Here is a 922,746-nt window from a genome sequence, read left to right on the forward strand (position 1 = left end):
GAATTCAACACTTGGGCACCTAAAGCAAATAAAGTTCAACTCGAGTTATGTCAATCCGGTCAACTGATCGAAATGCAGCCACAGCAACGAGGATACTGGTCGGCAACCATAGAAAATACAAAACCTGGAACAAGGTATAAATACCGTTTAAATGATAGCCAAAGCTACCCGGATCCAGCTTCATTGTCGCAACCAGATGGCGTGCACGAAGCTTCGGAAGTCGTTAATCTCAAGAACTTTGAGTGGACTGATGACGACTGGAAAAATATTCCACTTAAAGAAATGATTCAATATGAATTACATACCGGAACTTTTTCCTCTACGGGCAATTTCGACGAAATCCGACAGAAATTAAAATACTTCAAAGAACTGGGAATAAACACAATTGAGATTTTACCGGTAGCTCAGTTTAGTGGTCACCGAAACTGGGGTTATGATGGCGTTTACCCCTTTGCGGTCCAGAATTCTTACGGTGGAGCGCACGAATTAATGACCCTGGTAAACGAATGTCATAAAAATGGAATTGCTGTAATTTTAGATGTAGTCTACAATCATTTTGGCCCCGAAGGAAACTATGTGGGGAATTTTGGCCACTACTTTTCGGGAAAATATTCCACACCATGGGGCAAACCTATAAACTTTGATGAAGCTTATTCCGACGGTGTACGCAATTATATTATACAGAATGTATTAATGTGGTGCCGTGATTTTCATATAGATGGCTTAAGACTGGATGCCGTTCACTCTATTTTTGATTTTGGAGCAAAGCATATTATGCAGGAATTGGCAGAAAAATTGGATGTATTAAGCCATGAAACCGGCTGGGAACATTATTTAATTGCTGAGTCGCACCTCAATGATGTTAAATACATTTCGCCAGTTTCATCAGGAGGGTATGGATTGGATGCCCAGTGGTCCGATGATTTTCATCACGCCATTCATACGCTTACAACAAACGAAAGAAATAGTTATTACATGGATTTCGGGGAAACACAACAACTTTCAAAATCGATTAAAGATGTATTTGTTTTTGATGGCCAATATTCAGAATTCAGAAAAAAAACGTATGGGAATTCCACGGCAAATAATCCCGGAGAGCAGTTTGTGATATTTAATCAAAACCACGACCAGGTGGGAAATCGGATGAACGGTGACCGACTGATCTCTCTTACCGATTTTGAAACAGCTAAAACCATTGCAGCAACCATGTTTGTAACGCCTAATGTTCCAATGCTTTTTATGGGAGAGGAATATGGCGAACGAAATCCGTTCTATTATTTTGTTAGTCACCAGGATCCTGAATTGAACCGCTTGGTGCGCGAAGGGAGAAAAGAAGAGTTTAAAGATTTTTATGACAATACAAACAACGCAGTTGATCCAGATTCCACGGAAGCGTTTGAGAACTCAAAACTATCGTGGAACATTGAGGACAATGCAGAAAAGAAAGCCATGTTTGGTTGCTACCAGACACTTATTCGATTGCGAAAAGAACACCCAGTGCTTCAGCTTACAGATAAAAACAATTTAAAGATTTCGGAGCAGGGTAAATTAATTGTTCTGGAAAGATGGCAAGAAGAAAGAAGATTGTTTGCAGTTATCAATTTTGAAGACAAAGAAAAATCACTGAAAGTTCAGCCAAATACCAATAAGCCTTTAACGAGGATATTTGGTTCGTCGGAAAAGAGTTGGAACGGACCAGGTGAAATAACACCTAAGTCGATAGTGGCGGGAGATGAAATTTCAGTTAATAAGAAGTCAATCGTAATTTATTCAAATTAAGAAATATGAACGGACAACAAAGAGTTTTTATTGAAAATATAAAGCCACAGGTTAACGGTGGCCAATTTCCGGTTAAAAGAGTAATTGGCGATAACTTTACAGTTACTGCCGATATTTATTGCGACAGCCACGATATACTTAGCGCCGAGGTTTTATACAAATACCGCGACAATGATGATTGGCAACGAGTTGAAATGGAATATGTTATCAATGATAAATGGAAAGGCGAATTTCGTTTGCCCGGCTTGGGTTCTTGTTTATATACAGTAAATGCCTGGGTAGACCATTTTAAAACGTGGCACCGCGATATTTTGAAAAAAATTGATGCTTCGATTGACATTGATGTTGATTTGCAAATAGGTGCAGTTATTATTCAGCAAACACTGGATGCTTACTCCACAATTGCAGAAAAAGATAAAAACTACCTAAAAACGGTTATTGGAGAATTTACCTCGGGCAAGCTTATCCCGGAAAACAAAATAGAATCGATATTAAGCAACAAACTTTATCAGTCGATGATTCAATATCCCCTAAAAAAGTTTGTTACCCGTTTCGACAAGAATTTTGAAATAAGTGTAGAGCGTAAAAAAGCCAATTTTAGTACCTGGTACGAAGTATTTCCTCGCTCATTACATTCAGAAAAAGGGAAACACGGAACCTTTAAAGATTGTTTAAACATTCTTCCATACGTTGAAGAAATGGGTTTTGATGTGCTGTACCTCCCTCCTATTCATCCGATTGGTGAAACAAAGCGGAAAGGGAAAAACAACAGTGTTAAAGCAAAACCAGGAGAGCCCGGTTCGCCCTGGGCCATTGGAAGTAAAAATGGTGGGCATAAAGCCGTTCATCCCGAATTAGGTACACTTGAAGATTTCCAGCAGTTGATTCATAAAGCAAATGACCACGGAATTGAAATTGCCATGGACATTGCGTTTCAATGTTCACCCGACCACCCTTATGTGCAGGAACATCCGCGGTGGTTTAAGCACCGACCCGATGGTTCGCTTCAATATGCCGAAAATCCTCCGAAAAAATACGAGGACATTTACCCGATTAATTTTGAAACCGAAGATTGGGAAAATTTATGGGAAGAATTAAGAAGTGTATTCCTCTTTTGGATTGATAAAGGTGTGAAAATTTTCAGGGTAGATAATCCGCACACCAAAGCATTTAACTTTTGGGGTTGGGCTATTCAAAGCATTAAAAAAGAACATCCTGATGTTATTTTTCTGGCGGAGGCATTTACACGGCCAAAAGTAATGTACAATTTGGCCAAGCAGGGATTCACCCAATCGTACACCTATTTTACCTGGCGAAACACAAAATATGAATTAGAAACGTATTGCAACGAATTGGTAAATACCGATGCGCGTGAGTTTTTCAGGCCTAATTTCTGGCCCAATACTCCGGATATTTTGCCTGAATTTCTGCAGGTGACCAACCGTGCCGGATTTATACAACGAATTGCACTTGCTGCCACCCTGAGTTCTAATTATGGTATTTACGGACCTGCCTTTGAACTAATGGATAACACACCTATTCAACCGGGAAAAGAGGAATACCTGAATTCGGAAAAATTTGAAATAAAAGACTGGGATTTTGAAAGTTCCAAAAGCCTGAAAAAAATTATAGGTCGTATAAACACCATACGAAAAGAAAATAAGGCCTTACAAAACACACATTCACTTAAATTTCATGATATTGATAATGAAGCGCTGGTGTGCTTCAGCAAAACATCCGACGATTTAAGTAATATTATTTTGGTAGTAGTTAGTCTCGATCCGCATCATACACATTCCGGATGGTTGAGGCTTCCCCTCGATGATTTCAAAATGGACGACAATGTGCCGTATCAGGTTCACGATTTGATAAGCGGCTCCTACTTTCTTTGGAGCGGTGAGCACAATTTTGTGGAAATAAATCCGGGAGTAATGCCTGTACACATTTTCAAGGTGCGAAAGAAAGTCCGTTCCGAAAGAGATTTTGATTATTTCATGTAAAAAAATTTAAACTATGCATAAAAACGATTCAAAAAGATGGTATAAAGATGCGGTCATTTATCAGGCGCATGTGCGTTCTTTTAACGACAGCAATGGAGATGGAATAGGCGATTTTAAAGGGTTGATTGAAAAATTGGATTACCTGAAATCGCTGGGAGTAACTGCAATTTGGATTTTGCCGTTTTATAAATCACCTCTAAAAGACGGAGGGTATGATATTTCTGACTTTACCGCCATCAACACAGACTATGGTACCATGGCCGATTTTAAACGCTTTGTTCGCGAAGCTCATAAACGTGAATTGCGGGTAATTACCGAGTTAGTTCTCAATCATACATCCATCGAACACAAGTGGTTTGAACGCGCCCGACGGGCAAAACCCGGCTCTACATACCGCGATTTTTATGTATGGAATGAAACAACTGATAAATATACAGATGCACGAATAATATTTCAGGATTTTGAGATTTCCAATTGGACCTGGGATCCGGTGGCCAAAGCGTATTACTGGCACCGGTTTTATTCGCATCAGCCCGATTTAAATTTTGATAATCCAAGTGTGCATAAAGCGGTAACTAAAGTCCTCGACTTTTGGTTTAATATCGGTGTAGATGGTTTGCGCCTGGATGCGGTTCCGTATTTGTACGAACGCGAAGGTACCAACTGCGAAAACCTGCCCGAAACACATCAGTTTCTGAAAAATCTTCGCAAACACATTGACGAGCATTACGAAGATAAAATGTTACTGGCCGAAGCCAACCAGTGGCCCGATGATGCATCGGAATATTTTGGCGATGGCGATGAGTGTCATATGAATTTTAATTTCCCACTTATGCCGCGCCTTTACATGTCAATGCGAATGGAAGACCGCTTCCCGCTAATTGATATTATTGAGCAAACACCGCAAATTCCCGATAATTGCCAGTGGGCAATTTTCCTGCGAAACCACGATGAGTTAACGCTTGAAATGGTTTCGGATGAAGAGCGAGATTACATGTATAAATCATTCGCACAAAATGCGAAACAACGTATTAATCTGGGAATTCGACGAAGGCTGGCACCACTTCTTAACAACGATCGCAAAAATATCGAGTTAATGAACATCCTGCTGTTTTCATTGCCAGGCACTCCTATTGTATATTATGGCGATGAAATAGGAATGGGCGATAATGTTTATCTGGGTGACCGCGACGGGGTGAGAACGCCAATGCAGTGGTCGGCAGATAAAAATGCAGGCTTTTCGTCGGCAGAACCACAACAATTATTTCTTCCGGTAATTTTCAATCACGATTATCATTACGAGAGTATAAATGTGGATAACCAGGATAGAAATACAACTTCATTACTTTGGTGGATGCGCCGAATTATTGCAAAAAGAAAACAATACAAAGCATTTAGCCGTGGCGATATTGAATTTATTGATGCCAATAACTCTAAAATTCTTGCATTCACAAGAACTTGTGAGGAACAAAAAATACTGGTAATAATAAACCTTTCAAGGTATTCGCAACAGGCAGAACTCGATCTGTCAGATTATGCGGGCTACGTACCAAATGAAGTTTTCAGTCAAAACAAATTTAAGGTAATTGGCAAAAATCCTTACATATTCCCGATGCAGTTTAAAAATTATTTTTGGTTTGAACTGGTTAAACAGGAAGAAGAAGAATTAACAGGAATTTCCTCAACCGACTCTCAGTTAACATTATCCGCAAAGGACTGGAATCTGATGCGAGAGTCTACCCAAACTGAGATTCAAAAATTATTGCTGAATTACATGCACAAAAGTAGATGGTTCAGAGGAAAAGCTAAAAAAATAAGTGGCATCGAAATCAAAAATGCAATACCGCTTGCAATAGGAGAACTAAATTCTTACGTCCTCATTATCGAATGCTTTTATATCGAAGGTAAAAGTGAACAATATGTCATACCGCTTTCCATAACAACAGGCGACAAGATTTCTGAGATCAAATTAAATAATAAGGAAGCACAGGTGGCTTTTGTAAACATTGATGGTCACGACGGATTATTGTACGATGGTTCTTACGATAAAAAAGTGAGGGATTTATTCTTTCAACTGATTCACCAAAAAGGAAAAGTTAAAAATAAGAGTGGAGCCATTGTTGGTGTGCCGGGTAAAAAAATAAATACGAAAGTAAAGAAAAGTGAACTTCCTATTCCGTCCAAAGTTCTTCTTGCCGATCAGTCAAATACATCTGTATTATACGACAATCGCTTTTTCTTTAAATTATACCGAAGTCCGGAGGAGGGAAGTAATCCTGAGTTGGAAATTATAAAAACACTGACGGAAAATACGACCTTCCGAAATTTCCCAACATTTACCGGTGCATTGGAATACCATAAAAACGATGCTGAAAGTTCAGCATTGGGTATTTTAGTCGATTTTGTTCCTAACGAGGGAAATGCCTGGGAATTAACCCAATCGGCCATCGATCGTTATTTCGACCATATAATTGGTGAAAGGAGTTCATTAATGACGGAGATAAAGGATGAGAATGTAAATGTTGTTGAGCGTTTTGGCGAAGAAAAAATGAAAGAACTGCTTGGGCCGTTTTTTGTTGAAATGGTACAACTGCTGGGGCAGCGAACAGCAGAAATGCATCTTGCACTGGATTCGGTAAAAAACAAGAAAGAGTTTACTCCTGAACCGTTTTCAATTCTATATCAAAAGTCACTATATCAATCGTTTAGAACACTTATTAAACGAACGATAAATCAAATGAAATCATCAAAAAATAAATTGAATGATGAAGGAAAAAGTTTGGTAGATGATATCATAAAAAATGAGAGCCTGCTTCTATCGACAATGAAATATACCCTTGAAAAGAAAAAAATACATACTTCAAAAACAAGGGTTCATGGCGATTACCACCTGGGACAAGTGCTTTTTACCGGAAAAGATTTTATGATTATTGATTTTGAAGGCGAACCAACACGCTCTCTTACGGCCCGGAATATAAAACATTGCCCGTTTAAAGATGTGGCCGGAATGTTACGATCATTCCACTATGCCATTTACATGGGCCAATTGGAAAATAAGTCGAAAATACAAGAGAGGGACGATTATATGAAGCCCTGGTTGGAAGCATGGTATGCAACCGTTGAAAAAGAATTTATTGCCAGCTATTTAAAAACTGCCGGTAATGCATCGTTTATCCCTGAAGAGGAACGACAAATTAACGATTTGCTTTCGGTTTACACTATTGAAAAAGCCATTTATGAAGCCGATTATGAATTTAATAACCGCCCCGACTGGCTTCATATTCCACTTAACGGATTAAAGAAGATTTTAGACAATTTGGTTGAGCAGGAATAGTAAACGCTGAAAATAAATAAAAATTGAATTATGAGTGAAAAGCAAAATAAATCATCAAAGACAAAAAGAAAAAGTGTAAAAACAAAGAAAAAAACTGTTGTTGCTAAAAATAAAGAGGCCAACAAAGCAAATGTTGTTGATGATATTAAAAACATTATAACCGAATACGATATTTACCTGTTCCGTGAAGGGAAACATTTTTCATTGTATGAAAAACTTGGAGCCCATGTAATTGAACACAACAATACCCGCGGAACTTTTTTCGCGGTCTGGGCGCCAAACGCCGAGTCGGTATCCGTAATCGGTAATTTTAACGGCTGGCAAAAAGAAGCCAACATCCTCAGCCGACGGGAAGACGACTCGGGTTTATGGGAAGGTTTTATTCCCAATGTGGAAAAAGGTGAAGCGTACAAATACTTTATCCGTTCAATGTTTGATGGATTTGAGGTTGAAAAAGCTGACCCTGTTGGTTTTTACAGCGAACAACCGCCCAAAACTGCATCGGTTGTATGGGAATATAACTACAACTGGAACGATGCGGCCTGGATGAAAAAAAGGGGAAAAAACAATGCACTCGACAGTCCGTATTCTGTGTACGAAGTTCATCTGGAATCGTGGCGCCGTAAACCAGAGGAAGATATGAAACCTCTGAGTTATGCTGAACTGGCAGAGCAACTTACTGCTTATGTAAAAGATATGGGATATACCCATGTGGAATTAATGCCCGTGACTGAATTTCCGTTTTCGGGTTCCTGGGGCTACCAGGTAACGGGCTTTTTCGCCCCTACCAGTCGTTTCGGCACACCCGATGATTTTATGTATTTTGTAGATTACCTGCACCAAAACGATATTGGTGTAATCATGGATTGGGTACCTTCGCATTTTCCGGGCGACCAACACGGATTGCACTTTTTTGATGGAACATATTTGTACGAACATGAAGATCCCCGAAAAGGGTACCATCCAGACTGGAGCAGCTATATCTTTAATTACGGCAGAAACGAAATACGTAACTTTTTAATTAGCAGTGCACACAGTTGGATGGAACGTTTTCACATCGACGGAATCAGGGTAGATGCTGTGGCTTCGATGTTGTATCTCGATTATTCACGTAAAGAAGGAGAATGGATTCCGAATGAACACGGTGGGCGTGAAAACCTGGATGCCATTAAATTTTTGCGCGACCTCAATGAATCGATTTACACGAAATTCCCTGATGTGCAAACCATTGCCGAGGAATCAACTGCCTGGCCAATGGTTACCCGACCTGTTTATACCGGTGGTCTTGGATTTGGAATGAAATGGAATATGGGCTGGATGCACGATACGCTGGGGTACTTCCAGAATGAAACCGTTCACCGAAGTTATCACCACAATCAGATGACATTCAGTATTATGTATGCGTTTAATGAGAATTTTATGCTTTCACTTTCACACGATGAAGTGGTGCATGGAAAAGGGAGCCTGATAAATAAAATGCCTGGCGACGACTGGCAGAAGTTTGCCAATTTGCGCGCCATGTTTGGTTTTATGTTTGCTCACCCGGGGAAGAAGCTTCATTTTATGGGTATGGAATTCGGACAGTGGAAAGAATGGAACCATGAGAGCAGCCTCGACTGGCATTTGTTGGAACACGACACACACAAAGGCCTTCAGTTTTTTATAAAGGATTTAAACAGTGTTTATAAACGTTTTCCGGCCCTTTATGAAAATGACTTTAGTGGCGAAGGATTTAAATGGATTGATGCGAACGATTCCCAAAACTCGGTTTTCAGTTTTGTCCGCTACGACAAACAGAAAAAACACCCCGTTCTTATCGTTGCGAATTTGACACCGGTTCCAAGGTATAATTATCGTGTTGGAGTTCCTGATGATGCCAAATGGCAAGAAATTCTGAACAGCGATGCCAAACAATATGGAGGTAGTGGAATGGGAAACTTTGGCGGTGTGGATTCAAATCCGGTACCGTATCACGATGAAGAACAATCCATTAATATTATGATTCCCCCATTGGGAATTGTAATGTTTGCAAAAGAATAAAAATATATGTCGATGCCAATATACAATCCCGTTTCTACCTATCGTCTGCAATTCAATAAAGACTTTACGCTTAAAGATGCAGAACAGATTATTCCGTATTTACACAAACTGGGCATAAAAACGATTTATGCTTCTCCGGTTTTTCAAGCTGTGCGGGGAAGTTCGCATGGTTACGATGTCACCGATCCGTTGCAGCTAAATCCCGAAATAGGAACAGTAAGTGACTTGAGTTCACTAATTAAAAAAGTTGGTAAATACAATATGGGTTGGTTGCAGGATATTGTGCCTAATCACATGGCTTTTTCAGTTGAAAATCCATGGATTTACGATGTGCTGGAGAAGGGCAAAAATTCGGAGTTCTATCCTTTTTTTGATATCCTTGAAAACCATCCAGAACAGGAGCTGAAGAACCGGTTAATGCTGCCCTTTTTCGGAAAACCTTTGGAAAAACTAATTGAAGATAAGGAGTTAACTGTTAGTATTGCTAAAAATGGATTTAAACTGAATTATTTCGACAACCAGTACCCAGTTTCTGTTTCGGCCTACCCTACCATACTTGAGTCTGCACCGCAGCAAATTATTCCCGAGTCGGTTTCAGCCTGTTTAGTTGCGTTGGCACAAAACAAAGATTTTGATAAGGTGCGCCATAATCTTTTAAACGATTATCATCTGGCAAAAGAAACTGAAAATTACATCAACGAGTGCTTGTCGGCAGTAAATAACAACCCCGAAAAAATGAAGGAATTGGTAAGCCAATTGTATTATCAGCCTGCCTTTTGGAAGGATACCGAATATAAAATTAATTACCGTCGCTTTTTTACCATTAATGGGCTTATTTGTGTCAATGTTCAGCATAAAGAAGTTTTTAGCACCACACATAAACTTATTGAAAGCTGGTTAACAAACAAGGTTATTCAGGGTGTCCGGGTAGATCATATCGACGGACTTTTTAATCCGACAGAATATTTAGAGCGACTGCGGAATCTGGCGGGAGAAGAACCTTATATTGTTGTGGAAAAAATACTGGAAGAAGATGAAACGATTCCCGATAATTGGCCGGTGGAAGGAACAAGTGGATATGATTTTTTAGGAATGGTGAACAACCTCCTTACCAATCCGGATAAGGGAAAGGATTTTTATTCCTATTATAAAAACTGGATTGATGATAACGACGATTTCAGTGATGTTTTTTACCGAAAAAGCCGTTTTATCCTTTACAATCGCTTAAAAGGAGAGTTGGAAAGTCTTACTCGTGAGTGTTCTAAAATTAACGCAATTTCATCCTTAAATTTAGATGGACTGAAAGTACAAACAACCATTGGTGAATTTCTTGTTTTCTGTCCGGTTTATAAACTATTTCAGGCGCCTTCATCTTTTTCAGAAAAAGAAAAGCAGCTTGTCTCCACAATCTTTACTGAAGTAAAAAAGAAAAGCAGTGCCAGCGAAAATGTGGTAAATGTATTGGAAGATTTGTTTTTGTTGCGCTTACCGGGAAGTGAAAATGAAATACCCGCAATTGATACATTTTTCAGGCATTGTATGCAATTTACCGGCCCTTTGATGGCCAAGGGAATTGAAGACACTGCATTTTATTCGTACAACCCGTTTATCTGCCATAACGAAGTAGGTGATTCACCGGGCTACTTTGGCATTTGTACTGAAACCTTTCACAATTATATGAAGGAAAGGCTTGAAAAGCTTCCCCTAACGATGAACGCCATCTCAACTCACGACACCAAAAGAGGAGAAGATGCCCGTGCCCGTTTAAATGTGTTAAGCGATATGCCCGAAAAATGGATGGGGGTGACGCAAAAATGGAGGGAAGTAAACCGGGAGTTTAAGCAATTCGATGGTGATAACGAAATCCCTTCACCCAACGACGAATATTTAATTTACCAGGTTGTATGTGCGCATTTACCCATGAATGCCAAAATTGACGACACATTTGTGAACCGGATGGAAGAGTATCTGCTGAAAGCAATGAGGGAAGCAAAAGTAAATTCATCATGGAGCGATCCCAATGAATATTACGAAAATAATACTGTAGCCTTTGCCCGAAAAATACTGTCGCCCGAATCAAAATTTACAGCGATTTTGTTCGCATTTATGGAAGCGTTGATTCCTCATGGTATAACAAATTCAATTACACAGCTTATTTTGAAAAATACAGTTCCGGGGGCACCCGATACTTTTCAGGGCACGGAATACTGGAACTTAAGTTTTGTTGATCCCGATAATCGTCGTCCCGTTGATTTTGCCAGGCTTTCTGATCAACTGCAACAAATTATTGCTGCTCACAATACCGATGCAAAAAAATTGGCTGAAAAATTATGGAAAGAGGGTAGCAATGGAAAGGTAAAACAATGGATTACCTGGTTAACATTGCAGGAAAGAATGAATCATGAGAACCTTTTTCTGAAAGGCAGTTATATTCCGTTAAAGGTTACAGGGGAATTCGAAAAGAACATTATTGCATTTTACAGGAATTTTCATGATGAACATTTAATTGTAATGCTTCCATTAAACACTGCTGCCCTACCGGATGGGTTTTCGTGGAATAACACACAAATTGAACTTCCGGCATCAGCACCATCAAAATGGATTAACCGCATTACAAAAGAGTTGGTAATTACTGATCAGGAATTAAAAGCAGATGAAATATTTGGAGTAGTTCCATTTGGGATTTTAAGGAGTAGCGTTTAGGACACTTTATTTAAAAAATAATTCTGAAATAGAACAAAATAACCACAATCTGCGATTGGTGGTGAGTGAAAAATTCCACACTCTTGCCAAATCATCAAACCACAAACTAAGAACTTAGAGGACTAATAATCAATTACATAATACGAATTATTGGATGTACTATAAATGTGGCATAATCTTTTATGGTACAACTCGGAATAGTATAAAGCTAGAATTGAATAATATCACTTAATTAATTACTATGGAAAAGATTTTTAACCAGGATTTTTGGACCACATTTGCAAAAAGTTTAAGCGAATGGATAATAAACGAGTTACCAGCCATTGTTCTTTTAAGCGTTCTTTTGTTGATATCGCTTCGCGTTGGTTCTTTTTTAGTAAAAAAACTAAAAACAATATTGGCTAAAAGAACAGCTCACCGTACAGATGAACCAAATACCGAGGTGGAGAAAAGGTTAAACACCTTAATGGGAATTGTAAAAAAAGGAGTTGCTATAATCATTTGGTCAATGTTTATTATGATTTTTCTGAAAAAGATAAACATCGATATTGCACCAATTCTTGCCGGCGCCGGTATCATTGGGCTGGCAGTGGGTTTTGGAGCTCAGGAACTGGTGCGTGATTTTATTACCGGCTTTTTTATTTTGCTTGAAAACCAAATCAGAACCGGCGATGTGGCTATTATTAACGGAACGGGTGGGCTTGTTGAAAAAATTGAGCTTCGAACCATCACTCTTCGTGATTTATCAGGCGTTGTACACATATTTCAAAACGGAAAAATAAATTCGGTTTCAAACATGACCAAAGATTGGTCGGCCATGGTTTTTGATATTGGCGTGGCCTACAAAGAAGACCTCAACAAGGTGATGAAATTAATGAAGCAGGTTGCCGATGGAATGATGGAGGATAAAGAGTTCAAAAATAATATTATTGAACCTATGGAAATTTTTGGGCTCGACAGTTTTGGCGATAGTGCACTTGTTATAAAAGGCCGGATTAAAACCAAACCCATCCAGCAATGGACCATTGGCCGCGAGTACCGCAAACGGTTAAAAGAAGTTTTTGATGAACACAAAATTGAAATCCCATTCCCACATCAAACAATTTATTGGGGTGAGGAAATTGAGCCCTTGAAACTAACAATGGAAAAAGCGGAAGAGCAGGTAAATAAGACAAAATAATAGCTGGAATTTTCTACTAAAAGTGCTAAATATCTTCGCTTTTCACGTATTAAAACTGTGGAATTCAGAAGAAAGATGTAGAATTATTTCACAAAAGGTTATTGTCATCTTTTGCTCTTTCATAAACGAATATGACTTCTTGCGGGACTTTAGACATTGCAGCTTTGTTCTATAAATTTTGGTATAATTTTTTCATCAAGCTTAATAACAATAATCACTTAAAAAATATTATTTATGCCTTATTCAAAACAAGACTACCCCGCTTCGATGAAAAATCTTTTACCTGATATACGTGAAAAAGCGATTGAAATTTTAAATGCACTTATAGATGAAAAAGAGATGAATTTAGAAATTGCAATACCTACAGCTATTAGTAGGGCAAAAGACTGGCTTGCTAACCGAAACAGAACGGTACCTGATACACCTACTGATTCAAAAAAGCATGGTCAGGATATTTATGTAACGCCACATGCCGAAGGCTGGGCAATAAAAAAGGAGAAAAATAAGCGGGTTAGTTTTATTTTCAAAAAGAAAATTGAGGCCGTTTCAAAAGCCAGAAGTTTGGCCAGAAGAAACCATGGAAGCCTGATTATTCAGCGAAAAAATGGAACAATTCGATCAAAATTATCATATAATCAATCCTAATAAGGCCAAAATATTTAATGCACGAAAATAACAGGGATGAAATGCTCTGTTTTTCGTGCTATTTTTTTTTATGGAAGTTCAATCTCAATAGCAAGAAGATCTGGTTCTAAGAAATGTTTACCTTTTGCTCGTTTAACATTCCATATGAATAACCCGATTGTATAACCCGAACCAAAGGCCTCCTTGCCAATTCATTCCTGTAACAATCAAGCCCCGTTCCATTACCTTATTTACAATCCTGAGTTTGATTTTAAAATCGTTTCACAGAAAGTCATAAATGCTTCATTTTTTAGTTTCAATTCTACTCATTTGTCGCAATTTTTCCACACTTCTGAGAAACTTAAAAAACAGGTCATCTTCCGAATTCCTTTTGCACAGTTGGTTAGCAAGAGCAAACCCAACATTGCAAAATACTGGCATGGTTTTTCTCCTACATCCTTTAAAAGATTATTACCGAATTTAGTTTAAAACGAAATAACCTTATCAAACTAAAAACAGAGATTATGAAGAAAGATAATATTGAAACCCGATCGATTAACACGATAAGAACTTTAGCGATGGATGCTGTACAGAAAGCTGGCTCAGGTCATCCGGGAACAGCCATGTCGCTGGCACCGGCAGCCTATGTTTTGTGGAACAATATCATGAAGTACAATCCTAAAAACCCCCATTGGTTTAACCGCGATCGGTTTGTGTTATCGAGTGGTCACGCGTCCATTATTCAATATGCTATGTTGCATCTAACCGGCTATCCGTTATCGCTGAATGATCTGAAAGATCTTCGACAGTGGGGCAGCAAAACCCCCGGTCACCCCGAATATGGACTCACCGAAGGTATTGAAACAACGACGGGACCACTGGGACAAGGATTTATGACTGCTGTGGGAATGGCCATGGCAGAAGCACACCTTGCTTCACGATTTAATAAACCAGACGCCCCGATAATTGATCATCACGTTTATGGCTTTTGCAGCGACGGAGACCTGATGGAGGGAGCTTCAAGTGAAGCCGCTTCACTGGCTGGTCATTTTGGATTGGGAAAACTTATTTTTCTTTACGACGACAACCACATCAGCATTGACGGGGACACCGAAGTAACCTACAGCGACGATGTAAAAAAACGATTCGAAGGATACCACTGGCACGTGCAGGATTTAGGTGAAAGTGCCAACGATACCGAAAAAATTACCAAGGCTTATGAGGCCGCTCAACAGGAAAAAGATAAACCCTCGCTGATAATCTTACGCACCCACATTGCTTATGGCGCACCCAACGCACAGGATACGGCAGCAGCACACGGTTCGGCGCTGGGTGAAGACGAAGTAAAAGCAACCAAAAAAGCCTATGGTTGGCCCGAGGACAAATCCTTTTATGTTCCGGAGGAAGTGGAAACTCACATGCAGAAAGCCATTGACAGAGGCGAGGAGCTCGAAAAAAAATGGCAGACGATGTACGACCAATACCAGCAAAAACACCCGGACTTGCATGCGTTGCTGGAACAAGGGAGAGCACTTGAGCTCGATAAAGACTGGGATAAGGATATTCCCGAATTCAAGCCCGATGACGGCCCTGTGGCAACGCGTAAAGCATCGGCAAAAATTATTAATTCATTTGCTGAGCACGTTCCTTACCTCTTGGGTGGAAGTGCTGACCTGGCAGCTTCAACAAAAACATTGATGGAAGAATCAGGCTATTTTACCAAAGGAAACTACCAGAACCGAAATATCGCCTGGGGAGTCAGAGAACACGGAATGGCAGCGGCCACTTCAGGAATGACACTTCATGGAGGACTTCGGGCTTTTGCGTCTACATTTTTCATCTTTTCCGATTATGCCCGCCCGGCGATCCGGCTGGCAGCATTGATGGAACTGCCAGCCATTTATGTGCTCACCCACGATTCCATTGGTCTGGGAGGCGATGGCCCCACTCACCAACCCGTGGAGCACCTGGCTTCGTTTAGAGCCATGCCCAACATTTTTGTTTTTCGTCCGGCCGACGCCAACGAAGTAGCTTACACCTGGCGAGCCGTATTAAAGCGAAAAGAAGGTCCCTCGATGATGGTATTGACACGGCAAAATGTTCCGATTGTAAACCGGAGCAAATATGCCTCGGCTCAAGGTGTAATGAAAGGTGCTTACATCCTTTCGAACGAAAAAGGCGATACGCCTGATGCAGTCCTTATGGCGACTGGTTCCGAAGTTTCGCTGGCACTGGAAGCACAGGAAAAACTGCGCGACATGAATATTGACTCGCGGGTAGTGAGCATGCCTTGCTGGGAACTATTTAAGGAGCAGGACGAAGCCTACCGTAATGAAGTATTTCCGCCCAAGGTGAAAGCAAGAACAGCAGTAGAAGCAGGTGCTTCACTCGGCTGGAAAGAATGGGTTGGCGACAGTGGCACCGTGGTATCGGTGGAACGTTTTGGCTCAAGTGCTCCTTATCAGGAAAACTTCAAACATTATGGCTTTACGGTTGACAATGTGATTGATCATGTAAAACGATCAATAGAACAAAGTAAATCATGAACGTAAGGCTTGCCGTGCAGAAGAAAGAAAACAATTCAATCAGAAAAAGTAAAATAAAATATAGCTATGGAAAAGTTTGATAAACTATTGGAATATGGACAAAGCTACTGGCTTGACAACTTATCGAGAGAAATAATTACAAACGGAGAACTGGAAAACAGAATCAAAAATGAAGGTTTGAGAGGAATTACCTCTAATCCGAGTATTTTTAATAAAGCGATTTCCAGCGGTCATTTGTATGACGACCAGATAAAAGCGCTGGCCGGAAAAGGAAAAAAACCAGAAGAAATTTACGAAGCACTGGCCATTCAGGATATTCAGAAAGCCTGTGACCTGTTGCGCCCCGTGTTCGATGCATCAAACGGCGAAGATGGTTTCGTAAGTTTAGAAGTTTCGCCTTATTTGGCAAGGGAAACAGAAAAAACCAAGGCCGAAGCCCGACGACTGTATAAATCGGTTGACCGCCCAAACTGTATGATTAAGATACCCGGAACCCCGGAAGGAATTCCGGCCATTGAAGAAATGTTGTATGAAGGAATTAACATCAACATCACGCTGCTTTTTTCCATTGAAAGCTATGAAGCCGTTGCCGAAGCTTATTTGAAAGCTCTGGAACGTCGGGCTGAAGAAGGCAAACCCATTGATAAAATAGCATCAGTAGCCAGTTTCTTCTTAAGCCGGATTGATGTGCTTACCGATAAAATACTGTCGGATGATATTATTCCCAATTCACACGGCGATAAAAAAATATTAGCAGAAAATCTGCTGGGTGAAACGGCTATTTCAAGCGCCAAAATTGCATACCAAAGTTTTTTGAATGCATTCAGCGGCGACCGCTGGGAGAAACTGGCCTCGAAAGGCGCTCGGGTGCAACGGCCACTTTGGGCGAGTACCAGCAATAAAACCGAGGGATATAGTGACACCCGATATGTAGAGCCACTTATTGGTCCGTTTACTGTAAACACAATGCCCGCCGAAACCATCGAAGCATTTAAACATCATGGTAAAGTTCTTCCCAATACCGTCAACGAGGATGTTAAAAAGGCTTTAAGCGTTTTTAGTGATCTTGAAAAAATTGAACTCAATTTAGACCACATCACAGATCAACTGGTGAAAGAAGGTATCGAAAAATTCACCGACCCGTTTGACAGCTTACTCAAAAGCATTGAAAAAGAAGCAAATTAGGACTTCGCGTAAGTGAAATTTTACTTGACTTACCCGGAGAATATATTCAACATAACGGTTTAATACAGCTATGGAAAAATATGATTTTGGACTGATCGGACTTGGTGTAATGGGAAGGAATTTTATTCTGAACATTGCAGAAAACGGCCACTCGGCAATTGGTTACGATTTAGATAAAGCAAAAGTAGATGCCTTGAATACAGAGGCCAACGAATTTAAAGTGAAAGGCGTTACAGCCTTAAAAGATTTTATTTCGGGGCTTGCTAAACCGCGAAAAATAATGCTGCTTGTTCCGGCAAATGTGGTCGATAAAGCGTTAGACGATCTCCTCCCCTTTCTCGAAAAAGATGATTTGCTTATTGACGGTGGGAATTCGCATCCGAACGATACTGAACGCCGGGAAAAAGAAATTGTTGGCAAAGGATTCAGGTACCTTGGAGTTGGCATCTCCGGCGGTTCGGAAGGAGCCCGCCACGGACCGAGTTTGATGCCGGGAGGCAACGAGAAGTCGTACAAGCTGGTACGCCCTATTTTTACTGATGCAGCGGCCAAAGTAAAAGGCGATGCCTGTGTAACCTGGTTGGGAAAAGGGTCAGCCGGACATTTCGTAAAAATGGTTCACAACGGCATTGAATACGGAATCATGCAGTTGATTTCAGAAATTTACGATGTGATGAAAAATGGCCTGTCCATGGAAAATTCAGAAATGAGCGCCATTTTCAAAAAGTGGAACAAGGGCTTGGTGGCTTCCTACCTGGTAGAAATCACAGCAGATATATTGGAGAAAAAAGACAAGCAGCAAGGCGGTTATCTGATCGATCATATTCTGGACAGTGCCAAACAAAAAGGAACCGGAAAATGGACATCGCAATTTGCCATGGATTTCCAGGCTCCGATGCCAACTATAGACACGGCTGTATCCATGCGACATCTTTCCACGTTCAAAACCAAAAGATTAAAAGCAGACGCTACATTAAAAGGCCCCGTTGCCCGAATTGAAGAAGACAAAGCAACATTTATTGAAAAAATGGAACATGCGCTGTTTTTTGGAATGCTGATGACTTATGCGCAGGGCTTCGAACTCTTGCGCATTGCGTCCAACGAAAAAGATTTCGGACTAAATCTGGGTGAAGTAGCGCGTATCTGGAGAGGTGGGTGCATTATCCGCTCGGCCATGCTCGACGATTTTATGAAAGCTTACGAACGTGTTCCCCAGTTACCCAATCTGTTATTCGATACGAAACTTTCTTCTGCAGTGAATAAAAAGCAGGAAGCCGTGCGCGATGTTACGATCCAAGTAGCAAAAGCCGGTCTTCCAATCCCGGGATTAATGGCATCTGTTGGCTATTTTGATGCCTACCGAAGTGGAAATCTTGCCTCAAATATGATTCAGGCGCAGCGCGATTATTTTGGTTCGCACTCCTACCAACGAATTGGAGAAGAGGGTGCCTTTCATACCGAATGGTAGAATTTTATTATATCAAAAATGAAACACTTTCCGGCATAATCCGGTAACATTTCCTGGTTGCAGAAAGTGGTATTATTCAACATATTAAATTGTTATGAAATGAAAAATATATCTGAACTCGAACCTACCATAGTAACAATTTTCGGTGGCGATGGCGACCTTACCTGGCGCAAACTGATGCCGGCTTTGTTCAATTTGCACATCGACGGTTTTCTTCCTGAGAAATTCAAAATACTGAGTGTAGATATGAAAGATATTGCTCAGGAGGAGTACAATAAAAGACATTTGGAGGGGGTGAATAAATTTTCGCGCAGAGGAAAAGCCACCAAGAAAAAATGGAAAGAATTTGAGAAATGTATCACCTATGTGCAGGCTGACATTACAAACGACAAGTCTTACAACAATCTTAAAAACATTTTTAACGAAACGGATAAAGAATGGGATGTAGAAGCATCGCGTATTTTTTATATGGCGGTTTCCCCTTATCTGATTAAAGAAATTGCCGGCCATTTAGATAATACCGGAATTGCCGAAAACAGTCAGAAACACCGGATTGTAGTTGAAAAACCTTTTGGTCACGATTTAGAAAGTGCCAGAGAACTGAATAAAGTTTTGCAGGGAATTTTTAGCGAATGCCAGATTTACCGCATCGACCATTACCTTGGCAAGGAAACGGTGCAAAACATTATGGCATTTCGTTTTGCTAACGCACTTTTCGAGCCGCTTTGGAATCGTAATTTTATTGAACAAATTCAAATAAATGTTTCGGAACAAGTAGGTGTTGAAAACAGGGCTTCTTATTATGAACAGGCTGGTGCTGTGCGTGATATGATTCAAAACCACATTCTTCAGCTTATTTGCCTGGTGGGTATGGAACCTCCAGTAGATCTGAATGCCAACAGTGTTCGCGATAAAAAACTGGAAGTATTAAATGCCATTCGTCGATTCTCAGAAAACGATGTATATGTAAATGCGGTGCGCGGACAATATGATAAAGGCTGGATTGAAGGGCAAGAGGTAAAAGCTTACCGCGATGAAGATAATGTTGATAATGAATCGCTAAGCGAAACATTTGCTGCAGTTCGTTTTTATATAGACAACTGGCGGTGGCAGGGAGTGCCCATTTATGTGCGAACCGGTAAACGGCTTCAGGAAAAAACATCATATATTACCATCCAGTTCAAGGAAGTTCCGCATAAAATTTTCCCATCTGGTGTAAGGGAATTGGTAGATCAAAACTTAATGGTAATAAGCATTCAACCACAAATGGGAATTCGAATACATTTTGAGGCCAAAAAAACCGGATTAGACATGAGGTTAAAACCAGTGGATATGATTTTCAATTACAGTGATTCTTATAAGAATGATCCGCCAGATGCTTATGAAACCTTGTTAAACGATGTAATACTTGGAGAGGCAACTCTTTTTATGCGTTCAGATCAGATAGAAGAGGCGTGGAGTATTATTATGCCCATTCTTGATGTTTGGGCGAGCAATCCACCACAAAAATTTCCCAACTACCAATCCGGAAGCTGGGGACCGCCGGAAGCTGAAGCCTTGATAGCACATGATGGTTTTTACTGGCATACTTTTACCGAACCATTGGATAATTCTTCAAGATTAACAACAAAATAAAAAAATGTATTGATATTTTATAAGTATTGGCAAAACTATAATCGAACCTGTTGCTGTAGTTAAAATATAAAATAAGCCCAAAAAACAATAGAAATCCGGAGATGAAAAAGCATCGAAAAACTTAAATTTTGTTTGTTAAACGATTTGAGTTAGTGTGTCTGCTGCTTTATTTTCTGGCATTTTATCTTGTTTTTAACACAACAATAAATTCCGGCTTAAACATTTTTGTCTGGTCATTAATGCCAGGTTGTTGTAATTTGCTTAAAGATCCTTTTTACTCCTTTCTGTATATTTACTGCACTTTCACCCTTCACCTCTGCATCTTCCGCCTTTGCAATTCGGGCAGCCTTTTGTAAATCTTTTCTCATTTAAATTATTTCTCATTCTTTCATGATGAATTTGGAGTTGCCAGTTTTTTCAAAATAAGAGGGGTAATTAGTGTGGTTACTATCGCCATGATGACCACTGCAGAAAAAAGGTTAGCCACCAGTTCTGAATCGCCAGGTTGTTCAAATAATCCGGCACGGAGCGCAATATCGGCAATAATCAATTCTACTGCGCCACGGGCATTCATTGCATTTCCCACAATTAAAGAATCATTGGTTGAAAGTCCGGTGAGTTTTGCAGGCATGCCCGCTCCCATAATTTTTCCTATCGAAGCAATAAGAATGAGGCCTACAACAAATAGTGGAATATTTACAAGTGCTGAAATATTGAGACTTAGTCCGATAGAAGCAAAAAATATTGGCGCCAAAAAACCAGAGGTTATAGCTTGAACTTTCTTTTTTACGTCCTCGTAAACGTCTTCTTTAACCTCACGTTTTGCAAAAAATAAACCGGCAATAAACGCACCGAGTATAAAATGCATTCCAAGTACTTCGGCAAGCACTGAAAAACCCAGCGCCACCACCAGTAAAAAACTCATTTCTGATTCGGCAACACCCATCTTATGCAACCAGTTTTTTGCAACATAAGGCAAAATATAAAGCCCAATGGCCATAGTTATAGCAAAAAATAACGCAATTTTTGCCGATAAAATTCCCAAACCTTTTAAGGTAGGTAGCTCACCCGTTCGCATGAAAGAGGTAAGTAATGCCAAGAGTAATAAACTAATTATATCATCGATGACAGCCGCTGAAACGATAGTTTGACCGGATTTTGACTGAAGTTTGTTCAAATCCAGCAGAACCTTGATAGCAACAGGTACAGCCGTAATTGCAAGAGCAACTCCCAGGAAAAAAACTTGTGCTGATTTTAACTCGGAATCAGGCAAAGAAAACCATCCTAAGCCCATGCCAAGTCCAAGTGGAATAATCATTCCTCCAACTGCCACCCAAAGTGCATTTCCTGATGCTTTTTTCAGCGATTTGTAATGCAGCTCAATTCCGGCAAAAAGCATTAGAAAAAACATTCCAAGCTCGGTAATAGCTTGAAATACTTCGTTCTCATGAATTTGGGCCAGATCTGGAAAAGTTCCCGAAAAGTTGGTAAGAACTAATCCTATCACAATTCCGGCAGTCATTTCGCCGGCAAGCGATGGAATTTTTATCCGTCGTGCAAGTTCACTAAATAATCGTGCCGTTACCAAAAGAATCAATAAAATGTACCAAATGTCTAAATGCATATTAATGTCTGTATATAATTACCAATTATTAGGGGTGAATACTGTGAAATGATTTTTCTGTGTCATAATTAAATGGAAGAAGAAATAATAAATATCGAAGTAATCAGAAATCACACCACAATGAATGCATGATAGTTTTGATTGTATTGAATATGCTGAATATGGATAATATTATTCAGGTTGTAATTGGTTTTGAAGCATTTGAGAAAGCGTTAATATAATTACACTTAATGAATTAAGCTATTTTCTCAGAAATAGAATATTGGGGAAAAATCAACATAACGTGTACAAGAATCTACAGGTATTTGTGGAATCAATCTTCAACTCGAATAGATAATTACAGTTTCAAGAGTTATTTTGCATTAGGCACTAAAAGCTTTCAAACCATTGATGAGAGACATTATAACAAGCTTCTTCCAGTATCAATTGTTCTTAAATTCCGAACGCCATAAAACACAGGATTGGTAAAAACAGGAAAAAATAAAATACCTCACTTTTGTATCATTGTTTTATGTTTTTCTTGCAAACAACAGCCACTGTCTCTTTTCTCAGCACATATCCTAAAATTCATGAATGAGTCAGCATATAAAAACTCATCGCTGTAACTACAATAGAGGAAGATGTGTAAAGGCAATTTTTATTGTGTATTATTTTCCACAAATGGAGAACCCTAACCACAAAAAGTCATATCAAATTTATTTTCTCTTAAGCCAAATTATTACTTAAAACTTAACCCTAATACTATGTGCAGAAGAAATAGTTGAGCTTGTTTGATAAACAATCGAGTATGGCATATTAATGGATTGGTATAAAACACAATGGGTAGACAATTATATAAACCATAAATATATTATCATGAAAACAAACCATTCAATAAAGATAATTGGACAGAAAGTAAACTCCGGTTAAAAAAAAAGGCCCCTTCAATTAACAGAAGCCGGTTTAAAATATATTGATGGAAAAAAATGAATTCTACCACCATTAAGAATTAAAATTAGGACGAACCGGGAACAGCCCGTAACAATGCGAAACAATCTGAAATTGGTAAAAAGCACCTAAATAACTTACAAAAAAGTCATGCAACGAGATATGATAATAAAGTAAAAGCAATTCTAATACAGAAAAAAATCAATAATTAAATTTTAATACTATGCAAAATTATCACGAACCACCAACCGAACTATCGTCAGAAACACGAGATTACATCCGTGCATTAGTTACACTTAAAGAAGAAGTTGAAGCCATTGATTGGTACCAGCAACGATTAACTGTTACATCCGACCAACATTTAAAGAAAATACTAAAGCACAACCAGTTGGAAGAAATAGAACATGCCTGTATGGCCTTGGAATGGCTGCGCAGAAACATGGATGGATGGAACGAAAAAATGAAACAATATCTGTTTACCGAAAAAGATATTGTAAAAATTGAAGAACACGAATAATAAAATTTAAAAGTCATGAATATTTTAAGAAAATCACTTGCCCCAGTAAGCGAAAAAGCCTGGAGCGAAATAACAACACAAGCAAAACAAATATTAGGAAACTATTCGACAGCACGAAAATTTGCAGATATAAATGGCCCTAATGGTTTGGAAATGGGAGGAATATCAACGGGAAGACTTGATTTTCCTAAAAATCAACCCAAGGAAGGAGTGAATTACGGAGTACGAGAATTTCTGCCTTTAACTGAAGTGCGAAAACCATTTGAACTTGACCTTTGGGAACTTGATAATATTGAACGTGGTGCAATAGACATTGATTTGTCGCCACTTGAAAAAGCAGCCCGCGAGTTGGCTGTTTTCGAAGAAAAAGCCATTTACGAAGGTTTTCAACCCGCAAAAATAATCGGCTTGGAAAAAGCAGCAGAAGGAAATCCGGTATCCCTTCCGGCTGACGCAAATGCATTTTTAAAAGAGATTGGAAACCAGATTATTCATCTCGACAAAAAAGCAGTTCAGGGGCCATATACTTTAGTTATTAATGAAATGGAATGGCTTGAGTTGATAAAATTATCCGAAGGCTATCCAATTCAGAAACAATTGAAGGATGTTCTTGGTGGCAATGTATTGATTAATCATTTTAACAAAAATTCTTTTTTACTCTCCGAAAGAGGGGGTGATTATGAATTAGTAATTGGCCAGGATTACACACTTGGCTACGATAGTCATACCACATCGAAAGTTAAATTATTCCTTACAGGTTCATTTACTTTCAGAGTGCTAAGTCCGGAAGCGATTGTTGTTCTTACACGTTCTGCTTCGTGAAAGATGCGACCAAGAGAACCGATTTAGGATTAAAGAGTGGAAGTAGAGCATAAGAAAATATATGTTCTCAGACGGTACTCGCGCAATTGAGTTCTTAGCATGCAATTACTGCATCGCTTTTACAAAACGAATAAAATAACACCATAAAAATATAATACGATGAAAAAAAGAAAAGCCCAAGCTAAATGGAATGGAAATTTGAAAAAGGGAAACGGGTTGATTAAATTACCAACTTCAAACCAGGAATTTCCTTTCAATTTTTCTTCGCGATTTGAAGATGGTAAGGGGAGCAACCCGGAAGAATTAATTGCAGCAGCGCACGCTGGTTGTTTTTCAATGGCATTTTCCGGGCTTTTAACAGAGAAAGGGTACAATCCTGAATTAATAGAAACCAAGGCTGAAGTTACTATAGAAAAGGTGGGAGATGGTTTTAAAATAACCAAAAGTGCATTGGATACCGAAGGAAAAATTCCGGAAATTAAAGAAGACGAATTTTTAAAGTTGGCACAAACAGCTAAAGAAAATTGCCCTGTTTCGCAGGCTCTGGATTCTTTAGAAATAACCCTAAATGCCAAACTAGTATAGAAATAAAAAAATAACTAAAAATCAGTAGCCATGTTTAAAGTGCTTGATATTACAAAAAATGATGTTGTGGCCATTGCAGTTGATGGCAAGTTGTCAAAATCCGACTACGATAAAATTACGCCATTAATTGAAAAAACGGTAAGAGATTATGGAAAAATAAGACTCTATATTCAGTTAGATTATGTGGATGGAATTGAGCCTAAAGCATTCAGAGCAGATATTAAAACCTACCTGAAATTTTTTAACAACATGAAAAAAATTGCGGTTGTTGGGAAAACTCATTGGGAAAAAATGTGGTCAGGTTTGGCTGGACCCTTTGTTTCAGGAGATATTAAATATTTTGATTATCATGAAATTGACGAGGCAAGGAAATGGATTAAATAATAACAGGAATTGCAATTCCCAACAGCTCAACACCAATGAGCACAAAATGAATGGGATTTAAAATTTCATCTATTAATTCCCGGAAACCGCTCTCGTAATTCCATCTCTTGAAGTTGACGACACAATTTGGAGGATTTACGTGCATTTTCTGAGTTCCCTCCGGAAAATCAAAAAAAAATAATCTATACAACCAACCTGGGTGAGAATCTGAGTTGAAAAAATAAGAAAGTACATCAAAAACGTACGTCGTTAGCTTCGAACCAGGCTATAATGAAATCCGTATAATTAGAAACAAGAGAAGCCACTAAAAAATGGGGACTGTCCATTCTATATTGGGGAATCTTCATGAATCAGTTCTTTATAAGAACTGAAAAAAGGATCAAGTTATAATTACTCGATTTTTTATGTTACATACTTTCTGAAACAATACCTTTAAATTTAAATGCCTGTATATCAAAGGATTTGCAGGCATTTTTTTATTAGGTCAAAAACCACCTCAAAAAAACATTGGTTACGAAATCTATCGCGTGACCTCTTAAGAATGCTTGATTTAAAATGAAAACAAAAGGTAGGAATATTCCTACCTTTTGCTAGGAGTTCACCTGTAGTAATTGCTTTTTTATGAACGTAATTTTGGATGAAACAAAACATTTGTGGAAATGAGTGCAAGATTAAATAATCAACCGTCAATATTAATACTGGCAGATTTTTCGGATGGAAGTTGGCACGCTACTTCTTTTGCTATGAGATTTCTATATCATGAAAAGTCTCCTGTTACAATTTTACAAACCTATCAGAATCCGGGCTGGGGACACTTAATGATGCGTAAACTTAGCCATCACTTAAAAAAAATAACAAAGAACGAATTAAGAGCTTTAAAAAACAGATTATTAGAGCATTTCAAAGTTGAAAAGCAAAAGATAAATACCCTGTCCATTGAAGGAGAACTTAACTCAGTTCTTAATTACAAACCAATAATTAACGGGCACCACAACATCGTTTTATCTACCTACAGCTCTTTTAAGGATTCGTGCAAAAGACAAAACGGATGTTTGGAAAAAATAATTGACACTGCTGAAAACCCCTTATTTATTTTACCCGAAACTTTTGAAGGAGACACTTCCAAAAAAATATTGTTTGTAGGCCCACCCGAGAAAAAACCTTCGGAACAACTCTGTAATCAGCTTGTTGATATATGTAAAAAGACACAATCAAAGCTTGAAGTACTATTTGTTGTAAAAACACAGAATAAAAAAGTGTCTGAAGATATACAATCGTACTACCACGAATACTGTGAAGGCATTGATATTACATTCAGTACTATTCAGAATAAAACAAAATGTAAGGGAATTAAAAATTACATGAATGATACAAACAGAGATTTAATAGTAATTGAAAACGATTAGCCCGTTTTATAAAGTAACCAGACTAAAACAATTACAATGGGACAAACAAAATATAGCATTTTGGCACTTATTTCGCCAAACAAAGAAGGAGAGACAGTTTTAAAAGAAGCTTTGTATTTACAAAGCACTCTGGAGGTAAAGCTTGTTATATTAAATGTAATAAAAGAGCCTGGTTTTTTTGAACGGAATTTTCAATCGGAAGAACCAGAAATAGCATTAAAAAATGCCAAAGAAGAAATTACAAGCTTTGTTCAAAAAGTTGTTGGCAGTGAACTACCTAACAATATTGTTATTTCGGCGCGGGCCGGAAATCCGGTAAATGTTTTACTGGAAAAATCAAAGACTGATGGTCTTGAATTTCTGTTGATAGATAAAAGCAAAACTACTTATCCGGGCGCTTTAGATAAACATGAAATTAACGAATTGGTAAGTCGCTCCAAATGTCCGGTCTTAGCTGTAGATAAAGATTTTGGCGTACCCAAAATAAAAAACATTGCAATTCCAATCGATATTACCCAGTCGACAAAGAAAAGACTCCTATGGGCAACTTTTTTAGCAAAAAAACATAAGGCAAAAGTTACTATCCTATCGGCACTTAAAGCCAATATTAACGTAGACAAAAGTCTTGCTTTAAAAAACGCACAAAAAATTCAACAACTACTTTGGGAAAATGATATTGAATGTGACATTAAAATGCTTAAAGTGTACAACCAGGAGTCGCATCAGGTTATTTTAGAATACGTAAAAGAAGAAAAGCCTGAGTTACTAATAATTCGTACTCACGAGGAATCGATTTTCTCAAATACTAACATTGGAAAATTTGTTTCTGAAATAGTTCATGGTAGTAAATTGCCTGTATTTACGGTAAACTATACCCCAAATCCTATCGACTCACTTTTTCTTTAAAAATTATAAAATTATATTAGCAGAAAAGTTAATTTCATGCTAACTAAATTTAAAGCTTCAACGATTACAAAGAGGAACCGTTCTATTTCATTTATCAATAGAAGCACAGGCATTCCTATTGTTATTTTATAGCATATTTTTCGAGATAAAAACGATACAAAGCAAACAAAGTGTCAACACGACAAGAACCAATAACAAGTTAAGTTTTGTTAAAATATAATGCAAAAGAACATGAATAATCACTCCATAGTTAAGAATCAATTTATATTAAGAGTTTTTAGACATTCTATATAAGATAACATGAATAATAATAAAACGAGAACAGCCAAACTCATATCCATTCAGGATTCGTTGGTAAAAGCACGATTCTACGGAAATGTGATAATGGGTGAAACGGCCAATGTTATAGTAGATGGAAAATCCTTGCAAGCCGAGGTGTTACAAATTATTCCCGATCCGAAAAATGCGGATGCCGGGATTGTTGAAATGCAGGTTTTTGAAGATTTAACCGGAGCTCAAATTGGCGATCAGGTTGAATTTACCGGAAAGTCGCTATCTGTACTTCTAGGCCCAGGACTTTTAACCAGCATTTGGGACGGACTTCAGAATCCCTTATACAAATTAGGTGAGCAAAATGCTTATTTGGTTCCCGGTATGAAGGCTCCGGCACTCGATGAAGAAAAATTATGGGACTTTACTCCTTCGGTATCCGTTGGAAACAAAGTAAGTGGTGGCGACACCATTGGCACGGTTCCGGAAGGAAGATTAACGCATAGTATTTTAGTACCCTACAATTTTGGCAAATGCAAAATTGAAAGCATTATCGAAAAAAGTGCGGTAAATATTACCGAAACCGTTGCCGTTATTCGAGACAATCAAAACGTTAAACACGAGTTGAAACTGGCATTCCGCTGGGCAGTTAAGTCTCCAATTCCATTTAAAGAACGTGCTATTCCAAGTAAAACAATTTCAACCGGAGTGCGTGTTATTGACCTGTTGGCCCCTGTTGGTTATGGTGGTACTGTTGGAAATCCCGGCCCTTTTGGTGCAGGAAAAACGGTATTACAACACTCGTTGTGTAAATATGCTTTAGCCGATATTATTATAATGGCAGCTTGTGGCGAACGCGCCGGAGAGGCCGTGGAAGTATTTAAAGACTTTGCAGAATTAGACGACCCATCAACCGGAGAATCCTTGATGAACCGGATGTGTATTTTTGGTAATACCAGTTCGATGCCTGTTGCAGCACGCGAAGCCAGTGTATTTATTGCACTTACAGTTGGCGAATATTACCGTTATCAAGGATATAATGTGGTGCTTTTAGCCGATTCCACGTCGCGTTGGGCACAAGCACTTCGCGAGCGTAGTGGTCGTCAGGGAGATATTCCCGGGCCTGAGGCTTTCCCAATGGATATTCCCGATCAGATTAAAGGGATGTATCAACGAGCCGGTGCCGACCAGGGCACAGGTGGTTCATTAACATTTATCGGCACCGTGTCGCCTGCGGGAGGTAACTTCCAGGAACCGGTAACCCAGGCAACCATGGATGCAACCGGTGGGTTCTGGGGCTTGTCTCAAGATCGTGCCGATGCAAAAAAATATCCGGCAATTGATCCGCTGGCTTATACATCTTCTGTATACGACAGTTTTATATCGTGGGATGATCGTAACAAAATGCTACAAACACTTCACGAAGCAAATGGTATTGATCAAACTATCAGTACTATTGGTTTGAAAAAAGTTCCGGTTGAGAAATACATTTTGTATCAAAAAGGACTAACTATTGATTTCTGTGTAATGCAGCAAAATGCTTTCCACGATCTGGATGCATGTACCAGACCTGAACGCCTGATTGTTATTAATGAGGCAGTTCAAAAACTAATTGATAGTTCCATCAATTTTGCTCAGGATGAAATGGAAGATGAAGAGGTGAAAGAGACGGTAAAATCAAAATTTGACGAGCTACGGCAGTGGTGGAAAGAATGGAACACTTCAGCTCAAAGTCTGGATGAGATGGCTGTTCTTCCGAAAAAAGTTGAACAATTTATTTTACAAGAAGAGTACACACTATGATACGAAAAGAGATAAATAGAATAAGTGAGGTTGGAAAAGCACTGATTTCCGTTGAGGGAAATCCCGGTGTTGCACTAAACCACGTGGTTGAACTGCTGGAAGCAAAAACCAACCAAAGCCTCTCGTTTGCCAAAGCGATTAACATTACCGAAGACTTTACGCGTTTTCAGGTTTTTAACGGAACTCAGGGCTTAAGCACACAAACCAAAATACGCATGCATGAGGTTCCGCTCTCAGCAGGCTTCTCGTACAACATGCTTGGTCGTAGTGTCGATGGAATTGGAGATGTAGCTGACGGAGGACCTGAAATTATTTATGAGAAAAAAATATCAACTCGTTTAGACACCTTAAATCCAACAGTTCGTTTGGTTCCCAAGCAACCACTGTGGACAGGTATTCCAATGATTGATGTATTTAATACGCTGGTAAAATCGCAAAAAATTCCAATTTTTGCCGGTCCAACCGAGCCATATAACCGTTTGTTATCACAAATTGCACAGGGTGCACAGGCCGATGTAATTATTTTTGCCGGTATTGGTTTGAAATTCGATGAGTACCATTACTTTAAAGAGCAGTTGTCACAATCGGGTAATATCGACAAGACAATTATGTTTACACACCTTGCCGGCGACTCGCAGATTAAAGGTTTAATGCTCCCCGATGTGGCACTAAGTGTTTCGCGCGAATTTGCTGACCAGGGGAAAGACGTATTGGTGTTATTAACCGATATGACCAACTGGTCGAATATATTGCGAAACGTTGCTAACTACCAGGATCAGATACCATCGTTGCAAGGTTATCCCGGATCGCTGTATTCAGAGTTAGCGAGGCGTTACGAAGTTGCTGCCGACATTGAAGGAGCAGGTTCGATAACCATTATTGGGGCAACCACGCTTGAATCGCTTGAAGATCCGGTACCCGATAATACAGGTTACATTACCGAGGGACAGTTCTTCCTTGAAAATGGAAAACTGAAACTGGCTCGTTCGCTTTCGCGTTTAAAACAACAAGTGAATGGCGATACTCGAAGCGACCACCGCCCTATTATGACGGTAATGGCGTCGTTACTTGCCGATGCAGAAAAAGCATACGAAGCAGCCGAAGTTGGGGCAGCAAACGATACATTCTCGCAAAAGCTTCTTCGTTACCGCGAAGATTTTATAGCGAACATGGAGGAACCATTTGGAGAACCTATAGATCTGGAAGCTGCATTAGACAAATGCTGGGATATTTTAAAACGACATTTCGAACCAACTGAAACAGGGTTGAGTAAAAAACTGATCGAACAATATTGGAATTAACCACTAATCAAATCAGAAAAAGAGATGACACAAAATAGAGAAAATCTTGAAGGAATTGTTTCCAAACTTAAGGAACAGGGAATAAACGCCGGAGAAGCAGAAAAGCAACAAATAATTGAACGGGCTAAAAAACAGGCTGAAGAATTGATCGCTGAGGCAAAAGCCACCAGCAAAACAATTATTGAAGAAGCCGAAACAAAAGCTTCGCAAACCGAAAAAAATGCACAGAAAGCAATTGCACAGGCTTCACGCGACATGATTGAAGCCACTAAAATTGCGCTGTTAAACCACCTGCAAATGGTGTTTGGGAAAGAATGTAAAACCTTATTCGAACAGGAAAAATACCTGAAAGAACTGCTTAAAGTGGTTATCGATTCTATTTCAGGAAAGAAATCGATAAAAGTACCGCCCGAGTTGCTAAAAGAAATGGAAGCATTTTTAATAAAAGAAGCGCTTCAGGAAGAGGTAACTTTAAAACCATTGTCGGCGAGCAAGGCTCAAATAGAAGTAAAATCGACAGATAAAGAAGGAATTAGCTTTGTTGTTAGCTCAAAAGAAATTGAGACCGGATTATTTTCTTTGCTAAATAAAGAATTGGTAGATCGTATCACTAAAAGTCAGGAGGATTAAATATGTCAAACATGGTTTATCTTATGACCAGTTTGCCAGCGTTGTCCTTCGGACAGGTACCACCTATTACAATTGATGAATTTAACAAGGACGCAAAAAAACAGTTGTCTGCCAAACATTTTAAGGCACTGCAATCGGTTGATATTCAGAAATTGAATTCTAAAGTTCGAGTGCAACAAATTTCCTCGCTTATTAAAACGATAAAGGAAGATCTTTCAGAAATTAGAGAGGCCAAAGCTAAAAACCGTCAGGCAAAAACAGAACGTTTGCCCAAAAAAGCACTGAAAGGAAATCCGCTGGAGCGTGAGATGAATATTATGCACTGGCAGTGGGAAGAACTACAAGATATTGAGGCCGGGAAAACATTTACCTTAACGGAAGTTTTGGTTTACAAACTTAAACTTCAGCTTGTAGAAAGAATGTATTCCTTTGACAAAAAGAAAGGTGCCAAAGTACTTGCATCGGTGGTAGATCCGGGAAAAAACAAGGAGGACAAATAATGGCAGGTATAAAAATTAAATATACAAAAACCGAACGTGCCCGTCAGAAGAAAATCCTGAAGGTTTCAGAAAGAATGCTACCATTGTTTGAAGCAATGGAAAAGTCTTTAATGGCAACCATAAATACCATCTCTGAACGGATTGAGCAAATTCGCGAAGAGATTGAAAAGAACCGAAAAGCCGCAGAACCATGGACCGCAGTAATGAGCGACTCGTGGGTAAATATCAGTGAATATATTTCGGTGAATAAAATCGTTACCAAAACCATTGATGTGGCAGGCGTTCGTGTTCAACAATATGTAAAAGTTGATTTTAATGTAATGCCAATTAAAGACGATACCCCTTTGTGGGTAGACGATGCCATTGAACTGATGCAAGAACAATTGCAATTGCTTGCCGAAATCGAATGTTTGAAAGAACAAATCGATCTTCTGGAAGAAGAATTGTTAGATGTGCGGGCACGGGTAAAACTGTTTGAAAACCGCCGGATTCCAAATGCAAAATTGGCAATTCGCAAGATTGGGCAAAAGTTGCAAGACGACGAACGCCTAACAATTGCAACAGCAAAAGTGGTAAAAACAAGCAAACAAAAGGAGGGCAAGATATGATAGCTGAAATGAAAAAACTGATGCTTTTTATGCCCGACTCTGCGGATGATATTGATGCCGAGCTGACAGCTTTAGGACAACTTGGAGTAATACATATTTCACCATTGCAACCAGCTAAAGACGAATCGATTGAGCGGGTTGAAGCACGCATAAAACAACTGCATAAAGCCATTGCGGTTCTTAACCGTTACGATGAGGAGCAAAAATCCGTTGCTGAAGACGATGAAATTACCGATTACTCAAAACTGGAAAGAGGAGCGGTTTTTCTCATGGAAAAAGTGTTGGATGCTGAAAACCATAGGCAGGAGTTGGAAAATATTAAACGCAATTTAGCCATCGATATCGAATGGGCTGAGAATTGGGGAAATATTACGCTAAAGGATATCAATGAGCTCAACGAAAAGGGGATTTGGATAAAACTTTACCTGCTTGAAGACAAGGAGCTAAAGAAAGTTTCCGACAGAAATGATATCCAGGTAGTTGGCAAATTAAATGACTTAAACCAGGTCATTTTATTGACTAAAGATGCCGATGAAAAACTACTTGAACTGGAGGAACTTCCTTTTCCTCAGTCTGAACTTGCAAATGCAAAGGAAATATTAAACGCAACGAATAAAGACCTGGAAAGGAACAGGCAGTTGTTACTACAGTTGCATGCACAAAAAGCCGTACTTCAGAACGGGTTAAACGAAAGATTGCGCCGTTTTGATGTTCGTAATGTGCAGTTTGGCGGCCTGACGGTGAATAAACACGTGCGTTTCTGGAAAGGTTTTATTCCAGTTGAACACATAGATAAATTCATTGAGACAGCAGATGAACATCATTGGGGATATGTAATTGAAGACCCCTTACCCGAAGAGATGGAAGAAGTTCCGACCTTGGTTCGTACCCCAAAATGGGCACAGCGTGTTCAACCGGTAATGGATTTTATGGGACTTGTTCCCGGCTACAAGGAAATGGATGTATCCAGAGTATTCATGGTATTCTTTACTTTTTTTACCGGAATTCTTGTGGGAGATGCAGGCTACGGACTTGTGTTTTTGTTGATTACTTTTTGGGTTCACCGAAAGAAAAAATTTGCCAAGCAAATTGAGTTTGGTTTAATATACACACTTTCTGCATCTATTATGTTTTGGGGCGTATTAACCGGAACCTATTTTGGATCGGAGGCAATTGCTGAATTTCCAATATTACGTAGCCTAAAGGTTGAATCGCTGGCCAGCTTTGGTGGCGACAACCTTATTGTGCAAAAAATTATGTTTTTGATTGGTGCAGTGCACCTTACCGTTGGACACCTGCAGGTAGCATGGAAATTCAATTATAGCGTAAGAGCCATTGCTCAGCTCGGATGGGTTGCAATCATCTGGGGCTTGTACCTAATTGTAAACCAAATGGTTTTAGGAATTGAAGCACCGGCAATAATGCTTTGGCTATTTGTTGGAGGAGCATTGCTTGTAGCTTTGTTTTCAAAACCGGGAACAAGCTTCTTTAAAGGCATGCTTACGTCAATTGGTAATTTGCCGCTGAGTATAATTAATGGTTTTTCCGACATTATTTCGTACATCCGACTTTATGCAGTTGGTTTATCAACCGTATTAATGGCTGCAAGTTTTAATCAAATGGCTATTGGTGATGGCATAACAACAGTAGTTTCCGGAATTGGAGCGGTACTTGTTTTAATTCTTGGACACGGACTAAATATGATTCTGGCTGCAATGGCCGTGCTGGTTCATGGCGTGCGTTTAAATATGCTTGAGTATGCCGGCCATGCTGAAGTTGAGTTTTCAGGAAATGAATATAAACCCTTCAATTTGAAGGACAACAAACAATAGAAATTTTTAAAATAGTATAAAAATGACTTTAACAACAATTTTAGCAACAACAGTTGCAGGCTTTGGCGGACACGCCATTGCTCTGGGAATAGCAGGTGTAGGTTCGGCAATAGGAACAGGTATTGCAGGTATGGGAGCTGTAGGGCTTTGGAAACAATCGATCAGAGACAAGAAAAAACTTCCTTCGCTGGCTTTAGCAATGGTAGGTATGCCTTTAAGTCAGGTAATTTACGGGATGATTTTTATGAACTCGATGATTGGAGCAAATCTGAGTCCCGACAGTTACACCAACCAAATGATTTGGGCGTTCTTTATTGGTATCGCCATTGCAGCATCGGCAATTATGCAAGGAAGAGTGGGTGCAGCCGCTTGTGCAAATCTCGCTGTAGATGATAAACAAGGTTCCGGTATGTACATCGCCGCCATGGGTATCATCGAAACTGTTGCACTTCTTGCCATGGTATTTGGTATGGGAGGAATTCCCGGCGCTTAATGAGATCAAGAAATATTCCCCCGCAGTTTTTCAGCGGGGGATTTAAACCAAAATGTAAATACAATTGAATATCTTTAACCAAGCATAATTGAATTTACAGAATGGGTTTAAAAATAATTTTCCGGGGGAAAGTCTTATTAGCAATCATTATCTTCACCACAATTTCCTGTACCGGAATTATTTATACCTCAATAAAAAATTTACAGCCCGACAACAAACACCTTTTATTACTGGAGCTCTCGAAAAACATTGATCTTGAGATATCGCACAGTAGAATATTTTTAGATGACTATTTTTTGTTTAATGACACCCTAAAAAGAACGGCTATTTTAAGTTCTTTTACAAACACCCAAAAATACATCACTTCGCTCGACTCCCTTGTGGAGGCAAAATACAAAGACAACCGCGAACTCGAACTCCGGAAATCACTTGAATCCGTTACGAATCAGGTTGAAGAATTACAGCATAAGACAGCAGTAGCACTGCAAAAAAATGCGCAAACTTTTGATCCGGCTATCCTAACTAATTATCGCAGTTTCCAGATTGCCTATCAAGATTTACAACAAACAATTGATGATTATATTCTAAATGAAAATTTTAGGTTCAATCAAAAAGTATTTACACTCGTTCTTCTTACTTTTTTTCTGTTATTAGTATCTATCTTTTTAATTTACAGGATAATCAGTTCATACAATGCTATTGAAAAACAACAAGCAATCAGATCTCTTGAAGTAGAACTTAAAGAACGTAAAAGAATAGCGGCAGACTTACATGATGGATTAGGCTCAATTCTATCAAGTATTGCGCTTTATATTAAATTAATTGAAAAAGATTGCACAAATAAAACTGAAAATAAAAATCTGATTCAGATAAAGGAACTATCGGGAATAGCTTTAGAAAACCTGGAAGCCACAATAAACAATCTAAATCCATCAATTTTAAACAAATACGGACTAATAAAATCGCTGGAAATAATATGCGATAGAATAAATGATGTTGGGGAAGTTACATGCACCGTTAACTCAACCAATTTGGAAATGAAATTAGACCCAAATATGGAACTAAACATGTATCGTATTTGTAATGAGCTAATAAATAACACACTCAAGCACGCTGGCGCATCAAAACTATACATCGACATTCAACAAGTTAAAAAGACAGTAATTATTTTGTATCGTGATAATGGGAAAGGATTTAATCCTGAGCTTATTTATACATCTGACGAAGAGAAAATGGGATTACGAAATATAATCAACAGAATGAAGTCGTTTGGTGGTAAATATGAGATTAATAGCGCAACGGGAAAGGGAGTGGAAATTATGCTGAGGTTCAATTTATAACGCACTATCATGGAAAAAACAACTATTACTATTGTTGACGACCATAAAATTTTCAGAGATGGGTTGATACTACTATTACGCAATTTCGACTTCGTATCAGTTGTAGGACAGGCAGCAAATGGTCAGGAATTTTTGGGACTTATTGAAAATGAAGCACCAGACATAGTTTTTATGGATATTAATATGCCAAAAATGAACGGTATTGAAGCAACCAAACAAGCACTGCAAAAGTATCCTGATATAAAAGTAATTGCATTGACTTCTTTTGCCGATGATGAATACATTGAGCAAATGATATCAGCCGGAGTAGAAGGTTACATGCTAAAACGCTCGAACATTGAAGATTTTGAAAAAGCCATAAAAAAAGTTGCTGATGGAGGAAGCTATTTCTCCTCGGAAATCATAAAAGTAATCTCTCGCAATTTATACAAAGACAAAGAACGAAAGTTGGGCGAACAGCTATTATCCAATCTCACTTCGCGCGAAAAAGAAATCTTAAATCTAATTTGCAAAGGACTTAACAATGAGCAAATTGCAGAATTAATAAATTTGAGCCCTAAAACAGTAGAGAAACATAAAAGTAACCTCTTCCAAAAAACAGCGACTTTCAACACGGTTAACCTGGTTATTTATGCTTTCAAAAACCAACTTATTTCGCTCTAATTAAAAGACACGAGCCCAATAAAAAATCACACATAACACGCTGATCGAAAGAGCTCCAATTTTTCAACACTTCTATCAAATCTTACCGCCCAATCAAATGTGGCAATCTCAGTTTATCACACTTATGGAGCGCCTTTTTATGGGGAGAATCTTCCTCATCTGTCGCTTGTTTTCCCCAGCAAAACAATCACAAATCAGGCGGTTAAAAACATATTATCTGCAGTAAGCCGTGTTTACAGCTTAATGCAATGGTATTAAACCTTGTGCGCATATTATGGAATGGCTGTTGCGATTAATTGTGTAGCATAAAAATTGGCTTATGACTACAAAAAATACGAACAAAATAAGAGCATTTGAAAATCAGGAATGGCTCGATTCATTAGAATACCTTATCAAAAATGATGATGATGAACGCGTTACAGAGATTCTTGATATTCTACGAAAGCATGCTTTGGAAAAAGGAATTACAAAAGCACTAAAACTAACAACACCGTATATTAACTCAATCCCGAAATCAGAAGAAACTGACTACCCTGGAGATAGAGATCTGGAGCGAAAAATAAAAAGCATCATTCGCTGGAATGCCATGGCTATGGTGGTTCAGGCCAATAAAAAAAACGATGGAATTGGCGGTCATATATCAACTTACGCATCGGCAGCCACCCTTTACGAAGTAGCATTTAATCATTTTTTCAGAGGTGGCGATAACGGAGATCCTGCCGACCTTATTTATTTTCAGGGACATGCCTCGCCGGGAATTTATGCGCGTTCATTTCTTGAAGGGCGTTTTTCGGAAAAAATGCTCGAAAACTTTAGAAAAGAACTAAAACCCGATGGCGGTTTGTCATCCTATCCGCACCCGCGATTGATGAAAGATTACTGGCAATTCCCAACCGTTTCGATGGGTCTTGGGCCTATTATGGCGATTTATCAGGCTCGTTTTAATAAATATCTACAAGATAAAGGATTGCTGGACAATGAAGGACAAAAAGTTTGGGCATTTCTTGGCGATGGAGAAATGGATGAACCCGAATCGCTTGGTGCACTAACGCTAGCTTCGCGTGAAGAATTGGACAATTTAATTTTTGTTGTTAATTGCAATTTGCAACGGCTTGATGGTCCCGTTCGTGGAAATAGTTCAGTGATTGAAGAACTTGAAGGGGCATTTAGCGGTGCCGGCTGGAACGTTATAAAGGTAACACAGGGTTCGAAATGGGATGCACTGCTTCAAAAAGATAAAACAGGAATATTAAAAAAACGTTTGGGAGAACTTGTCGACGGTGAACGGCAGAAGTATTCGATTTCCAAAGGCGATTACATCCGGGAAGAATTCTTTGGGAAATACGACGAACTTCGGGAAATGGTAAAGGAAATGAGCGACAAGGAACTTGAAAAACTCAACCGTGGAGGCCATGATCCTCAAAAAGTTTACAATGCCTTTAAAAGAGCCCAGGAGACCCAAAATGCTCCAACAGTAATTCTCGCCTCCACCATAAAAGGTTACGGACTTGGCGAAGCCGGCGAAGGACGCAATATCACACACCAGCAGAAGAAATTAAACGAAGAAGAATTGATGCTTTTCCGCGATCGTTTTAATATCCCAATTTCTGACGACGAAGTTGCTAAAGCACCGTTTTACAAACCTGATGACGAAAGTCCCGAGATGAAATATTTGCTTCAACAGCGAAAGCAACTAGGTGGCTTTCTCCCCAAAAGAAGGACTGAAACGCCAGACATTTCACTGCCGGAGAATAAAGTTTTTGACGAATTTTTCAAAGGCTCGGGCAAACGAGAAGTGGCTACAACCATGGTTGCTGTGCAATTAATCAGCAAAATGTTAAAAGATAAAAATCTTGAAAAGCTAGTAGTACCAATTGTCCCCGACGAATCGCGTACTTTTGGAATGGATTCATTATTTCGGCAGGTGGGAATTTATGCCCATAAAGGACAACTTTACGAACCGGTTGACCGGGATAACTTTTTATATTACAAAGAAGCAAAAGATGGTGCTATTCTCGAAGAAGGAATTACTGAAGCCGGTGCCATTTCGTCGTTTATTGCCGCGGGAACTGCTTATTCTACACATCAAATAAACTGCATTCCTTTCTATATTTTTTATTCGATGTTTGGATTTCAGCGAGTTGGCGATTTTATTTGGGCTGCTGCCGATGCCCGCGCCAAAGGTTTCTTGCTAGGAGGTACAGCGGGTCGTACAACATTGGCTGGTGAAGGATTGCAACACCAGGACGGTCAAAGTCATATTCAGGCACTTTCTATTCCCGGACTTCGTGCATACGATCCGGCTTTCGCCTACGAAATAGCCGTAATCATCCGCGATGGTATTAATAGAATGTACAAAAAGGGAGAAGAAATATTCTACTACCTAACCATCATGAATGAGAAGTACAAAATGCCTGCTATGCCTGCAGGAAAAGACGTTGAAAAAGGAATAATAAACGGTTTATATAAATACCGCCGAAGTACAAAAAACAAACATAATTTGCATTTGCTCGGAAGCGGATCTATTCTTAACGAAGCTTTAAAAGCCCGCGATTTGCTAAAAAAAGACTTCGATATATACCCCGAAGTATGGAGTGTAACAAGCTACAAACAATTGTACGACGATGCTACCGAAACACAGCGTAACAATCGAATTTCGGGAGAGAATAAAAAATCGTGGATACAAGAAAGCGTGGGTACAAAACCCGGGATATTTGTTGCTGCAAGCGACTATTTAAAGGCGCTTCCGTTATCGGTATCGAAATGGTTTCCGGGTAGTTTTACAGCACTTGGCACCGATGGTTTTGGATTAAGCGAGAACCGTGAAGAGTTACGAAATCACTTCGAAACCGATGCTAAGCATATTGCCTGGGCTGCATTGGTTAGCTTGCACGACGCCGGTAAATTTTCTGACAAAAAATTACAGGCTGCCCGTAAGAAATTGGAAATACTAAGCGATAAATCCTCGGCAAAAACTCACGGGCAATAAAATTAGGAAAACTCAAAGTCTGAATTCAAAACAGTTGTAACATGAAAAAAGAAATAAAAATACCGGAAATTGCAGAGAATATTGAAACAGCGGTTGTGGCAGGAATATTGGTTTCTGAAGGCGACGAGGTAAACGAAGATCAGTCGTTGGTGGAATTGGAAACTGATAAAGCAACAACCGATCTGCCCGCTCCCGTTGCAGGCATAATCGATGAAATAAAGGTAAAAGAAGGCGACGAAGTGAAAGTGGATCAGGTTATCATGATCATTGAAACAAAGTCCGACAAAAAAGAGAAAGACAAAGAAGAAGAAGAGGAAACAAAAGATAAGAAAGAAACAAAAGAGACAGAAAGCGATACTTCCGAAACCAACGAAGACGTGGACGAAGAGCAAGAAAGTGAATCTGAAGAAGAATCAGATGACAATAAAAAAGATTTAAGCGATATACCTGCATCACCCTCGGTTCGCCGGCTTGCACGTGAGCTCGATCTGGATCTTACAAAAATAACCGGAACAGGGCCGGGAAAACGGATTACAGCTGAGGATGTAAAATCAGCTAACGAAACGGAAGGCAAAACAGAAAAGAAACAGACTGTTGAATTACCCGATTTTTCAAAGTGGGGAAACACAAGTAATGAGGACATGACTACGATCCGGAAAATCACAGCAAAAAATGTGAGCCAATCGTGGAGCACCGTCCCACATGTTACACAATTCGATGAAGCTGATATTACCGATATCGAGATGTTCAGAAAAGAAAATTCTTCGAAATTTGAAAAACAGGGGAAAAAGCTAACACTAACAGCTATTTTACTAAAAATAGCTGGCTTTGCCTTGCAAAAATTTCCGAGATTTAATGCCAGCCTCGATACGGAAAACGACAAAATTATATACAAGCATTATTTTAACATTGGTATTGCAGCGGACACACCACAGGGATTGCTCGTCCCGGTTGTTCAGGATGTGAACCAAAAATCGCTGTTGCAACTTGCAGGCGAAATTGGCGAACTGGCCGAAAAAGCACGCGAGAAAAAACTGGGACCCGAGGAAATGCAGGGAGGAAATTTTACCATTTCGAATTTGGGAGGTATTGGCGGCACTAACTTTACTCCTATTGTACTACCTCCACAAGTGGCTATTCTTGGTGTTTCAAGCGCCTCATTCAAACCTGTTTATTTTGATGAACATCAGCCAAAAAAACGATTAATCCTGCCTCTTTCACTGTCTTATGACCATCGGGTTATTGATGGAGCGGATGGCGCACGCTTCTTGCGATGGATATGCGAAGTGCTGGAAAATCCGTATAACATTTTACAATAAAGCAGAAAAAACATGAGCAAAACAGAAAAACATCAATTGGTAATTATCGGAGCCGGGCCGGGTGGATATCGTGCGGCGTTTATGGCTGCCGACCTCGGGCTTAAAGTTACACTTATCGATCCCGAAATTAATCCTGGCGGAGTGTGCCTGTATCGCGGATGTATACCTACAAAGGCATTGTTACATCTTGCCAAAATAAAGGCAGATGCTGAAAGTGCCGGAGATATGGGAATTCATTTTGATAAAGTACATATAAAGATTGACAAAATAAGAGAATGGAAAAACGAAGTGGTAAAAAAACTCACCTCAGGATTGGGACAATTGGTAAAAGCACGAAAAATTAACTACATCCGCGGGAAAGCAAAATTTCTGGACGATAATCGTATTGAAATTACAGACGATGATTCAAATAAAAAACAGATTATTTTCGAAAATGCCATTATTTCAACGGGGGCAAGTCCGGTAACTTTACCCAACATCAACACCAGTGATTCACGCATTATGCATTCAGCAGAATCTCTAAATCTGGAAGATATGCCCAACAAGCTCCTGGTAATCGGTGGGAGTTATATCGGCCTCGAAATGTCGAGTATTTACCATGCCTTGGGCTCGCAGGTTACTTTGGTTGAGCTTACCAAGGATTTGATGCCGGGAACAGACAGCGACCTGGTTAAAGAATACAAAAAAGCCAGCAAGCATACATTTCAGCAATTACTGCTCCAAACCAAAGTAAAAAATATCAAGGCAAAAAAGGATAGTCTTGAAGTTGAAATGGAAAATGAGCAGGGAGAGAACGACAAAAAGACTTTTGATAAAATACTTGTTGCCATAGGCCAGAAGCCAAATACGACAGAAATTGGTCTTGAAAACACCGGAATAAAAACAAACGAAAAGGGGTTTATTCAGGTAAACGAAAAACAACAAACTGCACAAAAAAATATTTATGCGATAGGCGATGTAACAGGGCCTCCTCTGCTGGCACATAAAGCGAGCTACGAAGGAAAAGTAGCTGCTGAAGTAATTTCCGGCAAAAAAGCTGTAAATGACGCCAAGGCTCTACCCTCTGTAATCTATACAGAGCCGGAAATAGCCACCTGCGGACTTACCGAAAAGGAAGCAAAAGATAAAGGGATCTCCTTTAAAGTGGAGAAATTCAACTGGTCAGCCTCAGGGCGGGCAGTTGCTATGAATGCTGAAAAAGGATTTACAAAATTGCTGATTGATTCCAACAACGGGCGCATTTTAGGTGCGGGAATTGTTGGTAAAAACGCCGGCGATTTAATTGCCGAGCTTGTATTGGCTATCGAGATGGGGGCAACAGCCGAAGATTTAGCGCTTACAATTCATCCGCATCCAACGCTTTCAGAAACCATTATGGAAGCCGCCGAAATGTTCTACGGAACTCCGGCTCATACATTTGTAAAATCAAAACAACAAAAATAAGATACAATGAAAAAAGCATAATAAAAGTCTTTCTAATAAGCCAGACCAGCATTATGCAATTTACATCAGTAACCATTGAAAATAAAAAAATACAAACGAATGAAAACAATTATTTTAAGCGACATTAATAATTCTGCAAAATCAATCATCCCATACGGCCTGCGGGTGGCCAGGGAACTAGAGTCGGAGGTAGATGTTCTTCATGTTATCGATCCGCGAAGCCACCCGGGAGCATACAGTTCATTATCCGACTCACAAAGCATCAGTCCCGGAGAAACACTGAGTCATGCAGAAACTATAAAACACGCGAAAAATCGGGCAAGTATTAAATTAGATAAGTTGTTGAGTGCAGAAGGATCGCGGTTAAATTATCCGCTAAAGATCAACCGGGTTATTGTGGAAAATAGCGTTGAGGACGAACTCGAACAACGTTTAGCGCAAAACCCAGACTGTCTGCTCATAGTTAATGCTGAAATGGATCAGGACATGCTTGATACCACTGAAGAGGCTGTGCGCTTAATTAAAAAAACGGGCGTACCATCTTTCATCGTTCCACCGGGTGAAACCTTTAAGTCAGACATCAGTGCTTTGATGCCTCTGAACCTCGATCAGAATAATTTCACTTCTCTTACAGATCTTAAGTTTTTCTTTGACAAGTTTAAACTTAATATCGATGCTGTTGGAGTGGTATTAAATGGCGATTATACCACTATGGAACTAAAATCACTTGCCTGGAAAGATACTGTTTCCGACTTTTTCCTATCGGAAACAAAACTGAATACCAACGTTTTAGAAGGCAAAGATTTTATCGATACCATCAGTAATTATTTTAAACGAAACAACCGACATCTGCTCCTATTGATCAACGATAGCGAAAACATAAATTTTTCGGTTGCGCATACCGTTGAATTACTGGATTCAGTTAAAAGCCCGGCTTTGGTTTATTTTCCTAAGTAAAAATCATTATTCAAACTTGCACTTGCATTAAAAACGAAAACATATGAAAATATTGATTACCGGAACCAGTTCTGGATTGGGCTTTGGATTGGCCAAATATTATTTAATACAAAATCATACCGTTTATGGCATCAGCCGGCGTTCGAATACCGAATTGAATAGTTTCGATAACTTCGCCTTCCTGTCACAAGACATTTCTGATTTTGATGATTTAAGAAATAACCTTGCTGAGTTTTTAAGGGAGACAGATAAGTTTGATCTTGTGATCTTAAATGCAGGAATGCTGAATGACATTAAAGACATGAAAGAAACCAGCCTGGAAGAAATTAAAAAAGTGATGGATGTAAATGTCTGGTCGAATAAGATCATTATTGACACCCTTTTTACTGAATTGGAAGATATCAGCCGGATAGTCGCCATTTCGTCCGGGGCATCGGTAAGCGGTGCACGGGGATGGAATGCCTATTCCCTTTCGAAAGCCACTTTAAATATGCTGATAAGTTTGTACGCGAATGAACAACCACAAACGCATTTTTGTGCACTGGCTCCCGGTCTTATCGACACAGGCATGCAGGAATACCTTTCGGGCTTGCACGATACAATGGATTTTCCAACAGTAGAACGCCTGAAAAAAGCGCGTTCGTCGGGCGAAATGCCTACAATTGAGGAAGCCGCAAAAACCAATGCGGAAGCCATTGAAAAATTAAAAAGTTACGATACTGGTTCTTTTGTTGATGTTAGAAAAATTTGAGCATTTTCTCTTTTTGATAAATTGATAAAAACTACTGTCGCAATCCTTAACAATTAAGCTATCAATTGCTGTAAACGACAAAATATTCTGGAATATAAAAGCAATGTATCTGTATTAAAAACAAAAAAAGCTGCTCTTTAAAAAAGAACAGCTTTTCGATGATTGGTATTACTTTTTACTAATTTCCATTCATTTCAAGAATCTTAAATTCAGTTCTACGGTTTTTACGATGTTCAGCTTTTGAACACGGAACGCCATCGTCGCATTTATTAACCAACTGAGTTTCGCCATATCCCATGGCCGTAATTCTATCCGCATCTATTCCTTTGCTAACAATATAACTTACAGCAGAATCTGAACGTTTCTGACTAAGTGTTTTGTTGTAAGCATCGTTACCACGACTGTCGGTGTGCGAACCAAGCTCCACTTTCCAATCGGGATTATCTTTCATTACTTTTACCAGTTTATCCAATTCAACTTCTGATGCCGGCAAAATATCCCATTTATCAAAGTCATAATAAATATTCTCCATTACAAATTTCTGGCCTACCTCTACTTTTTCAATCCACAACGTATCGCGAATAACACCGAACGGTTTTCCCACAGTTGAAATAGTTTTCGAATCGTTCATGTAACCATCAATATTGGTTGCCACTAAATATGTTTTATCTTTCTCCAGTTCTTTCTTAAATACGACTCCTGCAATCATTTGAGCAACTCCACCAAAAGTGATTTTTGCATCATCTACTGCTTCCATCGTTTTCTTATTCATAACAACCAGTTCAAGATCGTATGAACCTTGTTTTTCAAGCAATACTTTATAAATATCGTCGCTACCCATTCCTCCGTCTTTGTTCGAGCAATAGTAACCAACTTCCTCATCGGGATGAATAACAAAACCAAAATCATCTCCTTCAGAGTTCAGTTCACTTAGCTCTGCAACACCGGTAATGTTATCGCCAAACAATCCAACATTATAAAGGTCAAGATCATCGCCCGAACCTCTTCCATTCGATGCAAAAATTAAAAATTTGCCTTTATAAATAAATGGGAACATTTCGTTTTGTTCAGTATTTACAGCTTCACCCAGGTTCTGCATTTCGCCCCAGGTTCCGTTTGTACGAACCGACATATAAATATCAGTTCCGCCCAGGCCTTTGTCTGGTATGTTTGAAACAAAATACAAAGTATCTCCCGAAGCAGTTATACTTGGATGACCAACAGAATAGGTTGGATCGTTAAATGGCAATTCTCCTGTTTTTTGCCACTCGCCATTCACTTTTTTAGCGATGATAATTTTTAAGCGAATATTCGCTTTTTGATAAACTTTATTGCGCACCTCCGGATTTTCGAAATTACTTAAGGTGACAAAAAGCTCTCCGGTTGCTTCGCAGTACGATACCGGTCCGGCATGATAACCTTCGCTAGCAGAAGCAAGCTGAACGTTTTTGCCTGTTTTTACATTTCCTTTTGAATCAATTGGAGTGGAATACAAATTATAATAGATTTCCTTTTCAGAACCACTATTTAATTTTTCAATCTCTTCATCGGTATAGGCGGAATACCAAAGTTCATTTCCGACGAAGCCAGGACCAAAATCACTTTGCGTGGTATTGAGGTTGGTCTTTTCCGTTTCGAGTTTGACCATTTTTTTAAAATAAACACATTCCTTTTGAGCAAAGATTAACATAGGAACAAATGCAAAAAGAAAAAGTAATACTCTTTTCATAATTATTTGAATTTCGGATTTTCAGTAAACTTGTTTAACATTATACATATAATGATATTAAGAAAGCATCCACCTTCTTAATATGACCCTTATTTTTGCAACTTTTAATTGCATTTCGTTTTACCAAGTTAGGCTATTTTATGAAATTAATCAAGCCTTTTACTGAGCAGTACCACATTTTCGACATGATGTGTATGGGGAAACATATCAACGGGCTGAATTTTCTCAATTTGGTACAACGAATCGAACATTGCAAGGTCGCGTGCCTGAGTAGCAGGATTACAACTTACGTAAACAATTTTTTGCGGCTCCATCTTTAAAATGGTCTCCACAACATCGGCATGCATTCCTGCCCGTGGCGGATCTGTAATTACCACCTCCGGGCTACCATGTTCGTTTATAAAAGTTTCGTTAAGTACATCTTTCATATCTCCGGCAAAAAAAGATGTGTTCCCAATATTATTCAATTCCGAATTTAGTTTAGCATCCTCAATCGCTTCAGGCACATATTCAATACCCACTACCTTTTTAGCGTTTTTTGCCACAAAGTTTGCAATAGTTCCGGTTCCGGTATAAAGGTCGTAAACAGTTTCATTCCCTGTAAGCTCAGCGAAATTTCGGGTTACTTGATACAATTCATACGCTTGATCAGAATTGGTTTGATAAAAGCTTTTAGGCCCTATTTTAAACTTTAAGCCCTCCATTTCTTCTAGTATATAATCACGTCCTGCAAATACTTTAATTTCCTGATCAGTAATGGTATCGTTTCCTTTCGAGTTAATTACATATAGCAACGAAGTGATATCGGGGAATTCATTTTTAACGGCTTCCAAAAGCTGTTCGCGTGCCGGTTGGTCTTCGTAAAAGAAACTTACAATAACCATTAATTCCCCTGTTGAGGTTGTTCTGATAATCAATGTTCTCAAGAAACCACTCTGTTCACGAATATCGAAAAAAGGAAGTTTTGCACTCAGCGCATAGTTATAAATAAAGTTACGAATTTGGTTCGACGGATCGTCTTGCAACCAGCATTTTTGAATATTTACGATTTTGTCAAACAATCCGGGAACATGAAAACCAAGCGCGTTCGGGTCCTTTATTTCCTCATCGCGTTCTATCTCCTCAAAACTTAACCAGCGTTTGTTAGAGAAAGTGAACTCCATTTTATTCCGGTAAAAAGTATTCTTTTCAGAACCACGAATTGGCAATATTTCCGGCATATCCATCTTCCCAATCCTTGAAAGTTGATCCTGCACTTGCTTTTGCTTGTAATACAATTGCTTTTCGTATGGCAGAATTTGCCACTTGCATCCACCGCATACTCCAAAATGCTTACAGAAAGCTTCGGCTCTATCTTCGCTGTAAGTTTTAAACTCTTTTACTAAGGCTTCCTGGTAACGCTTTCTTTTCTTTGTTACCTGCAAGTCAACCACGTCTCCTGGAACGGCCAGTTTGGTAAAAACCACTACATCGCCAACACGTGCAACAGCTTTTCCTTCAGACCCAATATCTTCAATCGTTACATTCTCGTAAAATGGCTTATTTCTTTTTCTTCTTCCCACGTCTAACTAATTTTGCACAAATATAATTCAATATTCATTATTGCATTATTATTGTTTAAATAGTCATTTCCCAAAAAAAAATAGACTTTCCCATTATGGGAAAAGAAGTCTGCTTTGTATACTTAAAAGTGATTTTATGTTTGACAAACCTTTTCTTCTTTAATCATTTCCTTATATTTGCTATTGATTTAATGGTTGGTTTTATTTTCAATAAGTAAAACTTTAAAAGGGGAAAGCGACTTCTGTATTTATGATTGGTTTTGTGTTTAGGGGTTTGTAAATTATCAATCATCTTCAAAAAGCGTCCATAGAGCTTTCCCCTTCCTTTTTACCCGAGAGGGTATTTTTTATAGCCTTTTTTTGAGAAATCGTCATTAACAATTTACTTTATACATTCTAAATCGGAACCTTTAATCAATAAAATCAGTTGATTATAATTACGAATTAGCTGGTGCAATATTATGAAGTACAAATGATGATTAATATTGTTTGTTCAGGCCAGCTTGATATGTTGCAGAATATAAGCTCAACAAATTTCAATGCAAATCGTTAGATCCCTATCCCGTTGGTGGAAGTGATGGAAACAAAAAAAGCTCCGAATTTCTTCGAAGCTTTTCTGTGGTGTGACTCAGCTGGGGGCAGAACCTCCTCCATACTGAGCTGATTACCAGTATTTTAAAAACGCCAAAATCTTTAGGTCTCCTATGGGTCTCTCTCCAAATATTCGTTACTATCTCGTTTTATATTTCACACTAATATTTAAATTAAATTACTGCCGCTCTTCCTGAGCTCAAATATTCCCTAATGGAAGATATATGCAGTAATTTTTGCTTCTTATCATCAGCCAACTTGATTTCTTTATTCCCGCTCATTAAAGATTCCAAAGGAATACCAAGGTATCTATTCAATAAGGTTATCATCTTCAGCGTTAAATTTCGTTTTCCATTTAATACTTCAGAGACTCTTGTTTTCCCTCCAAAAAGTGGAGCTACATCAGCCTGTTTCAAGTTCATTTGTTCCATTCTGAACTTAATAGCTTCTATTGGCGATGGAGCGTCCATCTGATGATTTTCCAGCTCGTATTTCTCAACCAACAATGAAAGCAACTCCATTTCTTCACCTTCGGGACTGTTGGGTTCAACTGCATTCTCAGAAGCATTTATAAGTGAATATATTCTTTCACATGCTTTGTTATATTCTTCTTCTGTTTTTAAAATTTTAGTCTTCATAACTTACTGTTTTTGCATCAATTTTATCGTATTCCTTATGAGAGCCAAACCACACAATAAAAACAATCTTGAGTTTATATTCAATATCCACAATCAACCTATAATCATTTCCTTTTATATTAAACACAACCCGCTTTGAACTTATAATGCTGGCGTTCCTATATTTCGCCTTTAGCTCACTTGCATTATCCCAAACAGAAAATTTAACCTCGTAAATCCATGCCTTCAAAGATTCTTCCGCATTTTTGTATTTACTTGATTTGCAATAATCCGTCAGAGTTTTTTCTTTGATAATTCTCATTATTGCAAAGATACAAAAAAGTTACCCCATATGGTAACTTCTGATTGTTTCTTTTTCTAACATCCTATTTTGATTTTTTTAATAAACGTACCATGATTAGTTTTTTCTGTTGTGCTAATATTAGTAAAACCTGCAAGATGACAATCTAACACACTCTATTACTTGCACATATAAGCATAAAAAATTGGAGGGTAACATTAGCTTATAATCAGAATTTCATGGACAGAGAAGCTGATTTACTTTTCTTCTTTTTAGGCTCAGGAAGAACCGGTTTCGGATTCGAATCCTGATGATCCAGAATATAATCAACAGCTTTTTGGGCTAAACCGGAAGCGATAACAATAAACTTCTTATCACTTTTTAGCTTCTTTAACCAACCTTGAATGTAAGCTGCACTATTATCGATTGTCGCATTTTCTATGCCGCAAATGCCGCAAAGGTACGCAGCTCCCATCTCGGCCACCATCTCTTCTTGCGAATATCCAGAGTCCGCGAAGTTCAGACTAGAAAACCTTTCGTGACGATTTAAACGCTTGCGAGCTCCTGTTGCATGCACACATTCATGGAATATCGTGGAATAATACTCTTCATCCTGAAAAAAGGTTCTTGCTCCAGGCATATGGATTTCATCTAACGATGGAATATAACAGGCTTTTTTCTGATCCAGTTTTATTACCGGAGAATCGGACCAGAATTGGATAAGCTGCTCACACGATGCAATCGGATCGAAATCGTGATCATGAGCTGTGTTCTCCGGGATCTTGTCAGGATCGATACCTTCAATGTCATCAATATGAAATACCCGATAATAACGAAGCATTGGAATTTCTTTGGTTTCATCATCTTTTTCGTATTCCACCATTTTCCAGAATACAATCATAAATGATGAAGATCCCTTTTTGATCTTTCCATCAAGATCCTGAACTTGTTTAAAGGAAAGGAAATAAGGCCTTTCGAAACCGAAGCTAAGCAAGTACCAGAAATTAAATCCCCGGTAAGGCTTTTTAGAAACCAAGTTACGAGGAATGGCACTGGCAGTTTTCCAAGGCATATGCCATGGTATTACACCTGCTTCAAGACGTTGTACAATCAAATTAGTAACAGTCTCATAAATATCAAATTTACTCATTGAATCCACCCATGCCCTTGGGATTTTTTGCAGCTTCTGGCACGCCATTAAATTTTGGCGCATGCCATTTAGCCGGATGGATTCTTGTCAATGGTGCATGTCTGTTTTTTGTGGAGTTAGCGGAACAAAAAACTGAACGCACCCGAAGGGCGGCTGACTTAAAATGGGCAATTTCAGCCGCCATTGACTTTTCCGGACGGCGAAGTAACTTTGACCGGATTTAAGGGATGACTTATCAACGAACTAACATTAATATTTGCAAAAGGTAATATATCAAATAATCGTAGTTTAAAAGACGACTTTCATTCTCCAACAAACAAACAGATCCCATTTAAAACATCCTAAATAAGTTTTTTTTGGGAAACCGAATATCTCATCTATTAATAAATTAATTAAAAACTCTTTTAAAATGATTCCATTTGAGAACTTAAATTATATATATTTATCTCATTAGATTTTACTATTGTTCTTAATCCAGACCAACAGAGATTCATATTTAAATTGTAGAAATTATTGTGAGCAATAAAAGAATAGATAAATTAATTGATGAACTTGTAGACCAATATACATACAGAGATACAAGCAAAAGACCTTGGATAATAGGTTTCAGTGGAGGGAAGGACTCAACAGTATTATTAACTTTAGTTTGGAGAGCTCTAGAAAAAGTAAGAGAAGAATTACCATATCCTTTTCAATTACAGAGGCCCGTTTATGTTGTCTGTAATGATACAATGGTAGAAAATCCGGTAATTACAGAATATGTTGACGATGTTTTATCTAAAATTGAAAAAGAAGCCAGAAATCAGGATTTACCGATTATCGTTCAAAAAACCATCCCAAAAATTGAATCCACTTTTTGGGTAAATGTTTTGGGTAAGGGGTATCCAGTTCCAAACAACTCCTTTAGATGGTGTACCGATAAATTAAAAATAAGACCAACATCATCATTTATTGAAGAACAGGTAAATGAAAAAGGAGAGGCTATTATTCTAATTGGTGCAAGAAGTTCAGAAAGTGCAACACGGGCTCGTTCCATAAAGAAACATGAAATAAAAGGAAAACGATTAACCAAACATCCGAACCATCATAATACCTTGGTTTATTCTCCAATAAAAGATTTGATGTTGGAGGAAATTTGGTACATTATAAATGCTTTGCCATCACCATGGAACTATGACAACTCAAAGCTTTTCCAAATTTATGCCAACGCTAGTGCAGATGATTACGAATGTCCGACCGTCGTTACTAATAAAAGTCACACTTCCTGTGGACAATCGAGGTTTGGATGTTGGACTTGTACGGTTGTAAAAGAAGATAAATCAATGTCTGCCTTAATTGATAACGGAGAGGAATGGATGAATCCACTACTGGATTATCGAAACAGGCTTGAAGAAGAGAGAAATATTTCTGACAACAGACTTGCTACAAGGAGAAATGGTCAGCTTGCGGTTACTGAGGACGGCCATAAGCAAGGGAATTATTCGCCAGAATACCGGGCACGTAAACTTAGAGAACTTCTTGAATTGCAAATTGAGATTCAGAGAACAAAACCTGGGATGGAATTAATAACAAACCAGGAGCTTATTGCAATTCAAGTATATTGGTATCGTGATGGTATCTTTGACCATAAGGTAGGTGAGATTTTTGCCAAAATTTATGGTCGAGATATCGAAACCGAAAATGCTAATATTGAAAATTCAATTGAAAAAAGGTTGTTAAAAAAGGTTTGTGGACAATATGAGAATGATTACGAGTTAATTAATAACCTATTGACATTACAGCACAGTAAAACATTACTTTTGACTAATTACGGGCTTCAAAACGACATTGAAAAAAGAATTGAGGATTTTATAAAAGAGGAGGCAGAATATGAGAATTAGTCGTATATCCTTAAATAATTTCCGAATTTACAAAGGAGAGAACTCTCTTTCGTTTTCTTCTAATTCCAATAATAAAAATATATCGATAATTGCTGGTCAGAATGGATTTGGGAAAACTACATTACTAACTGCTCTGGTGTGGGGTTTTTATGGCAAATTAATTGGTGAAGTTGACGAGAAATATAAAAGAGAAATATATGAATTAGGTGGATATAAAAAGTATGCCAACTCAATCCTTAATAGAGAGACAAAATCAAAAAGTGATGCATGGCATGAGTTTAGCGTACAAATAGAAATTGAGGACGTATATATTCCATCTGTACCTTGTAGAAAAATTGTAATTAATCGAAGATACAATACCGATTCAGAACATGAATCTGTCAGTGTATTGATCGATGGATTTGAAAATGAACTGACAAAGGAAGTTGGTTCAGATATTTTTATAAACGATTTTCTCTTACCTCGAGAAATTGCTAAGTTTTTTTTATTCGATGCAGAAAAAATAGTATCACTGGCAGAAATTAAGACAATTTCAGAAAAACGTAACTTAAGTTTAGCTTATTCCGAGGTTTTGGGAATTAGTAAATATGTAAACCTAAAGAGAACATTAGAAAACTTAAGAGTAAAACTACGTAAAAAATCGGCAAGTATAACCGACAGAAATAGACTTGTCAAACTTCAGGAAGAATCTCAACAACTTGAAAAATTAGTTGCTCATAACGAATCGAAGATTATTTCGATCGCTGATGACATTGAAAAGGCTAGAAACGAATCAGAACAATATCAGGAGAAATTGATTCGTGAAGGAAATAGCATGACCGTTGAAGACTTGGTCAATCAAAAGAAACTAAGGGATACACTTCGTCAAAATAATATCGAAATAAAGGCAAAGCTGAAAGAGCTCATTGAGTTAGTTCCTTTTGCAATTGCTGGACAGAAGCTAAAACAACTCAACAATCAAGTTAAACTAGAGTCCCAATTTAAACAAAACAAAGTTGACGGTGGATTCATTGAATCGAAGTTGAGGAATATTCAAAAGCATATTGAAAAACAAATAAAAAAGAAGAAACTACCTGATTCATTGCATAATAATATTACGTCAATCATAAATGATGCTTTTGAAGCTAACTGGGAAGAACAAGGCAATACAGTAGAACAAGTATTACTAGATCTTTCACCACAACAATCCAATGAATTTTCAGCGCTTTACAATAATCTTACACAGTCATTTAATATCCTTTTCAAACAAATAGTTAAAGAAGAAAGAAACAATCGGATTTTTCTTGCAAAAACATTAAAGAAGATATCAAATGCTGAATCAAAAGATTCAGACATCCTAGCAAAGAAGTATAAATCCGAAAAAGCGAAAGTTGATAAACGTATTCAAGACCTAAATAAAGAAAAGAATAGGTTACACGAGGAATTAGGTGCTTTTCAGCAAGAATTAGCAACCAAAACTAAAATCGTTTCGGAATTAGCAAAGACCGTTAGCCTAGATGAAATTGATGAAAAGAAGGACAAAGCTACAAGCCGACTAATCTCTGAACTTGACGAATTTATCTTACAATTCAAATCAGAAAAGAAATATTCCTTGCAGAATCGCATAAAAATTGAGTTGCAAAAGCTAATGCACAAGGAATATTTTATTGACAATGTAACTGTTGAAATTGTTGATGATATTATTGATATAAATCTCCATGATAATAATGGAAATATAATTGATAAAGATTCTCTCTCTAAAGGTGAGCAACAACTTTACGCGACCGCATTGTTAAAATCACTGGTTGAAGAATCAGGAATTCAATTTCCAATTTTTATTGATAGTCCATTACAAAAGTTTGATAAGCGTCATTCCAAAAACATTATAACTAAATTCTATCCATCAATATCCAAACAGGTAATTATCTTCCCACTGCTTGAAAAAGAACTTACAGAGAATGAGTACAATCTACTATCTCCCTATATCTCACAAACCTTTATTATTGAAAATCACAAGGAAAAATCCTCAATAGTAGAATGTGATTCAACACAGTTATTTAACCTAATGGAAAAAAACAACAATGTTCACTCACATTAAGACTTCAAAAGAAAATAGAGAACTGGTTTCTTGGTTAACTAGAAAACTAAATTTAGGGACTGAAAATATTATAGCACGAATTGCTTTTGCTTATTCATTGTCGAAAGATAAAAAGATGGATATTTCCTCAATAAAAGATTCACAAGGTAAAGAGTATAGTAAAGCAGTTTTGTTTGGCGACAATCTCCCATATTATGTTTCCTTGGTTTGCGTTCACTACAATATTTATAAGACTGATAAGGATATTCCCAAATATATTAAAATGCACATTGACGATGGTTTAGAGATTATTCATAAAGAGTTACAAGAGAATCCTAATTTAGACGGATTTGAATATATCATCGACAAAATCGAATATGGGTTAAATGAAATAGTTTAAAATATGCTAAAAGATGCCCCATTTCATATTGTTTATTCAACTGGCGAAAACGAACCAATCGAGTTCTTCTTTGATGCTTTGTTGGAGAGTACAAATTTTGATTTGGGATTGGGCTTTTTTAGTTCGACCGGCATTAACGTATTAAGTGCTGGATTTGCATACTTTATCCATCGTGGAGGTAAAGTTCGAATCATCATTAATGATATCTTATCAAAAAAGGATAAGGAAGCGATTGAAAATGGCATTAATACTACAAACAGTTATTTTGAGGATAACATCCTTAACAATATTAAAACTCTAGCAAAAACCTTATCTAAACAAGATGAGCATTTTTTCAAATGTCTGTCATTTCTAATTTCGAAGAATAGAATTGAATTTCTTGCTACAATACCAGCAAATAATAAGGGAGGAATTGCACATAATAAATATGGCATTTTTACAGATAATTTTGGAAACAAAGTGGTCTTCAATGGTTCTGCCAATTTTTCACAAACAGCCCTTCTTAATAACATAGAATCAATAAGCTGTTACAAATCCTGGTCAGAAAGTGAGAGCGAGATAAAACGATTAAACTATTTTGAAGATATTTTTAATAAAACCTGGAATGGAGAATCAGAGAATATAAAAATAATCCCTATTCAAAAGGTTGAGAATTATATCCATGAAACGTTTGGTACTTCAAATATTGAAGAATTAGTTGAAGAAGAAAAAAGGCTAATAAAGAGTTATGGCTCCGACCGAATCAAAGAAAAGATTGAGAAACTCTATTCTTATGATTCTACAAATTTTCCAAGCCAAAAGGCGAATGAGGAAAGCTTAAGCTATAATAGTGAACCAAGGTTTCCGTTTCCTGACGGCCCTCGTCAATATCAAAAGGAAGCCTATCAAAATTGGCAAGAAAATGATTTTTATGGCATTTTTGCCATGGCAACTGGGACGGGTAAAACAATTACATCCTTAAACTGCGTTTTAAATGAGTATCAGAAGACCGGAAAATACAACGTCTTAATATTAGTTCCAACACTTGCATTGGTTGAACAGTGGAAGACAGAGATTATCAAATTTAATTTTAAAAAATACATTCTAGTTTCAGGTTCAACAAATTGGCACGATGAGCTAAGTATCTATAAAGCTAATTACCGCTGGAGGAAAATCGAAGAAAATCTTATTATAATCTCAACTTATCCATCATTCTCAAATCCAAAATTTTTAAACCTTTTTAAATCATTTCAAAAGAATTTTGCAATTATTGCTGATGAGGCTCATAATATTGGTGCACCTTCAATAAAGGCTGCATTCAAACAATTGACATGCAAAAAAAGAATTGCGCTATCTGCTACTCCGAAACGAATCTATGACCCGGAAGGGACCAGAGAACTTGAAATGTTCTTTAAAGATGAAGAACCATATTGTTATTCATACTCCTTAGAAAAAGCTATCGATAAAAAATTCTTAACGCCATATTTCTATTATCCTCTAATAGTACCTTTAGAAGATTATGAAATGGAAGAATACATCAAAATCTCCAAACGGTTATTGCGGTTCTTTAACGCTGAAACAGGAACCTTTTTAAAATCGCAAGACGCTGAAAAGTTATTACTCCGAAGAAAACGCATCATTCACAAAGCCATAAATAAACTGGATGCTTATTCTAGGATTGTTAAAGAACTTAATGATAATAATAAGCTAAAATATTGCTTCACTTTTGCCCCGGAAGGTGATTTTTATGGAGACAATTCGTTTGAGGATTTTAATAATATAATTGATCGATTTATTATTGAGGTAATAAATACATGCCCTGAGGCAAATGTTAATTCTTACACAAGCAAAGATTCTCCATCGGAAAGAACAGATAAACTACGCGGTTTTGCAGAAGGAAAAATTGATATCCTTTTTACAATGAAAGCTATAGATGAAGGAGTAGATATTCCGAGAGCTGAAGTCGGGATTTTCACTTCTAGTACTGGTAATCCACGCCAGTTTATTCAACGCCGGGGAAGACTATTAAGAAAACATCCAGAAAAGAAATATGCAACTATTTATGATATGATTGTAATTCCGAACTCCTCCGGTACTGAAGGTCGAAAGTACTTCAAAATGGAATCAAGCTTGGTGGCTACCGAGTTGAGAAGAGTGGGATATTTTGCAAGCCTTTCGGAGAATTTCTATGACTCAAAGCACACACTCGACGATATAATGAAAAAATATAACCTAAATTTAGACACAATAATAAAAGAACTTCAACTATGACCAACACCGAATTAATCTCTGAAATATTATCTGATCCTCAAATTAAAGAGAAATATAATATATCTGAAACAGATATACAAGCTATTAATGGTGATACCCGATACCAAAAAGAAATCATTCAGATTATCAAAGAAATTGTAAGTGATAACGATAACCATATCACAGCAACAAAATCTTACAATAAGTTAAAAAATATCCTAAACATTGTGTAATGGCAACAATAATCAATAAAATTTCTTTACAAAATTTCTTTAACTATTACGGCACTTATGATGAAAACACGTACGACTTTAAAGAAGGAGTTAATATTATTGTTGCCGATAATGGAGCAGGGAAATCGAAACTATTCAATGCACTTCTTTGGATATTCTATGATGAAATGCTTGACTCAGACATAAAAGGAAGAAGAAGCATTGAATCGATGGCCGTTAAAACAATATCGGACATGGCCAAAAACGAATCCTCAGTTGGTGATTTGATTGAGTGCGGTGTTAGAGTTGAATTTCAAGATACTCGCTTTACATACCAAGTTGAGAAGAAATTTTCGGCACTACGAATATCTGATAAAGGAAATATTACCGATGATTGTTGTTGGGAGATTACTCATCAAGACTCAGAAGTAAGTAAAAAGGATATTTTGAGGTTTAAACCGGTATTCAATGAATCCGAGAAAACAGAAATAATAAATAAACTAATTAGAAAAGATTTAAGGCAGTATTCATTCTTCCAGGGAGAAGAGGTAGAAGATATTATTGATTTCTCCAAAAAACAGAGCATAAAAGAAGCGGTTCGAAAAATAACAAACATAAGTAAAATTGAAGCCTTAGAGGAGTTAGCTAACTCTTTAAAAGAGAAAGCAGAAAATGACTACAATAGAAAAAGTAAAGAAAACGCAAAAAATGCACATGAGTTAGAACAAAAGCTAGCATCAAAAGAAAGATATAAATATCAACTCGAAGAAGAAACTCAAAAGTTAGAAGTTTATAAAACAAATCATGCTGAGGCCAAGCAAGAAAGTTATGACTTGGAAGACAAAATTCAGAATTCTGAAAAAAACTTGAACTCAAGGAAAAAAGGAAGAGTTTGCTTCGACAACTTAAGATTGCAAAAAGTGATTATGATCAATTTCTAGATGGTTTAAATTCTCGTTTTTTTGATGGTAATTTTGCATGGATGGCAATGGGGTTAGAACATGTTCCTCAGATGTTTTCTCTGTCAAAATATGCCTACCTTGATATTATTTCAGAGAAGAAAACACTTAATAAACTTCGAAATAATCCTGGAGAATTAAATTCTATCTTACCTCTTGATATGCCAGACACCATGACATTGGATAAGATGCTACATGATGGACATTGTCATGTTTGTAATAGATCTGCTGAAGAAGGAAGCGAAGCTTGGAACTATATTTTTAAATTAAAGAATCGTCCATCCTCAAAACAGAATGAGGCACCTTTATTCAAAAACGACTTTAAAAGTTTTTTTGAGGATATTCAATTGCTATCACAGCCATTTACCGGAAAAATTGGATATGTTGAGGATTCTATTGCAAGTTCAATTCAAAAACAGGATGAACTTAAATCTCGTATTTCAAGAATTGATGGTAAACTAAAAACAAATCAGATTGAATTAAAAGAATTGCTTAAGTCTGATGACATAGATGAAAATGCTGATAAAGAAAAAAACATTCTTAACGCTTACGAAGGAGCAATAAAACGAGCAACACAAGCTGAAGAAAGAATAAACAGAACAACCCAAAGAATAAAGGAGATTAATAAAACGATTAGAGGAATTGAAGAGGAGCTAGAAAAATTACGAGGTGTTGATGTACCTGTCGAATACAAAAATGCTTATGAGTTATTAAATGACATTGCTATTTCTGTATCTAATACGCGCGAACGCACATTTATAAATATGCTTAAAAGGCTTGAAGAGTATTCAAACAAGCATTTTGGCAACCTGATAAAGTACAATGAAATATCAGGAGGTATTCTAAGGTTTAAACAAACCTTGTCGGACACTATTGAACTTGATGTAGTCGACAAAGATGAGAATATTGTTTCTGGTAGCTCTGAAGGATTTCAGCGCATGAAAAAACTTGCTGTTGTAATGTCAATAATTTCGGCAAAAGGCACTGGGTTTAATTATCCGATGTTTGCAGATGCGCCTTTATCAACATTCGGGAAAGGATTTATAAAATCATTTTTTGAAGAAGTGCCCAATGTTTTTCCTCAAAGCATAATTCTTATCAATAATATTTACGATGCAGATGCTCCAAATAAATTAGATGATATTGGAAATGACCTTCTAAAGAATAATGGGCATGTCTCTACAATGTATTTAAATGAGGTTAATTCAAAAGTACAACAGGTTGATAGGAAAACTCTAATCACTAAACTAAAAGGATAATCAAATGGATAGTCAAGAATTTAAAAATAGAATTTTTTCTAAAAGACCTCGGTATGCAAATATTTACAAAGATTTGATTGCAACGCTTGCGAATAAAGGAAATCAAAAAACTGAATTCATTCAATTCGGTCCGATATACCAGATTTACATTTATGCTTTTTACATTGGTGTTCACCGAAATGAAAGGACTCCGTTACCTAGTAGGGAATCAACTACAGACTTTCTGGAAATTGGAAAATGGAAACCTGACTCGCTGGCTCATTTTATATTAATGTCAATGTTTGCAAAATTGGAAGATCTAAACTTAACGACTTGGAATGAACTTGAAGATATGGAAGAAAATGACATCGATTCTTTTGTGAGGACTCTTATTAAAACAATTGAGGAATATGCAAATGCCGGTTTTTCTTATCTACAATTCCAGTTTGATGAAGATAGAAACCGATTTAATGAAACCTATATCTTTGCAGATATTCTAAAAGATTTGACCGAAGAAAACATAAATATTTATCTATGAAAAAAAGATGGTTTTTATTTTTAAATGCAGAACAAGAAAATTACTTAGTTTCCTTACGAAGAGAAAATAAGGTTTCGTTTATTACATGGATTTTGTTTTCAATAATCTTACCATTAGCTCCATACATTATTTCCGTACTAATCAACTTTCTACTAACCGGATTTTGCAATTGGGGAAAGATAATAAACAATGGATCACTACCAATTATCTCTTATGGATTCATTACTGCCGGGATAGTTTATATAATGGAAAAGATTAAGAATGATAATCTCATAATTTTTCAATTAAGAGAACGCATTATGCCTGTCGCAGTACTTTTGTTGTTTCTTAATTCAAGTATTTTTATTCTTGAAACTTCAGTAAAAGATACCTTAAACACAATACAACATGCAATTGTGTTGGTAGTATCCTTATTCATTTTTTATTATTCACTTAGAGTAAGTCAGAATATGTTCTTTTTACAAAGAAAAATCTCGGATAAGCAATTTGATACTATTTATAGAGAAGAAACTAATAGTACACATGGTTTAAATTGGGAATAATGGTTGAACTAGATAAAAATACAATTGAAGGAATTCCTGTTACTCAAAACAAACAGGATTTTATTATTAGTGTTTTTTCAATAAAGCAAATACTTGAATTTACAAGATATACAGAAAGAATTATTGTTGGTTTTGATGAAAAAGAAAATCCAATATATAATAATCACATTCAAAGATTTGTCGAAAAATCAAGAGTTGAAAAAATAGCAGACTTCCTTATTGAAGACCCAGATGCTACTTTCCCCACTAATATAGTATTGCATGTTCCATTAAGCATAATTGAGCAACAAGTAAGGGAAAAACGTTTTGTAAAAATAAGGCTAAAGAATAAAGTTTATGATGAAATTGCGAAAAAGGATGGAGACGTTTTCATAACAATAATTGATGGCCAACATCGAATTCACGGAATTGAGGTGGCCATTGAGAGATTGACTGAAATAATAGATTCTGCCATAAGAACAAATAGAATTTCGTACAGTAATGAAATTGATAAAAAACTAAAATTTTATACCCAAAGACTTGAAGATTTAAAAAATATCAATCTGGTCGTTTCTTTTTTCATTGATAAATCCCTTGAGTATCAAGCAATGATTTTTTCAACCATAAATAGGACACAGAAAAGAGTATCTCCTGATTTAGTTTATAGTTTATTTGGATTGGATACTTCCGATACTCCTCAGAAAACAGCTTTACAAGTGGTTTTAAGTCTAAATGGCCATCTATCATCTCCGTTTTATAAACGAATTAAATTTTATGGAGGTGATTACTCAGACCAAGTAAGTCCTCCTTTATCACAGGCTACTATGGTAAAATCCATTGTTTCATTAATCTCCGAAAACCTGAGAGAAGCTGAGAATGATAGATATAAAAATCGAAAAGAATTATTAAAACGAAGTGCAAGCTCTGGAAGGAGTTTACCGTTTAGAAGATATTATGCTGCGAACAAGGACAATTTTATTTCTGATATTTTATATTACTTTTTTAGTGCAGTCAAAGATACATTCTTAAATAATGAAGGAAAATCTTATTGGAGTTATAATAATCAGAAAAAACCTGATAACATTCTCCAAACGTCTGTTGGATATGAGGCTCTTCTTAAAATATTAGTTGATATTTTAGACAGTCCCGAATTTAACGATGATAGCATAAACAAGGCATTTTTTATTGGATTCCTAAAAAAAGCTTCAGACCTGGATTTTTCAAATCAACAATTATTCCCATTCTCTACTAAAGGTAAGAACATTCTATATTTATCAATGAGCTTAGCAATTTGGAAAAATATTGAAACGGGTAAAAAAGATGATAGGAAAAATAAATTGGATGAATTGCTCCAGTAAAAATTGATAAATCCTTTTTTAATACTTGTACTATAGTGTTGACATAATTTTATCAGTAGAACATATGAAAAACCGCACAATAAATGAGGCCATTTTAGAAGTTTTTAAAAGAGAAGGAAAACCTCTTCCAATAAAGGAAATTTATAATAAAATCATTGAATACGATTTGTATCGATTTAGAGCGCAGAGGCCGGAGGATATTGTTCGAATTCAGTTAAGAAGACATTGTGCAGAACTGGACTTTCCTACAGCCAGTTCAAAAAAATTATTCACCATAAATAAAGATGGTGCCTTTTTTAAGCTACAAAAAAAATCGAAACAACTTAATCGTGAGAAAAAAGATAATATATCAACTTTCGATGATTTAAAAGAACTTCACAAGAAGTATGTTCATAATTTTAAAAAAGATTTACTGACTCAGCTAAAAGAATTATCACCTACAGCATTTGAAGAGTTTGGAAAAAAGTTAATGACCGCATATGGTTTTAAAAAAATGGAGGTTACAAAAAAAACACGGGATGGTGGTATCGACGGATTCGGGGAATTAAAAATTGGCTTGGCCTCAATGAAGGTGGCTTTTGAATGTAAACGATGGACACGAAATACAGTAGGTAGACCTCTGGTTAGTCAGTTCCGTGGAGATATTCAAGGAAAATACCAACAAGGAATATACTTTACAACTTCTACTTTTTCAAAAGAAGCTAAAGAATCATCTTTTCAAACTGGTGCAGTACCAATTATTTTGCTTGACGGATATTCAATCGTAGATTTAATGATTGAAAAGCGCTTTGGTGTTGATGTGGAAGAAATCCCAGTTTATAGTAATGCGATGGATTTAGTTTTAGCGGACCAATAAGACAAGTTCCTATCGTGATTATATAGGAAAGTGTTAACTAGATCAAACTAAAATTGCGAATCTCGTTACTAATGTTAAAAAGATTCTAACAATCGAAAATATCAGCGACTCAGCCCTCTATCCCTGTTTTTCACCTTATACTTCATAGTTGGTTCCTTTTTACGCCGATTACTTCGCTCTATCAGCCGATTCACATCCCTCGCCCATTGTGCTAGCTGAAACTCGTCGATCATTGGAGAAGCAACTTGCTGCTCCTGTCCAACACTTTGAGAGTGATGAAATCGAGGCCTTTCTTCAAATTCAGAAAGCCGGATGGGATAGCGAACCGGGCTTCCGTTTTCATCCGTAATAAAAACAACATGCCCTCTACCTGATTTCCGGACTTCCACATTAAACAGCTCCAGTGATTTGTTGTAAAGTTGTTTATTACTAACCGATTCGATCTGATTCAGCTGGTAAAACAAACTCTCCAGGTTTTGTTTCAGGTTTCTGCCTCCTGCCGAAAATTTCAGATTGGATTGAACCTGGCTCTGTTCTTTGGTCAGGTCATATCTTTGCTCCAGGGATTTAATAAACCGCTGCGTCTTTTGTTTCTCATAATCATCCCTGATCTTCTTAAACGTTGTTTTATCAATGCGTGTGGAAACAATATGAAAGTGTGTCCGGTCCAGGTCGGTGTGTTTGAAGACAAAGTAAGGTTGATTGCCGTATCCCAGGTGATCCATCAGGTTTCCGATCTCTGTACGCATCCCTTTATCTCCCAGTTTTACCAGGTCAGTCACCGTCGGATTCACAGAAATATGTAGTCCTTTCTTTTTTACACGGGTATTCATATCTTCAATCTTTTTAAGGGTATTCAAGCGGTCCTGTTTGGTTCCGGCAAAAGGATTGATGGTTGGTGTATTGGCACTTTTATAAAATACAGCTTTCTTTTGTTCCACTTTCTTCTCATTGTAAAACAATGCGTTTTGCGTGCTGGTGGACTGATGGATGACAATAACCATGGCAGGGATTAGTTAAGTTGCTCTTGTAAAAAAGCAAGGCATTTCATCATCATCTGAAAGGCTTGTTTTAACAATTTCCGGTCGTTATGGCCAACGTTATAGGCCGAAAATGAATTCATTTTTTTGGAAAGCTGATTCAGGTTAACACCGATTTTATTGAGTTCAAAATCCAATTTCTGTAGTTGCTGACTGGTATTTTCATCCAGAGAAATAACTTTCTTGTCCAATCGTCTGAAGATCTGGGAACGTACATAATCGCTCATACAGGGATAGCCTTCGGATCGGGTCAAGGCCTTTATCCGAAGCTTCTCATCCCTGCTTACCCTTACGAGCAGCATCTGGTCCCTTTTGTCATTTTTAGTGGATTTTGTTGGCATTCTAAGCTATAATCTTCGTTTTAGGGGGAGGGGAATCCTTGTCGGTTTTGGAAAAACCGTCCGGCCCCTGCCGGGCAAGATGACAAGGCATTTGTATATACAAATGCACATCTTGCATTCCCCTCCCCCGTAGTTTTTTATTACTGTCTTTTCAAGGTCTTCTCAGGTCGTGGAATTTCTACCTTTCCATCTGAACTCCCTTGCTTTTTGCCATTTTCTTATCCTGTGCTTTTTCCTGTTTAAATTCAGAAAAATTAATGGTTCGATTCGCGGCATCTACTTGCAAGGAAGCTCCAAATTGTTTTCCATTTCTTCCGGTCATTTTATCCAGGTAAACTTTTTCGCCACGAGCCAGTTTTTGCTTTTGTTCGGCCGATAAAGTTGCCCCTTTAATCTTATCCGGCACTTTGATATTTTTTGTCCGGAGCGGTATTAGTTCATTGGTTTTCGGATCAAGTGCCAGGTAATAGCTGTCTTTTTTGCCATCCTTACCGGTGAGCTCGATGGTTTTTCCCAGGTTGCGTTCTGCCACCAGTTTGTTCCGCTCTTCCTGACTGAAGGTGTGCCCCATGTACTTTTCAGGAATACTTAAACGCTGAATGGGATGTACTTTTACAGTTATAGATCCATCCTGTTCCTTTTTCAGACGTAGTTTTGCCGGAATTCGTTTTTGCTCGTCGTTAATTGTGGCGTTGATAGTGTAGAGTTTCTGACTACGAAATCCATTTAGAAAATCCTTTAGTTCATTCTGATCCATGCGACTAACAAATTCCTTGTCCACGCCCACTTTTTCCAGTTTTTCAAAAGGAATCTCTTCTTTTTTAATACGGGTACTTTGTTCCATAATTAAATTTTTAAATGATTAATAAATATGCTGTCTCTGGTGTTTATGCTTCATTTCGGAGTATGCCCACAATGTCGTTACAGATCTTATTGCGGTTATTTTCGAGTACTTTGTCAATGTGGTCGAAGTGATAGATGTCTGGTATGGTTTTAAATTGCTCTTCCTCTTTTTCAATGGCTGCAGTGTCCACATCTATCAGACAGTTAAAATTGCGCTGACTTACCTGCTGACCAAAATTATCAGCTACCTGACCCACCATATAACCTTGTGGCAGTGTGGCAATTTTCCCTTCAGGTACCAGAAAATCCATTTGGGTAGAAATTGTCGATGACTGCGTATTCCGGTTGATATTAATGGACTGTCGTTCCTGCAGGATTTTTCCCATCCGCCCCTGGATAAACTTGGCGGTTTCGCCGATGGATTGTCCGGCGAATACATTTCCAATGTTGGTTAACATGGCATTGGCCTGCTCTTTTCCATAGTCCCGGATTAGCTGATCGATGGTTTGCAGTCCTGCCAGCGTTGATATTTTGTTACTTCTGGCTGTTGCAATCAGCGTATCCAGTCCCCGAAAGTAGATCGTTGGAAGCTCATCAAATATTAACGACGATTTATGCTTCCCTCTCTGATTGATCACTTTCATCATCCGGGTGAGAAACAAGGACAGTACAGCTCCGTACATTTCTATTCGAAGCGGATTATTGGCCAGACAGACTACCTTGGGATTTTTTGGATTGTTAATGTCCAGTGAAAAATCATTGCCCGAACAAATCCAATAGATCTCTTTACTTATGATTTTGGCGATTGCGATTTTCAGACCTCCCAACTGGCCTTCCAGTTGTTTACTGGCTCCGCGTCTGTGTGCGTTTACAAAGGGATTGATGATGTTCTCTACATCCTTTTCTCTGGCAAGGATTGGAAACAGATCGTCGTAATCCAGCTGCAACAACTCGATGGCATGGGGTAAAGTGCAATATTCGCCTTTCTTGTATTTCTTCAGGAACCAGATTACGGCAGCGAAAAAGGAAACGGCGGATTCTGCAAAAAACTCTCCCTGTTTACGGATCCACTCCCGATTAAGGTTATAGAGTACAGTTCTTGACGATTCAAAGGCATCGATGGGGCTTTCCATCAGTTCCGGTGCCAATGGATTACAACGATAAGATTTACGGATATCATCAAAGTTGATCACATAAAATCCGGTGCTTTCCGGTAAGGCCTTTTCTTTTTTGGCTTTCAGAAAATAGTTGTAGGTTACTTTTGACAGATCGGGGTATTTAAAGTCATACACGCACATGGCAAAACCTTTCTCCAGGTGTTGTTTGATAAACGGCATCACTACTGAATAGGATTTTCCTGATCCGGGGGTACCGATTACAATGGTTCCCCGAAAGGGATTGACCACATTAATCCAGCCTTCATATTGTTTGTTTTTATACTGGTATAATGTTTCCAGATTGATGGAATACTCATTCTCCTCATAGCTCTGCTCCTGTGGGAAACTTTCATTTTCGAGGTTAAACCGGTCCTTCATCAGGTTCACATTGATCAGTTTGGAGATATTGTCAAAACCAATATTCAGCAAGACAAAACCAAAGAAAGAAAGCAGTATATACACCAAAGAAATTTTAAAAACCAATAAACTTCCCCAATACATTGCCAGCCCAATCAGTACCTGAATCACGATATTGGATACTTTCAGGTCACGGTCTTTCTTCGCTTTAGTGCCGATACAGGTAATAATCAAAAATCCCAGGCATATTGTTTTAGCCAATGCAGTGTTTTTCAGGTATGTCATGGCAACCAGCTTGTCTGTTACGGCTGAAAATTCCGGGATGTACAGTCCTTTCTCCATAAAATAATGGAGCTGACTGATATAAAGCACCACAAAAAGCAGCAGGTAAGAAAAGAACCTGAAACCTTCGTGCAGACGTTGTAATTCCCTGGATTCGTTGATCATTACTGGAAGTTTAGAATATTAGAAGGTCAGAATCTTAAAATGAGTTGGCCTTCAGGATGGCTTTGTTTTTCACTTCCAGCGTTAGTTTTCTACCGGTATTTCCCAGGGCTTTTTCCAACAGTTCTATTTTCAGGATACGTTTGTCGGGAATAATAAACTTGGGTATTACGATGATTTCGCGTAAGGTTGTTTTGGCCGGTATAAACTCCCATTTGTAATGACGATAGAGTTCTTCAACCTGATATTCCTGGACATTGGTGGCTTTTACCTGCTTCCTGTCATCGATCCACCAGTGAATGGCTTCCATATCCAGAACCATATTGGTGGTATTGGTGATCTCCAATTCAAAAAACAGCAAATCCTGTTTTAGATAAAGGTTTCTCAAACGAAAAATAATACCGTCTTTCTTGTTTTTTGTCTGAATCGATTTTTGCTTACAATCATTGAGAATCTGGCCACACAATTCTTTTAGCAGATATTCCGGTACCGGTCCTATATTTATATTTCCGGCAATCTGTCCGATAAAATCTTCCAGTTGATAAGAAATGTTATTCGTATCAGAATACTTTACAAACAAGGAATACGAGCGATTGGCACTTACAACGGTCAATGAGGATTCTCCTTCAAAATCATCTACAGCTTTTACCCGGATCATATTCGGTTGTTCGGGAACGACTTCCGCAATTAGTTTATCAGTATCTCCCACCTGTACATAGGTGATCTTCTCCTTTGCAATCAGGTGAGTGGTTTTATTTTGGCAGATTTCTATTTGGTTCTGGGCATTTATTGCCAGTGAAAAGAAAAAATATACGATGATTAATAGTGACTGTTTCATGACGATTATTTTTGATTGATGATATAAACCAGTGTGTTTTTCTTGACGGTTACTTTTTTCAGACGTACCCGTTTGAGCATAGTTTGGGCAGCCCGGTCAGCTGCACGGATTCCGGTATAGGTCAGCGGATTGTTTGTAACGCCCATCAGCGAAGAGGTATTGGTAGAAGCACTCACCTCCTGGTAAACTTTACGAGCTGCATTATCAGGAACATAAAGTCCTTCCAGTCCATCCAGGTCGTAGATCGCAAGTTTTACCGGAACAAAGTTTTCCTGAACAGGCATTTGGGTGATCTCTATAAGTAGCCGTTCATTTTTGATCTTGCAGATCCCATAGATAAATGTGTTGCGTGGCATTTTCAGAGCATTGATCCGGGTGTCTTCCAGCAGGCGCAGTTTTACGCGGTTACCATTCAACACCGTTGCGGTTTCATAAATCTCTGCTTTGATCAGGTCATGTTCTGTCTTCTCTTCTCTGTTAAATCCTGACGATCTTTTTTTCTCCAGGGTAAAGGACCGGTTTTGTATGGCCTCGATCTGTTGCAACCGTCCCTGAGCTTGTTGAAGCGTATATTTTAGAGAATCATTTTTACGGTTAAGCACCATGTTCTGATCGATGATTTCATCCAGTTCTTCGATGCCGGTTGTTGGTGTTGTTGATCCTATTGACTTGGTTGTTTTGACCTGATTTTTAACAATTGGCTCTTTAAGCTTATTTTGGTGTTGTATAGAAGTTGTTTTTACATTTTTTCTCACTTCCGGTTCACCTTGTAGTTCCTGCTGTAGTTGCTTTTCTTTATTTCGGATATGAGCAAGGATTTCTTTCTGATCTGCATTTTCATCCAACAAAGTGTTGTCCTGCTCTATTGTATCCAGAAGACTCACCTCTTTGGGCTGGGTGGTATCATTTACATTCACCTCTGGTACTTCTGCCACCTGCTGATCATCCTTCTGATAAGCTTCCATTTTATCATAGATTTCAATGGAATTATCGGCATCCGGCAGGTCATAGTTTATTCCTTTATTCGGAGACTGTGCAAGCTTCTCCTTTTCCTCTTTAGCTCCTCCACCACCCAATACCCAGAAGATCAAAATCAGAAAGGGTAATAATACCAGTGGAAGAATAAAGAGGGCTTTATTTTTTATCAAAATTTTCTTCATTGATGTATGATTTTAATTGGTTTTCAAATGAATCCACCGGTAACTCAAAAGCGGAGCTACCGCTGTTTGTTGGTGCATTGATTATTGGTTCGGCCAATGGTGCTTCCACCTGATGTGGCTTTACCTTTCCGGTCGGGAACCAGATAAACGAGATGGCAAACAGGGCAAACAGAAAAGCAGTGATCAAAATCCATTTGCTTTTTCGTTTCAAAGGATCAAGGTTTTTGTCTTTATCGTCCAGTTCGTTTACCCAGCGGGTAAAGCGACTGACATCTTTGGGGTGTTGAATGTTGCTTTTATTATTCATGGTATTAGCAGTTAGAATGATTTTCTGCGGATGCTTTCCAGGTCTTTGTTCTCATCGATCCGCCAGTTTTCCATCAGAAAACCGTGTGGATTATTATCCGTTCGTGATATGTTCCGCAGATAACCGGAGGTCTTCAGGCTGCGGATCGTGATATTGGATTTACGAACGATCTTCTGCTTCCCTATAAAAGTGAAGCGATAGGGATAAGCTGAAAAATCCAGCTTTATAGAATCAGTCTGCAGGGTCATGCTGATATCTGAAGCGATGACCTGGTTATACAGGTTATTCTCCTTAAAGGCCTGGTACTGCTCCATGGCACTCCGGTCAGCCAGATACAAGGCTTCCCTGACATTGTTTTCAATGTAGGTTTTATCGGGTTCCAGGGTAAAAAACAGTTCATGGAAGCGTTTTACATGATCCCGGGCTTCCGCGTCCCTGTTCTCACTGATATCTTCCCTGAGAGCTACCAGCAGGGATTTACCGTTATCAAGCACATAGATCTTCTCTTTGGAAAGCTCCACCAGTTGCACCGACTCATAATAGATGTAACTACTTACCCCCATCAGCGAAAGGCTGATCAAAACCAGCACGTAAACGATAAAGCGGAACTTACGTTGTATATCAAATTGTTTATGCATTTCTTTTTAAATAATGAATTCGTAAATGATAGAATTGACCGTTACTTCATACGATTAAGATTAATTGATTTCTATGGTATCGTATGTAATTCCTCCCGACTCTCGTCGGGACTCATTTCATGGCTCCTTTGGTAATAGCCATCACCGCTGCTGTACGCACCAGTCTTCCTCCTCCGGAGTTGGTTCCTGAAGCATGGATGATCCAGGATGAGATTTTGGGTACCATTGCCATTCCTATGATTCCACAAACCGGAACAATCAGGTTGGAAACAAAAAACAGTTTGGGCTCATAGATTAGCATGGCATTGATTTGGGCAATTTCCATTTCCAGGACAAAAATCAGTATCTCCTGCACGATGGAAAGGATCAGCAAAGCAATGGGCAGATACAGGTTGACATTGATAAACCGGGCGATCCATTGCAGGTAGTTGTCCTGAAAACCATCAAAAATGGACAGGGCAAATACCAGCGGTCCGAAGATCACCAGTAACACGCAAAACACCGTTCGAAGAAAAGCAATCAGGTAAACCAGCACTTCAAAAAAGGATTCCAACAACTGACGCGTGGCATCCATTATATAAAAGTTGATCTGGTTTTGAATGGCCCTTCCACTAAATATATTGTAAGTGGTCAGGATCAGGTTTACTCCCTTGTCCCAGAGATCAGCTTCCTTTTCTTCGTTTTCATAAAACAGTGGAAGATCGGTGGTAAGAATGGCTTGTTGTTTGTCTTCCAGTCGCTCTTTTACGATGTGCTTTTTATCGGCATACACGGCTTCCGACAAATGGGTCAGTCCTTTTGTGGGTGCCAGCAACAGATTTACAAAAGGTCCCCAAAAGGTGATCACCAGCACCAGTGCAAAAGGTCTTAACAATGGCAGAATAGATACCGGATTATCTGCGATCAGCTGCTCATAAATCCGTTTAGCGATGTAAAAGAAGGCAGCAATCCCGCCAATGGCTCTTGCCATATCCACCAGTATGCGGGCATGGTTAACACCGGAGTCCACCAGCATATCGGTAAATGCGAAAAAATCATTTGTTGTCAGTACTTGTAGCAACATACTTCTTTCTGTTAATCGGTTAAATGTTTATTTGCTTAAAAATGCATAGCTCAGCGTCTGGCTGCTGTAGCTGTTAAAAAAGAGCAGCTTGCCGTGGGTATAATCCAGCTCACCCAGCAGCTTCCATAGCTCCTGACTTATTTTTGTGAATGCATCCAGTTTGCTTCCGTGATCGGTCTGAAACAAGTTCACCATTAAAAACCGCATTAATAGCTGATCGGCTTCCTTCTCATAGATCGAATGGATTTTGGCTGAGTTGTTATGGCTTCCCAGTTTATTCACTTTCTGATAGAGTTTGATAAACTGTGCTGCCAGCTTGTAGATATCTCCCAGCTCATCAGAACGGGCATCAAATAATTTATCACTTATCTGTTGGGTAAAGTCCGTATTGACTTTTATTCCTTCTGTTTCTTCCTGTCTGCCTTTCATCTGGCTACGTTCGATGGCTTTGGCGACCAATCGTAAAAGACCGGTTTTTAGTTCTCCGGCAATTTCTCCTGCATCGGTAACCGGCAGTGCCCCCACTTCCACATAATAATGCGTTGGCCAAGTGCGTACAAAAACATGAGGTATGGGTATCAGCCAGCCGCTAAAGGCAATAAAAGTCAGCGGATAGGCTCCTTCCATTTCAGGGTAGTAACCGTGCCAGGGTTTGATCTCAATGATTTGTGCTTTTGTCTCTTTTGTTAGCGTGAGAATCAGCAGAATCGTCATTAACAGTATCGTTATTCGTTTCATTATTTTCAATTGATTTAGTGATAAAGACTGTAATACATGGCAAATCCTTCCAGGTCACCGCTGTCATAGCTTTTCAGATAGGAAGCATACATCAATTTGTTGTGCAGGTAGCAGATGGTGCCGTAGTGTTGTTTTACACTGAGATAAATTCCGTTAATGGCATCGTAACGCTGTTTATCATCCATCATAAACAGGTTGTCTTTAACGATGATATTCAGAATGGACGTAACCAATGCCTTACTGTCATCCAGAATCAGGTCAAAACTCTGAACAATAGCAGCCGCCTGCTGGGTGGTAAAATTTCCATCCTGTACCAATAGTGGGACTTTGTCAGTATAGATGGCGATGATCTGTTGCAGGATGTCTTTGGTTTCCTTTATACGCATATAATCTTTGATCAACAAGGAAACTTTCTCCAGGCTTTCCAGCATTTTTTGATCGATGCCCAATATCTCTCCGGTCAGTCCTTTGATATCACCATTCAGGGCTTTGATCAGCACATTGTACAGGTTGATTTTTGAAAGGATTCCTTCTTCCTGCGTCCAGAGGGCTTCACGTTGTATTCCGGCTCCCACATCCGTTACCGGTGTCTGCGCCTGACTTGTACTTGCAACTGCTGCAAGAAGGACAATTAAAATGACTACGATTAGATTTTTCATGCTCGTTCTGTTTTTATGGTTTTACATATGTTTTAAGATCTCAAGGATGGATTGGTCTTTGATCAGCTGTTCCAGCACTTGTTCCTTTTCGGTTTGTTCGGTGGTGTAACAATAGTATTCGGCCCGACTTACTTCCAGGGCAAAGACTCTGGAATATTCTCCCAGGGAAATAAATACTTCCTTAAATTTTCGGTTGGATGGCAGATTTTTATTGATCGACAGGATTTGTTCTTTTTGAAAAGCATTCAATCCCAGGAATCGGCTAATCTCATCGAACTTGTTTTTAAATTTGCCCATATCGAGCAAAATGCGGGTATCGGCATTGTTGATAATCGCATCACGGATAATGGGTGATGAAATCACATCATCCACTTCCTGTGTGACCACCATGGCTTCGCCAAAAAACTTGCGAATAGTTTTGAAAAAATACTTAAGATAATCGGCCATTTGCGGTGTGGCAATAGCTTTCCAGGCTTCTTCCAGACAGATCACTTTTCGGGTGCGTTTCAGCTTCCGCATCTTCTGCAGGAAAATATCCATGATGATCAGTGTGGCCACCGGAAAAATTACCGGGTGGTCTTTTATCGCATCCAGCTCAAATACTAAAAAGGGACAAGAGAAAAACTCATCGGTTTGCATGGGTTTATTCAGCAGGTAATCGTATTCTCCTCCCTTGTAATATTTGCTAAGTATAAAGAAAAATTCGTTGCTGTTAAACTCAATGGATTCTTCTTCGGCAAGCCGTGGAATAATGTCTTTACAAAACTCGAAGTAGTCGTTAAACGAGCGTTTCTTTTTCCGTTTTGTTTCAAAATACCGATTCACCGAAAAGGCAATTACATCCTTTTCCATTTCAGTAAGATGTTCTTTGTAAATGGTATAAATAACGGATAGAATAGTTTGCCGGCGTTCCAGGTCAGGTGAACCATCCACCACAAAAGGATTAAAGGAAATGGGATTCGTTTCTGAAAACTCAATCATTTTAGCCCCGCCTTTATCCTTCAACCGTTCATCGAGGTAACGGGTCAGGATCTCATAGCTGCGTCCCACATCCAGTAAAACAACATGGCAGTTTTTACTTTCGGCATATTGCCGCAGCAGGTGATTGGTAAAAAAGGATTTTCCGGATCCCGATCCGCCGATAATAATTTTGTTGCGGTTATGGATCAGGTGCTTTTTCATGGGCTCATCCGACAGATCGACCTTTACCGGGCAACCTTCCATCCGGTCCGACAGGTGAATAGTAAATGTTGAATCTGAGTTTTTGACCGCGCCCTCAAAGTTTGTCAGGCAGCAGGCTTGTGGTACCTGGGTCAAAAACAGTTCTGTTTCCGGCAGCTGGGTGCTAAAAGGCAATCCTGCAAAAAACAAAAACGGCAGATCAAAGGTGTGCTGGTAAGGGAAACAGTTCATCAGTGAAAAAGCTGTGGCCGCTTCACTTTTGATTTTCTTCAAATTTGAGATCGAAGTATCCAGCAGTGTCACATTAAAATGGGTTTTAACGATCTTCTCCCCCGAGGTTTGCACGGTGTCCAGAAAATTTTCAATCAGCCCGGCATTGATCTTGTTCTCTGAGGAAAATTTTGACAGGCTGTAGATCTTTTTATAATCACTTTCCAGTCCTGCTTTTACTTCCTGTTGACCCGGTACATAGATAAACTGGTTGGTAATATGTGAATACGGCAGGTGCCAGCTCAACGGATAAACCATCGAAACGGGCAGCCCGGTGCGGGGATGGCCGCTTGTGGGTCGTACTTCTGATGGCAAGTGCGAATGGTCACTCAAACTCAGAATTTCCACAAAGCGATCCATCACCCGTAAACGGTCTCTAAAATCGATTCCTCCCAACAGAGGCTGTCCCTCCCTGAAGTTCAATGTCAGATAGCGTTCAATCAGGCCAATTTCCGAGGCTGTCCCCATGGCTTGTTCTCTGGTTATCGGTATACTTTCTATTCCTGTCTGACGGAAGATCGAGGCCAGGTTGGTCTGTAGTTCACGGATCTTTTCCTGTAATCGGGCTTCTTCCAGCCGTGCTTTGCGTGAAAAGATCAGCGAAGAGCCCAGGTAGTTTTTTAAAACCCCGGTATTCAACAAGCTCACATATAGGTAGCATTCATGTTTTAAATACCTCCTCCCCTGAAAATGCTCCAAATAGTTTCCTGTTAAACCTGGCCCTTTCTTCAGTGCTCTATCGCTATTTGTAGAAAATTCTTCGGGGAAAAAGAAGTCCTGTTTATGTAGCAGGGTATTTTCCGGAAGGATGTTTACTACCCGCTGCAAGGTATCGTGTAGCAGATACAACTTCTCTGCACTACAGGACAACAGCTCCGGTAAAAATAGCCGTAGTCCTATTCCCATATCCAGGTTATTGGAGATCAGAATATCTCCGTCAAATCCCAGTACAGGCAGACTGATTTGTATTGGTTTAACTCTCATGTTACTACTGATAAATGCGTTGTTTAATCGTGATAAAAACAGGGAGTTGGCGGGCAATCCGCTTCTTATGCCAGCCCCGGTGCCCGTAGTCTCTCTGAATCCGGTTTAGCCGGTAGAGCCAGGCAAAAAAGGCAGGCACACAAACCGCTACAGACACAAAAGTTCCAACAGCGATATAGAGGATTACAAAGAGTATGAGCGCGGCAAGAATTCCGTAAAGTGACAGGTAAACCAGCTGCCCGGAAAATCCTTTGATATACAGATTTGTATCTATCTTTTGGATGGTGTATGATTTCATTTTTTTAATAGAATAAGATGTTTGAGAAAAAGTGAGGAACGAAGCACTGTCGTTCCTCATTTAACATCGCGGTCAACTTGTCCGGCTTTTGACGGATGGACCGTTAAGCAAAGAATGAGCGGATGACTACGCCAACCAGAATCAGGAACAGGCAGGCTCCAAACCATCCCATTATTGCCTTCTGGGTATCCTGGTCCCCACTCTGCCACTTGATATATACCCGGACACCACCGATCAGGCCCACTACTGCTCCGATTGCTATGATCAGATTGGCTACCGGATCCACATATGAATTTACTTCCGTGGTGGCCTGGTCGATTCCGGCTGAACTTTGCGCCATTGTGTTATACACTCCCAAAACCAGCATAGCTACAGCTGCCATGCCCCTGCGATAAATCGCCTGCATTTGCTTTCTCATAATTTTAAATTTTAATGGATTATTGTTGATGTTGAAAATCATCGATCTTAGCCGCCAGAACGGGATGGTTCTTTTGCGTAAAATGATCCAGCTCCATGCCTTCATCCATGCCAGTTTCTTCATACATGCATGCGCCAATAGGTTCGTTTTCTACCGGATTTACCGGTAAAATCTTTGATGGAAAATCATTGGAATAAACGGCAATGGGCTGAAATCCCTCACAAGAAGTATTTTCGGAAGCACCTGTCTCAAAGTGCTGCTCTTTTGCTTTTTGTTTTGACTTTGACCAGCAATAAGCCAGTAACAAAAAATACCATGCTCCCAGGCACAGAGAGATAAACAATAAAAATGTTGACCAGGTGATTTTGTCGATTCCAAACATTTGCGTTACGTTTTAAGTTTATGTTTACCCGGAATGCCATTACTGGTAGATTTCCGGTCATGCAAATGTGGAAGACTTCAATTGAAGTTTCACCCCAGTAAGACCCCACTGGGGTGTTGTATATGGTTAAATAAATTTCTTCTATAACATAGGATTTATTTGGGTTTGGAGTAAAAAGAAGCTGATTTGAAAAAGCTATTAACAATTGGATTTTAAACGCTTTTGTTTGCTTTTAAATAGTAAAATAACTTTTCCCCAAAAGAAAAGAAAAAAGGGAAAAAAAGAAAAGAAACCAGGCTTACTGGCGGCCGTGGATAAAATGCAGGATTGCCACGTTACCTGTTAACCTATAAAAACAACCTGATAAGTTTTTATACGGGGCATTCATCTTGATCTTGCATTTTCCCGGGCGAAGGCTTTGTGGGGAGGCCGGCGTTCTTGGGTTTCTTTTTGGTTTTTCCACCTGTTAAGTTATTAAAACCAGTTAAGCCGTCATTAGTGCGCGGGCTACGGGAAAGTGCCGGACTGGAGAGAAACGGAAGGATGGCTCTTTCCGTGCGGTGCCTGAAGGCTTTTTTCACTGTAAGGGCGAGACCAGCGACCGTTTCCCGTGAGTGGGCGAACGGGTTTAGGGAGTGTCGAAGCCCGTCAGAGGAAATGGCCGGGGCACGGGAGAAATACCTCAATACCTGTCAGAATTGTTAAGCGGGTTGGCAAAAGGCAAGTGCAGGAATGCAGGGAAGTATTGCGAAAAGGGCTGGTCTGACTGGAACCTGACTCCGGATTTTCGCTTTGGGATGGATGGTGGGGGACCGAAAATCCGAGTCGGGTGAAAGGAAAGGCCGGGGAAGGATTGAGCAAAGCAGACCGGAGTTCGGGCTCTTGCCGTGGGGTGCAATGAGGCTGATCATTCCGGGATATCACAGGGAGAGCGAAATACGGCGAATCATGAGCAGAGCTGGTTCAGCATGCCGGAATGATGTGCCGATGCACGGGAAGATCAAAAATCTGTTTCAGGTTTTAAGGATTAGCTCAGTGTTACTAAATTTGTTCCGTTTTTACAGAAAATGATACATCATTGCATTGAGGAATAACATACCAAATCATGAAAACCCACGATATAAAAATCAGAGAAGTAAAATCAGATGACATTCATTTAGTGCAGGAAATTGGGAAAAGGACTTTTAAAGAGACCTTTGAAGCCAGTAACAGTGCAGAAAATATGCAAGAATATTTAGATAACTCTTTCTCCATATCAAAATTAGAAAATGAATTGTCCGATCAAAATTCATTATTTTATTTTGCACTATTCAATGAAAAAGTCGTTGGCTACCTTAAAGTTAATTGGAGAGAATCTCAGACGGAAAATTCAAATAAGAATGCGCTTGAAATTGAGCGTATTTATGTATTAAAAGAATTTCATGGAATGAAAGTCGGACAAGTTTTGTACGAAAAAGCAATTGAAATTTCTGTACAAAAAGACGTAGAATTCATTTGGCTTGGGGTATGGGAGGAGAATCCCCGGGCCATCCGGTTTTATAAAAAAAATGGGTTTACTGAATTTGACAAACATGTTTTCCAGTTAGGCGATGACAAGCAGACAGACATAATGATGAAACGGCCAGCCAACTGAACAGCAAAACAGTAACCAATATCAATCATATTCGTTTATCTTTTGCATTTTTATCAAAGGCAATCAGGTTAAACATTTCGCGCATACGGCTGCGAACACGGTTGCCATACTTTTCTTCTATTTCACTAGCAGAGAGATTTGTTGTCAGGTAGGTTGGGATGCCTTTGGAAACAAAAAGATCGTACCTGCTAAGCAGGATCTCTCCCATCACATTACATTCATTCCCAAAATACTTTTGAACCTGCTCAACGCCCAAATCATCAAAACAATAAATACTTGGAATGGGGTTGGAATAACTCAGATCCACCGGATTTTTGCTGTAACGGTTAATTACCTTGTAACCTTCTTTTTCAAATTCAAAACTGATATCACGTGTAGAGACTACCCTGTATTGCTTTCCTTGTTGAAAGAAGTATTTTACCAAGCTCATCAATGAGGTTTTCCCGCAACCAATCGGCCCGGATAGCAAAATACCTTTTTCAGGTCTAGGTTTCTTTTTTCGGCTACTTCTTTGTCTTCAATGGCATAAACAATTAAACGGTAAAGCAACTCTGAATCCTCAGGATACAACTGGAATTGTTGCCCATAAGTCTTTTTCCCCAGGTCTTCCAACCATTTTAGGCAGGCGTTAAACCCGAACTGGTGTTTCCCGTTTTCAAAACCGGCGATTTCTTTATAGGGGTTCGGAGTAATCTTTGTCGGTTTCGACATGGAGGGGGTTGGATTTTCCGTTTTGTTTTTTTCTTCCATTTTTTTTCAAATTTTGGGAGGATTCTTCTTTACTGTTTCTCTTGTTCATATAGTTTATAAAAGGCGACCCACTTGCGGTACCACTAGTAGTCCCGGTAGCAGTTCCGCTTGCAGTCCCGGTAGCAGTACCACTAGCGGTCCCGAATCTGGTACAGCTAACTTTGCTTACCTGGTAGCGATTGGCTCCGGGAGAATATCGGATATATCCCCAATCGTTCAGCTCTTTCATACACTTCGAGTAGGTGCTTTTGGAACCAATCCGGGCCATGGCCATCACATCCAGCCGGTTTATTTCAAATTGTTCCCGGAAACGATTCAGGTTCCAAAGGTTAAATAGAGCCATGTACAGGCTGATATGCTGTGATGTCATGTTGGCATCTTCTTCCAGGTGTTCAAAAAAACCGCGCAGTTGCCGGATATAATTCATTTTCTCCGGCCAAATTCAAAACGGTTGTTCACCCGGTTTTCAGCCATCATTTTCTGAATTTCTTCACTGTCATAGAAGATAACACCGCCAATTTTAGTAAAGGCCAGTGTGCCGTTAACACGCATGTTCTGAAGTGTACCCGGTGAGATATTAAGCAGCTTTCTTACCTCGTAGGATTTTAACCATTTTTTGGTTGGTTGCCCGTGATGGGCGGCGAAGAGTTGTTTGATTTCTTTGAGTAATTCAAGTTTGAATTCCCGAAGATCGTCGGTGGTTACAATTTCTGTTGGCATAACGTTTTGTTTTAAATGTTACAAATTGAGTTTTGCCAAAATTGTAGAGTCCAATTGGATTTTATTCCCCATGAACACCCTACTGGGGTATTACGCACTATAAACAATAAGCTATTAAGACCCTGAATAACACGACAATAAAAAAGCCAAAAAATATTATATTTTTTGACTTTTATAAAACTCTGCTGATATTTTCCGTGCCTGTTTAATTTTTTTTGCCAGACACTTACGATGAAATTCACGAAGTTCATCCAGTTTTTCTTCAGGAAGTTCTTCAACCAGGTTCATTTGTTTTATCTCGTCGTCGATTTGCCAGTATTCCACAAAGGGACAATCCGGCACAGCTTCGCCTAGCGGGCATTTTATTATGGGCACAAGTAAATCTGCATACTTTATGCTTCGTTCCGAAAAAGTCATGTGTTAATATTTTGGTTACTGTCCTGTCCCTAAAACAGTAAATTTAAAAAGTAGCGTGGGACAGATACATTATCTGCAAGAGGGGCATCGCCAAACGCCCACACAACACACAAGTACGCCCCACGCAAATCGTGGGCGTCATACTCATATTCCTGTTGTGTAAAAAAATTGGCGATTTTCTCTTGCAAGAATAAAAGCTAACGCTCTAATATTTTTATATCACTCACCATTTCCCTTTTGGTGAGAAGATCTTCTATTTTCTACTACAAAGTTAATTCAATTTAAACTCATTTCCTGTTTCATTTTAATGTTTCTATCTAAATATTCATTCACACTTATTCATCCATATCATCCATTCGCTTTTGTAAGACTTCGATTAAGTGTTTCAGAAAACTAACCTGCTCGCTTCTTCCACGCATTTCTTTAAAGGTGCCATAAATATCCCTAAACTTGATATTGAACATTTTTTCGAAGACGCGGGCAATTTCAATTCGGCTGGCTTTCCCATTATTAATAGCCTTAGCCAGGAAAAGTGAATACACTATTTCCAAAGCATCAATATTCGGATTAGTCCAGTATAAATTACTGACAAACTCTGTATTCCCTTTCAGTTTTCTGATTTCATTTCCGATGTATTTTTTGAGTTGATCGTTAGCCATTATTCTGGCTAGGGTTTTATCGTATCCTGTACAGAAATTTGGATCAATGTGACATGAAATATTATCCTCATGAATCCGTGAATCCAGGTTTCCCCTTAAAAAATAAATATGATCTAAATCTGTTTTATTTCTCTTATAATATTGGTAAAGTTCTCTATTATTTCTTTGATAAGTACAGATCTTTTGAATTTCGTTCTGGAAATACTTTAGTTGAATCTTTTTTCCTCCCTCCGGTCTGTGTGACTCTATATTAAATACTTCAGTATAAAAAATAAATTTACTATCTACTTTCGGCTTCACATGCTTAAAAAAATAGATTTCTTCCTCCTTCTTACTGAATCCGTCGTTTTGTACAGACACTCTTAATTTTGACATTACATTATAACACAGACCGATGGCTTTTTCGGTTAACTCCACAAAATCCTGGGTTTGTACTTTTAACCGGGATAAGGTTTCTTCCAGAACTCTAATTGTTTCTTGATACGATTGATGATTCATGGCTTTATGCATTTCTCTGAACAGTTCTTTGAAGCTTTGTCTATACAACTGAACAGAACGGGGTGAAACGAGTTATATCTTCATATTTCGATTTTCAGAATTAAACTATTTGAAATTCTGGGAACACTATGTGCCCCCAGAAAACAAATTACAATACTGTAACCTGAACATTAATACCAATTCAAATCAACTATGTGCTGTATATTTAATATTGAGAATTTAGTATTTTCATATTTATTATTATTGGATCTAAATATTTTAACAATACTCCAGACAACTGTTTAAAATATCCCGGGAGCGAATAAACTCCCGGGATTTCTCCTTCAAAATGAAAGAGAGACCTAACTAAACAAACTAAACTATGTGATAAAAACTACCATCACAATTACCTTTTCTTCGTTAGTAAATTTCAGTCATTAAATATTCTCATAATGATATAAACTTAAAGCTCACTCCCATTCACACATCACAGAATCTGTCATTATGCATTTTCGTCTAATCATCTTTCTGGCAAACAGTCTTTTGTACATAGCACATGATAATTTAAGATAGCTCCTATTTTGTCTTCATTGAGTTTATTAATCCATATTATTTTTTCTTCGAATGATAAATGATCAATTTCAAATAAGGGACAATTTTTGTTTCTATTTCTTTTGGGGCATTCATATGCAATACCATACAAGTAGGCCTTTATCACTTTTATCTATAGTTTCCTATCGGTGTAATTTTAAATTTAAACTCATAATCTTGATAAGGTACCAAGTATTCATCAAGCGGTTTGGCCCCCCAACTATTAACACAGCCTAATCCCATTTGCAACTTGTCGATGCATATGTTGGTGTAGTCTGATTTACGAACTTCCTGCGAATGGCGTTGATCTTTCTCATCACCATCATCCAACGATTCAATTGTATAATTTAATGCGGATGCAGAAAATGGCTCAACAGATTCAAATAAGAACCCTTTCCCCGCACGATCAAATTGTTTCCACCAACGGATATCAGTTTTGGTCCCTGTTTCTTGTGGACGGATATACGGATAAAACTGGTCTTCCACATTTTGATTATATATCCCCAAAAATTGAGAACTTTTCCGATCACGGTAGTTTTCGACAGGCCCCCTACCATAAAACTCAATTTGGTCAAAAGATTCCGGCATAACCAATTGCATCCCGAAGCGGAATAAATCCGGCACTTTTGCTTCTGAATCCGCCATCAGTTTTTGATTGACTGTGACGCTACCATCACTACTGATCAAATAGGTAAGATTTAACTTTGCAGATACGTCCTTGATTTCATATTCTGCTTGAACCTCTGTTAAATCATTTTTTACTTGAGATTGGAGGCTTTTCAAGGTTAAATTAGGATCTCGCCATACTTTACTTCGAACCTGAAACCAGGCTCCCATATCATTATCCGTTGGAGCACGCCAGAAGTTCGGTTTTAAAGCTGTTCCAGGAGCCAGCAATTCGTTGCCTCCAAATGAATATCTTTCGAGAAATCCAGTAGACTTGTTAAAATCTATTTGAAAGTCTTCATCTTTTATGATCATCCAATATTGATTCGTATCATGGACTTTGGGATATTTTATTGTCTTTTCGCTCTCATCTATCGCTAATTGACTTTCAATATGAGGTCTTATAACCAATTGATTAGATGCAACTTTATGACCGGCAGGTAATAATTGTTCACTCTTTTTAAGTTTGAAGAAAACGTTAAGCAATAACTCTTTTTCATCATTGACTTTTTCAATAGAGTAATTAAGCTTAACTGTTACCTTCTCCTGAGCCAGTACATTGAGTTCATTTACAATCCCATTTTCAATAACTTCACCATCTGCTAGCAATTGCCATTCGAGGTAATAATTTTCAAGATTTCGGAAAAAATTCTCATTATAAACGGATAATGTTCCACTCAACAAATCAATCGGATTCACCCAGATTGATTGATAAAAGTAAGCAATCTCATAAGCATGAGGATTGTAAGTTCGATTGGGTGATATTAAACCGTTATTACAGAAATTCTGATCGCTGCGACTATCATATCTATTGAAATCACCTGCATACGCTGAAATCTCAACGCCTTCATGTGTTTTGAAGTTTGGCGACTGATCTACAAAATCCCAAATAAAGCCTCCCTGATATTCCGGATATTCCCGGATCATATCCCAATATTCTTTAAAGCCTCCTCCTGAATTTCCCATGATATGAGCATACTCGCACTGAATAAGTGGCTTTTCTGGATTGTTAAGCAAATATTTTTCACATCCATCGTAGTCTAAATACATTGGACAAAAAATATCTGTAGAGTTCCCATTTACTGCTCTTTCGTACTGGATTGGTCGGCTTGGATCCTCTTTCTTAATCCAATTGTAACAAGAGTCAAAATTAGGTCCCATTCCAGCTTCATTACCTAAAGACCAGATTATAACAGATGGATGATTTCTGTTTCTTTGCACATTTCTTTTGTTACGTTCCAAATGTGCCAAAGCAAAATCAGGATTCTTTGCTAAAGTGTTTCTCCCATAGCCCATTCCATGAGACTCCAGATTTGCTTCAGCAACAACATATAAACCATATTCATCGCAGAGCTCATACCAATACCTATCTGCAGGATAATGGCTTGTACGAACAGCATTGATATTTAATTCCTTCATGATTCTTATATCCTGAATCATGCGCTGACGAGAAACTACATAACCGGAATTAGGATCAATTTCGTGTCTATTCACCCCTTTTATTAATACAGGTTTTCCATTTACCAGTAATTGTGAATCTTTAATTTCAACTCTACGGAATCCCACTTTTTGTGGAACTACCTCAATTACTTTTCCTGACTTATCCTTTAACGTTGCATAAAGAGTATAAAGCTTAGGCAATTCTGCACTCCATTTTACCGGGTTTTCAACGTTAAGAATTGTTTGTCCCGATCCCTTTTGATTGCCAGTTGCTACTAATGTTTCTCCATTAAACAGTTCGAATGACAAAGATAAAGCCGATGCTGATTTAGTCAGAGTAGTTTTAATCTCAAGTATTCCATCTTTATAATCATTTACTAGATCCGGAGTAACATGAATGTCTTCGATTCGTTGAGTATTGCGGGCATACAAATAACAATCACGTTCAACTCCTGAATACCTGAAAAGATCCTGGTCTTCCAAATAAGTACCGTCGCACCACCGAAATACCTGAAATGCTATCAAGTTTTTTCCCTTCACCAGATATTTTGTAATATCGAATTCAGCTTCTAATTTGCTATCTTCACTATAGCCAGCAAATTTTCCATTTACCCACAAGTATATGTTTGAAGTAACAGAGCCAAAATGAGCAAAAACATCTTTCCCAGTCCAATCCTCGGGTATTTCGATCACCCGACGATATGAACCAACATAATTATTTTTAACAGGTATATTGGGTGGACTGACAGAAGCTTGACCCTTCCATGGATAACCGTAATTTACATATATTGGATCTCCAAAACCGTTAAGCTCCCATATTGCTGGTACATTTAACGTACTCCATCCTGCATCGTTGAAATCTTTCAGATAAAAATCAGATGGTCTTTTATCTGCATCTTTTACCCAAAGGAATTTCCACTTACCATTCAGGTTTAAATAGTATTCTGACTTTTGTGGCTGTCCTTTTTTTGCAAGTTCCTTACTTTCATATGCAAAGTTAAATGCATGAATTGTTTTACGATTCAGCTGGTTCTTTTCAGGATTTTGCCATTCATCGCTCTGGGCAAAAGCTGATAAATTAAATATTGCAAACAAAAGGATTGATAATATTTGTCTCATACTTTCATTGTTTTAATCAAGAACAACTACTACGAAAAATAAATATTGATTTAATCAAAATCATTCTCTCATATTAGTTGATTATTTAAAGAATTAATCAACCAGTTTAAACTTTATTTTCTGGTTATTTACTATCAAATAATAATCTCCGGTTTCTAGATGTTTGACACCATCGGTATCAGGGAAACTCAAATCTCTCATCGGATCAATCTCGAAACGAAACAATTTTTTATCTCCCTTCCTTATTTCTTTCTTATCAAAGTATTTTAGCTCTTTCATAGGACGAGTAATGGAGGCTACCGGGTCAGCGATGTACCAAAAAACCGTTTCTTTACCATCTATTTCTCCTGTATTTGTAACTTCTACTTCAGCAATAATTTTTTCATCCTTGCGAATTTCGTCCGACGATAATTTAACCTCTCCATAAGAAAAAGTAGTATAACTCAATCCATAGCCAAACCAATACAGCGGTTCAGTAGGAATATCCTGATATTTCCCCTGGTCTGGTCGAGCACTCTGACGCATATTATAATAAACTGGGATTTGACCAGATGTTAATGGGAAAGTAATAGCCAATCTACCCGATGGATTTATCCTTCCCGATAATATTCCTGCTAGTGCCGATCCTCCAGCAACTCCTGGTTGCCACATTTCAATCATTGCATCAGCTAAAGGCTCGATGTTAACCAATTCGAGAGGACGACCGCTTGAAAGAATTAAGACGATAGGTTTTTCTGCCTTTTTTAACTCCTTCACTAATTTTTGCTGAATTGCAGGTAAAGCGATTGTGGATCTTGACGCATTTTCTCCTGACCAGGTTTTTCTTTCACCTAAACAGACTAAAATAAGATCCGATTTTTGGGCTAAAGCCAAAGCTTCTTCAAAGTCAGATTCATCCTCACGATCAAAATTACACCCCTCAGCGTAATTAAATTTTATCGAACCTTGAAATTCCTTTTCCAGTCCTTCAAAGATTGACTCCACGTCACTTGTTTTACTAAGGGTTGCCCAGGAACCTATTAGGTTTGATTTATTTTTTGACATGGGACCAATAACCGCGACACTTTCAATTGCTTTATTAATTGGTAGTATATTTTCACTATTTTTTAATAAAACCATTGATTCTTCGGCAAGCTTATTCGCAATTTCAATACTTTCAGGTTGAAGAAATCTAACCGAGTCATCAATAATCTCAACATAGGGATGTTCAAACAAGCCCAATTTAAATTTTATACTTAATATTCGTCCAACTGCATCATCAATTGCATCCATCGAGATTTTGTGTTCTGCAACTAATTCCGCCAAATAGTCTGAGTATATTCCATCCTTCATATCCATTTCCAATCCCGCTGAAAATGCCTTATACCCTGCATCTTTCCTGTCAGCAGCAAAGCCTTGGTCGATCAACTGTTCGACTGCATTCCAATCGGATACAACAAATCCCTCATGGCCCATCTTTTCTTGAGAACTTCTGTTAATAAATAATAATTAGCAGTTGCAGGTATTCCACTAATATCATTGAATGCACTCATCACAGTAGCTGCGCCAGCTTTTATACAGGCTTCATACGGAACTAAATACGTCTCCCATAAAGACTGCATAGAAATATCGGAGTAGTGATAATCACGACCACCTTCAGATTCACCGTAGCCTACATAATGTTTAAGACAAGCAGCAATCGAATATTGGTCTCCTAAATTCGTCCCTTGATATCCCTTTACTGAAGCCACTCCGAAAACAGCATTAGCATATGGATCTTCTCCGTATCCTTCAGAAACTCTCCCCCATCGTCCATCTCGAGCAACATCTATCATTGGTGAGAATGTCCAATCAATACCAGATAGTTTTGACTCTTTGGCAGCAACACCACACGCTTCACTTACCAAATCGGGATTCCAGGAACATGCTTGCGCCAGTGAAATTGGATAAACGGTACGAAGACCATGAATTACATCAAATCCGAAAAGAATAGGAATTCCCAACCGAGACTTTTCGATTGAATTTTTCTGGATCCTATTCCGTATCTCGGCATCTGTATTTTGATAGATAATTGAGCCAACTCCTACTGGTATTTCATCATCTATTCGCCCAATATTATTTATGTTTACATTTCTTCCAGCGACGACCTGATTTAACTGAAGAATTTTTTCATTTAACGTCATTCTTGATAATAAATCGACTACCCGCTCATCGATTGTTGCTGTTGAGTCTTTGTAAATGACTTTTTGGGCGTGAGCAGAAATCATGGTAAGGATATAGATAAATGAGGTTAATATCAATTTTTTATTTTTCATGGTACACTATTGAGTAAAATTAGATTAGCACTAAACGCACAATAAACTTAAAAATGCTTTTTATAAACTGATACAGGTCCTATTAGTCCTTCAGACATCAGATTATTTTCCTTTCCCATAAACTGTCGATATTTTTTATCTCCAGAATTTGCATTTCCAATAAAGCCATTTAAAAGAGTAGGCAATACTTTTACTAAGACTTCATTTTCTCCTTTTTTCAAATAATTACTTACATCAAAGACGTAGGGTAAATTTATTCGAGTCCCAATTAATTGTCCGTTCACGTATAACTCTGCGGTATATTTAACCTCTCCAAAATCAATAAGATACTTGGACTTTTTATCAAACCTTTTTAATTTGAATTTGGAGTGATACTGTCCGATCGAGGACTCATACTTCCATTTCTCCTTTGTTTTCCAATCAAATAGAGTAGTATCATCAATACTTTTATTATCTGTCCTAATATTCCATTTCGTGAGGGAAAGTATTTTCTTGGCTCTTACGGGACTTAGACATACTTTATCCAAATCGTTTGCAACACTCAATATCTCAGTACTTGCAAACAGGATTCTTGTGCAATATGGTGGCAGAATAATAGATGCCGATTCGCTTGACTTATTTTTTTGAATTGTACCATCTTCTGCATCCAACCAATAACAATGCGAGAAATTATCATTAATAGAAAGTGAGATTTCTTGCCATTCATCACTTGTATTCCAAATGAAATGCAATCGGCTACCATCAGCTAATTCTCTTTGTGACTGACGAATAAACGGATATGGATTATCAAATTGTATCGGGCAGTTTGCTTGAATAAAGGAAATCCAATCTGAACTTACGATATTATTTTTTTCATACTTGGAAAAAGCCCCTTCTAGTGACGAGGTTAAGTAATCATTTGTTTTTTTATCATTCTCCACCCAATTTCGAAAAGATGGTTGTTTATCAGGAATATTTCCAATGAACAACAAGTTTAATCCTATACTTGCAAGATTGTTAATACGTTCTGCCGTTTGAATTTGGATGTATGGTGCATTGGCAATGATAAGCCCTTTGTAAATATTCCCACGAATATTGAGTTTGTTATTATCTGTTACTTCGGCCAATTGAAGAGATTTGTCATTTACCCAGTTCCACGTAATTCCATTCTTTTCTAATTCATTTATTATCGGCCATACTTTTACACACCATTCATGAACAGCAATGGCTTGTGGATCCATAAATTGTTCATCTGTTATATTGCTTTTATCAATGGTACCTCTCGTAAAAATTTCATTTGGATTATCAGTCAACCCAGTAAAATTCAAGAAAGGATAATAAATCAAAACATCCGATATTGGATTCCCAACTTGCATCGCATGTTGCGTCCTACTGACATACTCGTTTATTTTCTTCTGAAATTTCCAGTAAGGATTGCTTTCACCTAAATTAGATGAGAAGTTTATAGATGGAATAAAGGGAGTTGAAAATGGATACCATCCTTCTTTTGGTAACCTATCATTTTGGTAACGATAAGGTACTCCATGATAAACAATTTGGTTAACACCTGCAGCAAACAGTTTATCAATAGATAATCGAATCATTTGAGGAGTAGTTGCATAAGCTCTGTTCCCATATACAACTGATTCTGCGGAAATTAAAGGACGGTTGTATAAGTTTGCTCCCGAAGTTGTTAGTTTTAATCTTCCCTCTGATCCGTTCATGCTTTCAGTTTCAGGGATAGATGCCATTCCGGCCATTGCCATCATATCCATGTTTAAACCATAAGGTTGTGTGCGGTAAAGCAATCCCTTTCGTTCCAAATAATTTTTACTGGTTTCCAAAAAATGTTCTTCAAGCAACTCACTAATGGTTAAATCGTAATCATAACGCAGACGCCAGTCTTCATCTGAAAACATAAAATCTGGATCGGCATGCGGGTTCATAAATTCAACCATGTTATATCCCTTTTGCATATTTGCGGGAAGCCAAGGAGTTATATCATATCCGCGATGATTTTTAAACCAATCTATAAAGTCGAATGAATAGTGCCTATCAGCTTTAAATTCGTAACTATCAGTGAATACGGCTCGTAATGGATCTCCAAAATACGGTTTCAAACCGGTCCGAGTTCCCAATAAATGGCTGTAGTTTTTTAATACTTTTGTTGAGTCTAAATGATTAACCACAGGTCCCTGTTTGGGCATTGCTACAGTCATTGTCCTTTCACCACTTAGGACTGCCCAAAAAGCAATTATTTTCCATTTACCCTCTGGGGCATTCCATCTTAGAGTATCAGTTTTAACTTTTTCTGTTAAAACTTGTACTGAGGAAGAATCAAGCAAGACAGTCTCAGTACCTTCTTTCATCTTTGACAGTAGCACTTTTGATGCAACAACGGCTTGTAGTTTCGAAAAGCCTTTAACAGAAGACTCTGCCTTAGGCAATTTGGCAAAAACTAATTGACCACCTGAAATTACAGTATCTGCATGATTTAAAGACAGAAAGCCATCCTCCACATCCAGATAGGAACCTCCGGGAGGCCAACCACTGCCATTTGTCAAATCAACTTTTAATCCTTCCCTCTTAGCTGCATTAAAGACTGTAATCAGGTTGGAATAATAATCGGGAGTATCCCAACCAAGTATCTCTGATATTTTTTCTCTAGGCATAGGAATGCCAATATTTAGTGGTTGAATTTCCACTCCTCCAAATCCATTGGCTGCAAACATCTGGATTTCTCGTTCTAGCTCATCTTTTGAAACATCATTCCCGGGCCACCACCAACGAGTATATGGTGCATACTTCTTTGAAGGCGAAACAAAAGTTTTGAAATCAAAACTCTGTTCCGGTTCTAAACTTTTAGATACAACTTTTTGCTGTCCCCAGACATTACATACAAAAAGAACAAATAAACATGATATAATTAGTCTTATTTTGCACATGGCTAGTTATGTATTATATTACTGACAAATAGATTCTTACAATTTGAATGTGAAAATTTTTTGTCTTATTTATGAACAAGTTGATTATTTTTCTGGGATTAAAGCCTTAAGAACTGGTTCATTCCACTTACCTGCCTCTTCATCAAATACACGGAATATTTCACGAAAACCCCAAATGTGAAAGCTAAAATCATATTTCTCAGCCGTCTCCCTGATAAACCGAATATATCGGGCGCGAGAAGCGGGATCGGCATATTCTACTACCCCAAATTCTCCCAAATTTATTGGCCTTGAATGTGTTTTGCTCCATTTTGCACAATAAGCCAGGTCGCTTTCAATAGGTTTCTTTTCTTCTGGATTTCCTTCCCACATTACTCCTTCACTTTCAGCTGCGCTTGCATAAGCTAAGCCTTGATGAGTAAATAAATGAGGTAGGTAATAGTGAATTTGCACAATTAAATTCCAATCATCTTCTGGTAAGTCTAATAAGCCAATTGTCCACGATTGACCGAGATTCGGAGTACCAATAATTAATGTCCTATCTGGATTAGTCCCCCTAATTAATTGAATTGTTTTTGCAATTAATTCATTGTATCGTTGCACACCAACTTCCATATTGGGTTCATTTAATAAGTCAAAATACACTTCTGGCGGATAATCTTTATAGTGTTCGGCTATTTGCTCCCATAGAGAATAAAAACGGTCAATATTCTCATCGAAACTTAAGTCATCATCTCCATGGTGCATATTAATGTATGGATAATAATGAATATCGATAGATACCGCCAAACCATTCTCCAAACACTGATTTACAATATTATCAACCTTTTCGAAAAAAGCAGATTCGATAGTGTAAGGTGGGATTTTAGAAGCATGAACAGACCAGGTAACAGGAATACGGACACTGTTAAATCCCGCTTCAGCAATCATTTTAAAATATTCAGGCTTGATCGGTTGGTCGGGTATGGGGTACAAATGCAGATCCCCCGAATTATTGTCAAGAAGCCCATTTAAATTCAACCCTCTTCCAAGACGTTTGTTGCGTTCGAAAGCCAATTCCGCTTCTTTTGGAGGAGTTACCTCGTTAGTTTTTTGCTCAATAACTTTTTTATCACGGTTCAATTTCAAATATATGGCATCCGGTCTCTGAAGATCTTTCTCAATCTTTGCAGGCCGTTGGGTTTGCCCAGGCGCACCGAAGAAACCATAAAATTCCATTTCTTTTGCATCTGAGAAACTAATAATTGCAGCACAGACCATTCCACTTGGAAGTGTAAGGTCTATTGCAATCGGTTCAACATCAAAGTTAATTTTATACTGACCTGCAAAAGAAAGTCCGGAAAAAGCCTCTGCATGTATAGACATTGTTTGGTCGTCATTAAATTTTACAGTTACCGGACTTCCGTCTTTCAATCCATACCACTCTCCAACAATTGATTCATCTGGATGCGTCACACAACTTAAGTATACAACACTTAAAAGAGCTAATAGTATAAATTTCATTGTTTTCATATTTTTAAAGATTAATTGTTTATCACTTTTAATTGAACACTATCAAATGTCTGGGAAGAAGGGCCAACCATAATTTCAAAGTCGCCTGGTTCAATAACTTCTTTCATGTTGATGTTATAAAACGAAAGTTTGTCCGGTGTGACTGTGAAACTTACAGTTTTTGTTTCACCAGCTTTCAATGAGATTCGTTTAAAATCCTTTAGTTCCTTAACTGGCCGGGTTATTGAACTTACTTCATCTCTGATGTAAAGCTGAACAATTTCATCTCCTGGCAGTTTCCCAATATTCTTCACATCTATGGAAACTGTCGTTTTTTCATTTGTAGCAATAGCCGGTTTAGAAATTTGAAGATTACTGTATTCGTATTCTGTGTAGCTGAGCCCGAAACCAAAAGGATATAAGGGCGAAATATCATCCAGATTATAACCTCTTGCTCGTGCGGTTGGTTTTGCATAATAATAAACCGGTAAATGTCCTGAAGAACGAGGAATAGAAACGGTGAGCTTCCCCGATGGATTATTTTCTCCAAAAAGTGTTTCAGCCACTGCATAACCGGTTTCCTGCCCGAGATACCAACATTGTACAATCGATGAAACATTCTTTTTTAAATTAACAAACGAGATAGGCGGTCCGCTAAACACAAAAGCAGCCATCGGTTTATTGAGCGTCTTGAGCGAATCTATCAAATCATTTTGATCACCTAGTAGTTCAAGATCTACTAAATCACCAGGGGTGAATTTAGATGTAGCTTCTTTTGATATTAAATCGTTACCGCCTACCATCAATACAATCACATCTGCATCTCTGGCGGCAGTAACAGCCTCTTTTATCCTAATGAGGTTTGAGGAGTGAGAAGCTAATCTGGTTGGCCCCGCGCTTGATTTTCCAGCATTTAATTTACATCCTTCAGCATAAATGAACTCAGCATCTTTATATTTTTCCTTTAACGCTTCCAACGGGCTAACCTTTGTTCGTGGAGAATGAGAATATCCACCCAAAATACATTCATTTGCATGAGGGCCAATAATCGCTATTTTCTTATACTTATTCTTGTCTAAGGGAAGTAGTTGATCATTGTTTTTTAACAATACCATTGATTGTCTGGCTGCTTTTAGAGATAAGTCGCGGTATTCTTGTGAACCGATAAGTGCTGTTTTATCCTCTTCGATGTATGGATTCTCAAATATTCCCAGTCTAAATTTAAGGTCAAGTACATGTAGCACTGCCTTATCTACTGCATCCATCGTAGTAAGATTTTTGCTTAATACCTCAGAAATATTGGAGTAAGTTGGTTTATCTGACAATTCCATATCAACTCCAGCATTCAAAGCCAATGCTGCTGCCTCTGCATAATCAGCGGCAATATGGTGGTAATGATTTAGTTCTTCGGTCGCAGTATAATCAGATACTACAACTCCTTTGAAATCCCATTCATCTCTCAAAACATCGGTAAGTAACCATTTATCAGCATGAGACGGGATACCACTTATCTCGTTATAGTTTGGCATTACACCCAATGCATTTGCTTTAGTGATCGCAGCACTGAATGGTTTAAAATTCACTTCTCTCAACCACCTTTCGGATACAAATGCTGGACCGGTATTACTCCCCGCTTCTGGTTGCCCATGAGCTCCTAAATGTTTTAGAGTTGAGGCTAAATTACGATCATCTGCATTCTCGGTATTACCTTGTAAAGCTTTTACAATGGCCACTCCCAACCTTGATACTAAATAAGGATCTTCTCCCATCGTTTCTTCTGTTCGCCCCCAACGCGGATCAAGAGCCAAGTCAAGTACGGGTCCCAAAATATTATGGGTTCCAATTGCCCTCGCTTCTTGTGCAACAACGCCATAAACCTCAGTCAACAAGTCTTCATTCCAAGACGATGACATTCCAAGGGTTGATGGAAACATCGTTCCATTCTTAACGACTAAACCATGAAGCCCTTCCTCCAAAAATAAAACTGGAATACCTAATCGTGTATCGTTGATAAAAAAACGCTGAGTCTCGTTGGCCAGAACTATAATATCTTTAGGGTTGGGCGTTTTTTCAAGTGGTGTGGACCACAATATAGCACCTTCGCTGATGCGGTGAATTTCTCCTAAACCATCTGGATACATTTCAGAGGCGACATCAGGATTAAACTTATTACCTTTATATATCTTTTGTTTTTCTGCATACGGAACTCTAAGTTGAGCAAGTTTTTCCTGAAGCGTCATTTTCGAAAGCAAATCAGTTGTACGCTGTTCTTTTGATTTGCGATAGTCTTCATAAATATCAAGTTTCCCATTTCTGTTGAAATCACGGAACCGTAGATTACCAACGGAAATAAATTTTTCTGTTGTATCCAGCTGGGCAAATGCCGTTGAAAGAATAGTGACAGAAATAATGATGTAGAATAAAATAGATTTTAGCAGCATAATATTGTTTTAAATAAAATAATTTTTTGACCCATTTACCGTCTGAATAAAACAGGTGCTATTAATCCTCTATTACATGAGTTAATCATCTTTTGCCTTTAAAATGACTGTATTTTGCATCTCCATTGTTTGCTTTCCCTATAGAAGCGTTTAATTGTCCGGGTGGAATATAAATTGCAATTTCGTTGGTCATTTTCTTAGGAAAAGAAGTAACGTCAAGTAAATAGGTTACGAATACTTAATATTTTATACCCACGATTTTTTTCCCTTTTGTAATGCCATTTTCATTGAAAGCATCAATGGTAAAATAATAAGCTTGCTGACTATTCAGACTGTGAATAGTAACAGAATCTGTATTTAACACTTGATAGTTTAAATACAATTTATCTGGCTGTATTCCATAGCGAATATTATAACCAATCGCATCCTTCTTTTTCTTCCATGAAAGTGTTACGTTTCGACCATCAGTGATGTCCCTAATTACACTGAAGGATGAAACTACTTGGGGAAGTTTTCCACTTCCTATGCCAAATACTCGGAGATCAGATATCGAAAAATTGCCGCCGGGGACATGTTCGTTGGTTAACTTTATGTAACGTGCAGAAACTGGGGTATCAAATTCAATGTAATCGTGAGGAACATCTGTTCTGTTTGTCCGCTTATCCGTTAAGGTGTTCCAAGTCTTTTTATCGACTGAGTATTCTAACATATAAGCATAGTAAACACTATCATGCCGACCTTTAATTTTTGAGTCGACATCAGCAAAGTTGATTTGTATGGCACCAATTTTATGCTGATGTTCCAAATCAACCGTTATCCATTCCCCCTTGGCTCCTGTTTCTGCGCTCCACCAGGTACGCACATTTTCGTCTGTTGCCTTTTCTTTCCCATAATCTTTGAAGGTGGAAGAGACTTCTACCGGCTTGTTAAATGAAAACAACATCCAGGAGGGTTGATAGTCTTCAGGACCTTGGATAGGGCGTTGTGGAATGATGTGCGGGAAATCACCAAATGCCGTATAGGTGTAAAAGGTTCCCTCATTGTCAAAAAAAGCAGGGAATAATCCCAAGCGTCTTTCAAATGGACGATTTATTGAGATACTCATGGTAGCTATATGCCAAAAATTTCCATACTTATCTTGAAAAGTGCTGCCGTGGCCTGCACCTGCAATAAAACCTTCCGGTTTATAGGAAAATGGGTTCAAATCCGCAACTTTATAGGGACCCAACGGGGAATCGGCTATATATAAACCATCAGAGTAACTTCTATATTCAGTGCCCGGTGCTGCATACTGCAGGTAATATTTACCTTTATACTTGTTCATCCAGGGGCCTTCCATCCATGGTCGCTCAGTTGAAGTATTATAATCTCCATTACGCTCCCATCCATGCACATCCATATTACTATTAAAGCAGTCAACTGTTTTGCCAATAGGGTTGAGGGTTTGCACATCTAACTCCACGGCATAAATTGGCTCTTTATTCGAGCATCCATAAAATAAATATAACCGTCCGTCATCATCAAGGAATAAATCAGGATCTGTCATTTTAATAGGAAAATCGGGATTTGCGACAGTCCATTTGCCTAAATCGGGATTAGCTGTTTTATAAATACATCTTTTCTGGCTTATTGCTGTAGATGCTAGGAAATAGAGCGTATCTTTTATGACAACTGCTGTAGGTGCGTAATCTTCCCACGGCAGGTCGGTTGACGTAATGAATGACCAATTAGTAAGGTCAACGGATGACCAATAGCCTCCAGATTTCGAGGCAAATAAATAGTATTTGTTCTTGAAAAGAACTATAGTTGGATCCGCTCCTTCACGGGCTGGACGTCCAAACAAAGCAAAGCGATAATTTAGATTTAGTGGATTACAAATCGCAGTTTGTTTTCGAGAACTAAATTGTTGAGCATGCCCCTCTAGAAAAAAGCAATGCAAAACAATAATTATGAGATAAAGTGAAATACTAGTCTTCTTCATATGAATTTACATTTAAATGATTAAATATTTTTCTAATCGGATATATCATGGGGTTGTCTCCTCACATACGAACAAATGAGATCCGATAGATTATTATATAGTCACAAGTTCAATGACACTTAATTAGTATTTGTGCCATTATTAATCCTTCTGAGGTGGCCGTTAACTTTATGACACCTGCATTTCCTTTTGGCCGAACAATAGCCAAACACCTACCATTAAAAGTTTTTCTTTCCATTGTGTGAAAACTTGCCATATCTGTAGGATCAGCATTTCCCACTGCGGCTATTTCTCCAACTCCTTCAATTGAAAACTGAACTGGAATTTCAAAATTGGGAACCAATTGATTATTTTCATCTACAATTTCTACGGTGATGTAAGACAAATCATTTCTATCAGCATTTATGTTGGTGCGGTCAGCGATTAATCTTAAACCATGAGGAATTCCAGCTGTTTTGAGTTCAATAACAGCGGTTTCTTTTCCATTTTCAACATTGACCGCTTTTAGAGTACCGGGTTGATAAGGCACGTCAAATACCGCAGTAATACTGGTATCTGCAATTGCTTGCTCACCAATTGTTCTCCCATTTAACAGAAGACGCACCATGGGAGCACGAGAAAAGACCCTCACTTGTAAGGACTTTCCTTCAGAACCAGACCAGGTCCAACTCTGCCATTCTTGCGGCCACCCCCACCGGCTAATATTTTCTACCATTCCATCAGGAATGGGTTCGTGCACTGCCATGGCAATCGGACGATTACGCCATACTACATCCCGATAATAGGACTGTGGCTTTTTTTGTCCAATCAAATCAATATCACCGCACCATGCGTTGTACCATGGCCAACCCATAGTAGGCCTATTTCTCTCCTTTTTATCGTAATAGGCTCGCCCTACAGAAGCCTCCCCCAGGTAATCCATTGCGGTCCATACAAAATCACCGATTACATACGGGTGATTTTCTGCCATATTCCAGTTCTCCAAAGCTTCATTAGGCAAAGTCTCAGTCCCTAAAATAATTCGATCTGGAAACTGTTGATGGTCTTGTTCATATAATTGCCATAAATAATTATAACCAGCAACGTCCAATAATTCAAATGCTGGTTCGGTCTCACTCCACTTTTTATCTTTATTAGCCGGTTCCCAATATTCACATAAAGCAGCAGTAACAGGTCGTGTAGGGTCTAAACGACGTACTTCCTTTGCCAACTGTTTTGTTATTCGTAAACCAGAAGTATCAACTCTTTCTCTTATTTCATTCCCAATACTCCACATAATAACTGAAGGATGATTTCTATCCCTTAGAACCATTGCTTGCAAATCACGCTGCCACCTGTCTCTGAAATTTAGATGATAATCATCTGGAATCTTTGGCTCTTCCCACATGTCGAATGCTTCGTCAATAACCAACATGCCTATACGGTCACAGGCATTAAGCAAATGAGATGATGGAGGATTATGACTTGACCGAATAGCATTAAATCCGTTGGCCTTCAACAATTCAATTTTCCGTTCTTCAGCTCGGTCGATAGCGGCGGCTCCTAACAAGCCGTTATCGTGATGAATGCAGCCCCCCCTTAATAAAATATTATTACCATTTATCCTCAATCCATTTTTAGCATCAACTTGAATTGTTCGTATTCCAAATTGTGTATTTATCTTATCGAGTACAGTATCCCCTTTCTTTATTTCAGTGACTGCATTGTAAAGGTGAGGTGTCTCAACTGACCACAATAAGGGGGTCGTGACTTTAATATTCTGCTCAACAATCTTGGCTTCATTTATATCCAATGCTAATTCTTGTTTCGATTCACCAACTACCTGTCCTTTTGACGAAAGGATTGTTGTTACCAGAATCATATTAGTTAGCAATGGTTGTTTGGATTCGACAGTGGTTTGGATGTTTACAGTTGCCTTCTTGTCCGAAACCTCTGAAGTAGTTATGTAAATCCCCCAAGGAACCACATGGATGTTTTCAGTAATGGTTAACCAAACATGCCGATAAATCCCAGAACCGCTATACCAGCGAGAATTTCGACCTTCATTTTTCACCCGAACCGCCAAAACATTTTCTTGTCCAACTGGGTTTAAATAAGGTGTCAAATCATAATGAAAAGGGGTGTACCCGTGAGGGTGATTACCCAAATGATAACCATTTAACCAAACATCGGAATTCATATACACCCCATCAAAATTGATGGTAACCTGTTTATTATTCAGTCCATCTCCTGTTTTAAACGTCTTTCTGTACCAACCAGTGCCCCCCATGGTAAAACCTGTTTGGGTAAAACCAAGACTCCTTTTATTAAATGGACCAATAATATGCTCGTCGTTTTGATTAGGTAAATCATTAATACTCCAGTCATGTGGCAACTCGATTTCTTGCCACTTACTATCATCATATACAGGCTGCTGAGCATTTCCAACGCTATCTTTTGCAAACAACCATCCTTGATCAAAAGGTTGGCTGCGATCCGCAAAATATTCCTGTTTCTCAGTTTGGAATTGACAACTCGTCAACATGGCTAAAACGAAAATAATTAATCTTGTTTTCATGGCTTATATTTTATGGTTTCGAGTTAGTTTGAACTACTTCTGCCAGACAAATTCTGCACGTTGCACTGATTGCGAATCACCACCGATATAAATAATGAACCTACCTGGTTCCCAATTATATTCAAGACTAGCATTGTAAAATTTTAAATCGTCCGTAGTTATTTCAAAGTTGACATTTTTGCTTTCTCTCGGTGCCAAAAAGACCTTATGAAATTTTTTCAGTTCCTTTACGGGTCTGGTAATTGATGCGACCGGATCTGCCAGATATAATTGAACAGTTTCTTCTCCAGCAACGTCCCCGGTATTTGTAACTTTAATGTTCACTTTTAATATTGAACTTTCAGTTGTCATTAAGCTGTCAGAAAGAACAATATCATCATAAGAAAATGTTGTATAGCTCAATCCATAACCAAATGGGAATAATGGGCTATTACGTTCATCCAGATAATTAGAAAGGTAATTTTCCTCTCCCCCTTCGACATAAGGCCTACCCGTATTCTTGTGATTATAATAAATAGGAATTTGCCCTACTGACCGAGGGAAAGTCATTGTCAGCTTTCCTGAAGGATTGTAGTCACCAAATAAAACGTTCGCGACAGCATTTCCGGCTTCTGTACCCGGTCGCCATATTGCCAGAGTTGCATCGGTATATTGAAGAACATTTTCAATCGTTAAAGGCCGACCGCTCATCATAAGAAGCACCACCGGTTTTCCGGTAACTTTTAAAGCCTTCAATAATTCCACCTGACATTCCGGGATCGAAATATCGGTTCTGCTCTTTGCCTCTCCTGACATTTCTTTTGATTCCCCTAAGACTGCCACAATAACATCGGATTCATTTGCTATATGTAAGGCTTCATTTACTAATTTTTTTTGCATTGCAATATCGAATTCCCCTTTTCTCTTTTTGTTGAAAAGGGTGTCGTTATTCACCTGTGTACCTTGAGCGTATATGACATTGGGATTGCGTTTTTTTAATCCTTCAAGTATCGAAATAATATTTTCTACATCTCCCAATGGAGACCATGAGCTTAACATCTCTGCACGGTTGTCAGCAAATGGACCTACCAGGGCAATTTTACTATTTTCGTTCAAGGGCAATACCTGTCTGTCATTCTTTAGCAATACAAATGATTTTTGAGCAGCTAATTTGGCAACGTTCTTATTTTCAGGAGTCAAAGTAACTCTATCAGCTCGCTGAGGATCAAAATCTTTATACGGGTCTTTAAACAGTCCAAGTTTGTACTTTGCTTCCAAGACTCTTCGAACCGCCGTATCAATTTGTTCTTTTGTAATTTTACCCTGATCTAACGATTGCTTTAAATAGGCTACAAAACCTTCGCTAACCATATCCATGTCTACCCCGGCAGCAAGTGCCAATTCTGCTGCTTCTTTATAGTCAGCAGCGACACCGTGCTCGATTAGTTCCTGAATCGCATTATAATCAGTAACAACAAATCCTTCAAACCCCCACTGATCTCTTAATAAATCAGTCAACAACCAATGGTTTGCAGTAGCCGGAACCCCGTTTATTTCATTAAATGAAACCATAACACTTCCTGCTCCTGCGTCAATAGCAGCTTTATAGGGTGGCAAATAATTTTGATACATGGTTAAAAGGCTCATATCGGCAACGTTATAGTCTCTTCCGGCCTCAGCTGCTCCGTAAAGAGCAAAGTGCTTAACACAGGCCATTATCGCGTCGGGTCTGGTTAAATCATTTTCCTGATATCCCCGCACCATGGCCTTGGCAATTTTTGAGCCCAAATAAGGATCTTCACCTGATCCTTCCATAACTCTTCCCCAACGAGGATCTCGCGATATATCGACCATAGGAGAAAAGGTCCAGTTATAACCCCTGGCGGAGCCTTCTACTGCAGCAACCCTTGCCGTTTTCTCAATTAGTGTTGTGTCCCATGTGCACGACATACCTAGAGGAACAGGGAAAACTGTTTTGAAACCATGAATTATATCCAAACCAGAAAGGAACGGAATATCCAAACGAGTGTCTTCCGCTAATTCCAATTTGGATTGAATGGAAGACGAGTTTCCCATAAGATTAAAGACGTTACCTGCAGAACCGTCTTTCATTTTTTCGGCTCCCCGTTTATTTGCAAATGGTCCGGTGCGAACAAAAGTGGAAATAAGATTAAGCTGTCCTAATTTCTCTTCAATTGACATTTCAATCATAAGCGAGTCGATAAAAGAATCGGAACTATGATTGATTTTTTTTGATTGACACTTAGACAGATATGGAACAAATAATAAAATATGAGCCAAGATGAGGGCAAGAATAGTTTGTTTATTCATAACAATTATAAAAAAATTGGAACAAGTTTGTATTGTTTTCATTCTCAACATTGATTTCAATGACTTATTCCTCCCTTTTAGAGGATAGAGTATTGAATGAATTTCAATTTCACGTCTACGGAGAATGTTTTAGATCAATTGACAAAGTATTTTCGACTGTTACACAATCTTAACGCAACATATATCCACTGAATATTAAACTCGACGAATAATATGCAAAAGACAAAGGCAAACCTTGATGAGCAAATAAAAGGATTAAAATTACCCCTGAAAATTAGTTACCTATTTCTCAGGGGTATCCTTGGATTACTCTTTCACCTTTTCTCCTTCCATATCAAACATATCCATCATTGTCCCTTTTACTTTGTTACCGTCCTCCTTTTCTAAAATAAAGTAAACATCATAACCCTGAGTGGTATAATAAGCGGTAATTGAATTTTCTTCCAACTCAACCTTTGTGAAAGCCATTGCCTCGGCATTTTCTTCACCAGTACTTATTTTCCCACCCAGTTTACCATCCTTCTTTTCAAAGGTTACTAACAATTCTGCATCACCTTGTGGAAGGCCATAGGACATAATTTTCCACTTTCCCAAGAAAAATTGTTCGGAATTTTGATCTTGCGCGTTTGATTCGATAGCTATAAAAACCAATGCCATAACTACCATCACAATAGTGTTAATTTTCTTTTTCATAATTTTTTTCAATAAAATATTAATAAATACTAAAAGGTTATCCCATTACAGTGCCACATCTCAGCGGATCTAATCAACTGAAACAGAACTATTTAAAATTTAAACTACACTGGAATTAAACCAGTGTAGTTTCTCTTACTTAATAAGAATACCCTTCTCTTTTTAATAGCCAAACTAGACTAACTCCAGGACCAGATGAACGTAGATGTAGTTCATTCTCCGTTAATTTAACAATATCGAAAGTAACCGGATCGGCTGGTGTACCCGCTTGACCGGCCATAGCACCAGCAACAGTTTTAAGTATTATAGGTGCACCAACAAGTGTAACTTGAGAGGGATTAGAATTGTAATCTGCAAAAGAAGGATCCTTCAATTTCAACACAAATGAGCCATTCTTAACAACAGGATTTTCTGGATCAGACATATCAGTGTAGGTATAATTTGCTGCTCCATTTAAATCAAACTTCATCTTCCCCACTGCATCCCCGGACACCATAAAATACTGTGGAACAACATATTGAATAGAAGTAGTCCCTAAAGCAAAAAGTGCTCCATCAGGTAGCGTGGCCGTTGAACCACCCCCCAGTCCCCATACCGCAGGCTCAGGAAATCCAAGAATCGATGTTGTTGCATACGGATTATCTCCTGCCCACACCCAGGTCTTCCCCTCAACATCACTTCCAGCTAAAAGATTCCATTGTTCATCAAGAGGATAATCGATAGATGTAATATCAACACTAATTGGTACATCCACCATTCCTCCGTCAGTGAATGCATGAGCAATTATATCTTGGTTACCTAAGAAAGGAAGATCGATGGTATCAGTTTGTTTGGTACTTTTATCAATAATGTAATCCCAAACAATATTGTATTGCAATGTGTTGTTTTTTAGGATTATTCTATTACTTCCAGTAGTGATTCCACTGGCTTCAACCTGAATTGAACTTATAGGGGCAATTTCTCCCATTAACTCTCTTTCCTCAATGGGTTCGCAGGAAAGTAATATTAAAAATATTCCCAATATGTATAGTAATTTAGATTTTTTCATCTTGCATAATTTTAAGCATTGTAATTAGATTACTTCTCCCATCCGGAGTTTTGGTTTAATACCCCATTGGATAGGGATATTTGTGACCAAGGAATTTGTAAAAATCCTCTGGTCTCAGAACGATAAGTTTTTGAAACCGTAGCAGGTACTCCATTATTTTTAACTGGAATATCCTTAACCTGTGCGACTGCTGATTCCAGATCTCCCCAACGCATAAGATCAAATAATCTTAATCCTTCAAAAGCCAGTTCATGACGTCTTTCCATTTTAATATTCTCAAGTGTGACCGGAATAGATGGTAATCCAGCCCTGTGTCGAATCGCATCAAGATATTCCTGAGCATGAGAACTTCCCAGTTCTGCTCCCATTAACAAAACATCAGCATAGCGGATAATAACCATATCCTGAACATTTTCCAAATACTGTCCTTTGTGTTCTCCATATATCGACTCTGTCATGTGAAGGACAGCTCCATTATTTGCACTTACATTCACTGGCATATATTTCTTCGACCAAAAACCGGTTTCGTCCTTTTGTTGATCTGTTGCTTCTGTGCTATAGCCAATAATCCCTTCGGCTGGATCGTCTATTCTAAGTATAGAGCCTTTTTTGCGAATATCAGTTTCTTCCCATTCATCATAGAGATTGGGATTCACAGGTCCATAGCCAAATCCTTGTCCAAAGGGCAAACTCGTATATGGAGACTTAAGCCTCCATCCAGACATAGTCATAGCTCCATTAGACCAAGTTTCACTCACTCCTCCTCCGTATTGCCACCAGTTTGCCAATGTTGAATATTTAATTGCAAAAATGGTCTCATTATTCTCCCCATCTACTCCGATCCATTGCAAGTTGTTGTCGGTTGCATATTTATACCCTTTTCCACTTCCATAAGCATAGGGCCATAAATTTCTGAAATCCGGGATCAGTGCATGCCCACTAACACTAGAATTTGCACACTCATCAATCCATACTATAACTTCATTTTTGGTAATATTCCCATTGTCAGGTAATGGAAGAGTTTCTTGATTATACAATCCTGTGTAAAAAAGAAAAACCCTCGCCATTAAAGCCTCAGCAGCCCACCTGGTAACATGTCCAATATTATCAGTGTTCGAACTTGAAAAAGGAATCGCCGGTAGTAATTCTATTGCTTGTTTTAAATCAGATGCAATTTGCGCATAAGTCTCCTCGGGTGCAGCCTGAGGAGGATTAACAGGACTCGTCTCCAAAAGTAAAGGAATATTTTCGAAGAACTTGGCAAGCTCGAAGTAGAAATACGCTCGGAGAAATTTAGTTTCCCCTTCATATTTGTCCCGTTGTTCATCATTCTCCCAGTTAATGTAATCAAGATTTTCCAGTAAAATATTACATCTGTAAATCCCCTTATAATTCCCACTCCAGATAGGCCGCCAAGTATCAGATCCTTGGGTTTCAAAATTTGCTTGTTTTGTTATTTCTACATCACCAATAGCGCTGCCAGCCAAACGATCATCGCACCTGAGTTCTGATGCGAAGAAAGCTCCCCCCATCCAATAAGCATCAAAAGTTCCATAAAGAGAACTATAAGCAGCAGCCAGTGCTTGTTCTGCATCCTCAGTAGTTTGATAAAAGTTCTCGACGACTTTTGTCGTTTTAGGTTCAGTGTCCAGAATATCGGAACATCCGGAAAAGAATAACAAAGCAATTATATATATAAATACTTTTTTCATAATAATTAAAATTTAATATTAGCACCAATTAAAAATGTTCTCGGGCTGGGGTAAAATCCCAAATCGATACCAGACGTCCATGATGGAGAAGATCCTTCTGAATCTTGATCATTTCCAAAACCTACTTCTGGATCCATTCCTGAATATTTTGTAAACGTGTAGAGGTTTTGCACCGAGCAATAGATTCTCAATTGACTAAAAGGGATTTTTCTGAATCCTTTTTTTATGTCATAACCTAAAGTTATATTGCTAATCCTTAAGTAGCCAGCGTCTCTCACAAAATAATCGGAAAAAAAGGTAAAGTTGGTAGCATCTTGCGCAACCCTGGGAACAGTGTTTGAAGATCCTTCTCCGTGCCAACGATTGAGTATTTCTGTTGTATAGTTTGATTTATATACCCGAAATGTGGTATTCGAACTCATATGATATAGCATTGCATTCTGGTTACCAGTAACACCATTGGCTGTTATCGAAAGATCTACTCCTTTGAATTCTGCATTAGCGGAAAGTCCAAAAGTGTAGTCAGGACTGGATTTACCAATATTGGTTCTATCATTATCATTAATAATCCCATCTTCATTTATATCCACGTAACGAAAATCACCAGGTTCAGCGTCAGGTTGAATTAGACTACCATCTTCATTTATATATGCCTGAATATCTGACTGATTCTGGAATACCCCATCTGTTTTCCTGCCCCAAAAAACACTGAATGGTAACCCTACCATTGCTCTTTGCAATGCACCAAAACCACGAGAATCTGATTCAATAAAGCCTTCTTCATTTGCAACTTTTGTAACCTTGTTTTGATTATATGAGATATTTCCATTGAATCCATAACGGAATTCTCCAATATTATCGTTCCATGACAAAGCTAACTCTACCCCCTGATTGCGTACATCGCCACCATTAATAGTAGGTGCACCGGTTCCATAACTGTCTAACACAGGCGCATCAACCAACCAATCCTTTGTAGTTTTTCGGTACACATCAATATTAAGACCCATTCTGCTATTAAAAAGTTTAGCATCAAATCCAAAATTGGTTTGTTCAGATGTTTCCCATATTAAGTCGGGATTAGCGATTTTTTCTGGATAAGCTCCCAATGTACGATTCCCTTTATCCGTGCCGTAAAAATAGGAAGCACCAACACCATCAAAAATAATATTGGACGAATATGCAAAAGCACCAATATTTTGATTCCCATTTTGTCCCCAGCTCGCTCTTAACTTAAAGTAGTCTAACCATGACTTTGATTTATTCATAAACTCCTCATTGGTCATTATCCAACCAGTTGAAAACGAAGGAAAGTACCCCCATCGGTTATTTGATGCAAAATTCGACGAACCATCAGCTCGCATGACAGCAGTAAACAGGTAGGTCTCTTTGAAATTATAATTCAAACGCCCAAAAAATGAAAGAATTACATTCTCCACTTCAGGATCCCCGTAAAGAGACGTATAAGTTGCATTAATGACAGGTGTGTTACTTAAATAAGCATGTTCCAAATCATTAAAAGTTGAATAGCCATTCTGTCCTCCAATACTTTCTCCTAATCCTGTATGTTGTAAAGAAGTTCCAGTTAAAACATCAAAATTATGTTCTTCCTTTAATCTAAAATCATATGATATGGTACTTTCATAAATCCACCCAATACTTGACTCCATAGTTTGGAAAATTTTCGAATAAAGATTCTGACCATCAATAGCAGGAGATAAATAATATTCAGGGACAAAACGCCTATTTCTTGAAAGTCCATTATCAATTCCAATACTATTCCTCCAAATTAAATTATCAATGGGTTGCAATTCAGCATACAAATTGCCAAGCAATGTTTGATTTTTGGAAATATTCTGCCCTAACTCATAATCCGTATATCCCACAGGATTAACATGGGCACCAGAAGTACTCCAGGGGATAGCATCTTTGTAACTTCCTTCTTCGTCATATGCCGAAGAAAAAGGGTGCATAATTGTAAATCGCGTCAGGAAATTATAATAAGCGCTTCCAGTAGGCAAACTATTATTTTTCGACATACTAAAATTCAGGTTCTCTCCCACTTTTAAGATAGTCAATTCATTCTTTTCAATTAATTTATGATCTGAATTGATTCGAATTGTTACTCTCTCATAGTTTGATTCAACCGGTTTCCCCAAAATGCCTTTTTGCTGATTATAAGAAATCCCTATTGAATAAACTGACTTATCAGTCCCACCCGTAATATTCAAAGAATGGTTTTGTGTCGGAGCATTTTTCACCCTAATTTCTTCAAGCCAATCTGTTCCCATCCATATTCCATTTTGAATCTTATCCCAGTTCGGTACAGTCTGTGCAAATCCATCTGGATTTAATGGGTCATATAAAGAATTATTGCCGGCTGAAACCCAAGATTCATTCATTATCATAGCATATTCTTGTGCATTTAACAAGTCAAGCTTTTTATAGAGGTTTTGCCAACCATAATATGAATCAAGTGTAATTGTTGTTTTTCCAGCTTTCCCCTGTTTTGTGGTTACCAAAACAACTCCGTTAGCTGCTCTTGCGCCATAAATCGCAGCAGAAGCAGCATCTTTTAAAACATCCAACGACTCGATATCAGATGGACTTAAAAAGCTTATACTGGAAGTTGGAATTCCATCTACGACATACAATGGAGTAGCATCACCATTCGTTCCCAAACCCCGTATATTTATCTTGAAATCGGAACCTGGCTGTCCTGAATTTTTAGAAATTTGTATTCCAGACGCCTGTCCCTGTAATGCAGAAAGTGTTTCAGTCGTGTTTTGTTTAAATAACACATCTCCTGTTACCTGTGCATTTGCACCAGTAGTTAGTTTCTTTTTTTGCACGCCATAACCGATAGCAACAACTTCTTCTAAGCCAATTGTTTCTTCTTCGAGAGTAACACTAATTTGAGTTTGACCTGCAATTATCACATCCTGTGTTTTCATTCCAACAAAAGAGAAGGATAGAATTTCGGCATCAACAGGTACTTCCAGCGCATAATTTCCATCAAAGTCAGTAGTTATACCAATTGTGGTTCCTTTAACAACTACTGTTACTCCGGGAAGAGGTTCCCCATTTGTATCGGTTACCTTTCCAGAAATACTTTTCTTTTGTTCTTGCTCTTTGTCTTTAACTTCAGGAATGGTTTTATTTAAAGGAGTAGTCTCAACCTTCTTTTCTAAAATGGAAATTTGCCTATCATTAATCTCGTAATAGTTTTGGGTACCTTCAAACAACTGATCTAGAATATCGGAGACAGTTTTATTTGTAACCGACACTGTAACCTCTCTAGTTAAATCAACAGATTGTTCACTGTAAAGAAAGATAAATTCACTATTGTCTTCAACCTTTTGAAACACTTGTTCAACAGTAATATTCTCGAAATTCATTGTGAATTTTGTCTGTTGAGAATAAGTTGTAGAAGCGATCGAAGCAACCGACAAGCACAACAAAAAGGTGAGTAATTTCATTTTAAGTAAAAGTTTAGTTCTAATTGGGCCAGCATAATAAAGTAGCCCGATCCATTTTTTTTTCATAGATTTGATACGTTTTTTGTTAATACAAGTTATTAATACAAACATCGAAAACCGGTGAGGCTCAAATTCTCCGGTTTTCTCTTTTTATTAGTTTAGTCATGTCATAAGCTAAAGAATATTTAGTTAATAATTACATTCTGTCCTTCGATCTTATATTCAATCTGCGCCACTTTTGAAAGTGTAAGCATTACTTCTTCAAATGAATCTTGCAAGTCCAATTTTCCAGAAATTGGTAAAGCACTTTTAATTTTATCACTATCGTAGAAAAATGACATATTATAGTATCTGCCAATTTTTGTAAGTACCTGTTCAAGGTTTTCATTTTTAAACTTATACAAGCCCTCTACCCAAGCAATATAATTTTGCGCATCGGGTTCGGCCACAACCTTTATTTCTTTTTCTAAGGTATTGAAAGTGGCTTTTTGATTTGGCATCATCTGCACTTTATCCTTCAAAAACTTATTGTCGTTCCATACATTTACACTTCCCTCAAGTAGAACCGTTTCACATAAGTCATCCGAACTGTACGAACTCATATTAAACTTAGTACCCAGTACTTCAACATTCATATTTCTTGAAGAAACGATAAACGGCTTTTTTGCATTTTTGGCAACTTCAAAATAACCTTCACCATCTAAAAACACCTTTCGCTTTTTTCCGATAAATTCCTGAGGGAAAGCAAACCGGGTACCTGCATTCAGCCACACTTTGGTACCATCGCTTAATACAAGTTCTGCCTTTTTACCAAAAGGAATAACCAGCTCATTTAGTGGTAATTCTTTATTTGAAGAAGATGCAACAGACTCATAATCGTGTAGAGTTTCATCTATAACAACGCCCTCATTTTTCAAAACAGTAATATTCGATTGCTCTTTTTTAACTTCGATTTTTTGACCATTCGCAAGTGTTAGCATCGTATTTTCAGTATTCCCTTTGATATTTGCTTCCGAAAAGATGTACTCGTCACCCTGGTTAAAAAAACTCAAATAGAGTATACTACTCAATGAAATAATTATCAATACAGAGGCTGCATATCTAGCAATAAGTTTAAGTTGAATCGATTTACTTTCCTTTTTAAGCGTTTTATTAAATTCCCTTATAGTTAACCATAGATTATGCTTAACATCAGCGTTGAGTTGCTCTTTTTTTATCCAAAACAATGAGATAAACTTTTTTGCCTTTCGGATATTATCTTTGGAATCATTATGAACTTCTAAAAATTCCCGCCATTCTCTTTCAGTTGAAATATTCTGAATTGTTTCAACAAATTCCTGGTCGTGAATTAGTTCCTCAAATGTATAATCAATGTATTTCCTTTTAGCCATTTTTCGCCTTTCTATAAACAAAAAGGGATTAGGTTGGCATTTGTGACAAAAAAAGATGTGAAATCTATTTCTTTTTACGCCCAAATAAAATTACAAAGATAAAACCTCTGGAAATCAAATACTTTTTTAAGCTCTGAATAGAGCGAGAAACCATTTGCCTGGCAGTATCGTAAGAAATCGACATGATTTCGCATATTTGCTGATAATCAAAGCCACATGTGAATCGGTAATAAAGAACTTCACGCTGTTTGGCATTGAGTTTTTCCATACCACGTTTTAATTCCAACTCCTTTTCCGATTCCTCTTCGTCAAAAATTATCTTTTCCTCGACCGAAAAGACAATTCGAGGCTCAATTGAATATTCTTTTATCTGCTCAAGTTCTTTCTTCTTTTTCTTTAAATTCTCAAAAAGCCTCCTTCGAAATGATTTAAGTAGATATATTCTTATATTATCTGTTTCGCCGAGGTTTTCTCGTTTACTAATTAAATAAAAAAATAAATCCTGAATAACATCAACAATCAAACTTTCGTCTGTAGTAAACTTTTTACCATAAAAAAACAGAAAATCAACATTTTGATGATAAATAAATGATAGAGCATCTTCTCGCTCATTTATAAATTCTCTCCATATTATCTTATCTGTTTTATTATTCACTAGTTTTGGTTTAATTAAAAGAAAGCAATGAATAATATACTTTCTACAAATATCAGTTAGACTACAATATTAGTAAATTATATAAATCTGATTATTTTAATTCATTATGCCTCATTGTCAATTTGATAGTTCCGTGGTGTGCATCCTACTTCCTCGCGAAAATACCTTCCAAAAAAAGATGGAGAAGTAAAGTTCAATATTTCACTTATTTGCTGGACAGTGTATTTTTGACTACGAAGTAATGCTTTTGCCTCAAGTATAACTAACTCCCGAATCCATTCAGATGGTAATTTATTGCTTACATCTTTTACCACCTTAGAAAGGTGCTTGGGAGACAGGAAAAGCTTTTCTGCGTAAAATGTGACACCACGCTCTATTCTAAAATGCTGAATTATTTCGTTAATGAAAGCATCAAAAATGACCTTCTGTCTGCATAGATTATTTTTAGGCATATTTCTTATAACCTGATCTTTAATATCCTCCGTATAAATCTTAATCACCTTTAGATAGGCATCTACGAGTTCCAGTTTATATTTGAATTGATCATCAGATAATTTATGAAATAACGCTTTATATATGCCAATAAACTCATTCATCTTTACTAGTCCAATCTCTATCACAGGATTACTGAAACCAAAAAGTTGAGATTTTATGATATCCTGAATATTTAATGAAGTTATATATGTATTGTCTGAAAAGAAGAAGCTTGCAGATCTAAAATTCTGTGAGATATAATAAAGCCTGCCTATAGCCCTGGCATAACACTACAAATACAGTTCTTTCTTATGGTTATATCTTTCAAATTTAGTTGCAATCGCATTTCTCCCTCTAAACAAAATAAGATCATTGCAAAATTGGTCTTTAATGGGGTATCTTGTTGAATCATCTCTTTCCGAAGATTTAGGTCATTGGTATTTCCGGATATAAATCTTTCATTCAAATTATCCATCAGTAACAATTTATCTCCAACCTTGACTGTATTTGCTGATTTTGAGACAATAAAAAATTCGAATTCATTAATTTCTTCAACCTTGCTCATTACGACATTTACTACATTATTCAACGCCAAATATAACCAATTACTACTAATTATTCTCTAAAATACGAATATAAGTACAGATTTACCACAAAATAATACACTGAAATTTTGTTTGCTTAGCTCATCTTTGCAACAAAATAATTTTAAGCAATAACATATGAAGAGGTTTATTATTTTGATAGCAGTAAGCTACTTACTTTTTGCTTGCTCAGGGAGTGGACAAAAAAAAGAGGCTTTTACAAAGAACGTAAAAGTTACTACAGCTAAAAAAGTTGAGAATATCTCAACCTTGAGTTTTTCCGGTGTGGTAAAGGGAGCACATGAAATTAGTGTTGGGTTTAAAACGGCTGGGCAAATCCAGAAAATTTACGCCAGGCAAGGAGATTACGTAAAAAATGGCCAGGTCTTAGCGCAACTTGATTCTTCAGATTACAAACTAGGACTAGATGCATATAAAATACAATATGCTCATTTAAAAAAGGAAGTTGCTCGCCTTAAAGCCATGTTCGATGCCAAAACAATCTCGGAGAATGATTATGAAAAAGCAAAAGCAGGATTGGAGCAACTAGAAATTCAGGTAAGAACCTACCAGAACAAGGTAAATTATACTACGTTATCTGCTCCTACCTCCGGCTATATACAATCAGTTAATAATGATCCTTCTGAAATGATTGATGCCGGTTCTCCACTTTTTAGTCTACTGGATAATTCGAAATACGAAGTTGTTGTGGACATCCCGGCTAAACAGTATGTTGAAAAAGAGTTATTCAAAGGCTATTTTATAACCTCAAAATTTATTGGGGACCAAAAGTTGCCTCTTAATTTGATTTCAATTAGCCCCAAAGCCGATGTAAATCAGTTGTACCAAATGCGTTTTATTATTGAGGATATCAATAGTAAAATTACTGCAGGAATGAATGTCGAATTACATATTGAAAAAGAGAACGTCACAAATGTAGGTAAGTACACCATCACTCCGCACGCCGTTTTATCGAAAGCTGAAAAAACTTATGTCTGGATCTATTCTAACGGAAAAGTTACCAGTAAGGAGGTTGCTGTTTATGGGATTGATGAGAATGGAGATCTATCCATTTCAGGAATTAGTACTGATGATAAGATTGTGCGAGCCGGAGTTAATTCCTTGCATGAAAATGAGGCTGTAGTCTTACTGAATGATGCCAATAAAACTAATATTGGAGGACTTCTATAATGAAGAATACAGATTTTTTTCTTAAACGTCCTATGCTTTTCTGGTCGTTTTTAGCAATATTTCTGGTCGCCGGAGTACTTGCATTTAAAGCGATGCCAAAGCTGGAAGATCCAGCTGTTGCTGTAAAGCAAGCAATGGTTATGGTTCCGTATCCAGGCGCAAATGCACACGAGGTGGAGCTTAAAGTAGTGCAGGTTGTTGAAGACAAACTCCGAACTTTGCCAAACGTTTATAAGATACGTTCAGAATGTCAGGCTGGAATGGCTATGATTTCTGTTGAATTTGATATGACTGTTCCGATTGTCAAAATTGAACAGTATTTCGATTTGCTTCGTCGTAAAGTCAATGACGTTAAAGTATATCTTCCCCAAGACTGTGGTGACCCGATAGTTATTGACGATATGATGGATGTATATGGTATCTTTTACTCACTTTCGGGTGATGGATACGATTACTACGAACTAAACAAGTATGCAAAGCTTATTCAACGCGAACTATTAACTGTAAAAGGAGTAAAGCGCATCAATCTATTCGGAAACCGTAGTGAGGTTATCAATATCACACTATCAAAAGAAAAAATAGCCAGAAATGGAATGATTCCTAACCAGATCATGATGTCCTTACAATCAGCCACTTCAACTGTTGGAGGTGGTAAATACCAAACCGGAGCTGATGATTTACAGGTACGGGTAAACGCTGAAGTAAAAACTGTTGAAGATTTAAAAAACCATCTGATAAAAACCACAGATGGAAAGCAAATAAAATTGGGAGATATTGCTGATATAGAGCGTGCTTATGCCGAACCACAAACAAGAGGATTCTTTGTTAACGGAAAACCTTCCATTGCTATAATGGTAGCCATGGAAGATGACGTTGTGGTGCCCGATGTAGGTAAAATAGTTGATGCAAAACTTGCTAAAGTAATTCAAACACTTCCTGCAGGAATTGCTACCGACAAAGTATTTTTTCAACCGGACAAGGTAAGTGATGCCATCAGCTCATTCATGTGGAACCTGGTTATATCGGTTGTTATTGTAATTATCGTTCTGATATTTGCAATGGGATTTCGGAGTGGCATGATAATCGGCTCTGGATTGATTCTTACGATTGCCGCATCATTTCCAATTCTGTTAACCCTGGGAACTACTATACAACGTATTTCTCTGGGTGCCTTTATCATTGCCATGGGAATGCTTGTTGATAATGCGATTGTAATTATGGATGGTATTATTGTGGACAGGAAGAAAGGTTTTAGTCCCAAAACATATTTACATAATATTGGTAAAAATAATGCTCTTCCGCTTTTAGGTGCAACAATCATTGCCGTGTCAACATTTATCAGTGTTTTTCTGGCCGATGGCTCTGCTGCAGAATATGCCAGTGACTTATTCCTTGTTTTATGTGTAAGCCTACTTATAAGTTGGGTGTTAGCGCTGGTGCAAGTTCCGTTTTTTGCTAAGGTATGGTATTCTCCACGGTTAACAGAGAAAGAAAAGGGCAAAATAAACAACGGTGATGTTATGAATGGAAAAGTGCATCGTTTAGTGCACAAGCTGATGACATTCTTTATACGCTATCGCAAAACAACGATTGCTTTTGCCTTTGTTGTATTACTGCTTAGTTTGTACGGGATGACATTCGTAAAGAATCTTTTCTTCCCCGACTTTGATTATAAGCAATTTATTGTCGAATATCATATGCCTTCCCAAACTACCCCGGATAAAGTACGTGATGACTTAATTGAAATATCGAACTTGCTTTTACAGAATCCGGCTATTGAGAGAGTAACCGCCAGCCAAAGCGGGGCTCCAGGCATGTACTGTCTGGTCCGCCCTATGACTAATGGAGGAGAGAGTTATGGCGAATTAATTGTGGATTGCCCAGATTATAAGACTGTTTGTGAACAAATTCCAATTGTACGTAAACAACTGAGGGAACAATATCCAGATGCATACATTCGTATCCGTAAATATAATTTCTCGATAACCACTTCGCACACTGTCGAAGTTGAATTTGCAGGACCCGATCCGGCAGTACTTCGCGATCTGAGTCGCCAGGCAGAAGATATTATGCGCGAATGTCCATTCGTTGATCCCTATTCGGTATCGAACAACTGGAAACCTCAGGAAAAAACGCTTTTAGCTCAATATAATCAGCAGGATGCTTTACGGGCAGGAATTAACAGAGGCGATGTTGGGAATGCACTTCAGGCAGCAAATAATGGGATGACGATTGGTGTTATCAATGACGCAGACAATATGGTACTGGTAAACCTAAGAGTGCGCAATGAAGATGGCTCGCCTATTGAAAATATTCGTGATGTTCCAGTGTGGACAATGATGAACGTTAGCATTTCAGAGGAAGATCTGACAGGAATTATGACAAGAGGAAAATCGATGTCTGAGTTACAGGATGGTATGTTTAAGTCAATTCCACTAAGTAATGTAACAGATGATATTGCCCTAAGGTGGGATGACAACCTTGTTCGTCGGGTAAATGGCCAGCGGGTTATTGAAGCAGAATGCGATCCTAATTATGACTTGTGGGATGCTACGCCTGCAAAAGTTCTTGCAGATATTCAGGGCGAAATAAATGCTATTGACCTCCCGCAAGGTTATTCTGTGCACTGGACAGGAGAAATTGAGATGCAGAAAGATGCGACAGCCAGTACTTTGAAATGGATGCCATTAACACTTGCCATCATTCTGATTGTATTGCTCTTACTGTTTAACAGCTGGCGACAGGTAATATTAATTCTTATTATTATTCCATTTGTTTTTATTGGCATAACTCCAACCTTATTGCTAACTAAATCGCCCTTTACATTTATGGCTATCATTGGAATGATGGGTCTTATGGGTATGATGGTAAAGAATGCAATTGTGCTTGTAAATGAAATAAACCGTTTGCAGGAGGAAGACAAAGCACATCCATATAATGCCGTAATAAAGGCGACAATATCGCGTGTCACGCCGGTATTAATGGCATCACTAACAACCATTGTGGGGATGGTTCCGTTACTTGGTGATCCGATGTATAGTTCAATGGCTCTAACGATTATGGGAGGACTTGCCGTTGGAACCGTAATAACCTTGTTGCTCTTGCCTCTATTATACACAGCATTTTATAGAATCAGAAAACCAAATAATTAGAAAACCATGAAAAACACCATAATCTCAATCCTGTTGGCAGTAGCATCCTTTGGGTGCTACGCCCAGGAAACAATTACTCTTTCTGTTGAACAATGCAAGGAAATGGCATTGCAACAAAGTGAAGATATGAAGATTGCGGGTAATGCAACAGCACAAGCACAATACGATAAGGAAATTGCATTTGCAAATTACTTGCCAAATTTAGAAGGGTCGGCTATGGGCATTTACCTGGCACCGGATATCGATTTCGCAGGCTCATCTTTGGTTATCAAAAGTATGTATACCGCAGGACTTGCAATACAACAACCTATATATGCCGGAGGTAAAATCAGAACTGCAAACAAACTTGCAGAGATTGGTATTGAAAGCAATGCCGAACAGGAACGAATGACAAAAGCTGAGGTAATAGCTAACGCCCAAAACAATTACTGGAGTTATATTGCTGTGCAGAATAAAATCAAACTCATTCAGGCATATGAATCTCAACTTGATACATTGCAACTACAAATGCAAGTTTCACATGAGGCGGGCATGACTACGGAAAATGATTACCTGCAAGTAGTAGCCAAGCTTGGTGAGATAAAATATCAGATGTTGAAGGTAAAAAACGGAGCCAATCTTTTAAGGCTATCCTTGTGTTATGTTACCGGTCTGTCTCCCAATACTCAGATTATTCCAACTGATACAATTATAGAAACAGGCAGAGTTCAAAGTAAAGGGCTTGACTTATCAAAACGCCCTGAAATAAAGTTATTAGACATTGCTGTACAAGCTAGTGAGCATCAAATAACTATGGCTAAAGCGGACAACCTGCCACAGATGGGAATAGCTGCCGGTTACACATGGTATGGAAACTTAAAAACAGAAGGAGTGACAGAGTACGAAGGAGAGCAAATACCATATTCAAAAACCATAAATGGAGGTATGCTTAACGCTATCGCTTCATTATCAATACCTATATTTCACTGGGGCGAAGGGCAAAAACATGTGAAAAAAGCAAAACTGGATTTGGAAAATGCGCAATACGAAAAGGAGAAAAATTCTCGTTTAATGACTTTGGAAGCGAGCAATGCATTAAACAATCTTCATGAGAGCCTCGCAATGATTGATGCGGCTGAGTTTGCAATGAAACAAGCAAATGAAAATCTGCGTGTTATGAAAAGCAAGTATAGTGTAAAACTGGCTCCCTTATCAGAACTTCTTGCAGCGCAAGCTCAATGGCAAGAGTCAAATAGTAATCTTATTGAAGCAAAAACACAATACAAAATATACGAGATAGAGTACCTAAAGTCTGTAGGTAGATTAGATTGATGCTTGAATTCTAATATTTGTCTCTATTCTAAAAAAGGCATATCTAACGTGACAGAATCAATGATTTTACGACTGATCATTTTTTTCACCTATGTATTTTTTCGATTCACAATTTGAATCATAGAGGAAATATTAAGAATGAAAATTCGTGCAGTTAAGTCTGATTTTAGTTCGTAGCTGATTTTCTGAATTCGGAAAAGTTGGATTTATTCTCCAAGGAGTATAGAATACATGATCCTATATTCGATTTCCTTTATTTAGCTAATGAAATTAACTGAACCGGATGGTTAAACCAAACCGATAACAATTAACAATAAATAAAAAAACAAGATATTATGGAAAGAAAGATAAAACTAATGATGATTGCAATTTTTATGAGCTCATTCGTTTATGCAGAAAATGAACCAAATAATTTTTTCATTGGGAAGTGGGATATAATGGCTTACGGAACCATATCTGGAGATCAACAAATGATTATTGAATTAAAACGTGTTGACGGAAAACTAAAAGGTGCAATTATCGGTCCAACTGATGATATAAAGTCCTTTTATAAAATTGAAGAGAAATCAGATACGGTAAAGCTACATTTTAAACATTTACTTTTCAAAGTTAATCTACAGCTTCATAAAGTTGACGAAGATCATGTTGCTGGTAAGTTACAGAATCGTTATACTGCTAAAGGTGCCAGAATGAATATTAAGACAAAATATCCCTAAAGAATGTACATTCTATACAAGAAACCTTATTGAGAATCTTAATAGGAAAATCAGAAAGTACTCTAAACAAAATTTATTTTCCTTCAGAACAGGCTGTAATGAAATCCGTTTGTTTAAGTAATATAATAAACTACAAATTTCTAATTTCTTTCAAATATTCAGAAGGGCTTTTGTGATAGTACTTCTTAAAACTTTTGGAAAAATACGATGGCGCAGAAAATCCTACCTGGTAAGCTATTTGAGCCAGATTTGTATCCGTCACTTTCATTAAATGAGCAGCCTTTTTCAAGCGAAATAATGTAATAAATTCTACCGGGGAATAGTTCGTTAATGCCTTAACTTTGCGATATAACTGAATTCGTGACATGCCTAATTCGTTACTCAAAAAGTCAACACTTAATTCGGAATTTTCGATGTGTTTTTCGATTTGCCCTTCAAGTTTATCAATAAATGATTTTTCGGGTTTGATACTATCGGCTATTTTTTCATTATTGTCTTCAACGGAGCCAAATACTGCCTTTAATTTCTTTCTCCCTTCAATTAAGTTGCGAATACGAACGATAAGCATTTCAAAATTAACTGGTTTGGAAATGTAATCGTCTGCCCCACTCTCGAATCCTAATATTCTCTTCTCATCTTGAGCGTTTGCAGTCAGCAGAATAATCGGAATATGACTGGTTGACAATTCTTTTTTTAGATGACTACACATTTCAACGCCATCAATACCGGGCATCATTACATCGCTTATAATCAGGTCGGGAACATAGCGTATCGCTTTTCTAATCCCTTCTATTCCATCGCGGGCTTCGAGAACGGCATAATTCTCTTTCAACAGCGATTTCAGGTACGAACGAATTCCAGGATGATCATCAACCAGCAAAACAGTGGTTTTTCCCTCATCATATTCATCATCAAAAGTAAATGAATCTTCACTCCCGATTATTTGAGTAATAATGTCCAGTGCCTCATTTTCTGTTGCAGGTTTTATTGCTTCAGAAGATTTATTTAATTCTTTACTTACAATACTTTCCTCTTGATTTACTGGTATGGAAAAAGTGAAACAAATAAAACCACTGGGATTGGTAACTTTAATCTTTCCGCCATGCAAATCGATGTACCCTTTTACGAGCGCCAATCCTATTCCTGAACCACCGGCTTTAGAACCAACCTGGTAAAAACGGTCGAAAATGTCTTTGATTTTATTTCCGGGAATAGGTTTTCCCGAATTTATTACCTGCACTTTTACAAAAGCCTTTTCATCAATAATTTCCCGTTCAATAAGTACTTTTATTGTACCTTTCTCAGGTGTAAATTTGAATGCATTAGATAATAAGTTAGTATAAATCCGTTCCATCTTCTCTACATCAAAATCGATAATAAAATCGTCTTCTGACACAGCCTCCATCCTGAAATCTATTTGTTTATTTTTTGCCACCTCGGCAAAAAGTCCGTTCCAGTCTTCAAAGTGTTTTTTTAAATCAGCCGAAACAGGCAAAAAATCGTGTTTGCCTAGCTCATATTTTCTAAAATCGATTATGTGCTCAATAAGTTTTAAAAGAATGGAAATGTTTTTTTGCGCTACTTGAAGTAATTCTTTTTGCTCTCCTGTCAGGTTTTTAGTTTTCGATAAATTATCGATAGGGCCGGAGATTAATGTTAACGGAGTTCGAAACTCATGCGATATATTGGTGTAAAACCGCAGACGCTCCTGGGTAACTTTTTCGAGTTCGTCTGATAAACGCTTTAGTTCTATATTTTGTGCAGAAATTGCTTCTTTCTGCTCTTCAAGATTATGGTTCGATATCTTCAACCGTTTGAACGACCACAAATACATCGCAAGAAAAATAGCTACAAGAGTTAGCAACACAAGGCTTACAAATAACAAAATTTGCTGCTCCCGATACCTTCCATTAAGCCTCTCCAGCATGTTCTTCGATTTTGTTATGTCTTCCTGCAAAGCATTTATGTTCTGGAATTGCATCCTGGTAATATCTACATTTGAATGGTCGATAAGAGTGGTTGGCAATAAATTATTTTTCTTAAAATTCTTATTATGCAATATTTTTGCGGCTGTTTGTATAGCCTCTTTTCCGCCTGTAGGATAAATTAAAGTAGCGGAAATAATCCCCTGCTTTACAAGTTCTATCCCCCCTCCTTCATTAGGCAAGCCATCTACCCCGACAATAAGGATATCCCTGTCTGAAAAATTCTCCCGAACAACCGTTGAGGCTGCTTCTGCCATAAAATCGGTGTGCGAGAAAATTGCTTTTACTGAAGGATATTTTTTAAATATAATACTCAAACTATCGGTAACCAGTTCATTATTCCACTTTGCACGAATTTTATAAACGTTATCAATGTTTGGGAATTTATCAATTGCATTACTAAAGCCATTCATCCGTTCAAGTGCAGGTGACGAACTTAGAATTCCCAATAATTCCATTACCTGTCCCTCATTGTTCAGTTTATTAGCGATATAAACACCAGCTGTATTACCAATATCAAAGTTATTACCTCCGATGTAGGCTGTATATTTGGGCGAATTTATTTTTCTATCAATAAGAATTACAGGGATTCCTGAATCATAAACCTTTTCTACAACAGGAAGAAGTGCGTCAATTTCATTAGGAGCTATTATTATTAGGTCAATACCTTTTTTAACCAACTCATCAATTTGTTGAATTTGCAAAAGAGTACTGTCTTCAGCCTGCAGTTTGATGATCTCCATGTCATCATGAAACATGAGCTCCCGTTCCATTTCTGCTTCCATATTCTCTCGCCAGTCACCGGCAGAACATTGAGAAAAACCGATTAGGAATTTTTCTTCTGCCTGAATGCAGATAGGAGACAGACAAATTAATATTATTAATAAAAAATGACGCATTCCTTAAAAGATATAAACATTTAAAATTAATAAATTGAAACAAGAAAATGACAAAAAGGCCGGATGGAAACCACCAAGCCTTTTAATACTAAAACTAAACTACGGATCTGACATATATGGTAATCACCAAATTGACGACAAATTGCTGATGGTCCCACTTAATAATTCAACGTCGCCCTTTTCTGAGTATAAACTTATGGATGTAAATTTTTCTGAAGGGAACAACTGTTCTGTCATGCTAACTAAACCGCCAATGGCAAATAATTCAACTGAGGATTCATCTATGATGAGCTTTAAATCCAGCGATGGGGAACTCACGACATAAGGTGCATAATGAATACCTGCAAATTCCTGGTTCGGACTGTCCCATCCACAGTTACTCCGGTCAATAAAAAAGAGTTTATTCAAGTTATCGTAGCCAATTTTTAGCGATTCATTTTTTTCATTTGATAAAATAATCCCGAAACGCTCACCAAAATTCATTGCTGTATTGTTTTCAGTATTAAAGTTCAAGTTTATTTCCATCGGGAACTGTGGTTTCATATTAATCTCCTGCATTCCTGAAACTGTAGAACCGGAGATCTTTTTTGAACCTGATTTTAGTTTTTCAAATTCTTTTACCGGCGACGAAACAAGTAGATAGTCGTTATAGATTTCTGTCAATTCCAGGGTTCTCGGGAGGGTAAATGCCCCCCTCCAGCCCGATGTCGGAATCTCATTTGCATATTGCCAGTTATTCATCCATCCAAGCAAAATTCTTCTTCCATCTTCATCCGGGATATCCGACCATGTTACACCTGCATAATTATCCTTACCATAGTCCAACCATTTAGTCCTTTCTCCGTGTGGTTCAAATACATGCCCGTCAAATTCGCCTACAAAATATTGTGTAGCCGAACCTCCATTTGGCCCTCCCGGATTGATACTTACCAGTAATACCCACTTAATTTCGTCTGTTCCTTCCACTTGCAAAGGAAACAAATCAGGGCATTCCCAAACGCCGCCATGTGCTCCAATTCCTTCTCCGAATTCGCTTTCCAGGGTCCAGTCGATCAAATTGGGCGAAGAATAGAAATTAATATGGTCAAGCACAGCAAGGGTCATTATCCATTTTTCACTTTCCGGGTGCCAACTCACTTTTGGATCGCGAAAATCACGGATTCCTGGATTGGGTAAAACAGGGTTGTGTTCATATTTTATCCAGTTACGTCCTTTGTCGATACTGTATGCTAATCCCTGATACTGAAAGGTATCACAGCCGGTAACTTCCAATTGACGATTATGGTATGTATATATGGCAACTAATGGTGGATTCATTTGGGTTCCCAATCCAGAGGTGTTATTGACATCAACGACGGCACTTCCTGAAAAAATTGCTCCGTGTTTATCCGGAGCGATAGCGGGTGGCAATCTTTTCCAGTGTATCAGATCTGTACTCACTGCATGTCCCCAGTGCATTTTTGGGAAATCAGGTGTAACAGCGTGAGGTGTATGTTGATAGAACAGGTGATACTCACCATCGTAATAAACCATTCCATTTGGATCATTAGCCCACATTTTTTCCGGTGAAAAATGTACTTGAGGTCGGTATTGTTCATTGTATTTTTCTTGATGTTTATCTGCAGATGGCTTGCAGGCACTAAAAATAAAAACTATCAGCAAGAGCTTATAGAATGTCTTCATAATTATTAATTTACTTTTATAAATTGTTGTGTTGATATTTTGTTGTCATTCAAAACAGAGAGAATGTAGTGTCCTGTTTTTAAATCGCTTATATCGAGTACGGATGGAGAATATCCGGTAAATATTATTTTTTCTTTCAGGGTTTGCCCCAGCAGGTTTATAATTTTCGCAGTGGCGTCTTTATTGGTTCCTGAGTCATGTGTAATATATAATTTATCGTTGGCCGGGTTCGGATATATGAAAATTGAGCTTTTTTCTTCTCTTCGGTCAAATATCCCGGTGCCCAGCTCCTCTTCCCAAATTGAGTTGAGCTCCCAACCATTAAATGATTGAAGTGCTGATGACTCATTTATCGAGAATAATTCGATGCCTTTTTGAAAATAAGGATTAGGAAACATCAATGAAGTTAATACAACATCTCCATCATTCACAAAAACTTCAAGCGACAGTTGGTCAACAAAAACATGAAAACTGATTTTGTTTTCTTTTAACTGCATAGGAGCATTTATAACCCGCGGAAATTTGCTGTTAAAGCTTACATATCCGCTTTGTGTACGGTCGATAAAAACATTCGAGGTTTTAGCGTCGTAACCCAATACCATTTTATTGGCATCCGACACACAAAGATAAAAGCCGACTTTCTGATCGCTTCCCGGGTTTACTTCGTAAACTGCTTCAAACTCATAAGTGTTTTTCAGAGGTTTAAACTCTGTTAATACAGTTGTTCCTTCTACTGTTTTGTTCGTTAGTACTACTTCTTCCTTTCTTAACTTCTTCAATTCCTCAATTGGCTTTTGAATGATTTTATAACCTTGCGAAGTACTTACCAGCTCTATTTCGCGGGGAAGCGACTCTGCGGTACTTCCTCCCCAGGAGGTCGGAATGCTGTTGGCATAATCCCAATTATTCATCCAACCGAGCCAAATAGTGCGGTCGTCATTTGCATCGTAATTCCTATAAGTTCTGACTGCATAAAAATCGGGGCCGTAATCAATCCAGTAGGCATGTTCGTATCGATGGTCGGTAAGAATATCCGAGAACATAATGTGGTCGATATTAATATGTCCCCAACCACCTGAGAAATTGTCGATAATTTGTAATACAGCAGTTTGTCCGATGTATTCACTTACATCCCAGCCAAACCATTTTAGCTGTTCCGAATTGTCGCCGGTAGCCGTTCTTACAACTTCTCCGTTTACAAGCATGTTAAAACAGGTTAAATTATTGTGGTTTCCGCCAGATATTAAAAAGTTGATAAAATTCTTGGAAACCGTAAACTCCGGAGATGTTAGTTTCCCGGTTGCGGCATCGCCACCATTAAAGGAATTCACCAGGTAGTCACTCAAATAACCCGAAACATCCATTTGGCCGGACAGGGATCCATTTGCCGGGCCCGTGCCAAAAGCAGTTCCTTCTGTAGTCCATGTTCCGTAATCAGAAGCTTCAAAATCAGTAAATAGTTCACCGTTGATACCAGTGCCATTTTTCAAATAAGCCAGGGTTGTACCGTCAGGAGTGAAAGTATTTCCATCAAAATCGCCTACCCAGTATTGCCCCCGATTAGGACCCATCCCACAAATCATAACCCACTTCTTATTTTCAGGATTACCATCTAATGGGAGTTGAAAAAGGTCGGGGACTTCCCAGGCGCCTGTTCGTGCACCAAGTGGCCCGAAAGACGATTGTTTAGTCCAGTTTTTCAAATCAGGAGAGCTATAAATTTCAATACGATGTTCACCCGGACGTGTAATAGCCATAGCCCAACGGTTGAGTAGCGTATCCCAAAATACAGAGGGGTCCCTGAAATCGGTTGAAGTGGAAGGAATTACCGGGTTATCGTTGTAATAATTGAAGTATTTAAAATCGGGCGAAGTACTCGATGAGATTCCCTGCGTTTCAATATTTGTTGTTCTATTGTGCATGGTATAAATCGCCACGGCAACCGTGTCATCTCCGGTTCCAAACCCGGCAGTGTTTGCAGTATCTACAACTACCGAACCTGTGTAGTAATCGAAAGATGAACTACCACCCTGCATAGGCCAGGGGTACTCTGTCCAGTACACCAAATCCTCGGAAACGGCGTGTCCCCACCAAAAAAGATGGTACAGACTGTCGAATTTTATAGTTCCGTCCGGATCGCCAATCCAACCACTTTTAGGAGAAAAATGGAATTGCGGACGGTATTGCTCGCTGTAATCCTGAGCTTTTGTGTCAAAGCCCGTTCCTAGTAGGATTAATCCGAGTAAAGTAGCAAATACTAATTTCATCGTTTTTTGTGTTATCGGATCAATGACTTCTTGAGTGCATTTATCGTAAATGACTTGATAAATTTATTCTGCGTGTAGCCATCAAGTCTAAAAAACTTGTAATTATACCTTGGAAAAAACAAAGCAGTCATAACCTTTTCTCCCTGGTTGATAAACAATTCAACTGAATTCTGATCTATCAGCAATGTAAGTGGTAGTGTCTCCCCTGTAGCTTGGTAGTCGCAACTAATTTCGTGCATAAATAAATTATTGAAGGTAACATGTCCCGAATTACTACGGTCAATCGTGAATTCGCCACTTGTTTTGCTGTACCTGATCGTGAGATCTTCCAATTCATTTCCGAGAGAAATGGTAAACTGATCTGTCTCTGAAGGAATGATTTCCATTTCGACCTGATAGCTGCCCCCGGCGATAATTTCATGGTAATCCACATGAATTTGATTGGCCGGGGTTTCGGGTGCAATCGTCTTTTGCGGATCAACTAGTGTATTCAGCTCGTCCACCGGGGAGAAATGAAGAACGTAGCTATTGTCTTGCCTTTTCTTCAATTTGATTTCTCGCGGGACAGTCATTCCGCTGCGCCAGCCGGATTCAGGTACAACATTGGCATACGCCCAGTTGCTCATCCAACCAATAAACAGGCGTCGTCCGTCTATTTCGGGAATATTGCTCCAGGTGACACCTGCATAGTTATCGATACCATAATCGGCCCACAGGATTTCTTCATTTTCTGAAACAAAGGAACTCCCGTCGAACTCACCAATAAAATATTGGGTGGCGCTACCGCCGTTTGGTTCGCTGTTCTCGTTTCCTCCCAAACTAACCAGCATTACCCACTTTACGGTTCCTTGTTCATCCTTCAATGGAAATAAGTCAGGACATTCCCATACGCCCCCATGGTATCCCACATTTTTTCCAAACTCGCTTTCCAATTCCCAAGCTTTCAGGTTCGGCGATGAATAGATGCGAATGTGATCAAAAACGGCCAGCACCATGATCCATTTTTGGGAGGCTTCGTGCCAAATTACTTTTGGATCGCGAAAATCGGCAATGCCCGGATTGTCCAGTACCGGGTTGTTTTCATACTTGGTCCAAGTATCCCTTTATCGTTGCTGTAAGCGAGGCTTTGAACCTGCCTGCCGGTGATATTTTGATGATGGGTAAAAATGGCCACCAATGGCGTTTCGTTCCCGGTTTTAAATCCTGCCGTGTTGTTTAGATCGGCTACTGCGCTCCCTGAGAAGATATAACCCAACTCATCGGGATATAGCTTGATCCCCTGGTCTTCCCAATGAAACAAATCAGTACTGACGGTATGCGCCCAATGCATAGGCCCCCAGGTGGTTCCATACGGATAATACTGGTAAAAAAGGTGATATTTTCCGTCGTAATAGACCATCCCGTTAGGGTCGTTCATCCAGTTTGCCTGTGGTGTGTAATGATAGTAAGGCCTGAAATTGTGGTGATACATCACATCTGCACTGCTGTCCGTTTCTTCGTTATCGCCGCAGGCTCCCAACAGCAACATAAACATAAAAAATATAATTTTGGTCAATTTCATCTATTTCTGTTTTCCGTTTGTAAAAGTATACCTGTTCACTAAGGAAGAGGCAGGCTAAAAGCTGTTCCGCCAGACTGATTGTCCTACCAGACAACGGGTGCAACTTTTAGACCTCCCCAACTTTCGGTGATTATTTTTTTTGAGACAAATAGTTCAGTGAATTCTTTGTAATCAGGTTAATATTGGATTGATATGGATTAACTCCATCTGGGTTAAGTTCACCAGCAGCGTTTTGATTAAATTCAAAACCACCAATACCCTGATAAATTGCCTTCCCCTGATACTCATCGGTTGGAAGCAGTTCCATAACGCCAGCCATAAAATAGTCGCGGATTCCGCCCCAAACACCAAGCCATCGAACCTTGTTTGCTGAAGTAAAAGCTGCATAGGCGTTTTCGTCTCCATTTCCGTAACCATGATACCCGGCTGCTTCAACAATCACATAATTATGGTCCTCGCGGTAGCCCGGTCCAATGATCGGTACCCACTGATAGCCATCACCATCCTGATTAAAAGTTATCCCATTATAAATTGGATGAGAAGTCATATCGTGTGCTCCAATGGTTGCACCAATTGCCCAAGTATCGCCGTTTTCAAAACCGGCACCATCGCCAATAACCATATTGTAGGTATTAGTTAGTCGGCCCAATGTCCAAAAATATCCACACGCGTATCCATTAAATAAAAGATTTCCACCGTTTTGATAATATTCATTCATTTTATTTAAAACGGTTGCATCATGTGCAATTGCGGGTAAATCGCGTTCTGAATCATTATACCACCAAAGAACCCTGAAATCATTCAAATCAACTTCACCGTTCTTTATGGCATCGAAGCTGATATATTTACCATTATCATAATTAGCAAAGAACCATTCTGCAGCAGCTTGTTGATCGTCTTCCGTGATTCCGGAAACATTAGTTGCAGTTCCAAGGAAGCCAATAAAAAATTGTTCTGTAACAGAAATTGTGTAGACACTGTAAACATCCCCGTTCACGATGGTAAAATCGATTGGATTAGAAAAATCCATATTAGATGTGATTTCGGGAGTAATAACAGCTCCTTCAGGAAGCACAACCTCCGGGCTTATATTGCTAAGATCAATATTGCTCCCGCTTTCGATGGTTACCGTAATGGTTTTATTTTTTTCATTAATTTCTCCTTCAGTCCCCTCAACCGAGAAACTCTGTATTTTAACATCGGCATCCAGATTCAGCGTACTTGTGTATTCCTCTTCGCAAGAATAAAATAATCCGGCTGAAAAAGTTACCAGTATTATATATATCAAATATTTTTTCATTTCAATTTCATTTAAATGTTTACACTGTTACCAACCATGATTTTGCTTGTACAAACCTTTACTAAAATCAATTTGATTCTGAGGAATGGCAAAATACTCATGCTTCCCTTCTGTAAACTGCCCATCTTTCAGGTATTCCCTTTTGGTTTTTTCTTCAGCAAAATAGTTGTTGATATAATCTCCGGCTATTCCCCATCTTACCAAGTCAAAGAAACGAATTCCCTCCATGGCAAACTCAAGCCTTCTTTCCCAACGCAAAGCCTGACGCGCAAATTCCTGAGTCCAGTCACAATTGTCTCCAGGTTTGTAGATATCCATTCTGTAGTTTGAATTTGGCGTGCCATCGTTCATTTTCAACATGCCTGTGCTATTGTTTGCACGTTGCCGAATCTCATTGATAATTGGCAGTGCTTCATCCTGGCGTCCTAATTCAATTAATGCTTCAGCTTTCCATAATAATACATCGGCAAAACGGATAATGTCGGTGTTTTTCGAGCTTGCCATAAAAGGTGGCACTTTTTGAAAGCAAGCACAGTTAGGTGACTGATTTTCTTTAAGAGAAGAGAAATGTCCGTAAATTTGGGTTGCCCGGGCCCAATCTTTCTGATAGATAAAATTGGGATCGTATTTCCAGGGATGCCCAGGAATAGCAACGGTATGATCTAATCGCACATCAAAAGAATTGTTGTAGAAATCAGCGCCTTCAAGTACATCCGAGTCGTTAAAAGTATCGAACTGAGGCAATCCTTTTTCGTCGGTTTTAAATGAATTTACAAGGTTCTGTGTCGGAATATGAAACCAGCAACAGCCGTACTCAGGATTCATTGGATAGTTCAGCATGTTTCCCCAATCCAGACGCCCCTTTGGCGTACCGTCGTCAACCGATCGTTGAATAGAAAAAACAGATTCGGTACTACCATCGTCGTGGCTCCAAAGAAAGTTATAGCCAAAATCCGTAAACAACGAGTATTGAGCTGAAACTTCATCAACAAGGCTAACAACCTCCTGCAATTTTGATGAATTGATCCCCGTAACCGAGTTGTCATCACCCTGTTCGTAAGCCTGGTAAAGTTTTGTTTTTGCCAAATATGCTTTGGCTGCATAGGTATTTGGCCTCCCCTTGTCGCTTTGTGTTTCAGGAAGATTACTGGCCGCAAACGCAAATTCGGCAGCAATTTTATCCCACAGTTCCTGGTCAGTAAATTCACGATTCGATACTTCGCCATAAGCTTCGCCAACCACTGTTTCATCAATCCACGGAATGTATTTAAACATAGTTTTCAAAATGAAATAATGATGCGCCCTGAGAAAACGCATTTCTGCCTCACGTTCTGTTTTCTCCGGATATTCTTCAACAGAAAGCTGGTTGATAACTTTAAGTGCTTCGTTCGCACGTCCAACACCCACGTATAATCTGTACCATTTCTGGTCAACAAGAGGATTATCGGTAGTGTTGAAAGCAAAAAGTTCCATAAAATTGAATTCCCAGATATCGCCGGTACCTCCACCGCCTTTGTAAGAATCTCCACTGGTATTGTCGGCATAAGGCCAAAGCGAGTTTGGTGCGGTGTAATGGTCATTACCAAGCTCAGCATAAGTTGCTATAACCATCCCTTCCGCATTTTCGGGGGTTAAAAGCTGGTCGTTACTGATGATGCTCTTTGGAGTCATCTCCAGAAAGGAATCTGAACAGGAAATTAAAAATCCTGTTGCAATGATTGCTATTAGAATTATTGTTTTATTCTTCATAATTGTCCGTTTTTAAAAAGTTAGATTAACACCAATGGTATAACTTGCCGGGATTGGGTAGGCAAATCCGGGTGATTCAGGATCTACACCTGTAAACTGGTCGCTACCTTTTGAATCCTTTATCGTGAAAAGGTTTTGTCCTTGCAGGTAAATCCGTGCTGATGACAGTTTGGCTTTATTAACCAGATTTTTGGGGAGATTATAACCCAACTGCAAATTTCTCAATTTCAGGTACGAACCGTTTTCGATGAAATAGGTTGACCCCCGGTTTTCGTTGTTAGTATCGGTCAGAGTCAACATTGGAATAGTAGAACCAGTATTGTTTGGAGTCCAGGCATCCAGAGTTCTTGATCCAAAGTTTGTTCCCTGCCAGATAGATGTGAAATCGGTGAGGTGTTTAAATTCGTTGTAGACATCGGCACCATAAATTCCCTGAAAGAATATATTTAAATCGAAATTTTTATAGGAAAAACTGGCGTTCAATCCGTATTCAAAATCAGGATTGGGATCTCCAATCCATGTCCTGTCCAATGCATCAACAACACCATCCGGTTGATAAACGAAATTACCGTCTGCATCCAATCCTCCAATATCTTTATAACGAATCCGACCAACTCCTTTGCCGGTTTGTTCAGCATGGTCATCCACTTCTCCCTGGTTCTGGAATATTCCATCCGAGATATAACCAAAATGAACCAAATCAGAATGTCCTATTACGGTTTTGTCCGTTCCTGGGTCCCCAGGGTATCCGGTAAGAACTTCATCGGGCAGATAGGTTACTTCTCGTTTATACGACGATACATTTGCAGATAAATCCATACTAAGTCCACTTGCAAAATCTTTTCTGTAACCTAATACTACTTCCCATCCTTTGTTTTCAAGTGTTGCTCCGTTTACCCATTGGTTTCCACCTTCACCTTTAACTGCGAGATAGGGAGGTTCAATTAAAATATCCTTTGTTTCCTTAAAGAAATAATCGATACTTCCGTAAATGGCCTGATCGAAGAAACCAAAATCGATACCAAGGTTAGTTTGATTGGCTTCTTCCCATTTGAGCAGTGGATTACCCTCACGGATTTTTCTGAATCCGGAAGGTAGCGTACCAGTATCCATTCCCTTAATATCATAAGCTGATCCAGAATCAAAAACCCATGTAGGATCAACGCCATAATCCGTACGATAAATTGAATAAATGGCTTCGTTACTAATTTGCTGGTTACCGGTAATACCCCAGCCGGCTCTTAGTTTCAGATTAGAAACAGATGAAACAGACTCCATAAAGTTTTCTTCACTGATTCTCCATCCTAAAGAAAAGGCCGGGAAGATTCCGTACAAATTATCTTTACCAAAACGTGATGAACCATCGCGGCGTAGTGTTGCTGAAAACAAATATTTTGAATCATATACATAGTTAGCTTTCGCGAAAACAGAAAATAGTGAGTTACCTGAACCACCTCCTCCGTTTAATACTTTTTCCGTTCCGGCATCGAGGTACATATAATCAGGGTCTTCAAGAACGAAACCTTCGCGGCTTGCCCAGAACCATTCATCTTCGTATTTAATGGCTTCAGTACCTGCAACCACATCGAGGTTGTGTTTTTCTTTTTCGAACTTGTAGTTTAAAGTATTGGTCCAGGTCCACGATAAGTTGTGCGACTGTGAAGTGGTTGTACGGTTAATGTCGCTAATCAAAAATCCCGACTCATAACTATAATCCATTCTACGCCTGTAAGTTTGGGTGTAATCCACACCATAACTGGTTCTAAAATGCAGACCTTTTATTAGTTCGAGTTCGGCATAAATATTTCCGAAAACTCGCGATGATTTTCCTTTGTTTTGTGTGTTCTGCTCGATTAAACGAACCGGATTGTGCCGGTCTGTCATACCCGGTGCGGGGCCACCCCAGCCACCATCAACAGAATGTACCGGAACTACGGGCTGTTGCACCAGCGCCAGGTACATTACATCGCCGGTAGGGATTTCAGCATTGTATATTTTTGAAACATTCAGGTTTTCACCCACTTTTAGTTTACCATCCCAAAAGTTATAATCGGAATTTATACGTGCGGTAATTTTATTCGAGTTAGTTTCTTTGATAATTCCATCGTGGTTGTAATAATTCAAAGAAATAAGTGAACTTCCTCTTTCATTTCCGTTAGAGATTGTAAGGTTATACGATTGAATGAGTGAAGCCTGAGAAATCTCGTCGTACCAGCGTGTGTCAGCCGGACGCATGGTTTGCGCAGGATCGATATATTCAGGTAATAAAATCCTGTCGAGCACTGCATTGTCGCCATCCATATGCCAGTCGTATTTATAAATACTTGAAGTTGGTGTCAATCCGTCGTTGATTGCAGCCTGCCAATTTACATATCCCCGGTCATAGGTATTTAGTACATCGAGTTCTGAATTATATTGCTGAATAGTGGCATAAGAGCTGAACTCAACCTTGGTAACTCCTTCTTTACCTTTTTTAGTTGTTATAAGAATTACACCGTTGTTTGCCCGCGCACCATAAATGCTGGCAGCCGATGCATCTTTTAATACCTGCATCGATTCAATGTCGTTGGGATTGAGTTGTTCAATACCTCCTGTTGTCGGTACACCATCAATAATATACAAAGGATCGTTACTTCCTCCGCCCATGGTACTCCCACCCCGGATTCGAACAGTAGCGAATGACCCCGGATTTCCGTCGGTAGTTACATAAAGCCCGGCAACACGGCCCTGCAATGCTTTAATTGCATTTCCTGTTGGCGTTTCCTTTACTTCATCCATTTCAACTACGCTGATAGCACCTGTTAAATCGGCTTTTTTCTGCGTTTGATAACCGGTTACAACAATCTGTTCTAAGCCAATAGCTTCTTCATTCAACTGTACATTAATTGTTGTTTGGTTGCCTACAGCAATTTCCTGTTTAAGCATACCCACAAAACTGAATACGAGTGTTGCATCTGCTGATACTGAGATGGTATAATCCCCGTCAATACCAGTAATTGTTCCATTCGTTGTTCCTTTTTCAACAATAGTTACGCCGGGCAAACTTTCTCCTTTAGAGTCGGTCACTTTCCCGGTTACAGTGGTCTGTTGTGCAAACGACACTGTAGCAAACAAACTGAAAAGAATTATTAAAATTCCTTTAGCCGTTTTTTCAAATTTGATTCGTTTCCTCATAATTAGTTAAGATTATTTTTATTGTCTAAAAATTGTTACTTGTTTAAACTGAAATACCTGATAATATTGAATTGATTTCATTCATATCGTAGCTTGGAGTAGCTCCTGATTTTGATGCCACAAAGGCTCCTGTAGCACATGCATAAGCCAATGCATCTTCTAACGATTTATTGTTAATTAATGATGCAACCAAACCTGCTAAAAATGCATCTCCGGCACCAACAGTATCAACAGCATTTACTTTGAAACCTCGATGCTCATAAAACTCACCATCCGCATATAGCATGGCTCCATTTTCTCCTTTTGTAATACAGACCATTTGTAGATTATATTGGTTGGCAAACCATTTTACCAAGCTCTTTTCGTCGTATTTGTGTTTATTGTACCAGTTGGCAAAAACAACCAGTTCATCATCGTTGAGTTTTGCAATATTTGATTTCTTCAATAACTCTTCAATCACAAATTGCGAATCATATGGTTTTCTAAAATTGACATCAACAAGCTTTATCCCATCATAATCAATCAAATACATAATAGATTCACGAGAAATCGGATTTCGGGAAGCCAGTGTACCATAAATTAGCAGCCCGGCACTTTTTGCCCTATCCATTAGATCATCCGTTAGTCGAATACTGTCCCATGCCACTGGTTCACATATTTCGTAGGTTGCATTATTATTTTCATCAAGGTGAACAAGAACTTCACTTGTTGGTAGATATCCATCTTCCTGGATTAACGAAGTTCCAAGCCCAGATTCATTCAAAAAAGCTTTCAATTCCTTTCCTTCATTATCATTCCCTATACTGCTTGCAATGGCAACATCCATTCCGATAGCATTCAGGTGAAGTGCGACGTTCATTGGAGCCCCGCCGGGTTTTGCTCCTGAAGGCAACTTGTCCCAAAGCACTTCACCAATACACAATATTTCTTTGTTTTTAATTTTCATGATTAGTTTCTTTTGAAATTAAATTATGGGTATTATTTTCTTTTCATTTTCATTTCAAGCTGAATTTCCTCCAGTGATTTCCCCTTGGTTTCGGGAAGAACTTTCCATGCAAAAAAGAAATGAAATACCATCATGATCGCGAAAAAACCAAAGGAGACTCCTCCGCCTACGGCATTGTTTAAAACTGGAAATCCCCAGATAAGCGCTGCTGCAAAAATCCAGTGGGTAAAACTTCCGAGAGCCTGTCCCTGCGAACGTACTTTGTTGGGAAATATTTCTGAAATAACTACCCAAAGAACAGCTCCTTGCGAGAACGCAAAAAACGCGATAAAGCCCATCAGGTAAATCATTACCCCGTAGCCACCAAGGTCAGAGTAATTTTCGGTAAAGAAGGATTTTGAAAGCATTCCGAGAAAAAATACCATCCCAACTGATCCAACCATTAATAAGGTACGGCGTCCGTACCTGTCAATAAGAAACAGAGCAATAAAAGTAAAAAGTAGGTTAGTAGCGCCTACCGAAATAGATTGAAGTAAAGATATATCGTTTTCGAACCCTGCCATTTCGAAAACACGCGGAGCATAAATCATTATAGCATTAATGCCAGCTAATTGGTTGAAAGCTGCAATGAGAATCGCAATCATCACCGGAAAACGATTTTCTTTTACAAACAGTCTACCATGACCAACAGCTTCTTCCTGCTCAACTGAATTTTTTACAATCCGTACTTCCTCTTCCGGGTATTCTGCTTTAATACGTTGAAAAACCGCAACAGCGTCTTCGTTACGTCCCTGATTAACCAGCCATCTCGGGCTTTCCGGAACCAGGTTTAGTAATAGAAAGAAAGAAAGAGCAGGTATTGCTTCCACACCGATCATCCAGCGCCAGGAATCAACGACAATTGTTCTGGCTAAAAAGTAATTGACTGCGAACGCCAGGAAAATAGCTGTTACTACAAAAAACTGATTAAGTAATACCAAACGACCACGTTTTTTTGCTGGTGATATTTCCGCTATGAACATAGGAGTGACGACCGAAATACAACCTAGCATTATACCGGTAATCAACCTAAAAAATAGCAGCATCCCCCAGCCTATTGAAAAAGCACTTCCCAAAGCTGAAATAAAAAATATCCCGGATAACAGGATTAGTGATTTCTTTCTTCCAAATTTTTCGGCAGGTTTACCTATTATTAATGTACCGATTATGGTACCAACAATTGCGATGGCAATTGTAAATCCCAACCAAAAGCTATTTAAGTTATATAACTCTTCAAGTTGAGTAGTCGTTCCCGACATCATGGCAATGTCGTAGCCAAAAAGAAATCCGCCTAAGGCAATTATTATCGCAACTGTTAATACGTTCTGCTGTTTCATTTCGATTCAGAATTATTGGTTTAAAACTCTGAATCAAAAGTAATAGGGCTTCTATTTGAAAACTTTAATGAATGTTACAAATGCAGGTACCAATGTTTCAATCCTCAAAACGCCATGCTCCTAATTAGAATTGCTGAAACATTTTTACAAAATTGCGAAACAAATGCACAAGTGGGTTCATGCTTCGTTCAAGTATAACAATAATATTAGCCTAATTAACATTCAGAATAAGGAAACGTTTTTCAATTCTTCTTTCAGATACATTTTTTACATTTCTGCAACAATCCTATTTTTGATGTAATAAAAAGAACCTAGTCTTGAAACATAACTACTACAGGTATTCAGCATCAATATTGAAAAATAATAACTTACTCTTTATTTTTGACTAAAAGAATCAACGAACATCCAAATACAATTTGGAACTTTTTTGTGTTTTTCTATATTTGCATAAATATTAAAGATTATGAATAGAATTGGCTGTCTTCCCCCTCCCAGGGCTTAATATTTCTTCAAAATTTCTGAGGAACATGAGAACCGGCAATGAGTCGGATGTAATTCTACGCCTCAAATTTTAATTAAATATTAGTTTAATCTCTTGTCTCGTGGCAAGAAAAGAAGTCAATTATTCATGAAAAAATCATATTTGTTATTACACTCTGCTGTAATATTTCTTGGATTTTCCGGAGTCTTCGGGAAGCTCATTTCACTGAATGAAGGTTTAATAACTTGGTACAGAGTATTTTTCTCAGCCATCATTCTTTACATCGTTTTAAAACTGTTAAAAATAAGAAATACAATTTGTTTCAGAGAAAAAGTGAATATTGCTAAAGTCGGAATTCTTATTACATTGTCTTGGGTGTTGTTTTTTGCGAGCATTAAATATTCCAACATCTCGATAGGAGTAATTTGTTATTGTATGGCAAGTTTCTTCACCGCAATCTTCGAACCATTGATCAACAAACGGAGATTCAGACCATCAGAATTTGTTTTAAGTGTAATCACTTTGTTAGGTATTAGTTTAATCTTTCGTTTTGATAGTTCTTATCGCTTAGGCATTGTTCTAGGTGTAATTGCTCCGGCATTTGCATCACTATACACCGTCTACAATGAACGTTTGGTCAAAACCTACGATAGCAAACTAATTAATTACTACCAGATGCTTGGTGGAACATTTGGGCTGGGTATTTTTCTGCCTTTGTATTTACATTATTTCCCAACAGAAACCATTATTCCTGGAATTCGTGATATATTTTACCTTCTATTATTAGCACTTTTCTGTACGGTGGGGGTTTATGTCTCATTAACCTCAATACTAAAAAGACTCTCTGCTTTTACTGTAAATCTAAGCCTGAATCTAGAGCCAGTCTACGCAATCCTTATTGCGTTTCTGTTTTTTGGAGAATATAAGCAAATTAACTTTTCTTTTTATATCGGATTGTTTTTTGTTGTACTCTCTGTTGGATTACAAATACTAATTTCGCTACGTCAATCACGAAGAGTTGACATAATTTAAAAGGAATGGTACAAGCTCACTCTTGTACCATTCCTATTTTAACGAAACAACATTTTTACTCCGTGTGATAATTTATGTTTCAACTGTTATTCAAGCACATACAGTCTTTCGCACCACATTTTAGGATGTAATGATGGATTCAAATTATTTATATTTCAAAGGAAGGAACCCAAACTGGAAAGAATAATCAGCTCCCCTACTACCATGCCCTTGCGATTAACCGTATAGATTTGTGTTTTTGACTGGATAAGTTTACTTCCAGTTTATTAATGATTGTATTGTATGTTTAGCTTTCAGCGCAAATTTCGTTTCCCAAAGGAAAAGAGGCGGGTAAATAATCTGAATTCATTTCATTGCTACTCACAAATAGTTAAAACTATAATTAGAACAAGTATAACATCAAACAAGGGAAACTATAATTCAATAATTATTCGTTTTTTGTATCTTTGATACGTAAATTAGTATTGTTGAAACTCAAGAGAGACTTTACCGAGAACTAAATTTTTCTATTTCTTTAACAAACTGATTTTAAGCACATAAGAAAACACAAAATCGTCTTATTCTGGGCATCTTTCAATAGTCAAAAAAAATACTTTCCGAACTATATTTCATGCAAACCATTAGTAATTCTCAACACTATATAACAATTCAAAATATTTAAACTCAAATTAAAAGAGACGATACCGAGAACAATAAACTAGGATTCACTATTCATAGAATTGCTTTCAGCTTCTTCATATCATCCGAAATCTTTTTATCAACTATTCTTGCGTAAACCTGTGTTGTTCTTAAAGAATTATGCCCTAACATTTTTGATACAGTTTCTATCGGTATTCCATTTGAAAGTGTAACAGAGGTCGCAAAAGAATGCCTGGCAACGTGCATTGATAAGTTTTTTTTAATTCCACATATTGTTGCCAACTCTTTAAGGTAAGCATTCATTTTTTGGTTCGAACGAACTGGCAATAATAATCCTTGTGATTCATTCCAAGCATAATCTTTATATTTCCTCAGAATCTTTAAAGCATTGGGGACTAAAGGAATACGACACCTGTTTTTTGTTTTGTTGCGATCGATAATAATCCAATCTTCACCGTCATCACCTTTATGAATGTGATGGTAGCTCAGTTTTGCAATGTCAGAATACGACAAACCGGTATAACATGCAAACACAAAAACATCCCGCACAATGGCAAGCCTATCAATCTGAATACGTTTCTTCTCAATTTTTTTAATTTCTTTTAGAGTAAGAAAATCCCGATTTGCATCACCTCTTTTTACTTTGAAGTTTTCATAAGGATTCCGAACAATTAAACCCTTGAAACCGCATCATTTAAAACCTTCTTTACGTGCCTATGATATCCCCATACCGTGTTTGTACCAATATTGTGTTTAGATTTTAGGTAAATATCAAAAGCATTTAGAAAAGTATAATCAACTTTTTTGATCTCAATATCTTTCCGAAAATAAAATTCCTTTACAAAATCCTTTAATCGCGTTAACGAAGTACGATAGTGTTTTAAAGTTCCTTTGGAATAGCCTTTCCCTAACTTTTTTTCAATTGATTCGATAACTGACTCAAATAGCTCAATAAAATAATCTTTCGAACTGGTACCTGTGATTTTTTCTTTGATGGTATAAACATCAAAATCATCATGACTTGCTTCCAATTGATTGTAGATATCATAAATTCCAGATACGAATTTTAACAAACGATTATTAAGGATTCTAATTTCCTGCGAATTCCCAGCAATTTCCTGCCTTGATTTATCCCAACTATCTACATCCACTAAGATTGACGTTGACAGCTCAATTCTTCGTCCATCCATCACGCAACGCGCATAAACAGGGCATTTTCCGCTGTTTTTACTTTTTGATTTCTTTAACAAAAGACTAATTCTGATTCTCATAACTCCTAAATTTTTAAGTTTTAGGGTCTCTTTAGGTCTCTTTTGGGGTAAAATTACCCCAAAAAGTGCCGTTTCACAACAGCAAAAGAGACCAATTCAGACCAAATTAAATTATGAATATCAGAGAGTTACAAAAAAGAGACCTATTTTTGAGCCAAAAATCGATGGGTCTCGATTTAGTCCCCTTTTTTTGGTATTTTTTGACTCACTTTGAATTACTACAAAAGAAAAAAGCGCTATAAATCAACGATTTAAGCGCTTTTAATTCGGAATGATTTCCGACTTGGTGACTCAGCTGGGTCTCGAACCCAGGACCCCATCCTTAAAAGGGATGTGCTCTACCAACTGAGCTACTGAGTCATCCTTGAGTGCCTTTGTTTCTCAAAGGCGGGTGCAAAAGTAATTATTATTTTTTTTCACACAAATCATCAGACATTTTTTTTCAAAAAAATCTATTTTTTTCAATTTCAATTTAACATCCTATTTCGACTAAATCCTTTAAGCAGTCATTCTAAAAACGCTCATCTGCCACAAAAAGAACAATTTACAAACTCGCTTTGATTTGAACAATTTTATTTCGGAAAAATTATTTGAAGAGAAAAGATTTTAATACTAGCTTTGATTCGTTCAAGCAGGTTTTGCTAGAATAGAAGGACAACATAATACCACATCACGTTGATAAGTACCGAAGGATATATTGTACTCGCCATTGTATTATTAACCATCATAGCGCTGGCGAAAGAGTTAATGCGTCCGGGGCTTATCTTTTTCTCTTCGGCAATTATCCTTATGGCTACCGGCACTATTACCGATAAAGAAATGCTGGCCGGTTTTTCCAATAAAGGAATGATAACAATTGCCATTTTGTTTATTGTTAGCGAAGGCATACGGCAATCAGGAATCTTAAACCGCCTGGCACAAACCTACCTACCACGAAAAAGAAGAAAAATGGTTTCGCTGATTCCGCAAATTATGCTGCCGGTTTCGGTACTTTCTGCTTTTTTGAATAACACGCCGGTAGTAATTATTTTTGCCCCGATCATAAAAAAATGGTCGGAGAACCTCAACCTGTCATCTAAGAAATTCCTGATACCACTTTCATACGCCACAATTTTTGGAGGAATGTGTACGCTTATCGGAACTTCTACCAACCTTGTTGTACACGGTTTAATATTAGAAAATGGTTACGAAGGATTTAGCATGTTCGAACTGGCAAAGATTGGTGGTTTTATTGCCATTGCCGGAACTATTTATATGACAGTGTTTAGTAACAAACTGCTACCCGGCGAGAAAATATTTTTTAATTCAAAAAGCTCTACCGCATACAAAGATTACCACTACGACATCATAATTACAGCAAACAGTAACCTTATCGGTCTTGAAATAAAGAATGGCCGTATGAAAGAACTTAAAGGTTTGATTATACAAACGATTAATCGCAATGGTAATATTATTGAGACCAAAAAAGGTTCGTTTAAACTAATGGCCAAAGATAAATTACTGGTTGGTGGAAAATCTGACCGGTTAAATTACATCCTGGCTAATTCGAATGTTAAACTTAGTGGTATTGACTTAATAAAAAATGTACCAAAAGAAAAGCTGAAACAATACGAAGCTGTATTATCACCTCGGTTCCCAGCAATTGGTAAGACCATTCATGAGTTTAACTTTTACGATCACTACCAGGCAGTAGTTCTTGCAGTACACAGAAATGGTGAACGCATTACAAGCAACAAGGACAAGTTACACCTAAAAACCGGCGACAACCTTGTTTTGCTAACTACCGAAAAATTTATCGAAAACTGGGGCGATTCAAAGATCTTCCTATTAACTTCATACATTCGCGACTACAGAAGCACAGGAACATTCTGGAAAAAATGGCTTGCTTTTATCATTTTGCTGGGTATGATTGTTGGTACAACCATCGGCAAATTCCTTTCTTCTCCCGATGGCGTGTCGTTAGATATGTTCTTTTTTGCATCCATTGCTGCCATGCTTTTGATTTGGCTAAAGATTATGCCTCATCAAAAATACACGAAAGCTATAAGCTGGGATGTGCTCATTACCATTGCCTGTGCTTTTGCCATTAGTAAAGCCATGCAGAATTCGGGTGCAGCAGAGGTTTTAGCCCGAACAACCATTAACTTCTCTAAAGGTTTTGGGCCAATTGGAGTGATGGCAGCCTTGTACATACTAACGGCTATTTTCACCGAAATAATTACTAATAATGCCGCAGCAGCACTTGTTTTTCCAATTGCACTTGCGGCGTCGCAACAACTAAATATTGATCCGAAGCCCTATTTTGTAACGATTGCCATTGCCGCTTCGGCAAGCTTTTCAACACCAATAGGTTACCAAACAAACTTAATTATTCAGGCTATCGGAAATTATAAATTCCGCGATTACTTAAAAATTGGTCTCCCATTAAATATAATCGCTTTTATTCTGTCCATGCTACTCATTCCATACTTCTGGGGTTTTTAGTTATTTAAAATCATTCTTAAATAAAAATCCCCGAAACGTACAAAAGCATCTAATCCTTAAGTCGGCCAGAATAAAATTCTATATTTGCAATCTTTTGTGAAACAACAAAAAGAGAGCAGAATTTATTCAGCTACAACATTATTACCGGTCTAAACCGGGAGAATAATTGCATATAGCTACAGACAAAAAGCAACAAAATGGCACATTACTTTTTATCAAACTCAAAAACAGTTGATTAAAATGTGTGTTACATATAGGATCGAAGAAAACAAACAACTCTAATTATATGGATAACTATTCATTAACTAATTTACGCGAGCTCGAAGCAGAAGCCATTCACATTATCCGCGAAGTGGCTGCCGAGTTTGAAAACCCGGTAATGCTTTATTCTATCGGGAAAGACTCATCGGTGATGGTTCGCCTGGCCGAAAAAGCTTTTTACCCTGGCAAAGTTCCGTTTCCATTGATGCACATCGACTCGAAATGGAAATTCGAGGAAATGATCGATTTCCGCGATACTTATGCCAAAGAAAAAGGCTGGGACCTTATTGTTCATCACAATAAACAAGGTTTTGAAGAAGGTGTTGGACCATTTACGCACGGGAGTAAAGTGCATACCGATATTATGAAAACGCAAGCCCTGCTTGGTGGTCTTAATAAATATAAATTCGACGCTGCCTTTGGTGGTGCCCGTCGTGATGAAGAAAAATCGCGTGCAAAAGAGCGTATCTTTTCTTTCCGCGATAATTTCCATCAGTGGGATCCAAAAAATCAGCGTCCTGAGCTTTGGAATATTTACAACAGCCGCGTTCAGAAGGGCGAATCCATTCGTGTATTCCCTATCTCGAACTGGACTGAGCTGGATATCTGGCAGTACATTCGTTTGGAGAATATCCCTATCGTTCCGCTGTATTATGCCAAAGAGCGTCCGGTGGTTGACATGGACGGCAGCCTGATTATGGTAGACGACAAACGTATGCCAAAAGAATTGCGCGACAAAGCAGAAATGCGCAAAGTACGTTTCCGTACGCTGGGTTGTTACCCGCTTACTGGTGCAATTGAATCGGAAGCTGATACCATCGAAAAGATTGTGGAAGAAATGATGACCGTTACCGTTTCGGAACGTACTACACGTGTTATCGATTTCGACCAGGATGCAAGTATGGAACAGAAAAAACGCGAAGGGTATTTTTAAGATGAATCGTGCGAGGGCATGAGACCGCTTCGTCATTACATTCCTCGCGGAGTCGTACCACGAACAAACTTTCTTGCACGACTTTCCGAGGGAGGAACGACCGAAGGAAACTCATCCTACAACAACAAAAGCAACTTTGAAGATGACAACAAAAAAACTTAATATAAAGGAATTTCTGGACCAGGACCAAAAGAAAGTGTTCAGTCTCAGCATACAGTTAACAGCGTTCTTTTATAACTGATTAAAACAAATAACAAGATTCCTTATGTGCGGGCGTGTCAAAAATCCGTCAGTCGGGCTAAACCGATACTTTGAAAAAACGCAAAGGTTATTTTTGACTTGATTCTTTTTGTTTCGTTTTTCTCATCTAAGGAGAAAAATGAAAGCCCGTCCGGCAGGACAAAGCAACTTTGAAAATGAAAAGTAAAAAATTAAATATAAAAGAGTTCTTAGATCAAGACCAGAAAAAAGATCTCTTGAGATTGCTAACCGCTGGTAGCGTTGACGATGGCAAATCAACACTAATCGGCCGTTTAATGGCCGACAGTAAAATGCTGTACGAAGATCAGCTTGAAGCCTTGCATCGCGACAGTAAACGTGTGGGACATGCCGGTGAAGACATCGATTATGCCTTGTTACTCGATGGTTTGAAAGCTGAACGCGAACAGGGCATTACCATCGATGTGGCTTACCGCTATTTCTCTACGGCAAAACGTAAATTTATTATTGCCGATACGCCGGGACACGAACAGTACACGCGTAACATGATTACCGGTGGATCGACAGCTAACCTGGCAATTATTTTAATTGATGCTCGCTATGGGGTAATTACCCAGACCAAACGACATACCTATTTGGCCAATCTCCTGGGTATTAAACACGTGGTGGTAGCCATTAATAAAATGGATTTGGTGGATTACGGTCAGGAGCGTTATGAGGAAATCAAATCGGATTACCAAGCGTTTGTTACCCAGCTTGATGTGCCCGATGTAAATTTCATCCCACTATCGGCATTAAAAGGCGACAACGTTGTTGAAAAGGGCGAGAATATGAACTGGTATCATGGTCCTTGTTTACTTGAATTTCTGGAAAACGTACACGTAAGTTCCGATCGTAACTTCGACGACCTGCGTTATCCGGTTCAGTATGTATTGCGTCCGGACATTAAATTCCGTGGCTTCTCAACATCAGTAGCTTCCGGAATCATTAAAAAAGGCGATGAGGTAATGGTGCTGCCTTCCATGAAAAAATCGAAAGTAGAGAAAATCGTTACCTACGACAAAGAGTTGGATTATGCTTTTCCACCGCAATCGGTAACAGTTACTCTCGAAGATGAAATTGACATTTCGCGTGGCGACATGTTGGTGCACCCGGATAATTTGCCTCGTATGGATCGTCAGTTTGAGGCAATGCTGGTTTGGATGGATGAAAACAACATGAACCTCTCTACTCAATTCTACATTAAACAAGCCAATAATACCACTAAAGCGCGCATCGACGAAATTAAATACAAGGTGGATGTAAACACACTTGATAAATCGAAGATTGACAAATTAAACCTGAACGAAATTGGCCGTGCAGTAATAACCACTACCAAGCCGCTTTTCTTCGATCCGTATAAAAAGAACAAACAAACCGGTGCATTTATTTTAATCGATCCGGTTACGCATAATACCTGCGCGGTGGGTATGATTATTGATCGTTTGGAAAGCAAGAATCTACCGTCGCGTATTACCGATGTTGATAAGGCAAAGATTGCCAAAGGCGAGGCACTGATTCAACCGGAAGAATACCTTCAGAAATACAACCAAAAAGGAGAAACTATTTGGATTACAGGCTTACACGGCTCGGGTAAAAACGAACTGGCTTTTAGCCTGGAGAAAAAATTGTTCGACAATGGAGCAACAGCCGTATTGATAGATGGTAGTTCGGTACGTTCAGGAATAAGTCGCGAGCTGGATTACTCTCCTGCCGACAGGGCTGAAAACCTGCGCCGTGTAGCTCACATTTGTAAGCTGCTGAACGATCAGGGAATTATTGCCATTGCATCGTTTATATCGCGTAACGAAAGTTTACGCAGCCAGGTCGCTGAAATTATTGGCGAAGAGCGTTTCCATATGTTTTATATGGATGCAGATTTGGAGTATTGTAAAAACAATAAACCGGAATTGTACGAATTGCTCGAACAAGGTAAAACAAGCAATCTTCCGGGTATTGATCTGGAATATGAAGCGCCAACAAATGCAAAACTGGTATTCAATCCGGAGAGTAATGAAGAGAACCTGGATGCTATTTTAGATTATTTAGCGCAAAACAAAGTATATCCTAATCACTAAGGAAAAATACAAATGAAAATTCTTGTTACAGGAACAGCCGGTTTTATCGGCTTTCATTTGGCGAACAAATTGGTGGAGGCCGGAGTAGAAGTTGTAGGCATAGATAATATTAACGATTACTATTCCACTGATCTGAAATATGCCCGTCTGGAGGAATCCGGTATTTCAAAGGAAGCTATAAACTGGCATCAAAAGGTGGTGAGCAAAAAAACTCCGGCTTATTCGTTTGTTCGGATGAATCTGGAAGACCGCGAGCAGATCGACCAACTTTTTGAAACCGAAAAGTTCGATATGGTATGTAATCTTGCGGCTCAGGCCGGGGTGCGTTACAGCATTGAAAATCCGCGTGCATACATCGATAGTAATATTGTAGGTTTTATTAATATACTTGAAGCCTGCCGCCACAATAACGTTAAGCACCTGGTTTATGCCAGCTCATCAAGTGTGTATGGGAACAGTGCCAAAATGCCACTATCGGTAGATGATACTGTAGATAACCCGGTTAGTTTATACGCAGCCACTAAAAAAAGTAACGAATTAATGGCGCATACTTACAGCCACTTGTTTGGTATCCCAACAACCGGATTGCGCTTTTTTACTGTTTATGGCCCATGGGGCCGACCGGATATGGCGTATTTTTCGTTTACCAAAAACATACTTTCAGGAGAAGCGATTAGAGTATTCAACCATGGCGACATGTATCGTGATTTTACCTATATCGACGATATTGTAAAGGGAATTGTTAAAATACTGAACGAGCCGCCTACATCTATTCCTCCCTATAAAGTTCACAACATTGGCAACTCCAGTCCGGTGAAACTGATGGATTTTATCGAAACTATTGAAAAAGCACTGGGACAAGCAGCTGTTAAAGAGTTTCACGAAATGCAACCCGGCGATGTGTATAAAACCTACGCCGATGTGAGCGTATTGAAAAGAGATTTTGGCTACTCGCCCGACACGCCATTGGCAAAAGGAATTGGCGAATTTGTAAAGTGGTACACAACGTTTTACAAGTAAAAACAATTCAGCGGGTGACTAGTTGTCTTAACTTTTAGTCACCCGTTGAATATTGATATCCCGACAAACTTCTTTATCGGGATTAATTCAACCAACAGAATTTTGCTCTCCATCTAACGCTGGATTCCAAATCCTGAGTTTTATTAAAAAGGCAAGCCTGTAAGCCGGGTCCTGTCAATCCTGACATTTATCGTCAGGAAAGCTTTATCATTTATCTTGCCCAGATATCACTACCTGAGTCCTGCAGCCTACCCCTCCAAAGTCCTTTGTGCGTTAGGAGCAAAACGGGCCGTTTCGCTGTACCGCAACAGCGGCAAACACTTTGGATATACATGGCTTTGCAACCCGCGAGACATACGGCTGACGATGTTGCCACCGCCACCGGTGCGCTTTTACCACACCTTTTCACCCGTTCCCCGCTATGGACGAGCCATAACAAGGTGGTTATTTTCTGTTACGTTACTATCCCCTTTCAAAGATCTTCCCGCTAAGAAGCACGGTGCCCTGCGTTGCCCGGACTTTCCTGACTGACATTAATAGTCAGCCCGATAAAGCGGCTTGCCGGTGCAAAAATAATAAAAGGATTAAGGTTAATGGATAAAGGATGAATTAAAAATAATAAAGGATGAATTGTTACTTCCACGATTATCTCTCCATTTAATCATTCTTTATTCATCCTTTCCTCAGTATCACCATTGTAGCACCGTAACCATATTCTTTAAACGAGGCATCCTGGAAGTAATATTTTTTGAATTTGCGTTTTAGCAGGTCACTCACTTGCTGTTTTAAAACACCCTGCCCCACACCATGAATGAACACTATTCGTTTGGTATGATTTTTTATCGCCAGGTTCATTTCCGATTCTACAGTTTCCATCTGTATGTCCAGCATTTCGCGGTTACTCAAACCTTCCGAATCGTCTAGTAATTCAGTTATGTGAAGATCAATCACCACTTCTTCCGAAGTTCGTTTTCGTTTTTTTCTTTTTGGTGCTTCAACAACTTCCTTCGCCTTTACCACTTTTTTGAAATCATCCTGGGTCAACTTATCCAGCTCGGTTTGAAAAGCATCAGAAGTAATTTTAAGCACTAAGGCATTCTTTTTGAAATACGAGTTCTCGCGAAAAGTCGATTCTTTGTAGAACTTCACCGGATTCACCCTGAATTTCTTCACCATTGGTGTATTCCACTCACTTTCTGTTTCGCGAAAATAAATCAACTGAAAGCCAAAATCAGGCAAATCACTTAATTCCTCCTGAACTAAGGCATCAATTTTCTCTTTTGAATTGGAACGAACCGTGCCTTGTTTTACGGCCTCAACACCATCAGTTTTGATGTACGAATAATTAAAGAGCACTGTAAAATTACTGTCGTTTACCAGGTATAATTCTATTTCGCCCGAAAGTGGATTTTTCGGATCTTCAGGAACAAAACAAAAATAAAATTCAGCTGTATTTTTTCCGTTAATAATCTCTCCTTTCGGCTCAATGTATTCAGGTTCTGATTCCACTTCAACAGGTGCTTCGTGCTGAGCCGGTTCATTACTTCTTACATTCATTTCCGGAGCACTCACATTCACCAACTCTTTTATCGGATAAGGCACCTCAAAACCATCATCACCTTCTACATTTACCGTATTCTTGTTTACAAATCCGGTTACTATCCCCCACCAATATCGTTTAAGAACTTTACCTTATCTCCTACTTTAACCATGACTTTTTTACTTTTGTGCAAAAGTACAATTTTATAATAGAACATTGGTAGCCTCTTGGTCTTTACTGATAGCCTTACTTTGAGTGAGGCTATCAGTAAAGAATTAGAAAAAAGATTACTTTTGCCTCACAAAAGAAGAACGGTTTGAGCACATACAAAAACATAAAGATCAGCGATTACTCGTACGATCTCCCCGATGAGCGGATTGCCAAATACCCTTTGAATGAGCGCGATAAATCTAAGTTGTTAATCAGTCAAAACGGAACAATTCAGCAAGATATTTTTGAAAACTGTACCAATTACCTGCCTGAAGAGGCGCAGCTGGTTTTTAACAATACCCGCGTTATCCATGCCCGTTTATTCTTTTACAAGGAAACCGGTGCAAAAATCGAGATCTTTTGCCTGGAACCTGTAGAACCGGCCGATTACCAGGTGGCTTTTCAGGAAACCGAGGAGGTAACCTGGAAATGCATGGTGGGCAATTCAAAAAAATGGAAGGAAGGTTTTCTGAACCAGACATTTAAAATTGATGAAGAAACGATTGAGCTGACCGCCGCAAAAATAGCACAGGAGGGTAATTCTTTTCACATTCGTTTTGTGTGGAACGGTGGTGTTCATTTTTCAGAAATTATCGAGCATATTGGCCAGTTGCCAATTCCGCCATACCTTAACCGTGACACTGAAGAAAGTGACGAAGAAACTTACCAGACGGTTTATGCCAAAATCGATGGTTCGGTGGCAGCACCAACAGCCGGATTACATTTCACCAACCCCGTAATTGAGCAACTTACAGCTAAAAACATTACAACAAGCGAAATAACATTACATGTTGGAGCCGGCACTTTTCAGCCGGTAAAATCGGCTACTATTGAGGGACATACCATGCACCACGAACAAGTGATTATCCCGATTGATATTTTGCGTTCTTTTCTGGAAAATCCGAACAATATAATTGCAGTAGGAACCACTTCTGTGCGCTCGCTGGAAAGTTTGTATTGGATTGGATTGCAACTGGAAGAAAAACGTTTCGATCCTTTTCACCCTGAAATAAAACAGTGGGAACCGTATGAGAACGAAGCCAAAATATCCATTGAAAAAGCCGTGCAAAACATCATTTATTTTTTGGCCGAGAACGAAGAGAACGCGATTCGTTTCTCAACGCAAATTATCATTTTGCCGGGTTACGATTTTAAACTCATCAATGGCATGTTTACTAACTTTCATCAGCCGCAAAGTACATTGTTGCTGTTAATCAGCGCGTTTTTGGGCACCGACTGGCAGAAAGTTTACCATTATGCACTAGCCAACAACTTCCGGTTTTTGAGTTATGGCGACAGCAACCTTTATTTAAAATAAAATGAAAAATAAAATCAATCTACTCCTCACAGTTTTACTGCTTTGGTCATTCACCGCTTTTTCGCAGCAAAATGAAGTTAAATGGTGGAACCCGGCAGAAAACAGTGCCGACGTTATCGACGGACAAGGCTGGAAAGACGGATTGGCAACTCCCTACGACCGACTTCCTGAAAAAGCAGAAAACACCGTTCGTGATGCGGTTTGGAACCTATCGAAACATACAGCAGGATTAAAAATACGTTTTCGTACAAATGCTTCAGAAATAAAAGTACGTTATCAGGTTGGTGGAAATATTAACATGCCTCACATGCCATCAACCGGTGTTAGTGGAATCGATTTATATGCAAAAGACAGTGATGGAAAATGGATGTGGTGTCGCGGACATTATTCGTTTGGCGATACCATTACCTATGAGTTTCGCAATATCACACCCAACGACAATTACCACAAAATGGGGCGCGAATATCACTTGTATCTGCCACTTTACAACTCGGTTAAATGGATGGAAATTGGGGTAGCCAGTGATGTGCTTTTTAAGCCTATTCCCTTACGAAAGGAAAAGCCGATAGTCGTTTACGGAACTTCCATTGCTCAAGGTGGTTGTGCCTCGCGGCCGGGCATGGCCTGGACATCCATCATCGAACGAAAAATGGATAATCCGCTGATTAACCTGGCCTTCTCAGGAAATGGAAGAATGGAAAATGAAGTTACTGAATTGCTCAGCGAAATTGATGCGAAAGTTTATATTTTAGATTGTTTGCCAAATCTTACGCTAGGTGATAAATATTCAGAAGAGAATATTTATCAGAAAGTGTTGAATACCGTAAAAATAGTACGATCGAAATCTTCGGCGCCAATATTGCTTGTTGAGCATGCAGGTTATGGTCATGGAAGCAGCAACAAAGCGCTAAAAGCAAGTACCGATCGATTAAATGCAGCACAGGCCAAAGCTTTTGCCGATCTGATGACAGAAGGCTACACCAATCTGACAGTATTAACTCAAAAAGAACTGAATCTCGATTTCGACAGTTATGTCGACGGCGTGCATCCTACCGACAAAGGAATGGAACAATATGCAGAAGCGTACGAAGCGAAACTTCGCGATTTTTTGAATCGGCCAAAAGGAACCTTTTCTACTACAATACCAATTTCTCAATCGCGCGAACCAGGTAGCTACAACTGGGAAGCCCGACATAACAAACTACTGGAAATGAATAGAACCAATCCTCCAAAAATCTGCTTTATCGGAAATTCTATTACGCATTACTGGGGTGGCAAACCCGCTGATCCAAGAAAAGCCGGACCGGAATCGTGGAATAAATACCTGGGCGATCTTTCAGTTCAGAACTATGGATTTGGCTGGGACCGCGTTGAAAACGTATTGTGGCGCATTTACCATGAAGAGCTGGACGGATTTCAGGCAGAACAGGTTGTTTTTATGCTTGGAACCAATAACCTTCACTTAAATACCGAGGAAGAGATTGTTTGCGGATTACAGTTGGTTTACCAGGCGGTGAAAACCCGGCAACCACATGCCCGGGTGCTGATTCTTGGAATTTACCCGCGAAGAAACGAAGAAAAACGCGTAGCATCGCTGAACTTAAAAATTGCTCAGCTTGCCGGAGAAATGGGACTTGACTATGCCGATGTTGGAATTGTTCTACTCAAAGAAAATGGAAAAATTGATGAATCGCTCTTTTCTGACGGACTTCATCCCAACGCTGCCGGCTACAATAAACTGGCACCTAAAATCAGACAACTACTAACTCAACATTCAAATTAAGTTGATGTTATAGCTATTGTAAATAACATTTTTTAATACTAAATATTTGCACAAAAGCGAACTTTAACCATATTTACAGCTATTATGCAGAGAGATAAAATCAACAGCTTTTCCGCCTTTATTTCTGAATCAGTTAAAAATTATGCCAACAATAAGGCACTTGGATTTATTAATGAGGAATACCTTACCTACAGCGAAATGGGGCAAAAAATCTCCGCTGTTCAGGCATTTTTAGAAAAGCTTGGCATTGGCGAGGGCGACAAAGTAATTATCTATAGCCAGAATATGCCAACCTGGGGAGTTGTTTATTTTGCACTGCAGTGCTCGGGAATTGTGGCAGTTCCGGTTCTTCCCGATTTTAGTCCGGTCGAATTGGAAAATGTAATAAAACATTCCGAGTCTAAAGCCCTATTTATTTCTGAAAATCTTCAGTATAAACTAAAAGACACTGACGCTTCTTCACTGGATATTATTGTAACGATTGATGATCTGTCGCTTTTAAAAGCGGAAGACACATCAGTAGTTTTCGACGAAAACGCAACCAGCAAAAAAGCTTATACACCAAAAGAAAATGAGTTGGCCGTGCTGATTTACACCTCCGGAACAACCGGAAACTCAAAAGGTGTTATGCTTTCGCAGAAAAATATTATTGCCAATGTGGTTCAGTCGGGAGCTGTTCAGAAAATCACTGAAGATTTCCGTTTCTTATCGGTACTGCCTTTGTCTCACACCTACGAAAACACCATCGGTTTTTTACTGGCAATATATAGCGGAGCAAGTGTTACCTATTTACGCAAGCCGCCAACAGCAAGTGTTTTGCTGCCTGCGTTAAAATCATTGCGCCCCACTATAATACTTACGGTACCAATGATTATCGAGAAAATCTATAAAAACAGTATTTTACCCGGCATTAACAAAAAGGCTTTTACCCGTGTGTTGCATCGTTTTCGTCCTACACGCAAGTTGGTTCACCGTTTGGCAGGAAAGAAACTAATGGAAACTTTTGGTGGCCGCATCCAGTTTTTTGGCATTGGCGGTGCAAAACTCGACGGCAAAGTGGAACGTTTTCTGCGCGATGCAAAATTCCCGTACGCCATTGGTTATGGCTTAACTGAAACCTCACCTCTTATTGCTGGCTCAAATCCTACCACAACACGTTTCAGAGCAATTGGCCCAAAAGTTATTAATTGTGAACTAAAAATTCATGATCCGAATCCGGCAACCGGAGAAGGCGAAATCTGGGCAAAAGGGCCAAACGTAATGTTGGGCTACTACAAAAATCCGGAAGAAACAAAACGTGTTTTAACCGACGACGGCTGGTTTAAAACCGGCGACCTCGGCGTTTTTGATAAAGATGGATGGCTAAGCCACAAAGGCCGGTTGAAAAATATGATAGTAGGTGCCAATGGAGAAAATATATATCCTGAAGAAATAGAGTCCATCATCAACAATTTTAGGCATGTTGTAGAGTCGGTAGTAATCGAAAAAAAAGGACAACTGGTAGCACTGGTTCATTTTAACAGGGAGGAACTGGAGCAAAAAGTGAGAGAAATGCGTTCTGAATTGGGAGATAGAATGGATGAAATATCTCAGCATGTAGATGAAAAAATTGACGAGTTAAGTGTTGAGCTTAAAGATTACATTAATTCACGCGTTAATAAATTCTCAAAAGTCCAGCAATTTATTTCTCATCCTACTCCTTTTATTAAAACCGCTACTCAAAAAATTAAGCGTTACCTTTATCATTAAGTCCCTAAAAAATCAGGATTATCCCTTATTTAGAATCAAAACAAAAGGATAAAATTTTACATTCGTGGGTTCAATTTGAAAAAAATAAAAAACCTATGACTGATTATTTCAAGCAGTACCCCAATAAAGAGGGATTTTACAAGGAATATGGTGGCTCGTTTATCCCACCCGATTTGCAAAAAGAAATGGATAAAATTACCAATGCTTACCACAGCATTAGCAAATCGCATAATTTTATTTCTGAACTTCGCAGTATTCGCAAGCATTTCCAGGGTAGGCCAACTCCAGTGTATTACTGCCAGAATTTGTCGGCAAAATACGGTGGCCGCATTTACCTGAAACGTGAAGATTTGAACCACTCCGGAGCGCATAAACTTAACCATTGTATGGGTGAGGCACTGTTGGCCAAACACCTGGGAAAAAAGAAGCTGATTGCTGAAACCGGAGCCGGCCAACACGGTGTGGCACTGGCTACTGCAGCAGCGTATTTTGGTTTAGAATGCGAAATTCATATGGGTGAAGTTGATATTGCAAAAGAGCATCCCAACGTGGTTCGCATGAAAATTCTGGGAGCCGAAGTAGTACCTGTTTCTCACGGATTAAAAACCTTAAAAGAAGCTGTTGATTCGGCATTTGAATCCTACCTAAAAGATCCGATAAGCACCATTTATTGCATTGGTTCTGTTGTTGGTCCACATCCGTTTCCGATGATGGTGCGCGATTTTCAGCGCGTTGTTGGTATTGAAGCACAGGAGCAATTTCACGAAATGACCGGTGAAAATCCTGATCACGTAGTTGCATGTGTAGGTGGCGGAAGTAATGCCATGGGAATGTTCTCGGGCTTCCTCGATATTGAAGAAACAGAACTACACGGTGTTGAGCCGGGTGGAATAGGAACAAAACTTGGCGAACACGCCAGCACCATTACTTACGGAACTCCAGGAGTAATACATGGTTTTAAATGCTATACTTTACAGGATGAAAAAGGCGAACCTGCACCGGTTTATTCGGTGGCCAGTGGACTTGATTACCCTGGAGTTGGACCGGAACACAGTATGCTAAAAGATATGGGCAAAGTAACCTATGGTGTTGCCAACGACGCAGAAACGATTGATGCATTTTACGAATTAAGTCGTTTGGAAGGTATTATTCCGGCTTTGGAAAGTGCACATGCTGTGGCTTACAGTTTAAAACTGGCCAAAGAAAAACAGCAACAATCAATCCTCATCAACTTAAGTGGTCGTGGCGACAAAGACATCGATTTTGTGGTTGACAAATATGGTTTACCTGAATAAGAATTATTTCTCAAAAAATATTGAAAGTCCGGTTTTGCCGGACTTTTTTTTATACCCCCATTCCCAAAACATCAGCCAGCACGTTAATTTAAGACTAACTACACCATTACTTGTTATTGCTTTAACACCCAGTATCAAATAATTGCCTAGTTTTGCACTCCCTTTAAAAAAGGGGTAAAAATTGAAAACAGAATTATAGAATGATTACAGTATCGAATTTAAGAATACAGTTTGGAAAACGCATACTATTTCAGGATGTGAACATGAAGTTTACCGCCGGAAATTGTTACGGGGTGATAGGCGCCAACGGTGCAGGCAAATCAACTTTTTTAAAAGCAATTTCGAAGCAGATTGATCCAACAACAGGAAGTATTACTTTAGGCTCGGGCGAGCGACTTTCAGTGTTAAATCAGGACCACTTTGCTTTTGATGAATTCTCCGTTTTGGATACTGTAATGAAGGGTCACTCAGAGCTTTGGAACTTGATGAAAGAGAAAGACGCCCTGTATATGAAACCCGATTTTTCGGAAGCTGACGGTATTAAAGCCGGCGAGCTGGAAGAGAAATTTGGCGATATGGGAGGCTGGAATGCCGAAAGCGATGCCGCTACTTTATTAAGCAACCTCGGTATAAAAGAGCAGTTTCATTATACATTAATGAAAGACATGAGCGGGAACCAGAAAGTTCGTGTTTTGCTGGCGCAGGCTTTGTTTGGTAACCCCGACAACCTACTGCTTGATGAGCCAACCAACGACCTCGACCTGGAAACTGTTGTTTGGCTGGAGAATTACCTGGCCAACTACGAAAATACTGTTTTGGTGGTTTCACACGACCGTCACTTCCTCGATGCTATTTCTACCCATACCATCGATATCGATTATAACGATATAAAAATGTTTGCCGGTAACTATAGTTTCTGGTACGAAAGTAGCCAACTGGCTCTTCGCCAGCAATCGGCACAGAATAAAAAAGCTGAGGAGAAAAAGAAAGAATTGCAGGAATTTATTTCTCGATTTAGTGCCAACGTAGCCAAATCGAAACAAACGACCAGTCGTAAAAAAATGTTGGAGAAATTGAATGTTGAGGACATTCAACCATCAACACGGAAATATCCGGGGATTATCTTCACACCCGAACGCGAAGCCGGCGACCGTATTCTGGATGTGGAGAACCTGAGCGCCAGCATTGATGGCACTACGCTTTTTAGAGACGTGGAATTCTCGACACAAAAAGGAGAAAAAATTGTTTTTCTCTCGCGCGATCACCGTGCAATGACCGCCTTTTTTGAAATTATAAACGGAAACCGTGAAGCCGATTCGGGAACTTACCAATGGGGACAAACCATTACATCGGCATATTTACCGTTGGACAACTCGGAGTTTTTTGATAGCGAAATGACTTTATTCGATTGGTTGTGCCAGTTTACTACCGACACTACCGAAATATATATTCGCGGTTACCTGGGAAGAATGTTGTTTGCCGGCGACGAAATCTACAAAAAGGTAAATGTTCTTTCAGGAGGAGAGAAAATGCGCTGTATGATTGCCAAAATGCAATTGCTCGATGCCAACGCACTTATTTTGGATACGCCAACCAACCACCTCGATCTGGAATCGATTCAGGCATTTAACAACAACCTGATAAAATACCCGGGCAACGTGTTTATGTCGTCGCACGACCACGAGTTTATTTCGTCGGTTTGCAATCGAATTATTGAATTAACACCAAATGGCATAATCGACAAACTAATGCCTTACGATGAATATATTGAGGATGAAAAGATTCATGCCTTGCGCGAGAAACTTTATACTGTTTAAATTGTTTTTTAATTAATCAGGCCTGCTAAAACGTCACAATAAGTTTAATCGAAAAAGATAGACAGATGATTAATCAACAAAGAAAAAATATTAAAGTAGGCTCGAATGTGGCCGTTGTAAAAAAAGAACACCAACGATCAGGCGAATTAACCTGCGGCATCGTTCAACGAATACTGACCAATTCGGCCATTCACCCACACGGAATAAAAGTAATGCTCGAAAGCGGAGAAGTTGGCCGCGTGCAAAAGATTATGCAGGAAAATTAAAGAAAATAGTAAAACTGCTAAATTGAAGAATTGTAGTTTTTATCATTGCATATTCTTCTGTGTTAAACTCGGTGTCTTCTCCGTGTAACCCTGTAGTAAATTTATTTGTTAAACTCCTCACTATTAACACTATATACAAATACCTCCTCGCACCTTGCCAAGATGACAGAAACTGGCCTTTTTGCCTTTATACTTTTACTTTTAGCCCTGTCTTTCCTCTTCCCGACAGGCCATAAAAGCAGTTGAGAATGGAGCCGTCGTTGGTTTCTTTTGATAACGATTCGATGGTGTTTTTAGTAATCGTATAAACATTAAACACAGCCATAGAGGCAGTTATTAAATTTTGGATTAACGTTAAATCCTGTTTTATTTTTGCTGTTAAATTCAAATAATCTCTTACGAAGAGAAAAGAATTTTTGAATGAACATTTTTACCCAAGCTTTAATACATGCTTATTTTATCGTTGCTCGTTTTCGCTAAAACCACCAATTTCTCAACTAACAATTATTTTTTAATCATATTTGAGCTTTATTTGTTATAAGGGAACAAATTAGATAAATGACAGAAAACAAACTACATATTACAGACTGGCTCCCCACCTCGAAAAAGGAGGTGAAACAAATGGGCTGGGAAGAACTGGATGTAATTTTATTCACCGGCGACGCTTATATTGATCATCCATCGTTTGGGGCAGCTGTTATTGGACGGGTACTGGAAGCCGAAGGATTGCGCATTGCAATTGTTCCGCAACCCAATTGGACCGACGACCTGCGCGACTTTAAAAAGCTGGGGAAACCCAACCTGTTTTTTGCTGTAACTGCAGGAAATATGGACTCGATGGTAAACCACTACACGGCAGGAAAACGAAAACGGTCGAACGATGCCTACACGCCCGGAGGACAGATTGGAAAACGCCCGGATTATGCCACTATTACTTACTCGAAAATATTAAAAGATTTATATCCTGACGTGCCGATCGTAATTGGTGGAATTGAGGCCTCGTTGCGCCGCTTAACACATTACGACTATTGGTCGGATCGTTTAATGTCCTCGATTTTAGCCGATACACAAGCAGATCTGCTTTTTTATGGTATGGGCGAAAAATCGATTGTAGACTTTGCCCGCCTCGTAAAACGTGGTATTCCTATTGATACTCTTACAACCATTCCGCAAACGGTGTTTATGACCGATGCTGATGAAGACTATGCTACCAAGAAAAACTGGGATGAGCTGGAATTGGCATCGCACGATACATGCCTGGAAGACAAAAAAGAGTTTGCTCGAAACTTCATGCATATTGAAGAGGAATCGAATAAAATGGAGGCCAAAAAGCTGGTGCAACGCATTGGCGATAAAAAAGTGGTCGTAAATCCGCCGTGGCCAACTTTTAAGGAGAAGGAGATCGACCGTATTTACGATTTGCCATACACACGTTTGCCACATCCGCGCTACAATAATAAAGGCGCTATTCCGGCTTACGATATGATCCGGCATTCCATTAACATTCATCGTGGATGTTTTGGCGGTTGTACCTTTTGTACTATTTCGGCCCACCAGGGAAAATTTATTGCCAGCCGTTCCGAGAAATCGGTTTTAAAAGAGGTGGAGAAAGTAACCGAAATGCCCGATTTTAAAGGATACATTTCCGATTTAGGAGGCCCGTCGGCCAACATGTACAAAATGAAAGGTATTCACGAGGAGATCTGCAGAAAATGTAAACGGCCATCGTGCATCTTCCCGTCGGTTTGTAAAAACCTCGATATCAACCACAAACCAATGCTCGATCTTTACGAAAAAGTACGTCATAATCCGAAAGTAAAAAAAGCTTTTATCGGCAGCGGCATTCGTTACGACATGATTTTGGAAGATACCAAAGACAAAGAAGTAAACCAAAACAACCGAAAATACCTGCGCGAGGTCATCAAGCACCACGTTTCCGGACGATTAAAAGTGGCACCGGAACACTCGTCGGACGATGTACTGAAGTTTATGCGAAAACCTTCGTTTAAATTGTTTGAAGAATTAAACCAGGAGTTCATAAAAATAAATAAGGAAGAAAAGCTCAATCAACAACTGATTCCGTATTTCATTTCGAGCCATCCGGGTAGTAAATCGGAAGATATGGCGAATCTTGCTATTCAAACCAAAGACATGGATTTCAAACTGGAACAGGTGCAGGACTTTACTCCCACACCTATGACATTGGCAACTGTAGTTTATTATTCGGGCTACCACCCCTATACAATGGAGAATATCTACACCGCACGAAACAAGGATGCCAAAGAACAACAACGTCAGTTCTTTTTCTGGTACCGAAAAGAAAATCGGAATAAAATTATTCGCGACCTAAAAGCAAAAGGCCGTGAAGACCTCGTTAAAAAGCTCTTCAGTAAAAAACCAAATAAAGACGCTAAATGAAAATTATTAGATCATTTACACTAGCCGTAACCATTTTGTTATCAGGCTGTGCCGAAGTTATGCAAATTGCCCAGCAAACGCTTGAAGGAGAAACTCCGTTAACCCGGACAGAAATAGTTGCCGGACTAAAACAAGCATTAATAACAGGAACCAATAACTCAGTAAGTATTTTAGGAGCACAAAACGGTTATTACAAAGATGATCTGGTAAAGATTATGTTACCACCAGAAGCTGATATTATTGTTGAGAATGCAGGGAAAGTGCCGGGTGGCGAAAAGCTACTCGAAGATGTACTTCTGCACATTAACCGCGCTGCCGAAGACGCTGCAAAAGAGGCCGCCCCTATTTTTGTGAACAGCATTAAAAATATGACCATAAACGATGCAGTGGGTATTTTAAAAGGCAATGACAACGCTGCAACGTCGTATTTACATAAAACAACTTACGATCAGCTATTTGCATTGTACCAGCCAAAAATTAAAGCATCGGTTGAAAAAAAATTGGTAGGAAACGTATCGACCAAAGAAAGCTGGGATACACTGGTTGGGAAATGGAACCTGGTTGCCGGCTCATTTATCGGGCAAACGGCAGGTTTGGAAGAAGTTGACACACAGCTGGAAGACTACCTGACGGCCAAAGCTCTTGATGGTGTATTTATTAAGATTGCCGCAGAAGAAAAACTAATCAGGGAAGATCCGGCCGCTCGCGTAACCAGTCTGCTGAAAAAAGTATTTGGCTCAGTCGACAGTTAAACTGCTAGCCACAATTTTTAGCTTGTAAAACATATTTGATTGAATTATTGCTTAATAATTCATAATTTCATTATACCCGAATCAGCAAGAGAGAACTGAATGAGTAGGGGAATTATACTAACCTGTTAAATTTAAGTGCCATGAGATTAGAATTCAAAAGAGTTGAAGAGGCCAACGACCTGGTTAACCAATTGATTGAGCATCATCCACAAGCCATTTTCCTAACCGATCACGATTTTAAAGTAAAGTACTATAATCACTCCTTCCAAAAGTTATCGAAGAGCGATAAGGGAGATATAATTGGACATGAGTTTTGCGAAATTATGGGATGCACGCAGCGCGACAGACTTACGGCAAAAGATGATGGTTTTTGTAAGCGTTGCCAGCTGCGCGACTTACTTTCCGGATCAAACCTTTCGGAATTGGTACTTATTCGCGATTTTGTGATTAACAATAAGGTAAAAACAAAACACCTTCATATTGATACTCACCGTTTAGTGATGGACGGCACAAAATACAGGCTTGTAGTTATCGAAGACCGAACAGGGCATACTATCAAATCAAAATAATATAAGCTCCGATCATTTTTGTTCGGGGCTTTATTTTTTATAAAGCCCCTTCCCCTGCCAAGTATCTCGCTCCTTCAAGCGCTTTTCCACTTTGGCTACAAACTCAAAATTCTTTAATCCCCATTTTGGTGCAATCAGCATTTCTGGTGGTGCCTGGCTGATAAAACGTTCAACAATGATTGCGGGATTTAAAAGCTCCAGGTAATCAACTACAAGATCGATATATTCATCGGCGGTGTAAAGGCTAAAATTTTCGGGATGTTGCTGAAACTGCTTCTCCAACAAAGTTCCTTTATGAATCTGCAATTGATGCAACTTTAGGTTTTTTACCGGTAGTTTCGATATCGCTTTTGCCTGGTCAAGTAGTTCTTCGCGTGTTTCGCCCGGCAAACCAAGAATCATATGTGCACAGTTGTTAATGCCACGTTTCGCCGTTTCTTCAATGGCCCAAACAGCTTTGGCAAACGAATGTCCGCGGTTAATACTTTTCAGCGTTTTGTCGAGGTGGGATTCCAGTCCCAATTCAATCATCACATAAACTTTTTACTGAGTTCGCCCAGGTAATCCAACAACTCAGGATACAAACAATCAGGGCGCGTTGAAATAACTAGTCCAACCACCATCGGATGTTCCAGCGCTTCCTCATATAAACGTTTTAAATCTTCAAGTGGCGCATAAGTATTTGTATAGGCCTGAAAATAAGCCAGAAATCGCATCGACTTGTATTTCTTAGAAAAAAAAGCAACACCTTGCTCCACCTGGCTGGTTACACTATTCTCCAGATTACAATAGGTGGGTTTAAAAGTAGTGTTGTTGCAATAGGCACAACCGCCAAAGCCTTTTGTCCCGTCGCGGTTGGGACAGGAAAAGCCGGCATCTATCGAAACCTTTTGCACCCGCTCCGAAAAAAGTTGTCTGAAATAGCTTGGAAAATCGTTATATCGCTTGTTGTGTCCCCAGCTGTATGTTCCGTTTTGCATTGTCCTTATTTGAGATTGCAAAAGTACTCAAATTTTGAAATCCGTATTCTCGGTAGACACTTTTAGAAAACTTATCAACAACTCTTGAAAACTTTCCGCGAATATCAACGGTTTTGCTTTTTTAATACAGCTTCAAATCTATACATTTAAAGGAAAATTCAGACAGATATGTTCTCAGAAAAAGATAAGCAGCAAATTCAGGAGCGCGGAAGCCAATTGGAAACTGTGCAAATTCAGATAGAAAATTTTAAAAAAGGCTTTCCCTATTTACATATTGAAGATGCCGCCTCGGTGGGAAAAGGTATTATCCGTTTAAATCCCGAAGACTTGAAAAAAAGAGGCGAACGTTACGATTCAAAAATAGCATCGGGGACAAAAGCCTTAAAATTTGTACCGGCATCGGGTGCTGCAAGCCGTATGTTTAAAGCGCTGTTTCAGGCACTGAAAGATTTCCAGAATGAGCCAAATGAAGAAGTTCTTGCAGCTAACCGAGATGCTGCACATTATGTTACCGACCTCGACAAATTTGCTTTTGCCGAAGAGCTAAAGAAAGCTGTATCAGATGCTGGCGAGCCACTTTCGGCCGCAAACAAACTCGATTATCTGTTAACAGAAAAAGGGTTGAATTACGGAGCCAAACCAAAAGGGCTGCTAAAATTCCATTCGTACAAAGAAGGAGCCAGAACACCTTTTGAAGAGCACTTGGTTGAAGGGGCAAAATATGCAGCCGGCAAAGACAATAAAGCAAGCCTGCATTTTACCGTTTCGCCGGAGCACCAGCCGGGTTTTGAAGCCTTGTTTGCTGAAATAAAAAATAAATACGAAGAGCAGCTGGAAATTGAGTTTGATGTAACATTCAGTCAGCAAAAACCATCAACCGATACAATTGCTGTCGATCTGAAAAACGAACCATTCCGAAACACCGATGGCAGTTTACTTTTCCGCCCGGGTGGACACGGTGCTTTAATCGAAAACCTGAACGATCTGGATGCCGATATTATTTTTATTAAAAATATCGACAATGTCGTTCCTGATCGATTGAAACAAACCACCATCGATTATAAAAAAGGGCTGGCCGGAGTGTTGTTAAAACACCAGGAAAAATTGTTCTACTATCAGCACGAATTGAACGAAAAGCATTATACCGCGCTTAATAGTCGTTTTTTGGCCGAAGCAGCCAACTTCCTGGAAAATACCTTGAATACCAAACCAGCCAAAAACCATTATTACACTGAACGCGAAGAACTTTATCAATACCTGAAGGAGAAATATAACCGACCATTTCGTGTGTGTGGAATGGTGAAAAACGAAGGCGAACCCGGCGGCGGACCATTTTGGGCAATTAATGCCGACGGCACGGTGTCGTTGCAGGTAGTTGAAAGCTCACAAATCGATCCGGATAGTGTTCAACAACAAAACATTGTTCAGCACGCCACACACTTTAATCCGGTTGACCTGGTTTGTGCAATAAAAAATTACAAAGGAGAAAAATACGATCTCACCCAATTTACCGACCCGGCAACCGGCTTTATTTCCCAAAAATCGAAAGACGGAAAAGAGCTGAAAGCACAAGAGCTACCGGGTTTATGGAACGGAGCAATGAGCAACTGGAACACCCTTTTTGTTGAGGTTCCGATTGAAACATTTAATCCTGTAAAAACGGTGAACGATTTGTTACGCGATCAACACCTGTAAGATTGTTTTTGAGTTTCAAAGCGAATTGTTAATTTCGCGAACCTATTTTTGCCAATGAACGAGGAAAGAGATAATTTCAGGGAAGAAGATATTAGCGAAGCACTTAAGCGTTTTAAGGGTTCATTGCTCTCGGGCCGCTTAAAGTATTTTGATGTGTCGGAATTTGAAGGAATTGTAGAACAGCTGATGGAAGAAGGCGATTTGCGGTCTTCTGAAATTGCGGCTAAACAAGGCATTCAGATCCATCCCAACGCGGTTGCTCTTCACTTAAAATATGCACAAATTCTGCTGAGCAAAGGGAAATACGACCAGGCTCAGAAATACCTCGATTTTGCTGAAAGAGTTGAAAACACCAATCCCGATGTCCACTTGTTAAGAGGTTCGGCATCGTTGATTATGGGCAACGAAGATCTTGCAAAAGCATCATTCAAAAAAGCAATCAAAGTCGGAAACGGAGAAACCGACGATATTTTATACCACGTTGGTTCGGCGTTTATTCAAATTGGCGAAATAAGAGAGGCCATCTCCTATTTCAAAAAAGCGCTAAAACTGAATCCGAAACACGAACTGGCACTTTACGATCTTGCATTTTTTACCGACCAGATTGGCGATTACAAAAACAGCATTAAGTATTACAATCGTTTTATTGATTACGATGTATACAATTACTCCGCATGGTTTAACCTGGGTATAGTGTACAACAAAGCCGACATGCACGATGAGGCAATTGAAGCTTATGAATACACGCTGGCCATCAACGAGAATTTCCATATGGCCCTGTTCAATATCGGTAATGCGCTGGCAAACTCAGGACGTTTTAAAGAGGCCATTGAAAAATACAGGGAATTCCTTGAATTTGATGCCGATAACGACGATGCTTACTGTTACATTGGCGAGTGTTACCTGAATCTGGACAACCAGCTGCAATCGGAACACAATTACCAGAAAGCAATTTCCATGAATCCGGAGAATGATACGGCTCATTTTGGTGTAGGGCTGATTATGTGGATCGCTAAAAAGTACGACAGAAGTATTGACTACATCAACAAGGCCATAAAGATCGACAAGCAAAATTCGGAATACTGGCTGACTTTGGGAAAAGTTAGCAGCGACGCCGAATACCTGGATGATGCAATAAAAGCATTTAAAAAAGGTGCACGTGTTGATTCTGAAAATACCGAAATCTGGCTCACCTGGACCGAAACATTAATGAAGCACGGTGATACAAACGGTGCCATCCGAATACTGAAAAAGGCGATCGACAATAACGACGACTCGATGCTAAAATACCGCCTGGTGGCCATATTGCTCGGGAACCGGAAACGCAAGGAAGCATATGAATGGTTGCGTTCGGCAATGCTGCAGGATTTTGAAAACATCAACTACCTCTTTGATATTTACCCGAGAGCTTTAAAAAGTAAGCAGCTTAAAAAGGTTGTCGACGATTTCCGCCGGGGAGATAAATAACCAATTACAGATTATTCTTTATTCAAATTATTAAATCCCCGGGCAAAATCAGTATCAGGGAGTCAACCTTCTTCTTCTAATCCCTGTTTTACAATTTGTTTTTGTATTTTGGCATCCCAAAATAAAAATTTACACCGTTACAAATTCAGACCATAAATGAACAGATCCGCAAAAGATTACCTTACACTGGTATTAAAAGGAATGGGAATGGGTGCTGCCGATGTGGTACCTGGCGTTTCAGGAGGAACAATTGCCTTTATTACCGGTATTTACGAAGAATTGATTAACTCGATAAAGTCAATCAATTTAACCGCTATTAAACTCTTATTCAGTTTTAAACTTGCTGAGTTTTGGAACGCCATTAACGGAACATTTCTTATCAGTGTATTTATCGGCGTAGGCATCAGTGTTTTCTCACTGGCCAAAGGGTTGGAATATTTGCTACACCACTATCCTATTTTAGTGTGGTCGTTCTTTTTCGGATTGATCGTTGCATCAGCTATTTATGTGGCACGCTCCATAAAACGATGGAAAGCCGACACCATAATTGGCGGCATAGCAGGAATTATAATTGCCTACCTGATTACAGTTATCACACCTGCCGAAGCAAACACCAGCTACTGGTTTATTTTTCTGTCGGGAGCCATTGCAATTTGCGCCATGATCCTGCCAGGTATCTCAGGTAGTTTTATTTTGGTACTGCTGGGCATGTACAAATTCATCCTTTCGGCAGTTGGCGATGTGAACATCGCGGTGATCCTTACTTTCCTTGTTGGAGCTGCAGTTGGCATCATTGCTTTTTCAAATGTGCTGTCGTGGTTATTGAAAAAATACCACAACACCACCATTGCTGTGTTAGCCGGTTTTATGGTAGGATCGCTAAACAAAGTATGGCCCTGGAAAGAAGTTACACAAACAATAATCGACCGGCATGGTGAACTAAAACCCATCGCCGAACGTAATATTTTACCCGGAACATACGAGCAAATTACAGGACACGAAGCCTGGTTGCCTGGTGCAATTCTACTGGCAATTGCCGGATTTGCACTTATTTTTGTAGTTGAAGGAATTGGAAAGAAATTGAAGAAGTAAACTGGATTCTGGATACTTGATACTTGATACTCACGACTCAATACTTATAAGATGAAAAGATACGGATTATTAGGCTACCCACTCACCCACTCATTCTCGAAGCGTTATTTTACCGAACGTTTTGAAACAGAAAAGATAGATTCAACTTATGACAATTTCGAAATCGATTCGATAACTAAATTCCCGGAGGTGGTAAAAGACAACCCGGAAGTGATTGGTTTTAACGTTACCATTCCGTACAAAGAGCAGGTGATTCCCTATTTGGATGAGCTAAATGATTCGGCAAAAGAGATTGGTGCTGTTAATACCATTCGTGTTACACGAACTGAAAATGGTGTGCATTTAAAGGGATTTAATACCGATACTTTTGGTTTTGAGTCATCGCTGAAACCGCTTTTAAAAGATCATCATAAAAAAGCACTGATTCTTGGAACAGGTGGTGCTTCAAAAGCATTAAAATATGTCCTCAGAAAATTGGGAATCGAATATATTTCAGCATCGATTGAAGAGTTAAAGGAAAATGAGATCCGTTACGAAGATATTGATGAGCAAGTAATCACCGGGCGTTTGCTGATCATTAATGCCACTCCACTGGGAACCTATCCAAAAGTTGAGACTTTCCCGAATATCCCTTACGAATTTATAACTGACAAGCATTTGCTTTTTGATCTGGTTTACAATCCTGAAGTAACGCAGTTTATGGCCAAAGGACAAGCCAACGGAGCCACTGTTAAAAACGGCTACGAGATGTTGCTGAACCAGGCTAAAAAGTCTTATGAGATTTGGAACTCGGAAGAGTAAGTATTCAGTGATCAGTCACAGTTTTCAGTAAGATTGCAACTTGTAATCTGAAACTGGAAACATCATCCCCCTTAATCCCCCTTTGAAGGGGGAAAACGACGAAGGAGTTGGGGGATGAAACCCAAAAATGTAACAGTCTTGAACCATGGATAAAACAAAAGTACTTTTCGTATGTCTCGGAAATATTTGCCGTTCGCCAAGTGCAGAGGCGGTGTTTAACGGTGTTGTAAAAAAAGCCGGTTTAAGCAAACAGTTTGAGGTGGATTCTGCTGGAACATCGGGCTGGCATGCCGGCGAACCTGCCGACAAAAGAATGCAATCGCACGCTATACGCCGCGATTACAATTTAACATCGCTTTCCAGGAAGTTCGATCCACATTCCGATTTCGATTATTTCGATTACATTATCGGGATGGACGACAGCAATATGCAGAACTTAAAAAGTATGGCCCGCAATGGTAACGACCTGCAAAAGCTGCACAAAATGACAGATTTTTGCAGCGATGGCCAATACGATGAAGTACCTGATCCGTATTACGGTGGAGCCGAAGGTTTTGAGCTGGTACTCGATCTGTTGGAAGATGCATGCGAGGGGCTGCTCCGGAAAATAAGTTAAAGCTTGGTTTTGCAGAAATATACTTTCATCCCCCTATCCCATTTCGACTTGAGAAGCGATGAAGGAGAGGGGGATGAAAAAACTTTATAAGTAGTTCTGTTTTATTCGAAGTGGTAAAGGAAATTTACCAAACAATCGTAGGCCGGTTTCCGCTCACCTTCGATATCAACCACAATTTTCACCTGAATTTTAGCAATCCCACGCAGGTTCTTAATGTCGTTTAATGATACTGTTGCCCTGATTTTGTCGTTCACTTTTACCGGCTGCTGGAAACGTAAACTCTCGATACCGTAATTTACGATCATCTTTACATTTCTTACATCAACAACATTGTACCACAGATAAGTCAGCATCGACAACGATAAATAGCCGTGTGCGATGGTGGTTTTAAACGGTGATTCTTTGGCTGCACGCTCCGGGTCAGTGTGTATCCACTGGTAATCGAGCGTGGCATCTGCAAATTTATCTATCTGCTCCTGAGTTATCTGAACATAATCTGAAACTCCAATAACCTGCCCCAAAAGGGCCTCAAACTCTTCGTAGTTGTTGATAATTCGTTTTTCCATTGAAAAATAATTCTGGTAAATGATGTGCCAAGTTAATCCTTTTTCCGCAAGTATAGCAGTTTTCAGTGTTGCGAATGCCCGGATTTTATAAAGCTTTTACAAAGAAAAACTGAATTTTTATACTTTATGTTCCATTTTTAAAACGACTTTGAAGTTATATTGAAAAATTCAGACCTACACATCCGGTTTTTATCAGAAAATGGTCACCTTTGCATTTCAATTTATCGTATGAGCAATCTTTTCCGAACAACAACATTCCTGGCAATTGTTGCCTGCCTTTTGTGGTCGACCGCTTTTGCGGGAGTAAAAATCGGGCTGGAATATCATAGTCCGTTCCAGTTTGCAGGCATCCGTTTTACCATTTCCGGCCTGCTGATGTTTTTGTATTTCGGAAAACCAAAACGCTATTTTTCAGAATTAAAACACAACCTGAAATTTATCCTGTTGCTCTCAGTGGTGCAAATATTTGCACAATATGCGCTGTTTTACAGTGGTATAAATTTACTTCCCGGTTCCTTATCTGCTATGATCGTGGGATCGCAACCGCTTTTTATAGCATTGGTGGCGCACTTCTCGTTTAGCAACGATAAAATGACTCCACTAAAAACATTTAGCATATTAATTGGCGTAGTTGGAATTGCAATAATCACACTCGGCCGCACTAAAGTTGAGATGACCGGCTACCTGGAATATCTTGGTATTGCCATATTACTGGTTAATAATATTGTATCGGGTTATTCCAATGTAATGGTAGCGAAACACTCAGGCACAATATCACCGGTTGTTTTAAGCTCCACTTCGCTCATTATTGGTGGTTTGATGCTATCCATTGTTTCTATTCCTGTTGAAGGCATTCACCTGGGGCCATTTCCGCCAAAATACTGGTACGCTTTGGCATGGCTGAGCTTTTTATCGGCGGCCGCCATTACCATTTGGTATTCATTACTGAAACGACCGGGGGTAAAGGTTTCATTACTAAATGTGTGGAAATTTCTGATTCCCGTTTCAGGCGCAGCACTCAGCTGGATTTTGTTGAGCAACGAAAAAGCAGATCTCGCTTCAATTATTGGAATGATGATAATTGCCGTGTCGCTGCTTAGCCTGAACTATGCCAACCGCAGGGAACAAAAAATGATCAGAAAAAAAGAGCAGAAGTAGTTATTCTTCTAAAATCAACAATTCTATTTTCCTGAAATCGGTACCATGACTTTCAGCCTGAATGGATATCGTTCCACCACTGATTATTTCATTGCCATCAGCCGGTAATAATTTTTCGAAATACTGATCACGCGGATCCAGTTGTGGCTTTTCGTAGCTAAGTACTTCTTCTCCGTTTACAAAATGACGGATAACTTCTCCGCCGTGCACTTCCACCTCAACACTTACCCACTCATCATCAAACTGCGTTTTCGATTTTGAATCGGTGCAATGCTGCTCCCATAATTCGCCGTTTAATATCACATTGGTTCCGGGAGTACAAAGGTTCATAGTTGAACGTTCACCTTGTCCGGTTACGCCACCCAACAACTGCACTTCAATTGATGATGGAAAATCCTGATCCAACTCCATCGACTCGGCACTTTGCCCGTGAATCATCAATCCGTTGTTTCTGAATGCCCAGCCGGGTCCGTTTTTTGCCTGTTCACCAATAAACCGGTACTCAACCCGCAAACGGTAGTGCGAAAATTCATCTTTGTAGAATAGGTGGCCAAATTTACCATTCCACTCTTCCCAATTCTCATACGACACGCGAAGCAAACCATCCTCTACCCGGAAAGTGTTCTTATAATTTTCGCCCAGCACCTCTCCTTTAAATTTTACCTGCCAGTCGTTTATATCTTTTCCGTTGAACAGTTGAATCCACTCCTCACCTGATTTTTCAGCTGATTGTTGTGTTTTTGGTTTTGAGTTGCAAGCCGACAGAATTACAGAACATGCCACCAAAGCCACCAGGATAAATTTATACGTAGTTGTCATCATCAATATTTTTTTAATTGGTTTAGTAATGAATAGTAAAGATAAACTATTATCCAAAAAACAAAAATTAACCATCTGGTTAAATTACATGGTTATTTTCTTGGATAATTGAATTCATCCACTTACTTTTGACCAATTGGTTAAACTATTTAGTTAATTTCAAATCATGACAAACATAAAAAAAGACAATACCGAGGAAAAGATCCTAAGTGCCGCACAGAATGTCTTTGTTCGGAAAGGAATGGATGGAGCGCGTATGCAGGAAATTGCAGACGAGGCAGGTATAAATAAAGCATTGCTTCATTATTATTTTCGTTCGAAACAACAGTTATTCGAGGCCATTTTCAAAAGTGTTTTCGGAAAAATTATGCCCAACATTATGCTGATGGCAACATCCGAAAAATCAATCGAGGAAAAGCTTGGCGCCTTTATCGAAAACTACATCGATATTTTAATGAAAAATCCCTTTCTGCCGACCTTCATTTTGAAAGAAATACATCGCGATCCAGAGTTTCTGGCAGGAATGATAAAAGAAAGCGGATTACAGCCCGAACTTATTATTTCCATGTTTAAGCAAGAAATGGACAATGGCAACATTCGGAAGATGGATCCACGAGATTTGATCATTAATATATTAAGCCTCAGCATATTTCCTATTGCCGCCAAGCCACTCATGTCGGTAGTATTCTTCGACACAGATCAGAAGAGTTACAACAAATTTATCGAGAAAAGAAAAGTAACCGTAAAGGAATTTGTCCTTCACTCAATCCTGATAAAATGAGAAAGATCCTGATTCTATTGCTATTTCCGTTTCAGTTGGCAGTTGCCCAAAACAACGTTCAATTAGACAGTTGTTATGTGTGGGCACGGCAAAATTACCCCAACCTGAAACAGTCGGAACTGTGGAAAGAAATCAACTCGCTTTCCATACAAAACCACGAAACCAATTACCTGCCGCAGGTAACCTTGAATGGCCAGATCAGTTATCAATCCGCAGTAACCGAGGTTCCTGTTTCAATGCCCGGAATATCAATCCCAACTGTATCGAAAGATCGTTACAACGCTTACGCCGAGTTGCAACAAACTATTTATGACGGTGGGCTTACCAAAACAAACAAAACCCTCGAAACAGCGATTTTAAAAAGCAACCTCAGTCAACTTGAAGTTGAACTCTACAAACTGAATGAGCAGGTTGCACAGGCGTTTTTTACAGCCCTGATTGTCGATCAGCAAAAAGAGGTGATCCTCGCACAAATAAAAACCATTGACGAACAACTGAGCCGCGTGGAATCGGGTATTCGTAACGGAGTAACCGAACCTTCGGCAGCTATGGTTTTAAAGGCAGAACGAATAAACCTCGAACAAAATATAGTTGAGCTGGATGCGGCTAAAAGTGCATCGCACCAAATGCTTGAATTGTTAACCGGAAAGCAGTTTGATAAAAACGGAACATTCACCTATCAAACCAACTTTTCATTCAATTCTGAATTGCTGCGTCCGGAATTACAATTACTGGGTAATCAACGCGAACAGTTGGTGGTTCAAAGCGATCTGCTTTCCAAAACCAGAAACCCGAAACTTTTCGGATTTGGCCAGTTAGGTTATGGCAAACCGGGATTGAACATGTTACTCGACGAATTTAAAGGTTACTACCTTTTGGGCGTGGGCATTTCGTGGAATGCCTTCGACTGGAAACAAACTTCTCGACAGCAACAGGTCCTGAAATTACGGCAAGAAATGCTTCAAAGCCAGGAAGCCACATTTATACAAAATCTTAACCTTTTACTCATCCAACAAAAAGAACAAATCGGGAAACTGGAACAATTAATTACCAACGATGAGAGCTTAGTTGAACTGCGTTCCGGAATTACCAAAGCAGCCGCCTCAAAATTGGAGAACGAGACAATTACTACGTCCGACTATGTGCAGGAATTACAAGCCGAAACCATAGCAAAACTAAAACGCGAGCTGCACAAAATCCAACTCAATGAAGCCCGAGAGAAATATGTCCTCATCAAAGGAAAAACCTTGCCGGGCACAACAACACATAACTAAAAAAATACCAGCAAAAACATTCGTACCATGAAAAAGATATTTTACATTATTTCTCTGCCATTTCTTTTCCTCACCTGCCAGTCGAATAATGACACGGCCGACGCTTATGGCAATTTCGAGGCGGAAACAGTTATTGTTTCGGCGGAAACTCCGGGAAAGATCCTTGAACTAAATGTTGACAAAGGTGATAAAATTGAGGCGGGCTATTCTGCTGCGCTTATTGATACGGTGCAGCTACATTTACAATTGTTACAACTTGATGCACAACAAACTGCAGTTGTGGCTAAGCGCCAGTCGATTCAGTCGCAAATTGCTGTATTCGAAGAGCAAAAAGCAAACCTGAAAATCAACGAACAACGTATTCATAAAATGCTAAAAGACGGTGCTGCCACTCAAAAGCAATTCGACGATATTCAGGGGCAAATAAGTGTGATCGACAAACAGATTGCCAATACAAAAACACAATTTACGCTCATTAGTAAAGAGCAGGAAGTTTTGGAGGCACAAAAAGCTTCAGTAGCCGATCAGTTAAGCCGTTGCAACATAAAGTCTCCGGTTTCAGGAACCATTTTGGAAACTTACGCAGAACAAGGAGAATTGACCGCTGCAGGAAAAGCGCTTTTTAAAATTGCAGATATCAGCGAACTGGAACTTAAAGTTTATGTAAGCGGGGCACAGCTTCCGCATGTAAAACTTGGTCAGCAGATTGATGTATTAGTCGATAAGAATGCTAATGAAAACCAATATTTCACCGGAACGATTACCTGGATTTCGTCAGAAGCAGAATTTACACCAAAGATCATTCAAACTAAAGAGGAACGTGTAAAACTGGTTTATGCTGTAAAAGTAACGGTAAAGAATGACGGAACGTTGAAAATTGGAATGCCCGGAGAAGTTCGGTGGCAGTAAACAGTCTCAGTGAGCAGTCACATTATTCAGTCACATTAAGTAATCAAATGCGCTAAGCGCCCAGGAATAAAAAATGATCGAAATTAGCAACATAACAAAGTCCTACAAAGAAACCATGGCGCTTTCGGGCATTAATCTGCACGTGGATAAAGGAGAACTTTTTGGATTGATTGGTCCTGACGGCGCCGGAAAAACTACCTTGATAAGAATTTTGATGACACTGCTTTTGCCGGATTCCGGCGAGGCGGAATTAGACGGTCTGGATGTAGTAAAAAACTACAAGAAGATCCGGAAAATGGTTGGTTATATGCCGGGGCGTTTTTCGCTGTATCAAGACCTCAGTGTAGAAGAAAACCTAAACTTTTTTGCCACCGTTTTTGGCACAACAGTAGAAGAAAATTACGACCTGATCCGCGACATTTATTTCCAGATTGAACCGTTTAAAACCCGCCGTGCCGGAAAACTATCGGGTGGAATGAAACAAAAACTGGCGCTTTCGTGTGCTTTAATTCATAAACCCAAAATACTGGTACTCGACGAACCAACAACGGGTGTCGATGCTGTTTCGCGAAAAGAGTTTTGGGAGATGCTCAAAAACCTGCAAAAAAAGGGAATCACAATTCTCGTTTCAACACCTTACATGGACGAAGCAGATCTTTGCGACCGGGTGGCACTGATACAAAACGGACAGATACTCGATGTAGATTCTCCAAAACGCATAACCGAAAAATTTTCTCGAAAAATTATTCAGGTGGGTGCCAAAAATATGTACAAACTCATCAGCGATTTACGGGCCTACGAAAAGGCTGAAGCCGTTTATGCTTTTGGTCAGTATGCCCATTTTACAGCGATGAATGATGAAGTGGAAACCAACGAACTGGATAATTATCTGCAAAACCTTGGTCATGAGAATATATTGGCAGAAGAAATCCCGGCCGGCATTGAAGATGTATTTATGAGTTTAATGGAGAGAAGTCACAGTTGACAGTCACAGTTTTCAGTAAAACAAAAATAAATGGCATGGATTTTAAAGAATTAATCGTATACCAAAAAGCGTTCAAATTGGCGATGGACATTTTTGAGGTTTCCAAAACTTTTCCCAAAGAAGAGCAGTATTCGCTTACCGATCAAGTACGACGATCTTCCCGTTCAACATGCACCAACATTGCAGAAGCTTATCGTAAACGACGATACCCAAAACACTTTTTAAGCAAACTTACCGATTCCGATGGCGAAAACAGCGAAACTGCAACCTGGCTTGATTTTGCATTCGCCTGTGAATACCTGAACAATGACATTCATAAGAAACTATATAACGAATGTGTGGAAATTGGTAAACTGTTAAATTATATGATGAACCATCCTGAGAAATTCGGAAGTGCCCCGGTTCTTTAACTGTAAACTGGGACTGAATACTGAGACTGCAAACGACTATCATGGAAAAAGAAACAATCATTTCAGCAAGAAACCTGATCAAGACATTTGGTCATTTTACCGCAAACGACAACCTGACTTTTGAAGTAAAAAAAGGGGAGATTTTTGGATTTCTGGGAGCCAACGGAGCTGGAAAAACAACAGCCATTCGTATACTTTGTGGCCTTTCATCGCCAACATCTGGAGAGGTTGAAGTGGCAGGCTTTGATATTTATCGTGAAACCGAAAAGATAAAAAAGAACATCGGTTACATGAGTCAGAAATTCTCGTTGTATGAAGACCTTACCATTTCGGAGAACATTAAATTATATGCAGGGATTTACGGAATTAGCCGCAAACAGCGTAAAGTAAAAGAAGCTGAGCTGTTACAGAAGCTTGAGCTGGAGAATGTAAAAAACAAACTTATAGGCGATTTACCGTTGGGATGGAAGCAAAAGCTGGCTTTTTCGGTGGCTATTTTTCACGATCCTAAAATTGTATTTCTCGACGAACCAACCGGAGGCGTTGACCCGGTTACCCGACGTAAATTCTGGGACCTGATTTACGAAGCAGCTCATAATGGCATTACTGTTTTTGTAACTACACATTACATGGATGAAGCCGAATATTGCGACCGTGTTTCGATTATGAATGCCGGGAAAATTGAAGCACTCGACACGCCGGCCAAACTAAAAGAAAAATACAACGCAACAAACATGGACGAAGTGTTTTTGAAGATAGCACGATAGCCACAAAACCGTGTCATTTCGACGAGCATGCGAGGAGAAATCTGTTTCAATGAATTAGATTTCTCAGTCATTCTTCCTTCGAAATGACATCTGAAACCTAAGAAGTAAAAATGAAACAACTAAGATCATTCATAAAAAAGAATTCTTCCACATTTTTCGCGATCCGCGAACAGTGCTGATACTTTTTGGAATTCCGGTAATTCAACTCCTGGTTTTTGGCACAGCAATAAAAAGTGAAATTAAAGATGTTCACATTGCCATTTACGACCAATCGAAGGATGAAACTACACAGGAAATAACCAATAAGCTGCTTTCTTCGGGCTATTTTTTACTAGATGAAAACCTCGATAACCTTGACGATATTGATGCTATTTTCAGAAAAGGGAAAGTGCGCGAGGTGATTGTTTTCGGTAATAACTTTGGGGAAACGCTCGGAAAAGAAGGCCTTGCCAAAATGCAACTGATCGCCGATGCATCAGATCCGAACCTTGCAAAGCTGGCCATTTCATACACAACTGCCATCGTTAACGACTACATCCGCAAATTGTATCCCGAGATGCAACTACCCATGCAAATTACACCCGAAGTACGCATGTATTTTAACGAAGAAATGAAAAGTGCTTACATGTTTGTCCCGGGAGTGATGGCGCTGATTTTAATGCTCATTTCGGCCATGATGACGTCCATTTCAATTACTCGCGAAAAGGAGTTGGGAACGATGGAAATCTTACTTGTTTCGCCGCTACGCCCCGTTCAGATCATTGTTGGGAAAGTACTCCCCTACCTTTTACTGTCGATCGCCAATGCATTTATCATTGTACTGATCGGGCATTTTGTTTTTGGCGTACCGGTAAATGGCAGCTTTATTTTACTCATGCTCGAAACCATCCTTTTTATTATGATGGCGCTGTGTCTGGGAATCTTTATCTCAACGGCAGCAAAAAACCAAATGGCAGCCATGTTTATTTCGATGATCGGATTGATGCTGCCAACGATATTACTTTCAGGGTTTATTTTTCCCATCGAAAATATGCCAGTCCCCTTGCAATATTTCAGTCATATTATGCCTGCCCGGTACTTTATTACCATTGTAAGAACCATAATGCTGAAAGGAACCGGTATACTTTTCATTTGGAAAGAAACAGCAGTATTAATTGCTATGACTGTGTTTTTTATTGCAGTTAGTGTTAGAAAGTTTAAGATTAGACTTGAATAGTGGCCTTGCAATTCTCTGTCATTTCGACGAGTATGCGAGGAGAAATCTGTAACAAATAGAAAAATGAAAGATCATAACTATTTCGTTTATATCATGACCAACAAGAATAAAACGGTTCTTTACATTGGTGTGACCGGAGATATACTACATAGAGTATTTGAACACGAAAATGGCGAAATCCCGGGATTTACAGAAAAATACAATTGCCATTATTTGGTATATTATGAACACTTCCAAAATATAAATGAAGCGATTGACAGAGAGAAACAACTAAAAAGATGGAGACGAGAAAAAAGGAACAACTCATTAGTGCATTTAATAATGATTGGAGATTCCTTAATGCGCAAATAAGAGATACACTCTAAGTCATCGGTAAAAGAACAGACAACAAAGGTAAGGAACAGATTTCTCAGTCGTTCCTCCTTCGAAATGACAATTTTATTGTAACGAACAAAAATGAAAACAATACTCTACCTATTACAAAAAGAATTCCGCCAAATATTTCGGAACAAGACCATTCTACCAATGATCTTTGTTGTGCCGATCATGCAAATGCTGATTCTGGTATTTGCGGCGACCTACGACATGAAACGTATTGATTTGGTAGTGGTTGACCACGACATGTCGGAAAACTCAAGGCAACTGATCGCAAAATTCGATGGTATTCCGTTTTTTAATGTGCATCATTTAGAACAATCTGAGAAACTGGCAGAGGATAAATTATTAAATGACGAAGCAGATGCTATTCTTGTTTTTCCGGTTGATTTTGAGCGCAACCTTATTCGCGATGACGAGTCGAAGGCGCAACTTTTAATAAATGCTATCGAGAGCAATTCAGCACAGCTGATTTATGCTTATTCGGCAAACATCATCAGCGATTTTAACAAGGACATTATTGCTGAGTGGAAAGGAATCCCGGAATTTACACCACCCACAAAAGTTGAAATAACCGAAAACTACTGGTACAATCCCGAGCTGGATTACAAATGGTTTATGGCGCCGGGAATTTTGGCAATTCTTGTTACCATCATAGGTATGTTCATGTCGGGGATGAACCTGGTACGCGAAAAAGAAATCGGTACTATCGAGCAATTAAACGTAACGCCGTTAAAAAAATACCAGTTTATTCTTGGCAAACTTATTCCTTTCTGGATAATTGGTCTGTTCGATCTGGCTTTTGGGTTAATCATTGCCTGGCTGGTTTTCGACTTGCCAATAGCTGGCAGTCTGTTCACCTTGTTTTTTATGGCCGGCATTTACCTCATCGGGGTACTGGGTCTCGGACTGTTTATTTCTACGCTTGCCGACACCCAGCAACAGGTTATGTTTGTTAGTTTTTTCTTTTTGATGATTTTTGTTCTAATGGGCGGCATCTTCACTCCGGTTGAAAGTATGCCCGACTGGGCACAAACCATCGACCGGCTGAACCCAATCTACTATTTTATGCGGGTAATGCGCATGGTAGTATTGAAAGGCTCAAACATTTCCGACCTTTTACAAGAACTCGTTTCCCTGTCGATTTTAGGAATTACATTTTTAAGTCTGGCCATTTGGCGTTACCGAAAAACAGCATAACTTTTAGCAGCTAACCTTTTTCCATTGTTATCGTTTATCTTTAAGCGAGATGGAAACACGAATCCCAACTTTTCAAAGGGTAAACAATGAGCGAAGAATTTAGTCTGGAAATAAAAGAACGTGAATATTTTGAAGAAGGCATATTTCGTGTTCTTGACAAACTACATTCCGATTCGGCCAGGTTTATTACCCAAACTAAACGACAGCATTTTTACATTCACGAAGTCAGAACCAATATCAAGAAAATAAGAGGTTTACTACGCTTGCTACGGCACGAAATTGGCGACGATAATTTCCGTGAGATGAACAAGTACTACCGAGAACTAGCAATGGAAGTTGCTCCTTTGCGCGACGATACTTCGCAAATAGAATTGCTTCAGGAAATAAAATCAAAACTACACAATCCTGCTGTTACAAAAGCGCTCGACAAAATTATTTCCCAACATCGCCGAAACCGAAAAAACGCATTCGAAAATTTTAAACAATCAGGACATGCTGAAGATATAAAGCAGATGATGCTCAGCCTGCAGCAAATGATGCATAGCCTGAATTTTGCAGGCGATCCGGAATCATTCATTCTGAAAAGCCTGCAACACATTTATATGCAAGCGCGGGGTGCGTTTGAAACCACTGAGTTTTTGAATAACGACGAGATTTACCACTACTGGCGAAAACAGGTAAAATACCTGACGTATCATTTAATGCTGCTGAATAAAGCCTGGCCAAATTCAATACGTGCCTACATTAGCGATTTGAGCATATTGGGAAGTACACTTGGAAAACTGCACGACTTGAATTTGTTTCATGAAGCCATCAAAAACAAAAGCATTTTAATTCCAGAGAAACAATCGCGCGAGAAATTGATGCGCTATTTATATAATCGTCGATTGGGTTTAAGGAAACGCGTTCAGGCTCTTGGTGAACAATGTTTTGCAGAAAGCAGCGAGGCATTTGTCCTACGTATTTTCAAAAACTGGGAAAATTCGATAATGCAAAAAAAAACATCTAAAGCATTTTAACGGCCGCAAGTCAAAGAATGATTTTCAATGTGAGTGTGATGACAATTAAGCTTCAACTTCCTTCGCCATTTCCAACAACTTTAAGGTAGTTTTCCAATTACGGGTAGTTGCACTCACTTTTAATTGGATCTCGAAAAAGTTATTGTTGATTTTGGTTTTGCCATACCCGTGCGGACAATACAAATAAACAACGCCTTCAGAAATCGCAAACTCCTCTCCGGATTTTATATAGCCATTGATTCTTTCTTCATCCACATTTGCCGGATTTTCTTTAAAAAAAGTAACATGCAGGAACTGAGGTTCTCGATTTTCATCACCTGCAAACGGATTGTTTTTAACGATATTCGCCAATTCCTTTTCATTTAACACCAAAACCGGCACCTCAAATCCAAAGTCTTTTAGAAGTTGTTTATTGATCAATTCTTCCAAATTACCGGAACTTGTCTCCTGATAACGAAAAACAACATTCCCGCTTTGAATGTAGGTTTGTATCTGCTCAAAGCCAAGGGTGCTGAATGAGGATTTCAGAGCATCCATCTTAATTTTGTTTTTCCCGCTAACATTTATTCCGCGTAAAATAGCCACATAAGTTTTCATACATTTATTAACAGAATTTACTTATGATGGTTTCTATCGAATACATTATATGCCTAATTTATTTTCATCGGCGAGAAAACAAATTAAGTAACTTAAGGGTTTTTAAACTGTAGACAGGAGAACCGAAAAACGATCATCTACAATTAAAAATTCAGAAATATGAAAATAGCAGTAACAGGAGCAACAGGACAATTAGGGCAGTTGGTAGTTCAACAATTAAAACAAAAAACAGCAGCAGAAAACATTGTAGCATTGGTGCGTACACCTGAAAAAGCTGCCGGACTTGGTGTTGAAGCACGTGCCTTTGACTATGAAAAACCGGAAGAACTCGCCGGAGTATTAGCTGGTATCGATCGATTACTGCTGATTTCCAGCAGTGAGATTGGTAAACGCGAACAACAACACAAAAACGTAATTGAAGCTGCGAAAAAAGCCGGCATTCGCTGGGTCGTTTACACCAGTTTATTACATGCCGATACCTCTTCGCTAAGTTTGGCCGGCGAACACCTGGCAACTGAAGCGGCGTTGAAAAACTCGGGCGTTGAACACACCATTTTGCGTAACGGCTGGTACACCGAAAACTACACCGGATCGATTGAAGGAGCATTGGGTGCAGGAGCATTTGTGGGAAGTGCAGGTGATGGAAAAATATCGTCAGCAACACGTGCCGACTTTGCTGAAGCTGCTGCAGTAGTTTTGACAAACGAAGAATACAAAGGCAAAGAATTTGAGTTGGCCGGCGACGAGAGTTATACACTAACCGACCTTGCAGCAGAGATCTCGAAACAAACAGGAAAAAATATTCCATACAATAACCTTCCTGAAGATGAGTACGCTAAAATTCTGAAAAGCATTGGTCTGCCCGAACTATTTGCCGAGGGTATTGCAAGTTGGGATACCAGCGCTTCAAAAGGCGACTTGTTTGATGATTCGAAACAGCTGTCAAAATTAATTGGAAGGCCAACAACTCCACTGGCTGATGCTGTAAAAGCCGTATTGTAATTCAATCAAAAATCGCATTTAATAAAATTCTGCCTGCATTTTCACATATTGAAAGTTGCATGCAGAATTCTTTCCTCCCATTACAATGCTAACCCTCTCAGGCAGTTACCTAACTACTCAAACCTGTTGTAAAGGAATCTACAATGTCAGCAGGCAACATCTTTTTAAAACTAGTAACAAATTCCTCTTTTATTTTTTTTTATAATCCCTATTTTCGTCCTGTAAAATAAACCAAGAATGAATTATTCCTTACTTGATTTCCTGACCTTGATCGGGGCATTGGGACTTTTCCTTTATGGGATGAAATTGATGAGTGAAGCGCTGCAAAAAGTGGCTGGTGGCAAACTACGCAACTTTTTAGCTGCCATGACTTCCAACCGGTTCATGGGTGTAATAACAGGGCTCTCAATCACTGCCATTATTCAATCGTCGAGCGCAACTACGGTAATGATCGTAAGTTTTGTAAATGCCGGACTTTTAACGCTTACCGAATCAGCCGGGGTTATAATGGGCGCAAACATCGGAACAACCGTTACCGCCTGGATCATCTCTATTCTTGGTTTTAAGGTAAAAATGAGCATATTGGCCTTCCCGATCATTGGTATTGGTTTTCCTCTTGTTTTTTCCAAAAAAACCAGAAACAAATCATGGGGCGAAGTGCTGGTTGGTTTTGCATTGCTTTTTATTGGTTTGGAAAGTCTAAAGGCAAGTGTACCTAATATTGGCGAGAACCCCGAAATCCTTGAATTTCTGAAACACTTTACCGGAATGGGCCTGGGATCGAACCTGATCTTTCTACTTATCGGCACCCTACTTACCGTTGTTATTCAATCGTCGAGTGCAACAATGGCACTAACACTGGTAATGTGCAATAATGGCTGGATAGAATTCGACCACGCAGCGGCCATGGTGCTTGGCGAAAATATTGGGACGACTATAACCGCTAATATTGCCGCTATGGTAGCCAACTCATCGGCAAAACGCGCTGCCCGGATTCACTTTCTTTTTAATGTAGTGGGTGTTATCTGGGTGCTTTCCGTTTTTCCGGTTTTCCTGCGCGGAGTAGATTCCATTACTCAATCAGTAACCGGAAACTCGGCATTTAACAATCCCGGGGCTATTCCGATAGCACTATCGTTCTTCCATACTTCGTTTAATATTTTGAATGTTCTATTTCAGATATGGTTTATTCGATTCCTTGTAAGACTGGTTCAGAAGTTAGTTCCGGAAAAAGAAGATGAAGAAGAATTCAAGCTCCGGTTCATCAAATTCGGAATGCTGAATACCAGCGAATTATCGCTACTCCAGGCAAAAAAAGAGATTATTGTTTATGCCCAGCAAACAAAAAAGTTATTTGGCAGAATAAATAACATGCTCGAGGAAAAAAACGAGCGCAAACTGGTTAAACAATTCAATAAAATTGAACTTGGCGAAGACAAAAGTGACCAAATGGAAGTTTCTATTGCCAGTTACCTCACCAAAGTTTCGGAAGGCGTTTTGAGTAAACAATCGTCGAAAAGTATTAGTTCGATGCTTCGTATTGTTGACGAGATTGAAAGCATTGGAGATAGCTGCCTCAATATTGCACGAGCATTATTACGTATCAGCGATAAAAAAGAAAAGCTGACTCCGAAAATGAAAGAAAAAGTGTCGGAAATGATTAAAATGGTTGATAAGTCGATGAACATTATGATCGAGAACCTGAACAAGGACAATAATGAAGTGGCTATAACAGAGGCCGATGCCATTGAAAAACAGATTAACAGGTTTAGAGATAAATTACGAAAAGACCATGTTGCCAAAATAGAAAACGAGAAATACTCGTACCAAATAGGAACATTATACAAAGATATTTTCTCAGGACTGGAAAGAGTAGGCGATCACGTTTACGATGTAACTATTTCGATTATCGATTACGCCGATTAAGAATATTTCAGGCTAGTTAAAACGGCTTTGACCAATTATTAGAACTCGACATTCAAAAACAAAGCTGGAGTAAACGAAATTGCATCGGAATAAACACCAATAAGACTAACTTCGTCGATGGTGCTAATCCTGATATTCGAGTATTTAATGTTTTCGGTATTAAAAATATTCAGTACTGAAATTCCGGCTTCAGCTTTCACCTTTCCCGGCTTGAACTTATAAACCAAAGCTGCATCTAACCGGCTGTAAGCTTTATTGAAATTCAGATCGTTATCAACGTCAATATCATAGCGCTCGAAACCTGAACCGTAAACATAATTTGCCGACAGATAAAACGACTTATAATTGTAAACCCCCGCAAATTTCAGCTCGTGCTTTTGCTGATGTGGTGCCGGGCGCCATGCGTTTATCCGAAAATAAGGAAACTGCTCTTCCGTGTTACTCAAGGTGTACGAAACCCAGGCCATGTTCCGTTTGTATTCTTTTTTTAGAAAAAGATCGAGCCCTTTACTTCGTGCCTTTCCTTCATAAAATCCCTGACTAACAAACATATTACCATTTACGTAACGGCTCAATCCATCAGTGGTTTTATAAAAAGCCTCGGCACTAGCCGTAAATCCGTATTTTTGATAGGACAACCCGGCCACAAAATGTTCGGCACTTAAAACCGGAATTTGATCATCGTTTGAATTCGTCCAAAATTCGGTGTAATTATTTGTACTGTCGAGTACCGTTGTTTTTGATATGAACTGGTTGTACAGCCCCCATGAAGCATTTATTTTCATGTCATCAAAAACAGAAAACGATGCCGAAATCCTCGGCTCAACATACCATTTACTGGGTTTGGTATTATAAATCAACCGTACACCCGTTTTTAATTCCAGCAACTCTCCAAGCGGATATTCATCCTGCAAATAGGAATAAATGCGCGGTGACTCGTTGTTAATGTCAATCTGTTGTTCGTCCAGCGAGAAGCGTGATAATTCAACCTTATTATTTATTGCGCCGGCACCTATTAGTAAACGATGTCCCTGATGAAAGTTTAATGTATGCTCGGCATTAAAACTTATTTCATCCACGGTATTTTTGGAGTCCAAATGATTCAATATATTGATATTCCCGTTTTGATAATTTTCTGTTTGGGCTTTCTGATACACCTGACGCTCAAACGCCGAATAGGCAAAAGTTAAGTTCGTTGCATCCCCGTTATTCCATGGGTAATTCAATTGTGCCGATCCGCCTAACTGGTTGTTTTGTTCCTGCTCTTCACGTGTCCATAAAACCCTTGCTAAACGGGCATCCATATCGTAACTAAAATCATCACCTCCACCATATAAGCTAAGTGAAAAGCGACTTCCGTCATCCCCCTTAAACGTATATTTCAGGTTGGCATCGCGAAAAACAAAATCGGGTTTTACTTCACTAATACGACTGGTTGCAGAACCGTTTCCGCGAGGACTTCCTGGTCCGGCACCGGATCCCGATCCTGAGATTTCTTCACGCGCAACAATATTTATACGCGTGGGATCGTACAACTGATGGTAGGTTTGGCGGTAGGCAGCCAGCAGTGATGACTTTTTTGAAAGCGGCAGTTGCACCATCGAATTTATTGTAATAGAATTGATATTGAATGTAAGAGTTGGTTTTAATAAGGTTCCGTCTTTGCCCTGAATATCAACAATTCCTCCAACACGATCGCCGTAACGGACTTCGTAACAGCCTTTCATTACTTCAATATTTTTTACCACCAAAGGATTTACAACAGCAATGTTATCGTTAAAATTCTTCAGTCCGAAAACGGTAAATCCATCAAACTGAATTTTACTATGACTTTCGTAAGCGCCCCAAATAAGCAAGTCGTTCGACTGCTCACCCGATGCCATAATTCCGGGCATTAAGCGCAAAAGGTTAAATACTGAATTATCGCCATAACCGGGCAGGATGGGTGCAATCTGGTGGTTAATTTTCATTCTTCCGGCATTATTTCCAATAAGCGTCGATTTTTCGATGGGATTGCTATAAATCTGCACCTCTTTAATTCGCTCGATTTGCGGATAAAGCAGAAAACTGCGACTGAGACTTTGGGTAACAACCGTATCGTAAACAAAATAACCGAGGTGCGAAATCTGAAGATTATAGGAAGTGTCGGCCGAGGCAATAAAATTAAAATGCCCCTGCAAATCGGAGCGCACCGGACGACGATTAATAAGAATATATGAATAAGGAAGCGGTTCAAAAGTGTTCGCTTCCAGCACTTGTCCTGAAATTTGTGTTAGCTCCGGCTTGTTGTCCCGTTTTGGGATAATGAGCAAAACATCGCCCGAACGTTCAATTTCAAGTGGAAAATCTTTAATGAGAAAACGCAGTGCTTCTTCATCGCTGTTGAAAGTTTTTTTGTTGGCACTGACTAAAAAACCGGAGAGTAAATCGCTGTCGTAGGCAAACTGAAAGCCATACTTTTCCTTTAAATCGATTAAAACCTGATTTAAAGGGATTTTGCGTGTGTTGATTTCTATTTTCGTTTGGTTTTGTGCTGCCAGTTGCATTACGGCCAGCAGCATTATTAAAACCATGACGGTTAACTTCCTCATTAACTTTCGTCTGTCACGTTGTAAACATTATTCGCTTGTTTTTCGAACTTCAGATTCATTGGTTTGCAAACAAAATCCAACACATCTTCAACGCTGTGTTGTTTTGAAAAATTACTTCCGAAGTTACGATTATTTAATTGCGGATCGAGTTTTATTGTTACGGCATACTGGCGCTCAATTTCGTCGATTACTTCTTTTAACGGACGCCCGGTGAAGTAGAAATAATTTTGTTTCCAGCTTATCGCCTTTTCGGGTTCAAACATTTTGGTAACAACCAGTTTCCCTTCTTCCAGTTCAACATGATTTTGAGGTAGAAGAACTACTTTTTCGTCGCTTGGCGAAGTAACCTGAACTTTTCCCGTGAGACAGGTTACGCGGTAATTTTCTGCGCGGGCATAAATATTAAAGGAAGTTCCGAGAACCTGCGTAGTTCCATTATTGGACACAATAGTGAAAGTCGATCCTTTTTCAACATTAAAGAAACCTTCACCTTCAAATTTCAGTTTACGTTCCCATTTCCATTTTAGCGGATAATAAACCAGTTTTGATCCAGCATTTAAATCCACACTCGATCCATCGGGTAATTCGGCTACCAGGTGTTCACCGGGCATGCATTCTATGGTTTTCTGCCAGGATGAAATGACTGCTCCGAATCCCAAGATCAACATGACTGCGGCCGCCGCTGCCCACTGAATCCAATTGTTTCGGAACGAGACCACTTTCGCCGTTTTTTTGTCCATCTTGCTTTGCAGCTCATTCCAAACATCAGCCTCCGATTTCTCCCAGTTGATCTTTCCTTTTCCGAAAAGATTTTTTTCGAAATCGATTAACGGATCGTTATGTTTATTTTTATCATTCATTTGTTTTTAAACTAGTTCGCAAAAAGTGAAGCGCGAGCCTCATTCTCTTTTCTACGGCTTTTACACTTACCCCAACCATTTCGGCAATTTCGTTGTAAGTGAGTTGATCAACGCGGCTCATCAGGAAAACGGCTCGCTGCTTTTCGGGCATTCTTTGCAACGCGTAACTATAATTTTCCTTCAGTTGCTTGAAGACCAGGTCTTCTTCCGGGTTGCGCGTATTTTCATCCGGTTCATAATGCTTAAAAAATTCAAAAGAACGTTTTTCTTTTCGGTAGTATGACACAAACAGGTTGTTGGCAATTTTAAAAAGCAGACCTTTCACCCTGGCGTCATCAATTTTATTTTGCTTCTCCCAAATCTTCAGAAATGTTTCCTGCGCAATATCTGTAGCCAATTCGGTATTTCCCGAACGATAGAACATATAGTTACGAACCTGGTTGAAATGTTCATCAAAAAGCTTTTTAAATTCTTCTTTTGTCAAAACGCGGAAACAATGATTAGAATGTTAAAGTTACATCTATTTGCGGGATTGAGAAATACCGGGAGATCCTAAAAATACATCCCGGTATTATCTACCCACTACTCACTATCCGTTGCCGTTATGATTTTGATTGCCATTTTGATTTTGGCTGCCGTTTTGATTGCCATTTTGATTTCCGTTTTGATTTCCGTTTTGATTTCCGTTTTCACCGGTGTACTGATGTTGGTTCCTATTCTGATTTTGTTTTGCCAACCCGTTATAATTTTTTACCGAAAGATCAATCACCTCATCTCCGGCATCGGTTGTCAACAGTGCATAATGGTCGCATTCCTCTCCACTTTCGTTATAACCATAATCCAGTACCGAAACCAGCTCTCCTCCAACATGAACTTCAACCACTCCTTCAACCATGTACCTGCACATTGTCAGTCGTTTCAGCGGAGTAGTAATTACTTTACTATAGGTTTCTTCGGTTCCATCGGGCCAAACAATTGTTCCGGTAACTTCGCCGGTAATAATCACGATATCATCACTTTGCATTTCGGGCGTATCAAGTCCGGCCAGCCACTGCCAAACACGTTCGGCACTGCGCGTAACGGTTGTTCCGTTGGGATACATAAAGGTCATTTCCGACTCGAATTTACGGAATGTACTGTCTACTTTATCAACTACAACTTCTGAGGTACCGGATATCAGCATCGAATCAACAGTAAAATCATTAAAGTTTACCAATCGTGAATAATCCTGGCTATTTCGTGGCGCTGAAATTACCATTACAATTTCTCCGCTAAGCACCTTCCCATTATTCAGCACTGTGCTATCGCCATAATTCAACGTAATCGTAAGCGGATATCCGGTACTATCGCCTTCCTCTATGGTTACATCCGGACATTGATTTTCGAAATAGCGCAAGTTGCTGTTCCATCCAAAAAATTTGCCCATTTGCCACCAACGTGTAAGAATCGGTTCGGCATTGGCAAAAAATTCCACTTCGTAATTACATTCGGTAATGGCAGCTTCGGCCTGCACTTCGGCCACTGCAATTTCGGCCGATTTTAAGGTTTGTTCGTCACTCATCCCGGGAATATCAATACCGTCGTCGGTAGTTGTATTACACGAGAACATAAACATTGCTAAGGCAACAACTGAAAATCCAATAATTTTTTTCATGACATTATATTTTAATGATTATTTCTACTTGTTATCCGCACAAGACTCGCCATACCCTACTCTTTTGCGTGTTTTTTTTCTGAGTTATTTTTAATCATTAGCTCAAACTTCTGACAAACAATATTTTGTATCGGCTATTTTTTTTTGGCTTTGCAAAATTCCTTTGTTGAAAGCATTCAAAATGTTTACTTTTGGCTGCTCAAATCAGTATAGAATATGAAGGCAGGCGTAGTTATAGTTTTAGGTTTTATTCTTTTATTTCTTGGTGGCCAAACACAGGCACAAAACAATGAACCGATTAATAGCGGGAAACCCAAAGTGGTAATTGGTATTGTTATTGAAAACATGCGCCCCGATTACATTCAGCGCTTCTGGGATAAATTTCAGTCTAGCGGTTTTAAAAAGATCTACACGCAAGGGGCAGTTTGCCAAAACGTAAAACTTGCACTGCACGAACAAAATTACGCCAGTGGAACGGCCACTCTTTTTACCGGCGTTCATCCATCCATTCACGGAATCGTTTCAAATAAGTGGTACGACCGTTTGAAGAAAAAAGAAATTGACAGCACCGAAGATGACTACTACTTTACAGTTGGTGCCGATACCGAGGCCGGCGATGCTTCACCAAAGAACCTGCTTTCCAACACCCTTACTGATAATCTTAAAATATTAAGCGGCGGTAAAGCCAAAGTTTTTAGTGCTGCGTTAAACCGCGAATCCGCTATTTTTACTGCAGGTCACGCGGCTGACGGAGCCTATTGGTTCGATCCCAAATCGGGAAGAATGATATCGAGTTCGTTTTATGTGAGTACTTTCCCCGATTGGGTGCGTATTTTTAACAGCGAAAATTATGCCGATGTATACAGTCATCGAACCTGGACTACACTGCTCCCGGAAGCAAGCTACACCGAATGCCTGCGCGACGACTATCTGCTGGAGCGCGGTTATTTCGGCGAGTTTAATACTTTCCCGCATTCTATAAATAAATACATTAAACGTACCAACGATTTCAGACCGTTTAAAACAACGCCGTCGGCCAATATGATGATCAAAGATTTCACCCTGCGTTTATTGGAGAACGAAGAAATTGGAGCGGATAACGTAACCGATTTTGTTACGGCTGTTTTTTCGAGCATGGATTATGAAAATGGTTCTTTTGGACCGGCATCGCTTGAAATGATGGACACTTATTTGTACCTCGACCAGTACATTGGAGAATTAGTTGATGCTGCCGAAAAGAAATTCGGACAAGACAACGTTTTGTTTTTCCTGACGGCCAACACATCAGCTTCCTATCCGATTGAGTACCTGAAAGAAGAATTTCACCTGACTGTTGATTATTTTAATATTGAAAGTGCTATTGCGCTGCTAACCTCTTACCTGAACATTACTTATGGCGAGAAAAAATGGATTGAACATTATTCTGATCTTCAGCTGTATTTCGATCATGATATCATTAGTAAAAGCGACAATGTAACCCTGAATGAGCTGCGCGAGGTGTCATCAAATTTTATCAACCAGTTTACCGGAGTGCAGGTATCCATGCCAGCTTTTCAGTTAGAGCAGGGAAGCTCGGCAAACGGATTGTTTGAGCCCTTATACAATACGTATCACAAAAACCGCTCGGGCGATTTTATCTATACATTAAAAGAAGGCTGGCAACCGAGTTATAAATATAAACGTGCTAATTACACCGATCAATCGCGCATTCCGCTAGTGGTTTGGGGAAATGGTATAAAAGCACAAAAGATAAGCACAATGCACAATGCTGTTGATCTGGTACCAACACTGGCAGAACTTATCTCCGTGCCGCTACCAGATAAATGCCAGGGGAAAATTATTAAAGAAATACTGGAAATGAAATAAGATAAAGTGTTTGCGACTTTTCGCGCTAAAACACTTTAAATCCTTTTCTGTCGTTCTTCTTCTCCGTTTTTAGCTCTGCATGAACCAGATCGTTCTTTTTCTGTCGGGTTTTGCCACTAAGCAGTGGTTGAAGGTTTACGAACAGCGTAGTATCAGAAACAACTTTTACATGATGTAAAACCGGTTTAAACCCTCCGTTTGATACCGACAAATCTACATCTCCTTTATCAAGAATAAGTTTATAAAATCCATTCTGATTGGTAATTGTTCCAATTCCGGAATTTTTATCGAAGATACTAACGTTTTCCATGGCTTTTCCGCTCGCCCCATTGTTAACATAACCTGTTATGGTAACGATCTGCGCCCAACTCATGCCAGGAATTACTAATAATAGCAAAGCGAAATGGGTGATTAATACTGTTTTCATTTTTTAAACTTGTTTTAATTGTTATATGGCTCTATAAAGTTAGACAAAAAAGAGGAGAGAAAGGTTGCTTCATCCTTTAATTTTCTTTAAAAACATTGTTAACGTTTAGTAAATTTCACCAGCAACTAACAATCTTTATTTAGACTACATAGCATTATATCCCACACAAAACCTTTTCGGCAACACAAGTACACATGACAAAAGTTAGGCTATTGCAACTATTTAAAATGAGATTTAATTACAATACACGTTTCCTGCTGAATAACATCATGTTATGAAACAAATACACTATTTTTTTCTATGATAACTGCTTACATTTGTTTATAATTAAATAAAGAATTTTTTCTTTATTCTAAAACCAAATTTGTAACAGACCTTGCCTTAACCGGCGCACTGCTTAACAATAACAACTAATAACCAATTTTAAATACAAAAAACTTGTCTCATGGATCCAATCCAAACCTTAGTTAAAAACCTGGCAGATAAACATGGTAGAAGCCGGGAAAGTGTATTACCAATTTTGCAAGGAGTGGTTGAACAGGAAAAATTCCTTTCGGAACGTTCGATGATCGAGATTGCAAGAGAGATTGACATTCCTGCAGCCGATGTTTACGGAACAGCCACCTTCTATTCATTTCTTGAAACCAAGCCTGCCGGAAAGTTTATTATTCGGGTGTGCAAAACGATTACCTGTGCCATGAAAGGAAAAAACCAGGTTTTGTTTGCCATACAGGAAATGCTTAAAATTAATTTAGGGGAAACCACCCCCGACAAACAATTTACCTTATTGGAAACCAACTGCCTTGGTTGGTGCCATAAAGCACCGGCAATGCTTATAAACGATGAAATTTATACCGAGCTCACTCCTGAAAAAGTGAGAGAAATTTTAACGAGCCACATGAAAGCGAACGCTAATCATTAAACCAGCAATTATGGCAAATTCACATCAACTAAAACGTGTTGATTTCATTTTTAGAAATGAAAACGACTGGGAAAAAGTACTTTCTACTACCATAAAAAAGAAACCACAAGAGTTAATAAACGCGCTAATCAGCTCAGAACTCAAAGGACGAGGAGGAGCCGGCTTTCCAACCGGACTAAAATGGAAATTGACTGCCGAATCAAAAGAAAAGCAGAAATATGTGATTTGTAATGCCGATGAAGGTGAACCCGGAACTTTTAAAGACCGCGAGATCTTATCGCGCGTACCATACAAAGTGCTCACTGCAATGGCCATTTGCGGATACATTACAGGAGCCAATAAAGGGTACATCTACCTTCGTGGTGAATACAAATTTCTACTACCAGAATTGAATAAAGTTATTGATGAATTCAGTTATTACTGTAAAGAGATTAATCTCGATTTTAACATTGAGATTTTCATGGGCAGCGGTGCATATATTTGTGGAGAAGAAACGGCATTAATGGAGTCGATGGAAGGAAAACGAGGCGAACCACGGAATAAACCACCATTCCCAACCCAAGCAGGATATATGGGCAAACCAACCGTAATAAACAATGTAGAAACGCTGGTTCACTCCTTTACCATCTTTAAATACGGAGCAAAAAAATTCTACGATCTGGGCGTTCAATATTCACGGGGCACCAAACTTTTTTCGGTATCGGGCGATACTCCCAAACCGGGAATTTACGAACTGGAGCTGGGTATGAGCCTTCAGGATTTTGTGTATGAATTTGGCGATGGAGATACCAAAGCTGTTCAGGTAGGCGGTGCATCAGGATTTCTTGTTCCGCGCAAAAAATTTAAAGATGCAGCCATTGGTTTTAAAGGAAAACTTACTGGAATTTCACTTCCAACAGGAGGCTCAATGATGCTATTTAACAGTTCGCGTTCCATGTTTAATGTTCTTGATAACTACCTCGAGTTTTTCCGCGAAGAATCGTGCGGACAATGTACTCCATGCCGTGTTGGTTGCCAGCAATTGCTTTTAGGAATTAAAGCAGTTAAACGTGGTGAAAAACCTGCTTCGTATCTCGATAAATTGTTGCGCCTAACCGAAACCATGCAATACACTGCTAAATGTGGTTTAGGCCAGTCGGTAGCAAACTCCTTTTCGTCGATTGTTGCAAATTTCAGAGAAGAAATGATCTATTAAATAACCGGAAAAAGAAAGAAAATGAGCAAGAAATTAAATATGACAATAAACGGTCTTCCGGTTGAGATTTCCGCTGGGAAAACCATTTTAGAAGCTGCAGAAGAACAAGGATTAAAAATTCCAACGTTGTGTCATCATAAAGATTTGTGCGTTGCCGGAAACTGCCGGGTTTGTGTAGTTGAAGTAACCGGACAAAATCGTCTGTCGGCGGCTTGTGCCACACCTTGCGAAGAAGGCATGGAGATTCTCACCAACAGTTTAAAAGTACGTAACTCGAGAAAACAAATTATTGAATTACTTTTGGCAGAACACAATGCCGATTGTACCAAATGTTACCGCAATGGAAACTGCGAGTTGCAAACACTGGCCTCGGAGTATAAAATTATGACCCAGGACTTTCTGGAACTGGTTCCATTAAAGAATTACACTATTGATGCTTTTTCGCCTTCCATTATAAAAGACGACAGCAAATGTATTAAATGCCAACGCTGTGTAAGAACCTGTGCTGAATTACAAGGTGTTAACGCGCTTACTGTTGCCCACAAAGGCGACCAAATGAAAATTACTACATTTTTCGAAAAAGCCATGCGCGATATAGTTTGTACAAACTGTGGGCAATGCGTAAATCACTGTCCAACGAGTGCGTTAGTAGAGAAAAATTATATTGAAGAAGTTTGGGAGGCTATCGCTAATCCGAATAAACATGTGGTTGTACAAACAGCGCCTGCGGTTCGTGTTGGACTGGGCGAAGAACTTGGTCTCAAACCGGGAAAACGTGTTACCGGCCAAATGGTAGCTGCATTAAAACGTCTGGGATTTGATTCCGTTTTGGATACTGACTTTACTGCCGACCTTACAATTATTGAAGAAGGTACAGAACTGCTCACCCGCCTGAAAAAAGTCTTGGTTGAAAAAGACGAATCGGTAACCTTGCCGATGGCAACGTCCTGCTCTCCGGGTTGGATAAAATACATCGAACACATGTATCCTGAACATCTGGAAAATCTATCGACATGTAAATCGCCCCAGCAAATGTTTGGTGCCTTGGTAAAAACCTATTATGCTAATGCACGTAATCTTGAGCCTGAAAACATTGTTTCAGTATCGATTATGCCATGTACGGCAAAAAAATACGAAGCTTTTCGTCCGGAAATGCACGATAGTGGTTACCGCGATGTTGACTATGTATTAACTACCCGCGAGCTGGCTATTTTAATAAAACAGGCTGGTCTCGACTTTAATAAACTTGAACCGGTTAAATACGACCGTTTGATGGGAGAATCTTCTGGTGCCGCTGTTATTTTCGGAGCAACCGGAGGTGTTATGGAAGCCGCTTTGCGTACGGCTTACGAAATTGTAACTGGGCGTGAAGTTCCGTTCGAAAACCTTAACATTACACCGGTTCGGGGAATAGATGGTATTCGTGAAGCATCCATAAAAATTGAGAATCCGGTTAAAGAATGGGCTTTCCTTGATGGGGTGGAACTGAAATGTGCGATTGCACATGGATTAGTTAACGCTAAAACCGTTATGGATTCCGTACGGGCAGGAACTGCCGATTACCACTTTATTGAGTTTATGGCTTGCCCTGGCGGATGCTTGGGAGGAGGGGGACAACCAATTCCTACCAATCCGGAAATCAGGCAAAAGCGTTCAGAAGCAATTTATGCCGAAGACGAAGGCCTGTTAATTCGAAAATCGCATGAAAATCCGGAAATTAAAAAGCTTTATAAAGATTTCCTGAAAGAACCACTGGGTGAAGTATCACATCATCTGCTGCATACTCAATATACGAAAAGAGATAGATATTAATTACGAGCCTAACTTTCCTTAAAATCCGGTATCTTTGGGTATCGGATTTTTTATGGGAAATTTTAAAAATTATATTAACTCTCCTATAGGCTGGCTCGAACTTGAAGCAACAGCGAATGCATTGTGCGCCGTAAGGTTTAAATCAGTTGAAGGAATTGCCAGTACTGAAATCCCTGAAATTCTCAACCAAACCAGGATCCAACTGGAAGAATATTTTTCCGGTGAAAGAAAAGAGTTTAACCTGAATATTGAACCTCATGGAACTGAATTTCAGCAAAAAGTATGGAACTTTGTTGAACGGGTAAAATTTGGAACAACAGCAAGCTACCTGGATATTGCAAAACAAACGGGATCGGATAAAAACACACGAGCCGTTGGATTGGCCAACGGAAAAAATCCAATACCCATAATTATCCCATGCCACCGTATTATTGGTAGTTCAGGAAAACTTACCGGTTATGCCGGAGGTATTGAACGAAAACGCTGGCTGCTTAATCATGAGCGTTCTCACACTCCTTCCACCGGACGACTATTCTAATTACGGGAATAATGTCCCAAAACGAACTCCATCACGGAGCCACAAAACACCCCTACCAATCTGTCTTACTGAGTATTATGCTTTTCGGCATGCACTTTGTTAAACCAATGCGAAATCAGGAAGATAAAAGATAAGGAAGCTATAATAAGTTAACCTTAAGAAATGGAACTCAATTTTGGGTTCCATTTTCTTTTGCTGATAATCTGATATATCCTATATTCACAACAAAAAATTTATGCATAAAAAGTTAAGCCTCGTTATTCTACTGTTTTTCCTGGCGGGTATCTCTTTTGCCCAGGAACGATATACCTCCAATTTATTTGATGATATTAGAGTAGAGACCGCAACTTACGCCACAAAAGACGGCGAAAATCTTGATATGGATATTTATCTTCCGCAAAACGACTACGAGCCTGAACGTGCCACCATTATTTATGTGCACGGCGGCGGCTTTAGCGGCGGAGAAAGAGATGGCGAAAACGTAAAATCTTTTTGTACACGTATGGCGAACTATGGTTATGTAGTAGCATCCATATCCTACCGCTTAACACGAAAAGGGAAACCGGAAGGTTTTGGCTGCGATTGCCCCGCAACCGATAAATTGAATACCATTTATTCGGCCAGCGAAGATCTTCAGGACGCAGCATTCTTTTTAATAGAAAACCGCCATCAGTACTCCATTAATCCACAACAAATTATATTATCGGGAAGTAGCGCCGGTGCAGAAACAGTATTATACACGGCTTATCAGCCACCTTATTGTTATGGATTGGATTCGGGTCCGGTTTCGTTTGCAGGAGTTATTGGCATGGCCGGAGCAGTTCCTGACACCACCGCCATTTATGATGAATCAGCAATTCCGTCGCTTTTATTTCACGGCACCGACGACAATCTGGTACCTTATGCCACTGCACCTCATCACTATTGCGATGAAGATAAGGCGGGTTATTGGATTATACATGGCTCAAAAACTATTGCCGAAAAACTCGACCAATTGGAAATTCCTTACTGGTTGCACACATCGTGTGGTGCCGCCCATGAAATAAACATTTCGCCTGTAGAAGATTATTTCGATGTAATTATTGAATTTTGTAAGCAGTTTGCCATTGAAAAAGATGGCGACCAGCGTCATACAATTATTAAAGGAAAACAAAACGCAGAAAAATATCCAACCTATAACTACTGTTCCGAATGAAACGAATAATTTTAAGCCTATTAATCATTCTTCCATCAATGCTAGTTGCACAGCAAATAAATGTAATGACATTCAATATCAGGATGAATACCGCCAGCGATGGAATTAATGCCTGGCCAAACCGTATTGAAATGGTAAACGGCTTACTGAATTTTTATGAACCTGGTATTTTTGGATTGCAGGAAGCTTTGTACGATCAGATTCTAGACATTGAAAAAGGCGTGCCTGAGTATAAATGGTTTGGTGTTGGCCGCGATGATGGCAATAAAGCCGGAGAGTTTATGCCTATTTTCTATAATACCAAGAAGTTTATTCTTGTGGAAAGTGGTCATTTCTGGTTATCGGAAAACTGCGATGACCCGGGACTAGGGTGGGATGCCGCCTGCAACCGTATTGTTACCTGGGGGAAATTTAAATCAAAAGTTACCGGAAAAAAATTCTTTGTTTTTAATACGCACTTCGATCATGTGGGTGTTGAAGCCCGCAAAAATTCAGCGAAATTGATTCATGAAAAAATGGAAGAGTTTACAGCGGGTTCCGGCTTACCAGTAATTCTTACAGGCGATTTCAACCTAAGGCCGGATGCACAACCAATAGCCTTGATAAAGCAATACTTGAGCGACAGCCGCGAAGTAACGAAAGAAGCACCTTACGGACCTGTTGGCACTTACAACGGATTTAAACCGGGTAGCGAAGGCGAAAACCGCATCGATTATATTTTTGTGAACGACAAAGTTAAAGTGTTAAAATATGCGGCCATCAGCGATACATATGAAAACCGATCGCCTTCTGACCATTTGCCGATATTTGTAAAGCTTCAGTTGAAATAAATAGTTCTCGCAGATGGTGCTGAATTCGCCAATTTTAAGCGAATAGATAAGGGGCTTATCTGCGAAGTTGCGTGTAAACTGCGAGAAATATTATTAATCAGAATCATCCAATTCAAATATTTCATTTACGGGTTTCTCAAAAATCTTTGAAATTTTAAGCGCTAAAACAGTTGAAGGTACATACCTCCCCTTTTCGATGGAATTAATGGTTTGGCGCGAAACACCAATAAGTTTTGCCAAATCGTCTTGTGTGAGGTTTTTAATGGCACGTTCTATTTTAAGCCTATTCTGCACTATCGATTCCTTTTCATTAACCCAAACATTCCAAAATAAAAGAGAAACATTGTTAAAAGTAATCCCTCTATTCCCATATCTTCAACTATAAATTCACCATCGAAAAGCAAACTAACAAAAGGACTTACCACTACATATCCCACTCCGAAAATGAAGGACGAGGCCAGCGCTTTTAGCCGGATTACCAACGTTAGTTCATCTTCAATCTTATCTCTTGTAAGTGCCAACAACAGAAACGAAAGTAAAACTCCCGAGCTCAAAATTGTTTTGGCAATTTCGTCATCAATCGCAATAACTTTAGTTACAGAAAGCGTAATAAGAAGTATGCTTAAAGCCAATAAGCTATAAGCCAATTTCTTAAATCTTCGGGGTAGTAAACGCAAATTATCTTGAGTTTTATTCATCACATATCAGCTGTAAATTAATGTATGGTTTGGCGCGAAACACCAATAAGTTTTGCCAAATCGTCTTGTGTGAGGTTTTTAATGGCACGTTCTATTTTAAGCCTATTCTGCACTATCGATTCCTTTTCATTAACCCAAACATTCCAAAATAAAAGAGAAACATTGTTAAAAGTAATCCCTCTATTCCCATATCTTCAACTATAAATTCACCATCGAAAAGCAAACTAACAAAAGGACTTACCACTACATATCCCACTCCGAAAATGAAGGACGAGGCCAGCGCTTTTAGCCGGATTACCAACGTTAGTTCATCTTCAATCTTATCTCTTGTAAGTGCCAACAACAGAAACGAAAGTAAAACTCCCGAGCTCAAAATTGTTTTGGCAATTTCGTCATCAATCGCAATAACTTTAGTTACAGAAAGCGTAATAAGAAGTATGCTTAAAGCCAATAAGCTATAAGCCAATTTCTTAAATCTTCGGGGTAGTAAACGCAAATTATCTTGAGTTTTATTCATCACATATCAGCTGTAAATTAATGTATGGTTTGGCGCGAAACACCAATAAGTTTTGCCAAATCGTCTTGTGTGAGGTTTTTAATGGCACGTTCTATTTTAAGCCTATTCTGCACTTCTTATTTTTGATTTGGTAACGTAATAATTCAATAAATACATTAACAACATAAATGTAATCACCTGAATGGCAGGAACCAATTCAAATTCATCGCCATGAATAAATTCAATGGCTGTAAAAATAAACACATAAGCGAAACCAAGAACTGTACTCCGATAAAACGATTTTAACCGAATAAGATTAGACATCTCATCTTCCTGTTTATCACGCGAGAAACAAATCAAAAATAGACCTAAATTTACAACTGTTAATCCAAGGTAGTTTTTACCTTCAATAAGCAAATTGGCATAAAATGGAATAGTAGCCGACAATAGTACAATAACAATTCCAACGATTTTTATCCAACGGGGAAATAATTTTAACTTTTTAAAAACCTCGTATTCACTCTTATCTGCAAAAAGCCACAAAAACATGCAGAGAAAAACAATTGCAGCTATTAGAAAGATTGTTGATTTTGGGTCCATAATTAATTATTCTCTTTTCGTAGTTTATAAAGGGTAAAATAAAAGTAGAGCGTTGCTATAAATAGTCCACCTCCCATAAATGCCTGAATGATAAAATTACTCCATTCTCTGCCACCGGAATCATTAATTCGAGAAGCCCCCAATGCACAACACATAGCAACAAAACTTACAAACGAATAGGAAAAGGCTTTAAACCTAACTTGTTCCGAAAATTCATCTTCTGTTTTTTGTTTCGAGAAGAATATTAAGAATAATGCCAGGTTAAAAACTGAAATTATCATTTCATTCTTGTTTACTATAGAGTTTCGAAAAATTAATATTGCCAACAAAGCAACAGTCGCAAAGATTAATGCCACTGTTTTAAACCAATTTGGCAATAAGCGAAATTTTCGCTCATATAAATCAAAATTTAAAGAAGAAGAAGGAATGATGTAATAAAGTAGTCCGATATAAATGCAAAAAACGATAATGCTGTAAATTTCCATTAGTGTAAACTTTACTGTTCAATATGACAAACATACTTTACATCTTATAAAAAGTCAAGTTTTCTTTACATTTTTTACAACATCTTTTTGAATCACAAGAAATAAAGCATTTTATCATAAAACATGACTTTTATCTTTCAGATTGCTGTTTGATAATTGGCAAGTTTTACATTTCTTAGCGGAATGTTTGAAAATATTGGCGAACTCATTATAAAAATCTCTGATGGAATTTGGGGAGCTCCTATACTTATCCTGTTGCTTGGCGGCGGGTTTTATTTTTTAGTTTATTCGCGTTTGGCGCCACTCCGTTACATCGGTCATGCCCTAAAAATCCTCACCGGAAAATACGACGATCCGAATGAAGCAGGGCAGTTGCGCCACTATCAGGCACTTTCTACCGCATTGGCCGGAACAGTTGGCATGGGAAATATCAGCGGTGTTGCCGTTGCCATTACCATGGGCGGACCGGGAGCCATCTTTTGGATGTGGGTTTCGGCATTGCTGGGTATCAGCACCAAGTTTTTTACCTGTTCGCTGGCGGTTATGTTTCGCGGTAAAGATTCAGCAGGCGAAATTCAGGGTGGCCCTATGTACTTCATCACCGAAGGATTGGGGAAAAACTGGCGCCCTGTAGCTGTCTTTTTCTCGCTTATGGCCATGATCGGTGTTTCACCGCTCTTTCAAGCTAACCAACTTACCCAAATGATTCGCGATGTAGTGTTAGTGCCGAATAACGTCGGAGGTTCATTTACTTCCGATCTTGTCACCGGAATTATAATCGCCATAATTGTTGGTCTGGTTGTTATCGGGGGAATTAAACGTATTGGTAAAGTTACCGGAAGACTCGTGCCCACTATGGTTGTTGTTTATACCATAACAGTTCTTTACGTAATTTTCTCACACCCCGCTGCTATACTTCCTGCCTTTAGAACCATTTTTGAAGATGCTTTTACCGGCAATGCAGTTTTAGGTGGATCGCTCGGTGCAATAATAATTACCGGTGTGCGGCGCGCGGCCTTTTCAAACGAGGCCGGATTGGGAACGGCGCCAATGGCGCATGGCGCTGCCAAAACCAACGAACCCATTCGTGAGGGCTGGTTGCCATGCTTGGGCCAATTATCGATACCATTATAGTTTGTACCATGACAGCCCTGGCCATTATTGTTACCGATACCTGGCTCGAAAGTAATGCCGATGGTATTACGCTTACTGCTCAGGCTTTTGATTCTGCCATCCCGATATTCGGTAAATATATCTTATCCATCTGTGCCATTTTCTTTAGCATGTCAACCATGTTCGCCTTTCCATACTACGGTGTAAAATGCCTTGGTTTTGTTGCCGGAGTAAAATACCAACACATTTATAACTACATTTTTGTGGCGGTAATACTTATTGGAGCCGTTTCAAACCTGAGGGTAATTATTGGTTTAATCGACATCTCCTTTGCCCTGATGGCCTTCCCAACAGTTATCACAACCATACTTTTATCGCCACATGTAAAAAGGGCTGCCAAGGATTATTTTGCGCGCTTAAAAGTGGAAAAGATAACCAAAACCTAATCTTCCTCCTGCTTGTTTTATGGCTACATCTCCCTCATAATGAATAACATTCAATAAAACACAGATAATTTTAAAGTAATGTTCAAAATCCAGTAGAATCTTCTCACTTGTGGGAAGATTCTTTTTGTTTTTGTATCTTGATAAAAATTAATCTTATGAACACAAACCTGCAATTTGAACAACTGGAAAAAGCCTTCTTTCACGATGGCTATCAACTGGGTATGAAGGCAGTTGAGGCGAATATGGAACAGGAAGCGTTGCACCAATCTTTAAAAGAAATGTATGCGGCAATTGACGGACTGATTGATTCGTTGTTTGTTTATGCCCGGCAACAAAACCAAAGTATCGATTGCAAACGAGGCTGCAGCTGGTGTTGCCACCAACCGGTTTTTGCGCTGGACTACGAGCTGGATTATTTAAAGGCCGCTGTAAACAAGTCTTTTGACGCTGAAACGATCTCGGGAATAGCAGAAAAAGCAAAACAAAAACAAACCAAACTGAGCCTTTTAAAAGGCGATGATCTGATGAATGCAAAACATCCCTGCCCTCTGTTAAAAGACAAAACCTGCATGGCTTACGATGCCCGCCCGATGGCCTGCCGCATTTATCTTTCGTCAGATGTGAAAAGCTGTGTTCACTTTTATAACCACCCCGATGATAAAACCACCTACCCTGCTCTTTTGGATATGCCCATGCGCCTGGGACGAATGATGAATGAAGGATTTAAAGCGGCACTAAAAACCAATGCTGTTGAGGCAAAAGAATATCGTATTGAAGAGAAACTAATCTAAACTTCCTCCAGCACAATTCCGGCCTCTTCAAATTTACTTTCCAGAATTTCAGGAGAAAGTGGACGGCCATTTTTTGTTAGTACCGAAGTAATACGGCCTCTTACCATCAGCTTTTCATCGGATTTACGAATTACCTCCTGTAAAAACACAATGCGCAAACGCCCTTGTTTACCAATCTTCAAACGTACTAAAAAATCGTCGCCGGGACGTAGCGGAAATTTGTATTCCAATTCGGCTTTTATAACCACCGCATCAATTCCATCGTCGTGTAATTGTGCAAAATCAAGCCCAACATGATTCAGAAATTTATGGCGCGTATGTTCCAGGTAATTCTGATAAACAGCGTTGTTTACAATGCCCTGAATGTCGCATTCGTAATCGCGCACCTGCATTTCAAGCTCAAATTGATGATTCATAAACAAAAAAATTAAAAAATAATGTCAGATAAACAATGAACAGATTTCTCACTTCATTCGAAATGACAATGCTTTGGCGGCTTCAGCCCTACTTCACTTCAAAGTCAAACAGCTTTTTGTCTTCCAGATATCCTTCCAAACGATCGCCAATAGCAACCGAACCAACATTTGCAGGCGTTCCGGTGTAAATCAGATCGCCAATTTTTAATGTCACGTATTTCGAGATATTTGCGATCAACTCATCAAAGTCAAAGATCATCAAACCTGAATGCGATTCCTGTACTGTTGCTCCGTTAATATCTAATCGGAAACCAATTGCTTCCTGATCGGGGAAAATCGTTTTGGGCAAAAAGGTGCTACTTAAAACTGCCGATTTATCAAAAGCTTTTGCTTTTTCCCAAGGTAATCCTTTAGCTTTTAATTGCGCCTGCACATCACGGGCCGTAAAATCTATACCCAAACCAATTTCGTTGTAATAACGGTGTGCAAATCGCTTTTCAATATTTTTACCAATGCGATTTATCTTCACCACCAACTCTATTTCGTGATGCACTTCGTTGGTCCATTCCGGAATATAAAACGGATCGTTGTTGCGCAGTAACGCGGTATCGGGCTTCATAAAAAAAATAGGCTCCTCAGGAATATCGTTCCCCAACTCTTTGGCGTGAGCCACGTAATTTCTTCCTATGCAAATTATTTTCATGATATTAAGCTTTTTAATTTCACTATCATTTCGAACAAAGAGAGAAATCTGTAACAACTTAAACAATACAGAAACAGATTTCTCAGTCGTTCCTCCTTCGAAATAACAAGCTTTACTTGCTCATCATTTTCAATTTCAATTGTGTAAGCACCTTTTTAGTATAAAGAGGGAATTCGCTGTTTAGAATCCAGCCAAAGTAGCCGGGCTGTTCCTGCAAAACCTTCTCCACCGGCACACCTTTGTTCTTTCCAAAATTAAAACATTCTACTCCATTTTCATCGTAAACAATGCGGCCAACAAAATCAACATTCCGATCGTACGAAGAGAATTCACTCAACTTATCTACATTGTTCTCAACGGGCGTCGATTTTTTCCCTTTGGGATCTTCATACTCCACTCCTTTGTATTTATCGAGCTGCGATTTTAATACTTCATAGGTAGCTTTTGTATCGGCCATTGCGCTGTGTGCATCGGTTAAATCCTGATTACAATAGAATTTGTATGCGGCTGCCAGTGTCCGTTTTTCCATTTTATGGAATATGGCCTGCACATCAATAAATTTGCGTTTTTTAAAGTCTACATCAACCTCGGCACGCAAAAACTCTTCGGCCAGTAACGGGATATCGAAACGATTGGAATTAAAACCGGCAAGATCACATCCTTCAATAAATTTAGCCAGCGTTTTTGCCACTTCTTTAAATGTTGGGGCGTCTTTTATATCCTCATCGTAAATTCCATGAATCAGGGAAGCCTCAATGGGAATCGGCTGTTCAGGATTTATGCGCATCAGTTTTTCTTCCTCTGTCCCGTCAACATTTACTTTTACCAGTGCAATCTCCACAATTCGATCCGTAACAATGTTAATTCCGGTGGTTTCCAGATCTAAAAAAACCAAAGCATTTTTTAAATGTAGCTTCATGGTGGGTATGAATTAAAAAAGGTACCCCAAAACAAGCGTTCCCGGATACCTTTTCGGTTTATCGTTTTACTTTTTTAAACGTTTATCATCATTGGCATCAACAGCATCAACATGTCTTCATCTTCCTCATTTTCTGCCGGAAGTAACAAGCCTGCCCGCGTTGGATCGCTCATTTCAACCTTTACATCGCTGGTTGAAATATTGGTAAGAATTTCCTGCAGGAATGTTGATTTGAAACCAATTTCAATTTCTTCTCCCTCGTATTCGCAATTGATGCGTTCAACTGCCGAAATAGAAAAGTCAATATCTTGCGCCGAAACCACCAACTGGTTATCCGAAATTGTCAGTTTTACAAGGTTGCTCGCCTGGTTTGAGAATACTGAAACACGTTTTACGGTGTTGAAGAAATTCAGACGATCGATGATCATTTTGTTTGGATTATTAGTAGGAATTACTGAGTTGTAAGTCGGGTAATTTCCTTCTACCAAACGGCTGATAAGTTTGTAGTTGCTTAAGGTAAAAAACGCATTCTTATCGTCGAATTCCAATTTTACATCAAACTCTTCTTTTGGCAACAGGTTTTTCAACAAACTTGCCGGTTTTTTGGGCAGAATAAATGAAGACTCGAATTCAGCCTTTGCATCCAATCGGCGGTAACGTACAAGCTTGTGCGCATCAGAAGCTACAAAGCTCATAAAGTCAGGTGTTAACTCAACGTAAATACCATTCATAACTGGGCGCAACTCATCGTCGGCGGTAGCGAACAACGTTTTTTCAATTCCTTTCTGAAGAACTACATGGCTAACATCAATAGACGATGCACCTTCCTCATCCAATTGTGGTTGCTCAGGAAAATCCTCGGCATTCTGCCCCATAATGCTGAACTTTCCATTGTCTGAATAAATTTCAACAAGATAAGATTCGCCATCAATCTGAAATGTCAGCGGTTGCTCCGGAAATTCTTTCAATGTATCTGTGATCAACTTGGCCGGAACTGCAACGGCTCCTTCGCCTTCAATATTATCCAACTCGAGGCTGGTAATTAATGTCGATTCCAGATCGGAAGCTGTTATGGTTAACTCTGTTTCGCTTAACTGAAACAAGAAGTTATCGAGAATTGGCATTGTACTTTTACTGCTGATTACCTTACTAATTGCAGAAAGGTGGCTCAGTAACTCGGTGCTTGAAACTACAAACTTCATTTATTTCGATTTATTTTTTTGAATTCGTCTTATTAATTGGTTCTAATTTACAACCAATCTAAGTACACGAATATACAAACTTTCATGAATTATCCCTACCGTGCTTCGGTTGATTTTACCCCATTTTATGAACGATTGTACCTGTACTTGCGAACAAGATTGTAAACCAGTGCGAAAACGATGACTAAAAGCAGCGGCAGCAATACATTGAGCCATTTCCAAAAGGCAGCTTCTTCGCGTAGTTTTACTTTGTCGAGTAAGCGCATTTTTAATGATCGGCCGCGCAGTTGCATAATCCCTTGTTTGTCATCGAGGTATGAAATGGCATTAATCAGAAATTCCTTATTACCGAAAACCTGCCCTGATACTTCATCAAAGCCAAGTTCCTGAATTTTAGGTGGATTGGTAGAATAATTCACTTTATTGGTTATCATTCCGCCGTCGGCAATCACGATCATTTGTGTTGGCTGACTTTCCGTAATTATATCGGCCGAAGAATAACCATAGGTTTCCACCATGCGGTTTTTGTAATTTGATGTAAAAACACCTTCCAATAAAACACCAACCGGAATATTCGACTGCGTAAACAACTCGCGTGCAGGTGGATTATTAATGTTTGCCAGACTTACCGAGGATGGAGCCTTTATTCGGCGCGCATATGGCGAAGTACTCAGAATTACCTCTTTACTGATTGTAGAATTGGATGAAACCGTATCGAGCGACGAAACAAATTCTGTTTTTACCCAGTTCAGATTTCGGCTAATAGGATGATCATCATTTGGTGTAAGCAGTGGCGAATAATACCACGGATTTGCCGTGTAACGTGGCGGATTTCCCGGCGCGGCTGTATTTACACGAATTTGAATACAGTTCACATCCTGCAACAATTCGTAATTTAAACGAACGCCATAACGAAAAAGCTGATCCCCTATATTCAAATCGTTTGGAAATGAATAGGTTTGAAATCCTTTGCTCAAACTGTCTAAACTTACCTGCACCGGATCGATCAGCCAAATTAGCTTACCGCCTTTCATCAGGTACTGATCGAGAGCTATTTTTGAAGTTTCGGGAAATTGTTTTTGTGGATTTGCGATCACCAAAATATCAACGTCCGAATCTTTAAGATCGACTGCATCCATCATATCGATTTCAAAATCAGATGAAAGTGCCCGCGCAATATCGGCCACTTCGTATTGATTAGCCTCATCGTGTCCTTGCAAGAATGCCAGCACTGACTTCTGTTTGCGCATCAGTTTTCGGAATGCATTTACCAACTCGTACTCGATGGTTTCCACCGAATGATTAAAGTTGTTTTCGTAGCTGGTATACGGATTATTTTTTAGAAAATTCACCGCCAGTTCTTTATTCTGATAACGAATAATTGCTCCGGGGAAGATAAATTTTGAAGCAATTCCCTGTTCTGTTTTATGTCTGAAACTAATACGTGGCACACCTTTATTTACCAAATCGTCAATCAATTCTTCCTGCTTATCGATATTCCCGATACTATAAGGATTAAACATACGCACCCGGATTGGAGCCGAACTGTATGCATTCAGAACAGCGATTTTCTCCAGTACTTCGTTTTGTATTTTCCTTAATCCTGGTTCTAACTCACCTGTCAAATACAACTCCACTTCTACCGGACCTTCCAAACCTGTCACCATTTGTTTACTAACCTCTGATAAGGAATAACGTTTTTCAGCCGTTAGGTCAATGCGGTATAAAAAATTGGATGAAATCGCCAGCACCAATAATACAACCACGGGAATTACAACAGCACGAACTTTTGCTTTTGTGGTTCGGAGCTTGCCTTTTCTTAGAATCAGCGTTGTCCCATACAAAAACAAAAAGGCCATCCCGATAAAATACAGGATGTCTCGCATATCAACCACACCTCGCGAAATGGAAAGGTAATGATCGTTAATGCTCAACCATGAAAACAACTGCTCTAACAGATACGATACTTCTGCTGACGCCACAAACTCGAAACCGAGGTAAAAAATAAACGACAATGACATCCCAAATATGAAGGAAACAATTTGGTTATCGGTGAGCGACGAGGCAAAAATACCTATGGCCACATATATAGTTGCCAGAAAAAACAGCCCCATAAACGATCCCCAGGTTGCACCGGTGTCGATACTTCCAACCGGGTTTCCCAACCAATAAACCGACAAAAAATACAACAAAGTGGGCAACAAAGAAAAAACAACCAACACCAATCCGGCCAAGAATTTTGCCATCACCATCTGAAAATCAGCCAGTGGCCGTGTAAGCAGAATTTCGATGGTTCCACTACGTTTTTCGTCGGCGAACATACGCATGGTAATTGCGGGCACCAAAAACAGGTACAACCACGGCGCCAACGTAAAAAGCCCCTGAAGCGTTGCATAACCACTTTCAGGAATATTATAATTACCCGGAAAAATCCACAGAAACAAACCGGTAACCAATAAAAAAACCAGAATGGCCAGGTAACCGATTAACGACCCGAGAAAAGTTTTTATTTCTTTTTTAAATAAGCTATACACCTGTATTCTTATGATTTATGTTCAGAATCCAAAGATAATAATTCAATCATTTTTTCCGCTGCCCGTTTCGAACACTCCGGCTCTCCCATTAGCTTTTGCATTTCCTGATAATCAGATAAAATTCTTTTTCGATACGTTTCATCTTCGAGTATACGATCCAGTTCTGCCGTGACTTTTTTAACGGTCATATTTTTTTGAAGCAGTTCTTTTACCGCCATTTTACCTAAAATAATATTAGGCAGCGACACCCAGTCAATTTTTAAAACTGCCGCCATAATGTAATGCACTAACACGCCACCTTCAACTTTGTAAAGCACGGTCTGCGGCACCTGAAACAAAGCTGTTTCCAAGGCTGCTGTTCCCGAAGCTACCAAAGCCGTATGCGCGTTATTCAGCAAATCATAAGTAGATTCGTAAAGCACTTTTATGTTGCTTCCCTTTAAAATTTCGTCATATAATTCTTTATCGACCGACGAAACTCCGGCCAACACAATCTGGTAATCATTCCGGCCTTCAACAGCCTTTTTCATTACGGGCAGAGTTCCTTTAATCTCCTGCACACGACTGCCGGCCAGCAAAGCAATTATCGGGCGGTCATCCAAATCATTTTTTGCTTTAAAATCGGCCTCCGACTGCGCTGTTTTTTCGAATTCCTTAATCGAATCAAACAGCGGATTCCCGACATAATTTACATCGATGCCGTGCTTTTTGTAAAACGCTGTTTCAAACGGAAAAATAGTAAATAGTTCATCAACAAAAGCACGCACTTTTTTTACGCGGTATTCTTTCCACGCCCACAGTTTTGGTGAAATATAATAGTAAACTTTTATGTTGTTTTGTTTGGCAAACTCGGCAATTCGCAGGTTAAAGCCGGGATAATCGATCAGGATGATAACATCGGGTTTAAAGTTGAGCAAATCTTTTTTGCAGAACTCCATATTTTGTTTAATGGTCCTGATATTCAGGATCACATTCACAAAACCCATAAATGCCATTTCGCGGTAATGCTTCACTAACTCGCCACCAACAGCCTGCATTTTATCGCCGCCAAAAAAACGAAAATCAGCTTGTTTATCGGCAACCTTCAATTCCTTCATCAGATTTGAACCGTGCAAATCGCCCGATGCCTCGCCGGCTATAATGTAATACCGCATATTAAACTGCTCTTGAAATTAACACCACAAAGGCATAAAGAATTGTAGCGCCCAAAACTCCGCGGGCTGCCTTTTCGTATTTTAATTGCAGAAAAATCCAAAAGGCTCCAACGTTAGTAAAAACACACAAGCTTCCTAATTTAATGAGTGCCTGCATACGCCACATTCCGGCAATGTATTTTGTGAACGACATATTGTCTTCGCCAATCAGGTAAACGATAAAAAAAATAACAATGGGTAGCCCCAGACCGGTAAAAACACCAAGTCCAATTTCGTCGTATTTATTCTGTTTTCTTTTTTGCATATTAAAACTTCCACAACTTAATTTGCTCCATGGTTTTATAGCAAGTCATATCAACCCGAACGGGAACCACCGTTGCAAAATTATTTTTCAGCGCAAAAACATCGGTGTCTTCCGCTACTTCATCAAGATTCTGAAAATAACCGGAAAGCCAGTGATATTCCCGTCCATGTGGATCGGTTCTTTTTTCAAACTCTTCCATCCATTTTCCGTGCGCCTGCCGGCACACTTTAATGCCTTCGGGTTTTCCTTTCGGAATATTCACATTTAAACAGGTAAATGCGGGAATACCATTTTCAATAACATTCTGAAAAACACGAGCCACAATCAATTTGGCTTTCGAAAAATCAGCATCTGAACTGTAATCTTCCAGCGAAAAACCAATAGACGGTACACCATGCAAACCACCTTCAATGGCAGCTCCCATTGTTCCGCTGTAAATAACACTTATCGATGAATTGGAACCGTGGTTAATTCCTGAAACCACATAGTCGGGAGTTCGCTGGAGAAGACTGTTAAAACTAAGCTTTACACTGTCAACCGGAGTACCGTTACATTTATAGGTTGGCACACCATGTATATTTTCTACAGGTATTGCCCGCAGCGGTTGATCAACCGTGATTCCACATGCTTTCCCCGACATAGAAATCTCGGAAGAAATGACCACAACATCACCAAAAAACTGCATTACCTCCACCAGTTCTCGCAGTCCTTTTGCATGAATTCCATCGTCGTTTGTAACCAATATTAACGGTTTTTCAGAATCGTCTTTTTGCATGAGAACAAAGATAATTAGAAATTACTATCTTGTGCCATCAAACCAATAATATACCTATTATTCGAATATTTCATTTCCTGTATAGGGCTTGTGAACATTTTGTAGCATTTTTTATATCTAACTTTTCTGTTGATTGATGCTCAGAAAATTTAATGTGATGAAAACAATTCTGGTCTAAAAATATATTCTTAAAAAAGTTAAATGATGAAATCTTTGAAAAAACTCACTACATTTTGTATTGTTTCTCTCCTATGTTATGGAGCTGCTGCCCAAGTAGATATCGGATACCAAAAACCACCTAAAGAAATACTGGAGTTAATAGATGCTCCGGCAGTACCTTCGGCGGTTTTCGATGCCAAAAATGAAAATATCGTTTTGCTGCATCGTAATCAGTTTAAAAGTATTGCCGAGTTGTCGGAACCCGAATTACGTTTAGCGGGATTACGTATTAACCCGGTTACCAATATTGGCAGCAGAACACGTTATTACTCCCACATTTCGCTTATGAAAGTTGGCGAATCGGAAGAAATTGAGGTTGGCAATGTCCCAACAAGCGAGCGCCTTGCCAATTTTACCTGGTCACCCGACCAAAGCAAGATGGCTTTTACCAACACCGTTAACGAGGGGGTTGAATTATGGGTGCTGGATATTAACAAAGCAGCATGTAAAAAGCTAACTGATGCGAAACTTAACGCAAATATTGGTTCTGCATTTGAGTGGTTTGAAGACAACAACCAGCTTCTTGTTAAAATGCTGCCGACCGACAAAAAGCTTCTGATAGATAAAGCTACTGCTGTACCAAGCGGTCCAAAAGTTTCGGTTAGCGATGGCGAAGAGGCACAAAACCGTACTTACCAGGATTTGTTAAAAGACAAGGCCGATGAGTTCAACTTCAAACAATTGGTTCGTTCAACACTTTACACTGTTGATTTGGAAGGAAATACTTCGCAATGGAAGGAAACAGCCATGTACACCGGATTGAGTTTTTCTCCTGATGGTGAATATATTTTAGTTTCAACGCTTGGTGAGCCTTTCTCGTATATTGTTCCTTATTATCGGTTCCCATCTAAAACTACCATTTACGATAAGTCAGGCGTGCTGGTAAAGGTAATTCGCGAAGTTCCGCTGGAAGAAGTTCGGCCAAAAGGATTTATGTCTACCACTAAAGAAATGCGCAGCCTGCGCTGGCGTGCCGACAAACCGGCAACTGTTTTTTATGTGAAAGCACTTGATGGAGGCGACCCTGCTGTTGAGGTTGATTATAGAGACGAGCTGTTTACAGTTGACGCCCCGTTTAGCGGTGAACCAAAATCTATTCTAAAAACACAACAACGATTTGATCGGATTATTTGGGGAAACGATGCTATTGCAATTGCTACCGATGAGTGGTGGAATACCCGAAACGAAAAAACATATCTCTTCAGCCCAGGCGATCCATCAGTGGGTCCGGAAATTCTTTTTGACCGAAATTCAAACGACCGATACAATGATCCCGGATCGTTTGTAACAACAAAAAACGAATTAGGAACTTACACGCTCGAGATGGGTAAAAACACATTATATCTTACCGGGCGTGGTTATTCTGCGGAAGGAAGGCGCCCTTTTTTCGATGCCTACGACCTTAAAACAAAAGAAACAGAACGCTTATGGCGTGCCGACGGAGAAACAACTTTAGAAAACATTATACGAGTTATTGATGCGCAAAAAGGTGTACTGTTAACGCGCGTTGAAACCAGCACACTATATCCGAATTACTACATAAGAAACATAAAAAAACGTATTGCGCCTCAGCCGGTTACCTTCTTCAAAAATCCATACCAAAGCATTGCCAACATTCACAAAGAGATTATTAATTACAAACGTAAAGATGGATTGGATTTATCGGGAACGTTGTATCTGCCGGCCGGTTACGATATGGACAAAAAAGAAAAGCTACCAATGATAATGTGGGCATATCCGCGCGAATATAAAGACAAATCAACTGCCGGACAGGTTACCTCGTCGCCACATACTTTTACTTACCCGTCGTACGGATCGATTATTTTTTGGGTAACAAGAGGCTATGCCGTTCTCGACGATGCCGCCTTCCCAATTGTTGGCGAAGGAGATAAAGAACCCAACGACAGTTTTCGCGAACAACTAGTGGCAAATGCCAAAGCGGCTATTGATGCTGTTGACGAACTGGGTTATATCGATCGTGAACGTGTTGCTGTTGGCGGCCACTCATACGGTGCTTTTATGACTGCCAACTTACTGTCTCATTCCGATTTATTTGCTGCCGGAATTGCCAGAAGTGGTGCTTACAACCGCACGCTTACTCCGTTCGGATTTCAACGCGAAGAAAGAAGCTACTGGGAAGCGCCTGAAGTTTATTACACCATGAGTCCGTTTATGCATGCCGACAAAATGAAAACACCATTGTTGCTTATTCACGGAATTGCCGATAACAACTCCGGAACTTACCCGATGCAAAGCGAGCGCTATTTTAATGCCTTGAAAGGTTTGGGAGCCCCGGTTCGTCTGGTAATGCTACCAAAAGAAAGTCATGGCTACTCAGCTCGCGAATCGATTTTGCATTTGCTTTGGGAGCAGGATCAATGGTTGGAAAAGTATGTAAAGAATAAGAAATAAAAGCTTTTTAAACGAGGAAAAAGTCCAAAACTGGTTCAAACTTGTTTTGGACTTTTTTTTGTTTCAGAAATTGTTTAACATTTTCTTCAACAACATTCAATTTCCAAGATTATTTAAAAGTCTACCTTTGTCGTTCGTAAATAAAAAATTAATGGCACTGTTATGTCCGTAATTCTAAATAAAAAAGAGGGAATGCAATACCGTCGCTTTGGGAAAACAGAAAAGCACTTGAGTACGGTAACACTGGGAGGCATGCGCTTTAAACATGGCTGGGACGAACCCCGGCGTGCTATTCCTGAAGACACGCTGGACGAATGTTTAAACACCGTTCAACTGGCATTTGATGCGGGCATTAATCATATTGAAACAGCCTGGGGCTATAAAAAAAGCGAAACCGTTTATGGCAAGGTTTTAAATGAGGAGTTAATGATACCTCGCACTTCATATCATTTAATGACCAAGGGAAATCCGCTAACAGCGGATGCCACCTACGAAATGGTAGAAAATCAGTTGCGCGACTTGCAAACCGATTACCTCGACTTTTATGGCTGGCACGGAATAAATACGCCCGAATTACTGGAGCAAAGTTGCAAAAAAGGTGGCCCGGTTGAAGCCCTGCTAAAGTTAAAAGACGAAGGAATTATAAAACATGTTGGTTTTAGCACACATGGCCCCTGGAAGTAATTGTACGTGCCATTGAAACCGGATTGTTTGAATTTGTCAACCTGCACTACTACTATTTCAACCAACGAAATTTAGCAGCGGTGCAAATGGCAGAAGTACACGACATGGGCGTTTTTATTATTTCGCCAAACGATAAAGGAGGCCAGCTTTTTAAAGTTCCTGCCAAAGTAAAAGATGCAACCTATCCGTTAACACCAATTCAGTGGAATGCCCGGTTTTGCCTGAATAACCCTGCCATTCACACGCTCTCGTTTGGCATTACCGAAAAAGAACATTTTGAAGAGATGAAAGGTATTTTCCCCACTACATCGCCATGGAGCCAAAAAGATTATGAAACGAAAGTGAAATTAGATAGTTTCGTTCATGATGATCCGTATGCAGCTTACGATGGTTTTGAACTACAAAATGATCCTTCGGGAATAAACATACCGGAAGTACTGCGTTTACGACGACTTTGGAAAGCATACGATATGATCGATTTCGCTAAATACCGATACAAAACGTTTAAAGAAAAAAGCCACTGGTTTCCGGGCGAATTGCCAACGCAAAACAACCTCGACAAGATAAACACCTCAAAAGTTCCGGCACACATCCCGCTAAAAGAGCTGCTTGCCGAAACACATAAGAACTTGTATAAAGTAGAATATACATTAGCAAAGTCTTAAGGATTTTTAAGTTTTCAACAAAAAAAAACCTTTGTTGTTATTCTATAATAGTTTTATTTTTGCAACATGCTTTATAACAAAGTATTTCCACATAAGACCTCAAAAACCTGGGTGGTGTTTGTACACGGCGCCGGAGGAAGCAATGTGGTATGGTTCAGACAACTGCGCGATTTCAAGAAACATTTCAATGTGCTATTAGTTGACCTTCGCGGGCACGGCAAATCAAAAAAAGAATACACCAAAGAAGAGATTTACGCTTTCGATGAAATCGCCTTGGATGTTATTCGCACAATGGATCATCTGAAAATTGAGAAAGCACATTTGGTAGGCATTTCGTTGGGGTGCATTGTAATTCGGGCTATGGACAAACTGGCTCCGGGTCGTGCTGAATCAATAATTCTAGGTGGTGCAATAGTACAATTTAATTCGCGTATTAATGCACTGGTATCGGTGGCCAAATTGTTTCAAACTATTTTCCCTTACATGTGGCTATACCGGATTAATGCCTGGATACTGATCCCGTATAAGAAAGACATTGCATCGCGCAAGCTGTTCATTAAAGAAGCTATTCGTCTGGGCGAAAAAGAGTTTAAAAAATGGCTGTGCATGTCGACCGAAATTAAGGATAACTTACAGGAATTTCTGATTAAAGAAGCATCAGCTCCGGTACTTTACCTGATGGGCGATCGCGATCACATGTTTTTACCAACAGTCTCTAATTTGGTAAAAAAGCATTTTAACTCAAAACTGGAAATTATAAAAAACAGCGGTCATGTTTGTAATATCGACCAACCCGATGCTTTTAACGAACGCAGCATACAGTTTATAAAAAGTATTTCTGCTACCTAGTTCACTCCCCGTTACGGCACCAAAAAAAATTACACCTTCCATAATTTATTGCTTTAGCTAGATTGAAACCAGTGCCTGGATGCTAGCTACGATAATCCTGCAGCCACAAACAAAAAAATCCCCTCGCAGAAAATACGAGGGAACTGTTTCATTTATGCAGTAATTATTAGCTCCGGAGAACTAGCATTTAATTGCCTGATATTCGGCGATAATCTTTTTCACATCGGTTGGAGCAACACGACCGTACACTTTTTCTCCAACTGTAACAACAGGCGCCAAACCACAGGCTCCCACACAGCGTAAGCAGTTGATGGAAAATTTACCGTCTTCAGTCGACTCGCCCACTTCAACTTTCAACTGGCGTTTAAATTCGTTAAGCACCTGCTCGGCACCGCGAACATAACACGCCGTTCCCATACAAATTGAAATTGGATTTTCGCCCTGAGGAATCATCGTAAAAAAGCTGTAGAAAGTAACAACACCATATACTTTTGCAACCGATGTTTTAAGTTCTCGGGCTATTACTTCCTGCACTTCGGCCGGCAAATAACCGAACTTGCTTTGCACCTGATGAAGCACATTTATCAGCTCGTTTTCTTTATTTTCAAATTCAACACAAATATCTTTTATCAGTTGTACTGTATTTTCTGCTAATTTAATTTTTGGCATGATTGACGTTTTTAAAATTTAAACATTCAAAAATTCTTGCATTACTTCCTAAGTCCTGTCGAAATACTCCGTATGCAACAGATGATGTGCTTTATCGCTCATCGGTTCCCCCAGGAACTTTTCGTACAACTCAATAATATGTGGATTCTCGTGCGACTTGCGCAGTGTTTTATTCTTGTCTTCCTGATACAGGGCAGCTTGGCGCTTTTTCAGAATTCCTGCATCGCCGTGGTGATAAGGCTGACCGCCACCACCAATACATCCGCCGGGGCAGCTCATAATCTCAATGGCATGAAACTCGCTTTTTCCTGCCTGAATATCTTCCAGTAATTTCCGGGCATTACCCAAACCGTGCGCAATACCAATTTTTATTGGCAATCCATCAAAATCGATAGTCGCTTCCCGAATACCTTCCATTCCACGCAACTCATCGAAATCAAGATGCGGCAATTCTTTTTTCGTATGAATTTCATACGCCGTACGAACAGCCGCTTCAATTACACCGCCTGTTGTTCCGAAAATTACACCTGCTCCTGTTGATTCTCCCATTGGATTATCAAAGTCTTCGTTGGGCAATGACTTAAATTCAATATTCGATAATTTTATTAAAGCTGCTAACTCCCGGGTTGTTATGGCATGATCCACATCCGGGTTATCGTTGGTTTTAAATTCATCGCGACCGCATTCGTATTTTTTTGCCACACAAGGCATAATCGAAACAACAACCAGATCTTCTCGTTTAATTCCCAACTGATCGGCAAAATAAGTTTTGGCAATAGCGCCAAACATTTGCTGTGGCGATCGTGCAGTTGAAGGAATATCTTTCATTTCCGGGAACTGATGCTCAAAGAATTTCACCCACGCCGGACAGCACGAAGTAAGAATAGGAAGTTTTACATCTTTATCGCCTGCCAAATGTTTTCCCAAACGATTCAGCAACTCGGTTCCTTCTTCCATAATGGTAAGGTCGGCGGCAAAGTCGGTATCAAAAACATGATCGAAACCCAAACGGCGCAAAGCAGCTACCAGTTTTCCGGTTACCAACGAACCGGCTTCCATTCCAAACTCCTCGCCCAACGCTGCGCGCACGGCAGGAGCTGTTTGAACAATTACGGTTTTTGTAGGATCGGAAAGCGCACGAATTACTTTTCCGGTTTCGTCAACTTCGGTTAATGCTCCGGTTGGACAAACAGCCACACACTGGCCGCAATATGTACACACCGAGTGATCGAGGTTCATTTCGAAAGCAGGTGAAACAACCGATTCGAAACCACGATTAATGGCCGATAAAACACCAACGGTTTGCACTTCGTTACACATGGTTTCGCAACGGCGGCACATAATACATTTGTCCACCTCGCGAATAATGGCCGGCGAAGTATCTTCGCGGTAAGTCGACTGCTCACCTTTATAATGAATTTCGCGAATTCCGAGGTTGTGCGCCATGTCCTGCAAATCGCAGTTGCCTGATTTGGCACAGATCAAACAGTCGAAAGGATGATCTGAAAGAATCAACTCCATTACTGTTCTACGCGCATTAATCACACGCATCGAGTGCGTGTTGATCTTCATGCCTTCACTCACATCGGTGCAGCAAGCCGGTGCCAGGTTTCTTCTTCCTTCCACCTCCACCACACAAATGCGGCAGCCACCCGGTTTGTTTTCAATATTCAGGTCTTCAAGTTTCATATGGCACAGCGTTGGAATATGCATGCCAACACCCGATGCCGCTTCAAGAATTGTGGTTCCTGATTTTACCACAACCGGTTTATTATCTATCGTAAGATTTATTGTATCCATAATTTCCAGGTTTCTGATTAGGTTAGGGTTATTGCGTTGAATTTACATTTCTCGTAACAAACGCCACACTTAATACATAAAGTCTGGTCGATATAATGCGGCTGGCGGCGTTCGCCGGAAATAGCACCAACCGGGCAATTGCGGAAACATAGTGTACAGCCGGTACACAAGTCTTCTATAATATCGTAACGCAACAGCGATTTACACTGTCCCGCCGGACATTTTCCGTCAATTACGTGTGCTTTGTATTCATGTTCAAAATTAGTGATGGTTGAAAGCACCGGATTTGGCGATGTTTGCCCCAATCCACAAAGGGCAGTATCTTTAATTACACCGCTCAATTCTTTCAACTTCTCAACATCTTGTTCTTCTCCTTTTCCCCGGGTGATTTTATCCAACAGCTCGTAAAGACGCTTGTTACCAACACGGCACGGCGTACATTTTCCGCACGACTCTTCGAGCGTAAAATCAAGATAGAACTTGGCAATGGAAACCATACAATCGTCCTCGTCCATCACAATCATTCCGCCCGATCCCATCATCGAACCGGATGCAAGCAGGTTGTCGTAATCAATTGGTAAATCCAGATAATCTTTTGTAAGACATCCACCAGATGGGCCACCGGTTTGAACGGCCTTGAATGCTTTCCCGTCTTTAATTCCACCGCCAATATCGTAAATTACTTCGCGTAGTGTTGTTCCCATCGGCACTTCAATAAGCCCAACATTGTTGATCTTTCCGGCCAGTGCAAATACTTTTGTTCCTTTCGATTTTTCAGTACCGATTTTACTAAACCATTCAGCACCTTTATTTATAATTACCGGAATGTTTGCAAAGGTTTCCACGTTGTTTACGTTAGTAGGTTTTCCCATATAACCAGAAACGGATGGGAACGGCGGTTTAAAGGTTGGTTCGCCACGTAAACCTTCCATGGAGTGAATCAGCGCAGTTTCTTCGCCACACACAAAAGCTCCGGCTCCATAGCGCAATTCAAGGCGGAAATTAAAACCACTGCCCAATATATCATCACCGATCAATCCATAATCTTCGGCTTGTTTTATGGCAATTTTTAAACGTTGAATAGCCAGCGGATATTCAGCCCTGATGTATATCAATCCTTTATCGGCACCAATACAATAACCGCAAATGGCCATTGCCTCCAACACCGAGTGCGGATCGCCTTCCAGGATTGAGCGGTCCATAAATGCACCGGGGTCGCCCTCGTCGGCATTACAAACCACGTATTTTTGTTCGTTTTCTACATTTTTGGTGATCTCCCATTTTAATCCGGTAGGGAAACCGCCACCACCGCGGCCACGCAAACCGGAGTCTTTTATTTCTTTAATCACCTCTTCGGGCGTATGTTCCGATAAACATTTCCCCAAAGCCTGGTAACCGTCGCGTGCAATGTATTCGTCAATATTTTCGGGGTTGATAAAGCCACAATTCTTTAAGGCAATTCGGATTTGCTTTTTGTAGAAATCCATTCCTTTTGAATCGCTGATCTGCTCATCGCTCGTTGGATCGGTATACAACAATCGTTTAACAGGTCGGCCTTTTACTATGTGTTCCTCAACAATTTCAACCACATCGTTAGGAGTAACCTGCACATAAAAAGTGTTATCGGGCAATACTTTAATAATGGGCCCTTTTTCGCAAAAGCCGAAACAACCGGTCAGCACCACCTGAACTTCATCCTCGAGTCCAAGATCGTGAATCAATTGGGTTAGCCTGTTTTTAATTTCGTCGCTTTCCGATGCTTTGCACCCGGTTCCACCACAAATTAAAAGATGCATTTTGTAGTCAGTCATAGTTGTCGGTTTTAGTTTTAGTCGTCAATGGTTTTAAAGCTTACCGGAATAATTCCATCAACCAGCTCGCCGCGTTTAATGTATGAATCGATTATTTCGCGGGCTTTTTCTTTTTTCACATGTCCGTATACAACCGGTTCTTTCCCCGGAAGTGTTACTTCAATGGTTGGCTCGGCATAACAATATCCCATGCAGCCGGTTTGCGTAACAACCGCATCGATAGCTTCTTGTTCCAGCTCTTCCACAAAAAACTTCATGGTTTCTTTAGCCCCCGATGCAATACCACATGTGGCCATACCAATTTTTATTTGTACAACCTGCTCAGGGTTCGCACTGTTTTCCCTGAGTTTGATTTTCGACTGAGCTTCTTCTTTCATTTTCCGAAGATCAGCCAGTGATTTAATTTTAGCCATATCGTTTTCTCGTTTATTCGTTATTTAGTTGCCTCTATTTCTTGTAAATTCGTTTTTATCAATTCTAAAATCCCTTCGCGTATCTCCTTTTGCTGATATGAAACATTACCTAGTGCTTCTTTCAGCTCGTCAGAACTTATCTGAAATTCGCCCTTTTCGGTTTTATGCAAGTACAACAGGTTGCCTTCGTTATAACTTAAAAACATCAGATACAAGGTTTCCCAAATATCTCCCATAGGTGGCCTGTCGATGTTCGACAATTGAAAGTTTGCCTTTAGAACAGTGCCAACATTTAATTCCGATTCAAGGGAAAAACTGCCACCGGCAGCCTCGGCATTCTGCTTTAAAAGCGGAATGCCCAACCCCACTTTTCGGGTGGTTCGCGACGTAAAGAACGGGTTAATGGCTTTGGCCAGCGTTTCATTGCTCATTCCGCAGCCGTTATCTCTGATTGTCAATGAACAAAGGTCCTTTATTTTATTCTCCTCAACTATGATTTCAATCAACCTTGCTTTTGCACTCACGGAGTTTTGTACAATATCTAAAATATGTTCAGACAGAGTTTTCATATTATTTCCACAAAACAACTATCTTGCTGATTCAAAGCCTTCTTCACTTCTTTAAAAGATAATTTATGAATATTAAAAACAGAATATCTGGTGCCAATCTGTTCTAAAAAATGGGAATCTGAATTATAAACTAACGAAATATTATCATCTAAATCATACTGTTTTCGAACATGTTTTTCACTGGTGTTTCCGGTGATTCCCATTGCATCAAACGCCAGGTCTTTCGGGATAAAACCGAGATGACTAAACAGACCATTTAATGGCCGGTTAACATGTGCCGGAATAAAAATACCTCCCAGGTCGTAAACATATTTCTGAACGGAAGAGATCCCCTTTTTTAATGCCGATGTCAGGTAATACGGAACCAATTCCAACACCTTTTCCTCTTTATCAACTACCGGCTGATAACCAAAGTGACCATCGGGATTTGATATCCTTGTAATGTGCTGTTCCAAATATTGCTGAAAAGTATCTAAGGCCTCATCATTATCGAAAAATGCCAGGCAATGCACTTCCTCCTTGGTAGTAATTTCAACACCGGTGAGCGTTAAAATGCCTTTTTCGAGTGCCAAATCGCGAATTACTTTGGCATTTAAAGTTGAGTTATGATCGGTGATTCCAATGATATGCAATCCTGCCTTTTGGGCTTGCTCCACAATTTTTAGTGGTGCCATTTCCAAATCGGCACAGGGCGAAAGTACGGAATGAATATGTAGGTCGGCCCTGAATTTCTGCATGGTATTACATTAAGGTAATGTATAAATTTCCGGCCATTTCAAATGTGGCTTTGTCAGTTCCTAAAACAGGAATTCCCTCTTCGTTACTGTGTTCTATCGTATCTTCTTCGGGCTCAAATCCTTTCACCAGAATTATGGCAGCCAATTCTTTCAACGACGCAATGGCCATCACATTCTGGTGTGTTTGCAGTGTCATCCAAACCTGCCCTTCCTGCGCATTTCCCATTACATCGCTCAGCAGGTCAGACACGTACCCGCCACTTATTTCATTCTCTAATCCGGATTGGCCGGAAAAAACTTTAAGTCCAAATTTTTCTACCAGTTCAGAAACCTTCATTTCTACCTCCTCTTTTGTTACAATCAGCATCAAAACGATTTTTCCCCCAGGCTTTTTCCAGGTTCTTTGTCGCTTTTTCGATGGTTATTTTTTTCTCGTTTAAATATCGGTTTTGCAGAAAAATACAATCCGTCATTTTTGCTTTCCCCTGTACCATATCTTCAGCCAGTGCATGGCAATTTGGGGCCCCGCAACTTCCGCAGTCAATTCCCGGAAGCTGGCAAATTATCCGATCCACTTTCTGCATCTTTTCCAATGCTTTCAAACGGTCGGTATCCAGAGCAAAAACATAGTTGGGCTCAATGGGATCGGCTTTCATTTTATCTTTTATTCCCAGGCAACTTACTGCCGAAATATCGATTGATGAAGCACGAGGATAACGTTTCGATCGCTTTTGCAGTCGCTCCACAGTAAGAAATCGGTTGCCAGTCAGTAAAATACCTCCGGAACATCCCTGGTGGCATGATTTTAACTCCAAAAAATCGAGCACCGGCACCTCATCATTTTCCATTCGTTCCAGAATTTTAACCACGTTGTGGATGCCGTCAACCGCCATCGAATTTCGTTTAAAGTGTCTTGCTTCTCCTCGCGGAAGGCTCCATAAAATACCGTCGAGTGTTAGGTTTTTGCGCAATGGAGCAGTGTCGGTTTTTTCCTCCTTTTCAATAACCCGCATAATGTGATTGTATAAATCACTCATTTTTATCAGGCCATCCACCGCCGAAACTTCTTCGCCCAGAGGACGTTTTACAGCAGCCATTTTTGCCGAACAGGGCGACACATAAAAAGTGCCGATTTCTTCGCGCTTAATTCCTTGCTTACTCAACAATTCTATTGCATGACAAGCCGCCAGGTCGTGTGGTGCTTTAACCGGCACAATATTATCTACCAGCGATGGATAACGTGACTGTATTAAACGAACAATAGCCGGGCAAAACGACGAGATCATTGGTTTATGGGTCGATTTTTCAACCTGCTGTTTTATCTCATCAATCAACAACCCGATGGGCTGTTCGACCTCGAAAATATGTGTAAACCCAAGCTTTAGCAGCGCTTCGTAAATTTTTCCTTCGGTATAAGTTTCGGGAAACTGCCCAATCATTACCGATGGAAAAAGCACCACCCGGTATCTGTATTTATTAAGTTGCTCTAAACTATCGTGTTCCACATAAAAAGCATCAACCGGACAGGCGCGCAGGCAGTTTCCGCAATCCACACAACGATCAGGATTTATATTCGCCACTCCCGCGCGTATCCGAATCGCCTCTGTTGGACAGACTTTCATGCAGTGCGTGCAGCCCATACATTTATCGGTGTCAACTGTTATGGCATGATATTTTTCTACAACCTTCATATTCTAAAAATTATTTCTGAAAGTTAACTTTGTACCCTCTCCTACCTCACTTTCAATAGTAAAGTCATCCGTATTTCTGTTAATGTTTGGCAAGCCCATTCCGGCACCAAATCCCATATTCCTAACAGCTTTGGTGGCAGTTGAAAAACCTTCCTGCATTGCTTTCTGAATATCTTCAATGCCGGGGCCACTATCCTGAACAACGACAGTAATTCCCGTTCCGTCGATTTCTGCTATCATTTTCCCTCCAACAGAGTGAGCAACAACATTCACCTCGGCTTCGTATATCGCCACCACAATTCGCTTGATTACTTTCGTATCAACCTGCAATTGTTTCAGCATTTTTTTTATGCGGCTCGAAGCTCTTCCGGCCTTGCTAAAATCGCCACTCGCTATGTCAAATTCCAGTTTCATTAATAAACCGGGGCTAAACCGTTTTTAAACAACATTCCACCCGAACGATAAATAGAATAAGGCGTTTCCAACAGAACAAGACCTGTTTCATTGGCCAACTCAATCATTTCCGGAGTTGCACTTTTATTTCGTGCCAGCAACACCACTTCAATGTCGGCCATTTCGGCAGTGCGAACCAGCTGTAAATTGGCCAGTCCTGTAATTAAAAGTATATGCTCCGTATCCAGCGTCAAAACATCGCTCATCAGATCGGAGCTAAAAGCTCGCTGCAAATTATGGTCTTTTTCGGTATTGCCGGCAACCACTTTTGCATTGGTCAAATCAATAATTTCAGATAATCTCACTTGGTTAGTATAAATCTTTGGACAAAGATAGTTTTACCGCTATTTATTTTTACTGCTTCAAGTCAAGATCTACTATATTTATAATGAATAAAAACAAGGAATTTTCAGCTCCATTTCTTCCTGAATAATTTGCAGAAAAGTGTTTTAAAACAATTCATTGAAATATAACGCGCCTGTGGTTTTGTATCCCTTGTAAATTCCGTATTTTTCAGTTGTAAAAACTTGAAAAAACCGAACCATGATTTACGATAAAGAATCATTTCTGACCGGCAATATTGAAGATCCTGCCATTCATCAGAAAATTATTGATGCGCTGCCCATTCCGATATTTTACCGCAATGCAGAAGGTATTTATTTGATGTGTAACGCGGCGCATGAAAAATTTACGGGAAAAACAAAAGAGCAAATTGTGGGCAAACCTTTACACGAAGTTCATGTAAAAGAAATGGCCGATAAATACCTGGCGCAGGACAAAGAGCTGATGGCAAACCCCGATGTACAGGTGTACAACACGCAGGTTCGACACGGCGACGGGACATCGCACCATGTTATTCTTAATAAAGCAGTGATACGCGATAACGAGAATAAAATAGTTGGAATTGTAGGTTCGATAAACGACATAACGGAGCTAAAAAAAACCGAGAAGCGCCTTGAGAAAGCACAGGAAACGATGCAGGTATCGTCGCAAATGATTCATAAAATATCTTCGGGAATTCTGATGGTTGACAGTAATTTTAAGGTTGTTGATTCAAACGAATATTTTGCCAAAATGATGGGCGATGAAACGGAAGAATTGTACGAAACCATCCCCGGACTGACCGGTGCCGATGTAAAAGGCCTGATACCCGATATTATTTACAAAATGGTTTCGAGCGTACTTACATCGGGGGATGAACTAGCTGAGCGCGATTTAAAATTCAACAATAAACTCATGCATGTTTCGGTACGTACACTCTATAAAAACAAGGTGGTTGGCGTGGTATTCCGCGACATGTCGGCGCCAATGCTCGTACAGGATGAGATCATTAACCGTGCACGAAAAATCAACAAACAAAACATTGAAACGGTACAAAAAATAGCTTTTCTGCTGGGAGAAAATGCTGCAGAAACGGAAGAATTGCTAAACTCCATAATTGAAACCTACCGCTATGGTGACGACGACAAATCCTGATTATCACGTTGAAATAGAAATCCAGCAAAAGCGACCAAAAGGAGAAATCGCATGCGGCGACGTTTTCCAATCGAGTATAATTCGCGAGGAAGGGCGCACTATATTGGTATTGAGCGATGGCATCGGACATGGAATTAAAGCGAGTGTTTTAGCTACTCTAACCTCCACAATGGCTTTAAAATATGCCCAACTACACACCAAACCCGAAGTGGCGGCACGCATAATTATGGAGACTTTGCCGAAAAGCAGCGATGGAAAAGAAAGCTATGCTACATTCACCATAATTGAGTTGGATAATGAAGGGCATATGCGAATTGTAAATTACGACAACCCCGGAATTTTGGTGATCAGAAACGGAATTGCCATGCAGGGAAAAGAATACAACCTAACCATTAGTGGCGAGGAAAACACCGGCAAAGTATTGCATTGCAAAGAGTTTACAGCGCGAAAAGAAGACCGTATAATATTTATGTCTGATGGTATACCTCAATCCGGCTTGGGAAGCCAACGCTACCCATTGGGTTGGAGCATGGAGAATATCGAGAATTTTGCCCTGAACCAGATCAAACGAATGCCCGACATATCGGCAACAAAGCTGGCTCGTAAAATTGTGAACCAGGCAGTTATGAATGACCAGTTTTCGGTAAAAGACGATACCAGCTGCGGTGTTATGTACTTTCGCGAGCCGCGTAAATTTATGCTGATTACCGGCCCCCATTTTACAAAATAAAAGACTACGATTTTGTTGGCCGTATCCAGGATTTTGATGGAAAGAAAATTATATGTGGTGGTACCACTGCAGAAATTATTGCTCGGGAACTAGACCTAACGGTTGAGATTCAACACGGAAATAAAAATCTGGAAAAGTTACCGCCAACTGCAAAAATGCAGGGATTTGAAATGGTTACCGAAGGAATTCTGACACTAGGAAAAGTGGAAGAAATACTGGAAAACTACGATAGCGACACCCGGCTTGCAGACAGCACCCCGAAAAAATAGTTAAGCTATTACTGCAACACGACTGCATTGATATTATTGTTGGAACAAGAATTAACTGGGCACATCAGGATCCGGAGCAACCACTGGAACTTGAGCTTCGGAAATTCGTCGTCAAACGTATTGTTAAGTTACTGATACACAAATTCTTTAAAAAAGTAAAGATTGAGTACGTATAAAATCGGTTAACAGAAGAAACGGACTAGCATGAACAAAGCAGCTTAATTTTCGTACTAATAATACAGCTTAGGGTCTTCCCCAGAACTAGAATGCTGATTCTTTCACGATAAAAACAAGACCGGATATGAAAACACTATTTACCATCTTATTCTCGATTCTGTTTCTCACTTCGTTTGGACAAATTAAACGATTCCTAATTCAGGCACAGGTAGTGGATCAATATAACAACCCTATAAGTGATGTTTATATCGTGAATCTTGACAACCTTGAGAAAGACATTAGCCAAAAAAACGGTGTATTTTCGGTGTGGGTTTCGCCAAGCGATTCGCTTGTACTTTCACATATTTCTTATTTCCGAAAAATTGTTTCGGTACACACCCTGCTTGTCAATCCAAAAGTCGAACTTATTTCGGAGAATGTTGACATTCCGGAAGTAGTTGTATCTCCAGAACAGGTTTCAGAATTTGACAAAGCAGAAAAAAACCTTGCTTTTATGAAAGAATATGATCCCCTGTTAGATTTCGAATGGCTGAAGAGGAAAGCGACCCGGTTACAGCTTTCACAACAGAACACAACGACCTGATGCGCTCGGAAGCCTCATCTATTAGTATTGTACGTTTTTCTCCTTCCGAAAACCTTGGCAAACTTTTTACCCGCTTGAAAAAGAATAATCAATCAGATGAGTATTTTTCTACACGGAAAACCCGCGAAGAGCTGGAAAAAAATAAAAAATAAGTAAGCGGCTACACAAGCTATCAAAATCAAACTACTGGTTAACTATTTTCTGAGATGCCCCAAACAGCATTTGCCAATTTTGAAACTCCTTACAAACTTTTACATACCCCGTTTGTTCTATATACCAAATTAAATAGTTAAACATGAAAAAACTGATTCTTATAAACGTATTATTATTCGTTGGAATTATAGCTTTTGGGCAAAATTCACTACACGATTTCACAGTGAAAGACATTGAAGGAAACAATTTCGACCTCTCCACATTGAAAGGAAAAAAAGTTTTAGTGGTAAACACAGCCTCGAAATGTGGATTAACCCCGCAGTTTGAACAATTACAAAGTGTTTATGAAACATACGGAGGCGACGATTTTGTAATAATTGGATTTCCGGCAAATAATTTTGCCAACCAGGAACCAAAAAGCAATTCCGAAATTGTTGCATTTTGCGAAATGAATTATGGAGTTACCTTCCCGATGATGTCAAAAATATCGGTAAAAGGCGATGATATGCATCCGGTATACCAATGGCTAACTCAGAAAAGTAAAAACGGAAAGCAGGATTCGGAAGTTGGCTGGAATTTTCAGAAATACCTGATTGATGAAAACGGAAAGTTAGTAGATGTAATTGAGCCAAAAGTAAAACCCGATGATGCAAAAATTATAAGCTGGATTACCTTATAATTATAGGAATACATAAAATTAAGATACCAAAAAGGCCGACTAATGTCGGCCTTCCATTTTGTGGGGAGTACTGGATTCGAACCAGTGACCCTCCCGATTATAACCGGGATGCCCTGAACCAAATAAGCTAAAATCCCTCGATCAAATGCAGAATCGCACTTCTACTTTTCCATTTTTTAAGTTGCGCTTCGCGTTTCATTGCATCACTTTTCTCCTCAAAGGCTTCATAATATTTTAACTCCCACGGTTTACCGGTTGATGTAAATCCTTTATTGGAAGAATTATGTCGTTGTAAACGACCTTCAACATCTCCCGTAGAACCAATATAGAATTTATCCAATTTTTGAGAATATAGTATGTAGCAATAAAACATGTGCTTAAAATACAAAAAGCTAAGCAAATGTCGACTTTTATTCGTGTGCAGAACACCTGAATTCGAACCAGTGACTCTCCCGATCGCAATCGGGATGCTCTGAACCAACTGAACTTTTTAAAAACAAAAAGGCCGACTAACGTCGACCTTCCATTTTGTGGGGAGTACTGGATTCGAACCAGTGACCCTCCCGATTATAACCGGGATGCCCTGAACCAAATAAGCTAAAATCCCTCGATCAAATGCAGAATCGCACTTCTACTTTTCCATTTTTTAAGTTGCGCTTCGCGTTTCATTGCATCACTTTTCTCCTCAAAGGCTTCATAATATTTTAACTCCCACGGTTTACCGGTTGATGTAAATCCTTTATTGGAAGAATTATGTCGTTGTAAACGACCTTCAACATCTCCCGTAGAACCAATATAGAATTTATCCAATTTTTGAGAATATAGTATGTAGCAATAAAACATGTGCTTAAAATACAAAAAGCTAAGCAAATGTCGACTTTTATTCGTGTGCAGAACACCTGAATTCGAACCAGTGACTCTCCCGATCGCAATCGGGATGCTCTGAACCAACTGAACTTTTTAAAAACAAAAAGGCCGACTAACGTCGACCTTCCATTTTGTGGGGAGTACTGGATTCGAACCAGTGACCCTCCCGATTATAACCGGGATGCCCTGAACCAAATAAGCTAAAATCCCTCGATCAAATGCAGAATCGCACTTCTACTTTTCCATTTTTTAAGTTGCGCTTCGCGTTTCATTGCATCACTTTTCTCCTCAAAGGCTTCATAATATTTTAACTCCCACGGTTTACCGGTTGATGTAAATCCTTTATTGGAAGAATTATGTCGTTGTAAACGACCTTCAACATCTCCCGTAGAACCAATATAGAATTTATCCAATTTTTGAGAATATAGTATGTAGCAATAAAACATGTGCTTAAAATACAAAAAGCTAAGCAAATGTCGACTTTTATTCGTGTGCAGAACACCTGAATTCGAACCAGTGACTCTCCCGATCGCAATCGGGATGCTCTGAACCAACTGAACTTTTTAAAAACAAAAAGGCCGACTAATGTCGGCCTTCCATTTTGTGGGGAGTACTGGATTCGAACCAGTGACCCCCTGGGTGTAAACCAGGTGCTCTGAACCAACTGAGCTAACCCCCCATTAAAACCTATTTAAGAAAAATGCACATTAAAAAAGAGGTTAACCAAAAATCAACCTCTTTTGTGGGGAGTACTGGATTCGAACCAGTGACCCCCTGGGTGTAAACCAGGTGCTCTGAACCAACTGAGCTAACCCCCCAATATGCTATTTCTGTTTCTGAACGCACCCCCTTTTCAGTAAGGCGCTGCAAATATAAAACCTATTTTCAGTTCTGCAAAAGTTTTTTCAAGAAAATTATAAAAGCACTTCAGCCACAACAAATGTACTGCCACCTACAAATATCATATCATTTTTATCTGCTTCAAGTTGTGCTTTATTATATGCCTCAAGTACTGAGAAATACACCTCTCCATTCAAACCAAATTCTTTTGCTCTTTTAGCCAATTCATCCGCATCCATTGCCCTTGCAATATCAGCTTTCACAAAATAATAGTTGGCATGTTTTGGTAAAAGCGCCAAAACTTTCCCCGGATCTTTATCACCAACAGTACCGAAAATGAAATGTAAGCTCTTGTAAGCAGTGTTTTCAAGTTGCTTAACAATCGATTTTATTCCATCTTCATTATGCCCGGTATCGCAAACAGTCAATGGATTATTGCCAATTACCTGCCAACGGCCCAGCAATCCGGTATTTGAAACTACATGCGCCATTCCATCGCGCAAACTTTCTTCCGATATTTTATAATCCTTTTTATTAAGCAGTTCAATAGCTTTCAATACAGCCGGAATGTTTTTATGCTGGTAATGCCCCAATAAATCCAACTGCAAATCAGGATAAACATCCTGCCCACTCTTTTGCAAATTAAGTTGTTGTTTGCCGTTAAGAGCCAACATCGAGTACGACACATTGTATTCCTGATCAGAAAAATAGACTGAAGTGCCCACCTCTTTGGCTTTTTCTTTGAAAACTGACGCTGTTTCCTTTTGCATAATTCCAATAATTACAGGAACAGCACTTTTCATTATTCCGGCCTTTTCTAACGCGATCTTCTCATAAGTGTCGCCAAGAAGATTAGTGTGATCCAAACCAATATTGGTAATAATGCTCAGGTCTGGTGTAATAATATTGGTAGAGTCGAGTCTTCCTCCAAGCCCCACTTCAACCACCGCAACATCTACTTCCTCAGCAGCAAAATAATCAAATGCCATCGCTACGGTCAGCTCAAAAAACGACGGCTGAATTTTCCACATTTTATTGTTAGTTGCAAAGTTGCTTACCCATTCAACCACAGCCGATTCCGGAATCACTCCACCGTCAATTTTTATGCGTTCCCTGAAATCTTTTAAATGAGGAGAAGTATATAAACCCGTTTTGTAGCCTGCCGCCTGCAACACCGATGTCAACATATGCGAAACGGATCCCTTGCCATTGGTGCCGGCCACATGAATTGTTCGATATTTACGATGTGGATGATCATAATATTCATCCAGTTTTAAAGTATTTTCCAGGGTGTCTTTATAGGCAGCCGGCCCAGTTCGTTGAAACATAGGCAACTGGCTAAACAGGTAATCTAAAGTAGCTTTGTAATCCAATGAATTCAATATTTATTAACTATTGCAAGTTTATTATTTTTTAGCTCATCAGCTTCAATTTCTTGTGAAATTTTCTACATTTAGAACAAATCATTTAAGTATGCTGAGTAAAACCAAAAAGAGTAAAATTTTCGTTCTCGACACAAACGTAATTTTACACGACCACACATGTATTTACCAGTTCCAGGATAACGACATTATCCTTCCGATTACAGTACTCGAGGAGCTGGACAAGTTTAAACGAGGAAACGACCTTATCAACTTTCAGGCACGTGAATTTACCCGAGTGCTCGATGAAATTGTTGGAGATGACATTTTTAACGGTGGAAAATCGCTTGGTGTAGGAAAAGGCCGAATTCGCATCGAAACCGGAAAACCTTTCTCGGACGAGCTTAAAGCTTCGTTTCGCGAAGATATTCCAGATCATCGAATCTTGGCGATTGCAGATTTTACGGCAAAAACCTATCCGCGCAGAAAGACGGTACTGATAAGTAAAGACATTAACCTTCGGATGAAGGCCAAGTCGCTCGGAATTCAGGCAGAAGATTACAAAACCGACCAGGTTACGGATGAAAATGTGCTGGACAAAACCATTACCACTTTCGATAATTTCGACGACCGACTAATCGATCAACTTTATCAGCAAGGTTCGTTTGCAAAAGCCGATGTAAAGGATTTTACACCTGATGCCAACGAATGTTATATATTCAGAGGCAATCAGTCAAGCGCACTGGCGCGTTACGACAGTAAATCGGAACGCATTTACCGGGTAGAGAAGAAATCGGCTTACGGAATAAAACCACGTAACGCTGAACAAACTTTTAGTTTGAATATGCTAATGGATCCTGAAGTACGGCTGATTGCACTAACCGGAAAAGCAGGAACCGGAAAAACATTGCTTGCCCTGGCTGCTGCTATTGAACAACATCGTCAGTACGAACAGATACTTTTGGCACGCCCAATCGTAGCATTAAGCAACCGCGACCTGGGGTATCTGCCCGGCGATGCCAGCGAAAAGATCAATCCGTACATGCAACCACTTTTCGATAATCTGGCTGTAATTAAGCATACTTTTAATCCACGAAGCAACGAGTACCAGCTTATTGAAGAAATGGTGAAGGAGGAAAAACTGAACATCACTCCGCTGGCATACATTCGCGGTAGAAGTTTATCGAATGCCTTTTTTATTATTGATGAAGCACAAAACCTTACTCCGCACGAAATCAAAACCATTATTACACGTGCCGGCGAAGGAACAAAAATGGTTTTCACCGGCGACTTATGGCAGATAGATTCGCCTTACCTCGATATGAAATCGAACGGACTGGCCTATATGGTTGACCGCATGCGCAACCAGGAACTGTTTGCGCACATTAATCTGGTGAAAGGTGAACGAAGTTATTTGGCAGAATTAGCCAGTAACTTGTTATAACAGCAATAAAAATAGAAACGTCATGCTGAATTTATTTCAGCATCTACCAGAAAAAAATTCCGACACAAGTTCGGAATGACGAAAGCCGAATAATTGATTCATAAAGAAGTATTTGCAATAAGCAGCTTTTTTCTACCTTTGCAGCCTATTTAGAAAGAATCAAGATTAGGAGATGAATTACAAGGGGAAGAAAGCTGCTTTTTATACGTTGGGGTGTAAGCTCAATTTTTCAGAGACTTCGACAATTGCCGGCTCTTTTAAAGAGGTTGGTTTTGAGCGGGTTGAGTTCGATGAAAAAGCCGACATTTATGTTATAAATACCTGTTCGGTTACCAACCAGGGCGACAAAGCCAGCCGTAACATTGTTCGTAAGGCTGTAAAACAAAACCCTGATGCGATGGTAATTGTTGTGGGTTGTTACTCGCAGCTAAAACCCGACGAAGTTGGGCACATCGAAGGTGTTGATATGGTTTTGGGAACCCAGGAGAAATTTACCATTCCTGCATTTATTGGCGACTTGAGCAAAAAAGAAACCACCGAGATAAAAACCACACGTTTAAAAGATATTAAAAACTACCACAAAGCATTTTCGTGGGGCGACCGCACTAGGAGTTTCCTTAAAATCCAGGACGGCTGCGATTATTACTGCTCATTTTGCACCATTCCGTATGCCCGTGGAAAAAGCAGAAACGACAACATTGCCAACACAACTTTGGAAGCCCAAAAAGCAGTTGCTAAAGGGTACAAAGAAGTTATTCTTACCGGTGTAAATATTGGCGATTTTGGAAAAACTACCGGCGAAAACTTTCTTGACCTTTTGAAATCACTTGAAAAAGTTGAAGGTTTGCATCGTCTGCGGTTAGGATCCATCGAACCAAACTTGCTGAAAGACGACATTATCGAACTGGTAGCCAACTCAAAAGTATTGATGCCACATTTCCATATTCCGTTGCAGTCGGGTTCTGATGAAATTCTTTCGTTGATGAAGCGTAAATATTCCACAGATCTTTTCAAAAAAAGGGTAGAGCGTATTCGTGAAATTGTGCCACATGCTTTTATTGGAGTTGATGTAATTGCCGGTACTAACGGAGAAACGGAGAAGTATTTTCAGGAATCGTTTGATTTTATAAACAGCCTCGAAATTTCTCAGCTACATGCCTTTACTTATTCTGAAAGAAGTGGCACACAAGCATTAAAAATTCCGTGGAAAGTAGATGTAGAAGAACGCAAAAACCGTACACAGAAATACATCAACCTGTCGGAGAAAAAGCTACGCGCTTTCTACGAAAAACATATCGGATCATCCCAAACAGCACTTTTTGAAGCTCAGAAAAGCCAGGACAAGATGCATGGTTTTACTGAAAACTATATAAAAGTTGAAGTTCCACATAGTGAAGATCTTGTAAATCAATTGGGGCGCGTAAAATTAAAGTCAATTCTGCCAAACGGAAATGCAGAGGTTGATATCATCGACTGATTTTTCTATAGTTTTGCACAAAAATTCATTATATGGATTATAAAGAACTCTGTTTTCAAGTACAAAATATAGCACACAGCACCGGAAATTTTATTCGCGGTGAACAAAAAAAGATCTCGGAGAAAAACATCGAGATTAAAAGTGTTGCCAGCCTGGTAACTTATGTTGATAAAACAGCGGAGAAACAAATTGTTGATGCCTTGAAAAAGCTGCTTCCCGAAGCCGGTTTTGTGGCCGAAGAAGGAACGGCTGAATCGAATAACGAGAAGTATACCTGGTTTGTCGATCCGCTGGATGGGACAACCAACTACCTGCACGGATTAGCACCGCATTCCGTTAGTATTGCTCTGGCCGAAGGCGATGAATTGGTATTAGGTGTAGTTTATGAAGTTGGTGCCGACGAAATGTTTTACTCGTGGAAAGGCGGCCCCGCCTACTGCAATGATGAGATCATAAAAACTGCAAATCGTTCAAAATCGGAAGATACGCTGATTGCAACAGGATTCCCCTATTATGCGTTTGAGAAAGTGGATGAATACATCGATGCCATGAAACACCTGATGAAATCCACGCGTGGAATCAGGAGGTACGGATCAGCTGCGGTTGATCTTTGCTATGTGGCAGCAGGTCGTTTCGATGCTTTTTACGAACATGCCTTACATGCCTGGGATGTGGCAGCAGGTGTGTTTATTTTACAGCAAGCGGGAGGAAAAACCACAGATTTTAATGGCGGTGACAACTGGCTGTTTGGCGGCGAAATTGTATCAGCCAGCAATGCTTATTTCCCCGAATTCTATGGGATCATAAACAAATATCTGGGTTCAAAATAATCTCTCCTGTCATTTCTACGAGTATGCGAGTAGAAATCTGTAACAACAGAGCATTATTCAAACAGATTTCTCACTTCGTTCGAAATGACAGCCATGTTTTTTTGTAAATTGCAACAAACAAATTACCATGGCAGAGAAACAAATTGCAATACTTCGGGAGCAACTGGCAAAATTAGACGAAAAGAAATTCGACTTTGACGCCTGGAAAACACACACCCTTATTTTTCTTGAACGCATTTTTGGCAAAGACAATTCGAAAATAAAGCTGATACAAGAGCTGCATTACGATTATTCGAGCTGGAGCTTGCGCGATACAGCTGCTGCCGGAAAAACAAAAGATAAAGATCCGGTAAAAATGCGCGCAAGCGAGATTCTGGAAGCCACCATTATAGAGTTGGAATCGCTCGGATTGCCGCAAGAAGAGAATGAGCAACAAAAAGTATGGGAATTACTTCAGGACGAATTAACAGGAAAACAGGTAAAAGAAATTGATGCTTTAGTAAAATCAGACGACAGAGAGAAAGTAAAAAAAATCAGCGATATTCTTGAAAATCTTGAAAAAGAAAACCTTTCTTTGCTGATCGCAAAACTACTTTTGAGCTGATTTATGAGCAAAAACAAAAAGATTGCCATTGTAATTTTAAACTGGAACGGGGTAAAACTTTTTCCCGATTATCTCCCCTCTGTAATTGAACATTCAAAAGGCGAAAATATTGAGGTAATTGTTGCCGACAATGGATCGACCGACAATTCACTAGAGTTTTTAAAACAGAATTTTCCAGAGGTAACACTTCTCGATCTAAAAGAAAATTATGGTTTTGCCAAAGGCTACAATGTAGCGCTCAATCAGATTAAAGCCGATTATTTTGTATTGCTCAACTCCGATGTCAAGGTTGAAAAAAACTGGATTCAACCTTGTATCGATCAGTTTGAGCGCGACGAAAAAATTGTTACCGTTCAGCCTAAAGTTTTGAGTTACAACGAACCCACACATTTTGAATATGCCGGTGCTGCGGGAGGTTTTATCGATAAATTTGGTTATCCGTTTTGCCGCGGCCGCATTCTCGACTATGTAGAAAAAGATGAAAATCAATACGATCAGTCAAGCGAAATTTTCTGGTCAACCGGTGCTTGCATGTTTGTTCGGGCCGAGGCTTTTAAAAACTCGGGGGACTGGATGCCGATTTTTGGGCACACATGGAAGAAATTGATTTGTGCTGGCGCTGGAAAAACCAGGGTTACAAAATTATTTACGAGCCGAAAAGCGTGATCTATCATTTAGGCGGAGGTAGTCTCGAGTACGGAAATCCGAAAAAGGTATACCTCAACTTTCGCAACAACCTGTTTATGTTGTATAAAAACCTGCCAAGAAAGAATTTTCTGTCTTTATTTTTAACCCGGATGATACTAGATGGGGCTGCTGCGGCCAAGTTTCTGGTGGGATCCGAATTTAAAGCTTTTGCTGCTGTGTTGAAAGCTCATCGCGATTTCTACAAAAACCTTTCCTTATTACGCAAAAAGAGAAGAGAGCTAACAGCAAAAGCTACTGTCAATAATCACAAACAAATGTTCGGGGAAAGTATAATGTGGAAGTTCTTTGTTCAGAAAAAACATAAATTTGCAGAACTGAATTTCAACCCGGAATAACCATGCAGAAGTTAAAATTTAAAGAACCCATTTATACTTATCATATTGATTTTGTTGGCCATGTAAACAACATCATTTACGTTCAATGGCTGGAAAATGCACGAGTTAAACTAATTGAAGCCATGGGTTTGTCCATCTCGCAGATTGCTGTTGACGATGATATTTTGCCCATTATCACTGAGACAAACATTCAATACAAAAAACCATTCTTCTTAAGTAACGAAGTGCATGTTGAAGTTTGGGTGTCAGAAATTTTCAATGTTTCCGCAAATTTTAAATTCCGCTTCCGAAACGAAAAAGGAGAAATTTGTTCCACTGCCCAGCAAAAAGTATTGTTTATCGACCGGGGAACACAGCGTCCATCTCGTAAGATTGTTAAGTATCGCACAAACTTCGAGAAGTTTCTATTTTTGGAATAATACAAGCATAGCACCTTCTCTCACACTACAAATTATACTGACAACCTGTAAATAAAACCCCTTTTATTCCGCAATTTTTGTATTTTGGCGTTAAATCCACAAAATCAAGAAAATGATTAGTGCCGGATTAAAACAAAAGTTCCTCAATTATTTACTAGCTGGTCAACATCAGCAATGTTCTTCTGTCATTCGTGAGCTACTTAATGATAACACTTCGTTTATTCTTATTTATGAAGATCTTTTGAAACATTCGCTTTATGAAGTAGGTTTTCTGTGGGAACGCAACAAAATTGGTGTTGCAGAAGAACACCTTGCTTCAGCCATTATCGAGAAACTGCTAAGCGAGATTTATCCCTCAATAGAAAATGTGCAGCCTGTAAATAAAAATGCTATTGTTTGTTGTATTGAAAAAGAACACCACCAAATAGGCTCCAAAATGGTAGCCGATATTTTTGAGAAAAACGGCTGGGAGACACTTTACCTGGGCGCCAACACTCCTGAATCCAGCTTAATCCGATACATAGAATTAACGCATCCACAGTTTCTGGCCTTATCATTAAGCATCTATTTTCATTTTCACAGCTTTAAAATACTGCTTGATAAATTAACGACCAAATTTCCTGAACTAAACATATGCATTGGAGGCCAGGCGTTTAACCATATTCCGGAAAGCCAAATCCCGGAAAGCCAGAGAATTAAATTTTTTAAGGATTTACATGAAATTGATTTATATTTAAGAACATCAGCCAAATGAACTACGAACATTTACTAACTACCGCATCATTTATTCCTAAAGTTTCGGCAAAAACATGTAATGAATACGAGCAAAAGAAACTTGTCCTGATCGCAAAGATGAACAGTCTTTTACTGGAAAGACCCGACCTGATAAGTCTTATCGGAGAAGACAACAAACAAATGATGAAAGACAACCATGCCAATCATGTCCGTTTTATTTTATCTTACATTAGCCATCCAATTCCCGAAGTTTTAACCGATACCGTTTTATGGGTATTTAGAGCTTATCGCACACATGGATTCTCTTCGAATTACTGGCCGGCACAACTCAATGGTTGGAGTGTTATTTTAAAAAACGAGCTATCAGACGAAGCCTTTAACGAGATTTCACCATTATACGACTGGATGATTACCAATATTCCTACTTTTGTAAAAGTAAGCGACATTCAGCTTAAAAAAAATAACTCTCTGCATTAGATGCAGAAGATATAACTAACCAAGGCAGTTATGGATTGGAACGAGGAAATACTTTCTTCCATTGTTAATGAAAATATGCTGGTATTTGCCCTCTTCTCAAGCGATGGCATGTTACTGCATTCTAATGAGGCATTAAAGAAAATAAGCCCAAACTTTTCTTCTGAAAACCTCATTAATCCAAGTTTTGAAGAACTTAAACAACAACCGTTTATTAAAGGGAACCTTATTTTTAATGAACAATTAACGGTTGGATCCTACGAAAGAACAGATAACATTTCTTTTCCGGTTTGTATTTATAAAAAGGCCGATAATTTTTTAATTATTGGCCGGAAAGATTCGGATAATTTAATTGCCCAGAATCAACAGTTATTAATGCTTAACCAAGAGAATTCAAATCTCCAGCGACAAATTTTAAAAGACAAAAAGAAATTAGAATACGCTTTCGAATCGCTTGACAATGTAAATCGTAAGCTGGAAGAAGAGATTCAAACCAAAGACAAATTCTTTTCCATTATTGGGCACGATTTAAAAACTCCTTTTAGCGGACTTTTGGGATTGTCAAGTGTGTTACTTGAATCAATAAACGAATTAAGCAAAGATGAAATAAAGTATAACATCAAACTCATTCATACTTCGGCCAACAACTTTTTTAACCTCCTTTCCCAATTACTGGAATGGGGATCCGTAAAAAGAAACAAAATTCAGTTTAGGTCTGAACAACATGGTATAAAAAAATTAATAACTGAAACCATTGATCTGTTAACCGAAAACGCAAAAAAGAAAAATATTGACATTCAACTTTCGGTGCCTGATAAGCTTACATGGTATCTGGATGCAAATATATATTCATCAATTATCCGAAACCTATTATCAAACGCTTTAAAATTTACTTCACGAGATGGTAGAATTAAGATTTCAGTTCAACATGATGAGGATAACTTAAAAACAACTGTAACCGACAATGGTATCGGAATGGCAGAAGAAAAAGCAAAAACGTTATTCGAATCAGATTTTGTAGAATCGACAATCGGTACGGAAAGAGAAAAAGGGACGGGACTTGGCCTTTCATTGTGCAAGGAGTTTGTTGAAATACACGGAGGTACAATAGTGGTAACCAGTAAAATAAATGCAGGCACTTCTGTAAACTTTACAATTCCTTCACAGAAATAAGATATAAACTTCCTTTTTTGCCAATTTAAAAAAGCCTTATAACTTTGCCCCCGACATTTACGCAATGGGGTGTCCCGACAAAGCATCGGGACTGAGATTATACTCAATGAACCTGATCCGGTTAGCACCGGCGTAGGGAGAGCGAAAAGGATTTATTCCTACCTCATTGGTTAGTTTATTAACCAATTTTTCAAAAAAATGAGAAGACTTAGTTTGATGTTGCTACTACAATTTATGGCAGCAATTGCCTTTGGGCAAATTAATTTAACAGGTGTTGTTAAAGGAGATGGAGAAAGACTGGCGGGAGCCAGTGTAGTAATCGAGAAATCGTTTTATGGTGTTTCAACCAATGCCAACGGAAGTTTTGAATTTAAAAATCTGGAACCCGGAGACTACACTTTGCAGGTTTCGTTTATCGGTTTCGAACCACAAAAGATCGATCTGCCACTTTCGGGAAGTAAAAACATTGAAGTAAACCTGGAACCAAATGTTGTTATGACTGACGAAGTGTTGATTTCGGCAACACGTGCCGGTAGCAAAACTCCGGTAGCCTACAGCAACGTTAGCCGAGACGAGATTGCCAGTCGAAACATGGGGCAAGACATTCCTTTCTTGCTGAATCTTACGCCCTCGTTTGTTACAACTTCAGATGCCGGAGCCGGAGTGGGTTACACCAATTTCCGTGTGCGCGGTACCGATCTTAACCGTATTAATGTAAGTGTAAACGGAATTCCGTTAAACGATGCCGAATCGCACGGAACGTGGTTTGTGGATCAGCCGGATATGGCTTCGTCGTTAGAAAACGTGCAGATTCAGCGAGGAGTGGGAACTTCTACAAACGGAGCCGCTGCTTTTGGTGCCAGCATTAATCTGCAAACCAATTCGCTGAACAAAGATGCATACGGCACCTATAAAACAGCTGCCGGAACTTTTAACACTTTTAAAAACACACTTTCAGTCGGAACAGGCCTTATTAACGATCATTTTACGGTTGATGTTCGCTTATCAAAAGTTACGTCTGACGGTTTTATCGACCGTGCAAGTTCCGACCTAAAATCGTTTTTTGTTTCAGGAGGCTATTACTCGGAAAATACGATTCTTAAGTTGAATATTTTTTCGGGTTATGAAGAAACTTATCAAGCTTGGTACGGTGTTCCTACCGTTCGTTTAAACAACGATACAGAGGGTATGCAACGTTACGCCGACCACTGGCTGATGACTCAGGGAGAAGTGGATCATATGATGGCTTCGGACAGCAGAACCTACAACTATTACACTTACGACAACCAGGTTGACCACTACGTTCAGGATCACTACCAGCTTCATTTTTCGCATAAACTCAGTGACGATTTAAATTTTAACACTTCGCTGCATTACACATACGGTCGTGGTTATTATGAGAATTACAACGCAGATGAAGATTTGGCGGATTATCTTTTACCGAATATTGAAATCGGGACTGAAGTGATTGAAACAACTGACCTGATTAACCGCAAATGGCTCGACAATGATTTTTATGGTATTACCTTTTCAATGGACTATACAAAAGGTTTGAATAACCTGATTCTGGGTGGAGGTTACAATGTTTACGATGGCCGTCATTTGGGGAATGTAATTTGGGCACAATATCTGGGCGAAGCAGATTACAATCATGAATGGTACAGGGGCACAGGATTAAAAAAGGATTTTAATTTTTACGCAAAATACAATGTTCAGGTAGCAGAAAAGCTGAATTTATTTGCCGATTTACAATACCGCCGAATTGATTATACCATTGAAGGAATCGACGACGATCTTCGCAACCTGGATCAGGATCACGATTTTAATTTCTTTAATCCGAAGTTGGGTGTTTTTTACCAATTGGCCAATAACCAGGATTTATACTTATCGTTTGCCGTAGCGAACCGCGAACCTAACCGCACAGCCTTTGTAGATTACCCAGAAGGTAACGAGCCACCGGTGCACGAAACATTACACGATTGGGAATTGGGTTACAATTATGCTTCATCAAAACTATCGTTTGGTGCCAACTTCTATTTTATGAATTATAAAGATCAACTGGTAGTTACCGGTCAAATCAACGATGTGGGTTCGGCAATCATGGTAAATGTTGATGAGAGTTACCGCACCGGTATTGAACTCCAGGCAGGCGTTCAAATTGCCAACGATTTTCAATGGAATGGCAACACCACTTTAAGCATCAACAAAATTAAAGACTTTACAGAATACGTTGACAACTGGGACACCGGCGAACAAGATGCAATTTCACTTGGAACAACCGATTTGGCTTTCTCACCAAATTTTATCGCTAAAAGTCAATTTGTATACGCTCCAGGAGAGAATTTCAGTATCGCTTTTATTTCGCAATATGTAGGCGATCAGTACATCGACAATACATCAAGCGACGACCGCATGCTGGACGCTTATTTTATTAATAATCTGAAAGTAGACTATACGTTCCCAACGAATTTGTTTGACGAGATTACACTACATTTTATGGCCAACAATATTTTCGACGATAAATACGAAACCAATGCCTGGGTTTATCCTTACCTGTTGGGTGGTGAGCGTTACAAAATGGATGGTTATTACCCGCAAGCGGGCGCACACTTTATGTTTGGAGTAGATTTTAAATTCTAAGTAGTTTTACCGCTAAGGCGCAAAGACGCAGAGAAATCAAAACTTTGCGGCTCGGCGGTAATTTAAAATGTGTGAGCTAAAAACTTAAAAGAATTGTCATTTGGGGATAATACCAAAACCACCTCGAAATGGAATTGGTATAAAGCCCTGCCGCAATCGGTTTTCAGAAAACCCTCGTTTTCAAAAAACACGTAAATAACTGATTTTATGCCTTCCACAGGTGACCAAAGTTGGGGACAAACGTGTTTTTTTATGCCCTCAGGCAACAGAAGTTGGTCTCAAACACGTTTTTTTACGTCGTCAGTTAACAGAAGTCGGGTTCGAATCCATTTTTTTGTGTCCTCAGCACCTGAGGAAGCTTACAAATACGTTTTCTTACACCTGCAGGCAACGAAAGTGGGTTTCCAACCCATTTTTTCTTATGCCCACCATATGACTAATGGTATCAAACCCGTTTTGCATGGGTATCGTGCTCATGGGCATACAAAACAATGCGTTTTTGGTAGCTACTACGCCTGTAACTTTGCTGTAAAACCAATTTTAGTTGGGTTCAGAGGCAGTAAAATTGTGGCTAAACATAAGAAATTGATGATTGGCGATTGATGATTTTTTTGTTAGATAACTAAATCTGCAATCGTTAATCGATATTCATCATTCTAAAATCACTTTCCCTTCGATCTCCACCAGCAAATCATCGCGGCAAATATCAGCAAGAATATAAACAACCGGCAAATCACCAAATACTTGCTTAACAACTTTACGTACGCCGGCATAATCTTTCCGGTTTTTAAGGTATACCCTTGCATGGCCGAATTTGGGATTTTTGGCTTGGTCGGGTAACGCAGCCAGCACCTGTTCAGAATATAAACGCTGCATATTTTGAATAGTGACTTCTGTTTGTTTGGCAGCATCGCCAATACCAACAGTAAACTCACCAATTATTGAAGCGGTTCCCGAAATAAAAATCATCTTTTTATCGCGATACCTCAAATAACGTGCACGCTCAAATTTTGGAGTTGTTTTTAAATTACATTCATCACCTACTAGAACTTTTTCGCTGTAACTATGAGCAGAAATCTGCTCCGGATTATCTACAGGTTGTGTCAGCACTTCTTTTGATTTTGCCGCCACAAACTCAATAAGCACACCTCCATGGCTCATTCCAATCCCTGTTGCTGCAGGATATCCGTTTTGCTCAAACACGTTTCCATACGCATCTGACCGAACATTATTAAATTCCTGATAACGTTGTTCTTCATCATCAAAACCTAAGATATCTTCGAGGTAATTCCACTGGCGTACAATCGAATTCAATGGAAACTGCGCCTCCTCAAATGTTTCAACCAATTCATCAAATGCTTTTTCGGCATTCAATCTGCAATTGCTGTTCTGATTGGCATGAACTGTTCCCATCAGAATTTCGGTTTGGCCATTGCTAAACAAAGCCGTACCATTCTTCCCTTCAGAAATCATCTGATAATCCCAGTGTTCCGGATCATAATAATAGGCTTCAACAATAACTTTGCAACTTAATGGCGACTGCGCAATAAAACTTATCAGAATTTCACTTCCAACCAAATCATTCAGCTGGTCGCGAACATCATTTAAAAGTATATCATATTCTGAATTAGAATTGGTATTAACAAAGAAATTAAGTTTGAAAATGCGCTTGCCTGAATTGATTTTTTCCAATTGTTCAAGACAGCTTTGTAACTGATCTTTTAAATCACCACAAACTCGCTCCGGCTTTATATATGTTCTGTCTCCGTTTAGAAAATACATCTTACTCCCTTCACTCAAAGAAATGAGGCACAAATATGCGTGTTTTTTACTTGAAAAAAATGATTTCGATCAAATTTCTTGTTAGCAGTAAAAAATGCTCCTGTTGTACAACATTCGGCTTCCAGCTATCAGCGTCTGCCTTCATTAGTAATCACCACTTGCAGTGGCTCCATTAAGTACTGCCTCAGTAGAACCAATGCCTAAGCGATCTGCTCCTTGCTCCAAAAATGCAACGGCGGTTTCCCAGTCGCGGATACCACCCGAAGGTTTTACCTGCATTTTATCGCCAACGGTTTTTACCATTACCTCAATGTATTCGGGTTTTGCACCGCCCGGGCCGAACCCGGTTGATGTTTTTACAAAATCGGCACCTGCCTCGTACGATAATTCGCAGGCTTTCGCAATCTGTTCAAGCGTTAAATGGCCACTTTCCTGAATCACTTTCACCAACACATTGTTTTTGTGGGCCACGTCAACAACGGCTTTTATATCCTCGCGAACATAATCGTATTCTCCCGACAGAAACCGGCCAATATTCATTACCATATCAATTTCGTCGGTTCCGTCTTCAATGGCTTGTTCCGCCTGAAAGGCTTTAACCGGCGTTGCATCAGCACCATGAGGAAAACTGAGTACACACGACACTTTCACATCGCTGTTTTTCAACAATTCTTTGGCCGCTTTTATATCGCAAGGTTTTACACACATGCTAAACACCTTATTTTTAATGCACATTTTGGCATTGGCTTTCAAATCGGCCAACGTTTGTTCGGGTTTTAAAACCGCATGATCTATGGTTTTTGCTACTTGCTCTTTTGTATACATATTTTATTCTTCGGTTATTGCTTTTAGTATTTCCTGTGCTTTTTGCAACTCGCTTTCAACCACAAACAGATCGATGGCAGAAGGCACTCCTTCGCCATAGCCGGCAGCTAGCCCCTGTTTAAATCCATCTTTAATCATTGGGTTGATTCCTGCAACTTCCAGTTCCTGTTTTAGCCTGCTGATTAGAATTTCATCGCCGGTATAAAGTTTTACAATTTTATCTTGCTTTTTCATAAGTTATGACTTAAAATTTAACCTTCCATTTCTTTTAGAATCTGCTCCACCTGTTCGTTGGTTTTGGTCAATTTGTCCTTGCAGGTTTTCAGCAACACCGATACGCGTTTTACTTTTTCGGCCAGTTCATCCACGTCCAGCTCTTCATTTTCTATTTTTTCAAGAATTTCTTCTATCTCGGCCATTGCCTCGCTGTATGAAATCTTTTTAGCTGCCATCTTATTTATTTTTTGTGATTTTGCTAGTTACTGTACCGTCGGCAAATCGTGTTTCCAGCTCTTCGCCAACCGCAACATCTTTGTACGATTTAATTATTTTATCGTTTCTTAGAGTTAGGGTAAATCCTCTTTTTAATACATTTTCAGGATTTAGTAAACGTACCGAATTTTTATTTAACAGAATGCGATCGTGCTCTTTTGCCAGCACATTTCGCACTCGTCCTGATAACAAATCTTGCTGATGATTTAGTTTTGCGTTCTCCTTAAAAACAGCTTCGCCAACCACTCTTCTCAGAATACGCTGTTTATGTCCAACATCATTTTTAGCCTCTACAAACCACAGCGAAAGCCCTGAATGAATACCGTGTTTAAGTTTATCCAATTCGTTATGTTTTTTATACGAAAACTGACTTACATTTTGCTGCAGTTCGTTGCTGCGTTTGTTAAGCTGCCGTTGCCTGTCGTTAATAAAATCGGCTACAGAATATTTTAATCCTTCGGCCACTCGTTCCAGCTTTTCCTGTTGAAAATCCAACGTTTCGCGGGTTAATTGCACAATACCATTTTCCAGCTCCAGTAAACGTTCATAGTATCGTTCAACACCAGTAACAAAAAACTCAGCTACTGCTGTAGGTGTTTTCATTCGTGTGTGCGCCACAAGATCGATGATCGTATCGTCTTTTTCGTGACCAATTCCGGTAATTACCGGCAACGGAAACTGGGTAATATTTATGGCCAGGTCGTAATCATCAAAACTACTTAGATCAGCGGTCGCTCCTCCTCCACGGATAATGGCTACTGCATCGAAAAAGTCGTCGTGTGCGAAAATCCGCTCCAAGGCATGCACAATTGAGGGCACTGTTTCCGCGCCTTGCATGTACGCCTCAAACAATTTGGTATAGAATTTAAAACCATATTCGTTGTTTTCCAGCTGATTCATAAAATCCTGATAACCGGCTGCCGTTGCCGATGAAATAACAGCAATTTTTTGCGGAACCAAAGGCAACTCCAGTTCTCTATTCATATCAAAAACTCCTTCTGCCTTCAACCGGTTTATAATCTCTTTGCGCTGCATGGCCATGTCGCCAACAGTGTAAGTCGGATCAATGTCTTTTATATTCAAACTCAAACCATATGCCGGATGATATTCAACTGTTGCCTGCACCAGCACTTTTATTCCTTCGCTAAAAAGCTGCCCTGTGCTGGTTTCAAAATAAGGTTTTAACATGCGGTAAGTATACGACCAGATGGTGGCTCGCGAACGAGCTGTTATGGTACTACCCTCTTTTTCTACTAACTCCAAATAGCAATGACCACTTCGGTTGTGCTTTAACTCACTCACTTCGGCAACCACCCAAACGGTACCTGGGAATGCATCTAAAAGTGCACCTTTTATTTTTGCATTTAATTGAGAAAGTGTGAGTTGCTGGTTCATTTGTTTACCTGATTTTATTGACCTTAAAGGTTTCGATCCCTTTTTTTGTTCGCACCAGAAGCAGATAAATTCCTGCTTCAACCTGAGAGAGCTTACTTAAAGTAATGGAAGGTGCTGCCGACTTCTGCCAGGTTTTTACGACACTCCCGTCAAGTGCACAAAGTTTTATTTCAATTTCCCAAAAAGGTTGAATCGTTGTTGCCTGAAGTACAATATAATCTTGCACGGGATTAGGATAAACGGTCCAGCTTTTTATTTTCTTCTGATCCGGAACAGACATCGGATTTAATATTGCACTAGCCGTTCGCATATTCGGAACTCCATATCCCTGCAACGAATCGGGCAAATTGTAAAGATGTCCGCTTCGTTCGATGGCATCTTTTATTTCGATGGCAGTTTTTTGGGGGTATGCCTGCCAAAGCGAGGCCGCCATACCGGCAAGTACCGGCGATGAAAAAGAGGTTCCATTGCCAAGTCCAACCGATCCGTTGGAACGTTGTAAAGTTGTTTGATAGCCCATTGCCGAAACATTCGGCTTCAGTGCTCCATTGGCAGCCGGGCCGGCAGATGAAAAATAAGCCGGATTAAAATTCGTGTCCACTGCTCCCACTCCTATTACATTTTCCCCATCCGAAGGAGCTACAATTCTGAACCAGGCATCATTCCGCTCATTACCTGCACTCGAAAATACAAGTATCCCGCGCGATGCCGCAATGTTTGCGCCTCGTGTTACACGCGTTGTATTTCCGTCCATATCAGCATAAACATGGTTGGTGGATGCATCCTGAAATTCAGAATATCCCAATGATGAATTGATGATATCAACTCCCACGCTGTCGGCAAATTCAGCAGCTACCACCCAATTGTCTTCTTCAATAATATACTCGGAATAAATATCTTCGGAGCGCAGCAACCAATAAGAAGCTTTTGGAGCTGTACCGATCAACTCTCCGGGAATATTTCCTCCCATGCATGATAAAACACTCATCCCATGATCGGCAGTTGTAAAGAAATCGTCATCAGTATTTACAAAATCTTTCATTCCAAGGATCTGATTATTTGCCCAAAGGCTATCGAATGCAGGCAGGCTGTTTACATTCCGGAATCCCCCGTCAAGCACAGCAATCTGCATTCCCTGGCCTCGAAAATTCTCGTTGTGCAGGAACTGGCCTTCCATCATTCCTACCTGATAAACAGAAGAACCGTAAAATGAAGTATCGATTGGTGCTGCATCAGTAAAAATCTCATCAACAAATTTGTTGTATCCACTTTTTGCTGTGGCAGCAGGTTTCGTCAGCTGTACCTCGGAAATAAAATTCCAGGAGCTAATGCTGTCAGCTAAATTTGCTGAATCGGACCGAACGGTTAATCCATTCAGCCATTTTGAAGCATGAACCAACTCCACATTAAGCGTGAGTACCGAGTCGATATAATTCTGATTTACGGGAAGATCGAGCGAATCGATGAGAATATTTTGGTTTATACGGCGTTGTATCGCCCTTTCTGATAAATACGCCTCGGGATTATCCAATGAATATTCAGAATTATTTTTGTCGGTAAACCCAATCCAAAAATAATTCTGAGCATTTAGTTGTTGAAATCCCATTAACAGCACGCCAAGGATTAAAATGGTGTATTTCATTTTAGTAAATCGTCAATACATTTAATTTTTGAGAATGAACCAGATTGTTTAACAAATCGGCGAATTCCCTGCTCTACGCTTTGCGAGTTTTAATTTAAAGGCCAAGTTAACGAATTAATAGCTTTTGACCGTGACCCACGCCAATTTTATCGTTGCCCTTTCTCGCGCATCATGTATTCCGACGGATCTTGCAGAAACTCTTCCGGATCGAGGATAGAGCCTTTATTTTTTTCCAGCTCCTTCATATTCAGATTGGTTATACTGTCGCGAACGCCGGGATTCAGAATTTGTCCGTTATCGTAAAAAAGTGTGTAAAGAAGATTGCCTTCGTTATCGAAGTATTTCCATTCGCCGTGCCGCAGGTTATTTCGGTATTCGGCAACCAACTCCTGACTTCCGTTTTCATAACTCACTAAAAACAAACCGTGACGCATGCCCAGTTTCATTTTGCTTTGCATGTACGGATCGCTGTTCTTATAATAAATCTGGTAGTCACCGTGTTCCATGTCATTCACCCACTCCTTTTCTTCCATTACCTCTCCTGTGTTGTAGTAGCGATGCGATGTGCCGTGTTTTAATCCGTGCTTGTATTCTTCGTCGGCAACCAGTTGGTTGTTTTTATAGATCTTCCAAACACCTTCTTTTTGCTGATTCACATAGTTACCTTCGGCAACTTTTTTTCGCCAAACGGTAAATAGTTGTGTGTATGCTGTATCGCCTTTGTATTCAATCAGCGCTTTTATCTGCCCGCCCGGATGGTAGCGTTTCCACTCGCCCACCGGTTTGTCATCCTTAAAATTTCCTTCGTACAACAGGCGGCCGTTGGCTTGCTTCTTCTGCCAGGTGCCCTGACGTAAGCCATTGGCATCAGTTTGGTTTATTTGCGAAAAAACCAACGACGGAAGAAAAATCAAAAGTACAAGCAAGTATCTCATAACACACTATTTTAGGTAAAACGCGAAATTAGGTATTTATTTTGTCTGACATAAAAATCGCGGTTAATTATCCCCGCTTAAATTCTTAACTTCACTGGCATAAACCAACTAATTGCTGAAAAATGAAAAAACTTAAACTTCTACTAAAAACTGTGCTCATCCTTTTTATAATCGCCTGCGTATTGTTTTTTGGCTTCAGAAGCTATTTGTTTTCCGACGATGTGCAATTCACAAAATCGATTACAGAGCAATTACAATCTAAAAAGGTAATGATCGTTTTTGCTCACCCCGACGATGAGTCTTACACTACTGAGTTACTTTTAGATGCTGAAAAAGAAGGTATAGAAACAGCGCTATTAACGTTTACTCCGGGCGATGCCGGTACACAAATGCCACAAGTTTGCCAGCAACAATTTTTAGGCGATGTGCGCAAGGCCGAAGTGTATAAAAGTGGTTACATGTTAGGCATTGATTACCAAAAGGTTTTCGATTACGGCGACGGTACATTAAAAGACCAAAGTTTACCTCTATTAATTGATGATATTGAAAAAGAGTTGGAGGAATTTAAACCCGACCTGATTGTTACTTTTTGGCCCGAAAGTGGAATGACAATGCACCCCGACCATATGACAATTGGGAAAGCCACACAACAGGCTTTTGCTACTTATCAGAAAAATAATTCAAAATACAATGCCAAGCTGGCTTACACGATTATGCCCTCGAAAGTTGTCTCGATGCTGGGTGGCGACGAGATGAATAAATTGCAACCTGAAGCCAATATTTCAATAAAAGCTAAGGCTGCTGTAAAGGTCACACTCTGGGATATCCATGCCTCGCAAAACCAATTTGTTAAAGATTATACTGGTCTGCCCGCCTGGTTGATTTATCGTTTAATAAACCGCGAGTATTATTTTATTGAAGATATTGCGGAGGCTAAGCGCTGAAAAAGGTACTACCGCCCGCCTCAGTATCCTGCTTGCAACAGAATTACGGTCTTTTGCCTGATTCTTACTAATAAATCTCTTTGGTCATTCGTTCGGTTGCAGTCATATAATAGCGAGCAAAATTTTCGTCTTTCATAAATTCGGTCAACTGTGGCCTCCAGGTTTCAGCTTCTTCCGAAAGTTTGGCAATACGAATTTGGGCAGCTTTATCTTCCGGATTTTCACGAAACGCTTTAATTACCGGAATAAATTCATCCATCCAGTTTTCGTACCGATCCATCAGTTGTTGTTGGTCCGTATTTAATGGAAATTCAGCTTTACTGTTCATTACCTTTGCCGATAGCTTCTCGCCAGCAACAACTCCTGCTCCAAGCGTTAATCCTAATTTAGTAAGAAAGTTCCTTCTCGATTCTTCGTATTCATTGCTCATTGCGATGCATTTTAAATTCCACTTTTCACCAACACCATTGAGCCGGGAATGTTTAGAAGAAGAGCAAAAAAGGATTCCATAAAGCTATCGGCTATCGGGTTGTTTTGCCATTTCCCTTGTATTAAATCCAATGCATTAGTCTGGTTAACTAAAACAAAAATTGCAGAAATGAAAAGGCATAAATATTAAAGACATGCCATTATTTTAACAGAACGAGAAAACAGGGAATTATTTTATGGGTTCAAAAGCCAAAACTCACCATCTGGAAAGGTATCGTTACAAGGCTAGCTCTTCCTGTATGAGCACATGCTACGCCAAACAATACTAAGCAAATTAATGCGAATACTAACTCTGCTCCAACAAATACTAAATCATTCAATATATGATTCTTCCGAAAAGTATATTTGAGTGAATTAAAATGGACGCAAAATGAATTCAAACCAGAGCAAATGCAAAAAATCACTGCATAATTCGTTATGCAAAATCTCGAGCAATTTTAGTTTTTTATTACTCTTTTTCTTGTTGTTTAGCACAGCAAGAAGCAACGCACAAAGTGCAATTTTATCAGGTGGTAAAACGGTTTCGAACACCAATTACTCCCTAAGTTATTCCATTGGAGAGCTTTCGGTTGCTACCTATAAAAATACGGATATAGCACTAACGCAAGGCCAGCAACAAGGCAGTCTGATTATTACCTCAATAAATAAACTAGCAGCTTCGGGAATTGCATTAAAAGCTTACCCGAACCCAACGAGTAACTTCGTTATGCTAACAATTGAAGGAGAGAACATTGGAGAGATGGAATTCTCTTTAACCCATGTGAATGGCAGTCTACTTCTTTCAGAAAAAAATCTTTTGCGTCAACAAAAAATTTCGATGAACCAGTACCGAAGTGGTATCTATTTTTTAACCGTAACGAACAGAAAAAACAACTACATCCATACATTTAAAATTATTAAACAATAATATTTCAAACCCAATGTTATGAAAAAAATCAAGTCGTTTCTATTCATGTTCTTACTATGTATAGGTTCTTTGTTGGCACAAACGCCCGGTGCTTTTAATTATCAGGCAGTTCTGCGCAACAACGAAGGACAGATAATGAACAATCAAGATGTTAGCATTCGAATTAATATTGTAAAACAGAGTGCAACAGGAGACATCGTTTTTCAGGAAAAACATTTAACGACCACCAATGAGTTCGGTATAATTGTATTGGAAATTGGTAATGGCACTCCTGCTATTGGAACAATTACTGATATTAACTGGGGAGAAAACACCTACTTCCTTAAAGTGGAATTGGATGCTACCGGCGGTGAATCGTATGTAGAAATAGGAACCAGTCAGATGCTTAGTGTGCCTTATGCCTTGTATGCCAAATCATCGGGGTCGAGTTTTAGTGGTAAATATTCTGATTTAGAAGGGAAACCAGAACTACCCATTGATATCTCGGAACTTAATGATGCAGGGAATTTACTCTTTGATGGAGACTATAATAGTCTGACCAATAAACCCGACTTAAGCCAACTAAGTTTTGAAAACACTGACGGCTGGGACAAAGACGTAGCAGATGATTTCGATGGTGATTACAACAGCTTAATTAATAAACCCACAACAATTTCAGCAGCCCAAGCAACCGCAATTGAAAATAATACTGCAAAAATTTCGAATGTAAAAGCCGATTGGGATGCAACAACCGGTGAGGCACAAATACTAAATAAACCTGATTTAACGGTTTATGTTGAAGACGCCAATACTATGGCTTGGGATAAAAATGCTGCCGACGATTTTGATGGGGATTTTAACAGTCTTTCAAATGTGCCGGCAAACCTCGATACCGATGCTACCGACGATTTTAGTGGTAGTTTTAGTGACCTAACAGATGTGCCAACAAATTTAGATACGGACTCGAGTGATGATTTTGATGGAGATTATAACAATTTAACAAACAAACCCACAACAATTTCAGCAGCCCAAGCAACTGCAATTGAAAATAATACTGCAAAAATTTCGAATGTAAAAGCCGACTGGGATGCAACAACCGGTGAGGCACAAATACTAAATAAACCTGATTTAACGGTTTATGTTGAAGACGCCAACACTACGAACTGGGATAAAGATGCTTCGGATGATTTTGATGGCGAATATTCAAGTTTAAATAATGCACCAACAACAATTACTACAGCTCAAGCCAGTGCAATTGAAGCAAACACTTTAAAAACTTCGAATGTTCAAGCCAATTGGAGTGCAATTAGTGGAGAAGCACAAATTTTAAATAAACCGGATTTAACAGTTTATGTTGAAGAGGACAATACTTCCAGTTGGGATAAAAATGCCGCCGATGATTTTAGTGGTAACTTTGACGACCTTACAGATGTTCCGGTAAATTTGGATACGGATTCTACTGACGATTTCGACGGTAATTACAACAGCTTAATCAATAAACCGACTACAATTTCCGTAGCACAGGCAACTGCAATTGATGCAAACACAGCAAAAATATCGAATGTAAAAGCCGACTGGAATGCAGTAACCGGCGAAGCTCAGATTTTGAATAAACCGGACTTAAGCGACATCCATTCTCATGATGGTTCAGCAGATTATACATTTATAGGTACCGCTAACGATAATACGGTAACACAAAATACTGCAACGGGCGAATATGCTACAGTAACCGGTGGAGAAAACAATAGTGCTAGTGGTCAAAACTCAACCATAGCAGGAGGGAAAAGCAATATCGCAAGTGGAGGCCGTTCTGTAGTTAGTGGTGGTGCATCAAATAGAGCCACAAATCCTCAGGCTACAGTAAGTGGAGGTGAAGGAAATACAGCTTCCGGAAATACATCAACGGTTAGTGGAGGAGCCATAAATACTGCCTCAAATTATTACACAACAGTTGGCGGAGGATATAATAATACAGCATCCGGAAATTATTCAACAATACCTGGTGGTGTTGAAAATCAGACTATGGGAGAGTTTTCAACAGCAATGGGGTATCAGAACTACGCAAAAAGTTATGGAGAAACCGCGTTAGGATACTTCAGTACTGACTATACTGCTTTAAGCACAACAGGTGCTAATCCAAATGATCGGCTATTTGTAATTGGTAATGGATCAGCATCATCCCGTTCTGATGCTCTTGTTATGTATAAAAACGGAAACACAAGTTTAAACGGAGAATTAACCATTAATAACGGAACCGGAACCGCGTATACACTTCCTGCTGACAATGGAACTGATGGACAGGTACTTACTACGAACGGAGCTGGTGTTACAAACTGGGTTGCCGGATTTGATGGTGATTACAACAGTTTAACCAATAAACCAACCACAATTACAACAGCACAAGCTGACGCCATTGTAGCCAACACGGCAAAAATATCGAATGTAAAAGCCGACTGGAATGCAGCAACCGGCGAAGCTCAGATTTTGAATAAACCGGACTTAAGCGACATCCATTCTCATGATGGTTCAGCAGATTATACATTTATAGGTACCGCTAACGATAATACGGTAACACCAAATACTGCAACGGGCGAATATGCTACAGTAACCGGTGGAGAAAACAATAGTGCTAGTGGTCAAAACTCAACCATAGCAGGAGGGAAAAGCAATATCGCAAGTGGAGGCCGTTCTGTAGTTAGTGGTGGTGCATCAAATAAAGCAACAGATTCTCAGGCTACAGTAAGTGGAGGTGAAGGAAATACCGCTTCCGGCAATACATCAACGGTTAGTGGAGGAGCCCTAAATACTGCTTCAAGTTACTACACAACTGTAGGTGGAGGATTTGACAATATGGCTTCGGGCCACTACTCAACAATACCTGGTGGCGTTGAAAATCAAACTATGGGAGAGTTTTCAACAGCAATGGGGTATCAGAACTACGCAAAAAGTTATGGAGAAACCGCGTTAGGATACTTCAGTACTGACTATACTGCTTTAAGCACAACAGGTGCTAATCCAAATGATCGGCTATTTGTAATTGGTAATGGATCAGCATCATCCCGTTCTGATGCTCTTGTTATGTATAAAAACGGCAACACAACATTAAATGGTGATTTAACTGTTAATGGTACAATTAAGAGCAGCGTTTTTTCTACCACTACTGCTTATACGATAACAGACACTGACGGGTATAGCATAATTTTATCAGACGGAGCAAATATTGTTCTACCCGATCCACCAAGTAATGTTAATAGGGTTATTACCATTAAGAACAAACATTCCTCAGCTACGATAAGTGTAACAACATCAATCGAGAGCTATGCAATTGATAATAATGGAGGGGTATCACATCCTCTGGAGTTAACCTCATATTCTTCGGCTAAATTGGTTAGTGATGGTTCACATTGGTGGATAATTGGAAATTAAATACCAACCTTGAAATAATTAATTTGAATGTCCGCAATTAGTCACAACCAAGACGTCACCCTGAACTTGTTTCAGGGTCATTCTCTCAAGTAGTTAATATTCAGGCATAAAGATGCTGAAACAAGTTCAGCATGACGTGCTAAATAGTAATTATGACATATAACAGATATTCGTTTAATTAATCCATTAAAAAATAAAAACTAATAATTTACAAGAAATAAAAACCGTCACTGGCTTGCGGAAAAAGGACGTAAACCGCAACAGGGGCAAAAATCAAAAACACATGAAAAAAGTAGTATTTATTTCAGTAGCCATGCTTATGGTAAGTTTGCTTGGATTTTCGCAAGCAAAATACCAACCCAAAGTGGTTGTATTATTTATGGGCGAAAAGAATCCCACTTTTGATGAGAGCAAATTTCCTGATTGCGAGTTTTATTATACGCCGGGTATTACCGCTGAAGAGAAAAAAGCGAAAACAGTTGCTTCAGCAGGATTAGGGGCGCTAGGGATAAAAGGAACCGAGCGCGATTACGATATCGATTTTAGCGGAACACCCGAGGAAGCTTATGCCACCAATATTTGCGAAGCTGTATTTTTCGATAAAAATGGCAATGTTTCCGGTTTGTTCAGATCGGCAAAAAACGTATGCACCAGCCCCAAAAAAAACCTAAAGGGCTCCATGGATTTTGTTAACTATGATAGTTTTAGCAAAGACTATATCAAAAAAGAAAAAACAACAAAAGCAGCCAAAAAAGCGCCCAAAAAACCAAAGCATTTATTCGATTATTACGGTAGCGGTTTCCCTGCCGATTTTGAAGTAGTTAATGCCAACGGAGAAAAAGCAATGGTATCGGAACTGGTAACAGGCAACCCGCTAACCTTATTTTATTGCTTGTACCTAAGTCCCGGCATTGATTTAGCTGCCGGCATGGAAAGCGGAAACGAGAAAAAAGGAACGGATTATATAAACGACAATATTAATACTGTAAAAGGCATTAAAAAACTAAGCCTGCTTTCTGATATTGAATACGACATATTTGGCAATAAAGTAGTTTGGTAGCAATACTTTTTTGCTCTCCCCAAAAACAAACAATAACAATATTGGGTGTAGTTAAAGCTGCACCCAATACATTTAAGAACGAATAAGTACATGCACACAAAAATCTTATCTTTATAAGCTTGATTCTGCTGAGATACATATGGCTGTTTTCTATTCTTTTTTTTGTTAGCTCTGCGCGGGCAAATGTTAACATTAACGAAGACCGTTATGCCCGTTTTTCATCGCTAACTACTAACGATGGATTATGTGGCGATTATGTTTTGGATATTCTTCAGGATAATAACGGTTTTATTTGGATTGCAACCAATGAAGGTTTATCACGTTACGATGGCTACAACTTTGTAAACTTTAAACATTCTCCTGATGACTCATTGTCCATTTCAAGCAACTACATTCAATGCCTGGCCGTTGACGAAGACGGGGCTTTATGGGTTGGCACAAAAAACGGGTTAAATAAATACGATAATAAAACCGGAACTTTCCGCACCTGGTCAGCCATCAACAAGGGAAAATCGGATCCGAGCAACCTATATATTCGAAAAATTTTACCCGATTCAAACGCTGTTTTGTGGGTAGAAACTGTTGATGGCGTTCTGAATAAAATTAATACCAAAACCGGAAAAGTTCAGTATTATCCACATCATCAAGTTACGCAGGAGTATTATTCTTATCACTGCCTGTTTAAAGATTCCGATGGAGATATTTGGGTAGGAAACCGCGGAAAAGGCCCCTATCGTTTTCATCCTGAATCGGGTAATATGCATTTAGTAAAATCAGATCCTACCCGGAAAGATAAAAAACGCGACCAGAAAGTGGCCTATGTAATTGAAGACTCAAAACATAGGTTTTGGGTTGGATCAGTTGATGGCTTTTGGCGGTTTTACAAAGACACAGAAACATTTCGCCGAATTATCCCCATGTCTTCATTTCACTGCATTGAAGACAGAGATGGGCTTTTGTGGCTAAGCGGAGGAAACGGTGTTTACCGTTTTAATGCCGATAACAACAGCGCAGTTTTATATTCTAATAATGAAAGCGACCCACATTCGCTGATTAATAATTCAATTAATGCCTTATTTGAAGATAGGGACGGAAACATTTGGATTGGAACAAACGATGGTATTTCTATATTTTCAAAATCCGATAATGAAATTCAATATATCCGACGACTAACGGATACTGACAACACATTAATTTCAAACAACATTTCTTCAGTTTTAGAAGATAACAAAGGAAACATTTGGTTCGGTACTCAAAAAAAAGGACTTAGCAAATGGAACCCAAAAACCGATACTTTTAACAACTATCAACACAAAAAAGGAGATAGCAGCTCTTTAGCATCCAATAAGGTTTCGTCTCTTTATCAAGACAATAATAACAACATCTGGATTGGATTATGGCAGGGGGTTGGCTTTAACAAATACAATAGTAGAACAAACGCATTTAAAAAATTTAGCTACGATCCGGATTCTTATCAAAAAGATTGGTATAGTTCTTTTCTTGAAGACAAGGGAGGACGATTTATGGCCGGACTTTGGGGGGCTTTCGGCATACATATTTTCGACCGGGAAGTAGAAAAGTTTCGTTCTTATAATTTTCATGAACATACCACCCCCATGGAACTTCCGCTAACCGGAATAGAATTGGATGAACAAACGATATGGACGGCCTACAGGAATATTATTTACCAATACCACATTGAGGTTGATTCATTTTCAGTCTTCCGGGGAAAAAATACTGAGTCCTCCGACGAAACAGAATTGGCAGATTTTGAATACTTCAAGAACTTTCATCGGGCTGAAAAGATTGATGACACTATATATTTTGCAACAACCAATGGATTGCTGGCATTTCACAACACTAGCAAGAAATTTGAACAAATAATATCGAACATCGACATAACAGCTCTGACTAAAAACAGTGGTAATGGAATTCTTTGGCTTGGGACGAATAAAGGACTTGGAATATTAACCAACAAAAATGAATTTAAACTGCTTCAGAGCAACAGCGACAAAACCAATCCTTTGTGGCAGAAAGAAATAGTCAACCTAAATGAAATAAATGGAAAGGTTTATGTTGCCACCAACCTCGGATTACTGGTTTATGACCAACAAACTAACAAATTTCGAAACGATAATAACACCGCAGTTCATTTAACAACTAATAAGATAAACGCAACAGTTCCTTATGAAAAAGGGATTATCGTTGGAACTGATAATAACCTCATTAAGCTTAATTATAAAAATAACCGAATTGAGCTTGACACCTTATTAGAAGGTTTTATGATTAATGATATCCTAACAGATGCTAGCAGTAACAACCTGATTATCGGGACAAATAAAGGTATATACACATTTTTCAAGGAGGCATTCACACCCATACAAAATACATCGCATTATAATATTTTCAATTTAACAGAAGATAATAATGGCTGTATTTGGGCAGGAACCAACAAGGGACTTCTATCGGTGTCGGCAGATTATAAACACATAGAATTACACAATCAACCGGGGAAATACTGCCTAACATCTCATCTTATTAGTTTTTTGGCGAACGATTCTACAGGATATATTTGGGCCGGCACAACCAACAATGGACTTAACCGTATCAACAGCAAAACCTTAGAGATTGATCACTTTTACAAAACACAACAAAATACCGGCAAATATTCGGAAACCAAGGCTACTGTTTTTCTTCAGCAAAAAAACGGAACAATCTGGGTAGGTGGAGAAAAATTGCACAAGTTCAATCCACAAACGGGCAAATTTGATGTCATACAGGATATCGAGTTCCCGTACAAAGAAATTTTTAGTTTACAGGAAGATGGAAGTGGCAACCTTTGGATTGGAACAGCCGATGGCCTGGTATTGTATAACCCAAAAACAAAAGACTCACAATCATATAGCTATTTGCACGGGCTGCCTGATTTCGATTTTTCAGGAGGATCGCTAAAATTATCAACCGGAAAATTGCTGTTTGCCGGAAAACAAGGAGCCATTATTTTTAACCCGGAATCGCTCACCAACCACTCTTCTACAAATAAAATAGTACTTACCGGTGCTAAAGTTTTCGGATCGCGCATTTTTTTTAGCGCAAGCCCGGAAACTCCTGTTGAGTTAGAATATGATCAGAATTTCTTTACGCTTGAGTTTTCAACTATGCAGTATAGTGGACTGAAGGAACAATATCAATATAAATTAGAAGGAGTTGATCCGGATTGGGTACAAACAAAAAACAATAGTGCCAGCTACACCAATATTCAACCCGGAAATTATTCCTTCAAAATTAAATCTAACATAGCAAATCAAAAAGAAAGTACCTTTAACCTTGTAATCCAACCGCCGTTCTGGAAAACCTGGTGGTTTATATTGTTAATTGTTTGCTTATTTTCTGGGTTTATAATTTACTGGATTTCAACCTTAACGAAAAAACAAAAAACAGAAGAGCAAAGAATTATATTGGAGCACAAATTACTTCAGTTGCAAATGAATCCTCATTTTATTTTTAACGTTCTTATTGCAATACAAAGTTTTATTTACAGAAAAGACACCTACGAATCAGGCTTGTATCTTTCAAAATTTGCAAAACTCATGCGGATATTTCTTCAAAATTCAAGAAATGAATGGATTACGCTCTCTAAAGAAATAGAATCGCTTCAATATTATTTAAATCTGCAGCAACTACGAATCGAGAATAAATTTGAATATACCATAGAATGCAAAAACATTCCTGATCCGGATTACATACATATTCCCCCAATGATTATTCAGCCTTTTATTGAGAATTCTATCGAACATGGATTTGCCAACCTCGCCTATCCGGGAATGATCCAAATTTCTTTCGAAACAAAAGAAACCTGCCTGGAAGCGATTATCCGCGACAATGGAACAGGGTATTATCCTAAAAGAGGAAAAGCAAGCCAGAAAAAACACGAATCGATGGCCACCGAAATAATAAAGAAACGGATTAAAATTTTAAATAATCAGAGATGTAAAACCGTACTCACAATACAAAACATAAATAACGAAGGTGAAACCGGAACGGAAGTCGTTATAAGGTTTCCGTTTAAAGAAGAATTTTAAGGTTGCGGTTACCGCAGGCAACAAAGCAAAAACATATACTACCATGAATAACTCAGTAATTCGCACCGTTATTATCGATGACGAACCCCGGGCAAGAGAAACCCTAAACAAAATGCTGCGAACTTATTGCAAAAATATTGAAATTGTAGGTGAAGGAAATAATGTACAAAGTGGAATTGAACAGATAGAAACCCTACAACCAGATGTTGTTTTCCTTGATATTAGAATGCCAGATGGAACTGGTTTTGACCTTCTGGACAAAATAAACTACATCGATTTCGCATTAGTTATATTAACTGCTTATGACGAATATGCATTAAAAGCCTTCAAATTCTCGGCTATCGATTATTTACTAAAACCACTGGATCCTGAAGAATTAATTTCTTCCGTTCAAAAAATTGAGAGTAGCCTTAATGTTCATACCAACCAATTAAAAACGTTAATTGAGAACATTAATAATTCTTATAAACCTTTTCAAAAAATAGTGCTTAAAACAGCTGAATCAATATATATCGTAAAAACCGACGACATCATCAGGGTTGAAGCAGAAAGTAATTATTGCAGGTTTTACATTCATAACTCGCCACCCATTTTTATTTCGAAAACCCTAAAAGAATACAGTAAGATTTTGCAAAACTCAAACTTTTTCAGACCTCATCAATCACATTTGATTAACCTGAATCGTATTGTCCGAATAGACAAACAAGACGGAATAACCATCCACATGGACGATGGTTCTAAGGTGCCGGTTTCATTCCGCAAAAAAGATTTACTACATGCAGCTATTTCACAACTGGAATAAAAAAGCCCCTTCGATCGGATGATGAAAGGACCTTCAGTTCAGTCTTTGCAAAGCTAATTGTTTGCTATTTTAAAATTAGATTCACAAAAACTGAAACAAGAACCACAAAACAGGATAACAAAATGAGTTATCCTGTTTTGTGGTTCTGAAATTAAGATAAAAAATAAGGGTTATTCTTTTTAAAGTATACTTCTAATCGCCTGTTATTTTGAATATTACAAAACGAACGCAATCACTAAACCAAACAGATTTATCAATTTGGGTTTGATCAATTTTTATACTATTTTCTGTTCCTTCAGGATTAAAATTTAAATCCAACATAAGCCTGAATGACCATATTTTTTGCATCACCCAGTAGGTCGTAGGATAAATCATTGTCTTTAGCAACCTGTTTCAGGCCCAGGTTATAATTTAGTCCAAAAATCATTGGATCAAGATCAAAACCTAATCCGGCGGTCAAACCATAATCAAAACTATTAAAGTGGTCTCTGTCTAACTCGTCGTTAGCGTCTATTTCGCCGCCAAATAACTCAGCATCGGTATCCGTGTTTGCATTTACCAGATAACTGAAATAGGGGCCAAACTGGAATTCAAAATCTTCTGATAAATTGAAAACCAGTTTTACCGGTACATCTATATAATTCAGATTAAATTTTGTTTCTCCATCGGCAATGGTACTTTCGTCATAATTAAGCTTAATACCTTTTCCGGAATAGAGAAGTTCCGGTTGAATTGCAAAAGATTCGCTAACTGGAATCTTAGTAAAAACCCCGGCATGAAAGCCCATTTTCAGGTTCTTGTCATTGTTCCCATCGGTTGAAAGACTTGAGAAGTTTAAACCTCCTTTAATTCCTGTCGCTTGATTTTGTGCGTAAATCATTGTTCCCATACCAAGCGTTAGAAACGCTATCATTATTAATTTTTTCATACTTATCATATTTATGTTCTTCTTTAACATTCAATTTATTCTATAATCAAGTCACCTTCTTCTGCAGCTTTTTTAAGTTTTTCGTTGGCAAAAATGGCAACCTCTACCCTTCTATTCTGGGCTCTTCCTTCTTCTGTTGAATTATCAGCAATTGGCATTTCTTCGCCATACCCTACTTCTGAAATCCTTGAAGCAGCAACGCCAAGCATCTTTAATTCATCGGCAACAGAACCTGCTCTTCTTTCTGATAGCTCCTGGTTATAACTATCAGAACCTTTATTATCGGTATGTCCTTCAATAAGGATTTCGGTTTCTTCATATTTTTTAAGAGTTTCTGCTAACTCTGCAATATTTTCTTTAGATGCATAGGTAAGTTCAGACGAATCGAAACCAAAAAGAATTCCTGAGTCGAAAGTGATTTTAATTCCTTCTCCAATTCTTTCAACGCTGGCACCTTCAAGATCTTCCTGCAATTCTTCGGCCTGTTTGTCCATATAGTTTCCAATGAGAGCTCCTGCAGTACCACCTATTGCAGCACCAAGTATTGCTCCTTTGGCTGTATTATCAGATTTAGAACCAATTAGGCCACCTATGGCACCACCGGCACCGGCACCAATTGCTCCTCCTTTAAAAGTTTTGGATGTACCACATGAAGCGATAATCATTACCAATGCCATAATGAATGACAGTATTCCCGTTTTTCTACGCAATTTTGTTTTCATGCTATTATAATTTTGTTGTTTAATTAATACGTTATAGCTCCCTGATGGAACAATTGTGCCATTTAAATAAACACCTTCCACAAAGAACCATAAACACTTGTATACCTGACACATATACTTACCCATGAGAACAATACAATATGTGGCACTCTTTATATTTAGCACTATATTGTCTACACTTTGTAGCTTAAAATCTACACCATTGCAGGAAGCAGAAACCTTCCTGAGCTACACTAATACTTGATTTACTGATTCTTACAAACACAAAGCACTATTGAGGTACATTAATTGGCATTGTGTAAACTGAAATTTTAATATTGAATATTATGAACACGAAAAGATTTGTTTTAATTGTGCTTCTATTGTTTGGTTCGGGTGTTGCTATGGCCCAATACGATTTTGCAGTTGGATTGCGATCCGGAGGAACATCGGGACTGACATTAAAGAAGAATAACGGGAGTTCTGCGGTTGAAGGGATTGTAGGATTTTGGCATCATGGATTTAGTTTAACAGGTTTGTGGGAAAAACAACAAAGTGCATTTAATGAACCTGGTTTTAACTGGTTTTATGGTTTTGGTGGTCATGTAGCATTTTATGGCGACAGATTCGATGGAAGAGGTACAGCAGGCTGGTACGACCATCCTCATGATATTGACGACGGAGATTTTGGTATTGGAATTGATGGAATAGTGGGTCTGGAATATAAAATACCAAATGTTCCGCTAGCAATAGACATTAGTTTAAAACCCTATATGGAGTTAGTAAGCGAAGGTGGAGTTTTCTTTTCTCCTGACCCGGGAATAGGACTAAAATTTGCATTTTAAAATAAGTGAAGCAATCACAATTAATACTTATAAAAGGCATTTTCGTATCGAGAATGCCTTTTTCTTTTTCATTCCTGAAATGACAATTATTAAGAATATTATAACGTCCGGATTATTCCACAAAAAAAGAGGTAAGATAATTCATTCGCCAATGTGATTCCTGCATCGATCAAGCGAAATGATAAATAAATACTTAGTAGCTTACTCAGAAAGAATTCTTTGCTCCTATTCTACTTAATAGTACTATTAAACACATCTTATTCCATTTTATTCTGGATGAAAACAGAGTAGCTTCGCAGCCACAAATTCTACACAACGTGTAGACAAATCCACATATCACAACTTAAATTAGCCTTTATTATAAGAATAAAGCATGCAATACTCCGCTGAATATAAGCTATTAAGAACAACCTTTGCTCACCATCCCAAAATTATGGCAAGGTCTTCTCTAATTCGGTTCAACTAAATCATCAGTATGAATTAAAAAGATAGATGATGAAAACAAAGTTGACCTTAGTAATAATTTTTTTCGCAGTAGTCGGCAATAGTTTTCTTAACTCGTGCCAACAAAAATCGGAAAGACAACAAATAAAATTTTGAACAAAGCTGATTAGGTAATAACTATCAGCTATAGAATACAAATAATAAATATATGATTATGAAAACAAAAATTTTCGCTCTAATGGCATTGGCCATAACGACATTAGCATTTATAGGTTGTTCAGACGATGATGATCAGAACACAATGACCGGACAATTAGATGTAAAACTTACCGACGCCCCTCAGACGACTCGAACATTGAAGGTACGTTTGTTACCGTTTCGGCAATAAAAGTGGATGGCAAAACTGTAGAAGGGTTTGAAAAGCAAACGATAGACATTTCAGCTTATCACGATGGTGAAACAAAACTTATTTATTCTGATATGGTTGAAGCAAGTAGTTATAACAGTGTTTCATTAGAAATAGATTACGAATCGGATGCTTCCGGAAATTCTCCAGGCTGTTATGTATTAACTTCCGATAATCAGAAACACAATCTTCAAACTTCATCCTCAACAAGTTCTGAATTAAGCTTCAGTAAGGATTTTGAAGTTCAATCCAATGAAAATTCCAGCCTCGTTTTTGATTTCGATTTGAGAAAAACGATCCAAAGGAATGAAAATAGCGCCGAAACACAATACTCTTTTGTAGCCGCATCAGAAATGGCATCAGGAGTTCGGGTTATTAGCGAAAACTCCACTGGCGAAATCGAAGGCAATGTAACAGGAAGTGCTATTTCAGATGACAAAGAATACATCGTTTATGCATATAAAAAAGGAGAATACAATGCTTCCACCGAAACACAGGGCCAAACAGGAAGCAATTTACTATTTATGAATGCTGTAACAAGTTCTAAAGTAAAGCAAGATGGTTCTTATAAGCTTTCATTTCTCGAAGAAGGAGATTACGAAATACATGTTGCTAGTTACAACCGCACCAGTACAGAAAGCGAATTAAGTTTTTCGGCAATAGCAAATGCAGTTAGTGCTGTTAACAATATAATCCTAAGTAACATTACTGTTAGTTCAAACACCACTATTCAATTAGACTTAACAGTTAGTCTTTCAATATAAGCTGATAATTCTTTCCGGGAAAAGGTTCCCGGAAAGATTTTATAGGTAAAAATTGGCATTTCATGGCTAACAGAAGCCTGGTACCAATTACTCAGAAACACCTCCATAGCACTTTCAATTAGCTTATTTCAAAACATTTTTATAAATAAAAGAACCGCAGCAAGACAATGTCTTACTGCGGTTTAACTATTTTTGCCTATCGCTTATGATAGTAATCTATTTCACTTCTTCAAAGTCAACGTCAGTTACTTCACCATCGTCGCCTTTTGAGTCGCCACCTTGTGCTCCTGCATTCGGATCGGCTTGTGGTTCTCCCTGAGGACCTTCAGCACCACCTTGTGCTTGCGAAGCGTTGTACATTTCCTGCGAAGCTGCCTGAAATACGGTATTCAACTCGTTCATTGCAGCATCAATTGCAGCCAAATCTTTTGAAGCATGTGCTTCTTTCAATTTTTTCAAAGCATCTTCAATCGGGCCTTTTTTGTCAGCAGGCAATTTGTCACCATATTCTTTCAACTGCTTCTCAGTCTGGAAGATCAAACTGTCAGCCTGGTTGATTTTATCAGCAGTTTCTTTTGCTTGCTTATCGGTTTCAGCATTTGCTTCAGCTTCCGATTTCATGCGGTTGATCTCATCATCCGAAAGACCTGAAGAAGCCTCGATACGGATCGACTGCGATTTACCTGTTGCTTTATCTTTTGCGTGTACGTGCAAAATACCGTTTGCGTCGATATCGAAAGTTACCTCAACTTGTGGCACTCCACGCGGTGACGGTGGAATTCCATCTAAGTGGAAACGACCGATCGTTTTGTTGCCCGATGCAATTGGACGCTCGCCCTGCAGAACGTGAATCTCTACTGATGGCTGATTGTCGGCAGCGGTAGTAAATGTTTCCGATTTTTTAGTCGGAATAGTTGTATTCGATTCAATCAACTTAGTCATTACACCACCCATGGTTTCAATACCTAATGAAAGTGGAGTTACGTCAAGCAGAAGAACGTCTTTTACTTCACCTGTTAAAACACCACCCTGAATAGCTGCACCTACTGCAACTACCTCATCTGGGTTTACACCTTTTGAGGCTTCTTTACCAAAGAATTCTTTTACTTTATTCTGAATGGCAGGAATACGTGTTGAACCACCTACAAGAATCACTTCATCAACATCGCTTGCCGACATTCCTGCATTTTTTAATGCTTTACGACAAGGTTCGATTGTTGCAGTAATCAATGTATCAGCCAACTGCTCGAATTTTGAACGAGACAATGTTTTTACCAGGTGTTTTGGAATACCATTAACCGGCATAATGTATGGCAGGTTAATCTCCGTTTGAGAAGAGCTCGACAATTCTATTTTTGCTTTCTCAGCCGCTTCTTTCAAACGTTGCAGTGCCATTGGATCTTCGCGTAGGTTGATGCCTTCTTCGCTTTTAAACTCGTCGGCCAACCAGTCGATAATTACCTGGTCGAAATCGTCTCCACCAAGGTGAGTATCACCGTCGGTTGATTTTACTTCGAAAACGCCATCACCCAACTCAAGAATAGAAATATCGAAAGTACCGCCACCAAGGTCGAATACTGCGATTTTCATGTCTTTGTCCATCTTGTCCAAGCCGTAAGCCAACGAAGCAGCAGTAGGTTCGTTGATAATACGACGAACAGTTAAACCGGCAATCTCACCAGCTTCTTTCGTTGCCTGACGCTGCGAATCGCTAAAGTAAGCAGGAACAGTTACTACTGCTTCTGTAACCTCTTGTCCAAGATAATCTTCAGCCGTTTTCTTCATTTTCTGAAGTATCATTGCCGAAATTTCCTGTGGCGAATATTTTCTGTCGTCGATTTGAACGCGTGGCGTATTGTTGTCTCCATTAATTACCTTATAAGGCACACGATTTACTTCTTTACTAACCTGATCAAAAGTTTCTCCCATGAATCGTTTGATCGAGTAGATCGTTTTTGTTGGGTTAGTGATTGCCTGACGTTTTGCAGGATCACCAACTTTACGTTCTCCGTTTTCTACGAAAGCAACGATAGACGGTGTAGTACGTTTTCCCTCGCTGTTAGGGATAACTACAGGCTCGTTACCTTCCATTACAGAAACACAAGAGTTTGTGGTTCCTAAGTCAATTCCGATAATTTTTCCCATTGTTATATTTTTTAAGTTTTTATTGTTCTAAAATTTTACGTCAGGAAATAATCAATGATTGTGCCATGGGAAAATCAGCAGAATGAATGTAAAATCTGACATAGTATTGCCCCGACTCAGTAAAAATCCTGTCAGATGTGGTGACAAAACGACAGAATGAAAGGATTAATATGAATGATAAAAGATTAATCTGGAAGTTTTATTAAATTCGAAAACCAATAAAACGAGTACTATGTCAACTAAATCATTAAGAACTGAACCACAAAAAAGGCTTCAATCATTAGACGCGCTGCGCGGATTTGATATGTTTTGGATAACTGGCGGCGGTATTTTGGCAACTGCTATTTCCAAAATAACCGGTGCCGACTGGCTAGGGAACCAAATGCATCATGCCGAGTGGGCAGGATTTCATTTTGAAGATTTGATCTTCCCGCTTTTTATGTTTATTGCCGGTGTTGCTATCCCTTTCTCGATAAAAGCTAAAATTGAAAAGAACGTACCTAAAAAACGACTGGCTTTAAAAGCTTTTAAGCGAATGGTCATTCTAATCGTTTTAGGAATACTTTATAACGGTACTTTCCAGAATGGGTTTGCCGACGGGCGGATTGCCAGTGTACTCGGACAAATTGGTATCGGCTACTTTTTTGCCTCGCTTATTGTTATTTATTTTCAATCGTTTAAAAGCCGCATATACTGGCTGGCAGGAATTCTTGTTGGTTTTGGAATTATCCAGTTACTTATTCCTGTTCCGGGAGTTGGTACCGGAGTATTGACTCCCGAGGGATGTATAAACGGCTACATCGACCAGCTATTTTTACCAGGTCGTTTACATGGCGGAACGTTCGATCCCGAAGGAATAATGTGCAGCCTATCGGCCACCGGAATTACACTGATGGGCACCATTGCCGGGAATATCCTGCGAAATCGTAAAACTACCGACTGGCAAAAAATAGGCTACATGGCAGCCACCGGAGTTGGCTTGATTATTTTGGCACTTGCCTTTTCAACCTTCTACCCGATCATAAAAAAATGCTGGACCTCAACATTTAATATGCTCACAGGGGGTATCAGTTTTCTGTTAATGGCTTTATTTTTCCTGATTATCGATCATTGGAAAATACGTGGCTGGGCATTTTATTTCCGGGTAATCGGTATGAACTCCATTTTCGTTTACCTTTTTACACGCATTATCGACATTCAATATATAACGGAATTCTTTTTCGGGTGGATTACAAATCCATTGGGTGAAGCTGGTCAGTTCCTTCAGCTGATTCTTGGCCTTGCACTCATATGGGGATTGCTTTACTATATGTATAAAAAGAAAATATTCCTGCGGGTTTAATCGCTAATACTTACTCCGGTAAATTGCCAGCGAAAACTCCGGTCCGGGAATCACAAACTGTTCGCCATCGGCAATACGCCAGGCAAAATTGAGTTTTGCCCGCGATTTGCTATTCAGTTGAGTGAAGTAGGCAACATAAGGAATAACATTGTGGCTTAATGCCCCCACTTCATCGAAATTATTTAGCTCGATACCCGGCACATAACGCATTCCAAAATCGAACTGCGTTTTCAGGTTGGGGTAATAGCTCCACCCCAAATTAATATCTGCCGTTGCCCAATCGCGACTCACATTGGAGTTAACAAGGTATTCATCAATATACTCCTTATCTGTTTTTGTGTAGCGATTATAAACCAGCTCGGCCGAGAAATTCCGGTTCCATTTTACATTAACGTATTTGGCATTGTCGTACTGAATGTAGCCGCCAAATAAAAAATCGGGCTCCTGGTTATAATACTTAAATTGTGGGCCAATCTCTAAGCGGCTTCCCTGGTAACGCGGATCAAACTCGCTGTACTGCCACTCAGCTGCCATCGATTCGGGAGATGCCAGCACAAAAGTACTGCGGATAAAATCAACCACTTCCTCCATTTCTTTTTCAGCACTATGTCCTTCCTTTAAATCGCGGTTGTGCTTAATCTTCGCAATCACCTGGGCAAACTGCGCAATTTCGTAATCGGAGAATAAACGCCCCGGGTAATATTTTTCCAGCAGGTAGTGCGCAGTCATCAAGTGGTTCATGGGGCTTAATCGTCCCGATCCCCAACCAGCTTTCGCATTTAAACCATAGCGCAGGCGGTCTTTTGTAACACTTCCATCAACCGGCGTGGTAACCCCCAGCGAATCGGTGCTGGTTCCATCCAAATTCTGTTTAAATACTTCGTAACGTCCCCAGGCACTTACATCAAGTACCGTATAACTTTTTGTATCGTAATAATAGCGGTAATTGTAATCGATATTTGCCGATGTTCGCACGCCGTAAAAATCCTGATCGGCTGTAATATACTCCACTTTCGAGCTGTCGACCCAATCACCATAACCGCCGTAAGGGCCAGCCTCAAACCGAAAACTTAAGCGTTCCTGTTTGTAATCCAGTAAATTCCAATAAGTATTTTCCAACCTGAACTTCCCATTAAACAGGGTACGTTCGTCGTTAAAACGGCTTTCATCGCTTAACAACTCTTCTGTTTCCTTGCTCACGCCCATAATCAACCCCCAGTTCAGTTCGCTCCTTTTAAACGAAACCACATCGTTATTGATCTCCTGTTCCTGCGCCCCGGCAACAAACATGGTAAATACAAAAATAAGGAGCAAACAAATTTGAGGGAATACGCTATTTAGTTTTCTCATTTTCCGACTTTGAAATTAGCCACAAAGAAAATAAACCTTCTGAAAACTACGCGCATAAACCGGTTAATAAAAGTTAAGCAACACTTAGCCCAAAGCGAAAAACCCCCCGCTTTTGGGTTAAATAAAAGGTTTGGTTAATTTTGCTGTCTAAATTGAATACAAACAGACATGTCAGTACATAGCGAAGTTCGAAAAGTTACCACGCACCGTTTATCGGAAATGAAACTGCGCGGAGAAAAAATATCGATGTTAACGTCCTACGATTTTAGTATGGCGCAGTTGGTTGATGAAGCTGGAGTAGATGTAATCCTGGTTGGCGATTCGGCCTCAAACGTAATGGCCGGTCACGAGACCACGCTACCAATTACCCTTAATGAAATGATTTTTCTGGGATCGTCGGTGGTACGTGCCGTAAACCGTGCACTGGTAGTGGTAGATCTTCCTTTTGGAACCTACCAGGGCAACTCGCGCGAAGCACTAAGTTCCGCCATTCGTATTATGAAAGAAACCGCTGCCGACTCGGTAAAACTCGAAGGTGGCGAAGAGGTTATTGAATCGGTAAAACGTATTCTTTCGGCCGGAATTCCGGTGATGGGCCACCTCGGGTTAATGCCTCAGTCGATACATAAATTTGGAACTTATACAGTGCGTGCCAAACAAGATGCTGAAGCAGAAAAACTGATCAGCGATGCCAAGCTGCTGGAAGAAGCAGGATGTTATGCGCTGGTACTGGAAAAAATTCCCGCAGAATTGGGCGAACGGGTAGCCAAAGAGCTGAAAATTCCTGTTATTGGAATTGGTGCCGGTGGCGGTGTTGATGGTCAGGTGCTGGTAATTCACGATATGCTGGGAATAACACAACAGTTCTCACCACGTTTTTTACGCAGGTACCACAACCTGGCAGCCGAAATAAAAGGTGCAGTAGGAAATTATATCAACGATGTAAAATCGCAGGATTTCCCCAACGAGAAAGAGCAGTATTAAAGTTCAAATAACTGGCATTTCGAAGGAAGTATGACTGAGAAATCCATTTCATTGGAGCAGATTTCTCCTCTCCCGAAGTTTCGGGATCGTTGAAATGACAACAAGCATTGAAAATGAACGTAGTTTACGAAGACAATCATATTATTGCAATAAACAAGGCCTGCGGCGACGTTGTACAGGGCGATAAAACTGGCGACGAAACGGTAATCGACAAGGTGAAACATTTTCTGAAGGTGAAATACAAGAAACCGGGAAATGTTTACCTTGGTTTGCCCCACCGACTCGATCGTCCAACAAGTGGTCTGCTTATTCTGGCTAAAACCAGTAAAGTGCTGCCACGGCTAAACAAACTTTTCCAAACCAAAGACGGCATGCGAAAAGTGTATTGGGCAGTGGTTGATAAACGTCCGCCAAAATATACCGACACCATTGAGCATTACCTGCGCAAAGACCAGGAGAAAAACCGTAGTTACGCTTTCAACGAATCGAAACCGGGGGCAAAATTTGCCAGCCTCACCTATCGCCATGTAGCGAGTATCGATCGTTACCATTTGCTGGAAGTGGAAATTCATACTGGCCGCCATCACCAAATACGTGTACAGCTACGTCAGTTGCACCTGCACATTAAAGGCGACCTGAAATACGGTGCTGCCCGGTCGAACAAAGACAAAGGCATTCACCTGCATGCACGTAAAGTGGAGTTTATTCACCCCGTACGTAAAACACCATTAACCATTGTTGCCGACCCGCCAAAAGATCCGGTTTGGGACGAGTTTATGAATATATTTAATGCCGGAAAGTTTAGTCCGGTGGAGGTGTGAGACTGGGAGACGAAGAGACTTTGAGATGGGGAGACTGGGAGATGGGGAGATTGAGTTAGATTGATTGGTGAACGCTTGAAATTCTCTTTCTCCTTTGTGAAACTACGTGCTTACTTTGTGAAACTTTGTAGTTAAATTAAAATGAGGCGATCAGCCCCTGAAACAGATCTCTCGCTTCGCTTCGAGATGACAGCTATTCTCACCTTTTGCCTTTAACCTTTTTACTTTTGCCTTGCGCCGCCCTACTCTAAATCCTTAGGTTTAAACGCAAAGGGCAGCAGGTTATCGGCGCCTTCAAGCACCTGAATGTGTTTTCGGCCATCGAGAATCAGGCGAATAGAATTGTTATAGCGCGACTCGGTTTCTACCAGTACCTGGCGGCACGAGCCACAAGGTTGCGCCGGATTTTCTACAATTCCGTTTGCGTTTTTTGCTGTAACGGCAATGGCTTTTACGGCTTGGTCCGGGTAAGTAGAGTTGGCATAAAACAGGGCAACCCGCTCTGCACACAGGCCATCGGTAAAGTCGGCATTCTCCTGGTTGCTGCCGGCAATTACCTCACCGTTTTCGAGCAACAAGGCTGCTCCCACACAAAATTTCGAATACGGTGCATACGCATTTTTAGTGGCTTCGCGTGCTGCCAGCAACAATTTCTGGTCGGCTTCGGGTAACTCCGCCACCGCATCGTATTCGCAAACCATTATTCTGAGTTCTTTCCTTCGCATAAACGGGTATTTTTATCAAATGTACAATTTTAAATTAAATGGCTGCGGTATACTAATCGAATTCGCCGTCCCTATTGAAGCATCGGGACACCCCCTATTTCATTGAGAATTAACACTTCAAATCTAAGGTAAAAAGAAGGACGAGCTACCAACTGGCTTAAAACAGTTTTAATTTGTGCTTTAAACATAAGATGTTTACATTTAATCCGCTAAACTTTGAACCGTTGAATACGCACCCTGATATACAATTTATACAAAAAGTGGGAGCCATATAGGCTGGCAACAATGTTAACACAACCAATAAACGAAAATACTATTAGACACTAATATTATTATTCACCGAGAAGCACACAGAATTGTCGAAAACGATATTAGACAGCTATTTAATTGGTTTGATAAATTACATTTAGAAAAGTATATTCATCCCATAACAATTACGGAAATCGAAAGATCTCGAAATAAACAAGTTGTTGAAACTTTGTGTCGTCCTAAAATATGTCTTTACAAAATTCCAACTTAAATGTAATAATTAAAGATTTGAGCCACTAACTAAAAAAAGCAGATTTGAGTACCGATTTTTATAAAACATCTATACTTCCCTTTTCTGGAATAATCATTAAGTTGTGCAGGGCATATACCAATTCACAAGAGGATTTTGAAGATTATTACCAGGAAGTATGTTTGCAAATTTGGAGGAGTAAAGAAAACTTTCGTGAGAAATCGGAATGGAGTACCTGGGTTTACCGAATTTCGCTGAATGTTTGTTTGACCTTATTGAAGAAAAAGAAAAACAACAGTCAGCATTTTGTATCCGATTCTTTGCCTGCTCAAGAAACAGAAGATAATTATGCATTTTCAGACGAATCTCTAAATCTGCTATATGATGCTATTCGAAAACTGTCAGAAATTGACAGAGCCATTATTATGCTTTATTTGGAAGAAAAAACCTATCAGGAAATCGCTGATATTATAGGAACAAATCCAAATAATATTGGTGTTCGTGTTCAAAGAATTAAAATGAAATTAAAAAAAATATTAGATGGAAAGATCAATTGAAAATATTTGGAAAGAAGGCTTTCAAAAGAATGATGACTTAACAGCACCGAAGATAGACAACCTTTACAACCAAAAATCAATTCACATCATTGACAAGTTCAAGAGAATGTTCCGCAACAATTTGATCGCAATTGTAGTCGGATCATTTGTCTTTCTAATTGTTTCCTATTTTTTGCACATTCCGGTAATGGGAGCGCTATTTTTTGTAACACTTATGGTGGTGGTCTTCATTAATAAGAATTTATTGACTAAGTTGGAAAGGATTGATCAAGGGCAAAATAGTTATCAATACCTTAAGGCTTTCAGCCATTGGATAAAAAAACAAATAACCATTAATAAGCGACTCTCTGCATTTATCTACCCCATTTTCTTTCTATCTTTTGTTTTGGGATTTTGGTTTAATGATACTGAAGGCACTTACCTGGGCGAACGACTCGTTAACGAAATCCTAATAGGTTTTCCGGATACCTATCTAATATTTGGGGTACCACTGATAGCTATAATTATGGCTGTTTTAATTATGGGCCTGCTGGCATATTTTGGTGGCCGGATTTATATGTGGGATTTGAACATTATTTACGGAAGGGTATTGAAAAAACTGGATGAACTATTAACTGATTTAGAAAGTTTAAGGAGTTGAATACATCTCGTAATGCTTCATTTAATAGGCTTTTTAGATTTTTTTTGAAAAAAAGATTGTTTTGTATGTAATATTTCTTGCTTCGAGCCACTAAACAAGAAACAATAAAAATTACATATTATGACATTACAAGAAGCAACTAACTTTTTCGAAAGTTTAAAAGCCGAAACAGCTAAAACATCTGAAACAAAAATTTATGAAAAGTTCCTTCATGTTCTGCGCGAATTGAAAAACAGAGCGTTCTCAAAAGATGAAATTCAATCCATAGAAACGGAATTGGATAATTTAAATTTAGAATCGAATCCCGAGAACAGGAAAAAATACTTCAAGAAAGCATTTCGTAAATTTGAGAACTATTTAAAGGATACATTTTCTTTAACTTCAAAAGGGCATTATACTAATTTGGGCATAGCTTTTGGCTTATCTTTTGGAGTTCTTATAGGAGTTGTGCTCTTATCAAGTATTGAGCGGTCTTTAGGAATCTCTTATGGAATTAGCTTTGGTTTGCTGGTTGGTATGTTAGTCGGTCGTTACATGGATTCTCAGGTTAAAGCTGCAGGAAATTTAATATAACAAATACCACTGCAAACATCTTCTATCTCCAGATTATTAACACTATTTTTTTCAAATCAATATCGCCAAAAATATTTGGTCAGGACACTTATGTTTAAAATTTAACGAATATGAAATCATTGATAATAACAATACTTTTAACAGCATTCTCAGCAATGAATGTATTTTCACAAAATATTTCCGGGGTGTGGCATGGTATTGCCACAAATCCCGACAATAAGGAAATAACCTTTGTTTTTCTTTTTGAAAGAAATGACGAAGTTTTCAATACAACTATGGCTGTTCCTAATTTTGACGTATCTGGCGTCAAACCAAAAGCGACCACTTTTGAAAATGGAATACTAAGTATCGACGGTTCAAATGTTGGTATGAAATACGAAGGAAAATTAAACGAAACCACACAGCAGATTGAGGGCGAGTATACTGAAGGTAGCACTAAACTAATTTTAAATTTAATAAAAGGTAACCCAAAAATTGCAGCTCCCAAAAGACCACAAGTGCCGGAAAAGCCTTATCCGTACTTTGAAGAGGAAGTTGTTTTTGAAAACTCCAAAGCCAATATAGTATTAGCCGGAACATTTACACGACCAGTAGGAAGTGAGAAATTCCCAGTGGTTATTTTAATAAGCGGAAGTGGCCGACACGACAGAGATGGAAGCATTCCTACACACAAGCCTTTTTTAGTACTTTCAGATTACCTTACCCGAAACAACATTGCTGTATTGCGTTATGATGATCGTGGATTCGGTGAATCGACAGGTGATTTTAGTAAAGCCACAACAGCCGACTTTGCCCAAGATGTGTTAAGTGCTGTGCGTTATTTAAAATCCAGAAAAGATATTGATGCAAAACATATTGGGTTAATAGGTCATAGTGAAGGAGGAATAATAGCACCATTGGCGGCTAATCAAACTTCAGATATCTCATTTATTGTGACCTTGGCGGCAACAGGAATACCAGGCAGTAAGGTATCCGTTTTGCAATCAAAATCATTGAGACCTTTTCCAGTTCCCGATGAAGTAGCTTTTGAGGACAATGTAAGACAAGCAATTAAAATAGCTTCTTCAAGCAAAGAAATGTCGGAAAAAAGAAAAGAATTAACAGCGCATAATAAATCATACTTAGCTCCAATTTTAAAATCGCTAGGTGCAAAAGATGAAAATATTTCAAAATTCATTAATAATGAAACAAAATCTACCTTAAAACCGTGGAGTATCTATTTCTACAATTACAATCCTGCAGTTGAATTTGAACAATTAAGTATTCCAGTATTGTCCTTAAACGGAAGTAAGGATACACAGGTTAATTCAACCATCAATCAAAATGCAATACGGAATGCTTTAATCAAGGCGAATAATAAGAACTACAAGATTGTAGAACTAGAAAGTTTGAATCATTTATTTCAGGAATGTACAACGGGAAACATTGATGAATATAAAGAGATAGAACAAACAATGTCCCCAATTGCATTGAAAGAAATTTCCGATTGGATTTTGGAAATAGTTCGGTAAAATAAAAAATATTATACTGCCATATTTTCTTATACCATGGTACTGGTGTTTTGATGTGATACAGATAATCCAGTACCTGCTGCTCGTCCATATCCAGTAAATTGCAGTTAAGATGTAAGGCCATACAAGTTGGCTAAGGTGCTGTTACTCTTGCCCAATAACTCAACCTGACGTTGCATCTTCTGATAAACTTGCTTTCTGCCTCACTCTCACCGAAAATACAATTAAAGTTAATGTAGCTCCTATAATCTATTTGATAGTATACCCCATTAAATACACAATAGTAGTGATATTACTTACTTTCAAAAGGATCATAAGACATCCAGTCTATCTCCATATGGTATGGTTTCAAGGGTTTTTCAATAGATTGTGGATTCGTTTCAACCGGCCAATTGTCGGTATGCCAAAAATTCATCCGGTAGTGCGTTCGGTTTTGTGGTACACCCCTTGAGGATCCATGGTAATCCCATAATACAACTTTTTCATCATTGTCGGGATGAATAATCCACCAGCGAATGCGGTCCTCAAACCAATCAAAACCGTAGGTGTAAAATGTAGAAGAGGCATCAAAGTCCGGAATGGCCACGATAGTTTCTGGTTCGTTTTGTTCGCCAGTCAATGGTATACGTGTACCGGTATGACCTTCCCTGTAGGTGGTTTCATAGATTATTCCTTTGGCCAAATTAATGGTTCTGCCTATTCTTTTTAGCTCTCCTGACTGCCCGCCCGTCCACGTACCTACATAAATAACAGTAGGGTCGGCAGGGAGCCATTCAAAGTCAATTTCACTCAGCCCCGCAATACTATCTTCATGGTAAGTAAAATACCCCACAACTGCACCCAAATTTGGTTGAATATCTCTTACCTGAGGAACTTTCAGCCGCGCTGAATAGGTGCCAAAATGCGTAAAGTCTTTGGATATAATTTCAGGTCCACGTCCAGCGCCGGCCCTATCTTCGGGGTCTATTTGAAAGGAAAGAATTTTAGTGCCCGGTTCAGATGGAGAATTCACGCCCAGTTCGTATTTGAAATTGGCTTTGGTTCCCCTGGAGCCATACCTAAAGTAGCTTGAAACAGAATCCTCAAAATTCTCGACAAATGAACCATGATTCTTGTTAGTTTGAGAAAGTGCAAGAAAAGGGATGACAAATAAAACTGCCAATAAAAAATGTTGTTTCATAGTAGTACCCATTTGAATTATGGAGTGAAAATACAAAAAGATGTCGTTCTATTTACACTTTGCCCTTAGTCAAAATTTTTTCAACTGATGGCAAGACACTAACAAACGACACCATTGACAACAAACTTTCAACGCCAATGATTTGAACCGTATATACCGACAATGTTAACCATTTACTTTATGAAATGGCCGATGGCGGAGTTTATAAATTTAATGGAAAAACATTTGACAAGAAAGTTTAAGAAATCCCTGCCGGACATGAACGCGCTCCGAAATCCGCAACGAGAACTTGCAAATGACCGTTACCTCACCAATTTCTTTTCACAAAAATCCAATAAACCCAGCTTACTCACGTTTCATTGTTTATAAAATACCTCGCATTCTATCGTTAAATGTTATTAGGTATTTTATTTTTGGCATCAGCAAACGTTGTAACAGAAGCATGAGACACATAATTTCCTTTATCCTTTTTATTTTACTGGCAACAAACGCCTTTTCGCAAAAAATTTCCCGCGATGATTACATCAGGCAATGGCAACTTTTAGCTATTGAAGAAATGAACCGCAGCGGAATACCTGCCAGTATTACAATCGCACAGGGTTGTTTAGAGTCGGGAAACGGTAACAGCGAGCTGTCGCGCAAATCGAATAACCACTTTGGTATTAAATGCAAAAAAAGCTGGAAAGGCAAAAAAGTGTATTACGACGACGACCGTCGGAACGAATGTTTCAGAAGTTACCGATCGGTGGAAGATTCGTACATCGACCACACCAATTTTCTGATGGAAAACCCACGTTATGCCTTACTTTTTATGCTTGACCCCACCGATTACAAAAGCTGGGCAAAAGGCTTGAAAAAAGCAGGTTATGCAACGGCTCACGATTACGACAAACGGCTGATACGAATAATTGAAGAGAATAAATTGCACCGCCTCGATAAGAAAATGACTTTTAACCCTATGGGTGGCCAAACGGCTCACAATGTTCTCAATAACGACCATTCGGATGCACTTACCATTACGCCGTTTAAAACCCACCAGGTTACAAAAATAAACCGTGTAAAAGCTGTAGTTGCAAAAAAAGGCGACACCTACGAAATGCTGGCGCAGGAACTTGGATTAAAAGACTGGGAGCTGTATAAATTTAACGACCAGCAACCGGGACACCGCCCAATTTCCAACGAGGTAGTTTATATTCAGCATAAAAATAGAAGAACAAAGAAAGACCAACTTACACACCGCGCGCAAGAAGGAGAAACCATGCACTACATTTCGCAACTGTATGGGATAAAACTAAAACCACTTTACCGCCGCAACAACATGAAGCGAGGCCGGCAACCAAACCCGGGACAGGTAATTTACCTGCGGAAGAAGAAGAAATGAGATGATGAGACTTTAAGACTTTGAGATGGTGGGATGGTGAGACTTTGAGATGGTGAGATAAAACAGATTGAGGTAGATTGAGGTGCTGTTAAATTGTAAAACTGTTAAATTGTAAAATTGCTGATTTTCTAAACTCTGAACTCTAAACTCCAATCCCCTTCAATTCAGCACGGTACATAAAATACCTGAGTAATACGCGGTCGGCAAACAAAACAAATACCAGCAAAAGATTACCCCCCACCACCAGCAAAGCATTGGCAGTAAGAAATGCCAGCAAGCCGGAAACAGTAACATCGTACCAAACAAAGGCCAACACAGCTCCAACAACCATAATGCCCAGTATAACGGCAAGGTAAATCAGAAATTCCCTGAGGTATTGTTGCCAGGCAAATCGTTTCTCTACCTTTTCAACAAGTGTGTCGGTAAAATTGTCGGGCAGGCTATACTCCGGCGCTTTTGTAAAGGCCTCTTTCAGTAATTTGTCTGTGTCAAAATTCCGATCTTCGTTATACATAGTCAACAAATATATTAGTTTGTTCCAAACGGGCAACTTTTTCAATCTTGCCTTTTAATAATTTTCGTGCCCGGCTCAGGTAACTTTTAATCGTACCTTCGGGCATACCTGTAATCTCTTCTATCTCTTTGTACGAGAACTCCTCGAGGTGAAACAGCGTGATCACCGTTCGATAATTCACCGGTAACGATTCAATCAATTGCAAGAGATATTTTTTCGCTTCCTCCTTTTCAATACTTTTCTGGTTCAGGCCGGTATCTTTTTCTGCAATAAGCAGATTTGGCTCCTCGTTATACGACAGTTCGCCTCGTCGTTTCAGTTTGCGGTAATGCGTTATTGCCGTGTTGTAAGCAATAGTGGCAATCCATGTCGACAGTTTCGAATCACCCCGAAACCGCTTCAACTTTTTAAACACCTTAATAAACACCTCCTGGCAAATGTCTTCAAGCTCATCTTCCTGTTGAATAATGCGTCCAACTACATGCGCCACAAGTCGTTGGTATTTCGACACCAAAAACCTGAATGCATGGTTGTTTCCGTTTAAAACCTGTTGAACCAGTTGCGCATCATTCATAATTATTTCATCAGACTAAACAAGGTAGGCAAATGTTACAATTATTTTTGAAAAGAAGGAAGAGAAAGTTGGAAGATCAAAGGAAGAAGTAAGAAGTCGCAGAATATGGTGGTTTGCAAATCGTTAATTTCCCTTGCAAGTATTCATTTTGAATGGAAAGCCGCCGAATAACACTCAGCATTTTACATATACTCAAACCAAAGAGCTTTTCGGCTTTTCATTTGTTCTTTTTTCCTTTTTCTGCACCAAAGTTTTAAACCGTAGCTACGGCTATGCTTGAAAATTTTGACTTGAAAAAGAAAAAAATAACTTCGCTAAAATTCCCGAAAAGCTATACGCATTGAGTATATTTGCGCAGATTTTTTATAAACGATTGAATCGGTCACGATCATAAATAAATTTTACACAGATGAGTTTTGTACAAGAGCTGAAATGGAGAGGCATGTTGCACGATATTATGCCTGGAACTGAAGAACAACTGGAAAAAGAATTAACCGCGGCTTATGTGGGTATCGATCCAACTGCCAACTCGTTACACATTGGGCACCTGGTAGGCGTTATGATGTTGAAACATCTTCAGATTGCAGGTCATCAACCGATTGCTTTGGTTGGTGGTGCTACCGGAATGATCGGCGACCCTTCGGGAAAATCGCAGGAGCGTAATTTGTTGGACGAACCAACACTGCGCCACAACCAGGAATGTTTAAAAGCTCAGTTGGCAAAATTCCTCGATTTTGAAAGCAAAGCAGACAATGTTGCGCTATTGGTAAACAACTACGACTGGATGAAGGAATTCTCTTTTCTTGATTTCATTCGCGATGTGGGTAAACGTATTAGCGTAAACTACATGATGGCCAAAGATTCGGTAAAAAAACGTTTGGGCGAAGAATCAAAATCAGGGATGTCGTTTACCGAGTTTACCTACCAGCTGGTGCAGGGCTACGATTTTTACCACTTATACAAAAACAACAACTGTCGCTTGCAAATGGGAGGATCAGATCAGTGGGGAAATATTACCACCGGAACCGAGTTGATCCGCCGTATGGACGGTGGCGAAGCGTTTGCATTAACTTGCCCGCTAATTACCAAAGCCGACGGGACTAAATTCGGAAAAACAGAGTCGGGCAATGTTTGGCTCGATCCGGAACGTACATCGCCTTACGCCTTTTTCCAGTTCTGGCTAAATACTTCGGATGAAGATGCCGAGCGATACATCAAAATATTCACTTTGTTGTCGAAAGACGAGATCGGGGCATTGGTTGCCCAACACCAGGAAGCGCCACATGCCCGCGCCTTGCAGAAAAAACTGGCCGAAGAAGTAACAACCATGGTGCACTCGCGCGAAGATTATGAGATGGCAGTTGAAGCATCGCAAATATTATTTGGCAAAGGTACTGCCGACCAGTTACGCAAGCTCAACGAAAGTACTTTCCTGGCCGTTTTTGAAGGCGTACCACAGTTTAACATCTCAAAAGAAGAGTTGGCAACGGGTATTAACGTAATCGATTTGCTGGCCGAAAAAACAGCAGTATTCCCATCGAAAGGAGAATTGCGACGCACCATAAAAGGAAACGGATTGAGCATTAACAAAGAGAAGATCAACAATCCTGATTTGGATGTAAACAACGACTTTTTAATTGGTGGCAAATACATTCTGGCACAAAAAGGGAAGAAAAATTACTTCTTGATTATTGCTGAATAATAGGACTGTTAAATACTAAAAACTCTTCGGATGCGTTGAAATTACACGATCGAATTGAAACCACATCTTATGGATAATTTTTTTGACAACCAGCGTATTCTGAAACTGATTTGGAATCGCAAATTTCATTTTGTAATTGTTGGTGTAATTGCGGTAGCTTTGTCGGCTATATTTTCGGGCCCGGCATTTATTACTCCTAAGTTTAAATCAGCGGCACGCCTCTACCCTGTCAATCTCTGGACATTGAGCGATGAGTCGGAAACGGAACAGATGCTGGAGATTCTGAATTCAAACGATATCAAGTTTCGGATGTTCGAGACTTTCGACCTCGCTCAGGTTTATAAAATAAACAAAGAAGATCCGCAATATCTAACGTATCTGCTTGCTGAATACAACACCAATGTTAGCACCAGCAAAACGGAATACGAAACTGCTGAGATAAAAGTAATGGATGAAAATCCGCAACGTGCGTCGGATATGTGCGACTCAATTATCTCATTTTTCGACCAAAAAGTGCGGGAACTGCACAGAACCAAGAATAAAGAAATGGTTGACATCACCAGTAAACAACTCAACCAGAAAAATAATGAGCTTGAAGTTTTTGAGCATCAACTGGATAGTATCCGCGAAAAATATGGTATTATAAGTTTTGACCAGGTAGATGAAATTACCCGTGGCTATATGAATGCACTGGCTACCGGACGTGGATCGGCGAGCGATACAAAGAAAATTGAAAAGCTATACGACAACTTCTCAAAAGAAGGTTCGCGCGCTTACCGACTTGAAAATAAATACAACCAAACACTGCACACCATCGATTCGCTAACAATTGTATACGACACGTACTTATCTGAATACGAAAAAGAAATCACCTACAGCCACGTAGTGGAATATCCTTTCCCTGCCGATAAAAAAGCTTACCCCGTTCGCTGGCTAATTGTGGCTTTTACTACACTATCGACTGTATTTTTTGCCTTGCTTGTATTTTTGATTCTCGACTACGGAAAAAAAGACTAAAGTGCCACAAAAAGCGGTTATACGAATAGCACTTTTCTATCTCATTTCCATTGGTTTTATTCTACTTAACCTTTGGTTTGTGGTTGAAAAACATATGCTGTATGCCAATGTGCTTCCACTGGTGTTTGTGATCGTTTTACTGGCCGTATATTCATTTGATAAAGTTGTTTACCTCATCGCTTTTCTGGCTCCGCTATCCATTCCACTGCGTGAGTATTTGCCCGGAATCGGTTTCGATATGTACATCCCTACCGAGCCGCTGCTTTTTGGATTGCTTCTGCTTTTTATCCTAAAAATTATTCAAACACGGCAATTCGACCGGAAAATATTACTACATCCAGTGTCGCTGGCTGTTTATCTAAATTTGTTTTGGATTTTAATAACAAGTGTAACCAGCACTATGCCACTGGTTTCGTTTAAGTTTTTGCTCATGCGCATTTGGTTTGTGGTTGGTCTTTACCTACTCACCGCCAAAATCTTTAAAGACGGCAAAAACATGGAAAAATACGTTTGGCTGTATGTTATTCCATTAATGCTGGTCATTTTTTATTCTACTTATCGTCATCTGGGTTACGGTTTATGGGACAAGCAGGCTGCACACTTTGTGGTTTCACCATTTTACCGCGATCACACTTCGTACGGAGCTGCAACGGCCCTTTATATCCCTTTTTTGGTGATGTTTATTTTTAGTAAAAAGTATTCAAAAAATATCAGGTTGTTAGCTGCCGCTGCACTTACCATTGTTACGCTGGGATTTTTGTTATCCTACAGTCGTGCCGCCTGGTTGAGTATTATTATTGCATTTGGCGTTTGGACCATCATAAAATTACGTATCCGCTTTAAGCCACTTTTTATCACTTTGGTTTCGGTAATTGTTTTGTTCCTCACCTTCCAATCGCAAATTTTAATGAAACTGGAGCAAAACTCCGAAGAGTCGTCGGCTAATTTTATGACGCACATTTCGTCAATGTCGAATATCAGTTCCGATGCATCGAACCTGGAGCGCATTAACCGCTGGAGTTCTGCGCTGCGTATGTTTGCCGACAAGCCGGTGGTTGGATACGGGCCGGGAACCTATATGTTTAAATATGCCCGCTATCAGTTAAGTAAAGACCGCACAATTATAAGTACCAACTCGGCCGATGGCGGAAATGCACACAGCGAATACCTCGGTCCCATGGCCGAGTCGGGCGTGCTTGGCTTAGCAACTTATTTGCTGATAATTATTCTGGTGATTTATACAGCCGTTAACACCTATACCCGATTAACAGATTACCGGCTACGATCGATTATTCTGGCTGCACTAATCGGGCTTGTAACTTATTACATTCATGGATTTTTGAATAATTTCCTTGATACAGATAAAATTTCAGTACCGTTTTGGGGATTCACGGCAATGATTGTTGCTATTGATATTATTTCGAAGCAGCAGGGAAAAGATGTAGAAATAAAACAGTCTTCACAATAAATCTTAATTCAAATAAGCGCTCAATTCTGCAATTTTCATTTGGCGGTCCATTGAAAAGGAAATGCTTTCGCGTTCCACCTTTTGCAAAATGAAATATGATTTTCGAAAAAAGTCCAAACGTTTATCATCTGAGTCGGCCAGCTCGCCCTGTTCTTTTAGCACAAAAGCCACCATTTCCAATTGTTCGTTTACCAGGTTTTTATCTTTCTCCAATAAATCGATCAAAGCTTCAACCGAAAGTTTCTCCACATCTTCATCAATTTTCAGGTACTCGTAAAAAAACCGGATTTGCTTTTCAGCCTCTTCATCCTCTCCTTTTCTGCGGTGACGCAAAATCTTTTGGATGACTTCAAACAACATCATCAGCTGGCGCATTAAATAATCTTTCTCAACTCCCATGGTAAAAACTGTGATTCGTGTTCTGAAAGATAAGTCAATTTGCCTACTTTTGAAAAAAAACTTGAGAATGGGATATTTCGATGACCTTTTTCCTGACCGATACGAGGATGAATTAAAGGAGGGGAAAGATTATTACATGGAAAATGGCTACCGGGTAATGACTGAATCTTACCTGACAAACCGCGGCTACTGTTGTGCCAACGGATGCCGCCACTGCCCTTACTGGCCAAAGGCACAAAAAGGAAATACCAAGCTCAGAAAAAAATAGTTATGCAAGGAAAAGACCTGAGAATAGTTTTTATGGGAACGCCCGATTTTGCAGTAGCCAGTTTACAGGCCCTGGTTGAAGGCGGGTACAATGTAGTTGGCGTAATTACAGCCCCCGACAAACCGGCAGGACGCGGAAAAAAGCTTCATCAATCGGCAGTAAAGAAATATGCCACCGAGCAAGAATTGACTGTTTTGCAACCCGAGAAGTTGAAGAATCCGGAGTTCCTGGGCAACCTAAAAGCTTTAGACGCCGATCTTCAAGTGATTGTAGCTTTTAGGATGTTGCCTGAGGTGGTTTGGGATATGCCCCGTCTTGGGACTTTTAACCTGCACGGATCGTTGCTGCCCAACTACCGTGGTGCCGCCCCGTTAAATTGGGCAATTATTAATGGCGAAACAAAAACCGGTGTAACTACTTTTTTACTCGATCATGAGATTGATACGGGCAAAATTCTTTTCCGTAAAGAAATTGACATTTGGGAAAACGACACCGTTGGTTCCGTTCACGATACGCTGATGGATATTGGTGCCAAACTGGTTGTTAAAACCGTTGATGCGCTGGCCGCCGGAAATTACGATGCTATTTCGCAGGAAGAGATTGTTGAAGAGGGAGAAGCGATTAAACATGCACCGAAGATTTTCAAGGAAGATTGCAAAATCGACTGGTCGGCAGATGTGGAGACGGTTCGTAATCTTATTCGGGGCCTTTCGCCTTACCCGGCAGCGTGGAGTACACTTCGCCATAAAGAGTCGGGGAAAGAAATTGCCACTAAAATTTTTATGGCCATGCGTGTTGAGGACAACAAACACACGGCTCCGGGAACCTTGGAAAGCGATGGGAAAAACTTTATAAAAGTAGCCTGCACCAACGGCTGGCTGCAAATTACCGATCTGCAGATTGCCGGTAAAAAAAGAATGAAAGTTCAGGACTTCCTTCGGGGATTTCAGCAGATTGGGGAGTATACTTTCCTTTAAACAAAATAGTGTTAACCTCACTTGGAGTGAGACTATCACTATTTTGTATTGCTATTTCTTCACGGCTTTCCCGTTCATAATAAAGAAATAGATTAAAAATCCGAGCGATATACACACCAATAATATTCCCATGGGAAGTACGGCATCGTATCCTTTCACCATTTCGCGGTTAAACAAACCCATTACTTCGATGATGATAAACCCTATACCGGTCATTAAAGCTACCAATCCCCATTTCAATGATGGGTAACGATTCGATTCATCATTTTCGCTTTTTGGCTCTTCCAAAATTCCTACTCTATCGAACTGCTCAGCTTTAATCAACTTTCGTTTTAAAAGATGAGTTGAAACAAGTTTGATAATGTGATAACTTGCAAAAAATACTACAATTGTTACTAAAACTTCTGGCATCATAATTATTCATTTTTTAGTTATTTTCTGTCCGTTTGACTGCGGGAGTGAAAGAAATGTTGCAACTTTTTTAAACTAATTTTCAGAGCATATTAATAGCATCCAGAGAAGCAAGTAGTATTACTGTGATAAAAACAATGTTATAAATAAACGTGAGCGCGAAAAACTTTAGCACCACTTTACCCAGCGACTGTCCGTAAAATTTTTTGATGGCTATTATAATGTAAACCGGAATAGATAATATTAGCATACCGCTAATTGTTCCGGTATTGTCCTCAAATAAAAGCTGCAAACCGATCAGGAAGGTTATCACTAAAAAAATAAAGGAATGGATATGAAAGGAGAATACCAGGTGACGCATGTAATTGTGCTTTCGCCGAATGTATATCAGCTTTAAGATCATTGCAAATAATGGCAGCAACAGGAAAAATGCATACGAAATATATTTGAGTATTTTGGCCATGGTTGCTTCGGGAGAGCGCAACAACCGAATATTTTCCTGTAATTCGGCACGTTTTTCCGGATCGGTTTCATCTTCCAACTCCTCCTGCATTTTATCGGCTTGTTTATTCAGTGCCAGCCTTATGTTACGCGCACCTCCCCAACTTCCCAAATCTATCTCATTTGCTGCTTTGCCAATACCAACACTATCTAATCGAATATTTGCCTTATCTAACACATCGTCCAATGCCTGCTTATCCTGTGGAGAAAGCTCTTTGTTTACCTCGTTAAAGACAGAATCCGCTGCGACGACTGAACTCGAATCGAGACTAACTTTTGAGTCTTTCAAATCTGAATCTAAAATTGTTGACAGTCCACGATTGGTAACGATTTGTAACAAAAAGAAGAGAATAAAACTGACGAAAACAAAAATGCGAAATGGTGGAGTGTAACGTACTCTGCGTCCGGCAAAATATTCTTTGGTAAGAAATCCGGGGCGGGCAATCAAAGCAAAAAGGGTTTTAAAAAAGCGTGTGTCGAAAGCAAAAAAATCGCCCATGAAATTGTAAAAAATAAAACCAAAGGGTTTATCGTATTCTCTGACTGCCTGACCACAATTAGGGCAATAATGCCCCGAAAATGTTGTTCCGCAATTTAAACAATCAATATTAATGAGCCCGGCAGAATTTTCTTTCGACTTAAAACGCTCTTTCAATTTATACCACATGCTCATAGTCCGGATTATCTTTCAAATCAATTTCCCATCCTTCTATAAACGGGAAAATTGATGGAGCCAACGATCGAATGGGTTCATACATTCTTGAATTTTGTTTGGCTTCGCGCGAAAGGATACGCACATCATCGTCGATCTTATCAAAAACAACCAAAATAATACTTAAAATCAGTGCCGACTTTAACACTCCAAAAATTAACCCGGCCAGTTTATTGGCGAAACCCAGCAAAACAGTTTCGGCTAATTTGCTCACCGTGCTGCCAACTATGTGTACCAATATAACAATGATCACGAAGGTTATTACAAACGAAATGATGTTCATGTGTTCCGAGTGCATATTAAAGTTCTCGATCAGAAAATCGGTGGTAATGTGCGAAAACTTAATAGCTCCCCAAATCCCAAGAATTAGTGCAGCAATTGATGCTACCTCAGCAATTAGCCCTTTACTAAAACCATTTATTGCTGCCAGTAACAACAAAATGCCTAAAACAATATCGATGTAATTCATCTGTTTATAGTTGTTAATTATTTAAGCAAACAGTTGTAACTCCCATATTTTTAATCACTTGCAAATACTTTGAAAATATTCTCATGGTCGTTTCATACTATTAAAACTGTTAATTTTCAAAGGTAAAGTATATAACTTAATTTCTTTGGGTGTTAGGTTTACCCGAAACAATTTGCAGTGGTAAATATAAAAATTCGCAATCAGTATAAAAACCGATCAATCGGCCGACGAACAAATTTTATAGTTAAACGCCGCTAATTCAATAATTATTTTCTATTTCGTACAATAATTGGACGTTACAAGATGAATTTTGATTGTATTTTTGATACAATTATTCATAAATTTGGGAAACATAAAAATAAACGAAACGCATGCCTCTACTAAATTCAGTTATTAAGTGGGTAAATATAAAACGCAACTACCAAATCCAATATTACCGCGAATATCCACATGAAATTCAAAACGAAACTTTATTCAGCCTCCTCAAAAGAGCAAAAGATACTGAATGGGGCAAAGCGCATAATTTTGAAAATATTACATCGCACGAAGCGTTTAAAAAGGCCATCCCTTTGCAAACCTACGACGATGTAAAACCCTATATCGACCGGTTGCGCCAGGGAGAAAAAAACGTGCTTTGGCCGGGTGAAGTAAAATGGTTTGCCAAATCGAGTGGTACCACCAGCGATAAAAGCAAGTTTATTCCGGTTACAGAGGAGGCATTGGAAGATTGTCATTTGCGCGGTCCTAAAGATGTTTTTGCTCAGTACATTACCGCACATCCCGATTCGAAGGTTTTAAGAGGGAAAATACTGACTTTGGGAGGTAGCCACCAGGTAAGTAGTTTTAATGACACTTCCTTTCATGGCGATTTGTCGGCAATAATGATCGAGAACGAACCGTTTTGGTCGGACCTGTTTAGAACACCAACGGCAGAGATTGCCCTGATTGAAGAATTTGAAGAAAAAGTAGAAAAGATAATCGATACCACCCTCGACCAGAATGTTACAGCTTTTGCAGGCGTTCCGTCGTGGTACCTGGTACTTTTTAAACGTATACTGGAAAAAACCGGCAAATCGAACCTCTTGGAAGTGTGGCCTAACCTTGAGGTATTTGCCCATGGCGGCGTAAATTTTGAGCCGTATCGCGAGCAATACCGAAAAATTATCCCTTCGGCACAAATGCACTATGTTGATACATATAATGCTTCGGAAGGATTTTTTGCAATACAAGACAGCGAACACCAGGACGATATGTTGCTGATGCTCGACTACGGTATTTACTACGAATTTATTCCCATGTCGGAATTTGGCATTAAAAATCCCACTGTAATCAATCTTGAAGATGTTGAGCTGGATGAAAATTATGCCCTGGTAATTTCTACCAATGCCGGTTTGTGGCGTTATGTAATTGGCGATACCATAAAATTTACCTGCAAATACCCGTTTAAAATTAAAGTAACCGGACGTACCAAACATTTTATTAATGCCTTTGGCGAGGAGCTTATTATCGACAATGCTGAACAAGCCCTAAAAATTGCCTGCCAGCACACCGGAGCAATTGTGAACGAATACACAGCAGGGCCGGTATTTATTGACGACGACCAAAAGGGAGCGCACCAGTGGATTATTGAATTTGCAAAAGCGCCAAAAGACATCGATCATTTTAATCAGATACTGGACAATTCGTTAAAGACACTGAACTCGGACTACGAAGCCAAACGCCATAAAAATATGACACTTGAAATGCTGCATCTTACGGTTGCCCCAAAAGGCACTTTCTACAACTGGATGAAACAACGCGGCAAGGTTGGCGGGCAAAACAAAATTCCGCGCCTGGCCAATAACCGAAAATATCTGGATGAACTTATGAACATTCTGGGGGCCGACAGGTAATTTTTTTATACTTTAGAACTTCAAAAAATAATTGAATATGCACATTGCAATAGCGGGAAATATTGGTGCCGGAAAAACAACATTGAGCGAACTTTTGGCGAAACACTATAAATGGACCCCCCATTACGAAGACGTAGACGAAAATCCTTATTTGAATGATTTTTATAACGACATGCAGCGCTGGTCGTTTAACCTGCAGATTTATTTCCTGAACTCGCGTTTTAAGCAGATTATTGATATCCGCAAGTCGGGAAAAACAATTATACAAGACCGTACAATTTACGAGGATGCCGAGATTTTTGCTCCCAACCTGCATGCCATGGGACTGATGGGCACCCGCGACTTCAATAATTACAAATCGTTGTTCGACCTGATGGCTAGTCTTATTCAACCACCCGATTTGCTGATTTATTTACGCGCATCGATTCCTACGCTGGTTAACCAAATTCAGAAACGGGGCCGCGAGTATGAAAACTCCATCCGACTGGATTATTTAAAACAGCTGAACGAACGTTACGAGACTTGGGTTAATGGGTATAAAATGGGAAAAATACTGGTGATAAATGTTGATGACCTTGATATTACGACCAAACCTGAAGACCTGAGTTATATAATCGATAAAATTGATGCGCAGATACACGGGTTATTCTAAAATAAAAGCTTAGAAAGAAAATAAAAACTGTCATTTCGAAGGAAGAATGATTGAGAAATCTGTTACAGATTTCTCGCTTCGCCCGGAATGACAGTTTTTTTATGCTTTAACTCTACCCCTCACCCTTCGGGAGCTCCCCTTAAAAAGGGAGCAAGTACTTAATGGTTTTATACTTTACATCAATGTCGCTTGCATAGCCTTACAACTGTTTCCCCTCGCGAGGGAAATGGCTACAGCCAAAGGGGTCGGGAAAAGAATTTCTTTAAAACACTTAATTAGCCAACAATCTTTTCAATTTCAGCTAGTAATTCCGGCCACTGTTCATCGGGCAGGTTTGGCCCCATCACTTCCACTACTTTTCCTGAAACGAGTGCGGCAATCATTCCACATTTCTCCAGGTCGTAGCCTTTTGTAAGCCCATAGAAAAATCCGGCGGCATAAGCATCGCCGGCACCTGTGGTATCCAGTGCTTTGGCAGGAATAACACCAACACGAGCCACGGTATCGCCTTGTTTTATCATCGAGCCATCTTTACCCACTTTTACAACCGCAATTTTATTGCCTTTAGCGATTTCGTGTAAGGCCGCTTCCGGATCCAGTCCGGTGTATGATTTGGCTTCCTCTTCGTTGGCAAAAACAATGTCGACATAATCCCTGATCAGGTCTTTCAGAAAATCGAGATTGGCGTCTACCACATTAAAGCTCGACAGATCGACAGCGATTTTTACACCGGCTTTTTTTGCAGCCACCGCACAAGCTTTTATCAGGTCGTGATTAAAAACCAAATACCCTTCGATGTAAACATATTGGTAGCCCTGAAACAATTCCTCCGTAACTTCCCCTGGAAGCATTTCGGCAGCGGCACCCAGGTAAGTTGCCATGGTACGCTCGGAGTCGGGACTTACCAGACCCATTACTCTTCCGGTAGCATTTTCACTCTGGAATAAGTGTGTTTTTACACCTCGTTTTTCGAAGTCGTTGCGAAAAAGATCGCCCAATTCATCGCGGCCAATTTTTCCCATATAACCGGCATTGCCGCCAAGGTTAGCCAAAGCGCGAATAGAATTGGCAACCGATCCTCCGGTAGCCAGCTCGCTGTTTTCAGAATAAGTGGCATCGAATATTATTTTCGACTGATTGGCGTCAACCAGTGTCATACTGCCGCGTGGCAAGCCAAAATTTTCGAGTAGCGTATCGCTTTCCAAAACCGAGATCACATCAACCAAAGCATTGCCCATGCCCAGTACTGCAGGAATATTTTGTTTTGTCATTCTTTTACTATTTTAAGCGCCGCAAATATCAGCATTTTTATCGAGCTGCGAAAACAAACCATCCACCTGGAAAATTCAATATATTCACTTAAATAATATGGCACCGAACAATTATTTCAGTTCATTCATTTCTTTTTGTTACTTTTACAATATGAAATGTTAAAATTGACGGTTGCAAATGAAAAACACACTATTTTGTGTCCTTTACAGAAGCTAATATATACTATAAATCGAAATAAATTATGAACTTCAAGATCACGATTGTCATGCTTCTTGCAGTATTGCTTGGGGCATGTACACAAAAATCTCCACAAACAAAATCTTTTACCTCATCGTTACTTCAGTACGATGAACAAATTGACGGTATCATTTCGCAAATGACACTGGATGAAAAAGTAAACATGATGCACGGAAAATTCATGTTTGTATCGGCCGGCGTTGAGCGCCTGGGTATTGCCGACATAGTTTATGCTGATGGGCCGTTTGGTATTCGTGAGGAAATGGAACCCAAAAGCTGGGCTCCGCTTGGCTGGGAAAACGACAAAGCCACTTTCTTCCCTACCGGGTCGGCACTGGCAGCTACCTGGAGTCCGGAGCTGGCTTATGCCTACGGAACAGGAATGGCCAAAGAAGCCCGCTTGCGGGGTAAAGATGTAATTCTGGGGCCAGCCATTAATATTCAGCGAATTCCTACAGGTGGACGTACTTACGAGTACATGAGCGAGGATCCATTCCTGAGCTCGCAACTGGCAGTACAATACACAAAAGGAGCGCAAGACAATGGCGTTGCAGCCTGTTTAAAACACTATGCTTTGAACAACCAGGAGAACAACCGGGGAACCGTTAACGTGATTATTGGCGAGCGTGCCATGCGCGAGATTTACCTGCCACCTTTTAAAGCAGCTGTGCGGGAAGCAGATGCGTACAGTGTAATGTCGGCTTACAACAAAGTAAACGGTTGGTGGTGTGCCGAGAACGATGTGCTGCTGAACCAGATTCTTCGCGACGAATGGGGCTTCGGCGGTTTTGTGGTGTCAGACTGGAATGGAACACACTCTACCGTGGAATCGGTAAAACACGGACTGAACGTTGAAATGCCCGACAGCAAATATTTGGGCGAAGCTTTGCTCGACTCGGTAAAAGCCGGTGCGGTTTCGGAAGAAGTAATCGACCAGCGTGTACGCGAAATTTTGCGTGTTCGTTTGGCAATTGATCCAATTCCGGCAGAAGAAGCTAACCAGGTGGTTACGTCGCAACCCGAAAGTCAGCAAATTGCTTATGAGATGGCTTGTAAATCGGTAGTTCTGCTGAAAAACGAAGGCATCCTTCCACTCGACTTAAGCAAAAAACCATTAATTGCTGTAATTGGCGAAAATGCTGTTCGCGAAATGGGAAGCGGCGGTATTGGTGCAGGCGTAAAAACGCTGTACGAGGTTACTCCGCTTGAAGGTCTGAAAAACAAAATTGGCGACAAAGCCGAAATTCAATATGCCCAGGGTTATGTTCCGGTGGAACTGGATTACGCGCGTATTTTCGGGGCCAAATCGCAGGAGGATATTGACCGCGAGGATAAAGAGAAAGCAATTCTGAACAAAAAATTAAATAAAGAGGCAGTTGCACTGGCCGCCAAAGCCGATATTGTGCTTTTTATTGGTGGCGACAACCGTGCTGTGGAAACCGAAGCCAACGACCGCGAAAACATCTTCCTGCCATCGGGACAGGATGATTTGGTGAATCAAATAAGTGCAGTAAACAAGAATATAGTTACCGTCCTGGTAAGCGGTGCGCCCAACGACCTGAACACCGTAAAACCGGTATCGAAAGCCTTGTTGCAATCGTGGTTTAACGGTACCGAAGGTGGAAATGCACTGGCTGACATTTTGATTGGTAATATTTCGCCAAGCGGACGTTTGCCATTTACACTGCCCATTAAACTCGAAGATTCGCCGGCTTACGCGCTGGGCAACTACCCGCAAGGGACCAAAAAAGGTGATATTTTTGTTGACCTTGTTGACGAGAAAGAATCGGAAGCACACGCAGCCGACGGCAACCGGGAGAACGACCCGAACACAGCTTACTATTCAGAAGAATCGCTGGTGGGCTACCGCTGGTTCGATACTAAAAACAAACCGGTAATGTATCCGTTTGGTTACGGTTTATCGTACACCGATTTTAGCTATGCCGATTTGAATACGACACAGGAAAGTTATGGTGCTGACGAAACCATCTCGCTGTCGTTTAACCTGAGTAACACAGGCGGTATGGCTGCCGAAGAAGTGGTTCAGGTGTATGTACACCGCATTAATCCATCGGTTGAATGGCCGTTTAAAGAACTGAAAGCTTTTACCCGCGTAGAACTCGATCCGGGCAAAAGCAAAAGTGTAACACTGAGAATTCCGGTTGAAGACCTGCAATACTGGAACGAAGAAAACCAAGCATGGGACAACGACCTTTGCGATATTGATTTGCTGGTTGGTGCCTCATCTGGTGATATCCGTTTAAAGAAACAGATTTCGCTTAAATAAAACGGTTGACAGACAGAAGTTCGAAGATGAATGTCATGTGTGGCTGAGAGCTAATATCAGTGTCATACTTCGACAACGCTCAGTATAACTGTAAATAAAAAATAGTTATATCCTGAGGCAGAGCTGCAACCAACACTCTGCAGTTCCGCTAAAATAAAATAGTTCTCATAAATAGTTTTAAGCCCGGCTTTTGCCGGGTTTTTTTTGGATAATACCGTACCCCTGCAAACCATAATTCCATTTTGCTGTTATACGAGTGATAAATCCCACCAAAAAAAGTTGACCAAAGTAAACCAAGTATGTTTGAAAGACTTTACCGCTACTTGAATAAAGAAGACCAGCAACGTGTTTGTACCGACATTACTGAAGAGGCTTGCAAACATGCTCCCCGTAATTTCTTTTTACAAATATTCAGCAATGTATTTACCCAATTTGGTGGTACGCTAAGCAACCCAAAAACGGTTTTAACCTGGCTCATGAGCTATGTGAGCGCACCAGTTTACCTTATCAGTTTAATTGTGCCGCTGCGCGAATCAGGATCGATGGTGCCCCAGGTATTTTTTGCACAGCTTATTCGTAAACATTCTATCCGAAAGTGGATTTGGGTAACTGGCGCTTTGCTACAGTTTTTAGCCATAGCGTCTATTGGTTTAATTGCCTTAAATTTTAAAAGCGTAACTGCCGGATGGTTGATTGTGGCAGCGGTTGTATTGTTTAGTTTATCAAGAAGTATGAGTTCGCTGACCTCAAAAGACATAATGGGAAAAACCATCCCCAAAACACGGCGAGGACGATTAAAAGGTTATTCTGTCTCTGTTTCGGGAGTGTTGGTGCTGGCAGCAGGTCTTTTTATGTTATATCAGTCGCAAAACAATGCAACTATAAGCTTTTATACCACTATCATCTTTTTTGCCGCTTCAACCTGGCTTGTGGCTGCAGTTATTTATTCAAGAATAAAAGAATTTCCGAGTAAAATTAAAAAGGAAGAGGATGATAAATACGGCATATTGTCGAGTTTTGCTCTATTAAAAACGGATAAGCATTTCCGGGACTTTATCTTGGCCCGTACCTTGTTGCTATGTACCGCGCTGTCGGCACCTTTTTACGTTATTCTGGCACAAGAGCATGTTGGCAAAGAAGCCTACTTACTCGGACTATTTATTATTGCCAAAGGAGTTGCATCTATCCTTAGTTCGCCAATTTGGGGCAGATATGCCGATAAGTCGAGCAAGAACATTATGGCTGCGGCGGTACTTATCGCTTCTTTTCTGGGTATTTTCATCTTTTTTACCATAACTTATTTCGATTCTTTACGAAGTGCAAAATGGCTTTATCCTGTTGTCTTATTCATATTAGGAATTGCACACCAAGGGGTTCGTTTGGGCCGTAAAACGTATGTTATTGATATGGCCACCGAAAACGAACGCACCAGCTATGTATCAGTTAGCAATACTGTAATCGGCATCATTCTTTTAATGGTGGGCGGGTTAAGTGCTCTGGTTTCGCTGTTGTCGGTTGAAGGAGTAATATTGCTGCTCTCGCTGCTTGGTTTAGTGGGTGCTTACAAAAGCTACAAACTTCCTAATGTTGAGAAAATATAACCGGATTTGAAGTTCTATTTTAACCTCTTAAAAGTATCTTTGACATACCGAAATAAGAATTAGAATAGATGAAAAGTATACGACTAGTTTTGCTACTATTGCCGGCATTATTATTTTTTGCCGCCTGCTCCGACAATAATAATGAACCTGCTGATCCCACTCTCCTGCCGGAAACAAAAGAACTGATAGCTGCTATGGACCTGTCGCAGTTACCTGAAATAGAATTAACGAATCCCACATTTTACAACCATAATAACAATACAAAAGACTTTCTCGACATTATAAAAGCGAACGGAGTGAACACCGTTCGCCTGCGTTTATGGGTAGATCCTGGTAACGAACACTCGGCTTTCAACGAAGTAAAAACTTTTGCCAAGCAATTAAAATCAAAAGGTTTCGACATCTGGCTAACGGTTCATTATTCCGACACCTGGGCTGATCCGGGACAGCAAACCAAACCGGCGCGCTGGAGCAACATTTCTTACGCAGCGTTAAAGGACAGTGTTTATGACTACACCCAAAAAATTGTGACTGGAATTTCGCCCGATTATATTCAGCTCGGAAATGAAATTAACAGCGGATTCTTGCACCCCGACGGAAACATTTCGGATCAGACTTTCCAGTTTCTGGAGCTGATGGAACAGGGAATTCAAGCCGTTCGCGATATCTCATCTACCACTAAAATTATGATTCATTTTGCCGGAATAGACAACGCCGACTGGTTTTTTAATGTGGTTCGTAACCTCGATTACGACATGATTGGATTATCGTATTACCCCATTTGGCATGGCAAAAATTTAACAAGCCTGAAAACGACCATGACCAACCTGAGCGAAACGTTTAACAAAGAAATCGTTCTGGCAGAAACCGCCTATCCTTTCACACTCGAGTGGAACGACTGGACCAATAATATTGTGGGACAGGAAGATCAACTTATTCTTCCTGATTATCCTGCAACAAAAACAGGTCAGCAACAATTTATGGAACGTATTAAACAAATTACGTTTGATGAAGTGGACAAAGGCCGTGGTTTTTGTTACTGGGGTGCCGAACTGATCGCCTGGAAAGGGCCGGAAGCCACTGATGCATCGCCATGGGAAAACCAGGCCGTTTTTGATTTTAACAACAAAGCCCTGCCGGTACTTACTGTATTTGGTGCTGAATAAGCTGACATGGTAATCTTTACCCCTTTGGCTGTAGCCATTTCCCCTCGTGAGGGGAAACATTTATGTAACTAAGCAAGAGACCTTGATGTAAAGTTGAAAGATTATTTAATGCGCGCTTCCCTTTTGAGGGGAGCTCCCGACAGGGTGAGGGGTAAATAGAAAATAAAAATCAGTCATTAGCGTAGCGAATTAATCTTTTATTTTTACCAGCCACTAATAATTCCAACTATTAATACACAAAACTACTTCCACCTAAAAACTCGCGCAGTAAAGATGTTGGAGGGATCTCCAAATCATTAATGGGTTTAAAGTACGACAGGAATTCCAGTAAACGTGTGGATTCAATATATTCCGGCTGGTTTTCAAGAACAGATTTAAGTATCGGATCGGCATATTTTTTCAGCACTGCCAGCTCATAAATAGTTGCCGAATTAAACATCACATCGGCATTTTCCTGATACGGGAAGATATTTTTCTCTTCGCCTTTTCGCACTGACGGCCATCGCTTAATTGTTTCTGACGCACGGTAGCCACGGTATCTGCTGTCGCGAATCATACGGCGCAGCAATCGGTTATCAGCAGTAGAAATATGCGTGTGCTCATCCACCGAAATCTGAGTAAGCGCCGAGATAAAAATCTTAAAAGTATTTTCCTCATGCACATCTGTCAACAAACCGGGGTTCATTCCATGGATTCCTTCAACGATCAGAATATCATCCTTTTCAAGCTTAAGCGTTTTTCCATTTTGCATGCGTTTGCCGCTATGAAAATTAAACTTAGGCAAACGAACTTCTTTGCCTTGAAAAAGCTCGAGCAGCTGGTGGTTAAAAAATTCAATATCGATGGCTTCCAGCGCTTCAAAATCATATTCGCCAAGTTCATCTGTTGGTGTATGTTCGCGATCCACAAAGTAATCGTCGAGCGACACCTGGTAAGGATGCAGTCCGTTTACAGCGAGCTGAATACTAAGTCGTTTACTAAAAGTTGTTTTTCCCGATGCCGAAGGTCCGGCAACCAATACTACTTTGGTGCCGTTTCCGCGTGCCGATATCTGGTTGGCAATTTCTGCAATTTTTTTCTCGTGCAAAGCCTCCGATATTTTTATGATATCGCCGCTTCTGTTCTGAAGTGCAAAGTTATTAAGGCTTGAAATAGTTGAGACATTCAAAATTCCGGCCCAGTCTTTCTGTTCCTGAAAGATCTCATATAGTTTGTCGTGGTATTCAACTTTTCGCAATTTATCAAAATGCTTGCGTCGCGGTATCTGCAATAATATCCCGTCAAAATACGGTATCACACCAAAATTCGAAATGTAACCGGTTGAAGGCAAAAGGTTACCATAAAAATAATCTCCCAAATCATTTAAAAAATAAAGGAAAGAATACAAATGTCCCTGCTGCTCAAACAACTCTGCTTTGTCTTCCAGCCCTTGTTTTGCAAGTAAATCAACAGCATGCGAGGTGATCAAACCCTTTTTTACAAACGGAACATCAGCCTCAATAATGGCCTTCATTTCCTGTTTTATGGCAAAAATATCCGACTCTGACACTTCGTGTTCCAGTCCCTGCAATTCGCAATAGTAGCCATTGCTAATACCATTTTGCACTTTGAATGCCACATGTGGAAAAATCTCTTTAACGGCGGCATATAGCACAAATATTAAACTTCTGATGTACATCCTCACACCATCGGGGTGCGAAAAATCAATAAACTCGATGTGCTTGGGTTTTACCACACAAAACGAAAGCTCTTTAACCTGGTGATTGACAATAGCACCACAAACGGTATTCTGAAGTTTAATGGTTAAATCTTTACTGATTTCGAGCAACGAAGTGCCCATTGGGTATGTATGTGAAGTAAGTGTATTTTGGCAATAAATTTCAACGTCTCGCATAGCTTTTTTTGTCTGTTTCTATTGGTAAATGTATACAAATGCCTTGAGCAATTACAGTTGATAACAAAGTTTTTTGGGCGCACCAATCACTCATCAATTTCAGCGAAGAACATATTCTACAACCCCAGCTCCCGCTTCAAATATGTGGCTGTGTACGATTTTTTGTTTTTGCAGATTTCTTCCGGCGTTCCGGCACACAAGATTTTCCCTCCGTGTTTCCCACCTTCCGGACCAATATCGATAATATGATCGGCAACTTTTATAACATCCATGTTATGCTCGATAACGATTACGGTATTTCCTTTCTCCACCAGTTTATTCAGCACTTCAAGCAATACTCGTACATCCTCGAAATGCAAACCCGTTGTTGGTTCGTCCAAAATATAAATGGTTTTGCCGGTGTCGCGTTTGGCCAGCTCTGCAGCCAGTTTTACCCGTTGCGATTCGCCTCCCGAAAGTGTGGTTGACGACTGCCCCAAAGTAATGTAGCCTAAACCAACATCCTGCAAAGTCTTCAGTTTATTGATAATCGACGGAATATGCTCGAAAAACTCCACGCCCTGGTTGATCGTCATGTTCAGCACATCGCTGATGGATTTCCCTTTGTAGCGCACTTCTAATGTTTCGCGGTTGTAGCGTTTGCCATTACATTTATCGCAATGCACATACACATCGGGTAAAAAGTTCATTTCTATGAGCTTCAGGCCTCCGCCCTGACAATCTTCACATCGACCGCCTTTTACGTTAAACGAAAAACGTCCTGGTTTATAACCACGGATTTTTGCCTCAGGCAACTGGGCAAACAAACTTCTGATATCGCCAAAAACATTGGTGTAAGTAACAGGGTTTGAGCGCGGTGTGCGGCCAATCGGCGACTGGTCTACACGAATAACTTTATCAATCAAGTCCAGGCCTTCAACTTTTTTATATGGCAGTGGGTCTTTTAACGATTTATAAAAATGCTGACTCAAAATAGGCTGCATTGTATCGTTTATCAATGTGGATTTTCCGGAACCGGAAACACCCGTTACGCAAATAAATTTACCCAACGGAATTTCAAGCGTTACATTATTCAGGTTATTTCCCGAACACCCTGTAATTTTAAAAATATCAGAATTCCCGTTTCTGCGCACAGCCGGCACTTCAATTTGTTTTCTGTCGTTAAGGTAATCGGCAGTTAACGATCTGGACTTTAGCACCTCTTTTGGTGTTCCGGCAGCTACTACCTCGCCACCATGACGACCGGCGTGTGGCCCCATATCAATCAAGTGATCGGCGTGCAACATCGTATCGCGGTCGTGTTCCACTACAATTACCGAGTTACCCGAATCGCGCAATTGTTCCAGAGACTGAATCAATTTTAGATTATCGCGATGGTGCAATCCAATACTTGGCTCATCCAAAATGTAGAGCACATTTACCAGCTGCGATCCAATTTGCGTAGCTAAACGAATACGCTGAGATTCGCCACCCGAAAGGCTTTGCGCCGTGCGGTCGAGTGCCAGGTAATTTAATCCCACGCCCAGCATAAAACCAAGGCGGTCGCGGATTTCTTTGATCACTTCGGCACCAATTTTCAGCTGACGTTCCGTAATACGACTTTCCAAGCCATTCAGCCATTCGCCTAATTCATCGAGATCCAGTTTTGCCAGCTCTGAAATATTTTTTCCATCGATTTTAAAATGCAGCGATTCCTTTTTCAAGCGCATTCCTTTACAATCCGGGCACTCAATGGTTTTAACAAACTGGTTAGCCCACTTCTGTGCTGTTTTCGAAGTACTTTCTTCGCGCTGGTTATCGATGTATTTGATTACCCCATCGTAACTCATCATGTAATTCATGCTGTTACCCAGTGGAGTATTTTTTAACTGAATACGGTCGTTTGTGCCAAACAGCACCTCGTTTAATCCATCTTCAGGAATATCTTTTACCGGCGTTTTTAGAGTGAAACCGTGTTTTTCGCCCAATGCCTCAATCTGCCAGAAAATTAGCGTGTTTTTGTAAGGCCCAAGTGGAGCAATTCCGCCTTTATGAATACTTTTATTCTTCTCGGGCATAATCTTATCCATATCAATCTCGGTAACGCGCCCCAACCCGTTACATTTTGGACAGGCACCCTGTGGCGAGTTAAAAGAAAAGTTATGCGGTGCCGGTTCGTTGTAGGAAATTCCGGTAGTAGGGCACATCAATAAACGACTGTAGTACTTGGCATCGTTAGTATCGTGATCGAGAATCATCAGAATTCCGTGCCCGTGTTTCATGGCCGTTTGTACACTGTCTTTCAATCGTTTTGTGCTGGCTTCATCAACCACCAGTTTATCGACAAGAATTTCAATAAAGTGATTTTTATACCGATCGACCTTGTGGTTGTGCATCAGTTCGGTCAGCTCACCGTCGATTCGTGCCGTGAGAAATCCTTTTCGGCGAATCTGCTCGAATAGCTCGCGGTAATGTCCTTTACGGCCTTTTACTACAGGCGCAAGAATATTTATTCGTTTCCCCGCAAAATCATTCTTAATCAGGTTGATGATTTTTTCTTCGGTGTATTTCACCATTTTTTCGCCGGTGTTGTATGAAAACGCCTCGCCGGCGCGGGCATACAACAAACGCAAAAAGTCGTAAATCTCAGTTACCGTACCAACTGTTGAGCGCGGATTTCGGGTGGTAACTTTTTGTTCGATGGAAATTACCGGGCTCAGACCCGTTATTTTATCTACATCAGGGCGTTCCATATTACCCAAAAACGAACGAGCATAGGCCGAAAACGTTTCAATGTAACGCCGCTGTCCTTCGGCATAAATGGTATCGAATGCCAGGGATGATTTTCCACTTCCACTCAAGCCGGTTATTACCGTTAACTTGTTGCGCGGAATATCAACATCAATATTTCGGAGATTGTGCACGCGGGCTCCCTGAACGCTGATCTTCTCCTCAGATTCAAGCTCAGCAAGTTGCACTTCGGTATTTGTTTCTACTTTCTTTTTTGTCATTTTTAGCAATTTCGCGACGCTAACCGTTCCAGCATCACAATCAATACAAGTTTGGGGTGATGTAACTTCCTTGATCTTTGTTTACAACTCCGGAATTTCTACCCAATATCTTTTTCTTCCGGAATACGTGAGTTCATTCTCTCTCAGCCAGGGGTTAAAATCTTTAAACACTTTATAACTCAGTCCTTGCTTTTTTGCATAATCGGCAAAGTTGCCTACCGAACCTTTAATTTCAACCTTTTTTGTTGGAATGATCGGGTATTTCTCCTCTTCCGGAATGTAAAAATTATATTTCTCCGGATTTTCTAGAATTAATTTCAACGCCACAATACGGTAAACGTAACGGGCTGTTTCTGTTGTAATGAGCAAATCGTAATAATCATCTTCTTTTTGTCGCACAACCTGACGATTAACACCTGTCATTCCGCGATTGTATGCAGCAGCAACCATTGTCCAGTTACCAAATTTTTTGTAAGCTCTTTTTATATACTCGCAAGCCACATGCGTTGCTTTTTCAATGTGGTAACGCTCGTCAACCTCACTGTTTATTTCCAGTCCGTAATCGGTTGCTGTTCCTTCCATCAGTTGCCAAAAACCAGCAGCGCGCGCCGGCGAAATAGCTCGCGGATTTAATCCGCTTTCGGCTACGGCGAGGTATTTAAAATCGTCGGGGATACCGTGTGCTTTCAGAATAGGCTCAATGATTGGAAAATAACGCGGCACCAATTTTATATAACGAATGGTTTGCGAGTGAAAATAGGCATTGGAAAGCAGTTCGCGATCGAGTGCTTCTTTCACATAAAACCGGTCGAGCGGCATTCTTTCTCCGGCAAAACTAACTTGGGACGGCAGCTCAACAGGTTCGAACTTCACGTCCTTTTGCACTACTACTTCTGTATTCCCCGATTGCGCCGATACCAGAATAACCACTACCACTGCAATGTTCATCGCCACCAAAAAAGGTGCTAAATATTTCCTCCAAATTTTCTTCTTCATTCGTCTACTCTTCCTTTAATTTTTCAAACAGCAAAAATACAATTTTGCCTTGATTCCCAATTGAATAATACCGATTAGTATTTAAAATTACTCATTAAATTTACTTTGTTCCTTATCGTATTTCAAATAACTATTGGCAATTTAACAACAATATCCGCGGTTTGAATTTTTGTTTAAAAAGGTATAACAACAAAAAAGCCCGACAGTTTGCCGAGCTTGCATGTTTCTAATAGTGATACCCTCACTCCGAGTGAGGGCATCACTTTCCTCTATTAATTTTTAATCTTCACGATAAACAGGAATGTGACTTACCTGGGTGATATTTTGCAAATCAGAATAATCGTACTGATAAAAACCATCATCGCCAATCATAAACAGGTAGCCACCAAGCGGAATTACATCGTAAGTGTTGATGCTGGCAAAGTGTGAAATCATATGGTCGTCAATAGCTGTTTTATCTTCGGCATCGTAAACTTTAAGCCCCGCATCTCCATCGCATACAAAAAGTACATCGCCATCTATTCCCAGCCCATACGGCTCCTGCATTGGGTACGATGCTATCAGGTCATTGTCGACATAATCGCCGGCCAGCTCAATCACATCAAGACGGTTTACATCACTACCACAGGTGTTTCCGCCCCGCAATGTTACATAGGCATAACCATCGGCAATAACCACGGGATCGCAACTTGTAACGTGCCAGAAATCGCTGACATAAACCGGGTAAGTCGGCACTTCTATGTTGAAGATGCGCATGCCCGATTGTGTTCCCAGAAACATATGATTGTCGTAAATAAACATCGTTTCAACATTCCAGCCCACATTTTGCTGACCAATCTCAGACGGGCTTTCCGGTGCTTTTACATCAAAAACATGAAGGTTGGCCTCATCAACAGCGTATAAATAATCGTCGTATAAACCAAAACGTGCCATTGAACCTCCAACGCCAAATGTACTGGTTTGTCCTCCCCCGTTACTCAAACCGAAAGAACCATCCATCATGGCATTCTCTGTAAAACCCCATCTGTAAATCGGATAATAATGGTATTCCATTTCTTGGCGCACCTTTTTAATTTCCCATCCGGTAACCACTCCTTTTTCTTCATCCACTTCGCCAAAACGATAATCTTCATCGGCAGGGGGCAAAGTGTAAGGCAAAACGTCCTCAACACGTTCAACTTCTATCGGGTTATTTATATCGCTAATATCGATGGCAACCAGGTCGATATAACTATCGGCATAAAGAATATTCTCTTTTATAGCAATGTCAACATTTCCGGGTATTTCGATAAACCCCATATTTTGCGGATCGGCCGGATTTTGATTGTCGATAATGTGCACTCCTTCAAACTCCTCAACAATAAAAAGATAGCCGTCTTTAAAATAGATTTTACCCGGATTTACCAAGTCGCGCGATCCTGCAGATTTAACACCTTCACGCAGATCTTCATACGACAGGTAAACAGGAGAATTGGCTGTAAACTCTTCGGTGTATTCATCCATACACGCCGTAAAGGCAAGTGCAAGAAACAGTAGTAGAAATATATTTTTGATTGTCTTCATTTCCTAAGTTTTTTAGTTGAAAATAATACCGACTTTAACGGTAACACGGTTGTAGTCAATATCGAGCGAATAGTCATTTTCGCCATCGTAATTCAGGCGATGAAACTGGTAGCCAACAGCAAAGTTCATCCCAAATGTTTGTGAAAACATTTGCTGAAATCCGACACCGGGATTAATCAGCACACCGCCTTTGCAATCGAAACCATTTTCTCCGATTTCGTTTGGCCATGGCGCAAAACTGCTCCACATGGGGTACACATCGTAATAAATTTCGTTGGAGTCTTCGATGGGAACCTGGTAACCTGCTTTCAGAAAAACATAGGGTGAGGTTTGCTGTTTTCTGAAACGGTATTCTAAATTGGCGAACACCGGCATGTACGTTTCTTTCAGAAATTCAACACCAAAACCAAGTCCGGCCGAAAAGTTTGGATTTATAACATAGTTGGCCGACCCGGTAATGGAGAATGGTGCGGTTTGGCTGTTATCGGAATTTCCGGCCAGAACTCCCAGTTCGGTTCTGAAAAACCATTTGATATCCGAAACCGCTTCTTCGTCGAACATCGTTTTTCCTTCGCGCTTTGAGGCAATATGATCCACTTCATCAGCATCGAAAATCCATACATTCCCGGCTGATTCTATTTTCAATTGTTTTCTGTCGTTGAAATAGGAATATTTTCCTTTAATTATGGAACCGTTTTTCAGGTAGACATGACCTTTTTCGGATTGTGCAAAAACGGAAAGCGACAATACCGATATACATAGCAGCAGAATAATTTTCTTCATAATGTTTTTTGTTTTTATGAAGATGCAAAGTGCTGCGCTGAGGTTGCGTTAAACAAAAGTTTTTATTCCGCAAGGTTGTTTTCTGTTAACAAAAAGAGCGCTTTAGCCATTGATGCTTCGCTATTTACAAACAATTTATTTTGGCGAAGAAGTTTTCGAATTTCTTTTTTATGCTCCGGAAATTGAGAGAAGAGTGCGCGTTTATTCAGTCTAATTTTGTTTAAACCATCTTGCTCAGTATACAAATAATAGTCTTTATGCAACTGGTAATCCACAGCGCGTGTTATCCCATTTCTATCGGCGAACGGACTTACTGATTGTTCGTAAATATACCAGTTAACCAACAAGCTAATATCTCCTTTATACAGCTCTTCCAAATACATATTGGTTTGCTGATTATTGTTTTTTGTCAGGCGAATGAATTTTCGTGTTCTGTTCCCGTCTTCAAACGTAAAACTCTCTACCAGCTCTTTCTCCACAAGGTATAAAAACCGACCGTTTTCGTTATACGAAATCAGTTCGTCTTCAAATGCCTGGTAACGTAATTGCATATTTTCAAACACATTGCCATTCACAAAACTCACCGAGCCCGGCATCCAGTCATCGGGGTACAAAAAATAGGAATTATCTTCGGAACTTAGCACATGAACTTCGCCAAGTAATTTGCCCTGAAGGTTATTGGATTCGCTATTCAGATTATATATGTCAATCCCGAGGTCCTGAGCGTGCACAACAAAAGAAAATAGCGTTCCCAAAACCACACCTGTATATTTTAATAAGCTGCTCATTGTACCGATATTATTTTTGACGTTCTATACAGTTCTCCCGATTTTGTTATCGCCTCAACTTTTATTTCCAAGTCTCCTTTTACATCTGAAAGCTGAAAATGAAAAGGCCAGCTTCCATCGGTTTCAACCAGCTCGTTTAAAAACTGATGACGGGTATCGATTTGTACCCTGCTTTCACTTTTCGAGCTATAATTTGCATGCTTTGGATATTCAATGCATGGCACTTTCAACTGAAAAATATTTGGTTGTTGCGCCAGCCAGCTATTCGATTTATCATTTAAAGACACGGCCAGAACACCTTTAAAACGCACATCGCCAAAAACACGCTCGCTTTTCACCAAATCGATAGAGGCAATTTCGGTAGATCTTAAATCCTGAAAAAATGAATTTTTAAAAACCGGAATTCCATTAATCAGGCGCAATGGTTCTGCATCGAAAAACTTGTCTTGCCCATAGTTTAACATTCTAAAAGTAAGCTCAGCATTTCTGTCGCGGTATTGTAACCCAATAAGTAATTCGCGCGATATTTCTTTAAAGTTAGGCAGATCGATAAACTCATCGAGTACGATATGATTATCGGGCCAACCATAAAAAGGCATACCATAGGGATTGGACATTTTAAAAGCATCGTTACTACTGATGGAAACCCCTCTGAATAGCTTGTTGAAAAATGTGCCTTTTATGCTGTTTTCAATGTTTTCTGCTTGCTTCGGATTTACAAAGGTTGTGTCAAATTTTAATTGTTGTACTCCCGACATAAAATTTGGAATCACGTCCACATCGAATAATTTTTCACCAATAGTAAGTGGTTGCAAAATTACGTTGGCAGTCCCCATTGCATTACCAAGCAAGAAATGAAACACACCTGTTGAATCGGGATAATAATAATCAAAATACGTTTCGTTTCCGGTAACAGATAACAACACCAATTCATTGGCTGCTTCCCCCGTTTTTTTGTTACTAATCTTTCCACTAAGTAATATCCCTTCTTTTTCGGAGAATGCAGGGATAGTGGAATTTAGGTTTTTCATCCCGAAATTCAGAAAACCCGTATTGGCATGCGAAAAGGGTTCAATCATCCGCGCACTTGCTACCAAGTATACAAACTCGTTTACCTGTGCATTGATAACTCCTTTTACGTTATCGCGTCGGCTATATTTTTTGTCTTCAACGCTTATGTCAATTTTGTTCGCGGCATTTTCCGTTTCAAAAGCGGCTCCTCTGGTTTCCAGTACCGGAAGCCGATCAATTTCTTCCTCAAAACGATTGTAAACATATACCGACCTGCCAATACATTTCAAATTAGTGCTGTTTCGTTGTGCATTAAAAAAGGCATGAACAAAGTACAAACCCGTTTGCAATGAATCGGGCACCGCAATAAAACCTTCGGCATGGGTATCGTTGCATTTTAGCGCACGCGATGCTATTAAATTACCGGATTGCGACTCCAACTGCATACGAACAATATTCCCCAAATTATGCACCTCTTTTGGCACATAGATTTTTATCCACAAAGTATCGCCGGAAATGCAAAAGTCGCGATCGGTAAATAATACAAGTTCGTTGCTTACCGTGTTCTGTGCCATGGCTTTTACACCGGCTAACAAATATATAACAAGAAGTAATATTTTTAATGCTCTGCTCATTCGTTCTTTAATTATGGATACTGCCAGAAAACAGGAATAACACCAACTTGTTCTCCCGAAAAAGGGATATCATAACGTTCTTCAATCTCCCGCAAAACAAATCCGTTGGTTTTAGACATATATCGCAAAAAATACCGCGTTTCGTTACTCATCGAAATTTCAAAATTTCCCAAAATCTTCTGATCGGAATCACTTATACATTTAATATTACTGCGCGCCTGAACATACAAGGGGTCAAATATTTTTCCTTCAGATTCCAGCTGCTTATTTAAATCATCGTAATAATTGTAAGCATTTTCTGATAATGCATGATGATGCAGGATAACTATCCAGCCTGAAAAAAACTGATCAAAATCGTATTTCACGCTATTTTTATAAAAGTATAAGGGATGCTTTTTAATTTCTTTTGAGCTGGAATACTCCGGTGGCGAAGCAATATTAAATGCCCCCTGCGGATACGTGGTTTTCCATCCATACACCGTTTCAATCATTGTGCTTCCGAAGGGTCCGGGCACTTCTACCGAATAATTGTATTGCACAACAAAGCGGGCCGTAAAGCGGGAATAAGGCATTTGGTTATTGGGTGTAATATCAGTATACAAACGAACGCCTTCAATTTTGTCAACATTATCTACATCATTATCGCCGCTCTCCTGTCTAATTTGTACTTCCTCAATCCCATAAACACTATCCAGCGATGGTTTCTGCGGAACTTCTTCAAACGTCGATTCATAAACTTCTCCCTGGTATTCAATCTTTAGTTTATACTGTAACTGCGGATTAAGTGATTGGCTCAACACATACTGACCATCAGAATAATGAGGAATTTCTTGTTCGTTACCATTGCTATCAATAAGTTTAACATCAGCAGTGGTAATTCCCGGACCGGATCTCGAATTATCGTAATACGCTACCGATTCGTATAAATGAATGGAATTGAATTCCTCGTCGGCCGAAATACGTGCATCGGCCACCAAAACATTGTCTACCACATCAATATCAGGTCTGTATACATCTTCGCATCCCGACAGCAGAACGAACAGCAGAAAACTATATGTTATAATACGTTTCATTAAAACCTAAAATTATACGTTAGCGAAGGAACCGGGATTCCTATTACTGAAAGTTTGAACAAAGAATAACGGGTGTAATTGTTGCTTTCGCCCGGTACTGATTTTTTGTAATACACTGAATACGGATTATTGCGTCCGTAAACATTATAGATCGACAGCGTCCAGCTTCCTTTCCACATGCGTTTTTTTCGCAGATTTTCATCAAATGTTATCGACAAATCTAAACGATGATATGGTGGCATCCGGTATTTGTTTCGATCAGAATAATAAACAAGATCTTCGCCTGCAAATTCGTACTTAATTTCCGGCAGAGTTGTTGGCCTACCCGAAACCATAACAAAGTTTCCCGAGAAACGCCATCTGCGACTTATATTATACGTTGCTGTTAGCGAAAAATCGTGTGGCTTATCGTAAATCGACGGGTAATAATCGCCTGTCCACAGATTTTCTTCGTTGAACTCGCTGGTGTTTTTTCGCATTGTACGTGAATACACATAGCTGGCATAACCCGTCAATCGTCCAATATTTTTTCGTGCGCTCAATTCAATTCCATATGAATAACCTTTTGTTGGAACAAGTGCCGTTTCCACATGATCGTTCATAATTAGCTGAGCGCCATTTTTATACTCAATTAAATTCTGCAGATTTTTGTAATACACCTCTACCGAAAGATCGACATTGGATAACAAGGAGTTGTTTTCAAGGCCAACTGCCACCTGATCAGAAATTAGCGGTTTCAAATGATAATCGGCAGCCTTCCAGGTCTCGGCAGGCGAAATAACAGCATTATTACTTAGCTGAAAAATATTTTGCCTTGTTCGCTGATAACTAAATTTCAGCGAGGTGTTCATATCAAAATCGTAGTTAAGGGCCAGGCGCGGCTCAATTCCTCCATAAGTTGCAGAAGCCTCGTTATTGCCAAATTGCAGCGAGTCGACAACTGTTCCCGGAGATTTTGGTTGGTTCTCATCATACAGATAAACAACCGGAGTACCGATATTTTTGAAATGATTGTAACGCAAACCGGCTACAATTGAAAAGTTTGGTAAAATTTGGAACTCATCACTCACATAAACCGACCAGTCAAGTGTTTTCTCAATATCTAATTTACGTGCTACAATTACCGAAGTATCCTGTCGTGGTATAATTTCTCCGGGGCTAATTTCGTTGTATACCGCTTTAAAACCAGCCTCAGAGTTATGCCGCTCGTTGGGGTGCCATTTAAAGTTGTATGCCACTGAACTGTACACCAACTGATTGTCGAGATAATAAGCTTCAAAAGGTTTGTCGTTGGCGAGGTCGGTTAATCGGAAATCATAACGACTGTAAGCAGCATCCAGTTCGCCATAAAATTTTTCACCAAACCGGTTGTTGAGTTTTAGATTGCCCAGCAGATTACCGTATTCGGTTATGGATTGCGAACTTGTGCTAAACTCATCGAAACTGGTATAAGCCATTGCACTTATTTTGTTGTGCTGATTGATCTTATAAGTCAGCTTTCCAGTCACATCGTAAAAATGAGTAACTCCTTCATTCAAATCGAGGTTGGGAATTTTTTTCAATATCCAATCGGTGTACGAACTACGTCCTCCAATTGCTGTAGTCAGCTTTTTATTTTTTGTTAATGGTCCGTCAATTGCCAGGCGCGAATTTATAATTCCAATTCCGCCATAAACACTTATTGTTTCATCATTTCCTTCCTTAAAATCCACCTCCATTACCGAAGCAACCCGTTCGCCGTAACGTGCCGGCATGCCACCTTTAAACAACCGTACATTTTCAACAACATCGGGATTTATAAGCGACATAAAACCAAAAAGGTGCGACGAATTAAATACCGGACTGCCATTTACAAGAATAAGGTTTTGGTCGGTATTTCCACCTCGCACATTAAAGCCTGAGGACAATTCACTTACTGTTTGTACCCCGGCAAGAATTGTGAGTCCTTTTAGTACATCAACCTCCCCCATTAGTGCCGGCAACTGCTGTATTTCTTTTCCGGTCATTTGCACCATACTCATCTGTGCACGAGGCACATCCGCATCCGACCCCAGCACAGTTACCTCATCAATATTATGCGATTCTTCAAACAATCGAAAATCGGCTGCACCATCTTCAATCAATCTAATGTCAATGGTCGAGCCTTCGAAACCAATGTAAGTAATCGTCAATTTCAAATCTCCCGTTGGTAAATCCAATTCAAAATTTCCTTTTGCATCAGATGTGGTTCCTTTTTGCAGCTTGTTGCAATAAACAACGGCGCCAACCAAAGGAGTTCCGTCTTTTCCATCGAGCACTCTTCCTTTTAATTCTGCCGTTTTATAACGTCCAAGATTCATGGGGTCACCAACAACCAGTGTTTGCGTATAGTCGTCAAACTTCGATCTTGTATCTGCCGACCTTCTGAAAACAACGATTCCATCATTCTGAAAGAAATCGTAAGTCAGTTCCAAATCATAAAATACATTATTTAGCGCCTGCAATAAAGGAGTGTCTTCAAATTGATTTGAGATGGTATAATTCTCTACCCAGGAATCTTTGTAATAAACCCTGAGATTGTATTTTGTCTCCAGATCATTTAAAAATTTCTCAAGCGGCTTATTCTGGTATGAACCTGTGATTTTTAGCTCTTCAATCTGCTGGGCATATAAAGCAGTATTGCTTCCCAACAAAAGAGATAAAAAAAGGAGTATATAAGTTATATAATATGTTTTCAATTTTTTGAACCTTGGTTTAGATCTTGTTCGACTTTATTTCTGAAATTAGGTTTAAGTGAACCGCAAAATAACAACAATTTGGTAAGCAAACAATGCTAACAATAACAATATCTCATTCAAGCATGACTTTGGATAGCAATCTATTTGTTTTGTCCGTTTTTTTTTCAATCTTTCGGTACAGATAAACCTGATTATCCTTCTTTATATTTAACAATAGTACTACAATGAAGCGATCTGTTACAACTTTTTTAATTTTATTATGTGTGATTTTTTCACAAGCGCAGGAAAACCTGTCTTACTTTTTACCTGACGATGTTTCTTACAATAGCGCAATCCCCACTCCTGAGGAGTTTTTCGGACAAAAAATGGGCGAATGGCACCTGACACACGATCAGGTTTTGTTTTATATAAAAACAATTGCAAAAAGTACCAACCGGGCTATTTTTTATGAATATGCCCGATCGTATGAAAACAGACCGCTTGTTCATCTGGTTTTTTCATCGCCCGAAAACCAGGAAAAACTCGATGAGTTAAAACAAATCCATTACAATTTCTCTGAACCCGGTGAAAATATTCCCAAAGACGGTGTGCCACTTGTTGTTAGCTTAACTTATGGCGTACATGGCAATGAATCGAGTGCAACAAATGCATCGGTTCTAACAGCCTACTACCTGGCTGCTGCCGAAGGCGAGAAAATTGATGAGCTGCTTCAAAAAAATATAGTCATTATTGATCCGTGTTTGAATCCCGATGGGTTTACCCGACATAGTATGTGGGCCAACATGCACCAAAGTGCAACGCCCAATGGTGACAGCAATTCACGCCAGTTTCAGGAAGTGTGGCCCGGTGGCCGAACAAATCATTATTGGTTCGACCTGAACCGCGATTATTTGTTGCTGGTACATCCTGAGAGTAAAGGCAGAGTTGAAAAATTTCACGAATGGAAACCGAATATTGTAACCGATCATCATGAAATGGGGGCTAACTCAACTTTCTTTTTTCAGCCGGGTGTGCCAAGTCGAAACAATCCGCTTACTCCTGAAAAGAATTACGAGCTCACCCACAAAATTGGGGAATACCATGCACAATTTCTTGACAAAATAGGATCGACCTATTTTACCGAAGAACAATTTGACGACTATTATTACGGAAAAGGCTCATCGTACCCCGATGCAAATGGAAGCATTGGTATTCTTTTCGAGCAGGGCGGTTTCAGGGGGCGATACAGAAATACACAAAATGGGACCAAAACTTTAGCATATGGTATTCGCAACCAGGTTACAACAAGCCTGTCGACACTGGAGGCTGCATTAAATTTACACGACGAATTGCTCGGCATGCAAAAAGAGTTCTACAACTCGGCACTCGACTTGGCGTCAAAAAGCAATACGAAAGCATATGTATTTGGCAGCAGTACCGACCGTGTTAAAACGCAAATGTTTGTAGACCTGCTAAACCGCCACCAAATTGATGTTTACCAAAACCAAAGCGATTTTGAAGCGGATGGACAAAATTTTGATAGCGAAAGTAGTTTTATTGTTCCTGTCAATCAAAAGCAATACCGGTTGATTAAATCGATGTTCGAAGAAGTTCACGAATTTACTGACACTACTTTTTATGATGTTTCTACCTGGACATTTCCTCATGCTTACAATCTTAACTATGCGCAACTTACCAACCTCAAAAATGTAAAGTTATCAGACGAGCCGGTTGCTGCCCAAAAGGTTTCGGGTAAATTAATTGAAATTAATAATCCGGTAGGTTACCTGTTCAGATGGAACGAGTATTCAACAGCCGAAGCTCTCTACAAAATTCAAAATGCAGATTTACGCACCTATGTAGCCACAAAAGAATTCACTACTCCGGGAAATGGCGCCGATGAAAAATTTTCGTACGGGAGTATATTTATCCCTCTGCAAGACCAAAATATGTCGGGCACACAGTTAAAATTATTTCTGGAAAAAATTGCACAAACAACCGGAGTTGACATTTACGCCGTTTCGAGCGGCTTAACACCCACAGGCATTGATTTGGGCAGTAACAGCTTTGCTCGGCTTACAAAACCAAAGATTTTAACTTTTGCCGGCGGAAATGCCAGTAGCCGCGATGTTGGCGAAATATGGCATCTTTTCGATCAACATTATCACATACCTGTAACATTGGCAGAAAGCAGCTCACTAAAGAGAATTAAACTAAGTAACTATACTACCATTGTTCTGAGTGGCAACTTTTCGGAATGGGGAACGGGCGAAATCAACAAATTAAAAACATGGGTTAGTGAAGGTGGAACTTTAATTGCCTATAAAAATGCAACAACCTGGGCTGCTAAAAATAATATCGGGAACAGTACATTTAAAAAGACGGTTTCATCCGATTCTACACGTTATTTAACTTATGCCGAACGTAGAAAAGAACAAAGCCTGAATAATATTAGCGGTGCTATTTTCGAAACCAATATCGACATCACCCACCCATTATGCTATGGTTATTCCGACAAAAAACTTGCGATCTTCAAGTCCAATACAACAGTTGCCAACTCGCTGGAAAAGAAATATACCGAGCCGGTTAAGTTCAGCGAGTCGCCCTATCTGAGTGGATGGGTTTCAAAAGAGAATATAAACCGGCTAAAAAATGCTCCGGTAGTTACAGTACATAATATTGGAAGAGGAAAACTCATCAGTTATCACGATAACATGACATTTAGAGGTACATGGTTGGGTACCAATAAACTGTTTTCCAACTCAGTATTTTTCGGAGACCTTATCCGTTAATTGCCCAATCGTCTTGCAAAAATCCTTAAATCACTAAATAACAAACTATTGCAGGGTCACCTTTTAGCGTTTTTTCGTATATTCTTGTAGGACGCAATATTTAATCTTTTATTGGAAAATTATCAGATACCACCCTAAAGTGGACTTTTGATAAATTATTTAATGTAATAAGTGAATCAAGTCGATATCTCGATCAATTGGATTGAAGCATTTATTTTTAACATTTTAATTTAAAGAATATGGAAGCACTGGCAAAAATTATTCACCAAACCCCTGCCTCATACTTACCAACTGCATTTCCGGCACATTATTACGGTATGCCCAACGGAAAGATCTACCTGGTTTTTTCACGTTTTTACGAGTTAGCAATCGGTCAAACGGGTATTGAATTTGTTTTTGCCGAACACGGCGACTACTCCTACAATTACGAAACCGGAGAGATTATACCGTTGCCAAGCGTAGAAAGAAAACTACAAGTGTTCTCAGAGGAAGTTGATCATCCAAACCTGAGGATCAATATTTTCACAACAAAACGCAATCTGCAATCATACGGACAGGCACAGGCCTATTTAAACGATGAAGCAATGCGTATGACGGCTGTTTCAGCTTAAGAATTTTTTGGTAGAAAATATATTTTCGATTCGTTTTCCCGAAACCCTGCCTGTATTTTCGTCTATTGCGTTAAGCATTACTCTTTTGCCATGCGCTAATGGCACCATGTACAATTGCATAAAATTGCCGGGCTGAACATACTCCAGCCAGCACATGACATTCCTCCCCCGCCCTTCAACAAAAACAAAACACTTATTTTCAAACAACTGCTCGTTCGAACAAATACCTTTCGTTAGGTAATTTCAGGGCAAAAACAGTTACAATGGAAAACTTTTTTCGTTTGAATTGTTATGGTTTATAAACAAAAAACATGAGCAAGATGTCGAATCTGCAAGTCTTGATCGAAGAATTAGGAAAACCTTATTCTGATCTCAAATTTCTTTTAACCTGTTTTCGCGAAGTATTAATGGAAAATGGCGAAACTGAACTGGCAAAAGTAATGCCCTGGATCGGTAACGAAGATCCACAAGGTGCCGATCATTTTTCACAAAAACATTTTCATATGTTTTCGGTTTGTTTTCAGCTGTTAAACCTGGCCGAAACGAATGGTGCCGTTCAACATCGCCGAAAAAGTGAAGAAAAGAATTCGCTCAAGGCAATAAACGGATTGTGGGCCAACAGCCTCAAGCTGTTACAGGAAAAAGGAATTGCCGAAGAGCAGATTCTTGAATCGCTAAATAATATATCCATTCAGCCGGTATTAACCGCCCATCCTACAGAAGCAAAACGCCCGGTGATACTCAAAAAATACCGTGAGCTGTACCTGCTTTTGGTAAAACGCGAGAACTCCATGTACAACTCGTACGAACTGCAGGAGAACCGCGAAGATATGAAACGTGTTATTTCATCGATTTGGCATATCGACGAGTTTTACATGAAAAAACCCACCGTGGCAAACGAGTTGGATAATGTAATTCACTATTTTGTAAATGTTTTTCCAGAGGTTGTTCATCTTTTAAACCGCCGACTTGTGCAGGCCTGGGAATTTTCGGGCTTTAATTCTACCACTCTAATTGGCGATAACAATTTTCCGCGTTTAAAATTTGGAACCTGGATTGGTGGCGACCGCGACGGGCACCCGCTGGTTACTGCCGAAGTAACAAAAAAAACATTGTACAAACTCAGGCTAAATGCTTTTATTACAGTTAAAAACGAACTCGGCCGACTTGCCGACGACCTGAGTTTTTATTTTGAAATCTCTAGTCTGCCCCCGTTTATGCTCGATCGATTTAAAGCCTTGGTGGCTGAAACGGGAAACAAAAGTAAAGCCATTATTTCTGCTTCAAAAAATGAGGCATTAAAACTTATTGTTCAGCTTTTTATTAATAAACTGCCCATAAACATAGGCCACTCACAGTCGCTTGAACTGGATGATAAAAAAGGCACTTACGATAATTCAAAACAATTAATCGACGACCTTGAGCTGCTAAAACGTGCTTTGTTGGAAACGAATTATACCGACCTCGCCCACCAGTCGGTAAATCGGTCGATATATTTTATCAGAACCTTCGGCTTTCACCTCGCCGAACTCGATATCAGGCAAAACAGCCAATATTACCATCTGGCACTGCAACAACTGGTCGAAAAATCAGATCCTTTTAATGCAAAAAATATGGAATGGACAGCGGCGTCTAAAAAAACATTTCTGGAAAAGGAATTACACTCGGCACGCCCTTTTACTCAGGATTACAGCTCACTTGATACCGAATCAAAAAACACAATCGAATGTTTTCAGTTGCTCAACAACCATATTTCAAAATACGCACACTATTCTATTGGTTCGTTAATCGTAAGCATGACACAAAATGTGAATGATTTGCTAACGGTTTATATACTGGCACGCGAGGCCGGTCTTACACTTTTTAAAGACACGATGATTATTAAACTTCACGTTGTTCCACTTTTTGAAACCATTCAGGATTTGATCGACAGTCCGGCCATATTAGAAGAATATTTCAGTTACCCCGAAGTTCAGAACAGCCTGGAATACCAGCGCAAAGCACAAAATTTGCCTGTAAAAACACAAGAGGTGATGATTGGCTACAGCGATAGTAACAAAGACGGAGGAATACTTGCCAGTGCGTGGTTTTTGTACAAAGCCCAAAAAGAGTTATCGGAAGTTGGGCAAAAATACGGTATCGATATCAAATTCTTTCACGGAAAAGGAGGCTCCATTAGTCGTGGCGCCGGACCAATTCACTGGTTTTTACGATCGCTGCCACACGGAACACTTTCCGGGAACTTTAAAATTACGGAGCAAGGCGAGAGCATAGAAAAGAAATTTGCCAATAAAATAAATGCCGTTTATAACCTCGAACTGATGATGTCGGGTAATACATTAAACACTTTACTACACAAAACGCCCGAAGAAGATGCTGACGATATTGCCGAAATAATGGAGTTTATGGGACAGGAAAGTTTTAACACTTACACTGAATTGCTTGAAAATCCACATTTTCTTGATTTTTACCAGGAAGCAACACCAATTGATGTAATTGAACAAAGTAAAATTGGTTCGCGCCCGGCACGACGAACAGGCAAACGAAGCTTTTCCGATCTCCGGGCAATTCCATGGGTATTTAGCTGGGGCCAATCGAGGTACCACATTACCAGTTGGTATGGTGTTGGCTCAACACTCGAAAAAATGAAAAATCAATTTCCGGACAAATACCATAAACTAAAAAAACTGATTCCCAAAAACCAGTTCGTCCGGTATGTTTTAACCAATGTTGATACCAGCTTGGCGAGTACCGATAAAGATATTATGCAACTATACGGCGGTCTCGTAAAAAACGCTGAAACTCGGTCGGAGGTACTAAACTTGTTATTACTGGAATTTGAGAAAACACAACAAATTATGAATGAATTGTTGGGACGACCAATGAAAGAACGGCGCAAAAGTCACTATTATTCCACCCAGTTACGTGCCGAAGCGCTTTTTACCCTGCACAATTATCAGGTGCATTACATAAACAAATGGCGCGAACAACAAGACTCCGAGGCCGACGAAAACAAGGAAATACTTAATCAGTTGTTGTTATCGGTAAATGCCATTGCCAATGCCATGGGTACCACCGGTTAGTTGAGGTTTTTTAATGAATTGTAATTTGACTTCTAAACGTAATACCTATTTTTAGAAATAAGCTAAATGTATGAAGACCCTTTTTAAAACATTAAAAATAATTCTCCTAACACTTGTTATTTTAGTTGTAGGTTTTGTGGTTGTTTTGTGCATAAAATATTCGCCTACCTATGTGTCTCGATTGGCAACTATGCATGTTGCAGATGTTTACGATTATCAGAAATTTGAGAACAGGGAAATAAAGGGGTCAGACGATACTTTTAGGTTTACAAAATCGCTGGATGAAAATTATGTTGAAACCTTATTTCAGGGCAGAGTTGAGCAGTCGGGGTTCAACTCGTTTAATGAGTGGGCGGAGAAATCGCAAACTACTGCACTTCTGTTTATCCGGAAAGACACCCTTATTTACGAAAAGTATTTTAACGGTTTTTCGCGCGAATCGTACTTTCACTCGCAGTCGATGGCCAAATCATTTATCTCCTTTTTAATTGGTGCTGCTATTGATGATGGACTGATTGGAAGTGTGAATGATTCAATGATAAAATACATACCTGAGCTAAAGAAACGTGATCCCGGTTTTGAGAAAATAACGATAAAAAACCTGCTCGAAATGCGTTCCGGTTTAAAATATTTTACCGGTTATATTCCGGGAACATACATTCATCTTCCGTGGCATGCCGAGGCAGTTGGGTACTATCATCCCAATGTACGAAAACTGCTGCTAAACAAGATAAAAATTGAAAAGGAACCCGGCAATTCATTTCAATATAACAACTACAACACCAGTTACCTGGGGTTGATTATTGAGCGGGCAACCGATAAAACGGTTTCAGAATACCTGGAGGAAAAACTTTGGTCGGAAATTATGGAATACGATGCATTGTTTTCTATCGACAGCAAACGATCGGGGTTTGAATACATGCCCAGTCGACTGATTGCACGGGCCATTGATTATGCCCGGTTTGGCAGGCTTTTCTTAAATAAAGGCAACTGGAATGGCAAACAAATTATTTCTGAAAACTGGGTAGCAGAATCAACTCGCGAAAATAAAAGTATTCCCCGTAATATTTACCCCGACTGGTTTGGTGGTGATAACTGCAAACATCTCTACTATAATTACCAGTGGTGGGGCCATGCCAATTGCGATTCCACTTATCAGTTTATGGCTTCCGGTAACCTGGGCCAGAATATTTATGTTTTTCCCGACAAGGAAATTATTATTGTTCATTGTGGTAATTCGTTGGAACATTACGGCGATTTTGACCTTTGGAATGTGGCCGATATAATTCGGAAAGAAGATTAAATTTTAAATTCGTCGATAAAAAAGGTGATACGAAAGATCTCGTATCACCCTTTATAAGTCCCCTTATTTTTAATTAGCTCAGAATTTCTTCAAGCGAAATGTAGTCACCAACCTTACCGGTCATCTTTTCTACATCGGTATTTACAGGAAGTGTTTTCTTGCCTGGTCTCCAACCTGCGGGGCAAACTTCTCCGGTTTCACTGGCATGCTGCCATGCCTGTATTTGTCTAAGAAATTCCTTCACATTTCTACCCACTGAATCAGCCTGAACTTCCTGCGCAACACAAACACCGTCAGGATTGAAAAGGAAACGGCCTCTTAAGGCTACGCCTTCTTCTTCAATTAACACTCCAAAAGCACGAGCAACTTCTTTTGTTGTATCTGCACCAATAGTTAATCTCATACCTTTGAGTATTGGTTCCGTTTCAACAAATCTTTTATGCGAGAACTTGGAATCAACAGATACAGGTAACAGCTCCACTCCCAGTTCCTCAAATTCTTCGTAATGCGCATTCATTGCAGCAATCTCGGTTGGACACACAAATGTAAAATCGGCAGGATAAAAGCATACTACCGCCCATTTATCTTTATAATCTTTGCTCGAGACTGTTTTGTAATGACCTGTTTTTGAATCGTACGCCTCCATTTCAAATTCAGGCATTTCTTGTCTTACCATTGTTCCGCTCATTGGTTTTTCCTCCGTTTTTAAATTTTCAACTAAATCTTCTTTGTTTTTCTTTTTCTTAAGCGGCTTTACGCCATTTACACATGCCATAATCACTTATTTTTATGGTTTTTAAATACTATTGCGTACCATATCATCCCCATTTTTATTCGGCACAATGCTCTCCACAATAGTTCTATCTATTACCTTCTTATTAATTGTTACTTAATTTCGCATATAATGTGATACTATATATTTACAAAAAGCAATCAGCAATATAAAACCCCAGATATCGAACTATAGTCAAATATAATTCAATTCTTTTAATAAACACTAGTTCAATACAAAAATTTATTGATAATGGATATTTTTAAAAGAAATAATATGGAAAGCCTGAAGATTTTAGAATGGGATATTACTGAACATGCGATTTAATCAGAATCCAATTTTATAATCACATCAAAACCACTTTCGGTCGACGAGTTATTTAACTGAAGAAACAGGAATTTGAAAAGTTCGTACTCCAGTTTTACTTCGTATTTTGAAATGTCCTTTTCGTCGGTTTCGCCAAAACGTTGCTCGTAACTTACAAACAAATCGTTGGTAATGTATTTCCCAACAATAACGGTAGCGTTTTCAAAATTGCCATCGCCTTTTAGTTCAATGTAGTCTACATCCAGATTTTCCCCCAGTAAATCGGTTAATTGTGCCGATAGCAGAGACATTGCTGCAGAACCCGCAATTTGGCCTGCTCCTGAAACGTCCTCCTGTTGTTGTATTGTAAGTTCGTTCATTTCTACACCAAACAAAATATAAGAAAGCGCATCACCTTCGCTTATTCGACTGCCATCCATCGTAAAGTTAATTTCTGGTTGGTTGGCTGTTCCCAACACTTGTACAGTCAGCTCCCGCTCAGCCTGTTCCGGATTACGAAAAGTATGCACAGCCTCAATATTCAGTCGCGGCATAAGTTCTTCTCCTCCCTGAAAAGTAATGGTCCCTCGATCAACCTTGAATGTTTTCCCCAGAATAGTATACTGTCCGCGCTCAATATCAACCGACCCAAATAACTCAAAGAATTCCGCGTTTTTAATCAATTCCAGCTCTCCGGAAATTTCCACAAACATATTATCATTTTTAATCCATGTATTCTGTGGAAAATTAATCGAAAGTCTCCCTGTCAGATCAGAAAGATAACTAAGATCAAGCGTATCGTTTGTTGAAATTGTATCTGTTATTGTTACCGAAGAACTGGTGGTATCGTTGAGTTTTTCCAGCTCGCGCATCAACACCGGTTCGGGCAGATCGGGCTCGGTAAACCGCCCTGTCATATTCATTACAGCAGGCAAATAAATGTCGGCTTCAGGTATTTCCAAATCTCCGTCAAAAACCACTCCCCCTGCTTCGCCTTTTAAGCTTACATCGCCCGAAAGTTCCATGTTAAACTGGCGATGATCAACTGGATTGAAGTCGTTAAAATGAATAGCAATTTCCGATCTCCTGATATTCCCATTGTAAATAGCAGAACCGAAATCGACTGTTCCACTGGCTTTTAAATCACCGTCATCGGATTTAACATAAAACGAGTCGAGTTGAGCAGCATCTTCCGAAAAATGTAAGTCGAGAACAATGTCTGTGTATTCAATTCCGTATTCCGGAATGATAACTTCAGCATTATTCAACTTCAGTTCACCCTCTGGCTTCGGCGAATTTAAAGTTCCTCCCACATCAACTTGCCCATTCAAAAAACCATCAACTTTTTCTGCCCGCGCTAAAAACTGCATAGCCGAAATCGGAAAATGCTGAACGGACAATTCACCACTAACGTTATCGTTCTTATCCAGAATAAAGCTCATACTATCAAACCGGGCCTCCAATGGAATATTTGCATTAATCTCAAGTAAACCAGTGTCTGGTGGAACAATTTGTGCATCAAAGTTCAGGCGATCGTCTTTCAGATTAAATTCTCCGCCAAATTCCGAAAACTGATAGCCATAAGCCAAAGCCTCTTCAATGGTCAGATTTCCATTCATCTCGGGAGAACGCGCTGTTCCTCCCAGCGTAGCACTGGCATCTATTCGTCCCGAAATATCGGCTTCAACGCCCAAACTCTCAAGCAAGCCTACAATATTTATGTTGGCAATTTCAATCATGAAATCTTCTTCTGCGTATTGCGAAATAACGCCACCGGCTTTTATATACTGTGCGGAATCGGAGTTATCAGAAGTCATTTTAAAGTTACTAAGCCGGTATTCCAATGAATCAATTTCGATTAAAGCAGGCGCATCCGTAAGTTCAAGATTTTGGTTTTTAAAGTTGAGTTTCCATTCTGAAAGTGCAATATTTACTATCTCGTCAAGTGCTATTTCTGATTTCAGCTGTGTGTGAAAATCATTACCATGTGCCTGCGCAACAATTTGTAATGAATCGATAAAATAATTTGCAGAGGCAACAATACTATCCAATTCAAAATCTCCGGCTTTAAAATTTGCCACTCGCGCATTTGCTATAAAAGTTGTATCCTCCGGAGCCATTTGTCCCTTAACATCTACTGCAAGATTTCCGGCCGAGATCTTAGCAAATCCGGCTTTTTGTAGATTTACGCTTGCTGTAAACGATAGTGAATCGTGCTTTCCCAAAAGATGCGCATTTACTTTTCCGCTACCGAATATACTATCCAGTGGAATGTAAGCTGAAAATACCTGTGCACTGTCGAAATTTGCCGACATTTGAATATCAGAACTACCCGTAAAACTATAATTTCCACCAGCCTTTAATTTCAATGAATTTGCTTTTGCCCAAAGCGAATCAACAACAATGTTTTGATGGCTGTAATTGACCTGTCCCACCAAAGAGTCGAGTGTATAATCAGAAAAAGAGGATTGACTCACGATTAGATTTGCACGGGCCTCCATATTTTCAGGATTAAAATCCTCACCACTCACTTCTGCTGTCAGGTTAATATGCGATCGTAACGAATCGTTACTAAACAGCGGCGCCAGGTTCAGCCCACGTGTTTGCGCCTGCAAATTGTATGTTGGATGCTCCAAAAGATCTTTTATTTCGGGCATAACTGATACGGCACCAAAATTTCCATCAGCATTTATCTCTCCGGTGAGATCTCCCCTGTTCAGCCGTAGAGTCATGTTTATTTCTTCCACTGGTTTTTTCGAAAAAACACAGTCCCAAAAGTCTCCATCTAAGTTTATGTCTGCAGTTTTTGGATTAATTCCGGTTCCGTCTATTTCAAAATCGCCATTTATAATGTGATCCAATTTCTTATTTCCGAGCCAATGCGCCAGGTTAATTTTCTCTACATTTCCGGAAATTTTGTATTTCAAGTCTGTTTTGCCACCGTCACTGATAAATTGTAGCAGGTTCTCAGAAAAAATATCAAGATGTATCTGCTGATTTTGATCGTTGACCGAGAGTGTTGCTTCAACGCCACTTTTTGTAGAATTTGTTTTCAAATCGATTACCGGCCGGGCCGGAAGATTCAGCGTGGGCAACAAAAACTCAAATTCGTTAAAATATACGGGTTCTGTTTTCAATTCAGCCGAAATATCTGTTATGGACTCATTGGAGTAATTAGCCTCAGCATTCAACGCATTTTGTGCTGTTTTTAAGTGAAGGTTGTTAAGCGAAATGATTTCGTCATTGCGCAAGGCATCAAAATTCAGCTCAAGCAAAGTAATATCCGGACGCTGTGTTTGAAAACTAAAGCTACTTACCGTCAGATCTTGTTCTTTGGCAGAATAAGAGCCGTTTGCTTTAAGGTTTATCTTTTTTACTTCATCAGGAATTATCGAATCAAGCGCCTGGATTTGAAGTCTGCCTTCGTTAAGTTCAAAATCAGATAACAGCAAATGAAATTTTCCGGAAGAGGAAGTCGTATCTGTTTGATTTTTTGTTTGTTCCTTAATCAAAGACTCAATATTCCAGGTGGAGTCATTCCGTTGTTGAAGATAAACATATGGAGCATTAATACTGGCACTTTTTATTTGTAACTCGCCATGCGTTAATCCCCATAAGTTGTAAGTTGCATCCACCGAATTAAAGTAGGCAAAAGTATCTTTTTCGTATGTCCAGAGTACATCTTCAAGCTTTAAATTGGTAAAGAAGTTTCCACCTATTTCCCCAATTGTCAACTCACCATTTAGCACTTTCTCTGCTTGTTTTTCGACAATACGCGATAGTTTATTTTTTACTGGTTGAGTTTGAATTAGTAAAACGGAAATGCCCACAAGCACAACAAGGCCGGCAAGTGACCAAGCTACAAAGAGCAATATTTTTTGTAGTATTCGTTTCATTATTATTCTTAAAATGCTTGTCCGACGCTAATAAAAAACTGGGGGCTTTTTTTCTCGTTCCACAACGGAAATCCAACATCAAAACGCACAGGGCCAATTGGCGTATCAACACGCAAACCACCGCCAGCAGCATAAGCAATATTGTTAAATTTATAACTAAACGCTTTCTCCCAAACATTACCGCCATCAACAAAAACGACACCGTTTAATCGCCAAAAAAGCGGATACCGGAGCTCCACATTTCCCTCCAAAATACTTTTCCCACCAAGGGGAGTTCCACTTTCGCGCTTTGGTCCCAATTTCGAACGACTCCAACCTCTTACAGAGTTGCTACCTCCTGAGTAAAATCGATCTTCAACAGGAATAAAACCATTGTCATCAGAAGAGTGGATTCCCCGATCATTCCGCGAAGGGCCAACACCACATCATCAATTTTTTGATACGTACGAAAATCGCCCCAAACGCGTAAGTAACTAAAATCGCCACCAAACTTATAACCGTTTAATTTCACTCCCATTGACAGGTTAACTCCCTGAAGCGGAGAAAATTTCGGACTGGCAGTTGCAAAAACCGAACTTAGCATCACCCCTGATTTATTGTAGAGATAATTCTCCTCCTCGGGATCGGGAAATTCCGGATCGCCCTCTTCAATTTGCTGCTCCACTCTCTCGTAATAATAAGTGAGCGTTGTGTTTAACCTCTTATTAAAACGATAGGTTAAAGGCAGGTTTAATCCGTAGGTACTGGTTTCGTATCCGGGTTCGGCATTACGTCCCAGAAATGGATTGATAGAAACGGTTCCTTTTTTATCGAATAACTGCGGCTGAGTCCATTTTACGCTTATAAAATATGGCTCGATGGCCGAATGTTTTGCATAAATATTTATGCGCCGGGCAGTACCCAAAAATCCCAGATAAGTAAAATCAACAAAGGCTCTGAATTTATCCTCAGTTCCGTAACCGGCACCAAATTCAGTGTTAATCCGCGGTGCTTCTTCAATATATACATTCACCGGAATCGGATTGCGCAAAGTTGTATTGTCTTTTTGTGGAAGTACTGATACCACGCTAAAAAGCCGCAAGTGATATAAAGACTCCCGCGTTTTATCTAAAAGCGATTTATTGTAATCTTCTCCTTCGCTATAACTAAATTGTTTGCGTACAAATTCTTCGTCGACGTGTTCATTTCCTTTCAGGGTTGTTTTTCCAAAATGGCTAACCGGCCCGGGATTTATTACATAAGTTATACCAGCTAATTGCTGAGCAGTATCCAGTTGAATTTGATAGTCGACTTCAACATAAGCATAACTCATATCTAAAAAAATATTACGGATAAAAGAAATGTCTTTCTTCAGCGCCTCATCGCTAAATCGTTTTGTCTTTCTTAACGAAAGCTTTTTGCTATTGTTTTTGCCAATGGAATCGATATTGATTTGTGGATTCGCCTCTTTTAATTTAAAGATCACCGTATCAATAGTAAACGGCTTGCCCTCCTCAATAATAAAATTGAGTTTTACTATCTGCCTGTCGTCGTTGGCTTTTAAGGTATCAAGCTTTACACTAACATCAACAAAACCTTCGCTTTGATAGGTTTTTCTCAGCCGCTCCAAGTCCAGCTCTATTAACTTCCGGCTAAACAAAGAGGGCTCGTTTTTCGTTAGAAGTTTCTCGAAATACGAAACTTCTTCAACAACCATTTTGTCTATCAAGTAGCTCTTCTCCAGCGATCGGTTTCCCTTGAAACCTATACTTCTGATTTCGTAATTTTCCTGCGCTTTCAGATTTAAGCCAAATAGTTGCAGGATAATTGACACGAAGAATATGTAAACTATTTTTTTGATCATAAGTAACACTTGGCATACATGAAACACCTAATCGGTAAAACTGTTCTCGATAATTGGTTTTACAGCCGATTTAGCAATGAGATTAATACTTTCTGCGTGTTGCGCTGCATTAATTGTATCGGGAGTAAAAACCATTTGCACATTCAATTCTTCCATTTCTGCAATCAGTTTTTTCATGTGTCTGTCTTTCTTTTTTCGAACCGTTCGGATGTAAATTGCTTTAATTCGCTGAGGATAGATTCGTGCCACGCGGGCATAAATTTCAGGGTCGTGCTGACCATTGTCTCCAACCAAAACAAATGACAGCTTGGGATACATTTTAAAAATCTTGATTATTTTATCGAATTTATGTTCGTGATTTCCTCCACCTTGTTTCCACATATTTAACAGCCCCGGGTTAATTTCGCGAAGCAAATAAACACCTTTTGGAAATTGGTTGTACGAGCAAAAATCATCGATCAGGTCGTATAAGTTCCACTCGCTGCTCGACAGGTAAAAAAAAGGATTTTTACTATTACTATCCACTCCCTGATGAAGTGCTCTGTAAAAAGCTTCCACCCCGGGAAACGGTTTTCTTGTTCGCGAATTGTGGGTGAGCATCAATCTTAATTTTCTTATTGTTTGAGTAGAATGGCTAATCATTATGGTATCATCAATATCCGAAATTACACCATATGATGTGTCGGTTCCCGGAATCAAAATCTCCCCCCTGACTCGAAAATTATTCACCTCAGCTCCTATCTGGTCCAGCAATTCAGCATCGTAAGGAATCCACTTTGTACTCTGTTCTCCACCCTTTTCATTCAACGGCATAGTAGCTTTAAAAATACCGTTTTCCCCGGTTAAAGGTTGTTTTTGTTCGTCGCCAAGCCTAATTTTTATTCTTGCTCCAGGAATCTGATCGCCCGAATACCGTTTTAACATCGTCAGTATATTTTCGAGCAATGAATTTTTTCCTTCAGGTTTCTCCATTCCTTTATCTTCGTATAACCCACCGGTAATATTGACTTCGCCCGATGAGTGCGATCCAAATCCCCGATAAGGAATTACCTGTGGCACACCAAGCCAACCCAATTTATTCTTCAGTCTGAACTTTAGCTTTTTGAGGAAGCCTTTGTTTTTCCGTTCAAAATAATCGATCATTCTATTTTCGTCTGTCATAGTTATTTTCGGCACAGAATTTATACTAATTACTGCAAACAAATACATAAGATATGCCAGAAGAAAAATTACTATTTGTGATCAACCCCGTTTCGGGCGATATTGAAAAGGACGATTTAAAAACCCAGGTCCGCAATTTCATGAAAGAACGCGATAAACAGGTTGAGTTTTTCCATACAACAGGAGAAAACGATAAGCAAAAAATTACCGATAAACTTGAAGAGCTTCAACCGGAAACGATAGTGGCAGTGGGAGGCGATGGAACGTGCAACCTTGTAGCACAAACAATAGTGAACAAGCCAATACAAATGGGTATTCTTCCTCTGGGCTCGGCAAACGGCATGGCCTCGGAACTTAATCTTCCAACAACAGTTGACGAAAACCTGAGACTGATAACGACAGGAAAATCGAAAAAAACAGATGTGCTGAAAATTAATGAGGATCACATTTGCCTGCATTTAAGCGACATAGGATTTAATGCACAGCTAATTAACACGTTCGAGGAAAGCGACAGCCGAGGCATGTTTGGGTATACAAAATCCTTTATTGAGGAGTTTGGAAATGCACAACCGGCAAGCTTTGAAATTACTTTGAATGATTCTACATTTTCGCAAAAAGCTTTTATGGTCGTTTTGGCCAACGCATCGAAGTTTGGAACCGGCGCTGTTATCAATCCCGAGGGGAAAGTGGATGATGGTTTGTTTGAGCTGGTAATTATCCGACCAGAGAGCTTCACCGAGTTTTTGAAAATGCTGGTTCCGTTCTACACCCGAAGAATACACACCCTCGATTTTATAGATACCTACAAATGCAAGAAGGTACAAATTAAAAATCCGGAGCGCCAAACCTTACAAATTGATGGGGAAATTATTGGTCAGCCGCTACAAGTAAATGTGGAAATTTTGCCCCGCCGTGTGGAGATGATCATTCCTTAAAAAATGTTTTTTTCTGAAACTTTGGATCTCCCGTTTATATTGTCTAACCTAATGACTTTAGTTATTTCGTAAGGCCTCAATTAAGTCTTCTTTACTCATTTTACTTCGCCCCTTTATTCCAACTTTTTGGGCTTTCTCGTACAACTCCTGTTTTGTACGTTCTTCATAATTACTACTACTCCCTCCTTTTGTTCCTGAATCAGGCGTATTGGCTATTCTTGCAGCTTTCTGCTTGCTGTGCCCTTTATCGCGCAGCGCTTCATACTGCTCTTCGTTTTTTACTTGCGGAATATTGTTCTTTTTCGCCATAACTAATTTGTTTTGATTTACATGATACTCCGAAAATACCTTGCCACATTCGGTAATGCATTTACTTTAACGCTTTTAGTAAAATTTTAATTGCTAACTTACCTGTTTCCCGCATCAGCCAGCGCAATGCGAATAAGAATAATGGCACAATTATTACATATAAAATGAAAATACTCCATAGAAATGAAAATTACAGGACTAACAAAAACGGCTCTTTTTTTAATAATAATCGCACTTTTTTTGACTTTTATAATCCTAACCAAAAATATTCTTATCCCACTGGTATTAGCTATGTTTTTTTCCTATTTGATTTACCCAATAGTTTGGAGAATCGAACGGTGGGGCGTTAACCGGGCTATTTCCATTTTAATGGTGCTATTAGTGGTAATTATTTTTATTGGTGGAATTGCGCTTTTATTCTCGTTAAAAGCCTCAACTGTTGATTTTGATTTTAACGATGTTAAAGAGCAGTTTGCCAGCAAAAGTCTTAGTATTCAAAATTTACTTACTGACAAATTAGAAATTGACGCATCAACCGTAGATTATTATCTTAACCAGACAGCAGAAAATTTTATTAACACCTGGCAATCCGGAATAGGAAATATTTTTACGGCCACAACAACTACCATTTTCCAGATTGGAATTTTACCGGTCTTCACTTTCTTTCTTTTGTTTTACCGTACAAAAACAGCTCACTTTATTTTACGTATCACCCCTAAAGATAAAAAGTTTGTAACACTTACTATTCTGCGCGAAATATCGACAGTTATTACCAAATATCTTGGCGGACTATTTCTGGTTGTTGCCATACTTGCCGTTCTCAATTCAGTTGGGTTGTTAATTATCGGAGTTAAACATGCCTTGGTTCTTGGTGTGCTGGCCGCCCTGCTAAACCTCATTCCCTACATCGGGACTTTTTTGGGTGGCTTTATTCCATTTATGTATGTCTTTTTCACTTATCCACACCCCTTGGCGACAATGCTAAAAGTTGTGGCACTTTTTATAATTATTCAATTTGTTGAGAATAACTTATTAACGCCAAACATTGTAGGCAACAGCATAAAAATTAATCCATTGGCAATTATTCTTAGTTTATTGTTTGCTAATATTGTGTGGGGTATAGCCGGTATGTTGGTCGTAATTCCGGTTTTGGCAACTTTAAAAATTATAATGCGGAAAATTGACAGCTTAAAACCTTATGCATTTCTAATCAGCGACCGGGGAACAGAGCAACACAGACTCAAATTATTTAACCGAAAAAAACAAGGACAAAAATGATTCGAATAGTCAGAAATAATTTCAAAATAATAATCAACACATTTAAAAACTTTGGCAGTAACAACCCCATTGGAATGGCTGCTACTACTGCTTTTTTTGCAATTTTTTCAATTGCACCCATTCTTATAATCATTATCTCGGTGTTTGGCATTTTTACCAACGATGCTGTTATACGCGAAAAACTTTTTAACGAGCTGTCCAACCTGGTTGGAAGCGATAGCAGTCGGCTTTTGCAATCGGCCATCGATAATTATAACATCAGCGAAAAAAGTGGCATGGGTGCACTAATCGGGGGAATCTTTTTTTTGATCTCGGCAACTACACTTTTCAGTATTATGCAAAACTCCATAAATTATATCTGGAGAATTCGGGTTAAATCAAAATTGAAATTAAATGTTCTTAAATTTTTACGCGACCGGTTATTCTCTTTTGGACTGATATTAAGCCTCGGCCTGGTTCTGCTCATTTCGTTGGTTATCGATGCTTCAATGAGTTTATTTCAGGATTGGTTATCCAGTCGTTACGATCCCGAGTTTATTACACTTTTTAGGCTTTTTAAAACCGTCTTTTCAATACTAATTACGGTTGGGGTATTTGCACTCATTTTTCGTTTCCTACCTGATGTATTGGTTAAATGGAAAGCTTGTTGGTTTGCTGCCACACTTGCTTCAGTACTATTTTTCACCGGAAAAATCCTTATTAGCATTTTTATTGGCAAAAGTCAACTTGGTGTTATTTACGGAGCCGCCAGCTCATTTGTCGTTGTTCTTCTGTGGATTTATTACGTTTCCTTTATCTTCTATTTCGGGGTACAGTTAAGTTATCAGTATTCGCTTTTTTACGACCACGATAATAAACCTTTAAAATTTGCTGAAACATTTAAAATTAGTTCGGTCGATAAAAATAAATTATAAAAAAACAGGCATTAAAAAATGCCTGTTTTTTGTGTAGCTACTATTTTTGTTCAAGTTATGTCAGCTCTTTTTAATTAACGATAGTAAAATTGAAATAACTGCCAAAATAAGTAATATATGGATTAAACTGCCTAGCGAATAAACCAGAAATCCAAATATCCAGCCAATAACCAGTACCACTGCAATTATGTATAAAAGTGATCTCATAACTTATAAATTTTTGATTTCTTCAATTAATTCTTCCCTTGCTTTTCCTGTCACTTCCTGAAGTCGTCCAATTAACTGATCTTCTTTTCCTTCAACATATTGCAAGTCATCATCAGTTAACTGTCCGTATTTCTCTTTCAGTTTTCCTTTAACTAAATTCCATTTCCCTTTAATTATCAATTTATCCATAATTTTTAATTTTAAGTTTGTAATTACTATTTGGTATAACAAAATCATTCCAAAACAAACCAACAACGCATCTATTTACATATCTGTTACTTACAAATACTCAACCTCTGTAAACTGTAGAATAAAAAGGGGAAATTGTGCATTATTTTACACAACCTGTAGTTTTGCAATAACTCCAATCGAGAGGTGATTATGAGTTCAATTTACAAACTACTAATAGAAGGAATCTCTTTACATAACAAAGCCACTTCAATGGCCATTGCAGCGGCTTTATTTATTTAAATTGTAAGCTTTGTTTGAATTTTCATCATACAAAAACGTGATAAAAAATAGTAAAAAATGAGATTTATGCCACTTTCTTTTTATTCACAGACAAAATTATCACACCTAAAACGGCCAATACACCACTTATTATTACTGGGGTCCAGTTGGCACTGCTTAGGGCTACATCCAATCCAAGAAAGGAAAATGTTTCTGAATTGTTCATTGCCTGTATACCAAATACAACTGCTCCAACTAATCCAATTAATAGCAAAATAAATCCTAACGCTTTCATAATTATCATTTTAATATTTCGTAATTACTATTGGCAAAACTGTGCCAATCTCACAAAAGCATTTAAAACGCACAAGTTCAATATATTCGCACCTGTGGTAATTCTACACTTTTCACAATAACTGTAGAACTTTATCAACAACAGTACTATGTAACCAAAGCACAACAAACACCGTATAGCACTAATATTCTGCACCTTACAATATTCCACTCAAAAGACTAACATAATGGAATGGAATTTTCATAGAAGGAGCACAGAGAATAAGAAATAATTTAATAATAACCTTAAAAAAATTTATTATGGGTAAAGCAACAAACGTATTGATGGGATTTATTGCCGGTGCAGCAGCAGGAACTATAACAGGAATTCTGGTAGCTCCGGACAAAGGCGTGAAAACACGTAAGAAAATTAACAAGCAAATACAGCGAACTTCGCAGGATATTTCGGAAACTATTGGCGACAAAGTTGATGATGTGAAGGATAAACTGAATGACGTTGTTTCTGAGATGCGAACAAAAGCCGATGAGGCAGAAGAAAAAGTGAAAGAAAAAGTGAACTCAAAAGCTAAAACATCAAAAGATACAGCAGCGAACTAATAATTGCAATTGATAACAATTAGCAGTAAAAAAAAATGAGCGACAATTTAACAGAAAGCATGGCAGGCCTTAACGAAGCCGTTAAACAATATGTGCAAACAAGAATCGACTTGGTTAAGCTCCTGTTTTTGAAAAAAACGTCGAAATATATGAGCATTCTTTTTGGGATGCTCATAATCATTTTACTCTCCACGTTAATACTGGCTTTTGCCGGTGTAATGTTCACTTTTTGGTACGGTCAAACCTACGACAATTACCTGGAAGGTGCATCCATAGTGCTGGGAAGTTTAATTTTTATTTTGATCGTTTTTATTTTATTCCGAAAGAAACTACTCACCACATTTTTCCTTTCAAATTTCTCGGAAATCTTATTTGAAGATGATGAAATAGATCATAAATAAGTTTATTACAACTGGCTTGGGAAGAATATAGAGCATAAACCATTATAAATATGAAGCGAGTAAAAAATATGCGGGAACTGGAACTCATGCAAAAAAACATAGAGTACCGCCAGTTATTAAGCGAGAAAAAACTGCTTGGTTCTTCTGTTGGTATTATAGATAATTTAACCAGCGGACTAAAAGACTGGGCATTTGAATTTGGCTCAGCTTTGTTCTTGAATTTAATTCGTGGAAACAAAAAACAAGAGCCCGAAACCGAAGAGTAACAACTAAACGATTACTCACATGGTAAACAATTAAAAAACCACCTTCTTAGAAGATGGACTTGTGAAAGCCCCTATAAGGGGTCGAAATCGAGCCTTTGTTGCTCTTCTAAACGTTCTTGCTCTTCTTGGTATTTGACGTATTTCTTGATTTTCTCTTCATCGAGTCCAATAGTGTCTGCACAGTATCCTCGTGACCAAAAATGATTTCCCCAATAGGGTTTCGTCTTTAACTGAGGATAGCTTTTAAATATTTTGATGGCTGTTTTACCTTTTAGAATTCCCATGAATTGTGACAATGACATTTTAGGTGGCATGCTGACAATTAAGTGAATGTGATCTTTTTGAATATTCATTTCAATTAACTCGCATGATTTCCATTCCAAAAGCATTGGAATATCTTTTAATAGCTGCTCTTTGACCAGCCCCTCAAGAATGCGATACCGATACTTGGGTGTCCAAACAATATGATGGTACACCTATAAATGACGTGACTTAGTTTCTTGAAATTACTCATGACACTAAGTTAATAATTTTAGATGCAAAGCCATTTAAACATGACCACCACCAAAGGAGGTGGTTTTAAAGATTATAATAAACTATAAAATCAATTAGTCAGGCACAACTCCTTTTAATTAATTATTTGTCAAATAATTAGAAGAAATTATAAATAGTAGAGACTTTTTCAAAAAAAAGCAAAAGTATTTTTATCTTAAGCTGTTTAAAGGTTTTATTTCAATTTATAATTCAATGCCCGAGAGCTCAACTAATATCAAACATTCCCTCAATTCACTTTCAAAAACAATAAGTGGGTTACTATACAAAAAAGAAATTAACGAAGAAAGTCTGCTGCAAATAGAGCAATGGCTATCTGTTCATCTTAATAAAATAAGAATTAAAAAATTGGAAGATGTTTCCATTGTTGGAGAACAGGAAACGGATTTACATACCAAAAAAGATGGCGTTTTTATTTTGAATACCGCAGCAGATATTATTCTAGATCCGGGATTTCAGAACTACCAGAGCGTTCATGTAGAACATTCCGATAAAATAAACCTTTCCGACCTTATTGAGGCTAGCACCCTGAACGAATTTAATTCAGCTTTTCTTGAAGCTTTAGCAGAAAAAAAAAACACAAAGGCCAATGTGCTTCTGAAAACGGGTGTCAACCAAGAGAGAATGTGTTTACTTGAATTTGATGTGCTGGCCAGTAACCTGGAGAACGACCGGCTTATTGTCTATTATTCATTTAAGGACCTTCAACACATTCACCTTTCTGAATTTCAATCGATTGTATTAAACAACCTCCCGGGGATGGATGTTTTTCTATTCGACTCAGAATACAGGTATATTCTGGCTGGAGGAAAGGAAAAACAGAAATATAATTTAACGAACTCAAGCTTTGTTGGGAAAACACTTTTTGAAGTTTACAAAAAGCAAGATCAACGGCGTTATTTTCAGTTTTACAACAAAGCCATAAAGGGTGAATACACCGAAGGAGAAGTTCGTTATAATAAAGACGTGTATTACATAGCTGCTGCTCCGGTAAAAAACACGGAGGGAAACACGGTGGCCGGAATTCTTATTTCGCAAAACGTTACAAAAGATAAATTACTGGAAGCAAAACTTATTAAAAGCAAAGAAGAAGCGCAGCGAGCCAACAAGGCAAAATCGATATTTCTAGCAAATATGAGTCACGAAATCCGTACACCTCTCAATTCCATTATCGGGTTCGCCGACCAATTAAAGAAAACCAACCTGGATAAACAGCAGCAAAGATTTACTTCGCTTATTAATCACTCATCAGAACACCTCCTTTATTTAGTGAACGAAATTGTATTCCTGTTCAAGTTAGGAATGGACAAAGTTTACATTGAAAAAACCAATTTTTCGATAAAACAGCTACTCAGCGAAATTGCAGATGATTGTGAAAAACAAGCTGCCGAAAAAAACCTGGTTTTTAACATGAAAACAGACCAGGCACTGCCCGATTTTATAAAGGGAGACCCTTTTCGTTTACGACAAATATTGATGAACTTGTTAGTAAACGCATTAAAATACACCGAAAAAGGCCATGTAAAACTAAGTGCCGAAGTTGTCCGAAAAACGAAAAAGAAGATTGAACTTCTTTTCGAAGTATCAGATACAGGTATTGGAATTGAAGAGAAAGACCTGGCTTATATTTTTGATGTATTTGAACAAGGAAACAAAAGAACTGAAAAGATTCGGGGCGGAGCAGGACTTGGTTTGGGAATATGTAAAAAACTCGTTACCCTTTTTAACGGAGACATTGCTGTAACAAGTAAAAAGAATGTTGGAAGTACGTTTAAAGTAAGTATACCCTTCGAATTAGCGAATGCAAAACCTCCGATTAAAAAGGAAAAATCCTACAATCTCGATGACAGTCTTCTGCGCGGGAAAAGAATTCTTTTGGCCGACGACGATAAGCACAACCGTTTACTTTCGGAGGTTGTTTTAAAAGGTTGGGAAACCGATTTCACCTTGGTAGAAGACGGAGAGGAAGCATTAAAAGAGCTAAAAAAAGTAGCATTCGATTTGGTTTTGTTAGATATACACATGCCCAAAAAGAATGGTATTGATGTGATTAAAAAAGTACGCGCAAATAAAAGTTTGAATACTAATACTCCAATAATTGCCTTAACTGCAAATGCGTTAAAAGCCGACATTAACAGTTACTTAAAAGTAGGGTTTACCGATTATGTTATTAAACCTTTCTTCGAACTTGAATTATACAATAAAATATGTAATATCTTGCAAATCAAAAACAACGCAAACAAAAGCACTGGGAACGGAAAACCAACGGTTGAAGAAGCAACAATTACCGAGGTTTTTAATATGCAGGAACTGGAAAAAACCGCGGGTAGCGACAAGCAGTTTTTTAATACGATGATCGACAACTTTACAGAAAACGCCGAAATGCTACTATCTTCGTTCAAAAGTGGTTTGGAAAATGAGGACTGGAATACAATTGGCGAAAGAGCACATAAAGTTATTCCATCGTTCAAATTTTTCAAATTGATGAATACTGCTGACGCACTTTCAGAAATTGAGGATATGGCTTTAAGAAGTCATCAATTTAAAACGCTGCCTGAAACAATTAACAAAGTTTCGGGGCAAATAGAAGAAATAATAAAACAGGCAAAAGCGGCTAAAAGATAAAGGTAAACTTATTAAACTTTTTATTTGCACTTTTGTATAAACGTATACCAACATAAATTCAATAAATGAAGAAGATATTGATTATTGACGATGACACATTTATTTGTGAGATTTTAAAAAACATCTTCAAAACAATAAGTACAGTGCCGAAATTGCATTTAACGGAAAAAGTGCACTTCACCTTTTTAATGAACATCAATTTGACCTTGTATTGTGCGATTTCAGACTTCCCGATACCAGCGGACTTGATCTCATGCAACAACTAAAATCGAAAAAGCAGTCGGTTCCGGTAATTATAATGACGGCTTACGCAGATGTTAGAATGGCCGTAAAATTAATGAAACTCGGTGCCAGCGATTACATTACAAAGCCCATTCAGCAGGAAGAACTTTTAGTGCTGATAAAAAAATTACTGGCAGAACCAGAACGGTCAGCGGCAAAACAGAGCAAAAACACCTTCTATTCAAATGGTGATTTTATTATTGGCGACAGCCCAAAAATAAAGTATGCGATCAACCTTGCCCGTAAAGTAGCTCCAACTGATATGTCGGTTATTATTTCCGGAGAAACGGGAATTGGGAAAGAATATATTGCTCGCTTTATACACGAAAACAGCCTGCGAAAAGATAAACCTTTTCTTGCAATCGACTGTGGAGCAATTCCGAAAGAATTGGCCAATAGCGAACTTTTCGGCCACATAAAAGGATCATTCACAGGTGCTATTTCCGATAAAATTGGTGTTTTTCAGAAAGCCGATGGTGGCACACTTTTTTTAGATGAAATCGGGAACCTGAGTTACGATGTTCAGTTAAAGTTGTTGCGCGCCATCCAGGAACGAGTGGTTTCACGTTTGGGAGATGATAAGCATAGAAATATTGACATCCGTATTATTGCTGCCACAAATGAGGATTTGAACTACGAGGTGAAAGAAAATAATTTTCGAGAAGATCTGTATCACCGCCTCAACGAATTTAAAATTGCCTTGCCACCGCTGCGTGAACGCCCGGAAGATATTAAAGTTTTTATGAGCTATTTTATCGAGAGCGCCAACAAAGAGTTAAACAGAAATATTAATGGCGTTACGCCCGAAGCAGAATCGATTATCTTAAACTATCCGTGGTATGGTAACCTGCGCGAATTAAAGAATGCGATAAAAAGAGCGGTTTTAATGGCTGAAGGAGAAAGTATAGACACAGAATGTTTCCCTTCCGAGATTTTACATCCCGAAATAAACGAAAACCAGCCCACAGCTGTTGTATCACAGGAAATTAATGACAATTCTAAATTAAAACATGCCTCTTCAGAAATTGAAAAAAAGCTTATAATTGAAACCATTCAAGAAGCAGGTTACAATAAATCGAAAGCAGCAAAGATTCTGAATATTGACCGAAAAACACTCTACAACAAAATAAAACTTTACGATATAAAACTATAGTTTAAATGTATCCAATAATAAAATTTGCTATTCATTGTTTGGAATAGTATTTGGGTAACTTATAGCAAAACAATATTGGGAATGGGGATGAATACAGATTTTAAAAAAATTATATTCATAGATGATGATACGGAGATGGTGAGTACTTATAACTCAATTTTGGAACAAAAGAAATTATCAGATTATCTAATACATTTCGAGAATGCCCAAAAAGGTATTGATTATCTACAACGAATAAATAAGGAAGAAGATTTGCCGGATTATATCCTTTTGGATTTGTACATGCCGGTTATGGACGGGTTTCAGTTTCTACAATATTTTGACAAAATTAAAAACCTGAAAAAATCTATTGAGATTTTTGTTTGCTCATCTTCACAAAAACAAGACGATCGTGACAAGGTTATGAAATATCCTTTTGTGAGTGCCTATCTTGAAAAACCACTATCAACCGATTTTCTTGAATTGTTGATTGAGGACTCAGTTCACTGAATAAGATTCCTCAGTTTGTATAACAAAGTCTACAAAGTAAATATTGCCTGAAACGATTGGGCAATTTTTTTTAGCCATTTTTGCATGTTATATTAACTTCTTTCAAGAAACAAGTAACCATAACTTTCGTTCCCATAAAAAAAGGCAGAACTTACTGTCTGCCTCCCGTTTATTGCCTGTTTGTTAATTTATTATGTTATTTCTTTTTCCCGGAGAAAAGATTGAATATCCAACTTGAATCAATGGTTTTTGCCGCTTCAACAACTTCGTCAATTCCTTCGCCGGCTTTTGCAATTGTAGTATCCACATTATTGGCCATTTCATGGTCGTAAACCAATCGGGTAACTACACCGTTACCAGTATTCAGCTCGCGGCTAAAAACCAGCAACTCGTTGGTAATTGAATCGGTTACCAAGCTAACGTTGTTAAAATTATGTACCACTTTTTGCATTTCTGTTGTTAGAGTAGAGTCGTTGATCAATCGTCCCAGGTCTCCATCGCCATTATCGATTTTGGTGGTAATGCTGTTAACATTTTCGGTTGCCTGAGCCAACTGGTTCCCAATTTCATTTATCCGGGTAGTTACTGTATTATCATTTAGCAGCAGTGCTAAATCTCCATTGCCTTTATTTATTTTATTGGTTATCTCTATTAAATTATTGGTTACCGTTTGTCCATCGTCAATTACCCTTCTTACTTCCTGCAGCACATCATCCAGTTCCAGCGGACTCAAAGACATCAAAAGCTCATCATCTGATACACTTCCTGCAGATGCGGTTCCGGGCAGAATATTTACAATTTTACTTCCCATTAAACCATCGCTGTTTATCTCTACTTTCGAGTCTTTTCGAATGAATTTCCGGGTTTTCTTGTCTATCGACATTTCTACAAGAATTGTTGAATCGGACACAATACCGATTTCCAAAACCGAACCAACAGTAATTCCTGAGTACCTGACTTTATTTCCTTCTACCAATCCTGAAACATTGTTGAAATAGCTTTTAACGGTTACCGAAGAGGTAAACATTTTCCGCTGGCTTCCTAAATAATAAATTCCCCAGGCAAACAGGACCAGGCCAACTGTTACCATAATTCCCAATTTTAACGAACGGCTTTCTCTTTCTTTCATGGCTTTTATTTAAAATACGCGTTTATTTTTTTGTCGTCACTCTCCTTTAGCTCATTGAATGTGCCTTCGGAATAAAACTTTCCATCAACCATTAGTTTCAGGCGGTTTGCAGTTATTTCTGCACATTTCATGTCGTGCGTAATTATTATCGAAGAGGTATTGTATTTCTCCTGCACTTCAAGTATCAACTCACTAATCTCACCCGAAGACACCGGATCAAGTCCTGTTGTGGGTTCATCGTAAAGAATAATTCGTGGTTTTAAGATCAGCGTTCGGGCAAGGCCAACCCTTTTTTTCATCCCTCCTGAAAGTTCCGATGGCATTTTATCAATGGCATCCAGCAAGCCAACATTCTCCAGGGCTTCTTTTACCATATCATTTACCTCATTTTTTTTACCCTTTAATATCTGTGTTCTGCGAACCGGAAATTCAAGATTTTGTCGCACTGTCATTGAATCGTAAAGTGCACCACCCTGAAAAAGGTACCCTATTTTTTGTCGCAGTTCGGCAAGTTCAGCATTATTTAAGTCGAGGAGGTCTTTCTCAATAACTTTTATCGTTCCCGAATCGGCAGTAATTAATCCAACAATACATTTGATAAGCACTGATTTACCGGTACCCGATTGCCCCAAAATGGCAATATTTTCGCCGTTGTGCAGGTCGAGATCAATTCCTTTCAATACGGGTGTTGCACCAAAAGCTTTTTTCAGATTTCGTATTTCAATTACATTTTCTGTTTTCATGCTTACATTTCAAAAATTAGGTTCGACAACTGAACTGCCAAAAGGTCGATAACGAATATCGCTAATGATGCGGTAACAACAGCCGAATTGGCAGCATGCCCAACGGATTCCGTTCCCCGATTGGTATGATAACCTTTATATGTTCCGATAAGGCCAATAAAGAACCCAAAGAAGAAAGTTTTAATGGTGGCCGGTATTACATCGGAAAAACTCAGCGAATCGAAAGCGCGTGAAATAAACAGCACAAATGAAACATCTTCAAACATACGCACGGCAACAAATGATCCGATAAGCGCTACGGCATCGGCAAAAATCACAAGTAAGGGAACGAGTAAAGTGGTTGCCATAACACGGGTAGCTACAACAAAATTAAGCGGTTTGGTACCCGATACTTCCATTGCATCCAACTGCTCGGTAACTTTCATTGCCCCCAATTCGGCACCAATTCCTGAACCGATTTTTCCGGCACACAGTAAAGCTGTAATCACAGGACCAATTTCGCGAACCACCGAAATTGAAATCATACCCGGCAGTAACGATTGTGCACCAAATTCGACCAAAACCGGTCGGGATTGTATAGTGAGTACAAGCCCCATTATAAATCCGGTTATAGTAACCAGCGGAAGGGTTTTGTTCCCAATATAATAGCCTTGTTTAAGAAGTTCACGATGCTCGAAAGGAGCTACAAAAAATTGTTTAACCACCTGAATTGTAAACAAAATAATATCTCCAACCTCGACCAGTATGTTTTCAATTGAGCTATTGAGTTTTAGTTTAATTTTTCGCATTTATTTTTACGTATTCTTTGATGGATAACAAATGGTTTACAAGTCGATTCCTGCGTACAAATATCCCTTTCATTTGTTCTATATTCCGACTTAAAATTGTTTTTGATCTACCTCGTTCATAAACTTCGATACGACCTCTGAACCGTCAACACCAAAAGCATCAACAACGGTACCTTTCTTTCCTGAATCGGTTTCAACGGCATATAGAATACTCATATCCGAAGGATTTGTAGCTCCCTCAAAACGGTGTTGCTCGTGCAACTCCACACGCGATGGTAAATAGGTCTGTGAACTATCACCATCAGAAAGTACTCCGTTAGATTCAACATTAAAGTTGTGCGTGTAACCTCTCTTTTTTAGGTCTTCAATAGCCTCTACCATTGTTTCGTAATTATTGCTTACTCGTTTCATATCTTTAAAATTTTATATCGTTAATATTCAAAAGCATCTCTTGCGACCTGATTTTTTTTGTCGAATATCTAAATTCTCTCTTTTGCTCTTTACAATGGTAAAATCTTGCCAATTTTATGTTTCCGGAGATTTTGATGCAAATTTTACATATGTAGTTTTATCTCAAAATTCTCCCCGGCAAAACACCAAACCCTATCTCCCTGTATATGTGCACCTTAATTCACGCACTCAAATAACAATTCATATCGTGTCCCATAAAAAAAATAAACATTAGTACTATTTATTGTGACCTTGTAACTGTTACAACCAACAGTCATAAATTCCACATAATGAGTAGGCAAATCCACACTTAAAAACATTGTTTTAAGCATCGGCTCTTATAAAAACCAAGCACAATACACGCATATCTACCTGTCTTTATGCCCCTTACAAATAACCACCGAATAGTCGCCAAAAATATGTGGCCTGATTTTCTCAACGCTATAGAACAAAATCATTTAGAAAACTTTAAAAAATTAAAACAATGAAATGAAAGATAAGCTTAGCAATTGCAGTTTTAACAATTATCACAAGCAGTGTTTTTTACTCTTGTCAACAAAAATCGGAAACAGAAAAAGCTTTGGAAAAGGCGGAAATAGAGTTTGAGAAATTTAAAGAAGATATTGAAGACCTGAGTGAAGATGATCCGCAATTTTATGACAAGCTTGAGAAAAAATTAATCGCGTTTGATGAAAAAATGGAAGACATCGCAGAAGATTTGGAAGAAGGGGCGGAAACAACCGGAGAAAAATTTAATGAGTCGATAAACGACATTCGTGCTGAAGCCAAAGATCTAGGCGATAAAGTATCTGATTTTACTGAAAACACCGGCGATGATATTGAAAATCTCGGAGAGGAAATAAAGGATGATTTCAACAGACTAAAACAAGATTTAAAAAATAATAAGTAATAAAACGATGCGCAGGTTGGTAATTCAGCTTGCGTTTTTTTCGATATGGAGAACCTTGAAAATGCCATACAAATTGTAACTGAGAAACTCTCGGGCTGGGCAAATGAATTTATTGCAATGCTACCCAACTTTGCAATTGCAATATTAATCGTAGTTATTTTTTACCTTTTTTCACGGCTTTTCGCCAAATTACTGCGTACTACCCTATTAAAATTAACCAGCAATTTAGCTGTTGTAAAATTAATAGCATCGTTTTCACGCATTGCAATTATGACCGCCGCAGTATTTATAGCGCTGGGAATACTGGAGCTTGAAAAAACGGTAACCTCGCTTCTGGCAGGATTGGGAATTGTTGGACTGGCCATAGGTTTTGCATTTAAAGATGCTATAGCCAATTTTTGGCGGGAATATACATTACGTTTAAAAGCACCGTTAATGTTGGCGATATTGTAGAATTTGGTGACCATATGGGGCCAGTAAAATCCATTGGATTACGTGCTGTAAAAATCGATACTTTCCAGGGGCAGGAAGTGGTTATTCCAAACCGCCTGATTTTTGAAGACATTTATAAACATTATACCGTAAATAAGGTACGTCGTATCGATTTAAATGTAGGAATCAGTTATGGCGAGGATTTGCAAAAAGTGGAAGACATAACCCTGCAAGCCATTAAGAAAATAGATTACCTGATGAATACGAAACCCATTGATCTGTATTTCCTGGAGTTTGGCGACAGTTCCATAAATTTTGTAATCAGGTACTGGGTAAACTTTCAGAAGCAAACCGATTACCTGCAGGCCTTAAGTGATGGAATAAAAAATATTAAATCGGCTTACGATGCCAACGACATTACCATCCCATTCCCAATTCGTTCACTCGATTTTGGAATTAAAGGTGGCAAAACGTTAACAGAAGTAATGCCCGGAGAAAAGAACAAATAAACAGAAAATATTTATCGAAAAAAGATTAAAAGATGAACGAAATAACAATAACAAAAGCACTTACAAATCACCACAACGAAATGCGTGATTTAATTGAAGAAATTAAAAAAGATAAATCGCAATATATTCTATTAAAAAAGCACCTTGATGTGCATCACGAACTGGAAGAAGATCTTTTACTGCGTATTTTGAATAATAACAAGGACGTAAAAGATGAATCGCTGGAATCGCAAGAGGAGCATTTTGTTCTAAACATGCTTTTACTCGACCTTGCTGATTTCCCGAAAAACAATCCACGCTGGATGATAAAGTTTAAAGTATTTGTAGAAATTCTTGAACATCACCTTAGCGAAGAGGAGGAAGATCTATTTCCCGAGGCAGAAGAATACCTGTCGGAAAAGCAACAAAAGGAGTCGGGGAAACAATTTCAGGAACTGAAAGCGCAACGACTGTCGGCTGCACTTGAAACAAAACCACAGGAATCGATGCATTAAAAGACCAAAGCACTTAATAAAAGTGCTTTTCTTTTTTCTGAAGCCCGAATAATTATACAGCTTGTTAACGAAAAACAACTACAATGAAATTAAGATATCTGACATTACTAATTTTCCTGGTGGGATGTAAGTCCGGAATGATTACACAAAAATCCTCAATGAATATTCCCGACAGAGAATTTTCAAGTTCATACGCTGGTACTGAAAATAATATCCCCTATTACAGTTCCAACGAGTTTACCAACAACGCCCTAAAATCTTACACGCTGGATTACTTAAAATCGGCGTTCGCAGGTAAAAACGAAACAAGTAAAACACCTGTCGATAATTTACACGACAACAGCATTGTTGATACTATTTACCACTTTTCTGACAACTCAAATGAAATAGAATACTACAAGGGAACTCATGCCAACTTTATAACAAAATTTGACGTAACAGATAGCCAGTATGATTTATACGGAGGCATTTCTGCAGGCACCAGGAAAGATGACTTTACGAAGGCATTTAATATTGAAAATAAAACCGGAGATGTTGTAAATATTGGCAATGCAAGCCAAACAGCCATTTATACATTTTACTTTCGTAACAATAAAATTCAGCGAATTAGTTCCTTATTCTATATTGATTAAACAGCATTGCATTTTTTTTTCGGGTAACACACAACATTTCAAAACTAAAGCTTGTTATATAAAGTCTTTTTACTTATTTCGCAGCCTGTTAATATATAACAATGATAAAGAATTTACTATATAGTTTTTCCCCCAGACGACTTATTATATTGAACCGATACTACCGAATAACACAGTTTTATCCGTTTCTGAAAAGCACTGCATATAAAGGAATTACAGTTATTTCGCTTTTTGTGCTGCTGCTCGTTGGGTTAGAAATTTTCCTGTTGGATTTTAATTTAATACTCAATAACCTGGTGGATACTTATTCTCCAAAAATCATTTATTCGGTATTTCTTTTATCTGAAACGTTTTTAGGCTTGGTACCACCGGAAATGTTTATCGCCTGGGCATCAAAACTTGAAATACCTTGGGGAGCCTTATTTATTTTAGCTACAGTGTCGTACATCGGAGGAATAATTTCGTACTTTCTGGGAACGCGCTTATTTTTAATTCCATCGGTAAAAAACCACATCGAAAATAAAATACAAAAACACATTGTCAACCTGCGAAAATGGGGTGGCATATTTGTTTTTTTAGGAGCTGTTTCTCCAGTTCCCCACTCTATTGTAAGCCTCGCATCAGGATTAATAAAATACGATTTTAAAGGCTACTTGTTGTGGTCTCTTTTCAGGTATATGCGTTTTATCTTTTACGCCTTAATTATTTTTGGGATTTTTTAAACCTATTGCACTTCGGAATCAATTGCAAAATTTGGGGGTTTACAGTTTTTGAGAACGATAAACTCTAATGATTTTCCTGCCGGAGGCCTTCATTTTTGCCTTAATGCAAAAACGAAGCACGAGGAAGGCATTTCCGAGCTCAAGGCTCCTTTTGATCTTCACCCTCCGTTTTTATAAAACCTAAGTTCGGACGGGTGATCTCCTCGTCCACTCGGAGCTTCCCGCTCTCTATGGTTTTATTTCAACTCCGGGCAAAGACCAAAAGAGGCCGATCAATAATTTAACGTCAGCGACTTCGGAGCCTGGCCTCGTCCGGTGAGCCGGAAAACAAGTGGTGACGGCGTTAAAAAATTACTGCTGTTTGAGGAGGTACGACTGCCTGTCCCGATCGTAGCATCGGGAAGTTTCAGGAATTTTAGACGGCATCGCGTACCTGCCTGCCGGTAGGCAGGGCTTTTCCGAGGGAAGCGGGCGCAGCCTTGAGTTTTTTGTTTACTTATTGTCTCAAGACAAAAAGTAAAATAGGTCCGATAGGACAAAGCTTGTTTCTTGTGGTTTTTAGCTTGATTTAATCCTGACAACTTCTGGAGCAAGACATTATATACCTGCTACACCTCCGAAAAGTTTAAGTTTGTTTCTCTTCCTCCTCAAACTGGTGTAAAAGCCGTGCATATTTTCCGCCATATTCCAGAAGTTGTTTATGATTACCACGTTCGATAATCTGCCCATCTTCCAACACCAAAATCATATCCGAATTTTTAATGGTACTTAAACGGTGCGCCACTGCAATTACCGTCTTTTTGGAGAAAATATTGGCAATGGCCTTTTGAATGTACTGCTCGGTAATTGAGTCAACAGCACTGGTTGCTTCGTCAAGTATAATCAACTCGCTGTTACCGGCAATGGCCCGTGCGAAAGAAATCAGCTGTGCTTGTCCTTTCGAAAGGTTATCACCATTATCCTGAACAACAAACTTATATTTATTGGGCAACTGATCGATAAAATAATTGGCATAAACAAACGACGCCGATTGTTGCACATCACTTTGAGAAATAGATTCTCTTCCCAGCGAAATATTGAATTCTACCGAATCGTTAAACATATATATATCCTGCTGCATAATGGAAATCGTTTCGCGAATCTCCGCAATTGGTATATCTGCCAATTCGGTTCCATTAATTTTTATGCTTCCGCGATAACCGGTGTATGTTTTTGCTAATAAGCGAATGATGGTAGATTTTCCCGATCCGGTTGTGCCGACCAAAGCCATACGATCACCTTTCTGCAATTTAAACGAAACATCTTTCAACACGTCGGGCGTGTCTTCTGAATACCGGAAAAACACGTTTTTAAACTCAATTTCCTGTAAGGCTATTGCTTCAGAAACTGTTTCTGAAGATTCAGCAGCCGGATCTTCCACCTTTTGGTCAAACAGTTCGCTAATGTGCTCAAGCGCCGACATTGCCCGCTGTATGGTAGATATTTGCTGGGCAAACTGTTTTACCGGAATAAAAAGGCGCTCCAGGGTGGTTACAAAAACAATAAGAATTCCCAGTGTATAACCATAATCCCAGATTTGAATGGCACCGTACCAAATAACCAATGCCGTGGCAACAGAGGTTATTCCTTCCACAATCGAATAAAGAAAAGAATCATAAACATTCGACTTGTTTTGTGCGTCGCAAAATTGTTTGTTCAGATCATCGTATTTATTCAGTACCTTATCTTCAGCAGCAAAAAGCTGAACGGTTTTCATTCCTGTTAACGCTTCCTGCAAATAGGCTGCTGATTTGGCCAAACTGGTACGCGAAGTATTGTAAGCTTTCCTGATTTTTTTACGCAGGAAATTTATCACCAAAATAATTAACGGAACCACCAACAATAACACCAAAGTAAGACGCCAATTGATGTAAAATAGGTAGCCCACCAGCGCCAGTGTTTTTATGCTGTCGGCAAGTAAACCAAGCACCCCGGCTGCAAACGAATCGGATACAGATTCCATATCGCTGGTAAGCCGCGACAAGGTTACGCCAATTGGTTTTTTATCGAAATAACTTAGCGGAAAGCGCAGCGATTTCCCAAACAAACGCCTGCGAAGATCGACAACTGCCAAACCTCCTGCTTTTGAAAAAGAGTAACTGTAAAATCCATCGAATAAGATATTAATAAGCAATGCCAGCGCCAGAAAAATGATTTGTCTGACCAAGCCATCCACATTACCCGGCACAATGTAATTATCAACAATATCTTCTATCAGCCAAAGGAATAAAATCCCGGCACCGGTTGTAATAGGAATGGAAGCAATACTCAGGAAAAACCACTTTTTATGCGGTTTAAAATAGCCGGCAAATTTTCGGAAAAGCTGCCAGTCTACATTTTTTATAATATTGTTTGTGCCTCTGCTCATTACTGCTTCTCCTTTTTTGTTTCACCTTCCTGCTGCAGGTTCGAAATGTCGCGGTAAAAGTCCGATTGCCTCAACAATTCCTCATGATTTCCTTTCGCCGCCATTTTACCATCTTCCAAAACAATGGTAAAATCTGTTTTCTCCAAAACACTTATCCGGTTCGAAATAACAACCAAACTTTTCACAGCATGGTTCTCCACAATTTGTTTGATCAGAAAACGCTCGGTATCCGTGTCAACAGCCGAGAAAACATCGTCGAGTATCAAGAGCTCGCCTTGGGTATAAAGTGCCCGTGCCAGGCTAATTCGTTGTTTCTGTCCGCCAGAAAGCATAATGCCTTTTTCGCCCACCATTGTTTTTCCTTTCTTGGGGAAACGCAACAATTCATCGGCAAAAGCACTTTTGTAAATTACATCATCAAACCGCTCCTGCTCAACAGCTTCGTCGGAGGTTAAACCAATGTTGTTTTCAATGGTATCGGAAAACAGAAAAACCTCCTGACTTACCGTATTTACCATCGACCTGATATCCTCGCTTTTTAGCGAATCGGCATCCTTTTCACCAAAGAAAATCTGACCCTTCCCCGGACGTAAATAACCATTCAAACACTGAATTAATGTTGTTTTTCCAGAACCCACTTTCCCGGTGATGCCAACAACCTGACCGGGTTTAATTGAAAATGATATGCCTTCTAAAACCGGTTTGTCGCCGTTGTGGTAGGTATAACTCAGATTCCTTACATGAATCCCGTTTTCAAAAAGTTCGTCTTTATTTGTTCCCGGCAGCAACTTTCTTTCATCGTCGGTTCCCTTTCTGTCCATGATGGTTTGAATACTGCTGATACCCACAAATCCTTGCTGAAAAACAGTGAGCACCCATCCCAATCCCATTATCGGATGGGCCAGCAACGCGGCGTAAGCAATATATTCCGTTAACTGCCCAATAGTGAACTTTCCATTGATTACATACATTCCGCCTACAAAAAATATGATGATCTTTAGAATCTGTCCGAGGTTGGCAAGCAAGGGGATAACGAAGGACCGAATCCACGAAATTTTAAGGGTGGCATCGTAATAATCGATATTATCCTTTTGAACCGCATTTTCGGCGTGCTCGTAGATATTGTAACTTTTTATTACGCTGTTTCCCGAAAGAAACGAGATAATTTTTCCGGAAAGCTTTTGCAAGGTATTCATTCTTGCGTGTGTGTTTTTAACCATCACCTTCATGCCATAGCGTACAATGACAAAAACCACCACCATTGGGATGACACAATACAGCGTTAGCATGGGCGACAATTTCCACATCATGTACGGTGTAAGCGACAAAGACAACAGAATGTTACCGATTTGCAAAATGCCAAATCCGGTAATCATTCGCACGCCATTAATATCATTGTTCACACGCGAAATAATATTTCCGGTGGAATTTTTATCGTAATAATCCTTTCCGAATGAGGCCAGCTTTTGGAACATCTCGCCTTTTAATTGTCGCTCTATCAGGCGGGCCGGGAAAAAGATTAAAATACGAGAGAGTGTTCGTACCAGAATTAATCCCGCAGCCAAACCAACAATAATCAATACATTTTTATGAAATTCGGCTTCATTTCCCTCACGGCCAGCTGCAATCAGGTCGATTGTTTTCTGAATAAATCCGGGAATAGTAATCGAAGTCCATACGGTAAGCACCAGAAAGATGATTCCACCTGTGTACCACCATCGGTATTGATGTGTGTATTTTAATATAAATTTTAGTTTCGACAACATGCTCCGATATCCTGTTTTTGTCGTTTAAAGATCGACATATTTTTGCATTTGTTCGTTTTGCCAGTTGTACACCAATTCCGGCAAAGTCTCGTTGTTCTCGTGGTAGCGCTTTAACAGCTTTTCTGCTACGGTAATTCCACTTTCAGTGATTTCGCGAACGGGAGCCAAAAAACGGCTTTCATCTTCAGAGCAACGAATCTTGGCACGTCGGGCAAGTCCATCTGATGCAATCCGAAAGATTTGTTTTGCAATAGCTCCAACGTTCAGGTCGCCACTTGTTGCATTCAATGCTTTTACAGGCACCTGAGCACGAAGGTTCTGCATGATGTTGACATCCCATTTTGAAATAAGTTCACTGGCTTCATCCAGGCTTTGACCGTCGTACAATAAGCCAACCCACAAGGCAGAAACCGCCGCAATGTGCGATACACAACTGGCATCTGCGCCCCTCATCTCAATAAATTGTTTTAGCCGTACATCGGGAAAAATAGTTGAAACATGCATCTCCCAATCTTCCTGCGTTGGTTTTATACTATGCTTCCCCTCAAAAAATTCGCGAAATGTAAGACCATTTGCTGAACTATACTTCTCATCGCGATAGATATAATACATCGGAATATCTAGCAGGTAATCCACCCAGCGCTCAAATCCAAATCCCTCATCAAAAATAAAGGGTAAAAATCCACAACGGTCGGGATCGGTATTATTCCAGATATGCAAACGGGAAGTTAAATACCCATTGGGTTTCCCTCCCGAAAATGGAGAGTTTGCAAAAATGGCAGTAACAACAGCTTGTAATGCTTGCGCCACACGCATCTTTTTTACCATGTCGCGTTCGTTACCATAATCCAGATTCACCTGCGTTGAGGCGGTATTGGTCATCATGTGCAGCCCAAGCTCTCCTTTTTTTGGCATGTAATCCCGCATCCACCGGTAACGTTCTTTGGGTACCCACGGAACATCGGCTACATTTGACAAAGGATCAACCCCCATTGGAAGACTGAAAAAATCGGATTGCTTACTAATTGTATTCAGCTCCTGAAAATGTTTTCTGGTTTCACGATAAGTTTGGTGAATGGTTTCAAAATTATCGCCCGAAAGCTCAAATTGGCCACCGGGTTCCAATGTAATTGATGCGCCATTTTTACGAAGACCAATAGTAATATTATTTTCAAGAATAGGTTGCCAGCCATCCTTTTGCATCTGATTCAGAATTTTCAATATCCCGCCATCCTGATCAAAACGAAGTCGTTTAAAATCTTTTCGTCGAAATAGAAATTTTTCATTTTCAGTACCAATTCCCCACTTTTCAGGAGGTTTGTTCCCCTGCTCAAAATAATCGATTAGTTGCGATTTATGGGTTATCTCTATTTTCTTTTCTTTTTCTGTCATCTTGACTTTCTTGTTTGTTTGCCTGTATCAGTTACTTCGAATTCAAAATACTGTCAAGAACATATTTCTCGACATGGCGGTTTTTACCTATGTACGGATAATTGTGCATCGATAACATAGCCGGTGCATTTAATTCAACCACGATGTAATTATCAGGCGAGGCAGTCACCTTCGTGTCTTTAATTATAATGTCGATTCCGGCAATTTTCAGTCCTGCCGACTTTGCTGCTTCTACTGCCACATTTTTGTAAAAATCCGGTATTTCATCGGTTACATCGATGCTGTCGCCACCGGTACTCAGGTTTGAGTTTTTCCGTAAATACACCTTCTCCCCATTTTTCAATATCGTTTCAGGTGTCATCGAAAGCGCATTCAAATGCCGGATCACTTCCTCATCAATATTTATTTTTAGTAAAGGATGCGTGTAATCAGTTCCGCGCCCCATATTCTTCTCATCTACCAATTGCTGAATAGAGGATTCTCCGTCTCCGGTAACATTCGCCGGTTCGCGCCAGGCAATGGCCCGCACCACATAATCGATGACCAAAAACCGGTATTCCTGCCCCGGGCAAAATTTTTCAACAATTACTTTTTTAGTAAACTTAAAAGCATGGTCAATTGCAGAAGTTTGCTCCTCTCTACTTTGAATATTTGTACTTACTGCAATCCCATGGTCAGTGTCAGCAGGTTTTACTACTACCGGCAACGGAACTGCATCCAAAACATCGGTTTGATACCCCGGCTCAAGCAGAATACCTTTTGCATGGCTAATCCCTTTTCGTTGCAGGAATTGCCGGGTCATCCATTTGTCGTTTGATATCCAAAAGGCAATTAGGCTGTTAGCATCCGAAATAGTTCCTTCGTGGATGATGTATTCTTTATTGTTGTATTGAACCGAAATAAGGTTATTTTCGGCATCGATAATTTCAAAATCTAACTTGCGACGGAGAATTTCAGCAATAACAATCTGGGTTGTGGCTTCAAAGTGCTCATACCCAGGCAGCGGCTCAAATTTATAGTTGCTTTTTTCCATCCTAATAGTTTTTTTTACGGGAATAATTCCACTAAAGAGAATTGTCTCCTAATGTAATAACTTTTGAAATTAACACATTGTCGTCAGAATAGTTTCCAAAGAGTGAAATATTGCTCGTAATTTAAAGTTTCGATGAAATGCGGCTTCTTGATAAATCGGAAATTGTACGTTAGTTCAGAAACGGTTAGTGCGAACGAACTCCATCTTTTTGTCTGGTAAAAAAGGGGGCGGCTTATTTCTATAAACGCATCAATTTTTAGAGATTATAATACCATTTGCAATTGCCCGGGCTCCTTCGTGATCGAAAATCTTATTATCAGACGGATAATTTATAACCCCTTTTTTCTTTAACCATAAGGTTGTAGAGCCGCCTCCATCAAGATTCATTGCATCTTTACAATTTAACGCCTTCATTAAAATACCCAGTTCTTTTATCGTTAATCCATTGGCTCTATTCTTATGTCTCCCGTCGGCTGTTACAAAAAGCATTTCATAATCATTGGTAATTCCAATTGCCGAGCGCGGATGTTTCGTCAGGTTAAAAGATACTGAATCCGGCTCAATCAGTTTTCCCCGGGTTACAAGAACAGGTCCGGAAACCATAATATCTTCATAGTTCGTATGCCACTTCTTCCAATTGTTTTTCGGGAAAGCTGAAATAGTAACAGAATCGCCAACGGCTAATGCAGCCTCGCGAATAAATGCTTTTGACTCGGGATTAGGAGAAGTAACTACCTGGTTATTTACTTTCAGGAAAACGACCGCCCCACCCTTCTTCATATTAAAAAAGGTTCCATTAATTGCGGCCATTGCGTTGTGATTTTCAGCCATTTCGCTCAAAAGTATACGCGTAGAATCGGAATAAACTACCGACACGCCATATCTATTCTTTTTCAGATCGATTTTTAAAACACTGATGCGCTGCAAATCGTCAATGAATTTATTATTTCTCAGCGTATACCATGTAATTGAGTTGTTGATTTTTTCCTTCGACCAACTCTCGTTTGAGAATTTCCCAAGCTCCGATACATGGTCAACTTTTTGCGAAAATGTGGAACTACAAACAATAAGCAACACGATTCCAAACAGTAACTTCTTTATCATTTTCAGCTAAGCTTTAGGTTGGTAAACCGTCAAATTATTGCAAGATATAATGCCGGTTTTTTTCAATTTATTTATCAGGTGTACAAATTATACTTTATTGTTTAAAAGCCACGATAATCTTTATCAATAATTTGTAAAAAGAAATTTGTAATGATGAATTCGAAAACAATTCCGAGAGTTCTTTTCAAAAACAATATTTTGGTTCTGACATTTGATTTGGAAAAGGAAAAACCTCTTCCTGAACATACATGAGCTTAATTTTTTTAACTAAAAAAAGATCGCCCAACCTGACGATCTTTTAATTCTTTAGTATCTTTTTAAATCTGTTCGTTTGATAAAAAAAGACTGATTTCGAATCCATGTATTATCCACAAACTATTTTCTATAGCAGTATCAGCAAAATAATGATGACCAATAATGCTCCTCCCGAGATGTAAACTCCCGAAGCTCTAACGGCTTCTGCTGCAGCTTCAGAAACCGCAGGATTATCACTTTTGCTGTACTTCTTAAAATCTTTTTTTATCCCCCGCAATTCGCGTTTCATTTCTTTTCGCTCGTCTTTTGACAGTGCTTTTAAATCCATTTCATTGATCTCTGCCACGCGATCAACCATTTTGTTCAATTCGGCTTTTACTTCCGTTAAAGTCTCTGATTCTTTCGCACTCTTAACATCCTCGTTTGCTTTCAAGTTTGATGGAAGTACCACCAGTAAAAAAGCCATTGTGATAAAACTCAAAATTAATTTTTTCATTACTTCTCTTTTTAATTGTTACCTATTGGAGGATAATAATGATTGCTAATCAAAAAGTAAGCAGAAGAATTACTTATGAATCACAAACTGCCCCTACAGCCTCTTACGAACTAATTTACAATGCATTACAAAATCATGTTTTTCAATTCGGCAACGATCTATGCTTGGTAAAGTGTAGAAAAATTTCGCAGTACTTACTCAATGTGTAGAAAATAGAAGGTTTAAAAATACACCACCAAGATTTAGCAAAAGCAGTTTTTTGTAATAGGTATATCCGGGCACTTAACATTTGCCCGGTGTTTTTCTTTCATTCAGGTTAAATTTACATTCTGACTTTTATATCGTAAAAGCTTCTTCGTCAGATATTTGAATTCTGTGAGGAGCCGCTGAGTTTGTATAGCCAGTTATAAATACTTCTTCTGCAACTGAAAGAAATGGGCTAAGGGAAGATGAGTTTGTTGTTATAAATTTAACAACTACTAAAACCATACAAACTAAGTTTATTCGGATTGTTAATTTTATTGAAAAATGAGTTCAAGATTCTTTATTTCGGGAAGCTAAACATATAATAACATTGGCATTGCGAACGCCGTGAAGTAATTTTTTTATTCAAAATTATTTTTGCCTAACACCAATGTTTATAGAAGAAGGATTGATTGAACGATTAAATGATTTAAGTTTTTCCACCAGGATGCCAGTATCCATGCTCTTATCGAAAAAATAATCTGCGCCCATTCTTAAGGAACTATTTTTTGCTTGAGTATTCAGCGTCAAAATCATCACGGTAATATCCATTTTAGCTTCTCGTATATTTTTCAGAATATCTAAGCCACTTCCGTCGGGGAGTTTTATATCCAAAATAACAAATTCCGGCTTTTCTTTTTTTATCATCTCAAACGCTCCTTCGTGTGTTCCTAAACTACCTGCAAGTTTCAAGTTTTCGAAATTGTCTATTTTTTCACTTATCCATTGGCTTACAGCAAGATTGTCTTCAATTAACACAATTTTTGCCGGGAGGGATTTTATCGTTTCATGATTTACTGATGTTACCATAATTATTAAACTTAATTGTCTTACATCGTAAAAAAAACAAAATCATCATTGTTTATTTTGCGGAAATTCAGCTATAAAAGATTGATGTGCTTTTCCAGCACGGTCAAAACTTGTTCTCTTCCAACTGGTTTCGAGAGAAAATCGACGCACCCAGCTTTTAAGGCTTTTTGTTTTTCGTCATCGAGAACATAGGCAGAATAGGCCACAATAGGAATTTCCTGGCGTATCGCCTTAATTTTAAAAGTGGCTTCGAAACCATCCATAACAGGCATTTGCAAATCCATAATTATTATATCAAAAGTAGGATCCTTGCTGTAAATCTCCAGTGCTTCTTTCCCATTTGAGGCATGTACCAGCTGGCACCCCTCTTTGTTCAAAACGGCTTCGAGAAAAAGGTAGTTTGTGATTTCGTCTTCGGCAATTAATATTTTTTTACCATTTAAATTTAAACCGCTTGAATTCCCGTCACGTGTATTTTTTGATTTTTCAGGCTCCTTGTCAACCGGAATAAATGGTACAGAAAAGTAAAAAGTTGTACCTTCTCCAGGAGTAGAATCAAACCAGATGTTTCCTCCCAGTTTGTCCACAAGTTTTTTTGATATTGTTAATCCAAGTCCTGTTCCTTCATGAATTCTCCCTTTAGTAAGCTCTGCTTGTCTGAATGGCTCATAAATACAGTCTTTGTATTTTGGGTCAATTCCAACTCCTGTATCTGCAACCGAAAAAATAAGATTATTGCCATTTACCATGGTTGTCAATATAACTTTTCCTTGCGTTGTGAATTTATAGGCATTATTAACCAGGTTTTTTAGAATCTGAAAGAGCTTGGTTTTATCAATTACAATTTGCTGATTTTTTAAAGAAGAGTCTATTTTATGATCGAACAGAATATCGGGGTTTTCAAATCGGATTTTCTGCTTTTTTACAAATACTTGCAATTCTTCACTCAATTCAACTTCATCTTCGAAGTTGGTGAGTATTCCACAATCTAATTTCGAGGCTTCAACCAGGTCGGTAACTGTATTTATAAGCCGATCGCTACTTTTTTGCATCGTTTCAACAAAATGCCTTTTTTCTTCTTTCGTAAAATTGTAATTATCGTCATCAAAAAAATCGACAAATCCTAAAATTCCATTTAGTGGTGTGCGAATTTCGTGACTAATATTGTTTAAAAAAGCCGTTTTTAATTTTTCCGACTCTTCCGCTTTTTCTTTTGCCGCAATCAAATCCGTCTCCATTTTTTTACGTGCTGTAATATCATCGATAGTTGCCAGGTAAGTGCTTTTCCCATTCTTTTTCAAAAAGGAAGTAGAAATCAGCATGGTCTTTTTTACCACGCTACCATTTTCAATCAGATCAATTGTAATTTCCTTTTTGTTGTATTCTGTACCCTTCGAAATTGTATTTTTGAGAATCTCTGCAAGCTGGCAGTTCAAACAAGAATCAGTAAATCCACAAATAGTAGAAGCTCCTTTTGTTTTTACACAATTAATTACATTTCCAATCAGCTTGTTTACAATATCATTTACCCCAATACCAAATTTTAATAATCCTTTTTGATTAATTCTTAAAACTTTTGAATCTTCATCAAAAAGAATCATCGTGGAAGGCGCTTTATTAAAAATGGTTTTGAGTTCGAATTCATTCTCTTGTGTTATTTTTTGTAATTCTACTAATTGCTTTTCATAATTTTTTCGTTTGGTAATATCTCGCCCACTACTCAAAACCAACACCTTAGAATCAATAGTAATTATTTTGGATATTATTTCAACATCCAGCTGCTGGTTGTCTTTCGAAAAATAAGTTGTTTCGAAACCAAGCCGTCCCCCTTTTTTTATCTTAGCAATCCTTGTTTCCCAATTTTCAATAATATCCTCAGACGCAAAATCCCTCACATTCATCAATGCAAATTCTTCTTTTGAATATCCGAGTCTTTCACAAGCAAATTCGTTTACTTTTAAAATATTTCCTTCAAAATCGTGCAGAAACATTGCATCGCTCAATTCATTAAACAATAATTCGAACTTTTTTAATCGTTTTGTCTTTGCTTGCTTTTCTTTCACCTTTAATCCCATGAGATTTCTATTACACAACTCTAAAATTTCAGGTTACAAATATTTAAAAGATAATAGTGGGTTACAATAAGCAAAGTGCTTAAAAATGGAAAGGAATGTTCGTATTTACCTATTGTGAAAATAGAAATAGCACAACGAAAATGATGGAAATTGTTTATTAAATATATTCAATTATCGAGCGTTGTAAGCCCGGAACGGATGGCATACTTGGTTAATTCCGGCAAAGTGCGCAATTCTAATTTGTCCATAATATTCTTACGATGCGTGTCGACGGTTTTTGAACTTAAAAACAGTATTTCTCCAATTTCCTTCGACGATTTTCCTTCAGCAATTAATTGTAGGACTTCTTTTTCGCGCATACTTAGCCCGCTTTCGGCATTTTCCTGAGAGCTATCAACTAATTCATTTAGTATTATTCCTGAAATTTGTTGACAAACATATTTTTGGTTTGCCAGAACTGTTTTAATTGCTTTAATTAGTTCTCCAGAGGCCGAATCTTTTAATATATAACCAAACGCTCCGGCTTTTAACATACCAGACACAAATCTCTTATCAGAATACATAGAAAGGGCAATTACCTTACAATCGGCATTTTCCACAACAATTTGCCGGGTTGCTTCAATCCCGTTTAAACCAGACATCGCAACATCCATAACCACCACATCAGGTTTTAGTTTGGTGCATAACTCCATGGCTTGCCTTCCATTTTCAGCTTCTCCAATTACGCTCATATTGGCATTTTTTTCAATAATATTTCGAAGCCCGTCGCGAAGAATTTTATGGTCGTCTGCTAATACTATTTTTATTCCCATTGCCATAACCGTTATATTTCTAAAGGTACAAAAATTTCAACTTGAGTACCTTTCCCTTTTTCTGAATAAATCGAGATATTTCCATCAAGATTTTGAACACGTTCTCTAATGGTAAAAAGCCCAAATCCGCCTTTACCTATTTTTGCTTTTGGTAATGCGTTTACATTAAATCCCACCCCATCATCAGCGACATCAATTTGTAACAAATTATCAGTTACATCTATTTTTATTTTCAAAAAATCTGCTCTGGCATGTTTCACGGTGTTGTTTACCAACTCCTGTATAATTCTGAATATAAGAATCAGATTCGACTCAGAGAGTTCAAGTTCTTCTAAACTAGTGATAAATACCGTTTCTATAGGATGTTCATTTTGAATTTTCTCAACCAACCAGTGCATGGTTTCAATTAATCCTAATTCATATAATATTGGCGGGCTTAAGTCAAATGTAATTTTTCGTGTGTTCTCCAGAGCTTCAGAAATATAGTTCACCACTGTCTTTAGCTCGGTTTGTGTGTTCGAATTGGAGATTTCGCTTAGAATATCTGTCAGTTTCATCTTGGAGACAACTAAGAGCTGACTCAAATGATCATGAATATTTACGGCAATTTCTTTACGCTGTTTTTCTTCCACTAAAGATATTTCTGTTGTTAATTTTTTAAGCGTCTTATGATAGTTTTCTATTTCTTGTTCCCGTTCAATACGCTCTGTAATAGTACGCGAGGTGGAAACGATTTTAACCAACTCGTTTTTATTATTAAATACCGGCTGGCGCTTCGATTCCATCCACTCATATTCACCATCTTTTGAAATAAACCTGTAATTTAAGGAAATTGATAAACCGGACTTGAGCCTGTTCCAATAAGAATCAGCTACTACTAATTGAGTATCTTTAGGGTGAAAGAAAGTACAGGATTTTTTACCAAGTAATTCATCTGGTTCATAACCACTAACATTCTTAATGGAAGGACTCACGTAGACAAATCTTCCTTCCTTATCAAGTAATGAAATTACATCGGTTGTATTTTCTGCCAATAACCGGTACTTTTTTTCACTTTCAATTATTCGCTTTTCGGTTTTTTTTTGCTTTGTAACATTCTGTACAGTAGAAATCATAAGGTTTTGCTCGTGCACAGGAATATTTTGTGCATTGATAAACCGCCTCTCTCCATTCTTTGTTGTTATTTCAATACCTTCCCACTGCATTTTTTTTAGATCGCCACTTTTAATTTCTTCCAACACTTTAGTTTTAATACTATCTCTATATTTTCTTTCCGGATAAACATGTTCAAAAAAGCTATCTTGCGTATCCAAATACTTTTCAGGCCAACCATAAATTTCAGAGAACTTCTTGTTCATAAAAATTGCCTTACCATCATCTATCTTATTCACCGCCAATCCTATTGGCAGGTTTTTCAAAATAGTTTCTATAAAAATATTTCGTTCGTGTAATCTTTTTTTAACGCGATCATTTTCATCTGCAAGATTACTCAAGTAATCCTTTTGAAGTTCAAGCTCTCGAATGGATTTTATTTTAGCCTTCACTTCACGTTGAATTAGAGCAAACAAAAGAACAGATGTAATAAACACAAACCCAAGTCCTTTGTAAGTTTGAACAGTGGTTAGAAACTCGATGGAAAGAGTCTTTTCAAAAATGGATGTAATTACGTGATCGGAAAAAATAATGTAGGAAGAACTGATAAAGAGATAAATCAATGAAATCTTTAAGGAGATGTAGTACCTGCTGAATAGTTTACTAGTTGCCATAAATAAGTATAAATCAAAATTTATAGTGTTAAGGGCATAAAACCGAACAACACTAAGCGCCTAAATTACAACAATATACCTCATGTAATTGTTCTTCAAATGGTTAAAACAACACTTTACACTTATGGAAAAACGGTATTGTTCCTTCAACCGTTTTTTAGGTGCTTAATTACCCTACCTGGCTATTTTGCGGACTTTACTCTTGTTTTATTTTAATATGGTTTCCGATTCAGCCACTGCAATTTTCGAGTCGGCAGTACCATAATACAAGAACCACTTATTTTTAAACCGGGCTAATCCTTCAACAAAACAAACGTTGTTAACCTGGCCGGTTATTTCGTAGGGCTGATTTGGCGTGATAAAATAATTTTCCAATCGATCCAAGACGATTGTCGGATCATTTTTATCGGTTAATATTTGGCCGGCAGCATAAGAGCCTTGTGCCAGATTAGGATCGCCAAAGGTTGGGCTGTTTTTACTGTTGTAAATAAACAGGAATCCGTGCTCGGTTAACAAGGCAGGCGGACCGGGCTCAACAAGTTCACTGTCGAATTTCCCTCTTCGTGTTGAAAATAAGATCTTAAAAGGAACGGTATAGTTGCGCATTTCATCAAGCACCATTTTTTCGGGATTGGTTTCCAGCAGAGGGTACCAATCAATTAGGTTATCTGAAGTTGCCATGTAAATATTCGACTCTCCCCAGTACATCCAGTATTTTCCATTTACTTTTGTGGCTATCATTTTCCCGTTTTCTTCACGACATAAAACGGAACCTGATTTCGACCACATGTCTACATACTTGTCGCCGGCTTTTTTAAAAACCGAACCGTACTTGTTCCATTGTCGCAAATCGGCAGAACTTGCCACAAACAATCTTGCTTTATCACCATCATATGCGGTGTAAGTCATGTAATAGATACCGTTTTCATCTTCTACAACTCTCGGATCTTCGCATCCTCCTTCCCATTCGTACTTTTTCAGTTCATCGTTAGCAGGATATAAAACAGGTTCATTGTATTTTTCAAAATGATATCCATCTAAACTATATGCCAGTGCAATACGCGAGGTACCATTGTATTTTCCCAGCACATCTTCAGCCCGGTAGAGCAAAAACAAAGTATCCTCTTTTACCACACTGGCCGGATTAAAAACATCCTTTTCTTCCCAGAACACTTCCGTTTTTCTCACCGGGCAAATAAAACTCCTGTCAATACCCGGGTTCAAGCAAGGATTTACTTCTGCATTCTTTGTAAAAGGAATTAAAAACTGACTTGTTTTTTGTTTTTCATTCGAACACTGAGAAAAAACGATAAGAATTAAAACTGGTGCCAGCAAAAATTTTAATGTATTTAACATGACTTTAGGTTTTTATCATTTTGATTAAGGATTGTAAGTTAGTAAAAATAGGGCTCATCTTAAGTTATTGCTTCACTCATAATTCCAGGAGCTGCGCTTTTCAAAAAAAAACGGGCATAAAAAAAGAGGTCGTAAAAGACCTCTTTAAATTTTAACTCCCTAATATTATAAGGTGTGTTCAACTTTCTCTTTAATATGGTTTTTAGTTAACTGACGGTGTAACAACAAACTTGCGAAATTCCACCGGTCCGTGATCACCCTGTATCATAAATGGCCCGGGTTCTCCTTCATTACTGTCGAGCGAGCCTCCGGTAATTCCTGGAATAGGACGATTAGAAATTATTTCAGTTCCGTTGAGGAACACTGTAACATGACGACCAACAAGCGTAACGTCATAAGTTTGCCACTCGCCCGGCTTTTTAGCAGCATAAACCGCTGGTTTAATAAAACCGTATATTCCACCAATACTTACAATATCAGTTCTTCCTTTTGAATCTTCGATCTGAAGTTCGTGGCGGCCACGCAGATAAATTCCGCTGTTACTTCCTGCCGGATACCGAAACTCTACATGAAGTTTGAAATCGTTAAATTTTTGATTAGAAATTAAATTACCACCAGATTCGGTGTTAACCATTACACCATCAATCATCTGAAATTTATTGCTTGCCGGAATTTTCCACCGGTCCATGTTTTCGGTAATCAGATTTATGGGATTTCCCCAAATTGGCGGTTCTTCTCTTTTCAACGACGGAGCGCGAACACCTATCCATTCCAACTTATTACCATCAAGCATTTGATAACCCGAAAGTTTATCATCTTTTAAGGAGAACTCAAAATATAAATCATCAATATCCATCCATTGTGGCGGAATGGTAAAATGATATTTATCCTCATCGGCATTGTACTTAATTTCAGCAATTGGCCTTGCACTACCTTCGTATCCTACATAATATCCAACAAGAGTGGAAAAGCCCGATAATTTAACTTGAAGCCATCCCGGGAAACCGTCTGACGCCATTAATCCGTGTCTGAAGAGTCCAAGACTCTCGATCTGAGCCTCAGTAATATTTATGGTAAGATCCCATTTGCCAATCAATGGCGAGTCACTTTCAACGCGTTGTGCCTGCGCAGGTACAAAAGCTGTTAAAGCAATTGCAATTAATAAAATAATAGGTTTTAGCTTTTTCATAGTAGTTATGTATTGATTAGAAAAACGATAATTATTTTTTATAATACAAATCTACTCAAAAAGTGGAATAAATTAAATACTCCAATTTTAAATATTTCAACGGGCAGTATACAAATTGGGGGACAAAAAAAGGTCAACCAAAGCTGAGTAATCTTTTTTTTACCCTTACAGATGGAAGTTACAGCATAGCTTGTCTTCTCTTCCAATATGTTCGCTTACCACGAGGCAAAGCCATCGGGGAATGCGCTCACCGGAATTACAATACTTCTGTAATAAAACCGGTATTACAATTCTATTGGAAAACTCGCTGAAAAGTTTTTCTTGTCACGACTTTTTTCTTGAAAAAAAACTGGATTTCCTCATTTTTTTATAACTCTCTTTTACGGCATCCACTTCATCTTTCAGAAATTTCTCAATGTTTTTTACCGTAACCTCTTCTCCTTGCATTTCAAGCCGTTGTGTTGTAGTAACTGCCTTTGGCACAATTATCCATAGAATAATATAAACCAACAGACCCGCTCCCGATGTTACCAGAACGAGTAAAACAACAATTAATCTTATCACCACCGGATCCATGTTAAAATAAGCAGCCAGTCCGCCACATACTCCTGCAATAACTGTTTGTTCAGGATCACGATAAAGTTTTCTTTTCCTCGATTTCTGTCCTGCCAATGGTTCTTCTTCTCCAGCCTCTTCCGAGAAATTTTCAGGAGTACCCAAAGTTTCAATTAACTCCTCTACCCAATCAAGAGTAACAGCTTGATTTTTTCCACCCGTTTTTTCGGTGAATATTTCTGCAATTCTGGCTTCAATATCTGCGAAAATTTCGTTGCCTTCATCATCTTTTCCAAAGTAATTTTTCAGAATTACCATGTATTTCTGCAGCGCCTCATATGCGTCTTCTTCTATATGGAATATGGTGCCGCTAATGTTTATTGTCAATGTCTTTTTCATTTTAATCTATCTTAAAGTTATTACTTATATTCTGAATTTTAACTATTATGCTCTATTTGTTTTAACCCTGCGAACAGCACTAACCAATTCTCCCCACGATTCTTCCAGCTCGCTTAAAAAATCCCTGCCTTTTTCGGTCAGCTCATAATATTTTCGCGGTGGTCCCTGGTTAGATTCTTCCCAGCGGTACGTTAATAATCCATCATTCTTTAATCGGGTTAGTAATGGGTAAATTGTACCTTCTACTACTATCATATTGGCATCACGCAAACCATTAATAACGTTAATTGCGTACACAGGTTCTGCTTTACAAACCAGCAAGATACAGTATTCTAATACCCCTTTTCTCATTTGCGCTTTTGTGTTTTCTATTTTCATGATTTCTGACTTTTTAATGTTTATAATTTTCTGTTTGACAATTTTATATGGAACTAACGTTTCCATACTTCGTCAGAAGTCATCCAGTCTTCCAATTCCAGCGGTAATTCCGCTTCTACTGCAAACTGAAAAGACCAATGATTAAATGTAGCTTCATCAATCATCCAATCTTCTACTTCCAAAGCTTCTTCCTGTTCTGTTTTAACATATTGTGCGTAGACATCAAAGCTGGCTTCATCTGTCATCCAGTCTTCTAGTCTTAATGCTTCTTCTGTCTCTACATCAAAATTTGATACGTGAACATCAGCCTCGGTTGTTAATGATCTGGATTCGACAGTGTTATCAACCATTGCCAGGGCCATTCCCTTAAAGCTAACAGTTATCGGTAATGATTTTCCTAAATTCTGAGCATTTACACTAAAACCCAGAACTACTAAAATTAAGCTTAATGCTAAAATTTTTGAAGTTGTTTTCTGAACATTGTTTTTTGTTTTCATGACTTATCCTCCTGTTGTTTTATTGTTTTCTGAAAAATCGTTTTGTAACGTTTTTCAATTATATGACGCACAATTTCTCACTGCGTTACACTTTGTATAGTACTTTTTTTAATCTACTTCTATTTTTTACTCGGTTCTATGTTATACATGTTTCCTGTTTTGTGGATGAAACCAAACAAAACAACAAGCGTATATCGCTCGTTATCCGACTATTACACCTTGCCGAATACTATGTTCACCCAAGGCAAATATGTATTTGGGATAACTAAAAATTAACGATGAATGAAGTACCAATAAGGATTTTGTTTCACTAAGATTAAGTGTTTTTAAAGGTATTCGACGGATATCATTCGGAAATATGTTTCAAATATTTGGGCATAAGAAGAAGTCAAATAAAGTTCTTTCTTGCCATCATATAATCCCCTTACAGCAGATTTTTTCGTAAATTGTATGGTAATTAACCACGTGTTGAACCAAAAATCTCAAACCACCCATGAGTTTTCAATCCATAAAGAATGGCATTAGTGCATGGCTGGAGAAACATTTATCTTCACCCGGTGATACATTCGAGGATCTCGCGCTAAAAAAACGGTTCTTTCTTTTTCTTGCTCCTGGCATTCCATTCTTGATATTTATGGCAATTGTATTCTGGAATTTGCACCTATACAAATTTACTGTCGGGATGAGTATTTTTATCCTTTTTGAGTTATTCATCTTGCTACTATTTTTGATAGTGCATCGGAATACAAACATATTTGCACTTATTAACCTCTATTTCTATGTACTGTTCTCGTTTGCTGCCGTGCTTTATTTTGGAGGAATTTTATACTCAGGTGGAGTTGTTTTTATTGGTCTTGCAGGTGCCCTTAATTCCTTAGCTTTTTTAAAGCCCGGTCAAATACGGTATATTTTTATCGTTTATATTTCCACGGTTATTGTTGAGGCATTCTTGCAGCCGTTTCTTACCAAAGTTCCAGAAATTACACCAACCATTAACCATGTTCTTTTTGTACTTCACCTGCTTGTTGTGGCTAAGGTGTTTTACGATCATCTCAATACTTATATCCGGGAAAGTATTCGGGCAAAAAAAATGGAAGCCGAGCAATTAAAAGAGATGGAAAAAATAAAAACCGACTTTTACACCAACATTACCCACGAATTCAAAACCCCGTTGACTGTAATTCTTGGTTTAACCAATCCGGATTCAAAAATTTCAAAAACAAGTTTTTCGAACTATATTCCGATGATTAGACGAAATGCAATGCGGCTTCTTCAATTGGTAAACCAGATGCTCGATCTTTCGAAACTGGAAGCACAAATAATGCAGGTTAATTATATACAAACTGATATTATCTCCTATTTCCGACAGCTTATTGAACCTTTCAGGCATTTGGCAAACGAAAAGGAAATTAACCTACATTTTCAAACCACAGTAAAGGAATTATACATGGATTTTGATCCGGAAAGAATGGATTCTTTAGTTGGGAATCTTTTAATGAACGCTATTAAATATTCTTCCAAGAATTCCCTCATCAGTTTTAACGTTTCGAAACTCAAAGGAGAAGATAAACTGTACAATATAGGTTATTCAATATTCCCACCTAGAAGATACTACCCAGATCGTTTACTAAAACTGGAAATAAAAGATACCGGAATTGGAATTACAAAAGAGGAAATTCCGCTAATCTTTAACCGGTTTTACAGGGTTAGCAGAAACAACCATGAACTCAAAGAAGGTGCAGGAATCGGATTACTTTTAGTGAAAGAAATAGTTAAGTTGCTAAACGGAAACTTGTTTATATGCAGCAAACCCGGGAAAGGAACAGAGATTATTGTTTTATTACCACTCACAAACAAGGCTAATCAAACTGAACCGGGAACAGCCTCTGCGCAAATCATAGCCGGCAACGGTAAACATCCGGAATTCAAATCACCACAGCCAAAAGCAGGAAAAGAACTACCACATTTGCTACTAATTGAAGACAACGATGATGTGGTTACCTACCTGGAAACAGTTACCGCCAATTTTTATAAAATTGAACGAGCTGGAAATGGAATTCAGGGAATTGAAATGGCGCTTAAAAGTGTTCCAGATATTATTATATCCGACATTTTAATGCCTGGCAAAAATGGGTACGAGGTGTGTAATACGTTGAAAAAGAACTTTAGGACTAGCCATGTTCCAATTATTCTTTTAACAGCAAAAAGCGATAAATCATCACAAATTGAGGGGTTTGAAAAAGGGGCTGATGCGTATATTACCAAACCTTTTAATCCGCGCGAACTGTTGCTGCGTTTGCAAAAGCTGATTGAAAACCGCGACAAATTAAAAGCCAAATATAAAACGCTTGCCATTGTATCCGATATTCAGCAGGCAAAAGCGCCCGGGCCCGATGAGCAGTTTCTAATAAAAACGAAACAAGTTCTGGAAAAACGTTTTTCCGATGAAGATTTTAACCCTGTTGAACTGTCGAATCATCTGGGTATGTCACGCTCTCAGTTGTTCCGAAAAATTAAAGCATTAACGGGCTTGTCGGCATCGCATTTTATATGCTTTTACCGGCTATCTGTTGCCCGGGAAAAAATTGAAAAAACCAATTTAAACATCTCGGAAATAGCTTACGAGGTTGGCTTTAAAGATCCTGCCTATTTTTCAAGAGTTTTTACGAGAGAGTTTGGCATGGCACCAAATATTTTTCGTCAAAAACATCACAATTAATCCCTACACTACTGCACCATTCGTAACAAAAAATAAGACCCCGAAATCACTATTATGTGCAAGACTCTGCAACAATGGTGCAAGCTAATTCGCCATAATTCAACTAACTTTTCATTGAAACTCAAAAAACGTACACAATGAAAAGATTAGTATTTTTTATGGTAATGATACTTCTTGTATCGTGCGACAACGAAAACACATTTTCCGATGACGATTTACGCGAAATAGAAAAGTCGGCTGCTGTACAAGCTTTTCCCGATATTATTGAACTCCCCTTTGGATTTCAGCCGGAAGGAATTACAACCGGCCCCAACCACAATTTTTATGTCGGCTCGCTGGTAAGTGGACAAATCTACAAGGGGAACCTGAAAACCGGAGAAGGAAACATTCTTTACGCACCATTAGGAATGGATCAGACAATAGGATTATCGCTTGATTCGAGAACAGGCTATTTGTATGCAGCCAAAGGATTATTAGGAACAGGTGCGGTTTATGATTCAAAAACCGGCAACCTTATCGCTTCTATTCCTCTCGCAGCACCTTTTAATTCAATGATCAACGATGTGGTGGTTACAAGAAAGGCTGCCTATTTTACCAGTTCGCTTGAGCCGGTGCTTTATAAAGTTCCTCTTTTAAATAATGGAAACTTACCCGAAACTGTTGAAGTAATTGCTTTGCCCTTAGCCGGCGATTTCAGTATGGAACCACATCCAATGATTCCACAGCTGGGTGCTTTTGCCAACGGAATTGATGCAACACCAAACGGCAAACATTTGATTCTTGCTAATACGGGCCGCGGCGAACTATATCATGTAAATCCGTTAACCGGAGAATCTTCACTGATTGATTTGGGCGGAGTATTACTTCCTTTTGCCGATGGAATGCTACTTGACGGAGAAATGCTTTACGTGGTGCAGAATATGATGAACCAGGTAGCTGTAATAATGTTGAATGACGACTTCGTATCCGGAGCGCTGGTTGGCACCATAAACGATGTTGATTTTGGCGTACCAACTACTATTGCCGAATTTGGTGCCCGCCTTTACCTGGTAAATGCTCATTTTGATGTGGCACCACCAACCGGAAGTTTTCCTGATGTTGAATTTGAAGTTGTTAGTGTTCCAAAATATGAGGAAGATAATTAGAAGGCTTTAGGGATTTACATGAAAAAAATAATTCAATTAATAAAATTGAAACCTCTCTTATTTAACCCAGGATCATGTAATTATTGAAAATGTAAAAACCAAAAAAGGCCGTCAAATTTGACGACCTTTTTTGAGGTGCTCCCGTAGCAGATGGAAGATACAACCACATTTGCAAAATATTAGCAGTTATAATACATTTTGAAGCTTGAGAAGAATCCTATTGATCTTTTTGCTCAAAACCCCTTTTTCGGAACAACTTTAATTTCTTCCTTTACTCGCTGAATTTTATTCACTTTTTTCCCCGAATCAAATCGGTAGCTCAGTTTCAGCCATAGTGGAAATCCATTTGTCCTGATATTTCCTTGCCAGTTACTTTCGAAATTGCTGCCCGAAATATCAGTTGCCTGATAGGTTACCGAATTTTTAAAAGGGACAGCACTGGTAATACCAATTTTAATTTTGTCATTTATATTTTTTTCAACAGAAACAAAGTAGAGCGCATCGTTATAGGTTTTGTTTTGAAAGTATTGCAAACCCATATCATATTGAAGCTGAAACGAAGCCGACCACCCGTTTGTAAAAGATATCAGTGTTGAAAGACCGGATTGCAGCGCAATGTTTTCTGAATCCACTTCAGGCGCCAATCCATTTGTTTTGCTGCGAATATTAAAAACTTGCAAATATGGATTTACCGTTATCCTCTTATGCAGTTTCAGCGAACCCTTCACCTGTAATCCGTATTGAAAAATGTCGCCCATATTTTGGTATTGCGAAATAAATATTGCTTCGTCATTGATGTAGCTGAAGGGTTGAATTGAATTATTGAATTGCTGCAGAAACACTCTTGCCGAGACGAAGTTACCCCGAAATGCCGATGAAAAATCTGTTGCCCAATAGTGCGAAACCTCAGGCGTTAATGCCGGATTCCCCACATTTAATTTTAGTGGATCACTTCGGCTTTCAGTTGGGTTCAATTCATACAAGCCCGGTCGGTTCAACGATTTTCGATAGATTACCTTCAGTTGGTTGGCAGAGTTAATTTTCCAGTTGAACAAAAAATGTGGCAACACATCAAATTCATCGTTCTGAAATCCGTCTTTGAGCGATGAAACCGACTTTTCAGCCCGCAACCCAAGCTGCACTTCGAAAACAGATTTAGAAAAAAGCAATTCGCCATAAGCCGCCCAGATATTCTCCTTAAATCGGAAATTATGATTTGCATTATCTTTTAAAACTGAACAGGAGGTTTTTATTCCTGAGTTTAATTGCCAATTCTCAGCAAAAGGGTGTGTATAATCAAGTTTCAGAATACCCCTTGTTTCATTGGGCTGACTGGTGTATTTTAAGTTGCCCGGAGAAGTACTAGAAGAACTATCGGATAAAAAGTTTATGGAATTATTGGCCTGCAGGTTATAATAACTGATGTCCGTTGTTATTTCCTGTTTGTTCACAAAAATATGCTTGTAGTATAGCGATGCAAACGACTGAAAATTTTTATCATCGTCGTTTTTTGTAACTGACCAACTTTTATTAGACTCATTTTCATGTTGTCTGTCAAGATGTATCTGCCCGTCCTGCTCCCATGAGTATGGATTAAGAAATCCATAAAAATTGAATTGGTTGCTTTTGTCGGGTATGAAATCACTTCCGAAATGAAACTTATGCGACCAGTTTTTCTGCCGGACATTTTCCAAAACAGCTATGGTTGTGTTTTCTACTTCCGATTGAATTTTCCGCTTTTCAGTATTTTCTATATCAAAATAACTAATTTCTCCGTTGTACGAAGTATAAAAATTAAATTTCTCTCGTCCGTAATTCAAACTGTAACTGGGGAAAAGATACATTGTTTCGGCAGAAGTCGGCACTTCAATATATGCATGTCCGCTTAATCCCGTTTCCTTTTCCTCCAGCACAATATTGATAACACCAGTTACGGCGGCATCGTATTTTGAACCGGGAGCCGAAATCACTTCAATTTTGTCAATTTTTGATGCCTCCAGGCGACGTAAATAATCGATATCACGCTCTATTCCATTTACACGTAAAATGAGTTTGCTGCTTCCTTCCAGTGAAATGTTCTGCATAAAATCGGTTTGAATACCCGGGATGTGTTTTAAAACGTCGCCCCCAGAAAATGAAGCGTCTTTCAGTTTTTTATTCATGAAATAAGTTGTCGTATTGCCATCAGATTTAGCTTTCAATCTTTCTCCAACAATTGTCAACGATTCCATTTTTACCGTTTTCTCATTCAATAAAATCTCATCAGTGCAGATTTTCGTCTTTTCATTTAAATTCACATTTACGGTTTTGGCGTTAAATCCGATGTGCGAAATTTCGAGAAAATATTTACCCTTTTCGTTTGCACTAATTTGAAAATTTCCCTGGGCATTACTGATGGTACCTGAAACCAGTGATGAATCAGGTAAACGATGCAACGCAAGCGTGGCAAACGGAACCACTTCTCCATTGTTTTTTGATTGCAAGGCTCCTTCAATTGTAAATGTCGGCTGAGCAAAAACAGAAAAAGTTATCATGCTTAAAATAAACAGCAGAAGCAATTTTTTCAAATTTATGCAGCCATCCAAATTGGCCTTGTTTTTTGTGATAGTCTTTTCTTTTAAATCGAAAATTCTTGTAAATTCCATAAGGTTGTTTTTTTGTGATTGCAATTGTTTTGCTCACAAAAAGAAGCAACAGAATTATACGAACCAAGCAATTAGTATACACAGCAAAGATTTGTTACGAATGGTGTTTCGGAGCTTTTTATCTTGTGATGAATGGTAGTTTTCTGTTACGAATGACAACCTTTAGTTTTGGATTTTCTTCAGGTTTTCATCAAAAGATTTGGTGTTCTGGCGTGATACCGGTACTTCAAATTCTGTGTTATTGAGTGTTAAATGATAACCTGAAGAATTCCCCTTTTTATTTGCCACTTTTTTTAGGTTGACTATAAACGCCCGGTGCGTTCTATGAAATTCAGGAAAATCGGAAAGCTGTCGTTCTACTTCACTCATCGAATTGCGTATCATTTCTTGTTTTATTTTGCCGTTTACCAGCAGCTGAAATACCACATAATTCCCGTCAGATTCAGCATAAATCAATTGTGAAGGATAAAACGTTAGTTCCTCCTTTTTAAGTTTCGAGCGGATTTGAATTTTATTTTCAAGTGGCATTTTCTGAGAAGAGTCTTCTATTACCGAAATTCTGGTTATAAAAAGCGACTGATAGTTAATGGCAGTAAAAAAGGCAAATGGAATAATTCCGGTAAAAAAGCCATATTTAAATGAATCAAAAAAAGTAGCCAGGTTCCAACGATCAGAGGGAGGTTCGAGCAAAAATGCCAGCAGATATATCACGATCCCGATTATAAGCATAATCAGTACAATAAAAACCATCTCTTTCAAAAGATTCCATACGTTTTTACTGGAAAACCACTTGATAGTTTTAAATAACCTGATAGCTATGTAAGCTGCTAGTCCTGCGCTCAAACAATACACAGCCATAGTTTGTATGTATGGTAAATTGCTGACTCCCTGATTGCTAACAGGTTTGTATATCATTAACATTACAAAACAAAAAAAGGCCAAAACCAATGCACCTGCTATCGGCTTTTTAATCAGGTAATTCTGCGGATAATCTTTTAACCAAATCTTGTCAATTATGCTGACCATCTTTTCAGTTGAAATAGAATAAATGTTTTAACGAATGTAGAAAAATTAACCCTTCTAAACAATCTGTTTAGTACAGGCCGAAAGTTTAAATCAAACATGGAATATCTTAATGGGTTCATCCTATTTAAAATTAACGGGTGTTCCCCATTTCCAAGTGTTTTTAACTTGTTACAAATATTGCAAATTGTTGCTTCATGACAAATATTTTATAATCGAACTCGGGTTAATAAGAAGAGATAGAAATAGATGTAAGAAAGTGTAGAAAAACAAAAAAGCATCTGAATAAAAGATTCTAAGCGCTCTTTTAAGATGCTCCCCTAGCAGCTTGAAGTTGCAACTTAATCTGTGAAATTTTTGTGTAAATTCCCCCTTCCTTTGCTGATATTTGACAATAGGTTCGACTCTGGATCAGGAAAGTTTAGGTTCGAGCTCCATAAGGACAAATACAAAATTATGATTTATGAGATTTTTATTTTTTGTTTTTTGTGTGCCAGCCTTCACAACAGGTTATAAATTCAGTTTGGTCTACTTTTAAATCATCCCTTTTAATGATTTCCCTTACAGTTTACTGTAGCTACATACGATAATCCGGCTCTAATCATCTGATCTCTAATAAAAATTGTTATATTATAAGGATATTGACAAGAAACCCCATTTATCAATTTTTTTTGGAAATTAAAACAAAAATGCCGCTTTATGAGAATTACAATCGCCTATAATCTTCGAACCGATACAACCGAAGCCACAGCCGAACTTCTCTCAGAAGAGGATATTAACCGGATATCGAGTGCAATCACCAGTCTGCAGCATACGGTTACTGTTATTGAAGTTTCGGGCAAACCCAATGCTGTTTTGGAACGTTTGATAGAAAGTGAACCCGATCTCATTTTTAACCTTGCCGAGGGAACAATTGGTAGTTCGCGTGAAGCATTTTATCCCGGGCTGTATGAACAAATGGGAATCCCGTTTACCGGCGGGAATGCATCGCTGTTGCACCTCAACCTCGATAAACATCTTGCAAAAACAGTTTTGGCCTCGCGGGGAGTGAAAGTTCCACAGGGTGTTTTAATTACAGACAAAGAGCGGATTCTTCCTGATAATTTAAATTATCCGTTAATTATCAAGCCCAATTCTGAAGGTTCAAGCAAAGGAATTTCGCAGGACTCGGTAGTTGAAACACCAGAACAGGCCTTAGACAGAATCAATAAACTTCTGAGCCACTACCCTGCCGGATTGGTTGTAGAAGAATTTATCGGAGGTCGCGAACTCAGTGTCCCTTTTATTGAAAGTTTCCCTGGCAAGCTGCTCGATATTGTTGAGCATACTTTTGACCTGGGAAAAGTTGGCGGCAAATACAACATTTACGATTACGATATGAAACAAGGTGGCGAGGCAGCTAAAGCGGTTAGTGTTATTTGTCCGGCACGAATAAGCAGTAACGAGGAAAAAGCTGTGATTAAACTGGCCCGCGACGTATTCGATATTATGTCATGTCCCGATGTTGGACGTGTGGATATCCGGCTGCACACAAACGGGCAACCCTATTTTATTGAGCTGAATCCACTACCCAGTTTGCACCCTGCGGCTTCGTTAATGACAGCTGCAAAATCACGGGGACTTGAATTTCGTGATGTGATGCGTTTAATTATCCGGTCGGCTGCCCGTCGTTACGAAATTCCTGTCCGTTCAGCAAAACAACTCAAAAAAGAAGAATATATTTCTGAACTTCCACGACCAACTGCCCGCGAGCTGGGGATCACAATTGGCAGAATGCCTCCGGGAGTTCAAAATGCCATAACCGATGTAAAAGGAGTTCGCGTGGGGCATTTGTCGCGTATTGAAGACAATGTTCAAATTCCCGGAGAAATTGAAACGAGTAGCATACGAACTGGCGTTACGGCTATTCTGCCAGCCGGACAAACTTATGCAAACAGACTGGCTGCAGGAGGTTTTATTCTGAATGGAGTGGGCGAAATGGCCGGACTTACCCAGGTAATTGAAACCGGCTGGCTCGAAAGCCCGATTCTGCTCACCAATTCCCATTCTGTTGGCCGGGTGCACGCCGGGGTTATCAGTCAAATGCTAAAAAAATACCCACAACTCGGAACCAAAACAGATGTTGTGCTTCCGGTTGTTGGCGAGGCCGACGACTCTTTTCTGAATGATGTAAGGATTGGCAACTGTTCTTCGCGGGATGTTGTTAAGGCGATTGAATCAGCCTCATCGGGAGCTGTAACACAGGGGTCGGTGGGTGCCGGAACGGGTATGACGACATTCGATTTTGCAGGAGGCGTAGGAACTTCTTCTCGTATTCTGAATTTGAATGAAAAAGAACCATTCACAGTGGGCGTACTTGTTTTATCCAACTTCGGAAAAATGAGAAACCTGACCATTGATGGCGGTGTGATCGGCCGCCAGCTAGATAAAGAATATCCAACGGAAGGCCGTCGGGAGGTTTCGGAAGGATCAATTATTGTTGTTGTGGCTACCGACATTCCGCTTATCAGCAGCCAGCTGAACAGAGTTGCCAAACGCGCCGCCCTGGGTGTTGGACGCACCGGATCTTATGCTGCTGCAACCAGCGGCGAAATTATTATTGCTTTTAGCACCGGAAACCGGAAACCCCGGCAATCATCATCCAATAGCAAATTCATCACCCTGAAAAGTATTTCGGATGCTCATATAAATTCGGTTTATGAAGCAACAATAGAGGCTACCGAAGAAGCAATTATCAATTCAATATTTTGTTCGAACGGAATGAGTGGGCGTGAGCAAAGATGGTGTCCGCCGTTTCCGCACGCACGTGTTATCGAAATCTTAAATAAAGGAAACTAATCATGCTGGTAATTGAAAAATATAACGACAGTCTTCACAACCCCTACTGGAAATATCAACTCGGGCCGGAAGCCTATGAAGTAAAAGACACGCCTCACCGCGTTGAAGTCATAAAAATAGCACTTCGTAACGATGAAAGGTTTCATTTTGTTACTGCCAAAACCTTTCCTGAAAGAATAATTTCGCAGATACATCCTTACCATGATTATATTTTGAAAACAGCCCAATCGTTAAAAGAGGAAGAAGAATTTTACCCGGATCTTTTCCCGGGAGAAGGTGCACATCTTCTAAAAAAAGTAGATGCTCCGCTTTGGGGCGGTTTATGGTGTACCGATGCAGTTACTCCAATTAAAAAGAAAACGTATGAAGTTGCCCGTGCCTCAGTAGAAACAGCTTTAACAGGTGCTGAACTGATTCGCAACGGAAAAGAAAAAACAGTGTATGCACTATGTCGTCCGTCCGGACATCATGCCGGCCCCCGGGTTTTTGGAGGCTATTGTTATTTCAATAATGCGGCCACAGCCGCTGAGTTTTTACTTCAAAAAGGAAAAGTGGCGATTGTTGATATCGATTATCATCATGGAAACGGCACTCAAGAATTTTTCGACGAGATAAAATCAGTTTTCACATTTTCAATTCACGGAAATCCGGAATTTGAATATCCTTATTTCTGGGGATATTCAGAAGAAAAAGGGAAAGGTCAGGCGGTTGGCACTAACCATAATGAACCCTTGCCGGCTGGAACACAATTAAAAGAATATAGCGAAGCCGTAGCAAGAATATTGAAAAAGATACAAGCATTCAATCCATCCTACCTGATCATTTCGGCCGGGTTTGATACACACGAAGCTGATCCCATCGGAAGTTTTAAATTACGCACGGAAGATTATCTGTCAATCGGGAAACAATTCAAGTCGCTTGATATACCTACATTGGTTTGTCAGGAAGGAGGATATAACACAAACGTGCTTGGCGAGTGTGCAAAAAACTTTCTTTTGGGGATAATGTAAACCGGTACAAGTCCTTCTCAACGTCAGCAAGGTTTTCATCGCACTAAAATTAATTGATTTTTAAGGTGTTAGATGGAACTCATCCTGATAATTCGGAAACTCGTTTCAAAAATTTGGACAAAAAAAAAGAGGTCGAAAATGACCTCTTGTCTACTCTGGCTCCCCTAACAGTTGAAAGTTGCAACCTAATTCATGAAAGTTTGGTGTGAATAATTTATTTCACAAATTTATAACCAACCCCCGAACACTAATAATATGATTTGGTTCCGAAGGATTTGCTTCTAGTTTTTTTCGTAAATCAAGAATAAAATTATCGACGGTACGTGTTGTGGGCATAGCGTCATAACCCCAAACATTATTTAAAAGATCGTGCCGATGGATTGCTTCTCCTTCGTGCTCGACCATGTATTTCAGAATTTGGAATTCTTTGCTAGACAAGCTCACTTCTGTTTTACCAACAAATGCCTGAAATTTCTTAAAATCAAGATGTACATTTCCAAAGTTGGCCTCGTTGAATGATTTTGTTGTATTTGTTCTGCGCAACACCGCTCTAACCCGTGCAAGTAATTCTGGTATACTAAAAGGTTTGGTAATGTAGTCATCAGCGCCAATGTCAAGTCCTGAAACCTTGTCCATCTCTGAGCCCCGGGCAGTAATCATTATCACAGGTAAATCCGGGTTCTCTTTTTTCAACCTTTTACAAATTTCGTATCCATTTATTCCAGGCAACATAATATCCAGCAATAACAAGTCGGGATTTCTTTCAAGTGCACATTGCAAACCATTTTTACCGTTAGTTTCAGAAAAAACGGTGTAGCCTTCATATTCCAGGTTGTCCTTTAGTCCCCTCAGTATGCTTATGTCATCTTCTATAATTAGAATTGTTTCCACTCTGATAGATTTACTGGTTTAAATTTATAGAAAATTTGGTTCCCTTCCCTAATTTACTGCTTACACATATTTTCCCGTTATGAGCTTCAATAATCTCTTTTACTACGGTTAATCCGAGTCCTGTGCCACTAATGTTCTCCTTTTGGTCAACCCGGTAAAATTTTTCAAATATTTGGGAAAGTTTATCTTCAGCAATGCCAATGCCTTCATCTTCAATCTCAATTACATTTACTTTGGTATTTTTATATAATCTGACTGAAATTTTTTTCGAATCGGTCGAGTATTTAATGGCATTGCTTATCAGATTGCTTAGTGCCTGTTTCATCTTTTCTTTGTCAATTTCAGCAACAATACTATTATCCAATTCAGTGCTAACATCAAAATTTTCATTCTCTAACCAATAATCCAATTCACTAACAGTTGCTCTAATGCATTCTGATAAATTGGATTTTACAAACTGATAATTGGATTTGCCTTTTTCCATTTTCGAAAATTCAAGAATATTATTTATCATCCTTTTCAGGCGTTCGCTTTCATTTAAAATGATTGAAAAATATTCCTTTTGTACGTTAGAAGATTTAATACGACCTAAGGAAAGCGATTCGGTATACATATAAATCGAGGTGAGCGGTGTTTTTAATTCGTGTGTTACATTCGAAATAAAATCGGAACGTAAACCTGCCAGGCGTTTTTCTCTTGAAATATCGCGTAATATTAGAACAACTCCAAGCAACATGGCAAGCATAAGTAATGCCGCTGCAATCCCATAAATCCAGCTGCGTCGTTTAATTAAATCTTTTATCAGGTTTTCATCATTGAGCTTTACTTGTATCATCTGTCCAGGGAAATACGGACTCAATTGTGAAGAATAAATAAGATTTTGAGTGCCTGTATTAGAGTTATACCCGTTTTGAATTTCCAAATTATAATCAAATTCAAGATTGGCTTGCAGGTTTGTATTTAAGATAGACTCAAATAATTGCGTTCCATTAATTAAAAAGCCAACCTTTCTATTCAGGTTGGTATTTACCAGAAGTAATTTTTGATGGTTGCCGGCAAAAGAATTAATGACTTCAAAATCATTGTTGACATTGGATAGATTCTCCCTGCCCTCTCTAATAAATCCAGAAATATCGGTTTCATATTCATTTAAAAATTGAAGTTGTTGTTTAATATTTTCCAGGTTCTTTTGAAAGTCTAAAATCTTTGTCTCCGCATTAAATGTGTATTTCTGTAACCAGTTGCTCATCAGTTGCAGAAAATCTTCCGTATTGTGATTTAAGGGAATCTCTCCGGATGCCATCTTATCCACACAAAAATCAACCGGAATTAAAATGTCATCACAATTATTTGGATTGCTGGTTTTTATAAGTTGCGGAACGGCATAATAAACATAAGGGAATCCACTTTCTCCAACCTCCCTGTAATAGCTCGAAATAATCTGATTGTAATATCGAATAGCATTCTCATATTCTTTTAGTTTTACAGAAATCCTGCCCAATGCATTTATTGCTTTTACCGAATCGTTACTTGCGCTTGAATATCTTAAACAAGACAAATAGTTTCTTTTTGCCTTTTTAAAATCGGACTTTGAAAACTCAGCCTTTTCGCCCTCAGTAAAAGACGATTTAAAGCTTGCAGAAAATTTAGGAGTTTTAAGTTTTTCAGGAACTCCAATAAAATACGGGTATAAAAAATCTCCCTTTTCATCAAGAATAAAAGCTTGAGTAACAAACTCAAATTCCCTACTTCCTGTTAATAATGAATCCTTAAGCAACTCAAATGGAGAAATCTCGCCTTTAAAACCACGTATTACTTTATCGATTTGTTCCTGCAACCCATTAATAAACTTCGATGTAAGTTCCTGCTGTTCTTCAAGAACTTGTTTCTCCGTTATTTTTTTTAGGTTCGAAATATTGTTGATACTAAACCAGGTTAATATACTTCCCGAAAGTACAACGGCAAGGATAAAAACAAGAGTTAACCTTGAAACCGGTTTAGTTTTTTTATTCATTCTGATTTATAAGTTTTTCTTTGACTTCATCAAAATCGGCTTCCCAAAGCGTACCTTCGGGACGTACTTTTTCTTGTTCATAAGTAAGGTATGATAACCATTTTCCATCTGGTGACCATCTTAAACCATATTTATAATCATCAAGAACATCAAAAGCTAATCGTGTTTGTGATTTTTTTTCAAGAGAATAAATATAAATAGAAGTATCATCTTTTTTACTTCCTATAAATGCAATAGATTTTCCATCTGGGCTGTATTGTGGAGAAGAAGTATCAGTAAGACCTAAATCTTTTATATTAACAATATTTTTAAGAATTTTTGCATTGCTAATATTTAATAATTGTATTTTATTTTGGCTAAGAATGGCGGCTCGTTTACTATCATGAGACCAATTCCATGTTGTAAAATCTTTGTGTAAAATTTTTGGAGATCCTCCATCTGCAGGTATTATATACAACTCTCTTTTAGAACCTCTTGGTATTATATATCCAATCAGATTTCCATCAGGAGTCCAGCTAACCCAACGCTCTTTTTCAGGAGTATTTGTAAGTTGTTTTGGCTTACCTCCATCAAGAGGAACATTCCAAATATCACCTTTGTGAATTAAAGCAATTTTACTACCATCTTTCGACCAATTAAATGTTACATTATAAGCTCCACCAGTCCATTCGCTAAAAACTAAACGAGCTTTTCCTTGAGTTCTGTATTCCTTAATAGAAAAAGGAACTACATAAATATCCTTGGAACCATCATCTCTATTAACAGAAAATGCAAGTTGTGTGAAGTCTGGTGAGAATGTAAACGGAAATGGTTTACCTTCAATATCTACATCAATTTTTATTGCCACATAATTTCCTCCAGTAAGAGGAACAATTCTAAATTGCATATCTCCATTTTCGTCATCACCTTGTGTCAGAATATAATTACCATCATTTGACCACCATGAATCATATACGGGACTATTTAATGCAGGTTTAAAAGAAGGTCCTCCTAAAACAGAGACTACTTTCAATCCCCAATTATCAAAGAATGAAGAACGATATAAAAGAATTTTCTTCCCGGTTGCTGAAAAACCAATTAACTTACCTACATGCTTAGGTATATCAAATTTCAGGTTTTTATTTAGGCCCATGGAAAAAAGGTGATGGTTTTCCCAATTTGAATGAAACAACCATTTACTATCCGGAGCCCATATAGGATAACCACCATTTGCTAAAACCATCCTTTTTTCATCGCCATTGGTTGGTGCCAGCCAAATTTCATTATCTTTTCGAAAAGCAATACCACTACCATCCGGTGCCCATGCAGGGCTGTGTTCAACTCCCAACTGATTTGTAACCGAATCCAATTTCCCATCATCTACAGAAAGAGTCCATATATCCGATGCCACTATATCGTCTCTTCGTACAAAAGCAATTTTTTCTCCATCAGGCGACCAACTTGCAACATGCTGATAAGTATAACTTCCTTCAAGTAGTTTTTTGGGTTTTCCATTGACTTTGCCTGTTAGTGGTGATACGGGAACTACCCAGATAGCACTATCAGCATAAAAGCATGCTTTGTTCATCATCGGAGAATAAACTGCTCTTAATGCATCCATGTTAACCAAATCAAATGGTTCACTACCGTCCAAAGGCACAACCTTGTTTTCCAGAACAACAAATCTAGCATCCGGAGAAAGGTTGAATCCCCCTGTGTGTTTTATTAAATCATTCTTACCAGCAAAAGTTTTTATTCTTTTGTAAGTGATGCCAGTTATCGGATCAACAATGGTACTTTTATCTCCAGTAATTTCTGGCACAACCACTTGTTTGTTATTTTCCATAACATGTTCAACCTGTTCTATCATCAGTTCTGTTACCGGAACAATGTTACTTTTGAGATTTTCCTTTATTAGCTTTTTAAAGGTTGACAAAGCTTTATCGTATTTACCCAATTTAAACCACGATTGTCCAATGTAATATTGGGCGTTTTGTGCGAAAAGAGAATTTGGAGCAATCTTTATTGCCGACTCATATTGTTTAATCGCATTATCATATTCCCACTGATCGAAAAATTTATTACCTTCCTTCACACATTTTTCAGCTTGTTTTTGAAGAATGGCAGCTTCTTTTTCATTGTTTTGTGCCAGCTTTTCAAGTGGCAAAAAATCCTCCAAAAACCAAAATTCTGCCTGTCCTCCTTTAAATCCACCAAATACAAATCGTTTTCCATCAGGCGACCAGTCGAGGTGATAGATATTAACATCGATAAGGCCTGTATTTATATCTTCAATACTTCCATCATCTACATGCATAATTTTAATAACCTTTCCCTCTGCATCATTAAAGGCTATACGTTTACTGTCGGGAGACCATGCCATTTCATTGTTTACAGTTCCTGCTTGCACATCACTAATTATTCGCGATTCTTTTTTCTCGAAATCATAAATATTTAAATTTTTTGTGTGTGGTTGGTTGATTTCTTTTGTTAAATAAGCAAGCCTTTTTCCATCAGGCGACCAAATCAGTGAATTAACATATTTACCTGAAATAGATACTAAAAGTTCCGGTTCTCCTCCCGAGGAACTGATACTGTATATTTTTGGAGTACCACCAAAAATATCATTCTTTCCTTTTACCAGTTGAAACCTGACAAATGCTATTTTTTTCCCATTGGACGACCAGCAAGGACTCATATCAGCAAAATTCCCCGGTGTATTTGTTATTTGAATGGCATCTTCACCAGCAATAGATACTTTCCAGATTTTTGAAGTTGGCCAGTGTACATTAACAGAATTCGTATCTTTTTTCGGGATCCAGGTAGATGTCACAATCCATTTCCCATCAGGAGATACCCTGTTCCCACTCTGAAATGCAAATTGTTTTATACTCTTTCCTTCAATGTTAGCCTGTAGTGGTTTACCCTTACCTCCCTCAGATGGTATGGATGCGAGAAATCTCCGATAATCTCTCCTCTCGCCTTCTTTTGGTTTATCAACATAATAAATCTGGCTTCCATCCGCTGACCATCTAGGTTGCATTGCCTGGTTATCATGTAAAACTTTAGCAGCCTGTCCTCCTTTCGAAGGTAAAGTATACAATCCAAATTCCAGCCTAGAAGCAATTAATGCTCCTATTTTACTATCAGGTGTCCATCCTGCAAGTAGCCTTACTTCTTCAGTCCCAATTGGAGCTTCAATGCGTACTATTTTATTACTATTATTATCTGTTTCTGAGAAAGGGACAATAAGTATTTGTTTGCCAAGAGAATAATCTAAAAATGCGATCATTCTCCCATCAGGAGACCAGACAGGGCTGGAAGCTTTACCAGCATCTGCCAGTTTATGAGGGGTGCCTCCTTTAGCACTTACTACCCATAGACCCAAATCACCAGTACCAATTCCTTTATTTTTATCTTTGACATAAGCAATATATCTTCCATCGGGCGAAAAAGCAGGTTCGCGAGCTTCCATATCTGCAAGTTGTTCTGGTGAATTAGCTCCAATATCCAGTGAAAAGATATGCTGTTTATTCTCTTCTATTGCCGAGAAAGCAATTTTATTTGCATCGGGCGATAAACTAATTCGGTAATTTACGACACGTACATCACGGTAGTTTTCTATAATTTTTTTGGGGGTTCCTCCAACGGATGGCACCATGAAAATACTTTGGTTTTTCACATATTCTCCATTTTCATTATGTTTTGGATAGTCATTAAAAGCAATCCATTTACCATCCCGCGACCAATCCAATCCCGACCATTCCACTTCAATTCCATTCGTGTTCACCTGCACAGGAGTTCCCGGAATATTAGGCCCCAGATTTCCTGAAATTGGTGTTATCCAAATTTTTTTATCCGAAACATGTGCAAGCTTTTTACCATCGGGCGACAACTTAACCGACCACGAAAGCTTTGTTGGAATTTTAATTTTTGTAAATTTTGGATGCGGAGGAGTTTCTATTGCAACTTTCTCAACCTTAATCAACTTATTCAGCCTTTCCCTCGCTATTGCAACTTCCTGTTTCTCGCTCGGAAAATTATTAACCAATTGCTGATAGGCTTTTAAAGCTTCCTGGTTTCCCAGTTTTTCGTAACATAAGCCAACATGCAAAAGTGCTTTTGCCCGTAATGAATTACCAGCTTCCGAATTATCAGCAACTTGCTTATAAAGATTAATGGCATCTAAGAGTTCGCCTACTCCCTCTTCTTTAACCAAAGCTTTCTGGTAGGTTTGTTCAGGATTTTGAGAAAAGACATTGCATTGGCTTCCGAAAACGAAAGACATAATAATCAGAATAGTGATAATTGGTTTCATTTTAATTTCCTCCGAATTAAGTTTAACTACGTAGTCAAAATTACTTCGTTGCAAAATGCACAGTGTCACACGAAAGTATGGGTTTTGTAAAAATTGTGTCATGAGGATAACAAAACCAGTTTACACAAAAAAATCAGAGATATAAAGATGTAGTTGTTTGTTATGCAGTTTCCCAGCATATTGAAATTAGAGAAGTTGCGGACACTTCTACATCTTAAATTGGAAAACCTAAGTTTGGTGGTAACGACCACCTTTCTTTCTTAGCCTTAATTAACCTTCAATTTATCTAATAACCTGACAGAACTTGCAACCCATGTAACTCCTTGAATTTCTTTGAACTACCATTCATTTCTCATGAATTTATAACAAAATCGATGGTTTATTATAAATTGTTGCAACCCTGACTTCTGTAAGACTGAATTATGTAATTCGTTATTATGCAAGGGTTTGAAACATTTGTAAATGAAAAAAGGTCGCCAAAATTGACAACCTTTTTTGAGGTGCTCCCCAGGTTGGACTTGAACCAACGACCTACGGATTAACAGTCCGCCGCTCTAACCAACTGAGCTACTGGGGAAGATTAATTCCCTTCTGTGAGAACGTTTGCTTTTCAAAAGCGATGCAAAAGTAATAGCTTTTATTAAAAGTCAAAACTTTTATTCAAAAAAAATCAATTTTAAAATCGATTCCCCATCGAAGGAAATTATTCAAAAAATTCAAACCATATTCTACTTTTATTGTTATACAGGCAGTTATTAAATACAAATATTTAAAATAGAGAAATGAAAAAAATTACACAACTTTTATCCGCTGCCTTTATTTTTGGCATAATTACACTTTCAAGTTATCAGGCTAAAGCACATTGCGAAATTCCGTGTGGAATTTATGGCGACTCGGTACGCATTGCCCTGTTATACGAACACATTGAAACCATTGAGAAATCGATGAATCAGATCAACGAATTATCGAAATCAGACAGCCCCGATTACAATCAATTGGTTCGCTGGGTGATGAACAAAGAAGAGCATGCCAAAGAAATGCAGGAAATTGTAAGCCAGTATTTTTTGCACCAGCGGGTTAAAATTGCCTCATCGGCCGACGAGGCAGCTTATAGAAAATATGTAAAACAACTGGAACTGTTACATCACATTTCGGTATTTGCCATGAAAAGCAAACAAAGCACCGATTTAAGTATTATTGATACACTTCGCGAAAAGCTTCATCTTTTCGAGCATGCCTATTTTGGCGACGACCATTAAAAATTTCAATAACAATACATAAAGAAAGGGCCTTAATTTAAGGTCCTTTTTTGTAGTTACTATTCAATACAAATCGTCTTTAGAAGGAATTATGCTGTCGGCTTCCATCGGTGAATTAACAATCGGCTGTCAACTGTTTCGTTTGTTTAAGCAAATCAACTGGCATTTAATCCTTATTTTAGCCTAAAAAATAAAACGTATGATCCCAAAAATATCCATTGCCTCCACAATAGCAGAAAACAATTCATTGGCCTGTTTATCCACCAATTTAAAAGAAGTTTCGAGCCAACTCACAGAAACAGAAACAACTTTCCTGAAAAAGAAATTTGAAAAAGAAGATGCCTGTACGATTAGCCGTTATCCACATTTGCTCTTTTTTGGCAAAATAAAAACCGACAAAGAACACTACCAACAGGCTGAAATGGCAAGGGTGGCCGGTACAAAACTTTACGATGAATTAAAATCGTCAGGTGAAACTTCCGTTCAACTGACAAATTTCTGTAGTATAAATTTGTTGCCAGCATTTCTCGAAGGGTTGCTGCTTAACACTTATACTTTCGACAAATACAAAAAAGAGAAAGAGACATTTTTGCTTGAGAATATTTTAATCGTTGACGAAAAAATCAATACTGAAAAAATCAACGAAATTGTAAATACTACAAAAGCAACTTTTGTAGCCCGCGACCTAGTTAACGAGCCACTCTCATTTCTCACAGCAAGTCAGTTATCAAAAGAAATTGAAAAGCTGAGTAACGAAGCCGGTTTCACTCTTGAAGTCTTTAACAAGAAAAAAATTGAAATCCTGAAAATGGGAGGTCTGCTTGCGGTGAACAAAGGAAGTATCGATCCGCCTACTTTTAACATCCTCGAGTGGAAACCAGAAAATGCAATTAATAAAAAACCAATTGTTTTTGTGGGAAAGGGTGTTGTATACGACACAGGCGGGCTGAGTTTAAAACCCACTCCAAATTCCATGGATTACATGAAATCAGACATGGGCGGAGCTGCCACAATTGTAGCAGCAATTTATGCGGCCGCATTAAATAAACTTCCGCTTCATATTGTTGGGTTGGTTCCTGCCACCGATAATCGACCAGACGGGAATGCCTACGTGCCCGGCGATATCATAAAAATGTTCGACGGAACAACCGTTGAGATAAAAAATACCGATGCCGAAGGTCGGTTAATTCTTGCCGACGCATTAAGCTATGCAAAAAAATACAAGCCACAACTGGTAATTGATTGTGCCACATTAACCGGCTCGGCCGATATTATTACCGGACCACACGCAGCGGTGGTAATGGGTAATACTGCCAAAAACGTGGAGCGATTAAAACAATCGGGATTAAACACCTACGAACGGCTGATAGAAGTTCCATTGTGGGAGGAATATGCAGTACCATTAAAATCTCCAATTGCCGACCTGAACAACCTTGGCACCCGCGAAGGGCAAACAACAATAGCCGGAAAGTTTCTGGAACATTTTACCGATTACAACTGGATTCATGTTGATATGGCTGGAACAGCTTTCAGAAAAGAAAAAGATGCATACCGCCCTGCCGGAGGTACGGGTTACGGAACCCGTTTACTCTACAATTTTCTGAAATCGCATATTCAGTAAATCAAGGTATATTCCCGTCAAATCAATTTGCATCTGCCACTAACGCAACCATGCTCAATTCAATTAAATAAATTAACTTTGCATCGCAAAAAAAAGGGCAAATTATCTGAAACAAAATATAATGACTAAACAAAATACAATACGAATTGGAATCACGCACGGAGATATTAACGGAATTGGCTATGAAGTAATTTTAAAAACACTTTCCGATCCGCGTATACTCGAAATGTGCACCCCTATTGTTTATGGCTCACCCAAAGTAGCAGCCTATCATCGAAAAGCATTAAACATAAACGACGTTAGTTTTAATCATATTCGCAACACAAAAGAATTATTACACAAAAAAGCAAACATTATTAACTGTGTTGACGAGAATGTTCGCGTAGAGCTGGGCAAGTCAACCAACGAAGCCGGAATTTCATCTTTTGATGCATTAGACCGCGCTACAAGCGATCTGCAAAAAGGGCACATCGATGCATTGATTACTGCACCGATCAACAAAGACAATATTCAAAGCGAAGAATTTAACTTCCCGGGACACACCGAGTTTCTGGCGCAAAAATTCGAAACAAAAGACTACGCGATGTTGATGGTAAGCGAATCGCTGAAAATTGGTGTGGTAACAACCCATATTCCAATTTCTAAAGTGTCGGAAAGTTTGAATAAAGATACCATCCTTTCTAAAATCAGGATCATTGCCAAATCGCTGCAGCAAGATTTTGCCATTACCAAACCGCGAATTGCAGTTTTTGGTTTGAATCCACATGCCGGCGATAATGGGTTGATCGGAACTGAAGACAAAGAAATAATTCTTCCGGCCGTTATTCAGGCTAAAAAAGAAGGCATTATGGCATTGGGTCCCTACCCTGCCGATGGTTTCTTTGGATCAGAAGACTACCGAAAATTTGATGCGATACTGGCCATGTATCACGACCAGGGATTAATACCTTTTAAACTGGCTTCGTTCGAGCGCGGAGTAAACTACACTGCAGGACTACCTGCAATACGTACGTCGCCGGCCCATGGCACAGCCTATGCAATTGCCGGAGAAGGAAAAGCATCTCCTGAATCATTCCGCCAGGCTTTGTACCTTGCTATCGATATTCATAAAAACCGAAGTATTTACAGCGAGATCAGCAAAAACCCGCTGAAAAGATATGACATTAACCCCAATCAGGTTGATGAAAGTGTTGATATTGAAGCTTCGGATGAGGAAGAAGATACATTATAAAATTGCTTTGCCATGTACGAATTCATTAAGGGTAACATTACCGAAATAAGTGCTACTAATGTTATTGTAGAAACTTCTGGCGTTGGTTACTTCGTTCATATTTCATTAAACTCTTACAGTGCCCTCAACGGTAAAAAAGAAGTTAAAGTTTTTTTGCACCAGGTAGTCCGCGAAGATGCCCATACACTTTATGGTTTTGCTACTACCACTGAACGCGAATTATTTCGCAACCTCATTTCGGTGAACGGGGTGGGTGCCAACACGGCAATTATGATGCTTTCGTCGCTTGATCCTGATGAATTAAAAGCTGCTGTAACAACCGAAAATGTAGCTGTTCTTAAAGCAGTAAAAGGTATTGGTGCAAAAACGGCACAGCGTATCATAATCGACCTAAAAGATAAACTCGGAAAAATACCGGATTCGGGGCAAATTTTAACTGTTGCAGACAATACTATCAGGAATGAATCGTTATCTGCATTAGTCATGCTTGGTTTTGTGAAGAAAGATGCAGAGAAGACAGTATCGAAGATACTTCAAGAACAACCTGGAGCAAGCGTTGAGAGCGTAATAAAACAAGCATTAAAAAGGTTATAAATTTACCATTTTCGAAAAGAAAAAACCTGACGTGAAGTAGCAACCATTTTTTTCGAAAAGCCTTTGTTGTAGTAATTTTAATGAAATGACACTTAGCCGAAGTTTACCTAAAATATTCTTCATTTTAATTGTATTTTTTGCCCTTTCAGTTCCTTTTAAAGGAGAGGCTCAGGAATTGCCTGAAATAGATACAACGGGCACATTGCCCTACCCTTTCGAGGACCAACCTGCCTTTGGATATCCTACCCAGGATTCCTCAAAATTATACCTAAGCAAACCCAACAATATTAAATACGAAATTGAGTACGACCCCATAACAGGCCAGTACGTTTTTTACGAAAAAGTGGGATCGCTGAATTATCGTCTGCCACAAAGTATGTCGCTCGACGATTATTTGGAGTACGATTTCGATAAATCAATACAGGACTACTGGCGATCGAGAACACAACAGGAATCGATTGACGCACGCGGAGGGCTGCTCCCCAAACTTACAATCGGCAGCGAGGCATTTAACCGTATTTTTGGAGGCAATACCATCAATATTCAGCCTCAGGGTTATGTTGAAGTAAGCTTTGGTTACCAGGTAAACAAGACCGAAAACCCATCTATTCCTGAACGTTTACGAAAAGTTCCCACCTTCGATTTCGACGAGAAGATTCAGATGAACGTTACCGGCCAGATCGGTACAAAAATGAATATGCGGGTAAACTACAACACCGAGGCTACTTTTGATTACGAAAACAAAATGAACCTCGAATACACCGGCGACGAAGACGAGATTCTGAAACGTATTGAAGCCGGTAATGTGTCGTTACCTTTAAATGGTTCGTTAATAACCGGCGCCTCAAACCTGTTTGGGGTAAAAGCCGAAATGCAATTCGGGAAACTTACGGTAACCACACTGTTCTCGCAACACCGTGGCGAATCAAAAACGGTAGAAACTGAAGGTGGTGCACAGGTGGCAACATTCGATATTTCGGCTGCCAACTACGATGCCAACCGTCACTTTTTCCTGGCGCAATATTTCCGCGATAATTATAATGAGTGGTTAAAAAGTACAGCTGTTCCGCGTTCTCCCATCACCATTAACAAAGTGGAAGTTTGGGTAACCAACAAATCGAATGACTTTGATGACTCGAGGAATATACTTGCCTTTCAGGATCTGGCAGAACACGATCCACACATTTACAACAATATTCCGCAGTTTCAGGCAAATAATGGGCTGCCTTTCCCTCAGAGTGTATTCCCCGGCAACCAGGCTAATGGCCTTTACAACGAAATGAGGACAACCTACAGCGATGTGCGTCAGGTTCAGAATATTTCAAGTGTAATGGCTCAATTCGGTCGGGACTTTGTTGGCGGTACTGATTTTGAAAAAATTGAGCAGGCACGAAAACTAAACGAATCAGAATATACCATAAATCAGCAACTGGGTTATATCTCCCTAAACAGTGCATTGAACACTGATGAAGTGCTGGCAGTAGCCTTTAACTTTACATACAACGGTCAAACATTTCAGGTAGGAGAATTCTCAACCGATGGTATTGATGCACCGAAAACGCTCTTTATGAAGCTGTTGAAAGGCACCAACTTGTCGCCGGGAAAACCAACCTGGAACCTGATGATGAAAAACATTTATAACCTGAATGCTTATCAGCTGACCAGCGACGATTTTGAATTGAATGTGGTATACCAGAACGATTCAACAGGAACTTACATCAACTACCTGCCCGCATCGCGAATTGAAGGACATATTCTTCTGGAGGTAATGCGGCTGGACATGCTTAACTCGCAACTCGACCCAACAAAAGACGGGGTGTTCGACTACGTTAATGGCATTACGGTGAATTCCAATACCGGGCGTATTATTTTCCCTGTTGTTGAACCTTTTGGTAGTCACCTGGCCGATTCAATACAAGACCCGTCGTATATTGAACAATTCACATTCCAAACGCTATACGATTCTACACAGGTAAAAGCAGAACAAGATGCTGAACACAATAAGTACAGGCTTACCGGAAGTTACAAAGGTTCTTCAAGTTCCGATATCGCACTGGGAGCTTTAAACCTTACACAAGGTTCGGTAAAAGTTACTGCCGGCGGACAGGTACTTACCGAGAATGTTGATTACACCGTAGACTACACACTGGGTAGGGTTAAAATTATAAATCAGGCACTGCTCGAAGCCGGAACTCCAATTCAGGTTTCTACCGAAAGCGAAGACCTGTTTACCATGCAGCGAAAAACCTTAATGGGAACGCATGCCAACTATGCTTTCTCCGATAATTTTAACATAGGGGCAACCGCCTTGTGGATGAACGAGCGCCCGCTAACAGAAAAAGTGGATTATGGCGATGACCCTATTTCGAACCTGATGTATGGACTTGATGCCCGCTACAACACCGAAGCGCCTTTTATTACCAAAGCACTGGATGCCTTACCGTTTTATTCGACCAATGCGGCATCGTCAATCGATGTGGAAGCAGAATTTGCACAACTGGTACCGGGAAGTTCAAAATCGATTGACGGAGCAGTTTATGTTGATGATTTTGAAGCGACCAAAACAGCTATCGATATGCGTACCCGCTCGTCGTGGATGCTGGCCAGTACGCCACAGTTCCAGAATAACATGTTTCCGGAAGCCAACCTGAGTAATTCGCTCGAATATGGTATAAACCGTGCAAAGATTGCGTGGTACAATATTGATCCTTTGTTCCTGAGAAATAACTCTCTAACACCCGACTATATTAAAAATAACAGAGAATTACAATCGAACCACCTTGTACGTGAGGTGTTTGAGCAAGAGATATTCCCTGAACGTGAATTTACCACGGGTGAACCAACAAATATTGCGGTGCTTGATTTGGCCTATTACCCAACTGAACGGGGCCCGTATAACTACGATACCGGCAACTCCAATTTCTCGGCCGGGGTAAATGCCGATGGTTCGCTGCGCGATCCAGAGTCACGATGGGGTGGTATTATGCGTGAAATTCAAACCAGCGATTTTGAGAATGCCAATATCGAGTACATTGAATTCTGGATGATGGATCCGTTTGTTAACGACACCACGGGCGAAAAATCTGGTGGAGATCTTTATTTCAACCTTGGGGAAATCTCGGAAGATCTATTGAAAGATTCGAGAAAATCTTTTGAAAACGGACTGCCAACCACTTCCGAATTAAACAATGTTGACACTACTATTTGGGGCCGTGTTTCAACACAGCAGTCGTTGGTAAATGCTTTTGATAACACTACCGATTCGCGCCAATACCAGGATGTAGGTTTTGACGGATTGAATGATGATGACGAGTCTACACATTTCCAGCAATACCTGCAGGAACTTCAGCTAAAAGTAAACGACGACGTTTACCAGCAGGCACTAAACGACCCTTCGTCGGATAACTTCCACTATTACCGCGGTTCAGATTACGACCAGCAGGAATTAGGTATTCTGGAACGCTACAAACAATACAACAATCCGGAAGGAAACTCGCCAACTTCGGAAATGTCGCCCGAAAGCTATCCAACTTCGGCAACTACATTGCCCGATATTGAAGACATTAACGATGATAATACCCTTAACGAATACGAGCGCTATTTCCAATACCGTGTAAGCCTCCGCAAAGAGGACATGGAGCTGGGAAATAACTACATATCGGATGTTAGACGCGCACGCGTTGAGCTTAAAAATGGCGAGATTGGCGAAGTTGACTGGTACCAGTTTAAGATTCCGGTAAATGATCCGGATGCGGTTATTGGAGATATCAACGACCTGAATTCTATTCGTTTTATGCGACTGTTTATGCATGGTTTTGAAGATCCCACAGTTTTGCGTTTTGCCACCCTCGACCTTGTTCGGGCTGATTGGCGCCGCTACACCGGCGATATTCTGCAGGATGGTGCAATTCCTTCACCCAATGCTCAGTTTGATATTTCGGCGGTTAGTATTGAAGAAAATTCAAGTCGCGAACCCGTGAACTACGTTTTACCTCCGGGAGTATCTAGGGTAATCGACCCCGCCAACCCGCAGCTGCGGCAGTTGAACGAGCAGTCGATTGAAATGAAAGTAACAGAACTGGAACAGGGTGATGCACGTGCAGCATACAAATCGTTGTACATGGATTTCAGAAGGTACAAAACCCTGAAAATGGAAGTGCACGCTGAAGAAATTGATGAATTCCCACTGGAAGATGACGAACTGTATTTCTTTATTCGTATGGGATCGGACTACAACTACAACTATTACGAATATGAGGTACCATTAACACTAACCCCTGAGGGGAATTATAATGGCGATATTGAAAGTGATCGCTATATGGTTTGGCCCGATCAAAACCGGATTAATATTCCGCTTGAGCTGTTTACCAATCTTAAACTGCAACGTAACGATGCCATGCGAATGGAAGGTGCTAGCGTTTCGATACAAGATGTTTTTGAAGGTTCGCACGATGGATGGAACGACGGTAAAAATCGGGTAAAAGTGAAAGGTAGCCCGAATCTGGGTAATGTTGAAGTGTTTATGATGGGTGTACGCAACAAACGAGGACAGTTAAACACCGGACCAAAATCGGTAATTGTTTGGGCCAACGAATTACGCTTAACGGATTTCGACGACGAAGGTGGCTGGGCGGCTAATGCAAGGGTTTCAACACGTTTAGCCGATCTGGGTAGCGTGGTGGTTGCCGGACGTAAACGCACCGCCGGCTTTGGTGGTATCGACCAAAATATTAACAGTAGAATGATAGACGACCTGAACGAGATTGATGTTGCGGCATCGATTGACTGGGGACGGTTTTTCCCGGAAAAAGCAGGTGTTCGTATTCCTATGTATTACGGTTATTCAAACAGTACGGCAACGCCAAAATACGATCCGGTAAATCCGGATATTGAGTTAAAAGAATCGCTGAATCATGCACGAAATAACAGCGAGAAAGACTCCATAAAAAATATGTCGCAGGATGTAATTGAACGTAAGAGTATCAACTTTACCAATGTAAAAGTTGAGCCGCAGCGCCAGAAAGAAAAGACACATCTGTGGGATCCGGAGAACTTCGCGGTTACCTATTCATACAACGAAACATCAAAACGAAACATTACTACAGAATACAATGTGAATAGAACACATCGGTTTATGTTCTCGTACAACTATAGTAACCGACCAAAACTGATTCAGCCTTTCAGCAATGTACAGTTTCTGCAAAAAGGCCCGCTAAAATTGATTGGCGACTTTAATTTCTATCCGTTGCCAACACAAATTTCGTATCGTACCGATCTTTTCCGTAAATACCACGAAAGACAATCAAGAAATATTACCAATCCAAATTTGATTCTGCCAACGACTTTCGATAAAGATTTCCTCTGGAACCGTTACCTCGACATTCGGTACGACGTTACCCGTTCGCTGAAAGTTGATTTCTCTTCGCGAGGAACTTCACGAATCGATGAACCCGACGGCCGAATAAATAAAAACGACGACGATTACGAATGGAAGCGCGACTCAATTCTAAACAACCTTTGGAATATGGGAAGACCAACAATTTACAATCATAGCTTTAATGCCACTTACCGCTTACCTATCCGCAGTATTCGCGCATTAAATTTTATGAGTGGAACCGTTCGTTATTCAGGAACTTACGAGTGGGCTGCCGGAGCATTAACCGACGACGATATTAATATTGGTAACATTATTACCAACTCGCGCAACCTTACGCTAACCGGTAATGCCAATTTCCAAACCCTGTTTAATAAGGTGCCCTATTTTAAGGAAGTCGATCAGAAATTCAGGCGAACAGGGCGTGGACGTGGTAGCCTCAACAGCAGAAGTACAAGAGGAAGAACCAACCAGCAAGCTGAACCGCTGCAACGAAAACAGGAAGAAACATTTAGCAGCAGTGCCAAATTCACAGCCGATCAGGGGCAAAATTTTGCGCATAAACTAAATACTAAAAAAGTTAAAGTGCTGGTTACTGATGTGGATGGAAAAACTGTTCCGGGAAAAACAAATATTGTTGATGTCAACACCATTGAGTTTATACCATCGGTTGATGTACAACAGGCAATGATTACTGTTACCGGGAAACGAGGCGATCAGTCATTCCTTAAGGACATGCTTGATGTGACCACACGAATGGTAATCGGATTGCGTACTTTCTCTGTAAATTACAGCAAAAATGGTGGTACTGTACTCCCGGGCTTCCTTCCGGAACCAACATTGTTCGGAACAGGAAAATTCAGTGGAGATACGGAATGGGGAACACAAACTCTGGATCCGCAACTGGCTCCGGGATTACCATTTCTCTTTGGCTGGCAAGACCGCGATTTTGCTATAAAAGCAGCTCAAAACGGCTGGTTAACGATTGACTCGACTCTTAACCAACCATTCCAGATTATGGAAAACGAGCGAATCAATTTACGTGCGCTGTGGGAACCTCTCCCCGACTTGCGAATTGATTTAACCGCTAACCGTTCGATGTCGAAAAATATTACTGAGTTTTACAATTATGATACGAACTCCGGTAGTTTTGTTGCCAACAGTTATTCCGAAAGCGGAAACTTCAGCATGTCGACACTAACTCTGGGAACTGCCTTTTTCAAAATTGGGAAAGAGGAGGTCACCAGCTCTGATGCGTTCGAAAACATGAAAGAATACCGTAGGGTTATTGCTCACCGTTTGGCCGATCAGCGTGGAACCAGCGCCGGTTATGTTCCAGGTACCCCTAACGAAAATTATCCTGGCTATCCTGATGGTTACGGGCCAAATTCGGTAGAAGTCCTTGTTCCCGCATTCCTTGCTGCTTATCAGAATAAAAAACCGGAAGATGTTTCGCTGGGATTATTCCCTTCCTTAAAATATATCCGCCCCAACTGGAGTATTCGTTACGAAGGTATGGTATCACGTATTCCGGGCTTGAACAATATAATGCGTTCGCTGAATTTCCAACATACCTACCGTTCAACTTATAATGTTGGCTCGTATGCCACTAACCTCAACCATATTGCAGGAGAAGATGGCTACTCTATGGTGCGCGACCTGGCCGACAACTTTGTTCCGGCTTACGATTTTAATACAGTAAGTATAGTTGAAGCTTTCAACCCTTTAATCAACATTGATATCATGTGGTTGAACGACCTGACCACTCGTGGAGAGGTTAAACGTATGCGAAACCTAAACTTATCGTTATCGAACAATCAGCTCACAGAGATATTGAGTAACGAATATATTTTAGGTTTGGGCTACCGTTTTACACGCATGGATTTGATTATTAAAACAAAGAATTCGCAACAGGCTTATTCCAACGATTTAAATATTCGTGCTGATATTTCCTATCGTAAAACAAAAACACTTTTACGCCAGTTAGACGACGCAAACGATCAGATTACAGCAGGCCAAGGTAATTTTACTTTAAAAACTTATGCCGATTATCGTTTAAGCGATAAATTTGAAATGCGTGTATATTATGACCGGATTATCAATGATCCGTTTACTTCGCTGTCGTACCGTACAACCAATGCAAATTTTGGGGTTAGTTTCCGTTTCACCTTGTCGAACTAATTGTTAAACCATCTTTATGAGAGAAATAGTTTTTTAAAGCTTCTATCGACAATATTTTGATATTTCAAAAAAAACGTTTTTCTTGCAGAAGAATAAATTAATACAATGCAAAAAATAAATACAATATGGCTTCCGTGGTGGGGTCTTCTTACGTAAGTTAGGAGTTAAAGAGCCATATTGCTATTTTTAAAGATATGACTGACCTGCTTCTAACTAAAGCAGGTTTTTTTATGCAACGAATAAATAATTATGAGAACAAACAATAACATTTGGTGGTGGCGTAGCAACTTTTTACAAATATCGTGAAGAGAGGATACGTCATTGTTTAAAACAAAAGCGGCTCATCGAATTTCACGGTGAGCCGTTTTTCGTTTAAACACCCGGCTCACAGCATTTTAAGAATAGAAATACAATCAAAAAAACAAAACAAAAAATACAAAATGGAAAAACTTAATTTTAAACCAGTCGTCAGAAAAATACTTGCCGATACCGTAACTCCGGTAAGCGTTTATTTACGACTTCGCACGCTTTATCCAAAGTCGATATTGCTGGAAAGCTCTGATTACCACGGCGCAGAAAATGCCTATTCATTTATTGCTTTTAAACCCATTGCCGATTTTAAAGTGAATAATGGCGAGGTTAGCATTGATCTTCCCGGCAGAGAACAGCAGAAGTTTAAGCTCTCGCCCGAGCAAATGTTACACGATGAACTGGACAACTTTTTCAAAACATTTAATGTTGATTCTGATGAGATTGAATTGCCGGCCAACGGTTTGTTTGGCTACCTGAATTTCGATGCCATCCAGCATTTCGAAAACATCAGTTTCTCTTCCACCAAAAAAGAAGAATACCAAACCCCGGAAGTAAGCTACAGTTTTTACAAGTATGTAGTGGCCATCGATCATCATAAAAACCAAATCCACATTGTTGAAAACCTGCTGGAAGGGGAAGAATCGCAAATGGATTACGTGCATCATTTGCTGGTGAATCTTAACTTTTCAACGGCAAGATTTGATGTGCGCGACGAAGAGAAATCAAATATCACCGACGAAGAATACATGCACATGGTAACAAAAGGTAAAGAACACTGCTACCGTGGCGATGTATTCCAGATCGTGCTGAGCCGCCAGTTCTCGCAGGAATTTGTTGGCGATGATTTTAATGTTTACCGGGCACTGCGCTCCATCAATCCATCGCCGTACCTGTTTTATTTCGATTACGGAACGTACAGTATTTTTGGATCAAGTCCCGAGGCTGAAGTCAGAATAAAAGATAACAAAGCATACATTCACCCCATTGCCGGAACTTTTAAACGTACCGGTAACGATGAGCAGGACCGTGAGCTGGCCGAAAAGCTGAGCAAAGATCCGAAGGAAAATGCCGAGCATGTAATGTTGGTAGATCTTGCCCGCAACGATTTGAGCCGAAATGCTGACAATGTAGTTGTTGAAACCTATCGCGAGGTGCAATTCTTTTCGCATGTGATTCACCTGGTTTCTCAGGTATCGGGCGAAATTACCGACGATACCAACCTGATAAAAGTACTGGGCGAAACCTTCCCCGCCGGAACACTTTCGGGAGCACCGAAATATAAAGCCATGGAACTGATAGATAAATACGAAAACCAAAACCGTGGTTACTACGGAGGTTGTATCGGCTACCTGGGTTTTGATAATTCAGTAAACCATGCCATTATGATTCGCTCGTTTTTGAGCAAAGACAAGAAATTGTTTTACCAGGCGGGTGCCGGAATTGTCGCCGACTCGCAAGAAGAGAGCGAACTACAGGAAGTGAACAACAAACTGGCCGCCTTGAAAAAAGCCATTGAAATGGCAAAAGGAATTAATTAACAAAGCCTCTCCTAACCCCTCCGAAGGAGGGGAACAGGAAAACAAAAGAATTAAAAGCAAAATAAAATGGTACAAAAACAATACAAACAAGAACCTGCTTCAATCTCCTCCCCTTCGGGGAGGCCGGGAGGGGCCAAAATCTTAGTTATCGATAATTACGACTCATTTACCTACAACCTGGTACATGCCATTAAAAAGATTGCCGGCCAGCCGGTTGATGTGTTTCGCAACGATCAGATTGCACTGGAAGAAATTGAAAAATACGACAAGATCGTTCTTTCTCCTGGCCCTGGAATTCCGGAAGAAGCTGGTCTTTTACTCGATATTATAAAAGCTTATGCGCCAACAAAGAGTATATTGGGAGTTTGTCTGGGTCACCAGGCTATTGGCGAAGCTTTTGGGGGTACACTTCATAACATGAACCGTGTTTTACATGGAATTGCCACCCCGGTTAAACAAACCGGAATAAAATCGAAGTTATTTAAAGGATTGCCCGAATCATTTGATGTAGGCCGCTATCATTCGTGGATTGTTCAGAAAGAACAACTACCCGAGTGTTTTGAAGTTACCAGTTACGACAACGATGGTCTGGTAATGTCGATGCAACACAAAGAATACGATTTACAAAGTGTGCAGTTTCATCCGGAATCGGTACTCACTCCGCTGGGCGAAAAAATTATCGAAAACTGGTTATATCCTGAAAAATAGTAGAAGCCATAGATACCACATAACAAAAAACTCAACAGCTAAAAATCGAACAAAATGAAGGATATATTACAATACCTTTTTGATGGCAACACCCTTACTCGCGAAGAAGCAAAAATGGCTCTTATTGAAGTGGGAAAAGGCATGCATTCCGATGCTGAATTTGCATCCTTTCTTACTGTGTTTAAAATGCGTCCATTACAGTCGGAAGAACTTGGCGGCTTCCGCGATGCCATGGCGGAACTCAGTAAAAAAGTAGATCTCTCGGCCTACAATGCAATTGATGTGGTAGGCACCGGTGGCGATGGCAAAAATACATTCAACATCTCTACCATTTCATGTTTTCTGATCGCAGGAGCAGGTGTAAATGTTACCAAGCACGGGAACTATGCAGTCACATCTACCAGCGGATCGTCTAACGTTTTAGAATTTCTGGGTTACGAATTCAGCAACGAAATTGACAAATTAAAAAACGACCTCGACAAAGGCGGATTCTGTTTTTTACATGCCCCGCTATTTCACCCGGCAATGAAACACATTGCGCCGGTGCGCCGGGCATTAAAAGTACAAACCTTCTTTAATATTCTGGGGCCCATGATCAATCCGGCAGAACCAAAATACCAAGTACTGGGAGTGAATAACAACGAAAATTTCGAGCATTACAAAACTATTTACAAAACGCTTGATGTTAACTTTGCCATTTTGAATAGCGTTGATGGTTACGATGAGATTTCGCTAACTGCGGATACGCATTATGCCACAAAAAGGGAAGATAAACTGTTGGCGCCGGCAGAATTTGAATTGCCACAAATAGCCCCGGAAAAGCTTTTTGGTGGCGATTCGGTTGAGGAAGCCGCAAAAATATTCATCGACATTTTGAAAGGCAATGGAACAACAGAACAAAATAATGTTGTTATTGCCAACGCCGCAGTTGGATTACAAGTTGTTTTTTCGGATAAAACATTGACTGATTGTGTTGAAATGGCACGCGAATCATTAACTAGTGGAAATGCGTTGAAGAAACTGGACGCAGTAACAAACAAGTCCTTTTAAGGCTGCATAAAGAAAAAGACAATGAATATTCTTGATAAAATAGTAGCAACAAAAAAACAGGAAGTCGCCGACCAGAAAAAGGTGGTCAGCATGGAGCAATTGGAGAGCTACCCTGGTTTTGCACGCAAATGTATTTCGCTAAAAGAAAACCTGCTGAAAGAAGGAGCTTCGGGAATTATTGCTGAATTTAAGCAAAAATCACCTTCCAAAGGAGAAATCAACTTCTCGGCAAAAGTTGAAGAAGTTACCAAAGCATACAATGCTGCAGGTGCATCGTGCCTTTCTGTTCTTACCGATTTTGAATACTTTGGCGGTACATTGGCCAACCTGGCAAAAGCACGTGAAGCGAATCCTGACATTCCAATTTTACGAAAGGATTTTATGATCGATACTTACCAGATTGTGGAAGCCAAAGCTTTTGGTGCAGATGTGATCCTTTTAATTGCTGCCTGCCTCTCGAAAGAACTGGCAGTGGAACTGGCCCAAAAAGCCAAAAAACTGGGCTTGGACGTTTTAATGGAAATTCATAATGCCGAAGAGTTGGAAATTGTAAACGACTATGTTGATGTTGTAGGCGTAAACAACCGCAACCTGAAAACTTTTGAGGTTAGTGTTGAAACTTCGGTGGAACTTTCGAAACATATTCCGGCTAAATTTGTAAAAATATCGGAGAGTGGGTTATCAGGAGCTACAGAAATTAAATACCTAAAAGAAAATGGCTTTAAAGGTTTCCTCATTGGCGAGACTTTCATGAAAACTGATGATCCTGGAGCCGAATGTAAAAAGTTAATAGAGGAATTATAAATGTCATTTCGACGAGGTTCGAGGAGAAATCTTTTGCTTTCGAGCTTTATTGAAACAGATTTCTCTCTGCGTTCGAAATGACAAAACTGGAATACGATGGCAAAAGATCTAAAAATAAAAGTGTGCGGGATGAAATTCACCCAAAATCGCGAACAGGTGGAAGCACTTGATGTTGATCTGTTGGGCTATATTTTTTACGGCCCATCAAAACGATTTGTAGGTGATTCTCCCGATGCGGGGTTGTTTCAATCTACAAAACCCAAAGTTGGTGTTTTTGTGAACGAAAATGCATTTGAAATTCTTGGATTGGCAAAAAACCTGGGTTTCGATTACGTTCAGTTGCATGGCAAGGAGAATCCAAAAACCTGCGGAATATTGCAAGATCAGGATCTGCATGTTTTAAAGGCCTTCCCAATGGATGAAGAATTTAATTTTGCAGCAACAACAGCTTTTGAGGAATCTGTTGATTATTTTTTATTCGATACCAAAACTAAACAGCATGGAGGGTCGGGTAAAAAATTCAACTGGCAGCTACTGGAAAACTACAAAGGTGAAACGCCTTTTTTCCTGAGTGGTGGCATTGGCTCCGATGATGCAGCAGAAATTAAAGAACTCAATCACCCCATGTTGGCGGGCGTTGATCTTAACAGTGGTTTTGAAGACGAACCCGGATTAAAAAATATTGAAAAACTAGAAAAGTTTATACACCAATTAAAGAAATAAAGTGCGGAATACGATTGTCTGGAAAAGATAAACAGGTCTTCCAACTTCCAATTTTAATAACATGAAGTATCAAGTAAACGAAAAAGGATATTACGGCGAATTTGGCGGTGCATGGATACCCGAAATGATGTTCACCAATATTGATGAACTTAAGCGCCGTTACCTGGAAATTATAGAATCAGACGCATTCAGGAAAGAATTTGATCAGTTGCTAAAAGATTATGTGGGGCGCCCGTCTCCGTTGTATTTTGCCAGCCGACTTTCGGAGCATTACGGCAGCAAAATATACCTGAAACGGGAAGATCTGAACCACACCGGATCGCACAAACTAAACAATACGATCGGACAAATTCTGCTGGCACAGCAGCTGGGCAAAACACGTATTATTGCCGAAACAGGCGCGGGTCAGCACGGAGTAGCAACAGCCACGGTCTGCGCGCTGAAAGGCATAAAATGTATCGTGTACATGGGCGCGTTAGATGTATCGCGCCAGGCACCCAATGTAAAAAAGATGAAAATGCTGGGGCTGAAGTAATTCCGGTGCACAGTGGGAATAAAACACTTAAAGACGCTACCAACGAAGCTATGCGCGACTGGATTAACAATCCGGAAGACACGCATTACATTATTGGATCGGTAGTTGGTCCGCACCCCTTCCCCGATATGGTTGCACGTTTCCAATCGGTTATTAGTGCCGAGATGAAAAAACAACTGCAGGCACAAACCGGCTCTGAATTCCCGACTCGTATTTTAGCGTGTGTGGGCGGAGGAAGTAACGCTGCCGGGGCTTTTTATCATTACCTGGATGATGAACAGGTGGAATTAATTGGTGTGGAAGCTGCGGGAAAAGGTATCGCTTCCGACGAAACGGCTGCAACGCTGGCTGTTGGATCGCCGGGTGTGCTACACTCGAGCAGAACGATGCTGATGCAAGACGACGACGGTCAGATTACAGAACCTTATTCCATTTCTGCCGGACTGGATTATCCGGGAATCGGGCCATTGCACGCCCACCTGTTTAAATCAGGCCGGGCAAAGTTTTTGGCTGCCACCGACGAGGAAGTATTACAGGCCGTGTTACTGATAACACAAAAAGAAGGCATTATTCCGGCACTGGAATCGGCTCATGCCCTTGCCGCGCTGGATAAAATAAAAATGAATCCTGACGATGTGAATGTAATTAACCTTTCGGGTAGCGGAAACAAAGATATGGAAACCTATTTAAATTATTTTGGATACTAATTGTCCTGTCATTTCGAAGGAGGTACGTCTTAGAAATCTCCATCTTTGATGAAACAGATTTCTTCTTATTCTTCGTCGAAATGACAATAAAACAAAAACGAAATGAACAACAGAATCAACCAACTTTTCGAAAGAAAAAAAGCTAACATACTCTCGGTTTATTTTACTGCCGGTTTTCCCAACCTGAACGATACCGTTGAAATCATCCAAGAGCTGGAAAAGAATGGCGTTGACCTCATTGAGATTGGCATGCCATTTTCTGATCCTACTGCCGATGGTCCAACCATTCAGCGCACCAGCGAAATTGCTTTAAAAAACGGCATGACCATCAAACTGCTGTTTGAGCAATTAAAAACCATCCGCGAGTCGGTATCTATTCCGCTGGTGTTAATGGGCTACTTTAACCCTGTTTATCGATTTGGCATGGAAGCATTTTGCCAAAAGTGTGCCGAAATTGGTATCGACGGTACCATTTTACCCGACCTCCCTCTTGATGAATTTGAAGCAGAATATAAAAACATTTTTGAGCAGAATAACCTGCACAATATATTGCTGATTACACCACAAACATCGGAAGCACGTATCCGACAAATTGATGCTGCCAGCGAAGGATTTATTTATATGGTTTCATCGTCATCAACAACAGGAGCTGGTAAAAAAGTTGAAGACTTTCACAAAGATTATTTCGAGCGTATTCAGGCTTTGAAACTTAAAAATCCACGCCTCATTGGTTTTGGAATTTCTGATAACGCCACTTTTTCCAACGCCTGCAAATATGCCGGCGGTGCTATTATCGGTAGTGCCTTTGTTAGTTCGTTTAATGAGGAAGTAAAAATAGCCGATTCGGTTGCGCAGTTTGTGAAAAACATGCTCCATTCTGATTAAAACATACCTCTCATATTTTTAACAAAAGCAAATGTTTTGAAACATACAAGCATAGAATCAGTCTAAATAACACATGATCAATGGGATAGAGAACTGTTGCAAAAAAAGCACGTTAATTAGTGTTAAAGGATATTTTACAGCATACTTTAATCCAATTTTGGATGTTATATTTAATAGCGAACAATAAAACAAAAAGCCATGTTGGAATATGCAAAAGTAATTCTACCCAAAGTGAGTTTTAGCAGAGAATTGTTCAGTAAAGAGTTAGCCAAATGCATTAATTGGGTAGAACAAAATCAATTGCCAAAATTGCGCAACTGGTGTTATGAAAATTTTAAAGAATTGTACCCCGATGTACTGGCAGACGCATTTGCCGACATCGCGGCTTAAAGTATTAACCGGGCGGGATTTTATATCCCGCCTTTTTTATTGAATCTTTGTCGAAAAAAGCGCTTATCGCTTGAATTAAAAGCAGAACTAATTCTAATCCTTTTTTCCATTTGTAAGAGAAAATGTCGACAGACAAAAGGGTAGAGTTGCAGAAGATCAAAGTTCTTCCATCTACCCCTCACCCTATCGGGAGCTCCCCTTACAATGGGAGCACATTTTGAGTAACTTTTGAATTTCATATTGATAAAACGACTCCAATGCGAATAATTTCAACAAATCCATACCTCCTTTTTCAAAGTCGCTTTATCATCCATATATCGCATCCAGTATGCCCCGAATCCCCCAAAGGTTTTTCAAGTTTTTCAAATCCTGCTCGTTCATACATTCCCACCGCATTGTCAAACTCGGGTAAGGTTTCAATATAAATTTCGGAGTAACCCAGCTCTTTTGCCGACTCAATACTTTGTTGCATTAATTGAGTTCCCAGACCCTTTCCCCTGGCTTTTGCCAACAGGTAAAATTTTACCAATTCTGCACAACCTCCAGGCAACCCATCGGTAGGATAAATGCCGCAACATCCTAAAATTTCATCGTTGTTTTCAGCTACCCAAAGTATCGATTTTTCATTTTGAAACAGTTGATACAAATCATCGGTAGTTGGGTCGGAAAAAACGGTTCCTTCTTTTGGAGCATCATATTCCACAAAAGCCGCTCTGATTAAGTCGGCTAAAAATTTATTATCGGATTTCTTTACTTCTCTGATATTCATAATTTCTAAATCTTCGTAAACGCACCAAAAGCAAAACGATCAACCATCTTTTGGCGCATTCAGTGGATTCAATTTTGCGATGAAAATAAATATAATCTACTCAATAGCCAAGCTATTACCCACAGACATTAGCATTCAGGGCATTGGGCGAAGGCTCGGCAATCTGCATGCTTCTCCTAAGCAAAAGTCGGTTGGTGGCAATGTCCCAACTGATCACACATTTGACAATTTGCAACGCCCATTCTCCTCGCTTTTACCAACTGCCACCACACTTTTATCTGTAAACAACCTCTTTTCATCAGCAAACAGCATGCAGACCAACAACTTAGCTCACATCTAAATATTAGCAGCATTAACAGGCTTATTGTTACCGTTGGTTGATAATAATCGCGTTGTATTCTTGCATTCTTTAAGTTTGATCTAAAAGCTAAAAATACGGTAATCGCTAAACAGCAATTTCCGGCATGTAAACAACATTAAACAGGGGATTTCGGGGAATTAGAAACATGAACAGCGGCACTCCATTTTTTTACATAGAAACAGAATTAAACAGCATTTAAAGTGTAAAAAGTGCAATTATCTGCCCGGATGGCAGATAATAAACTCCCGTTTCCCCGACGGGAGTTTTCTTTTGGAAAAATAACAAAAGCGAAGGGTAAAAACGCTTGAGTATTAACATAAGTTTTGTCTGTGAAACAAACATGGCAATCCTTTTCGAAGAAGAAAAGGATTAAAGTGCACGTTCCATAGGACAGTTTAAAATCTACAATTTGAATCATATGAAAAAACTACTTCTATTAGTTGTAGCTTTGTTTTTTGGAGTGAGTCTGGTATTCGCCCAAACAAAGCAAATTAGGGGAACGGTTACTTCATCCGACGATGGAATGCCAATTCCCGGTGTTTCGGTTGCGATTAAAGGAACCACTACCGGAACAACCACCGACCTGGATGGTAACTTTACGTTAACCGTTCCTGCCAATGAAATCCTTGTTTTCTCCTTTGTTGGGATGAAACGACAGGATGTGCCTGTTACCGACGCCACCGTCTACGACATTAAGCTCGTTCCCGATGTAATAGGCGTTGATGAAGTTATGGTTGTAGCCTACGGTACTGCAAAAAAGGAATCGTTTACAGGCTCAGCTGGAGTTGTCGATAATGAAGTGCTGCAGAAAAGGCCCGTTGCGGACATTTCGAAAGCTTTGGAGGGACAAATTGCCGGAGTTCAAACCACCTCTGGAACCGGACAACCCGGCGAAGGAGCGGAGATTATTATCCGTGGGTTTGGCTCCATCAATTCAAGTAACAATCCGCTTTATGTGGTCGATGGTGTACCTTTCGATGGTAACCTGAACTCCATTAATCCGGGAGATATTGAATCGATGACTATTTTGAAAGACGCCTCAGCAGGCGCACTCTACGGTTCGCGTGGAGCAAACGGAGTGGTTGTTATTACCACTAAAAAAGGTCAGTCGAAAGAATTATCGGTGGAATTAAAAGCTACCTACGGATTTTCGAGCCGCGCCATTAAACCTTATGAAACCCTGAGTACTGCAGATTTTATCGAAGCATCGTTTCAGGGATATAAAAACGCGTTGATTTATACCGACGGTGTTCATCCCGATTTAGCTGGCCCAATGGCAGTTGAGGCGCTAAGAGGCGGAACCGGAATCTTTGGTGCTAACGAGATGTACAATCCATACAACATGCCCGTTTCTCAACTGATCGATCCGCAAACCGGACAGGTTAATCCTTCTGCTAAGTTGCTTTACGAGTCGGACTGGCTCGACGAAGTTACCAACGACAATGCAACACGTCAGGAGTATCAACTATTTATAAATGGTGGCTCCGATAATTCGAAAGTATATGCATCATTAGCCTATTTGAAAGATGAAGGTTTGCTGAAAACTACCGATTTTGAACGTATTTCAGGAAGAATTGGCGCAGAGCTGACACCTAAAAACTGGTTCAAATACGGTGGCAACATAAATTTCTCAAAAACAGAAACCACGTACCTGGGTTACGATGGAACGACATCAAACTCTAACGTTTGGTACTCGGCGCAATTTATGGCCCCCATTTATCCGGTTTATGTACAAGATGAAAATGGCAATCCCATTCTTTCGGAAACCGGCAAAAAACAATACGACTATGGTTTAACTCGTCCGGCGGGTGCAAATCCCAACTGGAATCCTGTTGCTACTTTATTTGAAGATGCCTATGAAACAACTGCCGATAACCTGTCGGGAAGATTCCATTTAAACTTATTAGGTCTTGGATTAGGCAGCTCGTTCGATGGGCTTTCATTTACGACAAATGTTGGTTTCGACTACATTAACACCAACCAAACAGTATATTGGAATCCTGAATTTGGTAATGCTGCCAATATTGGCGGCTATCTGGACAAAACCAACACCCGAACTCTTTCGTACACCATAAACCAACTGTTGCGTTACGAGAAAGACTTTGGCAAGCACAGTATTAATGTTTTGGCAGGTCACGAGTTTTATAAACTTACCATGAACGAAATGGAAGGTTCAAAATCGGGCTTCCCATACGCGGGAATTAAAGAGCTGGCACCCGGTTCAACAACTTCAGGGCTTACCTCTTTCGAGGATAATTATTCCATCGAATCGTTCCTTAGCAATGTTACTTACGACTTCTCCGATAAATATTACCTCTCGGCAAGTTTCCGTACCGATGGTTCATCGCGTTTCCACAAAGATTACCGTTGGGGTAATTTCTGGTCGGTTGGTGGATCATGGCGAATCAGCGAAGAGGGTTTTATGGAGGAAATGACTTTTATTGACAACCTGAAACTAAAAGCAAGTTACGGGAAACAGGGTAACGATAATATTGGAACTTACTACGGCTGGCAGTCGCTGTATAACCTCGACTGGGCCAATGCCAACCTCAACGGAGCCTTGCTTTCATCACTTGAAAACACATCGATAAAATGGGAGGAAAATAACAACTTCAACGTAGGTGTGGATGCCGTTCTTTTCGAACGATTTGATATTAGTTTTGAATATTACCGCCGCCGGACAGTGGATATGCTGATGGAAAAACCAATGGCTACATCTTTAGGTTTCGACAGCTACTGGGCCAATGTTGGAGAAATGCTGAACACTGGTTTTGAATTCAATGCAAATCTGAGTCTGATTACAAATCCGAATTTAGTTTGGAATGCGAATCTGAACCTTACGTCGCTTACGAACGAGATTGTTGAGCTGGATGGCGAAACAGATCAAATTGTAAACGGTAATACTATTCAGCGTAAAGGCGAAGAGATTAACTCCTATTACCTGGCACAATCGGCCGGAGTTGATGCTGCTACCGGAGCCCAATTGTATTGGGTATACGACCTGGATCCTGATGGAGAACCGGGCGCTTCATACATCTCTGATGATTACCAGAAAGCATCGCAAAGTAAACGGATATCAGGTAGCCGAATACCCGACTTTTATGGAGGCTTTGGCAGTAGTTTTAAATTCTACAAAAACATCGATATGTCATTCATGACTACATTCTCTGTAGGCGGAGAAGTTTATGAAAGCGTTTATGGAAACCTGATGAATCCGATATACATCGGTACTAACTACGCTGCAAATGTAGAACGTGCCTGGAGAAAACCCGGCGATGTAACTGACGTTCCGCGTATTCAGAATGGAACGGGATTCTCGCGTCCGTTTACCGACAGTCAGCTAATTGATGCATCGTACTTTGCAATAAAAAATATTACTGTAGGCTACACGCTACCTAAAAACATTCTACAAAATATAGGTATCGAAAGCGTACGCGCATATGTAGCAGTCGACAACCTGGCCATTTTCTCTCATCTCGATGGTATGAATCCACAGTATGATTTCTCCGGAACTACCGATTTTTCATACACTCCGGTCAGAACAAGTCTTTTCGGAATTGAATTAAAATTTTAAAACAAACAGATCATGAAAATAGATAAGATTCTTATCCTGTTATTTTTAGTATTTGTAGGTTTTGCCTGCCAGGATGAACTGGATACAAACCCTACAGACAGTACATCGGGCGATGTTTTATTCTCCGATGTTCAGAAAGCCAATGTGGCACTTAATGGAATTTACCGCGCCATGTACGTAGCCGACGAATGGTCGGCAAATTGGGCCGACGAGGAGTTCGGGGTTACAGCATTTTTGCTTACCTACGATCTTATGGGAGAAGACATGGTACAAAACGAAGGCGGAAGTGGCTGGTTCTGGTTCGACTATATGTATAACGTAAAATCAGATTACACCCATAAAAGTGGTCGCCCTTATTCGGTGTGGTTTTTCTACTACACTGTAATTTCAAATGCCAACTCGATTATTGCAGCACAAGACAATTTAACCGGTGCACCATCGGAGATAAGTAGCCTTATCGGGCAGGCTTATGCCTTGCGTGCGTATGCTTATTTCAGTCTCATACGTTTCTATCAGCAAACTTATGTGGGTAATGAAGATGCTCCGGGAGTTCCAATTTATACCGAACCAACTACCAATGTTTCGGAAGGAAGTCCACGAGGTACAGTAGCCGATGTTTACACGCAAATTGATGCCGATATTCAGCAAGCACTAACATTGCTCGATCCTGATGTGGCCGCACCACGTATACATCCGTCGCATATTGATTATTATGTGGCCAACGGATTGAAAGCACAGGTTGCTTTAGAAAAGCAAGATTGGACAACCGCCGAATCGGCAGCTACTATTGCCATGAGTGGAGGAACAACAATGTTATCACGCGAGAACCTTGCAAATGGCTTTGGATTTAACGATGCCAACTCAGGAACAGTTCTGTGGGGCTTGCAAATTATTTCCGAGCATATTAGCGACACGCAATCATTATTTGGACATATGGATGCCAGCACATCGTCGTACGCTGAAAATGCCCGTAAATGCGTAAGTTCATGGCTTTACAACCAAATGGCCAGTACCGATGTGCGAAAGCAAATGTGGTGGAATGGACCGCTGGAAGAAAATGCCAGTTTGGGAACTCAATTGAGCTACAACCAGTTTAAATTCCGGTTTTCAGATCCTACAAACGCTTTGGGCGACTATATCCTTATGCGTCACGAGGAAATGATGCTGATAAAAGCAGAAGCACAGTGTATGCAAGCCAAATATGGTGAGGCCAGAACCATTCTTACCGAACTGATGGCCGAGCGCGATCCTAATTATGACATCTCGGGATTAACCGATGCAAATACACTCACTGTTAACGATGCAAACGGCCCGACAACTCCTCTGGGAGGTTCGTCAACTTTGCTCGATGAAATTATCCTGCAACGACGCATTGAACTGTGGGGCGAGGTAGGCCGCATTCTTGATATTAAACGTTTAAAAACAGGTTTCTCTCGCAATTTCGAGGGCAGTAACCACACACAAAAATTACTGTCGCGCAATACATTAAATCCGGAATACCCTGATTTTGTGATGTCGATACCTCAATCGGAATTTGATGGAAACAATAACATGAATGATGTTAGCGATCAAAATCCATGGGCTGACAATTAATACAAAAAGAAAATATTATGAAAAAAATATATTCACTACTATTTCTCCTGGCCGCTATTTTAGCAAGCTGCGACCAGGACAACATCGGACCTTGTACGAACCTGAAATGTCTTATGTCGCTTTTAGCTCATCAATTGTTCCCGAGAATATACTTTCTGCCGAAAATAACTATTCGGTAAGCGTTCAAATTGCTCGTTCCAATATTGATGAGCAAACTAGCGCGCAGGTTTCTTTAGAAATGAATGATAATATAGAAGGATTATTTGGTCTTGAAAGTACTTCTGTAACTTTTGCTGAAGGGGAAGGAAAAGCCTACGCTAAAATTGTGCCCCTGGTAGATATATCGCAAATTGATGTTTCCAAAGTCTATGAGTTTAAACTCAATTTATTAGGAGACAATGTTTCAGAATTCTATAGCCAAACGACATATAGAGCTTCATTTTTATTGACATTCGAGTCGATAGGAACGGGAACACTCAGTTCCGAGTTTTTTGGGAATGAAACGACTGTTCAGCTTGAAAAAGCACTTGAAGCTGATGTTTACAAAATTATTGACTGCTATACTGAAGGTTACACCATTTCGTTTTCGGTTGACAATGATAATAATATCTTCTATGCAACCCAGCAAACGGGCTATGAAGATCCGGATTATGGAATGGTATCGTTGGAAATGCCCGATTCGGAGGAACCGGATTCCTACTACATGGGAGAACCTTACAGGGATGGAAACACATTTTACCTTTTGGGACGTTTCACCGTTGAGGCCGGGAGTTACGGACATTGGTACGAAGTACTTACACTGCCCTGAGAAATCAACCAAATAGAAAACACTTAATCTGGGCTGCCTGTTTTGGCAGCCCTTTTTTCGTTCTGTTCTGAAATTTTCAATCAGTAGTAAAAACTAAGATCATAGCTCTTAGGGAAATACGTGAATCCGGGTAAAGTTTCTTTCTACATCGTTATTGGTATTTAATAATTTAAGTGTTATTGAGTTTTCACCAAAATCAATGGAATCAGCTCCTCTTTTGGCTTGTACGGATATCTTAAATCATTCTCTTTTACAATCGACAATTCGTTAGCCCTGTTTTAGTTATTTACAATAGATAACGTCAACCTGATGTTGTAATTCTGCAAAGAAACAGGAAAAGAAAGATTCAGATTTATTTTCGGGAATTTATTTTATTTAGCCGACTGAGTAACTTTAATGTAATCGAAATAATCGCCGGCCTCCAGATTAATATAACGTCTAATAATCGCGCGGATCGTCTTCAACAATGGCGTAATGGTTATTGTCTTTCCACTCTCCGCGTATGGGTAAAATTTTACGGCGCAGTCCTTCACGGGTCATTCCAATTTTTTCCAGTACTTTTATTGATTTTGCATTTTCGGTAGCGACTCCGGCCTCTACTTTGTGTAACCCAAAATCGTCAAAGCCCAATAGCACCAATCTTTTTGCAAGTTCTGTTGCATAGCCATTTCTCCAATGTGCAGGATCGAGTTTATAATAAATTTCACCGAGCTTAAACTTATCGTTCGACACTGAAAATCCGGCGACGCCAATAAAGGCTCCTGAATCTTTCAGCAAAACTTTCCACATAAAAGAACTTCGCGGAGTTTTGCTTTTCGCCTCCATTTGCTGATTTAGAAATTTCTCAGTTTCCTTAATTGATTTTGGAATTCCGAGGGTATTAAATTCATCCACTTTGGGAATGGAATGCAACCGATGTATTCTTTCAAGGTCTTCCATTTCAATTTCCGAAAAAATCAGCCGTTCGGTTTCTATTGTATTTATTTCAGAATTGCTCATCTTTTGGTTTTTACTGCAGCCGCATTTCTTTAATCTTCACTTTCTCCACAAGTGTTTGCTGATTATCATTTTGTTGTTGGATTTTCCGAACTACATCCATTCCTTCCACAACTTGTCCAAAAGCTGCGAATCCCTGCCCGTCAGGATTTCGTTTGCCTCCAAAATCCAATTCGGGCTGGTTGCCTACACAAATAAAAAACTCGGTAGATGCTGTGCCCGGCTCCATACGTGCCATCGAAATTGTGCCATCCAGATGCTTTAAACCTGAAGTTTCGGTTGTTTCGTGTGCAATTGGTTTTATGGATTCAAACCGTGGTTCAGTGTAAATTCCTCCCTGTATCACCTCTATTTTTACATCGTTATTGGGCTGATTATCCATTCGTACCACCCGGTAAAACAAAGCATTCTCATAAGTATTAGTATCTAGATGCTTCAGAAAGTTATTAGCAGTAACCGGTGCATTTATTGTATCAATTTCAACAATAATTTCACCTAGTGAAGTTTGCATTTTTACACGAGGCAGGCTCTGAGCAGCTGCCTGACACGTTATTACTATTACAGTAATAAAAAAGATTATGGCTTTCCTCATAATTTATGTTGAAGATTATTTTTTACTTGCATTCAAATGTACAAAAAACGGTTTTGGGAAACCAAAACAAAAGAATATTACAAGATTAGGCTCATGAAGAAATTTCAAATCTTACTATTTCTGCTATTGCTGTCGGCAGTTACTTTTTCCCAAAACACGCTTAAGTCCTTTCTCGAAAATCAACCCGAAATTAAAAGTGTTGAAGAAATGGGGCACACCGACTTTTTTGTGGCTAAATACAAAATTATGGTGGAGCAACCTGTCGATCATTCCAATCCATCAAAAGGTACATTTTTACAGCGGGTATTGATAGCCGACAAAGGTCTTGACCAGCCTGTAGTTTTTATAACCGAAGGCTACAACGGCGGTTATTCCGAAAACCCAAATTATATAACTGAGCTTTGTCCGATATTGGGTGCAAACCAAATTTGTATGGATCACCGTTATTTTGGCGAATCGATGCCGGAACCTTTAAACTGGGATTACCTTACAGTGCGCAATGCCGCTGCCGATCATCATCATATTATTCAGATGATGAAAAAATATTATTCGGGAAAATGGATTAGTACCGGTATTAGCAAGGGCGGGCAAACCACTGTTTATCACCGCTGGCTTTATCCCAGCGATGTTGACGTTTCGGTACCATATGTTGCGCCGCTGAATTTTGGTGTTGAAGATGGCCGCCACGAGCCGTTTATTGCCAACACCACCGGAACTCCTGAAGGTCGTGCAAAAGTGCGGGCATTCCAACTGCATATTCTTAAAAACCGTGAAACCTACCTGCCGCTACTTGAGCAATATTGCACCGACAAAAATTACCACCCGCTTTTAAACAATGATGAACTATTGGATTATATAGTGCTGGAATATTCGTATGGATTATGGCAATATGACAATTCTCCGGATGATATTCCGGCTTTGGATACAACTGCCGAAGAACTGTTTGCACAACTGGTAAAAGTTTCGTCGCCAATGTATTTATCGAGCGAAGGAGTGGATATCTTCAAATCGTTTTATGTGCAGGCAGCCCACGAACTGGGTTATTACGGTTATGATGTAAAACCGTTTAAAGACTACCTGTCGATAAAAACGGCAGAGGGTTGGTTAAACCGAATTTACCTGTCCGGACTTGAGATTAAATACAACAAAAAGACTGCGAAACAGGTAAAAAAATTCATTCAAAAAACCGATGCAAAAATACTGTTTATTTATGGTGAATGGGATCCATGGTCGGCCTCGGCATTTGAAGTACCCAACAAACCCAATTTCCTGAAGATTGTAAAACCAGAAGGAAGCCATAGTACCCGGATTGGTAATTTACCTGATGAACAAAAACAGCAAGTAAAAGCAAAACTTGAAGAATGGCTGGGCATGGAAGTGAATATTGAGATATAAAATTACAGATTGAGCAAGGCTGAAAGGCAAATCACTAAACTTCGACTTCGCTCAGACTGACTTTCTACAAAAAGAACATTGCCACACCGCATACAGCAATTACTGCCCCAATAATTTCTTTCCAGTTCACCTTCTCTTTAAAAAGGAGAATAGAAGGTCCGATGATAAGCACCGGAACAATAGCCATTAACGTTGCTGCAATTCCGGCTTTGGTATGTTGCACCGCCAAGAGCGAAAAAGAGACACCTAGAAAAGGGCCAAAGAAAGCGCCAAGTGTAATGCGTTTCATTGCTGAGCTATTTCTTAGAGCGGCCCAAACACGTGGCCAGCGCTTAATAAATACAAAGAGAATAGCGAAGCCAACAGTGCCTGCCAAAATCCGTATCTGTGTGGCTGAAAAAGCATCGTAATCGCCCATTCCTTTTTTGCTAATCACCAGTCCGGCAGCTTGCCCCATGGCACCACCCAACGCCAGTAAAATACCTTTTATGGGATACGACGATTTAAACTTTCGCATTTTAACACCGTTTTTTTCCAATTTTTCGCGCTTCAGAATAACGATAATAATCCCGGTCATGGTAACTGCCATTCCCAACCAGCTTTGCGGAGAAAGTACCTCACCTAAAAGCAGCCACCCCATAAGCGTTGCAAATGGAGGTGCCAGCGCCATTAACAACATGGAAATTCGTGCACCAATTAACACAAAGGCTTGAAAGAGCAGCAAATCACCAATTAGGAAACCAACAATTCCGGAAAAGGCCAGCCATTTCCAGGCATACATGCTTGCGTCAGTTGGAAAAAAGAATCCCCGAGTTATCCAACTGTAGACACCAACAAGAAAAAAGGCGATGACCAAACGAATGAGATTAACAGCGAGCGAACCAACCTTCTTTCCGGCTGATTCAAATGCCAGCGAAGTAACCGTCCAGAAAACCGCAGTGAGGACACCGGCTATTTCTCCAAAATGATTTTGCATGCGGCAAATGTAGCAAATCGAATTGATGAAAGCGCTTGCTTTTTTCTTTGACGTATAAAAATGTGAAATAAAAAAAATCCCGGTAAAATACACCGGGATTTTTTAATCCTCTTTTCCTAGTTCCAATAAAAACAACTTAATAAGTTACACATCCTTAATTGGTTCTCCTCTTTTTCGTAACGTTGCAACTTAATTACCAAACTTAAACTAATTCTACTAACTAAACTTAAACTAATTCTAATCTTCAATACTACTCTGGTTTGTACTTTCAAATATACAGGCTTTCATATCAATAACTGATAACTTTTTAGCTGATTCGCCGGCTGCAAAACACTGATTTTTAACTTCTTATTTCCTTACCGGGAGTATACAAGCCTGATAACCGACATTAAAAAAACCGTTTTAACATGTTACTGCTAAAACGGTTTTCTTCTATTTGAATTGAAATAATTCTATTTATTCAGAAACTCAGCTACCGTTTTTTCCAGCTCTTCGCCTCTTTTATTTTTAGCAATGATTATCCCGTTTTTATCAACTAATAAACTCGCCGGAATAGAATTTACAGCGTACATTTTTGCTGCAGCATTGTTCCAGTAGGCCAAATCCGACACATGATTCCAGGTCAAACCATCATCCTCGATTGCTTTTAACCATGCATCTTTATCCCTGTCAAGCGAAACACCAAGGACATCAAATCCCTGATCTTTGTATTTGTTGTAAGTTGCAACAACATTCGGATTCTCAGCACGACATGGTCCACACCACGCTGCCCAAAAGTCAAGTAAAGTCAACTCGTTTTTTGAATAGATATCAGAAAACTTAACCGGATTTCCATCCGGATCGTTTTGGGTAAAATCAGGTGCAGTTTGTCCAACTGCTACTGTTTTTAGTTTTTCAATTTTTGCTTTCAAATCTACAATTGCAGGAACGTCATTTAACTTCGGATCCAATGCGGAAACAAGTGCTTCCAGTTCATCAACATCTTTTTCGTACTGAATTTGGCTCAGCAAAAATGGAGTAACATACGAAGCCGGATTGTTTTTCACAAAATCTTCCTGCAAGGTACCAACACTTGCATACAAAGCTTCAACTTGTTCCATCAACTCATTGGCTTTTGCAGTATCTCCGGCAGCACCGGCAGTACGCGCTTCCTGGTATAAAGCCATATACTCTTCGCCTATTTCCTGTATCTGTTCGTTTATTGTTTTAAACTCATCGTGGGTAGTGGAGCCACTCACCTCGGCAGCCGCAATAGAATCAGCTTTACCACTTACTGACATTGTAGTGTTTTCAACAAAAACAACCGCTTTATTACGTTGTCCGTTTACCGACAAATAATACACACCCGGAAAATCTACTTCACCTTCAAGAACAGCAACACCATCAACAACCTCAGCAGTATCAACACCAATCCATTGGCTGGCACCACGTTGTTCCAACATTACATTTCCTTCGGCACCATCAAGATTAACGGTAATTTTATAGCCTTCTTGCTGTTGCGAGCAGGCAAACAAGGCAATACTTAAGATAACGACTAATAACTTTCTCATTGTACAGTTTTTTTCTATTTTATTTAATTCTGTTCGAATATACGCATTCTGCGCATTCCTGAAAAATGATAGTTTGAATTAAACGATAGAATTTCTTTAAATTGCAAGGGTAAAATTGAAAGAAAAATGAAGAAGAACGTTGCCTTGGTACTTTCGGGCGGAGCTGCCCGCGGAATGGCACATATCGGCGCAATTGAAGAATTAGAAGAACGCGGTTATAACATCACCTCAGTTGCAGGTACCTCGATGGGAGCATTGGTTGGTGGAATTTATGCCCTTGGGAAATTGCCGGAGTTTAAAAAATGGATCACCTCGTTGGAACGGCACGATATGTTCCGCATGGTAGATTTTTCGTTTAAAGGAAACGGCCTGATAAAAGGCGAAAAAGTATTGACAAAAATTCAGGAAATTGTACCCGATGCGCTTATCGAAGACTTGCCAATTGATTTTTCGGCTACTGCAGTTGATTTAAAACATCGTGAAGAGGTGGTATTCACCAAAGGCAGTTTATTCAACGCTATTCGGGCATCAATCGCCATCCCTTCAGTTTTTACGCCCATTACCAATAACGACAAGGTTTTGGTTGATGGAGGAGTAATGAACAACCTTCCCATATCAAATGTAAAACGGAACGAAGGCGATTTACTGGTGGCCGTTCATGTAAATGCCGCTACTCCGGTTCCTAAATATTTTCATGAACAAGAAGATCGAGAAGAGAAGAAATCGACTTACAAAAAATGGCTGAACGAATTTTACGATTTTATACATAAAAATCATTCAAAAGAAAAAGAAGAGCGTTTTGGATTTCTCTCGCTTATCGACCAGGCCCCGGCCACCGCAATGTTAACACAGGTAGACCATTCCATTGAAAAGGGGAAACCCGATGTGGTAATAAGTGTTTCGCGCGACGCCTCCGGGAATTACGATTTCTACAAAGCAAAAGAGTTGATAGAATTGGGACGTTATTCGGCGAAACTCGTACTTGACAAAATATAATTCAATGCCTGAAATTCTGATAGTAAATAATGCTGAGCCCGGAATTCGGGAGTTTGCCGAACCGATAGAGCAACTAATATCGGATACCGGCTCTACTTCCACCTTTATTGAATATGCAGCTTGTGCAAAAACAAATTTGAATGAGTTTGATGGTATAATTTTAACCGGCTCTCCACAAGGTGACGACATTGTAGAGCATCATGCTCCTTATTTTAGCTGGATAAAAGATTTTGAAAATCCGGTACTTGGTATTTGTGCCGGACATCACGTAACCGGTTATTTGTACGGATCGGAATTACTGCGAAGCAAAGAACCGGAATCAGGCGATTTTGAGGTGGAGATCGTTAAAGCACATCCGCTTTTTAAAGGAATATCCAATAAGTTTATCGTGAAACAAATGCACAACGATTCGATAACTTTACCCGCTGATTTTGAATTACTCATAACATCGACAACCTGCAAAAACCAGCTAATGAAACACAAAAATAAACCTTTATTCACCAGCCAGTTTCATCCTGAATTTTATAATCATCAGCTTATTCGAAATTTTATTGCGCTTTGTGATTAGTTTTATTACTGTTTCGGAAAATCTGATGGTTCAGATTTATGTTCTGTGGACAAAATGTCCATCTTGACGATTCTGATTTACATTTTACGGATAAAACAACAATCCTGATGATTCTTTTTTACGTTTTGTCCGCAAAACAACCATCCTGATGGTTCAGATTCATATTTTGTGTACAAAATCTTTTACAAAAAAAGCCACCCGTATAACACGAATGGCTCTTTGAATGATCGATAATAAATTAAAACTATTACTTTTTAATATCCTTAAATGTAGCTCCTTGCGTGTGTACAGCGTTTACTGCGCGACCAGATGGATCGGCATTACCCTGGAATGAAGCATCCCACTCAATAGCAGCAGCAGTACTACATGCAATTGAAGCCTCAGACGGCACACATGCTGCCGCAGTATCCGAAGGGAAGTGCTCGCTGTAAATTTCTCGGTACACATATTCTTCTTTGTTCATAGGTGGATTCACCGGAAAACGAAATTTTGCATTTTCCATCATTTCATCGCTTACTTTATCGTTGGCGATTTGTTTCAGCGTATCAATCCAACCGTAACCAACACCATCAGAGAATTGTTCCTTTTGGCGCCATGCCACTTCTTCCGGCAAATATTTAGCAAACCCTTCGCGCAGGCAGTGTTTCTCCATTTTTCCGTCTTTTGCCATTTTGGCGTCAGGATTAAAACGCATGGCCACATCAACAAATTCTTTATCGAGGAAAGGCACACGACCTTCAACACCCCATGCAGCAAGTGATTTATTGGCGCGTAAGCAGTCGTACATGTTCAATCGGCTTACTTTTCGTACACACTCTTTATGAAATTCTTCGGCATTTGGTGCTTTATGGAAATACAGGTATCCGCCAAAAATTTCGTCAGCCCCCTCTCCTGTCAGAACCATTTTTATGCCCATCGACTTAATCACACGCGAGATCATATACATTGGTGTAGATGCCCGCACCGTGGTTACATCGTATGTTTCAATATGATAGATTACATCTTTAATAGCATCCAATCCTTCCTGAATGGTGTAATTAATCTCGTGGTGAACGGTTCCGATATGGTCAGCAACTTTACGCGCTGCAGCCAGGTCGGGCGAACCCTCCAAGCCAATTACAAACGAGTGTAACTGTGGCCACCAAGCATCTTTCTCGCCGCCCTCTTCAATTCGTTTTGATGAGAATTTTTTTGCCAAAGCGGAAGTGATGGATGAGTCTAAACCACCAGAAAGCAATACTCCATAAGGAACATCAGACATTAGCTGGCGTTGTACCGCATCTTCCAACGCTTGCGCCAGTTCTTCAACACTTGCCGGATTATCTTTGACATTATCAAATTCCTGCCATTCACGATCGTACCATCTTTTAATTTCTCCGTCTTTACTATATAAATAATGCCCCGGAGGAAATTCTTCGATCTTGGTACAAAATCCCTCCAACGATTTCAATTCCGATGCTACGTAGTAAGTGCCCCATTTATCCCATCCCTGATACAATGGAATAACTCCAATATGATCTCGACCAATTAAGTAAGCATCATTTTCTTCGTCGTAAAGTGCAAAGGCAAAAATTCCGTTCATCTCATCCAGGAACTTTTCCTTTTTATCATTATACAAAGCCAGAATTACTTCGCAATCCGAGCCGGTTAAAAACTCGTATTTCCCTTCGTAGCGTTTTCTAATTTCACGATGATTATAGATCTCGCCATTTACTCCTAAAATCAGTTTCCCGTTTTTACTATATAATGGCTGCCCTCCCGACTCCGGGTCAACAATTGAAAGACGCTCATGAGCAATTACTGCTTTCTCGCCACAATAAATACCCGACCAGTCGGGCCCGCGGTGACGAACTTTTTTACTCATCATCAACACCTGAGGGCGGAGGTCCTCCGCCTTAACTTTTAAATCAAATGCTCCAACAATTCCACACATATTCGTAAATTTTCTTAGCTGTCAAATATTTTGCATCAAAAATAATCACTTTGTAAACATTACAAAATTTTTACTGACATATTTCTATGCTTCTTAACAATTATAAATCATTTTTAGACACAATCGCAACATTTAACATCTTTTTATTATGCCGATTATCAAGACACACCCCTCTTTCAATTGAGCTTCAAAAATAAATAATACCTTTTTTTAATTAATCCCCCGTAAAAATACCACGCCTCGCCAAAAATTGAATGTTTTTTTTGACACGCCCCTTGTTTTCAAATAAAATACATTTTTTTGATGACGAAATAAATAATAATTGAATGTTCGCAATTAATCAAACCCAAGACGTTATCCTGAACTCGTTTCAGGGGCTTATTTTCAAGCCGCTGATTAGTAGATACGAAAGACCTGACAATGCTTTTAACTCACTCGTCTTTGTCACTTCTGTAAGCGTTCCTGTTTATTGAGGGATTGGAGAGAATGTGAAAGGGCTTGTGCGATGAATTAAACGAAACTGTAGCTACAGTAAATTTTACGAAGGCAGTCATGTTAATCATTCATGTGCAGAAAATTGCAAACGAAACAATGCATCAATTGAAAGAATAAGAAAAAAACTATTTCAAATAGTTATCGACAAACTCCATTTTGGGTTTATAAACCGTCTCTTCCCACGTTTTTTGATACCATTTTTGGTTGAGATGATGACCACGATATGGCACATTGTACATTATTTTTTTGCCTTTTGCCTGATTAATCGCGGCATAAATAGAATTGGAAGAACAGGTATAGTCGATGTTCCCAATCTCAACAACAAGTGTCGCTTTCGAGTTTTTCAGCAAATGTGCGGCATCAAAATAAGGAACAGTCTGCAACATTTTCTCACGATTGTTATCCGTTCCGAAAGGATTGGGCCAACCTCCTTTATTGCCGGCCAGGGTACCACCCCAATCGCACATGGCAGGCACAGTAGCAACCACTGCCGATACCCGATCATCGAGGCCGGCAGCCACTAAGGATTGACCTCCTCCCTGGCTTTCGCCAAGCACAAGAATTCGTTTTCCGTCCCACTCGGGCTGGCTGGTGAGAAAATCAAGTGTACGTATTAAACGCAGGTACATCCCTCTAAAATAATACGCGTCACGATTTTCGATTCCTTTTTCCCAATAACGACTGAGCTCGCCCTCCTCCAATTTGTCGTAATAGTTTTGAGGCTGCCCATTTAACATACCGTGTGCATTTAAATCGAAACAAAGTGCTCCTTTTTTTGCGAATCTCATCGCATTTTGTGGTTGCGCCAAACACCACGACCCTTTCACTCCTGCAGCATGAACCACCAAAACAATCGGCAACGATTTTTCTTTTGCAGCCAAAGGTTTGGCAAAATATCCGCGTGCGGGTTTTGGTCCGGTACAATTTAACTCAAGGTCTTTACAAATAAATCCCTTTTCCACATCTTCTACCGAAACCGTTTTCACTGTCGCCGGTAGTGACCTCAATAAATTCTTTTCTGCTTCCCAGTATTTATCAATATCCTCGGGCCGCTTTGTTCCGGGTTGAAATTTCCCGGGATCAACAACTGCTCCCAAACTCCCCTTCTCTTCCCCCGCACTAACTTCAAAAATCCACGAGGCAGGTTCTTCAACCACCTTTTCAAAAAGTACAAAAGTACTGCCTGGCACTTTTATATTTTGTTGTTCTATTTCCTCGTAATTCTTCAAAATCTTTATTGAAAGTGAATCCGTGTTTGCATCTTCCAACAAAACCGATACTTCCAGCTTTTCACCACTCTTATAAATACCTGATTCGTTACACTGCGTTAATCGAATCGATTGCCCCAGCGAAATAGAAATAACTCCGAGCAGGAAGATTGTAGTTACCAGAAGATGTTGAAATTTTTTCATTGATTTGTTTGTGATTCTATAAATTCGAGTCGGAATTAATTTGAATGCTAATTCTGAATTACAAACATACCTATTTTGCTACCAACAGTAAAAACTTGATGCGATTAAAACTACCTTTGCGCCATGTCAGGAAAAAAGAAAAACCAAAAGAATATTCTCAGTAAACTTAATATTGAGAAACTTAACCCCATGCAGGAAGAGGCAAAATTAGCCGTTCATGCTGCCAATAACATTATTTTATTGTCGCCCACAGGAACAGGAAAAACCCTGGCCTTTATGTTGCCAATTGTTGCAGAACTCGATCCTGACTGTCCTCATGTGCAGGTATTAATTCTTGTTCCATCGCGCGAGTTGGCCATTCAAATAGAACAAGTTACCCGCGATATGGGTACCGGGTACAAATGCAACGCCTTTTACGGAGGTCGGAATTTTAGCAAGGATCGCATTGATTTAAACCGGCCGCCTGCTATTTTAATTGGTACTCCCGGGCGAATTGCCGATCATTTGCGCCGAGAAACCTTTTACACAGGAAAAATTAAAACACTTGTTTTAGATGAATTTGACAAATCGCTGGAAGTGGGCTTTGAAAAAGACATGGAAGACATTGTTTCTTTTGTTCCTGACGTAGAGAAAAAAATCCTTACATCCGCCACACACCGAGTTCGCATACCCGAATTCCTTGAATTTAAAAACCCATTAAGCGTAAATTATCTGAAAGATAATATACCGGAATTGGCCCTTAAAACCATTATCTCACCGGAAAAAGACAAATTAGAAACTTTAGTAAAAGCGTTAAGCCATCTGGGAAATCAACCGGGCATTATCTTTTGCAATTTTAAAGAGTCGATTCAAAGAGTAAGTGATTTCCTAACAGAAAGAGGAATCAGTCATGGTACTTTTTATGGAGGTATGGAACAAATAGACCGGGAAAGAGTACTCATAAAATTCAGAAATGGAACCCACCGATTAATTGTAGCTACCGATTTGGCAGCCCGCGGCCTGGATATTCCTGAATTGAAATTTATTCTGCATTACCATCTTCCACTCCGTTTTCAGGAATTTACCCACCGTAACGGACGAACAGCTCGTATGCACAGCGAGGGAACAGCCTACATATTAAAATGGGCCAACGAAGAGTTGCCCGAATTTATTCCTGAAACTGAAATTGAGGAATTACAAGAAGCGCCTCTCCCTGCTGAAACGGGATGGGAAACATTATTTATTTCGGGGGGGAGAAAAGACAAAATCTCGAAAGGCGATATTGCCGGATTGTTTTTTAAACAAGGCAATTTGAACAAAAACGAACTAGGCGTAATAGAACTAAAACTCGACTGCGCTTTTGTTGCCATTCAATCCGCCAAAGTTCAAGATACTATAGAAGCGGTAAACAACACCAAATTAAAAAACAAAAAAGTGCGAATTACAGTGGTTTAGCTTGTAAAAATTTGATTTGAATGTTCTCGTCTTGTTGTTCCAGAGTGTATGCGCCCTTTAACTCCATGGTGGCTTTCATTTTTGTAGTTTCATTCACCAAACTGGCAAAAATGTTTTTTTGATCTTTTGGATTACAACCTTCCTGAAAGTAACAAAACAAATTATCAGTATTTGATTCATCAAACTGAATGATAAAAGCTCCGTTGTCGGGGAAAACCAAATCCTCGTATGCGTAAGTTATTTCAAGGCCGGTGGCATTGTCTACAATTTGCCGAACGGCTTCTAAATCCCGGTAATTCATATTTGAAATGTTGGAAGCCAGAAGTACGAAGTCCGAAGACCAAAGTTCCTTTCTGACTTGATTACTACCTTATAGCGATAAAAACCACATTCTTATTTGCTGATAAACTTCAGCTTGCTCGTAGGTTTGGCATTTTACCAGCTGCATATTTATGGCATCGTCGAACTCCACCTCATCGAAACCAATTCTATCAATCAGTTCTTGTCGCGATTGACAATTGTAACACTCTTTCCGAAATGTAATTTCGGTGGTAGCTCGTTTTACAAACGTTATTGCTCTATCTATTGCCATTGTTTATTTAGTTACATGTTGTTGAACTGCAAGACCCACACGATGAATTACATCCCCAGGTTTCGCGTGCCTTCTGTGTGGTAAACGACTCCAGTTGATTCTGTATAAAAAAATTGATATTCTCTGTTACATTTGTTCCTCGTGCTCTAAATACTTCCAATCCGCTACGTGCAAATAAACGCAGAGCCATAGGTGGCAAATAGCCGCTAATAACGGTACTTACACCTATTTGTTGCAGTTCTTTGCCCAATTCTCCAGGATTTGAAAAGACGGCTTTTACCGGCATTCTGTCCATCGATTTACTTTGGCTATCGTAAATACAAACATAACTTGCATTGTGAAATCCACGAGCAACAGTCTCATTTCCTTTCTTTTTATCCGCAATGGGAAGCATCACCTTCATATCTTCTGAATTTTGTTTGGCACCACTTTGGCAAAAGCAATACCAAAAAACACAGTCTTTTAAAAACCAACACTTTAGAATTTTGGCGGCTTTAGTTAATCTTTCCGTTTTGTAAGAAAATAAGGAGAATCCTACCAAAATGTAGGAAGACCGGAGATTTTTGACACGTGTCTGTTTTTTCAATTTTCGCGAAACAGAACCAGTACCCGCGGCATTTTTTCATTCCGTAGACTTATGCAATCCTACAGAATGCCCTTTACCAGAAAACGAACAACACGTTCTATTCGCATATTATCCAGCAGGCGAGTTCCCTTTTCAACCTTATTCGAACACATTATTTCCCACACTTTCCTTCTGGAAGCTTCTGAGACAGGACTAGATGCTTTTATAAATTCAGAAATTGATTTTGGTATAACAGGAAATTATCATTCTCTAACGTCGTCATGGTATCAATACATTGAAAATGTTTGCGCTGTAAGACTAAAGTAATTCGCCTAAAAATTCATTGTGTACCCTATATTAGCGTGAGTTCGAGCTAAGGCAGCATTGCTTAGCCCGAACTCACGTTAATTAATAAGTAAAAGTTATACTGCTGAATAATTTTAGCTCTTATTTCTTTGTAATACCGAATCCCAATCTTTCAGTATTGTTATATTCCGGTATTGTTGAAAATGGAAATGGAGGTTCGCCTGTTTTCTCGCACTGAACCAGAATTAGCTGGGTCCAATCGTTGAAGATACCTATTTCTTCATCGTCACTGTTGTACCACACTCCATTAGGATACCACTCGCCGTCTTTTTTAAGCATATCATCGTGATTTGCTGCAACCATTTTCTGGAATTGAGACCAATTTTTTCCGTTCGCATCAATTCCACTAAATTCAAAGGTGATCCACCCATCCGAGCCAATCCAATCGTCTAAATTTGCAGGATAAACACCTTCTTTTGAAATCAGTGATTCATTCCATTTCATAACCAAATTAACGTGACGTAACCACCAGGCCATTCCCCACAAATCATACATATCCTCTGGTTCTTCGGAATATTCAGGAGGAGTAATATCTTCATCTATTCCCCGATAAGGTGTTGTATGAGACCATGGAGCAGATGCATATAAATTATCGCCAACAATAGCATTATAAAAACTTCCTTTAAAAAGATGTGCATTCCAGTTATAACCGTATTCATCAACTCCGGTTATTTTATTATTTCCCGAGTTTCCGCTTTTTAATTCCGTGCTGCTATCTGGTTCTTCAACCAGGTCTTTTTCGCACCCTGCAAAAGCCAGTGCTACCGCTAATACGATTAATAATAAAATTGATTTTTTCATGACAATTAGTTTTAAAGTTTATGCTACAAAGTTCCTTTGAAAAGGCTTTTATAACTTATCAGCCATGAAGCATAAACTTTAAAATTTGGCGCACCCCTTACAATTTTGAAGCATGCAAGGGAAAACTTACTGTGATTTTAGATTTGGGAAATAATTTACAGGAGCTTCGACTGAGGTAAAACAACACCAATCTCGTTAACCAATTTTTGAAATTCCGGATTGTTGTGCAAGGGATAATAAATTGGATATGACAATACAAAAGGCAGGTCTTCATTCCTGACCTCGTAGGCAACTTTTAGATAATCGATTGTACCTTCAAAATCATCAACCATCATAAACAACGACGATACCACAGCCTGGTTACAACAATATTTATCTTGTCCTTTTAATGCCCCTTTCATATAAAACTTAATACAATCCTGAAACGGAGCACCTGTTCTGTAAAACTCGGCAACTGGTTTGTTTCTCATCAGATCCTGAAGCTCGGTCCATATTTCAATCGATTTTTCGGGGGCACCTTGTTGCAGGTATACATAGCCTAAACCATGCATTGCAAAACCAAAGGTAGGAAATAGCTCAAGCACCTCGTTGTAGTTATCAATTGCTTTGTTATACTCTCCAACAATGTAATAGCGTTCGGCCAAAAAGCTTAGCGTTCGTGGATTTAACGGGTCCAACAACTTTGCAGTTAATGCCTCGCTTATTGCATTTTTATAGTCGCCCTTTACCGTATAATAATTGGAGAGAACCAGATGTGCATCCGAGTTACTGGGTTGTAGTTCCAGGGCTTTTTCTGCAAGGTTTTTCATTTGTTCCCAATCCCAGTCGAGCTTTCCTACCAGGTTGGCTTTTGTTGTGTACGCATCGGCAAGAGACGGATCCAATTCCAGGGCCTTTTCAACTGCCGCTCTTGCATTTGTTCGGTAAACCTGTTCTTCTGCATGGTCATACACCAGCCGATCGAGCGCCATGTAACATTCGGCCAGGGTTAAATAGGCCGGAGCAAAATCGGGATCGATCGCAACAGAGGATGTAAGGTATTCAACAGCATCCTTCATTTTGTCTTTACGAATATCCTGAGTTAACCACAGCATTCTCCCTTTCTGGTACAATTCGTGGGCTTTCTCATTTACCTCCGGTAATTGTTGTGGTTTTGTCGGTTGAGTGGCATTCAAAATCTCATTAGCAATACTAAAGCTCAAATCGCTAACTACCTGCAATATTTTTGTCGACTGTTGATAATATTGGTTCGCCCAAATATGTTCTTCCTTCGGAAAAGGATTTATCAGCTGCACATTCACAAGCATACTGTCGTCTTCGGTTAAAACACTGCCTTCCAATAACAGATCAGCTCCAAGATATTTTGCAATCTCTGAATAAAATCTCACCGAATCGCGGAAAATCATTGCAGAACCTCTTGAAGTTACTCGAAAACCTTTGATTTTAGAGAGTTCGGTGATCAGATTATCCGTAAGTCCCAAAGCCAGATATGATCTATTATTCATCTCAGACAAGTCCAAAAAAGGTAAAACGGCAATGGCTATTTCTTCCGTTACTGCTTCCTCGGGCTTAGCCAGTTTTGCACCCCAATAACCAAATCCTACAGTTACAATAACAAATAGCAGAAACATTCCTGCCACTTTCATTCGGTTATTTGGAACTGAAGATGCTTTTATTTCTGATCCCGAAACACCTTCCTCTCCGGCTTGCTTTTTATAATCGCCAGGTGTACAACCATATTTATCGTGAAAACATTTATTGAAATACGAAGGGCTGCTAAAACCAACTTTATAGGCAATTTCGGAGGCGGTATCATCGTCTTTTTCGATAAGAACGACGGCTTCTTCAAGACGAATATCGCGGATAAACATGTTGGCAGATTTGCCGGTAACAGCCTTTATTTTCCGGAGAAATTGTGAACGACTCAATCCCATTTCAGCGGCCAACTCGCTAACTCCAAATTTGTCGTTGGTAAGATTTTCTAGGAGGATTTGTTTTGCTTTACTAGTAAACACCTCTGGCATACGGCTCAAAATCTATTGGTTTTTCGAACGAATCACAGCTGTTTAAATATACAAATTTTATAATACACTGAAAAACAACGACGTGAGCTAATCTCTGGGTCTTATAAAATTTCGAACGTATGTAAAAAAGTAAAGCTGATAAAAATTTCTATGGCAGATATATTTTGCTAGTTTGCTCTTTTTAATGTGTATTCTCCGTAAAAATCTTCGATCCCAAAAAGCTGAACATGCATCTTGTCATCGTTAATATGCCCCTTAACTTCCAGAATCTTCCCCGATTTTGTCTGAAAGGTAAAACAGAATTGTCTCCCAATCATTTGCAGGTTATCGACCTCATAATTCTCATCATTTGCACTCTGCAAGATAAAGGCTGTAACCGCACTACCTACCACTTCAAATTTCAGGGAAAAGTTCAATTCATTCTCTGTCACCAAAGTTATATTTCTCCATGTTCCCTTAAAAAAATGGTTGGCACTATCGGTGTATGAGTCGGTGTGACTAACAATTCGGTCAGTAAACTCATTGCCGCTTAGGTCTCCATGCGTATAAAAATCTCTGGGTAGTACAGGCAGTAACTCATTCTTGATAAAGTTGTACATTATGCTTTTGGAATAGGGTTCAAATAACGACAGTACATTGCCTTTATATCTGATAGCAATGTTCATCACCTGTGCCGGTTCGGTATTACTAAAATCAATTTCGTCCAATACCAACACCTTCCTTTCCGGGTTTTCACGGGTATGAAAATATACGTTTCTGTCACGTGCATCGAAGAGTACCGACCATTCAGGTTCATCGTATATACGCAATGTTTTTAGCATATAAAATCCATATTCCACCGGATCATCACCTTTATTGAAATTATCGATCATAACTGCGGTACGTACAAAACGGGGCACATTTGGATCCTTCTCGTCGGGCTCATATTCGCCACCAAATCCACGAAAATATTTTAGCAGCTCCATCTCCCGATCATAGGGAGAATTAAAAAGTGCCGGAACAGGCATTTCATCTCCGGTGTGCACTACTACTTCGCCATTTATAAAGGCAATTGCTGCCGTATTTCCCTCGGCATCACCCACAAAGAAATGCCAGCTCCAGCCATCAATCTCAAATTCATAGGCACTGCGAATTGCCTCTTCAGTAGTTGAGAAATTATCTAGAATGTACTGCGTCCAGTTCTTTTGGTTGAGTTTGGGCAGGCTATCGTTTTTTGGATAATCAGCCTCCTCGTTCATTGCCCATATAAATAACCCGGCTTCGTTCATCCCGCCATCAGGAAAATCTTTTCCGAAATTGTTAAAGGTAACCGATCCGTAGCGTGAAACCCAGGAGTGCGAGGAAGGATTCACCTGTCCTCGTGAAATGATTTCGCGCCACGTTCTACCTGTTTTAAAAATCCCTCGTTTGTTGATAAAAACCAGGCCGGGAACACCAATATCGCCTTCGTTGAGATTGTGCCCGTAAACCAGTATATTTCCTTTTTGAAGTTTAAATGAAGAACCGGCAAATAATTGCGAATACGATGATAGAAGCAATATAAATGAAGCAAAAAACAGGACAAGTATAGATTGTCGAATTCTCATTTTATCCGGCTTTTTTATACTTGCGAATAGAAACGCATAATTTATTCTTTCTTTCATCCATATATTTTAACAAATTACGGATGTTGCTTGTTCGACTTTCGTTTTCCGGAACTTTTGGGAGTACTAACAAAAGAAAAAGCCACCCTCCGAATCCGGAAAGTGGCTTTATTATTTTCTTGCTAAAAGCTAATAGCTCACGGCTCAAAACTTTTATTGCATTTCAAATTTATAATCGCCCATGTCGCTTAATTCTGAGGCACGGATAAACTCGGCATGTGCTTTAACCTGTGCTTTCGCAAAAGCGATGTAATTTTTGGTCGATTTCATAAACATTTCATCGCGGTTAGTATCCAGCAACAACAGGTAACTCATAATAATGTGGCCTGCCATTTCAACCAAACGACGTGCGTGGAAATCAACATATTCGTTGTCTCCCGGCGCGGTTACTTTTTTCACTGCTTCTTCGTAATCGGCGGTTAAAATAATCAATGTACGTTTCAGGTATTCCAAAGTTGGTGAAACCTTTTCAGCTTCGTATGCACGAATCTGGTTGAGGTAACCACCGGTAGTTACACCCCGGATTGCCGCAACCACCTGCAACTGCGTTGTACCTTCATAAATAGATGTAATACGTGCATCGCGATAAATCCGTTCAACCGGGTAGTCTTTCATAAAGCCCGATCCACCATGAATCTGAACAGCATCGTAAGCCAACTGATTGCTGTATTCACTCGACATACCTTTTACAAGTGGCGTAAAAATATCGGCCAAACGCTGGTATTTTTTCATATCGTTGCGCTCTTCCTTCTCCAGTTTGCGCTCTTCAGCAATGTGCATGTAGGTTTTATACATATCAACAAAGCGCGCTGTTTCGTAGAGCAAGGTACGCGATGCATCCAGTTTGGCTTTCATGAGCGAGAGCATTTCATAAACAGCCGGGAATTTTATAATCGCTTTTCCGAACTGCATACGTTCTTTGGCGTAAATAATCGATTCGCGATAAGCAGCTTCACACAGTCCTACCGACTGAGCAGCAATTCCTAAACGCGCACCATTCATCAATGCCATAACGTATTTTATCAGTCCCATTTTACGAGAACCAACCAACTCGCCCGGAGCATCTTTAAATACCAGCTCGCAGGTTGGCGAACCAATAATACCCATTTTGTGCTCGATACGACGAACGGATACTCCTCCCGACTGTTTGTCGTAGATAAACATCGACAAACCACGACCGTCTAAGGTTCCAGGCTCCGAACGGGCCAATACAAGCGAAATATCTCCATCGCCATTAGTAATGAATCGTTTTACACCATTTAGTAACCAGGTTTGTTTTTCCTCATTCCAGGTAGCTTTTAACTGCACTGCCTGAAGATCGGAGCCCGCATCCGGTTCCGTTAAGTCCATCGCCATTGTGTCGCCATTGCAAACACGAGGCAGGTATTTTTCCTTTTGTTCTTCCGAAGCAAATTCGTTAATGGTTTCGGCACAGTCCTGCAAACCCCAAATATTTACAAAACCTGCATCGGCACGCGAAACAATATCGGCAGCCATAATGTAAGGTACAATCGGAAAGTTTAAACCTTCGTACTTGTAAGGTAACGACATGCCCATTAATCCGGCCTGATTCAGTGCTTTTATATTTTCTTCCGTTCCGCGGGCATATTTTACGTGTCCGTCGATTACTTCCGGTCCTTCAGCATCGATACTTTCGGCATTTTCGGAAACTATGTTCCCGCAAATTTCTCCAACAACATCCAGCACACGATCGTAACTGTCAATTGCATCTTCGTAATCCAGCGGCGCAAAATCAAATTCATCCTTGAAAGCATATTCACGTTCTTTCAATCGAACGATCTCTTTCATTAATGGGTGATTCAGGTGAAATTTCAACTCGCTGTTATCTGTATAATAATTTGCCATTTTTTACAATTTTAAATCGTGACTATTTGCTGTTCTTTTTATAATACTTGATCATTTTAGGAATGATCTCTGCCACATCTCCGGTAATTACATAGTCGGCTATGGAATTGATAGGAGCTTCAGGGTCGGTATTGATAGCGATAATTTGTGCTGATTCTTCCATTCCGGCACGGTGCTGAATTTGCCCCGATATACCACAGGCAATGTACAACTTTGGACGAACGGTAATACCGGTTTGTCCGATCTGACGATCGTGACCGGCATAACCCGAATCAACAGCAGCACGTGATGCGCCAACTTCGCCACCCAGCACTTCTGCCAAATCGTAAAGCAGCTTGAAGTTCTCTTTCGAGCCAACACCATAACCACCGGCAACAACAATAGGTGCACCTTTTACGTTCACCTTGCTTTTTTCCATGTGACGCTCAATAATCTCAACAACAAAATCTTCGTCGTTTACATATTTTGCCACATCAAGTGTAACTACTTTTCCTTTGTATTTCGAATCAAGAATTTCCTTTTTCATCACTCCCTCACGCACGGTTGCCATTTGCGGACGGCAATCGGGGTTGATAATGGTTGCAATGATGTTTCCTCCAAATGCCGGACGAATCTGGTAAAGAAGGTTTTCGTATTTCTTGTCTTGTTTTTTATCGTAATGATCGCCAATTACCAAACTGGTGCAGTCGGCTGTTAAACCACTGTGCAATGCTGACGAAACACGTGGCCCTAAATCACGACCAATCGATGATGCTCCCATAAGAGCAATCTGTGGCTTTTTCTCCTTAAACAGGTTCACCACTATCGAAGTGTGTGGCAAGGTCTGGTATGGATATAAACGCTTGTCATCGGCAAGATAAAGTGTATCTACACCGTAAGGTATTACCTGTTCTGCAACTTTATCAAGCTTGTGCCCAATAGCAATGGCTTCCAGTTTACAGTTTAATTCGTTTGCCAGTCCACGTCCTTTGGTTAATAATTCCTGACTAACATCAGCTACGTGGCCATCTTCTATTTCGCAATAAACAAATATGTTGCTCATTTCTTCAAATTTTAAATTTCATTTAATGGCCTTAGCCAATTGTGTGACTCTTAATTAGATCAACCATCATGGCTTCAATCTCTTTGTCGGCTGCAGAAATTACTTTTGAATCTTTTGCCTGAAGCACAACATTCTCAACCGTTTTAACTTTGGTTGGCGAGCCGGTAAGACCTAGCTGCGATGCGTCGGTTTCGATATCGTTAACGGTCCATTCCTGAATCATCAGATCAGGATGCTCGTTGTACAAAGCTGTATAATCTTCATTTTCCTTCTGAAGTTCAGTAACTGTTCTTGCCTTTTTGAATTTCATAATTCGCTTGGCGTTACGTGCACGGCAATCTGGTGCCGATCCGTTTACAGTTAATACCAAAGGAAACGGACATTTTACAGTTTCCACACCATTTTCTAAACGGCGTTTTACCGTAACAGATTTGTCGTTTACATCAAGTACTTCTTCAACGTATGTTATTTGCACCATACCCAGTTTTTCGGCCACCTGAGGGCCAACCTGGGCAGTATCACCATCAATTGCCTGACGGCCTGCGATGATCATGTCAATTTTACCCATTTTCTTTAGCGCTTGTCCAATGGCATACGACGTGGCCAAAGTATCCGATCCTGCAAAAGCACGGTCGGTAAGCAGAATACCACCATCGGCACCTCGGTATAAACCTTCGCGAATAATATCGGCAGCCCTACCCGGCCCCATGGTTAAAATATTGATTTTTGATTCCGGAAATTGATCTTTTATACGCAGTGCTTGTTCCAAAGCATTCAAATCCTCGGGATTAAAGATAGCAGGAAGCACAGCCCTGTTTATCGTCCCGTCAGCCTTCATCGCATCTTTCCCCACATTTCTGGTGTCGGGAACCTGCTTCGCCAAAACAATAATGTTATAAGCCTTCATTCAATAAGATTTTTGTAGATTGATATATATTTCTTTATTTTTTTCGATCTGTTGCCGGAGATTTTAGCTACTCCTGCAATTTGAAAGCTAACAAATATAGAAATCGGCGTAAAACTAACCAAAGAGATTAGGACTCTGAGACCTTTAATGTTTGTTAAAAAGCAGAGTAGTCAAGGCATACAGACTACATTTACACGTCCAAAGGCAATACTGACAATGCTTTAAAACAATCAACTTCAATATTCTAAAATTCTGTACCGATAAACTAGCTAATAATTTAAAACCATTTTAATTAAAATTTGAGGCTTTCGAGCTGTTTTCAGGCCTATTTACTTGTCTTTCATTACCGAAAACTGAGCGATCCATCGCTTTTGCATTGCCGAAAGCTGCCAAAAACCAGGTAAATAAAATGGATGCTTTTTTAAACGAATGAGCGTGTTAAATACTCAATCACTATTACGGACTTTAGGCCACGTCAGAGCGTTTATATAAACGAGTTGAATTACCCCTGATTGTTGGGTTTAGATAATTTTATTACCTTCATCCTCGGATTTCAAACCAAATCTAACCAAATTAATTTTGAGAACCGATTCGTTTACAAACGAGTCGGTTTTTTTATGGCCTTAACAACACTAATTATTTATATAAAAAAAGAGGAACCATTCCTGATTCCTCTTTTGATAATATGCTTGTTTTATTACTAAGCTTGAGCTGTAGGCCCACCAAAATTCATTGGTGGCAAATTTTCAGAACCCGGTTTAACATTCTTAATTGGGCCATGCTGAGCTTCAAATTTAGCTACGTTATCTTGCAAAGCCATTAATAAACGTTTGGCATGTTCCGGTGTAAGAATAATTCTTGATTTTACATTCGCTTTTGGAATTCCGGGCATAATCCGGACAAAATCAACTACAAATTCGGAAGTTGAGTGAGTGATAACTGCCAGGTTCGAATAAGTTCCCTGCGCTACATCCTCATTCAATTCAATGTTTATCTGTTGCGATTTTTGCTTTTTATCTTCCATGATAATCTTTTTTAGCTATCATCCGAATGTCTCATATCAACTAACCTGTCGTACTCTGATTTAGAGCCAACAACCAGGTTTTTGTATTCTTTCAGTCCGGTACCTGCCGGAATCAGGTGACCACAAATTACGTTCTCTTTCAACCCGTCAAGATAATCCATCTTACCATTGATAGCCGCTTCGTTAAGAACTTTTGTTGTTTCCTGGAAAGATGCTGCAGACAACCAGCTTCGTGTTTGCAACGATGCTTTTGTAATACCTTGAAGGATCTGGCTTGATGTTGCAGGGATTGCATCCCTCGATTCAATCAAGGCCTTATCTTTTCTTCTAAGTCCTGAATTCTCATCTCTCAAACGGCGTGCAGAAATAATCTGTCCGGCTTTTAGGCCTTCAGCATCTCCCGGTTCAACAACAACTTTTTTGTTGTAGATCCAGTCGTTTTCAGACATGAATTCGTTTTTGTCTACTATTTGCTTTTCAAGGAAACGAGTATCACCCGGATCAACGATTTCAACTTTACGCATCATCTGACGGATGATAATCTCGAAGTGCTTATCGTTAATTTTTACCCCCTGCATACGGTACACATCCTGAACTTCATTCAAAATGTATTCCTGAACAGCAGTTGGCCCTTTAATTGCAAGAATATCAGAAGGAGTAGTTGCTCCATCAGATAAAGAGATACCTGCCCTAATGTAATCGTTCTCCTGCACAAGGATCTGTTTCGACAGCGGTACAAGATATTTCTTCACATCGCCGTTTTTGGTTGTAACAATGATCTCGCGATTACCACGTTTGATCTTACCCAGTGAAATTTCACCGTCAACCTCTGAAACAACTGCAGGATTCGATGGGTTACGCGCTTCGAATAATTCGGTAACACGTGGCAGACCACCCGTGATATCGCCAGCTTTACCGGCTGCACGAGGAATCTTAACCAGAATCTTACCTGCTTTAACTTCTTCTCCATTATCAACAGAGATGTGACACCAACCGGAAGGTTGTACGAGCGGATCATTTCTCCGGCATCGTCCATAATCTTCAATGTTGGGTTTTTGGTCTTATCTTTTGTTTCGATAATTACACGCTCGCTGTAACCGGTTTGTTCATCCGACTCCTGACGGAAAGTAATCCCGTCGATCAGATTCTCAAACTCAACTTTACCATCGAATTCGGTAATAATAACACCGTTAAATGGATCCCAATCACAAATCATTGCTCCTTTTCGGATTTCCTGACCGTTCTTCACATAAAGCTTACAACCGTATGGAAGAGGATGTGTTGAAAGTGGGATATTGGTGTTTTTATCGATAATCTTTAATTCGGCCAAACGACTTACAACAACTTCAACATCTTGTCCTTCATCGTCTTTGTATGATACAGAACGAAGTTCTTCAATCTCACAGTATCCATCGTATTTCGATTCAACTGTTGATTGAGCCGAGATGTTACCTGCAATACCCCCTACGTGGAAGGTACGAAGTGTTAACTGTGTACCCGGCTCACCGATCGATTGTGCTGCAATAACGCCTGTAGCTTCACCTTTCTGAACTTTCTTGCCTGTTGCCAGGTTACGTCCGTAACACTTGGCACAAACACCAACTTTCGATTCACAGGTTAATACCGAACGAATTTCAACGTTTTCAATTGGCGAGTCTTCAATCACTTTCGCAATCTCTTCTGTAATTTCCTCTCCCGATTTGATGATCAATTCACCATTCAATGGGTGGTAAATATCATGAACAGTTGTACGCCCAATAATTCTTTCGAATAATGATGCTACAATTTCTTCATTATTTTTAACATCGTTAGCAATCAATCCTCGCAATGTTCCACAGTCGTTTTCAGAGATGATAACATCTTGAGCCACGTCTACCAAACGACGAGTTAAGTACCCTGCATCGGCAGTTTTAAGGGCGGTATCCGCTAAACCTTTACGCGCACCGTGAGTAGAAATAAAGTATTCCAGTACCGAAAGACCTTCTTTAAAGTTTGCAAGAATCGGGTTTTCAATAATCTGAGAACCTGTAGAACCAGACTTTTGTGGTTTTGCCATCAAACCCCTCATTCCACACAACTGTCGAATCTGCTCTTTCGAACCCCTTGCACCGGAGTCAAGCATCATATAAATTGAGTTGAATCCCTGACGGTCGGTACTAATTGTTTTCATTACCGACTGCGTAAGTTTCGAGTTCGCATGTGTCCAAATATCAATAACCTGGTTGTAACGTTCGTTATTGGTAATGAAACCCATGTTGTAGTTGTTGATTACCTCTTCAACCTCGTTGTAACCGTTTCCTACAATATCAGTTTTATCGTCCGGGATGATAACGTCTCCAAGGTTGAACGACAATCCACCACGGTATGCAGCAGCATAACCAAGGTTTTTGATATCATCAAGGAATCGAACTGTAATGGCGTTACCACTTGTATTAAATACGTCGGTAATAATGGAACGCAACGATTTTTTAGTCAACAACTGGTTCACGTAACCTGCCTGACGTGGCACATTTTCGTTGAAAAGAACGCGACCTACAGTCGTTTCAATGATGTGGTTAAAATACTCACCATTCTCATCGATATCTTCAACTTTTACCTTAATTACAGCATGAAGATCAATTGCTTTTTCTTCGTACGCAATAGTTACTTCCTCGGCAGAGTAGAATGTCATTCCTTCTCCGCGGCTACCTTTACGTGCTTTGGTCATGTAGTACAGACCAAGAACCATATCCTGCGATGGTACCTGAATTGGTGCACCGTTAGCAGGGTTTAACAGGTTGTGCGAAGCAAGCATTAACAATTGAGCTTCCAAAATTGCAGCATTACCCAGCGGTAAATGAACCGCCATCTGGTCTCCATCGAAGTCGGCGTTAAAACCGGTACATACCAATGGGTGTAGCTGAATCGCTTTACCCTCAATAAGTACAGGTTGGAATGCCTGAATTGACAGACGGTGCAAAGTAGGTGCCCTGTTCAACATTACAGGGTGTCCTTTTAACACGTTTTCAAGAATCTCCCATACAACAGGGTCTTTTCTGTCAACGATTTTCTTTGCCGATTTTACTGTTTTAACAATACCTCTTTCAATCAGTTTACGGATTACAAAAGGTTTGTAAAGCTCGGCAGCCATATCTTTTGGAATACCGCATTCGTGGATCCTTAATTTAGGCCCAACAACGATAACAGAACGTGCAGAATAGTCAACACGTTTACCCAAAAGGTTCTGACGGAAACGACCTTGCTTACCTTTCAAACTGTCAGACAGTGATTTTAGCGCCCGGTTGTTTTCCGTTTTAACGGCATTAGATTTTCTTGAGTTATCGAATAACGAATCCACAGCTTCCTGCAACATTCGTTTCTCGTTTCTTAAAATTACCTCGGGAGCTTTAATCTCGATCAATCGTTTCAAACGGTTGTTACGGATAATCACTCTTCGGTACAGGTCATTCAAATCTGACGTTGCGAAACGACCACCATCAAGAGGTACCAACGGACGCAAATCAGGAGGAATTACAGGCACAACCCGAACAATCATCCATTCCGGACGGTTAAGGTTCTTACTTGCTCTGAAAGCCTCAACAACCTGCAGACGTTTTAACGCCTCATTTTTACGCTGTTGCGATGTTTCTGTATTTGCTTTATGACGTAACGTGAACGACAAGTCGTCCAACTCTATTCGGCTAAGAATATCGAATAGTGCCTCAGCACCCATTTTTGCGATAAACTTATTTGGATCGTCATCATCAAGGAATTGATTTTCTTTTGGAAGTGTGTCCAGAATATCCAGATACTCTTCTTCAGTTAGGAAATCCAACTCTTTAACACCATCCTGATGTTTTACACCAGCCTGGATAACAACATAGCGTTCGTAATAAATAATGGTATCCAGCTTTTTGGTAGGTAAACCAAGCAGGTACCCAATTTTGTTAGGCAACGATTTGAAATACCAAATGTGAGCTACCGGAACCACCAATGAGATGTGTCCCATACGCTCACGACGTACTTTCTTTTCAGTTACTTCAACACCACAACGATCACAAACGATTCCTTTATAACGAATACGTTTGTATTTACCACAGTGACATTCGTAGTCTTTTACCGGTCCGAAAATACGCTCACAAAACAAACCATCACGTTCAGGTTTATATGTTCTGTAGTTAATTGTTTCAGGCTTCAGTACTTCACCAAACGATCTCTCCAGAATTTCTTCAGGAGATGAAAGGCTTACCGAAACTTTTGAGAAACTAGTTTTTGCTTTATTATCTTTTTTGAATGCCATAATTCAAATTAACTATCAAATTAAAACTGCACCTAACTTATTCTACTCCATTCTAACGCTCAGACCAAGTCCGCGTAGTTCGTGAAGTAGTACATTCAGCGACTCCGGAATTCCTGGTTGTGGCATCGGCTCACCTTTCACAATCGATTCGTAAGCTTTTGCTCTTCCCATTACGTCGTCTGACTTAACGGTAAGAATTTCCTGAAGTATATGTGAAGCACCAAATGCTTCGAGTGCCCAAACTTCCATTTCACCAAAACGCTGACCACCAAACTGTGCTTTACCACCTAATGGCTGCTGCGTAATTAATGAGTAAGGTCCGATTGAACGTGCGTGCATTTTGTCTTCAACCATGTGGCCCAGTTTCATCATGTAAATAATACCAACTGTTGCAGGCTGGTCGAATGGCTCACCGGTTTCACCGTTTACCAGGCGGGTTTCTCCAAAACGTGGAATTCCTGCCTTATCGGTGTACTCCGAAATCTCATCCAAACTTGCACCATCAAAAATCGGTGTTGCAAATTTCAAACCAAGCTCTTTACCAGCCCATCCAAGTACAGTTTCGTAAATCTGCCCAAGGTTCATTCGTGATGGTACACCAAGTGGGTTCAATACAATATCAACTGGTGTTCCGTCGGCAAGGAATGGCATATCTTCTGCACGTACCACACGCGAAACAATACCTTTGTTACCGTGTCGACCTGCCATTTTATCACCAATTTGCAGTTTACGCTTTTTAGCAATATAAATTTTTGCCAACTGAATAATACCTGCAGGAAGCTCATCACCGATAGTTACGTTGTAACGCTCGCGACGTGAAACGGCTTCTGCTTCTTTCTGCTTCATAATGTAGTTGTTCACCAATCTGAAAATCAAATCATTTTTGGCTTTATCAGTGGTCCATTTTGAAGGATCGATATTCACATAATCCAGTTCTTGTAATTGCTTCAGTGTAAACTTAACACCTTTTGGAATAAACTCTGTTCCGTAATAGTCTTTTACTCCTTGCGAAGTTTTACCATTTACCAAATTAAAAAGCTTATCCTCAAGTTTTACGCGAAGTACTGCAATTTCCTTTTCCAGTTTCTCATCGATCTGGTCGAGCAATGTTTTTGTTGCTTTACCTTTTTTGTCTTTCGCTACACGCGAGAACAATTTTTTGTCGATTACAACACCTTTTAGTGAAGGAGATGCTTTTAGTGATGCATCTTTAACATCACCTGCTTTATCACCAAAGATTGCACGTAGCAGTTTTTCTTCCGGAGAAGGATCAGATTCTCCTTTTGGAGTAATCTTTCCGATAAGGATATCGCCAGGTTTAACATCGGCTCCAACCCTAATCAGTCCATTCTCATCAAGATTTCTTGTTGCTTCTTCGCTAACGTTAGGAATATCCGAAGTAAATTCTTCAACTCCACGTTTAGTATCACGCACTTCCAAAGTGTATTCATCAACATGTACTGATGTGAAAACATCTTCGCGAACAATACGCTCCGAGATTACAATTGCATCCTCGTAGTTATATCCCTGCCATGGCATAAATGCCACTTGCAGGTTTCGTCCAAGAGCCAGCTCGCCTTTGTCGGTTGCATATCCTTCTGTAAGAATCTCATCTTTAAATACGCGCTGACCTTTAACTACAATTGGTTTCAAGTCAACTGTAGTACCTTGGTTCGTTTTAGTATATTTTTGCAGATTATATGTTACAACCTCCGGTTCGAAGCTCACAAAGCGATCTTCTTCCGTCATATCGTAACGAACGATAATCTGTTTCGCATCAACAAATTCAATAACACCATCAGATATGGCACATACCATAACTTCCGAGTCTTTAGCAACACCGCCTTCCAGACCGGTACCTACAACAGGTGCTTCAGGACGGAGCAGTGGTACAGCCTGGCGCATCATGTTCGATCCCATCAACGCCCGGTTTGCATCATCGTGCTCAAGGAACGAAATAAGTGATGCTGCAACAGAAGCAATCTGGTTGGGGCCAACGTCCATCAGCTCAACCTCTCCGGCCTCAACAACAGGATAGTCACCATCCAAACGTGCTTTTACACGTTCGTTAACGAATTTCCCATCCTCCGCAATTGGCGCATTCGCCTGTGCAATAATTTTACCTTCTTCCTCTTCGGCAGTAAGGTAAACAGCACCAGTTTCAGAAAGATCAACAACTCCTTCCGATACTTTTCGGTATGGTGTTGAGATAAATCCGAGATCGTTAATTTTTGCGAAAACACATAAAGAAGAAATCAAACCAATGTTTGGTCCTTCAGGTGTTTCAATAGGACATAAACGACCGTAGTGTGTAAAGTGAACGTCACGAACCTCGAAACCTGCCCGTTCGCGCGAGAGACCACCAGGACCTAAAGCTGACATACGACGTTTGTGTGTCATTTCTGCCAGTGGGTTGGTTTGATCCATAAACTGCGACAATGCATTTGTTCCGAAGAAGGAGTTGATTACCGAAGATAAAGTTTTCGAGTTAATCAAATCAATCGGAGTAAACACTTCATTATCGCGAACATTCATGCGTTCGCGAATAGTACGTGCCATACGCGCTAAACCTACACCAAACTGGTTGTACATTTGCTCGCCTACTGTACGTACCCTACGGTTACTTAAGTGGTCAATATCATCAACATCGGTTTTTGAGTTTACCAACTGAATCAGATTCTTGATAATCTCAATGATGTCGACTTTTGTTAGTACACGGTTTTCCGTGTCCAGATCAATTCCTAATTTTTTATTGATTCTGTAACGACCAACTTCTCCAAGGTCGTATCTCTTATCCGAGAAGAACAGTTTATCAATAACGTCGCGAGCAGTCGCTTCATCGGGCGGTTCTGCGTTACGCAACTGACGGTAGATATGAAGAACAGCTTCTTTTTCCGAGTTACATGGATCTTTTTGAAGCGTGTTGTAAATAATAGCAAAGTCTTGCTGGTTTTGATCTTCTTTATGTAACAGAATGGTTTTTACACCCGATTCAAGAATTTCTTCAATATGACTTTCTTCAATGTCTGTTTCACGATCAATAATTACTTCGTTACGCTCGATCGATACAACTTCACCGGTATCTTCATCAACAAAATCTTCAACCCACGATTTCAATACACGGGCTGCTAGTTTTCTACCTATTACTTTCTTTAAACCTGACTTAGAAACTTTTACTTCGTCTGCCAGATCGAATATTTCCAGTACATCTTTATCGCTTTCGTAGCCAATAGCACGCAATAATGTGGTTACAGGTAATTTCTTTTTCCTGTCGATGTATGCAAACATCACACTGTTGATGTCGGTAGCAAATTCAATCCACGATCCTTTAAAAGGAATGACACGTGCTGAATATAGTTTTGTACCGTTGGCATGTAAACTTTGACCAAAGAATACACCCGGAGATCTGTGCAACTGAGAAACGATAACCCGCTCGGCACCATTTATAATAAAGGTACCTCTGTCGGTCATGTATGGCACAGTTCCTAAATATACATCCTGAATCACGGTGTCAAAATCTTCGTGTTCCGGATCGGTACAATAGAGTTTCAATTTTGCTTTTAGCGGTACGCTAAAAGTTAAACCACGTTCTATACACTCGTCTATAGAGTATCGAGGAGGATCGACCTGATAGTCGATAAATTCCAATACGAAATTATTTCGAGTATCCGAAATTGGAAAATTTTCTTCAAAAACTCTGTATAAACCCTCGATTTTCCTTTTGTCAGGCGTGGTTTTTAACTGAAAAAAATCTTTAAATGATTTAACTTGTACTTCCAAGAAGTCAGGGTAATCAAACCTGGTTTGTGTTGAGGAAAAATTAATCCTCTCTTTTTTTGCTTGTACTGACATGCATTTATACAGGTTAATTATATAAAAGATAAATACACAAAAAGGTTTAGAACCCAACTTCCGATGGGTTCTAAACCATATAACCTAAATCTTAGGTATTTGCTTATTTTACTTCAACTTCTGCTCCAGCTTCTTCTAGCTGTGCTTTTAAAGCTTCTGCTTCGTCTTTCGAAACTTTTTCTTTAAGCGCTTTTGGAGCTTCATCGACAACTGCTTTGGCTTCTTTCAGACCAAGACCAGTTAGTTCTTTAACGAGTTTAACAACTGCCAGCTTAGAGCCTCCTGCAGCTTTTAAAACTACGTCAAATTCAGTTTGTTCAGCAGCGGCTTCTTCGCCACCACCTGCAGCCGGACCTGCAACTGCTACTGCAGCAGCAGCTGGTTCAATACCATATTCGTCTTTTAGAATACCAGCTAATTCGTTAACCTCTTTAACAGTCAAGTTTACCAACTCTTCTGCAAGCTGTTTTAAATCTGCCATTTTTATTTCTTTTTAAATATTATTTCAAAAAAATTATTCTTTCGCTTTCAGTGTATCAAGAACACCGTGAATTGTATTACCACCAGATTCTAACTGTCCGAGAACAGTTTTCATTGGTGATTGTAACAGGGCAACAACATCAGCAATAAGCTCGTTTTTAGATTTAACGGCAATTAATGCCTCCAATTGGTCAGCTCCCATATAAATTGACTCTTCAACATAAGCAGCCTTTAATACAGGCTTTTTGTGCTTTTTAGCGAAGTCTTTAATCAATTTAGCCGGTGCATTACCGTTTGAAGAAAACATTACTGTGGTGTTTCCCTTAAGCGCATCAAAAATCTCTTCAGTCTCTTTAGCAGAGTTCTCAAGAGCTTTTCGTAGTAGAGTATTCTTAACAACAACCAGTTTTACATCTTGGCTGAAACATAGTCTCCTTAAATCGCTGGTATTTTCAGCATTTAAGCCTTGTATGTCCGTCAGGTAAAAATGCTCGTATGAATCTATCTGTTCTTGTAACTGATTAATAATAACTTGTTTCTCTGAACTCTTCATAATTCCTCATTTTTATTCTGCAAACGACTTAGCTTCTACTTGAATACCAGGGCTCATGGTACTTGATAAATAGATACTCTTAATGTAGGTTCCTTTCGCAGCAACAGGTTTAAGTTTGTTTATCGTGTTGAGAAACTCTAAGGCATTGTCTTTAATCTTATCAGCCGAGAAAGATACTTTCCCGATTGTAGTATGAACAATACCAAATTTATCAACTTTAAAATCAATCTTACCTTGTTTTACTTCGGCGATAGCTTTTCCAACTTCCATAGTTACCGTACCACTTTTGGGGTTTGGCATTAAACCACGAGGACCTAAAATACGTCCTAACTGCCCAACTTTTCCCATAACGGGAGGCATAGTGATAACTACATCAACATCAGTCCAACCACCTTTTATTTTCTCAACGTAATCGTCGAGTCCTACATAGTCGGCTCCGGCATCTTTGGCTTCCTGCTCTTTGTCAGGAGTAACCATTGCCAAAACGCGTACCTCTTTACCTGTCCCATGGGGTAACGAAACTACGCCCCTAACCATCTGGTTAGCTTTTCTAGGATCAACTCCAAGCCTTACATCGATATCAATCGATGCATCAAATTTGGTAAATGTAATTTCTTTCACCAGCTTCGATGCTTCTTCGATAGAGTAAGCTTTTCCTTTTTCGAGTTTATCCAAAGACGCTTTTTGATTTTTCGTAATTCTGCCCATCGTAAAAGATATTTTTAGTTATTGAATGGTGAAGCACCTTTAACAGTGATTCCCATACTTCTGGCAGTTCCAGCTACCATTTTCATCGCAGACTCAACTGTAAAACAGTTCAGGTCAGACATTTTGCCTTCGGCAATTTGTTTTACCTGTTCCCAGTTTACCGAACCCACTTTATTAATGTGAGGCTCTGGTGAACCACTTTTCAGTTTTGCCGCTTCCAATAATTGAACCGCCACAGGAGGTTGTTTGATTATGAAGTCAAAAGACTTGTCTGCATAAACAGTTATAATAACAGGAAGTACTTTCCCTGCCTGGTCTTGTGTACGACCATTAAACTGCTTACAGAACTGCATAATATTTACTCCTTTGGCACCCAATGCTGGTCCCACCGGTGGTGAAGGATTAGCCGCACCACCTTTAATCTGTAATTTAATTAATCCAGCAACTTCTTTCGCCATAACAATAAATTAAAGCGTTACTATTCCTTTTCAACTTGCATAAAGCTAAGTTCTAAAGGAGTTTTACGTCCAAAAATCTTCACCATCACCTGCAGCTTTTTCTTCTCCTCATTGATTTCTTCAATGGTTCCGTTAAAGCCGTTGAATGGTCCGTCGATTACTTTTACAGTTTCTCCTACCACAAATGGGATATTGAGTTCTTCGTCGGTTTCTGCTAATTCATCCACACGACCTAAAATCCTGTTTACCTCGCTCTGCCGCATCGGCACCGGATCTCCACCTTTGGTGTCGCCTAAGAATCCGATTACGTTAGGAAAATTCCTTAGTGTGTGTGTAACTTCACCCACTAAAGCAGCTTCGATTAAAACATATCCCGGGAAAAAGTTTCGTTCCTTACTGATTTTTTTACCATTTCGGATCTGATAAACTTTTTCGGTTGGTATTAAAACCTGATCTACATACCCTTTGAGGTCTCCTACCGCGATTTCGTTCTCGATATATTCTTTAACCTTCTTCTCTTTGCCACCAATAGCACGTAGAACATACCATTTTTTACTATTTTCGCTCATATAGCCTTAAGGGTTTTGATTAATAAAATAATCCATAAATAAAATCCATTATGTTTCTGAATGTCAGATCCATAACGAAGATAACTAATGATATTATAAAGGAAGCAATCATTACTACCAAGGCGCTACTTTGTAGCTCTTTCCAAGTAGGCCATGTAACTTTATGCACAAGCTCGTCATAGGCCTCTTGTAAATATATTTTTAGTTTCATTCTAATGTAACTTATTTAGCTCGGAAGGTAAGATTCGAACTTACTGTTTATCCAACCACCCCATTTACGAGTTTCAACCGAAAATAATCCCGGGCCGGAACCCGGGATTAATTCTAATTTCCTTATATCTTAAAATTAAAGAATTTCAGTTACCTGACCAGCACCTACGGTACGTCCTCCTTCGCGAATTGCGAAACGAAGACCTACGTTTAATGCTACCGGGTAAATCAAATCTACTTCAATAGTAACGTTATCGCCAGGCATAACCATTTCGCGACCTTCTTCCAGGTGAATCTCACCAGTTACGTCTAATGTACGTAAGTAGAATTGAGGACGGTATTTGTTATGGAATGGAGTGTGACGTCCACCTTCTTCTTTTTTCAATACGTAAACCTCAGCTTTGAATTTGTTGTGAGGAGTGATTGAACCAGGTTTTGCCAAAATCTGTCCGCGTTTAATTTCTTTCTTGTCTACACCACGCAACAACAAACCTACGTTGTCACCTGCCATACCGTCGTCCAAAATCTTACGAAACATCTCAACACCAGTACAAACTGTCTTACGACCTTCAGCTCCAAGACCGATCAACTGCATCTCGTCACCTGTGTGAATAACACCAGTTTCGATACGACCTGTAGCAACAGTACCACGACCTGTAATTGAGAATACGTCCTCAACAGGCATCAAGAATGGTTTATCAACATCACGTGGAGGAAGTGGAATCCAAGTATCGCAAGCGTCCATCAATTCCAGAATTTTTTCTTCCCATTCTGGCTCACCGTTCAATCCACCAAGAGCAGAACCTTGTACAACAGGTGTGTTATCACCGTCGAATTCGTAGAAGTCTAACAACTCGCGAATTTCCATTTCTACAAGCTCTAATAACTCTTCATCGTCAACCATATCCACTTTGTTCATGAATACAACCAAACGAGGAACGTTTACCTGACGTGCAAGAAGGATGTGCTCGCGAGTCTGTGGCATAGGACCATCAGTAGCCGCAACAACGATAATAGCACCGTCCATCTGGGCAGCACCAGTTACCATATTCTTCACGTAGTCAGCGTGACCAGGACAGTCAACGTGTGCATAGTGACGCGTAGCTGTTTCATACTCAACGTGAGCCGTGTTAATTGTAATACCCCTTTCTTTCTCCTCAGGAGCGTTGTCAATTTGATCAAATGCTTTTATTTCACAAAAGCCTTTTTTTGCTAAAACTGTAGTAATAGCGGCTGTCAAGGTAGTTTTACCATGATCAACGTGGCCAATAGTACCAATGTTTACATGGTCCTTGTCCCTGTTAAAATGTTCTTTAGCCATAATTGCAAAATTTTAATTTATTATCTTTTAAATCATCTGAGCCAAAGACGAGAATTGAACTCGTGACCTCATCCTTACCAAGGATGCGCTCTACCCCTGAGCTACTCCGGCCTAAAACACACAAAGAGACGGGAATTATGAACAATTACTTATTCAAAATTCCAATCTCTGTTCTGAGCGGGAAACGGGACTCAAACCCGCGACCCTTAGCTTGGAAGGCTAATGCTCTATCAACTGAGCTATTCCCGCTTATTGTCTACTGGCAAAATGCCGTGCAAAATTACAACTTTTTCCCAAACAACCGAATATTTTTCTCTACTCGTGCGCTTTTTTTTTGATTTTCTCAATTTACTTTTTGCAAAGTTAAAAATCAAATAATCATTTCTAAAGCTTCACATCTCTGCAAAGCATTACGTTTTCAGCTGTCTTCAGAACGCCCCTAAAAAGGGTGTGCAAATGTAAAAATATTATTTTAAAAAACTAAAGGTTATAGTATAATTTTTAAATATTATTTACTCTTGAGTTTTTCCTTGTATTTAACAAGCTGTTTCTTAATCGCATCAATGGCTAAATCTGTTGCTTCTTCAAATGTATCTGCTTGCTTTTTGGCGAACAAATAATCTTGTGAAGGAATGGAAAGTTTTAACTCAGAAACTTTATTTTTTGCTGCTTCCGGCTTGGCAACCTTCAAGATCACCTCCACCTTTAGTATGCCATCAAAAAAAGTATCCAGTTTATTTACTTTTTTGTTTACGAATTCCACCAACTTTTGGTCGGCGTTAAAATGCACTGAATTAATTTTCACTTCCATAATTAATCATTTTTACCACCACGAGGGTGGGCTTGTTTATAACTTTGTTGCAGCTTCTCGAAGGTTGTATGCGTATACACCTGAGTTGCTGCCAAATTTGCATGTCCCAGCAATTCTTTTACTGCATTAAGATCAGCACCATTATTCAACAAATGGGTTGCATAAGTGTGCCTCAAAACATGCGGACTTTTCTTTTCAAGGGAAGTCACCCTGGACAAATTATTTTTTACAACACGGTAAACTAGCTTTTCGTAGATCTGCTTTCCTTTTTCCGTTACAAATAAATAGCCATTATTGTTTACGATTTCTTCATTTCTAACTTTTACGTAATCATTAAACAATTGGTTAATTTCTCTTGGATATGGAATAATCCTTTCCTTATTTCTTTTCCCAAGTACTTTTATTAAATACTCGACCGTGTTAAAATCCTGATCTTTTAGGTTCATTAACTCGGCCAAACGAATACCGGTTCCATAAAACAAAGAAATGATCAACTTATCTCGCTTCCCTCTGAATCCTTTATCAAAAAGATCATCATCCAATAAGTGATTCAGATTATTTTCTTCAACGAAATTTGGTAGCTTCTTCCTAATTTTTGGAAGCGGAACATTTACAGCCGGATTACTATCGACAATCTGCTCGCGGAGCAAATAGTTATAGAACGACTTAACCGCCGTTACCATTCTGCTTACCGACCGCGGACTATAATCGTTCTCCATTAAGAACACCACCCAAGAACGCAATAGTTTTAAATCAACATCATTAACAATAAAATCCCCGACCATTTTTGTGCAAAATTCCACAAACCGATCGAGGTCTTTTTTATATGCTTTCACCGTATGAGGAGAATATCTCTTCTCATACTTCAAAAAATTGATAAACGATTCCTGATAACTCATTGGCCATCTAAAACTAATAATTCAGGAATCACCAAAGAAAACTTTAGTCTTCCTGTTGCTGCAAACCTTGTACGTATGCTGCCTTTTTCAATTCTTCCCTTCTTCTTACAGAAGGCTTAGTGAACTTCTGACGATCACGTAACTCTTTAATAACGCCAGTTTTCTCGAATTTTCTCTTGAACCTTTTTAAAGCTCTTTCAATATTTTCGCCTTCTTTTACCGGAATAATAATCATATCTTTCGGAATTTCATTTTAAAAATTGAGGCGCAAATTTAGAAATAATTCATAGTATTTCAAATTTAAAGTAAAAAAATAATATTTCCTATCGCGAAAAAATAGTTTTCATATTTTTAACGGCAGGTAACATATGGCCTTATTTTTTCAACAAACTCGGCATCAACAGATTCAAGCTTCTCTAAATCGCTTAAATTTTCTATCGGTCCGTTTTTATCCTTTTCATTTAGTATTGTGTTTACGTTTGCTTTATCAAAATATGGATGTCTGATCATTTCTGCATATTCGGCAAAGTTAATCCTTATCGGTTTTATGGTCGCAGTATCAATCGTAATTGATGGTTGAATGGCAGAAAACATTTCTTCCGTAAATCCATAAACTTCCATTAATTGATTGGCACTACAGAAGCCACCAAGCAAATTACGGTATTTTATAATCCTTGATGCGAATACAGAGCCTATTCCTTTGAGTTTAATAAGATCTGAAGTATCCGCACTATTTAATTCAACCATTATTAGTTCTTCCGAGAACACCTTTTCAGCCTCCACCATTGCATTAATCTTCACATAAGGAGAAATACCCTTATAGGTGGCCGAGTCGAGCCCATATATCTTTAAAAGATCCTCTGCCTGTTTATAACTTCCACCGCTATTTCGATACGACACAATATTATTGGCCTGAAAAGAATTTAGACCAAGATCTTCCAGTTCCTTTTTGCTGGCTGTATTCGGATCGAAAAATCCAGTAGGTTGCTTTTCTTCTATTTTTTGGACCGTTTTTGATTGTGCTTTTGTTATGGGTTTTGGAATATCAATAAAAGGCGCAATTTGCTCAAATACCGAATCACTCATTCCGTAGAGCTTCTGCAAATCATTTTTTGATTTGAAACCTCCTCCGGCTGCACGATACCTGATCAGGTTACGCTTAATTTGCTGGGGTAAATCCAATGAATCAAGCGCGCTCTCCCCTATAGTATTGGGATTAAAACTAAAAAGACTTAATGACTTTTCCGGCCCATTTTCTTTCGCTTGTAAAACTGCATTCCATTGCGCTTGTATCTCATCAAATTGTTCCTGAGTGTAATAGGGTTCAGGACTTGTTCTTTTGATAAAAACGTTACCCCCCACCAATATAAGCATCAATATTGATAATATAAGTATTCCTACACGGTCACCTCTGGAGTAGGAAAGAAATCCATTTTTTATTTTGAGCCAGATTTTTCTCATCGCATTCAGGAAAATTAATGAGTATGCTAATTTATACTATTGGGCTCATTAAATCAACTTAAAATACGACAACTTAAACTGTTCTTTTTACCTTTTATATTGTCTTATCCCGTCAATCCTTCCATAAACAACGCAGCCACAGCAATAATTCCGATGGCAATTGGTGCAATGAAACGAATAATAAAGAACACAATCGTAAACATAACTGAAACCAATTGCCCTTTATTGCTAATCTCTTCCATGAAGGCAATTTTTCTCATTCGCCATCCTACAAATACAACAATTAGTAGTGCACCAAATGTTAGCATAATATTTGCCGAGGCATAGTTTAATAGACCGAAGATAGTATATCCGAAAATTTGAAAATCTGCGAGAGGGCCAAAAGACATTGTTGCCAAAACACCTAAAATACTAATGGATATTGAACCAATAAGCGTGGCTTTACCACGTGAGAATTTTAGTTCTTCTTTTAAATAGGCAACAACAACCTCAAGTACTGAAATAGTTGATGTTAATGCAGCAACACTTAGCAGAAAAAAGAAGATGATTGAAAATATTATACCGCCGGGCATTGACTTAAAAACATTAGGCAAAACTTCAAAAACTAATCCCGGACCAGGCGACATCTGATCAATTGTTCCTGCTGAGAAGGCGAAAATTGCGGGTATTACCATCAAACTTGACAGAATAGCGATGCTGGTATCGGCTAAGGCCACCTGTGCTGAAGTTTTTAACAGGTTATTATCTTTTCGTATATATGAACCGTAGGTAACAAGTGTTCCCATGCCAATACTTAACGAAAAAGCCGCCTGCCCCAACGCCATTAGAACAGTTTTAAAATTGACCGCACTCCAGTCGGGAACGAAAAGGTATTTTACTCCTTCGCCTGCACCCGGTAACGATATCGAACGAATTACCACAAATATGATCAGAACCAGTAAAACTGGCATTAATATTTTCGTAAACTTCTCAATTCCTTTCTTAATTCCGGCATAAACAACAAATGCAGTTAGCAACATAAAAACCAGTTGCCAGATTATCGGACGATATGGATGTGTGCTAAAATCAGCAAAATTCTTTTCCATATCTTGTGTATGCAACAATTTTCCGGAAATAGCCTGAACCAGGTATTCGAGTGTCCAACCGGCAACCGTGCTGTAAAATGCCAAAATAGCAAAAGCCGTAAGTATGCCTAAAAAACCAACCAAATACCAAGGTGTTCCGGGTGCAAGTTTTTTAAAAGAACCAAATACATTAAGTTGGGCTCGTCTTCCTATTGTAAATTCTGAAAGCATAACCGGAATACCGATAAAAAGAATAAACCCAATATAAAGCAGCAAAAACGCACCTCCGCCATTTTGAGTAGTTACCAGCGGGAACCGCCATATATTTCCTAAGCCAACAGCCGAACCGGCCGCAGCGGCTATTACACCAAACTTTGAACTAAATGAATCGCGGTTACCCGAAGGAAGATTTGACATATAAATTAATATTTTGAGAGCTGAATGCTCCTTTAACTAACAATCTGTAAAAATTTCAGCCTCAAAAATGCAAAAAAAATATACATAACAAGCACACCCAACAAAAAAACGAGTCAGAATTACTTTTATTAGCAAAAGATTTAGAATGGATATCCAATAGCAAAAGAAAAAGTAAAGTCGTCTCCTTTATATCCTCGGTTGCCAATAATCCATCGTTCTCCTTTATTTGCTGCCGGATCACGAAGTTTCATCCCAATATCAGTACGCAAAATAAAATAAGATAAATCGAAACGGAAACCGGTACCTGTACCAACAGCAAACTGCCTGTAAAACTTATTCACTTTAAACACCGCCCCCTCCCTGTTATCACTGCTATTTATTGCCCAAATGTTTCCGGCATCTACAAACAGGGCGCCTTCGAGCGAACCTAACAAACGAAAACGATACTCGAGATTCGCCTCCAATTTAATATCGGAAGATTGGTTTGGATAAGCATTCTCATTTTCAGGCTGGTATGTACCCGGCCCCAATGAGCGAACTTGCCACGCCCTGATCCCATTTGCACCTCCGGCAAAATATTGCTTCTCAAAAGGCAAAAAGGGCGAATTTCCATACGGGAATCCAACTCCTGCAAATAATCTGCCTACTACATAATTATATCGATCAATCTGAAACGCTTTCCTCAATTCCACATCGGCTTTAACATACTGGGCAAAACGAACATCAAAGACTTTGTAATACTCAGAGGTTTCCTGAGTAACAGAATCTTGCCTATACGTAAGATCCCTTCCGGCTAGTTCTGATAATGCCCAAAGTAAATTTCCCGACGACTCGACGTTCAGTCTTGCGTAGGTATAATTTCTATTTGACGTAAGCCGCTGATTATTAAAAATCAGGGAGTAGTTCATTGCAAAGATCAAGTGATCGGTAAAACTACTTTTGATATAAAGATCCTGGATCGAATTAATAAATTCAGGATCGAATTCGTACAAACGAACCACATTTACATCTAGAAAATTCCAAAGATGCTGGTAATTTTGTGATGTTTTCCAGTCGTAACCAAATTTAAAGTTTGTAATGGTGCGCGTGTATTCCGGCCGGCGCTGGTAATTATAACCGGCAGTAAAAACGGTTTTTGGTAAATATCTTCCAAAACTTCTAATGTATTTAGCTGGTCCCAGCAGTTTAGGCACCATCAGGCTCGACTCAATACCAAACTCACGTGTATTAAAAGCCTCTGAACCTCCCGGAACTTTTCGGTGAAGCCTTTCGGTTGCACCTTTTAATCTTAACTGAAACACTTCTGCGCCTTTAAATAAATTTCGGTGCTGATAATAGATATTACCTGCTACACCAAGATTCCCGGAAGTATTTGTCCCTTCAATATCAAACGAAGTTGATTGCTTGTTTAAAGGCGCCAAACGAATATTGCAATTTAGCAAATTTGAGTCTTGTTCCGGGTAAGCCTCTTCAAACTGAATATCTACAAACCGAAACTGACGTAATCGGTTCAGCGCATTAAAGGTATTTTCAACTTCAGTAATATTATAAAGATCGCCACTCTGCATTTGGTTTGTCCGGATAAAAAGCCCCGGCGGATATGAAATCTGATCGTTGGCGTAAAGTATTGAGTTATCCCAGAACAGTGTATCCGAGAAATTAAAGGCTTGTTCGCGGCCAGCAGTTACCGGAGTATTTCCGGGCATAACCGAATAGTAAAAGTTATTGAGGTAATAAGGCTTCAATAATCTCAAACTATCCACCTGGCTCGCCCGGTTTTCCCCAATAAAAAGATCGAGAATTACCTGTTTGTCGTACAATGTAGAATCGGCAAGATAACGCACCTGGTTATTGGAGAAATAATAGTAGCCATTGTTTTGGTATAGTTTAACGATTCTTTTCTGTTGTTTTTCCAGTTCATATATATCGAACGGGCTGCCGGCCCGCAACTGGTATTTGGCCGAATCGTTAAAAAAAATGGTTTGCAGCTCCGGCGTTTCGAAATGGTAGTTAACTTTTCGAATTTTATACTGATCGCCAGATTCAACCGAGAATTTGAGTTTTACCTTTTGCTTCTTTTCATTGAGCTTAACGTCCTGGTTAATTTTTGCCTGATAATAGCCACGTTGACCCATGTATCGCTCCAATTGCTCGGCCGAACGTTCGGCCATAACCTGATCGTATAATTGCGGTGGTTCACCAATTCGTTTTAGCCAATCGTCAGTCTTCTTCTTCGACGACATATTATACAACAACAAGTAGAATTTTATAAAGCCCAGAATCTTATAGTTTTCTTTTTGTCGCAAAACGGATTTGGCTTCTTCCCTGCTCACATCCGGATTGTCAATCTCGAGCTCCACTTTTTGCAGCAAGTACTCTTGCTCCGGAACAAAACGAGTTTGCGAACACGACGCAAGCAACATTGCTGATAAAACAAATATCCACTTGTAGCTTCCTATTTTTTGTCTGTAATACTTCTCTACCAAATCCTACAATTTTAATCAACAAAAATAACCAAGTGTTTTTTTAGAAACAGTAACTTTACCTCAAATATTATATGAATTCAGTTCAAAAATAAATGATTGCTAAAAGTACAATAAAACTTATTAATTCGCTGGCTTTAAAAAAATACCGCACGAAAGAAAACCTTTTTCTTATTGAAGGTGATAAAATGGTAAAAGAGGCGTTGGATTCAGACCTAAATATCAAGCTATTAATTGTCACAAGTCAATTCTTAGACAGGTATCAAATTTCACAATATAATACTGATAGAATTGTTGAAACCGATGCCAATGAACTGAAAAAAGTGAGTCTTCTTCAGCATCCGCAAAACAGTTTGGCAGTTTGTCAAATTCCTAAAAAACCAGTCTTCTCGGATAAACTACCCGATGGTTTATCCATCTATCTCGACGGGATTCAGGATCCGGGCAATATGGGAACAATTGTAAGAATTTGCGACTGGTACGGTATTCAACATATTTTCTGTTCGTCCGACTGTGTTGATCTTTACAATCCAAAAGTAATACAGGCTAGCATGGGATCGTTCAACCGCATTATACGGCATGAATGCCCTTTTGAGAAACTTGCCGGTTTAGCACAGAAATCCGAAACACCACTTTTCGGTGCCTTTATGAGTGGAGACAACATTTACGAGCAACAACTGCCACAGCAAGCCGTTCTTGTAATGGGAAACGAAGGAAACGGAATCAGGCCAGCAGTTGAAAACCAAATTACCAACAAGCTTAGTATTCCAAATTTTTCTCAGAATAAAGTTAAAGCTGAATCGTTAAATGTTTCGGTTGCAACGGCAATAATTTGCTCCGAGTTCAAACGTGCTTATTCAAAATGAAATGAAAGTGTAAATATCTTTGATCGTAGATTTTTAATCGACTGTGCGTAATACAAACGTTGTGTTGGCGCCGGAAGATCACCTAACTGGTCGTTCAAACCAAAACTGAACTTGGCTTCCACCGAGAATCTGAAAAACGCAAAATAATGATCCCAGCCACCACCAACTTCGGCGTAAAGACCTCCGTTCTTCAATTTTATCAAATCCTCTTGCGCAGTTCTTGAAATATCATGACGATAAGCACCACCAAAAATCACATAAGGGCGGTCGTTATTAATACGTCGGGCCTTGTATTTTAGTAGTAACGGAAAATCAAGAAAGGTGGAACGAATAGTATAAAACGAAAGATCTTCCTCGTAAACATTTATATCTTTTACCGGCTTATTAAAAGTCAACTGCCGTTCGCCAAACGATAAACCCGGCAGAAATCGAAGGTTAAAATCCTTTGAAAGCCTCATACTGGTAATAATACCAACTGTAAATCCAGGTATTAAAGTGGCAACATCAGAACGAATATCAGTATCCCAAATAATACCATCAAGCGGATAAGGCTGAAAGTCGGGGTTCTCTCCAATCGGGTTGAAATTTACCACATTAAAGTCGAGGGTATTCATCCCAATGGTAAACCCAAAATGAAAAAGCTTATCATCAAAAGTTGTGAGGTAGTTAATTTTTTGCTTCTGGGCAAATACACTACAACTTACAATGAGGAATATGATAGCGATTAAAACTTTCTTCACCTTCTTACTATTGCTTTTATGAAAAACAAAAAAACGAATAATTTATTGTTTGTTCTGTTTTATTTGTTGGGTTTATGTGCCTTGTAAATTGAGGCGATTCCAAAAGTCTGCCGATAGCATTCATTCTGAACAAAACCAACATCGGCTAAAATAGTCAAAAATCTGTCACCATCCGGAAATTCATTTACCGATTCGGGCAAATAAGTATAAGCTCTACTGTCTTTCGATACCATCCTGCCTATCAATGGTAATATGCGTGTAAAATAAAACAGGTAAATCTGTTTGAATGGAAAACTTACCGGTTTCGAGAATTCGAGAACGAAAAACACGCCCCCCGGTTTTAATATGCGCTGAATTTCGGCAAGCCCTTTTTTAAGGTTCTCGAAATTACGAACGCCAAAACCAACAATGGCGGCATCAAAAGCACCGTCATCGAAAGGCAAGTTTTCCGAATCGGCTTTTTGAAACCGGATTTTATCTTCCAGTTTTTTTGCCTTTATTTTTTCCCGTCCAACATTCAACATGCCTTCTGAGATATCGATGCCTGTAACTTTTACGTTGTCAAGCTTTAACGCGGCAATAGCAAAATCTCCGGTACCCGTGGCAATATCCAGAATATTCTCAGGCTGATAAGGTTTCAGTTTATTAATGGTTTTTCTTCGCCATATTTTATCAATATTCAATGATAATACGTGGTTCAGAAAATCATAACGCGGCGAGATATTATTGAACATCTCCTCCACCTGCCCTTTCTTGGATTGTTTTGATTGTTTATAAGGAAGGGCTGCCATTAAGATCCAACGGTCATTTTGTCAATATATCCTAACGACTGATCGTCAATTCTGATCTCTCCTTTGGTAACATGGCCCAAGGTAAAGAAAGGCACATTTATTTCCGACATAGCGTCGACAAAATCATCCTCTTTATCAGGATTTACACCGACAATTAATCGGCCCATGGCTTCTCCAAAAAGGAAGGCATCGTTTCTGGTTTCGGCATCAGTAGTAATATCGAATCCCAATTCATTAGGAATTGCAGCACGTAGCAAAGTAAAGAAAAGTCCTCCTTTTCCTACCGGACTGGCACTTTCTACCAATTTCTTCTCCAGAAGTGTTTTAATTGCTTTTTGCACTGCAATTTCGTCCTCTATGTTAAAAGCCGGTAGTGGTGATTCTGATATGCCATGATAAAACTCGAGATACTCCGATGAATTTATATCATCAAGTGATCGGCCAATCACAAAAATGTGATTCCCTTTGCTTTTAAAGCTATGTGTAATTAATCGCTCGTCCTCCGGAACCTGAGCCATAATACTTATAATTATTGTTGGTGGTACCGGTCCGTGTTCCGAGAAATGATCAAATCGAATTTTACGATCAGAAATCTTTAGACCAAACTTTGCGGCAGCATTTTCAAGTCCTTTTTTTGCACCCGATGCAATAAACTGTCCGTTAGGATCGGCAAAATCAATGTGATATAAAAATGCACTTACAGCAAAAGGGTTAGCACCAAAACACAACATTTTACGGGTTGCCCGCGATATTAAAATTTCTGTTGCTTTTTGCGGATCGCTTACCAAATGATGATGAAAAGCATGCGTACTCATTGCCATTCGGGTACCGTTTCCATCTAATTCAAAAATACCTATTTCATCCGTCTCGCTTTCACCAATTGATTCCGGAGAAATTCCCTGATCACTAAAATCATTAAAATAATTTATGGTGGATAAATTTGGATTTACCATTAAGGAAAACACAATCTCCTCCAGCTTTTCGGGTTCAGGAATCAGGTCGATCGAGAACTCTTTTTCAGTTTGAACAGCATCACTCATACAGCATTTCTTTTCTTGTTAACCTTAAGCAAAGGTAATTAAGTAGCCGATTCTACCATAAATATTGAAGTATTTTTTATTGCAGGCATCCCTTTGAATACAGATGATATAGAATTTTTGATTCATAAGTTTGAAGAACTTACTAAAGGAGAGTAAAATTAGCTGGTGCTGCACTTTCAAAAGCCTTTTATCGTTACTTACCCGACGATAATTTAATTAACTTTGCATTTCAATTTAAACAACAATGTCAGAAGCTATTGTAATTACTCCGGTTAAAGATTCATTACAAACAACAAAACGCACAATAAATGCCGTAATGGAGGCTGGTGGTAATTTTTCGTATTATGTATTTAATGATTTTAGCCAACCTGAAACCAAACGTTACCTGGACTCAGCTGCCAAAAATCTCGGATTTAATGTCGTGCACCTGGAGGAGATAACCGATACACCATCGCCCAATTACAAAATTGTTCTTCAAAAATCTCAACAACTTGCTTTGGAGGCAGGAATACCTTTAATTATAATTGAATCAGATGTAGTAATAAAAAAGGATACTATCCAGTTGTTATTAGATGCAATGAAAGCTGAGCAGAAGCCGGGGTTAGTTGGGGCTATTACTATTGATGAAAAAGGAGATTACAATTTCCCGTATAATTTTGAAAAAACTAAAAGCGATGCTGTTATCGACACCTCGCATAGCCTAAGTTTTTGTTGTACACTTATTACGGTGCCTTTTCTCGAAAAGTTTAACTTTAAGGAATTAGCAAAAGATAAAGATTGGTTTGATGTTTTTATTAGCCGCCAATCAAAAAAAATTGGTTTTAACAACTATCTCGCAAAAGGCGTTAGAGTTTTGCATCTGCCACATTCAAGCAGGCCCTGGAAAAACCTTAAATACAAAAATCCGGTACTTTATTATTTAAAAAAGATATTTTTAAAGCGAGATCGAATTTAAATGCAAAAACACTTGCTAAATAAACGTTACAAAATTATCGGGCACATTCTTTTTTGGATGGCCAGCGTTGTTTTTTTGTGTTTTATCTTTTTTATTTACAGCCGCGAATTTGATTTTACAACTATTGCAAAATCAGTTGTTATAAATGCCGGATTTGCAATAGGTGTCTACTTCAATCTAAATATTCTAATCTCCCGGTTTCTTATCCGGAAACAATACATTTATTACATTTTTTGGCTGGTTGTTTTGATCTCACTCAGCAGTTTGTTTATTCAGTTATTAATTGTTTATCCACTACGTCAATTCCTTGAGGTTTCGGAGCAATTACAATCACTTAGCACCGAAACACATTCGGCCTTTTTCTTTGCAACACTCTTTTATATTGGTATAACCACATTTTTAAAACTGTTTAAAGATTGGCTGTCGCTACAAGATTTAAACTACAAACTGGCCAAAACCGAAAAAGAGAAACTCGAAGCAGAGCTAAAATCATTAAAAGGTCAGTTAAATCCGCACTTTCTATTTAATTCACTTAATAACATCTATTCATTGTCGCTTATAAAATCGGAAAAAGTTCCTGATTTGATTTTGCGTCTTTCCGATCTGATGCGACACATTATATACGAATCGAAAGACAACTTTATCAGTTTGAGAAAAGAGCTGGAGTTTGTGGATAATTTTGTTGCACTTCAGCGAATACGGGTTGCCGAAAATACGATTATTAATTACGAGAAGCCACAAATAACCAGCTCCGCGCACATTGCTCCATTATTATTTGAGCCTTTTATTGACAATGCCTTTAAGCACGGTTTACCCGGAACCGAGAACGACTATATAAACATGTCCTTCAAGATAGACGGCGATTGGTTAAATTTTGATCTTGAAAATAATTTTGCGGAACCGGAAAATTTTGACAGAAAAAATTCGGGTATTGGAATCTCCAATGTAAAACAACGACTTAAACATCTCTACCATACTAAAGATTATCAACTTGAAGTAAAAGAAGAGAATTATACCTATTCAGTTCACTTAAGACTTAAACTTAGAGACAATGGCAATTAAAGCACTAATAATCGACGATGAACCCCTTGCTCAAAATGTGATCAAACAATATGCGCTAAAAATACCTTCTCTCGATATTGTTGGCGCATGTAACGACGCGATTTGTGCTCAGGAGTTTTTACATAAAACCGACGTTGATCTGCTTTTCCTTGATATTAATATGCCAAAACTTTCAGGCATTTCGTTTCTTAAAAATTTAAACAAAGATGTACTGGTAATTTTTACTACAGCATACTCTGAATATGCACTTGAAGGTTATGAGCTTAACGCCATAGATTATTTAAAGAAACCATTTTCATTTGAACGTTTTTTTAAAGCTTTTGTAAAAGCCGAAGAGCTTTATCATTTAAAAAACAAAGCAGAGAGTTCATCGGAGAATGATATTGATACAGATTTTCTGTTTATTAAATCCAATAAAAAATCAGTTAGAATAAATTTTAACGATATATTGTATATCGAAGGTTTAGGTGATTATATAAAAATACATGTTCGCGATAATAGATTCGTGACTAATTTATCAATGAAAAAGATACATTCCTTACTGCCACAAGACCGTTTTTACCGCACACATAAATCATTTATCATTTCTGTAGATAAAATTGATACACTTGAAGGGAACATGGTTTCTATTAACGGCGAGAAACTACCGATTGGCAACAGCTACCGTCAGGACTTTTTGCTTACATTAATAAATATACTGCCGATTAATCAGACAAAAAATTCCTGATCTCTTAGCGTATTCATCATCTTTTCGGAGAAAAACTCATTATCATCCTTTTTATAACGCACATCGGTAAAAACCTGCGCTAAGGTTTGTTTATTGTTTTCGGCTACAAATTTATTTGATGACTCCAGACTTTCTTTAAAGGCATATAATTCATCGATTTGTGCCTTATCATAGTCTTTATATACTTCATCGTGGATAATCCCTTTTAATGGGATCCTGTCGGTTAATTCAGGCCTCTCCTCCGGATAGCCCAAGGCCACTGTGGTTACAGGAAAAGTTAGTTGGGGTAATTCAAGTAGTTCAATATGTTCCTTTGCATTGTATGCCGTAGTACCCAAATAACAAATGCCCAATCCGTTATTCTCGGCAGCTACACAAACATTCTGTGCGGCTAGCGAGGTATCAATTAGTGCATTTGTAAACGAGATTAAATTGTTGTAACCGGGTTGGGCTTCGTTGAATAGACACCACTTCGAAAAACGATTAAAATCGGCTACAAAAGTGAGCAAAACTGGTGCATTTTTAGCCACAGGCTGATTAAAATGCAATGGCAGTAGTTTCTCTTTCCTCTTACTATCTTTTGTAATGATGACACTATACAACTGCATATTGCCGGTTGTAGAGGCTCTTGTGCCTGAATATATGATACTTTTTAGTAAATCCGGGTCAACTACCTTATCAGAAAAATTTCTAATTGATACATGCTTATTTAATAACTCCATAGCAACTGCTTCATTTAAATATTTACGAGCTTATAAAAGTATTGAAAATAAAAAAGGGAAGCTAATAGCTTCCCCTTTCTAATCAATCAATTCGGTATTACCTTTTAATAATCCTTTCTGATTTAACGATTTCGTCGTTCGAAATTAATGTCACAACGTAAACGCCAGTGGTCAGATTACCAGTACGGATTTCATAACTTGGATATTCAATATCTAGAACACGTTGACCAGCGATGTTTGAAACAACTACACGGTCAAGTTTTTCTGCATTGTCAATTCTAATGAAATCATTGAATGGGTTAGGATAAACTTTGAATTCCAGAGTTTCTGGCTCAATAGTTTCTACATCAGTAGCATAGTCTTCACCTGTTGTAAATGTCCAGTTTCCTGTAACACCATCCCAGGCAAGTCCATCTCCCATTACAATACCACTATCTACAGCTACTGTATAAGTAGTGTTCAACTCAAGCATTCCAGCTTCCATATAATCGTAGTCGATAGTAATTGTATTACCGTCAACCATGTCAGCTGTTATTGGAATCCATAATGTAGCTACAGTTGAATCCATTGCAGTTACTGTTAAGTATCCCATTACTGAATCATTGAACCAAACTTCATCTTCGAATACGATAGTGAAGATTGCGTGATTATCAGCAATAGTATCCATTGGAGTCATTGTATCGAGAACAGGCATCATTCTTTCTCTTGCATCAACAGTAACCACTACTTCTTCAGTACAAGCGGTGTCAACAACATTGTAGAAAGTATACATCATTTCACCTGCAACTTCAGCAGTCAACATAGTATCAATAGTACCATATACAAACTCTGCAGTATCTCCAACATAAATGCTTAATGTTGTATCCATGCTCATTGTGTAAGCCAATGTAACAGTATCAGTATCCCAACAACCGTTCATATCTTCAACATAAACTACGTGTTCTCCACCAGTTAACATTTGAAGACCAGCTTCTACAACCACTTCATCAACCCAGTAAGTGTATGTTCCAACACCACCAGCTGCACTAATTGTTACATCAGTAGTACAATCGTTTTCAGCTCCAACAGTAACTGTCAGCTCAACAGGATCATTAGCAATCTTGTCATAGGTTACGCTATAAGTTGAATCACTTGAACATCCCATGTTATCAACTACAGTAACATCGTAATGTTTATCAGCTAAGTTTTCATTATCAAATAAGAATACTTGATCAAGAGCAATCATTCCAGCTGGGTACCATGCCGATGTATCAGAATAAACAACTGATCCACCATCGTCTTCAATTTGAGTCCACTGAACCTGGAACATACGTCCTTCTTCACCTGAAACTTCAATTTCAACTGATGCTGCAGTATCACTAGAACAAGTTAACTCTCTAACTATTTCGAATTCGACAGGTGCAACAGTATCTAACATTAATGGTATATCAGTTGTATCAGTACAACCATTTGCGTCGATTACAACAGCAGCGTATTCATTTCCAATTTGTACAATGAAAGCTTCATCTACATATGTACTTGGCCACTTCACTCCATTTTCCCATAATTCATAAGTATATGGAGCTGTACCACCAGTAGCAACTGCTTCTATAAACCCTTCCACAACATCAGGACAAGTGAATTCGCCTTCAGCTTTTTCTAATACAACTTCCAATACTTTAGGTTGTTCAATAACAACAGTATCGGTACCAATACATCCACTTTCAGTAAGCATTACTGTAACAATGTATGTACCTGCACCCAGATCTTCTAAGGTATCAGTTGCAAGAGTGTCAATCATCACAGTATAAGCAAGATCAACAACATCACCTTCGTTAGTGATAACAACACTATCTGCTGGAACAGCAATCATAGCTGTCATATCGCCATTACACAAAGGTTCATCTGAAACTACAGCATTTACTGTAACCTGAATCGCTGGATTATTAATCCTTACACGCCATTCGTTTACAACAGCACCTGCATCATTGTATTCACCACCAATTAAACAGTTATTGGCATCTTTAGCCCAAACAACCCATGTACCAGCTTGCTCGACAGTAAGAATACTATCAGCTTGCCAAATACTGTCAACAGTTACATCAGGTATCTCTACAAGAATGTGACCTGAATCCACTTCGGTAAGTGCTGTATAGTACATATAATCACCAACTCCACCTGTAACGGTTGCTGAGAAAGCACCATCTTTTTCACAAGTAATGTCATTGATTTTACGAACAGCCAAAGTAAGTTCATTTTCTTCTTCTACCAATATACTATCAACTGAAGTTGAACAATCTCCATCAAGATCTGCAACAGTTATTTTATAATAACCGGCAGGAAGTTCAGAGAATACATTAGAATCTTTTTTACCCATTACCGGGCTAATTGAAATAGCATACTCTTCAGTTCCACCCATGATGTTACTAACAACAATTTCTCCATCTTCACCACCAAAACACAAATTGTGAGCAGCTACTTCAGCGTCGAAAGAAATAGTATCTGGTGAATCAACCAAAATGGAGTCTGTTACCATACATCCGTTTGATCCTTCACCTACTTCAAATACATTGATCGTGTACATTCCTGCATCAAGACCAGTGAAATTGTAAATTGAATCTACATCTGTAACAGTAGTAGTATCAGTTCCCAATACAAGATCTATATCAAACATATCAGTGTTACCACCATCAACAACAACTTTAATTTCACCATCGTCGTCACCACATGCTGAAGTTTTATCTTTTGCTTCAGCCATAAGAGTAATTGCCTCTGGTTCCATTACTGAAACAGTTTTAGCATCCAGCGGACACTCCAGGCTATCCATAACCATCACTTCATACATTCCTTCTGCTGTAATGTTTACGTTTTTCGAAGTACCTTCCATTGTACGCCAGCTATTGTTGCCAACTTTAAACATATATGGTGCGTTACCACCTTCTACGGTAATGGTAATAATACCATCCTTAGCACCGTAGCAACTAATATCCTGTGCTTTTTCTACTGTAAAGTCAAAATTATCAGGTCCATCAACATGAATTTCTTTAGTTTCAGCACCGTAACATCCTTCTAAATCAGTTACCATTACAATGTAGGTACCTTTAGGTAATCCAGTAAATACCGTTTCAGTAACTTCAACATAAGGCATAACATCTGTTAAAATACCTTCGTCAACTTTTTGCAAGGTATAAACAAGGTCACCGGAACCTCCGGTTGCAGCATAAATCTCAATACTACCCAAGCTATCACCGTAACAAATATTGTGTGTAACAGCATATGCTGTATCTACAATTTCTACAGGATCCCAGCCAATTACATCTGCAGTTTCTAATGTATAAGCTCTTTCATTGCAATAATCACTGCCGAGCCAATTCCAACTATCGTCAATCACCTCATATGAATAAGTGTTTGTATAAGTGTATACAGATCCATACCACATACCTGCTCCAACGTTTACATATATTACACTATCAGCGTAATCATTTGGCAATTGAGACATGTAGGTTGTACTCATATTCATAGCGGCAGCAAGACTTTCTGTAACACCGTAAAATACGTATCGATATGAATACGTAACTGTATCCATACTTTCATTCCAGGTCTGAGTATAATATGGCATATAATCACCCGGTATGGTAATAGCAACCTGACCGTTTATATCTTCTGCACAAGTTGAAGTATCTACTGCTTCTATACTTATAACAAACGAATCTGGTTCAGTAATTTCTATAGTTAAATAATCGTCATCAAATGTACAGCCATAATTATCAATAGCCCAAATATAATATGTACCTGCGTCAACATTTTGCATGTAAAACGATGCCTGGTTATTATAATCATCGTATGTATATGCATAATCATCAATGGGATTCAATGTATCTCCGGTAACATAAAGATCCGTTAATGATGTAGAAGCAACCACAGTTAGATTCCTTCCAGATCTCGCTCCCCATGAAGAAGTCTGGATTTCAACATAGTTATTGTTCTGTCCATACGCGCAGTTTGATGTATCAGCACCATCAACAACCTCTATAAGCTGCGGAGCTAATGCGGGTATCTCTGCATTGTAAGAAATTGGTTCTACATTCGGGCAATTTGCATCTTTCGCGTAAATTTTGTAAGGTCCCTCAGGTAAAGCGAAAGAACCAGAAGTTGTCCAATTTACACTATCTAAAGAATACTTATATTCTCCGGATCCACCTAATGCTTTTACCATATTAGTACCATCACTTGCACCAGGGCATGTTGGAGGTCTATTCGAATAAATCATGTTCCAATATAGATTCCCTGGTTGAATTATTTCAATATCCATATCAATAACACAAGCATCTCCTTCTGCATTTCTAACAGAAACTTCATAAGGTCCAGCAGCTACTTTCCAGGATTTTGTTGAACTCCAATCGGAAATTAATCCATACCACGAAGAGTATAAAGCATACTCATATGTTCCTGAGCCACCATCTACATCAACAACAGTAAGCATGGTACTGTCGCCGTTACAGGTTAATGTATCAGTATATTCTAACTCAAAAGTAATTTCACCAGGAGCCTGAACACTTACAACATTACCAGATTCATTAGTATTATAGTAGGCCAATGAATCACCGCAATATTGTGCACCAGTCATATACAGCTCGTAGTAGTTGGCTGTTAAACCGGTAATTTCAATAATTGAATCACCACCAGCAGGAATCCAGTTTCCATCACCAATAGAAGCGGCGTAATCACCAAATGCAGCATCGTAATTTGTAATAGCTACCGTGATGGCACCATTTGCGCCTTCAGCACAAGAAACATCTTCAATGGTAATTTCGTATTCAATTCCTTCAGGATCTTCAAATACAATTGTTGTATCTGCATATTCATCACAACCTAAACTGTCTTTAATATATGGGGTATACTCTCCGGCAGCCAAATCAAACGAAACTGATTGCCCGGTTGTATATCCTGTTGAATCTCCTATTTCAACCCAATATTCACCACTGGTAAATGGAGTACCACCCGAAACATCTACTGTAATTGTTCCTACGCCACCAATACAAGTCGGTCCTGTAGCAACTACATTATCAACTACTAACTGGGCAGGAACCGGATTAACCATAACTGAATCCCAGTTTTCGATCAAACCAAGATCAACACAGTTTGAACCATTATTTACTGCAACGTAAAATTTACCTGATCCATTTGGATCAACCTGATAAATAGCTGAATTTCTTGTTGCTCTTACATCGTAGTCGATCGCCGGCCCATCCCAGTCAGCCTCATGAACTACATAATACAAATAAGGAGATGAACCTCCGGCAACTGTCAATGTAATCTCAGGACGATCGCCATAACATGTTGGTTGTTCCACCACAGCACTCTCCAAATACATTGAATCCAATACATCAACATCCGTAAAAGGAAGATTGGCCGAGTAGCAAGTGTCTGTTTCGCTAATCGTTCTAACCATTACTGTAAAAGGTACACCTTCATAAGTATCAAATTGTGGTTCTGAAGTAAAACCACCAATTGTGTCACCATCGAAATTAAACGCATATTCTGCATTTTCGAATCCGACAACTTCATAGGTAACCGGTCCTTCATCACAAATATCCGAAAGATCAGTAACTAGCACAACACTATCCTCAGGTATAGCATATGGAGTGCACTGGGCATAAGCCTCACCTGCAATCCCTGCAACCCAAACAAATAACGCCAAGCTAAAAAGCCTTGTAAACATTTTTCTCATAGCATTTTTTTTAAATTGAACTTAATTGATTGATTGATTTTAAATTATCTAATTCGTTAATCATTTTTCTGATAATATGTCGCTGTAAGTACAGCAAACTCTACAAACGTATAAAATTTTGCATCAATGTACAAAATATAACTTGCATAAAACACATTCTTTTACAGAATGTTTTCAACAGGGCCAAACTTAATCCAAATCTTACTATTTTATATCCTTTTATTATTAGGTTTGAACGTAATCCCGACTCTGTATTTTAACACATTTTAATGCAATTTTAAACTTATTTTTTTAATTTCATATAATAAACAGCTCATTTTTTCGCTTATTTTAAATGATTAACTATTGAATAAATGAGAATTTTCACTCAAAAAAATAAGAAACCTATTAATTCTTCAAGCACGTGTAGCTCACGAACCGTAAAATACAGCTACAAATATGGGCTAACCGGAATCCTACTGGTTATCCTGATACTTGTTCTTGGTTCATGCAAAACATGCAAATGTCCGGCATACAGCTATCAATCTGCATCTGCTCCAAATATTACGGTACAAGCAAACAGTTAGAACCGGTACGCTTCATGATTATATTTAAGCAAATAAATACAATTTTTGCATAACAAATACCTGCCAAGAACGCTCTTCAAATTTATTTGACATATTTTAATGACACCGATTTTATGGCTTATCATATTGATAATTTGGTTTTTAATCCATTTTTAAGCTCGCGAGAATGCGATATTTGCATACATCCTGTGGAATTGGGCGAAAAAAACGACTTATTCCATTCTAAACACTTTAAGTAAATATTAAGGTTCGGACGAAATAAAAACCGGCCCTTGACACAATAAATAATTTGTATTTACTTTGTGACGCTAAAAAAAACAGGCAGTTAAAACCTGAAAGCGAAATAATTACAATAATTTTCTTTTAAATAAATTAAAACTTTCTCAACTATGATTAAAATAGGTATTAACGGATTCGGGCGAATTGGACGTTTTGTTTTCCGTCAGGCAGTAGCCAAAGGAACTGTACAAGTTGTAGCTATCAACGACCTTATTGATGTAGACTACATGGCATACATGTTGAAATATGATTCAACTCACGGTCGTTTCGACGGTACTGTAGAAGTAAAAGACGGTGCATTGGTTGTAAACGGCGACGTTGTTCGTGTAACTGCAGAAAGAAATCCAGCTGACATTAACTGGGGTGCTGTAGGTGCTGAGTATGTTGTTGAATCAACTGGTCTTTTCTTAACTAAAGAGTCAGCTCAGGGTCACATCGACGCAGGTGCGAAAAAAGTTGTTATGTCTGCTCCTTCAAAAGACGACACTCCAATGTTCGTTATGGGTGTAAACAATAAAGAATACAAAGGTGAAGATTTTGTATCTAACGCTTCTTGTACTACTAACTGTTTAGCTCCTATTGCAAAAGTATTAAATGACAAGTATGGTATTGTTGACGGTTTAATGACAACTGTTCACGCTACTACTGCAACTCAGAAAACTGTTGACGGTCCTTCAGCAAAAGACTGGAGAGGTGGACGTGGTGCTGGTCAAAACATCATTCCTTCATCTACAGGTGCTGCTAAAGCGGTTGGTAAAGTAATTCCTGAATTGAATGGAAAACTTACTGGTATGGCTTTCCGTGTTCCAACTCCTGACGTATCAGTTGTTGACCTTACTGTAAACCTTGCAAAAGGTGCATCGTACGAAGAAATTTGTGCTGCGATGAAAGAAGCTTCAGAAGGCGAATTGAAAGGAATTTTAGGCTACACCGAAGATGCAGTTGTTTCTAACGACTTTATTGGTGAAACTCAAACTTCTGTTTTCGATGCTAAAGCGGGAATCGCTTTAACTGACACTTTCGTAAAAGTTGTTTCATGGTACGATAACGAAATGGGTTACTCAGCAAAAGTTTGCGAACTGATTGAGTACATGAACTCAGTAAAATAGTACTGAAAAAGTTAGAAGACAGAAGTCGGAAGACGGAAGTTTTTTACAAAACAATATTTAAGGGGATGCCGTTTGGTGTCCCTTTTTTTATGGATTGAAGTTGGAAGAATTGACTGATTGAGCACTAAGATGGTGAGACTTTGAGCACTGAGAAATTGAGATTGGAGTAGATTAAGTCTCGAAACCAGGAGAATATATGTGAGCATTAAGACTATGAGACTATGAGATTGTGAGACTATGAGACTGTGAGATTGTGAGATTGTCATCAGTCATTAGTCATTAGTCATTTAAAAACTTTGCGTCTTAGCGCCTTTGCGGGAGAATACTAGATTGTTGAATTGCCAAACTGAAAACACTGAGAAGATGAGATTGTCATCAGTCATCAGTCATCAGTCATTTGATAGCTTTGCGTTTTAGCGCCTTTGCGAGAGATCACTAACTTGTTGAATTGTCAAACTGAAAAGTACAACTGAAAACTTAGCGACTTTACTTGTAACCCGAAACAGATTTCTTTCTACATTTGAAATGGTAATTATTTTTTCCTTTCCGCTTTTGCCTTTTTCGTTTACTCGTAACGCAACGATTCAATCGGATCAAGTTTTGAAGCCTTTTGTGCCGGATAGTAGCCCGAGATAATTCCCACAACAAAACACAATACAACGCCCAGAATAATCCAGATCCATGGAATAAAAAACGGAGATCCGATCAGTTTGGCAACACCATTTCCGGCAAGGATACCAAGAATAATTCCTACAAAACCCCCCATCTGCCCTACCAAAATCGCCTCCATTAAAAACTGCTGTTTTACCGTATTACTTTTAGCCCCTATTGCTTTTCGAACACCAATTTCGCGGGTACGTTCGGTTACGGTTACCAGCATAATATTCATTAAACCAATAGCTGCACCAAACAAAGTAATCAATCCAATTATGGTAGCCACAAGTGTAATATTCTTAATATTTTCCAAAAGCATATTGGCCAGGTTATCACTTTTTTCAATGCTAAAATCCGATTCGTCGAGCGGATCAAGATTTCGTACTACTCTGAAAGTCGCTTCCGCCTGCCCAACAGCTGCATCCATTAGCTCCGGCCGATCAACTTTTACCTGCACATCAAAATTCATATTAGGACGAGAAAAATAAGCTCTCGAGTTGGAGAACGGAATAAAACATACCATGTCGCTGCTCATTCCAAATCCACTTCCCTTTTGTTTTAAAACTCCTACTACTTTGTACTTCCCGCCTCCAATACTCACTACTTTCTGCAAGGGATCTTCACCTCCTTTAAATAAACGGTTTGCTAAATCACTACCTAAAAGTACCACGCTTCTGCCTGCCTCAATGTCGTGCGTGCTAAAACTACGGCCTACACCAATTTCATAACCTGCTGTACCTAAATAATTTTCATCAATACCACGTACTGCAATATTCGGATTGGTCTTTTCCGACTGGTATTTTAATGTAGCCGCCCCGGTTGACGAAACCGAAACAGATGTAGTGGCAGGAAAATCGAAAAGCTCTTTAAACTCCTTTGCCTGGTAGTAAGATATGTACGAATAGTTTTTTGTACGATAACGAACATTCCCTTGCGTGCGTAATCCTCCACTCGAAATTGAAAACGTGTTGGCGCCCATCACCGCAAATTCTTTGGTGATCGAATTCTTAATTGAGTCAATAGCGGTCAAAATTCCAACCAGGGCTGTAATACCCACTGCAATAATCATTACAGTAAGTGTTGTACGCAACAAATTGCTCTTCACCGAAGTGAAAGCAACACTCATATTTTCGAAAAACAATGTGGTCGATCGCATAAAACTAAAATTATCTGTAATTACGGTATCAATTCATTTGTAAAGTTAAGCACCTAATAATTACCAATAAAGAATATTTTTTTGAATTTTAATTCTCTGCCAAATTATAAAACTTCAATTACCTTATTGCCAAAAATTTAATTTATCTTCGCCCTCTTGAATTCAGAAAAAAATAAAATGGCAGATTTCGAATTAAAAGACGATTTACAAAAATTTAGTTATGCACTAGGAATGAGTATTTCTGCAAATCTCATCCAGTCGGGAGTAAAAACCGTTCATCCATCCGCTTTTATTACAGCTGTACAGGATGTTTTCTCAGGCGTTCCGCCAAGATTAAAACCTGAAGAAGCCAACCAGATTCTTGAGTCATTTATGGCCGAGTCGCAAGCTGCTGATGGGAGCAAAAACCTGGAAGAAGGCACAGCCTTTTTAGCTGAAAACAGCAAAAAAGAAGGCGTAATTGAATTACCCAGCGGATTACAATACGAAGTAATAAATGAAGGAGAAGGAGAGATTCCAACAGCCAGCAACCAGGTAAAATGTCATTACCACGGAACGCTGATTGATGGTACTGTTTTCGATAGTTCGGTAGAACGTAATGATCCCGCTGTTTTTCCGGTTAACGGAGTAATACCGGGTTGGGTTGAGGCATTGCAATTAATGTCGGTTGGCTCAAAATGGAAATTATATATTCCTGCAAACCTGGCTTACGGACCAAATGGTGCCGGCGGTGTAATCGGGCCAAACGCTACACTTATTTTCAAGGTAGAATTATTAGAAATTGTAGAATAGTAAAAATACGGTCGTTTCGGCCAAAAAAATTATCAGATGAAGAATAGTATTATTTATGTTTTTGCAGTAGCATTGATTGTTGCTGCAACTTCTTGCCAACAAGGTGGTCCGGCAACTGTAAAACTGGAAACCAGTGCCGACTCAGTAAGTTACGCAATTGGTGTTTTAGTTGGAGCAAATAACAAACAACAACTTGAAACAGCACCAGGGAGTTCCGATATGAACCTTGAAGCTATGGCTGCAGCATTCCGTGCCGCAACATTAGGCGAAGAGGTAGAAATTGCAGAAGCTGATGCAAATGCAATTGTACAGAGTTACTTCCAGAACGCCAGCGAGCGTGAAGCTCAGGCAAACCTTGAAGAAGGCAACAAATTTTTGGAAGAGAACAAAGCACGTGAAGAGGTGGCTACTACCGAAAGCGGTTTACAATATGAAGTACTTACTGAAGGTACGGGTGAAAAACCAGGTGCAACTGATAGAGTACGTGTACATTACCACGGTACTTTAATTGATGGTACTGTTTTCGACAGCTCTGTTGAAAATGGCGAACCTGTTGTATTTGGTGTAAACCAGGTAATTCCGGGTTGGACTGAAGCATTACAACTAATGCCTGTAGGATCAAAATGGAAAGTTTATATCCCTGCCGAATTGGGTTACGGCCCACGTGGTGCTGGCGGCGACATTGGTCCTAATGAAGCCTTAATTTTTGAAGTAGAATTACTGGAAATTGTAGAAGAAGAATAAGTATTGTCATTCAGAAAGAGGAACGATTGAGGCATCTCTAAAAACAGAGCTATCTCGTAACAGATTTCTCTCTTCGTTGGAAATGATAAAAACTTGTTGAAAAAAACCCTTTGTCTTTCTTAAGGCAAAGGGTTTCTTTTTTTTATCTTCGTTTCTCAAAATAAAGGACACAATATGGCTTTAAGCGTAAAAGGAAAAGTTGAGCAGATTTTAGAACCCCAATCGGGAGTGAGCCGTGCAGGGAAAGAGTGGAATAAGCAGGAATTTGTAATTGAAACGGACGAACAGTACCCACGCAAGGTATGTTTTACTTTGTTTGGCGATAAGGTTGATCTGATTAAGGGATTAGCCTCCGGCGAAGATATTGAGGTTTCATTTAATTTGGAATCGCGCGAATACAACGGACGCTGGTTTCACAATATTAATGCGTGGAAAATTGATAAAGTAAGTGCCGACGGGAACTTGCCGGAGCCTCCTCCGGAGTTTGGTATGGATGATGTTCCTCCGGAACCATCCGACGACTCGGCAGGTGATTTACCGTTTTAAAGGATAAAAGATTACCGATGAATAGAAAATGCCATCTTTGTTTAAAACAGAGATGGCATTTTTGTTTACTGTCACTTCCTCAAAGAATTGTTGTCATTTCGAACGCAGTGAGAAATCTGTACCAATTTGGCTGAGAAGTAACAGATTTCTCCTCATTCTTCGTCGAAATGACAATATTGAATTACCCACGCGTAAAAACAGGGTTGCCGGGCTTCGATAAACGTGGATTAAAGACATAGCCCTCAGAATCAAACGTCTGCAGATCGTCCACATTGTCAATATCATTTTCAACAATAAAACGAGTCATCAGTCCGCGTGCTTTCTTGGCAAAAAACGAGATCATTTTATACTTCCCGTTTTTCATATCTTTAAACTGAGGTGTCACAATCTCGGCATCCAACTTTTTGGTATCAATACTTTTATAATATTCGTTTGATGCCAGGTTAAGCAAAACATTACTCCCCGATTCATCAATTGCCTCCTGTACTTTTGAAGTGATTTTCTTTTTCCAGAAAGCATACAAATTGGAAGAGCGCTGAACTTTCAGTTTTGTTCCCATCTCGAGCCGGTAGGGTTGCATTAGGTCGAGCGGACGTAACACACCGTAAAGGCCGCTAAGTATCCTCAACTTCGTCTGCAATTTCAACAATTGCTCCTCGCTGAGTGTATCGGCTTCCAGCCCCTGAAAAACATCGCCGTTAAACGCCAGAACCGCCTGTTTGGCGTTTTCGGGCGTAAATGGCTGGTGCCAGGTTTGAAAACGATCGTAATTTAATTGCCCCAGATTGGCCGAAATCCCCATTAACTCCGAAAGTTCTTTAGGTTTCATTTTTCGTAGTTTCGGAAGTAGCTTTTCCGATTCGTCGAGCATGTCGGGTAGCGTATAAGTTGTGGTTATCGGTGGTGTTTTATAATCCAGCGATTTGGCTGGTGATATTACTATTAGCATATGTTCTGATTTTTCAAAAATAACAGCTTAGCGCTTTCAATGTTCAACTATTTCTTAAAAGACAAATGACAATAAATTATTACACCGCCAACCTCCTAAAACTGCAAAAAATAAAGTTCTGTAACGAATTGGACGGTGTTTTATGATCGACAGAAATGCACCTTATCTTATTAAAGAATGTTTTTAATAATCCCGTCATAGTAGATTCCGAATATTGTTGAATTTCAATTCCGCTGCATTTTGTTGGCCCCTGCTCCGAGAAAGTTCCCAAAACCAGGTAGCCACCCGGTTTTACATACGAGCTAATAGTATCTACATAATTGCTGATCTCCTGCTTTCCGGTTAAAAAATGAAAGGCAGCGCGGTCGTGCCACAGGTCGTACTTTTCGGTGGGTTGAAATGTCGCTGCATCGGCAACAATCCATTTAACTTTTTTGGCCTTTTCGCCCAACCGCTCCTTTGCTTTCCGGATGGCCGTTTCCGAAATATCGAGCACGGTAATGTTGCGGTAGCCCATTTCCAATAAACGATCTACCATAAAACTATCGCCGCCTCCCACATCAATAATTCGGGCCGACAGCGGCAAGTTAAACTCCTTAACAAATTGTAGCGATGTTGTTGGTGAAGCCTGAAACCAGCTCACCTCAGCGGTGTTCTTACTTTTGTAGATCTCTTCCCAATGCTTTTTTCGGTCCATCACTTTTTATTCTAATTATTCCGGGTGCCAATAAAATTAGAAAACCTTTTTAAACTATGAAATCTCGGGAAGTGCAACTTCGCTTACATATTTCTGAACAATCCTTATCAATTCATCCTTCATTATCGGTTTCGAGATGTAATCATTACAGCCAATTTCAATGAATCTCTCTTTATCACCGTCCAGAGCAAAAGCAGTTTGGGCGATTATGGGAACTTCTTTATTCGTTTTTCGGATCATTTTTATCACCTCATCACCTCTTATTATCGGAATAGAAATATCCATCAATATAAGGTCTATATCAGGGTTGCTGTGATATAATTCGATTGCTTCTTTGCCATCGCGTGCAAAAAGAATGTTTTCAGTTAATCTTTCTAATAATACTTTCAGCAGGTATTCGGCAGTCGGGTCATCTTCTACTACCATAACTTTAAAATTTCTGGAAGTAAAATCGCAATCAACATGCTGTTTTTGCGTTTTTACCAATTCGCCAATTTGGCTATTTCCCCCCACGGGCAAAGTAAAATAAAACACCGATCCTTTACCTTCTTCACTTTCTACCCAGATATTTCCATTTAATATTTCAACATAAGCTTTACTGATAGCCAGGCCTAGCCCGGTTCCTTCAATTAAATGACTCTCTGCAACCCTGCTTCGGGTAAATCGATCAAAAATATGCGTGATATATTCTTTTGGAATTCCCATTCCGGTATCGCTGACAAAAAATTCCAATACTGCGTGGTTCTCAACATTTTTCAACTTGTAACCAAATTCTATCGCGCCGCGTTGGGTATATTTCAGTGCATTTTTAATCAAATTTGTCAAAATGGCATCCAATTTCCTGTAGTCGGTATCAACGATTGCCTCGTCATCCGACAAGCCTTTGTGCATTTTAAGCTGAATCCCTTTGTTTACCGCTTCATGATTAAAAAAACGAAACAAATTATTCAGTTTATCATTAATTGTAACCCTGGCAATATTTTTAGAAACAATTTGCGATTCAATTCTTGAAATTTCAACAATATCACTGATTAAGTCAAGCATCCGGTTGCCGCTCTTTTCTATAAGGTCAAGATATTCCCGTTGACTTTCTCTCGAAAGACTATTATTTTTTAGCACATCGGCAAATCCAATAATCCCGTTCATCGGGGTGCGAATTTCATGACTCATATTGGCTAGAAACGCCATTTTTAAACGTTCACTTTCTTCGGCTTTAATCTTGGCAGCTTTCAGCTCCTTATTCAATTTCTTTATCTGCTCATTTTCTCTATCGGTTTGTTCTTTTAGTTTCAAGTCATCAATCATCATATTGATCCCCATCGCCAGAGCATCAACTTGATCGTAATCATTCGAAACCGCTACCTGCACAGAATAGTCGCCCCGGGCAACTTTCATTATTGCATCAATTATATTCTCTAACCTTTCGCTATTACTATCCATGATACATTAATCTTTCTCATTAAGTAGCCAATCAATAGCTTCTTCCTCGCTTTTAAAAAAACGCATGTTATGCTTACTGTATGAGCCGATCACAAAATTGGCGATCAACCTCGCAACAGGATTCATTCCATAAATCGCCGCTTTGTGCGTATTATCATGATCTCCCAATTCTTTCCAAATTTCACGGGCGCCGGGTTCATTTTTGCCACACTCGTTAACATTGATAAGATAGTTGCATTTCCCTTCCATTTGCGCATTCAAATCCAGGCAGAGTTTTTTCATCTCAACAGCTAACTCATTGCTTTGAAGTCCTTTCGCTATAACATGTATAATATTATTTTTACGAAGACGAACAATATCTCCCCCAACCTGATATTCAGTTCCCTCTGAATTCTCCATAATTCGTATAATAAAGTTTCACCCCTGAATAAAAAAAGCCAATTGCAAAAATACTGTTATATGCGAGGCAACCAAATCAGAAATTTAAAAAGAAACTAGCTTACGCTAAAACCATCTATTTGGTATAGTTGCAATACTAAACCTATAAAATTTTATAGGGGATAGTGAGGGAATTCAATAAGAAAAAGAGACCAAAGTAATTGACATTGATCCCTTTTTCCTTTTGCCTTTAAACTTTTGCCTTGTTATTCCACCTCATTCACCTCCAACACCACGCTGGTGCTGCGTAGCGTTATATGTGGATTAATACCCACTTTCATCAGGAAATCGCCGGAGTACACTTTTTCGGCATCAATCCACGAGCGGCGTCCCGGGTAAACGTTCAGTTCTTTTACGGTGTATTTTTTGGCAGGATCGAGGCCGGCAAACTTAACCGGAAGCACAGATGCCGTTTGTTTGTACCTGAAATTCGACAGGTAGTTAAACACCACTGCCCTGCTCTTCTCCTTGTTTACATACATCAGCGAGGCAAAGTCGTTTTCGTACGGATTTACCAAACGATACTGGTCGCCATGCCACACCAAATCTTTAAACGAGTGGTAATTCTGCACGGCCTGTTTGGCAAATTTCAGATCGTTTTCGCTGAGCTCGTGAGCCACAATGTCGAAACCCAGTTTTCCCATGCTGGCCACATCAACGCGGTATTTTAGCGGAAGATCGCTCCAGTCGGTTACATGGCAATCGGTAACAATCGACGGGAAGAAATACGAATAATTCCACTGCATAAACACGCGCTCCAGCGGATCGGTATCGTCGCTGGGCCAAAATTCGGTGAAGTATTTAAACAGCTCGTAATCGCCGCGGCCGCCACCACCCGAGCACATCATAATCGGTACCTTCGGGAATTTCTCGCGTACGCGCTCCATCAAATTGTACAGGCCTTTGGTGTATTCGATGTAAATATGAGTTTGCGGAATACCTTCCTTTTCGAGATAAGCCGAATGCGCATTGTAAATTACCGAGTTGCAATCCCACTTAATAAATGCCAGCTCCGGGTTTTCAGAAAGCAGCTTATCTACCACTCCAAAAACAAAGTCCTGCACCTCGGGATTCGAAAGATCCAACACCAGCTGGTTGCGGAAATATTTCTCGGGGCGCTCGGGCTGACGAATCACCCAATCGATATGGTTCTCGTACAATTCACTTTTCGGATTTACCATTTCGGGCTCAATCCAGATACCGAATTTTATGCCCTCTTTTGTGGCTTCTTCTACCAGGTAACCAATTCCGTGTGGCAGTTTCTTTTTGTTTTCCTGCCAGTCGCCCAAACCGGCGGTGTCGCCGTTGCGCGGGTACTTGTTGGCAAACCAGCCATCATCGAGCAGAAACAGATCAACACCCAGTTCTTTGGCATCTTTAAACAGGGCAGTCAGTTTGTCTTCATCAAAATCAAAGTAAGTAGCCTCCCAGTTGTTCAGCAGTGTCAGGCGTTCACCGTTGCCGTCCAGAACGCGGTAATCGCGTGCCCAGCTGTGCAGGTTTCGGCTGGCTTCGCCGGTTCCGTTGTGCGACACCACATAAACCAATCCCGGTGTTTTGAACACCTCGCCCGGCTGCAATTCATATTCCGACGCAAACGGATTGATACCTGCAATAAACCGAATGTTGCCCTGCGGATCTACCTCAAAATCGTAACGAAAGTTCGAGCTCCACGCCAGCTGCCCCAACAGCACTGTTCCGTTGTTTTCGGCAGCTTTGCCATCAAACGAAAGAATAAAATTGGGCGACTGCAGCAAATGGGCGCGTGTTCCCAATTTCGAATCGATCGACTTTATACCGCGGGTCAATTTCTCCTCGTTGCGCTGCATTTCTTTTGCCCACTCGTTACCGAAGCTGGTGAGGTAAAACTCGTTGCCGGTAAAAAACAGGTTTGCCGACGCAAACTTTTTCAGCGTTACAGCATCTTTTTGGTTGTGTTTTATCTCGGTCCATTGTTCAATCACATTCTCGTTGGTCCACGCCTTGTAAAACAGCTTCACCTGAAAATGGTATTGTACATCTTCCAACACAATGGTCGTCAGCACCGCATTATCCGAAGTCGTTTCGGCAGTGTGGCTCACGTATTTCAACTCCAGCGACGTGTTGCCATCACTTTGAATCACCTCAATGGCGGGTTCAACCAGGTTCCAGGTTCCGGATGTGGTGTATGTGGCATTGTTAATTGCACTGTTGTTATCGCTCAAACTGTAGCCTCGTGCCACCGCAGCATACTCCGATTCATTGGCCAGCGGTTCGCCAAAATACACGGTATTTAAACGGCCGTCGCGCGATGTTTGCAGCAACATCAGGTTATTGTTGGTTGAAATGGGAATGATCGCCTCCTGCGCATAAACAACGGCAGACAGCAATAAAACGATCGTCAACAGATATATCCTTCTCATGATTTTTAGATTTGATTGTTTCTTATTAGAAGGACGAAGATTCGGAGGAAGGTACCTAGCCGGAGGTATCTAGTTCAGCGTTAAGTTTTCGTGTTGCGGATTACTGTTTTCCCCTTCCATCAGTCCCGGCATGGCAATCAGTAGCTAAACCTCACAGAGGAAGCTGTATATGTCGAAGTTATCATTTCGATTTTCCTGTATCGCCTGCCGTTGTGGGGATGTAACAGCATACATCTGCGTCAAAATAGTATAACGACAATAGAATTTCTTATTGAATTGGCAGCACTTTATATTTTCCAAACGGTCTTGCTTATAGCAAAGCTATTTTGAACTATTTTCATGCTTATTTGTATACAAAGAATAAATATGGAATCACTTTCTAAGTTAATTTCAATACCGCAAAGAAGATTCAAATTTGTTTCCTAATTGCTTCGCTTATCTCGAATGTATTTTGAATGTAATATTCAACATCAAACTTGACTTATGTTCGACAATTCTGTAACTTTATACAAGCAGATGTAGCTTTTATTTCTATATAAACCATAATTGAATGGGCGGATTTGAGATATAAAGTGTTTTCTGCAGCAAACGATTAGTCACCCAACAACTGTACCGATGGAAAAACTTCATTCAATAATCCTCTACAAACTTTCGATTACCGAGCACCAGGCATTTATGCAATCCGTAAAAGAAACAGCAGCTAAATTCCCGCCCGTGCAGCTGAATATAGAAAAAGAGTTCCCCCGGTTTCTGGTGGCACTTGATGCGCTGGCACTTGCTATCACTGGGCAACGGGGAAGTGCGATAACATCAGAGCTGCTGACCCTCGACCGGCACCGCTTAAAAACCTACAGCGCCATTCGCGGACGATTGAAAAACACCCTCTCGAGCCCTTTTGAGGCAGAACGCGAGGCAGCCAAAACATTACATTTCAGGTTGATGCAACGTGGCCAGATACGCCGGAAAAATTATGCGGGGAAAACGGTATCCATAAAATTCCTGTGTAACAATTTGCTTGATGAAAAGCATTTTCCGCTATGCCAACAACTGCAAATTACCACATGGATTGAAGCTTTGCGCGAACAAAACAAGCTGTTTCATGAGAAAGAAAACCAGCGGAGCACCGATTATGCAACACGCCGCGCAGGAAAAGTGGCCGATGCGCGGCAGGCTATCGATGCCGTTTATAACGAAATGGTAGCGCGTATAAATGCAACGGTTACCATTGGCAGTGCCACTCCCGAAGCAGAGCAGTTTATCCGCTCGGTGAATAAAAAAATAAAACAGGTGAAAGCCTTAAAAGCCTGGCGACGCAGTATGCGGGCTGGTAAAAAGCGGCGCGAGGCGGAGAAGAGGTTGGAGGATGAGAGACTGGTCACTGGGCATTAGGCACTGGTCAATGGTCATTGGGCACTGGTCAATGGTCAATGGTCATTGGGCACTGAGACGGTGAGACGGTGGGCACTGAGACTATGAGAAAATGACAAATTGTAAAATTGTGGATACACGATACTCGATATCTGATGCTGGATGCTGAAAGAAAGGATGCCATCTTTATTTGTTTTATACATAGAAAGATGGCATCCTTAATGATCTGGTCATTGGGCATTAAGCCCTGGCGCTTCTGATATTATTCCATTCGAAAGTACTGAATCGATCCAACATCAAAACCATAACAATTTTCATTCGGGCAATCTATTATTAACTCGTCTTCATTTAATATATAACCAAGTTTAAAAGGCGGAGGTGGAGGAAACAAATGCAAAATTGCTCCTACGTAATCCATTTGTATTGAGTCCTTTTCCAAATGATATCTATACGGCATAGAATTACGGTAAGCCAACTCATCTGAAGTAAATCTAAGTGTGTCGCTTATTCCCTGAACCACCCACACACCAATAATCTCTTCCCTGTTTATTTCCAATTCGCTTTTTGAGCAGGAACTAAACAATACAACAAGAATAAAAAGCGAAATAATTAAGTTTTTCATGGTTAACGGTTTACGATATACCTGTCAGATGTTGTTCTTAGTGAAATGGTTGCGTTACCGGTACTTTAATGTAACAGATCTCTCCTCCTTCCTCGTCGAGATGACAGTTCTACCGATATTCCTTCCCGATGGGACTTGTTGCTTATTGCTATTTGCCTATTGCCAACTCCTTCTAAAATCAAAAATCGTTAATCATCATTCTACAATCTGAATTCTTCTCCTCTACATACTTTGCTGCAACATGGCTATCGATTGTTGGATAGCGGCCCGGTCTTGTTCCGAGATGCCTTCAACTTTCAATGCATTTTTATACAGTTGCAATGCTTTGTCTTTGTTGCCTTCCTGCAGGTAGATTTGTGCCAGGTAGCCTGTTGCCGAAAGGTATTCGGGGAGGTGCTGATCACTTTCTCCAGGGTTTTTTTGGCAACTGAAGTCTGTCCGTTCTGCACCTGGTAGTACGCCAGCGTGTATCCGTAATCAGGATTTTCGGGACGCGCTTTCCAGGCCATTTCTGCATACTTTACAGCTCCGGCCAGATCGCCGCGCTGTGCCACTATTACACTCAGGTTTTTGGCGGCCACAGGTTGATTTTCCGGATTCGTCTCCAAAGCTGTTTTTAATGCTTTTTCGGCTTCGTCCATACGCCCCTGCTCGGCCAGCAACAGTCCCAGATTCAGATTGGCAGCTTCGTTCTTTGGCTCGTACTCCAACACTTTCTTCAGATTCTCTTCGGCTTTTTCGTTATTGCCGATATACGAATACAACACACTGCTGTTGATTAGCGGCAATACCGACGGTGGATATAAACGCGCTGCTGTTTCGTACGAATTCAGCGCCTCGGTTGCCTCACCTTTGTTCTGATGGTACAAGCCGAGGTTGTAGTGATTGCTCCAGTTATCCTGGCGCGACGTCATCGATGTTACGTATTCTTTTTCGGCAGCGGCAATTATTGTTTGTTCTTCAGCGGTAAACTCATCCTGTGGAAAAGTTAAAATAGCATTGGCGGCCTGTATGCGCACCAAACGAATATCATCCTGACAAGCTTTCAGCAGGGCCGTTTTCACCTCATCGGTAAGAATTCCTCCCAAACCGTATGCTGCCGACGAGCGCACCAGTTCCGATTCGTTATTCAGCGCATCGATCAGCACATCGGCTTTCGATGCATCCGCGTAATTATTCAACAAACGGATAAGCGAATTAGCCACTACATCATCGGTTTTAGGGTTGCGGATGTACTCAAACATCTTATCCACATTTTTCCACTCCATATCGCGGGCTTCCTTTATCAGTTGTGCCCATCGCAGGGTTTCTTCCTGGTAATCGCCGTTGGGGCGCGCCTTTACAATTTTATTGGCCCACTCGGGCGATTTATCTTTATGACACTGGTTACAGGCATTTGGCGAACCAAACTTTATGGTCGCCTCGGGCATTGGCGGGCGAAACGAGTGATCGCTGCGCAGGAAGCGGCCAACAAATTCGCGTTTTGGCATGTGGCAGCTCAAGCAGGTTAGCCCTGCCGAAGCCGGATGCCCGGTATGTGTTTCCAGATCTTCGGTGCGGTTATTATGGCATTTCAAACATGCCTGGTTGGGGTTGTCCTTATTGCGGTCGCGGCCACTTGATGTGTGGCAGGTAACACAATGTAGTTCGCTGTCCTCAACACAAGGATTCATCATCCATTCGGTCATGGTATAATTTTCTCCCAGCGAACGGCCATCGGGATAAAAATCACGATCCTCAAGCGTTGTCAGGTTGTAATTATCAAAGAACTTATCGCCGGGCATATAACTTGGCGTAATCGGATTCATTTTGGCATGGCAGGGAGCACATGATGCGGTATGTTGTTCCTGTGTAAACACGTTTGTGCTTATCAATCCCAGTTCTTTTGCTTCTTCGCCTTCTTTCAGATTTTTAAATATACGTACGTGCTCGCTTGCCGGTCCGTGGCAAGTTTCGCAATTAATACCGGGTTCTTTCCAGGTAGTATGATACGTGTCGGTTTCCAAATCAAAATTGGTGCTCAACTGACTAATGTGGCAGCTGTAGCAACCGGTATTAAATGCAAACATATCGTCTTTCCACGGCAATGCTTCATCCTCGGGGAAATCATCTCCAAAATGACGCATACCTGCCATAGGATAATTGAACCATTCCTTGCGATTCGCATCAAAAGCCAGTGGAATATTCTGGAGTTTCCCATTCTCAAATGGGGTAAGAAAAGTATACACATTATGCCCGCCCATGGCCCAGATTACATCGTAGGTAGCGACCAAATTATCTCCATCTCGCTCGTACATCACTATTGTTGAGTCTTTAAACTCCACCTGAAACAGATGTCCTTCCACCTCAACAGGTTCGCTATCGGGCAACTGATGTTCTTCCATAAATTCCGCATTAATTGGCATCATAGCCTGCGCATGATATGATGGTTCCCAAAGCTTGTAGAAGTTCTCGTGACATTCGATACAACTTGCCGATCCGGTGAATTCGTTACTTACCTCTTTTGGTTTTTGTTTACAGGAGATTGCCGTTAGCATTACTGCAACAACAACTATTAATTGAGATTTATGGAAATTCATAATTAAATAGTTTGAATCATTTAATTGATGCGGCAAGATACAAATTTCAACATGTTGAAAACAAAAAAAGCAGCTTATTCATAATGAGAATAAACTGCTTTTGGTATTATTAGCGTTAGTTAGTTTTTCGGATAAAACACCGAATTGAAGAAAGTCTCCATTTCGTTGATGTAGTAAACACCATATTTTTTAAATGTGGCTTTTGTGTTGTCGTCCGGTTTCCAATCGAAGAAAGCATGACCGGCACCGCCTACCTGCACATACTGCACATGTTGTCCGGCTTCCACCAGCGCATCAACATAACGTTTCACGCCATCGTCGGGTATCAAACCGTCTTTTGTTCCGCGGGTAAGGTAATGTGGAATTTCACGTTCTTCAGCATTGGGAATATTGCTCAATGGCGCAATTGCTTCTTTCCAGCTGTCGTCGGCTTTCGGATCTTCGGAATAATGATTCAGCCGGTCGCTGCCAAATACACCGTAACTCGGAGCCGCCGCTTTTATGGCTGCCATCATTTCAGCACGCACCTGGTCAACCGTTTTATTTTTTGGAATATACGATGGCATAAACTCAAATACACCATCGGTTTCGCCAAAACCTCCAACGCCAATTTTGTTGGGCATGGTTCCGGCAACTGCCGATAAATGACCGCCGGCACTGTCACCGGTTACTGCAATTCGTGTCGGATCGCCGCCGTAATCCTTTGCATGTTCCATAATGTGTGCAATAGCACCAAACACATCTCCAATTATATCGGCCATGGTATTGCCAACCTCGTCGCCATCTCTGTTTCCGGCCCAGCGGTAATCAATACTAAAAACTACGTATTTGCCACTTTTGGTTAGTTCCCGAGCCATTCCGCGCATAATATCTTCGGTATTCCAAATCCATCCTCCACCATGAATGATTATAATACATGGCAAATTGCGGGCACCTTCAGGAGCAAATACATCGTATTTTAATTGTTTAACCCCTGGTTTTGCATACGGAATATTTTGAGCATCCATTAAATGTTTCACTTCATCTTTTTCAATAAACGATGCTCCCAGTTTTTTATCCTGATCAACAACTACTTTGTACGGCGATGCCATACTTTCGAGATACATATCGCCCCACATTCCATTTACTGAATAATAAACCGCATCAAGAGCATAGTTCTTATCCGGTTTTGCAGTAATGGTTAATACGGTTCCTTTGGCAACCTGCCCATTATCAGGAATAGCCGGTTCAACTGTTATCTTTCCATTTTTAACTTCGTCAACTGTCACGGAAAATGTTTTTTGTGCTTTTACTATTCCTGCACATGAAAACAGGATCAGGACAGCAAGAATTATTGATCTTTGAATCATCATTAGTTATTTTAATTATGAATTTTATTATTTCGTCTACCAGAATTTCCAGTATTCGATTCTTGGATTCGCTTTGACTTTTTCCTTGTATTCATCTATAAATTTCTGGTTCAGGTCGTCGTTATCACCATATTTCTCTCTTAGCTCCTCAAGCTGAACATGCAACTGCTCCTGAACATCCGCATAAGCAGGATCATCGTAGATATTATGCATTTCCATCCGATCTTTCTCCAGGTCGTACAATTCCCAATCGTCCATATCGTAGTAAAAATGGATCAACTTGTATTTATCGGTAGTAATTCCGTAGTGACGCATTACCGCGTGTTCTGACGGATGTTCGTAGTAATGATAGTAGTGTGCTTTGCGCCAGTCGGCAGGAGTTTCGCCTTTTAGAATCGGCAACAGACTTCTCCCCTGCATTTCTTCAGGAATTTCAGCACCGGCGACATCAATCAATGTTTCAGCAAAATCGAGGTTCGAAACCAAATCATTATTCACCGAACCGACTTCAATAACTCCGGGCCAGCTAACCAGCAACGGTGTGTTTAACGATTCTTTGTACATCCAGCGTTTATCAAACCAACCGTGCTCGCCCAGGTAAAAGCCCTGATCGGAAGAATAAATAACGATAGTATTTTTATCTAATCCTGCCTCTTTCAAATAATCGAGTAGTTCCCCAACACTTTTATCCACGGCAGAAATACAAGCCAGGTAATCGCGCATGTATCGCTGATATTTAAAACTCACCAATTCCTTCCCGGTTGGATTATCTTCTTTAAATTTTTCATAGATTGGCTGATAAATGGCATCCCACTGTTCCTGTTGCTCATCGGTGAAACCGGCACGAGGTTGGTCGGTCATTTTCAAGTCGCGATCGATAAACATGGTATTGGCAATGGTCATGTTATTTTGCGCAGCTGCATCGCGTGTGTCGTAATCATCAAAAAGTGTTTCCGGCTCAGGAAAGGTTGTATTCTCATACATTCCCAATTCGTTTGGTCCCGGCTCCCACGCACGGTGAGGTGCTTTGTGCCACATCATTACCATAAACGGCTGATCGGAATCTTTTTCACCTTCCAACCAATTAATTGTTTTGTCGGTTATAATCTCGGTGGTGTAACCTTCCATTTCGTACTCACCTTCCTGGTTAATAAAAGTAGGATTGTAATAGCGTCCCTGCCCCGGTAAAATATCATAATAATCGAAACCGGTTGGTGTGCCGCCCAAATGCATTTTGCCAATGACAGCCGTTTTATAACCAGCCTTTTGAAGCTCTTTGGCATATGTATTCTGACTGAAATCGAAATGAGAGCCCCCGTGTTATCAATAAAACCATTTAAATGGCTGTACTTTCCACTAAGAATTGTAGCACGCGACGGACCACAAATTGAGTTGGTTACCAAACACTGGTTAAAACGCATTCCTTCATCGGCCAGGCGGTCGATATTTGGAGTTGGCGCCAGCTCTGCCAAAGGGCCTCCATAAGCGCTAATGGCCTGAAAAGCATGATCGTCGCTCATGATAAAAACAATGTTTGGTCGCTGTTTGCTTTCTTCTTTTGGCGAATTGGAGCAAGCAAAACCAACAAAAGCAATTAACACAAGTGATAAAACTCGTTGGAAAATAAGTTTGATAGTCATATGTACAATTTTTATTTACTAAATCAGTATTTTTCTAATTGATTTTCAACCGGCACAATTGTCTGAAGATGATTATATAATATCTCCTCTATTTCGGTTATCACATCAGGGTGTTGTTCAGCAATATTGTATTTCTCTGAAGGATCAACATTCAAATTATAAAGTTCCGGTGTTTCATTTTCGATCGGTCCTCCCGGGGTATAAGCCGGTTGAGTTATAAAATGTGCTTTGTAAGCTCCTTTTCTAATAGCAAAAACCCGTTCACCACGATAATAAAATACAACATCTCGCGGCGACTTTTCATTAAGTGTAATTGTCTTGCTCAGATCGAATCCGTCAATCACCCTGTCGCTTGGTAATTCTGTTCCTGCCAAACTACAGAAGGTTGGTAATAAATCCATTGTGGTACCAAGGTCGGTTACAACACCCGGTTCCACCAATCCCGGCCCCCACATTACAGTTGGCTCGCGCATTCCGCCTTCATAGGTTCCGCCTTTCCCACCTTTTAAAAGTCCTGCACTGCCACCTTTTTCATTAAAAATCAGCCACGGACCATTGTCGGAAGTAAACACAACTAACGTATTATCATCAAGGCCATTCTTCTGTAGTGCATCAATAATTTCTCCCACGCTCCAGTCAATTTCCTGGATAACATCTCCATAAATTCCTCGTAGACTTTTCCCTTTAAAATCTGCCGATGGGAAAAGCGGAACATGTGGCATTGAATGCGCCAGATAAAGAAAAAATGGTTGTTCAGTATGTTCTTTAATGTATTTAACGGCCTCTTCGGTATATCTTTTTGTAATGGTGTTTTGATTGGCCGGTTGTTCAATGGTTTCGCGATTCCGCTTTAAAGGCACATTAAAATAACCATCTTTAGGATTCGAACATGCTTTCATATAAGCAACTCCTTCCGGCAGTGTTTGATCCATATCATTGCTGTAAGGAATTCCGAAATAATAATCAAATCCATGCGAATTAGGGTCAAAAGGTTGCAGGTGCCCCAAATGCCACTTCCCTATTATAGCGGTGGAATAATCCGCTTTTTTAAGTGCAGTTGCAATGGTTATTTCGCTTTCCGGCAGCCCGCCTTTCGATTCTGGAAATAACACCCGGCGCCGATTGCTGCACATCCCCGACCGGATTGGTAACCGGCCAGTCATCAGCCCGGCACGGGATGGGGTACATACCGGTGCAGCCACATAAAAATTGGTCCACTTCTGTCCTTCAAAAGCCAACCTATCGAGATTTGGGGTTTTTATCGTAGGATGTCCAAAAACACCAACGTCGCCATAGCCCATATCGTCGGCAAAAATTAATATGATATTAGGTTTTTGCTGAGTTTTTTCTTGTGAAGGTTGAGAACAACTACAGGCTATTGCAAATAAAAACGATAACAGAAGAATTCTGTGATAAAAAAGTTGAGAAGTCATAACTGGATCTTAAGTTTGATTAGTTGATTTGCAGCTAAAAATAGTCATTCTGTTTTGATCGCCAATTTAACTGCCACTACTTTTCAAGCATACTTTACTCGTTTTGTATCTCAATTTGTAAATTTTCGTACATTCGGAAAAATTTCAAAACCATGAAAGTAGGTATTCTTAGAGAAGGGAAAACACCACCCGACAAACGTGTTCCGTTAACCCCGCAACAATGTGTGGAAGTGCAGCAAACATTTCCAAATGTATCAATTGTTGTTCAGCCCAGCCCAATAAGAAGCTATAAAGACGAAGAATACAGTGCTTTGGGGATTCCGTTAAAAGAAGACCTATCGGATTGCGACGTTTTGCTGGGGGTAAAAGAAGTTCGTATTGAGGATTTTCTGCCCGGAAAAATCTACCTGTTTTTCTCGCACACCATAAAAAAGCAAGAGTACAACCGTAAGTTGCTACAAACCGTTTTAGAAAAAAATATTCAGCTGGTTGATTACGAAGTGCTGACAGATAAAGAAGGATTCCGCATTATCGGATTTGGGCGTTTTGCCGGACTGGTTGGTGCCTACAACGGATTCCGTGCATTTGGTTTGAAGCACGAATTATTCAACCTTAAACCGGCTAACGAATGCGAAGATCTTGAAGAAATGTTACAACATTTGGAGCAGATAAAACTTCCGCCAATAAAAATTGCACTTACGGGCGACGGACGTGTGGCACAAGGTGTTCTCGAGATCCTGAACCACATGAATATCATGCGGGTTTCGCCCGAGGCCTATTTAAAGGTTGAGGAACCAAAACAAGCCGTTTACGTGCAACTGTTGCCGGGTAATTATGCAAAACGCACGGATGGAGAACCATTCGATCTGATGCATTTTTTCAATAATCCAACACTATACGAGAACAGTTTTCATCCGTTTGCCGAAGCAACCGATATGCTAATTGCTTCAGCCTACTGGGATCCAAAATCGCCGGTACTTTTTACTGCTGACGGGATGAAAGATGATAAATTCCGGATCGGTGTAATTTCGGATATCACCTGCGATATTGAAGGCTCTATTCCATCAACCAAGCGTGCAGCAACAATTGACGACCCGTTTTACGATTATAATCCTAAAACCGGTGAATTGGAAGAAGCTTTCATAAACCCGAATAATGTTTCGGTACAGGCGGTTGACAACCTGCCCTGCGAGCTTCCAAAAGATGCCTCGCTTGATTTTGGACGAAACCTGATTGAAAAAGTATTTCCTAGTTTGTTTGGAGAAGATTCGGATGGAATTATCCGATGCGCTTCCATAACAAAAGATGGTGCGCTGACAGAGAAATTCTCCTATTTGCAGGATTTTGCTGATGCGGAATAGAATTGCAGGCAGATTTCGCGGATTTGCGCAGATATAAAAAATAAAGCCTCGTTCTGTATATTTAAGAAAATACAGAACGGGGCTTTTTCTTTTCCTAATTTTATCACCGTAATAACTGCGAGAAACAAAATAACAAACGCCGATCCAAAATTCATGGACCGACGTTTTACTCACTCTCCCTTCAACAATCCGTCTATCGACAGATTTCTCACACTACTTAATAAGTTCTACACTGCGCTTCACAAATTTATCCAAATCAGCACCTTTTAACAGGCCATTCGCCAACAGCGCCAGATCAACCATTTGTTTTGCCAGTTTATTCTTTTTACCAAATCCAGCCAGTTCCTCGCGTTTAGCTTCCTCAAGCTTTGCCAGCTCTGAATTTAGTGTTTCCAGTTTTTCTTTATCTGCTGCCGGAATCTCCTCTTCTTTTTTACCTTCCTTTGCTTTTTCCACCGCAGAAATTTCATCTTTCTGAGTAGTAATTTTACCCGTCATTTCTTCCAGTTTGCTACCCAGCTTTTTGTCTTTGGCATCCAATACTTTTTTCACCAGCGGATGAGCAGTGTTTACTACCAGGTTCAGCGAGTCGGGCAGGTCGCCATACATACTCATTCCTCCCTGAGCAGCGCTCATATCTTTCATCCGGCGCATAAATTCGCTGCGGGTAATAACCATTGGAGAACTGTTTTCTCCTAAATCCTGGAAATCTACAATGTAGGTATGATCCTTCGATTCAGGACAAACCGCCTGAAATACCGGCGATAATTCTTGTTTTTGCTCCCAGGTCAACTCTTCTTTCGTTGTATCTTCCTTTTTAATCAGGTTTTCAACCACGTCCGAATCGACACGCACAAAACGTTTGTCGGTGTATTTTTGCTCAAATTTGTTTATCAGGTGAGGCGCCAACACATCATCCAAAATCAACACATCGTAACCTTTGTTCTTCGCTTCTTCAACAAAAGTAAATTGCTCTTCAATATTTGTAGTATACAGGTAAATTGTATTGTTATCCTTATCTGTCTGATTTTCCTTTACCAGTTTTTCGTATTCTTCCCAGGTAAAATAATTGTTTTCGGTATTTTTCAGCAGGAAGAAATTCATAGCACGGTCGTTGAATTTTTCTTCGCTTAACATACCATACTCGATAAATATCTTCAAGTCATCCCACTTGCTTTCAAAATCTTCGCGGTTGTCTTTAAATATCTGATGCAAACGGTCGGCCACTTTTTTATTGATATGGCTACTAATCTTTTTCACATTCGAATCGCTTTGCAGATACGAACGCGATACATTCAACGGAATATCCGGTGAGTCGATTACACCGTGCAATAATGTCAAAAATTCGGGAACAATTCCTTCAACTGAATCGGTAACAAAAACCTGGTTACTGTAGAGCTGAATTTTGTTTTTCTGAACCTCGAAGTTGTTCTTGATTTTTGGGAAATACAAAATACCAGTCAGATTGAACGGATAATCAACATTCAAGTGAATATTAAATAAAGGCTCGTCCCCCATCGGATACAATTTCCTGTAGAAGTTTTTGTAATCCTCGTCTTTTAAATCAGCTGGCATTTTTGTCCATGCCGGAGCAACATCGTTAATTTGGTTGTCCTCATCAGTTTCAACCTGCTGGCCATCTTTCCAGTCTTTTTTCTTACCGTAAATTACAGGAACAGGTAAGAATTTACAGTATTTGTTCAGTATCTCCGAAATTTTAGAATCTTCCAGAAAACCTTTTTCTTCTTCGCTGATATGCATTACAATGTCAGTTCCAACCGCATCTTTTTCTACTTCTTCCAGTTCATATTCCGGACTTCCGTTACAGCTCCACTTAACCGCTTGCGATCCTTCTTTGTACGATTTTGTAATTACATCTACTTTTTCCGACACCATAAACGAACTGTAAAAACCCAATCCGAAATGTCCGATAATAGCGTTAGCGTCGTCTTTGTATTTATCCAGGAATTCGTTAGCTCCTGAGAAAGCAATCTGGTTGATGTACTTTTCAACTTCTTCAGCTGTCATTCCAATACCATTATCCGACACGGTAATTGTTTTGGCTTCAGTATCCAAATTCACCACCACCTTTGCATCGGTTACATCGCCCTCGTACTCCCCTTTGCCGGCAAGTGTTTTTAACTTTTGTGTTGCATCAACTGCGTTTGAAACAATCTCACGCAAAAAAATGTCGTGATCAGAATAAAGAAACTTTTTAATAATTGGAAAAAGATTCTCACTGGTTACCCCAATTTTTCCTGTTTGCATTTTTCTATATTTTAAATTTTACTTTCAATTTTTCAGATCGCCAGAAATCAAACGCTGTGCCATTCGTTATTTGTGACGAATTGACAGAATCTCGCGCATTAAAACATAAAATATGGCGGAAAACTGATTTTTACCCTATATTTAATTCACCCAAACACGTTTATTTTGCGTCTATTATTAAAACGTGGTATATGGGTAGTCTTGAAAAGTATTTTGAAAAATTCAGGAACAATATTGTTGGGATCGACCAGGAATTTGAAACGCCTTATGGCAAGATGAAAATTAATTATGGCGACTGGATTGCCAGTGGTCGGTTGTACCGCCCTATTGAGTGTAAAATTACCGATGAACTGGGGCCGTATGTTGGCAACACCCACACCGAAACCAGCGAAACAGGAATACGCATGACGCACGCTTATCACAAATCACATCAGCTGATAAAGCAACATGTTAATGCAGGCTCGAAAGACATAATTATTACTGCCGGTTTTGGAATGACAGCGGTTATTAATAAGTTTCAGCGAATTCTTGGCTTAAAATACTGTGGAAAAGTGGCGGGAAAAACCTGTATCGCCGAGCGCGAAAAGCCAGTGGTTTTTCTTACCCACATGGAACACCATTCCAATCAAACCTCGTGGTACGAAACCAATGCCGATGTGGTGGTGGTTGAACCCGGCGAAGGGTTATTGGTAGACTCCAATAATTTGCGAAAAGCACTTAAAGAATATAAAGATCGCCCTTTTAAAATTGGCTCGTTCACGGCTTGTTCGAATGTTACGGGGGTACGTACACCTTACCATGAAATGGCAAAAATAATGCACGAATATGGTGGTGTTTGTTTTATCGATTTTGCCGCCTCGGCACCTTACAACGAGATAAATATGCATCCTGAAGATCCGATGGAAAAACTGGATGCCGTGATGTTTTCGCCCCATAAATTTTTGGGAGGCCCGGGCTCTTCGGGTGTAATTGTTTTTGATGCCAGCATGTATAAAAATACCGTTCCGGATAATCCCGGAGGAGGTACAGTAGACTGGACAAATCCGTGGGGAAAATATAAATATGTAGATGATATTGAAGCCCGCGAAGACGGTGGAACGCCAGGATTTCTGCAGTCAATCCGCACCGCATTGTGCTTTGAGTTGAAGAACCAGATGGGAATTGAGAATATCCGCAAACGCGAAGAAGAACTGCTAGAGCGTGCATTTAAAGGATTGGACACCGTAAAAGGGCTGATTATTCTGGCCGATAATGTGCGCGACCGGCTGGGAGTAATTTCGTTTTTTGTGGAAGGCATTCATTACAACCTGTTGGTGCGCTTGCTAAATGATAAATACGGTATTCAAACGCGTGGAGGTTGCGCGTGTGCCGGAACTTATGGTCACTTTTTGTTGGAAGTATCGCTGGAGCAATCGGAAGAAATTACCGATAAGATCAACCATGGCGACCTGTCGGAGAAACCGGGCTGGGTGCGCTGGTCGCTTCACCCCACAATGACCAACAATGAAGTTGATACCATGATCACAGCTTTAAATGATATCGTTACGAATATCGATGAATACCAGAAGGATTATGTGTACGCAAACCGTAGCAACGTTTTCTGGCACAAAGATGAAAAAAATGATGAGGAGCTACTGAAAAGATGGTTTACGCTGGAGAACGAATAATCCAAGCTCTCCTATTTTCGCTTACCTAATTTGGTAGCTACAAAACTGATTATAAGTATTTGGATGGAGTGAAAAAGCATTATTGGCAAAAGCATTATTCCGGTAGTTGCCGACTGCTGAAATAATATTTTGGCAAATACTGTTCCGTGCACCAAGGATTTTTTTGTTCCGCAGAATTGTGCTGTAATCTGATCTTCCAAATTGAAACCCAACAAACGCGATACATAAAATGTCAGAAAATAAAGCGTATAAAAAAGTAGAATAACAGCGGTTACTATCAGAAAAAGATCAGTGGCATCAACAGCACTAAAAACCTGGTTTTCGAAAGAATGAGAAAAACTTTTGAAAATAATCAGCAGGATCACCGATTTATCAAACAAAGTTAGATAACGACTATTTCTTCGGGCAAAATCGCCCCAATAACGCTGCAGAAAAATACCTATAATAACAGGAAGCAGAATTTCAGTAAGCAGTTTAAAATAAATTTCGCCAAGATTAAAATCGATGGCAGTCTGCGTTAAAAACAGCCCCATCCAGAGTGGGGTTATTACAATACCAATCAAACCCGAAACACTGGCGTTAAAAATGGCAGCCGGAATATTTCCTTTAGCAATTGAAACCATTACTACCGACGATGATACGGTGGAGGGCAACGCTGCTAAGAATAAAAACGCCAACCAGATTGTTTGTCCGTTTTCCGTTTTAATAAAAGGATAAAAAGCAAGAACAGCCAGGGGAAATACCAGAAAGGTAGTTGCCTGCACCACGATATGCAGCTTCCAGTTTTTCAATCCTGTTTTTATATCGCGCGGACTGAGTTTTAAGCCATAAAAAAAGAAAATCAGTGAAATTCCGATACTCGCAATAAAATCGAGAGGTACGCCACTTCCCGGGCTTCCCCATCGAGGGAAAAACCAGGCCAGTAAAATAACGCCAATAATGGCCAAAACAAATTTGTCTATCTTCATTTTATACTAATCTTACAATTGCAACACCAAACCAAGTGCTGCAAAGTCAGTAAAAATACCTTCGAAAATTGCTTTTCCAAAATAAATTATCAAGCTATTGATTGGAAATCTCTTTTTATTCCTACCATTTCAAATGATTTTCTAACTTTGATTTGTATGACAAAGAAATACCAAAATGGTTTGGTTTTGAGCGGTGGCGGAACACGTGGTTTTGCCCACCTCGGTGTTATTGCAGCTCTTCAGAAACTAGGCATTCAGCCCGATGTAATTTCAGGTGTTAGTTCGGGTGCCATTGTTGGTGCTTTTATTGCAGCCGGAAAATCGCCCGAGGAAGTACGCGATAATTTTAAACGCGGCTGGTTTTTTCAATATACCAAAATTCATTTCCCTGTTAATGGTTTGCTAAAACTTGATGGTCTGAAAGAAATTATCGGGAAAGAAATAGAAGCCGAACACATTGAAGACCTTAATACTCCTTTTTTCATCTGCGTTTCAAACCTGAATATGGGCACCGTAGAATACAAGAGCACAGGAAATTTGAGCGATACTATTCTCGCATCAGCATCGATTCCAATAATTTTTGCTCCGGTTGAGTTGGGCAAATATTTATATGTCGACGGCGGATTGATGGACAATATTCCAGTCGCGCCAATTCGGAAAGATTGCCAGCGGGTTATTGCATCAAACATTAGCCCAATCAATCCAAAAGCTAAAATGAAAAACCTCCTTCAAATTGCCACACGAACGGTTTATATGAGCGTTAATCAAAAACTCGATGAAATAAAACAGCAGGTTGATTATTACATCGAGCCACGTGGAATAGACGAATATGATGTTTTTCAACGAAAACATGCCGATCAGTTATTCGATCTTGGTTATAAAAAAACCTTGGAAGTTCTGAAATAAAAAAGCCATCCCGGATAATTCCGAAACAGCTCATTATTTATTTCCTTACCTTTTGTTATTCAAACAAATTCTCGTCCCTGATGATCATCAGAATGGCAGAATGCGGCAGAATAATGTATTTCTCGTTATTGAACTCAATTTCGTGCCCGCTTTTATTCAAATAAATAGCCAAATCGCCCATGTGTGTTTGCAGCGGAACATATCTCACCTCATCCTTTTTTTCTTTCCAGGCTTCATCGTCTTCTCCCATTGCAGGAACCGGGTATCCGGGACCCACTTTTACAATATAACCGCTTTGTACTTTTTCGTTCTCCTGAACCGAGGGTGGCAAATACAACCCCGATTTTGTTTTGCCCGACGGATTTTTGGGTTTTACCAAAACACGGTCGCCAACCATTATAAATTTTTCCAGATCCTTTTCTTCTATTATTAACGACATAACCAATCTATTTTTATGATAGCAAAGATAGAATTTTAGAGGTTGCTTTTAAGAAAGTTATTGACTGATAAAATTTTTTCCTGCTTGATTTAAATGAGATGACAAGGAAATAAATATTCTTTTTTCGTATTATTTAACTTTTTGTTCAATATTTCAACAAGTAACACAAAGTCCTAACATGCTGTTTTTCTGTTATTTATATTTTTAATAAGCAATATTTTCAAAAATATATACTACTTTGTTTTGCATGGTACCATTTTTTATACTTATATTTGCAATACACAGTTCAGGTTTTAAACCAGTACATTTTTAAAAAAAGTTCTAAATTTTTGTAACGAATCAATTTTTCAGGCGTCTTAATATCGAAAACAAGAAAACAGAACGAGCAAACAAAAAACAAAAAAGTCGAAGCAACAAAAACAAGAAAACAAAAAACAAAAGCAGGAGGAAAAGTCATGAAAACAACAAACAATGTTCAGAAAGCAATCACAAAATCACTGGCGGTTATTATTAGTTTAGTTTTAATCAGTATTACAGTTAATGCACAGGATTTTTGGAGAACGGTTTTAGAAAACAACAGCTTCAGCCAAATAGCGATGGCAATGACAGACAACACTGAAGCGAGTTCAGCATCAGCAGATGCTTCATCAAAAACCGATATGAGCGCGTATGCAAAATATGCAGCAGTAGAAGCAGAAGAAGCATTAGATGTAGAAAACTGGATGCTTGCAGAAAATAATTTTTTCACAACAGTTACCGTTGCAACAGCAGCCGAAAGCTCACTTGAATTGGAAAGTTGGATGACAGACGAAAGCTACTTTAACGGAATGGCATCATACTTCAACGTAGAAACCGAGGCGGCACTTGAAGTGGAAGACTGGATGCAAGACACTGACTACTTTGGAGTTCAATCAGTAGACGTTGAGGAAGAAACAGAAGCTGCTTTGGAAGTGGAAGCATGGATGACGGATGCAAAAATCTGGAAAATGTAATTACGAATAACTCATTTTAAACAAAAAACCGCTGCTCTTTAATTAGAGCGGCGGTTTTTTAGTTGTAAAAGAATTGTCATTTCGAACGTCGTGAGAAATCTGTTATATCAGAGCTATAAACCTACAGATTTCTCCTCATTCTCCGTCGAAATGACAATTCTTTTCAAACGAGAAATTTAAGTTATCGGATACTCCTCATGAATATCAGTTAAAACCTCGCAGCCGGTTGGTGTAACTAAAATTGTGTGCTCAAACTGTGCCGACAGTTTACTGTCAATTGTGCGGGCCGTCCAGCCATCATTTTTATCAATCACCGCTTTTGGTTTTCCCTGGTTGATCATAGGCTCGATAGTGAAAATCATTCCCGGTTTCATTTCCGGTCCCGAGTTTCTGCGTGAAGCATGATCGACTTGCGGCTCTTCATGAAAATCGATACCAACACCGTGTCCGCAAAACTCGTATACAACACTATAACCTTGTGCTTTGGCATAACGCTGAATAACAAATCCGATATTCCCGAAACGGTTTCCCGGTTTTACCTGCTCAATGCCAAGATCGAGGCAGTGGCCGGTAATATCAATTAAATCTTCAGCTTCCTTACTAATTTCACCCACCGTAAACATACGTGAAGTGTCGCCATAATAACCATTTAATATAGTGGTTACATCAATGTTCAGGATATCGCCTTCTTTTAAAACAGTTTGTTTGGATGGAATGCCGTGACAAATCACATTATTCAAAGAAATACAACTCGATTTTGGATAACCGTTGTATCCTTTGGTTGCAGGTACAGCTCCATGGGAACGAACAAACTCTTCTATGCTATCATCGATAAGTTCAGTATGTACTCCCTCTTTCACAAACTGCTCAGCAAAATCCAGCGTTTTAGCTGCCAGTCTTGCACTTTGCCTGATGCCTTCAATCTGCTCTGGAGTTTTAATTATTATTTTTCCCATAAAACTTTAAATTTGCCGCAAAAATGAACATTTGTTGTTGATTTTCAAAAACCGAACAATAAATTTGCAAAAAAGTTTATAAAAACTAAGAAGTTGAAAGTCTGAAGCGCGAAGAATTAAAGACAGAACCTTTTGGCATGTATTATTTTTATCATCAGCACTTTTTGCGATTATTCCGAAGGGCTTAATACTAAAACCGTTAAACTTCCAGCTTCGCACTTTGGGCATCAAACCATTTTAGCATGAAACACAAACAGGAATTAACTACAAAATCATATTTCATTAATCGGTTTGGGAAACTTTCTACCTCCTTTCTATTTTGGCAAATGCAGGATATTGCCTGGGAACACGCCGAAAAACTAGGTTTCGGATTCGCTAATCTCCAAAAGGAAAAACAGTTTTGGGTGTTATCGCGCATGCTGGTAAAAATAAAAAGACGTCCTGAATGGGGTGAAAAATTTACGGTTGAAACCTGGCCCGCCGGAATTGACGGGCTGCTGGCACTTCGCGACATTCATTTTATTGACGCAAACGGAGAAAGTATCATTCAGGCTACAACCAGTTGGCTGGTTCTGAATCAGCAAACAAAACGGATTGTAAAACTGGAACTCGGTTCCATTCCATTACACGACGAACGTGTTTTGGACATAAATGCCGGAAAAGTTAAGCCGGTAAAATCAGATGACGAAGTGGTTTTTACACCGGTGCTTTTTAACGAGATCGACGTTAACCAACATTTTAATAGCGGACGTTATCTTGAACGTATTATCGACAGTTACGATTTTGATTTTCATGAAGCGAATGAGCTCATCGAATTTGAGGTAAATTTTGTAAAAGAGGGTATTCAAAACGACCGACTGGGAATTAAGAAACAAATACTGGATAAAAATAATCATATTTGTAGTGTTGTTCGCGAAAGCGACGGAGCCGATCTGATTCGCGCCCGGCTTGTTTGGGAGAAAAGAAAAAACCCAACACAACTATAAATAATTGCATTGGGTTTTATTCCTTAAGTTATTTTGTTACGGGCAAAACGAATCAATTTTTATCGTGTAAATATCATAACCTTTGATCGATTCGTAATCTGTATTTTCAATGGTTATTTCGTTGAAATGTGTCCACGAACAACAATCTTCTGCAAGCCTTTCAGCATCAACAAATAAATGTAACACTTCTTCATCGCAGATTTTAATCACACAATTCACCTGTTCGGTTTGTTCACCAATACCGGAAACTACAAATATATTGTTGTATTGAGCTATGGTCATTATCGAATAAATAATATAACTGCTATCTGCAGTTGTTGTAACAAGTACACTAATGTCATCAAAACCGATAGCCCCGTTCTCAATCAGGTTTTCACCGGTGCTTATATCTACAAATTCAAATTTAAATGATTCCGGTTCGGAATAACATGCAGTATCCATACAATCATTATCATCGTCGCAGGCCGATAATAAAATTATTGCTATAAATGACAGATATAAAAAAAACTGTTTCATTTTGTTTGATTTAAGGACTGATATTTATTTGATTTTATCAAAATGGTCTTCTAAGGTTCCGTCATTAATCATTTCTGTAATTTGGCCTAGTGTAAACTGTTTCAATTTACAATCGTTGCATCCCATATGATAGAATTCCGTAAATGGATTAGAATCTACTATCCTGGATTTTATCAATGGGTTGGGCCAACAAGTCACACCTTGCTGAATATTATATTTAACGTATTCGTCAATTGTAATATTTGTAAAAGATGCTTCCAAATCTATTTCCAGAGAAACAATGTATCCATTCTCCAATTTCCATCGGACATTAGATATAATATTACCATTTTCGGCAGTCTTTAACCGTCCGGTTGTATCTGCTAAGCTATAGGCAGGGATCGAACTTAACTGACCATCAGATAGTACAACCACCCACACATAATTAACATAATCTTCATTTGTTTTGTAAACACTTACTCCGGGGTGGTTACTTACAACAATCGTGTCGTTTGGATTAACTAATTCTAATAATTCTTTTTGATTTTCTATGTTTGGGGTATCATTATCGTTGTTTTGACAAGAAACAACCAATAAGCCAACCAATAGAATCAATAAACTAAATTCTAAAACCTTGTGTTTCATTTTTTGTTTTTTTTATTAATGATTGATTTTAATATTCAAGATAACTTTTGTTATCAGGCTTGAGCACATTTAGCATTTCACGTGTTTAAAAAAGCTTGTTTCACGTAATTACATCCTAATTGAATAAGTATGGGTTAATTTAGAACGAAACAATGCATTCAGGATCATAACAGATGGTTTTTTGTACACTTAAAATTACTAAAAGCATAAAGAAAAAACTTTGGCCTCCATCATGTTACTTAACACTCTCTAAACCAACCATAAAATAACGAAAGAGATGACAACAATATGTCTTGTTATTCAGAGAAACAGTTTACTGATTCCGAAAACCACTTGTGCAGCGTGGTTCGTAAAAGCGATGGTGCCGATTTAATTCGCGCACGACTGGTTTGGAGTAAACGTTAAGCTTTTAAAAGATTTAAAACCTCGCCTACCTTCTCGTCCATCGGCAAATGTCCGTTTATCCAATGGATTTTTGTACCGCGCTTTTCCATTCCCCGAAACCAGGTCATCTGTCGCTTGGCAAACTGGTGAATGGCAATTTCCAGTTTGCTGAACATTTCATCAAAACTCAACTCGCCAATTAAATGTAGCGTGAGAAATTTATATTCCAGTCCATAGTAAATCAGCTGCTCAGGAGTTAATCCCAAATCGAGCAATTTTTGCACTTCATCAAGCATGCCCTCTTCAAGTCGTTGCTTTAAGCGAGTGGTAATTCTTTGGCGGCGCATTTCCCGGTCGAAATCAATTCCCACATTCAAACTGTTTATTTCGGGCATTTCCGAATCTTCCTGCGGATGTTCACGATAATAATGTTCTATTTCTATTGCACGAATTGCACGACGATCGGTTTCCACATCGGTTTCATTGTGCAATTCCGGTTTAAGATTTTCGAGAATTTTAGTGAGTTCCTCCAGCGATTTTCCTTCCAGGTCTTTTCGCAATTCTTTATTTGGTGGCACCTCTATTAACCTGTAGTTTCGCAACACCGCCTCAAGGTATAAACCACTGCCACCGCACAAAACCGGAAACTTTCCGCGCGATTGTATCTCGTTGAAAACCTCAATAAAATCGGTCTGAAAACGATAAACATTGTAATGCTCCCCGGCATCTTCAATATCTACCAAATGCGAAGGCACTTCAACACCATCAACAAAATAATCTTCGTAATCTTTTCCCGTGCCAAGATCCATTCCGCGATAAACCTGCCGCGAATCGGCAGAAATAACTTCTCCATCTATACGTGAGGCCAAATGTGCAGCCAGCCCTGTTTTTCCGGTTGCTGTTGGGCCAAGTATTGTTACTAAATTGGTTTTCAAAATTTCGTAATTTTAGCTGCAAAATAACAAAATATAAGTGGCTTATCCATTTATGAATTACTTTTTAAAGTATTTAAACAACTGTCTTCTTTTTTATAAATTATTGCCTAATTATTTATCTTTGATACCTTTTCATGTAAAAGAAGTACAATGATTAAAGAAGCATGTGTTGAATCGTATTTAGAAGCAAAACTGGCACAAAAAAAGGGAGCCAACCGAATTGAACTTTGTTCTGATTTGGCAAATGATGGCTTAACTCCTGATTTTGAGGACATGAAAAAAGCATGTTCCGGGCTGGATATTCCGGTAATGGTAATGACACGTCCACGCGCAGGTAATTTTGTTCATTCGTCGGAAGAAGTTGAGCAAATGAAAATAGCCATCGATCAGGCAAAAGAAGCCGGTGCCGATGGTGTTGTTTTTGGGCTGTTAACTGCAGAGAACAAAATTGATGAAGCCAACACACGCTTGCTTGCCGAATATGCTCATCCACTGCCCGTAACTTTTCACAAAGCAATTGACGAAATGGATGATCCGGTTGAAGGTGTGCGGGTTCTGAAAACCATTCCGAATATAAAACGCATCCTCAGTTCGGGAGGAAAAGCAACTGCTCGTGAAGGACAGCAAGTGATCCGCAAAATGATTGCAGAAACAGATGGAAAAATCATTATTCTTGTTGCCGGAAAAGTTACTGCCGAAAATGTAAATGAAATGCAGCAAATTACCGGAACAACCGAATTGCATGGCCGCAAGATTGTTGCCGATCTTACTTTATCAGAGAAGATTTAAAATAGAAATAAAATAACTAATTCAATGAAAAAACTATTGGTGCTGATACCGGTTTTTCTGGCGTTTATGGGATATGCACAGTTAGAACATGAAATTACCGACTACGTTTGGCCAACCGATCAGGCAGTGCTTGACAAATTAGAGGACTGGCAGGATTTAAAATTTGGATTGCTTATGCACTGGGGAGCCTACAGTCAGTGGGGAATTGTTGAATCGTGGTCGATTTGCCCCGAAGATTATGGTTGGTGCGAACGAAAAAAAGGCAGTAACCCGGATGATTATTTTACCTACAAAAAAGAATACGAAAACCTGAAACTATCGTTTAACCCAACCGGTTTTAATCCCGACAATTGGGCAAAAGCAGCATCTGATGCAGGAATGAAATACGTGGTTTTTACCACTAAACACCACGACGGCTTTTGTATGTTCGACTCAAAATACACCGATTATAAAGTTACCAGCCCGGAATGTGCGTTTAGCGTAAATCCAAAAGCGAACATCACCAAAGAAGTTTTTGATGCGTTCCGTGCAGAAGGATTGTGGGCAGGCGCTTATTTCTCGAAACCTGATTGGAACAGCCCTTATTACTGGGATCCTAAGTTTCCCCCCATGGACAGAAACGTAAATTACGATCCGGAAGCACATCCGAAAGAATGGGAAAAGTTTGTACAGTTCACTCAAAACCAGATTATGGAACTGATGAGTGATTACGGCAAAATTGATATCCTTTGGCTCGACGGTGGCTGGGTGTCGAAAAAATCACCTGAGCAAATAAAAAACTACTATATCAACGTTGCCGAAAATTCAACCTCAGGATTTCCAATCTCACGCGCTGTGAACCAGGATATTCGAATGGATGATATTGCTGCAAAAGCACGCGAAAAACAACCGGGTTTGATTATGGTTGACCGTGCGGTAAAAGGCCCCAATCAAAACTACCTGACACCGGAAAACAAAGTGCCGGAAACACAACTTCCTTACCCATGGGAAAGCTGTATAATTGCTGGTGGTGGCTGGTCGTGGGTCCCCGATGCCAAGTTTATGACACCAAAAGAAGCCATCCACATGCTGGTTGATATTGTTGCAAAAGGCGGCAACCTGCTTTACAATATCGCTCCCGGCCCCGATGGAAAATGGCCTACTAATGCTTACAAATTGCTGGAGGCTATGGGCGATTGGATTAAAGTAAACAGCGAAGCGATTTATTCAACTCGTGCCATCGCTCCGTATAAAACTGATAATATTTGCCTAAGTCAGCAAAAAGATACAAAGGCTGTTTATGCAATTTACCTTGAAGAAGAGGACGGCAGTGGATTACCAGCTTCATTTACCGTTAAAGGAATTAAAGCTGCCAAAGACGCAAAGCTCTCTCTGCTTGGTGCCAAGGGATACTTAAAATGGAAAAACACCAACGAAGGAGTGAAAGTCACCATCCCCACCAATATCCGAAAAAACCTACCTTGCAATTTAGCATGGGCCGTTAAAATATCAGCTGTAGAATAAACTACATCTTTTTTTAGACCTTCAAGGTTTCCGAAACCTTGAAGGTCTTTTCTTCTAATGCCTCACAACCGCATTTTACCCCAACATTAACAATACCTGCCTCTACATGCTCTATAACATGTCTTCTGTAAAAATACTTTACTTTCGCGCCCTGAAATTGAAAACAATTAAGCGAATAGTCTTTTTGAATTTTTATTAATAATTCCCCGGGATGAGACATGAGGAGCATGCAAGCGCATTTCCTTCAACCAGCCAAAGTGCTGGGGTCTCCCACCTTCCGGGTTTTAATCCACACCATGAGATTTGAATTTAAATTTATAGATAAGAAGCAGGGAAGCATAAAAGATGATATTCTTTCGGGATTTACCGTGGCTCTGGCACTGGTGCCCGAAGCTGTAGCTTTTAGTTTTGTGGCGGGCGTATCGCCAATCGTTGGGTTGTACGGTGCTTTTATGATGGGACTGATCACCTCTATTTTTGGTGGCCGCCCCGGAATGATCTCCGGAGCAACCGGCGCAATGGCAGTTGTTATGGTTAGCCTAATCCAGAAAGGAAACGCCATGGGCGACGGACAAGGATTACAATACCTTTTTGCTACATTAATACTTGCCGGAACTATACAGGCGCTTTTCGGAGTTTTTAAACTGGGAAAGTTCATCCGTTTGGTTCCGCACTCGGTAATGATGGGATTTGTAAATGGATTGGCCATTGTAATTTTCCTTTCGCAACTTAATATGTTTAAAGCCGATGGTGAATGGTTAAGCGGAACACCTTTGTACACCATGCTTGGTTTAGTTGGAATTACCATGGTAATTATGGTTGTTCTGCCCAAACTCAGCAAAGCTATACCGGCTGCACTGGTTGGAATATTAGTTGTTACTGCAATTGTAATCTTTGGGAACATTGAAACGGAGACAGTAAAAAGTTTCATCCAAAGTGGAGGTGGCGATAGTATTAAAGCCGGATTACCGACTTTTAATGTGCCTATAATTCCGTTCAATTTACACACCATCGAATTGATTTTTCCTTATGCGCTGATTCTGGCTGCTGTTGGATTAATCGAATCGTTAATGACCCTGAACCTGGTTGACGAACTTACAGAAACCCGTGGTAGCGGTAACCGCGAATGTGCCGCCCAGGGAGTTGCCAACATTGTCAACGGATTTTTTGGAGGAATGGGTGGCTGTGCGATGATCGGGCAAAGTATCATCAATATTAAATCGGGTGGACGTGGTCGTTTATCAGGAATTTTTGCAGCCATTATGTTGCTGATGTTTATCCTGGTTGCATCTACCTACATTGAAATGATTCCGATTGCCGCGCTGGTTGGTGTAATGTTTATGGTGGTTATCGGCACCTTTGCATGGAGTACTTTTAATGTTATCAATAAAATTCCCGTTTCCGACCTGATCGTAATTATTCTGGTTACAGCACTCACAGTAATTTTCGATCTGGCAATAGCAGTATTGGCTGGTGTTGTTGTTTCGGCACTGGTATTTTCATGGGAGAATGCCAAGCGTATTCGTGCACGTAAAAAAGTTGATGAGCACGGTATAAAACACTACGAGATTTTCGGGCCACTGTTTTTTGGCTCTACCACGCAGTTTCAAACTAAATTTGATATTCAGAACGACCCGAATGAAGTGATCGTTGATTTTAAAGAGTCGCGAATTATGGACCAATCAGCTATTGAAGCGGTGAACAAACTGGCCGAGCGTTACCAAAAAGCCGGTAAAACAATTCACCTGCGTCATTTAAGTAGAGACTGTATTAAACTGGTAAAAAAAGCAGAAGCCATTTGCGATGTAAACGTTGTGGAAGATCCAAACTATTTTGTGGCCATCGACAACTACAACAAGCTAACGAAATTACAGGATAAATTGAATGGAAAGATATAAATCCAAAATGTTTAGAAACTACTAAGAATGCTTTAACCAAGCTCTTATTACAACCTGAATCGGAATGGTTATCAACCTTTTGTTTCAGGTTGTTTTTTGCTACGTATGTAAAAGTGTTTCGAGTCGCCCCATTCGCCATAACCTATTTCCGAACCGGCCATGTGGATTCTTGCCTCCAGACAATTGCGGCACAATTCGGCATCCTCATCCAAACAAGGTTTATCCTCGTAAAGCTGATACTCTTCGCGATATGCAGTTGGCGTTAGATTCGGCATAATTACATTGGCACCAATGGCCAGTGCTTTTTCACGTCCGGCCGGATCAATGGCCTGCAAAGCAGTGGCTGCAGCAATATTAATATCGGGCATTAATAAGCGTAAAACCGCAATCATGTTCAATGCCAGATCAAAACGTTCCTGCTTTGTTTTCAGCAGATGCCGGTGTTGATATAAGGGCGTGTCTTCGTGCTCGATGTATGGCCCCATTCCACACATATCAATATCTAGTTTTTTGAAAAACAAAAGATCATCGGCAAGGTGTTCGTAGGTTTGAAAAGGCAAACCAATCATCACCCCCGTTCCCACCTGGTAACCTGTATTTTTCAGACTTCTAAGCGCTTCAATTCGTTTTTCAAATGAATGAATTTCATTTTCAGGATGGATCTTGTAATACAATTCCCGGTTCGATGATTCAATACGCAACAAATACCGGTGAGCACCACTTTCGAACCAACGACGATACGTTTCCTGGCTTTGCTCGCCACAACTGAGTGTAATTCCCAATTCGCCATTCGAAATTTGCTTGATTTTTTTCAGCAAATCGTCTACCCTTTTAATAAATGTCGGCGACGATAATTCCCCCGACTGCAACACTACCGAGGCAAAATTATTCTCCCAGGCAAAACGACACGATTCCAGTATTTCGTCATCGCTTACATCATAACGAATAACTTTCTCGTTTCCTTTACGAATGCCGCAATACAAACAGTCTTTCGCGCAGATATTCGAGAACTCAACCAAACCACGGAAATAAACTTTATTCCCGGTTTCTTTTACCTTCACCTCCTGCGCCCGAGTTAAAAGTGCAGTCCGCTCTTCACCTGTGGCTTTTAGTAATTGTATGATTTCCTGTTTATCCAAACCAATCATTTTGAGCCACAAAAATATGCTTTTCTGCGCAATAAAACTCAAGAACCAAACCTTATGTTATGTTTTAGAACTAGGTTGCATAACATTAGCACTTTACAACATTTCTCATGTACAGAAATTGAAATTAAAATTACTTTTGTAGCCTAATCCTGCGGGAAGGCCACGGCTGACTTTAGGGAAAAGGATTAATGATTAACGTTGAAGGATTAATCAATAATCTGCTTTCCCTGAATTTCTCGTAGAATTTATTTGTAAAACCAGTTTGATGTTTGTTGACTGAAAAAACTTTGGTCTTCCAACTTCCAACTTCTAACTTTCATATATGAAACGACTGGGTTTTGTGGGTATAATAATTGAAAACCGCGAAAAATCATCAGAAAGCGTAAACCATGTTCTGAGTCAATACTCTGAACTCATTCTGGCCCGCACCGGGCTGCCCAACGCAAAAGAAAACTATTCCGTTATTACACTGGTAATTGATGCCACAACCGACGAGCTGGGCCAATTAACCGGGAAACTAGGAAACATTCCGGGTGTATCTGTAAAATCTGGTCTCGCCAAAAAATAGAAAAATAAAAACCGATCTTTTAACTCAAAAAAATATGTATAACGTACCTGCCGATTTTATCAACGAAGCCAAAGTTTGGGAAACACTGGAGCACAACAAAAATCCCGAGCCCGCACAAATTAGGGAAGTACTGGCAAAAGCTGCCGGAATGAAAGGTTTAAACCTTGCTGATGTCGCTATTTTAACTTCGATAAGCGATCCCGAGATGCTGGCAGAACTTTTTAATACGGCCAACACCGTTAAAGAAACCATTTATGGCAAAAGACTGGTGTTGTTTGCTCCACTTTACATTTCGAATTTATGCGCAAACGAATGTTTGTACTGTGCTTTCAGGGCAACAAATAAGGAAATCGACCGCCATGCACTATCGCAGGAACACATTGCGCGCGAAACAGAAGTGCTCATTAACCAAGGACACAAACGAGTATTGCTTGTCGCCGGTGAGTCGTATCCGAAAAAAGGATTCGATTATGTTTTGGAATCAATTCGAAGCGTTTACAGCGTTAAAAATGAACACGGAGAAATTCGCCGGGTGAATATAAATGTGGCTCCGCTAACGGTTGATGAATTTAAACAGGTAAAAGCAGAAGGTATTGGGACCTACCAAATTTTTCAGGAAACCTACCACCGCGAAACCTACCAAAAAGTACACGTTGGCGGTAAAAAACGTGACTATAACTGGCGAGTTTGGGCTTTACACCGCGCCATGGAAGCCGGTATCGATGATGTAGGAATTGGCGTATTGTTTGGCCTGTTTGACTATCGTTTTGAGATAATGGCGATGATGCAGCATATTTTTGAGCTGGAAGAAAAGTTTGGGGTTGGCCCGCACACCATCAGTGTTCCGCGCATGGAACCTGCAACCAACAGCGACATTGCATCGCATCCGCCATTCCCTGTTTCTGATATCGATTTCCGCAAGATTGTGGCCATTCTTCGTTTGGCAGTTCCTTATACCGGGATCATTATGTCGACACGAGAAACCGCAAAAATGCGCCGCGATACTTTTGCATTGGGAGTTAGCCAAATCTCGGCGGGGAGTAAAACCAATCCCGGAGGATACGAGGAAGATGATGCAATCTCAGGCCAGTTTAGTCTTGGCGATCATCGCCCGCTTGATGAAGTGATTCGCGATGTAGCATCAATGGGTTACATTCCGTCGTTCTGCACAGCGTGTTACCGTATGGGAAGAACAGGACAGGATTTTATGGACCTGGCCAAACCGGGAGACATTCGGTTACATTGTGGTCCAAACGGACTCAGTTCGTTTAAAGAATACTTGCAAAACTATGCATCGCCGGAAACACGTGAAATTGGCGATAAATTAATTCACGAGACAATTGCTGGATTAACCGGCGTAGCAAAACAACGCGCCGAAAAACTTGTAAACCGCGTAAAAGCCGGACGCGATGATGTTTATTGTTAATTGGCTGTACTATGATTGGCGAGATTTACCTGATTCCCTGATTCCATAATTAATTGTATTTTAGTGGGTAAACTTGTAACTCAGCAAATACAAATATGGAATTTGAAGAATTGACGCACAAAATTATCGGTTGTGCCATGCAGGTTCACCGAACTTTAGGAAATGGTTTTCAGGAAGTAATCTATCAAAGAGCATTGGCGCTTGAATTCGATCACCAGGGAATTGAATACGATAGAGAAAAAGTAATGTCAATTTACTACCGTGATTTTGAAATTGGAACCCGCCGCGTAGATTTTTTTGTTGAAAATAAAATCATGGTGGAATTAAAAGCAGTTATAAAGCTTGAAGATGTGCATTTAGCTCAGGCAATGAATTATCTGGAAGCTTACCACATGAAGATTGGTCTACTAATAAATTTTGGAAGCAAGAGTTTAACATTAAAAAGAGTTCACAACAACAATATCATGTAATCCAATAATCAAGCAAATCATGGTCAATACAAGAGAAGAAAGTGACTTTATTGGAAAGAAGCAACTACCTGCGGATGAGCTTTGGGGCATTCATACGGCTCGCGCAGTGGAGAATTTCCCAATCTCGGGACAGAAAGTTCATCCTGAGCTAATTAAAGCTTATGGAGAAGTTAAGCTGGCCTGCGCACAAACCAATAATTCGCTTGGTTTTTGGGATGATAACACAAAAGCTGAAGCCATTGAAAAGGCCGCTTTTGAAATGAGCCAGGGACTACTGAATGAGCAAATTCTGGTGGATGCTTTGCAGGGCGGTGCAGGAACTTCTACCAATATGAATGTAAATGAAGTACTGGCCAATCGTGCCCTGCAAATTCTTGGAAAAGAATTAGGTGATTATGCCACTGTCTCTCCACTTGATGACATCAACCTACACCAAAGCACCAACGACACCTACCCCACTGCACTTAAAGTAACCGCTATTCGTTTATTGCGCGAACTGGAACAAAATGTGCTGAACCTGCAGGAAGCTTTTCAGCAAAAAGAAAAGGAGTTTTCGCACATTGTGAAAATAGGACGCACGCAGTTGCAAGATGCCGTGCTGACGACGCTTGGCCGCGAAATGAGTGCTTATGCCGAAGCACTGAACCGCGATCGCTGGCGCATTTATAAATGCGAAGAACGTTTGCGCGTTGTAAATCTTGGTGGAACAGCCATCGGAACCGGGCTTGGTGCGCCGAAACAATTTATTTTTAGGGTAGTCGACAAGCTGCGTGAAAACACAAATATCGGTTTGGCACGCAGCGAAAACCTGATTGACGGCACACAAAATGTTGATGTATTTGTTGAAGTTTCAGGTATTTTAAAAGCATGTGCTTCCAATTTATTAAAGATTAGCAACGATCTTCGTTTGTTATCGAGCGGCCCACACGCAGGGCTGGCTGAAATTAATTTACCACAACTTCAGGCCGGCTCATCAATTATGCCGGGAAAAGTAAATCCGGTTATTCCTGAAGCAGTTGCACAGGCTGCCATAAAAGTAATGGGTAACGATCAGGTTATTGCCCAGGCCTGTAGCGCCGGAAATCTTGAACTCAACCAGTTTTTGCCACTTATCGCTCACAGCTTCCTCGAGTCGATCAATCTGCTTAAAAATGCAAGCAAAATATTTAGCGAAAAATGTGTGGTTGGGATTTCGGCCAATGAGGTTATTTGCCGGATGAATGTAGATAACTCAACCGCTACCATTACCGCACTTGTTCCTGCCATTGGATACGACCGCTGTTCCGAGATCATCAAAATGGCTGAAAACAGTGCTTTGTCAATTAAAGAAGCAGCCTTATTATCAGGATATTTAACGGATAAAGAGTTTGAACAATTGATTACTCCTGAAGCCGTTTGCCGGTTAGGCAACTAATACTTACCAATTTTAACAACACATTAACACCGCCGTACACGCCTCACATACTGCACATTAACATCCTTATTGCATTTAAAGATATATTTATCTTATTCTGCGCTTGCTTTTTATTGATATAGTTATTAATATTGAGTCTGAATAAACATAGTAAAAGAAAATTTCTTAAATAACTAAAATTTTAAATCATGAAAAAAGTATTATTTCTTTTAGCGTTTGTTGCAGTTTACGGAGTATCATTAGCAATGACTGAAGCAACAGTTGTTACCAACGATGAAATCGTTCAGGTTGTAGACAACGCCGATAAAGTAGAAAAAGAAACAGAAGAGGGTAAGAAAGCCACAAAGTCTGAAGCAAAAGCTAAAGGCGAAGGATGTTCAGATTCAAAAGCTAAAGCAAAAGCTGATGGATGCTCAGGCGAGAAATCAGCAGAAAAGAAAGGCGACTGCAGCAAAACCTGCGGTGGTGAAAAATCAGGTAAATCTTAGTAGATTACCTGTTATAAAGGAAAGTCGTTCATTAATAAATGAGCGACTTTTTTTTTGAAAGTCTGGCCCGTAAAAATCAGCTCTACCTAATATCATCCTCCGGCTTCCTTCGTCAGCCATCTCCTTCAAAAAGTGGATTCGTTATAAAACACTACACTGGTTTAATATCAATTCCCCTTTGAAGAGGAATAAAAGGGGATGATAAAAAACTTAGACTCTGAATAGTGTGATTCCGATGAATTATGAATTTGTTTTGCTAGCAATGTAAAATATAACCCACTTTTACCACATTCTCGATAGAGATTGAAGGGTCTCCGGCAAAGTATTTTCTAAGTTTCGAGATAAATACATCGAGGCTTCGTCCGGCAAAGTAATCGTTCTCTCCCCAAATAGCAGTTAAGATCTGCTCGCGTCGAACCACATTCTTTTTTTCCTTGCAAAGCATAAGTAACACTTCGGCCTCTCGTGTTGTAAGGCGTTTTACATTTCCGTTTAAACTCAGCGAAAGATTTTCATAATCGAATTCATAAGCACCCACCTGGTAAACACTTTCGGTTTCTTCCTGGATAAAATCGCTGCGTTTACTAATGGCCACAATTTTACACCACAACTCGTCCTCATCAAAAGGTTTGGTAATGTAATCGTCGGCACCAATGGTATACCCTTTCATTTTATCCTCTTTCATGGCGCGTGCCGTAAGAAAAATCACCGGAATTTCAGGCTGAACAGCTTTCACTTTTTTAGCCAGCGAAAAACCATCCATTTTGGGTAACATCACATCGAAAATACAAAAGTTAAAATCTCCTGTTTTTTTAAATCCTTCCAAACCTTCTTCTCCATCGCGATACCGGGTAACACCAACACCACGACTCTTTAAAAATTCCTCCAACAGAAATCCAAGATTGTGGTCGTCTTCAACTAAAATAATATTCAGGTTTTTTTCGTCCATCATTATGATTTTTCCAGCGGTAATTCAATCTTAAAAACAGTTCCTTCATCACTTGTGCTTTCAACAGCAATGGTTCCGTTATGCGCTTCAACAATTTGTTTTACGTAGGCCAGCCCAATTCCAAAACCTTTGGCGTTATGCACATCGCCTGTTGGCACCCTGTAATACTTATCAAAAATATACTTTTGAAATTTAACCGGAATACCAATTCCATTATCTATTACCAAAATCACCAGGTTTTCGTTTTCAACGCGTGTTTTAACGGCAATATCGGGCGCACGTTTTGAATATTTTATGGCATTCGAAAGCAAGTTGACAAATACATTTACAAAATGCATCCGGTCGATAAACACCTGGTTGTCTCCCGATTCAAAATCATAAGTTATTTGTCCGAACTGCTCATTAATCAACATTTCGCAAGTCGACGCGGCTTCTTTCACCACATCCTCTATTGATGCTTTTTCTTTGTTGTAATCAAATTCATTTCGTTCCACAGCTTCAAGCCGTAATAAGCTCTCAACCAGATTTTGCAGTTTGCGGTTTTCTTTTGTTATCAGCTCGGCATAACTCGTCAATTTTGTATCATCATCGCCATAACGTTTTTTGCGGATCATATTCGATGCCAGTGCAATAGACGACAATGGTGTTTTAAACTCGTGACTTACATTATTCAGCAGCTCTTTTGTATGCCTTGCAATACGTATTTCGCGGTTGTAAATCCGCAACAGGTAAAGCAGCGCAACAATTAACAGAAGGATTAGTATTACCGAACCAAGAAACATATAACCCGCTGTGGCAAAGAAAAAGCGGGTTCGCGACGGAAATTCCACGACCAGTTGATAACCGGTTTGTCCCAGTATTCCTCCCATACATCGCGAATAATACAAACCATTATAGTATTCGGCCTCCAACCTTTTTAACTCTTCCGAATTATTTTCCAGAATATACATTTCATACTCCAAGTCAATATCATATGATTTTAGCTCATCCTCAATTGCATCATGTATCTTCTGCCAAACTCCGGAAGTTGTTAATTGTGTTTTTAAACGAACCGAATCGCATTCCAAACAAGCTTTTACCTTATTACAAAGTGGCTTATCAGCTGTCAACGTAGTCATCGTTTCACTAAGAGCTAATTCAACACTTTTCTCAAAAACCTTGTCCTGAAAGCGAATGGAATAAACGATCCATTTTATTTGGGTTGCCAGCAGTGCCAGAATAATCAGCAAGGCCATCAAAAATGTATATTTTCTGAATACTGTTTTCACGTATTATTTTTCCTGAGTCTAAACTATTCAATGTTTAATACCATAATCCTATTGATAACCAATTGTTTTATGGCTTTATAATAGTCAAAAATAACCATTAAATCAACAATCTCTCCGGCTGTTAAATATATTAACCTCGCATTAACGCTTACATTAATGATTAAACAATACATTTGTAACACGATCAAAATAAAAACTAAAAAATCATGAAACGAATTCTAATTGTAATTACTCTGATTGCTGCTTACAGTGTTGCTATGGCAACCACAAGTGCAAAGGTTAATACCGTAAAAAGATCGGAAGTAACTGTAGTTGCCGACGATAACAACACCGTTGTAATCAACAAAGAAGAGGACGAAAAGAAGAAGAAGAAGAAAGCAGAAAAGAAAACCACAACCACGAAAAAAGCTGATAAAAAGGCAAGCGGATGCTCTGAGACACAAAAGAAAAGTTGTGCAGCATCGGGAAAAACCTGTGGTGACGTAAAGGCCACTACTGAAAAAAAGAGTTGTTGTGGAGGATCGAAGTAAAATCAACTTCAAATAAATTAATTAAAGGGTGCTTTAGCACCCTTTTTTTATGTCTCGCCGTCGACAAAAAGTGAGCTTTCACAAGAAAAAAGAATCAGCTTAAAAACCTGATGAATTAATTTATTGAGACAGCATTTGAATTACTCAGATTTTATGCCGGCCGGCGGTCTTCATTTTTGTCTTACCACAAAAACGAAGCAAAAAAGGCAAGGCTGCTTTTGGCCCTTCCCCTACGTTTTCATAAAACCTAAATTCGGACGGGTGATCTCCTCGATTCCTCGGAGCTTCCCGCTCTCATTAAGGTTTCATTTCTTCTCATTATTATTGTTTATTTTAAAGGTATTCGATGTAACTCGCAAAGCAATTATACTTTCTTTTAGGTTAGTTATCCAGTTTGCTCGTTTCAACTTCTGGCAATGACCCAAAGAGGCCAGTTCGCTTATAAAACGGGTACTAAAAAGTCAAATTCGGGTAACTTTGTTGAGGATGACTAACTTATAATCTAAAGGATGAAATATGGGTAAAACCCTTGTGCGGGCTCGTCAAAAATCCCTGCCTACCGCAGGCAGGCGTCAATCGGGCTAATAAGCTTCATTGAAAAAACGCAAAGGTTTTTTTTGATCCCGATAGAATCGGGAGTTGCTTTTTATCGAATGAAAAAGGAACTGCCCGTCTGGCACTAAGACGAAAGATACAGAAATAAGCGAACGTTAAATTTTTCTCATTCTACTATTCAATGTGATCGAATAGCATAACTATACCTGACATTTTGCAAACTCTCCCGCGGGAGAACCGGATATATGTAAGGGAGAACACCCCTCAGGTGCGGGAGAACTGCTCACAAGGCAGGGAGAAGTACCCAAAAACGTGGGAGAAGATCATTTTTGAGGGGAGAAAAGGCAAGAATCGTGGGAGAACTGTATATGCAAGTGGGAGAACCAACATTTACAATGAAAGGAAGCTTGTTTTTTCGCAGCCAAGAACTTTTCTGAAAGAGCTGATTCTATTTTTCATTTCATTAATTGCGGAAATTGGATTGAATTTGTACTTTCAGTCGCGCAAAACAGAAAACATGAGAGCACCAAAATCATTTCGTTTACATATTGGAATTTTTGGCCGTAGAAATGCCGGCAAGTCAAGCCTATTAAATGCACTAACACAACAGGATGTATCCATTGTTTCGGATGTTGCCGGAACAACTACCGACCCGGTAGAAAAGCCAATGGAACTGCTTCCGTTGGGACCGGTACTTTTTATCGATACAGCTGGTATAGACGATGTTGGAGCGCTGGGCGAAAAACGAATTGCCAAAACTCTTGCCGTATTCGACCGAACAGATTTAGGAGTAATCGTCTCGAACTTTAACGATTGGGGAGAATACGAAGAATCACTGATCGGTGAGTTCAACGAACGGGAAATTCCGTTTGTAGTGGTTTTTAACAAGTGCGATCTTTACGAAGAAAACTTTGAACTTATTGGTGCCCTCGATGGGAAAAAGATAAAGCTGGTGCAGACTTCGGTAATTGAAAAAACAGGGTTACTTGATCTTCGCCAGTTATTGCTGAACTCAGCCCCGGCCGATTTTATTAACCGCCCCAGTATTTTAGGCGATCTGGTTGGAGCCGGAGAAGCTGCCGTTTTGGTGGTGCCCATAGATAAAGAAGCGCCAAAAGGCAGACTGATTTTGCCACAGGTGCAAAGTATCCGCGATTTGCTCGACAACGACGCATTCTGTATGGTGGTGAAAGAGCGTGAATTGCGCGAAGCATTGTCGCGGTTTAACAAGCCACCAAAACTGGTAGTTACCGATTCGCAGGCCTTTTTAAAAGTAGCTGCCGACACACCTCCCGAAATTCCGCTAACCTCGTTTTCCATTTTATTTGCACGCCACCAAGGCGATTTGAATGAAATGGTTCGCGGAGCAATGGCCATCGACGAGTTAAAAACCGGCGATAAAGTTTTGATTGCCGAAGCCTGCTCACACCATCCCATTGGTGAAGATATTGGCACGGTAAAAATACCACGCTGGCTCACTCAATATGTTGGCGGCAAGCTACAAATAGACAGTACACGCGGGCACGATTTCCCGCCAAACCTTTCGGAATATAAACTGATTATTCATTGTGGTGCCTGCATGTGGAACCGCCGCGAAATGCTGAGCCGTATTATAAAAGCTAAACAAGCAGGAGTTGCCATTACCAATTACGGATTAACCATTGCTTATTCATTGGGAATATTCGAACGTGCTTTAGAACCTTTTCCTGCAGCAATGGACATTTATAAAAATGGCATTGGGAATTAGCGTTTAAAATTCCAACGGCTAATTCAAACCCAAAACCAACCTAAGTTGTTGATTGATTAAAAGAAAAGAAAAAATGAGCCGGATACTATTTTTATTTTTAATGCTTGCAGGACTGGCCTGTACCGAAAAAGAAAATCCAGTAATTATGATTGAAGAACCGCGCCCGGAGAATCCTAACAAAGAAGAAAATAAAAACTCAGAATTGGACTATCTCGCGTTAGGAGATTCATATACAATTGGAGAGAGCGTGGAGGAAAGTAAGCGTTTTCCGGTTCAGTTAGTTGATCGATTAAAAGCTGAAGGTTTTGAAATGCAACCTGCAAAAATTGTTGCCCGCACCGGCTGGACAACCGATGAATTGGCCGCTGCCATCGAAAATGAGGAATTAAAAGAATCATACAACCTGGTAACCTTACTGATTGGCGTGAATAACCAATATCGTGGAAGAAGCGCTGATGATTACCGGGGCGAGTTCAGAAAAAATCTGCAAACAGCTATTCAATATGCCGGCAACAAAGCTCAAAATGTAATTGTTATTTCAATCCCCGATTATGGTGTTACCCCTTTTGGAAAAAGCCGCAATCCGGAACAAATTGCTAAAGAAATTGACGAATACAACGCCATAAATTTTCAGGAGTCCCAGCAAGCGAATGTACGTTACGTGGAAATAACAGCCATTTCGCGCGAGGCGCTTAACGATGAAACGCTGGTTGCTTCCGATGGCCTGCATCCGTCGGGAGAAATGTACCGGCGCTGGGTAGAAAAGGTTCTTCCTGAAGCCAAAGAAATACTCGAAAGCCAAAACTAATACCAACGAAAATGTTTGAAACAAACGCAAACTTTGCCATCCAAAAAGATAAAAATGATCCGTTGAAAGAATATCGAGAATCATTTTTTATAGCCGACGAAAACACCATTTATTTAGATGGAAATTCTTTAGGACGGCTTCCCAAAGCTACGAAATTGCTTATTTCTGAAGTCACCGAAAAACAATGGGGAACCAACCTGATTGAAAGCTGGAACAAATATTGGTACGAGAAGTCGAGCGAGCTGGGAAACAAAATTGCAAAGTTAATTGGTGCAGCAGATAATGAAGTAATTGTTTCAGATAACACGTCTACAAATCTGTACAAATTGGCGCATGCAGCACTAAGGCTGAAACATAACAAAACAGAAATAGTAAGCGATGTTTTCAATTTTCCTACCGACTTGTACATCTTGCAGGGTTTAATTGAAGAAGCAGGAACTGATTACAAGCTGGTTCTGGCGAATTCAAAAGACGATATTCATATCGATATAAATGACCTAAAAAGTAAAATAACCCAAAATACGGCCCTTGTTGTTTTATCGCTTGTAGCTTTTAAAAGTTCATTTTTTTACAACGCCCGGGAAATTACGGAGTGGGCACACAAAAAAGGAGCATTGGTACTTTGGGATTTAAGTCATGCTGCCGGGGCTATACCCATTGATCTCACAAAAACCAACGCCGACCTGGCAGTGGGTTGCACTTATAAATACCTAAATGGCGGACCTGGATCTCCTGCTTTTCTGTACGTCCGTAAAGATCTACAGAATAAACTTACCTCGCCAATTCAAGGTTGGTTTGGCGACGATCGACCTTTTAATTTTGATTTGAATTACAAACCAGCCAAAGGAGTTCGTCGTTTTCTTACAGGTACTCCGCCGGTTATAAATCAGATGGCAATTGAACCGGGAGTAGATCTTCTACTTAACGCAGGAATGAAAAACATCCATAAAAAAAGCGTAACACTTTCTGAATACTTTATATTCCTGATTCAGGAAATAGCACAGAAAAATGGTTTTACAATCGGATCGCCACTCGATTCCAATAAACGAGGCTCTCATATTTCGGTAAAACATCCCGAAGCCTATCGAATTTGCCAGGCACTAATTAATCCTCAAAAATCGAAATTAAAGATTATTCCAGATTTCAGGGAACCCGATAACATTCGCTTTGGGTTTACACCTCTTTACACCAATTTTATTGAAGTTTGGACTACTGTTGAGCGCTTAAATACAATTATAGAAACAAAAGAATATGAATGCTTTTCAATGAAAAAGAAGGTCGTTACTTAGACGAAGACTAATTTATTTTATTAAAAAAACCAAAAAACTCAATCTTCCCAAAAGCATCCTTTTTAAGCAATTTCAGGTTTCCTTTTTCAAACGCAAATTGAAATTCAATACTATTCCTAAAATCTTTTGCGTGAATAAATGTGATAAAATTTCGAGCTACACTCCATTTCCCTTCCGAAAAGGTTCGAAGAAGTTCAACCGGAGAATTTCCGGCAAGGATTAATTCGTGGTTTTCAAGTAAAGATAAAACAAACAGCACTTTGTTTTCATTCAGGTATTGTTCCTCAAAATGCAACAGTTTGTCGCCCTCATCTACATAATATTCAAACAATTGCCACTTTCCGGGAATCAGTTTTTTTTTACTCCCCAATACCTCGGGAGATTTTAGCCAGTCGACAAATTTTGAGAAAATCAATTTTAATTTCATTACAAGCCTGTTACGATTGATATGACCTTATCCCGACAAAAAAGTTTAATGTTATAAATAATTTAAATCCGAACACCTTATCAGAATTTTACAAGTACTGTTTCAAACGCAACAATAATCAGCTTCCAACGTATTTTGAGGTATGTAAAAAAAGCCACTAACTCATTCTTTTCCAGATGGACCACAACTTCATTCAAAATCTCACCTTAATTGTTCAGGAGAACCTGCAGAATGAAGATTTTGGCCCAGAGCAGCTTGTTGAAATCATCGGAAAAAGCCATTCCACCATCCATCGGCGGGTAAAAGAATATTCTGGACAAAGCATCAGTCAGTTTATACGGGCAATACGATTGAATGCTGCCAAAGAACTACTTTTAAATGAAGAAGATACCATTGCCGAAATTTCATACAAGGTTGGTTTCGGAAGCCCTACCTATTTTAATAAATGTTTTCATGATGAATTTGGAATGCCTCCGGGAGAATTTAAAAAGAAATTCAGGTCGAAAAAAACAGGAACCCGACACCATCGTCTTTTTTACCTTCTACCAGTTTTGCTGCTCCTCGTATTTTTTTTAATTCCCAATCACCGTTTTTCTTTATTGGCCAATAAAAACAATACTGAAAAAACAATTGCAGTATTACCATTTAACTATTTAGGATCGGAAAAAGAAAAGCAACATTTCTCTAATGTAATGATGCTCGAAATTACCAGTAAACTATCGATGGTTGAGAATCTGGTAGTTCTTTCAATTCCAGCGATTGATACTGACAAGAAAGAACCGAACAATCAGCTGGTCAAAAAACTGGGGGTAAATTATCTGCTCAAAGGCAACCTCCACATTGCAGGCAACAAGATGAAATTGATTGTTAACCTTACCAACACAAAAAATGGAGAAATTGAGTGGTCGGAAACCTTTAACTCCGGTCTTGAAAATATATTAGAAATAGAAAGTAATATTTCTCAGGCAATAGCTCAACAGGTAAACGCTTTTATAACTCCCGATGAAAAAGCGCGAATGAGAAAGATACCTACCCTCAGTTCCGAAGCCAACGACTTTTATCAGTCGGGCCGGGCTGCACATATGGAATACTGGCAAAACAACTCCGATCTTGTATCGCTAAGCAAGGCAGAAGATTACTACCAAAAAGCATTGAACAACGACTCTACCTTTGCGCAGGCCTATGTAGGACTGGCCCAAATTGCGTACGATAAAACCACATGGTCCGACATTTTTAAAAACACTTATCTCGACACTGTTTTAAGTCTTGCGAACAGAGCCTTGTCGTTCGACAACACGTTATCAGATGCTTATACATTGCGAGGTGATTACTACCGCGCCCGATTTTCGGATAAAGCCATTGTGCAATATCAACAGGCTTTGCACTTTAATCCAAATAGCTGGCAAGCTTATTATGGTTTAGGTAATTTTTATTTATTACAAAACAGTATTAAGTCGGCGCAGAATATTCTTGAAGCAACAAAACGGCGCAGAGGACCGGAATACCCTATAATGCTCGACAACCTGGCTTTTATATTTATTCTGAACGGATTATTCGACGAGGGACAAGAACTAATTAACCGAAAACTATTGTGGGACAACGACTCGCTGTATTATTACCGGCGATTAGCGCTAATTGAAGAATATAAAGAGCATTTTGAAAAAGCCGCCGGGTATGCCCTAAAAGCCCGGGCAATCGATTCAACAAACCTAAATGCAAATAGCCTGTTGGCTTTCAATTATGTTTTACTTAAAGAGTTTAAGAAAGCCACCTATTATAACGAACGAATTGTACAAATCTCCAACAATATCAATTTTAAGCTAAACAACGAACACCATCGGATAGGCTATGTTTACCTCGTAAATGGCGATAAGCAAAACGCAACAAAATACTTTCACCGGCAAATTGATGCCAGCCAAAAGTTAATTGCAATGGGCAATGCCGAAGAAGCGCTTTACGACTTGGCCGCAACTTACGCCATTTTAAACGAAAATGATAAAGCCTTCGAAAACCTGAAAAAAGTACAACAACAAAATACCAACCTATGGTTTATCTATTTCTACATGAAAAATGACCCGCTGTTAAATACTATTCGTAATGAACCTGCGTTTCAGGAAATTTTAAACCGGGTAAAAACCAAAGCCGAAACAGAACGTAACAAACTTAAAAACTGGGCCGTTCAACAAAAATTATTCGCCCGCCATTAGCTGACATATAATCGAAACTTTTGAACTATACATCCAACCTTCCCATATATAGTTGCTATGCCTTGCAACCTTAAATTTCAGAATTTGTAGCCACTATTAACTTAAAAAATTTTACCATGAAACGCATCATCTTTTTATTGATTGGAATATTCATCGTGGCTACAGCTTGCCAGGATGATTTTGTAGAAACAGACGACAGTCTTAAAAGTGCCAAATCTGAAAAAACCCAAACTTTTCAGATAAAAGGTTGGGCTGAGGTTATACCCGATTGGGATTCAGGAATGTTCACATGTACTCCTGAAGAGTACGAAATTGCATTTTGCACCAGAGGTTGGGTTATGGGACATGGAAATATTTTGGGAACCGTTGTTCGCGAACAAAGTACTTACGAAAAAGTTTCGTGTGATGTAACAATGACACCAGACGGACCTGTTGCGCATAATGTTGTTAGCGCAGATGTTCTCAGAACAAATGGAAACCGAACCTATGTAATTTCCCATATGTATATTAATGTTGCCACCGGCGATATTTGGGGACACAATGAACTTGTAGGAGGAACAGGTCGATTTGACGGAATTTCGGGCACCATTCAAATTCTTAATGCTGTTGTGGTTCCTGAAACCGGAGGCATTAGCTGGGAAGAAGAAGGCGAAATCACACTAATTCTCAAATAAGAAATATACGAACACGGTTATGCTTGAACCACCTCTTGTTTTGGAGGTGGTTTTCTTTTTCCGCAAAAAAGAAAAAGGGTAGCCCAACAGCCACCCCTCACATTCCTAAATGTATAATGATAAAAAATAAGGGTACAACAAGTTTAAGTAATCGAAACAGGAATGTTCTTCTTTTAGATCACTACTTATCAACAACTTACCGTGAATAGTCTTCCGTTGCCATGCTTTAAACAGTCCAAATATCTTCAATCCGAAAATGCTTAACCCTGTTATTAACTTTTTTTATTCATGTGTAAAATCGTATTACTTTTGCTGCTTCTACGCTGCTTAATTACTATTAGTCAGTAAAAACCGCCAACACTTTGTCAATCAAAATCTTTTAACTATTTTTGCGGCCAATTAATTTTATGCCGTTTCTATTGAAAGCGATGTTGCGGCGTAGACATTGTATAACAAATAGTTCTTTTAACATGTATTTATCATCAGAAAAAAAACAAGAGATTTTTGCCAAACATGGCAAATCAGCTCAAGACACAGGTAGCACAGAAGGTCAGATTGCGTTGTTCTCAACAAGAATTAACCACTTGACAGAACACCTGAAAAAAAACAAAAAAGACCACAGCACCCGTCGCTCGTTGATTAAATTAGTAGGTAAGCGTCGTAGCTTGCTCGACTACCTTATCAAAAAAGATATCGAACGATATCGTGCGATTATTAAAGAATTGAACTTACGTAAGTAAATTATATTGAAAGGCAATGCATTGGTATTGCCTTTCTTTTTTGTAAATTGCAAATCCTCACCACCCATTGTAATTAACAAAGGCCGCTTTACAGGCCGCAAAAAATTTTTATTTGAATTATGGTAAACGCTACAGTTAAAACAATCGATCTTGCCGATGGCAGGAAGATTACCATTGAAACCGGCAAATTGGCCAAACAAGCCGATGGTTCGGTAGTGGTTCGAATGGGTGACACCATGTTGCTGGCAACAGTTGTGTCGGCAAAAGAAGCAAGAGAAGATGTGGATTTTATGCCCTTATCGGTTGATTACCGCGAAAAATTTTCCGCCGCAGGACGTTTCCCGGGTGGTTTCCTGAAAAGAGAAGCCCGTCCGAGTGACGACGAAATTTTGGTTGCACGTTTAGTAGACCGTGCACTTCGTCCACTTTTCCCGGATGATTACCATGCAGAAACAGCAATGATGATTTCGCTTGTTTCTGTTGGAACAGATGAAATGCCAGATGCACTGGCAGGATTAGCTGCTTCGGCAGCCATTGCAGTTTCAGATGTTCCTTTTGAAACACCTATTTCTGAATGTCGTGTTGCCCGAGTAGACGGACAATACGTAATCAACCCATCTCGTGTGCAAATGGAAGAAGCTGACCTGGAAATTATGGTTGGTGCTTCGTACGACAACATTATGATGGTTGAAGGCGAAATGAGCGAAGTTTCGGAAGAAGTAATGCTGGAAGCCATAAAAGTGGCACACGAAGAAATTAAAAAGCAATGTAAAGTTCAGGAAGAATTAGCTGCTGAGCTGGGTGTTGTTAAACGGGAGTATTGCCACGAAAACAATAACGAGGAGCTGCGCGAGCGTGTAAACGCAGAAACTTACGAAGCTTGTTACGAGGTTGCCAAAAAGCAATTAACCAACAAAGCCGAGCGCATGGATTCTTTTATGGTAATTCGCGATGAGTTTATCGAGAAATACACAGAAGAAAATGCTGAAAACGAGGAAATTGACTTAGAACAGCACATTGGTTTAATTAAAAGATATTACCACGACGTTGAAAAAGAAGCCATGCGCCGCATGATTCTTGACGACAAAATTCGTTTAGACGGACGTGCAACCAACGAAATTCGTCCTATTTGGGGTGAAGTAAATTACTTGCCGGGTGCACACGGTTCATCAATTTTTACCCGTGGCGAAACCCAATCGTTAACTTCGGTTACATTGGGTACAAAAATGGACATTAAAAAAATTGACAATGTAACCTTCCAGGGAACGGAAAACTTCCTGTTACATTACAACTTCCCTCCATTTTGTGTTGGCGATGCAAAAACACCACGCGGAACCAGCCGCCGTGAAATCGGTCACGGAAACCTGGCCTTACGCGGTTTAAAACGAATGATTCCTGAAGATTTCCCTTACGTTGTTCGTATTATGTCCGACATTCTTGAGTCGAACGGTTCGTCATCAATGGCAACTGTTTGTGCAGGAACAATGGGAATGATGGATGCCGGTATTAAAATTAAGAAACCGGTATCGGGTATCGCAATGGGATTGATTACCGATAAAGGCGCTGAAAAATACGCTGTTCTTTCTGACATTTTAGGTGACGAAGACCACCTGGGCGACATGGACTTTAAAGTTACAGGTACTGCCGATGGTATTACTGCTACCCAAATGGACATTAAAGTTGACGGACTACCATACGAAGTGCTTGCCGAAGCATTGCAACAGGCCAAAGAAGGTCGTTTGCACATTTTAGGCGAAATGCTGAAAGTTATTCCTGAGCCACGCGAAGATTACAAACCAAATGTTCCACGTATTGAGACAGTTATGATTCCGAAGGACATGATTGGTGCAATTATCGGACCTGGAGGAAAAGTAATTCAAGCCATTCAGGAAGAAACCAATACAGTTATTGTAATTGAAGAGATAGACGATCAGGGTAAAGTTGAAATTTCGGGACAAGGACTGGAGCCAATTGAAGCTGCAAAAGCTAAAATTAAGGCCATTACTGCACTTCCTGAAGTAGGCGAAGTTTACCAGGGAAAAGTAAAATCGGTAGTTTCTTTCGGAGCATTTATCGAAATTATTCCCGGAAAAGAAGGTCTGTTACACATTTCGGAAATGGCTTGGGAGCGTGTTGAAAACGCTGAAGACTTTGCCAAAGAAGGAGAAGTTGTTGAAGTTAAACTGATTGGTGTAGACGAAAAAACCGGCAAACTGAAACTTTCAAAGAAAGTTCTTCTTCCAAAACCAGAAGGTTATGTAGAGCGCCCACCAAGAGATAACCGTGGTGGTGACCGCAGAGGCGGCGACCGTCGTGGTGGCGATTTTAGAGGTGGCGATCGCAGAGGTGGCGACAGAAGACGCGATGACCGTCGTGGTGGTGGTGATGACCGCAGAGGTGGTGATCGCAGAGAATTCCGTCCTCGTCGCGATAACGACTAATACTAATTGTTTTCAGTGTGAGCCTTAAGCGAAACACTGAAATTACAATGGTTAATGCCGATTGAAAAATTAAAGTTTTAATTTGATTTCACATCGGTATAAGAGCTGAATAAATTTCAAGCAAAATAATAAAACGCTCCGCCTTTTGGTGGGGCGTTTTTTGTTGCCCCTCAACCTGCTCAAAAACATATAGCTCCAATCTCGCTATAAATCAGACTCTTCAAAAAAAAAAAAAAAAAACGATCTACTAATCCTGGAGAACATAAGTTTTATTAAAAACTTTTCTATAGCTTTAATCCATTATAAACCCTTACAATAAATTTTGTAAGCCACCAAAAACAAGAATAATGATACAAATAAAATCTTTAAAGAGATTACTATTAAGCGCATCTTTATTAGTCTTACTAACCTTTAGTGCAAATCATTCTTTGGCTTTTCACCGGCATCATATTAGTAATGATTCAACAAACTTTGCAGAAAAGACAACAATTAAAAAGATTTCATTTCTAGTGGGTGCTAATTTTACCAAGTACTTACCGACTGAAGATAGAAAAAGTTTGGGCGATGTTACTGCCCCGTTTAACTTAGGTAGCGAAATACTTTTGAGTTACCCAATTACCCAAGATTGGAATACTTACATAGGTATAAACTACCAATACGGAAAAGTTACATCAACCCACCCCTATTATGGCAGAAGAACATGGTTTCACGAACTATCGTTCCCTATTCTTACAGATCTCCCTTCATTCAAACTTTTTAAATCAAGATTTTTATTAAGAACCGGATTATATATAGGGACTAATGTGAAGATTAAAAGAGAATCAAGAGGAAACAAATTAACAGCAGATAACGAATGGCGCGATGTACCATTAAATTATAAAGATGATAGGTTTATTTGTGATTATTATTTTGGATTACAAAACCAAAATTTAAACGCACTATCGCCATTTTATTTTACATTTTTCATAAAACACCAGCTTAATACAAATTTTCTCAATAAAGACGACATTACTAAATTTAAATTCGGTGTTCAAGTAAAAATTAAATTATAATACCATGAAAAACCTTCGAATTATTCTACTTTCTATTTTTGTTTTTGCTTCATTTAGTAAATCTCAAGCCCAATTAAATAGCTATGATCAGAATTAGATGTATACAACTCTTGATGAAGATTTTTTAGCTGTAAACGCTCCGCCTTTTGGTGGGGCGTTTTTTTATTCTCACAAAGTCGTCTCCCGACTAAAGCTCGGGTGATGACTACACACTATATTCAATGGAGGCTTTCTTTTCGGATACCAGACAGCCTTTCTCTGTTATCCGATGATTGTTATCTTGCGGCAGAGAACCATTCGCTGACAGAAGATAGCCTTCCTCTTCTATAAGATGGTCATTATATTATGTCTTCGGACGCAGAAAATGAAGCACTGAAGCACCGAAACTAAAAACCTGTAACCTGCAAAGTGAAACAGATTTCTCACTGCGCTTCGAAATGACAGGTCGTTGAACTTCCAATTCCTTTCACTAACTTCGCCACAAAATTTGTAAAACATGGGCAATTGGTCAGAAAATTTAAAACAAACAATAGACGAAAAATTAAAAGATTCAAGGGATAAAGACCTGCGCTTTTTCCGTATCGACGAATTTAAACGCAATATTTCGCGTGTCGATGATTTTTCGAATTCCTGCCCCGTTTGCAAAAGAGAACAAATTGATATTGCTGAAGCCGTAAACACCATCGAGCAGGCCGTAAACCACGTTGGCAAACATCGCCGCAATTACGACCGGTTGATCTCCCGCCTTTCAAAACACATGCAGAAAGAGCACGGTTTTTACGCGCCATACTATTTCACCTACCTTATTTCATTCTTTGGAATTATTGGAGGCTCGCTGCTTGGCTACGGGCTCATGCAACTAAATGCCGATATTAAACTCGAACTGTTCCTCATTGGTTTTTCCATCGGGCTGTTGCCTACTTACGTTTGGGGTCATTTAAAAGACAAAAAGATCAGAAACGAGAAAAAACTAATGTAAGATTTATTCAATAAACTGTGTGAAGCTGTTACCTTTCCGGCACTCGCATGACTGATGTCAAGGAAATTGTAATCAAGAATTATTTATTTAGTGAAAAAACAACTGCAATATGAGAAAGACTATTTTATTTGTATTGGCATCAATCGTTTTGTTTGCCTGTACTGAACAAAAACCAAAATTGGAATATCCCGTGACAAAAAAAGGAGATGTAAAAGACACCTATTTTGGTGTTGAAGTGGCCGACCCGTATCGTTGGTTGGAAGACGACCACTCGGACGAAACCGCCGAATGGGTAAAAGCACAAAACAAAGTAACCTTTGGCTACCTGAACCAGATTCCTTACCGCGAAGAACTGGAAGACAGACTTTCGTCGTTATGGAATTACGAAAAAGTAGGTGCGCCGTTTAAAGAAGGCGACTGGACCTATTTTTATAAAAACGACGGGCTGCAAAACCAATACGTTGTTTACCGTTTTAAAACCGGTGAGGATGAATCTACAGCCGAAGTTTTTCTTGATCCGAATACTTTTGCCGAAGATGGAACCACTTCGTTAGACGCTTTAAGCTTTTCGGAGAACGGCAAAATTGCAGCCTATTCCATTTCGGAAGGTGGCAGCGACTGGCGTAAGGTAATTATTATGAATACCGACACCAAAGAACAAATGGGCGACACACTTATTGATGTTAAATTCAGCGGAATTTCGTGGAAAGGCGACGAAGGATTCTTCTACTCCAGCTACGATAAACCGGAAGGCAGCCAATTGTCGGCAAAAACCGATCAGCATAAATTGTACTATCACAAACTGGGCACCGCGCAAAGTGAAGACGCACTGATATTTGGCGGCACACCCGAAGAAAAGCACCGTTATGTAGGTGGTGGTGTAACCGATGATAATCGCTACCTGGTAATTACTGCCAGTGTTTCTACCTCCGGAAATAAACTGTTTATAAAAGACCTGACCAAACCAAATAGCAAACTAATTACGATAATTGGAACCGACGAAAGCGATACCTATGTTATCGAGAATGTAGGCACAAAACTATACCTGGTTACCAATTTAAATGCACCAAATCAGAAAGTGGTTATCACCGACGCGAGTAATCCAACTCCTGAAAACTGGGTGGATTTTATTCCTGAAACCGAAAACGTACTTAGCCCGTCAACCGGAAGCGGTTATTTCTTTGCCGAGTATATGATTGATGCGGTATCGAAAGTTTTCCAGTACGACTACAACGGGAAATTAATTCGCGAAGTGGAACTTCCGGGTGTAGGATCGGTTGGTGGTTTTGGCGGGAAAAAAGAAGCTACAGAAATGTATTACACGTTCACCAACTACATTACACCGGGAAACATTTACCAGTATAACTTTGAAACGGGAGAATCAGAACTATACCGCAAACCTGCAATCGACTTCAATCCAAACAATTTCGAAAGCAAACAGGTTTTCTACAGTTCGATAGACGGCACTAAAATTCCGATGATTATTACCTACAAAAAAGGTACGGAGTTGAATGGTAAGAATCCAACAATCCTTTACGGTTACGGAGGTTTTAACGTCAGTCTTACACCAAGCTTTTCGGTTACCAATGCTGTTTGGCTGGAGCAAGGCGGTGTTTATGCCGTGGCTAATTTGCGTGGCGGTGGCGAGTACGGAAAAAAATGGCACGATGCAGGTACTCAAATGCAAAAGCAAAATGTGTTCGACGACTTTATTGCCGCTGCCGAATACCTGATTGCAGAGAACTATACATCGAGCGATTACCTGGCTATTCGCGGAGGATCGAACGGAGGTTTGCTGGTTGGCGCAGTAATGACACAACGCCCCGAGTTAATGAAAGTAGCACTTCCGGCAGTGGGCGTACTCGATATGTTGCGCTACCACACTTTTACCGCCGGTGCAGGCTGGGCTTACGATTATGGGACTGCCGAGGACAGTGAGGAAATGTTTGACTACCTAAAAGGCTATTCTCCGGTACACAATGTAAAAGCGGGTGTTGCTTATCCGGCAACACTTATAACTACCGGCGACCACGACGATCGTGTTGTTCCGGCTCACAGCTTTAAATTTGCGGCAGAATTGCAGGCAAAACAAGCCGGCAACAATCCGGTTCTTATCCGCATTGAAACCGATGCCGGACACGGAGCAGGAACTCCGGTAAGCAAAACCATCGAGCAATATGCCGATATTTTTGGTTTTACACTTTGGAATATGGGCATTCAAACACTGGCGGAATAGGCGTATTGTTGGGCTAAGAAATAACTAACCCCATCCTTTAGGTTGGGGACTTTTAAGTTCGTGCGTACCTCAGGATTAAAAGGGAATTTTGTAATTTAAAACTTACAAAATTCCCTTTTAATCCTTTTTCACATTCATATTTTAGCCCCGCCATAAATGACGGGGTTAGTCAAGGCTTCTAACACGTAGTCATAATCCGCGAAAATATTTATTACGAACAAGCCCAAATTTTCAATCAATAAATACTACTTTTGGATTCCCGGTAGCACGATTTGTTACCGGGAATTTTTATGTTGAAAAACGATGCAATTTCTGGTTATTGAAGGAAATATAGGAGCCGGCAAATCAACACTTTCGCGAATGATTGCCGAAGATTACAACGCCAAACTGGTGTTGGAGCAATTTGCCGATAATCCTTTTCTGCCAAAGTTTTACAAAGACAAAGAACGCTATTCTTTTCCGCTCGAACTTTCGTTTTTGGCCGACCGCTACAACCAGATAAAAAACGAAGTACTCAACCTCGATCTTTTTCATTCGTTTATGGTAGCCGACTATTATTTTGCCAAAACAGCAATTTTTGCCGAAAACACACTGAAAAAAGACGAGTACCATCTTTTCCGACAGATCTTCAATATAATTTTTGAATCGATGCCCAAACCCGACTTGTATGTTTACCTCCATTCAGATGTCGACCGCCTGATGGAAAACATAAAAATGCGCGGTCGGGATTATGAACAAAACATGGATTCTGATTACCTGAAAAAAATCGAAGTCGGATACTTTAACTTTTTTAAACAAATTTCCTCCTTTCCCATTCTGATTGTTGACATTAATGGCATCGATTTTGTCAAAAATCCTGACCATTATCAGCGATTAAAAACCGCTATTTTCAATAGCGATTATAAATTAGGGGTAAACCGTCTGATATTAGGATAAAAACTTGGCCTGCAGCTTTCAAATATTAAAAAGCTTTCTATTTTTGTCTGCCGAATGTGAATTTTTAATTTAAGTGTAAATAATGTCTGTTATGAGAAGAATCAACTTTAAACCTTACGCCTTGTTTGTTGGTGTTGCGGTTTTACTGTCTGGATGTTCCGGACTTAACAAAATGAAGAAAAATGCCGATCAAATTAACTTCAAAGTTACTCCGGAGGTGCTTGAAGCACACGCCGGTGAAGTTGACTTAGCAATCGACACCCGTTTCCCCGCCAAATACTTCAATAAAAAAGTAACCTTAACAGCCACGCCGGTACTAAAATACGAAGGTGGCGAAACCGCTTATCAACCGGTATCTGTTCAGGGTGAAAACGTTGAAGCCAACAATAAAGTAATTAGCTACAACGGAGGTAATGTAAGTTACAAAGATGCTGTTGATTACGAAAAAGCCATGGCTAAGTCGGAGCTTTACGTAAACATCAAAGCTTCTCAAGGTGCTAAATCTGTTGATTTTGAGCCGATAAAAGTTGCTGATGGCGTAATTGCTACCAGCGAAAAAGTGATTATGATCCCTAAAGCCATTTTAGGTGTTCAGCGCGAAGCTAACAACAGCGGAAAATACGATCCAAGCATCGACGCTTTCCAGCGCATTGTTCCTGATGAAATGACTGCAGACATTAAATACCTGATCAACCGCTCGAACCTTCGCAGAGAAGAAACTTCAAAAGGTGAAGTTACGGCACTGGAAGATTACACTAAAAAAGCAAACGAAGAAGAAAGAATCGACCTGAAAGATGTGGAAGTTTCTGCTTACGCTTCTCCTGATGGTGAGATTGATTTGAATACCGACCTTGCTGCAAAACGTAAAGAAACGTCTTCTGCATTCCTGGCTAAAAAATTAAAAGAAGCCGGTGTTGATGTTCAGTTGAAAACAAAATACACACCTGAAGACTGGGACGGTTTTAGAGAATTACTGGAGCAGTCGAATATTAAAGACAAAGAACTGATTCTGCGCGTACTTTCTATGTACAACGATCCTGAGGTTCGTGAGCGTGAAATCCGTAACTTAAGTGTAACCTTCACTGAAGTTGCTGATCAGATTCTTCCGGAGTTGCGTCGTGCAAAAATGACTACCAGCGTTGATATGATTGGTAAAACCGATGCCGAATTAAAAGCTGCTGCCAAAGCTGATCCTGCATCATTAAATCCTGCAGAATTGCTTTATGCTGCTACTTTGTACGCAGATCTTAACGAACAACTTTCAGTATACAACTCGTTCATGAAAATATATCCGAACGACTGGAGAGGACCAAACAACGCAGGGTATATAATGGTTCAACAATACAAATATGCTGATGCAAAACCATTATTCGAGAAAGCCGAGAAACTGGCAAACAGCGAGCCTATCGTTAAAAACAACGTTGGTGCTGTTACTTTAACTGAAGGCGATGTTGACGGTGCTGAAGCTTTATTTGGAGCTGCTGCAGGTGCCGGCGATGCCGTAAGTTACAACATGGGTATTGTGAGCATTAAAAAAGCAGAGTACGACAGAGCTGTTCAATACTTCAACCGCTTTGCTGATGTAAACTCAGGATTGGCAAAATTACTGGCCGGAAACAACAACGGAGCTGTAAAAGATCTTGACGCTTGTACACTTGAAGGTTGCTACATGACAGAATATTTCAAAGCTGTAATTGGTGCACGTACTGCAAAAGAATCGTTATTATTCGACAGCCTGAAAGCTGCTGTTGATATGAATGCCGGTTTGAAAGACGTAGCCAAAACTGATATGGAATTCGCAAAATATTTCGACAATGCTAAATTTAAAGCTATTGTTGACTAATACCAATTGTTTTTCAGTGTGAGCCATGAGTGAAGCACTGAAATTACAATGGTTAATGCCGATTGAAAAGTTAAAGACTCAATTTGATTTCACATCGGTATAATTAAGTTGTGATAAACTTATTGAAAGGGCGGTCGTTTGACCGCCCTTTTTTGTGCACCAACAATGCGACCTATAATTTTAAGACCAATACGGAACTGGGCTTTCTGTCTGGATTTCGAACAAAACTTCTAAACCAATTCAATTATTTTTGTTTTGTGCTATAAAGCATTAATGACATTTATCATATGATAAACAGGGGGCTTTGTACCTTAGTTATACATATGTTACCTGGACGCGCGCTTTACTCATATTCTCCAGCATAGCATACTTTATTAATTTTAAAACAATGAAAAATTTATTTTTTCTTTCAATTGCAAGCCTGTTACTATGCTTGTCTGGTTTCTCTTACTCTCAAATTGTCCTTCCTGATTACGAAGATGTATGTCCGGGACAGGAAATTGAATACACAGTTCAATCCAGCTATTATGGAAATGACCAATTTTTCACAGTGGAAAATGGAGTATTTGTTGAGCCTACAGACTCATATTTATTTAGTGGTGATAGTACGTCTATATTAATAGATGTAACGGATAGTACAGATACTTTTACAATCCGTTGATCAAATAATAATTCCAATTATGGAAGAATTATTTTAAATGCAGCTCAAACCCAAGATTTTAATATCCAGATTGTTCCTCCTCCCGCTTTCGGTATGGGACAACGTGAAAAAAGTATTTTAGTTGGGAATAACACATTTGATGTTCTCTTAAGTAGCATAGATGGTGTTACATATTTTGACAAGAGATCTACTAACATCTCATTGATTAATCGTTCAGAAAAACTATCGATTGGTATGAAACTTTATACTTTCTCGTATTCCATATCTGGAGATCAACCCGGTTGGATTTCATACCAAACTTATAACCCAAACGCTAACGACTGCGGAAGTAGATATAGTGAATGGGATACTATATATATCCAACGGAAATTGAATACTCCTGGAATCTCGGGGAGTAATATTATTTGTAACAATTATACCACATATACTGCAACTTCTTACGACACTCCAAGCGAAACATTTACGTGGAATGCAACAGATGGCGTAAAGATATATAAAAACGGACAATACCTTACATCCTACACAGGCACTGAAACTTCAGTTCTAGTCTATGAACCAGTTAGTGGCTCTGGGAATGGGAACGTTAAGGTAAAAGCTAATGCCACAAACTACGAATCAAGCAATCAAGCAATTAAGGAAGTATGGTTTGGTGACATGCATCCAATGAACATAAGATTAAACGACGCGATGATCGGATTCCCGAAATCAGAGTTTTGTTACGGTGATCCAAATCTCGTTGAAGCCTCTTTTATTGATGGCGATCCATATATTGATGAGTGGGATTGGGATGTAACTGGTGGTTATATCACTATCGAGAATCCTTATGATGACAAATCAAGGGCAACTATTCATCCAGCTAGCTATAGTTCGTTTAATGTAAAATTGAGAGCCCATAATTCATGCGGTTGGTCAGGATGGGCAGACATGGGAGTATCAGTAATCTCATGTGGAGGGTACTTTATGACAATGTTTCCCAACCCGGCAAGTTCTTATGTAGAACTTAGTTTTATAGACTCAGAAGTAGAGGAACCTAACTTAACAAAAAATAAGATTAAACTAAAAAAGGACAAAAAAGATACTGATAAAGATATTAAAGAATATTTGGTACTAATTTTGGATAAGAACGGAACAATAAGAAAATCAATTAAATCCAAATCATTAAATCTGAATATTAAAACAAGCGACTTAGAACCCGGAACGTATTTTTTACATCTCATCTACAATGATGAACTATATAAACAACAATTAATAATTCAATAATTTTTAAACCATGAAAACACATCTATTATTTTTAATTCTTTTTTTTCTTATTTCTTGTATAGTCTCAGCCCAACCACAGAAAGGCTCGATTGAGTTTGGCGGATCTGGTACTTATTCAAAATCTTACAACAATGGTGAAAAAAGAACCAGTACTTTTTCCGTAAGTGCCCACAGTAGCTATTTTGTACTACCCAATTTATCGGTTGGGGCTAAAGTGTTTTATGAGAAACTAAAAGATTCGAAAGTGACTTATGATCCTGAAAACAGTCAGTTTATAGTAGGGCCAACTATTGAAGCCTACCTTTTAAACAAAGAAAAATTCGGAGTTTCTATAAAGTCAACGGCTAATTTTGCTTTAAGCAGCGATTACATCTTTGACGATTCCAAATACACATCATTTTCAGTTGGCCCAAAAGGGATTTGGAACATAAGTCCCAATATCAGCACTTATCTGTGGTTTGCCTACAGGGATGTCAAAAACCGGGATGACTATACACAAAATGGCTCTGTCTTTCCTAGCGATAACTTTGATATTCGCTGGGGATTTAGCTATTATCTGCATCGAAAAGAAAAAACAGAATAATTACAAAAAAGGGCGATCGTTTGATCGCCCTTTTTTTTGTTTGATTCTGGCAGATATCTTTTGCACCGTACTTCAGTGCGGTGTCTGAATTAGGTATTGATATTTTTTGGCTTTAGCCTTTAATCTGATGATTTTTAAAGGCTAAAGCCAATTTTAGTTTGCTTATGAAATCACCGCACTGAAGTACGGTGCAAAACAACTCAGTTTTCATGTTATCCTATTATGACAAAACCTCTTTTTTAATCCTGCGTAAAACACTATTTTTCAAGCTCAAATAGTTAAGGAAAATTCAATTAAAAGTTATGGAGTACATTAATAAATATGTAGAGGAAAACAAAGACCGGTTTTTGGAGGAATTATTCGGATTGATCCGCATTCCGTCAATCAGTTCAATTGCCGACCACAAACCGGATATGTACAAAGCTGCCGAATACTGGAAAAAAACATTACTGGAAGCCGGAGCTGACAAAGCCACTATTTATGAAACCGCCGGAAACCCGGTTACTTACGGTGAAAAGATCATTGATCCGTTGCTGCCAACCGTTTTGGTTTACGGCCACATGGATGTTATGCCGGTTGATCCCATTGATTTATGGGACACGCCTCCGTTTGAACCACAAGTGCGCGATGGAAAGATTTATGCCCGCGGAGCCGACGACGATAAAGGTCAGGGAATGATGCACGCCAAAGCTTTTGAGCTGATGGTAAAAACAAACACCCTGCCTTGCAACGTAAAATTTATGATTGAGGGTGAGGAAGAAGTTGGATCGCCAAACCTGGGCCTTTGGTGCGAGCAAAACAAAGAAATGCTAAAAGCCGATATCATTTTGGTTTCCGACACATCGATGCTGGCTGCTGATATACCATCGATTACAACCGGATTGCGCGGACTGGCCTACTGGCAAGTAGAAGTTACCGGCCCTAACCGCGACCTGCATTCAGGTTTATTTGGTGGTGCTGTTGCCAACCCGATTAACGTACTATGCTCGATGATCGACCAAATGGTTGACGAAAATGGCAAGATTACCATCCCGGGTTTTTACGATACAGTGCAGGAAGTTTCGGCCGAAGAACGTGCTTTATTGGCGAAAGCGCCTTTTAACGAGGAAGCTTATAAAAAAGCCATTGGCGTTGAAGAACTAAAAGGCGAAAAAGGTTTTACTCCAAGCGAACACACCGGCATTCGTCCGTCGTTTGATGTGTGTGGTATTTGGGGTGGTTACACCGGCGAAGGCGCTAAAACCGTGTTGCCATCGAAAGCTTTTGCAAAAATATCATCGCGTTTGGTACCTGATCAGGATCACGAAAAAATAGCTGTACTTTTTAAAGAGCACTTTGAAAGTATTGCCCCAAAATCGGTAAAAGTTGAGGTTACCTCGTTGCATGGTGGTCCGGCTTATGTTTGCCCAATTGATATTACGGCCTACCAGGCAGCAGAAAAAGCCTATACCGATACTTTTGGTAAGCGTCCGGTTCCGGTTCGTTCGGGTGGAAGTATTCCAATTATCTCATCTTTTGAAAAGATACTTGGAATAAAATCAGTATTAATGGGCTTTGGACTGGAAGCAGATGCTATTCATTCTCCCAACGAAAACTACCCGCTGGAGCAGTTTTACAAAGGCATAAAAACCATTCCGCTGTTTTACAAGTATTTTGCGGAGATGTGTAAATAAAATTAGAAGACCTTCAAGGTAAGAAAAACCTTGAAGGTCTTGAAAGCTGAACATTATTCCTCCTCCGGATCATTATCTTTCTTATTTCTCCCATCGCACTGGCTAAGGCGATTGTTGTATTTTTCTATACGCTGGTTTAACTCATTCACAAAAGCGTCGTAATCTTCCGATCCACGAACAAAAATCAAAGCATCTACCAATTTGGCAACATTACGGTAAGCCGCATCAAGTTGTTTGCGGGCATCCTTCATTTTAAAGGTGGTTTGCCCGATTCATCGGTATAACGTTCGCCCACCAATTCAACCACTGCCTGGTTCTTGGCTTTTAATTCGGGCACCCATGCAGTAAGGCCAACCAATGCCACATGGCAGGTGACTTTATTTATCTCACAAAAGTCACCTGCTGAACTTGTATAAAAATATTCGCTTTTTGTAAACACACCTACCGGTTTATTAAAGCCAAACCTACAAAATACACACCGCCTCGGGTATTGGATTTATAATTACGGCTCTTTAAGTTGTGTTAAAATTCTGTACAACATTTTTTCACCTGGCTTTAGCCACCCAATCTAATCACACTAAAGCTGTGCATAAATTCTACGCATAAATCCACAATCACCCCAAATTATCTTACGAATTCTTTCCACAGATTATAAATTAAACCAAAAGATCAAGATTCTCTACTACAGCGCTATACAAGACCCCAAAAGTCCCTAAAGTAAAAAACACAGTATTTATTTGTATTGCGGCACAAGGTTTGAATTTCCACTTTTGTATTATTTAAATTAAATCAAAATTAGAGAAAGAAAATGCAATATGCTGTAATAGTTACAATACTGGTGGCGTTTAACATATTTTGTTTGTCGGCAGATTATAACAACACCCCCATTGACAAAACGATTGCCTCAGAAAATGAAAGCAGTATTTTTGCTAAACTCGACCTTAGAATACTGGACCAATACTTAAATGCGAATGTTCCTGAAGAACACCTACACGAATTGCTCGATTTCTATACCGCCCGCAATAACGATTTGGTCTGGAGTAATTATGGAGTACTTCACAAAAATGGAATTGAACTTCTGAGAAGCATTGAAAACGCCTGGCAACATGGTTTATCTCCAAAGTTTTACAGTGTGGATAACATAAAATATGAGATTAAAAATATCGAAAAGAATCGTCTTTTTAACCCTGTTAACATCTCGAAATTAGATATTCTTCTAACCACCACTTATATTGATTATGCCAGCGATCTTTCAACAGGGCGATTAAATCCGGGGCATTTAAAAGTAGGTTGGGAAATATTTACACACAAACAAAATCTGGCAAAATATTTAACTCAATCTTTATTGCACGGCAAAATCGATGAATCTCTTGAAAACCTGGCTCCAAAATCTACTCAATATCAAAAACTTTCTAACGCATTGCAGCGTCTGATTGAACAAAAAGAAGCTGGCGAATGGCCTTATCCGGGATTAATGGATAAACTCGAAAAAAATGATTCTGTACCTGAGGTTATAAAAATTAAAAAATACTTGTTTGCCACAGGTTATTTACACAATTCCAATCCAAACTATTTAACCAATTACCTTTTCGACGACGAGTTGGCAGTTGCACTAGCCAATTTTCAGGCTCAACACGGTTTGGAGCAGGATAGCATTGTTGGCAAGAACACATTAAAACAAATGAACTTATCATTCGATTATCGTTTAGAGCAAATTAAAATTAATTTAGACCGTTTACGTTGGCTTCCCGACAACATTAGCACGCGAGATATCATCGTTAATATTCCAGATTTCTCGCTTAACTATTTCCAGGATCAAAGTTTAAAGCAAAAAATGAATGTGGTAGTTGGAACAAATAAAAATTATACTCCGGCAATAAAGGATACCATAACCTCTATTGTTTTTAATCCACAATGGAATGTTCCGTACAGTATGGCAGTAGATGAAATAATTCCTGAGTTGAAGAAAGATTCAAACTATTTAGCTAAACGAAACTTTAAGTTGGTTTCCGGATCATATTTCAGCAAATCCGAAATTGACGCTACAAAAATCAATTGGAATGATGTATCTGCTTCAGATTTTCCATATCTGATTGTGCAAAAATCCGGCAGTACAAACTCCTTGGGGCTTGTAAAGTTTATGCTTCCCAATAACCAGAATATTTATCTCCACGATACTCCGGCCGATCACCTGTTTAACCGTTGGCAACGTAATTTTAGCCATGGTTGTGTGCGATTAGAAAAACCTTTTCAACTGGCAGAAGAAATTTTGGATGGCCAAATTTCGCACGAAAAAGTTAAAGAGATTGTGGCATCGAAAGAGTCAAAAACCATTCGCCTTGACAAACCAGTAGCCGTTCATATTGTATATCATACTGCCTGGGTTGATTCGCAGGATCGTTTGCAATTTAGGGATGATATTTATGGCTACGATGAGATGTCGATTCCTCTTTTTAATACTCCTTCCAAATGGCAAGAAACAACTACATTACAGTAATTTTACAATCTGCTCTCACAACTCTATTACCTACTAAAAAGTATCGTATTTAACTTTCTAATTACCTTTCTTTTGCATTCGTTAACATTTTCCCTCAATATTATTTTCTATTTTCGCGCCTAACCAGAAGCAGGAGAATAGATTATTTTTTATTAAACACCGCCCCATCTGCCTGATTTAATGCCACTTACAAAATGGCATAAAAGTTGACAATAGGGAGGCTCAACAGAAAAGTTGAAATAATCGATTAAATTAATTGGATGAGATAGAGTAAATATAAGTTACGCAAAACAGAAAGAATTATAAACTATGAACAAAAAACTACAAGCCCTTTTTATGTTCTACTCATTATTGTTTATGGGCATGAATATAAATAATGCAAACGCGATTCCTGAATCACTCGAGCACAATTCGAACCGTCTTACAACCACGGAAGTTATTTTTAACGAATTACAAAAGAGTGAAATTAGTTTACCGTCTGTTGAAGCATTTTCAGCGGCAATTAAGGGTTTTAGCAACCTCAAAAAGGGATCAGAAAAAATTACAAAAAATATACTTTCTATAGTTGATTTTAGTTTGCCATCAACAAAAAAACGTTTCTGGGTTATCGATTTAGAAACCAAAAAAGTTCTTTTTAACGACTATGTTGCACATGGCCGAAATTCAGGAAATAACATTGCGAAGAAGTTCTCGAATGTGCCAAGTTCGTATTCCAGTTCTTTAGGATTTTACATTACTGCAGAAACTTACCAAGGAAAACATGGGCTTTCAATGCGATTGGACGGCATTGATAAAGGTTTTAACGACAACGCACGGGCAAGAGCAATTGTGGTGCATGGAGCCGATTACGTAAGTCACGATTTTATTAAAAAACATGGCCGTCTGGGAAGAAGCTTGGGCTGCCCATCGTTACCCATGGATGTGAACAAAAAAGTTATTGATACGATAAATGGGGGAAGTGTTTTCTTTATTTATTCTAAAGATGCCAACTTTTTAACCCGCTCCGAGATATTGAATCCAACAACTGCAATGCCAGCAACTAAAGGATAATTCCACTTTGAATTTTTGCACCAGGGTTACTTTCTCTTCGTTTGAAAATAGCATGCAAATTAATCAATCATAGAAATAGAAGTGTACTAACCTCGGTTCGATTTAAAAAATACGTTGCAGAGATGAGCAAATAAGAGCTTTAAGGTGTAAAGCCAAACGAATTTAAATACTCGAAACTCAGTAAAAACAATAGTAAGACCTTCAGGTTTTTGATGCCCTGAAGGTCTTTTTTTTGGCAATAAACCTCTGCCCAATCTAATTGGCAACTCATCAATCTATCAATTCTATTCGTCGCTACTAAGAAGCCTATCTGTCTTAACCGGTTGTTAAAGCATTCCATTCATTTTTAAGTTGGGAAGCATATCTGTTAAAGGTTTCTTTATTAACTAAATATCTGTTAACTTGTCACTTTTAACTAATCAACTATGGGACTTTTGAACCGAACCTATTTAATTATCTTCTGCCTGATCTGTTTTATTTCCAGCTCAAATGCACAAGAATCAGATAGTACAGCTACAAATCCAAAATTCTTTTTAGAATGTTGGGAATGTGATTTTAATTTGGTGAGACAGGAGCTCAACTTTGTCTCCTTTGTTCGGGATCCCAATCTGGCAGATGTACATATTTTATCCAGTACACAGCGCACGGGAAGTGGTGGTCGAAAGATATTTCTCAACTTCATTGGCCAAAATCGATTTGAGGACGTCGATTACGATTACGAATACCTCGCCGACCAATCGGAAACCAGGAGCGAAACCAGGCAGGGACTTTTAAAGATCATAAAAACAGCGGTTTTGCAGTATTATTCCCAAACTGATTTTTTAGATCGTGTAGAAATCGATTTGTCAGAAATTGAAGGAAAGTCGGCAACACAAATTGTGGATGATCCCTGGAATTTATGGGTTATCAGCCTCGAAGTAGGTAGCAATATCCAGAAGGAGGAAAGTCAGGATGAGTTCTCCTTAAACACCGAAATAAGAATTCAAAAAGTTACTGATTCATGGAAAACAAGAATTGAGGGAGATTATCGGATGGATAATGAAAATTATTACGACGATGGCGAGAAGTTTGAGAACAATCAAACCAATTCAGACATTACCGCAAATTTTATTAAAAGCCTGAACCAACACTGGTCGGGAGGAGTATTTGGAGAATATCGCAGCTCCTCATATTTAAACACAAAAAATTCATATAGTTTTGAAACCGGCATTGAATACAATATTTTCCCCTGGTCAGTTAGTAACCGTAAAATATTCGTGTTTCGCTATGTGGCCGGAGCATCCCATTTTCGATACGAAGAGATTACCATTTACGATAAAACAAAAGAAAATCTTTTTTATGAGGCCCTTGTTATGGATCTGGAAATAATTCAACCGTGGGGCAGAATCGAATCCAGAATAGAAGGGAAACATTACTTCCATGATTTCAGCAAAAAAAGGTTATCAATTGATTCTGAGGTGTCGCTTCGCATAACCAGACAACTTTCAGTGTATAGCGAAGTCAGGTATGATGTTATTCACGATCAACTTTATCTACCCAAAGGAAATGCATCGGTGGAAGACGTACTTCTTAGGCGAATAAAAATGGCCACCGAATATGAATTTCGTTTTGAATTAGGCTTTCAGTTTACCTTTGGTTCAATTTATAATAACGTTGTTAATGAACGTTTTTAAACAACTCGCTCCTTTATAAATATTTCAGAAACTTCAAGATTGCTTCGCGATACTCGTCATGCCCCACAATTCAAGGGGCTTCAAACTAGGAGGGGTTGGTGGGCGGCTTAGCCGCCCACCAACCCCTCCTAGAAGTTAACTCACTGACAATAATATCATTGCGAACGCAGTGAAGCAATCTGTTAGTCTGCATTTTTTTTCCTGACAACGGTGTATTTCATTAGGAACATTTATACAATCAGAGGAATTCAAATATTTTAAAACAACAAAAAATACTCAACTGCCAAACAAGTTCTTATCCTGGTGCCATTAACTTTCTTAACTGATTGTTAACGCATCACATTCATTTTTAAGTTGAGTAGAATTTTGCTTATTTAGCTTTCCATTACTTTAAGAATGACAAACAAAACTTGCCTGATTTATTGCAACTGTGGTGCCGGTATCATTTCCGACGAAAAAAAAGCCGGCCTTTCCGAAGCTTTTAAAACACTTGGTATTGATATATACGAGCTACACGACCTGTGTGCCTTCTCGCTGAATGAAAAGGATTTCCTGCACCAACTCAACAAAAATTACGATAAAACACTGATTGCCGCCTGCTATCCGCGGGCAATAAAAAACATGTTTGAGCAGAACGAAGTACAGCTCAGCAATTACGAAGTGTTTAATTTCAGAGAGGTCGGCACTGAACAACTTACTGCTGAAATAGCTGTTAAGATTGATAAAAAACAGGAAGAAAGCAGTTATGAAGTAAAAAAGACCGATCTAAAAGTTCCGGCCTGGTACCCGGTTATCGACAAAGAGCGCTGCACCCTTTGCGGACAATGTGCACGGTTCTGTGTTTTTGGCGTGTATTCGTACAACAAAAAAAGCCTGAAGGTTGTTAACCCGCTGTCGTGCAAAAACAACTGCCCGGCTTGCGGACGAACCTGCCCGGCATCGGCAATTATTTTTCCGCGTTTACCCGAAAACTCAGCGTTATCGGGAGCCGAACCGTCCGAGGATAAAAAAGCTACAGCCACCGATCAAAAAGACAATTTGATTGTTATGCTCAGCGAGCGCAACAACGCCCGAAAGAACATTTTCAGGCAGGGCACCTTTCAACTGGCCGAAGAAGAGAAAAAACAAGCCATAGAAGAATTAAAGAACAGCTTCAAAAACAAAAAAGGAGATGCTTAAACAACTGCTGAAAACTGATAAAAAATGCTTGTATAAATTTGGATATAATATGGGCATAAAAGGTGCCCGTGGTATTCAGCGCTTTCAGAAACGAATAAAAAAGGGCGATTTTTTCCCGGCATTTCATTTTATTTCAGTAACCGACGATTGCAACCTGAATTGCCAGGGTTGTTGGGTAACGCATAAAAAACAGAATGCCCGTATGTCGCCCGAAATGCTGGATTCCATTATCACCCAATCAAAAGCAAAAGGATCGTTCTTTTTCGGGATATTGGGTGGCGAACCGCTCATGTATAAACCGCTGTTCGATGTTTTTGAGAAACATTCCGACTGCTATTTTCAGCTATTTACCAACGGAACTTTACTGAACCACGAAATTGCAGAACGTTTACGTAAACTAGCCAACGTTTCGCCGCTTATTAGTTTTGAAGGCGACAATGAAGTAGCCGATGTGCGCCGCGGAGGTTTGAACGTTTACCAAAAAGCACAAGCTGCAATTGATCATTCAACCGAAGCCGGATTGATAACGGGGGTAGCCATGAGTGTTTGCAAATCAAACATCGATCTGGCTTTTTCCGATGATTTTATTCAATCACTAATAGATCGTGGAGTGCTTTATTTGTGGTACTACATTTACCGCCCTGTGGGACAGGATGCTTCAGTCGAACTTTGTCTTTCGGCTGAACAAATTGAAAAGCTACGCCAGTTTATGGTGGATGCTCGCCAGAAATACGACATTGCCATTATTGATGCTTACTGGGATGAAAATGGCAATGGGCTGTGTCCGGCGGCATCAGGTTTAAGTCACCACATTAATGCATCGGGCGATATCGAACCTTGTCCCGTCATTCAGTTTGCCACCAACAATGTGGCCGATGGCGATCTGGAAAGTACTTACCGCAATTCAACTTTTCTGGCAGGATTTAAAACAGAAATACCAAAACTAACCACGGGCTGCATCGTTATGGACGATCCGCAGTGGTTGGTTAATTATACAAAACAACATGCCGCAAAAGATACATCGGGCAGAGATAACGAAGCCGAACGCCTGAGTCAAATGGAAAAAGTTTCCAGTCATGGTTCATCCAAAGCTATTCGCGAAAAAAGCTGGTTGTATCGCTTTGCTAAAAAACGGGCATTTTTCGGGTTTGGCGCCTATGGTTAATATGAAGGAAACAAACGGCATATTAAAAGTTCCTGAGGAATCGTTCGTGCGTAATAAAATGCGCCAGGCTTCTGCGACTATGATCGAAAAGTTCGAGCTGCGTCCTCCTGTCAACATCCTGAGATTGGAGCAACTGGCAAAAGAACTGGTGAGCGAACAGGAAGTTTCCGAGAAATATATTCCTTTTGCCATGGTTTTGCTGGGCAACGAATCGTGGCGAAAAACGGTGAAAGCCACGCCGATGAACCGCCGGCTGTTGTTGCTCCCTCAATGTTTAAACAACAAAGAAAAATGTGAGGGCATGTTCGACGAACTGGGACTGAATTGTGCCGGATGTAAAGCCTGTCCCATTGATGATATTCTGATAGAAGCCGAATCGAAAGGTTATGCGAACCTGGTGGCCGAAGGAACAACGGTTGCTGTTGGCTTAGTAGAAGAAGGATCAATAGATGCAGTAATTGGGGTGAGTTGTATGCCGGTATTACAGCGCTCGTTCGAGCCGGTGTCAAATGCGGCAGTACCGGTAATTGGCATTCCGCTGCTTTTCGACGGATGCGAAGATACTCGCGCCGACATAAAATGGATACTGGATGAAATGCGCTCTTATGAAGCAGATAAAAAGCACCAGCCCATTTCGGTGTCGCTATTGAAAAAACGGATAGAGGGTTATTTCACAAAAGAAAATGTGGGAAAATATATTCCTGCCCGCGATAAAACAGAACAAATTGCACAAGAATATCTTCTCATTGACGGGCAACGTATACGGCCACTTTTAACAGCTTTAAGTTATCTCGCTTATTCAAACAACGATAACGAAGAATTGCTGCAATCCTTAACACTTATCATCGAGTGTTTCCATAAGGCATCACTTATTCACGACGATATTGAAGACAATGCCAACCAGCGATACAACACGCTCACGGCACATTCAAAATACGGTGTGCCGCAAGCAATTAATGCCGGCGATTTTCTTATTGGCAAAGGTTATGAGTTACTGAGCGACCTCGATGCATCGAATGAAACCATAATAAACTGCCTGCGTTTTATTGCAAGTTCACATATTCAACTTACACGTGGTCAGGGTGTGGATATACTTTTTAACGATGGTAAAATTCAGCTGCAACCCGATGAAATAATCGAGGTTTTCAAGAACAAAACGGGCGAAGCTATAAAAGTTGCCTTGTTGTTGGGAGCAATCGTTGGTGGTGCTGGCAAGCAAGAACAAAAAGTACTGGAACAATTTGCCGATTACATGGGAATTGCGTACCAGATTCGCGACGATTTGAATGAGTTTGACGAGCAGCACCCAGAAGAAAAAACCGGCGATTATCCATTCCTGCTGGCACTGTTGAATAAACATTTTGCGGAACAGAATAAAGAAACGCCTGCCCTTCTTCTTAAACAGGTAGCAGAATTCAGAAAATTAATTGATAAAACCAACATTGGTAAAGAGGCAAAATCATTTTTGCAAAGCTATGTTGACAGCTGTTACGCGGAACTAGATAAACTAAATAACGCCAAATTACGCCTGAGCCTTTACGGAGTGATGGGAAAAATATTCAAAACAGAAACCACTAATGAATAAACCAAAGAAAATCGCGATCTATAAAAAACTGATTCGGCGACTTTCTTTAGGATTTGAAACATTATCGCCCGAAATACAGGAAGAAATTAGTTCATTTATAAAAAGGCAGCAACACGCTTCGGGTGGCTTTTGCGACCGTGCCGGAAATCCGGATCCTTACTACTCGCTTTTTGGCTGTTGGCTAAGTTTAGCCACCGGACAAAAAGCAGAAACAGAAAACTTAAAAGCCTACATCTTGGAACAGCCAGCAACATCAAGTACTGTTGAAGAGCTGGCGTTGAATCTGATGAAAACGGAGTTGCTCACGAAACAGAAAAACGAATCGTTGTTTTCGTTACTAAAGAAAGTTTTCTCGGGGCACAATTTTATGGATATTTCATACCGCTTTTTTTTGCTGGCGTTAACCATTGACGCCACCACAAAAAAACGTTTTCTTTTTAACCGGATGGCACGCATTTGGCTGCCCTTTTACAAGGTGAAAGAAAACTCGCCATGCAGTTTGGTTGCGGCACTTTGTTTTGCTCGTTACGATCTTGGATTAGGCTACAAAAAATACCAGAAACTTTTATTAGAATTTCACCAGGAAAAAGCAGGGTTCAGGGCTTTTGAAACCACACCATTCAGCGATACTTTATCAACCGGAGTGGCACTTTTCTCTTTGGCCGAAACCAAATATGATCTGCGCTTAATAACTCCCGATTGTCTTGATTTTATCCAAATGAATTATCTTGCCGGGGCCTTTCTTTCGGGCGACAGTGATGAAACACGCGATTTGGAATATACGTTTTATGGACTACTGGCGTTGGGAAGCCTAGTGAAGGATTAAGTCAAAAGGAAAAAGTAGAAAGGCAAAAGGAAGAAGAATGAATGACGAATGATGATTAACGATTTTTGATTTTGAAGGACTTTGATGATAAGTAAGAACTTTATGCCTCTGCGCCTTTGCGAGAAACAAAAAATCTTTGTGTCTTCGAGTCTTTGTGTTTAAAATATAAAAAGTGAAAAAAGAGAAGTTGGAAATACGATTTAAAGAACTGAGCGAAATTTTACTCAGTGAGCTTAATGATGATGGCTTCTGGTCGGGAGAATTATCATCGAGTGCGCTGGGTGTGGCCGTAGCTGTTGCAGCACTTCATTTCCACGATGCCCATCTTCATCAGCAGGAAATTGGAAAAGGGCTGGCATGGCTAACTTCGCACCAAAATGCAGACGGCGGTTATGGCGACACGCCTGAAAGTCCGGCCAATATTTCAACTTCATTACTTTGTTATGCAGCATTGAATCTTTATGCTGAAGAAAATCCGGCGATAAAAACAACACAACAAAAATTAGCCGACTACCTAAAATCGCAAAATGTTGACGTGCGCTCCGAGCAGGTGGCAAAAGTTATTCTCAATCATTATAAAAAAGACTATACATTTTCGGTACCCATATTAACACTTTGTGCACTTTGTGGCATTCCGGGCGACAATGGATTTAAAAACATTCCACAGTTGCCATTCGAGCTGGCTCTATTGCCGCGCAGGTTTTATCGATTGTTGAATTTGAGTGTGGTAAGCTACGCTATTCCGGCATTGATTGCTGTTGGAATTGTAATTTTCCGCAAGAAAAAATCAAACGGATTGACACGTGTCGTCCGGGCAAAAGCTGAAAGGAAAGCACTTAAAATTCTGGAGAAATTGTTACCGAAAAGTGGTGGTTTTTTGGAAGCCATTCCGCTTACAGCATTTGTTGCACTAAGCCTGATAAATGCAGGATTAAGAGATTCGGTGATTGTAGACAAAGGAATTGCATTTTTAAAACGTACCCAACGCAAAGACGGCAGCTGGCCCATCGACGTCGACCTATCAACATGGGTAACAACGCTGAGTGTAAAAGCTTTGGGCGAAAGGAAAGATGAGATATTGTCGCAAACTCAGCAAAAACGAATTGCCAGTCATTTGCTTTCGGTGCAAAATAAAACGGTCCATCCGTTTAACGGCACTTCGCCGGGTGGCTGGGGCTGGACAAATTACTCAGGTTCCGTTCCCGACTGCGATGATACGCCGGGAGCGATTCTGGCACTCTTAAATTTGGCACCGCACCATACTATTAGAGAAGAGGTATTAGTTGGAGGCGAATGGCTACGCAAACTACAAAATAACGATGGCGGCTTCCCGACTTTTTCGCGTGGCTGGGGAAAATTGCCATTCGATCAGAGCTGCGCGGATTTAACCGGACATTGTGTTTTGGCACTTGCAAGAATGCTGAATGTATACCAACAAGATTTGCATCAGAAACAGCATAAGCAGTTTAAAAAAACGATCCACAAAGCTGTTGTATACCTGGAGAAATACCAAAATGGAAATGGCTCGTGGCTTCCGCTTTGGTTTGGCAATCAACACACCCAAAATCATGAAAATCCGGTTTACGGAACAGCACGGGTACTTACCTATCTTCAAAAAGCAAAATTATTCGTAGACCATGATCCGGTACTGGCTGAGAAGCTGAAAAAGATGATCGCATCAGGAACCGGTTTTCTGTTGAAAGTTCAGAATGAAGATGGAAGTTGGGGTGGCAATGCAGGAGTTGAAGGATCGATAGAAGAAACAGCACTGTCCATTGCAGCCTTAACAGAAACAAAATCGGATGCCGAAATTGAGAAGGGATTCGATTGGCTGGATAAATTCTACAAAAATAACGGGCTTATAAAAGCCCCTATCGGATTATATTTTGCATCGTTATGGTACGATGAAAAACTTTACCCATTAACTGCTTACCTGGAGGCAATTGAGCTTCGGTTAAAAACACAGCGTAATAACCTGATTTTGACTTAGATTAAATGGTCGTAGGTATTTAACAGCGCCCTCTGGCACACGGGCTATTGGTGATAAAAAACCCTAAGAATGCCCCTATAATAATACTCTCAACCACTTCATTGCGTGGCAAAGTGTTAAGGTGCATTCCTTCAGTTAAATAGTAAAACAAAAAACCGGCAAGCGCTCCAATTAAAATATAGCGAACTGTTTTTCTCGTATGCGGTTTTCTGAACTGACGTTGAAACCAGCTTCCTTCTTCTTCTATTTCCAGCTTGTTGAACTTCATTCCGAGTATATAACTATTTAAATACAAAGATAATTATATACTTGGAATGAAGCTTTGAATATTTGTTAAATAAAACGCTGCTTATAAAGCGACAGCTTCATTTAACAATGCGGCATCTTCCATAATTACTTCATAGAAATAGCCGGCGCCAAAATCTTTTTCCAGGGTTAGCTTTCCTTTAAAAATTACCTGGTTGCCAACTTTAACATTCTCTTGTGTAGTTATCGTTAGATCGAAATTGCCACTACTGCCTGTACCATCCTGAATGTGTACCCAGTTTTTTCCCATTACCTGTTCGTTCACTTTTACAACTACTCCCCGAATTTCGAATTCTTTATTGCTATATTCAGCCTTGTTGGCAAAAACATCTGCAATACTCAATTCTCCTTCTTCTTTATTAATTTCAACTTCAGCATCGTCGGCAGCTACTTTCCCCTGGTGCGACGATGGCATTTCACCACTCATAGCCGGCTGTTGATCCACAGGTGTTTTGCTGATTTGATTCACAAAATAAATGACATCAAAAGTTCGGTCAATCTCTTTGCTGTGAAAGTCTTCCATAGGTAAAGCATCGTAATAGTATAAAACTTCACCGGGATTTACTGCTTGTTTTGATACAGCAAGCCATTTTTTAGTACCATTTTCTGTTGCGTTTATGTAGGTATAAGTACCTCCCTGAATTACTTCCGAGACTTTAATCATATTAAAAGCACTCTGGTTCTGGCTTTGGACCATTGCCGGTTTTTTGTTTCTTACGCATGCTAAAAACATTGTGGCCACTGCCACTATCATCAATATTTTAATCGACTTCATCCTCATCATCCTTTTTATTTTTTTTAAAATTTAATTCTCAAGTTAAGGTATAATCTGTTAAACAACTGTTGGTCCTGAAATGTTGGCGGGGAAGATATAGAAAAATTTTAGTAGCTCCCAAATTTGGAACAACTGATAATTAAACAAAGATGAACTTTGTATGAAAATAAAACTATTCCGAATCAGCTAACTCAAGAACCGGCTCCCACTGAATTTTTTGTAGCTCCAGCATTAACGAATCCTTAACAGCAGTATACCGAGCCATGTTTTCTTCTTTAACGGGCTCAACAGGTGGCGCTTTTACTTTTAACGGATCTACATAACTACCATTTTTAGCTACACGAAAATCGAGGTGAGGTCCCGTTGCCAGACCGGTTGCTCCAACATAGCCAATTACATCACCTTGTTTTACTCGCGCACCGGTTGTAATTCCTTTGCCAAAACCCGAGAGGTGCATATAAGTGGTTGTATAAACCGAGTTGTGTTTAATTTTTACATAATTGCCGCCGCCACGAGCCTGGTAAGCACGGGCAATTACAGTCCCGTCGCCAATACTCACAACTGGTGTTCCTTTTCGTGCAGCATAATCAACACCGTGATGTGGACGACGGATACGCAAAACCGGATGCATGCGACTGTTTGAAAAACGCGAACTTACACGTGAAAACTGAAGAGGTGCTTTTAAGAAAGCTTTCCTTAGACTTTTCCCCTGCTCATCAAAATAATCGAAGCGGTCATCCTGATCGAAAATAAAAGCATAATTTTTATCTCCATAATGATCAAACTGAACGGCATAAATTTCGCCAATACCGATAGAAACGGAATCAACAAATTGTTCATCGTAAATCACCCGAAAACGATCGCCTTTCTGGATGGCAAAAAAGTCGATTGTCCAGGCAAAAATATCCGATAACTCTAACGCCAGCATCGGATCTTGTTCGTTATCAACCATTGCATTCCACAACGATGACTCAACAACTCCCTGCGCAGTGCGTAGCCGGGTCTTCACTTCCTTTTGACCTTTATAAATTCCTAATGTATCTGTTAATTCAAATACAGTATATTCAGCCGCTGAATTTTCATACACAAAATACTTTGCAACAGGAACGGAATCGCGGGTGGAGAGAATGCAAAAATTCTCGCCGCTTTTAATCTTTCGAACATCAAAAACAGTTTTCGATTTTCGCGCAATTTTATCGATGGTTCCCATGCTTACACCACGTGCATTTAAAATCTGGCTTAAGTACTCATTGTTTTTCACTTTCCCCATTTCAAGGGCAAAGGAATCAATCGGAAACCCGTATTTTAATACCGGCACTTTTACTTCAACAACAGTATCTAACACAGGTGTTTCTTCCTGTTTGGCACTTTTAGGTGCACACGAAAACAATTGACTCAGTAATAAAACGAGTCCCATCCCCACAACGATCAATCTCAATTTTCCCATCTTCAAAATTAAATTACGCCAAAAATAAGAAAACTGAATTGATATCAGGTTTAGTATGTGTTCTATTTAAAAAGTTAAGTTTTTTTGAAGGCAAAACCGCCTAAAACCCTATTACAATTTCAGTTTATCGAATCCCTGACCGTAAACTCCCATCACACTTGCCATTGAAATAAAAGCATCGGGATCGATCTGCTTGATCTTACGAAAAATCGCACCGGTTTCTTTTTTGCGTACCACCGACATTATAACTTTTGTTTCTTTTTGCGTGTACCACCCCGAACCATCGAGCAAGGTAACCCCACGTATAGCTTCGGTATTAATATATTCAGCAATTTCTTTGTATTGTTTGGAGATGATAAACATTTGTGCCGAGCGATTGGCACCACTTAAGAACGAATCGAGCGAATACGAAACCACCCACATGGAAACGTAACCGTATACCAGTTTTTCGGGCGAGCGGAATACCACATACGACGAAGCAATAATAATCACATCGCAAAGCATAATAATACGCCCGGGACTTATATTCCTGTATTTGTTTATTATCATGGCAAAAATATCAGTGCCGCCGGTACTTCCACCTCTGGAAAAAACAACACCAAGACCAACACCACCTGCCATTCCGCCTAAAATTGCCGAAAGAAATGTATCGTTTACCAATGGTGCTTTTAGAACATTCTGAAACAAAGCAAAGAAACTGGTTAAAACAAGAATACTGTAGATTGTTTTAACGCCAAAATTAGCGCCAAGTATTTTTATGGCAATCACCACCAAAAATACATTAATGACTAAAAAAGAAATACTTACTGGTATATTGGTGGCAAAATAAATTACTGCGGCAACACCACTGATTCCTCCACCGGTAATTTCGGCAGGAATAAGAAACAACACCCAGCCAGCTGAAAATAAAAGCAAACCAAAAGTAATAATTGCATAATCCTGAACAATGCGCGCCAGTCGTACATTTTGCGACAAAATTTCCTTAACCATTTTTTGAATTTATGTGTTTCCTAAAATCGCGCAAATGAACGAAGCCTTTTCTGAAATATTGGTGATGATTGTCAGGGATTTGCGAAATAACACAGATTTAAAAAACAAAAGGGCAACCATGTGGTTGCCCTTTCAAAATATCTCTTAAAAACGTTGCTCTTAATTGACTATCCTACAGCTACATTAATAATCTTTTTCGGTACAAAAATGAATTTGCGAACGGTTTTACCTTCCATCCATTTGGCAGCGCGCTCGTCGGCAAGCACTGTCTTTTCAATTTCATTTTTTGGCATATCCAGTGGCAGCTCAATTTTAAAGCGCATTTTTCCGTTAAACGATACCGGGTATTCGTGCGAATCTTCGGTCAATAAACTTTGGTCAACTTCAGGCCACGCTTCATAGGCCAATGTTTCTGTATTTCCGTAAAGCGACCACAATTCCTCGGCCATGTGCGGCGCATAAGGTGCCAGAATTGTAGCAAATGTTTTAGCCGTTTGTTTGGTGACTTTTCCTTTTTTAATCGCCAGGTTATTGAACACCATCAACGCAGATATTCCGGTATTGAATTTCATGTTCTCAATATCGTGCTCAACTTTTTGTATGGTTTGATGCAACAATTTTGCCACCTCATTATCCTCATCGCCGTCAATAATCTTATCCATATCTGCAAAGAAACGGTAGGCACGTGCCAGGAAGTTAAACACTCCCTTTACACCGTTTTCCGCCCATGGTTTACGTTCATCAAGCGGTCCCATAAACATTTCGTATAAGCGTAACGAGTCGGCACCGTAATGTTCAATTACGTCATCCGGGTTCACCACATTCTTCAACGATTTCGACATTTTTGCCACAATCTGCTTTAGCTCTTCTCCGGTTTCCGTGTGGAAATATTTGCCGTCTTTTTCTTCCACCAAATCAGAAGCTACTTTTGCGCCTGTAACCGTTTCGTAGGCAAAAGCCAGGATCATTCCCTGGTTAAACAGTTTCTGGAAAGGCTCGTCGGTAGATACCACTCCTAAATCGAATAATACTTTGTGCCAAAAACGCGAATATAAAAGGTGAAGAACAGCATGTTCTGCTCCTCCCACATACAAATCAACCGGCATCCAGTAGTTTTCTTTTTTTACATCGAAAATACTGTCCTCGTTATTCGGATCAATGTAGCGCAAATAGTACCAACACGAACCTGCCCACTGCGGCATGGTGTTGGTTTCACGTCGTCCCTTTCGTCCGTTTTTGTCGGTAACCGTTAACCAGTCTTCGGCCTTTGCCAATGGCGATTCTCCGCTGGCACTTGGGGTGTATTCTTCCAGTTGGGGTAATTCCAACGGAAGGTTCTCATCATCTACCAAGGTCACTTCACCATCTTCCCAGTGAATTACAGGGAAAGGCTCGCCCCAGTAGCGCTGGCGGCTAAATAACCAGTCGCGCAGCTTAAAATTCACTGTTGCTTTTCCAATTCCTTTTCCTTCCAGCCACTCAACCACTTGAGCAATACCGGCAGTTTTATTCAGGCCATTTATATCCAAACCTGTTTCATCGCTCGACGAGTTGATGTAAGCACCATCTTCCGTCCAGCAGGCATCGCCGGCTAAAATCTCATCGCGGTTCTCTGCATCTTTTGGATCAAGAATGCAATTGATAGCAATATCAAATTCTTTGGCGAATTCAAAATCGCGGGTATCGTGTGCCGGAACAGCCATAATCGCTCCGGTTCCGTAGCCCATCAATACATAATCGGCCACCCAGATCGGAATCAACTGTTTATTCACAGGATTCACTGCGTAACGGCCAGTAAATACTCCGGTCTTTTCTTTCGCCAGATCAGTACGATCCAAATCTGATTTTAAAGCCGATGCCTTTATATAAGCATCAACTGTTTCCTTTTTATCATCGGTAACAATTTCGTTAACCAACTCGTGTTCCGGAGCAATTACCATGTACGTTGCACCAAACAAAGTATCGGGGCGGGTCGTGTAAACACGTAGATTTTTATTCAATCCATCGATAGCAAAATCCACCTCAGCACCTGTTGATTTACCAATCCAGTTGCGCTGCATATCTTTTACACCTTCCGGCCAATCCAGGTTTTCAAGACCGCTCAACAATCGCTCGCCATAGTGCGGAATACGAAGCAACCATTGCTTCAGGTTTTTGCGGATAACGGTGTTGCCACATTTTTCGTGTGCCCCATCCGTTAGCACCTCCTCGTTGGCACAAACTGTTTTACACGAATCGCACCACCAAACCTGGGCGTTGTCGTAGTATGCCAGGCGCTTTTCGCCGATGTACTCTTTTACAGCCTCTTCTCCTTGGGCCTGTACTTCCTCAGGAATAACCAATTCTGAAATTGGTCGTCCTTTTTGTTGATCCTCATCAAAATAAGTGTCGTATAATTTTTTGAAGATCCACTGTGTCCACTTAAAATATTTTGGATCTGTGGTGTTTATTTCACGATCCCAATCGTAGCTTAAACCAATCGCTTTAATCTGTCGACGGAAATTATCGCAGTTTTTCTGAGTGGTAATTGCCGGATGCGTTCCCGTTTGCATGGCATACTGCTCGGCAGGCAAACCAAAAGCATCGTACCCCATTGGGTGCAATACGTTAAATCCCTTCATACGTTTGTAACGACTTAAAATATCGGTTGCCGTATAACCCTCGGGGTGACCAACATGCAGCCCTGCTCCCGATGGATAAGGAAACATATCGAGGATGTAATATTTTGGTTTCGAGTAATCGTCGTTGGTTTTAAACGTTTTGTTTTTATCCCAGTACTTTTGCCATTTCGGCTCTATTTCTGCGAATTTATATTCCATTTTCTTACGTAATAAGATTCTGATTTTAAAGGCGCAAAGATAAAATTTTTGTTGGATGTATCAGATGATTTTACACATTCAAAATAAACCAAAACAAAATGTTCGAGTTTACAACTGATTTACCATCATACCTAACAGACTCACATTTCGCATGTTAATTAATATGCTGAAAAGCAATAAGATAACTTCTGACTTTTTTTGTATCTTGAACATATAAAAACTAAAACCATTAAAATGAACACTAAAAACAGTAAGTTATTTGTCGATGATTTTATGAACTACGTACGGGCAAAAGATCCGGGGCAACCTGAATTTCATCAGGCAGTACACGAAGTTGTTGAATCGTTGGCCGATTTTTTGCTTGATAATCCGAGGTATCGTCATACTCAAATTCTTGAACGAATGGTTGAAGCTGAACGTATCATCCAATTCCGGGTTCCCTGGATGGATGATCGCGGCAAAATTCATATTAACCGCGGCTACCGTGTTGAAATGAACAGCGCTATTGGCCCGTACAAAGGAGGCTTGCGTTTTCACCCAACGGTTAACCAGAGCATTCTTAAATTTTTGGCTTTTGAACAGGTATTAAAAAATAGCTTAACCTCGTTGCCTATGGGTGGCGGAAAAGGAGGTTCTGATTTTGATCCAAAAAACAAATCAGACAACGAAGTAATGCGTTTCTGCCAAAGTTTTATGACTGAATTGTCGCGGCATATTGGCCCGTATAGCGATGTGCCTGCCGGCGATATTGGCGTTGGTGGCCGTGAAATCGGTTTTCTTTTCGGGCAGTACAAACGAATTAGAAACGAATTTACCGGCGTGCTAACCGGTAAGGGTGTTGAATGGGGAGGATCGCTTATCCGACCGGAAGCAACCGGTTATGGTGCCGTGTATTTTGCTAAAGAAATGATGAAAACACGCGGTGAAAGTTTTAAAGGAAAAGTGGTTGCTGTTTCCGGATCGGGAAATGTAGCACAATTTGCTACCGAAAAAGTAATTGAGCTGGGTGGAAAAGTTGTTACACTATCCGATTCAAGTGGCTCTATATATGATCCTGAAGGAATTGATCGCGATAAACTGAATTATGTGATGGAGCTAAAAAATGTGCATCGCGGACGGATAAAAGAATACGCCGATAAATACGCTGTGCAATACATGGAAAAACAACGTCCGTGGATTGTAAAATGCGATGTGGCTTTGCCTTGTGCTACTGAAAACGAACTGAACCTTGAAGAGGCTAAAATGCTTATCGGCAACGGTTGTTTTGTTGTGGCAGAAGGAGCTAATATGCCAAGTACCGAAGAAGCTGTTCATTATTTCCTTGAAAAACAAATTCTTTACGGGCCGGGGAAAGCAGCCAACGCCGGTGGTGTTGCGGTATCGGGTCTGGAAATGACACAAAACAGTATGCGCATAGCCTGGAGCCGCGAGGAAGTGGATACCAAACTGCACTCCATTATGTGTAATATTCACGAAATGTGCATGAAATATGGTAAAGAAAAATCAGAATTTACCAACTATGTAAAAGGTGCCAACATTGCTGGCTTTGTAAAAGTTGCGAATTCAATGATGGCGCAGGGGCTGGTATAATTACTAAGCAAAATTAATTAATATTCCATCCGGCCCGGGAAACCAGGTCGGATTTTTTTGTGCAAAAAATTCACATACAATTAGCTTTTGGATGACACGCAACTCATTACCATACAGCACACTTGCAAAAGACAATAGAATTAAAGCAAAGCACGTAAGGAAACAAATTTTTGTCGTAATTACAGACGCGTATCTTGCTGCACCAGGTTCTAATCCAACCGGGCACAATATTTGATGTAGTCCGCCCAATTAATACATTTGCACAAAATTATTTTCGGTGAAGAAATTCAAACTAACTTTTTTTATACTTCTTTTTTCCATTTCCACTGTTTTTGGGCAGGCGTATGTTCAGGTAGTAAATGCCAAAACCGGCACGCCTGTTGAGCATGCAATGCTTATCTCAGATAATTTTTTAACGCAAACGGATGAAGAAGGCAGGGCAAAACTCGACGGTTTTCAACCCGATGAGAAAATTCTCTTCAAGCATTCATCGTTTATAACTTATGTAAGCACCCGGAAGAAAATTGAGGAACAAGGCAAAACTGTGCTGATGGTTGAAAGCCCGGTTCGTCTTGACGAAGTGGTTGTTTCGGTTAACCGCTGGAAACAGTCGAAAACCGAAATTCCGCATACCATAAAATCCATACAACCGGAAGAGATTATGCACTACAATCCTCAAACTACTGCCGATATGCTGGGCACTGAAAGTGGTGTTTTTATCCAGAAAAGTCAGATGGGAGGCGGAAGTCCGATGATTCGAGGTTTTGCCGCTAACCGTGTGTTGATTATGGTTGACGGCATACGAATGAACAACGCGATTTACCGCAGCGGAAACCTGCAAAATGTAATTTCTGTTGATGCACAAAGTTTGCAAAACACCGAGATTATTTTTGGCCCGGGTTCGGTAATTTACGGCAGCGATGCGCTGGGTGGCGTAATGAGTTTTAACACCCTTTCGCCCAAACTATCGACAGCTGATAATTATGAAGCGTTCGGAAAAGCATACGCACGGTATTCCAGTGTAAATTTTGAGAAAACCGGACATTTCTCGTATAATTTCGGCGGAAAAAAATGGGCTTCTGTAATCAGCACCACTTTTACCGATTTTGACGATATGAAAATGGGAAATTCCGGCCCTGAGGAATATTTGCGCCCCCAGTATGTTGTAGATGCTCCCTATTCCGGAGCGGATCAAATCCTGCAAAACAGTAATGATCGCAAACAGCTTTATACGGGCTATCATCAATTCAACCTGATGGGAAAATTGCGTTTTCGGCCAAATGAAAATATTGATATTGAACTGGGGGCACACCACTCGCAAACCGGAGACATTCCGCGTTACGACAGGCTAATTCAATACAAAGGCGATAAATTGAAATACGCCGAATGGTATTATGGTCCGCAGGAATGGACACTGTTATCGGGGCGTATGCAACTGAAAAAAAATATGTTGCTGTTTGATAAAGCCAATTTGTTGCTGGCTTACCAGGATTACACCGAAAGTCGCCACGACCGGAAACTGAATAACGACATCTTGCGCAACCGTACAGAAAATGTAAATATCTATTCTGTAAACTTTGACTTTGGCAAAAACATAGATGAAAGAAGTGAGTTGTTTTATGGTTTGGAGGGTTATTTCAATAAGGTGGGTTCGAACGGGTATTCTGAAGATCTGATTTCCGGTGAGCAGGAAAAAATTGCTCCGCGTTATCCCGATGATTCCAACTATTCGAGCCTGGCAGCTTATTATTCGTTCAAATATTCCATCAGTCCGAAAATCATTTTTCAAATGGGCTCGCGGTTTACTTACACCCATTTGGAAGGAAAATTTGACACGGATTTTTACCAATTCCCTTTTGATGGTTTTGATATGAAGAACTCGGCTTTTAACGGTAACCTTGGCATAGTTTGGCATCCAACCACCGACTGGCAGATTAATATTCATGGCTCCACCGGTTTCCGTTCGCCCAATATTGATGATGTAGCCAAAGTATTCGATTCAGAACCCGGAACAGTTGTGGTTCCCAATCCCGACCTAAAACCTGAATACGCCCGCAACCTGGAGTTAAGCATAATTCGTTCGCACCAGAATAGAATTAAAGTTGAATGGACCGGTTTTTACACCTGGTTAAAAGATGCGATGGTAAGAAGAACCTTTGATGGATTGGGGCAGGACTCTATTTTATACGATGGTGAAATGAGCCGTGTGGAAGCACTTGTTAATGCCGAGTCGGCAACAATTTACGGAACAACTGCGAATGTAGAATACCTTTTTAACAACCAGTGGCGCACCCGGCACGACATAACCATTACCAAAGGAGAAGATTCCGAAGGCATGCCTATTCGTCATGTGCCGCCAACATTTGGTTCGTCGCATATTATTTTTGAGGGGCCAAAATTGTACCTCGATCTGTACGTAAACTACAGTGGCAAATTTGATTTTGATGAGCTGTCGCCCGATGAACAAGACAAGCCGCATTTATATATTCCCGACGATAATGGAAATCCTTATTCCCCATCGTGGTGGACGGCCAATATAAAATCCAACTATCACCTTAATTCCAATCTTACAATCAGTGGTGGTATTGAAAACATTTTCAACAAACGCTACCGCCCTTATTCGTCGGGCCTGGTTTCTCCGGGAATGAACTTCGTTATTTCAGCGTTATTAAAAATTTAACATTTCCAGAAACACTTGATAACCTGCAACTTTCGCAATCTTCATCATCCAAAAAGAATTTTGTTATACTAAAAATATGCAATGGCCGTTTTTAAACACAGAAGGCAGAAAACAAATCTTACGAGAGAAGATTTTATTTATTTAATTCGGTATTGCCTTCGAAGAGGGGCGCCAGGCGTCCCTCTTTTTTATTGAACCTATTTCAGAAAAATCAGTTGTTCCTATTAATGATTTTTAAACATGGATAAGATAAAGAACGAAAGCCACTTTAAAGAACTTTGCAACTGGTGTTCAGGCATCGAACCAAAACTGGAGGCCGTAATCCGGGAATACGATTACCCGCCTCTCTGGTACCGCAAACCGGATTTTGCTACACTTATACTTACAATTCTTGAGCAACAGGTTTCATTGGCTTCCGCAAAAGCGGCATACATTAAACTAGTAGAAAAGATAAAAGCTGTCACGCCTGAAAACCTTTTGAAACTCTCGGACGAAGAATTACGGGCCTGTTCATTTAGCCGTCAGAAAATAAAATACAGCCGGATTTTAGCCGCCGAAATAGCAAGCGGGAACCTCAATCTTGATGAATTAAAAATACTTGACGAACCAGCCATTCGTGAAAAACTGATACAACTTAAAGGCATCGGCAACTGGACCGTCGATATGTATGTGCTGATGAGCCTTCATTTTTCCGATATTTTCCCTCCGGGCGATCTGGCAACTATAAAAGCTGTTTATGAATTAGAACTTGTCCCAGCCGAAGCTACCAAAGATGATATTATAAGTTACATGAAACGTTTCTCCCCAAACCGCTCCGTGGCAAGCTATATTTTGTGGCATTACTACATTCAAAAACGCCAGCTTATTCTCGAATAATAATAAAGTAGGAAATCACGCTACATAGATTTTCATTACCTTTAAACCATGCTCGTCGCCAATAAAATCTCAAGAACACTGGAAGGACCGTATCGTTTTATGGGTTTGGCTTTTATTATTATTGCTGCAATGTCGTTATACGAGCAAGCCTGGATCGTTTTCGGAACAAATGTCATTTTAGCTTGGTTTCTGTTGGGCTCCTATTCCGGTGTAGAAATTGATTCGGAAAAGCAGCAATTCCGTAGTTATAATATGTGGTTTGGCCTGATAAAAACCGGAAAATGGAAACCGGTTAACAAATACATTGGGCTTACGCTGGTATCGATGAACAAGGTATTTAGTGTAAACAGCCAATCGAATCGCAGCACTTCATCGCGAAAGAAGGAGTTTAGGGTTTATTTTGTAAATCATAAAAAGCGACCTGCCATTGCCGTAAAAAAATGTAAAACACACGATGAAGCCCAAAAATGTATGGACGAGCTGGCCATTTGGCTGCATCTGCCGGTTTTTAGTACGAAGCATTCGCTCCATGCGGCTAAACCATTCCTTTAGCAAGATGTTAATTCTATTCAGGCAGGATATATTATTTTCACATCCTATTCGTTAATTAACAAAACAAATTCAGAAAACATTGAAAACATGAAGACTTACCTAAGTATAATTCTCCTTCTAATTATCGTTTCAACCTCGTTTGGGCAAACCAAACGACGCGATAAAGTGAAACGCAAATACCGCAATACAGAAGCCGTTTCGCGCGAATTGCCAACCGTTTATGTACGTGGCTCGGTATACGACAGCGATTACAACCTGCTGCCCGGTGCACATGTTTCAGTTGACGGAACATACAAAGGTGTTAATACCAACGAAGACGGTGAATATTTTATCACCAACCTGGTTCCGGGAAGAGCGCGTATTCGGGTTTCGTTTATCGGATTTGAAACCCGAACGGTAGATATTATTTTACAGGAAGGCCGAAATGAAAAGAATGTGATGCTGCCAACTGACGATATTCATTTGGAACCGATATTGGTGAGTGCCCAAAAACGCGAGCAACAATTGCTTGATGTCCCCACGGCTATCTCATCGGTGAGCGACCAGTTGATGGACGAAGCCAATATTACCGATCTCAGTACTCTCGGTGATTTTGTTCCGGGAATGTATGTGCGCGAACAGGGTGCCAACCGCCCCACTTTTTCCATTCGTGGGTTAAGCAGCGACGAGGTTAGCCCCAGCGCACAACCACGCGTTTCGGTGTATTTTAATAATGTACCAATAAACCGTGCCAATTCGGCTTCGCTCGAACTGTATGATATGGACCGTGTGGAAGTGTTGAAAGGACCACAAAACACACTTTTTGGTCGTGGTGCTCAGGCCGGAGCCGTTCATTACGTGAGTAAAATGCCGGACAATGACTTTTATGGCAGTGTTACAGCTGGTTGGGGAGATTATGGAACACAAGAATACCGCGGAATGGTTAACGTTCCGCTTATCGACAACAAGCTGATGCTTCGTGCTGCGGGTATTTATAATAAACGCGATGGCTATATTGAAAATACTTTTGATGGTGATTTAATGGGTAAAGAAACGCTTGCGGGACGCTTCTCAGCGCGTTTCAAGCCGGCCTGGAACCATCGTTTTGATGTGGTGCTAAACTACCAGAAAGACGATACTCCGGGAGTTGCTTTTATGCCCGACAGTTTGCCAAATACAAATGGAGACATTGGCATTTTTAGTGGCGTAGCCTCGCACGAACAAGGCGAAAACCTGGGAACAGCCAAAGAAATTTTTGATGCCACACTGAATTACCGCCTTTACATGACTGAACATACTTACTGGACCAGTATTACCTCGTACCGCACTACCGATGCCTCATCGCGTTGGGATGGTGATGGTACTGCCTCGGCGGCCATCGATATGGCCGAGTATGCCGGGGCGTCGCAGTTTTACCAGGAGCTACGTGGCAACTTTTCTCAAAACAGCCGCTTAAACGGTTCGCTGGGTGGTAGTTTCTGGATGGAAAAAGCCGATCAAACGTATTGGTTTTCGCCCAACGAGCAGCATTTGGCCAGCCTGATGTTTTTGCCGCAACCCACACCGGTAATGCCCAACGGACAACCAATGATAATACCTGCTTTGCCGCCCATTCCTGAATATGGCATGGAAGATCCAACACCACTTCCGGCCGATCACCAGGAAGAGAACTACAGCGAAGCCAACAATATGGCAGCGGAAGGATTTATAGATATCAACTATCAGGTTTCGCGGAAGATTTTTATTTCGGCAGGAGTTCGGGCGGTTTACGACCGCTACAAATTAAAGGGTGAATCATCGTTTGTGAGTGGCTCATCATCGGGATTGGGAATATTAACAGGCAATTATCCCAATGTTTTCTTTTTGCCGTACGATTCAAAAGAGATCAAAAAAAATACACTCTCGTATACCTGGCGCGGTGGATTAAAATACCGCTTTAACGAATACGGAAATGTTTTTGCCAACTACTCGCGCGGGCGCCGTCCGGCCGTGTTGCAGTTTACCTCAACGGGCGAGGAAGAAGTTTTGGAACCTGAAATTCTTGACAACTATGAATTGGGATTTAAAGGTGCCTTTTACGACCGCGTATTTGTTGATGTTACCGGATTCTACCAGCTGTACAAAGATTTTCAAACACGTGCGTGGGTGGCCAACAACGAAACCGGCGAATACAACCTGCTGTTTAAAGACGGCGGTCAGGCAACGGCTTACGGTGCCGAAGCCAGTTTGCGCGTAGCCATTATTGAACAACTGGATTTGTTTGCCAATTATGCTTGGTTAAAAACCGAATTCGATTCTACCGATGTGGATGGATCGGAGCAACTGTATGCGGGCAATGTTTTTAGTCTGGCTCCCGAGCACAGTTTTGCTGTTGGGCTGAATGCACGCGTAAATATTACGCCGAATATTAAGCTGTTTGTTACACCATCGTACTCGTATAAATCGCATATTTATTTTGAGGATGCCAACACTCCCGGTTTGGAACAGGACGGTTATGGTTTGCTGAACATTAACGGCGGACTTGAACTGGCCGATCCGAATATCCGATTAACGATTTGGGCCAATAATGTACTCGATGAACAATTTATTACCAGCGCCGGAAATACCGGAAGCCTGTTTGGCGTACCCACTTTTGTACCCGGGCCACCACGGATGATTGGTGCTAAATTGACATGGTACTTTACAAAGGAGGAACGACGACGAAGGTAAAGAATGAATTTTGAATAAAAATTATCGTTTTTAGAGATTAGCCCTTGCCCGAATATTTCCTTTTTATAATTAGGTTTTTTAGACAGTCTGGCGGCAAATTGGTCGAGTAGTAGCAGATTGCGTAGTAGTTTCCTGTCAAACCTTGATATTTACCACATCATCTGCCATTACTTATACAAAACCTTAGTTTTTTTTTTTTTTTTAGTCAATATAAGTTTCTTTTAAAACTGATTTTAATTCCTGAATTTCAAAATCTTGTAGTTCTCCAAAAACTTTTATTATTCGTTGCCTGTCAATTGTCCGGATTTGGTCTAAAACAATCCAGCCCATTTTTTTGTCATGCTTAACTTTTACCCTTGTCGGATATTTTTTGGAACTTGTTGTCATTGGCGCAATTACAACTGTCCGCAAATATTTATTCATCTCATTTGGAGAAATTACCACACAAGGTCGGGTCTTTTTAATTTCACTCCCAATTGTCGGGTCGAGATTGACTAAAATGATTTGATATTGTTTTATTTCCATTCTTCCAGGTTTTCATCGTCAAAAACATCGTCAATCAATAAATTGTCATCTCCACTTTTAGCCATTTTTTCAAAAGCTTTTTCCCATCCTTTGCGAGGTTTTGAAATTGGTTTTATAATAATCTGTCCTTTATCCATTATTAAATCGACAGTGTCTTTGATGTTGTACCTGTCAAGCAGGGTTTTACTCAGCCTAATACCCTTTGAATTCCCGATTTTTATAACTGAAATTTCCATAATTGAATTTTAAATATGTAATTACAAAGTTATAACATTTTATCGAATTTCAAAATTAAGGCTAACGGCCAGTGGTCGAGTTCCATCATTGCCGCGACGATAATAATGAGAAAAATTGTCAAAATGAGCGAGACCGAAAAACAACAACAAAATCCAAAGGATTTTACTTTAAACAACTTTCTCAATTTGGTAGCTAGTTTGTACAAAGCGGCAGCTTTTCAATATGCGTTCTTAAACCCCCAACCACACTTTGTTTTGATTGCCAGATTTTCAATTGAAAAACTTGTCAAACTATTTAATTATCCAGCTTATAACTTTTTCTATTCCTTCCAAGTTCAAGTGCTACGGAAGCAGCTATAATAATTGGAAGTTGTTTTTGTATTTTGATGTATGTGATAATCTCATTAAAACCTAAATTATCTCCAAATAGCAATTTTTTAATGGGTGTATATAAATCCATTAAAATGAAAACCGCTATTAAAATCAAAGCCGTAATTAATAATCCTTTGATAAATTCTATACCATTTTTCTTTGTCTTTTTCATTTCAAGTGTATTTGATAGAACGAATTGTAGGTCTTAGTTCAAACTTGCCGTTAACGGTAAATTGTATGAGTAATGGCAGATTGCGTGGTAATTTCCTGTCAAACCGCTATGCAGTTTGATCTGGCTATAAAAGACTTGTTGTTTAGCACTTTCCCTGCCATTACTTATACAAGGTGTTAGCAAACGTTTTTTATATATCTATTGAGAATCATATTCTCTTTTTAACCAGTTTAACCATTCTTCTTCATTATTTACTAATTCTTTTTTAGAAATCGGATTTAGGGCTTTCTCATTAAGCCGGTGAATGATTTCTAATCCATACTTTATAATTAAAAATTCAACAAAAGAGCCCGATGCAGGATATCCGACCTCGGTTTCCATTGGATTGTTCCCAATTTTAAAATCAAGCATTTTTTCTAAAGGAAACAGCTTCCCTTCTCTCAAAAGTTCAACTGTTTTTTTATTGTTCATTTTTTCATCAGTAGCCATTGCTTCAGCATATCTGGCAATACCTTCATCAAAAAAAGAGCTAAACGTCAATTCGTTTTTTCTTAGAAGTGAATGTGAATTTTCATGCACCAATAAACCATAACTGGAATCTTGCTTGAGGAGCACATTGTAAACGCCAGCCTCACAACTAAACCCAATTCCCCAATAGCCTGTATAAAATATTTTTGATTCAAGATTAGGAAAATAGTAAATGTTTTCTTTGCTCCATCTGAAATCTAATTCTTTAAATAATCTGAGTAAGAAATTAACGGATTGTTCATTACTTTTTATTTGTTGACTTATTTCTTCTTTATTAAATGAATACGGCAAATATTTATAGTTGAAATTTTTTGTTTCGCTAGAACTAAAATCTCCATCAATATTAAGCTTTAACTTAACTCTTAATTCCGTTAGTACAGGAAGCTTATCATTACCCTGTTTTTTGACCATCTTATTATAATCTATTCCCTCCTTCTCAAAGATGGGCAATGCTGCTGCATCCGTAATGTTAATGACCGGAATTTGGTTATCTATATTTACAATATACAACGGATAGGTTTTATTACACAAAATAATAATAAGTCCCGAAGCCTTGTTATCTATTGCATAATTTATTTTTTCTTCCAGGATAGGAGTCAGTTTGGCAGCATCTAATGTGTCAGGTGAAATATCGGAGAGTACTAAAATTTTATCTTTAATTGATGTTCTTATACTATCAAATTCAAAGTTCTCAGTAATGCTGCCATTATAAAAGATAAGTTCACTTTCAAGATTAACATCTTTAGAGTAATTCTCAATTCCCATCGGACTATTAGTTTTTTCGTTTATTACCGGGAAAAAGGCGATTTTTTGTTTGACATCGTTTTCATATTGCAAATAACAAGAAGCCCAAGGTAGTTGGGTGTTGATATCATAATAGTATGATAATTGAGGACCTTGTGCCAACAGATAGACTGGTGATATTATCAAAAATGCAACAAAAATCAATCTAAAAAACTTTCCCATCATGTATTGGATTACATTCATTAAATGTTTGCTAACTAGTAAATATCAACACCAGGTGATGTTATTTTCCTTATCTCGATACAAAAAGTGTTGATATCCACCCAAAACGGAGGGATAACAACACATATTATGATTCGTTTGTAAATTGCTATTTCAGGGTGCGTATTCAATGGTTTAAAGTTTTAGTACACTAAAGCTAAGTATAATTTTTATGTTTCAAACCGTTTGGTGGTAAAAACTAGTAACATAAGCTTACGGCACCGTGCGGTGTGAGGGAAAATAATGGTTGAAACGGAACTCGACAGCTGTCGACAACAAAAAAAACCATCAATTTTCAACTCGACAGCCGTCGGCAACAAAAAAAATCATTTAAAACCTTGTTTTCTGCCGTCGACATCAAAAAAAACCATCGGTCTTCATCTCGACAGCTGTCGGCAACAAAAAAAACCGTCAGTTTTCATCTCGACAGCCGTCGGCAACAAAAAAAATCATTTAAAACCTTGTTTTCTCGCGTCGGCAACAAAAAAAACCATCGGTTTTCAACTCGACAGCCGTCGGCAACAAAAAAACCATCAGTTTTCATCTCGACAGCTGTCGGGAAAAGAAATAAAAGCAAATTCTTTCAACAACAATATACTTTGTAAAAAAAATTATATGAATATCCGTTATTCGTCATAATTAGTATTTAGCACGTCATGCTGAACTCGTTTCAGCATCTTTCGTATCTAATAATCAGCTGCTTGAGAATAAGACCCTGAAACCCCGTCAGGCCCTTCCAGACAGGAAGTTCAGGGTGATGTCCTGGTTGTGATTAATTGCGCACATTCAATAAAAATTATGTCAGCTATTGACTTTCTGAACGAATGGCCGTAAATTGTAGTCTCAAAATAAGTAACCTTTAAATATTTTAATCATGCTTAGTAAAATTTATTACTCCTATTTCACACTGGCAGCATTAACTGCTTTGGTTCAAAAAATCGTTAATCTATTAAGTGCACAACTTCCCGACCATCAAATGGTGCAAACAGTTTTAACACGTATTCAACCCCAGTTGCAAACCGCCCTGCAGGCTATCGGCAGCACCATTAAACAACCGCTTACCGAAATTGTAGCGGCAGCCGATTTACGCCGCGATAATACCTATCGCTCGTTGCGCGACCATATAAAAGCAGGCTTACGCCGCCAAAACAAAGCCTACCGTACGGCCTGCGAAGCGCTGTGGCTTGAATTCGAAAAAAACGACCTGAAGTTATATAACCAGTCGCGCGATACCGAAACCGCAGCCATTAACAGTTTACTGGCCGACTTGCTAAAACCCAAAAACCAGCCTCACCTGGCAACCACCAATACTACCCAGTGGGTTACCGAGTTGAATAACGACAACCAGGCCTATGTGGCAGCATCGGCACAACGAAGTGCTGCCCGCTCAACCGACGATACGGTAAACGATGACAAGGCCTTTAAAGACCTGAAAACATCGCTCGAACTACTGGAAAATATTCTGAATACGATGCTCGCGATGAACGACCCGCGTGGTATCAACGAGGTAGTTGACGAAATATCGCAATACATTGCCGAAGCCAACACAGCGGCTAAACAAAGCCAGAACAACACCGGCGATGACGAAGAAGAAAATAACAACGACACGGAATAAACTAAACGATTTTGCTTGCCGGCGCATGTTTTAGCTGAAACCGGCCTGCCTTTTTTTAGGTGGGCCGGTTTTGTTAGTGGTACCCTCTCCCCACGTTTCAACGAGGGATCCCGATTCTGTCGTTTTTAACGACACTCCTAAATGGCATTGCAAATGCGAAAAAACATACCCCGCGTTACCCCCAGGGGCAGTAGCAGAAAAAAATGCCACCTGCTTGTTAAAACAGATGGCATCTTTTAATTGAAATCCCCCGTCACGATATAATCGGGACACCCCCATTTGCAAAAGGCGGACGAGCCCGAAGCTAATGGCTCGCGACTCGTGGCCAGGGTTACTCTTTCCAATCCGGCAAACGGCCCGGAGTCCATGGTGCATTCATACGGTTGAGTTCGGCTTCCAGTGCCGGAACTTTATTTTCAACAATATTTTTCAGTGCATCAAGAACCGGTGGGAATTCCACCTTCATAATTTCGTAAGCCTGCTCTTCGGTAGTGGTAATTCCTGTTGTCGATCCCATGTGGGTGTAGGTAATTACACTCAACCGATCGTTAAGCGGTACCTGCGCCGGAGGAACTTCTTCCCCACTTGCTTTGGCAGGTACACCATTCATTTTAAAGTTTAATTCCTCTAACTCCACGCCTATTGCACGGGCCTTATCCATTAATTCCTGGCTGGCTCCCGGCGTAGCATAAATGGCTTGTTTTATCTTCTCCACTTTTTCGGTGGTTTCGCCAATCATTCGGTTGGTTCCCACAACGGCCAGTGCCAGTGTATTCACTTTTTCGGCAAAGGCCACATTTTCGTTGTAATCTGCTGCCGGAAGTTCGGTATTATTCAGGCGCTTGCAGGTAAACGAAACGGGCTCAACCAGTTCGGTCGACTCACCTTCGTGCCACAATTTCATTCCTACTTTATAGGTTCCGGGCATCACCATAATGCCACGTCCGGCACTGCTTATCGGGTTAAATTTATCGCGAATACGCGCATTTGCCGTAGCCGAGTAAGTCATATTCCAGTTCACACGGTTCACGCCTTTTGAAGGTGCTTTCGAGAACTGATCGATTACATTTCCATGGTTATCGTAAATGGTAAATATCAGGTGCGATTTTTCCTGCTGACCTTCCAGTTGCAATTCTCTCCAGCTTGGCTGCGGAATTGGTTTTCCTTCCTTAAACAACTCTTTCTCTTCCTCTTTACGAAGCTGTCTTTGGGTTTTTGGTACTTCTTTCAGGTAATACGTAAACGTTGCTCCGTATTCCGGATTTTTGGCTGTAAAGTAAGTACTTCCCTGGTTGCTTTTTCCGCGGGTTTGTACAAACATCAGTGCATCTTCAATGGGAAAAATAGCTGCTTCTGTATTTTCAAGATCGGCAGATATTTCACGTAGCGGACTATAATCGTCGAGGATGTAGAACCCACGGCCAAATGTTGCTGCTACCAAATCGCTTTCGCGCTCCTGAATGGCAATGTCGAACACGGCAATGGTTGGCATTCCAGATTTTAGCTGCACCCAGTTTTCGCCACCGTCAACAGTAAAGTAGATGCCAAATTCGGTTCCAACAAATAATAGTTCAGGGCGAACAAAATCTTGCACGATGGTATGAACCGATCCATTCTCCGGCAGGTTGCCCGAAATAGACGTCCACGTTTTTCCTTTGTCGGTACTTTTATATACGTAAGGTTTAAAATCGTCGCGTTTCAGGTTATCGAAAGTGGCATACACCACATTTTCATCAAAACGGTCGGCACACAAGTCGCTTACAATCGTCAACTCCGGCACACCGTCAAAGGATTTTACCTGTGTCCAGTTTTCACCATCTTCGGTAACTGAAATAATGCCGTCGTCGGTTCCGGCATACAACAGTCCTTCCTGTACTTTCGATTCCTCGAGTGCAACAATGGTTCCCCATTGCGATGTAGAAACATCACGCACAACAGCTTCGGCAGGCCAGTATTTGCCCATAACCGGAATTGAGGTACGATCGATTTGTGCGGTCAGATCATCGCTGATTACTTCCCAGGTATTACCACGGTCGTCGCTACGAAAAACCTTGTTGGCCGCCACGTACAAACGTGTTTTTTTATGCGGACTGATAAACAACGGCGTGTTCCAGTTCCATTTGTAGGTTAGTTCGCCTAAACCTTCGCGCGGTTTAATACTTAAGCTTTCGCCGCTTTTTTTATCGTAACGATACACATTTCCATACTGATATTCGGAATAAACGATATTTGGATTTCCGGGCTCAACAGCTCCCCAAAAACCATCGCCTCCTAATGTTGGATACCATTCGTCGTTGGTAACACCACTTCGGCTGGTTGTTTGCGAAGGACCGCCCATTGAATTGTTATCCTGTGTTCCGCCATATACATTATAAAACGGTTCTGCATCATCCAGGTAAACACGATAGAACTGGGTTATTGGCAGATTCTCTTTAAAATCGAAAGTTGTTCCGTCATCCCACGTTTCGTAAATACCACCGTCGCCACCTATAATATAGTGTTTGGTATCGGTTGGGTCGATCCAAATGGCATGGTCGTCAACGTGGCGTCCCTTGGTGCTGATACTCTTCCACGTTTTTCCGCCATCAACAGTTATTTTCGAAACTGTTTCGGTTGAATATACTTTATCCACATTTTTAGGATCGCAAACTATTTCGTTGTAATACTGACCGCTTGAATGGTAGTCGCTCATTTTCGACCAGCTTTCGCCTTTATCGGTTGAGCGGTAAAATCCACCTTTATCTTCGGCAGCTTCCACAATCAGGTACACGTAATTCGGGTTAACCGGCGATACATCAATACCCATTCCTCCCAGGTGAACACCCGGCAGGCCTTTTGTAATTTTTCGCCAGTTCTCGCCACCGTCGGTACTTTTATATACGGCCGATTCAGGCCCACCACCAATTTTTGTAAATGATGTTCTGCGGCGCTGCTCCGATGTTGCGTACATAATTTCCGGATTACAAGGATCCATTACTACATTATTTACACCGGTGTTTTCGCTAATCTCCAGTACTTTATTCCAGGTTTCGCCGCCGTCGGTACTTTTGTAAAGGCCACGCTCCTCGCCCGGTCCCCATGCCGATCCTTCGGCAGCAACAAAAACAATGTTGGAATTACGTGGATCAATAACGATTCCACCAATCTGACGGCTTTCTTTCAGGCCCATATTTTTAAACGACTTACCTCCATCGAGCGATTTATAAACACCATCGCCATAACCGAGTGCACGCTGGTGATTGTTTTCGCCGGTTCCTACCCAAACTACATTGGAATTATTTGGATCGAGTACCACTACACTTGTTGAATACGAACCATACTTATCAAAGATCGGTTTCCAGGTGGTGCCGTTGTTCGTGGTTTTCCATACATTACCCGAAGCAACAGCCACATAATACTCTTTGTGGTTGTTTGGGTTTACAGCAAAATCAGCAATCCGGCCACTTGCCCATGCCGGACCAATATTTCGCCATTTCAGGCCACTAACCAGTCCCGAATTAACAAAAGGCTTGGCTTCTTCTTTTTTCTCCTCTTCTTTCTTTTTTGAAAAGGCTACTGTTGAAAATAAAAATACAGCAGTTAAAACTAGTGCGAGTTTCTTCATAAAAATATTTATTTGAATTTACGATATCATCAGTACAAAATGGTCGGTGAATGTTACGCGTAAAGTCTTTTTAAAATCGACACAGTTACGCCTTACCATTAGGTTTAGTTTTTCAGTCGATGAAAATAATAAATATATAGTATGTGAAAAACGATATAAATCACAAAGCACGAAGAAATATTGCTGTATAAAAACAGCACGAATACATATTATTGATTCGAACAACGTTTAAGGAGGTATTTTCTACAATTTAGCTTGAGATCCGGATTAAAAATTCAACACACCCTTTAAATTCTTATAGCCTGTTTTACTGACTTTTAATTTTGTTTTGTCGTGCAGAATAACAATGTACGATTCCTTTTCGTATTGCTGAATTTCTTCAATCTCATCCACTTTCACAATGTAACTGCGGTGGATACGCACAAAGTTTTTCGGATTCAGCGCACTTTCAAAATATTTCATTGTTTTTTGTTTCATCCAGCGGCCTTCGGTAGTGTAGATCATTACGTAATCATCCATCGATTCGATATAACGTACGGCATCAACCGGGGCGATATGAATTTTGTGGCGATCTTTTACCACCACACGATCGAGGTATTCGTCCTTTGGAAAATCACTTACTTTTTCGGCCACATCCGAATCTTTTCCTTCGGTTTGGATGCGCTCCAGCACTTTCTGAATGGCTTCATCCAAACGATCTCTCGAATATGGTTTTAACAAATAATCGGCAGCATTGTAATCAAACGCCTTTAAAGCATATTGATCGTAGGCTGTGGCAAAAATTATCTGTGGTTTGTGGTCGAGCAACTCCAGCAGTTCAAAACCGGTGATTTTTGGCATTTGAATATCGAGAAAAACCAGATCGGGTTTTAAGTCATTGATTTGTTTTACGCCTTCAAAACCGTTTTCGCATTCAGCAATCAGTTCAATAGCTTCGTTGTCGGCCAAAAACGATTTCATCAGGTTACGAGCCAGTTCTTCATCTTCAACTATAATTGTGCGCAATTTTTCAGTCATCTTATTCTAATTTTGAGGAATGGTTAAAGTTACGGTAAATTCGTTTTGATTATCTTCAATTTTCAGCAAATGTGGGTTTCCGTAGATCACCTGCAGGCGGTCGCGGATATTACGCAGTCCGATTCCTTCGCCTTTCTTGCTTACTGCATCTTTATCATAGCTATTGCTAATGGTAACCACTAATTTATTATCATCGCATCTGCAATGGGTAATTACATCAATGGTTTCCGTTGCCTCGTAAACGCCATATTTTATCGCATTTTCGTACAGCGGCTGAAGTATCATATTCGGAATTTCTGCCTTTGAACAGTTTTCTTCAATAGCAAAAACGGGATTTAGCTTTTTCCCAAAACGTACTTTTTCAATCTTCAGGTAAAGCTCATTATTATTTATTTCCTGCTGAACAGTTACTTTTTCGCGCTGGTCATGTTTTAGCGAATAACGCATCAGCTGCGATAGGTTGATGACCATTTCCTGTGCTTTTGCAGGATCGGTCATCGTTAGCGACGAAATACTGTTCAAACTGTTAAACAAAAAGTGTGGGTTGATCTGCGATTTTAATGCGTGCAGTTCGGCCTCTTTTACCAGCGCTTTTAATTTTGTTTCGTTTTTGGTTTTTTCTTTAAAAGCCAGGTAATAATTTACCGCGTAGAAAAACACCACATTAAAGGTATAAAGTAAGTACCCGTTGTAAATTCCGGTAAACAGGTAATTATTATCTTCCTGCAGCTGCCCGGGATTAATGAGCTTTGTAATAACAGTACCAATGTATAACCAAATTAATACGATGATTGTGGCGGCAATAACATGCGCCAGTATTACGCGTCCAACACTGTTATCTTCAAGGGTACTGAATTTAATGACATACCAGATGGCCACTCCCAGAAATCCGAAAAGAACGACGTAAGCAAAACGATCGGTCATTGCGGTAATAAAATCGCTTTCGCCAACAGTTACTACCACCAGCACCATCACAACCGCCAAAATCAGCCAAAATGCAATGTATGAAATCGCCAGGCGCGGAGTTTTTATAAAAGGATGTTTAAAGTCCATTTTACAGGTATTTAATCTCTACACCGCCAAAAGCTGCAAAACCTTTTATTACCAGTGTCTTCGATGCATCGGGGACAATTTGATTTAGTGAGTTTCCACGTTTATCGGTATAGCCACCAAAAATAGCGGTTACTTCATTTTTTACCGTCCAGTCGGGCGGTACTTTAAAACCACAGCCACCAAATAAGGCAAGCGTGTCGATAACGGCACCATTACCCGAAAGTTTTGCCTGACGTAAATCATATTCAGTACCACCAAAGATGGAAGTGGTTCTTCCACCCATAAAATTTTGAGAATTTACGTACACTTCGCGACCACCAAAGATCACAAAATCATCGAAATATTCGATACCTTTTTGCTCTCCCGCTTGAAAATTAGGAGGCTCCATTGTGCTCCGTTTGCCCGAGTGCGTGACTAAAATGGCTACACCAATTCCAATTATAAGTACCGGCCATCCAATTCGCCTCAGTTCATAAGGGATGTGTGCTACCTCGGGGACCAAAAAGAATCCCCCGATAATGATAAGTACCGTTCCGGTAGTTTTGTTGCCTCCAATAATGGAGAAAACCCCAATTCCGATTAGCAGCATTTGCCACGAGATAAGAATATCGTTCCAAAACGACGGAATAAGATCGAGGCGCTCGAAAATCCACAATGAACCTATCACAATTAGAAATAAGCCAAGGATGGCTCTTCTGTTTGTATTCTCCGGTTTATTATCCATGATAAAATTTTTAACTGTCCTAAACTATTGATTATCCACTAAACACTGTCCAATTTTTAGCGGATTTACTTTCTTTTGCAACTACGGGCTACAACAAACGCGCGATTAAGGCAATTCCCAATGCAATTAAAATTACCGGGAACAAGAACACAATTGCCGCTCCTGAAATGAAAATCAGTTTTGGTAATAAAAACAGGCCTCCAATAATCAGCAACACCAGGCCACCCGAACGTTTACCGGCCATTAATACTGCTCCGATAATGATTAAAATAACAGGCCATGAAAAAACAAAATGCCCAACTCCATGAAAGACACTTGTTATCGGACTAAATATTTCATGAAAGTTTAAAAACGGGAACTTAAAAAAGAAACCGGTTTGTTTTAATATCCATAATAAACCAATACCGATTAAAACTAAAGCTAAAACCTCTTTTGAGTTCTCTTTCCTATGCGTTTTTTCCTGTGGTACTTTTTCCATGATGCTGTTTTTTGATATTACACACCCAAATGTAACTATCGCAAGCCTGCCAAACAGTTTACATTCGGTTAACAAAGGTTATGAATCGGTAAATGGGCAAATGCAAGTATTAACAAGAACAGAGATTTTGCAAGGATTCTGCCACCGAAATACCAGAATCGGGGTATAAAAAAAGGTTGTTCCCGATTTGAAAACAACCTTTTGTCTTTTATTTCTTTTGCTTTTTAGTCCACGAATCGCGCAAGGGAACCGTTCGGTTAAACACCGGTAACTCGGGCGTTGAGTCCGGATCCAGATTAAAATAACCTGTTCGCTCAAACTGAAAATGATCAAGCGCCTTAGCTGTTTTAACAAAAGGCTCCAGGTAACAGTTATCCAGTACTTTTAACGATTCTGGGTTCATAAACTCCTTAAAGTCTACATCTTTGTGCCCGTTTGGATCTTCATTGTTAAACAAACGATCATACAAACGAACCTCTGCTTTTACCGCATGTTTTGCCGATACCCAGTGTACCACTCCTTTTACTTTTCGGCCGTCGGAAGATTTCCCTCCTTTTGACTCCGGATCGTAAGTACAATGTAATTCAACAATTTTGCCGTTTTCGTCTTTAACAACTTCGTTACATTTAATAAGGTAACCGTAGCGCAAACGAACTTCGCGGCCCGGACCAAGACGGAAGAACTTACGTGGAGGATCTTCCATAAAATCGCTTTGCTCAATATAAACCTCGCGCGAAAATGGTACATCCCGACGTCCCATCGACTCATCTTCCGGGTTGTTTACGGCGCTCAGTATTTCTTCCTTATCTTCAGGATAATTGGTGATAACTACTTTTAGTGGATCAATTACGCCCATTACCCGCTGTGCAATTTTATTTAAATGCTCGCGCACACTGAATTCAAGTACCGACACATCGGTCATTCCGTCAACTTTAGTTACACCAATTTTATCCGAAAAATTACGGATCGATTCAGGCGTATAACCCCTGCGGCGTAAACCGGAAATAGTTGGCATCCGTGGATCGTCCCAGCCATTAACATGACCGTCTTTTACCAACTCCAGCAATTTTCGCTTGCTCATTACAGTATAAGTAAGGTTCAAACGCGAAAACTCGATTTGGCGTGGTCGGTAATCCGAATCCATTAACTGAGTAATAAACCAGTCGTATAACGGACGGTGCACCTCAAACTCCAGGGTACAGATTGAATGAGTGATTCCTTCCCAGTAGTCGCATTGCCCATGGGCAAAATCGTACATCGGGTACACACACCATTTGTTTCCGGTGCGGTGATGTTCAGCTTTCATAATCCGGTAAATGATCGGATCGCGCATGTGCATATTTGGCGATGCCATATCTATTTTTGCACGCACCACTTTTTCGCCCTCTTCAAATTCACCCATTGTCATCCGCTCAAATAAATCGAGGTTTGTTTGAACCGAACGATTTCTGAACGGACTTTCAATACCGGGTTTTTGCGGCGTTCCTTTTTGCTCGCTTATGGTTTCAGCATTCTGATCATCAACATAAGCTTTTCCTTCTTCAATCAATTGAACGGCAAAAGCATGTAATTTTGGGAAATTGTCGGATGCATAATACAAACGATCCTCCCAGTCGAATCCCAGCCAACGAACATCTGCCATAATCGATTCAACATATTCTGTTTCCTCTTTTGATGGGTTGGTATCATCAAAACGAAGGTTCGTTTTACCTCCGTATTTTTGCGCTAACCCGAAATTTAAACAGATCGATTTGGCGTGACCAATGTGCAAATAACCGTTTGGCTCGGGGGGAAAGCGTGTATGCACACGTTTATCATTTTTACCTGCAGCTAAATCGGCGTCGATTTGTGCATGAATGAAATTCGCCTTTTTAGGCGCTTCAGCATTGGTATTGGAATTTTTTTCTGCCATTTTCTTGAGTTCTCCCCTATTGAATAAGTCTACAAAATTAAAAAATGATTTGTGAGTACACTTAACACCTGTTCAAATTATTACTTTTGTTGCATTAATTTTAATTCGGAATGGGAGTTATTGAAATTGAGGGAATGAAATTTTATGCCTACCACGGGCATTTTGCAGCCGAACAAGTTGTTGGCAACCACTTTGAAGTGTATCTGCGTTTGGAAACTAATTGCAATGCAGCGGCAAAAAGCGACAACCTGGATGATGCACTGAATTACCAGGCGGTTTATGAAACCGTAAAAGAGGTGATGCAAATAAAATCTGCCTTGTTGGAAAATGTTAGTAAACGTATTCTGGATACCCTTTACGACCGGTTCCCTGCAATTGATAAGGCCCGCGTGAAGATCTCGAAAATGAATCCGCCAATGGGAGGCGAAATAGAACGGGTGAGCGTTACGTTGGAGCGCTAATAAGCCCATCTGAACTTGTCATTTCGAAACTTGAGGAACGAAAGTGAGAAATCTTTACCTTTTTAGCTCATCTGCAACAGATTTAGCTCCGATGATTTTCAATTCTCGTTTCACTCGAAATGACCGAATGCTAATATAATTCCATGTTATTAAATATTTACCCCCCAGCGCAATGCTGATATAAATCAAATTATTCGAACTTATTTTTCGTATTTTCGAAAAATAATTCAACCTTATACCGATGTTTTATAGTTCGAGTAATTTAAATGAAGGACAGTGCCGAAAATCATGCGCTGCAGAAAAGAAGCGTGAGCTTTACGAGGGGAATAATCCAAAAATAACAGAAGCCGGCTGGCAGGTAGGTGCCAGCAACTTACATGTAAATGCCAATTGGCAAAACAGAAGAAAATAACGCCTTTTATTTTTTTGTGTTGTGAGAACTGCAAAATTTTATATTTTTGCATTCCGAAAACGTATAAGGTTCCTTGGCCGAGTGGCTAGGCAGCGGTCTGCAAAACCGTGTACGGCGGTTCGACTCCGCCAGGAACCTCATCAAAAGAGAGCAATAACCGGCTCTCTTTTTTCTTTTCTAATCAGCATGTAGTCAGGCTATTTCCGAAATAACTTTTCAAAATTGTCTGTTCATAGTATTTGTAATTAAGATCGTAATCTCAAATATTACATGTTTCATCCTGCACACGGCTCTAATATCCTCTCATCGATTCTAGTTTTTCAGTTAACTCCTTAACCACCTTAGGTTCCGACAGGTAAACATTATTGGTTTCCTGTAAATCATTAACCATATCATACAGTTGTCCAACGGGTTCGCCTTCCTTTGGTTCTGGAAATTTAGGTTCGGTAAAACCTCCTGATCCCAAACCTTCTATTAATTTCCATTTACCACTGCGAATGGCAAATTTTCCACTTCCAGAATGATGAATTACTGGTGCCCGGTCAATCTCCGTTTGTTCAGCTTTTAAAACCGGAAGTACGGAAAAACTATCCTTTGGCTTTGTGCCTTTGTCGGTAAAAAGATCCTGCACAGTTGCAAAGAAATCGGTAAGCGAAATGGTTTCATCCGAAATTGAACCCGCATTTACCACACCCGGCCATTTTACAAAAAACGGGATATGATGTCCACCTTCCCAGATGTCGGCTTTCATTCCTCTAAAATCTACATTGGAACGGTGCCCAAAACGTTCAATTAATTCGGGACGCCAATAGGCACCATTGTCGCTGGTAAAAACCACAAGTGTATTTTCTTCCAATCCGTTTTCTTTCAAACTTGCTAAGATCTTTCCCACCTCGGCGTCAACCATTTGTACAAAATCGCCATATTGCCCTACGGGCGAACTGTTTTTAAATTCATCGGTAGGCACCCAGGGCGTGTGTGGTGCATTCATCGGAAAGTACAGAAAGAATGGTTTTTCGGCCTTTTTTTGTTGTGCCAAAAAGTCGCTTGCCTTATTGGTAAATGTTGGCAAAACCCCCTCGAAACTAAAGGAAGGTGCCATTTGCCCTTTCCTCCAGAAAGCACCGGTTGCCCAAGGATCGGCATTTAAATCGTTGCCGGGAGTGGAATCGGTAGGCGCTTCAACAGCTAAATTATTCTCGAGGTACATATAGGGCTCAAAATCGAGCGATGCCGGCAAGATATACGAATAGTCGAAACCTGCACCTTTTGGACCTCCTTTGGCAGGCGCTGAAAAATCAATCTTTTTGTAGTCATTAAATCCAATTAATTTACGATCGAAATCAACGCCGGGTTTTCCTTCAATGTAGGTTCCATCTTTTAATCTAAAATCAACACCCAGGTGCCACTTTCCAATACAGGCGGTAGTGTAGCCCTGCTTTTGTAAGAACTTTGCTACAGTTTGCGTATTTTCTTCTATTAAACTTGGACTATACCCCAACAATACTCCTTTTTTCATTCGGCTTCGCCAACAATATTGTCCAGTTAAAATTCCATAGCGTGTGGGTGTACATACCGATGAATTGGAGTGGGCGTCGGAAAACCGTATGCCCGCGCTCGCCAGTTTATCCAATTCTGGTGTTTTAATTTTCGATTCCGGATTCAAGGCCGAAATGTCGCCATAACCCAAATCATCAGCCAAAATAAATACGATATTTGGTGGCTTTTGCGATTTAGTTTCTTGTTGGGTACACGATTGAAGTGCAAATGCGGCTAAGAAAAAAATAAGTAGGAGTAGATTAGGTCTCATATTGTTTGCAATTTAAATATCTAATTTGAAAAATTTATAGTGAACATTGTTTGGTCACGGTGCAAGAACAATTCACTTATCTGCCAATAGTCAGGATTCCGGTCAAATCTTCACAACCCCGGTCATACATACTTCGTATACCTTTGCTCTGCAAGAGAGGTAACCCTGTTTTTTATCGATTTCTTTTCAGAGTGAAGGTAGATCTTCCGGATATCTTAATTATTTTATACAATAATCATTTCCAGCCGCCAACTTGAGGTTGTATTAGAAACTTACATCCTGAAGCACTTTTTCTACCATTACTCATAGATAATATTATTATGCCTCGTCATATTATTTATCATATCCATTTATAGGGAAGTTTCTAATTTCCATCGAGAAAGCTTTAGCAGGATTAACACTAATTAATAGTTTAAATTCATCATCGGTGAAACCATGCGTTTTAAGTTCGGGATAGAGTTTCTTGAAAATATTAGTGAACGGTTTGATCGTTTGATTTTCTTTTTGCGGATCGTACCAACCAGAATCGTGTGAAATTAAAATTTTATCTAAAATTCCATTTTCTTTTGCAAATAATATTTTTTCAATGTGTTTTTCTAATTCCCAGCCCAATCCATCGAGGCTTATCCAGCATCCTTCCTCTGCAGCTTTAAGATAACTATCATTATTATCTTCTGCCTGAGCATGAACCCAAATAAAAGACGCTGGTGAAACTCCCATTTCTTTAAGAATTTCCAGCTGTGGCCATAAACCCTTTGCCTTTCCCGTGTGTGACACGATGGTTAAACCTGTTTTTAAATGAGTAAGAGCAGCAGCTTTTACCAATTTTTGATGCATTGTATGTAAGGGATCAGAATTATCAACACCAATTTTAATAAATCCAGGTTTAATGGAAGTTCCATCAATTCCATTCTCACATTCATTAATCCAGGTTTCGGCAAGAGCCCTTGCTGTCATTTCATGAGCATATTGAGGAATATATTTGTTATTGCGAGCCCCATAAAGACCTGTATTTGTAATTATACTAATACCTGTTTTATTAGCAATTTTCTCAAGAAGCAATACATCTCTTCCCAGGTATTTAGGTGTGGCATCAACAAAATAACTTACATCGAATGCTTTAAGCTCATCGAAGTAAGGCTTAACTTTATTGATTACCGAATCATGATTCCATGAATCAGGTTGTATGCTATCGGCTCCAATAAAATCAACCAATGTATGTTCGTGTGTCAACCATATTTTATCAGCGCTTACTTTATGTACTCCTTTTACATCCTGTATCCGTGGTGATTTATCAGATGATGCACAGCCACAAGCTATTATCAATGATAAAATCATCGCAGTTATGTTTCTAATCTTATTCATGATTTTGTACATTGCTTTATTCATACTTACAATATTAGTAAAATTTCAGTTTCTATTTATTAGATACAACCGTGAGCGGTATGAAATGTTGCGCATTTCGAATGCACTTACCTATCAACCGACTAAACCGCTGATTAAATGTTATTTATTTAAAACACACTTCTTTCCTGCTCTATGTTTTATGATTCTATGTTGACGACCGATTTGTATAGTTCTTTATTGCTATACGCATCCCATCCGGTACTTATTCTATCGTTATCCCCCAAAAAGAACACCACTAACATTTGCCCATTTTCATCTCATTAAAATTGTTAATTTCATTTGTATTCGAGGTAACTCTCGATTTCCGTCAGCTGACGGACAATTCTTCTTGCCTGCCTGACGATAGGCAGGTTGGTGAATTTGAAAAATGAAAATTCATGTTCGTTTGATTGTGATTTATTCTTATTAAATTTGGGAGAAATGGTGTATCTACAAAAATAGTTTCACGTAGAAATCAGAATAACATCGAGATCTAGGTGAAAATTAAATCATATTAAACCAACTGCAATGAAAGCGAAAATCGAATTTACTTTAAACGGAAAGGATGTTTCGGTAGAACTTGAAGAATCGAAAAAACTTCTTTGGGTTTTGCGAACACATTTTAACCTGACCGGCACCAAATATGGTTGCGGCGAGGGATATTGCGGTGCCTGCACCGTACTCATCAACAACTCGGCAACCCGGTCATGCGCGACTACCATAGGTGAAGTCGCCGGTAAAGACGTCGTTACTATCGAGGGACTGGCAAGGGGAGAAAAATTGCACCCTGTGCAGCAGGCATTTGCCGACCACGATGCGCTTCAATGCGGCTACTGCACGCCGGGCATGATTATGAATGCCGTTGGACTACTAAACGACCAGCCAACTCCGAGCCGGGAAGATATTATTTTGGGCATGGAAGACAACCTGTGCCGCTGTGGAGCACACAACCGTATTCTTGACGCGATTGAAGCCGCAGCAAACGAAATGCAAAACGGCAAGTGATTCAGCTTTTATGTATTCAAAACTTAAAAACAACAACATGGATAAGGCAAAAGATTATCAGGATTATATAGAAGGACACACTTCAACCAACACCATAAAACGCCGGAACTTTATTCGTTTACTTGGCGGAGGTATTTACGTTTTCTTTCATGCAGGTGCAGCGCTAAAACTGATGGCGGCCGAAGGTGAACAACGTCGCCTTCCCGATGATTTTAATGCATTTTTACGGATTCACGAGAATGGGAAAGTATCGTGTTATACCGGTAAAATAGAAATGGGCCAGGGCGTAAACACCGGCCTGGCAATGATGCTGGCCGATGAGCTGGATGTAGCCTATGAAAATGTTGAAATGGTGATGGGCGACACCGATCTCTGTCCATGGGACATGGGAACTTTTGGTTCGCTGACTACACGGATGTTCGGGCCATCGATGTTGGCAGCAGCGGCAGAAGCCCGCACCGTATTACTGGAACTGGCTGCCGAAAAACTGGGTACGGACATCGATAATCTGGATGTTAAAAAAGGAGTGGTTTTTAATCGTCAGGATCAAAGTGAAAAGATTACATATGCTCAACTTACCAATGGCCAGCGTATAGAACGTGTTGCTAAAAACGAATCTACCGTTAAAGATTATTCGAAATACAAAATAATGGGCAAGCCGAAATTCCGTGCCGACAGCCAGGAAAAAGTTACCGGAAAGGCCAAATACTCTGGCGACATGCGTTTGCCGGGAATGCTTTATGCCCGCTTGTTACGTCCGCCATCACACGGGGCAAAGTTGATTTCGGCAGATACAGCGGAGGCTGAAAAAGTGGAAGGAGTACAAATTGTAAGAGATGGCGATCTGGTGGCCGCTTTGCATGAAGATCCGGAAATGGCAGAACAAGCACGAGACTTGTTCCGCGCCAAATTTGAGGAGGCAAACAAACCGGTGAGCAACGATAACCTTTTCGACTACCTGAATGAACGTGCTCCGGAAGGAAATGTAAATATTAACGAGGGAGACATATCAAAAGGAGAAGAACTGGCAACTTCGGTTTTCAATAATGAATTCCATGACGGATATGTTGCACATTCGCCCATGGAACCACACACTGCAATGGCTTATCTCGATGGCGATAAAATGACCGTTTGGGCCGGAACTCAAACACCGTTTCCGGCACAATCAAATATCGCACGGATATTGGGAATGGAAGAGGATAATGTTAGAGTGAAACCTCCGTATCTGGGTGGTGGATTTGGTGGAAAATCAGCCCATGGACAAGCCGTTGAGGCTGCAAAACTAGCTAAACTCACAGGAAAACCGATCATGGTTGACTGGAATCGTGAGGAAGAGTTTTTCTATGATACATTTCGTCCGGCAGCTATCGTAAAAATAAACTCGGGAATTGATGATAACGGTAAAATTAACTTCTGGGATTATCATGTTTTTTATGCAGGCGATCGCGGTTCTGAAACCATGTACGATGTGCCTCATCAGAAAAGAACGGTTTACGGACGCGGATGGACGGCCCCGGGAATACATCCTTTCTACACCGGAGCGTGGCGCGGACCAGGAAACAGCACCAATACCTTTGCCCGCGAAACGCAGGTGGATATTATGGCATCTAAAGCGGGAATCGATCCGGTTGAGTTCAGGCTAAAAAACCTGAAGGACCAACGTGCCATTGATGTGCTGGAAGCGGTGGCAGAAATGGCCGACTGGAAACCGGCGAAATCACCATCGGGAAGAGGTTTCGGGGTTGCCATTGGTTCTGATGCCGGAACTTATGTAGCGCACATTGCCAAAGTGGATGTAAACAAAGAAACCGGTGAGGTAAAAGTGCTAAAAGTTTGGGTAGCACAGGAAATGGGATTTTGTGTGAATCCGCAGGGAGCCACCATTCAAATGGAGGGTTGCATAAACATGGGGCTGGGTTATGCTCTGAAAGAGTTTATGGAATTTGAAGGAGGCAAGGTAAAAACTAAAAATTTCGATACCTATGAAATTCCACGTTTTTCATGGATTCCGGAAATAGAAACCAAAATTTTGCAACGAAATGCACCTCCGCAGGGAGGCGGAGAACCTGCGATAGTTTGTATGGGGGCCGTAATTGGAAATGCCATTTATGATCTAACAGGAGCCCGGTTATTAGAAATAGCGATGACACCTAAAAAAGTGCTTCAAGCTTTAAAAAATGTATGAACACAAACTAAAATCTATTCGTCTTGTCAGATAGCTTAATTTTAAAAGAAACCAAGCTATAATGGTCGTCTGTGGCTTTGGTGCACGCATTACAAAATCAATTTCTGTTGACTGGAAAAATCCAAAAGCCTTCGGCTGACGATGAAAAAAATAAAAAAGTAAGTAAACAATGGAATTCCAGTCATTCTTTTTCCTGAAGGAACGACTTCAATGGGAGGCTAACTAAAAAGTTTCAAAACGGAAGTTTCAATATTGCTTCCGAATGAGATATTCCTGAAATTACGTTGACTATAGATTTTATAGATGTTAATGATGCCTGGGTTGTAAAGAACACTTTTTTCGGCAGTTAGGAAAACTGCATACGCACGTTACTATTCGCTATGGCGATCCAATCCTGGACGATGACCACAAACGGCTGCAGCAACAAACAAAAGAGCAAATTGAATTGATACTTAAGGCACTTCAGCGCGTTTAACTTTTTTTCGTTGAAACCAATAATAAACCGGAATGCCCGACAGTGCCGTTAACACTGCAATGCTCGACTCTACAGGACGCTCGAAATAGGCAAGAACCAAAATTGAAATATTCACCACAATAAAAAAGACCTGTGCATATGGATAACCCGGTAAACGCAGCCTTGAATGTTTTGATCTTCGTAATTTTATATTGCCGGCCACCGCAATAATCGGAAATATGCCAAGCGAAAATCCCATATAAGTTAATATTTGCTCGAAAGTACCTGATAAAACTAAAACAATGGCAATAGCTGCCTGCAACAGAATTGCGTTAACAGGCACCTGGTGTTTTTTATTGATTCGTGCGATCGACTTAAAAAACAACCCGTCGCTAGCCATTTTGTAATAAACCCTCGGACCGAGAATAATAAATGCGCTTAACGAAGAAAAAAGTGCAAAAGAAATGAGCAATGAGATAATTGTTTCTGCGGTTGTTCCAAATGCCAATCCGGCAGCCAAACCACCAATCTCGGGTTCATTACGCATTTGAGATGCCGGCACTGCATATACAAAAAACAGGTTAAGCAGAATATACAACACCGTTACGGCCACTGTTGAAATTAGTAACGAGCGTGGTATCACTTTGCGTGGATCTTTAATTTCGGAACCAATATAAGTTGCCGAATTCCAACCGCTGTAGGCAAACATTATAAACATTAGCGAAAGGCCAATTGCTTTCCAGTTATCAAACGAAAAGTGAAAAGGTAAGGTCGATCTCACATTTTGCATGCTTCCTTCGCCCACAAGTAATCCGGCTGTTATTAATCCAACCACCAAGAGTATTTTAAGTAAAGTTAGCCAATTTTGCACCCTGGCTCCCTGTACAATGCCTCGCGAATGCACAAAACTAAAACCCACAATAATCAGAATTGCAATGCAGCGACTAAAATTATCTACGCTGAGTGTTTCGTTTAGCATCAGCCAGTTTTGCAGTTGCGGGAATGCCCAGGTGAAGTATTTAGCAAAACCAATTGCAGAAGCCGCTATTGGCGCAGAAAAACCAACTATCAGCGACAGCCACCCACTTAAAAAACCCAACAACGGCGAATACAGTTTTGAGATAAAAACGTATTCGCCACCGGCTTCGGGGAAAGCGGCACCCAACTCTCCAAATGAAATAGCACCACAAAAAGCCACCAATCCTCCAATCCCCCACAAAACCAACATAATAACCGGATTGTGAAGAAAGCCCATTAAATAACCTGTAGTCGTAAATATTCCGGCACCAATTATATTGGCAATTACGATATTTGTTACAGGAAATAAGCCAAGTCTACGCTCTAGTTTCTTGTGCAGATTATGCAAGATGAATTATTTTACTTTTTAAAACTTTTTGAAATCCCGGCACGACTCGACCGATCGATAGTTGTTTTATACGTATCAAGCCCTTCAACATAACGAAGAAATTCGCCAATACCATTTATACGTGATGCCGTATTATGAGCGGTAAAACATCCTCCTTTTTTTATCTTAGGATCCATAGCAATGAAGTAGTTCTTATACCAGTATTTATCGGCATCACAAAAAACAAAGTCGTATTCTCCGTTTAACTCTGGTACTAACTCATGCGCATCAGCCAGTTTCACATCAATATATTTTGAAACACCGGCTTTTCGGAAATTTGCTTTGGCCTGTAAGTAGCGGGTTTTATCAATTTCAATGGTGGTTAATTTCCCTCCTGTTTTACTTAGTGCCCAAGCCATCCAAATTGCAGAGTGACCCGTTGATGTACCTATTTCAACAGCAGAAGTATAGCCATTTTCGACAATAATGTCATAGAGAATCTTTCCATCGGTCAGCGGCACATTCATATCGCGCCACTCACTAGCATTTTTTTCAAGAAAAGATTTTACTTTTTTATCCAGCGAGGTTTCTGTTTCAGGATATTGTCCGCAAGCAGTAGAAATCGCCAAAACTCCCATTAAGCATAGCACAAACAGTCGGTGTCTCATTATCGTAATTTCAAATCATTATTGGCTTAAACGCAAGCAAGATAATAAATTCTGATTGAAAAAATTAAGGATTTACGATTTCAGGTTACACGCTAAAAGTTTCTATCATCGTCAAACCAAAACGAATTCAGCATTATTCTAATTATCGAATATAATATTTATGTATTCGATAGCAATCATATCAAAAGATCTAAATTTCTATATAAAAGAATAATTTATTTTGTATTTACTTTTTTAATGATGCAGAAAACCATATATTTGTAATGCATTTGGGATTCATCCCATATTGTGTGTTTGGGGGTTAACATTTAGGAAGGAGACTGTTGAGTCTCCTTCTTTCTTTTATATACCTCTTGTAAACGCCATTCCTCATAAATTTTTAGTGCCTTTTAAACATGGTTCTAACCCAATTACATTCAGTGGCTTGGAAACGGTCATTATGAAAATTGTTCTTTTTTTCTACATTTGTGCCGAATTAAAAAATTTTAGAATGAAAACAGCTGAGATACATACTTCAAAAGGAGTACTGAAAGTTAAGTTTTACGAAGAAGATGCTCCGGGAACTGTTGCCAATTTTATTAAGCTCTCTGAATCGGGCTTTTATGACGGGCTTACTTTTCACCGTGTGATCCCTAACTTCGTAATCCAGGGAGGATGCCCGGACGGAACCGGAGCTGGCGGACCAGGCTATTCAATTGATTGCGAAACGGACGGAAACAACCAATACCACGATAAAGGAGTTTTATCAATGGCACATGCCGGAAAAAACACCGGTGGATCGCAATTCTTTATCTGCCATAACCGCGAAAACACACAGCATCTTGATAACCATCACACTTGCTTTGGAAGAGTTTTTGAAGGCCTGGATGTAATTGACAACATCAGACAAGGGGATGAAATTGAAAAAATAATTATTTCGGAAGAATAAATTCACCAACAATAAAACGAAGGGAGCCCATTTTCAGGTTCCCTTTTTTTATGCCCGATTCCGAATTTCTTTTCTTTCTAAATCGTTATTTTGCACCGGTTCTGGTTTTCTCATTTCAAAAAGTTCTTCTACCGTTTCCAACTGCTTTTAACTCTAACATTCTGTTTTTTCTTTTTCCGCATAAATCAATACATCATCTAAAACACAACCGATAGACCAAAATGCTAATAGTAATAGAACTCCACTGTATTAAACCCGCACAACAAATCCTTAACAGCATTAAAAACAAAGCATAACAAACTGTTCTCTATAATTCTACTTTTTGACCCGAAAAGTTTACTTATGAAAAATGAAAAATTTAATATTTAGCTATTGCAAATGTCGTTTCCATCCTATTTATTTGTTTCGGTAATCTAAAACTAAAATCTGACAGTAGCGAAGATTAAAACCAATGATTTTTTGATTTATTAAAATTGTTTTTCACTCAATTAACTAGCAAAAAATGGCGAATAATAAACCTAAAGTAATTAAAGATTACAGCAAACTGGATAAGCAGTTACAACAGCAAATTAAACTTATTTATGCTGAAGGTTTTGCTGACAATCTCATCCATTTTTTTAATAAAACCGGTCAAAAAATAACGGTTTTACCTTTCGAAACCGAAGACAAGTATTACATGTTAAGAATGACCGAAAACGAGGCTGTTGCCCTGGTTGACGAGGATGACGACTATGATGACGACGGATTTTTAAAAGATGAGATCAAACAAAATTACGAAGATAAATATGCTGATCTGGACCACGTAGCTGATCAAATAGAAGATTAAACAAAAAAGCAGGTCTGTATATCACAAACCTGCTTTTCTGCTTCAATTAGATGCTTCTTTAGCTCAATAAAGCCTTAACCTTATCAGCAATATCTTTACCGTCGGCCTTACCGGCCAGTTTCTTCGAAGTAATTCCCATTACTTTCCCCATGTCTTTCATACTGGTAGCACCTACCTGCTCGATAACCTCTTTTACCGTAGCTGTTAAATCTTCATCCGACATTTTTTCTGGAAGATAGCTTTCAAAAACTGCTACCTGCTGCATTTCCTGTTCATAAAGATCTTCACGACCCTGTTCTTTGTAAATATTGGCGGAGTCGGAGCCCTGTTTTGCCAGTTTTGAAATAATTTTCAGCGCATCTTCGTCAGCTAAACCTTCTCCGGCACCTTTTGCAGTTTGCGCCTCGAGCATAACTTTTTTTATACCACGCAAGGCTTCAAGTTTTTCCTTTTCGCGAGCTTTCATGGCCGCTTTTATGTCGTCGTTAATTTGATCTAATATTGCCATAACTTTTGGTTTTTTTATTAATCTACGTTATCGTGTAAATAACTGTTTCTGTCTGAAATTTGGTTGTCGCGATTTATGGAGTATCCCGATCGGTCGCGTTTATATTTTGGGTCGTTTATTCTAATATTCCGACGTTTAAAAGCCGGTACATTTTCCAACTCGTCCACATCGTCGTCGCTCAGGCTGGCATAATCATTAACATCAATTTCTTTATCCGCACTACTTCGTTCGCGCGATGTTATTGGGTACAACGATTCAAACTCGTCTTCATCGTTTTTACTTTCGTTGCTAACATTAAATTCAAAAGTTGACTGGTTTCTGCTGTTTTCGTTTTTTTGTTCCGATAAACGCTTACTTTTAGGCGATGATACCGATTCTTTTTCGAGCGTGTGCGAAACAACCTTTCGCTGGCTTTGCTCCGACAATTCGGAAATTATACTGGTTGGAAATCCTGTGGCAATAACAGTTACTGACAGTTTCTCTCCTAAAGTTTCATCTTTTCCATTTCCCCAAATCAAATCGGCATCAAAGCCGGCCATATTTTGAACGTAGTCGGTAATCCTTCCTACTTCATCCATGGTAACTTCGTTGCTTCCCGAGTTAATATTTACCAGAATATTTCTTGCTCCGCGAATTTCGTTGTCGTTCAACAATGGCGAGTTTAACGCCTTTTTAACGGCATCTTCTGCCCGATTTTCTTCATCACTTACACCGGTTCCCATAACTGCCATTCCGCTTTTTCGCATCACTGTTTCCACATCGGCAAAATCAACATTTATGTATCCGGGCACAGTAATAATTTCGGCAATTCCTTTTGCTGCCGTGGCCAAAACATTATCGGCTTTGGCAAATGCCTCGGATATTCCAAAATCGCCAAACATTTCACGAATACGTTCATTATTAATTACCAGGAGAGAATCAACATAGGTAGCCAGTTCTTTAATACCTTCATAAGCTTGTTTTATGCGCCTTTTCCCCTCATTTCGGAACGGAATGGTAACAATTGCCACGGTTAAATAGCCCTGCTCTTTACAGCACTGCGCAATAACCGGGGCGGCTCCGGTACCGGTTCCTCCGCCCATACCCGCAGTTATAAATACCATTTTTGTATTTTCCGCCAAAGTCTTTTTTACATCTTCAATATTCTCAATAGCCGCCTGTCTGCCTACGTCAGGTTTATTGCCTGCTCCACGTCCTTCGGTTAATGACGCTCCCAGTTGAACCCGGGAACGAATAGCGCTTGCCTCCATAGCTTGCGCATCGGTATTGCAGATTACAAAATCTACATCGCGAATACCGTGCTTAAACATATGGTTTACAGCATTGCCACCACCGCCACCAACGCCTATTACCTTAATCTCGGCACCAGGTGTTTTTTCCATTACAAAATCAGCCATATCATCCATTTTCTTCACCCTGTTTTGTCGTTATTAATCAAGAGGTTGATCCTCGTCGTCGTTAAAAATCTTGCTGCCAAAATTTTTATAAAACCAATTGTCGATATTCGATTCGGGAACCGGCTCGTCTTTCTTTTTCTCAGCCTTTTCCCTGGTTTTGGTCTTTTCTTTTGACTTCCAGCCAAATCCCTTTGGTTTGGGTTTTGACTTTGGTTTTTGTTTTGGTTGCGGAGGAACAAACATAATTGTCTCTTCCTCTTCCGGCTCTGGCTCTGGTTCGTATGGTTTTTCTTTGTTTAATTCGATATTAATCGTCTCCACTGCTTCGTTTATCGGTTCTTTATCATCAACAGGCTCTTCAAGATCATCGTCGAGGTTAAAGTTTTGCACCTCCTTTTCGGGCTGCAATTCCTTGTTGGGATTGGTGTCAAAACTGGTGGCAAGAATAGTAACACTAATTTTATCGCCAAGTCGTTCGTCGTAACCATTGCCCCATATTATATCGGCATCTTTACCGGCTTTTTCCTGCAACGATTCAATAATCTCTCCAATTTCTCCAATCCTGATTTCTTCACTTCCCGAGATAATATTCAGCAATATATTTTTTGTTCCGTAAATATCGTTACTATCCAGCAATGGCGACTCCAGTGCAGCATTCACAGCATCCATCGCGCGACCTTCGCCTGTTGCAAAACCGGTTCCCATAATGAAAACTTCACTCTTTTGCATTACTGTTTCCACATCGGTATAGTCGATGTTTACATTTCCGTGAACGGTTATGATTTCAGCAACTCCCTTAACAGCAGTTGCCACAATATTATCAGCCATTTTAAAGGCCTGACTTGCCGGCAAATCGCCGTAAATATGATGCAATCTATCGTTACTAATCACCAGCATACTATCGACAAACTCGGCCATTTTATCAATGCCTTGCTGCGCTTGAGCACGACGTTTATTTCCTTCGGCCGGAGAAGGAATTGTTACCACTGCAATGGTTAAGATATCCAACTCGCGAGCCAGGCTGGCAATAACCGGAGCAGCACCTGTTCCGGTTCCTCCTCCCATTCCTGCAGCAATAAAAAGCATTTTTGTATTGTCACCCAGCACCTTCTTAAGGTCTTCGTAATTTTCGCGGGCAGCTTCAGCTCCTTTTTCAGGTTTATTTCCTGCACCTCTACCTTCAGTTAATGTGGTCCCCAACTGAACTTTAATTGGTACCGAGCTGTTATCCATGGCTTGCGAATCGGTATTACAGATGATATAATCAACACCTTTTATTCCCTCTTCGAACATGTGATTGACCGCATTGCAACCACCACCGCCAACTCCAATTACCTTAATAATTGATGATGCTGCCTTCGGAAATTGAAAATTTGCTAATTCTTCGGTCATATCTTTTTGTTTTAATTGAATTCAAGGTCTTCGTTGTCGTCGCCAAAAAAATTGATCGCACTTTGCAAAGCTCCTTTCATATTGGTCATTATACCCCGTCCGTTTCGGCTTACTTTTGGCTCCGGCAAGGTTCTATCTTCTCCAACATTTTTCGCTATAGAAAGTTTTAAAGCTCCCAAAGCGGTTAAAAAAGCAGGATTTTTTGCTTCTTCACGACGATTGGCTGGAAGAATTACCGGGTGGGCCATTCGAGCATCCAAACCGGTATGAAATTTAACGAGCGTAATTATATGCCCCAGATTTGAAGTTCCGCCAGCAAGAACAATTCCGGTTCCCAAACGATCGGCAACTCCCGATGTTTCGATTTCGGCAACCACACAATCAACAATTTCTTCCAAACGCGCCTGTATAATGTAGGCCAAACTTCGAATGGTAATTTCTTTGGGCTCCCATCCGTTATTTTTAGCAATTGTTACGGTATCTTCGGTTTTTATCTGATCGCCCAAAGCTTGTCCGTAACGCACTTTTAGCAACTCAGCTTTTTCCAGAAATGTGGAACAGCCCACTTTTAAATCGTTGGTAATAACAGCACCGGCAAACGGAATTACGGCCGAGTGTACCAGTGCATTTTCATAATAAATGGCCAGGTTAGTAGTACCGGCACCAATATCGAGTACCACAGCACCCATTTCTTTTTCGGGCTTTGAGAGCGCGGCCTCTGCCAATGCCAGCGAGGAATGGAATACTTCGCCCAACTCAACGCCCACAGTTTCCAACACACGGTTTAAAATCTGGTATTCCTGATCAGGCATAATTACCAGTTTGTACCGGGCTTCAATCTTTTTCCCTGTGGCTCCAACAGGTTTTAGTTCCTCAATTTCATCGTCAATTACAAACGTGGCAGGAATAACTTTCAGAATCCGGTAATCATTTTTAATCTGCAGGTTTTTCGCTTCAGTGTACAACTCATCAATATCCAAACTTGTTACCACGCCACCTTCACCCGTAAAACGGGATGCTTTGTAATCGATTGTTCGCATACGTTTTCCTGCGTATGCCACATCAACAACCGTGATCTCCTCTTCGAGCTGTGCATCCAGTTGTTCCAGCACTGTTGTGATAGACTCCGTAGCATCGGCAAGATTAAAAATCATACCTCTTTTTATGCCTCTTGATGGCACCTGGGCAGTACCAAGGATTTCCATTTTACCCTCGGGAGTTGCCTGACCTGCAAGGGCAACCATTTTTGAGGTTCCCATATCGATAACAACTGAAAGATTTGTTTTTGAAGCCATAATTACCTTCTTTTTGCTATTACCTGATCTTTATATTTTAAACTGATCGTTTTATACTTGTTCCAATTATTCTTTGCCATAATCTGTTTGTAAAAAGCTTTCATATTCCGGAGTTTCTGCGGGTAATTCTCCAGGCTACCAAACTCAATAGTATGATCGCCAATCAAAGGAATCAAAATCACATCGCCATCTTTTTGCACATGAATTTGCTCAATTTGTGCATTCCAGAATTCATCTTCTTCAATCGCTAACACACAAGATAAAAGCGTTTCTTTTGCGAACTCTTCGCTTATATCTCCGGTAACTACCAACACATTGGCCGCGTAATTTGTCGAAACGGGAATTTTGCCTCCAAACTCATCGAGGTAATAATTTCCTTTGTCAGAAAAAATGCGCACAACCGGTTTCCGATGTTCCAGATTAATTGCCAGTACTCCTTTAAATGTGGCGCTATCAGTGCGTGTAACTACTTTATAAACCTCAGCATTCAATATTGCCTCGTGTTTTTCAATCGCCTGTTCAATTTGCACCGTATTAATGCTGTCTAAATCCTTCCCGATTATGTCTTTATCAAGCGATTTTACCAGGTTCACCAGCTCCAACCGATCCACCTTAATTACTTCCTCCGGATCGTAATTTATCTCAATATCGTTGCAATTGGCATGTTTATACTCCAGCGAAGTAAACGCCAATGTTACTAGCAGAAACACCAGCAACACCAATAAACTGCCTATTTTTGCAAACTTCTTTATCATTTTTCTTTACTCTCCAATAATTCGATTACACTTTCAACCATCCGGTCGATATCACCGGCACCCATTGTTAATACGACTTCATTTCGGTCTGATTTTAATATTTTCAATACTTCTTCTCGCTCGGCCAACATTCGGTTTTCCAGCTTCATTTGTTTATAAATGATAGCGGAAGAAACACCCGGAATCGGTTCTTCACGTGCAGGGTAAAGTGGAATAAGAATGGCTTTATCCAACAAATCCAGACTATGTGCAAACTCTGCGGAAAAATCTTTGGTGCGCGAATACAGGTGAGGCTGAAAAATACCGGTCACCTTTTTATCAGGAAACAATGCCTTAACCGAAGATATAAATGCTTTCAGTTCCTCGGGGTGGTGTGCATAATCGTCGATATAAATTTTCTGTTCCGAGCGGTAGCGAATATCAAAACGACGGGCTACACCTTCGTAATCTTCAATCCCTGCTTTAATAGCATTTGCCGAGGCACCTGCCAGCCACGCCAAAGCACTGGCGCCGACTGTGTTCTCCACATTTACCAGCCCCGGATAATTCATTTTACAGTTGGTAATTATTCCTCCCGGAGTTTTTAAATCGAAAGTATAAAAACCAGAATCCGTATTCAGTTGTATATTCATCGTTGCAAAATCTGTTTTGCCCTTTAACGAATAGGTATAAACTTTTGCCGCCGTTTTCGAAGTATCAAGTTCTACCCCTTCTTTTACCACCAGGCTTCCGTTGGGTCTGATCTGCGAAATAAACTTCTCAAACGACTCAACTATCTTTTCTTTTTCGCCATAAATATCCAGATGATCGGCATCAACAGAAGTAACCAGCGCCAATTGCGGTTTCAGGTGCAGGAACGAACGATCAAATTCATCTGCTTCAGCAACAATCCATGGCGAATCATTTTCGGGAAGAACCAAATTACTTCTGAAATTTTTCGAGATACCACCTAGAAATGCACCACATCCCTGTTCTGTTTTGCTCAGAATATTAGTGACAATAGTACTTGTTGTTGTTTTGCCATGTGTGCCGGCCACTGCAATTCCCTTATGTTCGTTGCAAATCATACCGAGAACTTTGGCTCGTTTAAACAAACCAATTGGCTGACTTTTAAACCAGTTCAATTCTTGATGTTCGTCGGGCAAAGCCGGTGTATAAACAGCAATCGTTTCTGCCGGATTCCATTTCGACGGTATGTTTCTAATATCGTCGTCAAAATGCACATCAATCCCTTCTTTCTGAAGTGCATCAGTCAACGCTGTTGGTGTACGATCGTACCCTGCCACATTGCGTCCCGAGAATTTAAAAAAACGGGCCAATGCACTCATCCCAATTCCTCCAATTCCGAGGAAGTACACATTTTTTATTTTCTGAATGTTGTCCATTCGTTTATTGTCTCACTAATTTTTCAACTTCATCAACTATTTGTTTGGTAGCGTTTGGCTTAGCCAACCCTTTACTATTTATTGCCAACACGTTGCAACGATCTTTATCGTTAACCACCTCAAAAGCCAGGGGAAATAATTTCTCATTAATCTCATCATCCCGCACCATTAAAGCAGCATCTTGCTCCACCAAAGCCATCGCATTTTTTGTTTGATGATCTTCCGAAACATTTGGCGACGGCACCAATAACGACGCCTTACCAACCAAACACAATTCTGAAATGGTTCCTGCTCCTGCTCTCGAAATCACCAAATCAGCCACTTCGTATGCAAAATCCATACGTGATATAAACTTATGGATCTGCAGGTTTTTCGGTTTTGATCGTTTGAGTTCCTCCTGAATTTTATCAAAATAATACGCTCCGGTTTGCCAGACCACCTGAACACCTGAAGCGGCAATTTCTTTACTATTTTTAGCACCGCCTGATTTATTGAACGTGCACCAAGACTACCGCCAACAATTAAAATAACCTTATCAGCTTCTTTTAATTCGAAAAATTTCAGCGCTGCCTTTCTGTTTTGTTTCTCAATCAGATTTTGACGCACAGGGTTTCCTGTAAAAACAAGCTTTTCTTTCGGAAAGTATCGTTCCATCTTATCGTAAGCCACACAAATAGAATTCACCTTTTTGCTCAGCAGTTTATTGGTGATTCCGGCATACGAGTTTTGTTCCTGAATTAAACAGGGCACCTTATTTCGTGCAGCCGCCCGTAACATCGGGCCACTGGCATAACCACCAACTCCAATCGCCACTTCAGGATGATAATCGGCCACAATTAGTTTAGCAAGCCTCGCACTTTGCCTAAGCTTTTTGATGAACGTAAACATTTTCATGCTTGGTTTTCGCGGAAATCCCATCACCGGCAAACCAATAATTTTATAACCGGCGGCAGGTACTTTTTCCATTTCCATACGATCCTCAGCGCCAACAAATAAAATATCGGCGTCAGGATTGCGCTTTTTAATTTCGTTGGCAATGGCCAATGCCGGGAAAATATGTCCTCCGGTACCACCTCCACTTATTATAACTCTATTTATCTTTTGTTTCATCTTTCGCAATTTTTATATTCCCCATTTCCGGGTGAGATAAAAATCATTTATTCTCCAGTGTTACTCAATTGACTGTTTCATTTTCTATTTCGTAATCTTCATCCGGCGCTTTTACCATAATCGGTTGCTCGGCAACCTCTTTGTTTTGCTGATTTTGATGACTCACGCTAAGTATCAATCCAAAAGCCATTGAAGTAAACAGCAGCGATGTTCCTCCGAGACTTATCCACGGCAGCGGCTGACCGGTAACCGGTAACGCTCCGCTTGAAACGCCTATATTTATCATGGCCTGAAAAACCAGCACCAATGTTAGCCCAATTACCATAAAAGCCGGGAAAGTCCGGGTGGCTCGTCTGACAATGACCACTCCCCTGAAAAAGAAAATCAGGAAAAGCATGATTACCGCAATACCTCCCAACAAACCATATTCTTCAACGATTATGGCAAAAATAAAATCGTTATATGCAGCGGCCATATAATTACTTACATCGGAATGGCCGGGACCTTTTCCTAATATTCCTCCGGAATAAATGGCTAGTTTTGCATAATCGGCCTGGGTAATTCCCTGCGATGCTTCGGGTGGCGGTGGATTTATAAACCGTTCAATTCGCCCCTTTATGGTATGCACACGGCCAACACTATCCGGCAAAAGATCGGCAGTAAAGTAAATTGTTACCACCAAAGCAATCCCTATACCTACAAGCGAAAACAAATATTTTAATGGAATCCGGCCACAAAACATCATGGTCATAATTGTTGCGAAAAGCAATGCCGAGGTTGAGAAATCGGATATAAAAATCAAACCACAAACAATAGCCGTATAAAAAATTATCTTCTTAAATGCTTCCCACAAATCACCTTTTGTTTTTTGGCGTTTCCCTAAAATCTTAGCTGAAAACAACACCAATGAAATCTTTGCCATTTCAGCCGGTTGGAAAGTTGCTCCCCAAAAATTAAGCGTACGTCCGCTGACAGAAACAAACTGTGTTCCGCGCATCAGCACTGAAAAAACCAAAAATCCGATGCTCGCCAGTAAAGCCCACCACGCGAGCTTTGAATACAATTTTATGGGCAACACATTTACCATTACAAGAATAACGGCAATTCCGGCACCCAAAAATCCTACCTGCCGAAACAAGTATTTCAAGGTATTCCCGGAGGCCACACGATAAGCCAATGCACCTGTTGAACTGTACACAATTAGCAGCGACAAAACCGATAAAAGCATCAGCACCATCCAAAGCACGCGGTCGCCCTTAAATAATTTCAGAATGGAATGTTGCATTACAAATTCCTTACTTCTTTTTTAAATTGATTTCCTCTGTCTTCGTAATTTTCAAACAAATCAAAACTTGCACACGCCGGCGATAAAAGTACGGTGTCGCCATTTCGTGCAAGGTAGTAAGCTGCTTTCACAGCCTCTTCCATGCTGGATGCGTCTACAATATCGGCAACACAATCGCCAAAAGCTTCGTGCAGCTTGGCAGTGTTTTTTCCCAGACAAACAATGGCTTTCACCTTATTTGTTACAAGGCCTTGCAACATGGTATAATCGTTGCCTTTGTCTACACCACCGGCAATCCAAATCACCGGTTTGTGCACACTTTCCAACGCATACCACGATGAATTTACGTTCGTTGCTTTCGAGTCATTAATAAACTCAATTCCATGAACCTTAAGAAAGCGCTCCAAACGGTGCTCAACACCTGTAAAGTCAGAAAGACTTTCTCTCAACTGTTCATCCCTGATTTTTAACACCTTGCTTGCAATGCCTGCGGCCATGCTGTTGTAGGTATTGTGTTTCCCTTGTAACGATAAATCCAATATCGACATGTTGAATTGATTTTTATTAAAGTTGATAATTATCCGATTGTCTCTCACTCCTGCTCCAGGCCCGGCAGCCTCTTCCAACCCAAAAGGAAGTTGAGCAGCTTTTATCTCTCTTTTATTTATTTCTTTTTGAATCACTTCGTCGTCGGCACAATAAACGAAGTAGTCGGTTGCGGTTTGATTTTGAAGAATCCTGAATTTTGAATCGGTGTAGTTTTGCATATCGTAGCCGTATCGATCGAGATGATCAGGCGTGATGTTCATCAACACAGCCACATCTGCTTTAAAATCGTACATTCCATCCAACTGAAAGCTGCTTAACTCGATTACATACACATCAAAATCTTCTTCGGCCACCTGCCACGCAAAACTTTTCCCAACGTTTCCTGCCAGTCCAACATTCAGTCCTGCTTTTTGCAAAATATGATAAGTCAGCAAAGTGGTTGTTGTTTTGCCGTTGCTTCCGGTAATACAAATGGTTTTTGCCGACGAAAAACGACCACCAAATTCAATTTCCGAAACTACAGGAGTACCTTGCTCTTTTAGTTGTTTTACCAGCGGTGCTGTTTCGGGAATTCCCGGACTTTTTACGACCAACTCAGCACTTAAGATTTTCTCTTCCGAATGATGGCCTTCTTCAAAATCGATTTTATTATTTGAAAGAACGTCTTTGTATTTCTGCTTAATCTTTCCAAGGTCAGACACAAATACATGGTATCCTTTTTTTTGTGCAAGAATGGCTGCTCCAACTCCGCTTTCGCCTGCTCCTAATATGGCTACCAATCCTTTCACCTATCTCATTTTTAATGTTGCTATTGTTATCACTGCCAGAATAATTCCGACAATCCAAAAGCGTGTTACAATTTTTGGTTCAGGGAAACCTTTTTTCTGAAAATGGTGGTGAATCGGACTCATTAAAAACACCCTGCGTCCTTCGCCATATTTTTGTTTGGTGTACTTAAACCAGAACACCTGAATAACCACCGACAGATTTTCTAACAGGAAAATTCCACACAGCAACGGAATCAAAATTTCTTTGCGGATAATAACGGCAAACACAGCCAGAATTCCACCCAGTGCCAGACTTCCGGTGTCGCCCATAAATACTTGTGCCGGAAATGAGTTGTACCATAAAAAGCCAACTGTAGCCCCGATAAATGCGGCAATAAAAACGGTCAATTCACCGGTGTTCGGAATGTACATGATATTCAGGTAATCGGAATAAATTACGTTACCACTTACATACGCCAGAATGCCCAGCGTAGCACCACTTATCGCCGACGTACCGGTTGCCAGCCCGTCAATTCCATCGGTAAGGTTGGCCGCATTAGAAACGGCTGTAATGATCAAAATAATGGCAAAGGCATAAACCAGCCATTTCAACCAACCGGCGGCATCACCGGCAAAAGCAACCAGCCATGCATAATCAAATTCATTCTCTTTAATAAACGGGATGGTTGTTTTGGTAGACTTAACATCTTCCATTACAAATTGTGTTGTCGTCTCCCCGGTAGCGGGATCAATAACTTCTTCTGTCAAGCTAATTCCGTTCTCATCACTTAAATGCTCACGAACTTTTACATCCTCACTAATAAATAATGTAGCGGCCACAAAAAGTCCCAAACTTACCTGACCTAATATTTTGAATTTACCTGCTAATCCTTCTTTATTTTTTTTGAATACCTTGATATAATCGTCGACAAAACCGATCAGTCCCAAAAATATAGTGGTGATCAGCATTAAAAGGATGTAGATATTATCGAGGCGGGCAAAAAGTAAGGTTGGAATGATAATGGCCATCAATATAATAATTCCACCCATTGTTGGCGTTCCCTGCTTTTGCATTTGTCCTTCCAGACCAAGATCGCGCACCTCATCGCCAATTTGCTTGCGCTGCAAAATGCGAATCACCCTTTTTCCAAAAATCGTAGTAATAAACAACGATAGAATGATGGCTGCTGCTGAGCGAAATGAAATACCCGGCAACATTCCAATTCCCGGAATATCGTGTCCTGCTAAAATTTCGTATAGCCAGTAAAACATATCTTGTTTTTAATTTTTTAGTCCAAAACAGTTTTTCACTTCTTCTCTGTCATCAAAATGATGCTTCACACCATTTACTTCCTGGTAATCTTCGTGTCCTTTTCCGGCAATGAGAATAATATCACCGGGCTGTGCCAGCATCACCGCTGTTTTTATTGCATCACGGCGGCTCACAATCGACACCACTTTGTTTTTATATTGCGGCTCAACGCCGGCTTCCATGTCTTTTATAATTTCTTCCGGATCTTCACTTCGTGGATTATCCGAAGTAAGAATCACCTTGTCGCTGGCAGCCAAAGCTTCTTGCGCCATTTCGGGGCGTTTTGTTTTGTCGCGGTCGCCACCGGCACCAACAACAGTAATCACCTGTTCATTTCTTGTTCTTATTTCTGAAATTGCTTCCAACACATTTTTTAATGCATCGGGCGTGTGGGCATAATCAACGATAGCATATTTGCCATCTTCACTTCTAATGGTTTCAAAACGGCCCTGTACCGATTGTAAATCGCTAATAATAGTTAACACTTCGTTTTTATCCTGCTCCAATTCAACGGCAGTGGCGTAAACAGCCAATAGATTTGACGCGTTGAACAAGCCAACAAAACGAGTCCAGATTTCCTGCTCATCCATACTCAGCAACATTCCGTCGAAATGACTTTCAATTACCTTGCAACGGTAATCGGCCATGGTACGATTGGAATAAGTGAGCTTCCGCGCTTGCGTATTTTGCAACATTACCAAGCCGTTTTTATCGTCGGCGTTTACAAGTGCAAAAGCATCTTCCGACAGCCCATCGAAAAAAGCCTTTTTGGCTTTTATGTATTCTGCAAAAGTTTTGTGATAATCAAGGTGGTCGTGCGTGATATTGGTAAAAATACCTCCGGCAAACTCAATGCCTGCAATTCGCTGCTGATGGATGGCATGCGAACTCACTTCCATAAAACAAAATTCGCATCCGGCGGCCACCATTTCAGCCATTAACTGCTGAATTTTTAAAGCATCAGGCGTGGTATGTGAAGCAACTTCTTCTTTCTCGTTTATTTTGTAAGATATTGTTGAAAGCAAGCCAACATTGTAGCCCTGCATTCGGAAAAGTTTATGCAGTAAACTGGCAATACTGGTTTTCCCGTTTGTTCCGGTTACACCGACAACTTTCATTTTTGATGACGGCAAACCATAAAAAGCAGCTGCAATTTCTCCTAAAATTTTATTGGAATCCTCAACCTGAACATAAGCGATCTCCGGTTTTATTTCTTCCGGAAGATCTTCGCAAACAATTGTCGTGGCACCTTTTTCGATTGCAACACCAATAAAACGATGCCCGTCAACTGAAACACCTTTTTGTGCTGCAAACAAATAATCTGAGCTGATTTTTCTTGAATCAAATTGAATACCCACAACATCTTTATCGGTGTCACCGATGCATTCAATAATCCCTATATTTTCCAATAACTCGTTTAGCTTCATCTTAACTTAATGAGATATATACCGTTTGTCCCAGGCGATAAGAGCTTCCGGGTTTTAACGATTGTTTTTTTACTTTTCCTATTCCGTTTATTTTTACTTTCAAACCAGCGTTTTCCAGCAGAAAAATGGCGTTGCTGGCCCCCATTCCAATGACATCGGGTACTGCATTTACCGAAACCACATTTTCTTCTAATACAATTGTACTGTCTTGAGTATTCAGCGAAACCATTCTTGATTCGGGTAATCCACGTACATTTTTCAATTCCAGCTCTTCCGCCAAACGAAGAATATCATCTCGCTGCCCACTTTTTATTTGTGGAATATCTTCTCCTTCACGGTTATCGCTTTCGGGAGTGGCATTCATAATCTGGCTGGCGTATACTTTTTCGGAAATCTCTTTGAAAACCGGGCCTGCAACAGCTGCTCCGTAGATCGAGTTTCGTGGTTTTTTAAATGTTACAATCAACGAATACATTGGATTATCAGCCGGGAAATAGCCTACAAACGACGCGTAGTAAGCACCGTATTCGTAACCTTTACCATCCGAGCGAGCTACTCTTGCTGTTCCGGTTTTTCCCGCCACTTTAAAATGCTCGCCTTGAACTCCGCGCCCGGTTCCTTTCTGACAAACACCTTCGAGCATTGCCTGCGCTTTTCCAATCGTCTCTTTCGAAACAATCATCGGATTGAGCAACTCGGGTTTAAAGGTTTTTACCAAAGCTCCGTTATTGCGAATTTCGTTTACCAAACGCGGCTTTACCATTGCACCATCATTGGCAACAGCGTTGTAGAAATTTAATATTTGGAGCGGAGTGAGACGCAAATCGTAACCATACGACATACGACCCAATGTGGTTGTCCCCCACCAGTCAGCATTGCCAGGGTATTTTATATATGGTTGTCCTTCTCCGGCCAGTTCCAGCTCCAAAGGTTTTTGAATGCCAAATCCATAAATACGGTCCACATAATCTTCAGGATTGTCTGTATATTTAGACAAAATAACCTTTGCAGTACCAATATTTGATGACTGCTCCAGAATCTGTTTTACAGTCACCTTTCCACAAGCATGATCATCGGTAATATTCTCCTGTGCCCAATAACCATTTCCGGTATCAAACACATCGCTGGTATCAACCACTCCATCTTCCAGTGCCACCATTAACGAAACAAGCTTAAATGTTGATCCCGGCTCGTAACATCCACGATGACCCAAAGCGTAATTATCTTTTTCGTAAAAACCATCTTTCGTTTTTCCGAGGTTAGCAATCGCTTTAATCTCTCCGGTGTTTACTTCCATTAACACTGCAGTTGCCCACTCCGGATTCGAAGTTAGTGCCTGCTTATATAAAGCACTTTCAGTAATGTCCTGCATTTTTACATCGATGGTAGTAATGATGTCCATCCCGTTTTGAGGTTCAATTTCGGTGCGGGTTACCCAACGTCCCGAAAGATTTTGCTTATAACTAATACCATTTTCACCACGCAGGTACATTTCATACGAACGCTCGAGCCCGTTGTAACCCACCGGAACAGGAGTAAGCGCATTGGCTTTATTCAGGCTTCCGATTGTTCGCTGAGCCAATATTCCGAGCGGATTGAGCCGTTTGTTCTCCTGCTCGAGAATCATTCCGCCACCAAATCGTCCGCGGCGTAAAATCGGGAAGTTCTTGAATTCCTGTAATTGATTATAATCTATTTTTTGAGGCGTAAGCAGATAACCACGATTTCTGTTTTTATAAGCCGAACGCAACCTTCTCGCATATTCGCGTTGCGAAGCATCTTTATGAAAAGCGGACAAATACCAGGCTAATGAATCCACTTCGTTATCGAACACTTTTTTAACGCCCTCGGCTGCCAAATCGATACGGATTTTGTACCCCGGAACCGAGGTTGCCAAAACACTACCATCATCGGCACAAATTGTCCCCTAACCGGCGGGATAATTACTGTATTATTGCTCAGGTTTTTCTCTATTTTCTGCCAGCGCTCATTTTTAATTTGCTGAACAGAAACAAGTTTAACCACAACCACGGCACCAAACAACGTCAACACGAAGTATACAATTGCAATACGCGACAATATGGTTTTTCTGATTCCCACTTCTAATCTTCTTTTTCAACTGTTATTTTTTGAGGCGGACGCATTGGTTCTTGTAAACCAATTCCGGCCTCTGCAACTCGTTTTGCTACTTCCGATGGCCGGCTGGCGTCCATCAGCTTGGCAGAAAGCGTCACTGATTCTGATCGCAACTCTTCCAATTCTTGCTGCAACACTACAATTTCGCGCAGCGTGCTTTCTGACCAGTTGCGATTCGTAATCAACAGCAATCCCAAAACCGCAAGAAAACCCACAAACGGCATCTGCCGCAATGTGCGCTCATCAGTAAGGATGGTACCCCGATAAAGGATTTCATCCCCGTACGCTTCCGTGTATTTTTATTTTGCTCTGCCATCGTTAAATTCGTTCAGCTATTCGCAGTTTTGCACTTCTTGATCTTGGATTTGCTTTCAATTCCTCGTCTCCGGCCACAATCACTTTTCGGTTTATTATTTTGAAAGGCGACTGCACATTTCCATAAAAATCTTTCTCTATCTTTCCTTCAAAATTCCCTGATTTCAGGAAGTGCTTGCACAAGCGATCTTCCAGGCTGTGATAAGTAAGAATCACCAAACGTCCGCCGGGTTTTAATACCTCAAGCGAAGTCGACAGAAATTCGCGCAAGGCCTCCATCTCTTCGTTAACCTCAATGCGCACGGCCTGAAAAACCTGTGCTAAATATTTATTCTCGATTGCTTTTGGAGCGCACGACGATGCAATTTCTTTCAAACGTGTGGTAGTGGTAATTGGAGCCTCCGTTCTGGCTTTTACAATTTGTGCAACCAGTTTTCGCGCATTTTTAATTTCGCCATACATGCGAAAGATTTCCCAAAGCCGTTTTTCATCATAATCATTTACAACTTTGGCAGCATCAAGGCCTGCTTCGCGATTCATGCGCATATCCAGCGGCGCATCAAAACGAAATGAAAAGCCGCGCTCCGCCTCATCAAACTCATGCGACGACACACCCAGATCGGCAAATACTGCATCTACCTGCTCCACATCGTTATAGCGTAAAAAATTACGGATGTAACGAAAATTATGACGAATAAAAAAAAGCCGGTCATCCTCTATGGTATTCCCGGCAGCATCTTCATCCTGATCGAAAGCAAACAGGCGACCGCCGCTATCAAGCGCATTCAATATCATTGCTGAATGTCCGCCACCACCAAAGGTAGCATCAACAACACTGGCTCCGGGATGCAAATTCATCCCCTCGATACTCTCGGTTGCCAAAACCGGTATGTGATAAACGTCAGACATCTTCCCTACAAATCAAATTCTCTCAACATGTCCAGATAGGCCTCATCAGAAATATCGTCGGCTTGCGCCACGTCTTCGTTGCTCAGGCTTATTGAGGCGCCCATTCCAAGAAATGTCACCTTGCCCTCCAGGTTCGCGTACTTTAAATATTCATCAGGAATATTTACCCGACCATTTGCTGCAAGGCTAACCGGAGCAAAATTTCGGAAATACTGCCGCAAGGCTGCAAAATGTGCAGGGTTGGTGCTGGCACGTACTTTTGCCTGAAATTTCTCCACCTTCTCCTGCCACACTTCCATCGGATGAATATCAAGGCATTTTCCCAGACGGTTTTTCTCCAGAACAACCTGATCAGGAATAGCTTCGCCCATCGCCTTCTTAAAAGCCGACGGAAGAACGACTCGTCCTTTATCATCGATGGTAGCCTGATATGTTCCTGCAAAAAATGCCATAAAGTCCTAAAAATCTTTTTATCAATGGTAAAAATACAATTTTATTCCATTTCATGCCATTTTCTTCCATTTCATTACACCTCGACTTTTATACTTTCTGTTAATAAACCTGCTGCAAAATGTTTAAAACCTGTTCATTTCTGTTAAAAACAAAGCTTTAATTATTGATTTACAGCCATTTAAAAACAACAAAACGCAATCAACACAACGTTAATAACTCGCTTTCAGGTAGATATATTTCATTCTTTACCTTCCAATTCAAAAAAACCATCTTCAACAATAAGCTAAAGACGCGATCATTAAAGGGAAAAAATCAGAAATATTAGATTTTTCAGATTAAGGAATTTTTAGTTAATTGCCGCCGCAAATAAACCAGAAATGACTACAGAAAATAGCACTAAAAGCTACAAGCCAATTCGGATTAGGGAGGTTTTTGCCGCCAAAAATCCAGGACTGGCAAAGTTTATCCCGGGCTTTGTATATCGCTATTTGAACAACATTCTGCACCTCGATGAAGTGAACACTTTTCTTGAAAAGCACGGTCATCTAGAAGGAATTGATTTTGTGGAAAATGTTGTTGAAGAGTTCAATGTTCAGGAATACGTTCACAACATTGAAAATATACCTGAAACAGGGCGTTATATATTTGTCAGTAATCATCCGCTGGGAGGTTTCGACGGGATGCTTCTCATGAAAAATGTGGAAGCGCGTTTGGGATCATTCAAATTTTTATCGAACGACATTTTGCTCAATATTCCACAATTGGCCAAGGTTTTTGTTCCTGTAAATAAACACGGCGGACATGAGCGCAAGGCCGCTAAAATGCTTTCAGAATGCTACAACTCGGAAGATCAGATTCTGATTTTCCCATCGGGGCTGGCATCACGAAAAATCAAAGGCAAAATTGTTGATCTGGAGTGGAAAAAGCATTTTATCAGCAAAGCCGTAAAACACCAACGCGACATTGTTCCTGTTTTTATTAGCGGACGAAATTCGAACAGGTTTTATCGCATCGCCAAACTCCGAAAATTTTTGAGAATAAAATGGAACCTGGAAATGTTTTTCCTGCCCGACGAGACAATAAAACACAAAAATACCAAAGTGCATCTTTATTTTGGGAAACCAATTCCATATACCACTTTCGACAATACGAAAACGTACCGCGAGTGGGCTGAATGGGTAAAAGACAAAGTATATAAACTAAAAGAAAGTTCAGGCTCAGCAAATTAAAACAGAATTATCGAACAGCATTCACATGATTTTTTTAATTTTGTAGTCCAATTTTCAAAAAGAATGTGAACCCGAAACAAGTAAGTAAATTTAGCGTAATGTCGCTGAGACACATTTTTACTCACCAGGTTTCGGGAGTTGGAGGGGAACTGAAAGATAAAAGATTTCAAATGAAGGACATAATAACACCTATATCAAGAGAAGAAATTTATGCAGAGCTAACTCCTGAAAAATTACTTCGGACAACCAACAAAGGTGGCAACGAAATATATATTATAACGGCACATGATTCGCCCGCAATTATGCACGAGTTGGGGCGTTTGCGGGAAATCACGTTTAGAAATGCCGGAGGCGGCACAGGTAAAGAAACCGACATTGACAGTTATGATACTGCAGAAAATCCCTATAAACAACTGATTGTTTGGGATCCTGACGCAAAAGAAATATTAGGTGGTTACCGCTATGTGTTGTGTGCAGATGCACCACGTGATAAAAATGGCGATATAAAACTAGCTACTTCCAGGGTTTTTCATTTTTCAAAAGAATTTGAGGAGAACTACCTGCCTTATACTCTCGAACTGGGCCGGTCGTTTGTACAACCTGCCTACCAGTCGAGCAAAGCCGGAGCAAAAGCGCTGTTTGCCCTCGACAACCTTTGGGATGGGCTGGGAGCTTTGACTGTTGACCATCCAGAGATCAAATATTTCTTTGGAAAAATTACGATGTACGAGCATTTTCATAATGAAGCTCGTAATCTGATTCAGTATTTCTTTAAAAAGTATTTCCGCGACAAAGACGACTTAGTATATCCTTTTAATCCTGTTGAATTCAACATCGATATCCCGGCCATGGAGAAGCTTTTTGTGGGTCCCGGATATAAAGAAGATTATAAAACTCTGGTCCAAAATGTAAGGATATACGGAGAAAACATTCCTCCGCTGGTTAATGCCTATATGAACCTCTCGCCCTCAATGAAAACCTTTGGAACGATTAAGAATGAGGTATTTGGAAATGTACTTGAAACCGGAATAATTTTAACGATTAAAGATATTTACGAAGTAAAAGTCGATCGCCACATTGAAACTTATATAAAAGGTAAAGAAGACGATGAATGGCCAACTCCGGAATAATAGAAATTTACCAATAAGAAATGGCCCGATGTTTTAAAAACATCGGGCCATTTTTTATTATCAACACAAAACCAGAAATTCTAGTATGCCCTGGCGTCTTTACCTTCAACATAGTTAATAAACGATCCGTTTACCACCCTGTTTCCTCCCGGAGTTGGGAAATTACCGGTAAAATACCAGTCGCCCAAATCATTTGGGCAAGCCTTATGCAGGTTTTCAATCGACTGATACACAATCTCAATTTCTGCATTACAATCTTCCGGCTTCAACAATTCGGCAATCTTTGCAGAGACTTCCTCAGCAGTAAACTGCTTATAAATTTCGCGTACATAGTTCACCATTTCTTCTTTTGGCAAATTCTCCTGCTCCTTACATTTTTTATAAACCTGCTGAATTACCGACTCTTTACCATGATCTTTCAGCAACTCGATAGCGGCATTAAATGCAATAAATTTATCTAAACGAGCCATATCAATTCCGTAACAGTCGGGATAACGAATCTGCGGAGCCGATGAAACCACAATGATCTTTTTAGGTTTCAACCGGTCAAGTATTTTTAAAATACTCTTTTTCAAGGTTGTACCACGCACAATCGAATCATCGATAATTACCAGCGTGTCTTTATCTTTTTGAATTACTCCGTAAGTAACGTCGTAAACATGGGCCACCAAATCATCGCGGCTTGCATCATCTGCAATAAAAGTTCGCAGCTTTACATCTTTGATGGCAATTTTCTCCACCCTCGGCTCAAACGACAAAATGCGCTTAATATCCTTATCGGTTAATGCTCCGTTTTTCTGCTGAATCTGATCGATTTTCCAGTCTACCAAATGATGGCGAACGCCTTCAACCAATCCATAAAAGGCGGTTTCTGCTGTATTCGGGATGTACGAGAAAACAGTATTTTCATAATCGTAATCCACAGCTTCCAAAACAACTGGTGTTAGCAAACGCCCCAACTGCTTTCGCTCCTGGTAAATTGCTTTGTCGCTACCACGCGAGAAATAAATGCGTTCGAACGAACACGATTTTCTTTTATGCGGCACACGGATCATCTCTTTCGAAATTTTTCCGCTCTTTTTTACTATCAATCCTTCTCCCGGGCCAATTTCCTGCACATCGCTTTCCTGCAAATCCATTACCGTTTGAATTACGGGGCGCTCTGAAGCAACCACCACAATTTCATCGTCGGCATAATAGTGCGCCGGACGAATCCCCCACGGATCGCGAACAACAAAAGCATCGCCATGGCCAATCAATCCGGCCATAGCATAACCTCCATCCCAGTCTTTTGAGGCACGTTCCAAAATGTTCTGAATATCGAGGTTTTGTTCAATCAACGGTGAAATCTCGTTATTACCGCAGCCTTCGTTTTTATATTTTCGGAAAAGATACTGGTTTTCCTCATCTAAAAAATGGCCCACTTTTTCAAGTGCAGTTACGGTATCAGTATAAGCTTTTGGGTGCTGCCCCAGGTTAAGTAATACATTAAAAAGCTCATCTGTATTGGTCAGGTTAAAGTTACCTGCCAATACCAGGTTACGCGACTTCCAGTTATTTTGGCGCATTACCGGATGCGTAAAATCAATACTGTTCTTTCCAAAAGTTCCGTAGCGCAGGTGCCCCAGATAAAGGGTCCCGGCAAACGGAAAGTTGTTTTCGGCCCATTCAGGGTCGTTTATATCGAAGTTGTGGCGCTTGGCTTTTTTCAAAGGTTTATTTACCTTATCAAAAACATCTTTTATTGGATTGGGCTCAACCGAGCGGAACCGACTTATATACGGATTCCCAGGATCGAGGTCTGATTTTACACAGCAAATTCCGGCGCCGTCCTGTCCCCGGTTGTGCTGTTTTTCCATTAAAAGGTACATCTTGTTCAGTCCGTACTTCCAGGTACCATATTTTTCATGGTAATAAGAAAGGGGTTTTAACAAACGAACTAAAGCAATACCACACTCATGTTTAATCTGGTCACTCATACTGATTTTGTTTCAACAATGGAAATTCGATTACATCAGGAACAATAAAAGCAGCGGGATAGTCTTCTTGAACTTGCTTATACAACTTCAAAGCTTCATTTTTCGTTCTAAAATCGCCTACACGAACCCGAAAGTTCGGTGCAATAAATTTTATATGAACGGGAAAATCGGGGTAGTTTGTCAGAAATTCAGTTTTCAGGTTAAGGGCTTGCTCTTTAGCGTCTAAACTCGAACTAAAAAAGATCTCAACTCTGTATCCATCCATCCCCTCTCTTTTTTGGTTCTTTTCAATATGCCATTTTAGCATTTTGTCGAGCCGTGCGTCTCTGTTCACATCCAGTCGTTCCAAAATAGCAATGCTGCTTGTATCAGCAACAATTTCTTCAGAAAAATCAACCTGAGCAAACAAGAAATTTGTGGCCAACAGACCAACTAAAACCAGCAAAAAAGTCCTCATTATTCCTTTTTTATTGAGTGTGCAAATATACTTTAAAAACATCTAAAACAAGAACGGTTTTTATGCACATTACATTGCCTTTAATCATTAAGTAATATGAAAGCGGCAAAACACAGCTTTAAACTGTTAATATTTATATTTTGACTTTTCCAGAACTTAAAACTTAACCTACCTTTGCTGCCACAATTATAAAAAGCAAATTATGGGAAATTCAGTGGAAGAATTTGGCAGCTACAGGGCAAAAATGAATGAAAAAATACTGGCTTCGGACAATAAAGTTATGAAGCGGATTTTTAGCCTTGACACGCTGACCTACAAAGAAGGAGCCCTGGGTGCCAATGTGAAAGAAATGCTGGGACTAGCCACTTCGCTGGTATTGCGTTGCGACGACTGTGTAAAATATCACCTGGAAAAATGCCACGAATTAAAGGTTACTACCAACGAAGTTTTTGAAGTTTTTAGTGTGGCCAACGTAGTAGGTGGAACGATCTGCATTCCCCACACACGAAGAGCCGTTGAATATTGGGAAGAACTTAACAATTTGAAAAAAGATTAAGTTAAAAAGGCCAATAATGGAATAAATGGATAAATTTCAAACAGTCTATAAACATTTTAAGATTTAATTGTTATTATTAAAATCTAAAACAGTTCTACTATGAGTAAAATATTTGCGATTACATCCTCAGGCAAAACAGAAAAGTCTTTTCTCGATCTTCGTTTTGGGAAATGTGAGTACATTGTACTTTTTGACGTTGATAAAAACCAGTATTCCATTGAGGAGAATCAGTTTATAGAAAAACCGCACAGTGGAATTAAATTAGTTGACTTTTTAAAAGAGCAGGGAGTTACTACTATTGTAACCGGCGAAGTAGGCCCGATGGTTAGCGAGCGTCTTGAAAAAGAAAAACTACAACTCGTGCTTTTACACGAAGAGCGCATCAGGGTTGACGAAATTATGGACCGAATAGGAGCCTAGTTAATATAATTCAGGGTTTAAAAACGGCACCAAAGCCAACTCAACAGCCTGTTTATAAAGGACAGTCCGGTTAATTTTATTCCCCGTTAAAAGCCCCACTGCACCGCTTTTTTGTTTTGAGTTTTCCTGTTTGAACAAAATATCGTTGGCCTCGCCCAACTCATATCCATCGGCAATTAACTCTGCTACTTTGCGCGGCAGTTGAAAAGTGCTTGTGCGTGCCTTCCCCTTTTTTTCTCCTGATAAAATTACTATCCAGGCGAAAGCCTCAATCTCGTTGTTCGTTACTGAAAGGCCACCTTCAATTCCCACCCAAAAGTCGGCATCATAAAATTCTTTGCGGGCATTTTCGGCACGGTTTATCGCACCTTTTAATGTTTCTTCATCACTTTTTGGCTGATCGGGAACACCTGATTCTACCGAAACCCCCTGTACTTTTGCTTCATTGAAATAAGTACGAAATCCTAAATTGGTGGCATTTACTTTTACCGGATTTTTTGAGGCAACAACAATTTTCATAAAAATAATTTTGGCGGAAATTAGTGATTTCTGTGGAATTATTAATTTCGCTGGTCTCAAACTTATAACATGGTAATACGACAAGCAACTTTAAATGATCACAAAACTCTCGTAGATTTTCAGCTGGCAATGGCGCACGAAACTGAAGGCATTGAACTGCATCGGCCTACAGTTGAAAAAGGTGTTGCAGCGGTTTTAAACAACAGCACCAAGGGCAACTATTACGTTGCCGAAATAAACGGGCAGGTAGTAAGTTCGCTGTTAACTACTTTCGAGTGGAGCGACTGGCGCAATGGAACAATTTTGTGGATTCAATCGGTTTATGTGATGCCCGATTTTAGAAGAAAAGGAGTTTACCGCAGTATGTACGCCCACATAAAAGAGAAGGTGATGCAAACCGACGACCTTAACGGAATTCGACTTTACGCCGACAAAACAAACGCAGCAGCACAAAAAACTTACGAAAAACTGGGTATGAACCAGGAACACTATGTAATGTTTGAATGGATGAAGTAGGGATTCGCATTTCCTGAATAGTTAAAAAACAGAAACGCATGAGCAGTTACATCTATAAACTTATTGCAGAAGGAGAACATCAGCAGCAGGATTTTAAGTTTTGTATTAACGACTCGAAAAAAATTGCCCGATCGCTGGTGGCTTTTGCTAATACCGATGGCGGACGTCTGCTCATTGGGGTAAAAGATAACGGCAAAATTGCCGGCATTAGCAGCGATGAAGAATTTTATATGATAGAAGCGGCAGCAAAAATCTACAGCAAACCGCAAATTGATTTTACCACCCACCAATGGACAATTGAGGGTAAAACCGTTCTGAAAATCGAAATTGAAGCCAGCGATAAAAAACCATATTTTGCAAAAGACGAAAACGGAAAATGGCTGGCTTATATACGACAGAAAGACGAAAACATACTGGCCCATAAAATACAAATTGAAATATGGAGAAAGGAAAAAAGTTCGAAAGGCGTTTATTTAACTTACTCCGACGACGAGCGTTTTCTTATCGACTACCTAAAAAATAATGAATCCATTACCTTCTCGAAATTCATAAGAAAGGCACGTTTATCGCGCAAAAAGGCAGAAGAAATCCTCAGTAACTTTGTACTTATCGACATTATTAAAATGCATACAACACTGGAAGGAACCTATTTTACACTAAACACGGAATTCGATAAAGAAGAAATTGAAAAGTTCGGCTAATTTTATGAAACTATTCACAGTTTTTTATTGTTAATTTAAAGCTCGATAGCCAAAATGCTATACTTTTACACGTACAACTAAAAGAAGAAACATGTTACAAAGATTATTTTTTTTACTCGCTTTATGTGCCCTAAGCATTGGCACATTTGCGCAAGATGCATATTTAAATGCCGAATCTGAAAATACAGATAAAATTTACCAGGCAGGTGAACCGTATGAGGTAAAAATGTATCCGCACAATTTTAAAACGGATAAACCCAAAAACATTATTTTCCTTATTGGCGATGGTATGGGAGTAAGCCAGGTTTTCTCAGGAATTACAGCCAACCAGGGGCACCTTTTTATTGAAAACTGCCGTCACATTGGTTTCTCAAAAACCCAATCTTCCGACGATTACATTACCGACTCGGCAGCCGGTGGAACAGCTTTAGCGTGTGGCGTAAAAACCTACAACGGAGCAATTGGTGTTAATGCCGATACTGTAAAAGTAAAATCAATACTCGAGGAAGCCGAAGACAAAGGACTGGCTACAGGACTGGTTTCAACATCGTCCATTACACACGCCACCCCGGCATCGTTTATTGCGCATCAATCCAGCCGGAATATGTACGAAGCCATAGCCGCAGATTTCCTGAATACGGATATTGATGTATTTATTGGCGGAGGAAATGACCATTTTACCAAACGCAAAGATGGTCGTAATTTGGCCAACGAATTAAAAGAAAAAGGCTACACGGTGGAAACCGATATTAACAAGATAGCCAAAGTTAAAAGTGGAAAACTTGCCGGACTAACCGCCGGTGTTCACAATGGCAGAATGGAGGAACGCGGCGAGATGTTGCCTGTTGCAACATCTGCGGCCCTCAACATTCTTGATAAAAACGACAAAGGCTTCTTTCTTATGATTGAAGGTTCGCAAATCGACTGGGGAGGCCATGCCAGCAGCACCGTTTACATCGTAGAAGACATGCTTGATTTTGACCAGACAGTGGGAAAAGCGCTGGAATTTGCTGCCAACGATGGCGAAACACTTGTATTGGTTACTGCCGATCACGAAACCGGTGGCATGGCATTAACCGGCGGCAACATAAGTACCGGCACGGTAAAAGCCGATTACGCTACAACCGGACACACTGCAGTTATGGTTCCGGTATTTGCGTATGGCCCGGGAGCTGAAGAATTTATGGGCATCATGGAAAATACCGATATTCACGATAAGATGAAAAAGCTACTACTTGGCAAATAGCAAAGACCTTATAGTTTATCAAGCCGGCATTGACAAATCACTTTCAATGCCGGTTTTTTTTATGATATATCAGCATTGTTTACTATTTTTCCACCCAAAACCATTCTTATGAAAGAAGCATTGGAAGTTCTCGATAATGTCAGGCTCAATTTCTCTCCCACCGGCTTATTTGCACTTAATGTTACTATTGCATTTATAATGTTTGGTGTTGCCCTCGACATTAAAATCGAGCATTTCAAACAACTTATAATGCGTCCCAAATCAGTTATTGTTGGTATTATCTCACAATTTATTCTTCTTCCTGCAGTAACATTTTTAATTGTTTTGCTAATAAATCCTACGCCAACAGTAGCACTCGGAATGTTGTTAATTGCATCGTGTCCGGGCGGGAATATTTCAAATTTTATGAGTGCACTGGCAAAAGGGAACCTTGCGTTATCGGTAAGTTTAACAGCCATTGCCACGCTTGCAGCCACTTTTATGACCCCCATAAACTTTGCACTGTGGGGCGACCTTTTTATCAATTTTTACAATAATAAAGGTGCGGGCGATTACCTTGTACCCATTAAAATCGATTTCTTCCAAATGGTACAAACCGTTGTAATTTTACTGGGCATTCCGGTTATTGCCGGTTTGCTGATGGCTCAATATTTCCCGATGATCACGTATAAAATAAAAAAGCCAATTCGGAAAATATCAATCGTTATTTTTATCGGGTTTGTAATTGCCTTATTAAGTGCCAACTTCGAACATTTCAAAAATTTCGTTCACCTGGTATTTATTATCGTACTTATCCATAATGCACTGGCGCTTCTGACAGGTTTTACTATCAGCAGTATATTTTGTTTGCCCCGAATTGATAAACGAACGATTACCATAGAAACCGGTATCCAGAATTCTGGTCTGGCGCTGGTACTCATGTTCAATCCAAAAATATTCCCTCCCGAACTGGAACTGGGCGGGATGACAATTATTGCTGCCTGGTGGGGTGTTTGGCATATTTTAAGCGGATTTGCGGTATCTTCGTTTATGGCACGTTTTAAATTAACCAGATAAATAAATTGTTGAAAGATGAAGTATGAAAAGTGGTCGTTGGGATACTGGCTTTTTAAGCAGTATGTCCGTTTTGTCGACCGGATTATTCATCATAAAGTTATTTTAAACGGAGAAGCTCACATCCCGAAAAGCAAACCGATACTTTTTGCACCTAACCATCAAAATGCATTGAGCGACCCGATGGCTATTCTTTTACACACCCGTTTTCAGCCGGTGTGGCTGGCGCGCGCTGATATTTTTAAACCCGGCATTATTACTTTTCTATTACGTATTATGAAAATTATGCCTGTTTATCGTATGCGCGACGGAAAAGATCAGCTGGCAAAAAATGAAAAAACTTTTGCCGATTCAATTAAAGTATTGGAGAACAATTGTGCGCTGGCGCTGTTCCCCGAGGCGGCTCACTCGGCAAAAAGGCAAATGTTATCGCACAAAAAGGCAGTTCCACGTATCGTTTTTCAGGCTGAAGAAAAAGCGGAGAACAACCTTGATATCCACATTGTGCCAACCGGAATCTATTACAGCAGTTACTGGAAATTCAACCGCAGCGTGCTGGTTAATTTCGAGAAGCCAATACTGGTAAACGATTTCCTGCAAGCCTACCGGGAAAATCCAAGCACAGCCATATTGGCGCTGCGCGATGCACTGGAGAAAGCCATTGAGCCACTCACCCTAAACATTAAAAGCAAAGCGAATTATGAGAGTTTTGAGCTTATCCGATCGATTTACGGAAAAGCCTTTGCCCGAAAAACCGGCCAACAGAAAGATTTTATAAGTTGTTTTCAAAGCGATCAGCATCTGGTGAGAAAGCTGGATGAACTGGAAACGACCAACAACGAAAAAACCGATCAGATTTGTAAGGCTGCAAAAAGCTATGATGCAAATGTGCGAAAACATGGTTTGCGCTCCTGGTTGGTTGAAGAACCGGGGAGTAATTTCCTGAAACTTGGCCTGAATAAACTCATCTTAGTGATCACTTTACCCTTTTTTGCTTTTGGCTTTGTGTTTAACGCCTTGCCGTTTTTTGCCATCGATATCGTTGTGCGAAAAAAAGTAAAAGACTTTGCCTTCTGGAGTACGTTTTCGTTGGTTCTGGGATTTACCCTCTTCCCCATCGTATATTTACTCGAGCTTTGGGCCGTTTCAGCGTGGCTTCCTTTGTGGTGGCATAAACTGTTGTTTTTTGCCTCGCTCCCTTTTGCCGGAAAACTGGCATTTCGCTGGTACATTCTTTTGCTTAAAACAATTGGCCGGGGTCGGCTTTTCTTTTTGAAAAGTTTCAAAAAACAACAATGGCAAAAACTTAAAAATCAACAGGAACAACTTTTTGATGAACTCAATAAAATCAGTTAAAAACAACCAACATGGCCGAAAAACTAAAAGACACCCTGTTTCCAATAGCGAAAGTGCAACTTTTTGCAAGCGTTTTAAAAGAAGTTTATCCGGCTTTTCAGTCGGAAGAATTTGTTGCTGCAGTGTGCGACAAAAACTGGCCGGAGCGCGAGTTAAAAGAAAAAATGCGCCACACTACTTTGTGCCTGCACCGGTTTTTGCCCAATGATTTTGAAAAGGCTGTTGAAATTCTGGTGGCCATTGTACCCAAAGTAACGGGTTTTGAGGCGATTGTTTTGCCCGATTATGTTGAAGTTTACGGACAAGAACACTGGGATATTGCATTGCCCGCACTGGGCGAACTCACCAAATGCGGAAGCTCTGAATTTGGTATCAGGCCATTCTTAAACAACGATTTGGAAGGCGCCATGAAATACATGCTTGCCTGGGCCGACAGCAACGATTTTAAAGTGAGACGCTTTGCCAGCGAAGGATGTCGTCCGCGCCTGCCCTGGGCATCAGGAGTGCCGGCGCTGAAAAAAAATCCGGCGCTGATTCTGCCAATTCTGGAGAAATTAAAAAACGACCCGGAAGAATTTGTGCGCAAAAGTGTGGCCAATAATCTGAACGACATTTCGAAAGATCACCCGGAACTGGTGCTTGATATTTGCGAACGTTGGCAAGGCCATTCAAAAAACACCGACTGGATAATAAAACATGCCTGCCGCACCCTGTTGAAACAAGGAAATAAACGAGCCATGCTGCTGTTTGGGTTTGCCAATCCGGAGTTAATGAAAGTGGAGGATTTTCAGCTTTCCAACAGTGTGCCAGCAATTGGCGATGATATTTCGTTTCGTTTCAAGCTAGTGCTAAATACCCAACAAAAACAAAAAGTACGTATCGAATACCTTGTTCACTTTGTAAAAGCCAGTGGCAAAACATCGCCAAAAGTTTTTCATATAAAAGAGGTGGAAATGAAACCGGGCTTGCATACAATCAGCAAAAAACATACATTTAAAAATATGTCGACACGTAAACATTACCCCGGCGAACACACTTTCGAGATTGTAATAAACGGCGAAGTAAAAGCTTCTGCCCAACTTCAACTTAAGTAATTTTACCTATGGATATTAAAATCAGAAAAGCGACAGAAAAAGATTTTTCGGCAATATTTGGGCTCATAACCGAGTTGGCAGAATATGAAGAAAGCCTCGACCAGGTGAGTAACTCGCTGGAACAAATGTACGAGCAAAAGGACTACTTTAACTGTTATGTGGCCGAAACCGAAGAAAACGAGATTATTGGAATGGCACTTTACTATTTCTCCTACTATACCTGGGTAGGAAAAACGTTGTACCTCGACGATCTTTACGTAAAAGAAGCCTGGCGCGGCAATGGACTGGGATCCCGTTTAATGGATAAAATGTTTGAAGTAGCAAAAGCCGAAAAGTGCAAACGCTTCCGTTTACAGGTGCTGAACTGGAATGAGCAGGCAATCAAACTGTATGAAAAAAGCGGATTTACAGTGGATAAAACGTGGTATAATTGTGATTTTGAAGACTTATAAAATTTCCGCCTGCTTTACATAAACATGGCACTATTCTTGTGTTTTCCCCACAAACATCAAATTCTTCAGCCATGAAAACAATTCAACAACTTATTGCCGGGGCACTGTTCATCTTATTTACTGCCTGCTCGGGAGTTCCGCTTACCATTAAAACTCCTGAAAACAACGACACCTATAACGTTTCTTACCTGTTTGAATATGAAGGCTGCAAAGTGTATCGTTTCTACGATCAGGGCGAATACGTGTATTTTACCAATTGCAAAGGCGATGTTACCAGCTTTGGCGGCGATTCAACACAAACACGAATCGAGAATCATGTGCGGATTGTAAATCCGGAGTAAGGAGTGATGCCCGGGGAAATTATTACCACATTAGAAATGCCCGTTTACGCTGCAGCGGCATTATCGCATGTATGTGGAACGCTGAAGTGAAAAACCCGGGCAGAACTCATAAGTTTTCCGTAATATTATAACACTTTTTGAATCACCCATTGGGGTAAGCAAATAGACGAATTATGATTACAATACGAAAAGCCAAACAAGAAGATGCCGGAATTATAATGGAATGTATTAAAGGCCTTGCCGTTCATGTCGGTCAGGTGGAGATGGTTACTGCCACCGAGCAGGATATTCGCGATACGATTTTTGCCCCCGATACACACGTAAAGGTTTTTGTGGCGGAAAATGAAAAGCAGAAAGTTTGTGGTTTCACGCTTATTTTTAAATCGTTCTCAACATTTAAAGCTGTTGCCAATTACCATATCGAAGACCTGTTTGTTTTTCCGGAGTACCGAAAACTGGGCATTGGCACCCTGCTTATGAACCACCTAAAAACCTATGCAAAAGGCAAAGGAGCAAAACTGGTTGACTGGTACGTAAACAATCGAAACCATAGTGCTATGGATTTTTACGACCGGATTGATGCCAAAAAACTCGATTACAAATCGATTTATTACATGGAGGTGTAAAGCATATAACTTCAAATACCGGGTATACTCTTGTCATCCTTCCCAGGAAAACCACGTTGTTAAAATTCACAGGCTAAAGGCTTAATCAATATCACCACAGGTTTTATACATCTTATCTTATGTGTTTTACCTATTTCTAAATATTATTCAATTATTTCTCGATGTTATTTAGTTATAGATCAATGTTTTTAACGCTTATTTATATTTTAATAGCATCGTTTTAAATGTATATTAACTATTTTCTAATGTATTTTACCTATTTTTGAAGGCATATAAAATAGAAGCTATAGTTATGGAGAAGAATTCTGTACTTCCGATTGTAAAAAGAGTGATGAAGAGCAAGCAAGTAACCGGTGCTGATATTGCCCGGGCACTAAATATGCACCCCACTTCAGTTAACGGGATGTTACATCGCCCTACAATGCAGGTGCACAAGCTTGCCGACCTAAGTCATTTCCTTCAATACAACTTCTTTCGGGAATTGGCCGAAAAACTCCCCTATGCGGAACCTGATTGTTCCGATCCTGAGCTGGCAAAAGAAAATAAAGACCTGAAAAACCGTGTAAAAGAGCTGGAACTCGAAGTAAATATACTGCGACAAACTATTCGTGAACTGGCTGGCAAGTAAAAACAGCTGTTTGCTGTTAATCGTTTTTTCAATCTCACAGAAAAACCATTACATTTAATGCAATAAAAACCAAGCCGTTGAATACGCCAAATAATACGCGATTTTCACAAAAGCTTGGGTTATACACCCAAAATGGAACGATAACCCAAGTCGATAATAGGGATATAACCCCATGTTTTGGGTTATGCGAATGTTGCCTGCCAGCTTGAAAAAAAAGCAACCATTATGAATTGAAAATCATCTAATAGGGAGAAGAAATCGATAAAAACCCAAATTATGAAAAACATTCAAACATTGATTTACACAATTGCCTTAGTTGGTTTGCTTAGCTGTAATAAAGACGAACTTGTTATTCAACAAGGAGAATGTATGCCTTTCTCCATTTCTGACACTTACGAATATCCAATTGTTCCTGGAACTGATGAATGGGCAGACTTAAAATCGTTAACAGAAAAAGTACAGGCTTGCCAAATACCGAATAAAAAATTAAAATTCATTTCGACTGAAGGGTTATTGGAAACTTTATTGACTTATCCGTTGATCCTTGATTATGGTGCATTTAATATGAAACAGGACGGATTTGAGAGAATTAAATCTGAAAACAATGGCTTTGCCGAACTTTATGGAAGAACAGATTTCGTTAATGCTATTACAGAAAGATATAAACTAATGTCTTTAAATTGCGACAAAAATTATTATCCTCCATTTATTAGCGGAATAGAAACTCCTATCCAAATTTCGTTTCAAACAATTGAGTTCTTTATGCTTCAGGACGAGTTGTTGAATAAAACTAATTCAAATCAAAGAATTCAGATTCTTGAAATAGTATTAGAAAAGCTTCAAGCAAAAAAAGAATACGGTATCTCGCAATATGAGAACTTAGTTTCATATGCGATATTGGGAAAAATTATGATTCAAGAAAATTATTCTCCATTTGTAGAAATCAACGATGAAAATGAATTAGTGTCTGGATTAGAAAGAATTCCGATTGGATTCAATTCCGAAATGTTAGATTTAATTGAAGACAATGCAAAAGAATTAAAAGCCAGCAGCTAATAAAATGTACATGCAATGCGGGTTTCAGCGGTTTTTTGTGCCACAGTTCTTCGTTGCAACAACACCAATTCGTCTTTGACGATTCGCGTAAAAAAGAAAATATGAATAGTCGATTTAGCTTAGTGGTAACTTGAAAGGAAAGTGCTTCGAAAACCCGCACTACCTTAGACGTCTTAATAATGAAAGAGAAACCTACATACGAAGATTTAGAAAAACAATTAGAAGAATTAAAACAGAATTGTGAAGAATAATTCAATCAACTTATCAAAAATTCATTTGATATTTTAGTGCTTTTGGATTCCAATGGCAATCAGCATTATGTAAGCGAATCTTGCGAGAAAATCCTGGGCTATAAGCCCGAAGAATTGATTAATATTCCAGTCATTGAAAAGATGCTTCACCCGGAGGATCAGGAACTGGTAATTAGAGGATTCACAGAAATTGTAACTGGCGTATCAAATGGCGGCACCCAATACCGCCACCGGCATAAAAATGGCGGATGGATTTATCTGGAAGCCTTTGGCACCAATCAACTGGAAAACCCTTTAATAAAATCGGTGGTTATAAATGTTCGTGATATAACCGAACGTAAAAAAATTGAAAAAGAATTAATCGAAAGTAAAACCCGCCTTAGCGAGGCCAATGCCACTAAAGACCGTTTTTTCTCCATTATTGGGCACGATTTAAAAAGTCCTTTTAATAGTATTATTGGATTTAGCGATATTCTTTTAGAACAAATTCAAAATAAAGACTACGAAAGAATTGATAATTATGCCCGAATAATTTATGATTCATCGAACCGGGCAATGAATTTACTTACAAATTTACTGGAATGGTCTCGTACACAAACCGGCAGACTGGAATTTAATCCGGAATTCTTTGAATTAAAAAGTGCAATTAAGGAAATTGTGGAGTTATACACGGATTCCGCAAAACAAAAACGGATAGCCATATCTATTATGCTCCCTCATGATATTCAGGCTTTTGCCGATAAATCGATTGTAAAAACCATTTTATGAAACCTGATATCAAACGCTATAAAATTCAGTAATACGGGAGGCGAAATTAGTATTGGCGCTGAGCAAAAAAAGGATGAATTGATTGTATATGTTTCTGATAACGGTATTGGAATAAAAGCGGAAAATATTAATAAACTGTTTAGAATTGATCATAGCGAATCAACATTAGGAACTGAAAAGGAAAAAGGAACCGGTTTAGGCTTGCTGCTTTGCAAGGAATTAATTGAAATGCATGGTGGTAAAATTTGGGTTGAAAGCAAAAAGGACACCGGCAGTAGTTTCAAATTTTCATTACCTGTTCAATAAGAGAGTAAATTTTAGAAATAGTAGTGTCCGGTAAATATTTTATGCTCCCTTCGCCATTTGGTAAAAAAGAAAACCAGGATTAAAAGCTAAATAATTATTCTCTGCCCGCTCCTTCCCCTTGTAACTGAGTAATACAACCCCAATCACATTAACAATTCATTTAATACTTACAGGTACTCTATTCGAACTAAATTTCATATATTGTAGCAGGGGATAACTTAAAAACAGCGCCATGGAAGAGTTTCACATTAATATCCTGAATATTTCGGCAGTGTTACTTGCAGCATATCTTGGGGGAGTTGCGATTCGAAAGATTGGTTACCCGGCCATTCTCGGTGAGTTACTGATTGGAATTGTATTAGGACCGGCCGTATTGGGATGGCTCGAATATTCCGAAGCAGTTAAAGTGCTGGCCGAAATCGGAATTATCCTGCTGATGGTTTACATTGGGATGGAGATTGATTTTCGCGACCTGAAAAAGGCTTCGTGGGCGGGTTTACTGGCAGCTATCGGTGGGTTTTTCGTTCCCTTTGTACTGGGGTATTTTGCCATTGTTTGGTCGGGCGGAACACCCATTGCCGGACTGTTTGTCGCTATTGCCATTGGGGTAACTTCTCTGGCTACCAAAAGCCGTATTCTTATCGATTTAAAATTGCTGAACACCCGCATCGCCTATGTGTTAATGGCTGGTGCCCTAATCTCCGATACGCTGGCACTGGTTATCTTTTCGGGCATAACCAACTTTGCCGAAACCAATGTTGTTAAGATTAGCGAACTGCTGCTAATTGGAGGTAAAATCCTTGTATTTTTTGGTCTCACCATTTCAATAGGTGTATTCTTTTTGCCCCGTCTCGGGAAGTACATCACACGTTCGGGGATGAAGAACAGCACAGCCTATTTTACGCTTATTCTAATTGTAACTTTTGGTTATTGCGAGCTGGCAGAATTAGCCGGGATGCACAGCATACTGGGAGCTTTTATGGCTGGCTTGTTCATAAAAGACAACCTGTTCCCCAAAACAATCTCGAAAGAACTGAACAAAGCCTTTTATGATGTTTCTATCGGATTTATGGCACCCATTTTCTTCGTAACGGCCGGGTTCTTCGTTGATGTCACCGTTTTTCAAACCGATTTGGGTTTGCTTATACTGGTCACCTTTCTGGCAATAGTGGGTAAAATTGTGGGGACTGCCTTATTTTATTTACCATCAAGAAATGGTTGGCGCGAAGGAATAACTATTGGAACGGGGATGAACGGCCGTGGAGCTGTGGAAATTATTATTGCCGAAATTGGCCTTGAAATGGGGATCATCGATAAAACCATCTTTTCGATTTTGGTGTTTATGGCCATATTTACAACCCTCACCGTACCGGTATTTTTAAACTGGACTACCAAATGGCTGCGTAAACGTGGTGAGTTGGTTTATATGGACGAGCGCCGGGGAATTGTATTCCTCGGAGTGAATCCGTTAAGCCTTATTCTGGCCAAATATTTCAAAGAGCAGGAGCCAGTTACCCTTATTGATAATAACCGCGAACTGGCGGCAAAAGCCAATAAAGCCGGATTTAAAAGCATTTATGGGAATGCGCTTATTGAAGAGACTTGGGAAGAAACACGAGCCGATAGTCTGGCAGCATTTGTAGCGCTTACCACTAACAACCAGGTTAATCTGAGAGCTGCCCAAACAGCAAAAAGTAAGTTTCTTGTCCCTGAGGTTGTGGTGGCCATATCTGCAGCCGGACAAACTTCGAATGTAACGGAAGAATCGGATAAAAGAAACATTCTGTTTGCATCGGCGGTAAGTATGAATGTATGGTTTCAGAAAATACAGTTGGATAAAGCAGAAGAAAACACCATTCTGGTTACAGCCCCAATCTCGTGCAAACAATGGATCCATAAATATAAAATCGACACTACGGACACCTTACCAATTTTGATTCGGAGCGAAAAAGGCAGGATCAGGTTGTTTAGTTCGGCGAGCTCGTTGCAGACCAACGATCGTGTTGTGATTTTAAAAGCTGAAAAATAATTTACATACTCTTTGTTAAAAAAAAAGGAGCCCGAAAGCTCCTTTAGTATATTTCTGGAAGAGGACATACTGTAACAGATTTCTCCTCCTTTGTCGTCGAAATGACAGGTGATGTTGTTATTTCTTCTGTTTTAAATTCAGTTTCAGGTTTAACTCATCCAGCTGTGCTTCGGCAACAACCGATGGCGAATCGATCATTACATCGCGGCCCGCATTGTTTTTCGGGAACGCAATAACGTCACGAATCGTATCCAATCCGGCGAATAACGAAACCAGACGGTCGAAACCAAACGCAATTCCGGCATGTGGCGGCGCACCATATTTAAAGGCTTTCATCAGGAAGCCAAACTGCGCCTCGGCCTCTTCTTTGGTAAAGCCAAGCAGACTAAACATTTTCGACTGCAGCTCCGAATCGAAAATACGTACCGAACCACCGCCAATTTCAACACCGTTAATAACAAGGTCGTAGGCATTGGCACGTACTTTCCCGGGATCGGTATCCATTAGTTCAATATCCTCCGGTTTTGGAGAAGTGAACGGGTGGTGCATCGCGTAAAAACGTTTTGTTTCTTCGTCCCATTCCAACAGCGGGAAGTCGACAACCCACAAAGGTTTAAATACATTTTGGTCGCGTAACCCAAGTTGTTTACCCATTTCCAGGCGTAACTCGCCAAGTGCATCCAACATGTGGTTTTTATCGCCGCTCAATACCAGGATCAGGTCACCGGCTTTGGCACCTGTTTTTTCTGCCCAGGCTTTCAAGTCGTCTTGCGAGTAAAACTTATCTACCGACGATTTGAATGAACCGTCTTCGTTGCATTTCACATAAACCAAACCTTTGGCCCCAATTTGCGGGCGTTTCACCCAGTTCGTAAGACCGTCGAGTTGTTTACGTGTATATTCAGCACATCCTTTGGCACAGATGGCACCAATGTATTCAGCCGAGTCGAACACCACAAAATCGTTTCCTTTTACGGTTTCGGTAATATCGTTGATCAGCATTTCGAAACGGGTATCGGGTTTGTCCGATCCGTATTTCTCCATCGCTTCAGAATAAGGCATCCACGGGAATTCATCCACCTCAACGTTCAATGTTTCTTTGAACATGTGACGGGTTAATCCTTCAAACATTTCCAGCACATCTTTTTGCTCCACAAACGACATTTCGCAGTCGATTTGTGTAAACTCCGGCTGCCGGTCGGCACGCAGGTCTTCGTCGCGGAAACATTTTACAATCTGGTAATAGCGGTCGAAACCGGCAATCATCAACAGCTGCTTAAAGGTTTGCGGCGATTGTGGCAGTGCATAAAACTGGCCTTCGTTCATTCGCGATGGCACAATAAAATCACGAGCTCCTTCGGGAGTCGATTTAATTAATACCGGCGTTTCTGTTTCAATAAAATCTTGGGCGTTCAGGTAATTACGAACGGCATGAGCCATTTTCGAACGTAACACCAGGTTTTCACGTACTACATCGCGGCGCAAATCGAGGTAACGGTATTTCATCCGCAAATCGTCGCCACCATCGGTATCATCCTGAATGGTAAACGGCGGAAGTTCTGCCGGGCTTAACACTTTTATCTCCGACAAAGCGATTTCCACTTCACCGGTTGGTATATTTTTGTTTTTGCTCTGACGCTCGCGAACTGTTCCTATTGCCTGGATCACAAATTCGCGTCCCAACTCCTCAAGTGCGTCGGCAACAGTTTTATCGGTATTCTCGTCAACCACCAGCTGTGTAATGCCATAACGGTCGCGTAAGTCTACAAAAGTCATGGCTCCCAGGTCGCGGACGCGTTGCACCCAACCGGCCAGAGTTACTTCATTTCCTGCATTCTCTATCCGAAGTTCGCCACAAGTATGTGTTCTGTACATGATATCTATCTTTTATTTAGATTGCGAAAATAACGATATTTTAGCAATTAAACCGGAAACTTTTGGCAGCTTTTCAGGATTTATAAAGTTCAAACAAGTCATATGTCAAACCGTGATCTTCTCAAGTCATGCTGAACTTGTTTCAGCATCTTTTTATTTCAACCAGATTCCGAAATAAATTCAGAATGACGACTCGGAATAATTATCATAGAACATTCAATAATTTTTAGGATTTTTGTATTCTAAATTAAAGTACAAAAATCCTAAAAATTCTATCTTCATCGCGAATTTGGCACCCCCGCCCTAAAGGACGGGGTTAAATAAAAAATTATGATTGAACCATTTAACGACGAATATTTTATGAAGAAAGCCATTGCAGAAGCTGTTCAGGCTTTTGACGAAGGCGAAATTCCGGTTGGAGCCGTAGTGGTATCAAAAGGAAAGATAATTGCACGCGCCCACAACCTTACCGAAACATTGAACGATGTAACCGCGCATGCCGAAATGCAGGCCATTACGGCTGCAGCAAATTTACTAGGCGGCAAATACCTGAACGACTGCACCCTGTATGTTACACTCGAATCCTGCGTAATGTGTGCCGGAGCATTAGGCTGGTCGCAAATTAGCAAGGTGGTTTATGGCGCATCAGATGAAAAACGTGGCTTTAAAAAGTATTCCGATAAAGCACTTCACCCTAAAACAGAAGTTGTAGGCGGTGTTTTCAAAACGGAATGTGCGGAGTTATTGCAAGAGTTTTTTCAGAAGAAGCGGAAATAAGAAACAACCAGCAACAGCTCCATATTCCCAATTCTGATAAGACTAATAAAAATGAAATGCATCGCGTTCTTATCACAATATTTTTACTAAGTTTGACTTTTTAATATTTTTAAAAACAATTTGAAAAATATTGTAATATTTTACTAAACCGAATAAACAAAATGGCTGAATTTAAAAGACTTATTTCACTCGATGCCTTCCGCGGATTTACCATTGCCGCAATGATCATGGTAAACAATCCGGCAACCTGGGCACATATTTATCCGCCACTTGAACACGCAAGCTGGAATGGATTAACACCGACGGATTTAATCTTTCCGTTTTTCATATTTATTGTTGGTGTATCTATTGCACTGGCCTACACCAAACGGCTGAATGCCGGCGTTGCAAAAGGTCCGATGTACAAGAAAATCATTTTTCGCTCGGTAAAAATATTTGCCGTTGGTATTTTGCTGTGGTTGTTCCCCAATTTTAATTTCGAAGAAATTCGGATTGCCGGCGTACTACAACGAATTGCCATCGTATTTTTTGTCTGTGCTTTTTTGTTTCTGAACTCAAAATGGAAAACGCAAGCCATTGTTGCCGGGGCTTTGCTGGTTATTTACTGGCTTATTATGCAATTTATTCCCACTCCCGGTTATGGAAAAGTAATGCTTGAACCCGGCGCCAACATTGCCGCATGGGTTGACAGTAAATTTCTGCCCGGTTATTTGTGGCAGAAAACCTGGGACCCTGAAGGACTATTGAGTACACTTCCGGCTATTGCAACGGGAATAACAGGGATGTTGGCAGGCCATTTAATACTGAGCAAAATGCCCGCCGAACGAAAAGTCATTTATCTTTTCTCCTTCTCGTTTTTTGCTTTTGTTATAGGTTTCTTCTGGAATTACATTTTCCCTATTAATAAAAGCATCTGGACCAGTTCGTTTGTAATGGTAACATCGGGTTTGGCAGGAATGGTTTTGGCAATAAGCATCTTTTTTGTTGACGTACTCGGCCGTACCCGCTTTACTAAACCCGGAATTATTTTTGGATCGAATGCTATTGCTGTTTACGTATTGGCCGATGTTTGGCGTTTACCATTTTATACCTTGAAAGTTGGAGGAAGCAGTTTAAATAACCACTGGATGAACCTGTTTGAAAATGCCGGGTGGAGCATGGAACTGGGCAGCTTTTTATATGCAGCCCTGTTTATTGGCTTTAATTTTATTCCCGCCTGGATCCTTTATAAGAAAAAGATATTTATAAAATTATAGGAAAATTGTGTGGGGCAGAAATTGTGTCACACCGAGCGGAGTCGAAGTGTGGAGTAAACAGTTTTCGACTTCGCTCAGACTGACATCCCGGCTAATAACCGGGATTTTTTATTTCTCTATTTTAAATCCGATCTTTTCCAGGTCATCCCAAAAGCCAGGATACGATTTGGTAACTACCATCGGATCATCAATTTGCATATTAAACCCAGCCAAAGCCATTGGAGCAAATGCCAATGCCATCCGGTGATCGTGATACGTTCTAATTATTGGATTTTCTTCCCGTTGCTCCTGATCAATCTTGCCTTCCCAGGCCAGTTCTCCATGTTCCGGTTCGGTAATACTAACGCCAAACTTTGCCAACTCGTTTTGTAGCGCAGCAATCCGGTCGGTTTCTTTTATCTTTAGTGTTTTTAAACCTGAAAAGTGGAATGGAATATTTTTAGCAACACATAAACATGCCATGGTTTGCGCCACATCAGGATTCTCAATAAAATCAAAAATCAGTTTTTCCGGCTGTCGGTTTTTACTTTTTGCTAACACAACACCCTCTGCTTTTTGTGTAGAAGTCACGCCAAACTGCTCAAACCATGTTGCAATATTAGCATCGCCCTGCAGACTATCAAGAAGCAAATTTTCCAACAAAACTTCGCCGTCACCCACCAGCGCCATCATCTGATACCAGTACGAGGCTCCCGACCAATCGGCCTCGCAAATAAGATCACGGGCAAAATATTTTTGTTCCGGCACAAAAACCTCATTATCGTCCCAACGGTATTTGATGCCAAATTTGGCCATCAGCTCCAGCGTAAGTTTTATGTACGACCGTGATGTGATATTACCTAACAATTTTAAAGTCAATCCATTTTCAACGGTTGGCGCAATCAATAAAAGAGCCGAAATATATTGGCTTGAAACGCTTCCATCCAGTTCAATAGTCTGTCCTTTAAGGTGCGAACCAAAAATTTTCAACGGCGGACATCCTTCATTTCCCAGGTATTCGATTTTGGCGCCTAACTGACTGAGTGCATCCACCAAAATAGAAATTGGGCGTTGCTGCATACGTTCTGAGCCGGTAATTTCCCACTCGCCCACTATTTTTGCCAGAAAAGCCGTTAGAAATCGCATGGCAGTTCCGGCATGCCCGATGTTAAATTTATTGCTGTTCGAAAAAAGTGCCGCCTCCAATACTTTTGTATCATCACTGGCCGACAAGTTTTTTATTGGGTACGGGCTATAACTCAACGCATTTATAATCAATGCCCGGTTACTTATACTTTTTGAGGCCGGAAGATTAATTGCCCCGTTAATTTCTTTTATTTCGGTAGCTATCTGGTAAATCATGTTTGAATTTGTAATGAGATTAAAACAGCCTGCGAGTTACAGACTTTTGTAATAGTTAAGCGCTTCCAAAATCAAATCTTTGCTGCAATTTTGATTGATAGCAATTTCTCCAACTTTTGGCAACAATGTAAAATTGATCCGCCCCGAATCATTCTTTTTATCGTGTGTCATCAACTGATATAATTGCTCAAAATCATTGTCGGCAATCTCAAATTTTCCGTAAATATCGAGCATCCATTTTGTCCATTTATCACAGTCCTGCTGCGGAAGACCACACATTTTAACCGATAGAAACAATTCTGCAATCATAGCATAAGCCACGGCATAACCGTGCAGAACCGGCCGGTTTCGTGACATCGCCAGACTTTCGAATGCATGTCCAACGGTGTGCCCAAAATTCAGTGCTTTACGAATGTTATTTTCGGTAAGATCGTTGGCTACAAAGTACTCTTTCACATTCACTGAATGCCGAATAACTTCCTGCAACAGGTCGTAATCAATAGTGTCGAAATTAAAATCTTTTAGTTCAGCCAAATGATCCGGGCTGTGAATCAATCCATGTTTAATCATTTCGGCAAAACCCGAGATAAAATTGTTGCGATCAATGGTTTTCAGAAAATCGGTATTGATAACAACGGCAACGGGTTCTTTAAACACCCCGATTTCGTTTTTTAGCCCATTAAAATTAAAGCCGGTTTTTCCACCAACCGAGGCGTCAACCTGTGATAATAACGTTGTTGGAACATTCAGAAAATCGATTCCACGTTTAAAAGTGCTGGCTGCAAAACCTGCTAGGTCGGTTAGCATTCCGCCTCCAATATTAATAAGTAACGACTTGCGATCACCTTCATTTTCAGACAAAAACTGCCAAATGGTTTCTACCGAAGTGATTTTTTTGTTGTTCTCTCCCGCAGGTACAACCACCTTTTTAATACCATTGCTCGTCAGAAAACTATCAATTTTAGCTACCCAAAGTTGATCAACAGTTTCTTCGGTAGCCAGAAAGACCTTTCCTTTTGGATATTTATCGATGTAAGCCTGAAGTTCTTGTTGCAGTTTCCGGCTATAAATTATTTTAGAGTAAATCTTTGAATTTCCCATATGTAGCTGCTAAATTGCGATAAAGTTACAATAAAAATGGCATTGCCTTTTTTTTAGTTTGTTCTCGCCAATAGTTTTTGATATTTAATAACGAAAGATGACAATAAGCAACACTGAAAAAGTTTCGAAGATCAAAAAAATATTCTACCTGGTTTCCATTGTTATCGCACTGGGAATTCTGGCTTTATTTTTACTCGATCATGTCTTGTATGCACTTGCCGGATTAGGCGTTTTCTCGTGTTGGTATCTCTATTTTCATGTGGCCGATTATCAATACATAGAGTTTTCGGACGATAACAATAAAATTGTTCTTAAATATTATAAGGTAGTTAGTCTGGGCGGAAAATCGTATAATTCCATTGAATTTCCAAAATACCGTTTAAGAAAAATCTATTTTGAGAATTCATTTTTTGGAAAATTATCCGATCTCACGCTCATCATCAAAACCAATAGAGGAACAGCCGAATATCCATCAGTAAGCTTAGCCGGATTAAATTTCGAAGACCGTAAACGAATTCAGGAATCACTCAATTCAATCCTAAAAACATAATTCAGATCTCCCTGCACTTATGAATGAAGATCTTAAATACAAAATTGCATTATCGATGCTTCCCAACATTGGCGGAATTCTTGCCCGCAATTTGGTTGCCTATATTGGCAGTGCCGAGGGTGTTTTTTCGCAATCGGCAAAAGCATTAACAAAAGTTCCAGGAATAGGCGAACTTTATGCCCGTCAGATAAAGAAAAGCAATGTTATACCAAAGGCTGAAAAGGAGTTGGAGTACATTGATAAAAACGGAATTGGTGTTCATTTTTATACCGATTCAACTTATCCCCGAAGATTAAAAAGCTGTGTAGATGCGCCTCTTATAATTTACACAAGGGGGAAGATGAATCTCGACACCGAGCGTGTGATCAGCATTGTTGGGACGCGTAACGCCACGGAATATGGAAAATCAATCGTTAATGATCTTTGCCGCGAATTTGCAGAAAGGAAATACAACATTCTCGTTGTTAGCGGCCTGGCATACGGCATTGATGTGCAAGCTCACCGAAGTGCACTGAAATACAAGCTGCCCACCGTTGGAGTTGTTGCTCATGGAATGGACATGCTTTACCCGGCAATTCATAAACAAACGGCAACAAAAATGCTGGAATGCGGCGGAATTATTACTGATTTTCCAAGTAACTCAAAGATCGATCCAACCAATTTTATTAAACGAAATCGTATTATCGCAGGATTGGCCGATGCTACAATTGTAGTTGAGTCGGCAGCAAAGGGAGGCTCATTAATTACAGCCGATATTGCCTCGTCATATAACCGCGATGTGTTTGCTTTTCCCGGACGTTCGGGTGATACCTATTCAAAAGGTTGTAATCAACTGATTAGAAACCACGGCGCCACGCTAATTGAGAATATTGAAGATCTTGAATATTTTATGGGTTGGGAAGTAAGCGATAAAGTTGAAGCCATTCAGTCGAGTTTGTTTATTGATTTAAACCCGCAGGAACAAAAAGTAATTGATCTTTTAAAAGAAAAAGGGGAACTGTTTATCGATCAGATTTCAGGCGAAATAAAACTTCCTGTAAGTCGTGTTTCGGCCATGATGCTAAACCTTGAGTTTAAGAACCTTTTGATTGCCCTACCGGGGAAAATGTACAAATTGAGATAAGTCGGCTTTATTTTCTAATTTTGCAGCCAAACAGACAATTCTGTAGTTTAAATTTTATGGAATGAAACGAGCATGTAAAAATTATTGCATACCGGATAAACATAGTACACGAGTTCCATCGAATACCATTGAAAATTAACAATTCGAATAAGATGAAAAAGACTTTTGAAGATTTAAAAGTTGCAAAATCAATATTAAAATCGCTTGACGATATTGGGTTTACTACACCAACGCCCATACAAGAGAAAGCAATTCCGAAGATTAATTCAGGAGTTAATATTGTAGGAGTAGCGCAAACCGGTACCGGCAAAACTGCTGCCTATCTGCTTCCCCTGCTTACGCGATTAAGAAAGCCGGAAGGAACAGATCCACGAGTTGTAGTGATTGTTCCCACACGCGAATTGGCCATTCAGGTCGGTGAAGATATTGCTGAATTAATAAGTTACTCTGAATTACGCCATGCTGCAGTATTTGGCGGTATTGGCTGGACAAAACATGCTGCCCTGCTCGAACCGGGCATCGATATTCTTGTTGCTACACCCGGCCGCATGTGGGATTTATACCAGGCAGGAGCTTTACGCTTAAAGAAAGTGAAATACCTGGTTATCGACGAAGCCGACCGCATGCTGGACTTGGGATTTATGCCACAAATCCAACAGCTACAAGAGATCCTGCCGTCACGCAGACAAAACCTTTTATTTTCGGCTACATTTTCGGAAAAAATAGAAACGCTTGCCGAGGATTTTCTCGACCATTATGACAAACTTGAAATAGCACCCTCGGCAACTCCGGTTGGTCTGGTAACACAAATTTGTTATAAGGTTCCGAATTACAGAACAAAGCTCAATCTGATCAAATACCTGCTTGAAGATGCAGAAAACTTTAGCCGCGTAGTTATTTTTGTAAAAACAAAAGAACATGCCGAGGGAGTGTACAAAGTTGTTCAGCGAAAAGCAGAGGGAGAAAAGCGTATTCTCCATTCTAACAAATCACAAAACTCGCGTATAAATTCTATACAGGCATTTAAAAAGGGTGAGGTTCGGATACTCATTACTACCGATGTTTCGGCACGGGGGATGGATGTGAGCCAGGTGAGCCACGTTATAAATTTCGATCTGCCGAATGATTACGACGATTATATTCACCGAATTGGCCGAACTGCGCGTGCTGGGAATAAGGGTGATGCCATTACATTAATCGACCCGGCCGCTGAATGGCACTGGAAACATATTGAAAGTTTAATGCGCAAAGAGATTAAGCTTCTTGATTTGCCAAAAGAGGTTGAAGTGGCCGAATCGGAATCTAAAGAAGAACAGGATATGTTGCGCGAAATCGATCGGCAGCGCAAAATCGAAGATCCGTCTTTCCAGGGAGCTTTTCATCAGAAAAAAAGAAAAGGGTCTTCCAAACGTTCTTTTGAAGATAAGTTTTCGCGCACTAAAGAGCGTCAAAAAAGAAAGAAAAGAAGATAATATTGAGCACCAATGTAGATGTTTACACAAAAATAGGGTAACAAAAAAGGGAAGCAAATGCCTCCCTTTTTTGTATATAAGTCTATGAATTATCTTTCAGCTCTCTTTCTTGCTGAGTAGTTAATGTTTAATGCAGCCGATTTACGCAATTCCTGCTTTACATCGCCAACAATACTCATTCTCGTATTCTCATCAATTTTCAACGAAGTTACCATAAAAGGTTGTTCAGCCTCATCTCGGGCTTCACGTTCCGCTATAACAAAGTCTTGTACTTCATCAACTGTTGCGAATTGGTCGTTCAACTGAATACGTGGAGCCTTACCAAACGTTTTCTGAAACGCAGGAAGAGGTTCTCCAATGTAAATGTAACTTACTAAAGATTTTTTTTCCAGTTTACTTAATTCAGTAGCTTGTGGAATATTCATTTTCACCTTTAGTGTTACCTCACGCATAGTTGTACTAACCATAAAGAAGAACAGAAGCATGAACACAATATCAGGCAACGAAGCCGTTGAAATAGGAGGTAATTCCTTACCATCATCTTTTCTAAACTTGCTCATAATCTATTCTTTTAAATTTTACCTTTTGGTTCAGCTTCAGAAATTTTCTGAGGATAAATCTTTCGGATGGCGTCTTGTTTGTCACCATCAAGATCTTCATAAGCTTTACCAAACTCTTGTTTAGCCAACTCGTCTCTTAATTCATTAATGGCAGCAACCAGTTCGTTTTGAACAGCGAGATAGGTCCCATATTGAGTATCTAAATCGTTTCGTAATGAAATCACCCCTTTTGTTACCATAACTTGTCCAAAGTATGGTATCTCCATGGGTTCTTTCTCAGGCAAATTTTCAGCATTATATGGGTTCGCCATAAATTCTTTTGCCCTTTCACGCAGATTCTCAATTTGTTCGTAGTCACCTTCCACTAACAGGTCGTTATTCTTATTAACAAGCACAACAAAAATATTCCTTTCATTGATTTCGTTATTCTGATCCTTTAATTCGTCAGGATCGACCCATTGCGGAAGTTTTCTTCGAAGACCGCTGTCAACGTCCATCGTGGTTGTTACCAGGAAGAAGATCAGCAACATAAATGCAATATCTGCTAAAGATGCTGCTGGTATTTCAGGTATTTTTTTAGCCATAACTTTTTCCTGTTTTTATTACCACGATTAAACTATCTAAACAAACGCATTACTGATGATGATGCAACCGACAATACTGCCAATCCCAAAAGGATATACGTTGCATACAAACCAGTGTCTGTTAATTTTGCTACTCTCTCATTTAAGGTTCCGTCTGCCAAAAATTTGTCCACACCAATAAATTGTGGAATTTCTGGTGAAGCCATTAAATAGGCTATTAAACCAACGACACCTAAAAATACTAGGGAAATGATTCCGTTCTTTGCAGCTTTTTTATCGGTGAACATGTGAAACAATCCGGAAAGAATTGCGACACCGGCACCAATAGCTACAAGTATGTAAGCCCATATAAGGTTGGTATTTACCCAACTTAACATTGCAGGATCAGTATCTACTTCATTGTTAACATTTACAATTAACGAAACAAGAAGAATAACTGAAACAATGATAAGAGCCCACAGAATTATAGTAACTATTTTTCCTGTCTTACCCATTTCTTATACTCCTATTTTTTCATGTTATGTTTTACCAACAAGTCTAACAACGAGATAGATGCATCTTCCATGTTGTTAATAATGCTATCGATTTTAGCTACACAGTAGTTGTAGAAAATCTGAAGAATAATAGCAACAATAAGACCTGTTACAGTTGTAATCAAAGCTACTTTAATACCACCAGCTACAAGAGACGGGCTAATGTCACCTGCTACCTGGATAGCATCGAAAGCGCCAATCATACCGATTACTGTACCCATGAAACCAAGCATCGGAGCCAAAGCGATGAAAAGTGCGATCCAGCTTAATCCTTTTTCTAAAAGACCAGCCTGAACACCACCGTAAGAAATAACTGTTTTTTCAACTACGTCGATACCGTGATCGAAACGATCAAGACCTTGGTAGAAAATACCTGCAACAGGTCCGCGAGTATTACGACATACTTCTTTTGCAGCCTCAACACCACCACTCTCTAATGCTTCTTCAACTTCAGCCAATAGTTTTTTAGTGTTACTGGTTGCAAGGTTAAGGTAAAGAACTCTTTCAATTGCAAAGGCAAGACCTAAAATAAGGGCTACCAATACGAAAGTCATGAAAGTAGGATTACCTTCAATAAATTTTTGTTTTAACTGACTGTGAAGTGACTGACCTTCTTCTGCAGTTGCAGCAGCTTCTTCTTCCGCTATTGCAGCAGATGTTTCCTCTACTTGTTCAGTAGCAGTTTCAGTGGCAGCTGCTTCTTCCTCCTGAGCAAGCGCTACATTAGATGCCATAAAAAACAGCATCCCAAATACGGCTATTAACGCGAATAGTCTTTTCATAATTGATTTGAATTTTTAATTAATAATCTCTTTGAATTTGTTTTTGTATTGATTTTTAAAATAATTAATCCTCTTTCCCACAAAAAACATGCCCTGATTAAAGACTTGCTTCTTCTTAAAAGAACGTCTCATTTTTGCGGAGAGAGAGGGATTCGAACCCTCGGTACCCTTTCGGGGTACACACGCTTTCCAGGCGTGCCAGTTAAGCCACTCCTGCACCTCTCCAAAATATTCCAGCGCGGCCTCCCAAAAATGAGGGCTGCAAATTAATAAAAAATTGTGAAATAAAAACTTTGCTATTCACTAATTTCCCCGCGCAGACTTTTATTGAGGTACATTTTAATTTCGTCCGGTTTTAGGCCTTGCCCAAGCAAAAACATCAACTTTGTAACGGCTGCTTCAGTAGTCATATCTTTAGCCGAAACCACCCCGGCATTCAATAACTCAACACTTGTTTGATATTGCCCCATGACAACCTTACCCCCCTGGCATTGCGTTACATTCAGTACCACAATACCACGTTTTATAGTTCGTTTAATTGCATTAATCAACCATCGGGAAGTAGGGACATTTCCCGACCCAAATGTCTCAAATACAACTCCTTTCAATCCGGGGGTATTCAATACTGAATTAAATACATTCTGATTAATTCCCGGAAATATTTTAAGAATAACGACATTATCATCAAAGTCGGTGTTTACTTTTAATATTCCTTTATTCTCCGGGTAATAAATAAATTCGATACGATATTTTATGTCGATACCAGCAACAGCCAATGCCGGATAATTCACTGAACGAAACGCGCTGAACAATTCGGCATCACGTTTTAAAGTGCGGTTCCCGCGGTATAATTTAAAATCAAAATAAATACACACTTCGGGAACCAGACTTTCCCCGGACACTTTACCCGCCGCAATTTCAACCGCTGTGATCAGGTTTTCTTTTCCATCTGTACGTATCACTCCGATTGGCAATTGCGATCCGGTTAAAACAATTGGTTTATCGAGGTTTTCGAACATATAACTTAGTGCCGATGCGGTGTAAGCCATAGTATCGGTTCCGTGCAAAACAACAAAACCATCGTAGGCATTATAATAACGTTCAATGGTTTTGGCAATTTTTATCCACGACATGGGATTCATATTAGAAGAATCGAGGGCCGGATTAAAAGTGATGGTTTTAATAATAAAATCAAATTTTTTCAACTCAGGAACCACCTCCTGAATTTTATCGAACTTCACCGGTTTTAAGGCACCATTTTTGGCATCTTGAACCATACCAATGGTACCTCCGGTATATATAATTAATATGGAAGTTTTTTTGGCAGTTTTTTTGGTCATTGCAGTTTTTAATTAGGGCTGCAAGTTATCAAATTCCGAATAAATTACGGGCATTGGTGGTGGTAATTTCGGCAATGCGAGTGAGTGGTAAGCGGTATACGTCAGCAACTTTCTGTGCTACATGAATAAGATAGGAACTTTCGTTACGTTTTCCTCTTTTCGGAACTGGCGCCAGGTATGGAGAATCGGTTTCAAGAACGATATGATGGGGATCGATATCTTTAATCACTTCATCAAGATCGCTGTTTTTAAATGTAACAACCCCTCCAATTCCAAGCAAAAAACCGAGTTCTGTTATTTTATGTGCTTCCTCTATTGTTCCACTAAAACAGTGAAAAACACCTCGTAAGGTTCCGTCTTGTTCTTCTTTTACAATTTCATAGGTCTGGTTGAAGGAATTGCGCACGTGTATTACAACCGGTAAGTTTAAATTTTTTGCCAAACGCAACTGATAACGAAATGCATCCTTTTGTTCTTTTTCAAATTTACTTTCCCAATACAAATCGATACCAATTTCGCCAATACCGTAGAATTTTCGTCGCTGTAACCAATAATCAATCGCCTCCAACTCTTCCTGGTAATCATCTTCTACCGAAGTAGGATGCAAGCCAATAAGCGGAAAACATAAATTCGGATAAGCACCTGCCAGATCAAGCATGTGCTTTATGGAGCCCGAATCAATGTTTGGCAATATGATCTTTTTAATTCCGCTCTCATCAGCACGTTTCAAAGCTTCGTCTCGATCTTGAATGAAATCTTCTGAATATATATGAGAATGTGTATCTATTAACATCTAGGTCTAACTTTTACCTTCGCCATTTATTACCAGTCTTTCAAATTTTCCTTTTAAAATAGGCATAAAGAAGTATGCCAAATCAAAACATTTAAATCTTAATTGCCGACAAAAGTATAAAAGTGTTTGTTCCTTACCTTCTTTTTAACTTTATCTAAAAATTAAATTTTAGTGTTATCTGTCTGCTACATAATACAACTGTGGGAAAAGTAAAAAATCCGTCCGGTAACCGAACGGATTTTCTCCTATTTTAATCTTGCGTGTTTCTTAATTATCCTAAACTACTCCTTGTGCCAACATAGCTTCGGCAACTTTTACAAAGCCTCCAACGTTGGCTCCTTTCACATAATCGACTTTATTGCCTTTGGTTCCATAACCTACACAAGTTTCGTGAATCGCTTTCATTATACCTTTTAAACGTTCGTCCACTTCTTCGCGTGGCCAATTAATTCGCATACTGTTTTGCGACATTTCAAGTCCTGAAACAGCAACACCTCCAGCGTTAACAGCTTTCCCCGGAGCATAATCCATTGCTACAGTCAAAAAGTCTACGGCTTCGGCTGTACATCCCATATTAGATGCTTCTGCTAACAGTTTACAACCATTCTTAGCCAATTCTTTTGCATCGTCCAACCCAACTTCATTTTCGGTGGCACATGGCATTGCCAGATCAACCGGTACTTCCCAGGGGCGCTTATCCGGAACAAATACGGCATCAAACTCTTCGGCATACGGCGAAACAATGTCATTATTGGTAGAGCGCAACTCAAGCAGGTATTCAACTTTCTCACTACTTATTCCATTCTTGTCGTAGATGTAGCCATCCGGTCCGGAAATGGTTACTACTTTTCCGCCAAGCTCATTAATTTTTGAGATAGCCCCCCAGGCAACGTTTCCAAAACCTGACACTGATATTGTTTGACCTTCTATATCTTTTCCAATTCGATGCAACATGTGCTGGGCAAAATATACCGCACCAAAACCAGTTGCTTCCGGGCGAATTAAACTTCCTCCCCAAGACAAACCCTTTCCGGTTAGCACACCTGTAAATTCATTTTTTAATCGTTTATATTGACCGAACAAGTAGCCAATCTCTCGTCCGCCAACGCCAATATCGCCGGCAGGAACATCGGTATTTGGCCCGATATGACGATACAACTCTGTCATAAAACTTTGACAAAACCGCATGATCTCACCATCGCTTTTACCTTTGGGACTAAAGTCTGATCCTCCTTTTCCTCCCCCCATTGGCAGTGTTGTAAGGCTATTTTTAAAAGTTTGTTCAAATCCGAGAAACTTTAAAATACTTAAAGTTACGCTGGCATGAAACCGCAATCCTCCTTTATAAGGCCCCAGTGCCGAATTAAATTCAACCCGGTATCCACGGTTTATTTGCACTTCGCCCCGATCATTAACCCAAGGCACCCGGAACATGATTACGCGCTCGGGCTCAACCATTCGCGCCAGAATGTTCGCGCGTTGGTAACGTGGATTCTTTTCATAAAAATCCCAAACCGAACCGATTACTTCTTCCACTGCCTGGTGAAATTCATTTTCCCCCGGAGTTCTGTGCTCCAAATTCGCGATGAATTCATTTATATCTGTTTTCATACGATTAAAATTGTTTAATTATGAAGCATCGTATGCAACTCGCACTGTAACTATAAATATTAATGTGACGAATCTACATGCTCGTTTCATAAGGTTAAAAATTAGATGACATCCAAAGTATGGCTGCCTAATTAAAAATCATATTCTTTTATGAACTTTTGCAATCAATAAATTATTGTTTGGCAAAGGTAGAGAAGTAAAAAAATAAATAACAAGCTTTTCTAAAGATTTGCACACACTTATTAAACGCTGACTACCAACCTCTTACAGCCCAGTAAAAAGATGTTAAAAAACACTCTGTGACGGAAGTCAGTATTCCAGACAGCATTCACTGAATAACCTCAAAAACAGGCAATTGTAAGTATTTATACACTCAAAGTATAAATTCTTAATTGTTGTATTTCAGAAACTTAATAGCTTGTTATTTAATAGTTGATTTTTCTATCAAAGTATTAAAAAGCATAGTTCGGTTTCAACCAAAACTTAAAATCTTTGGTTTGGCGGCAATTCTTTTATAAAACAGGAGTGCAGATTTTGAGCCAAAAAAAAGCCCTTCTCAAAAAGAGAAGAGCTTTCTATATCATTTATTCTGAGCTGATTTTTACATCATGCCGCCCATGCCGCCCATTCCTGGACCACCACCCATTGGAGGCATAGCAGGAGCATCTTCTTTTTCTTCAACAATTACTGTTTCAGTAGTTAAGAACATACCGGCAATTGAAGCAGCGTTTTCAAGTGCAACACGAGTTACTTTTGCAGGGTCGATAACACCAACTTCGTAAAGCTTCTGGTATTCATCAGTACGGGCATTGTAACCGTAATCGCCTTCGCCGTCTTTCACATTCTGAACAACTACAGCACCTTCTTTGCCAGCGTTAGCTACAATCTGACGCAGTGGCTCTTCAATGGCACGTTTAACGATTTCAACACCTGTTGTTTCGTCGTCGTTGTCGCCTTTTACATTTTCCAATGCAGCAATTGCACGAACGAAAGCAACACCACCACCAGGAACAATTCCTTCTTCAACAGCAGCACGAGTTGCGTGCAACGCATCGTCAACGCGATCTTTTTTCTCTTTCATTTCCACTTCTGAAGCTGCACCAACATAGATAACAGCAACACCACCGGCTAACTTAGCCAAACGCTCTTGCAGTTTTTCTTTGTCGTAATCAGAAGTTGTAGTTCCCATCTGAGTTTTGATCTGGTTAACACGGGCAGCAATAGCTTTTTTTGCACCGGCACCGTTAACAACAGTTGTATTTTCCTTATCAACAGTAATTTTTTCGCACTGACCCAACATATCAATTGTAGCCTGCTCCAGTTTCATACCTTTTTCTTCGGTAATAACTGTACCACCTGTCAGGATGGCAATGTCTTCCAACATTTCTTTTCTGCGATCGCCAAAACCAGGAGCTTTAACAGCACATACTTTCAACGAACCGCGCAAACGGTTAACAACCAAAGTTGCCAATGCTTCGCCATCAACATCTTCTGAAATGATCATCAACGGACGACCACTCTGAGCTGTTGCTTCCAATACCGGAAGAAGGTCTTTCATTGTACTAATCTTCTTGTCGTAGATCAAAATATATGGATTCTCCAATTCTGCAACCATTTTTTCAGCGTCGGTTACAAAATATGGAGAAAGGTAACCACGGTCGAATTGCATACCTTCAACAACGTCAACGTAAGTATCAGTTCCTTTTGATTCTTCGATTGTGATAACACCTTCTTTGTGTACTTTTTTCATCGCCTCGGCGATTAATGATCCGATAACACTATCGTTGTTTGCTGAAACTTTTGCAACCGATTCGATTTTTGCATAATCATCGCCAATAGTTTGAGCCTGGTCAGCAATACTTTCCACAACAGCCTTTACAGCTTTGTCGATACCGCGTTTCAGATCCATTGGGTTAGCACCTGCAGTTACGTTTTTCAAACCAACGTTAATGATCGATTGTGCCAAAACAGTTGCCGTAGTAGTACCATCACCAGCGTCGTCGCCGGTTTTCGAAGCTACTTCTTTAACCATTTGCGCACCCATATTTTCATATGCATCACTCAAATCAATTTCTTTTGCAACTGTTACACCGTCTTTAGTAATTTGTGGTGCACCAAATTTTTTCTCGATTACCACATTACGACCTTTTGGTCCTAAAGTAACTTTTACAGCGTTAGCCAATTGGTCTACACCGCTCTTAAGCAAATCGCGTGCTTCAATATCGAATTTAATTTCTTTAGCCATCTTTATGATTTTTACTTTTTGAAATTAGTTAATGTATAAAACGTCAGACTGCGACATCAACAAATAGTCTACTCCATCAATGTTCAACTCGGTACCTGAATACCTACCGTAAAAAACAATGTCACCAGCTTTTAATTCCATTGGCTCATCTTTTTTATCAGCACCTACTAATACAACAGTACCAACCTGTGGTTTTTCCTTTGCTGAATCAGGGATTATGATTCCACTCACTGTTTTTTCTTCTGCTTCCTGAGCTTGAACCAGGATCTTTCCAGCAAGAATTTTACCTTTTAAATCTGCCATTTTGTTTTCGTTTTTTATGATTAAATATTTTTTTCGTTTTAACGCACTTTCAGTATCATATTTTATGCCAATTAATAAATTGTAACGTAGTATTAAAAAACAAAGACAAAATTACATCGAGAAGTTTTCGATTGCCCCCAAGAAACAACAATAAGCCCTGACTTACTGGACCTTATACAATTGTCAGATTTTATGACATGGTGGCAGAACAATGATGGGATTTTCTGTTTTTAACACCTATAAATACCAATATGTCTTTTTATTCGCCCTTTCGCAACTATAACTTTACTTTTATCGTATTTATTAAAGTGAGAAAACACGAGCCAAAGTACCCTGTGGTAGTAACAATTAAAACAAGAAGCCATGAAACTCAAGAATTTATTTCTAATTGGGGTACTATTTCTATCTCTGCCAGCCTGCCACGAAGCAGATACAGACTACCTCACAGAAACCACGCTGATCGTCGATATCCCGACAAAATCCTATTTTGCAGAAGGTAACCAAACACCACAAACTTATCGCTTCAATGGTGTTGGAGTTTTTTGTCTGGGTTATAGCAATGAAATCAAAGAGTGTCCCGGAGATGTTGTTCAGATTAATCCGGGCGAGGGCTCTACCATTTCGTTTGACGCCCTGCAAAGCAACGAAACTATTGAAGAACTCCAACTCATCATCTCGTACAAAACACAAGGCGATGCCGTGTATCAACAAATCCAATCGATAGATTTATTGCAGGATGGAAGTTTCTTGAATAGTAATACGCACACATTGGTTTTGGATAATGTTCTGTCTCCACTAATCAATCAGCTGAACGAAAATCCACATTATTATATTTCGATCGAGATAAAGGGAATGGCGAACTTTAATCTTTCATCAACCGCTCAATTGAATGTTCCCTTAATTATCGAAAGTGAATACCACTCACCGCGGTTTACCTTATAAAAATCGTGGTTAATTAATAATTCTACTGGCAAATAGCCTGGCATTCGATACAATTAAAGCGAAGAATGCCCGGCCATTAACCATTTTGGTTCTTCCATTATGGAAATTAGCCAACTTTAATAAAACATACTTACGTATTGACTTTCAATACCATTTTTTGTACATTTAAGGCAAATACACCAAACAATAACACAATGCAGTCAAAAAAAACAATGGCCAACCACAGTTTCGACATGCTTACCGAGTCGAGTGAGTTTATGAATTTAGTTTTAGATAATATTACGAATTGTGTTCTTCTGCTCGACAAAGACATGAGGTTACAGGCATTTAATAAGGCACTAAAAACAATTTTCTCTAACAAAGCCGACGAGGATCTTTTATACATGCGTTGTGGCGAAGCAATCGGATGTGCCTATCAGATTGAAGAAGCAAAAGATTGCGGAAAAACTTCAAAATGCTGCACTTGTGAATTAAGGCTGGCAGCTTTTGATTCATATCTGAACAACAGTATCATATATAAAAAACATATCCGACGCCCTTTTTTTACCCAAAATGGGGAACGCGAAATGAAAGACCTTCAATTTTCAACCCGGCAATTCTACTTCAGAAAAGAGAAGTATATCATTCTTATTATTGATGATATTACAGGAAAAGTCCCACCATCAAATGTACCCGAAGAAAAATAATAGTGAGAATTGAAAAACTGACCATAAAAAAAGCCGTTCAAAATTGAACGGCTTTTCTATATATCATTTTTATGAAATCCTAATTTTCACCACCTTCATCTTCCGCAGCCGGAGTTTCTTCAGTTGCAGCCGGAGGCGTTGTTGGGAATGTTGGCACCTGAGTAGGATCAACAGCTGTTTCAATCTGCTCCTGTACCCGGCTTTGGTCTACCTCGGTTTGTTCACGCGGTATAAAACCAGCTCCAACAACAGAAAGGAATAATAAAGCTGCTGCCAAAAACCACGTTCCTTTTTCAAGAAAGTCGGTTGTTTTTCGCACGCCCATAACCTGACCTGAAGACTGGAAGTTACTTGCCAGACCTCCGCCTTTAGAGTTTTGTACCAGTACAATCAGTACCAAAAGGATACAAACGATAAATAGTAAAACGGTGATTAAAGTATACATCTTTTCTAATTATTATTCTTAAACAATTCAATTTCTTCGATACGGCCTGCAAAGTAAACACTTTTTTCCGGATATTTCAAACTTAATTTTTTATAAGCATCCAAAGCTTTATCGAAGTTCTTTTGCTGGAAATAAATCGATGCCAAAGTTTCGGTAACAAGCTCCTCGTCTTCTTTTACCGACTCCTCAACATGCACCTTATCACTCTCATTTTCACTAGCTTCCGAATTAAACTTGGCTGTACCTAAACGTGCATTGTCGACCGATAAAAATTTATCGATCAATGAGTTTTCAGATTGAATTTCAACATCTCCTTCCAAACGATAACCGGCTGATGCTTTATCTTTTGGAGCAAGCGGCTGTTTGTCGGGTAATTCATCATTTAAATACTTGAACAGTACTTTTCGGTCGGGAACCATAACCGCCACTTTCTTCAAAACAACATCATAGTCAGCATGATTTATGTTTTTCAGATTTTTTAAATACAACAACCATCCTCCTGAAAACCACGGAAAATCGACGGTAAATTTTCTCACCTCATCCAACGTTTTTTCATTCAGCGATTTTGATGTATTTATATATGACAGAAATTGCTCTCGCTCCATATTACCAGTTTGCAATTGTGGCGTTAAAAATATCCTCGGTAAGTTTTTCAATAATTTCGGCACTCAAATCTTCTTCAACCGAACTGATAGAAAGATTACTATCAAAGTCTTCGTATGCCGAGAACGATTGTTCGAAATTATCTTCGGGCACCTTATTATTTGTGTACTTTACATTAATTGTAACAGTCAGGCGTGTTTGCGCCGACACATCCTCTTTCTGAACGGACATTGGCCGGAATTCATAACCCGTAATCTGCCCTTCAAATTCAAGATCGCCACTCTCCGAAAGTTCATTTAACGAGGTTTGGCGCGTTAATTTTTCGCGCATTTCTTCGGTAAAACTTTGGCTAAGTGTAGGATTGATTAAACGTGCCCGATTGGGGAAATAATACACCGTAAATGTCTTTACCTCAGGCGATAAGTTAGCGCCGGTAAATGAATAGCTAACTTTACACGATGGTGCTAAAATGCCAACCAAACCGGCCAACACGGCCATAAACAATAGTTTTCGCAACATATTCTATCCCTTAATATCGTATTCTTTAATTTTGCGGTACAATGTCCGTTCTGAAATTCCCAATTCCTGAGCGGCATATTTTCTTTTCCCGCGGTGTTTCTCCAGTGCTTTCTGAATCAACTCAATTTCTTTATCGGCCAAAGAAAGCGATTCTTCAACAAATTCCTCTGTATCCTGAATATTATCTTTATCAACCGAGGAAATGTGTATTGGATTCGACATCTGTTCTTTTGCCACAAAATTACCATCGTCGGTATTGTACAAATTCCTGATTATTTGTGCCTGATCGCCGGAAATTGGCGCGTCGCGGTTTTCCATTAAATCCAGCACCAGTTTTTTCAGGTCATTCACATCGTTCTTCATATCAAAAAGAACTTTATACAATATTTCGCGTTCGTTGGCAAACGATTTATTATCCTCCTCCCTTGCCAGCAAAGCCGGCAAATTAGCTCCTCCGCCAACGGGCAAATACGGACGTAAGGCATCAGCCGTAATATCCCGCTCCTGTTCAATTATCGATATCTGTTCGGTAATATTCTTTAACTGCCGAATGTTTCCCGGCCAACGATAATTTACTAAAAGCGCGCGGGCTTCTTCATCTAAACGAACAGGTGGCATCCTGTATTTTTCGGCAAAATCGCGTGCAAATTTACGAAACAACAAAATCGTATCATCAGGTCGCTCGCGCAATGGAGGAACTGCAATGGGCACTGTATTTAAACGGTAAAACAAATCCTCACGAAACTTTCCTTCTTCAATTGCTTTCGGAATATTTATGTTGGTTGCTGCAACTACCCGAACATTGGTTTTTATTACCTGCGAGGATCCAACTTTCATAAATTCGCCGGTTTCCAGCACACGCAGCAATCGCACCTGAGTAGACAAAGGCAACTCACCAATTTCATCCAAAAAAATTGTTCCGTTGTCAGCTTCCTGGAAATATCCTTTCCGGTCGGCAAGTGCTCCGGTAAATGCTCCCTTTTCGTGCCCGAATAATTCCGAATCGATCGTTCCCTCAGGAATAGCGCCACAGTTTACGGCAATGTATTTTCCATGCTTACGGGTAGAAAACTGATGTATAATTTGCGGGAATATTTCCTTACCAACACCACTTTCTCCGGTTACCAAAACCGACAAATCCGTTGGTGCCACTTGAACGGCGACTTCAATCGAGCGGATTATTCCGGCGGCGTTTCCTATTATTCCAAATCTTTGTTTTATTGCTTGTATTTCCATATTGTATTTAGTCAACAACTCGCAAATTTACAATTTTTCAATGGCAATGACAGAAAGTCAGTCATAATTAAGTTTTTTTAGTTTTTGTTTCTTAAGTCATTTATATTTTTAAAATCCCGTTCTAACATATTTACTGCACAATGCAGAGAATATCTTAAGTGATTATTATCTTTGATGCATCGGGAAAGATTTCTGACAAATTGTTCGAAAACCCAATTGTAAGAGAATTTAAACGGAGAAGAATGAACTTCATTGGAATTATACCTGCACGCTATCAATCATCGAGATTTCCGGGAAAGCCGCTGGCAAAAATTAAGGACAAACCCATGATTCAGTGGGTTTACGAAAATGCATCAAAAGCACTTCCTTATGTATGCGTTGCTACCGATGACAATCGTATTTTCGATGCAGTAAAATCATTTGGCGGCGAGGTGGTAAAAACACTTCCAACGCACCAAAGCGGCACCGACCGCTGTGCAGAGGCGGCATTAAAAATCGCCCAAAACCGCGACTTCGATATTGTTGTAAACATCCAGGGAGATGAACCTTTTGTAAAACCTGAACAAATAGAACTGCTTAAATCGTGTTTTGAAAGCGAAACAGAAATTGCAACGCTGGTAAAAAAAGTAGATTCGGAAGATGAACTTTTTAATCCGAACCGCCCTAAAGTGGTGCTCGACAAAAATGATTTTGCAATGTATTTTAGTCGTTCGCCCATACCATTCTTCCGTGGAGAAGAGAATAAAAAGTGGGTAACAAAACATTCATTCTGGAGCCACATCGGGATGTATGCTTTTAAAGCAGAAGTGCTACAGGAAATCACCCGGCTTTCGCAAGGAGAACTGGAGCTGGCCGAATCGCTGGAACAATTGCGCTGGCTCGAAAACGGATTCAAAATAAAAACGGCAGAAACAACTTCTGCCACCATCGGGATTGATACACCCGAAGATTTAGAAGCCGCGTTGCAACTGTTTTAATTTTTTCCTGTCGTTAAATTATAAACAGGCATGTAATTTGCTGTACATGCATTAGGAAACAATTAAACAGCACTGCCATGAAATATATTATACTTCTCTTTCTTACCTTATTTATTGCATCACAGTCTTTTGCGCAAGACCCGGGATTCACTACATTTCAAAATGAAAAAGACACAACAAAAGATGTAAAAGTCTACCCAAATCCTTGTAAAAATAATAAGGTTACCATCGATTATTCGTCAAAAGACATCAGCGAAATTCGTCTTACAAATATTACTGGCAAACAGGTTTATTTGAAAGAGTATGACTTCCCTACTCCAAAAATACAGCTGCAACTTAACGAAATTCCAAACGGTATTTACCTTATTCAAATCACAACAACGGATAATAAACGCACCGTAAAAAAGCTGATGATATCAAGGAATTAATTTTTGAACAATTTTCTTTTTCCCCTGTATTTAACAACAGTATTTAATTACTTTCACGTGAAAATTAAATTGCAAGTTGTGAAAATCTCTACATTCATTTTATTTCTTTTTATAAGCGTTGAGCTGCTGGCTCAAACAAGTATTAACGAGGCACGCCAGGAACCAATCCGGTCGAGAGTTACTGTATCCGGAATAATAACTAACGGCGCCGAACTTGGCCCCATTAGATATATTCAAGATGATTCCGGGGGAATTGGCATATACGATAATGATAATCTATCTGGGATACAACGCGGAGATTCCATTACTGTAACCGGCGAATTATATGATTTTAACAGCCTGCTGGAAATTAGTCCGGTTGCCAGTTTTTCTGTTCACGCATCGGGACAGCAGCTACCTGCACCACAGGAAATCAGCGTCATAGATATCAGTGAAGATTACGAAGCAGAACTGGTTCGCATCAATAATGTTGAAATTGTAAACGCAGGCGGTCAGTTTGCCGGCAACGAAAACTACTCGTTTACCGACGGTAATGAAACCGCAGAATTACGGATTAACGCAAGCAGCCCGCTTGTTGGGCAGGCTATCCCAACCGGCACATTCGACCTGGTTTCCATTTGCTCGCAGTATTACTCTACGTATCAACTCCTTCCGCGCGATGCCGACGATTTTATTTTCGATACCAACATCCAGCTTACCACAGCACTTGAAGCTGTTGAAACCACAACAAGCTCGATTACCGTTGAATGGAACACCGATGTGGATGGCAGTTCTGAAATCCGCTACGGATCAATCATGGAGGAATCAGCCTTAACAGCTTATGCAAGTGGCCAGTCAGCGGTTAGTTCAGATGAATATACCCACCAGGCAAAGGTTACAGGGTTGGAAAGTTCGGAGATCGTTTATATCCAGGCTTTTTCGGTTAACGAAGGCGATACCGCATTTTCTGCCATCGGTGCCTTTGTAAGCAATTCAAATTCTTCGGGAGATATAAAAGTTTACTTCAATACCGAAATTGATGAAACATATGCCGAGACAACCGTTGCCCCCAACATTGACGATTTTATGGCCGACACACTGGCTGCCTACATTAGCAGGGCTAATGAATCAATCGATTTTTGTATTTACAACATCAACAATTCAAAAATATCGGATGCACTGAATGCCGCTTACGACCGCGGCGTTACAATTCGTTTTATCACTTGCGAATCTACCAGCCATGCTAGTGTTTACGATTTAAATGATAATATCCCTGTGTTGGAACGACCGGAACTAAATGAAGGTGGAATAATGCACAACAAATTTATCGTCTTCGATGCAAATTCTGCAAACGCCAACGCGGCCTGGGTTTGGTCTGGATCGACAAACCTTACGCCAGATCAGCTAACACACGACAGCAACAATATGATCTTTATTCAAGACCAGTCGCTGGCAAAAGTTTACCAGGTAGAATTTGAAGAAATGTGGGGAAGCAACACCATGCAGCCGGATGCTGAAAATGCAAAATTCGGAGCGGATAAAATTAAGAATACACCACACCAGCTACTGATTGGAGGCAAACTTGTTTCCTGCTATTTCAGTCCATCCGACAATACAAATCAGCAACTAATAAACTCAATAAACACAGCCGACTTTGGGTTGGATATTGAAACGATGTTGATGACTCGATCTGATTTAGCCAATGCAATAATCGATGCGTACAACCGTGGTGTTAATGTTAATGTTTTAATGGAGGAAGAAAATGAATATACTCCTTCGTTTCTGGGAAGCACGCTGCCCGACAATAAATATGTTCTTGATGATGCCGCTGGCATGTTGCACCACAAAGTTGCACTAATTGATGCCAACAATGCTGATTCTGATCCGCAGGTTATAACCGGCAGCCACAACTGGAGTAATTCGGCCAATGACCGAAACGATGAAAATACACTGATTGTTCACGATGCTGATATTGCCAACCAATATTACCAGCAGTTTGCATACCGGTTCCAACTAAACAATGGTAGCCTGGTTTTATCCACTAAAATAATACAATCAACTTCGATTAAGGTATATCCCAACCCAACCAAAGGAAGATTGGCAATAAATGCAGACAGAGCCATTGCCAGAATTTCAATTTTCAACAGCACCGGTTCAAAAATTGCCGAATTACTTCCAAATGAAAATACTGCAGAATTTAATCTGCCAAGTAATTCATCCGGTCTTTTTCTGCTTAAAGTGGAATTAAACAACGGTGATTATAACACCTATAAAATCTTGAAAAAATAATAAAAAAGGCTGTTTTTTTATCTATTCACCGAATCGTTTTTTTTGCATCTTCAAGTATTGCAACTGTTGTCGTAACTCCACAAGATGCGCAACCTTCTTCCCGCACTGCCAATAAGCCATCGAGCGTGTGAACACCTCCCGCAGCTTTTAATTTCACGTTTGACCCGTTGTTTTGGCGCATTAGTTTCAAGATCTCGATGGTTGCTCCAACGTAGGAATACCGCCATCAGCTCCTTCCCGTCCTAAATCATGGTCAGCCATGGTGTATGAAGTATCGAATGATCAATCATTTTTGCAAGCTATTGAACACAAGCTATCTTAATTAGTTTTAGTCATAGTGTAAATCAACAAAATCTGCATGATTATTCTTGACGCATGCTTAAAAGAGAACTTTTTCTCAAATAATAAGTATTAAAAAGGAAAGACTAAAAATTAATAACTATGACCAACAGGAGATCATTTTTAAAATCGCTTGCAGGAGCTACTGCAGGAATTAGCCTGGCATCAGGGACCATGGCAACCGAACAAGAAACGGGTGACAGATTAGGTGAGGTGCTGCCAAAAAGAAAACTAGGAAGAACCGGTGAGCAAGTTACCATGCTTGGCACAGGCGGCTACCACATTGGATGGACCACCGAACGAGATGCACAAGAAGTAATAGAAGCATCACTTGAAGGCGGTGTTCGATTCTTCGACACAGCAGAAAGTTATTCCAGCGGAACAAGCGAAGAGCGTTATGGGAAATTCCTTACGCCAAAATACCGCGACCTGATTTTCCTGATGACAAAATCAACAGGACGCGATGCAAAAGCAGTACAAGAACACCTGGAGGGTTCGTTGCGAAGACTAAAAGTTGACCAGATTGACCTTTACCAGGTTCACGCTATACAAACCCCCGAAGATGTAGACAACAGAATTAACAATGGTGTTTTGGATGTGCTTTTAAAAGCCAAACAAGATGGGAAAATTAAATACCTGGGATTTACGGGCCATCAAAATCCTTTTGCCCACACACAAATGCTCGAACAAACTAAAACAAGTGATATTTTCGACGCATTACTAATGCCGGTAAACCTGCTTGATGCATCTTATTTTAGTTTTATTGAGAACGTTATGCCAAAGGCTTTGGACCGCAACATGGGAGTTTTAGCTATGAAATCGCTGGCTGACGGAAGATTCTTTTCAACAAAGAAAGAAGCGAACTGGACATCTGAAGACCCTGTAATTCCGAACTATGTAAGCATAAAAGAAGCCATGCACTTTGTTTGGTCGCTACCGGTTTCGGTATTGATATCGGGTAACGAGAACGCAACATACATGCGTGAAAAGATAGCGCTGGCGCGTTCGTTTGCAAAATTATCGGAAGCAGAAAAACAAAACCTTATCGACAAAGTAAAACCTCTTGCGCTATCCGGAGAAATTGAATATTTTAAGCAAAAAGAGGTATGAAAGAAAAATCCCGGCGCCTCTGCTGCCGGGATTCAAACTAAACCTAACTAAACCAAACTTATGAAAAAACAGCAAATTGCTGTGAAGTATTTTGTTTCTAATCTGTTTTCTGAATGCTTAAAAAAGCATTCAGTTTAATTGTTTTCAAGACAACAAATAAATTACAAATACTATGCCAAAAGTTAATTCCTGGAAGATAAACCAGAGTTAATCGCGCTGATTTAAATGCATGCTTAAAATATAGCTTCCTGTGTAGCGAAACGTCACTGTTTCTGACGGAACCTTGATAATAACTTTTGAAGATATCGAAGGAGGAGTATTATTAAACAGCAATTTGCGCAACAGTTAAAAAACCTCTTCGCATCATTCGTCCTGAGACAAATCTGTCCCACTTTTCCCATAGCTAATTTTGAATAATATAAACACCCTGAATGTTGCCAGACTCTGCAAAAGAGCATGGATTGACGCCTACTCTGCCGTCTATTCATTTATTACCAAATTTATCTTTCAAATTAAATCACCAGCATCAGTAACACCCTTAATTTATATCAAAAATTAGAATATCTTTGCGCAAAATAGAAGGAACCATTTAAGTGAATGGTTGTTAAGAGGTAGTAAATGGAGAAAATTAGAAACTTTTGCATCATAGCACACATCGATCACGGAAAGAGTACATTGGCTGACCGCCTTTTGGAACATACCCATACGGTTACCGAACGTGAAATGCACGATCAGGTACTCGATAGTATGGATCTGGAACAGGAGCGAGGAATTACCATAAAAAGCCACGCTATTCAGATGGATTACGTGCACGAGGGCGAGCCATATAAATTAAATTTGATCGATACTCCGGGACACGTGGATTTTTCGTACGAGGTTTCGAGATCGATTGCCGCTTGCGAAGGCGCTTTGTTGATTATCGATTCAACACAGGGAATTCAGGCACAAACCATCTCGAACTTATACCTGGCCATTGAACACGACCTGGAAATTATTCCTGTACTTAATAAAATGGATCTACCCAACGCCATGCCCGAAGTTGTAGAGGATCAAATTATCGATTTGATTGGTTGCAAGCGGGAAGATATTATTCGGGCCAGCGGAAAAACAGGCGAAGGAATTCAGGACATTCTGGATCATATTATTTATAAGATACCACATCCGAAAGGCGATGCGAAAGCACCATTACAGGCATTAATCTTTGATTCGGTTTTTAACTCGTTTCGTGGAATTATTGCTTATTTTAAAATTCAGAATGGTGAGATTCGGAAAAAAGACCTGGTGAAATTTGTGGCCACCGGGAAACAATACAATGCCGACGAAGTAGGTGTGTTAAAACTCAGCATGCAACCACGCGATGTACTGGGCCCAGGTGCGGTTGGGTACATAATTTCGGGAATTAAAACAGCCAAAGAGGTTAAAGTTGGTGACACTATTACCCATGTGGCAAACCCCTGCGATAAAGCCATTGAAGGTTTTGAGGAAGTTAAACCGATGGTTTTTGCCGGCGTTTACCCAATTGACGCTGATGATTACGAAGACCTACGCAATGCAATGGACAAATTGCAGCTAAACGATGCATCCTTAACATTTGAGCCGGAAGCTTCGGCAGCGCTTGGATTTGGATTTCGCTGCGGTTTCTTGGGCTTATTGCACATGGAAATTATTCAGGAACGATTGGAACGCGAGTTCGATATGAACGTTATTACAACGGTACCCAACGTTTCGTACCTGGCACACCTTACCGACGGAAGCGATTTGACCGTTTACAATCCTTCGGGAATGCCGGCTTCTACAACGGTTGAAGAAATAGAAGAACCATACATCAGGGCAAATATTATTACGGCATCGGAATTTATCGGGCCGGTAATGACATTGTGTCTCGACAAACGTGGCGAACTGATCAGCCAGAATTACCTGACAGCCGAGCGCGCCGAACTTGTTTTCAACCTTCCTTTAGGTGAAATCGTATTCGACTTTTACGACAAACTAAAAAGTATATCAAAAGGTTATGCTTCTTTTGATTACCACATGAGTGGTTACAAACCAGCCAAACTTGTGCGATTAGATATATTGTTGAACGGAGAAATGGTTGATGCATTGTCGACATTAATTCACTTCGATAATGCTTATACGTTTGGACGCCGGATGTGCGAAAAGCTGAAAGAGCTGATTCCGAGACAACAGTTCGACATCGCCATTCAGGCAGCTATAGGTGCAAAAATTATTGCCCGCGAAACTGTTAAAGCTGTACGAAAAGATGTAACAGCAAAATGTTATGGTGGCGATATCACGCGCAAACGAAAACTGTTGGAGAAGCAGAAAAAAGGAAAGAAACGAATGAAACAAGTGGGTAATGTTGAAGTACCTCAAAAAGCTTTCCTTGCCGTACTGAAACTGGATTAAAGCAAATCAAAATCATAAAAAAAGCCTGATAAAATTATCAGGCTTTTTTTATGCTATTTCATACGTAAATATTTTGTTTGTTTTTAGCGGTATAGTAAGTAACTCGCATACGTTTTAATCATCCTATTGGGTATGAATATTTTATATGCTCGTTTCGTTTTATCAAACAATCAGTTTATAACCTTTACCGTGTACATTTATAATTTCCACTGTAGGTTCTTCTTTTAAGTGCTTGCGTAATTTGGTAATATAAACATCCATACTACGTGCATTAAAATAATTATCATCTATCCAAATCGACTTTAAGGCGTAATTTCTTTCCAGCACTTTGTTTGCATTCTGGCAAAGCAACTTCAACAGATCCGATTCTTTTGTCGTTAGTTTTACCGTATTTTCGCCTTCAGTAAGCGTCTGCTTTCTGGTATCGAAAGTAAATTTTCCTAGCGTAAAAACCTGCTGAGCGCTGGCTTGTCCTTCTTGCGAAGTACGACGCAAAATCGCCTCCAAACGCATAATCAGTTCTTCCATACTAAAAGGCTTCGTAATATAATCGTCGGCCCCCAGCTGAAAACCTTCGAGTACATCGTCTTTCATGTTTTTCGCTGTCAAGAAGATAATCGGAATGTCGGCATTTATAATGCGTATATCTTTTGCCAGTGTAAATCCATCTTTTTTGGGCATCATCACATCCAAAACACAAATGTCAAAATGCTCTTTCATAAAACCTTTGTAAGCCGCTTCACCATCGGGGTAAAGTTCTGCATCGTACCCTTTTGCAACTAAATATTCTTTTAGCAACAAGCCTAAATTCTCGTCGTCTTCTGCCAGTAATAATTTTGTTTTTTGTTCCATGTTTAATTACTTATTTGTGGGAAATATATTTTAAACGTTGTTCCTTTATTCAATGCACTTTCAACTTTTATTGTTCCGTTGTGAAGGTCGATAATCTTCTTCACATAACTTAATCCCAGACCGAATCCTTTTACATCGTGTACATTTCCTGTTGGCACCCGGTAAAAGCGATCAAAAATCTGATCTTGATGTTCTTTAGCAATTCCAATGCCATTATCCTGAACAGAAATAAGAACCTGATCTTTTCGATTTTCAGTCTTCACCCAAATCTCAGGTATTTCTTTGCTGTATTTCATGGCATTGTCAAGCAAGTTAAAAATAACATTTGTAATATGCACCTCATCTCCTTTAATATGTGCCCTATCTGCTGAAATTTCGGTATGAAGTGTTCCGTTTTTATTGTTAACCCTCAACTCGAAGTTAGCGGTTACTGTTTTTACCATCTTATTTACATCAAACTCTCTGAATTTTAATTTTAAACGTCCTTCGTTAAAAACTGCCATCTGCAATACTTTTTCTACCTGAAAACCCAAACGCTTGCTTTCCTGGTTAATAACGTTTGATACATGTGCAATAATCGAAGGCGTATTTGTAACACTGCCGTCTTGCAACATTTGGCTAGCCAGCGAAATGGTTGAAATTGGCGTTTTCAACTCGTGCGTCATGTTATTAATAAAGTCGTTTTTAATGTTCGACAGCTTTTTCTGGCGCATAATCACCATTAAAGCATAAGCAAAAATCGCAATCAGCAATCCGGTTAATATAAATGTTGGGATGATGGTTAAACCGGTCTGTTTTACCAGGTATTTTCTGCGCTCGGGAAAATAAATGTTCAAATAATTTGGTTTTGACCCGCTGTAATCGCTTTGAAAAAGTAACTGCGGATATTCTTTCATTTTATTACCGGGTTCATATTCTTTGTCACCAAAAATTATCCGGTCTTTTCCCAAAGTTGAATTTTTGATGGCATACTTATAGTCCAGATCGATTTCGGTTTGTGCTAATGCGTTTTTCAGAAATAATTCCAATCGTGCAGAATCAATTCGTTCTTCAATAGATCTGTCTTCTAATAAAATCTCGTAGTTTTTCCAATCAGCATCACGAAGCCACTGCTGCCTTCTTCGCTCTTGCTCAAGGCTTTCCTCAAGAAATCGTTGCATTTGCGAAATGGCACTAACTTTTAACGAGTCGGCCACATCAGCTTTATAGTTTTCTTCCATCTGCCCGTAAACGTTACCCTGAGAATAGCTGAGCTGAAAACTTACCGTTGCTTGCGCCATGCTATTTCGTGGAAAAACGTTACTAAATTCATCTGGGTTATTTTTCTGTCCCGGTATTATTCCGCGGCTTGCATATTCGCGTGCCAGTCGCTGTTCATCCAAATCTAACTGCACCGCAACCATATCTAATGCATTAGCCACTAACTGGTTAAACTGCTCTTCCCTAATATCAGATGCTGATTTGATCATCGATCCCTGGACCAATATCAACCCCGACAGCACAACCGCCATCAACACAATTAATGTTATTAGCATTTTACGACTCATGCAACAAAGATAATTTTATTGAATTGCTGAGAATATGGCACTTAACATTATTTAACAGGATATTGTGATTTGTAAAATTAATTAACCAACCCATCGCATTTATGGTCATTAATTGACGTTTATTAGCTATTTTCATAGTTATTACCACCTAAGGCCTGTTCAATAACCGAGGGATAATGTTCGTATTCCAGCTCATGTACTTTTTCTGCTACCTTTTCCGGAGTATCACCGGGTAACACTTTGCATTTTGCCTGAAAAATGATTTTTCCTTCATCGTAATGTTGATTTACGTAATGAATAGTGATCCCCGAGTGCGTTTCTTTGTTTTCAACCACAGCTTTGTGTACGTACATTCCGTACATTCCTTTACCTCCGTATCTAGGCAGCAAAGCCGGATGAATATTAATGATTGTGAAGTTTTCAATCAGATTATCAGGGATGAGCCACAAAAAACCTGCCAGCACGATAACATTCACTTTACGATTTCTTAATGTTTCAACAATTTCATTGGTATTATAGAACTGGGCACGATTAAACACAAAGGTTTCTACCCCATGCTTTTTTGCCCTTACCAATGCATAGGCGTCAGATTTGTTTGACCACAAGGAATCGATCTTAATTTTTTCATTACCAAGAAAGTACTTAAAAATATTCTCAGCATTGGTTCCCGACCCTGAAGCAAAGACTGCAATCCTCTTTTGTTCCATTTTAACGTTTCTTTATACTTTAGAACTTTTAAACAATTCGTTCAATTTTAGGTGGTTAATAGTTATCTGCGTTGCTACGTTAACATCTTTTTTAATTTTTTTCTTGGAGATTTAAAGTGTAAATGTATTACTTTGCAGCGATTTATTTAAAACAAAATTTAGTATTAATTAAAATTAAGAATTATGTCTGACGTTGCAGCAAAAGTAAAAGCAATAATCGTTGATAAATTAGGTGTTGACGAAAGTGAAGTAACTACAGAAGCATCTTTCACTAACGACCTTGGTGCTGATTCACTTGACACAGTTGAATTGATTATGGAATTTGAGAAAGAATTTGATCTTGCTATTCCAGACGATGAGGCAGAAAAAATTTCTACAGTAGGTGAAGCAGTTGCTCACATTGAAGCTGCCCTCTAATTTTTAGCAAAAGAAGTTATATTCATAGAATTCATTTATGGAATTTAAACGGGTAGTAATAACCGGTGTTGGAACCGTTAATCCTTTAGGGAATTCCGTTGAAGAGTATTGGGAGAATCTAAAGAATGGAGTAAGCGGAGCTGGGCCTATAACCCACTTCGATCCTGCGCTTCATGCTACTAAATTTGCATGCGAGCTTAAAAACTTTGATCCTCTCCAGTACATGGAGAAAAAGGAAATCCGCAAATACGATCTGTATACGCAGTATGCATTTGCAAGCACGGCTCAGGCTATTGAAGACTGTGGCCTCGATCTGGAAAAAGTTAACGGTGACCGAGTAGGCGTTATTTGGGGTGCAGGAATTGGAGGCTTAGAAACTTTCCACAAAGAAGTTAGAGCTTACAAAGAGGAGCGTCCTCGTTTTTCTCCGTTTTTTATCCCTAAAATGATTGCAAACATTGCAGGTGGATTAGTTTCAATAAAGTATGGATTCAGAGGGCCGAACTACACAACTGTTAGTGCCTGTGCATCAGCATCTCACGCATTGATCGACGCTTTAAACAACATTCGTTTGGGAAAAGCCGACATCATACTCACCGGAGGTTCTGAAGCAGGTGTTAACGAAGCTGGTATAGCCGGATTCAACTCAATGAGAGCTATTTCAACACGTAATGACGATCCAAAAACTGCTTCGCGCCCATTTGATAAAGACCGTGATGGTTTTGTTATGGGTGAAGGTTCTGCAGCATTTATAGTTGAAGAATACGAACATGCGAAAGCGCGTGGAGCAAAAATTTATGCAGAACTTGCAGGTGGTGGAATGTCGGCCGATGCTTATCATATGACTGCTCCTGATCCCGAGGGACGAGGTGCAGGTTTGGTTATGAAATGGGCATTGGAAGACGCAGGGTTGACAACTAAAGACGTTGATTACATTAACGTTCACGGTACTTCAACTCCACTTGGCGATATTGCAGAACCTAAGGCTATTGGAAAATTGTTTGGTGAAGATGCTTATAACTTAAGCATCAGTGCAACCAAATCAATGACTGGTCACCTTTTGGGTGCCGCTGGAGCTGTTGAAGGTCTTGCAAGTGTTCTTGCCATGCAAGAAGGCATTGTACCACCTACAATCAACCACTTTACACCAGATCCTGAAATTGACGAAAAGTTGGATTTCACATTCAACAAAGCCAAAAAAAGGGATATCAATGTTGCTATTAGCAATACATTTGGTTTTGGTGGACACAATGCAACAGTAGTTTTCAAAAAACTATAGGACACTGTGGTTAGAAGAATAGTACAACGAGTAAAACTCTTTTCGTCTGATCGAAAAGAGTTTTATTTGTTTTTAAAAAACCTGTTGGGATTTTACCCTCAGAATTTACGTTTATACGATCTTGCCTTTATTCATAAGTCGGCATCAATGGTCGATTCGCAGGGCAACTTCGTAAACAACGAGCGTTTAGAGTACCTTGGCGATGCTATTCTGGGGCTATTATTGCCGATTTTTTATACAACCGTTTCCCGCAGGAAGACGAGGGTTTTTTAACTAAAACCCGTTCAAAACTGGTAAACCGTTCCATTCTCACCCAGTTAACACACGAAATGGGATTGCATATTTTTATCGATTCCAATACTACAAAAACCATCGACAAAAGCCACATTTACGGCGATGCACTTGAAGCGCTTATCGGTGCCATTTACCTCGACAAAGATTATAAAGCGGCTAAATATTTCGTTACTAAAAAAATTCTTCCGCAATTTGTCGATCTGAATGAAATTGAGCAGGAAGACTCGAATTTTAAAAGCCAGTTGATTGAGTGGAGCCAGAAAAACAAGCGTGAGATAGTGTTTGAAACCACCGAAGAAACTGACGAGAAAATGAAACAGCCAAAATTTAAGGCGGTGGTAAAAATTGACAACAAGGAAGTTGGAAAAGGCATGGGAACGTCGAAAAAAGAAGCCCACCAAAATGCGGCACAAGAGACATTAAAAAAGTTGGACCAACTGTAATAAACACAGTGTGTAAAGCACATCCTTAGGTTTATCTAATTTTCCTCGCAATAGCAATACATGGAAAGCATTTTAATTATAGGACTTGGTTTTTTTGCCCAGGGATTATTCTTTATCCGCACTATTGCGCAATGGTTTAAATCGGAAAAAGAAGGTGTAGTAATATCGCCGGTAATTTACTGGCAAATTAGCCTGGCAGCTTCAATAATGATGCTAACCTATGGTATTCTTCGCCACGATTTTGCCATTGTTATGGGGCAATCGCTGGTGTATGGCATTTATATTCGCAACCTACAGTTAAAAAATGTGTGGACCAAAATGTACTGGGCAATAAAAGTACTGGCGCTGCTTATTCCTACAGCTTATTGGGTTTGGCTGCTTACCTCTGGCAACTTTGCAAATATACTTCACAACAAAAATGTATCGCTTTTCTGGATGATTTGGGGAACTGCCGCACAAGTGGTTTTTATCTCCCGCTTTTTCTACCAGTGGATCCATTCCGAAAATAGAAAAGAATCGTTATTCCCACTTGGCTTCTGGATTATCAGCACCTGTGGTTCGCTTATGATTTTCACCTATTCTATTATTCGGCTCGATCCGGTGCTTTTTGCAGCCCACAGTTTGGGACTGTTTACCTACATTAGAAACATTTCGTTGCACTACGGCAAAAGCAGTTTATTCGACAAGCTGAATAAAATTCCGGTACTGAATAAAGTTATTGGTAAGGTTTCGGATAAAATTAAATAGGCCGGTTTTCTTCAAACCGACCTTCATTGTTATTCATTCTGTTTAATTGTTTTCGGGCCTTTTTGCTTTTATTAGCTCTTTTACAATATAATAGAGCAATAGGGTGAAAATAAATACAATCAATCCCCAAACAGGAGCATAAAAACTCACAATAGCTCCTCCCATAACCATTTGTGGCGAAACGTCGGCTGCAGCCTTAATGGCTTCCAGAGCCTGAACAATACCAACCACCTGCGATAAAAAGCCTGTGGCTAATGCCAGCATCGACGACATTTTAATTAATCCTACAAGTTTTGTATTCACTTGTTTTTTGGTAACGATTTCGAAAATTTTCCAGGCAGTAATACCCAGAGCGATAAGACCGAATAACGTTATCCAATGCATAAATGGTCCGCCTATTTTGTAGGCCTGAACCAAATATCCGAATCCAGTGTCTCCTTTTTCCAATCCAATCATTTTATTTGATTTTAAAGTTACAAATGCAAACTAAATCTTATTTACATATCCCAAAGAATTTTATCGCCCAACAACACAAAAGCGGCACTTAACATCAACTTTTGGAGAGTAATGCGGTCAGGAAATAGATATGGTTGTTCATCTTTACTATCGTGCATTTTATCGATTGAACTTTTATAGAACGAAAATCAAGCTTATTTTTTACTTTTATTGAGTAATGACAGAGCAACTACAACATATTATTTGGCAAGCCCAACGTTCGAAAACAATCCGTATCGCTTACCATATTGTTTTCTGGATAATTGTTGGTTTTTTCTATTTCCTTATCTTTAACTGGAACAGTGAGTTCCCTGAGGTCTCCATTATCTTCACCATTGGGTTATTACCAGTTGCAGTGTTAACAAGCTCTGTTTTCAACTACCTTTTAATTCCTAAATACCTTGGCAACAAACGTTACGTCACTTTTCTATCCCTCAGTCTTTTTACCCTGCTCATTTCAACCTGGTTGTCGTTTCTGATTGTTTTTTATGCGCTAATCCATATATTAAACACTAAAGCATCGCTGGAACCTGCTGTTTTACATCCCGAACTCCAGGTAGTTTCATTGAATTTTATCGTGTTTTTTGCCATTGCCGTAAAACAGATAAAACGAGCCTTCTTCATGCAACAGGAAAAGAATGAGCTGGAACGTAAAAAACTCAATACCGAATTAAAGTTAAAAGATGCCGAACTAAAATTGCTAAAAGCCCAGATCCATCCTCACTTTCTGTTCAACACCTTGAACAATCTTTACGGGTTAACAATGGAAAAATCGGACGAAGCCCCGGGATTGGTGCTTCGTCTTTCCGATATTCTTGATTATATTCTGTACCGCTGCAATGAAAAACGGGTATTGCTGTTTGATGAGATTACGAATCTGCAAAACTACATTGCCATAGAGAAACTAAGGTACTCGGAGAAATTGAGCATTAAAGTTGATTTCCCGGAAGATACCAATAACCTGCAAATTGCGCCCTTACTCCTTTTACCTTTTGTTGAAAATGCATTTAAACACGGGGTTAGTCAAAATCCAGGATCGGCGCAGATTTCAACAAGTTTAAAAACCCGGCATACGACCTTGGAATTCAAAATCGAAAACTCAAAAAATCCGGCAATGCAAGCTATCGCCAATTCATCAAAAGGAATTGGGCTGAATAATGTAAAAAAAAGGCTGGAATTGCTCTACCCAAAAAAACACAAGCTGGAGATCGACAACAAAGAAGCTACTTTTTCAGTAACTTTATCATTAGAATTAGCTTAATAATGTACCGCTGCATCATCATAGACGACGAGCCTATTGCCATTCGGGTTATTCGGAAACACCTCTCGGTTTTCACCGATTTTGAGGTTGTTGCCGAGTGCAGCAATGCATTGGAAGCTATGCCCATTCTGCAAAAGGAAGCTATCGATTTGTTATTTTGCGATATACAGATGCCACAAATAACGGGTGTCGATTTCATCCGCTCTTTGACGCGTGCACCCAAAGTTATTTTTACTACCGCCTACCGCGATTATGCCATCGACGCCTTCGAATTGAACGTGGTAGACTACCTGTTAAAACCCATATCGTTCGAGCGCTTCACCAAAGCCATTAACCATTTTCTGGAATTACAAGCACCTACAACCAATTCAGCAACATCTCCCGAAAAAGATAGTTCAAGCCGCGATTTTATCTTTCTGAAGGCCGACAAAAAACATCACAAAGTAAATCTGACCGACATCCTGTATTTCGAGAGCCTTGGCGATTACGTGATTGCCTACACCTGCGATCAGAAAATTGTAACCAAAGAGCGTATCAGTCATCTTCAGAATACACTCCCGGCTAAACGATTTATTCAAATTCACCGTGGTTACATTATTTCTATCGAAAAAATAGAATCGATTGGTGCGGGCTTTGTAGAAATTGGGCAAAAGAAACTTCCTGTTGGTAGAAATTATAAACCCGATGTGCAGAAGTTATTGTCGAATCACTAAACGTTTCAAATTCCATTCAACTTATTAAACTCCTAAAAACAAAAAAACGGAAGAGCCTAAACTCCTCCGTTTCCTATATTTTTTCAGTTTTTATAACAAAAACTATACGCTTATTCTAACATTAGTCGTTTTGAGCCATGTTCGGATTGGCATCCAACTCCCTTTGAGGAATACGGAACATCCAATCGTCATTTACACTTGGTCTGTCCTGCTTATAACCGTCTAAATAAAGGTCAGGGTTCGCACCTGATCCTGTAAGGTCAAGCTCCTCATCGTTTCTCAACATATCGAACCAACGATGTCCTTCAAGGAATAACTCAAATCTTCTTTGCAGCAGAATTTCATCAATAAGCGCCTGACCTGTATTGGTTGATTTTTCGTAATCTGCATCTCTTGCCGATACCAACTCGAACAATACATCTGCCGCAGCACTACTATTGTCGTGAGCCAGCGCTTCGGCCTCAATTAAATACATTTCGGCAGCACGCATATGAAGTACGTCCATTGGGCTAATAGTAGGACCATCAGCCTGTTGCAATTTAATATGCAGATAAGGCACCATGTTATGTCTGCTCGAGTTATCTACAATGTCACGATACTCAGCAACAGCTTCATCGTATTCCTCTTCACTTGCATAACGTCCTGCATTTTCACCACTATCCCAATCATCAAATGTACTTGGACAATCGGCCAGAATAAGGTCTCTCCGATAATCAGTCTCCGACATCTGGTTGTACAAGTTATGGTTCATGAATTTTGGATTACTTCTGTTCTGCGATCCATTAAAGTTATTTGAACAATAATAGAAATAAGAATAGTAGTAAGAAGTTTGATCCTGAATCATTTTAGAACCCCACATCCACTCCGGATTGCTTATTGAGTTAAATCCTGATTTGTATTCTGATTCACTCATTAACGGATAATCCTGGCGGGCGGCATTTGCATAAGAAGCAGCATTAGGCCAGTCGCCGATAGTTAAATAAACTCTTGCGGCAATACCTCGTGCTACATCAATATTCAAATGAGATAAATCATTACGTGATGTTGCACCTTCAAAATGGCTAAAAGCAGTTGTAAGGTCGGTAATAATCTGATCGTATACTTGCTGAACGGTATTACGTTCCAATCCTTCGTAAGGAGGTTCGGTAGCGAGCATAATTGGTACACCCAAATCAGATGATGGATTTCCAATCATATAAGCTTTTCCGAAATAGCGAACCAGGTTAAAATGAGCCCAGGCCCTGTAAGTGTAAGCTTGTCCTAAAACATTATCCAACTCGTCAGAAGGTTGTAATTCCTCTGCTGCATTGATAATATTATTAACCGAGCCTATAACATTGTAATAATGGTACCAAACAAAAGAAACATCGGTTCGTGTTGCGTTGGTATGCATGTTCCATTGCAGACGAGCTCTGTGCCAACCATTACCGGTTGTTGAATGCAAAGCGTCGCTTGCACCATATTCTGCTGTAGGTATCATAAACTGCTCTCCGGCATAATTACTAATCCTTCCGTTTTGCGCATACATTGCACGGTGAACTCCGTTTAAAGCCAGCATCATGTTATCGGTTGTTCCAAGAGCAATTTCAGTTGAAACCGAATCGGTTGGAACGGTCTGTAGAAAATCTTCGCTACATGAGCTAAGGCCTAGTGCAAAAGCAAAGATTAGCGAGAATGTTAATATTTTATATTTTGTCTTCATTTTAGTATACTTTTTCTAATGATTAAAATTGCACGTTAAAGCCTAAGATGAAAGATCTGCTAGGATTATAAGCCATGCCATCTTGTGTTCCTGAAAAGTTAAACGTTGGGTTTAGTCCTTTTCTGGCAGTAAACATGTACAGGTTCTCTCCGGTTACGAATACACTCAACTGTCCCAAGCCCCAATTTTTGATAAGTTGATTCGAAAAATCGTAGCTTAAAGTAATGTTTCTGATATTCAAATAATCTGAAGAAATAAGGAAGAAGTCGGATGCTGCATATAAATCAGAATTGGCATATTGCAATCTCGGGAATGCTGCAACATCGCCCGGTTCCATCCATGAATTCATCACGTCAGGGTGATACGATTCGCCAACTGTTGATTCAAGCATTCCCCGGTAAATACCATCGTACATTTCGCCACCTAACGAATATGTTAAAAGTGTGGTTAATGTAAAACCTTTAAAAGTGAAATTATTTCCGATTGAACCTTGCAAAGTTGGGAATGCTGAAGCTCCAACATATCCGTAACCTGCATCATTCATATCTTCAGTCAGAACTGGTTCGCCGTTATCATCGTATCCCAATTCAGCGCCAATTACTTCACCGGCTTCGTTGGTTACATCTTCCCAAACATGGAACCTTGTTGCTCCGTTCTCAGGATTTACATCGTAGAATTTACGTAACCAGAAATCGTATATTGAATGTCCTTCAGACCATCTTTTTGTTCCATTAACAAATGGGTCGGGAATAGAAGTAATTTCGTTATCGATAGTCGATCCCATTAAACTCATATTCCAGGTAAAATCGCTGGTTCTTACAATTTCTCCCTGAAGGTGAATTTCAACCCCCCGGTTAACCAGTGATGCAATATTTCGTGGCTGATCCAACAAGCCCATTGTTGGCGGCAAAGGCATTTCGTATAAAAGATCATCTGATTTTCTGTTATACCATTCTAAAGTACCGCTTATTTTATCGAACAATGCAAAATCAACTGCAATATCAAAAGTTTTGTTTACCTCCCAGGCTAAAGCAGTATTACCTACAGTACTCCAACGAATACCAGGAGTTTCGGCATTAGGATAAGTTTCGTAAAGTGCCTGGTAACCATAAGAACCAATATTGTCGTTACCAACCTCACCGTAAGAAGCTCTTAATTTCAGGTTGTTTACCCAATTTACACTGCTAATAAATTCTTCCTGGTCAATTCTCCAGCTACCACCAACGGAGTAGAAGTTACCCCAACGAACATCCTTGTGGAATGCAGAAGAACCATCTCTACGATAAGAACCTTCAATATAGTACTTGTTGTCGTAGTTATATTTCAGTCGTGCAAAATAACCTTCGGTGGTTTTATTGGTAGTATAACTGGTGTTGGTAGACGTATTAACAAAATTGTTCAACTCGTAAATACCATCTACAATAAACTGGTTTTTAAAACCACGTTGGTAAGTGTATTCGCGCTTATACGATTCGTGACCAACCATTACACTTAAATTATGCAGCTCGTTAATTGTTTTTTCATAATTAACAAGCTGGTTGAAGTTAACAGTTGTTCTTCTATAGCGGCTTTCGTCCATCCTTCCGGTTGGCGCACCGTCGCCAATTTCGGCATTTTCAAAACCTTTATAATGGTAGTTTTGAATATCAACACCTGCATTAATAGTTGCCGAAAGTCCCTCCATCAAAGTAAATTTGGCGTAAGACCGGTTACCTACATTGTTTCGTTTGTAGTCATCGTTATTCCAGTTTAATTCGGCAATGGCGTTCCTACCGGCGTTGATTGGCCGTGAATGAAGACCACCATCATCGTATTGTTTTTCGCCGGCTCCGTCCAGAATATAGTCTCCGGTTTCCTGATCAACCAGAAAAATTGGATAAATAGGAGCTGTCATTCGTGCATTTCGGAAAGGGTTAGCATATGTTGCCGATTCCAAAGAACCAATATTGCTGGTAATTAAAGTACCATAAATATTTGATCCCATTTGAAACCAATCTCTTACATCAAAATCGATGTTAAAACGGGTATTAAAACGTTCGTAATCTGATTTTATAACATAACCTCTTTCATCTAAATAACCCAAAGAGTAATAATAGCTTGTTTTTTCGCTACCACCTGCCAGGCTTAAATCATAGTTTTGGCGGTAACCTGTTTGCTTAGCAGCATCGTACCAATCAAGATCAGGGAAACCAACTACAGCATTGGGGTTAATTTTACCATCCGATCCAACAATTTGGTCGTTAGCAACTCCAACAAAAGGATTGTACCGTAACTGTGAATAAATATTTTCGTAGGCGTAAGCTCTGGCATCACCAATATTGTCGTTGTTACCCGACCAGTATCGTGCCTGTGCAAATGCCTCCGACTGAAGTTCGTAGTAATTCTGTGCGTTAACAGCTTCGTAATCTGGCAGTGCCTGACCGATTACACCCGCTTGAGCCTTTAGTGAAACTCTCAAACTTTCAGCTCCTTTTGAACCTGTTTTGGTGGTAATAATAATAACACCGTTTGCAGCACGTGATCCGTAAAGTGCTGTAGAAGCAGCATCTTTAAGTACAGTCATTGATGAAATATCGCCAGGATTCAAACTGGAAATGTTTCCTTCGTACTGAATACCATCTAAAATAATAAGAGGAGAAGCAGACGTATTCAAGGTTCCAACACCACGAATACGTATTGCAGGCGAACTACCCGGTTGTCCGGAACCGGCAGTTGTTTGAATACCGGTGGTTGAACCAGTAAGAACCTGTGCTACAGAAGAAACAGAACGTGATTCAATTTCTTTTTGACCAACAACAGCGGCAGATCCGGTTAATGACTCCTTTTTGGCGGTACCAAAGGCAACCACCATTACCTCGTCGAGGCCAAGTACATCGGGTTCCAATACCGCGTTAACTACAGAACCATTAATCGGTGCTTCAATAGTCTTCATTCCCACAAAAGAGAAGATCAATACTTCTGCGTCTTCGGGAGCCTGAATTTCATAAACACCGTCAAGATTGGTAATTGTTCCAACCGTTGTTCCTTTTACCATCACAGACACTCCTGGGATCGACATACCGTCTTCGGCACTTGTAATCGTCCCTGTAATTCTTTTTGTCTGTGCATTCGCAAATTGCACTCCTACTAATAGAGCACAAAAAATAAGCAATGCAAGTTTTTTCATAGAAAATAAATTAATTTGTAATTTTAATTCACTGGCATCCAATTGCTTTAGGCAAAATGCCTTCGTAAAATTGAATACTTAATCAAATCAGCATCTTTCGTTCGAACAGGTTTAGGTATAACTGAACAAACTAAGACACATCGCAATTCTAAAAAATTAAGTGTTAATTATTGTTTCTTTTTAACCCAATAGTTTCGCAATTTATTCAATTTTTAACAATTCAACACCTTTTTCTTAAGATTGTTTAATATCCTTTCAATATGCTATTAAAACCACAGTAAAGTCTTCATTCTATTACATCAAGTCTCTTTTACCTTAAAGTATCAAATGGCTCACACTATTAAATAGAAAAAATCACCTCTATTTCGATGAATAATTTTTATGAATGAATAATTAAACCTTTCGGCTTATTCTCTGTTTTTTCTAACTTTAATTCAAATTCGAAACCGGATGCAAAACAATAAATACATATTCAGAGAAGGTTGGATTTCGATTATTGCCAACACAATACTTTTTGGTCTGAAATATTGGGCAGGAATGGTAACGGGTTCGGTGGCATTAATTGCTGATGCATGGCATACACTCACCGATTCTGTTTCATCTGTGATTGTTTTGATAGGCGGAAAAATATCGAGCAAACCTGCCGACGACGATCATCCGTTTGGACATGGACGTGCGGAACACATTGCTGCTGTTATTATAGGTGTTTTACTTGCCATTGTTGCTTTTGATTTTGTATTAAGATCAGTTGATAAGTTTGGTACTCGCGAGCAAACCGTTTTTGGAACGATTGCCTGGGTGGCTACCATTATATCGATTGTTGTAAAAGAATTGCTGGCCCAATATGCCTTTTTCGGATTTCGACAAACAAACTCATCCATATTAAAAGCTGATGGCTGGCACCACCGCACCGATGCACTTTCCTCCGTTCTTATTCTAATCGGCTTATTATTTGGGAAATATTTCTGGTGGATGGATGCTGCTTTGGGGCTTATTGTTGCCGGTATGATTGCTTACGCCAGTTTTGAGATCTTGTCGAAAGAAATCAGGTCGCTGTTGGGTGAAAGCCCTTCTGACGAATTATTGAATGAGATTCATAAAGCTGTGAGTAGGAACTGTAAATATCCGGTAAACCTGCACCATATTCATTTACATTTTTACGGCAATCACACCGAAATGAGCTGCCATATAAAACTTCCCCCTGAAATGTCGCTCTTCGAAACACACGAAATTTGCACCAAAATTGAAAAAACCATTAAAAAGGAATTTGGCTTTTTCACCACCATCCACCCCGAGCCATTAAGTCAATAAGAAACGATGATTCCGGAAAATTTCCATGTAAAAGCTTTTATGCCGACTTTAAATATTTTAATGCGGTAAAAACATAAATAGTTGATGTATATAATAAATTTTTTCCATATTTTTATCATCTATTTAAATTTTTTAAAAACTAACTAAATGAGAAAGATATCAGTATTGTCAATTTTAGTAATCCTCGTGTCTATGTTTCAGTCCTGCTCAGAGAAAGTTGAAACCGACCTTACAAAAACGGCTTTTATTCCAAAGCCAACGACAGTAACAGCTACCGGCGACGGTTATAAGCTTACAAACGCAAGTTTGATTTATGTACAAGAAGGAGCTGAGGGTTTGCTCGGTACTGCTGAAATATTGGCAGAAAGAATCGAACAGCTTACCGGAAGTTCTGTAGAAACAAAAACAACCAGCAGTCCCCCTTCTAAAGGAGTTTATATTTCTCTTGCTGACAAAGAGCAATTAAACGATCAAGGTTATGAGTTAAAAATTAGCAAAAACCTGGTTTCGATAAAGGGAGCCGACGCTGCCGGATGTTTCTTTGCTGCTCAAACACTTTTGCAAACATTGCCCGTTGAAGCCGATAATACTCAAACATTATATATACCAACGGGAACAATAACTGATTCTCCGGAATATACCTATCGTGGTGCCATGCTCGATGTTGCACGCCATTTTTTCAATGTTGAAGAAGTAAAACAATACATCGATTTTTTGGCCATGTATAAAATGAATGTACTTCACCTGCATTTAACAGATGACCAGGGCTGGAGAATTGAAATAAAGTCGTGGCCAAAACTTACCGAAATTGGTGGCCAAACCGAAGTAGGTGGCGGCAAAGGTGGTTTTTACACACAGGAACAATACAAGGAATTGGTTGAGTACGCAGCCGATCGGCAGATTATGATTGTACCCGAAATTGATATGCCGGGGCACACCAACGCAGCACTGGCATCTTACGCCGAATTAAATTGCGATGGAAAAGCACGCGAACTGTACACCGGAACTGAAGTTGGATTCAGCACGTTTTGTACCGATAAAGAAGTTACCTACCAGTTTATTGATGATGTAATTCGTGAATTGGCAGCACTAACCCCTGGCCCGTATATTCATATTGGCGGCGACGAATCGCATGTTACAGCTCACGACGATTACGTGTATTTTGTTAATAAAGTTCAGGACATTGTTGCCAAACACGGCAAAAAAATTATTGGATGGGACGAAATTGCCAATGCCAAATTGATTGACGATGTTACGGTACAATTCTGGGCCGATGTAGAGAACACAACTATGGGCGTAGAAAAAGGTGCACAAGTATTAATGTCGCCTGCAGCACGTGCTTACCTCGACATGCAGTACGACTCAACAACTCACCTGGGCTTGCACTGGGCCGGTTATATTGAAGTGGATCATGGTTACAACTGGGATCCGGCAACATTGGTAGAAGGTATTAGCAAAGACAATATTTTGGGAATTGAAGCTCCGCTTTGGTCGGAAACTGTTACCAATATCGACGAAGTAGAATTTATGGTTTTCCCTCGTTTGCCGGGATATGCCGAAATTGGCTGGACTGCACCAAGCGAAAGAAACTGGGACGAATACAAAACACGACTGGCAAAACATGGAAAGCGTTTTGAGGCTTTGGGCATCGATTATTACAAATCAGCACTTGTTCCGTGGGAAGAATAACCGAAATTGAATAATTAAAATATTGAAAACGGGTTGCAAAATTGCAGCTCGTTTTTTTTTACTGAAATTCTACTTTTGAAATTCGACCTTCGCTTCCCGCAGCAAAACCGGCCAATTTCCCGGGAATCGTTCTAAATGTATAATAACCTTCATCGGAAATAAAGTTCCAGTTAATTCCCCCATCTGTTGAAATATCGCAACCGGTTTTTCCTATTGCAAACGCAAATGCATTCTCGCCCGATTTTACCTGCTGCACACACGACCGGTATTCTTTTGGCATAGTTGCAGCCGGCAACCAGGTTACTCCCCCATCAACTGTGTACGATGCAATATTTGTATTCAATTCCGGCTGATCGTAAATGCCACCAACAATAATTCCTTCATTATTATTTTTAAATGTCACAGAAAAAATACCTGATGATGCAAGTCCGCGAACCATTGGCGTTTTTGTTACTTGCCACGAACGTCCAAAATCAGCAGAATAAAACACTCGTGCAGCTTTTCCACCACTGGCGATCCATGCTTTTCCCGTTGGCAAAAATTCAATACAGGTATTTTATGCTGCAAAATTTGCTTCTCCGTCTATTACCGAAGGAAGATTTTCCACAACAGTCCACGTGTTTCCGGCATCTTCAGTGCGTAACACAAAAAACTTCCCGTTAACCGGGTCGCTAACTGCCAATCCATTTTTTTCATCGGCAAACTTAAGCGAGTTAAAAAACAATCCGCTTGTGGTGTCACTATAAACCACGTTCCATGTATTTCCGCCATCAATAGTTTTATACGCAAATTCAGGCCCGGCAACACCAAAAACGATCGCCTTTTTGTCGTCCCAGGCATGAATACTTCGAAAATCATTTCCTTCAGTTCCCTGTATCGAAACATCTTTCCAACTATTTCCGCTATCATTCGATACGAACACAGTTCCTCCCGAACCACTGGCCCAAACAGTGTTTTCATCAACTACATGCAAGCCACGAAAACTGGCTTCAGTATTAGTGTTAAGTTCTGAAAAAACAACAGCGACTTGTTTTTTAGGAGTTAGCGTGCAAGAAAATAAAAGCAAAATAAAAGCGGGAATCAGAAGAAATTTCATGTATGTATATTTTTTTATAAAACTAAAATAAAAATAATTGTAAGTTTATGGTATCAGAAACGTTTTCTGTATAACTTAAATCATTAACTAAAACCAACAAAATGAAACGACTTCTCTTGCCGTTTTTCTTAGTTCTTCTAATAAATATTTCTCACGCACAGAAATACCAAGCAAACTGGGAATCAATTGATAGCCGACCAATCCCCGCCTGGTTTGAAGATGTTAAATTTGGAATCTTCATTCACTGGGGAGTGTACTCTGTTCCGGCATGGGCACCGGCAAATGCCGATATTGGTGTTTACGCCAAATACGCCGAGTGGTATGGATACAGAATAAACGACGACAGCAAAGCAGGTAAATTATTCCGCGATTACCACAATGAAATGTATGGAGAAGATTTCCGGTATCAGGACTTTGCTCCCCGATTTAAAGCGCAACACTGGGATCCGGAGCAATGGGCTGATTTGTTTAAACGCGCCGGAGCAAAATATGTGGTGCTTACCTCAAAACATCACGAGGGATTTACACTGTGGCCCAGCCCACAAAGCTGGAACTGGAACAGTGTTGATATTGGCCCGCACCGCGATATTTGTGGCGATTTAAGCACTGCGGTTAAAGACGCGGGCTTACACATGGGATTTTACTATTCGCTTTATGAATGGTACAATCCGCTTTACCATAACAATCTGCAAAAATATGTCGACGACCACATGGTACCGCAAATGAAAGATCTGGTTACCAGTTACGAACCCGATATTTTATGGACCGATGGCGAGTGGGATCATCCAAGTGAAGACTGGAAAAGCACCGAGTTTTTGGCCTGGCTTTACAACGAATCGCCGGTAAAAAATCAGATTTGTGTAAACGACCGTTGGGGAGAAGAAACGCGCAGTAAACACGGTGGATTTTATACTACGGAGTACGATTTAGTACACGACGGCAAAAAAGAAACAATTGATAAAGCGTGGGAAGAATGCCGGGGAATTGGTACTTCTTTCGGCTATAATCAAATGGAAACAGTTGAGAACTACATGAGTTCTGAAGCACTGATTCATCTGTTAATTGAAAAAGTTGCAGGCGGAGGTAATCTCCTACTTGATGTTGGCCCAACTGCCGATGGTCGCATACCTGTAATTCAGCAACAACGTTTACTTGATATTGGCACATGGCTTGAGACAAACGGTGAAGCGATTTACGAAACCAGAAAATGGGAAGACGCAGATAAAAACGATATTGCCAATGTGTATTTCACGAAAAAAGGAAAAGACTTATACGTTCATTGTACTCAATATCCCACTTCTGATTTAAAAATAAAAGGTGTAAAAAGAAAAGCAGAGGTTAGTTTGTTGGGGTACGAAGATGATGTAAAATATAAAAAATCACGAAAAACAATTACAATCACAGCTCCGAATCTAACTCCGGGCAACCTGACAAACACTTATGCCTGGGTATTTAAAATTGAGAATGCACTCTAATTTATAATAACCGAAAAACAATTTTAACTTACAAGTATGACCAAAACAACTGAATTTTTAAGAAGCCACAAGATGACGGCTAAAGACGTGAATATGAAAGAAGTGGTTAATGCCTTTTTGGATGAAATGGCAAAAGGGCTGGCCGCCAAGGAAAGCTCACTTCTTATGCTTCCAACTTATATTGAAGCCGACGGAGAAGTAAAAGCCAACGAGCCTGTTGTTGCCATCGACGCCGGAGGAACCAATTTCAGAGCTGCTAAAGTTTATTTTGATGACAACCTGAAACTGGTAACCGAAAACATAAAAAAGGCCAAAATGCCAGGCGTGGAAAAAGAACTGACCAAAACTGAGTTCTTCGATACATTTGCCTCGTATCTGGCCGATTACAAAAACACATCAGATAAACTGGGGTTTTGTTTTTCGTATGCTGCCGAAATATTTCCAAATAAAGATGGAAAATTGATTGAGTGGAGCAAAGAAGTAAAAGCGCCTGATGTTGTTGGCGAGATGATTGGCGAGGGACTTTTAAAAGCCATGCAAACACCCGACAAACAGCTGGTTTTGATGAATGATACAGTTTCAACTTTACTGGCAGGCAAAGCCGCAAGAGCGGTTAAAGCTTACGACTCGTATATCGGATTCATCCTCGGTACCGGCACCAACACCAGCTACATTGAAGCCAATAAAAACATCACCAAAACCGATGGGCTAAATATGGAAGGAAGCCAAATTATAAATATCGAATCGGGTGCCTTTAGCCTGGCTCCACGCACTGATATTGATATTGCTTTTGACAATACTACCGATAATCCGGGACGTTATGCGTTTGAAAAAATGTTCTCGGGTGGTTACTTTGGCGGTTTGTGTACAACGGCTTTAAAAACGGCAGCTGCCGAAGGTGTTTTTTCAAATCCTGAAGTTTTTGACAATCTAAAGGAATTAACTTCGGAAGAGGTGAATAATTATGTGCACGGCATTGCCAGTGCCCGGAAAGTATTGCCCGGAGTTTTTACCAACGATTCGGATAAAATGCTTGCTGCCGGGATTATTGACGGACTTATAGAGCGCGCAGCCAAATTGGTTGCTGCAAATTTGGCTGCCGTTATTTTGCAAACAGGGAAAGGCAAAACCCACGAGAAGCCGATTTTAATGACCATTGAAGGAACAACATTCTATAAGCTTCATAATTTCCGGCGTATGTTTGAGGAATACCTGCAGGATTTTCTTTCGGGAGACAACCAACGTTTTTATGAAATAGTAGAAGTGGAGAACTCAAGCTTACTTGGCGCTGCCATTGCCGCTATTGTAAACTAACGTATTTGATGGAGTTTTCTCAAAAGAAACTTGATTCGTCATTCTGTACTTGTTTCAGCATCTTCAAAACATATGGTAATTGCAGTGACCCAAGTTAAGGTTGACGTACATTTAGAGCACTTAAACTTTTGAGAAAACTTCATCTTTTTTAATTCTACACTAAGGGAATGACGCGGGCTCGCATCAGATCAAACAAAAATACCTGCTGAAAACGCGAATGAAATACTTCGTTTATAATTTTATTCAACAGATTAATATTTTTATCGGCCCGCAAACAGTCTGTGGTTATTAAAAGCCAGTACTGATTGAGTTGCTGTTTTTGATAAAGCCGCAATTTCTCATCCTTTTTTTCGATGGCCAGACGAATATCGTCAACCACATTATTCGAAATTCCGAGGTTATTCGAGCGCTCCCAAACCGATGTTTTTAATTCCGGATGATGAGCGATCATCACCTCTTCCAAACCAAGGGGCAATTCATTATTCAGTAGTGTTTTACAAAAAAAACTTTCCTCCTTCATTCCTTCAATAGCAGCTCTAATTATAGCCACTGTTTTTGAACGCACAGCCAGCTCTCGTTCCGGCCCAATTATTTGCTTATCAGAAAACAGAAATTTTACAAAAAGCTTTTTTTCTGATCCCGCAGCAAAGAGCTCCTGCATACTTTTCACCAACTCTTCTCTGAATATAATTGAAGTGAGTTCTTGAATCGTTTTGGTTAAAGCACTGGCCGGGTTGAGCCGTGTAAGTTCAATTCCCAATTTGTGTTTGTTTTTCATTTTAATCACAAAATCAGGCGATTCGGAAGCAACAACTTTCCCTTTCGGAAAATCAGGATACTGATCTCTGAAATAGTTTACAAGTAATATTTCGAGTTGCTTTTTTATTTCCTGCATCCGGATGTTGCGTGGCTAGTTATTGTTTTGGTGTAGACTTTTGCATCAATTCGAACAAGTCGTTTACAATTGCATCTCGATTAAAGTTTTGCCAATAAACTATTTTGTGCTTATTCTCCGGTTTATCAATCCAGCTATTTCCAACAAGCTTTGGGGCAGGTATTTCAACTTTTTCTCCCCAGGCTTCGTTTTTCAAAACGGCAAGCACAACCATGTCAAACAACGAGCGCGTTGGTGGATTCCCATACATTTCAGCTTCGTTGAAAAGATTGGCCGAATAACCGCCAAACCGATTAAACTCACCTCCATGCCGTCCGGTAATTGTATGATGTGAAACCGGTCCTTTCCCTTTCATATTCGATTCAATTTCCTCGCGAGTCACAGCCACTGCGGCGGTTCCACTGGGCTTACCATAACGCACCGTAACCATTTCAAATTCAACTCCCGATTCAATTACCGGATTTACAGCAGTGGTATCGTTATCAAGGTTATATTCTCCGTGATTGGGATAATTTCCGCCCAGCCAAATAACCCGAACCTTATCAACAATACGAGGCTCTTTTAAAATTGCCAGTGCAATATTGGTCAATTTGCCAACCGGTACCAGCACCAGTTTTTCATCCTTAACTTTCATTGCTTCCTGTATAATAAAATCCACGGCAGGTTTTCCGTCAAAGTTTTTATCAGAAATAGTTGGAGCAATTTCGGCATAATTTTTATCGGCTCCCATAAGCAATGGCACTTCGTTTTCAAGATCGAAAAGGTGAATAATACGTTCTGCCTCATCATACTGGCCTTGTAATCCGTATCCGTTTCGGGTATTATTAACCGTGACACCTACAACATCAAAAACATCCATATTCAGAAAAGCATAAGCCAAAGCATGCTGGTCATCTAACTCATTATTGGCATCCGTATCGATTAGGATTTTCATTTTTTCTAACTCACCATTTTGCTTAGCAGAACAGCTACACAATAGAAATGAAAAAACAAAGAAACTGAGAAAAAGCCTGGTAATCATATAAATAGTTTTGGTTCTTATTATTTCCAATAAACATACATAAAAGTTACGAAAATAACGCGTTACGAAAAAAAGCAAATACGAGGCCTGGCAGTTGTCGATTTTTTCAGAAAAACTCAACCAAAACCAATATTATGTGTTACACATTCAAAATAATAAATTATGTACACAGGATTATTACACGCACACAATGGATTTCGCTGGTTGGTTTTAATCGCACTTGTATTTGCAGTTATTCTGGCAGTAATTGGCTGGACTGGCAGACGAAAATGGGGCAGAGCCGATAACCTTACCGGGTTGGTACTGGTAATGTTGATGGATATTCAGTTTTTGCTGGGTATTATACTTTATGCCTTTGTTAGCCCGATTACCAAAGCTGCATTTAACGATTTTGGTGCAGCAATGAAAAACAGCAACCTCAGGTTTTACGCTGTCGAACATATCTTGTTGATGATTATTGCGCTCGTATTGGTGCACATTGGCAGGGCAAAATCGAAAAAAGATGCGGCTCCGTTAAAAAAATACCGGGCAGCGGCAATTTTTTATGGACTTGCTTTGGTACTCGTCCTGGCAGCCATTCCATGGGACAGGGCTTTGTTTTAAACAACATATCCGGAAATCAGGCAATAAAAAAGGCTGCAAGAAAAAACTTGCAACCTTTTAAGCTTGGTTCAGCTTGTGCTTTCGCACCTGTTTCTTAATGCTACTACTTCTTCGCCCCTACGGCATATATATCATCAATTAAGTGCTGGTATTTTACTGCCACTGCATTTCGTCGAAGTTTAAGGGTTGGCGACAGTTCTCCCGATGTTGGAGTCCATTCTTCGCACACCAGACGAATGCGGCTGATTTGCTCGTGCGATCCCAGAGTTTTATTCACCTTCATCACTTCTTTTTGCATTTTTTGAATGACTTCAGGAAGTTGTATCAGTTCTTCGTTATTTTCGTAATGTAATTTATGATCTCCCGCCCAGTCGTGAAGAATTGGAAAACAAGGAGAGATAATGGCACTGGCAAATTTCTCGTTTGCACCAATTACCATCACCTGCTCAATCAAATCAGATGTTTTCAACTTGTTCTCAATCATCTGCGGAGCAATATACTTTCCTCCCGACAGCTTGAAGATTTCTTTTTTCCGATCGGTAATCTTCAGGTATTTATCGTCTACTAAAACACCAATATCTCCGGTATGAAACCACCCGTTTTCATCGATCACCTCATCAGTTAGCTCCGGGGCTTTGTAATAGCCTTTCATTACACCGGGTCCTTTACACAAAATTTCACCATCCGAAGCAAATTTCACGTCATAACCTTCCAGAATCGGGCCCACTGTTCCAACCATCATTTCCATAGTAGTGGGGTTATTTACGGCAATAACCGGCGAAGTTTCAGTTAAACCATATCCTTCGAGCGTGGTCAATTTTGCCATTCCAAAAACCCGGGCAATGCGCGGTTGAAGTGCGGCTCCACCGGAAACAATATAGGTGATATTTCCGCCAAGTGCTTCCCGCCATTTGGAATAGATTAGTTTATCGGCCACCGAAATTTTCAGTTGCATCAACGGGCCAAATTTCTTATTGTATTCAAAATGACGCGTAAGATTCAGCGCCCAGAAATACAATTTCTTTTTTATTCCGGATAGTTCTTTTCCTTTGGCCACAAATCCATCGTAAACCTTTTCGAGCAATCGTGGCACCGAATTAAACATGTGCGGCTTCACTTCTTTAATGGATGAAACAATCTGGCTTAAGTTACCCACGTAATACACGCCCATGCCCTTGTACTGGAAATGGTAATTCACACTTCGCTCGTAAACGTGGCAAAGTGGGAGAAAACTCAATGCTTTGTGCTCTATTCCCAGGTCGTGAAGTTTGACATGCTCGGTAAAGTTTGACACAAGGTTGTTGTGTGTTAGCATAACTCCTTTCGGCACACCAGTTGTTCCCGAGGTATAAATAATAGTTGCCAGATCTTCCGGCTTAATATCTTTTTTTACGGCCTCCAACTCATCGGCAAATTCGTCTTTTTTCTCCTCTCCCAGATCCAGAATCTGCTCATAATTTTTTGCACCCTCTACTTCTTCAAAAGTGTAAACAGCATCTACGCCATCAATCATATTGGCCAGCGGGCACATACTTTCGAAAAGCTTTTTATCGCCTGCCAGAATGATTTTTACCTCAGCGTGTTTCAGAATATATTTGTATTCATCGTCGCCCAGCGTTGGATAAATAGGAACATGAATAATTCCCGCCATTGCCAAACCCATATCGGCAAAATTCCACTCCGGCCGGTTGGTGGTAACCGTGGCCACTTTGTCGCCAGGCTTTAAACCCAGGGCCATGAGCCCCATTGCCAGCTGATGCGATTTTTTATAATACTCTTTGGTTGAATAGGTGTACCATTTTCCATCTTTTTTTCCGGCAATGGCATCTTCACGGGGGAATTCTTTCAATGCGCGTTCGAGTACATCAAAAGTACGTGTAACTGTCTGTCCCATATCTCAATTTTAAAAACTTCGAAATATAAGGCTTTTGTTGTTGGTTGATTTATAAAGCGATTATGCTATTTTTCAGCTTATCCTATTTATATACATTCCAAATAATTTTAAAACTCTGTATAACAAAAAGTTAAAAGTCAAGCAATCGACTTTCAGAGCCAATTGTTCCAAAATTTCATTTAGCAAGCCACTACTCCACTGCCTCATCTTCGGCTTGCTCTTTCTCATATTTATTATCTTTTACATAAGCCCAGATTACTAATCCGGCCAATACCAATATCGAGGCAGGAACTGCCGGATCTACACCATCGGCAACACCTTTTCCATACGAGTGTAATCCTGAGAGGTAGTAGTTCACGCCAAAATAGGTCATCAGTACCGAGGCAAAACCAATTATCGAGGCAAAATTATAATTGAAAACTCCCTTTAACGAAGGAATCAATCGCATGTGTACAATAAACGAGTAAATAACCACGGTAATAAGTGCCCAGGTTTCTTTCGGATCCCAGCCCCAATAGCGGCCCCAGCTTTCGTTGGCCCAAACTCCGCCAAGAAAAGTTCCGATGGTAAGAAAATACAAACCAACAGTTGCCGACATTTCGTTGATTGTTGTTAACTGCCCGATAAAGCCATTTACTTTTATCCCATTTGTGTTCCGTCGCAGAACAATTAATATCATTACCAAAACTCCCAGGATCATGCTCAGTCCCAGAAATCCGTAACTAGCCGTAATAATGGCCACGTGAATAGCTAACCAATAGGATTTAAGAACGGGCACCAGGGGTGTTACCTCCGGATTCATCCAACTTAAGTGAGCTACGAACAATGCAATTCCGGATAAAAAAGCTGCTGTTCCTATTACCATCGGGTATTTTCGGCCAAAAATTATACCTGCCAACATTGTTGCCCATGCAACATATACTACCGATTCGTAACCGTTACTCCACGGCGCATGTCCTGAAATATACCAGCGCACAGCTAATCCAACGGTGTGCACCAGAAACAGTAACAGTATGAAACCGAAAAATGATTTCCGAAGAAATGATGGCAGCTGCTTTTGCCTGAAAATATTTATAAAAAGGACTGTCAAAAGCAAGAATCCAAATAACAGGTAAAACGGAAAGATACGTTTAAATGGATTTACTTTATTAAAAAGAATTTCAACGTTTTTCTTCTTTTCGCCGGGCAAGAGATCGGCTCCGTATTTCACCTGAAAATTATCAACTGCCTGCAGAACCTGCACTGCATCGGCACTTTTGTTTTCGGTAATCGACTGCAACAGCAACTGAAATCCGCTTTGTATAAAAATGGAATCGCCATCGGTATATTCCGAAGCTGTACTTCCGGGAGCATACCAGGTATCTTCCACACGTTCGCGCGGGAAAAGATGGAAAATAGAGCCCTGAAATACCATAAAACAGATATTTACCCGCTCATCAACATTAATGTATTCTTTATCCATTCGGTTTCGCATTCCGGGAGCCTTGGCATAAGCCGCCTGCACTGCGTCCGCAATTTTATAATTGCCGTTTGCGTCAAAAAGCGATTCAACGGTAATGAATTTATTTTGTGCTCCGAGTGCTGCCTCCAGCGACTTGTCGGCCACTTTAACAATGGGCATCGATTGCCAGATTTCGGGATACGCCATCATACTCAGCACCACCCCATCGGCCGACAAACCATACAAGCCTGATTTACGGCTTATTTTACGAACGATTTCGCCGGAAAGTGTTGATACCGGCTCTATACGACCATCAACACCTTGTACCCACAGTTCACTGAATTCTGTTACAACTTCCTTGTCAATTGACGGGATTCCGGCTCCAACACCACTTTGTGCCGATGCTGAAAAAGCCACACTTCCCAACAAGGCCAGGATTCCGATTACTTTTACCGAACTGGCTTTTAGCTTTTTGGCCAGGTACTGGAAATATGAATTTGGATTTACCAACGACATAATAACACCAACAATAAGCAAGAAATAACCGAGGTACGATATCCAGGTTCCCCAAAAATCGTAATTCACCGAGAGGATTGTTCCCTGTTCATCGCGGTCGTACGATGATTGAAAGAACTTATAGCCCCGGTGATTCAAGGTGTTATTCATAAAAATGCGAATATCTTCGTTAATGCCCTTTTCCTGATCAACAAGTACCACTTCCGAAGCAAACGACGACGGAGAATTTGATCCCGGATAATGTTCCAACTGAAAATCTTTTAAATAAATACTGAACGGAACCTCCATTGGCAATGCACCATAAGCCAGTTTTAGGGAGCTGTTACCCAACGGTACACGTACCGTATCCGGACGCTGCCCGGAATGGCCAAACACCGGTACATTTTGCTGTCGCACACCATCAGAAATCTGCACGATTACAGCATCTTCTCCTGTTTCTACCTGGCTTTTTACTGCCGTAAATGTTGCACTTGGCAGAAACTTTCGAATCAAAAAGCGGTAATTATCAAATCCGTATAAAAACATTGGTTTTACCGGAATAGTATCGCCCGGAGATAAGTCAATCGTTTCCTGGCTGGCCATGGTTGTTTCTTCCAGTTGCGCAAAAGAAGTCATAAACAACGCACCATCCTGCATAAAAAAGTTAATCACTTTTTCTTCATCAACCTCAAACCCGGCGGTAAAACCTGGATAATCCAATACATCTCCTTTTTTCAAAGAAAACGATTGCATGCCTTGTGTATTAGGCGCTGAAAAAACAAAGTCGATAACCGGCTCTCCCGAATCAGAAGCAATAGCCTTTTTCTCTGCATTCTCGATAAAACCAACAGCCTTTACTTTTACGGTTTTCCCGTTTACATCGATTTTTGTGGAAAACTGCTTTGGTGTAACCTCCGAGAACCGCACATGCGACACTTCTTCCTGATCTTCAAAACCGGCATAAAAATAATCTTTAGTCGATAAAATAGAATCGGCACTCTCGCCTTCGCGTATGTGCATCACTCCCTCAAAACTTATAAAGCGCGTAATGGCACCTCCCAATATCATCACTAAAAATGAAACGTGAAACAGCCCCAACGTAAACCGGCGATTGGTAAATAACCGATACCGAATCAAATTATTGATAAGGTTGAGCGCAAACAGCCCCCAAAGTATCTCGAACCAATGCGTGTTATACACCAACGCACGTGCGGTTGGGGTACCATAGCTGCTTTCGATAAAGGTGGCTACAGCCATTGAAAAAGCCAGCCCAAGAAAAATAAATGCCGCGAACGGCATGGATGTTATAAAGGAATAGAATTTCTTCATCTCTGTTTTATCAATTTAATTTCAAGTCTTTTGTATAACCATTTTCTCTTAAAATAGTTGCTGAAAATAATCCTTATTTAGAACAAATCAAAAAAAGAGACAAAACAAAAACCCCTTTGGTATTTTTTTAAACGGGATATAGGAATAGAACAAAGCAGCAAGTTTATTGACTTGTTTTCTGCCAAAATTTACAGCCATCGCTAACAAAAAGTAAATATTTGCATACAAATTCATCGTCCGCACTGTCATTTTTCTCGCCCGCTGACCTGCGGACAAGATATTTGTAAATGCGGACGTATTTTCTTCGGTTGCGGACGACCCAATAGCACCTGCGGACACCCTTCCAAGGGCTGCGGACGATCAAACAGCACCTGCGGACGTATTTTTATCGGCTGCGAAAAGCCAAACAATACCTGCGGACGTGCTTTTTTGAGTAGCGGAATTAAAGGGGGCACCTTTAAAACAAAAAGACCTTCAAGGTTTTGTATACCTTGAAGGTCTTTGTAAGCAGCGGTTAACCCGCCGCATATACTATTCTGAAAAAATCATCTGAATCCGCGTTATCAGCGTTCAATAACTTAGCTACTGCAAAAACGACAGTGCTTTTTCAATAGCTGCCTGCAAACCGTCAACATCTTTCCCGCCGGCTGTAGCATAAAACGGCTGGCCACCGCCGCCACCTTTAATTTCTTTTCCGGCTTCACGAACAATCTGCCCGGCATTTAATCCTTTATCGGCAACAATATTGTCTGAAATCATTACCGTTAAATTTGGTTTGCCGTTTATGTCGGCACCAATTACCAAAAACAAATCATCAATCTCGCCTTTTAACTGGAAAGCCAAATCTTTTACTAACCCGGCATTATCGATAAGAATTTTATCGGCGATGATATTTACACCGTTCTCATTTAAGACTTTACTCTTCAGGTTGGCTTTGGTCATTTTCAAACTCTCTTGTTGGAAAACATCGATTTGTTTGCTCAATTCGGTATTTTGCTGAAGCAGCGTTGTAACACTACCCAAAATATCCTTCGAACCTTTTAGCGTTTCTTTGATGTTGTTAATAAGTGCCAATTGATCGTTAATGTATTTCTCGGCACGATCGGCGGTAATTGCTTCAATCCGGCGTACTCCGGCTGCAATGGCACTTTCCGATACAATTTTCAGCAAACCGATCTGGCCGGTTGCCGCAACGTGTGTTCCTCCACACAGCTCAACCGATTCGCCAAATTTAATTACACGAACAGCCTCGCCGTATTTCTCGCCAAACAACATCATTGCTCCCGATGCTTTGGCTTCGTCAATCGGCATCTCACGATTTTCTTCCTGAACTGAGTTCTCGCGAATCTTTTCGTTGACCAGTTTTTCAACCTCAGCAATTTCTTCATCGGTCAATTTCTGGAAATGCGAGAAATCGAAACGCAAATGATCGGCATTTACCAGCGATCCTTTTTGCTCAACATGCGTACCCAAAACCTCGCGCAATGCAGCGTGCAACAAGTGCGTTGCCGTGTGGTTGTTGGCAATATTTGTCCGGCGTTTGGCATTTACCATAGCAACAAAAGTTTCGTCTGCATTTGCGGGAAGCTCATTTACCAAATGAACGGTAAGGTTATTTTCTTTTTGCGTATCGAAGATTGATGTTTTTACACCATCAAATTCAATGTATCCGGCATCGCCAACCTGACCACCCGATTCGCCATAAAACGGTGTTTGATCGAATACCAATTGGTAAAACGATTTTTTCTTCTGTGTTACTTTGCGGTAACGTGCTATTTCAATTTCGGCTTCCAGTTTATCGTAGCCTAAAAATTCGGTCTTTTCAATTTTGCGCAGTTCTACCCAATCGTCGGTTTCCTGAGCCGCAGCATTTCGCGAACGATCTTTTTGGGCCTGCATTTCTACCGTGAAACCTTTTTGATCAACACCCAAATCGTTTTCGCGGGCAATCAACTCAGTTAGGTCGAGTGGGAAACCAAAAGTATCGTACAATACAAAAGCATCTTTTCCGGCAATCTCTTTGGCTCCGTCTTTTTTTGCTTTCGAAATAATATCGTCGAGCAATTTTATTCCGGTTGAAAGTGTGCGAAGAAACGACTCTTCCTCTTCTTTAATGACCTTTTCAATCAGCGTTTGCTGGCTTACCAACTCTGGGAAAGCATCTCCCATTGTTTCTTTTAATACCTCAACCAAACGATAAATAAAAGCGTCTTTTAAATCGAGGAAAGTGTAGCCATAACGTACAGCACGACGCAAAATACGGCGAATTACATAACCGGCTTTGTTATTCGATGGCAACTGACCATCGGCAATGGCAAAAGCAACAGCACGCAGGTGGTCGGCAATAACGCGCATGGCAATATCAACCTTTAAATCTTCACCATATTTTTTGTTACACAGCTTGCCAATTTCAGCAATTGTATTCTGGAAAACATCTGTATCGTAATTCGACTGAACGCCTTGCAAGACCATACACAAACGCTCGAAACCCATTCCGGTATCAACATGTTTGGCAGGCAAACTTTCCAGATTTCCATTTGCTTTTCGGTTAAACTGAATAAATACCAGGTTCCAAATCTCGATCACCTGTGGATGATCCATATTTACCAAATCGCGTCCGGGAACTTTTGCGCGTTCCTCTGCAGAACGAATATCAACGTGTACTTCCGAACAAGGCCCGCAAGGTCCGGTTTCGCCCATTTCCCAGAAGTTATCTTTTTTATTTCCGTTCAGAATGCGGTCTTTTGGCAGGTATTGCTCCCAGTAACCTGCAGCTTCGTTGTCGCGTTCCTGGTTGTCACCGGCACTTCCTTCAAAAACGGTAGCATATAAACGATCGGCATCAATTCCCATAAGCTCTACCAAAAACTCCCATGCCCAGTCGATCGCTTCTTTTTTAAAGTAATCGCCAAACGACCAGTTTCCCAGCATCTCGAACATGGTGTGGTGATAAGTATCCAAACCAACTTCTTCCAAATCGTTGTGTTTACCTGAAACACGCAGGCATTTTTGCGTATCGGCTACCCGCGGATATTTAACCGGTTCGTTACCCAAAAACTGGTCTTTAAACTGGTTCATTCCTGCATTTGTAAACATCAGCGTTGGGTCGCCCTTTACTACCATGGGAGCCGAATTCACAATCTGATGTTCTTTCCCGGTAAAAAAGTCGAGAAAAGCCTTACGTATCTCTTTAGAAGTCTTCATTTTCCGTCTGTATGATTTATTATTCTGTTAAAAAATTCTAATGCAAAGAAAACAAATTCATTAACTATGAGTTATTTACTTACCTTTGCCGCGTGAAAAAATCACGTTTTATTAAATCCATGCAAAGTTATAGGATTTAATGAATAGACATTAATAAAGAGATAAAACCGGCCTTTAATATGGCAAAAAAGAAATATAAATTTAACCCGGATACACTCAGTTACGAGAGTGTAGGATTAAGTTGGAAAGCCAAAGCAACAAAAATACTTACCTATTTTTCGAGTAGTCTGGCTTTGGCAATTGTTATTACCTTAATCTTTGTAAACTTTTACGACACACCGCGCTCAAAACGATTGATGCGCGAAAACAAGCGTTTGCTGACCCAATACGAATTACTTTCGAAAGACCTGAACAAGGTTGAAAGCGTTCTTACGGAATTGCAGCAACGCGACGATAATATTTACCGTGTAATTTTTGAAGCCGAACCGATTCCGTCGACTGTTAGAAATGCGGGGTTTGGAGGAGTAAATAAATACTCGAACCTGGAAGACATGGACAATGCCGAATTGGTTATTGCAACAGCTAATAAACTGGATGTGATATCGAAACAGGCTTATATTCAGTCGAAATCGTACGACGAAGTGTTGGAACTGGCATTGAACAAAGAAAAAATGCTGGCCTCGCTGCCGGCAATTATGCCTATTACAAATAAAGACTTAAAACGTACATCAAGTGGTTGGGGTTATCGCATGCACCCGATTTACAAAGTGCGAAAGATGCACTGGGGACAAGATTTTTCGGCTCCTATTGGAACTCCAATTTACGCTACCGGCGATGGAAAAATCACCGACGTAAAAGGTTCAAAAAGAAGTAAAGTTGGATTGGGCCTGCATGTTAAAATCGATCACGGTTTTGGCTACGAAACTGTTTATGGCCACATGAACGAGTTTAATGTAAAACGCGGCCAGCAAGTAAAACGTGGCGATATCATCGGCTATCTTGGAAATACCGGCGGATCAACCGCTCCGCACCTGCATTACGAAGTGCATAAAGACGGACGTAAAGTAAATCCGGCTTATTACATGTTTAAAGATCTGACACCACAGGAATACGACAAGATGATTGCGATTTCGTCGAATATTGGGCAGTCGTTGGATTAATCTTTTCCAATTTCTTAAAATATCCTATTCGTAGAAAAAAATGAAGTAGATAGCAAAGATTATCACTATGATAATCCATGTCAATAATCTCACTGATCCAATCTTCTTGTGAAAGAAACTCTTCATAATTGCTAAATAGGGTTATTAATTCACATTGAAAATAATCAAAAAAGCTTTAGCTCTTTTCGCCCAGAACCAATTCTTCAAAGGCTTCCCGATAAAACCGATTTTTATCAATAAGCTCTTCATGCCTACCAGCAATAGTAATACTCTTATCTTCAATCACATAAATCTTATCGGTATAACGGGCAAGTTGAGGCCTGTGCGTAACAAAAATTATAGCAATATCTTTCTTGATTCTGTTTAGTAGTTCAATAACAAACTTCTCCGTTCGTCGTCCCATTGCAGATGTCGCCTCATCGAGTAAAAGCAATTGAGGCCGATTATACAAAGCTCTTGCAAAAGATATCATTTGCCTTTGCCCTCCCGAAAGATTCGTGCTGTTCTCGTTAATAATGGTTGCATATCCTTGTTGGAATTCTGAAATGAATTCATGAAAACCATATTCACGACAAAACTGAACAACTTTCTCAATATCGGGGTTCTCTTCCAGTGCAATATTTTCCAATATAGTACCATTAAATAAGTGAACATGTTGCTCTACAACTCCTAAATTCTTCCGCCATGCTGCTGTCTCGTGTCTCAACCAATCTTCTCCATTTATAATTATTCTACCGGATTCCGGCTTTTGAAATCGCTGTAAAATAGAAAGCAAGGTACTTTTTCCACAGCCAATATCTCCAAAAAAAGTCACCATCTCTCCTTTGTTTACTTCAAAATTGAAATCCTTAAATAACAAGCTCCTCCCCGGAAAACGAAAGTTCAGTTCTTTTACCTGAAGTTTATTAAGCCGTAACACATATTCTTGCTCATCAAAGTCGCTAACTTGATATTCAGGTTCAGCAGCAGCAAATTCATACATCCGATCAAATGCAATGCGGGCCTCCTGTAATTGAATATTAGCCATGGCAATATTTATTACCGAGGTTCCCATTCCTCCAACCAACGTAATAATGGCCATCATTTGCCCCAACATTAAGTGTTCGGATAATATCCGAAATGAAGTCCACGAAATAACGCCTACAAGCAAAATTGCACTTCCGAAGCTAATCCAGAAATTAAGCCTTGTTCCAAGTAAACCCAGACTGTAAACTTTCTGCATAAAAAATTCATAAACAGCATTTACAACTTTTGAGAATAGGTTTTCGCGGTTATACGTTTTAATGGCTTTTATTCCGTTAATGGTATCTATGTACTTGCTTTCGGTGGCGGCATAGCTTTGCATTACTTCCCGTTGAGAAAAAATAACCTTTTTATTGTAACGCCAGGCTAAGAATCCAAAAACAGGAACGGATAATAAACTTATAAAACCTGTTGATATGGAATAAAAAAATATATATCCGGCCGAAATCAAGGTAACTAAAACATCAATAACAATCTGACTACTTAAGTACACAACAACCTTCTGTATACGGCTGGCATCATTCATACGGGCAATCATATCGCCGGTTGATGTGCTATTGAAAAATGGTTGGGGTAAAAAAAGTAACTTGCCGAAAAAGTTAGCTATTAAGCGCACATTCATATCTTTACTCTGGCGAACCAAAAATATACTTCGCACATAAGTTATAAGCGCCCTTGCCAAAAGAATGATCGCAAAAATAGCAATACCCATAGCAAGTTTACGAACATCACCATCAGGTAAAATCTGATCGATTAATTTTTGTGAGAAAATAGCGGTGGCCAAACCTAATACTGAAATTACGACTCCCAAAAAAGCAGCAATGCCTAATAGTGGGAAATCTTCTTTTATTAAATACAGAAACCAGATACGTTTATTCTTGGTTTCAGACTCTTTTGTAACAAAATTTTTACCAGGAGAAAGTTTAAGAAGTGTTTTACTTTTCCAAACTGCGGCCAATTCTTCTTCGGTATATTCCGTTACTCCCCATCCCGGATCACCAATTATAAACTTACCATTAGCAAAGCCGTAACAAACCACAAAGTGTTCCAGTTTTTCCTCTTTTAAAATGTGCAGAATTACCGGGTCACATTGTTCTTTTAAGTTCTTAATGTCAGCCTCATAACCACCTGCCTCAAAACCTAGTTTTTTGGCGGCCTGATACAACCCTAACAATGAAGTACCATTTAAAGTAGTTCCACTTTCCTCGCGCAGTTTTTCCTGGGTGGTTTCGCCACCATAATACTTAACAAGCGATGCGAGACAGGCAAGTCCGCAGTAAAACTGGTTGTGTTGTTTGGTAAAGGTTTTAGTAATGTGTTTGGTCTTTTGTTTGGTTGTCATAATTTTGGGTCAACTCTTTTTTTTGAATACTTTGCTTAACAGGAACTTCTTCTCGAGTATTATGATCTTTCGTTTTACTATTATTTACAAAAACGAAATTTGCCAACAACAAGCCCAAATAGAAGAATATTTTTGCTATGTTTCTCATTTATTCTCTAAAAAATAGTGTATCTGAATCACTCCCAATTTCTGCGATAATTGCTTCGGGCTTGGTTTCGCCCAAAAATTGCTTTTTCAGCTTTTGTTCTTTATCGTAAATATAAACCGAAGGAATAACTGCTCTTCCAAATACCTCTTTAAAATGATTTTGTTTGTCGAGTAAAATCTCAAAATTCTCCAATTCCCATAAATTGTAGTTATTACAGAAATCTTCTACACGGGGAATGGAATCATCGGAAGTAATCATCAGTAATTGGCAGCTACTAAAAGCAATTGCATTTTGTCCTATCTCCTGGGCTTCATACTGACAGTGTTCACATTCAGGATGGAAATAGATCATTACCAAATTTTTTTGCGAATCGAATTCGTCAATACATATTGAATCTCCCAAAAGAGAATAGAAACAGGCTTTTGGTAACATCTGCATTTGCTCTGTAATTCTCATTTTTCTATTATATAAATGAATAATACTCTTGCCCAACAAAACACCTGAAATTGACAATGTTACTATTAATAAAAACCGGATAAACTTTTTCATCAAGTAAGATTTAAGGTGATAAACATCACAACCAATACCAAAATCAACACCCCACTACCATACGACAATATCACTAACTTTAATGATTTCTTAATAGTTACAAATCTTTCTCCATTAGCTTCATTAATTACCTTAACCAGTAGCCGAGCCAGTATCAATATATAGCCAAGTTCAAACAAATTCAGCAAACTTAAAGGATAAACAAACAGTGGATCGACCATTTTTTTATCAATTAACTCCATTACTGAAAATGGTTGAAATTGCAAATCTTTCAGAGTGTAAATTTGTTTAAAAAAAATAAGTGTTATCAGTTTGATTAGTCCTGATAAAACATAAACGAAATCGGCTAAGAGTGCAATTTTAATTAGTTGCCTAAATTCTATTTTTAGTTCCGAAATAAAAATCCCAATATAAAGGAAAATACTTGTGTAAAAAATACGGACAATAACCACCATAGGTAAAATAGCATACCCAATAGGCGTCAAGTGCCTCATGGAGTTGAATAATTCCTCAATCCTTGTTTCTGTGATTTGGGCTCCATATGTTTGCAAATACAATGTTTTGTCAACAAACAACCAATTAATGGCAAAAGCCAATCCCACATTAATCACTATGTTAAATATAAGAAGAGTGATTGGCTTATTCATTTTTCTTCTGAGATAATTTTATATTCATCATGCATCTCTATTTGACTCCATTCATCATAAGAATAAAATTCTAACTTTTCTTTTTTATTATGCTTAACAATAAATCCACCTCTAAGAATAGACAAGCGTTCCCTTCTCATATATAAGAGAAAAACAAACAATAAAATAAGAAATAAGAAATATGCAGATCGACTATTGTATGTGATCTTTGTAAAAGAAATAATCATTGCAGAAAAAAAGAGATAAAGCACAGTGTATAACCTTTTTTTGGGATTAAACCGGAGACAGGCATTACAATTAGGACAAAACCAGTATTCATGTGAAAATCCAAAATATTTACAAACTATGAATTTTAGTGAAAAGGGATTGTCACACCTTGGACATTTTTTCATTTTCCTAAGTTTTAATGTAAAAAACTAGGGGATTAAGTTTTCTATCCCCCCTCTGTTTCTATTAATGAGTTCGCCCATATTCAACAGCTGCACCACATGCTAAGCCCATAGCAAATCCCATTACAGGAATTGCTATTCCAACAAATATTCCAACACCAACGCAGCCAAGATCCATAAGGTCAAATGCTAATTTCCTATTACCTCCGACAATGCATTCCATTTTTTCTATTTCCATCTTTTTCATAATAATCAAAATTTAAGTTTACATATATTTTACTTAATCAATATGAATGGACATTTACATCATCTGCTAATACCCAACAACCAACTGCTGCGATTCCTCCAGCAAGAGGATTAACTAAAGCAATTGCTGCTGCCATACCTCCACACATGAAATTAAAGGCGAATTTACCACCTTGCACTTCTTCCATTCTCTCAAAACTCAATTCTTTCATAATTATAGAATTTAAGAATTATGGCATTGCACCCCACTTTAACAAGTGCCAATTTGCAAAAGTGCGTCCCGGATAGTAGTTTTGAGTGGGCGGTTTATCAAAACTGCCTGCCTCTCCGGGCCGGGAACAAAGTAACGAGTGGACCAAGCTCCCGGAGAGGCTTACCCAATAAATTTATTCTTACCTATTAATGAGAGAATTTGCATTTTGTATGTTTTGTTTGCTTCCTGAATTCGGGGTCGAATCGCAGGGAGTTTTCATTTATTCAAATTTTAGAAAAAAAAATGAAAAAATAAAGTCGGTAATTAATCTTTCACTTTTGCAAACCCCTAAACAACTGTCGCACTAATTCCTACAGACCCATATTTTAAACACATGTTTCATAACACTCAATTTCAAGTATTACCTTTTAGTCCTAAAAGGAATATATATAGTTAGTCCTTGGCCACTTTTAACGTTATTTTTCATCCTTTTTTATATTGGATGTGAGAATAGAATGATTCACTCCTTATACCGATGAGTTTCAAAATTGTCATCCCGAAGTCGGTACTCCTAATTCAGTCTATCGGCATTAACCATTGTAAAATGTAAAATTTGCTATGCGGCATTTTACATTACAATTGGTATTATTTTATCCAGACCAAATTTCTATATATCTTGCATCTTAAATTCAGTAAATTGTGCCTTACAAAAAGCCCAAAATAGAAAAGATACTCTACTCCATTGGCGAGGTGGCCGATATGTTTGATGTAAACGTATCGCACATTCGTTATTGGGAGAATCAGTTTGAGGCACTGAAACCGGTAAAAAATAAAAAGGGCAACCGTCAGTTCACTAAAAAGGATATTGAAACGATTCGTTTTATTTATCACCTGGTAAAAGAGCGTGGACTGACCATTGATGGCGCCCGGAAAAAAATAAAAGAAAATCCGGAAGACACATTAAACAATTTCGAGGTGGTTAAACGTTTACAGGATATTAAACAAGAACTTCTCGCTATAAAACAAGGACTCGGAGAAAATGAAAATTAAAGCTATTACCAATTTTTTAGAAGATTTTGCACCCTTAAAGTTGCAGGAATCATACGACAATGCCGGATTAATTCTTGGCGATAAAAACACCGAGGTTTCGGCGGCGTTGGTTACGCTCGATGTAACCGAAGAAGTTGTTGATGAAGCGATAAAAAGAAAAGCCGGATTAATAATTGCGCACCACCCCATTATATTTTCGGGATTAAAAAAGATTACGGGTAAAAACTATATTGAGCGCACGTTGATAAAAGCTATAAAAAACGACGTGGCAATTTATGCCGCACACACTAATCTCGACAGTGTCACAGGTGGTGTTAACGGAAAGATATGCGAAAAACTGGGGCTGGAAAATTGTAAAATTCTTCAACCTTCTGGTGGGCTGTTAAAAAAGCTGATCACCTATGTTCCGGTTGATCATGCGAACAGTGTTCGTGAAGCAGTTTTTGCTGCCGGAGCCGGAAACATTGGAAATTACGACTCGTGCAGTTTTAATACACACGGGCAAGGCACTTTTAGAGGAAGCGACACCACAAATCCCTTTATTGGAAAAAAAGGTGAACAGCATTACGAAAATGAGATCCGTTTTGAAACTGTTTTTCCGGATTATTTGCAGGGAAAGATAATTAATGCACTGGTGCACGCTCATCCATACGAAGAAGTGGCATACGATATTTATTCGCTCGACAATAAATTCGATCAGATCGGGATGGGAATGACAGGTACTTTACCAAAAGAAATTGATGAAAAGAAATTCCTCAAACTATTAAAAGAAACTTTTGGTACTGGCGTAATAAAACACACCGCATTAAAGAATAAAAAAGTGAGGAAAATAGCCGTTTGCGGAGGAGCAGGTTCGTTTCTTCTAAACCAGGCAATTGCTGCCGGAGCCGACGTTTTTGTAACCGGCGATTTTAAATATCACCAGTTTTTTGATGCCGAAAATAAAATAGTTATCGCCGATATCGGACATTTTGAGAGCGAACAGTTCACTAAAGAACTTTTTTATGAGATACTTACAAAAAAATTCCCTAAATTTGCAGTCCATTTATCAGAGGTGAATTCCAACCCGGTTTTTTACTTCTGATTTTTATGTATAAAAAAATATTACGAGCATGAATGCACCATATTCAAGGCAAGAAGACAAAGACATTTCAGTAGAAGAGAAATTACGCGCGTTGCATGAATTGCAAAGTGTTGTTTCTGACGTTGATAAAATAAAAACCCTAAGGGGTGAGCTTCCGTTAGAAGTTCAGGATCTGGAAGACGAAATCGCCGGTTTGAAAACCAGATTGGTAAATTTGGACGACGAGGTTAAAAATCTGGATACTTCAATCAACAACAAAAAAATCTCGATAAAAGATTCGCAAGCGTTGATTGTAAAATACACCGAGCAGCAAAATAACGTTCGTAACAACCGCGAATTCGATTCGCTCTCGAAAGAGATTGAGTTCCAAAACCTGGAAATCGAACTTTCGGAGAAACGGATTAAAGAATTCACCGCGGAAATGACTGAGAAGAAAGAAATCATTACTGCTTCAAAAGAACAGTTGAAAGAGCGTGAGGAAGATCTGGAAAGAAAAAAAGGTGAACTTTCAGAAATTACTGAAGAAACCAAGATAGAAGAAGATAAACTGAGATCTAAATCAGAAAAGATTGAATCCTTTATCGAACCTCGTCTGTTGGGAGCTTTTAAACGTATCCGTAAAAACGCACGTAACGGTTTAGCCGTGGTTACTATTCAGCGTGATGCCTGTGGAGGTTGCTTTAATAAAATACCACCTCAGCGCCAGTTGGATATTGCAAGTCGCAAAAAAATTATTGTTTGCGAATATTGCGGTCGTATTTTGGTTGACCAGAATATTAACGTAGTTGAAGATATTGCTGAATAAGCATTAAAAATATTGATAAAAAAGAGCCGGTTCATTTATTTGAATCGGCTCTTTTTTGCGCTTGTAAATCATATCTATACTCGTTTACTATAGATAACGATCATAAAAAAATCCCGGCGTCCACTCCAGGATTTTTTTTTTCATTGCATCTTATGCTTCTCTTGATTGACTCTGAAATTAAGAGTTTGTTTAATAACGGGTTTGTACTATACAAAAGTAACAGATACGATTAAAGCAATACATTAGTTTGTGCCTAATCGGAGTAGATAAAACCAGTATTTGTTTGTGATGCCTTTCGAATTAGATCATGCCGGAATGCTTGAAGCCGAGGTTACAAATGCTTAGCAACTGCTACAATAAATCTTAAAAAGAAAAAGCCGCTTCTTCCGAAGCGACTTTATTCAACTTGAACATTATCTTTATATAACTTTAATCTTTTGAACCAATTGCTACCAGCTTCCACCGGCACCACCGCCGCCAAAGCTTCCGCCGCCGAAACCGCCAAAGCCTCCACCGCCAAAACTTCCGCTACCCGACGAAAAATTGCCGAATGAGCCTGATGATCGATGGCTCCCCGACATCATTCCCATAGCCAGCCAAAACGGCAGACTTCTGCCCGGTGAATAAAACCGGCCTCTTCTGCGTCTTCCCAAAATGGTTACCATTAGAATAATAAAGATAATACCAAACGGAATTCCTGCACTGCCCCCAGCATCTACTTTCTCCTGGTAATTTTCAGCAGTATATTCTCCTCTGGTAATATCCATAATGACGTTTAAGCCGGCGGCTAAACCACCATAATAATCTTCATTCTCAAAACGCGGAATCATTTCATTATCCACAATGGTGCTGTTAACAATGGCATCGGGCAAAACGCCCTCAAGACCATACCCGGTGGCAATAAATACCTGGCCCCGGCTGCTACCAACCTTTGGCTTTACCAAAACCACCAAACCATTATCATTCCCTTTTTGGCCAACGCCCCACTTTTCGCCTAATCGTTGTGCATAATCAGCACGATCATAACCTTCAAGATCCGGAACCGTTACCACAACTATTTGTGTTGATGTTTTTCGTGCGAACTGTTCCAGGGCACTTTCCATATTCTGTTGCTCGCTATCGCTAAGTACATTCGCAAAATCGTTTACCAAACGTGCCGGTTGCGGACGCTCGGGTACTTGTGCTAAAACACTTGTTACGGTAACTATAAGTGAAAATAGTATTATTGTTGTTCGTTTCATTATATCTGTTTTTTATAGCTCTCTGCCTGTCGGCATCCCCTTGTGAGGGAAGAACCTTATTCAGGCAACTTTCTCTGAAAAATATTTTCCCTTAGTAAGAAAGAAGAGTAAGATTTTATTTCCCAAAAGAAATTTCGTCTGATAATTCATTCACATCATCTTTCTGATAGGGAAAGTTTTCTTTTAACTGCTCCCCGGCCATAATAATACCATCGGCTAAGGCCTCAGCATACTCGCCTTCTTTCAATTTGGCAATTACCACCTCTTTAGTTGTCTCCCAAAAATCATCAGCAACTTTTTGATTGATACCACCATCTCCAAGAATGGCAAATTTTTTATCTTCTACGGCCAGATAAAATAAGACACCATTTCGTAACTCAGTCTTGTGCATCTCTAGTTTTTCAAAGATATAAGCTGCCCTATCGAGTACGTCTCCATTACAATGTTTTTCAATGTGTACGCGAATTTCGCCCGATGTATTGGTTTCGGCCACACGAATAGCATTCGTTATTTGCAGTTTCCCAGCTTCATTAAAATATTTTTGAGCTCCCATAATTTATCTTCATTTTGTGATTACTGCACTCCAGCAGAATGCATGGAAATCGTTCTCTCCCCGATGCTGAAACAAGTTCGGTTTGAGGTTCCACTTCAATTCATTAAAATTGCACTTCAGGAGCCTGTTCAGCTCCTTGCTGTGCCTCGAAATATGTTTTCTTCTCGAAGCCAAACCATCCGGCATAAATTACTCTCGGAAATTTCCGAATGTAAGCATTATAAGTTTGCGTGGTTTGGTTGAAATTACGCCGCTCCACAGCAATGCGGTTTTCAGTTCCTTCCAGTTGAGCCTGTAAATCAAGAAAATTCTGATTGGCCTTTAAATCCGGGTATCTTTCTACAACTACCATTAAACGGCTTAAGGCCGAAGAAAGTCCTTCCTGCGCCTGATTAAATTGCTGTAGCGACTGTTCATTCAATTTTGTAGGATCAACATTTACCGACGTTGCTTTCGAACGCGCCTCGATAACACTTGTAAATGTTTCCTGCTCGTGTTCGGCATATCCTTTTACGGTATTCACCAGGTTCGGGATCAAATCGGCACGGCGTTGATATACGTTCTCAACCTGTGCCCACGATGCTGTTACCTGCTCGTCCATTTCCACCATTTTGTTGTATCCACAACTCGAAAATAAAACGACACTCACTAAGGCAATCAATACAATTCTAATTCTCTTCATTTTCTATTTATTTGATTTTACTTTTCATTTTATTCATTATCACGGTTCAAATTTATTCCAATAAATTTAGAACATCCACAAATATTTCCAAAAGGTGTGAAATATCAGCGGTAAATTCGGGGAAAGGCGATAATTTGCCGCTATGTTTCATTTGAATTAAGGTAAAAGCACAGGCATCATGAATTTAGCAGATTTTCAAACCGCCATATTACAGGGCATTCCAGATCAACTACCATTACCAAAACTCTACGATGTCAATATCAATCATGCACCCAAAAGAAAAGACATATTATCGGCAAGTGAAAAAAAACTGGCACTAAAAAATGCATTGCGCTACTTTCCGGCAAAATTTCATGAGGTGCTGGCGGCCGAATTTTTAAACGAACTGAATTCATTCGGGCGTATTTACATGTACCGGTTTCGGCCGGACTATAGAATGTATGCACGCCCTATTGATGAATATCCGGCCAAATCGAAACAGGCAGCATCCATAATGCTGATGATACAAAATAACCTCGATTACGCGGTGGCACAACACCCACACGAACTGATTACTTATGGAGGCAACGGCGCGGTGTTTCAAAACTGGGCACAGTACCTGCTTACGATGAAATACCTGGCCGAAATGAACGATGAACAAACTTTGGTGATGTACTCCGGACACCCAATGGGTTTGTTTCCATCGCATAAAAACGCACCACGCGTGGTTGTTACCAACGGCATGGTAATTCCAAACTATTCGAGCCGAGACGATTACGAGCGAATGAACGCGCTCGGTGTTTCGCAATATGGACAAATGACTGCCGGATCGTACATGTACATTGGGCCGCAAGGTATTGTGCACGGTACAACAATTACTGTAATGAACGCTGCGCGTCTGCATTCACCCGGCGATTTCGGCGGAAAAATATTTGTAACCAGCGGATTGGGCGGCATGTCGGGAGCACAACCCAAAGCAACAGTAATTGCCGGAATGATTTGTATTATAGCCGAGGTGAATCCGAAAGCTGTTGAGGTTCGACACTGCCAGGGGTGGGTAAATGAAGTGTTTACCGATTTGGATAAAGTGATGGTCCGGGCATTAGAAGCACGCCAGAATAAAGAAGCGGTTTCGCTGGCCTACCAGGGCAATATTGTTGATCTGTGGGAAAAGCTGGCCGAAGAGAATATTCAGGTAGAACTGGGATCGGATCAAACCTCGCTGCACAATCCGTTTGCAGGTGGTTATTACCCCGCCGGACTGAGTTTTGAAGAATCGAATAAAATGATGGCCGAAGCGCCCGAACAGTTCCACGAAGAGGTTTACAAGTCTCTTCGCCGACAAGTAGCTGCTATAAATAAACTTACTCAAAACGGCATGTATTTCTGGGATTACGGCAATGCCTTTCTGCTGGAAGCAAGCAGAGCAGGTGCCGATATTACCAAAACCGATGGCGAATTTAAATACCCTTCGTACGTGCAGGATATTATGGGGCCACTGTTTTTTGATTATGGTTTTGGTCCTTTCCGTTGGGTGTGTACTTCGGGAAAAGCAGAAGACCTGGAAGTATCGGATAAAATTGCTGCCGATGTGTTGTCGGAAATTGCAGCTTCGGCACCGGAAGAAATTACCGGACAAATGCGAGACAATATTCACTGGATTAAAGAGGCCGGAAAAAACAAACTGGTAGTAGGTTCACAAGCACGTATTTTATATGCCGACTGCACCGGACGTACAAAAATTGCCAAAGCCTTTAACGATGCCATTGCCGACGGACGAATCTCTGCACCTATTGTTTTGGGGCGCGATCACCACGATGTTTCAGGAACGGATTCGCCCTACCGCGAAACTTCGAACATTTACGATGGCTCGTCGTTTACGGCCGATATGGCCGTGCAGAATTTCGTGGGCGACGGTTTCCGCGGTGCCACCTGGATATCGTTGCACAACGGCGGTGGCGTTGGCTGGGGTGAAGTAATAAATGGTGGCTTTGGAATGACCATCGACGGCTCGGCAGAAGCCGAAGAACGCCTTAAAATGATGTTACACTGGGATGTAAACAACGGTATTTCGCGCCGCAGCTGGGCACGCAACAAACCGGCACGTTTTGCCATTGAGCAGGCGATGAAAGAAAATCCATCGCTGAAAGTTACACTTCCCGAAGAAGCTGATGATGATTTGCTGGATGAACTTTTCTAAACATTGTGTCTGTTATTAGCAGTTAAACTAAAATTTAAAACTGAAACAATGTTTTTTGCTTTAAACTTTTGTTTACGATTCTGAATTGATTTTTCAATGTCATAAATAAAACAGTAATTTTTAATACACGTAAACCTAAAAACGTTACATACATGCGCAACACATAAAAACAAAAAAATGAAACCAAGAAAAGAACTAATGGAAACGATGCACAAAGACCCTTCGAACTGGAGAGGCCTGTTCTATTTTAACCGCAAAGATCCGCGACTTACTGTGCCGAAAATAAATGGCCTTGGCTGGACCTTTAATTTTGCCAGCATATACAGTTGGCTAATCATTGTAGCAATAATATTGATTCTTTTGGGAGCACAGTTTTTGCTGTAGTTTTTTTGCTTTTCTGTTAAAACACCCGGTTATAATCCGCCGCCAGCGGACACCTCCCTTTACAAAGGAATATGAGAAAGTACCGTCCTTTAGGACAGTGACTAATTGACAATTCAAAAATGGCTTTAGCCTATAATTGGCAAGTGGTTCAAGCCATTTTTCTATTTCTTCTTTCAAACACCAAGCTAAAGCATGGTGCTAATACTAATCAAACAACATTGAATAATACCGCGAAATTTCCTGTTGTAATTCGCCAACACCAAAGGAGCGACTTTTCCGAATGGTTTCGCGACCATCGAAAAAAACAACGATGGTAGGTGCGGCAAAAACGCTATTTTGTGCGGCAACATCAGGCAACACATCCGACTTTACGTAAACCAGCTCCATTTTAGGAAATTCGGCTTTGGCCATTTCTTCTACCTTTGGTTTTAACACCTTGCACACCGAACACGCTTCGGTTGAAAAATAAGCTAATAGGGCAGCTCGTTCTTCTTTCAGTGTTATAAATTCGTCTATTGATTTTATTTCATTGAACATGACAATAAATATAGTGCTTTTATGAAATTCATAGTTCGACTCCGCTCACTATGACATTTGACTGGGCGCAGTTTCCCAAAGGAATTGCCTGGTAGGAATCCTAGTAATTTCCGATACTAAGCAGCACCAAAGTACAAGCCTCTTCGGCTTTAATACCATTGGCTTCCAGCATTACTGCGAATTCCGGATTTTCGGTACCCGGATTAAAAATAACGCGTTGTGGTTTCAATTTAAGAATATCGGTATAATACCCTGGTTGATGTTGCGGCCCCACATAGAGTGTAACAGTATGCACATCCTCGCCGGTAGGGAAAGTTGTTTCAATTACAACATCTTCAACCAGCCCTTTACGTTTTGCCAGTGCCACTACTTCGTGCTGGTTACTACGAAGTGCAAGAATAGCTCTGTTGGAGTATCGTGCCGGATTTTCGCTGGCACCAATAACAAGTGTTCGTTTGCCCATTTATATACGTTTTAAAAGTACAACAGCATTTACCGACATACCTTCTTCCCGGCCCTCGAAACCAAGCTTTTCGGTAGTTGTTGCCTTTACCGATATACGGTCGACATCAATTCCCAAAACATCGGCCATGCACTGTTCCATTTGCGGAATATGCGGCTTTAACTTGGGTTGCTGTGCCTGAACAGTGGAGTCGATATTAACAATCTGGTAGCCTTTCTGCTTCACCAGCTCGTACGACTTTTTTAGTAGAATTTTACTGTCTATATTTTTGAATTCGGCAGCGGTATCAGGAAAATGTGTGCCGATGTCGCGCAGTTTAAGAGCACCCAGCATGGCATCGCAAATGGCATGTATCAGCACATCTCCATCAGAGTGCGCTACTGTTCCTTTTTGGTGTGGAATTAAAATACCGCCTAGCCACAAAGTTTCTCCTTCGGCCAGACGGTGCACATCATATCCTTGTCCAATTCTGAAATCCATCAGCGTTGGTTACTAAATGCATCAATATCAAACGCCAGTGTAAAACGCAGCGTATTTTCCAATGGGTGGTTACGTTGCGTTGGCAACAGGTACGAGAAGTCGAGTGCAAATACATTCATTTTCAACCCCGCACCAGCTGTAATAAACTGACGATTACCTTTGTTTTCGTGCTCGTAGAAATAACCGGCGCGTAAAGCAAACTGCTTGTTGTACCAGTATTCAACACCCAACGACCATGTAATTTCCTGGAACTCTTCGCTTAATCCGCCCGGCGCATCGCCAAACGATTTAAAAATTCCTTCGATAATACCAATATCGGAGTTAATCCCTCCTGCATAAATAACATCGCCATCGCCATAACTCGTTGAATCAACCGGAGGTGTAGGCACCAACAGTTTATTCGCTTCAACAGCAAAACTGAATGAGTTATAATCGTCGAGCTCCATGGTGTACGAAGCACCTAATTTCAAGTTTGTTGGAATAAAGTCTTTCACCTCTCCCTCGGTATACGAAATTTTTGAACCGATATTCTGAATATTGATACCGGCAGCAAAAATATTATCTTGCCTTCCTGCTCTGAATTCATTATAATAATAAAAAGCCACATCGGCAGCAAATGAGTTACCGGCACTGGTTTCAACACCGTTTACCAACTGTCCACCGGTAAGGTCGGAACGAATGTAACGTACTGCAACCGCTCCCGAAAACACATCGCTTAACAAGCGCGAGTAGCCAAAATCAATCGCAAATTCATTTGGACTTTGCTGTCCCATAAATTCGCCCTGGTCGGAAGTAAAAACGATATCGCCCAACGCAAAATAGCGCAACGAAGCACTAATTGCCTGCACATCGTCTAACCTTTTGTATCCTGTCAGGTAAGCCAGGTTAATATCGTCAACCAGGTTACGCAACCATGGCGAATACGACAAACCAACTCCCATCTCACTCTCCATAAAAACATATTTTGCAGGGTTCCAGTGCTGCGAGTTCACATCGGCTGTTGTACCCACACCGGCATCACCCATACCACCAGCGCGCGAATCCGGCGTAATTGCCAAAAACGGAACGGCTGTAGTAATTGTATTGGCACCCGACAAGGTTCCCTGCGCCATTACATTCTCTGTTATCATGGCTGCAAGAGCCAACACAAATAAAATTCGTATTAATTTATTCATACTGTCTAAAAAATTGAGCATGCAAAGATAAAATATTTGTCTTTGCAACAATAGGTTAAATCTGTGTCCGGAATATTTTTTTCATTCCAGTTGTTTCTTTTCTTCCCGTGTAGCGTGAACGCATACAAGAATGAAAACGCAACTTTTGCTGAAAAATTTTACAGAATGTAAAAAATTATTGTGCCACCAACAATTTCCCTGATTTAGAAGCAATTACTCCATTGTTGTTTTTCAGAAAAACCTGGTAGACATAAACTCCTTGAGTAAGTGGAATTTTCGATTCGGAAAGATCCCAGCGTACCGGGTTACTGGAGCTTCCACTTGAACTGATTTCGGTCTCAAACTGATCAACCAATTTCCCGTTTATGTTATATATATCGAAAACCGCAGAAAAACTTTCTCCAGATTGATTGTGTTCGATTACAAAATAAGTGTAATCCATTATCGGATTCGGGTAGTTGCTTACCTCGTTGATGATAAAATCACCTGTCACTTCAAACTCAATTTCCACTTCTGATGAGTTGTTGGCCACATCCCATGCTTTTAAAGACAGTGTGTGCGTTCCTACCGAAAGGTCGCTTAAAGGATATTGCAAAGAGCCACTTGTGTAGTCATCTTTTTCTGCCTGATAGTAATTATTCAGCACGTAAACTTTTGAATAATCGTTATCGATAACCGCCGTAATATCGTGTCCGATTCCGGTACCAACAGTGTTAATCCCATTTTCATCCGACAAGTGAGCCAGCAACGTTGGATTTTTACCGGTCTTGTCGCCCGACTGAAAATCTTCCGAATCCAAAAAGAGCTGAATATCAGGCCCGCTGTTATCAGCCACTTCCGATCCTTCTCCGCCAATACTAAAATTAGTAAAGGCACCGTGCGCATCCTCATCACCATTTTGCGCGTAATACATAATTTTGCCCGAACCTATTTTATATGAAATATCTTTTGGTACAACAAAGCTAAAACTGAAATTCCCGTTGGTAACACTCGCTGTTCCGGAGTAGATAATATTATTCTGCACCTGGAAAGTCAACTCCCTGTTGTCGTTACCATTAGCAAGCGTTTGCATATCCATTTCCTTGTCGTAAACCGTGTGCGTGATTTCGCCGTTAAAATTGTTTATCCGGTTATCGAAATAGTCAGCCACATAACCTTCAATGGTAATTTTTTCGAGTGTTCCAATCGTATCAGGACTGCTTGTAGCCTCCTCGCCATTAATAGAAGTGGTTACTACCTGGTATTTCGGGTAAGAAAGTTTTAATGCCGGATCGGCCAGTAACGAAAAGTTGCGTTTGTTAGTTCCGTTAGCGAGGTTCGATTTTGCCAATCGCATAACATCGCCCATTCGGTAGTGTTTACCATTGGCGTCTTTTGCAAAAATAAAACGGTAAAAACTTTTGCTTAATTTGAAATTGGCACCCGATGTTACTACACGTGATGTTGAGAATAGACCAATACCACCGCCGTTTGGATTCATCAAAACATTTTCGCCGGCAGAAACATCATCAGCATCAAATCTACTGAACTCGCAGGTTGCTGTTACAAAAATAGGCAACTGGTTTCTGTTCGACCACGTATTGATATCGCTCACCTCCAGCACATGCTCGTGCGCCAAAAAGCGATCGTTGGCATGCCCGATGTAATTCAGAATAAGCACCCCTTCTTCTACCCTTTCGTTTATTGCGGCGTTTACATCAGGATAACGCTCGCCTGCCGGTGTAACATCCTCGGGGTAGGCATCAAAATATATTTTATCGGTTATAAATTCGCCATAATTTCGGTTTAGCGTATCGGCAATTTGTTCCGACTGCCTCATGTGAATTCCGGTATCACCGTCATCGCCTATCATACAAACCACATTTCTCCAGTCGCCCAGAGCTTCCGGTTCATAATAACGCTTTATTTTGTTAACCACCAATTGAGCCTGGTATGCTGTTGATGCCGGAATTCGGCCAATTCCCAGATCGATAGAACCGTTTGCCAGACTTTCTCCAGCATCAAGCATAACAAAATAATCGTCGCTTACATATGAATTGATCGGATCGAGCGAATTAACCGATTGATAAGTTGGGATAAAATTCATCCCGTTACCATTTATATTTCGGTTGTCGTAACTACCATCGCCAAAAAGCAATACATATTTTAATGTATTTCCTCTGTCGTAAACCATTTTTATGAAATTCCGAACACCCGTTGCACTTTTGCTCCCCGAGCTGAATTCGTTGTAAACATCGTCTACATCAACCACTTCAACACTCATTCCATCTTGCGAACGGTGGAAATCGGCCAATTCTTCGGCAGAACTCAGAAAATTACTGTGTGAGATGATCAGAAATTCAGGAGTATTTATCGCATGTAAATTTTGGTTATCAATATCCTCTACAAAAACCGGTTCAGGGAAAGTTCCCGATGTATTAAAAACCACGTATTCTTTCAACTCCGTTGCCTCTTGTTTAAATCGCATTTCCGAGCCACTTAATTCCGCCGCTAATTCTTTAGTATTATTAATGTCTGAAACATCTAATACTTTTGTATCGTCTCCTGCATTGGTAATCTGAAACTCAAGAACGTTACCGGAACCTATAGTTTTCGAATCACGGAAAAACAAGGGAGCATCGCCCACCACAATATTTCTTCGGTAATTTAACTCAATATAATCAAGCCACGCTTCGGCACTACTGTTCGCAGCATTGTAAGTAACGTCAATACCCTGTTCGCCTTCCGATAAAATTACATCCATAGTTGTTGTTTCCGAATCGGCATAAATACCGTAAGTTGCATCGGTATCCACACTCCTAAACGGTACTGCACCTGATTCAGTTCCTTCGGTGGTGATTCCAAAATTCGATGAACGATACGAACGGGCAGCGCCGCTTACCGTAAGCCTGGCATCCGTATCTTCTGCAACATCGGCAACATTAAATGTATACGTCTTTGAACCTCCAATTGTATATCGGTCTCCAAACCAGCGCTTTCCCGATCCCAGGCTCAACAAATTATATTTATCATTTTCCATCAGATCGTAACAATCAAACGATGATGTTGAATGTGTCGCTTCTGCTGAAACGCTTTCAAGTATTTCGGGCTTTTTAGGTGTTCCTGTTATCTCTCCCAGAAAGAGATAGCCATTTGTTGTAAATTCATTCGAACGATGCGTAAAATATCCTGCAGTATTCAAATCCCACTCTGTAACTCCGGGAGCATAAAAAAACAAACACTCATCGCCGTTATTTGTACCAGTCCAAACTGCACACTCCTCCAAATCGTCGTAGGTAATATTTCCAGGATCTTCCGATTGTATTTTTCCTCCGCTTCCAAATACCCCAACTTGTGTCGGATCCGAAAATCCCCAATCGCTCAAATTTGAAAAAGGTATCCTGTAAACACCCTTTCCTGAAGTGCGGATTTTTACCCAGTTACCGCTTGCCAGAACCGATTCTGATTTCCAATTAATAGCTTGCACCGATTTTTTATACACATCAGGAGCCGATCGCAACTCAAAACTTTTTAACCGATAGATTTTACCATTTTCTTCTTTCAGAGGAATAATCTGGAGTTCTACTTTTTTATCGTTTCCCGACTGCAAAACTGAAGTTTCTACTTTTAACTCAGAAGGAATTTCAACCGCTAATATTTTCCTAATACTGTCGCTAACTTCTTCAAAAACGGGATTCTCAACACTAAAACGAAGTATTTTATTTGGATTGTCGAGTTTGTATAAGCGCGTATAAACAGGCAAAGCCAAATGCGCCAGATCGCCCGACAAATCAGCATTTTCAAAGAATTCCAACACCTCTCCATCCCGGCTACCCGAATTTTCCTGCCAGTTGAGCACTATAATCTCATTATGCACATCGCTAACAGCAAAGCCAATCAGAACAATAAATAACAGGAGTATATATTTATTCATAAATACAGTCAATAATATAAGCTTGTAAACGGCTATCGGGTTCAAATATTGTAAATAAATCGGTAAACGAACCCCGCTTTTGGCCGAACGATGGCAAAGATATTAACATCCTTATTAAATCAAGAATAAAATAATTGAAAAGGCTGAACAATAAGAATTGAACAAATTAGTTATATTTGTGACGATGAGAAAATTTATACAAACAATGAATTTTATAAAATTAAAACCATTCGTTTTTATTGCCTTAGCCGCATTCGTATCCGGATGTGGACTATTCGGAAAAGGAGGCAGAGGAGAATCATCACGAACTACTGGTTGGGAATACAATGCCGAAGAGACCGGAAATATTCCAAATGTTTCGGGTTACGAGCAGGATGCCGGACCGGGTTTAGTTTTTGTTCAGGGTGGTACATTTACAATGGGCCGTGTAGAACAGGACGTAATGTACCTTAACGACAATTTTCCCCGAAGAGTTACTGTAGCTTCATTTTACATGGACGAAACAGAAGTTTCAAACCAGAGCTATCGTGAATTTACGCACTGGACCAGTCGTGTATATCCCGGCGATGTTGAAAAAATTAAGGCCATCACTCCCGACTCAACTGTTTGGCGAAAAGAACTGGCCTACAACGAACCATACGTGAACAACTACTTCCGTCACCCGGCATATTCTGAATATCCGGTGGTTGGAGTTACCTGGGAACAGGCAGACGCTTATTGTGCATGGCGCACAGACAGGGTAAACGAGCAGATATTGGTTGATAAAGGTATTATCACTCATGACAATACTCAATCAGGACAAAATATTTATACAACAGATACGTATTTAGCTGGAATTTATCAGGGAACTGACGGTGAAGATCCTGTAGAAAATCCTGATGGAACAACCCGGCGGCCTAAATGGGAAGACGGTATCATGTTGCCAAATTATCGTTTACCTACCGAAGCCGAATGGGAATATGCAGCCTACGGTTTAATTGGTAATACCGATGGCGAATTACTTACCGACCGCAAATTATATCCCTGGAACGGTTCATATCTTCGTCAGGACAAAAAAAAGGAAAAAGGCCGCTTAAGAGCCAACTTTGTTCGTGGACGTGGTGACATGATGGGTATGGCCGGAGCCTTGAATGATAACGCTGATATTGCAGCTCCTGTTTTCTCTTACGATCCTAACGATTACAATTTATATTGTATGTCGGGTAATGTTAATGAATGGGTAGCAGATGTTTACCGTCCAATGTCATTGTACGATGTGGAAGAATTTAACCCATACCGTGGCAATGTAATTACCGAATACCGCCGTGACCAGAATGGCGATTTGGTGAGAAACGAATATGGTGAACTAGTCAGAGATACTATTGCCGGCAAAGACTACCGGAATGTTTTGGATGGTGATCCTAACTCACAGATTGTTGAAGGAGACACATGGATTGGTAACGAAAGAGATACCGAAGGTATGTACATTCAGGATGAAAGACCTGGTGCTTTCTCTTCTTTAATTACCGATGAAGTTCGGGTATACAAAGGAGGATCGTGGCAAGACCGTCCGTATTGGCTGGTTCCCGGAACACGTCGTTATCTGGAGCAATCAAAAGCTAAAAACGATATTGGATTCCGCTGTGCAATGATAAGAGTTGGAAGCCCGGAGGGTTTCTAGATTAGAAAAATATTTTGAGAAAAGCTTCGTAGAACTGCGGAGCTTTTTTTATGCCAAACTGAATCGTATTTTTGCCTTATGACAAGTATTGAAAATATCTACGATTGTTTTCTAAAATCAACAAAAGTATCTACCGATAGCCGCAAAATTGATAATGGCTGCATTTTTTTCGCATTAAAAGGTGAAAATTTTAATGGCAACAAATATGCTCACGATGCGCTGAAAAAAGGAGCTGCCTATGCCGTTGTCGACGAAAAAGAATATGCCACAGATGAAAATATATTGCTGGTAGAAAATGTTCTGAGCACTTTACAACAACTTGCCCGTTACCACCGAAAACAATTGGGATTACCAATACTTGCCATTACCGGTTCCAACGGAAAAACAACCACAAAAGAGTTGATATCAACTGTTCTTTCCCGAAAATTTAAAGCAAGTTTCACTCAAGGTAACTTAAACAATCACATTGGAGTTCCCTTAACGCTGCTTGCAATGGACAAGAACACCGAATTTGGTGTAGTGGAAATGGGTGCAAACCATCGTGGCGAAATTGCCGATCTATGCCAAATTGCCGATCCGGATTTTGGTATCATTACCAATATTGGCCGGGCGCACCTTGAAGGATTCGGTTCATTTGAAGGTGTCATTAAAACCAAAGGAGAATTATACGATTACCTCGCAAAAAAGAAGGGAATTGTATTTTACAATGCCGACAATAAAATACTTAAAGAGCTAAGCGAATCACTTACTGAACGTATTTCTTATGGGAAAGAAAATGCCACATTCACCGGCGCCCCCATCCAAAGTCCACCGTTTATGCATGTAAAAGCTAATTTTAAGAAAGGTGTACTTTACCTGAATAGCAATCTAATTGGTGATTTTAATTTTGAGAATATTTTGGCGGCAGCATGCATTGGTAATCACTTTAATGTTGATCCCTTAAAAATCCAGCAAGCCATAAAAGAATATCAACCTAGTAACAACCGCTCGCAACTAATAACCAGAGGTGAAATAAAAATTATCATGGATGCCTACAATGCTAATCCAACAAGTATGCGTGCATCCATCGAAAGTTTTCTGGAGAATCTGAAAGGCGAAAAATTCCTTATCCTTGGAGATATGCTGGAACTGGGAGAATATTCAATAGAAGAACACGCAAAGATTGTGGGCACAATCCCAACTGAAATAAGAAACAACGCTTTTTTGGTCGGCGATGAATTTTCAAAGGCCAACAAAGACGTTAGTATAAAAACCTTTATCCATGTTGATGAATTATACGCTTACCTTAAAAATGAGCCCATAAAAAACGGGAACATTTTAATAAAAGGTTCCCGCGGTATTCAGCTTGAAAAAGTACTCGATCTTTTTAATTAGCCTGAGGTTTTTCAACTTTTAGTACGTCAGAAATAGCTTTCTCGAAAGTTTGTTTCGGAAGTGCTCCCATTGCCATTTGTGGCTGTCCGTCTTGCGGCACAAACAATAACGACGGAATACTTTGCACACCAAACATTCCAGCCAATTCCTGCTGCTCTTCGGTATTCACTTTGTAAATTACAATACTTTCTCCATATTCCGATTGCAACTCTTCAAGAACCGGAGCTACCGTTTTACATGGTCCACACCAATCGGCATAAAAGTCAATCAAACACGGCTTCTCACCTTCGTATTTCCACTCTTTGTTTGTTTCAAAATTGAAAATTTTCTCTTTAAATGTTTCTTTCGTTAAATGTTCCAACATGATTTTATTATTTTTAATATTTATATATCTATGTATTTCTATGTGTGTATATCAAAGATAATACCATTTTTTCAAATCCCAAGTTACTATATTATTTCAACTAAATAATTGTAATTTTGTCACGATTTTTAACAAAGTGGCAGCTTAGCCCAATTTGAATTACGATTTTTTGTCAGATGAGCAACAAACTAAAAGAAACGATTTTTAAAGATATACAGGCAGTTGCCGACCGTGTTGAAACAGAAACTTATGTGATTGGAGGATACGTACGTGACCTGTTTCTGGATAGACCTTCAAAAGATATCGACATTGTTACTATTGGTAGTGGTATTGATTTCGCCAACGAGGTGGCTAAAAGCTTAAAGCCGCCCCCAAGAGTTAATGTATTTAAAAACTTCGGAACGGCGATGTTAAAATACAAAGACCTTGAGATTGAATTTGTTGGAGCCAGAAAAGAGTCGTACCAACGCAACTCGAGAAAACCAATTGTGGAGGACGGCACGTTGGAAGACGATCAGAACCGCCGGGATTTTACCATTAACGCGATGGCGTTTGGTCTGAACCAGAACAATTTTGGGAAGCTTGTTGATCCTTTCAACGGGATGGATGATTTAACCAATAAGATTATCCGTACCCCTCTTGATCCTGATATTACATTCTCGGATGATCCATTACGAATTATGCGTGCTATTCGGTTTGCCACTCAGCTCGATTTTGAAATTGAAGACAAGACCTTAGAAGCCATTGCCAGAAATAAAGATCGTATTAAAATCGTTTCCACAGAGCGCATCATCGAAGAGCTCAATAAAATAATTATGGCTCCCAAACCATCGAAAGGGTTTAAGCTTTTGGAAGAAACCGGTTTACTGGCAATAATTTTCCCCGAATTGCAAAAAATGAAAGGTGTTGAGAAAGTCAAGGGGATTGGTCACAAAGACAATTTCTATCATACGATTGAAGTCCTCGACCGCCTGGTTCCCAACTCCGATAATTTGTGGCTGCGCTGGTCGGCATTATTACACGACATTGCTAAACCCAAAACAAAACGGTTCATCGAGGGGCTCGGCTGGACTTTTCATGCGCACAATTTTGTAGGTGTAAAAATGATTCCGAAGATATTTAAACGCATGAAATTACCACTGAATGAAAAGATGAAATACGTTCAGAAAATGGTAGGATTACACATGCGACCGATTGTCCTGTCGGAAGAGGTTGTTACTGATTCGGCAGTGCGTCGCTTGCTATTTGAAGCCGGTGATGACATTGACGATTTAATGACGCTTTGTGAGGCCGACATTACATCAAAGAATCCGGAGAAGGTGAAACGTTACATGACAAACTTTAAAGTGGTTCGGCAAAAACTGAGAGAAATTGAAGAGAAAGACGCCGTCAGAAATTTTCAGCCGCCTGTGGATGGAGAGCTTATAATGAAAACGTTTAACCTGTCGCCATGTCGTGAAGTTGGACAATTAAAAGATGCTATAAAAGAAGCTATTCTTGATGGAGAGATACATAACAATTACGAAGAAGCTTTTGCTTTTATGCTGAAAAAAGCAGAAGAAATGGGGCTTAGCACAAAAGATTAGTTTTGTTGCAGTTTTAATAATACTGGTAAATGATCGCTAAAACCTTCGTTATAGCGGAATCCCGTGTACGTGCGGTGTAATTTTCTGCCTCCGCGTGTTTCGTCGGGCTCAAATAAATAGGGCAAATCGCAAACGGTAGCTTTTTTTGGGTTCGTGCTCAAACCACTCGTAGAAGTCAACAAGTTTGGCGATACAATTATTTGGTCGAAAACAAACCACCGTCCCTGATATTTTAATGTACCTTCTTCCTTATCCAGCCACGGAAAGGACAAATTGTACAAGCTTGCCGATTCATTGTATAAAGGACTGCTTGCAGCAAGGTATTTTGAAATACTTTCATCATTTGGCTGATCATTAAAATCGCCAACTATAACTACATTGGCATCTTGATCTATTTGAATTATTTCTTTGTATTTAGAGTAAAGCAAACGAGCTGCCTGTTGTCGTGCCGGTCGTGTTTCAAGCAAACCAGAATAACGGGATGGCCAGTGGTTTACAAATACATGTATGGAATCACCATTATTTACCGTTCCTAAAACGTGTAGAATTTCACGACTTTTACGAATGCCACCATTTTTATTTTGCAAGGGATAATAGTTATAATCAAGCGGATAAAAAGTTTCAGAATTGTAAATCATCGCCACGTCTATTCCCCGTGGATCCGGAGATTCCTTATGGATTATTTTGTAAGGTGTAGCTTTTAGCGGCGTGTCTTTTATAAGTTTTTGTAATACGTAACGATTCTCCACTTCGCACAACCCAATCAAATCAGGCATCGTCCAACCACCGGCACTAAGTATAACTTTCGAGATGTTATTTATTTTATTATTAAAACGTTTTCTGGTCCAGTGGCGCTCGCCGCCAGGAGTAAATTCATCATCCGCAGTTAAGGAATCATTTTGGATATCAAACAGATTTTCAACATTATAAAAGAGTATTGAAAACTCGGCATTACTATTTTGAGCATTGCCTTTTGCAATGAGTAGAACAAGGGATAAACAAAAAAGAAAGCGTTTCATTTTACTTTTCAATGCGTTCGTACGCCCCAAGATCGGGCCATCTTCTCCAGTTCGGCTCTTATTCAATATATCTAGCGGATATAGTTCAGAATACCTCGAAGTACCCACATCTTTTGCTGCCGACAAAGTATCCAACTCATAGTTGTATTCATCGTAAGGATCAACAAAACGCGGATCAAAATCGCTTCCAATCATCGCATTAATGTAGTGATTCGTATTGCTGGTATTTAAGGTGTCGGGTGCCTGAATAATACAGTGATCAAACAGGTAATTGAATGTGTTTTCTTCGTTATCACCCAACTCCAGTTCGTTTCCAATATTACCGTAAATAATACTGTTACCAAAAGTAGCTTTGGCCAAATCGCCATTGTACGAAATTTGTTCTCCTTTTGAATTTTCAACAATTAGCACATTCGATACAACCAGCGCAGGAGTGGTTCGAACAGCCGCCCCGTAATTGCCCCAATAATTGGCAATGGTTGAGTGGTAAAATTCGTATTCTCCTCCAACAAGCAAGGCTGCGGCATAGTAACCACAGTTGGCTATTACTGCATTGTAAGCAAAGATCTTCGACTTCAGAGCAAACACACCGGCGTAAGCCATATTTTCAATTCTGGAATTTGTTAAATCGACAGAAGCATAACCTTCGTTTTCAATCGTTCCAACCTGCAACCCAATATTCGCATTTTTAATGGTGGTAAAGTTGAATACATTATCATGACTCCCCGAGTACAGAACTACTCCGTTCCACTGATCCGGAATATCTTCGTACGATGGTTCCAGACGATCGGCCCGGAAAATTATCGGAGATTCGAAAGTACCATCAGCAACCACATTTCCCCGAACATACATACCAGCATCTTTATGAAAATATATTTTTGTCCCCGGCTCAATTGTCAATGTCGACAAACTGTCAACATACGCATAATCGTATACCAGGTATGGCTTTTCAGCTGTCCAGGTAGTCGTCTGAAGCCGTTCACTTTTTATCAGTTTAAAATCCTGCCCATAGGCTTCGAGCATGATACTCTGAAAATTTGTATTGGTTGTAAATTCAATGGAATCTGCTACAACCATCGGCAAATTTTGCCCGTTCGGATCGATTGTAACTTCAACAAAAATATAAATACTGTCTCTCGCCGGTAATCCAATCTCGTACAACTCGGTCCCCATATAACCATTAATATTCAACCTAAAGTTGGAGGCATCTCCTCCTGCCAGCCGAATACGGGAAATTAAAACATCCTCGTCATAAGGATTGCTCACCGTAAAACGACGTGTTGTTGATCCGATGGTTGTGAAAATGGTATCGAAAGTTACTGTATCAACCGAAAATCGAAGTTGTGCATCTGTAGACGACAAATATCCCTCATCCTCACACGAGAAGAGCATAACAAACACAAGGGCTGCTGTCAGTATTTGAAGTAGATATTTTATCAATTCGAAATTATTTTATATTCTTATAACGCCAACTTTCTCTCCTTATTTTACAAATATAAAAAATCAATTCACAATTTTTAACATTTCTTGACAATCCTTAGCTCTTTACAGCATCTTTTTCAGAAATGAGTAACAAACCAAGTATTGTAATTGCCCCATTTAGAATAAGTATTTCGAATCCAAACTGATAGCCATTAAAAAGTACTTCAGAATAAGTTGAAATAAAGTAGCACAAAACCGGAGCAAAAATTCCGATAATTGGCACCCATTTGTCTTTCACTTTTCGGGATGAATACATGCCAAAAAGAAATAAACCAAGAATTGGACCATAAGTATATCCGGCAACGGTGAAAACAGCCACCACAATACTCTGATTATTAATGGCATCAAAAACAAGAATAACGGCAATTAATAGCACTGAAAACATTAAGTGAGAAATCATTTTCAAACGGCGCTTTTTGTCTTCGGGATACTTATGTATTTTCAGAAAATCGACAGTAAAAGACGTTGTTAATGCCGTTAATGCTGAGTCGGCACTTGAATAAGCTGCCGCCGTAATTCCTAGCAAAAAGGCAATTCCTACAGGCAATCCAAAGTATTTTAAAGCCAGCAGCGGATAAAGATCATCTGTATTTTCCGGCAATGAAATTCCATGCTCCCGGGCAAAAATGTATAGCATTACTCCCAAACTCAGAAACAGCACCACTGTAAAAAGAAACGACATACTAAACACCAACATATTTTTCTGTGCTTCGCGTTTATTCTTACAGGTCAGGTTTTTTTGCATCATATCCTGGTCCATTCCAACCATAACAATGGTGATGAACATTCCGGAAATAAACTGTTTAAAAAAGTTATTTCCTGAGCGCCAGTCCCAAAAGAAAAGTTGCGAGTTATTGTCTTCTGTTATGGTTCTAACCAAGCCCGACAAATTCAAATCAAGGCTTCGCGAAATGGCAACAATGGTAAAAACAACTGCACTAACCAGAAACAGTGTTTGCAAGGTATCGGTCCAAACAATGGTTTTAATACCTCCTTTAAATGTATACACCCAAATAAGTGCAATGGTAACAATAACCGTTAATGAAAACGGGATATTAAAAGCATCGAAAAAAGCGATTTGCAAAACTCCCGCAACCAAAAATAATCGGAATGCAGCACCGATCAATTTTGAGATCAAAAAGAAAAAAGATCCGGTTTGGTAGGATCGTGGACCAAACCGTTCGTCGAGAAAAGAATAAATAGAAACCAGATTAAGCCGATAATACAAAGGCAACAAAATACCCGCCACCAGCCAGTACCCCACCAAATTTCCAAACACAAACTGCAGATACGAAAATGCCGAATTACCAACTTCGCCCGGAACGGAAATAAAAGTTACTCCGGACAGTGTTGCTCCCACCATTCCGAAAGCCACCAAATACCATGGCGATTTTCGGTTAGCAGTAAAAAATGCCTGTGTATCTGCTTTTCGCGCGGTTAACCATGAAATAAAAATTAGCACTAAAAAATAACCAAGAACAATTCCAAGAACAAGATATGGGCTCATAATTAATGTTTATTCGAAATCGGGGTAGAGTAAATACTTTTTTCTCATTTGTTTGAATTCTTCCAACTCTGGCTGCCAGCTTTCTAAAATTTCAGCCTCAGTTTTTCCTTCTCTGATTTGTTTGATCATTGAGTCCGTTCCGGCAAGCAGGTTCAACCAACGTTCGCGCGTGAGAAAATCAGCCTCATCCTCGTATTTATTATAGAAGTCGAGGAAGTATTTCAATGTAAATTTTGGCGTTTCGTCCAAGGTTCTTAAATCAACGCCATAACATTTTTTGTCTTTATTTAACGGATTAATCGCCACACCCGGGATACTGCGTGGAGTGAACTCAAAATTACCAAGATCTTCATTTAAACCACCCAAAACCTGGAAAGGGAAATCGGTCCCCCGCCCAACACTTACACTGGTGGCTTCAAAAAAACACAGCGACGGATATAAACGAACAGCACGGTCGTTTGGTAAATTTGGCGATGGACGCACCGGTAGCGAATACGCCATTTTATGATCGTAATTTTTTACAGGAATAACAGTAAGTTCACATTTTGATTCTGCCTCATGCCATCCTTCTTCATTAATCATTTTCGCCAGTTCACCAACTGTACATCCATGCACTATCGGAATCGGATCAAGACCTACAAACGACTCAAACCCTTCTTCTCTTACAGGGCCGGCGACATAATCACCATTCGGGTTGGGACGATCGAAAACAATTAGCGGCACATCATACTCCGCACACGCTTCAATAACGTAATGCAAGGTTGAAATGTAGGTATAAAACCGGCAACCGACATCCTGAATATCGAAAATAACCGCATCCAGCCCATCGAAATGTTCGGCTGTTGGTTTTTTGTTTTTACCGTACAACGAGAAAACCGGCAACCCCGTGCTTTTATCCAGGCCATCTTCCACTTCACCTCCTGCCGATACATCGCCTCTGAAACCATGTTCAGGAGCAAATATCTTTTTAACGGCAACCTGTTGCTTTAATAAAAAATCAACCAGATGCTCGCCTTCAGCAATGGATGTATTGTTCACAACCAAACCAACATTTTTATCTTTTAAGATATCTAAATATAGCGAAGTACGCTCCCCTCCTACAATAATTTCGTTATCTTGCAGTGCCATGCAACCGCTGGCAAACAACCATAAAACTAACACAAAAAAAATCCTGAACATAGGCTTTAAAATATTACATTTGCGCGAACGAAGATAGATTTTAAATTTTTTAAAAAGCAATCATTCGGACAAAAAGTGAAACGAAAATGAAATAAAATTACGATGTGTGTGTCGTACTAATTTATTTCTAACAACGTTTAACCTGTAATATTAATTTATAGCATCATAAAAAGATGAAACCAACACCTAATATATTTTTACTTCTTATATTTTTTGTTCTGTTATTAGCAAACGATTCTTCTGCACAAGAACCTCCATTTTTCCAGTTTAAAGATGATGAGTGGGTAACACAGCAACTCGAAAAAATGAGTTTGGAAGAACGGATCGCCCAGCTAATGATGATAACGGTTTATCCGAAACAAAACGAGGCCAGCAAGGCAATTTATAAGAAAAGAATACAGCAGTGGAAACCGGGTGGAATTTTGATAATGCAAGGTTCGCCGGCAAAAACGGCCGACTGGATTAACCAGTTCCAGGAAGCTTCTGAAACACCACTTTTAGTTGCTATCGACGGCGAATGGGGACCTGCCATGCGAACCGATAGCACAATTGTTTATCCGTATGCGCAATCGTTGGGCGCTGTTCAAGATAGTTCTATACTCTATCAAATGGGACATGATTTTGCCAGCCAGTTAAAACGAATGGGTATTCAAATGAACTTTGCGCCGGTTGCCGACATTAATACCAATCCTTTCAATCCGGTTATCGGGTTTCGTTCGTTTGGTGAGGACAAATATAGTGTGGCTCAAAAATCGTGGATGGTTGCCAAAGGAATGCAGGATAACAATGTAATTCCGGTAGCTAAACATTTTCCCGGACATGGCGACACTAAAACTGATTCGCATAAAACACTTCCGCTCATTCCGCATTCAAAAAGCCGCATTGACAGCATTGAAAGTTTTCCATTCAGATATCTATCAAATCGGGGAATAGCAGGGATTATGTCGGGGCATTTAAATATTCCCTCGCTTGATGATTCAGGAAAAACCTCATCGCTTTCGAAAAAAGTGGTTACCGATTATTTAAAAGAGGAGATCGGTTACAAAGGTTTTGTGGTAACCGATGCTATTAACATGAAAGGCGTAGTTACCGGACCGGGAAGAGCAGAACTGGAAGCATTGATAGCCGGTAACGACATGATTGAATTTGTGGCTGATGCAGGCAAAGCTGTTGCTACAATAAAAGAGGCAGTTGCAAACGGTGAGATCAGCGAAGACGAAATAAACGAAAAATGCAGAACAGTTTTGGCGCTGAAACGCTGGGTTGGCTTAAACGAATACCAACCCACTAGTGTGGCAGATATTACTGCCGATCTGAACGCGCCTGAATACCAGGTTACCAATCGAAAACTGATTAAACAATCGCTGACTGTTGTTGTAAATAACGACAGCACACTTCCTGTACAGGAACTTGATAAGCGAACTATTGCAACAGTAAATATTGGTGGCGCCCAAAAATCAGCCTTTCAAAGTATGTTGGCGAAATACACCAATATGGATCATTTTTGGTTACCTAAAGATGCCACAGAACAAACCTGGGCTAATCTCCGCCAAAAACTGGACAACTACAACTTTGTAATAGCCGGAATTACCGGCATCAACAAATATTCATCGAATAATTACGGCATTTCTGAAATACAGAAAAAGGCAGTTATCGACCTGGTCAATGAGCAAAATGTTGTGTTTTCAGTTTTTGGAAATGCTTACGCCTTGAAACATTTTGCCAACATCCACCATGCTGATGCTTTAATTGTAGCTCACCAAGACAATGAACTGACTCAGAAATTGGCCGCTCAGCTTGTTTTTGGGGCGTTTAAAGCCAGCGGAAAACTTCCGGTTACTTCCGACCGACGATTTAAAGCCGGCGATGGAATGGAAGTTAATCCAAACCAAACTTTTTCATACACTATTCCAGAGGAAGCAGGAATGAGCTCAGCCATCCTGAATAGAAAAATTGACTCACTGGCCAACCTCGGCATTTCAGAAGGGGCTTACCCCGGGTGCCAGGTTATGGTTGCCAAAGGCGGACAGGTGGTCTTTCATAAATGCTTTGGTTTTCAGACCTACGACAGTATTTACCCCGTAAATATGGACAATATTTACGACTGGGCATCAGTAACAAAAGTTACCGGCCCCCTTCCGGCAATCATGAAAATGGTTGATGAAAGAAAAATAAACATCGATGATAAGTTTAGTAAATACTGGCCCGATTTTATTGGAAGCAACAAAGAGAACCTGAGCTTCCGCGAGATCCTGGCACACCAGGCTCGTCTGGCATCGTGGATCGCTTTCTGGACCATGACCGTGCAGGAAGATGGGACACTCGACAGAAATGTATTTAAAGATCATCCCTCGTCGAAATTTGATATTCGCGTGTCAGAACGTTTACGTATGAATCATGATTTCCGAAAAACAATGTTCGATACCATCCGAACTTCAGAGCTTGTGCCAAGGAAAAAATACTTGTATTCGGGATTGAGCTTTTACCTCTACCCCGATATTATTGAAAATCTGACTGGCACACCTTACGAATCGTATGTTAAAAATACCTTTTACAAGCCCCTGGGCGCACAAACAATTACGTTTAATGCCTACAAACATTATCCGCTTAGCCAGATTATTCCAACCGAGGTAGACGATTTTTTCAGGATGGAAAAAATGCGCGGTTATGTACACGATGAAGGAGCAGCAATGATGGGTGGAGTTTCCGGAAATGCCGGGCTGTTCGGATCAACAACCGATTTAGCAAAAGTATTTCAAATGTATTTGCAAAACGGATATTTTGGCGGCCGCCGTTATATCTCAAAAGCAACAATAAATGAATTTACACGCATCCAGTACCCCGAAAATGAAAACCGAAGAGGTCTTGGTTTTGACAAACCCATGATTGATAATGATGAAAACGAACTGGAAGATGCCTATCCTGCTGTGTCGAGTAGCAAAAGCAGTTTTGGACACAGTGGCTATACCGGAACCTTTGCCTGGGCCGATCCTGACAACGGACTTCTATTCATCTTTATGTCGAACCGTGTTTACCCAACGCGAAACAACTCAAAACTCTACGAATTAAACATTCGCACTGCCATGCATCAGGCCATTTACGACAGTATTATTTCAGAATAAAAGCCGGCCAACAACTTCCTTTAAAAAATGTTAACAGTCTGCTTTTCGCAACCTGTTTTACAACATATAAACAAAATCTAACAACACTACCAATCAGGCAGTTACTTCTTAATAAAACCTTAAAAACACACATAATATTCTTCTTGTGATATAACATTTAACAATACCTGTTCGTGACGCTTTCATTATTAAATTATTAATTATACTTTTAATGCACGTTCTTTACAAATACAATAATTATTAATTAATACCACAGCGATATGGAGAAAAAAATAACATTTAACGAGCTGCGTAAAATCAAAGACAGCTTGCCTGACGGTTCTATTAAACAAATTGCGCAAGAGTTTGAAGTATCAGAACAAACCGTCAGGAATTATTTCGGAGGCGCGAATTACACAAGTGGAAAAGCAGTGGGAATACACATGGAACCAGGACCAAATGGCGGAATTGTTCTCTTGGATGATACGGCAATTCTGGAACGAGCTCAGCAATTAGTTGGCGCAGCGGTTTAAAGGAGAAAAACTAAAGATATTTACAAAACTGTCCTATATTTATGGGGCAGTTTTTTTATGTATAAATATTATCTAAACCATTACCTCATGAAGAAATTAACATTTTTCATTTCAATCATTTTTTCTACAATCTTATTTAGCTCGTGCGAAGCGCCCTGGCAACCGCTGTTCAACAGCGAAGACCTTGATGGCTGGGAAACGTTTATCGGTACTCCGCTTACCGGTTTTGAACACCTTTACGAAGAGGCCACTCCAGAAAACGTTTTTAAAGTTGTTGATGTTGAAGGAGAAAAGCTTATTCACATCACCGGAGAAGTAAACGGCTCGTTGGCTACCGTCGACACTTTTGCCAACTACCACCTGGAATTGGTTTTTAAGTGGGGCGACCAGGTTTACACAAAGAGAAACAGTGGCCTGTTATATCATAGCTTTGGCGAATTTGGCGAAGCTTTAGGCTCCTGGATGACAAACATAGAATGCCAGCTGATGCACGAAAATTTGGGCGACACATACCTCATGAACAATACTTGCTGCGAAACCGAGGTAAATCAAACTGAAAATGGTTATGTTTTCACAAAAGGAGGCGAACTCACACAATTTGGAAAAGACTTTAACGGCCCCGGAATAAAAAAAGCTGTTGATGCTGAGAATCAGCTAGGAGAATGGAATACTGTTGAACTTTACAGTTACGGCCGCACCACAGTACATTTGGTTAACGGACAGGTAACCATGATAAATACCAACACCGGAGTAAATGAAAATGGCCAGATCCGGCCACTAAGTTCAGGAAAAATACAAATTCAATCAGAAGGCGGCGACCTGTTTATCAAATCCGTTCGGGTTAAACCGATTAAGGAAATTCCTGCCGAAATCCTTCAATAAAAAATATTTTATACCCGTTTTTTAAAAAACGGGTATATTTTTGCGCAAATTTTAATCGAATATAAAAATCATGAGTGGTAAAACTTTACGCGATCAATTAACCTTAAAAAACACCGTGTTGGGTGTGCAGTTCTTATTTGTTGCTTTTGGTGCAACAGTTTTGGTTCCGCTACTGGTGGGAATCGACCCGGCCGTGGCCCTTTTTACGGCCGGAATAGGCACACTACTTTTTCACCTTGTTACCAAGGGGCAGGTACCGGTATTCCTCGGAAGTAGCTTTGCCTTTATTGCCCCAATTGTTGAAGCCACCAAATTATATGGCTGGCCGGGAACACTCTCAGGGATTATTGCCGTTGGGGTAGTATATGGGATCGTTTCTACCCTGGTAAAATTACGGGGAATTACATTTGTCGAGCGTCTTTTCCCTGCTGTTGTAGTTGGCCCCATTATTTTACTGATTGGTTTATCGCTGGCATCAACAGCTGTTGATATGGCTAAAACGGATTGGACACTCGCTGTTGTTACCTTGTTTACAGCCATTATTGTGGTAATTTTTGGGAAGAAAATGATTAAACTTATTCCCATATTTATTGCCATTGCAGTAGGGTATATCGTTGCAATAATATGGGGGAAAGTGGATTTTACCGCCGTTCAGGAGGCTGGCTGGATAACCTTACCTCAATTTACTACCCCAAAATTTAGCTGGCAAGCCATTTTATATATGATTCCGGTAGCCATTGCACCAATTATTGAACACGTTGGAGATATGTACGCCATTGGTGGTGTAGCCGAAAAGAACTTTATTGAAAAACCGGGTTTACACCGAACCTTGCTTGGCGATGGAATTGCGACTGCATTGGCTGGATTTTTTGGCGGCGTACCTAACACCACATATTCCGAAGTTACAGGAGCCATTACACTAACCAAAGTTACCAACCCATTTATCTTGCGTGTTTCGGCAATTACGGCTATAGTATTTGCTTTTGTGGGAAAAATAAGTGGCTTTCTAAAAACTATTCCGCAAGCGGTTTTGGGTGGAATTATGCTTTTACTTTTTGGAATGATCGCCTCAATAGGTATTAAAAGCATGGTTGATTCAAAAATGGATATGGGAGAAACCCGCAACCAGGTAATTGTTTCAATCGTTTTAACCGTTGGAATTGGTGGAGCCGTTATTTCGTATGGAACCTTTTCGCTTGCAGGTATCGGCTTGGCTGCTGCCGTTGGTATTATTTTAAATTTGATTTTGCCAAAGACGAAAAAAGAAGAATAGCTCAGAAATACTGACAACAAAAAGGATCCGATCTGCTAAATAGGTCGGATCCTTTTTTATCCTCATGTGTAAACTAAAAAGACTATTACGCAACAACCCTGACAATCAGCCACCTACTCATTTCTAATGGAATTAACAGATTATTCCATTTCTAAAATCAGTTCGACTCCTGTTTCTCTGGTAAATACTTCCAAAAGCGCCGGGGCATATGTTGGCGTTGCAACTTTAGATTTTTTCGTTCTTCAATGTTGATGTGTTTAAAATACGAACGCCACAGTTTTTGATAAAAGTCTTCGCCCTCGTGTAACAACTCCTCTTTCACCTGACCATTGTAAGCATTAAATTGCTTTTTTGTAAGCACCACTTCTTCTACCTTGTCGGTTCCATACAAAATACCATAGTTGCGGCGTAAATCGTAAATCAGCCAACGCTGATCGGTAAATCGTTTTTCGTAGTGGTTTATGATTAAAGGAATAACATCGTATTTGGGCTCGATACCGCAAAAATACATCCGGTCTTTGGTGCGCTGAAAACGAACAAACTGCATCATACGCATGGCTTCCTTTTTTACCTTTTGCGAAGTTTGTGTAAGATTCAGCACATCAGGATCACCATAATCGGTTTCCAGGTTAAGATGCCCGCTGAACATTCGGCGTAAGAAACGATAAATTTTCATTTCAATGCCTAATTCTTCCGACAAGAAAGCATAAAACAACAGTTGTTTGTTTTTCCCCGACAGGTGTTTTTGAATGCCCTTCCAAACCCGCTCGGCCTTTTTCGGGTCGGTAGCAATATCAATACTTTCAACAAAAAGGTAACGCTGCTCGCCATATCGCGAACAAATATCAACCGGGAAATCTTTTCGGTTGTAGCAATCGAAAACACAAGTTAAAAAACCTTCAAAAGTATTATCGTAGGTGTATATTTTCATGGCTGGATACTGGATTTTTGGGTACTCTATTCTGCACACTGCAACTAATGTAACGTTGGCAGCACGGGTTTAAAATCAGTAAATAACTTTAACTGCGTGTCAAATGACTTTTTGTATTTCGAATTCATTTCGCACAGTAATTTATGTTTTAATCGCTGAGGTTCCCACTCTGTTTTATGCACAGGCAATTCGTTGCAGGTAATAAAGTATTTAGCACGTTTCATTACAATTCCCAGGTTTTTCAGGTGCAGCGAATTTAACCGGCGATGTTTACGCGCCAATACAATTTTTTGTGCCGACTGCACTCCAATTCCAGGAACACGCAAAATCATTTCGTAATCATCTCGGTTAATATCCACCGGAAACAGGTGCATGTTTCGAAGTGCAAAACCCAGTTTTGGGTCCACATCCAAATCCAGAAAAGGCTGGTCTTCGCTTAAAATCTCCTCGGCTTTAAAATGATAAAAACGCATTAACCAATCACTCTGATACAGGCGATTTTCGCGTACCAGCGGCGGACGGTTAACAGCCGGCAGGCGGGCATCGTAACTATTAACGGGCAGGTAACCTGAAAAATAAACCCGTTTCAGATTTTGCTTTTTGTACAAACCCGATGACAGCAGAATGATTTGCCGATCTGTTTCCGGCGAGGCACCAACTATTAATTGTGTGCTTTGCCCGGCCGGAGCAAATCGCGGTGCAGTGCGGTACTTTTTCCGTTCTTCTTTTGCCACAAGAATCGAATTGCGGATTTGCCCCATGGGCGTAATAATATCAGGATAGTTTTTTTCAGGTGCCAGCTTTTTCAGGTTCAGTTCTGTTGGAATTTCCATGTTTACACTCAAACGATCGGCCCAAATTCCTGCTTCGTGAATCAACTCACTACTCGCTCCCGGAATAGCTTTCAAATGAATGTAGCCGTTGTAGTTTTCTTCGTTACGCAATTTTTTAGCCACCTGTACCATGCGCTCCATGGTAAAATCAGGACTTTTAATCACCCCCGAACTCAGAAACAACCCCTCGATATAATTACGGCGGTAAAAACCAATGGTAAGGTCCACAATTTCCTGAGCCGTAAAAGTAGCACGCGCCCGGTCGTTGGTACGGCGGTTAATACAGTAAGCACAGTCGTAAATACAATTGTTGGTCATTAATATTTTAAATAAGCTCACACAGCGGCCATCTTCGGTAAAGCTATGGCAAATGCCGCAAGCTACACCATTCCCAATTCCCTTACTGCTGTTGGCCCGGTTACTGCCGCTCGATGCACACGACACATCATATTTTGCTGCGTCCGACAATATCTTTAGTTTTTCATGTACTGCGTCATTCATAGTATTCACTTCATTTTTTGTCACTAAAAATCATTCATTGTGTTCAAAAAAAATCCCCGGCACTTCTACCAGGGATTAGGAACCTCTGTTCATTTTGGGTTTAAACATTTAGGAACATTAAGGAAATATGTTGAGTTAAAACAAATACATTTATTGATAATATTATTATCATTTACGTCGATAATAAATTAATCATTTATTTTTAAACTGCAAGAATAATTTTTACATTTGAAGAAATAATTTTCCCCACATGAATTACTTTGGCAAGAATATCAAACTGTTACGCAAGCGAAAAAAACGTACACAAAACGAAGTGGCTGCAGCGATGGAATTAAAGCGCACCACCGTTAACGCGCTCGAAAATGCAATCAGTCAACCTACGGTTTCGCATCTTCAATCCTTTTCCAAGTATTTTGGAATTGCTATCGACACGCTGATTAATGTTGATATGCAACAATTATCAGAAAGTCAGTTTGCCGACCTGCAGAATGGTTTTGATGTGTTTATACGGGGCTCCAAATTGCGGGTTATTGCCACAACTGTAGATTCGGAAAATAACGACAATATTGAGTTTGTAAACGAAAAAGCCAAAGCCGGCTATGTAAATTGTTTTGCAGATCCGGAATACATCGGAAAATTACCGGTTTTTCAGTTGCCCTTTCTCTCGAAAGATAAAAAATACAGAGCCTTTACTATAGAAGGCGACTCGATGCTACCTATCTCCGCCGGATCGATTGTAATTGGTGAATTCATCCAGGATTTCTACAACATTAAAAGCAACGAAGCATACATTGTTGTTACCCGCGATGATGGCATTGTTTTTAAAGTGATTGAAAATAAAATTGACGCCGAACGATCGCTACACCTGATTTCGTTAAACAAAGCATTTGAACCGTACGACATGCCAATTGCCGATGTTACCGAAGTTTGGAAATTTGTGTGTTACCTGAACACCAGCATCCCAGAACCGGAATCTGAGATTAACCTGCTGATGAAACAAATGGACGACATGCAACAGGCAATCAAAAAGCTCGGAGCAAAAATTGGTTAGTGCATAAGAAACTACTCTCACTTTCCTTTCGTAACTTTAGAAAAAGTTTGAAAACAGGAAATGCAAGAGGCTTTATTCTATAGCAAAACAACAAAAGGCCAGGTTCGGTGTGAGCTCTGTCCGTGGAACTGTGTTTTATCCGACGGACAAACCGGCATCTGTAAAGTACGAACCAACCACAACGGTATTTTAGTTACCAACGTTTATAATAAAGTTGCAGCCATCGGCTCCGATCCTATTGAAAAAAAACCACTTTATCATTTTCACCCGGGAAAAAATATATTATCGGTTGGAGAAGTGGGCTGCAATCTGGAATGCAGTTTTTGCCAAAACCACCGAATCTCGCAGTGCAAAGCTTCCGAGTTTTCCGGGTTCCACAATATCACTTCCAATAAGATTGTTGACGAAGCCCAGAAAACATGGAACAACACAGGCATTGCCTACACCTACAACGAGCCTTTTACTTTTTACGAATTTTTACTGGATACCGCTCAGTTAGCTCGTTTAAAAGGATTAAAAAATGTCGTTGTTTCCAATGGCTATATTAATGCAGCGCCTTTACAAAAACTACTGCCATTTATCGATGCCTTTAATATCGATCTGAAAGCTTTCACCGACGATTTTTATAAAAAATATACGAAAGGGAAATTACAACCGGTTTTAAATACACTAAAACAAATTGCGCAAAGTCCGGCTCATCTTGAAATTACCACACTTATCATTCCCGGATTGAATGATGATAGCTCCGAATTTGAAAGCATGATAAATTGGATTGCCACCGAGTTAGGAGAAAATGTGCCGCTTCATTTGTCGCGCTATTATCCGCAATACAAGCTAAACGCACCTCCTACTCCTGTAGAAAAATTAGTGGAGCTTTACGATCTCGCAAAACAGCAACTACAACATGTATTCCTTGGAAATATAAGTGACCAAGAACGGTCAACCACCTACTGCAAAAACTGCAATGCGCAGCTGATTTCGAGAAACCGTTACAATACAGCAATTACTACTCTTGATCGCGCAGGGAATTGTAAAAAATGTGGTACTTTTTCTTCTGTAGTTATTTAGCGGCCATAAGCTCGTAAAGCACGCCTTCGCGTAAAGCAAAATCTGTCTGGACGATTTGTTTTATTCCAATGGCAGAAATAAGGGTTTCAATCAAAATTATTGCCGGCACAATTAAATCAACCCGCACAACATCCATACCTTCCATTTGCAAACGCTCTTTGCGGGTAGATTTTAATAACCTTTCATAAACCGAATAAAACGCTTCAAGCGATATTACCTGTGTCACCCTTTGTTTCTCTCCCGGACTCACTTCATCAAGTATATCGGCAATTGTGTCAAAAGCTCCCGAGCAGCCAATTAAAGTTGCCACCTTTTTGTCAAGGCAATTCTGAATCGCCGATTGATGTTCTGCAGTAAAATAATTCTGAAGTTCTCGAATTTGTTCGTCATTTATCGGATCAAAAAGATCAAATAAATTAATGATACGTGACATTCCTGTTGCCCGGCTTTCTTTCCAAATAATCTCTTCTTTGTGCGTTAATATCAACTCGTTACTTCCACCACCAATATCAAGAATTACAGATGGAAATTCAATTTTCCCAAAAGCTAATAAAACGCCGTTGAAAATGAGTTCTGCTTCCCGCTCTCCGGAAATAACATCAATAGAACAACTGCACTCTTTCTCAATGGCCGCAAGAAATTCCGTTTTATTTCCGGCAGTGCGCACTGCAGAGGTGGCAAGGGCAAAAATTTTGTCGACACCAAAAGTATCCATCACTTTTTTATGCGCACGAAATGCAGCGGAGGTCCTAAAAGTGGCTTCTTCACTTATCTGGTTATCCCGAATTTTTCCGTCGCCTAACTTTATCATTTGCTTGCTTTGATGCAAGATCTTGTATACTGCACCTTTCGTCTCAGCAATAAGCAAATTACAAGTATTTGTTCCTAAATCTATTACAGCGATACGCATAAAATAGCTTTGAGATTATTGAATAGAGACAAATTAATACACCTTTGAATTAATATCCAAAGCTTTCTTCCTATTTCATTCAGGCTCCCGTTTTTTTAATTCAGGCTGATTGTATTAATTTGCACTGTAACAATTGAAGCATGCTACAGCAACTGAAACAAAAAATACAAAAGCTTGGATTTCTCGATTCTGCCATTCTTCCCGCTTCGTTTTTAGGGGAAGAAGAACCGCGCTTTAAAGCGTGGTTGCAAAAGGATATGCACGGAGAAATGGGCTATATGAACCGCAACATCGATAAACGTTTAAATCCGTCGTTACTGGTTGACAATGCCAAAACAATTATCATTCTTTTGCTGAACTATTTCCCCGAATCAACACAGCAAGATTCCTCGGCACCGGTACTTTCGAAATACGCCTACGGCACCGATTATCATTTTGTAATGAAAGACAAACTAAAGGAGCTGCTTCAATTTATTCAGGACGAAGTGGCACCTTGTTCGGGACGCCCATTTGTCGATTCGGCACCAGTTTTAGAACGTGCGTGGGCTCGGAAAGCAGGCCTCGGCTGGGTTGGGAAAAACAGCAACCTGATTTCACCACATCATGGCAGTTACTTTTTTATTGGCGAATTGATTATCGATATCGAATTGCCGTACGACGAGCCAAAACTGGTACGTGACCATTGCGGACGCTGCACAAAATGTATTGATGCCTGCCCCACCAAAGCCATTGTTGCCGACCGCGTAGTTGATGCCCGCAAATGTATCTCCTACCAAACGATTGAAGTGCGCGGCGAATTGGATGCCGAATTAAAAGGGCAATTTGAAAACCGGGTGTTTGGCTGCGACATTTGCCAGGATGTGTGCCCCTGGAACTTAAAATCGGAACCGCACAACGAAGCCGGATTAAAACCACACCCCCAACTTTTAACGCTACAAAAACAAGATTGGGAGACAATGCAACGTCCGTTGTTTAATGAGCTTTTTAAAAAATCGGCGGTTAAACGAACCGGGTTCAAGGGGTTGCAACGTAATCTCCGTTTTATAAACGATGACAAAGCGAACCACAACGAATAATTAAAACGGCTTTATCGTAATTGAATATTTTTTCACATCAGGTCGCACCCGGTATTTTTGCAACTGCCGAATTGCTGTCCCCCCAACTCCCGACACCTCGTAATCTACATTCAGAATTGTATTTGGAGCCTCTTCCAGTTCGTAAGTGTACATGGCCCGTGACAAATTATCAGTGCTGTATTTATGCAGACTAAAATTCAACGGTTCATTTCCTTCAATCATTAAACCTTTCCCATCTTCATTGTGCACTTTTAGCCATCGTACGTCACTGCGGTTACCGTATTCCTGCGGAATAATATAGGGCACGTACATTGAATCGGTTGTTGAATGATACAGCCCAACTTTGGCTCCGGTTTTGCGGTCGGGATAGTTTTCAAACGGCCCGCGACCGTACCATTGCACACTGTTAAAACTTTTGGGTAACTGAAACTGCAATCCCACTTTTTGCAACATCTCGGGCATCGGTCCATGCGGAATTATTTCCTGCTCCAAGTGAATACTTCCGTCGGCCGAAAATGTCCAGATTTCTTTGCGTTCAAATGCTGAAGAAAAAAACCACTGGTCTTTTCGCCTGGCCGGATCGAGGCTTGAATTAGAAAAAACATCCATTTTCAAAATCACCTCGTTGTTGTTTACCTGAAACAGTTCGTATTCCTCAACTCCAGGCAACAAATCACGCATTCCTAAGGTGCGCAGTTGGTTATCAATACTTCTTCCCCTTCCCGGTGTTTTGTTGCTGCTACCGACCATATAACTTCCCCACGGATCGATATCGTTAGCAATGGGAGCGCGCCAAACCATAAATTCCGGCCCGCCTTCCAGGTACTCTGTCCCCTTATATTTTAACGATACAAAACTTCCTGTTTTTTTATCAATAGTATACTTAAAATCATTGCCGCTAATTCGGATGTAATTTTCATCCTCGCTGGCAGTAATTTTCTGCTTAATTTCTTCCTCATCAACAAAATAATAATCAGTTGGCACAGCAAACTGTTCCCAGGCAATTTCGTGTCCTTTTGGTGCCCAATTCAGGTTTTCTTTTAACAGGAAAGACACTTCAAGTAAACACTCTGTAGTCGATTCAATTCGCGGACGACGATAATCGATGGTAATCTCTCCTGTTTCGCCTGCAGGAATATCACAAACGAAAAATCCGCGCTGACTGGTTTCTCCATCTACTGTAATCTGCCAGAATCCTTCCAGCTCATTTAAGTTTTTGAAATGATGACGGTTTGTTACTTTCAGCACACCGTTTTCAATGTCAATAGCTTCAAATTTTACCGGCTGCCCCGATCGTTTTATCTGATTGATTTCAGGCTGAACAGTTCTGTCGGGCCAGATAATTCCGTAAGTTCGTCCTCCCAGGCCAACAGCATAAAAGTCACCATCTTTTTCATCCTCTTCAAAATTCAGATGGAGCACAAGCCCCTCTTTTTCATCCTCAATATTGTTGATATTTACCGCCTTGTTAAATACCCGAACATTGTCGATCACCATGCGTGACATGCGCCCCGAATGTTCCCCCTGATCCTGACTTTCCGCTTCCCTACCAATACACAGCGGAAAGGGTGTGGAACTAATTATTCCGTCGTAAGAAGTTGTTGCTACACGTTTATTGTCAACAAAAAGTTGTAGGCTGCTACCATTATAAAGGCCGGAAATATGGTGCCAGTTCTCGTAAAAACCCGAATCCACTTTTGTTTTGGCTGAAATTCGTTTATCGCCATGCACATAAAACTCCAGCGTTTCAGCATCGTCCATTTGAATACCGTAACCATGCTTTCCTTTGGCAATAAACACATTGGCTTGTGGAATTTCGGATGGTTTCACCCAAAAATCGATGGTCAATTGCTTGGTAATATCCAAACTCGGATCGCGGTAAAATTCCACCCAATCGTCGTGGCCAGAGAATTCCAGCCCCCAGCCATAAACACCTTGCTGAAATAGGGGACGGCCCATAATCTGCCCATCAATTTTTTGCGGAGAGAGATCGGGTAAAGTCCAGCGGGGCGTGTTTATCCCCGGACTGATCCAGTCCCAAATAGCACCGCCTGTTAAGCGCGGGTATTTCCAAATGTACTCCCAGTATTCGTCCATACCACCAAGGCCGTTTCCTGTGGCAGCCAGGTATTCATCCATAAACGATGCCCGCATATCGTTGGCAGGCAAAACTTTTCCCTGTGCCAGGTTTTTGTAATCCATCGGCACCCAGTAACGCGGCCCCACCACATCCTCAAAAGGAATGTAAAACGTATTTCCGCCATACATCCACGCCGGGCGACTCGGATCGATGGCCTTTCCGGTTTTTATCACTTCATTGATATTCTGTCCACTGCCCGATTCGTTTCCGGCACTCCAAACAATTACTGACGGATGATTGCGATCACGATAAACCAATTTTCGCGAACGGTCGCGATACATCTCGGTCCACTCCGGCTTTTCCGATAAATTAATATTGTTGTGCGCTTCATCACCAACTTCATCAAAAATATACATGCCCAGTTCGTCGGCCAAAGCAATGTACTCGGGTGTTGGCGGATAATGGCAAGTACGCACACAATTGATGTTGTGCTGTTTCATCAGCAACAAATCCTGCTTTAATGTTTCCAGCGGCACTGCCTGCCCGTGCTCCGGATGATGCATGTGGCTGTTTACTCCATTTAATTTTACCGGAACTCCGTTAACGGTTAAAATCTTATCCTTGTATTCCACCTCGCGGAAACCAATTTTTTGAGTGAATGCTTCGGTAACTTTTCCGTTAGTATTTTTCAGCTGTACCAACATGGTAAAAAGAGTTGGAAATTCGGCCGACCACTGAGGTGGATCGACAATCAAAGTCGATAATTGGACCTTCATATTTCCCATTGAATCCACTTCGAAATCTTCCTGAAGTGATCCGTCTTTTAAAATTGACCTGCCTTCGATATCGTAAACATCAACAACTATTTCTCCTGTTTTCGCTTCCGGTAATTTATTGCGGATATGAGTTTCTACGGTTAACGTTGCATCCTTATAATTTTCATCAAAATCTGTCACCACATAATGATCGTGGATAAATGTTTTGGGTTGGGCGTATAATTTCACATCGCGAAATATGCCTGACAAACGCCACATATCCTGGTTTTCGAGATACGAACCATCGGAAAAACGAATCACCTGCACAGCCAGATCGTTCTCGCCTTTTTTAATAAACGATGCGAGATTAAATTCTGCCGGTTCAAATCCGCCCTGGTTGTAACCAACCTGCTGTCCGTTCACCCAAATGTAAGATGCTGATTTTATGCCCTCGAAACGTAACATTACTTCTTTATTTTCCCAGTTTTCGGGAACGGTAAATTTTGTTTTGTAACATCCGGTTGGGTTGTAATAATCGGGAACATTCGGCGGATCATTCTCAATCGACATGGCAACATTTCGGAATTTCGGATGGCCGTAACCTTCCATTTGCCAGTTGGCCGGTACTTTTATTTCATCCCATTGCGTATCATCAAAATCAGGTTTCCAAAAATCTTTCGGTACTTTTTGCGGCGTTTCCACCCACTTAAACTTCCACTGTCCGTTCAGCAACTGGTAGTTCTCACATTTACGCGGCATATTCTGAATCGCATTATCTACCGATTCATAAGGAATATGAAATGCATGTGGCACATTTTGTCCTTTCTCAAAAACAGCCGGATTTTCCCAATCGCCAGGAAGAAATTCAACCTGCTGAGAAAAAGAAAAAAAATAAAAAGTGAGAACAAAAAATAAAGTGGTAGCTCGTTTCATTATAGTTGTAGTTAGTTCTGTTGATAAGGTTAAAAATACTCCAACTTTATGAAAAACACCAAAAACATCAAATCTTTAACAGTAAAATTAAAATATTTGATAATTCTGTTTCAATCCAGAGAAACACGTTTTAGTATCTTTGGCTCCTAAAATATTTAATATGAAACCTATTCTTCCAGCAATCTTTTCACTTGTATTTCTGTTTGCGTGCAGCTCTTCAACACAAAATAAGAGCACAACAACAGACAAACAAACTCCAACTATAAAAACGCTTTCCAACGACGGTGCCTGGTGCTGGTTTTCCGACCCGAGAGCCATTTATACCGATTCCGGGGAAATAATTACCGGATGGGTAAAAAAGGACGGGTCGATTGAAGTGGCCTCTTTAATTCCGGAAACCGGGGAAGCAAAGTTCAATATTATTTATCCGCAATTCGAGGTCGACGATCATGATAATCCGGCATTTACAATGCTTCCCAATGGAAATATTTTTACCATGTTTGCCTGGCACGCTCCCGATAAAGGGGTGGTTTATAACTCCACAACAAACGGCACCGATATTGAAAGTTTTGGCGAAAATGTAGTTTACAAACCAAAAACCGACGAACTGCTGAAAAACTTTCCGAGAGAGACATACACTTATGCCAATCCTTTTGTTTTGAGCGAAGAAGACAACAAACTGTTTGTATTTGGCCGCTGGATTGGTTTTAAACCCAACATGATTATCTCGGAAGACAACGGCAATACCTGGAGTGAGCAGTATGTGGTAATGAGCGACGATCCGTTTACGCCACACAACCGTCCGTACGTAAAATACCACTCCAATGGAAAATCAAAAATTCATATGATTTTTACCGACGGACACCCGCGTGTTGAACCTACCAACTCGGTTTATTACTGCTACTACGAAAAAGGTGCTTTTTGGAAAGCCGATGGCACAAAGATTTGTGATCTTTCCGGATTACCATTTCAGGTAACCGATGCAACAATGGTATACAAAGCCAATGAACAAACCGGGCGTGCCTGGATTTGCGATGTGGTGGAAAAAGACGGAACTCCTTATATTCTATACACCCGCCACCCGCAGGAAACAGACCATGGCTATTATTACGCTTGGTACAATGCCGAAACACAAAACTGGGAAGACCACGAAATATGTAAAGCCGGAAAATGGTTTCCGCAAACACCTGAAGGAGAAACTGAACGCGAACCACACTACATGGGTAATATGACTTTTAACCCAAATAAACCCAACGAGATTTACTTATCGCGCGAGGTGAATGGTGTTTTTGAGATTGAAAAACGTACTACTTCTGACGGAGGGAATTCGTGGGATATTACACCAGTTACACAAAACTCGGAGCTAGACAATGTACGTCCGTATATTCCACGTTATCAACCCGATGATACAAAGACCGTTGTACTGTGGATGGAAAATAAAAAATACATTCATTACACTGATTACGACTGTAATGTAAAATATTACATCGAACCGTAGGAGAAAAGATTGAAGGTAGATTGACAGAAATCTCTGGTCATTGGATATTTTAGAACTTTGTGGCTTTACGAGAAGTTTAGTGGCAAATTTAGCTTTGGGCAGAACTTTCTTTAAAGTTATCTTTTCTCTAATTCCCTTTCTAAACAGAATTAAAAGTATAATTTTGCGTGTACGCTAACGGAAATCTAATAACTAAAAAATAATTCATGAAACATCTATCAACAGCTGCTGTGGCACTCGTAATTCTGTTTTCAGCGTGTTCGGGTGGAAGCCAAAAATCTACTGAACCCGAAAAAGAAAAAAACAGGTTTACCGGAGCAAAAGACGAGGTGAAAATTATGACTCTTGATCCGGGTCACTTTCATGCCGCGCTGGTGCAAAAATCGATGTACGACCAGGTTGATTCTGTAGTTAATGTTTATGCGCCCGATGGCGAAGATGTGGTGGATCATCTGAAACGAATTGAAGGATTTAACACGCGTGCGGAAAATCCTACATCGTGGGAGGAAAAAGTGTATAAAGGCGCTGATTTCTTTGAAAAGATGCTAGCGGAGAAACCCGGAAATGTAATGGTTACTGCCGGAAACAACGCTAAAAAGACCGATTACATTTTTAAAACAATTGATGCAGGGATAAATGTGCTGGCTGATAAACCAATGGTGATCTCTCCCGAAGAGTTTCCGAAACTGGAAAAAGCTTTCCGGGTGGCAGAAGAAAAAGGCGTGCTATTATATGATATTATGACCGAACGTCATGAAATCACAACACTCATCCAGCGCGAGTTATCGCAACTGCCCGAAGTTTTTGGAACACTTCAGTTAGGAACGGAAGAAGAACCGGCCATTACAAAAGAGAGTGTTCACCACTTTTTTAAATATGTTTCGGGAAATCCTTTAAAGCGTCCGGCATGGTTTTTCGATACCAAACAACAGGGCGAAGGAATTGTGGATGTAAACACGCACCTTGTTGATTTGATCCAGTGGGAAGCTTTCCCCGAAGTGATTTTATCGAAAGAAGATGTTGAAATTGTTTCGGCAAGGCGCTGGACCACCGACCTTACCCCTGAAATGTTTAAAAAAGTAACCTACCTGGATGAATATCCGGAATACCTGAAAAAAGACGTTGACGGGGATATTTTAAAAGTTTATTCAAACGGAGAAATCAATTACAGGCTAAAAGGTATTCATGCCAAAGCATCGGTAATCTGGAATTTTCAGGCACCTGAAGGCGCCGCTGATACACACTACTCCATTATGCGCGGAACAAAATGTAACCTTGAAATCGTTCAGGGAGAAAAGGAAGGTTATAAACCACAATTGTATATTGAAGCTACAGAGGTTGACCCTATGGAATTTGCCGGTAGCCTGAATAATGCAGTAACAGGATTAGCAGAAACCTACCCCGGCATTTCGGTGGAAAAAATTGGCGACAAAAAATGGGTAATGAATATTCCTGACAAATACAAAGTTGGCCACGAAGCACACTTTGGACAGGTTACTGAAAAATACCTGCAATACCTGATTGACGGGAAACTACCTGAATGGGAAGTACCAAATATGATTGTAAAATATTACACGACTACTGAAGGTTTGAAAGCTGCAAGACAGTAGTTCTTTAAAAATATTCAAACGAAAGCTGCTCTGTTTGGGCAGCTTTTCTTGTAAGAAAAATATTGAGGGTTTCACAAAAAGTGAAGCCCTCAATATTTTTCAGCGTTAATCAGCGTAATCCACGAGTAATAACTAAATAAACAAATTCAAATTCGACTGGTCAGCTTCTTCAAGATAGGTAGCAACACCACCAATTTCAACGCCTTCCATCAGTTCTTTTTGTTTACGCCCATCACATCCATCGACATTTGGCAGGCAATCATCTGTACGCCATTGTCCATCGCAGTTTGAAGCATGTCTTCCAGCGAATCCACTTTTTTAGCCAGCATGCGTTTTTTCATCATTTTGGCGCCCACTCCCATCATGTTCATTTTCGAGAGTTTCAAATCGCCGGCATCTTTGGCCATCATCGAGCCAAACATTTTATCCATAAAATCTTTTTCTACCTGTGGTTTATCTGCTTTCTTAATCACATTTAATCCCCAAAAAGTAAAGAATAAAGTTACTTTGCGTCCCATTGCTACTGCACCATTTGCAATAACCAGCGATGCCAGCGCACGGTCCATATCGTCGCTAAAAACCACCATGGTTTTATTTTTGGCTGGAGCCGCACTCGTTTTTGCGCTGCTCTCCTCTTGCTTTCTCCCTTTTTCAATCAGGGCTTTTACTTTGCCCTTTTCGGCCGAAACGGAAACCAGCTTGTTACCGGTCATGTTGCACCACGATTTTACATCGTTCATAAAACCCATATCGGTAGCAATTTGCTCCAAACGCTCGCCGGGCTCTATGTTTTCAATCTCCTGTTTCAGCTTTAAAATTGGGCCGGGGCACTGCAAACCGCAAGCATCAACCTGAATGGTTTTTACGGGCGCGCCTTCAATTTCAAGCTGCCCATTATTGGCTTTCCCACGGTAAATATGGTCGTTTTTGGTAATGTAATTGGCTTCAAAAATATCTTCGTTACTTTGTTTGCAGATCGAGTGCTCGTACGTTTTGTATCCTCCGCTGAGGTTGTAAACTTCGCTAAAACCCGATTGTGTTAAAATCCGGCAGGCAATGTAGCCGCGTAGACCAACACCGCAGTAAACAATTATTTTTTTGTCTTTTGGCAGTTCATCCAAACGGCTGCGTAAATCGTCAACCGGAATATTTACCGAATCTTCAATGTGCCCCAGTTCATTTTCTGCTTCTGTACGTACATCGAGTAGTACAATATTATCAGAGTGGAAGTTATGAATCTCATCCCAGCTTACAATTTTAAGTTTACCGCTAACAATATTCTCCGCCGCAAAACCAGCCTGGTTTACCGGATCTTTTGCCGATGAAAACGGCGGGGCGTAAGCGTGCTCAATGTCCTGCAAATCGTAAATACTACCACCTTGTTTCAGCACGGTGGCAATCAGGTCGATCCGTTTGTCAACACCTTCGTAACCAATCATCTGTGCTCCATACAATTTCCCGTTTTCAGGATGAAAAAGAATTTTGAGCGTGTAAGGCAAAGCATCGGGATAATAGCCGGCATGCGATGCGCCGTGAATGATATTTGCTGTGTAAGGCATCATTTCATTCTTCAAAGTCTTTTCCGGAATTCCGGTGGATGCTACAGTAATATCAAATACCTTGGCAATAGCTGTAGCAATTGCTCCTTTGTATTTTCGTTTATTTCCACCAGCAATATTATCGGCTACAATACGACCTTGTTTGTTGGCCGGACCAGCAAGATAAATGTTACTTAACTTTCCGGTAATCGGATGCGGGAAAGCCATGGCATCACCTAGAACGTATATATTTTTATCGTTACTCAGCAAATATTCGTTGGCAATTATTCCGCCATTTGGTGCTAAATCCAATCCGGCTTCGCGCGCCAGTTTGTTTTCCGGTTTTACCCCAATCGATAAAATTACCAAATCAGTTTCAATCTGACGTCCCGATTGCAAGGTTACATTCAACACTCCATTTTCTCGTTTAAACGAAGTAACTCCGTCTTTTAAAAAGAATTCAACTTGTTTGGTTTTAAGGTGCTGATGTACTACTGCCGCCATTTCGTAATCAAGCGGTGCCATTACCTGTTTGGCCATTTCCACAATAGACACTTTCATTCCCAGGTGATGCAGGTTTTCAGCCATTTCGAGCCCAATAAATCCGGCGCCAACCACAACCGCTCTTTTGGGTAAATTATCGTTGCAGTATGCTTTTACTTTATCGGTATCAGCAACATTACGCAAGGTAAAAATCGATGAATCTTTAATCCCCGAAATCGGTGGTTTAATTGGTTCTGCTCCCGGCGACAACACCAATTTGTCGTAAGTTTCGGTATACTCTTCGCCAGTTTGAACATTACGCACTATAACCGCTTGTTTCTCACGATCAATTTTTACTACTTCGTTAAAAATCCGCACTTCAACATTTAAACGAGCTTTAAAACTTTCGGGTGTTTGTAAAAGCAGCTTTTCCCGCTCTTTAATAACATCTCCGATATAATAAGGTAATCCGCAGTTTGCATAAGAAATATGCGCTCCACGTTCAAACATTATGATCTCCGCCTGTTCGTCCAAACGCCGCAGTCTGGCAGCCACTGTTGCCCCACCGGCAACGCCTCCAATGATTAAATATTTTGACATATCGTATTGTTATATATAAATATCTATATTAGTATAACACAAAAATATATATTTAACTTTTGCTCATAATGAATATTCCTTTGGGTTACGATTAATTAACACAAACTTATCAGACAAAAATCATAATTAAAGAATCGGGGAAGAAGTAATAAAAACAAAAACTGCTCTTTCAGTTACAGTTGAAAGAGCAGTTTCCAGGAATAAAAAGAAAATAATATCGAGTTTATTTAATCGGTTTATCCACCACCAAACGTTTGCGCTGATTGGCCAATTTGTAGGCTACGGAAAACGCATACTGCGTAACTCGTTTCATTTTGGTGTAATCAATTTTATCCAGTTCATCGGTAATTTGGTGATAATCGTCGTGCAAGCCGGTAGACAATCCAAGAATTGGCACACCATTTTTATAAAAATGGTAATAATCGCTGCGGGTTAAAAAAGCTTTAGTCAATTCATCGCTGGGAATAAGACCGAGGTCTTTGCAAACCGCATCACTGAGATTCATGAGTTCAGTACTTTGTTTCCCTGAAATAATGTATAAGCCGTTAGGCCCGGCCAAAGTTTTAGATCCTGAATCAAGCACTTCGGGCTCTTTTTCAGCCGACCTTCCAACCATATCGAGATTAATATCAGCGAGTGTATTCGCCATTGGAAAAACCGGGTTTTGCGAATAATAATCGGAACCAAGTAAGCCTTTTTCTTCGCCGGTAACCCAGGCAAAAACAATACTCCGCTTTGGTTTCTTTTTCATGCTTTGAAAAGCTTCAGCAATTTCGAGCAAAGCAACAGTTCCTGTACCGTTGTCGTCGGCACCGTTGTATATAGCTCCTTCGCCATCAACTCCCAAATGATCGTAGTGTGCTGAAAAAACAATACATTCGTTCTTTAATTTCGGGTCGCTGCCTTCAACCACTGCAATAACGTTTTTGCCCTGTATTTTCTGAGTTGATTTTACTAATCTTATTTCTGATGTGAGGTTATTTAGGGCAAAAGATTTCGGTTTTTCACTTTCATTGATCTCTTTCTGCAGACCAGCCAACGTTTTTCCCGAAGCTTCCAGTATTTTATCGCCCAATTCTTCTGTTCCAAATATCAACCTGATTGGGATCCGAAAAGTGCCTTTGGCTCCTTTTAATTGCAGGCTTCCGCCGGTAGCATATTTTCGTATACTTTCAATGTAGCCGGTGTTCGGATTCATTGGATCGTTTACCAATACCAGGGCTTTGGCTCCCCCCATCATGGCTCTGGACATTTTTTTCATTTCAATATCCATTTCAGGATCTGCACCTGCCTTTACCTGTTCAAGGGTGCGCGTCATCACCAGCACAATTTTCCCTTTTAAATCCAGGTCTTTTGTGTCGTTATATTTTGTATCCTCGTTGTACCAGCCATAACCGGCAAACACTATATTGCCCGAAATAGTGTCGTTTTTTGCAGGTCCTCCTAATGAGAATATATTTTTGGTTTCGTAGGTTGTTTTCCCATTTTCGTCTTCCAAACTTAACAAAGTCTGCTCGCTATCCGGTGTTACAGCTTCCATTTCAATGGTTTGAAAATAACCTTCAACTCCTGGTTTCAGGCCCATTTTCAGGCATTGTGCTTTCAGGTAATCAGCAGCAAGATCAAGGCCCGGCACATCAGTAAAAAAATCGCGTCCTCGCATATTGTCGCTGGCAATAAATTCCAGATGTGCTCTCAGATCATTTTCGGTAATCGTCTGCAATTCCTTTTTTTGTGCTTTAGCCAAAAACGAAACTGCTACACAAAACAGGGTAAAAAGAAGTTTGGCGTTCATGTTTTTTGGTTTGATATATTTCTTCAAAATTCAATATCTTCTTTGTTAGCCAATTCCAAACCTACTAAAAAGCAGAGATCGGCAACTCGCTTTATTTTTGTAAAGTTTATTCTTTCTATTTCATCGCCAACCTTGTGGTAATCGGCATGATAACCGGTGGCATAGTTTAAAACCGGCACACCGTACTTATGAAAATGATAGTGATCGCTGGCACGCAGAAAACGTTCTTTCGGCAAACTGGTATCAGGAACCAAACCCAACCCGGCACATTGTGCAGCATTAATTTCAGCCAATTCGGGCCAAACATCATTTGATAGTGTATATAAGCCATCAAAATCTTTCACTTTTTTAGGCGAATCTTTCCAAACATCGTCGCGCGGACCATCGTAAACGCGCCCCACCATATCGAGGTTTATGGAAGCAACAGTTTTTTCCAATGGGAAAACCGGATGATCGCAATAATAACTGGAACCAAAATGCCCTTTTTCCTCGCAGGTTACCCACAAAAATACGATACTTCGTTTTGGTTTTTCTTCTAAAGAAGCAAAAGCCTCGGCTACTTCCATTATGGCCGCAGTTCCCGAACCATTGTCGTCGGCACCGTTGTACACATCACCATCTTTACCAATGCCCAGGTGATCGTAATGTGCCATAAAAACTATGTATTCATTTTTTAATACCGGATCAGATCCTTCGATGTAAGCAATAACATTTTTCCCCTCCAGCACTTCCGGCTCTGCACCAATTTTAATGCTCAATGTTTCTGCAACTTTCGTAACAGCTTCCGATCCGGCAACCACCTTTCCCAGGTATTTTTCATATGGTCCTTTTTTACCTAATAAGGCATCGGCAACTTTTGGCGTTGCCAACAAAACGGCAGGTTGTAAAGTACCGTCGTCCTTTTTCACACTGTAACCCGCACGGTTCATCCAGGCTTGTAATTTGTTGAATGTTTTATTTTCGGTGTCTTTCGGATTGGTAATTATCAGCAATGCTTTTGGTTGTTTTCCCATAATAGCATGTATTTTTGTGCGCTCCATACGGTTCTGCCATTCAAATGCCTCTGCACCGGAAAACGATTCGGCATTTCCCTGCGCAACAATTACTACCTTATCTTTTAGTTCCCGTGATTCAATATTATCGCCAAAACCAATAAAAACAACCGGTTCTTCATGCATACTAAAAACCCCCGGCGCCTGATTGATCTTTACCAATTTTTTTGATCGGAAAACCGACTTTCCTTTTTTGTTCTTCACTTCAATAAAACCATTGGTACCGGGTGCTGTGTGCAAAATTGGTACTGGCTGAAAATAATTTTCCACCGCCGGTTTTAGCCCGATTTCTTTGGCATAACCGGCCAGGTAGTTTGCCGTAATTTCCAGGCCGTCCACTTCAGTGCCAAGACTTCTTCCCTGTAATTCATCAGAAGAAATGAATGTAAGGTATTCTTTCAAATCAGGAATATCAATTTTTGACAGTGCCGCAGGCTGTGCATTGGCCGAAAACAGAAACATCAACAAGCTAAAATAAATAAGTACAGTTTTACGTATTAACATACGGATGATTTAATAAAATGAAGTAAATGTTATCTTTGTGTAAGGGCGAATTTAATAATTATGCCTGCACCAACAAGCCAGTAGTAACAATTTGAAATACATGAATGCGATTTTTTAACCATACTTCAAAATCTCAAGAAAAATGAAGACAATCAAAACATTTTCCGCAATTCTTTTAACCGTTTCGTTAATATTACTTATTCCATCTTGTGCTGTAAATCCGGTTACCGGAAAAAAGCAATTGATGTTTATGTCGGAAGAACAGGAGATTGCTTTGGGAGCACAATACGACCCAACTGTTATTTCAACATTCGGCTTGTATGATGACGAAGAGCTCTTAAATTTTATAACAGAAAAGGGTACAGAGATAGGAAAAATCTCGCATCGCCCTGACTTGCAGTTTCACTTCAGGATATTGGATTCGCCGGTTGTAAATGCTTTTGCAGTGCCAGGGGTTATGTTTATTTTACGCGTGGAATTTTGGCCCAATTTAACAATGAAGCTGAACTGATTGGCGTATTAGGTCACGAAATAGGACACGTTACAGCACGTCATTCAGTTCAGCAGCAAACACGTCAACAAATCAGTCAGCTTGCCCTTGCTGCCGGAATGATAGCCGTTCCGGAAGTGGCACAGTTTGCCAACGAAGCAACGGCTGCCATGCAACTGTTGTTTTTGAGTTTTAGCCGCTCTAACGAACGCCAAGCCGACCGACTGGGTGTTGAATACTCGTCAAAAACAGGTTACGACGCCCACAAAATGGCCGACTTTTTTGAGGTACTGAACAGAATGCAAGGTGGAGGAGATGGCAGCAGTGCAGGCATTCCAATTTGGATGTCGACTCACCCCGACCCGGGTGACAGAACTGTTGCCGTAAAGCAAAAAACCGAAGAATGGCAGGCAAAACTACCGTCGCAATCTTACTCAATTAACTCCGACGAATATCTTGAGATGATTGATGGTATTGTATATGGCGAAGACCCCCGCCAAGGATTTGTTGAGAATAACATGTTCTATCATCCCGATCTGGCATTTCAATTTCCGATTCCTCAGAATTGGACGCTTATCAATTCGCCACTTCAGGTGCAAATCGTTCCTGAAGACAAGAATGGAGCTATGATATTTGAACTGTCGCAGGAAAAAGATGCCGATGCGGTTGCGCAAAAAACAATTTCCGAACTGCAACTTACACTAATCGATAAAAGCAATATTACAGTAAACGGGTTAAATGCAGTGTCAACCCTTTCGGAGCAGGTTTCGCAAAACAATGGGGGACAAGAGCAGGTGTTAAAAATTCTGTCGTATTTTATCGAAAAAGATGGGATGGTTTTTACCTTTCACGGGCTTTCGTTAAGCGATCAATTTAATGGTTATAAGCCAGCATTCGAGTCTACCATGAAAAGCTTTGCTCAACTTACCGATGCGTCAAAACTCACTATTCAACCCGATCGGATAAAAGTTATCTCAATCAACAGTGCATCTGTTTCGTTAAAAGATGCGTTTGATTATTACAAAGTTCCGCAAGATAAATTTCAAGAAATGGCCCTACTGAATAACCGCGAACTAAGCGATGAATTGAAACGAGGAGATAGGATTAAAATTTTAGAATAATAATTTTTAAAACAGAAAACGTTATAACATGAAAAAGAAACGACAAAAGATTGTATTGACAGTGGTATTGGCTTTTGCCGGAATGTTTATTGGAAATGCCCAGGAATTAGGGGTTCGTTTTGGCGATGTATCGGCCGGAAGTGTGGCTATTGACGGAATATTTTCGACAGGAGAATTTAACCGCCTGCATGCCGATGTTTCGTTTGGCAACGGCATAGCTGCCGATCTGCTTTGGGACTTCCTTTACCGCCCGCTGGCCGACGAAGCTATAAACTGGTACATGGGAGTTGGCCCTTACCTGGCAATTCTGGATGAAGATGTGTATTACTCGGATGGAAGAAAAGACAACAAGACCAACTTTAACCTGGGAGCTGCTTTTGAAATTGGGCTGGAATACCGTTTTGTTGACATTCCGGTAGCACTGGGGCTTGATTACCGCCCCGCCCTTGAGGTTATTGACGAAACCAGTTTCCACTGGGGTGGATTTGGATTAAATATTCGCTACGTGTTTGACTAATACCAATGTAATAAACAAAAGAGGCTGCCGGGAATTCCGACAGCCTTTTTTATTGCCACTTTCGACTCATCCTTCACCAAATCCTTACATCAAGCTGATTCCCACCAACCTGTATTTTAACAAGGATCCATAAAATACTGATTTTAAGGCTCCCTCAGGTGACTAAAGTCGGGTTCAAACGCGTTTTTTTCTGCCCTCAGGTGCTGGGGAAGGGTTCAAATACGTTTTTTTCCGTCTCCAGGTGAATGAAGTTCATTTCGAACGTATTTTATACCGCCCTCAGCTAACAGATGTAGGGTTCAAACGCGTTTTATATGGTCCCTAGCTATCAGTTTTTGGCCTCAAACACATTTTCTACAGCCTTTATTGAGCTGCGTAAACGAACTTCCGGTTACGGTTCCATATCCATAGCCCGAATATAATCTTCGTTTATAGTGCACTTTGCCAGCTTCAGGTTAGAAATATAATCCAGCATCACTTTTCTGGCAAGTTCCTGGTCGGGGCGATTTTCGCGTACACCCTCAAAACTATCTCTTGGCCCTTCAGCAAAATCTACAATAACATCCCAATTTTCGGGTGTGGAAATGGTAACCATACAACGCGGGCTACCCATTTTTTTATACGGCCAGTAGTGATAACCAATGTTATTCCTGATCATCAAACGTGTCCATGCAGCAATCCACTCATCGGTATTCTCGCCGGTTTCTCCCATATAAATTGGCAGGTTCACCGAGTCGCGAAAATCAACAAAATCCTGAATATTTGCCTGCAGCGTATCAGTCCAGTAGCGGTGGCAGGTATACATGATTTTATCGTCGAATTTTGAGTCGGTGAACACTTCGAAATTGCTGTTCCATTGTGCACCGCCCAGCAAAACAATGTGGTTGTTGTCCACCTCACGAATAGCTTCAACAGTTTTCATATACAAAGGCTCCAGCTGTTTGTTCAGCATGGCCTCATCCTCTGGAAAATACGTGGCAATGGGTTCATTCAGCAAATCGTATCCCAAAATTAGTGGCTCGTTTTTATAACGATCGGCAATTTTTCGCCAAATTTCCACAAACAACTCCTGACTTTCTTCGCTCACCATCAACCACGGATAACCATAACTATCGTCGATATTTGCACCGGTTTGTCCGCCGGGGCATCGTGCATATCCAAAATAATATATAACTCCGATTCGCGGCACCACTCCACCAAACTGTCGATGCGTGCAAAACCATCCTGATTGGAATAAAGCCCCATGTAATCCTCGTCGGTAAACAGTTTATAGTGAAAGGGCAAGCGAATAGAATTCACACCAGTGCTTTTTATATAGCGAATATCCTCGCGGGTGATGTAATTATCTTTAAATTGTTTCCAGAATTCGTTGGTAAAATCGGGGCCAACCATTTCGCGAAACATTTCATCGATAAGCCGGGCCGAACTGGTTTTTTGAAACTTAAACATGTAACCTTCCGGATTCAGCCAGTTGCCAAGGTTTATTCCCTGGATAAAGAATTTCTCTCCGTTGGGTGCGATCAAATCAGGCCCGTCAATGGTAATGAATTGTGTCGCATCTGCCTGAGGTTCTTCTTTTTGCTGCGCCGGTTGACAAGAAAACAGAATGGTACTTAAAAACAGTACCCAAATTGAACGATGAATTTGTTTTTGCATGGTATAGTTTAATTGGTTTGTGGTGAAAATAGTAATAATGTTGGGAAAGTAAAAAGCATCTCACTATTTCTAAGGCGACAAAAAAAGCAAGTTATTAGTCAAGGACTAAAGTCCGGGATCTGTTCTAATTCACTAACCCCGGCATTAATGCCGGGGTTAAGCAATGTCTCCACCTTTGGACTTTAGTCTTTAATTCTCAATAAAACATTAGCGTTGAGCATTTTTACACCGTGGCTTTAGCCCGGTGATACAATGCGAATACTTGTTCCCGGCTTTAGCCTTTAAGCGAATTTTAAAGGCTAAAGCCATTCCTTTTCCTTATTAAAATGACACCAAGCTAAAGCATGGTGCAAAAACTTATAACCACAGACCCCCTTTGGCAGGGATTGCAGCGACACCCTGTTGCAGACAAGCGACAGTTTTTGTTATTGGACGAAGGCGACAATGGGAGCCCGCGTACCAATTACAAAAACCAAGCTTGACAAAACCGGTAAAGCGAAAAGCCCGGCAGCCAACCAAAAGAAAATATTAGGTATAAAAAAAGGCTTCACAAAAATGTGAAGCCTTTAAAGAGCGAGAAATCCTGACGACCTTGTGTCAGGGCAGGCGAGACTCGAATGCTGACGCTTTTGGTCAGCATCCTGACATTCCTCTTGAATCGTCAGGGCTCGCGACCCCGACCTTATATTTTTGAATAAACTGAGCTGTTCTTTCTCTTGACAAATTTTTCAGCTTCCGTTCCAATTTTAAAGCTTCACCTCTTGTTGCTTTATAGGTAGTCCAAACCAATTTCCAGGGAATTCCATGTTTGGTAGCTTTTTCTCTACCTGAATTATGACGTTTGAGTCTTTCCGAAATATCTGAAGTTTGCCCCTTATAATAGACATCAGTACCAGGTGAATACAAGATGTAAACAATATAGTCCATGAGGCAAGTTATGAGTTTGAGAGGAAATAAAAAAGGCTTCACAAAAATTGTGAAGCCTTAAAGAGCGAGAAACGAGACTCGAACTCGCGACCCCGACCTTGGCAAGGTCGTGCTCTACCAACTGAGCTATTCTCGCAAATGGTACCCGAGGCGGGACTTGAACCCGCACGATCATAATGATCATTGGATTTTAAGTCCAACGTGTCTACCAATTCCACCACCCGGGCATCCTTTGCATTATCGTGAATGAGCGAGAAACGGGACTCGAACCCGCGACCCCGACCTTGGCAAGGTCGTGCTCTACCAACTGAGCTATTCTCGCATATTTTAATGAACTTGCTTTTTCAAAAGCGATGCAAATATATTGCTATTTTTTTATCTGGCAAAAATTATTGAAGTCCATTAAGAAATTCCTGTCAATTTCTTTATTTCATTTAGTTTATTCAGGGCTTCTATTGGCGTGAGATTATTCACATTCAGTCCGGCTATCTCGTCTCTAATCTGCTTTAGCACAGGATCATCCAACTGAAAAAAGCTCAATTGCATCCCCTCGCGATTTTCGCCAATCTCCTCCAAAGGCTTACTTAAACTTTCCTTTTCTTTTCCGCCTTCCAGTTTCGATAAGATCTGTTCGGCGCGCTTTATCACCGATTTTGGCATTCCCGCCATTCCGGCTACATGAATACCAAAACTGTGGTTACTTCCGCCGCGCACCAGTTTGCGTAAAAAGATAACTTTGTTGCCCACCTCTTTTATGGAAACGTTAAAGTTCTTTACCCTCGGGAAAGCTCCTTCCATTTCATTTAGTTCATGGTAGTGCGTAGCAAACAAGGTTTTCGCTTTAGCGTAAGCATGTTCGTGCAAATGCTCAACAATCGACCAGGCAATAGAAATACCATCGTAGGTTGATGTTCCGCGCCCCAGTTCGTCAAAAAGAATCAGGCTGCGGTCGGAAACATTATTCAAAATACTGGCCGCTTCGTTCATCTCCACCATAAAAGTTGATTCGCCAAGCGAAATATTATCCGAGGCTCCAACACGGGTGAAAATTTTATCCACAAAGCCGATTTTAGCCACTTCTGCCGGAACAAATGATCCCATTTGTGCCATTAGCACAATTAATGCTGTTTGACGCAACAGTGCCGATTTACCGGCCATATTCGGTCCGGTTATGATGATGATCTGCTGATCTTCCTGATCCAGCTTCACATCGTTTGCTATATACGACTCGCCAATTGGCAATTGATGCTCGATAACCGGATGCCGCCCTTCCCTGATTTCAATTGAAGTAGCATCATTGATCTCCGGACGGAAATACTTATAAGTAGTGGCGCAAGTGGCATACGATAACAAACAGTCGATTTGAGCCAGAATATGCGAGTTTAACTGAATAGCAGAAATGTATTCTGATAATGCAAAAATCAGCTCACTAAAAAGCTTACTCTCCAGCACCTGTATCTTTTCTTCTGCACCAAGAATTTTTTGCTCGTATTCTTTCAGTTCCTCTGTAATATAACGCTCGGCACTTACCAGCGTTTGTTTGCGAATCCAGTCTGCCGGTACTTTATCTTTGTGTGTATTCCGTACTTCGATGTAATAACCAAAAACATTATTAAAACTGATCTTCAGCGATGGAATGCCATGTTTTTCGCTTTCACGTTTTTGAATTTGTGCCAGGTAATCTTTTCCTGAATAGGCAATCTTTCGCAGGTCATCGAGCTCTTCTGAAACGCCTTCAGCAATAACTTTTCCTTTGTTAACAGCCGTTGGCGGATCGGCAACAATCTGTTTTTCAATCCGCTCCCTGATCAGGTCGCAGGGATTCAGCTGTTCTGCAAAACGCTTCAGTGCTGGGTTCTCCACATCGGCACAAGCAGCTTTTATCGGTACAATTGCCGACAATGCGTTTTTCACCTGAGCCACTTCGCGCGGGTTGATCCTCCCTACGGCAACTTTCGATATCAGTCGTTCTAAATCGCCCATCTGACGAAGATGTTCTTCCAGGTTTTCTTTGGTCTCCGGATCTTTCAAAAAAAGCTCCACCACTTCCAGCCGTTCGTTTATCGGATCGATATCTTTTAAGGGCAGTGCCATCCAGCGTTTCAGCAAACGCGATCCCATTGGCGAAATGGTTTTATCAATCACATCAATGAGTGCTTTCCCGCTTTCCTGAATGGGTGCAAACAGTTCCAGATTTCGAATGGTAAACCGATCGAGCCACACATAGTGCTCCTCTTCAATCCGGCTTAAGCCTGAAATATGGCTTAGCTTTTGGTGTTGTGTAATATCAAGATAATGCAAAATGGCACCGGCAGCAATAATGGCCAGCGACATATTGTGCACACCAAAACCCTTTAACGAGCTGGTTTCGAAATGCCGTGTCAGACGGTCGTTTGCGGCATCGTCGGTGTACACCCAGTCTTCCAGGTTAAAGGTGTAATAGTTCGTCCCAAAAAGATCGTTGAATTCCTTCCCTCTTCCACGTTGAAACAATACTTCTTTAGGCTGAAAGGAATTCAATAATTTATCAATGTATTCAAAACTACCTTCGGCTGCCATAAACTCACCGGTTGATATATCCAGGAAAGCGATACTGGCTCTCTTTTTATCAAAATGAACCGAAGCAAGGAAGTTGTTTTCGCGGTTCTCAAGAATATTATCGTTGATTGAAACTCCAGGAGTCACCAGCTCGGTAATCCCACGTTTTACAATCTTCTTCGTCATTTTGGGGTCTTCCAGCTGCTCGCAAATAGCCACCCGCTGCCCGGCCCGTACCAATTTTGGCAAATAAGTATCCAGCGCATGATGCGGAAACCCTGCCAACTCTACATAACTGGCTGCTCCGTTTGCCCGGCGCGTTAGTGTTATCCCCAGAATTTCCGCCGCTTTTATGGCATCTTCTCCAAATGTTTCATAAAAATCGCCCACACGAAAAAGCAAAACTGCATCAGGATGTTTATCCTTGATGTCATAATATTGCTTCATCAGCGGAGTTTCTACATATTTCTTTTCCTTTTTTGCCATAGTGGAGCAAAGATAACTGTTTCAATACATGGAGAAAATTCAGGACATATTTGTTCATCTAAACTTTTCAACATAACCGGTGCCGCAGCAAGTCAAATGTAAAAAGTAAAAAGGCAAAAGTATCTATGTCAAGGCAATTTAAACTTTATAGTTAAGACTTAGTGCTTGTAGATTTTGAAGATGGTTCAAAAAACGAACATCAACCTACAATTATTTAGGAGCTGCTTTTAAAAACTTCAAAACCAACAGAGAATGCGCTAATGCCCGCATAAAAAATGTGGCTGCAAATACGAAAAACACCGGGTGAAATTTCTGTGGCAAAAAAGGTGCTGAAACAAAAAATACGATCATCCACGCAGCAAAAACGAGGTGATAATAACGCAAAACGGGGCGCCACTTTTTTCGTAACCAAACGATTGCAAACAATAGGTTTATCGGCACCAGCCATACCAGGTTGTAATTTGGGCTCATTGCCGGATGCTCGGAATAAATGGTAAACCAGGTGATTAATAAACCACCAAATCCGTTTATTCCGTACAGCAACACATCCATAGCAGGCTTCATCTTTTCTCTTTTAAACTGCCTGTAAGTAACAAAAGCTACTATCACAATCAACAACGAAAAAAATACCAGCGGCCCCCAAATCCATGTTAAACCGGTGTTTTGTTCAGGAGCCCGATAAAGCACCCGAGCTTTCTGCGCAATGTTCTGCCCGTTATCATTTCGCCTGGCCGCTGCAAAATGTGTCATCACATAATCGGGCAAAAACATTTCTTCTTCCAAAGTTGCCTCCCGGTCGGAATCGGTAGCCACCAAAAAGTCAATGCCAAAATTCAGCCATCTAATTTTATGGTGGTAATCTTTTATTAGTGTTCGCAGCGTTTTATGGCTGGCACTGTCCGTGTAGCTTATTCCGCCATCAACATTATCAGCAATCACATCGCGTACCCGCGTGGCACAGTTATCAAAGAAAAAATTATAGCGGTAAACCCTGTTTTCGGGTTCGGCATTCCAAAGCAAAAAGTTGACGATTGTTTGTTTTTCTTGCGCAGTCAAATTTAATTTCTGCTCAAAAACGCTGCGTTTGGCTTGCCGGTAATCATTCAGAAATGTATCAAAACGATAGGCGCCAAGTAGGTAATCCGTTTTCCCGGCACAAAAACGATATAAAAAATTGGGGCTGCTGAAATCGAAAATTCCGTAATTAAAAACCACGTCGTAATTCACCCTCGGATCTTCTACCCGAATAGCCGAATGACCGTAAACCGAATACATCTCGTCTCCCGGGCTACAGGTAATAATGCTAACCGTTGCCTTTTCAGACAATTGAAAAGCCAGCCCATTAAATGCCAGGGCTACAAATACCACAATTAAAAGCCGCTTTATAAGATTCATGAATGCTTTTTCTGACTTATTTTAAATTTCAATAAAGGAACAAAAAAGCAAATTTATGACATAGAAAAAAACGTCATATTTTAATTTAGACTTGTTCCAGATTAGAAAATCCAATTCTTTTTCCAATCTTTGCATTGAATTATTTATTAAAGGTGGACGTGATGCTCAGTGCTATAAATGCACAAAAAAGCCACACGTCAGACAGAAAGCAGAGGGGATAATATGAGTTGTAATGGATGTTCGTTTAACAATAATTCAACAAGTACAATAGCACAAGGATACGACTGGTTAAGTGACTTGCCAGACACCACCGATAAATCAGATATTGTTGAAGTTAAGTTTAAATCTACCCGAAAGGAATACTATAAAAATGTTGAAAATCTTCATTTAAAACGTGGAGATCGAATTGTTGTTGCCACCTCGCCGGGGCACGATGTAGGCGAGGTAACGTTAACCGGTTACCTGGCCGAAAAACAATTTAAGCTGCGGATTAAAAACCCGTCGCGTTACAATCTGAACGTGGTTTACCGCAAAGCTTCAGATAACGATATTCAAACATTGAATGAGGCACGAAGCCGCGAAAAAGCGACAATGATAAGGGCACGCGAGGCAGCAAAAGAGCTGGGCCTGGAAATGAAAATTGGCGATGTTGAATTTAGGGGCGACAACAAAAAAGCTATTTTCTACTACCTGGCAGAAGGTCGTGTAGATTTTAGGGAACTGATTAGAGTTTATGCCCGCGAGTTCCGCATTAAAGTGGAGATGAAACAAATTGGTGCCCGCCAGGAAGCCGGGTTGATTGGAGGAATTGGCTCTTGCGGTCGCGAGTTATGTTGCTCGAGCTGGCGAACCGATTTTTCAAGTATCTCGTCGGATGCAGCACTAAAACAGGGTTTATCGCCATCGGCACAAAAAATGGCCGGCGCCTGCGGAAAACTAAAATGTTGCCTACTTTACGAGTTGGATGCCTACATTGAAGCCGGAAACGAATTCCCCCGCGAATTGCTCGATCTGGAACTGGAGTCGGGAATTGCCAAGCCATTCAAGACCGATTTCCTGAAAAAAGAAATCTGGTATGGATTAGCAGGAAGCATGGGAACCACATTCAACTTATCGCTGAAACAGGTGCGCGATATTATTCAGAAAAATAAACGGGGAATTAAACCCGAACTCCATACGTTTAGTGCGCAGCCGAAAGAGCAAAACAAAATGGAAGTTACCCTTGACGAACGTCTGGATCGTTTCGATAAAAAGAAACCTTCGCGAAACAAGAAAAGACGCAACAAAAAGGGAGGCCGCAATTTCGAGAATAAGAATCCGCAAAACAAACAAAACGCTTCGGATAACAGCGATACGAGTAAAAGGCCAAACAAACGGAGAAATAACAATCCCAACAGAAAAAGGAAACAGGGATTTAAAGGCAAAAAAGGGGCGCAAACGTCGAATAATGCAAATTAATGGGAGTCCCAAATAGTTAGGGCTGCATTAAAACGTACCAAGCCATGGGCATTACGAAAGTCCACTCATTTTTAATAGGCATAATGAGATTATAACAGCAGGTCGGTGCTGTCATTTCGAAGGAGGAACGACTGAGAAATCTGTTTTATTTGTGAGAGGTTTAGCTCCGCTGATTTTCAATTCTCCTCATTCTTCGTCGAAATAACAATAAAGTTTGAGCCTGTTTTTGATTAAAGATGAGTGTTATTAAAATCTGGCATTTGCAAAATAGTGAAGTAATCTCCAGCTTTTTCCAGACACGATTATAAGCTATTTCTTACGGATAACAGTCATACCATCGCGTAGCGGAAGGATAACTTTTTCTACGCGATCGTCGTTTTTAACCAGCTTATTAAATTCCTGAATACCAATGGTCTGTCTATCATCGTGCCGGGGCTTGCCCAGCACTTTACCGCTCCACAGTGTGTTGTCGGCAATCAGATAAGCTCCCGATTGCATTTTGTCGATAAGCAGCTGGTAATAGTCCACATACTCACGCTTATCGGCATCAATAAAAACCAGATCGAACGACTGATCGAGCGAGGGGATCAGATCTGTTGCAGCGCCAATTTTTTGCTCAATTAAATGCGACACTCCGGCTTTTCCAAAATATTTCCGGGCCAGCGTCTCCAGTTCATCATCCATTTCAATGGTAATTAGCTTGCCATCATCAGGCAATCCTTTAGCCAGGCAAATGGCCGAATAACCGGTAAAAGTTCCCAGTTCAAGAACTGTTTTGGGTCGAATCATTTTTGCCAGCATCGTTAATACCTGCCCCTGCAAATGTCCCGAAATCATACGGGCACCCAGCACCTTCAAATTGGTTTCGCGATCCAGTTCGGTTAAAACCGGATCTTCCTCATCAATGTGATCCAAAATATATTGATGTAATGCCTTTTGCCTGTCCATTACCGTTTATTTATAAATCAAGGTACTCATCTGGTTTTTGTCCAGTACCATATTTGCCACTTCCTGAATATCCTCGGCAGTTATGGCTTCAATTTTTTTGAAGATCACCTGCAAAGAATCAACCTTATCAAAAAGCATATAACTTTTCCCAATGGTCAACATCAAATCTTCGCGGCTTTCGTTTGATATGGCAATCTGGCCAACGAGCTGCTTTTTTGCCCTGCTTAACTGAACAGCGCCCATTTTTTTATCACGCAGCAAATCAAACTCTTTATGCACCAGCGCCACAGCCTTATTCAGGTTCTCTTTATCGGTGCCAAAATACACGTTAAACAAACCGGTATCGGAATAAGCGGTGTACGACGACTCAACGTTGTAGGCCATTCCGCGCCGTTCGCGCATGGCCAGATTTAACCGCGAGTTGAGTGCATTTCCGCCAAGTACATTATTAAGCAGAACCATGGCAATACGCTTTGGATTTTTAAAATCAAAAGCTACATTCCCATCACACAGTGCGACTGAAAAGTATCTTTAATGATGGTTTTTGATTGTGGCCGGTAATCCAGGAATCGCTCTCGGCCCAACTGCCGCAAGCGTTGCTCCACGCCGCCAAAATACTTCTCCAGCATTTTCACCAAAGCAGTAAAACTGATATTTCCCACCGAGCTAATCACCATCTGATCGGTATGGTAGTTATTGGCAATAAAATTGAAAATCTTATCGCGGTTAAAAGAACGCAGCTTTTCTTTTGTACCTAAGATATTCCGCGCAATGGGATGGCCGTCAAACACCTGCTCTTCAAATTCATCAAAGATCAACTCCGATGGCGTATCGTTATACGAATTTATTTCTTCAACAACTACCTCTTTTTCGCGATTGAGTTCCCTTTCAGGGTAAGTGCTGTTAAAAAGGATGTCGTTTAAAAGTTCTGCCGTACGCTCGTAATGCTCGCTTAAAAAAGTAGCAAACAGCACGGTTTCTTCTTTTGTGGTGTAGGCATTTAACTCACCACCAACACCCTCGATACGACTTAACACATGAAAAGATTTACGCTTTTTTGTGCCCTTAAAAACCGAGTGTTCGATAAAGTGCGCCAGGCCGTGTTCATCTTCCTTTTCGTCGCGCGATCCGGTGTTTATTAATATTCCCAGATGCCCCACCGGGGAATCGGTTTTCTGATGAATTATGCGAATGCCGTTATTTAATGTATGTATCAGATAATCAGTATCAACCATTGTCTTTTAAACTAATCGTGCAAAAGTATAAAAAGTATTGGATTGCCAGCTTAAACCGTTTAGAAAACAAATGAGAGTATTGTATTGTGAAATTGAAATTCTCTTAGACTACAAGGGATTACCAAAAAATCTAATAAATATAAAATTACCAATATTGAATAATCAATATCCAAATCAACTCCAATATGATGCGTTTTTCATCATTTTACATTGGTTATTCAATATTGAACATTCACTATTTTCTTGCTTTTTAAGAATTTACAACCACTGCCCCACCAGAAAAAAGACGAAACTCATAAAGCCATACTTAATTTCTTAAACTGAATAATTTAATTTTTTTCAATTTTTTTTGCGTTGAACTTTGTGATTTTAAAAAAATGTATACTTTTGCAACACCAAAATAAAGGGGGTGCTACTTAAAGCCCAACTTTACAACGGTGCCATAGCTCAGTTGGTAGAGCAACGGACTGAAAATCCGTGTGTCCCTGGTTCAATTCCAGGTGGCACCACAAAAGGGAGAAACTTGTTTTCTCCCTTTTGATTTTTATATCTGCCTGAAACTTAATACCTTTTTTAAAAGCACGGATTACAAATCCGCGCCAGCGGGGGATTTTATTCGGCCAATAGTTATTCACGACAGTTATAATTAGCCAAAAACAAAAGGCTGCCCTCCGGAACAGCCTTTCGTAATTTTACCTTTTCCAAAGTTTAAAACTTTGGAAAAGTTGATTAAGCCGTGGAATTACTCCACCACCTCGTCCTCGGGTTCTTCGCCCGGCCTCGATACATAAACCACGCCCCACTGGCGCGCCAGTTTACGGCGGTTGGCCGGTGTTTCTTTACGGTAGTAAAACTCTACCTCATCGTAAATATCACGTATCAGCTCGTCGATTTCGGGCAGCATATCCAGCACATCTTTGTTCTCGGCATCAAAAGCCTGCTTTTCGGCCGACTGTGCATTGCTTAGCTCAACGTACTTGTTCAGCTCGGCTTCTACCTCTGCTGCCGACGGATTGCTCATTGGCACTTTTTCCTGTATGCTTTCGGTTTCTGTACCGGGAACAACCGGAATTACAGGCGCTTCGGGTGCGCTTTGCTGTGTTCGTTTTTCCTCGCCGGCTACCAGGTTACGTGCCCAGGTTACCAGGTCTTGCTCGGTACTCAGTTTAGGCAAGTCGCTCTGGCTGGCATTTAATCCGTAGTACAGGCGGTCGGCCGGAGAAAACACGCCGCGCTCAACAGCCATATTAAAAACACGAATAAAATGCGACACGATGCGCAACAGTACCTGCTGCTGCGCATTCTCAGCCCCGGAGGCCTCGGCTTGTTTGGCAAACTGTTCCTGCCGCTCGGCAATTTCCTGCCGCATAGAAGCATAAAGGCTTGCCAGTTTTGTTTGCGTTTCGGTACTTATCGCCCATTGTTCAGCGGGCGTACTGCTTGCTTTTTCGTTGGTTTTTTCCAACACATTGGTTCTGCCAATTATGGTATTTGGCAATTCTCTGTAAGGCATACGCTTAAAGATTTAGTCCCGGGGGTTATTCCAATTGGAAAGTATCCGGGTTGATTAATAAAATATGAAAAATAGATTCCGGAGGAATTTCGTGTTAACAGCCAACATATAACAGTAAAAAACAGCGTAAAAACCAATACCATAGAGGGTTTTAGCAAGTGCGAAGAGGGCCGTTTTTGTGTAAAAATGCTACCCGCCGCAGTTAAAGGGGCGCATTTTTGTATAAAAACAGAGGCCTCCGCAATTAAAAGGGGCCATTTTTTTATAAAAGTGATGCCCTCCGCACTTGGAGAGAACCATTTTTGTTTACAATTGCGGCCCTCCAATTGCGGCGGCACACATTTTCGCACAGCAACGCGGTAATTTGTATTCACCAATGGCAGGCAAAAACACATTGATTGGGCATATGTATAATTGGCAAAATGCACTTGTGTTGTTTTTGGTGAGAAAAAGTTACGAAAAAAATTGTTATGGCTCAACAGGCTGGAGCAATTGCCTGCCTGTTATAAAACCTCACCCTTTGGCTGTTGCCATCTGCCTACCGACAGGTAACGTTTCCCCTCAAAAGGAGAAACAGCTGCAAAGCTCATTCACAGGCTTTAATGTAATGCGCTTATTTTTTTATGCTTGCTCTCTTTTGCACTGGGGGCTCTCAACAAAGTGCGGGGTAAAGCTTATAATTCAACTCTCCAGTTCTATCACTTCTTCGCCGGCTCACGAAGAAGAGCTCTCATATTTTCAGCAGCAAACTATTAGGCTAATACAAAAGCTCTTTTTCTAAAAGTATTTACTGATAATTTTTAAAAGGTCGGCTTTTCGGATGGGCTTACTCACATAATCGTTAAAATCATTTCCATTTACTGCCTCGCCTTGTGTTTCGGGAGCAAAGGCCGAAACGGCGAAAATCTTCACCGTCTTATCCAATTCCCTAATGTTTTTTACGGCTTCGTAGCCGTCCATCTCCGGCATTTTTAAATCCATTAATATCAGATCTAAATCAGTATTTTCTTTAAACAACTTAATGGCTGCCACACCGGTTGAAGCAATAATTAGCTCGTCGGCTATTTCTTGTAACATATACGAAAACAACTTCTGATTAACGACGTCGTCTTCTGCCAATAAAATTTTTAATTTTCTTGTGTCCGATTCACTACTCGGGTTATTTGTTTCCATAGGGTTATCAACTTTTGGACTTTCGGTATAAACCTCAGCAAAGGTATTGCTGTGCCGGGCAATTAATTTGTCCTTATTTGTATTCTTTTTTGTATAACTCATTAAATATATGACATTCATTTCGATTCAGAAAATAACATGCTTGTTCATTTTGTTTATTTTTGACAACACATTAAAAATTAGAAGCATGAAAATTGTTGTTTTGGATGGCTACACGCTAAATCCCGGTGACTTAAGCTGGGGCGAAATAAAAGCACTGGGAGAATTAACCGTTTATAACCGGACAACTCCGGAACAAACCATTGAACGAGCGGCCAATGCCGAAATTGTTTACACCAATAAAGTCATCCTTAACCGCGAAATCATTAATCAGCTGCCCCAATTAAAATTTATTGGTGTGCTGGCAACAGGTTTTAATGTTGTTGATGCCACTGCTGCCCGCGAAGCAGGAATTACTGTTTGTAATATTCCGGCCTACAGTACCCAGTCGGTAGCACAATTGGTATTTGCCCATATTCTACATTTTACAAACAATGTGGGTTTGCACGCCAATTCGGTGAGCAATGGTGAATGGGCCACAAGCAAAGATTTTGCCTACTGGTTGTCGCCACAAACCGAACTGGCAGGAAAAACAATGGGGATTATTGGCTTTGGGCAAATTGGACAAGCCGTTGCCCGCATAGCACTGGCTTTTGGCATGAAAGTTATTTTTAATAACCGAAGCAAAAAAACAACCTCGCTTGATGCCCGCCAGGTAGAGCTCGACACCTTGCTGAAGACCAGTGATTTTATTAGCATCAACTGCCCGCTAACCAGCGAAAACCAGGGTTTCATCAACAAAACAGCAATTGGCAGGATGAAACCAACGGCTTTTCTGATAAACACTGGCCGCGGACCACTGATTAACGAACAGGATTTGGCTGACGCACTAAACAGCCACCAAATTGCCGGTGCCGGGCTTGATGTATTATCGGCTGAGCCTGCCCTGCCCGACAATCCCTTACCAAGGGCAAAAAACTGCAACATCACACCACACATTGCCTGGGCAACACTTGAAGCCCGCCGGCGTTTAATGAAAATTGCTGCTGATAATCTAAAGGCATTTATTGATGGAAGTCCGATAAATGTGGTTGGTACCTGGTAATATTGGAAGAGGTTTTAAAGGAATTAAACACCAAGTCACAAAGACTCAAAGAGAAGCTCTTATTCAACCCTTAATCTTTGTGACTTGGTGTTTTCGTGTTAAAAGTTCTCGTATTTATGGAAGCGAAAGAATCTTTTTCATGCTTTATCGTTAATCCCAAGTTTATTAATCGTTAAGAATACATAAAGGTCGGTGAAGCCACGCAACCTTTTGAATCCCTCGTGCGTTTTATCAGCACACGAAAGGGTTAATTGTGTTGCTAAAAATACTACATATTGTATTACTGGCATCGGTAAAGTATATTGTTACACTTCCCTATGCCATGATAATCGGCCTCGATTACGAGTACGCTTTACTGGCTGTGCTTACCGGGGGAATCGGCGGGTTTTTGTTTTTTTACTACATCAGCAAACCGTTAAACCGCGGATTAATACTTATGTGGCCGTGCCTGTGCAAGGCCATTCCTAATTCGCTAAAAGGGCGTTACCACAATTGGTGTATCAACAGAACTAAGAAAAAGAAGAAACGAATTTTTACCTGGAAAAATCGTTTTATCAGCCGAATGAGATCGAACTACGGATTTTGGGGAGTTATAATTGCCACTCCTGTTCTTTTAACCATACCCATCGGAGCTTTTTTGGCCAATAAATATTACGCCCAACGACGACACATTGTTTTGTATATGATTTTATCGATAATTGGTTGGGCGGGCGTATTGTCAGGATTAGTGCATCTTTTCCCCAAGGTATTTCTTTAAACGCTCACGATTTTCTGATTTTTGAATCAATACCCTGTCGGCTTCTGCAAAATCAAGTTTATCCAGCTCATCTTCATCAACCCACTTTATGGCTTTATGATCATTGAGTTTTAAATGCCCCGAAACAAGCGAACACACAAACGGAATAAGGCGAATGACTTTAATTTCATAATTGTGTTCAACCGGAATAAGCGCCTCTGCAATCTCAACAGTAAGGTTTAACTCTTCTTCAATCTCACGAACAATACAATCTCGTTCTGTTTCTCCCGATTTTATTTTTCCTCCGGGAAATTCCCACTGAAAAGGATGATCGGAGTTTTCCTTATTTTGAGCAACAAGAATTTTCCCTTGATCGATTATTATGGCACAGGTAACTTGAATCATTCTGTAAAAATAAAAAGTAATGAATATTTTTTATCTTTTCCGTGCAATTGAAATCAACCACCGATGACAGAACAAGAACTTTTTGAGCAGCTCGACGCATGGGAAAACATTGAAATTGTTGCCGCAGCAATGCTTAACGATCCGGTACAATTCAAAACATTAATACAACTTGCACTAAACGACACCCGCCCAAAAAGCTGGCGTGCTGCCTATCTGGTCGATAAAATTCATGACGAAAAGCCGGAACTGTTGCAACCTTATCTCCCGGCACTAATCGGGCAACTACAAACAGAAATGAATGCAAGCAAACGCCGCCACTGGCTAAAGCTTATTAGTATGAATAAAATAAGCGAAGAACACATTGGTTTTCTGTTTGATTATTGTATTGAAACATTTACATCGGGCAAAGAAGCTGTTGCGGTGCGGGTACATGCCATGCAAATTCTGTATAACATATCGGAAATGGAACCCGTCCTCAAACCGGAAGTTCTGCAAATCATCGAACAGGAAATGGAATATCATCCAACGGCCGGCATCCGGTCGCGGGGCAAAAAACTGGCCACTAAATTATTCAGGCAAATTCAACAAAATGGTGATTAAGCACTGGCTTTGTTCTGGAACCTGGCAATCAGTTCTTGCAATTTTGCATCCAGCTCTGTATTCAACTCATCCTGGTTGTAGTTTCTCGTAAGAATCACCAAATTCCTGAGGTGCGAAATCTGTCGGTTTTGCTCATTTTGTACCGCTGCAGCAAGGTTAGCCGGTAACGACGCAAAATAATCAAGCATAGCAAAGCAGTTATCAGCCATAATCCGCACCTTTTCATTTCCCTTCTCAATGGCCCCGGCACCGTAATACTGCCCTGCCATTTGGAACGAACTGTAATCCAGCGGAATAATCTCGTTTGGGAAAAGTTCGAACATTTTGTCGGCCACCTCAATGGCTTTTTCTTTTTCTCCTGCAGCCAGTAACGATTGCGACAAACGAGTAAACATATAGCGTGCCTGCATAATATTTATCTGTTTGCGGTTATACTCGTCCATATGAATATCCGGATCGTTTACATTTCCCCAAACAAATTTATTCATCACATTATCATAAAGAATATCGGTATCGATACGTCCGGCAGTAACACCTTGTTTTGGCGTTCTGATTGGCACAAAACGATAAGCAAGCCCTTCAAACTGTAACCAGTCGAGGAAGTGAATATTTCCGGTGAATACCAAACTGTGATCGATATAAATCGGGCGCTCCCAATTGTTGGCTGCAATCATATTCAGCACTGCCATTTCGCTTTTGGTGATCATGTTTTTGGTGATCTTAAAACTTACTCTGTCGGCGATCTGATCCGCATCTTTGGGTTTTACCGTTCCCGTATCCAACGCTTTCTGCTTATCAACTGTAATATGGAAATCGCGCGACGGCAGGTAATCAAGCATTGCTCCGCTGGTAACTTTAACTTTGGTGCGCACATCGTCGCTGCCTAAAAACTCCATGGCTTCGCTCAGCTCCACCGATCCTTTTATCCGATCCTGGAAAAGTACCGCATCCATACGGCCCATGTAATATTTATCTTTTGTGAACGAAAATGGCACCGGATCGGCCTCGTAAGTTTTAAACTGCTGCTGATTAATGTACCAGTCCATTCCCAGATAACTGATGTTTACAATTTTTATATCCCGACGCACGCCTTCCACTTCCTGCACATACCACAGCGGGAAAGTATCGTTATCGCCATAGGTAAATAAAATGGCATTTGGCGCACACGATTCAAGGTAATCGATGGCATAATCGCGTGTCATGTATTTTCCCGATCGGTCGTGATCGTCCCAGTTTTGCGAGGCGAGGACCCCCGGCACAGCAACCACCGAAATTACGGTTGCCAGCACTGCTCCCGGCGCTCCTTTTACCACTTTCTTTAATCCGGCATAAACGGCCAGTACTCCCAATCCAATCCAAATGGCAAAAGCATAAAACGAGCCGGCATAGGCATAATCACGCTCGCGTGGCTGGTACGGATACTGATTCAGATAAACCACAATGGCAATACCGGTAAGTATAAACAGCATCATGGTAACCGCAAATGTTTCTTTCCCATTTTTGCCCTGGTTATATTGAAAAAATACGCCCAAAAGTCCCAATAATAATGGCAGGAAGTAATACACATTTCTGCTTGGATCGTTTTTCATAAACTCGGGCATACTATCGCGCGGCCCTACTTTGGCTTCATCAATAAATGAAATTCCGCTTACCCAGTTTCCGTTTTCAAAACTACCGTGGCCTTGCAAATCATTCTGACGACCCACAAAATTCCACATAAAATAGCGCATATACATGTGCCCTACCTGGTAGCTAAAGAAGAAACGCAGATTTTCGCCAAAAGTGGGTTTTTGCAGGGTTTTCACTTCGCCACGATCACGCACCCTAACCGGGGTACCTTTTACTTTTCCCCAATCTTTATAGGCTTGTACATGATTTGATTTATCGCTGTACATCCTGGGGAAGAATGTTTCCATTTTGGGCTCATAAACTGAACCTCCCGGCATTGATCCGGTAATTTTATATTCTCCGTCTACTTTATTGTATTGATCTTTTGGATTTTCACTGCCGATTCGCGGGGCATTATAGTACGGGCCTTTTGCCAATGGCCGGTCGCCATATTGTTCACGGTTCAGGTAACGAAGCAGTGCAAATGCATTGTCGGGGTTATTTTGGTTCATCGGAGGATTGGCTGAAGCACGAATAACAATCAGTGCAAACGACGAATATCCGATCAAAATCACAACGACCATCGTAAGCGCAGTGTTCCACATTACTTTGTTTCTTTTTCGGGTGTAATTGATACCCCATACCGCACCGGCAGCCATAAGCGCAATCATAAATAGTATTCCCGAGTTAAACGGGAGCCCGAATGCATTCACAAAAATACGGTCGAAGATAAAGGCAATGCGTGGCACTCCCGGAATAATTCCATACTGAATACCCAGCAAAATACCCATAGATGCCGCCAATGCATAAAACACGCCTTTCCACGAGAATTCATATTTTTTGAAATAATATACCAGTCCGATGGCCGGAATGGCAAGCAAGTTCAGCAAGTGAACTCCAATTGACAAACCCATCAAATAAGCGATAAGTACCAACCAACGGTTTGCATATTTTTCGTGCGCCACATTTTCCCACTTTAAAATAGCCCAAAATACCATTGCTGTAAATAACGCCGACAGTGCGTAAACCTCGCCTTCTACCGCCGAAAACCAAAACGAATCGGTAAAAGTAAAAGCCAAGGCTCCAACCAAACCACTACCCCACACTGCAATTTGTTCGCCGGTGTTCAGTTGCTGTGCCGGGAAAAGCTTTTTTGCAAGATGTACAATCGTCCAATACAAAAACATGACGGTTGCTGCACTGGCAATGGCCGACAACGAATTAACCATAACAGCTGCTTTGGTTGGATCGGGAGCAAAAAGTGTAAATATTCGTCCCAAAATCATAAAAGTAGGCGCACCCGGCGGGTGACCAACTTCCAATTTAAAAGCACTGGTAATAAACTCGCCACAATCCCACCAACTTACTGTGGGTTCAAGCGTAGCAAAATAGGTTATACAAGCGACGATAAAAACAAGCCAACCAAGAATATTATTGATTATTTTCGTGTGTTGCATGATCTGCATTTTATTTTTGAACAAAGGCAAATATAAGCTTTTATACAAGAATGCTGCGAACATAATAATGAAACGAGCATGAAAAATAAACTTTTAGATAGAAGTATGATTGCAATATTTGAGAGTTCCTACGAATACAAATGAGGTGAATAATTTTAATGAGATGAAAATAGATGCTGATAAATTTTTGAGTGAACGAAAATTTATCAGCACAGATATTGCAGAATAAATTTTTTTTATACTTTTGCAGCGTCTTTAACAAAAAGGCACAATAAGGACTGACCCATGGTGTAATTGGCAACACGTCTGGTTTTGGTCCAGAAGAGTCCAGGTTCGAGCCCTGGTGGGTCAACCAAAACGATTATTAAAAATCACTAAGAAGCTTGAAATCAATGATTTCAGGCTTTTTTTGTATCCAACAAATACTTAAATTCACTAAAATTCGCCAAATAAAGGAGTCCAAATCGAGACCATTTATTTATGGTCACCAAAACACACGTAAAAAAACTATAAGACAACTTCTTACAAGGCTTCACATTTGCACTTCTTTGCATGTTTTTGCACCTTATTTGGTGCCCTATTTGCAGTATTTTTGTATATAACATTAATTTTCAATGCATTATGACAGATTTAAACGTATTATTTTACTTAAAGAAGACAAAAACGAACAAAGCGGGTGAAGCACCAATTTATTTAAGAATTACAGTGAACGGACAACGAGCGGAGATGTCAACCGGAAGAAGTACCATAACAAAGAGTTGGGATAGAGGTAGTCACCGACTGAAAGGTAAAAGTGAAAAAAGCAGAATACTTAATAACTTTCTTGACGAGCTGGAGAACAAACTAAACCGGGTTTACAATATAGCCTTGCAAGAAGAAAAGCAAATTAGTGCCGAAGATTTAAAAGATGTGCTCAGTGGGAAGGATAAAAACAAAAAGATGTTGATTCCGATATTTGACGAATAACCATTGCGATTATGAAAATTCCAATAAGGATACCTTTTGTCAGACCTTTCAGTTTTTCCGTTTTCATGTTTTCTAAATTTAAATAATAGAATATTCTTATGCATAAAGGTATTGGCTTTAATGATGAGTGGCATTACACAATTTCGGATAAGAGTTACATCATTCATACATTTGGCAGAAACAGGCGGATAATTGCTACTATTCTATTTTAAACTGTTGAAGGTGAAAAATAACCAGGAAAGTCTATTATGTTTGATTAATGCGATAGAACAACCCGAATAAAGCAGATGCATTAAAATAAACGCATGAATTAAACAGATTTAGAAATTCCACCCTTTTATTCACATAAAAATACGTTTAAATACTTCTTAACATTTCCGGTACAAGAAATAGGAACAAAAAAGCAAATTGTTTTAAATGTGCAAATTCCTTATATACGAAACATTTACATTTATAAAAAATACGTATATTGAAAAAATCAAAAAAACTTTATGTCACTAATCGGGAATGAGACAAAGTTTTAAAAACGTCATATTAATCTTACTCATTATTAAGAGCTCTCTGGAATTGTCTGTTCGGGGTAATAAATTCCGTCATTTAAATACTCACAAATGAATCAATCAAAGGCAGACATTAAAGCACTCGAAAAAGAACTTGCAGCGAAAAAACGTGAGTTGAAAATTGAGAAAGCTTTTGAGAAAGTAAGAGCACATGCTATGTCGATGCGTCTTTCATCTGATTTGCAGAAGATTGTCAACATAGTTGCTCAGGAATTGAATAATATGAACCTGGATATTACCGGAGTATTTATGGTTATCAACAATGACGAAATTGATAAACAATTCACATTTTGGGGATCTACGGGGGTGGCCGAGATTTATATGAAAAAAGCGGCTATTCCTTTTCTGGACCGGCCTATCTACAGAGTATTGGCTGAGGCTACAACCAAAGGAGAACATTTTTTTACGGAGGAATATACACGGGAGGAAAAAAATGAATTTTTTGAGCATTTATTTAAATTTCCACCTTACAGTTCATCTACTCCTGAGTGGAAGGAGCAGGTTTTTTCCCGTGAGGGAGGCTATACAAGGTCCGTTTCTGTTTCTCACTATACTTCCATATTTGTAGTTAATCATTTTGGAAGAAGATTATCTGATGCCGATAACAAGATTTTGAGGCGCTTTGGAAAAGTTTTTGAACAGAGCTACACCCGATTTCTCGACATCCAAAAAGCCGAAGCCCTGGCGCGTGAAGCGATTAAACAAGCATCTGCGGACAGGGTACGCGGTGAAATTGCCAGTATGCGTACCTCTGAAGACCTCAACCGGATTACACCGATTATCTGGCGGGAACTGGAAACACTGGAGGTTCCTTTTATTCGCTGCGGTGTTTTTATTATTGATAATGAGAACGAAAAAATTCAGGCTTATTTAACCACGCCAGATGGGAAGTCGCTGGCAGCATTAAATCTGGCTTTTGATACTAATTATCTTACCAATAATGCAATAAAGTACTGGAAAGAGAACCAGATTTACAAAGAGCGCTGGAATAGGGAAAAATTTATCAACTGGACAAAATCCATGATTAAAATCGGACAGATTCAAAATGTGGAAACTTACCAGGGTTCATCAGTCCCACCGGAGTCTCTTCACCTGCACTTTGTTCCTTTCGCCCAGGGCATACTTTATGTTGGGAATGTTTCTACCCTTACCGATGAAAAACTGGAACTGGTAAAAACATTGGCTGAAGCATTTTCCATGGCTTATGCCCGGTACGAAGACTTTAAAAATGTTGAAGAAGCCAAAAACAAGATTGAAATAACTTTAAATGAATTGAAAATAGCACAGGCACAACTTAAGGAGCTTGACGAGTTGAAGTCCAGGTTTTTTGCAAATATCTCTCACGAATTCAGGACTCCGCTCACCCTCATCATGGGCGAAGTTGAAAATGTACTCGCATCGAATATTCATTCAGCCGACAAAAAAAAGCTTGAAATTGCAAACATAAATGCGAATAAACTATTGGTTTTAATAAATCAGTTGCTTGAACTTTCGAAAATTGATGCCGGTAACCTGGAGCTGAAAAGTGAAAATGGGAATCTCGTTTCATTCTTAAAAAACATTTTCTTTTCATTTGAGTCTTTTTCCTCATCAAAAAATGTATTGCTTCATTTTTATTCGGAGACTGAAAATATAAGCCTTGCATTTGATCATGAAAAGATGGAAACCATTTTTTATAACCTGCTGTCGAATGCATTCAAGTTTACCGAGGGACCGGGTGAAATATCACTTGCAATAAAAGTAATTGAGTCGGCAAAAATCGAAATCATTTTAAAGGATACAGGGATTGGCATTCCCCCTGAACAAATTCCACACATTTTCAACCGGTTTTTCCAGGCCGACAGTTCAACTATCCGAAAACATGAAGGTACAGGCATCGGTCTGGCGCTTGTAAAAGAACTGGTGGAATTGCATAAGGGAAAGATATCCGTTTCGAGCCTGGAAAATGAAGGAACCGAATTCAGGATTCTTCTTCCGTTATCGTTTGAACAAACGATGAGTGCTTCGGGCAAAAACATAACAGTTAAAACGGCTGAAAAACAAACTTCTTTTAAGCCCGAAGCTCAACCTGCCATTCAATCTGAACGCGGAGACAAAACAGAATCTGAAAATCACAAAAAAATTATTCTTGTTGTAGAAGATAATCCGGAAGTGCGGGAATACATTAAAGAACAGCTGGTAAATAGCTATCGCATTAAAGAAGCAGAAAATGGAGAGGAAGGACTTTTAGCAGCAGAAGATCAACTGCCTGATTTAATTATAACTGACGTAATGATGCCACGGATGGACGGATACGAGTTTTGCCTGAAATTACGACGCAACGAAAAAACCAGCCATATTCCGATTGTAATGCTTACTGCAAAAGCAGGCTTCGATGATAAAATCAACGGTTTGGAAACAGGGATTGACGCTTTCGTTACAAAACCGTTCAGCGCAAAAGAGTTAAAAATCCGAATAAAAAATCTGATTGCTCAAAGAGAACAGTTAAGAAAACGGTTCAGTAAATCAACTATTATCAGGCCAACTGAGGTATCTGCCATTTCTGCCGACCAGCGATTTTTAAAGAAGACCCTTAAACTAATTGAATCAAATTTTCACGACGAAAACTTTTCGGTTGAGTTGCTGGCCGATAAAATAAACATGAGTGTTTCGCAGCTAAACAGAAAATTAAATGCGTTAATCGATCAACCCGCCGGACAGCTAATCCGGTCGTTACGATTGCAACGGGCTGCCGATTTGTTAAAACAAAATTCTGCCAGTGTTTCTGAAATCTGTTATAATCTTGGATTTAGCGACCTGTCCTATTTTTCGCGGGCTTTTAAAAAACAATTTGGCCGCACACCCACTGAATACCGGGAAAAATAACCACCGGTTCAACAACCTGTTTTTTTCTTCAAACCACCTTTATCTGCACAATGGTTGAAAAGTACCACTGATTGCGCGAAAAGTAAAAATGAATCGCAACAGCCTTGCTTAAATTCGCATTACATCGTTTTCAATCAATAAATAAAGTAATGAAAAAGGCAGGTATTATAGGCGGTTCAGATTTAATTGGAAGTTACATTTCATTAAAATTCCTTGCCGAAGATTATAAAGTTAAGGTGCAAATCTCAAACAAAAGGCAAATAAAAAAAGATCCTTTATATAAAAATATTAGCATAAACCAAAATATCGAGTTTCATGAAACTGATTTAAACAATGCTGAGCAAGTTCAACGTTTTATTAAAGATTGTGAACTGGTTATTCATTGCGGAGATCCCATTTGTTTGAATATCAAATCTTCTGAAACAATGGTTTATGCAACGGTTATAAAACAAACCGGAACCCTGTTTAAAGCAATTCAGAAAAGTAGTTCGATAAGAAAAGTTATTTTCATCACTTGTGCAACGGCGTTTAATCCTGAGTACATATCAACAGAAACCGAGCGATACGACCATATAGTAAAAACAAAAAATAATCCGGTTGACAAAGCGAAATACCATGCCTCAAAAGCCATTTATAAAGTACTTAACTGCCTTCCGGATAATTTATTTGAAGTTATTTTTATTTCACCTATTGAAGTCAGGAACCATCAGCTTTCAAGCAGCACCGACTCAACCGCAACCAGCCTTCAGTCTCTTTTTAGAAAAAAAATAACACCCGATCCCTTTTTTCAAAAACTTTTGGAAAGACAGGTCATTGACAGGTTTACTAACATTGAAGAACTTCCTGAAAAGGTATTCCAGGCGGCTGCAATTGACGAATTGACTGAGATGCTGAAAATAACCTAAACTGTATTCATATTTTTAATTAATTGAACAACTATTTAACGGTGAATCTTTCTGTGGTTAAAACAACTTGATTGTCAGGGGATTCAACATTTATATCGTATTCGGATGTAATAAATATCTTAATCGGGGTGAATGAGGATATTGTTTTCAGAGATGCTCTATGTCGTTTCGAAAGAAAACTTGTTGAACTTTTTAACTGTCCTAAATTTTTCATATCACCCTGATCCGTTTCAATCCATGTCACATAGGTTAGCTTTGATGTTCCAAATCTTTCAACTTCAGCTAAATCGGTTACTTTTAGTGTTATAACAAAATTTTTATTTTTATCACTTATAACCTTTGGCTGCAGGGACAACCAATGATGTTGAGAACGGTATCTTTTTAGAGCATGAGGTGAATGAAATTATCATTATTACCGCGAAAATTCCTAAAATGATGCTTTTAACCGGACCTTTCCATTTTTTAGTTTCATGCTTTCTAATGTTAAATCATAAAATATTTATGAACAAAGATAATCGCTATAACTACGCGCGCCATTACACAATTTAGGATTAGTGTTACATGATTCACACATTTTGTTCTCTAAATAACTTGTTGTAAATGAGTTTAATAAAAATTGATTTCTGAATGTATTCCGAAAATTATTTGGAATTTTTCAACTCGTTCAGAAGTTCTCTCAGATTAACCGTTGCATAAGTTGAAGCATAATCAGACATAGCATAGGGGATTATTAATTCATTATTATTGATTATCGATCCGCAGGAATAAACCACATTGGGTACATATCCTTCCCGCTCTTCGGTGTTGGGAATTAGCAACGGAAACTTTAGTCGTCCGATTTCGATCTCAGGGTTTTGAAGATCGAACAACGATGTTCCGAGAACATATTCCCGCATCGGGCCAACACGATGGCTTAAAACTAACCAACCTTCCGGTGTTTCAATAGGCGAGCCACAATTCCCGATTTGAATAAATTCCCATGGAAATTTGGGTTGCTGTAATAATTTTGCCTCGCACCAAATGGAAATATTATCAGAAAAAGCAATGTAGTTATTAAAACCATCAAGTCGACAGAGCATGGCATATTTCCCGTTTACTTTACGCGGGAATAGCGCCATTCCTTTGTTTTGGGCAATTTCCCCATGAAGTGGTATAACCCGGAAGTGGTAAAATCAGTAGTGTCGAGCATCTTTGGCAGAATGGTGGTGCCGTCGTATGCCGTATAGGTTGCATAGTAACTTATTTTGCCGTCATCGTCAATAAACTTTACGAAACGTGCATCTTCAACACCGTTTTTTTCGTTTGCCGAAACCGGAAAAATTACCCGTTCTGAAATGTTGGTGTCCAGCAAAAAATCAAGTTCGTAATGTGATGAGGCCAGCCACATAACCTGGTTAAACAAAACTCCCTTGTCTGCAGCAAGGTGCAACGATTTTTTGGCTTCTTTTATACAATCGCGCAGTTCGCCATAAGTAAATGTATCGTTTAACTTGTCGAGAATTAAGCCAGATGGGATTATTGCATGAATATCCTCCATCTCTTTTAGTTTCTTCTTAAAGGAAGCCTTGTCATACACATGTCGCCGGATATGCTTTGCCTCTTGCAGCATTTTACCTACCGGTTCAATGGAAAGATTATTGTTTTTATCAAGAACTCCTGTTCTGATTACGATGGATGAAATATGCCCTTCCCCAGTGGCCCTGAAGCTGATAATCACCCTTTTTCATCCGGGCGGGTCTCAGACTGATCGGGATGTTCCACAATGGAGGGATTAAAAAATGCGGCCGATTCAATGGAATACTCCATGGTAAAATAGGAGCCGATTAATATTTTTTGATAAATACTGAGTGATTCAGAATCAAGGTTTAACAGTTTTAGCAGATGGGAGATCTTACTAAAGTGTTTTTCAAAGATTTTAGAAATATTTCTGGGCGCATTGAGTAATCCCTAAGAATGGGATTTAATGCCTGTAGCGCTAATACTTCTGTCATGCCAAGTACCGAGCGGATAATATTGAGCGCCCTTTCATCGCCGGTATAAAGAAACCGTGCGATTACCCTGGAGGCATCGGGTAGAAATTTAATATCTTTTCTGTTTACTGCTACTTGCATTTATTGTACATCATTATTCTTTCTAAACGTAATGGTTAAAGTGGATTAATTGCAATTAAAGCCTGTGTATTGAAATTTAAGTCAGGAGGTAATATTTTTCTTTTAATCATTTTAAATATTTTGACATAACGACTCAAGGAAATATTATGGTAACAAAAAATTGAGAACACCTTTTTTGTGAGACTTTGTTATGATACAGGAGCTGGGTCAACCACGAAAATCTGCAGTTTACTTCGGGCTTTTTTTATGGGTGAAAGAATCACAAAAAAAAGCTGGTAAATCGCCGCTATTGCAAAATGTAGTGATTAAAAATTATATGGCTAAATGCTGATAAGGTTCAACAAGTAGTTCCTTAATAGTTATCAGTAATATAAGTTATCAGCTTATCCATTTTTAACAGCTCAAACCCATCAACCATATAGTCGAGAATAAATTGGTGTACCTTTTCGTTCTGGTTCGTATTCGTTACTATTATATCAATTGCTTTTTCGTATTCAGTTTCCCTTTGCTCTGGTGTGAACCCCTTATCATTACAAATTACCAGGAAATGGAATACTTTATCAGAATAAACCATGGAATTGATTAAAGACTCATCAGTAAAATCAAGTTTGTTAAAGTAGTTTGTCTTATAATCATCATCCCTTTGCTCGGCAGACAAATACCCATCCCGAATAGGTTCGGAATACATTTTAATCATGTTAGCCGCATACGTATCGCCATAACTATTTACTGTTTGCATAATAAAAGATTCACGGTCCATTTGAAGTTGATTAAATTCATTTGCTTTCATTGTTGCAGTAGAGGTATCTTTTCTTTCCCAATAATAATCTACTTCCTTTTCCAATAGCTGAAGTTCCTCTTTTAAGATCTTTTCCTTTGCAATAAAATCATACCAAATCTTATTCTCATTCGATTGAATTACTTTCAGTTTAGCTGCAGGGTCCATAAAGTCGGTTTCCAGAAAGACATCTTCGTTATTGTAAATAAAATCAAGTTGTTGAGGAGGTTTATTCATTACTCTGGCGTAAGCGGTTTTTCCCAAAATAATTCGGTATACACCGGTTGGGTTTGATGAGTACAATTGAAATTTAATGATACTATTTACCACCTCAGTAGTGTCAATTGGAGTGAACTCATCACCTTTTATTGAACCGAGAATTATTTCGTTATTGGGCTGGTTGCTTATTTTAATAGTGACATTGTGCGACTGAGCCGACACATTGAAGGCAAGAATTACAACCAAGAATAAACCTGAGCATATAAATTTCAATCCTTTCATTTTATTGGCATTTATGAACTACAAAGTTAACGAATGAATTTATTCATAATAATTTTATTCCAGAAGAAAGTTCTGCACTTCCTTCAATTTTAATCCTCAAGTCCAAATCCTTTTAAATCGAATACTACCCCCGAAAAAACAAGTCATTTATAAAACAAAAAAGCTCCGACCAACGGCCAGAGCTTTTCAATTATTAAAAAATATGTTTTCTACTCTTTGTATTCGTCCCAACTCATTACTTTAATATCCTCAAGCTTGTATTTGCAAATTCCGGAAAGAAATGCACTGGCCACACGGGCATTGGTAATTAGCGGAATGTTATAATCGATTGAACTACGACGGATCTGGTAACCATTTTTCAACTCGCGGTTGGTATGGTTTTTCGGAATGTTAACCACCAGATCAATCTTCTTATTTTTTATCATCTCAATCGAATTTGGCGACTGATCTTCTTCATCTGGCCAATGCACCAATGTATTTTCAACGCCATTCTCGCGGAAAAACTTATGCGTTCCTTCCGTAGCAAATATATTATAGCCTTTTCCAATCAGCAGTTTTGCACTGTTTAGTAACTCCACTTTGCCGCGCGACGGACCCGATGAAATAAGGATGTTCTTTTTGGGAAAGTTGTAACCAACAGACATCATTGCTTTTATAATGGCTTCGTAATAGGTTTCGCCAATACAACCAACCTCTCCGGTCGACGACATGTCAACGCCCAAAACAGGGTCGGCTTTCAGTAATCGGGCGAACGAGAACTGCGGTGCTTTTACGCCTACATAATCCAGTTCGAACAACGACTTGTCTGGTTTCGGAACATCTATCCCGAGCATTACTTTTGTGGCAATTTCAATCAGGTTAAGTTTCATCACCTTCGAAACAAACGGGAAACTTCGCGAGGCACGCAGGTTACACTCAATAACTTTTATATCGTTATCTTTTGCCAGGAACTGCATATTAAAAGGCCCGGTAATCTCCAGTCCTTTTGCAATCTCACGTGCAATTTTCTTTACCCTGCGAATGGTTTCAACATACAGCTTTTGTGGCGGAAAAACAATGGTAGCATCGCCCGAGTGAACTCCTGCAAATTCCACATGTTCGGAAATAGCATAAGCAACCATTTCTCCTTTATTGGCCACTGCATCAACTTCAATCTCTTTCGCCTGCTCGATAAACTCGGTAACAACTACCGGATGTTCCTTCGAAACATTAGTCGCCATCTGAAGGAAATGCTCTAATTGGTCAGGGTTGGAAACGACATTCATTGCCGCACCCGAGAGTACGTATGATGGACGAATCAACAATGGATAACCTACCTCATCAACAAACTTATGAATTTCTTCAATGGTAGACAGGCGTGCCCAACGTGGCTGATCTACTCCCAGCTTGTCGAGCAGCGAAGAGAATTTCTCGCGGTCTTCGGCATTGTCAATCTTTTTGGCTGATGTACCAAGGATCGGAACATTCTGTCCATCCAGCTTCATCGCCAGGTTATTTGGAATCTGACCACCCATTGAAACCACAACACCATGCGGATTCTCCAGATCATATACATCCATTACGCGCTCAAAAGTCAACTCATCAAAATAAAGTCTGTCGCAGGTATCGTAATCCGTACTCACCGTTTCCGGGTTGTAATTGATCATTACCGAACGGTAGCCCTGCTCTTTAATCGTTTTAATAGTATTTACGCTACACCAGTCAAATTCTACCGAACTACCAATTCGATAAGCTCCGGATCCGAGTACTATAACTGACTTGTGATCTCCCAAATACTCGACATCATTCTCCGTGCCGCTATGTGTAAGATACAGGTAATTGGTCTGCGCCGGATATTCTCCTGCCAGCGTATCAATTTGTTTTACTACGGGTACAATACCGTTAGCTTTTCTGAATTCTCTAACTTTCAGAATGTCTTCATTAATATTTACATTCTTACTGTTCAGCACCAAACGTGCAATCTGAAAATCGGAATAACCGGCCTGTTTTGATGCTTTCAACAGCGGAATTGGTAATTTCTCCAGCTCCTTAAAATTCTGTAATTCCAATTTTATCTTGTGAATATTATTCAGCTTTTGTAAAAACCATCGATCGATTTTTGTTTTGTCATGAATCTGATCAATGGAGTAATTTTTATTAAAAGCCTCGGCAATGGCAAATATTCGTCGGTCGGTAGGATTTGACAACTCTTCTTCAATCCCCTCTATTGTAATCTCCTCGTTGTTGGCCACAAAACCGTGCATTCCCAAACCAACCATTCGTATTCCTTTCTGTATAGCCTCTTCAAAAGTTCGTCCGATGGCCATAATCTCGCCAACCGATTTCATCGAACTTCCAATAGTTTTCGAAACGCCAACGAATTTGCTCAAATCCCAACGTGGAATCTTTACTACACAGTAGTCGAGCGCAGGTTCGAAACAAGCTGTTGTTACTTTGGTAACTGAGTTTTTTAGTTCGTGCAAACCATAACCCAAACCCAATTTTGCTGCAACAAATGCCAACGGATAACCTGTCGCTTTTGATGCCAGTGCTGACGAACGCGATAAGCGTGCATTTACCTCAATTACACGGTAATCTTCCGAGTAAGGATCGAGTGCAAACTGTACGTTACACTCACCAATCACACCTACTCTACGAATAATTTTTATCGAAATCTCACGTAGTTTATGGTATTCTGAGTTAGATAATGTTTGCGATGGAGCCACAACAATACTCTCACCGGTGTGAATTCCCAGCGGGTCGAAGTTCTCCATATTACAAACGGTAATACAGTTGTCGTGCTTATCGCGCACCACTTCGTACTCCACCTCTTTCCATCCTTTAATCGATTCTTCAACCAGAATTTGCGGTGAGTAAGAAAATGCACTTCCGGCCAGTGCTTCCAGTTCTTCTTCGTTTTCGCAGAAGCCAGATCCTAAACCACCCAGTGTGTAGGCAGCACGGATAATAATTGGAAACCCAACCTCTTTGGCTGCTGCTTTCGCCTCAGCCATATTTGCAGCAGCAATACTTTTTGGCGTTTTCACACCAATTTCTGCCAGCATGTTCGAAAAAATATCGCGATCTTCGGTATCAATAATCGACTGAACCGGCGTACCAACTACTTCAACATTATATTTTTCGAGCACTCCCGTTTCGTATAGTGCAACCCCGCAGTTTAGTGCGGTTTGCCCTCCAAAAGCCAGAAGTATTCCCTGTGGTTTTTCTTTTTTAATTACCTCTTCAACAAAATGAGGCGTAACAGGCAAAAAGTAAATTTTGTCTGCAATGTCATCGGATGTCTGAATAGTTGCAATATTCGGATTAATAAGAACCGTTTCAACACCTTCTTCTTTCAACGCTTTTAGTGCCTGCGAACCGGAATAATCGAACTCACCGGCCTCTCCAATTTTAAGTGCTCCCGAACCAAGAACAATTGCTTTTTTAATATGTGTTTCTATCATGATATTTTTTTGAATTTCGAATAATGATTAAAGATTAATGATTTCCTGATCTGTTCATTTTGAATGTCCTTCGCAAATCTGAAATCGTTAATCGTCATTCTGCGGTTCAATCCTACTTCTTGCTCTCTTCGATACTTTTAATGAATTCATCAAATAAAAACTCAGTATCTACCGGGCCACTCCATGCTTCCGGGTGAAACTGCGTCGAAAAGAACGGCTTTGTTTTGTGCCTGATTCCTTCGTTGGTTCCATCGTTCACATTCGTAAATAACGGTTCCCAGTCGCTAGGCAAAGTGTCGGTTGCTACCGCAAAACCATGGTTCTGCGAAGTGATGTAACATTTATTTGTTCCTTCTAACAATACCGGCTGGTTGTGACTGCGGTGACCAAATTTCAATTTATAAGTCTCGGCTCCGGCGGCACGTGCCAACAACTGGTTACCCAGGCAAATTCCCATAATTGGCTTTTCAGTTCCCATTACATTTTTAATGTATTCAACTGTTACATCGCACTTGGCCGGGTCGCCCGGTCCGTTCGAGATAAACAATCCGTCAAACTCTTCTTTGGTATAATCGTAATCCCATGGCACGCGAATAACAGTTGCTCCACGCCTAAGCAAACAACGAAGAATGTTGTTTTTTACGCCGCAGTCTACCAGTACCACTTTGTGTTCTCCGTCTCCGTAAACCTCACGCTCCTTGCAACTTGCAACCGCTACCAGGTTTTCTTTATTCGGATCGTAAAAGTCAATTTCATCTTCAAATTCGATCTTACCTAACATCGAACCTTTCTCACGTAAAATTTTTGTTAAGGCTCTCGTATCAATATCAAACAACCCCGGCACATTGTGTTCTTTTAGCCAGTCGCTCAAACTTTTTTCTGCGTTCCAGTGGCTAAATTCAAATGAATAATCTGAGATTATCAGGCCGGAAATGTGCATTTTGTGCGATTCGTAATGCTTGTGAATACCGTTCTCTTTTTTGTTAAATGGAACGCCATAGTTTCCAATCATTGGATAGGTAGAAACCAAGATCTGCCCCGTGTACGATGGGTCAGTCAAACTCTCCGGATACCCCGTCATTGCTGTATAAAAAACTACCTCTCCGGCAACCGCTTTTTCGCTTCCGAACGATTTTCCGATAAAAACGGTACCGTCTTCAAGAGTTAATTTTGCCTGTTTTACTTTGTACATATTCCGATTTAATAATTAAAAAAAATGCGTTTGCCCTAAAATAGTTCAAACGCATTTCAGTTATTCTTTATACTTATTTTCAAATACACTTTCTCAGCCATAATGTTAAGAACATGAACTTAAAGTCATTTTCCGATGCAAAAATAGAAAATATTCTGAATTTCTTACCCATAGTTTTATAAGAATGTATATTTTTGCATTACAAATGAATATTTATTCAATGAAGAATAAAGTACAACGACAACTGGAAATACGCAAAATAATCCACCGAGGCAGCGTGCACAGCCAAGATGAGTTATTGGTTGAACTAAAACGTCGCGGATACGAGCTGACACAAGCTACCCTGTCGCGCGATTTAAAGGTTCTGCAGGTTGCAAAAGTTCCGCATCCGGCAAAAGGATATGTTTATACGATTCCTGAAAATGGCCAATTGGAGAAGGCAAATTCAGAGCACAGAAACAGGATAAATTACCTGGCTGATGGATTTAAGGATATACAGTTCTCGGGCAACCTGGCCGTTATAAGGACAGTGCCAGGATACGCCAACAGTATTGCCGCAGTAATTGATGCGACGAGCCCATGGGAAATTTTGGGGACAGTAGCCGGAGATGATACTATATTAATAATACAACGGGAAGGAATATCGAAAAATGATTTGACTGAGGCATTAATAAAAATTCTGCCAAAGCTAAACGACAAATTGTAGTTCGAAAAGATGAAGCGATTAAAAGACATAGAAGTAACTATTGCCAACGAAAAACACCTGAAGTTTATCGATGCAATTAATGATGCCATCGACAGTGCTTCGCAACAGCGCGGAACAGGTATTGCACGTCGGTCTTATGAATACCTTTCTTCAAAAATGAAGGAGGGAAAAGCAATTATTGCACTTGATGAAGAAAACTTTGCAGGATTTTGTTACGTAGAAACCTGGCAGGAAAAAGGCTTTGTTGCTAACTCGGGACTAATTGTTGCCGAAGGATACCGTGGTCTTGGATTAGCAAAAGCCATTAAGAAGAAAGCATTTGAGCTGTCGCGCAAAAAATATCCAAACTCAAAAATATTTGGTTTAACCACAGGTTTGGCCGTAATGAAAATCAACCACGAGTTGGGATATCGCCCGGTAACATTTTCGGAGTTAACATTAGACGACCAATTTTGGAAAGGCTGCGAGGGTTGTGTTAATCACGACATTTTAGAGCGTACGGGAAGAACAAAATGCCTGTGCACCGGAATGTTATACGATCCAGCCTGGGAGAAACCATCTTACGCTAACGGAAACGGAATTAGAAAACGTAGCTTGCTCGATCTTCTGCCAAAACGATTTGCGGGTGTTGCAAAAAAGAAAAACAATCAATCAGATAATAAAAAGTAGAGCGGCGGCTCGCTATTCGGCGGACAGCTACAGACTTAAGTTGAATAACAAACGCCGTCGCTCTTTTAAAGATATTGAGACATGAGTAAAAAATTGGTACTGGCATTTAGCGGAGGTTTAGACACATCGTTTTGTGTAAAATACCTGAAGGAAGAAAAAGGTTACGATGTGTACACAGCGATTGCCAACACGGGCGGATTCTCTGACGAAGAATTAAAAGTCATTGAGGAACGCGCGTTGGCGCTGGGCGCAGTTGAGCACATTACACTCGATGTGACCAACGAGTATTACGAAAAATGTATCCGCTACATGGTTTTTGGGAATGTTCTACGTAATAATACGTACCCTATTTCGGTAAGCTCCGAAAGAGCGTTTCAGGCAATTGCTATTATTGAGTATGCCAAAGAAATTGATGCAAAATACATTGCTCACGGAAGTACCGGCGCCGGAAACGATCAGATTCGTTTCGACCTTACTTTCCAGGTGTTGGCTCCTGAGATCGAGATCATCACGCCTACCCGCGACATGTTGCTTACTCGTCAGTACGAAATTGATTACCTTAAAAAATACGGTTTCGAAGCCGATTTCTCGAAAATGGAATACTCCATTAATCAGGGACTTTGGGGAACAAGCGTTGGTGGAAAAGAGACATTGACCACTAACAAAAATCTTCCTGAAGAAGCTTATCCTAGTCAATTAGAAACTACCGGTGAAAAAACTATTGAACTTGGTTTTGAAAAAGGCGAGCTGATTTCGCTCGACGGTGAATTTTATGAAAACGGCGCGGATGTAATTCGCGCACTGGAAGGCGTTGCGTCGAAATATGCCATTGGCCGCGACACACATGTTGGTGATACTATTATTGGTATTAAAGGCCGCGTTGGTTTTGAGGCTGCCGCACCGCTGATTACCATTAAAGCACACCACCTGCTGGAAAAACATACGCTTACCAAATGGCAATCGTACTGGAAAGAGCAGCTGGGCAATTGGTATGGAATGTTCTTACACGAAGCCATGTATCAGGAGCCGGTAATGCGCAACATTGAAGATTTCCTGGAATCAACACAGGAAAATGTAACCGGAAAAGTGATCGTAAAACTGAGACCTTACAATTTCGAGTTAGTAGGAATTGAATCGGAGCACGACTTAATGAATTCAGGATTTGGCCAGTATGGCGAAACTGTTGAAGAATGGACTGCCGACGATGTTAAAGGATTTACCAAAATCTTATCGAACTCACTAAAAATCTACAATAAAGTAAACGGAAATTTATAGGATGATTAAAGTTGGAATTATAGGAGGAGCCGGATACACTGCCGGAGAGCTGTTAAGAATTTTATTAAATCATCCGCAAGCAGAAATTGGTTTTGTGCAAAGCACCAGCAATGCCGGCAACCTGATTTCGGATGTACACATTGATTTGCTGGGTGAAACCGAAATCAAATTTACCGACCAAATGCCTTTTGATGAAGTGGATGTTATTTTCCTTTGCATGGGGCATGGCAAGTCGATCGAATTCATGGAGAAAAATACTTTCCCGAAATACTTAAAAATTATCGACTTAAGCCACGACTACCGGCTTAAAAGAGAAGGCAACGACTTTGTTTATGGTTTGCCTGAATTAAATCGGGAAGAAATTGAGTCATCAGAACGAATTGCCAATCCGGGTTGTTTTGCTACCGGAATTCAGCTAGCACTTTTGCCACTTGCAGCCAACGATATGTTGCAGGACGAGATTCATGTGCAAGCCATTACCGGATCAACCGGTGCCGGACAAAAACCAACCGCAACCTCGCATTTCAGCTGGAGAAGCAGCAATGTTTCGGCTTATAAAATTTTCGAGCATCAGCACGAAGGCGAGATCATCCAAAGCCTTACGCAATTGCAGCCGGGATTTGAAAAGGATTTCAATTTTGTACCGATTCGCGGAAACCATACACGGGGTATATTTGTAGCTTGTTATACAAAATTTGATGGCTCGCTTGAAGAAGCCAATGAAATTTACAAGGATTACTATGCCGATCATCCATTCGTTTTTATCACGGATAAAAATCCGGGCGTAAAACAGGTAGTAAATACCAACAAAGGCGTAATATATTTGGAAAAACACGGTAACAAACTGGTAATAATCAGCTTAACCGACAATTTAATAAAAGGCGCATCCGGACAAGCAGTTCAGAATATGAACCTGATGTTTGGCCTGGATGAAAAAACCGGACTAAGTTTAAAACCGGTAGCTTTTTAAAAGGAAAAAGTAGAACAAAAAAACAAAGGAACGACTTCTGACTCCGGTCTTCGGTCTTCCGACATAGAATATGGAATTATTTAACGTATATCCACTTTTCGACATCACTCCCGTAAAGGCAAAAGGCTGCTATGTTTGGGATGAGAACGGAAAGAAATACCTCGATCTTTACGGCGGGCACGCGGTAATTTCAATTGGGCACAGCCATCCGACTTATATCGAAAATATAAGCGATCAACTTCAGCAAATTGGGTTCTATTCCAATTCGGTTCAAAATCCATTGCAAAAGGAACTGGCTGAAAAACTAGGCAAACAATCAGGCTGCGAAGATTACCAGTTATTTCTTTGCAACTCGGGTGCCGAGGCCAACGAGAATGCACTAAAACTGGCCTCTTTCATTACCGGTAAAAAGAAAATTATCAGTTATAAAAAAGGGTTCCATGGACGTACATCTGCCGCTGTGGCCATTACCGATAATCCGAAAATTATTGCACCTGTTAACGAAACAGACAATGCGGTTATCCTGCCGTTTAACGATATTAACGCAACAGAAGAAGTTTTAAAACAAGGCGATGTGGCCGCGGTAATTGTTGAAGGAATTCAGGGAATTGGAGGGATTTACGTACCCGACACCGAATTCCTGACAAAACTGAAACAGCTGACTGAAAAATATGTGGCCGTTCTAATTCTGGATGAAATACAATCGGGTTACGGACGAAGCGGAAAATTTTTCGCCTATCAACATACCGATATAAAACCCGACATTGTCACCATGGCAAAAGGAATGGGTAACGGATTCCCGATTGGCGGCGTACTCATTCAACCGGAAATTGAGCCGTGGTTTGGCATGCTCGGAACCACTTTTGGTGGCAACCACCTGGCTTGTGCTGCTGCAATTGCAGTTCTTGATGTAATGAAAGACGAAAAACTGGTTGAGAATGCCGAAAAAGTTGGAAATTACCTGATGGATAAACTGGCGGCAATTGATGCAGAGTTTGAGATCAGAGGAGAAGGATTGATGATCGGGTTGGAATTCAAGAAACCAATTGCCGAGATTCGCAAGAAATTGCTTTTCGATTACGGTATTTTTACCGGCGTATCGGGGCAAAATATTATCAGGCTGTTGCCACCGCTCAGCCTTACAACCGAACAAGCCGACACCTTTTTAGCAGCGTTTGCAGAAGTACTTGGCTCGTTCGCTGAATAAAAAATGATTTGAAAACTACATTTTCTAAATTCGACAAAATGGAAAATAAAAAAATAGCAATAATCGGGGTAGGAAACATGGGAGGTGCCATTGCACTTGGTCTTTTAAAATCGGGCTCAGTTGAAGCAAGCAATATCTCCGTTTCCGACAGAAAAGAAGCTACGCTCAAAAAAATGAGCGACCTGGGAATTGATGCTTACGACAACAACATTGACGCAGCAAAAGACGCAGATGTGATCATCGTTGCCGTAAAACCCTATCATATTGAGGGAGTAATTAATACCCTGAAACCCATTTTGTCGCCGGAGAAGATTTTCATTTCCATTGTTGCCGGAGTTGGCATTGACGAGCTTGGAGAGATGGCTGGAAACAACATTCCAATTTTCCGGGTAATGCCAAACACCGCAATTGCTTTACAGGAATCGCTAACCTGTATTTCGGCAAATGGTAACACCGAACCATACCGCGAGTATGTAGTTGAACTGTTCGACAAACTGGGAAAAACCATCGAAATTCCGGAAGAACTTATGGCTGCTGCAACTGTACTTTCGTCGTGTGGTATTGCTTATGCGCTGCGTTATATCCGTGCTGCTATGCAAGGTGGTATCGAGATTGGTTTTAGCGCCGAAATGGCTCAGCTTATTACAGCACAAACGGTAAAAGGTGCAACCGAATTGTTACTTCAATCGGGACATCACCCTGAAAGAGAGATCGATAAAGTAACCACTCCGATGGGTGTTACTATTACCGGCCTGAACGAAATGGAACACAAAGGCTTTAGCTCTTCACTAATTCAGGGAGTTTTGGCTTCGTACAAAAAAATAAAAGACAACTAAAGAATTGTGCAGACCCGCTATAAAAAAATAACAGTAAAAGTAGGCAGCAATGTGTTGGCCAAAGCCGACGGAACGCTCAACGTGGCGCGCATTGCCCATCTGGTAGACCAAATTGCTCATTTGCAAAAAAATGGCGTTGAGGTGGTTTTGGTATCATCGGGGGCAGTTGCTGCAGGCCGTGCTGTTATGAGTAAAACAAAAAAATCGGACGCCGTATCGCAACGACAGTTATGGGCTGCACTGGGGCAGGTAAAATTAATATCGCGTTATTCTGATTTTTTCCACGAAGAAGGGTTGACCTGCGCACAGGTACTCACCACAAAGGAAAATTTTTCGAGCCGTGGACATTACCTGAACATGAAAAACTGTATTACTACATTGCTGGAAAATAAAGTGATACCAATTGTAAATGAGAATGACACCATCTCGATAACCGAGTTGATGTTTACCGACAACGACGAACTTTCAGGATTAATCGCGTCGATGGTAGATTCGGAAGCACTAATCATCCTCAGCAATATTGACGGTGTTTACACTGCACATCCGGATAGTGATGGTGCCGAATTGATAGAACACATTAGAGTTGCCGATAAAGGACCTCAGGATGCAATTTCGTCAGAACGTTCAGATTTTGGCCGCGGCGGAATGCTAACCAAATTTCGCATTGCCAAAAAAGTTGCCGGCGATGGAATTGGTGTTCACGTAGCTAACGGAACCCGATCAAATGTGCTGATAGATTTATTGGACAAATCGAAAAACCTAAAACACACTTTTTTCGTACCTAACGTCAAGCCATCGAGTGGAGTAAAAAAATGGATCGGCTATTCCGACGGTTTTGCAAAGGGACAGGTACAAATCAACGAAGGAGCAAGAAAAGCACTGCTTTCCGATAAAGCCGTTAGCTTGCTGCCGGTGGGAATTGAGAAAGTTGAAAGCGAATTCAAAAAAGGAGACCTAATTAAAATAGTAGACACAAACGGCGAACTTGTTGGCATGGGAAAAGCCTCGTACGGATCAGAAAAGATTGAAATGGGAAAACAATCCGACAAGCAAAAACCGGTAATTCATTACGATTATTTGTATTTAGAATATAAAACAAACGAAACATTAATATAGAAAAATAAAATAGCTCAGAATATCCTTTAACTTACGTTTGTCTAGCATGACAAACTACCCTTACTCCCTTTTTTTGATGCCTTAATTTTAACTTATTCTGAGCTCCCTCTCCCTCCCCCGGGAGAGGGTTTTTCGTTGAAAGACCATAAATTATGAAGATAGAACAACAGCTAAAAAAAACGCTTGATGCGTCGCGCAAATTAAACCTGGTGAATGACGACCAGGTGAAAAAAGTATTGCTGGAACTGGCACACGAAGCAAGGGCAAAATCGGTTTTTATTCTTTCGGAGAACCAAAAAGATCTGGATCGTATGGATCCGCAAGATCCAAAGTTCGACCGACTGAAATTATCGAAAGAAAGGATAGAAGGCATTGCCAGAGACATGGAAAATGTTGCTCGTCTTGAGAGCCCTGTTGGAATAACATTAAAAGAAACAGAACGTGATAATGGACTAAAAATTAAGAAAGTTTCGGTGCCTTTTGGTGTTATCGGGATAATTTACGAAGCCCGCCCCAATGTTACTTTCGACGTTTTTGCCTTGTGCCTGAAATCGGGTAACGCCTGTGTTTTAAAAGGTGGCAGCGATGCCATTTACTCCAACCAGGCTATTGTTTCTATTATACGCGATGTACTAAAGAAATTTGATTTTGACGAAAATACGGTAACACTACTTCCTGCCGGACGTGAAGAAACCAACGAAATGTTGCGTGCCCATGGCTACATCGACCTTATCATTCCTAGAGGAAGCCAGGGGCTAATAAATTTTGTACGCGAAAATGCCACCATTCCGGTAATTGAAACCGGTGCCGGAATATGCCACACTTATTTCGATGAATTTGGTGATGCCGAAAAAGGCCGCGAAATTATATTTAATGCCAAAACCCGCCGCCCATCGGTGTGTAATGCTCTCGATTGCCTGGTAATTCACGATAGTCGCCTTACCGAGTTAAACGGTTTTGCAAAAAAACTCTCGGAAGAAAAAGTAGTGATTTACGCCGACGAAAAAGCTTTCGAACAGATTCAAGCTACTTATCCAAAAGAACTGTTATTTGAAGCTACCGAAGAATCATTCGGAACAGAATTCTTATCGATGAAAATGTCGGTTAAAACAGTAGGCTCTTTCGACGAAGCATTGGACCATATTAATACACATACATCAAAACACAGTGAGGCGATTGTTACTGAAAACCAGGAGCGTATTGAAACATTCTGCAAAATGGTAGATGCTTCATCTGTATATTCAAATGCATCAACCGCTTATACCGACGGTGCCCAATTTGGACTGGGAGCTGAGATTGGCATCAGCACACAAAAATTACACGCTCGCGGGCCAATGGCACTGGAAGAATTGACCAGCTATAAATGGATAATTGAAGGAAACGGACAAGTAAGACCTAAATAAAAAATCAAAACTAAGTTTGAGGTTTAAGCTTCGTGCTTCCAACTTCGGACTTCCAACTTTTTATAACATGAAGAAATTCACATCAGTAAAAGATATTCCCAGCATTGAAAAAGCGCTGGCAACTGCATTCGAAGTAAAAAATAACAAGTTTGGATTTCAACATCTGGGGAAAAACAAAACCATGGTTTTGGTATTTTTCAACTCAAGTCTGCGTACACGTTTAAGTACCCAAAAAGCTGCCATGAACATGGGCATGAATACTATGGTGATGAACGTAAACGAAGACAGCTGGCAACTGGAATCGGAAATGGGCGTGGTTATGGACGGCAAAAATGCCGAACACCTGCGCGAAGCCATTCCTGTTATTGGTAAATATTGCGATGTGATTGGTGTACGTGCTTTTGCCAAATTCGAAAACCGTGAAGACGATTATTCGGAAAAAATACTAAGTCAGTTTGTTGAATTTGCCGATGTTCCGGTGGTGAGTATGGAAGGTGCTACGCGTCACCCATTACAAAGTTATGCCGATTTGGTAACCATTGAAGAACACAAAAAAGTAGAAAAACCAAAAGTCGTTCTAACATGGGCGCCACATCCACGTGCGTTGCCACAAGCTGTTGCCAACTCGTTTGTGGAATGGATGCGCGAAACCGACTATGAGCTGGTTGTTACACATCCGAAAGGGTACGAACTGGCACCTGAATTTATGGGCGATGCAAAAGTAGAATACGATCAGAAAAAAGCGTTTGAAGGCGCTGATTTTATTTATGCTAAGAACTGGGCTTCGTACAACGATTACGGACAGATACTTTCAAAAGATTTGAACTGGACAGTTGATGAAGCAAAAATGGCTTTAACCAACGATGCCAAATTTATGCACTGTCTTCCGGTACGCCGAAATATGGTGGTTACCGATGGTGTAATCGACAGCCCCAATTCAATTGTAGTAGACGAGGCTTACAACCGCGAAATTACAGCCCAGGCAGTGTTGAAAATGATTTTGGAAGATAAATAAGATGTTGTAGCTTTGTATCGCGATGAAGACAATTACAATTGACATATCAGACAAAGTATATAATTTATTCAGAGGGCTTTTGCAACAGCTCCCGAAAGGAAGTTATAATATTTATGATGAGGACCCTGATGTGTTAAGTGTTGAAGAAAAAAAGGAACTTTATTCCATCAAAAATAAAATTGACAAAGGGGACTTAAGTGATTTTGAAGATTGGAACGAGGTACAAGATAGATTTTAATGTATGCTCTAAAAATTCATAAAAAAGCGCTTAAGTTTTTTCAATCTCGGAATGTTACCGAGAAAAAGCTTATTAAGTTAAAGCTGAATCTTTTATCAGAAAATCCATTTTCACATCCAAAACTTGATATAAAAAAACTAAAAGGTATCGATGATACTTTTCGATTGCGGATTGGCAAAATCAGAATAATCTATCAAGTTGCTGATGAGAAATTAGTTATTCTTATTATGTCTGCCGGAGCAAGAGGAGATATTTACAAAAAAAAACATGACCAATAAAATAGAAATAATACCTGCCATCGACCTAATTGATGCCAAATGTGTTCGACTTTCGCAGGGCGATTACAACCAAAAAACGGTTTACAACGAGAACCCGCTTGAAGTGGCAAAGATGTTTGAAGATGCAGGAATCACACGTTTGCACCTCGTTGATTTAGACGGGGCAAAAGCCAAGCACATTGTAAACCACAAAGTACTGGAAACCATTGCCGGAAAAACCAACCTGGTGATCGATTTTGGCGGTGGTCTGAAATCGGATGAAGACCTGGAGATTGCTTTTAATTCGGGGCTGCAATGGTAACCGGTGGAAGTATCGCAGTAAAAGAAAAGGATACTTTTCTGAATTGGTTAGAGAAATTTGGCAGCGAAAAAATCATTCTGGGTGCCGATGCCAAAGACGGCAAAATTGCAGTTAGCGGCTGGATGGAAACCACCGAATTAGCAGTAATCGATTTTATTTCAGAATTTCAGAAACAAGGCATCAGCAAAGTAATTTCAACAGATATTAGCCGCGACGGAATGTTGAGCGGACCTGCATTTGAACTTTATACTGAGATTATGGAAAAGCTGCCCGAAGTAGAAATTATTGCCAGCGGAGGAATTGCGACAATGGACGACATATTAAAATTAGATGAAATGGGCGTTCCGGGAGTTATTACCGGAAAAGCCATTTATGAAAATCGCATAACTTTGAAAGAAATTGAGCAATTTATTGCGTAACAATTTTACTGTCATTTCGATCCGTCGGCTGACGAAGAGAAATCTCTCTCTTAGTTGATACAGATTTCTCCTCGCCTACTCGTCGAAATGACAAAACAGATAAAAAATGCTTGCAAAAAGAATAATACCATGCCTCGATATCCGCAACGGACAAACCGTTAAGGGAATCAATTTTGTTGACATTAAAGAAGTTGGCGACCCCGTTGAACTGGGTGCAAAATATGCAGCTGACGGAGCCGACGAGTTGTGTTTTCTGGATATTACAGCAACCCACGAAGGCCGTAAAACTTTTGTTGAGCTGGTAAAACGAATTGCAGCACACATTAATATTCCATTTACAGTTGGTGGCGGAATAAGCGAATTAAGCGATGCCGAAAAGCTTTTAGCTGCCGGTGCCGATAAAATCTCTATTAACTCATCGGCCGTTCGTAATCCAAAACTGATTGACGATTTGGCGCTGAATTTCGGAAGCCAGTTTGTTGTTGCTGCCATTGATGCACGCGGAGATGAAAACGAACACTGGACAGTAACCGTAAATGGCGGCCGAATTCCAACCGACAAAGAACTTTTTTCGTGGGCAAAAGAAGCTGAAGATCGTGGAGCAGGCGAGATACTTTTTACTTCGATGAACCACGACGGAACAAAAAACGGTTTTGCCAACAAAGAGCTTTCGAAGATGGCCGACATGCTGAAGATTCCGATTATTGCATCGGGCGGAGCAGGCGCTGAAGAACATTTTGTCGACGTTTTCACCAAGGGAAAAGCAGATGCAGGATTGGCAGCCAGTATATTTCACTACAACGAAATACCAATTCCGGTTCTTAAGAAATACTTAAAAGAACAAGGCATTGTGGTTCGATAGCCAATCAAAAAGTTAACTTCGCAGCACAATTTTAGAATTAAAAATTGCTCCGGGCTTCTGGCTTCGGACTTCTTACAAAGAATATGAGACAGCTTACAGATATTTCGCAGATCGATTTTAATAAAATGGACGGACTGATTCCTGCAATTATTCAGGATGCAGAAACACAAAATGTATTGATGCTTGGTTTTATGAACGAAGACGCGCTTGCCAAAACACAGGAAATTGGCAAAGTGACATTTTTTAGCCGCACCAAAAACCGTTTGTGGACCAAAGGTGAAGAATCGGGAAATTTTCTGAGTGTTGTTTCAATGGCAATTGACTGCGATAACGACACGGTTCTTCTAAAAGTAAATCCGGTTGGTCCGGTTTGCCACAAAGGCGACGATACTTGTTTTGAAGAAACAAACTCGGGCAACGATATTCAGTTTTTGAGCTACCTTCAGGATTTTATCGACAAACGCAAAGCCGATATGCCGGAAGGATCATACACGACTTCTCTATTTCAGAAAGGCACACGTAAAATCACACAAAAAGTTGGCGAAGAAGCAGTTGAAACTATAATTGGAGCCATGGCCAACGACAATGAAAACTTTATGTACGAAGCCGGCGACTTGTTGTATCACCTTATAGTACTACTAACGCACAAAGGTTACCGCATTGAAGATGTGGTTCGCGAGCTCAAGAAAAGACACAAATAATACGCTGTCCTTCAGCGCATTAAAACATTAACATATTTCCTTTCATCCTACCCGGCACAGTAATTTCTGATGCTACTGAACCCCACAAACATATTATAAAACACAGTTATGAAACATAGTTCCATAACATAACTGTAAAACATTGTAAATAACCACTTTACAATTAGGCATATTTAAACAGTACTCCGTAGCTTTGTTATATCTTCTAACTACAAAAAACCGCTTGTATGGAAACATTAACGATTTGCCCTACCAGTACCGCAACCATTTTAGCTTGCCAACAGATTTCCAAAACCTTTAAAGAAAACATCTACGAGTTATCGATTCTGCGAAAAGAATGGGATTTGGAATTTGCGACATCCCTCACGGTGTGGATCGACGACACCATTGACAAACACTACGCCGATAACCTGGATGTTTTGGAAGATGAACGTTATCGCGAATGGCACGAGATTATGGTTGAAGGCCTTCAGCATTTAAAAGTTTTAAGAGCTTCGTTAAAAGTCGATTTTAAAAAAGACAAAGCTTTTTTAAAAGAATTTTTCCAGACTACCGGATACACCGATTATTTTAGCGATGCCAAAAATGGCGACCACATTAGTCTGTTTAAGTTCCTGAAAACATTTGCTGCCAACTTAAACGAAAGTGTTCGGCAAAAAATCAGCGAAAAAGGAACTCCCGATGTTTTGTTCGACAAAATTCTTGTATGCGCTAATCGTGTCAGCAAATTCGAGGACTGTTTTGTTGCCCTGGAAGTAGAAGCTGAACTTGATAATTACGGAAAAAACGAAGTAGCCCAGATTTATGAAACCATTCAGGACGTTTGCCGGATTGCAATTGCTTACTACCAATTTGATCCGAAGATGCGCTGCAAGTTCAACTACTACAAAGTAATGGTAAACCTATAGATATTTTTTCGTCAACTACTTAATAATTAACTTAAAAAGCAGTCTGCCTGCCATTTTCTGACAGGCGGGCTGCTTTTTCTATTTACTGCTCCGGCGTTTCTTCACCTGAATTTTCGGTTTCTTCCGAAGCTTCGCTTGTCTCTTCAGGAAGAGTAGCTTCCTGCTCCTCTTTGTTATAAGGATTCTCTCCATCAGTAAATATTGGATTCTTTTTCTCAGCTGCCTCTGCAACCGGCACAAAACCTTCAGGTACTTTTTCTGCCGACTCCGATGGCTCATAAGGGAAAACATCAACAATAGGACTTACTGCCAGGGAATTAACCACAAAAGGAATTACCAGGTATTCCAAACTTTCATCCAAACGTGTAAGCGCTTCCTTAATATCGTCGGCCATTATCAGGTAGTAAGTCCGAATTTTTTTCTCTTTTCCTGCCTCTTCATCAATCGTTACCAGGTTAATTGTAGCTTTAAACCACCACTCTCCGTTTTCGAAAGGAAAAACTTCTGCAATACGCGACTTTTTAATATCGACAATTGTAAATTCTCCGCCTTTAACCATTTGTTGCATTTGGCGAATAATTCTTGTTTCGGCATCGGTGTACGATACGGCATCCAACAAGAAGTTTTCTGTTACCATTGATTCGCTTCCACTCTCGGAAACTTTCATATATTTTACTTTACTCTCGAACCAAGTCTGCATCATAATTTCTACATTTTTTAGAAGTGACAAAAATACATAAGCCTCATGGACTTTCCCTTAAAAGCTTTAATTTTTATCAACAAAAAACCGACTACAAAATTGCAGTCGGTCTCCGATTCTTTTAATCTAACTAAACTAACTAATAACTACCCTTGACCTTAATTAAAAGTAAAACGAAATGTATTTTGCAGTTAATCTTTTTCATTTTTTGAATCGTGTAGTTGAAAAGAAAAATGGCCCCGCCCAACGACGGGCCACAAACAGACAGCTACAGACTTAAAAGCTGAAGAAGATTATTAATTATAGGCACTCTCACCATGTTCGTAAACATCGAGGCCCTCTTCTTCAATGCGCCTAGAAACGCGCAGTATATTTGTTTTCTTCAGGATGAAGAATAATACCAATCCTAAACCAAATGCCCATGCAAAGAAGGCTAATACACCTACCGCCTGGATACCCAGTAATTTTGCACCATGGCCATAGAGCAAACCTTCAGAGGTTGAGAACAAACCAACAGCCAGTGTACCAAATGCACCGCCCACACCGTGAACAGAGATCGCACCAACAGGATCGTCAACTTTTAATATTTTATCGAAGAATTCAACAGCGAATGGCAGAATGAAACCTGCAATTATACCAATGAATAATGCTCCCATAGGATTAACGGCATCACAACCGGCAGTAATGGCAACCAAACCGGCCAACGCACCGTTCAACGAAATTGAAAGTGATGGACGTTTGTAACGTACCCATGCCACAAGCATTGCAGTAACCGCACCAGCTGCAGCAGCCAGGTTAGTAGTAACCGCGATATGACCAATTGCAACAGCGTTATCAGTACCGGCAGCTGCTAACTGAGATCCAGGGTTAAATCCGAACCATCCGAACCACAGGATAAATACACCAAGTGCGCCCATAGCAAGGTTGTGTCCAGGAATTGCTTTTGCTTTTCCATCTTTTCCATATTTTCCAATACGAGGTCCAATAATAGATGCACCAGCTAAACCAACCCATGCACCAACAGAGTGTACAATAGATGAACCGGCGAAATCGTGGAATCCAAGTTGGCTTAACCAACCACCACCCCATGTCCAGTGACCTGAAATTGGGTAAATAATTACAGTAATTACAATAGTGAAAATTAAGTATGCTTTAAACTCAGTTCTTTCAGCCATAGCTCCCGAAACAATTGTTGCTGCGGTTGCTGCGAATACAGTCTGAAAAAACAAGTCAGCATAATCAGAGTAATTGTCGCCAAAACCATCGCTCATAAAGAACAAATCCGGCGTTCCAATAAATCCTCCTATAGAGTCTCCATACATGATGGTAAAACCAATTACCCAATATAGTATTGAACCAATTGAGAAGTCCATCAGGTTTTTCATTAAAATATTTGCGGTGTTTTTCGATCGGGTAAATCCTGCCTCCACCAAGGCAAATCCGGGTTGCATGAACATTACCAGAAATGCAGCAACCAATAACCACATATTATCTATACCTACTTGTAGGCCTTGCAAAGTTTCTTCCATGATAATCTATCTTTTTTTCAGTTACTACTCTTCTTTTCCTTTAATAAACAGCGAGTCGTCGCCATGCTCTCCGGTTCTTATTCGGAACGATTCTTCGATAGGAAGAATAAACACTTTACCATCACCGATCTCTCCGGTTCTGGCCGATCCTAAAATGGCCTGAACTGTTTTGTCTACATTTTTATCGCGAACGATGATTGATAATTTTATTCTTTCAATTGTACTGGTATCGTAAACAACACCTCGGTACGAGCGACCTTCGCGAGCCTGACCAACTCCTCTAACATCCCAGAAAGAGAAGAATTCAATGCCTGCTTCATACAGCGCATCTTTCACTTCGTCAAATTTTGATTTGCGTATTATTGCTTCAATCTTTTTCATCTTATTTAATATTGTTTGTTTTAAAAAGTATAAGATGTAACAAGCCTGAATTACAGACTTGTTTCATATCAAAATATCTTCTCGGTTACAGTGAAATACCAACTGCAATGTGGAATCCTCCGGTTGATGGATTCAGCATTACTGCTCCTGAAACCGGCAGTGTAAAGCTTTCGCTAATCTGAACCTCTTTTGAGGTTCCAACCATTATGTTGCAGATGCTAAAGTCGCCATCATCAGTATACTGTCCGTCGCCACCACCAAGTGCAATATCTACAGGTCCTGCAGAAACAGCTGCTTCCAGGTACATGTCGCTTGTGGTATTGGAACCTTCTATCGCTGGATCATCTTCTCCAAGTCCTTCCATATAAGCTGCAGTGAAAGTAAAAGCACCTACTCCTAAGCTAACCATTGGTTCGAAATAATGTGATTCTCCTTCTGTCCAGTCCGATCCGGGGAAGTAGTAATCGGTTAAAGTTAAGCTTAACGAAGCATTTTCGCCTAAATCGAAACCATATCCCATGTAAAGGTCAGCCTCAGCGGCCTCTTCCGATCCGGTACTGTAAGATCCCCATGCACCAATGGCGAAACCTCCTGCACTAAACTCAACTCCGGGCTGAAATGCTGCCCCTGTTCCAAATTTGGCACCACGCCATAAATAACTGCTGTAAATGTCTAAACCGGTGCTCCATTCCTGCGCTTTCACATTCGGAATTGATACAACTAAAAGTAATAACATACTTACTGTAATCAGTAGTGTCTTTTTCATAATCGTAAATTTTTAAAAGTTAAACTGCTATTTTTATTTTTAAATCTAATGCTACCCTAAAAAACATGGTTGTTTTTTCTTTATGTCTGTTTTTAATTTCCCAACCCCCTGTTTTTTTTATTTCTTGATTCAAATAAATGCACTTTTTTTCATTCACACCCCGTTTTTTATCCATCATGCCAATTCGCTTAACAAATTATTAATATTTGATGCATTATTTTACCTTTTTGGTAGCTATTAGTGCTTTTTAATACCGTTTTTACACAATAACATTAACTCAGATCACAAAAACACGTTACACAGAGATACTTATTATTGCTTAAACAACGAGAACTGTTTAATCTGCAGAGAAAGAAACAATGAAAGAACTCACAAGTTAACATCTCCATTCGACCTGAACACTTAATACTTTTAGATTATTCTGAAAAAAACTAAAGATCGGGGTTACATTTCCGTATAAAGAGAATGATGTTCTGATGCTTATTCTTTAAACACAGAAGAAATATCTTTAAAATTTTACATAGTACGCACAGGAGAAATAAAAACTGACCATTCAGGTCGATCTTCTGTAAAGGAGAAAATAAAATATGGATGAATTAATTCAATTCCACAAGATACATGGTAAGAAACCGGCTGGCTCTGGTTTTTGGATTTAAAAACCGCCCCGATTGACTGGTCAGCTGTTTGTGCTCGGTAAACTTCTTAACAACGGTCATATTTAATCCCATTTCCAGCATATCTTCATAACCGCTTTCAGTGGTATAAATCCAAGCCCCGGTTCTGGGAAGAAAATCTTCCAGGTCTTCTTTTTCGATAAGATAGGTACCGGGCGATTTTGAATATAGGAACAAATTCCACAGACGCGCTCCTGATGTATATATACTTAAAGTTGATCCCTCGGAAGCCTTTGCATTAAAAAGTTCAGCAGCATCTTTCGAGGTATGATACTTCAACATATTGGGCAACATATTTACATTTACCATAAAAAGCATCATCGTAACGGTAAAGGTTAGCATTACGACCTGTTTGGGCAAATCGTTCTTTTTAAACACCATCATCACTACGCCGGTATAAAGAAACAGGTAAATAGCCCAAAACCACCAGCGTGTTTCAGGAAATACTACTATTGGCATTATCAAAAGTGCCAAAGGCCCAACAACAGCAATTACTTTATTTATTATCGCAATAGTATTACGCGTTTTTGATTTCTTTTCAGATGCAAACAATCGCACGGTCCATTTTGCACTTATTATGTATATAAACGGAACAGCAGAAAGCAGGTAGTGTGGGTTTTGCTGTTTGGCCACCGACAAGATACCAACAAAAACCACTACGGCCAGAATATTTACCACTTCAAAATCTGTGTTTTTGCTTTTTCGCAAGCCAATCAAACTTTTCACTTCCTGAATAAAACCATAAACCATAAATATTGTCCATGGTAATAATACATACAATGAGGTATGCAGGTAGAAAGTATAATCGGTACTGCTACCTTGATAGGAACCGGTAACACGCCCCACATTATTGGTCCAGAAATAAAATTTGATTCCCTCGAGCCCAAACTGGTTAAGCAAACCAGCTATTGCCGGCAAAATCATGATACCCACAATTACCAGGGCAATCAGCCAACGGTAGTTGAATATTTCTTTCCACTGGCGGTGAACCAGCATACTCCCGCCAATTGCTGCAGCGGGAATAACAACGCCCACCGGGCCTTTTGCCAGCATCGACAAGCCCACACCAACAGCACCAAGTAAAAAATGTTGCCACTTGTGGTTTTTTAAATAGGCCGAAAACTGCCACACCGAAAAAACCACAAAATCTGCGAGCAAAGTATCGGTATGTATATCGTTGTTAAAGTGTTGAAAACCTAAAGATGAAATCCAGAAAAAGGCTGCCAACAGGCCGGTTTCTTTTCCGTAAAAAAGTTTCCCCAAACGATAAGTTGAATAAATTCCAATAAATGAAAATAAAAGAACTGCCAGTTTGTATGCCGGTATTGACAAGCCAAACAGCTTAAAAGTTACAGCTGCTATCCAAAACAACATCGGAGGTTTCTGGTCGTAGGCTTCGCCGCCAATAGTCAGGTTTATCCAATCATTATTCATTAGCATCTCGCGACCAACTTCAGCATATTTTGCAGCATTTACCACTAATGGAACCGGCAAAGCCGAGCCAATTATTAAAAGAATAGGAATAACTAAAGCAAGGTATAAACGTCGATTATTCATTAGTGATAAATTTAAGTAAGCACGAAAGTAAAAAATATTAATTTTACGCCCACATTTTTAATTTGAGACAAATGAAGAAAAATATTTCGTGGATTACAATTATCGATGTTGTAGTTTATGCCCTGATTATTGGTTTTGTTGCTTACGGGAAAATCCAAAGCGACGTTAGTCCCGAGGCATTTGCCCGGGTAATTCGGGAAGATGGCTGGGTAGAATACCTGACTGCACTTTTTTTACTTTTAGGATCTGTACTTTTTGCCATTAAGGCCGTAAAAGCACGAAAAGATAATAATCGGAAAAAAATATTCTTTAATGCACTTGCTGCTTTTGTTTTCTTTTTTGGACTAGGCGAAGAGATTTCGTGGGGCAAAGAATTTTTTCGGTAGAAGCCGGCGAATACTTCATGCAAAACAACTACCAGGGCGAAACCAATTTGCACAATCTTGAAATTGGCGGAGTAGACCTTAACATTCTCATTTTTTCAAAACTGATGTTTGTTGCACTAATCAGCTATTTTGTACTATTACCATTACTTACCTGGAAAGTAAAATTCATCCGGAAACTGGTAATCGATTATGGAGTTCCTATTCCACGCCTGCATCATGTAATAATATTGCTTGCCGTTAATGCTTTTATTCCTCTGGCAATTAACATGATAAAAGAGAGCGAATTGCACGAACTCGCATTAACCGGAATCTTTTTCCTCATCCTTATCAATCCGGCAAAAAAAATAAAAGACGTTAGTTTATCCTACTGAATGAAAAGAGCTTCCCCTTCCTTTTTTTTACGACTATGATTCACCGTCCGAAGCTTTAATGCTGCATTGGTGAAACACCATTCGTTTTACGAGACAAGTTCTTCCTTTGAATTGTAAGGATCGAGAAATACAAGCAGCAAAACCGAAACAAAAATAGCTTCCCACAATTCCCATATTCGACGTTCCGGAATAAGCAGCACGATTCCCGTGCACAGCAATATAATTACTGAATACCGGATTTTAGGAACCGGAATTCCCCATAAGTCAATAACCCGTGTTAGGAAAGGCCACTTTTTATATAGCAAAAGTGTTAAAACAAAATAAGTTCCGAAAACAACCGAGAGTCCGGTTGAGAAAATAAGTTTATTCAAGTTTACTCCATTCACTTCCAGGTTGTGCAGGTTGGTTTCTCCCTGGAAATTATGCTGTGCAAAAAACTCTCCCGTTTCAATGGAGAATATACGCTGACCCCAGGATATTTCCTCCCCAAATCCAAAGAACGTACCTACTATCACCACCACGCTCATAGCAACCCAAAGCTTATTCCGGGTTTTATATTGCTTAAATAAACGTATGGCAAACAACACCGAAATAAGCAACAAAACCAACGCTGTAAGATTTTCCAGCGGACCATCTTCAGCCACCATAGTGTGGCAAAAATCATAATGAAAATAAAAACTTGCGGCCGAGTATAAAGATGCAGCAATTATTAAGTAGGCTAAAATTGATAATACTTTTTTCATCAGTTTAAAAATTTCCGGCAACGCCACCAAAAAGTGCGTTGTCAGAGCTATTAATACTAGAGTGCAAATCTAATAATATTCAGCAAGAAATTATCGCTGCCAATTAAGCTCATTTCGCGATTAACAAAGTATAACACTTGCCCCGATGATTTTACCGATGTTATTATTCAGCTTTCATATTGTAATATAAAACATGCTTTTCATTTGAAATTTTATATTTGCACTTAATAATATTAACTGAAGCGTTAAGGCTGCATTCCGGGTTTTCATCTTCCGTCTTCCGCCTTCCGTCTTCCAACTATCTTTAACATGAAACTCTGGGATAAAGGAACACCTGTTAACAAAGCAATTGAAGAATTCACCGTGGGTAAAGACCGCGAATTGGATCTATTTTTGGCCACACACGATATTTTGGGATCGATGGCTCACGTAACCATGCTCGAATCGGTTGGATTGATTGAAAAAGATGAACTTCCACCACTTCTTTCCGAATTAAAAAACCTTTATGCCCGTGCCGAAAAAGGCGAATTTACCATTGATGAAGGCGTTGAAGACATACACTCGCAAGTTGAATTTTTACTCACCGAAAAACTAGGTGATCTGGGTAAAAAAATTCACAGCGGACGTTCGCGCAACGATCAGGTTTTACTCGATCTGAAGCTATTTACCCGCGATGCTATTAAAGAAATTACGGAAACAACTTCCAATCTCATCGACACGCTACTAAAACGCGCCGAAGAAACAAAAGGCATTTTAATGCCGGGCTACACCCATTTACAGGTGGCCATGCCTTCGTCGTTCGGACTGTGGTTTAGCGCCTATGCCGAAAGTCTGGCTGATGACCTTGAACTGTTATTATCGGCATTCAAAATTACCAATCAAAATCCTTTGGGATCGGCAGCCGGCTATGGTTCGTCGTTTCCGCTAAATCGCCAAATGACAACCGATCTGCTGGGATTTGCAACCATGAACTACAATGTTGTATATGCCCAAATGGGAAGAGGGAAAGTGGAAAAAATAGTTTCGTTTGCTTTGGCTAATCTGGCAGGAACTCTATCGAAGCTGGCCTACGATGTTTGTATATTCATGAGCCAGAACTTCAACTTTGTAAGTCTGCCTACCGAGTTTACAACAGGCTCGAGCATTATGCCCCACAAAAAAAATCCCGATGTTTTTGAGCTCACGCGGGCACGCTGCAACAAATTGCAAGGCGTCCCTTCACAAATTAGCTTGATTATCAACAACCTACCAAGCGGTTATTTCCGCGATCTGCAAATGGTAAAAGAAATTTTCCTTCCGTCGTTTAAAGAAATGAACGACTGCCTTAATATTGTAGATATGGCCATTGATAAAATGTCGGTAAACAAAGAGATTTTAAACGACAGCAAATACGATTACCTCTTTAGTGTTGAAGAAGTAAATAAACTCGTGTTGCAAGGAATTCCATTCCGCGAAGCCTATAAACAAATTGGCGCTCAAATTGAAAGTGGAAACTTTACGCCCGAAAAATCCGTAAACCACAACCACGAAGGGAGTATCGGGAATTTATGTTTGGATAGTATTTCAAATAAGAAAGAAGAAATCATAAATAAATTTCTATTTAACAAAATTAAAGAAGCAAAAAACAACTTGCTGAAATAGAGCTTCAAGTTGCTGAAAACGTGACAAATGTCACATTGTTAAAAAATAAGTATAAAGGACTTAAGTTTTTTATGATTTTTCTCAAGGTTAATTGTATGTTATTAAACACAATTTACACCATTCAAGATTGCGAATGCACACCTCTTTGTTTATTTTTGGTTTCACTTCGTAAGTAAAAACGGGATTTTCACTTACATATTTGCAGCAGCTTGGTATTGACAGCGCCGGTTGTTGCACTAGTGCGAATTTTAAAGAGAAAGGATATAATGATGCAGACAAAAGAACCTGTAGCAAAGGGATTGTACCGCCCTGAATTTGAACATGGCAGTTGTGGTATTGGGTTTGTAGCAAACCTAAAGGGAAGAAAGAAACACAGTGTGATTTCGGATGCTTTATCGATGCTGGCTCGTATGGAACATCGCGGGGGTACCGGATTTGATATTAAAAGCGGTGACGGTGCAGGGATATTATTACAAATTCCACACGAACTTTTCATGGAAGAATGTCCTAAACAGGGCATTAAATTACCTCAGTTTGGGGAATATGGTGTAGCCATGATCTTCTTTCCAAAAGAGGACAGAAAACGTTCAGAGTGTAAAGATATTATTGGTAGAAACCTGAAGAAATTTGGATTACCATACATAGGTTATCGTAAAGTTCCGGTTGACAATTCTGACCTGGGACACGATTCACTGGCCTCAGAACCATATGTCCAGCAATTGTTTATTGGTAAACCTGTTGGCATGTCGGTTGAAGAGTTCGACCGCAAACTTTTTGTTTTCAGAAAATACACTGAAAAATTAATTCGCGAATCAATTGCCGGCATCGGTTATAACGGTCTAAATATTATTTCCTGCTCGTATAAAACGATCATTTACAAAGGTCAGTTAACAACCGATCAGGTTTCTTTATATTTTAAAGACCTGACAAACCCGCTGGCAGTGAGTGCCATTTCATTGGTGCACTCGCGTTTTTCAACCAATACTTTCCCATCGTGGAAACTGTCGCAGCCCTTCCGCTACATTGCGCACAACGGCGAGATCAACACCAACAAGGGTAACATCAACTGGATGCGTGCCCGCGAAGTACTTCTTGAGTGCTCAAAGTTCACAAAAAAAGAACTTGAGATGATCTTCCCGATCTGCGATTTAAGAGATTCGGACAGTGCCAACCTTGATATGGCAATTGAAATGCTGGTATTAAGCGGCAGATCCTTACCACATGTAATGATGATGCTTATTCCTGAAGCATGGCAAAATAATCCTGACATGGATCCGAAAAAGAAAGAGTTCTACGAATTTTATTCTGCAATGATGGAGCCATGGGATGGACCGGCATCGGTATGTTTTACTGATGGTGTACTTGTTGGTGCAACGCTCGACCGTAACGGCTTGCGTCCGTCGCGTTATTGCCTGACTGATGACGACACTTTAATAATGGCATCAGAAACCGGAGCAATTGATGTACCTCACGAAAAAGTTAAAATTCGTGGTCGTTTGCAACCAGGAAAAATGTTTGTTGCCGATTTGGAACAAGGGCGTATTATTTCTGACGAAGAAGTTAAAGCTGAAATTTGCTCGAGCCAACCTTATGGCGACTGGGTAAAAAACAATATGACTTATCTGGACGAGCTTCCGTTTATTCCAGACCTTGAATTGAAAGAGCCGGATACAAAAACAGTATTTAAAAGACAGAAGGCTTTTGGATTCACCAACGAAGATATTGAGGTGATCCTGAAACCAATGGCAACCAATGGTGGCGAAGCGCTTGGTTCAATGGGAGCCGACAACCCGCTGGCCGTTCTTTCTGATCGTCCGGTGCATTTGTCACACTACTTTAAACAATTATTCGCCCAGGTGACCAATCCTCCCATCGACCCGATCAGGGAGCGTATTGTAATGGACTTGAGAACTTATGTAGGTGGATTTAAAAATATTTTAACCGAATCAGCCGAGCATTGCCGACGCATTGCTATTCACCAGCCTGTTTTAACCAACGAACAGTTGATAAAACTGGCTTACGTGGATCACACACATTTCCAAACCAAAAAGATCACCACTGTTTTCCATGCCGACGAAAAAGAAGGTACACTGGAAACCAAACTGGAACGTTTGTGCCAGTATGTTGAAGATGCCATCGATGAAGCTTACTCAATTATATTATTGTCGGACTTTGCAATTAGCACCGACCATGCCCCGATTCCATCTTTATTGGCAGCATCGGCTGTTCACCATCACCTTATCCGTGTTGGAAAGCGCGGTAAAGCCGACATTATTATGGAAGCCGGTGATGTACGCGAAGTTCATCACTTTGCAACCTTGTTAGGCTATGGTGTTTCTGCCGTAAATCCATATATGGCCATCGACACTATCAAGGATTTGGTTAATCAAGGTGCGCTTGGAGATATTACGAAAGAACAAGCCATCCGGAATTATGTGAAAGCTATTGGCGGCGGACTATTGAAAGTATTCTCAAAAATGGGTATTTCAACCCTGGCTTCTTATCAGGGAGCACAGATTTTTGAGGCTGTAGGACTGAAGCAAGAAGTAGTTGACAAATACTTTACCGGCACCGTTAGTCGTGTTGAAGGATTAAGTCTTGATGATATTGCCAAAGAGGCCCGAATGCGTCACCGCAAAGGGTTCCCAACACGCCAGGGTGGAGCAAAAGTTCTTGAGCCCGGTGGCGAATACAATTGGCGAAAAGATGGCGAACGTCACTTATTAAGTCCTGAAGCCATTCAACTGATTCAGGAAGCGACAAGAAAGAACGATTACGACAAATACAAAAAATATTGTAGTGTAGTAGACGACCAGGCAGAGGCTGCCTTCACGTTACGTGGACTGATGGATCTTACATCGGACCGCAAGCCTATTCCGCTCGACGAAGTGGAACCGGCAGAAAGCATTCTTACTCGTTTTGCTACGGGAGCAATGTCCTTTGGTTCTATCTCGTGGGAAGCACACACTACACTTGCCATTGCCATGAACCGTATTGGTTCAAAATCGAACTCGGGCGAAGGTGGTGAAGACCCAATACGTTACACCAAATTGCCCAATGGCGACGACATGTGTTCTGCCACCAAGCAGATTGCATCAGGACGTTTTGGCGTAAACAGCTACTACCTGAGCAAAGCCAAAGAGCTTCAGATAAAAATGGCGCAGGGAGCAAAACCCGGCGAAGGAGGACATCTTCCGGGCCATAAAGTAAATGGCTGGATCGGACGAACACGTAATTCAACACCTGGTGTAGGCCTTATTTCGCCTCCACCGCACCACGATATTTATTCTATTGAGGATTTGGCACAATTGATATTCGACCTGAAAAACAGTAACCGCGATGCACGTGTAAACGTAAAGCTGGTTTCTGAAATGGGAGTTGGTACAGTGGCTGCCGGCGTTTGTAAGGCAAAAGCTGATGCTGTACTTATTTCCGGATACGATGGCGGAACAGGTGCATCGCCACTTAGTTCTATTAAACACGCCGGATTACCATGGGAGCTTGGATTGTCGGAAACACACCAAACACTGGTGCGCAACCGCTTACGTAACCGTATTGTTGTTCAGTCTGATGGTCAGATGAAAACATCGCGCGACCTGGCTATTGCAACACTGCTTGGTGCTGAAGAATGGGGAGTTGCAACAATGGCATTGGTTGTTGAAGGATGTATAATGATGCGTAAATGCCATAGCAACACTTGTCCGGTAGGTGTGGCCACACAAAACGAAAGATTACGTGGAAAATTCAAGGGTAATCCTGATCACGTTGTAAACTTCTTCGAATTCCTCGTTGAAGGTCTTCGTGAGATTATGGCAGAACTGGGCTACAAGACAATCAACGAAATGGTGGGTCAGTCGCAATGCCTGAAATTCAAAGACGATATAGATCACTGGAAATACAAAGGTCTTGACCTAAGCCCAATTCTTTACAAAGAAGAAATGGGCGAAGAAGAAGGTCTTTACTGCAGCAAAAAACAAGATCACCAGATGGAAGAAATTCTCGACTGGAAATTTGTTGAAGCAGCACAAAAAGCAATAAAAGATGGCGAAAAAGTAGCCGCAGAATTCGAAATTAAAAACATCAACCGTAGTGTTGGTACTGTGCTGTCGCACGAAGTAACCAAAGTACATAAAGGAGAAGGTTTGCCTGACGGTACCATCCATTTCAAAATGAAAGGATCGGCAGGACAATCGTTTGGTGCTTTCGTTTGTAAAGGTATTGAGTTGGAAGTTGAAGGAGATGCAAACGATTATTTCGGAAAAGGATTATCCGGAGGTCATTTATCGATCTACCCGGCTAAAAATGTACAGTTCATCCCGGAACAAAACATCATTGTAGGTAACGTTTGTTTCTACGGAGCAACAGGAGGCGAAGCTTATATCCGCGGTGTTGCCGGCGAGCGTTTCTGTGTTCGTAACTCGGGTGCACAAGTTGTTGTTGAAGGTATTGGCGACCATGGTTGCGAATACATGACGGGAGGAAAAACGGTTGTGCTTGGAAAAACAGGACGGAACTTTGGAGCAGGAATGTCGGGCGGTGTTGCTTATATTCTCGACATTGATGGTACTTTCCCCGGTCTTTGCAACAAGGGAATGATTCAACTGGAGAGAGTAACGGATGAAGCAGAACAGGAAGAACTGAAAGCAATGATCCGGAAACACATGGAAAAAACCGAATCAACGGTTGCTGAATATGTTCTTTCCGACTGGGAGGACACAATAGGCAAGTTTGTAAAAGTAATTCCTACCGATTACAAACGTATGCTGACCTACATTGAAGAGGCCCGCAAAACGGGTAAATACGAAAAAGAGTCGGATGTTATTGATGCTGCATTTGATATGCATCTGGCCAACTTGTAATTTTTATAGACGCTAAGACATGGGAAAGCCAACAGGATTTTTAGAATATAAAAGAGTTTCCAATCCTACACGAAAAATTGAGGAACGCCTTAAAGATTGGAACGAGGTATACATATTACGCGATAAAGAAACATGTGAAAAACAGGGGGCACGCTGCATGGATTGCGGAGTTCCATTCTGCCATCGCGGAGAGCTATTGCACAACGGAGCATCCGGATGCCCGGTTTACAACCTCATTCCGGAATGGAACGACCTGATCTACAAAGGTCGCTGGAAAGATGCCTTAGAACGCCTTCATCACACCAATAATTTTCCGGAGTTTACAGGAAGAGTTTGCCCGGCACCGTGCGAAGCAGGATGTGTGTTATCAATTAACGAGCCTGCTGTTACCATCCACGACAACGAACGTACCATTATTGACAATGGTTTTGATCAAGGCTGGGTAGTTCCTGAGCCACCGGAATCGCGCACAGGAAAAACAGTTGCCGTTGTAGGATCCGGTCCGGCAGGATTGGCTTGTGCAGCGCAGTTGAACAGAGCCGGTCATACCGTTACTGTTTTCGAACGCGACGACCGTATTGGCGGTTTGCTGATGTACGGTATTCCAAACATGAAACTGGACAAAGACGTAGTACAACGCCGTGTTGATATCCTGGAAGCGGAAGGTATTATTTTCAAACCCAACACTGAAGTTGGAAAAGATATCCGTTCCAAAAAGCTACTGGATAAATTTGATGCGGTGGTTTTAACTACCGGAGCAACAAAACCACGCGACCTGGACGTAGAAGGCCGCGAATTGGATGGCGTACACTTCGCAATGGAATTTTTGTCGGCCAATACCAAAAGTTTGCTCGACAGTAAACTGGAAGACGGAAATTATATTTCGGCAAAAGATAAGAACGTAATAGTAATTGGTGGTGGCGATACCGGTACCGACTGTGTAGCCACATCGCTGCGTCATGGTTGTAAAAGCATAACGCAGCTTGAGATTATGCCAAAGCCGCCAAAAGAACGTAATAGCGATGCCAACCCGTGGCCCGAATGGCCTGGCAACGAAAAAACCGATTACGGCCAGTTTGAAGCCATTGTATCGAAAGGAAAAGACCCGCGGAAATATTCGATAATGACCACAAAGGTTGAAGGCGAAAATGGCAAAGCAAAAGCCATACACACCGTTCAGGTGGAGTGGGTAAAAACCGAAAATGGCGGCAGAAGACCACAGGCAATTCCGGGAACCGAAAGATATATTAAAGCCGACCTTGTTTTATTGGCAATGGGATTTTTGGGACCTGAGGATAAAATTGCTGAAGAACTTGATATGAAGCGTGATTCACGCTCGAATTACAAAGCAGAATACGGCAAATTTAAAACCAGCATTAAAAAAGTTTTTTCTGCCGGTGATGCACGCCGTGGACAATCGTTGGTGGTGTGGGCTATTAACGAAGGACGCGCTGCTGCCCGCGAAGTAGATACCTACTTAATGGGCGATACAGTTTTGCCATAACAGGGCAAATTGTTCTATGACAAGAGCGATTAAATTCGCTTACATTAAAATTGAATTTTAGCATATGTCGTAGTGGACTATGCTTTTTTATAGTGCAGTTTTTTCAGGAGTTCCGGCCGGAAGAGGAAATTTATACCAATTGTTTTTCAGTGTGAGCCTTAAGCGAAACGGTGAAATTACAATGGTTAATGCCGATTGAAGAGGAGATTTATCTTAGATAAGGCTCGTTCTGATTTCACATCGGTATTATTTATCCGAAACGAAATCACTTTCCCTTGACCAGAATGTGAAACGCCGGTTCTCCTTTTTTCTTGTAAATTTTTAATTTAGATAGAGGGTTTCCGGTTGGAAGCCCTTTTTTTTTGTGGACGCTTGGTGGTATTAAACGTTGTCGATTGCGGGCGATTTCCGGTCAAGTCACTCAAAGGCTGAAGCGTACTACAACCCTTGAGTATGAAACTTTTCCGGCATTTTTTTATACCGCGTATTGTGTTGCGTATTTATTCAGCCAAATTCAAGACAGTTCTTCCTTTTAATTTTCCATTTAGCATTAATTCAATTTTTTGCGGTACGTCCTCCAAATTAATTTCATTGCACGTATCGTCTAATTGTTTAGGTTTCCATTCGTGAGCTAATTTATTCCAAACTATTTTTCTGTATTTCATTGGATAGTTTTGAGAATCTATTCCAATAAGTGTAACACCTCTCAGGATAAAGGGGAAAACCGTCAAATCAAGTTTTGGAGAGGCAACGTTTCCACAACAAGTTACAACACCAATTGAATTCGTCGATTTAATTATATTTTCAAGAATTACACCTCCAACAGTATCAATAGCGCCTGCAAACAAAGGTTTTAATAATGGCTTTTGGGCAAAATTTTCAACCTCACTACGTAACAGCACTCCCTCAGCTCCAAGATTTATTAAATAGTTTCGTTCTGTTTCCTTGCCTGTTATTGCAACCACCGAATAACCCAGTTTACTCAAAATGGAAACACTCAGTGCTCCAACTCCACCCGTTGCACCTGAAACCGCTATTTTTCCATCCTCAGGTTTTATTAATTCCGTAAGTCTTAAAACCGACATTCCCGCTGTTAAACCGGCAGTACCATATATCATGGCCTCTTTCATAGTCATTTTTTCAGGTAATTTTACGACCCATTCAGATGGAACCTGAATATACTCCGCAAATCCACCGTCGGTATTCATACCTAAATCATAACTTGTTACAATTACTTTTTCTCCAACAGAATATAAATCACTGTTCGATTTTTCTATTGTTCCAACTGCGTCAATTCCCGGTGTGTGCGGATAATTTCTCGTCACCCCTTTATTCCCCGAAGCCGATAATGCATCTTTGTAATTCAATGAGCTGTAGTACACCTTTACTCTTACCTCGTTGTTGTTTAATGTACCAAATTCCATTTCTTTAATGGAGCCTTGAAAATTACCATCCACCTCTTCAATCCGAAATGCTTTAAATGTAGAACTATTTTGTACCATCTGTTGTCTTTTAATTTCACTTATCTTTGTACAAAGGTCAGGATAAATATTGTGCCTGCCAAGAACTTACCTTTGGTTGGTATACGAACATTTATTTCTGTTTTTACTGTTTTCAAGACTTTGCGGGAAGAAAAAAAATGAAACGAGCATGATTCTGACATTAATTATAACCACGAATTATTATCTGCGAGTTCCATGAGTTACCTAAAAAATGAACAATATAAACGAATGAAAAAAAGTTATTGCCCGGTTGATACCTTTATAAATGTTGTTAAAGGGAAACGAAAAGGAACGATCATTTTACACCTTTTTCAGGGAGATAAAAGATATAGTGAATTGGTTAAACTATTAACTGATATTAGCGAACGAATGCTGACTAAACAACTAAAAGAATTAGAAGCAGATGGATTAATAAATCGTACCGTTTCCCCGGAAGTCCCTCCACGTGTTGTATACAGCTTAACTGAGCTTGGTAAAGAAATTCATCCTGTCCTCAAAGGAATGTATAAAGGAGGTATTCTTTTTGAAAAATCAATTGACGAATTGCATAACTAATTATTTACAAATCTTATTCTGGGTCTAAAGTTTTCCTAATCTGCAGCTGACGGTTACTTGGTCGAGTAGGCAAAGGGACTTTCACCCTAAGCCTCTCACAGAACCGTACGTGACAGTCTCCCGTCATACGGCTCTTGTTATACAAATCTAAACGCTTCATCAACCTAATCCAAGTTGCCAATGGTAAAACAGGCTCGGGAATTGTTCCTTAACTCTCGTGAACCATTGGAAAGCTCGTTTTATACTGGTTTTATAGCGTTTGTACCTTTTCCTTGCCCAGCGGATTAATCGCTTGTTCAGCCAAATAAAGATTGGATTCAACTCGTGTTTTCTGAACTTACCAAAATAGTTAATCCATCCCCGAATAAACGGGTTTAGAAATTGAGCTACACCAACAATGCTTTTATAGGTCAATCCAACAATGTTAAGTTCTTCCATTTTATCAGCAATGCGTTTCTTAGAACTAATGCTGATAGCACAATCGTACCCGAGAAACAGTTTTCCTGTTCTTGGCGATTTGGTTGTACATGGTTGAAACGAATAACCCAGAAAATCGAACTTTACAATTGGATGAGTGCCTTGTCTACGATAGTCAAGACAGTAAACCAATTTTGTCTTTTCTGGGTGGAGTTCCAATCCACAATCTTCAAGCCTTACACGTAACTTTTCCAGCAGCCATTCTGCTTGGGCTTTACTCTCACAGTGAATTATTGCATCATCGGCATAGCGAACAAAATTCACTGTTTTGTGCTTTAGTTCAAGCCATTTATCCATGGCATAATGCAGAAACAAATTGGCAAGTAACGGGCTTATCACACCGCCTTGTGGAGTGCCTTTCCCCTGCTTGTGAACCAGTTCTCCTGATTTCGTTTGCACGGGTGCATTCAGCCACCGTTTGATGTAAAATAAGCACCAATTCTCGGTTAAATGTTTCTCCAAGGCACGCAGTAGTTTTCCATGGTCGATATTATCAAAGAAACCTTTTATATCGAGGTCGATTACCCAGTCTGTCTTCCTACAATTCTCACGAACCTTTGCAAGAGCCTGATGGGCATTCCTGCTCGGACGATAACCATAGGAATTAGTACTGAATATAGCCTCAAACCTTGGTTCTAAATAATCTTTTACAACCATCTGTCCAATCCTGTCGGAGATAGTTGGTATACCAAGTAAGCGGGTTTTACCGTCTTTCTTTGCTATCTCAACTTCTTTAACAGGTGGCGGAAAGTAACTGCCCGATGCCATACGATTCCAAAGCTTGTACAAATGTTTCGACCTTTCGGCATCAAATTCTTCAATGCTGATTTGGTCAACACCTGCACTCCCTTTGTTGGCTTTTACCTTCTTATAAGCTTCCCATACCATGGTTTTGCTTATAGGTACTGATTTTGTCTCATTCCATAAATTCATCCTCTTGCGAGTTGTTCAATGTTATGATACTGTATAACCTAACCCCTTCGCTCCATTTCCATTACAGAAACTTCATCGCTACTACGGGTTAGTCCGTCTCTGTTCCTGCTCATCGGTATTCTGCCTTCAGGTTGTTCCCGTTGTGCGTTTCCCTTTGCATTGCAGGACAGATTCCCGAGTTCCATAATTAAGCCCAGATAAAGGTCATGCCGCCTGAATGACGTCTGCCGCACAGCCAGTAAACAGGTTTCCGCTGTGCTTATCACTGCATAACTTACTCTACAGCTTTTGACAGAATGTGGCAACTTCTCGACACCTCTTCAGCGGTTACGGTTAGTTCATCTCCTTTATCCATACCTGATTCTGCTCTTGACAGAACCTTTTCCTAAACGCTCAATACCATGCCTCTTAAACACAGCACCTTTAGGTGGTTTAAAACCCTTGCCTGTACAACGGTTTTGGTGGGTCGTTTCCACCATCTTAATTATAGCATGCAATGAACGTTAATTGCCGATTCATCGCTTCTCGGCACACCAAGTTGTCGTTGCGGATTTCGGAGCGCGTTCCTGTCCGGCAGGACGGAACGATGTTGCGAGAGCCGCAGTTGCAAACCGCACCAACCCCGCTCTGTTATGTCATATTTTTCTTCCGAAAATAAAGTGTCATTATTAGTTTTCAATTCTTCTTTTAGCAGTGAAAAAGATACATCCAAATCTTGGGTACGGTAGAAATCAGTGTAACTCAATTCATTGTTTCTAAAAGCAGCAAAAAACGAATAAATACCAGCTTTGGAAATTTCATTTTCATACCTGTTCGTTGACCATTCAGCATCGGTATTATCAATAGAAAGGCCAAAAAATAATGGTATTATTAGTCCGGCCACAAGGATAATACGTTGAATTGAAGTTCTGGGCGAAGAAAAAGAACTTTTAAATGCTCCAATTTTCCTGAGTATGAGAAATTGAAAAAACACCAGTGAAAAAATGATAAGGAGCAGTAACGGAATAGGATAAGATTCATTAATATTTTCCACTACCTCGTACGTATATACCAGGTAGTCAACGGCTATAAAATTAAACCGGCTCTGAAATTCTTCCCAAAATGTAAATTCCGCAAAAAAAGAAAAGGTTATTAATAAGGTTGGTATAAAAAAGAATAAATAGGTGACAATTTTATCCGGAACTGTTCCAATCCATTTATTAGGGAAGACCGATAAGTAGATTACGTATAGAAAGGTAAAAAACGAGATCGTTCCAAAATCAAAAAACAAGCCTGTAAAAACGATTTTTAGCAGTCCAAAAACTGAAAAATCGATCGTTCCAAAAGACCAAAAGTAAAAGGCTAATCGCACAAGAAACGATACGACTAAAAACACTACTACCAGCGAATATAAGACTGCGAGACGGTTATTGTTTAGTTTCTTAAACATATTGCTGAATGTATGGTATGTAGGTAATTAGAAAAATTATAAAGAAAGTAATCGCTGCGAAGGTTACGGCTCCGGCAGCAATATCTTTAATAAATCCTATTTTGGGATGTTGATCGATATGTACAAAGTCAGCTAATTTCTCCACCGCTGTGTTTACTCCTTCAATACTTAATACCAGGCCCATACCCAGTGTTTGATTTATCCAATCCTGTTTTGAAATCCCAACAATTGCACCCAATACTATAATAGAAAGGAAAATTGAAGTTTGAGCAATTACACTGTGTTCAGTTTTTATTAAAAGACAACACCCTTTTACTGCAAATTTTAAGCTTGCCGCTCTTCCTTTAAAAAAATCGTTCATTTATTTCAGAATTTTTAACTGCTTGTATTAAATCCATTTTTAACACTTTGCGTTGATCAGAATTTCGCTATAGTACACCCGATTGATACAATAATACGCTATGCCCTACCATGCAAAAATAACTACGCATTGAATGGCTTTTGTTTCTCGCTAATAAAAGTAATAAATAAATTCTATTCTAATATATCAATCAAACACGTTTACAACAATCCATTTCAGTCGCTCGGCATGAGGCGAATTATAACAAGAAATAAAATTAACGAAGATAAAATCGAATTCTAAACGGTTAACTCAATTCCCTCAGGCCGTGTATGTTTCCAGCGGCGGTGCGACCACAAATAATACTCGGGTGTTTCGCGAATCACTTCTTCCATCTTCCGAATGTAGGTAAGCAAGATATCTTTCGATTCTACCTTTGATGGATCTTCAAACAGCTGCGAAAAAACAGCCTCGTAATGGCCTCGTTTTAACTTTTTCAGGTGTAAGAAGAATATGGGCTGTTTGGTTTTTATGGCAATCTTTTCGGGGCCGGTAAAAAATGGGGCCTCACGATTCAAAAAATTTGTCCAAAATGGCGAATTTGCTGCAGGCGTTTGATCGGCTGCCAACCATAAAACTGCCGGCTCGCTACGTCGCATATATTCAATAGCTGTTCGTGCCGATTTATGTACCGGCACCGATTTGCCGCCCCATTTACTGCGCGAATGCTCAATAAACTTTTCAAGAGCCAGGTTCCCGCGTATCGGGTTCACAATCATCAGCAGCCTATGCGTCGCTTTGGTCTGAATAGAACTACACCACTCCCAGTTATTGTAATGAAAACCTAGCAGCATAATACTTCTTCCTGCCTCGGCATATTTCCTGATGCCCTCCAGCCCGGTAATTTTCAACCGTGTATCCATCTGCTTTTCGCTCATACCGTGCAGCTTGATCGTTTCCAATGAGAAATCGCAGAAATGATGATAATAACGGTTCATTATTTTAGTAATCTCCTGCTCGTTTTTTTCCGGAAAAGCATGGCGAAGGTTATCCAAAATCACCTTTTTACGATAGCCGATTATATGGCGAACCACCAGGTAGAAAAAATCGGCAATGCCATAAATCGCCCAAAAGGGCAGCACCGAAATAAATTTCAGTAGCAACACTACCAGTCCATTAAGCAGGCGTTTAAAAAATCCTTCGTAATAGCGTTTATCTTTTTTGCGTAAGCTCTCGTCAACCATGCTGTAATGTCTATTGAATTAAAGCCTTCCCTTCAGGGCGTTTGTGCTTCCATCGTTTGTGGCTCCAAAGATAATACTCCGGATTTGTTTTTATCACTTCCTCCATTTTTTCAATGTAACGTATCAAAATTTCATTCTCATCTATTTTCGCCGGCTCATCAACAAGTAAAGTGTATTTATATTCGTATTTGCCACGCCCCAAACGTATGGCGTGCTGAAAAAATACCGGCTGATTGGTTTTTCGGGCAATTTTTACCGGACCGGGGAAAAAGGCCGCTTCTCGATTCATAAACATCGCCCACATTTGCGAACTGGCCAGTGCACTCTGATCGGCAATTAGTCCAACCACAACCGGTCCTTTCTTTGCAAAATACTGAAAGGTTACTTTTGCAGCACGCCCCATTTGCACAGCTTCGCCACCCCATTTTTCGCGCGCATTTTGCAGAAACCCGTCCATCGCTTCGTTGTCGCGCATTTTGTTGTACACCATTAAAAGTCGACATCTTAATTCCTGCTGCAAAGCACTCGACCATTCCCAGTTATTGTAATGAAAAGCCAGTAAAATGGCCCCATTTCGCTTTTCGGCTAGTTCATTTAACTTCTCAGTCCCCGAAAATTGCACACGCTGCTTCAACTGTTCTTCCGACAAATGATAAAGCTTTATACTCTCTAACGACACATCGCAGAAATAGCGGTAAAATCTATTGCGAAGAAGAAATATTTCCTTTTTACTTTTCTCCGGAAATGCGTGTTTTAGGTTATCAGTAATTACTTCGTTGCGGTACTTTATCACACCTTTTATAAAAAAATAAAACACATCCGAAAACAAATACAAAAAGCCAAAAGGAAGCATGGCAATTGCTTTAAGTAACAAAACAACAGCCCATTTCCCGGGATGCTTAAATAGATCTGATGATTTTCGATTTTGTTTTTTCTTCTTGCTCATTGCGTGTACTGCAAGCCCTGTTAAAATAGCTTAAAAAGCCGTTTCAAAACTACACTTTTATACCAATACTACAATAAAGAAAATTCTTAAAGTTGACTATCCCCGTGGCAAAGCCAAGGGGAATTATTAGATTAATAATAAGCCTTATTATTTCGTTCTTTTAAGCTTATACTTCGTTTAAAAATATCGCCAGAACCTGGCTATGCCACAATTTTTCGCCTTGTCTAAGCTCAAAATATTCAAAACAATTTAAGACTGATTTAAAAATAGAATTGGTATGCTTACTTTCGCTAAAAATATTTCTATATTCGGTTAATGAAAACAGCAAACATGAAACGAGTATGTAAGTTATTCGCCACTAAGAATATGACTAAAATTATGCGAGTTACATACTATACCTCTGAAAACAAACAATTTTAATAGTATGAAAACAACACTAGCACTAATTTTTCTTTTGACAGGTATTAATACAATCGCACAAAATACATTTATCGCGCACCGCGGAGCCTCTTATCTGGCACCCGAAAATACAGTGGCCTCAGCCAAACTGGCCTGGGAACTGGGTGCCGATGCCGTAGAAGTTGATGTTCATTTATCGAAAGATAACCGCGTAATGGTTATTCACGACAAAGATACAAAGAGAACGTGCGGCGGTAAGACAAATCTAACCATTGCCAAAACACCATCGACTTTATTGCGCGATCTGGATGCCGGCAGTTGGAAAGGTGAAGAATTTAAAGGTGAAAAGTTACCCTTCCTTTCAGAAATTATTGAAACCGTTCCTGAAGGCAAAACACTGGTTGTTGAAATTAAAGCCGGAGGCGATGAAATAATCCCTGCACTGCGCCGAAATATAGATAACAGCGGTAAAAAAGATCAGATTGTTTTTATCAGTTTTGGCTGGAAAACCATTCTTGCTGCGCATAAAGAATTCCCCGATAACAAATGCTACTGGCTGAGCTCCGTAAAACCGGGATTAAAGAAAAAAATGGAACAGGCAGCGGAAGAAGAACTGGCGGGCGTTAACTTAAAACACTCCGTTATCGACGAGGAAATAATGGCACACGCCAAAGCGCTGGATATGGAAGTACTTACCTGGACTGTTGACGATCCGGAAGAAGCCCAACGCCTTACCGATATTGGCGTTGCCGGAATTACTACCAATCGACCTAAATGGCTGAAAGAACAGATGAGTAAATAAAAAAAAGGGCCGCCTCATTTCTAAGACAACCCTAATTTTCTGACGTTTTCTGAATACTATTCGCGGTATTCTAACAGCTTTAATTTTCTATGAACATTTCAAAAATAGAAGATAATAGTGTTAAGACAACTAAACGAATTTAAATTATTGTTAAACAAGTTTTATCAATGTTAAAATTGTTAATTTGGATAGCAAACCGTATAAGAAATACAAGAGATTACTGCGAATGATGGTGTGCAACCACCAAATGAAAAGCCTCTTTTCCTATTCGTTTCGATCGTTTGACAGTAAAACCGTTTGCGGGCAAAATAGTATTTAATCCTCCTGCTTTTGAATAGCTTTTAAAATTTTTGTTATGATCGTTACCTGCCAGAAACTCGGCCACTTTACTGCCTACTCCTACATAATTCTTTGGTAAAGGCACGGCGTAATCCAGCACTATAATTTTCTCAGCGATCTTTTTCACCTCGGCAAGAATGACATTATGTAGGCCCGGATCAAACTGGTGCAAAGCCATGGAAAGTATTGCCACATCAAATTTTTGCCCATAAAAACTACTTAAGTCGGTGGCATCGCAAACTACAAATGAAGCATTGGCAATATTTTTCTTTTTGGCTTTGTTTGTTGCATAACGTACCATCGATCCTGAAAGATCAACACCTGTTACCGTTTCAGCCTTTTCTGTTAATTCAAATAGTTGCGCTCCTGTTCCGCAAGCAATATCAATTACGGTATCGCCTTTGTTTATTTCCAATGCTACTCTTCTGCGAAGATTTTTCAAAAGAGGATCAACAATTGTGCTGTATACAAAGCCGGTTTCCAACATCTAATTTATTTTTACTGAGTTAAAAAATTCCCAAATCTCTTCACACCCGTCAATATCCTGATTCGTATTTCCAATCAACTTCGTTGGCAAATATTGCCTTGTTCCCGGCCAGGTATGTCCGCCGTTTTCAATTCGAATATTTACTACCCGTATGTTTGGATCATCGGGATTTTGCCAAACTGTTTTGTAAACGCTACAATCATCAGTTTTAATTATATCAGGTAATTCGCGTGCTTCTGCCAATTCTGAACAGTCATTTTGTTCTTTCCAGAATCGTACGCTTTCATCCACGCTAACAACTTCTCCTCGTTTCTGTTTTAATACCATCACCGGGCCACCGTTATACGGAACCAGCGGATCGGAAGTGCCGCAAATAAAGATCACCGGAACAGGATTTCCCGGAACAGTTGTCTGCTGGTCTTCACTCATATTTGCCGCAACCACACCGATTGCTTTAAAAACTTTCGATCGCTCGATAGCCAGCCGCTGCACCATAAATCCACCATTTGAAATTCCACAGGCAAAAATACGTTCGCTATCAATTGATAATTTTCTATCGAGATCGTCGATCATAGCATCAAAAAAGCCCACGTCGTCGATATTTAATCTCCGGGCAACGGTCAGTGTGTCGCGGTCTCCATCGTTCCACCCTTTCCGATAACCATTCGGATAAACGGCAATAAATCCATCGCGTGCCGCCAGCTCATTAAACCGGTATCGGGTAAATCGTGGCATCCGGCTGGATTTTCCGCCTCCACCATGCAGTATAAAAACGATAGGATAATCTTTCCCTTCCGAATAATTTTTTGGCACAAACAATTCGTAGTTCCGCTCCAGCCCGTCGACTTTAACATGTATTGTTTCCGTCCATCTTTGCGAAAAAGAAAGTTCAGCAAGGAAAATCAACGGTATTGAAAACAGAATTTTGTACATTTCAGGCTATTACTATACTTCATAAACTCTGTGAAGATTTTTTTGTTGTAATCTGTGTTTAAAAATAATTATAATGAAGAACTATCTGATTGTAGGTATCATCTCTTTGCTTTTATTCTCCTCTTTTAAATCCGACAAACCTGCGTACCTTCTTTTTAATAAGAATGGTAAGGCGGTGAAGTACGAAAAAATGCTAAAACAGCTGGAGGATGCAGATATTGTTCTATTTGGCGAACTGCACGACAATCCTATTTCGCACTGGTTACAATTGGAACTTACCAAAGACCTGTACCGGCAAAATGGTAAAAAGCTGGTTTTGGGTGCCGAAATGTTTGAAAGCGATAACCAGGTGATTATGGATGAATACCTTTCAGGAAAAATATCGAACCGGAATTTTGAAGACGAAATACGACTGTGGCCCAATTACAAAACCGATTACAAACCACTGGTAGAATTTGCCAAAGACAGTGGTCTATATTTCGTAGCAACTAATGTTCCACGTCGGTATGCATCGCTGGTAAACAAGCAGGGTTTCGAGGGATTAGACGATCTGTCTGATGAAGCCAAAACTTTTTTGCCACCACTTCCGGTGCCTTACGATTCAACACTTAACTGTTATGCCAGTATGATGAAAATGGAAGGAATGGGTAGCCACGTTACTGCAAACTTTCCTAAAGCGCAAGCCATAAAAGATGCGACTATGGCCCATTTTATTCTTAAAAACTGGGAGCCGGGAAAAATACTATTGCATTACCACGGAGCTTATCATTCAGAAAATTTTGAGAGTATATACTGGTACTTAAAACACGAAAACCCTGAACTGAAAATTGTTACCATACACTCCGTTTTGCAAGATGATATTTCGGAACTTACTGAGGAAAATACCGGCGCTGCCGATTTTACAATTTGCGTGGATGAAGATATGACGCGAACACGATAAAAAAAAAGCAGGGGTTTGGTTCCTGCTTTATGAATTTCGTGTGACCGGAGAATTTTTTAATTCTCGTTTATTGCTTTTTTAAAGCTCTCGCAAGTTATATCAGTAAAGGCAAAAAGTAAATACCTAATATTGGGTATTTTTGCATACCTTCAATGTCTCTAAGTTTTTTACAAAGCTTTAGAAAAACATGGATGAAAAGAGTATAGATAAGATTAGAAAAGCCTGGGAGCCCAATAAAATTGTGCATCCGGTAAAAAGTGAATTATACCTGAACATTATTGAGCAAATTGCTAATCTCTTTTCTGCCGGAAGTTTTTATTACTACATTATAAACTTCGACACTTACCTGATGGAGCATGTTGACCCACGTATTGAAAGTGTTTTAGGGCTAAAAACCAAAGATTGGAGCCTGGATAAATTGTTTGAACTGGTACATCCTGAAGACCTGAAACAAATGCACCGTAAAGAAGAAAAAGCGGTTGATTTTTTTCTGAATCGAATTCCAACAGAAGAAATTTTGAAATATAAAGCGGTATATGTGTTACGCCTTCGGCATGCCAATGGAAGCTATAAAACCATTCTGCAACAATCAAAAGCACTAACCGTTTCGGTAGATGGCAAGGTACAACAGGTGTTGGGAATTCACACCGATGTTACCTACCTTAACATGGCTGTAGACCATAAAATTTCATTCATCGGCGACGGAGGACTTCCATCGTATTATTCGCTGTCTACCGATGATGAGTTTCATCCTGAGGAACTGAATTATCATACGCTTTTTACTACACGCGAGAAGGAGATTCTGAGCAACATTGCCAAAGGAAAACCATTTGGAGAAATCGCTGAAATACTAAACATTTCGCCGCACACCATTAATACACACAAAAAAAATATTCTGAAAAAAACCGACTGCCATAATACCACGGAGTTAATTGCCCGCTGCGTTCGCGAAGGGGTAATTTAGTTATCGATAGAAATTCATGTCGTTAAGGTATTCCCAGGTTTTTTGCGGTAAAAAATGGCGCACATCTTTTCCCTCTTTAATGGCTTTGCGAATAAACGACGACGAAATTTCCATTAACGGAGCCTTTTCGGCAATGGTAATATTTTTTTCCACTTGCACCTTTTGCGGATCGAAACCCGGGCGCGGATAAACAATTATCCCGTAATTCTCAATAATTGTTTCGTAGTTCTTCCACTTATGAAAATTCTCGAGGTTATCCGATCCCATCAGTATTTTAAAATGGTAATTCGGATGCTTGTCTTTTAAGTAAGCCAAAGTATCAACCGTGTAACTGGGTTTTGGCAAACGAAATTCGATGTTTGAAGCTCGAAAACGATCATCATCGTTAACTGCCAGCTCTACCAGTTCCAAACGGTGGTAATCGTCCAAAAGGTTGTTTTTCTTTTTAAGCGGATTTTGCGGCGACACCACAAACCAAAGCTGGTCGATATCGGTATATTCAACCATATAATTGGCAATTGCCAAATGCCCGATGTGAATAGGATTATAGCTGCCAAAGTATAGTCCGACCGTTAGTTGAAGATTGGTTTTGGGTGCTAGTATATCTGTTACGAAATCACTCATTTAATTCCTCTTTCAGGTACCAAATTACAAATTTAATTGTCATTTCGAGAGAGATAGAAGCTCCGAAGTAAGAGATTCCTCACTTTGTTCGGAATGACATATAATAGGATTAATTAGCTTTTTAGAAAATTGGTGATAATTTTTTCGGCTTCTACAAAAGCGTCTTCCAGCTTGTCGTTTATAATTACTACATCAAACTGCGAGGCAAAACTCAATTCGTGCTCGGCTTTGGCAACCCGCATGGCAATTTTTTCTTCACTGTCAGTCGATCTTCCAACCAGGCGATTTCGTAACTCGTCGACCGAAGGTGGCTGTACAAAAACAGCCAGTGCCTCATCGCCGTAGTATTTTTTAATGTTTAGGCCGCCAACAACATCCACATCAAAAACTACATTTTTGCCCTGTTCTCGGATTCGTTCCACTTCGCTTTTTAGTGTGCCGTAACTGGTTCCCTTATAAACTTCTTCCCATTCCAGAAACTCGTCGTTTGTCACTTTTGCCAGAAACTCTTCGCCCGATAAAAAGTAGTAATCCTTACCGTGTGTTTCGGTGTGCCGCGGTTCGCGACTGGTGGCCGAAATTGAAAATTCAAGATCGAAGCCTTTCTGTAATAAATGATTTACGATGGTAGTTTTACCGGCACCAGACGGCGCCGAAAATATGATCAATCTTCCCTTCATTGCTCAAGTAAAAAGTTAAAAGTAAAAAGGCAAAAGTAAGGTTTTCACAATTAAAGTTTAAAAGTAAATGTAAAAAGGTAAAAGTTTAAAGAAAAATAGCAAAAGAGAGAATCAGTGACTACTTATTTCTTTTAGATTTTGAAACAATACTTCCTAAAATCAATTTTAATTCTCCTGATTCATTGATGAGATATTCTAACTTTTCATAGTTTGCCTTTGAATCTCCGCTAATGGAGCGAATCAACCTCAACCAATAGTTGCTCTCTCATCTCCTTTAACGATATTTCTGTCTTGTAAATAAAATCTGGTTTTGAGGATGCAGCCTGAGCTTCTTTATAATTTGCTCCGGTTGAAGAAGCCGCTTTTATTAATTGATATTTTATAACCTTATATTCCTGCTAATCCGGCAAAGTCCTTAGAAAAAGTATTACTTCAGTAACAAATTCGAAGATTCTTTTTTGAAGGTTATTTTCTATTTGGATTAATTTTTGCCTTTCTACTTTTGCATTGTTACAAAACATTAAGCAGTTGTTCCTTCACACGTTCCAAATGGTCTTTCATTTGAACAACAATACGCTGAATATTGGTCTCGTTGGCTTTTGATCCAATAGTGTTAATCTCGCGACCAAGTTCCTGAGAAATAAAGCCAAGTTTTTTGCCGGATGAGCCATTTTGTTTTGCCGTTTCCAGGAAATACTCGCAATGATTGGCCAAACGTACTTTCTCCTCGTTAATGTCCAGTTTCTCCAGGTAAAAAATCAACTCTTGCTCAAAACGGTTTTCATCCACATTGCCATTCATTTTCAGCGCCTCCAGATTATCCGTTAAACGAACTTTCAAAGCTTCGATACGCTGTTTTTCAAATGGCTCTACTTCTTTCAGCAATCTACTAATACTTTCTACATTCCCCAGAATATCAGTTTCAAGTGCCTCTCCTTCTTTTGCACGGAAATCGTTAATTTCGTCAAGTGCAGACAAAATGTTGGAATAAATGTTTTCCCATTCCGTTTCGTCGAGTGTTTCGTATTCGGTTTTTACCACATCGGGCAAACGCATGGCAGACTGTAAAGTACTGTGATCGACAACCAGACCTAAATCTTTGCTAATCTCACTCAGATGGTTGTAATATCCTTTCAGAATGGGCTCATTAATCTTCGAGTTGGTTTCGTCGCCCAGATTTTCCACATAAATATTAAAATCAACTTTCCCGCGTACCAGTTTTTCCGCAATGGCCTTACGAATTATAATGTCCTTCTCGCGATACAATGCGGGAGTCCGGGTATTTATATCAAGCTGTTTACTGTTCAGCGATTTAATTTCAATGGTAATCTTTTTGTTGCTTACCTCGAATTCTGCTTTACCAAAGCCGGTCATTGATTTTATCATGTGGTTATATTTTTTTTACGAAATTAACATTTAAGTCGTAAGTCAGATGTCAGAATCCGGAAGTTTTTAGACAATTGCCCCCGATCCGATCAGTTCATCCCCCAGATACCAGGCAGCAAATTGCCCTGAGGTAATTCCCCGTTGCTCGTTTTCGAAGATGAACCAGGCGCCGTCGTTGCGCACGTGTATCGTTCCTCTTTCCAGTGGTTGCCGGTAACGGATTCGGATATCAAAATCACGTTTTTCGCCCACTTCCATTTTTAGATCGGGGCGAATCCAGTGCATATTTTCAGTGGCTACAAACAATCCTTTGCGGTACAATCCGGGATGTTCGGTGCCCTCGCCCACATAAATAATATTGCGTTTTACATCGGTGGCCAATACAAAAAGTGGTTCTTTGCGGCCACCAATATTCAGCCCTTTACGTTGACCAACCGTATAAAAATGAGCGCCCTGGTGTTCGCCAATCACTTCGCCATTCCACGGTTTATACGGAAACGGGAAACACAGTTTTTTGTAGTTTTCTTCCGAAACTTCAAGCTGTTTTTTCTTTTCCATGAATTTAGCCGGGATCTCGATCACATTCCCCACTTTTGGTTCCAACTGTTGTTGCAAAAAGGTTGGCAGATCGACTTTCCCCACAAAACAAATACCCTGCGAATCTTTCCGCTCGGCAGTTGGCAGGTTTTGTCGACGGGCAATTTCACGCACCTCAGGTTTCAACAATTCACCCACCGGAAACATTGATTTGGAAAGCTGGTTCTGATTCAATTGGCAAAGAAAATAGCTTTGGTCTTTATTCGGATCTTTACCGGCCAACAACTGATGAATGGTTTTGCCATCCACTTCCACCTCGCTTTTTCGGCAATAATGCCCTGTTGCCACAAAATCAGCGTCAAACTTCAAGGCTTCTTCCATGAAAGTGTCGAATTTAATCTCACGATTACACAGCACATCGGGGTTTGGCGTGCGGCCGGCCTGGTATTCGGCAAACATGTAATCAATAACACGTTGTTTATAGTCTTTGCTTAAATCGACAATGTGAAAAGGGATATCGAGTTTTTTTGCTACCATTTTGGCAATCAGCGAATCTTCTTCCCACGTACACGAGCTGGTGAGCACTCCTTCACGTTCGCGGTAGTTAATCATAAACAACCCGATAACTTCATGCCCCTGTTCCTTTAACAGCCAGGCTGCCACACTCGAATCAACACCACCAGAAAGTCCAACTACTACCCTGCTCATTTATACATTTTTAGGGCGGCAAAAATACAATGAAAAAGTAGAACGAGCAAAAGGAATGACGAATGTGGAATGATGATTAACAATTTTAAATTTCGGCATGTATAGGCAAGGAGCACATAACAATATGTACACTAAAAAGGGCTCACAGACTCCCCCTCCAAATACCCGACTTTCGCCCCTGAAGGACGGTACAAAATAGACATTGCCGCCATCGTTACAAATGAGGCAGACGATAATCAAACAACACATATTCTACTGAAAAAGAGCACACTGAAACACAACAATTACGCTTTTGTGATACTTCTGTGATAAACCCAAACTACCTTTCGCCTGTTCAACTTAGAAAACAATAGCATGGAAAAGGCATTGATCATTGAAGACGACAAGGATATTTCCGAATTGGTAGCGATTCATCTGTCCGATATGGATTTGGAAGTTGACAAAGCTTTCGACGGAAAAGATGGGTTAATGAAAGCCCTGAACAACCACTACCGTTTTATTCTGCTTGATCTCCGACTTCCGCTGCTCGACGGTTTCGAGATTTGCAAACGGCTGCGAATGGAAAAGGTAAATACCCCCATTTTAATGCTCACATCGAAATCGGAAGAGATCGACAAAGTACTCGGGCTTGAAATGGGTGCCGACGATTACATCTCGAAACCCTTTGGTATTCGCGAATTGCTGGCACGGATAAAAGCGGTGCTCAGGCGGTACGATTCGGCGCGAAACAATGATGAGATTGAGGAAAAAGAAATTCGTTTTGATGATCTTTATATTAATGTAGGTATGCGTATTGTTGAACTAAACGGGAACCGGATTGAGCTTTCGCCAAAAGAATTCGACTTGTTAATTCACCTGGCATCACACCCCGGCAGAACCTATTCCCGAATGCAGCTGCTCAATAAAATTTGGGGCTACGAGTTTGAAGGATTTGAGCATACCGTTAATTCGCACATTAACCGCTTACGCTCGAAGATAGAAACCGATATGAACCAGCCGCAATTCATTTTAACCACGTGGGGAGTTGGCTACAAATTCAGAGAAAATTAAAAAAACACAAATGAAGCAATCAAAAATATTTAATCGCTTATACTTGCAGGTATCTGCCATATTCTTGCTGGTACTCTTTATGTTTACAGCTATCGCGCTGTACATTTCTGTTCAATCTTCAGCCAAGTATTCGGTGGAGGTAAACCAGCGTCTAAACCGAAATCTGGCAAGCAGCACCGTGGAAGTTATACAACCGCTGATGAAAGACGACATTGCCAGCGATGAAGCTATTGCCGACATCATGCACTCGATGATGGTGATCAATCCAATTGTGGAAGTTTATTTGCTCAATCCCGAGGGGAAAATCCTGAATTACGTTGCTCCTGAAAAAGTAGTAAAACTTGAAGAAGTAAATCTGGCTCCCATAAAAAAGTTTATTGCCGATCCCGATCATAGCATTATTTATGGCGACGACCCCCGGAATCCGGGAGAATTTAAAACATTCTCTGCCGCCACCATTACCGAAGGCGATGTGCTGAAAGGTTACATTTATATTGTTCTGGCCAGTCAGGAATATATTTCGGCAGCGCAAACCGTAATCGGAAGTTATATCCTCGGCTTGTCCATTCGCTCGGTAATCATCATCCTCATCATATCGGCACTTGTTGGCTTGCTGGCGATTTGGTTTATTACCAAAAAACTGAATCCGATCATCAATGGAATTCAGGAATTTAAAAAAGGAAATCTCTCTGCCCGAATCAATGTTAAAAGCGAAGGAGAGCTGGATCGTATTGCACTTGTTTTTAACCAGATGGCAGATACTATCGAACAAAACATCAGCGAATTAAAAGGAGTGGATAACCTTCGCCGCGAACTTATCGGCAATGTATCGCACGATTTGCGTACACCGGTTGCCTCCATTCAGGGGTACGCTGAAACACTTCTCCTGAAACAGGATAATATTACAAAAGAGGAACAGAATAAATACCTTACGATCATTTTTAAAAGCTGTGGTCGACTGCAACGTTTGGTTGAAGATCTGTTTGAATTATCAAAACTGGAAACGAACCAGATCGAACTGCATACCGAACCATTTTCCATTTCCGAGCTGGTATACGATATCGTAAATAAATACCGTATTCTTTCACAAAAAAAGGGTATTAATATTGACACAGTAATTGCGAAAAACGTTCCGGTGGTGGAGGCTGATGTTTCGCTTATTAACCGGGTGTTACAAAACCTGATTGATAATGCCATGAAATTTTGCCACGAAGGCGACAGTATTCAAATTGAAATTGATACACAGGAACCTGAAAAAGTGGAGATCCGTGTTGTCGATTCCGGTCCGGGAATAAAACAGGAAGATCTTCCGAATGTATTTCATCGCTATTTTAAAGGACGAAACGATGAGCACGGTACAGGACTCGGACTGACTATTGTTAAAAAGATCATCGATCTGCACCATTCTCATATTCGGGTGCAAAGCCAGTACGGAAAAGGGGCAATATTTATTTTCGATCTGCCTAAAGCATTTACGGCGTAAAATTCGTTCTACTATTCGATCAGGTTCATTAGGTTGTTCCCCTGTCCGTCAACCTCCTATTTAATTCGCAACTAATAAAGGACAGCATATCGAAGGGCCGATCCATATGCGTCGCATAGCAGGCCACATTTTCAATAGAATTAGTGATTGCGCCCCTTCTCAATTGATCTTATTCTCCCCGGGCGACACTCTCCGCCGTCCGGCTTTTCGTTTTGCCCGGGGCTGAAATATTACGGACTTTCAGCCCTGTATTATTTTACTTGTTGTAGTTCTTTGGATAAAAAGCGCTGAAAGTGCGCTCTAATATAGCCCGGGGCAGAGTAATTCAACGAATTACATCGCCCCGGGTCAGGATAATGTGTCTTGAATCGTCCGGCGAAGGAAGATGATCGAAACTCTTGGTTCTTCCGGACCAAAATGAGCTAAAACATTTTTAAATTGCAGGCAAGAGTTGATCCTCTACTTGTCTTAATTCACAACCTCCTAAAAACCAAATCACCACCAATCACAGAACCATTAAAAAAGTTTATAAAAGCTTGAAATCCTTGTGACTTTTTTGTGATACTTTCTTCGGAATTTTGATGTGAGTTAACATTAAAAAATCTAAAAAAATGAAAGCATTACGATTAACAATGGTAGCAGCTTTGGCTGTATTACTTTTTACACAATGTGAAAAGGACGAAATGATGGAACCTGAAACGAAAAGTGGCACTTTGCCTGATGTGGTTCCTGCAAAAATGTACACAGTTACAGTTGAAAACGTTTCTGTGCACTATGATTATTTTGCTGCCGGTGCCGAATTTGGCGTTACCGGTGGCGATGCAACTCCTCCGGCTCATCCTGGTGAAACCATAACGGTTCATTTTCATGCCGGACCAAGTCACAAATTATCTTTTGCCTCAATGTATGGTGCATCAAACGACTGGTTTTATGCACCTAACGATGACGGTATCGAACTCTTCCCCGGCGGATCGGCACTAGAAGGTGACATTACAGGCATGACCTATTTATGGGATGCTGGAACAGAGGTAGACGGATCGACAACCGACGAAGAGGAAAGTAACCCGGTTGGCATGGTTTCAACGACAGAAGAAAATATTCAGGTGCTCCTGGATTACAATGGTGAAAGTATGTTTACTTTAACTATAAATGTACTTCCGGGATCGGCAACTCCACTATCTCCGGTTGCATGGGTGGTTCATTCAATGGATCAGCACCCAATTTTTATGGAAGGTGAACTGGATTATGGAATGGGACTGGAAGCCTTGGCAGAAACCGGAAATGCCGGACCACTGGGAGAATACCTTTCCATGCATAGTGGCTATGTTTCGCCAGTTGCTCCTGTACTTTGGGCCGTGCACGAAAAAGGTGACATGCCCATATTTACCAAGAATATGGTTGATCGTGGCAAAGGACTGGAACTACTGGCCGAAACAGGAAATCCGGGAGAGTTAGCCGACACCCTTGTAAATAGAGGTTACAATGCTGGTGCTAGCGCCATTCCTGATGGACAAGATAATATTGCCCCATTGTTTCCGGGAGATACATATACTTTTTCATTTAATGCAAAACCAAATCAATACCTAAGCATTGCCAGCATGTTGGGTAAATCAAACGACAACTTCTTTGCCTTTGGCGACAGCGGTTTTAAACTGGCTGCCGGTAACAACATGAGAGACATAACAAGCAAAGTGATGCTTTGGGATGCAGGAACCGAAGTAAACGAATATCCGGGAGCAGGTATCCATCAAGGACCATCTGAAGGCAGCACTGAAAATGAAGTTGTGCAACCTTTAATGGATGTTAATGACGGTTTCTGGTGGCCAGATGCTTCTCAGGTAATTAAAGTTACCATTCACAAAAATAAGAATTAGGTAAAAATATTGAGGGAAAGACATTCATGAGAAATCCACTGGTATGTACCGGTGGATTTTTTTATTTCTTTTTTTTAGGCGGTTGGTTCCAAAACAAGCCATTTCCCGCTCTGGAAAACCCACATCAAAAACGGTTCCAATTTCATTGTCTGAAAGAATTTTTATGGTGAAACGCGCCCGTCCACTCGGTACAAAATTTTCTATCCGCTCAGTTTCAAACACCAGTTGTTCCGGTGTTAATATGGAATCGTTTAGTGCATATTCGGTAAAATAACCTTCGCTGTGGTACTGACGAAACATCACCATCTTTCGGGCACTATCAAAACTTAAAATTCCTTTGTCATCGTGCACCTCGCCTTCCGCATTTTGTTCGGTCGGTTCAAATTCAGAGTGATGTTTTACTTCAATGTATTGTTTATTCATCAGCCACGAATAGTCGGCTGTAATTTTCGATTTGGCGTTACCAAAACCTCCGCCACTTCCTTCCCAATGTCCGATCAGGTTTTCAAAACGACTTAATGGATTTTCTTATGCAAACAAGCTAAACGACGCGATTATCAAAAAGATAATGACAAATCCTTTTAACTTCATTATTTCTTCTTTTGCTGATAAGTCTTACGGTGTTTGTGCTGGCTGTTACCTTTTTTGTATTTATGAAATTTCCCGTGTTTGTTCCTTTTCGAAGGTGTTCTCCATGCTGGTCCCTCTCCAAACTGTTCCGGTAAGGGAATTTTAAATACCTCACGCTCGATCAACTCTTCGATGCGGTGAAATTTGTACATGTCGTCTTCGTTCACCAACGTAAGTGCCACCCCCGTTGAATCGGCACGGGCAGTTCTTCCCACACGGTGTACGTAGTCTTCGGCATCGCCCGGCACATCATAGTTGATTACCAGATTAATGTCTTTTATATCAATTCCGCGGCTCATTACATCGGTGGCCACCAAAATACGAATTCGTCTTGACCGAAATCCGTTTAGTACATTTTCGCGCTCGCGCTGTTCCAAATCCGACGATATAGCTTCGGCATCAAAACCAATCTTTTTAAGTTTCCTTGCTAATTCATTGGTTACCCGCTTGGTAGAACAGAAGATTAATACGCTGCTGTAATCCGGATTCTCGGAAATAAGATGTGCCACCAGATCGTTCTTTTGTTTGTCGTAAATAAGATACGCCGCCTGCAATACACCTTCAGCCGGTTTCGACATGGCAATGTTTATCTCCTTGGGTTTGTTGAGTATTTCCGATGCCAGTTTCCTGATCTTCGGAGCCATGGTAGCACTGAACATGAGCGTTTGCCGCTCTTTGGGCAAGTACGAAATGATCTTTGTAATATCTTCGTAGAAACCAATATCCAGCATACGGTCGGCCTCATCAAGAATCAGAAACTCTATTTTATCAAATTTTACATAGCCCAGATTCAGGTGTGAAATCAATTTCCCTGGAGTGGCAATAATAATATCGGCTCCTTTGGTAAGCGCCATTTTTTGCTGTCCCCATTCGTCGCCATCGCCACCGCCATACAAAGCAATGGAGTGAATTCCCATGGTGTAACCAATTCCCTGTACCTGATGATCGATCTGCGTCGCCAACTCTCGCGTTGGTACAATTATCAGTGTAGAGGTTTCTCCTCCGGGCAAATCAGCAATTAAATCAAGTATAGGGAGCAAAAAAGCTGCGGTTTTACCTGTTCCTGTTTGCGCACAGCCGATCAGGTCATTTCCTTCGAGTATAATGGGGATGGCTTGTTCCTGAATAGGAGTAGCGTTTTTAAATCCCATGTAATCTATGGCATCTAACAAATCGTGATTAATGCCAAGTTCTTCAAACGTCATTCAATTCTTTTATTATGTGCTTACAAATGTAGTGAAAATAAACTGCACGGTAAGGTTACACATCGCTATGTATGTACCAAACTGTCAACAATTAAAAAGATCATCATAAAAAGGTAGAGGAAGTTGAGTTTGTAAAATGATGGGCGCACTTTAAATTCTTCCTGAACAAAAACAGCCATGGTTAACGACGAAAGCAGGTAAAAAATGTAGAATAGCAGCAAAAACATGATGAGTTTGTTGCCGATAACAAAAAAAATAACCAGAAAGGCCGATGCCACTGTTGTGAGAATCCAGGTGTAAGTAACGCGTTTTATTTGTACGTTGGTAAACAGCTGGGTAAGACTGGGCATTTTTGCCAGTTTGTACTGCTCGCCAAACATAAGCAGCAGCAACCAAAAATGTGGAATTTGACCGATAAAAAAGAATGCGGCTACCAAAAGAATCACTTCAGAACTAAGACTTCCGCCTGCTCCTGCCCAGCCTATCATGGGGGGAATTGCCCCAACCATCGATCCGGGAATTACGGCAAAAGCCGATACTTTTTTCAGAGGCGTGTATACTCCGTTGTAAAAAAACAGCGTAGACCAGCTTAATAGTAAAGCAAGAGGTGGATTACTTAAAATAAGAATGATGGAGCCAAACACTGCAAAACCAATAGCTACTAATAATGCATTTTGAGGGCTGATTTTACCGGTTGGCAGCGGACGGTCTTTTGTACGTGGCATTTGTGCATCAATGTCGCGCTCCTGCCAATGATTAATAACGCCTGAACTGCAAGCCATTAAAAACACTCCGACTGTCAACCACCATCCCTGCGCATCAACATTTCTCGTGTACAGCACATAACCGGTTAGTGCCGACAAAGCAATTGGCAATGAAATTCGCACTTTGCCCAGTTCGTATATTATTTTTAATTGTTGTTTCATTATTAATTTTGAACCACATTAGGCACATAGATCACTACTCTTTGCATTTTGTTTTTGTCTACTGCCTATTTATTCCAAGATATTATAATCAGTATTCGACATTCAACATTCCTTTGTTTTTTTGCCTTGTTGCTAGTTCAATGTTTTCAGATATTCAATAATATTGTCGATGTCGTCATCCGAAAGCTGCCCTTCGTACGAAAGCATTAATCCTTTATTAAAGCCCTCAACCACATCGGCATTTGGCTCGTAAATTGATTTTCGGATGTATTCTTCATCCACCGTAACCTGACGTGTTTCACGCCCGGTTTCAACAGTATGCTCTGCGCCCCAAATTCCTTTAAAACTTGGTCCAACCAGCCTTGTTCCGTCTAAAGTATGACAAGCAAAACAACCGATATTTTGCATAATACGTTTTCCGGTAGCTGCCGGCGAGTCAATTTCGGCCGCCGAAGCTGCAACATTAGTTGTATCGGCGATCCAGGTTTGAAACGCAGAATCTTCCATAACCTCCACATAGGTATACATGTACGAGTGCTGCAATCCACAATACTCGGCACAATACAGTTCGTAGGTTCCAACTTTTTGCGGCTCAAACCACATGAAGTTATCTTTTTTCCCGGGAACCATATCTTGTTTCACACGAAAAGCCGGAATGTAAAGACTGTGTAATACATCCATTGCCATAAGATTCAATTTTATGGGCTGGTCTTTTGGCAGAAAAAGCGTATCGGTACGACGTCCATTTTCGTATTCAAAACTAAAGTTCCACATACGTCCGTAAGCGGTAATTTCCATAGCATCTTTTGGCGCTCGTTGCATGGGTTTCCAACCTGCCCAGCCGTAGTAAAACATCAGCATGGTTAAAAGAAACGGAACAACGGTCCAAACGATTTCAAGTTTTGTACTTCCTTCAATCTGTGTTGCTTTTGGGTTCTTTTTCTTGTTATATTTAAAAATAAACACAAGCATTACTACCGTTAGCCCAATAAGGAACAAAAACGATATGCCCATTATAACAAGAAATGCAGTATCGACACCCTGAACAAAATTAGAAGCTTTGGTTATTTCTGAGCTATACATAGTTATACTCTATAGAGGTAATCTAAAAAGGTCATCACAATTACAATCAAAAAAATGGCAAAAACAAGGGCCACCATAAGTTTTATGTATGGTTTGTCGTATTTCAGGTGCATAAAAAAAGTTAACACCAAGGCCGATTTTACTACGGCAAACAACAACGCTGCGGCTACGGTAAATTCACCCAATTCTATTGAGGTAATTCCTATAGATGCAAAGGTGAGTGCCAGCAAAGCAACCAACACAATAACATATAAACGATATGGAACAATATGATGATGTTTATCTTCTGACATGATTTTAGTTTAATGGATTAGATAAAATAGCGGAAACAGGAAAATCCAGATCAGGTCGACAAGGTGCCAGTACAAACCACAATTATCGAGTAACGACGGACGTTTGGCATTTACCTTGCCGTTGCTGACACCTTTAATTGCAAAAACCATAATTATCAGCCCAACAATAATATGCAGGGCGTGAAGGCCGGTCATTACAAAATACAGCCCAAAGAAAAGGATTTCGCCCTGGCTCATTTCGTTCAGCATTTGCTCCGATCCCGGCCAGATTCCGTGCGAGAATTTTATGCCCCACTCAAAATACTTATTCACCAAAAAGCCAATACCAATAATGAAAGTTATTACCACCAGTGCAATGGCCACTTTTTTGTGTCCTTTTTGCAAAGCAGTGGTCGACATGGCAATCGTCATACTACTTACTAACAGAATAACGGTATTAAACGCGCCAATAAAGGTATTTAGCTCTTCGGCCGCCAGGTGAAAGGCGTCGGGATTAAGATAACGATAAACCGAGTAAACAATAAACAGGCCGCCAAACAACAGTAGTTCGGTAAATATAAACAGCCACATTCCGATTTTGGACGATTCAGGATCGTACATGTCGGGGTGCTCCACATGAGCATGTTGATGTTCAGCCATATTAGTCATAGTTATAAGGTCCGTCTTTTTCTCCCAAAACAGGTTCTTTCTCAAAATTTAATACCGGTGGCGGCGAAGTAACTGTCCATTCCAGTGTCTTACTGTGCCACGGATTCATTTCTGCAGGCTCTCCCTTTCGCGCCGAGCGAATCAGGTTAACAACAATGATGATAAAACCGGTTACCAATACCCACGAGCCAATAGTGCTCAGGATATTTCCTCCATGGAACTCTTCGAGGTAGTCGTAATAACGCCGTGGCATGCCCATCATTCCAAGATAGAACATGGGCGAATACAACGCCAGAAAACCAATGGTGAAAATCAGCCAGCCAACATTGGCCCAGGCCTTATCATACATTCTTCCAAATATTTTTGGGAACCAGTAGTGCATTGCCGCAAAAAAGGCAAAGCCTGTTCCTCCAAAAACAATGTAATGGAAATGGGCAACAACAAAGGCAGTATCGTGCACATAAATATCGGTAGCCAGCGCACCTAAAACCAGGCCACTTAAACCACCAACCATAAACACAAAAATAAATGACACTGCCCAGTAAAAGGGCGTTTGAATATTGATCGATCCTTTATACATCGTCGATATCCAGTTAAATACTTTTATTGCACTTGGTATAGCCACAATAAATGTGAGGAGCGAAAAATAGTATTGTGCGGTTCCACTCATCCCGGCAGTAAACATGTGGTGCCCCCAAACCAGGTAGCCTACAAATGCAATAGCCATAGTGGAAACAATAATTGCTTTATATCCAAAAATATGTTTTTGCGAGAATGTTGGAATAATTTCGGAAATGGCTCCCATTGCCGGCAATATCATAATATAAACCGCCGGGTGCGAATAAATCCAAAACAGGTGTTGGTAAAGTACCGGATCTCCGCCTAGTGCCGGATCAAAAATACCTATTCCGAAAACCCGTTCGAGTGCAACCAAAACCAAGGTGATACCAATAACCGGAGTTGCCAGTAATTGTATCCAGGCTGTTCCGTACAATGTCCAAATGAACAGGGGCAGTTTTGTCCATTTCATTCCGGGGCACCGAAGACGGTGAATAGTCACCAAAAAGTTTAATCCGGTAAGGATGGATGAAAAGCCCAAAACAAATGCCCCGAATATGGCGGGCAACAGATTGGTTCCACTCTTAAAACTGTAAGGTGCGTAAAACGTCCAACCAGTATCGGGCGTACCTGATCCAAATAGTAAAGCACTAAGGACCAAAAACACTCCGGCAACATACAACCACCACGAAAGCAGGTTCAGCTTTGGAAAGGCCACATCTTTTGCACCAATCATTATGGGCATCATCAGGTTACCAAAAACTGCCGGTAACCCGGGCACAACTACCATAAAAATCATTATAACTCCATGAACAGTAAATGTTGCATTGTAGGTCTGTGCCTCCATAATGGTTTTACCGGGCGCCAAAAGCTCAAATTTCATGGCCAGCCCCAACAAAACACCCGTTGTAAACATGGCAGCTATCGAATACAAATAAAGAAGACCAATACGTTTATGGTCAGTAGATAAAATCCATCCAAGCAAACCCTTGTATTTTCCCTGATAGGTTAAGTAATTTGCTCCATTAACAGCATTTGTTGTATGCATAAAGTTTAGTTTAATTTACCTTTTTTCTTTGGTTTTAATACCAGGTACAGCAGTAAAACCAATGCGAAAAACAGAATTATGCTTCCGCTAACTTTAGTTATATTTAATACATATGTTTGTCCTTGCGGATCGTAAGAATAACAGAAACGAAGTACTTTATTCAGTGTTGGTCCTGACTTTCCTTTCGAGGCTTCTATTATGGCCATTTTCCATTCGAATGGAAGAAAATACAAACCATTTAAATAACGTGTAATCTTTTCATCGGGGCTTACAACTATTAACGATGCTGCATGCAGAAAATCGTTACCCGTTTTCTTGTATTTAAATCCTGTTGCGTTGGTAGCTTTTATAATACTTGCACTGTCGGAAACAAAAAATAACCATCCTTTTTTGCTTCTTCCACTTTCACCGGATTATTCATCAGCTGCAGGTAATTTTTCTTTTTCCGTATTCCTAAATCGATTGTTTCGCTCGGATCAAAACTAATAGTCAGCACCTGGTAATCCTCTCCAACAACAAGATCCGATTTATCCATCACTCCGGCAACTCCTTCCATTAAAGGACTGCAAATCCCTGGGCAACGATAATACACAAAATTCAAAATGGTTGGTTTATCAATTAAATCGGCCAGCCAAACTTGTTCGCCTGCTTCATTAATCAGCAAGATACTGTCGGGTAAATAATCATCAAGATGTTCAACAACTCCAATTTCAACATCATCGTCGCTTGCAGCTGGATTAATAACACTCTGTGCATTTGCAACATTTACAAACAGAAATGTAACTGCAACAAGCATTATAATATGATATACAGTTTTTTTCATAGAAGCCAATAATTACGGCAAGGTTTATTTAGTTTTTTAAATGATATAGTACGTTATTATTGGTTTAAAGTTTTAGAAACCCCGGTTTCTGCCGAAACACAATAATATCTTTTTACCTTATTTCATACTTAAAACCACAAAATACTGATAATGTTTATGTAAAGAATCAGTTTCTTTTGTTTTTTTACCGATCACCTACTTCTGTTATATACATTAGAAAAAAATAAAAATATTTAAAGGCTTGAATTTTCTGGGAATCATGTAGCTTTATCCGATTCAACTAACAACGAGTGCTTATTTAGAATATGCTTTACAGCATACTTTTACATGATTTAAGTCGCAAACAAGTAGGTCTTAATCCAGCAAAAAAATCTTTTATAAACACCCCCAAAATGTAATTGTTCATCAAAAAAAATATATTTCTTTATGTCCTAAAACCTATCTGTTCATATATCAAGTTATTATACTAAAAATAATATTTTACAGATGCACGAAAACGCTGTAACTAACTCACTTATAACATATAAAGTCCTTTTTGTCTTTTATTGTTAGCTTGCTTTTAATAGTTTGTTGCTTTGCGCTTATTTTATAAATTCGTAAGGTTGAGAAGCTATATTTAGCTGAGTTAACTATTAATTTCAGTGCCATAGTTGTAAAAAAAATGTCTGTTTATGGAAAATAAATCACGCAGAAACTTCGTAAAAAAACTGGGTGTATCGATTGGTGCAGCCGGATTAGTTGGAGGTTCCAGTATATTAAGTTCGTGCAACCAGGTGGAAACCGCCTCGGGCGATACAATCACGCTACTTACATCAAGCGGAAACCTTGTTGAAGTAGACAAATCACAGCTTAAACCTGCAGAAATGCCGAGTCTTTCCGAAAATCAGAAACGGGGAAGAGCAGGATTACCAAACCGCAAATGGGTAATGGTTATCGATTTATCGAAATGCCGGAATGCACGCGAATGCATGAAAGGCTGTCAAAACCATCACCAATTGCGCCCTGAGCAACACCATATTAATGTATTGCAAATGCAGGATGCTGAACACACGGCTCCGTATTACATGCCAAAACCATGTCAGCACTGCGATAATCCACCATGTACAAAAGTATGCCCTGTTAACGCCACTTTTAAACGCGAAGATGGCATTGTTCTCATTGATAATGAGCGCTGTATTGGTTGTCGTTTTTGTATTGCCGCGTGTCCTTATTCTGCCAGGGTATTTAACTGGTTTGAGCCACGCGATGCTGAAAAATACGAAGGCGTTACTTATAACATTGAAGCCAACGTACCTCAGAAAAAAGGTACCATTACAAAATGTTTGTTTAGTGCCGATCGTTTGCGCGATGGAAAACTTCCAACCTGTGTTTCGTCGTGCCCCAACGGAGTGTATTGGTTTGGCGACCAAAACGAAGACGCTGTTACAAACGGAACCACTCACGAGACCACCGTTTTCAGTAAATTAATTAAAGACAATGCTGCTTACACTATAATGGAAGAATTGGGAACCAAACCTCGTGTTTACTACCTGCCACCAAAAGACAGAGCTTTCCCCTTTCAAGGCGAAATAGAAGACAACCACTCATAAACCGACTAAACTTTAAACGATGGAAAAAACAAAATCGCCGGAAGAATCCCGGAAATTATTGGATAAAATAACTTTCGACCTCACCCGCTCGATTGTAAAACGGGATGAGCTCACGCATTTTTGGTATTTCTTACTAATCATGTTTGCCGCCGTTGGTTTGTGGGGTTGGGGAATACAAATTCGCGACGGGTTGGGGGTTACCGGTATGCGCGACTATGTTTCGTGGGGAATGTACATTGCCAACTTTGTATTTTTTGTAGCTGTTAGTTTGATCGGTTTTTTGATTAGCTCAACACTTCATCTGCTAAAAATCAGTTGGTCGAAACCCATTTCACGGGTAGCCGAACAGATTGCAATTGCAGCGGTAGCATTGTCGGGCCTTATTATTGTAATGGATATGGGGCGTCCCGACCGCTTTCTCAACGTATTTTTACACGGTCGTTTTGCCTCGCCAATTATTTGGGATGTTACCGTGGTTACTACCTATCTTACTATTTCGGTGTTGCTCTACTACATTCCGCTTATCCCCGACCTTGCTTTGTTGCGCGATCGAGGTAGCGACGACATTCCAAAATGGAAAATGCAGGTATATAAAATAATGGCACTAGGCTGGAAAGGAAATGCCGAACAATACAAACTGGTTTATCATGCCATGCGTGTTCTAATGATTCTAATCCTTCCGGTAGGTTTATCCATTCATACCGTTACATCGTGGCTATTTGCTGCCACCTTACGCTCGGGCTGGGATACCACTATTTTTGGTCCTTACTTTGTGGCAGGCGCTTTTGTCGCCGGTTCAGCTGCTGTAGTAATATTAATGTATGCATATAGGGTTCGTTACCGGTTAAGCGATTATTTCGAAGAACTTCACTTTGATTATATGGGGAAATTACTGGTTTTTGTTTGCCTGGTGTACCTGTATTTTAATATCAACGAATTTTGGGTACCGGCCTATAAAATGAAAACAGCAGAAGGAATTCACCTACGCAACCTGTTTATCGGAAGCTATGCTCCAATGTTTTGGTCGGCTCAAATACTGGGATTACTCCTCCCCATATTCCTGATGCTTTTCAGGTATTTTAGGAAACCGGTGCCTTTAACCATAATATCAGTATTTGTACTTATAGCCTCGTGGATAAAACGATATATAATTGTTATTCCAACCCTGGAGCATCCGTTTTTACCGATACAAAATGTACCCGAGCATTTCAAACACTATTCGCCAACAAGTACAGAGATCATGATCACCATTTTTTCATTTATGGCAGCTCTGCTCATAATTACTGTATTGGCAAAAATGTTTCCGGTAATAACTATTTGGGAATATGCCGAAGAAAAAGGCATCGACAAAAAATTTCTTGCTGAACCGAAAAAATAAAAGAACATGAAGATCAAATTATTATTTGTAGCATTCGTTTTTCTTGCGCAGCAAGGAATCGCTCAGGAATGGACGGTTCCTGAAGATCAGAAGAATATTGAGAACCCGTTGGAATATAATCTGGAAAACGTATCGAAAGGGAAGGATCTTTACGTATTAAACTGTAAATCGTGTCATGGCGATGTTGGAAAAAACAATGGATTACCACTGGTTCCTCCCCCACCCGATTTTACAAGCAACGTATTGCAAGCCAATACCGATGGCGAATTATTTTATAAAATTACACACGGACGTGGTGGTATGCCGCAATTTGAAACTACCATTTCGGAAGACGATCGCTGGCGTTTGGTGAATTATATCCGCAACTACAGTCCTGATACCGAGCCGGTACTGATAGAAGAGCCACCTAAAAATGCCAAAATTCTGGCATCAGTTAACGAGGCAGAACGAAGAGTGGAAGTGTTTGCCGAGTATCAGAATAAGGATAGTAGTTATGTTGTTTTGGCTGAAAAACCAATTTCAATCGGTGTAGAAAAAGCATTTGGAACACTTCCTATTGGCGAGGTACTTACCAACAATGAAGGACGTGCAGAATATATAATTCCTGAAAGCCTGATCGGCGACGAGCAAGGAATGGTAACACTTGTGATTGAACTGGGCGAAGGGTTTATTACTGAAGATGTTGTGCTTGACGCATCGAAAGTTGGACAACCCAAGCCTACACCGGTTCTTATTAAAGAAGAAGTGCTTTGGTCAACAAACGACAATATACAAACCTGGCTGTTACTGTCGTACCTGGCAGCGGTAGGTGGAGCATGGGCCACAATTGGCTATGTTGTATTTCAGATTTTTAAAATTAAACGTGCCGGCAAAGAGTAAGCAATGAATATTTTTTATCTGCTGATAGGAGTTAGTTTACTGGTGGCACTCATTTTTTTGGGCGCTTTTATCTGGTCTGTACGATCGGGCCAGTACGACGATAGCGAAACTCCATCAATGCGAATACTTTTTGACGACGACGATGTGGAATCGGAATCTGAAACCAATGAAGAAAAGAACAATAAAAAATAATTATCCAACTCATGGAAAATCAAAAATTTAATTACGACAACAAAATTGTTAAGTTGTTTATTCTGGCTACGCTTGTTTGGGGTGTTGTTGGTGTGCTGGTTGGTATTCTTGCTGCTACACAACTTGCTTTCCCTGTATTCAACTTCGGCTTGGAATATACCACCTTCGGAAGGGTGAGGCCATTGCATACCAATGCTATTATTTTTGCATTTGTAGGAAATGCCATTTTTGCCGGAGTATATTACTCGATGCAGAAACTGCTTAAAACCAGAATGTTCAGCGACACCCTGAGTAAAATTAACTTTTGGGGCTGGCAACTTATTATTGTTCTGGCAGCCGTTACGCTGCTGCTGGGATTTACTACCTCGAAAGAATATGCTGAACTGGAATGGCCAATTGATATTTTGATAACCATTATTTGGGTGGTTTTTGGATGGAACATGATAGGAACAATTATTGTTCGAAGGGTTCGGCACATTTATGCTGCCATTTGGTGGTACCTTGCTACCTTTCTCGGAATTGCCATGTTGCACGTGGTAAACTCATTCGAACTCCCTATTTCGTTGTTTAAAAGTTACTCCATTTATGCAGGAGCCCAGGATGCAGTTGTACAATGGTGGTATGGACACAATGCCGTGGCCTTTTTCCTTACAACACCTTTTCTGGGATTAATGTACTACTACTTGCCAAAAGCGGCTAATCGCCCGATTTACTCGTACAAACTGTCGATCATTCACTTTTGGTCGCTCATATTTTTGTACATGTGGGCCGGGCCACACCACTTGTTGTATCAGGCTTTGCCAAACTGGGCACAAGCTTTGGGTACAACTTTTTCGATTATGCTAATTGCCCCAAGTTGGGGAGGTATGATTAACGGTTTGCTAACCTTGCGTGGCGCCTGGGATCGTGTTCGCGACAGTGCCGCATTGAAGTTTATGGTAGTAGCAATAACGGCTTACGGAATGTCAACTTTCGAAGGCCCAATGATGTCGCTAAAATCGGTGAACCAAATTACCCACTTTACCGACTGGACCATCGCTCACGTACACATTGCAGGAATGGGTTGGAACGGAGGTCTCGTATTTGGGATGCTGTACTGGTTAGTACCAAAACTATTCAAATCAAAACTATTCTCGGAAAAACTGGCCAATACGCACTTTTGGTTAGCAACACTGGCTATTTTAATTTATGCCATCCCGCTTTACTGGGCAGCCGTTACACAATGGCTAATGTGGAGAAACTATACCGAAGAAGGATTCCTTCAGTATCCAAACTTTCTTGAAACGGTAACACAGTTGATTCCGATGTACATGGCTCGTATAGTAGCAGGAATAATGTTCTTGGTCGGATTCTTAATCATGGTATACAACCTGGCCAAAACTATGGCTGCCGGAAATTTTGTCGACAACGAAGCTGCCGAAGCACCTGCCCTGGCACCTGCCGGATCACGTAATCCGGTAAAAGAATCAGTTCACCGCTGGATGGAAAGAAAAGGAGTTCGGTTCTCTATCTGGGTATTTATTGCGCTGGCTATTGGTGGAGCTGTTGAGATTATTCCCATGGTATTTATAAAATCGAACGTACCAACAATAGACGCGGTAAAACCATACACACCTCTTGAGCTGGAAGGTCGCGATCTGTATGTTAAAGAAGGTTGTTATGCATGCCACTCGCAAATTGTACGGCCGTTCCGCTGGGAAACCGACCGTTATGGCGAATACTCTAAAATTGGAGAGTTTGTTTACGATTATCCGTTCCAGTGGGGATCGAAACGTACCGGCCCTGATTTGGCCCGTGCCGGTGTTGTGGGCGGACCAATGTATAAAACTGCGGCCTGGCATTACAACCATTTTATGGATCCGCAAAAGATGAACGAACAATCGATAATGCCGAATTATGCATGGCTGGCAGTAAAAAACACCGACCTTTCGCAAACACCAAAGAAAATAAGGGCAATGCAAACGCTTGGAGTTCCTTACGAAGAAGGATACGACGAGAAAGCCGTTGACGACTACCTGGCACAGGCCGAAGAAATTGTGGCAGATCTGAAAGCGTCAGGGATTGAAACGGATGCTAAAAAACAGATTGTTGCGATGATTGCCTATATGCATAAACTGGGACGAGACATTTCGGAGCAACCCGATTCTACTGCAATTGATACCACTTCAGCAGCTGACAACACTGAATTGAAAGAAGTAACTCTGCTGGAAAGCGAAGAAGATTTGGCAGCAGCAGAGAAAATATTTCAGACAACCTGTGTAGCTTGCCACGGAGCTGATGGAAAAGGAATGGCAACATTCCCCAGCCTTGTTGATGATGAATGGATAAATGGCAACTCTCCGGCTGAAGTTTATCATTCTATTTCAGAAGGAAATGTGGCAAAAGGAATGGTGCCTTATAAAACACAGTATTCTGAAAAACAAATTACGCAGCTGACAAGTTACGTTTTAACAACTCTACAAAACAAGTAAAATGAAGATCGTAAGTAATCTGTTAACAAGTATTGAAGGAATCCAGATTTTCTACATCATCGGATTGCTAATATTTGTGGCACTTTTTATTGTAATCGTTATACGAACCATACGAAGACCAAAAAAGGAAATGGATGATATAAAGAATTCAATAATTGAAGATGATGATACTGAAGATACCGATAACTTAAAATAAACCAAGCTATGTCTGATAAAAATAAACAAATACTTGAGCAGGATGAAAACCTGATGGACCATGATTATGATGGTATTAAGGAATTGGACAATCCTCCGCCACGATGGATAATGTTGTTGTTTTACATTACCATTGGTTGGTCAATCATTTATGGAGCCTACTATTTCTGGTTAGAAGAAGGCAATCTTCAGGAAGCTGAATATGAACTGAGATCAGCGAAACATGATCAGAAATACCAGACTGCATCACTTTCTGCTGATGACCTTGTTGCATTTACCGATGAAGAATCGATTGCTGAAGGGAAACAAATTTACACCGATATGGGCTGTATGGCTTGCCACGGAATGAATGGCGAAGGGAATGCAATTGGCCCAAATCTAACTGATGATTACAGCATACATGGATGCGATTTTCAGAGCACTTTTGATATGATTAAAAATGGTGCCCCGGCAAAAGGGATGACCGCTTTTAAAACACAAATGAGCGACGAGAAAATCCAAAAGGTGGCTAGTTATATTCTAACGCTAAGAGACACGGATCCGGCCAACGCCAAAGAACCGCAAGGTGAAAAATGTGAGGAATAAATACATCATAAAAAGTGGGGAACAATGTTTCCCATCTTTTTTATCGATTTATTGAACATATGACAAAGGAAAAGCTCGACTTTAGAGACTACCCCATAAACTGGAACGAGCGGGGAGGAAGAAAATGGGTGTATGCAAAAAAGCCCTCGGGAAAATGGTTTAACCGGCGAACTATCGTCAGCTGGATACTTCTGCTATTTTGGATAGCAGTACCCTTTATTAGGGTGAATGGGAATCCACTTATTCTGCTTGATATTGCCAACCGAAAGTTCATCATTTTCGGAGCCATTTTTTGGGCACAAGACACTTTTATCCTGGCGCTGTTAATGCTTTCGTTTGTTCTGTTCGTCGTGTTGTTTACGGTAACATTTGGACGGCTTTGGTGCGGCTGGACATGTCCGCAAACCATATTTCTGGAAATGGTATTTCGCAAAATAGAATACCTGATTGAAGGCGATTACCGCGAACGGCATAAATTGGATAACAGTCCGTGGACAACAAATAAAATAGTTAAGAAAGCACTGAAACACACTATTTTTATACTCATCTCCGTGGCCATGACCAATGTTTTTCTGATGTGGTTTATTGGCAGCGAGCGCTGGTTGGAGATGATTCAGGAACCGATTACGCAAAACATTTCTGGCTTTGCGGTGATGCTGCTGGTTTCGGCCTTTTTTTACTGGGTGTATTCCTTTTTCCGCGAGCAAATATGTACAATGGTTTGTCCGTACGGACGAATGCAGGGTGTTTTGCTCGATTCAAAATCGATTGCCGTTACGTATGATTATGTGCGTGGCGAACCGCGTGGCGGACACGGCGATGGCGATTGTACCGATTGTAAACAGTGTATTTCGGTTTGCCCAACCGGAATAGATATCCGTAACGGTTCGCAGCTCGAATGCGTAAACTGCTCGGCATGTATCGATCAGTGTAACAAAATTATGCACGTAACCGGAAAACCTCCGGGGCTTATCCGTTACGCCTCCGAAGCACAGATAAAAGGCCAGCAAAATTCAATATGGAATGCGCGTAACCGGGCTTATTCAGTGGTGTTGTTACTTATATTTTCATTCTTTGTTTATACCCTGGTTTCGAGGCCGGTATTGGAAACAACGATTTTACGAACACCCGGACTACTATACCAGGAGCAGGATTCAACTTTATCGAATGTTTACAACATTAAAATAGTAAATAAAACACACGACGAACTTCCGCTTGAATTGCGTGTTATCTCTCACAAGGGTAAAATTCAAATGGCCGGAAATACCATGCTTTTAAAAGACCAGGATATGTACGAATCGACCTTTATTCTTTTCTTGCCAAAAAGTGAAGTAACAAGCGATAAAACAAAGGTTGAATTTGGTGTTTTCAGCAATAATGAATTAATTGAAACCTATAAAGCCACGTTTGTTGGACCTTAGAAAAGTTGCCAATTGGCAGTGGCAGTTTGCAGTAAAGAGACAAATTAAAGACCTTGTCATTTTGACGAAGAATGAGGAGAAATCTATTACATCAGCGCTAAGTCGTAACAGATTTAGCTCCGCTGATTTTCAATTCTCACTCCGTCCGAAATGACAGAGATATGAAATTATAATAAAAAGAAAAACAAATGAAGTTTAATTGGGGAACGGGAATTTTTCTTTTTCTGGCATTGTTTTTAGCCGGATCAGCTGTATTTATTGTATTTGCTGTGCGCCAGCCGGTAAATTTGGTACACAAAAACTATTACGAAAAAGGCGTTGATCATACCGACCAAATGAATGTTGATGCCCGGTCAAAACCATTCACCCGATCATTTGAGGTGGCTATGAACAACGAAGCTTTTGTGATCAACATTGCAAATGAGCTGGCCACAAAAATAGATTCGGGAAATATGCAATTGTATCGTCCGTCAGACTATACAAAAGACATAAACCAGAAAATTATAGCGGGAAATAATTCTGTTCAATTCGCCAAAAATGATTTGATAAACGGCAGATACATCTTAAAGTTTACCTGGTTTACTAACGGGCTGCGCTACGAAGTGGATCGTCCGGTAAATATTCAATAAATTGATTACCTTTAAACCCGATAACAACCTTTTGTTCGAATTAATATCGCCATGACCATTTTTATTTCAGCACTTATTTTAGGATTGATGGGTAGTTTTCACTGTGCCGGGATGTGTGGCCCGATTGCAATTGCACTGCCGCTTCACGGTAACACGATTCCACAAAAAATATTTGGAGGAACCCTGTACAATCTGGGTCGCACCTTAACCTACGGAATTATGGGAGCTGTTTTTGGCTTCCTCGGGCAGGGACTTCAACTCATCGGATTTCAGCAAAAAGTTTCAGTACTTATGGGTGCGTTGATGATTATTTCTGTGCTATTCCCAAAACTGTTTAAAAACCAGTACAAAATGGATAAAAGCTGGTTTTCGGCAGTAGGAAAACTAAAAAAGAAAATTGGCGAGATGTTTTCCATTCGCTCGTTTCAAAGCCTTTTCTTTATTGGAATGCTGAATGGACTGCTACCGTGTGGACTCGTGTACATGGCCATTGCCGGAGCCATTGGCATGGGCGGTGTTGCCGAAGGTTCTTTGTATATGATTCTGTTTGGTTTAGGAACGATTCCCATGTTACTGGCCATTTCGCTGGCAGGCAATGTTTTAAGCTCAACAGTAAGAAGCAAAATCAACAAACTGATCCCGGTGTTGGTTGTTGTTGTTGGAATTCTGTTTGTATTACGTGGCTTAAGTTTGGGCATCCCCTACCTTAGCCCGCCAAAACAAAAAATTGAGCAGAAATTTGAAAAAAGCCTGGAAACAGAAAGTGCAGCATTGCATACCGAGACAAAGGGCGATTGCTGTACAGTAACGGAGTAAACTGAGCGAAAAATTGACCGTAGCAAATGGGGAAAAAGGAGGAGAATAGCTGTGTACATTGTGGTGCCGATTGTGGAAACAATCCTGTTGTTTGGAACAACCAGAATTTCTGTTGCAACGGATGTAAAACGGTTTATCAACTCCTAAACGAAAACAAGCTATACAATTATTACAACCTGGAAGAAACGCCGGGAATAAAAGAGGAAAGCACCACCGAATTTGGTAATAAATATGCTTTTCTTGATAACGATGAAGTAAAGGAAAAACTAATTTCGTTTACCGAAGGCAGCATTTCGAAAGTAAAATTTTATGTGCCTGTTATCCACTGCGCTTCGTGCATTTGGTTGCTCGAGCACCTGTATAAACTACACAAAGGCGTCCGGCATTCGTTTGTAAATTTTACGCGTAAAGAGGTTGACATTACTTTTGATGAAAAAGAAATTTCGTTGCGGCAACTGGTTGAACTGCTGGCATCCATTCATTACATTCCCGATCTTTCGCAAAGCCTTACCGATAAAAAAGAAGATAAATCATACAAAAAACTGCTTTACAAAATTGGCGTTGCCGGCTTTGTGTTTATTAACGTTATGACTTACAGTTTGCCGGCCTATTTTAATGGCGAACCGCTGAGCGACAAATTGCAATCGTTGTTTAGTATTCTAAGTTACATTCTGGTCATTCCGGTGACTTTTTACAGTGGCAGCGATTATTATATATCGGCCATTAAAAACCTGCTGAAAAAGAACATCAGCATCGACCTGCCCATCGCGCTGGGAATTATTGTGCTTTTCGTGGTTACCAGTTACGAGGTGCTTTTTACAGGTGGTCCGGGTTACAGTGATAGTTTGTCGGGCCTCATCTTTTTTCTTTTAGTAGGAAAATGGTACCAAAGCAAAACATACGAAGCCCTATCGTTCGACCGCAATTACAAATCGTATTTCCCGATTGCCGTTACTAAAATCAACAAACAGATTGAAGAAAGCATTCTGATTGAAAAAATTGAAGTGGACGATGAGCTGATTATTCGGAATAAAGAGCTCGTTCCGGCTGATGCAGAGTTGATCGATGGCGAAGGCCGAATCGATTACAGTTTTGTTACCGGCGAATCCACTCCGATTGTTAAAAAACCCGGCGATTTTATTTATGCCGGAGGACGACAAATGGGTGGGATAATTCGTATTCGGGTGAAAAAAGAAGTAAACCAGAGTCACCTCACCAAACTCTGGAACCAGGATAAATCGTACGAAAAACCAAGCGACTCCTTAAAAACATTGTCAGATCAAATAAGTCATTATTTTACCTTGATTGTAATTGCCATTGCAATAATTGGCTTTACTTTTTGGACAATTAAAGGAGAAATGCATACCGCAATATTTGTTTTTACTGCCGTTTTAATTGTGGCTTGTCCCTGCGCTTTGGCACTTTCTATTCCCTTCACTTTTGGTAATACCATGCGTATTTTTGGCAAGCGCGGTCTTTATATTAAAAACACTGAGGTAATTGAAAAGCTTTCGCACATTAACAGCATTGTGTTTGATAAAACCGGGACACTAACTCAGCCCAACCAAAACAAAGTAGTTTATTCAGGAGTTGAACTTTCATCCTCCGAAAAAGAGGCTATTTTCTCGCTTACCCGACAATCGACACATCCGTTGAGTACAGCACTTTCGCAATCATTTAACGGATTGCCATACCATGCGCCGGAGCATTTTGTGGAAGTTGCCGGGCGCGGGATTTTTGGGAAAGTAAACGACATTAACCTGCGTATCGGCTCAGAAGAATATGTGACCAACTCACCCACTTCTCAAAAGAAAAAAACTTCGATGGTTTATGTGGCTATTGATGATGAACTGAAAGGACATTTTACGATTAGCAACCAGTACCGCTCAGGTTTTAATAAGGTATTAAGTTCGCTTAAACAGGGGTTTAGCCTTTTCCTAATTTCGGGTGACAACGATGCTGAAGCCGATAACCTATCAGAATTTTTTGAAAAGGAGCATATGCTTTTCGACCAGAAACCCGGCGACAAAGCTGCTTTTATACAATCACAACAAAACAAAGGAAATACCGTGCTTATGACCGGCGATGGACTAAACGATGCCGGCGCATTAATGCAAAGCGATGTGGCACTTACCATTGCAGATAAAGTATACCACTTCTCGCCTGCAAGCGATGCAGTTCTTGAAGCAGAAAAATTTAATCAGCTGGCAAACTTTATACGTTTCACAAAAACATCGCTGAACATTGTAAAACTTAGTTTTGCCATTTCATTTTGTTACAATATTATCGGAATTGCTTTTGCGCTTAGTGGAAATCTTTCGCCGGTGGTGGCAGCTATTTTAATGCCTATTTCTTCGGTGTCGGTAGTTGCCTTTGCAACCTTTGCAACGCGGTTGGCCGGAAAGGTTAAATTGCGCAGAATCACAGACGACTAAACCACAAAATCTTCTCTTTAATATTTTACGTTCTAACTCGAATTCACCCTCCAAATGAGCATCTGTACAAATTGTTTAAAACAAGTATTTAAGTATTTTTGTACAAAATCAAGTTAAATGAGCAAATTGGTATACGTTGGGATGAGTGCAGATTTGATTCATCCCGGCCATTTGAATATTATAAAGGAAGCCAGCAAGTTAGGAAAAGTAACTATTGGCTTATTAACCGACAAAGCAATTGCAAGTTATAAGCGGCTACCTACCTTAAAATATGAGCAACGTAAAATCGTAATTGAAAACATAAAAGGCGTAGACCAAGTTGTCCCTCAGGAGGAACTGGATTATACCCGAAACCTGGAGAAATATAAACCGCATTTTGTAGTTCATGGCGACGATTGGAAAACTGGCGTGCAGAGTAAAACTCGCCAGAAAGTAATTGACACCCTGGCACAGTGGGATGGAAAACTTATCGAAGTTCCTTATACAGCAGGTATTTCGTCGTCGCAATTGAATCAAAGTATAAAAGAAATTGGCACAACTCCCGAGGTTCGGATGGGTAAACTCCGTCGCCTTATTTATGCAAAACCTATTGTAAAAGTAATGGAAGCACACAACGGCCTTACAGGTTTGATCGTTGAAAATTCGAATGTGGAAGTTAACGGACAAAAGCGTGAGTTTGATGCCATGTGGTTAAGCAGCCTTACTGATTCTACAATAAAAGGAAAACCCGATATTGAGGCAGTTGACGTAACATCCCGTCTTCATGGATTGAACGACATTCTGGAAGTTACAACAAAACCCATTATTTACGATGGCGACACAGGTGGTATTCCCGAGCACTTTGTTTTTACGATTCGTTCGTTGGAACGTTTAGGCGTTTCTGCAATTATCATTGAAGATAAAACGGGTTTAAAAAAGAATTCTCTTTTCGGAACCGATATCGCCCAGACTCAAGATAGCATCGAGAACTTCTGCATTAAAATTCGGGCGGGAAAAAAAGCACAAGTCACCAAAGACTTTATGATTATTGCCCGTATTGAGAGCTTAATTTTGAATAAAGGAATTGAAGATGCACTGAAGCGTGCTGAAGCTTATATTGCTGCCGGTGCTGATGGAATTATGATTCACAGCAGACAGAAAGACGGTAAAGAGATTATGGAATTCTGCGATGCTTATAATAAGCTTGAAAAACGTGCACCACTTATCGCTGTGCCAACAAGCTATAATCATATGAAAGAGCAGGAACTTATTGATGCGGGCGTTAATGTTGTAATTTATGCCAACCAACTCCTTCGAGCAGCCTACCCTGCAATGATGGATGTGGCAAAAGGTATTCTTAAACACGAACGCTCGTTGGAAGTAAGTAATAAGTGCATGTCGATAAAAGAAATTCTGGAACTTATTCCGGGAACTAAATAGTTGCTGAAGCTACATATTACGCAAGACAAAACTTATGAGTAGTTATAACATCAATTCAAAATGATAAAACCGGAACTTTTTTATAAGTGGCTGACAAACGCTGACATCGATTTTTTTAGTGGTGTCCCCGATTCGCTGCTAAAAGATATTTGTGCGTATATAACTGATCATACTTCTCCGGAAAAGCATATTATCGCTGCTAACGAAGGAAATGCAGTTGCACTTGCTGCCGGGTACCACATGGCATCCGGGAAAATTCCACTGGTTTACATGCAGAATTCCGGTTTAGGCAATATAGTTAATCCACTGCTTTCGCTTACCAATAAACAAGTGTACAATATTCCACTATTAATGATGATTGGATGGAGGGGAGAACCCGGGAAAAAAGACGAACCTCAGCACGTTGCACAAGGCCGTTTAACATTGGATTTACTCGAAACGATGGAAGTTCCTTATCAGATACTCAGCGACGATGCCGATGAGGCAAAAAAGCAGTTTGATTTGGCCATTACACATATTTCCGAAAATAATCAACCTTACGCATTGGTAATCCGCAAAGGACTATTCGAGAGGTATAAATTAAAAGCCACCATCAAGAATAGCTACACGTTAATTCGGGAAGAAGCGATTAAGCAAATAGTGGAAAAACTATCGGGTAACGAGATAATTGTTTCTACAACAGGCAAAACCTCGCGAGAGTTATTTGAAATACGTGAAGCATTAGGTCAGGGACACGATTCAGATTTTCTGACCGTTGGTTGTATGGGTCACGCCAACCAGATTGCCGTTGGAATGGCCATTGCAAAACCCAATCGTAAAGTAATTTGTATTGATGGCGATGGTGCCTTGTTGATGCACATGGGTTCGATGGCGATAAACGGAGCAGTATCTCCCAAAAATTTCATTCATATTGTGATAAACAACGGTTCGCACGAATCGGTTGGTGGCCAACCTACTGTAGCCGACAGTATTGATGTGGTTAAAATTGCGGAGGCCAGTAATTATAAATCAGCTATTTCAGTTTCCTCATCTGAAGCTTTGAATTCAGTACTTACAGAAATTGACGCAATTGAAGGACCTGCCCTTATTGAAATAAAAACAAAAGTTGGATCGCGCGACGATCTTGGTCGTCCAACAGTAAAACCTGTGGATAACAAAAAAGCTTTGATGCAAAACTTTAAATCAAAGTAAACCATGCAGCATGTCATTTATCAGAATAACGAATACGCCGAATTAAAGAAGCTACTTTCAGCACACAAACCTGAGAATATTTGTGTTGTACACACAAAACGTTCGTATAAATATTCAGGGGCTGAAACATTCATAATAAAATTAATTGGCAGCGGTTATTCTACTTTTTCCGATTTTAATCCGAACCCAAAGTACGACGACCTAAAGAAGGGACTAGACCTGATTAACTCGGGAACATTTAAACTTATTATTGCAATTGGTGGAGGAACAGCAATAGATATTGCCAAGATGATGAAAGCGCTGGCATATAAAAACTGCAACCTGGAACGTGTAATAAAAGGAAATGAACAAATAACCGAAACCGGCATTCCTCTGTTAGCCATTCCAACAACAGCGGGAACAGGAGCCGAGGCTACCCAATTTTCGGTAATGTACATCGGGAAAAAGAAATATTCCATTTCATCGGAATATATTTATCCTGAATATGTTTATCTCGATCCCACATTTTCAATGTCGGCACCGCCATATTTGACAGCATGTACAGGGCTGGATGCTTTGTGCCAAGCTGTTGAAGCCCTTTGGTGCGTTAATGCAACAGAAGAATCAAACACTTATGCAGAAGAAGCTATATCGTTAGTGCACAACAACCTACCAGATGCAGTTAATAATAACACAGAAGAAGCAAAAGCCGCCATGCAAACAGCGGCTTACCTTGCGGGTAAAGCCATAAACATAACACGCACAACAGCTCCGCATGCACTTTCATACGCTTTTACCAGCTACTATGGCATTCCGCACGGTCATGCTGTTGCAATGAGCCTGCCTTTTTTTGTTGAGTTTAATTATGCAGTTACCGCTACCGATTGTATGGATAAACGTGGAGCTGATGCAGTGCGCCAACGAATCGAGTTATTTTTTAAAGCATTCAACACGAATAGCGACAATGCGAAAACTGATCTGCAGGAATATTTCTCAAAAATTGGCATTGAAACATCCATATCAAGACTAATCGAGAACTTCGACCGTTCTATCATAATTGATAATGTAAATACACAGCGTTTAGGTAATAATCCGCGAAAAGTAACCAGCGAGACAATCTCTCAATTTATTGCCAGAACCACTTAAACTCAACCTATGATTCTATTATACATCGATCCCGCATCAACAAGTGCTTTGCTCTATATATTTATTGCAATTGGTGCAACGCTTGCTTTCACCCTGAAAGGTTCTTTTTACCGAATCGTAAATTTTGTAAAAGGGAAAGGCTTTAGAAACAATTACGATTTTGAAGGGCATGATATCCTGTTCTATTCGGAAGGGAAACAATATTGGAATGTTTTTTTACCGGTTATTCAGGCATTGGAGAAAAAAAATGTACCATGCGGCTATCTGACATCGGATGAAAATGATCCCGGGTTAGCGTATGAATCGTCGTTAATGAAGGCAAAATACATTGGCAACCTGACCATGACATCGGTTTATTTGAATAAACTGAAGGCCAAATTTGTTGGAATGACCACGCCGCAGTTGGATGTTATGATGATTCGCCGCTCGAAAAACGTTGAACACTACGGACACATTGTTCATGCCCCAATCGACATCTTTTCGTACCGGAAGTTTGCATTCGATTATTTCGACTCGGTATTTTGTTCAGGCTATCATCAGATAGAAGGGATTAAGAAACTGGAAGAAAAACGAGGAACGGATAAAAAACTACTTTTGAAATCGGGGCTCACTTATTACGATGTAATGTTGGAACACAACAAAAAAAATGGGTTTGCAAAGCTCGACAATAAAGTAGTTTTGGTCGCGCCAACCTGGAAAGAATATTCAATATTAAACCGTTTTGGAGTTCGCTTTTTCGAAAATCTGCTGAAAGATACAAGCTTTGACGTTATTCTTCGTCCTCATCCGCAAAGCTATGTGAGTTTTCCGGAGGTGATTGGAGAAATTGAAAAGCACTTTAAAAACGAGCCACGTTTTTCAGTGGATAGAAATCCTCTGGGAAATGCAAGTATGGAAAAATCGAGCGCGATGATAAGTGATCTGTCGGGCGTTATTTGGGATTACGCATTTTTGTATGCAAAACCTGTAATACTGCTTAAAACCGAGGCCGATGCGATGCTTGGTTTCGAAGGAAGCGAGTTGGATTACGAGATGTGGGAAATGCGCGAGCGACCACGTTTAGGCAAAAATTTCGACGAAAACGACATTGATGATATTGGAGCGATTGTAACTGAAACAATTGAAAATCCGAGTGTAAATACCCTGGAAAAATTACGGAATGAATCGGTATACAATTTTGGCAAAGCCGGTGAAACTGTAGCCAATCAGATTATTGACATTGTAAATAACTAATACGGGTCTCGCTAACAAATCCTATTCATTTTATGGATTCAATATTATCGCCATTTATATACATCATCCGCACCATTTACGAAGCCTGTTACAGTTTAACAGGCAACTATGGCGTATCAATATTGCTTTTAAGTTTTGCCGTTTCGCTGTTACTACTTCCCATATTTGTCTATATCGAAAAAGCCAAAAAACGCGACGATGCTATAAAAAGAAGAATGCAGCCTTTGGTAAACGAAATTAAGCAGGTGTACACCGGACAGGAGCGTTATTATTACCTAAAAACACTTAACCGACAGTTTGGGTACAGCCAGTTTAAATCACTCGTTCCGATACTTAGCCTGTTAGTTCAGATACCTTTTTTTATTGCCGCATATCAATACCTCGACAACTTGGAAGCCATTCAAGGTGTTTCATTTGGCCCACTAGCTGATCTTTCAGAACCCGATCATCTGTTTGGATTCGTGAATGTGCTTCCCATATTAATGACGCTTGTAAATTTACTGACAGTCTGGTTCTATACCCGAAACGGCAATACATCGGAGCGAATTCAAATGACTGTTGTTGCCGGGGTTTTTCTTGTTCTGCTTTACAATCTACCATCAGGTTTGGTTCTTTACTGGACAATGAATAATGTGTTTGCCTTTTTGCGCCTGTTCATTACTAACAGAGAAGTGTTTAGTCGAAAAAATGTACCTGATTCAATTGAAGCAAATAAAAAACCAGATCAGAAAGAGTGGTATTATATATTTCGCACAAAACTGAAAAAAGAGCTATCACTTAACTGGCAAAGCTATCTTTCCATTACGATTATTTCATTCATAATCCTGCAACTATTTTATACTACAATTATTAGTGAACAACTTCATGTGGTTAGTAAAATAGTTGGGCGCACAATAGCGGCATTAATTATATCTTTTATAGCAAGTACTTTAAGCATCTACTACTCTGCCATTAAAAATGGAATAGAAAAAACACCTACAGCTGTTATACTGTCAGCACTATTTGTTTCGCTATATCTATACCTGGCATCACTTTTTAATTACAACGGAGTAAATGAAGATTTAGCAATAATGTCCTTAGTGCTATCGGTAATTCTTCAGATTATTTGTGTGATTAAAACAAAGCTATTATCGGAAATAAAGTTTAAGTATTTCTTCCAGTTCATTTTGTTGATCTGCCTAGTTATTCAGGCTTTTCACTTTCTCTCTTTAGAAAATACTCACATACTTGAGTTATTGAATTTTGGAAATAGCAAAACCAACTCAAAAATGCAGGATGTTGCGTTATGGGGCTTGCTGTTTGTCTTTATCATATTGCCATTTACATTCAGAAGCAAGGCCAAAACCAAATTAAATCCGGGCTTCATTTCGTTTTTTCTGAGCGTTCTATTCGTTTCAGGTTTTGTGCTAATCTGGAATCCCTTAGTTACTTTCTCAACTTTCCCTGAAGCTTTTCAGTTTGGAGCAAAATCAATAATAAATAGTGGTTTAATTCTAATGCCTCAAATTATTTTGGGATTGCTATTTCTATACTGGCTTCTTCCCAAAAGTGTTCGTTTCTATTTTTCTGTCATTTCCGTGATGCTGGTGTTTATTAGTGTTATTCATAGCAGTATAATTCCAATAAATGTAGGAACGCTGCAAGGATTAAACTACTCCAGAAGTAGTGAGATTGATACACCATATCTAGAGTATTTGTTAGAGGCATTTGCTAATGTTGGGCTCTTTTTTCTGGTTCGATTACTATTCCGGAAATATAAAATACGCCACCTCAATATACTCCTTATTATTCTGAATCTGATAGTTATTGGTCAGGCGCTTTATGCTATACAATCGAAAGACCTTCATCGTATTAATGAGGGCGACAGAATTGTAAGCCTATCAAAAAACATTGATATTTCAGATCATAATATTACCTTATCGAAAGACAAAGAAAACGTAGTCGTTATAATGCTGGACATGATTGAAGGATGGTATTTTCAGCGTTATCTGGATGAAAATCCTAAAACCAAAACTATTTTTGATGGTTTCACCTATTACCCCAATACCGTTTCATCTACGAATTACACGGGTGGATCTATGCCTGGCCTGATTGGCGGATATGATTTCGCGCCATTAGTTCTTGATGAGGATAAAGAGCACACGCTTAGGGAAAAAATGACAATGGCCGGAGAACAGCTACGCGATAAATCGCAGGAAAATGGATACTTTTATACCTGTAGCGATTTACCTTATTGCAAGATTGACAAAGGTACTTACGACCGTTATATCCCAATTTGGAGCGATAACTGGAGCCCCTTGAAAAAGGTGTTGAACATTGGCCAGAGTCGCAATATTGGAGTTGAAATACTGCGGTATAATGCCTTGTTTTTTAGCTCTCCGTTGTTATTTAAACCTGTAATTTATGACAATGGCTCGTGGCATATGCAACAGAAGGGAATGAATGAACAAAATGACATAACCCGACATTATAATTCGTTGCGTGCATTGCCCTATATCACCGACAACAGAGCGAGCAAAAAAACATTCACATTCATGTCGTACAAAGCAACACATTTCCCGTGGGATATCATCGCCGAGGACGGTTCATTTGTACAAAATGTAGATCCTTATACAAATAATAAGTGGGGATTGGATATTGTTTCCAACTGGCTGAAGGTTCTAAAAGCCATAGATACATATGATAACACGCGTATTATAATTGCCAGTGATCATGGCTTACGCCACGCAAAAGATACAGCTGCGGTAATGATTAATCACCCTTATAAAAACATTAATTACGATAAAGTTCCCTGGGCCGATATGTTGAACTTTTCTTCGTTATTATTGGTAAAAGATTTTTCTTCCACAGGAGAGATAACAACAGATTCAACATTAATGAGTACGCTTGATGTCCAGAATATTTCGTTTAACGGTAATTCGCCATTAATGATTGATTCTATTGACAACAGAACGCTTGATGCTGTAAAAGTATCCTGGGAAATAAAAATGAATGAGAATAAAGTCTATCCAATTTTACGCCAGTATGAGATAAATCAAAACATCTTTGATATTAATAATTGGACGCGAATAAAATAACCAATTATGGATAAACTATTAGCACCGTTTATATACCTTATCCGTAAGATCTTTGAAATCAGTTATAGCCTAACAGATAACTACGGCGTATCTATACTTCTGTTAAGTTTTGTGATTTCGCTGTTGTTGCTTCCCATTTTTATTTATATCGAAAAAGCCAAAAAACGCGACGATGCTATAAAAAGAAGAATGCAGCCTTTGGTTGACGAAATTAAACAAGTGTATACTGGGCAGCAGCGCTATTATTACCTTAAAACACTTAACCGACAGTTTGGATACAGCCAGTTTAAAGCCCTTGTTCCGATACTTAGTCTTTTGGTACAGATCCCATTTTTTATAGCCGCTTATCAGTACCTCGACAATCTGGAAGCTATACAACGCGTTTCGTTTGGTCCATTAGCTGATCTATCAGAACCCGATCATTTGTTTGGGATAGTGAATGTGCTCCCGATAATCATGACGGTTGTGAATTTACTGACAGCCTGGTTTTACACACGCAACGGCAATACATCGGAGCGCAAACAAATGATTGTTATTGCCGGGGTTTTTCTTGTTCTGCTTTTCAATCTGCCATCAGGTCTGGTTCTATACTGGACAATGAATAATGTATTTGCATTTTTACGCCTGTTTGTTACCAATAGAGAAGTTTTTAAAGGAAGATATAACTTCACTTTTGAAATAAAAACTACACTCCTTTCATCTTATTTATTTTTAGTTTCGGTGATGTTTATCGCTCAAATTAACTGGGCGATGGAACATGGCTTTGCAAGTTTACCTCTTCGGTTGTTTTTAGGTGCTTTTGGGTGTTTAATTTTGGTGTCACTTGCAGCGCCTATCTGGAAAAATTACAGAGCTAAATTTATTTATGTTTTCAATCAGAATAAGCGCAATTATATGCATTGTCTTCATGCCTCATTGCCCTTAAGTGTATTTGTAAACCTTATTCTTTATACTGTTTTTGAAAACAATGATTTTCTGAACAATACACTTCTTTTTATTGGCGCTTGTGTGCTACTCATCGTGCTTTTTCAATTGTTAATACTACCTGCCCGCACCATTAATAAAACCTTGCAACATAGCCATATTCCAAATCATTTACCATTGGTATTTTTTATTGCCGGGATATATTTCTATGTGTCGCACAAATATTACCCAGGCGAAGGTTACTCTCATCTCCTGAGTGCTTCATTAATCACAATAGTAGTATCTCAATTGCTATACTCGATATTCGTGTATAATCGAAAACCGGCCATAAAATGGGTAGCATATGTTATACGATTTATAATTCTTGTTTTAACCACAATTCAACTGTTATATGTTGCGCAGTTTGTAGCCGACACTCCGCTAAAGCTGGGATTATTTGGTCTGCGTATTAATATTTTGGGCGACAACACAGCCGAAGGAATAGTAAAACCTGGCTTAATTATTTTGGGGTTGATGCTGTTACGGACAATGTCCGATTTTAAAATATCTCCAAAAGCGAAATGGGTATCAGATATGATACTTGCAGCTCTGACTGTTACCTTCACAACAGCACTCATTTTCTTTTGGCATCCTTTGATGGTTTACGCCTCATTGCCCAGCGAATTCGATTTTAATGCTGTAGATATTTTCACCAAAAATCTTCATTTCGTTTTAATGATCTCGGGATTACTTTGTGCGTTCTTTTTTATTGTACCTCGTAGCTATAAACCATTTGTATTAATCGTATTTTTGACAACTTCAATCCTGAGTTTCATTAACAGTATTGTTATTCCTTTAGATTTAGGTTCGCTTCAAATTGACAAGTTTTCGAAAGCACAGAATCTTGCAGCGCCCTTTTCAAAATATCTGTTAGAGCTAGGAATAATATTAGCCCTTGGTTTTTTATTTACCCAAATTCTGAAAAAACGGTACAACAACTATCTGATATGGGCTATTTTTAGCTTACATCTATTGGTTGCAGGCCAGGCATTATTTGCCGTTCATCAATCAAAATCTGATTCCGGAAACGATAACATGGATTTGTCGCAGAATAAAATAATGTTCTCGAAGTCAGAAGAGAATATACTTTTTATTTTAGCTGATGGAATTCAAGGAAAGTTTATCGAACAGATGATGAGGGAGAACAATGATTTACGCGAATCATATACGGGTTTTACGTGGTATTCCAATAGTGTTTCTGTTTCTAATTACACCCACACTTCGGTGCCTGTAATTATGTCCGGAACCCGGTTTTATGCCGATTCGTTAAATGCCGATTCCAAACATGATATTCGGTATAAAATAACCGATGCGGCCGATTCGTTCATTAATAAAGTTCATGCAAATGGATACTCAATGACAAGTACTCACATGCATTATTCCCGGGCAAATTACAATGCAATAGAAAACTTTATACCCGAATATGGTAGTAAAATTGATGAATTGGCTCTAAAAAATAATTTCAAACTAAAAACATTTGAAGTTTGGTATAACCGACTTTGGGAAAATGCCTTACTGTTCAGTTCTCCATTGTTTATGAAATCCGCCTTATATAACGATGCAGAGTGGATTATTCAGACTGACGAGATCTCACAAGATCTGGATAAATACAATTATTTGAAGTTGCTGGTCAATCTTTCTGATGCCTCATCTAAGGAGCCAAGCTTTATTTACCTTCACAATCATTCAGGCCATAATCCGTGGTATATTTTAAACGATGATGCTACATTTGAAGTCGATGTTCATCCGTACGACAACAATCTGTGGGTAATGCAAGAGTATGCGCGACTGTTTAACTGGATGAGAGAAGAAAATGTTTTTGATAACACAAAAATTATTGTGGTGTCGGATCATGGTATTTCATGGGGGCATCACGATGGTGAGATATCGTTACCAATGCCTAAAAACTGGGATGAAAATGTTGCAAAATCACTCGATTTAAACTTAAAAAAATATTGGCGGCTTAATGCCTTGCTTATGGTAAAAGACTTCAATGCAAAAACAGATTTTACAGAAGACAACATGCTAATGACCAATGCCGACGCTTCGTACATAGCCTTCAACAATGATTATATTGATTCGTTGAAAGCAATGGATCAACGTACAGTAACATCCTTCCATGTTGATTGGCAAGGATCATTTGCAAAATATAAGAAACATCCGATTAGAAATACATATCATATTAAAGACAATATTTTTGATTTAAATAATTGGACCAGAACAAAATAACCACATATGGATAAAATATTCTCACCATTTATTTTTTTAGTCCGTACCATTTTCGAAGTCGGTTATAACCTGACTGGCAGTTATGGAGTAGCAATACTACTTTTAAGCTTTGCTATTTCGTTGTTGTTGCTTCCCATATTTATCTATATCGAAAAGGCCAAAAAAAGCGATGATGCTGTTAAGAAAAGAATGCAGCCTTTGATTGATGAAATTAAGCAGGTGTATACCGGGCAGGAACGATACTATTACCTAAAAACACTAAACCGACAATTTGGATACAGCCACTTTAAAGCACTCGTTCCGATACTTAGCCTGCTGGTGCAGATACCATTTTTTATTGCTGCATATCAATACCTCGATAATCTGGAAGCCATAGAAGGTGTTTCATTTGGTCCTTTAGATGATCTCTCAAAACCTGATCACCTTTTTGGAATTGTAAACGTACTCCCTATTTTAATGACGGTTGTAAATTTACTGACAGCATGGTTTTACACCCGCCATGGAAATACGTCTGAACGCAAACAAATGGTGGTTATTGCCGGGGTATTTCTTGTTCTGCTTTTCAATCTACCATCGGGGTTGGTACTTTACTGGACAATGAACAACGTGTTTGCATTTTTGCGCCTGTTTATTACTAATAGGGAAGTATTTAAACAGTCCGACAAGGCCGTTACAAGTATGTCCTCATCGACTCTACTCCCGGCAGTCTTTTTTGTTTTAACATTTCTAACCGTGATCGGTCAAATTAACTGGGCTTTAAGTCGTAGTTTAGAGCCGCTGCCTGCGCGCATCCTTGCATCTTTGTTTGGTTCAATGCTTTTAACCAGCTTAATTGGTTTACTTTTCAGATCGTTTCGAATAACTGTAAGGGAAGATATTCGAAAGAATAAAAAACAATATTTCCAGACAACTCAATGGTCGGTTATAGTTGCGCTACTTGCGGTTGTTTATTGGTCAATTACACACCGCTTTGATCATTTTATTGGTCTGGCCCTTCAACTGTCAGGGGCAGCAATTCTTATTGTATGGTGGTGCATTTTGATAAAAACACCGGTACAAAAAGCGACACATAAAATTCAAACGCTCGACATTGATCACAGATACATTTATATAGCGTTTGCCGCTGTTATCTATTTTTATCTTTCCGGCAAATATTATTATCACGGAGTAAATAATGAACTACTTGTTTTATCTGGCATTGTGCTCATTCCGTTACAAATACTTTTGGCAATCAGGTTTTTTAGCACTAAATACCGAGGCTCATTATTATGGAGTCTGTCGCTTATTATATCAAGTATTTTAATGCTTATTCAAATCGAAATATTTTTGGTTACCATGCGCAACAGCTTTGTGCTTTTCAGTTGGTTATCGCTACCGGAAAGTATTAAAGAACAGTGCAACTTTGCCTCCATTATCTTCGCTGGAATTTTGTCCTCCGTTTTGCCATTTTATTTCGCTATAAAAAGGAAGCCGGAACAAAAAAATGACTTCAGCAGAAAATGGATCATTGCATTTGCGTTGGTAACATTCTATTTAGTAACACTGGTATTTTGGTGGAAACCTATGATGGTTTATGCATCTTTTCCGTACAACTTCAACTTTGTGGCTACCGACATTATTGAAAACAATTTTAGCATTGCGGCATACTCTTTTCTTTTTGCACTGATTCTGTTTTTGGTTGCTCCCAATAAACTGCGAAAAGGGCTCACAAAGCTGATGCTGGGTTTATCGATATTGTTTTATGTGAATACATTTCTTGTGCCTGTAAATGTAGGAACGCTGCAAGACGCCATGTTTTCGGAAGAAAACAAACTCGCATTTAATTTGTGGTTTTACGTATTGGAATTTGCGTTTATTATCGCAGCGATGACATTCGTTTCGTTCCTGATAAAAAAGAACTACCATAAATATGTATCGATAGCTTTTATAGCTTTTATCATTTTAACAATTGGGCAGAGTAGCTACGTTGCTGGCACCAAAGGCAATCTTTTTGTTGAGAAAAAGGGAGATAAAAACGGAGTAGCTGTTGAAAAGGTAATACCGTTTTCGCAAACCAAGGAAAACATTTTATTCTTTATTCCGGATGGATTACAGGGCTGGTATATGAAAGACCTTCTCGAGGAGCATCCCGAGTATAAAGAAATTTTCAAAGGTTTCAAGTGGTACCCGAATACGGTTTCTACATCGAATTTTACCTATGCATCGATGCCCGCAATGATGTGTGGAGACGACTTTAATATTGCCAATATGAATGCAATGGACGAAGAATCTATCCTGAAAAAATACCGCCTAGCAACCGAAACCTTCTACGACCGAATAAAAGAAAACGACTACTACTTTTCGAGTGGAAAAATGGGTTACTCAAGTGTTGATTATGATCGTTTCGATAATTTTATTCCATGGTGGGATCCATCGTGGGATAAGGTTCTAAAACTTGGAAGCAGTGTTGAAATTTGGTATACCCGTTTTTGGGAAAACTCACTTTTTTATGGAGCTCCTCTATGTCTAAAACCAATAATTTATAACGAGCGGGATTGGTTGGTTCAGTTCAATGAGTCGTATCAGAAGAACAACGAAACTATTCCGCACTATTTTGTGCAAATACTACCCAATATTTCGGTAAATACCAGTACCGACAAGAATTTTATTTTCTTTCATACTTCGTATACACATGCCCCATGGAACGTGGTTGAGAATGGACAAATCACCAAAAATATTAGTCCTTACCGAAATCAGGTGAAGTTTTTTAAAGACTTTTCGAAATGGATGAAATGGTTACAGGAAAACAATGTTTACGATAACACCAAAATTGTAATTGCATCCGATCATGGTCCGGAATGGTACCATTATGATGGAAAAGCAGATGTAGATGTTCCTTTAGAAAACTATAACTACGACAAGTTCAGAAAAGACCTGTTTCTTCGCTTAAATTGCTTAATGCTGGTAAAGGATTTTAATGCTGAAGGACCGCTGCAAGAAGATTGGCGAACAATGAGTAATGCTGATGTTCCTTCGATTTTATTTAACGACAACGATCCAACCCAGGGAGAAGAGCAGGTTGGACGCGAAATCTATACCTTCCTGACCTGGTGGCATCAGGACCTGAAAACCCGGTCGAAATATAATATCCGTCAATCGTTTAAGGTGAAAGGAAATATTTACGATTACGATAATTGGGAACAGATGGAAGCCAATGAACAAGAAAAAACAGACGAATAACAAGTAGCCTATAAATCATATTTTGACTAAATTATTTATATAAAACCAAAAGATATTCCGAATGAACAAGCTATTTCAATTTATATTGTTGATGGGCACGATAAGCTCAATACTTTATTCGTGTTCAAACACTACAGATAGCATAATCAGAAATTTCAATCCCCTTACCAATTTGGGAGGGAATGATACCGTTTCTTTCACAATGGATTTAGACAATGCCATTGTTGATGGGATAATTATCCCAACCTCAAACCAAACCCGCGATGGATCCTTTTCATTTAGTTTTGAAATCGACAACCCAAATTCAGACAATCAATACTATTACAAAATATACTACCAGAATAGCAGCTATAAATTTCCGGAGGAGAAGAATGGAGCCATCCACCCCTATTGTCACGAAAATTTTTATGGAAGTTGGGAAGATGTTTCAACTGGTTTTAAGACAGTGAATGGCTACAGTGTAACAGATGAATTTCGGATTGTTGGAAATCCCAGAGATGAACGCCTGTATTATGGTGGCGATATGAGCAAGCAGGTTTTTAGCAAGGAACGTATTGAAAATCTCAAAAATTCCATGCGAAATACCCCTGAATGGATCAAATCAATTCAGGCGAAGGCGGAGAAAGAAAACCGGGATATCGAGCAACAACTGTTCCTCGATGCATTGTGGATGATCAAAGACGAATCACGAAAAGGCGATTTTAATCATCGCTGGAAAAGAAATCCACGCGTTGGAAACTACGAGTTTATGCTGGTTGTAGCTGATGAAGCAGCTTATGAAAAAATTCCTGATTACATCAAGAACGTCGGACAAACCGACGGTAACGGTTCGTTTATTAACCCGTTTTACTACTTCCGAAATGGAGAAGGCAGCAAAATGGAGGGAGTATCTGTGGTAACTTCAGAACGAGTTCTAAAAGTATCGGCAACCATCGATCCGGCTAAAGGCTTATACATAAATCCGGCTCAACAACGCGACGAAAATATCGATACACAATACCAGTCGGATATGTGCAACAGCACTGAAAATTTATATGAGAATGCTCATTTCGAGCAATATTCGCATGCCATCGACAGAGGATACACAATGAGAAATGTTCCTTTAATTCGTGATGTAATTGACGAATCCTATTCTCAGGATGATTTTTTTGGTGCCATGGAAAGATACGATTCTACAGAGTTAATTGTAGGCCATTCATTTAACAGCCAAACGCCATGCGAAACGGCTTATATAGAAGACGGTGCACTAACTTTAATTAATCCGGGCAATGTTGAGGGGGAGGAATTACGAAAGCAAAATGTGGGGGCAAAAACCCGGATCGGTTTTACCTACGGAAAGTTTCGGGGGAAAATAAAATTCCCGCGACAATTAAATAACGACAATGTTTGGAACGGATTGACAAATGCATTCTGGCTGATTTACCAGGACGAAGCCGAATGGAATAACCGCCGGCCTGCCGAAAGCGACGGGTATATTCCGAAAGGAGAAGACGGTGAAGAGTCGTTAGAAAAAAAACAGAAAAATTACTTCTATTCCGAGATTGATATTGAGATTGTAAAAACATCGCCAACCTGGGATAACGAGGAGTTTTTAAAAGACGACGACCGGGAATCAGATAATGTCATGTTCTGCTGTACCAACTGGGATTTGGCGAATCAGGATCCAAAGAAATTTTTCAAAGGAGTTGACAATATTTCGTTTAAGGACAAAACTTTTGAGCTGCACCGCTGGACCGATCACTACAAAGCAGTAACATCGAAATACCCGATTAAAAACGACAAACTATACGATCCCGACTTTTTCTACTACGAAATTGAGTGGAAACCAACCGAGATTATCTGGAGAGCAGGACCAACTCCTGATAATATGGAACTTTGTGGATATATGAACGACAAATACACCTCGATACCCAATAACCAAATGTTGTGTATTATTACGCAGGAATTCCATTATGCCGAGTGGTGGCCGTTTCAGCCCTTCTCGCAAAATGGGGTACCTTTCCCAAAAAACGATATCGAAGGTAAAGTATATGAAATTGTTGTTGAATAAGTTATCTCAGAAATATGCTGTTTAGTAGTATCCTTTTTCTTTGCATCTTTTTACCGCTGGTATTAATTGCATATCACACTGTTGGGCACAAATTCAAGAATTATGTCCTGCTTGTTTCAAGCCTCGTGTTTTATGCCTGGGGTGCTCCTAAATTTGTGTTTCTGCTACTGGTATCGCTTACCATCAACTTTTATGTTGTACGCCAGATACATCGCGATGCCAAACACCGGCAACTTTACCTTTGGACTTCGGTTCTAATAAATATAGGATTACTCGCCTATTTTAAGTACGCCAATTTTTTTATCGAGAATGTTAACGCACTGCTCGAGGCTGCAGGACAACATTCTGTGCAATGGACGTCGGTAGCTTTACCAATCGGGATCTCATTTTTCACTTTTCAGTCAATGACATACACCATTGATGTTTACCGAAAAGTGCATGCACCACTTAAAAACATTGCCGATTACTTCCTGTATATTTTGATGTTTCCTCAGTTGATTGCCGGTCCGATTGTTCGCTTTAATACGGTTGCCGACGATATTATTGACCGACGAAAAAATGAATCAATCAACGAGAAGCTACACGGAATGTACCGTTTTGTAATTGGCTTATCAAAAAAAATGCTGATTGCAAATGTATTGGGCGAGCAGGTTGATGCGATTTATTCACTCCCCCACTCCGAGGTTACCACCACTTTAGCCTGGTTGGCGGCACTCGCCTACTCGTTTCAAATTTATTTCGATTTTAGTGGCTACTCCGATATGGCTATCGGGTTGGGACGTATTTTTGGATTCAAGTTTCCCGAGAATTTCAATAACCCTTATATATCGCAAAACATAACCGAATTCTGGCGCCGTTGGCATATCACGCTTAGCGACTGGATGCGCGATTATTTGTACATTCCACTTGGCGGAAACAGGGTAGAAACCAAAATGCGTTTATACGTGAATTTAATTACCGTATTTTTAATTTCCGGCTTGTGGCACGGAGCTTCGTGGAACTTTGTGATTTGGGGAGCCTGGCATGGCAGTTTTCTTATCCTCGATCGCGTTTTTCTAATAAAGCTTTTTAAAGGAATAGGAAAACTGCCACGCGTACTCTTCACCTATTTAGTAGTAATAATTGGCTGGGTAATATTTCGTGTCGAAAACATACCTGACATTCGTTTTTACTTTGGAAAAATGTTCTCGGCTGATCAGTCTGCAGCAGATTATAACATTTCGACTGAATCGAAATACATCATGATTCTGGCAGCATTGTTCTCCATTATTACGCTTTTCAATTTCGGAAAACGTCTACAGACATTTGTATTTTACACCCAGTATAAACGTTCAATACATATCGTAGCCAGTGCAATTCTGTTGGCCTTGCTTGTTATTAATCTGAGTGCTGTTACCTCATCCGACTTTAACCCGTTTATTTACTTTAGGTTTTAATCATGAAGAATCAGAAAACAAAACTAGTCCTGTTTATTGCTTTCGTATTCGTGCTTATTTTACCACTAATACAGGCTAAAGTAAACGTATTTCAGGAAGAGCCGCTTCATGGAGGAGTTGTCATCGCACCAAAACCGGAGTTTTCTTTTACCGATTGGTTCAATGACGAGTATCAAACGGGCATGGAAAAATTCATTAACGACAATATTGGATTTCGCCCGTTTTTAGTGCGCCTGCATAATCAAATTCAGTTTTCGCTGTTTAAACAGGCATCGGCGAAAGGAGTAGTTGTTGGAAAAAATAACTACTTATTCGAGCAGGCTTATATCGACGCTTATCACGGGCAATATTTTTCAGGACGGACTGACCTTCTAAAAAAAATAGAAGCGCTAAAAGAATTGCAAACAGAATTAGAAAAGAAAGGGAAAACACTTATTGTTGTTCTCCCTCCGGGGAAGGCATCGTATTTTCCCGAATATTTTCCCGATAGTAGTAACGACCAGGCAACCGACAGCACATTTTATAAAGAATACCGCAAATTACTGCCCAAATATGGTATAAACTGTTTTGACGTGAACGGCTGGTTTTTAGAAATGAAAGATACAACACAGCATGTTTTGTATCCTAAATACGGAATTCACTGGAGTGAATACGGAGCAGCGATTGCTGCTGACAGTTTAATTCAACAGGTTGAGAAATTATCCGGGCGGAACTTACCAGACCTGAAAATTACCGACATCCAAAAACAAAATTACAGTCAGGGAACCGATAATGATATTGAGTGGGGAATGAATCTGTTGAAGAGTCTTCCTTCGCAAACATTATCATATCCTACCATTGAATGGGATTATACAGGAAGCGACACAACAAATATGCTGGTAGTTGGAGATAGTTTTTACTGGAATTGGTATTACTTAGGCTTAGGCGAAAAAAGTTTTAATAAAACATCGTTTTGGTATTATAACAACGAAGTTTACCCTGAGAGCAAAGAGTCGAGCGTAAAAGTAAAGTCAATCGACCGAGCTTCGGTTATTCAAAACAGCGATGTTGTATTGCTAATTGCATCCGAATCGAACCTGGTAAATATGGCCTGGGGATTTGTTGATGATGCTATAGATATATTACAAGGACGTGTTGAAGACCCTGCACTAAAAAAGCAAAAGATACAGGAAGTAATCAACCGGATCAAAAGTGATGAAAACTGGATGAAAAGTGTAGTTGAAAAAGCAAAAGATCAAAACATTTCTGTGGATTCCATGTTAGTGCTGGATGCCATTTGGGTAATTGAAAATGAATGACATACAAAGCTTAAAAACCTTGCTAATTGCGACAAACACCAGTATTTTTTTCGAAATAGTTTGAAATTTCTAAATTATATTTCACCTTTAAAACTACAAACAGAGTAAATATGGCAAAATCGCTGGTAAACACAAATGCGAAATTCGGAACAATGCCGGTTTTTTTAACCGCGCTATCTACAATTCTGGGAGCAATCTTATTTCTGCGTTTTGGATGGGCTGTTGGCCAGGTCGGTTTTTGGGGCGTAATTGGAATTGTGGTGTTAGGCCATATCGTTACTATTCCCACAGCTTTTGCCGTTGCCGAGATTGCTACCAACCAGCGCGTGCAAGGGGGGGGCGCTTATTACATTATCAGCCGGTCGTTTGGGTTAAACATTGGTGGCGCCATTGGTATTGCGTTATATGCCTCGCAAGCTATCAGCGTTGCTTTTTACGTAATTGCTTTTGGCGAAGCGTTTGAGCCGGTTATCAGGTGGCTAAGTGAGACGTACAATTTTCTAATCCCCGACCGACGGTGGATTTCAATTCCCACAATGGTTTTACTCTCAGTATTAATCCTTACAAAAGGAGCCAATGTTGGCATGAAAGCTTTATATGTTGTAGTTGCCATACTATTAACCTCTATCGCGATGTTCTTTTTAGGCGAATCTTCCCTAAAACCCGAAACGGTTGATTTTCACAGCACCGTCTCAGGCAATCTCGATTTCTTTTTTGTTTTCACCATTATCTTTCCGGCATTTACAGGACTTGCCGCCGGCTTGGGGCTTTCAGGCGATTTAAAAGATCCCAAAAAATCGATTCCAAAAGGTACGCTTTGGGCCACTGTGGTTGGCATGCTGGTGTATATTGCCATTGCCTACAAATTTGTGATATCTGCTTCGCCCGAACAACTGGCATCCGATCAGCTGATTATGAGCAAGATTGCCATTTGGGGACCAATTATTCCTATCGGGCTGGCAGCTGCTTCATTAAGTTCGGCACTTGGTTCGATAATGGTTGCACCACGTACATTACAAGCCATCGGCTACGACAATATTTTTCCGCAAGGACACGTGAATAGATGGTTTGCACGAGGAAGAAAAAACGATAATGAACCCATTAACGGATCATTAATCACCATTATCATTGCTTTTATTTTTGTAATAGTTGGCGATGTTAACTTTGTAGCACAAATCATCGCCATGTTCTTTATGGTAACCTACAGCGCCATCTGCCTCATTTCTTTATTAGAGCATTTTGCTGCCGATCCGGCTTACCGTCCAACATTCCGTTCAAGATGGCATATTTCACTTCTCGGAACACTTTCATCGATGTGGTTAATGTTTAAAATGAACGCCACTTACGCGGCTGTTTCAGTGATTATTATGAGCATGATTTACTACATCATCATGTTAAACAATGAAGAGAACCAGGGATTGAATAAACTTTTCAGGGGAGTGATTTTCCAGCTGAGCCGCAAGTTGCAAATTATTCTCCAACGTGCTGATAGTGAAAAAGACAAAAGTTGGCGTCCCTTTGGTGTTTGTATTTCACACGATACGTTTAAACGCCGCTCGGCATTCGACATTATGCGCTGGATTTCGCACAAATATGGCTTTGGCACCTACATTCATTTTATTAAAGGCTTGCTGAACGAGAAGAATACAAACGAATCGAAAAAAATACTCGACCGTCTCATTCAACTTTCAGCAGGGAGTCAAAACCGCGTTTATCTTGATACGATAATCTCGCCATCGTACACTTCGGCAATTGCACAGGTAGTGCAGCTTTCAGGCATTTCGGGCAAGGGAAATAACCTCATTCTTTTTGAGTTCTCGAGAACCGACCCGGGCAACCTAAAAGAAATTACCGGCAATTATCAAATTGTTGAATCGGCTGGTTTCGATATTTGTATTCTGAATACATCGTACAAAAGTTTTGGTTATAAAAAAGAAATTCATATCTGGATAAGGCCCGAGGATTATGTAAATGCCAATTTGATGATTTTATTGGGTTACATTATTTTAGGTCATCCGGAATGGAAAAAAGGAAAAATTAAAATATTTGCCTTTTACCCTGAAGAAGATGTTGAAGACAAACGTAAACAATTAATGGAGTTGATAAAAACCGGACGCTTGCCCATCAGCCCATCGAATATATCGATGGTACCGTATGAATCGGGCGACCGGAAAAGTAAAATCATGAAATATTCGGCCGATGCCGACCTTACAATTATTGGGTTTACAACCGATGCACTGAAAAATATTGAAGAATTCAGCGAAGGCTACACCGACCTGGGTAACATCCTGTTTGTGAGCTCAAACCGTGCAAAAGCAATAAACTAGCTGCAGTCTTCGTTTTTACACTTAGCATTTTTAGCTAATTTTGAAGCACTTTAAACGATTCAAAATGGAAAGAATAGCCATATTCCCCGGATCTTTTGATCCTTTTACTATAGGACACGAGTCGATTGTTCGACGCGCCATTTCAATGTTCGACAAAATTTATGTCATGATCGGTTTCAACGCCAATAAGAAATCGTTCTTTCCCATTGAAAAAAGAATGAAATGGATCAACCAGGTTTTTAAGGACGAACCTGGTATTGAAGTGCGACTGCACGAAGGGTTAACGGTAGATTTTTGTAAAGAAGTTGGCGCAAAATATATCTTACGCGGCATACGTACATCATCTGATTTTGAATACGAACGCGCCATTGCCCAAATTAATAAAAAAATGCACCCCGAAATTGAATCGGTATTTCTACTCACCCTCCCGGAACATACACCGATTAACGCAAGCATTATTCGCGATATTGTTTCGCATGGCGGCGATGCAAGTATGTTTCTTCCCAGCGCCTTGGACATGAGCGATTTTAAAGTTGAATAACACCTATGAACAATAGCATACAATTTCTGATAATCCTCATCTGTTCGCTGAATTTTCCATTTAATGGAGATGCAACTACCATTCGTTGCACCAATCCCGAATATGCCAATGAACAGCTCATTTTTTATTCCTTTGCCGACCCGATTTCGAACAACAACAAAGTAGCCTTTACCTTAAAGTTTAACAACGAAGGAACAAGTGAAACTTCGATACAAATTGATGAGCCGCTTTTTACATTTTCTGAATTTGGAATTTACCGCGGAATGTTATTGCTGGAGCCCGGAAAAACAGTCGATTTAAAACTTCCGCCACTCAAAAAGAAATCGTTTGCCGACCAAAAGAATCCATATTTTAAGCCCATCTCATTTTGGATTTTCAGCAACAGTGGACAGATGCTTAACGACAAAATCAGCCGTTTTGAACAGAAACTAAACGAATTGACCGATAAAGATTTTAATGCCCTGTATTTTCAACAGTCGAAAAGTGCCTTTAACAGACTAAAAACGGGTATTGACGAAGCATTTCCTGAAACCCAATCCGAAAGTTTTGAGCTGCATAAAAAACTTAGGTTAAAACTTATTGAAGCTGATATTTTCCGCTTGAGCCCCGAAGATTATTCAGCCATTTTTCAACCGATAGCTCCTGAATTCTGGGAGTACGAATCGTTTAAAACCCTGCTTGACAAAACCTTCGACAAGCAACTGAGTTTCTCGGCAAAAGCCATCGGTGGCGGAAGAGTGTCGGAAGCAGTTGCAAGAGAAAACATCAAAGATCTACTTGTTTTTATTTCTGAAAAATACCAGATCACGGGCAAAATGGCCGATTTGGTTTTATTAAAGATGTTGCACGACGGTTTCTATTCAAAAGAGTTCCCTGAGAAAGCTATTAAAAACATGATAGCCGATAAACATTTTACAAACCATCAGGAAATAAAAATCCGTGATGCAGCAAGTAACATCGCCACAAAAATTACATTCCTGGAAAAAGGAAGCGTAGCTCCGGCGATTTGTTTAACCGATATTAACAGCGAAAAGTGCTGCACAAATAACAGCCAGGAGAAATTTAAATACATCATTTTTGCCGATGTGGAAACACTTATTTGCCAGGAACATTTAAAATACCTGAGCCGTGTAAACGAACTGTTTAGTGAAAACCTCGAGATTTTTGTGGTGCTTCGAGACACTGAGCGCTCCGGAATCGACAGCTTTTTTACAGCGAATAAAGTACCTGCAACAATTCTGGTTGACAAGGAAAACAAAACCATTGCCGAATACAAAATTCAATCTTTTCCGCAGTGCATTTTACTAAATGAAAAACACCAGGTAGTTTTTGACGATGCCAAGGCTCCATTAAATGGTTTTGAGCAACAATTTGGGAAGTGGCTACGCAACGAGCTTTTTATGCGTCAACGCAATCAGGCGCGATAAAGCTGAATCAAAGCTTTTAGGTTTTCGTAGGTGTTTTCAAGAACTTCATCCAGTTCATTCGGGTGAAACCAGCGCACTTCGGTTATGCCTTCATCTAATTGTGGAGTTCCCGCAGAAGATCCATTATAGTCCATTTCAAACCAAAAAGTTTCTTTAAAAATCCATTGTCCAAATGTTTTTTTATACGGCGATTGGTAAATGTGATAAGTTGATGGAAGCGCTTTTACAATTGAATGATTGCTAATTCCGCATTCTTCTTCCACCTCCCGTAAAGCCGCCGTTTTGTTGCTTTCGCCTTTGTCGGTTTTACCTTTTGGAAAATCCCACTTTCCGTTTCTGAAAATAAAAAGCAATTTCCCCCCACTTTTTACTACTCCTCCGGCAGCATCAAGCTGTAAAAAAGCCGAACTGAAATTCTGAAACAGTTTTTCAACATTGGGATGTTCTACAACAGTTTCGAGATGATCATTTTTTTCAAAATTCAGTAACCAATCTTTTATAGCTTCAACACTGTTGTTTTCATTTAAAATTCGGCTTAGTTTACTCAATGTTATATTCGCGCCCGGCACAAATACTATCCTCTTTTGATTCAAAAAAACTTTATACTTTTGCATTGAATTAAAATTGCACATTATTATGGAATCGATACAAACAGAAGTAACCAAAAGATTACTTGAAATAAACACCATAAAGATACAACCGGATAATCCATTTACATGGGCATCGGGTTGGAAATCTCCAATTTATTGCGATAACAGAAAAACGCTTTCATATCCTGACACCCGCGCTTACATTCGTGATGCGTTTGTAAAGTTGATTCAGGAAAAATACCCGGAGGCTGAAGTAATTGCTGGTGTAGCAACCGGAGCCATTGCAATTGGCGCATTGGTTGCCGATAAACTGGGACTTCCTTTTATTTATGTTCGTTCGAAACCAAAAGGACACGGGTTGGAAAACCTGATTGAAGGCGATCTGAAACCTTTCAAAAAAGTTGTTGTGGTTGAAGACCTTGTATCAACTGGAGTTAGCAGCTTGAAAGCTGCCGAGGCAGTGAACAATTTTGGTGGCGATGTTGTGGGTATGGTATCAATTTTTACTTACAATTTTCCGCTGGCGAATGAAAACTTCGCAAAAGCAGGTATTGAACTTACTTCGTTGAGCCGTTACCAGATCCTGATTGACTTTTCACTTGAAAGAGGCGACATTACGAAAGATCAGGTAGAGTCGCTGTTGAAATGGCGCGAAGACCCTGCAAACTGGGGAAAATAATCTGAATATAAAGACATTATATACTTCCCGCTCCTGATGGCTATCGGGGCGGGATTTTTTATAAACCTGAGTTCTTCTTTAAATCTTGCCTCAGTTTCAACTAATTTTTAGTAGAAATTGATTCAGATTTTTGAAGGACTATTGGTATAATTCAAAAAAATATGAACCGATTTATACAAAAATTAGAAGAATCCGAAGGAAAATATAGAAATGCACAATCTTTGAACCAAAAATATTTTAAAATAGCTCGCTATTCTTGCAATATTTTCAATCCAAATCTTGCACATTTCTGTTTTTCTGAGGCTAATATTTAAAATCGAATTCAGGTTATTACTACTATGGCAGTCAATAAATACATTAGTGAAGTAAAGGTTATCGATCATAACCAACAGGTTGTTTTTAATTACCTGTCGAATTTTGAAAACCTTTCCGGCTACCTCAATTCAGGATTGATAGAAAAAATTACGGAAAAGATTCCTCAAGTTAAAATTACCGATTTTGAGTCGGATCGTGACTCCTGCAAATTCAACATTACCGGACTAGGACTTGCCAAGATTAAAATCATTAATCGTGAGCCTTTTAAAACGATAAAAGTTGAAAGTTCGGGAGGATTGCCGCTAAGTTTTACTTTCTGGATTCAGTTGATGCCCGTTGACGAGTACAAAACAAAAATGCGACTTACCCTGCATGCCGAAATGAGTATGATGATTAAAATGATGGCCGGAAATAAACTGGAAGAAGGTATTAATCAATTGGCCGATACGCTTTCAAAGCTACCGTATCAGTAACGGTTCCAAAGAAAAAGGAAGAATGAATATTAACGATTTTCGGTTCTAGAAGGAGTTGGCAATTGGCAAAATACAATAGGCAAAGTGTTTAAGAAACCGGGTGTAGATAGATTAAGATCAATCTGTCTTCAATCCAATTCAACTTTCATCAATCTTTACTCACCACACTTCAAACAACAAACTCTACCTCTTTAAACATATATTCCGTTACCTTTCCATCCGGCTCTTCCAACTCAAGCTGCCCAAAACTGCCAATCCCTGCAATTCTGGCGCGAAACTCTTTATCGTCTTTTCGGTACCGGTGTAAGCCTTCATTTCTGAATAATAATTGAAAATATTCCGCATCAACCTGTTCAACTTTCCCCTCTCGTAAAACCTCAAAATAATTTTCCAGTTTCTGCAAAAAAGCTTTTAAAATATCGCGAATATCAATTTCTTTTTTCAAGAGCTGTTTTAACGACACCGGGTTTGGTGCCACGGATTTAAATTGCTCCTGATTTACATTCACACCAACTCCAACTATCGAAGAATCAAGCGCAATTCCTTTCACCGTATTTTCAATTAAAATGCCGGCTATTTTCTTTTCACCCACATAAATATCGTTCGGCCACTTAATTTTCACATCTTCTAAATGCTGCTTTAAGGTGTTTGCCAAAGCCAGGCTAACAATTTTTGAGATATAAAACTGTTTCCCTGCATCTAAAAAACCGGGGTATAAAATTACACTGAAAAGCAAATTTTTGCCTCGTTCACTTTCCCAAAAATTACCAACCTGCCCGCGGCCATTTTCCTGATAATGTGCCAAAACGACAGTGCCTTGAGCCGCCTTTTCCTTTAGCAGTTGCTTGGCATAGTTGTTGGTACTATCGAGCTCGTTTAATACAATAATATTTTTGTCAGTTAAAAACATATAAAATCAAAAGTAAACCATTCTCTTAAAAAATGGTTAATGGACAAAAAGATTATCTTTGTAGGGTACAATAAAATTTTATGAACAAAGCGGAAGAATCAAAGATTTTAATAGAAGCAATTCTTGAAGGTATTCATCGAATAAAAGGGAAAGATATTAAACACGTTGATCTTGAAAGCATCGACCATACGGAATGCGGACATTTTATCATATGCCACGGAACCTCTAAAACACATGTTGATTCAATTGCACACACAGTAGAACAAACGGTAAAAGAAATTGCCGGCGAAGATGTTTGGCACCGCGACGGTTACCGAAATGCAATTTGGATTTTACTGGACTATGGAGATGTAATGGTACATGTTTTCCAGCAAGAAGCACGCCAGTTCTATAACCTTGAAGGACTTTGGGCTGATGCAAAAATTACTAAAATTGAAGAAGAAGAGTAAAGACCATGACAGACAATAAAAATAACAAGAAAGATCAGAATAATCTGAACAACCCTTTTGGGAAATTCAATCCTAAAAAAAACGACGGCAAGCCGCCTAAATTCAATGCCTATTGGATCTACGGAATTATAGCTGTTGTTTTTCTTATTGTGCAGTACTACATCAGCAACAGCAAAGGCCCTGTCGACACTTCGTGGCCCGAAGTAAAACAAATGTTGCAAAACGGCGATGTAAAACGTATTGTAGTAATCAATGAGAAAATTGCCCGGATTTATTTGAAAGAAAACCGGATAAAAAATTACGAATCGCAGTTTGAAGGCAACTTCTCGAAACCGTCCGATATGGGACCTCATTTTAAGTTGAATACCGGACCAATTGAGAAATTTGCTGAAAATCTTACGGTGGCACAGGAAAACCAGCAAGACAAAGTATTCCCTGTTTACGAAGATGAAACGAATTGGGGTCGCGACATTATTTGGTCCATCGGGCCATTTGTACTCATCATTTTACTGTGGTGGTGGATATTCCGCCGAATGAGCCGTGGTGGCGGCGGAGGAGGTGGCGCAGGCGGCATCTTCAATGTCGGAAAGTCGCAAGCCAAAGTATTTGACAAAGACCAAAAAGTATCGACAAATTTCAAGGATGTTGCCGGACTGGCAGAAGCCAAACAGGAAGTGGAAGAGATTGTAGAATTCCTGAGAAGCCCGTCAAAATATACCAAACTTGGAGGTAAAATTCCAAAAGGCGCACTCTTGGTTGGCCCTCCGGGAACGGGAAAAACCCTTCTTGCAAAGGCAGTGGCCGGCGAAGCAAACGTTCCGTTTTTCAGCATGTCGGGTTCCGATTTTGTTGAAATGTTTGTGGGTGTTGGAGCATCGCGTGTTCGCGACCTGTTTAAGCAAGCCAAAGAGAAAGCACCGTGTATTGTATTTATCGATGAGATTGATGCAATTGGACGTGCACGAGGTAAGAATCCGAATATGGGATCGAACGATGAGCGCGAAAATACGCTTAACCAGCTACTTACCGAAATGGATGGTTTTGACACCAACAGCGGGGTAATTATTTTGGCAGCAACCAACCGTGCCGACATTCTCGACCGTGCATTAATGCGTGCCGGCCGATTCGATCGACAAATTCATGTGGAACTACCTGACCTGAATGAGCGTGGAGAAATTTTTAACGTTCATCTGCGTCCTTTAAAATTAAGCGAGGAGGTAAAAGTTGATTTCCTGGCTAAACAGACTCCCGGATTCTCGGGTGCCGATATTGCCAACGTTTGTAACGAATCGGCGCTAATTGCCGCTCGCAGAAACAGAGATGCGATAGTAAAACAGGATTTCCTTGATGCTGTTGACCGGATTATTGGAGGTTTGGAAAAGAAAAATAAAATTATTTCGCAGGAAGAAAAGAATACGATTGCCTACCACGAAGCAGGCCACGCAACCATAAGCTGGTTGCTGGAATATGCACATCCGCTGGTAAAAGTAACCATCGTTCCGCGCGGAAAAGCGCTGGGGGCAGCCTGGTATTTACCTGAAGAAAGGTCAATTACTACAAAAGATCAATTGCTCGACGAAATGGCATCTGCATTGGGCGGACGTGCCGCAGAAGAAATTACATTTGGAAAAATATCGTCGGGAGCACAAAACGACCTTGAAAAAGTAACCAAACAGGCTTATGCAATGGTGAGCATTTTCGGGATGAGTGAGAAAGTTGGTAATATCAGCTTTTACGATTCAACAGGTCAGTCAGATTATTCTTTCACCAAACCATACAGTGAAAAAACGGCCGAGCTCATTGATCAAGAAGTAAAAATTCTGATCGATGGCCAATACAAACGTGCTAAACAAGTTTTACAGGACAATAAAGAAGGACATTCCAAACTTGCTAACCTGCTGCTTGAACGAGAAGTAATCTTTAGTGAAGACCTGGAAGAGATATTTGGCAAACGCCCGTGGGACAAAAAACACGTAATCTCGGAAAATGGCAACGGCGAAACTCAACCAAAAGCTGAGCTGAAAGAAAAGGAAAAAACAAAAGCTGAAGAAAATTCGGAGGAAGAACCAACAAAAGAATAGATGACATCGGCTCGAGAAGAAATATTGAACAGGCTAAAAAATGCCATTCACCCCGAGCCGGAAATGCCTGATTTTGATGCTCCCGTTTATCACGCCATTGAGAAATCTTTAGACAAAACGTTTAAAGCAAATCTGGAGGCTGTAAACGGGAGTGTTTATTTATGCCATTCGGAGCAAGAACTCATAGAGCAACTAAAAACGCTTATAAAAGATATTCCTGCATCAGCAGTAGTTTGTGCCGAAACAGAGCTTCAAAAATTGCTTATCAGAAACGGAATCGAACATAAAAACTACGACGGTCCCGGCACGATTGAACTTGGAATCACTTCCTGCGAATTTCTAATTGCACACACCGGTTCGGTAATGGTAAGTGCAGCGTTACAGGGAGGGAGACAACTATCAGTTTATCCGCCACAACATGTTGTTATCGCAAAAAAGGATCAGTTGATTGATTATTTGCATACCGCTTATAATAAGATTCAGGAGAAATATCCGGATCAGCTGCCATCGCAAATAACGTTAATAACAGGACCAAGCCGAACTGCCGATATTGAAAAAACACTGGTTATGGGTGCCCACGGACCGCGCGAATTGCATGTGTTTCTTTATTAGCTTTACACTATTTAACTTCTTGCAAACCATATTTTGTTAACTTTGCGGCATGGAAAAAGGTTGGGAAATGATTTTTATGACAGCACACGAATACAAAGCCGAAATGGCCAAAGACTTACTTGAAAGTGCGGGAATAAAAATTGTTGTTATGAACCAACACGATTCGGCATACCAAAATTTTGGCGAGTATAAAATTTATGTTGCCGAAGAAAAACGTGAAGAGGCCATTAACCTAATCAAAGAATTAAAAGGTGAGTAATATAATTAAACGCTCTCTAACAGGAATTATTTACATTGCCGTAATGCTTGGCGGAACGCTGCTGCATCCTATAATTTTTGCAGTGGTTTTTGCAACACTTTTATTTATTACCCAATACGAATTTTATGCCCTGGTAGAAAAGGCCGGCCATCATCCTTCGCGAATTATCGGAAGTATTTTTGGCGTTATCTTTTTCCTTATTTGCTTTGGCTTGTCAAATAACTACCTGCCTCGTCAGTTTGGTTTTACATTTATACCTATTGTTGTGGTGTTGCTTATTGTTGAAATCTTTAGGAGCAACAAACACACCTTAGAAAACGGCGGTTTTAGCACACTCGGTTTTGCCTACATTGCCTTGCCGTTCAGCCTGATGAATTTTGTTGTAAACACAACGATAAATGGGCAAAATACTTTTTATCCGTGGATATTGGTTGGCGTCTTTTTTATTTTGTGGATAAACGATTCTGCAGCTTATCTGGTAGGCACACAATTTGGCAAACACAAAATGTGTAAGAATATTTCGCCGGCAAAATCGTGGGAAGGTTTAATTGGAGGAGCTGTTTTTGCAGTGATTATGGGAATAGTAAATTCCGTAATGTTCCAAGCGGTAAGTATGGTTAGTTGGATTGCAATTGCAATATTAACTGTTGTTTTTGGAACATTGGGCGACTTATTTGAATCAAAGATAAAACGCGAAATTGACGTGAAAGACTCGGGAACTTTTTTACCCGGACACGGCGGTTTTTTAGACCGATTAGATAGTTTGCTTTTTGTTATTCCTGCAATTTTTATTTGGCTAATTTTTACCGGAAACGTGTAAAACGTATTGACGAATGAAGAACATAATTAAACAAATACCCAATTTTATTACCACTCTTAACCTCTTATCAGGAGTAATTGCAACTATCTTTGCCATTGACGGACACCTGATTTGGGCAGGAATTTTTATTTGTGCAGCCGCCGTTTTCGACTTTGCCGACGGACTGGCCGCGCGCGCTTTAAAAGCCTATTCTGAAATCGGGAAGCAGCTCGATTCTTTATCCGATTTGGTGTCGTTTGGTGTAGCTCCGGGAGCCATATTATTTACCTTACTCGAGTTTTCGCTGTTTGGTAAAAACCAACCCATACACGAAATTAGTGCCGATTGGTGGCAGTGGATTATTCTTTTCTCAGCATTTTTAGTGCCGGTTTTTGGTGCTATTCGCCTGGCAAAATTCAATGTAATTACCAGCGACGAACCTTTTTTCAGAGGACTGCCCATTCCATCAAGCGGAATATTTTGGGCTTCGCTCGGGTTGATGCTCGAATTCCCGAAATACCATGATAATTTTCAATTGCTGTATTCTACAAAAAACCTGGTTATTCTGGGTATTTTCATGTCGGGAATGATGGTGATAAACTTGCCAATGTTCTCGCTAAAAGTAAATAACCTGCGTTTAAAAGAAAACTGGTATCGTTACCTTTTTCTCGCATTATCGGCTGTTCTACTAATTGTTTTTAACGTTTACGGACTGGCGCTGGTTATTCTACTCTACATTATTCTGAATGTAATTTTTTACCTGTTTAAGGTGGAGTTTTAGCAAAAGAAAAGGATCACGTTGAAAAACTGATGGATTAAAATATTGAGAAAGCAGTAGAATTGTTGTAAACAATGGAATGCTGTATAAACAAATTCTTGTAACTATAATTCAGATAAAATCACCTGAGAATAAAAGGGTATTAATTGACTGAAAACTTTGTGCGGGCTCGTCAAAAATCCCTGCCTACCGGCAGGCAGGCGTCAATCGGGGCATTGGGTTACATTGAAAAAACTCAAAGGTTTTTTTGACAAGATTCCCGCCTACCGGCCGGCAGGTTTGGTTCCTTTTTATCGAGTGAAAAAGGAACTGCCCGTCTGGCATTAAGACGAAAGTTACAGAAAGGAGCTTCTGTTAGAATTTTTCGCCATGTACTTTTCCAGGTGATACAAAAGAAAAGCCTCTGAAAACGGAAGAAAATATTTTCCCGAGGGAAAGATTAATAATACGCCATGACAAATTGACTTCCGAAACCAGAGGCTGATATCTTTAACTAATAGCTTAAATGCAGCTAATAACTGCACCTGTTACATACTTAACAACAAAGGGGGAAAGTTGTTTTTAATTTATCTAAATAATTGAATAGGAACTACTTCAAAGGTGCTGCAAATTTTATTACATCAGCATCGGTAATTTCTTTATCACAAAGAATGATCAGACGTTCAATCACATTTCTGAACTCGCGGATATTTCCGGTCCAGTTTATTTTTTGCAGCTCTTTTATCGCCTTGTCCGAGATAGATTTTTCCTGCATACCATACTCACCACAAATTTGCTTTATAAAATGACTGGCCAATAAAGGAACATCTTCAATGCGTTCGTTAAGCGTAGGAACACGAATTAGAATTACACTTAAACGGTGGTACAAATCTTCTCTAAATTTATTCTGATCAATCTCATCGGCCAGGTTTTTATTGGTTGCTGCCACCACGCGTACATCAACATTTATGTGTTTATCGCCGCCAACACGACTAATTATACTTTCCTGCAGCGCACGCAGAACTTTGGCTTGCGCCGAGAGACTCATATCGCCAATTTCATCCAGAAAAAGTGTTCCGCCATTGGCTTGTTCAAATTTTCCTTTACGCTGTTTCACTGCCGAAGTAAAAGCTCCTTTCTCATGACCAAACAATTCGCTTTCAATAAGCTCTGATGGAATTGCAGCGCAGTTCACCTCAACAAAAGGTCCAGATGCACGGTTGCTATGATCGTGAATTCGGCGTGCTACCAATTCTTTCCCCGATCCATTGGCACCGGTAATTAAAACACGTGCATCGGTTGGAGCCACACGATCGGCCATTTGAATAACTTCTGTTATAGCCTTCGATTCTCCTATGATCTCAAATTTCTTATTAACCTTTTTCTTCAGAATCTTTGTTTCGGTTACCAAAGTTGATTTGTCCATTGCGTTACGGATGGTAATTAGCAAACGGTTCAAATCAAGTGGTTTTTCGATATAATCGAAAGCACCTTTTTTAATCGAATCAACAGCGGTATCAATATTTCCGTGTCCCGAAATCATTACTACCGGAGTGTCGGGAGCCAAAACCACTAAACGTTCCAAAACTTCAATGCCATCCAGTCCCGGCATTTTTATATCACAAAGTACAATATCGTATTCGGCCGTACGAATCTTCTCAATTCCTTTTGTTCCATCTTCTGCCAGATCTACTTCATATTTCTCGTATTCAAGAATATCTTTGAGTGTATTTCTGATGCTTCTCTCGTCGTCTATAACCAGGATCTTTGACATGCGTTTCTGTTTTAATTTCGAATATAACAATAAATATAGGAGAACGCTTTACAAAAATGATTCCAATAAAAATTTAAAGACCTTCAAGGTTTTCGAAACCTTGAAGGTCTGATAAAGAAACAGCAACCTAGTGATAGCCTCACCTGGAGTGAGAGAAGCTTAAGTCCGGGGTTGTGTACATTAAGCATATACAGCCCCGGACTCTCTTTTTAGGCGCCAATAATCAGCGGTTATAAACCGCTGCACCCGAAAATCATTCTGCGCTTTCTCCAGTGATAGTCTCACCTTGAGTGAGACCATCACCAACTAGTAGTGTAATCTGCGAGCAATCTCTTTTCTGCGTAAATCATAAGAATCAGTGTCGTCAGCGTTCCAAACTTTCCCGAGTGATAGCCTCACTAGGAGTGAGACCATCACCAAAATGTAGCGTAATCTGCGAGCCATTTCATTTCAGCATAAACAAAAAAAATCCCGATGAAAAACTCACCGGGACTTTCAGAAATGTATATTAATATGGTTTTTTTAACACCCTCCTGCGGCAACGCTTGTTTTTTCGCGTCGGCGTACCTGCACAGGTTTGTTATCCTGATCAGAACTGATTTCCGAACCGTCTTTTGGAGCAGCCATTTCGGCGAAATTATACCTTGGGAAACCACTAAAATAGGCATCGTCGTTAATCGTATTATACAAATCAGCCTCATTGGCTTTGTAATATTCATAACCACCCAGCAAAAGTTTGATGTTGATAAAACCTACCTGGCGGAAAAACATCCACGGACCGTTGGCCTGCAGTTCGTTTTCGCCGTATAAAACAATAGTTACACCCATTTCGCGTAAGGCTTCTAATCGTTCTATATTATCGGGATCGGCTAACGTATTTGCCGACAAATTTTCGGCTCCGGGAATATGTCCCTGACCAAAAACAAAATTATCGCGGATATCAAACAAAACGATACTGTCGGGTTTATTGGCAATCACATCTTCCAGTTCCCAGGGGTAGAAATAATCCTCACCATCGAGTAAAGCTTCAACACTTTCGTCCATGCTTTTTTGGTATTCAAACAACGGTTTTGGCATGGTTAAAAAGCCAATAACGAGAATACCAACAAATATTGAAACTGCGATGATTGTTCTCCACGGATTTAGTTCATGTATATGCATGCTATTTATTTTTTCAAAAGTTAGAAATTAGCAACCACCAGCTGCAACATTTGTTTTTTCTCTCCGACGCACCTGCACCTCCACATTTTCGCCATCTGGAGCTGCCGACTCGGCACCGGTGAAATAAATTTGCGCTCCTTTGCGAAACGCATAAAGTTGATGATCAACAGAAGGTGCATCAGCATTAGGTTGCGAAGGATCAATTATGGTTTGCATCCAGGAGTTTAAGCCACCTTTCATTACATACGTTCCATCAATTCCCAATCGTTTGGTCAACACCCATGTTTGATCGGCTCTGATATCGTCGTTAGAAATAAATACCACTCTAATTCCAGGCACTCCAAAATAGGCCAGATTTCCATCGTTTAAAAGCTGCTCGAGCGGAATGTTTAATGATCCCGGTAAAGCGAATTCTTCGTATTCTGCTGCCGGACGAACATCAACCATTAACAACGACGGATCGCCCTGAATGATCATCTTAGCCACCTGATCGGTTGTTATATATCGTGTAGGCTGAATAATTTCCTGAAGCAACTCCTCAGGAGCAATTTGTGTTGGTTCATCGTTCCCTGTTAAAAACAAGGTTCCGATAGCCAATACAAGCATTAATATGGTTAGAAAAATATAGTTTCTGTTCATAGCGATTAGAATTTATATTGCTTCATGTTTTTACGCACACGCTTCTCGATAAACATTGTTCCCCAGAAAGCAGCAAGTGCCACTACGGTAAATGCAACGGCAAAATATGGTGCCGGAATTCCGGTAATTTCCATAAGCGTTACATTTCCAAGGTCTCCACTGGTAAAGAAGTTTTCGAATAATGGATATGCCAGTGAGAAACCAAATATACCCAGATAAAGTCCTATTGTAAAGAACAAGGCATCGAGTTTACCAATAGCAATACCCGTAAAACTTGTACCCGGGCAAAAGCCACCAATTACAAAACCTACTCCCATTATTATACCACCAACAATCATTGGTGTTAAAAATGTTGGAAGAATAAATATTTGTGAAAGATTGAGCCAGCCAACATAATCGAAATATAACAGACCAACCATTGCCACGATTAACGCAGTAAAAAATACACGAAGTACAACAAAGTTATAGCCGTAAAATACGCCGGCCAGGTTTCTTGAAGAAGAAAAACCGGATGCTTCGAGAATAAATCCAAATGCGACTCCAAGTAAAATTGCGATAACAAAATCCCATCCGCCGCCAATTACACCATTAGGAATTAAAGGTCCCATATTTTATTTCTTTTAATATTCTATTATTTGAATTATAATTCATCTTTTTGATACACAGTTCTCAGTCTCAGTTCTCAAAAATTACTGCTAACTGCGACTGTTAACTGTCAACTTTCTACTAGATCCAAAATTTTCTAAAAAAGTAAGCCACTGCGTACCCCGTACCAAAAATGGCAAACATTACAATTACACCACCTAAGGCAAAAGTGGCAGTACCACTTAATGCTGCGCCACTGGTACATCCGCGGCCAAACTGACTACCCAATCCGAACAATGCTCCACCAATAACGGCAAGTATAAGACGTTTTTTGATTGTAATTCTGGGGCCGTGATCGGTTCTCCACTTCTTAACACGCCCGAAAATAATACCCGACAAAAGACCGCCAATTAAAACACCCAACGATTCGAAAACCAACCAGGTGTACATGGGCGAATGATCGTCGCTAAGAAACTGCCCCATATAGTGGTTCGCCTCAGTGGCTTTGGGTGCAACAGTATTTGAAGTGGTTACAACCGCACTTTTAATGGCTCCGCTGGCGCCTAACCCACGTCCGGTAATATAAATAGTTGCAAGAATTAATAAGCCCAGCAATACGCCTCCCAAATATGGATTTATGTATTTTGGCTTTTCTATATTTGTTTTATCTGAAATCATATTCTGTTATTAAAAGATTGATTAATAGAGGTAACGTGTAATTTGTCCGGCTTCTACCATAATAAAGCGAAACATAAAACCACCAAATAAAATCATTACCGGAGGTAACCATTTTGGTATGTGCATTCCCCAAATCTCAAGTGTCTCGAATAAGGCCGGAAAAATCAAACCAATTACCATTACAAACACCCAGAAACTTACTGTAAATTGTCCGCCAAGGAATAAGTTCGCGGCTTCGATAGCTGTTTCCGATCCGGCGCGAAAGCCCATAAACAGGTGAATTATCAGGAAGATCTCGATGATGATAAATATCAAATCGATACGACCTAATTTCTTCCGCTCCTTTTCATCTTTACTCATCCAGATAATGGATGCCAGTCCCGTTGAAAATCCTGATACCAAAAACAGTGGCCCTAAAATCGAGGTGTTCCACAATGGTCGTGCATTAAATGCCGACAATAAAATACCGGTATATACACCCAATATTATCGACAGGATCATCATTACCCAGGCAAAAGCAACGCGCTGTTTTATCACCCATGCTTCCATTTTATTTACGATCTCCAGCTTCCAGTCCCATCCGGGAATCAGTTCTTTCATATAACTGGCCACCCAAATAAACGATAAAGGTGTAATCGCCATCAATGTCCAGGCTCCCCAACTCATTGGCGAATCAAGACGTATTGTCGTATATAGTTGCCAGAAAAACAGTTTATGTTTTAAATCCCAGAATAAAGCACCCAACCCAATTACTAAAGCCAGAGGCGCAATTATCGGCGCAATTTTTACGGTTGTACGCATTTTATCTGCTTTCCCGCGCACCACATAAAACCCGGCAAAAAATAAAATTCCGGCAGCTAAACCTCCAAGAAACAGGTAGAGCGGAATTTGCCAGTGCCATATATTTAGGTATGGATCGATGTTCGGTATATTACGTCCGCTTACAAATAATTCTTCTTTCATTTCTATCAAATTTAAGTGTTAGGTAAGAAAAAATAATTGTGGTTTTGTTCCGGCCTCGGGTGCCAGTACTTTCCAGGCACGGTCTTTTATGGCCAGCGAAACATCACTGTTCGGATCGTCAAGATCGCCAAAATACAAACACTTGGTAGGACACACGTCAACACAAGCTGTATTTTGTCCTTTCTGTACGCGGTGTAAACAGAAGGTACATTTATCAACATATCCATCGGGGTGCGAATAACGCGCATCGTAAGGACACGATTGAATACAGGCACCACAACCAATACATTTATGGTGTGTTACCGTAACAATTCCACCCTCTTCAATATGACTTGCCCCGGTTGGGCAACACCGCACACATGGAGAATTATCGCAGTGATTACAACGCTCTGAACGTAATTCCAGACTCAAACTCGGATACGTTCCGTCAACGCGTTCCACAATCCAGTCGCGGCAGTAACCGTGCGGTACATTATTCTCTGTTTGACAGGCCACTACACAGTCGCCACACCCAACACACTTTTTGGTGTCTATTGCCATTGCATACCTCATGCTTTAACCTCCTTTCCTTCCATAACAGGATCTTCTGTTAGAAACGTAATAAAGTTTCCTCTCATTCCGGTACCGCCCATAATTGGGTCTACCATAACATTGGTTACCATTTCAGTATCACTCGCTCCTTTTCCAAAGGCTCTTGAGAGTTTTTTGTTACTATGTCCAAATCCATGTACCATGTACACCGAATCCCAACGAATTCGTTCTGTAACCCTTACTTTTACAGGGAATGATGTGATGGCTCCGTCCTGATTTTTCAACCAGACTTCCTGCCCGTTTTCCAGCTCCCACAAATCGGCAACTTTTGGATTTACCCAAACACTGTTTTCGCTCATCAAATCAAAAAGGTTAGGATTATTTGATGTACGGCTGAAAGTGTGCATTGGAGCACGGCCATAAATCAATCGGTAATAATTTGGTTGGGGTTCAGGATGTTTAGTATATTTTGGAATCGCATCAAAACCATGATCTGCAAAATCAACTGAATACAGCTCAATTTTTCCTGTTGTAGTATTGAATTCAAAATCTTCATCATCTCCCAAATAGAGCGGCCCACTCTTACGCGGGTATTTTTTTACACCTACCTTTTTCATTTCTTCCAACGAAGTGCCCAACTGTTTTAGTTGCCAATCAATTACTTCCGAATAATCGTCGTAGTTAAAGTAATCGTGCAATCCCAGGCGTTCTCCAATTTGCTTGGCAATCCACCATCCCGGTTTCGAATCGTATTTTGGTTCGATGGCTGGCATTCGCAAAGCAATATTTGGCTCGCGGTTTGGCGACGCACGCAATGCATCGTAGCGTTCAAGGTATGTCGCCTCAGGCAATACAACATCAGCATAACCAGTAATGTCCATAGGCATGGTATCCATAACCGCAATAAATTCAACCGCATCTGCAGCTTCTTTAAATAATCGTTTATCCGGCATCGACAATGGCAGGTTTGTTCCGGCCACTAACCAGGCTTTTAACTGATGTTTATAATTGTAACGTGGAACAGATGCTTTTAATGCCTCGGTAGTAATTCCCATTGTTGCCAGTGGGTATCTTCCTTCGTTCCAGTCTTTCCAAGTCCATTTTGGTTCAGGGAAATGTGGATGTGGAAATGCAGGAACCGAAACGCCTTCAGGAAAATAAAATCCACCACGTTTTCCCCAGGCTCCCAGAAGTGCATTTAAAATTGCAGTGGCGCGCCCACGTTGTGTGTCGTCGCCATACCATACTACATGGCGTCCGGGGTGAATAATAACAGAAGGCGCTGCACCAGCCATTGCACGGGCAGTCTTTCTTATTTCTTCAGGCTCAATAGTTGTAATACCATAAGCCCATTCCGGGGTCATATCTTTTACATGATCTTTTAAATAATCCAGACCAAAGGTATATTGCTCAACGTAATCCTTATTGTAAAGTTCTTCGAAAACCAACACGTGAATCCATGCCATTAATAAGGCAATATCAGTCGCCGGTTTTATCGACAGCCAATGATTGGAATGTGCAGCTGCAGTTGAAAATCGTGGATCAACAGTTATTATTGTAGCTCCTTTATCAATGGCATCTGACATTTCCTGCACTTGCGAATTGTGCATGTTTTCACCAATGTGCGAACCAATTAACACCAAACACTTGGTATCTCTGATATCGGTATTTTCAGGCGAGCCTACATACGCTCCAAATGTTGAAAAATAGGCCGATGAACGTGGCCCACGACAGTTAGCAAATGCAGGTTCGGCATTACTTTCCGAGCCATAGGCCTTCAGCAAGTGATGAAACTGTCCACCAGGAGTTCCGTGATTAAATAAACCAAAAGCCTCGGGACCGTATTTCTCCTTAACTTCCTTCATTTTATCGGCAACTTTATTTAGTGCCTCATCCCAGGTCGCTTCTCTGAAATACTGCGATCCATCCTTACGTGTATCTCTGATCAATGGTGTTTTTAAGCGGTCCTCATCGTAAACCATACCAACGCCTCCGGTACCACGCGGACACAAGCGCCCGTTACAGTGCGGGTCGTTCTTATTGCCGATAACCTTGCGTATCGTTCCGCTTTTGTCGACATAAGCCCATGCAGCACATTTCCAGAAACAAACTTCGCAATAAGTTGGATACGGAGTAAGATCCTCATCACTTGCCGGACCTTCGATTTTCGATTCGAAGAGTCCAAAACCTTTTGATCCAAAAGCTTTAAAGCTTATGGCTGCAGCTCCGGCTCCGGCAGTTGAAATTTTGATAAAATCCCGTCTTGTCTTCATTCGTCTAAATAGTTTATTTTATTGGTAACTCATGTAACACGCTTTCTTCAAACTGGTATACGAAAAGAGCTTTCTTACATGATCGTTCTATATTTCTTTTCTCCGGATGCTAAGCACTCTCCTCTTTACCTATTCCTTAATTCTGAGCTTGAAAAAGAGCTGGAGAATAAGAGTTTAGCATCTTTTTACAGTTATTCATATATAAGTATCTATATTTTTAGATGTCGCGCAAATATAAAAATGATTTTACATTTTGATGGCTTATGCTCTTAATTTGAAACCATTAAAAATAAGCACATAAGCCAAGTACCATTCAATATTTATTAGAACCTATAGCGCTTACTTCTAAAGCATTATATTATAGTGTAACGAGGAATAAAATTAATTATAATTCGGACTACAATCAGATTTACAAACAAGTTCTTTAACATATGTGCAGATCTACTAAATCGTTGTTTTTTTGATTCATTTAGCTATTAAGTTTGATTTAATAGTTGTCTGTGACTTAACACACTTTCTTAAGTTTTATTAAACAGAAAATTTGAAGGGATTGAGATTTCTCAAATTACTACATTTGTGCCAAAGTAACTACGGATGGAAATCAAAAACCGAAGAGTTTTTTTGAAAGTAGCAGCGGTTGGATTTATTTCTTTTTTTGTATTCATTTGGAATAAATTAACGCTCCGGCATATTGTTACTACCGGAACAGAAGTGGCGTCAGTTCCGCTGAACAAGAACAAAGAAGTGCAATTTTTCGATAAATTCATTATTGTAAATTCAGATCATCAAACAACAGTTTTTTCATCGCACTGCAGCCACCTGGGATGCAAAATTGACAAAATGGAGAATGGAAAACTGGTTTGTCCCTGCCATGGTTCGGAGTATGATTTGCACGGAGAAGTTATAAAAGGGCCGGCTTATAAAAACCTTACAGTACTCAATTCTTCTGTTTCTGATGATGAAAAATCGATAATAATTAAAGGATAAAATGGCAAATAAAAAGGATAAAACTACATTTGGAACATTGGGGGTGGCTATGTTCTGGCTGGTTATTTTATCAGGCATTTTGCTTGCTGTTCCTTTTAATGTGGAGTCGCCTTACCTCAGTGTAAGCACCATGATCGTTACCAATCCGTGGGCAGCACTCATTCGAAATTACCACTACTGGAGCTCGCAGTTTTTCCTCATTTTTAGCCTCATTCATCTTTATGATCATTTCCATTATAAAGAAAATATTGGCCTTAAAAAAGGAATGGCTTTTCGTTTAAGTATTGGGGTGCTGATTATTTTCCTGGCCATGATTACCGGGTTTCTGTTGAAAGGAGATTCAGATAGTGAGCAAGCACGCCAGATTTTGCAAACCCTGGCTGAACGTATTCCGCTAATTGGCCAATCACTGGCCTTTTCGTTGCTCGGCCACCCCGAAAGTTACCAGTTAATTTATGTACACCATATTGCCACTTTTACCGTTTTTATTGCTGTAATAATGATTGAGCACAGCCGAAGAAAATACTGGCCGCCTGTTCTTGATTTTGTTGTTTCGGGCATTGGCGTTTTAGCATTTAGCTACCTTTTTAGTGCACCGTTGCACGACAATTTGAATCCTGCAGTAAAAGGTCCGTGGTACTTTGTTGGTTTTCAGGAAATATTGCACTGGCTGAGCCATCCAGCGTGGTCATTACTGATTTTTCTGATTCTACTTGTTTTACTTTACCTTGTTAATTCGGCGAAAGGAAAAACCATGTTTCTCAGTAAAAGAAGCTTATTGGTTTTTACGGCATTCTACCTGGTTTTAACGGTAATCGGTTTGTTTTTCAGAGGAGAGCGCTGGCAATGGAAAAATCCGTGGCAGGAAAATTACGGTTACGAAGTACTGAATAATTTTAAATCTCCAATAGTAAAACTCTCACCCGAATTTGAGTTGGGAGAAGCCATCGCCTCGCCTATTATTCAGGGACGAAAAGAAAGTTGTCTGGCCTGCCATTCTGAAATGCATGGTTTTACTGATTCACATTCGCCAGATGCCATTGGCTGTGTTTCCTGTCATGGCGGAAATCCCTTTGCAACAGGTAAAAATCAGTCGCATCGTAACATGATTCACATTCCGGGGAACTTGTCAACCGCACCACAATCATGCGGAACCACACAGTGTCATCCTGAAATTGTTGAGCGCGTACCGACCGGACTAATGGCGACTTTAAGCGGAATGATAAGTGTTGATCGTTTTGTTTTTAACGAGCAGGATAACCCCGATGAATTGACCAACGTCCATCAACTCGGCAATTCGGCTGCCGACGAGCATCTGCGGAATTTGTGTGTACGCTGCCACCTAGGAAATCCAAAAAACGAATATGGCCCGATAGATGAAAGCAGTCGTGGCGGAGGTTGCCTGGCCTGTCACCTAAATTACAGCCCTGAAGCAGAAGCTGCGCTTGCTATGGTTAAAGATACTATTGTAAGTGCACACCCGTCGGTGAGTTTGGCCATTAGTAATAATCATTGTTTTGGTTGCCACAGCCGCTCCGGAAGGATTTCAACCAACTACGAAGGCTGGCACGAAACCACACTTGAAACCAAACAAATGCCAGACAACGATAATAACTACCGACTTATTGAAGGCGAACGTGTATTTGTGAAAAAACAACAAGATGTGCACCACGAACTGGGAATGGAATGTATCGATTGTCATCATTCGTATGAAGTAATGGGCGATGGAACACTTTATGCCCACCAGGAAGACCAGACAGATGTACAATGCTCAGATTGCCATTTTACCGGACAACCCAAAACAATAAAAGCCGAAAACCTTGACAATGAATCGGCAATTATTGCGGCTTTACGTTTGGGCAATATTTCGGGTAAAGAATTTTTGGTAACCGGCAAGCACAACCACGCATTGGTAAATACTTTTGTTGAAAACGACACGGCCTTTTTACAAACCAAAAACAGCAATGTAAAAATGGCATTAACGCCTCCGGCAGAGGTTTGTTCGCGTAATGATGCTCACTCCGATTTGGCTTGTTCAAGCTGCCACTCTTCGTGGGTGCCCACCTGTATTGGTTGCCACAACGAATACGATGCCAGCGAACCTTCATACAATATGGTAACCAACAAAGAGCAAACCGGAGGCTGGGTAGAATATTTTGGCGATTATGAAGCCAAACTGCCGTCGCTTGGAATAAGAACAGATGGCGATAAATCGGAGGTAATTCCCGTTGCACCGGGCATGATTTTAACTATCGACAAAAGCACGTACACCAATGATACTGATAACTCAACTATTTTTCATCGTTTGTATGCACCCGTTGCTCCGCACACCACAACCAAAGAAGGGCGGGATTGCAAAACCTGCCATAACAGCTCGCTGGCACTAGGTTACGGCGACGGAAAATTGATCTATGAGATTACTCAAGGGAAAGGCAAATGGACTTTCTCTCCACTTTACCAGCGAGATGTATATGACGGTCTTCCGGCTGATGCCTGGATTGATTTCCTACAAACAAGAACTGGCAAAGTGGCTACACGTTCCAATGTTTCTCCGCTAAGTATTGAGCAGCAACAACAAATCTTAACGGTTGGCGCCTGCCTTACCTGCCACGATGACAACTCGGCTATTATGAAAACCACACTTACTGATTTTGAGGGACAGTTACAAAAACGAAGTTCGGTCTGTGTTCTTCCTGAATGGGAATAAAAGAATCCACAGGAAGTTCATAAACCAATCATATAATTCTCTATCTCATAGAAATTACTCTACATACCATTAACGAAATCCATTTTATGATATATATCACAAGAATTTGGTACATTGCACAATCATTAAAGGTGAAAATCCGGGATTATGGGGAACACTACTTGTAACTGCCAAGACTGTCAGCTTAAGGATATCTTTTTTTCTAACATAAAAACCGATGAACTCCTGAATATCTGCGACCTGAAAGTTGAAAAACAATATTCAAAAGGAGAATCAATTATTCAGGAAGGCGACCTAATTACTGAATTCTTATATATGAAAGAAGGCCTTGTAAAGCTTTCAAAAACAGCTATAAACGGCAAAGATCAGATTATAAGCTTTTCAAAACCATTTGATTTTGTGAGTCTCCTTTCTGTATTTTCTTCAAGCCAATACAAGTATTCTGTTACAGCAATTGAGGAAACAACGGTATGTATTCTACAATTAAGTGTTGTGAAAAATTTCGCTCAGGAAAATGCATTGTTTGTAATGGATATAATGGCACATATTAGCGAAATAACCGATAATATTATTCACGACAATCTGGAGATAAAACGGAAGCACCTTAAGGGACGTATTGCACACGTTTTGCTCTATTTTTCCGACTACATTTATAAAAATGATGAGTTTGAACTGCCGATATCCAGGCGCGAAATTGCCGAATATATTGGAATGACCACTGAAAATGTAATCCGAACTTTATCCGAATTTCGTAAAGATGAAATCATCAAAATAGTTGGAAAAGACATTCTGATTGTCGATAAAAAACGTCTGAAAAGTATTTCAGAATTTGGATGATTGTAAATCCTCCGGGCGGTTCAGGTTAGTAAACAGACGTTTATTCTCCACTTGCAATTCCCCGGCATCCAGCCAGTTTGTTTTCGACTCTTTCAACAGATTTTGCATTCTGTAATCATCAGATTGCAGCCTGTTTCCCATTGCGGGTAAAATGCTTTTGTTGTACAATGCTATCAGAGGCTCCGCACCTTTTTCGGTAAACGGGATAACAGCATCAAAATCGCCGGTGTTGGCCAGAAGAAATTTCAGAAAGTTACTATCAACAAAGGCAGCATCGACACTTAAAACCAGGTTCCAATCGGATTTTGATTGTTTTAATCCGGAAGATATACCGCCCATCGGGCCGCAGTTTTTTATCTCGTCTTCAATAACAGGGTAGCCAAAAGTTGTGTGTGACTGATGATTTGAACTAATTAACAACTCTGAAGAAATAGGTTTGCAAAGCTCAATTGCCCGTTCGAGCAAAGTTTGTCCATCGAGCTCCAGCAAAGCTTTGTCGGTGCCCATTCTTTTACTTTTCCCGCCGGCCAGAATTATTGTGGTGATTTGCATGTGCTAAAAGTACGGAAATAAAAAAAGCTCCAGATAAAATCTGAAGCTTTTGTAGGGTGGATGATGGGATTTGAACCCACGACCTCCGGAACCACAATCCGGCGTTCTAACCAACTGAACTACAACCACCATTTTGTTTGCGGGTGCAAATATAAATATTTTATTCTTTCTACAACTCAAAAAATATAATTTTTGAGTGCTATTTTTGAATGTAATAGCTAGTCGGAAAATTTATTCCGTACATTATGCAACCTCGCAAGCATATTCTTGTCATTAAAATTGAAAGATGAACAGTTGATACAGAAAGAGCACATACATAAAAAAATTATCGAAGCCTGTAAGAAAGGGGATAACCGGGCACGATACAAGCTGTATGAGCTGTACTCAAAAGCTATGTTCAATATTTGTTACCGAATGATGAATAACCGCGAGGAGGCCGAGGACATGTTGCAGGAAGCATTTACACAGGCATTTACCAAACTGGAATCGTTCCGTTACGAATCGAACTTCGGATCGTGGCTTAAACGCATTGTCGTAAACACATGCATTAATGCCATTAACAAACGAAAAGTAGATCTCACCTATTGCGAAGAGATTTACGACTACGACAGCGAACCGGAAAACAACGATTACGAACCGGAATTTACAGTAGCAAATATTACACAGGCAATAGAACACTTGCCCGAAGGAGGAAGAATGGTTTTTTCGTTATATCTGCTTGAGGGTTACGATCATGGCGAAATCGCACAAATACTGGAAATTAAAGAATCGACATCGAAAACCCAGTTTATGCGTGCCAAACGCCGAATTGTTGAACTATTAAAACAAACCCATGGAGATGCTATGGATAAAATATAAGCCATATGGAGAAGAATAGAATGGAAGAATTTATAAAAGCGAATCGCGAGGAGTTTGATTTCAGAACACCATCGCCCGAGGTTTGGGACAAAATTGACGCGGCCACGAAAAAAACAAAAGTTGTTTCGATGCGCCACTATTTTATCCGTGCTGCAGCAGTGGCTGTTATTCTAATTGCCACAGGAATAGTACTTTGGCAAACGAACCTGAACAGCCCGGCCAGACTTGCAGAGAATGCTGATCCGGAGCTAAAAGAACTTATTGAAGCCGAAGCGTTTTACTCACACCAGGTTAACAAGAAAATGAAAGAGATTCAAAAGTGTTACTATACCATTCCAGAACTGAAGGACGAAATTGAAACTGACCTAAACGAATTGGAAGGTATGTATCAGCGACTAAAAAACGATTTGGAAGAAAATATTTCGAATAAAAGTGTTATTGAGGCAATGATTGAAAACAACCGCTACCGGCTACAACTATGCGACGATGTGTTGAACCAGATTAATTGTTAGATAAGGAGGAGAAATGAAAAGAAAAAAATGGAAAATATTTGCAGGGCTGTTGGTTTTTCTTGTTCCGCTAATGGTAAATGCCCAGTTTACCGACACCAAGGAAATTAGAAAATCGTATGCCATTACACCGGAAACACAAATTGAAATTACCAATAAATACGGTAAAATCGATTTTAAAAACTGGGACAAAGATTCGGTGAAGTTCCAGATCAATATCAGGGTAGAAGAAAAGAAACTATCGAAACTGGAAGAATCCATAGAGGAAATTGATTTTGATATTACCAACAGCGAACATTACCTGATTATGCGTACAGTAGTTGAAAAAATAAAAGTACACTGGGCAGGGAAATCAAAAGGTTTAAAGAGACTTTATTAAGCTCCGACGGAAACATTCAGGTGGATTACACCGTTTGGATCCCCGACTCGAACCGCTTAAAAGTTGACAATAAATTTGGCGACATCTACATTGGCGATTACAGGGGAGAAGCAGATATTACACTCTCGAACGGAAACATGAAAGCGCACGATTTCAGCAACCTTAATCTTACGCTGAACTTTGCAGACGCCACCATCAATAAAATTGAAAAAGGACGCTTAGACTGCAATTTCAGCGAACTGTACCTAATAGAAATGGGAACGGTGCACCTGCAAAGCAAATCAACCGAGTTTGAATTACAAAAAGTAGAAAGCCTTTCTGTATCATCGCGCCGCGACAAATTCAGAATCCGTCAAATTGAATTACTCGATGCACAAAGCAGCTTTAGTTCATTTAGAATTAACAAACTGACCGACCGCGCTAAAATTCAATCGGAATACGGCGATATTGAAATTGAAGGTACCGTGCCCGATTTTAGTGGTATAAATATCGAATCGCGATCAACCGACATCAACCTGTATTTTAACAGCGAATCAGCATTTAGTTTCGACATTCAACATACAAAAGCAGAATTGAGTCTCGACAATCATTTCACCGTTGAAAAGGAAGACACATTGGATGAAAAAGAGAATGAAATAAAGATTACCGGAAATTTTGGAGCGGCTCCGGAATCAACCGAAAAGCTTATTATCAGGGCGAACTCGGGCAATATTAATCTGCGCACTGCATACTAAATAAAATTTTTAGCACGCATTTTGCAACCTCCTCAAAAAACACCTGTCTTTTAAAAGCAGAAAGAAAACAATTATTAACCGCAAGGGAATTGTTTGCCAAAGCCATGAAAACAATTAAGCAAGCGTCCCGCCAGAAAACAATTTGTTATGAAAACGATTAAGCTATTCATTTATGGGCTTGCTATGATCTTTAGCGCCACCAGTTGTATCGACGAATTTACTGTTGAAGGAAATGGAATCCGCGGAACAGAAAGCCGAATTGTTACCTCCTTTGAAAAAGTAAAATCATCCGGAGATTTTGAAGTTCACATCACCGAAGCACAAAGCCACGATGTGGTAATAAGTGCTGAGGAAAACCTGTTGCAGTACATTGAAACTTATGTTTCGGGCGAAACCTTGCACATTGATGTAAAAGGAATTCGGGACTTGAGAAACCGCCTCCCAATGGAAATATTTGTTTCGACTCCAACGCTTCGAGGGATTAAACAAAGCGGATCAGGAATTATTACCACCGACTATTTTGTGAGCGAGGAAATGGATGTAGTTCTTTCCGGATCGGGAAGTATAGTTACTGCCTTTGAAGCCGAAGAAGTTGATGCTTTACTCTCAGGATCGGGAACGATTGAATTCTCGGGCTTTGCCGACGATGCTGATTTTGTTATCAGTGGCTCGGGAACTATTGATGCTCATCAACTCGATCTCTACAATTGCACTTCTTCAACATCAGGTTCGGGCGATATGTTTGTTACTGTTTCCCGTAATCTTCGCTCCAATATCTCAGGAAGCGGGAATGTATTCTATTCCGGAACCCCGGGTGTTGAAACACATATCTCCGGCTCAGGCAGCGTAATCAGCGAAAACTAAAAACTAACTACTATGAAACGCTTCCTCATTATCATGCTATTTTCAATTCCACTGGCCTTATCGGCACAAACTTTTGATAAAGCAATTGGAATCCGTGGTGGACATTCGGCGGGTTTCGAGTATCGCTTTTACACCGACGATGCCAACTCGTACAAACTACTTTTAGCCACTCGCGACAATGGAATTCAGTTACACGCTCTTAAAGAATTTCACGAGTACGACCTTTTTACCTTCTCCGAGCAATTATCGCTTTTTTACGGATTGGGAGCCCATTTCGGCTACGAACAATGGGACAAATACTATGTGCAAAACAATACCAGTTGGTACGAAGAACGAACAGCGCTGCTGGCAGGAGTAGATGCCGTTGTAGGTGTAGAATACCTGTTTTACGAAGTACCGCTCTCCATCGGTTTCGAGGCAAAACCATATATCGATGTATTGGGCCGCGACTTTTTCGACCTTGAACTATTCGACTTTGCCTTTACCATAAAATATCATTTTTAAGCCAAAACAACTATTTAACAAATTCAGAAAAATGAGAACACTAACAATCTTAGCAGTCTTGCTAATGGCTGCCGGTTTTGCCTATGCGCAAGACGACTATTACGACAACGAGGTAGAAACTATTTTCTCGAACCAACGAAGCTACGGAGGTTACGGCGCTTTCTCAATTGGGTACACCAAAATTGGAGGACGCGATGCAATGGTAGCCGGAGCACGCGGAGCTTTTATATTCGATCACTCGTTTGCCATTGGGTTGGCTGGTTATGGTTTTGTTAACGACCTGGAGTATCATAATTACCAGACAAACCTGGAAGACCGCCTTTTTTTAGCCGGAGGTTACGGGGGTGTATTTTTCGAACCTATTATTGGAGGGACAAAACCCGTGCATGTTTCTTTTCCAATTGTTGTAGGAATGGGAGGAATATCGCTGGCAGAACATACAGGTTGGGGCTGGAACCATGATTACTATAACGATTATCAAGAATACGACACCGACCTGTTTTTTGTTTTCGAACCGGGGGTGGAACTGGAATTCAACCTCACCCGCTTTTTTCGCATTGCAACTTATGGTAGTTATCGCCTAACTTCCGACATTGAATTGTATGATACGAATCCGGATGTTCTGCGGAATTTTAATGTGGGAATGACCTTTAAGTTTGGGAAGTTTTAAACCTTCCCGTTAAAAATAAAAAGCGGTCGCCCGATAAACTTCGGACAACCGCTTTTTTATTCAGTCAAACTTTTTTTATTCGTAAAATCAACGTAATCCTGCGATTTCAAATAATCCAGGCTTTTTTCACAGCTCACCAATGGATCGAAATTGTAGCGTTCAACTTCTACAATACCATATTTGGCACCTGATTTTTCGCGCTCAGCAAAAACCGAAGCAAAATCCATTTTTCCACTTTCGCCCAATTCCTTTTCGTCTTTAATGTGCCACAATTCAAAACGTCCGGGATATTTTTCGAAATAATCTACGGCATTTTTACCTCCTTCAGCAATCCAGTATAAATCGAGTTGGAACATCACTTTTTCAGGATCTGTCAATTCCAGCATCCAGTCGTAAAGCGGCTTACCTTCGTATTCTGTAGTAAACTCTTTATCGTGGTTATGGTAGCCAAAACGAATACCGGCGGCATTACATTTTTCGCCAACGGCATTAAAATACTCGCAGTAAGCTTTTATTCCGTCGAGGCTTTCGTAGGCCGAACCACCCATCGATGGCTGAACGATCCATTTTACACCCGCTGCTTTGTGTGCGGCAATACAGGTATCCCACCAGGCCATGGTTTCGTCCCAGTTTTCTTCCGTAGGAACCGACTGTCCGGTGTGGGCTCCCAAAAATTGCAGTCCGTTGCTTTCACACAAATTTTTAAACTCTACAGGATCAATGCCATACATTTTGCCATCGCCGTAACCGGCAGTTTCTACAAACTTGTAACCACTTTCGCCAACAGCCTTCAGGGTTGCAGTTACATCTTCGTTCATATTGTCTTTAACCGACCAAAGTTGTAAACCGATAAACAGTTCTTTTTCAGCTTCAGTGCTTTTTTCTTCAGCTTTTTTTGGAGCCGAATTACACGCTGTAAATCCTTGCATAAAGAGTGCAGCAACGGCAATTACTGCCACTAATTTTAAACTAATTCTTTTTGAAATCATTTTATTTGGTTTTAGGTACTTAAATAGTGTCACGAAAAAGTGACTTTCCACAAAGATGGCTTTTTTCGGTTATTATTCCCAAATTTCGTAATTCATTAATCATTACTTTTGTGCTTTCACTTTCTGAAACATGAAACGAACATGAAATTTTTCATTCAAAAATTACAAAAACAAGAATGAATAAATTTGATGTGAGAGCGACGGATGGAGCGGTTCCATCTGTCAATTTTGAATTTTTAGATTCATCAGGAAATTAAAATTTATATGGATGAAAAATAAAGAACTGCTGGCCATACTTTCTGCTCTGGGAGCTATATTCTTCTGGAGCTTTTCTTTTGTATGGTTTAAAATTGCATTTATAGCCTACAAACCGATTACGGTTGTTTTGTTCCGGCTTCTGATTTCTGCATTTCTCATCCTTATTATTGCCCGCTTTTTAAAGCGCCTGCAAAAACCGGGGAAAAAAGACTACAAACTTTTTTTCCTGATCGCATTTTTCGAACCCTTTCTTTATTTTTTAGGTGAAAGTTATGGATTGCAGTATGTTTCATCAACCGTAGCAGCAGTTATTGTTGCCACCATTCCATTGTTTACGCCAATGGCTGCCTGGTATTTCCATAAAGAGAAATTAAGTAAAATGAATATGGTTGGCCTTGTAATTTCATTTGCAGGCGTGGCATTGGTTGTTCTAAATGGCAGTTTTAGGCTCGATGCTTCACCATTAGGGATTGGCCTCGAGTTTATGGCAGTTTTGTCAGCTATCGGCTACTCCATTGTTTTAAAAAGCCTGGCTTCGCGATACAATACACTTACCATTATTGCCTATCAAAATATTATTGGAGTAATCCTTTTCCTGCCCATCTGGCTAACCATCGATTTTCAGGATTTTTTACAAACACCTTTTCATCCGCAGGCATTCAGAGCCATAATACTGTTGGCAGTATTTTCATCTACATTTGCCTTTGTGTTTTTTACACAGAGTGTACGGCAACTTGGAGTAACACGATCGAACACGTTTACAAATCTTATTCCTGTGTTTGTAGCCATACTGGCCTTTTTTATTCTGAAAGACGAATTGGGACTTCAAAAAATCGTTGGTATTATTGTGGTTGTCTCCGGGCTATTCCTCTCGCAAATAAAGAAAAAGGATACAAACGGACGCCTAAAAGCGGTTGAGGTACACCGGAAATAAATTGCAACAAAATGAACATCAATTATAAAACACCGGAAGAATTAAAACTGCTTACCGATAAAAGCAGACCGGAAACCAATGCTCTTTTGAAAAAGCTGAAAAAGAAAAAACCAAAGCGGCTTGATGATGTGGTACATTCGCTGCATTACGAGGCTTTTGATAATTTCGACTGCCTGGATTGTGCCAACTGCTGTAAAACAATTGGGCCACGCCTCATCGATAAAGACATTGAACGACTGGCGAAACATCTGAAAATGAAAGTGGCCGATTTTATGGATCAATACATACGCACCGATGAAGACGGCGACTTTGTTTTTAACGCAGACCCCTGCCCTTTTTTGCTGCCCGACAATTATTGTATGGTATACGAAAGCCGCCCGAAAGCCTGTCGCGAATACCCACACACTGATCGAAAACGTTTTTACCAAATTCTCGACCTGTCGCATAAAAATTGCGAAACCTGCCCTATTGTACTGGAGGTTTTAGAGGAACTGAAAAAGGAAAATTTCTAAAAGTTAATCCCGTAAGCTTTCTGACATATCAGCATCAGGAGTGACTTCAAAACTTATTTCTCCAAAACAAACGGTGCCGGCACTTGTAATTCCTTCTACTAAAACTTTATAACGGGCGTTATCATCCGATGTAAAGAATGAAATATTCGCTTCTCCATTGTTAATTTTTACCGAAGGATTCCAGTATAAAGTTGTTCGGTGATCCGGTCTTTCCGAATTTATGTTTTCAGCGTTATAAGTTGGAGAATAAAACTCCCGGTACTTCGAAAAACCTTTAATCTTTTGCTTGATCACCCCTTTCAAATATTTTTCACGTACCTCATCCGGGGCGCCACGTTTGGTATAGATAAAAACTCCACCGGCAGATCCTCTCGATCCCAATAACGCCACTCCTGTGGGGTTATGTGTATCAATGATATCCACCCGATCGATGCTGCTAACAGAAATCGGTGGTAATGGAGGATTATGTGGATTTGTCCAAAGGATACCATCCAAATAAACAATATAGTTATTTCTTGCACTTCCGCCAAGCAACGACATTGGCATATTATTCCCAAAAAATGCAGGCGCTTTTTCAAAAAGAAAATCTTTTAAAGTGTTCGCCATAAAATCTGCGTCTGTTGGTTTTATCATTATATCAGGTTCCGAATAAATCTGTGAAAATTTTACTTCCTCCTGCTCAGGTGCATTTGCACTAACTTTCACCTCATCAATTAGTATCACATCTTTTTCGGGTTCGAATGCTTTTTCGGCAAGGCTCGCATAATAGTTTTGCCGGTAAAGTTCAAGCGGAATTTTATTTCTTTCGGAATATTGTTTGAATTTATTCGGATTAAAAGCCGCAGAAATGGTTTTCAACGGCTCAATTGTTACTCGTGTATTTTCACTTTCACTACTTTTTCGGGCCTGCAAAGTAACAGCTGCCGAATCAGCCAGATTAATATGCTGAAAAACAAACCGGCCTTCTGCATCGGAGGTTTCCCACGAGCTAAATAAACTATCGTTTTGCACCATTAGTATTACTTCACTTTCAGCTACCCGCTTTTTGTTCCACAGGTTAGTTACATAGCCGCCAATAGTAAAACCTGCCGTTACCGGATAAACAAATTCTTCCTCATCCAGGTCTGCAATTTTATTCCAGATGTAGTTGCTCCAGCCGTGTGTTAACATCAGCAGGTCGAGTTTCTGTTCGGCAGAAATTTCCGCATCGTCGTTAAAATAATTGGCCGGCGATTCAATGCGGCCAATAAGCTCAGCATCAAGATACAACTGCGACAACAGGGTTTGCGATTCACCAAAAGCATTCAAACTATTTTCGTCAACAACCGCAATCGAAAGCCGCGCACTGTCAGCAAGAAATTTTTTATCCGGAACAAGATGAAAATCGGCCAGACTGCGGTTTGAAAAAACCGAATCCGACAACTCTATGTTGATGGTATTTGTTTCAATATTGTTATTAAAATACAGCCGTTCAGAAACCGGGTTTAAATCTTCGTTTAACAGTAGCAGGCGGTTTATACCGGCACCAAATTTATTCTTCTCAATTTTTACGCTAAAGTCGTTTTGGGTGGGTCGTACTTTTTTGTAGAAAATTACTTCTCCCCGATTCATGCAGGCCAGCGTATATTTCTGACGATAGTAATTTTTGGAGTTACTTAAAATTCCAACATGCAAAAGATCTTCAGAATTGTTATACAACTGCAGTTTTATTCCTTCTTTCTCTGCTTCCCAAAACTGCACTTTTACTTTTGGAAAGGCATTTAAAACAACGGTATATTCTTCGCCGCTGTTCGGGTAAAAATCAAACCTTCCCAAGCCTTTATAGTTTGTTACAAAGTGGGCAACCGTTTTATTGTCTTTATTCAACACCACTCCGTTTGTATGAATGCTTTCACCATTTTTGCCGGTAATTTTTACGCCAATAACGTTCGGTGTGTGTTCCAGCAACATACCTCCTTCAGGGAAAAAACGCACAACAGGTTCCACACCTTCATTTGCCGTAGTAAATGTCCGGGAATCTATTTCAAATGAATTCTTAGTCCGCTCAATAGCTAGCGATTTGTAAAAGAAACAGTCATCGCCAAAGTTTCGGAGGTAATTGGTGTAAGCCCTGAAAATAATGTTTCCGGTAAGCAGCGAATCAACAATTGGAATATTTCCTTCTCCAAACCCCTTATAAACAGGAAATATCCCGGATTTTAAGATCGCTCCACTTGAATCGATTAAATCAACATACAAGTTCTGATCGTTGCTTACCGGAGCATGAGTTTTCCCGTTCAGCAGGTAGGCACTCAACCAAATGGTATCGCCAAGAAAGTAGATTTCGCGATCGGTTTGTACATACAATTTCTGAAAGCCCGGATGAGTAATTTTAGTATCAAAATCAGGCCTGTTTTGCGCCAGTAAATTCTGTGCTAAAAAAAGAAAAAGGAACCACCCTGTTAAAGGATTGCGCATTGGTTTGTTTTTGGTTTATTAGTTGAACAGCACTAAAATTAGCAATAAAAAATTCAATGTTCAATTGCATTTCTCATAAATCGCCGCGTAAAGCCTATTGGCTCTCATGTTATACATCATCTTTTTAGTTTCCAGCAACTAACGCCACTCAATTAGCCAGAAAACGTAAGAGTTTAAAAATGTATGAAGAAAACCAGCAGAAAATCTCTAACTTTAGCAAAAACACGAACACTGCACGATATACAGATTATGAAGAACTTACTTTTAAACGACGGGAACAAGCTACCAATTATTGGTTTTGGCACTTATAAATCAAACGAGCAAGAAGGAATTGAGGCAGTACGATTTGCCTTGCAAAATGGTTATCGATTAATTGACACGGCTGCCTTTTACTTTAACGAAGAAGCCGTTGGCAAAGGAATAAAAGCCAGTGGTATTCCGCGCGAAGAAGTTTTTGTAACCACTAAATTGTGGCGCGATTACCTGGGTTATGAATCAACCAAAAGAGAGCTGGAAAAATCATTGAAAAAGCTCGATGTGGATTACATCGACCTGTACCTGATACACTGGCCAGCCAATGCCCGCAACTATAACAACTGGCAAAAAGCCAATGCCGACACCTGGCGCGCCATGGAAGCGCTGCAAGCCGAAGGAAAGATTAAATCGATTGGGGTAAGTAATTTCTGGCAAGAACATTTTGATGCTTTGTTTAAAACAGCCAATGTAAAACCCGCTGTAAACCAAATTGAGTTTCACCCGGGTTACTGGCAACCGGAATTAACAGCCTTTTGTAAAAAACATGACATTGCGATTGAAGCCTGGTCGCCACTGGCCCGCGGACGCGTATTCGACAATGAAACCTTGCAACAAATTGCAAAAAACCACAATCAATCGATAGCAAAAGTTTGCCTGCGCTGGATTACCCAGCATGATGTTGTGGTCATCCCAAAATCAACTACCCACGAACGCATTCTCGATAACCTTAATTTATTCCATTTCGAGCTCAGCAATGAAGAAATGAACCTGATTGACAATCTTCCGGAAATCGGTTTTAGTGGGGAATTGCCAAATATTTGGCCGGAGCGGCTTCCTTTGACTTAATGATGCCCTCGACTAAAAAACGACCTATGAGAAAAATAGCAATACTAATTTTTTGCCTATTACAAATTTCGATTACTGCAAAATCACAAGAGACAAAATCAGAAAATAATTTAGATCTTGAATTAGGACTGGGTTACAATACTTTGAATTGGCAAGTGACATCATTAAATGAAAATGTAGGGCTCACCAGAAATGGATTTGCTGTTTTGCCTTCTCTTAAGTTAAAATATTCCATCAAATTTTCTGAGCTAAGAAACAATTCAATGTTTGAACTAACTCCTTTCGTGGGATACAATATGTTTGGAGGGAAATCTAAGACAGAATCAAATGGTTACAAAGACATAATTCGTTTGCAGTCATTTGAGATTGGTGTATTGCCAACCTTTTCCTTAAACCATAAAGTAAATCTATATGGAGGAGTAAAAGGACAATATATTTTTAGTGCAAAAAATAAATCTTACGGTTCAATCCTCAGCCCAATTGACACTGACAGAAATTGGGAGACAAACGATATAAGTGATTTAATTAAAGACATATCTTTTAACATCGGTGCAGGATTCAATTATAGAATAAATAGTTTTTCTTTAGGAATAGAGACTTGGTTTGGGATTACGAATTTAAGTGATACCGAAAACCTGAAAATTTATGAAAATAATTATCGGCTAATTATCGGATATAGAATCGAATAAAATACGTTGCATAACAGTTAAGCGTTCTAATGGCATGCAATGCCCAGTAAGAACCGGTTGTTGACGCAAACCGGGTTCAGATCGGAGTTGTAAGTTATGGTTTTCCCGATGTTTGGGTTTATCCTTTTCGGGAGGATGGTTGTTCACAGGCTCTCATTTCAGAGCTGATCAAAACCTGTTTTTAAGTTTCAAAATGATTTTTCAGCCTTTGTTTCTTAATTGATGCCATGCTTATCCACGGATTTTTCACTTTTGGGCACAGCTCCGCCAGGCCCTTGTCCTTTCTTTTCCTCATTTCTTTTTAAATAGAACCTGTGGTTAAATGAATTATTTCTTGCGTTTTAAGAAAGATAGAATGTGGCTGGCTTAAACAGGCAGTCTACAGATAGCGGATTATTTTCTACATCCTTTCATTTATAATTTACGAGTTCGCACAATCTCACATATATCTAACACACAGCATTCTTAATTGATTTTCAACCGTTTATTCACAAGGTTTTGAAAATCTGGCAACATTTTCGCAACATGCGAATTAAATAAAGTGTAGGCCCAACGGTGGTGACTTAATTGGAAGTTATTATTGTTTAATCTAAAAAATTGAATAAGAGATAAAACGTAAAATGGATGAACAACAATGAATAAAATTTGAAAGACAAAATTTTTAAAACGACCGATATGGAAACTTATTATTCACAACTTTGGATACTTTTAGACCTGATTATTGCAGCAGTTTTGTGCAGTGTCATTGGCGGCGAACGTGAGAAGCTAGACAAACCAGCAGGATTACGAACCAATATTATTGTAGGAAGTATTGCCTGCTTTTTTGTTTCAATAAGTCCGGGTTTAAGCAATTTTTTAATTGAAAACATGGAGCCCGATCATTTAAGCATGGATGCAATACGTATTCTCCAGGCCATTGTTGTGGGAGTGAGCTTTATTGGGGCAGGAACCATTTTAAAGTCGAAAGATGAGAATAATGTCCGAAACCTGACCACAGCTTCTACCTTGCTTTATTCTGCCGGAATAGGTATTTCTGTTGCATTGCACGTTTATATAATTGCCATTGGACTGGCTCTTATGGGACTAATAATAAACTCATTAAATAAAATATGGGCTTTTTTTTACCGTATCTTCAAGAAATAAAAGAATATTGGATTCTTTTCTATTCCCTTCCTCGGAAGAACATCAAGGGGGTTTATTCAAAATCTTATGACTTAACCAAATCATTATTCAGCTATAACAATCACACTAATTGGGAACGTTTCTTCTACCATCATTGTTCTTTTGATACGAATTAATGACCTGGGTGATAAAAACGGTAGACAACTTCATATAAAATGAATTGCAGTTAAGAGTCTTCATCCCAAAATCTCCGCGAATTTTCTATTCGGTTTGTATTTGCTAAATTAGTTACTTAAACACAACATGGCCGAGACTATTACTGCGGGTCAAAACTTTTTTAATATGAAAAAACTACTCTTTTTCTGGAAAGAATTAATGGCCACGTTTTGGTTTGTACCGGCACTTATTATTGGGTTTGCGGTCATTCTGTCTATAGGGTTCGTTTCTTTAGATAGCTACATAGATCTACCTCAAGATGGCTGGTTGCGATTTTTCCTGGTAAATAGTTCAGATTCAGCACGAAGTATTTTAGCAACTATATCCGGTGCTATGATTGGTGTGGCAGGAACTGTTTTTTCGGTTACCCTGGTAGCCCTCACTTTAGCTTCTTCACAATTTGGCCCCCGGTTAATTAAAAACTTTATGTACGTGCGGCTAAATCAAATTGTGTTAGGCTCATACATTTCCACCTATTTGTACTGCTTGTTGGTATTGAATGCCATCAGAGATTATGACGGCTACAGTTTCATCCCCTCTATTTCAATATTGGTAGCCATTTTCGCAGCAATAGTGAATATCGTTTTACTAATCATTTTTATCCACCAAATTGCTGTAAGTATTCAGGCAGACAAGGTTATATCAGATATCTCAAACCTAATCTCGAAACAAGTAAAAGTACTCTTTCCTGAAAAAATGGGCGATGGATTAAAAGATGAAAAAGTTTTTGATGAAGATGAAGCAATTTCAGCCTATAAGGAACATACCACGATTAAGTCTCCTAAAGCTGGATATCTTCAATACATAGACAATGAGGCGGTGATGGAAATTGTAACCAAAAATGATTCCCTCACACTATTAAATCAAGGGCCAGGTAGTTTCCTGGTAAAGGGTGGAGAAATTGGTGTACTGCACTCAAACAATGAATGGGAAGAAGAATCGATGAAAAAACTGATGGAGCAATTTATTATCGGAAAGACAAAGACTTCTCAGCAAGATCTGAACTATTCTATTCACCAAATGGTAGAAATAGCTGCAAGGGCGCTATCTCCGGGAGTAAACGACCCTTACACTGCCATTGCCTGCATTGACAATTTAACGGCCACACTGTGCTATCTGGCGGAAGCTAAATTCCCCTCAAAATATCGTGTTGACGAGGAAGATAATCTGCGAATTATCGCTGATGTTCTGAATTTCGAGGGAGTGCTAGATGCAGCATTTAATCAAATCAGACAATTTTCAGCAGGTAGTACAGCGGTGGTTATTAAATTGATGGAGGCACTGACCACAATATTGAATTTCACAAAAAAAGAAAGCTACAAAAAATCCGTAATCAAACACGCCGAAATGGTTTACAGACAAGGAAAAGAAACGATAAAGGAGACTAATGATCTTCAAGATCTTACGGAGAGAGCAAACAAGATTTTAAAGAAATGACCAAAAACCAGCTCAATCTGCTTCATCAGCGTTCCAACCCCTATAATTTTCCCTTTCTGTTTCCCCTATAATAATAATTAAATACCTTTGGCGTTTTAGAAAAAATGACAATCGCGCATGAAGCGAAAAATACACCTAATTATTTTGTTTTGTTTTTCGATGTTGGCCGGGAAAGCTCAAATTGGAGGTGAATACACCTACCAGTTTCTGGAGCTTACGAACTCTGCACGTATTGCCGCTTTGGGCGGAACACAAATTGCCATTTTCGATTCAAGCGATCTGAACCTGCCATATGCCAACCCGGCACTGCTTCACGAGGATATGGACAACCGCGTTTTAGTAAACTACGTAAATTATCTTGCTGATGTAAATTACGGTTACGCCTCGTACGCCAAAACCTACGATGGAATTGGTAATTTTGCGGTGGGTATGCATTACATTAATTACGGCCAGTTCGACGAGGCCCTAGAAACAGGTGAACGCACCGGAGCTACATTCAATGCTGCCGAATACGCACTTAACCTTATCTACTCCAATAGTTACAAACGGCTGAATTACGGTATCAACCTGAAACCCATTTTATCGTCGTTCGAAACCTATCAATCCTTTGGAATTGCCGCCGACCTGGGGGCCAGTTTTGCCAGTAAAGATGGGTATACAAACGTGGCTCTGGTAGTACGCAATTTCGGAACGCAAATATCAACTTACTACGATGGTGCCGATCGTGAACGTATTCCTCTCAATGTACAGGCGGGAATTAGTAAGCGTTTACAACACGCCCCCCTGATTTTTTCGGCAACTTTACAACATCTTAATCACTGGGATCTGGCATCTGGCAATGAAGAAGAGGAGTTTAACGGCGAAACCATCCACCAGCGCGAAGAGAGTTTTGCCAAACAAACCATGCGCCACCTGGTGCTGGGAGCGGAAATTATGCCATCGGAAAATTTTACTTTACGTGTAGGATACAACTACCAGCGGCGACAGGAATTAAAATTCGACAATAAAGCTTCAACAGTTGGATTTTCTGCCGGATTTGGATTAAAAATCAAACGTTTTCATTTTGATTATGCCATTTCGCGGTTTCATTTGGCCGGTTCTTCCAACCTGTTTTCAGTGTCGGTTAACCTGAACAACAATTTTTAATTGAAACAATCTGATATTTCTGGAACAGGCTCCCTGTTCCTAACATCATTTATATTTATATTCATCAAACAATTGTCTTTCCAGACGGGAAATACTTTTTCCTATAGCTGAAATGAGCTTGCGAATTACATGTGATGCCAAACTTGGACAATCCTAATCACATGAAAAAGTATTCAAAAAGCCACCGCTGACGATAAACAGCTAAAAATAAATTCCATTCACTAAAATCAAGAAACTTCCCGATGCTAACGATCGGGACAGGCTCTCCTTTTAGCCCTTCGTTCCTCAGGTATAACGAGCGTCGAACAGACTTGATTTTTTAACCTGCCTACCGGCAGGCAGGCGTTCTCTTCATTTATTTTCTTAACGCGTTTTCTCGAAGACGGTCCTTTGGACAAACTTTGCGCGGGCTTGTCAAAATCCGTCAGGCGGGCTAATCAGTTACATTGAAAAAACGCAAAGGTTATTTTTTGACAAGATTTTTGGTTCCTTTTGATCGAATGCAAAAGGAACTGCCCGTCCGGCATAAGGACAAAAGCTACAATATTGATTTACAGTTAAACTTAACACCAGACCTGTAGCACATTCGCAAACAATAAAAACATGCTGTTTGCCATTAATTATAATTCTTTAAAACTTTTTAGAAACACCTAAAACAGACAATTGAATCTTAATTAAAATTTCCCCATATTTGCTTCAAATTCCTAAAGAAACATGAACAATAAGAAGATCATCATTGCTATCGATGGCCATTCGTCTTGTGGGAAAAGCACCATGGCTAAGTCTCTTGCACAACGGCTCGGTTACGTTTATATCGACACCGGCGCGATGTACCGTGTGGTAACCCTGGTTGCCCTGCGCAATGGGTGGATCGAAAATAAAATCCCCGACACCAAAAAAATTATCGACGGCCTGAACGACATAAAAATCACTTTTAAATGGGACGAAAAAGCCGGTAAAAACACCACTTTCCTGAATGGCGAGAACGTGGAAGATGAAATCCGACAGATGGAAGTATCCGAGAACGTGAGCCCCATTAGTACCATTGCCGAAGTGCGCCACGAAATGGTACATCAGCAGCGCGAAAACGGCAAAAACAAAGGAATTGTAATGGATGGTCGCGATATTGGCACAGTAGTTTTTCCCCATGCCGAGTTAAAAATATTTATGACCGCCTCGCCAGAAATACGGGCGCAGCGCCGCTACCTGGAACTTACCGAAAAAGGCGACAAAGTTAACTTCGAAGAGATTTTAGCCAATGTTGAGGGGCGTGATAAGATCGATTCAACACGCGCTGCAAGTCCCTTAAAACAAGCCGACGACGCTCTTATTCTCGATAATAGTAAGCTAACGCGCGAACAACAATTGGATTGGGCCGTTAACAAAGTAAAAGAAATTACTGAAAGAAAATGATTGTTGAGATAGATAGAAGATCGGGATTTTGTTTTGGAGTGATCAATGCGATCAAATCAGCGGAGGATGAATTGAAGGATTCGAACCAGCTTTATTGTTTGGGCGATATCGTTCATAACGGCATGGAAGTAGAACGTCTGGAGAAGATGGGATTGAAATCGATTTCGAAAGAAGATTTTTTTACCCTCAGCAATTGCAAGGTTTTAATCCGTGCCCATGGCGAACCACCGGAAACATACGAATATGCGGAAGCCAACAATGTAGAACTGATTGATGCTACTTGTCCGGTGGTGCTAACACTGCAGGAAAAAGTTAAAAGCTCGTACTCCAGGCATTCGCAAATAGAGGGCCAGGTTGTTATCTACGGTAAAAAAGGACACGCTGAAATTGAGGGGCTGAATGGTCAAACAAATCACAATGCCATCGTTATCGAAAGCATTGCCGATGTGGATAAGATCGACAAGAACCGTCCAGTTTCGCTTTATTCGCAAACCACAAAACGAATTGAGGACTTTCATGCCATTGCCCAAAAGGTAAAAGAAACTACCGAACCGGGAGTCCCGGTTGAAATAAAAGACACGATTTGCCGACAGGTATCAAATCGCGTTCCTAACCTTAAAAAGTTTGCTGAACGATTTGATGTCATTTTATTTGTGGCCGGCAAGAAAAGCTCAAACGGCCAATACCTGTACACCATTTGCAAAGAGGTAAATGATGATTCGTATTTCATTACCAGAATTGACGAAATAAAAAAGGAATGGTTCGAAGGCGTTAAGTCGGTGGGTATCTGCGGAGCAACATCAACGCCCAACTGGTTAATGGAAGATGTGGAAAAATGGATCCACACCAACTTCGATTAAGAATTTTAAGCGCATTCCATAATTTCACGTACTTTTAGGCAAACATTTTTTATGCCTCAACTTTTTGCACAAGTAATATTACCATTGTCGTTGCACGATAGCTTTACCTACAAAGTACCGGCATCACTGGAGAAAGAAGTTGCGCCGGGCAAACGGGTAATTGTGCAGTTTGGCAAAAAGAAATTATATGCCGCCCTTGTCATCTCGCTTTCGGATAAAAACCCGGAAAACATGGAGCTGAAAGAAGTTCATGAAATTCTGGATGAACATCCTATAATTTTTCCGGTGAATTTTAAATTGTGGCAATGGCTGGCACAATATTATTGCTGCACACTGGGCGATGTATTCCGGGCTGCCCTGCCAACCGGGTTAAAACTCGAAAGTAAATCGAAATTATTTTTAACAGGTGTTGACGAACCTATAGATCTGAGCCCAAAAGAAGAATTGATTATCCGGCATCTACAGGAAGATGTTTCGCAACTTTCCGACATTGAGCACAAACTAGGCACCGAATTTTCGTACAAGGCACTGCGTTCGTTATTGGATAAAAAAGTTGTTTACGCCGAAGAAAAAATCAGTAGTAAATACAAGCCCAAAACTGAAGCTTTTATAAAGTTACACAGCAGCATTTCTTCCGAGAAAATATTAAACGAAAAAACTGACTTGCTGAAACGCGCTAAAAAGCAACAACAACTGCTCTTTCATTTTTGCACCGTTACCAATGCTTTTTCTGATGACCAGATTCAAGAAATTCCTAAAAAAGAATTGCTCTTGGGCACTTCTTTTTCCGGCAACCTGGTAAAAGAGCTGGTAAAAAAGAAAATTCTTGTAGAACGCCAGAAACAAGTCTCGCGGCTGGAGGAAGAAACGATCGATCAGGTAAGCATCAACCTGTTGAATAAACACCAGGCAAAAGCTTACGACGAAGTAAAAACCACTTTTGAAAAACAGCAGGTTACGCTGATTCACGGAATTACGGCCAGCGGAAAAACAGAGATTTACATTCATCTCATCGATGAGATTATTAAATCGGGGAAGCAAGCATTGTACCTGGTGCCCGAGATTGCACTTACTACGCAAATTATAAAGCGTTTAAAAAATGTGTTTGGCAACAAAGTGGGTATTTACCACTCAAAGTTGAACAGCCAGGAACGCGTTGAAATTTGGGAAAAAGTGCTGCAGTTTAACGATGATCCCAAGAAGGGTTACCAAGTGGTTTTAGGCGCACGGTCAGCAGTGTTTTTACCATTCTCAAAACTAGGAATTATAATTGTAGACGAGGAGCACGAAAATTCATTTAAACAGTTTGATCCGGCACCGCGCTACAATGCCCGCGACATGGCCGTGATATTGGGTTACCAAAACAATGCAAAAGTACTATTGGGTTCGGCAACACCTTCGTTTGAGTCGTATTACAATGCGCTAAAAGGAAAGTATGGACTGGTAAATCTAACCACGCGACACTCGGAAATGGAACTTCCGGAGATTTTGGTTGCCGACATTAAACGCGCTTACAAACGCAAACAAATGCGCTCGTTTTTAACTCCCGAACTCTATGAAATGATGGTAGCAGCGTTGGAGAAAAACGAGCAAATCATCCTTTTTCAAAACCGGCGTGGTTATTCGCCGTACGTCGAATGCTTTTCTTGTGGCGATATTCCGAAGTGCCGCAATTGCGATGTCAGCCTCACCTATCACAAATACAAACGACGGTTGAGTTGCCACTATTGTGGATTTAGCTATCAACTTCCTGAGAAATGTGATAATTGTGGTTCTCCCGAATTAAAAACACGTGGTTACGGCACCGAAAAAATTGAAGATGAACTGAAATCCTTATTCCGAAATGCACGGATTGCACGCATGGATCTGGATACTACACAATCGAAGAACGCTTTTGCCAAAATCGTTAAGAATCTGGAAGATCGAAAAACGAATATCCTTATCGGGACACAAATGGTTACCAAAGGTCTCGATTTTGAACACGTGAGCGTGGTAGGAATATTAAATGCCGACAACCTGATCAACTTCCCCGATTTTCGTGCGCATGAACGTGCCTATCAACTCATTTCGCAGGTGGCAGGCCGCGCCGGACGCAAACACAAACAAGGAAAAGTAATCATCCAAACCTCTCAACCCGATCATCCGTTGATAGAGTTGATCCGCGAACAAAACTACCAGGCCACTTTAAAAGAACAGTTTGAAGAACGCCAGCTATTTAAATACCCGCCCTATTACAGGTTGGTGAAAATTGTGGTGAAACACAAAAATATTCAAACGGTTGACCGCGCTGCCGATCAATTGGCCAATCAGCTAAAAAAATATAAACAGTTGGTGGTTATGGGGCCTGAATATCCATTGATAAGCCGTATTCAACTTTGGCATCATAAGGAAATATGGATTAAGATTAACCGCAAACTGAATCTCGACCTGGTGAAAAAAGAAATCAGTTCAGCAGTGAAAACAGTAAAACATCTGCCTTCCAACAGCAGTTGCGTTTTTAACATCGATGTCGACCCGGCTTAATAAGCTAAGTTCCTAACAAAATGTCTTGAAAAACATAATAAGTTTTGCGTTTTGACATTTTTCTGCCGCCGTTTTTTTCTTAGTTTTGTGGCCTTAACATTGTTGTGTGAACAAAGCAGAAGTAAACGAAATATTCGACCGATTTTCAAAAATGCGGGCCATAGTTATTGGCGACGCGATGGTTGACACCTATCTTTGGGGCAAAGTTGATCGCTTATCTCCAGAGGCACCCGTGCCAATTGTATCTGTAACCACCCGCGAAAACCGTCTTGGTGGTGCGGCAAATGTGTCGCGTAATATCCAGGCATTGGGAGCCACTCCTCTACTTTTTGCAGTGGTTGGCGACGACGATAATGGAAAAGAATTTCAGAATCTTTTGAATAAACGCAATGTTTCTGCCGAGGGCATCTTTATCGATCCGACAAGAAATACAACGGTAAAAAACCGGATCATTAGTTCGGGGAAGCAAATTGTTCGGGTTGATGAAGAATCAATAGATTACATTTCGGAAGAAATGGAAAACAAACTGATCAATGCTATCACATTAGAAATTGAAACCACCTCGGTTGATGTGATCGTTTTTGTTGATTACGACAAAGGAGTAGTTACGCCAAATTTATTTAAAACCATAAACGAGCTGGCACAGGAAAAAGGCATTCCAACAGCTGTTGATCCGAAGAAACGTAACTTCAGAAATTATAAGAATGTATCGCTCTTTAAACCTAATTTTAAAGAGTTTGTTGATGGCACCGGGTTACCACTAATGAAAGGCGATTTGGAAAGTCTAAAAGCAGCTGCTGAGACCTTTAAAACCGAACAGCAATTAAAACTGATATTCATAACACTTTCAGAATTGGGAGTTTTTATCAGCAACGGTGTAAATGAGCAGTATTATCCGGTTGCTATTCGCGACATTGCCGATGTTTCAGGAGCAGGAGATACCGTGATCGGAGTAGCCAGTTTGGCAATGGCGGCAGGGCTTCCACCAAAAATAATGGCACTAATGTCGAACCTGGCAGGCGGATTAGTTTGCGAAAAAGTTGGAGTTGTTCCAATCGATCAAACGAAGCTAAAAAAAGAGATGAAATCTCAAAAAATTTAGTTGCTTTACTGTTCAAAACCAAGCGCTTACTAAAACACCCCTCTTACTGGCCCTGAAATTTCACTTTGGTTATTGGTAAATTGTTAACTTTGAAACCGCTCAAGAATTTTAAAGACGCTATAAATGGGGAAAATAATTTCGTTGGCAAACCAGAAGGGAGGAGTTGGTAAAACAACTACCACAATTAATCTGGCTGCAAGTCTGGCTGTACTTGAACAGAAAGTCCTGATAATTGATGCCGATCCACAGGCCAATGCAACATCGGGCTTGGGATTCGACCTGAGAAACGTACAATCGAGTATTTACGAATGCATTGTAAATGAGGTTGAAGCCAGTAAAGCGGTTTTACAAACCGGCATTGATAACCTGGATATAATTCCGTCTCACATTGATTTGGTTGGTGCTGAAATTGAAATGTTGAACCTTCCAAATCGCGAAAAAGTGCTAAAAGTGGCAATGGAATCACTGAAAGATAAGTACGATTTTATTTTTATCGATTGTTCTCCATCGCTGGGATTGATAACAGTGAATGCCCTTACTGGATCTGACTCCGTTATTATTCCTGTTCAGTGTGAATATTTTGCATTGGAAGGACTTGGAAAACTATTAAATACGATCAAAATCATTCAAAACCGACTAAACCCGGACCTGGAAATTGAAGGGTTTCTTCTAACCATGTACGATGGCCGTTTAAACCTGTCGAACCAGGTTTTGGAAGAAGTAAAACATCACTTCCAGGAAATGGTATTCGACACTGTAATTCAACGAAACGTAAAATTAAGTGAAGCACCAAGCTACGGAAAACCGGTGGTACTTTACGATGCAAGCTCGAAAGGAGCAATTAACCACATGAACCTGGCGCGCGAAATATTACAGCGCAACGCTATGACTAAAATGTCGAAAGACAATGTTGTTATAAATTAAACCACCCTTAAGTAAGTTATGATGGCAAAAAGGAATGCACTTGGAAGAGGATTAGGCGCACTTATCGACGATGCTGAAAAAATGCAACAAGGCGCCGGGCTGGACGAAATTCAATTAAGCAAGATAGAAGCAAATCCTTTTCAACCCCGCTCGAAATTTGATGTGGTGGCACTGGAAGAACTCGCGGCCTCAATCAGAGAAATTGGATTAATACAACCCATTACCTTACGAAAAGTTAGCGACGACAAATACCAGATTATTGCCGGAGAACGCCGTTTCAGAGCCTCGCAACTGGCAGGATTGAATAAAATTCCTGCGTATGTGCGCAAAGCCAAAGACGATGGAATGCTGGAAATGGCGCTGGTGGAAAACATTCAGCGCGAAGACCTTGATTCTGTAGAAATAGCACTGAGCTACCAACGCCTGATAGACGAACTGGAATATACACAAGAAGAATTGAGTAGCCGCGTGGGTAAAAAACGCTCAACCATTGCCAACTACCTGCGTTTGTTAAAACTTCCGGCCATCGTTCAAAAAGGATTGATCGACAAAGAAATATCAATGGGTCATGCCCGAGCTATCATTAATATCGATGATGCCGATACACAAATCATGATTTTCGAACAAATTATAAAACATGGTCTTTCGGTTCGGAAAGTTGAAGAGGTAGTTCGTGATTTAAACTCTACAGAAGAAAAGCCAAGCGACACCAAAAAACCTAAGTTCCCCAAAGAGTTTAAGATTGTAAAAACACAACTTGATAAGATTTTCAGCAGGCGTATCGACTTCTCAATGAACAACAAAGGAAAAGGCAAAATTACCATTCCTTTTAAATCGGAAGCCGACCTGGAAAGAATTGTTAAAATAATTGAAAATCAAAAATAAACCTTAAGGATCACACAATTAATAAGGGTATTTTCTATTTTTGCGCAAAATTATTAGTGTGATTAAACGCGGTTTTTTTTCAAAAATATTGCTACTTATACTGCCTCTGATTTTCAGCATTAATTTGTTGGGGCAAACTACTGCGCATGATTCAGCTTTTATTGCAAAAGTAAATGCTGAAACAGAAGTTGAACATTCACCTAAAAAAGCCACTATATATTCAGCAGTTTTACCGGGACTGGGACAGGCTTACAACAAAAAATACTGGAAAATTCCGTTAATATATGCCGGCTTCGGAACTATTGGCTATTTTATTCACTGGAACAACAACAATTATAAGATTATGCGTCAGGCTTATGCAGATTTAACCGACGGCCCAGGACCATATGGAGCTGAAGATCCGACCAATTCCTATATGAAACTTGAAGCAACTCAAATTAACGACCTTAACAACCCTACGGTTTACAATAACTTTAAAACCGGGCTGGATAAACAACAAAGTTACTACCGGCGTAACCGCGATCTGCTTTTTATCAGTATCATTGGGTTTTACGGATTGAATATCATTGATGCCAGTGTTGATGCACACTTATACGATTTTGATATTAGCGAAGACCTGACTTTAAACTGGCAACCAACAATACAATACCAGAGCTTCCAATACGTTTATGGAGTTAATTGCACTTTTACTTTTTAAGCTGAAACGAGCATACTAAAAAGGCTTCTCATTAAAAGTGGCACGATAATGCGAGTTACATGAGTCACCATTAAAACTGACAATTATAAACAGATGAAATACATTACCCTTTATATATTTACGATTTTATTTTTCACGAATGCGCTGGCGCAGAATATTGATTCGTCAATGACCATTGATGACTTAAAACTTGAGTCAGATTCTATTGGTTTTAATGAATTGGATGTTGACGACATGTTGAATTCTGTCTTTTCAGAAAAGATGGACAGTATGATGAGCTCTTGGGATATTCAAAACCGATTTAACTTCGACAATTCGGAGGTAACAACGCTTGATTTCCCTAAAAACCTTCCTGACTCAGTATACATCAATCGATTAAAAGAGATTGAGCAGGTTGTTGATCTATCGTACAACAAAGTGGTAAAAAACTACATAAAAATGTACACCGAAAGGCGTCGCGATCTGGTTGAAGTGATGCTTGGTTTATCGGCCTACTACTTTCCTATTTTTGAAGAAACGTTGGATAAGTATGACATGCCGCTGGAGATAAAGTACCTGGCGATAATTGAGTCGGCACTAAATCCAACCGCACGCTCGCGAGTTGGGGCAAATGGTTTGTGGCAATTTATGTACGGCACTGCCCGAAGCATGAAACTAGAGATTACATCGTTTGTTGATGAGCGTCGCGATCCGGTAAAAGCAACCGATGCCGCTGCACGCTACCTCAGTAAACTACACGATATTTACGGCAACTGGCATTTGGCCATTGCAGCCTACAACTGTGGCCCCGGAAATGTAAACCGTGCCATTCGTCGGTCGGGTGGAAAAAGAAATTACTGGGAAATATACTATCGTCTGCCACGCGAAACAAGAGGTTATGTGCCAGCCTTTATTGCTGCCACTTATGCCTTTGAATATCATAAAGAGCACAACTTGGTTCCACGTTTCCCGGAAATTGAGCTTTCGGTTGATACTGTGATGGTGAACGACTACCTGCACTTTGACCAAATCAGCGCAAAAATTCACATCGAAAAGGAACAATTGCGCGCACTTAACCCCATGTATCGCCGCGATGTTATTCCTGCAAAAAAGAGTAAATCATATCCTTTGGTTTTACCTAATAATGTGATCCTGGACTTTGTGGATCTGGACACCGCAATTTTTGCTTTCGAGCGCGATAAGTACTTCCCCGAGAATACACTAATGGACCCAACAACAAGCAACAGTAGCTATTTTACACCTGTTGATATAAAAGGAAAAGCAAAGGTTGTTTACACCGTTAAAGCGGGCGACAATGTTGGCTTTATCTCTTCGTGGTTTAAAGTGCGTGCCTCCGATTTAAGATACTGGAATAACATTCGGCGCGATATGATTCGAGTTGGACAGAAACTGGCCATTTACGTTCCTGAAAAAGACAAGGAAAAGTACGAAAAGGTTACTAATATGACTTTTTCTCAGAAGCAAGCTTCCATTGGAAAATCTTCGGCACCTACAAAAACCCTCGAAACAAAACCGCTTGATTCGAACTACGAATATTACACTGTGCGCAAAGGCGATACATTATGGGACATTGCTCAAAAATATGTGGGAATTTCTGCTGATGAGATTATGCGCCTAAATGAGTTGAAAAACGATCGGGGACTGTATATCGGGCAGAAATTAAAAATCAAACGAAAAGGGTAATTGCTTGCATCCTCGCATTTCACAAATAATAAATGCACGCCAGCTAATTAGTTAACCTTGCAAACTGCAGTTTTTTTAATCAGTGAATATCCACGAAATCTGTGTCATCAGCGTTCCGAATTCTTCCGCATTCGTTTTGGCCCATACCACAACCAAAATCCGGTTATACAGAATAACAGCAATGATAAACCAGCTACACTGGAATAGATTAGTTTAAACCAGCCATCAGTACGAAACCAATGATCGAGGACAGAACCATCGTGTATATTTTCGATTAAATCCGACCACCGACGTTCAATCTGCAAAAGTTCTCCTGTGGCACCGTCTAACTGAATGCCCCAATAACCTTCCTCAAACACAAACTTTATCATCCCCTTGCTCTGACGCACATCAATCTTATCCAATTCGGGCGTCTTCTGGGCAGAAATAGAATCGTGATAAACCTGAAATGCTATAGCGTGCAGGCTGTCAATGGTTAGCCATTCACTCAACTCCGTGGAAGTTCCTGTTTGCGATTTTGCAAGAATAAGACCACCACTGTTCTTTTTCCAGGTCAACAAAATTCCAGATACAGAGATAAATATGAATAATACAAACAACAAAACTCCTGTGGTACGGTGTACTTTTCTGAAATTCCGAATTAGTTTTGCTTGTTTTGCTCTGCCAGTATTTTTGGTCATACGATATAATAAATTGCAGGTTGCCGGTAAAAGATTATGCTTTTGCCGGCTCTAATTTTGGGACCAAAAATAACATAATTCCCATTACTTTTCCCGGAGTGGAATTTGTATGTAAAAAGACTCATTATTTGGGGTTGTATTGATATCAATAATAGAACAAGCCGCGTAAAGAGCGTTGGAATTTCCGTCTCTATAAATCAGCAATTGAGGACGCTCCAGTCGGTTTACTTTAATCGTATCGCCTGATTGAAGCTCCAGTTGCTTTTTCAGAAAAAAGGATCAGCAAACATACCAAAAGCAAGCAGTATAAAAATGCCTAAAATAATTGCCGTTGAATTCTTCAGTTTTTCTATTGTTACTGAATATTAAGTTTTTCCTCAAGCGCTTTTATTTCCTGCTTCAGCATATTTTTCTTTTTAATCGCTTTCGACAAGGCAAGTGCATCGCGAACAGCTTCCTTATCGTAGGTTTCAAGAATAATGTAATAGTATTCATTACCCAGAAAAACTGCTTTCAGATTACGTTCTACATTATTCGCAATAAATTCAATCACACCATTGTCTTTCCCGTTTCGGTACGATACCTTTTCCCACTTCGCTTCCATAAAATCGCTGCGGTGGTTATCTCCCGAATCAATTGGAATCTGGTCGGTTTTTGCATCGTCGCCACTGTCGTAAACACGAAGCCCGGTGTGGTCCAACCAGTTTTCGCCATGATAATTACTGCTTAAATATAATTCGCCACGCTCATCTAAATGCACCTGAATGTACGAACGATCCCACGCCCTTTTAAATGTCTGACGCTTGTGAATATATTGTGTATACCGGTCAAATTCCGTCTTTTCTTTTACGAAGGATTTTTCCAGCTCGGCAACCTGCACTGTTGCAGAATCTAGTTCTGCCTCCTTGCGCTGCATCACCTGAAAACGAACTTCTTGCAACAGATTTTTAGCTGCGTTGGCCGAATACATCGCCTCGGGGTACAATTTTGGAATACTATCCAACGTGCGAATGGCCTTCGCTGTATCGTTTTTTGCCAGCAGGTTTTTAGCCAGATCGATCTTTACACGCGCCTTATCCTCATCCGAAGGGCCACATGAAACAAAAATTATTAGTACAAAAAGCACCAGGTATTGAGCAGAAATCTTCATTCGTTTATAATTGTTTATTTTTGGCAACTCATGAAACTCGCATAATCATACCTTACAGTATTATACTGACTTTGTATTATGCTCGTTTCATCTATAATCTTTTATACAAAAGTAGTATTTTAATAGTAACACAGAAAAGTCAGCTTATTATCATGAACACCAATTCTGTACAATTTTTTAATACAAAAGATGCCGAAATTTTCCCTGATACAAGTGCGATAATAATTGCTGCCTGGCGTTTGTCGAATGCCGAAAATATTGGAAAGATCATTCGGCTGGCTCACAACCTTGGAGCTACAGAAGCGTTGTTTGTGCGAGAAGCTGAAAATCACCGGGAATCGAAGATTAAAAAAACGGCTGGTTTTTCATACGATCAGATGAAGTGGCGTTTTATTTCAGAAAGCGATTTTTTGAAATTACTGGATGCCGATTATCAGCTTACCATTTTAGAAACCTGCGATGGCGCCACAAATATCTATCGCGAAAAACTACCAAAAAAAACAATTTTACTGGCGGGTAGCGAATCGCACGGGCTTCCTGAGAACATAATAAAAATTGCCAATAAAAGCGTTTATATCCCCATGCCCGGTGCTTGTAAATCGTTAAATATTTCAAACGCACTGTCGGTTGCCGCTTTTGAATGGTATCGCCAAAACACCAGCATTTAATATTTTAATTCCGAATCGGTATTATCAACACTCATTTTACAAAATTGAAATTAACTCTGGCTTAACGCTTATAGTTATAGATTATTTCTATCTTTAAAACAAAAATCGACTTACGCCATGATTACCCTAACCCAACTAGAGTACATAGTTGCCGTTGACACTCATCGTCATTTTGGCAAAGCCGCCGAGGCATGTTTTATTACACAGCCAACGCTTTCCATGCAAATAAAAAAGCTGGAAGAAGACCTGGAGATTATAATTTTCGACAGAAGTAAACAACCACTTATTCCTACCGATGTTGGAATTCGGATTGTTGAACAGGCCAGAGTAGTTTTAAAACAGGCAGAAGAGGTAAACAACATTGTAAAAGACCATAAAAACCAGGTCTCGGGCATGTTGCGCATTGGAATTATACCAACGCTGGCACCCTACTTACTCCCAATTTTTGTGGGAAATTACAAAAAGAAGTACCCGAATATTTTCATTAAAGTGGTTGAAGCAACAACTGAAAACATTATCAATTTATTACACAAAGATCTAATTGATGTTGGTATCCTGGTAACTCCTCTGCACGAAGAGAAAATACTCGAAAAGCCTTTGTTTTACGAGGAAATGCTTATTTATGCCAACAGCGGACACAAACTACATAAACAAAAAGAAATTACCGTTGAAGACATTGCAACGCCTGAAATATGGCTGCTTAGCGACGGACACTGTTTCCGCAACCAGGTGGTTAACCTCTGTTCTTATTTGGGAACTACCGACAGTCAACTGCCATTTCACTTTGAAGCCGGATCGCTGGAAACATTAATGAACATTGTTGACCGCGAAGGAGGAATTACACTTATCCCGGAGTTGGCAAAAGCTACCATGTCGCAAAAAAGAGCTTACAACGTGGAAAATTTCACCAACCTTAAACCACTTCGGGAAGTTAGTTTAGTGTACTCGCGGCATTATGCAAAACACAAGTTAATCAACCTGCTTTGGCGGGAAATTAAAGAATCAGTTCCGGAAGAGTTACAGGACGAAAACCGTGGAACAATTGTAGAATGGCGCTAATAAAAGGACGCAAACTACAATCTTGATTATTAAATAAAGCGTACTTCCGAATTTTTCTCCCTGAATTTATTGCAAAATAAATTTTTTATATATCTTTGCGCCGCAATTCGCGGATGTGGCGGAATTGGTAGACGCGCTAGACTTAGGATCTAGTGCCTTATGGCGTGGGGGTTCGAGTCCCTTCATCCGCACTCAAAAAAACCGCCGACCTTAATTATAAAAGGTTGGCGTTTTTTGCATTTTAGGGGTATAAAAAATTTATCATCATGAACATTAATTTAGAAAACATCGACCAGGTTAACGCGGTAATCAACCTTACCATCGAAAAAACTGACTATGAAAAACAAGTTGCCGATGTTTTAAAAGACTATCGTCAAAAAGCCACAATCCCAGGATTTCGCCCCGGTAAAGTTCCGGCAGGCTTAATCAAAAAAAGATTTGGAACTGCAGTTTTGGTTGAAGAGGTAAATAAACTGATCTCTCAAAACCTGTCGAAATACATGATGGATGAAAAACTTCCGATACTTGGCGAGCCTATGCCAAACGAGGAAAAACAAAAGCCAATCGATTGGGAGAAAGACGAGACGTTTGAATTTGCTTTCGACGTAGCTTTGTCTCCAGAAGTAAACGTATCGCTCGATAAGCGCAACAAATACACTTACTACAATATTGCCGTTTCTGATGACATGATTCAGCAGCAAGTTGACATGGCAGCGTCACAGCTGGGAGAAAATATACCTGCTGAGGAAGCAAAAGAAGACAGTTCTGTTCGTGGTAATTTTGTTCAGCTTGATGCAGAAGGAAATGAAGTTGAAGGCGGAATTGCTCCGGAAGGCGTTCTTTTGGCGGTTGACAAAATCAAAGACGAAGAAGTTAAAAATGCATTTATCGGTTGCAAAAAAGACGACATTATCGTTTTCAACCCGATAAAAGCGTTCGAAAATAACCACGAAGTTTCGCACATGCTTAACATCAAGCATGAAGAAGCTGACACACTGGAAAGCGATTTCAGATATACCGTTACAGAAATTCTTCAGTTCCAAAAAGCAGAATTGAACGAAGAATTGTTCAAAAAACTTTATGGCGAGGAAACTGAAATCAAAACGCTGGAAGATTTTAAAGCACAGATAAAAGAAGATCTGGCTAAAAACCTGGCCCTTTCATCCGATCATAAATTCTCATTAGACACGCGCGATGCGCTGGTTGAAAAAACGGAACTGGAGTTACCAGAGGAATTTTTGAAACGTTGGTTAAATGCTGTAAATAAAGAATTAACACCGGAGCAAATTGAGAAGGAGTTCCCGGCATTTATTCTTGACCTGAAATGGCAATTGATTAAAGACAATATTGCAAAAGAAAACGAACTAACAATTGAAGCGGAAGAAGCTGAAGACTTTGCCAAGAAAATGGCAATGGCACAGTTCCAGCAGTACGGTATCCAAGATGCACCGGAGGAGCAACTGGAATCGTTCGCAAAAATGATGCTTGAAAAACCTGAAGAAAAAGAACGTATCTACAAAAAATTATTGGAAGACAAAGTTGTAGAAGTAGTGAAAGAAAAAGTTACTATTCAGGAAGAAGAAGTATCGCAGGAAAAATTCAACGAAATGATGCAGGCAAACCAATAGAACCTGTATTCATCTGAAAATATTTTGCTGAGTGCATCAGCGTGAATCTTTTTTATAACTTTGTAAATCGAAGAAACCGAATTTGCAAAGTTATTTTTTTTACAAGCAATTATAAAAATGGACAACAACGAATTTAAAAAATATGCAACGAAGCATGCTGGTATCAGCAGCTTAACAATGGACAAATATACATCGGTATATGGCAGTTATATTTCGCCAACAATTATCGAAGAGCGCCAGTTAAACGTAGCATCAATGGATGTATTTTCGCGTTTAATGATGGACCGTATCATTTTCCTTGGTGTACCAATTGACGATACAGTGGCTAACATTATTCAGGCACAATTGCTGTTCCTCGAGTCGACCGATCCGTCGAAAGACATTCAGATCTACTTCAACTCACCGGGAGGTTCCGTACATGCCGGATTGGGTATTTACGATACCATGCAATACATTTCTGCCGATGTTGCTACCATCTGTACAGGTATGGCAGCTTCAATGGCGGCTGTGTTAATGACAGCCGGACAGAAAGGAAAACGTTCTGCATTAACCCATTCTCGAATAATGATCCACCAGCCAATGGGTGGAGCTCAGGGCAGGCGTCTGATATTGAGATCACCGCTCGCGAGATTATTAAAATCAAGAATGAACTCTATTCAATTCTGGCCGATCACTCAGGCCAAACGAAAGAACAAATTGAAAAAGACTCAGATCGGGATTACTGGATGACAGCGAAGGAAGCGGTTGCCTATGGTATGATCGATGAAATTTTAGTTAGAAATAACAAGTAATGCCAAATAAAGAAAAGATGGATAAGTGTTCGTTCTGCGGACGGGAAAAGAAAGAAGTAAATCTTCTGATAGCGGGGATTGACGGACACATTTGCGACCGTTGTGCCGAGCAGGCTAACTCCATAATTCAGGAAGAGGTGAAAACATCAAGCTCTTTCGATTTGGATGATATTCAACTGCTCAAGCCAAAAGAGATTAAGGATTTTCTTGATCAATACGTTATTGGCCAGAATCGCGCAAAACGTGTTCTATCGGTTTCGGTTTACAATCATTACAAACGTTTGACACAAAAAGTTGACGATGATGAAACCGAGATTGAAAAGTCGAACATTATTTTAGTTGGCGAAACGGGTACGGGAAAAACCTTGTTGGCACGCACCATTGCAAAAATGTTACATGTTCCGTTTACCATTGTTGACGCGACGGTACTTACGGAAGCCGGTTATGTTGGTGAAGATATAGAAAGCTTGTTGACACGTTTGTTGCAAGCTGCCGATTATAATGTGGAAGCTGCCGAACGTGGGATCGTATTTGTTGATGAAATTGATAAGATCGCACGCAAGAGCGATAATCCATCGATAACACGAGATGTTTCAGGAGAAGGCGTTCAGCAAGGCTTGTTGAAACTGCTGGAAGGTTCGATTGTAAATGTTCCGCCACAAGGAGGACGTAAACACCCGGAACAAAAACTGATTCCGGTTGATACAAAAAATATTCTGTTTGTTTGTGGTGGCGCGTTTGATGGCATTGAGCGCAAAATTGCCAACCGACTAAACACAAAAGTTATTGGCTACAGCGCAGCAAAAGATGCTGATCGTATTGAGCGCGAAAACCTGTTGCAATACGTTTCGCCACAGGATTTAAAATCATTCGGATTAATTCCGGAGATCATTGGTCGTTTGCCGGTGCTTACTTATCTGAATCCTTTAGATAAAGAAACACTTCGCCGCATTTTAACTGAGCCAAAAAATTCAGTGATCAAGCAATACAAAAAGCTGTTTAAGCTGGATGAGATTGAGTTGGAATTTGAAGAAGATGCGCTGGAATACATTGTTGACAAGGCAATTGAATTTAAGTTGGGTGCACGTGGATTACGTTCGATTTGCGAAAATATTATGAACGATGCGATGTTCGATGCCCCATCAGAAGAAATAACTGAACTCTGCATTACTAAAGAATACGCCGAAGGACAAATTGACAAATCGGGTATCAGACGATTAAAAGCAAGCTAAGTACTTATAAAATATAGCAAAAAAACCGAACTAAAAAGTCCGGTTTTTTTGTGCCTTGTTTTTACTGCAAACCCTTGGAAAGCTGGTAACACTGATTTTGCTGATTGCCGCAGAATGAACTTCGGGATTAGTGCTGCAAGCTGGTGATGGTCCCATCCGGAGTGAGGCTATCACTTGGATTTTGTTCCTTTGTCAGACCTTGAAGGTCTTGTAATTAATGCTAAAAATGTTGTTTTATCTTTTACAGCTGTACGGCAGAGGAACGATTTACAAAATCGCGCCAGCAGCGGTCATTACTTAATGATATGGAAGAGATTCCCTGTAGAACTTTGGGTCTCCAGGGGAACTCCATTATAAACGACGCTTTTGATTTCCTCTTCGTTTTTAGTATAACTAACAGTAATCGTATCGACATCATCCTTAAAATGGAATAAACCTTCCATTAACCCATCGTCCGGATTTAGATACATATCTATTACTGTTATTCCTTCCAAAGTATCAACATGTGCAATTTCAGCAATACCTCTCATTGAGGTAATATGAAAATCTGTTAAGTCTAGTGAATCCGTAAACAAATCTTTTCCTAGTTCATCGAAGAACATAAAGCTAGCTGAGTACTCATAATAAGAACCAACGCCACAAGATGTGAACAAAAATATGCTTAATATTATTATAACTTTTTTCATCGTGTTATGGTTTTATACCGTCAATCATTCTTCTATATTTAATATAATTATCTCCGTTGTCTGGTTTAGTAACACTAATGTTCAAAAACCAGGCGTTGGAATTTCTTTTGGGTTCCTTGACTTTTTTGGTACCAGCAGATTTCAAGTCACTTTTCTTGTTAATTAACTCACTGCAAATTCTGTAGCCTTTACCATACTTACAGAGTATTAAGGTACAATCAATTCTTCAATCTCAGGGTGTTCGGTTTTCTCACACGAAACAAACAGTGTAAAAACCTACTAATAAAATAAATAAGAATTTTTTTTCATTTGGGTAATACTTTTTATGTTTATTAATACAAATAAAGATATTATTAGGACATCTACAATACTCTTTTGAATAATTTTATTCCTCGCTGGTTCCGATTTGTAATCGGAACCTTTTGATACACTCAAAAAGTGAAGCTTTACTTTTTCAGCCTTATAGGCTGAGGCACGATTTACAAAATCGCGCCAGCGAAGGATTAAAAGCAAGCTAAGCGCTTAGCACAAAATATGAGTTAAAACCGTACTTCTCTTTTCGGTTTTTTTTGCTTTTAATTTATATGTTCCCTATATAATCTTTTTTAACTTTCTTTAACTTTTATACATAAACCCTTGTATATAAAGCATTGCACAGGCATATTTCAGCCATATTTTTATTTTTGTTTATTTTTTTTAATTCTTTATTAAACATTAATGAATTGTTTACTGTTTTGAGTGTAATTACATTTTAAACTCATTAAAAATCTACAGAAATGAAAACAAGAAATTTAAAAAACATGTTTGGCTTAAGAAGTTTAACCATTGTAGCAGCAATAGCTGTAAGTATGGCATTTGTAAGTTGTGAAAAAGAAAACGACGACTACATCCCACAAAGTGAATTTAGTGAAGACTCAGCATTAAAAGCTGGTAAAGCATTGCCTCCCGGTGACGCATCCATTGCCGCAATTGCTATCGATGCAGGTTTTTCAGAGTTAGTTGGAGCACTTTTTTATGTTGACGAAGAATTGGAAACTGAATTGGTTGACATGTTCTTAAACGGTACCGATCAGTATACGGTTTTTGCACCAACCAACGATGCATTTATGGCTCTTTACGACGCCTTGGGAGTGGAAAGCATTAGCGACCTTCCGGCAGACTTAGTTCTTAATGTTCTACTGTACCATGTTACTGATGGAAGAAGAGCTGCAAACAGTGTAGTTCCTAAAAAGAATCCAAGAACGATTGAAACACTGCTAGAAGGTGCAACCTTTAAGGTTGACAAAGACCTGAAAATTTGGGCAGTTGGAAATACTGCAAATCTTGTTCCCGATTTTGTTAACATCTCAGCATCAAATGGAATCATACATGTAATCGATGCGGTTATTCTGCCAATTGAGTAGTCTAAAATAATTTCAACGCCATGAAACGTTAAAGGAGCGGCTTTTATAAGTCGCTCCTTTTTTGTTTACAGCAAATTAGTGTTAATCTTTCTTCAAAAACCTTAATCAATAGGTTAAGCCTTTTATTTTTTCTATTTTCCCGTGATTTTTTTCGAAAACAAGAAAATGAGCAATTTATCACGTAGAAAATTTATAGGAACAACGGCAGCAAGTATTGCCGCCGCTACAATTCTTCCCTCTAATGTTATTGCAGGGCTTGGTCATAAACCACCCAGCGACAAACTAAATATTGCCGGAATCGGTGTTGGAGGAAAAGGTTTTACCAACCTGAAATTCATGGAAACCGAAAACATCGTTGCCTTATGCGATGTAGACTGGGATTACGCCGGAAGAAACGCATTTGAGCGTTGGTACCGGGCCAAGCAGTACAAAGATTTCAGGGTGATGCTGGAAGAGCAGAAAGATATTGACGCGGTAATGATTGCTACTCCGGATCATACCCACGCCCTGCCGGCATTAATGGCTATGCGCGAAGGGAAACATGTTTTTCTACAGAAACCATTGACGCATTCGGTTTACGAATCGCGAATTATGACCGAAACCGCAGCACGTTACGGCGTTGCCACACAAATGGGCAACCAGGGAAATTCGGCCGACGGTATTCGCCAGATTTGCGAATGGATTTGGGCCGGAACAATTGGTGAGGTTACCCATGTTGACACCTGGACTAACCGCCCGATATGGCCACAGGGTTTAACCCGACCGGAAAAAAGCAAAAGAATTCCCAAAACACTGGATTGGGATTTATTTATAGGCCCGGCAAAGTTTACGGAATACAACCCCATTTACCACCCATGGAACTGGCGTGGCTGGTGGGATTTTGGAACCGGAGCACTCGGCGATATGGGATGCCATATTCTCGATCCTGTTTTTAAAGCATTAAACTTAAAATATCCGAAAACAGTTGAAGGCAGTTCAACACCATTTAATAATGATTCGGCACCAAATGCAGAGTTTGTACGTTACGAATTTGATCGCCGTGATAATCTCCCAAAAGTAGCCATGCCCGCAGTTACCGTAAATTGGTACGACGGTGGTTTTATGCCACCACGACCCGATGAATTAAAAGATGGCGAACAGATGGGCGACGACGGTGGTGGTTGTATTTTCTACGGTACAAAAGGGAAGATTATGTGTGGCACTTACGCTGCTAATCCAACCTTATTGCCAACAGCAGAAATGGCTCATTTTCAAGAGCCGGATAAATCGATTCGACGCATTTATAATGCCATGGAAGGCGGACATGAACAAGACTGGATAAGAGCCTGCAAAGAAAGTAAAGATGCACGTGTTGAAGCCTCGTCGAATTTTGCCTATGCCGGCCCATTAAACGAAATGGTTGTTATGGGTGTGCTGGCTGTTCGATTGCAAAGCCTTCAGCGCAAGTTGGAGTGGGACGGACCGAATATGCGATTTACAAATATTCGTCCATCGGATACCATTCGCGTATTGAAAAAAGACAATTTTGATGTAATTAACGGTGATCCGACTTTTAACAAAGATTACGAAACTCTATCGGCGCAAAAAATGGCCGAAGAGTGGATCAGGCACACTTACCGTAGCGGCTGGGAGCAGATTTAAAACAGTATTATTGTGAAAAATCGTTATCCTGAATTCATTTCAGGATCTACTTGAAAAAGATTCTTAAACAAGTTCAGAATGACGAAAAAGGGATACCGAATAAACGACATCCCTTTTTTATGCTTTTGATTCTAAGCGCTTAGCGCTTAGGTAAACTGCCTTTCTTTAATTCTTACAATCTAAATCAATCCGGCCTCTTTCAACAGCACTTCCATTTCTTTCTGAACTCCTGCTGCTGCTGCTCCAGCTTTTGTTGCGAAATCAGTTTCCGACGAAGCGTAGATAATTCCACGCGACGAATTCACCAACAAACCACATTTGCTGTTCATTCCGTTTTTTGCTACTTCCTGCAAGCTACCACCTTGCGCTCCCACGCCCGGTACTAACAAAAAGTGATTAGGAACAATCGTGCGAATTTCTTTCAGTTTCTCCGCTTTTGTAGCTCCAACTACATACATCAGATTCTCTGTGGTTCCCCAGTTTTGCGATGTTTTTAAAACCGTTTCAAACAACTTGTCGCCACTTTCTTTGTCTTCGATAAACTGAAAATCGGATGCTCCTTTATTTGATGTAAGCGCCAAAAGAATCACCCATTTGTCGAGGTAAGTCATAAACGGTTTTACCGAGTCTTCGCCCATGTAGGGCGCAACGGTTACCGCATCAAAATCCTGCTGATCGAAAAATGCACGTGCATATAAATTCGATGTATTGCCAATATCTCCACGTTTGGCATCTGCAATCACAAAAATTTCAGGGAATTTAGATTTTATATACCTCACAGTTTTTTCCAGGCTTTCCATTCCTTTCGATCCCAAACTTTCGTAAAATGCCAGATTGGGTTTATAAGCCACCGAAAACCCGGCAGTGGCATCAATAATTTCTTTGTTGAATGAAAAGACCGGGTCAGACGTATCTTTCAAGTGTTGTGGAATTTTTTGAATATCGGTATCCAAACCCACGCAAAGAAAACTGCGCTTTTTTTGGATCTGCTCAAATAGTTGTTGTTGATTCATGATAAAAAAGTTAGAAGTCTGGGGACCGAAGTCCGAAAACCTCCATTTATTGTTTTTAAATTTCTGCTTCTTTAAGTTTTGCGGCGTTTTCTTCGAGCATCAATTTTTCAATGATTTCACTAATTTCGCCATTAATAATTGCCTGCAAGTTGTACATAGTAAGGTTAATACGGTGATCGGTAACCCTTCCCTGTGGCCAGTTGTACGTACGAATTTTCGCTGACCGGTCGCCGGTAGAAACCATTGTTTTCCGTTTCGATGAAATCTCGTCGATATATTTCTGGTACTCCATATTGTACAATCGGGTACGCAGCTCTCCCATTGCTTTGTCAAGGTTTTTCAGCTTCGATTTCTGATCCTGACAAGTAACTACAATTCCGGTTGGAATGTGCGTTAAACGAATGGCCGAATAAGTGGTATTCACCGACTGTCCACCAGGGCCTGACGAACAGTATTCATCACGACGGATATCCTCGGTTTTTAATTCCACATCAAATTCATCCGCTTCAGGCAAAACCGCTACTGTTGCTGCCGACGTATGCACCCGTCCCTGTGTTTCGGTTTGTGGTACACGCTGCACACGGTGCACTCCCGATTCGTATTTCATAACGCCGTAAACACCTTCGCCGCTAATATTGGCAACAATCTCTTTAAAACCACCTGCGGTTCCTTCGTTGGCATTGGTAACTTCCATACGCCAGCCTTTTTGTTCGCAAAACTTACTGTACATGCGGAACAGGTCGCCGGCAAAAATACTTGCCTCATCGCCACCGGTTCCGGCACGGATTTCAAGAATTGCATTTTTGGCATCTTCCGGATCGGCCGGAACAAGCAACATTTTTATTTCCTTCTCAAGTTCAGGGATACGTTTTTCCGACTCTTCGATTTCCTCACGCGCCATTTCGCGCATTTCTTCATCGCTTTCCTCGGCCAGCATTTCTTTCCCGGTCTGGATATTATCAACCAGATTTTTAAATTCCTGAAACTTTTCAACTAACTTTTGCAGGTTTTTGTATTCCTGATTCAGCTTTACGTAACGCTTCATATCAGCAATCACCTCAGGATCGGTAATCTGCTGCTCTACTTCCTCGAAGCGGTGCTTTATCGATTCAAACTTTTCTAATAATGCGTATTCTGCCATGGTTTTCTTTAATAAATGAATTCCCCTTTCTCCGACTTAATTGTCAATTTCTTACCGTCGAAAGGTTCAACTTTTCCAATAATTTGTGCATCGATGTTGAACGATTTTGAGATTTCAATAATCTCGTTGGCCACATCGGCACTGCAGTATATTTCGTAACGGTGCCCCATGTTGAACACCTTGTACATTTCTTTCCAGTTGGTACCCGATTGCTCCTGAATTAGTTTGAACAGCTGCGGTACCGGAAACATATTATCTTTTACAACATGAACATTCTCGACAAAATGCAATACTTTTGTTTGCGCTCCTCCCGAACAATGAATCATTCCTGAAATTTGTGAGCGATACTTGTCCAGCACTTTTTTAATTACCGGAGCATAAGTTCGTGTTGGCGAAAGTACCAGCTTGCCGGCATCAATATTTAATCCTTCAATAGCATCAGTCAGCTTTTTTCCCCCTGAATAAACCAAGTCTGACGGAACTTCCGGATCAAAACTCTCCGGGTATTTATCGGCCAGATAATTGGCAAAAACATCGTGGCGGGCCGAAGTTAATCCGTTACTTCCCATTCCACCGTTGTATTCCGTTTCGTAAGTTGCCGTTCCCGATGATGACAAACCAACAATTACATCTCCGGCAGCAATTTTATCGGCCGACACCACATCTGCTTTTTTCATTCGGCAAGTAACCGTTGAGTCAACAATGATTGTGCGAACCAAATCACCGACATCAGCAGTTTCTCCGCCGGTTGAATAAATGCTCACACCCATTTCGCGCAGGTTGGCAAGCAACTCTTCGGTTCCGTTAATGATAGCTGCAATAACTTCGCCCGGAATATTGTTTTTGTTACGGCCAATGGTCGACGACACCAAAATATTATCGGTTGCACCAACACAAAGCAAGTCGTCAACATTCATGATTAATGCATCCTGAGCTATTCCTTTCCACACCGATACGTCGCCGGTTTCTTTCCAGTACATGTACGCCAATGCCGATTTTGTTCCTGCCCATCGGCGTGCATAATATTGCACCATTCCGCATCGCCCCCTAAAATATCGGGAACAATTTTGCAGAATGCCTTTGGAAAAAGACCTTTGTCTACATTCTTAATTGCTTCGTGCACATCTTCTTTCGAGGCCGAAACCCCCCTTGCACTATATCTTGATTCCGTTACCATTTACTACGTGATTTTTGTGGCTACAAAAGTAACAATTTCTAATCGATTGTCTGTCATTATTCCCAGGCAGACAAACAAAAAAAGGAAAGACTTCATACGTCCTTCCTTAATTGTTAAAATATCGTGATAGCTAAGCGTATAAAAAGCGCTTAATCTTTCTTGTTGGCGTACGTTCAAAAGGATTTGGCTGCAATACAACCTGATTGATCCGCGAAAACTTATTCACTTCCTGGTTCACTTTTTTCATGATCTCCTCCAATATTTCATCCGATCTTTCAGTAAAATAATGCTGTGCGTCCTCTTTCAATTGTTTAAAATGTTCTTCCATTTCCTCGGTGTTCAAATGAATCATGGCTACCAGTTTACCTTTCTTTTCAACCACCAGCGATTCCAATACAAAACGCATTTTGTTAATCACCGTTTCAATTTCTTCGGGGTAAATATTTTCGCCACTGGCCCCCACAATCATCGTTTTTATACGGCCTTTAATGTGCAGCAAATTTTGTTTATCAAACATTCCCCGGTCACCGGTGCGAAACCAGCCATCTTCGGTAAAAACATCTTTGGTAATGTCAGGAGCTTTATAATAACCTCTCATAACATTCTCGCCTTTTGCCTGAATTTCGCCCTCACCGGTTGCCGGATCAGGATTGGCGATGCGCAATGAGACACCTTTCATGGCAATTCCAGCAGAACCTACTCTCCTGTATTTTCCTACTGCCCCTGATAACAGAGGTGCCGTTTCGGTTAATCCATAACCAATGGCGTACGGGAATCCGCCTTCAAATAAAAAGCGTTCAACTGTTGAGTCAAGTTTTGCACCACCAATTCCGAAAAAGTGCAAGTGCCCGCCAAATGTTTTATGTAGCTTTTTAGCCGCAATTTTATGCATTAATTTTCGTGTTGGCGCAAACGAAGTTAGAAAACGCATCATCCCGCTTTTTTGGAAAGCTGGTTGAATTTTTGCCTTGTAAACCTTCTCGATAATGAGTGGCACCGATAACATTACAGTAGGCTTAACCTCTTGCAATGCCGGCATTAACACCGATGCTACAGGAGGTTTCCGCAGATAATGAACCGATGCGCCGTACATGAACGGCAATAAAAAGCCCACCGTATTTTCGAGTGTATGCGACAGTGGCAATATGGAAATAAACCTGTCGACAGGAGTTATCCGCTGTAACGTACGACTTTGTTGCGCTGTCCACGCCAGATTTTTGTGCGTAAGCATCACTCCTTTTGAGCTACCCGTAGTACCCGATGTATAAATAATCGATGCCAGATCTTCTTCCACCACATCAACAGGTAAAAACTTACGGGTGGTTAGAGGCAACGAAGAAGTTAATTTCGTTAAAAGTTCTGCCGGCATTTGTTTGGGAATTACAGCAAAGTTATCCACCAAAACCATATGCTCTACAATATCAGAAACACCCGGACTCACCGATTTGTAGAGCCCCTCGGAAACAAACAGCAATTTTGATTCGGAGTGTTCTATAATCGTCTCAATCTCATTCGAATGGAAATCGGGTAAAATAGGAACAGCCACTGCCCCAACTACCGAAGTAGCAAAAAAAGCTTTTCCCCAGTTTGGCATATTGGTGCTTAAAATGGCTACTTTATCGCCTTTACCAATGCCCAGTCCTACTAAAAGTTCCGCCAAAAGCTCCACATCCTCTCCCATTTGTTTGTAAGTGAAATCCTCTTCACCGGCAAACTTTACCGAGGTATTATCCGCAAATTTCTCCACCGAATTGTAAAACAATGCCGGCAAAGTCAATCTTGTTTTGTTAATCATATTTTCTGTCTCTCTTAAAGCAAATCTGTTTGCTCAAATAAACGCGCCAAAAATAGCAAAAAATCTGTGGTGGTTATGTGACTTCATTTTCCTCTACGAAACACATCCTACTCACAAATAACTGAACGAATGCAACTTATAGCATTTCGGAAAAATTCTTAACTTTTTTTATGGTTTAAAATAGTAGTTTTAACAACTAAAATTCGAATTATGGGGTCTAATATTCAACAAAATGAGCTGGTTTCGGCTACTGAAAACTTTATAAAACAGTACTTTGAAGCCGATAGTTCGGGGCACGATTGGTGGCACATTTACCGTGTGCGAAACATGGCTCTTCACCTGGCAGAAAAAGAAGGCGGCGATCTTTTTCTTATTGAAATGGCAGCCTTGCTTCACGATCTCGACGACTGGAAACTGGGCAACGGAGAAAACACTTCGAAAACAAAAAGCTGGCTAACCCAAGTTGAAGTTGATAAAAAAGATGCTGAAAGAATTGGGCAGATTATAGAACAAGTATCATTTAAAGGCGCCGGAGTTGAAACAAAGGCCGAAAGTATTGAAGCCCAAATCGTTCAGGATGCCGACCGGCTGGATGCCATTGGAGCCATTGGAATTGCGCGCACTTTTGCCTATGGCGGGAATAAAGGGCGCTTGCTGCATCATCCTGATATTAAGCCACAACTGCACGATAGTTTTGAGGCGTACAAAAAAACAACAGCTCCTACCATCAATCATTTTTACGAAAAGCTGTTGCTACTAAAAGACCGTATGAATACAATAACTGCACAGGAAATTGCAAAAGAGCGCCACCGTTTTATGGAAGATTTTCTAGCCCAATTTTTTTTCGAATGGGACTGTAAAAAATAATCGCAGCTATTGCTTTATAATCGATTGCTTTCGTAAATTTAGACAGCCTAAAAACAATTATGTATGAAAGTAGAACATCTGGCCATTTGGACCTATAATCTCGAAGGAATGCGAAGTTTTTACATGCATTATTTCGATGCATCATCGAGCGAGGTTTACCATAACCACAGCCGCGAATATCGCTCGTATTTTCTTTCTTTTGACGGCGATTGCCGCATTGAGTTGATGGAAATGCCGGGTATTCCGAAATCAAGGGACAATACGCTGAAACAATTTACCGGACTTATTCATTTTGCCTTTAAGTTAGGCTCGAAAAGTAAAGTACACGAACTAACCGAAACGCTTCGGAAAGACGGGTACAAAATTATTAGCGAACCGCGCACCACCGGCGACGGCTTTTTCGAAAGTGTATTTTTGGATCCTGACGGCAACCGGGTGGAGATTATGGCGTAAAAGTTAAGCAATTGATTTTCATTTCCCCTTTCAATGTGTATTTTTAGATTTCAATCTAAATCAACGATAATGAAACTTAAGAACCTACGCCTATTTTGCTTCTTGTTCTGTATTGCAATTGTTTGTATAACCTTTACCGGTTGCGAAGAAAAAATTCCTGAAGAATTACCAAATATTTTATGGTTAACGAGCGAAGA

773 protein-coding genes, 15 tRNA genes, 1 other RNA gene, 10 pseudogenes and 1 riboswitch (2 of these 800 cut by a window edge) are annotated in these 922,746 nt (G+C 39.9%); of the genes and pseudogenes, 405 read left to right on the forward strand and 394 right to left on the reverse strand.

Annotated features, from left to right (window positions below):
- The 11 genes from treZ to zwf all read left to right on the forward strand — a co-directional run.
- A protein-coding gene (gene treZ / locus G0Q07_RS15705; RefSeq protein ID WP_163347931.1) for a malto-oligosyltrehalose trehalohydrolase crosses the window boundary here: on the forward strand, positions 1 to 1,779 show its 3' portion. It extends 45 nt beyond the left edge of the window; only the last 1,779 of its 1,824 coding nucleotides appear in the window; the start codon falls outside the window, past its left edge; its stop codon occupies positions 1,777 to 1,779.
- Between the two features lie 5 nt (positions 1,780 to 1,784).
- Positions 1,785 to 3,779, forward strand: a complete 1,995-nt coding sequence (locus G0Q07_RS15710; protein ID WP_163347933.1) for an alpha-1,4-glucan--maltose-1-phosphate maltosyltransferase — start codon at positions 1,785 to 1,787, stop codon at positions 3,777 to 3,779.
- Positions 3,780 to 3,792: 13 nt separating this feature from the next.
- A complete protein-coding gene (treS, locus tag G0Q07_RS15715) occupies positions 3,793 to 7,113 on the forward strand; it encodes a maltose alpha-D-glucosyltransferase (protein WP_163347935.1) in 3,321 nt (1,106 codons plus the stop codon).
- Between the two features lie 30 nt (positions 7,114 to 7,143).
- Positions 7,144 to 9,153 carry a 1,4-alpha-glucan branching protein GlgB gene (gene glgB, locus G0Q07_RS15720; protein WP_163347938.1) on the forward strand — a complete coding sequence of 670 codons (2,010 nt, stop codon included), beginning with the start codon at positions 7,144 to 7,146 and terminating at the stop codon, positions 9,151 to 9,153.
- A gap of 12 nt (positions 9,154 to 9,165) precedes the next feature.
- Positions 9,166 to 11,856, forward strand: a complete 2,691-nt coding sequence (gene treY, locus G0Q07_RS15725) for a malto-oligosyltrehalose synthase (RefSeq protein ID WP_163347940.1) — start codon at positions 9,166 to 9,168, stop codon at positions 11,854 to 11,856.
- Positions 11,857 to 12,097: 241 nt separating this feature from the next.
- Positions 12,098 to 13,036, forward strand: a complete 939-nt coding sequence (locus G0Q07_RS15730; RefSeq protein WP_163347943.1) for a mechanosensitive ion channel family protein — start codon at positions 12,098 to 12,100, stop codon at positions 13,034 to 13,036.
- Between the two features lie 234 nt (positions 13,037 to 13,270).
- Positions 13,271 to 13,681 carry a DUF2188 domain-containing protein gene (locus G0Q07_RS15735; protein WP_163347945.1) on the forward strand — a complete coding sequence of 137 codons (411 nt, stop codon included), beginning with the start codon at positions 13,271 to 13,273 and terminating at the stop codon, positions 13,679 to 13,681.
- A 503-nt stretch (positions 13,682 to 14,184) separates the two neighbouring features.
- The gene (gene tkt, locus G0Q07_RS15740) at positions 14,185 to 16,206 is read left to right on the forward strand and encodes a transketolase (RefSeq protein ID WP_163347947.1); all 2,022 of its coding nucleotides are present in this window, start codon (positions 14,185 to 14,187) and stop codon (positions 16,204 to 16,206) included.
- A 66-nt stretch (positions 16,207 to 16,272) separates the two neighbouring features.
- Positions 16,273 to 17,391 (forward strand): transaldolase, encoded by a 1,119-nt coding sequence (gene tal / locus G0Q07_RS15745; RefSeq protein WP_163347950.1) that lies wholly within the window; start codon positions 16,273 to 16,275, stop codon positions 17,389 to 17,391.
- A 70-nt stretch (positions 17,392 to 17,461) separates the two neighbouring features.
- Positions 17,462 to 18,859 (forward strand): NADP-dependent phosphogluconate dehydrogenase, encoded by a 1,398-nt coding sequence (gene gndA, locus G0Q07_RS15750; RefSeq protein WP_163347952.1) that lies wholly within the window; start codon positions 17,462 to 17,464, stop codon positions 18,857 to 18,859.
- A gap of 99 nt (positions 18,860 to 18,958) precedes the next feature.
- Positions 18,959 to 20,494 (forward strand): glucose-6-phosphate dehydrogenase, encoded by a 1,536-nt coding sequence (zwf, locus tag G0Q07_RS15755; RefSeq protein ID WP_163347955.1) that lies wholly within the window; start codon positions 18,959 to 18,961, stop codon positions 20,492 to 20,494.
- Positions 20,495 to 20,730: 236 nt separating this feature from the next.
- On the opposite strand, the gene G0Q07_RS21095 is transcribed toward zwf, so the two are convergent.
- Both G0Q07_RS21095 and G0Q07_RS15760 read right to left on the reverse strand, forming a co-directional pair.
- Positions 20,731 to 20,862 (reverse strand): hypothetical protein, encoded by a 132-nt coding sequence (locus tag G0Q07_RS21095; RefSeq protein WP_262887972.1) that lies wholly within the window; start codon positions 20,860 to 20,862, stop codon positions 20,731 to 20,733.
- Positions 20,863 to 20,882: 20 nt separating this feature from the next.
- Complete coding sequence (locus tag G0Q07_RS15760) at positions 20,883 to 22,118, reverse strand: cation:proton antiporter (RefSeq protein WP_163347957.1); 1,236 nt, start codon at positions 22,116 to 22,118, stop codon at positions 20,883 to 20,885.
- 1,150 nt (positions 22,119 to 23,268) lie between these two features.
- On the opposite strand from G0Q07_RS15760, the gene G0Q07_RS15765 reads away from it, so the two are divergent.
- The 20 genes from G0Q07_RS15765 (at position 23,269) to G0Q07_RS15860 (ending at position 44,564) form a co-directional block, all read left to right on the forward strand.
- On the forward strand, positions 23,269 to 23,562 hold the full coding sequence (locus G0Q07_RS15765) for an encapsulin-associated ferritin-like protein (protein ID WP_163347959.1): 294 nt from the start codon (positions 23,269 to 23,271) through the stop codon (positions 23,560 to 23,562).
- Between the two features lie 15 nt (positions 23,563 to 23,577).
- Positions 23,578 to 24,384, forward strand: a complete 807-nt coding sequence (locus tag G0Q07_RS15770) for a family 1 encapsulin nanocompartment shell protein (RefSeq protein ID WP_163347961.1) — start codon at positions 23,578 to 23,580, stop codon at positions 24,382 to 24,384.
- A 159-nt stretch (positions 24,385 to 24,543) separates the two neighbouring features.
- On the forward strand, positions 24,544 to 24,969 hold the full coding sequence (locus G0Q07_RS15775) for an OsmC family protein (RefSeq protein WP_163347963.1): 426 nt from the start codon (positions 24,544 to 24,546) through the stop codon (positions 24,967 to 24,969).
- 30 nt (positions 24,970 to 24,999) lie between these two features.
- Positions 25,000 to 25,353 carry a SpoIIAA family protein gene (locus G0Q07_RS15780; RefSeq protein ID WP_163347965.1) on the forward strand — a complete coding sequence of 118 codons (354 nt, stop codon included), beginning with the start codon at positions 25,000 to 25,002 and terminating at the stop codon, positions 25,351 to 25,353.
- A gap of 653 nt (positions 25,354 to 26,006) precedes the next feature.
- Positions 26,007 to 26,759: a hypothetical protein gene (locus tag G0Q07_RS15785; RefSeq protein WP_163347968.1), complete on the forward strand. Its 753-nt coding sequence runs from the start codon at positions 26,007 to 26,009 to the stop codon at positions 26,757 to 26,759.
- A gap of 36 nt (positions 26,760 to 26,795) precedes the next feature.
- Entirely contained in the window at positions 26,796 to 27,665 is an 870-nt protein-coding gene (locus G0Q07_RS15790) for a universal stress protein (RefSeq protein ID WP_163347970.1), read from the forward strand.
- Positions 27,666 to 27,965: 300 nt separating this feature from the next.
- The gene (locus G0Q07_RS15795; protein ID WP_163347972.1) at positions 27,966 to 29,738 is read left to right on the forward strand and encodes a V-type ATP synthase subunit A; all 1,773 of its coding nucleotides are present in this window, start codon (positions 27,966 to 27,968) and stop codon (positions 29,736 to 29,738) included.
- Positions 29,735 to 31,039, forward strand: coding sequence for a V-type ATP synthase subunit B (locus tag G0Q07_RS15800; protein ID WP_163347974.1), 1,305 nt, complete (start codon positions 29,735 to 29,737; stop codon positions 31,037 to 31,039). Before G0Q07_RS15795 ends, G0Q07_RS15800 begins: the two co-directional genes overlap by 4 nt.
- Positions 31,040 to 31,063: 24 nt before the next feature.
- Complete coding sequence (locus G0Q07_RS15805; protein ID WP_163347976.1) at positions 31,064 to 31,669, forward strand: hypothetical protein; 606 nt, start codon at positions 31,064 to 31,066, stop codon at positions 31,667 to 31,669.
- An 11-nt stretch (positions 31,670 to 31,680) separates the two neighbouring features.
- On the forward strand, positions 31,681 to 32,169 hold the full coding sequence (locus G0Q07_RS15810) for a DUF2764 family protein (protein WP_163347979.1): 489 nt from the start codon (positions 31,681 to 31,683) through the stop codon (positions 32,167 to 32,169).
- On the forward strand, positions 32,169 to 32,777 hold the full coding sequence (locus G0Q07_RS15815; RefSeq protein ID WP_163347981.1) for a V-type ATP synthase subunit D: 609 nt from the start codon (positions 32,169 to 32,171) through the stop codon (positions 32,775 to 32,777). Before G0Q07_RS15810 ends, G0Q07_RS15815 begins: the two co-directional genes overlap by 1 nt.
- A gap of 8 nt (positions 32,778 to 32,785) precedes the next feature.
- Entirely contained in the window at positions 32,786 to 34,609 is a 1,824-nt protein-coding gene (locus tag G0Q07_RS15820; protein WP_163347983.1) for a V-type ATP synthase subunit I, read from the forward strand.
- Positions 34,610 to 34,631: 22 nt separating this feature from the next.
- Complete coding sequence (locus tag G0Q07_RS15825) at positions 34,632 to 35,102, forward strand: V-type ATP synthase subunit K (RefSeq protein ID WP_163347986.1); 471 nt, start codon at positions 34,632 to 34,634, stop codon at positions 35,100 to 35,102.
- A gap of 101 nt (positions 35,103 to 35,203) precedes the next feature.
- The gene (locus tag G0Q07_RS15830; protein WP_163347988.1) at positions 35,204 to 36,442 is read left to right on the forward strand and encodes a sensor histidine kinase; all 1,239 of its coding nucleotides are present in this window, start codon (positions 35,204 to 35,206) and stop codon (positions 36,440 to 36,442) included.
- 9 nt (positions 36,443 to 36,451) lie between these two features.
- Positions 36,452 to 37,105, forward strand: a complete 654-nt coding sequence (locus G0Q07_RS15835) for a response regulator transcription factor (RefSeq protein ID WP_163347990.1) — start codon at positions 36,452 to 36,454, stop codon at positions 37,103 to 37,105.
- Between the two features lie 319 nt (positions 37,106 to 37,424).
- Positions 37,425 to 40,094 (forward strand): pyruvate dehydrogenase (acetyl-transferring), homodimeric type, encoded by a 2,670-nt coding sequence (aceE, locus tag G0Q07_RS15840; protein ID WP_163347992.1) that lies wholly within the window; start codon positions 37,425 to 37,427, stop codon positions 40,092 to 40,094.
- Between the two features lie 41 nt (positions 40,095 to 40,135).
- On the forward strand, positions 40,136 to 41,413 hold the full coding sequence (locus tag G0Q07_RS15845) for a 2-oxo acid dehydrogenase subunit E2 (protein ID WP_163347994.1): 1,278 nt from the start codon (positions 40,136 to 40,138) through the stop codon (positions 41,411 to 41,413).
- Between the two features lie 12 nt (positions 41,414 to 41,425).
- Positions 41,426 to 42,856 (forward strand): dihydrolipoyl dehydrogenase, encoded by a 1,431-nt coding sequence (lpdA, locus tag G0Q07_RS15850; RefSeq protein WP_163347996.1) that lies wholly within the window; start codon positions 41,426 to 41,428, stop codon positions 42,854 to 42,856.
- A 99-nt stretch (positions 42,857 to 42,955) separates the two neighbouring features.
- A complete protein-coding gene (locus tag G0Q07_RS15855) occupies positions 42,956 to 43,813 on the forward strand; it encodes a hypothetical protein (RefSeq protein WP_163347999.1) in 858 nt (285 codons plus the stop codon).
- Positions 43,814 to 43,856: 43 nt separating this feature from the next.
- Positions 43,857 to 44,564, forward strand: a complete 708-nt coding sequence (locus G0Q07_RS15860; protein WP_163348006.1) for an SDR family NAD(P)-dependent oxidoreductase — start codon at positions 43,857 to 43,859, stop codon at positions 44,562 to 44,564.
- A gap of 178 nt (positions 44,565 to 44,742) precedes the next feature.
- Here G0Q07_RS15860 and G0Q07_RS15865 read toward each other — a convergent pair whose 3' ends face one another.
- From G0Q07_RS15865 to G0Q07_RS15885, 5 genes are all read right to left on the reverse strand, one after another.
- Positions 44,743 to 46,293: an OmpA family protein gene (locus G0Q07_RS15865; protein WP_163348008.1), complete on the reverse strand. Its 1,551-nt coding sequence runs from the start codon at positions 46,291 to 46,293 to the stop codon at positions 44,743 to 44,745.
- 146 nt (positions 46,294 to 46,439) lie between these two features.
- Positions 46,440 to 47,855 (reverse strand): 23S rRNA (uracil(1939)-C(5))-methyltransferase RlmD, encoded by a 1,416-nt coding sequence (rlmD, locus tag G0Q07_RS15870; RefSeq protein ID WP_163348011.1) that lies wholly within the window; start codon positions 47,853 to 47,855, stop codon positions 46,440 to 46,442.
- Between the two features lie 764 nt (positions 47,856 to 48,619).
- Positions 48,620 to 49,084: a helix-turn-helix domain-containing protein gene (locus tag G0Q07_RS15875; protein WP_163348014.1), complete on the reverse strand. Its 465-nt coding sequence runs from the start codon at positions 49,082 to 49,084 to the stop codon at positions 48,620 to 48,622.
- Positions 49,074 to 49,385, reverse strand: a complete 312-nt coding sequence (locus G0Q07_RS15880) for a type II toxin-antitoxin system HigB family toxin (protein WP_163348016.1) — start codon at positions 49,383 to 49,385, stop codon at positions 49,074 to 49,076. The genes G0Q07_RS15875 and G0Q07_RS15880 overlap by 11 nt, the downstream gene beginning before the upstream one ends.
- A 208-nt stretch (positions 49,386 to 49,593) precedes the next feature.
- Positions 49,594 to 50,577, reverse strand: coding sequence for an ArdC family protein (locus tag G0Q07_RS15885; RefSeq protein WP_163348018.1), 984 nt, complete (start codon positions 50,575 to 50,577; stop codon positions 49,594 to 49,596).
- 452 nt (positions 50,578 to 51,029) lie between these two features.
- Between G0Q07_RS15885 and dndC the strand changes: the two genes are divergently transcribed.
- The 11 genes from dndC to G0Q07_RS15940 all read left to right on the forward strand — a co-directional run bounded on the left by dndC (position 51,030) and on the right by G0Q07_RS15940 (position 62,761).
- A complete protein-coding gene (gene dndC, locus G0Q07_RS15890) occupies positions 51,030 to 52,394 on the forward strand; it encodes a DNA phosphorothioation system sulfurtransferase DndC (protein ID WP_163348020.1) in 1,365 nt (454 codons plus the stop codon).
- On the forward strand, positions 52,384 to 54,471 hold the full coding sequence (locus G0Q07_RS15895) for an AAA family ATPase (RefSeq protein WP_163348023.1): 2,088 nt from the start codon (positions 52,384 to 52,386) through the stop codon (positions 54,469 to 54,471). The genes dndC and G0Q07_RS15895 overlap by 11 nt, the downstream gene beginning before the upstream one ends.
- On the forward strand, positions 54,455 to 54,850 hold the full coding sequence (locus G0Q07_RS15900) for a DndE family protein (RefSeq protein WP_163348025.1): 396 nt from the start codon (positions 54,455 to 54,457) through the stop codon (positions 54,848 to 54,850). The genes G0Q07_RS15895 and G0Q07_RS15900 overlap by 17 nt, the downstream gene beginning before the upstream one ends.
- A 3-nt stretch (positions 54,851 to 54,853) precedes the next feature.
- Positions 54,854 to 57,100 (forward strand): DEAD/DEAH box helicase family protein, encoded by a 2,247-nt coding sequence (locus tag G0Q07_RS15905; RefSeq protein WP_163348027.1) that lies wholly within the window; start codon positions 54,854 to 54,856, stop codon positions 57,098 to 57,100.
- Positions 57,097 to 57,312 (forward strand): hypothetical protein, encoded by a 216-nt coding sequence (locus G0Q07_RS15910; RefSeq protein ID WP_163348029.1) that lies wholly within the window; start codon positions 57,097 to 57,099, stop codon positions 57,310 to 57,312. Before G0Q07_RS15905 ends, G0Q07_RS15910 begins: the two co-directional genes overlap by 4 nt.
- Positions 57,312 to 58,232: an AAA family ATPase gene (locus G0Q07_RS15915; RefSeq protein ID WP_163348031.1), complete on the forward strand. Its 921-nt coding sequence runs from the start codon at positions 57,312 to 57,314 to the stop codon at positions 58,230 to 58,232. Before G0Q07_RS15910 ends, G0Q07_RS15915 begins: the two co-directional genes overlap by 1 nt.
- Positions 58,184 to 59,509 carry a V-type ATP synthase subunit I domain-containing protein gene (locus G0Q07_RS15920; RefSeq protein ID WP_163348033.1) on the forward strand — a complete coding sequence of 442 codons (1,326 nt, stop codon included), beginning with the start codon at positions 58,184 to 58,186 and terminating at the stop codon, positions 59,507 to 59,509. The genes G0Q07_RS15915 and G0Q07_RS15920 overlap by 49 nt, the downstream gene beginning before the upstream one ends.
- Positions 59,510 to 59,513: 4 nt before the next feature.
- Positions 59,514 to 60,026 (forward strand): hypothetical protein, encoded by a 513-nt coding sequence (locus tag G0Q07_RS15925; protein ID WP_163348035.1) that lies wholly within the window; start codon positions 59,514 to 59,516, stop codon positions 60,024 to 60,026.
- A complete protein-coding gene (locus G0Q07_RS15930; RefSeq protein ID WP_163348038.1) occupies positions 60,023 to 60,568 on the forward strand; it encodes a hypothetical protein in 546 nt (181 codons plus the stop codon). Before G0Q07_RS15925 ends, G0Q07_RS15930 begins: the two co-directional genes overlap by 4 nt.
- Positions 60,568 to 61,905, forward strand: coding sequence for a DGQHR domain-containing protein (locus G0Q07_RS15935; protein WP_163348040.1), 1,338 nt, complete (start codon positions 60,568 to 60,570; stop codon positions 61,903 to 61,905). The genes G0Q07_RS15930 and G0Q07_RS15935 overlap by 1 nt, the downstream gene beginning before the upstream one ends.
- Before the next feature lie 64 nt (positions 61,906 to 61,969).
- On the forward strand, positions 61,970 to 62,761 hold the full coding sequence (locus G0Q07_RS15940; RefSeq protein WP_163348042.1) for a restriction endonuclease: 792 nt from the start codon (positions 61,970 to 61,972) through the stop codon (positions 62,759 to 62,761).
- 101 nt (positions 62,762 to 62,862) lie between these two features.
- Here the strand turns inward: G0Q07_RS15940 and G0Q07_RS15945 are convergent, their stop codons facing one another.
- From G0Q07_RS15945 to G0Q07_RS16015, 15 genes are all read right to left on the reverse strand, one after another.
- Entirely contained in the window at positions 62,863 to 63,765 is a 903-nt protein-coding gene (locus tag G0Q07_RS15945; protein ID WP_163348050.1) for a relaxase/mobilization nuclease domain-containing protein, read from the reverse strand.
- A gap of 8 nt (positions 63,766 to 63,773) precedes the next feature.
- The gene (locus G0Q07_RS15950) at positions 63,774 to 64,142 is read right to left on the reverse strand and encodes a MobC family plasmid mobilization relaxosome protein (RefSeq protein ID WP_262887973.1); all 369 of its coding nucleotides are present in this window, start codon (positions 64,140 to 64,142) and stop codon (positions 63,774 to 63,776) included.
- Between the two features lie 178 nt (positions 64,143 to 64,320).
- Complete coding sequence (locus G0Q07_RS15955; RefSeq protein WP_163348054.1) at positions 64,321 to 64,986, reverse strand: DUF3945 domain-containing protein; 666 nt, start codon at positions 64,984 to 64,986, stop codon at positions 64,321 to 64,323.
- Between the two features lie 43 nt (positions 64,987 to 65,029).
- Positions 65,030 to 66,946: a YWFCY domain-containing protein gene (locus tag G0Q07_RS15960; RefSeq protein WP_163348056.1), complete on the reverse strand. Its 1,917-nt coding sequence runs from the start codon at positions 66,944 to 66,946 to the stop codon at positions 65,030 to 65,032.
- A gap of 34 nt (positions 66,947 to 66,980) precedes the next feature.
- Positions 66,981 to 67,781: a DUF4138 domain-containing protein gene (locus tag G0Q07_RS15965; protein ID WP_163348058.1), complete on the reverse strand. Its 801-nt coding sequence runs from the start codon at positions 67,779 to 67,781 to the stop codon at positions 66,981 to 66,983.
- A gap of 5 nt (positions 67,782 to 67,786) precedes the next feature.
- Positions 67,787 to 68,941 (reverse strand): conjugative transposon protein TraM, encoded by a 1,155-nt coding sequence (gene traM / locus G0Q07_RS15970; protein ID WP_163348061.1) that lies wholly within the window; start codon positions 68,939 to 68,941, stop codon positions 67,787 to 67,789.
- Entirely contained in the window at positions 68,916 to 69,248 is a 333-nt protein-coding gene (locus tag G0Q07_RS15975) for a hypothetical protein (RefSeq protein ID WP_163348063.1), read from the reverse strand. Before G0Q07_RS15975 ends, traM begins: the two co-directional genes overlap by 26 nt.
- 11 nt (positions 69,249 to 69,259) lie before the next feature.
- Positions 69,260 to 69,886, reverse strand: coding sequence for a conjugative transposon protein TraK (traK, locus tag G0Q07_RS15980; RefSeq protein ID WP_163348065.1), 627 nt, complete (start codon positions 69,884 to 69,886; stop codon positions 69,260 to 69,262).
- A gap of 112 nt (positions 69,887 to 69,998) precedes the next feature.
- The gene (locus tag G0Q07_RS15985) at positions 69,999 to 70,949 is read right to left on the reverse strand and encodes a hypothetical protein (protein WP_163348067.1); all 951 of its coding nucleotides are present in this window, start codon (positions 70,947 to 70,949) and stop codon (positions 69,999 to 70,001) included.
- A gap of 27 nt (positions 70,950 to 70,976) precedes the next feature.
- Entirely contained in the window at positions 70,977 to 71,687 is a 711-nt protein-coding gene (locus G0Q07_RS15990; protein ID WP_163348069.1) for a hypothetical protein, read from the reverse strand.
- 14 nt (positions 71,688 to 71,701) lie between these two features.
- Positions 71,702 to 72,346, reverse strand: coding sequence for a hypothetical protein (locus G0Q07_RS15995; RefSeq protein WP_163348072.1), 645 nt, complete (start codon positions 72,344 to 72,346; stop codon positions 71,702 to 71,704).
- Positions 72,347 to 72,367: 21 nt separating this feature from the next.
- Positions 72,368 to 74,782 (reverse strand): TraG family conjugative transposon ATPase, encoded by a 2,415-nt coding sequence (locus G0Q07_RS16000; protein WP_163348080.1) that lies wholly within the window; start codon positions 74,780 to 74,782, stop codon positions 72,368 to 72,370.
- 4 nt (positions 74,783 to 74,786) lie between these two features.
- Positions 74,787 to 75,080 (reverse strand): DUF4133 domain-containing protein, encoded by a 294-nt coding sequence (locus tag G0Q07_RS16005; protein ID WP_163348082.1) that lies wholly within the window; start codon positions 75,078 to 75,080, stop codon positions 74,787 to 74,789.
- Positions 75,081 to 75,183: 103 nt separating this feature from the next.
- Positions 75,184 to 75,462, reverse strand: a complete 279-nt coding sequence (locus G0Q07_RS16010) for a DUF4134 domain-containing protein (protein ID WP_246222917.1) — start codon at positions 75,460 to 75,462, stop codon at positions 75,184 to 75,186.
- Between the two features lie 55 nt (positions 75,463 to 75,517).
- Entirely contained in the window at positions 75,518 to 75,880 is a 363-nt protein-coding gene (locus G0Q07_RS16015) for a hypothetical protein (protein WP_163348086.1), read from the reverse strand.
- A gap of 1,105 nt (positions 75,881 to 76,985) precedes the next feature.
- Here G0Q07_RS16015 and G0Q07_RS16020 point away from each other — a divergent pair.
- On the forward strand, positions 76,986 to 77,513 hold the full coding sequence (locus G0Q07_RS16020) for a GNAT family N-acetyltransferase (RefSeq protein ID WP_163348088.1): 528 nt from the start codon (positions 76,986 to 76,988) through the stop codon (positions 77,511 to 77,513).
- 25 nt (positions 77,514 to 77,538) lie between these two features.
- Here G0Q07_RS16020 and G0Q07_RS20430 read toward each other — a convergent pair whose 3' ends face one another.
- The 22 genes and pseudogenes from G0Q07_RS20430 to G0Q07_RS16120 form a co-directional block, all read right to left on the reverse strand.
- Positions 77,539 to 77,943, reverse strand: coding sequence for a P-loop NTPase family protein (locus G0Q07_RS20430; RefSeq protein ID WP_203532575.1), 405 nt, complete (start codon positions 77,941 to 77,943; stop codon positions 77,539 to 77,541).
- Positions 77,943 to 78,224 carry a hypothetical protein gene (locus tag G0Q07_RS20435; protein WP_203532576.1) on the reverse strand — a complete coding sequence of 94 codons (282 nt, stop codon included), beginning with the start codon at positions 78,222 to 78,224 and terminating at the stop codon, positions 77,943 to 77,945. Before G0Q07_RS20435 ends, G0Q07_RS20430 begins: the two co-directional genes overlap by 1 nt.
- The gene (locus G0Q07_RS16030; protein ID WP_163348090.1) at positions 78,187 to 78,690 is read right to left on the reverse strand and encodes a hypothetical protein; all 504 of its coding nucleotides are present in this window, start codon (positions 78,688 to 78,690) and stop codon (positions 78,187 to 78,189) included. Before G0Q07_RS16030 ends, G0Q07_RS20435 begins: the two co-directional genes overlap by 38 nt.
- Complete coding sequence (locus tag G0Q07_RS16035; protein WP_163348092.1) at positions 78,687 to 78,983, reverse strand: helix-turn-helix domain-containing protein; 297 nt, start codon at positions 78,981 to 78,983, stop codon at positions 78,687 to 78,689. Before G0Q07_RS16035 ends, G0Q07_RS16030 begins: the two co-directional genes overlap by 4 nt.
- Before the next feature lie 156 nt (positions 78,984 to 79,139).
- On the reverse strand, positions 79,140 to 79,400 hold the full coding sequence (locus tag G0Q07_RS16040; RefSeq protein WP_163348094.1) for a hypothetical protein: 261 nt from the start codon (positions 79,398 to 79,400) through the stop codon (positions 79,140 to 79,142).
- A gap of 335 nt (positions 79,401 to 79,735) precedes the next feature.
- Positions 79,736 to 80,557 (reverse strand): RteC domain-containing protein, encoded by an 822-nt coding sequence (locus tag G0Q07_RS16045; protein ID WP_163348096.1) that lies wholly within the window; start codon positions 80,555 to 80,557, stop codon positions 79,736 to 79,738.
- Between the two features lie 699 nt (positions 80,558 to 81,256).
- Complete coding sequence (locus tag G0Q07_RS16050) at positions 81,257 to 84,352, reverse strand: glycoside hydrolase family 2 TIM barrel-domain containing protein (RefSeq protein WP_163348098.1); 3,096 nt, start codon at positions 84,350 to 84,352, stop codon at positions 81,257 to 81,259.
- Between the two features lie 93 nt (positions 84,353 to 84,445).
- Positions 84,446 to 85,624, reverse strand: coding sequence for a glycoside hydrolase family 3 C-terminal domain-containing protein (locus G0Q07_RS20440; protein WP_394366544.1), 1,179 nt, complete (start codon positions 85,622 to 85,624; stop codon positions 84,446 to 84,448).
- Positions 85,625 to 85,645: 21 nt separating this feature from the next.
- A pseudogene (locus G0Q07_RS20445) lies at positions 85,646 to 86,646 on the reverse strand (glycoside hydrolase family 3 protein); the annotation flags it as partial.
- A 47-nt stretch (positions 86,647 to 86,693) separates the two neighbouring features.
- Positions 86,694 to 89,570: a glycosyl hydrolase gene (locus tag G0Q07_RS16060; RefSeq protein WP_163348100.1), complete on the reverse strand. Its 2,877-nt coding sequence runs from the start codon at positions 89,568 to 89,570 to the stop codon at positions 86,694 to 86,696.
- Between the two features lie 84 nt (positions 89,571 to 89,654).
- Positions 89,655 to 91,073 (reverse strand): glycoside hydrolase family 5 protein, encoded by a 1,419-nt coding sequence (locus G0Q07_RS16065; protein WP_163348102.1) that lies wholly within the window; start codon positions 91,071 to 91,073, stop codon positions 89,655 to 89,657.
- A gap of 20 nt (positions 91,074 to 91,093) precedes the next feature.
- A complete protein-coding gene (locus tag G0Q07_RS16070; protein ID WP_163348104.1) occupies positions 91,094 to 93,502 on the reverse strand; it encodes a glycoside hydrolase family 3 N-terminal domain-containing protein in 2,409 nt (802 codons plus the stop codon).
- Positions 93,503 to 93,740: 238 nt separating this feature from the next.
- Positions 93,741 to 95,483 (reverse strand): family 43 glycosylhydrolase, encoded by a 1,743-nt coding sequence (locus G0Q07_RS16075; protein WP_163348106.1) that lies wholly within the window; start codon positions 95,481 to 95,483, stop codon positions 93,741 to 93,743.
- Positions 95,484 to 95,592: 109 nt separating this feature from the next.
- The gene (locus tag G0Q07_RS16080; protein ID WP_163348108.1) at positions 95,593 to 98,040 is read right to left on the reverse strand and encodes a glycoside hydrolase family 2 TIM barrel-domain containing protein; all 2,448 of its coding nucleotides are present in this window, start codon (positions 98,038 to 98,040) and stop codon (positions 95,593 to 95,595) included.
- Positions 98,041 to 98,073: 33 nt separating this feature from the next.
- Positions 98,074 to 100,392, reverse strand: coding sequence for a beta-glucosidase BglX (bglX, locus tag G0Q07_RS16085; RefSeq protein WP_246222918.1), 2,319 nt, complete (start codon positions 100,390 to 100,392; stop codon positions 98,074 to 98,076).
- 264 nt (positions 100,393 to 100,656) lie between these two features.
- Positions 100,657 to 101,043, reverse strand: a complete 387-nt coding sequence (locus G0Q07_RS16090) for a hypothetical protein (protein WP_163348110.1) — start codon at positions 101,041 to 101,043, stop codon at positions 100,657 to 100,659.
- Positions 101,044 to 101,182: 139 nt separating this feature from the next.
- Positions 101,183 to 102,091: a hypothetical protein gene (locus tag G0Q07_RS16095; protein ID WP_163348112.1), complete on the reverse strand. Its 909-nt coding sequence runs from the start codon at positions 102,089 to 102,091 to the stop codon at positions 101,183 to 101,185.
- A 29-nt stretch (positions 102,092 to 102,120) separates the two neighbouring features.
- Positions 102,121 to 103,803, reverse strand: a complete 1,683-nt coding sequence (locus G0Q07_RS16100; protein ID WP_163348114.1) for a RagB/SusD family nutrient uptake outer membrane protein — start codon at positions 103,801 to 103,803, stop codon at positions 102,121 to 102,123.
- A 5-nt stretch (positions 103,804 to 103,808) separates the two neighbouring features.
- On the reverse strand, positions 103,809 to 107,345 hold the full coding sequence (locus G0Q07_RS16105) for a TonB-dependent receptor (RefSeq protein ID WP_163348116.1): 3,537 nt from the start codon (positions 107,343 to 107,345) through the stop codon (positions 103,809 to 103,811).
- Between the two features lie 119 nt (positions 107,346 to 107,464).
- Entirely contained in the window at positions 107,465 to 108,505 is a 1,041-nt protein-coding gene (locus G0Q07_RS16110; protein ID WP_163348118.1) for a FecR family protein, read from the reverse strand.
- A gap of 229 nt (positions 108,506 to 108,734) precedes the next feature.
- Complete coding sequence (locus G0Q07_RS16115) at positions 108,735 to 109,325, reverse strand: RNA polymerase sigma factor (protein ID WP_163348120.1); 591 nt, start codon at positions 109,323 to 109,325, stop codon at positions 108,735 to 108,737.
- A 104-nt stretch (positions 109,326 to 109,429) separates the two neighbouring features.
- Positions 109,430 to 109,921: a helix-turn-helix domain-containing protein gene (locus G0Q07_RS16120; RefSeq protein ID WP_163348122.1), complete on the reverse strand. Its 492-nt coding sequence runs from the start codon at positions 109,919 to 109,921 to the stop codon at positions 109,430 to 109,432.
- 600 nt (positions 109,922 to 110,521) lie between these two features.
- On the opposite strand from G0Q07_RS16120, the gene G0Q07_RS16125 reads away from it, so the two are divergent.
- From G0Q07_RS16125 to G0Q07_RS16140, 4 genes are all read left to right on the forward strand, one after another.
- A complete protein-coding gene (locus G0Q07_RS16125; RefSeq protein WP_163348124.1) occupies positions 110,522 to 111,574 on the forward strand; it encodes an efflux RND transporter periplasmic adaptor subunit in 1,053 nt (350 codons plus the stop codon).
- Complete coding sequence (locus G0Q07_RS16130) at positions 111,574 to 114,726, forward strand: efflux RND transporter permease subunit (protein ID WP_163348126.1); 3,153 nt, start codon at positions 111,574 to 111,576, stop codon at positions 114,724 to 114,726. The genes G0Q07_RS16125 and G0Q07_RS16130 overlap by 1 nt, the downstream gene beginning before the upstream one ends.
- Positions 114,727 to 114,732: 6 nt before the next feature.
- Positions 114,733 to 116,037, forward strand: coding sequence for a TolC family protein (locus G0Q07_RS16135; RefSeq protein ID WP_163348128.1), 1,305 nt, complete (start codon positions 114,733 to 114,735; stop codon positions 116,035 to 116,037).
- A 335-nt stretch (positions 116,038 to 116,372) separates the two neighbouring features.
- Complete coding sequence (locus G0Q07_RS16140) at positions 116,373 to 116,753, forward strand: hypothetical protein (protein WP_163348130.1); 381 nt, start codon at positions 116,373 to 116,375, stop codon at positions 116,751 to 116,753.
- Between the two features lie 130 nt (positions 116,754 to 116,883).
- Here G0Q07_RS16140 and G0Q07_RS16145 read toward each other — a convergent pair whose 3' ends face one another.
- From G0Q07_RS16145 to G0Q07_RS16185, 10 genes are all read right to left on the reverse strand, one after another.
- On the reverse strand, positions 116,884 to 119,637 hold the full coding sequence (locus G0Q07_RS16145; RefSeq protein WP_163348132.1) for a substrate-binding domain-containing protein: 2,754 nt from the start codon (positions 119,635 to 119,637) through the stop codon (positions 116,884 to 116,886).
- 123 nt (positions 119,638 to 119,760) lie between these two features.
- Positions 119,761 to 121,320 (reverse strand): glycoside hydrolase family 32 protein, encoded by a 1,560-nt coding sequence (locus G0Q07_RS16150; protein ID WP_163348135.1) that lies wholly within the window; start codon positions 121,318 to 121,320, stop codon positions 119,761 to 119,763.
- Positions 121,321 to 121,325: 5 nt separating this feature from the next.
- Positions 121,326 to 123,587, reverse strand: coding sequence for a GH32 C-terminal domain-containing protein (locus G0Q07_RS16155; RefSeq protein WP_163348136.1), 2,262 nt, complete (start codon positions 123,585 to 123,587; stop codon positions 121,326 to 121,328).
- Between the two features lie 11 nt (positions 123,588 to 123,598).
- Complete coding sequence (locus G0Q07_RS21100; RefSeq protein ID WP_317165149.1) at positions 123,599 to 124,654, reverse strand: glycoside hydrolase family 32 protein; 1,056 nt, start codon at positions 124,652 to 124,654, stop codon at positions 123,599 to 123,601.
- Complete coding sequence (locus tag G0Q07_RS21105) at positions 124,612 to 125,148, reverse strand: glycoside hydrolase family protein (protein ID WP_203532580.1); 537 nt, start codon at positions 125,146 to 125,148, stop codon at positions 124,612 to 124,614. Before G0Q07_RS21105 ends, G0Q07_RS21100 begins: the two co-directional genes overlap by 43 nt.
- 130 nt (positions 125,149 to 125,278) lie before the next feature.
- Positions 125,279 to 126,448 (reverse strand): DUF4960 domain-containing protein, encoded by a 1,170-nt coding sequence (locus G0Q07_RS16165; RefSeq protein WP_163348137.1) that lies wholly within the window; start codon positions 126,446 to 126,448, stop codon positions 125,279 to 125,281.
- Positions 126,449 to 126,475: 27 nt separating this feature from the next.
- The gene (locus G0Q07_RS16170; RefSeq protein ID WP_163348138.1) at positions 126,476 to 128,197 is read right to left on the reverse strand and encodes a RagB/SusD family nutrient uptake outer membrane protein; all 1,722 of its coding nucleotides are present in this window, start codon (positions 128,195 to 128,197) and stop codon (positions 126,476 to 126,478) included.
- Between the two features lie 12 nt (positions 128,198 to 128,209).
- On the reverse strand, positions 128,210 to 131,371 hold the full coding sequence (locus tag G0Q07_RS16175; RefSeq protein WP_163348139.1) for a SusC/RagA family TonB-linked outer membrane protein: 3,162 nt from the start codon (positions 131,369 to 131,371) through the stop codon (positions 128,210 to 128,212).
- 43 nt (positions 131,372 to 131,414) lie between these two features.
- The gene (locus tag G0Q07_RS16180) at positions 131,415 to 132,317 is read right to left on the reverse strand and encodes a carbohydrate kinase family protein (protein WP_163348140.1); all 903 of its coding nucleotides are present in this window, start codon (positions 132,315 to 132,317) and stop codon (positions 131,415 to 131,417) included.
- Between the two features lie 32 nt (positions 132,318 to 132,349).
- On the reverse strand, positions 132,350 to 133,693 hold the full coding sequence (locus G0Q07_RS16185; RefSeq protein ID WP_163348141.1) for a sugar porter family MFS transporter: 1,344 nt from the start codon (positions 133,691 to 133,693) through the stop codon (positions 132,350 to 132,352).
- Between the two features lie 628 nt (positions 133,694 to 134,321).
- Here G0Q07_RS16185 and G0Q07_RS16190 point away from each other — a divergent pair.
- Complete coding sequence (locus tag G0Q07_RS16190) at positions 134,322 to 135,206, forward strand: DMT family transporter (protein ID WP_163348142.1); 885 nt, start codon at positions 134,322 to 134,324, stop codon at positions 135,204 to 135,206.
- Between the two features lie 711 nt (positions 135,207 to 135,917).
- Here G0Q07_RS16190 and G0Q07_RS16195 read toward each other — a convergent pair.
- The 3 genes from G0Q07_RS16195 to G0Q07_RS16205 form a co-directional block, all read right to left on the reverse strand.
- Positions 135,918 to 136,394 (reverse strand): site-specific integrase, encoded by a 477-nt coding sequence (locus tag G0Q07_RS16195; RefSeq protein ID WP_163348143.1) that lies wholly within the window; start codon positions 136,392 to 136,394, stop codon positions 135,918 to 135,920.
- 122 nt (positions 136,395 to 136,516) lie between these two features.
- The gene (locus G0Q07_RS16200; RefSeq protein ID WP_163348144.1) at positions 136,517 to 137,116 is read right to left on the reverse strand and encodes a phage integrase SAM-like domain and Arm DNA-binding domain-containing protein; all 600 of its coding nucleotides are present in this window, start codon (positions 137,114 to 137,116) and stop codon (positions 136,517 to 136,519) included.
- A 284-nt stretch (positions 137,117 to 137,400) separates the two neighbouring features.
- A tRNA-Lys gene (locus G0Q07_RS16205) sits at positions 137,401 to 137,476 on the reverse strand.
- Between the two features lie 315 nt (positions 137,477 to 137,791).
- On the opposite strand from G0Q07_RS16205, the gene G0Q07_RS16210 reads away from it, so the two are divergent.
- From G0Q07_RS16210 to G0Q07_RS16225, 4 genes are all read left to right on the forward strand, one after another.
- Entirely contained in the window at positions 137,792 to 139,600 is a 1,809-nt protein-coding gene (locus G0Q07_RS16210; protein ID WP_163348145.1) for an SLC13 family permease, read from the forward strand.
- A gap of 244 nt (positions 139,601 to 139,844) precedes the next feature.
- Entirely contained in the window at positions 139,845 to 140,795 is a 951-nt protein-coding gene (gene cysD, locus G0Q07_RS16215; protein WP_262887974.1) for a sulfate adenylyltransferase subunit CysD, read from the forward strand.
- A gap of 416 nt (positions 140,796 to 141,211) precedes the next feature.
- The gene (gene cysN / locus G0Q07_RS16220; RefSeq protein ID WP_163348147.1) at positions 141,212 to 143,131 is read left to right on the forward strand and encodes a sulfate adenylyltransferase subunit CysN; all 1,920 of its coding nucleotides are present in this window, start codon (positions 141,212 to 141,214) and stop codon (positions 143,129 to 143,131) included.
- A 12-nt stretch (positions 143,132 to 143,143) separates the two neighbouring features.
- Entirely contained in the window at positions 143,144 to 144,151 is a 1,008-nt protein-coding gene (locus G0Q07_RS16225) for an NAD-dependent epimerase (RefSeq protein ID WP_163348148.1), read from the forward strand.
- 144 nt (positions 144,152 to 144,295) lie between these two features.
- Here G0Q07_RS16225 and rnpB read toward each other — a convergent pair.
- Positions 144,296 to 144,716: RNase P RNA component class A (gene rnpB / locus G0Q07_RS16230), an RNA gene on the reverse strand.
- Positions 144,717 to 144,823: 107 nt separating this feature from the next.
- Positions 144,824 to 145,753 carry a Smr/MutS family protein gene (locus G0Q07_RS16235; protein WP_163348149.1) on the reverse strand — a complete coding sequence of 310 codons (930 nt, stop codon included), beginning with the start codon at positions 145,751 to 145,753 and terminating at the stop codon, positions 144,824 to 144,826.
- 254 nt (positions 145,754 to 146,007) lie between these two features.
- Here G0Q07_RS16235 and G0Q07_RS16240 point away from each other — a divergent pair, with 254 nt between their 5' ends.
- The 6 genes from G0Q07_RS16240 to G0Q07_RS16265 all read left to right on the forward strand — a co-directional run bounded on the left by G0Q07_RS16240 (position 146,008) and on the right by G0Q07_RS16265 (position 154,129).
- On the forward strand, positions 146,008 to 147,219 hold the full coding sequence (locus G0Q07_RS16240; protein ID WP_163348150.1) for an S-adenosylmethionine:tRNA ribosyltransferase-isomerase: 1,212 nt from the start codon (positions 146,008 to 146,010) through the stop codon (positions 147,217 to 147,219).
- 1 nt (position 147,220) lies between these two features.
- Complete coding sequence (locus tag G0Q07_RS16245) at positions 147,221 to 149,002, forward strand: SGNH/GDSL hydrolase family protein (RefSeq protein ID WP_163348151.1); 1,782 nt, start codon at positions 147,221 to 147,223, stop codon at positions 149,000 to 149,002.
- Between the two features lie 84 nt (positions 149,003 to 149,086).
- Positions 149,087 to 150,751, forward strand: coding sequence for an AMP-binding protein (locus tag G0Q07_RS16250; protein ID WP_163348152.1), 1,665 nt, complete (start codon positions 149,087 to 149,089; stop codon positions 150,749 to 150,751).
- Between the two features lie 95 nt (positions 150,752 to 150,846).
- A complete protein-coding gene (gene trpB / locus G0Q07_RS16255; RefSeq protein WP_163348153.1) occupies positions 150,847 to 152,046 on the forward strand; it encodes a tryptophan synthase subunit beta in 1,200 nt (399 codons plus the stop codon).
- 200 nt (positions 152,047 to 152,246) lie between these two features.
- Positions 152,247 to 153,863, forward strand: coding sequence for an ABC-F family ATP-binding cassette domain-containing protein (locus tag G0Q07_RS16260; RefSeq protein ID WP_163348154.1), 1,617 nt, complete (start codon positions 152,247 to 152,249; stop codon positions 153,861 to 153,863).
- Between the two features lie 65 nt (positions 153,864 to 153,928).
- Positions 153,929 to 154,129: a YwbE family protein gene (locus G0Q07_RS16265; RefSeq protein WP_163348155.1), complete on the forward strand. Its 201-nt coding sequence runs from the start codon at positions 153,929 to 153,931 to the stop codon at positions 154,127 to 154,129.
- Positions 154,130 to 154,316: 187 nt separating this feature from the next.
- Here the strand turns inward: G0Q07_RS16265 and G0Q07_RS16270 are convergent, their stop codons facing one another.
- Positions 154,317 to 154,454: a hypothetical protein gene (locus G0Q07_RS16270; protein WP_163348156.1), complete on the reverse strand. Its 138-nt coding sequence runs from the start codon at positions 154,452 to 154,454 to the stop codon at positions 154,317 to 154,319.
- A 233-nt stretch (positions 154,455 to 154,687) separates the two neighbouring features.
- Between G0Q07_RS16270 and G0Q07_RS16275 the strand changes: the two genes are divergently transcribed.
- The 3 genes from G0Q07_RS16275 to G0Q07_RS16285 all read left to right on the forward strand — a co-directional run bounded on the left by G0Q07_RS16275 (position 154,688) and on the right by G0Q07_RS16285 (position 157,868).
- Complete coding sequence (locus G0Q07_RS16275) at positions 154,688 to 156,547, forward strand: YgiQ family radical SAM protein (RefSeq protein ID WP_163348157.1); 1,860 nt, start codon at positions 154,688 to 154,690, stop codon at positions 156,545 to 156,547.
- The gene (locus tag G0Q07_RS16280; RefSeq protein ID WP_163348158.1) at positions 156,544 to 157,299 is read left to right on the forward strand and encodes a DUF4197 domain-containing protein; all 756 of its coding nucleotides are present in this window, start codon (positions 156,544 to 156,546) and stop codon (positions 157,297 to 157,299) included. The genes G0Q07_RS16275 and G0Q07_RS16280 overlap by 4 nt, the downstream gene beginning before the upstream one ends.
- A gap of 140 nt (positions 157,300 to 157,439) precedes the next feature.
- The gene (locus G0Q07_RS16285; RefSeq protein WP_163348159.1) at positions 157,440 to 157,868 is read left to right on the forward strand and encodes a PAS domain-containing protein; all 429 of its coding nucleotides are present in this window, start codon (positions 157,440 to 157,442) and stop codon (positions 157,866 to 157,868) included.
- A gap of 30 nt (positions 157,869 to 157,898) precedes the next feature.
- Here the strand turns inward: G0Q07_RS16285 and G0Q07_RS20845 are convergent, their stop codons facing one another.
- Both G0Q07_RS20845 and G0Q07_RS20850 read right to left on the reverse strand, forming a co-directional pair.
- Positions 157,899 to 158,399, reverse strand: a complete 501-nt coding sequence (locus tag G0Q07_RS20845; RefSeq protein ID WP_246222919.1) for a radical SAM protein — start codon at positions 158,397 to 158,399, stop codon at positions 157,899 to 157,901.
- Positions 158,399 to 158,848: a hypothetical protein gene (locus G0Q07_RS20850; protein WP_246222920.1), complete on the reverse strand. Its 450-nt coding sequence runs from the start codon at positions 158,846 to 158,848 to the stop codon at positions 158,399 to 158,401. Before G0Q07_RS20850 ends, G0Q07_RS20845 begins: the two co-directional genes overlap by 1 nt.
- A 168-nt stretch (positions 158,849 to 159,016) precedes the next feature.
- Here G0Q07_RS20850 and G0Q07_RS16295 point away from each other — a divergent pair, with 168 nt between their 5' ends.
- The 5 genes from G0Q07_RS16295 to G0Q07_RS16315 all read left to right on the forward strand — a co-directional run bounded on the left by G0Q07_RS16295 (position 159,017) and on the right by G0Q07_RS16315 (position 164,519).
- Complete coding sequence (locus tag G0Q07_RS16295; RefSeq protein ID WP_163348160.1) at positions 159,017 to 160,543, forward strand: DUF4301 family protein; 1,527 nt, start codon at positions 159,017 to 159,019, stop codon at positions 160,541 to 160,543.
- A 54-nt stretch (positions 160,544 to 160,597) separates the two neighbouring features.
- Positions 160,598 to 162,010, forward strand: a complete 1,413-nt coding sequence (locus G0Q07_RS16300; RefSeq protein WP_163348161.1) for a tetratricopeptide repeat protein — start codon at positions 160,598 to 160,600, stop codon at positions 162,008 to 162,010.
- Positions 162,011 to 162,166: 156 nt separating this feature from the next.
- Positions 162,167 to 163,102, forward strand: a complete 936-nt coding sequence (locus G0Q07_RS16305) for a DUF368 domain-containing protein (RefSeq protein WP_163348162.1) — start codon at positions 162,167 to 162,169, stop codon at positions 163,100 to 163,102.
- Between the two features lie 51 nt (positions 163,103 to 163,153).
- Positions 163,154 to 163,903: a shikimate dehydrogenase family protein gene (locus G0Q07_RS16310; protein WP_163348163.1), complete on the forward strand. Its 750-nt coding sequence runs from the start codon at positions 163,154 to 163,156 to the stop codon at positions 163,901 to 163,903.
- A 145-nt stretch (positions 163,904 to 164,048) separates the two neighbouring features.
- Entirely contained in the window at positions 164,049 to 164,519 is a 471-nt protein-coding gene (locus G0Q07_RS16315) for a low molecular weight protein-tyrosine-phosphatase (protein WP_163348164.1), read from the forward strand.
- 101 nt (positions 164,520 to 164,620) lie between these two features.
- On the opposite strand, the gene G0Q07_RS16320 is transcribed toward G0Q07_RS16315, so the two are convergent.
- On the reverse strand, positions 164,621 to 165,085 hold the full coding sequence (locus G0Q07_RS16320) for a MaoC family dehydratase (protein ID WP_045026866.1): 465 nt from the start codon (positions 165,083 to 165,085) through the stop codon (positions 164,621 to 164,623).
- Between the two features lie 228 nt (positions 165,086 to 165,313).
- Here G0Q07_RS16320 and G0Q07_RS16325 point away from each other — a divergent pair, with 228 nt between their 5' ends.
- A complete protein-coding gene (locus tag G0Q07_RS16325) occupies positions 165,314 to 166,243 on the forward strand; it encodes a DMT family transporter (protein ID WP_163348165.1) in 930 nt (309 codons plus the stop codon).
- Here G0Q07_RS16325 and G0Q07_RS16330 read toward each other — a convergent pair whose 3' ends face one another.
- Positions 166,244 to 167,065 (reverse strand): 3-keto-disaccharide hydrolase, encoded by an 822-nt coding sequence (locus G0Q07_RS16330; RefSeq protein ID WP_163348166.1) that lies wholly within the window; start codon positions 167,063 to 167,065, stop codon positions 166,244 to 166,246.
- A gap of 163 nt (positions 167,066 to 167,228) precedes the next feature.
- On the opposite strand from G0Q07_RS16330, the gene G0Q07_RS16335 reads away from it, so the two are divergent.
- From G0Q07_RS16335 to G0Q07_RS16380, 10 genes are all read left to right on the forward strand, one after another.
- A complete protein-coding gene (locus G0Q07_RS16335; protein ID WP_163348167.1) occupies positions 167,229 to 167,843 on the forward strand; it encodes a TetR/AcrR family transcriptional regulator in 615 nt (204 codons plus the stop codon).
- The gene (locus tag G0Q07_RS16340) at positions 167,840 to 169,117 is read left to right on the forward strand and encodes a TolC family protein (RefSeq protein ID WP_163348168.1); all 1,278 of its coding nucleotides are present in this window, start codon (positions 167,840 to 167,842) and stop codon (positions 169,115 to 169,117) included. The genes G0Q07_RS16335 and G0Q07_RS16340 overlap by 4 nt, the downstream gene beginning before the upstream one ends.
- A gap of 27 nt (positions 169,118 to 169,144) precedes the next feature.
- A complete protein-coding gene (locus tag G0Q07_RS16345; RefSeq protein ID WP_163348169.1) occupies positions 169,145 to 170,026 on the forward strand; it encodes an HlyD family secretion protein in 882 nt (293 codons plus the stop codon).
- Positions 170,027 to 170,099: 73 nt separating this feature from the next.
- Positions 170,100 to 171,011, forward strand: coding sequence for an ABC transporter ATP-binding protein (locus tag G0Q07_RS16350; RefSeq protein ID WP_163348170.1), 912 nt, complete (start codon positions 170,100 to 170,102; stop codon positions 171,009 to 171,011).
- A gap of 35 nt (positions 171,012 to 171,046) precedes the next feature.
- Positions 171,047 to 171,421, forward strand: coding sequence for a four helix bundle protein (locus tag G0Q07_RS16355; RefSeq protein ID WP_163348171.1), 375 nt, complete (start codon positions 171,047 to 171,049; stop codon positions 171,419 to 171,421).
- 41 nt (positions 171,422 to 171,462) lie between these two features.
- Positions 171,463 to 172,188, forward strand: coding sequence for an ABC transporter ATP-binding protein (locus tag G0Q07_RS16360; protein WP_163348172.1), 726 nt, complete (start codon positions 171,463 to 171,465; stop codon positions 172,186 to 172,188).
- Positions 172,189 to 172,360: 172 nt separating this feature from the next.
- Positions 172,361 to 173,404 (forward strand): ABC transporter permease, encoded by a 1,044-nt coding sequence (locus G0Q07_RS16365; RefSeq protein WP_246222921.1) that lies wholly within the window; start codon positions 172,361 to 172,363, stop codon positions 173,402 to 173,404.
- A 63-nt stretch (positions 173,405 to 173,467) separates the two neighbouring features.
- Positions 173,468 to 173,755, forward strand: coding sequence for a GIY-YIG nuclease family protein (locus tag G0Q07_RS16370; protein ID WP_203532581.1), 288 nt, complete (start codon positions 173,468 to 173,470; stop codon positions 173,753 to 173,755).
- A gap of 105 nt (positions 173,756 to 173,860) precedes the next feature.
- The gene (locus tag G0Q07_RS16375; protein WP_163348173.1) at positions 173,861 to 174,979 is read left to right on the forward strand and encodes an ABC transporter permease; all 1,119 of its coding nucleotides are present in this window, start codon (positions 173,861 to 173,863) and stop codon (positions 174,977 to 174,979) included.
- 86 nt (positions 174,980 to 175,065) lie between these two features.
- Positions 175,066 to 175,998, forward strand: a complete 933-nt coding sequence (locus G0Q07_RS16380) for a CHAD domain-containing protein (RefSeq protein ID WP_163348174.1) — start codon at positions 175,066 to 175,068, stop codon at positions 175,996 to 175,998.
- A gap of 45 nt (positions 175,999 to 176,043) precedes the next feature.
- Here G0Q07_RS16380 and G0Q07_RS16385 read toward each other — a convergent pair whose 3' ends face one another.
- Positions 176,044 to 176,595 (reverse strand): DUF1697 domain-containing protein, encoded by a 552-nt coding sequence (locus G0Q07_RS16385; RefSeq protein ID WP_163348175.1) that lies wholly within the window; start codon positions 176,593 to 176,595, stop codon positions 176,044 to 176,046.
- A 159-nt stretch (positions 176,596 to 176,754) separates the two neighbouring features.
- Here G0Q07_RS16385 and G0Q07_RS16390 point away from each other — a divergent pair, with 159 nt between their 5' ends.
- Together G0Q07_RS16390 and G0Q07_RS16395 are read left to right on the forward strand one after the other, a co-directional pair.
- Positions 176,755 to 177,597 (forward strand): SDR family oxidoreductase, encoded by an 843-nt coding sequence (locus G0Q07_RS16390; RefSeq protein ID WP_163348176.1) that lies wholly within the window; start codon positions 176,755 to 176,757, stop codon positions 177,595 to 177,597.
- A 237-nt stretch (positions 177,598 to 177,834) separates the two neighbouring features.
- Complete coding sequence (locus G0Q07_RS16395; RefSeq protein WP_163348177.1) at positions 177,835 to 179,523, forward strand: Na/Pi cotransporter family protein; 1,689 nt, start codon at positions 177,835 to 177,837, stop codon at positions 179,521 to 179,523.
- A 38-nt stretch (positions 179,524 to 179,561) separates the two neighbouring features.
- Here the strand turns inward: G0Q07_RS16395 and G0Q07_RS16400 are convergent, their stop codons facing one another.
- The 4 genes from G0Q07_RS16400 to G0Q07_RS16415 form a co-directional block, all read right to left on the reverse strand.
- Positions 179,562 to 182,114: a TonB-dependent receptor gene (locus G0Q07_RS16400; RefSeq protein ID WP_163348178.1), complete on the reverse strand. Its 2,553-nt coding sequence runs from the start codon at positions 182,112 to 182,114 to the stop codon at positions 179,562 to 179,564.
- Positions 182,114 to 182,974, reverse strand: coding sequence for a FecR family protein (locus tag G0Q07_RS16405; RefSeq protein WP_163348179.1), 861 nt, complete (start codon positions 182,972 to 182,974; stop codon positions 182,114 to 182,116). The genes G0Q07_RS16400 and G0Q07_RS16405 overlap by 1 nt, the downstream gene beginning before the upstream one ends.
- The gene (locus tag G0Q07_RS16410; RefSeq protein WP_163348180.1) at positions 182,967 to 183,458 is read right to left on the reverse strand and encodes an RNA polymerase sigma factor; all 492 of its coding nucleotides are present in this window, start codon (positions 183,456 to 183,458) and stop codon (positions 182,967 to 182,969) included. The genes G0Q07_RS16405 and G0Q07_RS16410 overlap by 8 nt, the downstream gene beginning before the upstream one ends.
- Positions 183,459 to 183,563: 105 nt before the next feature.
- On the reverse strand, positions 183,564 to 184,628 hold the full coding sequence (locus G0Q07_RS16415; protein ID WP_163344039.1) for a hypothetical protein: 1,065 nt from the start codon (positions 184,626 to 184,628) through the stop codon (positions 183,564 to 183,566).
- Positions 184,629 to 184,844: 216 nt separating this feature from the next.
- Here G0Q07_RS16415 and G0Q07_RS16420 point away from each other — a divergent pair, with 216 nt between their 5' ends.
- Positions 184,845 to 186,494 (forward strand): alkaline phosphatase family protein, encoded by a 1,650-nt coding sequence (locus tag G0Q07_RS16420; RefSeq protein WP_163348181.1) that lies wholly within the window; start codon positions 184,845 to 184,847, stop codon positions 186,492 to 186,494.
- A 25-nt stretch (positions 186,495 to 186,519) separates the two neighbouring features.
- Here the strand turns inward: G0Q07_RS16420 and G0Q07_RS16425 are convergent, their stop codons facing one another.
- Positions 186,520 to 186,921, reverse strand: a complete 402-nt coding sequence (locus G0Q07_RS16425; protein ID WP_163348182.1) for a carboxypeptidase-like regulatory domain-containing protein — start codon at positions 186,919 to 186,921, stop codon at positions 186,520 to 186,522.
- Positions 186,922 to 187,366: 445 nt separating this feature from the next.
- Here G0Q07_RS16425 and nuoE point away from each other — a divergent pair, with 445 nt between their 5' ends.
- From nuoE to G0Q07_RS16455, 6 genes are all read left to right on the forward strand, one after another.
- Entirely contained in the window at positions 187,367 to 187,843 is a 477-nt protein-coding gene (gene nuoE, locus G0Q07_RS16430) for an NADH-quinone oxidoreductase subunit NuoE (protein WP_163348183.1), read from the forward strand.
- A gap of 10 nt (positions 187,844 to 187,853) precedes the next feature.
- Positions 187,854 to 189,038 carry a complex I 51 kDa subunit family protein gene (locus tag G0Q07_RS16435; RefSeq protein WP_163348184.1) on the forward strand — a complete coding sequence of 395 codons (1,185 nt, stop codon included), beginning with the start codon at positions 187,854 to 187,856 and terminating at the stop codon, positions 189,036 to 189,038.
- Between the two features lie 21 nt (positions 189,039 to 189,059).
- Positions 189,060 to 190,850, forward strand: a complete 1,791-nt coding sequence (locus G0Q07_RS16440; protein ID WP_163348185.1) for an NADH-dependent [FeFe] hydrogenase, group A6 — start codon at positions 189,060 to 189,062, stop codon at positions 190,848 to 190,850.
- Positions 190,851 to 190,884: 34 nt separating this feature from the next.
- Positions 190,885 to 191,388, forward strand: coding sequence for a methylated-DNA--[protein]-cysteine S-methyltransferase (locus G0Q07_RS16445; protein ID WP_203532582.1), 504 nt, complete (start codon positions 190,885 to 190,887; stop codon positions 191,386 to 191,388).
- 235 nt (positions 191,389 to 191,623) lie between these two features.
- Complete coding sequence (locus G0Q07_RS16450) at positions 191,624 to 192,583, forward strand: alpha/beta hydrolase (RefSeq protein ID WP_163348186.1); 960 nt, start codon at positions 191,624 to 191,626, stop codon at positions 192,581 to 192,583.
- The gene (locus G0Q07_RS16455; RefSeq protein ID WP_163348187.1) at positions 192,580 to 193,413 is read left to right on the forward strand and encodes an endonuclease/exonuclease/phosphatase family protein; all 834 of its coding nucleotides are present in this window, start codon (positions 192,580 to 192,582) and stop codon (positions 193,411 to 193,413) included. The genes G0Q07_RS16450 and G0Q07_RS16455 overlap by 4 nt, the downstream gene beginning before the upstream one ends.
- Before the next feature lie 93 nt (positions 193,414 to 193,506).
- Here G0Q07_RS16455 and G0Q07_RS16460 read toward each other — a convergent pair whose 3' ends face one another.
- Genes G0Q07_RS16460 through G0Q07_RS16490 form a run of 7 tightly spaced genes read right to left on the reverse strand, consistent with a single transcriptional unit; the run spans position 193,507 to position 195,488 of the window.
- A complete protein-coding gene (locus tag G0Q07_RS16460) occupies positions 193,507 to 193,707 on the reverse strand; it encodes a helix-turn-helix transcriptional regulator (protein ID WP_163348188.1) in 201 nt (66 codons plus the stop codon).
- Positions 193,707 to 194,111 (reverse strand): hypothetical protein, encoded by a 405-nt coding sequence (locus G0Q07_RS16465; RefSeq protein ID WP_163348189.1) that lies wholly within the window; start codon positions 194,109 to 194,111, stop codon positions 193,707 to 193,709. The genes G0Q07_RS16460 and G0Q07_RS16465 overlap by 1 nt, the downstream gene beginning before the upstream one ends.
- A 17-nt stretch (positions 194,112 to 194,128) precedes the next feature.
- A complete protein-coding gene (locus tag G0Q07_RS16470) occupies positions 194,129 to 194,224 on the reverse strand; it encodes a helix-turn-helix transcriptional regulator (RefSeq protein ID WP_163348190.1) in 96 nt (31 codons plus the stop codon).
- Complete coding sequence (locus G0Q07_RS16475; RefSeq protein WP_163348189.1) at positions 194,224 to 194,628, reverse strand: hypothetical protein; 405 nt, start codon at positions 194,626 to 194,628, stop codon at positions 194,224 to 194,226. Before G0Q07_RS16475 ends, G0Q07_RS16470 begins: the two co-directional genes overlap by 1 nt.
- A gap of 17 nt (positions 194,629 to 194,645) precedes the next feature.
- Entirely contained in the window at positions 194,646 to 194,741 is a 96-nt protein-coding gene (locus G0Q07_RS16480) for a helix-turn-helix transcriptional regulator (RefSeq protein WP_163348190.1), read from the reverse strand.
- Positions 194,731 to 195,207 (reverse strand): hypothetical protein, encoded by a 477-nt coding sequence (locus G0Q07_RS16485; protein WP_163348191.1) that lies wholly within the window; start codon positions 195,205 to 195,207, stop codon positions 194,731 to 194,733. Before G0Q07_RS16485 ends, G0Q07_RS16480 begins: the two co-directional genes overlap by 11 nt.
- A gap of 2 nt (positions 195,208 to 195,209) precedes the next feature.
- Positions 195,210 to 195,488: a hypothetical protein gene (locus tag G0Q07_RS16490; RefSeq protein WP_163348192.1), complete on the reverse strand. Its 279-nt coding sequence runs from the start codon at positions 195,486 to 195,488 to the stop codon at positions 195,210 to 195,212.
- A gap of 387 nt (positions 195,489 to 195,875) precedes the next feature.
- On the opposite strand from G0Q07_RS16490, the pseudogene G0Q07_RS16495 reads away from it, so the two are divergent.
- Positions 195,876 to 197,251 (forward strand): annotated as a pseudogene (locus tag G0Q07_RS16495) (alanine/glycine:cation symporter family protein).
- Between the two features lie 155 nt (positions 197,252 to 197,406).
- Entirely contained in the window at positions 197,407 to 198,042 is a 636-nt protein-coding gene (locus G0Q07_RS16500) for a YkgJ family cysteine cluster protein (RefSeq protein WP_163348193.1), read from the forward strand.
- Here the strand turns inward: G0Q07_RS16500 and G0Q07_RS16505 are convergent.
- The 8 genes from G0Q07_RS16505 to surE all read right to left on the reverse strand — a co-directional run bounded on the left by G0Q07_RS16505 (position 198,039) and on the right by surE (position 206,049).
- Complete coding sequence (locus tag G0Q07_RS16505) at positions 198,039 to 198,458, reverse strand: acyl-CoA thioesterase (RefSeq protein ID WP_163348194.1); 420 nt, start codon at positions 198,456 to 198,458, stop codon at positions 198,039 to 198,041. The genes G0Q07_RS16500 and G0Q07_RS16505 overlap by 4 nt on opposite strands.
- Before the next feature lie 88 nt (positions 198,459 to 198,546).
- Positions 198,547 to 199,161, reverse strand: a complete 615-nt coding sequence (locus G0Q07_RS16510; RefSeq protein WP_163348195.1) for a fumarylacetoacetate hydrolase family protein — start codon at positions 199,159 to 199,161, stop codon at positions 198,547 to 198,549.
- Between the two features lie 112 nt (positions 199,162 to 199,273).
- Entirely contained in the window at positions 199,274 to 200,080 is an 807-nt protein-coding gene (locus G0Q07_RS16515) for a 3'-5' exonuclease (protein WP_163348196.1), read from the reverse strand.
- A 74-nt stretch (positions 200,081 to 200,154) separates the two neighbouring features.
- Positions 200,155 to 201,282: a DNA polymerase III subunit beta gene (dnaN, locus tag G0Q07_RS16520; protein ID WP_163348197.1), complete on the reverse strand. Its 1,128-nt coding sequence runs from the start codon at positions 201,280 to 201,282 to the stop codon at positions 200,155 to 200,157.
- Positions 201,283 to 201,407: 125 nt separating this feature from the next.
- Positions 201,408 to 203,816: a gliding motility-associated ABC transporter substrate-binding protein GldG gene (gene gldG / locus G0Q07_RS16525; RefSeq protein ID WP_163348198.1), complete on the reverse strand. Its 2,409-nt coding sequence runs from the start codon at positions 203,814 to 203,816 to the stop codon at positions 201,408 to 201,410.
- An 8-nt stretch (positions 203,817 to 203,824) separates the two neighbouring features.
- Entirely contained in the window at positions 203,825 to 204,970 is a 1,146-nt protein-coding gene (gene lpxB / locus G0Q07_RS16530; protein ID WP_163348199.1) for a lipid-A-disaccharide synthase, read from the reverse strand.
- Position 204,971: 1 nt separating this feature from the next.
- Positions 204,972 to 205,274, reverse strand: coding sequence for a hypothetical protein (locus G0Q07_RS16535; RefSeq protein WP_163348200.1), 303 nt, complete (start codon positions 205,272 to 205,274; stop codon positions 204,972 to 204,974).
- Position 205,275: 1 nt separating this feature from the next.
- Positions 205,276 to 206,049, reverse strand: coding sequence for a 5'/3'-nucleotidase SurE (gene surE, locus G0Q07_RS16540; RefSeq protein ID WP_163348201.1), 774 nt, complete (start codon positions 206,047 to 206,049; stop codon positions 205,276 to 205,278).
- A 201-nt stretch (positions 206,050 to 206,250) separates the two neighbouring features.
- Here surE and G0Q07_RS16545 point away from each other — a divergent pair, with 201 nt between their 5' ends.
- The 4 genes from G0Q07_RS16545 (at position 206,251) to G0Q07_RS16560 (ending at position 210,878) form a co-directional block, all read left to right on the forward strand.
- Positions 206,251 to 208,680, forward strand: coding sequence for an alpha/beta hydrolase family protein (locus G0Q07_RS16545; RefSeq protein ID WP_203532583.1), 2,430 nt, complete (start codon positions 206,251 to 206,253; stop codon positions 208,678 to 208,680).
- A gap of 192 nt (positions 208,681 to 208,872) precedes the next feature.
- Complete coding sequence (locus G0Q07_RS16550; protein ID WP_163348202.1) at positions 208,873 to 209,364, forward strand: aldo/keto reductase; 492 nt, start codon at positions 208,873 to 208,875, stop codon at positions 209,362 to 209,364.
- A gap of 86 nt (positions 209,365 to 209,450) precedes the next feature.
- Entirely contained in the window at positions 209,451 to 210,029 is a 579-nt protein-coding gene (locus G0Q07_RS16555; protein WP_163348203.1) for a hypothetical protein, read from the forward strand.
- Positions 210,030 to 210,095: 66 nt separating this feature from the next.
- On the forward strand, positions 210,096 to 210,878 hold the full coding sequence (locus G0Q07_RS16560) for an alpha/beta fold hydrolase (protein WP_163348204.1): 783 nt from the start codon (positions 210,096 to 210,098) through the stop codon (positions 210,876 to 210,878).
- A 180-nt stretch (positions 210,879 to 211,058) separates the two neighbouring features.
- Here G0Q07_RS16560 and G0Q07_RS16565 read toward each other — a convergent pair whose 3' ends face one another.
- From G0Q07_RS16565 to G0Q07_RS16610, 10 genes are read right to left on the reverse strand one after another with little or no spacing between them, the layout of a single operon-like run.
- The gene (locus tag G0Q07_RS16565; RefSeq protein ID WP_163348205.1) at positions 211,059 to 211,547 is read right to left on the reverse strand and encodes an NADH-quinone oxidoreductase subunit NuoE family protein; all 489 of its coding nucleotides are present in this window, start codon (positions 211,545 to 211,547) and stop codon (positions 211,059 to 211,061) included.
- 48 nt (positions 211,548 to 211,595) lie between these two features.
- On the reverse strand, positions 211,596 to 213,347 hold the full coding sequence (locus G0Q07_RS16570; RefSeq protein WP_163348206.1) for an NADH-dependent [FeFe] hydrogenase, group A6: 1,752 nt from the start codon (positions 213,345 to 213,347) through the stop codon (positions 211,596 to 211,598).
- A 17-nt stretch (positions 213,348 to 213,364) separates the two neighbouring features.
- The gene (locus tag G0Q07_RS16575; protein ID WP_163348207.1) at positions 213,365 to 215,158 is read right to left on the reverse strand and encodes an NADH-ubiquinone oxidoreductase-F iron-sulfur binding region domain-containing protein; all 1,794 of its coding nucleotides are present in this window, start codon (positions 215,156 to 215,158) and stop codon (positions 213,365 to 213,367) included.
- Positions 215,159 to 215,175: 17 nt separating this feature from the next.
- Complete coding sequence (locus tag G0Q07_RS16580) at positions 215,176 to 215,571, reverse strand: (2Fe-2S) ferredoxin domain-containing protein (RefSeq protein ID WP_163348208.1); 396 nt, start codon at positions 215,569 to 215,571, stop codon at positions 215,176 to 215,178.
- A gap of 20 nt (positions 215,572 to 215,591) precedes the next feature.
- Positions 215,592 to 216,140 (reverse strand): ATP-binding protein, encoded by a 549-nt coding sequence (locus G0Q07_RS16585; protein ID WP_163348209.1) that lies wholly within the window; start codon positions 216,138 to 216,140, stop codon positions 215,592 to 215,594.
- Positions 216,137 to 216,877 carry a PHP domain-containing protein gene (locus G0Q07_RS16590; protein ID WP_163348210.1) on the reverse strand — a complete coding sequence of 247 codons (741 nt, stop codon included), beginning with the start codon at positions 216,875 to 216,877 and terminating at the stop codon, positions 216,137 to 216,139. Before G0Q07_RS16590 ends, G0Q07_RS16585 begins: the two co-directional genes overlap by 4 nt.
- A 4-nt stretch (positions 216,878 to 216,881) precedes the next feature.
- Positions 216,882 to 217,244 (reverse strand): DRTGG domain-containing protein, encoded by a 363-nt coding sequence (locus G0Q07_RS16595; protein ID WP_246222922.1) that lies wholly within the window; start codon positions 217,242 to 217,244, stop codon positions 216,882 to 216,884.
- Positions 217,201 to 218,568: a [Fe-Fe] hydrogenase large subunit C-terminal domain-containing protein gene (locus G0Q07_RS16600; RefSeq protein WP_163348211.1), complete on the reverse strand. Its 1,368-nt coding sequence runs from the start codon at positions 218,566 to 218,568 to the stop codon at positions 217,201 to 217,203. Before G0Q07_RS16600 ends, G0Q07_RS16595 begins: the two co-directional genes overlap by 44 nt.
- A gap of 3 nt (positions 218,569 to 218,571) precedes the next feature.
- Entirely contained in the window at positions 218,572 to 218,982 is a 411-nt protein-coding gene (locus tag G0Q07_RS16605; protein ID WP_163348212.1) for an ATP-binding protein, read from the reverse strand.
- Positions 218,982 to 219,326, reverse strand: coding sequence for a hypothetical protein (locus G0Q07_RS16610; RefSeq protein WP_163348213.1), 345 nt, complete (start codon positions 219,324 to 219,326; stop codon positions 218,982 to 218,984). Before G0Q07_RS16610 ends, G0Q07_RS16605 begins: the two co-directional genes overlap by 1 nt.
- 238 nt (positions 219,327 to 219,564) lie before the next feature.
- Here G0Q07_RS16610 and G0Q07_RS16615 point away from each other — a divergent pair, with 238 nt between their 5' ends.
- The 4 genes from G0Q07_RS16615 (at position 219,565) to G0Q07_RS16630 (ending at position 223,088) form a co-directional block, all read left to right on the forward strand.
- Complete coding sequence (locus G0Q07_RS16615) at positions 219,565 to 220,497, forward strand: PAS domain-containing protein (RefSeq protein ID WP_163348214.1); 933 nt, start codon at positions 219,565 to 219,567, stop codon at positions 220,495 to 220,497.
- Positions 220,475 to 221,227, forward strand: coding sequence for a SpoIIE family protein phosphatase (locus tag G0Q07_RS20855; RefSeq protein ID WP_246222923.1), 753 nt, complete (start codon positions 220,475 to 220,477; stop codon positions 221,225 to 221,227). Before G0Q07_RS16615 ends, G0Q07_RS20855 begins: the two co-directional genes overlap by 23 nt.
- A gap of 570 nt (positions 221,228 to 221,797) precedes the next feature.
- The gene (locus tag G0Q07_RS16625) at positions 221,798 to 222,256 is read left to right on the forward strand and encodes a hypothetical protein (RefSeq protein WP_163348215.1); all 459 of its coding nucleotides are present in this window, start codon (positions 221,798 to 221,800) and stop codon (positions 222,254 to 222,256) included.
- A 295-nt stretch (positions 222,257 to 222,551) separates the two neighbouring features.
- Positions 222,552 to 223,088 (forward strand): glutathione peroxidase, encoded by a 537-nt coding sequence (locus G0Q07_RS16630; RefSeq protein ID WP_163348216.1) that lies wholly within the window; start codon positions 222,552 to 222,554, stop codon positions 223,086 to 223,088.
- A gap of 127 nt (positions 223,089 to 223,215) precedes the next feature.
- Here G0Q07_RS16630 and G0Q07_RS16635 read toward each other — a convergent pair whose 3' ends face one another.
- From G0Q07_RS16635 to G0Q07_RS16660, 6 genes are all read right to left on the reverse strand, one after another.
- Positions 223,216 to 223,461 carry a GIY-YIG nuclease family protein gene (locus G0Q07_RS16635; RefSeq protein ID WP_163348217.1) on the reverse strand — a complete coding sequence of 82 codons (246 nt, stop codon included), beginning with the start codon at positions 223,459 to 223,461 and terminating at the stop codon, positions 223,216 to 223,218.
- Between the two features lie 224 nt (positions 223,462 to 223,685).
- A complete protein-coding gene (locus G0Q07_RS16640; RefSeq protein ID WP_163348217.1) occupies positions 223,686 to 223,931 on the reverse strand; it encodes a GIY-YIG nuclease family protein in 246 nt (81 codons plus the stop codon).
- A gap of 224 nt (positions 223,932 to 224,155) precedes the next feature.
- Entirely contained in the window at positions 224,156 to 224,401 is a 246-nt protein-coding gene (locus tag G0Q07_RS16645; RefSeq protein ID WP_163348217.1) for a GIY-YIG nuclease family protein, read from the reverse strand.
- 158 nt (positions 224,402 to 224,559) lie between these two features.
- A tRNA-Val gene (locus G0Q07_RS16650) sits at positions 224,560 to 224,634 on the reverse strand.
- Between the two features lie 64 nt (positions 224,635 to 224,698).
- A tRNA-Val gene (locus G0Q07_RS16655) sits at positions 224,699 to 224,773 on the reverse strand.
- A gap of 96 nt (positions 224,774 to 224,869) precedes the next feature.
- Entirely contained in the window at positions 224,870 to 226,168 is a 1,299-nt protein-coding gene (locus G0Q07_RS16660; protein ID WP_163348218.1) for a bifunctional folylpolyglutamate synthase/dihydrofolate synthase, read from the reverse strand.
- 100 nt (positions 226,169 to 226,268) lie between these two features.
- Between G0Q07_RS16660 and G0Q07_RS16665 the strand changes: the two genes are divergently transcribed.
- The 11 genes from G0Q07_RS16665 to G0Q07_RS16710 all read left to right on the forward strand — a co-directional run bounded on the left by G0Q07_RS16665 (position 226,269) and on the right by G0Q07_RS16710 (position 236,995).
- On the forward strand, positions 226,269 to 227,600 hold the full coding sequence (locus tag G0Q07_RS16665) for a PhoH family protein (protein WP_163348219.1): 1,332 nt from the start codon (positions 226,269 to 226,271) through the stop codon (positions 227,598 to 227,600).
- A gap of 172 nt (positions 227,601 to 227,772) precedes the next feature.
- The gene (mtaB, locus tag G0Q07_RS16670; protein ID WP_163348220.1) at positions 227,773 to 229,077 is read left to right on the forward strand and encodes a tRNA (N(6)-L-threonylcarbamoyladenosine(37)-C(2))-methylthiotransferase MtaB; all 1,305 of its coding nucleotides are present in this window, start codon (positions 227,773 to 227,775) and stop codon (positions 229,075 to 229,077) included.
- A 32-nt stretch (positions 229,078 to 229,109) separates the two neighbouring features.
- The gene (locus G0Q07_RS16675) at positions 229,110 to 229,907 is read left to right on the forward strand and encodes an inositol monophosphatase family protein (protein ID WP_163348221.1); all 798 of its coding nucleotides are present in this window, start codon (positions 229,110 to 229,112) and stop codon (positions 229,905 to 229,907) included.
- Positions 229,908 to 230,034: 127 nt separating this feature from the next.
- Positions 230,035 to 230,511 carry a hypothetical protein gene (locus G0Q07_RS16680; protein ID WP_163348222.1) on the forward strand — a complete coding sequence of 159 codons (477 nt, stop codon included), beginning with the start codon at positions 230,035 to 230,037 and terminating at the stop codon, positions 230,509 to 230,511.
- 3 nt (positions 230,512 to 230,514) lie between these two features.
- Complete coding sequence (locus G0Q07_RS20860; protein WP_246222924.1) at positions 230,515 to 231,177, forward strand: glycosyltransferase; 663 nt, start codon at positions 230,515 to 230,517, stop codon at positions 231,175 to 231,177.
- Positions 231,174 to 231,554, forward strand: a complete 381-nt coding sequence (locus G0Q07_RS20865; protein ID WP_246222925.1) for a hypothetical protein — start codon at positions 231,174 to 231,176, stop codon at positions 231,552 to 231,554. Before G0Q07_RS20860 ends, G0Q07_RS20865 begins: the two co-directional genes overlap by 4 nt.
- A gap of 2 nt (positions 231,555 to 231,556) precedes the next feature.
- Positions 231,557 to 231,973, forward strand: a complete 417-nt coding sequence (locus G0Q07_RS16690) for an acyl-CoA thioesterase (RefSeq protein ID WP_163348223.1) — start codon at positions 231,557 to 231,559, stop codon at positions 231,971 to 231,973.
- Between the two features lie 112 nt (positions 231,974 to 232,085).
- On the forward strand, positions 232,086 to 232,727 hold the full coding sequence (locus tag G0Q07_RS16695) for a cobalamin B12-binding domain-containing protein (RefSeq protein WP_163348224.1): 642 nt from the start codon (positions 232,086 to 232,088) through the stop codon (positions 232,725 to 232,727).
- Complete coding sequence (locus G0Q07_RS16700) at positions 232,724 to 233,185, forward strand: hypothetical protein (protein WP_163348225.1); 462 nt, start codon at positions 232,724 to 232,726, stop codon at positions 233,183 to 233,185. The genes G0Q07_RS16695 and G0Q07_RS16700 overlap by 4 nt, the downstream gene beginning before the upstream one ends.
- 30 nt (positions 233,186 to 233,215) lie before the next feature.
- Complete coding sequence (locus G0Q07_RS16705; RefSeq protein WP_163348226.1) at positions 233,216 to 234,355, forward strand: sensor histidine kinase; 1,140 nt, start codon at positions 233,216 to 233,218, stop codon at positions 234,353 to 234,355.
- A gap of 55 nt (positions 234,356 to 234,410) precedes the next feature.
- Positions 234,411 to 234,511, forward strand: a riboswitch (TPP riboswitch).
- 42 nt (positions 234,512 to 234,553) lie between these two features.
- Positions 234,554 to 236,995 (forward strand): TonB-dependent receptor, encoded by a 2,442-nt coding sequence (locus G0Q07_RS16710; protein WP_163348227.1) that lies wholly within the window; start codon positions 234,554 to 234,556, stop codon positions 236,993 to 236,995.
- 651 nt (positions 236,996 to 237,646) lie between these two features.
- Here the strand turns inward: G0Q07_RS16710 and G0Q07_RS16715 are convergent.
- From G0Q07_RS16715 to G0Q07_RS16745, 7 genes are all read right to left on the reverse strand, one after another.
- Entirely contained in the window at positions 237,647 to 238,777 is a 1,131-nt protein-coding gene (locus G0Q07_RS16715) for a chorismate transformation enzyme, FkbO/Hyg5 family (RefSeq protein WP_163348228.1), read from the reverse strand.
- A 144-nt stretch (positions 238,778 to 238,921) separates the two neighbouring features.
- Complete coding sequence (deoC, locus tag G0Q07_RS16720) at positions 238,922 to 239,602, reverse strand: deoxyribose-phosphate aldolase (RefSeq protein ID WP_163348229.1); 681 nt, start codon at positions 239,600 to 239,602, stop codon at positions 238,922 to 238,924.
- Positions 239,603 to 239,605: 3 nt separating this feature from the next.
- On the reverse strand, positions 239,606 to 239,836 hold the full coding sequence (locus G0Q07_RS16725; protein WP_163348230.1) for a putative signal transducing protein: 231 nt from the start codon (positions 239,834 to 239,836) through the stop codon (positions 239,606 to 239,608).
- A gap of 17 nt (positions 239,837 to 239,853) precedes the next feature.
- Positions 239,854 to 240,054 carry an exodeoxyribonuclease VII small subunit gene (gene xseB, locus G0Q07_RS16730; RefSeq protein ID WP_163348231.1) on the reverse strand — a complete coding sequence of 67 codons (201 nt, stop codon included), beginning with the start codon at positions 240,052 to 240,054 and terminating at the stop codon, positions 239,854 to 239,856.
- 1 nt (position 240,055) lies between these two features.
- Positions 240,056 to 241,489, reverse strand: a complete 1,434-nt coding sequence (gene xseA, locus G0Q07_RS16735) for an exodeoxyribonuclease VII large subunit (protein ID WP_163348232.1) — start codon at positions 241,487 to 241,489, stop codon at positions 240,056 to 240,058.
- 4 nt (positions 241,490 to 241,493) lie between these two features.
- Positions 241,494 to 243,131: a S8 family serine peptidase gene (locus G0Q07_RS16740; protein WP_163348233.1), complete on the reverse strand. Its 1,638-nt coding sequence runs from the start codon at positions 243,129 to 243,131 to the stop codon at positions 241,494 to 241,496.
- A 146-nt stretch (positions 243,132 to 243,277) separates the two neighbouring features.
- Positions 243,278 to 244,066, reverse strand: a complete 789-nt coding sequence (locus G0Q07_RS16745) for a toxin-antitoxin system YwqK family antitoxin (protein ID WP_163348234.1) — start codon at positions 244,064 to 244,066, stop codon at positions 243,278 to 243,280.
- Positions 244,067 to 244,188: 122 nt separating this feature from the next.
- Here G0Q07_RS16745 and G0Q07_RS16750 point away from each other — a divergent pair, with 122 nt between their 5' ends.
- A complete protein-coding gene (locus G0Q07_RS16750; protein ID WP_163348235.1) occupies positions 244,189 to 245,010 on the forward strand; it encodes a PIG-L deacetylase family protein in 822 nt (273 codons plus the stop codon).
- Positions 245,011 to 245,077: 67 nt separating this feature from the next.
- On the opposite strand, the gene G0Q07_RS16755 is transcribed toward G0Q07_RS16750, so the two are convergent.
- Positions 245,078 to 245,440, reverse strand: a complete 363-nt coding sequence (locus G0Q07_RS16755; RefSeq protein ID WP_163348236.1) for a hypothetical protein — start codon at positions 245,438 to 245,440, stop codon at positions 245,078 to 245,080.
- A 429-nt stretch (positions 245,441 to 245,869) separates the two neighbouring features.
- On the opposite strand from G0Q07_RS16755, the gene G0Q07_RS16760 reads away from it, so the two are divergent.
- The 5 genes from G0Q07_RS16760 to G0Q07_RS16780 all read left to right on the forward strand — a co-directional run bounded on the left by G0Q07_RS16760 (position 245,870) and on the right by G0Q07_RS16780 (position 255,755).
- A complete protein-coding gene (locus tag G0Q07_RS16760; protein WP_163348237.1) occupies positions 245,870 to 246,406 on the forward strand; it encodes a T9SS type A sorting domain-containing protein in 537 nt (178 codons plus the stop codon).
- An 18-nt stretch (positions 246,407 to 246,424) separates the two neighbouring features.
- Positions 246,425 to 249,811, forward strand: coding sequence for a hypothetical protein (locus tag G0Q07_RS16765; RefSeq protein ID WP_163348238.1), 3,387 nt, complete (start codon positions 246,425 to 246,427; stop codon positions 249,809 to 249,811).
- A 283-nt stretch (positions 249,812 to 250,094) separates the two neighbouring features.
- Positions 250,095 to 250,871, forward strand: coding sequence for a hypothetical protein (locus G0Q07_RS16770; protein WP_163348239.1), 777 nt, complete (start codon positions 250,095 to 250,097; stop codon positions 250,869 to 250,871).
- Between the two features lie 119 nt (positions 250,872 to 250,990).
- Complete coding sequence (locus tag G0Q07_RS16775) at positions 250,991 to 254,953, forward strand: sensor histidine kinase (RefSeq protein WP_163348240.1); 3,963 nt, start codon at positions 250,991 to 250,993, stop codon at positions 254,951 to 254,953.
- A gap of 43 nt (positions 254,954 to 254,996) precedes the next feature.
- Positions 254,997 to 255,755 (forward strand): LytR/AlgR family response regulator transcription factor, encoded by a 759-nt coding sequence (locus G0Q07_RS16780; protein WP_163348241.1) that lies wholly within the window; start codon positions 254,997 to 254,999, stop codon positions 255,753 to 255,755.
- 301 nt (positions 255,756 to 256,056) lie between these two features.
- Here G0Q07_RS16780 and G0Q07_RS16785 read toward each other — a convergent pair whose 3' ends face one another.
- Together G0Q07_RS16785 and G0Q07_RS16790 are read right to left on the reverse strand one after the other, a co-directional pair.
- Entirely contained in the window at positions 256,057 to 256,683 is a 627-nt protein-coding gene (locus G0Q07_RS16785) for a porin family protein (RefSeq protein WP_163348242.1), read from the reverse strand.
- Between the two features lie 35 nt (positions 256,684 to 256,718).
- Entirely contained in the window at positions 256,719 to 257,405 is a 687-nt protein-coding gene (locus G0Q07_RS16790; protein WP_203532586.1) for an OmpA family protein, read from the reverse strand.
- Positions 257,406 to 257,731: 326 nt separating this feature from the next.
- Here G0Q07_RS16790 and G0Q07_RS16795 point away from each other — a divergent pair, with 326 nt between their 5' ends.
- Entirely contained in the window at positions 257,732 to 258,229 is a 498-nt protein-coding gene (locus tag G0Q07_RS16795) for a hypothetical protein (RefSeq protein ID WP_163348243.1), read from the forward strand.
- 798 nt (positions 258,230 to 259,027) lie between these two features.
- Complete coding sequence (locus G0Q07_RS16800) at positions 259,028 to 259,843, forward strand: DUF4382 domain-containing protein (protein WP_262888021.1); 816 nt, start codon at positions 259,028 to 259,030, stop codon at positions 259,841 to 259,843.
- 216 nt (positions 259,844 to 260,059) lie between these two features.
- On the opposite strand, the gene dnaK is transcribed toward G0Q07_RS16800, so the two are convergent.
- Positions 260,060 to 261,988: a molecular chaperone DnaK gene (gene dnaK / locus G0Q07_RS16805; protein WP_163348244.1), complete on the reverse strand. Its 1,929-nt coding sequence runs from the start codon at positions 261,986 to 261,988 to the stop codon at positions 260,060 to 260,062.
- A 232-nt stretch (positions 261,989 to 262,220) separates the two neighbouring features.
- On the opposite strand from dnaK, the gene G0Q07_RS16810 reads away from it, so the two are divergent.
- Positions 262,221 to 263,330 (forward strand): acyltransferase family protein, encoded by a 1,110-nt coding sequence (locus tag G0Q07_RS16810; RefSeq protein ID WP_163348245.1) that lies wholly within the window; start codon positions 262,221 to 262,223, stop codon positions 263,328 to 263,330.
- Between the two features lie 3 nt (positions 263,331 to 263,333).
- On the opposite strand, the gene G0Q07_RS16815 is transcribed toward G0Q07_RS16810, so the two are convergent.
- Complete coding sequence (locus tag G0Q07_RS16815; RefSeq protein WP_163348246.1) at positions 263,334 to 264,680, reverse strand: hypothetical protein; 1,347 nt, start codon at positions 264,678 to 264,680, stop codon at positions 263,334 to 263,336.
- A gap of 168 nt (positions 264,681 to 264,848) precedes the next feature.
- Here G0Q07_RS16815 and panB point away from each other — a divergent pair, with 168 nt between their 5' ends.
- Both panB and G0Q07_RS16825 read left to right on the forward strand, forming a co-directional pair.
- Positions 264,849 to 265,664: a 3-methyl-2-oxobutanoate hydroxymethyltransferase gene (panB, locus tag G0Q07_RS16820; RefSeq protein WP_163348247.1), complete on the forward strand. Its 816-nt coding sequence runs from the start codon at positions 264,849 to 264,851 to the stop codon at positions 265,662 to 265,664.
- 113 nt (positions 265,665 to 265,777) lie between these two features.
- Entirely contained in the window at positions 265,778 to 266,485 is a 708-nt protein-coding gene (locus tag G0Q07_RS16825; protein ID WP_163348248.1) for an RluA family pseudouridine synthase, read from the forward strand.
- Between the two features lie 242 nt (positions 266,486 to 266,727).
- Here the strand turns inward: G0Q07_RS16825 and G0Q07_RS16830 are convergent, their stop codons facing one another.
- A complete protein-coding gene (locus G0Q07_RS16830; RefSeq protein WP_163348249.1) occupies positions 266,728 to 267,210 on the reverse strand; it encodes a cytidine deaminase in 483 nt (160 codons plus the stop codon).
- 564 nt (positions 267,211 to 267,774) lie between these two features.
- Here G0Q07_RS16830 and G0Q07_RS16835 point away from each other — a divergent pair.
- The 4 genes from G0Q07_RS16835 to G0Q07_RS16850 all read left to right on the forward strand — a co-directional run bounded on the left by G0Q07_RS16835 (position 267,775) and on the right by G0Q07_RS16850 (position 270,990).
- Positions 267,775 to 268,266, forward strand: a complete 492-nt coding sequence (locus G0Q07_RS16835; RefSeq protein ID WP_163348250.1) for an RNA polymerase sigma factor — start codon at positions 267,775 to 267,777, stop codon at positions 268,264 to 268,266.
- On the forward strand, positions 268,250 to 268,906 hold the full coding sequence (locus G0Q07_RS16840) for a hypothetical protein (protein ID WP_163348251.1): 657 nt from the start codon (positions 268,250 to 268,252) through the stop codon (positions 268,904 to 268,906). Before G0Q07_RS16835 ends, G0Q07_RS16840 begins: the two co-directional genes overlap by 17 nt.
- 120 nt (positions 268,907 to 269,026) lie before the next feature.
- Positions 269,027 to 269,479, forward strand: coding sequence for a hypothetical protein (locus G0Q07_RS16845; protein WP_163348252.1), 453 nt, complete (start codon positions 269,027 to 269,029; stop codon positions 269,477 to 269,479).
- Positions 269,480 to 269,589: 110 nt separating this feature from the next.
- Complete coding sequence (locus G0Q07_RS16850) at positions 269,590 to 270,990, forward strand: alpha/beta hydrolase (RefSeq protein WP_163348253.1); 1,401 nt, start codon at positions 269,590 to 269,592, stop codon at positions 270,988 to 270,990.
- A gap of 292 nt (positions 270,991 to 271,282) precedes the next feature.
- Here G0Q07_RS16850 and G0Q07_RS16855 read toward each other — a convergent pair whose 3' ends face one another.
- On the reverse strand, positions 271,283 to 272,182 hold the full coding sequence (locus tag G0Q07_RS16855) for a glycoside hydrolase family 16 protein (protein WP_203532588.1): 900 nt from the start codon (positions 272,180 to 272,182) through the stop codon (positions 271,283 to 271,285).
- Positions 272,183 to 272,612: 430 nt separating this feature from the next.
- Between G0Q07_RS16855 and G0Q07_RS16860 the strand changes: the two genes are divergently transcribed.
- Positions 272,613 to 273,551: a glucosaminidase domain-containing protein gene (locus G0Q07_RS16860; RefSeq protein WP_246222927.1), complete on the forward strand. Its 939-nt coding sequence runs from the start codon at positions 272,613 to 272,615 to the stop codon at positions 273,549 to 273,551.
- Between the two features lie 142 nt (positions 273,552 to 273,693).
- On the opposite strand, the gene G0Q07_RS16865 is transcribed toward G0Q07_RS16860, so the two are convergent.
- Both G0Q07_RS16865 and G0Q07_RS16870 read right to left on the reverse strand, forming a co-directional pair.
- Complete coding sequence (locus tag G0Q07_RS16865; protein ID WP_163348254.1) at positions 273,694 to 274,065, reverse strand: hypothetical protein; 372 nt, start codon at positions 274,063 to 274,065, stop codon at positions 273,694 to 273,696.
- Complete coding sequence (locus G0Q07_RS16870; protein ID WP_203532589.1) at positions 274,058 to 274,639, reverse strand: RNA polymerase sigma factor; 582 nt, start codon at positions 274,637 to 274,639, stop codon at positions 274,058 to 274,060. Before G0Q07_RS16870 ends, G0Q07_RS16865 begins: the two co-directional genes overlap by 8 nt.
- Positions 274,640 to 275,048: 409 nt before the next feature.
- Between G0Q07_RS16870 and tyrS the strand changes: the two genes are divergently transcribed.
- The 3 genes from tyrS (at position 275,049) to G0Q07_RS16885 (ending at position 278,826) form a co-directional block, all read left to right on the forward strand.
- Positions 275,049 to 276,341, forward strand: coding sequence for a tyrosine--tRNA ligase (gene tyrS, locus G0Q07_RS16875; protein WP_163348255.1), 1,293 nt, complete (start codon positions 275,049 to 275,051; stop codon positions 276,339 to 276,341).
- 69 nt (positions 276,342 to 276,410) lie between these two features.
- Complete coding sequence (locus tag G0Q07_RS16880) at positions 276,411 to 277,358, forward strand: GumC domain-containing protein (protein ID WP_163348256.1); 948 nt, start codon at positions 276,411 to 276,413, stop codon at positions 277,356 to 277,358.
- A gap of 1 nt (position 277,359) precedes the next feature.
- Positions 277,360 to 278,826, forward strand: coding sequence for an O-antigen ligase family protein (locus tag G0Q07_RS16885; protein WP_163348257.1), 1,467 nt, complete (start codon positions 277,360 to 277,362; stop codon positions 278,824 to 278,826).
- A gap of 3 nt (positions 278,827 to 278,829) precedes the next feature.
- Here the strand turns inward: G0Q07_RS16885 and G0Q07_RS16890 are convergent, their stop codons facing one another.
- Entirely contained in the window at positions 278,830 to 279,225 is a 396-nt protein-coding gene (locus G0Q07_RS16890; RefSeq protein ID WP_163348258.1) for a hypothetical protein, read from the reverse strand.
- Between the two features lie 67 nt (positions 279,226 to 279,292).
- Between G0Q07_RS16890 and G0Q07_RS16895 the strand changes: the two genes are divergently transcribed.
- Both G0Q07_RS16895 and fmt read left to right on the forward strand, forming a co-directional pair.
- Complete coding sequence (locus G0Q07_RS16895) at positions 279,293 to 279,493, forward strand: DUF5522 domain-containing protein (RefSeq protein WP_163348259.1); 201 nt, start codon at positions 279,293 to 279,295, stop codon at positions 279,491 to 279,493.
- Between the two features lie 2 nt (positions 279,494 to 279,495).
- Positions 279,496 to 280,470: a methionyl-tRNA formyltransferase gene (fmt, locus tag G0Q07_RS16900; RefSeq protein ID WP_163348260.1), complete on the forward strand. Its 975-nt coding sequence runs from the start codon at positions 279,496 to 279,498 to the stop codon at positions 280,468 to 280,470.
- Positions 280,471 to 280,521: 51 nt separating this feature from the next.
- Here fmt and G0Q07_RS16905 read toward each other — a convergent pair whose 3' ends face one another.
- The 3 genes from G0Q07_RS16905 to G0Q07_RS16915 form a co-directional block, all read right to left on the reverse strand.
- Positions 280,522 to 280,884: a DUF6249 domain-containing protein gene (locus G0Q07_RS16905; protein ID WP_163348261.1), complete on the reverse strand. Its 363-nt coding sequence runs from the start codon at positions 280,882 to 280,884 to the stop codon at positions 280,522 to 280,524.
- Positions 280,885 to 280,963: 79 nt separating this feature from the next.
- Positions 280,964 to 282,049, reverse strand: coding sequence for a DUF3667 domain-containing protein (locus G0Q07_RS16910; protein ID WP_163348262.1), 1,086 nt, complete (start codon positions 282,047 to 282,049; stop codon positions 280,964 to 280,966).
- A complete protein-coding gene (locus G0Q07_RS16915; RefSeq protein ID WP_163348263.1) occupies positions 282,039 to 282,563 on the reverse strand; it encodes a CvpA family protein in 525 nt (174 codons plus the stop codon). The genes G0Q07_RS16910 and G0Q07_RS16915 overlap by 11 nt, the downstream gene beginning before the upstream one ends.
- Before the next feature lie 371 nt (positions 282,564 to 282,934).
- On the opposite strand from G0Q07_RS16915, the gene G0Q07_RS16920 reads away from it, so the two are divergent.
- A complete protein-coding gene (locus G0Q07_RS16920; protein WP_163348264.1) occupies positions 282,935 to 284,455 on the forward strand; it encodes a GH3 auxin-responsive promoter family protein in 1,521 nt (506 codons plus the stop codon).
- Positions 284,456 to 284,492: 37 nt separating this feature from the next.
- Entirely contained in the window at positions 284,493 to 285,107 is a 615-nt protein-coding gene (locus G0Q07_RS16925) for a deoxynucleoside kinase (RefSeq protein WP_163348265.1), read from the forward strand.
- Between the two features lie 275 nt (positions 285,108 to 285,382).
- Here G0Q07_RS16925 and G0Q07_RS16930 read toward each other — a convergent pair whose 3' ends face one another.
- Positions 285,383 to 286,378 carry an adenosine kinase gene (locus tag G0Q07_RS16930; RefSeq protein WP_246222928.1) on the reverse strand — a complete coding sequence of 332 codons (996 nt, stop codon included), beginning with the start codon at positions 286,376 to 286,378 and terminating at the stop codon, positions 285,383 to 285,385.
- Between the two features lie 242 nt (positions 286,379 to 286,620).
- Here G0Q07_RS16930 and G0Q07_RS16935 point away from each other — a divergent pair, with 242 nt between their 5' ends.
- The 3 genes from G0Q07_RS16935 to G0Q07_RS16945 all read left to right on the forward strand — a co-directional run bounded on the left by G0Q07_RS16935 (position 286,621) and on the right by G0Q07_RS16945 (position 291,670).
- Positions 286,621 to 288,903 (forward strand): glycoside hydrolase family 3 C-terminal domain-containing protein, encoded by a 2,283-nt coding sequence (locus G0Q07_RS16935; RefSeq protein ID WP_163348266.1) that lies wholly within the window; start codon positions 286,621 to 286,623, stop codon positions 288,901 to 288,903.
- A 299-nt stretch (positions 288,904 to 289,202) separates the two neighbouring features.
- A complete protein-coding gene (locus G0Q07_RS16940) occupies positions 289,203 to 290,504 on the forward strand; it encodes an MFS transporter (RefSeq protein ID WP_163348267.1) in 1,302 nt (433 codons plus the stop codon).
- A gap of 68 nt (positions 290,505 to 290,572) precedes the next feature.
- Positions 290,573 to 291,670, forward strand: coding sequence for a glycoside hydrolase family 53 protein (locus G0Q07_RS16945; protein WP_163348268.1), 1,098 nt, complete (start codon positions 290,573 to 290,575; stop codon positions 291,668 to 291,670).
- A gap of 229 nt (positions 291,671 to 291,899) precedes the next feature.
- Here G0Q07_RS16945 and G0Q07_RS16950 read toward each other — a convergent pair whose 3' ends face one another.
- The 9 genes from G0Q07_RS16950 to G0Q07_RS16990 form a co-directional block, all read right to left on the reverse strand.
- Positions 291,900 to 293,564 (reverse strand): nucleoside kinase, encoded by a 1,665-nt coding sequence (locus G0Q07_RS16950; RefSeq protein WP_163348269.1) that lies wholly within the window; start codon positions 293,562 to 293,564, stop codon positions 291,900 to 291,902.
- Between the two features lie 116 nt (positions 293,565 to 293,680).
- Positions 293,681 to 296,554: an excinuclease ABC subunit UvrA gene (uvrA, locus tag G0Q07_RS16955; protein ID WP_163348270.1), complete on the reverse strand. Its 2,874-nt coding sequence runs from the start codon at positions 296,552 to 296,554 to the stop codon at positions 293,681 to 293,683.
- Positions 296,555 to 296,635: 81 nt separating this feature from the next.
- Positions 296,636 to 297,550, reverse strand: a complete 915-nt coding sequence (locus tag G0Q07_RS16960) for a lytic transglycosylase domain-containing protein (protein WP_203532590.1) — start codon at positions 297,548 to 297,550, stop codon at positions 296,636 to 296,638.
- Positions 297,551 to 297,829: 279 nt separating this feature from the next.
- Entirely contained in the window at positions 297,830 to 299,113 is a 1,284-nt protein-coding gene (locus tag G0Q07_RS16965) for an LVIVD repeat-containing protein (protein ID WP_163348271.1), read from the reverse strand.
- Positions 299,114 to 299,125: 12 nt separating this feature from the next.
- The gene (locus G0Q07_RS16970; RefSeq protein ID WP_163348272.1) at positions 299,126 to 299,896 is read right to left on the reverse strand and encodes an outer membrane beta-barrel protein; all 771 of its coding nucleotides are present in this window, start codon (positions 299,894 to 299,896) and stop codon (positions 299,126 to 299,128) included.
- A 62-nt stretch (positions 299,897 to 299,958) separates the two neighbouring features.
- Positions 299,959 to 300,684, reverse strand: coding sequence for a hypothetical protein (locus G0Q07_RS16975; RefSeq protein ID WP_163348273.1), 726 nt, complete (start codon positions 300,682 to 300,684; stop codon positions 299,959 to 299,961).
- The gene (locus G0Q07_RS16980; RefSeq protein ID WP_163348274.1) at positions 300,681 to 302,330 is read right to left on the reverse strand and encodes a hypothetical protein; all 1,650 of its coding nucleotides are present in this window, start codon (positions 302,328 to 302,330) and stop codon (positions 300,681 to 300,683) included. Before G0Q07_RS16980 ends, G0Q07_RS16975 begins: the two co-directional genes overlap by 4 nt.
- Before the next feature lie 11 nt (positions 302,331 to 302,341).
- A complete protein-coding gene (locus G0Q07_RS16985; protein ID WP_163348275.1) occupies positions 302,342 to 303,403 on the reverse strand; it encodes a DUF4249 domain-containing protein in 1,062 nt (353 codons plus the stop codon).
- Positions 303,403 to 306,120 carry a TonB-dependent receptor gene (locus G0Q07_RS16990; RefSeq protein WP_163348276.1) on the reverse strand — a complete coding sequence of 906 codons (2,718 nt, stop codon included), beginning with the start codon at positions 306,118 to 306,120 and terminating at the stop codon, positions 303,403 to 303,405. The genes G0Q07_RS16985 and G0Q07_RS16990 overlap by 1 nt, the downstream gene beginning before the upstream one ends.
- 263 nt (positions 306,121 to 306,383) lie before the next feature.
- On the opposite strand from G0Q07_RS16990, the gene G0Q07_RS16995 reads away from it, so the two are divergent.
- The 4 genes from G0Q07_RS16995 (at position 306,384) to G0Q07_RS17010 (ending at position 313,888) form a co-directional block, all read left to right on the forward strand.
- Entirely contained in the window at positions 306,384 to 308,891 is a 2,508-nt protein-coding gene (locus G0Q07_RS16995) for a M14 family zinc carboxypeptidase (protein ID WP_163348277.1), read from the forward strand.
- A 239-nt stretch (positions 308,892 to 309,130) separates the two neighbouring features.
- Positions 309,131 to 309,502 (forward strand): hypothetical protein, encoded by a 372-nt coding sequence (locus G0Q07_RS17000; RefSeq protein WP_163348278.1) that lies wholly within the window; start codon positions 309,131 to 309,133, stop codon positions 309,500 to 309,502.
- Between the two features lie 320 nt (positions 309,503 to 309,822).
- A complete protein-coding gene (locus G0Q07_RS17005) occupies positions 309,823 to 312,585 on the forward strand; it encodes a phosphoenolpyruvate carboxylase (protein ID WP_163348279.1) in 2,763 nt (920 codons plus the stop codon).
- A gap of 70 nt (positions 312,586 to 312,655) precedes the next feature.
- On the forward strand, positions 312,656 to 313,888 hold the full coding sequence (locus G0Q07_RS17010) for a serine hydrolase domain-containing protein (protein WP_163348280.1): 1,233 nt from the start codon (positions 312,656 to 312,658) through the stop codon (positions 313,886 to 313,888).
- A 73-nt stretch (positions 313,889 to 313,961) separates the two neighbouring features.
- Here the strand turns inward: G0Q07_RS17010 and G0Q07_RS17015 are convergent, their stop codons facing one another.
- The 5 genes from G0Q07_RS17015 to G0Q07_RS17035 form a co-directional block, all read right to left on the reverse strand.
- Entirely contained in the window at positions 313,962 to 314,663 is a 702-nt protein-coding gene (locus G0Q07_RS17015; protein ID WP_163348281.1) for a peroxiredoxin, read from the reverse strand.
- A 320-nt stretch (positions 314,664 to 314,983) separates the two neighbouring features.
- A complete protein-coding gene (locus tag G0Q07_RS17020; protein ID WP_163348282.1) occupies positions 314,984 to 318,862 on the reverse strand; it encodes a translocation/assembly module TamB domain-containing protein in 3,879 nt (1,292 codons plus the stop codon).
- Positions 318,863 to 318,870: 8 nt separating this feature from the next.
- A complete protein-coding gene (locus G0Q07_RS21110; RefSeq protein WP_163348993.1) occupies positions 318,871 to 319,254 on the reverse strand; it encodes a BamA/TamA family outer membrane protein in 384 nt (127 codons plus the stop codon).
- A complete protein-coding gene (locus G0Q07_RS17030) occupies positions 319,182 to 320,705 on the reverse strand; it encodes a BamA/OMP85 family outer membrane protein (protein ID WP_163348283.1) in 1,524 nt (507 codons plus the stop codon). The genes G0Q07_RS21110 and G0Q07_RS17030 overlap by 73 nt, the downstream gene beginning before the upstream one ends.
- Before the next feature lie 27 nt (positions 320,706 to 320,732).
- Positions 320,733 to 321,866 carry an App1 family protein gene (locus G0Q07_RS17035; RefSeq protein WP_163348284.1) on the reverse strand — a complete coding sequence of 378 codons (1,134 nt, stop codon included), beginning with the start codon at positions 321,864 to 321,866 and terminating at the stop codon, positions 320,733 to 320,735.
- Between the two features lie 53 nt (positions 321,867 to 321,919).
- Between G0Q07_RS17035 and G0Q07_RS17040 the strand changes: the two genes are divergently transcribed.
- Positions 321,920 to 322,801 (forward strand): diacylglycerol/lipid kinase family protein, encoded by an 882-nt coding sequence (locus G0Q07_RS17040; RefSeq protein WP_163348285.1) that lies wholly within the window; start codon positions 321,920 to 321,922, stop codon positions 322,799 to 322,801.
- Positions 322,802 to 322,858: 57 nt separating this feature from the next.
- On the opposite strand, the gene G0Q07_RS17045 is transcribed toward G0Q07_RS17040, so the two are convergent.
- Positions 322,859 to 323,110, reverse strand: a complete 252-nt coding sequence (locus G0Q07_RS17045; protein ID WP_163348286.1) for a DUF7218 family protein — start codon at positions 323,108 to 323,110, stop codon at positions 322,859 to 322,861.
- A 183-nt stretch (positions 323,111 to 323,293) separates the two neighbouring features.
- Here G0Q07_RS17045 and G0Q07_RS17050 point away from each other — a divergent pair, with 183 nt between their 5' ends.
- Both G0Q07_RS17050 and G0Q07_RS17055 read left to right on the forward strand, forming a co-directional pair.
- Entirely contained in the window at positions 323,294 to 324,388 is a 1,095-nt protein-coding gene (locus G0Q07_RS17050; RefSeq protein WP_262887975.1) for an AI-2E family transporter, read from the forward strand.
- Positions 324,385 to 325,302 carry a YihY/virulence factor BrkB family protein gene (locus G0Q07_RS17055; RefSeq protein ID WP_163348288.1) on the forward strand — a complete coding sequence of 306 codons (918 nt, stop codon included), beginning with the start codon at positions 324,385 to 324,387 and terminating at the stop codon, positions 325,300 to 325,302. Before G0Q07_RS17050 ends, G0Q07_RS17055 begins: the two co-directional genes overlap by 4 nt.
- A gap of 60 nt (positions 325,303 to 325,362) precedes the next feature.
- Here the strand turns inward: G0Q07_RS17055 and G0Q07_RS17060 are convergent, their stop codons facing one another.
- From G0Q07_RS17060 to G0Q07_RS17070, 3 genes are all read right to left on the reverse strand, one after another.
- Positions 325,363 to 325,509: a lmo0937 family membrane protein gene (locus G0Q07_RS17060; RefSeq protein WP_163348289.1), complete on the reverse strand. Its 147-nt coding sequence runs from the start codon at positions 325,507 to 325,509 to the stop codon at positions 325,363 to 325,365.
- Positions 325,510 to 325,512: 3 nt separating this feature from the next.
- Positions 325,513 to 325,698 carry a CsbD family protein gene (locus tag G0Q07_RS17065; RefSeq protein WP_163348290.1) on the reverse strand — a complete coding sequence of 62 codons (186 nt, stop codon included), beginning with the start codon at positions 325,696 to 325,698 and terminating at the stop codon, positions 325,513 to 325,515.
- Positions 325,699 to 326,044: 346 nt separating this feature from the next.
- Positions 326,045 to 326,254, reverse strand: coding sequence for a transglycosylase (locus G0Q07_RS17070; protein WP_163348291.1), 210 nt, complete (start codon positions 326,252 to 326,254; stop codon positions 326,045 to 326,047).
- Positions 326,255 to 326,553: 299 nt separating this feature from the next.
- Here G0Q07_RS17070 and G0Q07_RS17075 point away from each other — a divergent pair, with 299 nt between their 5' ends.
- The 3 genes from G0Q07_RS17075 to G0Q07_RS17085 are packed head-to-tail and all read left to right on the forward strand — an operon-like array spanning position 326,554 to position 327,517.
- Positions 326,554 to 326,850: a YtxH domain-containing protein gene (locus tag G0Q07_RS17075; protein WP_163348292.1), complete on the forward strand. Its 297-nt coding sequence runs from the start codon at positions 326,554 to 326,556 to the stop codon at positions 326,848 to 326,850.
- 35 nt (positions 326,851 to 326,885) lie between these two features.
- Positions 326,886 to 327,251: a hypothetical protein gene (locus G0Q07_RS17080; RefSeq protein WP_163348293.1), complete on the forward strand. Its 366-nt coding sequence runs from the start codon at positions 326,886 to 326,888 to the stop codon at positions 327,249 to 327,251.
- A 50-nt stretch (positions 327,252 to 327,301) separates the two neighbouring features.
- Positions 327,302 to 327,517, forward strand: coding sequence for a hypothetical protein (locus G0Q07_RS17085; protein WP_163348294.1), 216 nt, complete (start codon positions 327,302 to 327,304; stop codon positions 327,515 to 327,517).
- Between the two features lie 71 nt (positions 327,518 to 327,588).
- On the opposite strand, the pseudogene tnpA reads toward G0Q07_RS17085, so the two are convergent.
- Positions 327,589 to 328,031: pseudogene (gene tnpA, locus G0Q07_RS17090) on the reverse strand (IS200/IS605 family transposase).
- A gap of 233 nt (positions 328,032 to 328,264) precedes the next feature.
- Here tnpA and G0Q07_RS17095 point away from each other — a divergent pair.
- The 4 genes and pseudogenes from G0Q07_RS17095 (at position 328,265) to G0Q07_RS17105 (ending at position 332,618) form a co-directional block, all read left to right on the forward strand.
- Entirely contained in the window at positions 328,265 to 330,694 is a 2,430-nt protein-coding gene (locus G0Q07_RS17095) for an ATP-binding protein (protein WP_163348295.1), read from the forward strand.
- 127 nt (positions 330,695 to 330,821) lie between these two features.
- Positions 330,822 to 331,085: pseudogene (locus tag G0Q07_RS21420) on the forward strand (response regulator); the annotation flags it as partial.
- Between the two features lie 3 nt (positions 331,086 to 331,088).
- Positions 331,089 to 332,129 carry a sigma-54 interaction domain-containing protein gene (locus G0Q07_RS21425; RefSeq protein WP_449504588.1) on the forward strand — a complete coding sequence of 347 codons (1,041 nt, stop codon included), beginning with the start codon at positions 331,089 to 331,091 and terminating at the stop codon, positions 332,127 to 332,129.
- Positions 332,130 to 332,210: 81 nt separating this feature from the next.
- The gene (locus tag G0Q07_RS17105; RefSeq protein WP_163348296.1) at positions 332,211 to 332,618 is read left to right on the forward strand and encodes a response regulator; all 408 of its coding nucleotides are present in this window, start codon (positions 332,211 to 332,213) and stop codon (positions 332,616 to 332,618) included.
- A gap of 196 nt (positions 332,619 to 332,814) precedes the next feature.
- Here the strand turns inward: G0Q07_RS17105 and G0Q07_RS17110 are convergent, their stop codons facing one another.
- From G0Q07_RS17110 to G0Q07_RS17125, 4 genes are all read right to left on the reverse strand, one after another.
- Positions 332,815 to 333,747, reverse strand: a complete 933-nt coding sequence (locus tag G0Q07_RS17110; protein WP_163348297.1) for an MlaD family protein — start codon at positions 333,745 to 333,747, stop codon at positions 332,815 to 332,817.
- Positions 333,748 to 333,752: 5 nt separating this feature from the next.
- The gene (locus tag G0Q07_RS17115) at positions 333,753 to 334,490 is read right to left on the reverse strand and encodes an ABC transporter ATP-binding protein (RefSeq protein WP_163348298.1); all 738 of its coding nucleotides are present in this window, start codon (positions 334,488 to 334,490) and stop codon (positions 333,753 to 333,755) included.
- A gap of 2 nt (positions 334,491 to 334,492) precedes the next feature.
- Positions 334,493 to 335,278, reverse strand: coding sequence for an MlaE family ABC transporter permease (locus G0Q07_RS17120; protein ID WP_163348299.1), 786 nt, complete (start codon positions 335,276 to 335,278; stop codon positions 334,493 to 334,495).
- 90 nt (positions 335,279 to 335,368) lie between these two features.
- A complete protein-coding gene (locus G0Q07_RS17125; protein ID WP_163348300.1) occupies positions 335,369 to 335,689 on the reverse strand; it encodes a phosphoribosylpyrophosphate synthetase in 321 nt (106 codons plus the stop codon).
- Between the two features lie 619 nt (positions 335,690 to 336,308).
- On the opposite strand from G0Q07_RS17125, the gene G0Q07_RS17130 reads away from it, so the two are divergent.
- The 6 genes from G0Q07_RS17130 to G0Q07_RS17150 all read left to right on the forward strand — a co-directional run bounded on the left by G0Q07_RS17130 (position 336,309) and on the right by G0Q07_RS17150 (position 339,427).
- Positions 336,309 to 336,638, forward strand: a complete 330-nt coding sequence (locus G0Q07_RS17130; RefSeq protein ID WP_163348301.1) for a hypothetical protein — start codon at positions 336,309 to 336,311, stop codon at positions 336,636 to 336,638.
- A 45-nt stretch (positions 336,639 to 336,683) separates the two neighbouring features.
- The gene (locus tag G0Q07_RS21350; protein ID WP_203532592.1) at positions 336,684 to 337,091 is read left to right on the forward strand and encodes a mechanosensitive ion channel family protein; all 408 of its coding nucleotides are present in this window, start codon (positions 336,684 to 336,686) and stop codon (positions 337,089 to 337,091) included.
- On the forward strand, positions 337,037 to 337,579 hold the full coding sequence (locus G0Q07_RS20465) for a mechanosensitive ion channel family protein (protein WP_203532593.1): 543 nt from the start codon (positions 337,037 to 337,039) through the stop codon (positions 337,577 to 337,579). Before G0Q07_RS21350 ends, G0Q07_RS20465 begins: the two co-directional genes overlap by 55 nt.
- 32 nt (positions 337,580 to 337,611) lie before the next feature.
- A complete protein-coding gene (locus G0Q07_RS17140; protein ID WP_163348302.1) occupies positions 337,612 to 338,073 on the forward strand; it encodes a hemerythrin domain-containing protein in 462 nt (153 codons plus the stop codon).
- Between the two features lie 83 nt (positions 338,074 to 338,156).
- Positions 338,157 to 338,705, forward strand: coding sequence for a hypothetical protein (locus G0Q07_RS17145; RefSeq protein ID WP_163348303.1), 549 nt, complete (start codon positions 338,157 to 338,159; stop codon positions 338,703 to 338,705).
- A 149-nt stretch (positions 338,706 to 338,854) separates the two neighbouring features.
- Complete coding sequence (locus G0Q07_RS17150) at positions 338,855 to 339,427, forward strand: YqaA family protein (protein WP_203532594.1); 573 nt, start codon at positions 338,855 to 338,857, stop codon at positions 339,425 to 339,427.
- Positions 339,428 to 340,052: 625 nt separating this feature from the next.
- On the opposite strand, the gene G0Q07_RS17155 is transcribed toward G0Q07_RS17150, so the two are convergent.
- The 15 genes from G0Q07_RS17155 to G0Q07_RS17225 form a co-directional block, all read right to left on the reverse strand.
- Complete coding sequence (locus tag G0Q07_RS17155) at positions 340,053 to 341,834, reverse strand: ABC transporter ATP-binding protein (protein ID WP_163348305.1); 1,782 nt, start codon at positions 341,832 to 341,834, stop codon at positions 340,053 to 340,055.
- The gene (locus G0Q07_RS17160; protein WP_163348306.1) at positions 341,834 to 343,600 is read right to left on the reverse strand and encodes an ABC transporter ATP-binding protein; all 1,767 of its coding nucleotides are present in this window, start codon (positions 343,598 to 343,600) and stop codon (positions 341,834 to 341,836) included. Before G0Q07_RS17160 ends, G0Q07_RS17155 begins: the two co-directional genes overlap by 1 nt.
- A 24-nt stretch (positions 343,601 to 343,624) precedes the next feature.
- Positions 343,625 to 344,992: a glutamate--cysteine ligase gene (locus G0Q07_RS17165; RefSeq protein ID WP_163348307.1), complete on the reverse strand. Its 1,368-nt coding sequence runs from the start codon at positions 344,990 to 344,992 to the stop codon at positions 343,625 to 343,627.
- A gap of 31 nt (positions 344,993 to 345,023) precedes the next feature.
- Positions 345,024 to 346,025 (reverse strand): glutamate ligase, encoded by a 1,002-nt coding sequence (locus G0Q07_RS17170; protein ID WP_163348308.1) that lies wholly within the window; start codon positions 346,023 to 346,025, stop codon positions 345,024 to 345,026.
- A gap of 249 nt (positions 346,026 to 346,274) precedes the next feature.
- Entirely contained in the window at positions 346,275 to 347,129 is an 855-nt protein-coding gene (locus G0Q07_RS17175) for a phosphodiester glycosidase family protein (protein ID WP_163348309.1), read from the reverse strand.
- 382 nt (positions 347,130 to 347,511) lie between these two features.
- Positions 347,512 to 347,880 carry a hypothetical protein gene (locus G0Q07_RS17180; RefSeq protein ID WP_163348310.1) on the reverse strand — a complete coding sequence of 123 codons (369 nt, stop codon included), beginning with the start codon at positions 347,878 to 347,880 and terminating at the stop codon, positions 347,512 to 347,514.
- A 615-nt stretch (positions 347,881 to 348,495) separates the two neighbouring features.
- Entirely contained in the window at positions 348,496 to 348,933 is a 438-nt protein-coding gene (locus G0Q07_RS17185; RefSeq protein WP_163348311.1) for a response regulator, read from the reverse strand.
- Positions 348,934 to 349,004: 71 nt separating this feature from the next.
- Complete coding sequence (locus G0Q07_RS17190; RefSeq protein WP_163348312.1) at positions 349,005 to 351,008, reverse strand: ATP-binding protein; 2,004 nt, start codon at positions 351,006 to 351,008, stop codon at positions 349,005 to 349,007.
- Positions 351,009 to 351,175: 167 nt separating this feature from the next.
- Positions 351,176 to 351,826 carry a response regulator gene (locus G0Q07_RS17195; RefSeq protein WP_203532595.1) on the reverse strand — a complete coding sequence of 217 codons (651 nt, stop codon included), beginning with the start codon at positions 351,824 to 351,826 and terminating at the stop codon, positions 351,176 to 351,178.
- 5 nt (positions 351,827 to 351,831) lie between these two features.
- Complete coding sequence (locus tag G0Q07_RS17200; RefSeq protein ID WP_163348313.1) at positions 351,832 to 353,586, reverse strand: PAS domain S-box protein; 1,755 nt, start codon at positions 353,584 to 353,586, stop codon at positions 351,832 to 351,834.
- A gap of 207 nt (positions 353,587 to 353,793) precedes the next feature.
- Positions 353,794 to 354,942 (reverse strand): glycoside hydrolase family 130 protein, encoded by a 1,149-nt coding sequence (locus tag G0Q07_RS17205; protein WP_163348314.1) that lies wholly within the window; start codon positions 354,940 to 354,942, stop codon positions 353,794 to 353,796.
- 202 nt (positions 354,943 to 355,144) lie between these two features.
- Positions 355,145 to 356,131 (reverse strand): 3-keto-disaccharide hydrolase, encoded by a 987-nt coding sequence (locus tag G0Q07_RS17210; RefSeq protein WP_163348315.1) that lies wholly within the window; start codon positions 356,129 to 356,131, stop codon positions 355,145 to 355,147.
- Positions 356,132 to 356,455: 324 nt separating this feature from the next.
- Positions 356,456 to 357,085, reverse strand: coding sequence for a PspC domain-containing protein (locus G0Q07_RS20530; RefSeq protein WP_163348316.1), 630 nt, complete (start codon positions 357,083 to 357,085; stop codon positions 356,456 to 356,458).
- Positions 357,086 to 357,130: 45 nt separating this feature from the next.
- A complete protein-coding gene (locus G0Q07_RS17220) occupies positions 357,131 to 357,463 on the reverse strand; it encodes a PadR family transcriptional regulator (protein ID WP_163348317.1) in 333 nt (110 codons plus the stop codon).
- Positions 357,464 to 357,516: 53 nt separating this feature from the next.
- A complete protein-coding gene (locus tag G0Q07_RS17225) occupies positions 357,517 to 357,960 on the reverse strand; it encodes a hypothetical protein (protein WP_163348318.1) in 444 nt (147 codons plus the stop codon).
- Positions 357,961 to 358,642: 682 nt separating this feature from the next.
- Between G0Q07_RS17225 and G0Q07_RS17230 the strand changes: the two genes are divergently transcribed.
- Both G0Q07_RS17230 and G0Q07_RS17235 read left to right on the forward strand, forming a co-directional pair.
- The gene (locus tag G0Q07_RS17230) at positions 358,643 to 360,679 is read left to right on the forward strand and encodes a hybrid sensor histidine kinase/response regulator transcription factor (protein WP_163348319.1); all 2,037 of its coding nucleotides are present in this window, start codon (positions 358,643 to 358,645) and stop codon (positions 360,677 to 360,679) included.
- A 137-nt stretch (positions 360,680 to 360,816) separates the two neighbouring features.
- The gene (locus G0Q07_RS17235) at positions 360,817 to 361,824 is read left to right on the forward strand and encodes an SMP-30/gluconolactonase/LRE family protein (protein WP_163348320.1); all 1,008 of its coding nucleotides are present in this window, start codon (positions 360,817 to 360,819) and stop codon (positions 361,822 to 361,824) included.
- 233 nt (positions 361,825 to 362,057) lie between these two features.
- Here the strand turns inward: G0Q07_RS17235 and G0Q07_RS17240 are convergent, their stop codons facing one another.
- Positions 362,058 to 364,469 (reverse strand): outer membrane beta-barrel family protein, encoded by a 2,412-nt coding sequence (locus G0Q07_RS17240; protein ID WP_163348321.1) that lies wholly within the window; start codon positions 364,467 to 364,469, stop codon positions 362,058 to 362,060.
- Positions 364,470 to 364,631: 162 nt separating this feature from the next.
- Positions 364,632 to 365,495 carry a LytR/AlgR family response regulator transcription factor gene (locus tag G0Q07_RS17245; RefSeq protein ID WP_163348322.1) on the reverse strand — a complete coding sequence of 288 codons (864 nt, stop codon included), beginning with the start codon at positions 365,493 to 365,495 and terminating at the stop codon, positions 364,632 to 364,634.
- 696 nt (positions 365,496 to 366,191) lie between these two features.
- Between G0Q07_RS17245 and G0Q07_RS17250 the strand changes: the two genes are divergently transcribed.
- On the forward strand, positions 366,192 to 368,330 hold the full coding sequence (locus G0Q07_RS17250) for a P1 family peptidase (RefSeq protein WP_163348323.1): 2,139 nt from the start codon (positions 366,192 to 366,194) through the stop codon (positions 368,328 to 368,330).
- A 2-nt stretch (positions 368,331 to 368,332) separates the two neighbouring features.
- On the forward strand, positions 368,333 to 369,340 hold the full coding sequence (locus tag G0Q07_RS17255) for a histone deacetylase family protein (protein WP_163348324.1): 1,008 nt from the start codon (positions 368,333 to 368,335) through the stop codon (positions 369,338 to 369,340).
- Between the two features lie 219 nt (positions 369,341 to 369,559).
- Here G0Q07_RS17255 and G0Q07_RS17260 read toward each other — a convergent pair whose 3' ends face one another.
- The 4 genes from G0Q07_RS17260 to G0Q07_RS17275 form a co-directional block, all read right to left on the reverse strand.
- Positions 369,560 to 370,231 carry a response regulator transcription factor gene (locus G0Q07_RS17260; RefSeq protein ID WP_163348325.1) on the reverse strand — a complete coding sequence of 224 codons (672 nt, stop codon included), beginning with the start codon at positions 370,229 to 370,231 and terminating at the stop codon, positions 369,560 to 369,562.
- A gap of 10 nt (positions 370,232 to 370,241) precedes the next feature.
- Entirely contained in the window at positions 370,242 to 372,245 is a 2,004-nt protein-coding gene (locus tag G0Q07_RS17265; RefSeq protein WP_163348326.1) for a sensor histidine kinase, read from the reverse strand.
- On the reverse strand, positions 372,238 to 376,542 hold the full coding sequence (locus G0Q07_RS17270) for a tetratricopeptide repeat protein (RefSeq protein ID WP_163348327.1): 4,305 nt from the start codon (positions 376,540 to 376,542) through the stop codon (positions 372,238 to 372,240). The genes G0Q07_RS17265 and G0Q07_RS17270 overlap by 8 nt, the downstream gene beginning before the upstream one ends.
- A 503-nt stretch (positions 376,543 to 377,045) precedes the next feature.
- Positions 377,046 to 377,119 (reverse strand) — tRNA-Asn (locus G0Q07_RS17275).
- A 205-nt stretch (positions 377,120 to 377,324) separates the two neighbouring features.
- On the opposite strand from G0Q07_RS17275, the gene G0Q07_RS17280 reads away from it, so the two are divergent.
- The 13 genes and pseudogenes from G0Q07_RS17280 to G0Q07_RS17340 all read left to right on the forward strand — a co-directional run bounded on the left by G0Q07_RS17280 (position 377,325) and on the right by G0Q07_RS17340 (position 396,454).
- A complete protein-coding gene (locus G0Q07_RS17280) occupies positions 377,325 to 377,801 on the forward strand; it encodes a superoxide dismutase [Ni] (protein WP_163348328.1) in 477 nt (158 codons plus the stop codon).
- A gap of 199 nt (positions 377,802 to 378,000) precedes the next feature.
- Positions 378,001 to 379,422 carry a leucyl aminopeptidase family protein gene (locus tag G0Q07_RS17285; RefSeq protein ID WP_163348329.1) on the forward strand — a complete coding sequence of 474 codons (1,422 nt, stop codon included), beginning with the start codon at positions 378,001 to 378,003 and terminating at the stop codon, positions 379,420 to 379,422.
- Between the two features lie 121 nt (positions 379,423 to 379,543).
- Positions 379,544 to 380,653, forward strand: a complete 1,110-nt coding sequence (gene pdxA, locus G0Q07_RS17290; RefSeq protein WP_163348330.1) for a 4-hydroxythreonine-4-phosphate dehydrogenase PdxA — start codon at positions 379,544 to 379,546, stop codon at positions 380,651 to 380,653.
- Between the two features lie 12 nt (positions 380,654 to 380,665).
- Complete coding sequence (gene ruvA, locus G0Q07_RS17295) at positions 380,666 to 381,247, forward strand: Holliday junction branch migration protein RuvA (protein ID WP_163348331.1); 582 nt, start codon at positions 380,666 to 380,668, stop codon at positions 381,245 to 381,247.
- A gap of 85 nt (positions 381,248 to 381,332) precedes the next feature.
- Complete coding sequence (sov, locus tag G0Q07_RS17300; protein WP_163348332.1) at positions 381,333 to 388,802, forward strand: T9SS outer membrane translocon Sov/SprA; 7,470 nt, start codon at positions 381,333 to 381,335, stop codon at positions 388,800 to 388,802.
- A 440-nt stretch (positions 388,803 to 389,242) separates the two neighbouring features.
- The gene (locus tag G0Q07_RS17305) at positions 389,243 to 390,652 is read left to right on the forward strand and encodes an anthranilate synthase component I family protein (protein WP_163348333.1); all 1,410 of its coding nucleotides are present in this window, start codon (positions 389,243 to 389,245) and stop codon (positions 390,650 to 390,652) included.
- Between the two features lie 66 nt (positions 390,653 to 390,718).
- Positions 390,719 to 391,360, forward strand: a complete 642-nt coding sequence (locus tag G0Q07_RS17310) for an anthranilate synthase component II (protein WP_163348334.1) — start codon at positions 390,719 to 390,721, stop codon at positions 391,358 to 391,360.
- Between the two features lie 54 nt (positions 391,361 to 391,414).
- Entirely contained in the window at positions 391,415 to 392,410 is a 996-nt protein-coding gene (gene trpD / locus G0Q07_RS17315; protein ID WP_163348335.1) for an anthranilate phosphoribosyltransferase, read from the forward strand.
- 21 nt (positions 392,411 to 392,431) lie between these two features.
- Positions 392,432 to 393,214, forward strand: a complete 783-nt coding sequence (gene trpC / locus G0Q07_RS17320) for an indole-3-glycerol phosphate synthase TrpC (protein WP_163348336.1) — start codon at positions 392,432 to 392,434, stop codon at positions 393,212 to 393,214.
- Between the two features lie 96 nt (positions 393,215 to 393,310).
- Complete coding sequence (locus G0Q07_RS17325) at positions 393,311 to 393,937, forward strand: phosphoribosylanthranilate isomerase (RefSeq protein ID WP_163348337.1); 627 nt, start codon at positions 393,311 to 393,313, stop codon at positions 393,935 to 393,937.
- 127 nt (positions 393,938 to 394,064) lie between these two features.
- Positions 394,065 to 395,179 (forward strand): annotated as a pseudogene (gene trpB, locus G0Q07_RS17330) (tryptophan synthase subunit beta).
- A 102-nt stretch (positions 395,180 to 395,281) separates the two neighbouring features.
- Positions 395,282 to 396,064 (forward strand): tryptophan synthase subunit alpha, encoded by a 783-nt coding sequence (gene trpA, locus G0Q07_RS17335; RefSeq protein ID WP_163348338.1) that lies wholly within the window; start codon positions 395,282 to 395,284, stop codon positions 396,062 to 396,064.
- A 198-nt stretch (positions 396,065 to 396,262) separates the two neighbouring features.
- Positions 396,263 to 396,454 (forward strand): hypothetical protein, encoded by a 192-nt coding sequence (locus tag G0Q07_RS17340; protein WP_163348339.1) that lies wholly within the window; start codon positions 396,263 to 396,265, stop codon positions 396,452 to 396,454.
- Between the two features lie 292 nt (positions 396,455 to 396,746).
- On the opposite strand, the gene G0Q07_RS17345 is transcribed toward G0Q07_RS17340, so the two are convergent.
- Complete coding sequence (locus G0Q07_RS17345; RefSeq protein ID WP_163348340.1) at positions 396,747 to 397,223, reverse strand: GNAT family N-acetyltransferase; 477 nt, start codon at positions 397,221 to 397,223, stop codon at positions 396,747 to 396,749.
- A gap of 779 nt (positions 397,224 to 398,002) precedes the next feature.
- On the opposite strand from G0Q07_RS17345, the gene G0Q07_RS17350 reads away from it, so the two are divergent.
- The 3 genes from G0Q07_RS17350 (at position 398,003) to G0Q07_RS17360 (ending at position 403,559) form a co-directional block, all read left to right on the forward strand.
- The gene (locus G0Q07_RS17350) at positions 398,003 to 401,158 is read left to right on the forward strand and encodes a SusC/RagA family TonB-linked outer membrane protein (RefSeq protein WP_163348341.1); all 3,156 of its coding nucleotides are present in this window, start codon (positions 398,003 to 398,005) and stop codon (positions 401,156 to 401,158) included.
- 12 nt (positions 401,159 to 401,170) lie between these two features.
- Positions 401,171 to 402,751 (forward strand): RagB/SusD family nutrient uptake outer membrane protein, encoded by a 1,581-nt coding sequence (locus G0Q07_RS17355; protein ID WP_203532596.1) that lies wholly within the window; start codon positions 401,171 to 401,173, stop codon positions 402,749 to 402,751.
- A gap of 91 nt (positions 402,752 to 402,842) precedes the next feature.
- On the forward strand, positions 402,843 to 403,559 hold the full coding sequence (locus G0Q07_RS17360; protein WP_163348342.1) for a hypothetical protein: 717 nt from the start codon (positions 402,843 to 402,845) through the stop codon (positions 403,557 to 403,559).
- 438 nt (positions 403,560 to 403,997) lie between these two features.
- On the opposite strand, the gene G0Q07_RS17365 is transcribed toward G0Q07_RS17360, so the two are convergent.
- Entirely contained in the window at positions 403,998 to 404,558 is a 561-nt protein-coding gene (locus G0Q07_RS17365) for a GNAT family N-acetyltransferase (protein ID WP_163348343.1), read from the reverse strand.
- A gap of 10 nt (positions 404,559 to 404,568) precedes the next feature.
- Positions 404,569 to 405,066 carry a peptidylprolyl isomerase gene (locus tag G0Q07_RS17370; protein WP_203532597.1) on the reverse strand — a complete coding sequence of 166 codons (498 nt, stop codon included), beginning with the start codon at positions 405,064 to 405,066 and terminating at the stop codon, positions 404,569 to 404,571.
- 174 nt (positions 405,067 to 405,240) lie between these two features.
- On the opposite strand from G0Q07_RS17370, the gene G0Q07_RS17375 reads away from it, so the two are divergent.
- Positions 405,241 to 406,542 carry a S28 family serine protease gene (locus tag G0Q07_RS17375; protein ID WP_163348345.1) on the forward strand — a complete coding sequence of 434 codons (1,302 nt, stop codon included), beginning with the start codon at positions 405,241 to 405,243 and terminating at the stop codon, positions 406,540 to 406,542.
- Positions 406,543 to 406,606: 64 nt separating this feature from the next.
- Here G0Q07_RS17375 and G0Q07_RS17380 read toward each other — a convergent pair whose 3' ends face one another.
- Together G0Q07_RS17380 and G0Q07_RS17385 are read right to left on the reverse strand one after the other, a co-directional pair.
- The gene (locus G0Q07_RS17380; protein ID WP_246222929.1) at positions 406,607 to 407,518 is read right to left on the reverse strand and encodes a DMT family transporter; all 912 of its coding nucleotides are present in this window, start codon (positions 407,516 to 407,518) and stop codon (positions 406,607 to 406,609) included.
- 452 nt (positions 407,519 to 407,970) lie between these two features.
- On the reverse strand, positions 407,971 to 409,068 hold the full coding sequence (locus G0Q07_RS17385) for a TlpA disulfide reductase family protein (RefSeq protein ID WP_163348346.1): 1,098 nt from the start codon (positions 409,066 to 409,068) through the stop codon (positions 407,971 to 407,973).
- Positions 409,069 to 409,194: 126 nt separating this feature from the next.
- Between G0Q07_RS17385 and G0Q07_RS17390 the strand changes: the two genes are divergently transcribed.
- Both G0Q07_RS17390 and G0Q07_RS17395 read left to right on the forward strand, forming a co-directional pair.
- Positions 409,195 to 410,064 (forward strand): patatin-like phospholipase family protein, encoded by an 870-nt coding sequence (locus G0Q07_RS17390; protein WP_163348347.1) that lies wholly within the window; start codon positions 409,195 to 409,197, stop codon positions 410,062 to 410,064.
- Positions 410,065 to 410,068: 4 nt separating this feature from the next.
- Positions 410,069 to 410,632 (forward strand): type 1 glutamine amidotransferase, encoded by a 564-nt coding sequence (locus tag G0Q07_RS17395; RefSeq protein ID WP_163348348.1) that lies wholly within the window; start codon positions 410,069 to 410,071, stop codon positions 410,630 to 410,632.
- 247 nt (positions 410,633 to 410,879) lie between these two features.
- Here G0Q07_RS17395 and asnB read toward each other — a convergent pair whose 3' ends face one another.
- Both asnB and G0Q07_RS17405 read right to left on the reverse strand, forming a co-directional pair.
- On the reverse strand, positions 410,880 to 412,565 hold the full coding sequence (asnB, locus tag G0Q07_RS17400) for an asparagine synthase B (RefSeq protein WP_163348349.1): 1,686 nt from the start codon (positions 412,563 to 412,565) through the stop codon (positions 410,880 to 410,882).
- 620 nt (positions 412,566 to 413,185) lie between these two features.
- A complete protein-coding gene (locus G0Q07_RS17405) occupies positions 413,186 to 414,472 on the reverse strand; it encodes an acetylxylan esterase (protein WP_163348350.1) in 1,287 nt (428 codons plus the stop codon).
- A gap of 123 nt (positions 414,473 to 414,595) precedes the next feature.
- On the opposite strand from G0Q07_RS17405, the gene G0Q07_RS17410 reads away from it, so the two are divergent.
- On the forward strand, positions 414,596 to 415,906 hold the full coding sequence (locus G0Q07_RS17410; protein WP_163348351.1) for a DEAD/DEAH box helicase: 1,311 nt from the start codon (positions 414,596 to 414,598) through the stop codon (positions 415,904 to 415,906).
- Here G0Q07_RS17410 and G0Q07_RS17415 read toward each other — a convergent pair.
- The 28 genes from G0Q07_RS17415 to tamL form a co-directional block, all read right to left on the reverse strand.
- Positions 415,893 to 416,207: a hypothetical protein gene (locus G0Q07_RS17415; RefSeq protein ID WP_163348352.1), complete on the reverse strand. Its 315-nt coding sequence runs from the start codon at positions 416,205 to 416,207 to the stop codon at positions 415,893 to 415,895. The two genes, G0Q07_RS17410 and G0Q07_RS17415, sit on opposite strands and share 14 nt — an antisense overlap.
- 69 nt (positions 416,208 to 416,276) lie before the next feature.
- Positions 416,277 to 416,498: a hypothetical protein gene (locus tag G0Q07_RS17420; RefSeq protein WP_163348353.1), complete on the reverse strand. Its 222-nt coding sequence runs from the start codon at positions 416,496 to 416,498 to the stop codon at positions 416,277 to 416,279.
- 7 nt (positions 416,499 to 416,505) lie between these two features.
- On the reverse strand, positions 416,506 to 416,901 hold the full coding sequence (locus G0Q07_RS17425) for a NifB/NifX family molybdenum-iron cluster-binding protein (RefSeq protein WP_163348354.1): 396 nt from the start codon (positions 416,899 to 416,901) through the stop codon (positions 416,506 to 416,508).
- 609 nt (positions 416,902 to 417,510) lie between these two features.
- Entirely contained in the window at positions 417,511 to 418,230 is a 720-nt protein-coding gene (locus G0Q07_RS17430; protein WP_163348355.1) for a hypothetical protein, read from the reverse strand.
- 155 nt (positions 418,231 to 418,385) lie between these two features.
- On the reverse strand, positions 418,386 to 420,254 hold the full coding sequence (locus tag G0Q07_RS17435; RefSeq protein WP_246223048.1) for a helix-turn-helix domain-containing protein: 1,869 nt from the start codon (positions 420,252 to 420,254) through the stop codon (positions 418,386 to 418,388).
- A 167-nt stretch (positions 420,255 to 420,421) separates the two neighbouring features.
- Positions 420,422 to 421,840 (reverse strand): hypothetical protein, encoded by a 1,419-nt coding sequence (locus G0Q07_RS17440; RefSeq protein WP_163348357.1) that lies wholly within the window; start codon positions 421,838 to 421,840, stop codon positions 420,422 to 420,424.
- 210 nt (positions 421,841 to 422,050) lie between these two features.
- Positions 422,051 to 423,763 carry an acyl-CoA dehydrogenase family protein gene (locus G0Q07_RS17445; protein ID WP_163348358.1) on the reverse strand — a complete coding sequence of 571 codons (1,713 nt, stop codon included), beginning with the start codon at positions 423,761 to 423,763 and terminating at the stop codon, positions 422,051 to 422,053.
- A 22-nt stretch (positions 423,764 to 423,785) separates the two neighbouring features.
- Entirely contained in the window at positions 423,786 to 424,805 is a 1,020-nt protein-coding gene (locus G0Q07_RS17450; protein ID WP_163348359.1) for an electron transfer flavoprotein subunit alpha/FixB family protein, read from the reverse strand.
- A gap of 31 nt (positions 424,806 to 424,836) precedes the next feature.
- Entirely contained in the window at positions 424,837 to 425,712 is an 876-nt protein-coding gene (locus G0Q07_RS17455) for an electron transfer flavoprotein subunit beta/FixA family protein (RefSeq protein WP_163348360.1), read from the reverse strand.
- Between the two features lie 700 nt (positions 425,713 to 426,412).
- The gene (locus tag G0Q07_RS17460; RefSeq protein ID WP_163348361.1) at positions 426,413 to 426,736 is read right to left on the reverse strand and encodes a DUF3467 domain-containing protein; all 324 of its coding nucleotides are present in this window, start codon (positions 426,734 to 426,736) and stop codon (positions 426,413 to 426,415) included.
- Positions 426,737 to 426,747: 11 nt separating this feature from the next.
- A complete protein-coding gene (locus tag G0Q07_RS21430) occupies positions 426,748 to 427,488 on the reverse strand; it encodes a hypothetical protein (RefSeq protein ID WP_246222930.1) in 741 nt (246 codons plus the stop codon).
- Positions 427,485 to 431,015 carry a DNA-directed RNA polymerase subunit beta' gene (rpoC, locus tag G0Q07_RS17465; protein WP_203532598.1) on the reverse strand — a complete coding sequence of 1,177 codons (3,531 nt, stop codon included), beginning with the start codon at positions 431,013 to 431,015 and terminating at the stop codon, positions 427,485 to 427,487. The genes G0Q07_RS21430 and rpoC overlap by 4 nt, the downstream gene beginning before the upstream one ends.
- Before the next feature lie 42 nt (positions 431,016 to 431,057).
- The gene (rpoB, locus tag G0Q07_RS17470; protein ID WP_163348362.1) at positions 431,058 to 434,867 is read right to left on the reverse strand and encodes a DNA-directed RNA polymerase subunit beta; all 3,810 of its coding nucleotides are present in this window, start codon (positions 434,865 to 434,867) and stop codon (positions 431,058 to 431,060) included.
- 103 nt (positions 434,868 to 434,970) lie between these two features.
- Positions 434,971 to 435,348 (reverse strand): 50S ribosomal protein L7/L12, encoded by a 378-nt coding sequence (gene rplL, locus G0Q07_RS17475; protein WP_163348363.1) that lies wholly within the window; start codon positions 435,346 to 435,348, stop codon positions 434,971 to 434,973.
- Positions 435,349 to 435,381: 33 nt separating this feature from the next.
- A complete protein-coding gene (gene rplJ / locus G0Q07_RS17480) occupies positions 435,382 to 435,900 on the reverse strand; it encodes a 50S ribosomal protein L10 (RefSeq protein WP_163348364.1) in 519 nt (172 codons plus the stop codon).
- A gap of 12 nt (positions 435,901 to 435,912) precedes the next feature.
- Positions 435,913 to 436,608 (reverse strand): 50S ribosomal protein L1, encoded by a 696-nt coding sequence (rplA, locus tag G0Q07_RS17485; protein WP_163348365.1) that lies wholly within the window; start codon positions 436,606 to 436,608, stop codon positions 435,913 to 435,915.
- Between the two features lie 14 nt (positions 436,609 to 436,622).
- Entirely contained in the window at positions 436,623 to 437,066 is a 444-nt protein-coding gene (gene rplK, locus G0Q07_RS17490) for a 50S ribosomal protein L11 (RefSeq protein WP_163348366.1), read from the reverse strand.
- A gap of 20 nt (positions 437,067 to 437,086) precedes the next feature.
- Positions 437,087 to 437,635: a transcription termination/antitermination protein NusG gene (nusG, locus tag G0Q07_RS17495; RefSeq protein WP_163348367.1), complete on the reverse strand. Its 549-nt coding sequence runs from the start codon at positions 437,633 to 437,635 to the stop codon at positions 437,087 to 437,089.
- 19 nt (positions 437,636 to 437,654) lie between these two features.
- Positions 437,655 to 437,846 carry a preprotein translocase subunit SecE gene (gene secE / locus G0Q07_RS17500; protein WP_163348368.1) on the reverse strand — a complete coding sequence of 64 codons (192 nt, stop codon included), beginning with the start codon at positions 437,844 to 437,846 and terminating at the stop codon, positions 437,655 to 437,657.
- Positions 437,847 to 437,981: 135 nt separating this feature from the next.
- Positions 437,982 to 439,166 carry an elongation factor Tu gene (tuf, locus tag G0Q07_RS17505; RefSeq protein ID WP_163348369.1) on the reverse strand — a complete coding sequence of 395 codons (1,185 nt, stop codon included), beginning with the start codon at positions 439,164 to 439,166 and terminating at the stop codon, positions 437,982 to 437,984.
- 39 nt (positions 439,167 to 439,205) lie between these two features.
- Positions 439,206 to 439,277, reverse strand: a tRNA-Thr gene (locus G0Q07_RS17510).
- Positions 439,278 to 439,342: 65 nt separating this feature from the next.
- Positions 439,343 to 439,415, reverse strand: a tRNA-Gly gene (locus G0Q07_RS17515).
- A 259-nt stretch (positions 439,416 to 439,674) separates the two neighbouring features.
- Positions 439,675 to 439,977 carry a ribosome hibernation-promoting factor, HPF/YfiA family gene (hpf, locus tag G0Q07_RS17520; protein ID WP_163348370.1) on the reverse strand — a complete coding sequence of 101 codons (303 nt, stop codon included), beginning with the start codon at positions 439,975 to 439,977 and terminating at the stop codon, positions 439,675 to 439,677.
- 2 nt (positions 439,978 to 439,979) lie between these two features.
- Positions 439,980 to 440,876 carry a tyrosine-type recombinase/integrase gene (locus G0Q07_RS17525; RefSeq protein WP_163348371.1) on the reverse strand — a complete coding sequence of 299 codons (897 nt, stop codon included), beginning with the start codon at positions 440,874 to 440,876 and terminating at the stop codon, positions 439,980 to 439,982.
- A gap of 43 nt (positions 440,877 to 440,919) precedes the next feature.
- Positions 440,920 to 441,111, reverse strand: a complete 192-nt coding sequence (gene rpsU, locus G0Q07_RS17530) for a 30S ribosomal protein S21 (RefSeq protein ID WP_038556031.1) — start codon at positions 441,109 to 441,111, stop codon at positions 440,920 to 440,922.
- A 116-nt stretch (positions 441,112 to 441,227) separates the two neighbouring features.
- Positions 441,228 to 442,337: a helix-hairpin-helix domain-containing protein gene (locus G0Q07_RS17535; protein WP_163348372.1), complete on the reverse strand. Its 1,110-nt coding sequence runs from the start codon at positions 442,335 to 442,337 to the stop codon at positions 441,228 to 441,230.
- 104 nt (positions 442,338 to 442,441) lie between these two features.
- A complete protein-coding gene (locus tag G0Q07_RS17540) occupies positions 442,442 to 443,818 on the reverse strand; it encodes a sodium-dependent transporter (RefSeq protein ID WP_163348373.1) in 1,377 nt (458 codons plus the stop codon).
- A gap of 140 nt (positions 443,819 to 443,958) precedes the next feature.
- Positions 443,959 to 446,304 (reverse strand): translocation and assembly module lipoprotein TamL, encoded by a 2,346-nt coding sequence (gene tamL / locus G0Q07_RS17545; protein WP_163348374.1) that lies wholly within the window; start codon positions 446,302 to 446,304, stop codon positions 443,959 to 443,961.
- 92 nt (positions 446,305 to 446,396) lie between these two features.
- On the opposite strand from tamL, the gene G0Q07_RS17550 reads away from it, so the two are divergent.
- Complete coding sequence (locus G0Q07_RS17550; RefSeq protein WP_163348375.1) at positions 446,397 to 447,167, forward strand: RNA methyltransferase; 771 nt, start codon at positions 446,397 to 446,399, stop codon at positions 447,165 to 447,167.
- Here the strand turns inward: G0Q07_RS17550 and porT are convergent.
- Genes porT through G0Q07_RS17565 form a run of 3 tightly spaced genes read right to left on the reverse strand, consistent with a single transcriptional unit; the run spans position 447,155 to position 449,738 of the window.
- A complete protein-coding gene (gene porT / locus G0Q07_RS17555; protein ID WP_163348376.1) occupies positions 447,155 to 447,907 on the reverse strand; it encodes a type IX secretion/gliding motility protein PorT/SprT in 753 nt (250 codons plus the stop codon). The genes G0Q07_RS17550 and porT overlap by 13 nt on opposite strands.
- 59 nt (positions 447,908 to 447,966) lie before the next feature.
- Positions 447,967 to 448,698: a bifunctional demethylmenaquinone methyltransferase/2-methoxy-6-polyprenyl-1,4-benzoquinol methylase UbiE gene (gene ubiE, locus G0Q07_RS17560; protein ID WP_163348377.1), complete on the reverse strand. Its 732-nt coding sequence runs from the start codon at positions 448,696 to 448,698 to the stop codon at positions 447,967 to 447,969.
- Positions 448,698 to 449,738 carry an AIR synthase-related protein gene (locus G0Q07_RS17565; protein WP_163348378.1) on the reverse strand — a complete coding sequence of 347 codons (1,041 nt, stop codon included), beginning with the start codon at positions 449,736 to 449,738 and terminating at the stop codon, positions 448,698 to 448,700. The genes ubiE and G0Q07_RS17565 overlap by 1 nt, the downstream gene beginning before the upstream one ends.
- A gap of 244 nt (positions 449,739 to 449,982) precedes the next feature.
- On the opposite strand from G0Q07_RS17565, the gene G0Q07_RS17570 reads away from it, so the two are divergent.
- The 3 genes from G0Q07_RS17570 to G0Q07_RS17580 are packed head-to-tail and all read left to right on the forward strand — an operon-like array spanning position 449,983 to position 452,482.
- Complete coding sequence (locus G0Q07_RS17570) at positions 449,983 to 450,693, forward strand: glycosyltransferase (RefSeq protein WP_163348379.1); 711 nt, start codon at positions 449,983 to 449,985, stop codon at positions 450,691 to 450,693.
- On the forward strand, positions 450,694 to 451,755 hold the full coding sequence (locus tag G0Q07_RS17575; protein WP_163348380.1) for a sensor histidine kinase: 1,062 nt from the start codon (positions 450,694 to 450,696) through the stop codon (positions 451,753 to 451,755).
- The gene (locus tag G0Q07_RS17580; RefSeq protein ID WP_163348381.1) at positions 451,745 to 452,482 is read left to right on the forward strand and encodes a LytR/AlgR family response regulator transcription factor; all 738 of its coding nucleotides are present in this window, start codon (positions 451,745 to 451,747) and stop codon (positions 452,480 to 452,482) included. The genes G0Q07_RS17575 and G0Q07_RS17580 overlap by 11 nt, the downstream gene beginning before the upstream one ends.
- Here G0Q07_RS17580 and G0Q07_RS17585 read toward each other — a convergent pair.
- The gene (locus G0Q07_RS17585; protein ID WP_163348382.1) at positions 452,464 to 453,204 is read right to left on the reverse strand and encodes a nitroreductase family protein; all 741 of its coding nucleotides are present in this window, start codon (positions 453,202 to 453,204) and stop codon (positions 452,464 to 452,466) included. The two genes, G0Q07_RS17580 and G0Q07_RS17585, sit on opposite strands and share 19 nt — an antisense overlap.
- 97 nt (positions 453,205 to 453,301) lie before the next feature.
- Entirely contained in the window at positions 453,302 to 458,914 is a 5,613-nt protein-coding gene (locus G0Q07_RS17590; RefSeq protein WP_163348383.1) for a T9SS type A sorting domain-containing protein, read from the reverse strand.
- 955 nt (positions 458,915 to 459,869) lie between these two features.
- Here G0Q07_RS17590 and gap point away from each other — a divergent pair.
- The gene (gap, locus tag G0Q07_RS17595) at positions 459,870 to 460,868 is read left to right on the forward strand and encodes a type I glyceraldehyde-3-phosphate dehydrogenase (RefSeq protein WP_163348384.1); all 999 of its coding nucleotides are present in this window, start codon (positions 459,870 to 459,872) and stop codon (positions 460,866 to 460,868) included.
- Between the two features lie 565 nt (positions 460,869 to 461,433).
- On the opposite strand, the gene G0Q07_RS17600 is transcribed toward gap, so the two are convergent.
- A complete protein-coding gene (locus tag G0Q07_RS17600; protein ID WP_163348385.1) occupies positions 461,434 to 462,678 on the reverse strand; it encodes an ABC transporter permease in 1,245 nt (414 codons plus the stop codon).
- 177 nt (positions 462,679 to 462,855) lie between these two features.
- On the opposite strand from G0Q07_RS17600, the gene G0Q07_RS17605 reads away from it, so the two are divergent.
- The 3 genes from G0Q07_RS17605 to G0Q07_RS17615 all read left to right on the forward strand — a co-directional run bounded on the left by G0Q07_RS17605 (position 462,856) and on the right by G0Q07_RS17615 (position 464,760).
- Positions 462,856 to 463,470: an FKBP-type peptidyl-prolyl cis-trans isomerase gene (locus tag G0Q07_RS17605; protein ID WP_163348386.1), complete on the forward strand. Its 615-nt coding sequence runs from the start codon at positions 462,856 to 462,858 to the stop codon at positions 463,468 to 463,470.
- Positions 463,471 to 463,506: 36 nt separating this feature from the next.
- Positions 463,507 to 464,214: an FKBP-type peptidyl-prolyl cis-trans isomerase gene (locus G0Q07_RS17610; RefSeq protein ID WP_163348387.1), complete on the forward strand. Its 708-nt coding sequence runs from the start codon at positions 463,507 to 463,509 to the stop codon at positions 464,212 to 464,214.
- A 174-nt stretch (positions 464,215 to 464,388) separates the two neighbouring features.
- Positions 464,389 to 464,760, forward strand: a complete 372-nt coding sequence (locus G0Q07_RS17615) for a DUF3127 domain-containing protein (protein WP_163348388.1) — start codon at positions 464,389 to 464,391, stop codon at positions 464,758 to 464,760.
- Between the two features lie 181 nt (positions 464,761 to 464,941).
- Here G0Q07_RS17615 and yaaA read toward each other — a convergent pair whose 3' ends face one another.
- From yaaA to G0Q07_RS17640, 5 genes are all read right to left on the reverse strand, one after another.
- Positions 464,942 to 465,709, reverse strand: a complete 768-nt coding sequence (gene yaaA, locus G0Q07_RS17620) for a peroxide stress protein YaaA (protein WP_163348389.1) — start codon at positions 465,707 to 465,709, stop codon at positions 464,942 to 464,944.
- 79 nt (positions 465,710 to 465,788) lie between these two features.
- Positions 465,789 to 466,406 (reverse strand): class I SAM-dependent methyltransferase, encoded by a 618-nt coding sequence (locus G0Q07_RS17625; RefSeq protein ID WP_163348390.1) that lies wholly within the window; start codon positions 466,404 to 466,406, stop codon positions 465,789 to 465,791.
- Between the two features lie 54 nt (positions 466,407 to 466,460).
- Positions 466,461 to 467,846, reverse strand: a complete 1,386-nt coding sequence (locus tag G0Q07_RS17630) for an ATP-binding protein (protein WP_163348391.1) — start codon at positions 467,844 to 467,846, stop codon at positions 466,461 to 466,463.
- Between the two features lie 6 nt (positions 467,847 to 467,852).
- Positions 467,853 to 468,245 (reverse strand): DUF7793 family protein, encoded by a 393-nt coding sequence (locus G0Q07_RS17635; RefSeq protein WP_163348392.1) that lies wholly within the window; start codon positions 468,243 to 468,245, stop codon positions 467,853 to 467,855.
- Between the two features lie 245 nt (positions 468,246 to 468,490).
- Positions 468,491 to 470,686: an alpha-galactosidase gene (locus G0Q07_RS17640; protein ID WP_163348393.1), complete on the reverse strand. Its 2,196-nt coding sequence runs from the start codon at positions 470,684 to 470,686 to the stop codon at positions 468,491 to 468,493.
- Between the two features lie 615 nt (positions 470,687 to 471,301).
- Here G0Q07_RS17640 and G0Q07_RS17645 point away from each other — a divergent pair.
- Positions 471,302 to 472,075: a DUF6261 family protein gene (locus tag G0Q07_RS17645; protein ID WP_163348394.1), complete on the forward strand. Its 774-nt coding sequence runs from the start codon at positions 471,302 to 471,304 to the stop codon at positions 472,073 to 472,075.
- A gap of 241 nt (positions 472,076 to 472,316) precedes the next feature.
- Here G0Q07_RS17645 and G0Q07_RS17650 read toward each other — a convergent pair whose 3' ends face one another.
- The 6 genes and pseudogenes from G0Q07_RS17650 to G0Q07_RS17670 all read right to left on the reverse strand — a co-directional run bounded on the left by G0Q07_RS17650 (position 472,317) and on the right by G0Q07_RS17670 (position 479,677).
- Positions 472,317 to 472,676 (reverse strand): hypothetical protein, encoded by a 360-nt coding sequence (locus G0Q07_RS17650; RefSeq protein ID WP_163348395.1) that lies wholly within the window; start codon positions 472,674 to 472,676, stop codon positions 472,317 to 472,319.
- 296 nt (positions 472,677 to 472,972) lie between these two features.
- On the reverse strand, positions 472,973 to 475,255 hold the full coding sequence (locus tag G0Q07_RS17655) for an ammonia-forming cytochrome c nitrite reductase subunit c552 (RefSeq protein ID WP_163348396.1): 2,283 nt from the start codon (positions 475,253 to 475,255) through the stop codon (positions 472,973 to 472,975).
- 119 nt (positions 475,256 to 475,374) lie between these two features.
- Positions 475,375 to 476,604 (reverse strand): alpha/beta hydrolase, encoded by a 1,230-nt coding sequence (locus G0Q07_RS17660; RefSeq protein WP_203532599.1) that lies wholly within the window; start codon positions 476,602 to 476,604, stop codon positions 475,375 to 475,377.
- 36 nt (positions 476,605 to 476,640) lie between these two features.
- Positions 476,641 to 477,837, reverse strand: coding sequence for a sulfatase/phosphatase domain-containing protein (locus G0Q07_RS21125; RefSeq protein WP_262887976.1), 1,197 nt, complete (start codon positions 477,835 to 477,837; stop codon positions 476,641 to 476,643).
- Positions 477,838 to 477,974: 137 nt separating this feature from the next.
- Positions 477,975 to 478,244 (reverse strand): annotated as a pseudogene (locus tag G0Q07_RS21230) (sulfatase-like hydrolase/transferase); the annotation flags it as partial.
- A 23-nt stretch (positions 478,245 to 478,267) separates the two neighbouring features.
- Positions 478,268 to 479,677 (reverse strand): sulfatase family protein, encoded by a 1,410-nt coding sequence (locus G0Q07_RS17670; RefSeq protein ID WP_163348397.1) that lies wholly within the window; start codon positions 479,675 to 479,677, stop codon positions 478,268 to 478,270.
- A 152-nt stretch (positions 479,678 to 479,829) separates the two neighbouring features.
- Here G0Q07_RS17670 and G0Q07_RS17675 point away from each other — a divergent pair, with 152 nt between their 5' ends.
- Complete coding sequence (locus tag G0Q07_RS17675; RefSeq protein ID WP_163348398.1) at positions 479,830 to 481,038, forward strand: NAD(P)-dependent oxidoreductase; 1,209 nt, start codon at positions 479,830 to 479,832, stop codon at positions 481,036 to 481,038.
- Between the two features lie 213 nt (positions 481,039 to 481,251).
- Here the strand turns inward: G0Q07_RS17675 and htpG are convergent, their stop codons facing one another.
- Positions 481,252 to 483,306: a molecular chaperone HtpG gene (htpG, locus tag G0Q07_RS17680; RefSeq protein ID WP_163348399.1), complete on the reverse strand. Its 2,055-nt coding sequence runs from the start codon at positions 483,304 to 483,306 to the stop codon at positions 481,252 to 481,254.
- Between the two features lie 191 nt (positions 483,307 to 483,497).
- On the opposite strand from htpG, the gene G0Q07_RS17685 reads away from it, so the two are divergent.
- Positions 483,498 to 484,973: an aminotransferase class V-fold PLP-dependent enzyme gene (locus tag G0Q07_RS17685; protein ID WP_163348400.1), complete on the forward strand. Its 1,476-nt coding sequence runs from the start codon at positions 483,498 to 483,500 to the stop codon at positions 484,971 to 484,973.
- 11 nt (positions 484,974 to 484,984) lie between these two features.
- Here the strand turns inward: G0Q07_RS17685 and G0Q07_RS17690 are convergent, their stop codons facing one another.
- Positions 484,985 to 485,941, reverse strand: coding sequence for a bile acid:sodium symporter family protein (locus G0Q07_RS17690; RefSeq protein WP_163348401.1), 957 nt, complete (start codon positions 485,939 to 485,941; stop codon positions 484,985 to 484,987).
- 156 nt (positions 485,942 to 486,097) lie between these two features.
- On the opposite strand from G0Q07_RS17690, the gene G0Q07_RS17695 reads away from it, so the two are divergent.
- Positions 486,098 to 486,847 (forward strand): patatin-like phospholipase family protein, encoded by a 750-nt coding sequence (locus G0Q07_RS17695; RefSeq protein ID WP_163348402.1) that lies wholly within the window; start codon positions 486,098 to 486,100, stop codon positions 486,845 to 486,847.
- A 55-nt stretch (positions 486,848 to 486,902) separates the two neighbouring features.
- Here G0Q07_RS17695 and G0Q07_RS17700 read toward each other — a convergent pair whose 3' ends face one another.
- Complete coding sequence (locus G0Q07_RS17700) at positions 486,903 to 487,286, reverse strand: co-chaperone GroES (protein ID WP_163348403.1); 384 nt, start codon at positions 487,284 to 487,286, stop codon at positions 486,903 to 486,905.
- A 455-nt stretch (positions 487,287 to 487,741) separates the two neighbouring features.
- Here G0Q07_RS17700 and G0Q07_RS17705 point away from each other — a divergent pair, with 455 nt between their 5' ends.
- Entirely contained in the window at positions 487,742 to 488,278 is a 537-nt protein-coding gene (locus G0Q07_RS17705; RefSeq protein WP_163348404.1) for a hypothetical protein, read from the forward strand.
- A 176-nt stretch (positions 488,279 to 488,454) separates the two neighbouring features.
- On the opposite strand, the gene map is transcribed toward G0Q07_RS17705, so the two are convergent.
- Entirely contained in the window at positions 488,455 to 489,234 is a 780-nt protein-coding gene (gene map, locus G0Q07_RS17710) for a type I methionyl aminopeptidase (protein ID WP_163348405.1), read from the reverse strand.
- 242 nt (positions 489,235 to 489,476) lie between these two features.
- Here map and G0Q07_RS17715 point away from each other — a divergent pair, with 242 nt between their 5' ends.
- Positions 489,477 to 490,220 carry an acyl-[acyl-carrier-protein] thioesterase gene (locus G0Q07_RS17715; protein ID WP_163348406.1) on the forward strand — a complete coding sequence of 248 codons (744 nt, stop codon included), beginning with the start codon at positions 489,477 to 489,479 and terminating at the stop codon, positions 490,218 to 490,220.
- 36 nt (positions 490,221 to 490,256) lie between these two features.
- Here the strand turns inward: G0Q07_RS17715 and G0Q07_RS17720 are convergent, their stop codons facing one another.
- The 3 genes from G0Q07_RS17720 to miaA all read right to left on the reverse strand — a co-directional run bounded on the left by G0Q07_RS17720 (position 490,257) and on the right by miaA (position 492,679).
- On the reverse strand, positions 490,257 to 490,736 hold the full coding sequence (locus G0Q07_RS17720) for a hypothetical protein (RefSeq protein ID WP_163348407.1): 480 nt from the start codon (positions 490,734 to 490,736) through the stop codon (positions 490,257 to 490,259).
- A 24-nt stretch (positions 490,737 to 490,760) separates the two neighbouring features.
- The gene (locus tag G0Q07_RS17725) at positions 490,761 to 491,360 is read right to left on the reverse strand and encodes a hypothetical protein (RefSeq protein ID WP_163348408.1); all 600 of its coding nucleotides are present in this window, start codon (positions 491,358 to 491,360) and stop codon (positions 490,761 to 490,763) included.
- 401 nt (positions 491,361 to 491,761) lie between these two features.
- Complete coding sequence (gene miaA / locus G0Q07_RS17730; protein ID WP_246222932.1) at positions 491,762 to 492,679, reverse strand: tRNA (adenosine(37)-N6)-dimethylallyltransferase MiaA; 918 nt, start codon at positions 492,677 to 492,679, stop codon at positions 491,762 to 491,764.
- Between the two features lie 150 nt (positions 492,680 to 492,829).
- Between miaA and G0Q07_RS17735 the strand changes: the two genes are divergently transcribed.
- From G0Q07_RS17735 to G0Q07_RS17745, 3 genes are all read left to right on the forward strand, one after another.
- Positions 492,830 to 493,468 (forward strand): copper homeostasis protein CutC, encoded by a 639-nt coding sequence (locus G0Q07_RS17735; protein WP_163348409.1) that lies wholly within the window; start codon positions 492,830 to 492,832, stop codon positions 493,466 to 493,468.
- Positions 493,469 to 493,492: 24 nt separating this feature from the next.
- A complete protein-coding gene (locus G0Q07_RS17740; RefSeq protein WP_163348410.1) occupies positions 493,493 to 494,971 on the forward strand; it encodes an alpha-L-fucosidase in 1,479 nt (492 codons plus the stop codon).
- A gap of 296 nt (positions 494,972 to 495,267) precedes the next feature.
- The gene (locus G0Q07_RS17745; protein WP_163348411.1) at positions 495,268 to 496,869 is read left to right on the forward strand and encodes a SulP family inorganic anion transporter; all 1,602 of its coding nucleotides are present in this window, start codon (positions 495,268 to 495,270) and stop codon (positions 496,867 to 496,869) included.
- 71 nt (positions 496,870 to 496,940) lie between these two features.
- On the opposite strand, the gene hydE is transcribed toward G0Q07_RS17745, so the two are convergent.
- Complete coding sequence (hydE, locus tag G0Q07_RS17750; protein ID WP_163348412.1) at positions 496,941 to 498,017, reverse strand: [FeFe] hydrogenase H-cluster radical SAM maturase HydE; 1,077 nt, start codon at positions 498,015 to 498,017, stop codon at positions 496,941 to 496,943.
- A gap of 322 nt (positions 498,018 to 498,339) precedes the next feature.
- On the opposite strand from hydE, the gene G0Q07_RS17755 reads away from it, so the two are divergent.
- From G0Q07_RS17755 to G0Q07_RS17775, 5 genes are all read left to right on the forward strand, one after another.
- The gene (locus G0Q07_RS17755) at positions 498,340 to 498,585 is read left to right on the forward strand and encodes a TM1266 family iron-only hydrogenase system putative regulator (RefSeq protein WP_163348413.1); all 246 of its coding nucleotides are present in this window, start codon (positions 498,340 to 498,342) and stop codon (positions 498,583 to 498,585) included.
- A 34-nt stretch (positions 498,586 to 498,619) separates the two neighbouring features.
- The gene (gene hydG / locus G0Q07_RS17760; RefSeq protein ID WP_163348414.1) at positions 498,620 to 500,011 is read left to right on the forward strand and encodes a [FeFe] hydrogenase H-cluster radical SAM maturase HydG; all 1,392 of its coding nucleotides are present in this window, start codon (positions 498,620 to 498,622) and stop codon (positions 500,009 to 500,011) included.
- A 95-nt stretch (positions 500,012 to 500,106) separates the two neighbouring features.
- Entirely contained in the window at positions 500,107 to 500,481 is a 375-nt protein-coding gene (locus G0Q07_RS17765; protein ID WP_163348415.1) for a GxxExxY protein, read from the forward strand.
- A 19-nt stretch (positions 500,482 to 500,500) separates the two neighbouring features.
- Positions 500,501 to 501,895, forward strand: coding sequence for an aspartate ammonia-lyase (locus G0Q07_RS17770; RefSeq protein WP_163348416.1), 1,395 nt, complete (start codon positions 500,501 to 500,503; stop codon positions 501,893 to 501,895).
- A 188-nt stretch (positions 501,896 to 502,083) separates the two neighbouring features.
- Positions 502,084 to 502,383 (forward strand): hypothetical protein, encoded by a 300-nt coding sequence (locus tag G0Q07_RS17775; protein WP_163348417.1) that lies wholly within the window; start codon positions 502,084 to 502,086, stop codon positions 502,381 to 502,383.
- A gap of 256 nt (positions 502,384 to 502,639) precedes the next feature.
- On the opposite strand, the gene G0Q07_RS17780 is transcribed toward G0Q07_RS17775, so the two are convergent.
- Entirely contained in the window at positions 502,640 to 503,335 is a 696-nt protein-coding gene (locus G0Q07_RS17780) for a response regulator transcription factor (RefSeq protein ID WP_203532600.1), read from the reverse strand.
- A complete protein-coding gene (locus tag G0Q07_RS17785) occupies positions 503,335 to 504,600 on the reverse strand; it encodes a sensor histidine kinase (protein WP_163348418.1) in 1,266 nt (421 codons plus the stop codon). Before G0Q07_RS17785 ends, G0Q07_RS17780 begins: the two co-directional genes overlap by 1 nt.
- Positions 504,601 to 504,806: 206 nt before the next feature.
- Here G0Q07_RS17785 and G0Q07_RS17790 point away from each other — a divergent pair, with 206 nt between their 5' ends.
- The 4 genes from G0Q07_RS17790 to kynU all read left to right on the forward strand — a co-directional run bounded on the left by G0Q07_RS17790 (position 504,807) and on the right by kynU (position 509,529).
- The gene (locus G0Q07_RS17790) at positions 504,807 to 505,130 is read left to right on the forward strand and encodes a hypothetical protein (RefSeq protein WP_163348419.1); all 324 of its coding nucleotides are present in this window, start codon (positions 504,807 to 504,809) and stop codon (positions 505,128 to 505,130) included.
- Positions 505,131 to 506,202: 1,072 nt separating this feature from the next.
- The gene (gene hydF, locus G0Q07_RS17795) at positions 506,203 to 507,432 is read left to right on the forward strand and encodes a [FeFe] hydrogenase H-cluster maturation GTPase HydF (RefSeq protein WP_163348420.1); all 1,230 of its coding nucleotides are present in this window, start codon (positions 506,203 to 506,205) and stop codon (positions 507,430 to 507,432) included.
- A 73-nt stretch (positions 507,433 to 507,505) separates the two neighbouring features.
- The gene (locus G0Q07_RS17800) at positions 507,506 to 508,240 is read left to right on the forward strand and encodes an SGNH/GDSL hydrolase family protein (RefSeq protein ID WP_203532601.1); all 735 of its coding nucleotides are present in this window, start codon (positions 507,506 to 507,508) and stop codon (positions 508,238 to 508,240) included.
- 11 nt (positions 508,241 to 508,251) lie between these two features.
- A complete protein-coding gene (kynU, locus tag G0Q07_RS17805) occupies positions 508,252 to 509,529 on the forward strand; it encodes a kynureninase (RefSeq protein WP_163348421.1) in 1,278 nt (425 codons plus the stop codon).
- 7 nt (positions 509,530 to 509,536) lie between these two features.
- On the opposite strand, the gene G0Q07_RS17810 is transcribed toward kynU, so the two are convergent.
- Positions 509,537 to 509,956 carry a hypothetical protein gene (locus G0Q07_RS17810; protein WP_163348422.1) on the reverse strand — a complete coding sequence of 140 codons (420 nt, stop codon included), beginning with the start codon at positions 509,954 to 509,956 and terminating at the stop codon, positions 509,537 to 509,539.
- Positions 509,957 to 510,132: 176 nt separating this feature from the next.
- Between G0Q07_RS17810 and G0Q07_RS17815 the strand changes: the two genes are divergently transcribed.
- From G0Q07_RS17815 to G0Q07_RS17875, 13 genes are all read left to right on the forward strand, one after another.
- The gene (locus tag G0Q07_RS17815) at positions 510,133 to 512,163 is read left to right on the forward strand and encodes a helix-turn-helix domain-containing protein (RefSeq protein WP_163348423.1); all 2,031 of its coding nucleotides are present in this window, start codon (positions 510,133 to 510,135) and stop codon (positions 512,161 to 512,163) included.
- Between the two features lie 116 nt (positions 512,164 to 512,279).
- Positions 512,280 to 512,837, forward strand: coding sequence for a hypothetical protein (locus tag G0Q07_RS17820; protein ID WP_163348424.1), 558 nt, complete (start codon positions 512,280 to 512,282; stop codon positions 512,835 to 512,837).
- 470 nt (positions 512,838 to 513,307) lie between these two features.
- Positions 513,308 to 513,577, forward strand: coding sequence for a 30S ribosomal protein S15 (gene rpsO, locus G0Q07_RS17825; RefSeq protein WP_163348425.1), 270 nt, complete (start codon positions 513,308 to 513,310; stop codon positions 513,575 to 513,577).
- Positions 513,578 to 513,696: 119 nt separating this feature from the next.
- Complete coding sequence (locus G0Q07_RS17830; RefSeq protein WP_163348426.1) at positions 513,697 to 516,018, forward strand: polyribonucleotide nucleotidyltransferase; 2,322 nt, start codon at positions 513,697 to 513,699, stop codon at positions 516,016 to 516,018.
- A gap of 347 nt (positions 516,019 to 516,365) precedes the next feature.
- On the forward strand, positions 516,366 to 517,070 hold the full coding sequence (locus tag G0Q07_RS17835; RefSeq protein WP_163348427.1) for a hypothetical protein: 705 nt from the start codon (positions 516,366 to 516,368) through the stop codon (positions 517,068 to 517,070).
- Between the two features lie 496 nt (positions 517,071 to 517,566).
- On the forward strand, positions 517,567 to 518,049 hold the full coding sequence (locus tag G0Q07_RS17840) for a SoxR reducing system RseC family protein (RefSeq protein WP_163348428.1): 483 nt from the start codon (positions 517,567 to 517,569) through the stop codon (positions 518,047 to 518,049).
- Positions 518,050 to 518,158: 109 nt separating this feature from the next.
- Positions 518,159 to 520,285, forward strand: a complete 2,127-nt coding sequence (locus tag G0Q07_RS17845; RefSeq protein WP_163348429.1) for a prolyl oligopeptidase family serine peptidase — start codon at positions 518,159 to 518,161, stop codon at positions 520,283 to 520,285.
- A 303-nt stretch (positions 520,286 to 520,588) separates the two neighbouring features.
- On the forward strand, positions 520,589 to 521,221 hold the full coding sequence (locus tag G0Q07_RS17850) for a deoxynucleoside kinase (RefSeq protein WP_163348430.1): 633 nt from the start codon (positions 520,589 to 520,591) through the stop codon (positions 521,219 to 521,221).
- A 91-nt stretch (positions 521,222 to 521,312) separates the two neighbouring features.
- Positions 521,313 to 523,064 carry a tetratricopeptide repeat protein gene (locus G0Q07_RS17855; protein ID WP_203532602.1) on the forward strand — a complete coding sequence of 584 codons (1,752 nt, stop codon included), beginning with the start codon at positions 521,313 to 521,315 and terminating at the stop codon, positions 523,062 to 523,064.
- A gap of 388 nt (positions 523,065 to 523,452) precedes the next feature.
- Positions 523,453 to 523,725, forward strand: coding sequence for a hypothetical protein (locus G0Q07_RS17860; protein ID WP_163348431.1), 273 nt, complete (start codon positions 523,453 to 523,455; stop codon positions 523,723 to 523,725).
- 93 nt (positions 523,726 to 523,818) lie between these two features.
- Complete coding sequence (locus tag G0Q07_RS17865; RefSeq protein ID WP_163348432.1) at positions 523,819 to 524,985, forward strand: T9SS type A sorting domain-containing protein; 1,167 nt, start codon at positions 523,819 to 523,821, stop codon at positions 524,983 to 524,985.
- Positions 524,986 to 524,995: 10 nt separating this feature from the next.
- Positions 524,996 to 525,568 (forward strand): hypothetical protein, encoded by a 573-nt coding sequence (locus tag G0Q07_RS17870; protein WP_163348433.1) that lies wholly within the window; start codon positions 524,996 to 524,998, stop codon positions 525,566 to 525,568.
- Positions 525,569 to 525,870: 302 nt separating this feature from the next.
- Entirely contained in the window at positions 525,871 to 527,241 is a 1,371-nt protein-coding gene (locus tag G0Q07_RS17875; protein WP_163348434.1) for a dipeptidase, read from the forward strand.
- A gap of 53 nt (positions 527,242 to 527,294) precedes the next feature.
- On the opposite strand, the gene G0Q07_RS17880 is transcribed toward G0Q07_RS17875, so the two are convergent.
- Positions 527,295 to 527,492, reverse strand: coding sequence for a DUF6261 family protein (locus G0Q07_RS17880; RefSeq protein WP_163348435.1), 198 nt, complete (start codon positions 527,490 to 527,492; stop codon positions 527,295 to 527,297).
- The gene (locus tag G0Q07_RS17885) at positions 527,489 to 527,680 is read right to left on the reverse strand and encodes a DUF6261 family protein (RefSeq protein ID WP_163348436.1); all 192 of its coding nucleotides are present in this window, start codon (positions 527,678 to 527,680) and stop codon (positions 527,489 to 527,491) included. The genes G0Q07_RS17880 and G0Q07_RS17885 overlap by 4 nt, the downstream gene beginning before the upstream one ends.
- 369 nt (positions 527,681 to 528,049) lie before the next feature.
- On the opposite strand from G0Q07_RS17885, the gene G0Q07_RS17890 reads away from it, so the two are divergent.
- The 8 genes from G0Q07_RS17890 to G0Q07_RS17925 all read left to right on the forward strand — a co-directional run bounded on the left by G0Q07_RS17890 (position 528,050) and on the right by G0Q07_RS17925 (position 539,206).
- Entirely contained in the window at positions 528,050 to 529,738 is a 1,689-nt protein-coding gene (locus G0Q07_RS17890) for a L,D-transpeptidase family protein (RefSeq protein WP_163348437.1), read from the forward strand.
- A 309-nt stretch (positions 529,739 to 530,047) separates the two neighbouring features.
- The gene (locus G0Q07_RS17895; RefSeq protein WP_163348438.1) at positions 530,048 to 530,788 is read left to right on the forward strand and encodes a murein L,D-transpeptidase catalytic domain family protein; all 741 of its coding nucleotides are present in this window, start codon (positions 530,048 to 530,050) and stop codon (positions 530,786 to 530,788) included.
- 425 nt (positions 530,789 to 531,213) lie between these two features.
- Positions 531,214 to 532,461: a hypothetical protein gene (locus G0Q07_RS17900; RefSeq protein ID WP_163348439.1), complete on the forward strand. Its 1,248-nt coding sequence runs from the start codon at positions 531,214 to 531,216 to the stop codon at positions 532,459 to 532,461.
- Between the two features lie 396 nt (positions 532,462 to 532,857).
- Positions 532,858 to 533,640 (forward strand): ATP-binding protein, encoded by a 783-nt coding sequence (locus G0Q07_RS17905; RefSeq protein WP_163348440.1) that lies wholly within the window; start codon positions 532,858 to 532,860, stop codon positions 533,638 to 533,640.
- The gene (locus tag G0Q07_RS17910; protein WP_163348441.1) at positions 533,633 to 534,805 is read left to right on the forward strand and encodes a radical SAM protein; all 1,173 of its coding nucleotides are present in this window, start codon (positions 533,633 to 533,635) and stop codon (positions 534,803 to 534,805) included. Before G0Q07_RS17905 ends, G0Q07_RS17910 begins: the two co-directional genes overlap by 8 nt.
- Positions 534,717 to 536,390, forward strand: a complete 1,674-nt coding sequence (locus tag G0Q07_RS17915) for a polyprenyl synthetase family protein (protein WP_163348442.1) — start codon at positions 534,717 to 534,719, stop codon at positions 536,388 to 536,390. The genes G0Q07_RS17910 and G0Q07_RS17915 overlap by 89 nt, the downstream gene beginning before the upstream one ends.
- A complete protein-coding gene (locus G0Q07_RS17920; protein ID WP_163348443.1) occupies positions 536,383 to 537,216 on the forward strand; it encodes a prenyltransferase/squalene oxidase repeat-containing protein in 834 nt (277 codons plus the stop codon). Before G0Q07_RS17915 ends, G0Q07_RS17920 begins: the two co-directional genes overlap by 8 nt.
- Positions 537,217 to 537,388: 172 nt before the next feature.
- Positions 537,389 to 539,206: a prenyltransferase/squalene oxidase repeat-containing protein gene (locus G0Q07_RS17925; protein ID WP_163348444.1), complete on the forward strand. Its 1,818-nt coding sequence runs from the start codon at positions 537,389 to 537,391 to the stop codon at positions 539,204 to 539,206.
- Between the two features lie 19 nt (positions 539,207 to 539,225).
- Here the strand turns inward: G0Q07_RS17925 and G0Q07_RS17930 are convergent, their stop codons facing one another.
- The 5 genes from G0Q07_RS17930 to leuS all read right to left on the reverse strand — a co-directional run bounded on the left by G0Q07_RS17930 (position 539,226) and on the right by leuS (position 545,543).
- Entirely contained in the window at positions 539,226 to 539,474 is a 249-nt protein-coding gene (locus tag G0Q07_RS17930) for a hypothetical protein (protein WP_163348445.1), read from the reverse strand.
- A gap of 81 nt (positions 539,475 to 539,555) precedes the next feature.
- Positions 539,556 to 540,287, reverse strand: coding sequence for a hypothetical protein (locus tag G0Q07_RS17935; RefSeq protein ID WP_163348446.1), 732 nt, complete (start codon positions 540,285 to 540,287; stop codon positions 539,556 to 539,558).
- Positions 540,288 to 540,459: 172 nt separating this feature from the next.
- Complete coding sequence (locus G0Q07_RS17940; protein ID WP_163348447.1) at positions 540,460 to 541,734, reverse strand: M23 family metallopeptidase; 1,275 nt, start codon at positions 541,732 to 541,734, stop codon at positions 540,460 to 540,462.
- Positions 541,735 to 541,845: 111 nt separating this feature from the next.
- Positions 541,846 to 542,724, reverse strand: a complete 879-nt coding sequence (locus G0Q07_RS17945; RefSeq protein ID WP_163348448.1) for a YitT family protein — start codon at positions 542,722 to 542,724, stop codon at positions 541,846 to 541,848.
- A gap of 167 nt (positions 542,725 to 542,891) precedes the next feature.
- Entirely contained in the window at positions 542,892 to 545,543 is a 2,652-nt protein-coding gene (gene leuS, locus G0Q07_RS17950) for a leucine--tRNA ligase (RefSeq protein ID WP_163348449.1), read from the reverse strand.
- A 234-nt stretch (positions 545,544 to 545,777) separates the two neighbouring features.
- Here leuS and gdhA (G0Q07_RS17955) point away from each other — a divergent pair, with 234 nt between their 5' ends.
- From gdhA (G0Q07_RS17955) to G0Q07_RS17975, 5 genes are all read left to right on the forward strand, one after another.
- Complete coding sequence (gene gdhA / locus G0Q07_RS17955; protein ID WP_163348450.1) at positions 545,778 to 547,133, forward strand: NADP-specific glutamate dehydrogenase; 1,356 nt, start codon at positions 545,778 to 545,780, stop codon at positions 547,131 to 547,133.
- 277 nt (positions 547,134 to 547,410) lie between these two features.
- Positions 547,411 to 549,813, forward strand: a complete 2,403-nt coding sequence (locus G0Q07_RS17960) for a TonB-dependent receptor (protein ID WP_163348451.1) — start codon at positions 547,411 to 547,413, stop codon at positions 549,811 to 549,813.
- A gap of 240 nt (positions 549,814 to 550,053) precedes the next feature.
- Entirely contained in the window at positions 550,054 to 550,689 is a 636-nt protein-coding gene (locus G0Q07_RS17965) for a DNA-3-methyladenine glycosylase family protein (protein ID WP_163348452.1), read from the forward strand.
- 48 nt (positions 550,690 to 550,737) lie between these two features.
- Complete coding sequence (locus G0Q07_RS17970; RefSeq protein WP_163348453.1) at positions 550,738 to 551,241, forward strand: hypothetical protein; 504 nt, start codon at positions 550,738 to 550,740, stop codon at positions 551,239 to 551,241.
- Between the two features lie 87 nt (positions 551,242 to 551,328).
- Positions 551,329 to 553,929, forward strand: coding sequence for a TonB-dependent receptor (locus G0Q07_RS17975; RefSeq protein ID WP_163348454.1), 2,601 nt, complete (start codon positions 551,329 to 551,331; stop codon positions 553,927 to 553,929).
- 201 nt (positions 553,930 to 554,130) lie between these two features.
- Here G0Q07_RS17975 and G0Q07_RS17980 read toward each other — a convergent pair whose 3' ends face one another.
- The 4 genes from G0Q07_RS17980 to G0Q07_RS17995 all read right to left on the reverse strand — a co-directional run bounded on the left by G0Q07_RS17980 (position 554,131) and on the right by G0Q07_RS17995 (position 556,731).
- Positions 554,131 to 554,454: a type II toxin-antitoxin system PemK/MazF family toxin gene (locus tag G0Q07_RS17980; protein ID WP_163348455.1), complete on the reverse strand. Its 324-nt coding sequence runs from the start codon at positions 554,452 to 554,454 to the stop codon at positions 554,131 to 554,133.
- Entirely contained in the window at positions 554,445 to 554,690 is a 246-nt protein-coding gene (locus G0Q07_RS17985; RefSeq protein WP_163348456.1) for an AbrB/MazE/SpoVT family DNA-binding domain-containing protein, read from the reverse strand. Before G0Q07_RS17985 ends, G0Q07_RS17980 begins: the two co-directional genes overlap by 10 nt.
- A gap of 295 nt (positions 554,691 to 554,985) precedes the next feature.
- Positions 554,986 to 555,234 (reverse strand): hypothetical protein, encoded by a 249-nt coding sequence (locus G0Q07_RS17990; protein ID WP_163348457.1) that lies wholly within the window; start codon positions 555,232 to 555,234, stop codon positions 554,986 to 554,988.
- 198 nt (positions 555,235 to 555,432) lie between these two features.
- On the reverse strand, positions 555,433 to 556,731 hold the full coding sequence (locus G0Q07_RS17995; protein WP_163348458.1) for a hypothetical protein: 1,299 nt from the start codon (positions 556,729 to 556,731) through the stop codon (positions 555,433 to 555,435).
- A 910-nt stretch (positions 556,732 to 557,641) separates the two neighbouring features.
- Here G0Q07_RS17995 and G0Q07_RS18000 point away from each other — a divergent pair.
- Complete coding sequence (locus tag G0Q07_RS18000) at positions 557,642 to 558,382, forward strand: DUF6261 family protein (RefSeq protein WP_163348459.1); 741 nt, start codon at positions 557,642 to 557,644, stop codon at positions 558,380 to 558,382.
- Between the two features lie 331 nt (positions 558,383 to 558,713).
- Here G0Q07_RS18000 and G0Q07_RS18005 read toward each other — a convergent pair whose 3' ends face one another.
- The 6 genes from G0Q07_RS18005 to G0Q07_RS18030 all read right to left on the reverse strand — a co-directional run bounded on the left by G0Q07_RS18005 (position 558,714) and on the right by G0Q07_RS18030 (position 567,170).
- Positions 558,714 to 561,986, reverse strand: coding sequence for a VPS10 domain-containing protein (locus tag G0Q07_RS18005; protein WP_163348460.1), 3,273 nt, complete (start codon positions 561,984 to 561,986; stop codon positions 558,714 to 558,716).
- 267 nt (positions 561,987 to 562,253) lie between these two features.
- Positions 562,254 to 563,003: a LytR/AlgR family response regulator transcription factor gene (locus tag G0Q07_RS18010; RefSeq protein ID WP_163348461.1), complete on the reverse strand. Its 750-nt coding sequence runs from the start codon at positions 563,001 to 563,003 to the stop codon at positions 562,254 to 562,256.
- Between the two features lie 6 nt (positions 563,004 to 563,009).
- A complete protein-coding gene (locus G0Q07_RS18015) occupies positions 563,010 to 564,056 on the reverse strand; it encodes a sensor histidine kinase (RefSeq protein ID WP_163348462.1) in 1,047 nt (348 codons plus the stop codon).
- Position 564,057: 1 nt separating this feature from the next.
- Positions 564,058 to 564,780 (reverse strand): LiaF transmembrane domain-containing protein, encoded by a 723-nt coding sequence (locus G0Q07_RS18020; protein WP_163348463.1) that lies wholly within the window; start codon positions 564,778 to 564,780, stop codon positions 564,058 to 564,060.
- Between the two features lie 88 nt (positions 564,781 to 564,868).
- Complete coding sequence (locus tag G0Q07_RS18025) at positions 564,869 to 565,258, reverse strand: LiaF transmembrane domain-containing protein (protein WP_163348464.1); 390 nt, start codon at positions 565,256 to 565,258, stop codon at positions 564,869 to 564,871.
- Between the two features lie 208 nt (positions 565,259 to 565,466).
- On the reverse strand, positions 565,467 to 567,170 hold the full coding sequence (locus tag G0Q07_RS18030; protein WP_163348465.1) for a glutamine--tRNA ligase/YqeY domain fusion protein: 1,704 nt from the start codon (positions 567,168 to 567,170) through the stop codon (positions 565,467 to 565,469).
- Positions 567,171 to 567,280: 110 nt separating this feature from the next.
- Between G0Q07_RS18030 and folB the strand changes: the two genes are divergently transcribed.
- From folB to G0Q07_RS18045, 3 genes are all read left to right on the forward strand, one after another.
- Positions 567,281 to 567,631: a dihydroneopterin aldolase gene (gene folB / locus G0Q07_RS18035; protein ID WP_163348466.1), complete on the forward strand. Its 351-nt coding sequence runs from the start codon at positions 567,281 to 567,283 to the stop codon at positions 567,629 to 567,631.
- A 241-nt stretch (positions 567,632 to 567,872) separates the two neighbouring features.
- Entirely contained in the window at positions 567,873 to 568,043 is a 171-nt protein-coding gene (locus tag G0Q07_RS18040; RefSeq protein WP_163348467.1) for a hypothetical protein, read from the forward strand.
- A 67-nt stretch (positions 568,044 to 568,110) separates the two neighbouring features.
- Positions 568,111 to 568,181 (forward strand) — tRNA-Cys (locus G0Q07_RS18045).
- Positions 568,182 to 568,335: 154 nt separating this feature from the next.
- On the opposite strand, the gene G0Q07_RS18050 is transcribed toward G0Q07_RS18045, so the two are convergent.
- On the reverse strand, positions 568,336 to 569,853 hold the full coding sequence (locus tag G0Q07_RS18050; RefSeq protein WP_163348468.1) for a sulfatase family protein: 1,518 nt from the start codon (positions 569,851 to 569,853) through the stop codon (positions 568,336 to 568,338).
- 333 nt (positions 569,854 to 570,186) lie between these two features.
- Entirely contained in the window at positions 570,187 to 571,218 is a 1,032-nt protein-coding gene (locus tag G0Q07_RS18055) for a phosphotriesterase family protein (protein ID WP_203532603.1), read from the reverse strand.
- A gap of 549 nt (positions 571,219 to 571,767) precedes the next feature.
- Between G0Q07_RS18055 and G0Q07_RS18060 the strand changes: the two genes are divergently transcribed.
- Positions 571,768 to 572,244 (forward strand): (2Fe-2S)-binding protein, encoded by a 477-nt coding sequence (locus G0Q07_RS18060; protein ID WP_163348469.1) that lies wholly within the window; start codon positions 571,768 to 571,770, stop codon positions 572,242 to 572,244.
- A gap of 37 nt (positions 572,245 to 572,281) precedes the next feature.
- A complete protein-coding gene (locus G0Q07_RS18065) occupies positions 572,282 to 574,429 on the forward strand; it encodes a xanthine dehydrogenase family protein molybdopterin-binding subunit (RefSeq protein WP_163348470.1) in 2,148 nt (715 codons plus the stop codon).
- A gap of 452 nt (positions 574,430 to 574,881) precedes the next feature.
- On the opposite strand, the gene G0Q07_RS18070 is transcribed toward G0Q07_RS18065, so the two are convergent.
- Positions 574,882 to 576,249 (reverse strand): APC family permease, encoded by a 1,368-nt coding sequence (locus tag G0Q07_RS18070; protein WP_163348471.1) that lies wholly within the window; start codon positions 576,247 to 576,249, stop codon positions 574,882 to 574,884.
- Between the two features lie 11 nt (positions 576,250 to 576,260).
- Positions 576,261 to 576,896: an O-methyltransferase gene (locus tag G0Q07_RS18075; RefSeq protein ID WP_163348472.1), complete on the reverse strand. Its 636-nt coding sequence runs from the start codon at positions 576,894 to 576,896 to the stop codon at positions 576,261 to 576,263.
- A 490-nt stretch (positions 576,897 to 577,386) separates the two neighbouring features.
- On the opposite strand from G0Q07_RS18075, the gene G0Q07_RS18080 reads away from it, so the two are divergent.
- Both G0Q07_RS18080 and G0Q07_RS18085 read left to right on the forward strand, forming a co-directional pair.
- A complete protein-coding gene (locus G0Q07_RS18080) occupies positions 577,387 to 577,824 on the forward strand; it encodes a peptidylprolyl isomerase (protein ID WP_163348473.1) in 438 nt (145 codons plus the stop codon).
- 502 nt (positions 577,825 to 578,326) lie between these two features.
- Positions 578,327 to 578,650: a hypothetical protein gene (locus G0Q07_RS18085; RefSeq protein ID WP_163348474.1), complete on the forward strand. Its 324-nt coding sequence runs from the start codon at positions 578,327 to 578,329 to the stop codon at positions 578,648 to 578,650.
- A 58-nt stretch (positions 578,651 to 578,708) separates the two neighbouring features.
- Here G0Q07_RS18085 and G0Q07_RS18090 read toward each other — a convergent pair whose 3' ends face one another.
- The 16 genes and pseudogenes from G0Q07_RS18090 to G0Q07_RS18160 all read right to left on the reverse strand — a co-directional run bounded on the left by G0Q07_RS18090 (position 578,709) and on the right by G0Q07_RS18160 (position 595,644).
- Positions 578,709 to 579,158, reverse strand: coding sequence for a GatB/YqeY domain-containing protein (locus G0Q07_RS18090; protein WP_163348475.1), 450 nt, complete (start codon positions 579,156 to 579,158; stop codon positions 578,709 to 578,711).
- 17 nt (positions 579,159 to 579,175) lie between these two features.
- On the reverse strand, positions 579,176 to 580,555 hold the full coding sequence (ftsZ, locus tag G0Q07_RS18095) for a cell division protein FtsZ (RefSeq protein ID WP_163348476.1): 1,380 nt from the start codon (positions 580,553 to 580,555) through the stop codon (positions 579,176 to 579,178).
- A 33-nt stretch (positions 580,556 to 580,588) separates the two neighbouring features.
- Positions 580,589 to 581,947 carry a cell division protein FtsZ gene (gene ftsZ / locus G0Q07_RS18100; RefSeq protein WP_163348477.1) on the reverse strand — a complete coding sequence of 453 codons (1,359 nt, stop codon included), beginning with the start codon at positions 581,945 to 581,947 and terminating at the stop codon, positions 580,589 to 580,591.
- Positions 581,948 to 581,958: 11 nt separating this feature from the next.
- Complete coding sequence (ftsA, locus tag G0Q07_RS18105; RefSeq protein WP_163348478.1) at positions 581,959 to 583,242, reverse strand: cell division protein FtsA; 1,284 nt, start codon at positions 583,240 to 583,242, stop codon at positions 581,959 to 581,961.
- A gap of 2 nt (positions 583,243 to 583,244) precedes the next feature.
- Positions 583,245 to 583,997, reverse strand: a complete 753-nt coding sequence (locus G0Q07_RS18110) for a cell division protein FtsQ/DivIB (protein ID WP_163348479.1) — start codon at positions 583,995 to 583,997, stop codon at positions 583,245 to 583,247.
- Complete coding sequence (gene murC, locus G0Q07_RS18115) at positions 583,994 to 585,382, reverse strand: UDP-N-acetylmuramate--L-alanine ligase (RefSeq protein ID WP_163348480.1); 1,389 nt, start codon at positions 585,380 to 585,382, stop codon at positions 583,994 to 583,996. The genes G0Q07_RS18110 and murC overlap by 4 nt, the downstream gene beginning before the upstream one ends.
- Positions 585,383 to 585,386: 4 nt before the next feature.
- Positions 585,387 to 585,821, reverse strand: coding sequence for a UDP-N-acetylglucosamine--N-acetylmuramyl-(pentapeptide) pyrophosphoryl-undecaprenol N-acetylglucosamine transferase (locus G0Q07_RS20885; protein WP_394366527.1), 435 nt, complete (start codon positions 585,819 to 585,821; stop codon positions 585,387 to 585,389).
- Between the two features lie 293 nt (positions 585,822 to 586,114).
- Positions 586,115 to 586,492: pseudogene (locus tag G0Q07_RS21355) on the reverse strand (UDP-N-acetylglucosamine--N-acetylmuramyl-(pentapeptide) pyrophosphoryl-undecaprenol N-acetylglucosamine transferase); the annotation flags it as partial.
- 64 nt (positions 586,493 to 586,556) lie between these two features.
- The gene (locus G0Q07_RS18125; protein ID WP_163348481.1) at positions 586,557 to 587,777 is read right to left on the reverse strand and encodes an FtsW/RodA/SpoVE family cell cycle protein; all 1,221 of its coding nucleotides are present in this window, start codon (positions 587,775 to 587,777) and stop codon (positions 586,557 to 586,559) included.
- A complete protein-coding gene (gene murD / locus G0Q07_RS18130) occupies positions 587,777 to 589,114 on the reverse strand; it encodes a UDP-N-acetylmuramoyl-L-alanine--D-glutamate ligase (RefSeq protein WP_163348482.1) in 1,338 nt (445 codons plus the stop codon). Before murD ends, G0Q07_RS18125 begins: the two co-directional genes overlap by 1 nt.
- On the reverse strand, positions 589,115 to 590,365 hold the full coding sequence (gene mraY, locus G0Q07_RS18135) for a phospho-N-acetylmuramoyl-pentapeptide-transferase (protein WP_163348483.1): 1,251 nt from the start codon (positions 590,363 to 590,365) through the stop codon (positions 589,115 to 589,117). It abuts the gene before it with no gap.
- Between the two features lie 9 nt (positions 590,366 to 590,374).
- Positions 590,375 to 591,832 (reverse strand): UDP-N-acetylmuramoyl-L-alanyl-D-glutamate--2,6-diaminopimelate ligase, encoded by a 1,458-nt coding sequence (locus G0Q07_RS18140; RefSeq protein ID WP_163348484.1) that lies wholly within the window; start codon positions 591,830 to 591,832, stop codon positions 590,375 to 590,377.
- 1 nt (position 591,833) lies between these two features.
- Positions 591,834 to 593,753, reverse strand: a complete 1,920-nt coding sequence (locus G0Q07_RS18145) for a penicillin-binding protein (protein ID WP_262888024.1) — start codon at positions 593,751 to 593,753, stop codon at positions 591,834 to 591,836.
- A 181-nt stretch (positions 593,754 to 593,934) separates the two neighbouring features.
- Complete coding sequence (locus G0Q07_RS18150; protein ID WP_317165151.1) at positions 593,935 to 594,240, reverse strand: FtsL-like putative cell division protein; 306 nt, start codon at positions 594,238 to 594,240, stop codon at positions 593,935 to 593,937.
- 46 nt (positions 594,241 to 594,286) lie between these two features.
- Complete coding sequence (gene rsmH / locus G0Q07_RS18155) at positions 594,287 to 595,192, reverse strand: 16S rRNA (cytosine(1402)-N(4))-methyltransferase RsmH (protein WP_163348487.1); 906 nt, start codon at positions 595,190 to 595,192, stop codon at positions 594,287 to 594,289.
- Positions 595,193 to 595,197: 5 nt separating this feature from the next.
- On the reverse strand, positions 595,198 to 595,644 hold the full coding sequence (locus G0Q07_RS18160) for a division/cell wall cluster transcriptional repressor MraZ (RefSeq protein ID WP_163348488.1): 447 nt from the start codon (positions 595,642 to 595,644) through the stop codon (positions 595,198 to 595,200).
- Between the two features lie 378 nt (positions 595,645 to 596,022).
- Between G0Q07_RS18160 and G0Q07_RS18165 the strand changes: the two genes are divergently transcribed.
- On the forward strand, positions 596,023 to 596,874 hold the full coding sequence (locus tag G0Q07_RS18165) for a 1-acyl-sn-glycerol-3-phosphate acyltransferase (RefSeq protein ID WP_163348489.1): 852 nt from the start codon (positions 596,023 to 596,025) through the stop codon (positions 596,872 to 596,874).
- A gap of 170 nt (positions 596,875 to 597,044) precedes the next feature.
- Positions 597,045 to 598,004 (forward strand): GNAT family N-acetyltransferase, encoded by a 960-nt coding sequence (locus G0Q07_RS18170; protein ID WP_163348490.1) that lies wholly within the window; start codon positions 597,045 to 597,047, stop codon positions 598,002 to 598,004.
- A gap of 80 nt (positions 598,005 to 598,084) precedes the next feature.
- Here the strand turns inward: G0Q07_RS18170 and G0Q07_RS18175 are convergent, their stop codons facing one another.
- Positions 598,085 to 599,983 carry an amidophosphoribosyltransferase gene (locus G0Q07_RS18175; protein ID WP_163348491.1) on the reverse strand — a complete coding sequence of 633 codons (1,899 nt, stop codon included), beginning with the start codon at positions 599,981 to 599,983 and terminating at the stop codon, positions 598,085 to 598,087.
- The gene (locus tag G0Q07_RS18180) at positions 599,976 to 600,440 is read right to left on the reverse strand and encodes an SPOR domain-containing protein (protein ID WP_163348492.1); all 465 of its coding nucleotides are present in this window, start codon (positions 600,438 to 600,440) and stop codon (positions 599,976 to 599,978) included. Before G0Q07_RS18180 ends, G0Q07_RS18175 begins: the two co-directional genes overlap by 8 nt.
- 202 nt (positions 600,441 to 600,642) lie before the next feature.
- On the opposite strand from G0Q07_RS18180, the gene G0Q07_RS18185 reads away from it, so the two are divergent.
- A complete protein-coding gene (locus G0Q07_RS18185; protein WP_163348493.1) occupies positions 600,643 to 600,996 on the forward strand; it encodes a carboxymuconolactone decarboxylase family protein in 354 nt (117 codons plus the stop codon).
- A gap of 99 nt (positions 600,997 to 601,095) precedes the next feature.
- Positions 601,096 to 601,416, forward strand: coding sequence for a NifB/NifX family molybdenum-iron cluster-binding protein (locus G0Q07_RS18190; protein WP_163348494.1), 321 nt, complete (start codon positions 601,096 to 601,098; stop codon positions 601,414 to 601,416).
- Here G0Q07_RS18190 and yjjX read toward each other — a convergent pair whose 3' ends face one another.
- Positions 601,417 to 601,935, reverse strand: a complete 519-nt coding sequence (gene yjjX / locus G0Q07_RS18195; protein WP_163348495.1) for an inosine/xanthosine triphosphatase — start codon at positions 601,933 to 601,935, stop codon at positions 601,417 to 601,419. It abuts the gene before it with no gap.
- A gap of 69 nt (positions 601,936 to 602,004) precedes the next feature.
- On the opposite strand from yjjX, the gene G0Q07_RS18200 reads away from it, so the two are divergent.
- From G0Q07_RS18200 to G0Q07_RS18265, 14 genes are all read left to right on the forward strand, one after another.
- Positions 602,005 to 602,451 carry a GNAT family N-acetyltransferase gene (locus G0Q07_RS18200; RefSeq protein ID WP_163348496.1) on the forward strand — a complete coding sequence of 149 codons (447 nt, stop codon included), beginning with the start codon at positions 602,005 to 602,007 and terminating at the stop codon, positions 602,449 to 602,451.
- A 38-nt stretch (positions 602,452 to 602,489) separates the two neighbouring features.
- Positions 602,490 to 603,152, forward strand: a complete 663-nt coding sequence (locus G0Q07_RS18205) for an AlbA family DNA-binding domain-containing protein (RefSeq protein ID WP_163348497.1) — start codon at positions 602,490 to 602,492, stop codon at positions 603,150 to 603,152.
- A gap of 91 nt (positions 603,153 to 603,243) precedes the next feature.
- Complete coding sequence (locus G0Q07_RS18210) at positions 603,244 to 604,398, forward strand: alkaline phosphatase (RefSeq protein WP_163348498.1); 1,155 nt, start codon at positions 603,244 to 603,246, stop codon at positions 604,396 to 604,398.
- Between the two features lie 108 nt (positions 604,399 to 604,506).
- Positions 604,507 to 605,454 carry a bile acid:sodium symporter family protein gene (locus tag G0Q07_RS18215; RefSeq protein WP_163348499.1) on the forward strand — a complete coding sequence of 316 codons (948 nt, stop codon included), beginning with the start codon at positions 604,507 to 604,509 and terminating at the stop codon, positions 605,452 to 605,454.
- Between the two features lie 15 nt (positions 605,455 to 605,469).
- On the forward strand, positions 605,470 to 606,807 hold the full coding sequence (locus G0Q07_RS18220; RefSeq protein WP_163348500.1) for a 1-acyl-sn-glycerol-3-phosphate acyltransferase: 1,338 nt from the start codon (positions 605,470 to 605,472) through the stop codon (positions 606,805 to 606,807).
- A gap of 11 nt (positions 606,808 to 606,818) precedes the next feature.
- On the forward strand, positions 606,819 to 607,901 hold the full coding sequence (locus G0Q07_RS18225; protein WP_163348501.1) for a DNA alkylation repair protein: 1,083 nt from the start codon (positions 606,819 to 606,821) through the stop codon (positions 607,899 to 607,901).
- An 8-nt stretch (positions 607,902 to 607,909) separates the two neighbouring features.
- On the forward strand, positions 607,910 to 608,353 hold the full coding sequence (locus G0Q07_RS18230; protein WP_163348502.1) for a GNAT family N-acetyltransferase: 444 nt from the start codon (positions 607,910 to 607,912) through the stop codon (positions 608,351 to 608,353).
- Between the two features lie 71 nt (positions 608,354 to 608,424).
- A complete protein-coding gene (locus G0Q07_RS18235) occupies positions 608,425 to 608,694 on the forward strand; it encodes a DUF4884 domain-containing protein (RefSeq protein ID WP_163348503.1) in 270 nt (89 codons plus the stop codon).
- Positions 608,695 to 608,867: 173 nt separating this feature from the next.
- Complete coding sequence (locus tag G0Q07_RS18240; RefSeq protein WP_163348504.1) at positions 608,868 to 609,320, forward strand: GNAT family N-acetyltransferase; 453 nt, start codon at positions 608,868 to 608,870, stop codon at positions 609,318 to 609,320.
- Between the two features lie 292 nt (positions 609,321 to 609,612).
- The gene (locus G0Q07_RS18245; protein WP_163348505.1) at positions 609,613 to 609,948 is read left to right on the forward strand and encodes a hypothetical protein; all 336 of its coding nucleotides are present in this window, start codon (positions 609,613 to 609,615) and stop codon (positions 609,946 to 609,948) included.
- Positions 609,949 to 610,224: 276 nt separating this feature from the next.
- Positions 610,225 to 611,004: a hypothetical protein gene (locus G0Q07_RS18250; RefSeq protein WP_163348506.1), complete on the forward strand. Its 780-nt coding sequence runs from the start codon at positions 610,225 to 610,227 to the stop codon at positions 611,002 to 611,004.
- 263 nt (positions 611,005 to 611,267) lie between these two features.
- Positions 611,268 to 612,023 (forward strand): sensor histidine kinase, encoded by a 756-nt coding sequence (locus tag G0Q07_RS18255; protein ID WP_262888026.1) that lies wholly within the window; start codon positions 611,268 to 611,270, stop codon positions 612,021 to 612,023.
- 6 nt (positions 612,024 to 612,029) lie between these two features.
- Complete coding sequence (locus G0Q07_RS18260) at positions 612,030 to 612,329, forward strand: sensor histidine kinase (RefSeq protein ID WP_262888027.1); 300 nt, start codon at positions 612,030 to 612,032, stop codon at positions 612,327 to 612,329.
- Positions 612,330 to 612,561: 232 nt separating this feature from the next.
- On the forward strand, positions 612,562 to 614,358 hold the full coding sequence (locus tag G0Q07_RS18265; protein WP_163348508.1) for a cation:proton antiporter: 1,797 nt from the start codon (positions 612,562 to 612,564) through the stop codon (positions 614,356 to 614,358).
- Between the two features lie 117 nt (positions 614,359 to 614,475).
- On the opposite strand, the gene aspS is transcribed toward G0Q07_RS18265, so the two are convergent.
- The gene (gene aspS, locus G0Q07_RS18270; protein WP_163348509.1) at positions 614,476 to 616,233 is read right to left on the reverse strand and encodes an aspartate--tRNA ligase; all 1,758 of its coding nucleotides are present in this window, start codon (positions 616,231 to 616,233) and stop codon (positions 614,476 to 614,478) included.
- Between the two features lie 330 nt (positions 616,234 to 616,563).
- On the opposite strand from aspS, the gene G0Q07_RS18275 reads away from it, so the two are divergent.
- A complete protein-coding gene (locus G0Q07_RS18275; protein WP_163348510.1) occupies positions 616,564 to 617,010 on the forward strand; it encodes a nucleoside deaminase in 447 nt (148 codons plus the stop codon).
- A 161-nt stretch (positions 617,011 to 617,171) separates the two neighbouring features.
- Entirely contained in the window at positions 617,172 to 618,266 is a 1,095-nt protein-coding gene (locus tag G0Q07_RS18280; RefSeq protein ID WP_163348511.1) for an acyltransferase family protein, read from the forward strand.
- A gap of 108 nt (positions 618,267 to 618,374) precedes the next feature.
- Here the strand turns inward: G0Q07_RS18280 and G0Q07_RS18285 are convergent, their stop codons facing one another.
- Together G0Q07_RS18285 and aroB are read right to left on the reverse strand one after the other, a co-directional pair.
- Positions 618,375 to 619,607 carry a 3-phosphoshikimate 1-carboxyvinyltransferase gene (locus tag G0Q07_RS18285; RefSeq protein ID WP_163348512.1) on the reverse strand — a complete coding sequence of 411 codons (1,233 nt, stop codon included), beginning with the start codon at positions 619,605 to 619,607 and terminating at the stop codon, positions 618,375 to 618,377.
- A 36-nt stretch (positions 619,608 to 619,643) separates the two neighbouring features.
- Entirely contained in the window at positions 619,644 to 620,708 is a 1,065-nt protein-coding gene (gene aroB, locus G0Q07_RS18290; RefSeq protein ID WP_163348513.1) for a 3-dehydroquinate synthase, read from the reverse strand.
- Between the two features lie 97 nt (positions 620,709 to 620,805).
- On the opposite strand from aroB, the gene G0Q07_RS18295 reads away from it, so the two are divergent.
- The 3 genes from G0Q07_RS18295 (at position 620,806) to G0Q07_RS18305 (ending at position 623,853) form a co-directional block, all read left to right on the forward strand.
- Positions 620,806 to 621,258: a hypothetical protein gene (locus G0Q07_RS18295; RefSeq protein ID WP_163348514.1), complete on the forward strand. Its 453-nt coding sequence runs from the start codon at positions 620,806 to 620,808 to the stop codon at positions 621,256 to 621,258.
- A gap of 19 nt (positions 621,259 to 621,277) precedes the next feature.
- Entirely contained in the window at positions 621,278 to 622,381 is a 1,104-nt protein-coding gene (dprA, locus tag G0Q07_RS18300) for a DNA-processing protein DprA (protein ID WP_163348515.1), read from the forward strand.
- Between the two features lie 152 nt (positions 622,382 to 622,533).
- A complete protein-coding gene (locus G0Q07_RS18305; RefSeq protein ID WP_163348516.1) occupies positions 622,534 to 623,853 on the forward strand; it encodes a DEAD/DEAH box helicase in 1,320 nt (439 codons plus the stop codon).
- 89 nt (positions 623,854 to 623,942) lie between these two features.
- On the opposite strand, the gene G0Q07_RS18310 is transcribed toward G0Q07_RS18305, so the two are convergent.
- The 10 genes from G0Q07_RS18310 to G0Q07_RS18355 all read right to left on the reverse strand — a co-directional run bounded on the left by G0Q07_RS18310 (position 623,943) and on the right by G0Q07_RS18355 (position 632,604).
- Positions 623,943 to 624,413, reverse strand: coding sequence for an ExbD/TolR family protein (locus G0Q07_RS18310; protein ID WP_163348517.1), 471 nt, complete (start codon positions 624,411 to 624,413; stop codon positions 623,943 to 623,945).
- Positions 624,414 to 624,424: 11 nt separating this feature from the next.
- Positions 624,425 to 624,997, reverse strand: coding sequence for an ExbD/TolR family protein (locus G0Q07_RS18315; RefSeq protein WP_163348518.1), 573 nt, complete (start codon positions 624,995 to 624,997; stop codon positions 624,425 to 624,427).
- A 32-nt stretch (positions 624,998 to 625,029) separates the two neighbouring features.
- Complete coding sequence (locus G0Q07_RS18320) at positions 625,030 to 625,491, reverse strand: hypothetical protein (protein ID WP_163348519.1); 462 nt, start codon at positions 625,489 to 625,491, stop codon at positions 625,030 to 625,032.
- A gap of 11 nt (positions 625,492 to 625,502) precedes the next feature.
- Positions 625,503 to 626,312: a MotA/TolQ/ExbB proton channel family protein gene (locus G0Q07_RS18325; protein ID WP_163348520.1), complete on the reverse strand. Its 810-nt coding sequence runs from the start codon at positions 626,310 to 626,312 to the stop codon at positions 625,503 to 625,505.
- A 137-nt stretch (positions 626,313 to 626,449) separates the two neighbouring features.
- Positions 626,450 to 626,537, reverse strand: a tRNA-Ser gene (locus G0Q07_RS18330).
- Positions 626,538 to 626,608: 71 nt separating this feature from the next.
- Complete coding sequence (locus G0Q07_RS18335) at positions 626,609 to 627,652, reverse strand: asparaginase (protein WP_163348521.1); 1,044 nt, start codon at positions 627,650 to 627,652, stop codon at positions 626,609 to 626,611.
- A 28-nt stretch (positions 627,653 to 627,680) separates the two neighbouring features.
- Complete coding sequence (locus G0Q07_RS18340) at positions 627,681 to 628,445, reverse strand: TatD family hydrolase (RefSeq protein WP_163348522.1); 765 nt, start codon at positions 628,443 to 628,445, stop codon at positions 627,681 to 627,683.
- A gap of 276 nt (positions 628,446 to 628,721) precedes the next feature.
- Positions 628,722 to 630,056, reverse strand: a complete 1,335-nt coding sequence (gdhA, locus tag G0Q07_RS18345; protein ID WP_163348523.1) for an NADP-specific glutamate dehydrogenase — start codon at positions 630,054 to 630,056, stop codon at positions 628,722 to 628,724.
- A gap of 601 nt (positions 630,057 to 630,657) precedes the next feature.
- Positions 630,658 to 632,301 carry a chaperonin GroEL gene (gene groL / locus G0Q07_RS18350; RefSeq protein ID WP_163348524.1) on the reverse strand — a complete coding sequence of 548 codons (1,644 nt, stop codon included), beginning with the start codon at positions 632,299 to 632,301 and terminating at the stop codon, positions 630,658 to 630,660.
- 24 nt (positions 632,302 to 632,325) lie between these two features.
- Positions 632,326 to 632,604 (reverse strand): co-chaperone GroES, encoded by a 279-nt coding sequence (locus G0Q07_RS18355; RefSeq protein ID WP_163348525.1) that lies wholly within the window; start codon positions 632,602 to 632,604, stop codon positions 632,326 to 632,328.
- A gap of 363 nt (positions 632,605 to 632,967) precedes the next feature.
- Between G0Q07_RS18355 and G0Q07_RS18360 the strand changes: the two genes are divergently transcribed.
- Positions 632,968 to 633,546: a hypothetical protein gene (locus G0Q07_RS18360; RefSeq protein ID WP_163348526.1), complete on the forward strand. Its 579-nt coding sequence runs from the start codon at positions 632,968 to 632,970 to the stop codon at positions 633,544 to 633,546.
- Positions 633,547 to 633,740: 194 nt separating this feature from the next.
- Positions 633,741 to 634,232: a hypothetical protein gene (locus tag G0Q07_RS18365; RefSeq protein WP_163348527.1), complete on the forward strand. Its 492-nt coding sequence runs from the start codon at positions 633,741 to 633,743 to the stop codon at positions 634,230 to 634,232.
- 79 nt (positions 634,233 to 634,311) lie between these two features.
- On the opposite strand, the gene secG is transcribed toward G0Q07_RS18365, so the two are convergent.
- From secG to G0Q07_RS18385, 4 genes are read right to left on the reverse strand one after another with little or no spacing between them, the layout of a single operon-like run.
- Positions 634,312 to 634,677: a preprotein translocase subunit SecG gene (secG, locus tag G0Q07_RS18370; protein ID WP_163348528.1), complete on the reverse strand. Its 366-nt coding sequence runs from the start codon at positions 634,675 to 634,677 to the stop codon at positions 634,312 to 634,314.
- 5 nt (positions 634,678 to 634,682) lie between these two features.
- On the reverse strand, positions 634,683 to 635,282 hold the full coding sequence (locus G0Q07_RS18375) for a hypothetical protein (RefSeq protein WP_163348529.1): 600 nt from the start codon (positions 635,280 to 635,282) through the stop codon (positions 634,683 to 634,685).
- A 1-nt stretch (position 635,283) separates the two neighbouring features.
- Positions 635,284 to 635,799: an LptE family protein gene (locus G0Q07_RS18380; protein WP_163348530.1), complete on the reverse strand. Its 516-nt coding sequence runs from the start codon at positions 635,797 to 635,799 to the stop codon at positions 635,284 to 635,286.
- Positions 635,800 to 635,802: 3 nt separating this feature from the next.
- Complete coding sequence (locus tag G0Q07_RS18385) at positions 635,803 to 637,035, reverse strand: sigma-54 interaction domain-containing protein (protein ID WP_163348531.1); 1,233 nt, start codon at positions 637,033 to 637,035, stop codon at positions 635,803 to 635,805.
- A gap of 242 nt (positions 637,036 to 637,277) precedes the next feature.
- Here G0Q07_RS18385 and kdsB point away from each other — a divergent pair, with 242 nt between their 5' ends.
- From kdsB to G0Q07_RS18400, 3 genes are all read left to right on the forward strand, one after another.
- Positions 637,278 to 638,012 (forward strand): 3-deoxy-manno-octulosonate cytidylyltransferase, encoded by a 735-nt coding sequence (kdsB, locus tag G0Q07_RS18390; RefSeq protein WP_163348532.1) that lies wholly within the window; start codon positions 637,278 to 637,280, stop codon positions 638,010 to 638,012.
- 77 nt (positions 638,013 to 638,089) lie between these two features.
- The gene (locus tag G0Q07_RS18395) at positions 638,090 to 638,440 is read left to right on the forward strand and encodes a T9SS type A sorting domain-containing protein (RefSeq protein WP_163348533.1); all 351 of its coding nucleotides are present in this window, start codon (positions 638,090 to 638,092) and stop codon (positions 638,438 to 638,440) included.
- 78 nt (positions 638,441 to 638,518) lie between these two features.
- Positions 638,519 to 640,708, forward strand: a complete 2,190-nt coding sequence (locus tag G0Q07_RS18400) for a phospholipase D-like domain-containing protein (RefSeq protein WP_163348534.1) — start codon at positions 638,519 to 638,521, stop codon at positions 640,706 to 640,708.
- A 25-nt stretch (positions 640,709 to 640,733) separates the two neighbouring features.
- Here the strand turns inward: G0Q07_RS18400 and G0Q07_RS21135 are convergent, their stop codons facing one another.
- Complete coding sequence (locus G0Q07_RS21135; RefSeq protein WP_262887977.1) at positions 640,734 to 640,865, reverse strand: hypothetical protein; 132 nt, start codon at positions 640,863 to 640,865, stop codon at positions 640,734 to 640,736.
- Between the two features lie 284 nt (positions 640,866 to 641,149).
- On the opposite strand from G0Q07_RS21135, the gene G0Q07_RS18405 reads away from it, so the two are divergent.
- Together G0Q07_RS18405 and lepA are read left to right on the forward strand one after the other, a co-directional pair.
- Positions 641,150 to 642,157, forward strand: coding sequence for an aldo/keto reductase (locus G0Q07_RS18405; protein ID WP_163348535.1), 1,008 nt, complete (start codon positions 641,150 to 641,152; stop codon positions 642,155 to 642,157).
- A gap of 618 nt (positions 642,158 to 642,775) precedes the next feature.
- On the forward strand, positions 642,776 to 644,563 hold the full coding sequence (lepA, locus tag G0Q07_RS18410; RefSeq protein WP_163348536.1) for a translation elongation factor 4: 1,788 nt from the start codon (positions 642,776 to 642,778) through the stop codon (positions 644,561 to 644,563).
- 162 nt (positions 644,564 to 644,725) lie between these two features.
- On the opposite strand, the gene rprY is transcribed toward lepA, so the two are convergent.
- The 3 genes from rprY to purN form a co-directional block, all read right to left on the reverse strand.
- Entirely contained in the window at positions 644,726 to 645,415 is a 690-nt protein-coding gene (gene rprY / locus G0Q07_RS18415) for a response regulator transcription factor RprY (protein ID WP_163348537.1), read from the reverse strand.
- 2 nt (positions 645,416 to 645,417) lie between these two features.
- Positions 645,418 to 646,962, reverse strand: coding sequence for a sensor histidine kinase (locus tag G0Q07_RS18420; RefSeq protein WP_163348538.1), 1,545 nt, complete (start codon positions 646,960 to 646,962; stop codon positions 645,418 to 645,420).
- A 122-nt stretch (positions 646,963 to 647,084) separates the two neighbouring features.
- Positions 647,085 to 647,669 (reverse strand): phosphoribosylglycinamide formyltransferase, encoded by a 585-nt coding sequence (gene purN, locus G0Q07_RS18425; RefSeq protein WP_163348539.1) that lies wholly within the window; start codon positions 647,667 to 647,669, stop codon positions 647,085 to 647,087.
- Positions 647,670 to 647,852: 183 nt separating this feature from the next.
- Here purN and G0Q07_RS18430 point away from each other — a divergent pair, with 183 nt between their 5' ends.
- From G0Q07_RS18430 to G0Q07_RS18445, 5 genes are read left to right on the forward strand one after another with little or no spacing between them, the layout of a single operon-like run.
- Positions 647,853 to 648,086 (forward strand): acyl carrier protein, encoded by a 234-nt coding sequence (locus G0Q07_RS18430; RefSeq protein ID WP_045026237.1) that lies wholly within the window; start codon positions 647,853 to 647,855, stop codon positions 648,084 to 648,086.
- A 37-nt stretch (positions 648,087 to 648,123) separates the two neighbouring features.
- The gene (gene fabF / locus G0Q07_RS18435; protein ID WP_163348540.1) at positions 648,124 to 649,365 is read left to right on the forward strand and encodes a beta-ketoacyl-ACP synthase II; all 1,242 of its coding nucleotides are present in this window, start codon (positions 648,124 to 648,126) and stop codon (positions 649,363 to 649,365) included.
- A 6-nt stretch (positions 649,366 to 649,371) separates the two neighbouring features.
- On the forward strand, positions 649,372 to 649,638 hold the full coding sequence (locus G0Q07_RS20890) for a ribonuclease III family protein (RefSeq protein WP_246222935.1): 267 nt from the start codon (positions 649,372 to 649,374) through the stop codon (positions 649,636 to 649,638).
- Positions 649,587 to 650,102 carry a ribonuclease III family protein gene (locus tag G0Q07_RS18440; RefSeq protein ID WP_246223053.1) on the forward strand — a complete coding sequence of 172 codons (516 nt, stop codon included), beginning with the start codon at positions 649,587 to 649,589 and terminating at the stop codon, positions 650,100 to 650,102. Before G0Q07_RS20890 ends, G0Q07_RS18440 begins: the two co-directional genes overlap by 52 nt.
- A 60-nt stretch (positions 650,103 to 650,162) precedes the next feature.
- Complete coding sequence (locus tag G0Q07_RS18445; protein WP_163348541.1) at positions 650,163 to 650,849, forward strand: lipid-A-disaccharide synthase N-terminal domain-containing protein; 687 nt, start codon at positions 650,163 to 650,165, stop codon at positions 650,847 to 650,849.
- Positions 650,850 to 650,891: 42 nt separating this feature from the next.
- Here G0Q07_RS18445 and G0Q07_RS18450 read toward each other — a convergent pair whose 3' ends face one another.
- Positions 650,892 to 651,305, reverse strand: coding sequence for a MotA/TolQ/ExbB proton channel family protein (locus G0Q07_RS18450; protein ID WP_163348542.1), 414 nt, complete (start codon positions 651,303 to 651,305; stop codon positions 650,892 to 650,894).
- A gap of 217 nt (positions 651,306 to 651,522) precedes the next feature.
- On the opposite strand from G0Q07_RS18450, the gene G0Q07_RS18455 reads away from it, so the two are divergent.
- Positions 651,523 to 652,605, forward strand: a complete 1,083-nt coding sequence (locus G0Q07_RS18455) for a sensor histidine kinase (protein ID WP_163348543.1) — start codon at positions 651,523 to 651,525, stop codon at positions 652,603 to 652,605.
- 2 nt (positions 652,606 to 652,607) lie between these two features.
- Entirely contained in the window at positions 652,608 to 653,318 is a 711-nt protein-coding gene (locus G0Q07_RS18460; protein ID WP_203532605.1) for a LytR/AlgR family response regulator transcription factor, read from the forward strand.
- Positions 653,319 to 653,439: 121 nt separating this feature from the next.
- Here G0Q07_RS18460 and G0Q07_RS18465 read toward each other — a convergent pair whose 3' ends face one another.
- Both G0Q07_RS18465 and G0Q07_RS18470 read right to left on the reverse strand, forming a co-directional pair.
- Positions 653,440 to 655,020, reverse strand: a complete 1,581-nt coding sequence (locus G0Q07_RS18465; protein ID WP_163348544.1) for a RagB/SusD family nutrient uptake outer membrane protein — start codon at positions 655,018 to 655,020, stop codon at positions 653,440 to 653,442.
- A 22-nt stretch (positions 655,021 to 655,042) separates the two neighbouring features.
- A complete protein-coding gene (locus G0Q07_RS18470; protein WP_163348545.1) occupies positions 655,043 to 658,186 on the reverse strand; it encodes a SusC/RagA family TonB-linked outer membrane protein in 3,144 nt (1,047 codons plus the stop codon).
- Positions 658,187 to 658,636: 450 nt separating this feature from the next.
- On the opposite strand from G0Q07_RS18470, the gene G0Q07_RS18475 reads away from it, so the two are divergent.
- Complete coding sequence (locus tag G0Q07_RS18475) at positions 658,637 to 659,497, forward strand: cation diffusion facilitator family transporter (RefSeq protein ID WP_163348546.1); 861 nt, start codon at positions 658,637 to 658,639, stop codon at positions 659,495 to 659,497.
- A gap of 147 nt (positions 659,498 to 659,644) precedes the next feature.
- Positions 659,645 to 661,186 (forward strand): beta-N-acetylhexosaminidase, encoded by a 1,542-nt coding sequence (locus G0Q07_RS18480; RefSeq protein ID WP_163348547.1) that lies wholly within the window; start codon positions 659,645 to 659,647, stop codon positions 661,184 to 661,186.
- 58 nt (positions 661,187 to 661,244) lie between these two features.
- On the opposite strand, the gene G0Q07_RS18485 is transcribed toward G0Q07_RS18480, so the two are convergent.
- Both G0Q07_RS18485 and G0Q07_RS18490 read right to left on the reverse strand, forming a co-directional pair.
- On the reverse strand, positions 661,245 to 661,724 hold the full coding sequence (locus G0Q07_RS18485) for a WD40/YVTN/BNR-like repeat-containing protein (RefSeq protein WP_163348548.1): 480 nt from the start codon (positions 661,722 to 661,724) through the stop codon (positions 661,245 to 661,247).
- Between the two features lie 18 nt (positions 661,725 to 661,742).
- Entirely contained in the window at positions 661,743 to 662,282 is a 540-nt protein-coding gene (locus G0Q07_RS18490; protein WP_163348549.1) for a WD40/YVTN/BNR-like repeat-containing protein, read from the reverse strand.
- 101 nt (positions 662,283 to 662,383) lie between these two features.
- On the opposite strand from G0Q07_RS18490, the gene G0Q07_RS18495 reads away from it, so the two are divergent.
- Together G0Q07_RS18495 and G0Q07_RS18500 are read left to right on the forward strand one after the other, a co-directional pair.
- A complete protein-coding gene (locus G0Q07_RS18495; RefSeq protein ID WP_163348550.1) occupies positions 662,384 to 663,757 on the forward strand; it encodes an alpha-L-fucosidase in 1,374 nt (457 codons plus the stop codon).
- A gap of 36 nt (positions 663,758 to 663,793) precedes the next feature.
- Positions 663,794 to 665,071 carry a hexokinase family protein gene (locus G0Q07_RS18500; RefSeq protein ID WP_163348551.1) on the forward strand — a complete coding sequence of 426 codons (1,278 nt, stop codon included), beginning with the start codon at positions 663,794 to 663,796 and terminating at the stop codon, positions 665,069 to 665,071.
- A 154-nt stretch (positions 665,072 to 665,225) separates the two neighbouring features.
- On the opposite strand, the gene G0Q07_RS18505 is transcribed toward G0Q07_RS18500, so the two are convergent.
- Positions 665,226 to 665,966 carry a hypothetical protein gene (locus tag G0Q07_RS18505; RefSeq protein WP_163348552.1) on the reverse strand — a complete coding sequence of 247 codons (741 nt, stop codon included), beginning with the start codon at positions 665,964 to 665,966 and terminating at the stop codon, positions 665,226 to 665,228.
- Between the two features lie 19 nt (positions 665,967 to 665,985).
- Entirely contained in the window at positions 665,986 to 666,900 is a 915-nt protein-coding gene (locus G0Q07_RS18510) for a nucleoside hydrolase (RefSeq protein ID WP_203532606.1), read from the reverse strand.
- A 249-nt stretch (positions 666,901 to 667,149) separates the two neighbouring features.
- Between G0Q07_RS18510 and G0Q07_RS18515 the strand changes: the two genes are divergently transcribed.
- Complete coding sequence (locus G0Q07_RS18515; RefSeq protein ID WP_163348554.1) at positions 667,150 to 667,590, forward strand: cytochrome B; 441 nt, start codon at positions 667,150 to 667,152, stop codon at positions 667,588 to 667,590.
- 103 nt (positions 667,591 to 667,693) lie between these two features.
- On the opposite strand, the gene G0Q07_RS18520 is transcribed toward G0Q07_RS18515, so the two are convergent.
- From G0Q07_RS18520 to alaS, 3 genes are all read right to left on the reverse strand, one after another.
- Entirely contained in the window at positions 667,694 to 669,484 is a 1,791-nt protein-coding gene (locus tag G0Q07_RS18520) for an AMP-dependent synthetase/ligase (protein ID WP_163348555.1), read from the reverse strand.
- Between the two features lie 190 nt (positions 669,485 to 669,674).
- Entirely contained in the window at positions 669,675 to 672,749 is a 3,075-nt protein-coding gene (gene ccsA / locus G0Q07_RS18525; RefSeq protein WP_163348556.1) for a cytochrome c biogenesis protein, read from the reverse strand.
- Positions 672,750 to 673,331: 582 nt separating this feature from the next.
- The gene (gene alaS / locus G0Q07_RS18530) at positions 673,332 to 675,953 is read right to left on the reverse strand and encodes an alanine--tRNA ligase (protein ID WP_163348557.1); all 2,622 of its coding nucleotides are present in this window, start codon (positions 675,951 to 675,953) and stop codon (positions 673,332 to 673,334) included.
- Between the two features lie 179 nt (positions 675,954 to 676,132).
- Between alaS and G0Q07_RS18535 the strand changes: the two genes are divergently transcribed.
- Positions 676,133 to 677,113, forward strand: a complete 981-nt coding sequence (locus tag G0Q07_RS18535; RefSeq protein ID WP_163348558.1) for a M23 family metallopeptidase — start codon at positions 676,133 to 676,135, stop codon at positions 677,111 to 677,113.
- A gap of 175 nt (positions 677,114 to 677,288) precedes the next feature.
- On the opposite strand, the gene G0Q07_RS18540 is transcribed toward G0Q07_RS18535, so the two are convergent.
- From G0Q07_RS18540 to G0Q07_RS18560, 5 genes are all read right to left on the reverse strand, one after another.
- Positions 677,289 to 679,478 (reverse strand): peptidase domain-containing ABC transporter, encoded by a 2,190-nt coding sequence (locus tag G0Q07_RS18540; RefSeq protein WP_163348559.1) that lies wholly within the window; start codon positions 679,476 to 679,478, stop codon positions 677,289 to 677,291.
- 148 nt (positions 679,479 to 679,626) lie between these two features.
- On the reverse strand, positions 679,627 to 680,082 hold the full coding sequence (locus G0Q07_RS18545; RefSeq protein WP_163348560.1) for a peroxiredoxin family protein: 456 nt from the start codon (positions 680,080 to 680,082) through the stop codon (positions 679,627 to 679,629).
- A 92-nt stretch (positions 680,083 to 680,174) separates the two neighbouring features.
- Positions 680,175 to 680,822, reverse strand: a complete 648-nt coding sequence (locus tag G0Q07_RS18550) for a hypothetical protein (RefSeq protein WP_163348561.1) — start codon at positions 680,820 to 680,822, stop codon at positions 680,175 to 680,177.
- A gap of 453 nt (positions 680,823 to 681,275) precedes the next feature.
- Entirely contained in the window at positions 681,276 to 681,458 is a 183-nt protein-coding gene (locus G0Q07_RS18555; protein WP_163348562.1) for a hypothetical protein, read from the reverse strand.
- 37 nt (positions 681,459 to 681,495) lie between these two features.
- Positions 681,496 to 681,669, reverse strand: coding sequence for a hypothetical protein (locus G0Q07_RS18560; RefSeq protein WP_163348563.1), 174 nt, complete (start codon positions 681,667 to 681,669; stop codon positions 681,496 to 681,498).
- A gap of 680 nt (positions 681,670 to 682,349) precedes the next feature.
- On the opposite strand from G0Q07_RS18560, the gene G0Q07_RS18565 reads away from it, so the two are divergent.
- From G0Q07_RS18565 to G0Q07_RS18575, 3 genes are read left to right on the forward strand one after another with little or no spacing between them, the layout of a single operon-like run.
- Positions 682,350 to 682,700: a MerR family transcriptional regulator gene (locus G0Q07_RS18565; protein WP_163348564.1), complete on the forward strand. Its 351-nt coding sequence runs from the start codon at positions 682,350 to 682,352 to the stop codon at positions 682,698 to 682,700.
- Entirely contained in the window at positions 682,690 to 683,784 is a 1,095-nt protein-coding gene (locus G0Q07_RS18570; RefSeq protein ID WP_163348565.1) for a Nif3-like dinuclear metal center hexameric protein, read from the forward strand. The genes G0Q07_RS18565 and G0Q07_RS18570 overlap by 11 nt, the downstream gene beginning before the upstream one ends.
- 28 nt (positions 683,785 to 683,812) lie before the next feature.
- Positions 683,813 to 684,589, forward strand: a complete 777-nt coding sequence (locus G0Q07_RS18575) for a zinc ribbon domain-containing protein (protein WP_163348566.1) — start codon at positions 683,813 to 683,815, stop codon at positions 684,587 to 684,589.
- A gap of 449 nt (positions 684,590 to 685,038) precedes the next feature.
- Here G0Q07_RS18575 and G0Q07_RS18580 read toward each other — a convergent pair whose 3' ends face one another.
- From G0Q07_RS18580 to G0Q07_RS18590, 3 genes are all read right to left on the reverse strand, one after another.
- A complete protein-coding gene (locus tag G0Q07_RS18580; RefSeq protein ID WP_163348567.1) occupies positions 685,039 to 685,830 on the reverse strand; it encodes a TPM domain-containing protein in 792 nt (263 codons plus the stop codon).
- Positions 685,831 to 685,945: 115 nt separating this feature from the next.
- A complete protein-coding gene (locus tag G0Q07_RS18585; RefSeq protein ID WP_163348568.1) occupies positions 685,946 to 686,383 on the reverse strand; it encodes a TPM domain-containing protein in 438 nt (145 codons plus the stop codon).
- Positions 686,384 to 686,486: 103 nt separating this feature from the next.
- On the reverse strand, positions 686,487 to 687,065 hold the full coding sequence (locus G0Q07_RS18590; protein ID WP_163348569.1) for a LemA family protein: 579 nt from the start codon (positions 687,063 to 687,065) through the stop codon (positions 686,487 to 686,489).
- A 178-nt stretch (positions 687,066 to 687,243) separates the two neighbouring features.
- Here G0Q07_RS18590 and G0Q07_RS18595 point away from each other — a divergent pair, with 178 nt between their 5' ends.
- Together G0Q07_RS18595 and G0Q07_RS18600 are read left to right on the forward strand one after the other, a co-directional pair.
- Complete coding sequence (locus tag G0Q07_RS18595) at positions 687,244 to 689,244, forward strand: urocanate hydratase (protein WP_163348570.1); 2,001 nt, start codon at positions 687,244 to 687,246, stop codon at positions 689,242 to 689,244.
- A gap of 177 nt (positions 689,245 to 689,421) precedes the next feature.
- Positions 689,422 to 689,628, forward strand: a complete 207-nt coding sequence (locus G0Q07_RS18600) for a DUF5808 domain-containing protein (RefSeq protein ID WP_203532607.1) — start codon at positions 689,422 to 689,424, stop codon at positions 689,626 to 689,628.
- Positions 689,629 to 689,832: 204 nt separating this feature from the next.
- Here the strand turns inward: G0Q07_RS18600 and G0Q07_RS18605 are convergent, their stop codons facing one another.
- The 5 genes from G0Q07_RS18605 to porU form a co-directional block, all read right to left on the reverse strand.
- Positions 689,833 to 690,165 (reverse strand): thioredoxin family protein, encoded by a 333-nt coding sequence (locus G0Q07_RS18605; protein ID WP_163348571.1) that lies wholly within the window; start codon positions 690,163 to 690,165, stop codon positions 689,833 to 689,835.
- A gap of 100 nt (positions 690,166 to 690,265) precedes the next feature.
- Positions 690,266 to 690,628, reverse strand: coding sequence for a CoA-binding protein (locus tag G0Q07_RS18610; protein WP_163348572.1), 363 nt, complete (start codon positions 690,626 to 690,628; stop codon positions 690,266 to 690,268).
- Positions 690,629 to 691,108 carry a 2-C-methyl-D-erythritol 2,4-cyclodiphosphate synthase gene (ispF, locus tag G0Q07_RS18615; RefSeq protein ID WP_163348573.1) on the reverse strand — a complete coding sequence of 160 codons (480 nt, stop codon included), beginning with the start codon at positions 691,106 to 691,108 and terminating at the stop codon, positions 690,629 to 690,631.
- Positions 691,108 to 692,283, reverse strand: a complete 1,176-nt coding sequence (gene porV, locus G0Q07_RS18620) for a type IX secretion system outer membrane channel protein PorV (protein WP_163348574.1) — start codon at positions 692,281 to 692,283, stop codon at positions 691,108 to 691,110. Before porV ends, ispF begins: the two co-directional genes overlap by 1 nt.
- Positions 692,284 to 692,458: 175 nt before the next feature.
- A complete protein-coding gene (gene porU / locus G0Q07_RS18625; RefSeq protein WP_163348575.1) occupies positions 692,459 to 696,196 on the reverse strand; it encodes a type IX secretion system sortase PorU in 3,738 nt (1,245 codons plus the stop codon).
- 205 nt (positions 696,197 to 696,401) lie between these two features.
- Between porU and G0Q07_RS18630 the strand changes: the two genes are divergently transcribed.
- Positions 696,402 to 697,856, forward strand: a complete 1,455-nt coding sequence (locus tag G0Q07_RS18630) for an SUMF1/EgtB/PvdO family nonheme iron enzyme (protein WP_163348576.1) — start codon at positions 696,402 to 696,404, stop codon at positions 697,854 to 697,856.
- Between the two features lie 78 nt (positions 697,857 to 697,934).
- A complete protein-coding gene (locus G0Q07_RS18635; protein ID WP_163348577.1) occupies positions 697,935 to 699,230 on the forward strand; it encodes a UDP-N-acetylmuramoyl-tripeptide--D-alanyl-D-alanine ligase in 1,296 nt (431 codons plus the stop codon).
- On the opposite strand, the gene trxA is transcribed toward G0Q07_RS18635, so the two are convergent.
- Positions 699,223 to 699,594 (reverse strand): thioredoxin, encoded by a 372-nt coding sequence (trxA, locus tag G0Q07_RS18640; RefSeq protein ID WP_163348578.1) that lies wholly within the window; start codon positions 699,592 to 699,594, stop codon positions 699,223 to 699,225. The genes G0Q07_RS18635 and trxA overlap by 8 nt on opposite strands.
- A 176-nt stretch (positions 699,595 to 699,770) precedes the next feature.
- Between trxA and G0Q07_RS18645 the strand changes: the two genes are divergently transcribed.
- Positions 699,771 to 701,180, forward strand: a complete 1,410-nt coding sequence (locus G0Q07_RS18645) for a CCA tRNA nucleotidyltransferase (RefSeq protein WP_163348579.1) — start codon at positions 699,771 to 699,773, stop codon at positions 701,178 to 701,180.
- Here the strand turns inward: G0Q07_RS18645 and G0Q07_RS18650 are convergent.
- The 3 genes from G0Q07_RS18650 to G0Q07_RS18660 form a co-directional block, all read right to left on the reverse strand.
- The gene (locus G0Q07_RS18650; protein WP_163348580.1) at positions 701,177 to 703,639 is read right to left on the reverse strand and encodes an endonuclease/exonuclease/phosphatase family protein; all 2,463 of its coding nucleotides are present in this window, start codon (positions 703,637 to 703,639) and stop codon (positions 701,177 to 701,179) included. The two genes, G0Q07_RS18645 and G0Q07_RS18650, sit on opposite strands and share 4 nt — an antisense overlap.
- Before the next feature lie 97 nt (positions 703,640 to 703,736).
- Positions 703,737 to 705,188, reverse strand: coding sequence for a sodium:solute symporter (locus G0Q07_RS18655; protein WP_163348581.1), 1,452 nt, complete (start codon positions 705,186 to 705,188; stop codon positions 703,737 to 703,739).
- Between the two features lie 9 nt (positions 705,189 to 705,197).
- Positions 705,198 to 706,367 carry an exo-beta-N-acetylmuramidase NamZ family protein gene (locus tag G0Q07_RS18660; protein ID WP_163348582.1) on the reverse strand — a complete coding sequence of 390 codons (1,170 nt, stop codon included), beginning with the start codon at positions 706,365 to 706,367 and terminating at the stop codon, positions 705,198 to 705,200.
- Between the two features lie 173 nt (positions 706,368 to 706,540).
- On the opposite strand from G0Q07_RS18660, the gene G0Q07_RS18665 reads away from it, so the two are divergent.
- The 4 genes from G0Q07_RS18665 to G0Q07_RS18680 all read left to right on the forward strand — a co-directional run bounded on the left by G0Q07_RS18665 (position 706,541) and on the right by G0Q07_RS18680 (position 712,156).
- On the forward strand, positions 706,541 to 709,489 hold the full coding sequence (locus G0Q07_RS18665) for a glycoside hydrolase family 3 N-terminal domain-containing protein (RefSeq protein WP_163348583.1): 2,949 nt from the start codon (positions 706,541 to 706,543) through the stop codon (positions 709,487 to 709,489).
- Positions 709,490 to 709,749: 260 nt separating this feature from the next.
- Positions 709,750 to 710,001, forward strand: a complete 252-nt coding sequence (locus tag G0Q07_RS18670) for an HTH domain-containing protein (RefSeq protein ID WP_163348584.1) — start codon at positions 709,750 to 709,752, stop codon at positions 709,999 to 710,001.
- Positions 710,002 to 710,088: 87 nt separating this feature from the next.
- Complete coding sequence (locus G0Q07_RS18675) at positions 710,089 to 710,883, forward strand: 3-keto-disaccharide hydrolase (protein WP_163348585.1); 795 nt, start codon at positions 710,089 to 710,091, stop codon at positions 710,881 to 710,883.
- Positions 710,884 to 710,953: 70 nt separating this feature from the next.
- Complete coding sequence (locus G0Q07_RS18680; protein WP_163348586.1) at positions 710,954 to 712,156, forward strand: uracil-xanthine permease family protein; 1,203 nt, start codon at positions 710,954 to 710,956, stop codon at positions 712,154 to 712,156.
- A 157-nt stretch (positions 712,157 to 712,313) separates the two neighbouring features.
- Here G0Q07_RS18680 and G0Q07_RS18685 read toward each other — a convergent pair whose 3' ends face one another.
- Entirely contained in the window at positions 712,314 to 713,087 is a 774-nt protein-coding gene (locus G0Q07_RS18685) for a TIGR03915 family putative DNA repair protein (RefSeq protein WP_163348587.1), read from the reverse strand.
- Between the two features lie 44 nt (positions 713,088 to 713,131).
- Positions 713,132 to 714,421, reverse strand: a complete 1,290-nt coding sequence (locus G0Q07_RS18690; protein ID WP_163348588.1) for a putative DNA modification/repair radical SAM protein — start codon at positions 714,419 to 714,421, stop codon at positions 713,132 to 713,134.
- A gap of 250 nt (positions 714,422 to 714,671) precedes the next feature.
- On the opposite strand from G0Q07_RS18690, the gene G0Q07_RS18695 reads away from it, so the two are divergent.
- Complete coding sequence (locus G0Q07_RS18695; protein WP_163348589.1) at positions 714,672 to 715,472, forward strand: XRE family transcriptional regulator; 801 nt, start codon at positions 714,672 to 714,674, stop codon at positions 715,470 to 715,472.
- Positions 715,473 to 715,532: 60 nt separating this feature from the next.
- A complete protein-coding gene (gene amrS, locus G0Q07_RS18700) occupies positions 715,533 to 716,540 on the forward strand; it encodes an AmmeMemoRadiSam system radical SAM enzyme (RefSeq protein WP_163348590.1) in 1,008 nt (335 codons plus the stop codon).
- Here the strand turns inward: amrS and G0Q07_RS18705 are convergent.
- Positions 716,533 to 717,450: a Ppx/GppA phosphatase family protein gene (locus tag G0Q07_RS18705; protein WP_163348591.1), complete on the reverse strand. Its 918-nt coding sequence runs from the start codon at positions 717,448 to 717,450 to the stop codon at positions 716,533 to 716,535. The genes amrS and G0Q07_RS18705 overlap by 8 nt on opposite strands.
- 140 nt (positions 717,451 to 717,590) lie before the next feature.
- On the opposite strand from G0Q07_RS18705, the gene queG reads away from it, so the two are divergent.
- The gene (queG, locus tag G0Q07_RS18710; protein WP_163348592.1) at positions 717,591 to 718,526 is read left to right on the forward strand and encodes a tRNA epoxyqueuosine(34) reductase QueG; all 936 of its coding nucleotides are present in this window, start codon (positions 717,591 to 717,593) and stop codon (positions 718,524 to 718,526) included.
- On the opposite strand, the gene G0Q07_RS18715 is transcribed toward queG, so the two are convergent.
- A complete protein-coding gene (locus tag G0Q07_RS18715; RefSeq protein WP_163348593.1) occupies positions 718,527 to 722,294 on the reverse strand; it encodes a beta-galactosidase small subunit-related protein in 3,768 nt (1,255 codons plus the stop codon).
- Between the two features lie 160 nt (positions 722,295 to 722,454).
- On the opposite strand from G0Q07_RS18715, the gene G0Q07_RS18720 reads away from it, so the two are divergent.
- Together G0Q07_RS18720 and G0Q07_RS18725 are read left to right on the forward strand one after the other, a co-directional pair.
- Positions 722,455 to 723,792 (forward strand): BNR-4 repeat-containing protein, encoded by a 1,338-nt coding sequence (locus tag G0Q07_RS18720; protein WP_163348594.1) that lies wholly within the window; start codon positions 722,455 to 722,457, stop codon positions 723,790 to 723,792.
- Positions 723,793 to 723,998: 206 nt separating this feature from the next.
- Positions 723,999 to 725,402 carry a putative oxidoreductase C-terminal domain-containing protein gene (locus G0Q07_RS18725; RefSeq protein WP_163348595.1) on the forward strand — a complete coding sequence of 468 codons (1,404 nt, stop codon included), beginning with the start codon at positions 723,999 to 724,001 and terminating at the stop codon, positions 725,400 to 725,402.
- A gap of 132 nt (positions 725,403 to 725,534) precedes the next feature.
- Here the strand turns inward: G0Q07_RS18725 and G0Q07_RS18730 are convergent.
- From G0Q07_RS18730 to G0Q07_RS18740, 3 genes and pseudogenes are all read right to left on the reverse strand, one after another.
- Positions 725,535 to 728,023 (reverse strand): annotated as a pseudogene (locus tag G0Q07_RS18730) (FAD-dependent oxidoreductase).
- A 223-nt stretch (positions 728,024 to 728,246) separates the two neighbouring features.
- Positions 728,247 to 729,818: a M28 family peptidase gene (locus G0Q07_RS18735; protein WP_163348596.1), complete on the reverse strand. Its 1,572-nt coding sequence runs from the start codon at positions 729,816 to 729,818 to the stop codon at positions 728,247 to 728,249.
- A 23-nt stretch (positions 729,819 to 729,841) separates the two neighbouring features.
- Positions 729,842 to 731,374 (reverse strand): M28 family metallopeptidase, encoded by a 1,533-nt coding sequence (locus G0Q07_RS18740; RefSeq protein ID WP_163348597.1) that lies wholly within the window; start codon positions 731,372 to 731,374, stop codon positions 729,842 to 729,844.
- 142 nt (positions 731,375 to 731,516) lie between these two features.
- On the opposite strand from G0Q07_RS18740, the gene G0Q07_RS18745 reads away from it, so the two are divergent.
- The 3 genes from G0Q07_RS18745 to G0Q07_RS18755 are packed head-to-tail and all read left to right on the forward strand — an operon-like array spanning position 731,517 to position 733,502.
- Positions 731,517 to 731,885 (forward strand): hypothetical protein, encoded by a 369-nt coding sequence (locus tag G0Q07_RS18745; protein WP_163348598.1) that lies wholly within the window; start codon positions 731,517 to 731,519, stop codon positions 731,883 to 731,885.
- Entirely contained in the window at positions 731,855 to 732,985 is a 1,131-nt protein-coding gene (locus G0Q07_RS18750; RefSeq protein WP_163348599.1) for a M48 family metalloprotease, read from the forward strand. The genes G0Q07_RS18745 and G0Q07_RS18750 overlap by 31 nt, the downstream gene beginning before the upstream one ends.
- 28 nt (positions 732,986 to 733,013) lie before the next feature.
- Positions 733,014 to 733,502 (forward strand): hypothetical protein, encoded by a 489-nt coding sequence (locus G0Q07_RS18755; protein ID WP_203532608.1) that lies wholly within the window; start codon positions 733,014 to 733,016, stop codon positions 733,500 to 733,502.
- A gap of 391 nt (positions 733,503 to 733,893) precedes the next feature.
- Here the strand turns inward: G0Q07_RS18755 and G0Q07_RS20480 are convergent, their stop codons facing one another.
- The 8 genes from G0Q07_RS20480 to G0Q07_RS18790 all read right to left on the reverse strand — a co-directional run bounded on the left by G0Q07_RS20480 (position 733,894) and on the right by G0Q07_RS18790 (position 740,504).
- Complete coding sequence (locus G0Q07_RS20480) at positions 733,894 to 734,691, reverse strand: glycoside hydrolase family 5 protein (RefSeq protein ID WP_203532609.1); 798 nt, start codon at positions 734,689 to 734,691, stop codon at positions 733,894 to 733,896.
- On the reverse strand, positions 734,592 to 735,158 hold the full coding sequence (locus tag G0Q07_RS21140; RefSeq protein ID WP_203532610.1) for a cellulase family glycosylhydrolase: 567 nt from the start codon (positions 735,156 to 735,158) through the stop codon (positions 734,592 to 734,594). The genes G0Q07_RS20480 and G0Q07_RS21140 overlap by 100 nt, the downstream gene beginning before the upstream one ends.
- Before the next feature lie 633 nt (positions 735,159 to 735,791).
- Positions 735,792 to 736,085 carry a GIY-YIG nuclease family protein gene (locus tag G0Q07_RS21360; protein ID WP_163348600.1) on the reverse strand — a complete coding sequence of 98 codons (294 nt, stop codon included), beginning with the start codon at positions 736,083 to 736,085 and terminating at the stop codon, positions 735,792 to 735,794.
- 63 nt (positions 736,086 to 736,148) lie between these two features.
- Positions 736,149 to 736,221, reverse strand: a tRNA-Gly gene (locus G0Q07_RS18770).
- 3 nt (positions 736,222 to 736,224) lie between these two features.
- A tRNA-Leu gene (locus G0Q07_RS18775) sits at positions 736,225 to 736,312 on the reverse strand.
- Between the two features lie 22 nt (positions 736,313 to 736,334).
- Positions 736,335 to 736,407: transfer RNA gene (locus G0Q07_RS18780), tRNA-Gly, on the reverse strand.
- A gap of 80 nt (positions 736,408 to 736,487) precedes the next feature.
- A complete protein-coding gene (gene mutS, locus G0Q07_RS18785) occupies positions 736,488 to 739,070 on the reverse strand; it encodes a DNA mismatch repair protein MutS (protein WP_246222937.1) in 2,583 nt (860 codons plus the stop codon).
- 249 nt (positions 739,071 to 739,319) lie between these two features.
- Positions 739,320 to 740,504 carry an Lnb N-terminal periplasmic domain-containing protein gene (locus G0Q07_RS18790; protein ID WP_163348602.1) on the reverse strand — a complete coding sequence of 395 codons (1,185 nt, stop codon included), beginning with the start codon at positions 740,502 to 740,504 and terminating at the stop codon, positions 739,320 to 739,322.
- A gap of 222 nt (positions 740,505 to 740,726) precedes the next feature.
- Between G0Q07_RS18790 and G0Q07_RS18795 the strand changes: the two genes are divergently transcribed.
- Positions 740,727 to 741,962 (forward strand): PSP1 domain-containing protein, encoded by a 1,236-nt coding sequence (locus G0Q07_RS18795; protein ID WP_163348603.1) that lies wholly within the window; start codon positions 740,727 to 740,729, stop codon positions 741,960 to 741,962.
- A gap of 309 nt (positions 741,963 to 742,271) precedes the next feature.
- Here G0Q07_RS18795 and G0Q07_RS18800 read toward each other — a convergent pair whose 3' ends face one another.
- Genes G0Q07_RS18800 through G0Q07_RS21150 form a run of 3 tightly spaced genes read right to left on the reverse strand, consistent with a single transcriptional unit; the run spans position 742,272 to position 744,145 of the window.
- Complete coding sequence (locus G0Q07_RS18800) at positions 742,272 to 742,910, reverse strand: O-methyltransferase (RefSeq protein ID WP_163348604.1); 639 nt, start codon at positions 742,908 to 742,910, stop codon at positions 742,272 to 742,274.
- 6 nt (positions 742,911 to 742,916) lie between these two features.
- Entirely contained in the window at positions 742,917 to 743,372 is a 456-nt protein-coding gene (locus G0Q07_RS21145) for a M16 family metallopeptidase (protein ID WP_262887978.1), read from the reverse strand.
- Between the two features lie 32 nt (positions 743,373 to 743,404).
- The gene (locus tag G0Q07_RS21150; protein WP_262887979.1) at positions 743,405 to 744,145 is read right to left on the reverse strand and encodes a M16 family metallopeptidase; all 741 of its coding nucleotides are present in this window, start codon (positions 744,143 to 744,145) and stop codon (positions 743,405 to 743,407) included.
- A 436-nt stretch (positions 744,146 to 744,581) separates the two neighbouring features.
- Here G0Q07_RS21150 and G0Q07_RS18810 point away from each other — a divergent pair.
- Positions 744,582 to 744,654 (forward strand) — tRNA-Phe (locus G0Q07_RS18810).
- Positions 744,655 to 744,887: 233 nt separating this feature from the next.
- Here the strand turns inward: G0Q07_RS18810 and G0Q07_RS18815 are convergent.
- The gene (locus tag G0Q07_RS18815; RefSeq protein ID WP_163348605.1) at positions 744,888 to 745,658 is read right to left on the reverse strand and encodes a hypothetical protein; all 771 of its coding nucleotides are present in this window, start codon (positions 745,656 to 745,658) and stop codon (positions 744,888 to 744,890) included.
- A gap of 376 nt (positions 745,659 to 746,034) precedes the next feature.
- Between G0Q07_RS18815 and G0Q07_RS18820 the strand changes: the two genes are divergently transcribed.
- Complete coding sequence (locus tag G0Q07_RS18820) at positions 746,035 to 746,439, forward strand: hypothetical protein (RefSeq protein ID WP_163348606.1); 405 nt, start codon at positions 746,035 to 746,037, stop codon at positions 746,437 to 746,439.
- On the opposite strand, the gene G0Q07_RS18825 is transcribed toward G0Q07_RS18820, so the two are convergent.
- Entirely contained in the window at positions 746,436 to 746,933 is a 498-nt protein-coding gene (locus tag G0Q07_RS18825; protein WP_163348607.1) for a response regulator, read from the reverse strand. The genes G0Q07_RS18820 and G0Q07_RS18825 overlap by 4 nt on opposite strands.
- An 85-nt stretch (positions 746,934 to 747,018) precedes the next feature.
- On the opposite strand from G0Q07_RS18825, the gene G0Q07_RS18830 reads away from it, so the two are divergent.
- Together G0Q07_RS18830 and G0Q07_RS18835 are read left to right on the forward strand one after the other, a co-directional pair.
- The gene (locus G0Q07_RS18830; RefSeq protein ID WP_163348608.1) at positions 747,019 to 747,975 is read left to right on the forward strand and encodes a D-2-hydroxyacid dehydrogenase; all 957 of its coding nucleotides are present in this window, start codon (positions 747,019 to 747,021) and stop codon (positions 747,973 to 747,975) included.
- 256 nt (positions 747,976 to 748,231) lie between these two features.
- Positions 748,232 to 748,732 (forward strand): hypothetical protein, encoded by a 501-nt coding sequence (locus G0Q07_RS18835; protein WP_163348609.1) that lies wholly within the window; start codon positions 748,232 to 748,234, stop codon positions 748,730 to 748,732.
- On the opposite strand, the gene G0Q07_RS18840 is transcribed toward G0Q07_RS18835, so the two are convergent.
- A complete protein-coding gene (locus G0Q07_RS18840; RefSeq protein WP_163348610.1) occupies positions 748,700 to 749,116 on the reverse strand; it encodes a (deoxy)nucleoside triphosphate pyrophosphohydrolase in 417 nt (138 codons plus the stop codon). The genes G0Q07_RS18835 and G0Q07_RS18840 overlap by 33 nt on opposite strands.
- A gap of 63 nt (positions 749,117 to 749,179) precedes the next feature.
- Between G0Q07_RS18840 and G0Q07_RS18845 the strand changes: the two genes are divergently transcribed.
- Positions 749,180 to 749,716, forward strand: a complete 537-nt coding sequence (locus G0Q07_RS18845) for a hypothetical protein (protein ID WP_163348611.1) — start codon at positions 749,180 to 749,182, stop codon at positions 749,714 to 749,716.
- Here the strand turns inward: G0Q07_RS18845 and G0Q07_RS18850 are convergent.
- Entirely contained in the window at positions 749,713 to 752,781 is a 3,069-nt protein-coding gene (locus G0Q07_RS18850) for a glycosyltransferase family 117 protein (protein WP_246222938.1), read from the reverse strand. The genes G0Q07_RS18845 and G0Q07_RS18850 overlap by 4 nt on opposite strands.
- A 279-nt stretch (positions 752,782 to 753,060) precedes the next feature.
- On the opposite strand from G0Q07_RS18850, the gene G0Q07_RS18855 reads away from it, so the two are divergent.
- From G0Q07_RS18855 to G0Q07_RS18870, 4 genes are all read left to right on the forward strand, one after another.
- Positions 753,061 to 753,136: transfer RNA gene (locus G0Q07_RS18855), tRNA-Gln, on the forward strand.
- A gap of 266 nt (positions 753,137 to 753,402) precedes the next feature.
- Complete coding sequence (locus G0Q07_RS18860) at positions 753,403 to 753,747, forward strand: Arm DNA-binding domain-containing protein (RefSeq protein ID WP_163348613.1); 345 nt, start codon at positions 753,403 to 753,405, stop codon at positions 753,745 to 753,747.
- Positions 753,748 to 754,358: 611 nt separating this feature from the next.
- Entirely contained in the window at positions 754,359 to 757,172 is a 2,814-nt protein-coding gene (locus tag G0Q07_RS18865; RefSeq protein ID WP_163348614.1) for an ATP-binding protein, read from the forward strand.
- A gap of 149 nt (positions 757,173 to 757,321) precedes the next feature.
- Entirely contained in the window at positions 757,322 to 758,077 is a 756-nt protein-coding gene (locus G0Q07_RS18870; protein ID WP_163348615.1) for an NAD-dependent epimerase/dehydratase family protein, read from the forward strand.
- A 641-nt stretch (positions 758,078 to 758,718) separates the two neighbouring features.
- On the opposite strand, the gene G0Q07_RS20895 is transcribed toward G0Q07_RS18870, so the two are convergent.
- From G0Q07_RS20895 to carA, 5 genes are all read right to left on the reverse strand, one after another.
- Entirely contained in the window at positions 758,719 to 759,195 is a 477-nt protein-coding gene (locus G0Q07_RS20895; protein WP_246222939.1) for a glycoside hydrolase family 130 protein, read from the reverse strand.
- The gene (locus tag G0Q07_RS20900; RefSeq protein WP_246222940.1) at positions 759,171 to 759,794 is read right to left on the reverse strand and encodes a glycoside hydrolase family protein; all 624 of its coding nucleotides are present in this window, start codon (positions 759,792 to 759,794) and stop codon (positions 759,171 to 759,173) included. Before G0Q07_RS20900 ends, G0Q07_RS20895 begins: the two co-directional genes overlap by 25 nt.
- A 746-nt stretch (positions 759,795 to 760,540) precedes the next feature.
- Positions 760,541 to 761,467, reverse strand: coding sequence for a DUF4369 domain-containing protein (locus tag G0Q07_RS18880; RefSeq protein WP_163348616.1), 927 nt, complete (start codon positions 761,465 to 761,467; stop codon positions 760,541 to 760,543).
- A gap of 209 nt (positions 761,468 to 761,676) precedes the next feature.
- Positions 761,677 to 764,910: a carbamoyl-phosphate synthase (glutamine-hydrolyzing) large subunit gene (gene carB, locus G0Q07_RS18885; protein ID WP_246222941.1), complete on the reverse strand. Its 3,234-nt coding sequence runs from the start codon at positions 764,908 to 764,910 to the stop codon at positions 761,677 to 761,679.
- Positions 764,911 to 765,022: 112 nt separating this feature from the next.
- The gene (gene carA / locus G0Q07_RS18890) at positions 765,023 to 766,102 is read right to left on the reverse strand and encodes a glutamine-hydrolyzing carbamoyl-phosphate synthase small subunit (RefSeq protein WP_163348617.1); all 1,080 of its coding nucleotides are present in this window, start codon (positions 766,100 to 766,102) and stop codon (positions 765,023 to 765,025) included.
- A 220-nt stretch (positions 766,103 to 766,322) separates the two neighbouring features.
- Between carA and argR the strand changes: the two genes are divergently transcribed.
- From argR to G0Q07_RS18965, 15 genes and pseudogenes are all read left to right on the forward strand, one after another.
- A complete protein-coding gene (argR, locus tag G0Q07_RS18895; RefSeq protein ID WP_163348618.1) occupies positions 766,323 to 766,808 on the forward strand; it encodes an arginine repressor in 486 nt (161 codons plus the stop codon).
- 9 nt (positions 766,809 to 766,817) lie between these two features.
- A complete protein-coding gene (locus G0Q07_RS18900) occupies positions 766,818 to 767,477 on the forward strand; it encodes a GNAT family N-acetyltransferase (RefSeq protein ID WP_163348619.1) in 660 nt (219 codons plus the stop codon).
- A gap of 81 nt (positions 767,478 to 767,558) precedes the next feature.
- Entirely contained in the window at positions 767,559 to 768,752 is a 1,194-nt protein-coding gene (locus G0Q07_RS18905) for an argininosuccinate synthase (protein ID WP_163348620.1), read from the forward strand.
- A 1-nt stretch (position 768,753) separates the two neighbouring features.
- Positions 768,754 to 769,722, forward strand: coding sequence for an N-acetyl-gamma-glutamyl-phosphate reductase (argC, locus tag G0Q07_RS18910; protein WP_163348621.1), 969 nt, complete (start codon positions 768,754 to 768,756; stop codon positions 769,720 to 769,722).
- Positions 769,723 to 769,792: 70 nt separating this feature from the next.
- Positions 769,793 to 770,929 carry an aspartate aminotransferase family protein gene (locus tag G0Q07_RS18915; RefSeq protein WP_163348622.1) on the forward strand — a complete coding sequence of 379 codons (1,137 nt, stop codon included), beginning with the start codon at positions 769,793 to 769,795 and terminating at the stop codon, positions 770,927 to 770,929.
- 38 nt (positions 770,930 to 770,967) lie between these two features.
- Positions 770,968 to 771,765: a pyrroline-5-carboxylate reductase gene (gene proC / locus G0Q07_RS18920; RefSeq protein WP_163348623.1), complete on the forward strand. Its 798-nt coding sequence runs from the start codon at positions 770,968 to 770,970 to the stop codon at positions 771,763 to 771,765.
- A gap of 6 nt (positions 771,766 to 771,771) precedes the next feature.
- The gene (proB, locus tag G0Q07_RS18925; protein WP_163348624.1) at positions 771,772 to 772,881 is read left to right on the forward strand and encodes a glutamate 5-kinase; all 1,110 of its coding nucleotides are present in this window, start codon (positions 771,772 to 771,774) and stop codon (positions 772,879 to 772,881) included.
- A gap of 152 nt (positions 772,882 to 773,033) precedes the next feature.
- Positions 773,034 to 774,284 (forward strand): glutamate-5-semialdehyde dehydrogenase, encoded by a 1,251-nt coding sequence (locus G0Q07_RS18930; RefSeq protein WP_163348625.1) that lies wholly within the window; start codon positions 773,034 to 773,036, stop codon positions 774,282 to 774,284.
- A 67-nt stretch (positions 774,285 to 774,351) separates the two neighbouring features.
- Entirely contained in the window at positions 774,352 to 775,299 is a 948-nt protein-coding gene (locus G0Q07_RS18935) for an N-acetylornithine carbamoyltransferase (RefSeq protein ID WP_163348626.1), read from the forward strand.
- Between the two features lie 22 nt (positions 775,300 to 775,321).
- Positions 775,322 to 775,537: a hypothetical protein gene (locus tag G0Q07_RS18940; RefSeq protein ID WP_163348627.1), complete on the forward strand. Its 216-nt coding sequence runs from the start codon at positions 775,322 to 775,324 to the stop codon at positions 775,535 to 775,537.
- A complete protein-coding gene (locus G0Q07_RS18945; RefSeq protein ID WP_163348628.1) occupies positions 775,537 to 775,815 on the forward strand; it encodes a type II toxin-antitoxin system RelE family toxin in 279 nt (92 codons plus the stop codon). Before G0Q07_RS18940 ends, G0Q07_RS18945 begins: the two co-directional genes overlap by 1 nt.
- Positions 775,805 to 776,535 (forward strand): annotated as a pseudogene (gene hisA, locus G0Q07_RS18950) (1-(5-phosphoribosyl)-5-[(5-phosphoribosylamino)methylideneamino]imidazole-4-carboxamide isomerase). The gene G0Q07_RS18945 and the pseudogene hisA overlap by 11 nt, the downstream one beginning before the upstream one ends.
- A gap of 106 nt (positions 776,536 to 776,641) precedes the next feature.
- Positions 776,642 to 777,397, forward strand: coding sequence for an imidazole glycerol phosphate synthase subunit HisF (hisF, locus tag G0Q07_RS18955; RefSeq protein ID WP_163348629.1), 756 nt, complete (start codon positions 776,642 to 776,644; stop codon positions 777,395 to 777,397).
- An 83-nt stretch (positions 777,398 to 777,480) separates the two neighbouring features.
- On the forward strand, positions 777,481 to 778,098 hold the full coding sequence (gene hisIE, locus G0Q07_RS18960; protein WP_163348630.1) for a bifunctional phosphoribosyl-AMP cyclohydrolase/phosphoribosyl-ATP diphosphatase HisIE: 618 nt from the start codon (positions 777,481 to 777,483) through the stop codon (positions 778,096 to 778,098).
- A 227-nt stretch (positions 778,099 to 778,325) separates the two neighbouring features.
- A complete protein-coding gene (locus tag G0Q07_RS18965; RefSeq protein ID WP_163348631.1) occupies positions 778,326 to 779,006 on the forward strand; it encodes a hypothetical protein in 681 nt (226 codons plus the stop codon).
- A gap of 82 nt (positions 779,007 to 779,088) precedes the next feature.
- On the opposite strand, the gene G0Q07_RS18970 is transcribed toward G0Q07_RS18965, so the two are convergent.
- The 6 genes from G0Q07_RS18970 to G0Q07_RS18995 form a co-directional block, all read right to left on the reverse strand.
- Positions 779,089 to 779,709 carry a DUF4494 domain-containing protein gene (locus G0Q07_RS18970; RefSeq protein ID WP_163348632.1) on the reverse strand — a complete coding sequence of 207 codons (621 nt, stop codon included), beginning with the start codon at positions 779,707 to 779,709 and terminating at the stop codon, positions 779,089 to 779,091.
- 293 nt (positions 779,710 to 780,002) lie between these two features.
- Positions 780,003 to 781,235: an ammonium transporter gene (locus tag G0Q07_RS18975; protein WP_163348633.1), complete on the reverse strand. Its 1,233-nt coding sequence runs from the start codon at positions 781,233 to 781,235 to the stop codon at positions 780,003 to 780,005.
- Positions 781,236 to 781,259: 24 nt separating this feature from the next.
- Positions 781,260 to 781,616, reverse strand: a complete 357-nt coding sequence (locus G0Q07_RS18980) for a P-II family nitrogen regulator (protein WP_163348634.1) — start codon at positions 781,614 to 781,616, stop codon at positions 781,260 to 781,262.
- An 85-nt stretch (positions 781,617 to 781,701) separates the two neighbouring features.
- Positions 781,702 to 782,382, reverse strand: a complete 681-nt coding sequence (locus tag G0Q07_RS18985; RefSeq protein ID WP_163348635.1) for a TorF family putative porin — start codon at positions 782,380 to 782,382, stop codon at positions 781,702 to 781,704.
- A gap of 19 nt (positions 782,383 to 782,401) precedes the next feature.
- Positions 782,402 to 782,560 (reverse strand): hypothetical protein, encoded by a 159-nt coding sequence (locus G0Q07_RS18990; RefSeq protein WP_163348636.1) that lies wholly within the window; start codon positions 782,558 to 782,560, stop codon positions 782,402 to 782,404.
- 418 nt (positions 782,561 to 782,978) lie between these two features.
- Positions 782,979 to 784,613, reverse strand: coding sequence for an ArnT family glycosyltransferase (locus G0Q07_RS18995; protein WP_163348637.1), 1,635 nt, complete (start codon positions 784,611 to 784,613; stop codon positions 782,979 to 782,981).
- A 71-nt stretch (positions 784,614 to 784,684) separates the two neighbouring features.
- On the opposite strand from G0Q07_RS18995, the gene G0Q07_RS19000 reads away from it, so the two are divergent.
- Together G0Q07_RS19000 and G0Q07_RS19005 are read left to right on the forward strand one after the other, a co-directional pair.
- Positions 784,685 to 784,999 (forward strand): hypothetical protein, encoded by a 315-nt coding sequence (locus G0Q07_RS19000; protein ID WP_163348638.1) that lies wholly within the window; start codon positions 784,685 to 784,687, stop codon positions 784,997 to 784,999.
- The gene (locus tag G0Q07_RS19005) at positions 784,975 to 785,370 is read left to right on the forward strand and encodes a hypothetical protein (RefSeq protein WP_163348639.1); all 396 of its coding nucleotides are present in this window, start codon (positions 784,975 to 784,977) and stop codon (positions 785,368 to 785,370) included. Before G0Q07_RS19000 ends, G0Q07_RS19005 begins: the two co-directional genes overlap by 25 nt.
- An 86-nt stretch (positions 785,371 to 785,456) precedes the next feature.
- Here G0Q07_RS19005 and G0Q07_RS19010 read toward each other — a convergent pair whose 3' ends face one another.
- On the reverse strand, positions 785,457 to 786,113 hold the full coding sequence (locus G0Q07_RS19010) for a hypothetical protein (protein ID WP_163348640.1): 657 nt from the start codon (positions 786,111 to 786,113) through the stop codon (positions 785,457 to 785,459).
- A gap of 309 nt (positions 786,114 to 786,422) precedes the next feature.
- Here G0Q07_RS19010 and argH point away from each other — a divergent pair, with 309 nt between their 5' ends.
- From argH to G0Q07_RS19025, 3 genes are all read left to right on the forward strand, one after another.
- A complete protein-coding gene (gene argH / locus G0Q07_RS19015; RefSeq protein ID WP_163348641.1) occupies positions 786,423 to 787,754 on the forward strand; it encodes an argininosuccinate lyase in 1,332 nt (443 codons plus the stop codon).
- 266 nt (positions 787,755 to 788,020) lie between these two features.
- Positions 788,021 to 792,613 (forward strand): glutamate synthase large subunit, encoded by a 4,593-nt coding sequence (gene gltB / locus G0Q07_RS19020; RefSeq protein WP_246222942.1) that lies wholly within the window; start codon positions 788,021 to 788,023, stop codon positions 792,611 to 792,613.
- A gap of 19 nt (positions 792,614 to 792,632) precedes the next feature.
- Positions 792,633 to 794,117 (forward strand): glutamate synthase subunit beta, encoded by a 1,485-nt coding sequence (locus tag G0Q07_RS19025; protein WP_163348642.1) that lies wholly within the window; start codon positions 792,633 to 792,635, stop codon positions 794,115 to 794,117.
- A gap of 500 nt (positions 794,118 to 794,617) precedes the next feature.
- On the opposite strand, the gene G0Q07_RS19030 is transcribed toward G0Q07_RS19025, so the two are convergent.
- Positions 794,618 to 795,619 carry a YhdH/YhfP family quinone oxidoreductase gene (locus G0Q07_RS19030; RefSeq protein ID WP_163348643.1) on the reverse strand — a complete coding sequence of 334 codons (1,002 nt, stop codon included), beginning with the start codon at positions 795,617 to 795,619 and terminating at the stop codon, positions 794,618 to 794,620.
- A 228-nt stretch (positions 795,620 to 795,847) separates the two neighbouring features.
- Between G0Q07_RS19030 and G0Q07_RS19035 the strand changes: the two genes are divergently transcribed.
- Positions 795,848 to 796,174: a winged helix-turn-helix transcriptional regulator gene (locus G0Q07_RS19035; RefSeq protein ID WP_163348644.1), complete on the forward strand. Its 327-nt coding sequence runs from the start codon at positions 795,848 to 795,850 to the stop codon at positions 796,172 to 796,174.
- A gap of 159 nt (positions 796,175 to 796,333) precedes the next feature.
- Here the strand turns inward: G0Q07_RS19035 and ltrA are convergent, their stop codons facing one another.
- From ltrA to G0Q07_RS19060, 5 genes are all read right to left on the reverse strand, one after another.
- Positions 796,334 to 797,584 (reverse strand): group II intron reverse transcriptase/maturase, encoded by a 1,251-nt coding sequence (gene ltrA / locus G0Q07_RS19040; protein WP_163347329.1) that lies wholly within the window; start codon positions 797,582 to 797,584, stop codon positions 796,334 to 796,336.
- Positions 797,585 to 798,068: 484 nt separating this feature from the next.
- On the reverse strand, positions 798,069 to 798,617 hold the full coding sequence (locus G0Q07_RS19045; RefSeq protein ID WP_163348645.1) for a hypothetical protein: 549 nt from the start codon (positions 798,615 to 798,617) through the stop codon (positions 798,069 to 798,071).
- 388 nt (positions 798,618 to 799,005) lie between these two features.
- A complete protein-coding gene (locus tag G0Q07_RS19050; protein WP_163348646.1) occupies positions 799,006 to 799,374 on the reverse strand; it encodes a diacylglycerol kinase family protein in 369 nt (122 codons plus the stop codon).
- A gap of 278 nt (positions 799,375 to 799,652) precedes the next feature.
- The gene (locus G0Q07_RS19055) at positions 799,653 to 800,597 is read right to left on the reverse strand and encodes a lysophospholipid acyltransferase family protein (protein WP_163348647.1); all 945 of its coding nucleotides are present in this window, start codon (positions 800,595 to 800,597) and stop codon (positions 799,653 to 799,655) included.
- 10 nt (positions 800,598 to 800,607) lie between these two features.
- Entirely contained in the window at positions 800,608 to 801,543 is a 936-nt protein-coding gene (locus G0Q07_RS19060; protein WP_163348648.1) for a lysophospholipid acyltransferase family protein, read from the reverse strand.
- A 424-nt stretch (positions 801,544 to 801,967) separates the two neighbouring features.
- On the opposite strand from G0Q07_RS19060, the gene G0Q07_RS19065 reads away from it, so the two are divergent.
- A complete protein-coding gene (locus tag G0Q07_RS19065; protein ID WP_163348649.1) occupies positions 801,968 to 802,744 on the forward strand; it encodes a glycerophosphodiester phosphodiesterase in 777 nt (258 codons plus the stop codon).
- A gap of 217 nt (positions 802,745 to 802,961) precedes the next feature.
- Here G0Q07_RS19065 and G0Q07_RS19070 read toward each other — a convergent pair whose 3' ends face one another.
- Together G0Q07_RS19070 and G0Q07_RS19075 are read right to left on the reverse strand one after the other, a co-directional pair.
- Positions 802,962 to 803,570, reverse strand: coding sequence for a class I SAM-dependent methyltransferase (locus G0Q07_RS19070; protein ID WP_163348650.1), 609 nt, complete (start codon positions 803,568 to 803,570; stop codon positions 802,962 to 802,964).
- Entirely contained in the window at positions 803,571 to 804,503 is a 933-nt protein-coding gene (locus G0Q07_RS19075) for an alpha/beta hydrolase family esterase (RefSeq protein WP_163348651.1), read from the reverse strand.
- A 73-nt stretch (positions 804,504 to 804,576) separates the two neighbouring features.
- Here G0Q07_RS19075 and G0Q07_RS19080 point away from each other — a divergent pair, with 73 nt between their 5' ends.
- Positions 804,577 to 805,443 (forward strand): ChaN family lipoprotein, encoded by an 867-nt coding sequence (locus tag G0Q07_RS19080; RefSeq protein WP_163348652.1) that lies wholly within the window; start codon positions 804,577 to 804,579, stop codon positions 805,441 to 805,443.
- Between the two features lie 187 nt (positions 805,444 to 805,630).
- The gene (locus G0Q07_RS19085; protein WP_163348653.1) at positions 805,631 to 806,407 is read left to right on the forward strand and encodes a LuxR C-terminal-related transcriptional regulator; all 777 of its coding nucleotides are present in this window, start codon (positions 805,631 to 805,633) and stop codon (positions 806,405 to 806,407) included.
- Here the strand turns inward: G0Q07_RS19085 and nadD are convergent, their stop codons facing one another.
- The 5 genes from nadD to mnmA form a co-directional block, all read right to left on the reverse strand.
- On the reverse strand, positions 806,408 to 807,031 hold the full coding sequence (gene nadD / locus G0Q07_RS19090; RefSeq protein WP_163348654.1) for a nicotinate (nicotinamide) nucleotide adenylyltransferase: 624 nt from the start codon (positions 807,029 to 807,031) through the stop codon (positions 806,408 to 806,410).
- 113 nt (positions 807,032 to 807,144) lie between these two features.
- Positions 807,145 to 807,711, reverse strand: a complete 567-nt coding sequence (gene gmk, locus G0Q07_RS19095; RefSeq protein WP_163348655.1) for a guanylate kinase — start codon at positions 807,709 to 807,711, stop codon at positions 807,145 to 807,147.
- A 227-nt stretch (positions 807,712 to 807,938) separates the two neighbouring features.
- On the reverse strand, positions 807,939 to 808,094 hold the full coding sequence (locus G0Q07_RS21365; RefSeq protein ID WP_203532767.1) for a four helix bundle protein: 156 nt from the start codon (positions 808,092 to 808,094) through the stop codon (positions 807,939 to 807,941).
- A 127-nt stretch (positions 808,095 to 808,221) separates the two neighbouring features.
- Complete coding sequence (locus G0Q07_RS19105; RefSeq protein ID WP_163348656.1) at positions 808,222 to 809,097, reverse strand: YicC/YloC family endoribonuclease; 876 nt, start codon at positions 809,095 to 809,097, stop codon at positions 808,222 to 808,224.
- 66 nt (positions 809,098 to 809,163) lie between these two features.
- A complete protein-coding gene (gene mnmA / locus G0Q07_RS19110) occupies positions 809,164 to 810,342 on the reverse strand; it encodes a tRNA 2-thiouridine(34) synthase MnmA (protein WP_163348657.1) in 1,179 nt (392 codons plus the stop codon).
- Between the two features lie 354 nt (positions 810,343 to 810,696).
- Between mnmA and G0Q07_RS19115 the strand changes: the two genes are divergently transcribed.
- The 3 genes from G0Q07_RS19115 (at position 810,697) to G0Q07_RS19125 (ending at position 814,749) form a co-directional block, all read left to right on the forward strand.
- The gene (locus tag G0Q07_RS19115; protein ID WP_163348658.1) at positions 810,697 to 811,392 is read left to right on the forward strand and encodes a response regulator transcription factor; all 696 of its coding nucleotides are present in this window, start codon (positions 810,697 to 810,699) and stop codon (positions 811,390 to 811,392) included.
- 10 nt (positions 811,393 to 811,402) lie between these two features.
- On the forward strand, positions 811,403 to 812,875 hold the full coding sequence (locus tag G0Q07_RS19120) for a sensor histidine kinase (RefSeq protein WP_163348659.1): 1,473 nt from the start codon (positions 811,403 to 811,405) through the stop codon (positions 812,873 to 812,875).
- Between the two features lie 611 nt (positions 812,876 to 813,486).
- Positions 813,487 to 814,749 (forward strand): spondin domain-containing protein, encoded by a 1,263-nt coding sequence (locus G0Q07_RS19125; RefSeq protein ID WP_163348660.1) that lies wholly within the window; start codon positions 813,487 to 813,489, stop codon positions 814,747 to 814,749.
- Between the two features lie 24 nt (positions 814,750 to 814,773).
- On the opposite strand, the gene G0Q07_RS19130 is transcribed toward G0Q07_RS19125, so the two are convergent.
- The 9 genes from G0Q07_RS19130 to G0Q07_RS19170 all read right to left on the reverse strand — a co-directional run bounded on the left by G0Q07_RS19130 (position 814,774) and on the right by G0Q07_RS19170 (position 821,963).
- Positions 814,774 to 815,172, reverse strand: a complete 399-nt coding sequence (locus G0Q07_RS19130; protein ID WP_163348661.1) for a hypothetical protein — start codon at positions 815,170 to 815,172, stop codon at positions 814,774 to 814,776.
- Positions 815,173 to 815,339: 167 nt separating this feature from the next.
- The gene (locus G0Q07_RS19135) at positions 815,340 to 816,584 is read right to left on the reverse strand and encodes a DEAD/DEAH box helicase (RefSeq protein WP_163348662.1); all 1,245 of its coding nucleotides are present in this window, start codon (positions 816,582 to 816,584) and stop codon (positions 815,340 to 815,342) included.
- Between the two features lie 65 nt (positions 816,585 to 816,649).
- On the reverse strand, positions 816,650 to 817,510 hold the full coding sequence (locus tag G0Q07_RS19140) for a protoheme IX farnesyltransferase (RefSeq protein ID WP_163348663.1): 861 nt from the start codon (positions 817,508 to 817,510) through the stop codon (positions 816,650 to 816,652).
- Between the two features lie 132 nt (positions 817,511 to 817,642).
- Positions 817,643 to 818,593, reverse strand: coding sequence for a cytochrome c oxidase subunit II (gene coxB / locus G0Q07_RS19145; RefSeq protein ID WP_163348664.1), 951 nt, complete (start codon positions 818,591 to 818,593; stop codon positions 817,643 to 817,645).
- A 2-nt stretch (positions 818,594 to 818,595) separates the two neighbouring features.
- Complete coding sequence (locus G0Q07_RS19150) at positions 818,596 to 818,886, reverse strand: cytochrome C oxidase subunit IV family protein (protein WP_163348665.1); 291 nt, start codon at positions 818,884 to 818,886, stop codon at positions 818,596 to 818,598.
- A 9-nt stretch (positions 818,887 to 818,895) separates the two neighbouring features.
- A complete protein-coding gene (locus G0Q07_RS19155; RefSeq protein ID WP_163348666.1) occupies positions 818,896 to 819,525 on the reverse strand; it encodes a cytochrome c oxidase subunit 3 family protein in 630 nt (209 codons plus the stop codon).
- A gap of 1 nt (position 819,526) precedes the next feature.
- Positions 819,527 to 821,140 (reverse strand): cytochrome c oxidase subunit I, encoded by a 1,614-nt coding sequence (locus tag G0Q07_RS19160; RefSeq protein WP_163348667.1) that lies wholly within the window; start codon positions 821,138 to 821,140, stop codon positions 819,527 to 819,529.
- A 5-nt stretch (positions 821,141 to 821,145) separates the two neighbouring features.
- Complete coding sequence (locus G0Q07_RS19165) at positions 821,146 to 821,346, reverse strand: hypothetical protein (protein WP_163348668.1); 201 nt, start codon at positions 821,344 to 821,346, stop codon at positions 821,146 to 821,148.
- 140 nt (positions 821,347 to 821,486) lie between these two features.
- Complete coding sequence (locus G0Q07_RS19170; RefSeq protein ID WP_163348669.1) at positions 821,487 to 821,963, reverse strand: SCO family protein; 477 nt, start codon at positions 821,961 to 821,963, stop codon at positions 821,487 to 821,489.
- A 671-nt stretch (positions 821,964 to 822,634) separates the two neighbouring features.
- Between G0Q07_RS19170 and G0Q07_RS19175 the strand changes: the two genes are divergently transcribed.
- From G0Q07_RS19175 to G0Q07_RS19290, 24 genes are all read left to right on the forward strand, one after another.
- Positions 822,635 to 823,552, forward strand: a complete 918-nt coding sequence (locus G0Q07_RS19175) for a 4Fe-4S dicluster domain-containing protein (protein WP_163348670.1) — start codon at positions 822,635 to 822,637, stop codon at positions 823,550 to 823,552.
- Positions 823,553 to 823,571: 19 nt separating this feature from the next.
- Positions 823,572 to 824,930, forward strand: coding sequence for an NrfD/PsrC family molybdoenzyme membrane anchor subunit (gene nrfD, locus G0Q07_RS19180; RefSeq protein WP_163348671.1), 1,359 nt, complete (start codon positions 823,572 to 823,574; stop codon positions 824,928 to 824,930).
- 6 nt (positions 824,931 to 824,936) lie between these two features.
- Complete coding sequence (locus G0Q07_RS19185; protein ID WP_163348672.1) at positions 824,937 to 825,809, forward strand: c-type cytochrome; 873 nt, start codon at positions 824,937 to 824,939, stop codon at positions 825,807 to 825,809.
- A 3-nt stretch (positions 825,810 to 825,812) separates the two neighbouring features.
- Positions 825,813 to 826,001: a cbb3-type cytochrome oxidase assembly protein CcoS gene (ccoS, locus tag G0Q07_RS19190; protein WP_163348673.1), complete on the forward strand. Its 189-nt coding sequence runs from the start codon at positions 825,813 to 825,815 to the stop codon at positions 825,999 to 826,001.
- 11 nt (positions 826,002 to 826,012) lie between these two features.
- A complete protein-coding gene (gene ccoN, locus G0Q07_RS19195) occupies positions 826,013 to 828,472 on the forward strand; it encodes a cytochrome-c oxidase, cbb3-type subunit I (RefSeq protein WP_163348674.1) in 2,460 nt (819 codons plus the stop codon).
- Between the two features lies 1 nt (position 828,473).
- The gene (locus G0Q07_RS19200) at positions 828,474 to 828,668 is read left to right on the forward strand and encodes a CcoQ/FixQ family Cbb3-type cytochrome c oxidase assembly chaperone (protein ID WP_163348675.1); all 195 of its coding nucleotides are present in this window, start codon (positions 828,474 to 828,476) and stop codon (positions 828,666 to 828,668) included.
- Between the two features lie 8 nt (positions 828,669 to 828,676).
- Positions 828,677 to 829,252, forward strand: a complete 576-nt coding sequence (locus G0Q07_RS19205; protein WP_163348676.1) for a cbb3-type cytochrome c oxidase N-terminal domain-containing protein — start codon at positions 828,677 to 828,679, stop codon at positions 829,250 to 829,252.
- A 59-nt stretch (positions 829,253 to 829,311) separates the two neighbouring features.
- Positions 829,312 to 830,673 carry a cytochrome c oxidase accessory protein CcoG gene (ccoG, locus tag G0Q07_RS19210; RefSeq protein ID WP_163348677.1) on the forward strand — a complete coding sequence of 454 codons (1,362 nt, stop codon included), beginning with the start codon at positions 829,312 to 829,314 and terminating at the stop codon, positions 830,671 to 830,673.
- 188 nt (positions 830,674 to 830,861) lie between these two features.
- Entirely contained in the window at positions 830,862 to 831,302 is a 441-nt protein-coding gene (locus tag G0Q07_RS19215) for a FixH family protein (RefSeq protein ID WP_163348678.1), read from the forward strand.
- A 51-nt stretch (positions 831,303 to 831,353) separates the two neighbouring features.
- Positions 831,354 to 832,118: a sulfite exporter TauE/SafE family protein gene (locus tag G0Q07_RS19220; RefSeq protein WP_203532611.1), complete on the forward strand. Its 765-nt coding sequence runs from the start codon at positions 831,354 to 831,356 to the stop codon at positions 832,116 to 832,118.
- A 26-nt stretch (positions 832,119 to 832,144) separates the two neighbouring features.
- Positions 832,145 to 834,553 (forward strand): heavy metal translocating P-type ATPase, encoded by a 2,409-nt coding sequence (locus tag G0Q07_RS19225; protein WP_163348679.1) that lies wholly within the window; start codon positions 832,145 to 832,147, stop codon positions 834,551 to 834,553.
- Between the two features lie 117 nt (positions 834,554 to 834,670).
- Positions 834,671 to 835,972, forward strand: coding sequence for a phosphoenolpyruvate mutase (aepX, locus tag G0Q07_RS19230; protein WP_163348680.1), 1,302 nt, complete (start codon positions 834,671 to 834,673; stop codon positions 835,970 to 835,972).
- A gap of 60 nt (positions 835,973 to 836,032) precedes the next feature.
- Positions 836,033 to 837,163: a phosphonopyruvate decarboxylase gene (aepY, locus tag G0Q07_RS19235; RefSeq protein ID WP_163348681.1), complete on the forward strand. Its 1,131-nt coding sequence runs from the start codon at positions 836,033 to 836,035 to the stop codon at positions 837,161 to 837,163.
- A 3-nt stretch (positions 837,164 to 837,166) separates the two neighbouring features.
- Positions 837,167 to 838,288: a phosphonoacetaldehyde reductase gene (locus G0Q07_RS19240; protein ID WP_163348682.1), complete on the forward strand. Its 1,122-nt coding sequence runs from the start codon at positions 837,167 to 837,169 to the stop codon at positions 838,286 to 838,288.
- A gap of 9 nt (positions 838,289 to 838,297) precedes the next feature.
- The gene (locus G0Q07_RS19245) at positions 838,298 to 839,521 is read left to right on the forward strand and encodes a CDP-glycerol glycerophosphotransferase family protein (RefSeq protein WP_163348683.1); all 1,224 of its coding nucleotides are present in this window, start codon (positions 838,298 to 838,300) and stop codon (positions 839,519 to 839,521) included.
- Between the two features lie 32 nt (positions 839,522 to 839,553).
- Entirely contained in the window at positions 839,554 to 842,598 is a 3,045-nt protein-coding gene (gene yidC, locus G0Q07_RS19250) for a membrane protein insertase YidC (protein WP_163348684.1), read from the forward strand.
- A gap of 6 nt (positions 842,599 to 842,604) precedes the next feature.
- Complete coding sequence (gene yidC / locus G0Q07_RS19255; protein ID WP_163348685.1) at positions 842,605 to 845,790, forward strand: membrane protein insertase YidC; 3,186 nt, start codon at positions 842,605 to 842,607, stop codon at positions 845,788 to 845,790.
- 6 nt (positions 845,791 to 845,796) lie between these two features.
- Positions 845,797 to 849,009 (forward strand): membrane protein insertase YidC, encoded by a 3,213-nt coding sequence (gene yidC, locus G0Q07_RS19260; protein WP_163348686.1) that lies wholly within the window; start codon positions 845,797 to 845,799, stop codon positions 849,007 to 849,009.
- A 61-nt stretch (positions 849,010 to 849,070) separates the two neighbouring features.
- A complete protein-coding gene (locus tag G0Q07_RS19265) occupies positions 849,071 to 851,059 on the forward strand; it encodes a hypothetical protein (protein WP_163348687.1) in 1,989 nt (662 codons plus the stop codon).
- A gap of 14 nt (positions 851,060 to 851,073) precedes the next feature.
- On the forward strand, positions 851,074 to 852,495 hold the full coding sequence (locus G0Q07_RS19270; RefSeq protein WP_163348688.1) for an MBOAT family O-acyltransferase: 1,422 nt from the start codon (positions 851,074 to 851,076) through the stop codon (positions 852,493 to 852,495).
- Between the two features lie 2 nt (positions 852,496 to 852,497).
- The gene (locus tag G0Q07_RS19275) at positions 852,498 to 853,793 is read left to right on the forward strand and encodes an alginate O-acetyltransferase AlgX-related protein (RefSeq protein WP_163348689.1); all 1,296 of its coding nucleotides are present in this window, start codon (positions 852,498 to 852,500) and stop codon (positions 853,791 to 853,793) included.
- A 110-nt stretch (positions 853,794 to 853,903) separates the two neighbouring features.
- Positions 853,904 to 856,120 carry an APC family permease gene (locus tag G0Q07_RS19280; RefSeq protein WP_163348690.1) on the forward strand — a complete coding sequence of 739 codons (2,217 nt, stop codon included), beginning with the start codon at positions 853,904 to 853,906 and terminating at the stop codon, positions 856,118 to 856,120.
- A gap of 64 nt (positions 856,121 to 856,184) precedes the next feature.
- Positions 856,185 to 856,661 (forward strand): pantetheine-phosphate adenylyltransferase, encoded by a 477-nt coding sequence (gene coaD, locus G0Q07_RS19285; protein ID WP_163348691.1) that lies wholly within the window; start codon positions 856,185 to 856,187, stop codon positions 856,659 to 856,661.
- A gap of 5 nt (positions 856,662 to 856,666) precedes the next feature.
- On the forward strand, positions 856,667 to 858,088 hold the full coding sequence (locus G0Q07_RS19290; protein ID WP_163348692.1) for a redoxin domain-containing protein: 1,422 nt from the start codon (positions 856,667 to 856,669) through the stop codon (positions 858,086 to 858,088).
- On the opposite strand, the gene G0Q07_RS19295 is transcribed toward G0Q07_RS19290, so the two are convergent.
- Complete coding sequence (locus tag G0Q07_RS19295) at positions 858,076 to 858,636, reverse strand: NUDIX hydrolase (RefSeq protein WP_163348693.1); 561 nt, start codon at positions 858,634 to 858,636, stop codon at positions 858,076 to 858,078. The two genes, G0Q07_RS19290 and G0Q07_RS19295, sit on opposite strands and share 13 nt — an antisense overlap.
- An 88-nt stretch (positions 858,637 to 858,724) precedes the next feature.
- Between G0Q07_RS19295 and pyrE the strand changes: the two genes are divergently transcribed.
- On the forward strand, positions 858,725 to 859,357 hold the full coding sequence (gene pyrE / locus G0Q07_RS19300; protein ID WP_163348694.1) for an orotate phosphoribosyltransferase: 633 nt from the start codon (positions 858,725 to 858,727) through the stop codon (positions 859,355 to 859,357).
- A 338-nt stretch (positions 859,358 to 859,695) separates the two neighbouring features.
- The gene (locus G0Q07_RS19305; protein ID WP_163348695.1) at positions 859,696 to 860,145 is read left to right on the forward strand and encodes an SRPBCC family protein; all 450 of its coding nucleotides are present in this window, start codon (positions 859,696 to 859,698) and stop codon (positions 860,143 to 860,145) included.
- Between the two features lie 169 nt (positions 860,146 to 860,314).
- On the opposite strand, the gene G0Q07_RS19310 is transcribed toward G0Q07_RS19305, so the two are convergent.
- Positions 860,315 to 861,055 carry a biotin--[acetyl-CoA-carboxylase] ligase gene (locus tag G0Q07_RS19310; RefSeq protein ID WP_163348696.1) on the reverse strand — a complete coding sequence of 247 codons (741 nt, stop codon included), beginning with the start codon at positions 861,053 to 861,055 and terminating at the stop codon, positions 860,315 to 860,317.
- Between the two features lie 80 nt (positions 861,056 to 861,135).
- Here G0Q07_RS19310 and rsfS point away from each other — a divergent pair, with 80 nt between their 5' ends.
- From rsfS to G0Q07_RS19340, 6 genes are all read left to right on the forward strand, one after another.
- Positions 861,136 to 861,504, forward strand: coding sequence for a ribosome silencing factor (rsfS, locus tag G0Q07_RS19315; protein WP_163348697.1), 369 nt, complete (start codon positions 861,136 to 861,138; stop codon positions 861,502 to 861,504).
- A 5-nt stretch (positions 861,505 to 861,509) separates the two neighbouring features.
- Positions 861,510 to 863,585 (forward strand): ATP-dependent zinc metalloprotease FtsH, encoded by a 2,076-nt coding sequence (ftsH, locus tag G0Q07_RS19320; RefSeq protein WP_163348698.1) that lies wholly within the window; start codon positions 861,510 to 861,512, stop codon positions 863,583 to 863,585.
- Positions 863,586 to 864,197: a LutC/YkgG family protein gene (locus tag G0Q07_RS19325; RefSeq protein ID WP_163348699.1), complete on the forward strand. Its 612-nt coding sequence runs from the start codon at positions 863,586 to 863,588 to the stop codon at positions 864,195 to 864,197.
- A gap of 67 nt (positions 864,198 to 864,264) precedes the next feature.
- Positions 864,265 to 864,456: a putative signal transducing protein gene (locus tag G0Q07_RS19330; RefSeq protein ID WP_163348700.1), complete on the forward strand. Its 192-nt coding sequence runs from the start codon at positions 864,265 to 864,267 to the stop codon at positions 864,454 to 864,456.
- Positions 864,449 to 865,276 (forward strand): phosphatidate cytidylyltransferase, encoded by an 828-nt coding sequence (locus tag G0Q07_RS19335; RefSeq protein WP_163348701.1) that lies wholly within the window; start codon positions 864,449 to 864,451, stop codon positions 865,274 to 865,276. Before G0Q07_RS19330 ends, G0Q07_RS19335 begins: the two co-directional genes overlap by 8 nt.
- Positions 865,277 to 865,289: 13 nt before the next feature.
- Positions 865,290 to 866,036 (forward strand): CDP-alcohol phosphatidyltransferase family protein, encoded by a 747-nt coding sequence (locus tag G0Q07_RS19340; protein ID WP_163348702.1) that lies wholly within the window; start codon positions 865,290 to 865,292, stop codon positions 866,034 to 866,036.
- Between the two features lie 586 nt (positions 866,037 to 866,622).
- On the opposite strand, the gene G0Q07_RS19345 is transcribed toward G0Q07_RS19340, so the two are convergent.
- The 8 genes from G0Q07_RS19345 to G0Q07_RS19380 all read right to left on the reverse strand — a co-directional run bounded on the left by G0Q07_RS19345 (position 866,623) and on the right by G0Q07_RS19380 (position 874,616).
- Positions 866,623 to 867,786 carry a sigma-54-dependent transcriptional regulator gene (locus G0Q07_RS19345; RefSeq protein WP_163348703.1) on the reverse strand — a complete coding sequence of 388 codons (1,164 nt, stop codon included), beginning with the start codon at positions 867,784 to 867,786 and terminating at the stop codon, positions 866,623 to 866,625.
- A 522-nt stretch (positions 867,787 to 868,308) separates the two neighbouring features.
- Positions 868,309 to 868,947 (reverse strand): rhodanese-like domain-containing protein, encoded by a 639-nt coding sequence (locus G0Q07_RS19350; RefSeq protein ID WP_163348704.1) that lies wholly within the window; start codon positions 868,945 to 868,947, stop codon positions 868,309 to 868,311.
- Positions 868,948 to 868,974: 27 nt separating this feature from the next.
- Positions 868,975 to 869,586, reverse strand: coding sequence for a rhodanese-like domain-containing protein (locus G0Q07_RS19355; RefSeq protein WP_163348705.1), 612 nt, complete (start codon positions 869,584 to 869,586; stop codon positions 868,975 to 868,977).
- 5 nt (positions 869,587 to 869,591) lie between these two features.
- Complete coding sequence (locus G0Q07_RS19360; RefSeq protein WP_163348706.1) at positions 869,592 to 870,194, reverse strand: YeeE/YedE thiosulfate transporter family protein; 603 nt, start codon at positions 870,192 to 870,194, stop codon at positions 869,592 to 869,594.
- A gap of 118 nt (positions 870,195 to 870,312) precedes the next feature.
- Positions 870,313 to 870,849, reverse strand: a complete 537-nt coding sequence (locus G0Q07_RS19365) for a YeeE/YedE thiosulfate transporter family protein (protein WP_163348707.1) — start codon at positions 870,847 to 870,849, stop codon at positions 870,313 to 870,315.
- Positions 870,850 to 870,870: 21 nt separating this feature from the next.
- Positions 870,871 to 871,812 carry an NrfD/PsrC family molybdoenzyme membrane anchor subunit gene (nrfD, locus tag G0Q07_RS19370; RefSeq protein ID WP_163348708.1) on the reverse strand — a complete coding sequence of 314 codons (942 nt, stop codon included), beginning with the start codon at positions 871,810 to 871,812 and terminating at the stop codon, positions 870,871 to 870,873.
- A gap of 18 nt (positions 871,813 to 871,830) precedes the next feature.
- Positions 871,831 to 872,364 (reverse strand): 4Fe-4S dicluster domain-containing protein, encoded by a 534-nt coding sequence (locus G0Q07_RS19375; protein WP_163348709.1) that lies wholly within the window; start codon positions 872,362 to 872,364, stop codon positions 871,831 to 871,833.
- A complete protein-coding gene (locus G0Q07_RS19380) occupies positions 872,361 to 874,616 on the reverse strand; it encodes a molybdopterin-containing oxidoreductase family protein (RefSeq protein ID WP_163348710.1) in 2,256 nt (751 codons plus the stop codon). The genes G0Q07_RS19375 and G0Q07_RS19380 overlap by 4 nt, the downstream gene beginning before the upstream one ends.
- 594 nt (positions 874,617 to 875,210) lie before the next feature.
- Between G0Q07_RS19380 and G0Q07_RS19385 the strand changes: the two genes are divergently transcribed.
- From G0Q07_RS19385 to G0Q07_RS19395, 3 genes are all read left to right on the forward strand, one after another.
- Positions 875,211 to 875,603, forward strand: coding sequence for a QcrA and Rieske domain-containing protein (locus G0Q07_RS19385; RefSeq protein ID WP_163348711.1), 393 nt, complete (start codon positions 875,211 to 875,213; stop codon positions 875,601 to 875,603).
- 1 nt (position 875,604) lies between these two features.
- Entirely contained in the window at positions 875,605 to 878,310 is a 2,706-nt protein-coding gene (locus tag G0Q07_RS19390; protein WP_163348712.1) for a cytochrome b family protein, read from the forward strand.
- A 147-nt stretch (positions 878,311 to 878,457) separates the two neighbouring features.
- A complete protein-coding gene (locus G0Q07_RS19395) occupies positions 878,458 to 879,147 on the forward strand; it encodes a Crp/Fnr family transcriptional regulator (RefSeq protein ID WP_163348713.1) in 690 nt (229 codons plus the stop codon).
- Here G0Q07_RS19395 and G0Q07_RS19400 read toward each other — a convergent pair.
- Complete coding sequence (locus G0Q07_RS19400; protein ID WP_163348714.1) at positions 879,133 to 879,699, reverse strand: molybdenum cofactor guanylyltransferase; 567 nt, start codon at positions 879,697 to 879,699, stop codon at positions 879,133 to 879,135. The two genes, G0Q07_RS19395 and G0Q07_RS19400, sit on opposite strands and share 15 nt — an antisense overlap.
- 55 nt (positions 879,700 to 879,754) lie before the next feature.
- Positions 879,755 to 879,828, reverse strand: a tRNA-His gene (locus G0Q07_RS19405).
- Between the two features lie 165 nt (positions 879,829 to 879,993).
- Here G0Q07_RS19405 and G0Q07_RS19410 point away from each other — a divergent pair.
- The 7 genes from G0Q07_RS19410 to G0Q07_RS19440 all read left to right on the forward strand — a co-directional run bounded on the left by G0Q07_RS19410 (position 879,994) and on the right by G0Q07_RS19440 (position 884,217).
- Positions 879,994 to 880,557 carry an RNA polymerase sigma factor gene (locus G0Q07_RS19410; RefSeq protein WP_163348715.1) on the forward strand — a complete coding sequence of 188 codons (564 nt, stop codon included), beginning with the start codon at positions 879,994 to 879,996 and terminating at the stop codon, positions 880,555 to 880,557.
- A 5-nt stretch (positions 880,558 to 880,562) separates the two neighbouring features.
- The gene (locus G0Q07_RS19415) at positions 880,563 to 881,069 is read left to right on the forward strand and encodes a hypothetical protein (protein ID WP_163348716.1); all 507 of its coding nucleotides are present in this window, start codon (positions 880,563 to 880,565) and stop codon (positions 881,067 to 881,069) included.
- Between the two features lie 13 nt (positions 881,070 to 881,082).
- The gene (locus G0Q07_RS19420) at positions 881,083 to 881,445 is read left to right on the forward strand and encodes a hypothetical protein (protein WP_163348717.1); all 363 of its coding nucleotides are present in this window, start codon (positions 881,083 to 881,085) and stop codon (positions 881,443 to 881,445) included.
- Between the two features lie 20 nt (positions 881,446 to 881,465).
- On the forward strand, positions 881,466 to 882,179 hold the full coding sequence (locus tag G0Q07_RS19425) for a DUF4097 family beta strand repeat-containing protein (protein WP_163348718.1): 714 nt from the start codon (positions 881,466 to 881,468) through the stop codon (positions 882,177 to 882,179).
- A 147-nt stretch (positions 882,180 to 882,326) separates the two neighbouring features.
- Positions 882,327 to 883,043, forward strand: a complete 717-nt coding sequence (locus G0Q07_RS19430; protein ID WP_163348719.1) for a head GIN domain-containing protein — start codon at positions 882,327 to 882,329, stop codon at positions 883,041 to 883,043.
- Positions 883,044 to 883,055: 12 nt separating this feature from the next.
- Entirely contained in the window at positions 883,056 to 883,547 is a 492-nt protein-coding gene (locus G0Q07_RS19435) for a hypothetical protein (protein WP_163348720.1), read from the forward strand.
- Positions 883,548 to 883,578: 31 nt separating this feature from the next.
- Positions 883,579 to 884,217 carry a hypothetical protein gene (locus G0Q07_RS19440; RefSeq protein ID WP_163348721.1) on the forward strand — a complete coding sequence of 213 codons (639 nt, stop codon included), beginning with the start codon at positions 883,579 to 883,581 and terminating at the stop codon, positions 884,215 to 884,217.
- 56 nt (positions 884,218 to 884,273) lie between these two features.
- Here the strand turns inward: G0Q07_RS19440 and G0Q07_RS19445 are convergent, their stop codons facing one another.
- Complete coding sequence (locus tag G0Q07_RS19445) at positions 884,274 to 885,206, reverse strand: sugar phosphate isomerase/epimerase family protein (protein ID WP_246222943.1); 933 nt, start codon at positions 885,204 to 885,206, stop codon at positions 884,274 to 884,276.
- 268 nt (positions 885,207 to 885,474) lie between these two features.
- On the opposite strand from G0Q07_RS19445, the gene G0Q07_RS19450 reads away from it, so the two are divergent.
- Complete coding sequence (locus G0Q07_RS19450) at positions 885,475 to 886,398, forward strand: DMT family transporter (RefSeq protein WP_163348722.1); 924 nt, start codon at positions 885,475 to 885,477, stop codon at positions 886,396 to 886,398.
- An 11-nt stretch (positions 886,399 to 886,409) separates the two neighbouring features.
- Positions 886,410 to 886,910, forward strand: a complete 501-nt coding sequence (locus tag G0Q07_RS19455; protein ID WP_163348723.1) for a YkgJ family cysteine cluster protein — start codon at positions 886,410 to 886,412, stop codon at positions 886,908 to 886,910.
- Positions 886,911 to 886,913: 3 nt separating this feature from the next.
- On the opposite strand, the gene G0Q07_RS19460 is transcribed toward G0Q07_RS19455, so the two are convergent.
- Complete coding sequence (locus G0Q07_RS19460) at positions 886,914 to 889,367, reverse strand: alpha-2-macroglobulin family protein (RefSeq protein ID WP_163348724.1); 2,454 nt, start codon at positions 889,365 to 889,367, stop codon at positions 886,914 to 886,916.
- Between the two features lie 249 nt (positions 889,368 to 889,616).
- Here G0Q07_RS19460 and G0Q07_RS19465 point away from each other — a divergent pair, with 249 nt between their 5' ends.
- The 13 genes from G0Q07_RS19465 to G0Q07_RS19525 all read left to right on the forward strand — a co-directional run bounded on the left by G0Q07_RS19465 (position 889,617) and on the right by G0Q07_RS19525 (position 905,165).
- Positions 889,617 to 890,468: an aldo/keto reductase gene (locus G0Q07_RS19465; protein WP_163348725.1), complete on the forward strand. Its 852-nt coding sequence runs from the start codon at positions 889,617 to 889,619 to the stop codon at positions 890,466 to 890,468.
- 26 nt (positions 890,469 to 890,494) lie between these two features.
- Positions 890,495 to 891,157, forward strand: coding sequence for an outer membrane beta-barrel protein (locus tag G0Q07_RS19470; protein ID WP_163348726.1), 663 nt, complete (start codon positions 890,495 to 890,497; stop codon positions 891,155 to 891,157).
- 675 nt (positions 891,158 to 891,832) lie between these two features.
- On the forward strand, positions 891,833 to 892,300 hold the full coding sequence (locus G0Q07_RS19475) for an MgtC/SapB family protein (RefSeq protein ID WP_163348727.1): 468 nt from the start codon (positions 891,833 to 891,835) through the stop codon (positions 892,298 to 892,300).
- Between the two features lie 321 nt (positions 892,301 to 892,621).
- Positions 892,622 to 893,932 (forward strand): DUF2254 domain-containing protein, encoded by a 1,311-nt coding sequence (locus G0Q07_RS19480; protein WP_163348728.1) that lies wholly within the window; start codon positions 892,622 to 892,624, stop codon positions 893,930 to 893,932.
- A gap of 117 nt (positions 893,933 to 894,049) precedes the next feature.
- Entirely contained in the window at positions 894,050 to 895,078 is a 1,029-nt protein-coding gene (gene porQ, locus G0Q07_RS19485) for a type IX secretion system protein PorQ (protein WP_163348729.1), read from the forward strand.
- A 714-nt stretch (positions 895,079 to 895,792) separates the two neighbouring features.
- Positions 895,793 to 896,491: a (d)CMP kinase gene (gene cmk, locus G0Q07_RS19490; RefSeq protein ID WP_163348730.1), complete on the forward strand. Its 699-nt coding sequence runs from the start codon at positions 895,793 to 895,795 to the stop codon at positions 896,489 to 896,491.
- Entirely contained in the window at positions 896,488 to 897,351 is an 864-nt protein-coding gene (locus G0Q07_RS19495; RefSeq protein WP_163348731.1) for a 4-hydroxy-3-methylbut-2-enyl diphosphate reductase, read from the forward strand. Before cmk ends, G0Q07_RS19495 begins: the two co-directional genes overlap by 4 nt.
- Before the next feature lie 51 nt (positions 897,352 to 897,402).
- A complete protein-coding gene (gene priA, locus G0Q07_RS19500; protein ID WP_163348732.1) occupies positions 897,403 to 899,874 on the forward strand; it encodes a replication restart helicase PriA in 2,472 nt (823 codons plus the stop codon).
- Between the two features lie 106 nt (positions 899,875 to 899,980).
- Positions 899,981 to 900,976, forward strand: coding sequence for a bifunctional heptose 7-phosphate kinase/heptose 1-phosphate adenyltransferase (locus tag G0Q07_RS19505; RefSeq protein ID WP_203532612.1), 996 nt, complete (start codon positions 899,981 to 899,983; stop codon positions 900,974 to 900,976).
- 123 nt (positions 900,977 to 901,099) lie between these two features.
- Complete coding sequence (locus G0Q07_RS19510) at positions 901,100 to 901,900, forward strand: ParA family protein (RefSeq protein WP_163348733.1); 801 nt, start codon at positions 901,100 to 901,102, stop codon at positions 901,898 to 901,900.
- A 21-nt stretch (positions 901,901 to 901,921) separates the two neighbouring features.
- A complete protein-coding gene (locus tag G0Q07_RS19515; RefSeq protein WP_163348734.1) occupies positions 901,922 to 902,785 on the forward strand; it encodes a ParB/RepB/Spo0J family partition protein in 864 nt (287 codons plus the stop codon).
- 88 nt (positions 902,786 to 902,873) lie between these two features.
- Positions 902,874 to 903,482, forward strand: a complete 609-nt coding sequence (locus G0Q07_RS19520) for a DUF5683 domain-containing protein (protein ID WP_163348735.1) — start codon at positions 902,874 to 902,876, stop codon at positions 903,480 to 903,482.
- A 93-nt stretch (positions 903,483 to 903,575) separates the two neighbouring features.
- The gene (locus G0Q07_RS19525; protein WP_163348736.1) at positions 903,576 to 905,165 is read left to right on the forward strand and encodes a lytic transglycosylase domain-containing protein; all 1,590 of its coding nucleotides are present in this window, start codon (positions 903,576 to 903,578) and stop codon (positions 905,163 to 905,165) included.
- A 107-nt stretch (positions 905,166 to 905,272) separates the two neighbouring features.
- Here G0Q07_RS19525 and G0Q07_RS19530 read toward each other — a convergent pair whose 3' ends face one another.
- Positions 905,273 to 905,845 carry a PepSY-associated TM helix domain-containing protein gene (locus G0Q07_RS19530; protein WP_163348737.1) on the reverse strand — a complete coding sequence of 191 codons (573 nt, stop codon included), beginning with the start codon at positions 905,843 to 905,845 and terminating at the stop codon, positions 905,273 to 905,275.
- Positions 905,846 to 906,200: 355 nt separating this feature from the next.
- Complete coding sequence (locus tag G0Q07_RS19535; RefSeq protein WP_163348738.1) at positions 906,201 to 906,995, reverse strand: hypothetical protein; 795 nt, start codon at positions 906,993 to 906,995, stop codon at positions 906,201 to 906,203.
- 152 nt (positions 906,996 to 907,147) lie between these two features.
- Here G0Q07_RS19535 and G0Q07_RS19540 point away from each other — a divergent pair, with 152 nt between their 5' ends.
- The 6 genes and pseudogenes from G0Q07_RS19540 (at position 907,148) to clpX (ending at position 912,373) form a co-directional block, all read left to right on the forward strand.
- Positions 907,148 to 907,663 carry a TrmH family RNA methyltransferase gene (locus G0Q07_RS19540; RefSeq protein WP_163348739.1) on the forward strand — a complete coding sequence of 172 codons (516 nt, stop codon included), beginning with the start codon at positions 907,148 to 907,150 and terminating at the stop codon, positions 907,661 to 907,663.
- A gap of 117 nt (positions 907,664 to 907,780) precedes the next feature.
- Positions 907,781 to 908,722 (forward strand): LysR substrate-binding domain-containing protein, encoded by a 942-nt coding sequence (locus G0Q07_RS19545; protein ID WP_163348740.1) that lies wholly within the window; start codon positions 907,781 to 907,783, stop codon positions 908,720 to 908,722.
- A 109-nt stretch (positions 908,723 to 908,831) separates the two neighbouring features.
- Positions 908,832 to 908,913, forward strand: a tRNA-Leu gene (locus tag G0Q07_RS19550).
- A gap of 75 nt (positions 908,914 to 908,988) precedes the next feature.
- Positions 908,989 to 910,350 (forward strand): trigger factor, encoded by a 1,362-nt coding sequence (gene tig, locus G0Q07_RS19555; protein ID WP_163348741.1) that lies wholly within the window; start codon positions 908,989 to 908,991, stop codon positions 910,348 to 910,350.
- 279 nt (positions 910,351 to 910,629) lie between these two features.
- A pseudogene (locus G0Q07_RS19560) lies at positions 910,630 to 911,141 on the forward strand (ATP-dependent Clp protease proteolytic subunit).
- Entirely contained in the window at positions 911,141 to 912,373 is a 1,233-nt protein-coding gene (gene clpX, locus G0Q07_RS19565; protein WP_203532613.1) for an ATP-dependent Clp protease ATP-binding subunit ClpX, read from the forward strand. The pseudogene G0Q07_RS19560 and the gene clpX overlap by 1 nt, the downstream one beginning before the upstream one ends.
- A 293-nt stretch (positions 912,374 to 912,666) precedes the next feature.
- Here the strand turns inward: clpX and G0Q07_RS19570 are convergent, their stop codons facing one another.
- Positions 912,667 to 913,059 (reverse strand): hypothetical protein, encoded by a 393-nt coding sequence (locus tag G0Q07_RS19570; protein WP_163348742.1) that lies wholly within the window; start codon positions 913,057 to 913,059, stop codon positions 912,667 to 912,669.
- Between the two features lie 776 nt (positions 913,060 to 913,835).
- Here G0Q07_RS19570 and G0Q07_RS19575 point away from each other — a divergent pair.
- Positions 913,836 to 914,462, forward strand: coding sequence for a fasciclin domain-containing protein (locus G0Q07_RS19575; protein ID WP_163348743.1), 627 nt, complete (start codon positions 913,836 to 913,838; stop codon positions 914,460 to 914,462).
- Positions 914,463 to 914,627: 165 nt separating this feature from the next.
- Positions 914,628 to 916,103: a Gfo/Idh/MocA family protein gene (locus G0Q07_RS19580; RefSeq protein ID WP_163348744.1), complete on the forward strand. Its 1,476-nt coding sequence runs from the start codon at positions 914,628 to 914,630 to the stop codon at positions 916,101 to 916,103.
- Between the two features lie 179 nt (positions 916,104 to 916,282).
- Here the strand turns inward: G0Q07_RS19580 and pyrF are convergent, their stop codons facing one another.
- The 4 genes from pyrF to G0Q07_RS19600 form a co-directional block, all read right to left on the reverse strand.
- The gene (gene pyrF, locus G0Q07_RS19585; protein WP_163348745.1) at positions 916,283 to 917,116 is read right to left on the reverse strand and encodes an orotidine-5'-phosphate decarboxylase; all 834 of its coding nucleotides are present in this window, start codon (positions 917,114 to 917,116) and stop codon (positions 916,283 to 916,285) included.
- A 55-nt stretch (positions 917,117 to 917,171) separates the two neighbouring features.
- On the reverse strand, positions 917,172 to 918,257 hold the full coding sequence (gene prfA / locus G0Q07_RS19590; RefSeq protein WP_163348746.1) for a peptide chain release factor 1: 1,086 nt from the start codon (positions 918,255 to 918,257) through the stop codon (positions 917,172 to 917,174).
- Positions 918,258 to 918,265: 8 nt separating this feature from the next.
- Complete coding sequence (locus G0Q07_RS19595) at positions 918,266 to 919,291, reverse strand: AIR synthase related protein (RefSeq protein WP_246222944.1); 1,026 nt, start codon at positions 919,289 to 919,291, stop codon at positions 918,266 to 918,268.
- A 273-nt stretch (positions 919,292 to 919,564) separates the two neighbouring features.
- Entirely contained in the window at positions 919,565 to 921,229 is a 1,665-nt protein-coding gene (locus G0Q07_RS19600; protein WP_163348747.1) for an AMP-binding protein, read from the reverse strand.
- A gap of 210 nt (positions 921,230 to 921,439) precedes the next feature.
- On the opposite strand from G0Q07_RS19600, the gene G0Q07_RS19605 reads away from it, so the two are divergent.
- The 3 genes from G0Q07_RS19605 to G0Q07_RS19615 form a co-directional block, all read left to right on the forward strand.
- Positions 921,440 to 922,096: an HD domain-containing protein gene (locus G0Q07_RS19605; protein ID WP_203532614.1), complete on the forward strand. Its 657-nt coding sequence runs from the start codon at positions 921,440 to 921,442 to the stop codon at positions 922,094 to 922,096.
- A 63-nt stretch (positions 922,097 to 922,159) separates the two neighbouring features.
- On the forward strand, positions 922,160 to 922,549 hold the full coding sequence (locus G0Q07_RS19610; RefSeq protein ID WP_163348748.1) for a VOC family protein: 390 nt from the start codon (positions 922,160 to 922,162) through the stop codon (positions 922,547 to 922,549).
- A gap of 69 nt (positions 922,550 to 922,618) precedes the next feature.
- A protein-coding gene (locus G0Q07_RS19615; RefSeq protein WP_163348749.1) for a sulfatase-like hydrolase/transferase crosses the window boundary here: on the forward strand, positions 922,619 to 922,746 show its beginning. 1,771 nt of this gene lie beyond the right edge of the window; the window shows 128 of its 1,899 coding nt (coding positions 1-128); it begins with the start codon at positions 922,619 to 922,621; its stop codon lies beyond the right edge, outside the window.

Origin of the sequence: Draconibacterium halophilum, from assembly GCF_010448835.1 — a bacterium.
Taxonomy (GTDB): Bacteria; Bacteroidota; Bacteroidia; order Bacteroidales; family Prolixibacteraceae; genus Draconibacterium; species Draconibacterium halophilum.

Coding starts and splice junctions, on each gene's coding strand:
- G0Q07_RS17635 (WP_163348392.1), bottom strand. CDS start 468,245: ATGGAGAATTCAGAGGGAACTGAATATCAGGTTGGGGGAGATATTGTT.
- G0Q07_RS19510 (WP_163348733.1), top strand. CDS start 901,100: ATGGGGAAAATAATTTCGTTGGCAAACCAGAAGGGAGGAGTTGGTAAA.
- G0Q07_RS16715 (WP_163348228.1), bottom strand. CDS start 238,777: ATGTATTTTCTAAACGGAGACAGAACATATATAAAGCCGGAGCGAGTT.
- G0Q07_RS16850 (WP_163348253.1), top strand. CDS start 269,590: ATGAAATCATTGATAATAACAATACTTTTAACAGCATTCTCAGCAATG.
- G0Q07_RS16980 (WP_163348274.1), bottom strand. CDS start 302,330: ATGAGCAGAGCATTAAAAATATTACTTCTTGTTATATATTTGTTAGCC.
- G0Q07_RS18970 (WP_163348632.1), bottom strand. CDS start 779,709: ATGATGCAGACTTGGTTCGAGAGTAAAGTAAAATATATGAAAGTTTCC.
- G0Q07_RS17755 (WP_163348413.1), top strand. CDS start 498,340: ATGAAACGACTGGGTTTTGTGGGTATAATAATTGAAAACCGCGAAAAA.
- yaaA (WP_163348389.1), bottom strand. CDS start 465,709: ATGCTAATAGTAATATCACCAGCCAAATCGCTGGATTATAAAACACCA.
- G0Q07_RS18110 (WP_163348479.1), bottom strand. CDS start 583,997: ATGATAAAGAAGTTTGCAAAAATAGGCAGTTTATTGGTGTTGCTGGTG.
- G0Q07_RS19150 (WP_163348665.1), bottom strand. CDS start 818,886: ATGTCAGAAGATAAACATCATCATATTGTTCCATATCGTTTATATGTT.
- G0Q07_RS16750 (WP_163348235.1), top strand. CDS start 244,189: ATGAAAAAACTTAAACTTCTACTAAAAACTGTGCTCATCCTTTTTATA.
- G0Q07_RS19375 (WP_163348709.1), bottom strand. CDS start 872,364: ATGAGGTATGCAATGGCAATAGACACCAAAAAGTGTGTTGGGTGTGGC.
- G0Q07_RS20440 (WP_394366544.1), bottom strand. CDS start 85,624: ATGGATGCAATTGATGATGCAGTTGGACGAATATTAAGTATAAAATTT.
- G0Q07_RS18275 (WP_163348510.1), top strand. CDS start 616,564: ATGATTGAACCATTTAACGACGAATATTTTATGAAGAAAGCCATTGCA.
- pdxA (WP_163348330.1), top strand. CDS start 379,544: ATGACTAAACAAAATACAATACGAATTGGAATCACGCACGGAGATATT.
- panB (WP_163348247.1), top strand. CDS start 264,849: ATGTCAGTACATAGCGAAGTTCGAAAAGTTACCACGCACCGTTTATCG.
- murC (WP_163348480.1), bottom strand. CDS start 585,382: ATGGACAACATTCAGAAAATAAAAAATGTGTACTTCCTCGGAATTGGA.
- pyrF (WP_163348745.1), bottom strand. CDS start 917,116: ATGAATCAACAACAACTATTTGAGCAGATCCAAAAAAAGCGCAGTTTT.
- G0Q07_RS16415 (WP_163344039.1), bottom strand. CDS start 184,628: ATGAAAAAAATTATTGGATTTTCAGTTGTTGCCTTAGCAATGTTTATG.
- G0Q07_RS17765 (WP_163348415.1), top strand. CDS start 500,107: ATGGAATTTGAAGAATTGACGCACAAAATTATCGGTTGTGCCATGCAG.
- G0Q07_RS17285 (WP_163348329.1), top strand. CDS start 378,001: ATGATCCCAAAAATATCCATTGCCTCCACAATAGCAGAAAACAATTCA.
- G0Q07_RS19010 (WP_163348640.1), bottom strand. CDS start 786,113: ATGAAAAAAGTATTATCAATTTTAGCCTACTTAATAATTGCTGCATCT.
- G0Q07_RS18915 (WP_163348622.1), top strand. CDS start 769,793: ATGGAATTATTTAACGTATATCCACTTTTCGACATCACTCCCGTAAAG.
- G0Q07_RS15820 (WP_163347983.1), top strand. CDS start 32,786: ATGAAAAAACTGATGCTTTTTATGCCCGACTCTGCGGATGATATTGAT.
- G0Q07_RS18305 (WP_163348516.1), top strand. CDS start 622,534: ATGAAAAAGACTTTTGAAGATTTAAAAGTTGCAAAATCAATATTAAAA.
- G0Q07_RS17325 (WP_163348337.1), top strand. CDS start 393,311: ATGGCAAAAGATCTAAAAATAAAAGTGTGCGGGATGAAATTCACCCAA.
- G0Q07_RS19125 (WP_163348660.1), top strand. CDS start 813,487: ATGAAAGCATTACGATTAACAATGGTAGCAGCTTTGGCTGTATTACTT.
- G0Q07_RS19165 (WP_163348668.1), bottom strand. CDS start 821,346: ATGGCCATAATAGAAGCCTCGAAAGGAAAGTCAGGACCAACACTGAAT.
- G0Q07_RS18690 (WP_163348588.1), bottom strand. CDS start 714,421: ATGAATGACGCAGTACATGAAAAACTAAAGATATTGTCGGACGCAGCA.
- rplL (WP_163348363.1), bottom strand. CDS start 435,348: ATGGCAGATTTAAAACAGCTTGCAGAAGAGTTGGTAAACTTGACTGTT.
- G0Q07_RS16050 (WP_163348098.1), bottom strand. CDS start 84,352: ATGAGACAAATATTATCAATCCTTTTGTTTGCAATATTTAATTTATCA.
- G0Q07_RS15900 (WP_163348025.1), top strand. CDS start 54,455: ATGTTCACTCACATTAAGACTTCAAAAGAAAATAGAGAACTGGTTTCT.
- G0Q07_RS16385 (WP_163348175.1), bottom strand. CDS start 176,595: ATGAAAACTTATGTGGCTATTTTACGCGGAATAAATGTTAGCGGGAAA.
- G0Q07_RS19455 (WP_163348723.1), top strand. CDS start 886,410: ATGAACATCAATTATAAAACACCGGAAGAATTAAAACTGCTTACCGAT.
- G0Q07_RS17080 (WP_163348293.1), top strand. CDS start 326,886: ATGAGCGACAATTTAACAGAAAGCATGGCAGGCCTTAACGAAGCCGTT.
- G0Q07_RS18210 (WP_163348498.1), top strand. CDS start 603,244: ATGTTACAAAGATTATTTTTTTTACTCGCTTTATGTGCCCTAAGCATT.
- G0Q07_RS15825 (WP_163347986.1), top strand. CDS start 34,632: ATGACTTTAACAACAATTTTAGCAACAACAGTTGCAGGCTTTGGCGGA.
- G0Q07_RS16690 (WP_163348223.1), top strand. CDS start 231,557: ATGCAGAAGTTAAAATTTAAAGAACCCATTTATACTTATCATATTGAT.
- G0Q07_RS16635 (WP_163348217.1), bottom strand. CDS start 223,461: ATGTTTTATTGCTACATACTATATTCTCAAAAATTGGATAAATTCTAT.
- porU (WP_163348575.1), bottom strand. CDS start 696,196: ATGAATAAATATATACTCCTGTTATTTATTGTTCTGATTGGCTTTGCT.
- carB (WP_246222941.1), bottom strand. CDS start 764,910: ATGATAGAAACACATATTAAAAAAGCAATTGTTCTTGGTTCGGGAGCA.
- G0Q07_RS15895 (WP_163348023.1), top strand. CDS start 52,384: ATGAGAATTAGTCGTATATCCTTAAATAATTTCCGAATTTACAAAGGA.
- G0Q07_RS17770 (WP_163348416.1), top strand. CDS start 500,501: ATGGTCAATACAAGAGAAGAAAGTGACTTTATTGGAAAGAAGCAACTA.
- G0Q07_RS21105 (WP_203532580.1), bottom strand. CDS start 125,148: ATGAAATTGACCAAAATTATATTTTTTATGTTTATGTTGCTGTTGGGA.
- G0Q07_RS17085 (WP_163348294.1), top strand. CDS start 327,302: ATGAAGCGAGTAAAAAATATGCGGGAACTGGAACTCATGCAAAAAAAC.
- G0Q07_RS16860 (WP_246222927.1), top strand. CDS start 272,613: ATGAGACACATAATTTCCTTTATCCTTTTTATTTTACTGGCAACAAAC.
- G0Q07_RS18020 (WP_163348463.1), bottom strand. CDS start 564,780: ATGGATAATAAACCGGAGAATACAAACAGAAGAGCCATCCTTGGCTTA.
- G0Q07_RS19460 (WP_163348724.1), bottom strand. CDS start 889,367: ATGCGCAATCCTTTAACAGGGTGGTTCCTTTTTCTTTTTTTAGCACAG.
- G0Q07_RS18495 (WP_163348550.1), top strand. CDS start 662,384: ATGAAACGACTTCTCTTGCCGTTTTTCTTAGTTCTTCTAATAAATATT.
- G0Q07_RS19595 (WP_246222944.1), bottom strand. CDS start 919,291: ATGGTGCAATATTATGCACGCCGATGGGCAGGAACAAAATCGGCATTG.
- treS (WP_163347935.1), top strand. CDS start 3,793: ATGCATAAAAACGATTCAAAAAGATGGTATAAAGATGCGGTCATTTAT.
- G0Q07_RS17645 (WP_163348394.1), top strand. CDS start 471,302: ATGGAAAAACTTCATTCAATAATCCTCTACAAACTTTCGATTACCGAG.
- G0Q07_RS18590 (WP_163348569.1), bottom strand. CDS start 687,065: ATGAAGAGAATTAGAATTGTATTGATTGCCTTAGTGAGTGTCGTTTTA.
- G0Q07_RS19440 (WP_163348721.1), top strand. CDS start 883,579: ATGAGAACACTAACAATCTTAGCAGTCTTGCTAATGGCTGCCGGTTTT.
- G0Q07_RS18505 (WP_163348552.1), bottom strand. CDS start 665,966: ATGCAGGAAATAAAAAAGCAACTCGAAATATTACTTGTAAACTATTTC.
- G0Q07_RS16075 (WP_163348106.1), bottom strand. CDS start 95,483: ATGAAGAAGACTAGTATTTCACTTTATCTCATAATTATTGTTTTGCAT.
- G0Q07_RS16925 (WP_163348265.1), top strand. CDS start 284,493: ATGCACATTGCAATAGCGGGAAATATTGGTGCCGGAAAAACAACATTG.
- G0Q07_RS16700 (WP_163348225.1), top strand. CDS start 232,724: ATGAACTACGAACATTTACTAACTACCGCATCATTTATTCCTAAAGTT.
- G0Q07_RS16060 (WP_163348100.1), bottom strand. CDS start 89,570: ATGTGCAAAATAAGACTAATTATATCATGTTTATTTGTTCTTTTTGTA.
- G0Q07_RS17280 (WP_163348328.1), top strand. CDS start 377,325: ATGAAAAAAATTACACAACTTTTATCCGCTGCCTTTATTTTTGGCATA.
- G0Q07_RS18940 (WP_163348627.1), top strand. CDS start 775,322: ATGAAGACAATTACAATTGACATATCAGACAAAGTATATAATTTATTC.
- G0Q07_RS17890 (WP_163348437.1), top strand. CDS start 528,050: ATGCAATATGCTGTAATAGTTACAATACTGGTGGCGTTTAACATATTT.
- G0Q07_RS15925 (WP_163348035.1), top strand. CDS start 59,514: ATGGATAGTCAAGAATTTAAAAATAGAATTTTTTCTAAAAGACCTCGG.
- G0Q07_RS16045 (WP_163348096.1), bottom strand. CDS start 80,557: ATGAATCATCAATCGTATCAAGAAACAATTAGAGTTCTGGAAGAAACC.
- G0Q07_RS17775 (WP_163348417.1), top strand. CDS start 502,084: ATGAAAAAAGTATTATTTCTTTTAGCGTTTGTTGCAGTTTACGGAGTA.
- G0Q07_RS17910 (WP_163348441.1), top strand. CDS start 533,633: ATGCTTAAACAACTGCTGAAAACTGATAAAAAATGCTTGTATAAATTT.
- G0Q07_RS16935 (WP_163348266.1), top strand. CDS start 286,621: ATGAACTTCAAGATCACGATTGTCATGCTTCTTGCAGTATTGCTTGGG.
- G0Q07_RS21125 (WP_262887976.1), bottom strand. CDS start 477,837: ATGCATTTGGGCGGCACACCAACCGGTTTCGATTATTATGATATTTTA.
- G0Q07_RS21095 (WP_262887972.1), bottom strand. CDS start 20,862: ATGAGAAAAGATTTACAAAAGGCTGCCCGAATTGCAAAGGCGGAAGAT.
- G0Q07_RS17605 (WP_163348386.1), top strand. CDS start 462,856: ATGGCAGATTTCGAATTAAAAGACGATTTACAAAAATTTAGTTATGCA.
- gdhA (WP_163348523.1), bottom strand. CDS start 630,056: ATGAAAACAGATATAAATGAATTCATCGCGAATTTGGAGCACAGAACT.
- G0Q07_RS16930 (WP_246222928.1), bottom strand. CDS start 286,378: ATGACAAAACAAAATATTCCTGCAGTACTGGGCATGGGCAATGCTTTG.
- G0Q07_RS17380 (WP_246222929.1), bottom strand. CDS start 407,518: ATGCAAAATCATTTTGGAGAAATAGCCGGTGTCCTCACTGCGGTTTTC.
- G0Q07_RS19175 (WP_163348670.1), top strand. CDS start 822,635: ATGGAAAATAAATCACGCAGAAACTTCGTAAAAAAACTGGGTGTATCG.
- G0Q07_RS17050 (WP_262887975.1), top strand. CDS start 323,294: ATGAAAATTACAGGACTAACAAAAACGGCTCTTTTTTTAATAATAATC.
- map (WP_163348405.1), bottom strand. CDS start 489,234: ATGGGAAAAATAATAATTAAAACTCCAGAGCAGATTGAAGGCATCAGG.
- clpX (WP_203532613.1), top strand. CDS start 911,141: ATGCCAAATAAAGAAAAGATGGATAAGTGTTCGTTCTGCGGACGGGAA.
- G0Q07_RS19435 (WP_163348720.1), top strand. CDS start 883,056: ATGAAACGCTTCCTCATTATCATGCTATTTTCAATTCCACTGGCCTTA.
- G0Q07_RS19035 (WP_163348644.1), top strand. CDS start 795,848: ATGAAAAAAAGTTATTGCCCGGTTGATACCTTTATAAATGTTGTTAAA.
- G0Q07_RS16630 (WP_163348216.1), top strand. CDS start 222,552: ATGAAAAAACTGATTCTTATAAACGTATTATTATTCGTTGGAATTATA.
- G0Q07_RS18975 (WP_163348633.1), bottom strand. CDS start 781,235: ATGGAAGAAACTTTGCAAGGCCTACAAGTAGGTATAGATAATATGTGG.
- G0Q07_RS16640 (WP_163348217.1), bottom strand. CDS start 223,931: ATGTTTTATTGCTACATACTATATTCTCAAAAATTGGATAAATTCTAT.
- aceE (WP_163347992.1), top strand. CDS start 37,425: ATGACTACAAAAAATACGAACAAAATAAGAGCATTTGAAAATCAGGAA.
- xseA (WP_163348232.1), bottom strand. CDS start 241,489: ATGAACCAGCAACTCACACTTTCTCAATTAAATGCAAAAATAAAAGGT.
- G0Q07_RS17715 (WP_163348406.1), top strand. CDS start 489,477: ATGAAACACAAACAGGAATTAACTACAAAATCATATTTCATTAATCGG.
- G0Q07_RS17000 (WP_163348278.1), top strand. CDS start 309,131: ATGGAAGCACTGGCAAAAATTATTCACCAAACCCCTGCCTCATACTTA.
- secG (WP_163348528.1), bottom strand. CDS start 634,677: ATGTATACTTTAATCACCGTTTTACTATTTATCGTTTGTATCCTTTTG.
- G0Q07_RS17410 (WP_163348351.1), top strand. CDS start 414,596: ATGTCAGGAAAAAAGAAAAACCAAAAGAATATTCTCAGTAAACTTAAT.
- G0Q07_RS20430 (WP_203532575.1), bottom strand. CDS start 77,943: ATGAGCTTGGTAAAATACTTCTTTCAACAAGGAAAGCAATACAGGGTA.
- G0Q07_RS15710 (WP_163347933.1), top strand. CDS start 1,785: ATGAACGGACAACAAAGAGTTTTTATTGAAAATATAAAGCCACAGGTT.
- G0Q07_RS16325 (WP_163348165.1), top strand. CDS start 165,314: ATGAGCAATCTTTTCCGAACAACAACATTCCTGGCAATTGTTGCCTGC.
- leuS (WP_163348449.1), bottom strand. CDS start 545,543: ATGGAATATAAATTCGCAGAAATAGAGCCGAAATGGCAAAAGTACTGG.
- G0Q07_RS18185 (WP_163348493.1), top strand. CDS start 600,643: ATGGGAAATTCAGTGGAAGAATTTGGCAGCTACAGGGCAAAAATGAAT.
- G0Q07_RS17980 (WP_163348455.1), bottom strand. CDS start 554,454: ATGGAAATAAAACAATATCAAATCATTTTAGTCAATCTCGACCCGACA.
- G0Q07_RS16455 (WP_163348187.1), top strand. CDS start 192,580: ATGAAACGAATAATTTTAAGCCTATTAATCATTCTTCCATCAATGCTA.
- G0Q07_RS17140 (WP_163348302.1), top strand. CDS start 337,612: ATGAACGAAATAACAATAACAAAAGCACTTACAAATCACCACAACGAA.
- yidC (WP_163348684.1), top strand. CDS start 839,554: ATGGATTCAATATTATCGCCATTTATATACATCATCCGCACCATTTAC.
- ubiE (WP_163348377.1), bottom strand. CDS start 448,698: ATGGCAGCCCTTCCTTATAAACAATCAAAACAATCCAAGAAAGGGCAG.
- G0Q07_RS16485 (WP_163348191.1), bottom strand. CDS start 195,207: ATGGACCCAAAATCAACAATCTTTCTAATAGCTGCAATTGTTTTTCTC.
- htpG (WP_163348399.1), bottom strand. CDS start 483,306: ATGCAAACAGGAAAAATTGGGGTAACCAGTGAGAATCTTTTTCCAATT.
- argH (WP_163348641.1), top strand. CDS start 786,423: ATGAAACTCTGGGATAAAGGAACACCTGTTAACAAAGCAATTGAAGAA.
- G0Q07_RS15930 (WP_163348038.1), top strand. CDS start 60,023: ATGAAAAAAAGATGGTTTTTATTTTTAAATGCAGAACAAGAAAATTAC.
- G0Q07_RS16350 (WP_163348170.1), top strand. CDS start 170,100: ATGATCGAAATTAGCAACATAACAAAGTCCTACAAAGAAACCATGGCG.
- G0Q07_RS16330 (WP_163348166.1), bottom strand. CDS start 167,065: ATGATGACAACTACGTATAAATTTATCCTGGTGGCTTTGGTGGCATGT.
- G0Q07_RS15810 (WP_163347979.1), top strand. CDS start 31,681: ATGGTTTATCTTATGACCAGTTTGCCAGCGTTGTCCTTCGGACAGGTA.
- G0Q07_RS18360 (WP_163348526.1), top strand. CDS start 632,968: ATGAAACTCAAGAATTTATTTCTAATTGGGGTACTATTTCTATCTCTG.
- rplJ (WP_163348364.1), bottom strand. CDS start 435,900: ATGAAGAGTTCAGAGAAACAAGTTATTATTAATCAGTTACAAGAACAG.
- G0Q07_RS17930 (WP_163348445.1), bottom strand. CDS start 539,474: ATGAAGTTCAACAAGCTGGAAATAGAAGAAGAAGGAAGCTGGTTTCAA.
- G0Q07_RS17915 (WP_163348442.1), top strand. CDS start 534,717: ATGGTTCATCCAAAGCTATTCGCGAAAAAAGCTGGTTGTATCGCTTTG.
- G0Q07_RS15935 (WP_163348040.1), top strand. CDS start 60,568: ATGGTTGAACTAGATAAAAATACAATTGAAGGAATTCCTGTTACTCAA.
- G0Q07_RS16145 (WP_163348132.1), bottom strand. CDS start 119,637: ATGCGTCATTTTTTATTAATAATATTAATTTGTCTGTCTCCTATCTGC.
- G0Q07_RS17660 (WP_203532599.1), bottom strand. CDS start 476,604: ATGATTCAAAGATCAATAATTCTTGCTGTCCTGATCCTGTTTTCATGT.
- G0Q07_RS18265 (WP_163348508.1), top strand. CDS start 612,562: ATGGAAGAGTTTCACATTAATATCCTGAATATTTCGGCAGTGTTACTT.
- gdhA (WP_163348450.1), top strand. CDS start 545,778: ATGAACACTAAAAACAGTAAGTTATTTGTCGATGATTTTATGAACTAC.
- G0Q07_RS18250 (WP_163348506.1), top strand. CDS start 610,225: ATGAAAAACATTCAAACATTGATTTACACAATTGCCTTAGTTGGTTTG.
- G0Q07_RS17870 (WP_163348433.1), top strand. CDS start 524,996: ATGAAAACACATCTATTATTTTTAATTCTTTTTTTTCTTATTTCTTGT.
- G0Q07_RS18560 (WP_163348563.1), bottom strand. CDS start 681,669: ATGAAAGAATTGAGTTTTGAGAGAATGGAAGAAGTGCAAGGTGGTAAA.
- prfA (WP_163348746.1), bottom strand. CDS start 918,257: ATGGCAGAATACGCATTATTAGAAAAGTTTGAATCGATAAAGCACCGC.
- G0Q07_RS16425 (WP_163348182.1), bottom strand. CDS start 186,921: ATGAAAACAGTATTAATCACCCATTTCGCTTTGCTATTATTAGTAATT.
- trpB (WP_163348153.1), top strand. CDS start 150,847: ATGACTGATTATTTCAAGCAGTACCCCAATAAAGAGGGATTTTACAAG.
- G0Q07_RS15830 (WP_163347988.1), top strand. CDS start 35,204: ATGGGTTTAAAAATAATTTTCCGGGGGAAAGTCTTATTAGCAATCATT.
- G0Q07_RS19060 (WP_163348648.1), bottom strand. CDS start 801,543: ATGAGCAAGAAGAAAAAACAAAATCGAAAATCATCAGATCTATTTAAG.
- G0Q07_RS19525 (WP_163348736.1), top strand. CDS start 903,576: ATGAAATACATTACCCTTTATATATTTACGATTTTATTTTTCACGAAT.
- G0Q07_RS17830 (WP_163348426.1), top strand. CDS start 513,697: ATGGTAAACGCTACAGTTAAAACAATCGATCTTGCCGATGGCAGGAAG.
- G0Q07_RS17970 (WP_163348453.1), top strand. CDS start 550,738: ATGCTCGTCGCCAATAAAATCTCAAGAACACTGGAAGGACCGTATCGT.
- nuoE (WP_163348183.1), top strand. CDS start 187,367: ATGGATCCAATCCAAACCTTAGTTAAAAACCTGGCAGATAAACATGGT.
- G0Q07_RS18220 (WP_163348500.1), top strand. CDS start 605,470: ATGAAGTATGAAAAGTGGTCGTTGGGATACTGGCTTTTTAAGCAGTAT.
- G0Q07_RS18740 (WP_163348597.1), bottom strand. CDS start 731,374: ATGTTAATACGTAAAACTGTACTTATTTATTTTAGCTTGTTGATGTTT.
- G0Q07_RS18170 (WP_163348490.1), top strand. CDS start 597,045: ATGAAGGACATAATAACACCTATATCAAGAGAAGAAATTTATGCAGAG.
- G0Q07_RS18040 (WP_163348467.1), top strand. CDS start 567,873: ATGTTTTATAGTTCGAGTAATTTAAATGAAGGACAGTGCCGAAAATCA.
- G0Q07_RS18005 (WP_163348460.1), bottom strand. CDS start 561,986: ATGAAGAAACTCGCACTAGTTTTAACTGCTGTATTTTTATTTTCAACA.
- gndA (WP_163347952.1), top strand. CDS start 17,462: ATGGAAAAATATGATTTTGGACTGATCGGACTTGGTGTAATGGGAAGG.
- G0Q07_RS18240 (WP_163348504.1), top strand. CDS start 608,868: ATGATTACAATACGAAAAGCCAAACAAGAAGATGCCGGAATTATAATG.
- G0Q07_RS18540 (WP_163348559.1), bottom strand. CDS start 679,478: ATGACAACCAAACAAAAGACCAAACACATTACTAAAACCTTTACCAAA.
- G0Q07_RS18340 (WP_163348522.1), bottom strand. CDS start 628,445: ATGTTAATAGATACACATTCTCATATATATTCAGAAGATTTCATTCAA.
- G0Q07_RS16250 (WP_163348152.1), top strand. CDS start 149,087: ATGCAGAGAGATAAAATCAACAGCTTTTCCGCCTTTATTTCTGAATCA.
- purN (WP_163348539.1), bottom strand. CDS start 647,669: ATGGAACAAAAGAGGATTGCAGTCTTTGCTTCAGGGTCGGGAACCAAT.
- G0Q07_RS19000 (WP_163348638.1), top strand. CDS start 784,685: ATGAAGAAAAATATTTCGTGGATTACAATTATCGATGTTGTAGTTTAT.
- G0Q07_RS16405 (WP_163348179.1), bottom strand. CDS start 182,974: ATGAATGATAAAAATAAACATAACGATCCGTTAATCGATTTCGAAAAA.
- G0Q07_RS16490 (WP_163348192.1), bottom strand. CDS start 195,488: ATGATAATTTCAGTTTTTAACCTGGCATTATTCTTAATATTCTTCTCG.
- G0Q07_RS17800 (WP_203532601.1), top strand. CDS start 507,506: ATGAGCCGGATACTATTTTTATTTTTAATGCTTGCAGGACTGGCCTGT.
- G0Q07_RS16985 (WP_163348275.1), bottom strand. CDS start 303,403: ATGAAACGTATTATAACATATAGTTTTCTGCTGTTCGTTCTGCTGTCG.
- porV (WP_163348574.1), bottom strand. CDS start 692,283: ATGAATAAATTAATACGAATTTTATTTGTGTTGGCTCTTGCAGCCATG.
- G0Q07_RS17735 (WP_163348409.1), top strand. CDS start 492,830: ATGATTAAAGAAGCATGTGTTGAATCGTATTTAGAAGCAAAACTGGCA.
- G0Q07_RS18380 (WP_163348530.1), bottom strand. CDS start 635,799: ATGTTGCGAAAACTATTGTTTATGGCCGTGTTGGCCGGTTTGGTTGGC.
- G0Q07_RS15835 (WP_163347990.1), top strand. CDS start 36,452: ATGGAAAAAACAACTATTACTATTGTTGACGACCATAAAATTTTCAGA.
- G0Q07_RS17010 (WP_163348280.1), top strand. CDS start 312,656: ATGAAGACCCTTTTTAAAACATTAAAAATAATTCTCCTAACACTTGTT.
- G0Q07_RS17600 (WP_163348385.1), bottom strand. CDS start 462,678: ATGCGATCGACCACATTGTTTTTCGAAAATATGAGTGTTGCTTTCACT.
- G0Q07_RS17415 (WP_163348352.1), bottom strand. CDS start 416,207: ATGAATTACCGGGATTTAGAAGCCGTTCGGCAAATTGTAGACAATGCC.
- aspS (WP_163348509.1), bottom strand. CDS start 616,233: ATGTACAGAACACATACTTGTGGCGAACTTCGGATAGAGAATGCAGGA.
- G0Q07_RS17250 (WP_163348323.1), top strand. CDS start 366,192: ATGAGAATTACAATCGCCTATAATCTTCGAACCGATACAACCGAAGCC.
- G0Q07_RS16270 (WP_163348156.1), bottom strand. CDS start 154,454: ATGGCTGTGTTTAATGTTTATACGATTACTAAAAACACCATCGAATCG.
- G0Q07_RS16905 (WP_163348261.1), bottom strand. CDS start 280,884: ATGATGCCAGAAGTTTTAGTAACAATTGTAGTATTTTTTGCAAGTTAT.
- G0Q07_RS17195 (WP_203532595.1), bottom strand. CDS start 351,826: ATGGCAATGGGAATAAAAATAGTATTAGCAGACGACCATAAAATTCTT.
- tal (WP_163347950.1), top strand. CDS start 16,273: ATGGAAAAGTTTGATAAACTATTGGAATATGGACAAAGCTACTGGCTT.
- G0Q07_RS15865 (WP_163348008.1), bottom strand. CDS start 46,293: ATGAAAAGAGTATTACTTTTTCTTTTTGCATTTGTTCCTATGTTAATC.
- G0Q07_RS17435 (WP_246223048.1), bottom strand. CDS start 420,254: ATGCCAGAGGTGTTTACTAGTAAAGCAAAACAAATCCTCCTAGAAAAT.
- G0Q07_RS19220 (WP_203532611.1), top strand. CDS start 831,354: ATGACCATTTTTATTTCAGCACTTATTTTAGGATTGATGGGTAGTTTT.
- G0Q07_RS18230 (WP_163348502.1), top strand. CDS start 607,910: ATGGATATTAAAATCAGAAAAGCGACAGAAAAAGATTTTTCGGCAATA.
- G0Q07_RS18905 (WP_163348620.1), top strand. CDS start 767,559: ATGAGTAAAAAATTGGTACTGGCATTTAGCGGAGGTTTAGACACATCG.
- G0Q07_RS16785 (WP_163348242.1), bottom strand. CDS start 256,683: ATGAAAAAATTAATAATGATAGCGTTTCTAACGCTTGGTATGGGAACA.
- G0Q07_RS16510 (WP_163348195.1), bottom strand. CDS start 199,161: ATGAAAATAATTTGCATAGGAAGAAATTACGTGGCTCACGCCAAAGAG.
- G0Q07_RS17835 (WP_163348427.1), top strand. CDS start 516,366: ATGATACAAATAAAATCTTTAAAGAGATTACTATTAAGCGCATCTTTA.
- G0Q07_RS17125 (WP_163348300.1), bottom strand. CDS start 335,689: ATGAAACGAGTAAGCAATAATTACGAAACAATGGTAGAGGCTATTGAA.
- G0Q07_RS16500 (WP_163348193.1), top strand. CDS start 197,407: ATGAACACAAACCTGCAATTTGAACAACTGGAAAAAGCCTTCTTTCAC.
- fabF (WP_163348540.1), top strand. CDS start 648,124: ATGGAATTTAAACGGGTAGTAATAACCGGTGTTGGAACCGTTAATCCT.
- G0Q07_RS17590 (WP_163348383.1), bottom strand. CDS start 458,914: ATGAGAAAAATGTTTACAAGGCTTTTTAGCTTGGCGTTATTTGTTTGG.
- G0Q07_RS16585 (WP_163348209.1), bottom strand. CDS start 216,140: ATGAAAACTCTGTCTGAACATATTTTAGATATTGTACAAAACTCCGTG.
- aepY (WP_163348681.1), top strand. CDS start 836,033: ATGATAAAACCGGAACTTTTTTATAAGTGGCTGACAAACGCTGACATC.
- G0Q07_RS18430 (WP_045026237.1), top strand. CDS start 647,853: ATGTCTGACGTTGCAGCAAAAGTAAAAGCAATAATCGTTGATAAATTA.
- G0Q07_RS16315 (WP_163348164.1), top strand. CDS start 164,049: ATGGATAAAACAAAAGTACTTTTCGTATGTCTCGGAAATATTTGCCGT.
- G0Q07_RS17615 (WP_163348388.1), top strand. CDS start 464,389: ATGGCTTTAAGCGTAAAAGGAAAAGTTGAGCAGATTTTAGAACCCCAA.
- hydF (WP_163348420.1), top strand. CDS start 506,203: ATGAGAGCACCAAAATCATTTCGTTTACATATTGGAATTTTTGGCCGT.
- G0Q07_RS18280 (WP_163348511.1), top strand. CDS start 617,172: ATGGCTGAATTTAAAAGACTTATTTCACTCGATGCCTTCCGCGGATTT.
- G0Q07_RS15985 (WP_163348067.1), bottom strand. CDS start 70,949: ATGTTGCTACAAGTACTGACAACAAATGATTTTTTCGCATTTACCGAT.
- G0Q07_RS18325 (WP_163348520.1), bottom strand. CDS start 626,312: ATGAAAAGACTATTCGCGTTAATAGCCGTATTTGGGATGCTGTTTTTT.
- G0Q07_RS17975 (WP_163348454.1), top strand. CDS start 551,329: ATGAAGACTTACCTAAGTATAATTCTCCTTCTAATTATCGTTTCAACC.
- G0Q07_RS18985 (WP_163348635.1), bottom strand. CDS start 782,382: ATGAAAAAGACACTACTGATTACAGTAAGTATGTTATTACTTTTAGTT.
- G0Q07_RS17535 (WP_163348372.1), bottom strand. CDS start 442,337: ATGAGAAAAATCTGGCTCAAAATAAAAAATGGATTTCTTTCCTACTCC.
- G0Q07_RS16190 (WP_163348142.1), top strand. CDS start 134,322: ATGAAAAAATCATATTTGTTATTACACTCTGCTGTAATATTTCTTGGA.
- treY (WP_163347940.1), top strand. CDS start 9,166: ATGCCAATATACAATCCCGTTTCTACCTATCGTCTGCAATTCAATAAA.
- G0Q07_RS19265 (WP_163348687.1), top strand. CDS start 849,071: ATGAACAAGCTATTTCAATTTATATTGTTGATGGGCACGATAAGCTCA.
- gmk (WP_163348655.1), bottom strand. CDS start 807,711: ATGAAGGGAAGATTGATCATATTTTCGGCGCCGTCTGGTGCCGGTAAA.
- G0Q07_RS16375 (WP_163348173.1), top strand. CDS start 173,861: ATGAAAACAATACTCTACCTATTACAAAAAGAATTCCGCCAAATATTT.
- G0Q07_RS18055 (WP_203532603.1), bottom strand. CDS start 571,218: ATGAATAAGATTAGAAACATAACTGCGATGATTTTATCATTGATAATA.
- G0Q07_RS18335 (WP_163348521.1), bottom strand. CDS start 627,652: ATGACCAAAAAAACTGCCAAAAAAACTTCCATATTAATTATATATACC.
- G0Q07_RS17780 (WP_203532600.1), bottom strand. CDS start 503,335: ATGATGGACGAAAAAAACCTGAATATTATTTTAGTTGAAGACGACCAC.
- G0Q07_RS19185 (WP_163348672.1), top strand. CDS start 824,937: ATGAAGATCAAATTATTATTTGTAGCATTCGTTTTTCTTGCGCAGCAA.
- G0Q07_RS16940 (WP_163348267.1), top strand. CDS start 289,203: ATGTTTGAAAGACTTTACCGCTACTTGAATAAAGAAGACCAGCAACGT.
- G0Q07_RS19140 (WP_163348663.1), bottom strand. CDS start 817,510: ATGAAACAACAATTAAAAATAATATACGAACTGGGCAAAGTGCGAATT.
- G0Q07_RS17705 (WP_163348404.1), top strand. CDS start 487,742: ATGAAAACAACAAACAATGTTCAGAAAGCAATCACAAAATCACTGGCG.
- rplA (WP_163348365.1), bottom strand. CDS start 436,608: ATGGGCAGAATTACGAAAAATCAAAAAGCGTCTTTGGATAAACTCGAA.
- G0Q07_RS16035 (WP_163348092.1), bottom strand. CDS start 78,983: ATGCCAACAGAAATTGTAACCACCGACGATCTTCGGGAATTCAAACTT.
- G0Q07_RS18200 (WP_163348496.1), top strand. CDS start 602,005: ATGGTAATACGACAAGCAACTTTAAATGATCACAAAACTCTCGTAGAT.
- trpA (WP_163348338.1), top strand. CDS start 395,282: ATGAACAACAGAATCAACCAACTTTTCGAAAGAAAAAAAGCTAACATA.
- G0Q07_RS16335 (WP_163348167.1), top strand. CDS start 167,229: ATGACAAACATAAAAAAAGACAATACCGAGGAAAAGATCCTAAGTGCC.
- G0Q07_RS19570 (WP_163348742.1), bottom strand. CDS start 913,059: ATGAAAAAAGTTATAATAATATTAAGCATATTTTTGTTCACATCTTGT.
- G0Q07_RS15885 (WP_163348018.1), bottom strand. CDS start 50,577: ATGCGCCAAAATTTAATGGCGTGCCAGAAGCTGCAAAAAATCCCAAGG.
- G0Q07_RS19465 (WP_163348725.1), top strand. CDS start 889,617: ATGAAGAACTTACTTTTAAACGACGGGAACAAGCTACCAATTATTGGT.
- G0Q07_RS18060 (WP_163348469.1), top strand. CDS start 571,768: ATGAAAGCGAAAATCGAATTTACTTTAAACGGAAAGGATGTTTCGGTA.
- G0Q07_RS19495 (WP_163348731.1), top strand. CDS start 896,488: ATGATTGTTGAGATAGATAGAAGATCGGGATTTTGTTTTGGAGTGATC.
- G0Q07_RS18725 (WP_163348595.1), top strand. CDS start 723,999: ATGAAACATCTATCAACAGCTGCTGTGGCACTCGTAATTCTGTTTTCA.
- G0Q07_RS20530 (WP_163348316.1), bottom strand. CDS start 357,085: ATGAAAAAGACATTGACAATAAACATTAGCGGCACCATATTCCATATA.
- G0Q07_RS17740 (WP_163348410.1), top strand. CDS start 493,493: ATGAAAAAACTATTGGTGCTGATACCGGTTTTTCTGGCGTTTATGGGA.
- G0Q07_RS17165 (WP_163348307.1), bottom strand. CDS start 344,992: ATGACAGAAAAAGAAAAGAAAATAGAGATAACCCATAAATCGCAACTA.
- G0Q07_RS16170 (WP_163348138.1), bottom strand. CDS start 128,197: ATGAAGAATAAAACAATAATTCTAATAGCAATCATTGCAACAGGATTT.
- G0Q07_RS18180 (WP_163348492.1), bottom strand. CDS start 600,440: ATGAGGACTTTTTTGCTGGTTTTAGTTGGTCTGTTGGCCACAAATTTC.
- G0Q07_RS16130 (WP_163348126.1), top strand. CDS start 111,574: ATGAAGAATACAGATTTTTTTCTTAAACGTCCTATGCTTTTCTGGTCG.
- G0Q07_RS15790 (WP_163347970.1), top strand. CDS start 26,796: ATGGGACAAACAAAATATAGCATTTTGGCACTTATTTCGCCAAACAAA.
- G0Q07_RS18550 (WP_163348561.1), bottom strand. CDS start 680,822: ATGAATAAGCCAATCACTCTTCTTATATTTAACATAGTGATTAATGTG.
- G0Q07_RS17065 (WP_163348290.1), bottom strand. CDS start 325,698: ATGGATAAATTGATAATTAAAGGGAAATGGAATTTAGTTAAAGGAAAA.
- G0Q07_RS19245 (WP_163348683.1), top strand. CDS start 838,298: ATGATTCTATTATACATCGATCCCGCATCAACAAGTGCTTTGCTCTAT.
- G0Q07_RS17070 (WP_163348291.1), bottom strand. CDS start 326,254: ATGAAAGCGTTAGGATTTATTTTGCTATTAATTGGATTAGTTGGAGCA.
- G0Q07_RS17310 (WP_163348334.1), top strand. CDS start 390,719: ATGGTACAAAAACAATACAAACAAGAACCTGCTTCAATCTCCTCCCCT.
- G0Q07_RS16120 (WP_163348122.1), bottom strand. CDS start 109,921: ATGAATGAGTTTATTGGCATATATAAAGCGTTATTTCATAAATTATCT.
- yidC (WP_163348685.1), top strand. CDS start 842,605: ATGGATAAACTATTAGCACCGTTTATATACCTTATCCGTAAGATCTTT.
- G0Q07_RS17245 (WP_163348322.1), bottom strand. CDS start 365,495: ATGGTCAGCATAATTGACAAGATTTGGTTAAAAGATTATCCGCAGAAT.
- G0Q07_RS18575 (WP_163348566.1), top strand. CDS start 683,813: ATGAATGCACCATATTCAAGGCAAGAAGACAAAGACATTTCAGTAGAA.
- ccoN (WP_163348674.1), top strand. CDS start 826,013: ATGGAAAATCAAAAATTTAATTACGACAACAAAATTGTTAAGTTGTTT.
- G0Q07_RS16890 (WP_163348258.1), bottom strand. CDS start 279,225: ATGGGAGTTGAGAAAGATTATTTAATGCGCCAGCTGATGATGTTGTTT.
- G0Q07_RS19155 (WP_163348666.1), bottom strand. CDS start 819,525: ATGGCTGAACATCAACATGCTCATGTGGAGCACCCCGACATGTACGAT.
- G0Q07_RS16355 (WP_163348171.1), top strand. CDS start 171,047: ATGGATTTTAAAGAATTAATCGTATACCAAAAAGCGTTCAAATTGGCG.
- G0Q07_RS19360 (WP_163348706.1), bottom strand. CDS start 870,194: ATGGGACCTTTAATTCCTAATGGTGTAATTGGCGGCGGATGGGATTTT.
- G0Q07_RS16040 (WP_163348094.1), bottom strand. CDS start 79,400: ATGACTTTTTCGGAACGAAGCATAAAGTATGCAGATTTACTTGTGCCC.
- G0Q07_RS17820 (WP_163348424.1), top strand. CDS start 512,280: ATGAAACGCATCATCTTTTTATTGATTGGAATATTCATCGTGGCTACA.
- G0Q07_RS17850 (WP_163348430.1), top strand. CDS start 520,589: ATGCAATTTCTGGTTATTGAAGGAAATATAGGAGCCGGCAAATCAACA.
- coxB (WP_163348664.1), bottom strand. CDS start 818,593: ATGTATAGCTCAGAAATAACCAAAGCTTCTAATTTTGTTCAGGGTGTC.
- rsmH (WP_163348487.1), bottom strand. CDS start 595,192: ATGTCTGACGTTTATCACATACCGGTTTTGGCAACCGAGAGTATCGAG.
- G0Q07_RS17220 (WP_163348317.1), bottom strand. CDS start 357,463: ATGAAAATAGAAAACACAAAAGCGCAAATGAGAAAAGGGGTATTAGAA.
- G0Q07_RS18645 (WP_163348579.1), top strand. CDS start 699,771: ATGAGCAACAAACTAAAAGAAACGATTTTTAAAGATATACAGGCAGTT.
- G0Q07_RS16970 (WP_163348272.1), bottom strand. CDS start 299,896: ATGAAGAAAATTATTCTGCTGCTATGTATATCGGTATTGTCGCTTTCC.
- G0Q07_RS18745 (WP_163348598.1), top strand. CDS start 731,517: ATGAAGACAATCAAAACATTTTCCGCAATTCTTTTAACCGTTTCGTTA.
- G0Q07_RS18445 (WP_163348541.1), top strand. CDS start 650,163: ATGGAAAGCATTTTAATTATAGGACTTGGTTTTTTTGCCCAGGGATTA.
- nrfD (WP_163348708.1), bottom strand. CDS start 871,812: ATGAAAGAAGAATTATTTGTAAGCGGACGTAATATACCGAACATCGAT.
- ccsA (WP_163348556.1), bottom strand. CDS start 672,749: ATGAAGAAATTCTATTCCTTTATAACATCCATGCCGTTCGCGGCATTT.
- G0Q07_RS15910 (WP_163348029.1), top strand. CDS start 57,097: ATGACCAACACCGAATTAATCTCTGAAATATTATCTGATCCTCAAATT.
- G0Q07_RS17185 (WP_163348311.1), bottom strand. CDS start 348,933: ATGGTAACATCAGTAAATCATGAAACGATAAAATCCCTCCCGGCAAAA.
- asnB (WP_163348349.1), bottom strand. CDS start 412,565: ATGTGTGGAATTGTTGGAGCATTTGATTTAAAAGTTAAGGCGGAGGAC.
- G0Q07_RS18315 (WP_163348518.1), bottom strand. CDS start 624,997: ATGGCTAAAAAAATACCTGAAATACCAGCAGCATCTTTAGCAGATATT.
- G0Q07_RS17405 (WP_163348350.1), bottom strand. CDS start 414,472: ATGAAAAAATTTCAACATCTTCTGGTAACTACAATCTTCCTGCTCGGA.
- G0Q07_RS16595 (WP_246222922.1), bottom strand. CDS start 217,244: ATGCTGATTGTAACAAAAGAGGAGGTAGAAATGAAGGTTTCTGAACTG.
- G0Q07_RS17015 (WP_163348281.1), bottom strand. CDS start 314,663: ATGGCATGTGTAAATGGCGTAAAGCCGCTTAAGAAAAAGAAAAACAAA.
- G0Q07_RS16760 (WP_163348237.1), top strand. CDS start 245,870: ATGAATTCAAACCAGAGCAAATGCAAAAAATCACTGCATAATTCGTTA.
- G0Q07_RS17270 (WP_163348327.1), bottom strand. CDS start 376,542: ATGAAACCAATTATCACTATTCTGATTATTATGTCTTTCGTTTTCGGA.
- G0Q07_RS16135 (WP_163348128.1), top strand. CDS start 114,733: ATGAAAAACACCATAATCTCAATCCTGTTGGCAGTAGCATCCTTTGGG.
- yidC (WP_163348686.1), top strand. CDS start 845,797: ATGGATAAAATATTCTCACCATTTATTTTTTTAGTCCGTACCATTTTC.
- G0Q07_RS17030 (WP_163348283.1), bottom strand. CDS start 320,705: ATGATCAAAAAAATAGTTTACATATTCTTCGTGTCAATTATCCTGCAA.
- G0Q07_RS16825 (WP_163348248.1), top strand. CDS start 265,778: ATGAACGTAGTTTACGAAGACAATCATATTATTGCAATAAACAAGGCC.
- G0Q07_RS16180 (WP_163348140.1), bottom strand. CDS start 132,317: ATGAAAATTAAAAACAAAGAAATATTGTGTATTGGTGAAGTGCTTTGG.
- G0Q07_RS18000 (WP_163348459.1), top strand. CDS start 557,642: ATGCTTAGTAAAATTTATTACTCCTATTTCACACTGGCAGCATTAACT.
- G0Q07_RS17045 (WP_163348286.1), bottom strand. CDS start 323,110: ATGGCGAAAAAGAACAATATTCCGCAAGTAAAAAACGAAGAGCAGTAT.
- G0Q07_RS16475 (WP_163348189.1), bottom strand. CDS start 194,628: ATGAATAAAACTCAAGATAATTTGCGTTTACTACCCCGAAGATTTAAG.
- G0Q07_RS17340 (WP_163348339.1), top strand. CDS start 396,263: ATGTTGGAATATGCAAAAGTAATTCTACCCAAAGTGAGTTTTAGCAGA.
- G0Q07_RS16550 (WP_163348202.1), top strand. CDS start 208,873: ATGCAATACCGTCGCTTTGGGAAAACAGAAAAGCACTTGAGTACGGTA.
- dprA (WP_163348515.1), top strand. CDS start 621,278: ATGAATGAAGATCTTAAATACAAAATTGCATTATCGATGCTTCCCAAC.
- aroB (WP_163348513.1), bottom strand. CDS start 620,708: ATGGGAAATTCAAAGATTTACTCTAAAATAATTTATAGCCGGAAACTG.
- G0Q07_RS18165 (WP_163348489.1), top strand. CDS start 596,023: ATGACTACAGAAAATAGCACTAAAAGCTACAAGCCAATTCGGATTAGG.
- traK (WP_163348065.1), bottom strand. CDS start 69,886: ATGCATAAACAATTTGATATACAACGTAAGTTCCGCTTTATCGTTTAC.
- G0Q07_RS16605 (WP_163348212.1), bottom strand. CDS start 218,982: ATGAAACTGGAATTTGACATAGCGAGTGGCGATTTTAGCAAGGCCGGA.
- G0Q07_RS15945 (WP_163348050.1), bottom strand. CDS start 63,765: ATGGTTATTGTCATCCATCAGTCCACCAGCACGCAAAACGCATTGTTT.
- tyrS (WP_163348255.1), top strand. CDS start 275,049: ATGAGTTTTGTACAAGAGCTGAAATGGAGAGGCATGTTGCACGATATT.
- G0Q07_RS18375 (WP_163348529.1), bottom strand. CDS start 635,282: ATGGAGCGAGAGCAATTTCTGTCATATATAAATACATCAAAATCGCTG.
- G0Q07_RS17650 (WP_163348395.1), bottom strand. CDS start 472,676: ATGAAAAACTTAATTATTTCGCTTTTTATTCTTGTTGTATTGTTTAGT.
- G0Q07_RS18480 (WP_163348547.1), top strand. CDS start 659,645: ATGAGAAAGATATCAGTATTGTCAATTTTAGTAATCCTCGTGTCTATG.
- G0Q07_RS18580 (WP_163348567.1), bottom strand. CDS start 685,830: ATGAAACGAACAACAATAATACTATTTTCACTTATAGTTACCGTAACA.
- G0Q07_RS19430 (WP_163348719.1), top strand. CDS start 882,327: ATGAAAACGATTAAGCTATTCATTTATGGGCTTGCTATGATCTTTAGC.
- hisIE (WP_163348630.1), top strand. CDS start 777,481: ATGAGACAGCTTACAGATATTTCGCAGATCGATTTTAATAAAATGGAC.
- G0Q07_RS20845 (WP_246222919.1), bottom strand. CDS start 158,399: ATGATTGAATTGGGACTGGAATCCCACCTCGACAAAACGCTGAAAAGT.
- G0Q07_RS16545 (WP_203532583.1), top strand. CDS start 206,251: ATGATGAAATCTTTGAAAAAACTCACTACATTTTGTATTGTTTCTCTC.
- kdsB (WP_163348532.1), top strand. CDS start 637,278: ATGAACTTCATTGGAATTATACCTGCACGCTATCAATCATCGAGATTT.
- G0Q07_RS19575 (WP_163348743.1), top strand. CDS start 913,836: ATGAAAACAAGAAATTTAAAAAACATGTTTGGCTTAAGAAGTTTAACC.
- queG (WP_163348592.1), top strand. CDS start 717,591: ATGCTACAGCAACTGAAACAAAAAATACAAAAGCTTGGATTTCTCGAT.
- G0Q07_RS17225 (WP_163348318.1), bottom strand. CDS start 357,960: ATGAAAACAAAAAACAATGTTCAGAAAACAACTTCAAAAATTTTAGCA.
- G0Q07_RS16140 (WP_163348130.1), top strand. CDS start 116,373: ATGGAAAGAAAGATAAAACTAATGATGATTGCAATTTTTATGAGCTCA.
- G0Q07_RS15990 (WP_163348069.1), bottom strand. CDS start 71,687: ATGAAACGAATAACGATACTGTTAATGACGATTCTGCTGATTCTCACG.
- G0Q07_RS16975 (WP_163348273.1), bottom strand. CDS start 300,684: ATGAGCAGCTTATTAAAATATACAGGTGTGGTTTTGGGAACGCTATTT.
- G0Q07_RS16535 (WP_163348200.1), bottom strand. CDS start 205,274: ATGCAAAAAAGAAAACAGAATAAATACGACGAAATTGGACTTGGTGTT.
- G0Q07_RS18800 (WP_163348604.1), bottom strand. CDS start 742,910: ATGGACAGGCAAAAGGCATTACATCAATATATTTTGGATCACATTGAT.
- G0Q07_RS17205 (WP_163348314.1), bottom strand. CDS start 354,942: ATGTTAAATACATTAAAATTTTTGCTGGCACCAGTTTTAATTCTTATC.
- lepA (WP_163348536.1), top strand. CDS start 642,776: ATGGAGAAAATTAGAAACTTTTGCATCATAGCACACATCGATCACGGA.
- G0Q07_RS17375 (WP_163348345.1), top strand. CDS start 405,241: ATGAAGAAATTTCAAATCTTACTATTTCTGCTATTGCTGTCGGCAGTT.
- G0Q07_RS15950 (WP_262887973.1), bottom strand. CDS start 64,142: ATGCCAACAAAATCCACTAAAAATGACAAAAGGGACCAGATGCTGCTC.
- G0Q07_RS16345 (WP_163348169.1), top strand. CDS start 169,145: ATGAAAAAGATATTTTACATTATTTCTCTGCCATTTCTTTTCCTCACC.
- G0Q07_RS15940 (WP_163348042.1), top strand. CDS start 61,970: ATGAAAAACCGCACAATAAATGAGGCCATTTTAGAAGTTTTTAAAAGA.
- surE (WP_163348201.1), bottom strand. CDS start 206,049: ATGCAAAAAGACGATTCTGAAAAACCGTTAATATTGGTTACAAACGAC.
- pyrE (WP_163348694.1), top strand. CDS start 858,725: ATGGAATCGATACAAACAGAAGTAACCAAAAGATTACTTGAAATAAAC.
- nusG (WP_163348367.1), bottom strand. CDS start 437,635: ATGAGCGAAAATAGTAAAAAATGGTATGTTCTACGTGCTATTGGTGGC.
- G0Q07_RS18695 (WP_163348589.1), top strand. CDS start 714,672: ATGAATTACTTTGGCAAGAATATCAAACTGTTACGCAAGCGAAAAAAA.
- proC (WP_163348623.1), top strand. CDS start 770,968: ATGGAAAATAAAAAAATAGCAATAATCGGGGTAGGAAACATGGGAGGT.
- G0Q07_RS19515 (WP_163348734.1), top strand. CDS start 901,922: ATGGCAAAAAGGAATGCACTTGGAAGAGGATTAGGCGCACTTATCGAC.
- G0Q07_RS17965 (WP_163348452.1), top strand. CDS start 550,054: ATGGATAAGATAAAGAACGAAAGCCACTTTAAAGAACTTTGCAACTGG.
- G0Q07_RS15735 (WP_163347945.1), top strand. CDS start 13,271: ATGCCTTATTCAAAACAAGACTACCCCGCTTCGATGAAAAATCTTTTA.
- G0Q07_RS18995 (WP_163348637.1), bottom strand. CDS start 784,613: ATGAATAATCGACGTTTATACCTTGCTTTAGTTATTCCTATTCTTTTA.
- ftsA (WP_163348478.1), bottom strand. CDS start 583,242: ATGGCTTCAAAAACAAATCTTTCAGTTGTTATCGATATGGGAACCTCA.
- G0Q07_RS19240 (WP_163348682.1), top strand. CDS start 837,167: ATGCAGCATGTCATTTATCAGAATAACGAATACGCCGAATTAAAGAAG.
- G0Q07_RS17945 (WP_163348448.1), bottom strand. CDS start 542,724: ATGGTTAAGGAAATTTTGTCGCAAAATGTACGACTGGCGCGCATTGTT.
- G0Q07_RS15965 (WP_163348058.1), bottom strand. CDS start 67,781: ATGAAACAGTCACTATTAATCATCGTATATTTTTTCTTTTCACTGGCA.
- G0Q07_RS16870 (WP_203532589.1), bottom strand. CDS start 274,639: ATGAATGATGCGCAACTGGTTCAACAGGTTTTAAACGGAAACAACCAT.
- G0Q07_RS18465 (WP_163348544.1), bottom strand. CDS start 655,020: ATGAAGACAAAATATAAAATATTAACATTCTCGCTAATCTTTGCTTTT.
- G0Q07_RS17570 (WP_163348379.1), top strand. CDS start 449,983: ATGTCAGAAGCTATTGTAATTACTCCGGTTAAAGATTCATTACAAACA.
- G0Q07_RS17625 (WP_163348390.1), bottom strand. CDS start 466,406: ATGGACCGAAAAAAGCATTGGGAAGAGATCTACAAAAGTAAGAACACC.
- G0Q07_RS17815 (WP_163348423.1), top strand. CDS start 510,133: ATGGACCACAACTTCATTCAAAATCTCACCTTAATTGTTCAGGAGAAC.
- G0Q07_RS16150 (WP_163348135.1), bottom strand. CDS start 121,320: ATGAAGACATTCTATAAGCTCTTGCTGATAGTTTTTATTTTTAGTGCC.
- G0Q07_RS17880 (WP_163348435.1), bottom strand. CDS start 527,492: ATGAAGGATGCCCGCAAACAACTTGATGCGGCTTACCGTAATGTTGCC.
- G0Q07_RS20895 (WP_246222939.1), bottom strand. CDS start 759,195: ATGGCGCTATTCCCGCGTAAAGTAAACGGGAAATATGCCATGCTCTGT.
- G0Q07_RS19075 (WP_163348651.1), bottom strand. CDS start 804,503: ATGTACAAAATTCTGTTTTCAATACCGTTGATTTTCCTTGCTGAACTT.
- G0Q07_RS16260 (WP_163348154.1), top strand. CDS start 152,247: ATGATTACAGTATCGAATTTAAGAATACAGTTTGGAAAACGCATACTA.
- G0Q07_RS16945 (WP_163348268.1), top strand. CDS start 290,573: ATGAAAAGTATACGACTAGTTTTGCTACTATTGCCGGCATTATTATTT.
- G0Q07_RS18395 (WP_163348533.1), top strand. CDS start 638,090: ATGAAATATATTATACTTCTCTTTCTTACCTTATTTATTGCATCACAG.
- G0Q07_RS19135 (WP_163348662.1), bottom strand. CDS start 816,584: ATGACGTTTGAAGAACTTGGCATTAATCACGATTTGTTAGATGCCATA.
- G0Q07_RS18840 (WP_163348610.1), bottom strand. CDS start 749,116: ATGATTCAAGTTACCTGTGCCATAATAATCGATCAAGGGAAAATTCTT.
- G0Q07_RS16105 (WP_163348116.1), bottom strand. CDS start 107,345: ATGAAAAAAAAATGGATCGGGCTACTTTATTATGCTGGCCCAATTAGA.
- G0Q07_RS16865 (WP_163348254.1), bottom strand. CDS start 274,065: ATGTATAACGAAGATCGGAATTTTGACACAGACAAATTACTGAAAGAG.
- G0Q07_RS16275 (WP_163348157.1), top strand. CDS start 154,688: ATGACAGAAAACAAACTACATATTACAGACTGGCTCCCCACCTCGAAA.
- G0Q07_RS18235 (WP_163348503.1), top strand. CDS start 608,425: ATGAAAACAATTCAACAACTTATTGCCGGGGCACTGTTCATCTTATTT.
- G0Q07_RS16830 (WP_163348249.1), bottom strand. CDS start 267,210: ATGCGAAGGAAAGAACTCAGAATAATGGTTTGCGAATACGATGCGGTG.
- ruvA (WP_163348331.1), top strand. CDS start 380,666: ATGTACGAATTCATTAAGGGTAACATTACCGAAATAAGTGCTACTAAT.
- G0Q07_RS20435 (WP_203532576.1), bottom strand. CDS start 78,224: ATGTCGAAACCGACAAAGATTACTCCGAACCCCTATAAAGAAATCGCC.
- G0Q07_RS16200 (WP_163348144.1), bottom strand. CDS start 137,116: ATGAGAATCAGAATTAGTCTTTTGTTAAAGAAATCAAAAAGTAAAAAC.
- G0Q07_RS17900 (WP_163348439.1), top strand. CDS start 531,214: ATGGGACTTTTGAACCGAACCTATTTAATTATCTTCTGCCTGATCTGT.
- G0Q07_RS19130 (WP_163348661.1), bottom strand. CDS start 815,172: ATGAATAAACAATACATTGAAGTAAAACATCACTCTGAATTTGAACCG.
- G0Q07_RS17255 (WP_163348324.1), top strand. CDS start 368,333: ATGCTGGTAATTGAAAAATATAACGACAGTCTTCACAACCCCTACTGG.
- G0Q07_RS19445 (WP_246222943.1), bottom strand. CDS start 885,206: ATGATTTCAAAAAGAATTAGTTTAAAATTAGTGGCAGTAATTGCCGTT.
- G0Q07_RS19275 (WP_163348689.1), top strand. CDS start 852,498: ATGAAGAATCAGAAAACAAAACTAGTCCTGTTTATTGCTTTCGTATTC.
- G0Q07_RS18735 (WP_163348596.1), bottom strand. CDS start 729,818: ATGAACGCCAAACTTCTTTTTACCCTGTTTTGTGTAGCAGTTTCGTTT.
- G0Q07_RS16965 (WP_163348271.1), bottom strand. CDS start 299,113: ATGAAGACAATCAAAAATATATTTCTACTACTGTTTCTTGCACTTGCC.
- G0Q07_RS16840 (WP_163348251.1), top strand. CDS start 268,250: ATGGAAAGATCAATTGAAAATATTTGGAAAGAAGGCTTTCAAAAGAAT.
- G0Q07_RS16960 (WP_203532590.1), bottom strand. CDS start 297,550: ATGAAGAAGAAAATTTGGAGGAAATATTTAGCACCTTTTTTGGTGGCG.
- kynU (WP_163348421.1), top strand. CDS start 508,252: ATGTTTGAAACAAACGCAAACTTTGCCATCCAAAAAGATAAAAATGAT.
- G0Q07_RS17345 (WP_163348340.1), bottom strand. CDS start 397,223: ATGAATATCAGAGAAGTAAAGAAATCCGATAATAAATTTTTAGCCGAC.
- G0Q07_RS18420 (WP_163348538.1), bottom strand. CDS start 646,962: ATGAGTCGTAAAATGCTAATAACATTAATTGTGTTGATGGCGGTTGTG.
- uvrA (WP_163348270.1), bottom strand. CDS start 296,554: ATGACAAAAAAGAAAGTAGAAACAAATACCGAAGTGCAACTTGCTGAG.
- G0Q07_RS18705 (WP_163348591.1), bottom strand. CDS start 717,450: ATGCGTATCGCTGTAATAGATTTAGGAACAAATACTTGTAATTTGCTT.
- G0Q07_RS18090 (WP_163348475.1), bottom strand. CDS start 579,158: ATGGCAATATTAGATCAAATTAACGACGACATAAAAGCGGCCATGAAA.
- trxA (WP_163348578.1), bottom strand. CDS start 699,594: ATGTTGGAACATTTAACGAAAGAAACATTTAAAGAGAAAATTTTCAAT.
- G0Q07_RS21360 (WP_163348600.1), bottom strand. CDS start 736,085: ATGGACTATATTGTTTACATCTTGTATTCACCTGGTACTGATGTCTAT.
- G0Q07_RS17875 (WP_163348434.1), top strand. CDS start 525,871: ATGGAGTACATTAATAAATATGTAGAGGAAAACAAAGACCGGTTTTTG.
- G0Q07_RS17200 (WP_163348313.1), bottom strand. CDS start 353,586: ATGGCAACTAGTAAACTATTCAGCAGGTACTACATCTCCTTAAAGATT.
- trpD (WP_163348335.1), top strand. CDS start 391,415: ATGAAGGATATATTACAATACCTTTTTGATGGCAACACCCTTACTCGC.
- G0Q07_RS19030 (WP_163348643.1), bottom strand. CDS start 795,619: ATGGTACAAAATAGTTCTACATTTAAAGCATTTCGGATTGAAGAGGTG.
- priA (WP_163348732.1), top strand. CDS start 897,403: ATGCCTCAACTTTTTGCACAAGTAATATTACCATTGTCGTTGCACGAT.
- G0Q07_RS17055 (WP_163348288.1), top strand. CDS start 324,385: ATGATTCGAATAGTCAGAAATAATTTCAAAATAATAATCAACACATTT.
- G0Q07_RS16810 (WP_163348245.1), top strand. CDS start 262,221: ATGTCAACTAAATCATTAAGAACTGAACCACAAAAAAGGCTTCAATCA.
- G0Q07_RS17240 (WP_163348321.1), bottom strand. CDS start 364,469: ATGGAATTTACAAGAATTTTCGATTTAAAAGAAAAGACTATCACAAAA.
- G0Q07_RS15780 (WP_163347965.1), top strand. CDS start 25,000: ATGTTTAAAGTGCTTGATATTACAAAAAATGATGTTGTGGCCATTGCA.
- G0Q07_RS17580 (WP_163348381.1), top strand. CDS start 451,745: ATGGCAATTAAAGCACTAATAATCGACGATGAACCCCTTGCTCAAAAT.
- G0Q07_RS18455 (WP_163348543.1), top strand. CDS start 651,523: ATGACAGAGCAACTACAACATATTATTTGGCAAGCCCAACGTTCGAAA.
- G0Q07_RS16695 (WP_163348224.1), top strand. CDS start 232,086: ATGATTAGTGCCGGATTAAAACAAAAGTTCCTCAATTATTTACTAGCT.
- G0Q07_RS16310 (WP_163348163.1), top strand. CDS start 163,154: ATGAAAAGATACGGATTATTAGGCTACCCACTCACCCACTCATTCTCG.
- G0Q07_RS16420 (WP_163348181.1), top strand. CDS start 184,845: ATGAAGGCAGGCGTAGTTATAGTTTTAGGTTTTATTCTTTTATTTCTT.
- G0Q07_RS19070 (WP_163348650.1), bottom strand. CDS start 803,570: ATGTTGGAAACCGGCTTTGTATACAGCACAATTGTTGATCCTCTTTTG.
- hisF (WP_163348629.1), top strand. CDS start 776,642: ATGCTTGCAAAAAGAATAATACCATGCCTCGATATCCGCAACGGACAA.
- G0Q07_RS17005 (WP_163348279.1), top strand. CDS start 309,823: ATGTCGAATCTGCAAGTCTTGATCGAAGAATTAGGAAAACCTTATTCT.
- ccoG (WP_163348677.1), top strand. CDS start 829,312: ATGACAAAGGAAAAGCTCGACTTTAGAGACTACCCCATAAACTGGAAC.
- G0Q07_RS18900 (WP_163348619.1), top strand. CDS start 766,818: ATGAAGCGATTAAAAGACATAGAAGTAACTATTGCCAACGAAAAACAC.
- G0Q07_RS17120 (WP_163348299.1), bottom strand. CDS start 335,278: ATGCGAAAAATTAAACTAAAACTCAATAGCTCAATTGAAAACATACTG.
- G0Q07_RS17355 (WP_203532596.1), top strand. CDS start 401,171: ATGAAAATAGATAAGATTCTTATCCTGTTATTTTTAGTATTTGTAGGT.
- G0Q07_RS18190 (WP_163348494.1), top strand. CDS start 601,096: ATGAGTAAAATATTTGCGATTACATCCTCAGGCAAAACAGAAAAGTCT.
- G0Q07_RS19270 (WP_163348688.1), top strand. CDS start 851,074: ATGCTGTTTAGTAGTATCCTTTTTCTTTGCATCTTTTTACCGCTGGTA.
- G0Q07_RS16400 (WP_163348178.1), bottom strand. CDS start 182,114: ATGAGGAAGTTAACCGTCATGGTTTTAATAATGCTGCTGGCCGTAATG.
- traM (WP_163348061.1), bottom strand. CDS start 68,941: ATGAAGAAAATTTTGATAAAAAATAAAGCCCTCTTTATTCTTCCACTG.
- G0Q07_RS17440 (WP_163348357.1), bottom strand. CDS start 421,840: ATGAGAATTCGACAATCTATACTTGTCCTGTTTTTTGCTTCATTTATA.
- glgB (WP_163347938.1), top strand. CDS start 7,144: ATGAGTGAAAAGCAAAATAAATCATCAAAGACAAAAAGAAAAAGTGTA.
- G0Q07_RS19170 (WP_163348669.1), bottom strand. CDS start 821,963: ATGAAAAAAACTGTATATCATATTATAATGCTTGTTGCAGTTACATTT.
- G0Q07_RS19310 (WP_163348696.1), bottom strand. CDS start 861,055: ATGTTTTTAACTGACAAAAATATTATTGTATTAAACGAGCTCGATAGT.
- ltrA (WP_163347329.1), bottom strand. CDS start 797,584: ATGAATTTATGGAATGAGACAAAATCAGTACCTATAAGCAAAACCATG.
- G0Q07_RS15955 (WP_163348054.1), bottom strand. CDS start 64,986: ATGGAACAAAGTACCCGTATTAAAAAAGAAGAGATTCCTTTTGAAAAA.
- G0Q07_RS18025 (WP_163348464.1), bottom strand. CDS start 565,258: ATGGAAAAAGTACCACAGGAAAAAACGCATAGGAAAGAGAACTCAAAA.
- G0Q07_RS18585 (WP_163348568.1), bottom strand. CDS start 686,383: ATGGGAGCTCAAAAATATTTTAATGAAGCTGGGAAACTGCAAATAACG.
- G0Q07_RS17865 (WP_163348432.1), top strand. CDS start 523,819: ATGGGACAACGTGAAAAAAGTATTTTAGTTGGGAATAACACATTTGAT.
- G0Q07_RS18675 (WP_163348585.1), top strand. CDS start 710,089: ATGAAGAAATTAACATTTTTCATTTCAATCATTTTTTCTACAATCTTA.
- G0Q07_RS19535 (WP_163348738.1), bottom strand. CDS start 906,995: ATGAAGATTTCTGCTCAATACCTGGTGCTTTTTGTACTAATAATTTTT.
- G0Q07_RS18865 (WP_163348614.1), top strand. CDS start 754,359: ATGAATCAATCAAAGGCAGACATTAAAGCACTCGAAAAAGAACTTGCA.
- G0Q07_RS16100 (WP_163348114.1), bottom strand. CDS start 103,803: ATGAAAAAAGTATTTATATATATAATTGCTTTGTTATTCTTTTCCGGA.
- G0Q07_RS18880 (WP_163348616.1), bottom strand. CDS start 761,467: ATGAAAGGATTGAAATTTATATGCTCAGGTTTATTCTTGGTTGTAATT.
- G0Q07_RS19480 (WP_163348728.1), top strand. CDS start 892,622: ATGAAAAAACTACTCTTTTTCTGGAAAGAATTAATGGCCACGTTTTGG.
- rplK (WP_163348366.1), bottom strand. CDS start 437,066: ATGGCGAAAGAAGTTGCTGGATTAATTAAATTACAGATTAAAGGTGGT.
- G0Q07_RS17265 (WP_163348326.1), bottom strand. CDS start 372,245: ATGAATAAAAAAACTAAACCGGTTTCAAGGTTAACTCTTGTTTTTATC.
- G0Q07_RS16600 (WP_163348211.1), bottom strand. CDS start 218,568: ATGAAGGTTGTAGAAAAATATCATGCCATAACAGTTGACACCGATAAA.
- G0Q07_RS18010 (WP_163348461.1), bottom strand. CDS start 563,003: ATGACTGAAAAATTGCGCACAATTATAGTTGAAGATGAAGAACTGGCT.
- gap (WP_163348384.1), top strand. CDS start 459,870: ATGATTAAAATAGGTATTAACGGATTCGGGCGAATTGGACGTTTTGTT.
- G0Q07_RS15730 (WP_163347943.1), top strand. CDS start 12,098: ATGGAAAAGATTTTTAACCAGGATTTTTGGACCACATTTGCAAAAAGT.
- G0Q07_RS16010 (WP_246222917.1), bottom strand. CDS start 75,462: ATGGCAGCTGTAGCTATGCTGGTTTTGGGAGTGTATAACACAATGGCG.
- G0Q07_RS17455 (WP_163348360.1), bottom strand. CDS start 425,712: ATGAAGGCTTATAACATTATTGTTTTGGCGAAGCAGGTTCCCGACACC.
- G0Q07_RS16615 (WP_163348214.1), top strand. CDS start 219,565: ATGATTTACGATAAAGAATCATTTCTGACCGGCAATATTGAAGATCCT.
- G0Q07_RS18945 (WP_163348628.1), top strand. CDS start 775,537: ATGTATGCTCTAAAAATTCATAAAAAAGCGCTTAAGTTTTTTCAATCT.
- G0Q07_RS17720 (WP_163348407.1), bottom strand. CDS start 490,736: ATGAAACAGTTTTTTTTATATCTGTCATTTATAGCAATAATTTTATTA.
- G0Q07_RS16755 (WP_163348236.1), bottom strand. CDS start 245,440: ATGAGCAATGAATACGAAGAATCGAGAAGGAACTTTCTTACTAAATTA.
- G0Q07_RS17695 (WP_163348402.1), top strand. CDS start 486,098: ATGACAAAGAAATACCAAAATGGTTTGGTTTTGAGCGGTGGCGGAACA.
- G0Q07_RS19470 (WP_163348726.1), top strand. CDS start 890,495: ATGAGAAAAATAGCAATACTAATTTTTTGCCTATTACAAATTTCGATT.
- G0Q07_RS19395 (WP_163348713.1), top strand. CDS start 878,458: ATGGGGAACACTACTTGTAACTGCCAAGACTGTCAGCTTAAGGATATC.
- rprY (WP_163348537.1), bottom strand. CDS start 645,415: ATGGAACAAAAAACAAAATTATTACTGGCAGAAGACGACGAGAATTTA.
- G0Q07_RS16680 (WP_163348222.1), top strand. CDS start 230,035: ATGGCAGAGAAACAAATTGCAATACTTCGGGAGCAACTGGCAAAATTA.
- G0Q07_RS18630 (WP_163348576.1), top strand. CDS start 696,402: ATGAATTTTATAAAATTAAAACCATTCGTTTTTATTGCCTTAGCCGCA.
- G0Q07_RS19055 (WP_163348647.1), bottom strand. CDS start 800,597: ATGGTTGACGAGAGCTTACGCAAAAAAGATAAACGCTATTACGAAGGA.
- G0Q07_RS20860 (WP_246222924.1), top strand. CDS start 230,515: ATGAGCAAAAACAAAAAGATTGCCATTGTAATTTTAAACTGGAACGGG.
- G0Q07_RS18475 (WP_163348546.1), top strand. CDS start 658,637: ATGCAAAACAATAAATACATATTCAGAGAAGGTTGGATTTCGATTATT.
- G0Q07_RS17365 (WP_163348343.1), bottom strand. CDS start 404,558: ATGAGCAATTCTGAAATAAATACAATAGAAACCGAACGGCTGATTTTT.
- G0Q07_RS16920 (WP_163348264.1), top strand. CDS start 282,935: ATGCCTCTACTAAATTCAGTTATTAAGTGGGTAAATATAAAACGCAAC.
- G0Q07_RS16725 (WP_163348230.1), bottom strand. CDS start 239,836: ATGAAAAAGCAAGATAAAATTGTAAAACTTTATACCGGCGATGAAATT.
- G0Q07_RS18870 (WP_163348615.1), top strand. CDS start 757,322: ATGAAAAAGGCAGGTATTATAGGCGGTTCAGATTTAATTGGAAGTTAC.
- G0Q07_RS18660 (WP_163348582.1), bottom strand. CDS start 706,367: ATGTTCAGGATTTTTTTTGTGTTAGTTTTATGGTTGTTTGCCAGCGGT.
- G0Q07_RS19600 (WP_163348747.1), bottom strand. CDS start 921,229: ATGATTAACAAAACAAGATTGACTTTGCCGGCATTGTTTTACAATTCG.
- G0Q07_RS19305 (WP_163348695.1), top strand. CDS start 859,696: ATGGCAGTCAATAAATACATTAGTGAAGTAAAGGTTATCGATCATAAC.
- G0Q07_RS17115 (WP_163348298.1), bottom strand. CDS start 334,490: ATGAAAACAGAAAATGTAATTGAAATACGAAATCTGAAAAAAGCTTTT.
- G0Q07_RS16895 (WP_163348259.1), top strand. CDS start 279,293: ATGGGATATTTCGATGACCTTTTTCCTGACCGATACGAGGATGAATTA.
- G0Q07_RS19610 (WP_163348748.1), top strand. CDS start 922,160: ATGAAAGTAGAACATCTGGCCATTTGGACCTATAATCTCGAAGGAATG.
- G0Q07_RS18930 (WP_163348625.1), top strand. CDS start 773,034: ATGAAGATAGAACAACAGCTAAAAAAAACGCTTGATGCGTCGCGCAAA.
- G0Q07_RS17725 (WP_163348408.1), bottom strand. CDS start 491,360: ATGAAACACAAGGTTTTAGAATTTAGTTTATTGATTCTATTGGTTGGC.
- G0Q07_RS16360 (WP_163348172.1), top strand. CDS start 171,463: ATGGAAAAAGAAACAATCATTTCAGCAAGAAACCTGATCAAGACATTT.
- G0Q07_RS19385 (WP_163348711.1), top strand. CDS start 875,211: ATGGAAATCAAAAACCGAAGAGTTTTTTTGAAAGTAGCAGCGGTTGGA.
- G0Q07_RS16555 (WP_163348203.1), top strand. CDS start 209,451: ATGGCAGAAGTACACGACATGGGCGTTTTTATTATTTCGCCAAACGAT.
- G0Q07_RS17385 (WP_163348346.1), bottom strand. CDS start 409,068: ATGAGAAAGTTATTAGTCGTTATCTTAAGTATTGCCTTGTTTGCCTGC.
- G0Q07_RS17700 (WP_163348403.1), bottom strand. CDS start 487,286: ATGTCGTTAATAATAGAAGAAAAGGATCTGGAAAAATTTATAATGGTT.
- G0Q07_RS18295 (WP_163348514.1), top strand. CDS start 620,806: ATGACAATAAGCAACACTGAAAAAGTTTCGAAGATCAAAAAAATATTC.
- G0Q07_RS16005 (WP_163348082.1), bottom strand. CDS start 75,080: ATGAAATCATACACCATCCAAAAGATAGATACAAATCTGTATATCAAA.
- G0Q07_RS18310 (WP_163348517.1), bottom strand. CDS start 624,413: ATGAGCAAGTTTAGAAAAGATGATGGTAAGGAATTACCTCCTATTTCA.
- G0Q07_RS19290 (WP_163348692.1), top strand. CDS start 856,667: ATGAACAATAGCATACAATTTCTGATAATCCTCATCTGTTCGCTGAAT.
- G0Q07_RS17230 (WP_163348319.1), top strand. CDS start 358,643: ATGAGTATTTTTATCCTTTTTGAGTTATTCATCTTGCTACTATTTTTG.
- G0Q07_RS18935 (WP_163348626.1), top strand. CDS start 774,352: ATGAAGAAATTCACATCAGTAAAAGATATTCCCAGCATTGAAAAAGCG.
- G0Q07_RS16590 (WP_163348210.1), bottom strand. CDS start 216,877: ATGCAGAAATTCAGGGCCGACCTACATATTCATTCCGTACTTTCGCCC.
- G0Q07_RS17175 (WP_163348309.1), bottom strand. CDS start 347,129: ATGATAAAGAAGTTACTGTTTGGAATCGTGTTGCTTATTGTTTGTAGT.
- G0Q07_RS19200 (WP_163348675.1), top strand. CDS start 828,474: ATGAAGATCGTAAGTAATCTGTTAACAAGTATTGAAGGAATCCAGATT.
- alaS (WP_163348557.1), bottom strand. CDS start 675,953: ATGAAGACTTCTAAAGAGATACGTAAGGCTTTTCTCGACTTTTTTACC.
- G0Q07_RS18355 (WP_163348525.1), bottom strand. CDS start 632,604: ATGGCAGATTTAAAAGGTAAAATTCTTGCTGGAAAGATCCTGGTTCAA.
- yjjX (WP_163348495.1), bottom strand. CDS start 601,935: ATGAAAATTGTTGTTGCCTCAAAAAATCCGGTAAAAGTAAATGCCACC.
- G0Q07_RS19390 (WP_163348712.1), top strand. CDS start 875,605: ATGGCAAATAAAAAGGATAAAACTACATTTGGAACATTGGGGGTGGCT.
- G0Q07_RS19160 (WP_163348667.1), bottom strand. CDS start 821,140: ATGCATACAACAAATGCTGTTAATGGAGCAAATTACTTAACCTATCAG.
- tig (WP_163348741.1), top strand. CDS start 908,989: ATGAACATTAATTTAGAAAACATCGACCAGGTTAACGCGGTAATCAAC.
- G0Q07_RS18205 (WP_163348497.1), top strand. CDS start 602,490: ATGAGCAGTTACATCTATAAACTTATTGCAGAAGGAGAACATCAGCAG.
- G0Q07_RS15860 (WP_163348006.1), top strand. CDS start 43,857: ATGAAAATATTGATTACCGGAACCAGTTCTGGATTGGGCTTTGGATTG.
- G0Q07_RS19325 (WP_163348699.1), top strand. CDS start 863,586: ATGACATCGGCTCGAGAAGAAATATTGAACAGGCTAAAAAATGCCATT.
- G0Q07_RS17305 (WP_163348333.1), top strand. CDS start 389,243: ATGGAAAAACTTAATTTTAAACCAGTCGTCAGAAAAATACTTGCCGAT.
- G0Q07_RS19080 (WP_163348652.1), top strand. CDS start 804,577: ATGAAGAACTATCTGATTGTAGGTATCATCTCTTTGCTTTTATTCTCC.
- G0Q07_RS17905 (WP_163348440.1), top strand. CDS start 532,858: ATGACAAACAAAACTTGCCTGATTTATTGCAACTGTGGTGCCGGTATC.
- G0Q07_RS16435 (WP_163348184.1), top strand. CDS start 187,854: ATGGCAAATTCACATCAACTAAAACGTGTTGATTTCATTTTTAGAAAT.
- G0Q07_RS16915 (WP_163348263.1), bottom strand. CDS start 282,563: ATGAATTACATCGATATTGTTTTAGGCATTTTGTTGTTACTGGCAGCA.
- fmt (WP_163348260.1), top strand. CDS start 279,496: ATGCAAGGAAAAGACCTGAGAATAGTTTTTATGGGAACGCCCGATTTT.
- G0Q07_RS16770 (WP_163348239.1), top strand. CDS start 250,095: ATGAAAAAAGTAGTATTTATTTCAGTAGCCATGCTTATGGTAAGTTTG.
- G0Q07_RS15845 (WP_163347994.1), top strand. CDS start 40,136: ATGAAAAAAGAAATAAAAATACCGGAAATTGCAGAGAATATTGAAACA.
- G0Q07_RS16030 (WP_163348090.1), bottom strand. CDS start 78,690: ATGAATTATATCCGGCAACTGCGCGGTTTTTTTGAACACCTGGAAGAA.
- G0Q07_RS18500 (WP_163348551.1), top strand. CDS start 663,794: ATGACCAAAACAACTGAATTTTTAAGAAGCCACAAGATGACGGCTAAA.
- G0Q07_RS16560 (WP_163348204.1), top strand. CDS start 210,096: ATGCTTTATAACAAAGTATTTCCACATAAGACCTCAAAAACCTGGGTG.
- tkt (WP_163347947.1), top strand. CDS start 14,185: ATGAAGAAAGATAATATTGAAACCCGATCGATTAACACGATAAGAACT.
- G0Q07_RS17550 (WP_163348375.1), top strand. CDS start 446,397: ATGATTGCTAAAAGTACAATAAAACTTATTAATTCGCTGGCTTTAAAA.
- G0Q07_RS17390 (WP_163348347.1), top strand. CDS start 409,195: ATGAAGAAGAACGTTGCCTTGGTACTTTCGGGCGGAGCTGCCCGCGGA.
- G0Q07_RS17075 (WP_163348292.1), top strand. CDS start 326,554: ATGGGTAAAGCAACAAACGTATTGATGGGATTTATTGCCGGTGCAGCA.
- G0Q07_RS16790 (WP_203532586.1), bottom strand. CDS start 257,405: ATGAAAACAAAATTGCGTAGAAAAACGGGAATACTGTCATTCATTATG.
- G0Q07_RS16015 (WP_163348086.1), bottom strand. CDS start 75,880: ATGTTTGGAATCGACAAAATCACCTGGTCAACATTTTTATTGTTTATC.
- G0Q07_RS18595 (WP_163348570.1), top strand. CDS start 687,244: ATGAATTTAGCAGATTTTCAAACCGCCATATTACAGGGCATTCCAGAT.
- G0Q07_RS19025 (WP_163348642.1), top strand. CDS start 792,633: ATGGGAAAGCCAACAGGATTTTTAGAATATAAAAGAGTTTCCAATCCT.
- G0Q07_RS18600 (WP_203532607.1), top strand. CDS start 689,422: ATGAAACCAAGAAAAGAACTAATGGAAACGATGCACAAAGACCCTTCG.
- G0Q07_RS16765 (WP_163348238.1), top strand. CDS start 246,425: ATGAAAAAAATCAAGTCGTTTCTATTCATGTTCTTACTATGTATAGGT.
- G0Q07_RS16300 (WP_163348161.1), top strand. CDS start 160,598: ATGAACGAGGAAAGAGATAATTTCAGGGAAGAAGATATTAGCGAAGCA.
- G0Q07_RS18175 (WP_163348491.1), bottom strand. CDS start 599,983: ATGAGTGACCAGATTAAACATGAGTGTGGTATTGCTTTAGTTCGTTTG.
- G0Q07_RS17525 (WP_163348371.1), bottom strand. CDS start 440,876: ATGAGTTATCAGGAATCGTTTATCAATTTTTTGAAGTATGAGAAGAGA.
- G0Q07_RS21150 (WP_262887979.1), bottom strand. CDS start 744,145: ATGGTTGATACTGATTATCTGATACATACATTAAATAACGGCATTCGC.
- G0Q07_RS17460 (WP_163348361.1), bottom strand. CDS start 426,736: ATGGAAGATAAAAAGCAAAAATCGCAACAGATAAACATTGAATTGAAT.
- G0Q07_RS17935 (WP_163348446.1), bottom strand. CDS start 540,287: ATGAAGTCGATTAAAATATTGATGATAGTGGCAGTGGCCACAATGTTT.
- G0Q07_RS17745 (WP_163348411.1), top strand. CDS start 495,268: ATGAGATTTGAATTTAAATTTATAGATAAGAAGCAGGGAAGCATAAAA.
- argC (WP_163348621.1), top strand. CDS start 768,754: ATGATTAAAGTTGGAATTATAGGAGGAGCCGGATACACTGCCGGAGAG.
- G0Q07_RS17110 (WP_163348297.1), bottom strand. CDS start 333,747: ATGAAAGAAAGAGAAAGCCGTTCGTTAAAATTGGGAATTATGGTAACA.
- G0Q07_RS19355 (WP_163348705.1), bottom strand. CDS start 869,586: ATGAACAGAAACTATATTTTTCTAACCATATTAATGCTTGTATTGGCT.
- G0Q07_RS19530 (WP_163348737.1), bottom strand. CDS start 905,845: ATGACCAAAAATACTGGCAGAGCAAAACAAGCAAAACTAATTCGGAAT.
- G0Q07_RS18080 (WP_163348473.1), top strand. CDS start 577,387: ATGAAAACAGCTGAGATACATACTTCAAAAGGAGTACTGAAAGTTAAG.
- G0Q07_RS17430 (WP_163348355.1), bottom strand. CDS start 418,230: ATGAAAAAATCAATTTTATTATTAATCGTATTAGCGGTAGCACTGGCT.
- G0Q07_RS16280 (WP_163348158.1), top strand. CDS start 156,544: ATGAAAATTATTAGATCATTTACACTAGCCGTAACCATTTTGTTATCA.
- G0Q07_RS17790 (WP_163348419.1), top strand. CDS start 504,807: ATGAAACGAATTCTAATTGTAATTACTCTGATTGCTGCTTACAGTGTT.
- dnaK (WP_163348244.1), bottom strand. CDS start 261,988: ATGGGAAAAATTATCGGAATTGACTTAGGAACCACAAACTCTTGTGTT.
- G0Q07_RS18795 (WP_163348603.1), top strand. CDS start 740,727: ATGAGTTGTAATGGATGTTCGTTTAACAATAATTCAACAAGTACAATA.
- G0Q07_RS15760 (WP_163347957.1), bottom strand. CDS start 22,118: ATGCATTTAGACATTTGGTACATTTTATTGATTCTTTTGGTAACGGCA.
- G0Q07_RS18845 (WP_163348611.1), top strand. CDS start 749,180: ATGACAGAACAAGAACTTTTTGAGCAGCTCGACGCATGGGAAAACATT.
- G0Q07_RS19420 (WP_163348717.1), top strand. CDS start 881,083: ATGAAAAGAAAAAAATGGAAAATATTTGCAGGGCTGTTGGTTTTTCTT.
- G0Q07_RS16165 (WP_163348137.1), bottom strand. CDS start 126,448: ATGAAAAAATATTTGATATATATAATACTGGTAACTTTTTCAGCCGGA.
- G0Q07_RS19400 (WP_163348714.1), bottom strand. CDS start 879,699: ATGCAAATCACCACAATAATTCTGGCCGGCGGGAAAAGTAAAAGAATG.
- deoC (WP_163348229.1), bottom strand. CDS start 239,602: ATGTATACAAAAGAGCAAGTAGCAAAAACCATAGATCATGCGGTTTTA.
- G0Q07_RS16740 (WP_163348233.1), bottom strand. CDS start 243,131: ATGAAATACACCATTTTAATCCTTGGCGTGCTGTTAATGGGATTTCAA.
- G0Q07_RS15960 (WP_163348056.1), bottom strand. CDS start 66,946: ATGATCAACGAATCCAGGGAATTACAACGTCTGCACGAAGGTTTCAGG.
- G0Q07_RS18160 (WP_163348488.1), bottom strand. CDS start 595,644: ATGGCATTTTTTGCAGGAACATATCAGGCTACCATCGATGATAAAGGA.
- G0Q07_RS17040 (WP_163348285.1), top strand. CDS start 321,920: ATGCCAGAAGAAAAATTACTATTTGTGATCAACCCCGTTTCGGGCGAT.
- zwf (WP_163347955.1), top strand. CDS start 18,959: ATGAAAAATATATCTGAACTCGAACCTACCATAGTAACAATTTTCGGT.
- G0Q07_RS17035 (WP_163348284.1), bottom strand. CDS start 321,866: ATGACAGACGAAAATAGAATGATCGATTATTTTGAACGGAAAAACAAA.
- G0Q07_RS18015 (WP_163348462.1), bottom strand. CDS start 564,056: ATGGACTTTAAACATCCTTTTATAAAAACTCCGCGCCTGGCGATTTCA.
- G0Q07_RS18605 (WP_163348571.1), bottom strand. CDS start 690,165: ATGTTCAATGAAATAAAATCAATAGACGAATTTATAACACTGAAAGAA.
- G0Q07_RS18655 (WP_163348581.1), bottom strand. CDS start 705,188: ATGAGCCCATATCTTGTTCTTGGAATTGTTCTTGGTTATTTTTTAGTG.
- G0Q07_RS19065 (WP_163348649.1), top strand. CDS start 801,968: ATGAAAACAACACTAGCACTAATTTTTCTTTTGACAGGTATTAATACA.
- G0Q07_RS17170 (WP_163348308.1), bottom strand. CDS start 346,025: ATGGAAAAAAGCAACTATAAATTTGAGCCGCTGCCTGGGTATGAGCAC.
- G0Q07_RS17640 (WP_163348393.1), bottom strand. CDS start 470,686: ATGAGAAGGATATATCTGTTGACGATCGTTTTATTGCTGTCTGCCGTT.
- folB (WP_163348466.1), top strand. CDS start 567,281: ATGGGAGTTATTGAAATTGAGGGAATGAAATTTTATGCCTACCACGGG.
- G0Q07_RS16780 (WP_163348241.1), top strand. CDS start 254,997: ATGAATAACTCAGTAATTCGCACCGTTATTATCGATGACGAACCCCGG.
- G0Q07_RS18720 (WP_163348594.1), top strand. CDS start 722,455: ATGAAACCTATTCTTCCAGCAATCTTTTCACTTGTATTTCTGTTTGCG.
- G0Q07_RS16080 (WP_163348108.1), bottom strand. CDS start 98,040: ATGAAAACAAGATTAATTATTTTCGTTTTAGCCATGTTGACGAGTTGT.
- G0Q07_RS16465 (WP_163348189.1), bottom strand. CDS start 194,111: ATGAATAAAACTCAAGATAATTTGCGTTTACTACCCCGAAGATTTAAG.
- G0Q07_RS16515 (WP_163348196.1), bottom strand. CDS start 200,080: ATGAAGCTACATTTAAAAAATGCTTTGGTTTTTTTAGATCTGGAAACC.
- coaD (WP_163348691.1), top strand. CDS start 856,185: ATGGAAAGAATAGCCATATTCCCCGGATCTTTTGATCCTTTTACTATA.
- G0Q07_RS17985 (WP_163348456.1), bottom strand. CDS start 554,690: ATGGAAATTTCAGTTATAAAAATCGGGAATTCAAAGGGTATTAGGCTG.
- G0Q07_RS17540 (WP_163348373.1), bottom strand. CDS start 443,818: ATGTCAAATCTTCCTTCGGGTAACCGCGATTCATTTAGTTCAAAGTTT.
- aepX (WP_163348680.1), top strand. CDS start 834,671: ATGAGCAAATTGGTATACGTTGGGATGAGTGCAGATTTGATTCATCCC.
- G0Q07_RS17940 (WP_163348447.1), bottom strand. CDS start 541,734: ATGGGAAAATTGAGATTGATCGTTGTGGGGATGGGACTCGTTTTATTA.
- G0Q07_RS16625 (WP_163348215.1), top strand. CDS start 221,798: ATGAAAACACTATTTACCATCTTATTCTCGATTCTGTTTCTCACTTCG.
- G0Q07_RS15995 (WP_163348072.1), bottom strand. CDS start 72,346: ATGAAAAATCTAATCGTAGTCATTTTAATTGTCCTTCTTGCAGCAGTT.
- G0Q07_RS17675 (WP_163348398.1), top strand. CDS start 479,830: ATGAAAGTAGGTATTCTTAGAGAAGGGAAAACACCACCCGACAAACGT.
- carA (WP_163348617.1), bottom strand. CDS start 766,102: ATGTACAAAGTAAAACAGGCAAAATTAACTCTTGAAGACGGTACCGTT.
- lpdA (WP_163347996.1), top strand. CDS start 41,426: ATGAGCAAAACAGAAAAACATCAATTGGTAATTATCGGAGCCGGGCCG.
- G0Q07_RS15915 (WP_163348031.1), top strand. CDS start 57,312: ATGGCAACAATAATCAATAAAATTTCTTTACAAAATTTCTTTAACTAT.
- G0Q07_RS16175 (WP_163348139.1), bottom strand. CDS start 131,371: ATGAGGAAACGAATCAAATTTGAAAAAACGGCTAAAGGAATTTTAATA.
- G0Q07_RS19450 (WP_163348722.1), top strand. CDS start 885,475: ATGAAAAATAAAGAACTGCTGGCCATACTTTCTGCTCTGGGAGCTATA.
- G0Q07_RS18830 (WP_163348608.1), top strand. CDS start 747,019: ATGAAAATTGTTGTTTTGGATGGCTACACGCTAAATCCCGGTGACTTA.
- G0Q07_RS18980 (WP_163348634.1), bottom strand. CDS start 781,616: ATGAAAAAGATTGAAGCAATAATACGCAAATCAAAATTTGACGAAGTG.
- G0Q07_RS16065 (WP_163348102.1), bottom strand. CDS start 91,073: ATGAAATTTATACTATTAGCTCTTTTAAGTGTTGTATACTTAAGTTGT.
- G0Q07_RS18520 (WP_163348555.1), bottom strand. CDS start 669,484: ATGGGACAGACAGTTACACGTACTTTTGATGTACTCGAACGCGCATTG.
- G0Q07_RS18215 (WP_163348499.1), top strand. CDS start 604,507: ATGAAAGAAGCATTGGAAGTTCTCGATAATGTCAGGCTCAATTTCTCT.
- G0Q07_RS16370 (WP_203532581.1), top strand. CDS start 173,468: ATGAAAGATCATAACTATTTCGTTTATATCATGACCAACAAGAATAAA.
- G0Q07_RS19205 (WP_163348676.1), top strand. CDS start 828,677: ATGTCTGATAAAAATAAACAAATACTTGAGCAGGATGAAAACCTGATG.
- G0Q07_RS21140 (WP_203532610.1), bottom strand. CDS start 735,158: ATGCAAAAACAAATTCATCGTTCAATTTGGGTACTGTTTTTAAGTACC.
- G0Q07_RS15815 (WP_163347981.1), top strand. CDS start 32,169: ATGGCAGGTATAAAAATTAAATATACAAAAACCGAACGTGCCCGTCAG.
- G0Q07_RS16580 (WP_163348208.1), bottom strand. CDS start 215,571: ATGGCTAAAATTAAATCACTGGCTGATCTTCGGAAAATGAAAGAAGAA.
- G0Q07_RS17180 (WP_163348310.1), bottom strand. CDS start 347,880: ATGAAAAAATTAATTTTGAGTTTTATCACAATGGCTTTTTTACTGGTG.
- G0Q07_RS18460 (WP_203532605.1), top strand. CDS start 652,608: ATGTACCGCTGCATCATCATAGACGACGAGCCTATTGCCATTCGGGTT.
- dnaN (WP_163348197.1), bottom strand. CDS start 201,282: ATGAAGTTTGTAGTTTCAAGCACCGAGTTACTGAGCCACCTTTCTGCA.
- G0Q07_RS16845 (WP_163348252.1), top strand. CDS start 269,027: ATGACATTACAAGAAGCAACTAACTTTTTCGAAAGTTTAAAAGCCGAA.
- G0Q07_RS18545 (WP_163348560.1), bottom strand. CDS start 680,082: ATGAGAATTACAGAGCAAATGCAGATGTTACCAAAAGCCTGTTTCTAT.
- G0Q07_RS16575 (WP_163348207.1), bottom strand. CDS start 215,158: ATGACTGACTACAAAATGCATCTTTTAATTTGTGGTGGAACCGGGTGC.
- G0Q07_RS17995 (WP_163348458.1), bottom strand. CDS start 556,731: ATGATGGGAAAGTTTTTTAGATTGATTTTTGTTGCATTTTTGATAATA.
- G0Q07_RS16125 (WP_163348124.1), top strand. CDS start 110,522: ATGAAGAGGTTTATTATTTTGATAGCAGTAAGCTACTTACTTTTTGCT.
- hydE (WP_163348412.1), bottom strand. CDS start 498,017: ATGATTGGTTTGGATAAACAGGAAATCATACAATTACTAAAAGCCACA.
- rpoB (WP_163348362.1), bottom strand. CDS start 434,867: ATGTCAGTACAAGCAAAAAAAGAGAGGATTAATTTTTCCTCAACACAA.
- G0Q07_RS16450 (WP_163348186.1), top strand. CDS start 191,624: ATGCATAAAAAGTTAAGCCTCGTTATTCTACTGTTTTTCCTGGCGGGT.
- G0Q07_RS19540 (WP_163348739.1), top strand. CDS start 907,148: ATGAACACCAATTCTGTACAATTTTTTAATACAAAAGATGCCGAAATT.
- rpsO (WP_163348425.1), top strand. CDS start 513,308: ATGTATTTATCATCAGAAAAAAAACAAGAGATTTTTGCCAAACATGGC.
- G0Q07_RS16815 (WP_163348246.1), bottom strand. CDS start 264,680: ATGAGAAAACTAAATAGCGTATTCCCTCAAATTTGTTTGCTCCTTATT.
- G0Q07_RS17105 (WP_163348296.1), top strand. CDS start 332,211: ATGGGGATGAATACAGATTTTAAAAAAATTATATTCATAGATGATGAT.
- G0Q07_RS16665 (WP_163348219.1), top strand. CDS start 226,269: ATGCTGAGTAAAACCAAAAAGAGTAAAATTTTCGTTCTCGACACAAAC.
- G0Q07_RS18860 (WP_163348613.1), top strand. CDS start 753,403: ATGACAGATTTAAACGTATTATTTTACTTAAAGAAGACAAAAACGAAC.
- G0Q07_RS17145 (WP_163348303.1), top strand. CDS start 338,157: ATGAAATTAAGATATCTGACATTACTAATTTTCCTGGTGGGATGTAAG.
- G0Q07_RS15875 (WP_163348014.1), bottom strand. CDS start 49,084: ATGAAGACTAAAATTTTAAAAACAGAAGAAGAATATAACAAAGCATGT.
- G0Q07_RS15770 (WP_163347961.1), top strand. CDS start 23,578: ATGAATATTTTAAGAAAATCACTTGCCCCAGTAAGCGAAAAAGCCTGG.
- G0Q07_RS18815 (WP_163348605.1), bottom strand. CDS start 745,658: ATGCCTTACAGAGAATTGCCAAATACCATAATTGGCAGAACCAATGTG.
- G0Q07_RS19605 (WP_203532614.1), top strand. CDS start 921,440: ATGGGGTCTAATATTCAACAAAATGAGCTGGTTTCGGCTACTGAAAAC.
- G0Q07_RS19120 (WP_163348659.1), top strand. CDS start 811,403: ATGAAGCAATCAAAAATATTTAATCGCTTATACTTGCAGGTATCTGCC.
- G0Q07_RS18510 (WP_203532606.1), bottom strand. CDS start 666,900: ATGAAAATCCTAATCGATACGGATGCCAATAATGAGTTAGATGACCAG.
- G0Q07_RS19050 (WP_163348646.1), bottom strand. CDS start 799,374: ATGAACGATTTTTTTAAAGGAAGAGCGGCAAGCTTAAAATTTGCAGTA.
- G0Q07_RS17160 (WP_163348306.1), bottom strand. CDS start 343,600: ATGTTGTCGAAACTAAAATTTATATTAAAATACACACATCAATACCGA.
- G0Q07_RS18570 (WP_163348565.1), top strand. CDS start 682,690: ATGAAAATTAAAGCTATTACCAATTTTTTAGAAGATTTTGCACCCTTA.
- G0Q07_RS16340 (WP_163348168.1), top strand. CDS start 167,840: ATGAGAAAGATCCTGATTCTATTGCTATTTCCGTTTCAGTTGGCAGTT.
- G0Q07_RS19105 (WP_163348656.1), bottom strand. CDS start 809,097: ATGATAAAATCAATGACCGGCTTTGGTAAAGCAGAATTCGAGGTAAGC.
- G0Q07_RS19380 (WP_163348710.1), bottom strand. CDS start 874,616: ATGAAGACAAGACGGGATTTTATCAAAATTTCAACTGCCGGAGCCGGA.
- porQ (WP_163348729.1), top strand. CDS start 894,050: ATGAAGCGAAAAATACACCTAATTATTTTGTTTTGTTTTTCGATGTTG.
- G0Q07_RS19340 (WP_163348702.1), top strand. CDS start 865,290: ATGAAGAACATAATTAAACAAATACCCAATTTTATTACCACTCTTAAC.
- G0Q07_RS17020 (WP_163348282.1), bottom strand. CDS start 318,862: ATGAAACGAATACTACAAAAAATATTGCTCTTTGTAGCTTGGTCACTT.
- G0Q07_RS16000 (WP_163348080.1), bottom strand. CDS start 74,782: ATGAGAGTTAAACCAATACAAATCAGTCTGCCTGTACTGGGATTTGAC.
- ftsZ (WP_163348477.1), bottom strand. CDS start 581,947: ATGACCGAAGAATTAGCAAATTTTCAATTTCCGAAGGCAGCATCATCA.
- ispF (WP_163348573.1), bottom strand. CDS start 691,108: ATGGATTTCAGAATTGGACAAGGATATGATGTGCACCGTCTGGCCGAA.
- G0Q07_RS16675 (WP_163348221.1), top strand. CDS start 229,110: ATGGATTATAAAGAACTCTGTTTTCAAGTACAAAATATAGCACACAGC.
- hydG (WP_163348414.1), top strand. CDS start 498,620: ATGTATAACGTACCTGCCGATTTTATCAACGAAGCCAAAGTTTGGGAA.
- mutS (WP_246222937.1), bottom strand. CDS start 739,070: ATGAAGCAATATTATGACATCAAGGATAAACATCCTGATGCAGTTTTG.
- G0Q07_RS16070 (WP_163348104.1), bottom strand. CDS start 93,502: ATGCTGCTAAAATCTATTTTATTCTACATCATTATTTCTGTCACTATT.
- G0Q07_RS17575 (WP_163348380.1), top strand. CDS start 450,694: ATGCAAAAACACTTGCTAAATAAACGTTACAAAATTATCGGGCACATT.
- G0Q07_RS15975 (WP_163348063.1), bottom strand. CDS start 69,248: ATGAATAATAAAAGCAACATTCAACACCCCAAAGATGTCAGTCGCTTT.
- G0Q07_RS16320 (WP_045026866.1), bottom strand. CDS start 165,085: ATGGAAAAACGAATTATCAACAACTACGAAGAGTTTGAGGCCCTTTTG.
- G0Q07_RS19115 (WP_163348658.1), top strand. CDS start 810,697: ATGGAAAAGGCATTGATCATTGAAGACGACAAGGATATTTCCGAATTG.
- G0Q07_RS21145 (WP_262887978.1), bottom strand. CDS start 743,372: ATGGTTCTGCTTAATAATGTACTTGGCGGAAATGCACTCAACTCGCGG.
- G0Q07_RS18665 (WP_163348583.1), top strand. CDS start 706,541: ATGAAACCAACACCTAATATATTTTTACTTCTTATATTTTTTGTTCTG.
- G0Q07_RS18490 (WP_163348549.1), bottom strand. CDS start 662,282: ATGAAATTTCTTCTGATTCCCGCTTTTATTTTGCTTTTATTTTCTTGC.
- G0Q07_RS18285 (WP_163348512.1), bottom strand. CDS start 619,607: ATGATTTACCAGATAGCTACCGAAATAAAAGAAATTAACGGGGCAATT.
- G0Q07_RS18610 (WP_163348572.1), bottom strand. CDS start 690,628: ATGGGCAAACGAACACTTGTTATTGGTGCCAGCGAAAATCCGGCACGA.
- G0Q07_RS15800 (WP_163347974.1), top strand. CDS start 29,735: ATGATACGAAAAGAGATAAATAGAATAAGTGAGGTTGGAAAAGCACTG.
- G0Q07_RS18535 (WP_163348558.1), top strand. CDS start 676,133: ATGGCAAAAAAGAAATATAAATTTAACCCGGATACACTCAGTTACGAG.
- G0Q07_RS16950 (WP_163348269.1), bottom strand. CDS start 293,564: ATGCGAGACGTTGAAATTTATTGCCAAAATACACTTACTTCACATACA.
- ftsZ (WP_163348476.1), bottom strand. CDS start 580,555: ATGGCTGATTTTGTAATGGAAAAAACACCTGGTGCCGAGATTAAGGTA.
- cysN (WP_163348147.1), top strand. CDS start 141,212: ATGAAAAGTAAAAAATTAAATATAAAAGAGTTCTTAGATCAAGACCAG.
- G0Q07_RS18555 (WP_163348562.1), bottom strand. CDS start 681,458: ATGAAAAAGATGGAAATAGAAAAAATGGAATGCATTGTCGGAGGTAAT.
- mtaB (WP_163348220.1), top strand. CDS start 227,773: ATGAATTACAAGGGGAAGAAAGCTGCTTTTTATACGTTGGGGTGTAAG.
- G0Q07_RS18320 (WP_163348519.1), bottom strand. CDS start 625,491: ATGGGTAAGACAGGAAAAATAGTTACTATAATTCTGTGGGCTCTTATC.
- rpsU (WP_038556031.1), bottom strand. CDS start 441,111: ATGATTATTATTCCGGTAAAAGAAGGCGAAAATATTGAAAGAGCTTTA.
- xseB (WP_163348231.1), bottom strand. CDS start 240,054: ATGGCAGCTAAAAAGATTTCATACAGCGAGGCAATGGCCGAGATAGAA.
- rpoC (WP_203532598.1), bottom strand. CDS start 431,015: ATGGCATTCAAAAAAGATAATAAAGCAAAAACTAGTTTCTCAAAAGTT.
- G0Q07_RS17855 (WP_203532602.1), top strand. CDS start 521,313: ATGAGAAGAATCAACTTTAAACCTTACGCCTTGTTTGTTGGTGTTGCG.
- ccoS (WP_163348673.1), top strand. CDS start 825,813: ATGAATATTTTTTATCTGCTGATAGGAGTTAGTTTACTGGTGGCACTC.
- lpxB (WP_163348199.1), bottom strand. CDS start 204,970: ATGCGGTATTACATTATAGCCGGCGAGGCATCGGGCGATTTGCACGGT.
- G0Q07_RS18635 (WP_163348577.1), top strand. CDS start 697,935: ATGACAAGTATTGAAAATATCTACGATTGTTTTCTAAAATCAACAAAA.
- G0Q07_RS16295 (WP_163348160.1), top strand. CDS start 159,017: ATGTTCTCAGAAAAAGATAAGCAGCAAATTCAGGAGCGCGGAAGCCAA.
- G0Q07_RS16225 (WP_163348148.1), top strand. CDS start 143,144: ATGAAAATTCTTGTTACAGGAACAGCCGGTTTTATCGGCTTTCATTTG.
- rsfS (WP_163348697.1), top strand. CDS start 861,136: ATGAACAAAGCGGAAGAATCAAAGATTTTAATAGAAGCAATTCTTGAA.
- G0Q07_RS17350 (WP_163348341.1), top strand. CDS start 398,003: ATGAAAAAACTACTTCTATTAGTTGTAGCTTTGTTTTTTGGAGTGAGT.
- G0Q07_RS17860 (WP_163348431.1), top strand. CDS start 523,453: ATGAAAAATTTATTTTTTCTTTCAATTGCAAGCCTGTTACTATGCTTG.
- G0Q07_RS17395 (WP_163348348.1), top strand. CDS start 410,069: ATGCCTGAAATTCTGATAGTAAATAATGCTGAGCCCGGAATTCGGGAG.
- G0Q07_RS18965 (WP_163348631.1), top strand. CDS start 778,326: ATGGAAACATTAACGATTTGCCCTACCAGTACCGCAACCATTTTAGCT.
- G0Q07_RS16095 (WP_163348112.1), bottom strand. CDS start 102,091: ATGAAAAAATCTAAATTACTATACATATTGGGAATATTTTTAATATTA.
- G0Q07_RS15795 (WP_163347972.1), top strand. CDS start 27,966: ATGAATAATAATAAAACGAGAACAGCCAAACTCATATCCATTCAGGAT.
- G0Q07_RS17655 (WP_163348396.1), bottom strand. CDS start 475,255: ATGAATTTCCATAAATCTCAATTAATAGTTGTTGTTGCAGTAATGCTA.
- G0Q07_RS17845 (WP_163348429.1), top strand. CDS start 518,159: ATGAGAAAGACTATTTTATTTGTATTGGCATCAATCGTTTTGTTTGCC.
- bglX (WP_246222918.1), bottom strand. CDS start 100,392: ATGAAAACAATACAAACTTGTTCCAATTTTTTTATAATTGTTATGAAT.
- G0Q07_RS18075 (WP_163348472.1), bottom strand. CDS start 576,896: ATGAGACACCGACTGTTTGTGCTATGCTTAATGGGAGTTTTGGCGATT.
- G0Q07_RS18680 (WP_163348586.1), top strand. CDS start 710,954: ATGAGTGGTAAAACTTTACGCGATCAATTAACCTTAAAAAACACCGTG.
- G0Q07_RS16185 (WP_163348141.1), bottom strand. CDS start 133,693: ATGAAACAGCAGAACGTATTAACAGTTGCGATAATAATTGCCTTAGGC.
- G0Q07_RS16795 (WP_163348243.1), top strand. CDS start 257,732: ATGAACACGAAAAGATTTGTTTTAATTGTGCTTCTATTGTTTGGTTCG.
- G0Q07_RS17840 (WP_163348428.1), top strand. CDS start 517,567: ATGGGCAATTGGTCAGAAAATTTAAAACAAACAATAGACGAAAAATTA.
- G0Q07_RS16305 (WP_163348162.1), top strand. CDS start 162,167: ATGAACAGATCCGCAAAAGATTACCTTACACTGGTATTAAAAGGAATG.
- G0Q07_RS20855 (WP_246222923.1), top strand. CDS start 220,475: ATGGTGACGACGACAAATCCTGATTATCACGTTGAAATAGAAATCCAG.
- G0Q07_RS16440 (WP_163348185.1), top strand. CDS start 189,060: ATGAGCAAGAAATTAAATATGACAATAAACGGTCTTCCGGTTGAGATT.
- G0Q07_RS19330 (WP_163348700.1), top strand. CDS start 864,265: ATGATTTTTATGACAGCACACGAATACAAAGCCGAAATGGCCAAAGAC.
- nrfD (WP_163348671.1), top strand. CDS start 823,572: ATGGAAAAAACAAAATCGCCGGAAGAATCCCGGAAATTATTGGATAAA.
- G0Q07_RS15855 (WP_163347999.1), top strand. CDS start 42,956: ATGAAAACAATTATTTTAAGCGACATTAATAATTCTGCAAAATCAATC.
- G0Q07_RS16705 (WP_163348226.1), top strand. CDS start 233,216: ATGGATTGGAACGAGGAAATACTTTCTTCCATTGTTAATGAAAATATG.
- G0Q07_RS18685 (WP_163348587.1), bottom strand. CDS start 713,087: ATGAAAATATACACCTACGATAATACTTTTGAAGGTTTTTTAACTTGT.
- G0Q07_RS18820 (WP_163348606.1), top strand. CDS start 746,035: ATGGCAGGCAAAAACACATTGATTGGGCATATGTATAATTGGCAAAAT.
- G0Q07_RS16090 (WP_163348110.1), bottom strand. CDS start 101,043: ATGAAAAAGAAAATTAACACTATTGTGATGGTAGTTATGGCATTGGTT.
- G0Q07_RS17810 (WP_163348422.1), bottom strand. CDS start 509,956: ATGAAATTAAAATTGATTTTCTCAAAATTTGTCGACTGGCTAAAATCT.
- G0Q07_RS15880 (WP_163348016.1), bottom strand. CDS start 49,385: ATGAGAATTATCAAAGAAAAAACTCTGACGGATTATTGCAAATCAAGT.
- G0Q07_RS17420 (WP_163348353.1), bottom strand. CDS start 416,498: ATGGCAATAGATAGAGCAATAACGTTTGTAAAACGAGCTACCACCGAA.
- G0Q07_RS18225 (WP_163348501.1), top strand. CDS start 606,819: ATGGCCGAAAAACTAAAAGACACCCTGTTTCCAATAGCGAAAGTGCAA.
- G0Q07_RS15765 (WP_163347959.1), top strand. CDS start 23,269: ATGCAAAATTATCACGAACCACCAACCGAACTATCGTCAGAAACACGA.
- G0Q07_RS19475 (WP_163348727.1), top strand. CDS start 891,833: ATGGAAACTTATTATTCACAACTTTGGATACTTTTAGACCTGATTATT.
- hpf (WP_163348370.1), bottom strand. CDS start 439,977: ATGGAAGTGAAAATTAATTCAGTGCATTTTAACGCCGACCAAAAGTTG.
- G0Q07_RS18470 (WP_163348545.1), bottom strand. CDS start 658,186: ATGAAAAAACTTGCATTGCTTATTTTTTGTGCTCTATTAGTAGGAGTG.
- G0Q07_RS16910 (WP_163348262.1), bottom strand. CDS start 282,049: ATGTGGTATAAATTGAAAGAGCGTTTTAAGTCGAAAGAAAATTCTGCC.
- G0Q07_RS16390 (WP_163348176.1), top strand. CDS start 176,755: ATGAAAATAGCAGTAACAGGAGCAACAGGACAATTAGGGCAGTTGGTA.
- cmk (WP_163348730.1), top strand. CDS start 895,793: ATGAACAATAAGAAGATCATCATTGCTATCGATGGCCATTCGTCTTGT.
- G0Q07_RS17095 (WP_163348295.1), top strand. CDS start 328,265: ATGCCCGAGAGCTCAACTAATATCAAACATTCCCTCAATTCACTTTCA.
- G0Q07_RS18405 (WP_163348535.1), top strand. CDS start 641,150: ATGACCAACAGGAGATCATTTTTAAAATCGCTTGCAGGAGCTACTGCA.
- G0Q07_RS16245 (WP_163348151.1), top strand. CDS start 147,221: ATGAAAAATAAAATCAATCTACTCCTCACAGTTTTACTGCTTTGGTCA.
- G0Q07_RS18715 (WP_163348593.1), bottom strand. CDS start 722,294: ATGAAACGAGCTACCACTTTATTTTTTGTTCTCACTTTTTATTTTTTT.
- G0Q07_RS17425 (WP_163348354.1), bottom strand. CDS start 416,901: ATGAAGGTGATGCTTCCCATTGCGGATAAAAAGAAAGGAAATGAGACT.
- G0Q07_RS17445 (WP_163348358.1), bottom strand. CDS start 423,763: ATGGCAAATTATTATACAGATAACAGCGAGTTGAAATTTCACCTGAAT.
- amrS (WP_163348590.1), top strand. CDS start 715,533: ATGCAAGAGGCTTTATTCTATAGCAAAACAACAAAAGGCCAGGTTCGG.
- G0Q07_RS16395 (WP_163348177.1), top strand. CDS start 177,835: ATGAATTATTCCTTACTTGATTTCCTGACCTTGATCGGGGCATTGGGA.
- G0Q07_RS16155 (WP_163348136.1), bottom strand. CDS start 123,587: ATGAAATTAGTATTTGCTACTTTACTCGGATTAATCCTACTAGGAACG.
- G0Q07_RS16745 (WP_163348234.1), bottom strand. CDS start 244,066: ATGAGATACTTGCTTGTACTTTTGATTTTTCTTCCGTCGTTGGTTTTT.
- G0Q07_RS15805 (WP_163347976.1), top strand. CDS start 31,064: ATGACACAAAATAGAGAAAATCTTGAAGGAATTGTTTCCAAACTTAAG.
- G0Q07_RS15905 (WP_163348027.1), top strand. CDS start 54,854: ATGCTAAAAGATGCCCCATTTCATATTGTTTATTCAACTGGCGAAAAC.
- G0Q07_RS19350 (WP_163348704.1), bottom strand. CDS start 868,947: ATGCATATACATGAACTAAATCCGTGGAGAACAATCATCGCAGTTTCA.
- G0Q07_RS17895 (WP_163348438.1), top strand. CDS start 530,048: ATGAACAAAAAACTACAAGCCCTTTTTATGTTCTACTCATTATTGTTT.
- G0Q07_RS18065 (WP_163348470.1), top strand. CDS start 572,282: ATGGATAAGGCAAAAGATTATCAGGATTATATAGAAGGACACACTTCA.
- mraY (WP_163348483.1), bottom strand. CDS start 590,365: ATGTTTTACTGGCTATACGAAATTTTAGCAGGACACGATATTCCGGGA.
- groL (WP_163348524.1), bottom strand. CDS start 632,301: ATGGCTAAAGAAATTAAATTCGATATTGAAGCACGCGATTTGCTTAAG.
- argR (WP_163348618.1), top strand. CDS start 766,323: ATGAAGAATAAAGTACAACGACAACTGGAAATACGCAAAATAATCCAC.
- G0Q07_RS18085 (WP_163348474.1), top strand. CDS start 578,327: ATGGCGAATAATAAACCTAAAGTAATTAAAGATTACAGCAAACTGGAT.
- secE (WP_163348368.1), bottom strand. CDS start 437,846: ATGAAACTAAAAATATATTTACAAGAGGCCTATGACGAGCTTGTGCAT.
- gltB (WP_246222942.1), top strand. CDS start 788,021: ATGATGCAGACAAAAGAACCTGTAGCAAAGGGATTGTACCGCCCTGAA.
- nadD (WP_163348654.1), bottom strand. CDS start 807,031: ATGAGTGATTTCGTAACAGATATACTAGCACCCAAAACCAATCTTCAA.
- G0Q07_RS17190 (WP_163348312.1), bottom strand. CDS start 351,008: ATGGGATTAAAGGTGAAAGAAAAGCAAGCAAAGACAAAACGATTAAAA.
- G0Q07_RS16880 (WP_163348256.1), top strand. CDS start 276,411: ATGGATAATTTTTTTGACAACCAGCGTATTCTGAAACTGATTTGGAAT.
- G0Q07_RS17670 (WP_163348397.1), bottom strand. CDS start 479,677: ATGACTTCTCAACTTTTTTATCACAGAATTCTTCTGTTATCGTTTTTA.
- G0Q07_RS18755 (WP_203532608.1), top strand. CDS start 733,014: ATGAAAAAGAAACGACAAAAGATTGTATTGACAGTGGTATTGGCTTTT.
- G0Q07_RS16565 (WP_163348205.1), bottom strand. CDS start 211,547: ATGCCAAAAATTAAATTAGCAGAAAATACAGTACAACTGATAAAAGAT.
- G0Q07_RS16380 (WP_163348174.1), top strand. CDS start 175,066: ATGAGCGAAGAATTTAGTCTGGAAATAAAAGAACGTGAATATTTTGAA.
- G0Q07_RS16570 (WP_163348206.1), bottom strand. CDS start 213,347: ATGGATACAATAAATCTTACGATAGATAATAAACCGGTTGTGGTAAAA.
- G0Q07_RS18030 (WP_163348465.1), bottom strand. CDS start 567,170: ATGGCAGAAAAAAATTCCAATACCAATGCTGAAGCGCCTAAAAAGGCG.
- G0Q07_RS15775 (WP_163347963.1), top strand. CDS start 24,544: ATGAAAAAAAGAAAAGCCCAAGCTAAATGGAATGGAAATTTGAAAAAG.
- G0Q07_RS19345 (WP_163348703.1), bottom strand. CDS start 867,786: ATGTCAAAGATCCTGGTTATAGACGACGAGAGAAGCATCAGAAATACA.
- G0Q07_RS18790 (WP_163348602.1), bottom strand. CDS start 740,504: ATGAATCTTATAAAGCGGCTTTTAATTGTGGTATTTGTAGCCCTGGCA.
- G0Q07_RS18670 (WP_163348584.1), top strand. CDS start 709,750: ATGGAGAAAAAAATAACATTTAACGAGCTGCGTAAAATCAAAGACAGC.
- G0Q07_RS19415 (WP_163348716.1), top strand. CDS start 880,563: ATGGAGAAGAATAGAATGGAAGAATTTATAAAAGCGAATCGCGAGGAG.
- G0Q07_RS18365 (WP_163348527.1), top strand. CDS start 633,741: ATGCAGTCAAAAAAAACAATGGCCAACCACAGTTTCGACATGCTTACC.
- G0Q07_RS19365 (WP_163348707.1), bottom strand. CDS start 870,849: ATGATTTCAGATAAAACAAATATAGAAAAGCCAAAATACATAAATCCA.
- trpC (WP_163348336.1), top strand. CDS start 392,432: ATGAATATTCTTGATAAAATAGTAGCAACAAAAAAACAGGAAGTCGCC.
- G0Q07_RS17450 (WP_163348359.1), bottom strand. CDS start 424,805: ATGAGCAACATATTTGTTTATTGCGAAATAGAAGATGGCCACGTAGCT.
- G0Q07_RS18825 (WP_163348607.1), bottom strand. CDS start 746,933: ATGAGTTATACAAAAAAGAATACAAATAAGGACAAATTAATTGCCCGG.
- G0Q07_RS16285 (WP_163348159.1), top strand. CDS start 157,440: ATGAGATTAGAATTCAAAAGAGTTGAAGAGGCCAACGACCTGGTTAAC.
- G0Q07_RS17565 (WP_163348378.1), bottom strand. CDS start 449,738: ATGAGTGATGCTGTTCAAACTGAAAAAGAGTTCTCGATCGACCTGATT.
- G0Q07_RS18245 (WP_163348505.1), top strand. CDS start 609,613: ATGGAGAAGAATTCTGTACTTCCGATTGTAAAAAGAGTGATGAAGAGC.
- G0Q07_RS18450 (WP_163348542.1), bottom strand. CDS start 651,305: ATGATTGGATTGGAAAAAGGAGACACTGGATTCGGATATTTGGTTCAG.
- G0Q07_RS18140 (WP_163348484.1), bottom strand. CDS start 591,832: ATGAAGCTAAACGAGTTATTGGAAAATATAGGGATTATTGAATGCATC.
- G0Q07_RS17585 (WP_163348382.1), bottom strand. CDS start 453,204: ATGGAGTTATTAAATAAGCATGTATCAATTAGAAATTTTTCTGATAAG.
- mnmA (WP_163348657.1), bottom strand. CDS start 810,342: ATGAGCAGGGTAGTAGTTGGACTTTCTGGTGGTGTTGATTCGAGTGTG.
- G0Q07_RS17210 (WP_163348315.1), bottom strand. CDS start 356,131: ATGAAAAAGCTAAAACCTATTATTTTATTAATTGCAATTGCTTTAACA.
- G0Q07_RS16710 (WP_163348227.1), top strand. CDS start 234,554: ATGAGAAGACTTAGTTTGATGTTGCTACTACAATTTATGGCAGCAATT.
- G0Q07_RS16020 (WP_163348088.1), top strand. CDS start 76,986: ATGAAAACCCACGATATAAAAATCAGAGAAGTAAAATCAGATGACATT.
- sov (WP_163348332.1), top strand. CDS start 381,333: ATGACACTTAGCCGAAGTTTACCTAAAATATTCTTCATTTTAATTGTA.
- G0Q07_RS17155 (WP_163348305.1), bottom strand. CDS start 341,834: ATGAGCAGAGGCACAAACAATATTATAAAAAATGTAGACTGGCAGCTT.
- G0Q07_RS19225 (WP_163348679.1), top strand. CDS start 832,145: ATGGGGAAAAAGGAGGAGAATAGCTGTGTACATTGTGGTGCCGATTGT.
- G0Q07_RS18385 (WP_163348531.1), bottom strand. CDS start 637,035: ATGGAAATACAAGCAATAAAACAAAGATTTGGAATAATAGGAAACGCC.
- G0Q07_RS17920 (WP_163348443.1), top strand. CDS start 536,383: ATGAATAAACCAAAGAAAATCGCGATCTATAAAAAACTGATTCGGCGA.
- G0Q07_RS19545 (WP_163348740.1), top strand. CDS start 907,781: ATGATTACCCTAACCCAACTAGAGTACATAGTTGCCGTTGACACTCAT.
- G0Q07_RS19215 (WP_163348678.1), top strand. CDS start 830,862: ATGAAGTTTAATTGGGGAACGGGAATTTTTCTTTTTCTGGCATTGTTT.
- G0Q07_RS17630 (WP_163348391.1), bottom strand. CDS start 467,846: ATGGATAGTAATAGCGAAAGGTTAGAGAATATAATTGATGCAATAATG.
- G0Q07_RS17685 (WP_163348400.1), top strand. CDS start 483,498: ATGGGTAGTCTTGAAAAGTATTTTGAAAAATTCAGGAACAATATTGTT.
- G0Q07_RS16265 (WP_163348155.1), top strand. CDS start 153,929: ATGATTAATCAACAAAGAAAAAATATTAAAGTAGGCTCGAATGTGGCC.
- G0Q07_RS21350 (WP_203532592.1), top strand. CDS start 336,684: ATGGAGAACCTTGAAAATGCCATACAAATTGTAACTGAGAAACTCTCG.
- G0Q07_RS17990 (WP_163348457.1), bottom strand. CDS start 555,234: ATGAAAAAGACAAAGAAAAATGGTATAGAATTTATCAAAGGATTATTA.
- G0Q07_RS17060 (WP_163348289.1), bottom strand. CDS start 325,509: ATGAGATCACTTTTATACATAATTGCAGTGGTACTGGTTATTGGCTGG.
- G0Q07_RS16505 (WP_163348194.1), bottom strand. CDS start 198,458: ATGAATCATCAATTTGAGCTTGAAATGCAGGTGCGCGATTACGAATGC.
- tuf (WP_163348369.1), bottom strand. CDS start 439,166: ATGGCTAAAGAACATTTTAACAGGGACAAGGACCATGTAAACATTGGT.
- G0Q07_RS19580 (WP_163348744.1), top strand. CDS start 914,628: ATGAGCAATTTATCACGTAGAAAATTTATAGGAACAACGGCAGCAAGT.
- G0Q07_RS17610 (WP_163348387.1), top strand. CDS start 463,507: ATGAAGAATAGTATTATTTATGTTTTTGCAGTAGCATTGATTGTTGCT.
- ftsH (WP_163348698.1), top strand. CDS start 861,510: ATGACAGACAATAAAAATAACAAGAAAGATCAGAATAATCTGAACAAC.
- G0Q07_RS19085 (WP_163348653.1), top strand. CDS start 805,631: ATGGATGAAAAGAGTATAGATAAGATTAGAAAAGCCTGGGAGCCCAAT.
- G0Q07_RS18990 (WP_163348636.1), bottom strand. CDS start 782,560: ATGATGGATAAAAAACGGGGTGTGAATGAAAAAAAGTGCATTTATTTG.
- G0Q07_RS18125 (WP_163348481.1), bottom strand. CDS start 587,777: ATGCAACATTCCATTCTGAAATTATTTAAGGGCGACCGCGTGCTTTGG.
- G0Q07_RS19280 (WP_163348690.1), top strand. CDS start 853,904: ATGGCAAAATCGCTGGTAAACACAAATGCGAAATTCGGAACAATGCCG.
- G0Q07_RS20850 (WP_246222920.1), bottom strand. CDS start 158,848: ATGCAAAACGGAACATACAGCTGGGGACACAACAAGCGATATAACGAT.
- G0Q07_RS16855 (WP_203532588.1), bottom strand. CDS start 272,182: ATGGGTACTACTATGAAACAACATTTTTTATTGGCAGTTTTATTTGTC.
- G0Q07_RS17690 (WP_163348401.1), bottom strand. CDS start 485,941: ATGAAGATAGACAAATTTGTTTTGGCCATTATTGGCGTTATTTTACTG.
- G0Q07_RS18050 (WP_163348468.1), bottom strand. CDS start 569,853: ATGAGACCTAATCTACTCCTACTTATTTTTTTCTTAGCCGCATTTGCA.
- G0Q07_RS17370 (WP_203532597.1), bottom strand. CDS start 405,066: ATGCAAACTTCACTAGGTGAAATTATTGTTGAAATTGATACAATAAAT.
- G0Q07_RS16645 (WP_163348217.1), bottom strand. CDS start 224,401: ATGTTTTATTGCTACATACTATATTCTCAAAAATTGGATAAATTCTAT.
- G0Q07_RS17235 (WP_163348320.1), top strand. CDS start 360,817: ATGAAAAGATTAGTATTTTTTATGGTAATGATACTTCTTGTATCGTGC.
- G0Q07_RS18515 (WP_163348554.1), top strand. CDS start 667,150: ATGTACACAGGATTATTACACGCACACAATGGATTTCGCTGGTTGGTT.
- G0Q07_RS18850 (WP_246222938.1), bottom strand. CDS start 752,781: ATGCAACACACGAAAATAATCAATAATATTCTTGGTTGGCTTGTTTTT.